Origin of the sequence: Micromonospora sp. NPDC049051, assembly GCF_043197575.1 — a bacterium.
In the GTDB taxonomy this organism is placed as follows: domain Bacteria; phylum Actinomycetota; class Actinomycetes; order Mycobacteriales; family Micromonosporaceae; genus Micromonospora.
Map to the genome: position 1 here is coordinate 695,836 of NZ_JBICTL010000001.1, position 838,998 is coordinate 1,534,833.

Below are 838,998 nucleotides of genomic sequence, written 5' to 3' on the forward strand. Positions count from 1 at the left end.
CGCCGCTGCCGGCGTCGTCGAGCACCTTCGCGACGAGCAGGTCCGCGCCGGGGGCGACGCCCTTGCGCGCCCCGGCCGAGCCGGCGCCCGTGCCGGCGATGGTGGCCGCGACGTGGGTGCCGTGGCCGTGCCCGTCCGCCACCGACTCGACGTTCGGCACGAAGCTCTTCGAGCTGACGACCTTGCCCCGCACGTCCGGGTGGTCGGCGTCGATGCCGGTGTCGAGCACCGCAACCTTTACCCCGGTGCCGTCGAGCCCGGCGGCCCACGCCTGCGGCGCACCGATCAGCGGCACGCTCTCGGCGAGGTCGACCTGCACCTTCTGGTCCAGCCACACCTTGCCGACTCCCGAGCCCAGCGCCGGTGCGGCGGTCGCCGCCGCCGGCCCACGGGCAGCGGCGGCCCGGTCGGCGCCACCGGTCAGCGCGGTCCAGAACTCATCCGTCCGGGCCTTGTCCACGACCAGGCCCGCGCCGGCCACGCTGGGCAGGTCACGCCGTACGGTGGTGCCGGGCAACGCCGCCGGGGCGGCCTTCCGGGCCGTCGCACCGGCGCCGTAGCTCACGATCACCGGCATCGTCCGGGCGGCGTCGTCGCCGTACCCGTTGCGGGCCAGGTACCGCACGTCGAACAGTTCCCGGTCCAGCAGGCCCCTGGCCACCAGATCCTGCGCCGACTGGGGAATCACGTAGACCCCGGTCGGGTCCGAGTAGGAACGGAAACCGTCCGCCGCGGCGGGGCCGTCCGGCGAACTGATCACCGTGGCGCTGCTCCGGCCGTCCGTTCCTTCCGCGTACCGCACCCGGTGGCCGGTGATCAGGGTGACGGTCGCCTCGAGGCCATCGCCGGTGCCGGTGGTCGTCGTGGTCGGCTCCGGTTCGCCGGCCGTCGGTGCGGCGGTCACCGGTGACGGAACCCCGATGGTGGCGACGGCCACCGCGACGGCGAGGCCGCAGGCGACCCCGCCACGCCGTGATCGCCGTTGGATCAGGCTCGACATGAATATTCCTCTCCAAAGGGGTGTACGCAGGGGGAACGGATGCGTTCCGTGGAGCTTCGCAGCGGCTCCGGCGTCACGGAAGCCATCCGTCTGCCTGGTTCACGCCACTGGCGTGAATGGGGCACCCTCCGGAAGGGACCCTCGCCGGCCCAGGTGACGGTGGGTACGGACCAGATCACGCGGTCAGACGAGCAACCGCGCGACCCTTGTCGCCACCGCCGGGCAGGGGCAGCATGACCGGATGCGGGATGATCAACGGTCGATCCCCGACCTTGGCCTGTCCCCCGGGCAGCAGGCCCTCTACGAGTCACTGGTCGCCAGCCCGGACCCGGTGTCGGCCGACGTCGCCGGGACCGCCGACTTCGCGCGCCTGGCCGAGCTGGGCCTGGCCACCCGGCTGCCCGGTCAGCCTCCCCGGTGGACGGCGGTGGCACCCGACGTCGCGCTGGGCTCCCTGCTGTCCGAACGCCGGGAGTCCCTGCGCGAGCTGCGCCAGCGGGTGACCCGGATGGCCGACCGGTTCCAGCGAGCCGCCACCGCCGAACACTCGGAACTGGTCGAGGTGCTGCACGGCCGCGCCGCCATCCACGCCGCCTTCCAGGAGCTCAGATGCAGCGCCGAGCGGGAGTTGCTGATCTTCGACGCGCCGCCGTACCTGAACGCGTTCGCATCGCCCTCCGAGGAGGCGGAGCGTCGGGAGGTACGGATGCGCACCATCTACGACCGGGAGGGCGTGGCCATCCCGGGGCGCCTCGCCCAGCTCGCCCGCTTCGTCTCCGCGGGTGAGCAGGCCCGGGTCGCGGACGTGCCGATGAAGTTGATGCTCTGCGACCGGCAGGTCGGCCTCGTACCGTTGCGACCGGACCTCGCGCTGGAGACCTGTCTGCTGGTCCGCGACTCCGTCCTGCTGTCGGCACTGTCGGCCCTCTTCGAGAGCCTGTGGGAGCGGGCCGTGCCGCTGGACGTGGGGGTCCGGCAGCGGGTCGAGTCGGACCCGGACGCGCCGTCGGACCTCGAACGTGACCTCCTCGCGCTGCTGGTTGCCGGACTGACCGAACAGGACGTCGCCGAACACCTCGGCCGCCACCCGCGCACCGTCCGCCGGCACATGAACCGGCTGTTCGCCCGGCTCGACGCGGTGACCCGGTTCCAGGCCGGCTACCAGGCCGTCCAGCGCGGCTGGCTGACCGCCGAAGAGCGGGAGGAGCTGTGTACGAACTGATCGGCGACGCCGAGGAGACGGCCTACGATTTGCTGCTCGAACGCCCCGGCACCACCCTCGCCGAGCTCGCCGCGATGTGGTCGGGGCCGGGCCGACTGGCCGACGCGCTCGCCCGGCTGGAGGCCGCCGGCCTGGTCGGCGTCCAGCCCGGAACCCCGCCCCGGTACACCGCGTCCGCCACCGACGTCGTCGCCGGGCTCCTGCAGGAGCGCAAGGCGTCCCTGGAGCGGACGCACGAGCACGTCCTGCGGCTCACGGAGGCGTACCGGGAGGCCCGCGCCGACGTGGACCCACACGTCGTCGAGGTGGTGCGGGGTCGCCGCGCGATGGAGCAGGCGGTCAACCAGGTGCAGCGCAGCGCCCGACGGGAGCTGTGCTGCTTCGACAAGCCGCCGTACGTCCACCTGCAGAGCACCGCCGCGACCGACCGGGAACTGCTCGCCGCCGGCGTGCAGTCCCGCTGCATCTACGACCGTACGGCCGTGGAGGAGAGCGGTGGGCTGCCCACGATCGAGGAGCTGATCCGCGCCGGGCAGCAGGCTCGTGTCCTGCCCGACCTGCCGATGAAGATGTACATGGCCGACGACCAGCGGGCGATCCTGCCGATGCAGCCCGGTCCCATCGGGCAGGAGAGCGCCATCATCGTCCACCCGTCGGCGCTGCTCGACGCGTTGCGCACGCTGTTCGACAGCCTCTGGAACCGGGCGGTGCCACTGCACCTGCCCGCCCAGCGCGGCGGCGGCGAGGGCCGGAACCGGGGCACCGAGATCGACGACGGGCGGTTGGTGGTGCTGCTGCTGTCCGGGTTGACCGACGAGGCGATCGCCCGCCAGATCGGCGTCGGCTACCGCACCGTGCAACGGCGGATCGCCACGCTGATGAGCGACCTCGGCGCGCGCACCCGGTTCCAGGCCGGCGTCCAGGCGGCGTTCCGCCAGCTCTCCTCCCGCCCCGCGGGTGGCGGCAGGCCGTCGCTGCCCGATGAGCGACGGTGAGCCGGCGGCCCCGGCTGCCGGCCGCGGCGGAAACCGGGGCGCCTCAGGTGATGGTGACGGGAGGCTCGGCCAGGCGGGGGCGCAGCGGCTGCCTCGGGACCAGCCAGGAGGACTCGGGGGACTCGTCGGGGTTGACCTGCCAGTCGCGGGCCACCCGGTCGACGGCGATCGGATAGATCGTCAGGGCGCCGTCGGGGTCGATGCGCAGCCGCAGGAACGCCTTCGCGTCCTCGATGCCCTGGCCGGCGAAGAGCTCGTTGACGTTCACCCCGAACGCGCCCGCCACCAGCAGGTACGCGGCCACCAACTGGCTCGCCACCAGCCCGATCACCGGCCCGTAGAGCACCGCCGCGGCGGCGGCCGGCAGCGGCCACGGCCAGTCGTAGAAGGGCAGCGCCAGCCACGCCCAGGTGCCGGCGGCGGCCAGCCCGATCTGGGCCAGGCCGTGGCCCACGCCGAGGATCCAGTGCCGGGCGTGCCGCTTCCCGCCCGAGCTGGGCGGCTTGGCGAAGAACGCCGCGCCGAGCATAGTGACGATCAGCATCGCCATCAGCGGCACGCTGAACAGCCGCTGCTCGGTGCCCTCCGGGTTGCTCGCGACCCCGGCCATCGCCAGCATCAGCAGCGTGTGCAGGGTGCCCAGCAGGGTGGTGAAGCCCGGGTTGCGCAGCGGCAGGCGGGGGAAGATCCCCCAGGCGTACCGCCGGGAGCGCGCGGCGTCCGGGTAGCTGCCGGCCAACTCGTACGGGTGGGAGGCGCTGGCCCGCCGGGCGAGGGTGTCGCGCGGCGGCACCTCGATCCGCTCCGGGAGCTGGTGCGTCGGGTAGAGGTACGCGCCGCCGCCCCCGCAGGTGATCAGCTGCCGCTCCGGGCCGGCGTACCGGGCGTAATGGTGCAGGTCACCGGAGATCAACAGCCGCACCTGGGCCCCGGTGGGCGCGACGATCGTACGGATGAAGTAGTCGATCGAGTCGTACGCCGTGGGATGGTCGACGGCCTTGACCCACGTCGGCGCCGGCACGGCCACGATCACCCGGCTCTGCGGGCCCAGCCGCTCGGCGACCCGGTCGAAGTAGGTGAGCTGCGGATCGTCGAGGTACGAGCCGGACTGGTCGTCGAGGCCGAGCAGCCACCAGTCGGCGGGCAGCTCGACGGCGAAGTACGAGCGGGACTGGCCCGTCTCCCAGCCCCCGAAGTGCCGGTCCCGGGACCGGACGAAGAGTCGCAGGAAGGCGGTCAGGCCGTCGTACCAGTCGTGGTTGCCCGGGACCGCGAAGAGCGTGGGCCGCTCGGGCGGCGTGACCGGCAGCGCGGCCTGGTAGGGCCCCTTGCAGCGGTCCTCGTACGCCTCGAACGCCGCCGACGGGTAGACCTGGTCGCCGCCCATCACCAGGGTCTGCGCGCGGGGCAGCCGGTGGCCGTCGACCGCCAGCTCCCGCTGGGCGATCAGGTAGGCCACCGAGTAGGTGGCGTTGAAGCCGTCGCCCAGGTCGGCCACGTAGTCCAGCCAGAGGCCGCCGTCCGGCCCGACCTGCCGCGCGATGCCCGCATCGAGGGAGTTCTGCAGCTCCCGCTTGTCCAGGTACGCCCCGAAGAGCATCGCCAGCAGCGTACGGATGCCGGTGCTGATCAGCAGGAACGGCGCGAGCCACGGCACCGGCTTGCGCGGCGTGAAGCCCAGCTCCCGGGGATCGGTGCCGCCCGGCCGACGCGCCGCCCGCCCGCCGCCCGCCTCGCTCGCGTGCGGGCTCTCCGCCGCGCCGTCCTGCGGATCCACGTCGGGGGCGCGATCGTCGTTCACCCGCCGCAGCGTAGTCCCGGCGGGCGGCGGTCGCTGTCCGGCGGGCGACGGTTCGGGCCCCGATGTCCGGATGGGGAACCCGCTCGGCCGCGCGGCGGGTCGTGCCGTACACTTGCTGATCGTTGCCGCCTTAGCTCAGTCGGCTAGAGCGACGCACTCGTAATGCGTAGGTCGACGGTTCGATTCCGTCAGGCGGCTCGGTGAAGAAGCCCAGGTCAGAGACCTGGGCTTCGCCGTTTCCCGAGGTCGGTCACGCCGCCGGTTGTGGTGCCGGTCCTTAGATAGTCCTCATGCCGCGCCGCCACTGCCTCGTCCAGCCGGTTGGCGACGGCGTCCAGGTCGTCACCGAAGAGGCCCGCGTACACGTCCAGCGTCATGGACGCCGAGGCGTGCCCGAGCATCCGCTGCACCGCCTTGATGTTGGCGCCTCCACCTTGTCCCCGTCCGGGGAGGCTGGACGGTCTACGACTGCCCGACGAGGAGATCCGCTACAGATTCGATGGCCCACGTTCCAGTATTGTCCCCCGTGGCCAGCGAGAAGGGGCGAGCCATGAGCCAGCGCGGACGGGCCTGGATTGTCATTGCATGCGTTTCAGCCGGCTCGTTGCTGGTAGGGCTGGTCGGCTGCCTTGGGGTGCTGGTACTACTGCTGCCGGACGGTGCAAAGCACGCCCACGAGTATCTGAGCCAGGTGCAGGTTGACGCCGCGTACCGCAAAGTGGGTGAGGGCGGCCAGGGTAACTGTAACTGCAACCTGGAGTACATCTATATCGGCCCGAGCCACATCGAGGCGGGCGAGGTCTTCTCAGGCCCTGCGCTCACCCTTAAGCCTGCCGACGGAACCAATGTGGTGTGGGATCGGCTCCTAGAGGGTGAAGGAGCTAGCGCGGCAAGCGGTAATTGTGAGGTAGTGGTTTATCGGTACCAGCGTGACCGTGAACCGTTTGACGGATGGAACCTCAAGAAGCTGCCCACCGACGAGCGGGCTCTTGTGGCGTCTGGCCAGCTAGTGGTTCTTTCTCTCTACGTGTCTTGTGCAGGCGACTACGGCTGACAGGGCGACCCGCCAAGGACCCGCCAGCCTTCCATGGACCACAAAGTGTGTGAGAGATGTCGAGAGGGGTTTCCGCTGCTAGAAGCTCGTCCGCACAGCTCGCCGGGTAGCCTATTCTGATGCGACCGGGGGCTCATGACCTGGCGAACGACGCCTACCATGAGCCGATGATCGAGCGAAGTCAGCGACGCGTACCTGTGCCGGTCGCCGCCGCCTCCGTGATTTTGCTCGTGGCGGCCGTGCTCCCCGCGTCGATGATGTTCACGAATGGCCCGTCCCTCGCCACCGGGTTGACAGGGGTGCTTCTTCTCCTGGCGTTGGCTTACGGCCTGTTGCGTGGTAGCGGCCGGGCCCGGTTCTGGACGACCGTCTTCTCGACCGCCAGCGTCGTGTCGTCGTGATCACCAAGGCTGGCGCGCTCGGGCTGCTGCAGATCGAGGGCGCGGCAGTGCTCGTCGGCCTGTTGCTGCTGCCCGCATCGTCCCGGCGGTCGTTTCACGACGTGCCGGTGAAGGAGTAGCGCGACCACCAGTCCGCCTGAGGTGCCCGGCCCTCGTCAACGAGCGGACGCGGTGACGGCCTCGCGGACGGCTCGCTCGTACTGGTCGCGGCGGAACACGAAGGGACCGAAGTCCGCGTAGTCGCGCCCGGGGCGGTAGGGCTGGACGAAGCCACGCCACGTCACCACGTCGTCAGCGGCGACCACCTGGGCGTTCAGCGGCCAGCAGCCGACCTCGCCGCAGTCACAACCGAGCAGGGCGATCGTGCCGCTCCCGGCCCGGTGGGCGGAGTCCGGCCGGCCGCTGAGGTAGGCGGTCAGGTCGCCGAAGGCGAAGCGGTCGAGAACGAGCCCGGCGTACTGGCCGGGCACATCGTGACCGGCGGCGTGCTCGTAGCCCGAAACCAGCTCCACCAGGCTCACCTCGTCGACGTACGGCAACAACTCGCGTGCCGGGTCCGGACCGTCGTCCCATGGTCGGATCTCGAAACGCACCTTGCGGATGAGCGGCTGGGGTCGCACGGGGCCAAGTCTGCCCCAGGGTCCCGTACGGCCGCGACGGCGCCGGGCAGCCCGGCCGGCCGGAACGGACGGGCGAGGATGTCGGCCGTGGTCGTTACGCTGCCGCCGTGACCGATCTGACGAGTGGCGTCGGCAAGCTGCCGAGCGCCGAGGACGAGGCCTGCTTCTGGGCGCTCGTCGAGTCCGCCTGGGAGCGGCTCGGCCCCGAGCCTGCCGCGCTGCGCCGGGCGCTGCTGACCCGTGATCCGGAGTCCGACGACGATGACGACGGCCGTTACGCCCTCGACCCGTGGCTCGATCCGTTCCTCGACAGCCTCCGGCAGCTCACCGCCGAACTGTCCAGTGCGGAGCTGACCGACCTGGACCGGGTGGTCGAGCGCAAGCTGCACGACATCGACCGGGCCGACGTGCACGAGGTGACCGACGGCTCCGACGACGGTTTCCTCTACTGCCGCGGCTTCGTCGTCGCTCTCGGGCGCGAGTTCTACGAGGCGGTCAGCGCGAATCCCGCAGTGGCCGTCCCGGACGGGGAGTGCGAGGCCATGTGTTACTTCTTCGCCCGCCTGCACGACAAGCGCTTCGGCGGCTGGCCGGAGACCGGCTCGGGCATCTCCCGGGAGTCCTGCACCAATCCGGCCGGCTGGAGCGCCTGACGCCCGCGCGCCGCTGCCGGGTGTGGGCCCGCGACGACCCGCACACTTACCGTGATCGCCAACCTGAGGAGCCTCATGCAGTACGCGCCCGTCGTCGTCGCCCTGCCGATCGCCGATCGTCCGACCTCGTACCGCTTCTACTCGGAGGGGCTCGGGCTGGAGGCCGTCGGCGAGCCGGCCGAGGACGGCGTTCCCGAGCCCTTGCAGTACGCCCTCAACGACGGTCTCCGCGTCATGCTGGTCCCCACCGGCGGCTTCGGCTGGGTGATCGGCGACCACGAGGTGGCCGGGCGCGGGCAGAGCGAGTGCGTCGTCAGCCTCCCGGCCGCGACGCCGGCCGAGGTCGACGAGCTGGTCGGGCGGGCCCGGGCCGCAGGCGCGCAGGTCGTCGTCGAGCCGGGCCCGCAGCCGTGGGGCTACACGGGCACCTTCGCCGACCCGGACGGCCACCTCTGGACGGTGCTCGCCGAATCGCGCTGACGCCGCCCACCGCGCCGAGCGTGCGCTGCTCGCCGAGTCGCGCCGACGCCACCGAGCCGCGACCGAGCAGGACACGGACGGCCCGGGTCGTGATGACCCGGACCGTCCGTCGACAGGGCAGGCGTACGAGAGATCAGAGGGTGCGGTGCGGGTAGCCGGCGCTGCCGGGCCCCGGGACGACCTCGGTCTCGGTCACCACGTACTCCGTGTCGGGGGTGACGGTGGTGGTCGGCCGGTCGTCGGCGTCGGAGCGGCGCTTGGCGGCCGTGGCGGCTCCGGCCGCTGCCGCCCCGGCCACGGCGGCGCCCGCCGCCACGGCCTTACCGGACACCCCGGCGCTGCCGCTGTCGCCGCGCGTGGCCGCCGCGTGCTCGACGCCCGGGGTGCCGACCCCGATGCCGCTGTCGACCCTGCCGCGCCAGGCGCCGGTCTCGACGCCGCGCTCCTCGATGTACGTCTTGAACTTGCGCAGGTCGGATTCGGCCTGCCGCTCGATGATGTTGAGCTTGTCGCCGGCCTTCTCGATCAGGCCTTCGGGCTCGTACTCCAGGTGCAGCCGGACCATGGTGCGGTCGGCGCCGACGGGCTGGAAGTAGACCGCGCCGGCGTTGGTGACGCCCTCGGTGGCCGCCCAGGCCACCTTCTGGTCGGGCACCTGCTCCAGGACCTTGGCGTCCCACTCGCGCTGGACGCCGGCGATCTCGGCCACCCAGTGCATCCGCCTGTCGTCGAGTTGGCGCACCTCACGCACGCCGCCCATGAAGCGGGGGAACTCCTCGAACTGCGTCCACTGGTTGTACGCGGTGCTGACCGGAACCTGTACTTCGATGGACTTCTCGACCTTCGTGGTCATTGGCAATCCTCCTCGTCAGGTCGAACCGCTCCGTTCGGTGTCAAGAGCCGTCCTCGTCAATCGAACTCCTACCCCCGTCGTGGACGCTCAATCGCCCGACCTGCCGAGGCACCACTTCGGACAGCGGCGATCCGGCCGATCGGCCGGCGGAGCGGAACCGGCTGCCGCCCGGGACCGGAAGAGCCGGTCAGTCCGCCTGCTCCGGGAGCCCGCGCAGGCGGGGAACCGGCGAGAAGAGCACCCACAGCACCCCGGCGAGGGCACCCGCCGTCGCGATCCAGAGCGCCGGCCGTACGCCGAGGGTGGTGCCGAGCGCGCCGCCGAGCAGCGCGCCGATCGGCCGGATGCCGTAGTTGACGGTGCGCCGGGCCCCGGCCACCCGGGCCAGCAGCGACTGTGGGGTGAGCGCGGTCTGCACCGAGCCGACCGTGATGTCGAGCAGCATCACCCCGAGGGCGGAGAGGAACTCGGCGGCGAAGAGCATCCCGACCACCAGCGGTGTCGGCCCGCCGGCGAGGGGGACGAGCAACATGGGGGCCGGGAAGAGGACGAATCCGGCCAGCAGCGTCGGTCCGACGCCGAACCGGCGGACGAGCCGGCCCGTCAGCGCCGCGCCGATCAGGCCGCCCACCGCGCTCGCGCCCAGCACCGCGCCCAGCAGGCCGGGCGAGAGGCCGAGATCCTGCGTCACGTAGAGCACGAAGAGCGCGACGAACATGAAGTTGAACAGGTTGACGGTGGTGGTGCCGAGCAGGAGCGCGCGCATCATCGGCATCCGCGCGATGAACCCCAGCCCGGCGCCGAGGGCCAGCCCGCCGCCGCGTTCGGGCGGCGGCTCCGTCGGCCGGATCCGCACCAGGAAGTACGCGGACACGACGTACGACAGGGCGTCGGCGACCAGGGCGATCGGGGCGGTGAGCACCTGCACCAGAACGCCGCCGATGCTCGGCCCGGCCACCAGCGACATCGCCCGGCTGCCGTTGATCAGGGTGTTCGCCTCGACGTAGTCGGGACGCCCGACGACGGAGACGAAGAGTGGTCCCCGTGCGACCTCGAAGATCACGGCGAGCGTGCCGACCGCGAATGCCACCACGTAGAGCTGCGGCATCGTCAACAGGTCCAGCAGGTACGCCACCGGCACGGCGGTGAGCAGCAGTGCCCGCCCGACGTCGGTGAGGATCATGAGGCGGCGCTTGTACGGGTACCGGTCCACCCAGGCGCCGACGAGCAGTGAGAAGAGCAGGTTCGGGGCGAGCGCGGCGGCGGTCAGGTAGCCCATCTCGGCGGGGCTCGCCTGGAACACCAGCACGGCCAGCAGTGGCAGGGCCAGAGTGGAGATCTCGTCGCCGAAGTACGAGACGGTCTGCGCCGACCAGTACCGGCGGAACATCCGCTCGCGCAGCAGCCGGGGCAGCGGCCCGCGCCGGGCGGGACCGCCGGGCGGGACGGCGACCGGAACGTCGGTCGCTTGACCGCTCACCGGTCGCCCTCCCGCTCACCGGGGTTGCGGGCCTCCGCTCCGCTGACCGGAGGCTCTCCGTCACCGCCGCTGCCGGCGCCAACGGTGACCGCGTTGGCGCCGGCCCTCGGGCTGTTGGCGCCGGCCGTCGGGCTGGGGGCGTCGGCGGGGGCACCGGTGGGCGGCGGGTCGGCCAGGACGTCCAGGCGGATGAGGCTGACCTTCCGGCTGCCGGCCGGGCGCTTCGTCGGGTCGACGAGCCGGTCGTCGTACTCGGTGAGCAGGTCGTCGATCCGCGCCCTCAGCGCGGCCATCTCCTCGGCGGTGACGTACACCTGCTGGTCACCGAAGCCGGTGACCGCCCGCCAGGCCGTCGACTCTTCGGCGCGTCGGGCCAGGAACTCCTCGGCCTTGCGCACGTAGAGGGCGAGCTGGACGGCGCTCAGTTCGTCGATGGCCGCCCGGGTCTGCGGGTCGTTCGAGGTGTCGTCCCAGGAGGTGTTCAGGGCGGTGGCCCGCCAGGGCCGCTCGCGGGCGTCGGCGCCGGGTGCCCGCTCGGCGAGCCCGTACTTGGCGAGCTGCCGGAGGTGAAAGGAGCAGTTCGGCACGCTCTCGCCGAGCCGCTCGGCAGCCTGGGTCGCGGTCATCGGACCCTGCTGGCGCAGCAGCCCGATCAGCGCCATCCGCAGCGGGTGCGCGTAGCCCCGTAGGGCCTTGGGATCGGAGAGCTTCACTTCGGGTAACGACATACGCTAAAGCTATCTTTATAAAGAACCCTTTAGCAACACCCCGGCCGCCACCACCCACCCCGGGGAAGGACCGCCCGACACCGCGTCCGCCAGAGTTGATCAGGACGCCGTGGACGTTGAAGGCGCTGGGTAGCGTCCATGGCGTCCTGATCACCAGGGCGCTGCCGCAGCGGGTTTCCGAGGGCTGCCCACGCTGCGGCGGGTGGCCACGCTCGACCGGCAGGCGTCAGCTGTAGATGGTGGCCGCGTACCCCGGGCCGTAGTGGCGTTCCAGGTCGGCCAGGCTCTCCGCCGGGTTCTCGACCTCCTTGATAAGCCGGGCCCGGGACGGCAGCACGTCCGGCTCCCAGCTCTCCGGCTGCCACAGCTGGGAGCGCAGGAACGCCTTGGCGCAGTGGTAGAAGATCTGCTCGATCTCCACCACCAGGGCGAGGACCGGGCGATGCCCCTCGACCACCATCTCGTCGAACCAGGGAGCGTCGCGGACCAGCCGGGCCCGGCCGTTGATCCGCAGGGTGTCGGTGCGCCCGGGGATCAGGAAGATCAACCCGACGTGCGGATTGTCCAGGATGTTGCGGTAGCCGTCGGCGCGCCGGTTGCCCGGCCGCTCCGGGACGGCGATGGTCCGCTCGTCCAGCACCCGGGCGAAGCCCGGCGGGTCGCCCTTCGGCGAGACGTCGCAGCTGCCGTCCGCGCCCGCCGTCGCCATCAGGCAGAACGGCGACGCGGCGAGCCACTCCCGGTCCCGTGGGTGCAGGACGGGCCGCTCCTTGGCGAGCGTCCGTGGCGTCGGCAACCCCAGCAACCCGCGCAGCTCGTCGTGCGAGGTGATCTCCACCGTCACGTGATCCTCCTCCACGCGTTGACCCCGGTGGCGGCGCGCCACCTGCGGCCAGCCTAGGAGAGCGTGACCAGCGCGAGGTTTCCCACCGTGAGGCGGGGGTACCGCCTCAACCGCGCGCCCGGAGAGACCGAGCAGTGGAGGCCTGATGGAGAGCCGACTCAAGGTGCTGGGCCATCCCGTCCACCCGATGCTGGTGATGTTCCCGGTCGCCCTGCTGGTCACCGCGGTCCTGTTCGACCTGGTGGACACCGTGGGCGGGCCGGACTTCCTCGGCGAGGTCGCGTACTGGAACATCACCGTCGGCCTCGTCGGCGGCCTGCTGGCCGCGTTGGCCGGGACGTTCGACCTGCTGGCCATCCCGTCGGCCACCCGCGCGAAGCGGGTGGCGCTGACCCACGCCGCCGCCAACGTCGCGGTGATCCTGCTCTTCGCCGCGGTCTGGGTGGTCCGGCTCAACGCCGACTCGCGGGCCGCCGGCGGCGCGCTGATCGCCATCGAGGTGGTCGCGCTGGCCATCCTCGGCGTGAGCGCGTGGCTGGGCGGCGAACTGGTCGACCGGCTCGGCGTCGGCGTGGACCGGGACGCGGGGCTGGACGCGCCCAGCTCACTGCGTCCCTCGGCGGCCAGCCACCGGATCGGCGAGGCCCGATGAGTGGCCGGGCCGTGGACGGGAGGACCGTCTTGAGCGAGCGAGTCATCGGCGGAGGGGCGTCATGAGCGAACAGGGCGGTGGGGCCGGGCGGGGCTGGCGCGGTCGACAGCAGGGCTGGGATCCGATGGGCGAACTCCAGTCCCTGCGTTCGGAGCTGCGCCGGCTGGTCGGCGGACGGACCGGGTCGCCGGACGTCGAGCTGACCGAGACCGCCGACGGCTGGGAGGTCGTGGTGCGGCTGCCCGGGGTGGCGCCGGAGGAGGTGGCGGTCGAGCTGGACGACCGTGAGCTCTGCGTCCGGGCCCGCTCGGAGGCCGAGGTCAACGCCGACCACGGCATCCCCGGCGGCTTCGAGACCCGGGGCTTCGAGTACCGGGTCGACCTGCCGTCCCGCGTGGACCCCGACGCCATCGACGCGGTCATGGACCACGGCCTGCTCCGGGTGCGACTGCCCCGGGCCGCCCGGCCCGCGCCGCGCACCATCACCGTCGGCCGCACCGGTCCCCGCCCCACCAACCCCGCCGGGGGTACGCCGAGCGTCGTCGACCCGGCCGCGGACCGGGAGATGCACCGCCCGGACATCGCCCTCGACGAGACCGACCGGCCGTAACGCCGCCCGTGGTCACCCCGGACCTGCTCGGCCCGGCGACCGGGCGCGTGCCCGACGTCGAGCGGATCGCCGTGCTGCGCGCCAACGCGCTCGGCGACTTCATCTTCGTCCTGCCGGCGCTGGAGGCGTTGCGGGCCGCGTACCCGGAGGCGGAGATCGTGCTGCTCGGCGCGCCGTGGCACGCGAAGCTCTGGCGCGACCGGCCCGGGCCCGTGGACCGCGTGCTGGTGGTGCCGCCCGTGCCGGGGATCCGTGGCCCCGATCCGGGCGAGCCGGAGCCGGCGCTGGACGACTTCCTCGCCGCCGCCCGCCAGGAACGCTTCGACCTGGCGTTGCAACTGCACGGCGGCGGCGCCAACTCCAATCCGTTCGTCGCCGCCCTCGGCGCGCGGGTCACCGCCGGGCTGCGCGCCGAGGACGCGCCGCCGCTGGACCGCTGGATCCGGTACGTCTACTACCAGCACGAGGTGATCCGCTACCTGGAGGTGGCGGGCCTGGTCGGCGCGGGCGCCACCACGATCGTCCCGACGCTGGCCGTGACCGACGCCGACCGGGCCGAGGTGGCCGAGGTGCTCGGCCCGGCGCGGCGGCCGAGGGTGGCGCTGCATCCCGGCGCCACGGACACCCGCCGGCGCTGGCCCGCCGAACGCTTCGCCGAGGTGGCCCGCGAGCTGGTCGGCGACGGGTACGAGGTGCTGGTCACCGGCACCGCCGCCGAACAGGACGTGGTGGACCGGGTGGTCGCGGCGGCCGGGGTGCCGGTGCGGCCACAGGTGGGCACGCTCAGCCTCGGCGGGCTGGCCGGCTGCTACGCAGGTTGCGAGCTGGTGGTCTCCAACGACACCGGGCCCCTGCACCTGGCCGCCGCCGTGGGTACCGCCACCGTGGGCATCTACTGGGTCGGCAACCTGATCACGGTCGCGAACCTGCTGCGCGGCCGGCACCGGCCGATCAGCTCGTGGACGGTGCTCTGCCCGGTCTGCGGGGTGGACTGCACCCCCGGCATCTACCCGCACCGCCCCGGCGACGGCGAGTGCCCCCACCGGGACTCCTTCGTCACCGACGTGCCGGTGGTCGAGGTCGTGGAGGCGGCCCGGGAACTGCTCCGCCCGCAGCCCGGAGCACCCTGAGCGGCCCGTCGGAGACGGGCCGCCCGGCTGGTACGACCGGTGACCGGCTGTGCCGCAGGTCAGCCGTGGAAGTCGGCGTTCACGGAGACCTCCGCGAAGCGGCCGGCAGCCAGACTCTCGCGGGTGATCGTGTAGTAGACGGTGGCGTAGTCGGTCTCGAAGTCGTCGCCGACCTTCTCCTCGTTCAGGAAGAACTCGGCCAGCAGCACCTCTCCCCTCTCCTCGTTGACGGGAACGCCAAGGCCACCGGTGTTCGACAGCCCGTGACCACCGAGGACGATTACTTCGTCGCCGTCGTGCTCGTCGCCGAGGCTCCACACGATGCTCCGGTAGTCGGGCTCGTCGTCGCGGTCGCCCCAGGTGTAGCCCGGAGTGACGGAAGGGCGCTCGGGCAGGCTCCAGTTCGGCGTGGCGTGCAGGGGGAAACGGTCGTACGGGTCCCAGCCGGAGGGCGACTCCGCCTCGGCGACCGCCGCGCCGGCCGGCACGTGGATCACCTGACCGGTGTAGGTGGGCATTTCCGGCGTCACGAAGAACACCAGGGTGCCGTCGCTGGGCAGGTCGAGGTCGAGCGCGCCGTCGGGGAGCGCGGCGAGGTCGATCGAGGCCAGGTGGACGGTGTCGTCCGGCCAGGCCACCGAGGCGGGCAGCGAGGGCGTGCCGCCGAAGTGCCCGACCACCGGGCCGCTGCCGTCCTTCTCCAGATAGAGGCAGGGGCGCGCGAGGCGCAGCCACCAGTCGATGGCGTCGTCGGGCATTCCCTTCTTCTGGGCAGCGGCGCGAAACGCTTCCAGTTCATTCACGGACCGCATTGTGGCAAGGGGGTGAGACAACCGAGGACCGGCACTCACACCCGCTGAGGCGCGTCCTCGTCGGCGAGCACGACCTCCCACGCCTCCACCTCGCGGTCGGTGACCGTGGTCGGCGACTCCAGGTGGTACGCGCCGCTGGGCAGGACGCCGGCGCCGCCGAAGCGCGCCAGCACGGCGAGCTGCGCGGCGACGTCCTCGCCCTGGTGCTTCTCGTCCACCCGACGCCAGAAGTCGAAGCCACCGGCGTCGAGCAGCTTCGCCCGGTCGTAGAGCACGCAGCCGCCGACCCAGGACACCTTGTACGCCCGCCAGGCACCCGCCGGCAGGTCCAGCTTCCGGGTGACGTGCAGCAGGTTCGCCGCCGAGTGGATCGACGCCCGCTCCCACTCCGGGGTGCCGGGGCGGATCCGCTCCGGGGTGGGCGGGCCGTCCCACTCCTCGTAGTGCCGGTGCGTCTCCGGCCGGACGTCCTCGGCGTACGACAGCCCGTGCACCGCGTTGCCGACGAAGCCGCAGCCCAACTCCCCGATGGCGGTGACCAGCCGGCGCAGCGTGCCCGGCTCCAGCCAGACGTCGTCGTCGAGGCAGAGCACGTACCGGGCGGCGGACGCGGCCAGCAGGTAAGCCCGGTGCTCGGCCAGCCCGCGCCGGGGCAGCCGGCGGGTCAGCAGCACCGGGTGCCCCCGGTGGCGCAGCGCCCGGACCATGGTGGCCGCCGCCGGGTGCCGGTACGCGGCGTCGCCGTCGGACTGGTCGCTGACCACCACCCCGAAGCCGGGTACGCCCTCCTGGGCGGCCAGCCCGGAGAGGGTGACCGCCAGTTCGGCGGGGCGGTTGCGGGTCGGGATCAGCACGTCGAGCAGGCGTCGCGCGCGGAACCCGTCGGCCGTGCCGGGGTCGAGCGGGCGGTTCACGACGGTTCGGGAGTCAGGGAGGTGTCCTCCTGCGGCTCATGGCCGTGCGCCCGGATCCGGTCGATGATCGCCGAGGTGGACCGGTCCGGTACGTAACCGAGGGTGCGTACCTGCCCGCCGAGCCGGCGCACCAGCGGCGCCTCCGGCACCATCTCCGGCGGGTAGTCGCCGCCCTTGACGTACACGTCGGGGCGGACCGCCTCGATCAGCTCCGTCGGGGAGTCCTCCTCGAAGACCACCACGTGGTCGACGCAGGCCAGCGCGGCGAGCAGGGCGATCCGGTCCTCGACCGGGTTCACCGGCCGGTCCGGGCCCTTCAGCCGGCGTACGCTGCCGTCGGAGTTGACCGCCACCACCAGCAGGTCGCCGAGCGCGCGGGCCTGCTCCAGGTAACGCACGTGGCCCCGGTGCAGCACGTCGAAGCAGCCGTTGGTGAAGACGACCGAGCGGCCCGCCCGGCGGTGCTCCGCGACGACGGCGGCCAACCCGTCGGTGTCGACCAGCGCCCGGTGGCCCGCCCGCTCGACCGGTGCGTCCAGCGCGACGAGCAGGTCGTCGCGGCGGCACACGCAGGTGCCGGTGTCCGAGACGGTGATGGTGGCGGCGAGCTGGGCCAGCTGGGCGGCGGTGGGCAGCGGCGCGTCCGCGGCGAGCGCCAGCGTCATCGCCGCCAGGTACGCGTCGCCCGCCCCGACCGCGTGGCTGGCCGGCACCGGGGTGCTGTGGCTGCGCCGGGGCTCGCCGTCCGCCCCGCCGACCACCGCGCCGTCGGTGTCCAGGGTCACCGCCACCACGTCCGCGCCGGTGTGCGCGCGCAGCTCGGCGAGGCGGGACTCGGCGAGCACGGCCCGGTCGACGCCCTCGCCGGCCGTGGCGTTCACGGTGACGCCGGTGCCGGTCACGGTGAGCCCGTCGCCGGTCATCGCCACCCGACCCTCGCCGGCCGACGGCTCGCCGGTCGGGTTCGTCGGGCCGGGACGGTGGGCGGCGTGGTGCGCCCCGGCGCCGCCCGGGGAGACGCCCACCGTCAGCTCGGAGGGTCCGTCGGCCCGGTCGCCGTCGGAGTGGTCCAGGTGCAGCCCGGCGTGGGGCGCCGGCCGGGCTCCGCCGGCCCGGGCGAGCAGCCGGGTCGCCTCGGCGAAGCTGGGCGTCACCACGGTCGGGGCGAGACCGCGCCAGTCGGCCAGGTCGTGGGCGTCCAGCGCGACCGTGGCGTACCGCTCCCGGTTGGTCACCAGCCAGGCGCGGACGGCGGCGGGCAGCGCGCCCAGGCCGTAGTCGCAGACCACCAGGGTGGGCGCCTCGCCACCGGCGGCGCGTAGCTCCTCGGTGGCGCAGTCCAGCGCGGTGAGCAGCCGCGTCACCCCGTCGTCGTCGAGCGCGTCGTCGGCGTCGCCGGAGTCCTCCCGCAGCAGGATCTGGTTGCCCGCCAGCATGCGCCGCTTCACCGGCGTCGGCCGGCCGTGCTGGGCGACCGTACGGTCCCAGACGCCGGCCCGGTCCAGACAGTCGTGCAGTTCGTCGCCGGCCACGTCCGCGCCGACCGGTGCCACCAGCACCGCCCGGCCCCCGAGCGCGGCGACGTTGACGGCCGTGTTCGCCGCCCCGCCGGCTGCGGAGATCCGCCGGCGCAGCGTGAGGACCGGGGCGGGCGCCTCCCGGCAGAGCCGGTCGGAGTCGGCGAAGCGCCACTCGTCGAGCATGGCGTCACCGACGACCAGGACGGTACGACCCAGCCAGCCCTCCACCACCGCGGCGAGCCGGCGCTGTTCCGCTGCTCCTCCTGCCATGCCGTCCCGGGTCCCCCGGGGCATCCTGGCCAAACCTGCCGCCATCGGGGAGGGGTTTCGGGCACCGGGCCCCGGGAAGGGACGGAGGGTACCCCGGAGAGGAGAGACACCGAGATGGCAGCGACGACACTTCAGGGCAAGCGGATCGCGTTCCTGGCCGCCGACGGCGTCGAGGAGGTCGAGTACGTCCAGCCCCGCGAGGCGGTGGAGCAGGCCGGCGCCACGGTGGAGCTGGTCTCGCTCAAGCCCGGCACGATCCAGTCCTTCAACCACCTGGACCAGTCCAAGACGTACGACGTGGACGTGACGGCGGCCGACGCGGACGCCGGCGGCTACGACGCGTTGGTGCTGCCCGGCGGGGTGGCGAACCCGGATTTCCTGCGGACCGATCCGCACGCGGTGCGTTTCGTCCGGGCGTTCTTCGACGCCGGCAAGCCGGTCGGGGTGATCTGCCACGGGCCGTGGACGCTGGTCGAGGCGGACGTGGTGCGGGGCCGCCGGATCACCTCCTGGCCCAGCCTGCGCACCGACCTCACCAACGCCGGCGCGGACTGGGTCGACGAGGAGGTCGTCGCGGACGGCGGCCTGGTCAGCAGCCGTAAGCCGGACGATCTGCCGGCCTTCTGTGCGAGGATCGTCGAAGAGTTCGCCGGAGGCCCGCACTCGTCCCGCTGACCCGTCGTCGGTCGTGGGGCCGGTGGTCCGTAGCGCCGCCGGCCTCCCGACCGACGAGGTGCACGCCTTTCCGCGCGCATGTCTCAGGTGGGCGGGGAAAGGAGGCGGGATGACGACGCAAGCCCCGGCGCTCGGCGGGCGGCAGATCCGGCTGCTGATGTTCGGCCTGATGACCGGCATGCTGCTGGCCGCGCTCGACCAGACGATCGTCGGCACCGCGCTGCCGACGATCGTCGGTGAGCTGGGCGGGATCAACCACTACTCGTGGGTGGTGACGGCGTACCTGCTCGCCTCCACGGCCTCGACGCCGCTCTACGGCAAGATGGCCGACCTGTACGGGCGGCGCCCCGTCTTCCTCTTCTCCATCAGCACGTTCCTGCTCGGCTCGCTGCTGGCCGGCCTGTCGCAGGACATGACCCAGCTCATCGTCACCCGGGGGGTGCAGGGTCTCGGCGCCGGCGGCCTGATGACGCTCGCGTTCACCATCATCTCGGACGTGGTGTCGCCCCGGGAGCGCGGTCGCTACCAGGGGCTGTTCGGGGCGGTCTTCGGCCTCTCCTCGGTCGCCGGCCCGCTGGTCGGCGGTTACTTCGCCGAGACCGACTGGCGGTGGATCTTCTACATCAACCTGCCGCTGGGGATCCTGGCGATCGTCGTGTGCTCCCGGGTGCTGCGGCTGGTCCCGTTCACCCGGCGCGACCACTCGATCGACTGGGTCGGCGCGGCGCTGCTGGTCGCCGGGGTGAGCTGCCTGCTGCTCGCGCTGAGCTGGGGCGGCAACGAGTACGCCTGGGGCTCCGGGGTGATCGTCGGCCTCTTCGTCGCGGGCGCGGTGCTCGGCGTGCTCTTCGTGCTCCAGGAGGCCCGGGTGGCCGAGCCGATCCTGCCGCTGCGGCTGTTCCGCAGCGCCACGTTCGCGCTGGCCAACTCGGCCGGCTTCGTGCTCGGCCTGGTGATGTTCGGCTCGATCATCTTCATTCCGCTCTACCTCCAGATCGTCCGGGGCGCCTCGCCGACCCGCAGCGGCCTGCTGATGCTGCCGATGATGGCCGGCGTCATCGTCACCTCGGTGCTGACCGGCCGGGCGATGAGCCGGATCGGGCGCTACAAGTGGTTCCCGGTGGCCGGCGCGGTGGTGCTCCTGGTCGGCATGCTGCTGTTCACCCGACTGGAGGTGGACACCTCCCTCTGGGTGGCCTTCGGCTACATGGTCGTGATCGGCATCGGGCTGGGGCTCTGCATGCAGTCGCTGATCCTGGCCGTGCAGAACGCGGTGTCGATGCGGGACCTGGGCGCCGGCACCTCGTCGGCCACATTCTTCCGGTCGCTGGGCGGCTCGTTCGGCGTCGCCATCCTCGGCGCGGTGCTGTCGGCGCGGCTCACCTCGGAACTCGCCGCCCGGCTGCCGGCGGCGATCGCCCAGCTGCCGCCGGAGCAGCAGGCCGCAGTGGCGGCGAGCGGCGGGGCGGACGTCTCGGTCAACGACCCGGCGACGATCCTGGCGCTTCCCGCCCCGGTACGCGCCGCCGTCCAGGCGGCGTTCGTGGAGTCGCTGCACCTGGTCTTCCTCACCACCGGCCTGATCGCGATCGTGGCGGTGCTGGTCACCCTGGCGCTGCCGAACGAGAAGCTGCGCGGTGCGGGGCCGGGCGGCGCCACGGGCGGCACGGACGGCCTCGGCGGCGAGGGCCCGCCGCCCGGCGGAAAGCCGCTGTCCGGGGAGTCGAAGGAGGAGGCCGCCGCCGAGATGGAGGCGAAGAGCCAGACGATGCTCTGAGGCGGACCACCCGTGCCGCGGAGCCGGGCCGGGCCTCACGTGAGACCGGCCCCGCCAGTCCTCACTTGAGGATCAGCCGGTTGGTCTGCTCGAAGACGTCCAGGTCGGCGAGGGTCTCGGTGACGCTCGTGGAGAGCGGGGCCGGCAGCTGCGCCCGGTGGAAGAACCCGGCGTCGGTCGTCTCGTCGGTGATCCGGGCGAGTTCGCCGTCCCACTCGTCGACCCGGAACGCGGTCGTGAAGATCTGGTACGTGTGGCCGTACATGTTGGTGTGGGTGCGGTCCGGGCCGGTGTAGAGGGCGAAGGCGCTGACCCGCAGCGCGCGCAGCCCGGTCTCCTCGCGTACCTCGCGGACGGCGCAGTCGGCGATCGACTCGCCCAGCTCCATCGCCCCGGCGGGCAGGGCCCACTGCCCGTTGTCGGAGCGCTGGATGAGCAGGAGGCGCCCCGCGTTGTCGCGGACCACGGCGCGGGCGCCCACGAACATCAGCGTCCGGTCACCAGCGAGCGCGCGTAGCTGTCCCACGTACGAATCAGCCCAGGAGATGCTCACCCGGACAATTTACGGGGCTCTTCCGATCTCGGTCGGCATTCCAGGGTTCCCAACCTGTGACCGCCGACACTATTTTGTTACCCATGCGTAGCACCATGATGGACGCCCCTCTCCAGGTCTCGCGGATCCTGCGACACGGGGCCACCGTGCACGGCACGGCGGAGGTGGTCACCTGGACGGGCGGCGACCCGCGCCGGATGACGTACGCCGAGGTCGGGCGGGCGGCGGCCCGGCTGGCCCACGCGCTGCGCGACGAGTGTGGCGTCACCGGCGACGAGCGGGTCGCCACCTTCATGTGGAACAACGCCGAGCACCTGGTGGCGTACTTCGCGGTGCCCAGCATGGGCGCGGTGCTGCACACGCTCAACATCCGGCTCTTTCCGGACCAGGTCGCCTACATCGCCAACCACGCCGAGGACCGGGTGGTGCTGGTCGACTCGACGCTCATCCCGCTGCTGGCCCGGGTGATCGGCGAGATGACGACGGTGCGGCACGTGGTGGTGGTCGGCGGCGGGGACCCGGCCCCGCTCACGGCGGCGGCCGGCGACCGGATCACCGTGCACCACTGGGACGCGCTGCTGGCCGACCGTCCCGACGTCTTCGACTGGCCGGAGGTGGACGAACGCGACGCCGCCGCCCTCTGCTACACCTCGGGCACCACCGGCAACCCGAAGGGCGTGGCCTACTCGCACCGCTCGATCTACCTGCACTCGCTCCAGGTCTGCATGCCGGAGGGGTTCGGTCTCGGCCCGGTCGACCGCGAGCTGGCCATCGTGCCGATGTTCCACGCGATGTCCTGGGGGCTGCCGTACGCGGCCTTCCTCTCCGGGGCGTCACTGATCATGCCGGACCGGTTCCTCCAGGCCGGGCCGATCGCGGAGATGATCGCCGCCGAGCGGCCGACCCTGGCCGGCGCGGTGCCGACGATCTGGAACGACCTGCTGGCCCACCTGGACGCCCACGACGTGGACAGCTCCTCCCTGCGGGAGGTCATCGTGGGCGGTTCGGCCTGCCCGCCGGCGCTGATGCACGCGTTCGCCGAGCGGCACGGCATCGACGTCATCCACGCCTGGGGGATGACCGAGATGTCCCCGCTGGGCTCGGTATCCCGGCCGCCGGCCGGCGCGACGGGCGAGGAGGCCTGGCGCTACCGCTACACGCAGGGCCGGGTGCCGGCCGGGGTCGAGGCCCGCATCGTCGGCCCGCTGGGCGAGCCGCTGCCCGCCGACGGGGCGTCGGTCGGCGAGCTGGAGGTACGCGGGCCGTGGGTGACCGCCCGGTACGTCGGCGACGACGTGCCCGACGAGGAGAAGTTCCGCGACGGCTGGCTGCGTACCGGTGACGTCGGCACCCTCTCGCCCGACGGCTACATCACGCTGACCGACCGCGCCAAGGACGTCATCAAGTCCGGCGGCGAGTGGATCTCCTCGGTCGAGCTGGAGAACGCCCTGATGGCCCACCCGGCGGTGCTGGAGGCCTGCGTGGTGGGCGTGCCCGACGAGCGCTGGGGTGAGCGTCCGCTGGCCACCGTGGTGCTCCGTGAGGGGGCGTCGGCGACCGTCGAGGAGCTGCGCGAGTTCCTCGCCGAGTCGGTGGCCCGCTGGCAGTTGCCGGAGCGCTGGGCCGTCATCGACACGGTGCCGAAGACCAGCGTCGGCAAGTTCGACAAGAAGGTCGTCCGTTCCCGGTACGCCGGGGGCGAACTGAGTGTCCGGGAGCTGACCGCCCCGTAACGTTCTCAGGCGCATTGTCGCCTGTTGGGGTAGGGAACACTCCTGAACTCCCTCCCCAGGGGCGGCCCCGGCGTTCGCACCGCGCCGGGGCCGCCCGCTCCATGCGGGTCACCCCGCACCGTCATTGTTGCGAAGATTGTTCGTCTCTGTGCCCACTACGGGGAAACTTGCCCAGCTCAGACGGCTTTCCATCCCCTCGGGGCGGCCGTCACTCGTTTCCGCTGGTGGTGATCAGCACCTTGCCGACCACCGAGTTCTCCACCGCCTGGTGCGCCGCAGCGGCAGCCGAGAGCGGATGGTGGTGCAGCGGCAGGCCCGCGTCCTCGCCCACCCGGATCCCGCCCTGTGCCGCCGCGGCGGCCACGTCCACCACCGCCTGCGCCTTTGCCACCTTCGGCTCGGTGTAGACGAGCACGAACTGGAATCGCGCGTTCGGCGCCATCAACGGCCGGATCGGCAGGGTCACCTCGTCCCCGCCGTCGTCGGCGTAGACGCAGACCGCGCCGCCGCGCCCGAGCAGTTGGACGTCGGTGGCGGCGTTGCGCGCCGCGGAGACCTCGACGATGGTGTGCACCCCGTCGGGCGCGATCTTGCGGACCTCCTCGACCACGTCCTGCTGCCGGTAGTCGACCACGAAGGAGGCGCCGGCCGCCGCCGCCAGCTGCGCCTTCTCCGGGCTGCTGACCGTCGCGACCACGCAGGCGTCCGCCCACCGGGCGAGCTGGATGGCCGCGTTGCCCACCGCCCCCGCCCCGCCCTGCACGAGCACGGTGTGGTCGCTGAGCGCGCCCGCGTGCAGCCGGTCCGGCGTGTACTCGCCGGCGGTGAGGCAGCGGTGCGCGGTGAGGAAGGGGATGCCCAGGCAGGCGCCCAGGTCGAACGAGGCGTCGCCGAGGGGCACCGCCTGCCGGACCGGCACCACCGTGTACTCGGCGGCGGTGCCCCATGGCCGCTGCCACGCGGCCTCCCACAGCCACACCCGCTCGCCGATCAGCTCCCGGTCGACCCCCTCGCCGACCGCCTCGATCACCCCCGCGCCGTCCTGCCCGGGCGTCTGCCAGCCGCCCGGCAGCGGCCCCGCCCGTCGCGCCTTCCAGTCCGTCGGGTTCACCCCCGACACGGCCATGCGCACCAGGACCTCGCCGGGGCCGGGCTCCGGCACCGGCCGGTCGACCAGTTGCAGCACCGAGGCGTCGCCGGTGCGCTCGTACACGATCGCCTTCATCCCCGTCTCCTCACCCGGCGGCCCCCGGCGGGCGCCGTCGGGTGCGGTACCCGCCGCATCCCCGCTCATGCCGCCCCGCCCCATGCGACGCGTCCGCCCGCTACGCGGGCGGACGCCGGGTGAGGTTCCCCGGTGATCAGGACGGCATGGACGTCAACCGGCGGTTTCGGGGTCCACGGCGTCCTGCTCACCGAGGTCGGCGTCGATGGTCCGGGGGGTCAGGTCGCCGATCGCGTCGAGCACCACGGCCGCGAGCCGCTCGGCGTCCGGGTCCAGCGGGTACGTCCCGTGCGGCACCGCCACCACCGTCATCCGGGCGGCGGCGGCCGACCGGACGCCGTTGGACGAATCCTCCACGGCGACGCAGCGGGCCGGGTCGACGCCCAGCCGCTCGGCGACCGCCAGGTAGACGTCCGGCGCCGGCTTGCCCCGCGCGGTCTCCTCGGTCGACAGCGTGGCGCCGAACGCCCCGGTCAGGCCCGTCGCGGCCAGCGCCGCCGCGATCAGCCGGGTCGGCGACGAGCTGGCCAGCCCCAGCGGCCACCGTTCGGCCAGCCGGCGCACGACCTCGTCGGCCCCGTCGATCAGCGGTACGCGTTCCGCGTAGCGCCGGGTCATCTCCTCGACCACCTCGGCGGCGACCTGCTCGGGGCTGCGGTCGACGCCCAGCTCACCGCTGAGGTAGCGGGCCCACTCGCCGGTGCTCATGCCCATCAGCCGGCGCTGCGTGTCGGGCTGCCAGGTCCCGCCGTGCGCCGCGACGTACGCCCGCCGGACCTCCTCCCACACCGGCTCGGAGTCCACGATCACGCCGTCCAGGTCGAAGACCACCGCATCCACCACGCACCCATCCTGCCCCAACGCGCGGCACCGGGCAGACGGCGGCAGGCGGTCGGACAAGCGGACAGGCGGGCGGCGGTCAGGTCCGCAGCGCGGGCAGGCCGATCGGGTTGCCCTCCGGGATGACGGTGTGGGCGGCGCGGGCGATGGGTTCGAGCAGCTCCCGCAGCCGCTGCGCGCGCTCCGGACCGAGCGCCCGCCACGGGCCGGCGGCAGCGGCGTCGGTGGCGTCCTCGATCGCCTGGAAGCGGGACCGGCCCAGCTCGGTCGGCTCCCCGTCCGGCGTCAGCCAGCCCCGCTCGGCCAGCCGGGTGCGGGCCTCGGCCCACTGCTCCTCCGACCAGCCCCGCCCGAGCAGGTTCAGCGGGGAGATGTCGACCGCGACCCGCCAGGCCAGCGTCTCCACCGGGTCGAGGTCGGCCGCGACCAGCGCGGCGATGTGCCCGTCGCCGCGCTGCTCGCGCAGCGTGGTGGCGGCCTGCCAGAGCCGGGCCAGCGGGTACTCGCCGCGCGGCAGGGCGGCGTTGGCGGCGCCCAGCACCCGGCCGGCCGGCTCCGCCTCGGCGGCGGCGGCCTCCAGCAGTTCGGCGGCCTCGACCAGGTGCGACTCCGGCAGCTCGTAGGTCAGCTCGGCCAGCGCCTGCACCGCGCCCGTGAGCCGGGCCCGCAGCGCCTCCTGCGGGGTGACCAGCCGCCAGACGGCCGGCAGCGCCCGCGCCACCGTGTGCGGGGCGAAGCTGAAGAACGCCGCGGTCACCGGCGCGGCCTCGGCGGGCCCCAGCGGCGCGGCCCGGCCGGCGAAGTAGCCGCGCCAGAAGCCGCGCAGCCCGACCGCCTCGAAGGCGGCCCGGGCGCGGGGGTGGAAGTAGGTGACCGCGTGGACGGGCTCGTAGTGCGTCCACAACACCCGGGCGGTCCGTCCCGCGTCGTCCAGCGCCGTCACGTGCACCTCCGCGTCCGGTCCGGTCGTCACCCCGGACGGCCGACCGCCCGGGGTGACGCTGAACCTACTGCGAGTTGGTGAGGGGCCGGAAGCCCCGTGTGGGCTACCACATCAACAACGGGCGACATCCCGGACGAACCGGGCCGCCATCGCCGGGCAACGGGCCGGTCACGGGTCCAACTCGGCCCGCCTCGCGGGTCACTGCGCCGCGAGCACGTCCACCACGAAGCGCAGCGGACCGGCCGGACGGCCGCTGGAGGCGTCGTTGCCGTACGCCAGCTCGGCCGGGATGTCGAGCTGCACGCGGCTGCCGACGGTCAATCCGACCAGGCCCTGGTCCCAGCCGGGGATGACCTGGCCGACGCCGATGGCGAAGGAGGCCGGCTGGCCGGCGTTCCACGACGAGTCGAACTCCTTGCCGTCCTTGAAGAAGACGCCGACGTAGTTCGTGGTGATCGTCTGGCCCTTCTGCACCGCCGGGCCGGTGCCCTTGATCAGCGGGGTCACGGTGAGCTTCTTCAGCTCGCCCGTGCCGGCGGCGACCGTCGGCTTGCTGCCCAGGGCCGGGTCGGCCCCCTCCGGCAGCTTCGGGGTGCCGGGCGCATCGGCGGCGGGGGCGCTGGCGGACGGGCCCGAGGACGCCGTGCTGGCCGTCTCGTCCTTGTCGCCGTCGCTGTTGCGCCCGATCGTCACGAAGACGGTGATCAGCACCGCGACCACGGCGACCCCGGCGAGCCCGCCGGCCCACGCCTGGCGGCGGCGCTTCGCCTCGGCCGCCTTCTGCGCGGCCAACTGGGCGGCCAGCCGCCGCTCCGACTTCTGGGACCGGTTCTGCGTACGCTCGCTCACGGCGTCGACTCCCTGCTGCGAAGGTGGTGGCCGGCATCGGAGTGCCGGGGGAAAGCCGACGCACACGGTACCCGCCCCGCCGCCCACCGCGCCGCCTCGACGGTCGTCGCTCCCACCGCACGGGTCACGCCGGCCCCGGCACCACCATGAAGTCGGTCACGTACGAGGTGACCCGGCCGTCGGCGGTCCGCCCGATCCAGGTGCCGTAGCAGCCGTCGCCCCAGCCGGACCAGACCGTCACCACGTTGGCCCCGGTCGACTCGTCCAGCACCGCGGCGACGTGCCCCGGCACCGGTCCGTCGGCCGGCTCGTCGGCGACGAAGACGTCCGTCACCGCGTCCTCGTCCCACGCCTCCAGGGCGGCCAGCGCGGTCGGGTCGGCCAGGGTGCCGATGCCGGTGTCCACCCCGTAGCCGAACCAACCGTCGGCCTTGAGTTCCGCGACGTCCTGGTCGCCGACCAGCGCCATCTCCCAGCGGACCGCCGGCTCGTCGTGGACGACCAGTTCGAGGGCGGCCACCCGCCGGTCCGTCTCGGCGTCCTCGCCCCGCACCACCGCGACCCAGGCCCGCGCCGGGTAGCGGCCGGGGGCCACCCCGACCGTGAACGGCTCGTCCTCGGGGCAGGCCACCGGGTCGCAGCCGACCACCCGCCCCGTCGGCAGCACGACGTCGCCCAGCGGGTGGACCTCCATGACGTACGTGGCGTGCTCGTCGGCGAAGCGGGCGCCGGGCGTCAGCAGCCGGTCCAGGTCGGGGGTGTACGGCATGGGGTTCCTCTCGCGGCGGGGCCGGCGGGAGCGTACCCGCGACGGACCGCACCGGGCGAGACCGCACCGGGCCGTCGGCGGCTCAGCCCTCCAGCTGCCGGGCCAGCGCCTGGCGCAGGTGGTGCTTCGGGCGGGACCCGACGACCGAGCCGACCACCTCCCCGTGGCGGAAGACCAGCAGGGTCGGCAGCGACATCACCGAGTACGTGCGGGTGGCGGCCGGGTTCGCGTCGGTGTCGATCGTCGCGACGAGCATCCGCCCGGCGAACTCCTCGGCGAGCTCGGCGAGGCTGCGGGAGATGGCCCGGCACGGCGGGCACCAGTCCGCCCAGAAGTCGACCACCACCGGCCGGTCGGCGGCGAGCACCACGGTGGCGAAGGTGTCGTCGGTGACGACGGTCAGCGAGCCGTCCGGCGCAGTCTCGAGCATGTTTCCTCCCGGTGGGTGATGGCGTGGGCGAGCTGGTCGCGCAGCTCCCGGCGGACCGCGTGCAGCCGGTCGATGCCGGCGTCGACCTCGGCCAGCTTGCGCCGCAGCACGGCCACCGAGTCGGGGCAGACGTGACCGGAGGCGTTGCCGGCCCGCAGGCAGGCGACGAACGGGCGGATGTCGTCCAGGCCGAAGCCGACCGCGAGCAACGCCCGGATCTCGCGTACGACCGGCAGCTCCGACTCGTCGTAGACCCGGTATCCGTTGGCCGAGCGGGTCGCCCGGAGAAGTCCGTGCGTCTCGTAGTAGCGCAGGGCCCGGGTGCTCGTGCCGGCGCGTTCCGCCAGCTCACCGATCAGCATCCGACCTCCCTCGTCCGACCCGATCGACGCTAGACCTTGCCACCGGCGTCAAGGCAACCTCGGCCGCGCGGCAGGCGCGTACGACCGGAAGGGGTCAGGCGGTCTTGCGGGCCGCCTTCTTCGGCGCGGCCTTCTTCGCGGCGGGCTTCTTCTCGCCCTCGGCGGTCTTCTTCGGCGCGGCCTTCTTGGCGGTCTTCTTCGGGGCGGCCTTCTTCTCGGCGGTCTTCCTGGCCGGGGCCTTCGCCGCCTTCTTCTCGGCGGCCTTCTTCTGCGCCGAGCGGGCCGCCGAGATCGGGGTCGGTTCCCCACCGCCGCCGGCCGGTGCCTCGCCCCGCGCGGAGCGGGCACGCTCGACGGACGCCTTCAGCGCCGCCATCAGGTCGACGGCGGCGGCCGGGGCCTCCTCGACCTCCTCCGGCTGGACCACCTCGCGGCCCTCCACCTTGGCGTCGATGACCTCCTGGAGGGCGGCCCGGTAGTCGTCGGTGAAGGCGTCCGGCTCGAACTCGCCGGCCATCGAGTCGATCAGCGAGCTGGCCATCGCCAGCTCCGGCGGGCGGACCTTCAGGTCCTCGTCGAGGAAGCCGAAGTCGGGTTTGCGGATCTCGTCCGGCCAGAGCATGGTGTTGAGCAGCAGTACGCCCTCGCGGACCCGCAGCGTGGCGAGCTGCTCCCGTTGGCGCAGCGCCACCTTGACGATCGCCACCCGCTCCGAGTCGGCGAGCGCGTCGCGCAGCAGCACGTACGGCTTGGTGGCGGTGCCCTCCGGCTCCAGGAAGTACGCCTTGTTGTAGAGGATCGGGTCGACCTGCTCGGCCGGGACGAACTCCAGTACGTCGATCGCGCGCGAGCTGGACAGCGGCAGCTCGGCGAAGTCCTCGTCGGTGAGGATCACCATCTCGCCGCCGCCGATGTCGTAGCCCTTGGCGATGTCGTCGTAGCTGACCTCCTCGCCGCAGACCTGGCAGGTGCGCTTGTAGCGGATGCGGCCGCCGTCCTCCCGGTGCACCTGGTGGAAGCGGATGTCCTTCTCCTCGGTGGCCGAGTAGAGCTTGACCCCGATCGAGACGAGGCCGAACGAGACGGCTCCCTTCCAGATGGCCCGCATCCCCGTGCTCCTCTCGCCGGTAAAGCCCAGGATCGCAAATGATCGAAGGCCACGCGAGCGCTTCCGTGCGCAAGTACAGTCGGGAGGTGCCCGGCGCGCCGCTCAAGCCGATGCTCGCGATGACCGGGCAGATCCCGGCGGGTGCCGGCTGGGCGTACGAGTTCAAGTGGGACGGTGTCCGCGCGCTGGCCGACATCTCCGGCGGCCGGCAGCACCTGTACGCCCGCAGCGGCGTGGAGATCACCGCCGCGTACCCCGAGCTGGCCACCCTGCGCGAGCAGGTGGGCGACGCGCTGCTCGACGGCGAGGTGGTGCTGCTCGGCGCGACCGGTCAGCCCTCGTTCACGGCCCTGGCGGAGCGGATGCACGTGCGCGACCGGCAGAAGGCCGCCCGGCTGGCGGCGGTGGCCCCGGTGACGTACATGATCTTCGACCTGCTCCGGCTCGACGGCGAGGACCTGACCGGCCGGCCGTTCGCCCGACGGCGGAAGGCCCTGGAGGGCCTCGGGCTCGGCGGCGCCCGGTGGGCGGTGCCGCCGGTCTTCGGCGACGGCCCGGCCACCTACGAGGCGGCCGGCGAGCACGGCCTGGAGGGCGTGATGGCCAAGCGGGTCGACTCGGTCTACCGGCCGGGTGTCCGCTCCCCGGACTGGGTGAAGGTGAAGCTGGAGGTCACGGGCGACTTCGTGGTCGGCGGCTGGCGGCCCGGGGCGCGCAAGATCGGCGGCCTGCTGGTCGGCGTGCCGCGCCCGGACGGGCGGCTCACCTACCGGGGGCGGGTGGGCGGCGGCATCGGCGCGGCCATCGAGCGGGCGCTGCTGCACGAGCTGGAGCCGTTGCGCAGCGGCGCGTCCCCGTTCGGGGGCGACGTGCCGCGCGAGGACGCCCGGGGCGCGATCTGGGTGACACCACGGGTCGTGGTGGAGGTGAAGTACGGCCAGCGCACCCCGGACGGGCGGCTGCGGTTCCCCCGGGTGCTCCGGCTGCGGCCGGACAAACCCGTCGAGGAGGTCGACGATGCCGGGTGAGCGGTTGAAGGTGGACGTCGAGGGACGCGCGTTGGAGCTGTCCAACCTGGACAAGGTGCTCTACCCCGACGCCGGGTTCACCAAGGGTGAGGTGATCGACTACTACACCCGCATCGCCCCGGTGCTCCTGCCGCACCTCACCGACCGGGCGCTCACCCGGATCCGCTTCCCCAACGGGGTCACGGGCGGCTCGTTCTTCGAGAAGAACGCTCCGGCCGCCACCCCCCGCTGGGTACGCACCGAGACGCTGCCCGCGCCCGGGTCCAGCAAGGGCCGCGAGACCATCGACTACGTGGTCGCCGACGACCTGCCCACCCTGGTCTGGCTGGCCAACCTCGCCGCGCTGGAACTGCACACGCCGCAGTGGAAGATCGGCGAGCACCCGGACATGATGGTCGTCGACCTCGATCCGGGGTCGCCGGCGTCGCTGCGCCAGTGCTGCCAGGTGGCGCTGCTGATGCGCGACCGGCTCGCCGACGACGGCGTCTCCGCGTACCCGAAGACCTCGGGCAAGAAGGGCATGCAGCTCTGCTGCCCCATCGCCGGCACGCAGGACGCCGATCTCGTGTCCGACTACGCCAAGCGCATAGCGCAGGAGCTGGAGCGGGCGCACCCGAAGCTGATCGTGTCGAAGATGGCGAAGAACCTGCGGCCGGGCAAGGTCTTCATCGACTGGAGCCAGAACAGCGCCGCCAAGACGACCGTGTCGCCGTACTCGCTGCGGGCGCAGTCCGTGCCGGCCGTGTCCACCCCGCTGACCTGGGACGAGGTCGAGGCGGGCGCGGCGGGGAAGCGTCCGGCGACCAGGCCGTACACGGCGGGGGAGGTGCTGAAGCGGGTGGAGAAGCAGGGCGACCTGCTGGCCCCGCTCCTGGACGGCGGCCCGGCTCTGCCCGGCCCGTGACAGGCTGAATCTTGGACAGTGGCCGTTCGTGCCAGACGGCAACTGTCCGAGATCTGCCCGGCGGCGTGTGGCGGGGCGGTTTGTTGGCGTCGGGTGGGTGCCGGTTCAGTAGGGTGGGCGCAGCCTGCGGAGGAGTGCGACATGAACACGACCGATGCCCTCGTCCGGGATCCGCTGACCGGTGACCGGGCGGCGGAGGTGGACCGGCCGCTGCTCACCTACCTCGACGACGCGACGGGCGAGCGGGTCGACCTGACGGCGGCGGAGCTGGGCGGCTGGGCGGCGCGGGCCGCCGGGCTGCTGCGCGAGGGCTGCGGGCTGGGCGTCGGCGACCGGGCGGCGGTGCTGCTCCCGGCCCACTGGCAGACCGCCGCCGTGCTGCTGGGTGCCTGGTCGGCCGGGGTGGCGGTGTCGTTCCGGCCCCGGGCGACCGCCGGCCTGCCAGCCATCGAGCCGGGCGCCGACGAGCCGTACGACGCCGTGTTCGTCAGCGCCGAGCGGCTGGACGACTGGCTGGAGGACGTGCCCGAGGCGCGGCACCGCTACGTGCTCTCCCTCGGCGCCAACCCGCCGCGGGAGGTGCCCCCGGGCTACCTGGAATGGCGGGCCGAGGTGGAGCGGCACGCCGGCGCGCTGCCCGCGTCCGCCCCGCTGACCAGCTCGGACGCGGCCAGCCCCGACGGTACGAGCTACCGCGAGTGGGGCAGCGTCGCGCTGGCCGTGGCGGAGCGGCTGGACCTGCGGGCGGGCGACCGGCTGCTGGTCGACGTCGCCGAGCACGAACAACCGGTCTACTGGCTGCTGGCGCCACTGGCTGTCGGCGCGTCGGTGGTGCTCTGCGCGAACCTGGACCAGGCCCGGCTGGAGGCCCGGATCGCCGCCGAGCAGATCACCCGGGTGCTGTAGATGGGCGGGATCTACACCGAGGCGAGCATGTCCCTGGACGGCTACATCGCCGGCCCGGGGGAGAGCGGCTTCGACCAGTTGTTCCAGTGGTACGGCAACGGCGAGGTCGCCACTCCGACCGCCAAGCCGGAGATGACGTTCCGCACCTCGCCGGCGAGCGCCGGGCACCTGCGGCACACCCTGGACGACACCGGCGCCCTGGTCGTCGGTCGGCGGCTGTTCGACCTCGTGGACGCCTGGGACGGCCGCCACCCCATGGACAAGCACGTCGTGGTCCTCACCCACCACGTACCGGACGGCTGGCCCCGGCCGGGCGCGCCGTTCACCTTCGTGACCGAGGGCGTCGAGGCCGCCGTCGCGCAGGCCAGGGAGCTGGCCGGCGACCGCTGGGTGGCGGTGAACGGGGGCAGCGTCGCCCGCCAGTGCCTGGCGGCCGGGCTGCTCGACGAGATCCGGGTCAACCTGGTGCCGGTCCTGCTCGGCGACGGCGTGCCGTTCTTCGAGCACGTCCGCGACGCCCCTGTCGAGCTGTCGAACCCGACGGTCGTCGAGGGCGATCGGGTCACCCACCTCTACTACCGGGTCCGCCGCCCGTAACCGTCCACGGAGGAAGAGAGCGGGCAGGTAGTCGGGTCCGCGGAGCACCCGAGCGCCTCCTAGTAGCGCTCCCCGGCCCCCTGGCGTTACAGGGAAATCCGGCCGTTTACGCAGGTCTGTTGCCGGTGCCATCGACGTGGTCTCATACCGGGGAGACGACGTCATCGACCTGGTCGAGACGACCCCGCGTCGACTCCGCACCGCCTCCATTTTCTGAAAGGTGCACTGATGCACAGGAGACCCATCTTCCGACTCGCAGTCCTCACGGCCGCCGCCGCGACGGTCCTGGCGTCCGGCGGCGCCTACGGCGCGGTGTCGGCGGCGCCCGTGCCCGTCTCCCCGGGCGCGGCCGAGTGCGAGCCGGGTGCCGACGGGCACAGCGCGGCCCGGCTCGCCGAGGGCGCCACCGCCAAGGAGCCGGAGCTGTACTCCAAGAACGAGGCGAAGGCCTATGGCGTCATCAAGGACGCCCCGCGCCTGCCCAATGGCAGCGTCACCGTGCCGACGGTCTTCCACATGATCTCCGACCACCCCCTCAGCGCGGCCGAGACGACCCGGTGGAACACCCTGATCGCGGCGCAGATGAAGGTGCTCAACGACTCGTTCTCGGGCCGCACCGCGCCGGACGCCGCCGACACGCCGTTCCGGTTCGACCTGGTCGACACGACCTGGACCGTGAACAGTGACTGGTACACGGTCGTGCCCGGCAAGAACGAGCGCGACATGAAGAAGGCGCTGTACACCGGCGACTCCGAGACCCTCAACGTGTACGCGGCCAACATCGGCGGCGGCCTGCTCGGCTGGGCGTACTTCCCGAAGGGCTACAACAACGGCCGCGACTACATCGACGGCGTGGTGATGCTCGACGAGTCGATGCCGGGCGGCACGGCCGGCAAGTACGCCCTCGGTGACACGCTGACGCACGAGGTCGGGCACTGGCTGATGCTGGAGCACACCTTCGCCCACGGCTGCTCCGCCGCCGGCGACTTCGTCGAGGACACCCCGCGCGAGGCGGCGCCGCAGTTCAACTGCCCGGTCGGCGCGGACACCTGCACCGCACCCGGGCTGGACCCGATCCACAACTTCATGGACTACACGCAGGACTCCTGCATGAACATGTTCACCCCGGGCCAGGCGGACCGGATGAGCGACGCCTGGGTCGCCTTCCGGGCCGGCGGCGCCGGCTGACCCACCCGACCACACCGCTTCGCCGAGGCGGGGCGAGACGAGTCGAGACGAGTCGATCAAGAGGTTTGCGTCACCGACGAGCATGTCGGAGGACGCAAACCTCTTGGTCATTCCGGAGGGCCGTGGTCAGCGGCGGAGGCGGTGGGTGCAGGGCGACAGGTGGTCGGTGGGCAGCGCACACCGCGCGCCGCCGGGCAGTGGCCGGTCACAGAAGACCCAATGTCGTACGCCCTGCTGGTCCTCGGCCGAGACGGTGACCCCGCCGGGCTCGACACGGGCGCTGAGCCGGGCCAGCACGCGGGCGGCGGTCCGGGCGAGGATCCGGGCCCGGAGCAGGTCGGGCGCGGTGACCGGCAGATGGATCACCCAGCGTTCGGTCATCGGTTGAGCCGACGAATCAGGTTGCGCACGGGTGACCGCCCTTCGCCGTTCGTGCCTTCGGTGGTTCGCGTCTGAAGTGGAGGGGCGGCCTCCGCCGGGTGCGGGCGACGGAGACCGCCCCGCCCTGCCGCCGCAGCCTGATCGGCGGTACGGCGACAGGGGGCCGCGCCGGGGGAGCGCGGGGGTGGGGTCTCGACGGCGATGCGAGACCGGTACGAGAGGCGCCAACCGACCGCAGCAGCATCGCATCACCGACAGTGACGCTATTGCCACCGAGTCACCTATGTCAAGCATGTCTGCGAGTCATCTACCCACCTATGTCATCCGTGCTACATACGTTGCCTGTGCCGCGAACGTTGATCGATACTGGGCGGGCCAACCGACTGCAAGGGGCCCGACGTGCCTATTCCGCCCACGATGGACGAGCTGCTCGCCGATCTACTGAAAAAGATCAAGGATGGGGCATATCCGGCTGGCTCGCAGCTGCCCTCCGGGCGGGCGCTGGCGGCGGAGTATGACGTCTCGCAGTCGACGATCAGTCGCGCGGTGGCGCGGTTGCGGGAGCAGGGTGTGCTGGTCGGCCGCCCGGGGCGCGGCGTCTTCGTCGCGGAGTCCATCCGGCCCTGACGGTGCCGCTCGCCTGAGCCGGGCCCCGAACGGATCGCCACCGGCCGCTGTTCCCCGCTCAGGCTTCCACGGCCCGGCGGCTGTCCCTTATGGAGTTAATCGAGCAGTGCGCAACGCGCGCTCTTGAGATGCCGCAAGTGATTCACTAGGTTCGATTGGTAGGCGCGATCAGGGACCGTTTCGGATCCGGGAGAGTGACCCCATCGCACACATCGAACTAGGGGTGGACGAGGCCGAGTTCCCGGGCATCCGTGGGCCGCTGCGCTTCCGGCCGGAGACCGGCCAACCGTTGCTTGAGCTGGTAGAGGTGCTGCTGCGGGGGCCGCATCCGCTCACGCCCGGGGAACGGGAACTGATCGCCGCGTACGTCTCCGGCCGCAACGAGTGCACCTACTGCTGCGCGGCGCACTCGGCGTACGCGGCGGCGCAACTCGACGAGGGGATGGCCCTGGTCGACCAGGTGCGCGCCGACCTGGACAGCGCACCGATCTCTGCGAAACTGCGTGCCCTGCTGCGCATCGCCGGTGCCGTGCAGGTCAGCGGACGTGCGGTCACCCCCGAACTGGTCGAGGCCGCCCGTGCCGAGGGCGCCTCCGACCTGGAGATCCACGACGCGGTCCTGATCGCGGCGGCCTTCTGCATGTTCAACCGGTACGTCGACGGCCTCGGCACCCGACCGGCGGCCGACCCCGGCTGGTACGCGCAGGCGTCCGAGCGCATCGTCAACGCCGGCTACCGCAGGGTCGTCTGACGACGAGCCGACCGGCGCCACCGGACCGAACCCGCCTGCCCACGAGCAGAACCCGGAGCATCAGGTCATGGCACATATCGACCTCGGCCAGGACGAGCAGGTCTACCTGGGCATCCACGGCCTGATCCGGTACCGGCCGGAGACCGGCCGCGCCCTGCTGGCGCTGAACGAGGCGCTGCTGCGCGGACCGCACCCGCTCACCCCCGGCGAGCGGGAACTGATCGCCGCGTACGTTTCCGGCCGCAACGAGTGCCGGTTCTGCCAGGGCGCGCACTCGGCGTTCGCCGCCGTGCAACTCGACGAGGGGATGGTCCTGGTCGACCAGGTTCACGCCGACCTGGACAGCGCACCGATCTCCGCGAAACTGCGTGCCCTGCTGCGCGTCGCCGGTGCCGTGCAGGTCAGCGGACGTGCGGTCACCCCCGAACTGGTCGAGGCCGCCCGTGCCGAGGGCGCCTCCGACCTGGAGATCCACGACGCGGTCCTGATCGCGGCGGCGTACTGCATGTTCAACCGGTACGTCGACGGCCTCGGCACCTCCGTACCCGAGGACCAGGAGTGGTATCTCGGGCCGGCCGGACGGGTCGCCACCCAGGGCTACCTGCCGGTGCTGGACCGCTGACCCGTACCGGTCACCCGAGGGTTCATCCGTCAACCGAATGGGGGCGTGACGTCATGGCACACATCGACCTGGGCGTGGACGAGAACGAGTTTCCCGGGGTCCGGGGCCCGTTGAAGTACCGGCCGGTGACCGGCAGGCCGATGCTGGAACTAGCCGAGACCCTGCTGCGCGGGCCGCTCAGCCTGCCGACGGCCGACCGCGAGCTGATCGCCGCGTACGTCTCCGGCCTGAACGACTGTACCTACTGCTGCTCGGCGCACTCGGCCTTCGCCGCCGCCCTGCTCGACGAGGGCATGACCCTGGTCGACCAGGTACGCGCCGACCTGGACAACGCCCCGGTCAGTGCCAAGCTGCGCGCCCTGCTGCACATCGCGGGGGCCGTGCAGCGCAGTGGACGCAGCGTCACCCCCGAACTGGTCGGGGCGGCCCGCGCCGAGGGCGCCTCCGACGAGGAGATCCACGACACGGTGCTGATCGCGGCGGCCTTCTGCATGGTCAACCGGTACGTCGACGGCCTCGGCACGTTCGCCCCGAGCGACCCGAAGTACTACGACGAGACGGCCCAACGGGTCATCAGCGCCGGCTACCGCAACACGGTCTGAACCTGATCCTGCTGCGTCAGACGGCGGCGAACCGTCGTCCTTCCATCCATGCCGCCGAGGATGGGGATGAGCCAGTCTGCTGACAGACTCCGGACATGAGTTACGACCTGGCGGTGTGGGAGGGCGTGCGGCCCGGAGACGACGGGGAGGGTGGCGTTGTCTACGAAAGGCTCTACGAGAAGTACATGGAGGGTGAGGAGTTCGACCCCACGCCGATCATCCTTGCCTATGCCGAAGCGCTAGCTGAGCGTTGGGCCGTCATTACTGAAGGCAGATCCTCCGGTTGGGGGTCGTTGCGTGACGACGCCTCCGGCCCGATGATCTACCTGACCATGCCGTACGGGCTGGCTGGGAAGTTGTCGGCCGAGGCCGCCCGGCTGGCCGACAGGCACGGACTTGTCTGCTACGACCCACAGACGGAGCACCTCCGGCCAGTACACGACGACTAGGTCCGGCCGCAGGGACTTACGGCTGAGTCGTTTACGACATCAGCTCTACAGCGAGCGCGAGGGACATCGGCCCCCCGGAGATCAGTCGACCGTGGGCAGCTTCGGGCCGAGGACGTCGTCGGCGTCGACGATCGTGTACGCGTACCCCTGCTCGGCGAGGAAGCGCTGCCGGTGGGCCGCGTACTCGGTGTCGATGGTGTCGCGGGAGACGACGGTGTAGAAGTGCGCCTGGCGGCCGTCGGCCTTCGGCCGCAGCACCCGGCCCAGCCGCTGCGCCTCCTCCTGCCGGGAGCCGAACGTGCCCGACACCTGGATCGCCACCGCCGCCTCGGGCAGGTCGATGGAGAAGTTGCCGACCTTCGAGATCACCAGTGTCCGCACCTCGCCGGAGCGGAACGCGTCGAAGAGCCGCTCGCGCTCCTTGTTGGTGGTGGAGCCCTGCACGATGGGCGCGTCGAGGTACTCGCCGAGCTGGTGCAGTTGGTCGATGTAGCCGCCGATGACAAGGACCTGCTCATCGGGGTGCCGGTCGACCAGCGCCTTCACCACCGGCAGCTTGGTGCGGGCGGTGGCCGCCATCCGGTAGCGCTCCTCGGCCTCCGCCGTCGCGTACGACATGCGTTCCGCGTCGGTGAGGGTGACGCGTACCTCGGTGCACTGGGCCGGGGCGATCCAGCCCTGCTGCTCGATGTCCTTCCAGGGCGCGTCGTACCGCTTGGGGCCGATGAGGCTGAACACGTCGCCCTCGCGGCCGTCCTCGCGTACCAGCGTCGCCGTGAGGCCCAACCGGCGACGGGCCTGGAGGTCCGCGGTGAAGCGGAAGATCGGCGCGGGCAGCAGGTGCACCTCGTCGTAGACGACCAGGCCCCAGTCGCGGGCGCCGAACAGGTCCAGGTGGGTGAAGGCGCCCTTCTTGCGCGAGGTGAGCACCTGGTACGTGGCGATGGTGACCGGACGGATCTCCTTGCGCTCGCCCGAGTACTCGCCGATCTCGTCCTCGGTCAGCGACGTGCGGGCGATCAGCTCCCGCTTCCACTGCCGGCCCGCCACCGTGTTCGTGACCAGGATGAGGGTGGTCGCCTTCGCCTCGGCCATCGCCGCCGCCCCGACCAGCGTCTTGCCGGCGCCGCAGGGCAGCACCACGACGCCCGACCCGCCGGCCCAGAACGCCTCGACGGCCTCCCGCTGGTACGACCGCAGCGTCCAGGGTTTCCCACCGTCCTTGCCGGCCTCGGCCAGCTCGATGGGGTGCGCCTCGCCGTCGACGTAGCCGGCCAGGTCCTCCGCCGGCCAACCCAGCTTGAGCAGTGCCTGCTTGAGCCGGCCGCGCTCGGACGGGTGCACCGCGATCGTGTCGTCGTCGAGCTTCGCGCCGAGCATCCCGGCGAGCTTCTTGCTCTTGGCGACCTCGATCAGCACCACCCGGTCCAGCGCCCGCAGCACCAGGCCGTGCGCCGGGTCGTTGGCGAGCTGGAGGCGGCCGTACCGGTCCATCGTCTCGGCCACGTCGACCAGCAGCGCGTGCGGCACCGGGTAGCGGGAGTACTTGATCAGGGAGTCCACCACGCCCTCGGCGTCGTGGCCGGCGGCCCGCGCGTTCCACAGCCCGAGCGGCGTCAGCCGGTAGGTGTGCACGTGCTCCGGGGAGCGCTCCAGCTCGGCGAAGGGCGCGATGGCCATCCGGCACGCCTGCGCGTCGGGGTGGTCGATCTCCAGCAGCAGGGTCTTGTCCGACTGCACGATCAGGGGTCCACCGCTCACGCCAGTGCCTCTCCTCCGCCTCGGTCGCCGGCTGTCCGGGAGGCGACTGACCCACCCAGGCCGACCCACCAGTCTTGCACGCACCCGGGTGACGGCAGAAAATTCTGGTCACCTGGAGCAACCGGAGCGGCACTCGCAACGTCTAGCAAAGGGAACAACTGTCAGGAGGCAGCATGAGACACGTCCGGATCAGCAGCCGGCTGGTCGCCCTGGCAGTGGTCACCCTGGTCGGGGCCGGTGCGTGCACGTTCGATCCGCAGGCCGGCGGCGGCGGGGGCGGGGGACCTGTCGCGGCCGGGGCTGCGGAACGGGTAACGGGGGCGAGCGGTACGCCCGGGCCGGACCAGCGGGTGCGGCCCAGCACGGCGCCGCCGAAGCCCAGGGTCAAGCCGACTCGGGTCACGCCGGCACCGACGCGCCCCCCGGTGCAGCCGACGCGGCCCGCGACGAAACCCACCGCCCCGCCGTCCGTCGCCGCCGGCTGCCCGCAGGGCGAGCACCAGCGCGAGGTGGAGACGTACCTCGCCCGGCTGGGCGGGTTCGGGCGCGTGACCGTCGACGGCCGGCAGTCCGCCGCCGACTGCACCGCCATCAAGAAGTTCCAGAAGCGGTACGACATCCGCCCCGCCCACGGCCGCGCCGGGCCCACGACGTACGACGTGGCGAAGCGGCTCGCCACCACCGACACGGCGCGCTGCCGGGCCGGCTCGGGCACCACCTTCTGCATCGACCTGACCCGGCAGACCACCTGGGTCATGCGCAACGGCAAGGTGCTCGTGCCGCCGACGGTGACCCGCACGGGCATGCCCGGCTACCGCACCCCGGCCGGCACGTTCAAGATCAACTATCGCAACGTCAAGGAGTGGTCCGACCCGTACGAGGTGTGGCTGCCGTACTGGCAGCACTTCACCCAGGGGATGGGCTTCCACCAGACCACGACCTATCTGCACAACAAGTCGATCGGCTCGCACGGCTGCGTCAACCTGCTGCGCGCCGACGCCGTGCGCTACTGGGAGCTGGGCAAGGTCGGCAGCAAGGTGGTGCTGGTCGGGCGGCGTCCCGGCACCTGAGCCGCCCCGGCAGCACCGATAAGACGCACAAGTCGTCCGATCCGGGTTTCATCCCCTGTCACTCGCGGCATGACGGTGTCACGCTGGACGCCAGACGTCGAACCGGACGGGGAGGCTGGAGATGACGGTCGACCGTGAAGTGGTCCCGGAGCACAGTCCCGCGCACGACCGGTCGCCCGTCGAGGAGGTCTCCACCGCCACGATGGTCGCGTACGGCGTGGCAGCCGTGGTGCTCGTCGGCTGGTTCCTCTTCGGCTGGCTGGTGCTCGAACAGGGCTTCATCGACTCGGTCGGCGAGTCGGCCGGCGCCGGGTTCGCGCTGCTGCTGATCGTCTCCGTCGTCGGGACCGTACGCCGCAGCCGGCGCTGACCCGGCCCGCCCGCTCAGTCCTCCCGTACCGCCGCCGTGATCCGGTGCAGGGCGAAGGTGTGCAGCATCTCCGTCCGGTCGTCCTCGGCGCGCAGGTAGCCCGCGCCCAACGAGACCGGCCGCACGAGCCGGGACGCGGTCGCCCCGTGCGCGTCGACGTAGCCCACCCAGACCAGCGCCCGGTCCCGGACCGCCTGCTGGAGCACCGCGATGGCGTCACTGTGCGAGGGCACCGGAGCGGGACCCGTACGGCCGACTCCGCCCCGCACCACGGCCGGCGCCCGCCGGGCGGCCCGGGCCGCCGCGTCACCGCGCCGGATCTGCTCCACCACCCCCAACAGGCGGGGCATGGCCAACTTCGGGGTCGTCAACGGGTCGAGCGTCCTGGTCGTCACCGGCACCCGGGCCGGGGCCCGCCGGGTCTTCGGGCGGGCGAGCACCGCCGACCCGCTCGCGTCCTCCGGCACCGGCGCGTAGCCGGCGTCGCGCAGCGCCAGCAGCATCCGGCCCACCTGGTACGGGGTCGCCAGCACCGTCGGCGCCAGCCGGCGCAGCGCCAGCGGCTCCAGCCGCCGGTCGGCGAGCACCTCGGTCAGCAGCGCCTCGTCGTCGCTGCGCACGTACGCCCCGGCGGAGCCGACGCGCAGCCCGCCGTGCTTGCGCGCGACGTCGTCCACCAGGTACGTCAGCCCCTGCGGGACGGGGGTGCGGGAGCGCCGCCGGAACAGGGAGTGCAGGTCGTCGGCCGAGTAGCCGGCGTCCAGGGCCCGGCGGACGCTGGCCGGGGTGACCCGGTGCACGCTCGCCCCGCCGGCCGACTCGTGCTCCGCCACCACCTCCAGCTCGCCGGCGAGCGCCGGATCGGGCGGGCCGGGCACCACGACGGTCAGGTCCGCCTGTACGAGGAAGTGGTCCACCGGGGCGGGTAGCAGCGCGTCCAGCGCGCGTACGGCGCTGGTCGGGTCACCGCTCTCGGCGTCGGAACGCAACCCGAGCGGGTCGTCGCCGTGCTCGTCGGCCGCCGTCACGTCGGCGAGCAGCAGTCGCCCGTACGAGGTGAGCGCCCCCAGCCCCGTCACGCCCAGCGTGGCCGCCTCGGTCAGCACCTCGCGGTGCGCGGCCTCCCGCCCCCGGCTGCGCCGGGGCGCCCGCCAGTCGAGCAGGGCCAGCACCTCCTCGGGGGTGGGCCCGGTGGCCGGCTCCAGGCCGGCGAGGACCTCCAGCACGGCCCGTCGGGCGGCCGGCGCGCCGGCCCGTTCCGCCTCGGCGGAGAGCACCGTGATGGGCCGGTCCCGGTCGTCGCGCTGCCCGACCAGCCCGACCTGCCGGGTCATGGTCAGCCACGCGCGGGCGAGCTGCTCCCAGCGCTGCGCGAGCGTCCCGGCCCGCCACACCTCGTACCCGGCGGTGGGCAGCACCTGCTGATCCGCGCCGTGCCGCGTCGTGGTGGCCCCGGGCAGGTCGACCTCGCCGATGAGCCCGCCCGCGTACGCCGACTCCAGCAGCAGGGCCGCCGTCGGCTCGTCCACCCCGACGGCCTTGGCGAGCCGGCGCAGGTCACGGACGCCCAGGCCACCCGAGCGCAGCACCGGCGCCGGTTCGGCCGCCAACTGCTCCAGCAGCGCCTCCGTGTGGCGTACCACCTCCATGGTCTGCCCGGCCCCGGCCGAGTCGGCGGCCTTCGGCTCGCGCGGCGCGGTGGCCACCGCCGGCGGGCTGCTGCGCAGCGGACCGAGCGGGCCGCTGTCGCGACGCAGCAGCAGGCCGACCTCCCGGGGCAGCTCGACGGTGCCCGTGACGCCGGCCCGGCCGCCGGAGACCGGCACCAGCAGGTGGTGGTCGACGAGCCAGCGCACCGGCGAGCCGGTCGGCGCGCCGCCGTTGGTCGGGTCCGGCGGCAGGTCGTCCTCCGCGCCGAGCGCGGGCGCCCGCAACGCGCCCGCCGGCACGCTGCCGACCGGAGGTCCGGCGGCCAGCCGGTCGAGGATCGCCCGGGCCGAGGGCGGCGCGGCCAGCAGCGTCCGCCGCAGCTTCGCCGGGTCCGCGCAGAGCGCCGCCGTCCGCGCGTCCAGCTCCGCCGCCGGTCGACCCAGCCCCGCCGGGTACGGGGAGACCTCGTCGACGCTCGCCACCACGCGCAGGGCGTTCTCGGGGCCGTGCAGCACGAAGAGCGCGCGCAGCCGGTTCACGGCGGCGCGGACGGTGGTGGGGGCGGGTGGGTGCGGGCCGGCGGTCGCCATGGCCAGCACCGCGTCGGTGGAGGTGCTCTGGTCGACCGCGTCCCGGGTCAGCCGGGCGGCGTCCAGCATCAGCAGGGTGAACTCGTCCAGCGCGTCGAGGGCGCGGGCCACCGAGACCCGCGACTGGGCCCGGGTGGCGAGCGCGGAGACGTCGGCCGGTACGGGTACGACGAGGTCCGGCCGCAGCTGGAGGAGGGCGGCGAGCGACTCGTCGGGAAGCGACCGCAGATGGTCGGCGAGTGAGGTGGTCATCGTCGTTCCACGCTAGCCCGGCAGGGGGTCATCCCGCCCCTCGGACGTTCGGCTGGCCCGGGACCGGCGGGTACCTTCTCCGCATGGCAGCGCTGACGGTCGGCTTCGACCTCGACATGACCCTGGTCGACTCGCGTCCCGGCATCGCCGCCGCCTTCCGGGCGTTGACGGCCCGCACCGGGGTGCACGTGGACGCGGAGGCCGCCGTGTCGCGGCTGGGCCCGCCGCTGCGTACCGAGATCGCCCGCTGGTTCCCGCCGGAGCAGGTCGACGAGGCCGTCCGGACGTACCGCGAGCTGTATCCGGCGTACGCGATCACGCCCACGGTCCCGCTCCCCGGCGCCGTCGCCGCGCTCGACGCCGTACGCGAAAACGGAGGTCGCGTGCTGGTGGTGACCGCCAAGCACGGCCGCCTGGCCCGGCTGCACCTCGACCACCTCGGGATGGCGGTCGACGAGGTGGCCGGCGACCTGTTCGCGGAGGAGAAGGCGACCGCGCTGCGGCGGCACGGCGCGACCCACTACGTCGGCGACCACGTGGCCGACATGGCGGCCGCCGGGGCGGCGGGCGTCCCCGGCATCGCGGTCGCCACCGGCCCGTGCAGCGCCGACGAGCTGCGTGCGGCCGGGGCGGAGGTGGTGCTGGACGATCTCAGCGGATTCCCGGCGGCACTCGACGGCATGATCCGGCTAGCCTTGGAGAGGTAGACGTCTCAAGCTCAAGCGAAGCAGAGGTTCTCAGGTGCCGACGGGTCGAGTGAAGTGGTTTGACACGGCCAAGGGATACGGTTTTGTCACCAGCGACGAGGGTGGCGACGTGTTCCTGCCCAAGGGCGCGCTGCCGGCGGGTGTCACCGACCTCAAGGGCGGTCAGCGGATCGACTTCAGCGTGGTGGACAGCCGCCGGGGCGCGCAGGCGATGGGGGTCAAGCTGCTCGACGCCCCGCCGTCGATGGCGGAGCTGCGCCGCCGGCCGGCCGAGGAACTGCACGGCCTCGTCGAGGACATGATCAAGGTGCTGGAGGCGAAGGTCCAGCCGGACCTGCGCCGCGGTCGTTTCCCGGACCGCAAGACGGCGCAGAAGATCGCTCAGCTGGTCCACGCCGTCGCCAACGAGCTGGAGGTCTGAGGCACCAGCCCGGCGTCGGCGGCCCGGCCGAGCAACGCCTGTACGGCGGCGAACCCCGCGTCCCCCAGGTCGGCGGTGAACTCGTTGACGTAGAGCCCGATGTGCCGGTCCACCACGTCGGGCTCCATCTCCTGCGCGTGCGCCAGCACGTACTCCCGGCTGGCGGCCGGATCGGCCCAGGCCTGGCGCACGGACTCGCGGATCCACCCGGCGGCGGCCTGCGGATCGACCGCGCCGCGCCGGGCCAGGATGGCCCCGAGGGGGATGGGCAGGCCGGTGTCGGCCTCCCACCACTCGCCGAGGTCGACGAGGGCGGTCAGGCCGTGCCGCGGGTAGGTGAACCGGGCCTCGTGGATCACGAGACCGGCGTCGTACCGGCCGGCGGCGACGCCCGGCATGATCTCGTGGAACGGCACGACCTCGATCCGCGCCGGGGGCCGCTCGGCCGCCCACAACCGGAAGAGCAGGTACGCCGTGGTCCGGTCACCCGGCACCGCCACCGTGGCGCCACTCAGGTCGGCACGGCCGGAGCCGGCGGGCTGGCCGGGGTCGCCGTCTGGCTGGCCAGCGATGCTGGCGGGCTGGCCGGAGTCGGCGGGCCGGTCGCCGCGGGTCAGCACCAGCGGGCCGCAGCCACGCCCGAGCGCGCCTCCGCAGGGCAGCAGGTGGTAGTCGTCCAGGAGCCACGGCAGCGCCGCGTAACTCACCTTGACCAGGTCGAACGCCCCCCGCTCGGCGGCCGTGTTGGTCACGTCCACATCGGCGTACGTGACGTCGACCGGCGGGGCACCGGGCACGAGGCCGTGCACCAGCGCGTGGAAGACGAACGTGTCGTTGGGGCAGGGCGAGATAGCCAGCGAGAGCGCCACACCCTCACCGTATCGCCGCCGTGCGTGGGCTGTCGGACCGCGCCAGTCCCGGTGTGACCTGGATCCGCCGCCTCCCTGCTGCCCGCCTGCTTGCCCGCCCGCGTGCCTGCCGGACGGGAACGCCGCGTCCGTCGTTCTGTCTTCAGGCAGAGGTTGCCACACGTCTCCTGTCGAGCTGATGTCGTAAACGATTCACCGGGAGGACGCTTTCCTCTCCGGCCTCTCCGGCGCCGTCCGGGGTGCAGGCGTTCGAATCCGTTGGTGTCCCTCGCCGGAGGTTCGGCGACGGACCCGGGCACCGCACACGACCCGGCGTCCCCGGTACGGCGAGGCTGGGGCCACCGTCACTCGTGCCCTCGCCGCACCGTCACTCGTGCCCCCGTCGCACCGTCACTCGTGCCCCCGTCGCTTACGAGTGGGTGTCCGGGCGGCAGCGGTGCCTGATGTCGTAGACGATTCAGCTCGACAGCGTCGCGACAGGTTGCTGCCCCGTCTTCAGCGGGTTGTTCCGGTCGGCCGACAAGCCGGCGGGATCGGTCGGCCCCCGGTACCCACGTTGTCCACAGGTTTGTCCACAGGCGGGGGCAGGCTGTTGAGAACGTGACGTCACGCCGGGAGCATGATTCTCGTGGCAGAGCTGACGGATGCCGTCGATCTTGGCGCGACCCTGCGGGCCCTACGACGTCGAGCGGACCTGAGCCAACGCGAACTGGCCGAGCGATCAGGGGTGCCACAGGCGACCCTGGCCCGGATCGAGTCGGGCCGCGCGGCGGATCCGCGGTTCCGGACGGTGGAGCGGCTCGTTCGGGCCGCCGGTGGAGAAGTGGCAATCGGCCTGCTCCGCCCTGCCGGGACCGCCGCGACGGCTGAGGCGGACGGAGCCGTCACGACCGCCGGAGCCGTCCGAATCGCAGAGCGCGTCGGAGCCGTCCGAATCGCGGACCGGTTGCTTCCGGAGGTGCCGCACGATGCGCTCCGGGACGGAGCCGGGCGTCGCTACCCGGCTCACCTCGACGTCTGGGAGGTGAAGGAGCCGAAGGACTGGCCGGGTGCCTGGTGGGCGAACTGGTGCAATCTTCCCCCGGCACGTTGGCCGCTACCAGTGCCACCGGCCACGTACGAGCGGAATCGTCGCTACCGGGACCGGCGGCGACGTGCCGAGGAGATCCGGCGGACGGTACGGCTGCGTCGGGTGACGGGCGGCGGCCTGCCCGCGACCTCGTGGCGATTCGTCGCCGAACTGCCGGGTGGCGACCTGGTCGGTGAGCTTCGGGCCCACGAGCGCAGCCCGCACCTGATCGACGGCGCCGAGCCGGCCGAGGAGCGGGAGATCGTCTTCGACGGCGTACTCGTCGCGGAGGGCTGCCGGCGGCTGGGCATCGGGCGCCGGTTGCTGGCGATGCTCGCCGACGAGATGGGCCGCTCGGGCATCCGAAACGCCCACGCGATCGCCGAGGCCGCCGACGTCGATCTGCTGCTCGCCTGCGGGTGGGAGTTCAAGACGAGCCGACCGTGGGCCCTACGGCTCGACCGTCGGCCTTCGGCTGCGAACCGACCGTCGGGAGAGGCCGGGTGAGACAGGTGCTCAGGGCAGGTCGGTGAGGGCGGATCAGCTCGGGTCAGTCAGGGCGGTGAGGCGGGCGGGTTCAGGTCAGGGCCGCGGCGGCCGAGGTGAGGGCGGCCAGCGCCTCGCGCATGCGCCAGGCGTCGCGGTCGCGGGGGCCGATCGGATTCGAGACGGTACGCAGCTCCGCGAACGGGACACCGGCCTGGGCGGCGGCGACGGCGACGCCGTAGCCCTCCATGGCCTCGGCGACCGCGTCGGGGTGGCGTCGGCGTAGGGCATCGGTGCCGGCGGCGGTGCCGGTCACCGTGCTGACGGTCAGCACCGGGCCCACCGTCGCCGCCGGCAGCGCGGCGCACAGGGCGGCCAGCAGTCCCGGATCGGCGGCCAGCGTGGTGCCGGCACCGAGCCACTCGGGAGGCATGCCCAGCTCGTCCACCGGGAGGAAGCCCGCCGGCGACTCGGCGCCCAGGTCGGCGGCGACGGCCGCAGAACCCAGCACTGTCGCGCCGACCTCCACCCGGCCGGCGAAGCCGCCCGCCACGCCCGCGCTGACCACACCGAGGTACGGGCGTCCGGCCGCCTCGGCCAGCGCCAGCAGCCGAGCGGTGGTGGCCGCGGCTACGGCCGGGCCGACCCCCACCGGCAGCACCGCCGTCGACGGATCCGTCAGGCCCGCGCGGACCGCCTCGGCTTCGGCGGGCACCGCCGTGACCACCAGCAGGCCCGTCACGGCAGGGGCCCCTGCGGTTCCCGCCGGGTCTCGTCGTCCGCGCCGCCCGGCCCGCCGACCGCCGAGGACGGTCGGTAGATGTGGTAGCCCGGCGGGGCCAGGGCCGGGTCGTCCAGCGGCGAACTGCCCTGCGCCGGGGCGGGCGAGACGGGCGCCACCCCGGTCTCGGGAGCAGCCTCCGCCTCGGTGCGTGTGCCGGCACCGTTGCCCGTGCCAACCCCGGTGCGCGCGCCGGCCGTGGTGCTTGTGCCGGCCGTGGTGCTTGTGCCGGCCGTGGCGCCCGTGCCAGCGCCGCCGGCGGGCCCAGCCCCGCCGCCGGTGCCGTCGTCGGCACCGGCGGTCTCGTCGGCCAGTTCCTCGTCGGCGAGCGGGCGACCGGCCAGGCGCTCGGCGCGCAGACGGCCCGCCACCACCACGCCCCGCACGGCGGCCAGCGTGCCCGCCCCGGCGGCGACGGCGATCCCGATGCGGCCGTCGAAGGGTACGAGCCCCAGCCCGCCCCCGGCGACGAACGCGAGCATCAGCACCGTCTCGGAGTGGGCGAACGAGCTGGCCCGCAGCCGCTCCGGGATGCGCTCCTGGATCGAGGCGTCCACGGTGAGCTTGGCGATGCCGCTCATCAGCGCGGCCACCAGGCAGAGCAGGGCGACCATCGGCAGCGAGAACATCAGCGCGGCGAGTACCGCCACCCCGGCCACGATGATCATGCCGCTGGACTGGATCGCGACGGGTCGGTGGATGCGCAGCCGGGTGCCGATCGCGGTGGCGAGGAACGTGCCCACGGCCAGTGCCGCGCCGACGAGGCCCAGCGCCCCCTCGTCGCCCAGGTCCCGGCCGAAGACGACGGTGGTCAGGTCGCCCGCCTTGATCGCGAAGGCGAGGAAGAGCAGCAGGAAGCCGTACAGCCCGCGTAGCGTCGCGGCACCGATCAGGGTGGCGATCACGAGTCGGCCGGCCGGTCGCCCCCGGCCCAGCGGGCGGTCGCCGTTGCGCCGGCCGAGCGCCCGCAGCGGTCGGGGCACCCGCTCCGGCGGCTCGGAGTCGGCCTTCGGCGGCAGCCGCAGGGAGATCACCATGCCGACCAGGAAGATGATCGAGGCGACCCGGAGCGGCCACTGCGGCCCGAACCAGAAGGCGGCCAGCCCGATCGGGGCGACCAGGGCGCCGGCCACCGTGCCGTAGACGCTGGCCCGGGCCCCGATCTGGGACAGGCCCAGCCCTTCGGGCAGCAGCCGCGGGACGGCCGCCGAGCGGGCCACCCCGTAGGCGCGGGAGAGCGCCAGCACGCCGAAGGCAGCTGGATAGAGGCCGAAGCCGTGGATGTAGTCCGAGATCAGCCAGGCCAGGAAGGCCCGGCCGAGCATGGTGGTGGCCAGCGCGTACCGACGGCCGTGGCGGAAGTGGTCGAGCAGCGGGCCCACCACCGGGGCGAGCATGGCGAACGGCACCATGGTCACCAGGAGGTAGAGCGCGACCTTGCTGCGGGCCTCGCCGAGCGGGACGTTGAAGAAGATCGTCCCGGCGAGGCCGATGGCGATCAGCGTGTCGCCGGCGCAGGAGAGCGCGTGCAGGTCGAAGAGGCGGACCATGCCGACCTCGCCCCCTGCGCCCCGGGCGCGGGCCCGGCCCGCCCGGCGGGTCATCCAGCGCCCACCGCTGACCGAGCCACGGAACAGCAGGCGGACGGCCTTGATCCCGGTGCCGACGGTCCGCCCGAGTACGGACCGCCCGGAGCGGGAGAACAGCGGCATGCCCACCATCCTCGCCCATCCGGTCGGTCCGTGCCGCACCACTGTCCCAGAACGTCGTCGGCGGGTGCCTGTCGGTCTGCCGTACGCATGGGGAACAATGGTTGGGTGACCAGGCCTGCCTCCGCCCGTGCCGCTCGTCTCGACCAGGTCTGCGCCGCCGCCGTCGAGGTGGCCCGTGACGCCATCACCGAGGTCGACCCCTCGGACATCGGCGACCACCTGCAGGCCGTGGCGGAGGGCGACCGACTCGTCACGCACTACTTCGAGTGCCGGCTCGCTGGCTACCGGGGCTGGCGCTGGGCGGTCACCGTCACCCGGGTGCCGCGCAGCCGGCAGGTCACCATCTGCGAGACGGTGCTGCTGCCGGGCGCGGACGCGATGCTCGCCCCCGGCTGGCTGCCCTGGCAGGAACGGCTCAAGCCGGGCGACCTGGGCCCCGGTGACCTGCTGCCCACCCCGGCGGACGACGACCGGCTACAGCCCGGCTACCTGCTCTCCGACGACCCGGCGGTCGAGGAGACCGCCTGGGAGCTCGGCCTCGGGCGGGCCCGGGTGCTCTCCCGGGAGGGGCGCAGCGAGGCCGCCCAGCGCTGGTACGACGGCGACCACGGCCCGTCCGCCGCGATCTCGGCCGCCGCCCCCGCCGCCGCCCGCTGTGGGACCTGCGGCTTCTACCTGCCGCTCGCGGGTGCCCTGCGGCAGGCCTTCGGCGCCTGTGGCAACTTCTACGCCCCTGACGACGGTCGGGTGGTCAGCGCCGACCACGGCTGCGGCGCCCACTCGGAGACCCTGATCGAGGCCGCCGAGACCCCCGTCGACGAGATGCCGACGGTCTACGACGACAGCGCGGTGGAGCCCGTGGCGGTCAGCCGGGCGCCGGGTTCCGTCGAGGCATCGGAGCCGGCGGAGCCGTACGGCCACCCCTGAGCGGGCGCCTGACGCGGGCAGGTCGCGCCGGCTCGGTGTCGGCGCAGGTCAGCGGCCGGCGCGGCGGCGGCGCCGATTGGCGTCGTGCCGCATCATCACGGCGAGACCGGGGAAACCCCACAGGAAACCGGCCAGGCAGGTCCACAGCCAGTTCTGGTGACCGTGTGCGGTGAGCCAGTCGCGGAAGAAGATCAGTAGCACCAGCCCGGCGAGCGCCCACGCCGCCATCCCGGCGAGGGCGAACGGCACCATCGGCGGGTCGAGCGGCTCGGGCCGCGGGGGCTGCTCCTTCGGCACGCGGCAAGCGTACGCGATCAACTTTTCCTGGTGGCCGGTGATCTGCGACGATGCGCGCGACAACGGAAGATCACCTGCGAGGAACTGATGGCAGTAGCGCCGCCCGAGAACGGCACACCACCCGACCCAGCGCACCCCCGCAACGGATTTGACCGATTTTTCGAGATCTCCGCCCGCGGCTCGACGATGAGCCGTGAGGTACGCGGTGGCCTGGCGACCTTCTTCACGATGGCGTACATCGTGGTGCTCAACCCGCTCATCATCGGTGGTGCCGTCGACGGCGACGGCCAGAAGCTTCCCATTCCCGCCCTGGCGGCGGCTACCGCCTTGGTCGCCGGCCTGATGACCATCCTGATGGGTGTGGTCGGCCGGTTCCCGCTGGCGCTCGCCGCCGGCCTCGGCGTCAACGCGCTGGTCGCGTACGAGATCGCCCCGGAGATGACCTGGGCGGACGCGATGGGCCTCGTGGTGATCGAAGGTGTGATCATCGCGGTGCTGGTGCTGACCGGCCTGCGTACGGCGGTGTTCCGCTCGGTGCCGACGCAGATGAAGACGGCGATCGGCGTCGGCATCGGCCTCTTCCTGACCATCATCGGGCTGGTCGACGCCGGTTTCGTCCGCCGGGTGCCCGACTCCGAGAACACCACGGTCCCCGTCGGGCTGGGCATCGACGGCAGCCTCGGCAGCTGGCCGATGCTGGTCTTCGTGGTGGGTCTGCTGCTGACCATCGTGCTGCTGGTGCGCCGGGTCAAGGGCGCGATCCTGATCGGCATCCTCGGCTCCACCGTGTTGGCGATCGTCGTCGAGGCGTTGGTGAACGTGGGGCCGTCGTTCGTCGACGGCAAGCCGAACCCGAAGGGCTGGTCGCTCAACGTCCCCGAGTTGCCGAAGACCTGGATCGACGTGCCGGACCTGTCGCTGCTCGGCAACTTCAACGTGTTCGACTCGTGGAGCCGGGCCGGCTGGCTCGTGGTCCTCATGTTCGTCTTCACCCTGCTGATCACGGACTTCTTCGACACGATGGGCACGATGGTCGCGGTCGGCCAGGAGGGGAGCATGCTCGACGAGCGGGGCACCCCGCCGCGGGCGAAGGAGATCCTGCTGGTCGACTCGATCGCGGCGGCGGCCGGCGGTGCGGCGAGCACGTCGAGCAACACGTCGTACATCGAGAGCGCCGCCGGTGTGGCGGAGGGCGCCCGTACGGGCGTGGCCAACCTGGTCACCGGCGGGTTGTTCCTGCTGGCGATGTTCCTGGCGCCGCTGGTCGTGGTGGTGCCGTTCGAGGCGGCGTCGACCGCGCTGGTGGTGGTCGGCTTCCTGATGATGACCGCGGTGCGGACGATCGACTGGTCCGACTACGAGATCGCCATCCCGGCGTTCCTGACGATCGCGCTGATGCCCTTCACGTACTCGATCTCCAACGGCATCGGAGCCGGCCTCATCTCGTACGTGGTGGTGAAGCTCGCCAAGGGCAAGGCCCGGGAGATCCACCCGCTGCTGTACGGGGTGGCCGTCCTCTTCGTGCTCTACTTCCTGCGCGGGCCGATCGAGTCGATGATGCTCTGAGCACGTTCCGCTCCGGGCCGGTGACCGATTCGGGTGACCGGCCCGGAGCGGGGCGAACTTCTCGTGAGCGTGGTCATATAAGTGGTCGTTCGCCATGCTAATTAGTTAGGCTAACTATCGTGACGGAGCGGACGGTGACGGCGAAACGCGTGCCACCGGCGCAGCTCGCACCGCAGCTGCGCGATGCGATCACCAGGCTCAACCGACGGGTCCGCCAGGCCCGGCCGGTCGGCGACCTCACGGTCACCCAGCTCTCCGCGCTCACCAGCCTCCGGCTGGCGGGTGCGCTGACGCCCCGGGAACTGGCCGACGTGGAACGGGTACAGCCGCCCACGATGACCAGGATCGTCGCGAAGTTGGAGGAGCGCGGCCTCGTGCGCCGCACCCCCCATCCGACCGACGGCCGGCAGGTCATCCTGGCGGCGACCGAGGGCGGACAGGCGGTGCTCGACCAGTTCGAGCGGGTCCGCGACGAGTGGCTGGCCCGCCGGCTGGCCGAGCTGACCGAAGCCGAACGGGAGACCCTGCGGCAGGCGGCCGAGATCCTTCAGCAGGTCGCCCGCGCCTGACCCGCGCGTCGTGCCCCCGCGCCGTCCGACGTCGATGACGCGTACGACCGCGAGGAGGCGCACCTAGAGTGCAGGCGAAGCTGAGCACGATGTTCCAGTCCCTACAGGTCCGCAACTACCGGCTCTTCGCATCCGGGCAGCTGATCAAGCTGATCGGCGTCTGGATGATGTTCATCGCCCAGGACTGGCTGGTCCTCGAGCTCTCCGACAACTCCGCCACCGCCCTCGGCGTGGTCACCGCGCTCCAGTTCACCCCGGTGCTGCTGCTCACCCTGCTCTCCGGGCGGCTCGCCGACCGCTACGACAAGCGGATGCTGCTCTTCGCCGCGAACGCGTTCTGGACCGTGCTGGCGCTCGGCATGGCCCTGCTGGTGATCACCGGCCTCGTGCAGCTCTGGCACGTCTTCGCGTTCGCGGCCCTGCTCGGCGTCGCCAACGCCGTGGAGACCCCCGTCCGGCAGGCGTTCGTCTCCGAGCTGGTCGGCACGCCGCTGCTGCCGAACGCGCTCTCGCTCAACGCGGCCGTGTTCAACTCCGCCCGGATCGTCGGGCCGGCCGTCGCCGGCCTGGCCATCGCCGCCTTCGACGTCGGGCCGGTCTTCCTGTTCACCGCGCTCAGCTCGATCGCCCCGCTGGTCACCGTGATCCGGATGCGCCCCACCGAGCTGCACCGGGAGGCGCTGCCGCCGCGTGACGAGCGGGCGTCGGCCAAGGTCGTCGACGGCCTGCGCTACGTCTGGCGCCGGCCCGACCTGCTGCTGCCCATGGCGGTGATGTCGGTGATCGGCATGTCGCTGTTCAACTTCCAGCTCACCCTCGCCGCGCTGGCCAAGACCGTGTTCCAGACCGGTGCCGCCTCGTTCGGGCTGTTCAGCACCGCCCTGGCGGTCGGCGCGCTGGTCGGGGCGCTCGCCGGCACCGGGCGGCGCAGCCGCCCGTCGGTCTGGCTGGTGCTCGGCGCGGGGGTCGGCTGCGCCAGCTTCGGCACGCTGGTGGGGCTCGCCCCGGCGTACTGGATGGTGGTCACGCTGCTGCTGCCGACGGGCTTCTTCATGGTCTTCTTCGCCCAGGCGGCCAACCAGCGGGTCCAGCTCGGCACGGACGCCGCCTTCCGCGGCCGGGTGATGGCCCTGTGGGTGCTGGTCTTCCTCGGCACCAACCCGGTCGGGGCGCCGCTCATCGGCTGGGTCGCCGAGACCTACGGCGCCGGCGCCAGCATCTGGATCGGTGGGCTGATCTCGCTGGCCACCATCCTGGTCGCGCTCACCTGGCAGCTGCGCCGCTCCGGCGCCCGGCTGCGCTTCCGCATCCTGCCGATGCCGCGCTTCTACGTCACCTCCGCCGACTGCTGAACGCCCCGCGGCCCGGGTGGGACGAACCCGCCCCACCCGGCGGATGGCGTGGATGCCACGAAAGCGGTAGCGGTAAGGGGGAAAGAGGCTTAGCGTCGATACGTGGAGCCCGGTCGTGCGCTGCTGCTGATCCTGGCTTTCGTCGCCGTGGCCAGCCTGCCGGCGGTGATCGCCCTGGTCTTCTGCGCCGACGAGGTCATCGACCGGGTCGCCTGCGGCTACGCCGAGTGGCGCGAGCGCCGGCGGGAGCGGCGCACCATCGCCCGGCTGAACCGGGCCGTGGAGGCCGACGCGCTGACCCGCGACATCGACCTCGCCGGCCTCGACCGGCCCGACCGGCGCCCGCTGGAGGAACTCGCCGCCGACCTGCGCCGCCTGCGCGGCCAGGGCGTCGGCTCCGACGGCCGCCAGCTCGTCTGGCACGGCATGATCCTCCAGGCGTACGACGACCGGCTCCGACTGGCCTGCCGCGCCCTCGGGCTCACCGAGCACCTGGCCGAGCTGGTGGGCGTCGACCTGGAGCTGGAACGGGTCCGGGTGGAGGGCCTGCTGCACGCCGCCGGGCTGACCCTGCCCGCCGCGCGCGCCGGCCACCAGCAGCGTCACCGCTGAGGGGCGGCGCGTGAGGCTCTTCGTCGCGCTCTACCCGCCGCCCGAGGTGGTCGCGCACCTCGGCGCCCAGGTCGCCCGGCTGCGCGTCGGCGCGGCGGCCGCCGCCGGGATCAACGTCCGGCTCGCCGACCCGGCCGACGCGCACATCACCCTCGCCTTCCTGGGCGACGTGGAGGCGGACCGGCTGGTCGCCGTGGAGAGCGCGCTCGGCCTCGCTGGCGAGCGGTCGCGCGACGGTCGCCACGCCGCGCCCCGGCTCCGGCTCGCTGGCGGCGGGCGGTTCGGCCAGGACCGGTCCACCGTGCTCTGGGTCGACCTGCGGGGTGAGGTGGAGCCGGTCCTGATGCTGGCCCGACTGATCCGTTCCCGGCTGCGGCAGGCCGGCCTGCCGTACGACGAGAAGCCGTTCCGCCCGCACCTGACGATCGCCCGCCCCGGCGACCGGGTGTCCCCGCTCGACGTGGCGGCCGACGTGGCGGCCCTCGACAGCTACAAGGGCCCCCAGTGGTCGGCCGCCGAGATGGTGCTGATGCGCAGCCACCCCGGGCCCCGCCCCACCTACGAGCGCCTGGCCGCCTGGCCCGTCTGACCCGTCTGACCCGTCACCAGGCCCAGGCCTCCGGGCCCGGGCCCCCGTTGCCGACCGGCGGGAAGAGTTCGTCGAGGCGGGTGAGGGTGTCCTCGTCGAGCGCGACGGACAGGGCACCCAGGGAACGGTCGAGCTGGTCGGCGGTGCGCGGCCCGATGATCGGTGCGGTCACCCCGGGCCGCGACAGCAGCCAGCCGAGGGCCACGTCCGCCGGGTCGTGACCGAGGTCGCCGCAGAGCTTCTCGTACGCCTCGATGGTCGGCCGGTGCTCGGCGAGCGCGTCGGCGGACCGGCCGCTGGCGCCGCGTGCCGCCCCGCCCTCGGCCATCTTCCGCAGCACCCCGGCGAGCAGCCCGCCGTGCAGCGGCGACCACGGGATGATGCCCAGCCCGTGATGCTGCGCGGCGGGCACCACCTCGAGTTCGACGTGCCGGGTCATCAGGTTGTAGATGCACTGCTCCGAGACGAGGCCGAGGAAGTGGCGCTTCCCCGCCGCCTCCTGCGCCACGGAGATGTGCCAGCCGGCGAAGTTGGACGACCCGACGTAGAGCACCTTGCCCTGGGCGACCAGGGTCTCCATGGCCTGCCAGATCTCCTCCCACGGCGTGCTGCGGGAGACGTGGTGCATCTGGTAGAGGTCGATGGTGTCGGTCTGGAGGCGGCGCAGCGAGTCCTCGCAGGCCCGGACGATGTGCCGGGCGGAGAGGCCCTGCTCGTTGGGCCACTCGCCCATCTTGCCGTAGACCTTGGTGGCCAGCACCACCTTCTCCCGCCGGCCCCCGCCCTGGGCGAACCAGCGTCCGATGATCTGCTCGGTGATCCCCTCGCCGGTCTGCCAGCCGTAGACGTTGGCGGTGTCGAAGAAGTTGATCCCGTGTTCGAGAGCCCGGTCCATGATCGCGAAGCTGTCCGGCTCGGTGGTCTGCGGCCCGAAGTTCATCGTGCCGAGGCAGAGGCGGCTGACCGACAGGCCCGTACGGCCGAGATTCGTGTACTCCATGGGGCCACCCTGCCACGGCGGGACTCCGGGTGCCTCGCATGACTCCGGCGACGGGTCGTCGCCGGAGTCAGGCGGTCACGAGGACTCGCGGGCCGCCGGGCCGCTGCCGAACAGCACGTCGTCCCAGCTCGGCAGGCGCTTGCGCGGCTTGCCGCCGGCGTCGGCCGACTCGCCGGCCGCTGCCGCCGGCGCGCCCGTGCGTCGGGGCCGGAGCACCGCCAGCGACGGCACGGCCGGCACCTCCTTGGGCGCGTCCGAGTCGTCGTCGAACGCGGAACCCTGACCGCCGCCGAGCAGCGCCGCCGCCCCGCCGCCGACCGGCCGCTGCCGCGGCGTGTCCGACCCGGCCAGGGCGGCCGGGGTGCGGGGTTCGAGCCCGCGGCCCGAGGTCGAGCCGAGCGGACGGTCGAGGGAGGCGAGCAGGGCGTCGCGCCCGGCCCGGATCGGGTCGCGGCCCGGACGGGGTTCGGCCGCTGCCGGCAGGCCGTGACCGCCCCGGCTCGGCTCACCGCGCGACGGGCCGGGCAGCGCGTGGCCGCCCCGCTCCGGCGCCGGCTCCTGGCCGAGGATCGGGGTGGGCCGCTCGGCGCAGAGGTATTGCGCCATGTCGTCGTGTGGGGTGACCGCCTGCCGGGTCTTGTCGAGATCCCAGATCGCCTGCGCGGTCGCCTTGCCCGACGGCCAGGTCGCCACGATCCGCCAGGTGCCGTCGTCGCGGCGCCACGCGTCCCAGGAGATCTTCTCGGTGTCGATCCCGTGCTGGGCCAGCCGGCCGTTGACCACCTCGGCGAGCGGGGTGGGCTTCTCCGCGCCCTTGAGCCGGGTGCGGCGGGCGTGCTGGGCGAGCATGGCCCGCTCCTGGAGCACCGGGCCGGCGTAGCGCAGCACCCGGTCGACGGGCACGCCGGCGATCCGGGCGACGTCCTCGGCGGACTCGCCGGAGCGGATCTTCGCCTGGATGTCCCGTGGGGAGAGCGAGGGCACCGGGTCGGCGGAGGTCGCCGGGGCCACGGCGAGCGGCGGGGCGCCGGGCTCGGCGTGCAACGCGCCGGCGATCCGCTCGTCGATGGGCAGGGCGAGCAGGCGCCCGACCTCGTCGGCGAGCACCAGAGCCTGGCCGTCCTCGGAGAGGGCGACGAAGCGTACTGGGCGCATGCGTTGCCTCCGTCCCGCTTCGCTGGCCGTCACGCCACGAGCCGGCCACCCGGGCGTCCTCGCACCACCGTACGCGCATCTGTCCGCAGGTGGGGGATGCGACACCCGCATGTCGTGACTGAGCTGCGACGATGATCACGGTCGGTGGCCGCCGACGCGGCCGACGGCCACCGACCGTGACGGCGACTCAGAGTCGCTCGACCACGTAGTCGATCGATGCGGTCAGGGCCTCGACGTCGGCCGGCTCGACGGCTGGGAAGAGCGCGACGCGGAGCTGGTTGCGGCCCAGCTTCCGGTACGGCTCGGTGTCCACGATCCCGTTGGCGCGCAGCGCCTTCGCGACCGCGGTGGCGTCGACGGAGTCGGCGAAGTCGATGGTGGCGACCACGTTGGAGCGCAGCGCCGGGTCGGTGACGAACGGCGTCGCCACCTCGGAGCGCTCCGCCCAGCCGTACACGATCGCGGCGCTCTCGGCCGTGCGCTTGGCCGCCCACGCCAGGCCGCCCTGGGCGTTCATCCAGTCGGTCTGCTCGGCGGCCAGGAAGATCGTGGCCAGCGCCGGGGTGTTGTAGGTCTGCTCCAGCCGCGAGTTGTCGATCGCGGTGACCAGGTCGAAGAACGCGGGGATGTAACGGCCGGACGCCTTGATCTCGCCGGCCCGCTCCAGCGCGGCCGGGGACATCAGGGCCAGCCACAGGCCGCCGTCGGAGCCGAAGCACTTCTGCGGGGCGAAGTAGTAGACGTCGGTCTCGCCGACGTTGACGTCCAGGCCGCCGGCGCCGGAGGTGGCGTCGACCAGCAGCAGCGAGCCCGGGTCGGCGCCCGCCACCCGGCTGATCGGCACCGCGACGCCGGTCGAGGTCTCGTTGTGCGGGGTGGCGTAGACGTCCACCCCGGCCTCGGCGGTCAGGGTCGGCGCGCTGCCGGCCTCCGACTTGCGGATGGTGGGCTCGCCGAGGAACGGCGCGTCCTTGACGGACTTGGCGAACTTCGCGCCGAACTCGCCGAAGCTGGCGAACTGGGCCCGGTCCCGGACCAGGCCGAACGTCGCGACCTCCCAGAACGCCGTGGTGCCGCCGTTGCCCAGCACCACCTCGTAGCCCTCGGGGAGGGAGAAGAAGTCGCTGATGCCGCGGCGCAGCCGGGCCACCTGGTCACGGACGGTCTTCTGCCGGTGCGACGTGCCCAGGTAGCTGGTCGCCACGTCGGTGAGGGCGGAGACCGCCGCCGGACGGACCTTGGACGGCCCGCAGCCGAACCTCCCGTCGGCGGGCTTGAGGTCGTCGGGAATCCGGATGGTCGGTGCGTCAGCCACGGTTGTCGAGATCCTTCCGCATGGGCGAGGGCGGGCCCGGTGTTCAGGTGGGCGCGGATCGACGGCGGACGCGCGCTCAGGCGCACGACGCGGCCGGGACCCGGGCCCGGTCCGGCGACACTGCCGGCCTTCATCCTCCCACCCGGGCGGGCCGCTTCCACCGCTGGTCCCACGGCCGGTGGTGAGGCGTCCACCACAGCCCCGACCAGGGGCCGGAGACGTCATGCGCGCCGCACCGGTGTCGCACCCGCCCGCCCCGAAACGCGCGGAAGGGCCCCCTCCCTGCGCGCGAGGCGTCGGGAGGGGGCCCTTCCTTCCACGAACTCAGACGCCGTGCGGGATGGCGTCCCAACCCTCGACGTCGCTGGGCTTGCGGGTGCCCGGACCGACGTAGCGCGCCGACGGGCGGACCAGCCGCTGGAGCTTCTTCTGCTCCAGGATGTGCGCGCTCCAGCCGCCCATCCGGGCGCAGGTGAACATCGAGGTGAACATGTGCGCCGGCACCTCGGCGAAGTCCAGCACCACGGCCGACCAGAACTCGACGTTGGTGGCGAGCACCCGGTCCGGGCGGCGGGCCTGGAGCTCGGCCAGGGCGGCCTTCTCCAGCGCCTCGGCGATCTCGAAGCGCGGCGCGCCCAGCTCCTTGGCGGTGCGGCGGAGCACCCGGGCGCGCGGGTCCTCGGCGCGGTAGACGCGGTGGCCGAAGCCCATCAGCCGCTCACCCCGGTCGAGTACGCCCTTGACGTAGCCCTCGGCGTCGCCGCTGCGCTCGACCGCCTCCAGCATGCTGAGCACGCGGGACGGCGCGCCGCCGTGCAGCGGGCCGGAGAGGGCGCCGATGCCGGAGGAGATGCAGGCCGCGGCGTCCGCGCCGGTGGAGGCGACGATGCGGGCGGTGAAGGTGGAGGCGTTCAGGCCGTGCTCGGCGGCCGAGATGAAGTAGGCGTCGACGGCCTTCACGTGCCGGGGGTCGGGCTCGCCCCGCCAGCGCTTCATGAAGCGCTCGACGATGGTGGACGCCTTGTCGATCTCCTTCTGCGGCACGGCCGGCAGGCCCAGGCCGCGCGCCGACTGGGCGACGAAGGAGAGCGCGGTGACCGACACCCGGGCGAGGTCCTCGCGGGCCTGCTCGTCGGAGATGTCGAGCAGTTGGTTGAGACCCCAGTACGGGGCCAGCATCGCGACCGCGGACTGCACGTCCACCCGGATGTCGCCGGAGTGCACCGGCACCGGGAACGGCTCGGCCGGCGGCAGGCCCGGGCCGAACCGCCCGTCGACCAGCAGCGCCCACACGTTGCCGAAGGAGACCTGGCCGATCAGATCCTCGATGTCGACCCCGCGATAGCGCAGCGCGCCGCCCTCGCGGTCGGGTTCGGCGATCTCGGTCTCGAAAGCCACGACGCCCTCGAGTCCGGGTTTGAAATCGGCCATGTCGCTCTCCTGGATCTGCTCGGCGCGCCCGCCCCGGGCTCCGGACCCGGCCCAGCCGGGCGAACACCTTAGGCGACCCTCAGGTAAGTGTTCGTGACATCTTGCCTGCTGGGTAACCGGATCCGCGACCCACCGGGACTGTGCCGCACACGACATCCCCGGTTCGGGTGGGCCGGATCGCGTCGGTGACACTGTGCGGTGCGGTGCGCTCTGGCCTGCGTCGCAGCAGGTCGACCGGACCGACGAAGAGGAGGGGGAACGTGACGGGGGACACAGCCCGACCGGCGTCGATGCGTAACGAGTACGCCTCGGAGCTGGGCCTTTCCGAGGCGGACCTGGCCGCCGACTGGCACGGCCAGTTCGCCCGCTGGTTCGCCGACGCGGTCGCCGCCGGGCTGCCCGAACCGAACGCGATGGTGGTGGGCACCGCCGACGCCGCGGGCCGCCCGAGCGCCCGGACCGTGCTGCTGAAGGGGTACGACCCCGACGGCTTCGTCTTCTTCACCAACTACGAGTCCCGCAAGGGCGCCGAGGCGGCCGTCAACCCGTACGTGAGCCTCGTCTTCCCGTGGTTCGCGATGCACCGGCAGGTGGTGGTGGCCGGCCGGGCCGAGCGGGTCGACCGGGCGGAGACGGAGGCGTACTTCGCCAGCCGGCCGCGCGGCTCCCAGCTCGGCGCCTGGGCCAGCACCCAGTCCCGGGTGATCCCCGACCGGGCCGTGCTGGACGAGGCGTACGGGGCGGCGGCGGAGCGCTTCGCCGAGGTCGAGCCGATCCCCGCGCCGCCGCACTGGGGCGGGCTGCGGGTGCGGCCGGAGTCGGTGGAGTTCTGGCAGGGGCGGGTCAGCCGACTGCACGACCGGCTGCGGTTCCGGCTCACCGGCGCCGGGGAGTGGGCAGTCGAGCGGCTGGCGCCGTGACCCAGCTCAAGAGCCCCCGGCCGGGCCGGCTGCGCAGCTTCGCGATCGACGTGCGCCCGCTGGCCGTGCCGGCGTACCGGCGGATGTGGCTGGGCAACGGCATCGCGATGTTCGGCATCCAGCTCACGGCGGTCGCCGTGCCGGTGGAGATGTACGCGCTGACCGAGAACTCCCTCTGGGTCGGCCTGATCGGGATCGCGGCGTTCGTACCGCTGCTGGTCTTCGGGCTCTGGGGCGGCGCGGTGGCCGACGCGTACGACCGGCGCAAGGTGCTGCTGGCGACCGCCGTGGTGCTCTGGGTCGCCACGTTGGGCCTGGCGGTGCAGGCGGTGCTCGGCGTCGGCAGCCCGCTGCTGCTGCTCGTCCTGGTGGCGGTGCAGTCGGTCGCCTTCGCGATCAGCTCGCCCACCCGCAACGCGATCCTGCCGAGGCTGGTGCCGGCGGACCTGGTGCCGGCGGCGACCACGCTGAACTTCACCACCTACACGGCGGCCTCGGTGTTCGGCCCGCTGGCCGCCGGCCTGATCTTCGCCTGGTGGGGCACGGACCTCGGCCTGCCGATCGCCTACGCGGCCGACGCGGTGCTCTACCTGGTGGCCGTCTGGGCGACCGTGAAGCTGCCGGCCATGCCGCCGGAACCCGATCCGGACGCGGCCCCGGACGCCGTCCCGCGGCGGGCCGGGCTGGCCAGCATCGTCGACGGGCTGCGCTACCTGGCGACCACGCCGGTGCTGCTGCTCTCCTTCGTGATCGACCTGATCGCCATGGTGCTGGCGATGCCCCGGGCGCTCTTCCCGGAGATCGCCGAGTCCCGGTTCGGCGGCGGCGCGGCGGTCGGCTGGCTCTACAGCGCGATCGCGGCGGGCGCGATGCTCGGCGGGCTGACCTCCGGCTGGATCGGGCGGCTGCGCCGGCAGGGGCTGGTGCTGGTGGTGGCGGTGGTCGGCTGGGGGCTGGCCATCGCGGCGGCCGGGCTCGCCGGCCAGCTCTGGCTGATGGTGCTGCTGCTCGCGGTGGCCGGGGCGGCCGATCTGGTCAGCGCGGTGCTGCGGCAGTCGATGCTGCTGGTCTACGCGCCGGACCGGATGCGTGGGCGGCTCATGGGCGTCAACACGGTGGTCATCGCCGGCGGCCCGCGCTTGGGCGACCTGCGCGCCGGTGCGGTGGCGGCCGGCCTCGGCGGTGGCGTCGCCTGGGTCAGCGGCGGGTTGATCTCGGCGGCGCTCGCGGTGCTGCTCGCGGTGGCGTTCCCGGCGCTGCTGCGCTACCGGGCGGCGACCTCGGCGGACGGTGACCGAGCGTGACCGGTCGGGTCGGGGCGAGCGACGACGGGGCGCGAACCGTTAGGGTCCCCCGCATGGACACCCCCGACCAGCGCCCGCCCTCGGGCGCGCAGTGGACCATTTCCGCCGCCGGCCACGAGGCCGTCATCGTGGAGGTGGGCGGTGGGGTCCGGACATACCGGCACGACGGGACCGACCACCTCGACGGGTACGGCGTCGACGAGCTCTGCCCCGGCTGTGCGGGACAGGTGCTGGCCCCCTGGCCGAACCGGATCCGCGACGGGCGCTACACCTTCGGCGAGCGGTCGTTGCAGCTCACGCTCAGCGAGCCGGAGCGGGGCGTGGCCATCCACGGGCTGGTCAGCTGGGTGCCGTGGCAGCTGGTGGAGCAGTCGCCCGAGGCGGTGACGGTCGGCTACGAGCTGCCCCCGCAGCCGGGCTACCCGTGGCCGCTGCGGCTGCGTACCCGGTGGAGCGTCGGTCCGGACGGGTTGCGCGCCGAGCACGAGGCGACGAACCTCGGCGGCGAGCCGGCGCCGTTCGGTTTCGCGGTGCACCCGTACCTGCGGGTGCCCGGGGTGGCGGTGGACGACCTGGCGATGCGGCTGCCGGCCCGGACGCGGTTGCAGGTGGACGGGCGGCTGCTGCCGATCGGCGGCACTCCGGTCGCCGGCACCGAGTACGACTGGACCAGCCCCCGCCGGATCGGCGGTGCCCGGCTCGACCTCTGCTTCGGCGACGTGATCCGCGACGACGACGGCGGTTCGGTGGTGAGCCTGGCCGCCCCCGACGGCGCCTCGGGCGTGCGGATCTGGGCGGACCGGGAGTTCGGCTGGTGGCAGGTGTTCACCGGCGACGCCCTGCCCGGCGAGCGGCGTCGCCGTTCCGTGGCGCTGGAGCCGATGACCTGCCCGCCGGACGCGTTCCGCTCGGGCCGGGACGTGATCACCCTGAAGCCGGGCGCGACCTGGCGGGGTGTCTGGGGCGTACGGCCCGGGGCCTGAGCGGGGGAGCGCATGGAGTTCAGCGAGGTGGTCCGGCGGCGCCGGATGGTGCGCAACTACGACCCGGACCGGCCCGTCCCGCCCGACGTGGTGCAGCGGCTGCTCGACCACGCGGTCCGTGCGCCGTCGGCCGGCTTCGCCCAGGGCTGGGGCTTCCTGGTGCTGGAGGCGCCGGAGGACCGGGAGCGGTTCTGGGCGGCGACCACCCCGGGCGGCGGCGGCCGGGAGCGGTGGCTGGCGGGGATGCGCCGCGCCCCGCTGATCGTCGTCCCGCACGCGAACCGGTCGGCCTACCTGGAGCGGTACGCGGAACCGGACAAGGGCTGGGCGGACCGCTCGACGGAGCGCTGGCCGGTGCCCTACTGGTACGTGGACACCGGCTTCGCCGCCCTGCTGATGCTGCTGACGGCCGTCGACGAGGGGCTGGGGGCGTGCTTCTTCGGCATCCCCGCGCAGCGCCTCGACGCGTACCGGGAGGCGTTCGGGGTGCCGGGCGAGTACGAGCCCGTCGGGGCCGTCACGGTGGGTTATCGTGCGCCCGACCATCGGTCACCGTCGCTGCGCCGGGGACGCCGCCCGGTGGACGAGGTGGTCCGCCGGGGAAGGTGGAGTTGACGGTGCCGAATCCCCGGTCGGGTCTTTCGTCCGGTGGCGGACCGGACGGTGGGTAGTGAAACTGACATCAGGGAGCAGAACGCGGTGTGCTGCAGCCCGCTACGCTGGCACGGTCATCGGTGCCGCGGGTCGCGGTGCCGCGCCGCGACCCGACCCGGTGTCGTGGGTCGGCCCGGCCAGGGGGAGGGGAGCGTGCCGTCGTGATCTTCAGAGCGGTCCGGGACGGGCGTCCCTACCCGGAGCACAACCTGACGCTCAAGCAGTGGGCGGAGATTCCGCCGAGGCCGCTGCGCCTGGATCAGTTGATCACCACCAAGCGCGAGCTCGCGTTGGACAAGCTCCTCGCGGAGGACTCCACTTTCTACGGCGACCTCTTCCCGCACGTCGTGCAGTGGAACGGCGGGCTCTACCTGGAGGACGGGCTGCACCGGGCCCTGCGGGCGGCGCTGCAACAGCGCAACCAGATCCACGCCCGGGTGCTGGCCCTCTCCGGCCCGATCGAGTGAGCCGGCCGTCCGACCCGCTCTGACCTGCGAATTCGCGGGTTTGGCGCGGCGGTCGCGCCCGGTGGCGTGCTTCGGCGAGCGGCTGTCGCACCGGAGCCGTACCGTCATCCTCAGACGACGTGTCTGACAAGGACGGTGAGGGCCATGGCCCGCGACGGCGACATCAACGAACCCACCAGGGAGTTCCCCGGTTACCCGACCGGCGAGGCGCTCAAGGAGCGGTCGGCTGTCACAACGGAGCCGGCGGAGCCGGATGCGCCACCGCCGGCGGGTGGGCCCGCGCGCGGCCTGCTCTGGGTGCTCGGCGCGGCGGCGCTGGCGGTGGTGGTGCTGCTCGGTGTGCAGGCGACCGGCCTGCTGCCGGAGTTCCGCAACCCGTTCACCAAGGAGCAGACCGACCGCAGCCAACCGCCGCTGCTCAAGTCGATCCAGGATCTCAGCCGCTACGTCGCGGCCGAGGGCAACTTCCAGGTGGTCGTCGATCTCCAGAACGACCGGCGCAACGTGCCCGACTGGCTGCTCAACCAGCGCACCCTCTTCGTGGGGGCGGGCAGCGTGGAGGCCTACGTCGACTTCGCCAAGATCTCCGAGGGCGCGGTGGTCGAGTCGGCCGACGGCAAGTCGGTGGAGATCAGGCTGCCGGCGCCGCAGCTGGCCAAGACCAACCTGGACCTGGAGAAGAGCTACGTCTTCGCCGAGGAGCGCGGGCTGCTCAACCGGGTCGGCGACCTGGTGAAGGGCGATCCCAACCGCCAGCAGCAGGTCTACCAGCTCGCCGAGGAGCGGATCACCACGGCCGCCCGCGACAGCGGCCTGACCCAGCGGGCCGAGGAGAACACCCGCAAGATGCTGGAGGGGCTGCTCCGTTCCCTCGGCTACGAGAAGGTCACGGTCACCTACACCGCCCCGTGACGGCGGATCCCATCGACGCGACGGCGCCCGCCCCGGTCGACGGGGCGGGCGCCTCGGGTGGTCACTCCGCGTCCGGCGGGGTGCGACGGGCTCAGTAGCGGGCGGCGGCGTGACGGTCCTCGTTCGGCATCAGGATCCAGAGCACCAGGTAGACGACCACCTGGGTGCCGGGCAGCAGCAGCGACAGCAGGAACAGCAGCCGGATGAAGCCGGCTGACCTGCCGAAACGCTGGGCGAGGCCGGCGCAGACGCCGGCGAGCATGCGCCCCTGACGGGGGCGGACCAGTTTGCGACTCATCGTCGTACTCCCACTCTGCGGCATTCGCCGCCTCTGTCCTCAACGGTAGGAAGGGGTGGCCACCGTGCCCTCAGTCGTGAGGAGGATCGGCGGCCTCCGTACCCGTAGGTGGTTACCCGGGATCCCGGGTCGCGACGCCCGGCGACCCGGTCGGGTCGCGGGTGGGGGTCGTCATCGACGGGCAGGCGCTGAGCTGGGCGGGTAGGCTCGCCGGTCGGGCACCCACACCCCTCGGGTGCCGGACGGCCGCCCCGACCGGGCCGGCCACGACCGTGCCGCAGACCCACGAGGTACGACGGCGAGGAAGTGCAGCCATGATCAGCGTTTTCGACCTCTTCAGCGTCGGCATCGGGCCGTCCAGCTCGCACACGGTGGGGCCGATGCGGGCCGCCCGGACCTTCGTCGCCGGCCTCAAGGCCGACGGGGTGCTGACCGGCACGGCACGGGTGCAGGCGGAACTCTTCGGCTCGCTCGGGGCCACCGGGCACGGCCACGGCAGCGACCGGGCCGTGCTGCTCGGGCTGGCCGGTGAGGCCCCGGAGACGGTCGACACCGACACGGTCGACGGGCGTATCGCCCGGATCCGGGCGGAGCGCCGGCTGAGCCTGCTCGACGCGCACGAGATCGACTTCGATCCGGACCGCGACCTGGTGCTGCACCGGCGCCGTTCGCTGCCGTACCACCCCAACGGGATGACCTTCGTCGCGTACGACGACGCGGGCGCCCAGCTGCGGGTGCGGACGTACTACTCGGTCGGCGGCGGGTTCGTGGTCGACGAGGCGGCGGCCGGGGCGGACCGGATCAAGCCCGACACCACCCGGGTACGGCACCCGTTCCTCACCGGTGCGCAACTGCTCGATGTGACCGCGTCGACGGGGCTGTCGATCAGTGAGGTGATGCTCGCCAACGAGCTCTCCTGGCGCAGCGAGGGCGAGGTACGCGCCGGCCTGCTGGAGATCTGGCGGGTGATGCGCGAGTGCGTCGAGCGGGGCTGTTCGCGTACCGGGGTGCTGCCCGGCGGGCTGAAGGTCCGCCGCCGCGCCGCCGAGCTGCGCCGCAGCCTGGAGACGGAGTCCGATCCCGCCGACCCGCTGCGGGCGATGGACTGGGTGACGCTGTTCGCCCTCGCCGTCAACGAGGAGAACGCGGCCGGCGGCCGGGTCGTCACGGCGCCGACCAACGGGGCGGCCGGGATCATCCCGGCGGTGCTGCACTACTACACGCGGTTCGTGCCCGGTGCCTGCGAGGAGGGGGTGGTGCGTTTCCTGCTGGCGGCGGGCGCGATCGGCGTGCTGTTCAAGGAGAACGCCTCGATCTCCGGCGCCGAGGTGGGCTGCCAGGGCGAGGTGGGTTCAGCCTGCTCGATGGCCGCCGCCGGCCTGGCCGAGGCGCTGGGCGGCAGCCCCGAGCAGGTGGAGAACGCCGCCGAGATCGGCATGGAACACAACCTCGGGCTGACCTGCGACCCGGTCGGTGGTCTGGTGCAGATCCCCTGCATCGAGCGGAACGCGGTGGCTAGCATCAAGGCGATCACGGCTGCCCGGCTGGCGCTGCGCGGCGACGGGGTGCACCACGTCTCGCTGGACAAGGTCATCAAGACCATGCGCGAGACCGGCGCGGACATGAAGGTGAAATACAAGGAGACGGCGCGCGGCGGACTGGCCGTCAACGTGATCGAGTGCTGAGGGGGCGTTCGTTCACCGGCTGCTAGCCTGTCGTCCGTCCGGTCAGGCGGGAGGCGGCGGTGACCTCTGGCGTCGCGGCGTTGTGGGCGCACCGCACCTCGCTGCGCATCCTCGTCCGGCGCGACCTCGCCGTGAAGTACCAGCAGTCCGTGCTCGGGTACCTCTGGTCGCTGATCGAGCCCCTGGGCATGGGGGCGATCTACTGGTTCGTCTTCGGGATCCTCTACTCCCGCGACACCAACCGCCACCTCGGTGACGCGGCCGACTCGTACCCGCTGTTCCTGCTCACGGGGATCTTCGCCTGGATGTGGACCAGCTCGGCGCTGAGCGAGGCGACGAACGCGCTCACGGGGCAGGCCCGGCTGATCACGACGATGAACGTGCCCCGGCAGGTCTTCCCGATCGGCCGGGTCACGGGCCGCTTCGCCGAGTACGCCGCCGGCCTGCCGATCCTGTTCGCCGCCGCCGTCGGGTACGCCGCGTCCGGGCGGGTCGAGCTGGGCTGGTCGCTGCTGGCCCTGCCGCTCGCGGTGACGGTGCAGGCCGTCCTGCTGATCGGGCTGGCGCTGCTGCTCTCGGCGGTCAACGTGCTGATGCGCGACGTCGAGCGCTTCATGCGGTTGATCATCCGGGTGCTCTTCTACGCCACCCCGATCATCTACCCGCTGAGCCTCGTACGGGATTCCGACCTGCCGGGCTGGCTGAAGGCCGCGTACGAGCTGAACCCGCTGGTGGGCGTCTTCCAGCTGCACCACGCGGTCTGGTACCCCGACGAGTTCCCGGACGCCCGCCTGCTCGCCACCACCGTCGTCGTCAGCCTGCTGGTGCTGGCCGCCGGCTGGTGGTCGTTTCGCCGGCTCGAACCCGCCGTGCTCAAGGAACTGTAGGGATGGCCGAGGCGATCATCGAGGCGGAGGGGCTCGGCATCCGGTTCGTCCGCAACCGGCGGCGGCAGTTGCGGCTGCGGGAGCTGTTCATCCACCGGGGCCGGCGCGGCGCGGACGACGGCCGGTTCTGGCCGCTGCGGGACGTGTCGTTCTCGGTCCGGCCCGGGGAGACCGTCGGCGTGGTCGGCCGCAACGGCACCGGCAAGAGCACCCTGCTGCGGCTGATCGCCGGTGTGCTCATCCCCGACGAGGGCCGGATCCGGGTGCGCGGGGACGTCGCGCCGCTGCTGGAGCTCTCCGCGGGGTTCTCCAACGACCTGACCGGGCGGGAGAACCTCTACCTGGTGGGTGGTCTGCACGGGCTGCCGGCGTCCTACCTACGGCGGCACTTCGACGACATCGTGTCGTTCGCCGGTGAGCAGGTGGAACGGGCCGTCGACACCTCGGTGCGGCACTACTCGTCCGGCATGAAGGTCCGGCTCGGCTTCGCGATCATCTCGCACCTGCCGCACCCGATCCTGCTCATGGACGAGGTGACCGCGGTCGGGGACGAGGAGTTCCGCGGGAAGTGTTATGCGACGATCGACCGTCTGCTCGGGGAGGGGCGCACTCTGGTGCTGGTGTCACACAACGAAAAGGATCTGACCCGGTTCTGTCGTCGGGGGCTCTACCTCGACGGGGGCCGGCTGGGCGTCGACGGCACGATCGCCGAGGCGCTGCACGCGTACCACGCCGCGGTTCCGCGGTGACGCTCGCGATCGTGCTCGCCGCCGACGCCCCGGCCGCGAGCCTGCCGACCCGCTCGGGCGAATCCCTCGCCGACCGGCTGGCCGACCAGCTGCGGCACGCCGGGGCGACCGAGGTGCGCCATGCCGCCGACCTGGCCGAGCTGGCCGCCCTCGTCGACTCGGCCGCGCAGCCGGTGCTCGTCACCGGCGCCGACCTGGTCGCGCACACCGCCGTCCTGCGGCATCTGGCCACCAGCCCGGTCGGGCCGACGGTCGCGCTGGTGCTCACCGACCCGCCCGGCGAGGGCCGCACGGCCGTGCGGGAGGAGCGCGGCCAGGTGGTCGGGGCCGGCTCGCCGGAGGTGCTGGGCGGCGAGGCCACCGGGGTCTTCGGCGGCGCGCTGCGGGTCGGCGTCGACGACCTGCCGTCGCTCGCCGCCGCCGCGCGCGCGGCCGCCGCGGTGGTGCCCGCCGGCGCGCCGTCGGCCGCCGCGCCGCCACCGGCCGGGCCCGCCGTGGACCGGCTCTTCGCCGGCCTCGCCGGGCTCGGCGTGCTGACCTTCGCCCAGCGGGTACGCCTGCTCGTCGCGCACCGGGTGGGCGACCCGGCGGGGCTGGCCGCCGCGGAGGCGGCCGTGGCCGCCGTCGACGAGGACCGAGCGGAGCTGAAGCTCTCGGTGAAGGAGCGCGACGACTTCTTCACCACCTTCTTCGTCAGCACCTGGTCGCCGTACGTGACCAAGGCGTCGGCGAAGCTCGGGCTCGGCCCCACCGCCGTCACCATGATCTCGGTGGCCTTCGCGGTGGCCGCCGCCGTGCTCTTCGGCACGGGCGGGCGGGTGGCGTTGGTCGCCGGGGCCGTGCTGCTCTATCTCGGCTTCGTGCTCGACTGCGTGGACGGCCAGCTCGCCCGCTACACCCGGCACTTCAGCGCCTGGGGCGGCTGGCTGGACACGATGGCCGACCGGGCGAAGGAGTACGTCGTCTACGCGGGCCTCGGCTACGGCGCCACGCAGGCCGGTTTCCGGTACGGCTGGGCGCTGGCGATCGCCGCGATCACCCTGCAGACCGTCCGGCACATGACCGACACCTGGTACGGCGTGCTGCACGACGAGGCGGCCCGTCGGCCGAAGGCGGTCGGTACGGGTGGCGGCGGCATCGGCGACAAGCTGAACGCGGCCTCGAACCGGGTGCAGGCCGACACGGGCTCGGTGTCGTACTGGCTGAAGCGGACGGTGGTCTTCCCGATCGGGGAGCGGTGGGCGCTGATCGCGATCACCGTGGCGCTGTTCGGCCCGCTGGTCAGCCTGTACGCGGTGCTGGCCTGGGGGGTGCTGGCCTTCGCGTACACCGGTGGGCTGCGTACGCTGCGGGCCCGCTGGATGCGGGTACCGGTGCTGGCCACGGTCGACGCCACCCTGCACCGCGACGACGGGCCGCTGGCCCGGCTCCTGCCGGTGCTGCGGCCGGTGGGTCCGCTGACGCTGGCGGTCGGTGCGGCGCTGGGTCCGGCGGTGCTGCTGGTGGCGGCGCTGGTCAGCCGCGACGGCGCGGGAGCCCCGGGCCTGCGGTGGGCCGTGCCGGTCGCGCTGCTGGTGCTGCTGGCCGCCGGTCTCGGCGCGGGCGCGACGCACGACGGCCCGCTGGACTGGCTGGTGCCGGCCGCGCTGCGGGCGGGCGAGTTCCTGTTCGCCATCGCGGTCGGGGTGGTCGGCGACGTGCCGCCGTGGCTGATCTTCGGGTACGTCTTCGTGCTCACCCTGCACCACTACGACCTGACGGCGCGGCTGGAGAAGCGGCAGTCCGCTCCGCCGCTGCACGATGCCACGCTGGGCTGGGAGGGCCGGTCGGTGCTGCTGGCCCTGGCGACGATTGCCGGTTTTGCGGGTATCGGGATGGCTACACTGGGTTCGTACCTTCTCGTGGTTTTCGTGGGGAGTGTCGTCCTCGCCTGGGTCGTCCTGCCCGCCCGCGCCGCGCGGGCGTCGGTGGGCCTGGTCGGGGCGGGAGGTCGCTCGCCGGGCTGACGACAGGGGCCGGCCGATGACTCTGATCAGTTTCGTCGTGCCGGCCTACCGGGTGCAGGGCTACCTGCGCGAATGCCTGGACTCCATCCTCGACCAGCCGGTCACCGGCATCGAGGTGATCGGGGTCGACGACTGCTCACCGGACGACAGCGGCGAGATCCTGGCCGAGTACGCGGCCCGTGACCCGCGGGTGCACGCCGTCCGGCTGACGGAGAACGTCGGGCTCGGTCCGGCCCGCAACGTCGGGCTGGACCGGGCCGCCGGCGAGTACGTCTGGTTCGTCGACGGCGACGACTGGCTCGCCCCGGGGTGCCTGCCCGAGGTCGTCGCGCGTCTGCGGGAGACCCGGCCGGACGTGCTCCTGGTGGACCACGTCCGGATGCACTGGAACGACACCGCCAGCCGCAGCGCCATGGCGGAGGTGTTCCCGGAGCCGCCCGAGGGGACCTTCCGGCTGCGGGAGCGGCCCGAGACGCTACGGCTGCTGCACACCGCCTGGAACCGGCTGGTCCGCCGACGGTTCCTGCTCGACACGGGTCTGCGCTTCGCCCCCGGCTGGTACGAGGACGTCTCGTTCAGCTACCCCGTGCTGATGGCCGCCGAGCGGATCGGCGTGCTCGACCGGGTCTGCGTCAACTACCGGCAGCGCCGCACCGGGGCGATCACGAGGACCAGGGGCGAGCGGCACTTCGAGGTGTTCGACCAGTGGCACCGGGTGTTCCGGCTGATGGACGCCGAGGGCCCGGCCGTCGACGACCTGCGCCCCGCGCTGTTCGAGCGGATGATCTGGCACTACCTGACCGTGCTCGGCAACGGGGCGCGGATCGCGCCCGAGCTGCGCCCGGCCTTCTTCGCCCAGATCACCGCCGACCACGCGCGCTGGCTGCCGCCGGGCGGCTACCCGGCGCCGCCGGGTGCCGAGGGGCTCAAGCACCGGCTGGTGGCCGCCGGCCGCTGGCGTACGTTCAGCGCGCTGCGGACCGCCTACCGGGCGCGCGACGTCGCCCGGCGTACCGCGCGGAGCGCGAAGCGGCGCGTCGCGCCCCCGGCCCGGCGCGCGGCGACGCTGGCCCGGGACACACTGCTGCGCGAGTATTACCGGGCCGAACTGCGCCGGCCGGTCGACCCGACGTTGGCCGTCTACGCGGCCTACTGGTACCGCGGGTACGCCGACAACCCGGCCGCGATCTTCGAGGCGGCCCGGCGGCTGGCGCCGCAGGTGCGCGGGGTGTGGATCGTCCGGCGGGACCGGGCGCACACCGTGCCCGAGGGCGTCGCGTACGTCGTCGCCGGGACACCCGCGTACTACCGGGCGCTGGCCCGGGCGCGCTGGCTGGTCAACAACGTGAACTTCCCGGACTTCGTCCGCAAGCGGCCGGGCACGGTGCACGTGCAGACCCACCACGGCACGCCCGTGAAGGTGATGGGGCTCGACCAGCAGCGGTACCCGATCGGTGCGGTCGGGATGGACTTCGCCGGGCTGCTGCGCCGGGTGGACCGGTGGGACTACAGCGTCAGCGCGAACAGCTTCTCCACCCAGATGTGGGAGCGCGCGTACCCGGCCGCGTACACCACCCTGGAGGTCGGCTACCCGCGCAACGACCGGCTGGTCACCGCCACCCGCGAGGAGATACTTCGGCTGCGCGCCGGGTTCGGCCTCGGGCCGGGTGAGCAGGTCGTCCTGTACGCCCCGACGCACCGGGAGCACCTGCCCGGCTACCGGCCGCCGTTCGACCCGGAGCGGCTGCTCGACGTGCTCGGTCCGGCCGGCCGGCTGCTGATGCGCAGCCACTACTTCCACGACCGGGACCACCGCGCCCGCCGCCCGACCGACCGCGACCGCGTACGCGACGTGAGCGACCACCCGTGCGTGGAGGACCTCTACCTCGTGGCGGACGTGCTGGTGACGGACTACTCCTCGGCGATGTTCGACTACGCCGTGCTCGACCGGCCGATCGTCGTCTACGCCCCCGACTGGGAGGCCTACCGGCTGGCCCGGGGCGTCTACTTCGACGTGACCGCGCAGCCGCCCGGCGCGGTGACCACCACCTTCGCCGACCTGCTCGAGGTGTTCCGCGACGGCGAGTTCGACTCGGCGGCGGCGCGCAAGGCCCGGCAGCGGTTCCGGGCCCGGTTCTGCGCGCTCGACGACGGCCACGCGGCCGAGCGGGTGGTCCGGCGCGTCTTCCTCGGCGAGCGGGCCGAAGTCGAGCGGTGCGCGTCGTCCCGCCGGGTGGCGTCATAGGGCCGCAACAAGCTGAACATCGCACGTTTACCCGATGTGCGAACCGGATGATCCTCGTCACAGTCATTCGGGGTGCGCCCGACGAGCTGGGGGGAGGGCACGGTGACCACCGTCGCGCTCAAGGATGTCACAAAGGTGTTCAGGGACGGCACCCTCGCCGTGGACAACGTCAACCTCGACGTCAACGACGGCGAGTTCATGGTGCTGCTCGGCCCGTCGGGCTGCGGCAAGTCCACGGTGCTCAGGATGGTCGCCGGGCTGGAGGAGCCGACGTCGGGCGCGGTGATGCTCGACGGCGAACTGGCCAACGACCTGCCGCCGCGCGACCGGAAGATCGCCATGGTCTTCCAGGACTTCGCGCTCTATCCGCACATGACCGTCGGCGACAACATCGCCTTCCCACTGCGCCTCGCCGGGCTGGAGCCCGAGCCGCGTGGCGAGCGGGTGACCGACGTGGCCAGTGCGCTCGGCATCGGCGACGTGCTCGGCCGCAAGCCCAGCCAGCTCTCCGGCGGGCAGCGCCAACGCGTCGCGATGGGCCGGGCGATCGTGCGCCGCCCCGGCGTGTTCCTGATGGACGAGCCGCTGTCCAACCTCGACAGCGGCCTGCGCGCCGAGCTGCGGGCCGAGATCTCCGGGCTGACCCGGGAGCTGGGCGTCACCACCATCTACGTCACCCACGACCAGGCCGAGGCGCTGACCATGGCCGACCGGGTCGCCATCATGCGCAAGGGCGTCCTCCAGGACGTCGGCACCCCCACCCAGGTGTACGGCCGCCCGGCCACCCTCTACGTGGCCGCGTTCCTCGGCAGCCCGCGGATGAACCTGCTGGAGGCCTCGGTCTACGTCCACCTCGACCGCTACGTCACCCTCACCCTCGGCGAGCAGGCGCTCTACCTGCCGTGGGACGACATCCGCAGCCGGGCGGTCGCGCACTACCACGGGGAGCGGATCGTGGTCGGGATGCGGGCCGAGGCGCTCACCCCGGTCGCGCCGGACGCCCAGGGCGCCGTGCTGCACGGCCGGATCCGCTACCTGGAGCACCACGGGCACGAGTCGCTCGCCTTCCTCGACGTCGGGGCCACGGCGATCGTGGTGGACGAGATGGGCGCCCGGGTCGAGGCGTCCACCGGCCAGCGCGGGAGCCGGCGCCGCTTCGGGCAGGTCGTGCAGCGGCTGACCGGGCGCGCCGCCGAGCACGAGGCCGCCCCGGTCGCCACCGGCCGCACCAGCGTGCTCAACGACCCGGGTCGGCACCACCGGCGCCCCGCCGAGCTCGCGGTCCGGCTCGCGCCGTACCCGGGGGTCTCCGCCGGTCACCCCCTGGCCGTCTCCGTACGGATGGACGCGTTGCACTTCTTCGACGAGCGCGGCGACCGCATCGACGTGGGCTGGCGCTGACCGGGGACCCTTGGCGGAGAAGTTACCGGCTAGTAATGTCGGGGCATGACCATCGACTCGCGTCAGGTGGCGGCCGGCATCCTGGAAGCCGTGCCGTTCGCCCGTACGCTCGGCATCGAATTCGTCGAGGTGGCCCCCGAGGCCGACGGCGGCGTACGGGTGACCGTCCGGCTGCCCGACTCGCCGGCCCACCACAACCACATCGGGGGCCCGCACGCCGGGGCCATGTTCACCCTCGCCGAGACCGCCTCCGGCGCGGTGGCGCTGGCGGCGTTCGGGGAGCTGCTCGACCGGGCCGTGCCGCTGGTGACGCGGGCCGAGATCGCGTACCGCAAGCGGGCCATGGGCCCGGTGCTGGCCACCGCGCGCCTCTGCCGACCGGTCGCCGAGGTGGTCGCGGAGCTGGAGTCCGGCCAGCGGCCGGAGTTCCCGGTGCAGGTGGACATCGTCACCGAGGAGGGCAGACCGACCGGTGAGATGACCGTCGTCTGGACGCTGCGTCCGAACTGAGCCGGGCGGCAAGCAGGCCGAAAGCGGTTTGCGGGCCCGGAGGCCTGGATAGATTTCTTACCGTGTTGGGCCTGCCTGCTCACGTGACCGCCTGTCTCTTCGACCTGGACGGTGTGCTGACGCAGACCGCCCGGGTGCACAACGCCGCCTGGACCGAGACGTTCGACGGCTTCCTGCGCCGCCACGCCGCCGCCACCGGCGAGGAGTTCCGCCCCTTCGACCCGGGGCTGGACTACAACCGCTACGTCGACGGCCGGCCGCGCGCCGACGGGGTGCGGACCTTCCTCGCCTCCCGGGGCATCGTGCTGCCCGAGGGGTCGCCCGACGACCCGCCGGACGCCGACACCGTCAACGGCGTCGGCAACAGCAAGAACGTGCTGCTGCTGGAGCGGCTGCGTACGGACGGGGTGGACGTCTATCCCGGATCCGTCGCCTACCTGGAGGCGGCGACCGCCGCCGGCCTGCGCCGGGCGGTCGTCACGGCCAGCGCGAACGGCCGCGAGGTGGTGGCCGCCGCCGGGCTGGAACCCCTGCTGGAGGCCCGGGTGGACGGGCTCGTCGCCCGCGCCGAGGGGCTGCGCGGCAAGCCGGCCCCGGACACCTTCCTGGCCGGCGCGAAACTGCTCGGCGTCGACCCGCGCGACGCCGTCGTCTTCGAGGACGCCCTCGCCGGGGTCGCCGCCGGGCGGGCCGGCGGATTCGGGTACGTGGTGGGCGTCGACCGGGTCGGCCAGGCCGCCGAGCTGTCGGCGCACGGCGCCGACGTCGTGGTCACCGACCTCGCCGACCTGCTCGACACCGGCCGGCCCGCATGATCCGGGAACGCGCCTATCCGGTCGAACCGTGGCACGTCCGGGAGACGCGGCTGGACATGGACGTCCTGGCCCAGTCGGAGTCGGTCTTCGCCCTCTCCAACGGGCACGTCGGGCTGCGCGGCAACCTCGACGAGGGGGAGCCGCACGGCCTGCCCGGCACGTACCTCAACTCCTTCTACGAGCTGCGCCCGTTGCCGTACGCGGAGGCCGGCTTCGGGTTCCCCGAGTCCGGTCAGACGATCGTCAACGTGACGAACGGCAAGCTGATCCGGCTGCTGGTCGACGACGAGCCGCTCGACGTGCGCTATGGCGAACTCCTCGCCCACGAACGGGTCCTCGACCTGCGCGCCGGCACCCTGCACCGGGAGCTGCACTGGCGCTCCCCGGCCGGCCGCGAGGTCAAGGTCCGCACCACCCGGCTGGTCTCGTTCACCCAGCGCGCCGTCGCAGTGATCAACTACGAGGTAGAGGCGGTCGACGGGCCGCTGCGGCTCATCCTCCAGTCGGAACTCGTGGCGAACGAGGCGCTGCCCGCCCAGAGCCGGGACCCGCGGGTCGCGGCCGTGCTGGAGTCGCCGTTGCTGGCCGAGGAGGAGTTGACCACGGCCGACGGCGGCCTGCTGATCCACCGGACCAAGATCTCTGGGCTGCGGGTGGCCGCCGCGATGGAACACGAGGTGTACGCCCCGGCGCGCAAGACCATCCAGTCCGAGGGGTACGAGGACTGGGTGCGTACCTCGATCGGATGCGTGCTCCAGCCCGGCGAGAAGCTGCGCGTGGTCAAGTACCTCGCCTACGGCTGGTCGAGCCGCCGGTCGCTGCCGGCGATGCGCGACCAGGTCGAGGCCGCCCTGACCGGGGCGCGGCTCGACGGCTGGGAGGGGCTCTGCCGGGAGCAGCGGGAGTACCTCGACGAGTTCTGGGACAACGCCGACGTGGTGGTGGAGGGGGACCCGGAGATCCAGCAGGCCGTCCGGTTCGGCATGTTCCACGTCCTGCAGGCCGGCTCCCGGGCGGAGCGGCGGCCAATCGCCGCGAAGGGCCTGACCGGCCCCGGGTACGACGGGCACGCGTTCTGGGACACGGAGATGTTCGTCCTGCCGGTGCTCACGTACACCCACCCGGCCGCCGTGCGGGACGCGCTGCACTGGCGGCACGCCACCCTGGCCGCCGCGCACGAGCGCGCCCGGACGCTCAACCTGGAGGGCGCCGCGTTCCCCTGGCGCACGATCGAGGGGGCGGAGTCCTCGGGTTACTGGCCGGCGGGCACCGCCGCCTTCCACGTCGCGGCCGGCGTCGCCGACGCGCTGCGGCGCTACGTGCAGGTCACCGAGGACACCGCGCTCGAACGCGAGATCGGGCTGGAGCTGCTGGTGGAGACCGCCCGGCTGTGGCGGTCGCTGGGCCACCACGACCGGCACGGCCAGTTCCACATCGACGGGGTCACCGGCCCCGACGAGTACACGGCGGTGAAGAACGACAACATCTACACCAACCTGATGGCGCAGCGGAACCTGATCATCGCCGCCGACACGGTGCTGCGCTACCGGGACGAGGCGCTCCACCTGGGCGTCACCGACGAGGAGGCGGCGGCCTGGCGGGACGCGGCGGCCTCCATGCACATCCCGTACGACGAGGAGATCGACGTCCACGAGCAGGTCGAGGGCTTCACCCGGCTCCAGGAGTGGGACTTCGCGCGTACGCCGCCGGAGAAGTATCCGCTGCTGCTGCACTACCCGTACTTCGACCTGTACCGCAAGCAGGTCGTCAAGCAGGCGGACCTGGTCCTGGCCATGCACTGGCGGGGTGACGCGTTCACGCCGGAGCAGAAGCTGCGCAACTTCCTCTACTACGAGCGGCGTACGGTGCGCGACTCCTCGCTGTCGGCGTGTACCCAGGCGGTGCTGGCGGCCGAGGTGGGCCACCCGGAGTTGGCGCACATCTACCTGCGCGAGGCCGCGCTCATGGACCTGCACGACCTGAACGAGAACACCCGCGACGGCGTGCACATGGCCTCGCTCGCCGGCGCCTGGATCGCCCTGGTGGCCGGGTTCGGAGGGCTGCGCGACCACGACGGCAACCTCTCCTTCACGCCCCGGCTGTCGAGTCGGCTCGAACGGTTGGAGTTCTCGCTCCAGTGGCGCGGGATGCGGCTGCGGGTCGACGTCCGGCAGCACCAGACGACGTACGCGCTGCGCCACGGCGACCCGGGCGACGTGCTGGAGCTGCGGCACCACGGCGAGACGGTCCGGGTGGTGTGCGGGGAGCCGGTGACGATGCCGATCCCCCCGGTGGAGCCCTCGGGGCCGGCCCCGGAGCAGGCCCCCGGCCGGGCCCCCCTGCTGCGCCTGCCCGAGAACGAGCCGTGACCGGCCGCCGGCCCGTGCGTCACGGCGGGCCGGCGACCCTGGTCAGCGCGGCCGACCCGCGACGGGCGGGCGGCGGTGCGGATCAGATGGGCTTGCCCTGCGACGGGCGGCCGGCCGCGTCGTGGGGTGCCATCGCCCGCGGGTCGTCGGCCGTGCGCGCCTGGGCCGCGTCGTCCGCCCAGTCCCGGCCGCGTTCGGTGTCCTGTTCCCGCCGGTCCCGGTCGGTGCTCTGCTGCCGGGTCTCCCGCTGCTGCGCCATGGCGATCCTCGCGATCCGTCGGGGCGCGGTTGCGCCGGTACGGTCTGCGGTCACCCGCCGCCTACCCGGGGCCCCCGGCGGCAAACACCGGGCGCGCCGGGGCCGCTTGCCGTCCCCGGGGACGGGTATAGCCGACACCGGCCTGCACCTCGCCGGGGCCGGAACAGGGCGACCCCCAGGACGTACGGAGGCGACATGGACGTGCGCGGCAGTGCGGTGACGATCCCGGCGCGTGACGCCGAACTCCCGGCCGACCTGCTGGTCCCGGCGGAGCCGGCCGGCGTGGTGCTCTTCGCGCACGGCAGCGGCAGCTCGCGGCACAGTCCGCGTAACACAGCCGTGGCGCACGTGCTCAACCGCAGCGCCCTCGGCACGGTGCTGGTCGACCTGCTGACCCCGGCCGAGGACCAGGTGGACGCCCGGACCGCCGAACTGCGCTTCGACATCCCGCTGCTCGCGGACCGGCTCGCCGCGATCGTGGACTGGTTGGCGGCCGAGCGTCCCTTCGGCGCGGTGCCGATCGGGCTGTTCGGGGCCAGCACCGGGGCCGCCGCGGCCCTGGTGGCGGCTGCCGCCCGGCCGGACCTCGTCGGCGCGGTGGTCTCCCGGGGTGGCCGCCCCGACCTGGCCGGCGCGGCCCTCGGGCAGGTACGCGCGCCCACGCTGCTGCTGGTCGGCGGCCTCGACGAGCAGGTGATCACGCTCAACGAGCAGGCGCAGGAGGCGTTGCCGGAGACGGCCGAGCTGACGGTGATCCCGGGGGCGACCCACCTCTTCGAGGAGCCCGGCACCCTGGAACAGGTCGCCCACTGCGCTGCCGACTGGTTCACCGCCCACCTGCCGGCCGCCCGCTGACCGCCCGCGCTCAGGGTCCGGCCGGGGCCGGCGCCGGGGGTGCCGGACGCTGGCGGTGCCGCTGGACGGTGTCGACGATCCGCCAGACGACGGCGGTGATCGGCACCGAGACGAAGGCCCCGGCGATGCCGGCGATCAGGGTGCCGGCGGTCACCGCCACCAGGATCACCGCCGGGTGCAGGCGTACCTGGCGTTTCATGATCAGCGGCTCCAGCAGGTTGCCCTCGATCTGCTGTACGGCGATCACGGCGGCCAGCACGAGCAGCGCGGTCACGGGCCCCTTCGCCGCGAGGGCGACCAGCACCGCCACGGCGCCGGCGACGGTCGCCCCGATGATCGGAACGAAGCCGCCGAAGAAGGTGATGAGCGCGAGCGGGAAGGCCAACGGCACCCGGAGCAGCACCAGCGCGATGCCGATGCCGATCGCGTCGATCGCGGCGATCATCATCGTGCCGCGGCTGTACGCGCCCAGCGTCCGCCAGCCCACCCGGCCCGCCTCGGCGGTCACCGCCCGGTTCGGCCCGGTCGCCCGGGACAGCGTCCAGTGCCACATGGACCGGCCGTCCTTGAGCAGGAAGAACAGCAGGACGAGCGCGAGCAGCGCCGAGCCGAGCACCTCCGCCGCCGTCCGGGCGCCGGAGACCGGGTCGACCGAGCCCTGCTCGACCTCCCGGCGGGCCTGGCCGAGCAGCCGGTCGAGCTGCTGGTCGGTGACCGGCAGCGTCGAGGTGACGAACTCGCGGGTGCGTTGCAGGCCCTGCCCCAGCTCCTGGCTCAACTCGCTGAACTGGCCCGCCGTGAGGCTCCACACCAGCGCGCCGACGCCGAACAGCAGGCCGACGAGCAGCAGCACGGTGAGCAGGGCGGCGAGCGCGGCGGGCAGCCGGAGCCGGCGCAGCGCGAGCTGCACCGGATCGAGCAGCGCGGTGAGGAACACGGTGGCGGCCAGCGCGATGGCCAGCGGCGCGAGCAGCACCGCGATCTTCCCGAGCAGGTACAGCCCGGCGACGATCACCACCAGGCAGGCGCTCCACACGACGGCCGAGCGGACCAGCCAGGGAAGCGCGGCCCACGTCTGCCGGCCGCCCGCGCCCCGGTCCGTCGTCTCCTCGGGCGTACGCCCGGCATCGTCTGCGACCACGTCGACCCTCCTCGATCTCCGGCGAGTCGTTACCCGGCCGGCGTCCTCCCGACACCCGCGAAGGAGTTCCGGCGCGGGCACCCGCCGCCGGAGGGGAGCCGGGGTACCCGCCGCGGGAGGGTGCGGGGCACCCGCCCGGTCCGCGTCCATCACCTGCGCGGCGCGCCGGAGGGGTGCTTCCTGCACGCTAGATGGGTCGCCGGAGTGCCGTCCGACCGTTTCGCGATCGCCCTGCGGCCGCCCGTCCCTCGCGTTTGCGTCCCCGACCTCAGGGAAGGCGGAGAGCGGACCCGGATTCGAGGAGGACCGATGAGCGACTTCATGGACAAGGCCAAGGACTTCGCCGACAAGCACGACAAGCAGGTCGACCAGGGCCTGGAGAAGGGCGGCGACATGGCCGACAAGCGCACGGGCGGCAAGTACGACGAGCAGATCGACAAGGGCGTCGACATGGCCCAGGCGCGTACCGGCGAGGGCGACCAGGCCCGCTGAGCCGTCGGGCCGTCCCGGGGCGTCGCGCTGTCGGCGGCCCGGGCGGTCGCCGGTGGAACGTCGACGCGTACCGCTAGCCAAGGATCGACCACTCTCGCTACTATCCGCAGTCGGAACATGACTCAAAGTGGAGTCGTCCCCGACCGGACCGGCGCCCACCCCTTGGGGCGCCGTGACGAGAGGAAATCATCCGGTGACCGAGGCCCCTGAGACGACCATCCCCCAGCGCTACCCGTTCAGCGATCCCGACCGGCTCAACCTCGACCCGCGCTACGCCCGGCTGCGCCAAGACGAACCGCTCACCCGGATCCGGATGCCGTACGGCGAGCCGGCCTGGCTCGCCACCCGGCACGCCGACGTCCGGACCGTGCTCGGCGACCCCCGGTTCAGCCGGGCCGCCTCCGTGGGCCGCGACGAGCCCCGCAACTCGCCACGGCAGCAGGAGGGCGGGATCCTGTCGATGGATCCGCCGGAGCACACCCGGCTGCGCCGGCTGGTGGCGAAGGCGTTCACCGCCCGGCGGGTGGAGGAACTGCGACCCCGGACCCGGCGGGTGGCCCACGAACTGGTCGACGGCATGCTCGCCGCCGGTCCGCCGGCCGACCTGGTGGAGCACCTGGCGACCCCGTTGCCGATCCGGGTCATCTGCGACCTGCTCGGCGTACCCGTGGCCGACCAGGGCCGTTTCCACACCTGGTCCGAGGCGATCGTGTCGACCACCTCGCTCAGCCCCGAGCGGGTCCAGGAGTACATCGACAGCCTGTTCGCGTACATGGGCGAGCTGATCGCGCGACGGCGCGAGCAGCCCACCGACGATCTGCTCGGCGCGATGGTCCGGGCCCGGGACGCCGACGACCGGCTCGCGGAGGACGAGGTCGTGCGGCTGGCCGCCGGGCTGCTCGCGGCCGGGCACGAGACGACCGTGACCCAGATCCCCAACTTCGTGTACGCGCTGCTCACCCACCCCGAGGAGTGGGCCCGGCTGCGGGCGCGGCCGGACCTGGTGCCCGGCGCCGTCGAGGAGCTGATGCGGTTCGTACCGCTCGGCGCGTCCGCGGCCTTCGCCCGCTACGCCGTGGAGGACGTCGATCTCGGCGGCGTGCTGGTGCGGGCCGGCGAGCCGGTGGTGGTGTCGATCCCGTCGGCCAACCGGGACGAGGCGGTCTTCGCCGAGCCGGACCAGCTCGACCTGACCCGGGAGGTCAACCCCCACCTCGGCTTCGGGCACGGGGTGCACCACTGCATCGGCGCGCAGCTCGCCCGGATGGAACTCCAGGTCGTCCTGGAGACGCTGATCGCCCGCACGCCCGAGCTGAGGCTGGCGGTGCCGGAGCCCGAACTGACCTGGAAGAGCGGCCTGCTGGTACGGGGGCTCGTCGCCATGCCGGTGAGCTGGTGAGCGCGATGGGTGCGACGAACGAGCAGTGGCGGGTGCACGTGGACCCGACCCGGTGCATCGGGTCCGGGATCTGCGCGGGCACCGCGCCGGAGCACTTCGTGCTGGTGCACGGCCTGGCCCGCCCCCTGGCGGAGCGGGTCGCGCCGGACGACGCGCTGGTGGACGCCGCCGATTCCTGCCCGATGGAGGCGGTCATCGTGTCCGAGGCGGACGGCCTGCGCCGGATCGCGCCGGAACCCTGACCGACGCGGCGGTCGTGGGACGTGCCCGCACCGCACGGTGCCACCGCCGCCGTACCCGGGAGGAGGAGCCACGAGGGCCGGCCCCCGGGTGGGGCCCGGCCCTCGTACGCGTCGGATCAGGAGGAGTAGCCGCGCTCGGCGATCCAGTCGGCGACCTTCTCCAGGGTCATCCAGTACTCGCCCTCGGCGGCGGCCGGGTCGGCGACCCGGATCAGGTCCCCACCGTCCCGGTAGCCCACCAGGGTCAGGTAGTGCCCACCCTCGTACGAGTGCGGGTTGCCGACCGTGTCGACGGCCGTGCCCTTGATGTTGGCCACCACCGGCCGGCCCTCGTCGAGGGCCGTGACGACGTCGGAGCGCAGCCGGTCGACCTGCTCCGGCTTGGCCACCGGGTGCGGGATCTCGGTGGTCCGGTACCTGTGGCCGGTCAGCTCGTTGAGCACGCGGGTGGTGTCCAGGGCCGAGGCGGTGCCGGCCTCGGTGGTGCCCAGCCGCTTCGCGACCTCGTCCTGAGGGAGCGCCTTGCCCAGCGCCGACAGGGCGATCCTGGTCGCGGCCGGGCCGCAGTAGTAGAAGTTGGGCTGCGCCTGGTACTCGACGCGGACGGTGCGCTCGGCGCGCCGGTCGACCCGGCCGCCCTTGTCGGTGTGCACCGCCCCAACCGGGTCGGCCGCCGCAGGTGCCGCCTGGGCGCTGGGCGCCGCACCCGCCAGGCATCCGCCGGCCACCAGCAGGCCCGCGACGGAGAGGCCGCTCTTCTGCACGATCGAATTCATGGGTCGGGCTCCAATCGGGGGGTTGACGCCTCCGGGGGACCGGAGGCGCACAGCACCGGGAAAGGCGCTCGGCTCGGGGACTCGAACGGCCCGGGAACGGTCAGGCCCACGGGCGTACTCGGGGGTGCAACCGCCCTGCTCCGCAGGGCATTCCGGAGGGCCTCGGACGGGGCGTGCCGTCCGCACGTGAGGTTCAACGGGACCACGGGCAGCACGATTCCGGCGTACGGATGCCGCGCGTCACAGGCCCACCGACGCCTCAGGGCCGGCGTTCCGGACCAACCCGCCGTCCCGCCGTTGGATGGGACGAACCGGTCAGGCGGTCACAGACTGCCCAGCAGGCGGGTCACGCTGATCTCGATGACCACCCGGTCCGGATTCGGGCGCGGCGTCCGGTAGCGCTCGGCGTAGCGGCGCTCGGCCTCGGCGACGGCCGGCCGGTCGGCGCGCACGACGGCCCGACCCTCGATGGTCAGCCAGCGCCGCCCGTCGACGTGGCAGACGGCCACCGGGGCGCCTGCGGGCCCGGCGGCGGCGACGTGTCGCGCCTTGCGGGACGCCCCGCCGGTGATCACCCGGGCCAGGCCGGCCGACGCGTCGAAGGTGACCCCCACCGGTACGACGTGCGGGGTGCCGTCCGCGCGCAGGGTGGTCAACGTGGCCAGGTGCCGTTCCCGGCAGAACGCGAGCACCCGCTCGTCGTGGGGCGCCAACCGGTGGTCGCCGGGCATGTCGGTCCCCTGTCTCGCGGTGCGGCACCGGTCACGGCACGCGGCGGTGGGCCCGGTCGGGATCGGCCGGTACGCCGGAGGCGGCCGGGGCGTCGGGCGCGCCGGTCAGCGCCCGGTTGGCGGCGCGGCGCTGCCGGACCAGCCGGCCGAGGTAGAGCAGCGCGCCGGTCAGTACCGCCATGTCGTCGAGGTAGATGGGGTCGGGCAGCAGGTCGATCGGCAGGACGGTGTAGGCCAGCGCGCCGTAGAAGGCGACCTTGCCGCTCACCCCGAGCGTGCCGAGCAGCCGGCGCGTGCGGATCACGCGGACGGCCAACACCACCGCGCCGGCCAGCGTGGCGACCGCCACGACGCCGACGAGCACCCACGCCTCCCGGGACACACCGTCACGCTAGCCCAACCGGACCGGTTCCGCCCGTCCCAGCCGGTCAGTGGGCGACGACCGCCCGTCCCGGCCGGTCAGTACGCGACGACCGCCGCCCGGCCCCGGGCGACCGACGGCACGTCGCGGCCGGTGACCACCGGGAACTCCCGGGTCTGCTCCGTCGCCCCCTCGATCAACGGCAGCAGCGACGGCGACTCCTCGGGGCGGCGGTTGACCGCGGCGAACGCCTCGTCCCGCAGGCTGCGCGCGGCCTCGGCGGCGGTCTCGGCGGCCCGCCATGCGTCCTGCTCCCGCTCCCGCGCCGCCCGCTGCCGGGCGAGCATGTTGTCCCGTACGGCCCGGCGCAGCACCAGCTCCTGCTCGACCGGGTGCAGCCGCGGGTCCCAGCCGTCGCGGTGCGCGAAGACGTCGCTGAGCTGCTCCACCGACAGCTCCTTGCGCCAGTACGCGTCGAGGGCGGCCCGGTGCAGGAAGCGCTCGCGCTCGGCGTACTCGGCGGGCGTCCGGACGGTACGCGGAAGGGGCATCGCCCCGGCGACCGTCAACCGGCGGACGTCCGCCTCCGCGGCCTCGTACGCCTGCCAGGCCGCCTCGACCTCCTCCTGCGCGGTCAGCCACTCGGCCCGCAGCCGGGCGGCGGTGGCGGCGGCCCGCTCCGCGGCGACCGAGATCTCTCCGGCGTAACGGGAACGTTCGCGCGCCTCCTCGGCCAGTTCCAGCTCGCTGGGCATCGCGGCGCGCCGGATACGGGAACCGGCGTCGAAGCGGAGTCGGCCGGGCCGCAGCAGCAGGCCGGCCACGGTGACGGCGACGACGCCGAGCAGGCTCAGCCAGATCACGGCGGCCCGGGGGACGTCGAGGAGGACGGAGGAGTACACGTCTTGCATGGTCAGCACCTCGCGATCGATCGAGAGGGATCGACAGGGGATCTGTGCCCGGCGTACGGGCGGGGTGGGCATCGGGCGCGCGTGCGGGGCGTACCGCGGCGGTGGTCTGGCGGGTGGACGCCGACGACGGGGAGACCGGAGCTGGGGCCGGGGCGGACGGACCTCCGGGCGCGCGACGGAAATTCCTCGCGGCCGGTGTCCCGGCTGCGGAGCGGTGGCCGCCGGGTCAGACGCCGGGCGGACCGCGCCGGGTAGGGACGCCCCGGCCGGGTTCGCGGGCGTGACCCTCCGGGCGGGCGTCCGCGACGGCGGGGGCGCCGGTCGGAGCGTCGGCGCGATGGATCGCCGCCGGGGCGGCGGTGTCGGTGGTCTGCTCGATGACCGGCTCGCGGCGCGGCAGCGGCTGCGCGGCCTGGGCGCTGGTGGCGACGGTGGCGGCGAACGGGCCGGTGGCAGACGGCGTCGGTGCGGCGGTGGCGCCTCCGAGGCCCACGGCGAGCACCAGCGCGGCGACCGCCAGCCGGGTCAGCTCGCGCAGGGAGCGCAGCGTGACCGACCAGAACGGGTCGACTGACGCTACGGACGGCACCGCTCCAACCTATCGCCCCGGACCGGATCGCGCAGCGCGGCGACGGCGTGTGAGCGGGTGACCGCCACCACGATGTCCGATGTGGATCAGGCGTCGACACGTGCGACGGCCCACCCGGTGGCGCGTCCGCCGGGTGGGCCGTCGTCGTGCGGGATGTGCGTCAGCCGTCGGTGCCGAGCACGGGCGGAGCGGCGACCGTGCCGTCCCCCCAGACCATGTCGTCCTCCGTCAGCCAGGTCAGCCGGCCGTCGGTGTCGTCGTCGTTCGTCGGGCTGCCGCCCAGTACGCCGGGGCGGCTCGCCCCGCCGCGGGCGCCGCCCGGTCGTCCCGTCCCGCTGGCCGCCCGGTCGCCGGCGCCCTGTCGTGCCCCGTTGTCGAAGCGCCGGCCCATGCCGGTCGCGGAGCGGTTGTCGGCCACCGGACTGCCGCCGGCGGACCGGATCGAAGCGGTCGGCGCACTGCCGCTCCCGGCGAGGGCTCCGGTGCCGAGTACGCCCGGACCACCCTGCCCGCCGAACTGGAGGCCCGCGCCGCCGGCCGAGGCCGTCGAGGTGCCGCCCAGCCCCACAGGGCCGGTCGCGCCGGTCAGCAGCGTGGCGCCGGCGAGGGAGGTGCCGGTCGTGACGCCGCCGGGAGTGCCGCTGCCCGGCTGCCCGACGCCGGTGCCGGGGGTGACCGTCCCCGAGCCGCCGCCCGGGCCGGAGCCGGGCCCAGTGGTGGTCGCGACGGTCGCGCTGCCCGGCTGCCCGGCGAGGCCGGACGCCTTCGGCGCGGCCGTCGGCGTGGTGGCGCCAGGGCCGCTGCGCGGGGTCGTCGAGGGGTCGCGGTTGGTCGTGCCCGGGATGTCGGGGTGCGGCGGTGGCGGTGGGACGAGCCGGCCGTAGGCGGAGAGGTCGTAGCCGGCGGCCAACTCGGCCACCACGTTGACCATGCGCTTGTGCGCCTTCTCCTGCTCGGCCTTGTCCTGCTGGTGACCCAGCAGCCCGCCGACCACCATGCCCGGCACGCCGAACATGGCGCCCTTGGCCGCGCCGGAGACCGCCCGGTCGTGGTCGTCGGTCTCCTCCGGGCTCTCCGCCTGCTGGCGGGCGGTGCGCAGCTCACCGGCCATCAGGGTCAGGCTCCGGCTCACGTCCGCCATGCCCTCGCCGAGCTTGTCGGCGTAGTCGGTGACGAGCGTCAACCGCCGCTGGAACTCCTGCGAGGCCGAGCCAGTCCAGGTGTTGGCGAGCTTGTCGAGGTCGCCGCTGAGCTCGCGGGACAGCCCGTCGAGAATGCCCTTGAGCGCCGTCCACTGCGCGGCGACGCCGTCGATCTGGCCCGGCTGGCCGGCCATCACGCCGTCGTAGAGCTGCTGGTGGCTGACGGGCTCGTAGCGCTGGGTGTACTCAGACACGCGGTGCCTCCTTCCGCTTCAGCGCGTCGTCCACCCCGTTCAGCACGGCGGCGATGTCGGCGGAGTTGGCCGCGTTGCGCTCCTCGGCGGTGCGGTAGTTGGCCAGGATCGTCGCGGTGGCGCTCTGCGCCGCTTTCACCGCGGCACGCAGCCGGTCGACCTGGTCCACGTAGGACTGCTGGATCTCGGAGTAGCGGCGGGAGTTCTCGGTGGCGTCGGCGAACGAGCCGAGCGCCGGGGGCCGGCACTGCATCTCGGTGCGCAGCTTCCGCAACGCCTTCTCCGCCTCGGTCAGCCGGTGGGCCAACTTCTGGTGGAAGTCTTCCAGGGACAGCAGGTCGACTGTCGTGCGCCCGGTCATGGCAGCATCCCCGTACGTCATCGTCGATAACCGTTGGCAGGGCTCAGGTTAGTCGACCGGTGCGACTCGGGCGACCCGCCACCGGCGTCGATCCCTCCGGCCTCAGCCATCCGCCCCGGGGCTGGGGGACGACGTGCCGGACGAGGCCGGCGCCCCGGACGTGGGCCCGGCGGAGGGCGTGGCCGACGTGCTCCCCGCGGAGGGCGTGGCCGACGCGTCGGACTTCTGCGGCCTGGGGCTGCCCGACGACCCGGCCTGGGCCGACGGCGCGGGACCAGGCGTGAAGTGGGCGAGCGCCTTGTCCCGCGAGAGGGTCGGCCCCGTGGGCACGAGAGCCAGCAGCGAGGCGGGTACGGCCAGCGGGGTGACCCCCTCGTAGCCCAGCGCCGACATCGCGCCGACGCCGAGCGGGTAACGGACGCCCTGGGCGGTGATCAGATGGACGGTGGTGCCGCGGGCGGCGGCGCCGCTCTCGCCGGACCCGGGCATGGACTGCACGAGCACGCCCTTGCCGCCGGGCAGCAGCACACCCTCGGCGGTACGCACGCCGTCGCGCGCGCTCTGCCGCACCGGAACCGCGCCGGGGGCGGCCAGCTCAGCCGGCACCCGGTCGAAGACCTCCAGCGTGGTGGTCGGCGGCCCGCCGTCGGTGCCCGCGCGGTAGGTCGCGCAGACCGCCGTCCGGCCGGCGGTGACCGGATGCAGCGCGGGCAGGGCCTGCGGCATCCCCTCCGCCTCCGCCCGCTGGTCGGTCAGCAGCTTGCCGGCCTCGGCCGGGGTGATGTCGGTGACCTGGCCGCCGTCGCGCAGCAGCAGCAGGGCGCTGATCTCGCCGATCGCGGAGAGGCCCTCCCGGGTGAGCACGTAGTGCTGGCCCGCCGCCCGGAAGACCTGGCCGACCTTGGCCGGGCGCTCGGTCAGGCTGCTGGCCTCGTCCTCGCCGGCGATCGCCGGCTGCCGCATGACCGGCCCGGCCGGCACGGCGTTGAGCAGCTGCTGCCCCACGGCCAGGCGGGGCGCGTTGGCCATCCGCAGCGCGGCGAGCGCGGAGTCGCCGCCCGTCACCCGCAACCGCCGGTCACCGGTGAGCAGGTGCCGCTGGCCGTCGGCCTCCACCAGCACGGCCCGGTCGCCGAGCGGCGTACCGCCGGGCAACGAGCGGTCGATCACCAGGCGGGTGCCGGAGCGGCGGGGGTCGGCCGGGTCCGGGACGTCGCAGACCGACCAGGGCAGGCCCGTCAGGGACTTGCGGTCCGGCAGCGCGTCCGGGGCGCCGACGATGCCGACCGTACGCCCCCGGGGCCGCTCCCGGATCGACGCCTGGGACATCGTGCGCACCTGCGGCGCCGGCTCGTTGATGATCAGTCGGGCCGAGGCGTAGTTGAGGGTGGGGTGCAACTGCCCGTCGACGAAGACGTACGTCGCCCCGGTCTCCCGCTCGATCACCAGCGTGTTCGGCTCCAGCGGCGCCGTGTTGCCGGTGAACTGCCCGTACGCGCCCACGCCCCCGAGCACCACAGCCGCGGCGATGACGCTGCCGACGACCGCCATGCCGAGCCGCCGCATCGGCAGGTTGCTGGTCTCCGGGTCGCCCGACAGCAGCGCCGAGACGATCCGGCGGGTGACGAAGCGGTACGCCTGCACCTGGTCGCGGCGGGTCCGCATGACTTACCTCCGGCGGGGGTGGGTCCGCGACGAGCAGGTCCGAGTCGGTGTCGCGGGCTTCCCTACGATAAGGGGCCGTCGGCGGGTCACCGGGACCAGCGCCCGACCCCGTCCGGCGGACGCTCCGCCGTCCAGAGAGGACTGTCAGCGATGACGCAGGTTCAGGCGCCACCCGGTCGTCCGGCACCGCAGCCGTCCGACGTCGCCGGGCGGCCGGTCGTCCCGGCCAACCGGCGCGACCGTGGTCGGATCGGACCGGTTGCCGTGGGCCAGCTCGTGGTGCTGGAGCTCTGCGCCCTGGCCGTCTGGGCGGCGCTGGGCGGGCCGGTCTGGCTCGCCGCCGTCGTCGGGGTACTGTCGCTGGCGGTGGTGGTCGCGGTCTTCACCCGCCGAGGCGGCCGCTGGTGGTACGAGGACCTGCTGCTGCGCCGGCGGCTGCGGCTGCGCAGGGAGGCGGCCAGGAGCACCGTCGCGGCGGGCGGCGGGACCGATCCGAGGCTGGCCGCCCTGGCCCCCGAGTTGACTGTGACGGAGCTCACGGACCGTGGCACGCGGCTCGGCATCGGGCAGGACGCGCAGGGCTGGTTCGCGGCGGTGGCGTTGCAGGAGCGCGCCGGGGCGCCCGCCGGATCGGTCGAGGCGTCGGTGCTGGACCGGGCGCTGCGCGTACTCGCCGACTTCACCGGCCCGGTCACCCGCGCCCAGGCGCTCTCACACACCCTGGTCTGGTACCCGTCGCCGGGGGCGCCGCCCGCGGCCCACCGGACGGTCTGGCTGGCGCTGCGGCTCTCCGTACGCGACGCCCGCGTGGAGACCGTCAGCCGGGGCGGCGGCATGCCGGGCGTACACCGCACGCTGGCCGCCGGGATCGGCCGGCTGGGCAAGGCGCTGACCGCGGCCGGGCTCGCCCACCGGCCGCTCAGCCGCGACGAGCTGCGCGCGGCGGTGGTCTCGGCGGCCGGGCTGGACCTCGCGCCGACGCCGCCGGCGGAGACCTGGACCGGCCTGCGCGGCGGCGGCTGGACCCAGCGCTGCCTCGTCCTGCGGCCCCGGTCCGACGCGCCGTTCGGCCCGCTGGTGGACGCGGTGACGTCGACGTCCGCCCCCTCGCACACGCTGGCCGTCGTGGTGCTGCCGGGCGGACGGCTCGCCGCGCCGATGCTCCGGGTGGCGGCGCCCGACGAGCACGTGGAGGCGCTGGTCAAGGCGGTACGGGAGGTGGCGCGCCGGTCGGGCGCCCCGGCCCGCCCGATGGACGGCCAGCACGGCCCGGGCGTCTACGCCACGGCCCCGGCCGCCACCACCGTCGTCACCCTGCACCCGACCGACTGAGGCCGGGGGCCGGACGGGGTGGGTCAGGGCCGGAGGTTGACGATCCAGCCGTAGAGCCCGACGACCCAGACGGCCAGCGGGACCAGGGCGATGATCAGCATGATCTCCACGATGTCGAGCAGCCGGCCCCAGACCGGGGAGATCCGCTTGCCGGCCACGGTGAGCCCGTAGATCAGGCTCACCACGGCCGCGAGCACCAGGCCGCCGAGGATCAGGCCGAGGCGTACCGACGTCGAGCCGTTGCCGAACGTCGCGGCGGCGGTCAGGCCGAGCCCCGCGCTGCCGGCGAACAGCACCGGGGTGCGCTGGGCGCGGCCCAGGAACGGACGGGCCCGCAGCAGCGACAGCAGCGACAGCACCAGGCAGAGCAGCACCGCCGGCAGGCTGCCGTGCAGCGCGAGCACCACCTGCGCGCCGAGCACCAGCAGCGACACCGTCCAGAGCAGACCCGTCAGGAACTCGTCGGCCCGCTCGCTGAGCTGGAGGACCTGCCGGCCGTCCACCGTCTCGGTGTCGCTCTTCAGGTCGTCGGGGCCGGTCGGGATGGACGGCACCGGCAGCCGCGCCAGCCGGTACGCCGCCATCGGCAGCGCCGGCACGGCGCCGAACGCGACCGCGGCGACGACGGCGGCGGCAGCCGGCGCACCGGTGTCGAAGACCAGGCTGACCAGCGCACCGAACCCGGTGCCGGCGCTGACCGCGACCGCGCCGAAGAAGAGCGGAAGCCGGTCGCCGACGGCCAACGCGGCCACCGCCGCGCAGACCATCACCGCCGTGGCGCCGAGGAGCACGTGCGGGGCGGCCAGCTCGGTCAGCGGACGGTCGCCGGCGAGCAGCAGCAGGCCGCCGACGCCGGCGTACGCCAGACCGACGGCCCCCAGCACCGACCCGGTCGCGCTGTCGGCGGCGGCCCGGGACAACACGGCCGCGGTGACCACCAGGGCGACCGCGACGACCAGCGCGGCCAGCGCGCCCGGCAGGTGCGGCGGCCCGGTGAACAGCGTCGCCACCGCGCCGGCACCGAGCGCCACGGCGGCGAAGAGCACCGCGAAGGACCGGGTGGTGCCGACCTGCCAGGCCCCGGGTCGCTGGTTGGTGGCGGTGGCCACGGCGTCGACCACGTCGTCGAAGACGATCTCCGGCGCGGTGGCGGACCGGGGGTTGAAGTAGAGCACCTCGCCGTCGCGGACACCGAGCTGCGCGGCGGTACGGCCGCCGTCGAGCGGCTGCCCGCCCAGCCGGGCCAGACTCCAGCCGCCGTGGCGCACCCCCTCGTCGGCCAGGTCCTCGCCCGCGTAACGCAGCAGAGTGGGCAGCAGGTCGGCGAGCGGTACGTCCGATGGCAGCGCGAGGTCCATCCGGGTGCGGGGCGCCACGATGGTGATCCGGCTCAGGCCGCCGGTCGCCGTCTTCGTCGCCACAGTGGCCTCCTCGCGCTCTCTACGATCACCCCTGGCCGGTGGTGCCGACGCACGGGTTCCTGACGCCCACGGGAGATTACCTACGATGGCGGGCACGTACGATGCCCACCCGACGACTCCGGTCGCTCACCGAACTTCATCAGGGCCGCTTCTGGGAGGAGACAGCCGTGAGCACGGTGGTGTTCCGCCGGCTCCCGCGTCAGCCGGGGCCTGCGCTGCCACGAGGCGAGGTGCTGCTGGAGTCGCCTCCGGAGCTGCCCGAGCCGACCCCGCGCGGGATGGGGCAGCTGCTGATGATCCTGCCCATGGTCTGCGGCGTGGGCGCCATGGCGTTCCTCTACGCCGGCCGGGGCGGCGGCACGATGACCTACATCGCCGGCGGCCTCTTCGGTGTCTCGATGCTGGGCATGGCGATCGGTTCGCTCAGCCACGGCAACAACGACAAGGCCGAACTCAACGCCGACCGGCGCGACTACATGCGTTACCTGGCCCAGATGCGCAAGCGCACCCGGCGCGCCGCCGAGCAGCAGCGGGCGGCGATGGCCTGGCGGCACCCGGAACCCGACGCGCTCTGGTCGATCGCCGCCTCCCGCCGGCTGTGGGAGCGGCGGATCACCGAGGACGACTTCGGCGAGACCCGGATCGCCACCGGCCCGCAGCGCCTGGCCGTGGAGATCGTCCCGCCGGAGACCAAGCCGGTCGAGGACCTGGAGCCGATGAGCGCCATCGCGCTGCGTCGCTTCGTCCGCGCCCACTCGAACGTGCCGGACCTGCCGACCGCGCTCTCGGTGCGGGCGTTCAGCCGGGTGGTGCTGCGCGGCGACCGGGAGCCGGTGCTCGACCTGACCCGGGCGGCGCTCGGCCAGCTCGCCACCTTCCACGCCCCGGACGACATGGTCGTCGCGATCGTCGCCGCGCCGGACCGGCAGCCGTCCTGGGACTGGGTGAAGTGGCTGCCGCACAACCACCACAGTGCCCGGACCGACGCGGCAGGCGCCCGCCGGATGGTCTTCGCGAGCCTCGCCGAGGCCGAGGAGGCGCTCGCCGCCGAGCTGGCCGGCCGGCCCCGGTTCGCCCCGGAGGCGAAGCCGCTGACCACCGCGCCGCACCTCGTCGTGGTGATCGACGGCGGCGAGGTCTCGGCGGCCTGCCAGCTCATGGGACCGGGGCTGCTCGGCGCGACCGTGATCGACCTCTCCGGCACCGTGCCCCGCGACGCCGGCCGCTGGCTGCTCTGCCTCGACGTGGGCGACGGCAGCTTCCTCGAACTGGTCCGCGGCACCTCCTCGTCGCGGCTCGGCCGGCCCGACCGGCTCACCGAGGCCGCCGCCGAGGGGCTGGCCCGGCAGATCGCCCCGTTCCGGCTGTCGCAGCAGCAGACCACGTCGGAGGAGCCGCTGGCCAAGAGCATGGAGCTGCCGGACCTGCTCGGCGTCGGCGACGCCGCCGCGGTCGACGTGCAGCAGACCTGGCGCCCGCGCAGCCACCGCGACCGGCTGCGCATCCCGCTCGGCGTCGGGCCGGACGGCAACGTGGTCGAGCTGGACTTCAAGGAGTCCGCGCACGAGGGCATGGGCCCGCACGGCCTGATCATCGGCGCGACCGGCTCCGGCAAGAGCGAGCTGCTGCGTACGATCGTCGGCGCGCTGGCGGTGACGCACTCCTCCGAGGAGCTCAACTTCGTCCTGGTCGACTTCAAGGGCGGCGCCACGTTCGCCTCGCTGGACGCGCTGCCGCACACCAGCGCGGTCATCACCAACCTGGCCGACGAGCTGCCGCTGGTCGACCGCATGAAGGACGCCCTGGCCGGCGAGATGACCCGCCGCCAGGAGGTGCTGCGGGCCGCCGGCAACTACGTCTCCCGCTACGACTACGAGAAGGCCCGCGCCGCCGGCGAACCGCTGGACCCGATGCCGAGCCTGCTCATCATCTGTGACGAGTTCAGCGAGCTGCTCGCCGCGAAGCCCGACTTCATCGACCTCTTCGTGATGATCGGCCGGTTGGGCCGGTCGCTCGGCGTGCACCTGCTGCTCGCCTCGCAGCGGCTGGAGGAGGGCAAGCTGCGCGGCCTCGACACCCACCTGTCGTACCGGATCGGTCTGCGTACCTTCTCGGCGGTGGAGAGCCGGATCGTGCTCGGCGTGCCGGACGCGTACGAGCTGCCGAACGCCCCCGGCCACGGCTACCTGAAGACCGACACCAGCACGATGCTGCGGTTCCGGGCCGCGTACGTGTCCGGACCGTACCGGGCGCCGGGGCAGGCCGCCGCGTCGTCGCGGGCGCTGGTGCAGCGCCGCATCGTCCGGTACGGGGTCGACTTCGTACCGGTGCAGAACCCGACCCTGCCGGTGCCGGACGCGCCCGAGCCGGAGCAGCCCGCCGACGGCAAGGCCCTGGCGATGCTGGACGTGCTGATCGACCGGCTCAAGGGGCGGGGCCGCCCGGCGCACCAGGTCTGGCTGCCGCCGCTGGCGGAGCCGCCGGGCCTGGGCGAGCTGCTGCCGCCGCTGAGCGTCGACCCGAGGTTCGGCCTCTGCACCGCCTCGTGGGGCGGTCGCGGGCGGCTGGCCGCGCCGATCGGCATCGTGGACCGGCCGTACGAGCAGCGCCGTGACCCGATGCTCGTGGACCTGGCCGGCGCCGGCGGCAACGTGGTGATCGTGGGCGCCTCGCTGAGCGGCAAGAGCACCATGCTGCGCTCGATGCTCGCCTCGTTGGCGCTCACCCACACCCCGCGCGAGGTGCAGTTCTTCTGCCTCGACTTCGGCGGTGGCGCGTTGCGCAGCCTGGACGGGCTGCCGCACACGGCCGGCGTGGCCGGGCGGCGGGACACCGAGGCGGTGCGCCGTACGGTGGCCGAGGTGGTGGCCGTCCTCGATGAGCGGGAGAACCGGTTCGCCCAGCACGGCATCGACTCGGTGGCCAGCTACCGCCGGCGCCGGGCGGCCGGGGAGTTCGCCGACGACCCGTTCGGCGACGTCTTCCTCGTCGTCGACGGCTGGAACACCCTGCGCCAGGAGTACGAGGAGCTGGAGCAGACCATCACCACCCTGGCCAACCGTGGCCTGGGCTTCGGCGTGCACGTGGTGCTGACCGCCGTGCGGTGGGCGGAGATCCGGATCAACATGCGGGACCTGCTCGGCACGAAGCTGGAGCTGCGTCTCGGTGACCCCAACGAGTCGGAGATCGACCGGCGGGCGGCGGCGAACGTCCCGACCGGCTCGCCCGGGCGCGGCCTCACCCGCGACAAGCTGCACTTCCTGACCGCGATCTCGCGGATCGACGGCCGGCGCGACATCGACGACCTGACCGAGGCGTCCGTCGCCCTGTCCCGGCACGTCGCGGAGGCGTGGCAGGGCCAGCCGGCGCCGAAGGTGCGGCTGCTGCCCCGCAAGCTGGCCGTCACCGAGCTGGCCCGGGTCGTCGACCGGTCGGCGCCGGGCCTGCCCATCGGGGTGAACGAGTCGGCGCTGGCCCCGGTCTACCTCGACCTCGTCAACGAGCCGCACCTGACGGTCTTCGGCGACGCCGAGTGCGGGAAGACCAACCTGCTGCGGCTGATCGCGCGGGGCATCACCGAGCGCTACACCCCGGCGCAGGCCCGGCTGGTCATCGCCGACTACCGGCGCGGTCTGCTCGGCGCGGTCGAGGGGGACCACCTGCTCGACTACGCGCCCTCGAACCAGGTGTTCGCGCAGGGGCTCGGCTCGATCCGCAGCGCGCTGTCCAACCGGCTGCCCGGCCCGGACGTCACCACCGCGCAGCTGCGTGACCGCAGCTGGTGGAAGGGACCGGACCTCTACATCCTGGTCGACGACTACGACCTGGTCGCCTCGGGCGGCAGCAACCCGCTCAGCGCCCTGCACGAGCTGCTGCCCCAGGCCCGCGACATCGGCCTGCACCTGATCATCACCCGGCGGGTGGGCGGCGTGGCCCGGGCGCTCTACGAGCCGGTCCTGCAACGCCTGCGCGAGCTGGACCAGCCCGGCCTGCTGATGTCCGGCAACCGGGAGGAGGGCGCGGTCTTCGGCACGCTGCGGCCGAGCCCGCAGCCGCCCGGCCGGGGCACGCTGGTGCGCCGGCGCGACGGCCAGCAGCTCATCCAGACCGCCTGGTCGGAACCGGCCTGAGGCATCTCCCACCGGTCGGCGGGACCGCCCGGGGTGACGGCATCCGGTAACCTGCGGCACGAGCGCCGCAGCCGACGAGAGGACCGTGTTGAGCACATCGTGGACGCCGGGGGGCGCGGGAGCGGCGGGTCTGCAGGGCCTCCTGCAACAGGCGCAGGAGCAGCAGCGCCGGCTTGCGGACTTCCAGCGGCAGCGCGCCGAGCTGCGGGTCACCGGGGAGAGCCCGGACGGCCTGGTCCAGGTCACCGTCGACGGTGACATGAAGGTCGGCGACATCGAGATCAGCGCCCGGGCGATGCGCCTGGACAGCTTCGCCCTGGCCGAGTCGCTCCAGGCCGCGATCGACGACGCGTACGCCGCGCACGCGCAGCGGCAGCGCGAGCTGGTGGAGGAGATGGTCGGCGGCCCGGAGCTGGTCCGGCAGGCCGAGGCGGGGAAGGTCACCCCGGAGGACTGGTTCAAGCACTTCGGAGTGGACATCAACGACCCGCTGCGCCGGCTGCGCGGCTGACCGGGAGGGGTGGGACATGACGAACGTGGTCGACGTCGGCGCCATCCGGGGCGCGGCGAAGAAGCTCGCCGCCGAGGACGGCCCGAAGGCGTTCCTGCGCAACGCGAAGGAGAAGTTGGACGAGGTCAAGCTGTCCGGCCTCTCCATGACCATCCTCGGCATCGGCGCGGTGGGCCGGCACAACGCGGTGATCGACGAGCACGTCGACAACCTGCGCACCGGCATCGAGCACCTGCAGAAGGCCGCCGACAACCTCGAGAAGACCGCGAGCAACTGGGAGCAGTCGGACCAGCCCTGGGTGGTCAAGTGACCTCCCGGGCGCAGGACGCAGGGAGGCGCTGATGCCGGAGATCCTGATCGCCAATTCCTCGGGCTCGGTGGTGGGGACGCACAGCGTCGCGGCGCAGACCGCACCGGTCCGGACGCTGGCCGGCGCGGCGCGGGCCAACTGGGCCTGGCTCGTCGGCGCGGGCGTCCTCGTCCTCGCCATCGTCCACCTCGAGTCCTTCGACAACGACGAGATCTCCAAGGCCGTCAAGAGCTGGGGTGACGCCGCCGCCTATCTCGGCGGTGACCAGTTCGGCAAGGCGATGGAGAGCGTGCCGCCGTCCGCCGAGGAGTGGAACTTCGAGGACCGCGAGGCCTTCGACAAGTTCGTCCAGCAGCTGAACATGGAGGTCGCGGCCCTCGCCGAGGCGCTCAACGCCAACAAGGACGCGTTGCAGGGCCTCCAGGACCACTACAACTCCGTGATCGACGCGCTGGTCGCCGTGTTGACGACGATCCTGATCGCGGTGATCGCGGCGGTGGCGCTCCAGGCGTTCCCGCCGACCATCCCGCTGGCGAACGCGATCGGCGTGGCGGGCCTGACCGCGAGCATGGCGATCATCGCCTTCGTCTTCCAGGACATCGGCTCGTTGCTCTCCACCATCACGAGCTCGTTCCGCGGGGCCGAGGTGCACCAGTTCACCACCGAGTCCAAGCCGGGCTTCGCGTCGGGCCCCGACCCCGACATCAAGGACATCAAGATCGACTGGGTGCAGGATTCAGGGTTCTACACGGCCTGAGTGGTCGGCCGGAAGGTGGGTGGCACCGTGTGGCAGACGGGCGTGTTCGTGTACGCACTGGTCACCATCCCGGTCTTCGTCGTGCTCGGGGTGGTCGCGCAGCTGACCCGCTCGCGGGCGGCCCGGCGGTTGATGGAGATCGTTCTGCTCAGCGGCGTGGCCGCGTTCGCGCTGGCCCTCGGCACCCTGGCGGACGACGGGCTCCAGTGGACGCTGGTGTTGATGCTGGTCGCTCTGTTCGTCGTCGGCGTGGTGATGCACGTCCGCTCCTACTTCCGGTCCTCCTAGCGGACGCGATCCCCCGCTGGGCGGTAGGCGCGCCATCTGAGGCAGGGCTGCGGGGACTGGAAGGCGTCCGCTACGGTCTTGGCTGAGTGTCCGTCGGTGGGGTGATTGCCTTGCGGCGGGGGAGGGCGCGGCGACTGCGCCGCCACAAGAAGACGGAAGGGTGTGAAGCATGGCGTTCGAGGTCGAAGCAGCGACTCTGCATACCGCCGCGGGTGACGTGCGCTCCACGCGCAGCGATGTCGACGGCGAGCTGAAGAAGCTGTGGAATGTGGTCGACGACCTGGCCATCGCCTGGAAGGGGCAGGCGTCCACCGGCTTCCAGTCGCTGATGCAGCGCTGGAACGAGGACACGGCCAAGCTGCTGACGGCGATGGACAACATCGCCGACCTGCTCGACAAGTCGGGTACGACGCACCAGGTCAACGACGAAGAGCAGCAGCAGATGCTGGACAAGTTCCACTCTGCACTCAACCCGTGATCCGCCGAGACGAGCAGGGGAGGAACTCATGAGCATCAAGGTTGACTACGCGGTCCTCGAGAGCAGCAACCAGCAGATGATGGCCATCTCGAAGACCATCGACGAGAAGCTGGACACGCTGCGTTCGATGCTGTCGAAGCTGCAGTGGGACGGTGAGGACCGTGCCGCTTACGAGCAGCACCAGGCGCAGTGGGACGCCGCCGTCCGGGACATCAACAAGATCCTGAACGACATCGGTGGCGCCGTGGGCATCGCCCGCGAGAACTACGTCAGCACCGAGATGAGCAACGCCAAGGCGTGGAACTGACACAATCGCCGACGCGGCTCCGGTCCGGTTTGACCGGGCCGGAGCCGCGTCGCGTTGTGTGCCGACAGGTCCGGGGAGAATGATGCGTGCGGGTAGTCCTTCACGGCCGAAGCTCAGGCTGGCCGTCGCGGCGTTGGCCGTGGTCGTCGGTGCCGGATCCGGCCCACTGGCCGCGCCGGCTCCGGCGAGCGCCGACACGGTCCGCGGCCTCCAGTGGTACCTCGACGCGCTGAAGATCCCGCAGGCCCACAAGATCACCAAGGGCAGGGGCGTCACCGTCGCGGTCATCGACACCGGGGTCAACCCCGACCTGCCGGACCTGCGCGGCCAGGTCCTCCCGGGCAAGGGCGTCACGTCCGGCACGGCGGCCGACGGTCGCCGCGACGACGACACCAAGAAGGCCCACGGCTCGGCGATGGCCGGGATCATCGCGTCCCGGGGCGGTGGCGCGATGCGACACCTGGGCATCGCCCCGGAGGCCAAGATCCTGCCCGTCGCGATGGGCAACTCCTTCGACTCGGCAGACCTCTCGGCGGGCATCCGCTGGGCGGCCGACGCCGGCGCCGACGTGATCAACATGTCCGTCGGGACGGGCACGACGGCGACCCCCGACGAGATCGCCGCCGTCCGGTACGCCCTGGACAAGGACGTCGTGCTGATCGCCTCGGCCGGCAACCAGTTGCAGAACGACCGCGTCGTCACCAGCCCGGCGAACATCCCCGGCGTCGTCGCCGTGACCGGGCTGGCGAAGAACGGCGAGTTCTTCGCGCAGAGCGCCACCGGTCGGGAGGCCGTGCTCGCCGCGCCGATGGAGGAGATCATCTCTCCCCGGTCCACCTCGGTCTCGTCCAACGGGTACGGCATCGGCAGCGGCACCAGCGACGCCGCCGCCATCACGTCCGGCGTGGCGGCCCTGGTCCGCGCGAAGTACCCGGACCTCGACGCGGCCAACGTGGTGAACCGGCTGATCCGTACGGCCCGTGACCAGGGCCCGAACGGCCGCGACAGCCAGTACGGGTTCGGCGCGGTCGATCCGGTCGCGGCGCTGACCCGCTCCGTGCCCGCGGTGGACGCGCACCCGTTGCTCGCCGCGCCCCCGAACGGGGCCGACCCGTCCGGGGGCGCGGCGGAGCCGCAGAAGGACGACGGGCCGGCCGTGTCGATCAGCATGAAGAAGGACGCCGGCGCGCTGGTGCAGGGCGCACTCTGCCTGCTCGTGCCCGTCGCGCTGCTGATCCTCGTGATCGTGCTGGTGCGCCGGTCGCGCCGGAAGGCGGCCGGCACCCGGCCCGGCGGCCCGCCCGGTTCCCCGCCGCCCGGCTACCCGCACGCGGCCCCGCCCGGTCACCCGTCGGCCGGGGCTCCGCAGGCAGGGCCGCCCGGCTACCCACCGCCCCCCGGGCATCCGCAGCCTGGCGGGGCGCCCTACGGCAACCCGCAGTTCGGCCCGCCCGGATATCCGCCGCCGCCCGGCGGGGCGCCGGGCATGCCCGCACCGCCCCAGGCGGGACCCGCGCCCGGGTACGGTCCGACGCCCGGCGGAACCCACCCGTACGGCGCGCCGCCGGGACCGCAGGCCGGTGCCTGGCCGCCGCCCGGTGCCGCGCCGACGGCACCCCCACCTCCGCCGGCTTCCGGCGGGCAGCAGCAGTAAGCCACATTGTCAGTCGGCGACGGGGAGGAACCGATGACGGACGACCGCAGGACGGACCAGCCGGACGAGATCCGGGTGGACACCCCATACATGCCCATCACCCCGCTGGCGCCCACCGTGCACATCAGCGGCATCACGATGGACAACGTCAACCGCGCGCAGACCCCCTCCGGGCTCGTGCCGGGGGCGGGCGAGAAGGGCGACAACACGGAGTGGGACGCGTCCAGCCTGGACAGCGCCATCGAGTGGTTGGAGTCGCACGCCTCGTTCCTCAACAAGCAGTCGTACACGATGGTGGAAATCCAGGACAAGATGGGCGGCACGGCGGCGGCGAGCGGCATGAACGGCGTGGGCGGCGGGGCGACGAGCCCGCTCGGCGCCTTCGACCGGGCGGGCGACCTGGCCCGCAAGCACGGCAGCCTCTTCACCACCACGCAGCAGGCTGTCCGCAAGCTCGCCGAGGACCTCTACCAGGCCGCCAACGCGCTGCGCGAGGTCAAGGAGAACTACGAGACGGCGGAGAAGGCCAACGCCATGTCCGCCGCCGAGATGGAGCGCGCGTTCAGCCAGGCCGCCACCAACGGATCCAACGGCTGAACGGGAGGGTGACAGGATGCCGAGCTGGGAAGAGATGTGCCAGCAGATCGTCGTCGCGGGCAGGCCGGGCGACGTCGCCAGCGCAGCGCTGGGCTGGGAGCAGCTGCTCAAGAACCTGAACTCCGTCAAGGAGAGCCTGGAGAAGAACGTCACCGATCTCGGCGAGGTGTGGAAGGGCCCGGCCTACGAGTCCTTCAAGACCCACGTCAAGCAGATCGCCACGGACACGGGCCGGGTCGTCGACGACGCCGAGAAGCACAACGGCATCGTCCAGTCGCTGAAGACCGCCGCCGACAAGCTGAGTGCCGCACAGGCCGACTTCCCCATCCCCGCGAGCTGCGTCAACGACGTCCTGGAGGCGCGGAACGGCCGGCTCGTGATCGACACGGGCCTCTTCGAGATGAAGGTCAAGCCCGATTTCCTGGGCCTGCTCGACCCGCTCACCTCGCTCGCCGACTGGATCAACGACAAGTCCGACGAAGCGGCCAAGGTCTACAACCAGGTCAGCGGCGATTACGTGACCATCGACTCGGGCACGCCCGGCCAGACCACGCCCGGCACGACCCAGTCGCCGAACGTGCAGACCCCGAACCTCGGCGGCGGCCCTGGTGCCGGCCCCACCGGCGGCGTACCCAGCATGGGTGGGATGCCCAAGACCGGCGGGGTGCCGGGCAGCGGGATGCCGCCGCCGGTCACCGGGATCGGCACTCCCGAGACGGGGAATCCCGGCACCGGGTCCACCGTCCACCCCGGCCTGAACAACGGCGGCTACACGCCGGGCACGGGCTACACGCCGAACACCGGCAGCATCGGCGAGAACTACGGCAGCGGTCTGGCCGGTGCCGGCACCCCGAGCGTTTCCGGCCTGGGTGGCGGTGGCGGCCTGCCCGGCACCACCGGGCTCGGCGGCGGCGGAGGCCTCGGCTCCGGTGGCGGCGGGCTGGGTGGTGGCGTGATCCCGGGCGGCGGCTCGTTGGGCCGGCCGGTGAGCCCCAACATGGGTCCGATGATGGGCGGCGGCGCGGCCGGCGCCGGGCGCAACGGCGGCCGGGGCGGCGGCCGGCTCGGCGCGGGTGGCATGTCCCCGATGATGGGCGGCGCGGCCGGTGGTGCCGGCGGCCGTGGCGGCGGCCGCGCGGGTGCCGCCGGTGCGGGCGCCAAGGGCGGCGCGCGGGGCGTCGGTGGCATGGCCGGCATGGGTGGCGCCGGCTACGGCGAGGAGGAGACTGCTCGCAACACCTGGCTGGAGGAGGACGAGGACATCTGGGGTGCCGACGGCGGCGGTACGCCGGGCATCCTGCGCTGACTCCGAGGCGCCGAGCGCCGTCCACCGCACCGGTGGGCGGCGCTCGCTGCTGTCAGCCGGTCGTGGCGTCCGCTCCGGTGGCGCCGGGCAGGTTGGCCTGGCCGACGGTGGACGGGCGACGTCCCGGGCGCCAGCCCCGGCGTCGTCCGCGGAGCAGGATCGGCTTGACCGACAGCAGCAGCCCGGTGACGAGGGCGCCGACGGCCGCGACCCAGACCGCGACGGTGCCCTGCCAGGCGAGCGGGTCGGCGGTGGAGGGCGGCGGGGGCATCGCCCCGGCCGGCGGGTCGGTACGGGTGCCGAGCAGGCTGGCCACCGCCCGGTACGGATTCACCACCCCGTGGCCGACCTCGGGGTTCTTGCCCTCGGGCGGGCTGTCGGCCGTCCGGATCAGCCGGTCGGCGACCTGCTCCGGGCCGAGGTCGGGGTGGGCGGCCCGGACCAGCGCAGCCACCCCGGAGACGTACGCGGCGGCGAAGCTGGTGCCGCCCTGCGGCTCGGCGAGATAGCCCTCGCCCCCGGGGGCGGGACCGAGGATGTTCAGTCCGGGCGCGGCGAGATCGACGTAGTCCCCGCTCACGGAGCTGCCCACGTGGCCGCCCTCCTCGTCCACCCCGGCGACGGCGATCACCCCCGGGTAGGCGGCCGGGAACGCGGGCATGTCCTGCTGGTTCTCCTGCCGGTTGCCGGCGGCGGCCACCACGACCACTCCCTCGTCGAGGGCGTAGCGGACGGCGTCGGCGAGATCCTTCCGGTCCAGGGTCACCAGCGAAAGGTTGATCACGTCGGCGCCGTTCTGCACCGACCACCGGATCGCCGAGGCGATCTGCCCGGGCAGTCCCTCGTCGACGGTGGTTCTGGTGTCGGGCAGGACGCGTACCGGAAGGATCCTGGCCTGCGGCGCGATGCCGCTGAACGACGTGCCGGCGCCCTCCTTGCCGGCGATGATGCCGGCGACGATCGTGCCGTGCCCGGCGAGGTCGCAGCGGCCCTCCTGTTGCGGCAGGCCGTTGAAGTCCCGCCCCACCCGGACCTGGCCCTTGAGCACGGGATGACTGGCGGAGACGCCGGAGTCGATGACCGCGACCGTGACGCCGGCGCCCCGGGAGATCCGCCAGGCCGACGAGGGTTCGAGTCTGCGCAGCGGCCACGGCGTCTCGGCGGGGGCGGCGGCGCCGGGGGGCCCGCAGCGGGGGACCGCCGCCGAGGCGGGTGGCGGGGCGACGACGACGGTGCCGAGCAGGATCGCTGCCGCTCCACACAGGAGCGCGCGGGCACCGCGCCCGGTTCGGCGGGCCGGCCCGGTCCCGCCCGGTCGGAAACTCTCGCGCACGCGGTGAGATTACCGCCGCGGGCCGGAGTCCCGTGCCGCCGCCTCCGGCGCGGGGGTCCGGGACCGCGGCCGGTCGGCGTACGGGCGGACCCGCCGTCAGGTGCGTTCGGTGGCCTCCGCCGGCTCTCGCTCGTCGGTGAAGAGGGCGAGCAGGTCGCCGACCTGCCGGTCCGCTTCGGCGGGGTGCCGGAACCGGCCGGCGGGGTTCAGCGTGTACTCGTTGCGCCGGCCCACCCGGGTGCGGTAGAGGTAGCCGCCGGCTTCCAGGTCGGCGACGATCGCCTGCGCGGCCCGCTCGGTGACGCCCACCTCGTCGGCGACGTCGCGGAGCCGGGCGGTGGGGTTGCGGGCGATGGCGAGCAGCACGTGCCCGTGGTTGGTGAGGAACGTCCAGTTGCGGGTGCTCCCGGTCTCCCCTGTCGTCGCCATGTCCGCCATCGTATGGCCCCCGCTTCGTGTTTTGCTCCGTACCCTCGCGTCCGGCGGGTGCGCGAGGTGCGAGAGTCGCCGTACGGGGAGTCGCCGGACATATGAAATGCATATCACGCATCCCTTGACGTACCTTGCGCTGCGTGTGACCGTGGTGGCAGCCCGCGTCCAGCGTCGGCCCGGGTGACCAGGCTGTTCACGCGAGGAGCGAGGTGGGGATGAGCCGTCCCGGATCGCCAGGCACCCAACCAGGCCCGGAGCTGACGCTCCCGGCACCGACGACGGGCGCCCCGCTCGACGTCGGCACCGCGCCGGCCCCCACGAATCCCGAACAGGCGCTCGCCGAGCTGCACGCCGGCAACCGGCGGTTCGTGACCGGGGCCCCGCGTCACCCGAACCAGGACGCCGGGCACCGCGCCGCGGTCGCCGACGGGCAGCACCCCTTCGCGGTGATCGTCGGCTGCTCCGACTCCCGGCTCGCCGCCGAGATCATCTTCGACCGGGGCCTGGGTGACCTCTTCGTCGTCCGCACCGCCGGGCACACCATCGGCCCCGAGGTGCTGGGCAGCGTGGAGTACGCCGTCACGGTCCTGGGCACGCCGCTGATCGTGGTGCTCGGGCACGACTCCTGCGGGGCCGTCCAGGCGGCGCGTGCGGCGGACGCCACCGGCACCCCACCGGCGGGCCACCTGTGCGCCGTGGTGGACGCCGTGGTGCCCAGCCTGCGCCGGGCCGCCGCCGAGGGCGTGGAGGACATCGACGGGATCGTCGACATCCACATCGCGTACACCGTCGAGGCCATGCTGGGCCGCTCCGCCGTGCTCGCCGCCGAGGTGGCCGCCGGCCGCTGCGGGGTGGTCGGCATGTCGTACCGGCTGACCGCCGGCGAGGTGCGGACGGTGGCCGCGGTGCCCGCCCTCGCGGTCGACGCGCCGGAGCCGGCGGCCAGCGTCGCGCTCGCCTGACTCCGGTCCCACCCGACGACACAGGGCCGCTCCCGCGTCCGGCGGGGGCGGCCCTGTGCGTGGCCCGGGGGCGCTGCTAGAGCAGTGACACGTGTACGTGGTCCGTGTGGTTCGACGGGCCGCTGTAGGACTTCCAGCCGGTCGCCGGGAACCAGATCTGCCTGTTCCAGATCACGTAGTAGATGCCGAGCCGGTCGGCGTTGCGGACCAGGAACGCGGTCAGGTTGTTGCCGTACATGTAGGTGTCGTCGTTGTGCCAGGGGGAGAAGCCACTGCGTTGCAGCGACCAGTCGCAGGCCCGGCCCTTCGGATGCTCGTACGGGCCGCCGGAGCGGTAGCAGCCGACGAACCGGTTGAAGCCGGCCCGCTTGACCTCCTTGTACATGTGCAGCGTGCGCGCGGTGATGCAGCCGGAGGTGGTGGGGTCGTCCTCGGTGCAGGACAGGGGCTTCCAGTCGCCGTCGGCGGTACGACCCGGCGCGATCTTCGCCACCGGCGAGGTGGCTACCACCTTGCCGCCGGTCAGCCCTCTGCCGCCGACCAGGGCGAGCGCCTTCTCCGCCTCCTTCTTGCCGCGGGCCATCTCGTTCGTCAGCCGCTGCTGCTCGCGCACCTCGGCGTCGAGCGCCAGCTTCGCCTGCTCGGCGCGGTCCTTGACCGCGTTCACCTCGGCGAGCTTCTTGGAGTTGACCAGGTTGAGTTCGTCGAGCGCGGCGGCGCGTTGGACGAACGAGTCGGGGCTGGCGGTGTCCAGCAGCATCGACACCGCCCCGATCCGCCCCGTCCGGTAGGACTGGGCGGCGATCTGGCTGACCTGCGGGGCCAGCGCGTTCAGCTCGGCCTGCGCGCGGTCGACCTCCAGGGCGAGTTCGAGCTGGCGCTTCTTCGACTTCGCCAGCTTCGCCTTGGCCTGGACGTAGGACCGGTTGCGGGCCTCGATCAGGTCGTCGAGCAGCTTGGGCTCGTCGTCCCCGTGCCCGGAGGGCGTGGGCGGGGTGGGTGCGGCCACCGCCGGAACAGGGCCGGCGAGGACCGCCAGCGCGGCGAGTACGGCCACCACAGGCGTCAGCCAGCGGCGTAGGGGTGCCGTCACAGTTTTCCCTTCCGTCGACCGCCGACCGGGTTAGCTGACGGGTTCGGGGCGGAAGTGGCCCCTACCGCTGTCGCGGATTCACCCCACGTGCCTGGTTCCCCGGCTCGCCTGGCGGCGATTGGGCGGCGGCACCGCAGGCGCCGCTGCGCGCCTTCAATGGTGACCGGCAGCGAGGTTACCCGAGAGCACTCCCGGGGATCTACGTCCCTAAGCCGACTAAATGCGTTATTTCGTAATGGCACACGGTGACCAGTGACGCGTTTATCAGGCCGGACGCCCCGGTCGGTCACGCTGCGGAGTTTCACCATGCGGTGTCCGTACTCCTGTCCCGGCCGGACCATCCGGTGGGAGCGGCGGACGGCGTTTCCCCGCGCGGCCCGCCGAGGGCCTCCAGCGCCTCGGACCGGTCGGTCGCCGGCCGGGGGGTCGGCGCGGTCGCGGCGCGGTCGGCGGTGTCCCCGCCGCGACGGCCGGCCGTGGTCACCAGGGCCGCCAGCCCGGTGGTCAGTGGCACGGCGGCGATCAGACCCAGGGTGGCGACCGCGCTGCGGACGATCTCCTGGGCGAGGAACTCGCTGGTGAGCAGCTGGGTCACCGCCCGGGAGTCGGCCGTCAGCAGGAGCAGCACCGGCAGCGAGGCGCCGGCGTACGCCAGCACGATGGTGTTCACCGTCGAGGCGATGTGCGCCCGGCCGACCCGGGTCGCCGCCCGGTAGAGCTGCGTCCGGGACAGCCCGGGGTTGGCGTGCGCCAGTTCGGTGACCGTGGCGGCCTGGGTCACCGTGACGTCGTCCAGCACGCCGAGGGAGCCGATGATGATCCCGGCCAGCAGCAGGCCGTGCAGGTCGACGTCGGCCTGGTACATCGACAGCGTGGTGGCGTCCTCGGAACCGAACCCGGTCAGGTGGGTCGCGGCGGTGGCGATGGTGCCGAGGACACCGGTCAGCACCAGGCTGCCCAACGTGCCGAGTACGGCCACCGAGGTCTGGACGGTCACGCCGTGGGTCAGGTAGAGCACCACGAACATGATCAGGGCGGCGCCGACGACCGCGACCAGCAGCGGCGGGCTCCCGGCGCTGATCCCGGGCAGCACGAAGGTCAGCAGGATGGCGAAGCTCGCCGCCAGGCCGGCCAGCGCGGCCAGCCCGCGCCACCGCCCGAAGGCGACGATGGCGGCCGCGAAGAGCGCCACCAGCCAGATCAGTGGCTTTCCGCGCTGGTGTTCGGCGATGTTGTAGGCGCTGGCCGTGGGGTCGGCGGGGTCGGTGAGCTCGACCAGGATGATCTCGTCGTCGACGGCGACGGTCGGTGCGCCGGGCCCGGCGGGAATCGGTGTCTGCACCTGCTGGCCGGCGTCGGGGCCGTCCTCCACCCGTACGGTCACCATGCCGCAGGGGCCCGGTGCCTCCCCCGGGCCTCCCTCCGGGGTCTCCGGGGCCGGCGGGCACGGCTCCGTCACCACCCGCGTGACGGTGCCGTGGTAGCGGGGCGTGTCGGTGCCGGCCACGGGATCGGGCGTGTCCCGTGGCCACAGCACCAGGGCCGCGATCAACGTGGCGACGAAGAGGGGCACCACGGTCGCGAAGAGGACCCGCCGTACGCCCGGCGGGGCGGACGGAGCGGGACGGGTGTGGTCGGCGCCCATCGAGTGTCTCCCAACGAATCCAGGGCGTGGTACGGGCCGGCGGGCCGGTCGGTTCAGCCGCGCCACGCGGCCGGGACGGGGGACCGTCCCCGCGTGGCGGTGCGGTCACGTACCCCGGTCGTCGGCCCCCGCCCGGCGGCGGGTAATCGGTGCCACCGCCCGGCGGAGGACGCGGTGCGGACGGTGCGGAGTCCGGATGGCCACCGGCCGAATGGTAGCCACCCCCGCACCGGGGCGCAGGTCGTGCGGGCGGTGTCGCGACGCGGACCTCAGTCGGGCATCGATGCGGGGACGCCGCGGGTTGGTACCCGTGCGGAGCGGGTCGACGCGCTAGCGTGACGGTTGTGCGGACGACGGTGACGGCGACGCGGGGCGCGCGGCTCCTGCTGCTCGTCGGCACGCTGCTCGGGCTGGCCGCCATGCACACGATCGGTCACGACTCGCACCCGACCGGCCATGCCCCCGCCCCGTCGGGGCACGCCGCCGCGTCCGCCCCGCACGCGGCCCTCGCGCCCGGCCGGCAGGTGGTGCTCGCGCCCGTCCCGCACGCGGCCCCCGCGCTCGCCCCGCACGCCGACGGTGCGCTCGCGCCGCCCCCGCAGGACGTCGCCCTCCACGCCGGCGGGGCGGCTCTCCATGCCGTAGGGGCGGCCCTCGGGGCCGTCGTGGACTGCCCCGGTGGCTGCGCGGCAGGACAGCTCCTGCCGTCCGGCGGCGCGGGGGGAGAGCTGCCCGGGTGGGGAGTGTGCCTGGCCGTGCTGGGCGCGTTCGCGGCCTCGCTGCTGTTGCTGGCGGCGCTCCTGTCGGCCCGCGTACGCGCTGTCGGCCCGGTGGGGGGCGGTCCGGTCGGCTGCGTCCTGCCGCCCCGGGCCCCGCCACCCCGGCCGGTCGGTCTGCGGCTCGCCACGGTCTCGGTGCTGCGCAGGTAGGACGCGTTCGACGCGGGTGCGGCTCACGCCGTTCCGCGTCCTCGTCGTGCCGCCTACGTTCCGACACCGAAAGGCTCAGACATGACCACTCGTACCCTCGCGCGCCGTGCCGCCCTGGCCGGCGTCGCCGTCACCGCCGCTCTCGCCCTGGCCGCCTGCGGCGGCGACGACCACCCGTCCCCGGGCGCGGGACACGGCACCCCCGGCACCGGCGGGCCGGCGGCCACCGCCACCGGCGCGACGGCGTTCGGCGACGCCGACGCGATGTTCGCCCAGATGATGATTCCGCACCACCGGCAGGCGGTGGAGATGGCCGACCTGGTGGCGACGCGGGCGGCGGACCCGGAGGTCAAGCGGCTCGCCGCCGAGATCAAGGCGGCCCAGGCGCCCGAGATCGCCACCATGAGCGGCTGGCTGGCGGCCTGGGGACGGCCGGTGCCGACGCCGGGTGAGATGCCGCACATGGACCACGGCATGCCCGGCATGATGTCCGACGCCGACATGACGAAGCTGGCGGCCGCCGCCGGCCGGGAGTTCGACCGGCAGTTCCTGACCATGATGATCGCCCACCACGAGGGCGCGGTCACGATGGCCCGCGACGAGCTGGCCCGGGGCGTGCACGCGGAGGCCAAGGCTCTGGCCCAGCAGATCGTCAGCACCCAGCAGGCGGAGATCGATACGATGCGGAAGATCCTCGGCCGGTTCTGATCCGATCGCCCCGGCGTCTCCCATCGGGGGGCGCCGGGGCGCCACGGGCGGAGCCTGCCGGGAGGAGACCGGCGTGCGACCCGGTGCGCCGACGGCGGAGGAGCTGCCGGCGGCTCAGCCGCGCTTCATCAGGCGGCCGACGGCGGCCATCATCTCGGTGGCCATCTCCTCGGCCCGGCCCTCGGCCGCGCCCTCGTGCATGCAGTGCCGCGCGTGCCCGTCGAGGAGGCCGAGCGCGACCTTGTCCAGGGCGGCCTGGATGGCGGAGATCTGGGTGAGCACGTCGATGCAGTAGCGGTCGTCGTCGACCATCTTCTCGATGCCGCGGACCTGCCCCTCGACGCGACGCAGCCGCGCGAGCAGCTGGTCCTTGGTGGCGGTGTATCCCCTGGTCGGGGTGGGCGTCGGTGTGGTCATGACGTCGAGGATAACGTACCCCTCGGGGGTATGGTACGGTCCTTCGTGTCCGGGATACCCCCACCGGGTACCGGTAATCGGCAGTAGGCGTGGTTCGCCTCCGCACTACCCCCTGGGGGTATAGGCTGGAGGCGTCGAGAGGAGAGTCCGATGATCACCACCACGTACCAGGTGCAGGGCATGACCTGCGGGCACTGCGCCTCCGCGGTCAGCAAGGAGGTCGGCGCGATCCAGGGCGTCAGCGACGTCCAGGTCGACGTCGCGGCCGGTCGGGTCACCGTCACCAGCGAGGGCCCGTTGGAAACCGACACCGTGCGCTCCGCCGTCGACGAGGCCGGCTACGACCTCGTCGGCGCCTGACGGCGGGCACGGGGGAGACGAGGCGCACCATGAACACGGCGACGAAGCTGAGCGGCTTCGCCCTCGGCCTCGCGGTGGTGTTCGGCGCGACGTACGGGGTCGGTCAGGTGGCCGACCCCGTGACGCCGCCCACCGAGGCCCCGCACGAGGCCGGCGGGAGGCACGGCGACGACGGCGCAGGCGGACACGGGGGCGACAACGGCGCGGCAGCGCACCTGCCCGGCGGGCTGTTGGTCTCCGACCGCGGATACACCCTGCGTCCGGTGGACGCCCCGGCCGGGCAGTTCGCCTTCCAGGTCACCGGTCCCGACGGCCGGGCGGTGACCGCGTACGACGTGGCGCACGACAAGCGCATGCACCTGATCGTGGCCCGCCGCGACCTCTCCGGCTTCCGGCACGTGCACCCGGAGATGGCGCCGGACGGCACCTGGCGGGTCGACTCGCCGCTCGCCGGGCCCGGCGTCTGGCGGGCGTTCGCCGACTTCACCCCGACCGGGGGTGAGGCGCTGACCCTCGGCGTCGACGTGACCCTCCCCGGCGCGCTGACCGAGCGGCCCCTGCCCGCGCCGGCGACCAGCACCACGGTCGACGGCTACACCGTCACGCTCGCGGGTGCCCCGCAGCCCGGCCGCACCGCCGAGCTGACCCTGACCGTGAGCCGCGACGGCGCACCGGTCACCGACCTGGAGCCCTACCTGGGCGCGTACGGCCACCTGGTGGCGCTGCGCCAGGGCGACCTGGCGTACCTGCACGTGCACCCGAACGGCGAGCCGGGTGACGGGCGGACGCGGCCCGGCCCCGAGGTGAGCTTCTCCGCCGAGGTGCCGTCGGCCGGCGCCTACCGGCTCTACCTGGACTTCAAGCACGCCGGCGTCGTGCGTACCGCCGAGTTCACCGTCGTCGCCGGCAGCCCGACCGCGCCGGGTGTCCCGGCCGCGACGAGCGCCCCGGCGGCGGGCACCCCCGCCGCCACGAGCTCCCCGACCGCCGACGCCAGCCACGGCGTCCCCGGTCACGGGCACGACTGACGGGACCGTGATGACGACCAGCAGCAAGCCCCTGCCGTACGCGCCGAACATGATCGAGCTGGCGATCGGCGGGATGACCTGCGCCTCCTGCGCCGCCCGGATCGAGAAGAAGCTCAACCGCATGGACGGGGTGACCGCCACCGTCAACTACGCCACCGAGAAGGCCACCGTCCGGTACGCCGACGAGGTCACCCCGGACGACCTGATCGCCACGGTGGAGAAGACCGGCTACACCGCCGCCCTGCCGCCCCCGCCCCGGTCCGCCGGGGACGCACCGGCCGCCGAGCCGGTGGACGAGCTGCGCGGCCTGCGTACCCGCCTGTGGGTCTCGGCCGTGCTGACCGTGCCGGTGATCGCGCTCGCGATGGTGCCCGCCTGGCAGTTCGACTTCTGGCAGTGGCTGTCGCTGACCCTGGCCGCCCCGGTGGTGGTCTACGGCGGTCTGCCCTTCCACCGGGCGGCCTGGATCAACCTGCGGCACGGCGCCGCGACCATGGACACCCTCGTCTCGCTCGGCACCCTGGCCGCGTTCGGCTGGTCGGTCTGGGCGCTCTTCCTCGGCACCGCCGGGACGCCCGGGATGACCCACCCGTTCACCCTCGCCATCGACCGCACCGACGGCGCCGGCAACATCTACCTGGAGGCGGCGGCCGGGGTGACCGTCTTCATCCTCGCTGGCCGCTACTTCGAGGCGCGGGCGAAGCGGACCGCCGGCGCGGCCCTGCGTGCCCTGCTCGAGATGGGCGCCAAGGACGTCGCGGTGCTGCGCGGCGGCACGGAGACCCGGATCCCGGTGGACCAGCTCGCCGTGGGGGACCGGTTCGTGGTCCGGCCCGGCGAGAAGATCGCCACGGACGGCGTGGTCCACGAGGGCACGTCGGCGGTCGACGCCAGCATGCTCACCGGCGAGTCCGTACCGGTGGAGGTCGGGCCGGGCGAGGCCGTGGTCGGCGCGACCGTCAACGCGGGCGGCCGGCTGGTGGTCACCGCGACCCGGATCGGCGGCGACACCCAACTGGCCCAGATGGCCCGGCTGGTCGAGCAGGCGCAGAGCGGGAAGGCGGCGGTGCAACGGTTGGCCGACCGCGTCTCCGGCGTCTTCGTGCCGATCGTGATCGCTCTCGCGGTGGGCACCCTCGGCTGGTGGCTCGGCAGCGGGTCGGGCACCACCGCCGCGTTCACCGCCGCCGTGGCGGTGCTGATCATCGCCTGCCCGTGCGCCCTCGGGCTGGCCACGCCGACCGCCCTGCTGGTCGGCACCGGTCGGGGCGCGCAGCTCGGCGTCCTGATCAAGGGGCCGGAGGTGCTGGAGTCCACGAGGCAGGTGGACACCGTCGTGCTGGACAAGACCGGCACCGTCACCACCGGTCGGATGACCCTGGTGGACGTGGTCCCGGCGGCCGGCGAGGACCGCGCGGAGCTGCTCCGGCTCGCCGGGGCGCTGGAGTCCGCGTCCGAGCATCCCATCGCCCGGGCCATCGCCACCGGGGCGGCCGAGGCGGGCACGCTGCCGCCGGTGACCGCCTTCGTCAACTCCGAGGGGCTCGGGGTGAGCGGGACGGTCGAGGGCCGGGAGGTGCTGATCGGCCGACCCCGGCTGCTGCGCGAGCACGGTCTCGACGTACCGGACGAGGTGGCACGGGCGGCGGACGCGGCGGAGGCCGAGGGACGCACGGCGGTGCTGGCCGGCTGGGACGGCCGGGCCCGGGGGGTCCTCGCGGTGGCCGACGTGGTCCGGCCGACGAGTCGGGCGGCGGTCGCCCAACTGCGCGCGCTCGGCCTGACGCCGGTGCTGCTGACCGGCGACAACACCACCGTCGCCCGCGCGGTGGCAGGCGAACTGGGCATCGACGAGGTCGTCGCCGAGGTGCTGCCCGCCGACAAGGTCGACGTCGTACGGCGGCTCCAGGGCGAGGGGCGGACGGTGGCGATGGTCGGTGACGGGGTCAACGACGCCGCTGCGCTGGCCCAGGCCGACCTCGGTCTGGCCATGGGCACCGGCACGGACGTCGCGATCGAGGCGTCCGACCTGACCCTGGTGCGGGGCGACCTGACGGCGGCCGTGGACGCGATCCGGCTCGCCCGGCGCACCCTCGGCATCATCAAGGGCAACCTGTTCTGGGCCTTCGCCTACAACGTGGCGGCCCTGCCGCTGGCCGCCGCCGGCCTGCTGAACCCGATGATCGCCGGCGCGGCGATGGCCTTCTCCTCGGTCTTCGTGGTCGCCAACAGCCTCCGGCTGCGCGGCTTCCGCCCGGTCGCCTGAGCCGTCCACACCGTGCCGCCCGCCTTCCCGGGGGGCGGGCGGCCGGTGGATCGCTGACGCTCAGTCACCGGGACGGTTGGGCGGCGGCCGGACGGGGTACATCGGGGGCGTACCGGCACCGCCAATCGGGAGGCTGAGATGGGTTTCGACGACAAGATCAATAACACGGCCGAGGACGCGGCCGGCAAGCTGAAGGAAGGCGCCGGCCGGGCCACCGACAACGAGCGGCTCGAGGCCGAAGGCCGCAACGACCAGGCGAGCGCCAAGCTGAAGCAGGCCGGCGAGAAGATCAAGGACGCCTTCAAGAGCTGATCCGCGTACGCGGACAACCCGCCGGGTCGGCTCGCACCGACCCGGCGGAAGGCTCACCGGTCGACGTGTCCCGACAACCCCACCGCTCGTTGGCAGGACGACGTGCCGCCGCCCCGGCGCCGGTCGAACCCGGGCCGTCGACAGGGACGGCCGTGACTCCGAACGGAAGGTTCCGTGTCCCGATCCGTCGTGTACGCGCGCCGTGCCGCCGCTGCGGTGGCCATCGGGGTGCTGGCCATGGGCTGCCAGGAGAGCGCGCAGGAGAAGGCCGCCCAGACGCACCTGACCCCGCCGAGCCCGACGGCCCCGGCGAGCACCGCCCCGACCCCGTCCTGGTAGCCGCCCGACGGCAAGCCGCCCGACGGCAAGCCGCCCGCCGGCAAGCCGCCCGACGGGAGGCGCGTCATCATCGGTGCCGGACCCGCCGGCCTCCAACTCAAGAACCTCAGCGCCGGCCGCGTACCTGGCGCTTCGGGGCGGGACCGGTGCCGAGCGCGGCGCGGTCGGCAGCCGAGGTGCCGGACGACCAGCCCTCGGCGTCACGGATGGTGAGCCGGCCCCGGGTGACCCCCGGGAAGAGCGTGTCGAGGTGTCCGCGTACCGCCTCGGCGCGGGTGGCGAGCACCGGAAGCAGCCGCTCCGGCCCGGCCTGCGCCGTCGCCTCCCGGTCGGCCGCGTCGGTGGCGGCCCGCAGCCGCTCGCCGATCCGCAGCGCGAACGCGTTCAGGAAGGACTCGTCGTAGTCCCGGGTGCGCCGGCCGGCACCCCTGGCCTGCCGTTCGCTCCGGCCGCGCAGCATCGCGGCGGTGGCCTGCACCAACAGCGAGGTGTAGAGCAGCTCGACCGCCTCCAGGTCGGCTGGCCAGCCCAGCACGGTGGTGAACCCGAGGTCGTCGGACCAGACCGCCTCGCAGCGGTTCGCCGCCGCCACCTCCTGCGCCAGCAGTGCCTTCGCGCCCGCGTACGGGGGTTCGGTGCCGAGACGGATCCCGCCGGGGCGGTCGGCGGGCTCGGCGGCACCGGCCAGCAGCACCTGGTCGAGGCTGTGCCGGGCGATCAACTCCTGGGCCTTGCCGGTCAACGCCTCCGCCTCGGCCGGGTAGGTCGTCGACTCCGCCTTGGCCAGCAGCGCCCGTACCCGGTCGAGCATCCGGGACCCCGAGCCGCCACGCGCGGTCCCCGTCGACGGCGCGCCGGGCGGCGGGCGCAGCACGGCGATCGGCGGGAGCCCCTCGACCAAGGCCAACGCGTCGACCGCCGCCCGCAGCGCCGTGAACCGGTCGGACCCGACGCGGGTCGACCAGGCGGTCAGGTGGCCCTCGTCGGCATCCCACCACACCCGGGCGCCGAGGTCGCGCAGCTGGTCGTCCCACCACGGCGGCACCGGCCCGGCCAGGTCACGGCGGTGCGCGGCGAGCGCGTCGGTGACCAGCCCCGCCGCCCGAGGGTCGAGCCGGCGGGCGGCGAGCCGGCTGAGGTCCACCGGCTGCCAGCCGTGCCGCGCCAGGCGCCCGACAGCCCGAGCCAGGCGGCCCAGGAGCGCGGCGTCCACCGCCGCCGCGCCGTCCGCGGCACCCGTCCCGATCATCAGCCGGTCCAGCTGCCGCTCCGCCAGGCGTACGTCGGTGCCGCGCGCCGCCGCGAGCGCGTCGCTGACCAGTTCCTCGGCGTCCGGCACGGCCGTGTCCTCCCGGGGTCTGCGTTTCCCGCGCCGGGAGACGATCGTCGCCCGCCCGCCGAAGGTACCTGCGGGCCGTCCGCCGGTCGTGACCGGTGCCACCGGAACGGCCCGGCACGAGCGTCCCGTCACGACGACTTCCGCATGCTCCGGCCGCCCCCGGGTAGTGCGAAGAGGACGCGAGCGATGCGAGGTGACGAGATGGCGGATGTGCCGGTCAGCGGCTCCCCCGCGCCCGATCTCCGCCGGTCTGTCCTCGCCGCCGCGGTCATCGGCGTGGCCGTGATGGCGGCCGTCGACGAGATCGTCTTCCACCAGCTCCTCGGCTGGCACCACTTCTACGACCGCTCCACCCTCCCTGTCGGGCTGCTCTCCGACGGGTTGCTGCACTCGGCCGAGCTGATCGCCCTGGTGGGTGGCTTCTTCTGGTACGCCGACCTGCGCCGCCGGGGCGTCCTGCTGCCCCGGGCCGCCTGGGGCGGGTTCCTGCTCGGCGCGGGGGCGTTCCAGCTCTTCGACGGCATCGTCGACCACAAGGTGCTGCGGCTGCACCAGATCCGCTACGGGGTGCACCTGCTCCCGTACGACGTGGTGTGGAACGTGGCGGCGGTGGTGCTGTTGCTGCTCGGCGCGTGGGTGACCTGGCGGGTGCGCTCCCGCCACGGCCGCGACGTGCCGTGACGGCGCTCGCGCACACCGGTGCCGCCGCCGGGCCGGACCCGCTGCCGCTCGCGGCGGTCGCGTCGCTCGCCGCCGGCTACCTGCTCGCCGTGTCGCGGGACCGGCGCGGCTGGCGTCGCCGGCGGACGGCGGCCTGGCTGGCCGGCTGCGCGGTGCTCGCGGTCGCCCTCGGCCCGCTGGCGGCCGGTCCCGGCGACCCCCGCGCGCACATGGCGCAGCACCTGCTGCTCGGCATGGTCGCGCCGCTCGCGCTGGCCCTCGGCGCTCCGGTGACCCTGCTGCTGCGGGTCGTGCCGCCGCCGGTCGGCCGCCGGGTGGGCCGGTTCCTGCGTGCCAGGGCGGTGCACCTGCTCGCCCATCCGGTGACGGCGGCGCTGCTCAGCACCGGTGGGCTGGCGCTGGTGCTGCTCACGCCGCTCTACGCGGCGGCCGAGCGGAACCCGGTGCTGCACCACGCGCTGCACGTGCACTACGTCGCCGCCGGCTACCTGCTCGCCTGGTCGGTGGCCGGCCCGGACCCGGCGCCGCGCCGGCCGCGCCCGGCGGTGCGGGCCGGCGCGCTGCTCGCCGCGGGGGCCGGGCACGCCGTGCTGGCCAAGTATCTCTACGCGCACGCCGCCACCCTGCCGCCGGGGCTGCCCGACCGGGACGTCGAGGCGCTGCGCGCGGCGGCCCGGCTCATGTACTACGGCGGCGACGTCGCCGAACTGCTGCTCGCCACCGCCTTCTTCGCCGCCTGGTACCGCCGGGGCCGGCCACGCCGGCCGGGGCGCTCCGCCGACGCCCGTCCGGCCGCTCCGGGCCGCGAGCCCGTCGCGGTCAGCCGGCGTACGCGTTCCCGGCCGTCAGCCGCAGCGTGAAGCCGTCGGCGTCGCGTTGCCAGGTCACGTGGTTGCACGACTGGTAGGTGATCCACAGCCCGAGCCCACCCGGCGCGTCGCCGGACGCGGGGAGCAGCCCGCAGAAGGGGTCGCTGGGCCCGTCGCCGCCGTCGCTGACCGTCGCCACGATGCGGTCGTCGCCCGACCAGACGCGCAGCCGGACCGGCGGCCTGCCGTGGCGCAACGCGTTGGTGACGATCTCGCTGACCGAGACGACCAGATCCTCCACGTCGTCGACCGGCAACTGGCCCCGGTCGGCCTTGTAGACGGCGGTGCGCGCCTCGGCCGCCGTCGGGTCGGTCAGCTCGACGGCCGGCGGCTGCGCCTGGAGCGGGTCGGGCACGACCGGGAGTTCCTGCCGCAGGAAGTCCCTCGGCGGCGTCCAGGTCGGGCTCGGCACGTGCCGCCCGTCGGCGGTGGCGAACCGCGGGTGCGTACGGGCCACGTCAGCCAGCACCTCCGGCGGTGTGGTCCGGGTGTCGTACGCGCACATGCTCCACAGCGGAAAGTCGTCGTACGCGTGGTTGATCGCCGACTCGTAGCGGGCCCACCAGTCCCAGGTCGCGCCGAAGTCGGCCGGGGGCACCTCGCCGATGATCCGGATCTGCCCGGCGCCGGCGGCCACCTGCTGGGCGAGGAGTTCGCGGTAGAAGCGGATGGCGGCGGCGGGCCGGGCGTAGAGGTTGCCGCCGGGCAGGAACTCGACCGGACAGCCGGCCGGCAGCGCCGCGCGTACCAGCCCGCCGGTGCGCGTGCCCAGCGCGACGAAGGTCGGCTCGCCCGCGTCGACGCCGCCGAGCAGGAACGGCAGCACCACCGCGAGCAACTCGTCGTCGGAGCCGTAGCGGACGGCCTCGTGGTAGTAGCCGTGGTGCTGAGCGGCCGCGCCCGTCCTCATGGCGTGACCTCCACCCGGATCGCGGGCAGGCGCAGCAGGTCGACCAGGCGGGCCGTGGCGGAACGGGACGTGCGCAGCACGGCGGTCGCGTCGCGGAGCCGCGCGTACTCGGCCAGGTGGGCCAGGGCGCGGTGGTCGACGAAGCGCAGGTCGGCCGCCGACAGCACCAGTTCACCGTCGACGGGCCGCAGGTCGGCGCGGTCCAGGGCCATGCGGAACAGCTCGTGGTTCGACATGTCCAGCTCGCCGGCGAGCGCCGCGTGCCCGTCGACGGGCGGCACGGCGTACAACCGGAAGAGCAGGTCCTCGACGTTGCTCCGCGGATGCATGCAGGCCAGCTCGGTGACCGCCCGGTCGCCCAGCTTGGGCCGGTGGTAGGCGCACGTGGCCCTGAACGGCCTGGTGCGCATGTAGCGGTCGATGAGGTGCTCGTAGCGGGTGAAGACGTCCAACTGGGCCGGCGTGCGTACCAGCTCGGTGGCCTCCGCCACCACGCGCAGCCCGGTGTGGCCCGCTGCCAGCGCCTCGTCCGTGGCTGCCGCGTAGGCGGCGACCTGCGTCGCCGGGTCGACCACGCGGTCGGGCGAATACGTCGAGACCAGGGGAACCACGGCGGCGGCACCCCGGCGTACGGCCTCGGTGAAGCTCGGCAGGGCGCGCAGCCGCTCGGCCACCAGGTCCGAGGGGCGCGGCGTGACGTACCAGAAGCGTTCGCCGGCGGTGAGGCTGGCGGCGAGGTGCCGTTCCGCCTGCTCGGCGAGGGACTCCGGGTCGTCGTACGACCAGCAGAGATGACTGCCCGGCGGGGTCCGCCGTTCGCTGCTGGTCATGCTGAGTCCCTCACGGCAACCAGTGTAGGCCGCCTCGGAACGCGCACCCGGCTCACGACCTGCCGGTAGATGCCGTTGGCGGCTTTCCGCCCGGTCGGTGCCCGGTCAGGCGTCCCGTGGTCCGCTGAGCCGTTCGGTGCGGGGAAAGGACGCCCAGATGTTCTTGGTGGTGTCCGTGGCGTACCAGCCGACGTCGAGGGAGAGGGCGCGGGCCAGTTGCAGGCCGCGCCCGCCGTCGCCCTCCGGCTCGGCCTCCGGCCCGGCCTCCGCGAACTCCGGCAGGGAACTCAGGTCGTGGTCGGCGACATCGAGGATCAGGTGGTCGTCGGTGGCGAGCAGCCGGACGATGGTCGGCGGGATCCCGTGACGCAGGGCGTTCGTGGCCAGCTCCGTCGCGATCAGCGCGACGAGCTCGGGCACCTCCGCCAGGGCCTCGCCCTCACCGAGCACGTCGCCGGTCAGTTCCTCGTGCAGGGAGGCCCGCAGGGCGTGCAGGTCCGCCGGCTCCGACAAGGTCCACCGGCGCAGCTCAACGGCCTGCGGCGGGGGTGGGGAACTGCTCAGCTGGCCCATGGTCTCGTTCTACCCGATCTCCGGCCGGCTCACGCTTGGGCACATCGGTCAGCGCACCGGGTCGTGGGTACCCCGGGGCACTGCCGAACGGCAGCGGCGTACCGGTCGTACGGCGCCGGACGGGATCGGCACGCCGGTTACCGCATGCCAGGCGACGGCCGCGGGTAGTGCATGTGGTGACCGAGAGGAGAACGCCGTGCCAAGCACCACGATGCCGATGCTCGAGACGTACCCGAAGTCGATCAACCTGGACCGGGCCAAGCTGGCGGCCGTCATCGACGCGCTGAACACCTGTGCCCAGGCCTGCACCGCCTGCGCCGACGCCTGCCTCAGCGAGGACATGGTCGCGGAGCTGACCAAGTGCGTACGGACGAACCTGGACTGTGCGGACGTCTGCACCACGACCGCCCGGGTGCTGTCCCGGCACACCGGCTACGACGCCAACCTCAGCCGCAGCCTGCTGGAGGCGTGCGCCACCGCCTGCAAGTCCTGCGGGGACGAGTGCGCCGGCCACGCGGGGATGCACGAGCACTGCCGGGTCTGCGCCGACGCCTGCCGCGCGTGCGAGCGGGCCTGCCGTGACCTGCTCGCCACCATGAGCTGACCCGTCCGGGCCGGTCCGGACGGGCCGGCCGCGCCGACGGTGCCGGCATCCCGCGTGGGGGTGCCGGCACCGTCGTGCTCATGTCCCCGGGCCGATCGGTGACACATACCCGGTGGGGGTATGTAAGGTAGGTCTGGAGGAGGCGCAGATGCCCCACGGGACGCACCACCACGACGACCATCCGCCCCGCACCACGACGGACCCGGCCCCGCACGCGCACGGCGACGGCGGCCACGCGCACGGCGGCGACGGCCACGCGCACGGCGGCGACGGCCACGCGCACGGCGGCGACGGCCACGCGCACGGCGGCGACGGCCACGCGCACGGCGGCGGCCACGGCGGGCACGACAAGCACGCCGGGCACGACCCGGAGATGTTCCGCCGCAAGTTCTGGCTGAGCCTGGCGCTGACCGTGCCGATCGTGCTGACCAGCGACATGGTGATGGACTGGTTCGGCTACCGGCTGGAGTTCCCGGGCGTCGCGTGGGTGGGCCCGGTCCTCGGCACGGTCGTCTTCCTCTACGGCGGCTGGCCGTTCCTCGTCGGCGCGGTGCGGGAGGTGCGCGACCGGGCGCCCGGCATGATGCTGCTGATCGCGATGGCCATCACGGTTGCCTACGTCGCCTCGGCGGCGACCGCGCTCGGCGCCTTCGACCTGGACTTCTGGTGGGAGCTGGCGGCCCTGGTCACGATCATGCTGCTCGGCCACTGGCAGGAGATGAAGGCCATCGGCCAGGCGCAGGGCGCGCTGTCCGCCCTGGCGGCGCTGCTGCCCGACGACGCCGAACGGGTGACGGTGGACGGCGGGGTCGAGCGGGTGTCGGTGGGGGACCTGCGGGTCGACGACCTGGTGCTGGTCCGCCCCGGCGCGCGGGTGCCGGCCGACGGGCGGATCACCGAGGGCGGCGCCGAGCTGGACGAGTCCATGGTCACCGGCGAGTCGCGACCGGTCCCACGAGGCGTCGGGGACCGGGTGGTCGCCGGCACGGTGGCCACCGACGCGGCGGTCCGGGTGCGCGTCGAGGCGGTCGGCGAGGACACCGCGCTGGCCGGCATCCAACGCCTCGTGGCCCAGGCCCAGCAGTCCAGCGGTCGCGCGCAGGTGCTCGCCGACCGCTTCGCCGCGTGGCTGTTCTACGTCGCGACCGTGGTGGCCCTGGCGACCCTGGTGACCTGGGCGGTGCTCGGCGACCTCGGCGGGGCCGTGGTGCGTACGGTCACCGTGCTCGTGATCGCCTGCCCGCACGCGCTGGGCCTGGCCATTCCGTTGGTGATCGCGCTGTCGACAGCGGTGGCGGCCAGGGGCGGGATCCTGGTCAAGGACCGGTTGGCGCTGGAACGGATGCGCACGGTCGACGCGGTGCTGTTCGACAAGACCGGCACCCTGACCCGGGGCGAGCACGTGGTGTCGGGGGTGGCGGCCACGGGGAACGGCAGCGAGGACGAGGTGCTCGCCCTGGCCGCGGCGGTGGAGGCGGACAGCGAGCATCCGCTGGCCCGGGCCATCGTGGCCGCCGGCGCCGAGCGTGGCGTGGCCCGGCGGGCGACGGGGTTCCGCTCGCTGACCGGGCGCGGCGTCCGCGCCGAGGTCGACGGCACGGCGTACGCCGTCGGGGGCCCCGCCCTGCTCCGCGAGCTGCGCGCCGAGGTGCCGGACGACCTGGCCGGCCGGCAGGACGACTGGTCGCGCCGGGGCGCGGCGGTGCTGCACGTGCTGCGCCTCGACGGCGGCGCGGCCACCGTGCTCGGCGCACTCGCGCTGGAGGACCAGGTCCGCCCCGAGGCCAGGGAGGCGATCGCCGAGCTGCGGGAGCAGGGCGTCGGCAAGATCGTGATGATCACCGGGGACGCCCGTCCGGTCGCCGAGGCGGTCGCCGCCGACCTCGGTTTCCGTCCCGGCGTCGACGAGGTCTTCGCCGAGGTGTTGCCCGCCGACAAGGACGACGCCGTGGCCGACCTGCAACGGCGGGGGCTGCGGGTGGCGATGGTCGGCGACGGGGTGAACGACGCCCCCGCCCTGGCCCGCGCCGACGTGGGCATCGCCATCGGCGCCGGCACCGACGTGGCGATCGAGTCCGCCGGGGTGGTGCTGGCCTCGTCCGACCCGCGCGGCGTCACCGGCGTGATCCGGCTGTCCCGTGCCTCGTACCGGAAGATGATCCAGAACCTGGCCTGGGCGGCCGGCTACAACGTCGTCGCCCTTCCGCTGGCCGCGGGCGTGCTGGCGTGGGCCGGGGTGACGCTCAGCCCGGCGGTCGGCGCGATCCTGATGTCCGCCTCGACGATCGTGGTGGCGCTCAACGCCCAACTGCTGCGCCGCGTACGCCTGCGCTCCGCCGAGGGCTGAGGCGGCGGGTCGGCCGCGCCCTTTACCGACAATTCGAGTTGTCTTGACAAGAGAATTTGTCGGTGGGACGCTGTGGTCATGTTCGACATCGCAGTGATCGAGGACCCGGCGGCGGCCGAGGCGTCCCTGGACCCGATGCGGGCCCGGCTGCTGGCCGCGCTCGCCGAGCCGGCCTCGGCGACGACGCTCGCGGCCCGCGTCGGCCTGCCCCGGCAGAAGGTCAACTACCACCTCCGGGCGCTGGAGCAGCACGGCCTTGTCGAGCTGGTGGAGGAGCGCCGCAAGGGCAACATGACCGAGCGGGTCATGCGGGCGACGGCGGCGTCGTACGTGATCTCGCCCGCGGCCCTCGCCGCCGTGCGGCCCGACCCGGGGCAGTCGCCGGACCGGCTGTCGGCGCGGTGGCTGCTGGCGCTGGCCGCCCGCCTGGTGCAGGACGTCGGCGCCCTCATCACCGGCGCGGAGCGGACGAAGCAGCGGGTGGCGACGTTCGCCGTCGACGGCACCGTCCGGTTCGCCTCCGCACGCGACCGGGCGGCCTTCGCCGAGGAGTTGGCGGCGACCGTCACCGCCCTGGTCGGCAGGTACCACGACGAGAGCGCCCCCGGCGGACGCGAGCACCGGGTGGTGGTCGCCCTGCACCCCAGCGCCGACCCCGACGACAGCAACCAGACCGAGGAGCATTGACATGGGGCACCACTTCGAGCTGCGCAAGGACGTCGAGTTGGCCGCCACGCCCGAGCAGGTGTGGGAGGCCATCGCGACCGGCCCGGGCATCGACTCGTGGTTCATGGGCCGCAGCGAGGTCGAGCCGGGCGAGGGCGGCCGGACCCGCCTGACGATGGCCGGCCACGTCGAGGAGGCGACGATCACCGCGTGGGAGCCCGGCAAGCGGTTCGCCGACCGCACCGAACCGGCCCCGGACGGCACGTTCATGGCCATGGAATACCTGATCGAGGGCCGCGACCAGGGCAGCACGACCCTGCGGCTGGTCCAGAGCGGCGTGCTCGGGGACAACTGGGAGAGCGAGTACGAGGCGCTGCGCGTCGGTTGGGACATGTACCTCGGGACGCTGGCCGCGTACCTCGCCCACTTCCCCGGTCGGACCGCGACCCCGGTCTCGGCGTTCCGTCCGGGGGTCGGCGGCGCGGACCGGGCGTGGGCGGCCGTGGCCGACGCCTTCGGCGTCGCGGGTCCGCTCGCCGAGGGCGACCGGGTCCGGTTCACCGTCGCCGGCCTGCCGCCGGTCGAGGGCGTCGTCGACCTGGCCGGCCTGCCGACCTACGTCGGTGTCCGCACCGTCGACGCGCTCTACCGGTTCCTCCACTCCGGGGCCGAGCGGGGCGACGCCCTGGTCCTCGCCCACCACGTCTTCGCCGCTGGGCAGGACCCGGCCCGGGCCGAGCGGGCCTGGCAGGAGTGGTTGTCCGCCCTGCCCCTCGGCTGACCGGGGGTGCCCCGGCGCGTACGGGGCGTGGCCGGGGCGACATGCCGACGGGGGGCTTGTTGCATCACTTTGGCAATTACGGGATGCTGGCGTTTAGTGGTCGGCTGCCCCGGCGCGCGATGATCCAGAGCACCGCCGGGGCAGCCGCCCGTTCGTGACCGTGGTCCGCCGCGGGCACGGTCGGTCAGACCAGGACGCCGGCCCGGCACGACACCGGGCGGTACGACGAGCAGACCCGGGAGCAAGTGATGCGTACGCGTGTGTCCGAGCGCGTGACGGCGGTGGCCGTCGCCGGTGTCCTCGCCCTGGCGGGCTGCTCGTCGCCGGCGACCCCCGCGACGGGCGCGGGTGGCGGCACCCTCGTGGTGGCGACGGCCGGGGAGCCCGACGCGCTGAACCCGGTGCTGAACTACGGCGTCGACGGCGCCTCCCTGATCTTCGACGGCCTGGTCGCCCGCGACGCCCGCAACGAGCTGGTGCCGGCGCTGGCCCGCGAGCTGCCGACCGTGTCGGCGGACGGCAGGACGGTCACCGCCAGGCTGCGCGAGGGCGTGCTGTTCCACGACGGCACCCCCTTCACCGCGCAGGACGTGGTCTTCACCTACCAGGCGGTGCTGGACCCGAAGGTCGACTCCACGCTCCGCTCCGACCTGGACATGCTCGCCTCGGTCGCCGCGCCCGACCCGTCGACCGTGGTCTTCACCCTCAGGTACGCCTACGCGCCGTTCCCGCAGCGGCTGGCCCTCGGCATCGTGCCGGCCAAGGCACTGACCGGGCAGGACATCAACAAGGCCGAGTTCAACCGCAGGCCGGTGGGCACCGGCCCGTACCGCGTGACGTCCTGGACGCCGGGCGACCGGCTCGTGCTCGCGGCCAACGAGAAGTACTGGGGCGGCCGGCCCGCCAACAGCGGCGTGGTGGTGGCGTTCGTCGCCGACGACAACGTACGCGCGCAGCGGATGCGGGCGGGGGAGTTCGACGCGGCGGAGCTGGCGCCGAAGCTGGCCACCGGCTTCGACGGGCTGGCCGGCTACCGGGTGCAGCGGGTGCCCACCGCCGACTACCGGGGCGTGATGCTGCCCGCCGGCAACCCGGTCACCGCCGACCTCGCGGTGCGGCGGGCGCTGAACGCCGCGGTGGACCGGGCGGCGATGGTCACCGGCCTGCTCGGCGGGGCGGGCGAACCGGCGTTCGGGCCGGTCCCGCCGACGTCGGAGTTCGCCGAGCCCTCGATCGTCGGCAGGCCCGCCGCCGACCCGGCCGCCGCCACCGCCGCGCTCGACGCCGCCGGCTGGAGGCCGGGCCCGGACGGGATCCGCGTCCGCGACGGCCGGCAGGCCGCGTTCTCGCTGATGTACCCGGCCACGGACAGCCTCCGCAAGGAACTCGCCCTCGCCGTGACCGCCGACGCGAAGAAGGTCGGCATCAAGATCACGCCCGAGGGGCTGACCTGGGACGCGATCACCCCCCGGATGAAGAGCGACGCGCTGGTCATGGGCTACGGCACCCCGTACGACCCGGACTTCGTCTCCTACAAGCTGTTCGGTTCCGCCTTCGCCGGCCAGGGCTTCTTCAACCCCGGCTCGTACCGCTCGCCCGTCGTGGACAAGGCGTTGCAGGACGGCCGCGCCAACGCCGACCCGGCCACCCGCAGGGCCGCGTACGCCACCTTCCAGAAGCAGCTCGCCACCGACCTGCCGTGGATCTTCCTCACCTATCTCCAGCACACCTACGTGGTGAAGGACGGGCTCGCCGGGGTGACCCCGCGGGTGGAGCCGCACGAGCACGACGTCGCCAACAGCCTCTGGTGGAACATCCACACCTGGACGAGGAAGTCGTGACGGCACCCGCCCCGACAGCCACGCCGGCCCCGGCGGGGGGCACCACCCCGCGTCGACGGCGCCGGTTGGCGGGATCCGGCAAGGTGGTCCGCCAGCGGCTGCTGGTGGCCGTGCCCATCCTCGCCGCCACCAGCGTCGGCATGTTCGCCCTCGGCGCGGCCTCCCCGATCGACCCCGCCCAGCAGTACGCGGGCGCGGCGGCGTTCACCACCAGCGAGGAGAACCTGGCGCAGATCCGGGCCAACTGGGGCGTCGACGACCCGCTGCCGGTGCAGTACCTGCGCTGGGTGGGCAACCTGCTCCAGGGCGACCTGGGCTGGTCCACGAGCCGCCACGAGCCCGTCACCTCCGTGCTCGCCGCCCGCGCCGGCTGGACCCTGCTGCTCGTCGGCGCCGCCCTCGCCCTCGTCCTCGTGGCGAGCCTGCTGCTGGGCACGCTGGCCGCGTACCGGCGTGGCGGCTGGTTCGACCGGGCGCTGCGCGCCACCGCGTACGCCGTGCAGTCGATGCCGGTGTTCTGGATCGGGCTGGCCGCGATCGCCCTGTTCGCCCTGACCCTCGGGTGGCTGCCGGCGGGCGGGCTCACCGACATCACCGCCACCGGCACCGACCCCGCCGACGTCGCGTGGCACCTGATCCTGCCGGTGGGTGTGCTGGCCGTCGCCCAACTGCCGTGGTTCGTGCTGTTCATCCGGGACGCCGTCGCCGACAGCCTCCGCGACGACCACGTCCTCGCCGCCTGGGCCCGGGGCCTGCCCGGACGCACCGTCCTGTTCGGCCACGCCCTGCGTACCGCGCTGCTGCCGTTCCTCACCCTCGTCGGCACCCACCTGCCCGAGCTGATCGGCGGCGCCGTCCTGGTGGAGACCGTGTTCTCGCTGCCCGGCCTCGGCGCGGTGACCGTACAGGCCGCGCTGGGCAGCGACTTCCCGCTGCTGGCCGCCACGACCCTGGCCACCACCGTCGTGGTGCTGGCCGCGAACCTCGGCACCGACCTCGCCTACGCCGCCGCCGATCCCCGGGTACGCCTCGATGACTGACCTCGCCCTGCCCGCGCGGCTCCGCCGGGCCAGACCCCGTACGGGCCGGGCCGGTGCCGCCGTCGCCTGGACCGTGCTCGTCGGCGCGGGGCTGGCCTGCCTCCTCGCCCCCGTCCTCTGGCCGCTCGACGAGAGCGCGGTGGACCTGGCCCGTACCCGGCTCGCGCCCTCCTGGGCCCACCCGGCCGGGACGGACGGCCTGGGCCGCGACGTGGCCCACCGCAGCCTCTACGGCCTGCGGGTCTCGCTGCTCGTCGGCGTGGTGGCCGCGCTCGTCGCCGTGGTGATCGGCGGCCTCGTGGGCGCGTTGGCCGGCACCCTCGGCGGCTGGGTCGACCGTGTGCTGATGCGGGTGGTCGACACCATCGCGGCGCTGCCGCACCTGCTGCTGGGCATCTTCATCGTCGCGATGCTGCGCCCGAGCCTGGGCGCGGTGATCCTGTCGATCGGGCTGACGCACTGGCTCTCCACCGCCCGCATCGTCCGGTCGGAGCTGCTCAGCCTGCGCACCCGGCCGTTCGTCGACGCCGCCATCTCCGGCGGGGCCAGCCGCGCACGGGTGATCACCCGACACCTGCTGCCGCACGTGCTGCCCCGGTTGGCGCTGGCCACCACGCTGATGGTGCCGCACGCCGTCTGGCACGAGACCGCGCTGTCCTTCCTCGGCCTCGGGCTGCCCCCGCACCTCGCCTCGATCGGCAACATGATCAACGACGGGCAACGGTCCCTGCTCACCGGCGCCTGGTGGGCCAGCATCGTGCCCGGCCTGCTCCTCGTCGTCGTCACGCTGGCCCTGGCCGCCCTCACCGGCCGCTGGCGCGACCGCCTCGACCCGCGCGTACGAGCGGAGCTGAACCTGTGACGACCACCCGCGAGCCCACGCCCGCCCCGCCCGCCACCGACGCCCCGCCCGGACTGCTGGAGGTCGACGGGCTGACCGTCCGCTTCCAGCTCCGCGACGCCGTGGTGCGGGCCGTCACCGACCTGCGCCTGAGCGTCCACCCGGGCGAACTCCTCGCGGTCGTCGGGGAGTCGGGGTGCGGCAAGTCGGTGCTCGCACACGCCCTGCTCGGCCTGCTCCCGCGCAACGCCACGGTCACGGGCCAGGCCCTCCTGCGCCGGCCCACCGGGGAACGGGTCGACCTGATCGGTTCCTCCGAGCGCCACCTCGCCCGCGCCGTACGCGGACGCGCCGTCGGCTTGGTGCCGCAGAGCCCCGCCACCGCGCTGAACCCCGTACGGACGGGTCGGCGGCTGCTGGAGGAGACCCTGCGCGCCCACGGGCACACCCGGCGCGAGGCACCCGCGGCGGCCGAGCGGGTCGCCGCCGACGTCGGTCTCGACCCCGCCGACCTCGACCGCCATCCCCACGAGCTCTCCGGCGGCATGGCGCAGCGCCTGGCCACCGCCCTCGCCCTCGCGCCCGACCCGCCTCTGCTGCTCGCCGACGAACCCACCACGGGCCTCGACCGGCCCCTGGTCGACCACACCCTCGACCTGCTGCGCCGCCGCTGCGACGCCGGTGGCGCCGTCCTGCTCATCACCCACGACCTGGCCGCCGCCCGCCGGGTCGCCGACACGGTCGCCGTCATGTACGCCAGCCGGATCGTGGAACGGCGGCCGACCGGCGAATTGTTCGCGGCACCCGCCCACCCCTACACCGCCGGCCTGCTCGACGCCCTGCCCGAACGGGCCTTCCGGCCGGTCCCCGGCCACCCGCCGATGCTCACCGACCTGCCGCCGGGCTGCGCCTTCGCCCCGCGCTGCGCGCGCGCCACCGACGCCTGCCGCACCCCGCCCGCGCCCCCGCCCGGCGGCCCGGGCCGGGTCGCCTGCCACCACCCGCTGACCCTGGGAGCGCCGGCATGACCAGCACCGCCGGAGCATCCGCCGACACGACCAGCACCGCCGGAGCATCCGCCGGCATGACCGGCGCCGCCGGGATGACCAGCACCGCGCTCGCGGCCCACGGGGTCACCGTCTCCTACGGCGGCCGGCGCGTGCTCGACGGCGTCGACCTGCGCGTCGCCCCCGGTGAGACGGTCGGCCTGCGCGGACCGTCGGGCAGCGGCAAGTCCACCCTGGCCCGGGTGCTGGCCCTGCTGCACGCCCCCGAGGCCGGGCACGTCACCCTCGACGGGCAGCGGCTGGCGGGAGCGCGGCACCGGCTGCCGGCCACCGTCCGTACGCGTGTCGCGATCCTGTTCCAGAGCCCCCGCGCCGCCACCGACCCCCGGCTGGGCCTCGCCGACATTATCGCCGAGCCGCTGCGTGCCACCGGCACCCCCGAGGAGCAGGCGCGGGCCCGGGCGGCGGAGCTGGCCGACCTCGTCGGCCTCACGCCCGACCTGCTGGCCCGCCGCCCCCACGCGGTCAGCGACGGGCAGCTGCAACGCGCCTGCCTCGCCCGCGCGCTCGTGCACCGGCCCGACTACCTGCTCTGCGACGAGGCCACCGCCATGCTCGACGCCTCCACCCAGGCGCACCTCGCGGCCGTCATCACCGACTACCAGCGGGAACACGTTGCCGGCGTCCTGCTCATCACCCACGACCCGGCGCTGATGGCCCGCTGGGCGACCCGGGTGGTCGACCTGCCGCCCCCGCCGCCCTCCTGACCCGGCCACCGCCGACCGCGACGCCCCCGAGACCCGGTCAGGCCCACGGCGACCGCGACGGTACGGAGATTGGTCAGGCCCACGGCGATCCGGAGGGCCGGAGGTGCCGGTCAGGCCGCGCGGCGATCGGAGACGTGCGCGGAGCCGGGATGCGGTGGCGGGAGCAGCCGCAGCCCGGGCGACTCCGGAGGCTCGTCGGCGGGCAGGTGCCAGCGGGGCTCGTCGGGGCGGCTGCGCCCCGCCGGGCCGTCGGGGCGCAGCCCCGGGCGGGACAGGGCGACGACGACGAGGTAGCCCGCGAGCAGGAAGCCGTGGCTGACCAGCCGGGTGGTGTCCACCCACCCGGCCAGCAGGTCGTTGACCGACAGCAGCGCCAGCACGCCGACGAAGGCGCTCAGCATCGGCACCAGCCCCGTCGGCGGTGTGCGTCGCGCCGCGACGAAGAGGAAGCCTGCGCCCACCGCGACGTTCCACGCCGCCGACTCGTGCCACAGGTGCCCGGACATCAGCCCGCCGGCCGCCGCGTGCGCGTGCGCGTCCGCCGTACCGCGCCCGATCTGCGCCAGGCCCAGCACGAGTTGCAGCGCCCCGAACAGACCCAGGACCGCCCGCAGGGTGAGCACGACCCGCTCCCGCCGGCGGCGCGGGCCCGGCGTCGATCCGCCCCGCCGCCCCGCCTCACCCGCCCGCGAGGACAGCGCGTCGAGGATGGCGTCGGTGCGGTCGTCCCCGGCCACGGCGACCGACAGCCGGGCCCGGCGGGTCAGCGCGGCTGCCTGGTCGTACCACCGCCGGCAGTCGTCGCAGCCGGCCAGGTGACCCGCCACCGCCGTCCGCTCGGCGGGGGTCTCCTCCCCGTCCAACTGTGCCGACAGCACCTCGCGCCACTGCTCACACCCCATGTACCGGTAGTCGGCCCGCAGGCGTGGTTGGTTCCCGCGCAGTTTGCCCGAGCCTCGTCCTGCCGCAGGTCAGCGCGGGTCAGGTGGCTCAGCCGGTGGCGTCGCGGCCTCGGCGGGCGTCCGGTCCGGGCCGGCTGCGCACGGCCGCGACGAGATCCTCCCGGGCCCGCGCCACCCGGGAGCGGATGGTGCCCACCGGGCAGCCGCACACCTGCGCCGCCTCGGCGTAGGAGAGGCCGAGCACCTGGGTGGCGACGAACGCCTCCCGCCGGTCCCTGGGCAACGCCGCGATGAGGCGTTCGAGCACGACCTGCCGGTCGAAGCCGCTCAGCGCCGGGTCGGGGACGTCGTAGCCGGCCGGCACCGGCACCGTCCGTGGCCGGGACGTCAGCGTGCGTACGTGGTCCGCCGCGACCCGGCGGGCGATGGAGAGCAGCCACGTGCGCGTCGAGGAGCGTCCGGCGTACGACGGCAGGGACTTCACCGCCCGCAGGAAGGTCTCCTGGGTCAGGTCGTCCGCCTCCCGGGGCGAGACCAGCGCGGCGAGGAAGCGTCGGACCTGCTGCTGGGTCGCCTGGACGAAGCAGGCGGCGGCGCTCCGGTCACCCCGTCCCGCAGCCAACGCCCACGCTGTGAGCTGCGCGTCGTCAGCCATCCGGCACCTCCGGGTCGGGCCGTCGGAGGGGGCTGCCCGACGACAACCACGACAGGTTGTAGTAGTGACTGTCCGGTAGCGTACCGCAAGCGGCCGGGTGCCGGACCGCCCTCGCCCCCGTACACCCGGGGGACCCCCGCGTCGGCGGCCGGGAGCTGTCTAGCATGGACGGCCCCCACCCGACCGTCGAAGCAGGCAGCCCATGACCGGCACGGTTTTCGAGAACGCCCGGATCCACACCCTCGACCCCGCCCGCCCACAGGCCGAGGCGATGCTGGTGCGCGGCGAGCGCATCGTCGCCGTCGGGGATCTCGACGAGTGCCGCGACCGTGCCGGCGCCGGGGCCCGCCGGGTCGACCTGGGCGGGATGACCGTGCTGCCGGGGCTCATCGACAGCCACCTGCACTCGGCGCTCTACGTACGCGGCCTGGAGCAGGTGGACCTGCGCGGCACGACCAGCCTCGACGAGGCGTTGACGCGGATCGCCCGGCACGCGGCCACCCTGCCGCCCGACGCCTGGCTCCTCGGGGGGCGCTGGGACAGCCACAAGTGGGACCGGCCGGTGCAGCCCACCCGGGCCGACCTGGACCGCGTCTGCCCGGACCGGCCCGCCGTGCTGCCCACCATCGACGGGCACACCACCTGGGTCAACACCGCCGCCCTCCGGCGACTCGGCATCGACGCCGACACCCCCGATCCGATCGGCGGGCAGATCGTCCGCGACGAACGCGGTGAGCCGACCGGCATCCTGCGGGAGGCGGCGGGGGACGCGGCGTACGACGTCATGCGCTCCTCGCTCGCCGGTGACCTGGTCACGCAGCTGCGTACCCACCTGCCCCGGCTGCTCTCCGTCGGCCTCACCAGCATCCACGACCTCGACGGGCAGGACTGCCGGGCCGCCTACGAGACCCTGTACGCCCGGGGCGAGCTGCCGCTGCGGGTGCACAAGACGATCCCGGCGACCGCGTTGGACGAGGCGATCGACCGGGGCTGGGCGACCGGCGACGGGGACCGCTGGCTGAGCACCGGCCCGGTGAAGATCTTCACCGACGGGGCGCTCGGCTCCCACACCTGCCTGATGACCGAGCCGTACGACGGCGAGCCGCACAACCACGGCATCGCGGTCACCCCCACCGAGGAGTTCGAGCGGCTGGTGGCGAAGGCGGCCGGGGCCGGCATCGCCGTCGCGGCGCACGCCATCGGCGACGCGGCCAACGAGATGGTGCTGCGGGCGTACGCGCGCTGGCAGGAGTCGGCGCGCACCAACCCGACCGTCGCCGGGGCGGTACGGCGGCTGCGGCACCGGATCGAGCACACCCAGCACCTGCGGCCGGCGGACGTGTCGCTGCTCGCCCGGCTGGGCGTGACCGCGTCGATGCAGCCCACCCACTGCACCAGCGACATCCCCCTGACCAGCAGAATGCTCGCCGGCCGGGACCTCGCCTCGTACGCCTGGCGGAGCCTGCTGGACGCCGGCGCGACGGTGGCGTTCGGCTCGGACGCCCCGGTGGAGGACCCGGATCCGTTCTTCGGTATCCACGCCGCGGTGACCCGGCAGCAGCCCGACGGCACCCCGCCCGGCGGCGTGGACCCGCACGAGCGGGTCGATCTCGACACGGCGCTGCGCTGCTTCACCGAGGCGGGCGCGTACGCCTCCTACGAGGAGCACCTGAAGGGGCGGCTCACGCCGGGCATGCTCGCGGACTTCATCGCGCTGCCCACCGACCCGTACGGGGTCGAGCCGGCGGCCCTGCGCGACCTCACGGTGGCGCTCACCGTGGTCGGCGGGGTCGTGCGCTGGCAGCGCTGACGGCCGGACAGCTCCTCGCCGGCGGTCAGGCGGGCGGCAGGTCGAGCACCAGCGCCGGGCCGGTCCGGCGACCGCCGCCGGGCCGCCCGGTCAGCGCGACCACGGCGTCCACGGCGCGCGGGGACCGCAGCGCCTCCTCGGCCAGCCGCCGCGACCGGGCGTCGTCGAGGGCCGGGGTGACCGCCAACCGCCGGGCGTCCGCCGGCGTTCCCGCCGCGCTGCCCGCCCGCTCGGCCAGGCCCAGCGGGCCGGCGTCCGGCAGGGCGGCGGGACGGACCTCCGTTCCGGCGAGCACGGCGACGTCCGGGCCGCCGTGGCGCAGCAGGGTGACCCGCCCGTCGGGGGAGACCGCCACGAGGGTCGCGGCGAGGTAGCCACCCGGGGCGATGCCCCGTACGAGGTCGTCGAGGGTCGCGGCGATCTCCGGCAGCGACCGCCCGCGCCGCAGGGCCTCGCGGCGGAAGGCCGACTCCAGCGCCCGGGTGTGCTCGGGGCGGGCCAGGGTGGCGCCGTGCGCCACGCCGAGAAGGACGCGCAGGCCGTCGCGCCGCACCGGCACCGCCGCGGCGACCTCCCCGGGCGAGCGGCAGACCGCCAGCGCGGCGCGTCCCGTCCCGGCGGGCAGGGCGAACACGGCGACGTCACGCGGCGCGGGCACGCGGGCGATCGCACGCTGCTTGCGGCGTCGGCGGACCCAGGCCAGCAGGGGTACGGCGGCCAGGCTCGCTACGGAGGCGCCGAGCGCCCACGGGTCGGCGCGGTGCCCGGGGACGACGGGGACGACCACGGAAGCCGCCAGCAGGACGGCCGCCCAGGCGGAGACGAGCGCGGCCACCCGGGGGCGGGCGGAGACGCCGAGCAGCCCGGGAAGGAGCACCCAGCCGAGCGGGGTGCTCACCTCGGCCACGCCCATCACGACGGCGTTGCCCGTCGCCCCGGCGAGGGCCGTCCGGGTCGACACCAGTGCCCAACTCCGCATCGCCCCACCCATCCGTCGTCCTCGACTGCCGTCGCCGTCGCCGCGCCCGCGGGCGCGGCGTCCGCCCTGCTCGACAGGACGCCAAGGCTATCCGGAGGTGGGCAATCGACTCGCGACCGTGCTAGGGAAGAGGTGCACGAGCGACGGGTACGCCCCGCACGCCGGTAAGGAGGTCGTCGTCGCGGGCACCGGGGCCGTCACGACGGCCGCTGCGGGGCTCCTGCCGGACGGTCGACGCACCGTACGCAGGCACGGCCCGCCGCCGATGCAGTATCGCCCCTAGGCGATTCCGCCCCTTACCGGTTAGGGTTGGCTAACCGGTTGTCGAACTCTGGGGAGGATATGTGCTGGTTCTGGTGGCGGTCCACGCACTCGCAGCCGTGATCGCCCCGGGACTGATACGTATCTGGGGCCGACGAGGTCTCTACCTGGTGGCGCTGGCCCCCGCGGCGACCCTGGTCTGGGCGCTGACCCGGACCGCGACGGTCCGCTCCGGCGACCCGGTCGTCGAGACGGTCACCTGGGTTCCCCAGCTCGGCCTGGAGATCGCCCTGCGGATGGGGACCCTGGCCTGGCTGATGGTGGTCCTGGTCGGCGGCGTCGGGGCGCTGGTGCTCGCCTACAGCGCCCGTTACTTCCGCTCCGACGATCCGGGCCTGGGTCGCTTCGCGGCGGTCTTCGTCGCCTTCGCCGGAGCGATGCTCGGCCTGGTGGTCTCCGACGACCTGCTGCTGCTGTACGTGTTCTGGGAGCTGACGACCGTCCTCTCCTACCTGCTGATCGGCAGCGACCCGACCAAGCGGGCCAGCCGGCGGGCGGCCATGCAGGCGCTGCTGGTGACCACCCTGGGTGGCCTGGCGATGCTCGCCGGGTTCGTCATGCTCGGGCAGCACGCCGGCACGTACCGCTGGTCGCAGATCGCCACCGACCTGCCCGGCGGCGGCTACCTGGCCGTGGCCCTGGTGCTGATCCTGCTCGGCGCGCTGAGCAAGTCGGCGATCTTCCCCTTCAGCTTCTGGCTGCCCGGCGCGATGGCCGCGCCCACCCCGGTCAGCGCCTACCTGCACGCCGCGGCGATGGTCAAAGCGGGTGTGTTCCTGGTCGCGCTGATGGGACCGGCCGTGGTCGGGGTCACACCGTGGCGGCCGATCCTGCTCGCCGGCGGGTTGATCACAATGTTCCTCGGCGGTTGGGCGGCGCTGCGGCAGGCCGACCTGAAGCTGCTGCTGGCCTACGGCACGGTCAGCCAGCTCGGCCTGCTGATGGTGGTCCTCGGCGCCGGCACCCGCGACACCGCGCTGGCCGGCGCGGCGATGGTGCTGGCCCACGCGCTGTTCAAGTCCACTCTGTTCCTCATCGTCGGGATCGTCGACCACACCGCCGGCACCCGCGACCTGCGCGAACTCAGCGGCCTGGGGCGGCGTGCCCCGGCGCTCGCGGCGGTCGCCGGCCTGGCGGCGGCCTCCATGGCCGGCCTCCCGCCGCTGGCGGGCTTCGTGGCCAAAGAGGCCGCGGTCGAGGCGTTCCTGCACGGCGGCACCGCCGACCTGGTGGTGCTCGCCGGCGTGGTGCTCGGCTCGGCGCTGACCGTTGCGTACACGCTGCGTTTCGTCTGGGGCGCGTTCGCCACCAAAGGCGACGTGCCCGCCACCCCGTCCAAGCCGGTCGGTCGGCTCTTCCTCGCGCCGGCCGTCGTGCTCGCCGCCGCCGGTCTGGCGGTGGGGCTCCTCGCGCCCGCCGTCGACAAGGTCCTCGCCCCGTACGCGGACCTGTACCCGAGCGTCGAGCCGGGCTACCACCTGGCGCTGTGGCACGGGCCGACCCTGGCCCTGGGGCTGTCGGCGCTGGCGGTCGCCGCCGGTGTGGGGCTGTTCCTCCTGCGGCACCGGGGCCGGCTGGGCCAGGCGGTCCGCCTGCCCTTCGACGGGGCCGCTGTCTACGACCGGCTCATCGGCGGGGTCGACCGGCTGGCGGTGGAGCTGACGGGTGCCACCCAGCGCGGATCCCTCCCGTTCTACCTCGGCGTCATCCTGGTGGTGTTGGTCGCCTTGCCGGGCGGGGCGCTGCTGGCCGGGTTTCCCTGGCCGCAGCGGTTCCAGCTGTGGGACACCCCGTTGCAGGCCGTCGCTGCCGCGGTGGTGATCGTGGCCGCCGTGGCCGCCGCCCGCGCCCGGCGTCGACTGGCCGCGATGATCCTCGTCGGCGTCGCCGGCTACGGCACCGCGCTGATGTTCATCCTGCACGGCGCCCCCGACCTGGCCCTGACCCAGTTCCTGGTGGAGACCGTCACGATCGTCATGTTCGTGCTGGTCCTGCGGCACCTGCCCGCCAAGTTCTCCGAGCGACCCATCCGGTCCAGCCGGCGCGGTCGCATCGCGCTCGGCGTCGCCGTGGGCGTGGTCACCGCTGGCATGGCGTACGTCGCGGCGGGCGCCCGGGTGGCCGTCCCGATCTCCGTCGACTTCCCCGACGAGGCCGTCTCCTACGGCGGCGGCAAGAACATCGTCAACGTGACCCTCGTCGACATCCGGGCCTGGGACACCATGGGCGAGATCGCCGTCCTGGTCGTGGCCGCCACCGGCGTGGCCAGCCTCATCTTCCGCCACTCCCGGGACCTCGACCTGCGCAAAGGCATCCCCGGCGCCGGCCGCACCGAGTCGGCACGGCCACGCTGGCTGACCACCGGCGCCACCACCCGCCAGCAGTCGGTCATCCTCCAGGTCGTCACCCGGCTGCTGTTCCACGCCATCGTGCTCTTCTCGATCTACCTGCTCTTCTCCGGGCACAACGCCCCCGGCGGCGGCTTCGCCGCCGGACTGGTGGCCGGGCTCGCGCTGGCCGTGCGCTACCTGGCCGGTGGGCGTACGGAGCTCAACGGGGCCGCCCCGGTCGACGCCGGCGCGGTGCTCGGCGCCGGGCTGTTCGTCGCGGTCGGCACGGGCGTCGCCGCGATGCTGCTGGGCGGGGAGTTCCTGCAGAGCGCCCTGCTCGACATCCACCTGCCGGTCCTCGGCCACGTCCACTTCGTCACGTCGGTCTTCTTCGACGTCGGGGTCTACCTCATCGTGGTCGGCCTGGTCCTGGACATCCTGCGCAGCCTGGGCGCGGAGATGGACCGCCAGCAGGAGACCGACCAGAACGAGACCGAACAGGCCGACGACCGGACGAAGGAGCTGGTGTGAACCCGAACCTGACCTACGTCCTCGTGGTGGGCGTGCTCTTCGCGACCGGGGTGACGCTACTGCTGGAGCGCAGCCTCACGCGGGTGCTGATGGGCGTCATCCTGCTCGGCAACGGCGCCAACCTCCTGCTGCTCACCGGCGGCAGGGCCGGCGGGCCGCCGATCGTCGGCACCACCGCCGAGGGGGAGATGAGCGACCCGCTGCCCCAGGCGATGGTGCTGACCGCGATCGTCATCACCCTCGGCATGACCGCGTTCCTGCTGGCCCTGGCGTACCGCAGCTGGCACCTCAACGGGCACGACGAGGTGCAGGACGACGTCGAGGACCGCCGCATCATGGAGCTGGCCGACCGGGACGAGGGACCGGGCACCGCCGACACCGACAGCGACACCGACAGCGACGGCGACGTCGCCCTGGTCACCGTGCCCGCCGACGACACCACGGCGAGCGCGACCACGGACGCGGGGAGGGGCCGATGACCTGGCTCGTACCCCTGCCGGTGGTGATGCCGCTGCTCGGCGCGGCCCTGACGCTGCTGCTCGTCGGCCGGCCCCGCGCCCAGCGCTGGGTCAGCCTCACCGTCCTCACCGCCACCGTCGCCGTGGCCGCCACGCTGCTGCTCCGCGCCTCCCTCGACGGGCCGCTGGTCGTCGAGGTCGGCGGCTGGGTCGCGCCGCTGGGCATCGTCCTGGTCGCCGACCAGCTCGCCGCGCTGATGCTCGTCGTCTCCGCCGCCGTCACCCTCTGCGTTCTGGTCTACTCGATCGGGCAGGGTACGGCCGACGGCAACGAGGAGACACCGCTGTCGGTCTACCACCCGACCTACCTCGTGCTGACCGCCGGCGTGTGCAACGCGTTCCTCTCCGGCGACCTGTTCAACCTCTACGTCGGCTTCGAGATCCTGCTGGTCGCCAGCTACGTGCTGCTGACGCTGGGCAGCACGGAGACCCGGATCCGGGCCGGCACCACGTACGTCGTGGTCAGCCTGCTGTCGTCGCTGATCTTCCTGATCGCGATCGGCCTGGTCTACGCGGCGACCGGCACCCTCAACCTGGCCCAGCTCGTCGACCGGCTCGACGCGCTGCCGGACGACATCCGGCTGGTGCTGCAGGGGATGCTGCTGCTCGCCTTCGGCATCAAGGCGGCCGTGTTCCCGCTGTCGGCCTGGCTGCCGGACAGCTACCCCACCGCACCGGCCCCGGTCACCGCGGTCTTCGCCGGCCTGCTCACCAAGGTCGGCGTGTACGCGATCATCCGCACCGAGACGCTGCTGTTCCCCGGCGGCCGCACCGCCGACCTGCTGCTGGTGGTGGCGGTGCTGACGATGGTCGTGGGCATCCTCGGCGCGGTCGCCCAGTCCGACGTCAAACGACTGCTGTCGTTCACCCTCATCAGCCACATCGGCTACATGCTCTTCGGCGTGGGCCTGAGCACCTCCCTCGGGCTGTCCGCGGCGATCTTCTACGTGGTGCACCACATCACCATCCAGACCACGCTGTTCCTCGCCGCCGGCCTGGTCGAACGCCGTGGCGGAAGCACCGCCCTGGACCGGCTCGGCGGGCTGGCCCGACTGTCGCCGCTGCTGGCCGTGCTGTTCTTCGTGCCCGCGCTCAACCTCGCCGGCATCCCACCGTTCTCCGGCTTCCTCGGCAAGCTCGGCCTCGTCCAGGCCGGCGTGGCCGACGGCAGCCCGCTGGCCTGGGCGCTCGTCGCCGGCGGGCTGCTCACCAGCCTGCTCACCCTCTACGCCATCGCCCGCGTGTGGAACCTGGCCTTCTGGCGCGCCCCGCACCCGGACATGCCCGACGCCAGCGACGCCGTGCGGGCCGCCCGTACCGGCGGCGCCGAGCAGCCGCGCCGGGCACCGGACCCCGAGGCGTCGGGCGCCGTGCTGCCCCGGCTGATGATCGGGGCGACCGCCGCGCTGGTGGTGCTCGGCCTGGCGCTGACGGTGGTGGCCGGGCCGCTGTTCGACATCAGCACCGACGCCGCCGACGACCTGCTGCGCCGGACCCCGTACGTCGAGGCCGTGTTCCCGGACGGTGCCCCGTGACCAGTGACCCGATGAGCCCGCCGAAGCCCGTCGCGCCGACGAACCCGCCGCTGACCCGCAGCGCCCGCCGACGCAACCGGATCATCGCCGTGACCGGGCTGACCATCGTCTGGGTGCTGCTGTGGGGCACCCTCTCCTGGGCCAACGTGCTCAGCGGGCTGGTGCTCTCCGTCCTGCTGCTGGCGGTCTTCCCGCTGCCGCCGGTGACCTTCGCCGGACGGATCCGCCCCGTGGCGCTCGCCCGGTTCTGGGTGCGTTTCCTGCGCGACCTCGTGGTCGCCTCCGCCCAGATCGCCTGGCTGGCGTTGTCGGGCAAACCCCCGCTCAGCGCGATCATCGCCGTGCCGCTGCGGGTCAACACCGACCTCAACCTCACGCTCACCGCGGAGGCGCTGTCGCTGGTGCCCGGCAGCCTCATCATCGAGGCCGACCGGACGACCGGCACCCTCTACGTACACGTCATCGGCGTCCGCAGCCGCGAGGAGGTCGAGCGCTTCCGGCAGGGCGTGCTGGACCTCGAAGCGCGGATCGTCGCCGCCATCGGCGCGCCCGACGAGCTGCGCCGCGTGACGCAACCCCACCTCGCCGGCCCGTCGGAGCCGGCCCACCCGGAAGGGGCACCCAGATGACCGTCGTCGCCGTGACCGTCGCCGCGCTGCTCGCCGTGGCCCTCGGACTGACCCTCGTCCGCATCATCCGCGGACCGTCCATCCTCGACCGGGCCGTCGGCACCGACGTCCTGCTCGCCGTCGTCGTCGCCGCCATCGCCACCGAGGCCGCCTACAGCCGGGACGCCACGGCGCTGCCCGTGCTGGTCGTCCTCGCCATCCTCGGCTTCGTCGGCTCGGTCGGCGTCGCCCGGTTCGCCGCCCGGAAGACCGAAAAGTGAGCCTCGACGCCGTCCTCGATGTCATCGCCGCGGTCTGCCTGCTCGCCGGCGCGCTGCTCTGCGTCGCCGCCGGGGCGGCGCTGGTGCGGTTCCCCGACCTGCTCGCCCGGATGCACGCGGCGGCCAAGCCCCAGGTGCTCGGCCTGCTGCTCGTCCTGCTCGGCTGCGCGCTGCGCCTGCGCACCGGCGTGGACATCACCACCCTCGTCCTCGTCGGGGCCTTCCAGCTCGCCACCGCGCCCGTCGCGGCGCACATGGTGGGCCGGGCGGGCTACCCGCACGACGAGATCCGTCGCGACCTGCTGATCACCGACGAACTCGCGCCCCACCTGGACCGGATCAGCTCCGGCCGGTCCTGACCGGCGCGTACCTGAACGGGCGACCGCCCCTCCGGTCAGCGACCGGAGGGGCGGTCCTGGCGTCACCCGCGCCGACCGGCGTGCCCCGCAGGGCCCGCCGCCGACAGGTCAGCCCCGACCGCGGGTCAGTGCGAACCTGTCGTCGACCTCACCGCGCAGGGTGGCGAGGTAGAGCGACTGGAGCCTCGGACCCGGGTCGCTGCCCAGTTCGCCGGCGAGCCTCGTGCGCAGACGGATGTACGACTGCAACGCCTCGGCGCTGCGGCCGGCGGCGCACAGCGCCCTCATCAGTTGTTCCGTCAGCGACTCGACCAGCGGATACTCCCCGGTCAGGGCGGTCAGCGGGCCGATGAGCTCCGCCGCGTGCCCGATGGCGAGCTCGTGACCGGCCCAGTCCACGGCCACGCCGATGTGCCGCTGCCGCCACTCCTGGCGCGTGCGGGCGGCCCAGTCGCCGGGCAGGCCGGCCAGGGGTTCGCCGCGCCAGAGGTGCAGGGCCTCCCGTAGCAGTGCGGCCCGTTCGTCGTGGTCGAGGTCCGGCCCGGCGGCCTTCGCGGTCAGCCGGTTGTGGCGGTGCACGTCCACCTGGTCCGGCTCGATGTGCAACGCGTAACCGCCCGAGCGGCGGAGCAGCTCGACGCCGTCGCACGCCGGGACCGAGTCCAGCAGCCGGCGGATCCTGCTGATCAGCACGTGGAGCGTGCGACGGGCGCCGTTCGGCGCGCGGTCCCACACCGCGTCGATCAACGTTTCGGTCATGACCGGACGGTTGGCGCTCAAGGCGAGCACCGCGAGGAGCAGCCGCTGCTGTGCGGGCCCCACATCCAGTTCCTGATCAGCAATGTCAACTTGCACCACACCCAGTAAGCGCAACAGCATGAAGCCCCCGTTCCATGCGCCCTGTCGAACTTTTTGATCGACAGTTAAGAATCTATATGCATCTCGTTCGGCCTCGCAAGGCACGGTGGATACACGACAGAAGTGATGTGTGGCGGCGGAGAGGCACGGGGGCGATCGACCGGGGTTCGTGGCAAGAAGCGCTGGTCAGATGCCCGACATGCGACATCTCCGACGAAATCGACGCACGAAACGGGGCGATTCTTGTGCAGTGCGAGCCGCAGTTGATGACGCGTTCCATTGTCAATGTCGCCGGGACGTACCATTTGCGGGCCATTCGTCGGCCTGCCGGATCGCCGATGCCGGCGCCCTGATTGATGGGTGCTCCGCCACGTATTCGCGGTCATTTTTCGACGATCATTCTGCTTCCCCTATACGCACCCGAATTCGATCGAGTGTGTCGCGCGATGATCAGGAGGCGCAGCGGGCATGACCACCACCGCAATCGTCACGACACCACGGACGCCGGCCGCTTCCCGGCTCGGCCTGAACTTCGACGTGGACAGCCTGCGTGCGGACCTCTCGCGGCTCACCGACCACCAGTGGAAGCACCAGCGCCGCTACGGAGGCACCGGCGAGGCGGCCACGGTGGACTGGCGTGTGCTGTCGCTACGCAGCGTCGGCGGTGACCGCGAGCGGACCGATCCGGGCGGCCCCGGCCTGCACGAATTCGCCGGCACCGCCTGGTTGGAGAGCGCGCCGTACCTCAAGCAGGTGCTGGAGAGCATTCCCGCGCAGTTGCGCAGCGCCCGGCTGATGGCGCTCGGACCGGGCGTGGACAGCGGGGAGCACAGCGACTACAAGTACGGGCCGCCCTGGGGTACGGCCCGGTTGCACGTTCCCATCACGACGACTCCGGGCGCGACCCTGCATCTTGAGGGCACGGCGCACCGGTGGCAACCGGGCACGCTGTGGTTCGGCGACTTCAGCCGGAGCCACCGGGTGCAGAACGAGGACGACGTGCCGCGCGTGCACCTCGTCATCGACACGCTCGTCTCCCGCCAACTACTGGAACTCTTCCCCGAGCAGGAGCGCCGGCTGTTCCTCGACGCCGCCCTCGTCAACCGGTGGCCGGTCGAGCTGAGCGACGCGGCGCTCTCGGCGTACCGGCTGCGCTGCGCCGTGCCGGCGTCGTTCCTGGACTGGACCGAGGAGGACGGCGACTTCCAGCGCCCCGGAGATCCGCGTCGGGACGTGACGCTCGACGTCCGTGACGGCCGCCTGGTGCTCGCCGTCGACGACGCGCCCACCATCGCGTTGGTGCCGCTCGGCAACGACGAGTTCCGCTTCACGGGTTGGACCGACGAACGGACCATCCGCGTCGAGCGGATCGACGGCCAGGCGTGCCTCGCCCTGCGCACAAGGACCGGCCCCGCCGTGCGGGAGCTCCGCGTCCTTGCGAGCGACCTCTGACCGAGGTCGTCCGACCACACCCGCGAGGAAGGAGACCATCATGCGCTACGCCTACTGAGATCGCAGGCCGGGCCCACGCTACGGCGTGGGCCCGGCGCCCGCCCGACCGAGGTGAGGAGCACGGATGATCGACTACGACCCCCTCTCGCCTGCCATGATCGCCGACCCGTACCCGTGCTACGCCGAGCTGCGGCGAGCCGGGCGCGTCCGGTACAGCGAGCGGCTCCGGTCGTGGCTGATCCCCGGGTACGACGACTGCCGGACGGTGTTGAGCGACCCGGCCCGGTTCGCGTGCGACTGGCGCCGGGTCGGCGAGGAGGCGCCGGACGCGGTCCTCAGCATGCAGGAGCTGGACCCGCCGGAGCACGGCCCGATCCGCCGGCTCTTCACCACCGTCTTCCGTCGCCAGGACCTGGCCGGCATCGGCGAGGCCACGTACGAGGCCAGCCGGGACATCATGCGGACGGTGGGCGAGTGGCCCCGGTTCGACGCCACCGCCGACCTCGCCCGGCCGGCCGCGCTCTTCGCAATCTGCCGGCTGCTGGGCGTACCCGAACCCAGGATCGAGACCTTCACGGCCCAGGTCGACGCGCTCAACCGTGGCATGGACGCCGGCCTGCTGCCGGAACTGCGGGAACCGGCGGTCGCGGCCCGCGCGGAGATCAACGAAATGATCGCCTCCTGGCACCGGGAGGCCGGCGGCACCGGCCTGCTGGCCGACGTCCTCGCCGGCGCAGTCGAGGCGGGCGTGTCGGAGCAGGCGGTCTGGAACACGGTCCGGGTGATGTTCCTGGCCGGGTTCAGCACCACCGTGGGCGCGGTGGTGAACGCGGTCCTCGCCCTGGTCGAGCGGCCCGACCTGGTCACCCCGCTGCGCCAGCCGGCCGTCCTCGACACCGCGGTGGACGAGTTCATGCGGTTCGACGGCCCGGTCCAGGGGACCAGCCGGGCCGTGGTGGTGGACACCGAGCTGGCGGGCGTCCGGCTGCGTCGGGGCGACACCGTGCTGATGCTGTTCGCCGCGGCCAACCGCGACGCGGCCCAGTTCGACCGGCCGGACGAGCTCGTGCTCGACCGCAGCCCGAACCGGCACCTGGGGATGGGCTGGGGAGCGCACGCCTGCACCGGCGCGATCCTCGCCCGGCTCATCATGCGGGCGATCCTGCGCAGTCTCGTCGAGTTGTCGGACCTGCCGGTGCCGGCCGGCACCCCGGCCCGTACGCCGCGGGCCACGTTGCGATACCCGGACCACCTCCCACTCGCCATTCCGTCCCACCGGAGGTCCTGACCCATGACCGCGCCGTCCTACCAGCCGCTCGACCCCCAGACGCTCGACGATCCGTACCCGGTCTTCCGCGCCATGCGCGAGCAGGGGCGTCCGGTGTGGAACGAGGCGCTGGACAGCTGGGTGCTCACCTCGTACGCGCACTGCCGGGCGGTGCTCAGCGACCCGGTCAGGTTCGCCGCCGACTTCCGGCGGGCCGGCGAGACCGTGGCCGACGTCGGGCTCGACGTGCACACCATCGACCCCCCGGAACACACGGCGATCTACTCGGTGCTGGCCAGCGTGATCAACAAGATGGTCACGCCGGAACTCTCGATCGACGTGCGGAGCAAGGTCGAGGCGATGGTCGACGACCTGCCGGCGGGCCCGGTGAACCTCATCGAGGAATTCACCGAACCGCTCGCCCGCTGGTTCATTCCGCGCGCCATCGGACTGCCGCCCTTCGACCTCGACGTCGTGGCACCGATCGCCGACGCGATCACCGCGGCGATGGACTCGGGCCTCAACCCGGCGGCCCGCGAGCCGGGCATCGCGGCGCAGGGCGCCCTGGCCGCGCTGATCGAGGAGTGGGTCGCCGACCTGCCAGCCGACCAACACCTCCCGATGCTCGTCAGGAAGGCGTCCGACGCGGGCGTTCCGCGGCACATCATCATGAACTCGATGCGTACGCTGGTGGTCAATGGCTTCACCGCGATTCCCGCGTCGCTCGGCAACGCGCTGCACGCGGTGGGGCAGCACCGGATCCGACTCGCCGAATGCACCCGGCCGGGCGATCTTCCGCGTACCGCGCACGAATTCTTCCGGTACGAGGCCGCCATTCAGGGCACGACGCGGCTCGCGGTCACCGACACCGACCTCTTCGGCGCGCCGGTCAAGCGTGGCCAGGGCGTATTGATGCTCTTCGCCGCTGCGAACCGGGACCCGGAGGTGTTCGCGAACCCCGACGGCATAACGCCTGATCGTTGGCCAAATCCGCACCTGGCATTCGGCTACGGCGCGCACGCGTGCACCGGATCGGTCCTCGCGGCGCTTCTGCTCCGAGAGGTACTCTCAGTCCTCGCTGACCGGAAGTTGATGGTGTGCCTCGATCGCCCGGGCGTACATAAGCGTCTCGCGACCGTGCGCACACTGGACACCCTGCGCGCGGAGTTGAAGGAATGACTGACAGCGGATATCGCACGGCCCTTCGCATTCCCGAGTTCCGCGCGGTCTTCGCGGCCCACACGGCCACGATGGCGGGCGCCGTGATGGCGAACTTCGCCCTCACGGTGCTCGTCTACACCCGAACGCAGTCACCGCTCCTGGCGGGAATCGTCTTCACCATCGTCCTGGCGCCCCATCTCATCGGCGGGACGTTCCTCTCGGCGGTGGTGGACCGGATTCCGGCCCGCCGACTGCTCGTCGGCTGCAATCTGGTCTCCGCCGCGCTGGCCGCGATCATGGCGACGACCGGCATGCCCATCGCGGCGCTGCTGGTGCTCGCGCTCGCACTCGGCATGGTGGAGACGGTCTTCATCGGAGCCCGGGCGGCGACCATGCCGGACGTGCTGCCCGGCGCCGCGTACGTGCCGGGTCGCAGCCTGATGCGGGTGGTCTCCCAGGGCGCGCAGACGGTCGGGTACGCGATCAGCGGCCTGCTGCTGACGGCGCTGAGCCCGGGGCAGGTGCTGCTGGTCAACTCCGGCTGCTTCGTCGTCTCGGCCCTGATCCTCCGCCTCGGTACGCGGGAACGGGGCGCGCCGGGCCGCGACTCCCAGCACTCGCTGCTGCGCGACTCCCTCTCCGGGCTCGGTCAGGTGATGCGGGTGCCGGAGCTGCGGGACATCCTGCTGCTGGGCTGGACGGTGCCGGCGCTGGCCGTGGTGCCGGAGGCGCTGGCGGTGCCGTACGCGGCCAGTCTCCAGGCCAGCACCCTCGTCGCCGGCCTGCTGATGTCCTCGATCCCGATCGGCACGCTGCTGGGCGAGATCGCCGCCAGCAACCTGCTCCCCGCCAGCTGGCAGGTCCGGCTGATCTACCCGGCGATCCTCGGCCTCTTCGTGCCTTTGTTGATCTTCATCGCGAAGCCGGTGGTCTGGCTGGCCATCCTGGCGCTGTTCATCTCCGGCACCTTCGCCTGGTTCCACCTCGGGCAGGACCGCCGGCTCCTCGACGCCGCGCCCAGGGAACTGCGGGCGCGGGCACTCAGCATCCAGTCGGCGGGACTCATGTTCTGGCAGGGCGTGGGGTTCGCGCTCGCCGGAGCGTTCGCCGAACTGCTGGCGCCGAACCTGGTCATCTTCCTGGCGGCGGTGGCCGGCATCGCGTTCGCCCTGTTCGTCGCGGTCGCTGCCCGGCGACGGCCGTCGGGACCGGCCCTCGTACCGAAGGTGGCGCACAGTGAACAGTGACCGTTGGGCCCGCCGCTACCTCGCCGCACACCTGACCATGCTCCGGTCCGCGCGGCACGCCCCGGACCGTGCGATCTTCCGGTCGAACGTCACCGGCCGGTGGCAGGTCTACGCGTACGACCGCACGACGGGCGGCCAGCGCCAGGTGACCGACCGGCCCGACGGCACCAGCCACGCCGAGTTGTCCGCCGACGGCGAGTGGATCTGGTGGTTCGACGATCTGGACGGCAACGAGTTCGGAGTCTGGCGCCGGCAGGCGTTCCACGGCGGCCCGGACGTCACCGCCGCCCCCGGCCTTCCGGCGGGCTACCCGGCCGGGATCGCGTTCGCGGGGAACGCCGCGGTGGTGGGACACACCACCGGGGGCGACGGAGCCGGCGCGGGCGGATCGGTGGTGCACCTGGTCGGCGCGGACGGCGCTGCCACGGTGGTCTACGCGCACGAGCGGGACACGCACGTGGCCGACGTGTCGGCGGACGGGGCGCTCATCGCCGTCGCGCACAGCGAGCACGGGGACAGCAGGCACCGTGCCCTGCGGGTCGTCAGGTCGGACGGCACGACGCTGGCCGATCTCTGGGACGGGCCCGGGCTCGGCCTCGGTGGCATGTGGGGCGGCCCCGAGAAGGGTTTTCCCGGCGTGTCCTTCGGGCCGCTGACCGGCGACACCCGGCTCCTCGTCCGGCACGAGCGACGCGACCGCGGGGAGCTGTTGATCTGGGACGCGGCCGACGGCACGGTCCGCGAGGTCCTGTTGGACCTGCCGGGCGAGGTGTCCGGCCGGTGGTACCCGGACGGCACCGCGCTGCTCGTGGCCCACGCCCACCATGCCCGCGACGAGCTCTACCGGTACGACCTCGGCCCCGGCACGTTGACCCGGCTGGACACCCCGCCGGGGGTCGTCCGCGGTGCGGAGGTGCGCCCGGACGGCACCGTGGAGTTCGCCTGGACCTCGGCGGCCACACCGCTGACCATCCGCTCCACCACGGGTGCCGTCGTGCTGAGCGCGCCGGGCCTGCCGGCGCCGGGCTCGGTGCCGCTGACCGACGCCTGGATCCCGGGCCCGGGCGGTCCGATCCACGCACTGATCTCACTGCCCGACGGCGCGAGCCGGCCGCTGCCCTGCGTGTTCGAGGTGCACGGCGGTCCCATCGGGTACGACGACGACGCGTTCGACCCCTCGGTGGCCGCCTGGGTGGATCAGGGCTACGCGGTCATCCAGGTGAACTACCGCGGATCCACCGGATACGGCCTGGAGTGGCGGAACGCCATCGAGGACGATCCCGGCCTGACCGAACTCGCCGACATCAAGTGCGTACGGGACTGGGCTGTGGCCGAGGGACTGGCGGATCCGGGCAGCCTCGTGCTCACCGGACGGTCCTGGGGCGGATACCTGACCCTGCTCGGCATCGGCCGCCATCCCGACGACTGGACGGTGGCGGTCAGCGCCATGCCGGTCGCCGACTACGTGGCCGCGTACGAGGACGAGATGTCCGCGCTCCAGGCGTTCGACCGTTCGCTCTTCGGCGGGTCGCCGGACGAGGTGCCGGACCGGTACCGCAAGGCCTCGCCGATCACGTACGTCGACGCGGTCACCACCCCGCTGTTGGTCATCGCCGGCGAGAACGATCCACGGTGCCCCATCCGCCAGGTGGAGAACTACGTGCGGCGGATCGAGGCACGCGGCGGCGAGGTGGCCTTCTACCGGTACGACGCCGGCCACGGCTCGCTGGTCATGACCGAGTCGATCGCACAGAAGCGGACCGCACTGGAGTTCGTGGCCGAGCAGCTCGCCCGTGCCTCCGACCGGCGTACGAGGGGCAGCGAAGGGGGGCGGCGCCCGGCCGCGTCCCCGCCGCCCGTCAGGACCGCCGGGTAGGGGCCGGGCCGGGCGCCGACCTCCAGCGCCGTGACCTGGGGCGCAACCCGTCCACCCCAGGTCGCAAAGCATCGATGTATTTGCATGTCTTGGTTGTCTTCGTGTATGAAGACTCAAAGCACGTCGGGTGCTGGTTCCTCGGGAGGAGCGACGATGAAACTTGCCCTGCGCCGCCTTCGAACGGCTGCGGTCGCGCTCGGCGCCTGCACGCTCGGGCTGAGTCTGCTGTCCGCACCGGCCGCCGAGGCGTACGCGGTCACGCCCCTCGCGCCGCAATCCGAGCGGGCGCCCGAGTCGGAGCAGTTCCAGGCGGAGGGCGTCACCACCGTCGGTGAACTGCGTACCGTCGAAAGCTCGCTCTCCTCCGCCAGCGACGGCCGGACGCAGATCATCCGGCACCCCGGCGCGTCGTACGTGAAGGTGCACTTCAGCTCGCTGCGACTCGCCCACGGCGACTACGTCACGGTGGCGAGCCCCGACGGCCGGGAGACCCACCGGTACGACCGCTACCTGAACCGGGCGACCGGCTCGGACTACACCACCGACGGCCAGCCGGGCTTCTGGGCGATGTCGGTCGAGGGCGACACAGCGGTGGTGACGCTGCACAGCAGCCGTGCCTCCCGCGGCAACGTCGCGACCATCGACCGGTTCTGGCGCGGCTACGACCGCGCGGAGATCTCGCAGCACAACTTCTCCACGCAGTCCGTCTGCAGCACCGACGCCCGCCGCGACGTCGTCTGCTACCAGAGCAGCCACCCCACCGAGTACGCCCGCGGCCGGGCGGTCGCGCGGCTGCTGATCAGCGGCGGTGGGATGTGCACCACCTGGCGGGTCGGCAACACCAACCGGATGCTGACCAACAAGCACTGCTTCTCCACCCAGGCCGCCGTCAGCGGCAGCGAGATGCAGTTCAACTACCAGTGCGCCACCTGCGGCGGTGCGAACCCCGGCGCCGGCACCAAGGTGAGCGGGGCGACCCTCTACGCGGTGAGCAGCGGCGGGTCCAGCGAGCTGGACTACACCCTGTACTCGGTGAACAACTTCGCCAACATCCAGAGCTTCGGCACGCTGTACCTGGCGACGACCGCCACCACCACCGGCACCCGGATGTACATCCCCGGCCACGGTGACGGCAGCCCGAAGCGTCTCTCGATCTTCGAGGACACCCAGAACGGCACCACCTGCACCGTCAAGAACGCGAACTACAACAGCTGGAACATCAGCTACAGCTGCGACACCTCCGGCGGCAACTCGGGCTCGCCCGTGCTGAACGCCAGCCACCGGGTCATCGCCCTGCACCACCTCGGCGGTTGCCCGTCGAACCAGGGCGCGAAGGCCCACCTCATCTACAACCAGATCGCCAGCCTGATCGACAACAACGGCTGACGACCGACTGACGAAGGACGGGCCGCCGGGCGCGATGAGCGTCCCGGCGGCCCATCGGCGTCCCGCGACGCCCCGGCCAGCCCGGGGCCGCTCGCCGGCGAGGCTTCATGCGGCACTCGGGTCGCCCGGCTGACGCGCATCGCGCCAGAATGCGTGCGCAGGAGCCGGGCAGTGAAGGAGTAGCCGAATGGCCGACGACGACCTCTCGGCGGCACCGCAGCCCCTGCCCGGGACGGAGCAGGTCCGCCTGGCGGTCTATCACGGGTTCGCCCGCACCGGAAACGCCCCGGATCTGCCGGAACTCGCCGCACGAACCGGACTGACCCCCGAGCGGGTACGCCGGGAGCTGCGAGCCCTGCACGAGCGGCGCGACCTGGCCCTCGACCCGCGCGACGGCGACCGGGTGCTGATGGCCCACCCCTTCGCGTCCGTGCCACTCGGCTTCTCCGTCATGGGTACGCGCACGTTGTGGTGGGGCGGCTGCGCCTGGGACTCGTTCGCCATGCCCCACCTGCTGCGGGACGAGCCCGACGTCCTGGTCGCCACCCGCTGCCCGAACTGCGACACGCCCCACGCCTGGGCGGTCGGCCGCGACGCACCCCCGCCCGGTGACCAGATGGCCCACTTCCTCATTCCCATGCGGCACGCCTGGGACGACGTCGTGCACACCTGCGGCCACCAGCGCCTGTTCTGCTCCACCGACTGCGTGCACGGTTGGCTGCGCAGGACCGGTCAGGAGCAGGGCTACGTCATGGATCTGGGCACCCTGTGGCATCTGGCCCGCGACTGGTACACCGGCCGCCTGGAACCCGGCTACACCCGACGGGACCTCAGCGCTGCCACCGCCTACTTCGCCCAGGTCGGCCTGCGCGGCTCCTTCTGGGGCCTGCCCGACTGATGTCCTTTCGGAGGGAAGGTGGCCGATCGCGGGGGCTGCCCTCCGCCACTGCCGTTTGCGCCCAGCGGCAACGGGAAGCCCACGGGGGCACGGGTACGGGGAAACCGCCCGCGCCACCGAGGGAGGCAGACATGGGGAATCAGGAACGCCTGCACGACCTGCGTCAGCAGGCCCACGATGCGGGCATCGAGGGCAACTCCAAGATGACCGAGGCGCAGCTGCGTGAGGCGCTGCGCAAGGTCGGCAAGGGTGAGCAACCCCAGATGGCCAAGCACGAAGCCAAGCGCTGACGGACCCGGGCGGTGCCGGCCACAGTACGCCGGCACCGCCGGCTGTCGTCGGCTGACGGTGGTCAGCAGGTCCCGGCACGCCCGCTCGCAGGCCCGGCGCAAGCCGTACGTCCTGTCCCACACCCGGATCGACGCGGGCCCGGTCCTGCCGGGTGTCGGCCCCCGGTCAGTCGGCGACGACGAGCGCCTGGGGTGCGGCGGCCTTCATCCGCGTGCGCAGCCACTTGAGCTGGATCGCCGTCTCGCCCTCGCAGCGCCGGACGACCGCGAGCAGGTCCTCGTCGCGGGCGCCGTAGGCGGCCTGGCCCACGACGGTCCAGGCGATGTCGCACTCGGCGGCCATCAGGTAGAGGTCCTGGAGGTCGCGGAGCAGACCGATGCCACCGGTACGGGTGCCGGTGAACAGTTGCGAGTGCAGCCGGTCGGGCTCGGCGGGGGCGTCCTCGGAGTAGCGAACGGCGAACGGCTGTAGTTGTCCGGCGTGCGCGTCGCAACGCTTCGCCTGCTGCTGGCAGAGGTGCTGGATGTCGGGTTCCTCCGCGTGCGCGTCGGCGACCTGCCGGAACGCCTCGGCGAGGTTGACCTGGGCGCGGTGCAGCAGGCCGAGATAGTGGGCGAGGTGCACGGCTCACTCCCTCCCGCTGGTGGCCTGGGCAGCCGGACCGCCGACGGTCGGCGGGACGTCGGCATCCGGGGGCGGCGCGCTGCCGCCCACGGTGGGGGCCGGTGCGGGTACGCCACCGCTGTCGGCAAGCTTCGTCACCGCGACGGCGGCGACCTTGAAGAGGGGCTGCTTGGAGACCGGGTCCCACGCGGTGACGGTCAGCTCGTTCGCGGCCCGGGGCGTACGGTCGGCCGGATCCTGGTCGAAATAGCCGTAGTGGAACGGCACGAACACGACGCCTGGACGGATGCCGCAGAGCCGGGCGCGGGCCTGGACTTCGCCGCGCGGGGACGAGACACCGACCAGGTCGCCCTCGGCGATGCCGAGCCGGGCCGCGTCGTCCGGGTTGAACTCCACCCACACCTCCGGCGCGGCCTGGTTGAGCTGCGGGGCGCGGCCGGTCTTGGTGCGGGTGTGGAACTGGTAGACGGTACGGCCGGTGGTGAGCAGCATCGGATGCTCGTCGTCGGGCACCTCGGGGGAGGGCTGGTAGTCGACGGCGTGCAGGAACGCCCGCCCGCGCGGCTCCTTCGCGCGGTACTCGGATTCGATGAACTCCGCGCCGGTGGCGAGATCGTGGCCGTACGTCTCGCAGTGGTCCGGGTCGGTGTTGAAGTGCCCGTCGGTGTAGAGGCGCTCCGTGCCGTCGGGGTGCTCGTCGGTGCAGGGCCACTGGATGCCGGAGCCGCCGCGCAGCTTCTCGTAGGTGATGCCGGTGTAGTCGCACGGCCGCCCGCGGCTGCACTCCTTCCACGCCTCGAACACCTCCTCCGGCCCGGTCCACCGAATGAGCGGCTGGCCGTCCTTGTCGCGGAAGTCCATCCGCCGGGCGTAGTCGAGGAAGATGTCCAGGTCGGGTCTCGCCTCGCCGGGTGGGTCGACGGCCTTGTCGGAGATGTGCACCGTGCGGTCGACGCTGGTGAAGGTGCCGGTCTTCTCCCCCCACGTGGCACCAGGCAGCACCACGTCGGCCAGCTCGGCGGTCTCGGTCAGGAAGAGGTCCTGGACCACCACGAACAGCTCCGGCTTCGCCAGGATGCGCCGGATGCGGGCCAGCTCGGGCAGGGAAACCGCCGGGTTGGTGGCGGAGATCCAGAGCAGCTTGATCGAGCCCTGCTCGGCGTACCGGAAGATCTGCATGGCGTGCGTCGGCGGCGCCCAGTGCGGGATGGTGTCGACCTCGACGTTCCAGAGCCGGGCCAGCTCGGCGATGTGCGCGGTGTTCTCCCAGTTGCGCAGGCCGGGCAGGTCGCCGTCGGCGCCGGTCTCGCGGGTGTTCTGCGCGGTGGGCTGGCCGTTCATCTGGTAGATCCCGGCGCCCGGGCGGCCGATCATCCCCCGGACCAGGTGCAGGTTGTTGACGCCGCACGCGGCGGCGGTGGCCTGGTTGGACTGGTAGAAGCCCTGCAACACGGTCGACAGCAGCCGCTGCGAGGTGCCGAGCAGTTCGGCGGCGCGCTCCACGTCGGCCGCCGGCACGTCGCAGATGTCGGCGACCCGGCGCGGCGGATAGCCGTCGACGATCCGGCACAACTCCTCGAAGCCCAGGGTGTGCGCGTCGACGTAGTCGCGGTCGTACCAGCCCCGCCGGATGACCTCGCGGAGCAGGCCGTTCATCAACGCCATGTTGGTGCCGTTGCGCACGGCCAGGTGCAGGTCGGCCTCCCGGGCGACCGGGGTCGCCCGGGGGTCGACGGCGAGCATCGCCGGCGGGTTGGGGCCGCGCCGCCGGTCCAGCATCCGCATCCACAGCACCGTTTGCGTCTCGGCCACGTTGTGACCCCACAACGCGATCGCGTCGCAGTGATCCACGTCGGTGTACGACCCGGGCTGTCCGTCGGTGCCGAAGCTCGCCTTCAGCGCCGCCGCAGCCGTCGCGGTGCACAGCCGGGTGTTGCCGTCCATGTGCGGGGTGCCCAGCCCGGCCTTGCCGATCACGCCGAGCGTGTAGTACTCCTCCAGGAACAACTGGCCCGTGGTGTAGAAGCCGAAGTGCCCCCACCCGCCCGGTCCGCCGAGCAGCTCCTTCGACCGGGTCACGATCCGGCCCATCGCGGTGTCCCAGTCCGTCTCGACCAGGCGGTCACCGTCGCGGACGAGCGGTCGGGTCAGCCGGTCCGGGCTGTGGTTGGCCTGCCAGCCGTAGAGATCCTTCGGATCGAGCCGGCCCCGGTTGATCCGGTCGACCGCCCGGCCCCGGACCCCGACGATCCGCCCCTCGGCGACCGCGATGTCCAGCGCGTCGCCGTTGGAGTGCAGCACCGACGCCGACTGCACCCAGCGGTCCACGTCCGCCTCGGTGCGGTCACCGTCGAGAAACCGGTCCACCCGCACCGGCCACTCCTGACCCGGCCCGTACGGGGTCCGCTCACCCCACGGGTCGGCTATCCGGTCAACCACGACGCGCTCCTTCCGACGACTGGTCGGGTGCCGCCAGCCGCTCGGTCAACTCGACTGGTTCGGGTGCCGCCCACAGCGGCATGGGCAGGCTGTCTCGTCCGCCATCGCCGCTCCTCACCTGCACCCATCCATACAGCATGGGGCGTACCCGGAGTCGGCACGCCGAACCGGACGAACAGCACCGGTCCGAGGTTCTTCCCTGGCCGCCGTCCGCTCTGCAATCCGATGCGTTACATCGAAGCCCGTTCACCGATCGATGATCTGCTCGCCGACGCGGCGGACTGGGCCGTGCCGCTGCCCGTGCCGGCGGTACGGATCCGGGGGCTGGTCGCCCGGCACGGCGCCGTACTGGACGTGGTGACCCGCCCGGCGCTGCTGCACTTCGACGGTTGGGCCGGCAACGTCCTGGCCGTCGACGGACCCGACGGCACACCCCGGCTCAGCGGTCTGGTTTACGGCGAGCGGTACCTGTGGGGCGATCCGCTGATGGACCTGGTGTCACCACTGCTGTACCGCCGCACCGAGGACGAACCGGCCGACCCCCTGGTGCAGGCTTACCGGGCGACGGCGCCGTTTCCGCTGGACGCCGGGGCGCGGCGGCGTCTGGGCCTCTACCGCCTGCACCTGTATCTGCTCATGACCGTGGAGATGCCAAGCCGCGGCATCACGGCCGCGTCGGACCCCGGACGGGTTGGGCGGCTCGCCGAACTGCTCAGCAGGGAGTTGGCGGAGCTGACTCAATAAGCGGTGGCCTGAGCCGCAGCGGTGGAACACCCGCTGCAGCGTCACCAACAACCGGCTGGTCACGGCCGAGCCCGCCCTCGTGGTGAGGACCGCCGCGTCCGGGATCTGGCGGACCTGAGAACCGACCGCCGCCGGTGCCACTACCTGCTCGACCGCGACGACGATCTCTTCAGGGCGCATCGACGCGACCGTAGAACCCGCTCGATCATCCTGTCGATCCGCCCACTTCTTCGAGTGGTGCAACTTTCCGGGTGGGCGGTTCCGTTCTACCTCCGTCACGAGGAGGCAGTGCACTTGATAGCCGAAGACGAGCAAGCATTCCGCGAGTTCGTGACGTCAGAAATGGCGTCACTGCGCAAGCTGGCGTACGTGACCTGCGGCGACTGGCACGCGGCGGAGGACGCCGTGGCCAACGCTCTGGTCAAGCTCTATCCCCGCTGGCGGAAGCTGGACCGGCCCGATCTCTACGTCAAGACCATGGTCTACCGGGCCGCGGTCGACGAGACCCGTCGGCCGTGGCGACGCGAGCGGTCGGCCGGGGATGCCATGCCGGACATCGCGCTGCGCGACCCCGCCGGTGCGACCGACGAGCGGATGCGCCTGCGGGCGGCGCTTGACGCGGTGCCACCTCGGCAGCGAGCCGCAGTTGTGCTCCGGCACTACCTGGATCTGAGCCTGGAGGACACCGCCAGCGTCTTGAACTGCACGGTGGGCACGGCCAAGAGTCAGGTCTCCCGTGGCCTGGCGAAGCTGCGCGAGTCACTCGGCGGCGACCGTACCGATCTCATTGGACCATCGATAAAGGAGTTCACCCATGCGGTTGCATGATCTCGTGGACGCGGTGACGGGCAATGAGCCGCCGATGTCCCGCAGCATCGACGACATCATCACGGCAGGGCGGCGGGCTGAGCGCCGCCGTCGGGCCGGGTTCGCGTCGGCCGGCGCGGCGGGCCTCGTCGTGGCCGTGGTCGCTGGTGCGTTCGTGGTACCGACCCTAGGTGCCGAGCAGAGCTCCCCGGCCGCGCCGGTCGTGGCCGGCGCGGCGGCGTCCAAGCCGGCCGGGGCCGAGTGGCCCGACGCCGAGCCGTTCACCTTCACCTTCACCGGGTACGACGCCGGCACCCTGCATGTGCAGGACCCGATCGTCGCGTCCACGCCGTACCAGATCGCCTCCGTCTACTCCGACCGCCACACCTCGAACGACAAGCCCATGACCCGCCAGGAGGTGGAGGAGCAGGGCGACGCGTTCTTGCGGAACAGGGAAAACGGGAAGCGGGCCCTCTGGGCATACCTAACCGTCTACCGGCCCGGTGCCTTCGACCCCGCCAAGATCAAGGATGGCACGAACGTCACCGTGGCCGGGCGCAGGGCCGTGCAGGCGACGCTGCCGGTCGGCCTTGACCCGCAACGCCCGGTGGATGGCGGCAACAAGCTCTTCGCCTGGGAGTACGCCGACAACGCCTGGGCGGCTGTCACGTCCTACTCCGACGACAAGGCCACGCCGAGCTTCGAGGAGCTGGGCGGCTTGGTCGAAGGCCTGAAGCCCAGCAGGCCGACGCCGGCCCTGGTGCCCTTCACGGTGGGCTACCTGCCGGACGGTTACGTGCCGTTGCAGATCGGCACCCACACCACGGCGGGCCTCGGCGGCATCGCTACGGCCCGCGCCGGCGACTACGGCGGCGCGACGTACACCAGGTCCGCCGTGCCCACCACTGGACTGACCGCACCGTACGACGCGACCGAGGGTGGCATCAAAGACGGGTTCCACATCTCCGTCATCCCCAGTAGCAGCGCGGACCAGACGCCGGAGCCCGGTGTGACGAAGTGCCACGACGTAGCCGACCGGCGCGTGCGGGACGGCGGCTCCGGACCCCACGGCTCGCTGGTCGGCAGCTTCTGCCACATCTGGAGCGCCGACGGCACAGTCGTCCTCGAGGTCAGCACCGCTGGGCGCGGTAGAACGTTGCCGCGGGCCGAGCTGGAGAAGATCGCCAAGGGGATCACGGTCGCCGACGTCGAGGACGAGTCGACCTGGACTCCGGCCGCGACCGCCCTGCGGCCATGACGGCCAGCACCGGCACCACGACGGTGCTGTTCCGCAGGACCGTTCCAGCGCTCCTACCGCAAAGAATGAAGGTTTGGGATGAAGCGGAGAGCAAAGGCCGGTCTGATTGCCACGGCAACAGCGGCTCTGTGCGTACCGGTGGTGCCTCTCGCCGCGGCGAACACCACGCCGAAGTCCGACGCGGTGCCGGTCGGACTGGCGGAGTTCTACGCGCAGCGTCCTGTGTGGGGACCCTGCCCCCGCCCGCCGGTGCCACCGAGGCGGTCACCGGATGCTTCGGCGTCCGCGCTTCCCCGTGTCGAGAGCGCGTCCCCGGTGGTGGAATGCACAACTGTGCGGGTGCCGTTGGACTACCGGCGGCCGGACGGTCCCCGGGAGACCGTCGAGCTCTCCCGGCGCCTGGCGAGCGATCAGCCGAGCCGGCTCGGCGTACTGGTCGAGGTCCCCGGCGGGCCGGGCGGGGAGGGAATCTACGCGTCGGAGGACCCGGCGTACGAGGCGCTGTCGGCGCGGTACGACATCATCGGTTACAACCCGCGCGGCGTCGGGCGGTCGCAGCCTCTGCTCTGCGAGGGCACGAACGTGCAGTTGTACGGCAAGACTCGCTTCACCGACGCGCAGATGCGGGCGTACACCGAGGAGTTCCGCAGGCGTGATCAGCAATGCGAGCGCGCGGACGGTGCCCGGCGTCCCTACTTCACCACCGCCAACAACGCCCGAGATCTCGACATCGTCCGCGCGGTCCTGGGTGAGCGTCAGCTGAACCTGATGGGGAAGTCCTACGGCACGTACGTGACGGCCGTCTACGGCACGCTTTTTCCGAAGCGACTGAACCGCAACGTCCTGGACTCCGCGATCCACCCGCAATGGATATGGCGGGAGGCGTGGAAGCAACAGGCAATCGCCCAACGCAGGACCGCCGACGCCTGGATGACGTGGGTGGCTGAGCGCAACGAAACCTACGGGCTGGGCACCACCCGGTCGCAGGTGCACGCCACGATCGAGCGGACCCGGGCAAAGCTGGAGGAGCATCCGATCGAGCAGGATTATTCCGTGTACGACGGCACCGCGTTCGACGGCCTCATCGGGGCCACCAACGAGGTTGGGTACTGGGACTTCTTCGCGGCGACGGCGAGCCGGCTGCGTCAGCAGGTCGAGACGCCCTCGGACGTGCCGGGTGACCTGGACCGGGCGTTGGATCTTCAGCAAGAGATCCAGGCCGACCCGCCGCCGACCAGCAATGGCGTCTGGGAGGCAGTCAACTGCGAGGCCGAATGGCCCGCCGACCTCGAGGTGTACTACGCGGACATGCGCTACTTCTCCGAGCACTTTCCCTACGGCTGGGGTGCTTCGGCGGTTTCTCCGCGTGAGTGCACCTTCGGCTCGGTGGAGCGTGTCGAGCCGCTGGTGAAGCTGCGGCGCAGCGGCTACCCGACGGGGCTGGTCGTGCAGGAGGAGTTCGACCCGCAAACGCCGTACGAGGGCGGTCGGGCGATGGCGGACCTGCTCGGGCACCGGCTCCTCAGCGTTCCCCGCGATGGCTACCACGTCGTCCACGGCACCAACGCCTGCGTCGACGCCGCCATCGACGACTACCTGCTGAACGGAAGGCTGCCGAAACGGGGAGCGGAGTGTGAGGGGACGCCGATCCCCGAGGTTCCAACAGATGGTTCGGTGCGGGTGGGCGAGGGCGACCGCCCGACCCTCGACGAGCAGACGAATCGCTTGTCCGGCCGGATCTCTCGTCCGCTTTAGGCATCATCCCGGTCGCCCCGTGGCGGCGTTGCCGCCGGGAGAGGGGCAAGACACGTCGACGGCCGGCTTCGCCGGTGCCGCGAGGGAATCCCCGGCGGCACCAGCGACGATCACCGTCGACGCGGCGGCTCCATCGGAGCCCTCGCGCCAGTTCGTCGAATCAACGGATCTGGACGTTGGCGTGCAGCGGCGTGTGGGCCACGGACGCACCGACGTAGATCCGGACGTTGCCCCTGGGGGTCACCCAGCGGTCACCGGCCGCGTCCCAGATCGACGACGCCCGACGGCCACAGCGACGGGCCCGGGAGGACAACGGGAGACGACTACTGACTCCAGCGTGACCAGCTCACATCCCCATGCCGGCTCTTCGGAGAAGTCACCCGGACCCGCCACACCCCAGCCTAGAACAACCCTCGCCGCGGCCTCTTGACACAGAGGGGCGCCATGTGCGGACGCTTGGGGGTCATCATGGTCAGATTCGCGGCGGGTCCGAGCGGCCCGGGGTGAGCGCTCCCTGGTCTTCGGTGGCGGCGCCGACTGTGGGCATGCGGACGGAACGTCGTTGATCTTCGATGGTATGCGCGGTGTGTGCTCTCCAGCGGATGCCAACCCGGGTGAACCGGTGCCAACGCGGGTCACCGCGGCCGACCACCGGTCGCAGACGGGGGTTCGTGTGCTCGGGCTGTGGTCCTGGGCTGGGAGAACACGGGTCCGGGTGACGCGGGTGAACGCAGGCCACTCCCTGCCACCCCAGGTGAACCCGCAGGTCGCTAGACTAGGCCCTCGCGCCCCCGTAGCTCAGGGGATAGAGCAACGGTTTCCTAACCCGACGCTCCGCCGGCGTCCACAGGCCGACGACCTGCGGCTTTCCTGCCGTCCCCCCGTTGCGTGCCGGTCGCTTCGCGGGCACGCTGCGCTCGCTTGCTGAAGATCAGCTGGAACGTCGTGGGTCCTGCGTGTACAGGCTTACGCTGCCGCGAGTCAGGAGTCGGGTCATCGTTCCTCGTCGTCGAGCAGTTCGCGGCGCCATTCGGCAAATCGGTTACGGAGATTGTCCAGCGCTGGGCCGGTGACGCCGTACTGGGCGAAGTCGTCGGGATCGAGGTGGGTGGCTTGTCCCAGAGCGTCGGCGAAGATGCGCGGGTCGAAGCCACGGTCGGCGCGCTGCGCGAGGGCGAGGAGGGCGTCGCGGGTGTAGCGGCCGGATCGGAGGGTGGCGTCGATGTCGATGAAGTCCCGGGCGAACGCTCGCCCGTAGAGGGCGCTCATCTTGTTCGCGACCGCGTCGTCGGGGTGGAGTACCGGTCCGATCGCCATGAGGATCGGTTCGTTGGCGCGCCAGTCCACGCCGAGTTCGACCTTGGAAACCCGCACACCGTCGGTGACGGCCAGCCGCGCGAACGTGTCGTACTGCCGCTCGGTCTCGACGGTGAGGCCGTCGTCTCGGTAGGCGTGCACGACGGCGGTGACTGCGGCGATGAACTCGTCGCGGCGGTCCCAGGCGGTGAACAGGTCGACGTCCTCGCTGGGCCGCTCGACGAGCCCGGCGGCCTGGACCGCGTAACCGCCGGCCAGAGCGAAGCCGTATCGATCGGCCGCGCCGAGCCCGGTACGGGCGAGGCGTTCGTGGAAGGGGTCCACCGCTACGCCGCGTCGCTACGGGTGGCGGCGAGTTCGGGGAAGGCTTCCTCCCAGCGCTGGCGGAGTTGGGGTGGCAGCCAGAGGGTGGGCCAGAGTCGCCGGAGGAGGTCTGCATCGAGCCAGGCGTTGAGATCCTCGACCGTGGCGGCTTCGGTGAGTACCACCTTGTACATGCTGGCCAGGCGTGCGGCCCGGTTCAGGTCGTACTCGGCGTGCCCGGACCAGTCGAGATGACGCGGAAGCGTCACCGTGCCGTCGGTCGGGCCGTGCAGTGCGGCGAGGGTTTCGGCGATCACGTATGGCTTCCGGTCGCCGTAGGGCCGGTAGTCCGCCGGTGGTCGGGGTGATGTCCGGCGCCGGCTGATGTTGGTCGCCCGCCGGACCTCCGGTCGTAGCGCCTGACGGATCGTCTCCCGGCTGTATCCGGTAACCCGCTGCAGATCCACCGGCCGCCAGCCGGCCGCGTGAAACGCTCGTAGCTGCTCATCCCGCTCGGTCAACGCAGCCGCCCGCGTCGCCTCGTACCGGGAAACAACCCCATGCAGCTCATCCTCGGAGAACTGGCTCATGCTCGTCAGCCTACTACGCTAGGCCAAGCACGCTTGGCTCTTCGTCATACCCGGGCAACTGGGCGGACCAGGCATGGTGATCGGGATCGGATGAACTCATGTTCTCGTGAAGCCGAGTGCCCGGTATCCGGGCATGCGGCGTGGGAGTGAGGCGGCGAGGATGGGTGCGGCCGGGTCGTGGTAGTCGTGGACCTCGGCGAGGTCCTTGCCGGGCGCGGCGCGGATGACGCGGCCGGCGCATTGGACGAGTAGGCCGTCGTAGGAGATCGGGCCGGCGAGGAAGAGGGTGTCGAGGGCGGGGGCGTCGAAGCCTTCACCGATGAACGGTGTGGTGCCGATGACGAGCAGGCTGTCGCCGGCCTTGGCGCCGTCGAGCCGGTCAACGATGGTCCGCCGTTCGCGGGTGCTCATCGCGCCTTGAAGCACCAGCGGCTGGTGTCCGCGTGCGGCGAGTAGAGCGGTGAGTGCCTCGACCTGGGCGACCCGGCGGGTCAGGACGAGACAGTTGCGGCCGCGGGCCAGGGCCGCGGCGACGTCATCGGCGATCTGGGTGTTGCGGGGCTCGTCGAGGGCCAGCCTTCGGTGTACCTCGGCGAGTGCGCCGGGCGCGTCCAGGTCGATGGCGCCGGGTTGGAATGGGGTCTCGTGGATGAACAGCGCTCGTCGGGGTCCGGCGTCGGTGTGCATCGCGGCTGCGAGGGTGCCTTGCTCCTCGTCGGTCAGGGTGTGGCGGACGGGTCCGAGTTGCCAGGTGACGAGTTGGCCGAGGCCGTCGCGTCGGGTGGGTGTGGCGGTGAGGCCGAGCCAGAACTGTGCGGCGATCCGTTTGACCGAGTGCTCGTAGGCTGCGGCGCCGAGGTGATGGCATTCGTCGACGATGACGTGCCCGTACCCCTGGGTCAGGGTGGCGACGTCGTCGCGCCGGGCGAGGGAGGGCAGCAGCGCGATGTCCACCGTGCCGGTGAGCTTTCGTCGGCCGCCGCCGAGTTGGCCGGGCTTGATGTCGAGGAACTGTTGGATGCGGGTGCGCCACTGGTCGGCGAGGGCTTTGCGGTCGACGAGGACGAGGGTGGAGGTGTTGCGTTCGGCGATCACGGCGCAGGCCATGACGGTCTTGCCGGAGCCCGGTGGGGCGACCAGGATCCCGTCGTCGTGGGCGAGAAGCGCGCCGACCGCGTCGGCCTGCCTGCTGGTGAGTTCGGCGGTGAACGCGGCGTCGATCTCGGTCCCGGAGTTTCGTGCGTCCGTGACGGCCAGCCGGGATCCGACGCGCTCGACGATCGTGGCGATGGTGTGCCGCAGGCCCCGCGGTAGGACCAGGCGGTCATCGAGGGTGAGGTCGTAGCCCTGGATGAAGCGTGGGGTGTCCCAGGTGGACTTGCGGAGCCGCTGCAACTCGTAGAACTTCGGGTTCGCCATGGCGGCGGCGTGCTTGAACGTCGCCAGTGCGGCGGGGGTGAGCTGTCCGGCGTCGAGGCTCAGCCCGGCACCTGCCTCCGCGTGGACCACGGGAGGTAGCGGTGGATGAACCTGGGTCGCGGCGGACCGGCTCATCGTGGCGATGTCGGCACCGGTGGTGGCTTGCTTGGCCTGCCGGGCGACGTGTTCGGCGTCGCCGGGGCTGAGCCGGTCCAGCGTTGATAGGAACGCCCACTGGTCGGCGTGCGGCTCGAGGGTGCCGAGGTCGAGGAAGGTGGTCAGCCCATCCTTGCGGCGGCGGCCCTGTAGCGGAGCGGCGATGAGGTTGCCGAAGCCACCCTCGGGCAGGACGTCCTGGTTGGGAAAAAGCCGGTCGTACGACCGTAGGTCCATCGAACCGCGTAGCACCATCGCCTCACGGAGAAGGACGGTGCCGAGGGACCGCGCGGTGGCCGCGGGAACAGCGCCGGTGAAGAAGACCCACACGTGGGCTCCGCGGCCCGACTGGGAGATCTCCAACGCGGCGGGCACCGCGCTGGCTCGCGCCGCCTTCACGTACGCGAGGGCGTCGAGCATCGCCGTCGGCCCGTCGAAGTCGGCCACGACGAAGTGGCAGGTGTTGCCGGGCATCAGCGGGTACAAGCCCATGAACACGTCGCCGACCAGATGCGTCGCGACGACCTCCGTCGTGCGGGGCAGGTAGGTGGCTCCGCGCCGGTCCATACCCTTACGCCAGCCGCCGGCGACCGCGGGCATCCACCCAGCAGCGCCGGTACGGGCGTTCTCCCACCGCACGGCGTACACGTCGGCCCGGGCCCGGAACCGGTCGGCGAACAACGCCAGCTTGTCCCGGGTCGGCGAAGCCATGGTGACCATCCCCGGCGGCTCCACCGGCGCGGACAACTGCTCCGGCGCCACAGCCGTGTCCTGGCCGCGCAACTCCAGCAGACGCCCCAGCCGGGCGTTCTCCGCCCGTAACCGCTCCACCTCCCGCCGAAGATCGACGAACTCGGCCACCGAACCCATGCCGACCATCCTCGCGCATCGGGCACCGAACACCCCGGCACCGGTCCGCTATCCTCCGCCGATGGCATCGAAGGGGACCGCCGCGCTGGAGACGATGATCGAGGAAGCCACCGTCGACACGGACGGTCACGAGGACGAGCGTGCCGGCCTGTTCGCCATGATCGAGGAGCATCTGGCGGTGCCGTTCACCACCACCGTCCTCGGCGTCGAGGTCACCGTAGGCAAGATCGAGCTGGCAGCGGACAGCATCGTCGCGGTCTGCGCCCGAGGCCGCCACCGGCAACGGGTCGGCCTTCTCGACCTGCCGCTACCCACCCCTATGCCGGACGGTGCCGCGTGGATCGACGCCTACCGGCACTGGGCCGGAAGGTAGGCCACGATGAGCGAGTACCAGTACTACGAATTCACCGCCGTCGACCGATCCCTCACCGGCCGCGAGCGGGCCGAACTGCGGTCGCTGTCCACCCGGGCCGACATCACTGCCACCAGCTTCGTCAACACCTACGAGTGGGGCAACTTCAAGGGCAACCCGCGCACGCTGATGGAACGGTACTTCGACGCGCACCTGTACCTGGCGAACTGGGGCACCCGCCAGATCATGCTGCGACTACCGAAACACGTGCTCGACCCCGCCACCGCCGCCCAGTACTGCCAAGGCGACAGCGCCTGCGCCTGGACTGCCGGCAAGCACGTCATCATCGACCTCCACGACGAGGACGAGGACGGCGCCGACGAGTGGGACCTCGACGGCCACGGCCTGCTCACCTCGATGATCCCGGTCCGGGCCGGCCTCGCCGCCGGCGATTTGCGCCTGCTCTACCTGGCCTGGCTGCGCTGCGTACAGTCCGCCGAGATCGCCGACGACGAGCCTGAACCACCCGTCCCCGCCGGGCTGGACACCCTCGACGCGGCCCTCACCGCCGTCGCCGAGTTCCTGCGCATCGACCCTGACCTGATCGCGGCCGCGGCGGCCGGATCGTCGCCGGCCACCCCCGGGTGAACCGACCGCCGGGCAACTACGCACCTGGGTCGTCGGACTGCCCGCTCGGGACAAGGACGCCATCCTGACCGACCTGATCACCAGCGGCGACAGCCACCTGCGCAACCGACTGCTGCGTCGCTACCGCGACGAACACCGCGCTGATACGCCCACCCCGGCAGTCGCCCGCACCGCCGGGGAACTACTCGCCACCGCCGCGGAGTTGCGCGCCCAGCGGGAACGACGGGACACCGAGCAGCGTGAACGCGACCGGGTCCGCCGCGAACGGTCCGCCGCAGCCGCCCGGCAGCGGCACCTTGACACCCTCGCAGTCGACCAACCCGCCGCATGGCAGCGGGTCGACGAACTCATCGCCACGAAGAAACCCCGCGAGTACGACATCGCCGTGCAACTCCTCGTCGACCTGCGCGAACTCAGCGAACGCGACGGGGACAGCTCGTCGTTCCGGCACCGGCTGGCCGAGCTACGGGCGGCGCACGCCCGCAAGCCCAGCCTGCTCGAACGCCTCAACCTCGCATGCCTCGACACCTGACGGCATGGTTCGCTGCCCGGTGACCATCACCGGCGCGCAAGATCGTGGCAGCCCGGCGTTCCGGCGCGACGCCCCTGATAGCGGCGGCTTGGGCTCCTGGTGTTCGTTGGGACCCGCAACCAGCCATCGAACTGTGTCGTTTGCTGGGGTGGACCCGGAGGGTCGGGTGACTGTCTGGGTGTGTGCTGCCGATGTCATGGCCAGCTTGGAGTAGGACGCCCCGTCCCTCGCTGATGACCGCTGTATCAGCACTGGATGGAGACTTGCGACCGATCGCCCTTTCCGAAGTTGTGGTTACTGAACTGCGGCGGGTCCACGCCCCTTGATCAGACAACCGAAGAGGGTGATGCCCGATGGGCAGCCTGTGGGCCGGCGTCGATGTCGGCAAGACCCACCACCACGTGTACGTCATTGACGACGACGGCCATGTGGTGGTGTCCGAGAAGATCCCCAACGACCAGCAGGCCATCTCCGGCCTCGTCGGGCGGCTGGGTAAGCGCCGCAAGCCGATCCGTTGGGCCGTCGACCTGCGCGGCGGGCCAGCGTCGCTGCTGTTGGCGGTCCTGTTCGAGCGCGGGGCGGACGTGCGCTACGTCAGCGGCACGGTCACCTCGCGGATGGCGGAGGCGTTCCACGGCGAACGCAAGACTGACGCCCACGACGCCTACGTCATTGCCCAGACCCTGCGTATGCGCGGCGATCTACCGACCCCCACCCTCGCGGACGGGGTGCAGCAGCAGTTGAAGCTGCTTGTCTCCCGCCGCCTCGACCTGGTCGCCGACCGGGTCCGCCTCACCGCCCGCATCCAGGACCTTCTGACCATGATCAGCCCCGCCCTGGAGACAACGCTGAACCTGCACAGCAAGGGCGCGCTGCGGCTCCTCGCGCAGTGGCAGACCCCAGCCGGGCTGCGCCGCGCCGGCGAAGCCCGCATCCTGGCCTACCTACGCCAGCACGGCGTGCGGGCCGCCAAGGCTCTCGCGGCCAAGGTTCTCACCGCCGCGCGGACGCAGACCGTCGCCGTCGCGGGAGAGGCCACTGCGGCTGTGATCGTGGCGCAGATGGCCACCGACCTGGAAGCGGTCAACGACCGGATCACCGCCATCGAGGAAACCATCGCCGGCATCGTCGCAGAGCACGAGCTGGGAGAGATCGTCACCAGCCTGCCCGGCATCGGCACCACCCTCGCCGCCGAGTTCCTCGCCCACGCCGGCACTCTCGCCACCTACCCAAGCGCCGCCGCACTCGCCGCGCACGCGGGGCTCGCGCCGATCTCCCGGGACTCTGGCCGCAGGCAGGGTCATCAGGTCCGGCCGCACCGCTACCACCGGGGCCTGCGTCGCGTGTTCAGCATGTCCAGCTTCACCGCCCTGACCCACTGCCCACGATCACGCGCCTACTACGACAAGAAACGAGCCGAAGGAAAGACCCACCGCCAAGCCACCGCCGCCCTGTCCAGACAACGACTCAACGTTCTCTGGGCCTGCATCCGCGACAAGACCCCCTACCAGCCCAAACAACCAAGATCGGCAGAGGTGGCACTGTGCGAACTCGCGTAGAGACTCCCGCCGTGATCGTGGCTGAGCTTCGAGGTTCATCCGCGTTGGGTTCCTCGGCTGCAATGCGGCGCTGGTGACCTGCCCGACGGTACCGAGCCGCGACGCCGCGGTCGCCTCCTGGCGCTTGCAGGATGACTGGTCGATCAGCTTCGTCTCGCCAGAGGTTAGCGGCGGCGGCCCGCAGATCGTGCCGCATGCCCTGTTCCTCAACCTGTACGCACACAGCCCGGCGCAGCCCGAGTTCACTTGGACACTCCCGGTCGAAACGGGCGTCTCCCGGACCCGCTACGACTCGGCCGACTACGTCGGCGCCGCCCGAGGCGCGGTGTTCACCGATCACCAACTCGTCTTCGAGGTCGACATCAACGATCCAACCCAGGACGAGAGTGCGCTACACATCCTTCATGCTCAGGAACAGCCGATGTTGACATTCCCTAGCTGGGTGGGAAAGAGCGTTCCAGGCAAGACTGTACCCCTGACGCGAATGCATAACAAAACCGAAAACGACAATAATCGCAACAAGTCAGTCGCACTGTGCAAAAACATCTGGGGTGAATATAACGGTCAGATTCAAAATTGCGACGAATACCCTTTCGCCAGCACATACGAGGGATCGCAAACCGGAGCGCCGGAGCCGACCGACCTTCAGCGCTACTCGGTGCGCGTAATCGATGCTGCCGACAATCAGCACGTTGGTCGCGACCTGCTGGAAAATCAATTTTACAAGGTGTACCGGGTGCTTGATGGAGACCTGTTCCTGGTCAAGGTGAACACTTAGGAGCGCTCATCCGGTGGGGCGGTGCCACGCTGCCGCCTCACCGGCCACAATTGAATCTGGTATCGCTCCGCCGTCTCGGGATCGAGCCGCTTGAGTTCAGCCAGCATGGCGGCGAACTCCTCGTCAGTTCCCGCCTGTGCCATCTCGTAACGATCGAGCACGTCATTGTGGTTGTACGCCACTACCCGAACGCCGCACCGGCCCGGTCCCGACGGCAGTTCAACGCCGAGCCTCGTCAGCGAATCGAGCGACTCGCTGATGCACCACCTGCCGTCCGGGAAGTCAACGACACCCTCCCACGCGAAGTCAAACGGACCCTGGTCCCGCAGGAGTAACGGCATCCCCGACCACGTCTCCACCGACACTAGTGCCTTGCTGACCTCAGTCGCGACCCGCACCCCGACGGCACTCCAGGCGAACCCGACCCCGTCAGCAGAGGCAAGTCGCTCGGCTTCCGCGAGGTCCCTCTGCTCCCTCTCCTCACGCGAGTAGAGGCAGAACACTTCGTGTGATGGCAGGACGACAGTATCTATTTTAGACAAGAGAATCGGCATCCCCGTATTATGCCGGTCCTCCACGGATAAGAAGGTTAGGGGTTCGAGTCCCGGTCCGGCGCACAGGACATCGTGGAAAAGTTCGTCGGTGAGGTCCGCGACGCACCCAACACACCTCGGATCGCGCCCCCCTCCTACCGTGCTTATGTCCGGCACCAGTCACAACGTCACACCCAGCAACGGACGAATCACCCGATAGCGCTACCCTGCCCTCGCCATCCATCCGCGCATCGAAGATTTGGATCCACGTATTCGTTCGAGAGGTGCGCCGTGATCTGCAACAGAGTCGGCGTGGGCGGCCATAGTGTGGTGTGAGGCATCAGGTAGGGCCGTCGGACGAGGAACTGTGGGCTTCGATCGCCGCCGGTGACGAGTCGGCGTTCGGTCGGCTCTTCGATCGGTACTCCCGTCCGGTCTACAACCACGCGTTCCGGTTGACCGGCTCTTGGTCGACGGCCGAGGACGTCACGCAGGCGACGTTCCTTGTCGCGTGGCGCCGCCGTCACGACGCCCGTCTGGTGGAGGGCTCGGCGCTGCCGTGGCTGCTGGTCGTCGCCACCAATGCGGTCCGCTCCGAGTGGCGGTCGGCGCGCCGGTGGCTGGCGCTGCTCCGGCGTCTACCGGCGGAGCGGTACGCCGATGGTGACCTCGCCGAGGAGGTTTCCGCGCGGCTGGACGACGAGCGGCGGATGGCCGAGGTCCTCTCGGTGGTCCGCGGGTTGCCGTCGGCCGAGCGGGAGGCGGTGGCGTTGTGCCTGTGGTCCGGCGTGTCGTACCCGGACGCGGCAGCGGTGTTGGGCATTAGCGAGGTGGCGGTGCGGTCCCGGGTCAGTCGGGCGCGCAGCCGCCTGGCGCGGCTGCTGCCCGAGGAGATTCAGGAGGGGAAGCGGTGAACGACATTCTCGACCTGCCCGCGGAGCGGGACCTGCCGCCGGAGGCGGCGCACGCGATGCGGGCTCGGATCCTTGGTTCTGTGCGCCCGCGCCCGGCTCGTACGGCACGACTGCGAGCCGCCGTGGCGGGGGTGGTGCTGCTGGCCGTGGCGTCCGGTGTCGCGGTGGTGGTGTGGCAGCGGCCGGACCGATCGGCCGTGCAGGTGTTGGCCATGGGATCGGGTGAGTTGTCGCCGATGCTGCGGGATGCGGCCGAGCGGTGCCTGCGGTGGAACTCCCCGCAACGGCAGGCCCGGCAGAACCCGAGAGAGCGACCCGTACCGGTGTCCCTGGCCGACCTGGCGGTGGCCATGGAGCGGGGCGACCGCGCGCTGGTGTTGTTCATGAACGACGTCGGCTACGCCACCTGCGACGTCAAGTCGCCGGGCACGGGCCGGGAGTCCGGCGGAGGCGCCACCGAGCCGTGGCCGCACGGTGAGTGGCTGCCCGGGCCGGTGCAGCGGCTGCTGCTGACCTCCACCGAGTCCGACGGTGGCGACGTCAGCGTCAGCGGCCGGGTCAGCGGACGTGTCCACCGGCTCGTACTCGACCACGGCGACGGCCACACCACCGCGGCCCGGCTCTCCGAAGGCGCGTTCGGCCTGATGACCAGCGACGCCAGACTAGAGGCTGACAACGCCCCTGAACTGGTCAGCTACGACGCCAAGAATGTGGAGATCGACAGGCGCCCGCTGTTTCAGGCCGAAGACCAACTCGAGCACTGCTACGTGGGCGCGGACGGAAAGCGGATCTACGGCAAACCGACCAGCGGCTGCCGACCAGCCGAGAAGTGGCGAGGATAGCCGCCGTTGGAAGCTGACCGTGGCCCCGGGACGTGGGTCGTCACTCGCGGGTCAGCCCCGGTGGTAGCGCGTCCTCGTCGGGTTGGACCTCGCGGGCGTTGGCTACCGGGTCGCGTTCGAGGGTGTGGATCAGTGGTGTTGGGCCGCCGACGCAGGTCCAGGTGTCGTCCCAGAGCGCGGAGACCAGCCACGACCGGTCGGCGGGGAAGAAGAGGTCGGGTAGCACTCCGCGGCCGTGGCGCATGTGACCACCGGTGCGCCAGGTGAGGGCCTGCTCGGGGCCGGCCTCGACCAGCACGTACGGCCAGTTCCAGTAGAGGAACACCCTCGGGGCGTGGGGGAAGACGACGTCGTGGGCGCCGGTGTCGAGATAGGCCAGCCACCACGGCTGGTCGGGCGTGTGCGTGACCAGGTCCTCGACCACGGCCTGCTCGTAGGCGGCGGCGGTGACGTCGTCGGCCTGGTAGGTGGTGGCGTAGGCGTCGAACGCCGGCGGGATGGTGGTGGTGATCGAGACGCCGGCAGTGGTGTGCCCGGCGATCCAGCCGACGTCGGCGGCGGTGCCGATGCGCCAGTCCCGCCCGTCCTTGCTGACCCGCACACCGCTATTCAAGCCGCTGCAGCGATGGTTGGCGTAGGAATCAGGCCGGTCGGAACGGCGGCCGGCGACCAGCCGTCATGGGCCACCATGCCGTACGCCTGCCCCGCGCTCGGTGAAGCATGCGGCGTGGGTCCCGCACATCGTGTCCGAGGTGCCGGCCGGTGACGGCGGCAGGATCGAGGTTGCCGCGCCCGCAGGGCCGGGAGTGGGGATGGCTGTGTGTGTTCCGCCGTGATCGTGGCTGAGCCTCGAGGTGCCCACCCACTTTCCCGCCTCGCGGGCGGGCTGGTTGAACGGGCGCGGCCCTGGTGGCCGTAGACCCTGATGCCCGGGAGGGGTGGGTATGGCTGCGTGTGTTTCGTCGAGATCGCTTGGCTCACGGTAGGAGATGCCACCCGCCGCTTCGTCGTCTGCGAGATTCGGTAGACCGCTGATGGAGATCCGCGACCTGCGTTCGCATTCGTAGAAGGTGCCGGCAAATCCGAACCCACAGACGACGGCCCGACAGAAGTCCCGATCGGATGAAGGAGAGGCGCGAGGGTGGCGAGGCTGTGGATCGGCGTGGACATCGGCAAGACCCACCACCATGTCGCCGCCGTCGACGGCGACGGCCGGCTCGTCTACTCCCGCCGAGTAGCCAACGACGAGACCGCCCTGCTCACCGTCATGGCCGAGGTCTCGACGCACGGCCGCCCGGTCTGCTGGGCGGTCGACATCACCACCGGGCTGTCGGCGCTGCTGCTGACCCTGCTGTGGCGCCGACAGGCCCAGGTCCGCTACGTCTCCGGGACCGTCGCGTTCCACATGGCCGCCGCGTTCGCCGGTGAGAACAAGACCGACGCTCGCGACGCGCTGGTGATCGCCCAGACCATCCGGATGCGCCCCGACATCCCGATCCTGGAACCGTCCGACCGGCTCCTCGCCGAACTCACCGTCCTGACCAGCTACCGTGCCGACCTCGTCGGCCAGCGTGTCGCGACCCTGTTCCGGTTGCAGGAGCTGCTCACCGGGATCAGTCCGGCGTTGGAGCGAGCGGTGGAACTCAACCGGAAGGCTCCGATGATGGTCCTGGCGTGCTGGCAGACTCCGGCGGCGATCCGGCACGCCGGCATTGACCGGATCACCGCCCTGCTCCGGCGCGGGCACGTCAAGAACGCCGTCCAGGTCGCTGAGGCGATGGTCGCCGCCGCCCGGCAGCAGACCGTGAACCTGCCCGGGCAACGCGCCGCCGCGATGGTGGTCGGGCAGATGGCCACCGAGATCCTCGCCCTCGAACAACGCATCTCCGCCGTCGACGACCTCATCGCCGACCACCTCGAACAGCACCCCTTGGCGCCGATCATCGGAAGTCTGCCCGGTATGGGAAACCTGCTTACCGCCGAACTGCTCGTCCACACCGCCGGCATGACCGAGTACGACAGCCCCGCGAAACTCGCCGCCCACGCCGGCCTTGCGCCCATCTCCCGTGATTCCGGAACGGTCTCCGGCAACCATCGCCCGCCTCGTCGCTTTCACCGGAGACTGCGGCACATTCTGTGGATGGCCGCCTTCACCGCCGCCCGAGAATGCCCTACCTCCCGCGCCTACTACGAGAAGAAACGCGCCGAAGGAAAGAACCACCGGCAAGCCATTCTTGCTCTCGCCCGGCGACGCGTTGACGTTCTCTGGGCACTCATCCGGGACCGCAAAACCTTCACTCGACCGGCACCGGTGATCCGCGCGGCAGCCTGAAGCAGACCGCTCCCCGCCGACGCAACGCCATCGCGCCGGCCGCTCCACCCTGCCCACCAAGATCACCCGGAGTCACATGGAGACTCCTAAGACCGTCATCTATGCATGTCGGTAGGCCGACTGCCTGCGATTCAGCCGTTCATTACCTCTGTTTGTTGGTCGCATTGGATAGCTGCTGCGCTCCGTTGCTGGCGGTTACAGTAGCAAACCGGCCGCCTCTGTTGCTTTTTGTGTCAACTTTCTCGATTCTAAATCCTCGTCACGGCATTTTGCGACTTGACGTAGCGAGGATGCTGTCCGGGGAAGCACGTGCGATCCTCGCCCAATCCGCTCCTTTACGCCGCACGCCGAGTTACGCCTGGGCACCGGAGTCGGAAGTGGGCGCAAACGCGTTGCCAGGCTGATGCGCCAGGCCGGGCTGCAGGGCTTCTGCCGGCGCTGCCGTCAGGGCTGCAAGGTGCGCGAGTTGGACGCGTGAGTGGATGCCGAGCTTCCGGTAGACGCGGGTGAGGTTTGCTTCGACTGTTTTGACACTGATGGTGAGGGCGGTGGCGATGTCGCGGTTGGTCGCTCCGCTGGCGGCGAGCTCGACGCAGCGCTGTTCGGCGGAGGTGAGGCAGGGGAGCGTACTGCTGTGCGCGGGGACGGGCTCCAGTTGGTGGAGGGTGCGGGTGGCGGCTTCGATCCAGGGGTGTGCCTGGTGCGTGCTGAAGAGGTCGGCGGCGCTCTGCGCCGCGGTGCGGGCGCTGGCGCGTCGGCGTCCGCGTCGTTCGGTGTGGCTGAGGGCCAGGAGGGTTCGACCGTGTTCGATGGGCAGGTGGCGGAGGTGGTCGGCTGCTGCGGTGAGGAGGTCGGCGGCCGCATCGTAGTTGCCCAGGGTGGCTTCCAGGAGTGCCTGGGAGCGGTCGAGCACGGGGAGGACGCAGCTTCTATCTAGATCAGTCGCGGTGCGACGGGTATCGGTCAGCAGTTTGCGGGCTTGGTCGAGGTAGCCGAGGGAGATGAGGGCTTGGGCGAGGTCGGCGTGCCAGCGCAGGACGGACGGGTCGCGGACCTGCTGGCGCTTCTCAAGCGTACGGACCTCTTCCAGCGCCTCCAGGGCTTCTTTCGGACGCCCGGTGACCAGGAGAAGATGTCCGAGGACGAAGAGGTTTCGGGAGAGGAAGACTTTGTTGTCCTCCCGGCGGGAGGTGTCCGCCCCGCGGCGTGCGTGAGCGAGGGCGGAGTCGGTGCACGAGGCGGTGCCCTCGACCAGGGCGGAGGTGTAGCACGTTGGTGCGGGGTCCAAGGCGGCTCTGTCGGTAAGCGACAGGGCGCGGCCGGCGTAGTCGAGGGCCAGTCCGCACCGTCCGGCGCGGATCTCGACTTCGGCGAGGCTGCGCAGGACATCCACGGTGGCTTCGGCGTCTCCGGTCCGCTCGGCTTCGACGAGCAGAGGCAGCAGTGCGCTGCGGGCTTCGTCCAGACGGTCGTCGAAGATGGCGTGCCGGGCGGAGAGCTGTTCGGGCCTGGCGTTGACGGGGATGTGAGTGCTGCGTGGCAGGGACAGGGCGTGGCCGAGCGTGGTCTCGGCTTGGGGGCGGCCGAGGATGCGTTGGATGCGGGCCTGCATCGTGAGGGCCATGGCGGTGGTGGCGGTGTCGCCAGCGCTCCGGGCGAGGCTGGCGGCCCGGGCAGCCTGGGCGCACGCCCGGTCGGGATCGCCGTTGACGTTGGCCCAGATCGCCTGGCGGATGAGGATCTGCGCGGTCAGGTCCGGATGTCCGGCCGCTTCGTGAAGTGCGTCGGCGAACAGCTTGTCGCCGTTGTGCAGGTGCTGTCCGCCTGAGTCGATCAGGGAGATGAGGGCGTTGACGCGGTTGGCGGGGCTGCTGTCGTGGTGCAGGACGAGGCGGACGGCGGCCTGGCCGCGGGGCAGGTCGCCGTTGTGGGCGGCGTCGCGTACGGCGGTCAGCGCCCGTTCGGTGAGCAGGTCGGCGTCGGTCTCCGGGGTACGTTCGGCGGCGAGGAGGGAGAGTTCGGCCGCTAGTGCGGGTTCTCCGCGCAGCCGGGCGCGGGCGGCGGCGCGGGCGGCGCGGTCGGCCGACTGCGGGTCGTTGGTGTCGGCCGCCAGCGTGGTGTGACGGTCGCGGCGGATGCTGTCGCGGCTGGCTTCGGCCAGGCGGGTGTGCAGGAGCCTGCGTGTGGCGACCGGCGGTCGGGCCGCGAGTTCGGCACCGATCGCGGAGGCGGCGAACCGGATCTTCCCGTCGGCCGGCCCGATGTTGATCAGTCCGGCTGCCTCGGCCTCTGCGAGAAGGTTGTCGGCGGGCGGGCCGGCGAGGCGGCTCAGCAGTTCGCGGTCGGGCCGGTCGTCGAGTGCGGCGACCGTCAACAGTTCCTGAACTTCGGCCGACACAGTGCCCAGCCATTCGTTCACCAGTCGGCGGGCGGCCGGCGGCAGGACCAGGTCGTCTACGAGACCCTGAGCGGCCGGCAGGTCGGTGGCGCGGCTGCGGGCCCCGGCGAATGCGAGGGCTAGGGCCGGGTTCCCTCCGCTGCGGATGTGGGTCTGCGTGACCTCGTAGGGGGTTAGCCGGTACGGCGACAGCAGGGTTGCGACCTGATCGGGTGTCAGCGCCGGGATGCGTACCGCACAGGGGTCCTCGCCGCACCAGTGGCCTTCGCTCCCCGGGCGCCAGATTCGCTCTGCGGCTATGACGGGAAGGTCGGGAGCCAGGCGCAGTGCCCAACGCAAGACGGCCGCGCTGGCCGTATCCAGCCACTGGGCGTTGTCCACCACCAGTGTCAGAGGCGGGGTGTCCAGCAGCAGGGTGGCGGTCAACCGGCGCAGCCGTAGAGCGGTCCCGGCGGGATCGGCAGAGCCCGGCACTCCGACGGCCTTGTCGATTCCGGTCGCGAGTTCCCGCGCGGCCGGCAGCGGTTGGAGGGCCAGTGCGAGTTCGAGCAGTCCGGTGTAGGGGACCTGGGCGTCCTGTGGGCTCGGAGCCAGCCTTAGGACAGGCATGCCCAGCTGCTGCCCGAGTACACCGGCCGCAGCGGTCTTGCCGATCCCGGGCGGACCGAACAGCACCACCCGACGGGCGCCGCGCACGACGCCCGGTACCACCGGCAGCATGGTGCCGGTGGCCCCCTGATGCGCATTCACTGCCGTCGCAGAATCTGGCACCGGATCATAGTGCGCCCGACGGTCCTTCGCGCACCAGAGCAAGGGGTTGCCCTGATTTCGGCCAGCCTCCGCCGTTCCTAGTGTCATCGCCAAAGCCGAGCTGTCACCGGTTGCCGGAGATCCCATCAACACGGGCCCTGCTGCCACACCCCTCAACCCATCTCGGCGGGAGGATTGCGATGTATCGAAGAACTGCCATGGCGGCCGCTGTCGCGGTTGCGCTTACCCTGGGCACCGTGACCGGGGTGGCCACCCAGTCGACCGCAGCCACCCCGCCCCCTACACCCACGGTTGCGCAGAGCCCGCTGTCGCTGGCGATCTCTGCAGCCGACCGCGCTGCCGACGGCGGTCACGACGCGCTGGCGAAAGGCCCCTTCGAGCAGTACGACCGTCGCATGGTGATCCCGTGGGTGGACGGCCTGTTCTCCATTGCCTACGAGCGCACCTACCGGGGCCTGCCGGTGGTCGGCGGCGACGCCGCCGTACTCGCCGACGGCCGGGGCGCCATCCGGGCGATCTCGGCCGCCACCAAGACGAAGATCAACGTCTCCGTCGTGCCGACGGTCGCCGCCGACCGCGCCGAGCAGACCGCCAAGGGCCTGCTCACCAAGGTCGACCAGGTCGAGTCGCGCACCCTCGTGGTGCACGTCAAGGACAGCACCGCGCGACTCGCGTGGGAGGTCGTCGTCGCCGGGCGCACCGCCTCGGCGCCCAGCCACCTGCATGTCTTCGTGGACGCGCGCAACGGCCAGGTGCTGGCCAAGCAGGAGGACGCCGCGGCCGGTTCCGGCACCGGCAAGTGGAACGGGCCCAGCCCACTGTCGATCACCACGTCGCAGTCGGGCAGCACGTACTACCTGCGCGACACCACGCGCACCGGCCTGAACTGCCAGGACTACAGCACCAGCACCGTCTTCTCCGGCGCCGACGACAGCTGGGGCAACGGAGTGGGCACAAGCAAGGAGACCGGCTGCGTCGACGCGGTGTACTCGGCGCAGAAGGAATGGGACATGCTGTCGGCCTGGCTGGGCCGCAACGGGCACAACGGCAACGGCGGCAGCTGGCCGATCAAGGTCGGCCTGAACGAGCAGAACGCCTACTGGGACGGCTCGACGATCACGATCGGCAAGAACTCGGCAGGCAACTGGATCTCCTCGATGGATGTGGTGGGTCACGAGTTCGGCCACGGCATGGACCAGAACACCCCCGGCGGCACCAGCTCCGAAGCCGGCCTCGGCGAAGCCACCGGCGACATCTTCGGCGCCCTGACCGAGGCATACGCCAACCAGTCCAGCGCCTACGACGAACCCGACTACCTGGTCGGTGAGGAGATCGACCTCGTCGGCGACGGCCCGATCCGCAACATGTACAACCCCTCGCTGGTCGGCGGCCACCCGAACTGCTACTCCTCGTCGATCCCGAACACGGAGGTACACGCGGCCGCAGGTCCGCTCAACCACTGGTTCTACCTGCTCGCCGAGGGCAGCGCGCCGGGCGGCGGCAAGCCGAACAGCCCCATCTGCTCGGGCGGCCCGTCGTCGGTCACCGGCGTGGGCATCCAGTCCGCCGGAAAGATCTTCTACGGCGGCATGCTGCTGAAGACCTCCGGCATGACCCACAAGAAGTACCGCACCGCGACCCTGACCGCCGCGAAGAACCTGGACTCCTCGTGCGTCCTGTTCAACCGGACCAAGGACGCGTGGAACGCGGTCGCGGTCCCGGCCCAGACCGGTGACCCGACCTGCACCGGTTCCAGCACCGACTTCTCCGTCTCGGTCAGCCCCACCTCGGGCAGCGTCAACGCGGGCTCCTCGGTCACCGCGACGGTCAACACCGCGACCGTCTCCGGCAGCGCCCAGACCGTGTCGCTGACCTCCTCGGGTGCCCCGTCGGGGGTCACCGTGTCGTTCAGCCCGACGTCGGTGACGTCGGGCAACAGCTCCACGATGACGGTGGCGACCACGTCCAGTGCGGCTGCGGGCACGTACACCATCACCGTGACCGGCACCGGTTCGATCACCCACACCGCGCAGTACACGCTCACGGTCAACGGCGGCACCCCCGGTGGCACCGCGCCGGACATCGACGTCGCCAACGTGCAGGCGCACCTGACACAGCTCAGCACCATCGCCACCAACAACGGCGGCACCCGCCGCTCGACCGGCCAGGGCTACCTGCAGTCGGTGGCGTACGTCAAGGGCAAGCTGCAGGCCGCCGGCTTCACCGTCACCGAGCAGCCCTGCACCTCCGGCTGCACCAGCGGTGCAGGCCCGAACCTGATCGCCGAGTGGCCGGGCGGTAACGCGAGCAACGTCTACATGTTCGGCGCCCACCTGGACGGCGTCTCGGTCGGTCCGGGCATCAACGACAACGGCTCCGGCTCGGCGGCGCTGCTCGAGGTCGCCCTCGCGCTGGCCGCGCAGAACCCGACCATGCTGAACAAGGTCCGCTTCGGCTGGTGGACCGACGAGGAACAGGGCCTCAACGGCTCCAAGTTCTACGTCAACTCGCTGACCAGTACCCAGCGAACGGCGATCAAGGCCTACTACAACTTCGACATGATCGCGTCGAAGAACGGCGGCTACTTCATCAACAACATCACCTCGACCGCGTCGCAGCCGATGAAGGCGTACTGGGACTCCCTCAGCCTGCAGCCGGAGGAGAACGTCGAGGGCCAGGGCCGTTCCGACGACTACTCGTTCCAGAACGCGGGCATCCCGACCTCCGGTTACGCGATGGGCGCCAGCGCCACCAAGACGTCGGCCCAGGCGTCGAAGTGGGGCGGCACGGCCGGTCAGTCCTACGACTCCTGCTACCACTCCTCGTGCGACACCCTCAGCAACATCGACGCCACCGCGCTGAACCGGGCTGCCGACGGCATCGCCTACACGCTGTGGAACCGGGCGGTCGGCACCTCGACGCCGACCAACGACTTCTCGATCTCGGCCAGCCCCTCGTCGGGCACCGTGAACGCGGGGTCCAGCACCACGACCACCGTCGGCACCGCCACCACCTCGGGCAGCGCCCAGACGGTGACCCTGACCGCCAGCGGCGCCCCCACGGGCGTAACGGTCTCGTTCAGCCCGTCGTCGGTCACCTCCGGCAGCTCGTCGACCGCCACCATCGCGGTCGGCTCGTCGGTGGCCGGCGGCACCTACACCATCACCATCACCGGCACGGGGTCGGTGTCGCACAGCACCACGTACACGCTGACCGTGACCGGCGGACCGGGCGGCTGCACCGCCGCCCAGCTGATCCTCAACGGCGGGTTCGAAAGCGGCACCTCGCCGTGGACCGGCTCCACCGGCGCGATCGGCACCTCTATCGGGCAGGTGCCGCGCAGCGGCACCCGGTACGCGTGGCTCGGCGGATACGGCTACACCGCGACCGAGGCCATCAGCCAGACCGTCACCATCCCGTCGGGCTGCACCAGTGCGGTACTGACCTACTGGCTGCACATCGACACGAACGAGTACGGGGCGCTCGCCTACGACGTGTTCACGATCAAGGCCAACGGCACCACCGTGGCGTCGCTGTCCAACATGAACGCTGCCACGGGCTACACGCAGCGCACCGTCAACCTCGGCGCGTACGCCGGCCAGACGGTCACGCTGACCTTCACCGGCACCGAGGACGCCTACCTGCAGACCAGCTTCGTGCTGGACGACGTGACCCTGCAGATCGGCTGAGTTCAACGGCAGGGTGGGGCGCTCGCCCCACCCTGCCGCAGGTCCTGCGCCCCTGTTCCGCTGCCGGACCGGACCTTAGCCTGAATCCGTGGATTGGATTCTGGGTGCGTTGTCGGGTTGATCTAGCCGATTGGGGGTGTGATGGATCCGCTGGCCCTGGTCTCCGTAGAACGCCAAGTAACCCGGCTCCGCCTTGACCTGGCGAGAGGCGAAGTCCATCGCCTCCGGGCGCAGATCTGCCCAACCTCGCGGGAAGCGGCCGTACCGGTCGTAGAACCTCCGCAACAGCGCGAACCCGGCCGTATCTCGCCATGCTTGGACGCAACCAGGTCCAGCTCAGCAGGGACAAGGGTCCAGTGCTCGACCAGCTCGCCGATGCTCAGAGGAGATCGACTCACAGCGGTCAACCACCGTGGCAGCGATCAGGGACCGCGCAGACCCCCAAAAAGATCAACTATTTGGCCCCTGGTCGCAAGATCGGCGTGGTTGGTCGTGAAGGGCCCGTCGGCGTGTGACCAGGTCCAGCGAAGCCGTCGGTGGGTCAGCCACGCACTAGCCTGGCCGGCGAGGTCGCGGTGCCGGCGCTGGGTCCTGTTGGTGTCGCCGCCGTCGGTGGTGAAGGCGAGCAGGGCGTAGCCGCCGGGGATGCCGGCGTGGGGCTCGCCGGGGTGCCGGCTGCCGTCGACGGGGAGGTGCACGCTGGCCAGGGCCGGTGCGCCCTGTCCGGGCAGGGTTTGCAGCATGTGGACGCGGCCGTGGTCGACCAGGTGCCATCGGCCGTCCAGGGGCAGCCTGAGCACGGTGCGGGCGTGGGCGAACAGTTCGTAGGCGTCGACGGGGTCCTGCACGACGAGGGTGGTGGTCGCGGTCATCGTGGTCACCGGGCCCAGATCGCCAGGGCTGCGGTGGTGGCGGCGCCGGCGTACCCGGCGAGCAGCAGCGGCACGGCGCGGGAGATGGCGGTGTACTTGGCCCGTACGGCGCGGGAGAGCCACCACAACTCGCGGGCGCGTGCGAGGGGGGCGGTCTGGGCTCCCGGGTCGGTGTCGCCACCGACAACGCGGACCAGGACGTCCTGGGCGGTGTCGGTGTCGGCGTAGGCGACGAACCCGAAGTCCCCACCCCGAAATCCCGGTACGCGAAACCCGCGTCCGGCACCGGTGGGGCTACTGAACCGCCGAAAGCCCTTGCGGCAGGGCTGGCGCCGCGCGCCCTTTATGGGCATCACCGCACGCTCTTCCGCGCTCGTCGAAGAGGGCCGATGCCCACCGAACTCGCACATCGTGTCCGGGGTGTCTGTCGGTGACGGCGGCAGGCTGAGGTTGCCGTGCCCGTTGGGCCGGGAGTGGGGATGGCTGAAGTGTGTTCCGCCGTGATCGTGGCTGACGTTCGAGGTGCCAACCCCGCTCCCCCCGGTTTTCGACACAGGCGCCCTCTCTGCCAGGCCAGCACGCCATTCGCACCAGCTCCACGCCCAGGTCGCGTGCGATCCGCTAACGTCGAATCGCCGTGCGTCGGGGCGCCGCAACAGTCGGCTCGACGCAGGTCGATGCGAACGGAAAGGCGAGCCCATGATTGATCGCCAGGATCTTCAACAGGCCAGGGACGATCTCGGCCGTAAGCTCGCCGCCCTGCGTAGGTCGAGGGGACTCATTCAGGAAGCCCTCGCACGCCAGGTGCACACGACGCGCAGCACCCTGGGAATGGTCGAGCGGGGCCGGCAGGTCGTGGACCGGATCTTCTGGCTGCAGTGCGACACCCTGCTGGACGCCCAGGGCGAGCTACTCGCCGCCTACGACGCCTACCGACACCTCCAGTCCCGGTTCCAGGCACAGCAGGCCGAGGCGGCACAGCGGGCGCGGTGGGGAGCGGTACCCGAGGCGGTGATGGCAGCCGGCGAGGCCACAGGCGAAAGGTACGGCGAAGTCGGCGACAATCGACGCCCGCCGGACCGGTTCCACGGCGAGCGCCCGGAGGCGGGCCGCACCACACGAACCGGGCAGGTCTCAGTCGTCAACGCGGTAGCAGGCCGTGGCGAGGAAGCCGACCACGATGCCAGGTCGCGACTGCTGGCCGAGCTGCGCCGGCACCTGCTCGCACCTGCCGCACCGAAACAGCCGGTCGAGCCTCTCACGCTTTCGGAGGTCCGTCAGCGGGTGGCCCATCTCCATAGCCTTTACCAGCGTGGCAACTATGCCGAGGCGGTCCGGGCGTTGCCCGACACGTTCGAGCAGGCGAACCTGTTGACCCGGACCTGCACCGGCACGCAGCGCGCCCTGGCCGTCGGGTCGCTGGCGGCGGCGAATCTCGCCGCCGCCAAACTCACCGTGAAACTCGGCGATCCCAGCCTTGCCTGGGTGGCGGCGGACCGTGCCGCTCGTGTCGCCGCCGAGCAGGCCGAGGATGTTGCGCTCGTCGCTGCGGCGGCGTTCTCGGTGGGTACTGCGCTGCTGGCGATGCCGGACCGCGTCGGCGATGCCGAGGAGGTGGTGCTGGCCGCTCTCGATGGTGTGACGGACACGAGGGACTCCGCGTCGACGGGTCCGCGTGTCCTGTCGGCCCACGGGGCGTTGACTCTGCTCGCGGCGCTGATCGCCGCCCGGCAGGCCCAGCCCGCCGCTGTCGAGCGGCACCTCGACGACGCGAACGCCCTGGCCCGGCGGCTCGGCGCCGATCGTAACGACCTGTGGACCGGGTTCGGTCCGACGAACGTGATGATCCACCGCATCAGCATCGCCGCCCGAACGGACCAGCCTCAGCTGGCGATCCACCTTGGAGAACAGCTCGACACCTCGTCGCTGCCGGCGGCCCTGGTGAGCCGCCGCGCCCGGGTCCACCTCGACCTCGCCGCCGCCTACGCCTGCTCGCCCGGCAACGATCCCGCAGCCGTGCTGCACCTGCTCGAAGCCGAACGCATCGCGCCGCAGACGGTGCACGTGCACGGCCGGACGCGCCATCTGATCGGCGACCTGCTCACCCGTGAGCGGCGCGCCGTCACCCCCGGCCTGCGGGCACTCGCCGAACGCGCCGGAATCGCCGCGTGACGTCCGGATCCGCGAATGCCCGTCTGCTCTACCTGGTGGTCTGTGCCGCGCCACCGGCCCGCCGCATCGTCGAGCTGGTCGAGGCGGTGCGGCGCGACGGCTGGGATGTGTACGTCATCGCGACCGAAACCGCGCACACCTGGCTTCCCAACGATCGGCTGGCCGCCGTTACGGGCAGGCCCGTCAGCTACCGGCAGCGGCATCCTGACGAACCGAGCGTCCTGCCACGCGCCGATGCCGTCGCGGTCGTTCCGGCGACGTTCAACACCATCAACAAGTGGGCCACCGGCATCAACGACAGTCTGGCCCTCGGCATCCTCAACGAAGCTCTCGGCGCAGGCATGCCGATCATCGTCTCCCCGTACGTCAAACCCACCCTCGCCCGCCACCCCGCGTTCGACGCCCACCTGCGGCTCCTCGCCGACCACGGCGTACGCCTCACCGCCACCGAGGCGCTGCGACCAGCTCACGACGATCAGCCCTTCCGCTGGAACGTGATCCTCGACGAACTCCACAGGCTGTCCGCCCGCCTGTCGTAGTCGGCCCCCGAGAGGCGCTGGGGCCGGTCTGACCGTGTCGAAATCCCGTGTCGAGGGTGTTCGACACGGTCAGACCGGCGTTGAGTGGTGGACATGACCGCTCGGCGCCCGCCGCTCAGGGGTCCCCGGCACCGCCCAACCCGAGGGGAGTTGATCCGTGTGACCCTGTACCGCAGTTTCTCGCCGCTGCCGAGGAATCCGGGACCGCTGGTGGCCGGGACGGCTCGGACCTCACGTTGACTGCGGCTTGATCGAACCCGGGCCGCCTTGCGTCGCCTTGCCGGTTGGGCACCCGGTGAGTTCGGCCTGCGTCCTGCCCAGCAGGGGAACAGTCCTCGGGCGTCTGAGGCCGTGTTCGTCCTTGGCGGATAACGGAAAGTGCGGGCCGTCCGCAACGGCGGCGGTCCTGACGAACAGGAGAGTGACGCGCACATGAGCGTCGACACGATGAGCAGCGACGACCTCCGTGACGCGATGGTCGACCAGCTGGTCGCTGACCATGCGGCCAAGGGGCTGACGATGCGGCCCGAGGTCGAGGCGGCACTGCGGGTGGTTCCCCGCGAGCTGTACACGCCGGGTGTCCCGATGGAGGAGGCGTACCGCAGCGACACCGCGGTCGTCACCAAGCGGCTCGGTGATGAGACCGTCAGTTCGGTGTCCGCGCCGTGGCTGATCGCGGAGATGCTCGGGCAGGCGGCTGACGCCCTCACCGGTGGCCTGCACGGCCGGCACGTGCTGGAGATCGGATCGGGCGGCTACAACGCGTCGCTGCTGCGCGAGCTGGTCGGGCCGTCGGGTTCGGTCACGACCGTGGACATCGACCCGGAGGTGACCGAGCGGGCGGTGGCGTGTCTGGCGGTGGCAGGTTACGGCGATGTCAGCGTGGTGTGCGCGGACGCGGAGCAGCCGATCGACCTGGGGCGCTGCTACGACCTGATCATCGTGACGGCCGGGGCGTGGGACATCCCCGCGGCGTGGATCGCGCAGCTCGCCGAGGACGGCGTGCTGGTGGTGCCGCTACGGAACGTTCGGGATGACCCGGTCGTGGGCGCTGCGCCGGGTCGGTGACCGGCTGGTCAGCCACAGCCAGCGCCTCTGCGGGTTCGTGGCGATGCGGGGCACCGGAGCCCACGAGATGCGGTATGTCGACATCGCCGCCGGTGTCCACCTGCGGCTGGATGAGGGCCAGCAGGTCGACCCGGAATCGGTCGGTGGGCTGCTGTCGCAGCCGCAGGAGCAGGCATGGGCAGGGGTGGGCCTGCCGCCTCGTAGCGTCCTGGCCGACCTGGACCTGTGGCTGGCGGCCCGCCTCGCCGATGAGGTCGACCAGTTCGTGGTGCTCTCGGCGCAGCAGGAGGCCGTCGACGCCGGCATCGTCGCCCCTGCCTGGCGGTTCGGTACGCCCGCCGCCCTGCACGAGGGGACGTTCTCCTACCGGTCGACGCTGCGCTGGACCGACGACACGTTCGACCTCGGCGCCTGCGCTCACGGGCCCGACGCCGCCGCGGCGGCGGGACGGATGGCCGGGCACATGCGCGCGTGGGTGGACGCTGGCGAGCCCTCTCCGGTGCTGCACGTCCTACCCGCAGGTACTCCCGACGGCGCCCTGCCGGCCGGGACGGTGCTGGACAAGCGACACAGTCGCCTCGTCCTCACCTTCACCTCCGCATAGGAAGGAACACGCGAGTGGAGACCATGGAACTCGAGGAGTTCGACCTGGACATCACCCTGGTGGACGCCGGCCCCGCTGCCAGCGGGTACGCCACCAGCACCGACGACGGCTGCGGCTCGGGCAACACGGGCTCGAACGCCTGTTCCGGCGGCAGCAAGTAACCGTCCCTGACGATCCACCCCGGGCCCGGCGTCTCCAGCGCCGGGCCCCCGTCTTCGAGGGTGCGTTCATGTTCCCCACGGCCGGTGCGGCGCTGATCAGAGTTGCCGCCTACCCCAGCGGTCTGACCCTGCCCGCGTGGCCCGACCTGACGACGGATCAGCCCGAGCAGTGGCGGCAGTGGCTGGCCGCAGTGTGGGCGCTGCCGGGATTCGCCACCGCCGTCGCCGCTGCCACACCCCAGTTGGCCGAACAGATCACCCGGACCGTGGCCAGTGCGCCGACCACCGACCGCCGGTTCGGGCGCATGGTCGACTCGACGGTCCGGTACCTGCTGAGGTGGACCACCCGGGCGACACCGTTCGGCACCTTCGCCGGGGTGGCTCCGGTCGAGTTCGGCGCCCGCGCATCGGTTCGGTGGGGCGAGGCGCATCAGGTGGTGACCCGCCCTGACGGGACGTTCGTCGCCGAGCACACCGGGCGCGCCGAGCAGGACCTGGCGGCGCTGCGCGACGTCGCGGTGGTGACGAACTCGGTGGGGTACCAGCGCGGCGAGGTGTGGGTGCTGCCCTGCCTGCGCGGCGACGGCGACCGCAGGTGGGACATAGAGATCCGTCTGACCAGGCCGGTGCGGGCGGCGATCCGCGCGGCGCGTTCCCCGGTCATGTTCGGTGACCTCGCCGCCCGGGTCGCCGGGCCGCTGCCCGCCGCTACCGGGGCGGCCGAACGGATGTTGGCGTCGCTCGTCCAGGCGGGTGTCCTGCTGTCGGCGCTGCGGCCGGCGACGACTGTCACCGACCCGGCCTCCCACCTGGCCCGTCACGTCCCGATGCCCGATCCCGGCGACCGGGTCGCGGTCGACCTGCGTGTCGACGCCTCGGTGACGCTGCCACCGGCGGTGCTCCACGAGGCGGCCCGTGCCGCGTCGACGCTGGTGGCGGTGGCAGCGCCCCTGCCGGGATGGGCGGAATACCACGGCGCGTTCATTCAGCGGTGGGGCCCGGGCGCGGCCGTGCCGTTACGCGACGTCCTGAACGTTCTGGGCTTTCCCGCCGGATACCGGGGTTCCACCCGGCGTGTACCTGCGGTGTTCACCGCCCGCGACCGGCTCCTCGCGCAGCTCGCCCAGCAGTCGGCGCTGAACGACTGTACGGAGGTGATCCTCGACGACGAGCTGACAGGCCGCCTACGAGGAGATGACGACCGGCCGCCGATCCCACACACCGAACTACGGTTCACCCTCGCCGCCGCGACCCCACAGGACCTGGACCGAGGCGCGTTCACGTTGACGGTGGTCAGCGGAGCCCGCCACGCCGGGGTCGCCGCCGGCCGGTTCCTGCACCTGCTTTCTCCCGCCGAGCTGGCGTCGTTCCAGCACGTCTACCGGAACCTGCCGACCGCCCTGCCCGGCGCGGACACGGTGCAACTGTCCGGCCCGCCGCTGGATGCCCGCTTGGCCGCGGTCGCCCGGACACCTGCGGTGCTGCCCGTCCTGCCCGTCGGCGACTTCCACCCGGACCCGCCGTGGACGCTCGCGGACCTCGCGGTGACCGGCGACGGCCAGCGGCTGTGGCTGGTGTCGCGGACCTCCGGGCGACCGGTCGAGCCGCTGCTGCTCAACAGCGTGCTGCTACCCGACCTCCAGCAGCCCCTGATGCGGTTCCTGACCGAGATCTGGACGGCGTGGACGGCTCCGTGCAGCCGATTCGACTGGGGGCACGCGCGTAGCCTGCCGTTCCTGCCACGCCTGCGACGCGGACGCAGCATCGTGCACCCCGCCCGCTGGACCATCGACCGGACCGCGCTCCCCGCCCGCACCCTGGCATGGTCCCACTGGCGCGACGCCTGGCAGCGATACCGTGAACAGCACCGGCTCCCGGACGAGGTCCTGGTCGGCGCCGACGACGTGCAGGTACGTCTGGACCTGAACGACAACACCCACCTGGCAGTGCTGCGCCGGCACGTCGACCGGCACGCCCGCACCACCCTCACCGAGGCTCCCGGCCCGGCCGGCTGGATCGGCGGCCGACCCGCCGAACTCCTCCTCACCCTCGCGCACACCCGTCCGGCCACCCACCCGAGCCGACCAGCGCGGGCCGTGACCGCACAACAGCATCGGCCCGGCCAGTCACCGTGGTTGGAGGCCCGCCTGTACGGCCGGGCCGACGACATCCTCACCGACCTCGCCCACCGGACCGGCAACCTCCCGGCGGCGGGCTGGTGGTTCCTCCGGTACCCGGACCCCGAGCCCCACCTGCGGCTACGCATCCCACTCCAGGACACCACCTTCGCTGCCACCGCCGCATGCCTCGCCGAATGGGCGCAACAACTGGAGCACAAACGCGTCCTGCACGACTACAGCCTGCGCACCTACCGGCCCGAGACCCGCCACGGCACCGGCCCCACCCTCACCGCCGCCGAAGCGGTCTTCGCCGCTGACTCCCGCGCCACCCTGCAGCGGCTGACCGGCGACCGCCAGGCCAGCACCGCCGCCACGATGATCGCCATCGCGGACGCCTTCACCGGCGACGGGCCGCGTTGGCTCGCCGAACACGTCCCCCACCACCGCGGCCCCCGACTCGAACCCGTCCAGCTCGACCTCGCCCGCACCCCCTACCGCGACGACGACCTGGACAAGGCACTGGCCACCTACCGGACACTGGCCCACGCCGACAACCTCGACCTCGACCAGGTACTGACCGACATTCTGCACCTGCACCACGCCCGCATGATCGGCGTCGACCCCGCCTCCGAACGGCACTGCCTCCGCCTGGCCCGCGCCGTCGCCCGCACCCGCCAGGCGACGCCGTGACCGCAGCACAGTCCCTCGCCGAAGGGGCGGCCGGCGTCGCCCTTCTACACCTGGAAACCGGCAACCGGCCCGCCGCCCACGCGGCACTGCGGGCCGCCACCGCCAACGGCGTCAGCATCGCCGCAGGCGCCAGCCTCTTCTACGGCGCACCCGCACTCGCCTTCGTCCTCGCCACCCCCAACCAACCCGGCCTCACCCGAGCACGATCGATCGCCGCCACCGGGACCGCCACGGTCACCCGCCGACGGCTGCACGCCGCCCACCGCCGCATCGACTCCCACCAGCGGCCCCACTACGCCGAGTACGACCTCATCCGCGGCCTGACCGGCCTCGGCGTCGCCCTGCACCGCCTCGGCGACCACGACCTGCTCCGCCAGGTACTCACCTACCTGGTCCGGCTCACCGAACCGGTCAACGACCTCCCCGGCTGGTGGTGCGCGAACGGACCCGACCGACACCAGCCACCACCACCAGGAGGCCACGCCAACCACGGGATCGCCCACGGCATCACCGGCCCACTCGCGCTACTCGCCCTCACCCACCGCGCCGGCATCACCGTCGACGGACACACCGAGGCGATCCTGCGGATATGCCGATGGCTGGACACCTGGCAGCAGCACACCGCCGACACCATCTGGTGGCCGCAGACCCTCACCCTCGACGACCTGCACCACGGCGCACCCGCACAACAACACCCACTACGCCCCTCCTGGTGCTACGGCACCCCCGGAATCGCCCGCGCCCAACAACTGGCCGCCCTCGCCCTGCACGACACCGCCCGGCAGCTCCTCGCCGAGACGGCGTTCACCACCTGCGTGAACGACCCCGCACAGATCCGCCGTCTCACCGACCGCAGCCTCTGCCACGGCACCGCCGGCCTCCTCGCCACCGGCCGGCGCATCGCCGCCGACGCACTCACCCCGACACCCCTCGCCCCACTGACCCGCCTCCACCTGCACGCCACCCCCGCCGCGGACGAACCCACCGGACTACTTGACGGCACAGCCGGTCACGCCCTGGCCGCAGCCTCCACAACCTCAACCTCGTGGGACGCCTGCCTCCTACTCAGCTGACGAAAGGCCCGCCATGAAGGAGACCCCCTGGCAACAGGTGAACATCACCTACCCTGGCCAGAGCCGCCACGAACGCGAACAACACGCGATACCCCACCTCCACCGCGTCCTACCCGCCGCCGAGACCGCCGGCCTCATCACCTCCTGGTGGTTCATCCGCAAAGGACCGTGGCGCATCCGCTACCTGCCCACCACGCCCGACACCGACCCCGGCCCGGTACACGACCTGCTCACCGGAACGCGCGCCTGGACCAGCGACATCTACGAACCCGAGATCCACGCCTTCGGCGGCCCCGACGCGATGGACACCGCACACACCCTGTTCCACCACGACAGCCGCCACCTCCTCACCTACCTTCACCATCAGCCGGCAGACCGACGGGAACGCTCCCTCATCCTGTGCACGGCACTCATGCGCGCCACCGGACTCGACCTCAACGAACAAGGCGACGTATGGGCGCGAGTCGCCCGACACCGCCTGGAACACCGCACCTGGCCCCCCGCCGCCGACCCCGCCACCTGGGAAGCCTTCACCGGCAAGGTCCGTCACCTGCAACTCGGCACCACCCGCACCACCAGCGACTGGCAGACCGCCTTCGAGAACGCCGGCACAGCCCTCCGCCACCTACGCGACACAGGAAAACTCACCCGTGGGCTACGCGCCGTGATCGCAGAGCACGTGATCTTCCACTGGAACCGGATCGGGATACCCGCCACAACCCAGGCCGTCCTCGCCCAAGCAGCCGCGGAAGCCATCTTCGGCCGTGCCCCCGTGCCGCCAGGCGAGCAGTGGCCACGCCCGGTCGAACCCGTACCACCATCTGCGGTACCGCCAACAGAGGTCGATGCGCCCAGTCGCGCGGCGCTTGCAAGTTCAAGACACAGCAGACTCCTCACAGAGGGGGCTAGTGCCCAATGGTCGTGAAGCGCTGGCGGGGCCGGACACATCGTCCGGCCCCAAGTAAAGTGCTGGTGCGTGATGGTTGAACCGCTTCGGTCGATCCTGGCCTTGGCGTCCGAAGTGTGCAGTCGGGCCAGTTATCGCCGACCTTTCGTCACGATTGCCCTAACTGCTAGAAGGATCAACGGGACCAGTATCGGTGTAGGCACGGAAATGGCGTCGGGAATTTCATTCACCGAAGCGGCAACCCATGTAACCGCTGCGGCGATTGCGGCTACCAGTAGCCCGGATAGGGTTAGGGCGTGTCGAGCCGTTCGCTTCGAAGGCAGAAACTTTATCTCAATGGCGAATCGCCACCAGGTTGCGAAGAAATTCCCTTCCGTTGATCTTTCTGTTCGGTGATGCGCCCAGACGCGTGCCTTGTCCGACGGTTCGGACTCGATGGGGTCAGTGTGATCGGCCAGGTTGAGCTCTTGGTCAATCTGCTGGGACGGGCAACGCCCCTGGTTCACTGCATAACCCCAATCGTGCAAGCGAACAAGCTTCACTTCCTTCCTGCGTGTTGGATCGGGTGCGGTCGCTGTGCATAAAGACTGACCGACATGGGTCGTAGGACGAGACTCCTAGGCCCATTGTCATGGTCTCAACGTGCATCGCAAGACCCGTCGCACATGGTGTGCGATGTTCCAGCTTGGAGGGACGGTTGACTAGCAGCCCTGAACCCGTGAGTCTGTTGACGGGCGCCCATTGGTAACGCGAAGTGTCTTAAATTTTCCTGGGAACTGTCAGCAGCGATAAAGAGTACCGGGCATGGGAGAAGGGGATATATATGCCAGCGAAGGGGTCTGTTGAAGCGGGCAATGGCGGCGTTCCGAAACGGCGTGAGTCCGATGGCGGCATCACCCCTCCGGCAGTTGCGTCTGGAGGTGCGAGTGGGAGCAGCGGGCCGCTAACCCGTGTAACCGTCAATTTTACTCAAAGGTCAATGTTGGCGCTCGATAGTGCCGTCCGGAAGTCGGGAGATACCAGAACGGACACCATCAACCGCGCAATTCAAGTATATGATCTAGTGCAAGATGTCCTAAAGCGCGGCGATGGCCGAAGCCTGCTGATTAAGTATCCGAATGGCGAATGCGAGCGCCTGCTAATGATGTGACTAGCCGCTCGGCTCTTAACGCATTCGGGCAGATGTTGGACTTGAATGGCACCAATTCTTCCCAAGGGTAGAGCAGGAGCAGTCACCGCCGGGTATAGAAAGTAGGCAGGGCTGACCATCTCGCGGCGGCGGCCATTGGCGACACGGCTGCTGGGGAAAGTCCATTCCGTCTGTCCGTTGTAGTCGTGGCCGCGCGCAGCGCTGCATTATCCTGCCTTGGAGGCCCTCTTGCCGGCGAGACCCCTTGCGGCATCGTTGTAAACCCCTGTGCTCGTAATCGACGGAGCGTCGCTCGTCGACTTTGCCGGCTTCGTCTACGAGTTCTCGCAGCTGCTCTGTCACGCAACCCGAGCGGAAGCCTCGATGCCTTCAGCGACATCCTCTTCGAGCAGGACCCTGGGAGGCTGGCCGTTCTGCTGACCGCAGTTCGAACCGATCGTCCCTCGCGATCTTGTGGAGACTCGGATCAGTGCGGGCGTCTGGCAACCATGAAGGCCAGCGATGTCACCGTCGTCCCGACCTAGTCGCCTAGCGTCTGTCGACCTGCACGAAGGTTGTTGCGGCGGCGACGCCTTTGGCGACTGCGTGGGGTAGCGGCACGTTGTGAGCGAGTCGTGCGGCGAGGGTGCCGAGGAAGGCGTCACCGGCCCCGCTGGTGTTGATGGCCTTGACGTGTGATGCGGGGACGAGTGCGGTGTGGTCGGCATCGCTGTAGGCGGCGCCGCGAGCGCCAGCGGTCACCACCACCGCTCGTGGGCCCAGCTTGCGGAGTTCCTGCGCTGCGATCGACGGATTGGCATGGTGGCGGCCCAGTATCGCTGCCGCTTCGGCCTCGTTCGAAACGAACAGGTCGAGTGGGGCCAGGGCGGTCAGACCGAGCGAGGGATGTGGCACGAGGTTGCCGATGAGCGTCTCTGCGTGGTGATGCCGGAAGACGGCGTCAACGGCATCGGGCTGGAGATCGAGCTGGGTTACCACGATCGGAGCTCGTAGCTGCTGAAGTGCGTTGCGCACATGCTCGCTGGCGAGCTCAGTCTCTGTGGAGTGTGCGAGGACGATGTAGTTCTCGCCGTCGGGGGTGATCTCGATGATCGCGGTACCGGTCGGAGCCGATGGCACGACTTGAAGGAAGGACATGTCGATGGCCGCGTTGGTGAGGGCTCGGCTCAGGGAGGCGCCCCATTCGTCGTCGCCGACGTTGGTGATCAGGCTGGCGCGGACGCCCGCTTGTCGTGCGGCCAAAGCCTGGTTGAGGCTCTTGCCGCCCGGTGTGGTCGTCGCGGGTGACGAGGCGAACGTCGTCCGGCCAGCGACGGGCCGTTGGGGGATCCGCACGGTGATGTCGATGTTGGCGCGGCCGACGAAGGCGACATGCGGCGTACGGACCTGATCGGGTAGTTGGTGACTCATCCGCTGGTGGCCAGCTGGTCGAGGAGCTGTCGCACTTCCGGCTGGCTGGAGAAGGGTTCGAGTCGCCGGGCCAGGGTGGTGACGTTTCGGCGGACCCGAACCGAGCCCGTCGTGGTAGCCGTGGTCAACGCTTCAGCCGCGACGGTGGCGGCCTGGCCTGGTTCCGAAGCCGCCAGGTAGGCGTGCGCCGTGCGGGAGAGGTACACGCCCCGTTCGCGTCGGTAGCGGTCGGGCCACGTGTTGACGGCGTTGGTGAAGCTGTCGATGGCCCGACGCGGTTGGTTGAGGCGGAGCCATCCCTCGCCCTCCTGCGCCGCAAGGTACGGCCGGGTGCAGAACGAACCGAGGGCACTGCTTCCCCCGCTCGGCGGCCTGGCGGTCGCCACGAGTGTGTGGGCACGCTCGACCGCGGCCTGGAAAGCGGAGGCGTCCTGCGCGATGGCGCTGCCGTGCGCCTGCTGGATGGCGGCGAAGGCGTGCAGGAGCGGGGGCGTGTCGGGCAGGCGGGAAGCGGCACGGGCCAGCCCGACGACACAGTCCTCGTCCCCGGTTCCCACCATCCGCTGTGCCTTACGGGTCAGGACGTACGCCCAGAACTCCTGATCGTCGGCTTCCTGCGCCATGCTTCCCGCGCGGTCCAGCCAGCGGTCGCCCGCGGCCCGGTCGCCGAGATCGTCGCTGAGCCAACCCGCGAACTCGCTCCACCGTGCCTCGGTGCTGAGAAGCCGGTTACGAAGCTGTCCACGTGTCTGCCGACGCAGGGCGGCGATCAGCGCGATCTGCTGTTCGACGGTCGACAGGATGGTGAGGCCACCCAGCAGGTCGTCCGCTTGTACGAGGAGCGCGCGAAGCTCCGCGAAGTGATCGACAACGGCAGGGTCGACGGACCGTGGGTGAGAAACGCCTGTGGTGGTGACAACCGGCACGGCGGTGAGGCCAGCGGCCAGTTCCAGCAGAGCCCTCCGGCTTACCCGCAATGACATCGCCTGCCCATCGGACATGACCGCAAGCGTAACCGCGTCACCATCGTGAAAGTCCGTCTCACCTGCCACCGCGGCACCGGCGACCCGCGCGAGTGGTGCCGTCAGGCCGTTCGGACCACCGGCCGTCAGATCCGTGGCGGCGAGGTCGCGCAACGACTCCCGTGCCGGATCCGTCACCGGGACACCGTGAGTGCCAGCCGGTAGTGAGCGGTCCTCGACTTCGCCCCACCGCATGCGTTGTGCCGCTTCGACTTTCTCCTGATCAAGCTGCTGCTTCAGGCGCCGATAGTCGTCGTAGTCGGCCAGCAACTCTCCACCAGCGGCTAGGGCCGCTTCACAGCGCTGCCAGAAGATCCGGTCCGGGCATTGCTGCCCGCGCTCGACGCCCGCGATCGTGGTCCGGGAAACCGGCACCCGCCTCGCCAATGCCAACTGGGTCAGCCCACGCACGTTGCGCCAGGCGGCAAGCCTTGCACCCAGTGCCCGCTTCGCATCGTCTACCCGCTGCGGATCGATCATGACGCCCGTCCCTTCACAACCCCGTACGGACACGACGGCTGCATTGACGCAAAGCGACGTTACCGTAACCGATCTCCGCCAGAACCGGCCAGCGCCTCAACAACCCCGGCGCCGACGTCCTTGTCCGCGCCGAGCAACGTCTATCGGCGGGCGACCCGAGACCCGACTCCGGACCTTCGATGATGTGCGCGGTGTGTGCTCGAGAGCGGATGCCACCGTGGGGCAACCGGTGCCACCGGATGCCACGGCGGGTCAACGGGCCGGGTCGCTGCCGGGGTCCGTGTGCTCGGGGTGTGGTCATCGGTCGGCCCTGACCAGGGCGACGACGTGGGTGAACGTGGGCCACTCCCTGCCACCCCGGGTGAACCGGCAGGCCGCTAGACTGGGCACTCGCGCCCTCGTAGCTCAGGGGATAGAGCATCGGTTTCCTAAACCGTGTGTCGCAGGTTCGAATCCTGCCGGGGGCACCTCGAAGATCAGCAAAAACGCCATCTGACCAGCGGATACGTCACCGCGTCGATCGGTCGACCTGTGCAGTGATGTGCCGCCCGGAGCCGCCGTTTGTCGCTGTCCACGGACTATTCACGGACTAATTTTGGGAGGGTTTTCCCAGGTCGCACCTGTTGTTCCGGTCAAGATCCGGATCCGCCACGGGCACCCTCATAGCCGCTGTCGTGGTGCCCCGCGCCCCGTTGCACCTGCCGTCCCTGCACGAAATGGTCCCCGAGGTCCGCGAGGAGACGCGTACGGGCGGCGTCCAGGCGTGCCGTGTAGTCCGGCATGAAGATCTCCACGAACGACTTATCGAGGGTGCCGCTGATGCGGTGCAACGCCGACCAGACAGCGATGTCCTCGTCAACGATGGCATCGAACCTCTTAGTACCGATCACCTTGTCAAGCCAGTCGGAGAGCACCAGGGCCTGGTCGTGGGTCAGCTTGATCGTGAAGTCCTCGGCCACCGAGCGAGAGTAGCCAGAGCGCGATGCGGGAGCGCAGGCTACTCACCCAGACCGCCCAACGCCGCCTGAATCCGCTGGTTCACCGTCGCTTCCTGGCCGTCGATGCACTTGGCGTACACCTTCAGCAGCACGTCGACGGAGTGGCCGGCGCGGGCGGCGACGTCGGGTGCCGGAACACCGGAGTTCAGCCACAGCGACACCACCGCGTGCCGCAAGTCGTACGGCCGACCGGCCAGCGGGGACGCCACCTGCACCGGAGCCAGCGCCAGCCCTCGCGCCGCCTTCCACACCCGCGAGTACGTCGACGCTGCCACCACGTTGCTCTTGCCGCTGCGGAACAGTCGACTGTCATCGGCGACGCCGAACCGGTCGACGTGCCGCCGCAGGATGCCCACCAGCTCCGGCGGGATCGGCATGACCCGGGACTCCGCCGCCGCCCGGTGCTTCAACCCGCGCCGGTCGTGCACCTCGCCGCTGTCGGTCCAGCGCTTGCCCGCCTGGGGCCGGTTGTCGACCAGCGTCCGCCGGCCCCACCCCGTTGCCGGAAGGTTGCAGTCCTGCTCGCGCAGCGCCAGCGCCTCACTCGGTCGCAGTGCCAGCTTGCGGCCCCCCTCCGGGCGGCCTCCGGCCGTCCTCGGGCGATCCGCAGCGCCTCATGTCAGGTCCGTCGTCGGCACCCCCGGCGAACAGTTCCGCCCGGACCGTTCGTGGGTGACGACGTATCGGAAGTTGCCATCCGTAGGATCGTCCCGTGGTTTCCCAGATGGATGCAAAAGACGGTGATGTCGGCTTGGCCCTGCCGGTACCGGCTGCGGGTTCCCGCGATGCGTTTCGCGTGGAGTTCGTCCCGACCAGCGAGGACGGTCGGTTCGGTGAGTTCCAGCTCTACGTGGGTGGCGTCCCGATCGGGGATGGCAGCACATCTGCCTGGTACCCGCACTACATGGATCTTCGCCGCCTGTGCAGCTTGGCGGAGCAGCCTGGCATACGGGAACGGGGGCCGTTGCACCTTGGCGACACCTTCGACCACCTGAACATGTACGTGGAGATGACCGAGATCGACGTGGTGTTCACCTTCACCACCCGCCCTCGCTTGGAGTGGGGTGAGCCACCGCCATGGGCGCCACCGGTGGGCGTATGGATGCGGCTGAGCGTTGCCCGTTTGGAGTTCATCAGCATCTGGCGTCAGGCCGAGCCGCAGTTCCGCTCTCTCACGACAGGACGGTAACCGGCACTTCGTCAGTACGTCGGGGCTTCCCTGAGAGCTCAGCGAACAATGATCACCGGGCGAGTCGTCCTCATCCGGGCATCGAGACGGTTATCAGCGTGGCGGTCCTTCTTGCCGTGACGATCGCGGGGTTGTCGGCCACCGTCGTGGCCGGGGCGATCGGTTGCCGCGCCGCTTCGCGGACCAGGCGCGCGGAGAGCCGCCGACACGGCAAGCCGCCCCCGGCCTCCGGGCCGGGGGCGGTAATTCGTACGCCGCCGGGCAGCCGCGCGCCTACAGCGCAGCCGTGCATTGGTGCGGGTGGCCCACGACGACGTGTCGGCAGCCGCTGCTACTCCGCAAGCTCCGGATGGTGCCGGTGGTCGAAGGCTCTTCGCTCGGCTTCGGTGAGGAGTCCGTCTACCTCTGCTTCGTTCCGCTCCACGAAGTCGGCATAGGCCCCAAGGGTCAAGATCATGGCGCAAGTCTTGGTGCGAACCGAGAAGCCTCCAATCGCAACATCCTCACCCATCTCGAAGCGGATAAGGGCCTCGGTCTCCGGCCAAGGCAGTTCCGGGCCGAATGCGCGCTGCATGGCAGATATGAGGAGGTCGACGTCTTTGAGCCCGTGGTTTGGTTCGAAGAGTCGGGCCACTGCGATTTGGAAGGCGGCGATCATGACATGGGCGGAGCCGAGCGAGCTGAACTCTGGGAACCTTGCTGTGAGTGGTTCACGCTCCGACGAGTGGCGCAGCATGCTCTCCCGTAGGAACCTGCCCATGAGCGTGCGGGGCATCTGGGGCGGGATTGGTGGCTCCACCGGCTGGGACTTGCGGTACCTGCGCCTGGCCACGGCTAGTGTCTCCCCTCCTCATTCCGTCGATCAACTCTGGCAGCAGAGGGCAGGCATGGCGTGAGCCATCCTCGCGAGGCCGTCATGGTCCATTCAATGGTCCGGTGACTGTGGCGGGCAGCGGTCATGTGCGGGCACGGGGGCAGATGTCCCGGTCGCAGGCGTCGCGGGACTCAGGGCTTGGTTGAGCGCGCTCTTCCAAACTGGGGGTTGCCGAAAGACGACCGCACGCACGCCGTCCGGTCGGCCGCCGGGAGAGACTTGTCCGGTGACGACCGTCGAGCCACCGGACGTAGTGACAGAGAAGGCCGTCTTGCAGCTCCTGCACTTGGCCTTCCTGGAGATTCGGTTGTACACGGCTCCCGTGGACGACGAGTCGCTGGAGACCTTGCTGAAGCGGCGTGAACAGATCAACGAACTTGCCGACCTCTGCCATGGGCTACCCGGCTGTGTCGCCCCGGAGCGACGGCATCTGCTGGGCGACAACCTGAGGTACCTGTGGCGTACCTCCTCTGCCCGGAAGCAGCGCTGGATGCGTTCTCGCTGGGATCATCTTGGCTACGACCACCGCTGGCTCACGGACTCGGATTCACCTCGTCGGGCGGACGCAGCAGGCGAAGACGCCGGACCGGGGGCCGTGCAGAGTACGTGCAATGATCTTGATTCGCTCGGCGCATGACCGACGCGGAGGTCCAGGTCAAGGGCATGCTCATCAACCCGCCGCAGTCGCCTTCCTACACTGTGTGTCGCAGGTTCGAATCCTGCCGGGGGCACCTCGAAGACAGCCGTAACGCCATCTGAACTCCTGATATGCCTGCTCACCGACGGGGTTTCCCTGTGTGACGGTGTGCCGTGCGAAGCCACCGTTTTGTCGCTGTCACGCACACGGATTGAGTCCGCCTGCGTCTGTCCAGGTCGCGCCCGGTGTTCCAGTCAAGATCCGAATTCGTCACGGCCATCCGCGTAGCCGCTGTCGTCAATGCGGCCCCGCCTGCTGCCGGCGCTGGAGACCGACACTGGATGCGCGCGTACGCCATCGGGGCGCGCCGGTGATGACACGCCGCCGGGTGGGTGGCCGTCTCCGTCCGCTACGCGGCGGAGGCCGCGGAGGGCGCCGCCGCGATCGAACGGTACGACCCGTGCAGGTACAGCAGCGGTGCCTTGGCTGGGTGCAGGGCACCGTAGGACACCGCCTCCCCGATGACCACCGAGTGGTCGCCCTGGTCGGAGAGGTCGCGGACCCGGCAGTCGAAGTAGGCCAGTCCCTCGCTGAACACGAGGCAGCCGGTCGCCGGTGCGCGGTGCACCCGGACGCCGGCGAACGCGGCCGCGCCGGAGGGGCGCCGGGCGTCGGCGAACCAACGGGCGACGTCCCGTTGGTCCGCCGCCAGCACGGTGACCGCGAAGATGCCGGAGTCGCGGATCTGGGTGAGCAGTCGACTCCGGTGCTTCAGGCAGGTCAGGACCAGGGTGGGGCGCAGCGACACGGTGGTGAACGAGTTGACCGTCATCGCCAGCGGGATGTCGTCGTGCACGCTGCTGACGATGCCGACGCCGGTGGCGAACGAGCCCGCGGTACGGCGGAACTCCACCGCCTGGTCCTGGTTGGTCATGGCATCAGTCCTGACCCCACACCAGGCAGAACGGGTGCCCCACCGGGTCGGCGTAGACCCGGAAGCCGTGGTTGCGGCTCCCGCCGCCGCGCAGCAGGGTGGCACCCAGCCGGAGTACGGCCTGCTCGGCCTCCCGGATGTCGTCCACCTCCACGTCGAGGTGTGCCTGCTGCGGGAAGGTCGGATCCGGCCACTGCGGCGGCTGGTAGTCGGCGACGCTCTGGAGGCAGAGGCGGGGATGCCCGTCCGAGCCTTTCAACGTCACCCAGTACCCGTCGCTGTCGGCCCATTCCAGGCCGGTCAGCTCGACGTAGAACTCCGCCAACTTCTCGGCGTCCGGGCAGTCCAGCACCACCGAGTGCAGTCGACCGATCATCCGACCTCTCCCGTCATCGTCGTCGCGCGATGACCGGCGCCCCCGGTCACCGTGTCAGTGAAGGTACTCGCCGAAGGTGGTGAAGTAGTCGAGGGCGCGCACGGGTGGGCCGGTCTCGGTCTGGACCTGGAGCAGCACCACGCCGCGATCGTCGCCGTCGCCCGGACCACCGCTGGCGACGACCACGCCGCCGTAGTCGGCCTTGACGATCCGGCCGGGTGTGCCGCCGTGCGCCCGGGTCGGCCGGGTGGCGGCCTTGACCCAGAGCCGGAGCCCCCGGTGCGTCGTCCACGCGTTGACGAACGGGTCCGACTGGCCGCGTACCAGGTTGCAGATCGTGGTGGCGTTGTCCCGCCAGTCGATCCGGGTGTCCTCGACCCCGATCCGGTGGTAGAACGACGCCCCCTCGGGCGGCTGCGGCTCGCCCCGGTGCCCCTCGGCGACCCGGTCCAACGCCTCCAGCGTGACCGGCACGTACTCGGCGAGGAGCCGGTCCAGGATCTGCCCGGCGGTGTCGTGCGGGCCGATCTTCACGCGGGTCTGGGTGATGACCGGTCCCGTGTCCAGCTCCTCCGCCATGTAGTGCACGGTGAGGCCGGTCTCCTCCTCGCCGTTGCGGATCGCCCAGTTGACCGCGCCGAACCCCGCGTACGCGGGCAGCAGCGCGTCGTGCGTGTTGATCGCGCCGCGTTCCGGGATCCGCAGCACCTCCGCCGGCACCCGGGTCCGCCAGTTGGTGGAGACGATGACCTCCGGCGCGAGTTCGCGTAGCTGCTCGTGCAGGTCGGGCTCGCGGGCGGTGGCCGAGTAACGCACGGGCAGTCCCAGCTCGGCGGCGGCCAGCTCCACGTCCGGCTCGCCGAGGCCGCTGAACTCGGCCCGGTGGGTCAGCACGAGGAGCACCTCGTGCTGCGGCGCGATGCCCCGCAGCACGGTGGCGCCCAGCTCGCCGTACCCGAAGAAGACGATCCTCACGGCTTCGCCGTCCCGTTGGCCAGCCCGGCCCGGAAGCGGACGGTGTTGACCCGCAGCCAGCCGGAGGAGTCCCGCTGGTCGAACACGTCGTCCGCCTCGAAGGTGGCGAACGCGGTGTCGTAGCGGCTGTGCGGGGAGCGGCGGCCGATCACCTGGACGGTGCCCCGGTGCACCCGCAGGATCGCGTCGCCGGTGACGTTCTGCTGGCTGAAGTCGATGGCCGTCTGCAACATCAGCCGCTCGGGGGCGAACCACAGGCCCCGGTAGACCAGGGCGGTGTACTTCGGCATCAGCTCCTCCTTGAGCTGCGCCACCTCCGGGTCGAGCACCAGCGACTCCACCGCCCGGTGCGCGTGCCAGAGCAGACTACCCGACGGCGCCTCGTAGATGTTACGGGTCTTCATGCCGAAGATCCGGTTCTCCACGATGTCGAGGCGGCCGATCCCGTGCCGGCGGCCGATCTCGTCGAGCGCCTCCAGCACGGCGCTCGCCGACAGGGGCGTCCCGTTGACGCCGACCGGGTTGCCGCCCTGGAAGTGGATCTCGACGGTCTCGGGCTCGTCCGGGGTGTCGGCGAGGTCGCGTACCCGGAACAGCAGGCCCTCCGGCGCGGGCTGCGCCGGGTCCTCCAGCGCCTCGCCCTCGTACGAGGTGTGCAGCAGGTTGCTGTCGATGGAGTACGGGCGCTCGCCGCTGCTCAGGTCCAGCTCGATGCCGTGCCGTCCGGCGTAGGCGAGCAGGTCGCTGCGGGACGCCAGGTCCCACTCCCGCCACGGGCTGATCACCGTGATGTCGGGGCGCAGCGCGGCGAAGGTCATCTCGAAGCGGATCTGGTCGTTGCCCTTGCCGGTGGCCCCGTGCGCCACGGCGTCGGCGCCGACCTCCTCGGCCACCCGCAGCTGGGCGGCGGCGATCAGCGGCCGGCCGATGGAGGAGCCCATCAGGTACTGACCCTCGTAGAGGGCGTTGGCCCGGTACATCGGGAAGGCGTAGTCGCGGGCGAACTCCTCGCGCAGGTCGACCACCCGCACCTCGTCCGCGCCGAGCTTCTCGGCCTTGCGGGCGGCGGTGTCCAGCTCCTCGCCCTGGCCCAGGTCGGCGATGAACGCGGTCAGCCGGCAGCGGTAGCGCTCCTTGAGCCAGACCAGGGCCACCGAGGTGTCGAGCCCGCCGGAGAAGGCGAGCACGATGTGCTGGGGGGCGATGTTGTTCCGAGACGACATGACGGTCACACCTCTCCGGCGGGCGCGGTGGCCCACAGCTGGTCCATGGTTTCGTGGGTAAGGTCGCGGGTCAGGTCGGACGTGGAGGCGTACCCCATGTTGATGATCTTGCGGCGACCCTGGCGGACCGGGGCGACCCGGTGCAGCGTGGTGTTGGTCCGCATCAGGTACAGGTCGCCGGGGAACAGCTCCATCGAGTAGATCGGGCGGCTGACCAGCGCTCGGTTGATCTCCGGGCGCTGCTTGTTCCAGGTGGTGCCGGGTACGCACTGGACGAAGCCGCCGTGCTCCACCGGCGGGCACTCGACCACCCAGACCAGGGCGAAGGTGAAGTCGTCCCAGTGCCAGCCGTGGGTGTCGCCGTCCTTCTCCAGGCAGGTGATGACGAACTGCTCCGGCTCGTACGGGCACGGGTGCACCGGCTCGCCGGCCACCTCCGACAGCACCCGCAGGATCGGCTCCGCCCCGTAGATCCCGCTGATCACGGTGCCCAGGTCGGCGATCTCGGCCCGCGTCACGTTGCGCATCCGGCGCGGCGTGTAGTCGGTCTCGGCGAAGCGCAGGTCCCGTCGCGTGCCCGCCTTGTCGATCAGCTCGTTGACCTCGTCGGCGACGGCCTTCTTGACGCTGTCGGGGGCGACGAAGGAGACCTTCGCGTGCCCCAGGTACGAGAAGTCGCGGCGGGCCGTGGCGATGTCGTCCGGCGCCACCTGGCGCTCCACGTGCTCCCGCAGTTGCTGGTACAAAACTCTCGAGTCGAACACGGATCCTCCTTGGTTAACCTCGCGCCGCCGCGACGCGTGCGAAATCGATGACGGCCGCCGCTACCTGCGCCACGGCGGCGGAATGCAGCACTCCGAAGTGGTCGGTGTCGATCCGGTGGGACGTGGCCGCGCCGACGCGGGCCGCCCACTGGTCGAGCTGCGCGTCGAGCAGGTCCGCGCCGATGACCAGCGCGGGAGTGTCGACCGGGCCGTCGTGGACGTACCCGGCACCGGCTCGGGTGTGGCGCTCGTAGCTGTGCCACCGGTGCGCCAGCAGCGCCGTCGGCACGGGCTGCCGGACGGCCGCCAGGCAGGCCGCGAGCGCGCCGACGGCCAGCCGCTCGTCGAAGCCGCCCGGCCCCGTACCGCCCGTGGTCCGGGGCCTCGGGGCGTCCGGCTCCAGGTCGAGGGCCCGGTGGATGTTCTCCGTGAAGGTGTCGAAGCGCTGCCGGACCTCCTCGTCCGGCAGCTCGTACCCCACCGGCGGGGCGGAGTCCAGCAGCACCAGCGCCGGTCGTCGCCCGACCTGGTCGGCGGCCATCTGGTAGGCGACCTGACCGCCGAACGACCACCCGCCGAGCAGGTCCGGGACCAGGCCGGCGGCGTCCAGGTCGGCCTGGTAGCGGCGGGCCAGGTCCGGCACCGTCGGCAGTTGCGCGCTGTCGCGGGAGGCCGTCACCCGCCAGTGCTCCGGCAGCGCGGCCAGCAGGTCCTGGTAGTCCTGCGGGCTGCCGCCGGCGCCGTGCACCAGGTGCAGGTGCGGGCCCGAGCCGTCCCGCAGGCGTACCAGCGTCGACTCCGCCGAGACCGGCTCGGACCCGCCGCCCAGCAGGTCGGCCAGCCGGCGGGGGGTCGGCTCGCCCAGCCACCGCACGACGTCCACCGCCGGTCGCCCGTCGGCGGCCAGCGCGTCCACGAGGCGCAGGGCGCTCAACGAGTTGCCGCCGGAGGCGAAGAAGTCGGCGTCGGAACCGGCCGGCGGGGCGCCGAGCACGTCGGTCCAGGCGGCGACGACGTGGCGCCAGTGCGCCGACTCGGGCAGCGGGCCGGTCGCCGGGTCGCGGTCCACGGTGGCCGGGGCCGCGCGGCCGGTGCGGGCGCGGGTGGCGACGTCGAACGAGCCGACCGTACGCTGCGGCTCGGCGCCGCCGTCGGCCAGCACCGCGTCCAGGTCGTGCAGCAGGGCCAGCACGCTGCTCTCCCGGTAGCGACCGGTGTGGTACTCGATCTCGGCGAGGTAGCCGCCGTCGGCCTCCCAGACGGACATCGCCACGTCGGCCCGGGCGGCCCGGTTCGGGCTGGGTAGCAGCATCGCCGGGACCGGGCCGAGGCGCAGGTCGGTGCCGATCGGGCCGAGGTAGCTCAGCAGCAGCGGCGCGGGGTCGCCGAGGGCGGCCCGGGTCTGCTCGGGCAGCGCCCCGAACACCACCGGGTACGGCACCGCCTGGTGGGTCAGCATCTGCCACATGCCGTCCCGGGCGGCACCCACCACCGCGGCGACGGTGTCCGTCTCGGCGACCCTCACCCGGGCCACGCAGAGGTTCGCCGTGTAGCCGAGCAGGGCCTGGTCGCGGGTGGTCATCCGGTTCGCGGTCACCACGCCCACCGCCACGTCCGGCCCGGCGCCGGCCCGGGCGAGCACGAGTTGCGCCGCACCGAGGATGATCGCGAACGGGGTGGCGAAGGTGGCCTTGGCCAGCGCCGCGATCCCGGCGCCCGCCTCGGCGCTGAAGCCGTAGCGCAGGATCGCGCCGGGTGCGCCGCTGGCCACCTCGCCCGGCAGGTCGGGTTCCAGGACGGCGGAGGCGGCACCGGCGAGCGCGTCGCACCAGTACGCCAGGCTCTTCTCCCACCGGCCGTCCGCGCGGGCCGTGGCCTGCTCCCGGGCGTACGTGCTGAACGGCACCGGGTCGGCCGGGAAGCTCACCTCCCGTCCCTCCCGCACGGCCGCGTACGCCTCCGACAGCTCGCCGACGAGCAGTTGGACCGCCCAGCCGTCGAGCACCATGTGGTGCACGGTCAGCAGCACCTCGTGCCGGTCGCCGACCCGGACCAGGGTGATCCGGGCCAGCGGCGCCGCCGCCGGGTCCACCGGCGCGGCGTGCACCTCCTCGGCGACGAGCCGCAGCAGAGTGCCCGGGTCGGCGTCCCCCGGGTCGTCCACCTCCAGCCGGTGCAGGCCGACGACGATGCGGGGCGCCACCACCAGCGTGACGGCGTCCGCCTGCCGCACCACCGAGGTCCGCAGCGCCTCGTGGCGGTCGACCATCGCCTGCCAGGCGACGGCCAGCGCCGCCTCGTCGAGCGGCTCGTCCACCCCGAGCCGCCAGGTGAGGTGGTAGACGGACCGGTCGCGGGCCCGCTGGTGCACCCACCACAGGGCCTCCTGCATCGCGGTGGCCGGGACCGCCTCCGGGACGGCCCCGGCGCCCGGCTCAGCCACGGGTGGCGAGCAGCTCGGAGGTCAACCGCTTGCGGTCGACCTTGTCCACCTCGGTCAGCGGGATCTCCGCCCGGTGGTGGAACGCCCGTGGCCGCATGTACGGCGGAAGGTGCCCCACCAGCCGGGTGAGGTCGTCGTCGGCCAGCGCCGCGCCCGTGTAGACGGCGTGCAGGTCCAGCTCCCCGTCGTCGCCGGCCACGGTGAGCACCACCGCCTCCACCACGTCCGCGTGGGCGCGCAGCGCGGCCTCGATCTCGGCCAGTTCGACGCGGTTGCCGCGTACCTTCACCTGGTGGTCGATGCGGCCCTGGTGCACCAACTCGCCGAACTCGCGGCGGACCCGGTCGCCCGTGCGGTACCAGTGTTCGGCGGTCAACGGCCCGGTGCCGTCGTAGAGACGGCCCCGCTCGCCGTCGAAGGAGACGAACCGGCCCGCGTTCTCGGCCGGGTCCAGGTAGCCGGGGAACCGCTGCTCGCCACGGACGCACAGCTCGCCGTCGTCGCCCGGGCGCAGGTCCTCGTCGAGCAGCACGTAGTCCAGGTGCGGGTAGATGTCCCCGATCGGCACCGAGCGGTTCGACGACTCGATCCGGGCGGCCGGGTCGGCGGGCACCTCGTACGCGGTGACGATGACCGTCGTCTCGGTGGGGCCGTAACAGTTGATCACCGCGGTGTTCGGCGCGGCGGCCGTCCAGTCGTTGACCTGTTCGATGGTGAGCGGCTCCCCGCCGAAGGAGCTCAGCCGCAGCGTCGGCATGCTGTCCGGCGCGAGGGCCCGCAGCCGCTTGGCGAACGAGATCAGCGACGGCACGGACAGCCAGTGCGTGAGCCGCTTCGTGTTGATGAAGCGCACCGGCGTCAGCACGTCCCCGCGCTGGGCCACGCACAGGGTGGCCCCGGTGCCCCACGCGCCGAACATCGCCAGGATCGAGCCGTCGAAGCACATCTCGAAGGTCTGCGAGACCCGCGACTCGGGCCGGAACCGGTACCGCTTGATCACCTCGGTGAGGAACGAGTCGACGTTGGCGTGGGTCGCCGGCACGCCCTTGGGCTTCCCGGTGGTCCCGCTGGTGAAGATGATGTACGCGAAGTCGTCGCGGCCCCGCTCCACGGCCGGCGGGATCTCCGTCGCGTCGTCCGGGGCGAGGAACCGGCGCCAGCCCTCGCCGGTCAGGTCGAGGACCCGGACGGTGCTCTGGGCGCGGAACTCGGCGAGCCCGTCGCCGGAGGTGTCGTCGACCATGACGAGGTCCAGGTCCGCCTCGCCGGTGATGGCGAGGTTGCGGGCCGCCGGGTTGGCGGGGTTGAGCGGCACGACCGTCGCGCCCAGCCGCAGGGCGGCCAGGTAGGCGACGTAGCCGATGAGGCTGCGGGAGGTGAGCAGCCCGACCCGTCGGGGTGGCCGCCCCGGCACCCGCTGCATGGCGGCCGACAACCGCCCGGCCGCGGCCCGCAACTCGGCGTAGGTCAGTGCGTCCGAGGCGACCTCGATCGCCACGTTGTCCGGGTACTGCCGGGCCGACGTACGGAACCAGTCGTAGAGGGTACGGGTCTGCATCGCACATCCTTCACAAGGTCTGCCGGTGCGGGCGTTCCGCCGCCGGAGCTGGGGTGGTCGACCGGTCTCGTTCCAGCTGCCGCAGGTGGTCGAAGGTGGTCCGCACCAGCGCGGACCGGGGGCGCCCCCGGCGGGCCGACTCCACCGCGAAGCGCAGGGCCCTGGGCAGGTCCGACCAGGCCCGCACCGCCTCGTCGTCGCCGAGGTGGCGGTACCTGAACGTCCGGTGCTGCGCGACGGCCCAGAGGTCGTCCAGGTGCGCCCCGGCGGCCTCCGGCTGCGCGACGACGTGGTCGCGGAGGAACTCCAGGGCGGCGTCCTCGTCGAGCAGCCAGTCACCGGGCAGCTCCGGCTCGTCCCCGGCGCCGCCCGTACGGACCAGCAACTGCGGTTGCGCGCCGGCCGGCGGGGGCACCCAGAAGCCGAAGGCCAGCGCGTTTCGCCGCGCCTGCTCCGGACGCCACGACGGCGGTGGCGTCAGCGCGGCGAGCAGGCCGGCGGTGGCGAGCCAGCCGGCGTACGGCTCCTGCTCGCCGGCGGGCAGCAGCCCGCTGAACCCGTCGACCACGTGCCAGTCGTCGCCGCGCCGGTCGTCGACCAGCAACCAGTGCGGCGCGTGGGCGGTGCCGTCGGTCGAGGGAGACCAGGGCAGCGCCGCGTTGTCGGTGACCACGAGCACCCGACCGTGGCGGCGCAGTTCCGCGTCGACGCGGTCGACGACGCCGTCGACCGGGGCGGTGGCCCACGCCAGCCGGGTGCCGTCCGGCAGCCGGTCGAGCGGCACCCGGTGGTGGGAGAAGGCGAGCCCGCCCGCCGGCAGGTCCGTGCGCACCGCGACGCGTACGGAGTCGGCGAAACGCTCCACGGTGTCGGCGAACTCGCCGGCCTGGTAGCCGGCCAGGTTGCTGGTGTAGCAGCTCAGCCCGGCGAACCGGGGGTCGGGGACGGTCATCGCGTACCCACCCCGTGTGCCACGCTCGCCGGGACCCGGCTGTGCCCGCGCAGGCTGACCCACCGCAGGTCGGCCCAGCGGCCCGTCCGCCGTCCCGCCGGCACCGGAATGGCCCAGGGCCGGCCGGCGAGGCCGGCGCCGGTGGCCTTCACGCACGCCTCCTGCACCGTCCAGATCCAGGCGAACTCGCGGTCCCGCACCGGTTCGGGCAGCCGGTCCAGGGCGGCGCGGACCGGCGGGGCGCAGCAGCGGCGCAGCAGGGCCGGCGGCGCGGGCACGGGCACCTGGACGTCGACGCCGACCGGCACGCCCCGCCCGAGCGCGGCGGCCACCGTGCCGGCGTCGTGGGACAGGCTGACGGCGACCCCCGGCCACTCGGGCAGGTGGGGCTGGCCGTTGTCGTGGGCGGCGATCGGCGTGCCGCCGGCCGTCCGGCCCAGCTCGGCGGCGAGCAGCAGGCGCAGCAGCGCCCGCGCGGCCAACCGTTCGGCGCGCGGCCCGGCGGGGAGGTCGCCGACGGCCGCCAGGTCGGACGGGGCCGGCGGAAGGTGGGCCAGCAGCCGCTGCTCGGCCACCGCCACCCGCACCCGGGCGCCCAGCCGCAGCCGGACGATGCCGCCGTGGCGGCCCGTGGCGGCCCGGCGCGGTCGCGCCCGGCAGGCCAGCACCGCCCGCCGCCGTGCCGTCACCACGACCGGTCCCGGAGCAGGTCGGGCACGTGCCCGGCGATCCCGGCGAGCATCGCCCCGGTGGCGCCGCCGGCCGTGGCGAACATGCCGGCGGCGGCCCGCAGCTGCGCCAGCCCGCCCTCGGCGTACGCCTCCGCGCCGAGCAGGGCGGCGCACTCGCCGAGCACCACGTCCAGGCCCTGCGCCACCGCGACCTTCAGCAGCATGCTGGTCACCAGGGGCTCGCTGCTCTCCCGGTGGGCGTCGCAGGCGGCCTCGATCCGCCAGGCCTCCACCACGCACCGGGCGAACCGCTCCCGGATCGCCGGGTTGTCCCAGGCCCGCCCGGCACCGAGGGGGCGCTCGACGAGGCGACGATGGGTGTCGGCGAGCACGCGTCGACACATCGCGGCTGCCCACACGCCGCCGGCGAAGCGTTCCGTGGCGATGTGCCGGGCGAAGCTGACCATGCCCCGGCCGGGGCGGCCGACCAGGTACGACCGGTCCAGGCGTACCTGGTCGAAGTGCAGGTCGCCCAGGCCGGCTCCGGTCAGCGGGGTGTTCCGGGTGGCGGACACCCGCACGCCGGGGGCGTCGGTGGGCACCAGCACCCACACGAAGCTGGTGAAGTGCCGCTGCGGGCGGTGCCGGGCCAGCACGAGCGAGTACGCGGCGGTGCGGGCGTTGGTGATCCACCGCTTCCCGCCGTCGAGCACCAGCGACCGGTCGTCGAGGCGTACCGTCGTGCCCAGCTCCATCAGGTCGGAGCCGGCGCCGTCGCGGTCCGTGGCGGCCAGCGCGAGCGTCGCGCGACCGGCGACCGCGTCGTGGTACGCGGCCAGCACCGGCCCGTCCTCCGGCCCCGCGTCGACCTGTTCGCGCAGGACGGGCAGCGCGCTGGCGACCTGGACGCAGACCGACAGCACCACCCCGACCGGGCAGTGCGCGTCGAGGGTGCCGAGCAGCCCCGGCAGCTCGGCCGGCCCGACGTCGCGCAGCAGGCCGTGGTCGCCGAGCGCCCGCCAGACCGCGCGCGCGTCCCCGGTGGTCGCCAGCCCGCGCAGCGCCGCCCCGATACCCGCGGCCACGTCGGCACCGGGTGCCGACGGGCCGGGCGCGGTGGGAGCCGCCGGTGCCGTTTGCAGCTCAGGCAAGGTGCACCTGCCGGTCCCGCAACGTCAGCGCCCCGTTGACCAGCAGCAGCCGGTCGTTGGCGTAGTTCAGCGAGGCGGAGCGGAGGTCCCGGAAGACCCGCTCCAGGTACAGCGGCGACGACCTGAGGTAGCCGTGCCGCAGGCCGACCAGCTCCACCATCTCGTCGGCGGCGGCGAAGCACTGCTCGGCGGCGTGCACCTTCAGGGAGTTGACCAGCAGCTGGGTCGACGGGTCGGCCACGTCGGGGGTGCCCTGCACGGCGGCGACGGTGTGCCGGAGCAGGGCGTTGACCAGGTCGAGCCGACCCCGGACCCGGGCCAGCCGGGTCAGCAGCAGCTCCGAGGAGGGATCGAACTGGCCCCGGCCGGCGTCGCGGATGTGGTGCAGGATCCGTGACAGCGCGCCGGTGGCCGCGCCGAGCCACGCCGCCGACCAGCCGATGTGCGCCAGCGGGCCGAAGGTGGGGGCGATGATCTCGCGGAACCGCCCGGGGGCGCCGATGACCTGGTCGGCCGGCACCCGCCCGGTCAGCCGCATCGGCACGCTCTGGGTGGCCCGCATCCCGAGCGGCTGCCAGCCGCCGCGCACCTCCAGCGTGAGCTGGTCGCGGCGGGCGTACACCAGGGACACCTGGCTGGGCGAGGTGGCGTCCGGCGCCAGCGTCGTGATGAGGTACGCGTCGGCGTGCTGGCCGCCGGTCACGATGGGGGCGTCCCGGTCGATGGTCAGGAACCCGGCGTCCTGCCGGACCTCCGACTCCGAGCTGAGCAGGTGCCCGCCCTTGCCGCGTTCCGTGGTCACCGAGGCGAGGTAGACGTCGCCCTTGCCGAGTTCCGGTAGGAGCCGCGCGGCGAACGGGCCGTCTGCGTGCCGGACCACCGCCACGACCTGCTGGCAGTGCATCGCGAAGATCAACGCGACGGACATGTCCACCCTGGCCAGCCGCAGGGTCACGTCGACCAGGTCGTCGAGCCCGCCGCCCCCACCGCCGTGCTCCGCCGGCACCAGCAAGCCGAGCAGGCCGGTGGCCCGCATCGCGTCCAGCGCCGCCGTGGGGAACTCCGCCGTCTCGTCGGCCTGCTCCGCGTGCGCGGCGGCGGCGGCCAGCACCTCCGCCAGCGCGCTCTCGTGGCCGGTCGCGGTGCTCACGCCGCCCGTCCCCGCAGCGACTCGATGGTGTTCCAGAGGCTGCCCGCCGTGGCGAAGGTGCTGTCGGTCAGCAGTTCGTCGGGCATGGACACCCCGTAGGTGTCCTCGATGGTGAACAGCAGCTCGATCGCGCGCATCGAGTCCAGGCCCAACTCGTTGAGCGAGGCCTCGGCGGTGATGGGCTGCGTTCCCGCGTACTTGAGGAACGGCTTGAGCAGGTCCGGAAAAGCGGCGTCCATTGTCAGATCAACCCCTGTCGCTGCCGATGACGGTGTGCCGGGTGAGCTCCAGCCGGGTCACGCCGGTGATCCGGCCCCCGGCGACGGTGACCTCGACCGGCATGGGATGGGCAAGGAAGGCCACCAGGCTGGCGTAGAGGCCGTACGCGCCCACGTTGGGCACGGCGACCAGCTGACCCGGGACCAGCGGCGGGAGGGCGGCGGCGCGGGCCCACGTGTCCAGCGGCGTGCACAGCGGGCCGGTGACGATGGTCCCGGGCACCGGCGGGCCGGCCGTCGCGTCCACGGTGAGCAGGTCCGGCACGATCGGCGGCAGCCGGCGCAGGCCGGACATCCCGCCGAGGTGGTGGATGCCCGACTCCAGCACCACCACGGTGGCGCCCTGCGACCGCTTCACGTCCAGGACCCGGGTGACCAGCGTGCCGCAGGTGCCGACCAGGTACCGGCCCGACTCGAAGGCCACCCCCGGCCCGCGCTCCGGCCAGCCCGGGAAGGCGTCGGCCAGCAGCGCCGTCAGCCGGTCCGCCAGCTTCGGCAGGTCCGGCCGGCCGCCGGCCCGCGCGAAGGGCGCCCCGAAGCCGCCGCCCAGGTCGATCAGCTCCGGCTGCGTCCCGGTCGCCGCCGCCAGCCGCCGTACGGTGTCGACGGACTGGGTGAACTGGGCGACCAGGGCGTCCTCGCCGTCGACGTTGCTGCCCATGTAGAGGTGGAACCCGACCGGGGACACGTTCCGGCGCGGCCCGAACAGGTCGGGCCGGTCCAGCACCCAGCGCACGTCCGCGCCGAACTGCGAGGCGACGCCGGTCATCGTGAGCCCCTGCCCGGGGGCCGGGCTGTCGTCGTTGATCCGCACCAGCGCGCGTACCTCGACGTCGTGCTCGCGGGCCACCCGGTCGAGCTGGTCCAGCCCGTACGGCGAGTCGACGGAGAAGAGCCCGACCCCGGCCCGTACGGCCTCGGCCAGGTCGACGTCCCGCTTGCCCGGGCCGGTGTAGAGGATCTCGGCCGGGTCGCAGCCGGCCGCCAGCGCGACGCGCAGCTCGCCGGGGGAGCAGACCTCCGCCCGGCACCCGGCGGCGGTCAGGTCGGCGACGACCGTCGGGTGCGGGTTGGCCTTGAGCGAGTAGAACAGCTCGGCGGGCCCGGGCAGGGCGGCCCGCAGCGCCGCGTACGAGCGGGCCAGCTCGTCGGTGTCGTAGAGGTACGCCGGGGTCTGCGGCGCGCCCGGCCGGTCGAAGAGTGCCGCCAGCTTAGACACGGGCCCGCTCCGACCACATCCGGTACAGCTCGGCCCGGTCGACCTTGCCGTTGCGGGTCAGCGGGATCTCCGGCACGACCAGGCACGTCCGGGGTGTCTTGATCTCGTCGAGTTCGGTGCGCAGCGCGGCGAGCACCTCCGGCGCGGTCAGCTCGGTCACCGCGAACAGGGTGGCGGAGTCGCCGCCGTCCTCGGCGCGGGGCGGCAGCACGGCGGCGGCCTGCACCTGCGGCAGCCGGTACGCCGCCGCCTCGACCTCGGTGACGCTGACGCGGGTGCCGCGTTCCTTGTAGATGTCGTCGCGCCGGCCGACGAAGTAGAGGTAGCCGTCCGCGTCGAGCCAGCCGTGGTCGCCCGTGCGCAGTTGGGGGAAGAGCCCCTCGGCGCGGGGGAAGCGCTGCGCGGTCAGCTCCGGGCGACGCCAGTAGCCGGCCATCACGTGCGGGCCCCGGACCACGATCTCGCCGACGGTGCCGGGCGGCACCGCCGCGCCGTCCGCGTCGACGATCAGGATCTCGGTGCCGGGCAGGGCCCGCCCGGAGGCGCCGGGCCGGCGCAGGTCCTCGTCCACCGGCATGATCGCCGCCCGCTTGCACTCGGTGAGCCCGAACATCAGCTGTACGCGCAGGGTGGGGATCCGGGCGCGCAGGTCGCGCAGGACCTCGGGCGGCATCGCGGCGCCGGTGTTGGTGAGCAGGCGCAGCGCGGGCACGGTCGCGCCCGGGCGGGACAGCATCCGGGCCAGGCCACGGGCGAGCGCCGGCACGGCGGGCAGCACGGTCGCGGCGCTGTTCACCAGGTGCCGGGGCAGCGTCGGGCCGGTGTCGGCGGGGGAGGCCAGGTGCAGCCGGGCGCCGGCGAGGGTGCTGAGGAAGACCTGGTACATGCCGTAGTCGAAGGAGAGCGGCAGCGCGCACCACACGACGTCGTCGGCCCGGTAGGCGAGCTGGGAGGCGATGGCCCCGACGGCGAAGACCATCTGCGCGTGGGTGGACACGACCGCCTTCGGCATGCCGGTGCTGCCGGAGGTGTAGATCAGGCAGACCGGGTCGACGGCCAGCGGGGACGCGGCCGGCTCGGCGTCCGGGCCGTCCCGTACGACGTCGCGCAGCTCCGCCGTGCCGACGGTCGGCACCCCGTGCCCGGCGGCCACGGCGAGCGCCCGAGGGCTGTCGGTGACGAGCAGCGCCGGTTCGGCGTCGGTCAGCACGTGCGCCAGGGCGACCGCGGGGGACTGCTCGTTGACGACGCTGAACACGGCGCCCGCCCGGGAACAGGCGTACAGCAGGGCGGGCACCAGTGGGTCGGTGGGCAGGCAGACGATCACCCGCTCGCCCCGGCGGACGCCCCGCCCGGCCAGCCAACCGGCGAGCCGCCGGCTGGCCGCGTCCAGCTCCCCGTAGCTCTGCACCAGGTCGCCGTGGGCGATCGCCGGCGCCTCCGACCGGGCGGTCGCCGTACGGTCCAGCAGGTCGTGCAGCAGCCTGGTCACCGGCCCGACACCCCCTGCGCCGCCGGGCGGGCCCGGTCGAACACGGCGCCCAGCGAGTCGAGGTCGTGCAGGGCCGGCCCGGTGAGGTCGTCCGGATCCAGCTCCACCCCCAGCCGGGCCTCCGCCCGCTCGATCACCTCGACCAGCCGGAACGAGTTGAAGCCGGGCAGCGTCCGCAGTGGACGCCCGTCGACCGGCACCTCCGGGCCCACCCCGAGGACGGCGCGCACCTCGTCGGCCAGCACCCCGCGGATCCGGCCCGGGTCGGCCGCCGGCCCGCCCTGCGGCGGTGGCACCGGCCCGACGTCGGCGAGCCGACCAGCGAGCGCCACGTCGTCGCGCAGCAGGCCGTCGAGTTGGTCGAGCACCGGGGTGGGGAAGACCCCGCCCCGGCGGACCCGGCGCATCGCCACGTAGCTCTGCCCGGCCAGGGCGAGCCAGGCGTCGGCACGGTCGGCGGCCTCGCGCGCCGCGTCGGCGGTGGCCGGGTCGCCGGCCAGCCAGGCGGCGTGCAGCGCCCGGGACCGGCCGAGCAGCCACACGTCGAGCACCAGCTGGGCCGCCGCCTCCGCCTCGCCCGCCCGCCGCCGGACCGCCGCCAGGTAGTCCTCGATCCGGTCGGCCCCGGCGCGCAGCGCGGCGGCGTTGTCCCGCAGGACCGCCGTACGGTCGAGCACCGGGGCGCCGTCGGCGGTGACGGTCATCGCGGTCGCCCGGGGCACCGCCGCGTCGAAGTCCGCGGCCGGCATCCGCCACGTCCCCGGTCGCGCGTCGCCCCACTGCGTGGAGTTGTGGTAGCCGTCGACCACCACGCACTGCTCGCCGGCGTCGACCAGCAGGAAGCTGTGCTCCATGTGCTGGTTCCCGGCGTACGGCAGCCAGCTCATGGTGAACGTGTCGGCGACCACGTAGAGCGGCGAGTGCTCCGCGAGCAGCCCGCGCAGCCGCGCGCCGGGCACGTCGTCCCAGCGTCGGGTGACCCGCAGGCCGAGCAGGTCGGCCGCCTCGGCGAGCCGCTGCTCGACCGACGCGGTCACCGCCGGTGTCCCGGCGGGCCCCTCGGCGGTGTGGAACCGCAGGGTGGCGCCGAGCGCCAGGTGCGCCCCGGGCCCGTAGGCCCGGTCGGCCAGCGCGGCCAGGTTCACCTGTACGCAGTCCAGCAGGTCGGCGCGGAGGCCGGTCAGCACCGGCGTCCACTCCCGGCTGCGCGTCGGCACCGCAGGCACAGCGACCATGTCACGCCCTTCACGTCGGGTGGACCGCGCGGAGCGACGCCGTCGCCGCCCGCAACGCGTCCGCGTCGGCCGGCCGGTCCTCGGGCAGACCGGCGAGGAGCTTGTCGTACGCGGCCAGGTCGAGCAGGCCGTGCCCGCTGACGCAGACCAGCACCCCGTGCCGCGCCGGGTGCCCGGGTTCGCGGCCGGTCGCCACCCGGACGGCGGCGGCCAGCGCGTGCCCCGACTCCGGCGCGGGCAGCACCAGCTCGGTCAGGGCGAACGTCCGGCCGGCGGTCAGCGCCTCCCGCTGGCCCACCGCCAGCGCCGAGATCTGCTCCCGGTGCCGCATGGCGGAGATCAGCTTCGCCGCGCCGTGGAAGCGCAGCCCGGCCGAGTGCGACGCGGGGATCGCGTACCCACTGCCGATCGTGTACATCGGCTCCATCGGGCCGGTGCCGGTGGAGTCGGTGTGGTCGTAGGCGTACACCCCCCGGGTCAGCTTCGGGGTGGCGCTGGACTCGACCGCGATCAGGTCGGCGGGCACCTCCAGCTCGCCGGCCCGCCAGGCGGCGAAGAACGGCAGGGCCAGCCCGCCGAAGTTGCTGCCGGCACCCACACAGCCGATCACCGCGTCCACGACGGCGTCGACGGCGGCGAGCTGGTCGATCGCCTCCAGGCCGATCACCGACTGGTGCAGGATGCTGTACGTCTCGCCGCTGCCGATGCAGAACGCCCGCTTCGGGTCCGCCCGGGCGTACTCGACGGCCTCGCCGATGGCCAGCGCGAGGCTGTTGCCCTGCCCCGGATGCTCGGCGGCGGCGCGTCCCACCCCGGTCAGCGGGCTGGGACTGGCGTGCAGCTCCGCGCCGTAGAGCCGCATCAGGCTGCCCCGGTACGGCTTGTCGCGCAGGCTCCCGCCGACCATGAAGACGGTGCAGGCCATGCCGAACGCGGCGCACGCGGCGGCGAGGGCGCTGCCCCACTGCCCGGCGCCGGTGCCGGTGACCAGCTCCCGGAAGCCCGCGCGGTGGTAGTAGTGGGCCTGCGCCAGCGCGGTGTTGAACTTGTGGCTGCCCGAGATGTTGCCGCCCTCGTACTTGACGTAGATCGGGACGGTGGCCCCGATCTCGGCCTCGAAGCGGCGGGCCCGCCACAGCGGCGCCGGCCGGTAGGCCCGGTAGCGCTCGGCCACCGGCTCCGGGATCGGCCAGAACTCCCGGGTCGAGACGCTCTGCCGGATCAGCTCCAGGGGCAGGGTGGCGGTCACCGGGCCGTCGGTGTCCGCCGGTGTCACGTCCGCGGGCAGTTCGTAGCCGAGGTGCGGCAGGACGCTGCGCCAGGCCCGGGGTGTCTCGGTCACGGCTCCTCCTTCACCACTTCGGCGACGACGTCGACCAGGTCGGCGACGGTCGTGAAGACCCGCCCGGCGAAGATGTCGTCGGGCAGCGTCACGTCGAGTTCGTCCTCGAGGCGGACGAGCATGCCGAGGAAACCCAGCGAGTTGACCCGCAGCAGGTCGCCGTTGAGCGGTTCGAGGTCGTCGACCGTGGCGGGGTCGACCGCGAGCCGCGACTCGCGTACGACCAGCCGTTTCACCGCATCGTTGATCAGGGCCCGGTCGGTCATGCCGCCTCCGTCCCGCCATCGCGCAGCCGGCCCCCGGCGTCGACGACCCAGCTCCAGGTCAGCAGGGCGGACAGGTTGACGGGGCCGCGTACGTGCAGCCGGCCGGTGGCGATGGACAGCTCCGGTCCCAGCCCCATCGTCGGGCCGTCGTGCAGGCGCAGGGAGCCGTTGACCACCAGCGCGGCGGCGTCCACGCCGGCCAGGAACGCGGCCACGACGGCCGGGTCGGCGGCCACCACGCCCTCGGTGTGCCGGGAACCGAAGCGGCGGATGTGGGCCACCGCCTCGTCGAGGCCGGCGACGGGCCGGATGCCGACCGCACGTTCCAGGAACTCCCGGCCGTCGTCGGCGGCGGTCAGCTCGGCCACCGGCGCCCCGGCCGGCGCGGCGGCGGTCAGCCGGGGATCGACCCGCAGCAGCCACGGTTCGGCCAGCCCGGCGCCGGCCCACAGCAGGGCCCGGGTCAGCTCCTCGGCCACGTCCGCGTGGGCCAGCACCAGTTCGAGGGTGTTGCAGGCGGTGGGCTCGCCCAGCTTGCTGTCGAGGGCGATCCGGGCGGCCAGCTCCAGGTCGGCGCTGCGGTCGACGTAGAGGTGGTTGACCCCGCCGCCGCTGGCGATGACCGGGATGGTGGAGCTGGTCAGGCAGTAGTCGATCAGGGACGGGCTGCCCCGGGGGATGAGGACGTCGACCGCGTCGTGCCGCTTCAGCAGGGCCCGCACCAGCCGCCGGTCGGGGTCGGTGACGACCCGTACCGTGCCGGCGGGCAGCCCCGCGTCCTCCAGCGCCTGGCCGACGACGACGGCGAGGGCCCGGTTGGTGGCCGCGATCTCCGCCCCGCCGCGCAGGACGGCCACGTTGCCGACCGCCACGGGCAGCAGGGCGCCCTCCACCGTCACCGTCGGCCGCGCCTCGAAGATCATCAGAACCACGCCGAGCGGCTTGGGCAGCCGGCGTACGGTGGCGCCGTTGCCGGCGCGGTGCCCGGCGCTCGGGGCGGTCACCGCCGGCAGCGCCGCCCGGGTGCGCGCGATCAGGTCGACCAGCGCGTCGAGGTGGCTCTTGCCGAGCGCCAGGCGGTCGACCAGCTCGGGGCCGAGGCCGGCCTCGGTGCCCCGGGCCACATCGGTGGCGTTGGCCGCCAGCACGTCGGCCCAGCCGGAGGTGAGCCGGTCGGCGAGCGCCTCGCAGTACCGGTCGTAGCGTCCGTCGCCGGGCGGGGGCAGCTCGGCCCGGGCCCGCGTCGCGCCGTCCAGGATGTCGTCCACATCGGTCACCACATGAACTGCCCACCGTCCACGATCAGCTTCTGCCCGGTCAGGTATCCGCTCGCCGGCCCGACGAGGAACTCCAGTGCGTCGGCGATCTCCTCGGTGGTGCCGATGCGGCCCCGGGGGATCTCCGCGACCACCGCCGCCCGGGCGGCGGGATCGTCCAGCCGGAACCGGGTCACCAGCTCGTCGGTCTCGGTCATGCCCGGGATCAGGCAGTTGACCCTGATCCGGGGCGCCAGCTCCAGTGCCAGGCACTTGGTGAGCTGGAGCAGGCCGGCCTTGCTGGCGCAGTAGTTCGCGCCGTTGCGCCGGGGGCGGATGCCGGTGGTGGCGCCCACGTTGACGATGACGCCGTCGCCCTCGGCCGCCAGCATCGCCGGCGCGAACCCCCGGGTCAGGTGGAAGACGCCGGAGAGGTTGGTGTCCACCACCCGCCGCCAGTCCTCGGTCGACATCTCCAGGAACGGTCGGTCGATGTTGATGCCCGCGTTGTTGACCAGCACGGTCGGCGGGCCGTGCTCCGCGAGGACCGTCGCCACGGCCGCGCCCACGGCGTCGGCGTCGGCGACGTCGAGCCGGATCGGATGGAACGCGTCGCCGAGCTCCGCCGCCGCCGACGCCGCCGCGACGGCGTCACCGCGGTACGGCGCGACCACCCGGTGCCCGAGCTTCACCAGCCGGCGGCTGAAGGTGAGCCCGATGCCCCGGGTACCGCCGCTGACGACCGCCAACGGGCTCATCGCAGCACCGCCCCGGAGGCCCGGCCGAGGAACGGCGTCACCTCGTCGACGAGCTGCGGCAGGCGCTCGGGGTCGAAGACGTCGAAGTGTCCCGCGTCGAGCCGCCCGGCGCTCAGGTCCGGCGCGAGTTTCCGCCACCGGGCCTCGGCCCCGGCGCGGAACGACGCGAACTCCTCGTCGGTGCACATCAGCATCAGCACCCGGCCGGCGTAGGACCGGTCGGCCCGGTAGTCCGCGAGGGCGGCGACCTGCGTGTCGAAGACCCGCCGGACCCGCTCGACGGTCGCCGGATCGGGACGCGGCCCGAGCATCCCGACGATGGTCTCGCGGACCCGGGCGTCCTCCTCGGCCGTGGCGCGGCGCGGCAGCGGCGACGCGTCCACCAGCACCAGGTCGGGCAGGTGCCCCCGCTCGGCCAGCCGGACGCACAGCTCCCAGGCGACCGAGCCGCCGAGGGACCAGCCGAAGACGGCCGCCGGGACCGTGCCGTCCGCGTCCAGCGCCCGCGCCGCCGCGTCGGCCATCTCGGCGATGCTGAGTTCCGGCTCCTCGTCGGGCAGCAGGCCGGCCGCGCGTACCGCCGCCACGTTGTGGGTCTTGCCGAGCGCCGCGGCGAGCCGCAGGTAGGGGTGCAGCCCGCCGCCTGCGCCCGGCAGCAGCACGCACGCCGGCCGGTCGCCGCGCCGCAGCAGGGGGACCAGCCGGCCGGGCAGTCGGGTCGTCACGGCGTCACCGCCGCGTCGCCGCCCCGCGCCGTGCGGACGAGCCCGGCCAGGGTGGCCACGGTGGGCGCGGCGAAGAAGTCGACCAGGGGTACGGCCACCCCGTAGCGCTCCTGCACCTCGGCGAGGGTGGTGAAGATGTTCAGGGAGTGGGCGCCGTACTCGATGAGCGGACGGTCCGGCCGGATGCCCACGACGTCGAGCACCCCGCCCCACAGCCCGGCCAGCTCCCGCTCCAGCTCGTCGGCGTACGTGACCTCGGCGGTGTCGGCGCTCTGCTGCTCGACCAGCAGTTCGTCGGCGAGCCGCAGCAGCGCGTCGCGGTCGGTCTTGCCGGTCGGTGTGGTCGGGACCCGGTCGACCGGGAAGATCCACAGTGGTCGCATGTAGACCGGCAGCGCCGTGGTCAGCCGCTGGCGGACCTGCTCCGGGTCGACGGTGGAGTCCGCGTCGGAACGGACGAACAGCCCGAGTTCCCGGTCGGCGCCGGTGCCCCGGACCACCGCGACCGCCTGTCGTACGCCGTCGACCTGGTTCGCGACGGTCTCGATCTCGCCCAGCTCGATCCGGTATCCCCGGATCTTGACCTGGGTGTCCATCCGGCCCAGGAAGACCAGGTCGCCCCGGTCGTCGCGCACCACGAGGTCCCCGGTGCGGTACATGGTCCCGCCGGGGGTGCCGGAGAAGCGGTCGGGCACGAACCGCTCGGCCGTGATCTCCGGGTCGTTGATGTAGCCGTCGGCCGGGCAGTCCCCGCCCAGGAGCAGCTCACCGGCGACGCCGGGCGGGGCGAGGTGGCCGGTCGCGTCGACCACGTACGCGCGCACCCCCGGGTACGGCTGACCGATCGGCACGTGGGCCGGCCACACCACGTCCCGGTACGACAGCCGGTGCGACGTGACCGCGTGGGTCTCGGTGGGGCCGTACAGGTTGACCAGGGTGCAGTGCGGGTGGGCGAGGAAGAACTCGCGGATCTCGTCGTCGACGGTGAGCTGCTCGCCGGAGACGCACAGGTAGCGCAGCGCGGGCAGCCGGGTGCCCCGGGCGGCGGCGGTCTGCACCAGGGGACGCAGCGCCGCGACCGGCAGGTAGACGTGCGTCACCTGGGTCGTGGCGATCCGGCTGAGCACGGCGGTGAACATCCGCCGGTCGGCCGGCTCGCGGGAGACCACCGTCCCGCCGGCGGCCAGGGTCGGCAGGATCTCCTGGAAGGAGACGTCGAAGCCGAGCGGGGCGTACTGGAGGAAGCGGGTCTCGGCGTCCATGGCGAGGGCCGCGATCTGCCAGCTCGTGAGGTTGGCCAGAGGGCCGTGCCCCATCTGGACGCCCTTGGGCTGGCCCGTGGAGCCCGACGTGTACATCACGTAGATCGGGGCGGCGGGGTCGGCCAGCGGGTCGGGCACCGGCTCCGTCGTGGCGGCCAGGTCCGCCACCGCGACCGTGGGCACGTCGGGCACCAGCGCCTCGCCGACCACGAACTCGCAGCCGGCCCGCCGGACCATGTACTCCAGCCGCTCGGCGGGCAGGCCCGGGTCCAGGGGCAGGTACGCCGCGCCCCGGCGGAGGATGGCCAGGATGGCGGTCACCGTGTCGCAGAGGGTCGTCGCGGCGAGGCCCACCACGGCCCGGGGGCCGACCCCGTGCGCGGCGAGCCCGGCGCTGATCCGCTCGGCCTCGGCCAGCAGCTGACGGTAGTCGAGCTGGCGGGTCGGGTCCTCGATCGCCGGGGCGTCGGGCCGCCGTCGGGCCGCCGCCGACACCCAGTCCCACGGCGTGTCGCCGGTCAGCGGGCTGGTCCAGCCGTCGGAGCGGACGCTGGCCGCGGCGGAGGCGTCGGCGAAGAGGTCACCGAGCCGGCACGAGCCGTCGGAGACCGCCGCGCGTACGGCGTCGCGCAGCGAGGTGAGCAGCCCGTCGGCGACGACAGGTGCGATGAGCTGCCGGTCGTACTCGAGTTCGAGCAGCCAGCGACCGTCGACCGGGGTGGCGCCCAGCCAGAGGTCGAACTTGGCGGTGCCGTTGCCGGGCTCCAGGACCCGCAGCACGGCCCCGCCCGGCTCCGGCGTGAAGGTGTCCTGCATGGCGAGCATCGCCGAGAACAGCGGGTTGCGGTTGCTGGACCGGTCGGGCCGTACGTCGGCGACGAGGCGGTTGAAGGTGACGTCGACGTTCGCGCGGCAGAAGTCGATGGACTCCCGGACCACCTTGCCGAGATGCTCGTCGACGGTGCGGTTCCACTCCACGTCGACGGTGACCGGCAGCGTGTTGACGAAGAAGCCGCCGAGGTCGAACGCGCCGATGGTGCGGCGGGCCATGAACGGGCTGCCGACGAGGACGCTGGACACGTTGCCGTGCCGGGCCAGCACGGTGCCGTAGATGCCGGAGAAGAAGACGAACGGGGAGATCTCCAGCCGCCGGCAGGTCTCCGACAGCGCGGCCGTCTCGGCCTGGCTGAGATACCAGCTCACCCGGTCGCCGGTGAACTCCGTCTGCACGGCGCGACCGGGCAGGGGCGCCAGCACCAGGGGCGGGACCTCCCGCAGCCGGGCGGCCCACTCCCGGGACCGTTCGACGACGCGGTCGGAGGCGGCGGTGCGGTTCTGCGCCGCTAGCTCCTTGACGAAGGCCTTCTCGCGGGCGGCCCGCCGCTGCTCGATCTCCGCCCCGGCGAGGCGCCCGGACAGCGCCTCCTGGAGGTCCCGTACCAGCGGACCCATCGACACGCCGTCGAGGATGATGTGGTGGTCGCACATGAGGACCGCCACGCGGGGCTCGTCGAGGCAGCGGACGACGGCGAACCGGTACGCGGGGCCGTTGGCCAGGTCGAACTCCGGCCGGCCGAGGCGCCGCTGGGCCGCGCCGACCGCCTCCTCGAAGTCGCGCCGGCGGGCCGTGACCCGTTCGAGCGGGAAGTCCTCCGGGCGCGGGGGCGGGGTGAGCCGGGCGTGCATCTCGGGCAGCAGCCCGAAGACCTGGCGCATGGCCGGCTGGACGGCGACCACCGTGGCGAGTGCGCGCTCGATCGTCTCGTCGGGGATCGACGGGTCGATGTCGAACCGGACGAGCTGGTTGTAGACGGCGTGCCCGGGTGAGCGTTCGTTGACGACCAGCAGCCCCTTCTGCGACTCGGTGATCGGCAGCCGCTCCGGGGCGGTCTCCGCCGCGAGCTGCGTTCCGGCCGTCGTGGTCACCGTGCGCCTCCGGTCTCGGCGCCCATGGCGCTCAGCTCGCGTAGCCACTGCTTGAGGTCGCCCACCGTGCGCAGATCCACGAGGCGGGTGGCGTCGATCTCGGCGTCGTCGTCGTTGGCCAGTTCGACGGCGAGCCGCAGCAGGGACAGCGATTCGAGGCCGGCCTCCAGCAGGGGGGTCGAGTCGTCGAAGGCCACCGACGCGTACTTCGCGATCGTCGTGTCGAGGTCAGCTGGAGTCGTCATCCCTGCTTCCCGTTCACCTGAGGTCGGCCGCGCCCGGGCGATCGGGAACCGGATGATCGCGGTCGCCGATCGAGGTGGGGGCCGACTGAATTTGCGCTTGGAAGTTCTACGGGTCCGAGCATCCCGGCCCCGATGTTCTCTCGATGTTCGCAAGATGGAATGTCGTTGGTCGCTGATTCGGGCGGCGCTGCGGGATCATCCGTATCGGGGGATGGGGCGGCACAAGAGGGGCGTTGAGCAGTGGCCGGGGCGGAGGTGGCGGGCGGCAATGCCCCCGCAATCGCCGCAGATGCGGCACGGACCGACAGAACTCCCCGGTGCGCATTATTCGGGCCGTCGGCGGGGCGCGGGCCGCCCACCGGCGCCGGGCGGCCGGAGCCCGGGAACCTCTCGGCGTGAGGATGGACACGCCTCTTCGGATGACCTATGGTGCAACAAGCGCAACGCAGAGTATTCCCAAAAGGTGCGAAAGGGATTTTTCCGCGATTGTTGGAGTTGCCTGTCGATGCCCGTACGCCCACACCGTCAACGCGCGGACCCCGATGACCTGCGACTCCCTGCCGCCCGTCGACCGGTCGATCGGAATTGCCGGCATGACGGGACGGATGCGCGGGATCGGTCGGCCGCCCGCCCGGTTCCACATGTCACCTAATTGACAAGCGCGGCCGGCCAAATGGTCCTTTATCGTTTGTCCGGGTGGTGTGCGCACTTCGCAGCGGAGTTCCCATTCACTTCTCTGAATTCAAGACCGTGTGAGGGATTGTCGTGGCCACAGCTCAACCCACAGTGCAGGCGGATCCGCCCGGAGCCAGGCGAAACGAATGGATTCTGGTCATCTTCACGGGCACCACGAACATCGCCGACGCGGTGGCCCGGATCGCCCTCCCGCTGCTCGCCGCGCAGATCAGTCGATCACCCGTCGTGGTCACCGCCGTCGCGGCCATCATGAGCCTGCCGTGGCTGGTGGCCGCGCTGCACGTCGGGGTCTTCGTCGACCGGATGGACCGGCGGGCCCTGCTGATGGGCGCCGAGATCGCCCGCATGCTCTCCGTCGGCGCACTCCTCGTCGCCGTGCTCGCCGCGAGCCCGACCCTGGCGCTGATCTACGCCGCCGCGCTGGTCATCGGCCTGGCCGACGTCGTGGCCGGCATCGCCGGAGCCTCCATCGTCCCGTCGGCCGTGCCGAAACACCGGTGGGAGACCGCCAACGCGCGGATCACGGCCCTGGAGTACCTGTTCAACGGCTTCGCCGGGCAGCCGATCGGCGGCTTCCTGGTGGCGATCGGATTCGGCCTGGCCCTCGGCGTCACCGGCTTCGCGTACGTGGCCGGCGCGGTCCTGCTGCTCCTGCTGGTCGGCAACTTCAAGGTGGCTGCCGCCACCCGCAAGCGTTCGGTCAACGAGGACATCCGCGAGGGCCTCCAGTTCCTCTGGCAGCACCGGCTGCTCCGGACGATGGCGCTGCTCATCGCGATCATGGCCGGCTGCTGGGCGGCGTGGCTCGCCCTCATCCCGGTCTACGCCGTCGGCGGCCCGCTCGGGCTCGACGAACGGCAGTACGGCTTCCTGCTCACCTGCCTCGGCGCGGGTGGGGTGGTCGGCACCGTCATCGTCGGGCCGGTCAACCGGTGGATCGGCCGGCGCTGGTCCATGTTCACCGACATCGTCGGCGCCTTCGCCCTCGTCGCGGCCCCCGCGCTGCTGCCCGCCGCGCCGTCCAGCGCCTGGGTCATCGGCGCCGCGGCCTTCATCGCCGGTGCCGGCGGCACGATGTGGACGGTCAACTCCCGGTTCATCACGCAGTCGCTGGTGCCGGCCGACATGCTCGGTCGGTTCAGCGCGGCGAGCCGCCTCGTGGCCTGGGGCATGACCCCGGTCGCCGCGATCCTCGCCGGCATCCTCGCCCAGGTCTTCACCTACCAGGTGGCCTTCGGCTTCTTCGCGGTGCTCTGCGTACTGCTGATCTACCCGTTCTTCAAGGTGGTCACCCGCGAGCGGATCGCGGAGGTCGACGGCCCGGCCGAGCCGGCCGCCGCCCCGGCGCCCGGCGGGGGCCCGGACGGGGACGGGGGCGCCGGCACCGCCGACGACGGCGGGGACCTGCCGGAGGCGGCGACGACCGGCGGCTCCCGGTGAGCACGGGCGGCCCGACCCTCTTCCAGGCGTTCGCCGACACGGTCCGCCGGTATCCCGACGCCCCGGCCCTGCGCGTCGCCGGGCACGAGCTCACGTACGCCGAACTCCTGGACCGGGTCGAGCGGCTGGCCGGCCGGCTGGCCGACCCGCACGGCCGCCCGCCCCGGGTCGTCGGGCTCTGCGCGTCGCGCAGCCTCGCGGCGTACGTCGGCTATCTCGCCACGCTGCGCCTGGCGGCGACCGTCGTGCCGCTCAGCCCCGACGCGCCGGCGGAACGGATCCGGCGCACCTGCGCCCACGCCGGGGTGGACGCCCTGCTCGCCGACGACGCCGGTCGGGGAGTGGTCGACGAGGCGGCCGGGCCGGTCCGCGTCCTGCACCTGCCCGACACCCCCGAGCACCGCTGGTACGACGTGCCGGCCGAGCGGTGGACGCGGGCGTACGACGGCGGCCCCGACGACGTCGCCTACACCCTGTTCACCTCCGGCTCCACCGGCACGCCCAAGGGGGTGCCGGTCCGGCACCGCAACCTGACCCCCTACCTCGCGCACTGCGTCGAGGCATACCAGGTGGGCCCGGGCTCGCGGCTGTCGCAGACCTTCGAGCTGACCTTCGACCCGTCGGTGTTCGACATGTTCGTCGCCTGGCTGTCCGGGGCGCTGCTGGTGGTCGCCGCGCCCGGCGACACCCTGGCCCCCGTCCGCTACGTCAACGACAACGGGATCACCCACTGGTTCTCCGTACCGTCGGTGGTCTCCCTGGCCCGCCGCCTGCGCGGCCTGCGACCCGGGAGCATGCCGGGCCTGCGGTGGAGCCTCTTCGCCGGCGAGCAGCTCACGCTCGCCCAGGCGCGGGCGTGGGCGGACGCCGCGCCGCACAGCACCGTGGAGAACCTGTACGGGCCGACCGAACTCACCGTCACCTGCACCCGCTACCAGCTCCCCGCCGATCCGGCGCGATGGCCCCGCACCAGCAACGACACCGTGCCGATCGGGCGGATCCACCCGCACCTGGAGGGGGTCCTGCTGGCGGCCGACGGGACCGCCGGCGACGACGGCGAGCTCTGCGTACGGGGCAGCCAGCGCTTCGACGGCTACCTCGACCCCGCGCAGAACCACGGCCGGTTTGTCGACCACGACGGCCGCCGGACGACTCCGGTCGACGGCCTCCCCGGCCCGGCGAGCTGGTACCGGACGGGGGACCGGGTCCGCCGGGAGGACGGCGAACTGGTCCACCTGGGCCGGCTCGACGACCAGGTCAAGATCCACGGATACCGGATCGAGCTGGGCGAGATCGAGTCCGTCCTGCGCCGGCATCCGGGGGTGCACGACGTCGTCGTCCTGGCGCTGCCCACCGGCGCCGGGGAGGTCGAGCTGCACGCGCTCTACACCTGCGACACGGTGGCGGAGCCGGCGTTGGCCGCGCTGGTGGCCGACCACCTGCCGCCCTACATGGCGCCGGCGCGCTACCACCGGGTCGAGTTCTTCCCGGTCAACGCCAACGGCAAGGTCGACCGCCGGCGGCTCGCAGCCGACGTCGGGCTGGTCTGAGCGGCAGCGACACCCACCACGCTCACGAATCGAGAGCAGAGATGCCCATCCCGCGGCAAGCGTCACCCGCCCGCCTGCGTTTCCGGTTGATGGGGCCGGTGGAGTTCCACGACGGCGTCCAGTGGCGCGGGATCGGCTCGGCGAAACAGCGCGCCCTGCTGGCGATGCTGCTGCTCAAGGCCGACCAGGTGGTGTCGCTCGAACAGTTGGTCACCGAACTCTGGGACGACCACCCGCCGGCCTCGGCCAGCGGCCTCGTCGCCGGGTACGCGTGGCGGCTGCGCCGTGCCCTCGACGACCGCGACGGTCAGGTCCTGACCACCCGCAGCCCCGGCTACCGGCTGGTGGTCGCCCCCGAGACGATCGACATCGGCGAGTGCGAGCGGCTGATCCGGCAGGCCCACGCCGATCTCGCGGCCGGCCTGCCGGAGGCCGCGGTGGAGGGGTTCGACGCGGCGCTGGCGCTGTGGCGCGGCGTGCCGCTGGCGGACGTCCGGCCGACTCCGCTGGTGATGGCCGAGGTGGCCCGGCTGGAGGAGACCCGGATCGCGACGGTCGAGGCCCGCATCGGCGCCGAACTGGAGCTGGGCCGGCACAGCATGCTGCTGCCGGAACTCAAGGTGCTCGTCAGCCAGCACCCCCTGCGGGAGCGCCTGCACGCCCACCTGATGACCGCCCTGTACCGCGACGGACAGCAGGCGGTCGCCCTGGGCGCGTACCGGGACCTGCGGCGGCTGCTGGTCGACGAGCTGGGCATCGAACCCAGCGAGTCGCTACGGGAGCTGGAACAGCGGATCCTGCGCAACGACCCGTCGCTGCGGCTGCACCACCCCGGGGCCCGTCCGCCCGCCCGGGTCGCTACGCCGAGCCCGCCGGCCGCCCGGTTCCCCGCCGACCCGGTGACCCTGCACGGGCGGGACTCCGAGCTGGCGCGGCTGGTCGACGGGGTGCGGTCCGGGCGGCTGTGCGTGGTCCAGGGCCTGGCCGGCGCCGGGAAGACCGCCCTGGCCGTACGCGCCGCCCACGCGCTGGCCGCGGAGTACCCGGGCGGGCCGGTGTTCGTACCCATGGGCGGCGGGACGTCCGACGGCCCGGCGGAGGCCGCCCGGGCGGTGCGCGTCCTGGCCGAGGCGCTCGGGCTGCCGTCGCCGACGGGCGACCACTCCGCGTCGGGCTGGTCGACCCTGCTGACCGGCCGCCGGGTCCTGGTCGTCCTCGACGACGTGGCGACCGCCGCGCAGGTACGCGTCCTCGGGCCGGTGCCCGCCGGCAGCGCCCTGATCGTCACCTCGCGGTCCGGGATGACCGCCCTCGACGGCGCCGCCCGGGTCCCGGTCGCTTCGCTGGACACCGACGACGCGCTCGACCTGCTCCGCTACCACCTCGGCGCCGAGCGGGTGGACGCCGAGCCCGAGGCGGCGCGGACGCTCGTGCGGCGCTGCGACGCGCTGCCCCTGGCCCTGCGGATCGCGGCCGCCCGGCTGGCGACCCGGCAGAACTGGTCCCTCGCCGCCTTCGCCGACCGGCTGGCCGATCCCGCCGGCCGCCTCGACGCCCTGGCCTGCGAGTCGATGGCGATGCGGGACTGCCTCGCGGGCGCGGTGCGGGTGCTGGCCCGGTACGGCGACGGCGACGGGCTGGGGCTGCGGACGCTGCGCCTGCTCGGCCGGCTGGACCGGGGCACCGTCAGCGTGTCGAACCTCGCCGCCCTGTCCGGCCAGCCGCCGGCCGCCGCCGAGGTCGCCGCCGAACGCCTGGTCGACGCGGGGCTCGCCGAGGCACTGCCGGACGGCCGCTACCGCATCCCCGAACTCGTCCGGGCTCACGTGCGCGAGCTGGGCCGCAGCCCGGAGTGCGACCAGGTCGTCGGCCTGAACGCCCAGCGTCGCACCACGACCGCCCGGCCGCGCGGGTGAACCGGCGCGCGGTGGCCCGGGCGGCCAGCGTTTCCCAGCAGGCGCGCCGGGTGGGGGCCCGGATGTCGGTCGCCGGTCAGGCGACGGCGATCGCCTCGATCTCGATGATCCACTCCGGGTCGAAGATCCCGGTGACGATCACCGTCAGGGCCGGGCGGTGCGCGCCGAGCACCTCGTTGCGCACCTTGGTGTTGACGTCGGCGTGCCGGCGGTCGGCCAGGAAGGTGGTGACCTTGACCAGGTTGTCGACGCCCATACCGGCGTCGGCGAGGACGGCCCGGATGTTGTCCCAGACCACTCGGCACTGGCCCTCGGGGCTGGTCGGGACGTGACCGTCCCGGGTCTGGGGGATCTGCCCGCTGATGAACAGCATCCGTCCGGCGGTCTGGACCTCCAGCGCGTTGTGGTAACCGCCCGTGGCCTCCGGCACCGACTCGGGGTTGATCGGCCTCATCTGCATGGTCTCGATCACGGTGAAGTCCTTCCGATTGTCCGGGGGAATCCGGATTACGGACTGTGACCCTAGTCTAAAGGTCGTCCCGGGGTCCCGATCCCGGTCGGACGGGGATCGCGTCGTTCTGGCACCTGCCGAGTACCCGGACCGGGGCCCGGCCCAACCCTCCCTGGCGCGGGGAGCCGCCGCCGTGTGGACCCGCCGGGGTGTGGACCCGCCGCCGTGTGGACCCGCCGGGGTGTGGACCCGCCGCCGTGTGGACCCGCCGGGGTGTGGACCCGCCGCCGTGTGGAGCGGGCGGGCTACGGGCGGGCGGCTGCCCGGAACACGTCGGCGGTGTGCCGCATCGCGGCGGCGCGGCCCGGCGTGTAGCCGTACTCCCGGGCGAAGGCGGCGATGAAGGCGGACGGGCTGGCGTAGCCGATGCGGTGGGCGACCTCGCCCACGGGCCGGGTCTCCAGCAGCGCCAGCGAGGCGCGCAGGCGCAGCTTCGTCCGCCACTGCGAGTACGACATGCCGAACTCGCGGGTGAAGTCGCGTTGCAGGGTCTTGACGCTGACGTGCAGGCGTTCGGCCCATTCGGCGAGGCCGGTGGTGTCACCGGGGTCGTGGGCCAGCGCCATCGCGACCGCCACCGCGACGCCGGGACGGCCGGCCTGCCGGTCGTCGACCGGGTGGGGCGGGGCACCGATCCCGGCCATGATGCGGCCGCGGGCGTCGAGGGCGTGCCGCTCGTCGTAGCCGGGTTCGGTGAGCGCGACGATGAGCCGTGCCGCCTCGGCGTCGATGGCGGCGGCGCAGGCCCGCAGCCCGTCGAGGGCGGCGGGCACCTCGCGCAGGCAGATCCGGTAGACGGTCTGCCGGTCCGCCGCGTGCACCTCGTGGGTGACCGCCCGGTGGGCCCAGAACACCTCGTCGGGCCCGATGAAGCTGGTGTGCCGGCCGTGCCGGGCGGAGAGCAGGCCGTCGGGCGACCAGTAGAGCTGGTGCAGGAAGTCCTGCCGGTTCTCGCCGAGCGCCAGGCGGGTCACCGAGCGGTATCTCAGGACGAGGATGCCGTCGACCCGACCGAGGTTGTAGGCGAACTCCTCGCAGCTGACGGGATCCGCCGCGTGGGAGTCCGCAACGGTGACCTGACCTCTCCCCGACATGGGTTGACCTCTCGTCGACATCCCGGAAACCTTGGTAAGGCTAGCCTAAGCTTCGCAGCCCAGCGGGGCTGCCACCCCCTTGAAGCCCCTCGAAGGAACAGTAGATGTCCGTACGACAGCACTGGCGTCTGGCCGCCGCCGCCCTGGCTCTCGCCGTGGTCACCGGTTGCGGCTCCGACGGCGCCGAAACCGCGACGTCCGACGGCGCCTCCGACACCCGCGTCTTCTCCGCCGACAACGGCGAGATCACCATCCCGGTCGACCCCGAGCGCGTCGTCGCCACCGGATACGCGGTGCCGGTCCTCATCGAGGCGGACGCGGCCCTGGTGGGAATCTCCACCTGGAAGCGCGGCCTGGCGATGATGACCGAGCAGGACCGGGCCACCTACGACCAGCTGCCCAAGGTGGCCGGCGAGGCGGCTGCCGAGACCAACTACGAGGCCGTCGCCGCCGCCAAGCCGGACCTCATCGTGATCGGGGTGCCGAAGCCGGCCCTCGCCAGCCTCGACATGAAGCGGCTGGAGAGCATCGCGCCCGTCGTCGCGATCGGCCCCACCACGCCCGACGCCTGGCGCGAGCTGTCCCGCCGGCAGTCCGACGCCGCCGGCCGCAGCGCGAACTTCCAGGCGGCCAAGGACGCGTACGACAAGAAGGCCGGGGAGCTGAAGGCCAAGTACGGCACCGCCCTCGCCGGGTGGAAGTTCGGGCACGTGGGCAGCTACGGCGAGATCTCCAAGGGCACCTTCCACCGCGAGTTCGCCGGCTCGTGGGGCACCAACATCGCCCAGGACGCGGGCGTGACCTACTACGGCGAGGTCAAGGAGAAGGGCGGGGGCGGGCGCGACGTCACCGAGTACCCGGCGATCGAGGAACTGCCGGAGAGCCTCGGCGAGGCCGACGCCATCACGTACACGCTCCAGCCCGACGGCACTCCCGCCGAGGCCGTGAAGCAGGTGCTCGACTCCGCGCTGTGGAAGAACCTGCCCGCGGTCAAGGCCGGCCGGGTGTTCCCGTTGCAGTACACGGAGGCGGCGACGTACGAGTCGGCCCTGAAGACCCTCGACTCCATCGACAAGGCGTTCGCGCCGCTGCTCACACCATGACCGTCGACCGCCACGATCCGGCGGGCCGGGTCGCCGCCCACCACCGCGGGGGCAGCGGCACGGCCCGGATCGGCTACCCCATCGGCGTACGGCGCGTCCGGGTCGTCGCCCGGCGGCAGCTGACGCCGCGCATGCTGCGGCTGACCCTCGGCGGCCCGGCTCTCGCCGACTTCCACACCTACCAGGCGGACGACCACGTCAAGATCGTCTTTCCCGACCCGGACGGCACCCGGCGCGACCCCGTCCCCGACGGGCAGGGCATGCTCGACTGGCCCCGCCCGCTGCCGACCACCCGCAAGTACACGGTGCGCCGCTACGACCCCGTGACCCACGAGATCGACCTGGACTTCGTGCTGCACGAGGGCGGCGTCGCCTCGACGTGGGTGGCCGGGGCGGCGGTCGGCGACGAGGTGACGATCGCGGGCCCGCCCGGGGCGAAGGCGTTCCCGCACACGTACGACCACTACGTCTTCGCCGTCGACGCCACGGCCCTGCCGGCCGCCGCCCGGTGGCTGGGGGAAGCGCCGGCCGACGTGTCGGCGCACCTGGTGGTCGAGGTCGACGACGCCGCCGACCGGGACTACCCGCTGGCGGCGCGCGACGGGGTGGCGGTGACGTGGCTGGTACGCGAGGGCCCCGGCTCGACGCTCGCGGAGGAGGTCCGGTCGCTGCGCCTGCCGGCCGGGCGGACGTTCCTCTTCGCCGCCGGCGAGGCGACCGACATCAGGCCCCTGCGCGCCTGGAGCCGGGACCGTCTCGACTCGCTCATCACCGGGTACTGGAAACGCGGGATCGCCGGGCTTGAAGACTGACCTGCCCCGACGGGCGTCGCTCCTGCTCGTGTCCGCCGCGCTGCTCGTCGTCGCGGCGGGCGCGAGCATGGCCGTGGGGGCGCGCCCCGTCGCGCCCGCCGAGGTGTGGCGGGCGCTCACCGACTTCGCGGGCACCACCGACCACCTCGTCGTACGCGACATCCGGCTGCCCCGCACGCTCCTCGGCGTCTGCGTCGGCGCCGCCCTCGGTGCGGCCGGCGTGCTGATCCAGACGCTGACCCGCAACCCGCTGGCCGAGCCCGGGATCCTCGGCGTGACCGCCGGGGCCGGCTTCGCGATCAACCTGGGTGTCCTGGCGGGCGTCGCCGGCTCGCAGGCCGGTCAGCTCGGGCTCGCCGTGGTCGGCTCCGCCCTCGCGGCGGTCGCGGTCTACGCCGTCGGGCGGGCCTCGCCGCTGCGCCTGGTCCTGGCCGGCGTGGCGCTGAGCTGGGTCCTGATGGGCGTCTCGCTCGGCCTGCGGCTGACCTTCCCCGACGTCTTCGACCGGTACCGGTTCTGGTCGGTGGGGGCGATGGCCGGCACGGAGCAGACCCCGTTGGCGCTGCCGGTGCTGGTGACCGTGGTCGGCCTGGTCGCCGCGATGCTCGCGGCCCGGCCGCTGAACGCGCTGGCACTGGGCGAGGACGTCGCCCACGCGCTCGGCGCCCACGTGACGCGGATCCGGGTCACCGTCCTGGTGCTCGTCACCCTGCTCACCGGCGTCGCCACGGCCGTCGCCGGGCCGATCGCGTTCGTCGGCCTGATGGTGCCGCACCTGGCCCGGCGGCTGGCGGCCGACTCGATTCCCTGGATCATGGCGTACTCGATGCTCCTCGGTCCGTGCCTGCTGCTCGCCGCCGACGTCGGGTCGCGGATCCTGCTGCCCACGGGCGAGGTGCCGGTGTCCATCGTGACGGCGTTCCTGGGCGCGCCCGTGCTGATCTGGGCCGTCCGTCGGTACGGGGCGGCGGCGCTGTGAGCACGCTGACGCTGCGGGCGGGCCGGTTCGTGGCCGAGGTCGAACGACGTACGGCCGTCGTGACGGCGGCGCTCGTCGCGGTCGCCGCGGGCCTCGCCCTGCTGGGGCTCTGCCAGGGGCAGGACTGGGCCACCCCGGCGGAGGTGTTCACCGCGCTGACCCGGGGCGGCGAGTCCGCGTTCGTGATCCGGGAATGGCGGCTGCCCCGGGTGGCCGCGGCGCTGGTCTTCGGCGCCTCCCTCGGGCTCGCCGGGGCGGTCTTCCAGAACCTGACCCGCAACCCGCTGGGCAGCCCGGACGTCATCGGCCTCGACGCGGGCGCGTACACCGGCGCGCTGGTGGCGATCACGGTGCTGAACGGCACCGCCGGGCAGCTCGCGGCGGGCTCGGTGGCCGGCGGCCTGCTGGCCGCGGGGGTCATCTACGTGCTGTCGCTGGACTCCGGGCTCAGCGGCCTCCGGCTGATCGTCGTCGGGATCGCCGTCAACGCGATGCTGACGGCGCTCAACTCCTGGATCGTCCTGCGGGCCGAGATCGACGTGGCGCTCGCGGCGACCGGTTGGAACGCCGGCTCGCTCAACGGCGTCGACTGGGCCGAGGTCCGCCTCCCGCTCGCCGTCATCGGCCTGTTCGTGCTCCTGCTCCTCGTGATCTCCCACGACATGCACCAGGCGGCGCTGGGCGACGAGGTCGCCCGCACCACCGGCGTACGCCTGGGTCGGCTCCGGCTGCTGATGGTGCTGGCCGGCGTCGGCTGCACCGCGACCGTGACGGCGGTCGCCGGGCCGGTGGTGTTCATCGCGCTCGCCGCACCGCAGATCGGCCGGCGGCTCGCGCGGGCCGCCGGGGTGCCCCTGGTGCCGGCGGCGCTGACCGGCGCGGTGCTGCTGCTGGCCGCCGACCTCGTCGCGCAGGTGCTGCTGGCACCGGTCGCGCTGCCGGTCGGCGTGGTCACCACGGCCGTCGGCGGCTGCTATCTCATCTGGCTGCTCGGCATGGAGGTGAAACGACGGTGACCAGCCGCCTGACCGCGGAGGACGTCACGCTCGGCTACGGCGAGCGGGTGGTGTCGACGCGGGTGAGCCTGGCCGTGCCGGACGGCGCGTTCACGGCGATCGTGGGGCCCAACGCGTGCGGAAAGTCGACGCTGCTGAAGGCGTTCGTCCGGCTGCTCACGCCGTCGTCGGGCACGGTACGCCTCGACGGCCGGGACGTCGCCGGACACCGGCCGAAATTGTTCGCGCGTCAGGTCGGGTTCCTGCCCCAGGGCCTCGTCGCGCCGGAGAACATCGTCGTCCGGCGGCTCGTCGCCCGGGGCAGGTACCCGCACCAGTCCCTGCTCGCCACCGGGTCGGCCGCCGACGAGGAGGCCGTCCGGGCGGCCATGGCGGTGGCCGGCGTCACGGACCTCGCCGAGCGGCCGGTCGAGGAGCTCTCCGGGGGCCAGCGGCAACGGGTCTGGATCGCCATGGTGCTGGCGCAGGAGACGCCGTACCTGCTGCTCGACGAGCCCACCACCTTCCTCGACATCACCCACCAGTACGAGCTGCTGGCGCTCTTCGCGCGGCTGCGCGACGAGGGCCGCACGATCGTCGCCGTCCTGCACGACATCAACCAGGCGTGCCGCTTCGCCGACCACATCGTGGCGATGAAGGACGGCCGGGTCGTCGCGCAGGGGCCACCGGCCGACGTGGTGGACGCCGACCTGATGCGGGAGGTGTTCGGCCTGCCGAGCGTCGTGATGCCGAACCCGGTCACCGGGACCCCGATGGTGGTGCCGACCGTCTGACCCGCTGGCGGGGTTGACCTCAATCCCCGTTGAGGTTGTCGGATGGTGGCATGCGTGCGATTCGGCTCCACGAGTTCGGTGCCCCCGGAAACCTGCTCCTCGACGACCTGCCCGACCTGTCGCCCGGCCCCGGCCAGGTCAGGATCGCGGTGTCGGCCAGCGGCGTGCACCTGCTCGACACGACCCTGCGCCGGGGTGAGGCGGGCGGCCCGCTCCCGCTGCCCGAGCTGCCCACCATCCCCGGCCGGGAGGTTGCCGGCGTCGTCGACGAGCTGGGCGAGGGCGTGGACGAGGCGTGGCGCGGGCGGCGGGTCGTCGCGCACCTGGGCATGGTTCCGGGCGGGTACGCCGAGCAGGCGGTCACCGACGTCGGGTCGCTGTACGACGTACCGCCGGGGCTGAACGACGCCGAGGCGGTGGCAGCGGTCGGCACGGGCCGGACCGCCCTCGGGGTCTTCGAGCTGGAACGGCCGGCAATGGACGACGTCGTCTTCGTGCCGTCGGCGGCCGGCGGGGTCGGCTGGCTGCTGGCGCAGGCCGCGCGGACGACCGGCGCGACCGTGGTGGTGGCGGCGCGCGGCGCCGGGCGGACGGCGAAGCTCGGCGAGTTGGGCGTGGACCTGGTGGTGGACTACGGCCGCCCGGACTGGGCCGAGACGGTGCGGCAGCGGGTCGGCGGCCTGAGCCTCGTGTACGACGGGGTGGGCGGCGCGGTGGGCCGGACCGCCCTGGAGCTGACGGGTCCGGGCGGCCGGTTCATGATGTTCGGCTGGTCGGCGGGCGAGGCGACCCGGGTCGGCACCGACGACGTCGTCGCCCGGGGCCTGACGGTGGGCTGGCTGGGGCAGCGGATGCGGGCCCTGCCCGGCGGCATCCCGGCACTGGCCGGCCGGTCGCTGGAGCTGGCCGGGCAGGGCTGGTGGCGCCCCCTGGTCTCGACCTATCCGCTGGCCGACGCCGCCGTCGCGCACGCCGACCTGGAAGCTCGCCGGGCGCTCGGCAAGGTCGTGCTGACCGTGCCACGCTGACTCCGGGCACGACCGCGCCGGCCCGGAGCCACCACGCCGACCAACCGGGCGCGGGATGTAACGACATTCGTGTGCAAGACGCTGTGCCCTGCGGTCCACGCGGATTCCCAGCGGCGGGAATAGGCTCCGCGTATCGACGGCCAGCACCACCGGCCATCGCGTACCGGAGGTCGGACGCGGATCGAGGGGGCGCGTCCGGCGCCGGTGTCGCTCGTCGCGACCGTGCCGGAGAATCCCGTGGTGTCGCCCCTGCCCGGCGAGCTGACGGGGCCGGGCCGCCCCCGTCGCGGCCCGGGTCCGTCAGTTCGCCGGGAGCTGCTCGGCCCGCGTCACCACCCGGTCGATGAGGCCGTACTCGCGGGCCTCCTCGGCGGTGAACCACCGGTCGCGGTCCCAGTCCCGCTGGATCTCCTCCAGGCTGCGCCCGCTGTGCCGGGCGATCAGCTCCTGCATGGTCCGCTTGACGTGCAGCATGTTCTCCGCCTGGATGGTGATGTCCGCGGCGGTGCCGCCCATCCCGCCCGAGGGCTGGTGCATCATGATCCGCGAGTGGGGCAGCGCGTAGCGCTTGCCGGCGGTGCCCGCGCAGAGCAGGAACTGCCCCATCGAGCCGGCGAAGCCCAGCGCCACCGTGGCCACGTCGTTGCGGACGAACCGCATCGTGTCGTAGACGGCCATGCCCGCGCTCACCGAGCCGCCCGGCGAGTTGATGTAGAGCACGATGTCCCGCTCCGGGTCCTCGGCGGCGAGCAGCAGCATCTGGGCGCAGATCTGGTTCGCCGAGGCGTCGGTCACCTCGGTGCCCAGGAAGATGATCCGCTCCTTCAGCAGCCGCTCGAACACCTGGTCACCGAAGGACGGCTGTCCACCGTCCAGCATCCGTACGTCGAGACCGATCATCGCGCCCGCCCTTTCCGACAGCGCCGGTGGGCGACCGGAGGGCGCCCGGGGGACCGGCCCCTCCAGCCTGCGCGGAGCGGGGCGCGTGGAGCCAACCATTCTGCCGGCGGCAGATCAGCCGACGGCAGAACCGGCCGGCCTAGACGACGGTCAATGCCCGCGCGCCGACCCGGGCCCGCCCGCAGCCGAGCGCGACGCGGGTACGCGGGCCGGGGCGGGCCGGCGCGGCGGAGGCGGACCGTCCGACCCGGAGGGTCGGGCCGCCCGTACGGGGGCCGAGGTGCAGCAGCGGGCCACCGGCCCGGGGACCGCCCCGCGCGACCGGGGCGACGGCGCCCGGCCGGCCGGCCTCCGCCCGCTCCAGCCGGGTCAGGCCGGCCCGGGGCGCGGCCGGGATGCGCGGCTCGACCCGGCGCAGGTCGTCGCGCGCCTCCTCCAACAGGTCGGACAGGCGGATGCCGAGGGCCCGGCAGATCGCCGCGAGCACCTCCGAGGAGGCCTCCTTGCGACCGCGTTCGACCTCCGACAGGTAGGGCACCGACACCCCGGCGGCCTCGGCCACCTCGCGCAGCGTGCGGCCCTGCCGCAGCCGCAACCGGCGCAGCACCCCGCCGATCACTCGTCGCAGCAACGACATGCGGGCCTCGCTCTCGGGCTCGTCGTCCACGGAACATCCCCATCATGCCCTTTGCCGGGCGTGCGGGTCGTCCCGTCGTGCCCGGAGCCGGGAACCATCGGCCCGGACGTCCACTTCGTGGCGATCGGTCCGGACCGCCACCCCAGGGTGACGACCTCGCCGTGCGAGATCCGCGCAGGCCGCTATGTTGTGGTCGTGCAGGCGACGACAGGGCCGGGGCGGGCCCTCACGTGATCCATTTCCCCGCGCAGCGACGGGGCCCCCTGAGCGCGCTGAGTCTCCGGCTTGCCGCCGCCATCGGTCTGGTCTTCGCCACCGTCGGGGTGGTCTACCTCGACCGGGACGGCTACCGCGACGTCAACGAGGACGGCCTGACCCTGCTCGACTGCTTCTACTACGCGGTGGTCACCCTCTCGACCACGGGCTACGGGGACATCACGCCGGTGAGCCAGACCGCCCGGCTGATCAACGTCGTCTACATCACGCCGGCCCGGGTGATCTTCCTGATCATCCTGGTCGGCACCACCCTGGAAGTGCTGACCGAGCAGTACCGCACCGGGCGTCGCCTGTCGCGGTGGAGGAGAGCCGTGAAGGACCACGTCATCATCTGCGGCTACGGCACGAAGGGCCGCAGCGCGGTCTCCGCCCTGCTGGAGAACGGGCTCGACAAGTCCCGGATCGTGGTGGTGGAGCGCAGCGGCCCGGCGCTGCGGCAGGCCACCTCGGCCGGCCTGGTGGCGATCGAGGGCTCGGCGACCCGCTCGTCGGTGCTCAACGAGGCGCACGTACGCAACGCCAAGGCGGTGATCATCGCGACGGACAGCGACGACGCCTCGGTCCTGGTGGCGTTGACCGTACGGCAGCTCACCGCCGGCCAGGTGCGGATCATCGCCGCCGCCCGGGAGGCGGAGAACGCCCCGCTGCTCAAGCAGAGCGGGGCCCACCACGTGATCGTCTCCTCGGCCACCGCCGGCCGGCTGCTGGGTCTGTCCACCTCGGCGCCGCCGCTGATCGACGTGGTCGAGGACCTGCTCACCCCCGGCCAGGGCATGGCGCTGGCGATGCGTTCCGCCGAGCGCTCCGAGGTGGGCCGCTCCCCCCGCGAGCTGGACTCGCTGGTCATCGCCCTGGTCCGGCGGGGCAAGGTGGTCACCCTGGCCGACCAGGCCGGCGCGGTCATCGAGACCGGCGACATGCTGGTGCACGTACGCGACGACCGGCCCCAGGCCACCGCCACGCCCTGACCCACTTCGCGGCACAGGGCCCGTCACCAGTCGGTGGCGGGCCCTGTCGCGTGCTCGGATCGTGCGGACGCCGGGTCCCCTGCGGACGCCGGATGGCCGCAACCGGCCGTCGGTCAGAGGATGGTCCAGGTGTCCCCGCTGGCGAGCAGGCCGGCGAGCTGCTGCTCCGGGGTCTCGGTGACCTTCGCCCTGGCCTCGGCGAGCTGCCCCTGCACCACGCTGTCGTACGACGGCCGGTCCACCGAGCGGAACACGCCGATCGGGGTGTTCCGCAGGTCCAGGCCCGGCAGCCGGGACAGCGCGAAGGCGTACGCCGGGTCGGTGACCGTCGCGTCGTGCACGACGATCTCCCCGGGGCTGACCGACGCGGTCTCCCGGACCTCCAGGCCGAACCCGCCGGGCGGGTGCACGACGCAGAACTGCCCGTCCTTGCCGAACGTGATCGGCTGCCCGTGCTCCAGCCGGATCAGGTACTCGTCGCGGGTGGCCGGCTCCTTGAGCTGGTCGAACGCGCCGTCGTTGAAGATGTTGCAGTTCTGGTAGATCTCCACGAACGCCGAGCCCTGGTGCTCCGCCGCCGCCCGCAGCACCGACTGGAGGTGCTTGCGGTCGGAGTCGATGGTGCGCCCGACGAAGGTGGCCTCGGCGCCGAGGGCGAGCGAGAGCGGGTTGAACGGCGCGTCGGCCGAGCCGGCCGGCGTCGACTTCGTGACCTTCCCGACCTCGGAGGTGGGGGAGTACTGCCCCTTCGTCAGGCCGTAGATCCGGTTGTTGAACAGCAGGATCTTCAGGTTGACGTTGCGGCGCAGCGCGTGGATCAGGTGGTTGCCGCCGATGGAGAGCGCGTCACCGTCGCCGGTGACCACCCAGACCGACAGGTCGGGCCGGCTGGCCGACAGGCCGGTGGCGATCGCCGGGGCGCGGCCGTGGATCGAATGCATCCCGTAGGTGTTCATGTAGTACGGGAAGCGGGACGAGCAGCCGATGCCGGAGACGAAGACGACCCGCTCACGCGGGATGTTCAGCTCCGGCATGAACTGCTGGATCGCGGCGAGGATCGCGTAGTCGCCGCAGCCGGGGCACCAGCGCACCTCCTGGTCGGACTTGAAGTCCTTGGCGGTGAGCTTGAGGGCGACGGGCTCAGACATTCTTCAGGACCTCTTCCAGCATCGTCTCCAGCTCGTTGGCCGTGAACGGCAGGCCGCGGACCTGGTTGTAGCCGATCGCGTCGACCAGGTACTTCGCCCGGATCACGTGGGCGAGCTGGCCGAGGTTCATCTCGGGGATGACCACGCGGTCGTAGGAGCGCAGCACCTGGCCGAGGTTGGCCGGCATCGGGTTCAGGTGCCGCAGGTGCGCCTGCGCGATGGCGTGGCCGCGCTGGCGCAGGCCCCGGCAGGCGGCGCCGATCGGCCCGTACGTGGAGCCCCAGCCGAGCACCAGCACCCGGGCGGCGCCGTCCGGGTCCTCGACCTCGACGTCCGGCACCGGGATCGTCTCGATCCGGGCCGCCCGGGTACGCACCATGAAGTCGTGGTTCGCCGGGTCGTACGAGATGTCGCCGGTCTTGTCGGCCTTCTCCAGACCGCCGATGCGGTGCTCAAGCCCGGCGGTCCCCGGTACGGCCCACGGCCGCGCGAGGGTCTCCGGGTCGCGCAGGTAGGGCAGGAACGTGGTGCCGTCGTCGCCGTTGGGCTTCGTGGCGAACTCGACCCGCAGGTCGGGCAGCGACTCGACGTCGGGCAGCAGCCACGGCTCGGAGCCGTTGGCGACGTAGTTGTCGGAGAGCAGGATGACCGGCGTGCGGTAGGTCAGCGCGATCCGGGCCGCCTCGAGGGCCGCGTGGAAGCAGTCCGCCGGCGACTTCGGCGCGATCACCGCGACCGGGGCCTCGCCGTGGCGGCCGTGCAGCGCCATGTTGAGGTCGGCCTGCTCGGTCTTGGTGGGCATGCCCGTGGAGGGGCCGGCGCGCTGCACGTCGACGATGACCAGGGGCAGCTCCAACGCCACCGCCAGGGAGATCGTCTCGCTCTTGAGCGCCACGCCCGGGCCGCTGGTGGTGGTGACGCCGAGCGAGCCGCCGTACGACGCGCCGAGCGCCGCGCCGACGGCGGCGATCTCGTCCTCGGCCTGCATGGTGAGCACGCCGAAGCGCTTGTGCTTGCTCAGCTCGTGCAGGATGTCCGAGGCCGGGGTGATCGGGTAGGCGCCCAGGAAGACCGGCAGCCCGGAGCGGACGCCGGCGGCCACCAGGCCGAGCGACAGGGCCGCGTTGCCGGTGATGTTGCGGTAGGTGCCCGGCTGCATCTTCGCCGGCTTGACCTCGTAGCGGACCGCGAAGTCCTCGGTGGTCTCGCCGAAGTTCCAACCGGCCCGGAACGCCGCGACGTTCGCCGCGACCAGCTCGGGGCGGGCGGCGAACTTGCGCTCCAGGAAGCGCAGCGTCGACTCGTACGGCCGGTTGTACATCCACGAGAGCAGGCCGAGGGCGAACATGTTCTTGGCCCGCTCGGCGTCCTTCTTCGACACGGCCAGCTCGGCGAGCGCGCCGACCGTCATCGAGGTCAGCGCCACCGGGTGCACCACGTAGCCGGCGAGGGAGTCGTCCTCGAGCGGGTTCGACTGGTAGCCGACCTTGGCCAGGTTGCGCCGGGTGAACTCGTCGGTGTTGACGATGATGTCCGCGCCGCGCGGCAGGTCGACGAGGTTCGCCTTGAGCGCCGCCGGGTTCATCGCCACCAGCACGTTCGGCGAGTCGCCGGGGGTGAGGATGTCGTAGTCGGCGAAGTGCACCTGGAAGCTCGACACGCCCGGCAGGGTGCCGGCGGGAGCCCGGATCTCCGCCGGGAAGTTCGGCAACGTGGAGATGTCGTTGCCCAGCTGCGCGGTCTCCGAGGTGAACCGGTCGCCGGTCAGCTGCATGCCGTCGCCGGAGTCGCCGGCGAAGCGGATGACCACCCGGTCCAGTTGACGGATCTGCTTGGTCACGCCTGCACCTCGCTTCGCTGGGCGCGGTCGCGCGGGCGGCTGAACATGATGGTGACCTCGCCTTGCCCGGCCACGTGACCTCCTTGACGCACCGCTGCACCAGACCCGCGGAGGCGGGCCCGGTCCGCTGTAGTTACCTCACCTGAGAGCCTACGTCGAATCGCCGCCCCAACCTTCTCGGAGGCCGTCCTGTGGGACGCGATCCAGCGAAATTCCACCCCGGTTTGAGGTGTTTCCGTCCCCCCGCCGTAATCCAGATCACCGGTGGCGGTGGCGGACAGGCGTCGCCGGGTCGTCCGGGTCACTCCGTCGGCGCCGGAGACACCCCGGTGTCCGGGTCGGTCATCCGCCGCCGCAGGGAGGTGGTCGCCAGCGTGAGGGCGAACACCACCAGCAGCGTGGAGACCACGATCAGCAGGATCGCCGTACGCCGTACCGAGCCGCCGCCTCCGCCGTCGCCGTCGCCGACCTGGGCCTCGGCGGCCAGCACGCCCTGCGACCCGGTCGGCGCGGGCGGCGGGGCCACCGGGGTCGCCAGCGCGGCGGCGGCGGTGATCCGGAAGCTCATCTGCACCTGCCGGGCCGGGCCGCTGCGCGGGTCGAGCTGGGCGCGTACCGCACCGGCCAGCGGAGCCTGCCGCTGGGCCTCGGGAGTCGCGGAGACCGGCAGCCGTAGCCGCGCGGTCCGGCCGGCGGCGAGGGTGCCCAGCTCGCAGCGCGTACGGGCGGGGTCGACCGTGGTGCAGCCGGACGGGGGAGCCGGCACGGTCACCCCGGCCGGCAGGACCACCTCGATCCGACCCTCGGCGTCCACCCGGCCGGTGTTGCCCAGGCGTACGTCGAGCCCGCTCGACCCGCCGCCGATGTCGAAGGAGACCGCGTCGGCGGCCAGCCTGATGCCGGGCACCGGCGGGCCGGGCGGGAAGAGCACCGCGAAGCCCTCGTCGTCGCCCACCGACCCGGGTACGCCGGGCGCGGTCGCGGTGACCCGAACGGAGCCGCTGAGCGGCATCCGCTTCCAGGCGTCGCCGTCGACCCGTACGCGGAGCAGGGTGCTGAACCGCACGCCGGGCGCGCTGGCCCACTCGCCGCAGCGGTGCTCCCCGCCGCCGGCCGGGGCGCAGCCACCGGTGCCGGCGTCGGTCAGCCCTGCCGGGAGCGTGTAGGCCAGCCGGATCCGGGCGGGCGTGACGCCCGTGTTCGTGACGGTCACCCGCAGCGTGGTGACCGTGCTCGGCGCGTTCCAGTACGCGGCGGTCAGGGTGATGTCGTCGGTCGTGACGCTGACGCCGGCCGGGGGCGCCGGCGGGGTGGTGGCCGGCGCGGAGGGCCGCACCGGCGGCACCGACGGGGTCGTGGGCGGTGGGCCGGCGGTGGGCGCGGCGGTGGTCGGCGCGGGCTGCTCCGGGGCCGTCGTCGTCGGGGCCGGCTCGGTCGTCGCGGCCGGCGGCGTGGGCTCCGGCGGCGTGGTCGAGGGCGCCTCGGTGGGCTCCGGTCCCGGGTCCGTCGGATCCGTCGTCGTCGGGTCCGGGCCCGGCTCCCCGGCGGGCTCGGTCGCGGGGGCGGCGATCCGGGCGGCGGCCGGCGTGGCGGTCGCCAGGAACGGGACCGCCGCGACGGTCAGCCCGACCACGAGACCGATCGCCACCAGGGGTACGACGCGTCGGTGCCGCGCCCGCCGGCCGGGCCGTGCGTCGACGCGCGTCATCTGTCCTCCGGTGACGATGAGGGAGATTCCCATACTCGACAATTGTTGCCAAGTGACACTAGTCCCGGTGGGAAACAAATCCGTAACGGGTTCGACCCGGGCGCCGACGGGGGGCGGTAGGCTCAGCGACCGTGACCGGTTACCTGGGCTCGTACGCGACGCTCGGGCTGCTGCTGCTCGTCAGCGTTCTCTTCTTCGTCTTGGCGTTCACGGCCAACCGGGTGTTACGCCCCGCCCGTCCGGCGGATCCCTACGGCAAGCGCGCCAGCTACGAGTGCGGCCTCGATCCCGTGGGCGCCGACTGGGCGCAGATGCAGATCCGCTACTACGTGTACGCGTACCTCTACGTGCTGTTCGCCGTGGAGTCGGTGTTCCTCTTCCCGTGGGCGGTCGTCTTCGACCGGCCGGGCTTCGGCATGGTCACGGTGGTGGAGATGGCGGTCTTCGTCGCGGTGCTGGCGCTCGGCATCCTCTACGCCTGGCGCAAGAACATCCTGCGCTGGTCCTGACCGCCCGGTCCCGGCTGACGCTGTCCCGCCCCGCCCGGTCGCGACCGACGCGCCTCGGCCGCGACTCCGGCGGGGGATCAGGCGAGACCGCGCCGGGTCAGCGTCGGCGGGCGGTCGCCCCGGATCGAGGCGACCATGTCGAGCACCCGCCGGGTGGGGCGGACCTGGTGCGCGCGGAACACCCGGGCGCCCAACCAGGCCGAGACGACGGTGGCCGCGAGCGTGCCCTCCAACCGCTCGGCCACCGGCAGGTCCAGCGTCTCGCCGATGAAGTCCTTGTTCGACAGGGCCACCAGCAGCGGCCAGCCGGTGCCGGAGAGCTCGCCGAGCCGGCGGGTGATCTCCAGGGAGTGCCGGGTGTTCTTGCCGAAGTCGTGCGCCGGGTCGATCAGGATCCCGTCGGCGCGTACGCCCAGGGTGACGGCGCGTTCGGCGAGCCCGGTGACCGTCGTGAGCACGTCGGCGACCACGTCGGCGAAGGCCGCGCGGTGCGGGCGGGTCCGGGGCGCGAGGCCGCCGGCGTGCGAGCAGACCAACCCGGCGCCGGTGCGGGCCGCCACCTCGGCCAGGGCCGGGTCGGCGCCCGACCAGGTGTCGTTGAGCAGGTCGGCGCCCGCCGCCACCGCCTCCACGGCGACCTCGGCCCGCCAGGTGTCGATCGAGATCACCACGTCGGGGAAGGCGGCCCGGACGGCGGCGATGGTGCGCACCGTGCGGCGTATCTCCTCGGCCACGTCGACCTCGTCGCCCGGTCCGGCCTTGACCCCGCCGATGTCGATGATCTCGGCGCCCTCCTCGACCGCCCGCTCCACGGCGCGCAACGCGCTGTCCTGGGCGAAGGTGGCGCCCCGGTCGAAGAACGAGTCCGGCGTGCGGTTGACGATCGCCATCACCACCAGCTCGTCCGGGCCGAACGTGCGCCCACCGAGCCGAAGCGCCCCGGCCATGTCGCCTCCTGAAGGTCCGCCGCCGACCCGTCCCCGCCGTCGGCCGATCACGACGCTAGCCGGTCCGTCCGGCTCGGGCTCCGTCGGTCCGCCGGAGGGACGTTCTCCCGGCGCGGATCCGGAACGCGGCGGGTGGTGGGGTCGCTCCGGGCGGTTCGCCATGCCACGATCTGTGCATGGGTCAGGTTCTGCTCCTCCTGGTCGTGGCGTTGACCGTCGCGGCGGTCGTGTTCGGGGTGACGGTGCTGGTCTCGGGCCGGGATCCCGGTCTGGTGCCCGCCGAGCCGGACGGACGTGCCGTGCCGTTGCCGGCGGCCCGTCCGCTGCGCGAGTCCGACGTGGGCGAGGTGCGGTTCGACACGGCGTTGCGGGGCTACCGCATGGCCCAGGTCGACCACGCGTTGCGCCGGGCGGCCTACGACATCGGATACAAGTCCGAGCTGATCGACGTGCTGGAGGAGGAGGTCGCCGCCCTGCGTGAGGGGCGCACGGCGGACGCTGACGCCCTGCGCCGGACCCGGGAGCGGGCCGCCGCCGAGGCCTCGTCGGCCAGCCGGGGGATCGTCCCGGTCGAGGCCGACCGACCGGACGCGCCGGGGGACACCGACGTGGTCGTCGCGCCGATCCCCGCGTTCGCGGGTCCGGCCGCCCAGTCGACGCCGGGCGCCGGTGCCGTGGACCGGAGTGAGGCGGGCGACGGTGGGGACGATGCCGCCGACCGGAGTGGTGCGCGCGAGGGCGGGGACGACGCCGACCGCGACGGCGGGAACGATGTGACGGACCGGAGCGGTGCGGGCGACGGCGGGAACGACGTCGCCGACCGGAGCGGTGCGGGCGACGCGACCGGTCCCGTGGTCGGGTCGGAGCCGAGGTGACCGGGCCGGAACCTGTCGACGACCTGAGCGACGCGACGCAGCCCGGCGCGGGGGAGGTCACCGCCACGGTGATCGTCGACGCGCCGGCGGAGCGCGTCTTCGCGGCGCTGACGGCCTGGGAGCGGCAGTCGGACTGGATCCCCTTCACCACCGTCCGGGTGGTCGAGGGCGACGGCGGCGAGGGCAGCCTGGTCGAGGCGGTCACGACGCTCGGTCCCGCCGTGCTGCGCGACGAGATGCGGGTGGTCCGGGTGGACGCGCCCTACGAGGTCGGCGTCGTGCACTGCGGCAAGCTGCTGCGCGGGCCCGGCGTGCTCCGCTGCACACCCCTGGAGCGGGACCGCACGCAGGTGGTCTGGCACGAGTGGTTCCACCTGCCGGGCGGCTCGGCGGGCCGGGTGGCCTGGCCGGTGCTCTGGCCCGGGTCGAAGTTCAGCCTGACCCAGGCGCTGAAGAAGTTCGGCCGGCTGGTGGAGCAGGGCCGGCTGCCCTGACTGCGCCACGCCGGGCGCTGTCCCCGACGGGGGCGGCCGGGGACGATTCGCATCTCCCCGTCGAGCGACTTCGCCTGATCGACTCGATGTCCCCGACGTCGGGGTGTCGGCGCGACCGGGACGCCCCGATGTCGCCGGACCCGGGCGGTGCGACCCCGGCAGCCGAGGCGCGACGCGGGCCGCGGGGCCAAGGGAGCGTCGGGGCGGTGCCCTAGCGTGGACGCGTGACTGACCTCGTGACCGGCGCCGACGGGCTGCCACGATGCGGCTGGGGGCACAGCACCCCCGACTACGCCGCCTACCACGACACCGAGTGGGGCCAGCCCCTGCGCGGCGACGACGCGCTCTACGAGCGGCTCACGCTGGAGGCGTTCCAGTCGGGGCTGTCCTGGCTGACGATCCTGCGCAAGCGTCCCGCGTTCCGGCTGGCCTTCGACGAGTTCCGGATCGAGACCGTGGCCGGCTACGGCGACGCCGACGTGGCCCGGCTGCTCGCCGACGCCGGCATCGTCCGCAACCGGGCCAAGATCGAGGCGGCGATCGCCAACGCCCGTGCGGCGCTGGAGCTTCCGGAGGGGCTCTCCGCGCTGCTCTGGTCCTTCGCCCCGCCGCCCCGGCCGGCCCGACCGGCGTCGTTCGCGGAGGTGCCGGCGCTGACCGCCGAGTCCACCGCGATGGCCAAGGCGCTCAAGAAGCGGGGCTTCCGCTTCGTCGGCCCGACCACGGCCTACGCGCTGATGCAGGCCACCGGAATGGTCGACGATCACCTTGCGGGCTGCCACGTCGTGGCGGCGCCGGCGGCGTGATGGGATGGAGGCCATGACGACCGACACCGCGCACCGGGTGGACGGGGCACGCCCCGCCGACGGCACGGGCGCCTGGGCGGTGCTGCTGCCCACCGGGCGCTACGAGGCCGAGCGACTCGTCCACCACGACACGCTCGAGTTGACCGGCCTCGCCGACGGCGCCGTCCCCCGCCCGGGCGACCGGGTGGCCGTGCTGGTCGACGCGCCGCCCCGGCTGGTGGCGCTGGGTCGGGTCACCGCGGCCAGCGGGCAGGAGCGGGAGGACCCGGACGATCCGCAGTCCGAGCGGGTCGAGGCGCCGCTGGTGGTCGCGTACACCCGGCGGGCCTTCGACGAGCCGGTGCCGGCCGACGCGCTGGTGCTCGCCGGGCCGGTGACCGCGCTCGACCCGACGGCCTTCCGGGAACTGGCCGACCGGCTGGGCCCGCCGCCGCAGCGGCGCTCCTGGCTGGTCAGCCTCGACCTGCCGATCGAGGCCGAGTCGCCCGCCGAGGCGGTCCGCCTGTTCTGGGCCTACGTGCAGGAGTTGGGCCCCCGCGAGCTGCCCGCCTTCGTCTCGCCCACCGGCGACGAGCTGGCCATGCAGGCCTTCGTGCTCGGCGCGGAGGCCAACCAGGATCCGGAGGAGGACGACGACTGACCGCCCCCGGGACCCCGATGGGCGTCAGCGGCCCTCGTAGACCGGCTTCTGCTTGTTGACGAAGGCCAGGGTGGCGGCGCGGTGGTCGGCGGTGCCGCCGCAGATCGCCTGCGCCTGCGCCTCGGCGGCGAGGGCGTCGGCGAGGGTGCCCGCGTCGGCGATGGAGAGCTGCCGCTTGATCGCCCCGTACGCGACGGTCGGGCCGGCGGCCAGCCGGGCGGCCAGCTCCTGCGCGGTCGGCAGCACCTGCTCGTCGTCCTCCACCAGGCGGTTGATCAGCCCGAGCTGGCAGGCGGCCTCCGCGCGTACCGGCTCGGCCAGCATCAGCAGCTCGACGGCCTTGGCGTGCCCGACGAGCCGGGGCAGCGTCCAGGAGGCGCCGGTGTCGGCGGCGAGCCCGACATTGGCGAACGCCATGAGGAAGCTGGTCGACGGCCCGCCGATCCGGATGTCGGCGAGGAACGCCAGCGAGGCGCCCGCCCCGGCGGCCATCCCCCGCACGGCCGCCACCACCGGCTTGGGCAGGTTGGCCAGCCGGGCGGCGATCGGGTTGTAGTGCGCCCGGACGGTCTCCAGCGGGTTGCCCTCGGCGGACTCCAGGGTCTGCACGTGCTCGCGCAGGTCCTGGCCGGCGCTGAACGACCGACCCGCGCCGGCGAGCACCACCGCGCGGCAGGACCGGTCGGTCTCCAGCTCGGCCAACGTCTCCCGCAGCGCCTCCTTGAGCGCCACGTCGAGCGCGTTCATCGCCGTGGGGCGGTTCAGCGTCAGGGTGACGACGGCGTCGGTGCGGTCGACGAGGAGCGGCTCGGTCACTTCTAACGACCCTTCTGTCGAGCGGTGCGGTTGCCGGAGTCGAGGCACTGCTCGACGTACCGGTCGGCGGCCGGCCGCAGCCGGGCCGCGTGCCGGTCGAAGAAACTGGCCGCGGCGGTGCCGGGCCAGCGCTCGGGGAGCAGCGCCGGGGGCAACTGCGGGTCCCGGAACAGGAAGGTACGCCACGCGTGCACGAGCCGGAACCGGACGGCGTACGCCTCCTCGTCCGGGCTGCGCACGGTGACCCCGGCCAACAGCGGTCGCTGCTCGGCGACGAACTGCTCGTACGCCTGGCCGATCTCCGTCAGGTCCCAGGCCCGGCGCACCACGCCCATCGCGCCGGGGGTGCCGGCGGTGTGCGCGGCGCTGAACCGCTCGTGGCGCACGCCCGCCTCGTCGAGCAGTACGTCGACGTCCTCACCCGGCCGGGTCGCCACCCACGTGCACTCGTCGAGGGCGCCGTAGCCGAGGAAGGTCAGGTTGGCGGCGAGCCGCTGCCGGTCCCGCCGGGACAGGGGGGCCTCCAGCACCAGGAGGTCGAACCGCCCGTCCCAGGTGATCCGACCGGTGCGGTAGATCCGCGCCGCCGCCTCGTCCAACCGGCGGGCGGCTTTCGGTGTGATCGAGTATCCCGGCCCGGAGGCCAGCCGGCACGGGTCGAGCCACCCCTGACGGACCATCCGGGAGACCGCCGTGCGTACGGCGGGCGGGGCGATCCCGAGCGGCGCCAGTAGCCTGACCAGGGCGGCGACGGGTGCCCGGCCACCTCTCGCCCGGAGGTGGTCGCCGTACAGGTCGAAGAGTGCCGACCGTGCCTGCATGACCGCACATTGTGACAGGCCTTCTCAGGATAAGCTAGATGCTGTTACATCAATGCTGCTTCGGTTTGGGTCCGGCGGTGTTCATCAGGGAAAATCGTTGGTCGACACCCCCGCATAGGTTGCGGGTGGTCAAGGCGAAGTGGCTGTGGGGCAACCCACCGACCCTGGTGTAGGTCTGAGGGGAGACAACATGGCGGCGATGAAGCCGCGGACGGGCGACGGTCCGCTGGAAGTCACCAAGGAGGGCCGGGGCATCGTCATGCGCGTCCCGCTGGAGGGCGGTGGCCGGCTCGTCGTCGAGATGACTCCCGACGAGGCCAACGCGCTCGGTGACGCACTGAAGGCAGCCGCCGGCTGACCGAGGAACGGTCCGCGCGCCCGCGCGGGCCTTTCGTCAATCCCTGAGCCACCGGCCCCGCCGGTGGCTCAGGGTCTTCATCTCCCGCGGAGCCACGCTCCGCGCGCTTCCCTGGAGGTACGGCTCCGCGTGCTCGCCATCCGTCTGCTCGCCGAGCCGGACCGGCTCGACACCCTCGTTCTGCCCGTGCGGCCCGGCCCGGCCGACGACGACCAGGCCCGACCTGCCCCGACCGGGTCGGCACTGCCCGACGGCGTGGCCGAGGAGGCCACCGCACTGGCGCCGGCGGCCCGGCTGACCGGGCGGCCCGGCGAGGTCCACGCCCAGCTGCGACCCGGACGCGACCCCGGCCGGCTGCTGCTGCTCGGCGTCGGCGAGAGCGACGAGGCGGGCTGGCGGGCGGCCGGCGCGGCCCTGGCCCGCGCCGCCAAGGATGAGACGCATGTCACGTTGGCGATGCCGGCCGACGCCACCGAGGCGGCCGTACGCGGGCTGGTCGAGGGGCTGCTGCTGGCCTCGTACCGGTTCCGGCTGACCGACGCCGGCACCGCCCCCGCCCTCGCGGAGGTCGACGTCCTGGTGGCCGATCCGGACGCGCACACCGCGGTCCTGGAGGAGGCCCGGACGACGGCCCGGATGACCCGGTTCGCCCGGGATCTCACCAACACCCCCTCTTCCGTCAAGAACCCGCAGTGGTTCGCCGACCAGGTGGCCGCCCTCGCCGCCGACGTGCCGGACCTGCACCTGCGGGTACGCGGCCCGGACGAGCTGGCGGCCGAGGGCTTCGGCGGGATCCTCGCCGTCGGGGGCGGCTCGGACAACGGCCCGCGCCTGGTCGAGCTGGACTGGCGGCCGGCCGACGCGCGTACCCACGTGGTGCTGGTCGGCAAGGGGATCACGTTCGACACCGGCGGCATCTCCATCAAGCCCGTGGCGTCGATGAAGCTGATGCGCAAGGACATGGCCGGGGCGGCGGCCGTGGTCGCGGCAACCCTCGGCGCGGCGGCCCTGCGCCTGCCGGTCCGGGTCACCACGCTCGCGCCGCTCGCGGAGAACATGCTCAGCGGCTCGGCGTTCCGCCCCGGCGACATCATCCGCCACTACGGGGGCACCACCAGCGAGACCACCAACTCCGACGCCGAGGGGCGGCTCGTCCTGGCCGACGCCCTCGCGTACGCCGTCGCCGAGTTCCAGCCCGATCTGCTGGTCGACCTCGCCACGCTCACCGGGGCGAACGCGGTCGCGCTGGGCAAGCGCACCGGCGCCCTCTACAGCGACAACGACGCGCTCGCCGCGGACGTGCTGGCCGCGATCGCCGCCGCCGGCGAGGCCGCCTGGCGGATGCCGCTGCCCGCCGACTACGCCGAGCACCTCGGCAGCGACCTGGCGGACCTGCACAGCTCGCCGGACCGGGGCGCCGGGTCCGTGATGGCCGCCCTCTACCTGCGGGAGTTCACGGGCGGACTGCGCGACCGGTGGCTGCACGTGGACATGTCCGCGCCGTCGTGGGCCGACGGCGACGACGCCGAGCTGACCCGGGGCGCGACCGGCTGGGGCGTACGCTCGCTGCTGCGCTGGCTGGGCTCGCTGGATTGACCGTCCGGCGGCGCCCGCCCCCGGCGGGCCCCCGGTCAGCGGCGGGTCAGCACTTGACGGCGGCGAGCAGCCCGTGGCCGACCGGCAGCAGCGCCGGGATCCAGTGCTCGGACTCCCGGATGGCCTTGATCGCCTCGCGGACGGTCACCGTCTCGACGTCCCGGGCGGCCGGGTCGCCGATCCGGCCGCCGGCCAGCGTGCCGTTGAGCGCGACCACGCCACCGGGGCGCAGCAGTCGCAGCGCGGCGTCGACGCAGGCGGCGAACCCGGTCGCCTCGGCGTCCACGAAGACCAGGTCGTACGCGCCGTCGGCGAGCCGGGGCAGCACGTCCAGCGCCCGGCCGGTGATGATCCGGGTACGGCCGGCGGCGAAGCCCGCCTCGGTGAAGATCCGTCGGGCGATCCGCTGGTGCTCGACCTCGACGTCGATGGTGGTGAGTACGCCGTCGGCGCGCATCCCGCGCAGCAGCCAGACCCCGCTGACTCCCGTGCCGGTGCCGATCTCCACCACCGCCCGGGCGCTGCCGGCGGCGGCGAGCAGCCGCAGCGCCGCGCCGGCGCCGGGGGTCACCGCCTCGAGGCCCACCTCGTGGGCCAGGCTGCGGGCGGTGCGCAGGACGAGATCCTCGGTCACGTACGACTCGGCGAAGTGCAGGGTCTGGGCAGTCGAAGTGCCGGAACCGGCGACCGTGGCGATGGGACACCTCCGGGCGGCATGCGTGGTGCGGGGGCGGGTGGGCACTGTGAGCCTAGAGGCGACGTCGCGCGGGCGCAGCCGCGCGTCCGCCACCCGACGATCACGGTCGGCAACCGGTGACTCGATCCGGGGCATCCGTGTAATCCTGGAAGCGGTGTTCCGGCGAGCGGGACCGGGCGACCCTGTCGCCGGGGCCGTGGAGCGCGGGACCCGGGGATGGACTGGGAGGGCACCGACGTGACCGACGGCTGGGACTGGCGCCAGCCCGGGGGAACTCCGGCACCGGCACGACCGCCGCTGCCCGGACATCCGCCGGTGGGCCCGCCGCCGACGCCTCAGGGCGCCGGGGGTGGCCCGACTTCGCCCTGGTGGTCCGACGCGCTGGCCGACCCGTGGCGCGACCCGTCCGCGCCGGCGGCCGTGGTGCTGCCGGCCGCGCCGGGCCCCGGCACCGAGCCGGAGCCGGTCAGCGATCCCGACGCCCCGGGCCGGCCGACGCTGCGGCAGTTGCTGCTCATCCCGTTGATCACCGCGCTGCTCGCCGGCAGCCTGGGCGGCGCCCTCGGCTACGCCTTCGCGGTACGCGGCGGCGCCGTGGCCGGCACGGTGCTCGGCGCGGATCCGCAGGCGCCCGGCCTGGCCCAGCGCAGGCCCGAGTCGCTGGCCGGAGTCGCCGAGCGGGTGCTGCCCAGCGTGGTGACCGTCCGGGTGGCGGGCCTCGGCGGCACGAGCGAGGGTTCGGGCTTCATCGCCAGCGCCGACGGGCACGTGATCACCAACGACCACGTGGTGGCGGGGGCGACCGGCGGCAAGGCGTCGGTGGTCTTCAACGACGGCAGCTCGGCCCCGGCGACCGTCGTCGGCAAGGACCCGGAGTCCGACATCGCCGTGATCAAGGTCTCCCGCTCGGGCCTGCGCCCGGTCGAGTTCGGTGACTCCGACGCGCTGGCCGTGGGTGACCCGGTGCTGGCGATGGGCTCGCCGCTGTCGCTGGCCAACACCGTCACGGCCGGCATCGTCAGCGCCCTGGACCGGACGATGCGGGCCGGCGAGCCCGGCGGCCCCACGCGCTACTACGCCGCGATCCAGACCGACGCGGCGGTCAACCACGGCAACTCGGGCGGCCCGTTGGTCGACGGCGCGGGCCGGGTGATCGGCGTCAACTCGACCATCAAGTCCCTGGTCTCGGACGGGCAGGAGGCCGGAAACATCGGCCTCGCCTTCGCCATTCCCATCAACCAGGCCAAGCGGATCACCCAGGACATCATCGGCACGGGCAAGGCCCGGCGCACGGTGATCGGGGCCCAGGTCGGCGGGGCCGGCGCGGGCACCGGGGGAGCCGGCGTACGCCTGGCGGCCGTGGAGCCGTCCGGGCCGGCGGCCGGCGCGGGGCTGAAGGCCGGTGACGTGATCCTGAAGCTCGACGGCCGGCCGATGACCGAACCGACCGACCTCATCGCCCTGGTCCGCAAGTACGCGCCCGGCGCCGTGGTGACCGTGGAGTACCGCCGGGGCGCCAACCGGCAGAACGCCTCGGTGACCCTGGCCGCTGACGCCAAGTAGGCCCGCTCACCCCCTCCCGGGCGGTGCCCCGCATGCGTAGTCTTGCTGCTGAAGCCGAAGGAGGCCCGCGCAGTGTTCGAGAACCTGAACTGGTGGGAGATCGGTGCGCTGCTGCTCCTGGCGCTGCTGATCTTCGGTGACCGGCTGCCCACGGTGATCAGCGACGGCCTGCGCATGGTGCGCAACCTGCGCGCGATGGCCAGCAACGCCACCACCGACCTGAGCCGTGAGCTGGGCACCGACATCCAGCTGGAGGATCTGCACCCGAAGGCGTTCATCCGCAAGCACCTGCTCAGCGAGGAGGACGAGCAGGCGATCCGGAAGCCCCTCCAGGGCGTCTACGACAACCTGCGGGCGGACGTCACCGGGGTGCACAACGAGCTGAAGGACGTGGCCTCCGCCGCCGACCTGCGCGCGGGGAACGCTCGCCCGGCCACCGCCACCGGTTCCGCCCCGGCCCCCGCCCCCCGCGTGAGCTACGACGACGCGACCTGACCCCGTCCGCCGTGCACGCCGCTGACCGGGATCGTCGCCGACGCGGTCGACGCCTGCGCCTCCGACGGCGGCGTACGCCGCTACGCGCTGGCTGACCCGTTGCCGGAGACGGCGACGGGGGCGGCGCTCCGCGGGGGAACGCCGCCCCCGTGCGGGTGGCGACAGTGCCGGCCGGTCGGCCGGCGTACGGTCAGCGGCCGGCCGGCTTGAGGCCCAGCGGCTTGCCGAGCAGCGACTCCCGCCGCAGGGCGAGCCGGTCGGCGACCTGGCCCAGCGCCTTGGCGGCCGGCGAATCCGGCTCGGCCAGCACGATCGGGGTGCCCACGTCGCCGGCCTCGCGTACGCGGGTGTCGAGGGGGACCTGCCCGAGCAGCGGCACCTGCGCGCCGATGGTCTTCGTCAGCGACTCGGCGACCGTCTGACCGCCGCCCGCGCCGAAGACCTCCATCCGGGAGCCGTCGGGCAGCTCCAGCCAGGACATGTTCTCGATGACGCCGACCACCCGCTGGTGGGTCTGCAGCGCGATCGCGCCGGCCCGTTCCGCCACCTCGGCGGCGGCGGCCTGCGGGGTCGTCACGATCAGGATCTCGGAGTTGGGCAGCAGCTGGGCCAGGGAGATGGCCACGTCGCCGGTGCCCGGGGGCAGGTCGAGCAGGAGCACGTCCAGCTCGCCCCAGTAGACGTCGGCGAGGAACTGCTGCAACGCGCGGTGCAGCATCGGGCCGCGCCACACCACGGCGGCGTTGCCGGCGGTGAACATGCCGATCGAGATGACCTTCACGCCGTGCGACTGCGGCGGCATGATCATGTCTTCGACGCGGGTCGGGCGGCCGTCCGCGCCGAGCATCCGGGGCACCGAGTGGCCGTAGATGTCCGCGTCGACCACGCCGACGGAGAGCCCGCGGGCGGCCAGCGCGGCGGCCAGGTTGACCGTCACGCTGGACTTGCCGACGCCGCCCTTGCCGCTGGCGACCGCGTACACGCGGGTGCGCGAGCCCGGCTGGGCGAACGGGATGACCGGCTCCTGGCCGCCGCCACCGCGCAGCTTCGACTGGAGTTCCTGGCGCTGCTCGGGGCTCATCACGCCGAACTCGATCGTGACGCCGGTCACGCCGGGCACCGCGCCGACCGCGGCGGTGATGTCCGAGCGCAGCTTGTCCTTCAGCGGGCAGCCGGCGACGGTGAGCAGCAGCTCGACCCGTACGACGCCGTCGTCGCCGATCTCGGCGGAGCGGACCATGCCCAGCTCGGTGATGGGCCGGCGGATCTCCGGGTCGTTGACGGTGGCCAGCGCGGCCTGGATCGCGTCGGAGACGGTGCTGACGGGTGCTGACATGCCCGCAATGCTACGTCGGCGGCCCGGCCCGACCGTCGCCAGCGGGGACCGGTGTGAGCGAATCGATGGTGACGGCTGGGCCCCCTCCGGCGGTGCTGCCGGGTCGGCGGTTCGTGCCGTCCCGTCAGCGCTCGGACTCCCGGCCCCTCGGCTCCCGGCCCTCCGCCCGGCCGCCCTCCGCCAGGTCCCCGTCCAGGTCGTCGCGGGGTTCGTCCAGCCCGTCGCCGTACTGCGGGACCCGCTCCTGCTGCCGGCGCTCCAGCCGCTGCCGGCGCCGGCCCGCCTCGTCCAGTTCCTCGGCCAGCCGGGCCAGCTCCGAACGGAGGAAGTCCCGCGTCGCCACCTCGCCCATCGCGTTGCGCAGCGCGGCGATCTCCCGGGTCAGGTACTCCGTGTCGGCCTTCTGCATGGTCGCCCGCCGGCGGTCCTCCTCCAGGGAGACCCGGTCCCGGTCGGCCTGCCGGTTCTGCGCGAGCAGGATCAGCGGGGCCGCGTAGCTGGCCTGGAGGGAGAGCACCAGGGTCAGGAACGTGAAGGTGTACGGGTCGAAGCGCAGGTCCGCCGGGGCCAGCGTGTTCCAGCCGAACCAGAGCGCGATCACGATCGTCATGTAGACGATGAAGTTCGCGGTGCCCATCCCCCGGGCGATCCCCTCGGACCATCGGCCGAAGGCCTCCGGGTCGAACCGGGGCAGCTTGACGCCCCGGGGCTCGCGCGGCTGGTCGAGGCGCGGCGCCCGTCGCTGCTCACTCATCGGCGTCGTCCAGCGTCGTCTCGGCGGCGGACGACCGGCCGGCGGCGTCCCGGTCCCGCCAGTCCCGCGGCAGGAGGTGGTCCAGCACGTCGTCGACCGTCACCGCACCGACCAGCCGGTTGTTGCGGTCAATCACCGGCATGGCGACCAGGTCGTACGTGGCCATCCGGCGGGTGATCTCCGGCAGCGGGGTGGTCGGCCGCAGCGGGTCGATGTCGTTGACCACGATGCCGCCGAGCAGGTCGGCCGGCGGCTCGCGGAGCAGCCGCTGGAAGTGCACCATGCCGAGGTAGCGGCCGGTCGGCGTGGTCATCGGCGCCCGGGACACGAAGACCTGCGCGGCGATCGCGGGGGAGAGCTGCGGTTCCCGGATCCGGGCCAGGGCCTCGGCGACGGTGGCGTCCGGCGGCAGGATGACCGGCTCGGAGGTCATCACGCTGCCCGCCGTCCCCGGCGTGTACTTGAGCAGCTGACGCACCGGGTCGGCCTCGTCCGGCTGCATGAGGTCGAGCAGCACGTCCTGCTCGGGCGGCGGCAGCTCGCTGAGCAGGTCGGCGGCGTCGTCCGGGTCCATCTCCTCCAGCACGTCGGCGGCCCGCTGCCGGTCCAGCGCGGCGAGGATCTCCACCTGGTCGCGCTCCGGCAACTCGCTGAGCACGTCGGCCAGGCGCTCGTCGTCCAGCGCGGCGGCGATCTCGTTGCGCCGGGCGTCGGGGAGGTCCTGGAGGGCGTTGGCGAGGTCGGCGGGGCGCATGTCCTCCAGCACCGAGAGCAGGTTGGCCGTGCCCCGGCTGTCGCCAGCACCGCTGAGCCCGCCCACCCGCTCCCACTCGACCTCGTGCAGGTGGCCCCGGCGGGTCAGCCGGCCGGTCTGCTCGCGTACGGCCACCCGGGCCAGCGACCACTCCCCGCCCCGGCTGCGCTCCATCGCCACGTCGACCACGGAACCCGCCTGCCCGCCGGGGTCGAGCCGCACCCGGCGGTCCAGCAGCTCCTGGAGTACGAGCAGCTCGTTCGGTCGCTTCTCGAAGCGCCGCAGGTTGAGGGTGCCGCTGCCGAGCACGACGGCTTCGGCGTCGATGGAGGTGATCCGGTTGATGGAGAGGAAGATGCGCCGCCGCATCGGCATCTCGGCGACCAGTCCGACCACCTCCGGCGGGCGCTGCGTCGGCCGCAGCCGGGCCACCGCGTCGCGGATCCGGCCCACCTGGTCGCCGTTGGGGTCGAAGACGGCGACCCCGGCGAGCCGGGCGATGTAGATCCGGGTCGGCGTGCTCACGGGCACCAGCCTAAGCGCCTAGTGTTTATCAACATGTCGACCTTGGCCTACGAGATCGTGGACGTCTTCACCGACCGCCCGTTCGCCGGTAACCCGCTGGCAGTCGTGTTCGGTGCCGAAGCACTGGCCACCGAGCAGATGCAGGCGCTCGCGTGTGAGTTCAACCTCTCCGAGACGGTGTTCGTGCTTCCGTCCACCCAGGTCGGCGTCACCTACCGGGCCCGCATCTTCACCCCGGCCGAGGAACTGCCCTTCGCCGGGCATCCCAGCGTCGGCGCGGCGGTGACCGCCAGCCGCCGTGGCATGTTCGGTGCGGGGCAGGTCACCCAGGAGTGCGGCGCGGGCGTGCTGCCGATCGAGGTGACCGCGACGGGGGCCACGCTCACCGGCGGCACACCCACCCTCGGCCCCGAGCTGGACCCGGAACCGCTGCTGGAGATGGCCGGCCTGGACGCGGACGACCACGTCGGCCCGGCGCCCCGGGTGGCCGGCTGCGGGCTCGAGTTCCCGTACCTCCCGGTCCGCCCGGACGCGGTGGCTCGCGCACGGGTCAACGCGGCGGCGGCGCAACGGTACGGAGTTGAGCATGTCAGCGTCTTCTCCTGGGACGCCGCCTCGCAAACCGCGCACGCCCGGGTCTTCGTTCCCGGGTTGGGCGTGCCGGAGGATCCGGCCACCGGTTCGGCCGCGCTGGGCCTCGGGGTGTGGCTGGTCGCCAGCGGGCTGCTGCCCGCCGACGGGCGCGCGGAGTACACCGTCCACCAGGGCATCGAGATCAACCGCCCGTCGGTGCTGGCCTGCACGGTGACCGCCGAGGACGGCCAGGCCGTGGGCGCCACCGTGGCCGGCCACGTCATGCCGGTGGCCCGGGGCGAGATCATGGTCCCGCCGTTCGTCGGCTGAGCCGCGCGATCCGTACCGCCGACCGGATCGTCCGGCGTCGTGCCCGTGGCGTACGCCCCGATCGCGTCCGGGCTCGGCGCGCGGCCGGAGCCCGGGTGGCGCTGACGGGACGGGGGCGGATGCGGGAGGATGCCGGGATGACCGACGCGGAGCGGACCAGCACGCCGCTGGTCGACGAGGCGATGAAGAAGGCCGCCGTGGCCTGGGTGAGCGTGCCCGGCGGGCCGGCGCTCGCGCTGTGGTGCCTGCCCCTGGAGGGGGCGCTCTTCGTGGTCAGCGGTCCCGGGGAGCAGTCCGCCCCCGGTCTGGCCGACGCGACCGAGGCGCAGGTCACCCTGCGCGGCGACCACGGCGGGCGGATCGTCACCTGGCCGGCGCGGGTGAGCCGCCTGACGCCCGGCACCGAGCACTGGGAGACCGTCGCGCCGCTCGTGGCGGCGAAGCGGCTGAACGCGCCCGGGCCCACGGCGGAGCTGGTGGAGCGCTGGGCGGCCGACGGCTGCGCGGTGAACCGGCTGGCCCCGGCCGGCGAGCCGGTCTCCGGCACCGGGCTGCCCGCGGACTCGCTGGCCGAGGTGCCCCGCGAGACGCCGGCGGTCCGGGCGATCCGCAAGCCGTTCCGCCTGCACCGGGTCCGCCGCCGCTGAGCAGCCCACCCGCTGACGGCGGAGGCGGCCCGCCGCTGTCCGGCGTGACCTGCCGCTGTCCGGCGCGACCCGCCGTTGTCCGGCGTGACCTGCCGTTGTCCGGCGTGACCTGCCGCTGTCCGGCGTGACCTGCCGCGCCGGTCGTCGGCGCCGGTGACCACGGGCTCAGGAGACGCAGCCGGCCGGTACGGGTGCGACCGCGGCAACGGGTTCGTCCGCCCGCCCCGGCACCCGCCCGACGAGGTCGACCACTTCGTCGAGCGAGCGCAGCACCGGCCCGATCCAGGTCTCGTCGGCGTTGAACACCATGTGGCCGGCCAGGTCCGGCGCGGCCAGCCGTACGGCCGTCATCCCGGCCCGCTCCGCCCCGGTCAGCTCCTGGCTGCCGCCGTCGCCGACGTAGAGGCAGTCCGCCGGCGCCAGGTCGAGCCGCCGGCACGCCGCCTGGTAGAGCGCCGGGTCGGGCTTGCAGCGCCCCACCTGTACGGAGAAGACGTGCACGTCGAGCAGCGGGGCGATCGGCAACTGCGGCAGGAACGCCGGCAGCTCGTGCGTGCAGTCGCTGATCACCCCCGTACGCAGGCCGAGACCGCGCAGCGCGGCGAGCGTGGGCACCGCCTCGTCCCGCAGCCGGGTGTCGGCACGGATGGCCCGGTGGCGGGAGGCGACCGCCGAGCGGACGGCGTCGTCGGAGGGGTGCAGGCCGGCCTGCTCGCAGACCCAGCGCAGGGTGGCCTCGGCGTTGCCGAATCGTCCGCAGGCCCGCTCGTAGAACGTGCGGTCGAGTACGTCGACGAGCGTGCGCGGCGCGCAGCCGAGCAGTTCGGCGGTCGACCGGTGGGCCGCGCCCCGCTGGACGGAGCAGGTCAGCGTGCCGAAGAAGTCGAACAGGACCGCCTGGTAGGTGGGCATGGAGGAGCGCCTCCGGGCGGTAGGGAATCGCCGGCGCGGACAGGCATGATCGTAACGGAGTGCTGACGGTCCGTGGTGACCCGTGGCGTGTGAGGATTGCTCCCCGTGTCCCCCGCAGCGCACCGTCCACCGTTCGATCCGGCGACCACCGGGGCGGTCGTCCTGGCCGTCGTCGCCGTCTCGTCGTCCGCGCCGCTGGTGGCCGTCGCGGCGGCGCCGGCGCTGGCCGTCGCGTTCTGGCGCAACCTGCTCTCGGTCGCCGTGCTCGGGCCGTTCTCGGCGGCCCGGCGACGCGCCGAGTTCCGGTCGCTGACGGTCGGCGCCGGCCGGCGCGAGGGCGTCTACTGCGTGCTGTCGGGGGTCGCGCTGGCCGCACACTTCGCCACCTGGATGCCGAGCACCAAACTCACCTCGGTCGCCGCGGCCACCGCGCTCTGCGCCACCCAACCGGTCTGGCAGGGGCTGATCGCCCGCGCCCAGGGCCGCCGGCTGCCGGGCGTCGTCTGGGTCGGCATCACGGTGGCGGTCGCGGGGGCGGGCGTGGCGACCGGGGCGGACTTCGCCGTCTCCGGCCGGGCCGTCGCCGGCGACCTGCTCGCGGTGGCCGGCGGCCTGTTCGCGGCGGTCTACACCGCGCTCGGCGAGCGGGCCCGTACGACGATCAGCACGACCACCTACACCACCGTCTGCTACGGGGTCTGCGCGCTGATCCTGCTCGTGGTCTGCCTGGTCGGCCGGGTGCCGCTGACCGGCTTCGACACCGGCACCTGGCTCGTGGTGCTGGCCCTGGTGGCCGGGGCCCAACTGCTCGGGCACTCGATGTTCAACTACGCCCTGAAGAAGGTCTCGGCGACCACGGTCAGCGTGCTGGCCCTGCTGGAGGCCCCGGGCGCGGCCCTGATCGGCTGGGCCTGGCTGGGACAGCTGTCCCGGGTGACCGCCCTGGTCGGGCTGGGGCTGCTGCTGGCCGGCGTCGCCGTGGTGGTGCTCGGCGGCGCCCGCGCGGCCCGCCGCGTCCGCCCGGTCACCACCGCCGTCCCCGCCGACGCCGGCCCGCCCCCCGACTGACCCGCCGCCCGGCAGACCCCGCCGGACGCCCGGCTGCCCCTGTGAACCTCGCCGGCCCGCTGCCCGGCTGGCCCGCTGCCCGGCTGGCCCGCTGCCCGGCTGGTCCGCTGCCCGGCTGGTCCGCTGCCCGGCTGGCCCGCTGCCCGGCTGGCCCGCCGGACGAGCGCTCAGCCGGTCGGCGGCCACTCTTTGGCGCGGGAACGGCCGATCCGGCTGCCGGAACCGGCGGCGTCCGTGAGAGTGCGAGGAAGGAGACGCGGCGGCGGGAAGGCGGATGGCGGAGCGGGACGGCGGCGAGAGCGGGCACAGCACGGCGGTCACCCCGTCGGCCGAGTTCCCGCCGCTGGACCCTGACGAGCTGGGCGCGCTGCGCCGGATCGGCGACCGGTGGCGGGCCGCCCGCCGGGCGCGCCCACCCGGCGCGGACACACTGCCGGTGGACCCGACGCTGCGCCGTCATCGCGGCCCGCCCACGCCGACCCGGTTCGGCCGGCTCGCTCCGATCGCGATGTTCCGGGTGGAGGAGCCGGACGAGCTGGTCGCCACCGAGCCTGCCCACCTGCCCGGCACCCGTCTCGGCCGGGCGGCCACCCGGCTGCGGCGGGCGCTGTTCGGGCCGCCGCTGAGCAGCGCCGCCGTGCTCTACGAGCGGATGCGCAAACTGGTCGCCCTGCCGGTGCTCTCCTCCGACCTGCTCAGCTCGGTGGCGTACGGGCCGGAGGCGATGCTCGCCGTGCTGCTGCTCGCCGGCAGCGGGGCGCTCGGACTGTCCCTGCCGCTGGCCGCCGGGCTGGCGTTGCTCATGGTCGCGGTCGGCCTCTCGTACCGGCAGACGGTGGCCGCGTACCCGCACGGGGCCGGGTCGTACATCGTGGCGGGTGACAACCTGGGCGCGGGAGCCGGCCTGGCCGCGGCGGCGGGGCTGATGACGGACTACGTGCTGACCGTGGCGGTGTCGGTCTCCGCCGGGGTCCGGGCGGTCACCTCGGCGATCCCGGAGCTGGCCGGCTGGACGGTGCCCCTGGGACTGGCCGTGATCGGCGTGCTGCTGGCCGGCAACCTGCGTGGCGTACGCACCGCCGGCAACCTCTTCGTGCTGCCCACGTACGCCTTCGTGGTCGCGCTGCTGGCGCTGCTCGCGGTCGGTTGGTTCCGCGCGGCCGGGCGGGGTTTCGTCCCGGTCGCCCCGCCGCCGGTGCCGGCCGTCGAGGGGCTGGGGCTGCTGCTGGTGCTCCGCGCGTTCTCCTCGGGCGCGGTCTCGATGACCGGCATCGAGGCGGTCTCGAACGCGGTGCCCGCGTTCCGGGCACCCGAGTGGCGCAACGCGCGCACCACGCTGACCTGGATGGTCGGGATGCTGGTGCTGTTCTTCGCCGGGCTCGTCGGGTTGATCCACCTGTCCGGGGTGGTGCCCACCGCCGGGCAGTCGGTGCTCTCCCAGCTCGCCCGGTTCACCTTCCCCAGCGGCCCCTGGTACGGGCTGATCCAGGCCGCCACGGCGGTGATCCTGCTGCTGGCGGCGAACACCGCCTTCAACGGCTTCCCCCGGCTGCTCTTCTTCATGGCCGGCAACGGTCACGCGCCGCGCCGGTTCCTGCACATGGGTGACCGGCTCGCCTTCAGCAACGGACTGGTCGCGCTGACCGCCGCGGCGGCGGCGATCTTCGTGGCGTTCCGTGGCCACACCGAGGCGCTGATCCCGCTCTACGCGGTCGGGGTGTTCCTCGCGTTCACCCTGTCTCAGGCGGGGATGGTGGTGCACTGGCGACGGCGGCGCGATCGCGGTTGGCGTCGCCGGGCCGCGGTCAACGCGGTGGGCGGCGCGGTCTCCGGCCTGGTGCTGGTCACCGCGGCCGTGACCAAGTTCAGCGAGGGCGCGTGGGTGGTCGTGGTCGCCATACCGCTGCTGGTCCTGCTCTTCTGGGCCATCCACCGGCACTACCGGACGCTGCACCGGTCCCTGGCGCTGCATCCGCCGCCGCCGGGCCCGGCCCCCGGGCCGCCGGTCGTGCCGGCGCCGCCGCCGGCCGTCGGGCCCGCCGAGGATGAGGAACTGCCCGAGCAGGTACGCCACCTCGTGGTGGTGCCGGTCGCCCGGCTGAACCGGGCCTCGCTGCGGGCCCTGGCGTACGCGGCCTCGCTCGGGCAGCCGACGCTGGCCGTGCACATCGCCCCGGAGGAGCCGGAGGCGGACCGGTTCCGGGAGCAGTGGCGGGCGTGGGGTGACCACCTGCGGTTGGAGACGATCGTGTCCCCGTACCGGGCGGTGATCGGGCCGCTCGCGCACTACCTGGAGGCGCTGCACGCCTCCCGGGCCGACCTGGTGCTGACCGTCGTCGTGCCGGAGGTGGTGGTGCGCAGCCGCTGGCACCGACTGCTGCACAGCCGCACCGAGCATCGGCTGCGTACGGCGCTGCGCCGGCTGCCGGGGGTGGTGGTCACCAGTCTCCCGGTGCACCCGGGCGAATAGGTTCCCTCCGCGACGGCCCTCGCCGGCGTCTGCCCGGGTGAGGAGGTCGATCCGTTGACGAGTGAGGACCGCGCCCGGTCCGGCTTCGCCGAGTTCGTCCGCGCCGAGACGGCAGGGCTGACCCGGTTCGCATACCTGCTGACCGGCGACCGGCACCACGCCGAGGACCTCGTCCAGGTGGCGTTGGCCCGGGTGGCCGTGCGCTGGGAGCGGCTCGACGATCCCGGGGCGTACCTGCGTCGGGTGCTCTACACGCAGGCGGCGAGCTGGTGGCGGTGGCGGCGGACCCGGCCGCCCGAGCGGCTGGGCGCGAGCCTGCCCGACCGGGCCGGTCCGGTCGACGACGTCGACCTGCGGCTGGCGCTGCGGTCGGCGTTGGCCCGGCTGACCGTCCGGCAGCGGGCCGTACTGGTGCTGCGCTACTACGAGGACCGCACCGAGGCCGACACCGCCGAGCTGCTCGGCTGCCGGGTCGGCACGGTCAAGAGCCAGACGCGGCACGCCCTCGGCCGGCTGCGCGTCCTGGCCCCCGAGCTGGCCGAGATGGTCGGCCGGGACCCGCAGGAGGTGCACCGGTGACCGATCGACTCGCCGCGGCGCTGCGGGGCCTGGCGGACGGCGTGCCGGCCGCCGTCGTACCGGAGGATCTCTTCGACACCGCGCGGCGCCGGCACCGGCGTCGGCGGGCCGCCGTGGCCGGCTCGCTCGCCGTCCTGGTGCTGCTCCTCGGCGTCGGGTACGCGCTGCGCCCGGTCACCCTGCCGGCTCCCGCGACCTCCCGCGTCGAGGCCCCCGGCCTGCCGTCCCGCCTGGTCACGCCGCGACTGCTCACCGCGCCCGTGGACGCCTCGCCGCCCGGCCCGGCGGCGGCGCTGTTCAGCGGGCCGGCGGTGCGCAGCGACTGGAACGAGGCCCGGATGACCGTGGTGGCCGCCGGGACCGACCGCTACCGTCGGCTGGACGTCGGCCCCGTCATCCCCGGGTTCGACGCGCTGCTCTCCCCGGACGGCCGGTACGTCTGGGCCGGCGGGCTGCTGTTCGATCTGGCCACCGGCGAACACCGCCGCTCCGGCGCGCGGGGCCACCCGTTGGCCTTCGCGCCCGACGGGAAGCGGCTCGCCTACGCGGCCGACGACACCTTCACCGCGCCGAACACCTACGCCACCCCGTACGTCGGCCTGTACGACCGGGAGCGCCGGGCCGACGTGCTCCGGGTCCCGGTCGGGACGGCCTGGGTGCCGCCGGGGCGGGCCGCGGTCACCCCGGACGGGGGCACCCTCGCCATCCAGGTCCGCGACGAGGTGTGGCTGACCCGGGTCGCCGACGCGGGCGCCGACGGCACCGCCGAGCCCTACCGGAAGCTGCCGCTGGGCGGTGGGCGGCTGGCGGGACCGGGCGGGTGGCTGCCCGACGGAGGAGCGGTGGCGGTGGTCTCGCGGACAACCTGCGGGCCCTGTCCGGGCCCGGTGCCGACCTACCGGCGTAGCTGGCAGCTGACCGTCCCGGCGGGGCCGTCAACCGGGGCCGCCTTCCCGGAGGTGCGTTCCGCCACCTTCGTGCAGGTGCTCGGCTGGCGGTCGGCGGACGAGGCGGTCGCGCTGGTGGGCGTGCCCGGCCCGGACGCGGTCGACCGGCCGGACGAGCACGACAGCGCCTGGGGGCCCTACCACGAGCCGGGCACGGCAGCCGTCCAGTTGGTGCTGCTGCGCCGGGGCGCCGCCGTGCCGGAGGTGCTGCTGCACACCCCGGAAGGCGTCACCGAACTCTCGGTCGCCGCCGACCTCGCGGTCGACGGCGCGGTACGGACGTCAGGTGATCCCGACTTCGGTCCGCCGCCGCCCTGGCTGGTCGCCCTCGGCCTGGCCGGCGTGGCGCTGCTGGTCGTCTGCGTGGTGGCGCTGGTGCGACTCCGACACCGTTCGGCTGCGGCGAAGGCGGGCCCGGCGGGCGCGGCGTAGCCGGGGACGTCGCCGCACCCGCTGCCCGCCTGGACGGCGGCCCGGCCCGCCGCCGTCGGGCTGCTCGGCCCGCTGTCCGTCAGTCGCGGCGGGCGACCACCGCGACCCGGGGCAGCGCCTCCGGGTCCGGGACCGGGGTGAGCAGGTCGTCGATGGCGGCCACGTGGCTCGTCGCCCAGCCGGCCTCGGCCAGGGCGGAGAGCACGTCGGCGACGGGGTGGGCGGTGTTGGTGATCGTCGTGGTGAAGGGGGCCGTCCGGCCGTCCTCGGTGCGCAGCTGTCCGGTGACGTGCAGCGGGCGGCGGTCGCCGTCGAGCGGGCCCCGGGCCACCTCGACCGAGACGGTGCCGTCCTGCCGGGCGACCGGGGGGACGTCGGCGAGGAGTCCCCTCGTCGTCGACATGTCGAAGCCGAACCAGCCGCCCGGCGCGACCGCCCGGTGCACGCAGCGCAGGTAGGCCCGCACCCGGTCGATGTCGCCGACGTGGTTGAGGACGTCGTACGTGGAGACCGCGAACGCGCAGGGGCGCGGCACCTCGAAGTCCGCGGCGTCCGCGGCGATGAGCACCGCGTCGGTGCCGGCCAGCCGCTCCCGGGCGCGGTCGATCATCGCCTCGGAGATGTCGACGCCGACGACCCGGTAGCCGGCGGCGGCGAACCGGGCGGCCACGATGCCGGTGCCGCAGCCCACATCGAGCAGGCTGCGCTCGGATCCGGGTGCGACGTGCGCGTGCAGCCGCAGCCACGCCTCACCCATCCGCTTCGGGTAGGGCGCCCAGAAGCGGTCATACGCCGTGACGAAGGCGTCAACGTACTCGGCCATCGGGTTGCCTTTCGTAGTGCCGGACGGTGGAACTCGCCAACGGGACGAGCGCGGCGACGAAGATGACCGTGGCCAGGCCGAGCAGGGCCGTCCGTACGCCGATCGCGGGTACGACGAGACCGGCGGCGATCATGACCGGCGGGCCCAGCCCCACCGCCCCCAGCCACTCGTACGCGCTCACGCGGGACATCGCCTCCGTCGGCACCTCCGACTGGACGGTCGTCTCCCACAGCACCCCGAAGACGTCGAAGGCCACCCCGGCCAGCACGGCGGCGACGATCACGAACGGCAGGGCGGCACCGGACCCGAGCAGCAACGCCGGCAGCCCCAGCAGCGACACGGCGAGTACGGCCGTACGCAGGGGGCGGGTCGTCCTGATCCGCATCGCCACCAGCACGCCGGCGAACATGCCGACCGCGTACCCGGCCAGGACGCCGGACCAGGCGCCCGCGCCACCCAGGTGCGCCCTGGCGTGCAGGGGCCCCGCGAGCCCGAAGGTGACCCCGACGGCGGCGTTGATCACCGCTGCGGCGAGCACGATCTGCCACAGCCATCTGCGCCGCACGAACTCACGCCAGCCGTCGCGCAGCTCGGCCGGCAGGTTCCGCCTGCCCGTACGGGCGGTCCCGGTGAGGCGCAGCCGGGCGAGGAGCGCGGCGGCGACGGCGAACGTCGTGGCGTCGAGGGCCAGCGCCCAGCCCGGCCCCAGCCAGGTGATCAGCGCGCCGCCCGTGGTGAAGCCCGCGACCGTGGCGGTGTTCGTACCGAGCCGCAGCAGGGCGTTGCCGCGCTGCCGTGCCTGCGGGGCGACGAGTTCGGCGGTCAACCCGTTCAGCGAGGGCAGCAGCAGCGCGGAGGCGGTGCCGGCGACGGCCGCGCAGACGGCGAGGGCGGCGACGCTGGCCCGTCCGGTCAGGACGAGGACGGTCATCGCGCCGTACGCCGTGCCGCACATCAGCTCCGCCGCCACGAGTACGCGGTGACGCGGCAGCCGGTCGCCGATGACGCCGCCGAGCAGCATCAGCGCGATCCGGGGCACCGAGATGGCGGCGAGCACGAGCGACAGCGCCGGGGGCGACCCGTCCGGAAGATCGAGCACGGCGAAGGTCAGCGCGAGCGGGCCCATCGCGTTGCCGAAGACGGAGATGGTCCTGGCCGTGGCGAACAGGAGGAACCGGCGCTCGCGCAGCGGATCCGCCGGGCGGTCCACGGACGCGACGGCGTGGGTCACGCCCGGTCCGGGCGGACGAGTGCCTGCCACCGCGCCACCGGCTCGCCGGAGTCGAGCACGTGCAGCAGCGGCCGGCGGGCCACCACGGGGCACACGTGCCCGGGCAGCACCCGCAGCTCGTCGCCCACCGACACCGACTCCACGGCGACCGGCCCGCCGTCGGGCGCGGTCAGCACGACGCCGCTCATCCAGGTCTGGTCGGCGCCCGCCAGCAGTTCGTCGGCGTCGGTGCGCAGCACCTGCCCGTCGGTGCCGGTGACGGTCGTGGCGACGGATATCGCGACCGCCCCGGGGTCGCACTCGCCCAGCCGGGCGAACCCGCCGTCGAGCAGCGCGTACGCCCCGGCGCAGACCTCCGTCACACCGGCGACGTCCAGTGCTCCGGTGAGGGTCGGGGTGCCCCCCACGCTCACGGCCGGGCAGGGCGATCCGGCCGCGCGGATCCGCTCGGCGACCGCCACCAGCAGGCGCGCCTGGCTGCGGCCCAGCTCGACCCGGTCGCGCGCGGCGGCGGGGTCGGTGATCCCCACGTACCCGGTGACGCCCGCCATCCGCAGCCCGCCGGTCCGCACGACCGTGGCGGCCAGCTCCACGGCGGCGTCGGGCTCGACGCCGACGCGGTGCAGGCCGGTGTCGACCTCGATCCGTACGCCGAGTTCGACGCCGTGGGCCTCGGCCGCCGCGCCGAGCCCGGTCACCGCGTCGGGGTGGTCCACGTGCACCGTCACCGCGCAGTGCCGTGCGAGCTGGGCGAACCTGGTCCACCGCCACGCGTCACGCCACGGCCACGCCACCGCCACGTCCGTCACGCCCACCGCCACGTAGGCCTCGGCCTCGGCCGCCGAGTGGACCGCGACGCCCACGGCGCCGGCGGCGACCTGCCGGGCGGCGATCTCGGGACTCCGGTGCCCCTTGACGTGCGCGCGCAGGGCGACGCCGGCCTCGGCCACCCGCCGGCCGTACCGCGCGATGTTGGCGTCCAGCCTGGCCAGGTCGACGCTCACCCGCGGCGTCATTCGCCGCGCCCGTGCCAGGCGTCCGGCGGGAAGGAGAACGCCGCGTCGCCGCCGGCGAGCATCGCCGCCTGGCGTTCCCGCTCGGCGGGGTGCGGCACGCCGACGCCGGACACGCCGAGGAAGACCTCGTCCGGCCAGGACAGCCCGAGGGCGTCCTCGACGGGCGCGTCGCGGGTCGCGGCGGTGAAGAACGTCCCGAGCCCCAGCGCCGTCGCGGTGAGGTACACGGTCTGGCTCAGGTGACCGACGTCGAGCAGGAGCGCACGGTACGCGCGGGCGGCCGGATATTTCCACACGGTCCGGTCGAGCACCGCCGCGTACGTCAGCAGGAAGCCGGCCTGTGCGGCGTGCGGCTGCCCGCCGCACCACTCGCGCAGCCGCTCCTCGCCGGGTGCGGGCGCGAGCCGTACCAGCTCGTGGCGGCGCACCGCGTAGTGGTAGATCCCCGGTTCCAGCCCTGCCACGTCGCGGACGACCGGGTAGACCTCGACCGGGTGGCGGGCCCCGCCGGAGGGGACGGTCTTCAGCAGCGCCGTCCCGACCCCGGAGATGTCCACCTCGCGACGGACGCCGGCCGTCCAGCGCAGCAGGGCGGCGAACGCCGACAGCGGCACCGGGCGGTCCGGGGCGAACCAGCGCGTCGAGCGCCGGGCCGCGAGGACCGTGGTGAAGTCGACGGTGGGCGGGTCGGCGGCGGGCAGGGCGATCCGTGGCCCGTCGTGCTCCTTGACCGGATCCGGCTGGCCGGTCTTGGCGCGCAGCACCGCCGCGTCCTCCGCCGCCGAGCGGAAGACGTCGCTGCCGAGCGTACGGCTGGCCAGGTGGTAGTAGGTGGCTGCCGGCCCCAGGTCGCGCCACGCGCCGAGGCGTTCCTCCTGGGCGTGCTCCGGCGAGCCCTCGGCGATGAGCACGTGGGCGTCGAGGAGCTGCTGCGCGAGCCGGCCGTCGGGCTCGGCCCAGTCGGCGTAGTCGCGCAGCAGCCTCTCCGCCTCAACAGTCAATGCGAACTGCCGGTGCCTCAGCGGGTCGTCGCAGACCAGTTGGCCGTCACGCCAGAGGAAGACGACCAGCCGCGACACACGGACACGCATGACGACTCAGGCTTCGACCGGTCAGGCCTCGACCGGAGGCTCCAGGCACGTCAGCTCCTGGTCGTAGTCGTCGGACGCCACCGGCTCGAAGGCCTCGATCTGCTCGGTCATGCGGGAGCTCCCCTCACTAATCGGCGTTGATCACTGCGATGCACCGTATCAGACCGTCCACAGTGAACACACTCCCGGTGAGGACCGGCCCGCCCCCGCGCCGGTTCAGACCTCGTGGACCTCCAGCACCCGGGCGGTCGGGGCGGCCCCGCCCAACTCACCGCGCAGCGCCGCCCGCTCGGGATCGGCCAGGAAACCGGCGTAGCCGGCGTGGCTGTCGAACCGGATCAGGTGCACCTCCGTACGCCCGTCAGCCGTGCGCTGTCGGCGTTCCAGCCGGCCACCGTGGCGCCCGAGCAGGCCCAGCACCGCGTCCTCGTACCGATGGCCGGCCTCCACCGCGTCGGCGGCCAGCTCCACCAGCGCCACCAGGCGCACGGCGGTGGCTGGGTCGGTGACCAGCGACTTGAAGAAGTGGTGGTCGACGTGGCCGCCGGGGATGCCCTCCCGGCGACCCGTGTCGAGGTAGCCGTGCCGGCGGTAGAACGACGGTGCCTGGAACGAGAACGAGGAGACCGAGATCTCCGTGCAGCCGCGCCGGCGGGCCTCGTCCTCGGCGGCCCGCAGCAGCCGACCTCCCCACCCCTCGGCGCGGCGGTCCTCGCGCACCCACATCATGTTGATCCCGGCGCAGCCGCCCCAGGTCCACCCGGTCAGGCCCGCCACCAGCTCGCCGCCGTCGTCGACCCGGACACAGAGGCCGGCCTCGTCCCGCGCGCCGGTCGCCCGGTTGTTGAAGGCGGTCAGCTCGGCGTCGAGCCGCTCCTGGAGTTCCTTGTCCTCGCCGAGCACCCGCAGCGTGCCGCCGCCCGCATCCCCACGCCCGCCGGTACCGCCCGACTCCCCGTGTCCACCCGTGTCGCCGTGTCCACCCGTGTCGCCGTGTCCACCCGTGTCGCCGTGCCCGCCGGTGGCGTTCTCCGTCGTCATGGGGCGGAGTATGGCAGCGCCCCGGCGGCCGGCGACACGGCTATTCGGCGACGCCGACCGCCTCGGCGCTGGCCGTCCAGAGCCGCGCGGCGAGCTGCGGGTCGGCCGCCCGGGGCAGCGGCCGGCGCAGCCGCCGGTCGGCGTAGTAGCCGCCCGTGACCAGCCGCGCCGGATCCTGGTTGGCGAGCCAGACCAGCGTCTCGGCGCCCTTCTCCGGGCTGCGCAGGGGCAGGATCCGCATGCCCAGGGCGACCAGCCTGCTGTCGTTGCCGAACCGGCTGCGCACCACCCCCGGGTGGAAGGAGTACGCCGGAATCTCCGGCCAGCGCCGGGCCGCCTCGGCGGTGAAGAGGATGTTCGCCTGCTTGCTGGTGCCGTACGCCTGCATCGGCCGGTAGCGGCGCAGCGGGGCGTTCAGGTCGGCCGCGTCGAGCACGCCGCTGCGGTGCGCGCCGGACGCGGTGACCACCATCCGGCCGATCCGGTCCCGCAGCAGGTTGCTGAGCAGGAACGGGGCCAGGTGGTTGGCCTGGATCGACAGCTCGAAGCCGTCGACCGTGGTGAGCGGCTGGAGCACGATCGCCCCGGCGTTGTTGGCGAGCACGTCGATCCGGTCGTACGCCTCCCGCAGCTTCCCGGCCAGCCGGCGCACGTCGTCGAGCACCGCGAAGTCGGCCCGGAACAGCTCCGGTCTCTCGCCGGAGGCCTCCCGCACCTGCTCGGCCGCGGCCTGGAGCCGCGCCGGGTCCCGGCCGACCAGTACCACCTGGTCACCGCGGCGCGCCAGGTCGACGGCGGCCGCCAGGCCGATGCCGGAACTGGCCCCCGTCACCACCACGAGTCGTCGCCCAGTGAGATCTTCCACAGGTCCATTCACCCCGGTCACGGCACGAGGTTACCGTGGCGTCACAAAGACCTTTGGGATCGTTAAGCCCTGGTATCTCCGTCAGGTGACATCGGCGTGCCCTCCGCACGCTGGAAGGAGCACAGCCATGACCGCAGTCGGTCGCCCCCGCCGGTCCTGCCTCGCGGTACCCGGCTCCAGCGTCAAGATGCTCGGCAAGGCCCAGGGGCTCCCGGCCGACCAGGTCTTCCTCGACCTGGAGGACGCGGTCGCCCCGCTGGCCAAGCCCGACGCCCGCAAGAACATCGTCGCGGCGCTGAACGAGGGCGACTGGTCGGGCAAGACCCGCGTCGTCCGGGTCAACGACCTGACCACGCCCTGGACCTACCGGGACGTCATCGACGTCGTGGAGGGCGCCGGCGCAAACCTCGACTGCATCATGCTGCCGAAGGTGCAGAACGCGGCCCAGGTGCAGTGGCTCGACATGACCCTGACCCAGCTGGAGAAGACGCTCGGCCTGGAGGTCGGCCGGATCGGCATCGAGGCGCAGATCGAGAACGCCGCCGGCCTGGTCAACATCGACGCCATCGCGGCCGCGTCGCCCCGGGTCGAGACCATCATCTTCGGCCCGGCCGACTTCATGGCCTCGATCAACATGAAGTCGCTGGTGGTCGGCGCGCTCATCCCGGACTACCCGGGCGACCCCTACCACTACATCCTCATGCGCATCCTGATGGCGGCCCGGATGCACGACAAGCAGGCCATCGACGGGCCGTTCCTGCAGATCCGCGACGTCGACGCGTTCCGCGAGGTGGCCAAGCGGTCCGCGGCGCTCGGCTTCGACGGCAAGTGGGTGCTGCACCCGGGCCAGATCGACGCCGCGAACGAGGTCTACTCGCCGGCCCAGGCCGACTACGACCACGCGGAGCTCATCCTCGACGCGTACGAGCACTACACGTCGGAGGCGGGCGGCAGGCTCGGCGCGGTGATGCTCGGCGACGAGATGATCGACGAGGCGTCCCGGAAGATGGCTCTCGTGGTCGCGGCGAAGGGCCGGGCCGCGGGCATGACCCGTACGTCGTCCTTCACCCCGCCGGCGGAGTAGTCCCTCCGGTCCGACGATCCGTGCCGCCCCGGTCCACGCCGAGGCGGCACCGTCGGTTTCAGTAGTTGGTGCCGCCGGTGCTGACGCCGGCCATGCTGATCGCGAAGACGATCATCACCACGTAGAAGAGGATCCCGAGCACGAGCAGACCGGTGAAGATCCAGCCGATGATGATGGCCGCCTTCGCCATGCCCTCGCCGTCCTCGCCGGTCTCGCGGATCTGCTTCTGCGCGACGTGGCCGAGGATCGCGCCGACCGGCGCGGTGAGGCAGGACGTGATGCCGATCAGGGAGAGCACCAGGGCGGCGATGGCGAGGCCGTTGGTCTTCCGCGGCGGGGCGTAGCCGTAGTTCGGGTAGGCCGGCGGGTAGCCGCCGTACGCGGGCTGCCCGGAGGTCTGCTTCATCCCGGCGTACGGGTCTCCCGCGTACGGGTCCGCGACGTACGGGTCGGCCGGCGCGTACGGGTCGGTGCCGGTGGGCTGCGAGGGGATGGGCTGGCCGCTCACCGGAGGGGCGGGGTCGGCGGGCGGGCTCGACTGCTGGCCCGACCACGCCGGGTCGTTCCAGCCGCCGGAGGGCGGGGGGTATGTCATTCGTCTGCTCCGTAGCGTCGGGGTGCGCCCGTCAGGGTAGTCAGCCCTGCCCAGACGCAGGGCCCACGCCGCCGGGTGTGCCGCGTTGCCCGCGCCCTGGGAAGCGGGCAGGATCCTGGCATGGTGATTGACGCGCGAGCCGCGGACCGCTCCGGCAGCCGACCGAGACGGGACGCGAGCCGCCCCGGCCTGGCCCGGCGCACCCGCGCCGCCGCACCGGGCACGGCCGGCACCGACGAGCCCGCGCCGCTGCCGGACCCGGTGACCATGCGGCTCGACGGGAAGGTCGCCCTGGTCACGGGGGCGGGCAGCCCGGACGGCATCGGGTACGCGACGGCCCGCCGGCTGGCCGATCTCGGCGCCCGGGTCGCCATCGTCTCCACCACCCGGCGCATCCACGAACGGGCCGGCGAGCTGGGCATGACTGGTTTCGTCGCCGACCTCACCGACGAGTCGGAGGTGGGCGCGCTCGCCGACGCGGTCACCGAGCAGCTCGGGGACGTGGAGGTGCTGGTCAACAACGCCGGTCTGGCCAGCCGGGCCAGCCCCGAGGTGCTGCGCCCGGTCGCCCAGCTCAGCTACGACGAGTGGCGCGGCGAGATCGACCGCAACCTCACCACCGCGTTCCTGTGCAGCCGGGCCTTCATCGGCGGCATGGCGGAGCGGGGCTGGGGCCGGATCGTGAACCTGGCGGCCACCGCCGGGCCGGTCAACGCCCTGCCCACCGAGGCGGCCTACGCGGCGGCCAAGGCGGGCGTGGTCGGGCTGACCCGGGCGCTGGCCATGGAGATGATCGCCGACGGGGTGACCGTCAACGCGGTCGCGCCGGGCACCATCCACACCGCGGCCTCCACGGTGGCGGAGATCCGGCAGGGCCTCGGCACCCCGGTCGGCCGCCCCGGCACGCCGGACGAGGTGGCTGCGGCGATCGCCTTCCTCTGCTCGCCGGCCGCTTCGTACATCACGGGGCAGATGCTGGTGGTGGACGGCGGCAACAGCGTCCGGGAGGCCCAGTTCCGCTGACCGCGCGGCCTCGATGCTTCCCGCGGCCTCAGTAGTTCTGGCCGCTGTTGCCGGCGAGGGCGATCAGCGCGATCCAGCCGCAGCAGGCGAGCACGCCGAGGCCGGTGAAGATGTAGCTGAGGATGAGGCCCCACGTGGCGAGCTGGTCGCCCTCCTCGCCCGAGGTGCGGACCTGCCGCTTGGCCAGGTGCCCGAGGACGATGCCGGCCGGGGCGAAGACGAACGCGAAGACCAGCGAGAGGATGGCCAGCACGTTGGTTCCGCCGGGCCGGGGACCGGACGGCGGGCCGTACTGCCCGTAGGGCACCTGCGGGGTGTACGGGGGCTGGTGCCCCCACTGCTGCCCGTGCGGCGGCTCGCCGGGCTGCTCGTAGCTGGGCTGCCCGTACGCCGGCTGCTCGTGGCCGGCCTGCCCGTAGCTCGGCTGGCCGTACGACGGCTGTTCGTAGCTGGGTTGGCCGTAGCCCGGCTCGCCGTACGACGGCGGTTGCCGGGCGGGCGGCGGCTCCGCGGGCGGTTCGTAGCTCGACGGGTCGTGCCCCGGTGGGGGCTCCCAGGGCGACGGTGGCCGGTCCGGATCGGGCGGCCCCGACGACGGTGGCTGGCTCACGGTCTCCTCCTGCCGGTGGCGGATCGCGTCCCTCTTGCCGGACGCTACCCGCAGCGGTGAACCTTTTCACAGCGGTTGTGTGGACTGGTCACCTTGGCCTCGACCGCTGTGCGGCCAATACTGACCATGCGTTCAGTTACCCATGAGTAAGGCGCCGACCCCCGGAGGCTGAGATGGCCCGACTCGCCCAGACGCCCGGCCTGACCGATGTGCAGCAGTCGATCCTGGAGACCGTCCGGGAGTTCGCCGACAAGGAGATCATCCCGCACGCGCAGCGGCTGGAGCACGCCGACGAGTACCCGAGCGACATTCTCGACGGAATGCGCGAGATGGGCCTGTTCGGCCTCACCATCGACGAGGAGTACGGCGGGCTCGGCGAGTCCCTGCTGACCTACGCGCTGGTGGTCGAGGAACTCTCCCGGGGCTGGATGTCGATCTCCGGCATCGTCAACACCCACTTCATCGTGGCGTACCTGATCTCCCAGCACGGCTCCGCCGAGCAGAAGGCCCGGCTGCTGCCGAAGATGGCGACCGGCGAGGTGCGCGGCGCCTTCTCCATGTCCGAGCCCGAGTGCGGCTCCGACGTCTCGGCCATCAAGTCCAAGGCGGTCCGCGACGGCGACAACTACGTGCTCAACGGCCAGAAGATGTGGCTGACCAACGGGGCGTACTCGTCCGTGGTGGCGACCCTGGTCAAGACCGACACCGGGGCCGACTCCGTCTACGGCAACATGAGTACCTTCCTGCTGGAGAAGGAGCCCGGCTTCGGCGAGACCGCGCCCGGCCTGACCATCCCCGGCAAGATCGACAAGATGGGCTACAAGGGCGTCGAGACCACCGAGATGGTGCTCGACGGGGTGACCGTCCCCGACTCCGCCGTCCTCGGCGGCGCCGAGAAGGTCGGCCGTGGCTTCTACCAGATGATGGACGGCATCGAGGTGGGCCGGGTCAACGTGGCCGCCCGCGCCTGCGGCATCTCGATCCGGGCCTTCGAACTGGCCGTCGCGTACGCCCAGCAGCGCCACACCTTCGGCCAGCCGCTCGCGAAGCACCAGGCCGTCGCCTTCAAGCTCGCCGAGATGGGCACCAAGATCGAGGCCGCCCACGCGCTCATGGTCAATGCCGCCCGGCTCAAGGACGCCGGCCAGCGCAACGACGTCGAGGCCGGCATGGCCAAGCTGCTCGCCTCGGAGTACTGCGCCGAGGTCGTCCAGGAGGCGTTCCGCATCCACGGCGGCTACGGCTACTCGAAGGAGTACGAGATCGAGCGGCTGATGCGCGAGGCGCCGTTCCTGCTCATCGGCGAGGGCACCTCGGAGATCCAGAAGACGATCATCTCCCGGGGCCTGCTCAAGCAGTACAAGCACTGACGTCTCAGGGCTCCGTCGCGTCGGCGGGGTGTCTCCGCGGCGGCGGGTGTCCTCCCGGCGGCGCGCCGTCCCGCCGCCGGTGCCGCCGGCCCGCCATCGGTCGGCCGCCGGTGCCGCCGGCCCTCCCGCCGGCCCTCCCGCCGGCCCGCCGTCGGTCGGCCGCCGGTGCCGCCGCCCCCGCCGGTCGGCCCCTGTCGAACTGAGTCGTCTACGACATCACGCGTTGGTGGGGCGTGGCTCGTCCGCGCCGTCACGCGCTGGCGCGGCGCCTGAATCGTCTACGACATCAGCTCGACAGCGCTGAGCAAGCAAGCATGCCGCCCTACGTGCGCCCGTCCGGCCCGGTAGCGCGGCACACCACGCCGCTCGCCGTGCGCCCGCCCGGCCCGGCCGCGCGGCACACCACGCTCGCCGTGCGCCCGCTCAGCCCAGCCGGGTCAGGCTGGCGGCGGCGCGCTCGACGATCAGGCAGCGGTCCTCGACGTAGTCGATGCCGGCCTCCGTGGCGATCCGTCGCGCCTCGGCCGAGACGATGCCGAGCTGCAACCAGACGGCGGGAGCGCCGATCGCCACCGTCTCGCGCACCACGTCGACCGCGTCCTGCGCCGGCCGGAACACGTCGACCAGGTCGACCGGGTGCGGGATGTCGGCCAGGGAGCGGTAGACCCGCTCCCCGAAGAGCTCGTCGGCGGTCGGGTTGACCGGGATGATCCGCCAGCCGTACCGCTGCATCTGCAACGGCACGCTGTGCGCGGCCTTGCGCGGGTCGCGGGACGCGCCCACGACGGCGATCACGGCGGAGTCGGCGAGGATCTGCTGAGCGGAGCGCACCCGCCGACTCTAACCCCGCCGCTCAGTCCCCGCCCGGAAGCGACCGGCGCACGACATGGGTCGGCGGCGGATCGGCTGCCGGCTACATGAGGGTGAGCTGCTCGGCGGGCGGCGGAGCGGGGGCCGGGTCGGTCCGGCGGCGGTCGTCGCCGCGCTCGCCCCGGTGCAGCCCGTGCCGGCGGGCCGCGATGCGTACCCGGGCTGTCAGTTCCCGCTGGTAGGACTGCGGGGCGTACGCGCCGGAGCGGTAGAGCTCGCGGTAGCGGGGAACCAGGTGCGGGAAGTCGCGGCCGAGCCAGCGCGCGTACCACTCCCGGGCGCCCGGACGCAGGTGCAGTGCCAGCGGCGTCACGCTGGTCGCCCCGGACGCGGCGATCGCCGCCACGGTCGCGTCGATCGAGGCGTCGTCGTCGCTGAGCCCGGGCAGGATCGGCGCCATCAGCACGCCGACGTCGAAGCCGGCGTCGGCCAGCGCCCGTACGGCGTCGAGCCGCCGCCTCGGGCTGGGGGTGCCCGGCTCGACCGCCCGCCAGAGCCGCTCGTCGACGAAGCCCACCGAGTACGAGACGCCGACCCGGGTGACCTCGGCGGCCTGGCGCAGCAGTGGCAGGTCCCGCAGGATCAGCGTGCCCTTGGTGAGGATCGAGAACGGGTTCGCGAAGTCACGAAGCGCCGCGATGATCTGCGGCATGAGCTGGTAGCGCCCCTCGGCCCGCTGGTAGCAGTCGACGTTGGTGCCCATCGCGACGTGCGCGCCCCGCCAGCGCGGCGCGGCCAGCTCCCGCCGGACCAGCTCACCGGCGTTGACCTTGACGATGACCTTCCGGTCGAAGTCCGCCCCGGCGTCGAGGTCGAGATAGGTGTGCGTGTTCCGCGCGAAGCAGTTGTGGCTCACGACGCCATCGGCGATGAAGTCGCCGGTGCCGGTCGTGATGTCCCAGAGGGGCAGTTCCAGCCCGAGGGGCTCGATGCCGACCACCCGGAGAGCCGCCTGACATTTCAGCGCCGCTCCGTCGATCGACCGCTTCCGGGTGATGGCCGGGTCGGTCAGGTGGAAGAACCGTAGCCGCTCGCGTAGCCCGCCGGTCAGCCGGATGTTTCGTACGCGGTTCGCGCGGCCTAGATCTTCGACCACGCTCGTGAAGCCGAAGTGGCTCAGTGCCGCCGACGTCTGGTCGAGGATCTCGTTGCTGCTGTTGCTGATCCGGAAAACGCCCCGGCTGCAACTGCCCTCTGCGTCGAAGATCCCGGCGAGGAAGCCCAGCCGCCAGTCGTCGGTGGGATCGTCAGGCCACCGCACCAGGGCGGTGATGGCCTCGATCGAGCGCTGCCGGGACGTCCGGATCGCGGAGATGGCTCGTCGCGTCGCACTTGCCGGGGTGTACGCGAAGCTGTCTGTCTTCACCCCGGCGCTGTCGAGGAAGCGCTTCGTACGACCCAGCGCCTCCTCGTCAGCGAGCGCCAGGCGGAACCGGTGCACCACCCCGTAGGAATAGCGGTAGGTGCCCAGGGTCGCGTCACCTCGGATCATTCCGCAGAGGTAGCCCCGCCGGTAGTCGGCCGAGTCCTTCGGGCCCGTGGCGAAGCGGCCGGTGCCGATCAGGCGGTTGTTCGTCGTCAGGTAGGGGCGTTGCCCCGCGCCATTCATCGCGCCGGTCACGTGTTTCCAACCGCGGTCGGAGAGGAACCGGTGGTCGCCGCTGGCGATCAGCGTCGTGCCGTCCTCCAGGGTGACCCGGTAGGCCGGCTTCACGGTCGACCATTTGGCCAGGACCGTGGTGGCGACGTAGCGACGGTAGGCACCACGACGCTGCGTGCCGTAGATCCGGTCACCGATCTCCAGCTCGCTGATCGGCTTCGCGCGTCCGTCGGTCATGAGGATCGGCCTCTCGCCCGAGAGGCAGTAGACGCATGCGTGCGAGCAGCCCCGGTAGGGGTTGATCGTCCACTCGAACGGGACGCGGGACGTGCCGGGCACCTTGTTGAGGATCGACTTCGCCTGCACCTCGTAGAACGTCATGCCGGCGAAGCCCGGCGTGTTGAAGGTGCGGGCGACGGCGCCGGGCAGCGCCAGCGGCAGGGGTGGTGTCGCCGGCGCTGCCCGGGCCGGGACCCCCTCGTCCGGGGGAGCGGCGAGGTTGTCCCAGCGCATGGCCCTCATTCGAACATGCGTACGAGCGAAGCGCAAGCGTCCACCGTGTTCCCGCCCACCTCGGCGCACCGGGCGCAGTCGGCGGGTGGAGGATGGACGCATGGAGAGGTCGACGTTCGTCTACGACGGGGACTGCGCGTTCTGCACCCGGTGCGCCGAGTTCATCGACCGGCGCATCCCGACCGGCGTCCGGGTGGTGCCGTGGCAGTTCGCCGACCTCGACGCGCTGGGCCTGAGCGAGGCCGAGTGCGAGGAGGCGGTGCAGTGGGTGGGCGCGGACGGTTCCCGCGCGGCCGGCCCGGACGCGATCGCGCGGCTCCTCGGCGACAGCGGTCCGCTCTGGCGGGTCGCGGGCGCCGGCCTCAGGTTCGCCCCGGTACGCGCCGCCGCGTGGCCCGCGTACCGCTGGGTGGCCCGCAACCGGCACCGGCTCCCCGGTGGAACGGCCGCCTGCGCGCTGCCGCAGGAGGCGCGGGAGCGCCTCTACGGGCCGTCCGGTCGCCCGGCCGCCGACGCCTGACCCGCGAGTGCCGGCGTGCCCCCGGCGGGCGGCGCGGTGTCGCGCCTCCGGCGGGTGAGCAGCCGGCGCGCCCAGACCACCGGCCGGACCCGTTCCAGGGGCAGGAAGGCGGTCATCGCGGCGAGGTGCGGCGCGAACGAGATCGTGATGGTCGCCATGGTGATCAGGTGGAACGAGTAGAAGAAGCCGACCGTGGCCAGCCGCCAGCGCTCCCTGAGCAGGAAGACCACCGGGCTCAGCAGCTCGAACGCCACGATGCCGAACTGGGCGACGATCAGCAGGTAGGGCACCGAGGCGATCAGGTCGGCCAACTCGGTGCCGCGCCGCAGGATCGCCCGGGCCAGCACCGAGCCGGTGAGCCAGTCCAGCCCGCCGAAGCGCAGCTTGGCCCAGGCGGCCAGGAAGTACGTGCAGATGACGGCGATCTGGGTGACCCGTAGGGCCCAGCCGCCCGCCTCTGTGCGGGTGGGATCGCCGTGCCGGGCCCGGCCGGCGGTGGGCAGCACGGCCAGCGCGACGAGCAGGCCGAACCGGTCGTGGTCGACCTTGCCGTAGCTCATCGCGACGATCATCCACTCGAAGTAGAGCGCGAAGACCGTCCAGCCGAGCAGGCGGGGCGCCCGGCCGGTCGCGGCGAGCAGGGCGAGCAGCAGCAGGGCCCAGAAGACGACGGTGACCAGCGTCTGGGTCGGCGTCGGCAGGGGCAGCAGCCGGCCGACCAGCAGCGGCTGGTAGAGCTCGCCGGGCACCGCCACGCGGGTGCGTACCCAGGGGGTGAAGAAGACCAGGTCGGCGGCGACGAAGAGGTAGATCAGCGTGCGGAAGGCGGCCACCCGGCCACGGGGCACCGCCTCGGTCAACCAGCGGCTCACCGGTCCGCCCGCCAGGCGACCACGGTCTCGTCGGTCCAGCGGCCGGTGGGGCGCCCGTCGCGGATGCCGTGCCAGCGTACGACGATGCGGACCTCGACCAGCTCCGCCGCGTCCGGGTGGCGTTCGGCGTACGCGTCGGCGACCTCGGCCAGCAGCGCGGGGTCGGCGGCGTAACGGCTCTGCTGACCCTCGATCTCGGCCCGGCGGATGCCGGTGGCGTTCTCGCCCAGCTCGACGACCGCTCCGCCGCTGTCGACGCCCTCGACGCGGGTGTCCGGGGCGGGGGCGTTCGGCGGGTTGGACGTGGAGTACATCCGGAACGGGCCGAACGGGAAGTGGTCGTCGGTGCCCCAGGCGGTGCCGGCCAGCAGGACGACGAGGCCGAGGGCGGTGGCGGCGAGCCGGGCGACGCGACCGCGGGTGGTCAAGGTTTCCATCGGGTCGTGACGATACGGGATGTACCGCCCGTCCCGGATCCCTCCCGGGCACCAGGCGCTGGCCGGGGAGCCAGGGGGCCGCTCTTCCGTTGCCTGGCGTACGGACGACGACGGCCGGACCCGTCGGGGCCCGGCCGTCGTGGAGCGCTGCGGCTCAGTGGCTGTGTCCGGCCAGCTTCGTGCGGACGTCGTCCATGTCGAGGGCCTGGACCTGCTCGATCAGGTTCTCCAGCGCGGACTCGGGGAGGGCGCCGGGCTGGGCGAAGACGATGACGCCGTCGCGGATGGCCATGATGGTCGGGATCGAGCGGATGTCGAACTTGGCGGCCAGCTCCTGCTGCGCCTCGGTGTCGACCTTGCCGAAGACGATCTCGGAGTGCTTCTCGGAGGAGCGCTCGTAGACCGGGGCGAACCGCTTGCACGGGCCGCACCATTCGGCCCAGAAGTCGACCAGCACGATGCCGTCGCTGCCGGTCACCTCGTCGAAGTTTGCCGTGGTCAGCTCTACGGTTGCCATGAAAGTCTCCGATCGGCGCGGAATAGCTACGTCTGGTGGAACCGGGGCGTACCGCGGGGAATTCCCGGCCCACCTCCGCCCAAACGTGCCCTCAGGGCCTGGCGAGGGTCGCGCCCTCATCGACGAGGGTTGTTGCCGGCCCCCGTTGCGGTACGCAAGTGCATGACGCATTTGCGTGACCGGATGTGATGGGAGCGCTTCCAATAAGATCGACACGAACGACCGACGGGAATGAGCAATCGGGCGGTTGACAAGCGGCTATCCGATGTGCGGAGATCGCCTAGCTCTCGCGACACGAACACGCACAGTAGTGTTACGAAAAGGTAAATGTGACCTCCGTCTCTGTTCGGTTCGCCTTGTCGTGCGGCAGAATCTTCCGCATCAGAGCGTGGGCGGCGGGTGCCGGGGAGGGCCCCGCCGCTCATTGCGTCTCCCCTCGGTTGTGGCGGTGTGACATTTCCGCGCGCCACGCGCCCCGCCCATCGCCTTAACACCGGATAAGGCATGCTGTGCCGAACTCCATCGCCGCCCGTCGAAGGGGACAAGGATGCAGTTCGGCCGCTACTACGAGGAGTTCGAGGTCGGCGCGGTCTACCGGCACTGGCCCGGCAAGACGGTCACCGAGTACGACGACCACCTCTTCTGTCTGCTCACCATGAACCACCACCCGCTGCACATGGACGCGCACTACGCCGAGACGGCGAGTCAGTTCAAGCGCAACGTGGTGGTCGGCAACTACATCTACTCGCTGCTGCTCGGCATGTCCGTGCCCGACGTCAGCGGCAAGGCCATCGCGAACCTCGAGGTCGAGTCACTGCGGCACGTGGCGCCCACCTTCCACGGCGACACGATCTACGGCGAGACCACGGTGCTGGACAAGCGCGAGTCGTCCTCCAAGCCCGACCGTGGCGTGGTCTCCGTGGAGACCCGGGGCTACAACCAGGACGGCACCATGGTGTGCGTCTTCCGCCGCCGGGTGATGGTCCCCAAGAAGGAGTACGCGGCGACGGCGGTGCCCGAGGGCGTCGACCCGGAGCGGCCCAGCTTCCCCGAGCCCCGCTGACCGAGGGCGGTGCCGGCCACGGCGACCGTGGCGGGGCCCCTTCTCGTCCGGGTTCCGGGTGGTAGGGGCCCTTTTCCCGATCCGGGGCATATGCTGGCGCCGGAGGTCCCCATGAGCCACTCCGTCGCCGGAGAGCCGTCCTCTGCCGGCCGCCGCGCCGCACCGCTGACCACCGCCGTCTACTCCGCCGCCGAGTGGGACCTGCTGACCAGCCTGCCCGGCCGCGTGATCGTGGCCGCCGCCGCGCCCGGCCCCGGTCGGCCCCGCCGGGGTGTCGCCGCCGGGCTCGCCGGCCTGGACGCGGTCGCGGCCGGCCGGGCCTTCGACAGCGATCTCGTACGCGCGGTGGTCGTCACCATCTACGCCCGGCACGACGGGTCGACGGAGTCGGCCGAGCGCCTCACCGACGTCGTGGACCTGCTCGCCGCCTGCCGGGCCGCGACCCGGGTGCTGCGGCGGCGGGCCGATCCCGCCGACTCGGCCGCGTACCGGCAGTGGGTGCAGTCGGTGGCGGCCCGGGTGTGCAGGGCGGCGACGACCGGCCCTCCGGGGCTGCCGCCGGCCCCGGCCGACCGCCGCTTCCTCGACCGGCTCGGCACCGCGTTGGAACTGGGTTGATCCACCCCGCTCCCACCGGTCGGCCTGCTTCGTGGCTCCGGGCGGCCGGCTTCGGGCCCGGCTCCTACTGCCGGCCGGGTGTGTCGACGCCGGGTCTCGGGCCCGGCCGATGTGGCCCTGGCGGGGGCGCGGCCCGGGGCGGGGCCTGCGGGCCGTACCCTGCGTGACCGTGACCGGAGACCAGCTCGACGTCGGTGTGGGACCGTGGCCCGGGGACCCGCCGGACGACCCGCGCTACGACCCCGAGCTGCTCGCCGAGGGCGACCGGCGCAACGTCGTCGACCGGTACCGCTACTGGCGGCGCGAGGCCGTGGTGGCCGACCTGGACCAGCGGCGGCACGACTTCCACGTGGCGATCGAGAACTGGCAGCACGACTTCAACATCGGCACGGTCGTCCGCAACGCCAACGCCTTCCTCGCCGCCGAGGTGCACGTCGTCGGCCGCCGGCGGTGGAACCGGCGCGGCGCCATGGTGACCGACCGCTACCAGCACGTCCGGCACCACGAGACCATCGAGGAGTTCGTCGCCTGGGCCGCCGGGCGGGAGCTGCCGGTCGTCGGCATCGACAACCTGCCCGGCTCCCGGCCGCTGGAGACCACCACCCTGCCCCGGCGCTGCGTCCTGCTGTTCGGGCAGGAGGGCCCCGGCCTCTCCGAGCCGGCGCGGGCCGCCTGCGACCAGCTCTTCTCCATCGCCCAGTACGGCTCCACCCGGTCGATCAACGCCGGCGTCGCCAGCGGCATCGCCATGCACGCCTGGATCCGTACGCACGCCGGCCCGCCACCGGCCTGACCTGCCCGCCATCGGCCTGACCGCCGTTCCCCTGCCGGTCTGAGCCGGGCTGCCGCGGTTGCGGGCGGCTCGCTGGAGAACCGTGCCGGCCGCCCCGGGGATGGCGTCCCGGGGCACCGAAACCGGCGCTCCGCTTGACTGCGCGGCGCGAGGGGGTGACGGTGGGATAGTGAGTGTCGCGGTGAGTTGCCCGAAATGCGGTGGACCGGTGCGGGCGCCGGACCTGATGCACACGGAGTCGCGCTGCCTGGACTGCGGGCCGGTCTCTCCGCTGTGCGTACCCGAGAACATCGGGGCCGAGATCGTGGCCAGTGTGGTGGAACGGATCGTCGCCGCCGCTGAGCCCCCGACCCGGCCGAGGACCCCACTGTGGTGCCCCTGGCCGCTGCCGACGGGCTGGACGATGACCGGGGTGGCGTACGCCGGCGACGATCGCACCGGGGTGCGTGCCACGGCGGTGGCCTGTGCCGGGCCGGCGCCGCTCGGCGAGGGCCCCGCGGATCTGGTCTTCGTGGCGGAGGAGCCGGGCGTCGGCCTGGGCACCCGGTTCGCGGGGCTGGCCGGCCCGGACCCGGGCCCGGAACTCGCGCAGGCGTTGACCGATCCCGGCCCGGGGCATCCGGAGCACGTCGGGCAGGCCAGGATCAAGGTGGGCGGCCATCCCACTCCACTGTGGCTCGTGAACTCGCCGACGGATCGAAGCGCGTACGCCGGCGAGGCTCGGGGATTGTGGCTTCATGCGATAGCCTGGCCGGCGAGTGCGGGTCACCTGCTCGCGGAAGATGTCGTGCTGCACGACCTTGCCGAGTGGACACCGCCCGAGCTCGTGTACGGCGCACCGTCTCCGTATCTGCACGGGAAGGCTTGACGGGCCTAAGGGCTTGACAGGAACCCCGGAATGTCGGAGAACGGACGCAGATATTCACTGTACGACACCACACTGATACTCTGGGTGCCGCTGCGGTAATGGGACCCGGCGCCGCGCGAGAGGATGGCCCGCCATGGTCAAGAAGGTCCTCACCTGGGCCGGAATCGCATTCTTGATCTTCTTCGTCGCCTACCGGCCAAATTCTGCGGCGGATGTGTTCAAGTCGCTGGGCGGAGGGATCATGGACATCGCCCAGGGGTTCGGCGACTTCTTCACCAGCCTCGTCGCCTAGCCGCCGATGGGAAACCCCTCCGGTCCACCCTTCGATCCCGACGACCCTGATCGGGAGCGCCGGGAGCGAGACACGGAGCCGATCCCCCGGCTCGGCCCCGACGACGGGCCTGGCTACGGCACCGGTCCGGGCCTCTCCGACGGTCCCTCCCTTTCCGACGATGCCGGTTACGGCGACGGTCCGGCGTACGCCGGGGAGGGGCGGTCCGGTCGGGCCTGGGTCCGTGACCCGGAGGCCGGCTACCAGCCGCCGCAGATCTCCGAGGACGAGCTGGCCGGTCTGCGGGCCGACGCCGCCGGCATGGCGCCGCGTCGGGTGCTTCCGTTGGAGGACGAGCCCAGCTCGCTCGTGGCGCGCTACCTCTTCCCGACCGAGCGCTACCGGGGCGAGTGGAAGCGGCACTGGATCCACCTCTCCACCCCGCTGCTGGTCGGCATCGCCGCCACCTTCGTGCTCGGCTACCTCTCCGGCTTCCTCGCCGGGCAGGACGTGGGCGCGCTCACCACGATCGCGGTGCTGCTCTGGTTCGCCTTGATGGGTTGGGTGGCCTGGAAGGTCGCCGACTGGTGGTACGACCGCTTCATCCTGACCAACAAGCGGGTGATGGTCGTCAACGGCATCATCACCCGACGCGTCGCGATGATGCCGCTGGTCCGGGTCACCGACATGAAATACGAGCAGAGCCCGACCGGCCGGGCGCTCAACTACGGCACGTTCGTGCTGGAGTCCGCCGGCCAGGAGCAGGCACTGCGCGAGATCAAGAACCTGCCCAACCCGAACGAGCTCTACCTGCGCGTCGTCGAGGAGATGTACGAGCCGCAGGCGGTCGAGGCGCGGCTGGGCAAGGAGGCCGACGAGGCCAAGGCCGACGACGGAGCCTGAAACTTTTCGTCCGAACATCGGAGGAACTGCGCACCGATCGCCGTCGACCCGACCGGCTCGGGCATGGCAACCTGCCAGGGAAACGGGGCGCGGAGGTGGCCGGTGGTGAGCAGGGACCCCCTGGAGGAGGAGTTCCGCGACTTCGTCGCGGCCCGCTCCGGTGCCCTGCTGCGCACCGCCTACCTGCTCAGCGGGGACTGGGCCACGGCCGAGGACCTGTTGCAGACCGCGCTGACCAAGACGTACCTGGCCTGGAAGCGGCTCGGCGGGATCGAGGCGATCGAGCCGTACGCCCGCCGGGTAATGATCAACACTTCGACCAGTTGGTGGCGGCGGCGCTGGCACGGTGAACGCCCCACCGAGGTGCTGCCGGAGCGGGCCGGGGTCGACGAGATCGAGCAGCAGCTCGATCGCGACCTGCTCTGGCGCCACCTGCGCGGGCTGCCCAGCCGGCAGCGGGCGGTGCTCGTGCTGCGCTTCTACGAGGACATGTCCGAGGCGCAGACCGCCGCCCTGCTCGGCATCTCGCCGGGCACGGTGAAGAGCCAGACCTCCCGCGCCCTGGGCACCCTGCGCCGCCGGATGGGCGCCGAGGCCGCCCTCGACCTGCCGGCCGAGGCCGACCCGACCTCGGCCCGGGCCGACGGCACGGACCGGTCCACCTCTGCCCACGGTGGCACCGGCCGTCCCGCGCCAGTCGCTGGCGGCACCGGTCGTCCGGGCCCCGCCCACGACGGCACCGGCCGGCCCGCTCCGGCCCACGGCAGCGCTGGCCGTCCGGGTCCCGCCCAGGGCGGCACCGGCCGTCCGGCACCGGCGCATGGCGGCGGTCGTACCGGGCCGGCCCATGGCGGCGTACCGATCCGCCCGTCGACGCCCTACGGGGCACCGACCATGGTGGTGGGGGAGGACGCGGCGGCTGTGGTCGCGGCGACGAACGCCCCGCCGGTCGTTCCGCCGATCGTCGCGCCGGCCGTAGCGGGCGGCGCGGACGGCGTTGCCGCCGCCCTGCCGGGTAGGGCGAGAAGCGCCGCCGTTCCCGGCGAGGGGCCCGCTGCCGGGCCTTCCGCCGCCGCGCCGGACGCCGGGGGCGTCTTCCGGCCCGCCGAGCCTGCGGACGAGGCGGTGGGCGACCCGGTGCCCGTGGCCTTGGGGGCACGGGTCGGCGCCGGATCGGGGTCGCGTACGGCCGGGGACGAGCAACTCGGCCGGCAGGCCGCCGGTGCCGGGGAGCACCGGTGAGCCGTCCCGCCGCCGGTGGTGACAACCGTACCGACGGCCCGACGCGTCCATTCGCCGTGACCGAGGACGAGCTGGAGCAGGCGTTACGGGAGGCGTTCGCCCGCCGGGTGGCCGTCGCGCGCCCGCTCGTCGCCGATCCGGCGGGACTGGCGATCAGGCGGGCCGACCGCTCCCGGCGCCGGCGGACGATGACCGGGATCGCCCTCGCCGCGGTGGCCACCGTGACGGTCAGCGCCGGGATGGCGCAGCTGGGGCAGCAGCCCGGGCGGCCCAACCATCCCACCGTGGTGCTCGGCGGCCCGTACGCCTCGTCGATGCCGGAGGTCACCCCGCAGCCGTCGGCCGGCCCGCAGACCGACCTGGGCCGGGGCGAGGTGGACCTCATCCTCGACGACGTGCTGCTCACCGCCAGCGGGCAGCGGATCGTCCTGCCCGACGTGGGCCGGGCCGCCGAGCGCGCCCAGCGGCTTCCCGACCGGGCCGGCTGGACGGTGGTGGGTGCGCCGACGGCGGCCGGCCGTTCGTTGTGGATCGTGCTGCCGGACGGCGCGGCACACCTGCTCCTGGCCGGGGCACGGGACATCGTCCTCAGCCCCGACGGGCGGCAGGTCGCCTGGCGGGAGGGGACGGATCTGGTCGTCGCGGGAGTCGTCGGCACCCAGGTCGTCGCCGCGGCCCGCACCCCGGCCCCGCCCGCCGCGCTGCCGGTCGGGTTCGCCGGGGACACGGTCCTGGTCCGCCTCGATCCGGGCCGGCCCGGTCACGCCCTGTGGCGCCCCGCGGCGGGACCCCCGCGTCAGGCGGGCGACGCGGCCCTGCACGTCTACGGCATCCGCCCCGACGGGCTGGCGGTCGCGCTCGTGTCCGCCGGCACTCCCCGCCGGCCCTGTGTCGCCCTGCTCGACCCGGCCCGTGACCTCGCGTCGGTGCGTACGGGCTGCGGGCCGACGCTGACCGGCGACGGCGCCGGCGGGGTCTCCGCCGACGGACGGTGGCTCCTGGCCAACGGGAAGGCGGGCGCGCAGGCCGGCGCGGTGCTGGTAGACCTGGACCAACTCGTCCCCGTACCGGTGATCCGCCCGGCCGGCCCACCCGTGGCCGGGCCGGTGGCCTGGACGCCGCAGGGCACGGCCCACTACTCCGACGCGGCCGGCGCCCTGGTGCGGGCGGAGGTGGGCCGCGTGCTCGACGGCGAGGCAGCCCGGCCCACGCCCGTCGACGGCCTGCCCGCCGGCAGGCACCCGGTGCCGGTGGGCGGCGACAACCCTTCCTGAGCGCGCCCTCGTGCCGAGGTCGGGCGTCGACCGGTAGCGTCGGGCCGATGAGCACGGCACCGCGGATCGACCTGCACACCCACTCCACCGCCAGCGACGGCACGCTCAGCCCGGCCGAGCTGGTGCGGGCGGCGGCCGAGTCGGGGCTGGACGTCGTGGCGATCACCGACCACGACACCACGGCCGGGTGGGCGCCGGCCCTGGAGGCGCTGCCGGCCGGGCTCACCCTCGTCCGCGGCGCGGAACTCTCCTGCCGGTGGTACGGCGAGGAGCCCGCGCTGCCGCTGCACCTGCTGGCGTACCTGTTCGATCCGGACGCCCCGGAACTCGTCGCGGAGCTGGCCCGGGTGCGGGCCGCCCGGGAGGAGCGGGGCGAACGGATCGTGGCGCTGCTGCGTGCCGACGGGATCGACGTGAGCTGGCCGGAGATCCTGACCGGCGCGGCCGGCGGGACCGTGGGCCGGCCGCACATCGCACAGGCACTGATCCGGGCCGGCCTGGTGGCCACCACCACCGAGGCGTTCGGGCCGGACTGGCTGGGCGAGCGCTACCGGCTGCCCAAGGAGGACATCGACGTCTTCCGGGCCGTCCGGCTCGTGCGCGCGGCGGGCGGGGTGCCGGTCTTCGCCCATCCCCGGGCCACCCGGCGGGGGCGGATCGTGCCCGACGAGATGATCGCCGAGCTGGCCGCCGCCGGCCTGGCGGGGCTGGAGGCCGACCACGAGGACCACTCCCCGGCCGAGCGGGCCCACGTCCGGGCCCTGGCCGACGAGCTGGGCCTGCTGGTGACCGGCTCGTCGGACTTCCACGGCACGCACAAGACCGTCCGGCTCGGCGCGTTCACCACCGATCCGGAGGCGTACGAGCGGATCGTCGCCGAGGCGCGCGGGGTGACCGAGGTCGCTTCCGGCTGATCCGAGTTGCCGCCTCCGGCGACGCGGCTAGGTTGATCACGTGGATGCCAAGCTGTTCGGCGAGGTCTTCGTGACCCTGCTGGTGATCGTCGATCCGCCGGGCATGATGCCCATCTTCCTGGCGCTGACCGGCCCGCTGACGGCGCGCGACCGGAACCGGGCGGCCTGGCAGGCGGTCGCCCTGGCGCTGGGCGTGATCGTGATCTTCGCGGTGGCGGGGCAGACGCTGCTCGACTACCTGCACGTGGACCTGCCGGCGCTGCAGGCCGCCGGCGGGCTGCTCCTGGTGCTGGTGGCGTTGGAGCTGCTGACCGGCAAGGCCGACGACCCGAGCCAGCAGGCCACCTCGAACATCGCCCTGGTGCCGCTGGGTACGCCGCTGCTCGCCGGCCCCGGCGCCATCGTGGCCACCATGCTCTTCGTCCAGCAGGCCGACGGTGGGGCGGACGTCACGGCCATCGCCGCCGCGATCGTCGCCGTGATGCTCACCGTCTGGGTCGTGCTCCGGTTCTCCGGCGGGATCGTCAAGGTCCTGCGGCCCGGCGGCATCGAGGTGCTGACCCGGATCGCCGGCCTGCTGCTGGCCGCGATCGCGGTGCAGCTCATCGCGGACGCGGTGGCCGCGTTCGTGACGCAGTACGCCAACATGACCTGACCGGCGGCCGGTCTCGTCGGGGGTGGATGGCAGGATCGCGGTGTGCGACGAGCCTCTTCAGCCGGACGGTCCTCCACCAGCGGCGGCCGGGCGCCCCGCCCGCGCGGCGACCAGCCCGAACAGTTGGGCTTCGAGGGCATGCCGGAGCGGCTGTTCGTCTGCACCCCCAGCAAGCTCGGCGCCTACGCAGACTGCCCCCGGCGCTACCGCTACTCCTACGTCGACCGGCCGGCCCCGCAGAAGGGCCCGCCGTGGGCGCACAACTCCCTCGGCGCGAGCGTGCACACCGCCCTGAAGAACTGGTATGCGCTGAGCCCGGAGCGGCGTCGGCCGGAGGCCCTCGCCGCGTTGCTCAAGGGCACCTGGGTACGCGAGGGCTACCGCGACGACGAGCAGGAGCGGGCGGCCTACCGGCGGGCCCTGGGCTGGCTGGAGTCCTATGTCGAGACCCTGGAGCCCGGTGCCGACCCGCTCGGCGTGGAGCGGGTGGTGGCGGTCAAGACCGCCGTGCTGGCCTTCAACGGCCGGGCCGACCGGATCGACTCCCGCCCCGGGCCCGACGGTCCGGAGCTGGTGATCGTCGACTACAAGACGGGCCGCACCGGGCTGGACGCCGACGACGCGCGTGGCTCGCAGGCCCTGGCGCTCTACGCGTACGCGGCCGAGCGGGTGTTCCGCCGGCCGTGCCGCCGGGTGGAGCTGCACCACCTGCCCACGGGCACGGTCGCCGCGCACGAGCACACCGTGGAGTCGCTGGCCCGGCAGCTCACCCGGGCGGAGGAGACGGCCCGCGACATCATGGCCGCCGAGCGGGCGGTCGCCGACGGGGAGGACCCCGACGAGGCCTTCCCGACCACGCCGGGCCCGCGCTGCGGCTGGTGCGACTACCGGCGCACCTGTCCGGTGGGGGCGCAGGCACCGGGCAAGGAGCCGTGGGCGGCCGTCGAGCGCGTCACCGACCCGGCACCCGGCCAGGCCTGACCGCCCCACACGGGACCTGCCCGGCAGCTGTGCCGGTCAGGCCGGCGTGCCGGTGAGGCGGGCGGCGCGTTCCTTGGCGGCCTGCTGCAACGGCCCCTCCCGCCACCGGCGGGGCAACGTGGCGAGGGTCAGCCGCAGCGCCCGGACGCTCAGGTCGGCGGAGAGCGCGGTCGTGGGCAGGCCCAGCCCGCCGTACATCCGCCGGGCCCAGGCCGGCAGCAGCGCGAGCGCGGTGCCGGCGATGCCGAAGTACGCCCAGCGGGGCGGCCCGAGGTTGAGCCCGATCCGGGCCGGCAGGCTCAGCTTCCACGGGATCGGCGGCGCGGTGAGGAAGAGCGCCGTCTCGGCCGCCTCGCGGGTCATCCGCAGCTGCGGGCGGACGCGCCGGTAGTAGTCGGCCACCTCGGCGGCGGTGCCCGGGACCGTATCCGGGTCGAGGCCGACGAGGGCGGCCGAGCGCCGCTGCTCGGTGTAGTAGCCGTCGATCTCGTCGGCGGTCAGCGGCAGCCCGGCCCGCCGGGCCGTGTCTAGGAAGGACTCGACCTCGGCGACGTGCACCCAGCGCAGCAGCTCGGGGTCGTCGACGCGGAACTCCTCCCCGGTGAACAGGTCGGTGGCCCGCAGCCGGGCGTGCCGGCGGCGCACCCGCAGCCCGGCGGCCTCCGCCTCGGCCGTGGTGCCGTAGATGGTGGTGCCCACGTAGGTGGCGGTGCGCACCAGGCGGCCCCAGGCGTCGGAGCGGTAGTTGCTGTTCTGGGCGACCCCGGCCATGGCCCGGGGATGCAGTGACTGGAGATAGAGCGAACGCAGGCCGGCGACGATCAGGATCGGCTCCTCGTGCACCTTCCACGTGACCGAACCCGGACCGAAGAGGCCGAGGTCATCGGAGTCCACCGACCAAGAGTGCCACGCCGCGCGCAGACCAGCCGGCCGTCGGTCGGGCGGAGGCCCGTCGGCGTCGGTGGCGCGGGGGCCAGCCCGTCGTCAGACGTCGGCGGAGCGGCGGGCCTGGCAGGTGGGGCAGAGACCCCAGAACGTCACTTCCGCCTCGTCGACCTCGAAGCCATGGGTCACGTCCGGGTCCAGGCAGGGGGCGCTGCCGACCGCACAGTCGATGTCGGAGATCTCGCCGCAGCCCCGACAGACGATGTGGTGGTGGTTGTCCCCGGCGCGGGCCTCGTAGCGGGCGGGGCTGCCGGCCGGCTCGATGCGGCGGGACAGCCCGGCCCGGGACAGGGCGCCCAGCACGTCGTAGACCGCCTGGGTGGAGACCGAGTCGAGGCGCTCGCGGACCCGGCGGGTGATCTCGTCGACCTCGAGGTGGCCGCCGGCGGCCAGCACGTCGAGCACGGCGAGGCGCGGCCGGGTGACCCGCAGGCCTCTCGACCGCAGCAGTTCCTCGCCACCGGGCATGGGCCAATGACAGCACGTGGCTCGGGAGGCGACAACCAGCCTCCGCGGGAGCGTGGCGCCGGCCACAGCCCGGGCCGCGTGCCGCCACGGGTTCACGGTCAGCGCGTGCGTCCGGACCTGCGGCGGTACGGATCCCGGGCAGTGGTGAACCGGGCCGGCTCCGGGTGCGTGTTGTCGATCGGGATGATCTGGGTGGGTGGACCGGCGCACCGTAGGCTGGCAGCCCACGACCGCGTACCGCCGGAGGGGTGGATGTTCAAGGAGATCCTGGGTCTGCCGGCCCACGTGCTGGTCGTGCACGCGGTCGTCGTGTTCGTGCCGCTGCTGGCGGTGCTCTCCGCCGCGTACGTGGCGTTGCCCCGGTTCCGGTCGCGGCTGGACTGGGCGGTGGCGATCCTCGCCGTGGTGGCGCCGGTGTCGGCCTTCGTGGCGGTCGAGTCGGGGGAGGAACTGACCGACGCGTTCGTCGCCCGGGGGATGCAGGGCCCGATCCTGGAGCAGATCTTCGCGCACTCGCGCTACGGCGACATCCTGTTCCGCTGGGTGCTGCCGCTGGCGGTCGCGTCGCTGCTGCTGCTCGCGGTCACGAGCGGGCACCGGCGGGTGCCGAAGCTGCCGTCCTGGGTGACCCCGGTGCTGTCGGTCGTGGTGGTGGCGCTCGGCGTCGTCAGCCTCGTCTACGTCTACCTGACCGGGCACTCCGGTGCCGAGGCCGTCTGGGGCGGCAGCCTCTGACACCGCGCCGGTTCAGAACACGAGCCGGGAGCAGAGCACGCAGACCAGGATGACCAGCACCACCCCGGCCACCGTGCCCACGCCGTACGTGAGCCGTTGTGCCCGCTGCTCGTCGGCGTCGATCTCCGCCATGTCCTGTGGCGGCAGTCGCCGGGGCGGTGGCGGTCGTAGGTGCACCGGCGGACGCCATCCGGCCGGGGGCGGGGTGGTCGCGGGCGGGCCCGGGTAGCCGCTGCCCCGCACCGGGGGCGCCGCCGGTGGCCCCGGCGGCGGGCCCGGTGGCCGCTCGGGCGGGACGGCGGGGCGGCGCCAGTACTCGTCGGGGGAGCCGCCGGAGGTGGGGGTCGTCACGCCGTCCGACGCTACCAACGCCCCGGCCCGCCGGCGGGCCGGACGCGGCGGCCCGGACGACGTTCGATGCCGTTGGCCGGGTGGCGGCTGCGCTAGTCTTGCCGCTCGTGAGCATCACCGATGATCCGGGCACTGCGGCGGTACGCGGCGACGACGACCGCACGGTCGACCTCAGCGACGACTTCGTGGTGCTGCCCGAGCAGACCGCCGACGACACCGACCGGGGCTGGGGCGAGCGCTCCGGCGGCAACGACGACTGGCTGCTCGCCGAGCGCCCCCCGCACTGGGACTGACCGGCAGCGCAGCATGAACATCAGCTGCATGCCGCCCTGACCGCCGCCACGGCGGCGCGGCTCAGGAGGCGCTGGCGGTGCTGGCGGCCGGGGTCTTGCCCCCGCCGCCCGAGGAGCCACCCGCGCCCGACGAGGACGAGCCCGAAGCCGAGGACGAGCCCGACGACGAGGACGCGGCGGTCGAGCCGCCGGACGAGCCGGAGTCACCGCCGGAGGACGAGTCGGACTTCGCCGGCTTGGCGGCGGCGCCGCTGGTCGCGCTGTCCGAGCCGGACGAGCGCGAGTCCGTGCGGTAGAAGCCCGAGCCCTTGAACACGATGCCGACGGAGTTGAAGAGCTTCCGCAGCCGCCCCTCACACGCCGGGCACTCGGTCAGCGGCGCGTCGGAGAAGGACTGCACCGCCTCGAGCTGGTGGCCGCACGCGGTGCAGGCGTACTGGTACGTGGGCACGTTCTCCTCCGGATCTGGTACGGCCGGTCTGGCACTCGACGTATTCGAGTGCCAATGGTGCGTCATCGCCCCCGGATTCGTCCAGCGGAAGTGTGGGGCGCGACACCCGGGGCGGCGTCCAGCGTACGCAGACCCTCGGCGGGCGTGACGACCGCGCGTACCGGCCGATCGTGCGGCTCGGCGGGAAGCGCCTCCACCAGCTCGTCGTCGTGCAGCGGGACCACGGTCAGGGCGGACGCCGGCACCCGGGCCAGCGCCCGGTCGTACGAGCCGCCGCCCCGGCCCAGCCGCAGCCCCCGGCGGTCCACCGCCAGCGCGGGCAGCACCACGAGCTGCGCGTCGGCGACCGCCGCCCGGCCCAGCCGGGGCCCGTCCGGCTCGCGCATCCCCCGCCCGGCGGCCACCAGCCCGGCCGGCCCGCTCCAGGCCGCCCAGTCCAGGTCGAGGTCGTCGCGGAGCACCGGCAGCAGCAGCTCACCGCCCGGCGGCAGCGCCGCGTGCAGCACCGCCGGCAGGTCGGGCCCGCCCGGCTCGGAGCCGACCGGCACGTACGCCGTCATCCGTGGCGGGCGCAGCCGGCGTACGAGAGCCACCAGCTCGGCCTGGACGCGCCCGGCGGCGTCGGCCCGCTGCGGCGCGGTCAGCGCCCGGCGGCGCGCGAGAATGGCGGTTCGCACATTCCGCTTCGCCTCTTGCGCTCCATGAGAAAAATCGGGCACGCAACACTCCTGACGCAACGTTTGTCCCCTGGTGGCTCTGTGTCAGCATCGCAAGCAACGGCGGCGGAACTTCCGGGGGGACCGAGTGACGCTACGCGGGCGGTTGACCACAGCCTTCCTGGCGGTGGCGCTCGGCCCGGTGGTGCTCGGGGTGATGTTCGTCGGGGCGACCGTGGCTGCGGTCGACTCGAGCCGTTCCACCGAGCGCCTCGCGGTGGCCGCCGCGACCGTGCGCACCTCCGTCGCCGCCCTCTGCCAGCAGTTGCGGGCCGCCGCCGACGCGGTCGCCCTGACCAGCGACCGGCCGGCGGCAGCGAGCCAGGTGGTCCGCCGTGGCCTGGCCGTCGCCGTGCGGGTCAGCGACGTCACCGGCCGGGTCAACTTCGCCACGCCCGGCGGCCCCCCGGAGCCCTGGCGGGACTGCGCCGAGGCGCCCGTCGCCGGGCCGGTGCGGGCGCTCGCGGCCCGGGCCGACCTGCACGACCGGGCCGGCGGGCCGCTGGGCACGGTCACCGTCGCGCAGCCGGTCGACCCGGCCTTCGTGGCGCGCCTCGCGGCCGTGACGGGGGTGGCGGTCACCCTGCTCGACGACGCCGCGGCGCCCGTCCGGCTCGCCCACAGCACCGAGTCGACCGGCGTACGCGACGCCGTGCTCGCCGCCGCCGGCACGCTGCACGACGAGCGGGTCACCGAGATCCCCGACGGCCGGTACGTCCGCAGGGTGGGCCCGTCCGCCGGGCAGCCCCTGCCGCTGGTGCTCTCGGTGCCCAGCGAACGACCCCAGGGCCTGTACGTCGCGCTGGGCTCGGCGGTGCTCGTGGCGGCCCTGCTGGCCGTGGTGGCCGCCTGGCGGCTGGCCCGGGTGACCACCCGCCCGCTGGTCGAGCTGGCCGGCGCGGCGGACCGGGTGGCGCGCGGCGACCTGACCGCCCGGGTGCCGGTGCGCAGCCTGGACGAGATCGGCCGGCTGGCCGGCGCGTTCAACCGGATGACCCGTGAGACGGGCACCTACGTGGCGGCGCTGACCAGCAGCCGGGACCAGCTGCGCGGGCACCTCGCGGTGCTGGGGGACACCCTGGCCAGCACGCACGACCTGCAACGCATCCTGCGGGTGATCCTGCACAGCGCGATCGCGGCGACCGGCGCCCGGGCCGGGGCGGTGCTGCTGGTCGACGACGGCGGGGTGCTCGTCGCGCAGTGCACCGAGGGGCTGGAGGGGGCCGACGCGGCGGACGAGCCGTCGGGACCGCTGCGGGTGCCGCTGGGCAGCGGCGTGGTGGGCGCCGTCGCGGCGACCGGCGAGCCGCGCCGGGGCCGCGTGGAGCCCTCCGCCGCGCCGCCCGGGGAGCCGCGCTGCCACACGTACATCGCGGTGCCGTTCGCCGCCCCCGGTACGGCCGGCGCGCCCGACGCCCCCGCCCGCGACGGGCCGCCGGTCGCCCGTCCCGGGTCGGAGCCGGCCGCCCCGGCCGGGGCGCTCGGGGTGCTGGCCCTCTACGACCGGTTGGGCGCGGACGAGTTCGACGACGACGACCTCGTCACGCTGCGCACCTTCGCCGGCCACGCCGCCGTGGCGGTGGACAACGTCCGGGTGCACGAGGAGACGCAGCGGCTCTCGTTGACCGACCCGCTCACCGGGCTGTGGAACTACCGGTACCTGCGGGAGTCGCTCCGCCGGGAGGTCGAGCGGGCGACCCGGTTCGGCCGGATGCTCAGCGTCCTCGCCCTCGACCTGGACCGGTTCAAGGACGTCAACGACACGCACGGGCACGCGGCCGGCGACGCCGTGCTGGCCGAGTTCGCCCGCCGGGTACGCGGCGAGATCCGCGAGGTCGACCTCGCCTTCCGGCAGGGTGGCGAGGAGTTCGTGCTGCTGCTGCCGGAGACCGACGCCCGGGGTGCGGCGATCGTCGCGGAGCGGCTCGGCGCGGCCATCCGGGACAACCCGATCGCCGCCGCCGGGCACGGCGGGGCCGCCGTGACCATCGGAGTCACCGTCTCCATCGGCATCGCCGTGCACCCCGACCACGGCGGCACCGGCCAGCAGGTGCTGGACGCCGCCGACGACGCGCTCTACGCCGCCAAGGCGGCCGGCCGGGACACCTGGCGGATCGCCGCGGAGCGGACCGCCCCACCGGCGCGGGAGATCCCCGTCCCGGCCGGGGCGAGCACCCCCGAGGACGGGCTGCCGCGCGCCGGTGCGCCCCGCCAGCCGGCCCGGGCCCGCCCCGAACCGGACGATTCCGCCGACGTCGCGCCGGGGAGCGCGCCGGCCGCGCCCGACCCGGTGCGGCCGGGTCCCTGCGGCGGCGCGTCTTCCGGTCCTCACCCGCCACGACAGAGCCGTGGCCGATAGTCTCGCGACATGTCGGAGCACTCAGCGAACCCCTCACCGGCGACCGCCGCAACCGGTCGCTCCCGCGCGGTAAAGGCCGTGATCCCGGCCGCCGGTCTGGCCACCCGGTTCCTGCCGGCCACGAAGGCGGTGCCCAAGGAGCTGCTCCCGGTGGTCGACCGACCGGTATTGCAGTACATCGTCGAGGAGGCCACCCAGGCCGGCATCGCCGACGTCCTGCTCATCACCGGTCGGGGCAAGACGTCGATGGTGGACCACTTCGACCGCCGCCCCGACCTGGAGGCGCGGCTGGAGGCCAAGGGCGACGACGAGCGGCTGGCCGCCGTGCGCGGCCCCAGCGAGCTGGCCGAGATCTACACCTGCCGCCAGCCCGAGCAGCTCGGCCTGGGCCACGCCGTGGGCTACGCCGAGTCGCACGTCGGCGACCAGCCGTTCGCGGTGCTGCTGGGCGACGAGTTCGTCAAGCCCGCCGAGCCGCTGCTGCCGGCCATGCTGGAACTCCAGGCGCGTACGGGCGGTGTGGTGCTGGCCTTCTTCGAGGTCGACCCGGCCGAGACGAAGCGCTACGGCATCGCCTCGGTGGAGCCGGCCGAGGCGGAGCTGACCGACATCGGCGAGGTCGTCCGGGTCACCGGCATGGTGGAGAAGCCGAAGCCGGAGGACGCGCCGAGCAATCTCGCAGTGCTGGGCCGCTACGTGCTGCCGAGCAGCATCTTCGACGCGATCCGACGGACGAAGCCCGGCAGCGGCGGGGAGATCCAGCTCACCGACGCGATGGAGTTGCTGCGCGGCGAGGGCACCCCGGTGCACGCGATCGTCTACCGGGGCACCCGCTACGACACCGGCATGCCGCTGGGCTACCTCCAGACCGTGGTGCAGATCGCCGCCGAGCGCGACGACCTCGGCGCCGAGTTCCGCGCGTGGCTGGCCGAGTTCGTCAACTCCGACGCGTCGGGCGTGACTGGTACATGACAGCGTCGGCCGACGCCGAGGCGGCCGCGAACGAGTTGACGCCGCTCGCCGACTACCTGGGCAGCGTGCTGCGCAGGTTACGCGCGCTGCCTCCGCTCGACCTCGACCTCACCCAGGCCCACGGCAACGTCCTCGCCGAGGACGTCGTGGCGCCGCACTCCTTCCCGGCCTTCGACCAGGCGGCCGTGGACGGGTACGCGGCGCGCTGGGAGGACATCTCCGGGGGTGGCCGGGGCGTGGGCTACGTCCCGAGCCAGTCCGGCGGGCCGGGCGGGCGCAACGTCCGGCTCAACGTCGTCGGCGACCTCGGCGCGGCGAGTTGGCGGCCGGTCCGGCTCACCCCGGGCGCCTGCTTCTCCGTCGCCGCAGGGGCGCCGCTGCCACTCACCGCGGACGTGGTCGTCCCGGTCGAGTGGACCGACCAGGGCATGGCCGCGGTGGAGATCTTCCGCGTCCCCAAACGGGGCTACGGGGTGCGCCGTGCCGGCGAGGAGCTGCCCGCCGGCACCCTGCTGGCCCGGGCCGGCACCTACGTCTCGCCCGCGCTCGTGGCGGTCTTCGCCGCCACCGGCATCGGGCACGTCGTGGTCCGGCCCAGCCCCCGGGTGGTCATCGTGGCCACCGGCGACGAACTGGTCGACGTGGGGCGGGGCAGCCAGCCCGGCCAGACGGTCGACGCCAACTCGCACGCGCTGACGGCCGCCGCGGCCGAGGTGGGCGCGCTGGCGTACCGGGTGGGCATCTGCGACGACGATCCGGAGGGGCTGCGCGGGTTGCTGGAGGACCAGACGCTGCGCGCCGACCTGATCATCACCACCGGCGGCACCGGCACCGGGCCGGGCGACATGGTGCGGCGGATCCTCTCCCGCCGGGAGGGCAGTCGGGCGGGCCCCGTCACGTTCACCGAGGTCGCGCTCTATCCCGGCACCTCGCTCGGCTTCGGCACGGTCGGCGCCGAGGAGGTGCCGGTGGTCTGCCTGCCCGGCGACACGGGCTCGGCCCTGATCGGCTTCGAGGTGCTGGCCCGCCCGGCGATCAACCTGCTGGCCGGTGCGGAACCGGTGTTCCGGCCCAGCGTCCGCGCGCACCTGCTGGAGACGATCTCGTCCCCGGTGGGGCTGCGCGAGTTCCGGCCCGCGCACGTCGCCGAGCGGCGCGGCGGCGGCTACACGGTGCAGCCGCTCAACGGTGGCCCGTACACCCTCTCGGGCCTGGCGGAGGCGAACGGGCTGATGGTGCTCGGCGAGCGGGTGACCACCGCGGCGGCCGGTTCCACGGTGGACGTCCTCCTGCTGGACCGGCGCCGGTGAGCGCGGTGAGTGCGTTCCCGGGCCTCGCGACCGGGAGCGGGAGGTACGGCCCGGTGGGTGTCGCCCGGGCGTCGGCGTCGTCGGTCGCGAGCGGAGGATCTGGTCGGTGAGTCTGTTCGGGGTCGGGCGCGCGCCGGGGTGGCCGGTGGTGCTGACCGACGGGCCGGTGCTGCTGCGGCCCTACCGGCGTTCGGACGCCGCCGCCTGGTCGGAGGTGCGCCGCGCCAACCGGGAGTGGCTGGCGCCGTGGGAGTCGTCCCTGCCGGGAAGCTGGTACGAGCTGAACTCGCCGGCCGCGTTCCGCTGGGTCTACCGCGACCAGCGCCGCTCGGCGCGCACCGGCGAGGGGATGCCGTTCGCCGTCTGCCTGCGCGAGGGCGGCCGGGAGCGGCTGGTCGGCCACCTCAACGTGGGCAGCATCGTGCGGCGGGCGTTCTGCTCCGCGTACGTGGGCTACTGGGTGGACTCCCGGGTGGCCGGTCGGGGCGTCATCCCCACCGCGCTGGCGCTCGCGGTCGACCACGCGTTCGGCGTGGCCGGGCTGCACCGGGTCGAGGTGAACATCCGCCCGGAGAACCGGCCGTCCCGGCGGGTGGTGGAGAAGCTGGGGTTCCGCGAGGAGTCGTACCACGTGCGCTACATGCACATCGACGGTGCGTGGCGGGACCATATCGGATATGCGATGACCAGCGAGGAGGTCGCCGCCGAGGGTGGGCTGCTGGCCCGCTGGCACCGGGTCCGCACCACCACGGGGTGAGGCGTCCCACGCACGGGATCGGCGCGGCGTGTCAGCATCCGTGTCCACGGCCCGTAACCTCAAGTAACTGCAAGCTGTGGCAAGCGCTGCTCCACCCGTACGATCCGCGAACCCGACCACGTTCGATGGAAGATCCTGCGGCCGGGCGGTGGTTGCTCCGAATTCGGTGACGGGAGGGGTGAGGGTGCCGACCTCGGTGCTCCTCGCCGTCCTCGCCGCCGCCGGTCTGCTCGCCCTCGCCCCGGCGCTGGTTCGCCGGTACGACGCCACCGAGCGGCTGGTGGCGGAGCGGGCGCAGTCGACGGCGCGGGTGCTCCAGCGCCGCCGGCGGCGCCGCACTGTGCCGGGACGCCGGCCGGTGCACCCGCCCCGCAACCTTGTGATCACCCTCAGTGAAGACGCGAGCACCGGTGGGCTCTCCGCGCCGGTCTCCGGTCCCCCCGCGACGCGCCGGTCGAAGCGGCTGCGCGCGGTGCCGCCCGCCCCCAGGAAGGGCCGCCGCCGGCCGCCGCCCCGCCGGCACCACCCGCCCGCCGTCTACCGGCGCCGTCGGGTGCTCGCCGCCCTGCTGCTGCTCAACTTCGTCGAGCTGATCGGCGTGGTCGTGGTCAGCCCCGGCTTCTGGATCAGCTTCGGGGTCACCGCCACCCTGCTGGTCGCGTACGTCGTACATCTGCGGCGGCTGGCGGTGGCGGATCGCCGGCGGCGGCGGGCGCGGGCCCGGGAGGCGGCGTGGCTGGCCGCCCGCCAGGCCGAGGTGCGGCGGGAGCAGGCCCGCCGGGCGGCGGCCCGCCGGGAGGCGCAGCGCCGCCTGGCGGCCCAACGCGAGGTGGTACGCCGCGCCGCGATGGGCCTGGACCGGCCGGCGGACCTGCCGGCGGCGGCCAACGGCGGCTCGGTCTCCTACCGCCGCTCGGGCGGCCTGCGCGGTCGCCCCTACCAGTCCGGCCGCGGCTCCCACTCGGCCTGACCCGTAACGTCAGCTCGTGGCTGGCAGGCGGTAGACGGACACGTGGGACCGCGAGTCGGCGGTGAACTCCGCGCCGGACCAGTCCGCGTGCCGGCTCTCCAGCTCGAACCCGGCCAACTGGCCCATCAGGTCCAGCTCGGCGGGCCAGATGTAGCGGTGCGGCGACCGGAACAGCCGGGCCTGCGTGCTCCCGTCGAACCGGAAGTGGTGCGACACGACCTGCTGGCGCAGCACGTCGTAGGTGTCCAGGCCGATGTATCCCGGCTCGGACACCCAGACCGTCGCCTCCTGGCCCGGCGGAAGCTTGCGCAGCTCCGGCACCCACAACTCGATCACGAACCGGCCGCCCGGGGCCAGGTGGCGGGCGGCGTTACGGAAGCAGGCCACCTGCCCGGCCTGGGTGAGCAGGTTCGAGACCGTGTTGTAGACCAGGTAGACCAGCGAGAACTCGCCCGGGGCGGTGGCGGTCGCCATGTCGCCGACGACCACCGGGACCGTCGCCTCGTCCACCTTCGTACGCAGCCGCGCCACCATCGGCGGGGACAGCTCGATGCCGCTGACCGGTACCCCGCGCGCGGCGAGCGGTACGGCCACCCGGCCGGTGCCGATGGCGAACTCGAGCGCAGCTCCGCCGCCCGCCAGCTCGGCGAGGCGCTCCACGGTCGGCCCCAGCACCTCGGGGGCGAACATGCCGGTGCCGGGAGTGTCGTAGCGTTGGGCGGCCTCGTCGTTCCAGACGTCCTCCTGTCGCATGCGCCCCACGCTTCCCACCGCCGCCCGCGATGTCCATCGATTTTCGCGCCCGCCGGTCGTGGCCGGGGTCCCTCTTCGCGATCTTGGTGGATGGCGGCCCCCCGAACGGGCCGTTTCGTGCCAAGATCTCGGCGCGCGGGGGGTGGGTTCGCGGCGAGGGCGGTGAACCTGTTAGCCTTGGCGCCGGCCCGCCCGGTGAAAGCCGGGTGGGACCGATGCCGGTCCGCCGGCGGAGGGGTTGTGGCGCAGTCCGGTAGCGCACCTCGTTCGCATCGAGGGGGTCAGGGGTTCGAATCCCCTCAACTCCACCCAAATCAAAGGCCGTTTCCGCTCGTCGGAGACGGCCTTTTCCGATCCTGCGCAGCAGCCAGATCAGGGCGCGTGGCAGATCAGGGCGCGTAGCCGGGGTCGGCGACGGTCTCGGCGATGCGGGTGAGCCAGTGCAGGTCGTTGGCTCGGGACTCTGGGCTGGCCTCGGGGCTGAGGATGCTACGCAGGGATACGGCGACGTCGTCGAGGTGCCGCTCGCCGCGGTAGTAGCTCAGCATGGTCTGGTCCGGCTCCAGCGGCCCATAGCCTCGACGGAAGAGCTCGGCGCGGTGCGCGTTGATCGGGTGGTCGCCGAAGTCCCGGCTGAAGACGAACATCAGGTCGCGTTCGCGCGGCGCGAGGATCGGCGCATCCCAGTCCACGACGTGCAGTGGACCGTCGCCGTCGGCGATCAGGTTGCCGGGGTGGATGTCGGCGTGGCAGATGACGTGTCGGGCGTGCGGCACGCGGGAGGCCAGGTCGTCGACCGTCTCCGCCAACCGGTGCAGCGCCGCACCGTACCGGTCCCAGAAACCGCCGAGGGCCTCGCTCGCCGCAGCCTGCCCGCCGAGGGATCGCAGCCGCTCGCCCGCGCTCGACCGGTAGGTCTCCGCCGGCAGGACGGCGGCGAGGTCTGCGCTCGGCGTGACCCCGTGCAGCCGACCCAGGAACTCGCCGTACTCGATCCACTGGCGGTCGGTCAGGCCACGGCCCCACAGGCTGCCGCCGTCGTGGAACGGGTAGAGCAGCAGGCGAAAGTTCCCGAACCCGCGACTGGCTCCGCCGTCCGGGAGGTCGATGGGCGCGACGACCTGCCTGAGGCCCCGCGTGCGGAGAAAGCCGGGCAGCAGGACGGCAGCCCGGGTGAAATCGCCCCGGCGCAGCTTCAGGAAGTAGCGCCGACCGTCGGACGTCTCCACCCGGTACGCCCACGCGTGCCCGTCGAGCCCGACCGGCATGAACACGAGATCGGCGACGTCCACCGACCAGGCGGCGGCCACCTCGGCCGCCAGCAACCGTTCGTCAACGCCAGGCCTGTCGATCACCGACGGAACCATCGCAGTTCGCAGGACGGCCGGCAAGGGATTTGCCGCCTCTAGCCGGAGTCGGCAGCGAACCCGACCAGATCCCCCAACCGGGCGGGACCGGGCTCGCCGGCGGAACGGCTGTCGAACACCAACGTCACCAGCCCCCGCTGGCGCTATCTGCGGGAAGCCACCGCCCTGCTCGCCGCTTCTGCCGACGACAACCGGCAATCAGCCGCCGTCAACGGGTGTGAACGGGATCGGTCGGTGCCGGGCTGCGGCAGTGGGATCGGCCGCCTGGCTGATGGCGTCGAACATGGTCCGACCGAGGACGGCGTGGGCCTGCACCGCAGGATGGGTGGCGCCGTAGTTGTCCAGGTCGCCGAGAGCGTCGGCGAAGAGCGAATACACCAGCGCCGGCGCGCCATCTGTCCCGAACATGATTCCCGCTTCATGGCGTGCTGCGCCGCGTTCGTCGAAATCTGCGCCGTATTTGGTTGCGACACGGCTCCGCTCGTCCGAGGACATGTTGCGCCGGATCCCGTCATGGTAGCCATTCAGCCAACGGGTGATACCCAGCAGGAAGTCGCAGGATTTCGGCGACAGCAGCGTCTTGCGCGCCAAACGCCACAGCAGATCGTGCATCTCGCGGGGTGTGGTGACGCCAAGGAAGAATCGGTTGGGGTTGGCAACCGGCTCAACACGGGTCTGCGCAAACCCCTTAGCCGCCAGGATTTCGTTGATCTCCAAGGCCGGGACAACTCTCCCGCACATCCTCACCGCGGTATTGTCAGACACCAGGAGCATCGCGGTCAGGAAATTGGCAATCGTTATGTCGTCGCCCCAGACAGTTTGCAGGTGGTAGATGCCGCTGCCGCCGAGAATGATGTCCGCAGTCAGGTCGAGCTTCTGGTCGAGCCGCAGTTCACCGCGATCCACCTTGTCCATCACCGCAGTCGCCACAGCGAGCTTTTGCACGCTGTAGCCATGGATGACGTGGTCGGCGCCGTCTTCCAGCACGGTTCTCGGCGTGTTGGCTGAGTCCAGCATGCTGATGTGCGAATGCCACACGCCGCCCGCCTGGGCCTTCTGCTGCCTGTATGTCGCGCGAATCATGTCCCGATGGTCGATCGAAGCGTTTCCTCCGGCCGTCGACAAGGGGGCACTTGCCTTCGCCGCGGCCCCGCCGGTGGCGACAAGAGTGACGGCAGCAGCCCCCACTCCGAGGGCAGCCCTTCGGCTAAGGTTCTCCACTGATTTCAGCTCCGATCTTCTCGCCTGCTGGCCCTCTGTGCAGCCAGTCGATCATCCGGCGAAGATGGTGAATGCTTCACTCGTCGTGGGCGAACTGGATTCTTTGTGGACCATGCCAGCCTGGTCAAGGTAGTCAGCGATAATGTGCTCGCAATGTGCGCAGAATGTGCCCACCTTGGGAGTGGTCACTGGCTGCCGATGGCCCGATCCGGGAACGTGACAGGCGGCTACCTCCGCTCCAACGACACCAACGTCACCGGAGGGCGGCACCCCGACGAGCGCTGGGGTGGGATGGCTGTCGATTTTGCTGCAGTCGTGGAGGGCATCCGCTGCGATGAGGGGATGCAGGGAGACCGCGACCGGTGGGCGCGACAGCGTGCAGCGGGGCTCCTGCGTACCAGAGAGAGCAGTGAGCAGGCCAGCTACATCGAGCTGTTCTTCGATCTGATCATGGTGTTCGCCCTCAACCGGCTGGTCGGCTTCGTGGTGGAGGGTGCCGGTAGTGCCGACTCTTCCATCCGATGGATAGCGGTCGGAAAGGCTCTGCTGCTGTTCGTGCCGCTGATCTGGACGTGGACGATAACGGCCTACATGACCGCCAGGTTTCAGCCTGAGACGACAAGAGCCCGACAGTCGGTCCTGCTGACAGCCTTCGCGATGCTCGTGATGGGCACCAGCCTGACGACCGCCTTCGACGGTGGCGCTATCGCGTTCGTGCTGGCGTACATAGTGGCACAGACCGGACGGGTCGCGATTCTCGTCTGGTTCCTGGGCGCCCATCCCCTCCGCGATCTGTACTACCGGAACGTGTCCTGGTTCGCGGTAGGGGCGGTGTTCTGGATCGTAGGCGCGTTGACACACGGCACTGGGCGGCTGGCGTTCTGGGGCGTGGCGGTGGCCGTCGAACTGGGCTCGGCGCGGCTGGGTTGGCCGCTGCCGGGCCGGGGACGGGAGCGAGCCTGGGTGTGGGCTCTGCGGCCGCACTATCTGACGGAGCGGTATCAGCAGCTGATGCTCATCGCGCTGGGGGAGAGCATTCTGTCGGTTGGTGCCACATTCGCGGGCGGTCGCCGACAGGTGACTCTCAACGAGATCCTGGGCCTGCTCGTGGCGTTCCTGACGGCGGTGCTGCTGTGGCGGATCTATTTCCATCGAGCAGGTCTGGTGCTTGGCGACGCGGTGTCCCAAGCTCGCGATCCGGCAGGCGTCGGCCGATTTGCCGGATCCGCACACTTCATGATGATTATCGGAATCCTTGGCACCTCGATCGGGCATGGCATCGTCCAGACACGCCCGATCGGGCACAGCTATCCGGCGTGGCTCGCCATGATCCTCGGCGGCCCCGCCTGCTTCCTGCTTGGCCGGACCGCCCTCGAACTGGCCGTCTTCGCTCGAACCTCCCTCCGCCGGTGGGTGGGCATCGCCGTCCTGCTCGCAGCCGGCCCACCGTTGCTGTCCGCTCCACCGCTCGTCGCGGCATCCACCGCGGCGGCTGTCCTGTTCGGCGTCGTCCTGGGTGACAGCCGGCAGGCTGCCGGCCGCCCTCCGGAGCAGCCAGAGCCAGGCGACAGGGAGACCAGCTGGCTGGGGCTCACGAGGTTGGCCAAGATGATCCAGCGGCCGCCGAACCGGACGCGGAGCTGAACGTGGCTGGCCGGCGAGCCGGGTCAGCCGGGCCGCGCTCTACCGCACGCCGGTCCCCGGCCACCTGGCGGTCCGGTCACGGGCCGACGTAGAGCAGGCGGTTGGGCGAGCCGGTGCCGGGATTGGGCACGATCCCCACGGTCGCCTGCGCCACGAGGGCGTCGCGCACCTGGGCCGGGGTGAAGGTCGGGTTCGCCGCGAGGATCAGGACGGCGGCCCCGGCCACGTGGGCGGCGGCCATCGACGTACCGCTGGCGCTCGACGACGCCATGGAACTGGTGTACCAGGCGGAGGTGATGGCCACGCCGGGGGCGAAGAGGTCCAGGCATGCCCCGGTGTTGGACCAGGCGGCCCGCTGGTCGGTCTGCGACGTCGCCCCGACCGTGATCGCCGTCGGCACCCGGGCGGGGGAGTAGCCGCACGCGTTGGCGGTGTCGTTGCCCGCGGAGACGACGAACGTGACGCCGGAGGTGACGGCCGTGCCGACGGCCTGGTCGAGGACGGTCGAGGCCGAGGTGTGGTGGGCGAAGATCGCCACCGCCGGCTTCACCGCGTTGGCGGCCACCCAGTTCACGCCGGCGATCACCTCGGACACGGTGCTGGGCCGTACGCAGGCGATGACGCGTACGGCGACCAGCTTGACGTCCTTGGCCACCCCGTACTGGCGGCCGCCGACGGTGCCGCCGACGTGCGTCCCGTGCCCGTTGCAGTCGTCGGCCTGCCCGCCGTCGATCGCGTCGTATCCGCTGGTCGCCCGGCCGTTGTAGAAGTCGGAGTGCGAGAGGTACAGGCCGCTGTCGATGACGTACGCCCGCACCCCGCTGGCGACGTAGTCGAAGTTGTAGGTCTGGTTCAGCGGCAGGGCGCGCTGGTCGATCCGGTCGATGCCCCACGAGGGCGTGGGCCGTTGGACGGCGTCGGAGGTGACCGTCTGGTCCTGTTCGAGATACGCCACGTCGGGGTGGCCCGCCAGTCGCCTCGCGGCCGGCTCGGTCAGCCGTACCGCGAACCCGTTGAGCGCCGCGCCGTAGACCCGGGTGACGCTGCCGCCGTACCGTCGGGCCAGCCCCGCGGCCAGGTCCGGGACGGCGTCGATCGCGCGCCGGGTGCCGGCCGTGGCGCCCACCGCCGGGTCCCGCAGGACGACGATGTAGCTGTCGGCGACGGCGGTGGCGCTGCCGGATGCCCGGATCTGTCCGGTCACCCCGGCGACGGCCGGGGCGGGACTCGCCACCGCGAGGGCCGTGACCATCGCGAGGCCGGTGGCGAGCACCCGCCGACCGCTGCTGAGAACTGTCATGGCGTCTGTCCTCCCTGGTGCTCCCGCCGGTGCCGCCGAGGCGTCCGGGCGCGCGGGCACCGTCAGTTCACGACGAACAGCAGCGGGCTGGCCGGCTTGCCGGTGGTCGCGTTGGCGACCAGGTGGTCGCGGACCAGGTTCGGCGGCCAGTTGGTGACGGACACCACCAGCGCCGCCGCGCCGGCCACGTGCGGCGCGGCCATCGACGTGCCGCTGATGGTGTTGGTCGCGGTGTTGCCGGTGTACCAGGCCGAGGTGATCGACGAGCCCGGTGCCCAGATGTCCAGGCAGGCCCCGGTGTTGGAGTACGGCGCACGCGCGTCGGTGCTGGTGCTGGCGCCCACGGTGATCGCGACGGGAACCCGGGCGGGGGAGGAGTTGCAGGCGTTGGCAGTGGAGTTGCCGGCCGCCACGGCGTACGTCACGCCGGAGACGATCGAGTTGGTGACCGCGTTGTCCAACGTGCTGCTCGCTGTGCCGCCGAGGCTCATGTTCGCCACCGCGGGCTTGACCGCGTTCCGGGTCACCCAGTCGACCCCGGCGATGACGCCGGCGTAGGTGCCGCTGCCGTAGCAGTCCAGCACCCGTACGCCGACCAGTTGGACTCCCTTGGCCACCCCGTACGTGGCACCGCCGACGGTGCCCGCGACGTGTGTGCCGTGCCCGTTGCAGTCGTCCGCCGACCCGCCGTCGACCGCGTCGTAGCCGCTGACGGCCCGCCCGCCGAAGTCGCTGTGCGAGAACCGGATGCCGGTGTCGATGATGTACGCCCGTACGTTGCTGGCCGTGTTCGGGTAGGTGTACGCCTGGTTCAGCGGCAGGTCGCGCTGGTCGATCCGGTCCAGCCCCCACGACGGCGGGTTGAGCTGGGTCGCGTTGATCGACACCGCCTGGTCCTGCTCGACGTAGGCGACGTCGGGGTGGGCCGCCAGCCGCTTCGCGGCCGAGGTGCTGAGCGTCGCCGCGAAGCCGTTGACCGCCGCGCCGTAGACCCGGGTGACCGTGCCGCCGTACCGCCTGCTCAGCTCTCCGGCCTTGTCGGGCACCGCGACGCGGGCCTGGGCGGTGCCGGCCCGTGCGCCGACGGCCGCGTCCCTGAGTACGACGATGTACCTGCCCGCGACCGCGTTCGGGCTGTCGGCGAGCCGGATCTCGCCGACCGCCGGCGCCGCCATCGCCGGCCCGGCGGTGACCACGACGCCGGTCGCGATCGCGACGAGGGCGCCGAGCAGCTGACGCGCGTGGCGCGTGCGTGGGTAGGCCATCTTCCGGTCCTCTCCGACAGGCGCGCAGAGTTAATCGAAAGAAGTCTATGCGTCAGGGTGTCGCGTGACCCATACCGGAATCCCCATACCACCGGGCTGCGGTCGTCGTCACGGCTTGACCGCCCGGGTGGCGAAGTAGCCGGGCAGCCAGCCGGCGGTGGCGTCGGAGTGGTGCGGCGCCTCCTCGAAGCCGACGATGACGAAGCCGGCGGCGAGCTGACCGCCGATCTGCGCGGTCAACGTGTGGCTGTACTCCAACGGTGCGTCCGCGCCCCACAGGCGTTCGCGCTCCGCCGCCGGGACGTGCGTCAGGTCGCTGTACGGCAGCCGGTGGCGCACCACCAACTCGCCGCGCTGGTCCAGGGCCTCGTGGTCGAAGAGGAAGACGTCCGGGTTGAGGAAGCCGGACAGGAGCGTCCCGCCCGGTCGCAGCACCCGGAAGCACTCCCGCCACACCGGCGCGAGTTCGGGCACGAACAGGTTCGACACAGGATGGAAGACCAGGTCGAACGAGGAGTCCGGGAACGCCGACAGGTCGCGCATGTCGCCGAGGACCGTACGCAGCTCCAGCCCGTCCCGCCGAGCGACCGACTCGTCCTGTTCGAGCTGCCGGGGCGAGTTGTCGAAGACGGTGACCCGGGCCCCCGCCGCGGCGAGCGTCGGGCCCTGCTGCCCGCCACCGGAGGCCAGACACAGGATGTCCGTACCCGGGAGATCGGCGGGGAACCAGGAACGGTCGACGGGGCGGTAGCCGATCAGGACGACCGACCAGTCACCGGCCCGCGCCCTGGCGATCGTCTCGGTGGAGACGGGGCGTGACCACTCGTTGCCCTGCTCGACCTGCCGGTCCCAGGCGGTGCGGTTGTGTGCTACCGGGTCAAGAGCCATTGCCCCACGCTAGCGGTCGGGGCCGCGGCGCTGAATCACCGGAGAAGCGCATTGCCCCGTCGATGCGGGGGACCGCACCGACGGGGCAATGGCTTACCGGACGGGCGCTACCTACTTGACGATCGTGACCGTCGCCGAACGGTAGTTCTTGCCGTTCTTCTCCGGGTCGTAGCCCTTCTCGACGTTGCCGGAGGCGTCGACCGAGAACCAGTGGAACGTGGTGGTCTCGGTGATGCGGAACACCTGCCCCGGCTCACGGAACTCCGTCGCCTGGTAGCGCGGCGACTCGAGGGTGGGCCGGCTGCCATCCGTCGTGTAGTAGATGGTGGCCGGCTCGCTCGTCTCGAAGCGCACGTCGACGGAGCCGGTGTACCTGCCGCCCCCGGGCACGAGCTCGGACGTCGGCTTCTTCTTGTCGTTGCCCCACTCCGCCGCGATCCGGAACATCTCCATGATCCCGTTGGCGTACTCCATGGTCTCGGAGTGGCCGCTGACGAGCGCCGGGTCGCCCTCCCAGGCCGGCTGGAACGAGCCGCCCTGCCAGTTGCCGGTGGCCGGGTTGTAGATCGAGCCGCCGACCTCCCAGCCGAAGGCGTAGATCCCGTAGGTGTGGTACAGGTCCTCACGGACGTTGCCCGCGGAGGAGTACAGGACGTCCGACGAGCCGCCGACGTTCTCCGGCGTGACGACGGTCTCCCGGTACGCCTTGACCTGCGACAGGATCCGGCCGGCCGACTGCCAGTAGAACGCCTCGTCGCCCAGCGGCGGACGCGGCGTGGTGACCCGGCCGTCCGCGATGTAGGCGCCCGGCTGCCAGAACAGCTGGCCGCCGTTGGAGTGCACCGACATCATGAACTTGATGTTCGAGTACTTCTCGACCAGCCAGACGATGTTCTTCGCCTCGGGCTCGGAGAGCTTCTCCGGCCCCTGGTACGTGCCGCTGGTGCACAGCGACGAGCCACCGGAGTAGCCGTCCTGGGCCGACCCGACCCGGTAGTTCCGGTTCAGGTCGACGCCCCACTGGTTACGGCGGTCCGGATCGGCGTTCGCGTCCTCGCAGTGGTTCGTCATGTTCTTACGCTGCGAGGCGTAGTTGTAGAAGCTGTAGTTCGCGCCGTCGGGGTTGTTCGACAGGATGAGGAAGATGTCCGTGTTCTGGACGATCTTCTTCGTCTCCTGGTCGGTCTTGTAGTTGTGCACCAGACGCTCGGCCGTCTCCAGCGTCGTCGTCGCGGGCACCCACTCACGGGCGTGGTCCTGGGCCTGGATCAGGACACCCGGGTTGCGACCGTCACGGTGCTTGCCGATCCGGAGGACCGGGATGGTGGCCTCGCCGCGGGGCACCTCGCCCTCCGGCGCACCGACGCGCTTCTGGTCGAGGAAGTCGCTCAGCGCGACCGGCGCGAACGTCGGCACGACGAGCCCGGTGCCCGCGTTGGTGCGGTACGGGTGCGCCCGGTCGATCAGGCCCTGGGACTGGGTCTCCAGTGCCGCCGCCACCTGCGCGGCGGTGCTGGCGAGCGCGCCGTTGGCGTCCTTCGCGAGCTGGACGCGGACCGCCTTGCCCGACACGTCGACGCTGAGCGGAAGGTTGGCACCCGGCCGCTCCACGAACTCGACGGTGATGTCGTTGCCACCCTCGTGGCCCCACGCCGCCGAGCTGACGACGACCGCCGACTGCCCGGTGCCGCCGATCGTGGCCTGCGCCTTGCGCTGGTAGCCGTTCGTCTTGTACGGCAGGTAGACGATCTCGGCGATGTCCGGGTACTGCTTGGCGATCTCCTCAGCGCGCTGGAAGAGCTGCTGCGGGTGCTTGTAGCCGTCGATGAAGTCCGACTTGTAGCCCGGGTTGTCCGTCAGCGGCGGCGGAGCGTCCTCGAGCCAGTTGGAGACCTTGCCGGTGACGACGCCACCGGTCGAGCTGGTGACCTTGATCTGGTCGGGACGCGCGTCCAGCTTGAACAGGTTCCGGTGGAACATGTACTGCCCGGAGTCGACGAAGCGGCTCATCGTCCGGGCGAAGCCGAACGACGTACCGACGCCCGAGTCGTTCTCGAGCTGCATCAGGACGACCGGGTTGCTCTGGTTGCCTTCGGTGGTCCGCGCCTCGACGTAGAGGAAGCCCTGGCCCTTCGTGGTGAACCAGTCGGCGCGGACGACCCGTACCGTCGAGTCGTTCGCCTCGGTCAGCTGCGTCGACCGCGCGAGCGGCTGGGCAGCGGCCCGCGCCCCGACGGCCTGGAAGCCGCCGTCGGCAACGTCGCTCCAGGTGAAGCCCTCGTTCTCGCCGAGGATCTTGACGCCCATCGCCTTGAGTTCGGCGATCTCTGCGGCGTCGACGTGCGCCTCGCCCTCGATGCCGTCCGGCACGCGCGTGAGGCCGTGCTCGATGTCGTAGCCGGCGGCTACCAGCTTGTACAGCATGTCGGAGCCGGTCAGTTTGATGCGTACGTGGCCTGCATCATGACCCGCGCCGTGGGCTTTCGAGCCGGCGGCGGGGTTCGTGGGGTCCGCGCCCGCAGGCGCGGCCGCCACGAAAGCGGTTGCCACGAGGGCGGACATCGCGAAAAGCACGATGCGTGGCTGTCTGCCTCGCATACTCTCTCCTTCTGTCTGTGGCTGTGAATGATCGTGGCCGGCCCGAGTGCGGGACGGACCGGGCCGATTCGGTGAGGAACGGGCATGGTGCGTCCGCCCACGATGAGTCCGGCTTCGACGGATCGCGTCGGAGAAGGGTGCCGGTTGCGAGCGGGCTGAATGCGTCTCATGCGGTGCGTCGGGTGTCCGCCCACGGCGATCCAGGCCTCGACGGATCGCGTCGAGGGCCGTGCGGAGCGTGAGCGGAACTGAGGCGGGGGATGCGACAGCCACGTCGACGACCTGGCTTGACCAGGATCTTTGCATCGCCTGAGCCGTTTGATCAACCCTTTGGCCCGACGCTCAGGGTGATCCTCGGTGATTTCGGCGTGCCGGCACCCGGTGTCGGACGGCTCCTGGGCGCTGGCGTCACGGTTCGCGGTCGACTGGTCGGTATGTGGTTATCGATTGGCTTGTTCACTTTGGTCAGATCCACCCTGCGGTGACGACCTGTCACGAGGCCAGCGGCGGACGATCCGGCTCACACGGGGCCGGCGCGGGTGCGGCCGGTCACTACGCTGCCGCCCGTGGAGCCGATGACGAACGCGTTCTGGATGGCCGGCTGCGGGGCCGTCGCCGTCCTCCTCGTGACGGGCCTCGTCGCGCTGGTCGTCACGGCCAGCCGGCGGGAGCGGGAGCGGCGGGAACGCTGGCGGCAGTGGGCCGGCCAGTACGGCTGGACGTACGTCGAGCGGCCCCGGATCACCTGGACCGACCGGGTGCCGGGCCGCAACCGCCGGGGCGTGCGGTTCGCGTTGACCGGGACGACGCACGGCCGGCCCGTCTGCGTGGCCGAGTACGCGTACACCGAGACGCACAGCTCGACCGGCTCGGACGGCAACCCGACGACCACCTCGCACACCCACACGTACGTCGTCTGCTCGGTGTGGTTGCGGCGGGAGTTCCCGGAGGTCGCGGTCGGACCGCGCCACGCGATCTCGAAGCTGGGCCGCGCGCTGTTCGGCAGCGACACCTACGCCACCGAGCACGAGGAGTTCGACCGGCAGTGGCGGGTGGGCGCGGCGGCGCCGGGGCAGCAGGCGCTCCTCGGGCCGTCCCTGATCGCCGCGCACCTGGCGGGCACTGTGCCGGCCTGGAGCGTGCGGGGCGCGGAGCTGCTCACCTACCGGCCCGGCCGGCTGAACGATCCCGCCCTGGTGCCGTCGCTGGTGAACCCGCTGATGACGGTCGCGGACCTGCTCGAGCGGGGGCACTGACGAGCGGGGCCGGCGGGGTGAGCGCCGGAAACGACGCGGGAGGCCGGCCCTCGGGGACCGGCCTCCCGCGTCACCGCGTACGGATCACGGCTTCCAGGAGCCCGCGGTCCGGAACTTGTGCCGGTACTCCAGCCGGCCGTTCTTGTCGGCCACGTTGACCACCACCGTGCCCTCCCGCTTGCTGCCCACGGGCAGGTCGTTGCCGGAGCGCAGCATGTCGCCGCAGCCGGAGAGCGCGCTCGCCAGGCCGTTCACCCGGGTGCCGTTGTCGGCCACCCACTCGAAGTAGAACGGGTTGATGGAGCTGGTGCCCTTGGTCACCGTCGCGGTCACGTGGGCGATCAGGTACATGCCCTTGTCCGGGTCCGGGGCGTACGTCCGGCAGCCCTTGGTCTCCGTGGTGAACCGGGTGACCGTGATCTCCATGGTCCCCTCGTCGTCGGAGACCACCAGGGTCGCGCCGGGCCGCAGGTTGGAGGTCTCGCCGTTGCCGGCCGGCGGGGGGCCGTCCGGCGCCAGGTCGGTGACTCCCGGCGTGGGCAGGGCCTTCCGCAGGTCGTCCGCCGCCTTGTCGGCGCTGGCGAAGAGCGCGACGGCGCCGCCGACGCAGCAGAGCAGGGCCAGCACGGCCACCACGGCCACGATGATCAGGGCGGTCTTCTTCTGCGACGGGGCGGCCGGACCCGGCGGGTAGCCGGGGCCGGCGGGCGCGAAGCCGGGCGCGCCGGGCTGGTAGCCGGGACCACCGGGCGGATAGCCGGCTGCGCCGGGCGGGTAGCCGGGCCCGGGCGGGTAGCCGGGCGTACCGGACACCGGCGGGTACGGGGTGCCCGAGATCGGCTGGTGCGGGGCGGGCCACGGCACGCCCGGCGCACCCGAGACCGGCGGCTGCGACGTCCCGGACACCGGGGGCACCGGCCCTCCGGAGACGGGCGGCTGTGCCCACGGCTCTCCGGGTGCGCCCGACACCGGCGGCTGCGGGGCGCCGGAGACCGGCGGCTGTGGAGCTGCCCACGGGTCGTTGGTCGGCGGCTGCGGGGCTGCCCACGGGTCGTTGGCCGGCGCCTGCGGCGGCACGGGCGGGAGCGGGGCCCACGGGTCCCCTGTGGTCTGCCCGGCGCCGGAGGTCGGCGGCTGCGGAGGATGGCCACCCTGTCCGGCGGGGAACTGCGGCGTCTGGGCCGGCGGCTGCTCCGGGGTCGGTTGGTGCGGATCCTGGGGCCCGTAAGGGGGCGGGGGGTGACTCACCGTACTCCTAGGCAGCTGACGAGGGGGCAACGCGGCTGACGCTACCGTGCGCGGACGACGGACCATCTTCGCGTCTCCGACAGCGCCGCCGCTCTCCCCTGTTCGGATCCGGTGCCCCGGGTCAACCGGGCAGCAGCACGGCGGCGGTGCGTACCAGGGCGTCGTCGACACTGAACCGGCCGGTGACCAGCTCGGGCGGATCGGTCACGGGGGCGGCGTCGCGCCGCGCCGACGCGATGCGGGCGCGGAACGTGCCGGCGTCCGGGTCCAGCTCCACCAGGGCGTCGTGGAAGTCCAGCCACGTGCCGACGATCGGGTGCCACACCTTGTAGACCGTCTCCTTGACGCTGAACACCACCGCCGGCCAGGAGATCCCCGCCGGCAGGTGGGCGCACCGCTCCTCCTCCTCGGGCAGGCAGATCATCCGGCGTACGCCCGCGTTGAGCTCGCGGTGCCCCTCGGCGTCGATGCCGACCGAGCGGATCTCGTCGGCGCGGGCCGCGACTGCCGCGCAGTAACCGTTGGTGTGGGTGATGGCGCCGACCACGCCGGCCGGCCAGACCGGCGCCCGGTTCGCCGCCGAGGGCACCGCGACCGGGGGCACGCCGAGGGCGGCCAGTGCCCGGCGGGCGCAGACCCGCCCGGCGGTGAAGTCGCGGCGGCGGCTCTCCACCGCGCGCTCGCCCAGGCAGGCCCGCTCGGCCGGCAGCAGCCCGCCTGACCAGTCCGGCGCCTCGGCCACGGCCACCGCGACGGCCGGCGGCAGCAGGTCACGCATCGCCGCCTCCCGACAGGTACGACCCACGCATGGTTGGTGAAGGTACCGCACCGCGTAACGCCGGAGCGTCCTGCGGCGCTGACAGTGCGTCGCCGTGCCGCGGCGATCCACTGTCGAGGACGACCCGCCCGGGGCGGGCCCACGTGAAACCGGAGAGGGAGTGCGATGACCGGTGCTGCGGATTCCTCCGCAACGGGGACGGGCGAGCATGCTCCGCTGGCTCCCGACTGGACCTGCGACACCTGCGGCGCCGACTGGCCGTGCGCGGTGAAGCGGTCCCGGCTGCTGGAGGAGTACCGGGTCGACCGGGCCATGCTCAGCGTCTACCTGGGCTCCTGCCTCGCGGCCGCCGCGCAGGACCTGCCGGCGCCGTCCGGCACCTCCCTCCAGGGCCGGTTCATCGGCTGGCTGCCCCGGAGCCCCCGGATTCCCTGACCCGCGCCCGGGGGCGACACCTCCGTCGTCCCCGGGCGCCGGCGGTCAGTAGGCGTGCGTCACCGTGATCGTGATGTTCGTGCAGGAACTCGCCTGGCTGGTCAACGCGCTCTTCTCGGCGCTGTCGACGGTCAACCGCCACCGGGTCTTCACCGCCGCCCACTCGCCGACGTAGCGGCACTTCTCGTAGGTCGGCAGCCAGGTGGTCGGGTCCTGGTCGCCCTTGGACTGGTTGACGTTGTCGGTCACCGCGACCAGCGACCGGACGTCGCCGAGGTCGTTGGCGAAGGCCTGCCGCCGCGACGTGGTCCAGTTCCGGGCGCCCGAGTCCCACGCCTCGGCCAGCGGCACCATGTGGTCGATGTCCAGGTCGGACGGGTCGGTCCAGGTGGCCGCGTCGTAGTAGGAGCGCCAGCGCCCGCCGGTGAGCTTGCAGCCGGAACCCACCGTGGGCCGGGTGGTGGCCTCGGCGATCAGCACCTCGTACCGGGTGTTGCAGCCGTCGGAGTCCGCGTCGATCCAGTGCGGGAACAGGGTGCGGGAGTAGCCGGTGCGGTTCTCCGTGGCCACCGGCAGGTCGGCGATGAGGGTGCGCAACGGCACCGAGACGGTCGCCGCGTGGGCGGGGGCGGACAGGCCGAGGGTGGCGGCGGTGACGGCGGCCAGCAGGCCGCCGGTCCAGCGGAGGGTACGGGACATCGCGAACTCCGTCCGATCGATCGGGGGTTGGCCGACAGTGCAACCGACCCGGGTGCCGAGGGACCGGACCCGAGATGGCTGGAGAACCAAATCGATCGATACGTTACGGGAATTCGTGGGTCGTGGGAATCGCGCCAGCAGCAACATGTGTCGAACTCGGGGTTCGGTCGGCGGTCGATCCGTACCGTTTGCGCGAGATGACGGACCGTTAAGTGTCGGATGTAAACCATCCGTTCGGTGTCGCGTAGGTCGGAAATCTGACCTAAGTCGACCCGTTGTGTCGGTGGTACGGGGTGGTTAAGCTCTTGATGCGCGCCCCAATCGCCCGCTTCCCCCGTGGCAGGCGATCGGGGCGCGCTTCTACGTCGAACGGGCCCGCACGCCACCGCGTGCGGGCCCGTTTCCCGTGCACCCGCCGCGCGTGACGGGTGCCGTGCCGCGCGTCAGATCCAGCGGCCGTCCAGCCACATCCGCGCCGACCACTCCGCGTACGGCAGCACCTTCCCGACGAAGATCGGATAGAAGTACGCGAAGCAGAGCGCCACCAGCAGGACGTACGCCCCGGCGATCACCCCGCCGACGAGCCTGCGGTCCCGGGCCTCGACCGCTTCCACGGCGGGAGGCCCGGTGTCGCCCGCCCGCGCGGCGACAGTTCCCGGTGGGCCGGCCGGCGTGACGATCGCGCCGAGCACGTAGGTCACCGCCAGCACCAGGAACGGCAGGGCCGGCGCCGTGTAGAAGGAGAACATCGTCCGGCCGTCGAGGGCGAACCAGAACCAGGGCAGCAGGCCGGCCGCCACGACGAGCAGGATCGTCCCCGCCCGCCAGTCCCGCCGGGCCAGGCCCAGCCAGGCCAGCGCCGCCAGGGCGGGCAGGAACGACCACCAGAGCAGGGGGGTGCCGAGCAGCAGGACCTCGGAGGCGCAGCTCGCCGCCCCGCAGGGCCCGTCCGGGGACCAGTGGAAGGCCACCGGCCGGCCCAACAGCAGCCACTGCCACGGCCACGACTGGTACTTGTGCGGCTCGTCGAGGCCCGTGTGGAAGCCGTACGCGGCCTTGTGGTACTCGATCAGGTTGTTGAGCGCGCCGAAGACCGGGGTGTCGCTCAGCGGCGCGTTCGGGTAGCGCTCCGCGAGCCGGTAGTAGCCGTCGTCGCTGAGCAGCCAGCCGGACCAGGTGCCGACGTAGGTGAGCACCATCAGCACCCCGGCCAGCACCAGCCACGGCACCTCGTCGAGGAGGGTGTCCCGCCACGGCCGGCGTACGCCGACGGAGCGGCGTAGGCCGACCTCCCAGAGGATCACCAGCAGCGCGAAGACGGGCAGGAAATAGAGCGCGCTCCACTTGACCGCGCAGGCGCAACCGAACAGGACCCCGGCGGCGAGCCGCCACCAGGGCCAGTTCCGCCAGCCGCCCGCCGGCCGCCCGGCCCGCCCCGGCCGGCCCGGATCCAGGCCGGCCTCCAGCGCCCGGGCCCAGCGGCGCCGCCGGGCGTCCCGGTCGAGCACCAGAGCGCCGAACGCGGCCAGCACGAAGAACAGCAGGAAGATGTCGAGCAGGGCGGTGCGGGACAGCACCAGGTGGAAGCCGTCCAGCGCGAGCAGCAGGCCGGCCGCGCAGCCGAGCACGGTCGAGTGGAACATCCGCCGGCCGATGCGGACCAGCAGCAGCACCGACAGGGTGCCCACGACCGCCGCAGAGAACCGCCAGCCGAACTCCGGCGCGGTGGTCATCAGGTGCCCCGGCGCGGAGATGCCGTGCTCGGCGTCGGAGTAGCCGAAGGCCCACTCGCCGAACCCGATCAGCCACTTGCCCAACGGCGGGTGGACCACGTAGGACGGGCCGTTGTCCTTGAAGTTCCACTCGACGCCCTTTTCGACCAGCGCCCAGCCCTCGCGGGCGTAGTAGGTCTCGTCGAAGATCTTGCCGGGCGGGTGGCTCAGGCCGACGAAGCGCAGGATCGCCGCGATCGCGACGATCACGCCGGTGGCGAGCCAGGAACGCCCGTCCAGCCCGGCCTCGACCGTGGCCAGCCGGCGCCGGACGACACCCGGAACCCCGCCGCCGGAGGTCGGGGACGACCCCTGGGGTGGGCTCCCGTCCGTGGGATCCGGTCCCGCCTGGCCCGCGCTCTGTGCTGTCGACGCACTCGTCACCCGGCGATCGTAGGCTGCGAAGGTGCCCGGCGGCGTCCGTCGTCTCCGAAACCGGTACCTCCGTCGATGAAGGAGTTGCATCTCGTGGGTGAAATGTCCGACAGCGGACGCCTGGTCCTGCTCGGCGCTCCGCTCGGCAACCCCGCCGACGCCTCCGCCCGCTTCCGCGAGGTGCTCGCCGCCGCCGACGTGGTGGCCGCCGAGGACACCCGCCGGCTCACCCGGCTGGCCCGGGACCTCGACGTCACCGTGGGCGGCCGGATCGTCTCCTACTTCGAGGGCAACGAGGAACGGCGCACCCCCGAGCTGGTCGACGTGCTGGCCGCCGGCTACCTGGTCGCCCTGGTCACCGACGGCGGCATGCCGAGCGTCTCCGACCCGGGCTACCGGCTGGTCCGGGCCGCCCTGGACGCCGGCGTGCCGGTCACCGCCGCGCCCGGACCGAGCGCGGTCACCACCGCCCTGGCGCTCTCCGGCCTGCCCTGCGACCGGTTCTGCTTCGAGGGCTTCCTGCCGCGCACCGGCGGTGCCCGCCGATCGCGCCTGCGGGCCCTCGCCGCCGAGGAGCGGACGCTGGTCTTCTTCGAGGCTCCGCACCGGATCGCCGCCGCACTGGCCGACCTGGCCGCCGCGTTCGGCGCCGACCGGCCCGCCGCGCTCTGCCGCGAGCTGACCAAGACGTACGAGGAGATCGTCCGCCGCCCCCTCGGCGAGCTGGCCGACTGGGCGGCCGAGGGGGAGCCGCGCGGCGAGATCACCCTCGTCGTGGCCGGTGCGCCCGAGGCGGCCCCCGAGCGGCCCGACGACGACACGCTGCGGGCCGCCGTCGCCGCCCGGGAGGCCGCCGGACTGTCCCGCCGCGACGCCATCACCGAGGTCGCCTCGGAGTACGCCCTGCGCCGCCGCGACGTCTACTCCGTCGTGCACGCCTGACCACCCGGTCCCGTCCCGTTTCCGTCGTGCACTCCTGACCACCCGGGCCCCGCCCCGTTTCCGTCGTGCACTCCTGGCCACGCGGGCTCGCCCCGTTGCTGTCGGCCGGGCAGCCGCTCTGGGGCGTCGGCGCCCCGTGGCGGTCCGGGCTGGGAAGCCTCGCGCCCGGCCGCGTGGCGAGGCGCAGGGGCGGTCGGCGCCCCGACGGGGCGGCTCACCAGGCGGCGACGAGGAAACCCGCGGTGATCACCAGCGGGCTGGCCAGCGCGCCGGCCACCGCCCAGCGGCGGAGGCGGGGATCGGCGAACCGGGTCGACCCCGTCCACCGGGCGATCCCGGCGGCGCAGCCCAGCACCGCCAGCAGGCCGAGCAGCCAGCGCAGGTGCGCGGCCGGGCCGGTGTCCGCGTACGCGGTGCCGCCCTGCGGGCCGGTCATCCGGGCCGGCAGCGTCGTGCCGGTCGCGGTGCGCTCCGCGGCCACCCCGCTCACCCGCACGCCGTACGCGGTCCACGTCTCGTCGGCCGGCGCGAAGTTGCCCCGGCAGCGCTGGGTGAGCCCGCCCCCGGTGCAGTCGGCGATCACCACCGTGCCCCCGGTGGCGTGCCCCACCGCCAGCCAGAACGGGCCGGCGCTGACCCAGGCGAAGAACGCGGCCACCAGGCTCAGCGCCAGCAGCACGGCCAGCCCGGGCAGCGGATCGGGCGGACGCGGGGTGCGCCGCAGCCGTCGCCGTGCCGCAGCGTCCCGCGCCGACCGCTGCCGCTCGTGCGGCGGCTCCTCCCGGATCGGCGTGCCGTCCCAGTGCACCAACTCGATCGGCGGCCAGTACGCGCCGTCGCCGCCGTCGGGACCAGCCCCGTCCCCGCCGTCGGGTGGTCCACCCCCGTACCCGCCGTCAGCCACACGAACGCCGGCCGCCCCGCGCCCGTCGTCCCCGCCCGTCGGCGTACGCCCGCCGTCGTTCTCGTCGGGTTCGACGCCGGCCGGGGCACGGCCCCGGCGGGGCCAGCGGTTCAGCTGCCGGACGGGCGCCCGGCGGGGCAGGGCGTCCACCGGCGCCCCGGTCGTGGGCTCCACCTCGACGGCGGGCGCGGGGGACGGCGGCGCCGCAGCCTCGGCGGAGAACTCGGGCGGCGGCTCCGGCGGCCCAGTGGGCGCCACCACCCGGGGGTGCGGCGCGACCGTGCCGCGCTGCCCCCTCGCCGCGCCCCCGTCCGTCGGGCCGGAGGGACGATCGTCACGATCCCGGGCCGCTCGTCTGCCAGTCACGACGCTCATTGCACCCCGCCACCCGGACGTCGGCCCGCAGCTCAGGCCGCGTGTCGCCGACAAATCGGGCAAAAAGCGGACCCGGTGCGGCCGGACCGCCGACGCGGGACCCTATTGATTCGCGGTCACCGCGAGCGGGTCACTAGGCTTGCTGGTCATGAGTCACGTTCTCGCGGCGGTCGCGTGGCCGTACGCCAACGGCCCGCGCCACATCGGCCACGTCTCCGGTTTCGGCGTTCCCTCCGACGTCTTCAGCCGGTACATGCGGATGGCCGGGCACGACGTGCTCATGGTCTCGGGCACCGACGAGCACGGCACCCCGATCCAGGTGCAGGCGGACGCCGACGGGGTCACCCCGCGCGAGCTGGCCGACCGCTACAACCGGGTGATCGTGGAGGACCTGCACGGCCTCGGGCTCTCCTACGACCTGTTCACCCGCACCACCACCCGCAACCACTACGCGGTCGTGCAGGAACTGTTCGAGGGGATGTACCGCAACGGCTACATCGTCCCGAAGACCACGATGGGGGCGATCTCCCCGTCCACCGGCCGGACGCTGCCCGACCGCTACATCGAGGGCACCTGCCCGATCTGCGGCTACGACAGCGCCCGCGGTGACCAGTGCGACAACTGCGGCAACCAGCTCGACCCGATCGACCTGATCGACCCGAAGTCGCGGATCAACGGGGAGACCCCGAAGTTCGTCGAGACCGAGCACTTCTTCCTCGACCTGCCGGCCCTGGCCGACGTGCTGCGGCAGTGGCTCGACACCCGCGAGGGCTGGCGGCCCAACGTGCTGCGCTTCTCGAAGAACCTGCTCGACGACCTCCAGCCCCGGGCCATCACCCGCGACCTGGAATGGGGCGTGCCGATCCCGCTCGACGGCTGGCGGGACCGCCCCGACAAGCGCATCTACGTCTGGTTCGACGCGGTGATCGGCTACCTGTCCGCCTCCATCGAGTGGGCCCGCCGCTCCGGCGACCCCGACGCCTGGCGCAGGTGGTGGTCCGCCGACGGGGAGGGGAAGGACGCCCGCGCCTACTACTTCATGGGCAAGGACAACATCGTCTTCCACTCGGTGATCTGGCCGGCGCTGCTCTCCGGCTACTCGGGCGAGGGCAGCCGCGACGGCGAGCCGGGCCGGCTGGGCCGGCTCAACCTGCCCACCGAGGTGGTCTCCAGCGAGTACCTGACCATGGAGGGGAAGAAGTTCTCCTCCTCCCGCCGGGTCGTCATCTACGTCCGCGACTTCCTGGAGCGCTACGACGCCGACGCGCTGCGCTACTTCATCGCCGCCGCCGGCCCGGAGAGCAACGACACCGACTTCACCTGGGCCGAGTTCCTCCGCCGCAACAACGACGAGCTGGTCGCCGGCTGGGGCAACCTGGTCAACCGGTCGATCTCGATGGCGGCGAAGAACTTCGGCGCGATCCCGCCCGTCGACCCGGCCGGCCTCACCGAGGCCGACGAGGCGTTGCTCGCCGTCGCCCGCGTCGGCTTCGCCACCGTCGGCGACCTCATCGCCCGGCACCGGCAGAAGCAGGCCATCGGCGAGGCGATGCGGGTCGTCGCCGAGGCCAACCGGTACCTCTCCGAGCAGGCGCCGTGGAAGCTCAAGGGCGAGGACGACAAGCCTCGGATGGGCACCATCCTGCACGTCGCCCTCCAGGTGGTCAGCGACGCCAACACGCTGCTCACCCCGTTCCTGCCGCACTCCGCGCAGCAGGTGCACGAGCTGCTCGGCGGCACCGGCGTACACGCCCCGATGCCCGTCATCGAGGAGGTCGAGGACCTCGACGGCGGGCCCGCGTACCCGGTGTTGACCGGCGACTACTCGGTCGGCGCGCGCTGGGCGTCCGTACCGCTGGAGGCCGGCCGGCCGCTGGCCGCGCCCAAGCCGGTCTTCCGCAAGCTCGACCCGTCGATCGTCGACGAGGAACTGGCCCGCCTCGCCGGCTGACGGCCCGCCCCTGGGGTGCCGACGGGCGCGACCTCCGTATGGGGGGCCGCGCCCGTCGCCGTCGTACGCCCGTCGTCGCCGCGCCCGCCCGGGCGGAGGCGGCTGGCAGCGCCGGGCGGACCGGGCGCCGGTGGCGTGTCAGGCCCGGGCCATCGCCGGCGCGCCGATGAAGTCCATGATGCTGCGGTTCACCTCGGCCGGGTTCGTCCACGGGATGCCGTGCGGCGCGCCCTTCAGGGTGACCAGCTGGCTGCCGGGCAGCATCGGCTGCAACCGCTGACCGGTCGCCGGGTACGGCAGCACCGCGTCGGCGTCGCCCTGCACGATCAGCACCGGCACGTCGATGCGGGACACGTCGCCCCGGAAGTCGGTCTGCCACGCGTCCACGCTGTCGTGGGTGCCCTTCGCCGAGGCGCGCGTGCCGATCTCCCAGTGCGCCCGGAACGCCTCCTCGCTGACCAGCCTGCCCTTGTTCTCCTGGTAGTTGAAGAACGCCTCGCAGAAGGTGGTGAGATAGGCGAACCGGTCGTCGATGATGGCCTGCTGGAAGCCCTGGAAGACACTCTTCTCGACGCCCTCCGGGTCGTCCGAGGCCTTCAGCAGGTACGGCGCGAGCGGGGCCAGCAGCACCGCCCGGTCCACCCGCTGCGAGCCGTACACGCCCAGGTAGCGGGTCACCTCGCCGGTGCCCATCGAGTGGCCGACCAGGATGGCGTCGCGCAGGTCCAGCTCGGTCATCAGCACGTCGAGGTCCGCGGCGAAGGTGTCGTACTCGTATCCGGACGCCGGCCGGGCGGAATTGCCGAAACCCCGCCGGTCGTACGTGATCGTCCGGTATCCGGCGGCCAGCAGCGGCCCGACCTGCTTCTCCCAGGTCGACCCGTCGAACGGGAAGCCGTGGATCAGCACGATCGGCTGGCCGGCGCCGTGATCCTCGTAGTACAGGTCGACGGGGGCGGAGTTCTCCATCCCCACGGTGATGAAAGGCATGCGCGTCTCCTCGCCACGTGACGTCCGGACGACCGCGCGTTCCCGCCCCTACCGGTGTTATGCCGCCGTGGGAGCGTGCCGAACCTGTTCAGAGCGCGTACGGCAGGTCCACCACCCGGTCGCCGGTGACCTCGGCCGCGGGCGCCACCGTCTCGGCCACCGCCTCGTACTCGCGTGGCCCCGGGCCGGGTCACCCACTCGAAACCGGGTGCCCGCTCGGCACTGAACAGCTCGTACGCCGCGCCCCGGGCGATCTCCTCCGCCGGGTACACCACGCCCCCGTACGTCACGCGCGGGCCGTGTGCGCTGCTCCGCGGGGTGACGGTCACGCCGACGACGCTGGGCGCGAGACGTGCCGTTGCGGTGAACGGCCGGTGGCGTCCCCGGAACACGGGCCACCGGCGGTGTGTGATGCTGGCCGCGATGAGCGAGCCCACCGAAACCCGCAAGCAGCGCGCCGCCCGCCGGGCCGGGGAGTTCCCGCCCGTGCCCGAGCCGCTGCCCCGCCCCGTGCTGGACAGCCACACGCACCTCGACATCACCGTCAGCGAGGCCGGCGTACCCCCGTGGTCGCCGGCGGACGGTGATCCGGCCGACAGGGATCCGGTCGCCGTGGCCGTGGCCGTCGCCGCCTCGGTGGGCGTCGACCGGCTGGTGCAGGTCGGGGTGGACGTCGCCTCCTCCCGCTGGGGCGCCGACGTGGCCGACGAACACCCGGCCGTGCTGGCCACCGTGGCGCTGCACCCGAACGAGGCGCCCCGCCTGCCCGACCTGGACGAGGCGCTGCGCGGGATCGAGGCGCTCGCCGCCCGGGACCGGGTACGCGGCATCGGCGAGACCGGGATGGACTTCTTCCGCACCGGCGAGGAGGGCCGCGCCGTCCAGGAGGAGAGCTTCCGCGCGCACATCGCCATCGCCAAGCGGTACGGCAAGGCACTGGTCGTCCACGACCGGGACGCGCACGCCGACGTGCTGCGGATCCTCGACGACGAGGGCGCGCCGGAGACCGTGGTGCTGCACTGCTTCTCCGGCGACGCCGACTTCGCCCGCGAGTGCGTCCGCCGGGGCTACCTGCTCAGCTTCGCCGGCACGGTGACCTTCGGCAGCGCGGCCGCCCTGCGCGAGGCCGCCGTGCTGACCCCGGTCGAGCAGATCCTGGTGGAGACCGACGCGCCCTACCTGACGCCGATGCCGCACCGGGGCCGACCGAACGCCTCGTACCTGATCCCGCTGACCGTACGGTCGCTGGCGGAGACGACCGGCACGGACCTGGACGAGCTGTGCGCCACCATCTCCGCCACCGGCGACCGCGTCTTCGGCCCGTGGTGACAGGCAGGGTCCCTTCCGCCCACCCACGCAGGCCCGCATAGGCTACGGGGCGTGACCGGTCTCCTCGGCCCGGCGGAGATCCGGGAACTGGCCGCCCGGCTGGGCGTCACCCCCACCAAGAGGCTCGGCCAGAACTTCGTGCACGACCCGAACACCGTCCGGCGCATCGTCACCGCCGCCGGGCTCACCCCGGACGACGTGGCGCTGGAGGTCGGCCCCGGGCTCGGCTCGCTCACCCTCGCCCTGCTGCCCGCCGCCGCGCACGTACACGCCGTGGAGCTGGACCCGGCGCTGGCCGGCGCGCTGCCGGACACCGCCGCCCGGCACGCCGGGGCCGACGCCGCGCGGCTGACCGTGCACCACGCCGACGCGCTGCGCGTCCGCGCCGCCGAACTGGCCGACCCGGCGCCGACCGCGCTGGTGGCGAACCTGCCCTACAACGTGGCCGTGCCGGTGGTGCTGCACCTGCTCGCCGAACTGCCCAGCCTGCGACACGGGCTGGTGATGGTGCAGAAGGAGGTCGCCGACCGGCTCGTCGCCGGCCCCGGCTCCAAGGTGTACGGCGTGCCGTCGGTCAAGCTCGCCTGGTACGCCTCGTCCCGCGCCGCCGGGAAGGTCCCGCCGAACGTCTTCTGGCCGGTGCCGAACGTCGACTCGGGGCTGGTCGCCTTCACCCGCCGCGAGCCGCCCCGCGTCGACGTACCCCGGGAACGGGTCTTCGCCGTGGTGGACGCGGCCTTCGCGCAGCGCCGCAAGACCCTGCGCGCCGCGCTGGCCGGCTGGGCCGGCGGCGCGGACCGGGCGGCCGACGCGCTCACCGCCGCCGGTGTCGACCCCGGCGCGCGCGGCGAGTCGCTCACCGTCGAGCAGTTCGCCGCCATCGCCGCGTCGGCCCCGGCCGCCCCATCCGCCGCCCAGTAGGCTGACGCCGTGACCGAGGCCTGGGGACCGGACGACGAGGACGAGCAGCGGCGGCGCGGAGCCAGCGGACCGGTGCGGGTACGGGTGCCCGCCAAGGTCAACCTGCACCTCGGGGTGGGACCGCTGCGCCCCGACGGCTACCACGAGCTGAACACCGTCTACCACGCCATCTCCATCCACGACGAGCTGACCGCCCGCCGGGGCGACACGCTCACCCTGACCATGGAGGGCGAGGGCGCCGGCGTACTGGCCCTGGACGACACCAACCTGGCCATCCGGGCGGCCCGCGCCCTCGCCGGCTACGCGGGGGTGCCGCCGCACGCCCGGCTGCACCTGCGCAAGCAGATCCCGCTGGCCGGTGGGCTGGCCGGAGGCAGCGCCGACGCGGCCGCGGCGCTGGTCGCCTGCGACACGCTCTGGGGGACCGGGCTGTCCCGGGACGAACTGGCCCGGATCGCCGCCGACCTCGGCTCCGACGTGCCGTTCCTGATCCACGGCGGCACCGCGCTCGGCACCGGCCGGGGCGAGACGGTCAGCCCCGTGCTGGCCCGCCCCACCACCTGGCACTGGGTGGTCGCCGTGGCCGACAGCGGCCTCTCCACCCCGGTCGCCTACCGGGAACTGGACCGGCTGCGCGCGGCCGGCGCCGCCGGCGAGCCGCTGGGCAGCACCGACGCGCTCTTCGCCGCGCTGCGCCAACGCGACCCCCGGGTCCTCGCCGCGGCGCTCGGCAACGACCTCCAGGACGCCGCCCTGGCCATGCGCCCGTCGCTGGCGGAGACGCTGAAGGCCGGCGAGGCGGCCGGCGCGCTGGCCGGCATCGTCTCCGGTTCGGGACCGACCTGCGTCTTCCTCGCCGCCGACGCCGCCGACGCCGCGCGGATCGCCGCGGAGCTGACCACCGCCGACGTGTGCCGCGAGGCGCGTACGGCCCACGGTCCGGTCCCCGGCGCGCGGATCACCTGACCTGCCCGATCACCCGCACGTCCGGCCCCGACCCGGCTCCGCCGGCGCGGTCGGCGCGAACAGGCGGGAGCCCGCGCCCGGCGGCCGGCGGGACGGTCCGCGTACGCTGGGAGGCTCAGGCGTCCCAGGTGCCGACCGGCACCGGGACGCCTTGACCGTGGGAGGTGAGGTCGTGGCCAACATCGTCAACCTGGACCGGGTGTCCAAGGGCTATGGCGCCGCCGGGCCGCTGCTCACCGACGTCTCGCTCGGCCTCGACGACGCCGACCGGATCGGCGTGGTCGGCCTCAACGGCGCCGGCAAGTCCACCCTGCTGCGGCTGCTCACCCGCATCGAGGAGCCGGACGACGGGCGGGTCACCCACCGCCGCGACCTGCGGGTCGCCTGGCTCCCGCAGACGCTCCAGCTCGCCCCCGAGGCCACCGTCCGGGACGTGGTGCTCGGCACCGCCTGGCTCGGCGAGAGCATGGGCGCCGAGCACGAGTGGGCCGGCGACGCCGGTGTCCGGGCCATCCTCGACGGCCTCGGCATGCCCCACCTCGGCCTCGACCAGCCCGTCGGCCCGATGTCCGGCGGCGAGCGCCGGCGGGTGGCGCTGGCCGCGTTGCTGGTCCGCGAGTCCGACCTGCTCATCCTCGACGAGCCCACCAACCACCTCGACGTCGGCGGTGTCGACTGGCTCGCGAAGTACCTCGTCGGCCGCAAGGGCGCGCTGGTCGTGGTCACCCACGACCGGTGGTTCCTCGACGCCGTCTGCACCACCACGTGGGAGGTCGCGGACCAGACCGTCCGGGCGTACGAGGGCGGCTTCGCCGCGTGGACCCTCGCCCGCGCCGAGCGGGAGCGGGTCGCGGCGGCCACCGAGGCCCGCCGGCAGAACCTGCTCCGCAAGGAGATCGCCTGGCTGCGGCGGGGCCCGCCCGCCCGCACCTCCAAGCCGCGGTTCCGCATCGAGGCCGCCAACGCCCTCATCGCCGACGTCCCGCCGCCGCGCGACACCATGTCGCTGCAACGGCTCGCCACCGCCCGGCTCGGCAAGCAGGTGTACGACCTCGCCGAGGTCACCCTGCACGCCGGCCCGAAGGAGATCCTGCGCGACGTCACCTGGCAGGTCGGCCCCGGCGACCGGATCGCCATCCTCGGGCGCAACGGGGCCGGCAAGACCACCCTGCTGCGGATGCTGGCCGGTGTCACCCGCCCCGACGGCGGGCGCTTCGCCACCGGCTCGACCGTCCGGCCGGCCTTCCTCTCCCAGGAGTTGGCCGAGCTGCCCGGCCACCTGCGCGTGCTCGAAGCGGTCGAGGAGGTCGCCCGGCGGGTGCAGCTCGGCGACCGGGAGGTCTCCGCCGCCCAGCTCGCCGAGGTCTTCGGCTTCGACGACCGGCGCCTCTGGACGCCGGTCAGCGACCTCTCGGGTGGCGAACGCCGCCGCTTGCAGATGCTCCGGCTGCTCGCGGGCGAGCCGAACGTGCTCCTGTTCGACGAGCCCACCAACGACCTGGACACCGACACCCTCGCCGCGCTGGAGGACCTGCTCGACTCCTGGCCCGGCACCGTCATCGTGGCCAGCCACGACCGGTACCTGATCGAGCGGGTCACCGACGTCGCGTACGGGATGTTCGGCGACGGCCGGCTGGTGCACCTGCCCGGCGGCGTCGACGAGTACCTCGCCCGGGCCGCCGGTCGGCCCGAGCCGACGGTGCCGGAGGCTGCCCCCGCGGGCGGTGCCGCCGCCCCCGCCGCGGCCGGCATGTCCGCCGCCGAGGCGCGGCAGGCCCGCAAGGAACTGGCCCGGCTGGAACGGCAGGTCGCCAAGCTGGAACAGAAGGAAGCGACGCTGCTCGATCAGCTCGCCGCGCACGCCACCGACTACGCCAAGGTCGCCGAACTCGACGCCCAGCTCAAGGAACTGCGTGCCGAACGGGAGCGCACCGAGGAGTCCTGGCTGGCCCTGGCCGACGAGATTCCGGCGATCTGAGTCACGTCGCGGTCGCGGCGTCGCACCGGGAGGCCCCCGTGTGCGGCGTCACACCTCGGCGTGCGGGACAATCGTCCCCGACCCCTCACCCGAACGGCGTTGGAGACTCAGACATGGCCCACACCCCCGTCAACCACCCCGCGCGGCCGGTCTACCGGGCGATCGGCGGGCTGACCGGTCTGTACCTGGTGGCCTTCGGCGTGCTCGGCATCGTCGCGAGCGCCGGCAACGAGGTCCTCGCCCAGGATGACACCCAGGTCCTCGGCCAGGGCACGAACCTCGGCTTCTCGCTGCTCAGCGCCCTGCTGGGGGTCGCGGTGCTGGCCGGCGCCGCGATCGGCCGCAACATCGACGTCATGATCAACCAGTGGGTGGCGTACGCCATGATGGTGATCAGCCTCGCCGGTCTCGCGTTCATCCAGACCGAGGCCAACATCTTCAACTTCAGCATCTTCACCGTCATCGTGCTGATGGTGCTCAGCCTGGTCCTGCTGATGGTCGGCATGTACGGCAAGGTCGGCACGGACGAGGAGCAGGAGGCCTGGCAGAAGGCCCGGCTCGTGCTCTGAGTGGTTGTGGGGTTTTCGCCGGAGCCCGACCCGCTCCGGGCGGTCAGGCTTGATCCCTGCGCAGGTCGGGCTCCGGCGAAAACCTGTCGTGGTCCCGCTCCGCCCGGCCGTTGCTGCCCGGTGGGGCGGGACCTTCGTAGTTGTGCCTGTCGTCGGGCGTTCGGCGGACGGGCGACCTCTTCCAGGGGACAATCGGGGCGAATGTCCTGACTGGTGGAGGGGTCATGCCGCACTTTCCCGTGAACCATCCGGCGCGGCCGGTCTACCGGGTCCTCGCCGGCCTGGTGGGGCTCTACATCCTGGTCTTCGGGGTCTGGGGCGTCGTCCTGACGGCGGGCGACCCGCTCTTCGACCGGGGCGACGCCTGGGCCCTCGGACTCCGCACCAACCTGGCCTTCTCGCTGGCCTCCGTCGTCTTCGGGATCGTGCTCATCGTCGGGGCGTCACGGCGCGGCAACCTCGGCCACTACATGAACCTCTCCGCCGGGATCGTCTTCCTGGTCACCAGCATCCTCATGATGGCCGTGCTCCAGACCGACGCCAACTTCCTCAACTTCTCGATGTCCACGGTCGTCGTCTCGATGCTCTTCGGCCTGCTCCTGCTCGGCACCGGCCTGTACGACAAGGTCGGCACCGACGAGCACGCCGAGGAGGAGCGCCGGCGCCGGCACCACCCGATCTCCGAGGCGCACGGCCGCTGACGACCGGGCTCAGCGCCCCCGCGCCGTGATCAGGCCCGGCTTCGCCTCCAGGTGCGACAGCCCACTCCAGGCCAGGTTGACCAGGTGCGCGGCCACCGTCTCCTTGCGCGGCTTGCGCACCTCCAGCCACCAGCGGCCGGTCAGCGCCACCATCCCCACCAGCGCCTGCGAATAGAGCTCGGCCAGCTTCGGGTCGTAGCCCCGGCTCTTGAACTCCGCACCCAGGATGTGCTCCACCTGGTGCGCCACGTCGTTCATCACGCTGCTGAAGTTGCCCGCCGCCGACAACACCGGCGAGTCCCGTACCAGCACCCGGAAGCCGCTGGTCTCCTCCTCGATGTACGTCAGCAGGGCCAGCGCCGCCTGCTCCAGCAACTCGCGCGGATGGCCGGCCGTCAGGGCCGTGGTGATCCGGTCCAGCAGGGCGCGGACCTCCCGGTCCACCACCACCGCGTAGAGCCCCTCCTTGCCGCCGAAGTGCTCGTAGACCACCGGCTTGGAGACCTTCGCGCGGGACGCCACCTCCTCGATGGACGTGGCGTCGAAGCCGCGCTCGGCGAAGATCTGCCGGGCGATCGAGATCAGCTGCTCACGGCGCTGGCCGGCCGACATGCGTACGCGTGAGGAGGGCTTGGGGGCCGCGGCGGGAACCGCCCGCCGCCGGCCGGTCGTGCCGTCGCTGCCAGGGACATCCGCCATGTTCTCGTCACTCCGCCGGCGCTCGGTGACGCCCTGTCGTCCGATGGTGCACGTGGCCCCATACTGCCAGGCGATCCGCGCGCCCACCGCCCGCGTTACCGCTCGGCGGCCGGTTCGACGAGCTTGGCCGTGATGCGCTCGGGCTTCGGCCAGCGCACGTCCCAGGCGGCGCCGGCCTTCTCGAACAGCCAGATCACCCGGGCCGAGATGTCCACCTGACCGCGCAGGACGCCGTGCCGGGCACTGGTCGGGTCGGCGTGGTGCAGGTTGTGCCAGCTCTCGCCGAACGACAGGACCGCCAGCGGCCAGAAGTTCGACGCCCGGTCGCCCTGGCGCAGCGCGAACGGCCGCTCCCCGTAGACGTGGCAGACCGAGTTGATGGACCAGGTCACGTGGTGCAGCAGCGCGATGCGCACCAGCCCGGCCCAGAAGAACGCGGACAGCGCCCCCTGCCACGACCAGGTGAGCAGGCCGCCCATCAGCGCGGGACCGAGCACCGAGACCACGACCAGCAACGGGAAGAGGCGGTCCACCCGGGTGATGTCCCGGTCGGCGAGCAGGTCCGGGGCGAACCGCCGCCGGTTGGACAGCTCGCGGCCGAAGAGCCAGCCCACGTGCGCGTGGAACAGGCCCTTGGCCAGGCCGCGGACGCTCTCCCCGTACCGCCACGGCGAGTGCGGGTCGCCGTCCAGATCCGAGAAGGCGTGGTGGCGCCGGTGGTCCGCCACCCACTGGATGATCTCGCCCTGCACCGCCAGCGAACCGGACACCGCCAGCGCGATGCGCAGCCAGCGCTTCGCCTTGAACGACCCGTGGGTGAAGTACCGGTGGTAGCCGACCGTGATGCCCAGCCCGGAGACGACGTACCAGAGCGCGGCGACGGCCACGTCGGTCCAGCTCAGCCAGCCGCCCCAGGCGACCGGTACGGCGGCGACGAGGGCCAGGAAGGGGATCACCACGAACGCCCAGAGGGCGACGAGGATCCCCCGGGACTGGGCGCCCTGGGTGAGGGGCTTCGGTCCGGCGGCAGGGTCGAGGGACGTGGCGGACATGGGCACCTCGCAGAGGGACGGAGTGATCACGAAGTTACGCCTACGTCACCGTAACTTAGGTGCCCACAGGGCGCACGGGACAGCGTCGGGGATGAATATCCGCGATGTCGTACGCCTGTTCTAAGGTGCTGCTCATGGCCGATCCACCGGCTGAGGATTCACGTCCACTGTCCGCCCGTGGCTACCGCGGACCGACGCCGCATCTGCATGAGGAGGCACTTCGCCTGCGCCGTCGAGGCTGCACTGTCCCTGAGATCGCGAAGCGGGTCGGTGTCGCTCGTTCTACCGCCTATCAGTGGGTGCGGCACCTGCCCATTGATCTTGACTCCGAGGAGGCTCGGGCTCGTCGGCGAGCGCACTCCAAGGCGATGACGGACGCCCAGTGGGGTGAGTATCGCGCGGTTCGTGATGCCGCTCGGGCGGAGACGGTGGCGAAGGTCGCAGCCTGGGTGAAACGCCTGCGCTACCGGGAGCTGGTTCTGGTGGGCGCGGCGATCTACTGGTGCGAGGGAAGCAAGGCGAAGCCTTGGCGTCCGAACGACTGCCGGTTGAAATTCGTCAACAGTGATCCGGCGCTGGTGTTGCTGTTCCTCCGGTTCGTCGAGGCGCTCGGGGTCGCGCGAACTGCCCTCCGGTTCCGCGTCAGCATTCACGAGAGCGCGGATGAGGCAGAGGCTGTTCGTTGGTGGGCCGACCTGGTCGGGGTGCCGGCTGCGGAGTTTCAGCGTTCTTCGCTGAAGCGGCACCGGCCGGCGACGAAACGGCAGAACGTCGGTGCTGGCTATCGAGGTTGCCTCACGGTCTACGTCCCGCGATCGAGCCGCCTCTACTGGAAGGTCGAAGGGATCATGAAGGGAATGAGTGATGGCGTCACGGGCGAGGGGCGCTAAGGTGTAGAGGGCGGGGAGGCTGTCCTTCTTGCCCGCTTTAGGCCTTCCCGGGTCGTCTAATGGCAGGACGTCAGGTTTTGGTCCTGATTGTAGGGGTTCGAGTCCTCTCCCGGGAGCTTCCGCTCGTCCCAGGCGATGTCTGGTTAGCATGGCCGCGAGACTGTTCGCCGTCCCGACGGGAGCCCGTGTCGTGTCCCAGCCCCACCTCCGCACCGTTGTCGTGCTCGCCGCCGGTGAGGGCAAGCGGATGAAGTCGGCGCTGCCCAAGGTGCTGCATCCGCTGCTCGGCCGTACCCTCGTCGGTCACGTGCTCGCCGCCGCCGCGCCCCTGGCGGCGGACCGCACGGTGGTCGTGGTGGGGCACGGTGCCGACCAGGTCCGCGCGCACCTGGCGGAGATCGCCCCCGGGGCCACCCCGGTGCTCCAGGCCGAGCAGCTCGGCACCGGGCACGCCGTCCGGATCGCGCTGGACGCCGCGCCGGACGCCACCGGCACCGTGGTCGTCATCAACGGCGACGTGCCGCTGCTGCGCCCCGAGACGGTGGCCGCGCTGGTCGAGGCGCACGAGGGTGCGGGGGCGGCGGCGACCGTGCTCGCCGCCGAGGTGCCCGACCCGACCGGCCTGGGCCGTATCGTGCGCGACGCCGACGGGCGGCTCGAACAGATCGTCGAGGAGCGCGACGCCACCAGCGCGCAGCGGGCGATCCGGGAGATCAACGCCGGCATCTACGCGTTCGACGCCGCCCGGCTGCGCGACGCGCTGGGCAAGCTGTCGACCGACAACGACCAGGGCGAGGAGTACCTGACCGACGTCTTCGCCCTGCTGGGCTCGGCCGGTGAGCCGGTGGCGGTGCACGTGGCGGCGGACCACGTGGAGACGCTGGGCTGCAACGACCGGGTCGAGCTGGCCGCACTGCGCCGGCTGCTGCGCGACCGGGTCAACGAGGCCTGGATGCGTACCGGGGTCAGCCTGCTCGACCCGGAGACCACCTGGATCGACGTGACGGTCGCCCTGGACCGGGACGCCGTGGTCGACCAGAACACCCAGCTGCGCGGCGGCACGGTGGTCGGCACGGGCGCGGTGGTCGGGCCGGACGTGACGCTGATCGACACGGTCGTCGGTCCGGGCGCCACGGTGCTGCGCAGCCACGCGGTGGGCGCGGAGGTCGGCCCGGGCGCCAGCGTCGGGCCGTACGCGTACCTGCGCCCGGACGCCCGGCTGGCGGAGAAGGCCAAGGTCGGCACGTTCGTCGAGGTGAAGAACTCGGAGGTGGGCGCGGGCGCGAAGGTGCCGCACCTGTCGTACGTGGGGGACGCGACGATCGGCGCGAAGGCGAACATCGGCGCGGCGACGATCTTCGTGAACTACGACGGGGTGAACAAGCACCGCACCACGGTCGGCGAGGCCGCGTTCGTCGGTTGCGACACCAGCCTGATCGCCCCCGTCGAGGTGGGTGCCGGGGCGTACGTGGCGGCGGGCAGCGCGATCGCGCAGGACGTGCCGCCGGGAGCGCTGGGGGTGACCCGGGCGCCGCAGCGCAACATCGAGGGCTGGGTGGCCCGCAAGCGGGCCGGTACGGCCTCCGCGGAGGCGGCCGAGCGGGCTCGAACGGCTGATGAGGGTGCGTCGGCGCCGGGGTCCGGGGCAAGTGAAGGTGAGGCAATCCACGGGGATGCCGAGCCGGTCAGGTCGGCCTCGGGGGCGGGGGATACTGCAACCGAATAGTCCCCGGCCCACCACCACCGCCGGGTACCACCGACCAACGGGAGCAGACGGGCCCATGGGCAGCATCGTCGCCGAAAACCGCAAGAGCCTGATGCTTTTTTCCGGACGTGGCTTTCCGGAGTTGGCCAAGGAGATCGGTGAGGTGCTCGGCGTCGCGCCGACGCCGGCCGACGCGTACGAGTTCGCCAACGGTGAGATCTTCGTACGGTTCAAGGACTCGGTACGCGGTTCGGACGCCTTCGTGGTGCAGTCCGTCACGCACGGGGTCAACACGTGGGTCATGGAGACCCTCATCATGATCGACGCGCTGAAGCGCGGTTCGGCCAAGCGGATCACGGTGGTCCTGCCGTTCTACCCGTACGCCCGGCAGGACAAGAAGCACCGCGGCCGGGAGCCGATCTCGGCCCGGCTGGTGGCGGACCTGCTGAAGACGGCCGGGGCGAACCGGATCCTCACCGTCGACCTGCACACCGCCCAGATCCAGGGCTTCTTCGACGGCCCCGTCGACCACCTCTTCGCGATGGACATCCTCGCCGAGTACGTCCAGCACAAGTACGACGGCCGCCCGATGACGGTGGTCGCGCCGGACTCGGGCCGGGTGCGGGTGGCCGAGCGGTGGACGGACCGGTTGGGCGGCTGCCCGCTGGCCTTCATCCACAAGACGCGGGACCCGCTGAAGCCGAACCAGGTGGTGGCGAACCGGGTGGTCGGCGAGGTCGAGGGGCGGGTCTGCCTCATCGTCGACGACATGATCGACACGGGCGGGACGATCTGCAAGGCGGCGGACATCCTCCGGGAGTCCGGCGCGGCCGACGTGATCGTGGCGTCGACCCACGCGCTGCTCTCCGACCCGGCGACCGAGCGGTTGAAGAACAGCCCGATCAGCGAGGTCGTGGTGACCAACACGCTGCCGTTGCCGCCCGAGAAGCAGCTCGACAAGATCACCGTACTGTCGATCGCGCCGCTGCTGGCGCGGGCGATCCGCGAGGTCTTCGACGACGGTTCGGTGACCACCCTCTTCGGTGGCCTGAGCTGACCGTCTGACGCCGGGCCGGGCGGCGTGACCGCCCCCGGTCCGGGCGTCGGCGGTCCGGGCGTCAGCCGTGTCGCCGCGTGGGCCGACGTCGGCGCGGAGACCAGCCCCGCGACCGGGCGTCCGCCCTCCGGCGCGTGGTGCGGCGCCCGTGGGAGGGGTGTGGCCGGGAGGGTCCGGTTCGCCCTGCGGGCCGGCGGGAACGGTGATAAGGGGACTGCCGCAACGCGCGGAATCAGCTCGGGTAGACTGGTGCGGTTGCCACGGCGAGGGTGCCCGGCGGGCCGCTGAGAAGCGCCGCACGGAGGCGCCGTCATCGACGCGGTGCTCCGGGCAGTCGTTCTCGACGCATGAGCCCCAGCGAGCCCCTCGCCCCAGCACCGCCAGACGACAAGCCGCCAGCAGCGAAAGCATCAGGAGTTTCCCCGTGTCCGAGGTAAAGATCAGCGCCGAGCCCCGTACCGAGTTCGGCAAGGGTGGTGCCCGTCGTACCCGCCGGGCCGGCAAGGTGCCCGCCGTGCTGTACGGCCACGGCGAGAAGCCGAAGCACATCGCGTTGCCGTCCCGCGAGTTCGCCGCCGCGATCCGCAAGGGTGGCGCCAACCAGCTCTTCGCGATCGAGGTCAGCGACGGCACCCAGGTGCTCGCGCTGCCGAAGGCGATCCAGCGTGACCCGATCAAGGACACCTTCGAGCACGTGGACCTGCTGCTGGTCCGCCGGGGCGAGAAGGTCACCGTCGAGGTCCCGGTCCAGCTGACCGGTGAGGCCGCGAAGGACACCCTGATCGTGCACGACCACGACACCCTGTCGGTCACCGCCGACGCGACCAAGGTGCCGGACCACCTGGAGGCCTCGATTGAGGGCCTGGAGGCCGGCACGCAGGTCACCGCCGCCGACGTGGAGCTGCCGGCCGGCGTCGAGCTGGCCGCCGACGCGGAGCAGACCGTCGCCTCGGTGACCGCCGCGCCGACCGCCGAGCAGCTCGAGGCCACCCTCCCCGAGGTCGAGGAGGCCGCCGAGGAGGCCGAGGCCGGTGTGGGCGAGGAGACCGCCGAGGGCGCCGAGGCTCCGGCCGCCGAGGGCGAGGAGAACGCCGAGGCCAAGACCGAGGCCTGATCGGTTCGCATCGTCGTGACAGGCGTCCCCGCGCGGTCGGGGGCGCCTGTCGGCGTATCGGTGTCCGGGCGGATGAGCGAGGGCGAGCAGCGGGAGGGGCGGGGCGTGACGGACGAGGCGGGGCCGTGGCTGGTGGTCGGCCTGGGCAACCCGGGTCGGGAGTACGCCGGCAACCGGCACAACGTCGGTTTCATGGTGGCCGACCTGCTGGCGGGTCGGCTCGGCGCGAGGTTCGGCCGGCACAAGCGGGCGGTGGCGGAGGTCGCCGAGGGGCGGCTCGGGTTCGGCGGGCCGAAGCTGGTGCTGGTCAAGCCGCTGACGTACATGAACCTCTCCGGCGGGCCGGTGGCCGGCCTGGCCCAGTTCCACAAGGTGCCGCCGGGCCGGGTGATCGCGGTGCACGACGAGTTGGACATCGGCTACGGGCAGGTCCGGGTGAAGTGCGGCGGCGGCGAGGGCGGACACAACGGCCTGCGGTCGATGTCGAAGTCGCTGGGCACGAAGGAGTACGTCCGGGTGCGGTTCGGCATCGGCCGGCCGCCGGGGCGGCAGGACCCGGCGGACTACGTACTGTCGGATTTCGGCGCGGCGGAGCGCAAGGAGCTGGAGTTCCTGGTGGACCGGGTCGCGGACGTGGTGGAGTCGGTGATCACCAGGGGCGTGGAGCCGACGCAGAACCTCTACCACGGGGTGTGAGCGCCGGGGCCAGGTAGTCTTCGCCTTTCGGCGCGCGGCGACCGCCGGGGCGGATCGTCGGCGCGGCGTGCCGCGGCGTGGCGAGGCGACGGGAGCAGGAGCATGGGCAGTCCTCCGACGATCGACGGGGCTTTCGCCCGGTGGCTGGCGGCCCGGGCCGGTCAGGCGCTGCTCGGCCTGCGCGCCGAGATGGGCTTCGCGGACGCGGGGGCGTTGCGTTCGGCGGGCGACAAGGTCTCGCACGACCTCATCCGTACGGAGCTGGCGAAGTGGCGGCCGGACGACGCGGTCCTCTCCGAGGAGGACGAGGGCTCGCGGCTGGCGTGGGCGGCGGAGGTGAACGCCGAGGCGGTGTCCCGGCTGACCGCCGACCGGGTGTGGATCATCGACCCGTTGGACGGCACCCGGGAGTTCTCCGAGGAGGGCCGTTCGGACTGGGCGGTGCACGTGGCGCTCTGGTCGCGTACGGCGCCGACGCCGCACGGGCTGGTCGCGGGCGCGGTCGGGCTGCCGGCGCAGCAACGGGTGCTGGGCACCGACTATCCGCCGGCGTACCCGCAGGCGACGGTGGAGGCGGCGGCACCCGGCGGACGGACGATCCGCCTGGCGGCGAGCCGGAGCCGGCCGCCGGTGTTCCTGACCGACCTGGCGGAGGATGTCGGGGCGCACCTGGTGCCGATGGGATCGGCCGGGGCGAAGATCGCGGCGGTCGTCACCGGTGAGGTGGACGCCTACATCCACGCGGGCGGCCAGTACGAGTGGGACTCGGCCGCGCCGGTCGCTGTGGCGACGGCCACGGGGCTGCACGCTTCCCGGATCGACGGTTCTGCGCTGAGATACAACGAGGCGGATCCGCGCCTGCCGGACCTGCTGGTCTGCCGTGCGGATCTCGCCAGTCGGTTGCTTGCAGCGCTGCAGCGGCATTCCGGGTAGCCTGAGCGGCACTTCTTGGCATGCCCGACCGGAAAGGTCTGGAATACGATGAGCGGATTCGAGCGAAACGAGCCCGTGTCATGACCGCCCCCGCCGCCTACCAGGTGTCGCACCTCGACGCGTTGGAGGCCGAGAGCATCTTCGTGATGCGCGAGGTGGTCGCCGAGATGGAGCGGCCGGTGCTGCTCTTCTCGGGCGGCAAGGACTCGATCGTGATGCTCCGGCTGGCCCAGAAGGCGTTCGCCCCGGCCAACATCCCGTTCCCGGTCATGCACGTGGACACCGGGCACAACTTCCCCGAGGTGCTCGAATACCGCGACCAGCGGGTCGCCGAGCTGGGGCTGCAACTGGTGGTGGCGAGTGTGCCGGAGGCGCTGGCCAGCGGGCTGGTGCGCGAGTCGGCCGACGGGATGCGCAACCGGATCCAGACGCCGGTGCTGCTGGAGGCGGTCGAGAAGCACCGCTTCGACGCGCTCTTCGGCGGCGCCCGGCGCGACGAGGAGAAGGCCCGCGCCAAGGAGCGGGTGTTCAGCTTCCGCGACGAGTTCGGCCAGTGGGACCCGAAGAACCAGCGCCCGGAGCTGTGGGCGCTGTACAACGGCCGCCACCACCCGGGCGAGTCGATCCGCGTCTTCCCCCTGTCCAACTGGACCGAGCTGGACGTCTGGCACTACATCGCCCGTGAGCGCATCGCCCTGCCGTCGATCTACTACGCGCACGAGCGCGAGGTGGTCGAGCGCGACGGGATGCTCTACGCGGTCAACGAGTTCTTCCGTCCCCGGGCCGGCGAGGACCGGTTCAAGGCGCGGGTGCGCTACCGCACGGTGGGCGACGCGTCCTGCACCGCGGCGGTCCGTTCCGACGCCGACACGGTCGAGAAGGTCATCGAGGAGGTCGCCGCCACCCGGATCACCGAGCGCGGCGCGACCCGCGGCGACGACCGGGTCAGCGAGGCCGCCATGGAGGACCGCAAGCGGGAGGGCTACTTCTGATGAGCACCGAGACCGTCGCCCCGGACGGCGCGAACACGACGGACGGCCGGGCCGCCGCCGGGGCCGGGCCGGAGATCCGGCCGATGGACCTGCTGCGCTTCGCCACCGCGGGCAGCGTGGACGACGGCAAGTCGACCCTGATCGGCCGGCTGCTCTACGACACGAAGTCGCTCTTCACCGACCAGCTCGCCGCCGTCGAGGCGGTCAGCGCAGCGCGGGGCGACGAGTACACGAACCTGGCGCTGCTCACCGACGGCCTGCGGGCCGAGCGCGAGCAGGGCATCACGATCGACGTGGCCTACCGCTACTTCGCCACCCCCCGGCGGAAGTTCATCATCGCGGACACCCCGGGGCACATCCAGTACACGCGGAACATGGTCACCGGGGCGTCGACGGCCGACCTGGCGCTGATCCTGGTGGACGCCCGCAAGGGCCTGGTCGAGCAGTCCCGCCGGCACGCGTTCCTCTGCTCGCTGCTGCGGGTGCCGCACCTGGTCCTCTGCGTCAACAAGATGGACCTGGTCGACTTCTCGCAGGAGGTCTTCGAGCGGATCGCGGACGAGTTCACGGCCTTCGCCGCGAAGCTCGACGTGCCCGACCTGACCGTGGTGCCGGTCTCCGCGCTGCGCGGCGACAACATCGTCGCCCGGTCGGAGAACATGCCCTGGTACGAGGGCCCGTCGCTGCTGCACCACCTGGAGCGGGTGCACATCGCCAGCGACCGCAACCTGGTCGACGTGCGCTTCCCGGTGCAGTACGTGATCCGCCCGCAGTCGACCACCGTCACCGACTACCGGGGCTACGCCGGGCAGGTCGCCTCCGGGGTGCTCAAGCCGGGCGACGAGGTGATGGTGCTGCCGTCCGGGTTCACCAGCCGGATCGCCGCGGTGGAGACCGCCGACGGGCCGGTCGCGGAGGCGTTCCCGCCGATGTCGGTGACCGTACGCCTCGAAGACGAGATCGACATCTCCCGGGGCGACATGATCTGCCGCCCGAACAACGCCCCGACGGTGTCGCAGGACATCGAGGCGATGGTCTGCTGGATGGACGAGACCCGTCCGCTCCAGGTCGGCGGGAAGTACGCGATCAAGCACACCACCCGCTCGGCGCGGGCGATCGTGCGGGCGCTGCACTACCGGCTGGACATCAACTCGCTGCACCGCGACGAGTCCGCAGGCGGGCTGGGGCTCAACGAGATCGGCCGGGTGCGGCTGCGGACCACCGTGCCGCTGCTCGCGGACGAGTACCGCCGCAACCGCACCACCGGCGGCTTCGTGATCATCGACGAGACCACCAACCGCACCGTCGGCGCGGGGATGATCGTCGAAGCCCAGTGATCCCGCGGGCGGGCGCCGGCCCGCCCGCGGCATGCGGCCCAGCCGTCTCGCGTCCCGCGCCCGGCCCGGCGGAGGGAGTCCCGGCTCAGTCCAGCCGGGTGGCACCCGGGGCGGGCCGGACGGTGACGTGGCCGGGCGTGGCGAAGCCCCGCTCGGCGTAGGCGGCCGTGACGGCGGCGGCGACCGCGTCGGCCCGTTCCGCGTCGACCAGGGCGAGGACGCAGCCGCCGAAGCCGCCGCCGGTCATCCGGGCACCGAGCGCGCCGGCGGCGAGGGCCGCCTCGACGGCGGTGTCGACCTCCGGGACGGTGATCTCGAAGTCGTCGCGCATCGAGGCGTGCGAGGCGGTCAGCAGCGGGCCGATCTCGCGTACCCGGCCGGCGCGCAGCAACGCGACGGTGTCGAGGACCCGTTGGTTCTCGGTGACGACGTGCCGCACCCGGCGGCGGGTCTCCTGGTCGTCGAGCCGGGCCAGGGCGTCGGCCATCCCGTCGGCGGGGACGGCGCGCAGCGCCGCGACGCCGAGCAGCCGGGCGGCCCGTTCGCAGGACGCGCGGCGGGCGGCGTACTCGCCGTCGGCGTGCCGGTGCGGGGCCCGGCTGTCGACCACCAGCACGGCCAGGCCGGCGGCGTCCAGGTCGAACGGGACGTGCTCGACGGACTCGTCGCGGCAGTCCAGGAAGAGGGCGTGCCCGGCGCGGCAGCGGATCACCGCCGACTGGTCCATGATCCCGGTCGGCGCGCCGACGTAGTCGTTCTCGGCCCGCTGGGCCAGCCGGGGCCGCCGCGCGGCGGGCAGTTCAAGCCCGCCCAGGTCGGCCAGGGCGGCCAGCACGGCGGCCTCCAGCGCGGCCGAGGAGGACAGCCCCGCGCCGAGCGGCACGTCGGAGGCGATCGCCAGCCGCGCGCCGGGCACGGGGTGCCCGGCCTCCCGCAGCGCCCAGAGGACCCCGGCCACGTACGCGCCCCAGCCGGTGACCCGGCCAGGTTCGGCGACCTCGTCGGCGCCGAAGGTGACCGTCGCGCCGGTGAGTTCGGAGCGGACCGTCCAGGTGTCGCCGGGCTGCGGGGCGGCGGCCACCACCGTACGCAGCGGGAGGGCGAAGGGCAGGACGAAGCCGTCGTTGTAGTCGGTGTGCTCGCCGATGAGGTTCGCCCGGCCGGGAGCCGCCCAGCGGCCGGCGGGCGCCTCGCCGTACGCCGAGCGGAAGACGGCGGTGGCGCGGGCCGCGACGTCGTCGCTCACCGCGGCCCCGCGACGTGCGTGCGGTAGAAGGCCCAGGCGTCGGTGACGATGTCGGACAGGGTCGGCTTCCGCGGCTCCCAGCCCAGTTCCTCGCGGGCGAGCGCGGACGACGCGACCAGCTCGGCGGGGTCGCCCTCGCGGCGTGGCGCGACCTCGACCGGCACGGGGTGCCCGGTGACCTCGCGGACCACGTCGACCACCTGCCGGTTGCTGAAGCCGTTGCCGTTGCCCAGGTTGTAGATCCGGTGCTGGCCGGCCGTCGCCGCGCCGAGCGCCAGCAGGTGGGCGCGGGCCAGGTCGGCGACGTGGATGTAGTCGCGCACGCAGGTGCCGTCGACGGTCGGGTAGTCGTCGCCGAAGAGCTGGAGCTTCTCCCGCCGGCCGGCGGCCACCTCCAGCGCGATGGGGATCAGGTGGGTCTCGGGGTCGTGCCGCTCGCCGAGCGCGACGTCGCCGTCGAGGTACGCGCCGGCCACGTTGAAGTAGCGCAGCGAGACGGCGGCCAGGCCGTGCCCGATCGCCTCCGAGGTGAGGGCCATGTCGACGGCGAGCTTGGTGGCGCCGTACGTGTTGGTGGGGGCCTTGACGGCGGTCTCCGGGATGGGCAGCTCGGTGGGGTTGCCGTAGACGGCGGCGGTGGAGGAGAAGACCAGGCGGGGCACCCCGGCGGCGCGGACGGCGTCGATGAGGGCGATCGAGCCGACGGTGTTGACCCGCCAGTACAGCTCGGGCCGGACCATCGACTCGCCGGCGGCGATCAGCGCGGCGAAGTGCAGCACCCCGTCGAAACCCGCGCCGGGGGTGAGCACCCGCGCGGCGTCGTGGACGGGCGCGTCGACGTACGTCGCGTCGGGGGCGAGCGCCTCCCGGTGGCCGGTGCGCAGGTCGTCGAGAACCACCACCTCGTGGCCGGCGTCCAGCAGCATCCGGGTCACCACGCTGCCGATGAAACCGGCGCCGCCGGTGACGAGCAGTTTCACGTCGGTCTCCTCCCGCCCGGCCGCCCGGTCGCGGCCCGTGCCCGTGATCACCCTACGGCCGGCCGTCGCGTGGTGACCGCCCTCCGGCGGCTTGCCATCCCATCATGATCCCTCATGTCCGAACAGAGTCGCACATGGGCAGCCGGCCGGCCCGACACTGTCTACCATCGATGTCATGCGGGAAGCGGGTGCTCCCGGGCAGCGGCGACGCGCCCCGAGCCGGCCACGCCGCGAACCGGGGCCGCTGCCCCGGGCCGTCGCCCGGATGGTGGTGCGCGCCGCCGACGCCGCCACCCGGGCGGTGACGGCCCTGCTCGGCGCCAGCCCGGCGGCCGGCCGGGAGCGGATCAGCGAGGCGGAGCTGCGCGACCTGGTCGCCGCCAACACGCTGCTGGACCCGGTCGAGCGCCGGATCATCGACGAGGTGCTCGTCGCGGGCGCGAGCCTGATCCGGGAGGTGATGATGCCGCGCACCGAGGTCGTCTTCCTCTCCGCCCGGCTCACCATCGCCGAGGCGGAGCGGCTGGTCCGGGCCGAGACCCACACGCGCTACCCGGTGGTGGACGGGACCCACGACGACGTGGTCGGCTTCGTGCACCTGCGCGACGTGCTGCTCCGCCCCGACCTCGACCCCTGCACCACCGTCGGTGAGCTGACCCGGGAGGTGAAGCGGCTGCCCGGCAGCAAACGGGTGCTCGCCGCGCTCAGCGAGATGCGCCGGGAGCGCCACCACCTGGCCGTGGTCGTCGACGAGTACGGCGGCACCGCCGGCATCGTCACCCTGGAGGACCTCATCGAGGAACTGATCGGGGAGATCCACGACGAGTACGACACCGACCCCGACCTGGTGCACGCGGGCCTGCCCGCCGTGGTGGACGGCCGGCTCAACCTCGCCGACTTCGCCGAGCACACCGGGGTCCGCCTGCCGCCCGGCCCGTACGAGACGGTCGGCGGTTTCGTGATGGCCGCGCTGGGCCGGCTGCCGGTCGCCGGCGACGAGGTGGCGGTGACCCCCGGCCCGCCCGGCGACGGCGGCGCGGAACCCGACGACCCGGCCGGCGGCTGGCTGCTGCGGGTGCTCACGATCGAGGGGCGCCGGGTGGCCCGGCTCACGGTCTCCGCCGTACGCCTGCCGGAGCCGCGACGCGAGGTCGCCGCCCCGTCGCCGGTCGGGCGGAGCCGACCCGCCGGCCCGTCATGACGCGCACCGGGTCTTGCTGACAGAATTGCCGCCATGCCCGACGTTCCCGCCCGCCCCCGCGTCTTCTCCGGCATCCAGCCGACGGCCGACTCGTTCCACCTCGGCAACTACCTGGGCGCCGTGCGGCACTGGGTGGCGTTGCAGGACACCCACGACGCCTACTACTGCGTCGTCGACCTGCACGCGATCACCGCCGGGCACGACCCGAAGACGCTCATGCAGCGCTCCCGGATGGCCGCCGCCCAGCTCTTCGCCGTCGGCCTCGACCCGGAGCGCAGCACGCTCTTCGTGCAGTCGCAGGTGCCCGAGCACTCGCAGCTCGCCTGGGTGCTGGGCTGCATCACCGGGTTCGGCGAGGCGAGCCGGATGACGCAGTTCAAGGACAAGTCGCAGAAGCAGGGCGGCGAGCGGGCGAGCGTCGGCCTGTTCACCTACCCGATCCTGCAGGCCGCCGACATCCTGCTCTACCAGGCGAACGCCGTGCCGGTGGGCGAGGACCAGCGCCAGCACCTGGAGCTCTCCCGCGACCTGGCCCAGCGGTTCAACTCGCTGTTCGGGCAGACCCTGACGGTGCCCGCGCCGCACATCGTCAAGGACACCGCGAAGATCACCGACCTGCAGGACCCGACGGCGAAGATGTCGAAGTCGTCCTCGTCGCCGGCCGGCATCATCAACCTGCTGGAGGATCCGGCCCGCTCGGCCAAGAAGATCCGCTCCGCGGTCACGGACACCGGGCGGGAGATCGTCTTCGACACCGAGACCAAGCCCGGCATCTCCAACCTGCTGACGATCTACTCCGCGCTGAGCGGGCGGAGCGTCGACGACCTGGTCGCCGCGTACGCCGGCAAGGGCTACGGCGACCTGAAGAAGGACCTCGGCGAGGTGGTGCGGGAGTTCGTCGGCCCGATCCAGGAACGCACCCGGGCCTACCTCGACGATCCGGCACAGCTGGACAAGCTGCTCGCCGCCGGCGCGGAGAAGGCCCGCGTGCTCGCCGGCGCGACGCTGCGCACCGTGTACGAGCGGGTGGGCTTCTTCCCGCCGGTGCGCGGCGAGTAGCGCCCCGGCACGGCGGGTGAAGGGCGGACGGGTCGGTGGCCGGAGGGATGACGCACAGCGTGGATCGCAGGGACGGGGCGCCGGACGCCGGTGACACCATCGAGATCGGCATCGCGGTGGACATCCCCGAGCCGTGGGGCGGGATGCTCACCCGGCGGCGGGTCGAGGCCGGCGACCCGAGGGCCGTGCCCGCGCACGTGACCCTGCTCGGGCCGACCGAGATCCCGGTGGCGGCGCTGCCGGCCGTGGAACGGCACCTGGACGCGGTCGCCGCCGCCCACCTGCCGTTCACCCTGCACCTGCGGGGCACCGGCACGTTCCGGCCGGTGACCCAGGTCGTCTTCGTGGCGGTGGCCGCCGGGATCAGCGAGTGCGAGCTGCTCGCCGCCGCGATCCAGGCCGCCCCCGAACTGCGCCGCGAGACGCGTTTCCCGTACCACCCGCACGTCACGGTCGCCCAGGACGTCGCGCCCGAGGCGCTGGACCGGGCGTACGAGGACCTGGCGGACTTCTCGGCGCTGTTCGAGGTGGAGGCGTTCACCCTCTTCTCGCACAGCGGACAGACCCGGTTGCAGCCGCGCCGGGACTTCCGGCTGGGCGGCTGAGCGGTCCCGGCGTGAACGTGCTGGGCCGTGTCGAGGCGGGAATCGAGAGCCGGATCAGCGCCGCCCGCCGCCGGTGGGGCGCGGCCGACCACCTGTGGCGGGCCGGCGTGCTCTACACCGACGTGCTGGGTGGGCGGCTGGCCGCCGCGATCGCCTACTACGGCTTCTTCGCGGTGTTCGCGCTGGCGCTGGTCGGGTACTCGATCTTCGGGGCCATCCTGGAGGACAACGACGAGGTCAGCGCGGCCGCCGCGGACTTCCTCCGGGAGAACCTGCCGTTCCTCGACCCGGTGCAGATCGCCGACAGCAGCGGCACGGTCGGGGTGGTCGGTCTGATCATCCTGGCGTTCACCGGGATCGGCTGGGTGGAGGCCATCCGCTCCTCCCAGCGGCTCATGTACGGGCTCAACCAGCAGCCCGGCAACCTGGTGGTCCGCCGCCTGGTCGACCTCGGCGTACTGGTGGCCATCTTCGTGCTGCTCGGCGTCTCGGTGGCGGCGGTGGACGCCCTGGAGTCGCTGCTGCGCTTCCTGCTGCGCAGCACCGGCTCGGTCGGCCTGACCACGATCAGCGCGGTGCTCAGCGTGCTGGTCAACGCGGTGCTGGCCACCCTGCTGCTGGTGGCGGTGCCGAGGCTGCGGATGAGCCGGTCCCGGCTGCGCCCGGTGGTACTGCTGGTCGCGGTCGGCATCACACTGCTGAACACTGTCGGGCGCTTCTACGTGGTGCGCACCGAGCGGAACCCGGCGTACACGGTGGTGGCGGGCGCCGTGGGGCTGCTGCTCTACCTCTACCTGCTCAACCAGTTGGTGCTCTTCGGCGCGGCACTGGCCGCGACCAGCCCGCGCGGTCGGGTGGTGGACCTGGCGGAGGGTCCGGCGCCGGCCGACCTGGACGCGGACACGGACCCCGGCACTCCGGGCGGGGCCGGATGAGCGGGGGAGCGGGCGTACGCGTCTCGGTCGACCAGGACTCGGCGGTCCCGCCGTACGAGCAGGTGCGTGGGCAGCTCGCGGCGCAGATCGGGACGGGCCGGTTGGCGGTGGGCACCCGGCTGCCGACCGTCCGACGGTTCGCGGCCGACCTCGGGCTGGCGGTCAACACGGTGGCCCGGGCCTACCGGGAGCTGGAGGCGGCCGGTCTGCTGGAGACCCGGGGCCGGCACGGCACCTTCGTCGCACCCGGCCGCGATGATGCGACGGACCGGTTGCAGCGGATGGCGGCCGACTATGCCGCCGAGGCCGCCCGGCTGGGAGTGCCGCCGTCGGCGGCGCTCGCCCTGGTCCGCGCGGCGCTGGACGCGGCGCGACCGGCCTGACGGCGCCCCGTGCCACCTGCCCGTGCGGGTGTCGACCAGCGGAGGCCGGTTCGGCGTGGGCACGGCGACCGGCCTGACGGAGCCCGTGCCGACGTGTGCGCGGGAGGGGGAATGGCGGGAATGGCTTCCCGGGCGTCCGGCGCCGTGGACATGATGGGCGCGTGGGCGCACTCGTGACACTGGACCTGCCGGACGACTCGCCGATGCTCGGCCTGCCGTGGATCATCACCTTCGGCCCGCTCGGCGACGCCGACGAGTGGGAGCCGGTGGTGTGCGGCCCCTACGAGCGGCCGCACGCCCTCGCGCTCGCCGAGGCGATCGTGGCCGAGGAACAGCTGATGGCGGTGGTCGAGCCGCTGTTGCCGGCGGTCTCGGCCGAGGAGATCCGGGGCGAGATCGCCGCGGCGCAGATCGCCGCCGAGGACGAGGCGGCACAGATCGAGGGGGCCGACCTCTACGGCGACTTCGAGGACACCATCGACGACGAACTGGAGGCGGCGGCCGAGGAGGCCGACCACGCGGAGCCGGTCGCCCCGCCCACCGAGGCCGAGCTGCGGGCCGGCTTCCGCCGCATCGCCGCGAAGCTGACCGGAGAGCCGGCCTGAGCCGGCGGCCCCCGGCGACGGCTCAGGGGCGGACCGGGGGCCGGTGCAGGACGCAGAACTCGTTGCCCTCCGGGTCGGCGAGCACGTCGAGGACGCCGGCGCCACCGGAGCGGACTCCGGAGGCGCCGGCGCCACCTCACCCCCCACCACAAGGGGTCGTTGCCCAGTCGCCCGTCGGCGCGGGGCACAACGGACGACCAGGTCGATGACGGGTTACCCGCTCAGCGCCGTTCGAACCAGGCTGCCGCGTCGACTCCGAGCAGATGACCGGAGCCCTGCCCGGTGAGCGGCTCGCTGGCGGCGATCGGCGTGCCGTACCCGTCGATCAGGGCCGGGGCACCGCTGATGTTGACCACGCAGGTCAGCACGGTGTCGCCGGCGGCACGGCTGAAGGCGAGCACGCCCGGCCCGGCCTCCAACCAGGTGACCCCGCCCGCGTCGGCGGCCAGCGCCGGGTGCTCCCGGCGGATCCGCAGCGCGGTGCGGTAGAGCTCCAGCGTCGAGCCGGGCACGCCGGTCTGGGCGGCGACCGAGAGGTCCCGCCAGGTCGCCGGCGCCGGCAGCCAGCTCAGTTCGCTGCCGGCCGGCCCGAAGCCGTACGGGGCCAGCTCGCCGCTCCACGGGATCGGTACGCGGCAACCGTCCCGGCTCTCGCCGGTGCGCAGGAACGCCGGATCCTGGCGCAGCTCGTCCGGCAGGTCGAGCACCTCCGGCAGGCCCAGCTCCTCGCCCTGGTAGAGGTAGGCGCACCCGGGCAGGGCCAGCATCAGCAGGCTGGCCGCGCGCGCCCGGCGCAGGCCCTCGGCGCCGTCGCCGTAGCGGGTGACGTGCCGCTTCTTGTCGTGGTTGGAGAGCACCCAGGTGGTGGGGGCGCCGACGATGGTCGCCTCGGCCAGGGCGGTGTCGATGACCTTGCGGAACGAGTCGGCCGACCAGGTCGCGTCGAGGAAGTCGAAGCTGAACGCCTGGTGCAGCTCGTCCGGGCCGATGTAGCGGGCGAGGCGCTCCGGGGTCTCGGCCCACGCCTCGGCGACCGCCATCCGGCCGCCCGGGTAGCTGTCCAGGATCGGCCGCCAGGCGCGGTAGATCTCGTGCACCTCGTCCTGGTCGAAGTAGGGGAGCCGGCCCTTGCCGAGCAGCTCCGCCTGGCGCTGACCGGTGGTCATCGAGTTGAACCCGACGTCCGGCAGCCCCTCGGCCTTGATCATGCCGTGCGCCACGTCGATCCGGAAGCCGTCCACGCCCCGGTCGAGCCAGAAGCGCAGGACGCCCTCGAACTCGGTCCGGACCTCCGGGTGCCGCCAGTTCAGGTCCGGCTGGGCCGGGTCGAACAGGTGCAGGTACCACTGGCCGTCGTCGATCCGCGTCCAGGCGGGGCCGCCGAAGATGCTCTCCCAGTCGTTCGGCGGCAGCTCGCCGTGCTCGCCCCGCCCCTCGGCGAAGAGGTAGCGCTCGCGCTCGGCGGAGCCCGGACCGGCGGCCAGCGCGGCCTGGAACCACGGGTGCGCGCTGGAGGTGTGGTTGGGCACCAGGTCGACGATGATCCGCAGGCCCAGGGCGTGCGCGTCGGTGATCATCGCGTCGAAGTCGGTGAGGGTGCCGAACATCGGGTCGACGTCGCGGTAGTCGGCGACGTCGTACCCGCCGTCGATCATCGGCGAGGTGTAGAAGGGGGTCAGCCAGAGCGCGTCCACGCCGAGGTCACGCAGGTACGGCAGGCGCTCGCGGATGCCCTGGAGGTCGCCGACGCCGTCGCCGTTCGAGTCGGCGAAGCTGCGTACGTAGACCTGGTAGACGACCGCGGAGCGCCACCAGTCGTCGTCGGAGGTCAGCGGCGAGGGGTTGCTGACGGTCATCGGTGGCGTTCCCCGTTTCTGTGGCGCGGGAGGGCGGCACCCGGCGCGACGCGGGGTGCGGAGTGGTGTCTGAGCAGAATGCCGCTCGCTACTGCAAGAGTCAAGCAGTTCTTGCGCAAGAACTGGCATCGGCCGGGCGGCGAACTGACGGCCCTCGCCCGCCTGTTTCACGGGGAAGGGTGAGCGGTCAGGCCGGGACGACGAGCGCGGACGGGGTGGGGCGCTGCCGGGTGGCGCCGCCCGGGGCCGGCGGCGCGGCGGCGGTGGGGGCGACCGCGGTGGAGCCGCGCACCACCAGCTCCGGGCGGAACACGTACTCCGAGTGCGGGGCGGCGTGCCCGTTGATCTCGTCGACCAGGGCCCGGACGGCGGCGACCGCCATCGCGGCGACCGGCTGGCGCATGGTGGTCAGCGGTGGGTCGGTGAAGGCCATCAGCGGGGAGTCGTCGTAGCCGACCACCGACAGCTCGCCCGGGACGGACATGCCGCGCTGCCGGGCGGCCCGGATCGCGCCGAGCGCCATCAGGTCGGAGCCGCAGACGATGCCGGTGACGCCGCGCTCCAGCAGCCGGGCGGCGGCGGCCTCGCCACCCTCCACACCGAACAGGGAGAGCTCGGCCAGCTCGTCGAGGCCGCCCTCGCTGACGCCGAGCAGCCGGCCCGTGGCGGCCCGGAAGCCGGCCACCCGGCGCTGCACCGGCACGAACCGGTCCGGGCCGGTGATCAGGCCGATGCGACGGTGCCCGAGCGCCACGAGATGGGCCACGGCCAGCTCGGTGGCCTCGCCGTCGTCGCAGGAGACGAAGGGCGCGGGGATGCCGGGCGCGTACCCGTTGATCATCACGACGGGCAGCGGGCGGGCGATCAGGGCCCGGTAGCGGTCGTGGTTGGCGGCCGTGTCGGCGTGCAGGCCGGAGACGAAGACGATCCCGGAGACCTGCCGGTCCAGCAGCATCTCGACGTACTCGTCCTCGGTGACCCCGCCGGGGGTCTGGGTGCAGAGCACGGGGGTGAACCCGCTCTGCGCCAGGGTCGACTCGATCACCTGGGCGAAGGCGGGGAAGATCGGGTTGTCGAGCTCGGGCACCACCAGGCCCACGAGCCCGGCGCTGCGCTTGCGCAGCCGGGCCGGGCGCTCGTAGCCGAGCACGTCGAGGGCGGTGAGTACGGCCTGCCGGGTCTCGGGCGCCACTCCCGGGCGGTCGTTGAGCACCCGCGACACCGTGGCCTCGCTGACTTCGGCCTGTTGGGCGATGTCGGACAGTCGAGCGCGCATGGGCGCACTTTAGCTCACGGGCAACTTCTTGCGTACACTTCTGCAAGCCCTTCCATTCTCTGAAACCTCTTGCTAACGTCCCCGCAACACGCGAGAGCAGCGGCGCAGCACGCCGGGCGCCGGTTGGCAAGAAATTTTCGAGAGGTTTCCACTGGCGGGAACGCCCTTCCCCCGGCGTGCCGCCATGACGACAGGAGTACCGATGCGCATCCGTACCGCGGGTGTGGTCGCCGTCCTCGGCCTGGCGCTCGCCGCCTCGGGCTGCGGCAGCGACAGCAGCGACGAACCGGCCGCGAAGGAATCCACCAAGGCCGCCACCGGCGGCAAGCTGGTGATCTGGGCCGACGACAAGCGCACCGCCGCCCTCAAGCCGTTCGCCGAGAAGTTCGGCCAGGAGAACGGCGTCACGGTCGAGGTCCAGGCCGTCTCCAAGGACCTCCAGACCAACTTCGTCACCGCCTCGCAGCAGGGCAGCGGCCCGGACGTCGTCGTCGGCGCGCACGACTGGATCGGCAACCTCGTCCAGAACGGCGCCATCGACCCCGTGCAGCTCGCCGCCGAGCAGAAGAGCGGCTTCAACGAGACCGCGGTCAAGGCCGTCACGTTCAACGGTCAGATCTACGGCGTGCCCTACGCCATGGAGAACCTGGCGCTGATCCGCAACACCGAGCTGGCCCCCGAGGCGCCGAAGACCATCGAGGACCTCGTGGCCGCCGGCAAGAAGCTCAAGGCCGAGAAGAAGGCCAGCGAGATCCTCTGCCTCCAGTCCGGCCAGAACGGCGACGCCTACCACATCTACCCGCTCTACACCTCCGCCGGCGGGTACCTCTTCGGCACGGCCCCCAACGGCGACTACGACCCGAAGGACCTGGGCGTGGGCAAGCCCGAGTCGATCGCGGCCTTCCAGAAGATCGCCAAGCTCGGTGAGAAGGGCGACGGCGCGCTGAAGCGCTCGATCACCGGCGAGAACTCGATCGCCACGTTCACCGGCAAGAAGTGCGCCTACCTGGTCTCCGGCCCGTGGGCCATCGCGGACGCCAAGAAGGCCAACATCTCCTACGACATCTCCCCGGTCCCCGGCTTCGCCGGTGGCAAGGAGGCCCAGCCGTTCGTGGGCGTGCAGGCGTTCTACGTGGCCTCCAAGGGCAAGAACAAGGCCCTGGCCCAGGAGTTCGTGGCCAACCACGTCACCACCACCGACCTGGCCGTGGCGCTCTACAACGCCGAGCCCCGCCCGCCGGCGCTGACCGCCGCGCTCGACCAGGTCAAGGGCACCGACCCGGACCTGGCCAAGTTCCAGGAGGCCGGCAAGAACGGCCAGGTGCTCCCGGCGATCCCGGCCATGGCCACCATCTGGGACCCGTTCGGCAAGGCCGAGGCCGCCATCATCGGCGGCGCCGACCCGGCCAAGACGATCACCGCGGCCGGCAAGACGATCTCCGCCCAGATCAAGTAATGAGCACGTCGCTGTCCGGCCCGGGGGCTGCCACCCAGCCCCCGGGCCGGGAGCCCGTCGATCCCGGGCTCCCGGGCAAGCCCCGCGCCGCGCGGCACCACGCGCCGATCACCGTGACGGGTCTGCTCGTCAAGGTGCTCCTGCTCGGCCTGACCGCCGGGATCGCGGTCTGGGCGGCCTTCCCGCTCATCGAGGCCGAGAAGTGGGCCGGGCTGGCCCTGCTGACCGCCACCACCGCCGGGCTCTTCTACCTCTACCTGACCCGCCGGCACGTCCCGGCGAAGTACCTGGTCCCCGGCACGCTCTTCCTGATCGCGTTCCAGATCGTCCCGGTGCTCTACACGGCGAGCACCGCCTTCACGAACTTCGGCGACGGCCACCGGGGCACCAAGGAGGACGCCGTCGTCGCCATCCAGACCGCCTCGGTCAAGCAGGTGCCCGGCTCCACCGAGTACGCCCTCTCCGTCGCCACCCAGGGCGACCCGGCGACCGGACCGCTCGTCTTCCTGGTCAGCGACCCGGGCACCGGCACCGTCTCGGCCGGCGACGCCGCCGGGCTGCGCCAGCTCGACCCGGCCGGCGTCACCGTGGCCCCGGGCGGCAAGGTCACCGCCGCCGACGGCTACACGGTGCTCAACTTCGGCCAGGCCAGCGCCCGCAGCCAGGAGATCACCGACCTGGTCGTGCCGACGTCCGGGGGCGCGCTGCGCTCCGCCGGCCTGTCCCGCGCCTACGAGGGCAAGGCGGTCCGGGCGTACGACGCCGACTGCGACTGCGTCAGGGACACCGAGACCGGCAGGACCTGGACGGCGGACGAGGCGACCGGCGCCTTCGTGGCCGCCGACGGCGAGCGGCTGGCCCAGGGCTGGAAGGTCACCGTCGGGCTGAAGAACTTCTCCCGGGTACTCACCGATCCGGCCATCTCGGAGCCGTTCTTCGGCACGCTGCTGTGGAACTTCGCCTTCGCCATCGGCTCCACCGGCGGCACGTTCCTCCTGGGCATGTTCATCGCCCTGGCCCTGCACTCGCCACGGATGCGCGGCACCAACTTCTACCGCATCCTGCTGATCCTGCCGTACGCCATGCCGTCCTTCGCGATGCTGCTGGTCTGGCGGGACATGTTCAACACCGACTTCGGCCTGATCAACAACCTGTTCGGGCTCGGGGTGGACTGGTTCGGCCAGGAGTGGTCGGCCCGGGCCGCGGTGGTCCTGGTGCAGCTCTGGCTCGGCTACCCGTACATGTTCCTGGTCGCCACGGGCGCGCTCCAGGCCATTCCGAAGGAGTTGACCGAGGCGTCCTCGGTCGACGGCGCGTCGCCGTGGCAGTCGTTCCGGTCGGTCACCCTGCCGCTGCTGCTGGTCGCGCTCTCCCCGCTGCTGATCGCGTCGTTCGCGTACAACTTCAACAACTTCAACGCGATCTACCTGACCACCGAGGGCGGCCCCTTCCCGGCGGACAACCCGACCGCGGGGGCGACCGACCTGCTGATCACGTACACGTACCGGCTGGCCTTCGGCGCGCAGGGCGCCCAGTTCGGCCTGGCGGCGGCGGTGTCGATCTTCATCTTCACCATCGTGGCGGTGGTGTCGGCGGTGAGCTTCCGGCGCACCCGTAAGCAGGAGGAGGTGTACTCGTGACCGCGCTGCACGGCACTCCGGTCGCGGGCGGCGCGACCGGCGCCGCCCCGGCCGCCAACCGCACCGCGGGCCGGGGCCGCAACCGGTGGTTCGCCCAGGTCGGCTGGCGGCACCTGGTGGGCGTACTGGCCGTCGCGTTCAGCCTCTTCCCGATCCTGTTCGTGCTCTCGGCGGCACTCAACCCGCTCGGCACGCTCTCCTCGACGGAGCTGGTGCCGACCGGGGCGTCGGTGGAGAACTTCACGAACCTGTTCGACCGTACGGCGTTCGGCTGGTGGTTCCTCAACTCGCTGCTCATCGCCGGGGTGGCCTCGTTCGCGTCGGTCTTCCTCTCGGCGCTGGCCGCGTACGCCTTCTCCCGGATGCGCTTCGCCGGGCGCCGGGTCGGGCTGCTCTCGCTCCTGCTGATCCAGATGTTCCCGCAGTTCCTGGCCATCGTGGCGATCTTCCTGATCTTCACGACGGTCACCGACCTGTGGCCGGCGATCGGCTTCAACACCCCGTGGGGCCTGCTGCTGCTCTACCTGGGCGGCGCGCTGGGCGTGAACACCTGGCTGATGAAGGGCTTCTTCGACACGCTCCCCCGGGAACTGGACGAGTCGGCCACCATGGACGGCGCCAGCCACGCCCAGGTCTTCTTCCGGATCATGCTGCCGCTGGTGGCGCCGATCCTGGCGGTGACCGGCCTGCTCGCCTTCATCGGCACCATCAACGAGTTCCTGATGGCGAACGTCTTCCTCACCAACAGCGAGTCGAAGACGCTCGCGGTCGGCATGTTCGGCCTGGTGGCCGGCGAGCGCAACAACAACTTCGGGATCTTCGCGGCGGGCACCCTGCTCACCGCGATCCCCACGGTGCTGGTCTTCCAGATGGTCCAGCGCTACATCGTCTCCGGCCTGACCGCCGGAGCCGTCAAGGGCTGAAACAGAGCTGCGGCAAGGGCGTCGGCGTCCGACGTACACCGGAGCAGTCACGGATCGACCGCCGCGGTCGGGGAACCGACCGCGGCGGGAGACCCCTCTCTCCCCGTCCGACCGACGCGAAAGGCACCACCATGTCCCTGTTGCCGCACCACGACGGATCCGCCCTGTACGTCCCCGAGCAGGAGCCCGCGCTCGGCGACGTCGTCGACGTCTTCGTCCGGGTGCCGGCCGGCGCCGACGTCCGGCAGGTGCACGTGCGCACCACCGGCGACGGCGAGCCCCGGTTCACCGAGGCGGTCGTCGACCGCACCGACGGCGGCGACGTCTGGTGGCGGGTCCCCGTCGAGGCCCGCAACCCGGTCAGCAACTACCGCTTCATGCTCACCGGCAGCCGTGGCCACCGCTGGCTGAACGCCGCCGGCGTGGTGCGCCACGACGTGCCCGACCACGGCGACTTCAAGCTGGTCACGTACGCCCCGCCGCCCGCCTGGGCCCGCGACGCGGTGATCTACCAGATCTTCCCCGACCGGTTCGCCCGCTCCGCCGCCGCCGAGGGCCGCGAGCTGCCGGACTGGGCCATCCCGTGCGACTGGGACACCCCCGTCGTCGGGCGCGGCCCCGAGACGCCCCGGCAGTTCTACGGCGGCGACCTGGACGGCGTCGCCGAGCGGCTGGACCACCTGGACCGCCTCGGCGTGAACACCGTCTACCTGACCCCTGTCTTCCCGGCCCGCTCCAACCACCGCTACGACGCGGCCAGCTTCGACACCGTCGACCCGCTGCTCGGCGGGGACGCCGCGCTGGCCCGCCTCGCCGACGCCGTACGCGCGCGGGGCTGGCGGCTGCTCGGCGACATCACCAGCAACCACACCGGCGACGCGCACGAGTGGTTCACCCGGGCCGCCTCCGACGTGTCCGCGCCCGAGCGGGAGCTGTACTACTTCGACGAGGTGACCGGTGACTACGAGTCCTGGAACGGGGTCAGGTCGCTGCCGAAGCTGAACTGGGGCAGCGCCGAGCTGCGCCGGCGCTTCGCCACCGCCGACGACTCGCTGCTGCGCCGCTGGCTGCGCCCCCCGTACGCGCTCGACGGCTGGCGGGTGGACGTGGCGAACATGACCGGGCGGCGGGGCGCCGACGCGTACACCCACGAGGTGGCGGCGCTGCTGCGCGAGGTGGTCGCCCGGACCCGGGCCGACGCCCTGCTGATGGCCGAGCACGGCCACGACCACACGGGCGACCTGGACCGGAACGGCTGGCACGGCACCATGAACTACGTCGGCTTCACCGACCCGGTCTGGTCCTGGCTGCGCCACGGCGACCAGAGCGTGCCGAACTTCCTCGGCACCCCGGGCGGGGTGGTGCGCCGGGACGCGGACGCGGTGCTCGCCACCATGGACGCCTACCGTTCGCTGATCTCCTGGCGGTCGTACACCCACTCGTGGCAGCTGCTCGGGTCGCACGACTCCGCCCGGATCCGCACGGTGGTCGGCGACGCCGCACGGCAGGAGGTCGCCGCCGGCCTGCTCGCCACTATGCCCGGCACCCCGATGATCTTCGCGGGTGACGAGTTGGGCCTCACCGGCACCAACGGGGAGGGGTCGCGTACCCCTATGCCGTGGCACCGGCCGGAGAGCTGGGACGGCGCGACGTTCGCCGCGTACCGGGCGCTGGTCGGGCTGCGCCGCGCGGAGCCCGCGCTGCGCCACGGCGGCCTCCGGTGGCTGCACGCCGACGCCGACACGCTGGTCTTCCTGCGCGAGGCCCCGACCGGCTCGATCCTGGTGCTGGCCCGTCGCGCCGCCGGCGAGCCGCTGCGCCTGACCGGCCTGCGGGCGGCCGAGAACCTGTACGGCGGTGCCCCCGCCCTGCGGCCCGACGCCGACGGCGCCGTCACCCTCCCGGCGGACGGCCCCACCTTCCAGGCCTGGCGGGTTTCCTGACTCCTGCCCCGCCCCACTACTACGATCCGTCGTTTTGAGGGAGGATGGTGCCCGTGGAAGCTCTCAGACTGATACTTCGCTACGTTCACCTGATCGGTTTCGCCCTGCTGCTCGGCGGCGCGATCGTCCAATACATCAGCGGCAAGCTGCGGATCAACCCGGCCATGCTCTGGGGATCCGTGATCATGCTGGCTACCGGGATCGGCCTCTCCGCGCCCCTGCGCGACGGGAACGAGCCGGACCCCGCGAAACTTGTTACCAAGTTGGTGCTCGCCATACTGATCTTTGTCATGGTCTTCTTTTCCCGCAAGCGCGACGTGGTCAACCGGGGGCACTTCCTGATGATCGTCGCGTTGACCCTGGTCAACGCGGCGGTGGCCGTCTTCTGGCGGTAACGCCACCGGCGGGAAACGACGCGCGGAACCGGACGTTCCGCGACGCCTCGCTGCGCACCCACCGGCACCGAGAGTGATCTGCCCCACCTAAGGGTTACGTAGGGGTAACAGGCGCTCAACAGTCGTGCACGATTGGCGGCCGGTGGGTGGGCGCGGGCGTACGCTCCCGTCCGTAACGTGGGACGCCGGCGGCGTAGCGCAGGCCGGCTCAAAGGGCTGCCACCGTGCAGGACGCGGTGTGCAATGGGAAGGAGACGTCTTGCGCTCGATGCGTGGGATGCGGATCGCCTCCGCCTTCGCGGTGGGTGGGCTCGTGCTGGGCGCCGCCGCGTGCGGCGAGGCCCCCGAGGAGAACAACAACGCCGGCAGTGGCGACAAGAAGTACAGCGCCTGCATGGTGACCGACGTCGGCGGCATCGACGACAAGTCGTTCAACACCTCCGCCTGGAAGGGCCTGGAGGAGGCGAAGAAGGCCAACGACAACATCGACATCAAGTACGTCGCGTCGAAGGCCGAGGCGGACTACGAGGTCAACCTGACCCAGTACGTCAACCAGAAGTGCGACTTCATCCTGGCCGTCGGTGGCCTGATGGGTGACGCCACCTCCAAGATCGCCAAGGCGAACCCGAACCAGCAGTTCGGCATCGTCGACGCGAAGGTCCCGGAGACCAACGTCTACCCGATGCAGTTCGACACCGCACAGGCCGGCTTCCTCGCCGGGTACCTGGCCGCCGGCATGACCAAGAGCGGCACGGTGGGCACCTACGGCGGCCTGCCGATCCCGCCGGTCACCATCTTCATGGACGGCTACGCCGACGGCGTCGCGCACTACAACAAGACCAAGGGCAAGTCGGTCAAGGTCGTCGGCTGGGACAAGGCCACCCAGAAGGGCTCCTTCACCAACGACTTCGTCAAGCAGGACGAGGGCAAGAAGGTCAGCGACGCGCTGGTCGCCCAGGGCGCCGACATCGTCATGCCGGTCGCCGGCGGCGCGGGCCTCGGCACCACCGGCGCGGCCAAGGCGTCGGGCGGCAAGTACAACACCATCTGGGTGGACGTCGACGGCTGCGAGAGCACCCAGGACTGCGCGGCGATCATCACGACCGTCGAGAAGAACATCCCGGACGCCGTCAAGGAGGCCGTCGTCAAGGCCGCCGGCGGCGAGAAGCTGTCGGCCACCCCGGGCTACCTCGGCAACCTGTCGAACAACGGCGTCGGGCTCGCCCCGTACCACGAGTTCGACGGCAAGGTCCCGGCCGAGCTGAAGGCCGAGGTCGACAAGCTGAAGGCGGACATCGCCGCCGGCACCGTCACCGTCACCTCCGCGGCCCAGCCGAAGTAAGGCTCCGCCGGTCACCTGCGGTGAGACGATCACCCGGATAGGCCGGCGAGCGGAAACAGCACGACAATCCGGCCGCCCCGGCGTCGCGGGAAGAACCCGCGCGCCGGGGCGGCCGATATCCGCTCCGCCCGACGACGGCCCCGCGCCGCGAGCGGTCCCCCGGCAGCTACGCTGCACCATCGCTTCGCACTCCAGGAGGTTGCGCTGAGACTCGAACTGCGCGGCATCACCAAACGGTTCGGTGATCTGGTCGCCAACGACCACATCGACCTGACGGTGGAGCCTGGAGAGATCCATGCCCTGCTAGGCGAGAACGGCGCCGGCAAGTCGACCCTGATGAACGTCCTCTATGGGCTCTACCAACCCGACGAGGGCGAGATCCTGGTCGACGGCAAGCCGTTGAAGCTGCGCGGGCCGTCCGACGCGATCGCGGCCGGGATCGGCATGGTGCACCAGCACTTCATGCTGGTGCCCGTCTTCACGGTCACCGAGAACATCATGCTCGGCGCCGAGCGGGTCCGGGGCGGCATCGTCGGCTTCCTGGACCGGTGGCAGGCCCGGCGCGAGGTAGCCGAGGTGTCCGAGCGGTACAACCTGCGGGTCGACCCGGACGCGGTGATCGAGGACCTGCCGGTCGGCATCCAGCAGCGGGTGGAGATTGTCAAGGCGCTCACCCGCGACGTCGACCTGCTCATCCTCGACGAGCCGACCGCCGTGCTCACCCCGCAGGAGACCGAGGAACTGCTCGCCGTGATGCGGTCGCTCAAGGCCGCCGGCAAGTCGATCGTCTTCATCACCCACAAGCTGGGCGAGGTCAAGGCCATCGCCGACCGGATCACCGTGATCCGGCGCGGGAAGACCGTCGGCACCGCCTCCCCCGAGGCGAGCCGCGACGAGCTGGCCGCGCTCATGGTGGGCCGCAGCGTGCGGCTCACCGTCGAGAAGGAGCCCGCCACCCCCGGCAAGCCGGTCCTGGAGATCGCCGGCCTGGTCGTCGACGACGACCGGCAGATCCGGGCGGTCGACGGTGTCGACCTGACCGTACGCGCGGGCGAGGTGCTCGGCGTCGCGGGCGTGCAGGGCAACGGCCAGACGGAGCTGATCGAGGCGATCATGGGCCTGCGCCCGACGCTCGCCGGCACCATCACGCTTGACGGGCAGCAGGTCGACGGCTGGTCGACCAAGAAGGTGCTCCGCGCGGGCGTCGGCTACGTGCCGGAGGACCGCAGCGTCGACGGCCTGGTCAAGGAGTTCTCCGTCGCGGAGAACCTGGTGCTCGACATCTACGACCGGCCGCCCTTCGGCAAGGGCCTGGCGCTCAAGCCGGAGGCCGTCGCGAAGTCGGCCAAGGAGCGGATCGCGCAGTTCGACGTCCGTACCTCCTCGGCCGACGCGCCCGTCGGCACCCTCTCGGGCGGCAACCAGCAGAAGGTGATCGTGGCCCGGGAGCTGTCCCGGCCGCTGAAGCTCCTCATCGCCGCCCAGCCGACCCGCGGCGTCGACGTCGGGTCGATCGAGTTCATCCACAGCCAGGTCATCCGCGAGCGGGACATCGGCACCGCCGTCATGGTGGTCTCCAGCGAACTCGACGAGGTGATCGGCCTGGCCGACCGGATCGCGGTGATGTACCGCGGCCGGATCATCGGCATCGTCGGCCCGGACACCCCCCGCGAGGAGATCGGCCTGCTGATGGCCGGCATCAGCCCCGACGCGGCATCCGCCGCGGCGAACGGCACGACCCCGGCCGCGCCGACGGCCGACGGCGGTGCGGCGGAACCCGCCGCCGACAGCCCTGGTAGCGAGGACGAGGCATGACGAACCCGAACCCGGAGTCGGGCTCCCCGGGTAACCCGAACCCGCCGTCGGGCTCCCCCGACAAGGAACCGGCGACCGAGGCGCAGGCCGCGCAGACCGCGCTCGGCAACACCGAGCGCGCCGAGACGGCCACCACCCGGAAGGTCCCCGCCCCGGAGGCGAAGCCCTCGCTGGGCCGGCTGTTCCTGGACAACCTCTGGGCGGCGAACACCTTCACCGTGACCCTGCTGTCGCTGGTGCTGGCGATGGTCGTCGGCGCGGTGCTGATGATCGTGTCGGACCCCGAGGTGCTCGCCACATACAGCTACATCACGGCCCGGCCGTCCGACGCGCTCAACGCGAGCTGGACGCTGGTCAGCGAGGCGTACGGGAACCTCTTCAAGGGCGCGGTCTTCGACCCGGACGCGGTCGGCTTCCAGGCGGTGATGAGCCCGATCTCGGAGACGCTCACCTACACCGCGCCGCTGGTCTTCACCGGCCTGTCGGTGGCGCTGGCCTTCCGGGGCGGCCTGTTCAACATCGGTGCCCAGGGGCAGGCCACCATGGGCGTGATCCTGGCCGCGCTGGCCGGCTTCCTGCTGCCGCTGCCGCCCGGCCTGCACCTGCTCGTCGCGGTGCTCGCCGGCGCGCTCGGCGGTGCCATCTGGGGCTTCATCCCGGGCATCCTCAAGGCGCGTGCCGGCGCCCACGAGGTGATCAACACGATCATGCTCAACTACATCGCCACGTACTTCCTGACCTGGATCATCGTGCAGAAGGGCATCCAGGACCCGAACCGTACGGACGCGATCAGCAAGCCGGTCGACGGCTCGGCCCAGCTGCCCCGGCTGCTCGGCGACGGGCTGCGGGTGCACGCCGGCATCATCCTGGCGGTGCTGGCGACCTGGGCGGTCTGGTGGCTGCTCAACCGGTCCACGCTCGGCTTCGAGCTGCGCGCCGTCGGCGCCAACCCGGACGCCGCGCGGACCGCCGGCATCAGCGTCACCCGGACGTACGTCCTGATCATGGTCTTCGCCGGGATCCTGGCCGGCCTCGGCGGCTCCAACATGGTGCTCGGCTCCACCGCGAGCGCGCTGACCCCGCTGGTGGTCGCGCAGATCGGCTTCGACGGCATCCTGGTGGCGCTGCTCGGCCGGGTGAAGCCGTGGGGCGTGGCCCTGGCCGCGCTGCTCTTCGGCGCGCTCCAGGCCGGCGGCAACCGGATGCAGTCCTACTCGGGGATCTCGCTGGAGCTGGTCACCGTGCTCCAGGCGCTGATCGTCATCTTCATCGCCGCGCCGGCCCTGGTGAAGGCGATCTTCCAGCTCCGGGCCGCCCGCGCCGCCCGGTTGCAGACGAGCCTGGCGAAGGGCTGGTAACTCATGTCCACCATGGCTGTCGAAGACGTCGCGGTCGCCCCCGTCGACCAGGGCTTCTGGACGCGTACCCGCAAGGTCGGCGCCGTGCTGCTCGCCCTCGGCCTGCTGGCGACGGTGCTGTTCGGGGCGCTCGCCACCGGCGAGCAGGCCCGCTTCACCCTCAGCGAGGACGCGGCCGGCGCCGCGCTCGAGATCCACGGTACGGTCGGCGCGATCCTCTTCGGCCTCGTCGCGGTCGCGGCCGGCGTCGCCATGCTGGCCGGGCTGCCGAAGCGCTGGTTCACCCTCGTGCTCGGTGTCGGCCTGGTCGGCTTCGTGCTGTCGTTCCTCTGCTGGCAGGTCTCCGACGCGCCGACCGGGCAGAACTTCATGCCGCTGGTCAACATCATCCGGGGCACGTTCATCCTGGCCCTGCCGCTGGTCTTCGGGGCGCTGGCCGGCGTGCTCTGCGAGCGCTCCGGCGTGGTCAACGTGGCCATCGAGGGGCAGCTGCTGATGGGCGCCTTCAGCGGCGCGCTCTTCGGCAGCCTCTCCGGCAGCGTCTGGGTCGGCCTGGTCGCGGCGGCCATCGGCGGCGCGTTCATCTCGCTGCTGCTGGCCGTCTTCTCGATCCGCTACCTGGTCGACCAGGTGGTCATGGGTATCGTGCTCAACCTGCTCGCGGTCGGCGTCACCGGCTTCCTCTACGAGCGGCTGATGCAGACCAACGCGCAGAAGTACAACAGCGCTCCCCGGTTCAGCAACTGGGAGATCCCGGGGCTGTCGGACATCCCGCTGCTAGGCCCGGCCCTGTTCCGGGGCAACATCTTCCTCTACCTCGGCCTGCTGCTGGTGCTGGTCATCCACATCGCGCTGTTCCACACCCGGTGGGGCCTGCGCACCCGCTCGGTCGGCGAGCACCCGACCGCCGCCGACACCCTGGGCGTCAAGGTGCTCGGGCTGCGCTACCGCAACGTGCTGCTCGCCGGGGTGGTGGCCGGCATCGGCGGCGCCTCCTACACGCTGGCGCTCTACTCGTTCACCAAGAACATGATCGGCGGCAAGGGCTTCATCGCCCTGGCCGCGCTCATCTTCGGCCGGTGGAGCCCGACGGGGGCGCTGCTCGCGGCGCTCTTCTTCGGCTTCGCCGACCAGCTCGCCACCTACCTGGGCGCCATCAACAGCGTGATCCCGAACCAGTTCCTGGCCATGCTGCCCTACCTGGCGACGATCCTGGCGGTGGCCGGGCTGGTCGGTCGGGTCCGGGCGCCCGCCGCCGACGGCAAGCCGTACATCAAGGGCTGACGGGGGAGTACCACATGGAGATCGACTGGGAGCGGCTGCGGGCCGCCGCCACCGAGGTGATGCGGCACGCGTACGTGCCGTACTCGAAGTTCCCGGTCGGGGCGGCCGCGCTGGTCGACGACGGCCGGGTGGTGGTCGGCTGCAACGTGGAGAACGCCGCGTACGGCGTGGTGCTCTGCGCCGAGTGCGGGGTGGTCTCCTCGCTGCACGCCACCGGCGGCGGCCGGATCGTGGCCCTGTCCTGCGTCGACGCGACCGGCGAGCCGCTGATGCCGTGCGGCCGGTGCCGCCAGCTGCTCTGGGAGCAGGGCGGGCCGGAGTGCCTCATCGAGGCGAAGGGCGGCCCGCTGCGGATGGCGGAGCTGCTGCCGCACGCCTTCGACGTGGCCGACCTGGAGGCCGTGACCGGGGAGGCCCCGGTGCCCGTGGTGCCGGACCGGCTGGCGTCCTGGCGCGGGCGGGGAACGGTCTTCGTGCACCCCGACCTCTCGGCCGGCCAGCAGGTCTGGACGGGCTACTGGGAGCGGTCGGCGGGCGACAACGAGAGCGCCGAGACCGGAGTGCTGGAGGAGGGCCCGAGCTGGGACGACCCGGCGGAGGCGATCGCCTGGGGGCTGGCCCGTACGCCCCGGGTGGTGGTCGTGGACGCCTCGGGCGCGATCTTCTGGGCCGGCGAGGGTGAGCCGCCGATGGAGATCCCTGCCCGCTGGGTTGGTTGAGCTTCGGGGCTCGGGCCGACCGTGCCCGGCTCCGGGCGGTCAGGCTTGATCCCTCCGCCGGACACGGTCGGCCCGAGCCCTCGGTGGTCGTGGTCCGCGTGCCGGTATCGCCATAACGACGAGAAAGAAACTTGTGATGAGTGGGTTTGCGGCGGTTGATGTCATTCGGACCAAGCGGGACGGGGGTGTGCTCTCCGACGCGCAGATCGACTGGGTGGTGGACGCGTACACCCGGGGGGTGGTGGCCGACGAGCAGATGTCGGCGCTGGCCATGGCGATCCTGCTGCGCGGCATGACCGCGCCCGAGATCGCCCGGTGGACCGCCGCGATGATCGCCAGCGGGGAGCGGCTCGACCTCTCCGCCGTCGACCGGCCGACCGTCGACAAGCACTCCACCGGCGGCGTCGGCGACAAGATCACCCTGCCGCTCACCCCGCTGGTGGCGGCCTGCGGCGCCGCCGTGCCGCAGCTCAGCGGCCGGGGCCTCGGGCACACCGGCGGCACGCTGGACAAGCTGGAGTCGATCCCGGGCTGGCGGGCGGCGCTGAGCAACGACGAGTTCACCGCCCAGCTCCAGGACGTCGGGGCGGTGGTCTGCGCGGCCGGGGCCGGCCTCGCCCCCGCCGACCGCAAGCTGTACGCGCTGCGCGACGTGACCGGGACCGTCGAGGCCATCCCGCTGATCGCCAGCTCCATCATGAGCAAGAAGATCGCGGAGGGCACCGGGGCGCTGGTGCTCGACGTGAAGGTCGGCTCCGGCGCGTTCATGAAGTCCGTCGAACAGGCCCGCGAGCTGGCCCGGACGATGGTCGAGCTGGGCGGGGCGCACGGCGTGCGGACCGTCGCCCTGCTCACCGACATGTCCACCCCGCTCGGCCTGGCCATCGGCAACGCCGTCGAGGTGACCGAGTCCGTCGAGGTGCTGGCCGGTGGCGGCCCCGCCGACGTGGTCGAGCTGACCCTGGCCCTGGCCCGCGAGATGCTCGACGCGGCCGGGCTGCCCGACGCCGACCCGGAGGCCGCCCTGCGCGACGGCCGGGCGATGGACTCCTGGCGGGCGATGATCCGCGCCCAGGGCGGGGACCCGGACGCCCCGCTGCCGACCGCCGACGAGGTCGAGGTGGTGCGCGCCGAGGCGGACGGTTTCGTCGCCGCGGTCGACGCGTACGCCATGGGGGTGGCCGCCTGGCGGCTCGGCGCCGGACGGGCCCGCAAGGAGGACCCGGTCAGCGTGCCGGCGGGGGTCGTGCTGCACAAGCGCCCGGGCCAGGCGGTGCGGGCGGGCGACCCGCTCTACGAGCTGCGCGCGCAGGACGCCGCCCGGATCCCGGCGGCGCGGGACGACGCCGCGCGGGCGGTACGGATCGCGCCGGTCGCGCCCGCCGCGACGCCGCTGGTGATCGAGCGGATCGGCTGAGCGCGACGGCCGCCGGGGTGGCATGGTGCCGGCCCGCTCGGGCCGCTATCCTCCCTGGCCAAGGGGGGAAAACCGGCGCCGAGTCGTCGCGAGCAGACAGGAACTTTCGCCGTGGCCGTACCTGCCCCCGACCCACGTGAGGTGCGTGAGGCGAGCCTGGACGAACTGTCCCGGCTGGGTCTCCCGTTGCCGCCCGCCCAGTTCCCGCTCGTGTGGGAGCCCGGCGACCAGATCGAGCTCCGCCCGACGGTGGAGATCGAGGCCCGCATCGCCGTGCTGCACCTGATCCTGGCCCGCTGCTTCGGGATGCCGCCGCAGGCGGCGATGAGCTGGCTGCTCGCCTCGCACCTGGTGGAGATGGTCACGCCGCCGGAGTTCCAGTTCGTGACCGGCGGCAAGGGCGACCACCGGTCGTTCGTGCTGCACCACGACGCGCTCTTCGCCCTGGCCTGGGTGCTCGGCCTGACCAAGCAGCTCGATCCGACGCTGCCGGTGGACGAGCGGCTGGTGGAGCGGATGCCGCACATCCCCGAGGGGGAGACCTTCGGCCAGTGGCGGGCCCGGATCCTCACCGCCCCGCAGCATCCCGCCGACGCGGCGGCCCTGCTGGACCTGCACTACTGCCTGGACTGGGCGTACCTGGAGACGGAGCGGGCCGGCCGGACGCCGCCCGGGATGGTCGACGCGAACGCGATCGGCCAGCGCCGGTGGGCCCTGGAGTGGGCCGTGATGCTGCGCGGGCCGTACCACGACGAGCCCCCCGGTTGGGAAGAGGTCGACCTCTCCACCTGACCGGCCGCTCGCCTGAGGAGTAAGGAAGGGCACCTTCCTGACGCCGGAGGTATGAGGAAGGACCCCTTCCTCATACCTCTACGGGCCGCCAGACGGTCAGCTGGACCGCGACGGTCACCCGGACCGGCTCGGCGAGGGCGGTGACCCGGGCGGCGAGCCCCGCCGGGTCGGTGTGCCAGGCGCTGGGACCCATCCCGACCAGCGTCGCGACCTCCGGGCCCGTCAGCGCCAGCTCCCGCCGGTGCTCGCTGGCCGAGGCGGGGGTGAAGCGCCCGCCCAGGCTCTCGGCGACCCGGTCCGCCTTGGCCGGGTCCACCCGCAGCAGGCCGAGGGCGCTGACCAGTTCGGTGAGGTGGTCGGCGGCCGGCGTGACCACCAGCAGGGAGCCGGCCGGGTCGAGGACCCGGTGGAACTCGGCGCCGTTGCGCGGCGCGAAGACGTTCAGCAGCACGGTGGCGGCGCCGTCGGCCAGGGGCAGCCGCTGCCAGGTGTCGGCGAGCGCCGCCGCCGCGCGCGGGTGCGCCCGGGCGGCCCGGCGCAGCGCCGGTTTCGACACGTCCAGGGCGAGACCCGTGGCGTCCGGCAGCGCCGCCAGCACCGCCGCGAGGTGCCGGCCCGTCCCCGCTCCGGCATCCACCACCAGGGGGTACGCCCCGGCGGCCCGGTCCACGGCCTCGGTCGCGGCGGCGGCGAGGGCGGTCGAGATCAGGTCGTAGTGCCCGGCGGCGAGGAAGTCGGCGCGGGCGGCCACCATCTCGGCGGTGTCCCCGGCATGCGGGGCGCGGCCGGCGAGCAGGTTGACGTAGCCCTGGCGGGCCACGTCGAAGCTGTGCCGGCGTGCGCAGCGCAGCGCGCGGGCTCCGCCGGTGTCGACCTCGGCCAGCGGCTCGGCGCAGACCGGGCAGCGGAGCCGGTCGACGATGCGGGGGTCCACGTCAGGCGTCCAGGTAGGTCAGCACCGCGCGTACGCGGCGATGGTCGTCGTCGCAGTCGCGCAGGTCGAGCTTGGCGAAGATCGAGTTGATGTGCTTGCTGACGGCCTTCTCGGTGACCACCATGCGCTGGGCGATCGCGCCGTTGGAGCGCCCCTCGGCCATCAGCGCCAGCACCTCGTGCTCGCGCGGGGTCAGCCGGCGCAGCGGCGCGGCCCGGGCCGGCCGGGCCAGCAGCTGCGAGACGACCTCCGGATCCATCGCCATCCCCCCGTCGGCGACCCGGTGCACCGCGTCGACGAACTGCGTCACGTCGGCCACCCGGTCCTTGAGCAGGTAGCCGACCGACCCGGCGCCGTCGGAGAGCAGCTCCCGGGCGTAGAGCTGCTCGACGTACTGGGAGAGGACCAGCACCGGCAGGCCGGGGATCCGTTGGCGGGCGGCCAGCGCGGCGCGCAGCCCCTCGTCCGTGTGGGTCGGGGGGAGGCGGACGTCCACCACGGCCACGTCGGGGCGGTGCTCCAGCAGGGCGGCGAGCAGTTCGTCGCCGGTCTCCACGGCGGCGACCACCTCGTCGCCGTACGCGGTGAGCAGCCGGATCAGCCCGTCGCGCAGCAGCGCCAGGTCCTCGGCGATCACGACTCGCACGGCAGCTCCACGTCGACCACCGTAGGCCCACCGGTCGGCGAGTCGATCCGGACCCTTCCGTCGAAGACGGCGAGCCGCCGCCGGATGCCGGCCAGCCCGGTGCCCCGCTCCGGGTCGGCGCCGCCCCTGCCGTCGTCGGAGACGGTCAGCCGCACCGTGCCGGCCGTGCGGCGCAGCCGCACCGCCACCCGGTCGGCCCCGCTGTGCCGGGCGGCGTTGGTGATCAGCTCGGCGGCGGTGAAGTAGAGCGCCGACTCCAGCGGCGGGGCCAGCCGCTCGGGCAGGTCGACGTCCAGGTCGACCGGGAGGGCCGCGCCGAGGGCGAGGGCGGCGACGCCGCCGGCGAGCCCCCGGTCGGCCAGCACCGGCGGGTGGATGCCGCGTACCACGTCGCGCAGCTCGGACAGGGCCGTGCCGGCGGCCGAGCGGGCCTCGGTGACCAGCCCGCGGGCCGCCTCCGGGTCGCGGGCCAGCAGCTCCTCGGCGAGGCCGAGGTTCATCGCCATCGCCACCAGCCGCGCCTGCGCGCCGTCGTGCAGGTCCCGCTCGATCCGGCGCAGCTCGGCCGCCTGCGCGTCGACGGTCTGCGCCCGGGTGTCGGTCAGCTCCTCCACCCGCTCGGTGAGGGCCGCGCGGGCGGTCGGCGCGAGCAGCGCCCGGGTCAGCCGGTCGTCCAGGTGGACCAGCCCCCGGGGCAGCCAGTACGACCCGAGGCCCACCAGCAGCGCGGGCACCACGGCCAGCGCGGCGTTGCGCAGCGAGTCGATCGGCAGGCCGAGGTAGTTGTCGACCGCGCCGGGCGCCACCGCGTGGATCAGCGGCATGGCGAGGCCCTGCGCGGCGCCGAGCCAGAGCCCCACGGCCAGCACCAGGGCGGCCGGGGCGAAGCAGAAGTGCGCGAAGAGGAACGCCAGGTCCCGGTAGGTCGCCGGGTCGCCGGCCGCCGTCCGCAGCCGGGCCGTCAGCGTCCCGCTCATCGGCCGGTACGGGGACCGGACCGGCGGGCCGGGCAGCCGGCGGCGCTGCCGGTCCAGCAGCGCCCGGGTGCCGGCGAGGGTGCGGTCGAGCAGGGGCAGGCCGACGCCGAGCAGGCTGAGCCCGGCGGTGAGCAGCGTGGCCAGCGCGTACCCGATGCCCGCGCAGGCCAGCCCCGCCGCGACGGCCAGCTGGTTCAGCTCGCGCCCTGCCCGCCGCACCCCGCTCATCGGGGCATTGTCCCAGCCGGCACGACGGCCTCCGGGGGCGTGGTGCACGTGGCGGCCGGGGAGTCCACGCCCGCCGGGGTGTCCACGGCGCCCGGCACGAAGCCCGCCGGTGCGGGCTCGGGGCGGATCCGGGCCGGCCAGAAGGCCACCCGGCCGGTGAGCGCGGCCGTCGCCGGCACCAGCAGCCAGGAGAGGCCGAACGTGGCGATCAGTACGCCGACGGCGACGGCGAGCCCGATCTGGGCCATCATCGGCGACGCGACCAGCACCCCGAAGCTGCCGGCCAGGATCACCCCGGCGGCGGCGACGGCCGGGCCGGCGCGGCGTACCGCCTCCTCGGCGGCCTGGCGGGGCGGGCGCCCCGCCCGGAGCTCCTCCCGCAGCCGGGCGATCATCAGGATGTTGTAGTCGGTGCCGATCGCCGTGACGAAGAGGAACACGACCAGCGGCAGCTGGAAGTTGAGCCCGGGTTGGCCGCCGAGGATCTGGAACACCAGCACGCTGGTGCCGAGGGTGGCGGTGAAACCGAGCGCGACGGCGGCGAGCAGGCCGAGCGAGGCGAGCAACCCGCGCAGCATCAGCAGCAGGAGCAGCCCGATCAGCCCGGCGGCCACCGGGAGGACCAGCCGCAGGTCCTCGTCGAGCACCGCGCGGACGTCCGCGAAGGTCGCGGTCTCCCCGCCCACGTACGCGCGGGTGCCGGGCGGCGCCGCGGCGTGCGCGGCGGGTCGCAGCCCGGTCTCCACGGCGTCGATGGCCCGCTGCGAGTACGGCGGCTCGGCGAGCAGCAGCCGCACCCGGGCCACGCCGTCGACGATCTCGACCCCGGCCGGGGCCGCCACGATCGGCACCTCGGCGAGCTGTTCGGCGAACCGTTCGGCGGCGACCGCGTCCAACCCGGCGCCGGTGAGATAGACGTCGGTGGGGGAGAGGGTCCCGGCGGGCAGCCCCGAGCGGAGCCAGTCGAGGGCCCGGGCCGACTCGGACCCGGGCGGCAGCGCGTCGAGTTCGTAGCTCGGCCGGTGGTGCAGCGCGCCGAGGCCGAGGAGCACGAGGGCGGCCAGGGTGGCCAGCACGACCCGGGTGGGCCGGCGGGCGACCAGCCGGCCGGCGCGGGCCGCCGCGCCGGCCGGGGCGGCGTCGCCGTCGTCCGGTGCCGCCAGCTTCGCCGGCCAGTACGCCCGGCGGCCGAGCAGCGAGTAGACGGCGGGGAACAGCGTCAGCGCGGCGGCCACCATGAGCAGGACGGCGACGGCGAGGGCCGGCCCGAGCACTCGGAACGAGGCAAGCCGGGAGAGCACCAGCGCGCCGAACGCCACCGCCACGACCAGCGCGGACACGGTGACCGCGCCGCCGATCCGGCCGACCGCGTGGACCATCGCGGCGCGCCGGTCCTCGCCGGTCCGGAGCCGTTCCCGGTAGCGGAAGAGCAGGAACACCGCGTAGTCGGTGCCGATGCCGAGCAGCACGACCGGGAGCAGGCCCGTGGTGGAGGCGTCCAGGGCGTACCCGAAGACCTTCGCGCCCAGGGCGAGCAGGCCGGTGGCGGCCTGCGCGACCAGCAGCACCAGGAACAGGTTGAGCAGCGCGATAGTCGGGCTGCGGAAGACGACGAGCAGCAGGACCAGGATCACCAGCACCATGGCCCCGTTGACGATCATGTCGAGCAGGAAGCCGTCGGCGGCGCCGGCCGCCTCCCCGGTCCAGCCGGCGACCAGGCCGCTGCCCGCCAACGCGTCGTCGGTGGCGTCCCGCAGCCGCCCGACCGCCTGGATGGTGGTCTCCGCGTGCGGCTCGCCGGTCAGGCGCGCCTCGGCCAGGCGCAGCCGTCCGTCCGGGGCGACCGCGCCGGGGGTCACCCCGGTCACGCCGGCGACCCGCAGCTCCTGCGGCAGCCGGTCGATCCGGGCGCTGTCGTCGGGGGTCAGCGGCGCCCCGTCGGCCCGCCGGACGACCAGCACCGCGCTGGTGCCGGCAGGCTCGGGGAAGATCCGTGCGGCGATGCCGGCGGCCCGCGCGGACTCGTAGCGGGCCGGCAGGAAGTCGGCCTGGCTGTCGGCGGGGCGTGGTCCCGCCGGCCCGTAGACGGCGAAGGTGGCGGCGGTCAGCGCGGCGATGGCGAGCAGCCAGCCGGCGATCACCCGCCCGGGCCGGCGGACCACCGCAGTGGCCAATGTCGTGAACACGTGCAACTCTCCCCGCGTCGGCTTTTCCGTGTGCCGCTGACGCTAGGCAGCCGGACGGGTCACTTCGATGGTGCGCGCACGCCGGTCGGCTGGTGGTGCCCGCACCACCATCGGGTCAGCCCCGCGCACCGTCCGGGCCGGTGAGGTGGTCGACCACGCGGTGGGTCAGCGCGTCGAGCGCGGCGACCTCGTCGGGGGTCAGCAGGTCGATCAGGTGCCGACGGACGGCCGCCACGTGGCCCGGGGCGGCGGCCTCGACCGCGCGCCGGCCCTCGGCGGTGAGTACGACGACAGCGCCCCGGCCGTCGGTCGCGCACTCCTCTCGGGTGACCAGGCCGCGCTGCTGCATCCGGGTCAGGTGGTGGGAGAGCCGGCTGCGGGACCAGAGCATCCGGTCGGCCAGCTCGCTGAGCCGCAGCCGCTGGTCGGGTGTCTCCGAGAGGTCGGACAGGACGTCGTAGTCCGGCTCGGAGAGGCCGGCGTCGCGCATCAGCTCGCGGGCCAGCTCCAGGTCGAGCAGGCGGCGCATCCGCCGGTAGCCCCGCCAGGCGCGCTGCTCCCGCTCGTCGAGCCAGCGTGGTTGCTCCATGCCGGCCATCCTAGCGATCTGGTTGACATGTCATCAACTCGCCTCCTAATGTGAGTGACATGTCAACCAGATTGCCGGGCCGGCTGGCCCGTCTGCTGGGCGGCCTCGTGCTGTTCGGCGTCAGCGTGGCCCTGATGGTCCGCGCCGACCTGGGCCTCGCGTCCTGGGACGTGCTGCACCAGGGGCTCGCCGAGCGGACCGGGCTGCCCCTCGGCCAGGTCGTGAACCTGGTCGCCGTGGCCGTGCTGCTGCTCTGGATCCCGCTGCGGCAGCGACCCGGGTTCGGCACCCTCGCGAACGCGGTCGTGGTCGGGATCGCCGCCGACGCCGCGCTCGCCGTCCTGCCGCCCGTGGCCCCGGCCGCCGGCCGGATCGGCCTGCTGGTCGCCGGCATCCTGCTCAACGGGCTCGCCACGGCCCTCTACCTCGGGGCGCGGCTCGGACCCGGGCCGCGCGACGGCCTGATGACCGGGCTGGCCGCCCGCGGCCTGCCGATCGGGCGGGTGCGTACGGCCATCGAGCTCGGCGTACTCGCGCTGGGCTGGGCGCTCGGCGGCACCGTCGGCCCCGGCACCCTCGTCTTCGCCGTCAGCAGCGGGCCGCTGGCGCAGCACCTCATCCCGAAGTTCACCGTGCCGGCCCCGGGTCGGCCCGCCACCACAGGAGCGACCTCGCCATGCCCTGCCTGACCGTCATCGTCGCCAGCACCCGGCCCGGCCGGGTGGGCCGCCGGATCGGCGACTGGTTCACCGCCGTCGCCACCGCGTCCGACGCCTTCGACGACGTACGCCTCGTCGACCTCGCCGAGGTGGCCCTGCCCTTCCACGACGAGCCGCACCACCCCGCCGAGGGGCGCTACCTGCACCCGCACACCCGCAGGTGGAGCGCCACGGTCGCCGCCGGGGACGCCTTCGTCTTCGTCATGCCGGAGTACAACTACGGCTTCAGCGCGCCGCTGAAGAACGCGATCGACCATCTCTACGCGGAGTGGCAGTACAAGCCGGTCGGCTTCGTCAGCTACGGCATGACCTCCGGCGGCCTGCGCGCCGTCCAGATGATCAAGCAGGTGGTGACCACGCTCAGGATGATGCCGGCCAACGAGGCGGTGACCGTGTTCCTGCGGCAGGCGCTCGACGACGCCGGCGAGCTGGTGCCGGACCCGGCGCGCGACGCCGCCGCCGAGATGATGCTCGACGAGCTGGCCCGGCTGGCCGCCGCCCTCGCCCCGCTGCGGGTGCCGGCGTGAACGCCCGGCTGTGGGAGCTGTTCGGCGAGCGGGGCCGGGGCGTGCTGGTGACCCTCCGGCGCGACGGGCGACCCCAGCTGTCCAACCTCGACTTCCTCGCCGAGCCCGGCCTGATCCGCTGCTCCACCACCGCCGACCGGGCCAAGGTGCGCAACCTGCGCCGCGATCCCCGGGCGAGCCTGCACGTCAGCACCGCCGACGGCGGGGCGTACGCGGTCGCGGAGGGGACGGTCACGCTGACCCCGCCGGCGGCGGCGACCGACGACGCGTGCGTCGAGGAGCTGGTCGAGGTCTACCGGCGGATCCGCGGCGAGCACCCCGACTGGGCCGACTACCGGGCGGCGATGGTCGCGGACCGCCGGCTGGTGCTCCGGCTCGCCGTCGACCGGGTGTACGGCTGGCGTCCCTGACGGGCCCCGCCGTCCCGGACCGGTCGCGTGGGTCGGGCCCGGCGGGGCCGACTAGGGTCTGTGCATGGTCGCGACTATCCGTTACGAGGACATCGTCAAGGTCCCGAAAGCGCTGCTGCACGATCACCTCGACGGCGGCCTGCGGCCGGCGACGATCGTCGAGCTGGCCGCCGAGGTGGGCCACCAGCTGCCCACCACCGACCCCGAGGCGCTCGGCCGGTGGTTCGTCGAGGCGGCCGACTCCGGCTCCCTGGAGCGCTACCTGGAGACGTTCGCGCACACCGTCGCCGTCATGCAGACCGCGTCGTCACTGCGGCGGGTGGCCCGGGAGTGCGCCCAGGACCTGGCCGCCGACGGGGTGGTCTACGCCGAGGTGCGGTTCGCCCCCGAGCAGCACCTGGAGCGCGACCTGACCCTGGACGACGTGGTCGAGGCGGTGCTGGCCGGCTTCGCCGAGGGCAGCGCGCTCGCCGCCGAGGCGGGCCGGCAGATCCGGGTCGGCACCCTGCTCACCGCGATGCGGCACGCCGCACGGTCGCAGGAGATCGCCGAGCTGGCCGTACGGCACCGGGACGCCGGGGTGGTCGGCTTCGACATCGCCGGCGCCGAGGCGGGCTTCCCGCCCACCCGGCACCTGGACGCCTTCGAGTACCTCCAGCGGGAGAACTTCCACTTCACCATCCACGCGGGCGAGGCGTTCGGCCTGCCGTCGATCTGGCAGGCGATCCAGTGGTGCGGGGCGGACCGGCTCGGCCACGGGGTGCGGATCGTGGACGACATCACACCCGGGCCGGAGCCGGTGCTCGGCCGGCTGGCCGCGTACGTGCGGGACAAGCGGATCCCGCTGGAGCTCTGCCCGTCCTCGAACGTGCAGACCGGCGCCGCGCCCTCGATCGCCGAGCACCCGATCGGGCTGCTGCGGGACCTGCGGTTCCGGGTGACGGTGAACACCGACAACCGGCTGATGAGCGGCACGTCGATGTCGCGGGAGATGGCCCTGCTGGTGGACGCCTTCGGCTACGGCTGGAAGGAACTCCAGTGGTTCACCATCAACGCCATGAAGAGCGCCTTCATCCCGTTCGACGAGCGGCTGAAGATCATCGACGAAGTGATCAAGCCCGCGTACGGCAAGCTGCTGGGCTGACCTCGACGCCGCCGCGCGGCGGGTTCAGGAGCGGTGCGGGTGGCCGGCGAGCATGCCGGCCACCGCACGCAGCACCTCACCCGCCCGGGCGGCCTCGGCGCCCAGCCCGGTCTGCCGCCGCAGCACCGCCGGCTCGGAGCGCAGCAGCGCCAGGCCGCGGCGCACGAGCACCCGGGGCGCCTTGCGCTGTTCGGCGAGGTCGCGGGCCAGCCGGCGGACGAAGGTCGCGCCCCGGGGCCGCCGCAGCGCGTACGCCCCGGCGAGGACCCCGCGCCGACGGCACTCCTCGACGATCTCGGCCGCGAAGATCCCCTCAGCCACGAAAAGTGGCGAATCGGCGACCTCGAATGGCCGGGTGGCCACCCGGCGGTCCGCACCGATCGCATAGACCGGCACATCGGCCCTGCCTTCCCTGGCCAGTCGGACAATCGTCTCCACGGCTGCCGCGGCGTCCCAGGAGTGGGGAGACTCCCAATCCACCAGGCCGTTTTGTCGTGGCAACGTAGGGTCGTCACCGTCCTTGTAGAAGTCGTCCAGGCAGAGCACCGGGAGACCGGTTCGCTGCGCTATATACGACTTTCCGGACCCAGAAGGGCCCGCGAGCAGGACAACGCGATGGGGGTGCTTCATTACGTTCAGTAACTCCGGCCAGACGGATTGCTATCAAATGGCATCAACATCTCATCACACCTCCGGCTGCGGCCAGCCTGGGCTTTCTCTTTCAGGGGTGGCGTGATGGAATCTCGGATGGTCCGACCTACGAGGTCGGCCGCTGGGCGTTGTCCAGGGGCAACGCAGTTCCAGAAATCGCGAGGGCGGTGACGTGAGCAAACGGCCGAAGGCGGCGGGCTCCTTCCTGTCGCGTCTGCGCCGGCCGACCGGTCGGCTCCGCGACATGCCGATCTGGTCCAAGCTCGGTCTCATCATGATCGTGCCGACCATCGCCACGGTGGTCGTCGGGACCAGCGGTCTCATCGACCACCTGGAGACCCTCAACAACGCCAACCGGGCCGGCGACCTGACCAACCTCGTCGGCTACTCGGGTGAGCTGGTCGACACCCTGCAGAACGAGCGGACCAACGCGCTGCGTCTGCTGGGCGTGCCCCGCGGCCAGGACAACGCCCGCTACAAGCAGGCGTACGAGCAGGCCAACGCCAGCGTCGACAAGGCGAAAGGGCCGTACTCGCAGCAGCGGGCCGAGGTCGAGGACCTCCCGGGGAACCTCGACACCCTGCTCCGCGAGATCGACCAGACGCTGACCGACCTTCCCGGCACCCGCAGCCAGGTCTTCAACGGCAAGCTCGGGCTCGTCCCGGCCATGCAGGCGTACGACGGCCTGATCGACGACCTGATCAGCATCCGCGACTCCGCCACCCAGCTCGCCGGAGACAACGAGCTCAGCGACAGGATGCGCGCCGCCACCGCCACCGCCCGTAACAAGGAGTTCCTCTCCCGCCGGCGTGACGTGGTGCACCGGGCGTTCATCCAGCAGCGGCTCACCCCGAACCTGCGCAACGAGTACATCGCCACCAGCACCGGCTCCAGCCAGTGGCTGCAGAGCTTCCAGGTGGTGGCCAGCCAGCCGGACCAGGAGTACTACGCCCAGGTGGTCGCCGGCCCCGACCTGCGGGAGGCGAACACCTACAACAGCTGGCTCAACGGCATCACCACCGCGGACACCCTCGCCGGCGCCCCGTTCGACGCCGACCAGTGGGACGCGGCCATGGTGGCCAACGCCAAGCTGATCCGTACGGTCGAGGCCAAGATCGACCGCGACGTCGTCGGCCTCGCCGAGGAACTGCGCTCGGACGTGCAGCGCCAGGTGTTCCTGGAGACCGGCCTGCTGCTCAGCATGCTGCTGCTGGCGATCCTCTTCGCCTACCTGGTCGCCCGCTCGATGGCGCGGTCCCTGCGCGACCTGCGCCAGGGCGCCCTCTCCATCGCCCAGTACGGGCTGCCCCAGGCCGTGGCGCGGCTGCGCGACCCCAAGGTGACCGGTCAGCTCTCCCCGGTGCAGCTCGCCAACCAGATCGCCGAGCCGCTGCCGGTGCGCAGCAAGGACGAGTTCGGCCAGGTGACCGAGGCGTTCAACGCGGTTCACCTGGAGGCCGTCCGTACCGCCGCCGAGCAGGCCGCGCTGCGCGCGTCCGTCGCGACGATGTTCGTCAACCTGGCCCGTCGGTCGCAGATCCTGGTCGACCGCCTGATCGGTCACCTCGACCGGTTGGAGCGCGGCGAGGAGGACCCGGACCGGCTGGCCGAGCTGTTCCAGCTCGACCACCTGGCGACCCGGATGCGCCGCAACGACGAGAACCTCCTGGTGCTGGCCGGCGCCGACTCCACCCGCGTGCAGCGGGAGCCGGCCGCGCTGATCGACGTGCTCCGGGCGGCCCAGTCCGAGGTCGAGCACTACACCCGGATCGAGTTCGGGGTGATCGACCGGGACATCGAGGTCGCCGCGCACGCCGTCAACGACCTGGTCCACCTGGTGGCCGAGCTGTTCGACAACGCCACCGCCTTCTCGCCGCCGGACTCGCACGTCATGGTGGAGGCCCGGCGCGTCGGCGACCGCGCGTCGCTCTACGTGGAGGACCGGGGCATCGGGATCAGCCCCGACCAGCTCCACGACCTCAACGAGCGGCTCGCGACGCCGCCGCAGGTGGACGTGGCCGTCTCGCGGATGATGGGCCTGGTCGTGGTCGCCCGGCTGGCGTCCCGCCACGGCGTCAAGGTCGAGCTGCGTCCGGGCACCGACCGGGGGACCGTCGCCGAGGTGGTCATGCCGACCTCGGTGCTCGTGCCCCGGGCGCTCTCCGGCCGCCCGCAGTCGTCGCCCGCGTTGCCCCCGCCCGGCCCGCAGTCGTCCGGCCCGGCCCCGGCCTTCGGCGCGCTGCCGGCGCTCGGCAACGGCCCGGCCAACCCGGTGCCGGCGCAGCGCTCCAGCGAGTCCGGCAACCAGGTCACGCTGGGCGGCCGGCCGTTCGACCCGGCGTCGCGCAACGGCGCCGGCACGCCGGCCTCGGCCGCTGCGGCCCGGTCCATGCCGGCCTGGTCCGACCTGACCGGCGCCAGCGGGTTCAGCGGCGGCGAGGCATTCCAGCCGCGCACGTCGAACAGCCAGTCGGTCGACCCGCTGCCGCAGCGGCGGTCGGCCGACGACGAGGACGCCACGGGTCAGCAGCAGGCCGTTCCGCGCCAGCTGCCCAGCAGCCCCGAGCGGCCGTACTCGGCCCCGCCGGCGCCCTACGCGGGCCCGCCCGTGTCGACCCCGCCGGTGCCCTACTCCGCGCCGCCGGTGTCCGGCTCGCCGGTGTCGGGCATGCCGGTCTCGGCGTCGCCCGTCTCCGGCCACCCGTACTCGGGTCCGCCGTACTCCGGCTCGCCGGTGTCGGCCGCGCCGTACTCGGGTCCGCCGGTCTCGGCGCCGCCGACCGGCCCGCTGCCCCAGCGGCAGGCTCCCGGGGTGCCGGGTCCGAGCACGCCGGCGCCGCCGGCCTGGCCGCCGGTCCCCGGTGCGGACCGGGACGCGGCGACCCCGCCGGTGCCCGAGCGGCTGGCCGCCGCGCTGGACATGACGACCGAACTGCCGCGGGTGCCGCGCCCCACCGCACCGACCCCGGCAGCCCAGGCCCCCGCCCCGGCCGCCCCGCAGACGCGGCCCACCACGCCGCCGGCCCAGACCCGGCAGCGGTACGCGGACGAGACGATGGAGCTGCCGATCTTCCGGGAGCTCGAGTCGGCCTGGTTCCGTACCCGCCGCCCGGGGCCGGAGGAGGCGGCGGCCGCCGCCGCGAATACGCCGACCGACGGCGGACCGACCCAGCAGTTCGCCCGGGTCGACGCCAGTGGTCGGGCCGTGCAGCCGACACCACCCGGGACGACAGGTAACGCACCGATGGCAGACACTCCGGCGGCCGGAGGAGCGCCGCGCGAGAACGGACCGACGGCCGGCGGGGGTACCCGACCCGGCCTCGCCGACAGCTTCGGTCACCGACGGTCGGCGCAGCAGCAGGCGGGTGGCGGCTGGCAGACGGCGGCCGACGACGGCTGGCGCGCCGCCTCCGCGGCGACCGAGGTGCCCGTCGCGGCGACCACCTCGACGGGCCTGCCCAAGCGCACTCCGATGGCGCAACTCGTGCCCGGCGCGGTGGAGAAGCCCACCACCTCCGTGCAGCGGCGTACGCCGGAGGGTGTGCGCGGCCTCCTCTCGGCCTACCATCGGGGCGTGCAGCGGGGGCGTACGAACCCGTCGGACAGCAACCCGACCAACCCGGAGGGGACTCCGGGAGGGCAGCAATCCTCGCAGTCTGGCTCAGGCCCGGTGGCCGGGAGCGGGCAGAAGGAGCAAGAACGATGACAACTACGCAGGATCTCGGTTGGCTGCTGGCCAACTTCGCCGACCGGGTACCCGGTGTCGCGCACGCGGTCGCCGTCTCCGCGGACGGACTGCTCCTCGCGTCGTCACGGGACCTCCCGCGTGACCGGGCCGACCAGTTGGCCGCGATCGCGTCCGGGCTGGTCAGCCTCACCCAGGGTGCGGCCCGCTGCTTCGAGGGAGGCGCGGTGCTGCAGACAGTGGTGGAGATGGACAATGGCTTCCTGTTCCTGATGTCCATCTCGGACGGGTCGTCGTTCGCGGTGCTCGCCGCCCGCAGCAGCGACGTGGGACAGGTCGGCTACGAGATGGCCCTGCTGGTCGACCGGGTGGGCGACGCGTTGACCCCGCAGCCACGCGCGGCTGCGGGAATGCTGGGCTGACGACCCGTTGACCCGTGAGGTCGGCGGGGTGACATTGACAACGACGACGGGCTCCATCCGGAGCCGGTGCCGGGTACGAGGGAGGTGAGCGGCGACATGCTCGATCGTGACGAACCGACCGGAGCGTTGGTCCGTCCATACGCCGTGACCCGTGGTCGTACCCGCCCTCGTCTCGACATCGCTCTGGAGGCGCTCGTCGAGACGACGGTGCGCGGCCGCGCCGCTGCCAACGGCAACGGCGGTCAGGGTCGCGAGCACCAGTACATCGCCGCGCTGTGTGACGGACGTGTGCAGTCGCTCGCCGAGATCGCGGCGCGGATGCAGCTCCCGCTCGGTGTGGCCCGGGTGCTCATCGCCGACATGGCGACGGACGGCCTGGTCGCGGTCCACGAGCCGACCATCCTGGACGACTCGGACGACGCGGTGGGCACTGAACTGCTGGAGAGGGTGCTGAGTGGACTTCGCAGGCTCTGACATGTCGCACCGCCCGCCGACCCCGAGTGGGCGCGTGACGTCGGCGAAGATCGTTATCGCCGGGGGATTCGGCGTCGGCAAGACGACGCTGGTCGGCTCGGTCTCGGAGATCACGCCGCTGACCACCGAGGCCATCATGACCTCCGCCGGCGTGGGCGTCGACGACACCCGGCAGGTGCCGGGCAAGACGACGACCACGGTGGCGATGGACTTCGGCCGCATCTCGATCGACCGTGACCTGATCCTGTACCTGTTCGGTACGCCCGGGCAGACGCGGTTCTGGTTCATGTGGGACGAGTTGGTCCGTGGCGCGATCGGCGCGGTCGTGCTGGTGGACACCCGCCGGCTGGCCGACTGCTTCGCGGCGATCGACTTCTTCGAGCACCGGCGGCTGCCGTACCTGGTGGCCATCAACTGCTTCGACGGGATGCAGTACCACGACCCGCAGGACGTCCGGGACGCGCTCGCGATCTCCGGCGACGTGCCGGTGGTGGCCTGCGACGCCCGTAACCGGGAGTCGACGAAGCACGTGCTGATCTCGCTGGTCGAGTACGTGCTGACCATGCGGCGCTCGCGCGCCGTGGCGCCGGCCTGAGCGACGCGACCGCGCCCGGTGACGGCCTTGCCCGCCATCGGGCGCTCGTCGCTGCCCGCAGCACGGCGGCGGCGCGTCCGCACACCGGCCGGGCACGCCCCTGCGGCGGACGCTCCGGACCAGCCTGGGCGTGTCGTCGGGGCACCCGGGCGGCGGGACGGCGCGGGGGTCAGGACACCCGGTTCCAGGCACCCGCGCTGACGGTGTAGATCCCCAGCGAGCCCTGGTCCATGCCGCCGTGCCGGATTGGGGTGAAGGAGTACATCCCCGCCATCCCCTCGGTGACCTGGTTCTGCAGGAAGGCCCGGATCCGTCCACGGTCGACGCTGGTGGACAGCCGCGCCGCCTCGGCGATCAGCTGCACCGCGTCGGACGCGTACGGGGCGAAGCCGCTGAACCCGCCGTGCAGCTGGACGTAGCGGTAGACGAACTCCTTGCGGTGCAACGCCGACATGGTGGTGTTGGCGAGCATCGCCCCGCCCAGCGACGTCGGGTGGACGGCGTACGCACCTTCCATGAGGGTCGCGTTCCCGCCCTCCAGGGTCTGCTCGGCGACCGCGCCCGCGTCGAGGAACACCGGACCGTCGTAGCCGGCCGCACGCAGCGCCCCGACGGCGGCGGCCGAGTCCGGGGCGGTCGCCCAGACCACCACCGCGTCGGGGCGGGAGCCCGTGGCGGCGCGGGCCGCCCCACGGAGGTCCTCGCCGGTGCGGGGCAGCCGGGAGGTGGAGGCGAGCGCCACCCCGGCCGTACGCAGGGCCCCTCTCATCGCCCGTACGCCCGAGTCGCCGTGCAGCCCCTCCGCGGCCAGCAGCGCCACCCGGGAGAGCCGCTGCGAGGCGATGAGCCGGGCGAGCCGTCGGGCCATGTCGGCGGCGTCCGGGGTCATCTTGTAGACGTACGTCCGCTGCGCCAGCGGCAGCACGATCCCGTCGCCGAAGGCGAGCGAGAGGAACGGCACCCGCTCCTTCTGGGCCACCCCGACCAGGGCCATCGAGGTCTCGGCCATGGTCCCACCGAGCAGGGCGTGCACGCCGGTGTCGCGGGCCAGCGCGGTGGCCTGCCGGGCCGCCGTCGCGGGATCGCCGGCGTTGTCGCGCACCTCCAGCCGTACGGTGCGGCGGAGGTTGCCGATCGGCACGCCCTTGGCGTTGAGTGACTCCAGGGTGATCTCCAGCGCCCGCTGCTGGAGCACGCCGAGTGCGGCGCCGGGGCCGGTCAGCTCCAGGCTGACCCCGATCAGCAGCTCCTGACCGCCCGGCCCGACCGTCCTGACGGGATCGCCCTGACCCGCCTCGCCCCGCCCGCAGGCGCTGAGCAGGAGCGCGCCCGCCGTCGCGGCCAGTAGGCCACGGCGGGTCAACGCGCGGGTGCCGGTTGCCGTTGTCGCCATGAGTCGCCTTCCCAACCGGCGACCCCTGCCGCCGGCTGTTCCGCCGGTATGCTCCCGGCCGCCGCGACACGGCGTCAAATTATCCGGGTGTGGGCAGGAACACGCAGGTGGGAGGCGGTTTTCCGGCGGTCAGGAGCGGTAGCCGGCGGAGCGGTACTCGTATTCCCGGTCGTCGTCGCGGTCGCCCGTGTCGCGGGTGAAGTCCCAGCCGCCGGCGGCCTCCCGGCCGGGCCGACCGCCGACCGCGAAACCGCCGATCTCCTGCCCCCGGCGCCAGCCGCGGAAGTAGCCGGTGGTGTTCTCGGCGAGGCTCGCCGCGTCGCGGACGATGCGCAGTGGCCGTTCGTCCCGCAACGGGGAGCCGGGGACGAGGTTGGCCTGGGGGACCCGCTTGGGCAGGCCGGCGGGCGTCTCGGCACCGACCGCCGGGCGGGCGGCCTGTTCGGCCGCCTGCCAGCCGGTGTCCGCGGTGGTGGACCAGGTCAGGTCGGAGTCGTCGTCGTGCCCCACGAACCAGGCGGACTTGGCCTGGGCGAAGATCAGCAGGTCGCCGTCGCCCTCGTCGGACACGGGTGGCGGGCGACGCTCGACCGGGGGCGCCGGCCGGTACTCGGCCGCCGGCCGCTCGGCACGAGGCGCGGGCCGTTCGTCACGGACTGCGGGCTGCTCGTCGCGGGCGGCGGGCCGCTCGTCGCGGGGCGCCGGCCGGTACTCGGCCGCCGGCCGTTCGTCACGGGGTGCCGGCCGGCCACTGCGTGCGGCCTCCTCCCGGTCGACCAACCGCAGCGGGGGCGTCTCGGGCTGGCCGTCGGCGGCCGGGCCCGTCCCGCCGCGCAGCGCGCGGTCGGCCAGCGGCGGCGGCTCGACCAACCGCAGCACCGGGGGCTCCTGGGGCAGGTCGTCGGCCAGCCAGGGCGGGGTGACGCGGCGCTCCGCACCCGGGTCGGTCGGGGCGTCGACGCCGCGCCCGCCGTAGGAACCGACGACCGGGTTCTTGGCGGAACTGTCGCCCGGGTCCTCCGGGTTGTTGACCAGCGGCCAGTTGGCCCGGGAGCCGGGGGGAGCGGGCTCCGCCGGTGCCGGGGATTCATGGCCCGGCCGGGGCGTGGGCACGGGAACGCTGAGGTCGGTGGCGCTGAAGCCGCCCGTGGGCGTGGGCCGCTCGCCGTTGGTCTTCGGGCGCGGCGGGATCACGGTGCGCTGGCGCTCGGCGCGCGCGTTCTGGATCGCCGCGGTGGTCAGGGTGGGGCGGAACGGCTCCCCCGCCTCGGCCGGCGGCACCGTGCTCCGCTGTGCCGGCGCGATGGGGGTGATGCCCGGCGGCGGGGGCGGCGGCGCGGAGACCGGGCGGTTGGTCGGGCCGTCGATCCGGCTCGGCAGCGAACCCGGTCGCGAGGGGGGCGCGGAGACCGGGGGACCGGCGACCGCAGCCGGCGTCACCGGCATCGGCGCGACCGGGGGCGGAGTGACGGGTGCCGGGGCGACCGGCGGCGGGCCGAGCGGCCGGGGGGCCGGTGGCGGCGTCGCGCCGGAGACGGGTTCGGGCCGGCTCCGGCGGCCACCGCCCGGCGCGGGCTCGGGCTCCGTGGGCCGCAGCGAACGCGGGCCGCTGCCGGTCGGGGTGAGGCCGGGCAGGGCACCGCCGGTGGGGGTGAGCCCGGGGGCGTCGGCGAGCGGTTCGCCGTGGCGGGTCGCGCCGCGGCGAACCGGTGCCGGCGTGGCGGGCGTGCCGACCCGGTCGTTGAGCGCGCCGACCAGGGCGCGGCAGCCCGCGTCGCAGGCTCGGACGGAGGCGACCGCCTGCCGTACGGTGTCCGCCGCGGCGGAGGTGAGGGCGCGGTTGACGGTGGCGCGCCGGGGCGTCTCGCTGACGGCCACCCGCAGGGCGGTCACCGCCGAGTTGAGCTCGTCGGCGTCGGCGACCCCGTCGGCGGCGAGCCGTGCCGCGACAGTCTCGGCGGGTGCCGGGGCGTCGCCGCGCCCCACGGCACCGTTCAGCATGCCGGGCTCGGGCAACGCGTCCAACACGGCCAGCGAGACCGGCTCGGCCGGGTCCGGGTAGGCGCGCAGGGCGGCCGGGTAGAGCTCGCGGAGCACCTCCCGCAGCGCGACGGCGGCGGAGTGCCGGCCACTGGCCAGGGCGGCGTGCGCGGCGAGAACCTGCTTGTAGCCGGCGAGGTCCCGGGGAGCGGGGAGCGTGACGGCGGAGAGGGCACCGGCCTGCAGGGCGCGGGCCAGGCCGACGGCGCGCCGCTCGGCCGGCGGCGACTGCATCTCCTCCAGCGAGTCGTCGTCGGCGAAGCGCTCCGCGAAGTCGTCGACGGAGTCGTCGTCGGCGATCGCCAGAGGACGACCGGCCGCGCTGAGCAGCGACGTGACCGTGTGGTCGTCGCTGTCGGCGGCGATGGCCGCACCGCTCGGCCCGCCCGACCGCTCCACGAGCAGCGAGACCAGCTGGGCGTAGCCAGCCGGGTCGTCGCCGATCTCGCAGACATGCAGCAGACGGCCTGCGTCGTCGACCACAGCGGACGTCAGCGTCGAACCGGCCGAGACCGGTCGGTCGGCCGGATCCGCCGAGGCCAGACCGCAGTACACGCGCACGAGCGCCACGGCGTCGTCCTCCTCCCGGGACACAAGGCTTTCACTGCCAGAGACTGATGCTCCCCGCAAAGGGTCAGTCGCGCCAGTCCACGACCGCAGAGATCTTCCCGACAATGGTGCGCCAACCCAGACTTGCGGTTTGTGCCCCGATTTTCTTCAGCCGGCGCCGACCGAAGAACCCGCCCACGCCGCCGTCGACCGTGGCGCGCAGCGCCTCGTCCAGGTCGTCGAGGCTGGAGCCGGCGGAGAGCATGTCCAGGACCGCGGGCAGCCGCAGCGCGTACGCCAGGTCGCGGGCTACCTCGCCGGCCTCGATGAGCAGCGTCGGGTCCCAGGTGTCGTGCCCGCCGCGGAGGTTCTCCACCACCAGGTCGAGTTCGTAGATGTCCTCGTCGAGCGGCGCGATGTCGGCCGGTTCCACCCGTTCGGACAGTTCATTCCAGCTGTCCAGTTGAGACAGGTCGTTGGGTGCGCCGGAGCGGATGAAACTGACCAGCGACTCGGGCGTCTTGAAGAGCAGCAGTCGTCCGCGGTGGCTGAGGAAGACCGGCACCTCCTCGTCGCCAGCGTCGTCCTCGTCCTCGTCGTCGGTCTCGTCCTCGGAGTCGGCCTCGGCGTCCTTGTCGTCGGTCGCGTCGCGGCGGCGGCCCTTGGCCTCCTCCTCGTCGCTCTCGGCGAACTCCTGGGCGACCTCCTCGTCGAGGATGACGAGGGTCTCGTCGTCCTCGTCCTCCTCCTCGGCGGCCTGGCGGCGGGCCAGGAAGGGGTCGTCCTGGTCGCGCTCGGTCACGTCGGTCGGGGTCAGCTCCCGCGCCGGCCGGTACGCCCGCAGCGTGTAGCCGGTGCCGGCGGGCAGCGCGATCTCCACCGGGTCGATCCGCAGCTCGTCCCAGAGGGCGCGGGCGTCCTCGGCCGAGACGGTTGCGGTGCCGGACTCGGCCGGGGCGTCGGCGTCGTCGAGCTCGGGCTCGTCGGCGTCGGGCCGTTGGGGCGACTGGCGGGCCACGCTGACCTCCGTGTGCTTCGGGTTGCCCACCCGCCGGCGTCCGCCGCCGACGAGTGACTCTGGGCACATACCCTAGTGGGCGTCTCCGGGAGACCGGTGCCCGCACCCCGGTGGCGGCACGGACCGCTGACATGTAGCTTTGCTACACATGAAGGCCCAGGCGCTGCACGGACATCTCGACGCCCTGCTGCTCGCGGTGCTCGAACAGGGTCCGCTGCACGGCTACGCGATCATCGATGCGCTGCGCGAACGCAGCGACGGCCAGCTCGACCTGCCGACCGGCACCATCTACCCGGCGCTGCGCCGGCTCGAGCGGGCCGGGCACGTGGCCAGCACCTGGAGCACCGTCAACGGGCGGGAACGGCGGACGTACCAACTCACCGACGAAGGCCGGCGGGCACTGGCCGGCGAGCGGTCCGGGTGGCACGAGTTCCGCGCCACCGTCGGCCGGTTCCTCGATGTCGACTCCCCGCCCACCGCGCCGGCCTGACCGGCACAGGCCGGCACCGGGGCAGGCGGGCACCAGGGCATGCGGGATGCAGCGACCGGGGTTCAGCGGGCGGCGAGGAGCCAGGTGCGGGCGGCCCGGCCGAGCCAGAGATATCCGGCGGCGGCCACCACCACGCCGATGATCATGGGTGGCCAGGTGAGCGCGGCGTCCCAGAGGCCGACCGACCACGCGAAGAGCGCGGAGCCGGTCAGCGCGCCGAGGGCGACGATCCCCGTGAGGCCCGCCCCCACCGCCCGGTCCGCGGCACCGCCGCGCAGCGCCGACCGGCGTGCCAGCAGCAGCCCGAGCGCCGCCAGCACGAACGCCGCCGCCCAGATCCAGCCCACCGACGCCGACAGCAGTTGGTAGGCCGCCGGCGGCGGGGAGCCGCCCCAGCTCGACCCCTGCCAGGTGAGGTCACCGGCGACGAACGCGACCGTGGCGAGCGCGATGACCCGCAGCGACAGCCCGCGCAGCGCACCGGCCGCCAGCTCCGCCTGGTAGGCCGGGGCGAGTTGCGCCGGCGAACCGAACTCGGCCACCGCCCGCCGCTGCGCCTCCGTCGCGGGCAGCCCGTCCCCGCGGTACGCGTCGACGGCGTCCAGCAGCCCGTGCCGCGCCTCGGTCAGCAGGTCGGCCTTCAGCCGGCGCGGCCCCCGCAGGTGCGCGGCCAGCTCCCGCAGCCGTTCCTCCACCGCCGTCGTGTCGTTCTCGCCCCGCATGACCTCACCCTGTCACGGGCCGCCGTCGGGCGTCGTCGGGGACAACCCTGGCCCGACCCGGAGCCGGCGGGCGGAACGGCGGTCAGGGGCGCAGCGCCAGGTATCCGCGTTCGGCCGCCTCCTGGATCAGCCACTGGTCCCGGTACCAGCCCGGGGCGGCGACCAGCTCGGCGTGCCGGCCGCGCTGGGCCACCCGACCGGCGTCCAGGACCACGATCTCATCCAGCTCGGCGAGCCCGTTGAGCCGGTGGCTGATCAACAGGACGGAGTGCCCGGCCGGGGTGGCCGCCAGCGCGGAGGCGAGCACGGCGTCGGCGGCGGCGGGGTCGAGCCCCTCGGTCGGCTCGTCGAGCACCAGCACACCCGGCGCGGCGAGCAGCGCCCGGGCCAGCGCGAGCCGCTGCCGCTGGCCGCCGGAGAGCTGGCCGCCCTCCTCGCCGACCACGGTGTCCCAGCCGTCGGGCTGCTCGCGTACCCAGTCCAGCAGCCCGGCCGCCGCGGTCGCCGCCGCCAGCTCCTCCTCGTCGGCGCCGGGCCGCCCGAGCAGCAGGTTCTCCCGCACGGAGGCGTGGAAGACGTACGCCTCGGCGAGCAGCCCGCCGACCGCGCGGGGCAGTTCCTCGGCCCGGTACGCCGACAGCTCCCGCCCGTCGAGGGTGACCCGCCCGTGGGTGGGCCGCACCGCGCCGGTCAGTACGGCGGCCAGGGTGCTCTTGCCGGCGCCGCTGGGCCCGACCACCGCCACCCGTCGACCGGGCGGCAGGTCGAGGCTGAACCCGTCCAGGGCCGGCGGTGCGCCTTCCCGGTACCGGACGCTCACCTCCTCGAACCGCACGTCGTACGGCCCGGGGCCGACCTCCGCGCCGTCCGGTGCGGCCGGCCCGGTCGGGGCCTCCAGCAGGGCGGCGACCCTGGTCAGGCCGGCCCGGAGCTGGGTCCACTGCCGGGCGGCCCCGACCAGCGCCAGCGCGATCTCCACGGCGGCGAGCGTGCCGACCGCCAGGACGCCGACCAGCACCCCGTCCACGCCGTCGGCGAGCGCGGCGAGCACCACCGCGCCGGCGGTCAGCCCGGCCACCAGCACCCCGGCGGCGTCGACGGCGAAGCCGGTGGCGGCGAGCCGCCGCTCCAACCGGGCCAGCCGGCGGGCCCGCGCGTCGGCGGTCGCCAGCGCGTGCCCGGTGGCGCCGAACGCGGCCAGGTCGGCGGCGCCGTGGGTGAGGTCGACCGCGTCGGTGGCGAGGGCGCCGCGCAGCGGTGCCAGCTCGGCGGCGGCGCGGCGGGTCAGCGCGGTGGCCAGTGCGGGCAGCGCGACCCCGGCGACCAGCAGCCCGACCGCGAGCACCCCGGCGGCGGCCGGCGACATCAGCGCCGCCCCACCGACCGCGACCACGCTGACCAGCGCCGCCGCCGAGGCCGGCACCAGTACCCGCAGCAGCAGGTCCTGCACCGCCTCCACGTCGGAGACGAGCCGGCTCAACGCGTCGCCGGAGCGCTGCCGTGCCGCCGAGCGGGCGGCGAGGGCGCCGAAGACCCGGGCCCGGACGTCGGTGACCAGCCGCAGCACGGCGTCGTGCCCGGCGAGCCGTTCGGTGTAGCGGAGCACGCCCCGGCTGATCGCCAGCGCCCGGACCGCCACGATCGCCACGGTGAGGCGGTCCAGCGGGGGTCGCTCGGCGGCGCTCATCAGCAGCCAGGTCGCGGTGGCCATCAGGGCGAGAGCGGCGAACTCGGTGGCGGCGGCGAGCAGCCCCGCGCCGAGCAGCCGGTTCAGGTACGGCCGGGCCAGCCGCAGCACGGTCCGCTCGGCGGAGCCGGCCCGCCCCGGAGCGGGCTGAGCGTCGTCGGCGCTCCGGGCGCTGTCGGCGGCGCCGGGGGCACGGGTGGGCGGCGCGCCGGCCCGGACATCGGCGGCGGGCCGGGCGTCGGCGGCGGCACCTGGTGCGTCGGCGGGCCGGGCGTTGTCGGCGGCACCTGGTGCGTGGGCGGGCCGGGCATCGGCCGGGGGCCGTTCGGCGGTCATCGGCTCGCCTTCCCGGCCGCCGTGGGCGTCAGCTCCGTGACCCGGCCGTCCTCGATCCGCAGGATCCGGTCCGCGTCGGCGAGCAGCGCCGGCCGGTGTGCCACCAGCAGCGCCGTCCGCCCGGTCACCAGCCGGCGGGTGGCGTCGAGCACGACCGCCTCGGCGGCGGTGTCCAGCCGGGCGGTCGGCTCGTCGAGCAGCACCACGGGCGCGTCCCGCAGGAAGGCGCGGGCCAGCGCGACCCGCTGCCGCTGCCCGCTGGACAGGCCGTGCCCGCGTTCGCCGAGGACGGTGGCGAGCCCGTCGGGCAGCCCGGCGACCACGTCGTCGAGGGCCGCGTCGTGGACCGCCGTGGCGAGCGCGGCGTCCGGCGTCTGCGGGGCGCCGAGCCGGATGTTGTCGGCCAGCGAGGCGGCGAAGAGGTGGGCCCGCTGCGGGACCCAGGCCACCTGGCGGCGCCAGCCGTCACCGTCGGCGTCGGCGAGGTCGACCCCGCCCACGGTGACCCGGCCGGCGGTCGGGGTGACGAAGCCGAGCAGCAGACCGAGCAGGGTGCTCTTGCCGGCGCCGCTGGGGCCGATCACGGCGACGCGTTCGCCCGGCCGGATGGTCAGCGTGACGTCGCGCAGGGCGGTGGTCCGTTCGTACGCCACGGTCACCGCCTCGAACCGGATCTCGCCGCGGCCGTCGGGGACGGTCGCGCTCCCGCCGCTCGCCGGCGCGGGCGCGGCGGCCGACAGGGTGAGCGCCTCGTCCAGCGCGGTGAGCCCCTCCATGCTGGCGTGGAAGCGGGCGCCGGCCGCCCGCAGCGGCAGGTACGCCTCGGGGGTGAGCAGCAGCACCAGCAGCGCGGTCTGGAGGGTCAGCCCGCCGCCGAGCAGCCGTACGCCCACCGGCACGGCGACCAGCGCCACCGAGAGGGTGGCCACCAGTTCCAGGACGAGGGCGGACAGGAACGCGATCCGCAGCGTCTTCATGGTCGCCACCCGGTGACCGTCGGCCATCCGGCGGACCACGTCGGTCTGCGCCCGGGCCCGGCCGAACGCGCGCAGCGTGGGCAGCCCGGCGACCATGTCGAGGAAGTGCCCGCCGAGCAGGGACAGCCGCCGCCACTGCCGCTCGGTGGCGGCCTGCGCCTGCCAGCCGAGCAGCGCGCCGAAGATCGGGATCAGCGGCAGGGTGACCGCGATGATCAGCGCCGAGCTCCAGTCGGCGACGAAGATCCGGGCCAGTACGGCGAGCGGCACGGTGACGCTGAGCACCAGCTGCGGCAGGTAGCCGGTGAAGTAGGCGTCGAGCGCGTCGAGCCCGCGCCCGGTCAGCGTGGCGAGCTGCCCGGCGCGCTGCCCGGCGACCCAGCCGGGGCCGTGCCGCCCGACCGACGCGAGCAGGTCCGCCCGCAGCGCCGCCTTGACCGTCGCCGCGACCCGCGCCGACACCGTGCCCTGCGCCCAGACCAGCAGCGAGCGCGCGGCCACCGCGGCGGCGAAGCCGGCCAGCGCGGGCCGGTTCAACCGCCCGTCGAACGCGGTCGCCAGCAGCGCGGCCAGGGTCGTAGCCTGCGCCACGACCAGCCCCGCGGCCAGCACGCCGAGCAGTGCGAGCACGGCGAGGTCGCGTCGAGCCCCCGGGACCCGACGCAGCAGACGCGGGTCGAAGGGACGGCGGTTCACCAGTACACCGGTGCCCTGCCGTCGGTCCGTCCCCGGAACACCCACCAGCACATCGCCTGAAAGCCTAGTAGGGCCGGCAGGAGCGGCAGCGTGACCCAGCTCAACAGCCGCAGCGTGGGTGTGCTGGCCGCCACGTCGGCAACCGTCAGTGACGCGCCCGGGTCGACCGTGGAGACCAGCGCGTAGGGCCAGATGGTCGCGCCGGCCAGCGCCACCGGCAACGCCAGGGACGCGCAGGTGGCGGCGAAGGCCAGCCCCGGCCGCCGCCGGGCGAGCGCGGTCCGGGCCGTCAGCAACGCCGTGACCAGCAACGACAGCAGCAGTGCGGCCACCACCGGCTGTTGTGCGGCGGCGCGTACGTCGGCGGAGAGCAGGCCCAGGACGGTGGCCGCGCCGACGGCGGCCAGCGCCACCGGGACGAGCCGGGCGGCCAGTCGCCCGACCGGCGCGGCGTCGGCGGCGGGCAGCCGGAGCGTGAGAAAGGTCGCACCGTGCAGCGCGACCAGCGCGACGACGGCGATCCCGGCGGCGGCCACGAACGGGGTGAAGAGGTGGGTCACCCCGGCGACGTGGCCGTCGGCGCGCAGCGGTACGCCCTGGAGCAGCCCGGCCAGCACGGCTCCCCAGCCGAGCGCGGCGAGCACGCTGCCGACGACCACGATCCGGTCCCACCGGGCGCGGGCGCGCTGCCCGGCGGGGCGGCTGCGCAGCTGCACGCCGGCGGTCACCAGGACGACCCCGGTCGACGCGCCGAGCACCGCTGGGTAGAAGCCGGCGAGCAGTTCCCCCTCCAGCACGGGGAAGGCGCCGAACAGGATGCCGACGGCGGCCACCAGCCAGACCTCGTTGCCCAGGAAGAACGGGCCGACGGCGTTGAGCGCGGCGCGCCGGCGGGCGGGGTCGGTGTCCCGGGCGAGCAGCAGGCCGACGCCGTAGTCGTAGCCGCCGAGCACCAGGTAGACGGCGAAGAAGAGCCCGAGCAGGGCGTACCAGGCGAGTTCCACGGTCGGCTCCTCAGGCGAAGGCGGGCTCGGGGTGGGGGTCGGCCGGCGGCTGGTCCGGTTGCCGGCCCAGGGCCGGGTCGTCCGCGCCCCGGGCGGCGTGCCGGGCCAGCAGCACCCAGTTGGTGACGGCGAGGGCGCCGAGCAGCAGGCTGAAGCCGATCAGCGAGGTGAGCATCAGCCAGGGGTTGACCGGCGACACCGCCTGCTCCACGGGCAGCAGCCCGTACACGGCCCAGGGCTGCCGGCCGACCTCGCGGGCGATCCAGCCGAGGATGACCGCGACGAACGGCAGCGGCAGGGTGAACTGGAGGATCCGCAGCGGTACGCGCAGCCGGATGATCCAGTCCCGCCACAACAGCGGGAGCAGCAGCCAGAGCAGGGCGAGCGTGAACCCGATCAGGATCATGAAACCGAGGCCGACGTCGGCGAGGACCGGCGGCGTGTAGTCACCGGGGCCGAACCGGGCGGTCCATTCCGCGATCAGCGGGGCGTCGCCGCCGTCGTCGCTGAACTTGGTGGGCTGCACGTCCTCGATCGCGAAGAACTGGGCGAAGCCGAAGCCCTGTACGAAGAAGATCGCCACCGCCGAGGTGATCAGGCCGATCCGCAACCCCTTGCGGTGCAGCGCGTGGTCGGGGGTGCGCCGGTGCAGGTGCCACGCGCTGACCGCTGCCATCAGCATCCCGCCGACCAGCAGCGCCGCCGTGACGACGTGCCCGAACGCCATGCGGAAGGTGGGGTTGTCCAGCAGCGCGGGGAAGTCGGTGAGGTGGGCGACGCCGTCGCGTACCTCGTGGCCGACCGGGTTCTGCAACCAGGCGTTCGCCACCATGATCCAGAACGCCGAGGCGTACGCGGTGATCGCGACACCCCAGATCAGGGCGAGGTGTACGCCCCGGCGCAGCCGGTGCCAGCCGAAGATCCACATGCCGAGGAACGTCGACTCCAGGAAGAAGGCGACCAGCGTCTCGATGGCCAGGGGCGCGCCGAAGACGTTGCCGACGTAGCGCGACAGCCCGCTCCAGTTCAGCCCGAACTGGAACTCCATGACGATCCCGGTGGCGATGCCGAGCACGTAGTTGATCACGTAGAGCTGGCCCCAGAAACGGGTCAGCCGCTCGTAGACCGGTTTGTTGGTGATTACCCAGGCGGTCTGGAGGCCGACCAGCAGGGTCACCAGGCCCAGGGTCACCACCACGAAGAGGAAGTGGATCGAGGTGGTGGTGGCGAACTGCAGGCGGGCGAGGAGCAGGGTGTCCATGGCCGGCTCTCCGTACGGTTGGCGCACAAGTCGTAGGGAGCCTACATGTAGATTGTCTACGCGTCACTACTATGGACGGTCGTAGTTGATCCTACGACGGCTCGTAGTAGTCGTGGGGGAGGAGTGGCGGGCGAATCGCCGACGAGCGGCGCGCCGGGCGTCGCCGGTCGCCGCCAGCGTCGCCACTCGCCTCCAGCATGGCCCGGCGCGCTCCATGCGGCGGTAACTCCGGGACCGGAGAGGGCGGGCCGCGTCCTGCGCGGAGGGGCAGCCTATCGGGAAGGGCGGGCCGCCCGGGTCAGCTCAGGAAGAGGGAGATCGGCAGGGCGACCACGGAGGTCGCCACGGCCAGCGCGGCGCCGCCGAGCAGCCGGGGCGGCCGGTCGGCGACCATGAGGCGCTGCACCCGTACGTCGAGGTGCCGGTCGCCCAGCCCGAGGGTGCCCGCCGGGGTGGCCCGGCTGCCCGCCTCGGCGAACCGGCGCAGCGCGCCGGCCAGCGGGGCGTCGGCGTGCGCCTCCCGGGCCTTGTCGTCGGCCCGCATCTCGACCAGCAGGGCGACCCGGTCGTGCGCCTCGCGGACCCAGGCGAACCAGGGCAGCGCCTGGCTGAGCGCGGTGAACGGCAGCAGCACCAGGTCGTGCCGTTCCTGGGCGTGCGCCCGCTCGTGGGCGAGCACGGCCGCCAACTCGGCGCTGTCCAGCAGGTCGAGGGTGCCCGCGCTGACCACGACCCGGGGCCGCATCCCCGGCAGGCAGTACGCCGCGGCGCTCGGATGGTCGAGCACCAGCGCGCCGGGCACCGTCGGGTCCCGGCGGGCGACCAGGGCGAGCAGGTCCCGGTGCCGGCGCTGGGCGCGTACGGTGCCGTAGACGCTGCGGACGGTCGTGGCCAGCAGGACCCCGCCGATGCCGAAGCCCACCCCGACGGCGGCCAGGTGCGGCGCGCCCACCCCGACGGGCAGGGTGCCGTGGCTCAGGTCGGCGGCGAGAGCGACCAGCGCGCTGCCGGTCGAGCGGTCGTAGGCCTCCAGGCCCAACGCCATCGGCACGCCCATCGCGGAGAGCCCGAGGGCCAGCCCGACCGCCTGCCAGCAGATGATCGCGACCCGGGGGCTGCGCCACGTCCAGGTGGAGCGGATCAGCACCTGCGCGGTCAGCCAGCAGGCGAGCATCGACGCGGCGAAGTGCAGGGCGTACGCCACGACCGCGGCCCTACCGGTCCGCTGCCCTGTCGGCCCGGGGCGGTCGGCCGGCCCCGTCGACCGTCGGCGCCTCGACCCGGCCGGTCAGCGCGTCCCCGTCGTGCCCGATCTCCCCGGCCTCGGCCCCGAGGGCGGCGCGCAGCACCTCGGCCTCGGTGCCGGTCACCGAGCGTGCGAAGCGCACCAGGGCGGCGTCCCGGCTGCCGCCGAGGTCGAGGGCGTCGAGCATGAGCTGGGCGATGTACGCCTCACGGCTGGCGGCGGCCCGGTAGCGCCAGGCCCGCCCCTCCCGCTCGCGCTGCACCATGCCCTTGCCGGCGAGCCGGTCCAGGACGGTCATCACCGTCGTGTACGCCAGCTCGCGCCCGTCCAGCGCGTCGGCCACCTCGCGCACGGTGATCCCGCCCGCCGCGCCGGGGACCGTGTCCCACAAGACGTCCATCACCGCACGTTCAAGATCACCGAGCCGAGTCACGCCGCAATCCTACCCCCCGTAGTAGAAACCTCACGTGTCAGCGTCCGGCACCGCGCTCGGGTGCGCCCATGTCCCCCGTCCCGGGTGTGCCGTCGGCGAGCCCGTAGCGCAGGTAGACGGTGCCCCTCGGGCTGGCCACCGGCGGTTCGAGGAGGGTGACGTTGGTGGGCACCGCCCCACCGTCGAAGACCTTCTTCCCGACGCCGAGCACGATCGGGTGCACCCAGAGGTCGAGCCGGTCGAAGAGCTTCTCGCGCAGGAGGGTCTGCACCAGGTTGAGGCTCCCGACGACCTTCACGTGCTCGTGCCGGTCACGGACCTCGCGCACCGCGGCGGCCAGATCCGGGCCGAGCTGGCTGGACCCGGCCCACGAGAGGTCGGGCCGGCCGCGGGAGGCCACGTACTTCGGGACGCTGTTGAAGAGCCTGGCGATCCCGTCGTCCTGGCCACCCTCCTGGTGCGGCCAGTGGGCGGCGAAGATGTCGTACGTCCGCCGGCCGAGCAGGAGGGCGTCCGTGCCCTCGTACGCGGCAGCGACCTGCGCCCCGCCGACCTCGTCCAGCAGGGGCGCCTGCCAGCCGCCGAACGGGAACCCCGCCGGGTCCTCGTCGGGGCCGCCGGGCGCCTGCCCGACGAGGTCCAGGGTGGCGAACAGTTCGATGTGGATGAGGCCCATGCCCTACTCCTGATGAGTTGGTCGTCCCGGTCGGGCGGGGCTGCCCGGAAGCCCCAGGACCGACGGTCTCACACCCCCTTGGGGTGCCAGACCGTCTTCGTCTCCAGCAGCGTGGTCATCCGGGTGATGCCCGGGTCGGCGGACCAGTCGTGGTCGGCCGGTGCCGGCCGGAGCACCCGCTTGAGGTTCTGCGCCGCCTTGACCTCCAGCTCCACCGCCAGTTCGGCGTCGGTCACGCCGGTCAGGTCGATGGCGTTGACGTCCATGTGGGCGGCCAACGCCGGCACGGTCTCGGTGATCCGGCCGGTGAGCAGGTTGACCACGCCGCCGGGCAGGTCGGAGGTGGCGAGCACCTCCGCCAGGGTCACCGCCGCCAGGGGCTGCGTCGGCGAGGTCGCCACCACCACGGTGTTGCCGGTGACGATCGCCGGGGCGATCACACTGACCAGGCCGAGCAGCGCCGGGGACTCGGGGGCCACCACGGCCACCACGCCGGTCGGCTCGGGCGCCGACAGGTTGAAGTAGGGCCCGGCGACGGGGTTGGCGCCGCCGTACACCTGGGGGAGCTTGTCGGACCAGCCGGCGTACCAGACCCAGCGGTCCACGGCCGCGTCGACCTCGTCGCCGGGCACGCCGAGGGCGACGAACTGCTCGCGCCGGCCCTCCAGCATCTCGGCGACCCGGTAGAGGATCTGACCCCGGTTGTACGCAGTCGCCCCGGCCCAGCCCTTCACGGCGGCGCGGGCGGCGACCACGGCGTCCCGCGCGTCCTTGCGGGAGGCGAGGGAAACGTTGGCGTCCTGCACGAGATACGACCGTCCCGACTCGCTGCGCGGGAACTTCCCGCCGATGAAGAGCTTGTACGTCTTGCGTACCGCGACCCGCTCAGACATTGAGGTACGCCTCCAGCCCGTGCCGGCCGCCCTCGCGACCGTAGCCCGACTCCTTGTAGCCGCCGAACGGCGAGGTGGGGTCGAACTTGTTGAACGTGTTGGCCCAGACCACGCCGGCGCGCAGCCGGTCGGCCATCCACAGGATCCGGGAGCCCTTGTCCGTCCAGATCCCGGCCGACAGCCCGTACGGCGTGTTGTTGGCCTTCTCGACGGCCTCGGCCGGGGTGCGGAACGTCAGGACGGACAGCACCGGGCCGAAGATCTCCTCGCGGGCGATCCGGTGCGCCTGGGTGACCCCGGTGAAGATCGTCGGCGCGAACCAGAAGCCGCGCTCCGGCAGCTCGCACGGCGGCGACCAGCGCTCGGCGCCCTCGGCGGACCCGGCGTCGGACAGCTCCCGGATGCGCGCGAGCTGCGCGGCGGAGTTGATCGCCCCGATGTCGGTGTTCTTGTCCAGCGGGTCGCCCACGCGCAGCTGGGCCATCCGCCGCTTCAGCGACTCCAGCACCCGGTCGGCGACGTTCTCCTGGATCAGCAGCCGGGAGCCGGCGCAGCAGACGTGCCCCTGGTTGAAGAAGATGCCGTTGACGATGCCCTCGACCGCCTGGTCGACCGGGGCGTCGTCGAAGACGATGTTGGCCGCCTTGCCGCCCAGCTCCAGGGTGAGTTTCTTGCGGGTACCGGCCACGGCGCGGGCGATGGCCCGGCCCACCTCGGTCGAACCCGTGAAGGCCACCTTGTCCACGCCCGGGTGCTCGACCAGCGCGCGACCGGTGTCGCCGGCGCCCGTGACGATGTTGACCACGCCGGCGGGCAGGTCGGCCTGCTGGCAGATCTCGGCGAAGAGCAGCGCGGTCAGCGGGGTCGTCTCGGCCGGCTTCAGCACCACCGTGTTGCCCGCCGCAAGGGCGGGGGCGATCTTCCAGGCCAGCATCAGCAGCGGGAAGTTCCACGGGATGACCTGCGCGGCCACGCCCAGCGGCTTCGGGTCCGCGCCGAAGCCCGCGTGCGGGAGCTTGTCGGCCCAGCCCGCGTAGTAGAAGAAGTGCGCGGCGACCAGGGGCAGGTCTACGTCGCGGGACTCCTTGATCGGCTTGCCGTTGTCGAGCGACTCCAGCACGGCCAGCTCGCGCGAGCGCTCCTGGATGATCCGGGCGATCCGGAACAGGTACTTCGCCCGGTCCCGGCCCGGCATCGGGCCCCAGACCTTCTCGTACGCCTGGCGGGCGGCGCGGACGGCGCGGTCCACGTCCTGGGCGCCGGCCTCGGCGACCTCGGCGAGCACCTCCTCGGAGGCCGGGTTGACGGTCTTGAACGTGCCGCCGTCGCCGGGGTCGACGAACTCACCGTCGACGAAGAGCCCGTAGGAGGCCTTGAGGTCCACCACCGAGCGGGACTCGGGGGCGGGTGCGTATTCGAACATCGGCTCTCAGTCCAGGGTGAAGTAGTCGGGACCGGAGTAGGTGCCGGTCGTCAGCTTGGTGCGCTGCATGAGCAGGTCGTTCAGCAGGCTGGAGGCGCCGAACCGGAACCAGTCCGGGTCGAGCCAGTCCGCGCCGACGGTCTCGTTCACCATCACCAGGTACTTGATGGCGTCCTTGGTGGTCTTGATGCCGCCGGCCGGCTTCACGCCGACCTGCCGGCCGGTGGCGGCCCGGAAGTCGCGGACGGCCTCCAGCATCACCAGCGTCACCGGCGGCGTGGCCGCGACCGGGACCTTGCCGGTGGAGGTCTTGATGAAGTCGCCGCCGGCCAGCATCGCCAGCCAGGAGGCGCGCCGCACGTTGTCGTACGTGGCCAGCTCGCCGGTCTCCAGGATGACCTTCAGGTGGGCGTCCCCGCAGGCCTCCTTGGTGGCCACGATCTCGTCGTAGACCTCGGAGTAGCGCCCGGCCAGGAACGCGCCCCGGTTGATCACCATGTCGATCTCGTCGGCGCCGGCCGCCACGGCGGCACGGGTGTCGGCGAGCTTGACCTCCAGTGGGGCCTGGCCCGACGGGAAGGCGGTCGCCACGCTGGCCAGATGCACACCTGAGCCGGCGAGCACCTCGGCCACGTGCGGCACCATCGACGGGTAGACGCAGACCGCGCCGACGTGCGGGCAGGTCGGGTCGGCCGGGTCGGGGCGCAGCGCCTTGGCCGCGAGGGCCCGCACCTTGCCCGGGGTGTCCGCCCCTTCGAGGGTGGTCAGGTCCACCATCCGGATCGCCAGGTCGATGGCCTGGGCCTTGGCGGTGGTCTTGATGGAGCGGGTGCCGAGCTGTGCCGCCCGCTGCTCCGCGCCGACCTGGTCCACGCCGGGCAGGCCGTGCAGGAAGGTCCGCAGAGCGGTCTCGGATCGTCCCAACTCGGAGAGCTCCGACCGGGCCGACGTCGCTGTCGCCGTCATGCCCCGGAGTCTACGCACCCGGGCGGACAGTGATCTTGGTCACGGCGTCGTCGTCGACGCGGTGGTGAGCGACGTCGCTCGCCCGGGCGCACGCGCGGTGCCGGCGGGGCTGGACCGGTAGGTTGAGCGATCGTGGACGTACACGTCATTGACCATCCGCTCGCCCAGTCGCGGCTGACCGCCATGCGGGACGCGCGCACCGACTCCTCCTCGTTCCGGGCGGCGCTGCACGAACTCACCACCATGCTGGTGTACGAGGCCGCGCGCTCGTTCCCCGTCGAGAAGTACCCGGTGCAGACCCCGGTCACCGGCACCGAGGGCACCCGGCTGGCCAATCCGCCGCTGCTCGTGCCGGTGCTGCGGGCCGGGTTGGGCATGGCCGACGCCGCGCTCGGCCTGCTGCCGGAGTCGTCGATGGGCTTCGTCGGCCTGGCCCGCGACGAGGAGACGTACGAGCCGCGCGCCTACATGGAGTCGCTGCCGCGCGACCTGAGCGGCCTGCCGGTGCTGGTGCTCGACCCGATGCTCGCCACCGGCGGCTCGCTGGAGCACTGCTGCCGACTGCTGGCCGACCGGGGCTGCACCGACATCACCGTGCTCTGCGTGCTCGCCGCGCCTGTCGGCATCGAGCGCCTGACGCGCTCCGGCCTGCCGCTGCGCCTGGTCACCGCCTCGATCGACGAGGGCCTCAACGACCGGATGTTCATCGTGCCCGGGCTCGGTGACGCCGGCGACCGCCAGTTCGGTGGGATGCCCCGCTTCTGACATCCGCCGCGCGGCTGCGTGGGAATCCGTGCGCGAGTCCGTGCGCGGGATGCGCGCAGCCGCTACCGTCTCCGGCCATGACTGGTGTTGCGCTCGCCGAAGAGCTGCTTCTCCTCGCGTACGACGACGAGACCGGCAAGGCGACCATGCCGCGGATCAGCCTCGACCTGGGGATGGCCGCCGCGGTGCTGATCGAACTGGCCCTGGCCGGGCGGATCGCGTACTCCGAGGGGTCCCTGGCGGTGGTCGACCCGACGCCCACCGGCGAGCCGCTCGTCGACGGGGTCCTCACCCGCATGGCCGCCGACACGCCGCACAGCCCCTCGTCCTGGGTGCAGCGGCTGCGGCACGGCCTGCGCGACAAGATCCTCGGCGACCTGTGCGCCCAGGGCGTGGTGCGCGACGTCGACGAGACCGAGCTGGGCTTCATCCACGTGCACCGCTACCCGACCCTCGACCCCGCCGTCGAGGCGGACACCCGGCGCCGGCTCGCCGAGGCGCTGGCCAGCGGTGAGCTGCCCGACGAGCGGACGGCGGCCCTGGCCACCCTGGTCGCGGTCCTGCGGATGGAGCCGGCGCTCGGCCTGAGCGGCGACGCGGCCCTGGAGGCGCGGCAGCGGCTGGAGGAGATCGCCGGCGGCGCCGGCTTCTCCGGCACCGTCAGCATGGACGACTCGGTGGTCCGCCCCTCGGTCGGCCTCGTCGTGGCCGCCCTGGGCCGCGCCGTGGACGCCGCCCTGGGCCCCCGCCGCTAACCACCCCAACCGGACCCCCCAACCCCCACCCCCGTCGCCGGCCCTTGTCGATCAAGAAGTTTGCGTCCTGGAGAGGCGCGTCTCCTGACGCAAACTTCTTGATCACCGGGCCTTGCCGCACCGGGCGTGGGGGTGGGCAGGGTGGGTCAGAGGTTCAGGGCCGTGGCGATCTCCTTGCGGAGGGCCGCCACCGCGTCCGTGGCGCGGGTGCGGGCCGCGGTGACGTCGCCGTCCGCCACCGGCTCCACCACCTCCAGGTACGCCTTGAGCTTCGGCTCGGTGCCAGAGGGGCGGATCACCACCCGGGCGGCTCCGGTACGCAGGATCACCACGTCCGCCTCGGGGAGCAGGTCCTGCGCCTCGGTGACCGGCTGCCCGAGCAGCGTGGTCGGGGTGGCGGCCCGGATCCGGCCCATGGCGTCGGCGATCAGCCGCAGGTCGTCCACCCGCACCGAGAGCTGGTCCGTGTGGTGCACGCCGAACTCGGCGGCCAACTCGTCGAGCCGGTCGGTCAGGGTCCGCCCCTGCGCCTTGAGCCCGGCGGCCAGTTCGGCGACGGTCAGCGCGGCGGTGATGCCGTCCTTGTCGCGTACGTGCCCGGGGGCGACGCAGTAGCCGAGCGCCTCCTCGTAGCCGAACACCAGCGGCTCGGTCCCGCCGCCGGCCCGCACGATCCACTTGAACCCGGTCAGCGTCTCGTCGTACGGCAGGCCCCGGGCGGCACACATCGCCCGTAGCAGGGACGACGACACGATCGTGGTGGCGTAGAGGCCGGTCACGCCGCGCCGCATGAGGTGGTCGGCCAGCAGCACCCCCACCTCGTCGCCGCGCAGCATCCGCCAGCCGGGCGGGTTCGCGTCCGGCGCGGTCGGACCGGCGACCTCACCGCCCGTGCTCGCCGCCGGACCGCTGTCCCGGACGGCCACCGCGCAGCGGTCCGCGTCCGGGTCGTTGGCGATGGCGATGTCCGCACCGGTCGCCTCGGCCAGCGCGACCAGCCGGTCCACCGCCCCCGGCTCCTCCGGGTTGGGGAAGGAGACGGTCGGGAACTCCGGGTCCGGCTCGGCCTGCTCGGGCACCACACCGGGCACGGGGAAGCCCGCGCGGGCGAACGCCGCGGTGAGCACCGCCGCGCCCACCCCGTGCAGCGGCGTGTACGCCACCGACAGGTCGCGTGAGCCGTCCGGGTCGATGACGGCGGTGGCCCGCTCCACGTAGGAGGCCACCAGGTCGTCGCCGAGCACCTGCCCGGCCGGCCCGAGCGGCACCTCGGCGAGCGGCCCGACCGACCGGATCGCGGCCTCGATGCCGGCGTCGGCCGGCGGCACGATCTGGGCGCCCGCGCCGAGCGCCCCGCCCAGTTCCGCGCCGAGGTAGACCTTGTAGCCGTTGTCCTGCGGCGGGTTGTGGCTGGCGGTAACCATCACCCCGGCGACCGCCCCGAGGTGGCGTACCGCGTAGGCGAGCACGGGGGTGGGCAGCGGACGGGGCAGCAGCAGCGCCGGGCGTCCCGCACCGGTGGCGACCTGGGCGGTGCGCTCGGCGAACTGGCGGGAACCGTGCCGGGCGTCGTACCCGATCACCAGCGGACCGGAGCCGCCCTGGGTGGCGAGCCAGCCGACCAGGCCGGCGGCGGCCTGGGTGACCACCGCGAGGTTCATCCCGTTCGGACCGGCGCGCAGCGGACCGCGCAACCCGGCGGTGCCGAAGGTCAGCGGACCGGCGAACCGGTCGGCCAGCTCCGAGGCGCTCGCCGGCAGGCGGTCGAGCACCGCCCGCAACTCCTCCCGGCTGGTCGGGTCGGGATCGTCGGCGAGCCAGCGCCGCGCCCGCTCGCTAATGTCATCGATGTCAGTGGTTTCCGCCGGCATGTCTCTTGATAGCACGCCGGCGGATCACCACCGCGCTTCCCCCGGGCTCAGCCGGCGTCGGTGAGCTGGAACGACTTCACCATCTCGTCGAAGATCGGCTTGCTCTCGGCGAACTTCGTGTCCGTCGAGGTGAGGTAGAACGAGTAGACCTTGCCCTCGTGGACCACGCCGCGCCACACGCCGTGCCGCTTGGCCTCGCCCTCCCCGCAGGTGTACTCGAACTCGGCCGCCGGCTTGCCGACCCATTCCACCTCGTTCATGGCGATCTGGGCGTAGGGCTTGACGCAGGATTTGGAGCGGGTCTTCAGGCCGTCCTCGGCGACCTCCGCCCAGCGGATCGAGGTGGTGCGGAAGTCCTCCACCAGGATCCGGACCTTGCGGCCGTCGTCCGCCGGGTCGACGTAGTCCACCCAGTTGCCGGCGCTCTTGACCTCCCAGCCCTGCGGCACCATGACGCGTATGCCCTTGCCGGTGTGCTCCTTCATCTCGGGCACGCCGGGGGCCGGGGCCTGCGAGGTCGGGGCGGCCTGCGGGACGGTCGGCGCCGGGTCGTCGCCGCCGGTGAACAGGACGACCGCCCCGATCAGCAGCAGCGCGGCGAGGCCACCGGCGGCGGCGAGCTGCACCTTGCGCGGCCAGCCCTTGACCGTGCCGACGAGCTGGTTGCCGGCGGCGCCCACGCGGCCGGCGAACCCGCCACCCGAGCCGCTCGTGGCGGGCGCGGTGGCCGGGGTCGCCCACGGCTGCCCGGTGCCCGGCACCGACCACTGGCCGCCGCCGTAGGTGCCGCCGAGTTGCTGGGTCGCCTCGGGCGGCGGTGCGCCGAAGACGGGCGTTCCGGCGCCCATCCGCTGGGTGGCCTCGGGCGGCGGTGCGCCGAAGGTGGGCGTGCCCGCCCCCATGCGCTGGGTCGCCTCCGGCGGGCCGCTGAAGCCGACCAGGCCGGCGGCGTTGGTCCGCAGCTGCTGGGTGGCGTCCGAGCCGCCGGACGCCATCCGCTGGGTCGCCTCGGCGCCGCCGTAGGTGCGGCCGGCCGGCGTGGCACCGCTCGGTGCCGGCATCGCGCCGGTGGGGGTGTGCAGCGGCCCGGCCAGGGCGTCGGCGCTGGTGTCGTCCATCGCGGCGGGGCTGGCGGGAAGGGCGGCCTGCGCGGGGCGCTCGCCGCGGCGCAGCGCCGCCAGCCGGTCGGTGAGCGACTCACCCGGATTGAGCATGGCCCGACCGCCGATCTGCCCACTCGGCTTCGGCTGCTCCGGCTGCGCGGCCGGCGGGGTCGGTACGGGCCGCTGCACCGGCACCACGGAGTAGGGGTCGGTCACCGAGTTCACCGCGGCGGCGTTGCTGGTCAGCGGGCCGGCGAGCAGCTCGCGGAGCATGGCCCGGGCGGTGTGCACGTCGAGGCGGCGGGCCGGGTCCTTCTCCAACAGACCCATCAGCACCCGGGCCAGCGGCCCGCTGCGCTGCGGCGGGGCGGGCGGGTCCTCGACCACGGCGTGCATGGTCTCGATCGGGTCACCCTTGTCGAACGGGGGCCGCCCCTCCACCGCCGTGTAGAGCGTGACGCCCAGCGAGAAGAGGTCGCTCGGCGGGCCGAACTCCTGGCCCATCGCCCGCTCGGGAGAGATGAAGTGCGGCGAGCCGAGCACCATCCCGGGGGTGGTGAGCTGCACGTCGGTGGGCATCCGGGCCACGCCGAAGTCGGTCAGCACGCAGCGCCCGTCGCCGCAGATCAGCACGTTGGCCGGCTTGACGTCGCGGTGCAGCACGCCGATCGCGTGCGCCACCTCCAGCGCGCCGAGCAGGGCGATGCCGATCTTGGCGACCACCCGCTGCGCGACCGGACCGTCCTCGATCACCATGTCGGCGAGGCTGCGGGCGTCGAGCAGCTCCATCACGATCCACGGCCGGCCGGCCTCGGTGACCACGTCGTAGACCTGGACGACGGCCGGGTGCTGGATCGCCGCCGCGGCGCGGGCCTCGCGCAGGGTGCGCTCGTACATCGCGTCACGGTCGCTCGGGGCGAGCCCCGGGGGCAGGACGACCTCCTTGACGGCCACGTCCCGCCGCAGGAGTGTGTCCGTGGCACGCCAGACCGTGCCCATACCGCCGTTGCCCACCGCCGAACGCAGCGAGTAGCGGTCGCCGATGGTCGTGCCGGGGGTCGCGCGTCCGTTGGGGGGACTCACTGGTCCGCCGCTCCACGTCGGGATCTGAGTCACAGAAAAGCCACCGGGGGAAATCGAGGGGGGCTGGGACACAACCCCCCTATCTTGCTGGTTCCGACGCCCGATGCGAAACCCGACGCGGCGGACGTTTACCGAACTGGACAGTACGTACCCGAACGTTCACCTCTCGTCGATGCCCGCCGGCCGGTGTGCGGTATCCCTCACCCGCCGACGCCGTCGCGCGTCCTACCATCCGCTAATGAGCGAACCGCGGTCAAGCGAGTCCGGTTTTCCGATCAAGGGCGTCTACACGGCGGCGGACCTCCCGGAGGAACTGGACTCCCGGCTCGGCGGCCCGGGCGAGTTCCCGTACACGCGCGGGGTCTACCCGACGATGTACACCTCCCGCCCCTGGACGATGCGCCAGTACGCGGGCTTCGGCACCGCCACCGAGTCCAACGCGCGTTACCACCAGTTGTTGCGGGCCGGGACGATGGGCCTCTCCGTGGCCTTCGACCTGCCGACGCAGATGGGCTACGACTCCGACGACCCGATCGCGCACGGCGAGGTGGGCAAGGTCGGGGTGGCCATCGACTCGATCGACGACATGCGGCTGCTGTTCGACGGCATCCCGCTCGACAAGGTCTCGACCTCGATGACCATCAACGCGCCGGGCTCGGTGCTGCTCCTGCTCTACCAGCTCGTCGCCGAGGAGAACGGCGTCGCCGGCTCGGCACTCAACGGCACGATCCAGAACGACATCCTCAAGGAGTACATCGCCCGCGGGACGTACATCTTCCCGCCGAAGCCCTCGCTGCGGCTGGTCGCAGACACCTTCGGCTACTGCCGCAAGGAGGTGCCGAAGTGGAACACGATCTCCATTTCCGGCTACCACATGGCCGAGGCCGGCGCGTCGCCCGCGCAGGAGATCGCGTTCACGCTCGCCAACGGCGTCGAGTACGTCCGCGCCGCGCTGGCGGCCGGGCTGGCCGTGGACGACTTCGCGCCCCGGCTGTCGTTCTTCTTCGTGGCCAGGACCACCCTGCTGGAGGAGGTGGCCAAGTTCCGGGCCGCCCGCCGGATCTGGGCCCGCCTGATGCGCGACGACTTCGGCGCCAAGGACCCGAAGTCGATGATGCTGCGCTTCCACACCCAGACCGCGGGCGTGCAGCTCACCGCCCAGCAGCCGGAGGTCAACCTGGTCCGGGTGGCGGTGCAGGGCCTCGGCGCGGTGCTCGGCGGCACCCAGTCGCTGCACACCAACAGCTTCGACGAGGCGATCGCGCTGCCCACCGAGAAGGCGGCCCGGCTGGCGCTGCGTACCCAGCAGGTGCTGGCGTACGAGACGGACCTGACCGCCACCGTGGACCCGTTCGCCGGCTCGTACGTGGTGGAGGCGATGACCGCCGAGATTGAGGCGGCGGCGAACGAGCTGATGGACCGCGTCTTCGACCACGGTTCGGCGGTCGACGCCATCGAGGCGGGCTTCCAGAAGCGGGAGATCGAGCAGTCCGCCTACCGGATCGCGCAGGAGATCGACTCCGGCGAGCGGGTGGTGGTGGGCCTCAACCGGTTCACCGTCGACGAGGAGGAGCCGTACGAGCCGCTGCGGGTCGATCCGACGATCGAGGCGGCGCAGGCCGAGCGGCTGGCCCGGCTGCGTGCGGAGCGCGACGCCGGGGCGGTCGAGCGGGGGCTGGCCGCGCTGCGGGCCGCCGCCGAGGGCAGCGAGAACGTGCTCTACCCGATGAAGGAGGCGCTGCGCGCCCGCGCCACGGTGGGCGAGGTCTGCGGCACCCTGCGCCAGGTGTGGGGGCTGTACCGCCCGTCCGACCGGTTCTGACCGCGCTCGCCGACGGCCGTCCGAGCCCCGCCGTGCCGGGGCCGGGCGGCCGTCGCCGTCCGCCGTCGCGAGGGTCTGCGGCACCCGTGTGCGCTCCGCTGCGACCGTCGGTCCGACGGCTCTTCACCCCTGCGCCGTAACCGGACGGTCCATGTGCGGTAACGGCCGGCCCATGGCGCGTTTTCGCTGGTCGCGGCCGTGCGGGTGGGGCGCTACAGTCGGAGGAGGCGCTGCTGCGGTCGGCGGTGCGGCCCTCGCCGAGCGGGGCGACGTCGGTGCGGGTGACGGCGCCTGCGGGTACGACCAGGAGCGGCAACAGGCCACGAGCCGGGGGCGACCGGCCTGCTGGTCACGGACGGCAGCGCGGAGCGGATCCCGGCGACGTCGCCGGAGGGCTCGGCGCGGGTGTGGGCGGCGCGACCCGGCGGTGATGGGGTGTGCCGGTCGGGCCCGGGGGTAACCCGACCGGGTGGACCTGGACGCACACGGTGTGCGGTTGGTCCGCAACGGGGTGTGTGACCGTCTCGGGGTCCTGCGGTCCGGTGCGGGTCGGGTAATTGTCGGAGTGGCAGTTCACCGGACCGACTAATGCGACAATTCGGAACAACGAGCCCTCGGGGTCGACGTCGATTTTCGAGCGCCGGGCCGGTTACGCGTTGTAGGAGGTGGGGAGCGGATGACGGCATTCGACCGTGATCTACCTGCTGTCCCGCAGATCTGCGAGCGCTCCGAGCAGGGCATACGTGACTCTGCGCGGTCCGACCGCTACCGGAACGAGGTTGCGCAGCGTCACCGTCGGAGGTCTAGGCTGTCTGCTGTTCCTGATGATCCATCCATCTCTAGCGAACGAGAATTCGACGTGACGAGTGCGTTGACGCTGCCCACCGGCAACCAGCTGCTGTCGTCCTGGCCGGAGGCGCCGGCCGGGTCCCAGCCCCTGCCGTTCGAGCTGGACCACCTGCTCGCCCTCCGCGTGCCCGGGCTGATCGCCACCCGTCGCCATCTCCACTCGCACCCGGAACTCTCCGGCGAGGAGTTCGAGACGGCCGCCCTGATCGCCCGGGAACTCACCCTGGCCGGGCTGCGGCCGCGGCTGCTGCCCAAGGGCAACGGGGTCATCTGCGACATCGACGGCCGCCCCGACGGCCCGGTGGTCGCGCTGCGCGCCGACATCGACGCCCTGCCGCTGACCGACTCGAAGGACGTGCCGTACCGCTCCACCGTGGACGGCGTCTGCCACGCCTGCGGCCACGACGTGCACACCACCGTCATGCTCGGCGTCGGCATGCTGCTGGCCCAGCTCGCCGACCAGGGCGAGCTGCCCGGCCGGGTCCGGCTGATCTTCCAGCCCGCCGAGGAGATCCTGCCCTGCGGCTCGCTGGAGGTCATCGAGGCCGGCGGCCTGGACGACGTCGTGCAGATCTTCGCGCTGCACTGCGACCCCAACCTGCCGGTCGGGCAGATCGGCCTGCGGGTCGGCCCGATCACCGCCGCCGCCGACAACGTCACCGTCCGGCTCACCGGTCCCGGCGGGCACACCGCCCGGCCGCACCTGACCGTCGACCTGGTCGACGCGCTGGGCCGCCTGATCACCGAGGTGCCGGCGCTGGTCAGCCGCCGGGTGCCGGCCAACAGCGGGCTGCTGCTGGTCTTCGGCCACGCCTCGGCCGGCACCCGTTACAACGTCATCCCCTCCGAGGCGTCCGCCTCCGGCACCCTGCGGGTGATGGACCGCGACACCTGGGAGCTGGCCCCCAAGATCGTGGGTCAGGTCGTCCGCGACGTCATCGCCCCGACCGGGGCCACCGTCGACCTGGAATACCTGCGGGGCCGCCCGCCGGTGTGCAACGACTCCCGGGCCATCCAGGTCCTGACCGGCGCCACCACCGCCACGCTCGGGCCGGAGGGCGTCGCCGAGACCCCGCAGAGCATGGGCGGCGAGGACTTCTCCTGGTACCTGGAGTACGTCCCGGGCGCGCTCGCCCGGCTGGGCGTCGGCCGTTCCGGCCCGAACGTGGACCTGCACCGGGCCTCGTTCGACGTGGACGAACGCGCCATCCCGGTCGGCGTACGGCTCATGGTCCAGACCGCGCTGCGGGCACTGGCGGCGGCGCGTTAGCCGGTAGCGGTCCGGCCGGTCCCGCCGGCGGCGTCGGCGGCGGAGCCGTACGCCGCCGCCGGCGCAGCGCCACCAGCAGCACCGTCAGCGGTACGCCGATCGCCAGCAGCCACGGCAACACCGCGCCCAGCACCGTCAGCAGGATGGTCATGGAGGTCAGGAAGACCTTCCACCCGCCCTTGAGCCCCACCAGGAAACCGACCTCGGTCTCCTCGTCGGCGGTGCTCGCGTCCGGGCCGACCAGCGACACGGTGATCGTCGACAGGCTCGTCAGGTCCGCCAGCCGCTCCTTCTTCGCCTCCAGCGAGGCGAGGTCCGCCTCCCGGCGGGCCAGCTCGTTCTCCAGCGACACCAGGTCGCCGATCGAGTCGGCCCGGGCCAGCAGCTTGCGGGCGCTCTCCACCCGGGCGCGCTGGCTGGTGATCCGCGCGTCCAGGTCGACCATCTGCTCGGTGACGTCCTCCGTGCTGATCTCCCGCCGCTGCTGCCGGCCCAGCTTCGCCAACTCGTCGACGACGCCGTGGAACTTCGCCGCCGGCACCCGCAGCTCCAGCTCGGCCCGCGCGTCCGCGTCGACGCTGCGCCGCTGGTCGCCACCGACGAAACCGCCGGCCGCCGTGACCGCGGCGATCGCGCTGCGGGCCGCGGCGTCCACATCGTCCACCTGCACGCGCATGGTGCCCTTGTAGATGATGGAGCGCTGGTCGACCCGCAGGTCCGGCGCGCCGGCGCCGCTGCCCCGCTCGGCCTTGCCGCCGTCCTGGTCCGCCGCGCCACCGGCCTGCTCCGCCGCGCCGCCCGCGGCCTGGTCCCGATCCACCGGGGCTGCCGCCGGCCTGCTGTCGGCGTTGTCCCGCGCGCCGCTGCCGCAGCCGGCCAGCGCGAGAAGAGCCACCACCGCGGCGGCCGTCAGCCGTACGCCCCGACGTCGCCGTTGCCGTTGCCGTCCGTCCATCCCGCCTCCATAGTCCTTGGCCCCCGTGCGGGGCGATACCTCAGACGCGACGCGGCACCACGTCGGTTCCGGCAGACTGCGCTCAGGACGTCACGATTCGATAATCTTGGAGTCACGATGCAGCTCACCAAGTACGCCCACTCCTGCCTGCGGGTGGAACACGACGGGGGAGTGCTGGTCATCGACCCGGGCGTGTTCAGCGAGGCGGCGGCGCTCGACGCCGCGGACGCGGTGCTGATCACCCACGAGCACCCCGACCACCTCGACGTCGAGGCGGTCACCCGGCAGCTCGACCGGCGCCGGTTCGTCATCCACGGCCCGGCCTCGCTGACCGGCGTACTGGGCGACGCCGCCGAGGCGCTCGAACCCGTCCGACCCGGACAGTCGTTCACGGCCGCCGGCGTGCCGGTACGCGCCCACGGCGGCCGACACGCCGTGATCCACCCCGACATCCCGGTGGTGGACAACCTGGCGTACCTGCTGAACGACACCGTCTACCACCCCGGGGACAGCCTGTTCGTCCCCGAGGACATCCAGGTCGACACGCTCTTCCTGCCGATACACGCCCCGTGGACGAAGTTCTCCGAGTCGCTGGACTTCCTGCGGGCGGTCGCGCCCCGCCGGGCGTACGCGCTGCACGACGGGCTGCTCAACGACAACGGGCTCAACGTGCTGAACAGCAACTTCACGCGCCTGTCCGACGTCGACTACCGCCGGCTCGAACCGGGCACCCGGATCGACGCCTGACGGCGATGCCCGGCCCGTCCCGAGAGCTGCTGCACCAGCTCTACACCACCTCGCCGGACCGGTTCGTCGCGATCCGCGACGAGGCCGCCGCCGAGGCCCGCCGCGCGGGCGACCCGAAGGGCGCCCGGGAGATCGCCCGGCTGCGCCGGCCCACCGTGGCCGCCTGGCTGGTCAACCTGCTCGCCGTCCGCCGCCCCGAGCTGGTCGCCGACCTGGCCCAGCTCGCCGAGGCGTTGCGTACCGCCCAACGCGAGCTGCGCGGGCCCCGGCTGCGGGAACTTTCCACCCAGCGGCGGGCGGTGGTCGGCGCGCTCGTCGCCGAGGTGCGCAAGCTGGCGGCCGGGGCCGAGGGCGCCCCACCGGCCGGGAAGCTGCCGCTGGCCGAGGTGGAGGCCACCCTCAACGCCGCGCTCGCCGACACCGACGTCGCCGAGCAGGTCCGCTCCGGCCGGCTGCTGAAGGCCGCCACCTACGCCGGCTTCGGGGAGGTGCCCCGCCCCCAACTGCGGCTGGTGACGGGTGGGGAGGAGCCGGAGCCGGAGCCCCGGCCCGAGCCGGCCGGGAAGCAGCGGCGCGGGGCCGACCAGGCGGCGTTCCGCGCCGAGCAGGCGGAGCGGGCCGCCCGGGCGGAGCGGGCGCGCCGACGGCGGGCGCTGGAGAAGGAGCTGACGAAGGCGCGTACCGAACAGGAACGGGCCGACGCGGAGCTGGCCGACGCGACGGCGGCCGAGCGCGACGGCGTCGCCGCCCTGGACGCGGTCGAGGCGGAACTGGCCGAGCTGGAGCGGCGCCGGGCCGTCGCCGAGCAGGACCTCAGCCGGGCGAGGCTGGCGCGGCGCGGGGCGGAACGGACGGTGACGGCCGCGCGCCGCCGCGCGGGCGAGGTCGAGGCCGCGATGGAGGCGCTCGACGCCGAAGAGGGGGATGCCGGGTAGGACGGCGACGCGGCAGACTGACCCCTGTGGACGGACGGGTCGACCGGGGAGCGGACGGATGACGCCGGAACAGGTCGCCGCAGCCAGCAAGCCGGTCGTGCTGGAACTCGGCGACGTCTTCACCCGCTGCCCCACCACCCTGCGCCGGGCGCGGCTGCTCGGCATCTCCGGCTGGGCGTTCTACGTCACCGGGCGGGCCGGGGCCCTCGGGGACGTCCGTGCGGAGACGGTCGCCGCCGCTCTCGGCTTCCTGGCCCCCGAAGCGGTCGCCGACGGTTGGGACGCGGCCCGCCGGGTCGTCCCGCCTGTCGAGGTGGCGGCCGCCACCCTGGCCGAGTGCTGCCGGTGGGGCGAGGAGCGGCTCGACTCCCTCACCGGGGTGAGCCGCCTCGCCGCTCTGCTCGGCCGCGCGGTCGACGCCGCGGACGCCAGCGGCCTGCCGCTCTTCGCCGCCTGGCGCGCCCTGCCGGTGCCGGTCCGCACGGCCGGCGCCCGGGCGGCCGTCGGCCTGCGCCTGCTCCGGGAGCACTTCGCCGGGGCGCACCTGCTCGCGGTCCGGGCCAGCGGGATGACCCCGCTGGAGGCCGTGCTCGCCGGCCCCGATGGGGAGGCGGGTGCGGTCGCCTGCGGCTGGCCGCCGCCGTACCCACCGGTCGGGCCGTTGGTACGCAGGCGGCTCTGGGCCGAGGCGGTGACCAACCGGTTGGCGTCGCCGGCCTTCGCGGCGCTCGGGCCGGCGGACGGCGCCGAGCTGGTGGAGCTGCTCGCCGCGACCCGGGTCCACGTGGTCGAGGCGGGCTGAGGCCGGCGCGGCGGCCGGAAAATGGGCGGCGGCCCGGCGGCCCGCCTGTCAGGATCGCCCCCGTGACTCTCCCCGCCGGCTGGCACGCCCGCCGCCCCACCCTGGACGACGTGCCGGCGATCCTCGCGGTGGTGCACGCCGCCGACACCTTCGCCATCGGCTACCCGGACTTCGACGCCGACGACGTGCGGGAGGCGCTGACCGCGCCGAACGTCGACCCGGAGCGGGACTCCTGGGTGGTGCTCGATCCGGACGGCGCGCTGGTGGCGTGGGCGATCCTGCACAACGAGACCGGGATCGGGCGGGAGTCCGTCGACGTGTTCGTCGACCCGGAGCGGGGCGTGTCGGTGCGGGCGCCGCTGCTGGCCCGGCAGTTGGAGCGGGTGGCCGGGCGGGCCGCCGAACGCGGCCTGCCGGCCCTGACCGTGCGGTGCCCCGCCTGCGAGCCCGAGCGCCGCTGGGCGGCCGAATTGACCGACGCGGGGTTCGACTTCGTCAAGCGCTATCAGCTGATGCGCCGGTCGCTGGCGGGGGTGCCCGGCGAGCCGCCGCCAGCGCCGCCCGGGGTGACGGTCCGCCCGCTGCGCCCCGGCGACGAGTCGGAGCTGCGCGACTTCTACCGGATCTACGACACCGCCTTCCGCGACACGCTGGACTACGAGCCGTCGGACTACGACCGGTGGCGGGCCCTCATCAGGCCCGACACGGCCTGGGACGAGTGGTTCGTCGCCGAGGTGGACGGGCGGCCCGCCGGCGTACTCCGGTCGTCCGACCAGGCGCTCGACCGGAACGAGGGATGGGTCAGGAACCTCGCCGTGCTGCCCGGTCACCGGCGCCGCGGGGTGGGCGCGGCACTGCTGAACCACGCGTTCGCCCGGTACGCGCAGAAGGGCCGGGAGTCCGCCGGCCTCGGGGTCGACCTGGCCAACCCGACCGCCCCGCTGTCGCTCTACCGGTCGGTGGGGCTGCGCGAGGCGCGCTGGGCCGACATGTACGAGCTGGTCGTACCGGCCGCCGGTGTGTGATTGACGACGCCGGCCGGGGCCGCCTGGAACCGCCGGCCCGCCCCGGAGCAGACTGGGCGGCGTGGGAGACGCGCTGGGCCGACGAGGTGGGCTAGGCCGACGCGGTGCCGGTGGGGCGGGACCGCAGCTCGGTGACGTAGTCGTCCGGGGCGCCCGCCTTCTCGGCGGCGTTCGCGATCTCCGAGAGGTACCACGCCGTCGGCAGCCCGCCCTCGTAGCCGTCGAAGACGTAGATCCACGCGGTCACGTCGCCGTCGAGGGTGGAGACGCGTACGTGCAGCTTGCGGTACGTGCCGGCGGTGACCCCCTCGATCTCGTCGAGCTGGGCGGCGTCGTAGGGGTGGATGTCGTAGATCGCCACGAAGACCCGGTCGCCGGGAGACTCGACGACCGTGCTGACCGCACCCTCCCAGCCGATCACGTCCTCGCCCGCGAAGGTGAGTCGCCAGCCTTCCAGCCAGCCGGTGCCCACCATCGGCGAATGCGGACAGTAGGCGCGCATGCGGGCGGGGTCGAGGTTTGAGCCGTAGGCGGCGTGATGACGCACGGCGATGACGATAGCCCGCCCGCCGGGTGGGGGAGAATACGACAGTGCGTGTCGGACGCGTTCGGGAGAAGAAAGTCACTGTGAGCACTGACGAAGGGCGGGCAAGGTGAGCGCGAGGAGCGCAGCGGAGCGGAGCCCCGCAGTCGCGAACGAAAGGATGGCTCTGTGAGCCGGATCGTGATCATCGGTGGTGGACCGGCCGGTTACGAGGCGGCCCTGGTCGCCGCTCAGCTGGACGCTGACGTCACCGTCGTGGAGGCCGAGGGCGCCGGCGGGGCCTGCGTGCTGTCCGACTGCGTACCGTCGAAGACCTTCATCGCCAGCTCCGAGGTGGTCACCGGCTACCGGGACACCGAGGAGTTCGGGGTGCACTCCGACGGGCTGGAGGCCGTCACCGTCGACGCCAGCGCGGTGCACGAGCGGGTCAAGCGCCTCGCGCTCGCCCAGTCCGCCGACATCCACGCCAAGCTGCTCAAGGCCGGGGTGACCTTCGTGTCGGGCACCGCCCGCCTCGGCGAGGACACCCTCGGCCACACCCACCGGGTGCTCGTCACCCCGACCGACGGCGGCGAGAAGCAGTCGATCGCCGCGTCGACCGTGCTGATCGCCACCGGCGCCACCCCGCGCCAGCTGCCCACCGCCGTACCGGACGGCGAGCGCATCCTGACCTGGCGCCAGGTGTACGACCTGCCGGAGCTGCCCGAGCACCTGATCGTGGTCGGCTCCGGCGTCACCGGCGCGGAGTTCGCCAGCGCGTACCTGGCGATGGGTGTGCGGGTGACCCTGGTCTCCAGCCGCGACCGGGTGATGCCGCACGAGGACGCCGACGCGGCGATGGCGATCGAGCGGGTCTTCCGCAACCGGGGCATGAGCATCCTGAACAACTCCCGGGCGGACGCGGTCCGGCGTACCGCCGACGGGGTGGAGGTCGAGCTCTCCGACGGCCGCCTGGTGGCCGGCTCCCACGCGCTGATCGCGGTCGGCTCCATCCCCAACACCGCCGACCTGGGCCTGGCCGAGTACGGCGTGGCGCTGGCACAGGGCGGCTACGTCACCGTCGACCGGGTCTCGCGGACCAACGTGCCCGGCATCTACGCCGCCGGCGACTGCACGGGCGTGCTGCCGCTGGCCAGCGTGGCCGCCATGCAGGGGCGGATCGCGATGTGGCACGCGCTCGGCGAGGCGGTCCGGCCGCTGCGGCTGCGTACCGTCGCGGCGAACGTGTTCACCGATCCGGAGCTGGCCACGGTGGGCGTCTCGCAGGACGAGGTCGACGCGGGCAAGGTGCCGGCCCGGCAGGTGATGCTGCCGCTGGACGGCAACGCCCGCGCCAAGATGGACGACCTGGCCGACGGCTTCGTCAAGCTCTTCTGCCGCCCGGCCAGCGGTCAGGTGATCGGCGGCGTGGTGGTGGCGCCGAAGGCGAGTGAGCTGATCCTGCCGATCACCATGGCGGTGGAGAACAACCTCACGGTCAACGAGCTGGCCCAGACGATCACGATCTATCCGAGCCTCTCCGGCTCCATCACGGAGGCCGCCCGCCAGCTCATGCTGCACGAGCTGGAGTGACCCGCCGGAGCAGGGCGACCGCGACGACGACGAGCACGGCGACCTCGGTGAGGATGAGCAGCCGTTCGACCAGGCCGAGCAGCAGCCGGTCGCCGGGATAGGCGGACCAGATCATCGCCGCCGCCAGGACCAGGCTGGCGGTGACGAGGGCGCGTACCCGGCGGGCTGCGGCGTCCGGCAGGCGTCGGGCGAGCAGCCAGCCGGCGACGGGCAGCGCCAGGAAGGCGACCACCGAGGCGTACCGGTGGACGTACGCGGCGGTGTCCATGGGCAGGCCGGGCTCGTTCGTCGGTACGACTGCGGCCAGCAGCAGCCCGCCGCTCCAGGCGACCAGCAACGCCTCGGCCGCCCGCCCCGCCCGATTGGCGGGCGGGGCGTGGGTACGCCACAGGGCGGGCAGGAGCACGGCGGTGGCCGCCGCGAGCACGATCATGGCGACGTCGATGACGCCGCCTCGGTCCGAGACGGCGAAGTCGCTGATGGTCAGCGTCCACGGGTCCAGGTCCTCGTTCACCGCGACATGGCCGATCACGGCGAGCAGCGCTGCCAGGGCGATCCCGCCGAGGGCCAGCAGTCCACTGTTCCGGGTTCCGCGCATGGCTCAGCCTGTCGCCCGGGGCACCCCAGGCGGATCCGGGCCGGCCACCGAAATCGGTCCCCGGGACCACCCCTAGTGCGCTGGCCACGTACGTTCACCGGGTTGGTGACACGCTGCCCGTACCACGGCTCGTCCTCGGCGCGGCGCCGCCGATCATCGGCTATCCGCGAAGCCGGTCGGCGGAGATGCCGAACATCTCGTGGGCGATGCCGAAGCCGAGGTCGTGGACGAGCCGGCGCTTCCAGGGCCGCTGCACGATGGCGTGGGTGAGCCGGCGCGCGGTCCTCGGGCTCTTCATGATGGTTTGAGCGATGTCCCAGGCGCGTGGAAGAAGCTGGTCGGCGGGCAGCACCTCGTTGACCAGGCCGAGTTCAAGCGCCTGCCGCGCCGTGATCGGTTTGCCGGTGTAGAGGTGATAGGCGGCCCGCTTGGTGCCGATGAGTTCCTGCAGGGTCAGTTGCTGGCCGTCGCCGGGTGCGACCCCGGTCGGCAGGTGCGGGTCGATGATGGTCGTGGTCTCGGCGGCCAGGGTGATATCGCAGAGCAGCGCGAACTCGGTGTGGGCGATGCTTGGGCCGTTGATCGCCGCGATGGTGGGGATGTCGATGCCGAAGACGAGGTTCTCCAGCAGTTTGGTTGCGTCGTAGTAGGTGTGCTCGTAGGCGAAGTCTTTAGGGCGTGGCTGCTGCATGAGCGTCCTCGCGGCCTCGTCGGGAGCGGTCTCGGTGGTGAGCCACAGGTCGCCGGTGCCGGTGAGGATCAGGACCTCGTTGTGGGGATCGTTGCCGATCTCCTGCCATGCCTGGCCCCAGGCGTTGTGCATGGCGAAGCTGAACTGAGCGGGTCCGCCACCGGTGTGCATCCGCAGTTCGATGATCCCGTCACGGCGTTGCATGACGAAGTAGTCGGCGTACTTCGCGGCGTACGACTCGAAGTTGGGACGCTGCACGTAGCCGCCTGAACGGGCGTGCCATTCGTCTAGTTCCTTGGGCATCGGGGCGCCTCTCGACAGCTATGGACGGGCACGGAAGGTAAGCTCTCCAAAGGAGACCGGAGCGCTGCTCCGATAATACGGAGCGCCGCTCCGGTTAGCAATATCGGTGTCGGGAGGTGCCTGGATGGGGAACGCGAAGGTCGAACGGACCGAAGGCTCGACACGCAGCGACGCCCGCCGCAACTACGAACAGTTGCTGACCGCTGCCCGGGCCACCTTCGCCGAGCAGGGCACCGACGCCTCGCTGCGGGAGGTCGCTCGACGCGCCGGCGTCGGGATCGGGACGTTGTACCGGCACTTTCCCAATCGGGAAGCGCTGCTGGAGGCACTGCTTGGCCACGGCTTCGACACACTGCGCGCCGAGGCGGCGGAGCTTCTTCTGTCCACTGATCCCCGCGACGCACTGATCACCTGGCTGCGGCAGTTGGCCCACAGCTCGACCCGCTACGACGGACTGCCCGCCTCGGTCATGAGCGCTCTCCACGACCCGGACTCACGCCTACACGCCTCATGCGAGGGGCTCCGTACGGCTGCGGCCGATCTGCTGGACCGTGCCCAGCGGTCAGGTCACGTCCGGTCCGACCTGAACGCAGATGAACTGCTTGTGACGGTCAACGCGATGGCCTGGGCGGCCAAACAGGCACCTGAACCCACCGACCTCACCGAACGGTACCTACACCTGCTGTTGGAAGGCTGGTGGTGCACCCGAACCGCTGACCCCTGACATGGCGTCCGTAGCCACCTCTGGCGCTGCCGACAGATCCGGTGAACGTTCCTGGTCAGCGCACGGGGCGGCGCTGGCGCGACCGGTCACTCCGCCGCGGGCGCGTCCGTCCCCGCCGTCACGACGACCGGAACCGCGGTGGCCCGCCGGGCGCCGATGAGGGTCATGGCCCAGCCCGCCGCCGCGAAGCCGGCCGCCGCCACCCCGGCGATCAGCGCCAGCCGCCACGCCGACTCGGTGAGCGCCGTCCCGCCGAGGTGCCCGACCAGCCCCCCGTACGTGGCCCAGCCGAGCGCCGCCAGCCCCTCGTAGAGCAGGAACAGCCGGTACGGGTACCGGCTGCGGCCGGCCGAGAAGCAGGCCGCCATCCGGCCACCCGGCACGAAGCGGCAGAGCAGGATCACGAGTGGCCCGGGCCGGCGCAGCCCCTGGGTGACCCGGCTGACGACCCGTCGGGCCCGGCCCCGCACGACGTCCCGTGGTGCCCGGCGGTCCGGTGCGCTCCGCCCGAGCAGGTAGCAGGCCAGGTCCCCGACGAAGACGCCGAGCGCCCCCACGGCGATGGTCGCCGGCAGGTTCAGCCCGCCGTACACGGTGAGGGCCCCACCGGTGATCATCACGACCTGGGTGGGGATCACGGGGACGAAGGCGTCCGCGACCAGCAGTGCCAGCAGTACGAGGTACGCCCAGGCCGGCGACGCGATCTCAGTGAGTAGTTCGGGCACGACTGCCACCTCGCCGGACGGGGCCGAATCTGGATATCGAGCCTGACGGGCCGTGCGACGTCACAGGGCACGGCCCTGGCTCGTGGTGACCACGGACACGGCAGGGCCACCGGACACAACGAGCGGACCCCGTCGAAGGTGACGGACGCGCCTACCGCGAGGGTCGGCGGATCGCAGCGGCCCGGCGTACCGTTGTCGGCGCGCGGCCCCACGACCGTCGGGTCCCCCGTTCCTGACGGTCCGGCCGCCGCGGGCCGCCGGCAGGTCCCGTGCCGGCGGCCCGTCCCCGCGCCGAACCGAGCCAACGCCGTCCGGGTGCCGGACCGACCGGAAAAACCCGCTGCGGTCGCTCCGGGCGGGGGCGTACCGTCGCCGTATGCGCAGTGCGATGTCCACCACGACGCCGGGAGACCCCGGCGTGCCGCACTGACCTGACCGTCGACGAGGCCCCGGGGCGATCCGCCCCGGGGCCTTCCGGCGTCCGGTGACCGGGTCGCCCGCGGGGCGTACCCGATCAAGGAGCGCCACATGATCGACCACCGCAGGCTCGGCCGGGAGCTGGAGCTGTTCGACTCCGATCCGCTGGCCGGCGCCGGGCTGCCGCTCTGGTTGCCGGCGGGCGCCGCCGCCCGGCACGCCGTCGAGGAGTACGTCCGCGAGCTGGAACGCCGGGCCGGCTACCGGCACGTCGTCACCCCGCCGCTGGGCAAGCGGGAACTCTTCGAACTCTCCGGCCATCTCGGCTACTTCGCCGACGACATGTTCCCGCCCATGGCGCTCGGCGCCGACGACGAGTTCGTGCTGCGCCCGGCGCTCTGCCCGCACCACGCGCTGGTGTTCCGGGCCCGGGGCCGCTCCTACCGGGAGCTGCCGCTGCGGATCGCCGAGCTGGGCGGCATGTACCGGGCCGAGCGCTCGGGGGTGCTCGGCGGCCTGTCCCGGGTGCGGGCCATCTCGCTCAACGACGCGCACAACTTCTGCGCCCTGGAGCAGGTGGGCGAGGAGGTCGCCGGGATCCTCCGGCTGATCCGCGAGGCGCACGCGGCGCTCGGCGTACGGCCGGCGGGGTTCCGGCTGTCGCTGCGCGGGCCGGGGGAGAGGTACGTCGGTGACGAGGCCGGCTGGGCGCGGGCCGAGGAGCTGCTGCGCGCCGCGCTCGACGGGGTGGCGTTCACCGAGGCGCCGGGGGAGGCCGCGTTCTACGGTCCCAAGATCGACATCCAGGTGCGTGACGCGGCGGGGCGGGAGTTCACCCTCTCCACCGTCCAGCTCGACTTCGACAAGCCGGAGCGGTTCGACCTGTCGTACACCGAGGCGTCCGGGGCGCGGCGTCGACCCGTGATGGTGCACCGCAGCCTCGTGGGCAGCATGGAGCGGCTCTTCGCGTACCTGATCGAGGTCCACGAGGGCGCCTTCCCCGCCTGGTACGCCCCGGTGCAGCTGGTCGTGCTGCCCGTCGGGGAGGGCCAGGCCGCCGCGGCGGCCCGGCTCGCCCGTGACGGGCTGGCGGCGGGGCTGCGCGTCGAGGTCGACGGGGCCGGCTCGCTGGGCTCCCGCATCCGCGACGCGGCCCGTGCCCGGGTCCCGTACGCCGCCGTCATCGGCCCCCGTGAGGCGGCCGGGGGCGCGGTCGCGCTGCGGTTGCGCGGCGGTCGCGCCCTGGACCCGATGCCCACCGCTGACGCCCTCCGGCTGATCGGCGCGGTGGTGGCCGACCGCTCCCCGACCCTGCTGCCGGCGCACTGAGCTCCCGCCCGGCCCCGATGCCGGCCGCCCGCCCGGTGCCACCGGCGGCCTCCCGGTCACCGTGTGGACCCCTCGAGCGGCACGGGCTCGGGGTCGGGCCGGGGGTCGGGGTCGGGCTGGAGGGCGGCGGTGAACTGCGACCGGTACAGCCGGTGGTACGCGCCCTGCGCGGCGAGCAGCTCGTCGTGCGTGCCCTGCTCCACGATCCGGCCGTCCTCCATCATCAGGATCAGGTCGGCGTCGCGGATCGTGGAGAGCCGGTGCGCGATGACGAAGCTCGTCCGGTCCGACCGCAGCGCCGCCATCGCGCGCTGGAGCAGCACCTCGGTACGGGTGTCCACCGAGCTGGTCGCCTCGTCCAGGATCAGCAGCGACGGCTCGGCGAGGAAGGCGCGGGCGATCGTGATGAGCTGCTTCTCGCCGGCGCTGACGTTGCTGCCCTCCTCGTCGATCACCGTGTCGTAGCCGTCGGGCAGGCTGCGCACGAACCGGTCCACGAACGTCGCCCGGGCCGCGGCCACGATCTCCTCCTCGCTCGCCCCGGGCCGGCCGTACGCGATGTTGTCCCGGATGGTGCCTCCGAAGAGCCAGGTCTCCTGGAGCACCATGCCGATCCGGCCCCGCAGGTCGTCGCGGCGCATCGTGGTGACGTCCACCCCGTCGAGCGTGATCCGGCCGGCGTCCAGCTCGTAGAAGCGCATGATCAGGTTGACCAGGGTGGTCTTGCCGGCCCCGGTCGGCCCGACGATCGCCACCGTGTGACCGGGCTCGGCCACCAGGGAGAGGTCCTCGATCAGCGGCTTGTCCGGGGCGTACCGGAAGGAGACGTGGGAGAACTCGACCCGGCCGTGCGGGGCGCGTACGCGCGCCGGCTGGGCCGGGTCGGGGCTCTGCTCCTCGGCGTCGAGCACGGCGAAGACCCGCTCGGCGGAGGCGACCCCGGACTGGAGCAGGTTCGCCATCGAGGCGACCTGGGTGAGCGGCTGGGTGAACTGCCGGGAGTACTGGATGAACGCCTGCACGTCGCCGAGGCTCATCGAGCCGGATGCCACCCGCAGGCCGCCGACGACGGCGATCGCCACGTAGCTGAGGTTCCCGACGAACATCATCGCCGGCATGATGATCCCGGAGATGAACTGGGCGCCGAAGCTCGCCCGGAACAGCTCCTCGTTCTTCGCGGTGAAGGCGGCCTCCACCTCGCGCTGCCGGCCGAAGACCTTGACCAGCTCGTGGCCGGTGAACGCCTCCTCGATCTGGCCGTTCAGCTCGCCGGTGTGCGCCCACTGGGCGATGAACTGCTGCTGCGACCGCTTGGCGATGACGCCGGTGACGATCACCGAGACCGGCACCGCGACGAGCGCCACCAGGGCCAGCAGCGGCGAGATCCAGAACATCATGGCCAGCACGCCGATCACGGTGAGCAGCGAGGTGAGCAGCTGGCTCAGCGTCTGCTGGAGGCTGGTCGAGATGTTGTCGATGTCGTTGGTGACCCGGCTGAGCAGCTCGCCGCGGGGCTGCCGGTCGAAGTAGGGCAGAGGCAGCCGGTTGAGCTTGTCCTCCACGTCGGCGCGCAGCCGCAGCACGGTGCGCTGCACCACCCCGTTGAGTAGCCAGCCCTGCCACCACATCAGCAGGCTGGCCGCCAGGTAGAGCCCGAGCGCCAGCAGCAGCACCCGCGCCAGCGCGGCGAAGTCGATGCCCACGCCGGGCACCACGTCCATCCGGGCGAGCATGTCGGCGAAGTTGTCGTTACCGGCCGCCCGCGCGGCGGCCACCGCCTGGTCGGCGGTGGTGCCCGCCGGCAGCTGCCGGCCGATCACCCCCGTGAAGATCAGGTCGGTGGCCCAGCCGAGCACCTTCGGCCCGAGCACGCTGAGCCCGACACTGACCACCGCCAGCGCGATCACCGCGACGAGCTGGACGCGCTGCGGGCGCAGCCGGCCCAGCAGTCGCCGGGCCGAGGGTCCGAAGTTCATCGACCGCTCGGCGGGCATCCCGATGCCGCCGTGCGGACCGCCGCGCTGCCCGCCGGGCGGCAGCCGCTTCGGCGTCCGCGCGTCGGCCGCCTTCTGCTGTGGTACGGAGCTCACGCGACGACCTCGCTCGTGTTCTGGGACGCCACGATCTCGGCGTACGTCGGGCAGGTGCGTAGCAGTTCGCCGTGTCGGCCGATCCCCACCACGCCCCCGTTCTCCAGTACGACGATCTGGTCGGCGCCGACGATGGTGGAGACCCGCTGCGCCACGATCACCACGGCGGCGTCGGCGGTGACGGGGCGCAGCGCCGCCCGCAGTCGCGCGTCCGTGCCGAGGTCGAGCGCGGAGAACGAGTCGTCGAAGAGGTAGATCTCCGGCCGCCGGACCAGGGCCCGCGCGATGGCCAGCCGTTGCCGTTGCCCGCCGGAGACGTTCGTGCCGCCCTGTGCGATCGGCGCCGCCAGCCCCTCGGGCATCGCCTCGACGAAGTCCCGGGCCTGGGCGATCTCCAGCGCCTCCCAGAGCTCCGCGTCGGTCGCCTCCGGGTTGCCGTAGCGCAGGTTGCTCGCCACGGTCCCGCTGAACAGGTACGGCCGTTGCGGCACCAGCCCGATGCGGCGCCACAGCTCGTCCGGCGCCAGCTCCCGTACGTCGACGCCGTCGACCAGCAGCGTGCCCGCGGTCGCGTCGACCAGTCGGGGCACGAGCGACAGCAGGGTGGTCTTGCCCGAGCCGGTGCTGCCGATGACCGCCGTCGTCGTGCCCGGGGTCACCCGGAACGACACGTTGCGCAGCACCGGCTCGGCGGCGCCGGGGTACTGGAACCCGACGTCGCGCAGTTCCAGCTCGCCGTGGGTCGTCACCTCGGTCACGGGGCGGGCGGCGGGCACCACGGACGAGTCGGTGTCGAGCACCTCGACGATCCGTTCGGCGCAGACCGCCGCCCGCGGGACCATCATCAGCATGAAGGTGGCCATCATGACGGCCATCAGGATCTGCATCAGGTACTGGAGGAAGGCGGTGAGGGAGCCGACCTGGATCGCCCCGCCGTCCACCCGCTCGGCGCCGAACCAGAGCACCGCGACGCTGGAGACGTTGAGCACCAGCATCACCACCGGGAAGATCAGCGCCATCAGGCGGCCGATGCGCAGGGCGGTCGCGGTGAGGTCCGCGTTCGCCGTGGCGAAGCGATCCGTCTCGTACGGTTCCCGGACGAACGCCCGTACCACCCGGATGCCGGTGATCTGCTCGCGCAGTACGCGGTTGACGGTGTCGATGCGGGTCTGCATGAGCCGGAAGCCCGGCACCATCCGCCGGATGATCAGCCACAGCGCGACGGCCAGTACGGGCACGCTGATCAGCATCAGCCAGGAGAGCCCGACGTCCTCGCGCAGCGCCATCACCACGCCACCGACGCTCATGATGGGCACGGAGACGAGCATGGTGCAGCTCATCAGCACGAGCATCTGCACCTGCTGCACGTCGTTGGTGTTGCGGGTGATCAGGGAGGGCGCGCCGAAGCGGGCGACCTCGCGGGCGGAGAAGCGGTTGACGTGGCTGAAGATCGACGACCGGACGTCGCGGCCGAAGGCCATCGCCGTGCGCGCGCCGAGGTAGACGGCCGCCACCGAGCAGACGATCTGGACCACGCTGACCGCGAGCATCCAGCCGCCCGTACGCAGGATGTAGCCGGTGTCGCCACGGGCCACGCCGAGGTCGATGATGTCGGCGTTGAGGCTGGGCAGGTAGAGCGACGCGATGGTGCCGACGAACTGGAGCAGCACCACGGCGGCCAGCGGCCGGTGGTAGGGGCGGAGGTGCGTACGCAGCAGTCGGGTCAGCATGCCGGGATCCCTTCCGGGGCGCCGTGGTCGCCGCTGGCGATGACCTCAAGGAGGAACTCGCGGATCACCGCCGCCTTCGCCGGGTCGGCGTCGACGGAGGTGAGCGGGGCGCCGGAACGGATCAGGGCGGTCAGCGCCTCGACCCGGGCCCGGCCGGCCGCGGTGATCGCGATCTTGACGCTGCGCCGGTCGGTCGTGTCGCGTTGCCGCTCGACGAGTCCGTCGCGGGCGAGGGTGTCGACGATGCCGGTCAGCGTGGCCGGCCGGACGAAGCAGTGCTCGGCGACCGTGCGGTGCGGCAGTTCGCCGTGCTCGGCGAGGGTCATCAGGGTGACCATCCCGGCCTGGGTGAGGCCGTGTGTCTCGGCGAGGTAGCGGTTCCACCGCTGCCCGGTGACGTGCCCGGCGACCACGAGCAGTCGCGCTATCGGCACGTCCCGTAGCGTCATCAATTCCATGGTCGATAGATTAGCGTCCTGAAGGTCAGGGGCCAAACGAAATGCTGACGGCCACGGCGACGAAGAGGATCTGCGCTGCCGTCCGCCGGCCGAGGGGGGTCACCGGGCGGCCGGCCAGGGTCAGGCCGCGCCGGGCCGCCGAGACGTTCGCCGGGAACATGGCCAGCATCAGCAGGGCCAGTCCGGCTGCGGCCCAGCGGGCGGTCGCCGGCACCAGCAGCCCGACCGCGCCCACCAGCTCCAGCACCCCGGTGAGGGTGACCAGCAGGTCGGCCCGGGGCAGGCCGGGCGGCACCATCATGATCATGTCTGCCCGGTGGCTGGGGGCGAAGTGCGCCACGCCGGTCACCACGAACATCAGCGCCAGTCCCACCCGCAGCGCGGGATGCCAGCCGTCGAGGGCGCTCACGCCGGCCGCGCCGGCCAGCCGGGCGAGCGTGGTGCCGGCCACGAGGGCGATCAGCGATGCCATCTGCACACCTCCGGAGAAGGGAAACTTGTCGCCGGCAAGATTGCCCCGACGGGTGCGAACTTGTCAATGACAAGATAAGATCGCGGCATGACCGGAACGCGTGGTTACCATCACGGGGACCTGCGTCGCACCCTGCTCGCGGCGGCCGTCCGGGCCATCGAGGAGTCGGGCCCGGCGGCACTGAGCCTGCGCGACCTGGCCCGCCGGGCGGGCGTCTCGCACGCCGCCCCGGCGCACCACTTCGGCGACAAGTCCGGGCTGCTCACCGCCCTCGCCACCGAGGGCTTCCACCTGCTGGCCAAGGCGTTGCACGACGCTGGCGGCGACCTGCTCGACAGGGGCGTCGCATACGTCGACTTCGCGGTGCGGCACCGCGCGCACTTCGAGGTCATGTTCCGTCCGGACCTCTACCGCGCCGACGACCCGGAGTTGCTGGCGGCCCGCCGACGCTCCGGCGACGCGTTGCACTCGGGCGTCGCCGCGCTGTCCGACACACGCCCGACGGCGAAGGACCCGCAGGGCGACGCGCTCGCGGCCTGGTCGATCGTGCACGGCTTCGCCACGCTCTGGCTCTCGGGCGCGCTGCCGCCCCAGGTCGGCGACGACCCCCGGGCGGCGGCCCGCGACGTGATCCACCGCCTCTTCCCGAAGTCCCGACGACCTCCGGCGCCGAAGCCGTGACGGCGTGCGGAACAGGGCCCGGTGGCCGGGTCACCAGCTGGTGGGCAGCGGCATCCCCTCGGTGTAGCCGGCCGTGCTCTGCACGCCGACCAGGGCCCGCTCGTGGAACTCGGCGAGGTCGCGGGCGCCCGCGTAGGTGAAGGCGCTGCGCACCCCCGCGATGATCTCGTCGATGAGGTCCTCCACGCCCGGGCGGGTCGGGTCCAGGTACATCCTGGCGGAGGAGATGCCCTCCTCGAAGACCGCCTTGCGGGCCCGGTCGTACGCGCTGTCGTCGGCCGTGCGCGCGCTGACCGCCCGCGCGGAGGCCATGCCGAAACTCTCCTTGTAACGGCGGCCGTCGGCATCGGTGTAGAGGTCGCCGGGGGACTCGTACGTGCCGGCGAACCAGGAGCCGATCATGACGTTCGACGCGCCGGCGGCCAGCGCCAGCGCCACGTCGCGCGGGTGCCGTACGCCGCCGTCGGCCCAGACGTGCCGGCCGAGCTGACGGGCCGCCGCGGCGCAGTCGAGCACGGCGGAGAACTGCGGCCGGCCCACCCCGGTCATCATCCGGGTCGTGCACATCGCGCCCGGGCCGACGCCGACCTTGACGATGTCCGCGCCCGCCTGCACCAGGTCGCGTACGCCCTCGGCGGTCACCACGTTGCCCGCCGCGACCGGGACCGCCGGGTCCAGCGCGCGGACCGCCCGCAGGGCGGCGATCATCCGTTCCTGGTGACCGTGTGCGGTGTCCACGACCAGCGTGTCCACCCCCGCCTCCAGCAGCGCCGCCGCCTTGCCGGTCACGTCGCCGTTGATGCCCACGGCGGCGGCGATGCGCAGCCGGCCCCGGTCGTCGACCGCCGGCCGGTAGAGGGTCGCCCGCAGCGCGCCCTGCCGGGTCAGGACCCCGACCAGGCGCCCCTCGGCGTCGACCACCGGGGCGAGCCGGCGCCGGCCCGCCGAGAGCCGGTCGAAGCCGGTACGCGGATCCGCGTCCGCCGGCACGGTGTGCAGCTCGGTGGACATCACGTGCCGGAGCTGCGCGAAGCGGTCCACGCTGAGGGTGTCGGCCTCGGTCACCACGCCCACCGGCCGGCTCTCGTCGTCGATGACCACGACGGCGCCGTGCGACCGCTTCGGCAGCAGGTGGATCGCGTCGCCGACGGTGTCGGTCGGGCCCAGCGTGATCGCCGTGTCGTGCACGAGGTGCCGCTGCTTGACCCAGGCGACGACGTTCGCGACCACCTCGATGGGGATGTCCTGCGGGATCACGGCGATCGCGCCGCGCCGGGCGACCGTCTCGGCCATCCGGCGGCCGGAGACCGCCGTCATGTTCGACACGACCAGCGGGATGGTGGTGCCCGTACCGTCGGTGGTGGCCAGGTCGACGTCGAGCCGCGAGCCCACCTCGGAACGGGCGGGCGCCATGAAGACGTCGTTGTAGGTCAGGTCGTGCGCGGGAGCCGCGCCGTGAAGGAACCGCACGCCGCCATCATTCCCGCCCGCCGGGATCCGCGCCCCCGGTGGTAGCCGAAAACACCCCGATCACGCCGGGGACCGGGCGCGCTCAGCCGAGCAGCAGGGCCGCCGCGACCGCGACCATCACGATGGCCACCGCGCCGTCGACGAGCCGCCAGGCCGCCGGGCGGGCCAGGACGGGCGCGAGCCGGTGGGCGGCGAAGCCCAGGGCGCTGAACCAGACCACGCTGGCCAGCGCGGCGCCCGCGCCGAAGACCCAGTGGTGCGGATGCTGGCGGGCCACCCCGCCGAGCAGGAGGACGGTGTCCAGGTACACGTGCGGGTTGAGGTAGGTGAAGGCGAGGCACGCCAGCAGCGTCGCGCCGAGCCGGGCCGGTGGCCGGTCGGCGGGGGAGAGCGCGCCGGGGCGCAGCGCGCGGCGGGCGGCCAGCACGGCGTACCCGAGCAGGAACGCGGCGCCGAACCAGCGGACGGCGGTGAGGGCGGTGGGGTACTCCGCCGTCGCGCCGTGCATGCCGGCGATGCCGACCGTGATGAGCAGCGCGTCGGAGCCGGCGCAGACGGCGACCACCGGCAGGACGTGCTCGCGGCGCAGGCCCTGCCGCAGGACGAAGGCGTTCTGCGCGCCGATGGCGGCGATCAGCGCGATGGCGAGGGTGAAGCCGGCGGCGGCGGAACCGGCCACGGAGCTGCTGAGGATGTCGGGCACCAGCCGAGGCTACGAGGCCGCGGTGGGTGCAGCCCAGCTAAGGATTCTGATGATGGTTAAGCTCAGCTTCATCATGCTGGACACCACTCAGCTCCGGACGTTCGCCACGGTGGTCCGCGAGGGCAGCTTCGAGGCGGCGGCGCAGTCCCTGCACGTCACCCCCTCTGCCGTCAGCCAGCGGATCAAGGCGCTGGAACAGGCCGTCGGGCAGGTGCTCGTCCGGCGGACGAAGCCGTGCCGGAGCACCGAGGCGGGCCGGCCCCTGTTGCGGCTGGCCGGGCAGGTGGCCCTGCTGGAACGGGAGGCGCTGGAGGTGGCCCGGCCGCCCGCGCTCGGCGGTCCCGCCGCCACCCGGGTGACGGTCGTGGCGAACGGCGACTCGCTGGGCACCTGGTTCGTCGCCGCGCTGGCCCGGCTGCCCGCCGAGCTGGCGCTCCTGTTCGACGTCCGCCGCGACGACGAGGACCACACGGCGGAGCTGATCCGCGACGGCACGGCGATGGCGGCGGTGACCGCACAGCGCGAGGCCGTGCAGGGCTGCCGGGTGGAGCGGCTGGGCGCCATGCGGTACGTCGCGCTGGCCGAGACCCGGTTCGCCGCCCGCCACTTCCCCGACGGCCTCACCGAGGCCGCCCTCGCGTCGGCGCCCATGATGGCGTTCGACCGTAAGGACCAGCTCCAGCACAAGTTCGCCCGCACGGTGACCCGGCGCCGGCTCGACCCGCCGATCCACTACGTCCCGTCCTTCGACGGCTTCAACGAGGCGGTGCGGCTCGGGCTGGGCTGGGGGCTGGTCCCCGAGCGGATCGCCCACGCCGACATCGCCGCCGGGCGCTGCGTCGACCTCGGCGCCGGGCGGCACCTGGACCGCCCGCTGTACTGGCAGCACTGGCGGGTGGACTCCACCACGCTGGACGCGTTGACGGTCGCCATCCGGGCGGTGGCCGCCGCCGAACTGCGCTGACCCGTGCGGCGGCGGGTGGCACGCCGCGTGCGCCAGGAAGGGCCCCTCCCCGAAACGTCAGGAAGCCGCCCTTCCGTGCACCTCAGGCGATGGTGCAGATCGACGCGCCGGCGGTGATGACGGCGCCGACCTCGGCCGCGAGGCCGCTGACCGTACCCGCCTTGTGGGCGTGCAGCGGCTGCTCCATCTTCATCGCCTCCAGCACGACCACCAGGTCACCCTCGGCGACGGTGTCGCCGTCGGCGACCGCGATTTTCACGATCGTGCCCTGCATCGGGGAGGTGAGCGCGTCGCCGCTGACGGCGGCACCGGCCTTGGCCCCGCCGCCCCGGCGGGCCGGCTTGCGCGCGGCGGGCGCGCCGGTGGTCGTACCCCCGCCGAAGCCGGCGGGGAGGCGGACCTCCAGCCGCTTGCCGCCGACCTCGACCACGACGGTCTCGCGCTCGGCCGGGGCCTCGGCGGGACCGGCGGCGGCGGTGAACGGCGCGACGGTGTTGTCGAACTCGGTTTCGATCCACCGGGTGTGCACGGTGAACGGCTCGGCGGTGAACGCCTCGTCCCGGATGACCAGCCGGTGGAACGGCAGCGCGGTGGCCATGCCCTCGACGACCATCTCGTCCAGGGCGCGGCGGGCCCGCTCCAGCGCCTCGGCACGCGTCTCGCCCGTGATGATCACCTTGGCCAGCAGCGAGTCGAAGTTGCCGCCGATCACGTCGCCGGCGGAGATGCCGGTGTCCACCCGGACGCCGGGGCCGGTGGGCAGCCGCAGCGCGGTGACCGTGCCGGGGGCGGGCAGGAAGTTGCGGCCCGGGTCCTCGCCGTTGATCCGGAACTCGATGGAGTGCCCGCGCGGCGTCGGGTCCTCGGTGAGCCGCAGCTTCTCGCCGTCGGCGATCCGGAACTGCTCGCGGACCAGGTCGATGCCGGCGGTCTCCTCGGTGACCGGGTGCTCGACCTGGAGGCGGGTGTTGACCTCCAGGAAGGAGATGGTGCCGTCGGCGCCGACCAGGTATTCGACCGTGCCGGCGCCGTGGTAGCCCGCCTCCCGGCAGATCGCCTTGGCGCTGTCGTGGATCTGGGCGCGCTGCGCGTCGGTGAGGAACGGCGCGGGGGCCTCCTCGACCAGCTTCTGGTGCCGGCGCTGGAGGGAGCAGTCCCGGGTGCCGACCACGATCACGTTGCCGTGCTGGTCGGCCAGCACCTGCGCCTCGACGTGCCGGGGCTTGTCGAGGTAGCGCTCGACGAAGCACTCGCCCCGGCCGAACGCGGCGACCGCCTCGCGGGTGGCCGACTCGAACAGGTGCGGGATCTCCTCCATCGTGCGGGCCACCTTGAGCCCGCGCCCGCCGCCACCGAACGCGGCCTTGATGGCGACCGGCAGGCCGTGGTCGACGGCGAACGCCAACACCTCGTCGGGGCCGCCGACCGGGTCGGGGGTGCCGGGCACCAGGGGCGCGCCGGCGCGCTGGGCGATGTGCCGGGCGGTGACCTTGTCGCCGAGGTCCCGGATCGCCTGCGGCGTGGGACCGATCCAGGTCAGCCCGGCGTCGATGACCGCCTGGGCGAAGTCGGCGTTCTCGGAGAGGAAACCGTAGCCGGGGTGGACCGCGTCGGCCCCCGCCTTCGCGGCGACGTCCAGCAGCTTGTCGATGCGCAGGTACGTCTCGGCGGCGGTGTCCCCGTCGAGCGCGTACGCCTCGTCGGCGAGCGTGGCGTGCAGGGCGTCGCGGTCGGAGTCCGCGTAGACGGCGACGCTGCCGAGGCCGGCGTCGCGGCAGGCGCGGATGACGCGGACGGCGATCTCGCCGCGGTTTGCGATGAGTACCTTGCGCACCTTGCTGGCTCCTCCCCGGAGGGTCACTGACCGGGAGTGTATCGGCCGTGGTGACGGCCCTAACGATCGCTCAGTGTGGGATGCCGCACTGTCTGACGGCACCCTAGTCAAGTTTGCTTATTACGCTTGTGCGGTGTCTGCCACGCGAATGATGATCCTCGGTCTGGTGCGCTGGATGCAGCCCGTGCACGGCTACGACGTACGCCGTGAGCTGCTCAGCTGGAGCGCCGACAGGTGGGCGAACGTGCAGCCCGGATCGATCTACCACGCCCTGCGCAAGCTGACCCAGGAAGGGCTGTTGCGTGAGGTGGCCACCGAGCAGGTGGGTGCCCGTCCGGCCCGCACCACGTACGAGGTCACTCCGAAGGGGGAGGAGGAGTTCGAGTCGCTGCTGCGCGGGCTGTGGTGGCAGCTGCACGAGCCCCCCGATCCGTTCGCGGCGGCGTTCTCCTTCCTGCCCGCCATGCCGCGCGAGGAGGCGGCGGCCGCCCTGCGCAACCGGGCGAACCTGCTGCGTGCCGGTGTCGAGTGGATGCGTGCCTCGTTGAGTTCTGGCTGGATGCGTGAGACCAAGCCGGTGCACGTGGGGTGGATGTTCGAACTCTGGACGGCCCGGTCGGAGGCGGAGATCTCCTGGTGCGAGCGGATCGCCGAACGGATCGAGTCGGGGGTGTCGTACCTGCCCGACGGGCTGGCGCGGGCGCAGGGGTGGGAGGGCTGGGAGGAGCGGTTGCCGCCCCGGCCGGCGCCGGACGTGGGAGCTGACCAGGATCGCGACCAGCTGCCGGAGCGCGAATAATCAACGTTGACCATAAAAGCTATATCGCGTTAGCCTGCCCGGGACGCCACGGGGGAGAGCCATGCCGTCCGGCGTCGTCTCCGAGGGACAGACAGGCGGCCGGTGGCACCGGCCCGGACGACCAGGAGCAGAGATGATCGAGACCAGAGGGTTGCGGAAGTCGTTCCGCTCCCGAGAGGGTCGCCAGACGAAGACCGTCGACGCGGTACGCGGCGTCGACCTGAAGGTCACCGAGGGGGAGATCTTCGGTTTCCTCGGCCCCAACGGCGCCGGCAAGACCACCACCCTGCGGATGCTGGCCACGCTGATCGAGCCGGACGGCGGTGAGGCCACCGTCGCCGGGGCGGACCTGCGCAAGGACCCGGCCGAGGTGCGCCGCCGCATCGGCTACGTCGCCCAGGGCGGCAGCACCTGGGACGAGTCCACCGCCCGCGAGGAACTCGTCCTGCACGCCCGCATGTACGGCATCGGCAAGGCCGAAGCGCACCGGCGGGCCGCCCGCGCCCTCGACGCCTTCCAGCTCACCGAGTACGCCGACCGCAAGTGCAAGACCTACTCCGGCGGTCAGCGCCGACGGGTGGACATCGCCCTCGGCATCATCCACGAGCCGCAGATCGTCTTCCTCGACGAGCCGACGACCGGCCTCGACCCGCAGAGCCGGGCGCACATGTGGGACGAGATCCGCCGGCTGCGGGCCGACGGCATGACCGTCTTCATCACCACCCACTACCTGGAGGAGGCCGACGCGCTCTGCGACCGGATCGCGATCATGGACCACGGCGAGGTGGTCGCGGAGGGCACCCCGGCGGACCTGAAGCGCGAGATCTCCGGCGACGTCGTGCTGGTCGGGCTCGACGCGGCGGCCACCCCGCAGGCCGCGCAGCTGCTCGACGGCGAGCCGTACGTCAACAAGCTGGAGACCGTCGAGGAGGGCGGGCTGCGGCTCTACGTCGACGAGGGCGCCACCGCCATCCCGCAGATCCTGCGCCGCCTCGACACCGCCGACCTCGGGCTCCGGTCCATCGAGCTGCACCGCCCCAGCCTCGACGACGTCTTCCTCACCAAGACCGGCCGCTCGCTGCGCGAGTCCTGACCCCGACCGGAGAACCCATGAAACTCGCCCGTGACACCTGGCTGATCTTCCAGCGCCAGCTCCAACTGCTGCTGCGCAACCCCGTCTGGGTCTTCGTCGGCGTCTTCCAGCCGGTGATGTACCTGCTGCTCTTCGCCCCGCTGCTCAAACCGGCCCTGAACGCACCCACCCAGGCCGAGGCATACAAGATCTTCGTACCGGGTCTGCTGGTGCTGCTGGCCATCTTCGGTGGCCTGTTCCAGGGCTTCGGCCTGATCGCCGAACTGCGCGCCGGGGTCATCGAACGCTCCCGGGTCACCCCGATCAGCCGGCTCGCCCTGCTGCTCGGCCGCTCGCTGCGCGACGTGGTGTCGCTCATCGTGCAGGCGGTCATCATCACCCTGCTCGCGCTCATGTTCGACCTGCGCGTCTCCCTCGTGGACCTTCTGCTGGCGTACCTCATGCTCGCCCTGATCGCGCTGATGACCTCGGCTGTCTCCTACGGCATCGCGCTCAAGGTCAAGAGCGAGGACGCGCTGGCACCGCTGATGAACACCGTGGCCCAGCCCGTGCTGCTGCTCTCCGGCATCCTGCTGCCGCTGACCTTCGCCCCCGGCTGGCTCCAGGGCATCGCCGAGTGGAACCCGTTCTCCTGGGCGGTGGACGGCACCCGGGCACTCTTCGCGGGACAGCTCGGCGACGACAAGGTCTGGCAGGGCCTCGGCATCATCGCGGTCCTCGCCGCGGCCGGCGTCGTCTGGGCCGCCCGGCAGTTCGCCCGCAGCGTCCGGTGAGCGGGGCGCGCCCCTCCTGACGGCGGGGAGAGTTGCCTCTCACCAGGGGCGGGGCACCGGCCCGACGCTTGTAGCGTGAGGCCGGTGCCCCGCCTCACCCGTGACCGGCTCACCTGGCTGACCTACGCCCAGCTCGGGCTGTGGGGCTTCTTCCTCTACGGCTTCGGGCCGGTCGTGCCGCTGCTCCGCGACGAGCAGGGCACCTCCGCCGCCGTCGCCGGCCTGCACAGCACCGGCATCGCCGTCGGCGCGCTGGCCGGCGGGGCGCTCTTCGCACCCCTGGCCCGCCGGCTCGGTCGGGGCCGGGCGATCTGGACCGGACTGGCCGGGGTGGCAGCCGGCGCCGCCGCACTCGGCGCGGTCCGCGCACTGCCCGCCACGCTCACCGCCGTCGCGGTGATCGCCACCTTCGGAATGCTGGTGGTCAGCGGCGTGTCCGTGGTGCTCACCGACCGGCACGGCACCGGCGCGCCCGCCGCGCTGACCGAGGCCAACGCCGTCTGCGCCGGCGCCGGCATCCTCGCCCCGCTGGTCATCGGCGCCAGCGTGGACGCCGGGTGGGGATGGCGACCCGCGATGGCCGTCGAGGTCGGCCTGATCACGCTGGTCGCGCTCGCCGCCCTGACCTTTCGCGTACGCCTGCCGAAGCCCGCCCCCGCTGCCGCGGCTCCCGGCACCCCGCCGGCCGGCGCCGCCTTGACGGCACCCACCGACGCCCACCTCGCCTCGGGCTCCGCGTCGGCGATCCTCACCAGCGCGGGCCTCGACTCTGGCGCGGGCCCGGGTTCGACAGTCCGCACGGGCGTCGAGCCCGGCCCGGGTACGGGTGCCGGGTCGGGTGTCGAGTCGACCGTCCGCACCGGCGCCGATGTCGCCTCGGAACGCACGGGGGCCGGGGCGGCGTCCGACGCCCGCCGGCCGAGCCGACGCCTGCCGCCGGCGTACTGGATCGCCTGGGTGTTGATGGCGGTCACCGGCTCGATCGAGGTCTGCCTGTCGCTCTGGACGGCCGACGTGCTCCGCTCGAACGCCGGGATGGCGGCCGGCACCGCGTCGGCCGCCGTCGCCGCGATCGTCTGCGGAATGTTCGTGGGCCGGCTCGTCGGGGGCCGCTTCGCCCTGCGCTACCGGCCCGTACCGCTGCTGCTCGCCGCGCTGGGCGTGTCGCTGGCCGGCTTCGCGCTGTTCTGGATCGCCCCGGTCGGCTGGCTCGCCGTCACCGGCCTGGTCGTCCTCGGCCTCGGCAACGCCCTGCACTACCCGCTGGCGATCTCGATCGCGCTCGCCGTCGCCGGGCCGGCCGCCGACCGGGCGGCCGGCTGGGCGTCGTATTCGATGGGGGTCGGCTTCGGGATCGCGCCGGTCGCGCTCGGCTGGGTGGCCGACGGGGTCGGGCCGCACCTGGCCTTCCTGCTGCTGCCGGCCTTCATCGCGACGGCCGCGCTGCTCACCACCCGCCTGGGCCGCGCCCTGCGCCCGTCCCCCGCCGACCTCCCCACCCCGACCCCCGCCTGACGGCCGCCCCGCCGCCCCGCCGGCCTTGTGCCGGCCGGCGTGCTGGCCCGCCGGCCCTCCCGGCGTGGTGCCGGCGTGGCGGCCGTGCCGGCGTGGCGGCCGTGCCGGCCTCGTGCCGGCTCGTGTCCGCATCAATCTTGGTAGGAAACGGCCCCTCCAGGGGCCCTCCCGTACCAAGATCTCGCAGGGCCGGCCCGGCCGGTCGCGTCAGTGCACCCGGGCCAGGGTCAGGCCGTCGGCGATCGGCAGCATCACCGCGTCGACGCGGACGTCGGCGAGCACCTCGTCGTTGAACGCCGCGATGGCCCGGTCGTCGGCGTTCTGCGGGGCGATCACCCGGCCACCGCGCAGCACGTTGTCGACCGCGATCACCCCGCCGGGACGCATCCGGGGCACCAGCTCAGCCCAGTAGATCGGGTAGCCGGTCTTGTCGGCGTCGATGAACGCGAAGTCCAGGTGACGCTCGTGGGGCAGCTCGCGCAGCGTGTCGCCGGCCGGACCGATGCGCAGCTCGATCCGGTCGTCCACGCCGGCGCGGGCCCAGTACCGCCGGGCGATGCCGGTGAACTCCTCGGAGATGTCGAAGCAGGTCAACCGCCCGCCCTCGGGCAGTCCCCGGGCGATCGCCAGCGACGAGAGGCCGGTGAAGGTGCCCACCTCGACGGCCTGTCGTACCCCGAGCAGCCGGGTGAGGAAGGTCAGGAAGGCGGCCTGCTCCGGCGCGACCTGCATCTGCGCGTCGTTCGGCAGCGCGGCGCGGGTCTCCTCGGCGAGGTCCCGCATGATCTCGTCCGGCGGCGCACCATGCGCGACCAGGTACGCGTGCAGGTCCGAGGTGAGCGGGATCGACTTGGTGGTCATGAACGGACGCTAGCCGAGCGGCTCGACCGTCTGGCTGCCGGGCGCGACCTTCGTCCACAAATCGGTGAGCCTCAGGTCCAACTCGGCGAGCAGGCGGCGCAGCATCGGCAGGGAGAGCCCGATGACGGTGCTCGGGTCGCCCTCGATCCGCTCCACGAACGGCCCGCCCAGCCCGTCGATCGTGAAGGCCCCCGCCACGGCCAGCGGCTCGCCCGTCCCCACGTACGTGGCGATCTCTTCGTCGCTGACGTCCGCGAAATGCACGACGGTGGAGGCGACAGCCTCGGCCTGCCGCCCCGCCCGGACGTCGACCAGGCAGTGCCCGCTGTGCAGCACGCCGCTGCGACCGCGCATCCGCTTCCAGCGGCGGGTGGCGTCCGCCGCGTCGGCCGGCTTGCCGAGGATCTCGCCCTCGAAGGCCAGCACCGAGTCGCAGCCGATCACCAGCGTCCGCTGGTCTTCGGCCGGCCGCAGCCGGGTGAGCACGGCCTGCGCCTTCAGCCGGGCCAGTTCCAGGCAGAGGTCCTCGGCCCGCTCGGTGACCACGAGGGACTCGTCGACGCCACTGACCAGCACGTCCGGTTCGATCCCGGCGGCCTGAAGAATCTTGCGGCGGGCGGGACTCGCCGAGGCGAGCACGAGGCGGAGCGGCATGGATTTCGGCACGTCGCCGACGTTACCGGCTGAGCGTGGCGGCGACGTCCCGGGTGCGGCGCGTCGGCTGTCCCGGTGCCGCCACCAGCAACGATTGAATCCGCCCCTCGCTCGCTTTTCTTTCGTCTGGGCAGCTCAGCGACTGATGCGGGGCGGCGGGTCGTCGCCACGACGACGCCGACGGGCGAAGTACGCCCACGCCCCGCCGGCTGCCACGATCACGCCGAGCGTGACCAGGCCGCGGGTCGTCGCCGCGCCGCTGCCCTCGTCTTCCGGTTCCGCTCCCGCCGCCGTGGTCGAGGTGGTGATGGCCGGCGCGCTCGCCGTCGGCGAGCCGAATCCAAGCGGCGGTACGTCAGCCGTCAACGCCGCCACCAGGTCGATGACCCCGTGTCCGTACTCGTCGTCTCGCCCCGGAGGTCCCTTGTCGATCGCGGTGGCCGTGAGCCGATGTGCCACCTCGGAGGCAGGCAGGTACGGGTACTTCGACCTGATCAAGGCGACGGCCCCAGCGACGATCGCGGTGGCGCCCGAGGTTCCGGAGCCTCTCGAATACTTGGCGTCCATGCTGGTGCTGTAAATGTCTACCGCAGGCGCTACGACGTCGATTTCAGGTCCCGTTATGGCGATGGCGGCATGCTTGCCGTTGCGATCGATTCCGCCGACGGCGATGACGCCATCCTTTGACGCAGGGTAACCTACGCGTGAGTCATCGGGTCTATTCCCGGCTGCCGCCACGACAACGATGTCAGAGGCCAGTGCTCTGGTGATTGCTTGGTCGAGACGCGCGCTGGACGCGCCGCCGCTAGAAATGCTAATGACGTTAGCCTTTTTATATATTGCGTATTCAATTCCCTGCGCCAGGGTGTCCGGCTCTCCATCGCCATGCGGAGGAGAAACGAAAATCGGCAATATCTTAGCTCTGGGGGCTATCCCTAGCGCCCCCTCGGTATCGCTTTGGCCGTGCGCGGCGATGAGTCCTGCCATGGAGGTCCCGTGGCTATCTAGGTCTTGCTGGCCGTTGCCAGATCCTCCGTTGATGATGTCGATTCCAGGAATCAGGTTATTGCGAATATCCGGATGTTGGCTAACTCCGGTGTCAGGGACGGCAACCGTGGATCCGTCGCCCCGCGCGATCGTATGGGCTCGACTGACATTAAGGTACCGCAGGTGCCACTGATCTCCTCGAATGTTCGCGAGACCTGGGGGGTGTGGCGGAATGAGCGGGAAGCTTGCTGCGGCAGTTCTCAGTGGAGTTAGTGGCATTGTTGACGATATTAGTGTAGCGAGTGCCGTGGCGATTAGTCGAGCCTTCACCGATTTAATCCGATAGCGGGGCCTGGGTCAATTGGTCCCTCTTCATCCGGGGGGCGCACTACCGGGGGTACGCCCGGTTCGACCTCCCAGGGGTGGACGGGATCCCAGTGGCGACGCTTATTCCCGTCCTCATCATGCTCTGCCCTCGGTCCTGATTTCCCACCGATCCCGTGAGTTCTTGCTGGACCGCCGAGGCCGCCCGCACCTGGTATGCCATGCAACGGCGATGATCCGTGTGTCGAGCTGAGGCCTCGACTGCCGCCTGGGCGGGAACCGGCGCCACCCGTTGGCGCTGTGCCTGCGCCTCCACCGCCGATGACTCCGCCGATCGGATTCACCCGACGTGGCTGATTGTTGGCCGAGCCAGGTTGGCCGATTCCCATTCCAGGGGATCCGCCAATCAGGCCGCCTGGCGGCATAGGTCGTGGCTGAACTGGAGAGTGGGAGTTGGAGGAGCCGGTTGCGTTACCGGCAACAGGCCGTCCCATTTGATCCGGCAGCGATGCGCGTGGCCCTGGTCGGTGCTGAGGCATATGGGAAGCCGTCGGAGGAACTCCAATTCCCGACGCAGGTGGATTGGGGCTTGTGGGCGTTGCGACCGGCGTCGAAGGGCTAGCCGGCAAAGGTGCTAGTCCGCTGCCAACCCCACCAAGCACTGGCCCGCTTCTTGACGCTGAAGAGGTTATGGCGGGCTTAAGGGCGCTGGTTGCCCGTGGGGGTGCCGTAGGGCTTGCAATGTTCATCGGGGCCGGCACTGGCAGGATTGGAGGTATGACAGGTGCCGTACCCAGCCCGCCATAGACATCCGGATCATTCGCCTGCTTCGGTGGCCTGATGGGTGGTGGTTGGCGGAGCATTACTTGGGCGTGTTGGAGTTCGCCGCTGAGGCCGTACATGATGCCGCGCGCCTGGACGTTGAGCCGTTCCAGGTCGGCGTCCGTCACCGGGCGGTCGGGGACCCGGCTGCCCATGGCCGCCTTCGGGTCGGCGAGCGTCGCTTCGTACGTCTGCTTCTCCTGGACCTTGACGGCGTACGTCTCGTAGATCTTCTTGAGTTCCGCCCGCGTGGCGCTGATGGCCTGCGTGGCGGCGGAGAGCGCGGTGTAGTTGGCGCTGGCGGCGTCGTGCGTGCGCTGCACCTGGTCGATCAGCTCGTCCAACTCGCGGACGTACGCGCGGGCGGCCTCGTTGGTCTCCGGCGGCCAGGCCTCCGCCAGCCCTCGGCGGTATTCCTGGAGGCGGCTGAGGTGCATCCGGGAGAGGTCGCAAACCTTGCGCCAGCCGGAGACCTGTTTCCAGTGGTTGGTGGTGTCGTGGTCCTGGAGGCAGGCCCACATGCTGGCGACGTCCATCAGCCGCCAGTCGGTGAGGGCGGACGTGCGGCCGCCGGTGCCCCGCTCGATCATGGCAGCACCACCGGGCCCAGCCCCTGCCCCGGGGCGGGCTCCGGCCCGGTGGGATCGCGTAGCGCCGGCGATCCGGCGCGAGGCGCGGCGGCGGCCGGGTTGGCGAGGGCGCGTTCGACGTCGGTGACGCGCGCGGCGGCGAAGGCGTCGGCCCCGGTGTAGCGGGTGGCGACGGTGCCGGCGGCGACGGCCAGGTGGCCGGTCGCGTCGCGGACACCCCAGACCATGTCGGTGGCGGCCTGCTGCGTCTCGTGGTGCGCGCGCAGGAAGTTGACCAGCTCGATGAACGCGTCGGCCGGGTTCGGCACCGGCGCCGTCATGTCCTCGGCGATGTACGACAGGTGCGGGGCGTAGTTGCGTTCCACCTCGGCCTGGAGCTTGTCGGCGAACTCGCGGAGCTGGCGGATGTCGGCCTCGATGCCGCCGTAGCCGCGCAGCCAGGACGCTGGACCGTCCTCCTCGGGGATCATCGGCCCTCCCTGCCCGTCACTACGCCGTTTCCCTGAGTGAGGTTAATGGGTCCCCGGCCCCGTCGGCAGCCCCGTCCCGGCACACGACGACCGACCCGGGGGTAGACGGAGGTGCCGAGCTGCGGTGTCGCGTACGAGAAGGGTCAGCGCGGCAGGCCGGACGTCCGCCACCCGCCGGGGCCGGCGACCGCCGCAGCGGCGGGCCGGCCGGAGCGCGCCCAGGCGGAGGTGGCGACCGGCGGAGGCGCGGCGGTCGGGCGGGAGCGTACGACGATCGCGCCCACCAACGCGGCCAGTTCCTCGGCGGTGGGGACCCCGCGGACGACCCGGAACAGCGGCTCTTCGGCAGACATGGTGCCAGCGTACGCGCCGCACAGGTCGACCTGAACCGCACAGTGGCGTGCCGGCGGTGTGAGTGTCGTCGGCTCCGGGTACCGTCTGGGCGATGTCGAACGCGCTGCCCCAACTCGTCGCTGACCGATACCGGCTCCTCTCGCCGCTCGGTCAGGGCGGCATGGGTCGGGTGTGGAAGGCGCGCGACGAGGTACTGCACCGGGACGTGGCCATCAAGGAACTCGTCCCGCCGCCCAGCCTCACCGACGAGGAGCGCCGCGAGATGCGCGAGCGCTCGCTGCGCGAGGCCCGGGCCATCGCCCGGCTGAACCACATCAACGTGGTCCGCATCTTCGACGTGCTGCGCACCGACGGCGACCCGTGGATCGTCATGGAGTACGTGCCGTCGAGGTCGTTGCAGGACGCCCTCGCCGAGGACGGCCCGGTGACGCCGGCGCGGGCGGTGGAGATCGGCCTGGGCGTGCTGGCCGCGCTGAAGTCGGCGCACAAGGCCGGCGTGATGCACCGCGACGTCAAGCCCGGCAACGTGCTGCTCGGCGACGACGGCCGGGTGGTGCTGACCGATTTCGGCCTCGCCACGATTCCCGGCGACCCGAACGTGACCCGTACCGGCATGGTGCTCGGGTCGCCCGCGTACATCTCGCCGGAGCGGGCCCGCGAGGGCACCGCCGGGCCGGAGGCCGACCTCTGGTCGCTGGGTGCCACCCTCTACGCGGCGGTCGAGGGCAAGTCGCCGTACGCGCGACCGTCGGCGATCGCCACCCTGGCGGCGCTCGCCACCGAGCCGATGCCGCCGCCGAAGAACGCCGGGCCGCTCAAGCCGGTGCTCAACGGCCTGCTGCGCAAGGACCCGAACGAGCGGATCACCGCCGAGGTCGCGGAGAAGCTGCTGCGCCGCGCCGGCGGCAAGCGCACCCGGACCATCCCGCTGCTCGACGGCGTACGCCGGCCGGGGCCGAACGGTCCCCGCGAGCCGCGCCCGCCGCTGGTGCCGGCGCCGCGACCGGCCGAGGGCGCGGCGGACAAGCCGGTCAGCCCGCCGGCGCCCCGCGCGCCGCAGGCGGCGGCCGGTGCCGGTGCCGCGTCGGCCGCCGAGGACGCGACCGCGGCGGTCCCGTCGGACCTCGCGCCGACCGCCAAGGTCGGACCGTCCATCTCGGACGCGGCCCCGACGGCGAAGGTCGATCCGCCGCAGCCGGCGCTCGACGACACGAAGGCCGAGCCGGCGCCCGGCAGGCCGGCGAATCCCACGTCGGTGATGCCCGCGCCCGTGAGCCCGCCGTCCGGCCGGGCGACGGTCGTGGCGTCCGGCGGTACGAAGCCCGACAACACCCGCCGCAACATCCTGATCGGTGCGCTGGTGGCGCTGCTGCTGCTCGGCCTGGTGCTGGTCGTGCCGATGCTGACGGGCGGCGAGGGCGGGGACGGTGGCGGCTCCCCGCAGGCCGACCCGACCGGCGCCGCGTCCTCGCCGGGGCAGCCGGCGCAGTCCTCCGCGCCGCCCACGAGCGCGGCCCCGAGTCCGACGCCCTCGGCCACCCCCTCGCCGACCGCGGACGCGCTGCCGGCCGGCTGGAAGCTGCACAAGGATCCGGCCGGCTTCACGCTGCCGCTGCCGGAGGGCTGGGTGCGCCGGCAGGTGGACGGCAGCACGGTCGTCTTCGACCAGGCCGACGGGCCTGGCGAGCTGCTGGTGCAGTGGACCTCCACGCCCAAGTCGGACGCGTACGCGGACTGGAAGCGGATCGAGCCGGACCGTAGGAAGTTCGTGAAGAACTACCAGTACCTGAGCATCGAGCGCTGCGACTACTGGAAGACCTGCGCGGACTGGGAGTGGCTGGAGACCCGCGACGGCACCCGGATCCACGTGCGCAACCGGGGCTTCGTGACGGCCAGCAACCGGGGCTACGCCCTGCGCTGGGAGGTCGCCGCGAAGGACTGGCAGGCCAACCTGGCCAACTTCGACCGGATCGCCAAGGGCTTCGTACCCGACCGCAAGGACTGACCCGCGGGATTCGCGCCCGTTGCGAGATCGACTCGCATGACCTTCCGTCGTACGGGGTATTCGACCTTCGACGGAAGGGAGGGGTACGACATGGGTTACCGACTCAGGGACGCTCGGCCCCGAGTGGCACTGTGGATGCTCGTGGCCCTCGGCGACATCGTCCTGCTGCTCACCGCCGCTGGCCTGCCGGTGCTGTTCGCGCTGCTCAGCGTCGTCACCGTCACCCTCGTCGGGGTGGGCGTCCGGCGTTTCGCCCGGCGTGACGCGCTCGCTCGCGAGAACCCGGCGACGGTGCCGGTGGCGGCCCGACGGCGGGCCTGACGCCCGCGGATGGCGACGTGGCGGCAGCCGGACCGGTTGTCGACCGTACGGTGACAACCGGTCCCGCTGCCGCCAACCGCCTCCCCAGGCGACTCAGGCTCGGGCGTCGACCCGGGCTCAGGTGTTGTTGGCCAGCGCGATCAGTCGGCTCCGGTCACCGTTCCAGTGGTTGCGGTCGACGGCGCCGCTGATGCCCGCCACGCTGCCCGAGTCCGTGTACTGCCAGAAGCTCCAGAACGGTGCCCCGGCCGGCAGCGTGCCGACGGTGCTCGACCAGCGGGCGACCCAGAGCGGGTGGTTGGCCCACGGGGCCGTCCAGCTGCCGGTGCACTGGTTCCACCAGCTCGTGGTGGTGTAGATGACGGCGTAGCGGCCGGTGCGGGAGCGGTAGGTGTTGAGGAAGTCCTGGACCCAGTTGCGCATGCCGGTCGTGCTGAGGCCGTAGCAGTAGCCGCCGGCGTACGGGTTGCCTTCGAGGTCGAGCGCGGCCGGCAGGGTGCGGCTGTCGGCTGACCAGGCGCCGCCGTTGGAGGCCAGGTAGTTCGCCTGGACCGCCCCGGAGGAGATGTTGGGCCGGGCGAAGTGGTACGCGCCCCGGATGACGCCGGCGTTGTAGGCGGCCACGTAGTTCGTGTTGAACCTCGGGTCCTTGTAGCTGGTCCCCTCGGTCGCCTTGATGAAGGCGAACTGGATGCCCGCGTTGCGGACGCTGGTCCAGTTGATGGCGCCCTGGTAGTGGGACACGTCGATGCCGGGGGTGGTGGCCGCGGCCGCCGGGGTCGCGGTCGAGACGAGGCCCGCCGCGGCGGTGGCCAGGGCCGCGAGGCTGACGGCCAGCAGCCGCCGCAGGGATGTTCCGGTACGGGTCATGGAATCCTCCAAGGACGCCGGACTCAATAGACATCCATCTTTGGAGATAAGCGCCTTGAAGGGCAAGGGGAGTTAAAGAAATCTTCAAAAACGGTGCGGTCGGGTACATCGGCCGAGCGCAATGCTCCGGCTCAGCGCAGCGCGGCCGGGTCCACGCGCCAGCGGATCGGCTCGGCCAGGCTGAGCTCCTCGCCCGGCTTCGCCACCTGGTCCTCGACGTAGTGCTCGCCGTCCAACCGGTACAGCCGTAGCGAGTGGCCGGCACCATCCTGCTCGACCAGCAGATACCACGGGATCCCGGCGATCGCGTAGAGCTGCATCTTGACCAACCGGTCGGCGGCCGCGTTTCCCGGTGAGACGATCTCGCAGACGAGCAGGACCTCGCCCGCCTCGACCACGGTGCCCTCGTCGTCGGTGTCGGCCACCACGACGTCGGGGATGACGATGCGGTCGACGCCGAGCCGGACGTTCACCGCCTCGAAGACCAATAGGCCCTGTGGCAGCGCTGCCAGCCGCAGGCTGTTCGTCAAGCTCCACGACACCAACTGGTGCCGCTTGCTCGGGGCAGGGCTCACGATCAGGCTCCCGTCGAGCAACTCGATCCGGTTCGAGGTCTCGCCCATGGCGAGGTACTCGGCCTCGGTCCACAGGCCGACGTGGGGTTCCAGGGGTGCCGCGCTCACCGGCGTCCACCTCCCGCTCCTGTCGCCACCGGATCAGCCTCCCACGATACGGGCCGACGAGGACGCAGCGACACAGGCCGGGGCCGGTAGGCTCGCGCCCCATGGTGTCGATCGACGGGCTCGGCGGTCTCTGGGACAAGTTGTTCGCGGCGCAGCCGGACCCACCGCCCCTGCTGGTGCTGCTGACCGCCGTCGTCGCGCTGGTGGTCGTCTCCACCCGGCTGCCCTGGCGGATCGCCCGCAACGCCATCACCATCGCCCACGAGGGCGGGCACGCGCTGGTCGCCCTGCTCACCGGCCGCCGGCTGCACGGCATCCGGCTGCACTCCGACACGTCCGGGCTGACCCTCTCGGCCGGCCGGCCCACCGGCCCGGGGATGATCCTCACCCTGCTCGCCGGCTACGTCGCCCCGCCGCTGGTCGGGCTGGCCGGCGCGTGGCTGCTCGGCGGCAACCGGATCACCCTGCTGCTCTGGGTCGCCGTGGCGCTGCTGCTGGCGATGCTGGTGATGATCCGCAACGTCTTCGGGGTGATCTCGCTGCTGGTCACCGGCGGGGTGGTGCTCGCCGTCTCCTGGTACGCCACGCCCCAGGTGCAGGCGGCGTTCGCGTACGCCGGGGTGTGGTTCCTGCTGCTCGGTGGGGTGCGACCCGTGGTGGAGCTGCAACGGCTGCGCTCCCGGGGCCGGATGCCCGCCTCCGACGCCGACCAGCTCGCCGGCCTCACCCCGCTGCCCGCGTTCTTCTGGGTCACCGTGTTCGCCCTGGTCAACCTGGTCGCCCTCGGCGCCGGCGCGCTGCTGCTGGCCGGCCCGATCCTCACCGAGGCCGGCGTGACCGGCTGAAATTGACCGGCTGATCCGGCAACCGGCGGTACCACCGGGCGCGTGTCCCCTGCGACCGTCACGGGGAGGTAGCAGGTGCCGGACGTCGACGGGTTCGACGAGTTCTACCGGAGCAGCCGGCAGCGGCTGCTCGGCTTCGTCTACGCGCTCACCGGCGACCGCGCCGAGGCGCAGGACGCCGTGCAGGAGGCGTACATCCGGGCCTGGCAGCGCTGGTCGACGGTGAGTGGGTACGAGGAGCCGGAGGCGTGGGTGCGGGTGGTGGCGAGCCGGATCGCGGTCAGCCGGTGGCGCAGCCTGCGCAGCCGGGCCCGCGCCTACCTGCGGCACGGCGCCAGCGAGAGCGTGCCCGGCCCGGACACCGCCACCGTCGAGGTGGTCACCGCCCTGCGCCGGCTGCCCGAGGAGCAGCGCACCGCCATCGCCCTCTACTACCTGGTCGGCATGCCGGTCGCGGAGGTGGCCCGGCAGACGGCTGCCCCGGTCGGCACGGTCAAGGCCCGACTCTCCCGGGGGCGCGCCGCGCTCGCCGGGCTGCTCGCCGTCTCTGACCTCGAGGAGGCCGCCGATGCGTGACGAGATGATCTTCGTCGAGCAGGTGCACCGGGACCTGCACGACGTCCGCTGGTTGGAGCCGGCGGAGATCCGCGCCCGGGCCCGCCGGCGTAGCAGGCGTACGTCCATGCTGGCCGCGGTCGCGGTGCTCGCCGTCGTCTCCGCCTCCGCCGTGGTGGTCGGGGACCGGGCCGGGCAGCGAGGGGTGTCCCCGGCGGCGTCCCCGCCGCGGCCGGCGGCACCGGTGACCCGGGTCGAGATCCCGCCGGCGGCCCTGCTGCATCAGGACGACCTGGCGGCGCGGGCGGGACTGCAACTCAGCGAGGCGGGCCTGGGCGGGACCGTCGACGTGGGCCTGAGCAGGTGCGCCACCGGGCGCGGCAGTGCCACGCGGGCGCCGGAGAGCTGGATCAGCCGCTCCCAGACGGTGCTGCGTCCGGCGTCCGGCGGGGGGCGGCTCGGGGACGTCCTGCTCGTCCAGGACCTGCACCGGATGCGGGACGACGGGGCCACGCGGTTCTTCGAGGCGTTGCGGGGGCAGCTCGCCGCCTGCCGGGAGTGGCGGGAGACGCGGTCGGTCCACTGGGGCGACGAGTCCGTCGATGTCGACGACGTGCACCACTGGGACGTGCCGAGGCGGGACTTCGCCGGCGACGAGTCCCTCCTGCTGCGCCACTCCGTCTCCGCGACCCTCGGCCAGGCCGACGGGCAGGTCCGGTCGGGACCGGACACGACCGTGGTGGTGCGGGTCGGTGACCTGCTGAGCGTGCTGATGCTGGAACCGGCCAGCGAGGCCGAGCTGGTGCGCCTCGCCAGGATGGCCGCGCAGCGCATGTGCGTCGCCGCCAACCCGGCCTGCTGACCGCCGCCGGATCCCGCCCGGACGGGCGTCAGAGCGGGATGTTGCCGTGCTTCTTCGGGGGCAGGGTCTCGCGCTTGGTACGCAGCACCCGCAGCGCGCGGACGATCTGGGTACGCGTCTCGTGCGGCGGGATGACGCTGTCCACGTAACCGCGCTCGGCGGCGATGTACGGGTTGGCGAGGGTGTCCTCGTACTCGGCGATCTTCTCGGCCCGTACGGCTGCCGGATCCTCGGCGGCGGCCAGGTCGGAGCGGTAGAGGATGTTCACCGCGCCCTGCGCGCCCATCACCGCGATCTGGGCGGTGGGCCAGGCGAAGTTCAGGTCCGCGCCGAGGTGCTTGGAGCCCATCACGTCGTACGCCCCGCCGTAGGCCTTGCGGGTGATCACGGTGACCTTGGGGACGGTGGCCTCGGCGTACGCGTAGATGAGCTTCGCGCCCCGGCGGATGATGCCGTCCCACTCCTGGCCGGTGCCGGGCAGGAAGCCGGGGACGTCCACGAAGGTCAGCACGGGGATGTTGAACGCGTCGCAGGTGCGTACGAACCGGGCGGCCTTCTCCGAGGCGGCGATGTCCAGGGTGCCCGCGAAGTGCATCGGCTGGTTGGCGACCACGCCCACCGGCCGGCCCTCGACCCGGCCGTAGCCGACGACCATGTTCTGCGCGTAGAGCGGCTGGACCTCCAGGAACTCGCCGTCGTCGAGGACGTGCTCGATCACCCGGTGCATGTCGTACGGCTGGTTGGCCGAGTCGGGGATCAGGGTGTCCAGCTCCCGGTCGGCGTCGGTCACGTCGGTGTCGGCGGGGGCGTCGAAGACCACCGGCTCGTCCAGGTTGTTCGACGGCAGGTACGACAGCAGCGCCTTGACGTAGTCGATCGCGTCCTGCTCGTCCGTGGCGAGGTAGTGCGCGTTGCCGCTGCGCGAGTTGTGCGTACGGGCGCCGCCCAGCTCCTCCATCCCCACGTCCTCGCCGGTGACCGTCTTGATGACGTCCGGGCCGGTGATGAACATGTGCGAGGTCTGGTCGACCATCACGGTGAAGTCGGTGACCGCCGGGGAGTAGACCGCGCCGCCGGCGCACGGGCCCATGATCAGGGAGATCTGCGGGATGACCCCGCTGGCCCGGACGTTGCGGAAGAAGATCTCGCCGTAGAGGCCGAGCGAGGCGACGCCCTCCTGGATGCGCGCGCCCCCGGAGTCGTTGATGCCGATGACCGGGCAGCCGATCTTCATGGCCAGGTCCATCACCTTGACGATCTTCTCGCCGAAGACCTCGCCGAGGGAGCCGCCGAAGACGGTGAAGTCCTGGGCGAAGACGCAGACCTGCCGGCCGTCGATGGTGCCGTAGCCGGTGATGACGCCGTCGCCGTACGGGCGGGTCTTCGCCAGCCCGAAGTTGGTCGACCGGTGCCGGGCCAGCTCGTCCAGCTCGACGAACGAACCCTCGTCGAGCAGCATCTCGATCCGCTCGCGGGCGGTCTTCTTGCCCCTCGCGTGCTGCTTCTCGACCGCGCGCGCCGACCCGGCGTGCACCGCCTCGTCGACCCGCCGCTCCAGGTCGGCCAGCTTGCCCGCGGTGCTGTGGAGGTTGATCCCGGTCTCGGTAGTCACTCTGGGAATATAACGATGGTTCAGGCCGTCGCCGCTGTGCAGTTCGCCTCAGCCGGGTGCCGCGACGCCCGCGGGGCGTCCGCCGGGCGGACCGTAGGCTGACGGTATGCCGGGTTCGCCGTACACCGATCTGGACCGCCCACCGCTGTCGGCGGCGCGGCTGGGGCGCGCGCTGGTCGCCCCGCACGGCCCGTGGGCCCGGCTGGAGCTGCGCGTCGAGACCGGCTCCACGAACGCGGACGTCGTCGAGGCGGCCCGGGCCGGCGAGCCGGAGGGCCTCGTCGTGGTGGCTGAGCGGCAGACCGCCGGGCGCGGCCGGCGCGGGCGGGTCTGGCAGTCGCCGCCCCGGGCGGGCATCGCGACCAGCGTGCTGTTGCGGCCCGGCGAGGCCGGCGAGGAGCGCGGCTGGCCGCCGGTGTCCCCCGCCGGGTACGGCTGGCTGCCGTTGCTCGCCGGCGTCGCGCTCGTCGAGGCGGTGACCCGGCTGGCCGAGCTGGACGCGGGCCTGAAATGGCCGAACGACCTGCTCGTCGACGGCCGCAAGTGCGGGGGGATCCTGGCCGAGGCGGTGCCGGCGACCGAACCGGGAGAGCCACCGGCCATCGTGCTCGGCATCGGCCTGAACGTGACGTTGCGCGCCCACGAGTTGCCGGAGAACCCGGGCGGGATGCCGGCCACCTCGCTGCAGCTGGCCGGCGCGTCCGCCACCGACCGGGATCCGCTGCTGCGGGCCCTGCTGCGCGCGCTCGCCGACTGGTACGACCAGTGGCGCGCGAGCGGCGCCGACGTGCGGGAGTGCGGGCTGCACGAGGCGTACCTGCGTTCGTGCGACACGATCGGCCGGCAGGTCCGGGTGCTGCTGCCCGGCGGCGGTGAGCTGGCCGGCCAGGCCACCGGGATCGACCTCGACGGGCGGCTGGTGGTGCGGGCGCCGGACGGCGAGCACCGGGTGGCCGCCGGGGACGTCCTGCACGTGCGGTAGCTCGGCGCAGAGGTTCCCGCGACACGGCCCTTGTGGCGGAGGCGGCCGGACGGCGGGAGCCGCTAGCGTCATCGCCGACATCGTGGACGCGAGGAGGTTCGTGTGGCATTCCCGGAAGACGTGCTCACCGAGGACGAGCACGTCGTACTGCACCTGCACCCGCACTGGAAGGCGCTGATCCGGCCGGTCGCGGTGCTCGTGCTCGCCGTCGCGGCGGTGGTGGCCGGCGTGCTCCTGCTGCCGTCCGGAGGGGGCGGCTCGATCGCGCTCGCCGTCATCGGTGGCCTGGCACTGCTGGCGGTGCTGTGGCTGGCGCTCTGGCCGTTCCTGGTCTGGCGGACCACCCACTACCTCTTCACGAACGAGCGGGTGCTGCTCCAGCAGGGGGTGCTCTCGCGCGACCGGCGGGACATCCCGCTGACCCGGGTCAACGACCACGCGATGAACCAGAAGTTCGTGGAGCGCCTGCTCGGCTGCGGAACCCTGACCATCGAGTCCGCCGGCGAGCGGGGCCAGTCCGTCCTGCACGACGTGCCGAGGGTCGGCCAGGTGCAGACCAAGCTCTACGAGCTGGTGGAGGCCCACCACGACAAGCACTCCCTGGGCGACGGCGAGATGCGCGAGATCCTGGCGGACCTGCACGACGGCAAGCCGCTGCGCGACCCCACCACCTGACGGTCCGGGCTCAGCGGGCGCCGGGCCTCCGGCTCAGCGGCGCGGCGGGCGGCGGGTGCTGGCCTGTAGCTCGGCGGCCAGTTCCGCCTCCAGTTCCCGGTCGAGGGAGCGGCCCAGGCCGGCGTCGAGCCGGGCGGGGCGCCCCTGGACCGGGGCTCCGGGGCCCGCCGCCGGCGCGGGGTTCTTCTGCCCCAGCACGACGTGTGCGGGGCGCGGCGCGGTGCCCGGTGGTGGTTCGGCCTCCTCCAGCTCGGAGATCGACTCGGCCAGCTCGGCCACCGGATCCATCTCGGCCATGGTGTCCCATTCGTCGCGCGGGATGCTGTGCCAGGTGTCGGCCGCGTGGGCCGGGGCGGGTTGGAAGACGAACGTCCGGTAGGACCAGAAGCGGAACAGCGTCGCGAGCAGCACGCCACCGGTCTTGGCCACGTTGAGTGCCAGCAGGCTGGTCAGGCCCAGCCCGTACTTGGCGGCGGCCAGAACACCCAGCTCGATGAGCAGGCCGGCCCCGTTGAACAGGAAAAAGAGGACGTATTCACGCTGCATCGCCGCTTTCGGGCGATCACGGTACGTCCAGTGACGATTCATTAGATATGACGTGATCGTCGCCACCACGGTCGCGATGACCGTCGCCTTCAGTTGACCATCGACGAAAACGGTCAGTGCGAGCACGTTGAACACGGCGTAATTGATTACGGTGTTGACGCCGCCGACGATTCCGAACTTGAGCGCCTCGTGGATGAACTTCTGCCAGCGCTCAGGCAGCAGACGGACAAGACGCATGCGGAACACCTTAGGGCAGTGGGCGGGGGCCGGCAGGCTCCGGCCGGGACGGGGTGGGCGGTAGGTCACGCCCGGTGGTCTCGGTCGTGCTTCTCTTCCGGAACGGTGGGGGTTCCCGCTTCGACGAAGACGAACCGTCGGTAGGACCAGAACCGGAACAGCGTCCCGAGCCCCGTCCCGACGATGAAGCTGGCGATGTTGTCGGCCAGCGGCGTCTGGAACACCTGCGGCCAGATGCTGCCCAGGCCGTAGCGGCTGATCGCCAGGCAGGCCACGGCGATCCCCAGGCCGACGCCGTTGAAGAAGAAGAACAGCGCGTACTCGCGGGCCGGGTTGGAGCGCTTGCGGTGCCGCCACGTCCAGAACCGGTTGCCGATGAACGCCACGGTCGCCGCGATCACCGTCGAGATGGTCTTCGCGGTGACCTGCTCGACGCCCCGCACGCTCGTCAGGTAGTTGAAGAGCGCGAAGTCGATCAGGAAGGCGACCCCGCCCACGGTGGCGAACTTGCTCAGCTCGCGGACGAGGTGGCCGAAGCGGTCCACCAGCGAACGGAGCAGACCCGTGCGGGTCTGCCGGGAGCCTGGCTCCCCGGTCATCGTGGCGGCCACGACGCGAGCGTACCGGCTGTGGACATCTCGCACGGGTAGCAACGGCGGACCGACCGTACGGGTGGGCGTCTGTGGACAGAGCGTAACGAGATCGGCGACGGCGCGGGCCGATTCGCGGGTTCCGCCGACGGGAGCGTGCCCGGCCGGGGCCGTGAGTGTTCCCACAAGCATTTGCGTGAAACTGCGCGTGAAAGCGGGTATTAGCTCGCGATGCCGCAGCGTGACCGCAGCTTGTGCAGTTCTTCACAACCAGTCCCACTGACTGGTGACCTCGCCCGGTTTACGCTGAGGCCAATCCCAGGTTTCCACGAAGGGCGACGCACCGCGCCGTTTAGGACGCACAGCGCCGTCAAGACTCGTGCATCCCATAGACCGGTCAGCGTCGACCACCAAGGAGATGTGTCATGGTTGCTCCGGCTACCGTTCGGGGTATCGATCAGGCCCCGACGTCCCACCCCAAACTGCTCGCTTGGGTCCGTGAGGTCGCTGAACTGACCACCCCCGACCGTGTCGTCTGGGTGGACGGGTCCGACGAGGAGTGGCGTCGCCTCACCGACGAGCTGGTCGAGGCCGGCACCCTGATCCGGCTGAACCCCGAGAAGAAGCCCAACTCCTTCTACGCGCGCACCGACCCGACGGACGTCGCCCGGGTCGAGGAGCGCACCTTCATCTGCTCCGTCGACGAGGCGGACGCCGGCCCCACCAACAACTGGATGGCGCCGGCCGAGATGAAGCGGACGATGACGGAGCTGTACCGCGGCTGCATGCGCGGGCGCACGATGTACGTCATTCCGTTCTGCATGGGCCCGGTCGAGGCCGAGAGCCCCATGTTCGGCGTCGAGATCACCGACAGCCCGTACGTGGTGGCCTCCATGCGCATCATGACCCGGATGGGCGCGAAGGTCCTCGAGGCCATGGGCGACGACGCCGACTTCGTCCACGCGCTGCACTCCATCGGCGCCCCGCTCGCCCCCGGCCAGCAGGACGTGGCCTGGCCGTGCAACGAGACCAAGTACATCTCGCACTTCCCCGAGACCCGGGAGATCTGGTCCTTCGGCTCCGGTTACGGCGGCAACTCGCTGCTCGGCAAGAAGTGCTACTCGCTGCGGATCGCCAGCGTGATGGGCCGCGACGAGGGCTGGCTCGCCGAGCACATGCTCATCCTCAAGATCACCTCTCCGGAGGGGAAGGTCTACCACATCGCCGGCGCCTTCCCGTCGGCCTGCGGCAAGACCAACCTGGCTATGCTGGAGCCCACCATCCCGGGCTGGAAGGTCGAGACCATCGGCGACGACATCGCCTGGATGCGCTTCGGCCCCGACGGCCGCCTCTACGCCGTCAACCCCGAGTACGGCCTCTTCGGTGTCGCTCCGGGCACCGACTGGAAGACCAACGCCAACGCGATGCGGACGCTGGACCGCGGCAACTCCGTCTTCACCAACGTCGCCCTGACCGACGACGGGGACATCTGGTGGGAGGGCATGGGCGAGCCGCCGGCGCACCTGGTCGACTGGAAGGGCAACGACTGGACGCCGGAGAGCGACAGCCTCTCCTCGCACGCGAACAGCCGCTTCTGCACCCCGATCACCCAGTGCCCGATCCTCGCCGAGGACTACTACGACCCGAACGGCGTGCCGATCGACGCGATCCTCTTCGGCGGTCGCCGCCGGGACACCATCCCGCTGGTGACCGAGGCCCGCGACTGGGTGCACGGCGTCTACATGGGCGCGACGCTCTCCTCGGAGACCACCGCCGCCGCCTCCGGTGCCGTGGGCGTCGTCCGGCGCGACCCGATGGCGATGCTGCCGTTCATCGGCTACCACGCCGGCGACTACTTCCGGCACTGGATCGAGATGGGCAAGGGCGCCGACGGCGACGAGTCCAAGCTGCCGAAGATCTACTACGTCAACTGGTTCCGCAAGGACCCGGAGGGCAACTTCCTCTGGCCGGGCTTCGGCGAGAACTCGCGCGTACTGAAGTGGATCATCGAGCGGATCGAGGGGCGCGCCGAGGGCGTCGAGACCCCGATCGGCATGGTCCCGGCCCAGGACGCGCTCGACGTCGAGGGCCTGGACATGACCCCGGAGGACGTCCGGATCGCGCTGAAGGTCGACGCGGAGGAGTGGCGCAAGGAGCTTCCGCTGGTCACCGAGTGGTTCGAGAAGTTCGGCGACAAGCTGCCGGGCGTGCTCTGGGCCGAGCTGGACGCGCTGCGGGCCCGGCTCGACGCGGCGCCGCAGCGCTGAGGGCAGGTGTGATCGACGCCCCGACCGGGCATCATCAGATCCCATGAGGACGGCCGCCGCGACCGAGGTCCGGCGGCCGTCCGCCGTCCGGGCGCTGACCACCCTGCTCGCGCTGACCGCGGCGGCCACCGTCGTGGTCGAGCTGCTCAACTGGTGGTACGCCCCGGAGCAGGGCTTCGGGCTGGCGGTGCGGACCGGCTGGGCGATGCTCCGGTCGTTCGGCTTTCTGCTGCTGATCGGGCACGTCCGCCGGGGCCGGACGGCGGCCCGGCCGTTCGGGCTGATCCTGGCGGTGACCACGGTCTTCGCGGTCGGTCGGCTGATCGTGCCCCGGCAGGGGGTGCCACCGCTGCCGGGACTGCTCGGCTTCGCCCTGCTCACCGTGCTCTGCGCCGCCGTGGTCTGGCTGCTCTACCGCTCACCAGCCGTCGCCGGGCACCTGGTCCGTCACCGGCCCCGGCTGGTCATCGACCGCGAGGGCATCTCCTGGCGGGAGACCCCGCCCCGCCGGCCGGAGGTCAACGGTTGGCTGCTCACCAGCCGGGTCGCGGCGTTCACCTACAGCCCGCTCATGCTGGTCCCGGCCCTGGTCGCCGCCGGCGCGGTCCTGGACGACCGGCTGACCGCCGTACCCGCCGTGCTGTTCTGGTTCGTCGCCGGGATCGTGACCAGCTACGCGGTGCTCTTCTGCACCGCCTTCCTCATGCGCGGCAAGCGCTGGGCGCGCACGCTGCTGGTGGCCGTCACCGCGATCGTGCTCGCCGTCGACCTGCCGTTGTGCTGGTGGCTGCTCGGCCCGGACGGGCTGGTCCGCGACGGTGGCCCGCTGGTGGCCGCCGCCGTGCTGACGCTCTACGGCCTCCGGCGCGGCACCCGCGCCGAACGCGCCACCCGCCCGGCGTAACACGCCACCCCGAGCATGGCCATGGGCTCGTTCCCCATCCGCCCGGGGACAATGCCTTCGCGCTGTCGACCTGCCCCGCCCACAAGACCGCCCGCGGACCCACCCCGCCCCTCGTCCCGCCCACGCAAGCGTCCGCGGGCCCGTCACGCCCAGCCCTTCGCCGATCTTGGTAGGAACATGCCCCTCCAGGCGGGCTCAACTGGTGGTTGCAACGCCTCCTTCATGTGCGCGTCCTCCCGCCATGCGTGGAGGCGCCGTCGCTGCCGGGGATGGTTCGGGGGACCCGGATCGAACCTCGGCTTCTGGTTCGTGGGTCCGAGCGAGGGCTCCGGGAGGGCCCCGGGAGGACACCGGGAGGGCCCCACGAGGGCTTCGGGAAGGACCCGGGAGGACGGCGGTGAGTTCGTGGTCCTTGTTGACGTGCCGGGCGGGTTTCGTCGCGCCGGGCGTCTCCGGCGGCAGGATGGCCGCAGGGAGCCGGACCGGCGGTGGGAGGTGACGCGTGGGCGACGAGTCCGTGGGCGACGAGTTCGACGTGGTGGTGGTCGGCGCGGGTCCGGCCGGGGCGGCCGCCGCGCTGGCGGCCCGGCGGGCGGGGGCGAGCGTGCTGCTGCTGGACCGCTCGGACTTTCCCCGGGACAAGGCGTGCGGGGACGGCATCGCCGCGCACGCGCTGGACGTGCTGGGCGAGCTCGGGGTGTCCGACGCGGTGGCCGGGTACGCGCCGCTGCCGGCGCTGCGACTGGTCGGCCCGGGCGGCGGGACCGTGGCCCGGGCGCTGCCCCGGCCGGCGTACACCGTGCCCCGGAAGGTCTTCGACGCCCGGCTGGTGGCGGCGGCGGTCGCGGCCGGCGCGCGGCTGCGCCGGCACGCGGTGCGGCACGTCGACGTCCGGGCCGACCGGGTGGTGCTCGACGGCGGGCTGGCGGCGCGGGCCGTGGTCGGCGCGGACGGCGCCGGGTCCGTGGTCCGGCGGGCGCTCGGGCACCGACCGAATCCCGACCGGCACCTGGCGCTCGCCATCCGGGGGTACGCCCCGGCACTGCCCGGCCCGCCCGAGCAGCTCATCGTCACCTCGGCGCCGCGCTGGCCGGCGTACGCCTGGTCGTTTCCGATCGGGGACGGCCGGGCGAACGTCGGGTACGGGGAGGTGCTGCGGGGTGAGCCGCTGACCCGGGCGCACCTGCTCGACCGGCTCGCCGCGCTGCTGCCCGGCACGGACCCGGCGGCGGTGACCGACCTGCGGGCCCACCACCTGCCGCTGTCGACGCACCGTCCCGCCCCCGGGCGCGGCCGGCTGGTGCTCGCCGGCGACGCGCTCTCGCTGATCAATCCGTTCACCGGCGAGGGCATCTTCTACGCGCTGCTCTCCGGCGCGCTCGCCGGGGCGGCCGCCGCCGGCACGCCCGAGCGGGCCGCCCGGCGGTACGCGGCGGCGCTGCGCCGACGCCTCGGCACCCACCTGCGGCACAGCTCGCTGGCGGCCTGGCTGGCCCGGCACCGCCAGGTGGTCGACGCCGCGGTCCGCGCGGCGCGGCGCGACGACCGCGTCTACCGGACGGTGGTCGAGCTGGGATTGGGCGACGGACGGCTCGACGTGCGCACCCTCGGCATGATCGGCATCGGTCTGTCGGCGCGGGAGCGCATTCCGAGGCGGTGAACCGGCGGACAGGTCGCTACGCTGCAAGGTGATGACTCTGCGGGACCTGATCTACTCGGTGTACGAGCGTCGCCTCACGGCGAAGCTCGCGGGCAAGCCGGTGCCCCGGCACGTCGGCGTGATGTGCGACGGCAACCGCAGGTGGGCCCGGGAGATGGGCTACGTCGACCCGAACGACGGGCACCGGATGGGCGCCGTCAAGATCAAGCACATGCTGGGCTGGTGCAACCAGGCCGGCATCGGGCACGTGACCCTCTACCTCCTCGCCACCGACAACCTGCGCCGACCGGCCAAGGAACTCGACCCGCTGCTCCAGATCATCGAGGACCTGGTGGTCGAGCTGGCTGAGGAGGGCAATCCCTGGCGGCTGCGGATGGTCGGCGCGCTCGACCTGCTCCCGGCCTCGACCGCCGCCGCGCTGAAGGCCGCCGAGGAGCGCACCCGGGACCGCAGCGGCGGGGCCGAGGTCAACATCGCGGTCGGCTACGGCGGCCGGCGGGAGATCACCGACGCGGTGCGGTCGCTGCTGCTGGAGTACGCCGCCTCGGGCGGCACCCTCGAGGAACTGGCCGAGGTGCTGGACGTCGAGCACATCGCCGAGCACCTCTACACCCGGGGCCAGCCCGACCCCGACCTGGTCATCCGCACCAGCGGCGAGCAGCGCCTCTCCGGGTTCATGCTGTGGCAGTCGGCGCACTCGGAGTTCTACTTCTGCGAGCTCAACTGGCCGGACTTCCGGCACATCGACTTCCTGCGCGCCCTGCGCTCCTACGCCAACCGCCAACGCCGCTACGGCGCCTGACGCGGCCCCCGCGACCCCCGGCCGGCCCGGAGCGCGTCAGGTGAGGTGCGTGGTGGCCTCGGTGAGGAAGTCGCCGAGCGCCGCGGGGGAGTCGAGGGTCAGGTCGGCGGCCTCCGCGACCTCGCGGCCCGTCTCCGGATTGGCGACCGCGACGCAGACGCCGAAGAAGTGCGGGTCGGCGGCGGCCCGGGCCCGCAGCGCGGCGAACGCCTTGATGTCGGAGACGTCGTCGCCGAAGTACCAGGCGCCCTCGGCGTCCCGGACGATCTCGTCGATGACCATGCCCTTGTCCCGGTCGACCGGGGGCTTGAGCTCCAGCACCATCCGCCCGGCCTGGACCTTGAGCCCGAGCCGCTCGGCCTGGGCCCGGCCCCACCGCTCCACGGCCGCACCGAGCTGCGGCGCGGTGCGCCAGTGCAGCGCCACGGAGAGCCGCTTGTACTCCACCAGCGCGCCCTCGGGCAGCTCGGCCCGCGCCAGGTCGGCCAGCTCCGCCATGGTGGGCACAAAGGGCAGGGCCGCCGGCTCCGTCACGGTCTCGCCGCCGGAGTGGCTGTGCTCCAGGCCGTAGAGGCCGTACAGGTCGACGCCGTCGAGGCCCCCGAGTTGGTCGCGGAGGAACTCGACGGGACGCGCGGAGACGATCGCGATCCGCCGGACGACCGGGGCGAGCGTCTCGATCGCGGCCAGCACCTTCGGGTCGGGGCGCACGGCGGTGGGGTCGTCGTCGACCGGTGCCAGGGTGCCGTCGAAGTCGAAGAAGAGCACGGTCCCGGCCGACCTTCCGGCGGTCGTCCGCCAGGCCTGGTCGGCGTCCAACGGGGTTCTCGGCTGGTGGTTGCCCAGATTCAACGGCGGCACGCGCGACAGCGTACCCCGGGCGGGGCGGCTCAATCCCCGTCCGAGCGGTGGCCACCGTCCGGCGCCCGGAGGCGTGCGCGGTCGGTGCGCGGCGGGCTGACGGTCAGCGTTCGGCGGCTCCCCGTCCCCGCCGGCCGAACGGCACGACGGCGGCCTCCTGGCCGTGGTTGAGCAGGTAACCCTCGACGAATCCGCTGTTGCGGTCGCCGCTGCGCTCCTCGATCTCCTTCAGCCGGCCGACGAGGAAGTCGGTCAGGGCGCTGACCCGGTCGTTGAGCCGGTCGTGCAGCTCGGCGACCACGGCCAGGATCACCGCGGTGCCGGCGGCGGTGAGCGCCACGAGGTTGACGAGCAGCGGAAGCTGCCCGCCGTTGACCGCCAGGGTCACGACGTTTCCGGTCACGCCCAGTGTCAGCGACACGGCGGCGATCACGACTGCCATCCACTTCAGGGTCATGGACAGACCCCTCCTTCTGTCCCGCAGGGCTGGGTTCGGCCTTGTCCCGTCCCCCCGCCGACGACGAGCCCAAGCAGTACGAATAGGGACGCTAGCGCGCCCGTTCCGGCCCCGGAGCGAAACGAATGAGTCTGACCTGCCGTTCTTTCGCCATCTGAGGAACTAGCCGGCCTGTTTCCCTCGTTTTCGGACATCGACCGGGAGAGTGGGGCGATACGCGAGGTATCTGATGGTTTCCCGGATGTGGAACTTCTCCGCGTCGGAGACGTCGGGGTCCACGAGCCGACGCAACAGCGCCTCCACGTCCGGGTCCATCGGCGGCGCGGTCGCGGTGTTGCGCGGCGTGGCCGCCCGCTCCCAGCCCAGGGCCGCGAAGGCGGTCGCGGGGCTGAGGCCGAGGCCCTCGCAGAACGCGACGACGCGCTCGGCCTCCGGGTCGCTGGCCCAGTCGCCCCGGACCCAGCGGTTGATGGTCTGCCGGGAGACGCCGGTGCGACGGGACACCTCCGTGCCGCTCCACGCCCGGGTGGCCCGGGCCTCGTCGAGCGCCCGTCGGACGAAGGTGGCGAAGGCGATCTTCCGTGCGTTGGCCGTCTCGGTCACCTGGTGACGGTACGACCATCCGGCCACCGCCGGGTGTCCTGGCACGCTGGTGTCACGCGGACGTGACGTGGTTGTCGAGGTGCCGGTAACTGACCCGACACCGCTTCTGAGGGGCGTCACCTGGGCAGAATAGATGCCCGTAGAGGCCCCGGCAAACAGACGAAAAGCTGATACTGTCACGTCCATGGGACAATCTACGGTGTGTCACGTGCATGAGACGATGAGTGCTCACATGCGTCACGCCCCCGGCGCGAGGGGGGTGTGGTGACCGAGCTAGCCACCCGTGCCCAGGCCTTCGGCCTGATCGCGGAGGGGGTGGCCACGGGTCTGAGCGCGCCATGGCGGCTCTACCTCGCCCGGGGCTGCCGTTACCTGTCACTCAGCGTCGGCGACCGTACGGAGTGGGACGCCTGGCGTACCCACCTCGGCTGCCCCGAGGTCAGCGTCCGGGTGTACGACGCCGGCGGGGAGATCCGCCGCTCCTCGGTGGCCGAGGTCGTCCTGGACGGCTGCCGGATCAGCGTCGAGCTGGTCGAGGAGGTCAGCACCGACGACCTCGACCGGCTCCTGGTCGCCGAGCCCACGCCGACCGAGCCGGAGGAGCGATGACCCGGCACCCGCGGCGCACCGGAGCCGCCGGATGAGCCCCTTCCTCGCCGTCTTCCTCGTCCTCGTCCTCGGCGCCACGAGCTACGCGGCCGGGCGGCTGCACGGCCAGCTCAGCTACCGCATCGGCTACCGGTTCGGCTACCGGCAGGGCTACTTCGACGGCGACCGGGGGGCCTGGAACCGCCGTCGCCGCGACGCCCAGGCCGCCATCGCGTCCGCCCTGGCCGGCCCGTCGCCGGTCACCGCCGCCCGGGTCACCGGCACGGTGGTCCGGCCCGGCACCACGTACACCGGCTCGTCGTTCACGGCGCCGGTCGCCGGGCGGCACCCGACCGGCACCCTGGTCCGGCGGACCGGTTGAGCCCCGGTCGACGGGGAGCCCGAGGCCCCGTCGACCGGAACCAGCGCGGTGCGTCGTCCGCGGCGGACACGCACCGTCGGGGCCACGTCAGACCGGTGACGGTGGTCCCACCGGCCGGGATGCGCGCAGGGGGCATGCATCCCGGCCGGTTTCGCCGCCGGCCGAGTTCACCCGCCGGTCCCCGGAGATCCACCGTCGCCCTCTAGCCCACGGGGTCCGACGCGGCTAGCGTCTAGGCATGGCACGGGGTTCTCCCGGGCCAGCCGGTCCGCCCGGATCTGCGACCTCGCGCACGGGGTTCCGCATCCGACCCCGTGTCCCCGGGCACCGGAGGAGGCGGAACGCGGGTGGCGGATGCCCATCCGTCGGAGCAGGCCTGTGACGACTCGCCGAACGCCCGCCGGGACCGACCAGACCCCGGCCGCGACTGCCACGACCCGCCGCGCCACCCGGAGCCGCCGCAGCGCGTCCGCCGCTCCGGTCGGCAACGAGGAGCCCCGACCAGCCGGCCAGGCGTTCGTCCTGGACACCTCGGTGCTCCTGTCCGACCCGGCGGCCTTCCACCGCTTCGCCGAGCACGAGGTGGTCCTGCCCCTCGTGGTCATCTCCGAACTGGAGGGCAAGCGCCACCATCCGGAGCTGGGCTGGTTCGCCCGGCAGTCCCTGCGCATGCTGGACGAGCTGCGGGTCCGGCACGGGCGGCTGGACCGCCCGGTGCCCGCCAACGAGTCCGGGGGCACGCTGCGGGTGGAGCTGAACCACTCCGACGACGGGGTGCTGCCGCCGGGGTTCCGCACCGACTCCAACGACGCCCGGATCCTCTCCGTGGCGCTGAACCTCGCCGCCGAGGGGCGGGAGGTGACGCTCGTCAGCAAGGACATGCCGCTGCGGGTCAAGGCCGCCTCGGTGGGCCTGCGGGCGGACGAGTACCGGCACGGCCAGGCCAGCGACCCCACCTGGACCGGGATGGCCGAGCTGGAGCTCGCCGAGGAGCAGATCGGCCGGCTCTACGCCGGCGAGGCGCTCGACCTGGACGTCGCCGCCGGGCTGCCGTGCCACACGGGCCTGGTGCTGCACTCGGCCCGGGGCTCGGCGCTCGGCCGGGTGCTGCCCGACAAGACCGTACGGCTGGTCCGCGGCGACCGGGAGGCGTTCGGGCTGCACGGCCGCTCGGCCGAACAGCGGATCGCGCTGGACCTGCTGTTGGACGAGTCGGTGGGCATCGTCTCGCTGGGCGGGCGGGCCGGCACCGGGAAGTCGGCGCTGGCCCTCTGCGCCGGGCTGGAGGCGGTGATGGAGCGCCGCCGGCACAAGAAGGTCGTGGTCTTCCGTCCGCTCTACGCCGTGGGCGGCCAAGAGCTGGGCTACCTGCCCGGCTCGGAGTCGGAGAAGATGTCGCCCTGGGCGCAGGCGGTCTTCGACACCCTCGGCGCGGTGGTGCACGAGAACGTGTTGGAGGAGGTCACCTCGCGCGGCCTGCTGGAGGTGCTGCCGCTGACGCACATCCGGGGCCGCAGCCTGCACGACGCCTTCGTGATCGTGGACGAGGCGCAGTCGCTGGAGCGCGGGGTGCTGCTGACGGTGCTCTCCCGGATCGGCCAGGGCTCCCGGGTGGTGCTCACGCACGACGTGGCGCAGCGGGACAACCTCCGCGTCGGGCGGCACGACGGCGTGACCGCGGTGATCGAGGCGCTGAAGGGCCATCCGCTCTTCGCTCACGTCACCCTCAGCCGTTCGGAGCGCTCGCCGATCGCGGCGATGGTGACGGATCTCCTGGAGGACATCCCGCAATGACGAGGCTTATGTAGGGGTTTGTCCGCATTTTTTGTGTGGCGCAGATCACAATCGCGTCCGTTGGTTTCCCATCAGTCCCACCGTGCGCGATGGTGTCCAACGAGCGCCCACGTACCGAGAAGATCGTTGGTGATCGTTCGTCACAGGACGCGCCAACTGCCACCCGGGTACGTCGGCTGCGACCGCCACCGGGTCGGGGCGCTTGCGACGCGGAGACGCGCCCCACCCGGGGCGCAGCCCCGCGCCGTGTCCTTGCACCCGACGAAGGGACCACTTCGTGAGTCGGCTGTGGAGCCGGTTCGGCGCCCGTACGGCCGCTGTCGCGCTGCTCTCCGTGGGCGTTGCCGGCGGCGTCTACCTGGGCGAAGACCGACAGACCCAGCAGCAGGGCCTGACCGCGCAGGTCGGTGTCGCTGTCGAGCAGGCCGAATTCGAGTACCAGCGCGAGCGGCACGCCGCCCAGCAGGTGCAGTCCGCGAAGCAGCGGGCCGCCGAGTACCAGGCGAAGCTGCGCGCCGCCGCGGCGGCCAAGGAGGCCGCCAAGCGCGCCCGCGAGGCCGAGGCCGCCGCCGCGTCGCGGAAGAAGGCCCGCGAGGCCGCCGCCAAGGCCGCGGCCGAGAAGGCCGCCGAGAGCAAGCCGTACGACGGACCGATCCCGGCCTCCTGCGCCGAGTTCAGCGGCAACCGCGAGGTCGGCTGCGCGCTCATGGTGAAGGCGGGCTTCGGGATGGACCAGTTCCCGTGCCTGAACAAGCTCTGGGACAAGGAGAGCGGCTGGAACCACAAGGCCCGCAACTCCTCGTCCGGGGCGTACGGCATCCCGCAGGCGCTGCCCGGCAGCAAGATGGGCTCTGTCGCCGACGACTGGCAGACCAACCCGGCGACCCAGATCAAGTGGGGCCTCGGCTACATCGAGGGCCGCTACGGCACGCCGTGCAAGGCCTGGGCCCACTCGCAGGACGTGGGCTGGTACTAGACCGACCTTCGAGGGCGGGGTGTGTGGGTGTCCACACACCCCGCCCTCGTCGTTCCGGTTACGGATCGCCGCAGGAGTGGCGGCTGTGCCCGTCACCTGATAGCTCTTGACGGGTGACCCTGCACCCGCCAAGCGGCGACCCGCACAGGTTCGGCACCGAGGCGTTCTACGCCGCGCTCGGCCGGGCCTTCGTCGCCATGTGCGCGGTGGTGCCGTTCCTCTTCCTCATCGAGGCCCTCGACCAGGGGCTCGCGGCCGGCTTCGACACCGCCGCCGGGATCATCCCGAAGCGGATCGACGGGCTCGACGGCGTCTTCTTCTCGCCGTTCCTGCACCACGGCTTCGACCACCTCTACAGCAACAGCATCCCGCTGATCCTGCTCGGCACCTTCGTGCTCGCCGCCGGCGCCCGCCGCTTCCTCTGGTCGACGCTCGTCATCATCCTGGTCAGCGGGCTGGGCGTGTGGTTCACCGGCTCGTCGACCTCCGTGGTGGTCGGCGCGAGCGGGGTCATCTTCGGCTACCTGGGCATCCTGCTGACCCGGGGCATCGTCGAACGGAGCTGGTGGAACTTCGCGGTCTTCCTGCTCGTCGGCCTGCTCTACGGCTGGCAGCTGGTCGGCATCCTCCCCACCGACGAGCGGATCTCCTGGCAGGGCCACCTGTTCGGGCTGCTCGGCGGGGTGGTCGCCGCGATCATCTTCCGGCGCCGGCGGGGAGACCTCGGCGGTCCCTACCGCTCGGAGTCCACGCTCACGATGCCCTGACCGGCGTGCGGCCGGCCGTCCTGGCTCGGCGGTGCGGCCACACCTGCCCGCCCCGTCGGCGCCGTGCCGACGCGCCGGTGCCGCGCGTCGCGGTGGGACGTGCTTGCCCGGGGGTGCCGCCGGCCCTACCGTCGGGATCAGCACGCGTTGATCCGTGAGCGGAAAGCGACGGTACGCCCATGCGTGAGGTCGATGTCGCGGTGATCGGGGCCGGCCCGGCCGGGCTGTTCGCGGCGTACTACGCCGGATTCCGGGGGCTCTCCGTCGCGGTGGTCGACGCGCTGCCCGAGCCCGGCGGCCAGATCACCGCCATGTACCCGGAGAAGCTGATCCACGACGTGGCCGGCTTCCCGGCGGTCAAGGGGCGGGACCTGGTGGCCAACCTCGTCGCCCAGGCGGCTCCCTTCGACCCGTGCTACCTGCTCGGCACCCGCGCCGAGAAGCTCTCGTACGCCGACGGGCGGCCGGTGCTCGGCCTCGCCGGGGGCGGACAGCTCCGCTGCGGGGCGGTGGTCGTCACCGGTGGGCTGGGCAGCTTCACGCCCCGACCGCTGCCCGTGGCGGAGCACTTCGCCGGCGCCGGGATCGTCTACTTCGTACCGCAGCCGGGAGAGCTGGCCGACCGGGACGTGCTGATCGTCGGCGGCGGCGACTCCGCCTTCGACTGGGCGTCGACGCTCCAGCCGCTGGCCCGCTCGGTGACGCTGGTGCACCGGCGGGAGAAGTTCCGGGCGCACGCGGCCACCGTCGCCCGGGTGCTGGGCCTGCCGGTGCGCGTCATCGTCAACGCCGAGGTGACCGGGCTGCACGGCGACGGCACGGTCACCGGCGCCGAGATCACCGTACGCGGCGGCGCGGCGGAGCTGCTGCCCGTCGACACGGTGGTGGCCGCCCTCGGCTTCACCGCCGACCTGGGGCCGCTGACCGAGTGGGGGCTGCGGCTGGACCGCCGGCACATCGTGGTCGACAGCGCGATGGCGACGAACCTGCCCCGGGTCTTCGCGGCGGGCGACATCACGGAGTACCCGGGCAAGGTACGGCTGATCGCGACCGGCTTCGGCGAGGCCGCCACGGCGGTCAACAACGCGGCGGTGGCCATCGACCCGAGCGCGCACCTGTTCCCCGGGCACTCGTCCGACGGCACCTGAGCGTCGCTACCGGATCCTGCCCCGTCCGTGGCCGGATCGAGATCGGTTGCTGCGATCGTGGGCCGATGAGCCATCCGGTCCCGCGCCGTGACGGCGCGCCAGCGACCCTGGCCTGGCTGGGTCATCCCGCGACGGTCACCGCCCTCGTCCTGCTCGTGGTCAACGACCACCTGCTCAAGCCGGCGTTCCCCGGCCTGGTGACCGGAAAGCTCAGCGACGTCGCCGGCCTCCTCGTCGCGCCGACGTTGGTCGCCGTGCTGCTGACGCTGCTGGCCCCACGGCTGCCGGCCCGCGTCGCCGCCGGGCTCGGGCTCGGCCTCGTGGCCGCCGGCTTCACCGCGGTCAAATCCAGCGGGTACGCCGCCGCCGGCGCCTCGGCGCTCTGGAGCACCGTCAGTGGGCCGTCGCTGGTCCGGGCCGACCCCACCGACCTGTTCGCGCTGCCCGCGCTGGTCCTCGCGGGGTGGACCTGGTCCCGGGCGCGGCGGGCGCCGGTGCGGCGGCGAACGGCCCGGCTGGTCCGGCTGCTGGTGCTGTTGCCGGCGGCGACGTTGGCGGTGGCGGCCACCAGCGCCGTCCACTATCCCGACGCCGTCCGGGCTGCGGTCCTCGACGGACAGTTGGCCGCCGGCATCGGGTACGGCTACGACACCCGCGTCTTCGACGACACTCCCGCCTGGCGGCTGAGTGGCGACGACGGGCTCACCTGGCGTGACCCGATCCGGGGCGAGACCGAGGCGTTGGCCGGTACGAAGGGGCCGGTGGCCGGCCCGGTCAGCCAGGGCTGCTCGACCGCCACGCCGACGCGCTGCTACCGGGTGGTCCCCGGCCGGCTCGCGGTGGAGCAGAGCGACGACGCGGGCCGGACCTGGCAGCCCGCCTGGGGGGCGACCGAGGCGCAGCGGGCTGTCCTGCGCCGGCAGTACCCGGACCCGGGACCGCGCGGCGAGCGGCTGACCACGCAGGAGCTGGCCGTGCGGGACACCGGCGACGGTCGGCACGTGGTGCTGGTGGCCAACGGGCGGGACGGATTCGCCGTCCGCCGGCCCGACGGGAGCTGGGAGCGGCTCGGGTTCCTCGGCGGGGAGGCGGCGGTCGGGTACCCGTTCGGCGGGCGGCCTCCGGCGTTCGGCCGCAGCACCCCGGCGGACCGGGGGGACGACCCGCTGCTGGCCCTGGCCCTGGGCCTCACCTTGGTCGCATCGGTGGTCGCGGTGGCCGGCGCGCGGGCGGGGAGGCGGACCGGCGCCGCCCGCTGGCGTCTCGTCCCCCTGGGCCTCCTGACGGGCGCCGCCTGGGTCCTGCTGGCCCAGGTCTGGGCGGACGAGCTGTTCGTCCAGGAACTGAGTCTCGTCGGGCTGGCCGCTGTCCTGGTACCCCTGCTGGCGCTGGCCGGTCTGACGCCGGTCGGGCTGCGCGGGGCGCGTGGGCGGTGGACCGCAGAGGTGCTGCTGGCCGCCGCCCTGACCCTGGCACTGACCGCGCTGCCGCTGGTGGGCTGGCTCTACGGCCGGCCCGCGTACTCCGGCACGGCCCTGCTGCTCGCCGTGGCGGCCACCGTGCCGGGACTGCTGCTGGGCTGGCGGGCGGCCCGGTTGGTCGCCGCGCCGGCGACTCCGCCCGTCAACGGGCCGGCCGGCTCGGTGCGACAGCGGCGATCATGACCGCTACCAGGGCCAGCGCCGCGCCGAGCAGCGTGACGGCGTCCGGGCGGGAGGCCGCCGTGGGCAGCAGCAGGTCCAGCAGTACGGCGCCGACGATCTGCCCGGCGATCGTGGACAGGCCCAGCAGCAGCACGCCGGTGAACCGGACGATCGCGGCGGCGATCGCGATGAACACGATCCCGATCGGCCCGCCCAGGTAGAGCCAGGGCTCGGCCGGGGGGCTGCCCGTCGGCCATCCGCGTACCGCGAGGTCGACGGCGAAGGCGACCAGCAGGGCGGCCGTGCCGACGGTGAAGTTGACCAGCGTGGCGGTCAGCGCGCTGCCGGAGGCCATGCGTACCCGGCCGTTGACCGCCTGCTGCCAGGCGACGGCCACCCCGGCGAGCAGCGGCAGCAGGGCCAGCCCGAGGGTGTCCGGGTCGCCGAGCCGGTCACCGACGGCCAGCAGGACGGCGACCACGGTGAGCGCCGCCCCGGCCATCCGCCGGCCGGTGACCGGCTGGGAACCGCCCGGGCCGACCCCGGCCCGGTCCACCGCCAGGCTGCTGCCGGACTGGCCCGCGACCACCGCGACCGTGAAGACCGCCACACCGAGGGTGCCGATGGTCAGCCCCTGGGCGGAGACCAGGAACGCCCCGCACGTTCCGCCGAGGCACTGCCACGGCCGCAGCGAGCCGTCGGTGAGCGCGCCGCGCAGGGCGGTCAGCCCTCGCCGCCCGGCCGGCGTGGCGGGGACCAGCACCAGCAGCACCACCAGGCCGAGGCCGAACGAGACCACCGCGGCGGCGATCCCGTCGGCCAGGCGTACGCCCAACTCGCCGTTGATCCGGGACTGCACGGCCACAGCCAGCCCTGAGAGCGTCGCGAGAGCCACACCGGTGATCCGGCGGGTCGCAGACGTGGCTGGCGTGGCCAGCGTCCCGGTGCTGCTCACTCCTGCTCGGCCAGCGGGCGGCCGTCGAAGTCGACGGCCGAGTAGAGCGCGAGCTTCTCCAACCGGTGGTACGAGTCGATCACCCGGATCGTGCCGCTCTTCGAACGCATGACGATCGACTGCGTGTACGCGCCGCCGGCGCGGTAGCGCACGCCGCGCAGCAGATCGCCGGAGGTGACGCCGGTGGCCACGAAGAAGCAGTTGTCGCCGGTGACGAGGTCGTCGGTGCCCAGCACCCGGTCCAGGTCGTGCCCGGCGGCGAGCGCCTTCTCCCGCTCCTCGGCGTCGCGCGGCCAGAGCTTGGCCTGCATCGCCCCGCCCATGCACTTCAGCGCGCACGCGGAGATGATGCCCTCGGGAGTGCCGCCGATGCCCATCAGCACGTCGACGTCCGACTCGCCCCGGGCCGCCGCGATGGAGCCGGCGATGTCACCGTCGGAGATGAACCGGATGCCGGCGCCGGTGCGGCGGATCTGCGTGACCAGGTCGTCGTGCCGGCTGCGGTCCAGCACGCAGACCGTCACCTCGGAGACGTCGGTGCCCTTGACCTTGGCGATCCGGCGCAGGTTCTCGGCCACCCCGGCGTTGATGTCCACCACGTCGGCGTACGCCGGTCCGACGGCGAGCTTCTCCATGTAGAAGACCGCGCTCGGATCGAACATCGCCCCCCGCTCGGAGACGGCGAGCACCGCCAGCGCGTTCGGCATGCCCTTGCTCATCAGCGTGGTGCCGTCGACCGGGTCGACCGCGACGTCCACCTCCGCGCCGGTGCCGTCGCCGACGTGCTCGCCGTTGAAGAGCATCGGCGCGTTGTCCTTCTCACCCTCGCCGATCACCACGACGCCCCGCATGGGGATCGAGTTGATCAGCTTGCGCATCGCGTCGACGGCGGCTCCGTCGCCGCCCTCCTTGTCGCCCCGGCCGACCCAGCGACCGGCGGCCATCGCCGCGGCCTCGGTGACCCGGACCAGGTCGAGGGCGAGGTTGCGATCGAGATCCTGCGGGATCCGGGTCCTGGTGTTCGTCATGACGGCTCCTCCTCGCGACGTTGCGGGGCGGCAGGGTGCGGCGTCGCCGCTGCCGGCTTTGTCGCTGATCCTCACACGATCGCTCACCCGGCGCGGGGCCGGGGCGGTGATGGCCCGGATACGGCCGGTCGGGCGGCTGCGAGAATGACGAGGTGGAAGCCGCACAGCCCGCCGATCGCGTACCCGCCGACCGCACACCCCCGGACGGCCAGCCGCCCGTCGCCCCGACCCGGGACGCCGCCGTACCCGAGGGGGAGCCGGCGCTGGTCGAGCCCGCCGGCGCGGCCGACGTGGCCCTGTCCGACGGCATGACGGAGACGGGCGAGCGGCCCGCGCCGCCGCCCGCGGTCGACACCCGCAAGTCGGAACGTTCGCCCAAGGACATGGCGATCTCGCTGCTCGTGCTGCTGGTTCCGATCGCCCTGCTGCTCGCCTTCTACCGGGGGTTCCTCGGCGGCGAGCAGCCGACGACCGTCGACCCGGCCCCCGCCATCGACTCGGCGCGGGCCGCCAACGTCTTCCCGGTCAGCGAGCCGGCGGAGCTGGGTGACGGATGGCACACGGTCAGCGCGAAGTTCCAGACCGTCGAGGGCGGTTCGAACCTGCGGCTCGGCTATGTCACCCCCGAGGGGCGGGGCGCCCAGTTGGTGCAGAGCAACGTGCCGCCGGAACGGCTGCTGCCGACCGAGCTGACCGCCGAGGCGCAACCGCAGGGCCAGACCGACCTGGGCGGACGCACCTGGCAGCGGTACACGGCCCGGGGCAACGAGCAGGCACTGGTCCTGCTCGAACCGAACCGGACCGTGATCGTGGTCGGCGACGCCCGGGACAACGAGCTGCGGCAACTGGCCGGGGCGGTCCGGTAGCCGCCGGGAAACGGCCCCCCGGTTGTCGGTCGGATCGGCTAGGCTGCCCCGGCTCACTGCCCGGCGGCTGAAGCACGCCGGGCTTACCGTTCCACGAAGAGGGACTTACCTGTGAACATTCGACGGTGGAGCGTCGGCGTGCTCGCCGCCACCCTGCTCGTTCCCGGCCTGGCTGCCTGCAAGTCGGACGAACCCACGCCGGCCGACGCAGGCTCGGTAACCTCGGCCGTGCCTGCCGACCCGAAGGAGGCGCTGCTCGCCTCCACCAAGGAGATCGAGAAGGGTAACTTCACCTTCACGCTGGCCGGTGCCGGGCTGAGCGGCAAGGGCCTGGTGCACAAGCCCAGCAACAGCGCCCAGTTCAGCATGAAGTTCGACGACGAGTCCGGCAGCATGTCGATGAGCATGGAGCTGATCTACATCGAGCCGGACAGCTGGGTGATGCTCGACCTCGGCGAGCTGGGCGCCATGATCCCGGGCGCGGAGAAGTGGAAGGGCAAGTACCAGCACCTCGACCAGTCCAAGGTCAAGGGCGCCGGCGAGCTCAGCCGCTACATGGAGGAAGTCGACCCGGCTGGCAGCGCGAAGCTGACCAAGGGCATCACCGAGGTGCAGAAGACCGCCGAGGGCAGCTACACCGGCAAGCTCGACGTGTCCGCCGCGGACGACGCCGCCACCCTGGACGCCGACCTGGTCAAGGCCCTCGGCGCGCAGGCCAAGGCGCTGCCCTTCACCGCCAAGCTGGACGCGGAGGGCCGCCTCACCGAGCTGGTGATCTCGGTGCCGGCCGCCGGTGAGACCAAGGCGCACGACATCAAGGTCACGTACGCGGACTACGGCAACGCCACCGCCGCCCAGAAGCCGCCGGCGGACAAGGTGGTCGAGGCGTCCCCCGAGACGTACGAGATGTTCAAGGACTGACAGCGGCACACGGGAACGGGGCGGCTCCGGCCGCCCCGTTTCCGCGTTCCGGGTCACCCGACCGGGGCAACCGGACATCGCGGTGATTGTGCGACGCGGCGACAGGGAACAGAAGTGGGGCGAACCCGGGCCCGCCGCCCCGGCAACCGGCCCGACGGGGGTTCGCGCGGCGCAGCCGACGTGGTGCGTCGCCCGGTTTCCGGCCGCCGCCAGGTGCGTCGGGTGACCCACGTGGGAGACACGCATGACTGTTCGACGCCTGAGCGCCGGCCTGGTGGCCGCCGCCCTGTTCACTCCCGGTCTGGCCGCCTGCAACGCCTCGGGGACCCCGACGGCGGACTCGTCCGCCTCCCCGACCGTCTCGGCGTCCGGTACGCCCGCGGCCTCGGGCAGCGCGGCCCCGGCGTCCGGTGACGCCAAGCAGGCACTGCTGGCCTCCACCCGGGAGATCAGCAACGGCAACTTCCGGTTCACCATGTCCGGCGTCGGCTCGACGGCCGAGGGGCGGGTCCACGAGCCCACCCAGAGCGCCGAGATGCGGGTCACGATCGGCAAGCCGACCGACGACCTGTTCATGAAGCTCGACCTCGTCCACTACAAGCCGGACAGCTGGGTCAAGGTCGAACTCGGTGGCACGACCGCCAAGAGTGTGCCGGGTGTGCAGAAGCTGAACCTCGGCAAGTACCAGCACCTGGACCAGACCCGGATCAAGGGCAACCGGAACCTCGGCTTCGACTTCGAGAAGGTCGACCCCGCCGGCAGCGAGGTGCTGACGCAGGGCATCACGGAGGTCCGCCAGACGGGCGACGGCGCGTACGCCGGCACCATCGACGTGTCGAAGGCGGCCGAGGCGGGTTCGGTGGACCCGACGGTGATCACGGCCCTCGGCGCGCAGGCGAAGTCGGTGCCGTTCACCGCGAAGCTCGACCCGCAGGGCCGGCTCAGTGAGATGGTCATCCAGATCCCGGCCGCCGGCCAGAACAAGGCGCAGGACATCCGGATCACGTACTCGGACTACGGCAGCGCCACCGCCGCCCAGAAGCCCCCGGCGGACCAGGTGGTCGAGGCCCCCGCCGAGCTCTACAACCTCTTCAACTGACCCACCCGTTTTCTGCCCCCGTTCCGACGTCGATCATGCAGTTGTGGTGGGTGACACAAGGTGCAGAACGCCCTGTATCGCCCACCACAACTCCATGATCGGCGTCGGGGTGGGGTGCGGGGCGGGCGTCAGGGGGTGGGGTTCTGGCGGGTGGCGTCGATACGGGCGCGGGCGCCGTCGAGCCAGCGCTGGCAGGTCTCGGCCAGCTTCTCGCCGCGCTCCCAGAGCGCCAGTGACTCCTCCAGCGTGGTGCCGCCGGTCTCCAGCCGCTCGACCACCGACGCCAGCTCGGCGCGGGCCTGCTCGTAGCTGAGATCTTCGTCCTTCTTCTCGTCAGTCATCGCTGCCATCCCACCACATCGTGATCCCGCTTCCGTTCAGCGTCGACCGTCGCGGCCAGCTCGCCATCGTGATTCCGTTTCCGTTCAGCCGTCGACCCTCGCGGCCAGTTCGCCCTCGGCGAGGCGTACCCGGAGCGGGTCGCCCCGGCCGACCTCGGACGCGGCGCGGAGGACCTGGCCGTCGGCGCGCTGGACGATCGCGTAGCCCCGGTCGAGGGTGGCGGCGGGGGAGAGGGCGCGCAGCCGGGCCAGGGTGTGCCGCAGGTCGTCGTCGGCGGCGGCCAGGCGATGGTCGAGGCAGCGCCCGGCCCGCTGACGCAGCCCGGTCAGGTCGGCGACCCGCTGGTCGATCATGACCTGCGGTCGGGCCAGCACCGGCCGCGAGCGCAGCCCGTCGAGCCGGTGCGACTCGCGGTCCACCAGGTTGCGTACCGCCCGTTCGAGGCGGTGCCGGGCCTGGCGGATGACGCGCACCTCCTCGGTGAGATCGGGCACCACGCGCTTGGCCGCGTCGGTCGGCGTGGAGGCGCGCAGGTCGGCGACGTAGTCGACCAGCGGTGCGTCGGTCTCGTGGCCGATCGCGCTGACCACCGGCGTACGGCAGGCGAAGACCGCCCGGCACAGCGCCTCGTCGGAGAAGGGCAGCAGATCCTCGATGCCGCCGCCGCCCCGGGCGATGACGATCACGTCGACGGTCGGGTCGGCGTCCAGCACCTTGAGCGCGTCGACGATCTGCGGGACCGCGCTCGGCCCCTGCACGGCCACGTTGACCGTGCGGAACTCCACCGCCGGCCAGCGTCGGCGGGCATTGGTCAGCACGTCGCGCTCGGCGGCCGAGGCGCGACCCGTGATCAGCCCGACCCGGTTGGGCAGGAACGGGGGCCGGCGCTTGCGCGCCCGGTCGAACAGCCCCTCGGCCGCGAGCAGCTTCTTGAGCTTCTCCAGCCGGGCCAGCAGCTCACCGAGGCCGACCTGCCGGATCTCGTCGGCGCGCAGGCTCAGCGTGCCCCGGGCGGCGTAGAACTCCGGCTTGGCGTGCAGCACCACCCGGGCACCCTCGCGCAGCTCCGGCGCACCGGCGTCCAGGACGTCCCGGTTGGTGGTGACCGTCAGGCTGAGGTCGGCCGACGGGTCGCGCAGGGTGAGGAAGACGGTGCTGGCGCCCGGCCGGCGGCTGATCTGCGCCACCTGCCCGTCCACCCACACCCAGCCGAGCCGGGCGATCCAGGCACCGACCTTCTGGCTGACCACCCGGACCGGCCACGGCTCCTCGGATGTGCTGCGCCCCACCTCGCCTGTGCTCACCCGCCCACCCTACGGCCCGCCCCGGACACTCCCGCGCGCCTCGGCGGCCAGCTCCGGCGCGCCAGGTACGCGCGTCCTCTCGTACCGGAAAGGAGCTGGTGAGCGCCCCTGGCCCGGTCCGGGACGTGGTGGACCGGCGGAGGACACCGGTGGCCGTACGCGCAGCGAATGGGACATTCTGGCAGGCGTGCGCCGGCGTCGTGATGGCGGTCGCGTCCCGTGTCGCCCTCCGGGGCGGCACGTACGATGGGCGGGTGACTCAGGCTGAAGTGACGTCCCGGACCGGCAAGCGCGTGATCCTGGCCAAGCCCCGCGGCTACTGCGCGGGAGTGGACCGCGCGGTGCAGACCGTCGAGGAGGCACTCAAGCTCTACGGCGCCCCGATCTACGTACGCAAGCAGATCGTGCACAACAAGCACGTGGTGCAGACCCTGGAGGCCCAGGGCGCGATCTTCGTGGAGGAGAACGAGGAGGTGCCCCAGGGCGCCACCGTCATCTTCTCCGCGCACGGGGTGGCCCCGGAGGTCTACGAGCAGGCCCGCAGCCGCTCGCTGCGGGCGATCGACGCGACCTGCCCGCTGGTCACGAAGGTGCACCAGGAGGCGAAGCGTTTCGCCGCCGAGGACTACGACATCCTGCTCATCGGTCACGAGGGGCACGAGGAGGTCATCGGCACCTCCGGCGAGGCCCCCGAGCACATCCAGCTCGTGGACGGCCCGGAGGACGCCGACCGGGTCACCGTCCGGGACCCGAACAAGGTCGTCTGGCTCTCCCAGACCACCCTCTCCGTGGACGAGACGCTGGAGACGGTGGCCCGGCTCAAGAAGCGGCTGCCGATGCTCCAGTCGCCGCCCAGCGACGACATCTGCTACGCCACCTCCAACCGGCAGCACGTGGTCAAGGAGATCGCGCCCGAGTGCGACGTGGTGATCGTCGTCGGGTCGGCCAACTCCTCCAACTCCGTACGCCTCGTCGAGGTGGCCCTCGACGCCGGTGCGCGCGCCGGTCACCTCGTCGACTTCGCGCACGAGATCGACGACGCGTGGCTGGCGGGGGCGCGTACGGTCGGCCTGACCTCGGGCGCCAGCGTGCCCGACGAGCTGGTCCAGGAGGTCCTCGCCCACCTCGCCGCGCGTGGCTTCACCGACGTCGACGAGGTGGTGACCGCCAACGAGCGGTTGACCTTCTCGCTGCCGCAGGAGCTCAAGCGGGACATGAAGGCCGCCGTCGCGGCCCGCGGCTGACCGGCGGGAACGACACGCGGTCCCGCTGCGTCGAAAACGGGTATGAGGACTATTCGGCTCGCCGTCTCCACGCTGGCCGTCTGCGTGGCGCTGAGCGCCTGCGGCGGTCAGGACGGGGCCGGCGACACCCCCACCCCGACCCCGACGGGAGCGCAGCCGGTGACCAGCCCGCCCAGTCCGGATCCGAGCCCCTCCGCACTCCCGCCGACCCCCGGTGACCCGGTGGACCCGACGGGGCCGGCCCTGCCCCTGCCCACGAGACCCTCCGGCGGGGCGCCGAAGCCGTCGGCCGGCGCCGTCACGCTGACCGGGACGGTCACCTCGGGGGTCGAGCCCAACTGCCTGCTGCTCGACAACCACCTGCTGGTCGGCGGCCCGCGTGACGTGCTGAAGCCGGGCACGAAGGTCACGGTCACCGGCCGGGTCCAGCGCGACCTGCTCACGACCTGCCAGCAGGGCACGCCCTTCCTGGTCGAGACCGCCCGCCGCGGCTGAACCGGCACAACGGGCGGAGCCCGCCCCCTGGTGGGGACGGGCTCCGGTGTTCCGGTGCGGGACGGGTCAGTTCACGGCGCCGATGGAGACGGCGCCGCGGCCGACGACCGCGCCCTCGGTGGTCACCACGGCCAGCTCACCGTAGAGCGCCCGACCGGCGACCGGGGTCGACTGGGCGGTCACCGTGCCGGTGAGGGTGGCGGTGGCGCCGTGGGCCAGGTTGAGCGGGGTGGCGGGCGCCGAGAGGGTGCCCAGCGCCGCCGCCGAGAACGAGTCCCGGTAGTCGTAGGCGGTGCTGCCACCGGCCCCGTCCACCGCGTAACCCTCGACGACCACCCGGTAGGTGCCCGCCGGCGGGTTGTTGATGGTCACGGACTCCTCGGAGTCACCGTCGGCGTTCCGACCGACCTCCGTGGCGCCCCGGAAGACGTAGAGGTCGAGGTCGGCCGCGGCGCTGGCCGGGTTGCCGATCCGGGCGGTGAAGCGGGTCGCGCCCGCCGGCACCTCCACGATGTACTCCTGCGACGCGCCCTCGGCGATGGTGGGCCGCTCGGCGTGGACGCTGGAGAGCGGGCCACCCTGGCCGGTCACGGAGACCGGGCCGAAGGTGTTGGCCAGCGACCAGGTCACCGGGGTCGCCGCACCGGCGGTGACCGACGGCAGCTCGACCACGGCCGGCTCGACCGCGACACCCTGCGTACGCACGGTGAGCTGGAACGGGTTGTTCAGCGACGGCGAGGTCCGACGGGACTCCACCTCGATCTCCCAGACCCCGGCGATCGGGTTCTGGTAGTCGCGCTCCTGCGGCTTGCAGGCGTTGACGTCGGAGAAGTTGGTGTAGCAGGCGAGGCTGGACGTGCTCTCCACCGGGACGCCGTACGGGTTGAAGGCGATGAACCGGGTCTGCGAACCGGTGGCGATGCCGGAGAGGTTCACCTGGAGGGCGCCCGTGCCCGGCGGAACCGTCACGAAGTACGAGGTGAAGCCGTTCCGGTCGACCGAGCCCTCGGCCGAGAAGGCGAAGTTCGGCTTCTGCACGTCGTTCGAGGCCACGACGACGGTGGACACCTCGAAGTCGATGACCGAGGTGGCCGGGTCGTCGATCGTCATGATCGCGCCGTGCGCGCCGGAGGTGGTCGGCTTGGCGGTGACCTGGACGGTGACGGTCTTGTTCAGCGGGAGCGAGACGCTCTTCGGCGCCTTGAAGGTGCCGTCGTTGCCGCGCAGGCCCACGTTGTGCTTCACGGTGCCGGCCGGCCCGCTGGTGCGGGTCAGCTTGACCTGGTAGCTCTTCGACTGGCCGACGCGCTGCCCACCGTCGGTGGAGGCGCAACGGTTGTAGACGCCGGTGCCCTGGTTCGGGGTGCTCAGCTGACCGGACAGGACGGTGCAGACCGGGGCCTCGGAGGTGTACGAGCGGGTCTCCACGCCCTTGCGCAGCAGCTTCCACGCGCCCGGCACGTTGAACATGCCGTAGCCCTGGGCGTACGTCGGAACGTCGGCGATCGGCTTGGCCGAGGTGAAGAGCGCCCGGCGCAGCGCGGCCGGGGTGACGCCCTTGTCGGTCGCCTTGGCGGCCGACAGCAGCAGCGCGGCGGCGCCGGCGGCCTGCGGGGAGGCCATCGAGGTGCCGTTCAGCATCGCGTAGCCCGGGGGCAGCGCGTAGCCGGCCTCGGGGACCGGGTTGCCGGCCTGCCAGGTCGGGGCGGTGGAGATGGCCGAACCGGGGGCGGCGATGTTCGGCTTGACACCGCCGTCCTCGCGCGGGCCGCGGGAGGAGAAGTTGAACAGCGCGTTCTTCTTCTTGACCACGGAGCCGTAGTTGGCCAGCCAGGTGTCCTTGCTGATGCTCGCCGCGACGCTGACCACGTTGGCGGCCACCGACGGGTCACCGATGGTGTTCAGGCCCGGGCCGGAGTTGCCGGCCGAGATGAACATCTGCACGCCGTAGGTGGTGATCAGGTTGTTGTAGAGCTCGGCGCGGGCGTTGTTGCCGTCGTTCAGCGCCGGCAGGCCGCCGATCGACATGTTGATCACGTCGACCTTGCGGTTGATGACCAGGTCGGCCATGCCGGTGGTGAGGGCGGCGTAGGTGCAGCCGCCGCCCCACGAGCAGGCGCGGGCGGAGACCAGCTTGGCGCCGGGCGCGGCACCGTCGAAGGCGCCGTTGCCGAGCATGTCGTTGGCGGCGGTGATGCCGGCGACGTGGGTGCCGTGGGTGCTCTCGACGATGCCGATGTTGACGTAGTCCACCAGGCCGGGGCCGCCGACGGGGGTGGTGTCCACGTCCTCGCGGTACTCGACCACGAACGGGATCCGCTCGACCACGGGGGTGGCCGGGTTGTCGGTGCCGAAGTACCCGACGTCGAACTTCTCCTTGTACGGCCGCATCAGGGCGTCGTCGGTGAAGTCGTTGTTCTGGTTCACGTCCACCCAGATGTTGTGGGTGGCCGGGTCGTAGAGGATGCCGAACGTGTCGGTCCGGTCGCCGTCGCGGTTGATGTCACCGGCCGGGTCACTGGCAGCGGTGATCGACTCGCTGAACCGGTTGAACCGGTAGGTGCCCGCCGGGGCCGTCCAGGTCGCGCCGCCGGAGGTGAACGTCGGACCGGTGACCTCGGTGAGCATCGGGCGCCAGGTGGCGTCCTCGAACGGGTCCGTCGCGGTCACCCAGTCGACGATCTTCCGCTCGCCCGTGGTGGTCTTCTGCAGCGCCGGGTGACCGAGGTCCACACCGGAGTCCATGATGCCGATCGTGACGCCGCGGCCGTCCCACTGGGGGTTGTCCGCCACGAAGTCGACCGCGCCGGTCTCGTTGGTCGGCATGTAGGGGTTGGCGGCCGGGGTGTCGGCCCCGGGGCCGGGCAGGGTCGCCGCCTGCTGTGCCGCCTTCTTGCCGGAGGGCGCGACCTCGGGCGTCGGGTCGGGCAGCTGGATGGTCTCGTCGAGGTCGACGGCGGAGACGCCGGGCAGCGTGGCCGCCTTGACCACCTTGGAGGTGGGGACCTTGGCCAGGACGTAGCCGATGCTGTCGTAGCGCTCGGTGACGGCCGCGCCCAGCTTCTTGAGGTCGGCGGCGACGTCCTTCGCCTCGCCCTTCTTGGTGGCCACGATCAGCGTGACGGTCGGGGCCTTCTTCGCCTCCGCCTCGGCGAGCAGCTTGGCGTCGTGCGAACCCAGGGCCTCCACGGGGGTGACCTGGGAGGCGTCGGGTGCGGCGGTCGGTGCGGTGCTCGCGGTGGCGGCACCACCGGCGACGGTCACGGCGCTGGCCGCCACGACCGACGCGAACAGCGCGGCGGAGGTCCGCCGGCCGAGGTTTCGGGGTTTGCTCACGTTCTCTTTCCTCCAGAGAACAGGGCCCTCAGATGCAGGGCACGCGTGAGGCGAATCCTTCGTGCTGCCGCTGGTCACTGTCACTACCGCCGAGTTCGTTGTGACCACTTCGTGACATGGGTGGCCGTCCATTGTCACACCAGCGGTGATAGGTATCGGCCGTCAGTCCAGTGTCGACGGTCCGGACGGCGACCCGGCATCGGCGGTTCCGAGCAGCTCAGGGGCCTGCGGCTGACGGGGCGCCAGCTCGATCTGCGCCGGCGCGGCCAGCTCCTCGTCGGAGACCCCCAGCTCAGCGAGCTTACGGGCGCTGACCAGCACGCGCGCCTCCAGCGACCCCACGGCCCGGTTGTACGCGGTCACCGCGCCCCCGAGCGACGCGCCGAGCTTGCCGACGTGCTCACCCAGCGTCGACAGGCGTCCGTGGAGCTCCCGGGCCAGCGAGTGCACCGCGACCGCGTTGCGCGCCAGCGCCTCCTGCCGCCACGAGTAGGCGACCGTACGCAGCAGCGCGACCAGGGTGGCGGGGGTCGCCAGCACCACGTTGCGGGCGAACGCGTGCTCCAACAGCGTCGGGTCGCGTTGCAACGCGACGTCGAGGAACGGGTCGGCCGGCACGAAGAGCACCACGAACTCGGGCGTGCTGTCGAACGCGGCCCAGTAGGTCTTGGCGGCCAGCGCGTCCACGTGTGCGCGCAGGTGCCTGGCGTGGGCGTCGAGGTGGGCGTCGCGGCCCCGCTCGTCGCGGGCCTCCATCGCCGTAAGGTAGGCGTCGAACGGCGCCTTGGCGTCCACCACCACCGAACGGCCGCCGTGCAGCCGTACCACCAGGTCGGGGCGGACGCCCTGGTGGTCCGTGGCGGCGGTGACCTGCTCCGAGAAGTCGCAGTGCTCCAGCATGCCGGCCGCCTCGACGATGCGGCGCAGCTGGTGCTCGCCCCAGCGTCCGCGTACCTGGGGTGCCCGCAGGGCCGCCACCAGCTGCTTCGTCTCGGTACGCAGCTCGCCCGAGACCGTGCTCATGGCGCGGACCTGTTCGCGCAGTTCGGCGTACGCGTCGACCCGGTCGTGCTCCAGCTCGGCGACGCGCTGCTCGTAGCGGCGCAACGTCTCGTGCAGCGGGGCGACGGCACGCGCCACCGCCTCCTGGGACTGTGCGGTGGCCTCGTAGCTCAGTGCCCGCATGGACTGTTCCAGCCGGCCCTCGCCCTCCCGGGTGGCCCGCAGCGTGGCGTCCAGCCGGGCGATCTCGGTCGCCGAGCGGGTCCGGGCGGCGTACCAGCCCGCCGCGCCCCCGGCGGCGAGGCAGACGACCACCACGGCCAGCGTCGAGAAGTCCACCCCCCGAGCTTGCCAGACGGGTACGGCACGTGCCGTCGCGCCGCGTGGCGGGCGCCGCCGTGCCCGGCGGGTGCCGTCGCGCCGTGCGAGGGGCGCCGCCGTCCCCGGCGTGCGCCGTCGCGCCGCGTGGCGGGCGTTGCGGCTCGGCCGGCTCCGGGCACCCGCGCCCGGAGCCGGCGCCGGGTCACACCTGGGACAGTGGAACGACGTAGGAGTCGACGCGGGCGATCAGCCCGTCGCGGAACGTGAAGAGATCGTTGAAGGCGAACCGGAACGGTCCGTGTTCGATGCTGACGCCGCGCCCCTCGCCGGTGGTGACGACGACCGCGCCGTCCTCGTGGACGCGCTGGACGTCGAGCTCGGGGCTGCCGGTGAACGCCGGATTCTCGATCTCGCCGTCGAACTCCGCCTTGCCGCGGGTGGTCCGGTGACCGTGGATGACCCACTCGACGTCGTCGGTGAGGGTCGCGAGGATCCGCGGGTGGTCGCTCGTCCGGAATCCGGCGAAATATTCGGCGACGAGGTCGCGCTGGGTCGTACGGGTCATGGCGTTCTCCGTTCCGGTGGGCTGTCAGTGCCGAAGGTGTGCGGCGAGGGCGTCGAGGATCGAGGCGAGCCCGTCGGCTGCCTGGGCCGTCCGCAGCTCAGGCGGCAGCCGGCGCTGGTGGACCGTGAGGTCCGTACCGTCGCCGGCGGGGCGGACGGTGACGGTCGTGCGGAGGCCGGTGACGGGCTCGTCGAACACGAGTTCGTGCGGTGCGTCGACGCTCACGTAGACGAACCGGAGCCGGCGGGTCCTGCCGCCCGGCGCGCGGGTGTCCAGTTCGAATCCGCCACCGGGACGCAGGTCGACGGTCACGGATCCGGGCGGCACGCTGGCGTGCGAGCCGCCCCAGAACGCCGCGATGCTCGCCGGCGAGGTGAAGGCCGCCCAGACGCGTGCGGGCGCGGCAAGGAGGTGACGCTCGGCGATCAGCTCGTCGTCGCGGAGCTCGGTGCTGGTGGTCAATGGATCGCTCCCTTGTCGGTGAGGTGCTGCTCGAGGGCGTCGAGCCGGTCGTTCCAGGCGCGGCGCTGCTCGTCGATCCACGTGCCGAGCAGCGACAGCTGGTCGACCCTCAGCCGGCAGGGGCGTCTGGTGCCCTCGCGCCGCTGCTCGACCAGGCCGCACCGCCGAAGGACCCCCACGTGGTGGGAGATCGCCTGCGGGGTCAGGTCGAAGGGCTCGGCAAGCTCCTTCACCGTGGCCTCGCCGCGCGCGAGACGGGTGACCAGAGCGCGACGGACGGGGTCGCCGAGGGCGGCGAAGGCCAGATCGAGGTCGGGGCCGGGCGGCACGGGGGGAGAGGCCATGGCCTCACCCTATTGCAAAAGATCATTTGCGCAAACGACCGCTTGTTATTTGCCGAAGCTTACGGGTTGCCCGACGTGGGTACGGTCTGACCATGAGATTTCTGCCCCTGCTCATCCTCGTGGTGCTGCTGGTGGGAGCGTTCGTCTGGTGGCGTCGGGAGAGCGACGCGCGGGAGGCCCGGCGCCTCGCCGACGCGCGGGCCGACGCCCAGCGCTGGTACGAGCGGCTCGGCGGCCAGGTGATGAACCTGCACGGCGACCACCCGGCCGTACGCCAGGCGCTCGTCGACGCGGGGGAGCGCTACAACGCGGCCGGCAGCCAGCTGGAGCAGGCGCACAGCGTCGAGCAGTTCCGCCTGGCCCGGGAGACCGCGCTGGAGGGGTTGACCTACGTGCGGGCGGCCCGGGTGGCGCTCGGCATCGACCCCGGCCCCGAGCTGCCCCCGCTTGCCGCCGCGCAGGGCGCCGGGCGGCTCACCCGGGAGCGCCAGGTCGACGTGCAGGGGCAGACCTTCAAGGCCGGCCCGCAGCCCGGCCGGGACACCCCCTACTACTACCCGGGCGGGCGCTACCAGGGCCGGCCGGTGCCGGCGGGCTGGTACTCCACCCCGTGGTGGAAGACCGCCCTGGGCGCCGGCGCGGGCGTCCTCGGCGGCATGCTGATCGCCGACGCGCTCTTCTCGCCCGGTTTCGGCGACCCCGGGTACGGCTACGAGGCCGGCTACCAGGAGGGCTTCGGCGACGCCACCGGCTTCGGCGAGCAGGGCGGCGACTTCGGTGGCGGTGACTTCGGCGGCGGTGACTTCGGTGGCGGCGACTTCGGCGGTGGCGACTTCGGGGGCGGCGGCTTCGGGGGCGGAGATTTCGGCGGTGACTTCGGCGGCGGCGACTGGTAGCGTCCAGCGCGACCGCCTGCCGCCTGCCGCCTGCCGCGTGCTGCGTGAAGGGCACCATTCCTGGGCGGGAAGCGTCAGGAAGGTGCCCCTCCTCGCATCTCAGCCCGTGTTGCGCATGCCGGCGGCGATGCCGTTGACAGTGGTCAGCAGCGCGCGCTCCAGCGCCGTACCGTCGCTCGGCGCCCGTCGGCCGCCCGGCGCGGTGGCCACCGCCCGGCCGGCCGCCCCGGACTCCCGGTACTGGCGCAGCAGGGCCACCTGGAGGTGGTGCAGCGGCTCCAGGTAGGTGTCGCGGACGGCCAGCGTGCGCTGGAGCACCGGGGAGCTCTCCAGCAGGGCCGGCGAAGAGGTCACCGCCAGCACCTCCCGCTTGGTCAGCTCGTACTCCTGCTCGATCTTGTGGAAGATCGGGTGCAGCTTCTTCGGCACCAGCGTCTCGACGTAGCGGCGGGCGATGTTCAGGTCGGTCTTGGTGAGCATCATCTCGACGTTCGACAGGAACGTGCGGAAGAAGTGCCAGTTGCGGTGCATCTCGGCCAGCACGTCCCCGAGCCCGGCCTCCCGGGCCGCGGCCAGGCCGGAACCGACCCCGAACCAGCCTGGCACGATCTGCCGGGTCTGGGTCCAGCCGAACACCCACGGGATGGCGCGCAGCCCGGCCAGCCCGGCCCCCGTGTTCGGCCGCTTCGCCGGCCGGGAGCCGATGTTCAGCGCGCCGAGCAGCTCCGTGGGCGTCGACGCCCAGAAGTACGCGGGCAGGTCCGGATCCTCGACCAGCGACCGGTACGACCGGAAGGCCGAGTCGGAGACCAGCTCCATCGCGGCGTCCCAGCGTTCCAGCATCTCGGCGGGCTGCCGGGGCGCGGTGTGCAGCAGGGTGGCCTGGAGCACCGCGGCCAGGGTCAGCTCCAGGTTCTCCCGCGCCAGCGACGGCAACGAGTACTTGTCGGAGATGACCTCGCCCTGCTCGGTGACCTTGATCGCGCCGTCCAGCGTCCCGTACGGCTGGGCCAGGATCGCCTCGTGCGTCGGCCCGCCGCCGCGACCCACCGTGCCGCCGCGGCCGTGGAAGAGCCGCAGGTGCACCCCGTGCCGGGCGGCCACGTCGCGCAGCGCGCGCTGGGCCCGGTGGATCGACCACTGGCTGGTGGTGATGCCGGCCTCCTTGTTGGAGTCGGAGTAGCCCAGCATCACCTCCTGCACGTCGCCCCGCGCCGCCACCAGCGCCCGGTACGCCGGCAGCGAGAGCAGCTCGTCGAGCAGTTCACCGCCCGTGTTCAACTCGGCCGGGGTCTCCAGCAGCGGCACGAAGCCGATCCGGGACCGGCCGCTGTGCACGTCGATCAGGCCGGCCTCGCGGGCCAGCACCACGGCGGCGAGCACGTCGTCCACGCCGAGCGTCATCGAGACGATGTACGACTCGATGACCTCGATGCCGAACCGGTCCTGCGCCTCGCGGATGGTGCCGAACACGTCGAACGTCTTGCGGGTCGCCTCGGTCAGCGGGGTGTCCACGGTGGAGAGCGGCCGGCGACCGGTCAGCTCGTCGGCGAGCAGCTTCGTCCGCTCCTGCCGGCTCAGCGACGGATAGTCGGAGACCTCGCCGACGGCCGCGTAGAGCTGGGCGAGCACCGCGTGGTGCGCCTCGGCGTGCTCCCGCACGTCCATGGTCGCCAGGTGCAGCCCGAACGCCGAGACCGTACGGATGGTCGAGGCGAGCCGGCCCACGGCGGTGAGCTGGCCGGCGTTACGGGCCAGCGAGGCGCGCAGCAGCTCCAGGTCGGCGATCAGCTCGGCGGAGCCGCGGTAGTCCCGCCCGGGCACGTGCGCGGTGCCCTGGCGCAGCCGCTGCCGGGTGTTGGCCAGCTTCACCTTCACGCAGCGGGCCTTGAGCCGGTAGGGCTCCTCGGCGTTGACCCGGCGGAACCGGGCCGCCACCTCGGGCAGCGCGTCCAGGTCGGCGGCGAGGCTGGCGGAGAGGTCGAGCGACACCCCGCGCAGCCGCCGGGACACCGACACCTCGTCGATGAGGTGGTCCATCGCCTTCTCGGTGGCCGCGATGCCGTGCTCGTGCTGGATGGTCAGCACCTCGCGGGTCACCGCCGGGGTGACGAACGGGTTGCCGTCGCGGTCGCCGCCGATCCAGGTGCCGAAGGACAGCGGCCGGGCGGTCGGCGAGGTCTCCACGCCGAGGGTGCGTAGCGTGTCGGCGAGGTCGTCGAGGACCTGCGGGGCGGCCTCGGCGTACAGGTCGCGCAGGTAGTAGATGGCGTTGCGGGCCTCGTCCGTCGGATCCGGCCGGTCCAGCCGCAGCTCGTCGGTCTGCCACATCAGGTCGAGCAGTTCGGCGAGGCGGCGGTTGGCCGGGCCCTCGTCGCTGGCGCCGTAGAGGATCGCGTTGGCGGTCTCGGTGTCCAGCTCGTCGGCGATGGCGCGCAGCTTGGACAGGATCGACCGGCGGGCCGCCTCGGTGGGGTGGGCGGTGAAGACGGGCCGTACCGCCAGCCGCCGGGCCGCCGCCGCGATCTCCTCGGCCGGCACCCCGCGCTCGGCGATCATCTTGGCCGCCTGGTCCAGCCAGCCGCCCTGCACCGCCCGGCGCCGTCGCAGCTCCCGGCCCCGGTGCACCTGCTCGGTGATGTTGGCCAGGTGGAAGTAGGTGGAGAAGGCGCGGGCCAGCTTGGTGCCGGTGGTGACGTCCAGGCCGGCGAGGCGCTGCGCGGCGGCGGGGGCGTCCGAGCGCACCTGGGCGCGGATCTCCTCGACGAGATCGAGCAGCGGCCGGCCCTCCTGGCGGGCGAGGGTCTGCCCGAGCAGGGTGCCGAGGCGGCGGATGTCGGCCCGCAGGGCGGCGTCGGGGCCGTCGTGGTCGTGCTGGTCGGTCACGATGCGCTCCTTACGCGAGTACGAAGGACAGCGCTGTCCGACTCCCTGGATCGTATCCGCGTGCCCCGCCGCTAGGCAGAGGACCCTTGCATCTGCCCGCCTTGCGGGAACGGCTTCCTCCTCGAAGGCCAGTCGATGCCCGTGGCGTCCGCGCTGGTGGGAGCGGGTGCGGTGCGCCGGCCCGCCCGCCAGCGGACCGGAACGGGTGGCGCTGCGCACACCTCGGCACGCCCGGCGGCGCCCAGCCTGGCCGGGGGAGCGGCGCCCGGGACGGCCCGGTGAGCCCGCCGATCAGACGAGCTGGCAGCGGCCCGCGCTGTAGTGGGCGACCGTCGCCATGATCTCCGCCTCGGACCGGTCCGCGAAGTTGAGCGTGGCGACCAGCCCGGAGCCGTAGAAGGCGCTCAGCGCCGCGCCGTCCAGCGCCGTGAACGCCCCGAGGTTCTGGAGCACCCGCGAGTCGCGCGGCTTGACCACCAGCATCTTCTCCAGACTCCACCGGCGGCGGGAGATCTGCGCGACCCCCTCCCAGGGCAACCAGATCGCCTGGCCCCGGGTCGGTCGCGTGCGGATCCAGAGCCCCGCCGGGCCGAGCGCCAGCACCGGCCCGCCGGAGCCGATCAACCAGAGCTGGATCCCCAGCGGCAGGGCGATCAGGGCCAGCAGGCACCCCACCACGCCGAGGATGCCGAGGACGGACTGGGAGCGCATCTGCGGGTCCGCCGAGTTCACTATGCCGAGACCGGCGCAGGAGGCGATCGGGAGGACGAACAGCAGCACCACCCCCATCATCAGCAGGCCGCGCTTCGCGACGTTGGGCCGTACCACGAACGGCTGGTCCTCCGGGATGCGCCTGGTCACCGGCGCCGGGGCAGGACCTCCCCACCCTCCGCCGGGTGGCGGGCCGCCACGGTGGGGCTGCGACGGCCACGGTCCGCCGGGTGGCGGGCCCCCGTGATGGGGCTGCGACGGATGTCCGGCAGGGGTGCTCACGCGGGCCTCCGGTTTCTCGATCAACTCGGCGGGGCCAGCGTAGAGGCCGCCCACCGGCGGCCCCGACGGGCGTGACGACCGGAAAACCGGTGGAGGCGGTCGGTAGCTTCCGGTCATGGCCTCGCCGAACTATCCCCCCAAGCCCAGACCGGGAGACCGGGTCGCGGTCGTCTCGCCCTCCGCCGGCCTGCCGGCTCTCTTCCCCCACGTGTACGAGCTGGGGCTGCGCCGGCTGCGCGAGGAGTTCGGCCTGGAGCCGGTGGAGTATCCGACCACCCGGGTGCTCGGCGCCGACCCCCGCGACCGGGCCCGCGACCTGACCGCCGCCTTCGCCGACCCCACGATCACGGCCGTGCTCGCCACGGTGGGCGGGGACGACCTGATCACGGTCACCCCGTACCTGGACGACGCCGTGCTGCGCGCCAACCCGAAGCCGTACTTCGGCTACTCCGACAACACCAACGTCCTCAACCACCTGTACCGGCTGGGCGTCGTGTCATACCACGGCGGGTCGGTGCTGGTGCACCTCGGCCGGCCGGGCAGCCCGCACCCGCTCACCTTCGACTCGCTGCGCGCCGCCCTCTTCACCTCCGGCTGGTACGACCTGGCCCCGGCCCCGCAGTGGGGCGACCGGCCGAACGACTGGCACGACCCGGCGGCGCTGGCCGACGAGCCGGAGATGTTCCCGGGCGAGGGCTGGCGCTGGCAGGGGCCGACGACGGTGGTCGAGGGGCGCACCTGGGGCGGTAACCTGGAGATCCTGCACTGGCTGCTGGCGGCCGACCGGGTGCCCGCCGCCAGCCGACTGGCCGGGTCGGTACTGGTGATCGAGACCTCGGAGGAACTCCCCTCCGCCACCGAGGTCTTCCGGATGCTGCGCAACATGGGGGAGCGGGGACTGCTCGCCGGCTTCCCGGCGGTGCTCGTCGGCCGCCCGAAGGCGTGGGACTTCGACCGGCCGCACACCCCCGACCAGCGGCGGGAGTGGGCGGGCGCGCAACGGGAGGCGGTCACCCGGGCGCTCGCCGCCTACCGCCCGGACGCGGTGGTGGTCTTCGACGTCGACCTGGGCCACACCGACCCGCAGCTGATCGTCCCGTACGGCGGCGAGGTCCGGGTGGACGCCGTGGAGCGCCGCATCTCCGTCCGCTACTGACCGCCCCTCCCGCGCGGGACCCACCCTCTCCCGCGCCAACCCGGCGGCGGTGGCGCGCAGCCACGGCGCCGCACCGGCCTCCGCGAGTTCTGCCTCGCGCGTGTTGCGCGGGGCTGTGCCCCGCCTTCGCGCGGCGCCTGCCGCCTCGGGAGCGAGTGCTCCGGTGATCATGACGGCATGGACGTTACCTGGCCGTTTTGGGGTCCATGGCGTCCTGATCGTCATGGACAGGGCGTGATCAGTTGCGGCGTTCGTGGATTGCGCCAGTGACCAGGCGGACAATTCGGGCAGGGTGTCGCAGTACGTCGTCCACCGTGAAGCGCAGCACCAACCAGCCGGCCTCGCGTAGTGCGTTGAGCCGGGCCACATCGCGCTGGAAGTGGGTGCGCTCCCGGTGGTGGTCACCCTCGTACTCGATGGCGACCCGCCACCGGGGATAGGCGAGGTCGACGCGGCCGAGGAAGACGCGTCCGCGCTGCGCGTGGGTGCCGTACACGTCATGCTGTGCGGCCAGGGGCGGCAGACCGGCGTCGTGCAGGACGAGCCGGAGCCGGGTCTCCATCGGGGACTCGCTCAGCGGCTCGGCCAGCGCGAGCACCTCACGCAGCTGGGCTGTGCCGGGCCAGCGGCCGTGCGCCTCCAGGTGGCTGCTCAACGCGGAAAGCTTGACCACCCGTCGGTGCAGCAGCGCGTCCACCGCGACCAGCGCCACCGCCCGGGGCAACTGGCGCCCGAGGTCGAAGGCCGTCCGGACACCGGTGGTGACCGGCAAGCCGGCGAACCGGGTGATCTCCTGGGCGGAGAGCGGGGCCGGTCAGGCGGCGTCGAGGACGGCGAACGCCCGCACCGGGAACGTGCCCATGCCGGCCACCATCGGCGGGGCGGCCGTGAACCGGAACCCGGTCGGAGGCAGCGCGTCGAGCCCGGTCAGGTGCTCCACGACCGGGACGCCGGCGGCCAGCAGCGTGCTGTGCGTCGGGCGCTCGCCGGCAGCCGCCGGGCTCATGTCGTCGATGTTGATCGAGTCGATGCCGACCAGGGCGGCACCCGCGTCCACCAGCGCCCGGGCACCGTCGCCCGTGAGGTACGGCGCTTCCGGCGCGCCGTACCGGTCGGTACCGAAGTGTGCCGACCAGCCGGTGTGCAGCAGCACCGCGCACCCCGCGACGTCGTACGGCGCCAGCAGCAGGCGGTCCACCGCGCGGGTGCCGGCCGGCACCCGGACGACGACGCCGGGCAGGTCGGCGAGGCGGTCCAGCCCGGTGGCGGCGAGGTCGGCGCCCTCGGCGAAGCGGTGGGCGGGCGTGTCGACGTACGTGCCGGTGTTGGCGATCATGTCGATCCGCCCCACCTGGAACTCGGTGCCGGGGGCGTAGTTGGCCCGGGACGCCTCCCGGGTCAGCCACTCGGTGATCCGTGGCGCCGGCCAGCCGGGCAGGGTGGTCATGCCGTCGGTGACCACGTGGCTCAGCTCGACCAACCGGGTGACGCCGTCGGGGGCGGTCCGGGGCGCGACACCCCGGCCGCCCTTGTGCGGCTCCTGGACGAGTGTCCTGTTGGTGATCCGCACCTCGGCCACCATCAGCAGCCCGAGGTGCCGGACGAACAGCGCCGCCAGGTCGTCGTCGGTGATGTCGGTGCCGGGGATGTCCAGCCGGAAACCGTCCGTCCGCAGCCCGCCACCGTTGGCGAAGGTGACCTCCGCGTCGAACTGCGCCCGCCACTGGTTGCCCATCAGCGCAGCCGATCACGGCCGACCGTCCCCGTCAAGATCCTTGGGGCTGCTCGTGCGACGCCCGGTCGGATCCCGGGCCTCGGACACGGGCCACGGCACCCGCGTGCGGTTGTCGGGTCCCGGATCCCCGTCACGGCCACGGCACCTGCGTGTGGTTATCGGGTCCCGGATCCCCGACACGGGCCACGGCACCCGCGTGCGGTTGCGGCCGGCGGTGACGCGCGCCGATCCGGGCCTCACCGGCCGAGGTGGAGCCCGGTCGTCGGCGGGGACCGCCGACAGGGCTGCCCCCGGGCCCACCGGAGTGCCGTACAGGGGGGTGCACGGCACTGCGGCGGGGCAGCGACGGCACCCGCCGTCGCCGAGGTCGCAGCCGGGTGGAGCTGCGGGCCTCCCCGAACAGGTCCGCGCACCCCGCGACGGCCGCTGCGGCGACTCGATCCCGGCTGGCGGAATCCATCCTCCGTCGCCGGGCGGCCCGGGTCTTGAACATCGATGCTCGGTTTGGCCCGGTCGGTCGGTCACGGCTGGGTGAGGAGGCGGCGCAGGTGGGCCGGGGGGTGACCGACGTGGTCCCGGACCACCCGGGTGAGATGGGCCTGGTCGGCGAAGCCGTGCTCCGCCGCCACGGCGCGCAGCGGTCGTCCGTCCGCCTCGGCGAGGGTGTCCAGCACCGCCCGGACCCGCAGCCGGTTGCGGTAGGCGGTCAGGCTGCTGCCGGTGATCCGGTGGAAGACCCGGCTCAGGTGGTGCGGGGACGCGCCCACCTCCCGGGCGACCTCGTCGAGGCCGAGCGAGAAGTCGCCGGCGGTGAGCACCTCGCGGGCCCGGTCGGCCAGGCGGCGGTGGGCGGCCTGGGTGGCGGGCCGTCGGCCGACCGCGCGATCCAGGTCCGCCCCGGGCGGCGTGGCCCGGGCGTCGGTCAGGTTGAGCACCCCGTCGAGGAAGCGGTGCAGCCGCTCCGCCATCTCGAACTGGTCCAGCCCGCGCCGGAACTCCGCGACGAGCATCCGGTGGGCGAGGTCGAGCGGCGTGTCCGAGGTGCCCTCCCAGCCGGCGGCCTCCAACCAACGTGCCGCGTCCGGGCGTTCGGCCAGCACTGCCGCGTCGACCTCCAGGCAGGTGTACGTGTCACCGCAGCCCAGCGGGTGGGACACGGACATCTCGTCGCCCGGCCGGGTGAGCAGCACGGAGGTGGCGTCCGAGAACGCCGTACGACCGTTGAGCCGCCGCCGGTACGCCCCCGACCGCCCGAGGATGATCTTGTGGGTCAGCTCGGCGGCCGGTGCCGTCCAGCCGTGGTTCTCGACGATGCAACGCACCTCGTAGATGAGGATTCCCTCCGGGTGACCCAGCACCCGCCACCGGGCGGGCGTCGTCTTACGACGCGGGTCGCTGCCGATTCCCTGAGGCATTCGTTCTCCCCCTCGGATGACCGTCATGGATCGTCGGCGATCCAACCTACGCGGAGGTGCCGCGCCCGGTCGGAGAGATAGTGTCGACCGGTGGACCCCCCGCCCGACCGGGCGCGGGGTGATCGTCGTGCCGTCCGCTGGAAGTGATCACATGCTCACCGGTCTGTTCTCCGCCGCCCTCGCCGATCCCGGGCTGGCCCGGGCGCGTGACCTGGCGCGCTCCGGTGCCGCGCAGGTCGACGGCCTCGACATCACCGCGCCGCCCGCCCTGCGTCCCTTCGCGGTCGCCGCGGTCGCGGCCGACCGGGCCGGCGACGGCGGGCCGGGTGGCGGCGCGGGCCGTCCGGTGCTCGCCGTGACCGCCACCACCCGGGAGGCCGACGACCTGGCCGCGGCGCTGGGCAGCCTGCTCCCGCCCGAGCAGGTGACGGTCTTCCCGTCCTGGGAGACGCTGCCGCACGAGCGCCTGTCGCCCCGCTCCGACACGGTCGGCCGGCGGCTGGCCGTGCTGCGCCGGCTGGCGCACCCCGACTCGGCCGACGCGCACGGCCGCACCGGGCCGCTGCGGGTCGTCGTGGCGCCCGTCCGGTCGGTGCTGCAACCGCAGCTCAAGGGGCTCGGCGACCTGGAGCCGGTGCAACTCGCCGCCGGGGCGGAGGCCGACCTGGAGGAGGTCGCCCGCCGGCTGACCGACATGGCGTACGCGCGGGTCGACCTGGTCACCAAGCGGGGCGAGTTCGCCGTGCGCGGCGGCATCCTCGACGTCTTCCCGCCCACCGACGAGCACCCGTCGCGGGTCGAGTTCTGGGGCGACGAGGTGGAGGAGATCCGCACCTTCGCCGTCGCCGACCAGCGCACCATCGAGCAGGTGCCGCAGCTCTGGGCCCCGCCGTGCCGGGAGTTGCTGCTCACCCCGGCGGTACGCGGGCGGGCCGCCGCCCTCGCCGAGGAGCACCCCGAGCTGGCCGAGATCCTCGACAAGCTGGCCGAGGGCATCCCGGTGGAGGGGATGGAGTCGCTCGCCCCGGCGCTCATCGGCGCCGACTCGATGGAGCTGCTGCTGGACGTCATGCCGACCGGCACCCACGTGCTGCTCTGCGACCCGGAGCGGATCCGTACCCGGGCGCACGACCTGGTGCGTACCTCGGACGAGTTCCTCCAGGCCAGCTGGGCCGCCGCAGCGGTCGGCGGCCAGGCCCCGATCGACCTGGGCGCCGCCGCCTTCCGCACCCTGGCCGACGTCCGCGCCGCCGCGGCGAAGCTCAGCCAGCCCTGGTGGACGCTGTCGCCGTTCGGCCTGGTGGAGGCGGACGCGGCCCCGGCCCGGCAGCCCTGGGAGGACGCGCCGGAGGCGTACGACGTCACCCCCGACGACGCGATCGCGGTGACCCTGGCCGCGCAGCCGGCCCCGCTCTACCACGGCGAGACCGCCCGGGTGGTCGAGGACCTGTCGCGCTGGGTCGGCGAGGGCTGGTCGGTCGCGCTGGTCTTCGAGGGGCACGGCCCCGCCCAGCGGGCGGTCGAGGTGCTGCGCGACGCCGGCCTCGGCGCGCGGCTGACCGAGGAGGTGCCGACCGCGCCCGCCCCCGGCGAGGTGCTCGTCACCTGTGGCAGCCTGACCGGCGGGTTCGTCGACGAGGCGTCGAAGTTCGCGCTGCTCACCGGCAACGACGTCACCGGTGGGCGGGGCACCTCCACCCGCGACATGCGCAAGATGCCGAGCCGGCGGCGCAACACCATCGACCCGCTGGAGCTGCGGGCCGGCGACCACGTCGTGCACGAGCAGCACGGCATCGGCCGCTACGTCGAGCTGGTGCAGCGCACCGTCAACGGGGCCTCCCGGGAGTACCTGGTCATCGAGTACGCCCCGAGCAAGCGCGGCCAGCCCGGCGACCGGCTGTTCGTCCCCACCGACCAGCTCGACCAGCTCTCCCGCTACGTCGGCGGCGAGCAGCCCGCCCTGCACAAGATGGGCGGCTCGGACTGGCAGAAGTCCAAGGCCCGGGCCCGCAAGGCGGTCCGCGAGATCGCCGCCCAGCTCATCCAGCTCTACGCCGCCCGCAAGGCGTCCAAGGGGCACAACTTCGGCCCCGACACGCCGTGGCAGCGGGAACTGGAGGACGCCTTCCCGTGGCAGGAGACGCCCGACCAGCTCGCCGCCATCGAGGAGGTCAAGCGGGACATGGAGCAGACCGTCCCGATGGACCGGCTGATCTGCGGTGACGTCGGCTACGGCAAGACCGAGATCGCGGTACGGGCGGCGTTCAAGGCGGTGCAGGACGGCAAGCAGGTGGCGGTGCTGGTCCCCACCACGCTGCTGGTGCAGCAGCACTACAACACCTTCGCCGAGCGGATGAGCCAGTTCCCGGTGACCATCCGGCAGCTCTCCCGCTTCCAGACGCCGAAGGAGGCCGAGCAGACCCTGGAGATGGCCGCGGCGGGCACCGCCGACATCGTCATCGGCACCCACCGGCTGCTCCAGGCGGCCACCCGGTTCAGGTCGCTGGGCCTGGTCATCGTCGACGAGGAGCAGCGCTTCGGCGTCGAGCACAAGGAGCACCTGAAGACGATGCGCGCCTCCGTCGACGTGCTGAGCATGTCGGCCACCCCGATCCCGCGCACCCTGGAGATGGCGATCACCGGCATCCGCGAGATGTCCACCATCGCCACCCCGCCCGAGGAGCGACACCCGGTGTTGACCTCCGTCGGGGCGTACGACGAGCGGCAGGTGGCCGCCTCCATCCACCGCGAGCTGCTCCGCGACGGGCAGGTCTTCTACCTGCACAACCGGGTCGAGTCGATCGACCGGACGGCCCGCCGGCTCCGGGAGCTGGTGCCCGAGGCGCGGGTCGCGGTGGCCCACGGCCAGATGGGCGAGGAGGCCCTGGAGAAGGTCATGGTCGGCTTCTGGGAGAAGGAGTTCGACGTCCTGGTCTGCACCACGATCGTGGAGTCCGGCATCGACATCCCGAACGCCAACACCCTGATCGTGGAGCGGGCCGACCTGCTCGGCCTGGCCCAGCTGCACCAGATCCGGGGTCGGGTCGGCCGGGGCCGGGAGCGGGCGTACGCCTACTTCCTCTACCCGCCGGAGAAGCCGCTCACCGAGCACGCCCACGAGCGGCTGGCCACCATCGCCCAGCACACCGAGCTGGGCGCCGGCATGTACGTGGCGATGAAGGACCTGGAGATCCGGGGAGCCGGCAACCTGCTGGGCGGCGAGCAGTCCGGGCACATCGAGGGCGTCGGCTTCGACCTGTACGTGCGGATGGTCGGCGAGGCGGTCTCCGCGTTCAAGGGCGAGCGCCCGGAGGAGGAGACCGAGGTCAAGGTCGACCTGCCGGTCGACGCGCACCTGCCGCACGACTACGTCGGCGTGGAGCGGCTGCGCCTGGAGATGTACCGCAAGCTCGCCGAGGCCCGCGACGACGACCGGCTGCGCGAGGTGGTCGCCGAGATGACGGACCGCTACGGCGAGCCGCCCGCCCCGGTGCAGAACCTGGTCGCGGTGGCCCGGTTCCGGCTGCTGGCCCGCCGCTACGGCCTGACCGACGTCTCGATGCAGGGCAAGCACATCCGGTTCGGCCCGTTGCCGCTGCCCGACTCGAAGCAGCTGCGGCTCAAGCGCTACCACCCGGACTCGGTCTACAAGTCCGCGCTCGACCAGGTCAGCGTGCCCCGGCCGAGCACCCGGCGGGTGGGCGGCGAGCCGCTGCGCGACCAGGCCCTGCTGGAGTGGTGCGCCCAGCTGCTGAAGGATGTGCTGGGCGAGCCGGCGACGGCCGGAGCCGCCGCCCGGTGAGCGAAGGACACGCGTCGCCGGCGGCGCAAGTCCAGGGGAGCGGTGGCGCGCATCGCGGCGGGGTGAGCGGGGGACACACGGCTCACGAGGGCGCACCCGCCCCCGAACCGGGCGTGACCTCCGGTGGCCGGACGGCGAACGGGCGGCGGGCGGCCGGCGGGACGGGCGGGCGGCGTCACACGGGTCGCGGCCGGCATGAGAGAGTGGCCGTCATGCGTGCTCGCCGTCTTGTCGCCGTCGCCAGCGTGGCGCTCGGCCTCGTCGCCCTCTCCGGTTGCCGTACCGAGCCCGGGGTCGCCGCCTACGTCGGCGACCTGCGGATCACCGAGGATGCCGTCACCGAGGTCCTGGACGACGTGCGGGCGAAGAACCCGACGCCGACCGGGCAGCCCGAGGCGCCCGAGGGACAGCCCCCGGCGCAGGCGCCGCAGCTGCCCGGCCGCAGCCAGATCGTCAGCATGCTGGTGCTGACCGAGGTCTGCGAGCGGCTCTCCGCCGAGAAGAACTACCAGCCGCGCGGGCAGGTCGCGCCGGAGCAGGTCGCCCAGCAGCTCCGTCTGACGCCCGACACCGGCTACGTGCGCCGGTCCGCCGAGCTCTACAGCTGCCTCTCGGGGGTGCCGCCGGTGGCGCAGGCCCAGCCGACCGCGCAGGAGTTGGCGGACGTGGTGGCGGCGGGCCGCCGGGCGGGTGCCATCCCGGCCGACATGCCCGACGAGGAGGCCGCCGCCCGCCTCGACGGCGAGCAGTTGCGCGCCGCGCTGGCCACCCGCAAGCCGCTGGCCGAGGCGGTCACCGCGTACGACGTGACGGTCAACCCCCGCTACCGCCCGCTGGAGTTCCCGGTCCTGAGCTTCTCCGACAACGCGCCGGCGGTGAGCGTGCCGCTGGGCGAGACCGGCTCCAACGGCGTCACCGACGTCTCCACCCCGGAGCCGCTGGCCCCCGCCGGGCCGCAGGCGGCCGGTGGGACCGACAGCTGAGCATGCCCGCACGGATCGTCCTGCTCGTCACCTCGCCCCGGCTGCCGGCCGGTCTGCTGACCGCCGCCGCCTGGGACGTCGTACGCCGGCACCCGGTGCTGGCCGGGGCGGAGAGCGAGCTGACGACGGCGGTGCGCGCGGCGGGCGCCGAGGTCACGGTGGTCGACGGCCGGGCGACGCAGGCGTTGCTGGACGCGGCGGCGGCGCACGGCGTCGCGGTGTGGCTGGCCGGTCCGGCCGGCGACGAGTCGCTGGCCCGTGAGCTGGGCCTGCGGCTGGCGCGTGAGCCCGGCCTGGCCGAGCTGGAGCTGATGTACGGCTCCTGGGATCCGCCGGGCGCCCGGCTGCTCGACGTGGTGGCGGTGATGGACCGGCTGGCCTCCCCGGGCGGTGATCCCTGGAAACGGGCGCAGACCCACCGCAGCCTCGCCGGCTTTCTGCTGGAGGAGTGCTACGAGGCGTACGACGCGATCAGCGCCGGGGACACCGACGCGCTGCGCGAGGAACTGGGCGACGTGCTGCTCCAGGTGGTGCTGCACGCCCGACTCGCCGAGGAGCTGCCCGAGGCGCGGCGGTGGACCGTCGACGACGTGGCCGGAGATCTGGTCGACAAGATGGTCCGGCGCAACCCGCACGTCTTCGCCGACGCCGAGGCGGGCACGCTGGAGGAGATCGAGGCCAGCTGGGAGCGGATCAAGCGGGCCGAGAAGGCGCGTGACTCGGTGCTGGAGGGCATCGCGCTGAGCCAGCCCGCCCTCGCCCTGGCCGCCAAGATCCTGGAACGTGCCGGCCGGGCCGGCCTGGCCGTACCGCCGCCTTTGGCGGAGTCCCAGGTGGACCCGGAGGCGAGGCTGGGCGCGAGCCTGCTCGCCACGGTCGCGGCGGCCCGCGAGGCGGGCCTGGAGCCGGAGGCGGCCCTGCGCCGCGCCGCCCTCGCCTACGCGGACGCTGTCAGGAGCGCCGAACGCCGGTAGGGTCGGCGAGTGGAATCGTTTGTGCCGCTCGCGGAGCGGATCGTCGACGCGTTGCTGGAGAGCCGGCCGGGGTTGTCGACCACCACCGGGGACCACCGGCACGACGACCGGCTGCCGGACCTCTCCGTCGAGGCGGTCGCCGCCGACCAGGCCATGCTCAGGGAGGCCGCGGACGCGCTCGCCGAGCTCGATCCGGACGCGCTGGACGTCGAGGAGCGCGTCGACCACGCGCTGCTCACCTCGTTCGTGGACCGGGAGCTGTTCGAGTCCAGCGAGATCCGTTCGCACGAGTGGGATCCGCTGCGGCACAATCCCGGGCCGCTGCTGCACGCGCTGCTCGCCCGCCCGTACGCGCCGGTCGAGGTCCGGCTGACGAGCCTCGCCGGGCGGCTGGCCGCCGTACCGGACGCGCTGGCGACCGCGCGTGCGACGTTGCGTGACATGCCGCGCATCCACGCCGAGACGGCGGTCGGGCAGTTCACCGGTGCGGCGGCGCTGGTCCGCGACGAGGTGCCGGCCCTGCTCGCGCAGGCCCCCGCCCTGCACGACCGGGTCGAGCCGGCCGCCTCGGCGGCGATCGCGGCGCTGGAGGAGTTCGTCGCCTGGCTGCGGCAGGGCCTGGCCGCCGACGCCGGCCCCGGCCGGGACCCTCGGCTGGGCCGCCGCCGCTGGGAGGCGCGGCTCTGGCACACCCTGGACACCGAACTGGGCGCCGCCGAGATCCAGCGCCGGGCCTGGGCCAACCTGGACCGGGTGGGCGAGGAGATCCGCGCGGCGGCCGTCGAGCTGGTCGGTGGGCCGGCCGACGACGAGACGGTACGCCGGGCGCTGGACGTGCTGGCCGCCGAGCACCCGGACGACCACACGATCGTGGACCTCGCCTCGGTGACCCTGGACGAGGCGACCGACTTCGTCCGTGCCCACGGCCTGGTGACGCTGGTCGACGACCCGTGCGTGATCCAGGAGATGCCCCGCTTCGCCCGGGGCGTGGCGGTCGCCTACTGCGACTCGCCCGGCCCGCTGGAGACGGCGGACGTGCCGACGTTCTACTGCATCGCGCCCACCCCGGAGGAGTGGCCCGCGCACCGGGTCGAGTCGTTCTACCGGGAGTACAACGACCACATGATCCGCAACCTGACCGTGCACGAGGCGATGCCGGGGCACTTCCTCCAGCTCGCCCACGCCCGCCGCCACGTCGGGCCCACCCGGGTCCGGGCGCTGACGGAGTCGGGGCCCTTCATCGAGGGCTGGGCGGTCTACACGGAGGAGCTGATGGCGGGCCTCGGCTTCGGCGGCCTGCCGGTCCGGTTGCAGCAGCTCAAGATGCAGCTCCGGATGACCATCAACGCGCTGCTCGACCAGCTCGTGCACTGCGAGGAGCTGCCGGAGTCCGAGGCGATGGCGCTGATGACCGGGCGCGGCTTCCAGGAGGAGGGCGAGGCGGCCGGCAAGTGGCGGCGCGCGCTGCTCACCTCGACGCAGCTCTCGACGTACTTCGTCGGTTACAGCGAGGTGGCCGGGATCGCCGCCGCCCGCCCGGCCGGCGTGTCGGTGCGCGAGTGGCACGACGCGATGCTCGCCCACGACTGCCCACCCCCGCGCCACCTGCGCACCCTGCTCGGGGTGTAGGCGAGGGCAGCCGCTACGAGCTGGCGGGGCGGCGGTCCACGACGCCGGCGTCGGGCGGGAGGTCGAACACGGCGCCGTCGACCGTCTCGCGGTAGCGGCTCAGCGCCAGCTCGACCTGCCTGCCGTCGACCTGGCCGGTGAAGCTGCCGAGCACTCCGTCCGTGGTGACGCAGGCGGTGAAGTCGCCGGCGGACTGCTCCACGTCGACGCAGGTGGCGTGGTGACCGGCGAGGGTGGTGTCGCTCTGGTTGATCACCGCGTCCGGGTCGAGGGCGGCGGTGGTGAGCAGCCCCACGACGACCGGCGGCGTGAGCAGCCCCCGCTGCTTGGCCTCGGTGAACATGGTCACCGTGGGCTTCGCGTTGGGCGCGGGCGGGGCCTCCAGGGTGCAGGTCGCGCGGCCGGCGGTCTCGCAGCGGGCCGTCGCCTCCGGGGTCACGGTGAGCTTCCCGCCGGGCCAGGTGTACGCGGAGCGGACCGGGTCCTGGGCCTGGGCGATGGTGGCGGTCTGCCCGCCGGGGAGCTGGTAGTCCGCGGAGTAGGTCAGCTCCAGCGCCCGGTCGAGCCGGGCGGCCAGGTCGTTCACCAGGTCGGCCCGCCCGATTGCCCGGCCGGCGTCGTCGAGGGTCTGACAACCGGTCACCGTGAGCGACGCGATGACCGACACGGCGAGCATGCGGAGGGTGGTCGAGGCGGCGGGCATGGCGACCAGCCTTGCCGATCAGGTCAACCGCGCGCAAACCCGTTGCCGGTTGAGAGACGAGAATCCGGGAATGTCCGGGTAAAGCGCCGCCCTGAGGCTCGTTCCGGGCCGGGTCGGCCAGCGCCCGGACCGCCCGTGCCCGAGCGCCGCCCGATACGCTGCGTTCAACAACTGCCTCAGCCGCACCGTCGCGGCCCATACCGGACCGGAACACACAAACGAGGAGCGACTCAGTGGCAACCATCGAGGGAATCGTCGCGCGGGAGATTCTGGACTCGCGGGGCAACCCGACTGTCGAGGTCGAGGTCGGGCTCGACGACGGCACGATCGCCCGGGCGGCGGTGCCCTCCGGCGCCTCCACGGGCGCCTTCGAAGCGATCGAGCTGCGCGACGGTGACGCCGACCGCTACCAGGGCAAGGGTGTCGAGAAGGCGGTCTCGAACATCGAGGACAAGATCGTCGACGAGCTGATCGGCTACGAGGCCAGCGAGCAGCGGCTGATCGACCAGAAGATGCTCGACCTCGACGGCACCGACAGCAAGTCCGAGCTGGGCGCGAACGCCATCCTCGGCGTCTCCCTCGCGGTGGCCAAGGCGGCGGCCGGCAGCGCCGAGCTGAGCCTCTTCCGCTACCTGGGCGGCCCGAACGCGCACCTGCTGCCGGTGCCGATGATGAACATCCTCAACGGTGGCGCGCACGCGGACTCGAACGTCGACATCCAGGAGTTCATGATCGCGCCGATCGGCGCGCCCAGCTTCCGCGAGGCGCTGCGCTCCGGCGCGGAGGTCTACCACGCGCTGAAGTCGGTGCTGAAGAAGAAGGACCTCTCCACCGGCCTCGGCGACGAGGGCGGCTTCGCGCCGAACCTGCCCACCAACGCCGCGGCCCTGGACCTGATCGCCGAGGCCGTGGAGAAGGCCGGCTACCGGCTCGGCACCGACATCGTCTTCGCGCTCGACGTGGCCGCCACCGAGTTCTTCGACAACGGCGTCTACACCTTCGAGGGCACCGCGAAGAGCGCCGAGGAGATGAGCAACTACTACACCAAGCTGGCCGACGACTACCCGATCGTCTCGATCGAGGACCCGCTGGCCGAGGACGACTGGACCGGCTGGCAGACGCTGACCGCCTCCGTCGGCGACCGCATCCAGATCGTGGGCGACGACCTGTTCGTCACCAACCCGCAGCGCATCGCCCGTGGTATCGCCGAGAAGGCCGCCAACGCGGTCCTCGTCAAGGTCAACCAGATCGGTTCGCTGACCGAAACCCTGGACGCGGTGGACCTGGCCCACCGGGCCGGCTTCAAGTGCATGATGAGCCACCGCTCCGGCGAGACCGAGGACACCACCATCGCGGACCTGGCGGTGGCCACCGGCTGCGGCCAGATCAAGACGGGCGCGCCGGCCCGCTCGGACCGGGTCGCCAAGTACAACCAGCTCCTGCGGATCGAGGAGGAGCTGGCCGACGCGGCGCGGTACGCCGGGGCGGGCGCGTTCCCGCGCTACCGTTCGGCCTGAGACGCGCGAGGCCTCGGGGGAGGGGTGTGACGATGCAGCAGCGCCGCACACCGGGCGGTCAGCGCCCCGCCCGCCGGCCGGGTCACACCGGCAGGCCGGGCGGGGCACGGGGCGCCCGTACGCCGCTGCGCGAGGGCGGCGTCCGCGCCGAGTCGCGGGCCACGGCCGGTCGCGCGTCGGGGGCGGCCCGGGGCGCGGAGGGCGTACGCTCCGCGAGCCGGCCCGCCGCGGCCCGGCGTACGGCCGCCGGCACCGTCAAGCGGCTCTCCGCACCCCGATCCCGGGGCCTCACCGGGCGGGCCACCGTGCTCTTCGCGGTGCTGATCGCGCTCGCCCTGGCCTACACCTACCCGGTGCGCGTCTACCTGGACCAGCAGGCCGACATCGAACGGATGGAGGCTTCCCAGGCCGCCCAGCGCAAGGCGATCGAGGAACTGTCCGAGCGGGCCGCCAAGTGGCAGGACCCGGAATACATCAAGATCCAGGCCAGGGAGCGGTTCTTCATGGGGCCCCCGGGCGAGACGCTGCTGGTGGTGCTCTCCGACCCGGAGGGCGCCGCGCGCGACGCCGGTTCGTCGGCGGCCCCGTCGGCGCCCGCCACCCCCGCCACCTGGTACGACACCCTCTGGTCGAGCGTGCAGGCCGCCAACGGCGAGCAGCCCGACAAGTGAGCAGCCCCCCGAGCACCGGACGAGGAACCAGCATCGTGACTGTCGTACCACCGCAGGAGCCGGCGGCGGACTCCGTACCCCCGCCCCGGCGTGAACCGGCGACCGAGGCCGACCTGGCCGCGGTGGCCGCGCAGCTCGGCCGCCCGCCCCGGGGCACCCGGGCCGTGGCCCACCGCTGCCCCTGCGGCCTGCCCGACGTGGTGGAGACGACCCCCCGCCTGGCCGACGGCACCCCCTTCCCGACGCTGTTCTACCTGACCTGCCCCCGGGCGACGGCCGCGTGCAGCCGGCTGGAGTCGGCGGGGCTGATGAAGGAGATGGCGGACCGGCTGGCCGCCGACCCGGAGCTGGCCGCGCGTTACCGGGCCGCGCACGAGGACTACCTGGCCCGCCGGGACGCGATCGGCGAGGTGCCGGAGATCGCCGGCATCTCCGCCGGCGGGATGCCCGGCCGGGTGAAGTGCCTGCACGTGCATCTCGGGCACGCGCTCGGGGCCGGGCCGGGGGTCAACCCGTTCGGCGACGAGACGCTGGAGCTGGTGGAGAAGTGGTGGGCGGCCGGGCCCTGCGTGGACGTGTCGGCGGCGGACTGACCATGGCGGGCACTGACGGGAGCCCGGCGGGGGCCGACGACATCGTGGTGCGGCGGGCCCGCACCTCGGACGTGCGCGGCATCCGGCGGCTCGTGGACACCTACACCGACGACCGTCGGCTGCTCAGCAAGGCCACGGTGACCCTCTACGAGGACGTGCAGGAGTTCCGGGTCGCGGTCCGCCCCGGAGACGGCGCGGTGGTCGGCTGCGGCGCGCTGCACGTGATGTGGGAGGACCTGGCCGAGATCCGTACGGTGGCGGTCGACCCGTCCTGCCGGGGCCGCAAGCTCGGCCACCGGATCGTCGCCGAGCTGATCGACGGCGCCCGCGAGCTGGGCGTGGCCCGGATCTTCGTGCTCACCTTCGAGACCCGGTTCTTCGGCTCGTTCGGGTTCACCGCGATCGACGGCGCGCCCGTGCCGCAACCGGTCTACGAGCAGTTGCTGCGCTCCTACGACGAGGGCGTCGCCGAGTTCCTGGACCTGGAACGGGTCAAGCCGAACACCCTCGGCAACACCCGCATGCTGCTGCGCCTCTGACCCGCCTCCGGGGCCCGAGGCGGCCCGGCGTGCTCAGCCGAGGCGCGGGTGGGCGGCGAAGAACTCCCAGAGCAGTTCGGTGGCGGCGAGACCCGCGTCGGGGGCGGCCAGCTCGCCGCCCGGCGCGCCCGGCCACGAGTGCCCCATGTCCGGCAGGGTGTAGACGGTGACGTCGCTGCCGTCGCCGCACCGCGCGTCGGTACGGGTGACGCGCGGCGGGCCCGCCGTGGGAGCGCCGGACACCGGTGTGCAGCGCAGCCGCCGCTGCCAGGTGCGCAGGCCCTCGGCGAAGGTCCCGGCGTAGCGGTCCTGCCCGCCGATGAACGTGATCACCGACACGGGCCGCCGGGGCACGTACGTCTCGGGGGTCGTGCGGGGGCCGCTGTAGCCGCCGCTGACCACGCCGATCGCCGCGAAGAGCCCTTCGGCCTCGACGGCGGCGCGGAAGCTCATGTCCCCGCCGTTCGAGATTCCGGTCAGGTAGACCCGGTCCGGGTCGGCCCGCCATGTCCCTACGAGATGGGCGGTGAGGTCCTTGAGGAACCCCACGTCGTCGCTCGTCCCGCAGCAGATCAGCGCGTTGAACCCGCCGCCGATCCCGTCGGGGTATGCGACCAGGAAGTTCTCCCGGTCGGCCACGGCGTCCAGTCCCACCATCTCCCGCAGGCGCGCCCCGCTGCCGGGATAGAAGTGCAGGGCGATCACCAGCGCGGTGGGCCGGGCGGGGTCGTAGCCGGGTGGGGCGTGCAGCAGGTAGCGGCGGTCGGCCCCGCCGTGCGGCAGGGCGAGCTGGTGGTCGCCGGCGGCGGGGCGCTCGACGGCCCCCGAAGGCGACGGGGCCGGCGTGGCACGGGACTGACCCCGGTCCCCGCCGCACGCCGTGGCGACGGCGGCGAGAACCAGCCCCGTCAGCACTGCCACCGTCCGTCGCACGCCCCGCCCCCTTCGTGACCCCGGATCCACACTGGACCGGCTCCGTCCGCGCCGGCAACCCTTTCGGTCCAGGCCGAAGGAGGGCAGTCTGCTGGCATGCTTCGTCTCCGCCTGGGCCCGGCGGACCTGTGCCGGGTCCGCTTCGCCGACCGCCTGCACCCGGTCGGTACGGCCGTGCTCGCCTGCCAGGCACTGCACGACCCGACGGCGGTCCGGACGGTGCCGGGCCCCGCCGCGGACGCCGCCACGGCGACGGGCCGGGTCCGCTCCGCCGCCTCGGTGCTGCGGCACCTGCTGCCCGCGCGCGGTCGACTGCCGGACTTCCTCACCCCGCTGGACGGCCTGGAGTCGGTGGCCGCCGGTCTGGAGGCGATCCGGGCCGTCCCCGCCCGGCGCGTGCGGGTCGAGGTCGCCGCCGCGTACGCCCACCTGCCCCGTACGCCGCTGCGCAGGCGGTTCGCCGAGGCCGACGGGGAGACGATGGGTCTGTTCGGCCGGGCCCTGGGCACCTGGCACGACGCGGTGCTGGCGCCGCACTGGGGAGAGCTGGCGGAGGCGCACGCGCACCAGGTGGCCGAGGCGACGGGCCACCTCGCGGCGTACGGGCTGGACGGTCTGCTGAACGCGCTGCACCCGGCGATCCGGTGGGAGGAGCCGACGCTGACCGTGCGTACGTGGTGGAGCGCGACGCTGTCCGGCACCGGCTACGGCCTCCTCCTGCTGCCCTCCCCGCTGGCCGGGCCGCATCCCCGGGTGCTGGTGGAGCCGGGCCAGCCCGTACTCGTGGTGTATCCGGCGCCGATGCCGCGCCGGGTCGAGACGAGTGCCGTCGACCCGCTCGGCCGCCTGCTGGGGGCCACCCGGGCGGCGGTGCTGCGCCGCCTCGGCGGCCCGGGCCGGCACACCACCACGACGCTCGGCCGGGCCGTCGGGATCAGCGTCTCCTCGGCGTCCGAGCACGCGGGGGCGTTGCGGGCGGCGGGCCTGGTCAGCAGCGTCCGCGACGGCGGGGCCGTGGTGCACCGGTTGACCCCGCTCGGCGTCGAACTGCTCGGCCGCGACGACACCCTGCCGCCCCACGCGCCTGACGCGCGACGACGCCCCGCCGCCCCACCGCGCCTGACGTAGGGTGGCTGCCGTGACGACGCGTGTGGCCGCCATCGACTGCGGGACCAATTCGATCCGACTGCTGGTCGCCGACCTGCCCGACGTCTCGGCGGGCCCGGAGGCGCCGCTGGTCGACCTGAGCCGGCGGATGGAGATCGTCCGTCTCGGGCAGGGCGTCGACAGGACGGGTCGGCTGGCGCCGGAGGCGATCGAGCGCACGCGGGTCGCGCTGGCCTCCTACGCCGCCGAGATCGAGAAGCTGGGCGCGGAGCGGGTCCGGATGTGCGCCACGTCGGCGTCCCGGGACGCCTCCAACGCGGCCGAGTTCCGCGAGATGGTCGAGCGGACCCTCGGGGTCGCGCCCGAGGTGGTGACCGGCGACGAGGAGGCGCGGCTCTCCTTCACGGGCGCGGTGCGCGGGCTGCCCGCCGACGCGCGTGAGCCGTACCTGGTCATCGACATCGGCGGCGGCTCGACCGAGTTCGTCGTCGGCACCCGCGCGGGCGGCGTCGAGGCGGCCATCTCGATGGACATCGGCTGCGTCCGGATGACCGAGCGGCACCTGCACGGCGACCCGCCGGGGCTGGACGAGGTTGCCGCCGCGCAGGCCGACATCGCGGCAGCGGTGGACCGCGCGCTGGAGGCCGTGCCGGGCCGGCAGGCCGCCACGCTGGTCGGGCTCGCCGGGTCGGTCACCACCGTGGTCGCGATCGCCCAGGGCCTCCAGGAGTACGACCCGGGCCGCATCCACCACGCCCGGGTGTCGTACGACGCGGTGGCCGGCACGACCGCCGACCTGCTCGGCAAGACCAGGGAGCAGCGGCTGGCGATCCCGGTGATGCACCCGGGCCGGGCCGACGTGATCGGGGCGGGCGCCCTGGTGCTCCGGGTGATCATGGAGCGGGCGGGGATGGACTCGGTGGTCGCCTCCGAGCACGACATTCTCGACGGCATCGCCTGGAGCATCCTGTAGCGAGTCGGCCCTGGGCAGTGTGGTGGCGCGCTGAACCCGGGTCTAGCCGGGAGATGCCCGACATGACGCAGGACTCTATCCGCTATTCAGCAGGTTCCTGGCCTGGACGGTCAGGGGGCAGTGAAGAGGCCGGCCCTCTGGCTCACCCCGGCCGCTACCGAAAAGCGGTGACCAGCGCGGCCAACGCCAGCAGGAGCGGAGGTACGAGCTTCAACAGCTCGACGCGTCGCCTGTGACGCCGTTCAGCCCTGCTCTCCTGCGCGTCAGGCGTGACTCCTTCCGGGCTCTCCTCTGCGTCAGCGTTGACGCATTCCGGGGGTGTGGGTACATTCATGTCGGCTCCATTTTCGTACGTCTACCAGGGCTTACGTTGACGCGGAGTTACCAGCAGCGCCCGGGTAGCCCCCCGGGCGACTGCTTTTTGCGGGCTAACTACTCCCGTGCGATTTCCTCATTGTCGTCGTCAATGGTCAGCTGGGCATTGGACCGAGGCCAAGGTGGACGGTGCTACGCCGCAGCGAACAGTTGTTGCTCCCTCCCTCGAACGGTTAATACGCCTGATCTGACGCCGCCTGTGCGGACCTATCTCGACGGTAGGGCCGCTCCCATCGGCGCCGCAATATGTCGGGTCAGAGTGAGTGCGGAGGAAAGCCACATTCATGCAGAGAGCATCTCTGGCAACCAGCAATGCGGAAGATGGTCGTGAGGGATGCTGTCGCAGACGCCGGACGCGATACTGATCTGGCAGTTGGCTGTTCTGCCCGGCAGGGTCAACCGTGCGGGTGAGGGTCTTCCGCTCCTAGCGGTCACGAGGACCGCCGGTGGGTTAATGGGTGCGTGACAGTCCTAGCGATCATCGTCGGCGGTGGCATCGGCGCCACCCTGCGGTACGTCCTGGGGCTCCAGTTCGCCCCGCCCACGCCGCCGGACTTCCCCTGGGTCACCTTCACGATCAACATAGTGGGGGCCTTCGCCCTCGGCGCCGTGATGACGCTGCTCGCGGCGCACCGGCTGCCGGGGCCGTGGGGTAAGCCGTTCCTGTCGACGGGTCTCCTCGGCGGCTTCACGACCTGGTCGCACTTCATCGTCGAGGCCGATCAACTGATCGGGGCGCGGCGTACCGGGATCGGCATCATCTACCTCGTCGCGAGCATCGTCGTCGGCGTGCTCGCCGCCGCGCTCGGTGCCCGCCTGGCGGAATCGCGGGTGGGCCGTCCGACGAGCGGACACGCCTGATGTGGGTGGGCATCGGCGTCTTCCTGGCCGGCGGTCTCGGGGCGCTCAGCCGCGCCGGCGTCGACGCGCTGGTGAAGCCCTGGTGGGCGAGGCGGGCGAGCGGGTCCAGCAAGGCATTCCCGGCGAGCACCTTCCTGATCAACGTCTCGGGCGCGTTCGTGCTCGGCATCGTCACCGGCTACGCCGTGAAGAACGTCGGGGCCGGGGCCCAGGACTTCGCCGCGATCGTCGGGGTCGGCTTCCTCGGCGCCTACACCACCTTCTCCACGGAGGAGTGGCACACGCTGGGACTGCTGCGCAAGAACGCCGCCGTCGAGGCCTTCAACGTGCTCGGCAGCCTCTGCGCGAGTCTCGTCCTGGCCGCGCTCGGCCTGTGGCTCGGCGGCCAGCTCTAGTCAGTGCCCCGGCGTCGGGCCGCCCGCGACCCCGTTGACGAAGCGGGACCAGGCGGCCGGGCCGAAGGAGAGCACGGGGCCCGAGCGGTCCTTGCTGTCGCGTACCAGCACCACGCCGGGCAGGTTGTCGGCGACCTCCACGCACGAGGCGCCGCCGTTGTCGCTGCGCGTGGACTTGCGCCACCGGGCGCCGGTCAGCTCCATGTCTTCGCCACTTCCTGCATCAGCACCAGCGACTGCCGCCGGGACAGCGCCTCCGAGCGGACACTTTCCCACCTGCGGTGCAGGCTGGCAATCTCCTCGGCGCGGTCCAGCACCTGGGCGCGCAGCGGGCTGTCGAGATGCGCCACCCAACCCCCGTCGGCGTAGCCGGCGAGGATGAACGGCCCGGCCAGGCCCGGGTAGACACCGACCTCTGCCGGAACGACATGCAGGTGCACGTGCGGACGTGTCGCCAGCGCGATCAGGTGGTCGAGCTGCTCGCGCATCGCCCCGAACTGGTCGGCCACCGGTCGACGGAGGATTCCCTCGTCGAGAACCACGACCAGTTGCGGTGGCTGGGCGCGATCGAGGATCTGTTGCCGCTGGAGCCGGGCGGACACCCGCTGCTCGATCTGCTCCGGAGGGTGGAGGCCGCCGCCGCTGAGGACCGCGCGGGCGTACGCCTCGGTCTGGAGGAGGCCGGGCAGCACCGAGATCTCGAACCACCACAGCGTCGCCGCCTCCTGCTCGACAGCCACCCAGGGCCGGAACCAGGCCGGCGCGGTCTCCAGGCTGACCAGCGGCAGGATCCGCCCGAGCAGGCCACCGCTGTCCAGCGCCTCGTCCGTGCGGCGGACGAAGTCGAGCGAGGGCGTACGCCGGCCGATCTCCACCATGCCGACCAGGGAGCCGGAGTAGTTGATCCGCCGGGCGAGTTCCTCCTGGCTGAGCCCGCGATCGGTGCGCAGCCGCCGCAGTTCGCCGGCCAGCAGCTCCAACGCCGACAGTTGCGCTCCGGTCATCACACCTCGCTCACCTGGTCTCACGGGACGGGCTGCGCTGACCACCGTCGACCGGTGCCCCGCGCGCGACTTCCGACCGTAGTCGGACGGTCACGAGAATGGGAACCACCGTGGGCCCACAGTGCCCTCACAAGGCGAGCGAGGAGCGACGACGTGGCGATCCGAGGCGTCCACCCGGCGTGGTGCGTACCCGAGAGCGGCTGCGGGGCCAGCGCGCTGCACCTGTCCCGCCTGCGGCCGGTCGCGCCCCGCGGTGACGAGGTGATTCAGGTGCGCGCCGGGCTCTGGCAGATGGACGTCGGGCCGCTGCGCCCGTCCGGAGTGTTGCTGGAGTTGTCCGCCGACGACGAGCCGGAGCGCTGGCTGATCGACCTCGCGCAGGCCCGCGCGCTGGTGCACGTACTCCGGGATCTGCTGCGGACCGCGGACGCGGCGGCCCGCCGCGCGGCCTGATCCGGCACCCGTTCCCGGCGCTCACGGTCGCTTGCGGACCGCCCTGGTCGGCGGCGGTCGGGATCGGAGAACGCCGTTGCTCCGTAACCCTTTCGCGTCTGTAGCATCGCTGCGACGACGAGGGGGCGCCGCGTGGACGACATCATCCCGACCCTGCCCGAGCTCGGGCTGGAGTTCCTCCCGTTGGAGCCGGAGGATCCCGTTGCGGTGGGCGACATCCGGTTGCTCGGCCGGATCGGCGAAGGCGGCATGGGGCGTGTCTACCTCGGGCTGACCCAGGCCGACCGGGCCGTGGCCGTCAAGGTCGTCAAGGATCCCTACTCGACCGACCCATCCTTCCGCGCCCGCTTCGCGCGCGAGGCCGCGATCGCCAGTCGGGTCGGCGGCGTCTTCACCGCCCCCGTGGTGAGCCACGACGCCGAGGCCGCCCGCCCGTGGCTGGCGACCGCCTTCGTGCCGGGCCTCAACCTCGCCGTCGCCGTCGCGCGCCACGGAACACTGCCGCTGAACGGTGTGTGGCGACTCGCCGCCGGGGTGGCCGAGGCACTCAAGGCCATCCACGCCGCCGGCATCGTGCACCGGGACCTGAAGCCCGGCAACGTGCTGCTCGCCGCCGACGGCCCCCGCGTCATCGACTTCGGCATCTCCCGCATCGACGGCGAGTACGACCTCACCCAGACCGGCGTACGGATGGGCACCCCGTCCTACATGTCGCCGGAGCAGGTACGCGGGGAGAAGGCCACGGCCGCCACGGACGTCTTCGCGCTCGGCTCGGTCGTCGCCTTCGCCGCCACCGGGAGGGCTCCCTTCCGTGCCGGCAACGCCGTGGAACTCGTCTACCGCGTCACACAGGGCGAACCAGACCTCGACGGGATCACCGATCCAGGGCTGCGGGAGCTGGTCGGCCGGTGCCTGGCGAAGGACCCGCAGCTGCGCCCGACGCCGCAGGACGTCATCGCCGCCTACGTCGACCGCAGCGCGGCGGCGGCCGGGCAGGGCTGGCTGCCCGAGGGTCTCGAAGAGACGCTTCCCCAGATCGACGCCGCCCTGACCGTCCCCGCGAGGCCGCCCGGCGTCGCGCCGACCCTGGCCGTCACCAGGCCGCTCGGCCCGGACGGGCTCGCTGACGGCGCTCCGGGTCGGGACACCGCCGTCGAACCGGTCGCCCCGGACCCGACGAAGCTGTCGGACCCGACGAAGGTCTCGGACCTGACGACGCGGCCGGACCCGACGAAGGTCTCGGAGCCGACGACGCTGCCGGACGTGACGATCCAGGCCGTGCCGCCGGTCGACACCCGGCGTCGGAGCTGGCGGCGGCCGGCTGTCGCCGCTGCGGCCGGCGTGCTCGTGGTGGCGCTGGGCGGGGCGTATCTCGCCAGTGGCGGTGTGGGATCCGGTGAACCTCCGGCCGGCGGCCCGCCGACCGATCTCGCCGCCGGCGCCGCCCCGGTCGCCGGTGGCCCCTCCGGCCCCTCCGGCCCCGCCACGTCTCCCCACGCTCCCGAGGTGACCGCTGGGGCCGGTGCGCCGGGCCCGACCGGTGCGGCGAACGCGCCCGGGGCGCCCGGTGGCGGCCCGGGCGCGGGCACCAGCCCGAGGGTCGACCGCACGCCGGCCAAGGACGACCCGGGCGTCCCGGTGCCGACCCGGAGCGCGTCGCGCACCGCGGGGCTGCCCTCGGGGCCGTACGACCCCGGCAACATGGTGATCGTGAGTTCCGACGGCACGGTGCTCAGCACCACGGGCACGAAACACGGCTCGAAGGTGGTGACCGCCGCCTGGAAGGACCTGTCCGGCCAGCGCTGGAAGTTCGAGTCGGACGGCGAGGTCATGGTCGTGCGGTCGCTGCCGTCCATGCAGTTGACCATCAACTACGACGAGCGCGGAATTCTGTCCCCGACCAGCTTCGGCAACCTCTACGGGTGGGTCTACGACTCCGGCAAGCGCCAGATCCGCAAGCGGAACGTGAGCGGATGCCTCACCGCCGGAGGCCCCGGCCAGCCGGTCAGCTACGTCGCGTGCGACGGCAGCGAGCGCCAGCGCTGGCGAATAGTGTCCTGACCGCCCCGGCCCGCCCGGTCGTGACGGCCGACCGCGGCCCGGCCCTTGACCGCCCTCATCGCGTGACCGCCGCCTGCTCGCGGTCGTCGGGCCGCAGTCGGTCCGATCCGTGCCGTGGTTCGTTGACGGTACTGCGCATTGCACACTAGTGTGCAATGCGTGGACACCACACAGCTGTTGAAGGGCGTACTGGACCTCGCGGTCCTCGCGGTGCTCAAGGAGGAGGACGGCTATGGCTACGACATCCTGCGCCGGCTGCGCGACGGCGGGTTGCAGGAGGTCGGCGACGCCTCGGTCTACGGCACGCTGCGCCGGCTCTACGCCGCCGGCCTGCTGACCACCTACGTCGTGCCGAGCGAATCCGGCCCGCACCGCAAGTACTACTCCCTCAACGCCGCCGGCCGGGACCAGCTCACCCGCTCCGGCAAGCTCTGGCGCTCGTTCGCCACCACCATGGACGCACTGCTCGAGGATCGGGGGATGGCGGCATGACCGTCACGGAGCAGGAGATCGCGGACTACGCCGCACGGGTCCGGGCCGCGCTGGCCGACCTGCCGCCGGCCTACCGCGACGAGTTGACCGAGGACCTGCCGGAGCACCTCGCCGAGGTCGCCGCCGAGGCCGACGGTTCGCTTCTCGATCGGCTGGGCGAGCCCGAGGCGTACGCGGCCGAGCTGCGCGCCGCCGCCGGGGTCGCCGCGGCCGGCGCCACCGCACGCCGTCACCGTCGCCTCGGCGCCGCCGTGGATCGGCTCCGCGCGCGGGCGCACCGCTGGGACGTCCAACTCGGGCCACCCCTCGGGTACACCACCGCGAGCGAGTTCCTCCGGCTGCTCCGGCCGGCGTGGTGGGTGCTGCGCGGCTACCTGGCCGCCATGCTCCTCACGGTGCTCACGACCGGCGACTCGGCCGGCGTGCTGCCCCAGCTCAACGGCAGCACGCTGGCCGGCCTGGTGCTGCTCGCCGGCAGCGTGCTCGCCTCGATCTGGCTCGGCCACCACACGCCCGGCCTGACCCGGCCCAAGCGGCGGTTGCTGCACGCCGGCACGGCGGTGCTGGTGTTCTTCGGGCTGATCGGCCTGGCCGACGTCAACGGCCGCGTCGGCTCCGGCGACCTGAGCTACGAGCAGGTCTCGATCGACGACCGCTACGACCACATCCGCGACGTCTTCGTCTACGACAGCGAGGGCCGGTTGGTGGAGAACGCCCGGCTCTTCGACCAGAACGGCGACCCGATCCGGCTCGGCCATCCGATGTGCCCGAACCCGCCGGACCTGAACCTGGCCAACGCGCTGCTGCGCCCGTACCCGTACTGCCCGGAGTCGGCGCCGTTCGGCCCCCGGCCGGCCGCCAGCGCCCCGCCCCGGCTGAACCCGCCGGGGCTGCCGGCGCCCGCCACCCCGGACGCCTCGCCCGCGCCGGGCGGCGACCCGACCCCGACCCCGACGCCCACGCCGGCGGGTGCCTCGACCCCCGCGCCCGCATCGACGGACATGCCGGCCGGCACCCCGGCGCCGAGCCGGACGTGAACGAGATCTCGTAGTGAAGCTGGGAAATAGCTGAACGGATGAGTCCAGCGGGGCAACGAGTGTCGGCCCCGGTCGCTACGGTGTCGTCTGCTCACTCACCCCCCGGAAGGAAAACGCGTGTCAGAGCAGGTCGCACCGCCCCCCGCGCCGGACGCCGCCCAGCCCCCGTCGGCCGTCCAGGCGCCGCCCCCGGCGGAGCCCCAGGCCGAGAAGTCCGGATCCAAGAAGGTGCTCGGCATCGTGGGCGCGATCGTCGTGTTCCTGGTCGTCGCGGGCCTCAAGTTCGGCATCGGCTCGGCGATCAGCAACTTCCTCAACAAGGACGAGACCGCCGAGGCCAAGGTCGGCGACTGCATCGCCGAGCTGCCGGAGGTGACCGGCACCGAGGAGGAGGAGGTCGACGGCGCGAAGGTCGTCGAGTGCACCTCCACCGACGCCGTCTACAGCGTGGTCGGCCGCGTCGACGGACAGACCCAGGCGCAGGCCCGCTCCGGCGAGGCGTGCGGGGAGTACATCAAGGAGGGCCAGGAGGGCTACGTCTACTACAGCATCGAGCCGGGCAAGACCGGCTACCTGCTGTGCCTGACGAAGAAGGCCTGACCCCGGCAGCACAGGACCGCCGACGGCGGCGCGGACGACGTCCGCGCCGCCGTCGGCGTCTGTGGGTGGGGCGGCCGACAGGAGGTGAATGCCACTGTTCCGGCGTCTTCCCCGGGGCGCTCGCGGCGTGGCAGGCTACCGACACGTAGCAACACTGTGCGACCAGCCAGCGATTACTGACCGCTAGGAGGACGGCCGATGGGCGAGATGGTGAGCTACCGCGGCAACGGGGGGACAGGCGAGGGGTATCTCGCGATACCCTCCGGCGGTGCGACCAGCCCTGCCGTCATCGTCATCCAGGACTGGTGGGGCCTGGTGCCGCACGTCCGGGCGGTCGTGGACCGCTTCGCGGAGGCCGGCTTCGTCGCCCTCGCCCCAGACTTCCGCCACGGCGGTCCGGCCAGCAAGCCGAGCGAGCCTCGGCAGATGTTGAACAGCGCGCAGATGGACGAGGCGGCGGCGGACATCGCCGGCGCGGCGGAATACCTCACGGGGCGGCCCGAGGTCGCCGGCAAGGTGGGCTGCGCGGGCTTCTGCGCCGGGGCGAGCCTGGCCCTCTGGGCGGCGACCCGCTCCGAGCGGATCGTCGCGACCGCCGCCTTCTACCCCCGGCTGCCGTGGGACGGGATGCGCCCCGAGTGGCCCGACTACGCGGGCAAGGCGGCGCTCATCCACTGCTCCGAAGAGGACGGCACCTCCGCCGCCGACGGCGTACGCACCGTCCGCCGCGCCATCGAGAGCGCCGGCGGCACCTGCCAGGTCCACGACTACCCCGGCACCTCGCACGCCTTCTTCAACGAGGACCGGCCGGAGAACTTCGACCAGCGCGCCGCCGCCACCGCCTGGGCCCGTACCCTCGAACTCTTCCGGGCCAAGCTTGGCTGAGCCCCGTACGCCCGACGAGGTCCTCGCCCGCGCCGCGCGGGCGACCGACCTGGCCGACCTCGACGCCGCCGTCGCCGACTGCTTCGCCTGCCCCCGGCTGGTGCGGTGGCGGGAGGAGGTGGCCCGCGTCCGCCGGGCGGCCTTCCGGGACCAGGAGTACTGGGGCCGCCCGGTGCCCGGCTTCGGCGTCGCCGACGCGCGCATCGCCATCCTCGGCCTGGCGCCCGCCGCGCACGGCGGCAACCGCACGGGCCGGATCTTCACCGGCGACCGCTCCGGCGACGTCCTGTTCGCCGCGCTGCACCGCGCCGGGCTGGCCAACCAGCCGACCAGCGTCGCCGCCGACGACGGCCTGACCCTGCGCGACCTGCGGATCTTCTCGGCCGTGCGCTGCGCCCCGCCGGACAACAAGCCGACCCCCGAGGAGCGGGACACGTGCGCGCCGTGGCTGCACCGCGAGGTGGCGCTGATCCGGCCCACCCTGCGCGTCGTGGTCGCGCTGGGCGCGTTCGCATGGGCCTCGTGGTGGCCGGCGCTGCGCCAGGTGTACGGTCTGCGCCCGCCCAGCCCGCGACCGGCGTTCGGCCATGGGGCACACTGGTCCGGCACGGGCGCACCGGAGCTGCTCGGCTGCTACCACGTCAGCCAGCAGAACACCTTCACCGGGCGGCTGACACCAGGGATGCTGGACGACGTGTTCGCCCGGGCGAAGAAACTGGCCGGGGTGGACTGAGGCGTGGGGGCGGTGGCGATGACGGACGCGACGGGTCGGCCCGTGCGAGTCGCCCCGGTGGCCCGGAGGTAGCCCTCGATGGTGATCAGCGTTCTGCGCAGGTGGTGGCCGGTCGCGGCGGTGGTGCTCCTGCTGGCCGGCGCCGCCCTGTCGTCCGCCCACTCGTCGATCGGCGCCAGCCGGATCCCGCCCGCCGCCGACAGCATTCCCTACGTCCCCGAGTACCCGACCGCCGAGCCGGTCCCGTCGATCCCCGTCGAGCCGCGGGACACCGCCGAGGCCACCGGGGCGCGGATCCCGGGGTGGCTCCTCACCAGCGCCCTCGTGCTGCTCGGGCTGGCCCTGCTCGCCGCGTTCGGCTACCTCACCTGGACGCTGGCCCGGGGCATGCTGCGGCGTACCACCCGGGCACTGCCGGCCCGGGGTCCCCGGCGTACGCCCGAGGGCACCGCCCGCGAGGTGGCCGCCGCCCTCGACGCCGGCCTGGAGAAGCTGGACGACCGGGACGTCGACCCCCGTACGGCGGTCATCGCCTGCTGGGTCCGCCTGGAGGAGGCCGCCGCCGGGGCCGGCGTGCCCCGGCTGGCCGGCGACACCCCCACCGACCTGGTCACCCGCCTGTTGCGGGGCGACCCGTCGGCGGGCGTCCCGGCGATCGCCAGCGCCGACGTGCTGGCCGAGTTCGCCCACGTCTACCGCGAGGCCCGGTACGCCACCCGCGAGGTCGACCAGCGCACCCGCGACCAGGCCCGCGCCGCGCTGCGCCGGCTGCGCGGCGAGCTGACCGCCGTGGTGGCCGCCGACGCAGCCGAGGTGCCCGCGTGACCGGGACCGATACCGACGTGACCGGGGCGTGGCCGGCACCCGACCGGCGGGGCGGGGTGGCGCGGTGAGCAGCACCAGCATCGACGACCTGCTGAGCTTCGAGGAGGAGCGGCCGGCGCCCGTCGAGCGGTCCCGGGGCGGACGGGCCGGTCGGGTGCTCCGCCCGCTGGCCGGCGTCGCGGCCGTCGTGGTCGTGCTCGTCGCCGCCCTGCGCGCGGTGGGCCTTCAGGTCTCCCTGCCGGTCCTCGTCGCCGGGGTCGTCGCACTGTTCCTGGTGCGCCGCGTCGTCGCCGCCCTGGCGCCCCCGCCCCCGCCCCGCTCCGGCAGGCGGGTGCCGGCCGCCGCCGACGACGACGGCACCTGGAACTGGGGCGCCCGCGACGCGCTGCGGGCCGCGATCAACGGCTGGGAACGGCCGCTCGACTGGGCCGCGAGGGACCGCAAGCGGTTCGCCGAACGGATCCTGCCCCGGATCGGCGAGTTGGCCGACGAACGGTTGCGCCAGCGGCACGGCCTGACCCGCGAATCCGACCCGGAGCGGGCCCGCGCCCTGCTCGGCGAGCGGCTCTGGACCTTCCTCAGCACCCCCTCCCGCCGCCCCCCGTCGCCGCGCGACCTCGCGGCGATCGTCGCCGAACTGGAGAAGATATGAACGACGTGGACCGCAGGATGCCCGCCACCGAGGTCGGCCACCTCGCCCGGTCGGTGCTGGAGGCGGTCGGTCAGGTCGTGGTGGGCAAGCGGGACGCGCTGGAACTGGTCCTCGCCGGGATCCTGGCCGGCGGGCACGTGCTGCTGGAGGACCTGCCGGGCCTCGGCAAGACGCTGACCGCGCGGTCCTTCGCGCAGGCGCTCGGGCTGGACTTCCGCCGGCTCCAGTTCACCCCCGACCTGCTGCCGGCCGACGTGACGGGCTCGTTCCTGTACGACCAGCGCAGCGGCGACTTCTCGTTCCGGGCCGGGCCGGTCTTCACCAACCTGCTCCTCGCCGACGAGATCAACCGGACCCCGCCGAAGACCCAGTCGGCCCTGCTGGAGGCGATGCAGGAGAAGCAGGTCTCGGTCGAGGGCGTGACGTACAAGCTGGACGAGCCGTTCCACGTGCTGGCCACCGCCAACCCCATCGAGTACGAGGGCACCTACCCGCTGCCGGAGGCGCAACTCGACCGGTTCCTGCTCCGGGTCTCCTTCGGCTACCCGGAGGCCGAGGAGGAGTGGGAGGTGCTGCGCCGGCGGATGGCCCGTCGCCGCGAGGAGGCGGACATCAAGCCGGTGGTCGACGCGGCGACCCTGCGCGCCATGCAGGCCGCGCTGGAGGACGTGGTCGTGGAGGACTCCGTCGGCCGCTACATCGTCGCCCTGACCGCCGCCACCCGTGAGCACCCGTCGGTGCTGGTGGGCGCCTCGCCACGCGGCTCGCTGGCGTTGCTGCTGCTGTCCCGCGTACGGGCCGTCATGTCCGGCCGCGACTACGTGGTGCCCGAGGACGTCAAGGAGGTGGCGGCCCCCGCCCTGGCGCACCGGATCACGCTGCGCCCGGAGATGTGGCTGCGCCGCGTCGACCCGTCCTTCGTGGTCGGCGAGGTGCTGGAGGCGACCCCGGCCCCCGCCAGCGGAGCGCTGCCCAGCTACGCCGCCGGCCCCGCGCACTGATGGTCGTGCCCGCCGTGTCGCCCCGGGCCGAGTCGCCACCGCAGGAGCCGGAACCCGCGACCGGCTGGACGCCCACCTGGGCGCTCGGCCGGGCGGTCCTGCTCGCCGGGCTGCTGCTGATCGCGGGGGTGCTGCTCGGCCGGGTGGACCTGGTCGTGCTGGCCGCCCCGTTCGCGCTCGGCACCGCGTACGCGCTGCGTCGCCGGCCGACCGCCCTGCCACAGGTCTGGATCACCGCCGACGAGGGCCACCTCGTCGAGGGCGGCGAGCTGACCGGCACGGTCACCGTCGGCAACCCCGACCTGCTCGACTACGACGTGGCGGTGCTGCGCAGCCGGGTCTCGCCGTGGCTGCGGGTGGAGCGGGCCACGATCGCCGGGGCGACCGCGGTGTCCGGCGCCGCTTCGGCAAACGCCCCGTCCGTCGCCGAGCGGCCCTTCGCGACGGCCGTCCCGACGGCGGCAGCCGTGGATCTGGAGCTGTCCGGCACCGCCCTGCGCTGGGGCCGGCACCCCATCGGTCCGGCCGGCGCCCGGGTGGCCGCCGCACAGGGGCTGCTGGTCTCCCGCGCCGTGATCGCCGAACCGGCCCGGCTGCGCATCTATCCGAGGACCGAGCCGTTCGACGCGGTCGAGGCGATGCCCCGGGCGGCCGGCCTGGTCGGCGCGCACCACTCGCGCCGTCCCGGCGAGGGCGGCGAGCTGGCCGGCGTACGGGTCTTCGCCCCGGGGGACCGGCTGCGTCGTATCGACTGGCGGGTCTCGCTGCGCGCCCGGCAGTTGCACGTGGCGGCGACCCTCTCCGACCGCGACGCCGAGGTGGTGGTGCTGCTCGACGTGCTCGCCGAGGCCGGCCGCTCCGGGGGTGTCTCCGGTGCCGCCTCCGTGCTGGACACCACCGTCCGGGCCGCCGCCGCGATCGCCGAGCACTACCTGCACCGCGGCGACCGGGTGTCGATGCTCGAGTACGGCCCCGCCGCGCGGCGGCTGCGTCCGGCCACCGGCCGCCGGCAGTACCTGACGGTCCTGGAGTGGCTGCTGGAGGTGCGGGCGGAGTCCTCCCCGCACGAGCCGTACGACCAGGTCTTCGGGCCGCAGCTGCTGTCGGCGGACGCGCTGGTGGTGGTCCTCACCCCGCTGCTCGACGAGCGGTCGGCACAGATGCTGGCCCGGCTGGCCCGCTCCGGGCGGTTCGTGGTCGCGGTGGACACCCTGCCGGCGGATCTCGCCCCGCCGAAGGACCGGGGCTGGGCCGAGGTGGCGTACCGGCTGTGGCGGCTGGACCGGGACACGATGATCGGGCAGCTGCGCGAGCACGGCGTGCCGGTGGTGCGCTGGGCCGGTGCGGGCAGCCTCGACGAGGTGCTGCGGGACGTGGCCCGTCTGGCGACCGCACCCAGGGTCGGCCGGTGAGCGCGAGGAACGCAGCGCAGCGGAGTCCCGCAGTCGCGAACGGAAGGTGGGCCCGGTGAGCGCGAGGAACGCAGCGCAGCGGAGTCCCGCAGTCGCGAACGGAAGGTGGGCCCGGTGAGCGCGAGGAACGCGGCGCAGCGGAGTCCCGCAGTCGCGAACGGAAGGTGGCACCCATGAACGCCGTCACCGAGCGGGTCCGGGCGCTGCGCTACGCCGCGGCTCGGATCAGCCTGACGCCGCTGCTGGTGCGCGCCGGCATCTTCCTCACCGTGCTGGTCGGCCTCGTGCTGGCGTACCCGTCGCAGGTGCTCCTCGGCCGGCCGCTGCTCGCTCTCGTGGCGGTGGCGGTGCTGCCGGCGGTCGGGCCGCGCCGGGTCTGGCCGACCTTCGCGGCGCTGGTCACGGTCGGCGGCTGGCTGGTCGCCACCGACGGGTACGGGCGGCCCATCGCCCTCTGGCGGCTGCTCGCCGTGGCGGCGGTCCTCTACCTCACCCACACCCTCTGCGCGCTGGCCGCCGTGCTGCCGTACGACGCGGTGGTCGATCCGGACCTGATCGTGCGCTGGCTGGCGCGGGCCGGCGGGGTGCTGCTGGCCACCTTCGTCCTCGGTGTGCTGTTGGTCGAGGTCGGCCGGCTCGGTGGTGACGCCGGACACCAGGCGGCGACGGTTGTCGGCCTGCTCGTGGCGGTGGCGGTGGCGGCGTTGCTGGGGTGGCTGCTGCGCCGCAGGTGACGGGCACTTTTGGGGCAAGTCGTGCAGGTCACAGGGCTTGTGTTCGGTCACAGAGAAGGGGCGCGAGCGGGATTAGCCGGGCCGCGCGGGGAAAGATAGATGACGTGAACCCGAAGCGGATCCTTGTGGTGGGTGCCGGGCACGTCGGTCTCTACGCGGCCCTGCGCCTGTCGAAGAAGCTCAGCTCCCGTGAGGCCGAGGTCGTCGTGGTGGACCCTCAGCCACACATGACCTACCAGCCGTTCCTGCCGGAGGCCGCGGCCGGCAACATCTCCCCCCGGCACTCCGTGGTGCCGCTGCGGCGGGAGCTGCGGCGGTGCAAGGTGGTCGCGGGCACCGTGACGCGGATCGACCACGCGCGTAAGACGGCCGTGGTGCAGCCCATCAGCGGCCCCACCCGGGAGATCCCGTACGACCACGTCGTCGTCGCCCCGGGTTCGGTGTCCCGGACGCTGCCGATTCCCGGCCTGCACGAGCACGGCATCGGCTTCAAGACCATCGGTGAGGCCATCTACCTGCGCAACCACGTGCTGGACCGGCTCGACGTTGCCGCCGCCACGCCGGACCCGGCCGTCCGCCGGTCGGCGCTGACCTTCACCTTCGTCGGCGGCGGGTACGCCGGCATCGAGGCGCTCGCCGAGATGGAGGACATGGCCCGCGACGCGCTGAAGTACTACCCGGAGCTCAAGCCGGAGGACATGCGCTGGGTGCTGGTCGAGGCGACCCAGCGGGTGCTGCCGGAGGTCGACCGGGACATGGGTGCCTACACCGTGCAGCAGCTGCTCAAGCGGAACATGGACATCAGGCTGGACACCCGCCTCGAGTCCTGCCTCGACGGGGTCGTGAAGCTCTCCGACGGCGACACCTTCCGTTCCGACACGATCGTCTGGACGGCCGGCGTGAAGCCGTCGCCGATGCTGGACGCGACGGACTTCCCCCGCGACGAGCGGCGGCGGGTCACCTGCCTGCCGACCCTCCAGGTCGTCGACGGCGACCGGGTGGTCGAGGGCGCCTGGAGCGCCGGCGACTGCGCGGCCGTGCCGGACCTGACGAAGGAGCCCGGCAACTACTGCTCGCCGAGCGCGCAGCACGCGGTCCGCCAGGCCGCCCGGATGGCCGACAACATCGTCAACGTCGTACGCGGCCGGGAGCCGGTGGAGTACAAGCACAAGCACGCCGGCAGCGTCGCCAGCCTCGGCCTGCACAAGGGCGTGGCCCAGGTGTACGGGATCAAGATGACCGGCTGGCCGGCGTGGTTCATGCACCGGACGTACCACATGAGCCGGATCCCGTCGTTGAACCGCAAGGTCCGGGTCGTGGTCGACTGGTCGCTGGCGTTCGTGCTCAAGCGTGAGGTCGTCGCCCTCGGGCAGCTGCACGATCCGCGCGAGGAGTTCGCCGAGGCGTCCCAGCCGGTGGGCGCCGGTCGCGCCTGACCAGCCACACGAAGGCCCCTCCGTCCCCGGCCGGAGGGGCCTTCGCGCTGGTCCGGTCGGAAGAGGCCTTCCCGCCTGTCCGGCGGTCGACGGGCGCGGGCGCGCCAGTCCGCCACCCTGACCCCAGCCCGTCGTCCGGCCGTAGCCGGCGTCGCGCCCGGGCGCGAGGTCAGACGCGCCACGTCCAGGCGTCGGCGATCCGGGTGGCGGGCCCGTAGAGCTGCTCCAACGTGCCGCGCAGGCTGTCGGCGTGTGGGGTGTCGACGGCCAGCGCCACGCAGGAGGCCCCCCAGAAGTCCGCGTCCTTTGCGGCCTGCCGGCGCTGCCCGTCGTCGACGACCGGCTGCCCGCCGCGCCTGGCGACCTCGGCCAGCAGGGCGGAGGTGGGCCGCGGGTAGGTGCCCATCGCCGCCGTGCCGCCGCGACCGTACGGGCCGATGAAGAAGCCTTCCGGCATGCCGAACGCCGCGTCGGCGGCGGTCGCCCAGCGCATCGGCCACGGTTGCTTGGGCGTGGCGAGCGGCACCGGCACCAGCACCCCGCCCGGCTCGACGCACTGACGCCAGTGCCCGCCGGTGACGAACTCGGGCAGCGGCGGGCGCTCGGCGGTGGGCAGCGGCGCCGGCAGCAGCGGCAGCAGCGCCAGGCCGACCGCCACCGGAACCAGGCGGCGGGCCCGGCCGGTGCCGCGCAGCGCCCGGTCGACCGCCAGCACCAGCAGGGTGGCGACCAGCGGGAGCGCCGCGAGGGCGAACCGCATCGGCAGCGCACCATCCACCACCGGCAGTCCCGACAGCAGCGCGTACGGGCCCGGCACGCCGGTGCGCTCGCCGTCGACGACCACCCGGGGGCCGAGCGACAGCGCCCCCGTCACCAGCGTGCCGGCCACGCACGCGACCACCAGCGGACGACGGCCCAGCCAGAGCGCGCAGCCGGCGGCGACCAGCAGCAGCGGGAGCCCGAGGAAGGTGTTGTACTCGGCCGGCCCGGTGGTCAGCCGGGCGGCCCCGTCGTCGCCCGCGATCGACAGCGGCGAGACCGTCCACCAGCTGCGCAGGTCCGCCGAGAAGTAGTGCGGGCTGAACATGCCGTCCGCGACACCCTGCGGGCCGGCGAACTGGAACCACAGCGGCCCCGCCAGTACGAGCAGCGCCAGCCCGGCGGCGAGCGTCATCCCGGCGGCGAAGCCGGGCAGGGCGCGGCGGGCCAGGCGCCGGTCCGCGACCGCGTAGGTGACCGCCATCACCAGCAGCGTGACCGCGCAGAGGAAGAGCACCTCCTCGCCGACGAAGACCTGTGCCGTGACCGCCGCCGCCAGGCCGACGGCCGAGCTGACCACCCGCCGGCGGTCCGGCCGCCCGTCGAGCGTGGTCGCCGGGTCGGCGGCCCGCAGCAGGCGGACCACGAGCCAGACGATCACCGGAACCAGCCACTGCGCGGTCATGTGCAGATGACTGTTGGTCTGCGAGACCATCCCCGGGCCGAATCCGCAGAGCGCCGCCCCCAGCGCGGCGGCGACCCGGCGGGCGCGCAGGAGCCGGGTGAAGAGCAGATACCAGGCGACCGCCGTGCCGGCCAGGTTCGCCATGGCGAGCAGGGCGAACGTGACGGGCGCGCCGAGCAGCAGGGTCACCGGGGCGAAAAGCACGCCGAGCGCGATGACCGTGGTGTTGGTCATCAGGTTGACCCCGTCCGGCGCGTTGAGCCGTCGGGTGAGCAGGTCGAAGTCGCCGAGCAGCGCCCGCGAGTCGATGGCGAGGAACCACTCGTAGAGGGCCTGGTCCTCGGGGTTGAGCGCCAGGACGCGGGCCGCCGGGTCGGGCCAGAGCCCGTGGGTGAGCCAACCGGCCAGCGCCACGAAGACCAGCGCGACGGTGACGTCCGCCCGGCGCCGGTGCACGGCGGTCAGCAGGCGCGCCGGCCGGAGTCGGCGGGACGGCCGGTCGGTGGCGACGACAGCCTGGTCAGGGACCGCGTCGGGGGCCGTGGGGGCTGCGCTGCTCACGGTCTCGACCCTAGTGCGACCCGGACGCAGGGGTACGCCGGGTCGCCGCCGACCCGCTACCGTGACACTGCACCGCGCGTGTCGACCCGCGCGGTGTCACCCGCCCGGGTGGTGGAAAGGCAGACACGGCCGCCTTAAAAGCGGCTGCCGCAAGGCGTGCGGGTTCGACCCCCGCCCCGGGCACGCCGCACTCTCAGCTTCCGCTCAGCTTGGCGATCTCCACTCGGCTGCCCTGGGCGTTTACTCTTGAGGGTGCACGTTCACGTGCAACGACCCCCTGAGGGAGGCCTGACAGTGAAGACTTCGAACCCGGTGCTCGCCCGGCTCGGCCAGGCGGCCGAGCGGGAGCGCTCCGCCGGGTACGCCCCGACCGGGCCGTACGGACAGCCCGGCTATCCCCAGCAGTACCCGACGGAGGCCGGCTACCCGGCGGCCCCGCCGACCGTCAACACCATGTCGATCGACGACGTGGTGGTCAAGACCGTCACGCTCCTCGGCATCCTCGGCGTCTCCGCCGCGGCCGCCTGGGTGCTCGTGCCCGACGCCCTGCTCGGCGCGGCGTGGATCGGCGCGGCGGTGGTCGGCCTGGTCCTCGGCCTGGTCATCTCGTTCTCCCGGATGGCGAACCCGGCGCTGGTCGTCGCGTACGCCGTCGTCGAGGGCGTCTTCGTCGGCATGGTGAGCAAGTTCTTCGACTCGCTCTACGACGGCATCGTGGTCCAGGCGGTGACCGCCACGTTCGGCGTCTTCTTCGTGATGGCCATGCTCTACAAGGCGAAGGTCATCCGGGCGACCCCGAAGTTCGTCAAGGGCATGATCGCCGTGATGGCGGGCCTCTTCGCCGTCATGCTGATCAACCTCGTGTTCGCGCTCTTCGGCGTCAACACCGGCCTGCGCGACGGCAGCCCGCTGGCGATCGGGTTCAGCCTGGTCTGCATCGTGGTCGCCTCGCTGAGCTTCGTGCTCAGCTTCAAGGAGATCGAGGACGGGGTCCGGATGGGCCTGCCCCAGCGCTACTCCTGGGTCGCCGCCTTCGGCATCCTGGTCAGCCTGGTCTGGCTCTACATCGAGATCCTGCGCCTGCTGAGTTACTTCCAGGGCGACGACTGACCGTCGCCCGCGACCGACCGGCGCCCGCCTCCGCATCCGCGAGGGCGGGCGCCGTCGTCCCACCCACCTTCCCCACCCCGCCTTCCCCGTGCCGGGATCAGCACGTCGAGCAGCCGTCGACCCGGCTTCGTCCCGCCCCCGCCCGCCCCCGCACGAACCGCCCCGGCCCACGCCGTCGATCACGCAGTTGTGGTGCCCGGCAAAAAGGGCAGAACATCCTTAGTTGCCCACCGCAAGTCCATGATCGACGGGGCGAGTGGGTGGGCGGGCGGGTGCCGGACGCGCTCGGGCCCGACCTGCGCGTGGGAGGTAGGTGGGGCGGGCGGAAGGCAGGGCGGCCGGGGGGCGGGGCATCGGCGGCTCCCGGGCGGGGCTCGGCCGGCAGCGGTTCGTGCCCGACCCGTTCGGGCCGGTGGGGTGGTTCGTAGACTCGGGGCGTGGGTGGTGGGGAGTTGGAACGGGCGGTCGAGCTGCTGGTGCGTCAGGTCGGGCACTGGCAGCAGCCCCGCTGGGCGGCAGTAGCCGCCGGTGGCAACGTGTCCCGCGCCGACCTGGTGCACCGGCTGGTGCAGGAGATCGCCAACCTGGTCGCCGACGTCGAGGGCGGATCCCGCCGGACGGTGCCCCGGCTCGACAACGACCTGGCGCTGCCCGACCAGCTCCGGGTGGTGGCCGCCGACCTGGTCGCCGCCGCCCCGCCGCCCGAGGTGCTGGCGCGGGCCGCCGCCGAGGTGACGGCGACCCGCGACGCGCTCTAGCCTGCCCGGATCCCCGGCCCGAGGGCCGGTCTCAGCTCAGGTGCTTGTCGGCCCCCGGCCATGCCCTGGCCGGCTTCAGCTCAGGCGCTCGAGGACCATCGCCATGCCCTGGCCGCCGCCCACGCACATGGTCTCCAGGCCGATCGTCTTGTCGTGCCAGTCCAGGGCGTTGAGCAGGGTGCCGGTGATCCGGGCGCCGGTCATGCCGAACGGGTGCCCGACGGCGATCGCGCCACCCATGACGTTCAGCTTCTCCAGCGGGATGTCGAGCTCGCGGTACGAGGGGATCACCTGCGCGGCGAACGCCTCGTTGATCTCGACCAGGTCGACGTCGTCGATGGTCATGCCGGCCCGCTTGAGTGCCTGCCGGGTGGCCTCGACCGGGCCGAGACCCATGATCTCCGGCGAGAGGGCGGTCACGCCGGTCGAGACGATCCGGGCCAGTGGGGTGATCCCGAGGTCCTTCGCCCGCTGGGCGCTCATGATCACCACGGCGGCGGCGCCGTCGTTGAGCGGGCAGCAGTTGCCGGCGGTGATGCGGCCGTCGGGGCGGAACACCGGCTTCAGCCCGGCGACGCCCTCCAGGGTGACCCCGGCGCGGGGGCCGTCGTCGGTGCCGACCACCGTGCCGTCCGGGGTGGTCACCGGGGTGATCTCCCGGGCCCAGAAGCCGTCGGCGATCGCCTTCTCGGCGAGGTTCTGGCTGCGTACGCCGAACTCGTCCATGTCGGCGCGGCTCACGTCGTACACCTGGGCCAGGTTCTCGGCGGTCTGACCCATGGTCAGGTAGATGTCCGGCAGCTCGCCGGCCTCGCGCGGGTCGGTCCAGACCGGGGCCCCGCCCTGGGCGCGGGCCCGGGAACGCTCGGCGGCGGCGGCGAAGCGCGGGTTCTCCCAGCCGCCGCCGACCAGCGCCTGCGCCTCCTTCGGCAGCGCGTCGGAGTTGCCGCGGGCGTACCGGGAGACGGTCTCCACGCCGGCGGAGACGAACACGTCGCCCTCGCCGGCCCGGATCGCGTGCATCGCCATCCGGGTGGTCTGCAACGAGGACGCGCAGTAACGGGTGAGCGTGGCACCGGGCAGGGTGTCCAGGCCCATCAGGGTGGCGACCACCCGGGCCATGTTGAAGCCCTGCTCGCCGCCGGGCAGACCGCACCCCAGGTAGAGGTCGTCGATCTCGCCCGGGTCGAGCTGGGGGACCTTGTCCAGGGCGGCACGCACGATGGTCGCGGCGAGGTCGTCCGGGCGGACGTCGCGCAGGGACCCCTTGTGCGCCCGGCCGATGGGGGAGCGGGCGGTGGCGACGATGACGGCGTCGCGGGACGACTCGGTCGGCATGAACCAACGTTAACCCGTCGGTAACTTCGGGCGGAAGCTGCCCGCCGGCCGGGAAATGTCACGCCCGGGCAAGAGAACCGGCCGGCACCGGGAGGCCCCCGGGCCGGGGGCGGGACGGCACACTTCGGCGGCCGTGGTCCACCGGCGGGCCGGGCGGGTCAGTGCCGGGAGGCGACCGCCGCGGCGGCGGCGACGGCCGGCAGCAGGGCGTGCGCCCAGACCCGGTAGCCGTCGGCGGAGGGGTGGTAGCCGTCGTGGCACAGCGTCCCGGCGTCGGCCCGGAACACCGCCCCGGTCTCGGTGGCCAGGTCGACCACCGTGCCGCCGGCATCGAGCACCGCCGCCGTCTGGGCGCGGGCCACCCGCCGTCCCGACCAGCCGACCACGTTGCGCAGCGGCGGGGCGATCGCGCGTACGGCACCCAGGTCGGGGCACGTGCCGACGACGACCTCCACCCGGGCCTCGCGGAGCCGGTGCACGGCCGCCCCGAGGTAGGCGGCTGCCTCCACCGGACGACGCAGGGTGGTGGCGTCGTTCGCCCCGATCAGGATCACCGCCACGTCGGGGCGCTCGCCGAGCAGCGCCCGGGCCACCTGGGTGGCCAGGTCCGTCGAGCGCGAGCCGGAGACGCCGACGCTGGACAGGTGCACCCGGCGGCCGTTCGGGCCCTCGGCGAGCAGGTTTGCCAGCTGCCCGCCGATGGTCTCGTCGAGTCGGCCGACCCCGACGCCGAGGGCGGACGAGTCGCCGAGCAGCACCAGCCGCAGCGGCGACGCGTCGGCGCGCCCGATCGTGGCGCGCAGGGCGAGCGCCAGTTCCGGCTGGGCGTACCGGCGGTGCCGGGCGGCGAAAGCCTGACCGGCGAGGACGGCGGCACCGCCGACCGTGCCGGCGATGAGGCCGAGCGCCGTTGCCCGGCCCAGTCGGTTGGCGAGCCCCGAGGGGATGAAGCGCTCGCTCATGCCAGTCCCTCCAGTGTGGGTGAGTCGGCGGCGGGGCCTGGCTGCGGCACAGCGCCGACACCGAAGAAGGCCCGTCGGCGCAGCTGCGCCCACCGGCCGGCGGGGCCGCGCTCGCGCCCCCTGACCCGGGTGCCGCTGACCTCGGTGCCCGGGTGGCGGGCAGCCTCCTGGGCGGCCTGTGGCAGCGACCGTACGCCCTCGCCCCGGATGTGGGCCGGGCGCCGCTCCTGCCCCGCGCCGAGCGCGGACAGCACGGTCGGCAGCAGCACGGCGGCGGCCGCCGCGTAGCCCTCCGCCGAGGGGTGGAACCGGTCCCAGGCGAACATCCGGGTCGGCTCGGCCGCGAACCGGGGCCCGAGCAGGTCGCCGAGGGAGACCGTCCGGCCGCCGGCCTCGACCACGGCCACGGTCTGCGCGGCGGCGAGCTGCCGGCTCCAGCGGCGCGCCAGCCAGCGCAGCGGCGGCCGGATCGGCTGGATCGCGCCCAGGTCGGGGCAGGTGCCGACGACCACCTCGCAGTCGGCGGCGCGCAACGCCCGGACCGCCTCGACCAGATAGCGCACCGCCAGGGCGGGCGGCGTGCGGTTGGTCACGTCGTTGCCGCCGATCAGGATCACCGCGACGTCGGGCCGGCACTCCAGCGCCGCCTCCACCTGGTGGCGCAGCACGGCCGAGATGGCGCCGACCACGGCGAAGCGGTGCAACCGGACGGGGCGTTGCAGACGACGGGACAGGCCGGTGGCGAGCAGGGCGCCGGGCGTCTCGCGGCGGCGGTGCACGCCGTAGCCGGCGGCCGACGAGTCGCCGAGCACGACGACGGTGACCGGCGGGCCGGGCAGCTTCGCGCCGTAGACGCCGTCGCAGCGTGGCGGCGGCGCCTCGGCCATCGGGATGGTGCGCCGGGCCTGCCGGGCCTGCCCGAGGAGCACCCCGCCGGTGGCCGCCGCGGCCGCGGCCGTGGCGACCGTGCCGATCGCCGCGAGGCGGGCGACCTGCAGAGCGCGCTGCCAGCGCGGACCGACCGGGACGACGGAACCAGCGACCCCCATACAGCGACATTATCGCGCCGGCACGACACGCCGCTGTCGTCGTGTCGGCTCGCGGGTGCCTGGAAGTCGACGGTCCTGGGTACCTCCACGGGTGACAGGGGGACGGTTTGCGCGGGCGCGTCATCCTGGCACGTGGAGAGGGGCAGATGATGGGGAAGACATTGAAGCGCAGCGCGGCGTTCAGCGCGTTGGCCCGGGCGCTCGCGGTCGGGGCGCGGAGCGGGCCGTCCCTCGGTGCGCGGCTGGGCGCGCTGCCCCGGATGATCCGGGCGACCGCCCGGGGGGAGTACGACGGCGGCCTGCGGCTGGCCCTGATGACCGCGGCGACGGCGTACATCGTCTCGCCGATCGACCTGATCCCGGAGATCCCGCTGGCGATCTTCGGGCTGGCCGACGACGCGGTGATGGTGACCTGGCTCGCCGGCAGCGTGCTGGCCGAGACCGAGCGGTTCCTGGAGTGGGAGGCCCGGCGCAGCTCGGTGATCCCCGGGCACGTGGCGTCCTGAACCCACGTACCCTTGGGCGTCGAGAAGACGTCTGCCCGGCCGCCGCCGGCGGCGCCGGAGGAGAAGGGCACAACGAGGTGCGGTACTACGACAACGTCGTCGAGCTGATCGGCAACACCCCGCTGGTACGGCTGCGCAACGTCACGGCCGGCATCCAGGCCACCGTGCTGGCGAAGGTGGAGTACCTCAACCCGGGCGGTTCGGTGAAGGACCGGATCGCGCTGCGGATGGTGGAGGACGCGGAGAAGGCGGGCCTCCTCCAGCCCGGGGGCACGATCGTCGAGCCGACCAGCGGCAACACCGGAGTCGGCCTGGCGCTGGTGGCGCAGCTGCGGGGCTACAAGTGCGTCTTCGTCTGCCCCGACAAGGTCAGCCAGGACAAGCAGGACGTGCTGCGGGCGTACGGCGCCGAGGTGGTGGTCTGCCCGACCGCCGTGGCCCCGGAGGACCCACGCTCCTACTACAACGTCTCCGACCGGCTGGCCCGGGAGATCCCCGGCGCCTGGAAGCCCAACCAGTACAGCAACCCGGCCAACCCGCGCTCGCACTACGAGACCACCGGGCCCGAGCTGTGGGAGCAGACCGGCGGCGAGCTCACCCACTTCGTGGCGGGCGTCGGCACCGGCGGCACCATCTCCGGCATCGGGCGCTACCTGAAGGAGGCCTCGGAGGGCCGGGTGCGGGTCGTCGGCGCCGACCCGGAGGGCTCGGTCTACTCCGGTGGCACGGGCCGGCCCTACCTGGTCGAGGGCGTCGGCGAGGACTTCTGGCCGGAGACGTACGACCAGGGTGTCGCCGACGAGATCATCGAGGTCTCCGACAAGGCGTCCTTCGAGATGACCCGGCGGCTGGCGCGCGAGGAGGGGCTGCTGGTCGGCGGGTCCTGCGGGATGGCCGTGGTGGCCGCCCTGGAGGTGGCCCGCAAGGCCGGCCCGGACGACGTGGTCGTGGTGCTGCTGCCGGACAGCGGCAAGGGCTACCTGTCCAAGATCTTCAACGACGACTGGATGGCCCGGTACGGCTTCCTGGACAACTCGGGCACGGAGCCGACCGTCGCCGACGCGCTCGCCGACAAGCCGGGCGGCCTGCCCGAGCTGGTGCACGTGCACCCGACCGAGACGGTCCGCGACGCGATCGACTACATGCGCGAGTACGGCGTCTCGCAGCTGCCGGTGCTCAAGGCCGAGCCCCCGGTGGTGACCGGCGAGGTGGCCGGCTCGATCGCCGAGCGGGACCTGCTCGACGCGCTCTTCACCGGCCAGGCGCACCTGCACGACACCATCGAGCGGCACATGGCCGCGCCGCTGCCGATGATCGGTGGCGGGCAGCCGGTGAGCGAGGCGGTCGGCCTCCTGGAGAAGTCCGACGCCGCCCTGGTGCTGGTCGACGGCAAGCCGAAGGGCGTCCTCACCCGGCAGGACCTGCTGGCCCACCTCGGCGCCCGCTGACGCGTCAGAAAGGGCCCCCTGCCAGGTGAGAACCGCTGGCAGGGGGCCCTTTCCGGCAGGCGACGCGCCCTACAGGGCGCGGGCGTACCGGAGCTGGGGGGTGAGCACCGGCCCGATGTGCTCGTCGCGTTCGGTGCCGGTGGGGGTCCAGCCGCCGCGCTCGTAGAAGCGGCGGGCGGGCGCGTTGTCCCGCAGTACCCAGAGCACCGCGCGGGACCAGCCGCGGACGCGCATGGCGTCCAGCGCGTCGACCATCAGGGCCCGGCCGGTGCCCCGGCCGCGCTCGGTGGGTTCGAGGTGGATGGCGTTGAGCAGGCCGGTCGCCGGGTCGTCCTCGTCGTCGGGGCCGAGATAACTGAACCCGACCAGCCGGCCGTCGCGCTCGACCACCGTCATCCGGTGCTCGTCCCGTTCCCACGTCCACCGCTCCGTCCAGTAGGCGCCCATCGCCTCCGGCGTCGGGTCGGCCAGCGCCTCCGCCGGCAGGAAGGCCGAGTAGGCGGCGACCCGGGAACGCTGGTGCAGCGCGCCCACCGCCATCAGGTCGTCGACGGTGGCGGGACGCAGGGTGACCGTCATCCGGCCGAGGCTACCCGCCGGGGCGGGACCTGCACGGTCGTCAGGTCCTCGGCGATCACCAGGTCGCCGTCGAAGTGGGCGCGGGCCTCGTCGGCGAACCGGGCCGGGTCGGCGTACCGCTGGGAGAAGTGGGTGAGCACCAGCCGGCGTACGCCCGACTCGGCCGCCACCCGCGCGGCCTGGCCCGCCGTGAGGTGACCGACCTCGGCGGCCAGCGCGGCCTCCGAGTCGAGGAACGTCGACTCGATGACCAGCAGGTCGGCGTGCTCGGCGAGGGCGTACACCCCGTCGCAGAGGCCGGTGTCCATGACGAAGGCGAAGCGCTGCCCGGGGCGGGGCACGCTCACCTCCTCGCGGGTGACGCGACGCCCGTCGACGTCGAGGTGGCCGACGCGGATCAGCTCCCCGACCGCCGGGCCGGCGATCCCGTACGCGGCCAGCCGCTCCGGCAGCATCCGGCAGCCGTCGGGCTCGACGAGCCGGTAGCCGTACGTCTCGATCGGGTGCCGCAGCCGGCGGGCCTCCAGCGTGCCGACGCCCAGCGCGATGCGCTGCCCGTCGGCCTCGATTGGCTCGACGCGCAGCTCGGCGGTCTCGTGGAAGCTGGAGGCGTGCCGCAGCCGCGCGAAGTACTCCGCGCCGCCGGCCGGGAAGTGCACGGCCACCGGGTGCGGCACCCGGTCCAGGGAGAGCCGCTGGATGGTGCCGGGCAGGCCGAGGCAGTGGTCGCCGTGGAAGTGGGTGACGCAGATCCGGGTCAGGTCGGTCGCGGTGACCGTGGTGTGCAGGAGCTGCCGCTGGCTGCCCTCGCCCGGGTCGAAGAGGATCACCTCGTCGTCCCAGCGCAGCACGTACCCGTTGTGGTTGCGCTGCCGGGTGGGGGCCTGGCTGGCCGTCCCGAGCACCACCAGCTCGCGCATCGACACGGCGACCTCCGGCTGCGTCGGCCACCCGGCCCGCGAAAGGGTCGACCCCCGGGGCTTCCGCGCTCGCGCGCGGGCCGGCTGGACTGGGCCGGCACCCCGGGGGTCGGGTGGCTGTCGTGGTTTCGCCGCACCGCTGCCACACGGTCTCGACGATGGTGCTGTGCCCGCCTCGCGGCGGACGAGTTTACTGTCGAGGACAGCGGCTAGCGGACAGCCACCTCACGAGTCCGATTGCTATACAAGTCTGGACCACCTCCTTTCCCGTGTACCGCCACGCTATCCACCCCTCAGGTCCCCGGCAACGGATTTCGATCACACGGCGGCGGGGAATGGCGGGTCGGCGCTCAGGCGTTCTCGGCGATGCCGATCGGGCCCTCGCGCGGGCCCTCCTCGCTGGCCGGCTGCACGGCCAGCGACGGGAAGTCGGCCAGGTCGCCCTCCGGCTCGGCGTCCCACTCGGGGAAGACCAGGTCGCTCTGGAGGTAGAGGCAGAGCAGTTGGGTGAGCTGGCGCAGGCCCTCCAGGTGGGTGCGCTCGTGCCCGTGGGTGGCGTCCACGCCGAAACCGAGCAGCGCCACCCGGGCGTGCGCGCCGGCCTCCACGGCCGCCGCCACGTCCGAGCGGTAGTACTCGAAGACGTCCCGGACCAGGTCCACCCCGTGCTCGGCGGCGATCGAGGCCAGGTTGCGGGTCAGGTGGTAGTCGAACGGCCCCACCCCGTCGCCCATGGCGAGCGTGGCCGCGTCCTCGCGGGACTGCTGGCCGGGCGCCACCACCGCCGCGTCCACCGACACGATCTCCGCCACGTCCGGGTCGAGCCCGTGCGACGCCCCGTGCCCGATCTCCTCGGTCACGGTGACCAGCAGGTGCGCGGTGACCGCCGGGCGTACGCCGGCGTCGACCATCGCCTTGAGGGCGGTGAGGACGGCGGCCACTCCGGCCTTGTCGTCCAGGTGCCGGGACTTGACGTACCCGCTGGGGGTGATCGTCGGGTTGGGCAGGAACGCCACGAAGTCGCCCGCGTCGATGCCGAGGGCGCGCAGCCCGGCGATGTCGGAGACCGGCTCGTCGACCCGGACCTCGACGTGCTGCCAACCGACGCCCTGGAGGTCCACGTCGTCGTTGTAGCGGTGGCCGCTGGCCTTCAGCGGCAGCACCTGGCCGGTGATCACCCGGTCCAGGTCGTCGGTGAAGATCCGCACGTGGGCGCCCTCGGCGAACCGGGCGCTGTGCGTACCGATCGTCTTCAGCTCCAGCCGGCCGTTCTCCTTCAGCCGCTTGACCATGCCGCCGATGGTGTCGGTGTGCACCACGATCGCCCGGTCGGCACCCGTGGAGCGGGGGCCGGGCAGGCAGGCGCTCAGCGCGCCGCGCCGGGTCAGCGTGGAGGGGATGCCGAGGGCGGAGAGCCGCTCCCCGACGTACTGCTGCACGTGGTCCGTACGCCCCGACGGGCTGGGGATCTCCAGCAGCTCCACCAGCACCTGGCGCAGGTACTCCAGGTCGATCTCCAGCGGTCTCGGGCTCACGCGGCACCTCCAGGGCCGGCCGGGGTCCAGAGTCGCTGCGGTGCGCGGGTGCCGGGGAAGAGCAGGTCCACGAAGCGCTCGGCGGTCGGCTGCGGCTCGTGGTTGGCCAGGCCGGGCCGCTCGTTGGCCTCGATGAAGACGTGCTCCGGGCGGTCCGGGGCGCCGACCAGCAGGTCCAGCCCGGTGACCGGGATGTCCAGGGCCCGGCTGGCCGTCACGCACGCCTCGGCGATCGTCGGGTGCAGCTCGGCGGTGACGTCGTGGATGGTGCCGCCGGTGTGCAGGTTCGCGGTCCTGCGTACGGCCAGCACCTGCCCCTCGGGCAGCACGTCGTGCAGCTCGTGGCCGGCCTCGGCGAGCACGTCGCGGGTGATGTCGTCGAGCGGGATCCGGGACTCGCCACCGGTGGCGGCGGCCCGGCGGCGGCTCTGCCGCTCGATCAGGTCGGCGATGTCGTGCACCCCGTCGCCGGTGATCGAGGCGGGACGCCGGACCGCGGCGGCCACCACCTCGTGGTCGATGACGACGACGCGCAGGTCCTCGCCGGCGCACATCTCCTCGATCAGCACGTCCGGGCAGAACCGGGCGGCCAGCTCGACGGCGGCGGTCAGCGCCTCGGGGGTGCGTACCCCCACGGTGATGCCGTTGCCCTGCTCGCCCCGCGCCGGCTTGACGACCGCCTGGCCGACCTCGGCGAGGAAGGCGGCGTCGCGGTCGTCGCCGGTGGCGGTCCGGCCGCGCGGCACGGACAGCCCCGCCTCGGTGAGGATCCGGCGGGTCACCCGCTTGTCGTCGCAGCGGCTCATCGCCACCGCCGAGGTCAGCTCCGACAGCGACTCGCGGGTCAGGATGGTCCGCCCGCCGCTGCTCAGCCGCAGCTCGCCCCAGTCCGGGTCGGTGACCTCCACCCGGATGCCGCGCCGCATCGCCTCGTCGGCGACGATCTTCGCGTACGGGTTGAGCCGGTCGTACCCCTCGGGCATGGCGGGCAGGAAGAGCCGCTCGTTGATCGGGTTCTTCCGCTTCACGCAGAGCGTCGACGTCCGGTAGAAGCCGAGCCGCTCGTAGAGCCGGATCGCCCCGGCGTTCTCGGCGAGCACCGACAGGTCCACGTACGCCCGGCCCCGCTCGACCAGCCGGGCGGCGAGCGCGGTGATCAGCGCCTGGCCGGTGCCCGGCGGCGCCCTGTTGAAGTCGACGGTCAGGCACCACAGGCTGGCGCCGTTGTCCGGGTCGTCGAAGACGGCGACGTGGTCGACGCCGGTGATGGTGCCGACGACCTCGCCGGTGACGTCCTCGGCGACCAGGTGCAGGAACCGGTCGGTACGCGCGTTGGCGACGAGCACGTCGACTCCGGCGGTGACCATGCCGTTGCAGGCGTAGATCCGGTTCACCGCCTCGGCGTCGGCGGCGTCGGCCAGCGGGCGGACGGTCAGCCCCGGCACGTCGCCGTCCCCCGTCGGCCCGCCGTCGACGAGCGGCAGCCGGTAGGTCAGGGACGGATCGATGAACAGCTCGTCGGGGAGCCGGGACACCAGCACGTGCGGGTCGCGCAGGTAGATGCAGATGTCCCGGGAGCCGGCGGCCTCGGAACGCAGCACGGCGGCGACGGCGGCCTGGTCGGCGAAGGTCTGCCCGAAGACGAGCCGCCCCCAGCCGCAGTCCAGCACCACGTCGCTGTCGCCCTCGCGGGCCGGCACCTCCGCCGGCTCCGCCGCCATCGGATCGCCGCCGGGGCCCACCCGCTCCCGTCGCCGGCCGTGGCGCGACCGGTCGGTCCGGGCCGCGCCGGTCGCCAGGGTGTCGGTCACGGTCAGTCGATTCCGTGGCTCTGGAGCCACATTTCCAGGAGTCCGAGTTGCCACAGCTTGTTTCCGTTCAACGGGGTCAGTTCGGCGTTCGGGTCGGCGAGCAGGGCGTCGACGTAGTCGGCGCGGAACAGGTCGCGGCGGCGGGCCTCGGGCGCGCTGAGCGCGTCGCGTACCCGGTCGAGGAGCTTGCCCTCCAGGTGGGTGAGGCCCGGGACGGGGAAGTAGCCCTTCGGCCGGTCGATGACCTCGTGCGGCAGCACCCGGCGGCCGATCTCCTTGAGCACCCCCTTGCCGCCCTGCGCCAGCTTCAGCTCCGGCGGGCAGCTCGCGGCCAACTCGACGAACTCGTGGTCGAGGAACGGCACCCGGGCCTCCAGCCCGTGCGCCATCGTCATGTTGTCCACCCGCTTGACCGGGTCGTCGGTCAGCATGACCTGGGTGTCGAGGCGCAGGCCGGCGTCCACCGCGGTCTCGGCGCCGGCGCGGCCCAGGTGGGCGGCCACGAACTCCCGCGCCGGGTCGCCGTCGGTCAGCCAGGCCGGGTTCAGCACCCGGGCCAGCCCGGCCGCGTCCCGGTCGAAGAACGCCCTGGCGTACGTGTCGAGCGCCTGCTCCCGGCCGACCCGGGCGAGCGGCGGGTACCAGTGGTAGCCGCCGAGGACCTCGTCCGCGCCCTGGCCGGACTGGACGACCTTGACGTGCTGCGAGACGACCTCGCTGAGCAGGTAGAACGCCACACAGTCGTGGCTGACCATCGGCTCGGACATCGCGGCGACGGCCGCCTCCAGCGGCGGCACCAGGTCGGCGGCGGCCACCCGGATCTGGTGGTGGTCGGTGTCGAACGTCTTCGCGACGAGGTCGGAGTAGCGGAACTCGTCGCCCTCCCGGCCGCCGACCGCGTCGAAGCCGATGGAGAAAGTGGAGAGGCCGCGCTGGCCCTCCCCGGCGAGCAGGGCGACCACCAGGCTGGAGTCGAGGCCGCCGGAGAGCAGCACGCCGACCGGCACGTCGGCCACCATCCGCCGGCGTACGGCGGTGGTCAGCGACTCCAGCAGGGCGTCCTGCCAGTCCTTCTCGGACCAGCCGGCCCGCTCGGCGGAGCGGGTGAAGGCCGGATCCCAGTACACCCGCTCGGAGGTGCGGCCGTCCGCCTCGTAGACCCGTACGGTCGCCGGAGGCAGCTTGGTGACCCCGCGCAGGATGGTGCGCGGCGGCGGCACGATGCTGTGGAAGCTCAGGTAGTGCGCGAGCGCGACCGGGTCGATGCCGGTGTCGACGCCGCCCCCGGCCAGCAGCGCGGGCAGGGTGCTGGCGAAGCGCACCGTACCGGGCGTCTCGGCCAGGTAGAGCGGCTTGATGCCGAGCCGGTCCCGGGCCAGCACCAGCCGGCCCGTGTCCCGCTCGCTGATCGCCACGGCGAACATGCCGATCAGGTGGTCGACGAAGTCGAGCCCCCATTCGGCGTACGCCTTGAGCACGACCTCGCTGTCGCCCGAGGAGAAGAACTGGTGGCCCTTCGCCTGGAGTTCGGCGCGCAGCTCGCGGTAGTTGTAGATGCAGCCGTTGAAGACGCCGGTCAGTCCCGCGCCGGGGTCGACCAGCGGCTGCCCGCTGGCGGCGGAGAGATCGATGATCTTCAGGCGTCGGTGTCCGAGGGCCGTCGGGCCCTGGGCCCAGACGCCGCTGTCGTCGGGCCCCCGGTCGCTCATCGTGGCCGCCATGCGCTCCACCGCCGTCACGTCGGCGCGTGAGCCGTCACGGCGGAACTCTCCCGCAAGTCCGCACATGCCAGACAATGCTGCCAGAGGCCAGCGAGGATTGCCCGTTGGGCTGATAACAGTTTCTTGAAGATTTGCTACACTGCACGGTTTTGCCACGGCACGCGTTGGTCATGATGGCAGATCGCGTCAAGAGTGCCGGCAGGGGCGTTTTTCCACCCGACGCAGATGTGATCGACCGCTCATTCCCGCGCGGCGCCGCTCTCCACGCACCACGTACCCGTCCCAGGCCAGCGCCCCCGGCGGCCCGGCGCGGCCTGGCCCTGGCCGGCCGTCCGCCCGGACGGTCAGTTCCCCAGATGGCACGGGGCCGGCGCGGTATCAGCCGCGCCGGCCCCATGTGCCGTGCCGATGGTGGTGCGCCGGGTTCAGCCCGAGGTGCGGGCGACACCAACCGGGCAGCTCAGCCCGTTCGGGCCGTGGTTGCAGTAACCGTTCGGGTTCTTCGTGGGCGCCAGGTACTGCTGGTGCAGATCCTCGGCAAAGTAGTAGTTGCCGAGCCGCTCGATCTCCGTGGTGATCTCGCCCTTGCCGGCCCGCGCCACGATCGGCGCGAACGCCTCCCGGGACGCCTGCGCGGTGGCGAGCTGCTCGTCGGTGGTCACGTAGATCGTCGACCGGTACTGGGTGCCCACGTCGTTGCCCTGGCGCATGCCCTGGGTCGGGTCGTGGTTCTCCCAGAAGACCTTCAGCAGATCCTCGTAGCTGATCCTGGTCGGGTCGTAGACGACCTGGACGACCTCGGCGTGCCCCGTCATGCCCGAGCACACCTCCTCGTACGTCGGGTTCGGCGTGATGCCGCCCGCATAGCCGACGGACGTGGTGATCACGCCCGGCAGGGTCCAGAACAGCCGCTCGGCGCCCCAGAAACAGCCCATGCCGAAGACGGCCACCTGCGAGCCCTCCGGGAAGGGGCCCTTGAGCGGGGTGCCCAGCACCTCGTGCCGGTCGGCGATCGGCATCGCGATCGGGCGGCCCGGCAGGGCCTGGTCGGGGGTGGGCAGTTCGGCCTTCACGCGGCGCAGGAACACAGTGGGACTCCTCTCGTACCTCTCCCAGCGTGCAACACCGCCGGACCCGCCATCCTTACCCGCTCCACCCGCACTCAGACAGCAACCGCCACCCGTCGCCGGCCAGCGCCCGCCCGCTGCCCGCTGCCTGCTGCCCGCCGCCGCCCGCCGCTGGCCGCCGCCCGCCGCTGGCCGCCGCCCGCCGCCCGCCGCTGGCCGCCGCCCGCGCCCGCCGCTGGCCGGCTGCCCGCTGGCCTACCGCCTGCCGGCCGCTGTGGCCCCTGCCGCCCTTGCTCAGCCGTCCTCCGCTTCGCCGCCCTCCGCCCCTCCGCCCGCCGCTCTCCGCTCGCCGCCCCCGCCCTTCTCCACTCGCCGCCCTCCGCTCACCGCCGCTCGCCGCCCTCCGCTCGCCGCCCTCCGCTCACCGCCGTCCGACCGGTCGTCAGCCTGAAGTGCACGATGGGGCTCACGTTGCGGTGTCGTCACTGTGGGTGACGACGTTTGTCTCCAAGGCAAACCCGCGCCGAGCGCTTTGCTCTGCAGCCGCATACGCACCAGTAGCTCTCAGTGATGGTCGCCTCCGAGGCGCTTGAAGCCGTCGATGGCGTCGGTGCAGGTCGGCTCGGTGGTGCGGATGTGGCTGCAGAGCAAAGCGAGAAGATGGGGTTGTCGGCGTCGGCGAGACGTCATTACCGAACGTGACTTACTTCATCGTTGCTCTCCGTGACTGCTGCGGTGGCCGACTTCCGGTTCGGGCTGGGCGCGCAGCGTGCCAATCCCGAAGATGCCTGTGGTGTTCGCGTCGCAGCGGGCGCCGGGGTGGGCGCGTGGCGCTCACCGGCATCGGCGTGGACCGTGCGGGCGGCGCGGGCCGTGCGGGTGGCTGGTGTCCTCGCCCGTCGCCTCCCACCGTCCCACCGTCCCACCGTCCCGCCGTCTCGCCGCCCCGCCCCGCTCTTCCGGTCTGCCGGTGGGAGGGACGTCGCCTTACAGGGCCGCGGTGATCCGGGCGGCGTAGGTCCCGGCGTCGGTGTCGTCGGCGTAGCGGGTGCGCGGCCAGAAGAAACCGCGCAGCCCGTCACCTTTGGTCCGAGGCACTACGTGGGTGTGCAGGTGCGGGACGGACTGGGACACCCGGTTGTTCATCGCCACGAACGTGCCGCCGGCGCCCAGACCGGCCTCCACGGCCACCGCGAGGCGGCGTACCAGGCCGAAGTAGCCGGCCAGGGCCTCGGCGGGCAGGTCGGCCAGGGTGACCAGGTGGGTGCGCGGCACGACCAGCACGTGCCCCTTGAAGACCGGCCGGGTGTCGAGGAACGCCACCCCGTCCGGTTCGTCGGCGACCCGGAAAGCCGCCACCTCGCCCGCCACGATCCCGCAGAACACGCACCCGCTCACCCCGGCAGGGTAATGCCGCCGCCGGCCGAGCGCGCCCTCCCGCCGGCCCGGGGTGCCCGTCCCCGGCTCGGTTCGCCCCCGACCCGGGGTGCCCTGCTCCGCCCGTCTCACTCCCGGCCAGGGTGCCCTGCTCGAGAGGACGCGTCAGAGAAGGCCCTGTCCGGTCCTGCCCGGGCGCGCGTTCACCAGAGGCTGGCGGGCATCGGGACCGCGGTGCCACCGGCGAAGTTGTCGTGCCAGCGGCGCAGGTCGGTGAAGTACCCGCCGGCCGACCGGACGACGTGCACGTGGGCCACCGCCCCCCGGCTGAAGGCGACCATGTCGGCCCGGCCGTCGCCGGTGAAGTCACCGGCACCCGGGATCGCGCCACCGGCCGGGAAGCTCCAGGCCCAGCGGGTACGCGGCAGGAAACGGTTGCCGACGGAGAGGGCCACGTCGACGTACCCCTGGTTGAGGCTGACCGCGGCGAGGTCGGCGCGTCCGTCGCCGTCGAAGTCGCCCACCACCGGCACCTCGCTGGTGCCGAGGTTGAGGAAGTAGTCGAGCCACTGGTACGACAGCACGAAACCGCTGCCGGTGGAGAGGCCGACGTTCACCGCGTGACCGGTGAAGCGGTCGACCGCGACGACGTCGTCCCGGCCGTCCCCGTTGACGTCCCCGACCAGCGGGATGTCGTCGTCGCCGACGAAGTCGGCGTGCCAACGGACGCCGGTGCCGACGAACTGCGTGCCGTCGGAGAGGGCGACGTAGACGTCCCGGACGTCCTCCCGGACGAACGTGGCGATGTCGGCCCGCCCGTCACCGTTGAAGTCACCGACCACCGGGGTCTCCCTGAGGGCCGCGAACCAGGTGTGCCAGCGTTGGGACGCCCCGAACGAGGTGCCGGTGGAGAGCGCGACGTAGACGTCCGCCGCGTTGCCCCGGGTGAAGGTGATCAGGTCGTCGCGGCCGTCGCCGTTGACGTCCCCGAGCACGGGGAACTCCTGGCCGGCGGCGAAGTACGTGTGCCAGACGGTGGCCGCGCCGAAGCTGGCACCGTTCGACAGCGCCACGTGCACGTCGGCGGAGGTTCCCCGGGTGAAGCTGACGACGTCGTCGCGGCCGTCCCCGTTGACGTCGGCGTACCGTCCCGAGAAGCCGTCGTTGCCCGGTCCGCCCGGATCGGCGTGCAGCACCAGGTTGGGCGCGCCGGCCGGGTCGACGATCCGGTCCCGGGTCGCCTCGTCGGCCAGCCGCGCGGCGACGGTCCGTGGCGAGGCGGTGGGGAAGCGTTGCAGGTAGCGGGCCACCGCACCGGTGACGATGGGCGCGGCCGCCGAGGTGCCGCCGAAGTCGGTGGTGGTGGAGGTGTCGCTGACCTGCGTGACGGTGGACACCTGCTCGCCGAAGGAGAACAGGTCCACGCACGGGCCGAAGTTCGAGTTGGGCAACCTGTCCCGCAGGGCGTGCACCATACCCACGGTGATCACGTCCGGCACCCGGGCCGGGGAGAAGCCGCACGCGTCCCGGCCGTGGTTGCCGGCGGAGGCCACCACCGGGATGCCGGCGGCGAGCACCGCCTTGACGGCGTCGTCGAGCGCCTGGTTCGCGGTCGTCGCCAGGCTCATGTTCACCACCGCCGGCCGCACCGCGTTGCGGACGATCCAGTCGAGCGCCGAGATGGCCCACTCGACCTGCCCCGGCGTGCAGCCGCCCACCCGGACGGTGTGCAGGCGTACGCCCTTCGCCACGCCGTGCACCCGGCCGCCGATCAGGCCGGCCACCCGCGTGCCGTGCCCGGAGCAGTCGCCGGTGCCCCACTGGTCGATGCCCTGCGGCACGAAGTTCACGTCCCCGGTGGCCCGTCCGCCGAAGTCGGTGTGGGTGTGCCGCATCCCGCTGTCCATGACGTAGGCGTGCACGCCCTGGCCGGTGGTGTCGTAGGTGTACGAGCGGTCCCACTCGCCGCCGTGCTGGTCGAGGGAGTCGAGGTGCCACGGCGGGGTGGTCTGCGTGTCCTGCGGGACCAGCAGCGAGTTCTGGGCCACGTACGCCACCTGCGGCTCCTGGCTGAGCCGGCGGGCGTCCGTCGCGGACATCCGTACCGCGAAGCCCGGCAGCGCGGCCCGGTAGCTGGCGGCCAGCGCGCCGGGGTGCCGGCGCAGCAGCGAGCGCGCGCTGCCGTCGACGTCCCGTGTGGCGTCGCCGCGTAACACCACGATCCAACTGTCGGCCACCCCTGCGGCGGGAGCCGGGGCGAACTTCTCGGCCGCGAACGCCGGGGCCGGCGGCGCCAGCAGCCCGCCCGACGTGATCAGGAGAAAGACCGCCGCTGCGGCCAGGAGGCGGCGGCGCGGTACACGAGCCATGGGATCTCCTCGGGGGTACGGCCGCGAGGCGGGGGGAACGCCTCCGCGGCGGTTCCCCGCATGGTGGCAGAGCCGCACCAGCGCATGATCAGATGCGACGCGGGTGGGTTTCATACGCCCGGCGGACCGGACGACTAACGTTCCGGGCATGAGTCACGGCTTCGACACGCTCGCCATCCACGCCGGCCAGGACCCCGAGGCCCGCACCGGCGCGGTGATCCCACCGATCTACCAGACCAGCACCTACGCCCAGGACGCCGTCGGCGCGCCCCGGCTGGGCTACGAGTACAGCCGCTCCGGCAACCCGACCCGCGACGCCCTGCAGGAGTGCCTCGCCGCGCTGGAGGGCGGTCCGGTCGGGCTCGCCTTCGCCAGCGGCCTGGCCGCTGAGGACACCCTGCTGCGTGCCGTCTGCAAGCCGGGCGACCACGTGGTGATCCCCGACGATGCCTACGGTGGCACGTACCGGCTCTTCGCCCGGGTGGCCGAGCGCTGGGGGCTGGACTTCACCCCGGCGAAGGTCTCCGACCCCGACGCGATCCGGGCCGCCGTCGAGCCCGGCCGGACGCGGATCGTCTGGGTGGAGACGCCCACCAACCCGCTGCTCGGCATCGCCGACATCGCCACGCTGGCCGGTGTCGCGCACGACGCGGGCGCCCTGCTGGTCGTCGACAACACGTTCGCGTCGCCGTACCTCCAGCAGCCGATCGCGCACGGCGCGGACGTGGTGGTGCACTCCACCACCAAGTACATCGGCGGCCACTCCGACGTGGTCGGCGGCGCGCTGATCGCCGCCGACGCCGGGCTCGGCGAGGAACTGCGCTACCACCAGAACGCGATGGGCGCGATCAACGGCCCCTTCGACGCGTGGCTCACCCTGCGCGGCATCAAGACTCTGGGCGTACGCATGGACCGGCACTGCGACAACGCCGAGCGGATCGCGTCCTACCTGGACGGGCACGCCAAGGTCGGTCAGGTCATCTACCCGGGGCTGCCCGCGCACCCCGGTCACGAGGTGGCCGCGAAGCAGATGCGCCGGTTCGGCGGGATGATCTCGTTCCGGGCGGCCGGCGGCGAGGAGCACGCCGTCGAGATCTGCAACCGGACGAAGCTCTTCATCCTCGCCGAGTCCCTCGGCGGCGTGGAATCCCTGATCGAGCACCCGGGCCGGATGACACACGCAAGTGCTGCCGGCTCGCCGCTTGAAGTTCCCGGCGATCTCGTGCGACTGTCTGTCGGCATCGAGACGGTCGACGACCTGCTCGCCGATCTGGAGCAGGCGCTGGGCTGACCGCTGGTGAGGGAGGGTGGCCGTGCAGGACATCATGCCGACCTGGGTGGGGGCGACCGCCAAGCAGATCGCCCGGGGCGTACGGCGGGGTGACGTCACAGCCACCCAGGTCGTCGCGGACCACCTCGACCACGCCGCCCGGGTCGACGCCGACCTCGCCGCGTTCCGCACGGTACGCGGCGGGGCGGCGATCACCGAGGCGGAGAAGGTCGACGAGCAGGAGGACCTGGCCAACCTGCCGCTGGCCGGGGTGCCGGTGGCGGTCAAGGAGAACACCGCCGTCGCCGGCCTGCCCACCTGGAACGGGTCGGCCGCGGTGCGTACGCCGGTGGCCGAGGCCGACCACGAGGTGGTCCGCCGGCTGCGCGGCGCCGGCGCGGTGATCCTCGGGGTGACCCGGATGCCGGAGCTCGGCCTGTGGGCCGTCACCGACGACGAGACGGCCGTCACCCGCAACCCCTGGGACACCCGGCGTACCCCCGGCGGCTCCTCCGGCGGGGCGGCCGCCGCCGTCGCCGCCGGCCTGGTGCCGATCGCCCACGGCAACGACGGCCTCGGCTCGATCCGCATCCCGGCGGCCTGCTGCGGCCTGATCGGGCTCAAGCCGGGCCGGGGGGTGGTCCCGTGCCAGCTCGGCGCGGACGACTGGCTGGGCCTCACCGAGCACGGCGTGCTGACCAGCACGGTCGCCGACGCGGCAGTCGGCTTCTCGGTGCTGGCCGGCCGCCGCCCCGACAAGCTGGTGCCGCCGCAGCGGCTGCGGGTGGGCGTCTCGCTGCGCTCGCCGGTGCGCGGCGTGCACGCCGACGCGCCCAACCGGGACGCCGTCGCCGCCGCCGGTCGGCTGCTCGCGGGCGCGGGCCACGACACCGTCCCGGCCGATCCGGTCTACCCGACGGCGCTGGGCCTGCAGGGCATCGCCACCTGGTTCGCGGCGGCCGCCGCCGACGTCCGGGCCGCCGGGTTGGACCGGCGCGGCCTCCAGCGGCGCAGCCGCCGGCACGTCGCCCTCGGCGAGTGGGCGCAGCGACGCGGGTACGTCCGGGAGTCGGACCGGGCCGCCTGGCGCGAGCGCTCGATCGGCTTCTTCGCCGACCACTCGATCGACCTGCTGCTCACCCCGGCCCTGGCGACCGTGCCGCCGGAGGCCACGGGCTGGTCCGGCCGGTCCTGGCGGGCCAACATGCTGGCCAGCATCCGGTACGCCCCGTTCGCCGCGCCGTGGAACATCGCCGGCCTGCCCGCGCTGGTGGTGCCGGTCGGCCGTCGCCCCGACGGGCTGCCGGTCGCCGTGCAGCTGATCGGCCCGCCCGGCAGCGAGCTGCTGCTCCTCGGCGTCGCCGGCCAGTTCGAGATGCAGGCGCCCTGGCCCCGGCACGCCCCCGGCTACCCCCGCATCCCCGCCGCTGTCTAGACAGGTGGCGTACCGCGTCGGCGCGGGCGGAGGGTGGCACGATCAGGGCATGACGGAACTGGTCGGTCTCGCCGACGTACGGGCCGCGCGGGAACTGCTCGCCGGCGTCGTCCGCACCACCCCGCTGGAGCCCTGCCGCCCGCTGAGCGCTGCGCTGGGCGGGCCGACGTGGCTCAAGTGCGAGAACCTGCAACGCGCCGGCTCGTACAAGGTGCGTGGCGCGTACGTGCGGATCTCCCGGCTGTCGGAGGCCGAGCGCGCCGACGGCGTGGTCGCGGCGAGCGCCGGCAACCACGCCCAGGGGGTGGCGCTCGCCGCCGGCCTCGTCGGTACGCACGCCACGGTCTTCATGCCGGTGAACGCGCCGCTGCCGAAGGTGGCCGCCACCAAGGGGTACGGCGCACAGGTCGAGCTGGTCGGCAACACCGTCGACGAGTCCCTGGTCGCGGCGCAGACCTACGCCGAGCGCACCGGGGCGACGCTGATCCACCCGTTCGACCACCGGGACGTGATCGCCGGCCAGGGCACGGTGGCCCTGGAGGTCCTGGAACAGTGCCCCGAGGTCAAGACGATCATCATGGGGGTGGGCGGCGGCGGGCTGGTCTCCGGCATGGCGGTGGCGGCCAAGGCGCTGCGGCCCGACGTGCGGATCATCGGGGTGCAGGCCGCCGGGGCGGCCGCCTTCCCGCCCTCCCTGGTGGCCGGCGAGCCGGTACGCCTTCCGACGTTCGGCACCATCGCGGACGGCATCGCCGTCGGCCGGCCGGGGGAGCTCACCTTCACCCACGTGCGCAAGCTGGTGGACGAGATCGTCACTGTGTCCGAGGAGGACATCTCCCGGGCGCTGCTGATGCTGCTGGAGCGGGGCAAGCAGGTGGTCGAGCCGGCCGGCGCGGTGGGCGTCGCCGCGCTGCTCGCGGGTGTCGTCGAGGTGCAGGCTCCGGTGGTGGCGGTGCTCTCGGGCGGCAACATCGACCCGCTGCTGATGCTCCGGGTGATCGAGCACGGGCTCGCCGCCGCAGGGCGCTACCTGCGGGTGACGGTGCGCTGCTCGGACCGCCCGGGCCAGCTCGCGTCGCTGCTCGGCGAGATCGCCGAGCACCGGGCGAACGTGGTGGACGTGGAGCACCAGCGGGCCAATCCGCACCTGCGCCTGGGCGAGGTGGAGGTGGCCCTGTCGGTGGAGACCCGGGGGGTCGAGCACTCCGACACGCTGCTCAGCGCGTTGCGGGCCAGCGGCTACCAGGTCGTCTTCGCCGGCGAGGCGTGACACCGGGACCGGTGCCACGCCTCGGCGCGTCGTTCGTCGTCGTTGCCGCCTGACCGGACCGGTGCCCGGTCAGGCGGTCGATCTCCCGCGGTGGCTCAGCCGGAGAACGGCTCGAAGCTGACCACGGTCACCTTGATGTCGGCGCCGCTGGGGGCGGTGTAGGTGCAGGTCTGGCCGGCCCGGCCGCCCAGGATCGCCTGGCCCAGCGCCGACTCGGGGCTGTAGACCGTCAGGTCGGTGGTCGACGCGATCTCCCGGGAGCCGAGCAGGAAGGTCTCGGTGTCGTCCTTGTCGTCGTCGAAGTAGATCGTCACGACCATGCCGGGCGACACCACGTCGGCGGCCTGCGCTCCGCCCACCTTGGCGGTGCGGAGCAGCTCCTTGAGGTAGAGGATGCGTCCCTCGGCCTTGCCCTGCTCCTCGCGGGCGGCGTGGTAGCCACCGTTTTCCCGCAGGTCGCCCTCCTCGCGCCGGGCGTTGATCTCGGCGGCGATGACCGGCCGGTTGGCGATCAACTCGTCGAGCTCGGCCTGGAGCCGGTCGAATGCGTCCTGGGACAGCCAGGTGGCGGGCGCCTCGTTGCCAGTGGACACAGGCGGTCTCCTCGTTCGTGCGTGCTGGCTGACAGGTGAACTTCCAAGTTACCAGTGCGGTACGACACAGGGTGCGCTCGATTGCCGCCCCCGAGGCGGGCGAGGGCGTCCGCGCCGGCCGGGTCGGACCGCGTCGTGCCTGCTCAGGACGGGGGCTGGCAGCGCACCACCTCGCCGACGAAGGGCCGGGCGGTGGTGGCCAGCCGGTGCCGCGCGGTCACGCTTCGCTGGTCGGGCCCGGCCGTCACGGTCACCTCTCCCCGGCCCACCTCGGCGCCGGCGCGGTCCCGGGCGCGCAGCAGGCAGACCGCCGAACCGCCCGTCGGCACGATGACCCGGAAGTCGACCAGCACCTGGCTGTCGGTGATCTCGGTGTAGGTGATCACCTCGGCGTCGTAGTTCGGGTCGCCGTACTGCCGGTAGAGCCGCACCGCGACCAGGGTCATGACCGCGACCAGGGCGACCACCAGCAGCGCCGCCAGCAGCGGCCGGCGGCGCCCGGGCTCCCGGCGACGGCCGTAGCGGCCCGGCGGGAAGGCGGGCGCGCCCGGCGGAAGTGTGGCGTGCGTCTCGGTCACCGCGGGGTATCTCCTGGCGTCGTTGTCGGAGGCATCGGCAAGAATGGCAGGGTTCCATCCTCCCGGCCCGGCTGTCGTCAAATATGACAGGTGGGCACCGACGGTTCCCGGCGCGGGGGAGGATTCCGGCAGGTCAGCCGGGCGGTCCTGCGGGGGGTCCGCCGGCCGGCAGAGACGAGGAGCGCCGACGTTGGCAGAGCAACTGCGACTGATGGCCGTCCACGCGCACCCCGACGACGAGTCGAGCAAGGGTGCCGCCACCATGGCGAAATACGTGGCCGAGGGCGTGGACGTCCTGGTGGTCACGTGCACCGGCGGCGAGCGCGGCAGCGTGCTCAACCCGAAGATGGACCGGCCGGACGTGTGGGCCAACATCGCCGACGTCCGGCGGGCGGAGATGGACGCCGCACGGGCGATCCTGGGCGTCGAGCAGGCGTGGCTCGGCTTCGTCGACTCCGGCCTGCCCGAGGGCGACCCGCTCCCGCCGCTGCCCGAGGGCTGCTTCGCCCTCCAGGACGTCGAGGTGGCGGCCGGCCCGCTGGTGCGGCTGATGCGCCAGTTCCGTCCGCACGTCGTCACGACGTACGACGAGGAGGGCGGCTACCCGCACCCCGACCACATCATGACCCACAAGGTCACCATGGCCGCGTTCGAGGCCGCCGGCGACCCGGAGCGCCACCCGGAGCTGGGTGAGCCGTGGCAGCCCCTCAAGCTCTACTACGACATCGGCTTCTCCAAGGGCAAGATCATGGCGCTGCACGAGGGCCTGCTCGCCGTCGGCCTGAAGTCGCCCTACGAAGAGTGGATCAAGCGCTGGGAGGACCGCCCCGACAAGGGCCCCCGGATCACGACCCGGGTCGAGTGCGCCGACTACTTCCCGGTCCGCGACGACGCGCTGCGCGCCCACGCCACCCAGATCGACCCGGACGGCTTCTGGTTCCAGGTGCCCATGGAGCTACAGAAGCGCGCGTGGCCGACGGAGGACTTCGAGCTGGTGCGCTCCCTGGTCGACAGCCCGCTGCCCGAGTCGGACCTCTTCGCCGGGGTGCGCGAGACGGCCCATGCCCGCTGATTCTCCGCCGGGCTACCCTGGTCACCTACCGCACACCGGAGGAACGCCATGCTGACCGCCGCACAGGTGCTCGCCCAGAACAACTTCGGGGACACCCGCACGGGTGGCCTGGCCGGGCCGATGGGCCTGTTCCTCATCCTCGTCCTGGCCGCCGCCACCATCCTGCTGATCCGCAACATGAACTCCCGGCTGCGCCGGCTGCCCGAGCGGTTCCCCCAGCAGGGTCCACCGGCGACCCCCGACCGGGCGGACGCGGCAGTCGTCGATCCGACAGAAGGCGCACCGGCGCACGATTCATCCTCCGCCGCTCCGACCGGGCGTCAGCAGCGCCGCAACGGTTAGTCCGCCCATGATTCACGTCGAACCCGGCCATCGCCCCCTGTTGCGGCCACCGGGTTTGCCTTAGCCTCTCGCCGGGGGGACCAAGAGTTCCCCAAGCCGTGCGCGGGAGGGGGCGCCGATGACCATCGCACCAGCGGCTGCCCGTCGTACCGGCGAGCGGCCTCCGGGCGGAGCGGCCCGGTGACCTCCGGCAGGGCCGGCGAGTCGACCGACCGGCTCGGAGCCCGCGGCACCCCCACGCGGCTGCTCCTGCTCACCGCTGCCGTCGCGCTCACCGCGCTGGTCGCCGCAGGTCTGGGATGGACCGCGCCGGCCGGGATTCCCGCCGACGACCCGCTCGGCGGGCCCGCCCGGTTCGGCCTCGCCGTCGCCGTGTTCGCCGTCGCCCAGCTGGCCCGGCTGCGGTTCCGCACCGCCGCCGGGATGGTGAGCATCACCTGGGGCGAGGCGGCGTTGATCATCTGCCTCTATCTGACGCCCACCGGCTGGATCCCCTCCGCCGCGCTGCTGGGCGCCGCCCTCGCCTGGTCGGCCATGTCGCTGCTCGGCGACCGACGGCCGGTGCTGGAGGTCGTCCGGATCACGGCCTCGCTGACCGCCGCCACCGCCCTGGCCGTCTCGGTCACCACCGTGCTCGGTGCGCCGCTGCTGGCGCCGCCCACCCCGGCGCTGGCCCTGGCCGTGCTCGCGGGATCGGTCACCTACCTGTTCGCCACCGCCTGGCTCGGCGGCGCCGGCCTGGCGCTGCGCCACGGCATGCCCGTCGGGCCGCCGCTGCTCGCCGCACTGCGGGGCAAGCTGCTGATGTTCGTCGGGAACGTGGCCGTCGGCCTGGCCGTGGTGGCGCTGCTGGAACTCGACGCGCGCTGGCTGCTGCTGCTCCCGCCGCCGCTCTGGCTGCTCCAGCAGACCTACCGGCACCGGCTCCGCGCCGAGGAGGAACGCCGCACCTGGCGGGCCTTCGCCGAGGCCACCGCCGCGCTCAACCAACTCGACGAGCGCGGTGTCGCCACCGCCGCGGTGACCGGCGCGCTGGCCCTGTTCAACGCCGAACTCGTCGACGTCGACGTGGCCCGTGGCGACGGGCGGTGGCGGCGCTACCGGGGCGATCCGGGCGGGCAACTGATCGACCGGGAGGTCGCCCCGCCCGGCCGGGGCGAGCCGGAGAACCACGAGCTGGTGCGTACCCTCACCGTCGGGGCCGCCCGCGTCGGTGAGCTGCGGGTCCGGTTCCCGCGCTGCGCGCCGCCCAACGCCCGGGAACGGGACGCGGTGGCCGCGTTCGGCGACGCGCTCGCCGCCGCGCTGCACGACGCCGCGACCCACCGGGAGCTGCGGCTGGTCACCGCCCGCTCGTCGTACGAGGCGGTGCACGACCAGCTCACCGGGCTGGTGAACCGGTCGGCCCTGCTCAGCAAGGGTGACCAGGCGCTGCGTCAGCTCGCCCACGACCACCCGGTCGCGCTGCTGCTGCTCGACATCGACCAGTTCAAGGAGGTCAACGACACCCTCGGGCACGCCGCCGGCGACCAGCTGCTGCGGTTGACCGCCAACCGGCTGGGCACCCTCGCCCGCCCCGGTGACCTGCTCGCCCGGCTCGGCGGCGACGAGTTCGCGCTGCTGCTGACGTCGGTCCCGGTGATCGGCGACCGGGCCGCCCCGATGTCGTACGCGCTGCGGCAGGCCCGCGAGATCGCCGAGCGGCTCGCCGCGCCGACCGAGGTGGCCGGGGTACGCATGTCCGTCGAGGTCTCCGTCGGGGTGGTGGTCGCCGACGCCGGGACCGCCGACCTGACCGAGCTGCTGCGCCGGGCCGACATCGCCATGTACCAGGCCAAGGAGGGCGGCGGCAGCGTCGCCGCGTACGACTCCGCCCGGGACGCCGCGAGCACCGACCAGCTGGCCCTGCTGGCGGAGCTGCGCGAGGCGCTGAAGACCGACGACCAGCTCGTGCTGGCGTTGCAGCCGGCCGTCGACCTGACCACCGGCGCGCCGACCGGGGTGGAGGCGCTGATCCGCTGGCGGCACCCGCGCCGGGGCTGGCTCGGGCCGCACGACTTCATCCGCCCCGTGGAGAACAGCGAGCAGCTCGGCACCTTCACCCGCTACGTGCTGGACAAGGCGCTCGCCGTCGCCGCCGGCTGGGCCCGCGACGGGCTCGACGTGCCGATCTCCGTCAACCTGTCGGCGCGCAGCCTGCTCGACCCCCGCCTGCCCGCCGAGATCGCCGAGGCGCTGCACCAGCACCAGGTACCGCCGGACCGGCTGGTCCTGGAGATCACCGAGACGGTGGTTATGAGCGAGCTGGAGGTCATCGACGAGGTGCTCGCCACCCTGCGGGCCATGGGCGTGCAGCTCGCCGTCGACGACTTCGGCACCGGCTTCTCCTCGCTGACGTTCCTCACCCGGATCGCGGTGGACGAGCTGAAGGTGGACCGCTCCTTCGTGATCCGGATGGCCGACTCCCCGGAGGCGGCGGCGATCGTACGCACCACCGTCGGCCTCGCCCACGAGCTGGGGCTGCGGGTGGTCGCCGAGGGTGTGGAGACCGCCGAGCAGCGGCTGGCGCTGGCCGAGCTGGGCTGCACGGCCGCCCAGGGCTACCACTTCTTCAAGCCGATGCCGGCCGACAAGATCGGCGCGGTGCTGGGCACCCTGCTCGACGAGGCGCGCCCCAACGTCTTCCCGCTGCGCGCCGACGGCGCCTCCTGACCGCACCCGCCGTCCGCCGAGGTAGCGGGGGTGCCTCCGCGGGAGCGCGGGCGGGCGCGTCGGGGGTGGTTATGGTCGTCGGGTGAACCGACTCGCTGACGCCACGAGCCCGTACCTGCTCCAGCACGCCGACAACCCGGTCGACTGGTGGCCCTGGTGCGACGAGGCGTTCGCCGAGGCAAAACGGCGGGACGTGCCGGTGCTCATCTCGGTCGGCTACGCCGCCTGCCACTGGTGCCACGTGATGGCCCACGAGTCGTTCGAGAACGAGCAGGTCGGCGCCCTGATGAACGACGACTTCGTCTCGATCAAGGTCGACCGCGAGGAACGCCCCGACGTCGACGCGATCTACATGACCGCCACCCAGGCGATGACCGGGCAGGGCGGATGGCCGATGACCGTCTTCGCGACCCCGGACGGCACGCCCTTCTTCTGCGGCACGTACTTCCCCCGGCCGAACTTCATCCGGCTGCTCCAGTCCGTCGCCGCCGCCTGGCGGGACCAGCGCGACGCCGTCATCCAGCAGGGCACCGCCGTGGTCGAGGCGATCGGCGGCGCGCAGGCCGTGGGCGGTCCCACCGCGCCGCTGGACGCCGCGCTGCTCGACGCCGCAGCCGACCAGCTCGCCAAGGAGTACGACGCCGTGAACGGCGGGTTCGGCGGTGCGCCGAAGTTCCCGCCGCACATGAACCTGCTCTTCCTGCTCCGCCACCACCAGCGCACCGGCTCGCAGCGCAGCCTGGAGATCGCCCGGCACACCTGCGAGGCGATGGCCCGGGGCGGCATCTACGACCAGCTCGCCGGCGGCTTCGCCCGCTACTCCGTCGACGGGCACTGGACGGTGCCGCACTTCGAGAAGATGCTCTACGACAACGCGCTGCTGCTGCGGGCGTACACCCAGCTCTGGCGCCTGACCGGCGACCCGCTGGCCCGCCGGGTCGCGCAGGACACCGCCTGGTTCCTCGCCGACGAGCTGCGGACCCCGTCCGGTGGGTTCGCGTCGGCGCTGGACGCCGACACCGAGGGCGTCGAGGGATCGACCTACGTCTGGACGCCGGCCCAGCTCGTCGAGGTGCTGGGGGAGGGGGACGGCCGCTGGGCCGCCGACCTGTTCGCCGTCACCGAGGCCGGCAGCTTCGAACACGGCACCAGTGTGCTGCGGCTCGCCCGCGACGTGGACGACGCGGACCCGGCGGTGACGCGGCGCTGGCAGGACGTCGTCGGCCGGCTGCTCGCGGCCCGCCGGGAACGGCCGCAGCCGGCCCGGGACGACAAGGTGGTCGCCGCCTGGAACGGGCTGGCCGTCACCGCGCTCGCCGAGTTCAACCAGGTGGCCGACACGTTCGGTCCGGCCGGTCCCGACGAGGAGTCGCAGACGCTGGAGAGCGTCGCCGACGGCACCTACGGCGTGATGCGCGACGCCGCCGAGTACCTGGCGAGGGTGCACGTCGTCGACGGGCGGCTGCGCCGCGTGTCCCGCGACGGGGTGGTCGGGGACCCCGCCGGGGTGCTGGAGGACTACGGCTGCGTGGCAGAGGCGTTCTGCGCCATGCACCAGGTCACCGGCGAGGGGCGCTGGCTGGAGTTGGCCGGCCGGCTGCTCGACGTCGCCCTGGCGCGCTTCGCGGCGCCCGGAGGCGCCTTCTACGACACGGCCGACGACGCGGAGCGGCTGGTGGCCCGCCCCGCCGACCCGACCGACAACGCCACGCCGTCCGGGCGCTCGGCGATCGTCGCGGCGCTCGTGACGTACTCGGCGCTGACCGGTCAGACCCGCTACCGGGAGGCCGCCGAGGCTGCCCTGTCGACCGTGGCGCCGATCGTCGGCCGGCACGCCCGCTTTACCGGCTACGCGGCCACCGTCGGCGAGGCGCTGCTCTCCGGGCCGTACGAGATCGCGGTGGTTACGGACGAGCCGACGGGGGACCCGCTGGTCGCGGCGGCACACCGGCACGCCCCGCCCGGCGCGGTGATCGTGGCGGGCCGCCCGGGCCAGCCCGGGGTGCCGCTGCTCGCCGACCGGCCGATGGTCGACGGGCGGGCCACCGCGTACGCCTGCCGGGGTTTCGTCTGCGAGCGTCCCGTGACGGCGGTGGACGACCTGGTCGGCCAGCTCGGCCGGCGCTGAGGAGCCCGGCTGCGGCGGGTGTGCGATCGGCCATCCGGCGGCGCGGGTGGCAGGGCGTCCCGATAGGCTGGCGCCGCTATGGATTCCCGTACCGGTCTGCCCGTTGTCGGCATGGTGGGCGGTGGCCAGCTGGCCCGGATGACCCACCAGTCCGCGATCGCCCTCGGCCAGTCGCTGCGCGTGCTCGCGCAGGCCCCCGACGACGGCGCCGCACTGGTCGCCGCCGACGTCCAGTACGGCGACCACACCGACCTCGCCGCGCTGCGCACCTTCGCCAAGGCCTGCGACGTGGTGACCTTCGATCACGAGCACGTTCCCACCGAGCACATCCGCACGCTGGCCGCCGAGGGCGTGAAGCTCTTCCCGCCGGCCGACGCGCTGCTGCACGCCCAGGACAAGCAGGTCATGCGGGAGCGGCTCGGCGAGCTGGGCGCGCCGAACCCGGCGTGGCGAGGAGTCGCGGAGCCCGCCGACGTGGTGGCGTTCGGCGACGAGATCGGCTGGCCGGTGGTGCTCAAGGCGGCCCGGGGCGGGTACGACGGTCGGGGCGTCTGGCTGGTCGACGACGCGGCCCACGCCGCCGAGCTGGCGACGACCCTGCTGGCGGGCGGTACCCGGCTGATCGTCGAGGAGCGGGTGCCGCTGCGCCGGGAGCTGGCCGTGCAGGTGGCCCGTTCGCCGTTCGGGCAGGTCGCCGCGTACCCGGTGGTCGAGACGGTGCAGCGCGACGGCATCTGCGTCGAGGTGCTCGCCCCCGCACCGGATCTGCCGGAGGAGCTGGCGGTCGCCGCCCAGCAGCTCGCCATCGACCTGGCCACCGCGCTCGGCGTGGTCGGCCTGCTCGCCGTGGAGCTGTTCGAGGTGGCCGACCAGACAGCGCCCGCCGGCAGCCGGATCGTCGTGAACGAGCTGGCGATGCGGCCGCACAACTCCGGGCACTGGACCATCGAGGGCGCGCGTACGTCGCAGTTCGAGCAGCACCTGCGGGCGGTGCTCGACTACCCGATGGGCGACACCTCGCTGACCGCTCCCGTGGTGGTGATGGCGAACGTGCTCGGTGGAGAGCCGGGTGGGATGTCGATCGACGAGCGGCTGCACCACCTCTTCGCGGCCGAGCCCGGCGCCAAGGTGCACCTCTACGGCAAGCAGGTGCGGCCCGGCCGCAAGATCGGGCACGTCACGGTGCTCGGCGACGACCTGGACGACGTACGGACGCGGGCCGCGCGGGCCGCCCGCTGGCTGCGCGAGGGCCACGCGTGAGGTTCAGCTCGTGGGGCCCGAAGTCGCGAACGAGAGGCGGAGACCAGTGAGCACCGTCGGACTGATCATGGGCAGCGACTCGGACTGGCCCACGATGAAGGCCGCCGCCGAGGCGCTGGACGAGTTCGAGGTGCCGTACGAGGTCGAGGTCGTCTCGGCGCACCGTACACCGATCAAGATGATCGACTACGGACGCGCCGCGGCCGACCGGGGCCTCAAGGTCATCATCGCCGGTGCGGGTGGCGCCGCCGCACTGCCGGGCATGATCGCCTCGGTCACCCCGCTGCCGGTGATCGGCGTACCGGTGCCGCTGAAGCACCTCGACGGGATGGACTCGCTGCTCTCCATCGTGCAGATGCCGGCCGGCGTGCCGGTCGCCACCGTGTCGATCGGCAACGCCCGCAACGCCGGCCTGCTCGCCGTCCGCATCCTGGCCGCCGCCGACCGCGCCCTGCTCGACCGCATGGCGGCCTACCAGGCGGACCTGGAGCAGTTGGTGGCCGAGAAGGACGCCGCCCTGCGCGCCTCCCTGGCCTGACTTCCCGGGCCTCGCGCCCCGCGCGGCCGTGCCGCCTTCCCGGCCTCTGCCCCGCACGGCCCGTGCCGCCTTCCCGGCCCCCGCCCGAGGCCGCCGTCCCCGCCCCGCCCCCGCCTTGGTGGTGCCCGCGCGGCCCCTCCTTGTGCCGCGCGCCCCCATGCCGCCCGTGCCCCTCTGCGCGCCCGCGGCCCCGTGCGGCCCGCGCTTCGCCCTCGCGACGACGACTGTGGCCGCTGCTTGCGCTGCTGCTCTGCCCGTTCTGCCTGCTCTGCCCGCGCTGGCTGCTCTGCCCGCGGCCGCCTCCGCTGCCCTGTCTCCTGCGGCGGCCCTCGCCTGCCCTCGACCCGGCGCCGGCTGACACGCTGCGCTGCCTACACCAGCCATGGTTACTCCTCGCAACCAGGTGCGTCAGTCACTCAGCGTTGCGGCTCTGGCCGAACGGGACTTGTCCTCCCGCGCCCTTTGCTCTGCAGCCATCCACGCACCAGGTTCCTGAACTGGCATTACGTATTTCGGGATCGGGTGGATGCAGTGGACGTCGGCAACGCTGCGTGACTGTTGCGTCGGTGGCTGCAGAGCAAAGGGCGCGAAGGGTTGGTGGTGGTCCCGCACGGCAAGTCACGTTGTGTAGTCGCTGCAGCGCATCGGCTCTCACCACGCCCCAGCCCTAGCCGATCGGTCGGTTACGGCCGCCGTGCCGTCGCCGGCACCGCCATCCACTCGTCGACCGGGGGAAAGGCCCGGACAGCAGCGCTTTCGTCCGCCGGGCCGGCCTCACCCACTCGGCAGTGCCACCGGGACGAGGTCGTGGCCACGGCATGGCGCGCGGGCCGGCGAGGTCGGGCTGACCGTCGTCTGCGGCTCCCGGGTCTTGTCCGGCGGCTGTTGGTGGCCACCGGGCTGGGAATGAGCGCTGCGGACGGGAGACGAGCCGCGCGACGGTCCGTGGGCGGGCCGGCTCGGTGGCTGCGGGGCCGCCCGTGCCGGCAGCCGACGGGCGGTCCCGCGCCGACCTCACCGCATGCCGCGTAGGGCCGTCTGGAGGCGTTCCTGGGCGCGGCGTCGGCGCTCGTTGCTCGCGCCGAGCACCAGCAGCAGGAGGCCGACCGGGATCAGTGCCAGCCACGGGCCGAAGCTGAACAGCGCGTGCACCGCAGTGATCGCGGTGACGCTGGCCCCGATGATGACCGGCGCCTGCTGCTGGCTCATCGACCCGAAGACGAGGACGGCGACGGCGCCGAGCAGCAGCAGCACCTGGCGCACCGTGCTGGAGTCGGTGGCCAGCACGATCGCCAGGGTGGGCACGAACGCGGCGACGAGCGCGGGCCCGTACGCGACCCAGCTGCTCAGGTCGGGTCGGTGCCGCAGCTCCAGCACTCCGACGAGCAGGGCGAGTGCCGCGAAGGGCAGCGTGTACGCCTCCGGCAGCGCCACGTCGGCGACCCGCATCAGGATCCACCAGGCGGCGATCTCGCAGACCACCACCGCCCAGAACAGGATGCGCCGCTCCGTCGGCCGGCGGCCCGGTCGGGTGGCCGCCACGCCGAGGACCGCGCCCCAGGCAGCCAGCAGCGCCGCGATGTGCCGGGGTGAGTCGAAGGCCAGTGCCAGGGCGATCAGGGCGGCGGCGTGCCCGCTCCACTCGACGGTGGCCGCCTCCCGCTGCGCCTCGGGGCGACGCAGCCGGGGCAGGGTCGCGGCGAACACCTGGAGGGCCGCGCCGACCGCCAGTACGCCGATCGCCGACCAGACGGCCGCGAGGCCGGCCACCAGGCTGGCGGTGAGCACGAAGAGCTGCGCCATCAGCGAGGCGAAGAGCCAGCCGAGGATGCGGGCCCGCTGGGTGGTGCCGAAGATGGCGGCCACCGTGCCGACGCCGACCGCGCCGCCGAGGGTGAACAGGGTCAGCTCCCGTGTCGCCAGGCCGCCGACCAGGCCCGCGCTGCCGGCGGCCAGCCCGATGGCGAAGACGAGCACCCTGGTCAGGCGCAGCGAACGGGCTCGCTCGACCAGCGGCGGGGGCGGGGTGAGCGCCAGCCCCAGCATCGAGATCGTGAACACGGACAGCGCCGCCAGCGTGCTCGCGGGCCAGCCGTTGCCGAGGGACGCCGGGGTGATCAGCAGGGTCACGGCGGCGCCGGGCAGCACGACCGGTACCGCCCGGGAGCGTCGCCCGCCGCTGAAGCCGGTGGCGGCCAGCGCGGCGGTCGCGGTGAGCAGCAACGCGGTCAGCACGTGGGTCGGGTCCACCGCCGAGGACGGCGGCGTGAGCAGCTCCGGCGGTGGTCCCTGCCAGACCCGGCCGAGGCTGCGGTGCGGGTCGACCAGCGCGACGACCAGGGCCGGCGCGATCGACACCAGCGCCAGGACGGTGGGCAGCGCGGCGGCGGCGAGCGCACCGGCGGCGGGACTGACCCGCCAGCGCCGCGTCCCGTCGTCCGGCAGCCGCCGCAGCGCGCCGTCGAGCAGCACCGACCAGCGCCGCACCGGCTGGGCCGCGCCGACCGGCGGTTCCGTCGCCCCCCGGACCAGCTCGGCGAGCACCCCGAGCAGGGCCGCGGCGGCGGCGTAGACACCGACGGGCTGGTCGGTGGGGACGGCTGCCAGGGCGCTCACCGTGGCGCCGCCGGCCACCGCCGCGCTGGCCCAGGGCAGGTACTGCGGGATCCGCCGCCGGACGGCGGCCACCGCCGCCAGGCCCAGGCTCGACGCGGCCAACGCGGCGGTGATCAGCACTTCCGGCGCGTGCCCGAACTCGGCGGCCAGCGCCGCGACCGCGCCCGGGAACGCGAGCAGCGCGGCGCCGGCCGCGGCACCCCCGATCTGGGCAAGGTGCGGCGGCATCCCCTCGTACTCGATGTCATCCACCAGCGGCACGGCCAGCGACCGGGCCAGCGCCGCCACCACGATGCCGATCAGCGCGATGCTGCCCAGCGCCAGCGCGGTCGTCCACGGCCGAACCAGGCCCGCCCCGGCGGCGTGCAGGGCGACGACACCGGCCACGACCGCCCGGGACAGGGCGGCGCGCGGGTCGATCGCGGCGACGGCGGCAGCCCCGAAGACCGTGGCCACCATGCCGCCCACCAGGACGGGCGACCACCACGGCAGGTCGAACGCGGCCGGCGCGCCGATCGTGGCGAGCACGGCCGCCGCGCCCGACACGTCGTACTTCCACGGCGGCGGCAGGAGGATCGCGGCGGCGACGCCGAGCAGGGCCAGGGCGATCGGGGCCTGCCACGTCGACCCGCCGGTCGGCGCGGCCGGCCAGCCGGTCAGGTCACCGGCCCAGATCGGGCCCGGGGTCGCGAGCACCCCCACCCCGCCCCGCAGCGCGCTCCAGCCGGCGAGCAGCCCGATCAGCACGCCGCCGACGGCGATGCCGAGGATCGGGCCGCGTCGCCACTCCTCGGGCATCGCCCGGGCGGCCACGGCCACCACCAGCACCAGCCCGGCGGCGACGGCGAGCTGCCCGCCGGGGGCCAGGACGGCCGTGATCCGGGCCAGGGTGGCGATCAGGGCGGTGGTCACCGCCGCGGCGGCCAGGTCGGAGCCGTCCAGGGTGAGGTCGGAGCGTCGGCCCGCGTCGATGGGGCCGGCGAACACCACCATCGCGCCGGCGACGAGCAGCAGGCCACCGACCCAGGCGTCGGCCGCGGTGGCGCCCGGTGCCCCGAACGCGGCGGCCGTGACGGTGACCGCGCCGAGGGCCGTGCCGACCGCCAGCGGCGTCGGGATGCGACGCTGGGAGACCTGCACGATGGCGGCGTAACCCAGGGTTACGCAGACCGCCAGGAAACTGGCCGCGAGCACCGGCACGGTGACCTCGCGCAGGCTCGCCGGGGTGGGCGTCGGATCGACGGGTACGGTCGCCGCGACGAAGGCGGCCACCGCGCCCGGCAGCGCGAACGCCGCACCCCCGGCGGCCCAGGCCGAGACCGTGTCCGCCGCGGCCGGGGCGAGTCGCATCCTGGGCGCCGCGGCGACGAGGATCCCGGCGGCGCACAGCGTGAGCAGGACCGCGGCGGTCAGCGCCGGCCGGGCCAGTCCCGCGCCCGCGCCGAAGAGGCCGACGCCGGCGGCGGTCGCCGCGTGCGCCAGCGCCGCGCGTTCGGTGCGGGCGGAGAGCCCGACCACCCCGATGCCGACGGCCGTCAACACCATCGGCCAGGGCGCCACCGCCCACGCGAGGCCGAACGACGCGGGTACGGCGAGCGCCGTCAGCGCCGCGCCGACCACGGCGAACTCCCGGCGGATCTCCGACGGCAGGGCCAGCACCGCCGCGACGGTCAGCAGGAAGGCGCTCGCGGCGAGCTGCCAGGCGGCGGGGCCCACGGCCGCCGCCAGCTCGGCCGGATAGCGCTCCAGATCGGCGGCCCAGGCCGGTAGCGCGGCCCGGACGGGGGCGGCCCCGGCGCGCAGGGCGCCCCCGGCGACCACCACCCCGCTGACCGTGAGCGCCACCGCCGAGGCGAGCTGCGGCCCGCGTCGGGCCGCCTCCGGCACCGCCCGTACGGCCAGCCCGGTGAGGGTGATGACCGCCGCGATCAGCAGCAGCGCCCGACCGGGGAAGGCCACCGAGGCGATCCGGCTCAGCGCGCCGATCACGGCCAGGGTGAAGATCCCGGCGCCGAGGTCGGGCAGCGGCGGCCGGCGCAGCACCAGCGTGCCGGCCAGCCCCACCGCGGCGGCCAGCAGCAGCGTCAGCCCGGCTCCGGTCGCGGTCGGCACGGTGCCCGCGCGGAGCAGGGCGGAGACGGCGTACGCGAGGGCGAGGGCGACCGCCACCCCGTGCAGCGCCCAGGTCAGTTCGCTCAGCCACGGCACCGGACGGGCGGCCGGAACCCCGTCCCGCACCGGTTGCCCGCCGTCGAGCACCTCGCCGGCCTCCTCGGGCGCCCCCTCCGGCCGGCCGTCGGCGCCGCGCTGCCGGGGTGCGGCCGGGGACGCGGCGGGCGCGGCCGGGGGTTCGGGCAGGTCCCGACGGACCGGCCGCTCCACGGTGACGGTCGAGCGGGCCAGCCAGAGGTCGAGCAGGGCCACCGCCGTCAGCACCAGCGCCCAGCCGCCCGGGCCGGTGATCCGGTCGTACGCGAGCAGCGGCAGCACGGGCTGAGCGGCCAGTACGGTGGCGAAGCGGGGCGCGCGCAGCCCTGTCCAGCGGGCGTAGCCGAAGGAGACGCCGGCGGTGACGGCGAAGACGATCGCGCCGAAGACCGCGCCCGAGGCGCCGCCGTTGCCGATCCGGTCCACCGCCCACAGCGCGTAGCCGGCGAGCGGCACCAGGAGCAGGCCGACCGCGGAGATGGTCTCGGCGGTCGAGGTGAGCCCGCGCCGGGCCAGCACCGGCGGGGCGAGCAGCATCAGCACGGTCGCGAGCAGCAGGATGCCCAGCCGGGCCAGCGCGTCCATCGAGCTGGTGGCCACTGCGGCGAAGACCACGGCGGCGACCCCGAGCAGCAGGGCGCCGAGCCCGAGGGGGATGTTCTGCACCTCCCGGGAGGACGCCTCCGGCGGGTGCTCCGGGTCGTCGGCGTCGAGCCAGGTGGCGGTCGACTCCGGGTGCGGCGGAGGGTCTTCCGGGCCGGGCGGGGTGCCCTGGCGGGGCACCCGGGGCGGGGCGCCGGTGGTGGCCGTGGGCGGCCGGCGGCCCGGCCTGCGGCGCAGCACCCGGCGGGGGCGGGTGGCCTGCTTGAGACGTTCCTCACTGGCGTGGGCGAGGGTGTCCCGCTGGAAGAGCGCGGCCTGCATCTTGGCGGCGATCTGCCGTTGCTCGCTGGCGATGGCGGCCTCGCGGGCCTTCATCTCCGCGATGGACCGCTCGATCTCCGCCAGGTGCTCGACCCACTGTGGCTGGTGCGCGCCGCAGTGCGGGCAGCTGACGGCCGGTTTGATCTCCCGACCGCACGAGGAGCACTGAAAGGTCGCCACGACACCCCTCCGCCCGCACTGTGGACTTCCACCCTCGCAGCATGCCCAATGTGGGCGAGGATTTCGACAGTTGTCGGCGGGTCCGGGGCAAAGATCGTCGGAGCGGACGGCGAACGGCCGGTCGCGCAGGGTGCCGCGCGACCGGCCGTCAGTCGTCGATCGTCAGGGGCGGCCCATGCCGCGGTACTCCCAGCCGGCCTGGGTCCACAGTGCCGAGTCCAGGCAGTTGCGTCCGTCGACCACCTTGCGGCCGGCGACCAGCTCGCCGAGGGCCACCGGGTCGGCGTTGCGGAAGTCGGCCCACTCGGTGAGTACGCAGACCAGGTCCGCGCCGGTCACGGCCTCGTTGATGCCGGGCTCGTAGACCAGCTCGGGCGCCACCGCGCGCGCCCGGTCCATGCCCTGCGGGTCGTAGACGTGCACGTCGGCGCCGGCCTTGCGCAGCAGCGAGGCGACGGAGAGCGCCGGCGCGTCGCGTACGTCGTCGGTGTTGGGCTTGAAGGTCGCGCCGAGCACGGCGACGCGGGTGCCGGAGAGATCGGGCCCGGCGGGGCCGGAGCGGCGACCGAGCAGCTCGGCGGCGAGCTGGACCACCCGGGTCCGGCGGCGCAGGTTGATCAGGTCGACCTCGTGCAGGAAGCGCAGCGCCTCCCCGGCGCCCAGCTCCTGCGCGCGGGCCTGGAACGCGCGGATGTCCTTGGGCAGGCAGGCGCCGCCGAAGCCGAGCCCGGCCTGGAGGAACCGGTTGCCGATACGCGGGTCGAAGCCGATGGCCCGGGCGAGGTGGGTGACGTCGCCGCCGGACGCCTCGCAGACCTCGGCCATCGCGTTGATGAAGGAGATCTTGGTGGCGAGGAAGGCGTTCGCGGCCACCTTGACCAGCTCGGCGGTCGCGAAGTCGGTGACCACCAGGGGCACCTCGCGGTCCTCGGTGGCGGCCAGGTCGAAGACACCCTTGTGGGCGGCGTAGAGCATCCCGTTGGCCCACTCGCTCTTGACGCCGACGACGATCCGGTTGGGGCGCAGCACGTCGTCGACGGCGAAGCCCTCCTGGAGGAACTCCGGGCTCCACGCCACCTCGACCCCGAGGTCGGCCGGGGCGTGCTTGCTGACCAGCTGCTCCACCCACTCGGCGGTGCCGACCGGCACGGTCGACTTGCCCACGATCAGGGCCTTGCGGGTCAGGTGCTGGGCCAGGCTGGTGACCGACGCCTCGACGTACGACAGGTCGGCGCCCATCCCGTCGGCGCGCTGCGGCGTGCCGACGCAGATGAAGTGCACGTCGCCGAACTCGGCGACCTCGGCGATGTCGGTGCTGAACCGCAGCCGCCCGGCCGCCAGGTTGCGCTTGAGCAGCTCGTCGAGACCGGGCTCGTGGATCGGCACGTCGCCGGCGTTGAGCATGGCGATCTTGTCGGCGTCGACGTCGAAGCCGAGGACCTCGTAGCCGAGTTCCGCGTAGCAGATGGCGTAGGTCGCACCGAGATAGCCGGTGCCCAGGAAGGTCACCCGCGGCCGCTGCGCGCCGGAGGGGGGCGTCACCGCGGCGATGGCGGGCATCGGCTGGGTGTTCGGGTACGGGATCGTCACGCCTGTCTTCTCCGCTCGCGCTGGCGGCGCTTCGTCGCGTCGCGTTCTGCTGCGGCGCCTGGGCGGGCACCGAAGGGACTCTATGCCTGTCACTTCCATCATCGCCGGGCGGCGTCGACGCGCGTCATGCCCCAGCCTACGCGGCGGTAACATCGCCCGGGGTGGCCGCTATCCTTCAGTCTGCGCCGTCGGCGGTCAGGTGACGCTACAGACTGCGCATGATAGCGGTGAAGGGGAGGGGGCCGACATGGCCGCAGAGCAGTCGTTCGACGTCTACCGGTTGCCCGAGGAGCACGAGGCGGTCCGGGAGGCGGTCCGCGAGGTCTGTACGGCCAAGGTGGCGCTGCACGCCGCCGAGGCCGACGAGACCGGCGAGTTCCCGAAGGCGTCCTACGACGCGCTGCGGGCCGCGGACTTCCACGCGCCGCACATTCCCGTCGAGTACGGCGGCGCGGGCGCGGACGCCCTGGCCACGGCCATCGTGATCGAGGAGGTGGCGCGGGCCTGCGCCTCGTCCTCGCTGATCCCGGCGGTCAACAAGCTCGGCACCATGCCGCTGCTGCTGGCCGGCTCCGAGGAGCTGAAGCGGCGCTACCTCACGCCGGTGGCGGCCGGCGACGCGATGTTCTCGTACTGCCTGTCCGAGCCGGAGGCCGGCAGCGACGCGGCGTCGATGACCACCCGCGCCGAGCGTGACGGCGATCACTGGGTGCTCAACGGCGTGAAGCGCTGGATCACCAACGCCGGGGTCTCGGAGTTCTACACCGTCTTCGCGGTGACCGACCCGTCGGCCCGCTCCCGGGGCATTTCCGCCTTCGTGGTCGAGAAGTCCGACGCCGGGGTCAGCTTCGGCGCGCCGGAGAAGAAGCTCGGCATCAAGGGCTCGCCGACCCGCGAGGTCTACCTGGACAACGTCCGCATCCCCGCCGACCGCATGATCGGCGCCGAGGGCGCCGGCTTCGGCACCGCGATGAAGACCCTCGACCACACCCGGGTCACCATCGCCGCGCAGGCCGTCGGCATCGCCCAGGGCGCGCTCGACTACGCCAAGGGGTACGTCCAGGAGCGCAAGCAGTTCGGCAAGGCGGTCGCCGAGTTCCAGGGCGTCCAGTTCATGCTCGCCGACATGGGCATGAAGCTCGAGGCGGCCCGGCAGTTGACGTACGCCGCGGCCGGCAAGTCGGAGCGCGGCGACGCCGATCTCACCTACTTCGGCGCGGCGGCCAAGTGCTTCGCCTCGGACGCGGCCATGGAGATCACCACCGACGCGGTCCAGTTGCTCGGCGGCTACGGCTACACCCGCGACTACCCCGTCGAGCGGATGATGCGGGACGCCAAGATCACTCAGATCTACGAGGGCACCAACCAGGTGCAGCGCATCGTGATGGCCCGTCAGCTCCTCAAGGGCTGACCGGTCGGCGGGCGGGCCGGACGTCCGACCCGCCCGCATCCTCCCCGGTCCCCGGTCCCGCCGTACGGCACGCGTACGGCCGGACCGTCACCGGATTTCGGTCGTGTCCTCCTCGGGGCGGTTGGTGGCGCGCGGCGGCGCCGACCAGGGCGAGCCCCCACCGGAGCGACGCGGCAGCGGCTCGGTCGGCGTCGGGTCCGGGTAGCCGAGACTCGGCGGGGCGGTGTCCCGGTCGGTCGACTCGGTCGGCGGCCAGTCGGTCAGCGTGAAGTCGCTGCGGTCCGGCCCCTCGGCGGTCGCCGGCTTCGGTTCGGCCGGCCGGGGCCACTGCCGCCAGCGCTGCCGGCTGAACGCGGCCACGACCAGCAGCAGGCCGATCAGGAAGAGCGTGCCGTTCTCCACCGGGACGTGCAGCGGCAGGGGGTCGCCGAAGACCTTCCAACCGTCCGGGATGCGGTCCCGGACCTGGAAGGGCGCGACGAACATCCCCACGTACGGGGCGGCGAGCAGCAGCCCGGCCACGAGCGGGCCGAGCGGCGAGGTGCGCAGCGTGCCGAGCAGGCCGAGCAGGACCCCGCCGACGGCGAGGTAGACGGCGGGCTCGATGAGATTGGCCGAGTTGAACTTGCCGATCTCGACCCAGCGGTCGACGGTGCCCGCCGACCCGTCCTGCCCGAGGGTGACCAGCACCCACGTGACGGGTACCACCACCAACCCTGCGAGGAAGCTCCAGAGATGTCGCATCCGCGCACCGTACCGTTTTCGACATGACCGAGCACCCCTCCACCGCGCCGACCGGTAAGCCGACCTCGTACTCCCGGGTCACCCTGAGCCGGATCATGACCGCGGTCGACGTCAACCTGTACGGCACCGTGCACGGCGGGGTGCTGATGAAGTTCATCGACGACGTGGCGGGGGCCGCCGCGGCCCGGCACAGCGGCGGCACGGCGGTCACCGCGGCGATCGACGAGATCGTCTTCACCGAGGCGGTACGGGTCGGTGACCTGCTGCACGCGCACGCCCAGGTGAACTGGACGGGGCAGACCTCGATGGAGGTCGGGGTGCGGGTGGTGGCCGAGCGGTGGGACTCGGCCGAGGACGAGCCGGTGCGGGTCGCCACCGCGTACCTCGTCTTCGTGGGCGTCGACCTCGGCGGCGCGCCACGGGCGGTCCGCCCGGTGCTGCCGGAGAGCCCGGAGGACGAGCGCCGGTTCCGGGAGGCGGAGATCCGCCGTGCCCACCGGCTGGCCCGCCGTCGCGCCATCCAGGCACACCGCGCCGGCTGACAGGCCCCTTCCTGTGTGGGGAACGTGCGGAAGGGACCCTTCCGCACGCCCGAGGTCCACACAGGGAAGAGGTGGGGCATGTGGGCTCCGCACGTGCGCCGACGGAGGTCGGGTGCGGAGAATGGCGCTCTGAGGTAGGGCAAGATGGCGCCACGGCCCATTCACAGTGTCGTGCGGGGCCAGGGGAGGGTGGAGCAGTGGGTGACGTGCTGTGGACGCCGCCGGCGGACGTACGCGAGCGGTCCCGGATCGGGAACTACCTGCGCTGGCTGCGTGAGCACCGGGGGCTGGACTTCGCCGACTACGACGAGCTGTGGCGGTGGTCGGTAACGGACCTCGACGCGTTCTGGCGGTCGATCTGGGACCACTTCGAGGTGCTCGCGCACACCCCGCCGACCGCCACGCTGACCGACCGGGGGATGCCCGGGGCCAGGTGGTTCCCCGGCGCCACCCTCAACTACGCGGAGAACGTGCTGCGCATGCCGGGGCGCGCCGACGACGCCCCGGTGGTCGTCGCGTACGGCCAGACCCGCGCGCCGGCCACCCTCACCGCCGCCGAGTTGCGCGAGCAGGTCCGCCGGGTGGCCGCCGGCCTGCGCCGCCTCGGCGTCACCGCCGGCGACCGGGTCGCCGCCTACGCGCCCAACATCCCCGAGACGTACGTGCTGCTGCTCGCCGCCAGCAGCCTGGGCGCGATCTTCTCCTCCTGCGCCCCGGAGTTCGGCACCCGCAGCGTCACCGACCGGTGGCAGCAGATCGAGCCGAAGGTCCTCGTCGCGGTGGACGGCTACCGCTACGGCGAGAAGCCGGTGGACCGGCGGGCCGAGGTGGCCGCGATCCGGGCCGCCCTGCCGTCGCTGGAGCACACCGTCAGCATCGCCTACCTCGACCCGGCCGGGGATCCGGCCACCGCGCCGTCGGCTGGCGCCGCAGGCCGGACGGAGGCCGCGCCGTCGGCGGGCGGCGCGGACCGGCCGAAGACGCTGTCCTGGTCGGAGCTGGCCGCCGACACCGACGAGCCGCTGACCTTCACCCCGGTCGCCTTCGACCACCCGCTCTACGTGCTCTACTCCTCCGGCACCACCGGGTTGCCGAAGCCGATCGTGCACGGCCACGGCGGCATCCTGCTGGAGCACCTGAAGATGCTGGCCCTGCACCACGACCTGGGCCCCGAGGACCGCTTCTTCTGGTTCACCACCACCGGCTGGATGATGTGGAACTTCCTGGTCTCCGGGCCGGCCGTGGGCGCGACGATCGTGCTCTTCGACGGCAACCCGGGCCACCCCGACCTGGGGGCGTTGTGGCGGCTGGCCGGGGAGACCGGCACCACCTACTTCGGCACGTCCGCGCCGTTCCTGCTGGCCTGCCGCAAGGCGGGCCTGGTGCCGAAGGAGACCGCCGACCTCTCCGCGCTGCGCGGGGTCGGCTCGACCGGCGCGCCGCTGCCCGCCGAGGGCTTCACCTGGGTGTACGAGACGGTCGGTGACGACCTCCAGCTCCAGTCGCTCTCCGGCGGCACGGACGTGTGCACCGGCTTCGTCGGCGGGGTGCCGCTGCTGGCGGTGCACGCCGGCGAGATCGCCTGCCGGGCGCTCGGCGCGAAGGTGGAGGCCCGGTCGGCCGACGGCACCCCGGTCGTCGGCGAGCTGGGCGAGCTGGTGATCACCGAGCCGATGCCGAGCATGCCGGTGGGCTTCTGGAACGACGCGGACGGCACCCGCTACCGGGAGGCGTACTTCGACCTCTACCCGGGCGTGTGGCGGCATGGCGACTGGATCACCATCAACGACCGGGGCGGCTGCGTGATCACGGGCCGTTCCGACGCCACCCTCAACCGGGGCGGGGTGCGGATCGGCACCGCCGAGTTCTACTCGGTGGTCGAGGGGCTCGACGAGGTCGTCGACTCGGTGGTCGTGCACCTGGAGGACGCCGAGGGCGGCGCTGGTGAGCTGCTGCTGTTCGTGGTGCTCGCCGAGGGGCTGGAGCTGGACGACGCGCTGCGCAAGATGATCTGCCGCGAGCTGCGTACGGCGCTGTCGCCCCGGCACGTCCCGGACGAGATCCACCAGGTGCGGGCTGTCCCGCGCACCCTCTCGGCGAAGAAGCTGGAGGTCCCCGTGAAGAAGATCCTCACCGGCACCCCGGTCGACTCGGCGGCGGCCCGGGGCGCCCTGGCCAATCCGGAGTCCCTCACGGCCTTCGCCACCCTGGCCCGGACCCGGCACCCCCGCCCCTGACCCACCCCGCCCCGGATGGGCGGTCAGGGGAGGGGGCGGGTCACTCGTTCCGTGGTGGCGCGGGTGGCGAGAGTGGACGGGTCGGCGTTGGCACAGAGGACCGTGGTGGCGCCGGCCGTCAGCGGGGCGAGCAGCCAGTCGACCGGGTCGGGGTAGGTCCCCGTGTCGATCAGCACCCGGTCGCCGGGCGCGATGCCCAGCTCCGTGACGCGGACGGCCGCACGGCCCAGCAGCGCCGCCTCGCCCGGCCCGGCGGGGGCGTACGGGCTGAAGTGGTCGCCGTGGGCGCGTACCTCCGCGGTGTAGTCGGCGAAGCCGGGCGGGACCTCACGCATCGGCAGGGCGAACGGGTGCAGCGCGAGGACGTAGCGTTCGCCCGCCGACCACGCGTCCGCCTCGTCGAGCCGCGTGGCGGCGACGAAGAGCACGTCCACGTCGCCCGGCGTGTCCACGACGGTCAGTCCGGCCGACCAGCAGCCGAGCAGCACCGCGGCGGTCTGCCAGTGCGGGGGCAGCACCACCCCGGCGACGTCGCCGGGGCCCACGGCCACCTCGTCGACGAGCAGGTTGGCCGTCTTGGCCACCCAGTTCGCCAGCGTGGCCCCGGAGAGCTCGGTCCGTTCGCCCGTGGCGTCGTCGTACCAGGTCAGCAGCGGTCGGGTCGGATCGGCCGCGATCGCGGCGGCGAAGACCCGGGCAATGTTCTCGGCCATCAGCGCGAACGATACGCCCACCGGTCGTACCAGATGACGGCCACAAGTCGGCATACGGTCGGGTCGCAGTCAGCGTCGATGCCGGGCTCCGGCGTAGGCTTGCCGGAGTGTTGTTCCCCACAGGCCCGTCAGTTCAAGGAGTCGCCCCGTGACCGCCGGTCGACCGCCCCGCGTGCTCATCGACGCCACGAGTGTCCCAGTCGACCGTGGTGGTGTCGGTCGATACGTCGACGGCCTGCTCGGCGCCCTCGGCAAGGTGTGCGGGTCGGGGGTGGAACTGGCCGTCGTCTGCCTGCGCACCGACCTGGAGCGCTACACCCGGATGCTGCCCGGCGCCGAGATCATCCCGGCCCCGGCGGCCGTCGCGCACCGCCCCGCCCGGCTCGCCTGGGAGCAGACCGGCCTGCCGCTGCTCGCCCAGCAGGTGGGCGCGCAGGTGCTGCACTCGCCGTTCTACACCTGCCCGCTGCGCGCCGGCTGTCCCGTCACGGTGACCGTGCACGACGCGACGTTCTTCACCGAGCCGGAGCACTACGACAAGTCGCGCCGCACCTTCTTCCGCAGCGCGATCAAGACGTCGTTGCGCCGGGCCAGCCGGGTGATCGTGCCGAGCAAGGCCACCCGGGACGAGCTGATCCGGCTGCTCGACGCCGACCCCACCCGGATCGATGTCGCCTACCACGGCGTCGACCACGCCGCCTTCCACGCGCCCAGCGACGAGGAGAAGGCCCGGGTGCGGGCCCGGCTGGGCCTCGGCGGCACCAACTACGTGGCCTTCCTGGGTGCCAAGGAGCCGCGCAAGAACGTGCCGAACCTGATCCGCGGCTGGGCCCGTGCGGTGGCCGAGCGGAAGGACCCGCCGGCCCTGGTGATCGCAGGCGGTCAGGGGCACGACGACGACATCGACCGCGCGGTGGCGGAGGTTCCGTCGCACCTGCGGCTGCTCCGTCCGGGCTACCTGCGCTACGCCGACCTGCCCGGCTTCCTCGGCGGGGCGCTGGTGGCCGCCTACCCGTCCTACGGGGAGGGTTTCGGCCTGCCGATCCTGGAGGCGATGGCGTGCGCCGCCCCGGTGCTCACCACGCCCCGGCTGTCGTTGCCGGAGGTGGGCGGCGACGCGGTCGCGTACACCAGCGAGGCGGCCGACCAGATCGCCGCCGACCTGGCCGCGTTGCTCGACGACGAGCAGCGCCGGTTGTCCCTGGCCAAGGCCGGTTTCGACCGGGCCAAGGAGTTCACCTGGGAGTCCAGCGCCGAGGTGCACATCGCCGCCTGGAGTCGGGCCCGGGCCTGACCGGCCACGGCCGGCGACGTGAGAATGCGTCCCCGGTCAGGCGAATCGGGCATGATGTGCGGGTGATCTACGCCGTCATCCCGGCGGGTGGCAGTGGCACGAGGTTGTGGCCGCTGTCCCGTGCCGGCCATCCCAAGTTCCTCCACCCGCTGACCGGCTCCACCGCCTCGCTGCTCCAGGCGACGGTGGAGCGGCTCGGCCCGCTGACCTCCGCCGAGCGCACCCTGGTGGTCACCGGGACCGCGCACGCGGCGGCGGTCGCGCGCCAGCTCGCCGGGGTACCGGAGGAGAACATCCTGGTCGAGCCGTCGCCTCGGGACTCGTGCGCGGCGATCGCGCTGGCCGCGGCGGTCATCGCGCGGCGCGACCCAGAGGCCGTGATGGGCTCCTTCGCCGCCGATCACCTGATCGGCGACCCGGAGCGGTGGCGGGCGGTGGTCGGGGAGGCGGTACGCGGCGCCGAGCAGGGCCTGCTGATGACCGTCGGCATCACCCCGACGCGGGCCGAGACCGGCTACGGCTACCTCGAGACCGGCGACCCGGTCGACGGTGGTCCGCTGCGGCCGGTCGCCGAGTTCAAGGAGAAGCCCAGCGCCGAGGTGGCCGAGGCGTACCTGCGCTCCGGGCGGCACCTCTGGAACGCCAGCATGTTCGTCTGGCGGGTCGACGTGTTCCTCGCCGAGCTGGCCCGCCAGCAGCCCGCCCTGCACGCCGGGATTGCCGCGATCGCCGGGGCGTGGGGCATGGAGGAGCAGGACGACGTGCTCGGCACGGTCTGGCCGACGCTGCCGAAGATCTCCGTCGACTACGCGGTGATGGAGGGCGCGGCGACGGCCGGCCGGGTGGCCACCGTGCCGGGCGACTTCGGCTGGAACGACGTCGGCGACTTCCACACCCTGGGCGAGGTGCTGCCCGCCGACGCGGACGGCAACGTGGTGCTCGGCACCGACGCCAAGCCGGGGGTGCTGCTGCACGACAGCGGCGGGCTGGTGGTGGTGCCCCACTCCGGGCGGCTGGTGGCGGCCGTCGGCGTACGCGACCTGATCATCGTGGACACGCCGGACGCGCTGCTGGTCTGCCCCCGCGACCGGGCGCAGGACGTCAAGAAGGTCGTCGACGAACTCAAGGAGCGGGGCGAAGAGGGGCTCGTCTGAGCGCTGCCAGGGCCGGGGCGACCAGGCGTGCCGTCCCGCCGGCCAGCGGCTCCGGCAGCCGGTCCGGCGGGAACCAGCCCAGCGCCTCGGACTCCTCGCTGACCCGCTCGACCGCGCCGGGCGGGGCGAGGACGGCGAAGCGTACGTCGTGGTGCAGCGAGCCGCCCTGGCAGCTCACCGGGTGGATGTCGACGTCGATCGGTACCGGGTCGATGCGCAGGCCGGCGATGCCGGACTCCTCGCCCGCCTCCCGCAGGGCGGCAGCGGCGAGGGTCCGGTCGGCCGGCTCGCAGTGCCCGCCGAGCTGCACCCAGCGCCGGAACTTGCCGTGCAGGCAGAGCAGCACCCGGGACCCGGTGGCGTCGAACACCAGCGCGCTCGCGGTGACGTGCCCGGGCAGGTGCGCCCGGCTCATCGCCACCGGCCCGTCGGCCAGCAGCGCGACCGTGCGGTCCCGGGCCTCGGCGGCGGCCGTACCGGTCGGCTCCCAGCGGCTCAGCGTCGCGACGGCGTCGGCGTGCAGCGCCGCGTGCACCTCGTCGTGCCGCGTCTCGTCCGGCGCGGCATGTGCGGCCATCTGCGCCTCGGCGTGCCGCGCCGTCTGCGCCCCCGCTTCCCGCGACGGTCGGCAGGCGGCGGCGGTGGGGGAGTCGGTCATGCCGACACTGTACGAGCAGCCGCTTCGTACCCTGGCGCGATGACCCTGCGACTGTTGGAGTTCGTCGTGGCCGGCAACGAGGCCAGCGATCTGCTGCCGGTGCGCTCGGCGCCGCTGCTGCGGGCCTACGGTGCCCGGCGCGGCTTCTGGACCGTGCTGGACGAGGGGCCGGTGGAGCACTGCCTGGCCCTGCTGCTGGAGCTGGACGACGGCCGCTGGGTCGCCCACCACGTGGCCGCCGACGCCGGGGTGGAGAACGGCCGCACGGAGGACGGCGAGGCGCTCGCCCACCACGACGGCTGGGTGTACGTCTTCGGCTCCCACTTCGGCTCGAAGGCAGGGCCACTGCGCCCGCGACGCGCCTTCGTGGCCCGGTTCCGGGAGGACGACGCCGCGGTGGGCCCGCTGCCGGTGCAGGTGGTCCGCAACCGGTTCCGGCTGCACCGGGCGGTCAACGACGCCCTGCTGAAGGCGGCGTTCACCCCGCTGCCGCCGGGCGACCGGGTGCGGGCCCGGTTCATCGGGGAGACCGTCGCCCGGGGCACCGCCCGGTCGAAGGGCTGGGTCGACCGGCTCGTCCCCGACGACCTGCCGCTGAACGTCGAGGCGGCGGCCTTCACGCCGACCGGCGGTGTGCTGCTCGGGCTGCGGTTCCCGGTCACCGCCGAGGGTGAGCCGATCCTGGTCGAGCTGACCGGTGTGCCGGGCATGTTCGATCCCACGCCGAGCTGGCCGGAGGCGTCCGGCGCGTACGTCCTGACCGGGGTGACGCCGCCCGGCGCGCTGGCCGGCTTCCGGGCGGTCGCGCCCACGGACGACGGCGGCTACGCGGCGATCGTCGGGTCGATCGACGCGCTGGGCAAGGGCTCGGTGCTGCTCGACGACCACCCGGCCGGCGGCGAGGTCACCTCGCGGCACGTGCGGTTCCGCCCACCCGGCGAGGGGTATCTGGTGCCCGGCGAGCTGGTGGCCGACCTGGCGCCGTTCCACCACGTGGAGGGGTTGGTCGAGTGCGGCGGGGAGAGCTTCTACGTCACCGACGAGGACCATCGGGTGGCGCTCTGGGTCGGTTGACCTGCGGTGGACCGACGCCCGGACGACACCTCCGCGGAGTATGGCCGCAGACCCTCGTGGTGTCGCCCGGCCGCCGGTCCTTCCCCGTCCCCCGGGTGCCCGGCTCCGGGCGTGTCGGGTGACGCGCCCGCCCCCGTGTGCGGGCAGTGGAAGCATGCCCAACCGCCCCGGGGGGCGTCGAGGTTTTTCAGCCCACGCTTAAAGTCGGAGATAAGTGCCGGCCAGGTACAGTGCAAACGGTTGCCAGGCATCCCCCTGCCCGGCGGCGCGGGGAGCTGTCCATGCTGAAGATCTACTTTTCCGCCGAGGACATCCTCCGGACCCGGGTGGCTCCGGCGGCGAATCCGGTGTGGGAGCTGGTTCTCAGCCTGCACCTGCTGCCCGGCCGTGGCCGCGATCCGCTGCTGGCGGGCTGGCGGAGCAGCGTGACCCGTGGGCTGCGCGACGACAGCGACTCGGCGGGGCTGCGGCTGCTCCTGACGCTCAACCCGCCCCGCGGCTACTTCCCCGACTTCCTCACCCCGTTCGAGAGCGTGTCGGGCTTCGAGGCCGGCATGGAGGCGATCCGCAGTACCCCCGTGGCCCTGCTGCAACGCGACCTGACGCTGCTGGCCGCCGGCAGTTCCCCGCCCGCCGGCACCCAGGCGCTGGCCCAGGGGGAGCCGGACACGCTGCGCGATCTGACCGGCGCGATGGAGCGCTACCGGGGCCTGGCGATCGACCCGTACTGGCCCCGGATCCAGGCGGCGGTGGAGGCCGACCGGGCCCGGCGGGCCCGCGCCCTGCTCGACGGCGGGACGGAGGGGCTGCTGGCCGGCCTGCGCCCCGCCGTGCGTTGGGACTCCGGGGTGCTGGAGGTCCGCGACTACCCGCACAGCCGGGAGCTGCACCTGGACGGGCGCGGGCTGCTGCTGGTGCCGTCGTTCTTCTGTGCCGCCACCCCGGTCGCCCTGCTCGACCCGGCGCTCCCCCCGGTCCTGGTCTATCCGGTGGACCGGCTCGGCGGCCTGCTGCCGGCCTCCGGCGAGGGCGGCGGCCCGGGCACGTCGGACCCCGGCCGGGAGGCGCTGGCCGCGCTGGTGGGCCGTACCCGGGCCGCCGTGCTGGCGGCCAGCGACGACGGCTGCACCACCGGCGAGGTGGCCCGCCGGCTCAACATCTCGGCGGCCGCCGCGAGCCAGCACACCACCGTGCTGCGCAACGCCGGCCTGCTGGTCAGCCAGCGCGACCGCAACACCGTCCTGCACACCCTGACCCCGTTGGGGCGGGCGATGCTCAACTCCTGACCGCCGCCCGTGCCCACCCGGGCACCGTCACCGTGCCGGGCCGTCGGCGCGGTTCCGGATGGCGGGGCCGCAGGCCGGGACGGCGGTGCCGCGGGGCCGGCGCGGGGCCAGGGTGGCGGTGTCGCGGGGTCGGCGCGGGGCCGGGATGGCGTCGCGGGGTCGGCGCCCCAGCCGTCACAGGGCCAGGGCGGCGCTGGCGGTGGTGCCGGGGGGCGGGGGAAGCAGCAGTGAGGCGACGCCCTCGGCCGCCAGCGCGGTGCGCAGGCGTTGTAGGTCGGCGCCGAAGCGGACCAGGTCGACCGGGCCGGCGGGGGTGGCCGGGACGCCGAGCACCAGCGTCGTCGCCTCCGCCGGCCAGCCGGGCACCCGGGCGGTCAGCCCGGCACGGGCCTCGTCGTCGGCCACCAGGCTGAAGACCGTGCCGGGTGCGACCACGTCCGCGACCGCGCCGATCGCCCGGCGTACGACCGCCGGGTCGGGCGGGGTCGGGTTGAGGCCGTCCGGCAGGGTGGCGGCGGCGGCCAGCCCGGCTGCCGTCGCCTCGGCGGTGCCCAGCGAGAAGAGGTCCATCGAGGCGTCGCGGACCAGCACGGACGCGCCGACGTCGTCGTCCGGCCGGGGCGCGGTGAGGTAGCCGCGCACCACGGCGACCGGCATCTGGTCGCACTTGCCCTTGATCAGCTCGCCCGCGCCGGCCAGCTCGTCCACCACCGCCATCTGGGTGAGCTGGAGCTCGTTGCCGTACGGGTCGACCTCGCCCCGGTGGTCGCGGATCGCGTCCATCCCGGCGACGCCGAGCGCCACGTCGGTGAGCCCGTTGCGCCAGGGGCGGCCCATCGTGTCGCTGACGATCACCGCGACGTCCACGCCGTGGCGCTCGCGCAGGGCGGCGCGCAGCGCCCGGGCCGAGGCGTCCGGGTCCTCGGGAAGCAGCACCAGCCGGGTCTTGTCGACGTTCGAGGCGTCGATGCCGGCCGACGCCATCACGAAGCCGTGGTGGGTCTGCACGATCCGCGTCGCGCCCCGGGTCGCCACCACCCGCGCCGTCTCGGCGGCCAGCACCTCGTCCCGCGCGGCGACGCGCTCCGGCCCGTCCGGCGGGACGTCGACGAGACGCCCCTCCGCCTTCGAGACGATCTTGCTGGTCACCACCAGCACGTCGCCGTCGCGCAGCCAGGGCGCGGCGGCGGCGATCAGGGCCGCCAGGTCGTCGCCCTCGGACACGTGGCCGATGCCCGGCACCGGCAGGATCTCCAGCCTCACGTCAGCTCCAGCGCGGCGCGGACCATGGCCGCCGTCGCCGCCTCGTCGGTCATCCGCAGCGGTGCGGCGCGCACCGTCACCCCCGGCACCACCGTGCCGGCGTCCTCCTCGGCGACCAGCCAGCCGTCGAGCAGCCCGCCGGCCGACCGGCCGCCGTAGAGCCGGCCCACGCCGGCCGCGCTGCACTCCACCCCCAGCACCGCCAGGCAGCGGTCGGCCATCCCGCGTACCGGGGCGCCGCCGATGATCGGCGAGACGCCGACCACCGGGGCGGGACCGTCGGCGACCGCGTCCCGCAGCCCGGGCACGGCCAGGATCGGGGCGACGCTCACCACGGGGTTGCTCGGCGCGACGAGCACCACGTCGGCCCCGGCGATCGCCTCCAGCACGCCGGGTGCCGGCCGGGCGGTGTCCGCGCCGACGAAGACGAACCGGTGGGTGGGGACGTCGCCGCGATGGCGTACCCACCACTCCTGGAAGTGGATCGCCCGCTGGCCGCCGTCGAGCTCCACCACCACGTGGGTCTCCAGCCGGTCGTCGGTCGCCGGCAGCACGCGTACGCCGGGCTGCCAGCGATCGGCCAGGGCCTCGGTGACCGCGTGCAGCGGGTAGCCGGCATTGACCATCGTGGTGCGCACCAGGTGGGTGGCGATGTCCTTGTCGCCGAGCCCGAACCAGGTGGGCTCGGCACCGTAGGCTGCCAGCTCCTGCTTGACCGTCCAGCTCTCGCCGACGCGTCCCCAACCCCGCTCGGGGTCGGCGCCGCCACCCAGCGTGTACATGACGCTGTCCAGGTCGGGGCAGACCTTGAGCCCGTGCAGGAGCAGATCGTCACCGACGTTGACCACGGCGGTCACCTCGGCGCCGACCTCCCTGGCGTACGCCCGCACGCCGACCAGGAAACGAGCGCCGCCGATGCCGCCCGTCAGAACCACGATGCGCATGCCGACCATCCTCGCGTACGGGCCGCCTCCGGTCCGCCTGTGGGCGGAGAGACTAGGCTCACGTCGGCAACTGTCCGCATTCGCCCCGAGGGGGATCCCGTGACCAGCCCCGCCGAGCCCGCGTCCACCGACGCGACGCAGGCCAGCCAGCTGACCAAGCCGCTTCGTGAACTCGCCGCGTTCGCGCTGCTCGGCGCGAACGCCGTGTTCCTCTTCGTCGCCCTGATCCGGCTGGCGACACCGACCGAGTACAGCACGATCGGTGGTCGGGCGGGCAGCGCCTTCTTCGCCTTCGTCGGCGTCGAGGCGGTGTTCCTGCCGCTGCTGGCCGTACTGCTCGCCACGCACGTGACGCCCCCGGTGGGCAAGGCGAAGCTGATCACCCAGGTGGCCCTGGGCGAGTACGTCGTCAGCGCGCTGCTCGGCGGGCTGACCTTCCTCTTCTGGACGGTCGACCGGCTGGCCGAGGGCGAGATCCTCGACGCGTTCCTGGGCCTGCTCAGCCGCGTGGCCTGGCTGGCGCTCTTCGCGGTCGCCGCGTACGTCGTGTTCAAGATCTGGCGCACCCTCTACTACGTGGCCAAGCCGAAGCCCCAGCCCGGCGTGTACGGCCAGCCGCAGCCCGGGTGGCCCCAGCAGCAGGGCGGCTACCCGGCCCCGGGTCAGCAGGTCCCCGGTCAGCAGGTCCCCGGTCAGCCCGGCGGCTGGCAGGCTCCGGCCCCCTACGGCGCCCCGTACGGGCAGCAGCCCCAGCCGTTCGCCGGTGGTCCGCAGCAGGGCTCGCCGTTCGCGCCGGCCCCGCAGTCCGCGCCCCCGGCCGCCGCGGCGCCGCAGTCCGCTCCTCCGGCGGGTCCCGCGCCGCAGTCCGCGCCCCCGTTCGGCCAGCCGCAGAGCGCCCCGCCGTTCGGCCAGTCGTACAGCGCCCCGCCGTTCGGCCAGCCGCCCTCGGCCGAGCCCACCCAGGCGATCCCGCGCCAGTCCGTCGAGCCCACCGGGCCCACCGAGGCGCTCCCGCGTCCGGCCGACGACGAGACCGACCGCACCCAGCGCATCAACCCCGGCGAGAGCCCCGACGCCCCTCGCTGACCGGCCCACCCGAGCGCCCCGCACGGCCCCGTGCGGGGCGCTCGCTCTGCCCCGCCCGCTGCCCACCCGCCCCCGCTCGCGGCCCGGTGCCGAGCACCGGCGGTCACGCACCGTGAAGCGGGTGTCCCGGGTCACCAGGGTGGGCCGGATGGGTGGGGTGGGACCGGCCGGTTGAGCGCCTAGGCTGGGCGGATGGTTGATCGCACCGTGCCCGGTCCGACCGACGCGAGTGTGCGGCGGGCGCTGCACCGGGCCGCGACCGGGCGGGCGCTCGACGTCGACGAGGCCGCCGCGCTGCTGGCCGCCCGGGGCGGGGCGCTGGACGCGCTGCTCGACGTGGCGGGCGCCGTCCGTGACGCGGGCCTGCGCGAGGCCGGGCGGCCGGGCGTGGTCACGTACTCGAAGAAGGTCTTCATCCCCCTCACCCGGCTGTGCCGGGACCGGTGCCACTACTGCACCTTCGCCACCGTGCCGCACCGGCTGCCGGCGGCCTTCCTCGACCGGGACGAGGTCCTCGCCATCGCCCGGGCGGGCGCGGCCCAGGGCTGCAAGGAGGCCCTGTTCACGCTCGGCGACCGGCCGGAGGAGCGCTGGCCGGCGGCCCGGCAGTGGCTGGACGAGCGGGGCTACGACTCCACGCTCGACTACCTGCGCGCCTGCGCGGTGGCGGTGCTGGAGGAGACCGGGCTGCTGCCGCACCTGAACCCGGGGGTGCTGTCCTGGTCGGAGTTGCAGCGGCTCAAGCCCGTCGCGCCGAGCATGGGGATGATGCTGGAGACCACGGCCACGCGGCTCTGGTCGGAGCCGGGCGGCCCGCACTTCGGCTCGCCGGACAAGGAACCGGCGGTACGGCTGCGGGTGCTCGACGACGCGGGCCGGGTGGGCGTGCCGTTCACCACCGGAATCCTGATCGGCATCGGCGAGACCCTCGCCGAGCGGGTCGACGCGATCTTCGCCATCCGCCGCGCGCACCGCGAGTACGGCCACCTCCAGGAGGTGATCGTGCAGAACTTCCGCGCCAAGCCGGACACGGCGATGCGCGGGATGCCCGACGCGGAGCTGCACGACCTGGCCGCCACGGTGGCGGTGGCCCGGGTGCTGCTCGGGCCGAAGGCCCGGATCCAGGCCCCGCCGAACCTCATCGCGGGCGAGTACGACCTGCTGCTGCGCGCCGGCATCGACGACTGGGGCGGGGTGTCCCCGCTGACCCCGGACCACGTCAACCCGGAACGTCCCTGGCCGCAGATCGACGAGCTGGCCCGGCACACGGAGGCGTCCGGCTTCACCCTGCGCGAGCGCCTGACGATCTATCCCGAGTACGTCCGGGCCGGCGACCCGTGGCTGGACCCGCGCCTGCTGCCGCACGTCGGCGCGCTGGCCGACCCGGCGACGGGGCTGGCCGTCGAGGCGGCCCGGCCGGTGGGCCGCCCCTGGCAGGAGCCCGACGAGACGTACGGCGGCCGGACCGACCTGCACGTCACCATCGACACCACCGGGCGGACCGGGGACCGGCGCGGCGACTTCGACCACGTCTACGGCGACTGGTCGGAGGTGGCGACCAAGGTCAGCGCCGGCGGCGGGGGCGGCACCGACGGTGACCTGCGGGCCGGGCTGCGGCTGGCGGCCGACGACCCGGCGACGCTGCTGGAGCCGAAGCACGCCGACGCCGCGCTGGCGTTGTTCGCCGCCGACGGGCCGGCGCTGGACGAGCTGTGCCGCCTCGCCGACGACGTGCGCCGGGCGGCGGTCGGCGACGACGTGACGTACGTGGTCAACCGCAACATCAACTTCAGCAATGTCTGCTACGTCGGCTGCCGCTTCTGCGCCTTCGCCCAGCGGGAGCGGGACGCCGACGCGTACCGGCTGTCGGTGGAGCAGGTCGCCGACCGGGCCGAGGAGGCGTGGGCGGCCGGCGCCAGCGAGGTCTGCCTCCAGGGCGGGATCGACCCGAAGCTGCCGGTGACCGTCTACGCCGACCTGGTCCGGGGGATCAAGGCGCGGGTGCCGGGGATGCACGTGCACGCGTTCTCGCCCATGGAGATCGTCACCGCCGCCGCGAAGGCCGGCGTGTCGGTGCGGGAGTGGCTGACCGGGCTGCGCGAGGCCGGGCTCGACACCATTCCCGGCACCGCCGCCGAGATTCTCGACGACGACGTGCGCTGGGTGCTCACCAAGGGCAAACTGCCGGCTGCCGCCTGGGTCGACGTGGTCGGCACGGCCCACGAGCTGGGCATCCGGTCCAGCTCCACCATGATGTACGGCCACGTGGACCACCCCGGGCAGTGGCTCGCGCACTTCCGGGTGCTGGCCGGGTTGCAGGACCGTACGGGCGGGTTTACCGAGTTCGTGGCGCTGCCGTTCGTGCACACGAACGCGCCGATCTACCTGGCCGGCATCGCCCGCCCGGGGCCGACGTGGCGGGAGAACCGGGTCGTGCACGCGATGGCCCGGCTGCTGCTGCACGGGCGGATCGACAACATCCAGTGCTCGTGGGTGAAGCTCGGCGACGAGGGCACGGCGGCGATGCTCCGGGGCGGCTGCAACGACCTGGGCGGCACGCTGATGGAGGAGACGATCTCCCGGATGGCCGGCTCCGGCAACGGCTCGGCGCGTACGGAGGAGCAGTTGATCGCCATCGCCGCGGCCGCCGGTCGACCGGCCCGTAGACGCACGACCGCGTACGGCAGCCCCCGGCCGTAGCGGGGCCGACCGGCCGCCGCACGTACCGCTTGGTGGGACGATGGGGCATCGGCCGACGGGATTTCTGTCCACTGTCGACGGTGGCCGGGTCGCCAGAATCAGCAGCGGGTTGACGACTGTCCACCCGCGGACAGGACCGTGGCGCCGTCGCGGCCCGTCCACATCGTGAGCGCGGGACGGGCGGCCGTTCGAGGCTCGGCGGGCGGTCCGCGCCAACTCGGGTTAACCTGTGCCCCACCAAGATCAACGGATCGTGGTGGGTGACTTCCGAAGGTCCCCGCCGGCCCGCCTCGTCGGGTCGGCGGGGAAGCGCCACGGGAGAAAACTCGGGCAACTCGCCGGAGAGGGCGTTACTCGGCCGGGGTCTGAATCGATAGGGCAGGTTGCGAGGCCGGGTGGCCGGGTGGCCGTCCGGAGTGTTGTCGGGAGGACGACTCCATTATCAAGTTCGGCTTGACGGCGCACGCATTACACGCGTGTAATTTGAATGGGGTTGTTCGCGCGAAACGCAGCAAATCGGGACCGACGGACAAGCACGCCTTCCGCGTGGGGGGTTGCAGCGGCGGTGACGCCGGTGCGCGACAAGGAGGCATCTGATGGACGGCCAGCTTGAGGTGGCCGACCTGCTCGGAAACGCGCCGGAGTGGCAGGAGCGGGCGCTCTGCTCCCAGACCGACCCGGAGGCGTTCTTTCCCGAGAAGGGCGGCTCGACCCGTGAGGCGAAGCGGATCTGCTCGCGCTGCGAGGTGAAGACGGAATGCCTCGAATACGCTCTCGGCCACGACGAGCGGTTCGGGATCTGGGGTGGGCTCTCCGAGCGGGAGCGGCGCAAGCTCAAGCGGCGGGCCGCCTGAGCGTCGCCGGGCCGGGGCGGTGGGGGCCGCCCGGCTCAGGCCAACTCGTCGGGGTCCACCCCGAGCAGATTGGCCACCTGTTCGATGATCACGTCGTGCACGAGATCCGCGAGATCCTCGCGATCCATCGCGCGAAACTCCAACGGCCGGCGGTAGAGCACGATCCGCGGAGGCACCTCCTGCCGGCCCGGCCGGCCGGGCAGCAGCCGGGCGAGCGGCACCTCGCCGTCCTCCAGCACGTCCGAGTCGTAGACGTTGAGGTCCGGCGGGACGTCCTCCACCGCGAACTCGACCCCGGCCAACTCCTTGGCGAAGCGCCGTTCGAGGGTCTCGACCGTGTCCAGCACCAGGTCGTCGAAGATCTCCGCCTTCGTACGCGCCAACGGAACCGTCGCCGGCACCAGCCGCCCGCGCAGGCCGCGCCCGTGCCGGTCGCGGTGTGCGCGCCGGCCGGGGCCGGGGCGGCGGTGTTCCGGGCTCGTCATGAGAGAAAGGTTAGCGCCCGTACCGACCTGGCCTGCGGCAGCGCCACCGGCGCGGCGCGCCGTGGCGGACGGGCCGAATTGTGATCACCGTGACGGGCGTGTCGCAACGCGAAGCAGTGCGCCGGACCCGGTAATGGAGATACCCTGCCGCCGTGAGGTCACCACGGCGCTGCTCCCGTAACGGCTGCCCCCGGCAAGCGGTCGCCACGCTGACCTATGTCTACAACGAGTCGACAGCGGTGGTCGGCCCGTTGGCGGCATTCGCCGAGCCGCACACGTACGACCTCTGTGAACCGCACGCCCGGAGCCTGACCGCGCCGCGTGGCTGGGACGTCGTCCGGCACGAGGGGGAGTTCGAGCCCCCGCCGCCCACCACCGACGATCTCGTCGCCCTGGCCGAGGCCGTCCGCGAGGCCGCCCGCCCGGTGGCCCCGCGCCCGCCCGAGGACGACAAGACCACCAACTCAAGCCCCCAGACGGGCCGCCGGGGGCACCTCCGCGTCATCCCCCCGAACCACTGACCCGCCCCTCTGGGAGGGCGGCGCCCATCTCCGCCTCGGTGCATCCCGGACGCAGTCAGGGTCGCGGCGGGAGTCGCGGGCGCGGGGAGCAAAGTCTGCGCGGACTCGGCAGCTTGCCTGCGGGCCGGATGGGCACGCCGGGCGCTGTCGAGCTGAATCGTTTACGACATCGCGGTGCCGGTGGCGTCAGCCGTCGGCGAGCATGGGCGCAGGCGCGCCCACGAGGCGTCGGTTCAACTTCCACGCCCGTCCAGCATCGACGCCGATTCGGCGTCCACGCCGGTCGACCTCCACGTTGGTCCAACCAGCACGTCGGTCTGGCTGTCGTCGGTTCGGCGGGGCCGACGGTCGCGACGGAGCAGGGTTGGCGATCGAGGCGGTGTCGGGCTGTGCCGCCGGGGCCTGAATCGTCTGCGACATCAGTTCGACAGCGTGGGTGAGGTGGGTTGGGCACGGCCGGCACGCGGTCCTTCAGAGGTGCGTTCGCCTCGTTGCGGTGCCTGGCCCGACGCTGCGGCGGAGGCATGTCCAGGGCCTTTTCCGGGCGTTCGTCAGCCACCTCGGGCGCGCGAAACAGATCCCGCCGCGACACGCCGGCTGCGTGACGACAAGGGCACGCAGCGTGGCTACCGTGCGCCCCAGTGTGATGGCGGGCGCGGGAGGTCGGATGGTGAACGAGGTGATGCGGGTGGCGATGGCCGAGAAGGGGGAGACAGCCGAGTCGTTGGCGGAGAAGGTGGGCGTCGACCCCAAGACGGCGGCGCGGTGGGTCGCCTCGGGCCGGATCCCGCATCCCCGGACGCGGCTCGCCGTCGCCGGCATCCTGGGGCGCGACGCCGCCGAGCTGTGGCCCGAGCCGTTCCGCCGCCGCGACCTGCCGTGGTTCCGGCCGTGGGCCGAACTGGAGCAGGACGCCGTCACCATCCGGTCCTACCAGCCGTCGCTCGTGCCGGGCCTGCTCCAGACGGAGGCGTACGCCCGCGCGGTGCTGGCGACCGGCGGCCTGCTCCCGGCCGCCGAGGTCGACGAGATCGTCGGCGGCCGGCTGGCCCGGCAGGAGATCCTGGTCCGGGACGCCCCGCCTCAATTCGTCACCGTGATCGACGAGGTGGTGCTGCGCCGGCGGGTCGGGGACCGCACGGTGATGGCCGGGCAGTTGGCCCACCTGCTGGCGATCGCCGCGCAGGAGCACGTGCAGGTCCGGGTGATCCCCGCCGAGGTGCCGTGGCACACCGGTCTCGCCGGGGCGTTCGTGCTGATCCGTCTGCCCGACGGCGCCGAGACGGCCTATGTGGACAGTCAGCTTCGCGGTCAGGTGGTGACGGAGAGTGCCGACATTGCTAGCCTGGGCGCCAGATGGGAGAGCGTCGCGGGCGAGGCACTGCCGCGCGGCCGGTCGATCGAGCTGATCAGGGAGGTGGCGACGGCATGGACGTGACCGACGCCCGCTGGCGCACCGCGTCCCGCAGCAGCAACAACGGCGGCGACTGCGTCGAGGTGGCCGACAACCTGCCCGGTCGGGTGCTCGTGCGGGACAGCAAGGACCGCACTGGCGGCACCCTCGCCTTCGCTCCCGAGACCTGGCGGGCCTTCGTGGGCCAGCTCGCCCGCCGCCCGTCCTGACCGCCCCGGCCACCGCGCCCGGCACCGCGCCGCGGGGCGCGTCGTCGCTGAAGCAGGAGTTGCCGACCGCAGGGGCTGATCGCGCAGTCAGGCGTACGCGATCAGCTTCAGCCGACTGACCAGCAATTACGTCGGCGGGCCAGACGTGCCCGGCACCCTCGCGGAGGCTGATCCGCCGCCCGCCGCTACCGCTGTCGCGCTGCCGGATGCCTCATGTCAAGATTCACCGCACCTGACCCCTCGCCGGCGGGCCGCCCTGCCCGTCCGCCGACGAACCCTCAAGGAGTCGTCATATGCGTACTCCCGTCCGGCCCCTCACCCGGCGCGGGCTGCTGACCGGCGCACTCGGCTCGGCAGCGCTGCTGGCGGCGGGTGTCCCGCTGGCCGGTTGCGGCACCCCGGCCGCCACCCAGACGGAGGCCGGCTGCGTCAGCGAGGACCTGTCCGGCACCGAGAAGACGCTGGCGTTCTCCAACTGGCCGCAGTACATGGACGTGGACGAGGCCGACGGGTCCAAGCGGCCGACCCTGGACGCGTTCGTCGCCAGGAGCGGCATCCAGGTCACCTACACCGAGGACATCAACGACAACAACGAGTTCTTCGGCAAGGTGCAGAACCAGCTCGCGGGATGCCAGCCCACCGGGCGGGACATCATGGTGCTCAGCGACTGGATGGCGGCACGGATGATCCGGCTCGGCTGGGTCCAGAAGCTCGACCGGTCGAAGCTGCCCAACGTCGCCGCCAACCTGCTGCCCTCGCTGCGCGGCCGGTCCTTCGATCCCGAGGACCAGCTCGCCATCCCGTGGCAGTCCGGCCTGGCCGGTCTCGCCTACAACGGCAGGGTGACCAGGGAGATCCGGACGGTCGACGAGCTGCTCACCCGCCCCGATCTCAAGGGCAGGGTGACCGCGCTGGCCGAGATGCGCGACACCATGGGCCTGCTGCTCCAGTCGAACGGCCACGACCCGGCGAACTTCACGGGCGCCCAGTTCGACGACGCGCTCGCCAAGCTGAAGAAGGCCGTCGACGCCGGCCAGATCCGCCGGTTCACCGGCAACGACTACGCGCCGGAACTCGCCAGAGGCGACGTCGCCGCCTGCATCGGCTGGTCCGGCGACGCCGTACAGCTCGGCTTCGACGACAACAAGATCAAGTTCGTGGTACCCGACTCCGGCGCGATGATCTGGTCGGACAATGTGGTGGTGCCGAACAGGGCCACCCACCGGGGCAACGCCGAGCAGCTCGTCGACCACTACTACGAGCCGGCCGTCGCCGCCCGGCTCGCCGCGTTCGTCAACTACATCTGCCCCGTACGGGGAGCCCAGGCCGAGATGGAGAAGATCGACCCGGCGCTGGCCGCCCACCCGCTGATCTTCCCCGACGACGCCATGCTCGCCAGGTCGGCGGTCTTCATGGCGTTGGACGAGAAGCGCGAGCGCGAGTACGAGAGCAAGTTCCAGCGGGTCATCGGGGCGTGAGCGGGATGGGTGGGACGACTGCGGAAGGCGGGAGCCCGGCCGGCGACCTGCGGCTGGCCGGCCTCACCAAGCGGTTCGGCTCCGTGACGGCGGTGGACGACCTCAGCCTGACCGTCGCGCAGGGCTCGTACTTCGCCCTGCTCGGCCCGTCCGGCTGCGGCAAGACCACCACGCTACGGATGATCGCCGGCCTGGAGGAGCCCACCGGCGGACGGGTACTGCTCGGCGACCGGGACGTCACCCGGCTGCGCCCGCACAAGCGGCCCGTGAACACCGTCTTCCAGAGCTACGCGCTCTTCCCGCACCTGGACGTCTTCGAGAACGTGGCGTTCGGCCTGCGTCGCCGGGGCATCCGCTCCGTCGACGACGAGGTGCTGGGCATGCTCGCGCTGGTGCAACTCGACGAGCACGGCCACCGTCGCCCCGCCCAGCTCTCCGGCGGGCAGCAGCAGCGGGTCGCGCTGGCCCGCGCCCTGGTCAACCGCCCGCAGGTGCTGCTGCTCGACGAGCCGCTCGGCGCGCTCGACCTGAAACTGCGCCGGCGGATGCAGGTCGAACTCAAGCGGATCCAGACCGAGGTCGGCATCACGTTCGTGCACGTCACCCACGACCAGGAAGAGGCCATGACCATGGCCGACACCGTCGCGGTGATGAACGCCGGCCGGATCGAGCAGCTCGGTGCCCCCGCCGACCTCTACGAGTACCCGGCCACGGCGTTCGTGGCGAACTTCCTCGGCCAGTCCAACCTCCTTGCCGGCGAGGCGGCCGGCGCGGTCGGCGGCGAGGTGACGGTGTCGGCGCACGGCCACCGCTTCTCGGTGCCCGCCGGCCGGGCCCGGGTCGAGCGGGGTCCGGTCCACCTGGGCGTACGCCCGGAGAAGCTGCACCTGGTCGACTCCGCCGACCAGGTCCCCGCCGGCTGCCAGCACGTCACCGGGTTCGTCACCGACGCCTCCTACGTGGGGGTGAGCACCCAGTACCTGCTGCGCACCGGCTGGGGTGGCGAGCTGTCGGCCTTCGTGGCCAACACGGGCACCGCCCGGCCGGTGCCCGTGGGCGCGGAGACGGTCGCGTACTGGGACCCGCGGCACGCCTTCCTGCTGCCCCGGGACACCGCCGAGCAGGACCGGAGCGCGCCGGTGCGGGACGAGCCGGTCGGCGCGTCCTCGTGAGCGCCCCGGCCCGGCTGCCCACCGGAGCCGGGGAGCCGGCGCCGCCCGCGCCGCCCGCGCAGCCCCGCCGGCCCGGGCTCCTGCCGTACCTGCTGCTGTTGCCCGCGGGGGCGTGGCTGATCCTCTTCTTCGCGGTGCCGCTGGTGCAGCTCGCCGCCGTCAGCCTCTACGACCCTGCCGGCTCCCTCGCCACCGGGTACGCCATGACGTGGGCGTTCGGCAACTATCCCGACGCGCTCGCCGCGTACTGGCCGCAGTTCGGGCGCTCCTTCGGCTACGCGGGCGCGGCCCTGGTGCTGGCGCTGCTGGCCGGCTACCCCTTGGCGTACGCCATCGCGCGCAAGGCCGGCCGCTGGAAGAACCTGCTGCTGGTCTGCGTGGTCGCGCCGATGTTCACCAGCTTTCTCGTACGCACGCTGGCGTGGAAGACCATCCTGTCGGACAACGGCTGGCTCGTGGGGCTGCTGCGCGACGTACACCTGCTCGACCCCGACGGCCGGCTGCTGGCCACCCCCGTGGCGGTGGTGCTCGGCCTGACGTACAACTTCCTGCCCTTCCTGGTGCTGCCGCTGTACGCGAGCCTGGAGCGGCTGGATCCCGCGCTGCTGGAGGCGGCCGGTGACCTCTACGCGAGCCCGCTGCGGGCCTTCCGCCGGGTCACGCTGCCGCTGTCCATGCCCGGTCTCGTCGCGGGCACGCTGCTGTTCTTCATCCCGGCCAGCGGCGACTACATCAACGCCGAGCTGCTCGGCACCCCCAGCGAGTACATGATCGGCAACGTCATCGACTCGGCGTTCCTGGTGCGGCTGGACTATCCGCAGGGCGCCGCGCTGTCGTTCCTTCTGATGGCCGCGATCCTCGCGCTGGTCTTCGGCTACCTGCGTCGGACGGGCACGGAGGCGGCCCGGTGAGTGCGAGGAGTGCAGCGCAGCGGAGCCCCGCGGTCGCGAACGGAAGGCCGGTCCGGTGAGTGCGAGGATCGGTCGGTGGTTGGCGGACCGCTGGGTCATGGGCGTGGCGCTGCTGGTGCTCGGCTACCTCCTCCTGCCGATCGCTGTGGTCGCCGCGCTCTCCTTCAACCGCCCCTCCAGCCGCCTGTCGTACGACTTCGCCGAGTTCACCCTCGACAACTGGCGCAACCCCTGCGCCACCTCCGACATGTGCGACGCGGTGGTACGCAGCGTCCAGATCGGCTTCGTCGCCACCGTGGTCGCCACGGTGCTCGGCACCCTGATGGCGTTCGCGCTGGCCCGGCACCGGTTCCGTGGCCGGGCCGGGCTCACCGTGCTGGTCTTCCTGCCGATGGCCACCCCCGAGCTGGTGATGGGCACCTCGCTGCTCGCCCTCTTCGTCTCCGCCGGGGTGCCGCAGGGCTTCTGGACCGTCGTCGTCGCGCACGTGATGTTCTGCCTGTCGTTCGTGGTGGTCACCGTCCGGGCGCGGCTGGCCGGTATGGACACCCGGCTGGAGGAGGCCGCGATGGACCTCTACGCGAGCGAGTGGCAGACCTTCCGGCGGATCACGTTGCCGCTGGTGCTGCCCGGCATCCTGGCCGCCGCGCTGCTCGCGTTCTCGCTGTCCTTCGACGACTTCATCGTCACGAACTTCAACGCCGGCACCACCGTCACGTTCCCCATGTACGTCTGGGGCGCCGCCCAGCGGGGCATCCCGCCGCAGGTCAACGTCATCGGCACCGCCATGTTCGCGGTCGCCCTGCTGCTGGTGCTCGCCGGCACCCTACGCGGACGTCGAACGCGAAGAGCCCCTCGCCGCGCGTGAACGTCGGCGAGGGGCTCTTCGGCGCGGCCGTGCTGTGGGCCGTGCCTGAAGCGGACGAACCCTAGAGGGTCAGGGTCCAGGCGTCGATGTAGCCGGTGTCGCCGGAGGCGGCGTCCTGGACGCGCAGGTTCCAGGTGCCGTTACGGGTCTCCGAGGAGAGGTTGACGGTGTAGGTCTGGTTGATGTTGTCCGTGGACCCGCCGCTGCGGTTGTGCAGGGTGTAGACGCTGCCGTCCGGGGCGACCAGGCTGACGACGAGGTCGCCGATGTAGGTGTGCACGACCTGCACCGCGACCGTGCTGGACGACGAGGCGGTGCCGGTGCAGCCGGCGATCGCGACGGTGCTGGTGACCGTGGCGTTGTCAGCGATGGTCACGTTGTTGGCATTGGTGCCCGTGCAGACCGCCGAGCCGGCGCCGAGGTTCAGCGTCCAGCTGTTCAGGTAGCCGGTGTCACCGGAGGCGGCGTCCTGGACGCGCAGCTTCCAGGTGCCGTTGGCGACCTCCGAGGAGAGGTTGACGGTGTAGGTCTGGTTGATGTTGTCGGCGGAGCCGCCGGTGCGGTTGTGCAGCGTGTAGGCGCTGCCGTCCGGGGCGACGAGGCTGACGACGAGGTCACCGATGTAGGTGTGCACCAGGTCCACCGCGACCGTGCTGGCGGCACCGGCGTTGCCCGTGCAGCCCGCGATGGTGATCGTGCTCTCCACCGTGGCGTTGTCGCTGACGGTCACGTCCGTGCCGTTGGTCTGGGTGCAGCCGGGCGGCGGGGGCGGCGGGGGCGTGGTGCCGCCGTCGCCGACGTACAGCAGCTTGTTGGGCGAGCCGGTGCCGGGGCTGGTCACCGCGTTGCTGGTGGCGTCGGCGACGAGCTTGTCGCGTACCTGCTGCGGGGTGAACGTCGGGTTGGCGGCGACCACGAGCGCGGCGGCGCCGACCACGTGCGGGGTGGCCATCGAGGTGCCGCTGATGGTGTTCGTGGCCGTGTCGCTGGTGTGCCAGGCCGAGGTGATCGAGCTGCCGGGGGCGAAGATGTCCAGGCAGGTGCCGATGTTGGAGAACGACGAGCGGGCGTCGGTGTTGGTGGTCGAGCCGACGGTGATGCCGGCCGCGGTGCTGGCCGGCGAGCTGTTGCAGGCGTTCGCGCCGTAGTCGTTGCCGGCCGCCAGGCCGTAGCTGACGCCGTCGGCGATGGAACGGTCCACCGCGTCGTTGAGGGCCTGGCTGAAGCCGCCGCCGAGGCTCATGTTGGCCACGGCGGGCTGACCGGCGGCGTGGTCACCGGTCACCCAGTCGACGCCCTGGATGACGCCGGCGTCGGTGCCGCTGCCCGCGCAGTCGAGCACCCGGACGCCGACCAGCGTGACGCCCTTGGCCACACCGTAGGCGTTGCCGCCGACCGTGCCGGCGACGTGCGTACCGTGCCCGTTGCAGTCGTCGGCGGTGCCGCCGTCGATGGCGTCGAAGCCGGAGATGGCACGACCACCGAAGTCGCTGTGGCTGACCCGGACGCCGGTGTCGATGATGTACGCCTTCACGCCCGAGCCGGTGTTCGGGTAGGTGTAGGAGCTGTTCAGCGGCAGCGCGCGCTGGTCGAGCCGGTCCAGACCCCAGGACGGGGTCGGGCTCTGCGTACCGGTGATCCGGACGGTGTGATTCTGCTGCACGTAGCGCACCGAGGGGTCGGCGGCGAGCCGCTTGGCCTCCGCCTCGGACATCCGCGCCTCGAACCCGCGCAGCGCGTTCTGGTACGTCCGGTTGACCGCGCCGCGGTGGCGGCCGGCGAGGTCACGCGCCTTCTTCGTGACGTCGGTCCGGCCCACCGAGGCGTCCTTGAACACCACGATGTACGACTCATCGACGGCGGTGGCGCCGCCGGCCATGAGAATCTGTCCCTCGGCGGGGGCGGCCGTCGCCGGGGCACCGAACGCCACGGCGGTGGCGACGGCGGCGGTCAACACACCGGCGCGCCAGCGACGCACGGCTGGATAGGGGAGTGTCATACCTCGGGTGTTCCTCTCGCTACACGACGGCGGGTCCCACCATCGATCGCAATTGATCAAAGTGAGCACGAGCGTAGGGCCTCCACGGCAAAAAGTGGAGACGTGAGAGCCCCTTGTGTTTGGGGGGTGAACTGCGGTAAGCATCGATGGATCGCCGTGGCCCCGGCTGTCGCCCGCGCGTGCGGATCAGCTCCCTGCGGAGGGTCTACGCTGCTGCGTGTGGACTCCGTCGCCTTCCATGTCGCCTCCCGCCCCGCCCACGGCGAGGGTGAGCTGACCGTCCACCACCCGTACGACGGGCGGGCCGTGGGGCGTACCACCCTCGCCACCGCCGCGCAGGTCGAAGCGGCCGTCGCGGCAGCCGCCGGAGTGGCCGCGCAGGCCGCGGCCCTGCCCGCACACGCCCGCGCGGCGGCCCTGGACCACGTGTCCCGGCAGCTCGCGGAGCGGGCCGAGGAGTTCGCTTGGCTGATCACCGCCGAGAACGGCAAGCCGGTGAGGTGGGCCCGCGCCGAGGTCGGGCGGGCGGTCTCCACCTTCCGCTGGGCCGCCGAGGAGGCCCGGCGCTTCTCCGGCGAGCTGCAACGCCTCGACACCGACCCGACCGCCACCGGGCGGATCGCCCTGGTCCGACGGGTGCCGAAGGGGCCGGTGCTCGGCATCGCGCCGTTCAACTTCCCGCTGAACCTCGTCGCGCACAAGGTCGCCCCGGCCATCGCCGTCGGCGCGCCGATCATCGTCAAGCCCGCCCCCGCCACCCCGCTGTCGGCACTGCTGCTGGGCGAGCTGCTCGCCGGGACCGACCTGCCCGAGGGGATGTTCTCGGTCCTGCCGCTGCCCAACGAGCGCGCCGCCGAACTGGTCACCGACCCCCGGCTGCCGGTGGTCTCGTTCACCGGATCCGGGCCGGTCGGCGCGGCGATCCGCCGCTCCGTGCCCGAGAAACACGTCACCCTGGAGCTGGGCGGCAACGCCGCCGCCGTGATCTGCGAGGACTGGAACACCGACGAGGACCTGACCTTCGCCGCGCACCGCATCGCGACGTTCTCCAACTACCAGGCCGGGCAGTCGTGCATCGCCGTGCAGCGGGTCTACGTGCACGAATGGCTCTACGACGCGTTCCTGCCCCGGCTCGTCGCGGCGGTGCAGGAACTGCGCGTCGGCGACCCGTCCGACCCGCGTACCGACGTCGGGCCGCTGATCTCCGCCGACGCCGCAGAGCGGGTCGAGGCGTGGGTGGACGAGGCCGTCACCGCCGGCGCCACGATCGAGGTGGGCGGGCGGCGCGAGGGCGCCACCTACCCGCCGACCGTGCTCTCCGGCGTACCGGCGGACGCCAGGGTCCACGCCGAGGAGGTCTTCGGACCGGTGCTGGTGGTCGCCCGCGTCGCGCACGACCAGGCCGCGTTCGCCGCCGTCAACGATTCGGCGTACGGGCTGCAGGCGGGCGTCTTCACCCACCGCCTCGACACGGCCTTCGCGGCACACCGCGCCCTGGAGGTGGGCGGGGTGATCGTCGGCGACGTACCGTCGTACCGGGCCGACCAGATGCCGTACGGCGGGGTGAAGGGCAGCGGCGTCGGCCGGGAGGGCGTACGCAGCGCCATGAACGACTACACCGAACCCCGGGTCATGGTGCTGACCGGCCTGTCGCTTTAGCGCCCGCCGGCTGCCGCCCGCTCACCGGTTTCCGCCCTGCTCATCAGCGACCACCGGTTGTCGTCCGCTCACCGGCGGCCACCGGTTGTCGTCCGCTCACCAGGTGCCGTCGTCGCGGACGCGGGCGGGTGCCCGGCCGAGCAGCAGGGTGGTCAGCGCGGCGTCGATGTCCTCGCCGAGGAACCACTCGCCGGCCTGGTCCAACGCGAAGACCCGACCCCGCTCGTCGACGGCGAAGACGCTGTCACCGTGCTCCGAGCCGATCGGGAACAGTCTCGCCCCGAGTACGTCGGCGAAGTCGGCCAGAGTGTCGGCCGAGTGCGCACTCCGGAGCGGGTTGGTCGTGAAGCGACTGATCCAGACCTGCTCGCCCGGTCCCCGACGGCTGCTCACGATCGCGGGGAACGCGGTCAGAGCCCGCTCGGCCGCAGGGAAGGGCTCGTGTCGGTGCCGCTGGCCGACGACCTCGCACGTCTCCCGGATCGCCCCGGCGGCCAGCGCGGGGTTGAACTCGCTATCTTCCCAGCCGGCATCCATCAGCGCGTCGGCAACAGCGGGTGGGAAGCGGTCCGGGTGATGCGGGTGCTGTGGCTGCGGACTCCACTCGGAGGTGAAGGCCAGATCCGCCCAGGACAGTACGTTGAAGTGGACCAGGAAGTTCAGGCACGAGTCGCAGGCTCTCTCCGCGCGGCCACCATACGGGTCGCCGGGCTCCCGCACCCGAAAGACCTCGAACCGGGCACCGCCCAGCAGCGTTTCCGCGTCGGCCATGCCGAGTGGGGCGATGCCCTCGGCGGCGCGGCGGTGGTCGTAGTCGTGCAGGACGTCGGAGACGACGATCAGCTCGGCGTGCCGGTCGGCGCCGCGAACCAGGTGGCCGGCAGGTAGTCCGTCCAGGTAGGACCGCACCAGCGGATGGTGGTTCAACGCGACGTCGCCCTTGGCGCCCTGCGCACGGAACAGTCGCCCTTCGACCGTCAGGTGCGCCGCCGTGGTGGGAGTCGGCAGACGGCGGATCTCGCGGAGCAGTTGACTCGCCGGATCGACCGTGCGGGGCGCAGCCTGGCCCTCCGGCCGACTCCGGCGGTACATCTGCGCGACCACGTCGACCGGCACGCGTGGCCAGGTGGTCACCTCGCCGGTGGCCCTGTCCACCACCGTGGTCGGCAGGTCGCCCGGCACCGTCCTGACCTCGACGGGCACGGTGGACGTGATGATGTAGCCGAGTTCGAACTCGTCGACGCTCGCGCGGCACTCGTGTCCGAGGCGCTGTGACTCGCGGCGGGCCCACACGGCGGCGAGCTGTTCGGCCTGCTGGCGATCGATCACGGCTTGAAAGTACCGGACCCCACGGATTCGTGGCGCCCGGTATGGTTCGCCCTACCGACGGTAACCGGGGGAGGGTGGCGTTGGCCGAAAGTGTGGACCGCGACGCCAATCGCGCGCTACGGGCGCGCTTCGACGAGGTGTACGGCGACTACCAGCGACTGAGGTCCGGTTTGGACGAGTTGCAGGGCCGGCTCGCCGAGCTTCGGGTGACCGAGCGCTCCGAGGATGGCCAGGTGACCGCCACGGCAGGCGCCCGTGGCGAGGTGATCTCGGTTGAGCTGCACCCCTCCGCCTTCCACGACCGGGACGCGAAGGCGTTGAGCCGGAAGATCACCGCTACCGTCCGCCGGGCCGGCGAGGCGGCGGTCGCGGCCAGCCAGCAACTCGTGGCCGGCTACCTGCCCGCCGGCTCCGGGGCCACGGATTTCCTGCGTACGGGTGACTTCGGGTCATTGCTGGGCCGGGCCGACGCCGTGCTTCGCCGGAGCGAGTGATGGACGGCCAGCTCTGGCTCGACCCGCAGCGCGCTCGACGCGGAGGCGTCGACCTCTCCTCGTCCGGCGAGGCGATCGTGGCGCGTCGTCGCCAGGTGGGCGGCGCGATCGCGGCAACGAGCGCCCGGTCGCCGTGGGGCAAGGACGACATCGGGGCCGCGTTCGAGCAGAAGTACCGCGGCTTCGAGGAGTTGGTCCTGCGCGTGTGGGAGGGCGTCGGCCGGCACCTGGAGGGCCTCGGCACCGACGTGGTCCGGTCGGTGGACGCCAACCTGCGGACGGACGCGGCGAGTGCGGGCCGGCTCGGCCGCGTCGGCGACCGGCACCAGCAGCGCTGATCCGCCGAGGAGACCCGGATGAGTCTGTTGCCGAGCCCCATCCCGCACCCGCTCGACTACTCGCCCTGGCAACTGCCCGGCTGGGTCTACGAGGCACTCGACTGGGTCATCGGTGTCGAGTGGCCGGAGGGGAACGAACGCGCGGTCTGGGACCTTGCCGACCAGTGGTACGCGGTGGCGGCAGCGCTGTCCGGGCCGCGGGCCGACGCTGTTGCCGCTGCCCGGGAGGTGCGCGACGGCTATGGCGGCGTCGGGGCCGTCGCCGCCGCCTTCGACACCGCCTGGCGCCGGGTGGCGGAGGGCGACGAGGCGCCGTTGCCCGTGCTGCTCGCCGTCAGCACCGAGCTGGGGCGGCTCGTGGAGGAGTGCGGCTGCGACATCGAGGGCGCCAAGCTCGAGGTCTGGATCGAGCTGGGCATCCTGGTGGTCGAGCTGCTGGCGCTGGCCGTGGCGGCCGTGCTCACCGCAGGTGCCGCCTCGCCCGCCGCCGGGGCGGCGATCACCGCCACCAGGCTCATCGTGCAGCAGATCTTCAAACGACTGATGGCGCAGCTTGCCCGCAAGTCGATCAAGCAGGGGCTCAAGGAGGCCGGCGAGCGGGCGGCGAAGGAGGTCACCAAGGGCGGCGTGCGGGGGTTCAGCCGGCGGGCGGCGCTGAGCGGGGTGTCCGAGGCGGCCGAGGAGAGCGGCATCAACCTTGCCACCCAGGCCTACCAGAACTCGACCGGCCGCCGGCACGGGCTGGACGTGACGGAGTTGGGGACCACGGCGCTCGGCGGCATGGCCGGCGGGGCGGTGGCACCGCTGGCCGGTCTCGGGCGGCACGCCACCGGCCGGGGCGCCCGGATCGGGGAGCACTTCGGCCGCGAGATGGCCGGCGAGGTCATGGCCGACCAGGCCGCCAGCCTCGCCACCGGCCAGGGACTGACCTCCGTCGAGGACGCGGCCCGCGCGGCTGCGTCCGGCGTCCGGGGTTCGGCCACCGGCCAGGCCGACGCGGCGTTGCAGGCGCGGCTCAGCGGCCAGATGAGCGCACTGGCGGGTGCGCCTCTCCTCCCGGTGGACGGTGCGGCCCTCACACAGCCCTCGACCAGCACCGGATCGCCGCCAGGCGTGGAGGCGCTCCGCCACCAGATCTCGACACAAGAGGCGACGACGCCCTCGTCAGCGCCAACAGCCGGCAGCGATGTCCCGTTGATCGAGTCCCACGCGACGGCCGGAACGCCTGCGTCTCCCGCTGCTGGTACATCCGAAACCGTCAGCCAAATTCCCGAGCAGCGCGGTAGTTCAACCAACCCGCCCGCCCATGCTTCCGATGCCGTCCCTGCCGTAAACGGGGTCGCTCCGGCAGTTCAGGAAGCGTTCGCGGAAGCACGAAACGCTCCCACGCTCCCGCCCGGTGCCGATCCCGCCGGTCGGACCGTGCTTCCGGCGCCTCAGGTCGAGGCAGTCAAGGCTCCGCTCGACCCGACGCTCTCCTCCGTCGCGCCGGCGGCCCCTCCGGTAGTTAGTTCTGCCGCGCTGGCGGCTCCTGGTCCCGTCAGCGAAACGGCACCTGGTGCGGGGCTGGCGGCGCAGCACACCGCCACGGCGGCAACCACCCCGCTGACGACCGGCGGATCTATCGCCAACGGCCCGGCGGCCAACTCATCGCTCGCGTCCATCCCGGTGCAGGCGTCCCCGACGACCGCACCGGGACCGGCGGCCGGCGGTGGGACGGTGGCGACAACCACGAGGGTGGCGTCCCCGCGCGCGCCAGGAGTGGTGCCGGGTGCACCCGTAGACCCTTCATCGACAGACCGAACGGCTGGGGCGACGGCACAACCGCCAAGGGTCGCAGAACAACCACCTCCGCGTCCGCTCACCCCTGAGTGGTACGCCGCCAGATGGGCTGCGGACCGGGACGCGTTCGAGCGCCGTCGCTACCGGGGGCACTTCGAGCACCAGCGCGCGAATCATGAGCAGAATCGCCGCCTGGACAGCGCGGAGCGCCTACGCCTGGCCGCAGAACGGAGTGTCGACGAAGCCCGGTGGCTGATCAGCGAGGGACGCCGTCTGGCACAGGCCGGGCATCGCGCCGCCGCCGAGCGCTACTTCATGGGCGCCCGTGACCGGGAACGTTGGTATCACCAGCAGAACGATATGGCGGAGAGAGTCCTCGCCGGAGTGGCGGCTCCGGGCGTCGTCGCCGTCGAGGGCGCGGACTTCCGCCGGATCAACGACGATGTCGGCGACCTGGCGCACGGCGCGGTGGAGACCGGCAACCGTTCGGCGCTGACGGGCGACGACTACCCGCCGCCGATCGACCTGTCCCGCAACTACGGCCAGCCAGGGGGTCTACGCCCGCCGCTCGCCCTGCACCAGACCGACATCGAACGGCAGGTGCCCCGGGAACCTGACGGCAGCGTCCGGCGGAACGCCGACCCACGCACGGGTGGCTGGTTCGGCCTGGTCAACGACGGCGGACCGCAGGCCGATCCCACCCGTGGCATCAACTGCATCGACTGCACTCTGTCGCTGTTCGACACCTGGATGCACGGCCGCCCCCGGGTGGCCGCTCCCCGCACCTTCGACGCGTACGTGGCGGGCGACGTCACGCGCCCCATCAACGGCGAACGGGACGGCATCGGGCGGGTGGAGGACATCACCGGAGGACGCTTCCAACGCCTCTGCCAGCCGACGGAGGACATCCAGGGGGTCGAGCGACAGTGGGCCGTCGACACCGGATACCGCAACCTCCACGCCCAACTCCGCATGGGTGGGCACGGCAGCTTCGCCTTCGTCGTCAACAACTGGGAGCAGGGCGGTGCCCACATCTGGGTCGCCCTCAACCAGAACGGCACCATCCTCTACCTCGACCCGCAGACCGGGGCGGTGTCGACCACGCCCCTGTACCGGCACCAGGGCGTTCCAGATCCGCACAACGCGGTCGACACCGAGGTCCTGGTGCTCGGCTCGGACGGCAGACCCATGCCCCTGGGAGGGCTCAGGCGGGGACAGTTCAGCCAGCGACCGGACCTGCCGGATTACCCACCCGTCGAAACCGACCAGGGGTACGGCGAACTGCACCTCAACCGCACCCACCTGCTCGACGGGCCGGGCCATGCTCCTCAGGGGGCAGAACAGACGGGCACGCCTTCAGGCTTGACGCCTCAGGAAACTGATGGGCCCGAACCGGCCTGGAACCGGGCTGAGGCTCTGCTTCCAGCTGATGATTCCGGCTACAGGATCCAACGCCGGGACTGTGAGTTCCTGGGGCTGACGCCCGACGCGGTAGTTGCGTGGGCGGAACGCCGGGCTCCGCTCGGCCTGACGCCCGAGACTTTCGAGCAGATGTCCGCAGCCTTGTTCGACGCGCTGGAGGCAGACGGCATCCGGGGTGACGAGGTCGACATCCGGCTCCAGGGCTCCTCGTCGAACTTCTTCTCCGGGATGCACAAGACTCTGCCCACGGAGGAGCAGATCTCCGACAACCCACAGGCGGTCGAGCGGATGAGAGCGTGGAGAGGGGATGGTGCGCTGCCGACGCGTCGGCCCTTCGACTCGATGTACAAGTTGGGGCTGGAGGAGCCGAGTGATCTGGACCTGCAAATATCGTCCGACGTGATGGTTGAAAGAGCTGTCGCTCTCGGCGGTAGCGAATTTCCCGACCTTCGCGTGGTGAACAAGAAGTTTGGATTCGTTACCAGGAAGGTCGCGAGAAAATGCTTCCCCGCCATCTTCGAATGGGCGGATAGGTGTAGCGGTATCCTGGGGCGTGAAGTGGTGCCGGCGGTGTTTCCTGGGGCGGGCCCGCCGGATCGATCTGCTGACGGGGTATCGTCCCACTTCAAGCCGGCGGACTGGATGATTGAGGACAATCGTGGCCGATAGTTGGGTGTTGAGATTGTCCGGAGCGGTTGACGCCCATGCTCTTGACCGGCTGCGGGCGGAGCTTGGCCTGAGTCGGCGCGGTCGGCTGGCGGACGATTGGGACGAGTTGTTCGGAGAAGCGGCATGGGAAGTCCAGGAGCGGACGGTCCGGGTCGAACTATGGCGTGATGTCGACTCGCTGGAGTGGCGCCTTGAGGTCGAAAGTGCGGCCCCGTTGCCGGAGGCTGAGAGGGCGAGCGTGTTGGCGCGAGTGCAGGCCGCACTTCGCTCGACGGGGCTGGCAACATCTTCGATCATCAAGCGCCCATGAGTGCCAGCCTGCTTCGCCGCAGGGTAGTCGCATTCTCTTTGGGCTATGTATGGGATCTGCGCAAGGCGGAATTGTGGAGCCTTCTGGGCGAACAGAGATTCGATGATCGGGGATCATCTTGCTCTGCGGGGAGTGGGAGGCGTTTCCGTTCCGCTGAAAGTGCCATCAGGGAGGCAGGGTGATGGCATATCAATCGCCAGGGGCGCTGCCGGCCTTTTTCAGCTACTACGAAAATCCGGTCAAGCTAGTGGCTGATGAAGCGGGTCGGGTGATCGGGTGGCGGCTTTCGAGGACATCCGGGGGCTGGGAACGGGCTGATGACCTGGTCAGGAAGATCCTTCTCGTCGGTGGGGATGAGATCGAGGAGTTGTCCCGTGACGAGTTCATCGAGTACACCGAACATGACCGAGGGCGGTACCTCCGCGGCACCGGATCGATTTTCGCGCTCTACGAAACCGTGGGCGCGATCCTGGAGCAGGCGGACCTGGAGCGGCGACCACTCACGCCGCACGAGTCGGCGTTGGTGGCGGGAATCCGCAAGAGGACCTTTGTCATGTTCGAGGAACAACTCCAGCAGGCAGGTGATCCCGCGGCCGATCCGTCGCTGAGGGCTGGGTGAGCCGTGGATGTTGACCTACTACGTGATTTACAGGACTCCGTCAGCCGGAACGCGCAGGGCGGGCTGCCGACGGACGGCGTCCTGGCGGGGGGCGTACCGATAGGTTGTCGTGACGTCGGACAGAGCGGGAGCCGCCAGGTGGAGAAGTCGGACCCCCGGATGGACAGGCCGGGCAGCGTGGCGGAGGCGCTCGCCGTACAGGAGCGGTTGCGGGCGCTGGTGGACCTGACCGGGCCCGGCCCGGCCGATCCCGCGACGGTGGCCGGCCTCGACGTGGCGTACGCCGAGAGCGGTGACCGGCTGGCGGCGGCCGTGACCGTGCTCGACGCCCGGACCCTCGCGGTGGTCGACTCGGCGGTGAGCGTGGGCCGGCCCGCGTTCGGGTACGTGCCGGGGCTCTTCGCCTTCCGCGAGCTGCCCGCACTGCTCGACGCGCTCGACCGGCTGACCGTGCGGCCCGAGTTGCTGGTCTGCGACGGGCACGGGCTGGCCCATCCGCGCCGGTTCGGGCTCGCCTGCCATCTGGGCGTGGTGACCGGCCTGCCGGCGATCGGCGTGGGCAAGACGCCGTTGCTGGGCACGTGGACGCCGCCGGCCGACCGCCGGGGCGCGTGGGCGCCGCTGCGCGACGGCGACGAGGTCGTGGGTCGGGTGCTGCGTACCCGCGACGGCGTGAAGCCGGTCTTCGTCAGCGTCGGCCACCGGCTCAGCCTCGACGAGGCGACCGCACACGTGCTGGCGTTGACGCCGCGCTACCGGCTGCCGGAGACCACCCGTACCGCCGACCGGCTCTGCCGCGACGCCCTGACCGCCGCCGGAGCGGCCCCGTCGCCGCCAACCCGCCCGGCCGACCGGGACCCCGCCACCTGAGACCGCGCCCGTGCGGCTGCACATCATCGAGCGGGACCTCGGCCGCCAGCTGCCGGCGACCGGGACCAGCGGGCGTGTGACCGGCCGCCCGGACCCGCCGTTGCCGCCCGGGCGACCGGGTAATGCGGAACACATCCGGAGCGCTCGATGACCCGGCTCTGACAGGACCCGGTAGTAGCCTGACCGGCGGACCCCCCGTCGCGGGGGAGGAACGGCGAGGTGATCATGGCGGTACGTCGGCACGCGGCGCGGCTTGCGACGGTCTGCGCGTTGCTGGGCGGCCTGGTGGCGCTCGGCGCGACGCCAGCGCTCGCCGCCAACGACTCGGTCCGGGTCCGGTCGGCGGGCAGTTTCACCGCCGGCGGTTCCGCCGGCAGCGTCTCGGTCGAGGTGCGCAAGCGCAGTGACGGCTGCGTGCTGCTGCGTACCGCCGTGGGGCTGCGCCTCACCGGCCTGCGCGCCGACCAGGCCAGCGCACAGGTCAACGTGGGCGGCAGCTGGTTCCCGGTGCCGCTCTCGGGCGGCGGCGGCAGTGCGGCCACGTCGGCCACCTCGCCGCTGAATCCGAGGCTCTGCAAGGGCAAGAGCATCACGGTGCGCTACCGGGTGGCGTTCGCGGCGGAGGCCCCGGGCGGCCGGCTGACCGTGAGCGGCGTGGGCAGCGACGCACGTGGGCGGGTCCTGGGCCGGGGTGCGGATGCGTCCCGGGTGGTCGGCGGCCGGGTCACGGCCTCGCCGACGCCGAAGCCCTCGAAGAAGCCCTCGCCCACGCCCAGCGCGGTCGCGGCCGAGGTGACGGGTGTGGAGGGCCCGAGCCTCACCGCAGCGCCCGGCCAGGGCGCGGGCGCGGTCAGCAACGCCGCCGAGGAGAAGTCCTCCGGTGGCTCGATGATCATGTTCTTCGGCATCGCCATGGTCGCCGTCGGAATCCTGCTCATCGTCCTGCTGTTCCGCCGGTCGCGGACGGACAAGGAACCCACCGGCGGCCCCGGCCACGTCCCGCTGCCCCGCAGCCCCGGCGGCACCACCTACCGCTCCGGGCAGGGCCCGGCCGCCGCGCCCGGCCCACCCGGCCAGATGTACGGCCAGCAGCCCGCCACCCCCGGCCTGTACGGCGGCACGCCCGCGCCGCGCCCGGCCGGTGGGGTGTACGGCAGCCGCCCCACCCCGGAGGCCACCCAGGTGGTGCCCGGCGCACCGGCCGTGCCGCCCGCTCCCGGGCAGTACGGTCCGCCGGCCGTGCCGCCCGCTCCCGGGCAGTACGGATCGCCGGCCGCGCCGCCCGCCGGGGGCAAGCCCGGTGACCCGCCGCCGGAGGCCGACGGTGGCGACCACACTGCGTTCATGCCCCGGCTCCCCGGCTGAGCCGGGCCACGCGCCGCCCCTCCGATACGCTCAGGCCGTTGAGGACCTGCGGCGCAAGGAGCGAGACCGGTGTCTGATCTGTCCCAGATCGTGAAGGCCTACGACGTCCGTGGGACGGTGCCGGACCAGTGGGACGAGCGCACCGCCGAGGCCCTCGGCGCGGCCTTCGCGCAGGTGCTGGACGGCTTCGGCGAGCAGGGCGAGGCGGTGCTCGTCGCGCACGACATGCGGGCCACCGGTCCGGGCCTGGCCGCCGCCTTCGCCGCCGGCGTACGGGCCGAGGGGCGCGCGGTCGTCGAGCTGGGCCTCGCCTCGACCGACATGCTCTACTACGCCTCCGGCGCGCTGGGGGCGCCCGGCGCGATGTTCACCGCCAGCCACAACCCGGCGCAGTACAACGGCATCAAGATGTGCCGCTCCGGGGCCCGCCCGATCGGGCAGGACAGCGGGCTGGCCGAGATCCGCGAGCGGGCGCAGGCCCTGCTGGACAAGGGCGAGACCCGCGCGGCCGACCCGTCGGACGCGCCGGCCGAGCGCCGCGACCTGCTGGCCGACTACGCGGCGTACCTGCGGCAACTGGTCGACCTCTCCACCATCCGCCCGCTGAAGGTGGTCGTCGACGCCGGCAACGGAATGGGCGGCTACACCGTCCCGGCCGTGCTCGGCGACACCGTCCTGCCGGCGCTGCCGCTGGAGATCGTGCCGCTCTACTTCGAGCTGGACGGCACCTTCCCCAACCACGAGGCCAACCCGCTGGACCCGGCCAACCTGGTCGACCTCCAGCGCGCGGTGCGTGAGCACGGCGCCGACGTCGGCCTGGCGTTCGACGGGGACGCCGACCGCTGCTTCGTGGTCGACGAGCGGGGCGAGCCCGTCTCGCCGTCGGCGATCACCGCCCTGGTGGCGGCCCGTGAGCTGGCCAAGCACCCCGGCTCGACGGTGATCCACAACCTGATCACCTCCAGCGCCGTACCGGAGATCATCCGCGAGCACGGCGGCGAGCCGGTCGTCGCGCGGGTCGGGCACTCCTTCATCAAGGCGGAGATGGCCCGGACGAACGCGATCTTCGGCGGCGAGCACTCGGCCCACTACTACTTCCGCGACTTCTGGTTCGCCGACACCGGGATGCTCGCCGCGCTGCACACCCTGGCCGCACTGGGTGAGCAGTCGCTGCCGCTGTCCGTGCTGGCCGGCGAGTACGAGCGGTACGTCGCCTCGGGCGAGATCAACTCGACGGTGACCGACCAGGCCGCCAAGGTGGCCGAGGTGCGGGCCGCGTACCCGCAGGCCGACGCCGACGAGATGGACGGGCTCACCCTGCGCTTCCCGGACGGCGCGTGGTTCAATCTGCGCGCCTCCAACACCGAGCCGCTGCTGCGGCTCAACGTCGAGGCCCCGACGCGGGAGCGGATGGCCGCCCTCCGCGACGAGGTGCTCGACCGGGTTCGCCGATAGGATCGCTCGCGCCGGTCGGCACCGTCGATCGGTGAAACCGCATACGTGGAAGGAGCCGCGCCGTGGCCCTGGACCCGCAGTTGCTGGAAATCCTCGCCTGTCCGGACACGCATCACGCCCCGCTCGACTACGACGCGCAGGCGCAGACGCTGACCTGCACCGAGTGCGGCCGGATCTTCGAGGTCCGCGACGACGTGCCGGTGCTGCTGCTCGACGAGGCGCGCGGCCCCGCGGAGCAGTCGTGATCGACGGTACGGCGGGAGTGAGTGGCCGGCGCGAGCCCGACGAGGCACTCCTCGACGACCCGGCCGCGCTGGCCGAGCACGACCCGGGCGGCATGCTGCGGCACACCGCCTCCGCCGGGGCGCAGGTCCGCGAGTCGGCCGCCCTGGCCGCCGAGGCCAACCTCCAGCTGCTCGCCGACGAGGGGCGCCCCCGGGCCGTCGTCATCGCCGGCATCGGCACCGCCGGGCGTACAGGTGACGTGCTGGCCACCGTCGCCGGGCCGCGCTGCCCGGTGCCGGTCATCCCGCACCGCAGCGCCGGCGTGCCCGGCTGGGTGGGCGCCGCCGACGTGGTCATCGCCGTCAGCGCCTCCGGTCGCAGCCCCGAGGCGCTGGGCGCCGCCGAGGCCGCGCACCGGCGGGGCGCCCGGCTGGTCGCCGTCGGCGCGCCCGACTCGCAGTTGCAGTCCGTGGCCGAGCGGGCCCGGGCGCCGTTCATCCCGGTGCCCCGGCGCGCCCCGGCCCGCGCCAGCCTCTGGGCGCTCACCGTGCCGGTCCTGCTCGCCGCCCGTACGCTCGGGCTCGTGAAGGTCAACGAGGCGGACCTGGCGGAGACCGCGGCCCGTCTGGACGCGGACGCCGACCGCTGCCGCCCGACGGCCGAGTCCTTCGTCAACCCGGCGAAGTCGCTGGCCCTGGGCCTCGCCGGCTCGGTGCCGATCGTCTGGGGCTCGTCACCGCTGGCCACCGTCGCGGCCCGCCGCTTCGGCGACACCCTGTCCGCCAACGCCCGCTACCCCGTGGTCAGCGGTGCGCTCGGCGAGGCGGGCCGTGGTCGGGTCGGCCTGCTCGACGGTGTGTTCGGCGGCCTGGCCGAGGGGGAGCGGGACATCTTCGCCGACCCCGACGACGAGGCGCCGTCGGGCACCCGGCTGCGGCTGGTGCTGCTGCGCGACGGCGGGCTGAATCCGGAGGACGACGCCGACGAGCCGCTCGACGTCGAGGAGCGCCGCGCGGACGCCGTGCAGACCCTCGCCGAGCGGCGGGGCGTGCGCTGCGACGTGGTGACGGCCGAGGGCGGCTCCGCGCTGGAGCGGCTCGCCTCGCTGGTCGCCGTGCCGGACTTCGCGTCGATCTACCTGTCCCTGGCACACGGACTGGACCCGATGGCCGTGCCGGCCATCACCGAGATGAAGGAGCTGGCAAACCAGTGAGCGATAGCTGGGAACGGGTCGGGCCGCGCGTCGCGCCGACGCCCGGTGGTGCCGCGCGACCCTGCGGGGCGACGGCGTGAGCGCCAACGGTGGTACGAAGGCGATCGTCGCCGCCCTGCTGGCCAACGCCGGCATCGCCGTCACCAAGTTCGTCGCGTTCCTGCTGACCGGATCGTCGTCGATGCTGGCGGAGTCGATCCACTCGGTCGCCGACTCCGGCAACCAGGGGCTGCTGCTGCTCGGTGGGCGGCGGGCCAAGCGCGCGGCCACCCCGCAGCACCCCTTCGGCTACGGCCGCGAGCGCTACATCTACGCGTTCATCGTGTCCATCGTGCTGTTCAGCGTCGGTGGCCTGTTCGCCCTCTACGAGGCGTACCACAAGTTCTCGCACCCGGAGCCGATCACGAGCTGGCAGTGGGTGCCGGTCACCGTGCTGGTGGTCGCGATCGTCATGGAGTCGTTCTCCTTCCGTACCGCCATCGTGGAGTCCAACCTGATCCGGGGCAACCAGTCCTGGGTGAGGTTCGTGCGGCGGGCCAAGGCGCCCGAGCTGCCGGTGGTGCTGCTGGAGGACCTGGGCGCGCTGGTCGGTCTGGTGTTCGCGCTCTTCGGCGTCGGTATGACGCTGATCACCGGCGACGGCCGCTGGGACGCGATCGGCACCGCGATGATCGGTGTGCTGCTGGTGACCATCGCGATCATCCTCGCCATCGAGACCAAGAGCCTGCTGCTGGGCGAGGGCGCCGAGGCGCACGAGGTCGCCGCGATCGAGAAGGCGGTCGCCGACGGCCCCGAGTTCGAGCGGATCATCCACATGAAGACGCTCTACCTCGGCCCCGAGGAACTGCTGGTGGCCGCCAAGGTCGGCGTGCCGGCCTGCGAGAGCGCCGAGGACCTGGCCCGGGGCATCAACGCCGTCGAGGCCCGGATCCGCGCCGCCGTGCCGACCGCGCGGGTGATCTACCTGGAGCCGGACATCTACAGCGTCACCGCCGAGCGGGCGGGTACCGGGAGCGCGGCGCCCGCCGCCGTGCCGGCGTCCGAGCCGGGCGAGACCACCGGGCGGCCCGGGAGCTGACCGGTGGAACTGCTGCACGGACCGATCCGCGACTACGCCTGGGGTTCCCGCTCGGCGATCGCCGAGTTGCAGGGGCGGCCGGTGCCGAGCGACGGACCGGAGGCCGAGCTGTGGCTGGGCGCCCACCCGGGCGGCCCGGCCGCGGTCGACCGCGACGGCAACCGGGTGAGCCTGACCGACCTGCTGCTCGCCGAGCCTGACCACTGGCTCGGCGAGCGGCTGGTCGGCCGGTTCGGCACCCGGCTGCCGTTCCTGCTCAAGGTGCTCGCGGCGGACGCCCCGCTGAGCCTCCAGGCGCACCCGGACGCCGAGCAGGCCCGCGCCGGGCACGCCGCCGACGCCGACCGCCCCGACGGGCAGCGCAACTACGTCGACCCGTACCACAAGCCGGAGCTGCTGGTCGCGCTGTCGCCCATGGAGGCGCTCTGTGGTTTCCGGGACCCGGGCACCTCGGCGGCGGCGCTGGCCGACTTCGGCGTACCCGCGCTGGAGCCGGTGCTGGCGGCGTTGCGTACCGGGCCGGCGGGACTGCGTGACGCCGTACGGCTGCTGCTGACCTGGCCCGCCGACCGGCGCGACGCGCTGGTGACGGCCGTGGCGTCGGCGCCGGTCGCGGGGCCGGACGCGGAGCTGGCCCGGGACCTGGCCGCCGCCTATCCGGGCGACCCCGGGGTGCTGGTGGCGATGCTGCTCAACCGGGTGCGGCTGGCGCCCGGCGAGGCGATCTGGATGCCGGCCGGCAACCTGCACGCCTATTTGCGCGGCACCGGCGTGGAGATCATGGCGGCCAGCGACAACGTGCTGCGCGGCGGGCTGACGCCGAAGCGGGTGGACGTCGAGGAACTGCTGCGTGTGCTGCGCTTCGAGGTGCTCCGCGACCCGGTGGTGCGGCCGATGGAGGTGGCACCGGGCGTGGTCACCTGGCCGGTGCCGGTGGAGGACTTCGCGCTGCACCGGGTGACGGTGCGGGTGGGGCTGCCGGAGGTGACGGTCGAGGTGCCGGGCCCCCGGGTGGTGCTCTGCTGCTCCGGCGAGGTCTCGGCCGACGACGGGGCCGGCGTGGTGACGTTGGGGCCCGGGCGGGCCGCGATCGGCAGCGCCGCCGCCGGGCCGCTGCGCCTGGCCGGCGCGGGCGAGGCGTACGTCGCGAGCTGCGGCGCGCGCTGAGGACGCCAGACCTGCGGCGTGCGTGCGGGGGCACCCGGAGCACCGCGTGCGCGGAGGGCGGTAGCACCACGCCACGAGTCCGACTTTTCCGGAATAGCTTGACGTTGCTCTAGCCGAGTGTGACTCTATGGGTACGCAGCGTTATCGCGACGATGGTCCGGAACGCGCGGGGGAAACCAAACCGGGGGGATGCACGGGGCGGACGGCTGGTGGACGGACTCCGTCCACGACCGACCGCCCCGTGCGCTGTCCGCCGATGTCTTCGTGCTCTCTTCACCCGGCCGGTCCTCCCGGCGGCGGCTCGCGCGCGTAAGGTGAATGGTCGCGCAGCACATCGTCCGACAGGAGATTTCATGACCAGCACCCTCCCGGCGTCCGCCAGCGGCACGCCGTCCGAGGCCCGGCCGAGCACTCTCGCCGAGGGCGACTACAAGGTGGCGGATCTGTCGCTCGCCGAGTTCGGGCGCAAGGAGATCCAGCTCGCCGAGCACGAGATGCCCGGCCTGATGGCGATCCGTCGCGAGTTCGCCGACGCCCAGCCGCTCGCCGGTGCCCGGATCACCGGGTCGCTGCACATGACCATCCAGACCGCCGTCCTGATCGAGACCCTCGTCGCGCTCGGCGCGCAGGTCCGCTGGGCGTCCTGCAACATCTTCTCCACCCAGGACCACGCCGCCGCCGCGATCGTGGTCGGCCCGAACGGCACCCCCGAGGCCCCGGCCGGCGTCCCGGTCTACGCCTGGAAGGGCGAGAGCCTGGAAGAGTACTGGTGGTGCACCGAGCAGGTGCTCGACTGGCCCGGCGGGCAGGGCCCGAACATGATCCTCGACGACGGCGGCGACGCCACCCTGCTGGTGCACAAGGGCGTCGAGTTCGAGAAGACCGGCACCGTCCCGCCGGTCGAGTCCGCCGACTCGGAGGAGTACGCGGTCATCCTCGGCGTACTGCACCGCTCGCTCGCCGCCGACGGCCAGCGGTGGACCCGGATCGCCGCCGGCATCAAGGGCGTGACCGAGGAGACCACCACCGGCGTGCACCGGCTCTACGAGATGCACCGCGCCGGCACCCTGCTCTTCCCCGCCATCAACGTCAACGACTCGGTGACGAAGAGCAAGTTCGACAACAAGTACGGCTGCCGCCACTCGCTGATCGACGGCATCAACCGCGCCACCGACGTGCTGATCGGCGGCAAGATGGCGGTGGTCCTCGGCTACGGCGACGTCGGCAAGGGCTGCGCCGAGTCGCTGCGCGGCCAGGGCGCCCGCGTCGTGGTGACCGAGGTCGACCCGATCTGCGCGCTCCAGGCCGCCATGGACGGCTACCAGGTCGCCACCCTGGACGACGTGGTCGAGCAGGCCGACATCTTCATCACCGCCACCGGCTGCTTCGACGTCATCACCAACGAGCACATGGCCCGGATGAAGCACCAGGCCATCGTCGGCAACATCGGCCACTTCGACAACGAGATCGACATGGCCGGCCTGGCGAAGCGTTCCGACGTCGAGCGGGTCAACATCAAGCCGCAGGTCGACCTCTGGAAGTTCGCCGACGGCCACGCCATCATCGTGCTGTCGGAGGGCCGCCTGCTGAACCTGGGCAACGCCACCGGCCACCCGAGCTTCGTGATGTCGAACTCGTTCGCCAACCAGACGATCGCCCAGATCGAGCTGTTCACCAAGACCGAGGAATACCCGATCGGCGTCTACGTGCTGCCCAAGCACCTCGACGAGAAGGTCGCCCGGCTGCACCTGGAGGCGCTCGGCGCCAAGCTGAGCACCCTCACCAAGGAGCAGGCCGCCTACCTCGGCATCTCCGTGGAGGGCCCGTTCAAGCCGGAGCACTACCGGTACTGACGACGGCCGCGCCGACCGGGCCGACCGCTCGCTCCTGAGCGGCCGGCCCGGTCGGCGTTTCATGTGGGCTCGCCGACGACCGGCGACCTGACCGCGTGCCCGCGCGGGCAGTCCCGCGCCGGTGACGGGGACCGGGCGACCAACCGCCGCTCGGGCCTCGGGCCCTGCTCGGCACGGTCAGTCCCGGCGTTTGCGCGCGGGCCGGATCCAGCTCCACACGCACCAGACGAGCCACGCCACCGAGACCACGGCGGCCAGCGCGCCCAGCCGCAGCGCGTCGAGCAGCAGCACCAGGGCGAGGACGGCCAGCCACGGCCCGAACGCCCTCACGACCGCCACCGGCCGAGCACCATCCGGCGGACCAGCGGCGGAGCGATCCACGACCAGACGCAGAAGAGCACCCAGGCCAGCGCGAACACGCCGGCGAGCACGTCCAGGCCGGCGACGCCGAGCAGCACGATCACGCCGACCGCGAGCAGCCAGGTGCGGAAGGTACCCAGCCGGTGGAGCGGGCGCAGCGGCAGCAGCAGCGGGTGTGCGTACACCCGCGTCTCCCAGGCCCCCTCGGCGTAGTCGGGGTCGGTCGGGTCGTGCGCCACCGCCTGGCCGAACGCGCGGTGCGCGGTGCCCAACCGTCCACGCCGGGCCGCGGCGGCGCCGTGCAGGGCGAGCGCCGCCGGGTTGTCCGGCCACGCCCCGAGGAACTCCTTGGCGATGCGGTCGGCCGACCGGTCGTCCCCCCGGGCGTAGGCGAGCTGGATGCGGCCCGCGAAGACGGCCGGTTCCTCCGGGCTGATCGCGGCGGCCCGGGCGATCAGGCGTTCCGCCTTGTCGAGCTGACCCACGGCCGAGCAGAGGCGGGCGTACTGGCAGAGCAGCCAGGGGTTCACCGGCTCGATGGCGAGCGCGTCGAGCAGTGCCCGCTCGGCGGCGGGGTACTCGCGGCGGTGGCGCAGCGCGATGCTGAGCCGGCCGAGCAGTTCGGGATCCGGGCCGGTCTCGGCGAGCCCCCGACGGGCGACGGTGACCAGGTCGTCCCAGCGCTCCAGCGACGCCAGCGCGTACGCCCGCAGCCGGAACGCCGCCGGGCTGACGGCCAGCGCGGCCGGGAGCCGGTCGAGTTCGCCGAGGGCCTGCTCCGCGCGGTTCAGTTCGAGCAGGTGCGCCACCCGGGCGAGCTGGGGCTCCGGGGCGGTCATGCGGCGGCCAGCAGCAGGAACAGCAGGGCCTCGACGACGCCGAACAGGAGCACCGCCCCGAGGCCGGGCAGCCACAGCGACGCCGGCTCGTCGCCGCGCAGCTCGTAGGCCCGGAACGGACGTTTCTGCGTGACGGAGGCGGCGAGCCAGACTCCGGCGCCGGCCAGCGCCGTGATCAGCCGGACGGGTCGGTCGCCCCAGTCGTCGATGACGGCGAGCGTGAGCGCCAGCCGGGCCGCCAGCGCGGCCAGCCCGACGCCGAGCACCATCAGGTTCGTCCGGCGGGGCAGGCCCAACCGGTGCCCGTTGACCAGGGCCAGCACGGTGGCCGCCAGGGGGCCGGCGAAGACGGCGGGGAAGATCAGCGACTGTGGTCGCCACGGCCGGCGTCGCGTCTCGTACGCCGCCGGCGTGATGGTGGGGGTGAACAGATCGTCGGCCACGATGTTCCCGTCTCGGTAGGGGCGAGCGAGCCGGATCCTGCCACAGCCGGATGACCGACGGCACTCCTCGATGAAGCGGGCAACCAGGCCGCGACGTGTTCGCGGTCCCCCTCGGTCAGGTGCCGGCGTCGGGCATGGGCACGCCGCCCGCCGGTGCCGACGGGGGGACCGCCGGCCGTACCGCCGCAACGGGCTGCGCCGGCACGGCGGCCGGCGCCCCGGTGGGCACCGCCGGGCGGATCGCGCGGGGCGGCGCGGCGACCTCGGACCCGGTGGCGGCCGGGACCGGGTGGGACGGCGCTGGCCCGGCGGCGGCCGGGACCGCGTGGGGCTGTGCTGGCCCGGCGGCGGCCGAAATCTCGTGCGGCTGAGCTGGCTCGGCGGCGGCCGGGAGCGCGTGGGATCGCGCGGGCGGATGGGGCGTCAGCTCCGGCCAGAGCGTCGCGGCGGCCGTCCGGTCGCGTTCCAGCCGGTACCGCGCCCGCCGGTGCCGCTCCCCGAGGACCGCGGCCAGGTAGACCGACTCGGGCATCCCCGCAGGCGGGAGTGGAGCGATCACCGCGGAGACCTCGGTCCACAGCCCGCGCCCCAGCCGTCCGCGCGCCGGCTCCGCGAGCTGGTGCACCCGCGCCAGGTACTGCCGGGCGGCCAGTGCCAGGCCGTCGTCCAGCCGGCTCAGGTCCACGGTGCACGCCCAGCCGGCCAGCGCGGGCACGGCCGTGGGGACGGGCCGCCAGACGGTCGCCGCCCGGGTGTGCACGACCAGCGTGCCCGCCACCAGGTCGCCCAGCCGACGCCCGCGCCGGTCGGTCACCATCACGGCCACCCCGGCCACCCAGCTCACCAGCGGCAGCACCAGGCCGGGCCACTCCACGGCCACGCCGACCAGCGCCCGGATCAGTGACTGCCGTGCGCCGACCGGAGCGCCGTCGGCGCTGACCACGCGCAGGCCGACGGCCAGCTTGCCCAGCGTGCGGCCGTGGTTGAAGCGTTCACACAGCACCGGGTAGCCGACCAGCACCAGGATCAGGCCCACCGTCGCGAGCCCGCCGGTCAGGGCCGCGTCGACCAGCCCGTCCGGCAGGCCGAGGAGCGCGGCGCCGACGCTCAGGGACAGCGCCAGCATGAGGGCCGCCTGGGCCAGGACGTCGAGCAGCAACGCGAGCACCCGGGAACCGATCCGGGCGGCCCGGACGTCCAGCTCCACGGCCTCCCCGCTGACCAGCCCGGCGTCCCCCCAGGGGGCGGGTCGTGGTTGTGCTCTCACCCCGACAGTGAACACTATGATCCCCGGACGGGGGTGACGGTGGATCTCGACGCGTACGTCGCGGAACACAGCGGGCAGTGGCGACGGCTGGAGCAGCTCTCCGGACGCGCCCGGCTCGACGCCGCCGAGGTCGACGAGCTGGTCGCCCTCTACCAGCGGGCGACCACCCAGCTGTCGGTGCTGCGCAGCCGCTCACCCGACCCGGCGCTGGTCAGCCAGCTCTCGCAGGTGGTGCTGCGCGCCCGGGCCCGGCTCACCGGCCGCCCGCGCCCGTCGTGGGCGGCGGTCGGAAGGTTCCTCGTGGCCGGCTTCCCCGCCGCGGTCTACCGCGCCTGGCCCTGGTGGTGCGGGGTGGCGACGGGGTTCACCCTGCTCAGCCTCTTCCTGATCTGGTACGTGGCCGGCAACCCGCAGACGGCGGCGGCCTTCATCGGCGAGGCGGCGGCCGCCGACCTGGTCGAGTCCGGCTTCGCCGGCTACTACACCGAGTTCGCCGCGCCGACGTTCGCCTTCCACCTGTGGACGCACAACGCCTGGCTCGCCGCCCAGTGTCTCGCCGCCGGGGTGCTGATCGTCCCGGTGCTCTACCTGCTCTGGCAGAACGCCCTCAACATCGGCGTGGTCGGCGGGGTGATGGTCGCCTACGGCCGCGCCGACGTCTTCTTCGGCCTGATCACCCCGCACGGGCTGCTGGAGCTCACCGGGGTCTTCGTGGCCGCCGGGGTGGGCCTGCGCATCGGGTGGGCCTGGATCGCCCCGCCGACGCAGTTGACCCGGGGGCAGGCGGTGGCCCGGGCGGGCCGCGAGGGCGTCCTGGTCGCCGTCGGGCTGGTGGGACTCTTCGCGGTCTCCGCCGTCATCGAGGCGTTCGTGACCCCCGCGCCCGTGCCGGTCGCGCTCCGCGTCGCCGTGGGCGCCGCCGTCTGGCTCGCCTTCCTGGCGTACGTGCTGCTCCTGGGCCGCCGGGCAACCCGCGCAGACCCGCGTTGATCATGAAGTTGTTGCCATGACACGCCGGGCGGACGGGCAACAACTTCATGATCACGGGGAGCTGGGGGTGGGTCAGAGTTGGGCCAGGGCCTTCAGGCGGAGGTAGGTGTCGGCCAGGGTGGGGGCCAGGCGGCCCGCCGGGGCGTCGACCACCGTGACGCCGTGCCTCGCCAGGGCGGTGCGGACGCGGTCGCGTTCGGCTAGGGCCCGCCAGGCGGCCGCGGCGGCGTAGGCGTCCCCGGGACGCTGCGGAACGGCGGTGGTGAGGGCGGTCAGCACCGGATCGTGCGTCGCCGCGATCACCACCCGGTGCCGGGCGGCCAGCCGGGGCAGCACCGGCAGCAGTCCCTCGCCGAGGGCGCCCGCCTCCAGCGCGGTGAAGAGCACCACCAGGCTGCGCTGGCGCTGCCGGCGCAGCAGCTCGCCGGCGATCAGGTCGAAGTCCGTCTCCGCCAGCGTCGGCTGGAGCGGGGCGAGGGCGTGCACCACGCGGGGGAGCAGGGCCGACCCACCGGTGCCGGTGACCGTGGCCCGGACCGCCGTGTCGGCGGCGAGCACGTCGACCCGGTCGCCCGCGCGGGCGGCGAGGGCGGTGAGCAGCAGCGCGGCGTCGATGGCGGTGTCCAGCCGGGGCTCGTCGCCGACCCGCACCGCAGAGGTACGCCCGGTGTCCAGCACGCACAGCAGCCGGCGGTCCCGCTCCGGCCGCCACGTACGCACCAGCACGTCGGCCCGGCGCGCGCTGGCCCGCCAGTCGATCGAGCGCACGTCGTCGCCGACCACGTACTCGCGGAGGGTGTCGAACTCGGTGCCCTGGCCCCGGCCGCGACTGACCTGGGTGCCGTCGATGACCCGCAGCCGGGACAGCTTCTCCGGCAGGTGCCGGCGGGAGTCGAAGCGGGGCAGCACCCGTACCGTCCACGGTGGGGTGGCGGGGCGGCCGGAGCGCTGCCGGAACCCCAGCCCCAGCGGCCCGAACGAGCGCACCGTCAGCGCCACCGCAGGCCGGTCGCCCCGCCGCAGCGGGGTCAGCCGGCTGGGCAGCGCCACGGTGGCGCCCGGCTCGACGCGTACCAGCCGCGACGGGGGCACGTCGGGGCGGGCGCCGGCGGAGGGCACCCAGGCGTCGCGGACCATGGCCCGCAGCGTACGGCCGGAGGGGTTGTGCAGCAGCAGCGCGACGGTGGCGGTGCCGCCGAGCCGGACCACGCGGTCCCCCTGCCGGGCGGCGGTGAGCGCGCCCGGCGGCGCGGCCAGCGCCCGGTCGAGCAGCACCAGCAGCAGCACCGCCCCGGTCATCACCAGCAGCCCGGCGAACGGCGCCGGCCAGGCCGGCAGGGTCAGCGCGCCGACCGCCAGCAGGAGCGCCGCCCGCCAGGTCATCGCGGCGTCGGCACGGTGGCGAGCACCGTGTCCAGCACCGCCTCCACGCCGACGCCCTCCAGCTCCACCTCGGGGCGCAGCCGCAGCCGGTGGCGCAGGGTCGGCCGGGCGACGGCCTTCACGTCGTCCGGTACGACGTGGTCGCGGCCGGCCAGCCAGGCCCACGCCTTGGCCGTGTTGAGCAGTGCGGTGGCGCCCCGGGGCGAGGCGCCCAGCTCCAGCGCGGGGGTGTTCCGGGTGGCCCGGCAGAGGTCGACGATGTAGCCGAGGAGCGGCTCGGCCACGTGCACCCGGCCGACCGCCGCCCGGGCCGCCGCCAGGTCGGCCGCGCTGGCCACCGGCCGTACGCCGGCTGCGGTCAGGTCGCGCGGGTCGAAGCCGGCGTGGTGCGCCCGGAGCACGCCCAACTCCTCCTCCCGGCTGGGCAGCGGCACGGTGAGCTTGAGTAGGAACCGGTCGAGCTGCGCCTCCGGCAGCGGATAGGTGCCCTCGTACTCGATCGGGTTCTGGGTGGCGGCGACGATGAACGGGTCGGGCAGCGGCCGCCGCTCGCCCTCGACCGAGACCTGCCGCTCCTCCATCACCTCCAGCAGCGCCGACTGGGTCTTCGGCGGCGTCCGGTTGATCTCGTCGGCGAGCAGCAGGTTGGTGAAGACCGGCCCTTCGCGGAACGTGAAGGCGGCGGTGTGCGGGTCGAAGATCAGCGAGCCCGTGACGTCGCCCGGCATCAGGTCGGGGGTGAACTGCACCCGCTTGGATCCCAGGTCGAGCGCGGTGGCCACCGTACGGATCAGCAGGGTCTTGGCCACGCCCGGCACGCCCTCCAGCAGCACGTGCCCGCGGCAGAGCAGGGCGATCACCAGACCGGTGACGACCGCGTCCTGCCCGACGACCGCCTTGGCGACCTCGGCGCGCAGCCGGTGCAGGGCGGCGCGGGGGTCGACGGGGTCGATGGTCGGCGGCTCGGCGGTACCGGCGGGTCGGGTCACCGGGATTCTCCTTCGGCTCGGTACGGGTGCGGTGCGTCGGGCGGTGGCCCCGCGTCGGGCGGTGCGGCGGCCGGCGGTGGCCCCGCGTGGGGCGGCACGGCGGCCGGCGGCGGGGCCTCGGCGGCCGGGAGCGGGCTGTCGGTGGCCGGGGGCGGCCCGTCGGCGGCGGGCGGGGCGACGAGGCGGGTCAGCCGGTCCAGCGCGCGGGCCAGGTCGAGTAGTTCCTGGTCGTTCCCGGGCTCGGCGCCGTGCAGCACCTCGTCGGTCCACCGGGGGTCGTCGCCGGTGCGGGCGGCGACCGCGGCGGCCACGTCGGTCGGCGGCGCGGTCGGCGGCAGGTGCAGCCGGGGCGTCAGGCGGTCGAGGGCGGCGGCGCGCAGCGTCCGCGCGGCGGCGTCGCGGGCCCCGGCCTTCTCGTAGAGCCGGGCCCGACCCAGCACCGTCTCCGCCGAGCGGACCGTCACCGGCAGCGGTTCCGGGGCCGGCGGGCCGAGCCGGCGGGCCCGCCAGAGCGCGGCCAGCAGGGCGGCCACGGCGAGCTGGGCAAGCAGCGCCCACAGCCAGCCGGGGAAGGCGGACCAGAGCGGGTTCGGCGGGTCGGGCCGGTCGGCCCGGGGGTCGTCGGGGCTCTCGCCGTCGTCGCTGTCCCCGCCGGTCTCCGCACCCGGGCGGCCGTCTCCGGTGCCGTCGCCCCTGCCGGTCCCGGTGCCGCTGCCCGGTCCGCCGTATCCGGTGGAGCCGCCCGGCGTCGGCGACCAGGCGGGGCTGCCGCTGCTGCCGTCGCCGAAGACCGGCGGGGGTGCGGGGCCGTCCAGGTCGAGCCACACCACCCGACCGGTCCCGCCGAGCAGCGCGGTGGCGAAGGCCCGGTTGTCCCACTCGTCGATCCGGTCGTTGCGGAACGGATCGCTGGCCCCCACCACCACCATGCTCTCCGGGATTCGGGACAGCAGGGCGAGCCCGTCGGCGAAGCAGAACTGCACGGGCGCCGACCCGCCCGGGGCGACCGCGTAGCGTTGCAGCCCGACCGCCGCCCGCCCGAGCTGGCGCAGCTCGGGCAACGGGCAGGGCAGGCCCCGCGCGTCCGGCCCCACCGCCTGCGCGGCCCACCGGCGGCCGGTCGGCTGCACCGGCATCCGGATCGACTCCAGCACCCGTCGCGACGGGTCTACCAGCACCAGCCGGGTGGCCGAGGGCAGCGAATCCAACGCGCCCACCGTGTCCGGATGCAGCAGGGCCGGCGCGGGCACGAAGAGCGTGGCCGCCCCGTCGCGCACGGCCAGCAGCGCCCGCAGCGTGTCCGTCTCCCGCTGTACGGTGACGCCCCGCTCGCGCAGCGCGTCGGCGAGGCGGCTGCCGCCGTCGTCCCCGGTCGCGACGGGGGAGAGGAACCCCGGGTCGCCGGGGTCGGGCTGGTCGGCCGCGTGGGTGAGCAGGGTGGTGGTCAGCAGCAACGCGGCCAGGCCCAGCGGGATCAGCACCCGGTGGCGGCGTCGGCGCCGGGGGCCCGCGTCGGGCCGTGCGGCCGGTGGGGCGGCGGTGGTCGGTGCGCTCATGGTCGTGGCCCGTCCTCGGGTCGGCCGGTCAGCACGCGGTCCAGCTCGGCGGCGTGCTCCCGCATCCGGTGGTCGTGCTCGGCGGAGGCGCGGCGCCCGCCGTACCAGAGCTCGGAGAAGATCGCCCCGGCGGCGTCCAGCGGCGGGCCGACCTGCGGCCGGGCGTCCGTCGCGGTCCGCACCAGCTCGACGACGGTCAGGCCTGGCTGCGGCTGCACCACGTGGCGGGCGGCCAGCTCCCGGACCATCGCGCGCAGCCGCTCCCGGACGGCCTCGGCGTACCGGCCCTCGGCGGCGTACCGGTCCGCGAGGGAGACGTACGTGGCGGCCGGCAGCTCCGGCTCGCGGGGAGCGGGGACGACCGGCTGCGGGGTTTCCGGTGGCGGGCGCTTGCGGCGGCGCGGGCGCAGCCGGGGCAGCCGTCGGGGGACCCAGGCCGGAAACGTGTACCAGCCGACCGCGACCAGCACCGCGGCGAGCACCAGCAGCAGCGCGACCAGGGGCAGCGGCACCCGGTCGCCAAGCGCCGCCGTGGTCTCGGTCCACCACCGGCTGAAGCTCATCGCCCGGCCGCCAGCAGGACGGCCTCGGGCGTGCCGGCCCGGGCCCGGGAGAGCCGGATGTCCAGTCCCTCGGTACGCATCCGGGTCTCCAGGTGCAGCACCGCGTCCAGGCAGGCCAGGGCCGGGTAGGCGACGCTGTTCACGCCCGCCCACACGGCCAGCGACAGCCACCCGGCCCAGGCCCGGTCGACCAGGTCCAACGAGTCCAGCCCGAGGTAGACGCCGATGCCGAGGCCCAGGCGGACGATCCACCAGACCAGGTAGCCGAGCAGCCGGATCCAGCCGGCCCGGCCGGCACCCCGTACGGCCAGGGCGGCGGAGCGCAGCGGGGCACGCAGCGGGTGCACCCGGTCGACGACCAGCGCCGGTGCCACGGCGCCGAGCAGGGCGAAGCCGATGATCCACGCCGGCCCGAACAGCGCGAGCGCGCACATCACCACGCCGACCAGGGCGGCGAGCAGCGCCGTGGCGCCCCAGCGCGCGCCGGCGGGGCGGAGCAGCTCCCGGGGGCCGACCGTACGGCCGAACAGGGCGGCCCCGGCGGCGCGGGCGGCCGGGTTGCCGAGCAGCAGGACGATCACCGCCTCGGTCGCGGCGCCCACCGCCAGCAGCAGCCAGTACACGCCGAACCGCCCGAACTCCGGAAGCCAGGCGGGTGGCCCCGCGCCGGCGGCGAGCCGCAGCGGGTACAACAGGAGTTGCTCGCCCACGGCCAGTACGAGGGCGACCGGCAGCAGCACCCGGGCCTGCCCGCGCAGCAGCAGCACCGCGGAGTCCAGCAGCTCGCCGACCGTGAGGGGGCGGCGCGGGAGCACAGCGATCGGGCCGGCGTCGGGCACGCGTACTCCTGTAGACGGACGGCGGTGGCGCGTGACGGCGCACGCGGGGATCATGGTGACACGCCCGCTCCCATCGGGTGGACCCGCACGTGGGGGCGGCGACGCCGGGCACCGGTTGCTGGTGCGGCGACGTCCTGCGGCAGTAGCGTGCCGGGTGACGCGGATCCCACGAACTGAAGGGGATGGAAACATTAACCCCATGAGAGCCCGGGTACTGGTGGTCGACGACGACCCCGCGCTCGCCGAGATGCTCGGCATCGTCCTGCGCAGTGAGGGCTTCCTGCCCTCCTTCGTCGCGGACGGGGAGCGGGCGCTGGCCGCGTTCCGCGAGAACCGCCCCGACATCGTCCTGCTCGACCTCATGCTTCCCGGCATGAGCGGGATCGACGTGGCCCGGTCGATCCGGGCCGAGTCGGGCGTGCCGATCGTCATGCTGACCGCCAAGAGCGACACCGTCGACGTGGTCCTCGGCCTGGAGTCCGGGGCCGACGACTACGTGGTCAAGCCGTTCAAGCCCAAGGAACTGGTCGCCCGGATGCGGGCGCGGCTGCGCCGGGGCGAGGACGTCGCCCCGGAGATGCTGACCATCGGGCCGCCCGGCAACCAGATCACCATCGACGTGCCGGCGCACACCGTCAGCCGCAACGGCGAGGAGGTGAAGCTGACGCCGCTGGAGTTCGACCTACTGGTCGCGCTCGCCCGCAAGCCGCGTCAGGTCTTCACCCGCGAGGTGCTGCTGGAGCAGGTCTGGGGCTACCGGCACGCGGCCGACACGCGGCTGGTCAACGTGCACGTGCAGCGGCTGCGGGCCAAGATCGAGCCGGATCCCGAGCGGCCGGAAATCATCCTCACCGTGCGGGGCGTGGGCTACAAGGCGGGCACCGGATAGCCTGGTCACACTGTGGCCACCTCCCCGATTCCGGACCTCCCGACGGCAGTCCCGCGCCGGCGTGCCGCCGCGCGGGAGCTGTGGCGTGCGACGAGCGGCCGGGCCGCGCGCCTGCTCTCCGGGCTGCGCCAGGCCTGGCGGCGGTCGCTCCAGCTGCGGGTGGTGACCATCACACTGGTCGTGTCCAGCCTGCTGGTGGGCGGTTTCGCCTACCTGATCGCCGACAAGATCACCGGCATCCTGGTGGAGAACGTCGAGACCGACGTGCGCCTGCGGCTGGGCAACGGCGCGGAGTACGCGCGCAGGCAGTTCGGCCTCTACAACCAGCCGCAGGAGGCACAGCTCCAGGACACGATCGAGGGCACGGTCAACTACCTGGCCGGCGGCGACCCCCAGCAGACCACCGGCGTGATCGTGGCGATCGCCGCCGACAACCACACCGACGCCATCCAGCCCCGCTCGTCGCCCGCGGTCAACGTCCGTCCGCTGATCAGTCCCGAGCTGCGCGAGACGGTCGCCGGAGGCAAGGTCGCCAGCCAGATCCGCACCGGCCGGCTGGGCGAGGAGCGCACGAAATACCTGGTCTACGGCTCACCGGTGCCCACGAAGTTCGGTCAGGTGGAGCTCTACTACCTCGTGCCGCTGGCCCGGCAGGACGCCACGGCCGCCGACGCCCGGGACACCGTGATCGCCACCGGGGCGGCCCTGGTGCTCCTGCTCGCCCTGCTCGCGGGCCTGGTCACCCGGCTGGTGGTGACCCCGGTGCGGGTGGCCGCGCGCACGGCCCAGCGGCTCTCCGCCGGCCTGCTCGACCAGCGGATGGTGGTCAACGGCGAGGACGACCTCGCCCTGCTCGCGGCGTCGTTCAACCAGATGGCGACCAACCTGCAACGGCAGATCCTGCGGCTGGAGGAGATGTCCCGGCTGCAACGCCGCTTCACCTCCGACGTCTCGCACGAACTGCGCACCCCGCTGACCACGGTCCGGATGGCCGCCGATCTGATCTTCGCGGAGCGCGACGAGTTCGACCCGGCGGTGGCGCGCAGCGCCGAGCTGCTCCAGGCCGAGCTGGACCGGTTCGAGGAGTTGCTGACCGACCTGCTGGAGATCAGCCGGTTCGACGCCGGCTTCGCCATGCTGGACTCCGAGCCCACCGACCTGGTGCCGGTCGTGCACCGGGTGGCCGACCGGCTGGCGGGCCTCGCCGAGCGCGTCGGCGTGGCCATCGAGCTGGATGTCCCCGCCACCCCGGTGATCGCCGAGGTGGACCCCCGGCGGGTGGAACGGGTGCTGCGTAACCTGGTCGGCAACGCCGTCGAGCACGGCGAGGCGAAGCCGGTGCGGATCACGCTCGGGGCGGACGACACGGCGGTGGCGATCACCGTCCGCGACCACGGGGTGGGGCTCAAGCCGGGCGAGGAGAAGCTGGTGTTCAACCGCTTCTGGCGGGCCGACCCGTCCCGGGCCCGGCAGACCGGCGGCACCGGGCTGGGCCTGTCGATCAGCCTGGAGGACGCCCGGCTGCACGGCGGCTGGCTGGAGGCCTGGGGCGCGCCGGGGCAGGGCGCCCAGTTCCGGCTCACCCTGCCGTCGCGGGCCGGCGACCGGCTGACCACCTCGCCGCTGCGGTTGGTCCCGGCCGACGCCGCGCTGCCCTTCGGTGGGCCGCGCTCGGGCGGGCTGCTGGCCATCAGCCCCGGCACGGGGGGCGCGCTCGCGATCGGCCCGGGCACCGACGACGCGCTGACCGTCGGCCCGGGGCGTCCGGGCAGCGGGCACGCGGAGGTGGGGTCGTGATGCGCCGGCTGCTCGCCGGACTGCTCGGCGGCGTGCTGCTGCTGGGCGGCGCGGCCGGTTGCGGCATCCCGGAGAACACCGAGGTCCGGGTGAAGGGGCCGGGGCCGGCGGGGGAGGGCGGCTCGACCAGCGGCAGCCGGGGCGAGCCTCCGAGCCGGAGCGCGAGCGGCAGCGACGCCGAACAGTTCGTCGAGAACTTCCTCTCCGCCGCGGCCGGCGAGCCGGACCGGGCCTACGAGCGCGTCCGGCAGTTCATCGTGTCGACCGACCGCGACCGCCTCCAGGTGAAGCAGGGCAGCGCGGTGGCGCTGACCGTCGTCCGGCTCACCGAGGAGCCGGCCATCGTCTACGCCCCGGACCGGACCGAGGTCACCCTCAAGGTGCAGCAGGTCGGGCAGCTGCGTACGGACGGCACGCTGGCCCCGCCGGAGACGAGCACCACGGCGTACACGTTCGAACTGCGCAGCCAGCCCGGGCCGGAGGGCCTGACGGACGGCGGGCTGTACGTGGCGAACCCGCCGACCGCGCTGCTGCTCAGCGTGGAGGCGCTGGAGACGTACTACCAGAGCCGGACGATCTACTTCTGGAACAACGACCGCACCCGGCTGGTCCCCGACCAGCGCTACCTGCCGCTCGCCGTGCCCGACGAGCGGCGGGTGAGCGAGGTGGTCAAGTGGCTGACCGCCGGCCCCTCGGCGTGGCTCGGCACCGCCGTGAGCAGGCTGCCGGACGGCACCCGTCTGATCAACAACGCCACCCGGACGGACGGCCGCTGGGAGGTCGACCTGGAGATGCCGGAGGACAAGGCCCGGCTGGAGCAGCTCGGCACGCAGCTCGCCTGGTCGCTGTCGGACCTCGACGGGCCGCTCGACATCAAGGTCCGTAACCAGTCCCAGGAGTTCATCCCCGACCTGGAGCGGCGCCGCATGGAGCGGCCGGTGTACCAGCTCACGGAGAACCCTCAGCGATTCTGCGTCTACGAGGGCGCCGTCCACCCGTTGGCCTACCCGGGAGAGCCGAGCGGCCCGGTGCCCGTGGACGCCAGGGTGAACCGGAACGTCGTCTCCGCCGGGCTCAGCCGCGCCGACAACCAGATCCTGGCGGCGCTGGTGGTCACCGACGCCGACCGGCAGTGGCTCTCCGTCGGCACCGGCACCGGTCCGGTGTCCGTACTCACCCGCGGCGCCAAGGGCTACGCGGCCATGAGCCGGCCGGTCTGGCTGCGCTCGACGTACCGGGGGCAGCCGGCCGGGCTGGTGGTCGCCGACGGCAGCCTCTACCGCTTCGACGCCCAGGCGCAGCTCACCGCCCTGTCGCTGGGCGTACCCGGCCCGGTGACCGCCGTGGCGGCCTCGCTGGACGGGTACCGGATCGCCGTCATCGCCGGTGGTGCGCTCTACGTGGCCGCCCTCAGCCCCGACGGCGCGGGGGCCACCCTCGGCCCGGCCCGTCGGCTGCACACCCGGCTGACCAGCCTGTCGGCCGTCGACTGGTACGGCGAGAACACCCTGCTCCTCGCGGGCGCGGTCGGCCGCTCGGCGGTCTACGAGGTCAGCGTGGACGGCGCCCGGGAGAGCCGGCTGGAGGACAAGATCGGCGCCCGGGTGACGCACCTCGCCGCGTACCCGGCGAGCGTGGGGCGTCTCGGCGCCGCCATGTACGAGGCGAACGGGGTCGCGTACCGCAGTGGCCCGTTCGAGCGCATCCAGCCCGAGCAGGTGCAGGAGGTCGCGCCGCCGTCGACCGGGGCACGCGAGGGCAACCCGACCGCCCCCTTCTTCCTCTACTGATCCGCGTGCGGGATCTCGGCGGGCTCTGGGCGGACCTCACCGACCTCGTGCTGCCCGTGGACTGCGCCGGCTGCCGGGAACGCCGGCCGGGGCTGCGCCACGGCGTCTGCCCGGAGTGCGTGGCGGCTCTCGGCGCGCTGCGCCCCAGGGCCGTACGCCCCACTCCCGCCCCGCCCGACCTGCCGCCCTGCGTCGCCCTCGGCCCGTACGCCGGCCCGCTGCGGGAGGCGCTGCTGGCGTACAAGGACCATGGGCGGCACGGGCTGGCCCGGCCGCTGGGTGCTCTGCTCGCCGAGGTCGTGGCGGCGGCGGTGGGCGAGGCCCGCCCGGTGACGCTGGTGCCGGTGCCGGACACCGCGGCGGCGGCCCGCGCCCGCTACGGCGACCACCTGGGCCGGCTGACCCGGCACTGCGCGGACCGGCTGCGCCGGGCCGGCTGGCCGGTGCGGGTGCGGCACCCCCTGCGGGCCCTGCCCCGCCCGGACTCGGTGACGCTGGACAGCGCCGGTCGGGCGGCGGCGGCCGAATCCGCGTTCCGGGTCCGCCAGCGGGTGCCGTCGGGGCCCGACGGGACCGCGGTGGTGGTGCTCGACGACATCCTGACTACGGGGGCCACCCTCGCCGCGGCGGGGCGGGCGCTGACCGCGAGCGGGCTGTCACCCACGGTCGCCGCGGTGCTCGCCGCGACCGAGAAACGGCACCGTTCGTAACCGATCGTGTTTCCGTTTCACCCGTTGGTGTATGAGGTGTGAAAAATCTCGAGCCTCCTCCGCGACCGGGGGTGACTGCCGAGCGAACAAGAGTTAGCGTTTTCGTGTCGGGGGTAGGAGTTCTTCCCACCCGCCCCCGGCGGTGAAAGGAGGCGTAGCCGCACTGACCGGTCGACGCCGAGTGGGGCCTCCCCCGGGGCGCGCGACCGGATGCCGGAACGCACGACCGTCCGAACTAGGGAGGTCACATGGACATCGTGGTCAAGGGCCGTAACGTCGAAGTGCCGGATCATTACCGGGTGCACGTGGCGGAGAAACTCGCGAAGATCGAACGCTACGACCACAAACTTATTCGTGTCGATGTGGAGCTTTTTCACGAGCGCAATCCGCGCCAGGCGGACCACTGCCAGCGCGTCGAAATCACCTGCGTTTCCCGTGGCCCGGTGATCCGGGCGGAGGCCTGCACGAACGACTTCTACAGCGCGCTCGACGCGGCCATCGCGAAGCTGGACACCCGGTTGCGTCGGGCGGCCGACCGCCGTCGCGTCCACCGGGGCCGGCACGCGCCGCTCTCCGTCGCCGCCGCCACCGCGGGCCTGCCGGTCGCCGGCCTCGACACGCCGCTGGGCGCCGCCCCCGACGGCTCCGGCACCGCCACCGCCGTCGCCGAACGGGTCGAGGAGGAGGAGCACGACCAGCCCTGGCACATCGCGCGGGAGAAGGTGCACCCCGCCGAGCCGATGACCGTCGACGACGCCCTGTTCCAGATGGAACTCGTCGGCCACGACTTCTACCTGTTCCAGGACAAGGAGTCCGGCCGCCCGAGCGTCGTCTACCGGCGGCACGCCTACGACTACGGAATCATCTCCCTCGCCGTCTGACTCCGGCGTGGTGGTGGCGGCCCGGGCCGCCCCCACCACGGCCCCGGGCCGGCCTCCGGGCGGCCGGCGCCCGACACCGACGCCGGGTGCGCCTCCCGTGCCGCAGCCGCGCAGCGCCCGGGTCGCAGCGGCTAAGCGCCCGTGTCCGCAGCCAGCGCCCGGGTCGTAGCCGCTCAGCGCAGGTCGTCGGGGAGCAGCCCGAAGACCAGGTCGTCGAGCCGGGTGCCGGGCAGTCCCGGCAGGCGCCCGCGCAGCAGGCCCTCGCGGCGGAATCCGACCCGCTCCAGCACCCCGTGCGAGGCGGTGTTGTCGGGCACGGTGCCGGCGACCAGCCGGGCCAGCCCCGCCGGGCCGAACGCCCAGCCGGCCAGTAGCCGTACGGCCCTCGTGGCCAGTCCGCGTCCCCGTTGGTCGGGCACCAGCGCGTAGCCGACCGAGCCTTCGCCGGCCGCCGCGTCGGAGATGCTCAGCCCGCAGCTGCCCGCCGGTTCGCCGGTGACCGCGTCGAGGATCACCAGCCGGGCGATGGTGCCGGTGAGCCACGCGCTCTCGGCCAGCAGGCAGCGCCGCTCGATGGCCGCCCGGGCCGGCGGCACCGGCGGGGCCTGGTTCGCCACCACCTCCGGCCGGGTGTGCAGGCGGTACATCAGGTCGACGTCGTCCGGGCCGAGCCCGCGCAGGGTCACCACGCCGTCGGTGAGCCGGCCGTCGGGCAGGTCCGGCAGGATCCGGGGGACGGGACCGGGCGGGTCGTCGGCGAGCCGTACCCACGCCAGCAGGTCCGCCCGGCCGCCGCCGCGCAGTTGGCCGGCCGCCCGGCGTACGCCCTCGTGGCGGAAACCGGCGGCGAGCGCCACCCGCTGGCTGGCCGGGTTCTCGGCGTGGGTCATCAGCTCCAGCCGGTCGAACCCGTGGCGCAGCGCGGAGTCGGCCAGGGCCCGCGTCGCGGCGCTGGCGACCCCGCGCCGGCGCGCCCACGGCGCGACCCAGTAGCCCACCTCCGCCTGCCGGCGCGGTGGCACGACCTGGCCGACGCCCGCGCCGCCGACCAGGCGGTCGGTGGCGCCGTCGGCGATGGCGTACGCGGCCCCGCCGTTCGCCCAGGCCGCCGGGGCGCCCTCGGTGACCCACCAGCGCGCGTCGGCCTCGGTGTACGGCTGCGGCATGCCGGGGTTGAACCGCAGGTTGAGCGGGTCGCCGCAGCCGGCGGCGAGGTCGGCGACGTCGGCGGGGCGGAACTGCCGCAGCCGCACCCCGTCGGCCTCGATCACCTCGGGTGTCACGCCAGGTCGCCGGGGAGCAGCGCGCCGAGCCAGGCGTCCACCCGCCGGCCCCGGTGGGAAAGCCCGGCGCGGAGGGTGCCCTCGACCGTGAAACCGGCCTTCTCGGCCACCCGGCGGGAGGCGGTGTTGCCGACGTTGGCCTTCCACTCGATCCGGGCCAGGCCCAGCGTGGTGAAGCCCCAGGTGCTGAGCGTGGTCAGCGCGGCGGGCATGACGCCACGCCCCCGGGCGTACGGCGCGGTCATGAAGCCGACGTCGGCGAGCAGCGGGTCGGCGGGGGACAACCGGAGGTCGATCGAGCCGAGGTACCGGTCGTCGGCGTCGGCGACCACGTAGCAGGCGCTGGTGCCGCTGGCCCAGGTGCCCCGGGTGTAGGTCACGTAGGACTCGGCGTCGGACCGCTCGTAGGGGTCGGGCACGGTGGTCCACCGGATGGTCTCCGGGTCCCGGCAGGTGTCGACGACCGCCGCGAGGTCGCGCTCGTCCATGGGACGCAGCCGCAGCTCGGTGCCGGCGACGGTGGCGAAGAGGACGGGCTGGGGCCGGCCGAAGACGGCGGCGCGGCGGGCCTCCAGCGTGCCGGGACCGGCGGGGCCGGTCTCGCCGGGCGCGGGCACCTCGCCGGGGAGCAGCGAGCCGATCCAGCCTTCCGGGCTGCCGCCCGGCGCCGGGTCGGCGAGCCGCAGCCGGCCCTCGACGCGGAAGCCCGCCCGGAGCGCGGCCAGCCGGGACGCGTGGTTGCCCACCTCGGCCTGCCAGATCAGCCGGCGCAGCGCCAACGCGTCGAAGGCCCAGCGGGCGACGGCCCGGGTGGCCCGGACGCTCACGCCCGCGCCACGGGCCCAGGGCGCGGTCCAGTAGCCGATCTCGCCGGAGCGCAGGCCGGCGTCGATCGAGACGAGCCCGCAGGAGCCGAGCAGCTCGCCGGTGGCGGCGTCGCAGACGGCGAACGGCGCTCCGGTGCCCGCCGACCAGTCCGCCGGGGCCGCCTCGGTCACGAAACCGTGGGCGTGTCCGGGCAGGTACGGGCGCGGTACGGTGGTCCAGCGCTGGATGTCCGGGTCCTGGCACGCCCGGAGCACCGCGTCGGCGTCGTCCGCCTGCCAGGGGCGCAGCAACAGGCCGTCTTCGACGATCTCCACAGGCTTCACCCGAGCCATCGTGCCGGAACGTTCGCGCACGGCGTAACCGGATTTCGGCGGGGCGGCGCGAGTCGGGCGTGTTATGTCGGTTTCGCCAACGCGGAGGGCCGCCACCAGTGACCATCGCGCCGATGAAGCGCCTACGATGGGTCGAGACTGTCTAGGGGAGCGTTGATCCGTGTCGATTCTGGAAAAGGTCCTCCGCGCGGGCGAGGGCCGTATGGTGCGCCGGCTCAAGGCCATCGCCGCCGCCGTCAACTCGATCGAGGACGACTACGTCAACCTCACCGACGACGAGCTGCGCGCCATGACCGACCAGTTCAAGGAGCGGCTCGCCGACGGCGAGACCCTCGACGACCTGCTGCCGGAGGCGTTCGCGGTCTGCCGGGAGGCAGCCGCCCGGGTGCTCGGCCAGCGGCCGTACGACGTCCAGGTGATGGGCGGCGCGGCGCTGCACTTCGGCAACATCGCCGAGATGAAGACCGGTGAGGGCAAGACCCTGACCTCGGTCATGCCGGTCTACCTCAACGCGCTCTCCGGCGACGGCGTGCACGTCATCACCGTCAACGACTACCTGGCCCAGCGCGACGCCGGCTGGATGGGCCGGGTGCACGAGTTCCTCGGCCTCACCGTCGGCGTGGTGCTGCCCAACCGGCCGGCCAGCGAGCATCGGGCCGCCTACGAGTGCGACATCACCTACGGCACCAACAACGAGTTCGGCTTCGACTACCTGCGCGACAACATGGCGTGGTCGAAGGAGGAGCTGGTCCAGCGCGGCCACAACTTCGCCGTGGTCGACGAGGTCGACTCGATCCTCATCGACGAGGCCCGCACCCCGCTGATCATCTCCGGCCCGGCCGAGCACTCCGCCCGCTGGTACGGCGAGTTCGCGGCCGTCGTGGCCCGGCTCCAGCCCGGCAAGGACGGCGAGGGCGACTACGAGGTCGACCACTCCAAGCGCACCATCGCGGTCACCGAGCGCGGCGTGGCCAAGGTCGAGGACCGGCTGGGCATCGACAACCTCTACGAGTCGGTCAACACCCCGCTGGTGGGCTACCTCAACAACGCCATCAAGGCCAAGGAGCTCTACAAGCGCGACAAGGACTACATCGTCAGCGACGGTGAGGTGCTGATCGTCGACGAGTTCACCGGCCGCATCCTGCACGGCCGCCGCTACAACGAGGGCATGCACCAGGCGATCGAGGCCAAGGAGGGGGTGGAGATCAAGCAGGAGAACCAGACGCTGGCCACCATCACCCTCCAGAACTACTTCCGCCTCTACTCGAAGCTCTCCGGCATGACCGGCACGGCCCAGACCGAGGCGGGCGAGTTCAACAAGGTCTACAAGGTCGGCGTCGTGACCATCCCGACGCACCGGCCGATGGTCCGGCAGGACCGGCCGGACGTGATCTACAAGACCGAGAAGGCCAAGTTCCACGCCGTCGTCGAGGACATCGCCGAGCGGCACGCCCTGGGCCAGCCGGTGCTCGTCGGCACCGTCTCGGTGGAGAATTCCGAGATCATCTCCCAGCTGCTGCGTCGACGCGGCATCCCGCACTCCGTGCTGAACGCCAAGTTCCACGCCCGCGAGGCCGAGATCGTCGCCCAGGCCGGCCGCAAGGGTGCCGTCACCGTCGCCACCAACATGGCCGGCCGCGGCACCGACATCCTGCTCGGCGGCAACCCCGAGTTCCTCGCCGCCAACGAGCTGCGCCAGCGGGGTCTCGACCCGGCCGAGCAGGAGGAGGAGTACGCCAAGGCGATGGAGGAGGTCCTGCCCCAGTGGAAGCAGGCCTGCGACGCCGAGGCGGAGGAGGTGGCCGCCGCCGGTGGCCTCTACGTGCTGGGCACCGAGCGGCACGAGTCCCGCCGCATCGACAACCAGCTGCGCGGCCGGTCGGGCCGGCAGGGTGACCCGGGCGAGTCCCGCTTCTACCTCTCCCTCCAGGACGAGCTGATGAAGCGCTTCCGCTCCGGCGCCGTCGAGGCGGTCATGGAGCGCTTCAACATCCCGGAGGACGTGCCCATCGAGTCGAAGATGGTCACCAAGCAGATCAAGAGCGCGCAGGCCCAGATCGAGGGCCAGAACGCCGAGATCCGCAAGAACGTCCTCAAGTACGACGAGGTCATGAACAAGCAGCGCCAGGTGATCTACGCCGAGCGGCTGCGGGTGCTCAACGGCGAGGACCTCTCCGACCAGGTCCGCAACATGATCGACGACGTCGTCGGCGCGTACGTGCAGGGGGCCACCGCCGACGGCTACGCCGAGGACTGGGACCTGGAGCAGCTCTGGGCCAGCCTCAAGCAGCTCTACCCGGTGGGCGTGACGATCGAGGAGCTGGAGGAGGAGGCGGGCGGCTCCCGGGCCGGCATCGACGCGGACTTCCTGCTCTCCCGCCTCAAGGATGACGCGCACGCCGCGTACGACCGGCGCGAGGAGCAGCTCGGCGAGGAGGGCGTCCGCCAGCTGGAGCGGATGGTCCTGCTCCAGGTCATCGACCGCAAGTGGCGCGAGCACCTCTACGAGATGGACTACCTCCAGGAGGGCATCAGCCTGCGGGCGTACGCCCAGCGCGACCCGGTGGTGGAATACCAGCGCGAGGGCTTCGACATGTTCGCGAACATGATGGACGGCATCAAGGAGGAGACGGTCGGCTTCCTCTACAACCTCGAGGTCCAGGTCAACGAGCCGGAGCCCGAGGCCGAGGAGGTCCAGCTGCTCGAGAAGCCGGTCGAGATCCGGGCCAAGGGCCTGGGCCGGGCGCCGCAGCAGCAGGGCCTGCAATACTCCGCGCCGACGATCGACGGCGAGGCCGGTGCCGGCGCGGTGGCCGTGGAGCGTGCCGAGCAGCAGGCCCCCGCGCTGGGGGTCGGTGGCTCGGCTCCGGCCGCCCCGGGAACGACCGCCCCTGCGGCGCCGCAGCGCCCGGCGTCCGGCCTGCGTGGCCCGGGTGTCCCGGCGGCCAGCAGCCGGCGGGTGGCGCCGGGGCAGGCGGACGCCGGCAACGGCCCGTCCCGCAACGCGCCGTGCCCGTGCGGGTCCGGCCGGAAGTACAAGCGCTGCCACGGCTCCCCCAACGGCGGCGCGTGAGAATCGGTTGAGCGGGCCCGCGCCCGCCTGAGCACTCGAGCCGTGGTCCTCGTGGACCACGGCTCGATCTCGTCTCAGAGCACCTGTAGGGCCGTGCAGAGCCAGCCGCCCCGGCGGTGCTCCAGGCGCAGGGCCATCGCCCAGGTGCGCCCGCCCGTGCCGGCGAGGACCGCGGCCACCTCGACGGCGGCGTCGCGCGGCTCGCAGACCCGCAGCCGACGCAGCTGTACGGCCGGCCGGGTCGAGCGGCGGCGGACCGGACCCGAGCGGGCGGTGGCGCGGGCCAGCTCGGGCAGCAGCCCGGCCGCCCGCGCCGGGTCGAGCAGTGGCCTGAGCTGGTTGGGCGGGCGGTAGCCGTTGAGCACCTCCAGGCAGGTGCAGACGAAGCGGTGCGCGGCCCGGGTCGCCTCGGGGGTGGCGGTCACCAGCGCGTCCAGCGGCAGCGGGGCGGTGGGGTGCCGACCGGGGCCGGTCGGCACCGGCCGCTGCCGTCGGCCGGGCGGCCGGTCGCCCTCGCGTCGGGCCGGCTCGAAGAGGTCGAGCACGAGCTGGGCGTGGCCCGGGGCCGGCCAGTGGGCGGCGTCGTCGTCGGTGAACGGCGGCTCGAACGAGGGCGCGGGGCGCAGCCGGACGGGGGGCCGCGCAGGCCCGGGACGACGGGGGTCGGCCATTCGTGAACCTCCCAGATTCCTGCGTTTGCCTTCGTTTGCCTCCGACAGGCTTCATTCTCGGGCACGGCAGAGCCCCCGGTCAATGCCCTTCGGGTCGGTCCGGTTACTCCGGGTCGCGCTCGGCCAGCGGGTTGCTCCGCACCCACTCGGCCGTCTCGGTGTACTTCCGCTCGATGTACTCCTCCAGCCGGGCGCGCTCCACGCGCCACTGGCCGCGGCCACCGATCTTGATCGCGGGCAGTTCGCCACTGCGCACCATGTGGTAGACCTGCGAGTCCGACACGTTCAGCTCGGCGGCCACGTCGGAGAGCAGCAGGAACCTCGGCTCCACGAGAACCCCCGGGGTTGGCGTCGTTTGGTTCAGTTTGCCACCGACCGCCGACACGGCCCAGCCGGCGGGCGCGACCTGCGGCGACACGCCTCCCCGGACACACCGGCGGGACGCTTCCGCCCGGCAGGTGCGCGGTGTATGACGGTCACGGCATAGGGCATGATCGGCCAGGACCGGCGGAGGCCGGCGCAGGACCTGAGCGGGGGAGACGAGCGGTGACCGAGGAGCTTGTCCGGGTGTACGTGCCGGCGACCGTCCCGATGCTGACCCTCCTGCGTGGCTCGGGGCTGCCGGTGGCCGCCGCGCACGCGGTCACCCCCACGCTGCGCGAGTGGTACGCCGAGGGCGACGAGGAGGAGTTGGAGTACGTCGCCTTCACCCGGGCCGCCCAGGACGCGTTGCAGCTGCTCCGGGCCGACCCCGACGCGCCCCGCCGCCGGGTCGTCGTCTCGGTGGACCTGCCCGCCTCGACGGTGGGCCGGGGCGACAGCGAGCTGGGCTCCAGCGCGGTCGAGCTGACCGGCCCCGTGCCGGTCGGTGCCGTCGCGGCCGTCCACGTGGACGGCGCCGACGCGGTCGAGGACGTCTCCGCCGCGGCGGAGGTGGTCACCGAGGCCCTGGCCGGCGACGCGGACGCGCAGTTCACGGTCGACGGTGCCGAGGACCACGAGCTGGAGTGGTACGACGTCAGCGAGCTGGACCTGCTGCTCCGCGCCACGTCCTGACCCCCGCGCGCCGCCGGCGCGAGCGCACGCCGCGCGGCCCGACCGGCGTCGAGGTCAGTCAGCGGGGGCGGCCTCGGTCGGCTCGTCGTCGTCGGCGTGGGCCGGCCCCAGGGTGCGGCCGAAGGCGATCATCGCGGTCAGGGCGCCGACGAAGAGCACCCAGATGGCGTTGTCGATCCGGGAGGTGCCCAGCGCGGTCTGCGCGACCGCGTCCGCCTCGCTCAGCGCGCCGGCCAGGTCGAGCAGGGACCGCCCGCCGACCCGGATGATCACCTCGGCCACGAGCAGGAGCAGGCCCGGGCCGGCCCCGGCCAGCAGGTAGGCGGGCCAGCGGGGCGCGGGCGCCGCAGCGTCGAGCCGGGCGGCCCGCCGGCGGGCCAGGGTCAGGTATCCGAAGGCCAACAGCCCGGCCACCAGGCCGGCGAGCAGGGACTCGGTGCGCGAGACCCACTTGGCCGCACTCAGCAGCGACTCCTGGCCGTCGCCGCTGCCGAACAGGTCGAAGAGCGGGTCGCGGGCCTGGCTGAAGGCCACCACGAAGATCAGCGTGCCGAGGGCGGCGGCCACCACGGCCCCGACCACGGGCCCGCTGCGGGCGCCGGCGACGGCCCCGCCGATGGTCGCGGCGGCGGCGGTGGTCGCGGCGATCACGTTGGTGGTCGCGTTGTCGGCGTACGTCAGGTTGATCGCGAACGCGGCGGCGAGCCCGACGAGCAGGCCCGTGGCGATCGCCGCCACGAAGCGCAGGGTGACCCGGTCGTTGCCCCGGCGGGCGAGCAGGTCGACGCCGAAGAGGGCGAAGCCGGCACCGGCGACCAGCGCGGCCGAGATCACCCCCGGCAGGGCGAACGCGGAGAGGCTGATGGCGGTGAGCCCGGCAGCCGCCGAGTTGATCACCTCGCGGGTCGACCAGAGCATCGCGGCCAACCAACCGAGCGCCAGAAGCGCGAGCACCGGCGCCCCGGGGGCGAGCACCCCCGTCGTCGCGTCCTGCACGTCGGCGGTCGGCACCGACCGGTCCGACTCCGCGGCGGCGGAGCTGCCGGGCTGCTTGGTCATCGTCTTCCCTCCGACGGACGCCGACCCCGGTGGGCCGGCAGTTCACCGGCCACCCAGCGTACGCGTCCACACGCCCCGCCCCCGCCGCCCGCCCCACGCCCGGCCCGCGCTCGACGGCGGTCCGGTCGGGTCCGAGCGGACGGCCGATCGACGAACCCGGGCGCGGGCGGGGAGGGTGGCCACGCGGCGGGCGCCGGTGGGGGCGGGGCGTGGAAGAATCGCGGAAGGTCCCACAGCCCGTCCGGCCAACCCGGCGCGGCGTCGGCGCCGGTCGTCCGGCCGGTGCCCGTGGGTCCGGTTTCGCCACCGCTGCCGAGATCGCCAGGAGCCTTGATGGACGCCGTGTTCTCCGTACCCGAGCCGCGCAACGAGCCGGTACGCAACTACGAGCCGGGCAGCACCGACCGGGAACGGCTCCAGCGGCGGCTCACCGAGCTGGCCGCCGAGCGGATCGACCTGCCGATGACCATCGCCGGCGAGCAGCGGATGGCCGGCGGCGAGTCGATCGACGTGGTGCAGCCGCACAGGCACGCGCACGTGCTCGGCGTCACCGCGCACGCCACCCACGACGACGCCCGCGCCGCGGTGAAGGCCGCCAAGGACGCCGCCCCGATGTGGCGGGCCCTGCCGTTCGAGGAGCGCGCGGCGATCTTCCTGCGCGCCGCCGAGCTGCTCGCCGGCCCCTGGCGGGACACGCTGAACGCGGCCACCATGCTCGGCCAGTCGAAGACCGCGATCCAGGCCGAGATCGACGCGGCCTGCGAGTTCATCGACTTCCTCCGGTTCAACGTGCACTTCGCGCGGGAGCTGCTCGAGGCGCAGCCGATGTCGTCGCCGGGGGTGTGGAACCGTTTCGACCACCGCCCGCTGGAGGGCTTCGTCTACGCGGTCACCCCGTTCAACTTCACCGCCATCGCCGGCAACCTGCCCTCGGCGCCGGCCCTGCTGGGCAACACCGTGGTCTGGAAGCCGGGCCCCACCCAGCAGTTCGCGGCGCACTTCACCATGCGGCTGTTCGAGGCGGCCGGTCTTCCCCCGGGCGTGATCAACATGGTCACCGGGCGCGGCGAGGAGGTCTCCGACGTCGTGCTCGCCGACCCGGACCTGGCCGGCATCCACTTCACCGGCTCCACGAAGGTCTTCCAGCACCTGTGGCGGACCGTCGGCGAGAACATCTCCCGCTACCGGGGCTACCCCCGGCTGGTCGGCGAGACCGGCGGCAAGGACTTCGTCGTCGCGCACACCAGCGCCGACGTCGACGCCCTGCACACCGCCCTGATCCGTGGCGCCTTCGAGTACCAGGGCCAGAAGTGCTCGGCGGCCTCCCGGGCGTACGTGCCGCGCTCGCTGTGGGAGGGTGGGCTGCGCGACCGGCTGGCCGCCACCACGGAGTCCCTCACCTACGGCGACGTCACCGACCTCAGCCACTTCGGCGGCGCGGTGATCGACGCCAGGGCGTTCGACCGGCACACGGCCGCGCTGGAGCTGATCGCCGGCGACGACGCCTGCCGGGTCCTCGCCGGCGGCACCGCCGACGACTCGGTGGGCTGGTTCGTCCGGCCGACGCTCTTCGAGTGCACCGACGGGGCGCACGAGACGTTCACCACCGAGTACTTCGGGCCGATCCTCGGCGTGCACGTCTTCGACGACGGCCGCTTCGACGACGTGGTCACCCAGGCCGAGTCGGTCGCGCCGTACGCCCTGACCGGGTCGATCTTCGCGACGGACCGCCGGGTGGTCGACGCGGTGGCCGAGAAGATGCGGTACGCCGCCGGCAACTTCTACATCAACGACAAGCCGACCGGCGCGGTGGTCGGACAGCAGCCCTTCGGCGGCGCCCGGGCCAGCGGCACCAACGACAAGGCCGGCTCCTGGCACAACCTCGTCCGGTGGATGTCGCCCCGGACGATCAAGGAGACCTTCGTCGCGCCGACCGACCACACGTACCCCCACATGGGCTGAGGTGTGTGGAAGGGACCCTTCCGGACGCCTCGGGCGTGGGGAAAGGGTCCCTTCCTCGCCGACGGGCGGGGGTGGAGCGGCGGCGGTACGGTGGCCGCTGTGACCCACCCCACCCCCGCGCAGGATCCCCACTTCGGCGAGCAGGGTGGCCTGCTCACCTACACCGAATACCTCCGGCTGGCCGACCTGCTGGCCGCCCAGGTGCCGGAGTCCGATCCCGCCTCCCACGACGAACTGCTGTTCATCACCATCCACCAGGTCTACGAGCTGTGGTTCAAGCTGCTGCTCGCCGAGCTGACCGACGCCCGGGACCGGATGCTGGCCGGCGAGACCTACCTCCCCCGGGTGCGGCTGGAGCGCTGCCACGTGGTGGAGCGGGTGCTGATCGGCCAGGTCGACGTGATCGACACGATGACCCCGCAGGACTTCCTGGCCTTCCGCACCAAGCTCGCCCCGGCCTCGGGCTTCCAGTCGGCCCAGTTCCGGGAGATCGAGTTCCTCTCCGGCCTCAAGGACCCGGGCTACCTGCGCCGCTTCCGGGGGCTGCCCGACGCCGAGCGGGAGCGCCTGGAACGGCGGCTGGCCGAGCCGAGCCTCTGGGACGGCTTCCTGGCCGTGCTCGGCAAGGCCGGCTTCGACGTCGCCGAGGAGGAGTCGCGCTTCGCGGCGTACGCCACGATCGCCGGCGACCGGGAGCGGTTCGGGCCGCTGTGGGACCTCGCGGAGGCGCTGGTGGCCCACGACCAGGCGTGCTCGCTGTGGCGGGCCCGGCACGTGCTGATGGCCGAGCGGCAGATCGGCACGAAGCCCGGCACCGGAGGCTCGGCCGGCGGGGCGTACCTGCGCTCCCGGGTGGAGACCCGGTTCTACCCGGAACTGTGGGAGCTGCGTAGCCGACTGTGACCGTCCGGCGCCTCCCCGGCGCACTGTCTCGCGCCGACAGTGCACATAGGAACCCGACCGGGTGGTGAAAATGGCAAATCCTGGACGCCGCGTCGGCAAAGTGGCAGCGTAAGGGGCATGGCGGATTCGGGAGTCAACCCCACGGCGGCGGCCCTGCTCGGGCTGCTCCACGAGGGCCCCATGACAGGCGGCCAGTTGATGGCCGCCGCTGAGCGCCGGCTGGCGCCGTACTGGTCGATGACGCGCAGTCAGGTCTACCGGGAACTGCCGGTGCTGGCCGAGCGGGGCCTGGTCCGGATGGGCAAGCCCGGCCCGCGCTCCAGCCAACCGTACGCGCTCACAGCGGCCGGAAAACGGACATTCTCCCGCTGGCTGGCGGAGGAACCGGGGCGGGACACCATCCGTAACCCGATCGCCCTGCGCATCGCCTTCGGCGAGCTGCACTCGGCCAGCCAGCTCAAGAACCTCCAGGCCGCCGCCAACGACTACCACACCGAGGCCCTGGCCAAGGTCCGGGAGCAGGTCAAGAACGCCAAGAAGGAAGGCGACACGTACGACGCCAGCGCGCTGGAGTTCGCCGTCGCCTACCACAAGGCCGCCCTCTCCTGGCTGAAGAGCGCCCCGGTCGGCTGACGCCGGCACCGCTCGGCTGACGCCGGCACCGTTCGGCTCGTGACTGTGGGCTGGCAGGGTCGCTCCTCGCACGAGCGGCATCTTTTCGGCTCGTGACTGCGGGGCTCGCAAGCTCACTCCTCGCACGAGCAGTACCCTTGTCTGTCGTGACCGCTGCCGATTACGCCGAACAGCTCAAGGACCTCGACGCCACCCTGCGCAACATCGAGGCGGTGCTCGACATCGACCGGCTGCGCGCGGACAAGGACCGCCTGGAGCAGGAGGCCTCCGCGCCCGACCTGTGGGACGACCAGGCGAAGGCCCAGCAGGTGACCTCCCAGTTGTCGTACGTCAACGGCGAGATCAACAAGCTCGGCAGCCTCCGCTCCCAGCTCGACGACGCCAAGGTGCTGCTGGAGCTGGCCGAGGCGGAGTCCGACCCGGGGGTGCTCGCCGAGGTCGAGACGGAGATCGCCGGGCTGAGCAAGGCCATCGAGGAGATGGAGGTCCGCACCCTGCTCTCCGGCGAGTACGACTCCCGGGAGGCGCTCGTCGCCATCCGGGCCGGCGCCGGGGGCGTGGACGCGGCGGACTTCGCCGAGATGCTGCTGCGGATGTACCTGCGCTGGGCGGAGCGGCACGGCTACCCGACGGAGGTCTACGAGACCTCCTACGCCGAGGAGGCGGGCCTCAAGTCGGCCACCTTCACGGTCAAGGTGCCCTACGCGTACGGCACGCTCAGCGTCGAGTCCGGTACCCACCGGCTCGTCCGGATCAGCCCCTTCGACAACCAGGGCCGCCGCCAGACCAGCTTCGCCGGCGTCGAGGTGCTGCCGGTCGTGGAGCAGACCGACAGCATCGAGATTCCCGAGAACGAGATGCGGGTCGACGTCTACCGCTCCTCCGGCCCGGGCGGGCAGAGCGTCAACACCACCGACTCGGCCGTGCGGATCACGCACATCCCGACCGGCATCGTGGTCACCTGCCAGAACGAGAAGTCCCAGTTGCAGAACAAGGCGTCCGCGCTGCGGGTGCTCCAGGCGCGACTGCTGGAGCGCAAGCGCCAGGAGGAGCAGGCCAAGCTTCAGGGCCTGAAGACGGACGCGGCCGGCTCGTGGGGCGACCAGATGCGCTCGTACGTCCTGCACCCGTATCAGATGGTGAAGGATCTCCGGACGGAGCAGGAGACGGGCAACCCGACGGCGGTCTTCGACGGGGATCTGGACAAGTTCCTCGAGGCGGGCATCCGGTGGCGTAAGCAGCAGCAGTTGGCCGGCGACGCTGCGTGATCGACCGTGGGCGGAGCGCGTCATCGATCTTCCCGGTACGCCCGAATTGGATGACGCGACGCGCAACGGCGGGGCGCGGGGCTTGGCTCCTCGGTTACACCGCGTAGACTCACCACCCGTGATTCAGCTTGAGCAAGTGACGAAGACGTACCCGAAGGCGTCCCGGCCTTCGCTCGACAACGTGTCCGTCTCGATCGAGAAGGGCGAGTTCGTCTTCTTCATCGGTCCATCCGGCTCCGGCAAGTCCACCATCATCAAGTTGCTGCTGCACGAGGTCTCGCCCAACAAGGGTCGGGTCGTCGTCAACAGCAAGGACGTCACGTCGATGCGCTCCTGGAAGCGACCCCACTTCCGGCGTTCCATCGGCTGCGTGTTCCAGGACTTCCGGCTGCTGCCGAACCGCACCGCGTACGAGAACGTGGCGTTCGCCCTCGAGGTGATCGGCAAGACCAAGGCGGTCGCCCGCCGGGTCGTGCCGGAGGTTCTGGAGCTGGTGGGGCTCGGTGGCAAGGAGCACCGCTACCCGCACGAGCTCTCCGGTGGTGAGCAGCAGCGGGTCGCCGTCGCCCGGGCGTTCGTGAACCGTCCGCTGATCCTGCTCGCGGACGAGCCGACCGGAAACCTGGACCCGGACACCTCGATCGAGATCATGCGCCTGCTGGACCGGATCAACCGCACCGGCACGACCGTCGTGATGGTCACGCACGACTCCAACATCGTGAACCAGATGCGTCGTCGGGTCATCGAGATCGAGAGCGGCCGCATCGTGCGCGACCAGGCCCGCGGCGTCTACGGCTGAGCCGACGCCACCCCTGCGCAGCCTGACGACGAACACTTCATGCCGGAGACCCGGAGGAAAACCCGATGCGCATGAAATACGTCCTGTCCGAGGTACTGGTCGGACTGTGGCGCAACGTGACAATGACCATCGCGATGATCATCACGATGGCGGTGTCGCTCACCATGCTCGGCGCCAGCGGTCTGATGTACCGCCAGGTCGACGACATGAAAGACCTGTACTACAAGAACATCCAGGTCTCCATCTTCCTCGACCAGGAGGTGAGCCCCGAGCAGCGTGACGCGCTGGCCGCCAAGCTGGAGGGCGACCCGCTGGTCAAGGAGAGCATCTTCGTCAACAAGGACGAGGCGTACAAGCGCTTCCAGGAGATGTTCCAGGACGCCCCGGACCTGCTCAGCGCAGTGAAGGCGGACAGCCTGCCCGAGTCGTTCCGGCTCACGCTGAACAACCCGGAGCAGTACAAGAGCATCTACGACCAGTACAAGGACACGGAGGGCGTCGACGAGATCGTCGACCAGAGCCGGCTGCTGGACAAGATCTTCGACATCCTCACGTCGATCCAGAACATCGCCCTGGCCGCCGCGGTCGTGATGGCCATCGCCGCGCTGCTCCTGGTCGCCAACACGATCCAGGTGGCGGCGTACAGCAAGCGGCGTGAGGTCGCGGTCATGAAGCTGGTCGGCGCGTCGAACTGGTTCATCCAGGCGCCGTTCGTGCTGGAGGCCGTGGTCGCCGGCCTGATCGGCTCGCTGCTCGGCCTGGTGGCCCTGGTCGCCGCCAAGTACCTGCTGTTCGACGGGTCGCTCCAGGCGCTGCAGGGTCTGCTCTCCCCGGTGAGCTGGGGCGACATCCTGTTCATGTTCCCGCTGATGGCCGGCGTCGGCGGCCTGGTCAGCGCGGTCACCGCCTGGGTCACGCTCCGCTTCTACCTGCGGGTCTGACGCCGTACGGCTCGACGGGGCCCTTCCGCGCCGGAATAAACGGCGCGGGAGGGTCCTTGTCGTTCGGGTAGCATGATCTCCGCCCCGCGGCCGGTCACGTCCGGCGCGGATCACCGCAGAGGGGGTGGCGCCGATGCCACGGGAAAAGGGACGCAAGGTCGTCGCCTCCAACAAGAAGGCCCGGCACGACTACTCGATCCTCGACACCTACGAGGCGGGCATGGCGTTGACCGGCACCGAGGTCAAGTCGCTGCGGGCCGGGCGCGCGTCGCTGGTCGACGCGTTCGCGCAGGAGCGCAACGGCGAGCTCTACCTGCACGGGATGCACATCCCGGAGTACACGCAGGGCACGTGGACCAATCACGAGCCCCGGCGGACCCGCAAGCTGCTGCTCAAGCGGCTGGAGATCGACCGGCTGATCGGCAAGACCCGCGAGGGCGGCCTGACCATGGTGCCGTTGCAGGTCTACTTCTCCGACGGCTGGGCGAAGGTGGAGATCGCCCTGGCGAAGGGCAAGAAGTCGTACGACAAGCGGCAGGACCTCGCCAAGCGGGACGCGGACCGGGAGATCGCCCGGGCCGCCGGCCGGCGCGGTAAGGGCATGGATGACTGAGGTGTCCGTCCTGTCCGGTTCGGCGCGCCCGCCGGGGGCTCGGGATGAAACCCGTTGCGGCAGGCGTTACGCTTGTCAGTGCCGCCACATCGGCGGCCTGTCGAGGGGGTGACTGGTTTCGACTTCGTACGCAGCGACAGGGGAAGCGAGCCGAGGAAGCCGACGTCGTCTCGAGAATCGGTCGTCGGAAACCAATAAGCGCCAAGAACAATCGCGCTGACTTCGCTCTCGCCGCCTGAGGCGAGTAGTGAGTCTGTCGGCCTGGGAGCGCCTTCGACCCAGTTAGCCGGCATCAGCTAGAAGGCTGGCCAACCGGACCCGGTCGCGGGGTCCGTGCGGCGAGATTAATCAGCGACTGGGCCCGTCACACCGACTCGCTCGCGTGATCGGAGGGGCCGAGTAGAGGCACAGCGAGCTGCGCTCGGAGAAGCCCTGACAAACCGGCGAAGGACCCGGGTTCGATTCCCGGCACCTCCACCACCAGACGATGCGCCCCGGTCCACCGGACCGGGGCGCATCGCCGTATCCGGCAGCCGCTCGTCCCGCCCGACGGGCTGCCCGACCGGCCAACCGTGGCGGGACGGCCCCGCCGCCCCGCACGGTCAGCGGCCGTGGCCGTTGTGGCAGTTGGGACGGCCGTGTCCGCTGGGACGGATGAGGCGGCCGGCCCTCTGGACAGGGCCGAGGCGCTGGGGCCACCATCGCTGTACGCGGTCAGACGCGAACGCGGGAGGTGCCCATGGTCACCGGTCCGATCCAGCAGCCGCCCACCCTCGCCGGGAACACCCGGCCGCCCGACCCACGCCGGCCAACTGATCCGCGCCGGCCGGCCGCCACCCCGCTCGGGGACCTGCACCCGCTCGCCCGGGCCCTGGCCGCCGCGCCGGCCGAACCACGCTGGCGGGAACACCTCCTCGGCGGGCTGGGCAACGTGCGGCGGGGCTTCGCGGAGCACGTCCGGGTCACCGGGGGGCCCACCGGCCTCTACGCGGAACTGATCGGCCAGGCGCCCCGGCTGGCAGGGGCGGTGCGCCTGCTGGACCGCGAACACGTCGCCATCACCACCGCGCTGAGCGCCTTCCAGCAGGCGGCGGAGGCACCGGACGCCCCGGTCGGCGACCTGCTCGACCGGGCCGTGCACCTGCTGCGGGCGCTCGACGGGCACCGGCAGCGCGGCGCGGACCTGCTCTGGGCGGCGTACGAGACGGATCTCGGCGGGGAGACCTGATCCGCGGGAACCGGCGTGGGCGTACCGGCGTCAAACCGACATGCGCCGTACCGCCGCCCTGCTGGGCCTTCCGCTTCTGATGATCGTCGCCGGGTGCGCGCCGGCCGGCTCCGACCCCGCCGTCGACGCGCCCGGCACCGACCCGCGCCAGGACGCCTTCGTCCAGCGCGCCACCGAGGTGGCCGACGCGTGGCGACCGCCTCCCGCGTGGAAGTCCGGCTACGTGCCGTTGCAGGACCCGACGGTGCTCGTCGGCGACCCCCGGTTCACCGGGGAGACCAAGATCGCCTTCAGCAACGGTTGGTACCGCGACCAGATCGAGCTGCCGACCGCGAAGCCCGCCGACGGCACCATCCGGTTCCCGGACGGCACGTTGACCGTCCCGCTGGTTCCCGCGGCAACCGCCTACGGGCAGCTCGACCAGGGCGACCCGCCGCCGTGCGACGGCCGCCCGAAGGCGCCCACCGAGCCGAAGCTCCCCGGGGGCGGACCGACCATCGAGCCAGGACCCGACGGTCCGGTGAGCAGCAACGCGCAGACCGCCTGCGTACCGCTCACCGTCACAGCCGTGAAGCTGGGCACCGCGCCGGTGCGCACCAGCCGGGGCGAGGCGCAGGTGCCGGCGTGGCTGTTCACCGTCGAGGAACTCGCCGTGCCCGTGGCCCGGCTGGCCGTGGCGCCGCAGGCCGTCACCGCCCCGCCCGAGCCGGCCCCGCCGGCCGACCCGGCCCCCAAGGGCCTGGTCAGCGCGCAGGACGTCCAGTCCGTCGACGGCACCGAGCTGACCTGGCGGCTCGGCGTGGGCAGCTGCGACACCGGGATCACGCCGTTGGTGCAGGAGCGCGACAACGTCGTGGTGGTGGGCGGCAGCGTGATCACCGCCACCGGTGTCTGCAACGCGATGCTGAAGCTCGAACCGGTCACCGCCAGGCTGAAGGCGCCGCTGGGCGACCGGCCGGTCCTCGACGCGCTCACCGGAGCGCCACTGCGGCTCGCATCGAGCTGACGGGAGCGTGCCGCCCGGCGCGGCGGCTCACAGCAGCGGGGGCACCTCGGTGCTGACCGGCACCGGCAGCACCGTCGGGCCGTCGGCGGCCAGCCCGGCGGTCAGGGCCGCGCCGAACTGCTCCGGCGTCTGCGCGACGCCGGTCGCACAGCCGTAGCCACGGGCGATGGCGGTGATGTCCAGTCCGGGCAGGTCCAGCCCGGGGACCCCCGGGGTGTCCTTGAAGTCGGCGAAGGACTTCAGGATGGCGTACTGCTGGTTGACCGGCACCACGACGACCAAAGGCAGGCGCAGCCGCGCGGCGGTCCAGAGCGCCTGCACGGAGTAGTGGAACGAGCCGTCCCCGACGACCGCCAGCACCGGGCGTCCCCGGCCGGTGTCGCGCTGCGCGAGCGCGACGCCGACCGCCGCCGGCAGGCCGTACCCGAGGCCGCCGCTGGCCATCGTGAGGTATGAACCCGGGCGGGTGCTGCGCAGCCGGCGACGCAGCGCCGGGAGGGTCGACGGCGACTCCTGGACCAGGATGCCGTCGGCGGGCCAGTGCGCGGCCAGGGCAGCGAAGAGGGCGTCCGGGGCCAGCGGCAGCCCGTCCGGTGGCGGGGGCGGGTCGGGGCGTGCCGGCGGCGCCGGTCGGCCCGACGGCGGGAGCAGGTCGATCAGGGCGGTCAGGGCCAGCCCGGCGTCGCCGAGCAGGCTGTCGCCCACGGGGGCCCGGGCCGCCTCGTCCGGGTCGTCGGTCACGTGCAGCAGGCGCGTCCCGGCGGGCAGGTGGTCGCCCGGCACGTGCGGGTAGTAGCGGAACACCGGCGCCCCCACCACCAGCACGGTGTCGTGCCCGTCCAGCGCCGCCGACAGCGGTCCGATCGCGAAGGGGAGCACCCCCCGGTAGTGCGGGTGGTCCTCGGGGAAGACGGCCCGCTCCGGGGCGGGGGCCGACCAGACCGGCGCGGCGAGCCGCTCCGCCAGCGCCACGGCGGCGGGCCAGCCGTCGGCCCGGTCCACGGCCGCGCCGAGCACCAGTACGGGCGCCCGGCTGGCGGCCAGCACGTCGGCGAACTCGCCCAGCCGGCGCGGGTCGGGCGCGAACCGGGTGGCCACCGTCCGCACCTGCGGCGGCGGGTCGGCCCGCTGCGCCCAGTCGTCGAGCGGCAGCGACAGGAAGACCGGCCCGGCGGGTGGCTGCACGGCCGTCGCGTACGCCCGCATGAGCGCCGCCGGGACGTCCTGCGCCCGGACGGGCTCGTGGCTCCACTTCACGTACGGCTGGGGCAGTTCGGCGGCCCGTCGGCTGGTCAGCCGGGGCTCGGCCAGCAGCATCTCCCGGGTCTGCTGGCCGGCGGTGACGATCAGCGGGGTCCGGTTGTGCCAGGCGGTGACCAGGTTGCCCATGCCGTTGCCCGTGCCGGGGGCGGTGTGCAGGTTGACGTGGGCGGGACGGCCGGTGGCCTGCGCGTAGCCGTCCGCCATGCCGACCGCCGACGCCTCGTGCAGGGCGAGCACGTACCGGAAGTCGTCCGGGAAGTCCCGCAGGAACGGCTCCTCGGTGGAGCCCGGGTTGCCGAAGACGGTCGTCAGGCCGAGGGCACGGAGCAGGTCGTAGGTGGTGTCGCGGACCGTAGCCATCGCCTCTGAATCTATCCGGATGGCTCACGCATCTCGGGCTTTTCGCCGCTGCACCTGGTGTGCGGAAGGGGCCCTTCCCACACAAAGAACGCCCTAGGGGAGGGAGAAGGGGAGAGTGATGCCGTCCAGTGCGCGTCCGCAGGCGCAGTTCCGCTCCGCCGGCAGCGCGGCGACGGCCGCCAGCAGCAGACCCCGCAGCCGGTCGAGGTTCTCCCCGAAGACCCGGAACACCTCCTCGTGCGTGACCGCCTCGCCGCCCTCCACGCCCGCGTCCAGGTCGGTCACCAGCGCGATCGAGGAGTAGCAGAGGGCCAGCTCGCGGGCCAGCACCGCCTCCGGGTGGCCCGTCATGTTGACCACGGTGCCGCCGATCGAGGCGTACCACCGCGACTCGGCCCGGGTGGAGAAGCGCGGGCCCTCGACCACCACCACCGTCCCGCCGTCCACCGCCGGCACGTCCCGGCCGGCCGCGGCGGCGAGCAGCGTACGCCGGCCCTCGGGGCAGTACGGGTCGGCGAAGGAGACGTGCACGGCGCCCCGGTCGTAGTAGGTCTGCGCCCGCCCGCTGGTGCGGTCGATGAGCTGGTCGGGCACCACGAACGTGCCCGGCCCGAGCTCCGGCCGCAGGCCGCCCACGGCACAGGGGGCGAGCACCTGCCGTACGCCGAGGGAGCGCAGCGCCCAGAGATTGGCCCGGTAGGGGATCAGGTGCGGCGGGTACCGGTGGTCGCGGCCGTGGCGGGGCAGGAACGCCACCCGCCGGCCCGCCAACTCCGCGATGGTGACGGCGTCGGACGGCGGCCCGTACGGCGTTTCCACCTCGTGCTCGGTCGCGCCGTCGAGCAGCGCGTAGAGCCCTGAACCACCGATCACCGCGAGTTCCGCCGTGGGACCCATCGGCCCTCCCTCGTGTCCGTCGATCAACCGACCGTCAGACCTTAGCCACCGCCCCGGAGGCAGGCTAAGGTGCCAGGCATGGCGTTCACTGCGCGGATGACACCGGTGCCCCCGGGCGTCCCGGTCCGGTCGGTCTGACGGGTGTCCGGCATGCAGGGAGAGGGGCAGGCGATCGGCGGGCGGGCGACGGGGTCGATGACCGGGCGGCTGCTGGTCGCGACGCCGGCGCTGAAGGACCCGAACTTCGACCGTACGGTGGTGCTGCTGGTGGCGCACGAGCCCGGCGGCGCCCTCGGCGTGGTGCTCAACCGGGCCACCGAGGTGCCGGTCGCCGACGTGCTCGGCGACTGGAGCGACCTGGCCCGCGACCCGGCGGTGCTGTTCGAGGGCGGCCCCGTGCAGCCCGACTCGGCGATCTGCCTGGCCCGGATGCGCCATCCGGTGCGGCGGCTCAGGGGGTTCCACCAGGTCTCCGGGGCGGTCGGCACCCTCGACCTCTCCGTCGACCCGGGGCCGCTGCGGGAGGGCATCACCGGCATCAGGGTCTTCGCCGGCTACTCCGGCTGGGGCACGGGACAGTTGGAGCAGGAGGTCGAGGACGGCTCCTGGTTCGTGCTGGACGCGCTGCCGGGTGACGCCTTCGTCGACCGGCCGGACGACCTGTGGCCGATGGTGCTGCGCCGCCAGGGCGGCATGATGGCGGCCGTCGCGCACTTCCCGCCGGACGTGGCGCTCAACTGAGCCGCACACGGGTGGGGCCCCGCGAGATGACCATGCGGCGGGCGCTGTGTATAGTTCTCTCGTGCCCGGGTGACCGGGACAAAGCAAGGGGCCGTGGCGCAGCTGGTAGCGCACCACACTGGCAGTGTGGGGGTCAGGGGTTCGAGTCCCCTCGGCTCCACCCTTGTTTTGCAGGTCAGCGGCTTGGTCGAGAGTGATCCGACCAGGCCGCTGATGTGTTTCGGGCTCGTCCGTCCCATCGCTTCGCCCGCCTGCTTCGTGCGCGGCCCAGCGGCTGGGCGCCCACCGGCGGCGTGGTCGCCGGCGAATGTGGCGTGATGCCCCCGGCACACGCCACCCGATGGCGGCGAACGCCTGCTCATCGGGGTTACACCCGGCACGGACTGCTGGCATGATCGGGCACATGCCGCAGGTGATCGACTCGTCCCCCACGGACCAGGTGACCCGTGGCCACGAGGCGACCCTGCCGCCGACCTGATGGCTTCCCCTTGAGTAGGGGGGTGGCGTCGGACGGGATGACGTAGTCGGCCTTGTCCCGCTGGAGGCGCACGAAGTGGGCGGCGCAGGTTTGCCGAGTGCCCCCTGCCGCCGGTCGGCGACGGCCTCCCGGAAATAGGGGGCCTGTCGCACAAATGAGGCGTTGCCGCACACCGGGCCTTCTGCCACGATCGCCGCACTGGAGGCCCCTTCCCGTTCGGTGGTGGGGCTCAATCCCGTGCGGCCAGCGAAGGAGCCGATGGTGGACCACCCCCACGCGTTGACAGCCGAGCAGTCGGAGCAGTTCCGGCGCGACGGGCACCTGATCCTGCGGGGCGTGCTCCCCACCGCGACGCTGGACGCGCTGCACGGCTCGTTCAGCCGCGTCGTCGACCACCTCGCCCGGCAGTGGCAGCAGCGGGGAGTGATCACCGAGACCTTCGCCGACCTGCCGTACGACCAGCGCTACCTGCGCCTGATCGAGTCCAGCCAGGTCCGCGTACCGGCCGCCTGGCGGCGGATCCTGGTGGGACGGCCGGTGTACGACCTGTGGCGCACTCCCGAACTGCTCGGCCCGGTGCGCAGCCTGATCGGCGACGAGGTCTACGCGCACGGCGTCTGGAACGCCCGGCCGCGCGACCCCCACGGGCGCACCCAGCAGGTCGCCTGGCATCAGGACGCCTACTACTACAAGGGTTGGGACGCCTCGGTCGGGCCGCTGCTGTCGGTGTGGATCCCGCTGGTGCCCGTCGACGAGGACACCGCCTGCCTCCAGTTCGTCACCGGCTCGCACACCCGGGGCTGGATTCCCCGCGACCGCCTGCCCAACGGCGAGTACGGCACGTCGGACGAGGCCGTCGGGGACGGCCCCGTCAGCACGGCCCGGATGGAGCCCGGCGACGTGGTGATCTTCACGGACACCACGCTGCACCGCTCGACGCCCAACGTGTCGGACCGCATCCGGTGGAACATCGACATCCGGTTCGCCCCGGCGGTCGACGAGGTGATCGGGAACTCGCCGCGCGGCTACCGCTGCTTCAGCGCCGCCGACCCGGCACAGGTCGAGTCGTTCGAGACCTGGGCCGGCCGGTACCGGTACGAGCCGGAGGACCTGCTGACGGAGCTGACGAACTTCGAGGAGGGCTACGACCTCGACGCGCTCAGGGCGTTCTCCCGGGCGTCGCCGTACGCCGACATCTACTGAGGACGCCGCGGCGAGGTAGGTCACGGTGACCGAGCCCATCCCCGCCGATCGCGGGTGTCCGCGGCGAACAGGCCTGCCGCAGCGGGCACCGGGGTAGTTTCGGGGCCATGCGTTTCGTCCCGCTCGACACCCCCAAGCCCCTGTCCAAGATCGGCCTCGGCACCTGGCAGTTCGGATCGAAGGAGTGGGGCTACGGCCCCGAGTACGAGCGTCGGGCCGCCGACATCGTCCGCCGCGCCGTCGACCTCGGGATCACCGTCTTCGACACCGCCGAGCTGTACGGCTTCGGGCGCAGCGAGCGGATCCTCGGCGAGGCGCTCGGCGACGACCGGCAGAAGGTCGTGCTCGCCACCAAGATCTTCCCGATCCTGCCGGTCGCCCCGGTGGTGCAGCAGCGGGCCGTCGCCTCGGCCGCCCGGCTCGGCGTCACCCACCTCGACCTCTACCAGGTGCACCAGGCCAACCCGCTGGTCGCCGACCACACGACCATGCGGGGCATGCGCGCGTTGCAGGACGTCGGGCTCGTCGGCGAGGTCGGGGTCAGCAACTACGGGCTGCGCCGCTGGCAGGTCGCCGAGGCGGCGCTCGGCCGGCGGGTGCTGAGCAACCAGGTCCGCTACAGCATGGTCGACCGGGGACCCGAGCACGACCTGCTGCCGTACGCGAAGCAGGCCGGACGCGTGGTCATCGCGTACAGCCCGCTCGCCCAGGGCTTCCTGTCGGGCCGGTACGACGCGAAGAACCCGCCGAGCGGGGCGGTGCGCCGGGCCAACCCGTACTTCCTGCCGGAGAACCTGGAACGCGGCGCGACCCTGATCGAGACCCTGCGGCAGGTGGCCGACGCGCACGACGCCACTCCCAGCCAGATCGCCCTGGCCTACCTGCTGCGTCACCCCAACGTGCTGGCCATCCCGGGCGCCTCCGGCGTGGAGCAGGTCGAACGCAACGCGGCGGCAGCCGACATCGACCTGGCCGACGACGAGTACGCCGCGCTGGTCCGCGCGGCGAAGGAGTTCCGCCCCATCACCGGTCTCGCGGCGGCGCCCCGCCTGCTGCGGGCCAGGGCCGGCCGGTGACCCCGGCACCCGCCGAGCGGACCCGAGCAAGACGCCCCTGGCGTCCCCGGCCTCGTGAGCTAGCGTGGTTGGGGTGACTGCGCCTTCCCCGGTTGTCCCGGCCCCACCGGCCGACCTGCCCGGCACGCTCGGCGAGCTGCGGGCGGCCGGCCACGCGTACCGCACGGTCAAGCAGGAACTCCGCGACAACCTCCTGGCCCGGATGCGTTCCGGCGCCGACCGCTTCCCCGGCATCGTCGGCTACGACGACACGGTGCTGCCCGAGGTCGAGCGGGCCCTGCTCGCCGGGCACGACATGGTGCTGCTCGGCGAACGGGGCCAGGGCAAGACCCGACTCATCCGTACCCTGGTCGGCCTGCTCGACGAGTGGACCCCGGTGATCGCCGGCTCGGTGCTCAACGAGCATCCGCTGCACCCGCTCACCCCGGGTTCCCGGGCGCTGGTCGCCGAGGCCGGCGACGCGCTGCCGGTGGCGTGGCTGCACCGCTCGATGCGCTACGGCGAGAAACTGGCGACCCCCGACACCAGCGTCGGTGACCTGATCGGCGACGTCGACCCGATCCGCATCGCCCAGGGGCGCACCCTCGGTGATCCGGAGACCATCCACTTCGGGCTCGTCCCGCGTACGAACCGGGGCATCTTCGCCGTCAACGAGCTGCCCGACCTGGCCGAGCGGATCCAGGTGGCGCTGCTCAACGTGCTGGAGGAGCGCGACATCCAGGTCCGCGGCTACCAGCTGCGGCTGCCGCTGGACCTGTTCCTGGTGGCCAGCGCCAACCCGGAGGACTACACCAACCGGGGCCGGATCATCACCCCGCTGAAGGACCGGTTCGGCGCCGAGGTCCGTACCCACTATCCGCTCGACCTCGACCTGGAGCTGGCCCTGATCCGGCAGGAGACCGACCTGGTCGCCGAGGTGCCGGAGCACGTGCTGGAGGTCCTCGCGCGGTTCGCCCGCGCGGTGCGCGAGTCGCCGTCGGTGGACCCGCGATCCGGGGTCTCCGCCCGGTTCGCCGTCGCCGCCGCCGAGACGGTCGCCGCCGCCGCGCTGCGCCGCTCCGGCCTGCTGGCCGCCGCCGAAACCCCCGAGGGCGTACGCCCCGAGGCGCCGGTGGCGCGGGTGGGGGACGCGGTGTCGGTGACGTCGACCCTGCGCGGCAAGGTCGAGTTCGAGAGCGGCGAGGAGGGGCGGGAGGTCGAGATCCTCGGCCACCTGCTGCGCACCGCGACCGCCGAGACGTTCCGGGCGCGGCTGGCCGGGCTGGACCTGTCCGGGTTCACCGCCCTCGTCGACGAGGACGCGGTGGTCGAGACCGGGGAGCTGGTCGGCTCCGCCGAGCTGCTGCGCCAGGTGGGCACCGTTCCCGGGCTGGCCAAGGCGCTGGACCGGCTGGGGCTGGGCGACGCGCCCACCCCGGAGCAGGCGGCGGCCGGCGTCGAGTTCGTCCTGGAGGGGCTGCATCTGACCCGCCGGCTCGGCAAGGACGTCACCGACTCCGGCCGGACCCGCTACGGCGGCCGGGCCTGAGCATGGCCGGCAACCGGTTCCGGTACGGGCAGTGGCGGGGCGGCCCCGACCCGCTCGCGCCCCCGTACGACGTGCGGGGGGCGGTGGACGCGGTCGGCGCCGAGGTGCTGGCCGGCGGCAGCCTCCGGGAGGCGCTGCGCGGCCTGCTGCGGCACGGGCCCCAGGGGCGCGGCGGCCTCGACGACCTCGCCGCCCGGGCCCGGCGGCTGCGCCGGGAGGCGCTGCGCCGGGGCGACCTGGACGGGGCGGTCACCCGGGCCCGGGCCCTGCTCGACCAGGCGCTCGCCGCCGAGCGGGACGAGCTGCGGGGGCGCGGCGACGACGACGCGCGGTTCGCCGAGGCGGTGCTCGACAACCTGCCCCGCTCGACGGCCCGCGCCGTGCAGGAGCTGGCCGGCTACCGGTGGGCCAGCGACGAGGCCCGCCGGACGTACCAGCGGATCCTCGACGGGCTGCGCGACGACGTGCTCGGCCAGCGTTTCGCCGGGCTGCGCGACGCGGTGCGCGCCTCGGCGGACCCGGCCGCGCAGCGGCGGCTGGCCGAGATGATGCACGACCTGAACGACCTGCTCGCCCGGCACGCCCGGTCGGAGGACACCACGGACGCCTTCGCCGAGTTCATGCGCCGGCACGGCGAGTTCTTCCCGGAGCAGCCGGCCGACGTCGACGAACTGGTCGACGTGCTGGCCCGCCGGTCGGCCGCCGGCGAGCGGCTGATGCGCTCGCTCTCCGACCGCCAGCGCGAGGAACTGGCCGGCCTGATGCGGCAGTCGCTCGGCGACCGGCTCGCCGGGGAGCTGTCCGCGCTGGACGCCAACCTCCGCGCGCTCCGCCCCGACCTGCACCGGGGCCCGGGCGAGCGGGTACGGGGCGAGCGACCGCTCGGCTACGGCGAGGCCGCCGGTGCGCTCGGCGAGATCGCCGAGCTGGACGAGCTGCTGGACCAGCTCGACCAGGACCACCCGGGCGCCACCCTGGACGACGTCGACGTCGACGCGGTGGCCCGGACGCTGGGCCGCGACGCCGCCGACGACGTACGCCGGCTGCGGGAGCTGGAGCGGGAGCTGCGCCGGCAGGGTTGGGTGAGCCGGGACGCCGGCGGGCTGACCCTGAGCCCGAAGGCGCTGCGCCGGCTCGGCGGCACGGCGCTGCGGCGGGTCTTCGCCGACCTGACCGCCGGACCGCGCGGCCAGCACGACCTGCGCGCGGCGGGCGCCGCCGGCGAGGTCAGCGGCGGTTCCCGCCCGTGGGCGTACGGCGACGAGCAGCCCCTCGACGTGGTGCGGACGCTGACCCGGGCGGTCCGCCGCGCCGGCTCCGGCGTGCCGGTGCAGCTGGCCGTCGAGGACTTCGAGGTGGTGGAGACGGAGCGGCGGGCCTCGGCCGCCGTGGTGCTCTGCGTCGACCTCTCCTACTCGATGATCTCGCAGGGCCGGTGGGGCCCGATGAAGCAGACGGCGCTGGCGCTGGCGCACCTGATGGCCACCCGGTTCCCCCAGGACGCGTTGCAGATCGTCGGCTTCGGCCTGGAGGCTACGCCGCTGACCCAGCAGGAGCTGGCCGCCGTCGAGCCCGACCTGCGGCAGGGCACGAACCTCCAGCACGCGCTGCGGCTGGCCGCCCGGCACCTGCGGCGGCACCCGGACGCCGAGCCGGTGGTGCTGGTGGTCACCGACGGGGAGCCGACCGCCCACCTGGACCCGGACGACGGGGAGGCGCTGTTCCACTGGCCGCCGCTGCCGGAGACGATCGAGGCGACCGTACGCGAGGTGGACCGGCTCACCCGTGCCGGTGCCACGCTCAACCTCTTCATGCTCGGCGACGATCCCGGGCTGCGCCGCTTCGTCGACGCCGTGGCCCGCCGCTCGAAGGGTCGGATGTTCACCCCCGACCTGGAGGACCTCGGCGAGTACGTGGTCTCCGACTACCTCCGCGCCCGCCAGCCCCGCCGCCGCTGACCCGCTCGACGAGCCCCGTCCGGGTGAACCGGTCGACGGAACGGCAGGTCGGGCGGCGCGGGCCGGGATTGACTGGGGGCATGGACAGCGGGTCGTTGCGGGGGGCGTACGCGGAGGTGCTGGCGGAGGTCGAGGCGGGTGGGTTCGGGGCGCCGCCGGTCGGGCAGTTGAGCGCCGAGCAGATCGTCGCGCACCTTGCCGCCAACGACGAGTTGATGACGGAGGCGACCGAGGCGGTCCTCGCCGGCTCGCCGTTCGCGTACTACGACCTGGAGACCGTCCACCGTCCCCAGGTGGACGCGCTGGTCGCCGAGTGCGGTGGGCTGGACGGGCTGGCCACCCTGCTGCGGGCCACCAGCCAGAAGCTCTGCGCCCTGACCGACCGGCTCGGCCCGGCGGCCCAGACCCCGGTGGAGACCCACCTGCGCGAGGGCTTCGACCTGGTCGTGGACGAGCCGCTGCCCTGGGCCCGCACCCTCGACCTGCACGCCCGCGTCCACCTGCCGAAGCACCTGGCCCAGTTGCGGATGCTGCGCGCCGGCTGACCGGACGGCACGCCGTGCCGGGCGAGGGTGGGCGTGGTGGCGGCCGCCTACCCTCGCGGCATGGCGCGGTTGCGACAGGCGGTGCTGCGGCGGGTCGACCATGTGTGGGAACTCGGTTGGGCCAACCTGTTCGGGGCGGCGCTGGTCGGTTTCTTCCTCTGGCTGGCCCTGATGCCGCTCGGCGACGGCATCGACCAGTTACGGGCCGAGAGATGGGGCGTCGGGGGGACCGTCAGCCTCTCCCGATGTGCGGTCGACGACTGGGCCAGGGGTGACCCGTGGCGGTGCGAGGGCACGTTCGTCTCCGCCGACGGCACTGTACGGATCGACGGTGTCGCGTACGAGGAGAGCTTCGACGACGATCCCCGGACCGCGGGGGAGCCGGTCGACCACGCCGCCCGGGTGAGCGGGGCGGGCTCGTCGAGCGCGTGGCCGCCGGGGGACGAGTGGCAGGCGGCCCTGATCATCGGGGTCTTCTGCCTCTTCCTGGCGACGGTGGTCCTCGGGGTGTGGACCTCTCCGGACGAGGGCCGGCCGGCCAGGGCCCCGGCTACCCGCCGTCGGCCGCGGTCGGCCAAGCCGCCCGCCCGGCTGCGGATGCGGCGGCGCCGACGGTGAGCCGTCTGCCCCCGACCGGGGACGCGAGGCCCGCGTCCCCGTCGACAGGTGTCAGTCGACGACCCGGACGTCCTTCCAGAAGGCGACCCGGTCGCGGACCGCCTCCGCGTCCGGCTTCGGCTCGGGGTAGTACCAGACCGCGTCGGCGCTGCTCCGGCCGTCGTGCTCCAGCGTGTAGTAGGACGCGGTGCCCTTCCACGGGCAGACGGTGTGCGTGTCGGACTCGCGGATCAGGTCGTCGCGCAGGGCGGCGCGTGGGAAGTAGTGGTTCCCCTCGACCAGCACGGTGTCGTCGCTCTCGGCCACGACCAGGTCGTTCCAGACAGCTTTCGGCATGAGACCCACGCTATGCCGGCCGGCCGGCGGCGGCCAGTCGCCCGGCCGCGTCGCCGACGCGTCGGGGGTACGTCCCACTCCGAAGGCGACTCGGGACGTAAAGTGATCGCATGTGTGCGATCCGTGTGGATCATCATCCGGTCGACCATGACGGAGCGGTGGCCCGGTTGCGCCGGTCGTACGCGGCGGTGCCCGCGGGCGCGCCGGTGCGGCTCGCCAAGCGCACCTCCAACCTGTTCCGCCCCCGGTCCGCCCCGCGCGTGCCGGGCCTGGACGTCAGCGGGCTCACCGGTGTGCTCGCCGTGGACCCGGTCGCCCGAACGGCCGACGTGCAGGGCATGTGCACCTACGAGGACCTGGTCGACGCGACCCTGCCGCACGGGCTGATGCCGCTGGTCGTGCCGCAGTTGCGCACGATCACCCTCGGCGGGGCGGTGACCGGCCTCGGCATCGAGTCGACCTCGTTCCGCAACGGCCTGCCGCACGAGTCGGTGGTCGAGATGGACGTGCTCACCGGGGCCGGCGACCTCGTCACCGCCCGTCCCGAGGGGCGGCACGCCGACCTCTTCGCGGCGTTCCCCAACTCGCTGGGCAGCCTCGGCTACGCCACCCGGCTGCGCATCGAGCTTCAGCCGGTACGCCGCTTCGTGGCCCTGCGCAACGTGCGGTTCACCCGGCTGGAGGCCCTCGCCGACGCGTTCGCCGAGGTCGCCGCGACCCGCTCCTGGGCGGGCGAGGCCGTGGACGCGATGGACGGGGTGATGTTCAGCCCCGGCGAGGCGTACCTCGTGCTGGGCACCTTCACCGACGACGCGCCGCCGCCCAGCGACTACACGGGTCAGGGCATCTACTACCGGTCGCTGCGCCGGCGCACGCACGACGCACTGACCACGTACGACTATCTCTGGCGCTGGGACACCGACTGGTTCTGGTGCTCGGCGGCCTTCGGCGTGCAGCACCCGGTCGTCCGGCGGGTCTGGCCGGCGCGGTGGCGGCGCAGCGACGTCTACCACCGGCTGGTCCGCCTGGAGCACCGGCACGGCGTGGCGGCCCGGATCGACCGCCTGCGTGGCCAGCCGGCGCGCGAGCGGGTGGTGCAGGACGTGGAGATCCCGCTGGAGCGCACGGCGGAGTTCCTGCGCTGGTTCGCCGGGGCCGTCGGGATGACCCCGGTGTGGCTGTGTCCGCTGCGGCTGCGCGAGCCGGCCGGTCCCGGATCGGGTCGGGCGTGGCCGCTCTATCCGCTCCGGGCCGGACAGAACTATGTGAACGTCGGCTTCTGGGGCAGCGTGCCGATCGCGGCAGGCGCCGCCGACGGCGACGTCAACCGCGCGATCGAGCGCATGGTGTCGAAGTTGGGCGGCCACAAGTCGCTCTACTCCGACGCGTACTACGACCGGGAATCCTTCGACCGGCTCTACGGCGGCGCGACGTGGCGCGCGGTGAGGGATCGCTACGACCCGGACCACCGGCTCACCGGACTGTACGAGAAGGCGGTAGCACGAGCATGAGCCTGACCGATCGAGACCAGGGGGCGGCGAGCGCTCCCGCCAGCCCGCCGGCGGGGAGCCGGCGTCCGGGTCCGACCGTGGCGGACGTCGTCCGCGCGTTGACCACCGGGGCCCTCCCGGTGCGGGTCACCGGGTACGACGGCAGTGCGGTGGGCCCGGCCGACGCCGGGATCACCCTGTCGATCCGTTCCGAGCGGGGCCTGACCTACCTGCTCACCGCCCCGGGCGACCTGGGCATGGCCCGGGCGTACGTCGGCGGCGACCTGGCGTTGCAGGGGGTGCACCCGGGCGACCCGTACGAGGCGTTGCGGGTGCTCAAGGACGAGCTGCGGCTGCGTACGCCGTCGCTGGCCGAGGGGCTGGCCCTCGTGCGCGGGCTGGGCTGGGAGCGGCTGATGCCCCCGCCGCCCCCGCCGCAGGAGGCGCAGCCGCGCTGGAAGCGCCTGATGAACGGGCTGCGGCATTCCCGGGTGCGGGACAGCACCGCGATCTCGCACCACTACGACGTCTCGAACGCCTTCTACGAGAAGGTGCTCGGCCCGTCGATGACGTACACCTGCGCGCTCTTCCGCTCGCCCGACGACACGCTGGAGCAGGCGCAGGCCGCCAAGTACGACCTGGTGGCGCAGAAGCTGGCGCTCAAGGCGGGGATGCGGCTGCTCGACGTGGGCTGCGGTTGGGGCGGCATGGTCCGGCACGCGGCCCGCGAGTACGGCGTGCGGGCGCTCGGGGTGACCCTGTCCCGGGCGCAGGCCGAGTGGGCGCGGGCGGCGATCGAACGGGAGGGGTTGACCGGCCTGGCCGAGGTGCGCCACCTCGACTACCGGGACGCGCCACGTGAGCAGTTCGACGCGGTCTCCTCGATCGGGCTGACCGAGCACATCGGGGTGCGCAACTACCCGGCCTACTTCGGGGCGCTGGCCGGCCGGCTACGGCCGGACGGCCGGCTGCTCAACCACTGCATCACGCGGGCCGACAACCGCGCGCCGCACCGGTCGGGCGCGTTCATCGACCGCTACGTCTTCCCCGACGGGGAGTTGGCCGGTCCGGGGCGCCTCATCGGCGAGATCCACGACGTCGGGTTGGAGGTGCAGCACGAGGAGAACCTGCGGCTGCACTACGCGCTGACCCTGGCCGCCTGGTGCCGCAACCTGGTGACCCACTGGGACGCGTGCGTCGCCGAAGTGGGCACGGGCACGGCCCGGGTCTGGGGTCTCTACATGGCCGGCTCCCGGCTGGCCTTCGAGCGCAACGGCATCCAGCTGCACCAGGTGCTGGCCACCCGCAACGGCCCGGAGGGGGCGAGCGGCTACCCGCTGCGCCCCGACTGGCTGGCCTGATCCGCGTCCGACAGCCGCGCCGAGCATCGGCGCGGCTGTCGCGGAAGCCATTGACAAACAAATTTTGTACGTACAAACTGATTTTGCCATGAGAGACGTCCTGTACCTGGAGCAGATCGAGCAGGCCGAGGTGCTGCTCAAGCCGCAGCGCGTCGAGGTGCTGCGGCAACTGGCCGAGCCCCGCACCTGCACCGAGGTCGCCACCCGGCTGGAGCAGACGCCGCAGCGCGTCTACTACCACGTCAAGCAGCTCGTCGCCGCCGGGCTGGTCGAGCTGGTCAACGAGCGCAAGGTCCGGGGCATCACGGAGGGCATCTACCAGGCCGCCGCCCGCTCCTACTGGCTGTCCCCCCGGCTGGTCGGGCGGATCGGCCTGCGCCGGGCCCGCGACGAGCTGAGCCTCGGCTACCTGCTGGACCTGATGGAGGAGGTCCAGGAGGACATCGCCGGGCTGGACCGCGCCGCCCCCGAGCTCCCCTCGATCGGGGTCGCCGGCGAGATCCGGGTGCCGGCCGAGCTCCGCCAGCAGTTCCTGCACGACCTGCAGAGCACTCTGCAGGACCTTTTCACCCGCTACGGGGGCGCCGAGGGCGACGCCTTCAAGCTCGCCGTGGCCTGCTATCCGAAGGGGAAAGAACGTGACTGAACCGATGAGGCTGCCCGTCCGTCTCGCCGCGCCGGCCGAGGCCGTCCGCCGTGCCCTGACCGACCCGGCCGAGCTGCGCGTCTGGCTCGCCGAGCACGCCGAGGTCGAGCTGCCGCGACGGTACGAGTTCTGGGGCCGGTACATCCCGGAGGGCGACGCGCCGCACCAACGGCTGCTGCACGTCGACGACGACACGCTGCGCTTCGCCTGGTTGCTCGACGGGGTGGAGACCACCGCCGAGTTCACCCTGCGCGCGGAGGGCCCCGACACCACGGTGCTGACGCTGACCCAGAGCCACTTCGACTTCGCCGAGGCGATGAGCGGCAGCACCATTCGGGGCGTGCTCCAGACGTTCTGGAGCCTGTCGATCGCCAACCTGGCCGCCCACCTGGAGGGGCAGCCGCTGCTGCCGAAGGTCGACTTCACCTCCGCCGACCTGCGCGGCGAGCTGCTGATCGACGCGCCGTTGGCGAAGGTGTTCGAGTCGCTGACCGACTCCGAGCAGGCCAGCGCCTGGTTCGGCTACCCGATCGGCATCGAGCCGTGGGTCGGCGGCCGCTACGCCATGGGCGGCTTCGAGCACGGCTACGCGGCCAAGGTCGTCGACCTGGAGCCGGGCCGGAAGATGTCGGTCGACTGGGGACCCACGGGCGTCAGCACCTGGGAGCTCACCGAGTCGCGGGGCAAGACGAAGCTGACCTTCGTGCAGTCCGGCTTCGACGAGCAGAACCCGCCGTACGGGGCCTGGGCCGGGTCGCTCGCGGGGCTGTTCGAGCTGCGCCGCTTCCACGAGATGGAGAACTGGCAGCCGATCTGGCTCCCCGCCGAGGTGCCGGGCCTGGAACCCGCGCCCGCCACGACGACGCGCTGACGTACGGGGGCGCCGGAAGGTGCCCGGCCGCACGGAGCGGCCGGGCACCTTCCGGCGATGGTGGCGGGGCCGCCCGGCTCCCCCGCCGGGGACAGCTCGACGCCGGGGTCCTGACCGGCTACCCCGACGAAGCGACGGAGACCAGGAGGGCTCGCGCCTCCTCGGTCATCTCCTGGCCCTCCCGCCACGACAGCACGAACCGGCCGGCCGCCTGGACGCTGGTCACCCCCACCAGCGTCCGCAACCGCTCCGCGGCCCGCTGCGCGGTCTGCGCGTCCGCGTACTGCGTCACGGTGACCGCGTCGGTGGTGACCTGCGACCCGCAGCGGGCCCCGACGTCGCCCTCCGAATCCTTGCAGTCGCTGGACGTGTCACGGGGATTGGGGAGCGGCCACTGCGCCGCGACGTTGTCGACCACCCGCTGCGAGTCCGTCTTCGGGGCCGGTATCGAAGGGTCCCTCTCGTCGCCGCAGCCGGCCAACGCGACGACCAGCGCGACGACCACCCCGATGTGACGTGCCCTCATGCGTGCCTCCCCATGGACGAGTGCTCCGGGCAAGGTACAGCCCGGCGGCAATGGCCCGTCGAGGTGATATTCGGGCTCCGGGTGGGTACTGACGGGCGATGTTCCTCATCTTCGGCCTCCGCACCAAGGTCACCCAGTCGGGCGTGGTGCAGCAGGTCTGCCGCAACTGTCGCAACCACGCCGCACAGGTGATCACGCGCCGGTCGACGAGGTTCAGCCTGTTCTTCGTGCCGATCATCCCGATCCGCACCCGCTACGTGCAGCAGTGCACCTTCTGCGGCGCCCAGTACGACATCTCCCGCGCCGAGGCCGAGCGCCTCCCGGTCGGCTGAGCCCCGCCGATGGCCCGCTTCCTCTGCTGGTTGATCGGCCGGCAGCCCGTCGTACCTGCGCCCGCGCCCGTGCACACCGTCTCCCGGCCGCCGTGCACCCCCGGGCGTCGCCGCCGTCGCCGGGAGCGTCGGCCGCTGGCCGGCACCGCCCTGCCCCGTTCGCCCTGGAACCGTTCCGCCGGGCGCTGAGGCGGTTCGTGATCTTCCAGCTCTCGGCAGACTGGTCGGGCCGTGCCAGGATGTGGCGGTGTCGTACCCCCCTCATCCGCCGTACCCGCCGGTACCCGGTGCCGTCACGCCGCTGGTGTACCCCCACCCGATCGCGCCCCCGCCGGGCTACGCGGTGCTCGGCATCACGGTGAACCGAGGCCCGTACATCGTGCCCGCACCCACCACGAGCAAACTCAAGATCGACGCCGTGCCCGTGCCGATTCCCGGCGAGGGCACCTGGTACGTGGTGATCTCCCCCGGGGCGCACGACGTGCGTTACACGGACTTCATGGGCCTCCCGCTGATCACCACCGCGATGATGGCCTACCCCAACGCCATGCACCATCTGTCCTTCCGCTTCGGTGGCTGGCGCAACCGCGTCCACGACGCGCACGGCACCGACGTGACGAAGTTCGGGATGTGGTCGAACTACAGCATCGCGCTGGTCGCGCTCGCCGTGTTCGGGGTCGTCTGCTGCGGCCTGTTCAGCCCGATCTTCGCCTCGATCTGACCGGCCCGCTCGCCGGCGCCCGACCGGCGGACGCCGGTGGACCAGGCCGGCCGGACCGGGCGGCGCGGAGCGCCCCGCCGGGGCGGCGCCCGGCGGCCGTCGCCGGGACCGCCTATCGTGGCGGATCGTGACGAGCAGCGAGGAGCGACTGGCCGCGATCCGTGGCGAGGTGCCGCCGAAGCGGCACAACGCGCGCACCATCGCCGCCCTGACCGGCAACCCGGGCTGCACCCGCCGGGCCGTGCTGGACGGCGCCGGGGTGGACAAGCCGAAGCTGGCCCAGCGGATCGGGTTCCCCGCCCGGTTCGGGCAGTCCCGCTTCGCCATCACCCGGGGCAACGCGTTCGAGGCACAGGTCAAGGCCGACGGCGGGGCCGAGCTGCTGCGGCTGGTCGCCGAGCGGTTGGGCGTACCGGTGCCGGCGGCGGCGAGCTGGACGGACCTCGGCGACGGCGTCGCGGACGACACGGCCGCCCGGCACCGGCGCTCCGCCGCGCTGCTGACCGGCGCCGCCCCCGGCTCGCCGGACGACACCGCCGCGCTGTTCGACCACCCGCTGCTCGGGCTGGACGTCGCCGGACGCCGGGTGCACCTGGAACCGGACCTCGTGGCGGCCCGGCTCGCCGGCCGGTTCCACGTCGTCGAGATCAAGTCGTTCCCGGTGGTCGACGGCCAGGCCGACCCCGCCAAGGTGTCCGCCGCCGCGATCCAGTCCGCCGTCTACGTGCTGGCCCTGCGCGAGCTGCTCGCCGCCGCCGGGCACGACCCGGAGCTGGTGTCGCACGACGCGGTACTGGTCTGCCCGCGCGACTTCGCCAACCAGCCGGTGGCCAGCCTGGTCGACGTGCGCAAACAGCTGCTGGTGCTGCGTCGTCAGCTCGACCGGATGGCCCGGCTCGACGCGCTGCTGGCCGCCGTACCCGAGGACTTCACCGTGGACCTCACGACCGAACCCGCGGCGCTGCTGGCCGCGCTGTCGCGGGTGGAGGCGCGCTACGCGCCCGACTGCCTGGCGACCTGCGAGCTGGCGTACTTCTGCCGGCACGAGGCGCGCGGGCACACCGGGGCGCTGGGCCGGCCCGTCCGGGAGGCGCTGGGCGGCATCGCGCAGGTCGACGAGGTGCTGGCGCTGGCCGCCGGCGAGCGCGCTCCGGAGCCCGGGCAGGAGGAGGCCGCCGCGCTGCTGCGGGCCGCCGCCCGGCTGCGCGCCGACGCCCTCGCGGGAACCCCCGCATGAGTACGCTGCGCGCGTTCGCCCGGGCCCAGGCGCTCGCCGCCGGGGTGGCCCAGCCGGTGGCGACCGTCCGGCACCTGCACCTGGGCGAGCGCCCGCTGGTGCTGGTGCCGCTGGCGATGGCCGGCGAGGCGAACGCGCCGCTCGCGGCGATGGTCGGCGACACGCCCGACTCGGCACGGCTGCTGATCGTGCCGCAGCCGCGCAACCGCGACCAGCGGTTCGCGTTCGCGGCCGAGCTGGCCGGGATCGTGCTGCCCTACCTGGACGGCTTCCGGGGCGTCTCCGAGGCGGTGCCGGTCGACCGGGGCCGGGACGTGCGCTACCGCCACGTCGACGCCCCGCAACTGCTCGTGCCGAACTCCGCCGGGATCACCTTCCTGCGGCTGCTCGGCCGTTCCACCCGCTTCCGCCGCCCCGACGGGGAGTATCCGGTGCACCCGTCGGTGCCGGTGCTCGGGCGCTGGCTGACGTTCTTCGCCGAGCGGGCCGAGCATCCCGGTTCGTCGGCGCTGCTGGCGATGACCGACGCGCTGACCCTGCACTGGGCCACCGGCCAGAGCGTGGTGGAGGACCTGCACCTGCCGGCGCTGCTCGGCTGGATCGACCCGCCCGTCGGGCTCACCGGCGCCGAGGCGGCGGCCCGGGCCGAGGACCCGGCCACCTGCCCGCCCGCCGGCCCGGCCACCGACCCCGACTTCGACAACCACCTGCTCGCCCCGGCCATCGCCGCGTACGCGGATGCCGAGGACGACCCCGTCGCGCGCGCCCGGGCGTACGCGGAGCTGGAGAGGCTGCTGCGCGACCAGCTCGCGCCCACCTGGGAGCTGATGTGGCGCGGTGTGGGGCTGCTGCGCGGCCTGCCGCCCGGCGCCCGGGTGGCCGGCCGGTGGGACGGCGACAAGGACGCCTTCACCAGCTACGCCGAACACGTCGACGCCGGCGGGGCACCGCAGCCCCGCCGCGACGGGGCGGTCGCCGCCGCCCAGCGGCTGCACCGGCTGGAACGGGCCCTGGCCACCTACGCCGTGCAGCGCGCCTACGACGACCCGCTGGTCATGGCGGAGCACCGGCTGACCGGGGAGGCGTTCGTCGGCGAGGTCACCCTGGCGGACCCGAAGCGGGTGGACGACACCGGCAAGCGCCCGGTGCTGCGCCCCCGGATCCAGCTGGTCACCACCGAGCAGGTGCCGATGCCGCTCGGCGCGACGCTGTACTCGCCGGCCCGGCCGGCGCAGAAGGCCCGGGTCGTCTTCGTCACCCCGGCGGCCGACGGCAAGACCGAGGTGGTGCTGGAACTCTCGGGCGGGATGGGCCGAGGGCTGACCGCGCCGCCGGGCAGCGTGCCCGAGGTGGGCGAGCGGCTCTGCTACACCACCCTGGCGGACGCCTTCATGCCGGCGGGGGCGTTCCCCGCCGTCGAGGAGACGCCCTGGACCCACGGCGGCCCACCGGCTGCCACCCCCGCGACGCCGGAACCGTCCGCCGAGCCAGCCCCGGCCCCGCCTTTCGCGCGTGTGCCTGTGCCTGTGCCGTTCGCGCGCGCCGCGCCCGCCACGACCCCGCTGTTCGCCGGGGCTGGAGACCCGGACGAGGAGTGGGCCTGACGGCTGCTCACGTGCCCTGCGGCTTCCTTCGTGCCCTGCGGTCTCGTGCCCCATGCCCTCGTGCCCCATGCCCTCGTGCCCGTGCCGTGTGCCCGTGCCGCGTGCCCCGCGAGCCTTGGCCTTCGCCACTCCTTCAGCCGTGCAAGCGCCTGACCTGCGGGCCGACGTGCCCTGACAGCTACGCCGAGTATCACTGTCGGTAGCATTTCTTGACCCGTCAGGGCCAGTCTTCCGCGCCCTTTGCTCTGCAGCCACCGACGCAACAGGCACGCTGAGTAAGTGCCGCGATCTGATGCCTGAATGAGAATTGGCAGGTAGGGCTACGTGGTGCGGTGGTGGCTGCAGAGCAAAGGGCGAGTGGAGAGGCTGCGGTGCGCCAAGGTGCGGTGACCCTGGGTGATGTTCCGGATGGGTTGCGCTGAGTGAGTTTCGACGGGCGAGTCAATCTGCTCCGACAACCCTGTCCTCAGCCCTCGGGCAGCTGCCGTTGGCCGGAGTGCCCCGTGGGCAGCAAGGCGTGTGACCGGCCGGTCCAGAATCGGGCTTGACCCTCACGTAACGGCAGGCGGAAGCCTGGTGGGCGGAAAGGAGGGAGACCATGGCTCATACGGTGGGACAGGTGGCGAAGGCGGCCGGCGTGACCGTGCGGACGCTGCACCACTACGACGAGATCGGGCTGCTCTCGCCCAGCGGGCGCAGCGGCACCGGCTACCGGCGCTACGACGACGCCGACCTGGAGCGGTTGCAGCACATCCGCTACTACCGGGAGCTGGGGTTTTCCCTCGAGGAGATCGCCGCGATCCTCGACGATCCGGCCAGTGACCCGGTGGCGCACCTGCGCCGCCAGCATGGGCTGCTGACCGCCCGGATCACGAGGCTCCAGGAGATGGTCACGGCGATCGAGTTCGCGATGGAGGCGAGCAAGTTGAACATCCCACTCACGCCGCAGGAACGGTTCGAGGTCTTCGGCGACTTCGACCCGGACGCGCACGCCGAGGAGGCCGAGCAGCGCTGGGGCGGCAGCGAGGCGTACCGGGAGTCGAACCGGCGCGCGTCGCGCTACAGCAAGGACGACTGGCTGCGTAACAGGGCCGAGAACGAGGACTGGGGGCGCAGGTTCGCCGAGGTGATGGCCTCCGGCGCGCCGGCGGACAGCCCGGCGGCCATGGACCTGGCCGAGGAGCACCGGCAGCTGATCAGCCGCTGGTTCTACGAGTGCTCGTACGAGATCCACACCGGGCTGGCCGACATGTACGTGGCGGACGAGCGGTTCACCGCGTACTTCGAGAAGATCAGGCCTGGGATGGCCGAGTACCTGGGCGAGGCCATCCACGCCAACGCGATCACCCGCGCCTGAGGGCGCACGCCGTCCCCGGAGGTCAGCAGTGCTCATCGTCGCCGGCAGTCTCTACGTCGATCCGGACCAGCGGGACGCGTATCTCGCCGACTGCGTGGAGGTCGTCGGGCAGGCGCGTTCCGCGCCGGGCTGCGTCGACTTCGCGATCGGGGCGGACCTGGTCGAGCCGGGACGGATCAACGTCTACGAGCGCTGGGAGTCCGAGGAGCAACTGCTCGACTTCCGGGGCTCCGGGCCCGCCGAGGAACAGGCGGTGGCGATCCGCGGCGCGGAGGTGCACCGGTATCTCATCTCCGGCGTCGAAGCTCCCTGGCCGGGGGGCCGGGTCATTCCGGCGACAACCCCGGAGCGAGGCGGCGCAGCGAGGTGAACGTGGGGAGCAGCGCGTCGTAGAGCTGGCCGAACAGCGGCAGCAGGGCGGCGTACGCGGCGGCGGCGGCCGGGTCGGGCCGGGCCGTCTGCTCGATGCGCACCAGGTCGGCGGCGACGTCGATGGAGGGGATCAGCCCCAGCGCCTGCATGCCGAGCAGCGCCGCGCCGAACCCCGAGCCCTCGTGGCCGGCGGGGAAGTGCACCGGCATGCCGAGCACGTCGGCGAGCATCTGCCGCCACAGCGGGCTGCGCGAGAAGCCACCGCCGGCGTGGATCTCCCGGACCTCGTTGCCGGCGGCCCGTACCGAGGCCAGCACCAGCGCCAACTGCTGGCAGACGCCCTCCAACGCGGCCCGCACCAGGTGCGCGCGGCGGTGCCCGTTGGTCAGCCCCACGTACGCCCCGCGCGGCAGCGCACTCCAGTGCGGGGCACGCTCGTGCAGCAGGTACGGCAACATGATCAGCCCGCCGGAGCCGACCGGCGCCTGGGCGGCCAGCGCCAGCAGTTCCTCCTCGGGGTCCTCGCCCAGTTCCGGGGCGAGCGCCTCGCCAGCCCACTCCAGCACGATGCCGCCGTTGTTGATCGCCCCGCCGACCGCCCAGCGATTCTCGGTCAACGCGTAGCAGAACACCCCGCCGAGCGGGTCGACGCCGGGGCGTTCCACCATCACCCGCATCGCCCCGCTGGTGCCGATCGAGCAGGCCATCACGCCCGGGGCGACCGCGCCGAGCCCGAGGTTGGCCAGCGGGCCGTCCCCGGCGCCGACGACCACCCTCGTGTCCCGGGGCAGCCCGGTCGCCTCGGCCGTCTCGGCGGTGAGGCCGGGCAGCACGGTGGTGGTGGACACCAGCTGCGGTAACTGCTCGGCGGTGATCTCGGCGATGCCCAACGCCTCCTCGTCCCAGGACAGCTGGCGCAGGTCCAGCAGCCCGGTCGCGGAGGCGACCGAGTGGTCGGTCACCAGCGTGTCGCACAGCCGCAGCAGCACCCAGTCCTTGACGCCCACCCAGTACGCCACCCGCCCGAACAGCACCGGCTGCTGCTCGGCGAACCAGAGCAGCTTGGGCAGCGGCGCCATCGGGTGGACCGGGGTGCCGGTGCGGCGGTGCAGCGCCAGCCCGGACGGGGCGGCGCGCAGCCGCTCGGCCTGCCGGCTGGCCCGCGAGTCCGCCCAGGTGACCGAGGGGGTGAGCGGACGACCGTCCGGGTCCAGGCCCATCAGGCTGTGCATGGCCGTGCTGAAGGAGAGCCCCGCGACCGGTCGGTCCAGCTCCGCCACAACCGTGCGGATCGTCTCCAGCACCGCCGCGTGGATGTGCCGCGCGTCCTGCTCCGCGTAGCCGGGGTGCGGCTCGTCGAGCGGATAGCCCACCGAGTGGTGGGCGAGCCGCGCACCACTCGCGTCGTACGCCGCCGCCTTGGTGCTGGTGGTGCCGATGTCGACGCCGATCACCACCGGGCGTCGCGCGTCGTCCACCGGTCCCACCCCCTCGCCGACCCTGGGTGTCGCCGACGTTACCCAGCGTCGGGGCGGCCCGTAGGGGGAACAACCCGTTTCCGGCTCGGGTCTTCCTCGGCACGCCCGCGCGCCGCGAGAATCCGATCGGTGTGAATCTCTCACACGTCCACCCGACGGGAGGAAGTCCCGATGAGACCAAGGCCGCTCTGCGCACTGGTCACCGCCCTCGCCACGGTCACCACCACAGTGGTCACGGGCGTACCGCCCGCCGCCGCGCAGCACCGCGACGGCGGCTACTCGGCGGAGATCCGCCGCGCGTCGTACGGCGTCCCGCACATCACCGCCCGCAACTTCGCCAGCCTCGGCTTCGGCGTCGGCCACGTGCAGGCCGAGGACAACATCTGCGTCATCGCGGAGAAGGTCGTCACGGTCAACGGCGAGCGGTCCCGCTACTTCGGGGCCGCGAGCCCCACGGACGCGAACGTGCGCAGCGACCTGTTCCACCGCAAGGCGATCGACGACCGCACGGCCGAGCGGCTGCTGCAGGGGCCCCGCGACGGCGTGCACTCCCCGTCGAACGAGGTCCGCGACCAGATCCGCGGCTTCGTGGCCGGCTACAACAGCTACCTGCGCCGCACCGGCGCGGCGAACCTCACCGACCCGGCGTGCCGGGGCAAGCCGTGGGTGCGCCCGCTGACCGAGCTGGACATGTGGCGGGCGAGCTGGGCCAGCATGGTGCGGGCCGGCTCCCGGGCGGTGCTCGACGGGATCGTGGCCGCCGCCCCGCCCGCCGCCACCGGCCCGGCCGCCGTCCTCGACGCGCCGGGGGCCGCGGCGGTCGTCGCCGCCAGCGACGGCGCGCCCGCCGGCGTCGGCAGCAACGCGTACGCGCTGGGCGCGCGGGCCACCACGCACGGCGGCGGGATGGTGCTGGCCAACCCGCACTTCCCGTGGGACGGGGCGGAACGCTTCTACCGGATGCACCTGAAGGTCCCCGGCCGCTACGACGTGGCGGGCGCGGCCCTGATCGGCGATCCGATCATCGAGATCGGGCACAACCGCACCCTCGCCTGGAGCCACACCGTCTCGACCGCCCGCCGCTTCGTCTGGCACCGCCTCGCGCTGGTCCCCGGCGACCCGACCTCGTACTACGTGGACGGCCGGGCCCGGAAGATGACGACCCGCACGGTCACCGTCCAGGTGCCCGCCCCGGGCGGCGGCACGGTGCCGGTCAGCCGTACCTTCCACGACACCCACTTCGGGCCGGTGGTCGTCGTTCCCGGCACCTTCGACTGGACCACCACCGCCGCGTACGCGATCACCGACGTCAACGCCACCAACAACCGGGCCTTCGACGGCTGGCTGGAGATGGGCCGGGCGAAGACGGTACGCGAGCTGAAGCAGGTCCTCGACCGGTACCAGTTCCTGCCCTGGGTCAACGTGATCGCCGCCGACGCCCGTGGTGAGGCGCTCTACGCCGACCACTCGGTGGTGCCCCGGGTCACCGACGAGCTGGCCGCCGCCTGCATCCCCGCGCCGTTCCAGCCGCTCTACGCGTCCAGCGGTCAGGCGGTCCTCGACGGCTCCCGGTCGGCCTGCGCGCTGGGGCGGGACCCCGACGCGGCGGTGCCCGGCATCCTCGGCCCGGCGAAGCTGCCGATCCGGTTCCGCGCCGACTACGTGACCAACTCCAACGACAGCCACTGGCTGGCCAACCCCGAGGCGCCGCTGGAGGGCTACCCGCGGATCATCGGCAACGAGCGCACCGAGCGCAGCCTGCGTACGCGCCTCGGCGTGGAGCAGGTGCGGGAGCGGCTCGCCGGCACCGACGGGCTGCCCGGGCGGGGCTACACGACGTCCCGGCTCTGGCAGACCGTCTTCGGCAACCGCGCGTACGGCGGCGAACTCGTCCGCGACGACCTGGTGGCGCTGTGCACGGCCCGGCCCACCGCGACCGCGTCGGACGGGACGACCGTCGACCTGCGCGGGGCGTGCGCGGCGTTGCAGGGCTGGGACCTGCGGGTCGACCTGGACAGCCGGGGCGCGCACCTGTTCACCGAGTTCGCCCTGTCCGGCGGCATCCGGTTCGCCGACGCGTTCGACGCCACCGACCCGGTGCGTACGCCGAGCCGGCTGAACACCGCCGACCCGCGCGTGCTCACCGCCCTCGCCGACGCCGTCCGCAAGCTGGCCGGCATTCCGCTGGACGCCCGCCTAGGCGACATCCAGAGCGAGCCGCGCGGCGACCGGCGCATCCCGATCCACGGTGGACGTGCCGAGGCGGGCGTGTTCAACATGATCATCGGCCCGCTGGCGCCCGGCGTCGGCTACCCGAAGGTGGTGCACGGCTCGTCCTTCGTGATGGCCGTCGAGCTGGGCCCGAACGGCCCCTCGGGGCGGCAGATCCTCACCTACTCCCAGTCGAGCAACCCGAACTCGCCCTGGTACGGCGACCAGACCCGGCTCTACTCGGGCAAGGGCTGGGACACCATCAAGTACACGGAGGCGCAGATCAAGGCCGACCCGAACCTGCGCACCTACCGGGTGGGGGAGGGCCGCCGCCACTGACCCGCCGCCCGTCGCGCCCGCCCGGTCGCCGCTGACCGGGCGGGCGCACCCGTACCCGTACCCGCGCTCCGCCACCGCCGCTGCGACACGCCCGGCGGGCCTGCTTCGGCCCGGCGAAATCCGACTATCGTCTGATTTGGGTCGTCGTTCGGCTATTTTGCCCCGTTGCGTCGTGTCCCCGCCGGCCGTTGTCACGGTTGATCCCGGTGACACCCCGATTGGTGGCCTGCGCGGCGAAGGAGTCGGCATGGCAAGGACTGATTCGACGGGTTCCACGTGGCGGTACCGGTGGGTGCACCGGCAGAACGAACGGCGGCGGCAGGAGTTCCGCAGCGCCGACAGGGCATGGCGACGACGCGACGACGAACTGCGCCGCCTGCGTACCCTCGCCGAGGAGTTCCGGGGCTCGGCGACGGCGGGCGTTGGCCTGCCCCTGGAACTCGCGCCCGACGAGGCGGTCTTCTGGGTGCTGCCCGCCGCGCAACTGGTGGAGGTCCGGCACACCACCGTGCTGCCCGCACCCGACCTGACCGTCGCCCCGACGGCCGCGCCGCTGCGGCCCCGCAGGCCCGACGGCATCCGGATCGCCGACGCCGGCATGGCGGTGATCACCAACCGGCGGCTGGTGCTGCTCGGCGGTCGCGGCCGGCGCGACTGGGCGTACGGGAGGATGACCGGCCTGGCCCACGACCCGCACGCGCCGGTCACCCTGATGCAGGTGCTGGACCGGCGGCGCACCTCCGGCCTGATGCTTCCCGCCGACGTCGCCGCCGATTTCCGGTTCAAGCTGACCCTTGCCTTCGCCGACGCCATCGAGCAGCGCGACGCGGTGCTCGACCAGCTCGACGAGGCGATCGCCGAACACGCCCAGCTCAAGCCGTTCCGGCCGCAGATCGCCACCCCGGCGCAGGCCAGGCCCCTCGCGTTCGTACCCGGCGGCCGGCGCACCGTGGCCGTCGCCGCCGGCATCGCCCTGCTGGTGCCCGCCGCGCTGCTGGACACCGACCCCTCCGACCCGACCGGCCCCGAGGTCGCCGTCGCCGCCACCCCCGCGCCGACCTCCGCCGCCCCACCGGTCGTCCTCCCGGCCGCACCGCCGAAGGCGCCGCCCGCCGCGTCGAAACCGCGACGCGGCACGACCTCGCCCACGCCGACGCCCGCCCGCGAGCGGCGCTGCGGCGCCCCCGCCAACCCGATGGGGTACGACTTCTGCGGCGGCGACCGCATCCGCCAGCCGGCCGTCGAGGTCTGCGACTGGTTCGACTGCGTGCCCGACTTCTGGGCCGGCCGGGGCTACCTCGTGCAGTGCGGGGACGGTTCGGTCAGCCTCACCGGCGGACGGCGCGACGCCTGCGCCGCCCACGACGGCGTACGCCGCACCGTCTGGCGCTGACCCCTCGGCGCCCCGGTGTGCCGGGACGCCGAGGGGTGCGGAGATCGCCGCGTCACCCCGATCGTGTGGGAGCGGGCGCTCAGCGGAGGCGTTGCAGAGGGAGCAGGCCGGCGAGGATCAGCGCGGCGGCCAGCGGCAGCAGGTCCAGGCTCACGGCGATGCCCAGGAACCCGAGCAGGACCGGCGCGGGCACCCACAGCGGCAGCAGCCGAGGCCGGGTGGTCCCCGCCTGCACCAGCAGGGTGAGGAGGCCGACCTGGAACAGCAGCGGCCCCAGCATCATGGCCGGCTCGGGCAGCGGCGCGGCGTCGGCGAGACCCGGGAACAGGTCGCCGAGGATCACCCAGACGAAGGCGGCCACGCCGATCAGGCCCAGCACGGTCGCCGTCTCGGTGAGCGCCCGCCGCCGGGGCGCGGCGGCGAGCAGCAGCCGGCGCAGCCCGACGACCAGCACGCCGAAGAGCAGGATCCCGACGAGGAAGAAGGTGTGGCCGACGTCCCAGGCCCAGCCATTGCCCCGGTCGCCGTCGAGGCCGTCGACCAGGCGGAGCAGGCCGTAGAGCAGTAGGGACGCCGGGCCGCCGACGGCGGCCGCCGGCACGATTCCTATCGACGATCGCGCATCGGTGTCGGTCATGCGTCCAGCGTCGTCGCCCGGCCCACGGTGCTCCATCGGGGACTTCCCGTACCGGCCCCCGACCGGCCACCCCGGAGCGCCACCCGGGAGGTTCGGGGTGGCGCGGTCGTCGCATCATGTTCCCTGTGATCAAGCTGAAGGGCGACCGGCGTCGCAAGAAGAAGAGCCGCTTCGACAACTGCGACGCCTGCGACTGCGACGTGCCCTGCTGCGACCTGGGGCTCTTCTCGTTCCTGCTCACCCTCGGCGCGCTGCTCGCCCGGCTCGTCGCGCCCGGCGGGGCGAGGCCTGCGCCCGGCGGGGCGTCGGCGCGACCCACCGCTGCCGCCGCACGCACGCCGCTGGTGGACCGCGCGGGACGCGCCGCGATCCTCGGCTACCGGCGCTGGCTGTCGCACCGCTGGCCCGGGCAGTGCCGCTACACCCCGACGTGCAGCGCGTACGGGCTCGCCGCCGTGGAGCGGCACGGCCTGGCCGTCGGCGGGCGGATGGCCGCCGACCGGCTGCGCCGCTGCCGGCCCGACGTGCCGCGCGGCACCCACGACCCGCTGCGCTGAGCGGTGGCCGGCGCCGCTCCGGGCCGACGCTCCGCTGCGCTGACCGCCGCCGACGGCCCCGAGGCGCTGCCGGCCAAGCGGGGTGGGCTGCGCGGATGCCGCCATCCGCGCCCCTGTGATCGGTCATGATGGCAGGATGGAGATCCGCTCCGACGACGGCGCCCGGGTGAGGATCCGGCCGGTGGGCTACCAGCCCGGGGTCGGGCCGCCGGACGACCCGGACGAGGCGGCGGAGTGGGACGACTGGCTGCTCGTCGAGACCGACGCCCGCACCGCCGACGGGCAGGCCTGGTCGCACCTCGACCCCTGCCTGACGGTGGCCGAGGCGTACGCGCTGGCGGGCTGGCTGCGGCAGCAGGCCGAGACGACCGGCGACCCGGCGGAGCCCTCGGCGGTGGCCCGCTTCACCGAGCCGAACCTGGCGTTCCGCACCCGCGTGCTGCGCCGCCGCCGACTGGCGTTGACGGTCGAGTTCTCGTACGAGTCCCTGCCTCCGTGGATGCGACGGCAGCCGCCCAGCGCGGTCTACCCGCTGACGCTCATCGTCTCCGCCGACGCGCTCTCCATGGCCGCCGAGCAGTGGGCGCGCGAGGCCGACGCGTACCCCCGCCGCGCCACCTGTTGACGGCTCAGCGGGTCAGGTCGGGGACGGTGAGTGAGCCGTCGGGGCCGAGGGGGAAGCCCGGGTTCCAGGCGATCTCCCAGACGTGCCCGTCGGGGTCGGCGAAGCAGCCGGCGTAGCCGCCGTAGAAGGTCTCGCGCGCCGGCACGGTCACCTGCGCCCCGGCGTCGGCCGCCGCCGTCAGCAGGTCGTCGACCTCGCCCCGGGAGCGGACGTTCTGTGCCAGCGTCAGCCCGCCGAACCCGCCCGCGTCCCGGTCGTGCACGCCCGCGTCGGCAGCCAGCTTCTCCCGGCTCCACAACACCAGCGCCAGGCCGCCCGCCTGAAAGAAGACCGTCTCCTCGACCTCCTGGCCGCGCCAGCCGAGGCGCTCGTAGAAGGCGCGTGCCCGGGTCACGTCGGCGACGCCGAGCGTCACGAGGCTGATCCGCTGTTCCATCACCCGACGACCCTCCACGTGCGACCGGCACCGCTAACCGCCACCGTAGCGTCGACGCCGAGTCCCGTCCGGGCTCCGGTGGGCGAGTCCCGTCCCGGCTCCGGCAGCCGAGCCCTGCCCGTGCTCCGGGCGGGCCCCGGACCCGCTCAGGTGACTCCGGGCGGGCCCCGGACCCGCTCAGGTGACTCAGGTGCGGCCCGTCATGCGGTCGGCCAGGCGGCGCAGGGCGGGGGCGGCGGCCAGCAGCGTCTCGCGGTCCGTGCCGTCCAGGTCGGCCAGCGCGGCGGCGAGCAGGTCGCGCCGGTGCCGCCCGTACGCGGCAATCCGCTCCCGGGCCGCGTCGGTCAGCTCCAGCCGGACGATGCGCCGGTCGGCCGGGTCGCGTTCCCGGTGCAGCAGGCCGGCGGCGGTCAGCTCGCCGACGAGGGTGCTGACCGTGTTCGGCGCGGTGCCGAGCCGCTCGGCGGCCTCCCGGACGCCGATGCCCGGCCACCGCTCCACGAGCCGCAGCACCTCCACCTGGGCGTCCGGCAGGGCGACGCGGCCGACCCGCTGCATGGCGGCCCGGCGCAGCATCCGGTGCAGGTCGCCGAGCGCTCCGCCGAGATGGTCGACTGTCTCGTCCGTCACAGGCAGGCCCCTTCGTCCGTGCAATAGCTCTGTAGTCAGAGCTACCGTATCCGGGCCGAGCCGTCAGCCCAGGGAGCAGCATGCCGTACGCCACCGCACCGCCCGTCCGCCCGGACGAGCGCGTCGCCCCGCCCACCGGGCGGGCCGCCGTCGTCCTGCTGGTGCTGCTCGGCGTGCTCACCTCGGTCGGGCCGCTCTCCCTGGACACCTACCTGCCGGCGTTCCCGGCGATGACCGGCGACCTGTCCGCCAGCCAGGCGCAGATCCAGCTCTCGCTGACCGCGTGCCTCATCGGCATGGCTCTCGGCCAGTTCGTCACCGGCCCGCTCAGCGACCGTTTCGGGCGGCGCCGGCCCGTGCTGGTGGGCGTCGCCGCGTACACCCTGCTGTCGCTGGTGTGCGCGGCCGTGCCGACGGCCGAGACCCTGGCCGCGGCGCGGCTCGCGCAGGGCTTCGCCGGCGGCATGGGCGTGGTCGTCGCCCGCGCCGTCGTCCGCGACCTGTACTCCGGGCGCGAGGCCGCCAAGTACTTCTCCCGGCTCACCCTCGTCTTCGGCGTCGCCCCGATGGCCGCGCCCGCCCTCGGCAGCCTGGTGCTGCGCGTCGGGGACTGGCGTGCCATCTTCGTCGCCCTCGCCGTGATCGGCGCGCTGCTCGCCGCCGCCGTCGCGTGGCGGCTGCCCGAGACGCTGCCCGCCGCGCGGCGCAGCACCGGCGGCCTCGCCGCCACGGCCGCCGCCGGCCGCTCGCTCCTCACCGACCGGATCTTCCTGGGGTACGCGCTGGCGCAGGGCCTCGCCTTCGCCGCGCTGTTCGCCTACATCTCCGGGTCGTCCTTCGTCTTCCAGGACGTCTTCGGCGTCTCGGCCGGCGCGTACAGCCTCGTCTTCGGCGTCAACGCGCTCGGCCTGGTCGCCGCCGGTCAGCTCAACGCCCGCCTGCTGGACCGCTTCCCGCCCCGTACCCTGCTGATGCGTTCGCTGGGCGTGGGCCTGCTGGCCACCGCCGTCCTGCTCGCCGGCGCGTTGCTCGGCAGCCTGCCGCTGGTGGCGGTGGCGCTCTTCGTCTTCGTCGGCTCGCTCGGCATGGTGATGCCGAACGGCACCGCGCTCGCCCTGGACCGGCACCCCGCCCACGCCGGTACGGCCGCCGCACTGGTCGGCACCATCCAGTCCCTGGTGGCGGCGTCGGCCGTGCCGCTGGTCGGGCTGGGGGGCGAGGGCAGCGCCGTCCCGATGGCCGTGGTGGTGGCGGGGGCGGCGGTCGCCTCCCTCACCGTCGTCGGCACCCTGGCCCGCACCCGCCGCCCCTGACGGCCCTCTTTATTGCCTCGCTGCCTCCGCCGGCACTGGCAGCCTCGCCCGGCCCCGCGGTTAACCCCTCGCCGGAGTGCGGCGGCCGGCGGTAGCGTGCCGGCGTGTCCCGCACCGTCACCCTCGTCCTGGTCGACGCCGCCGGCGCCCCGCTGGGCGCCCTGCCGCCGTTCGACGTCCCGTCGCCCTGGTGGCAGGAGGTCGGCCCCGTGGTGGCCGAGGCCCACCGGCGGTACGGCGTCGAGGTGGCCGTACTCCGCCTGCTGACCGGCGACGCGCCGCTGCCGATGGGCGGCACGGTCACGTACCTCGCACAGGTCGACGGGCCGCCCGCCGCGCCGCTCGTACCGGCGGAGCTCGACCTGTCGGCGGACCCGCTGCGCGCCCCCTACGCCGAGCCCGGCGGCCCGGCGCGCAGCCTCGCGTGGGCGACGGCCGAGCTGCGGCGGCTCGGCCGACCGGCGGAGACCGTCGTCCAGCAGCGCACCTGGAACCTGTCGGCGGTGTGGCGGCTCGACGGCCCGGGCGGCACGGCCTGGCTGAAGCAGGTGCCGGTGTTCTTCCGGCACGAGGCCGCCGTGCTGCGCTGGCTCGGCCGGGCCGCGCCCGGCAGGACGTCCACGCTGCTCGCCGACGACGGCGACGGCCGGATGCTGATCGAGCACGTGCCCGGCGAGGACCGCTACGGCGCGCCCGTCGAGGAGCGGCTGGCGATGGCCGCCGACTTCCACCCGGTGCAGGTGCGCTCCGTCCCCGACGTGGCGAGCCTGGTCGCCGCGGGCGTACCCGACCTGCGCGCCGACGCCCTGCCAGGCTGGATCCGGGACCGGCTGGTCGGCCACGACACCTCGCCGGTGCAGTCGCTGCTGACGGGCCTGGAGGAACGGCTCGACGAGGTACGCGGGTGCGGGCTGCCGGACACCCTCGTGCACGGCGACCTGCACCCCGGCAACGTACGCGCCGACGCCGGACGGCACGTGATCATCGACTGGGGCGACGCGTTCGTGGGACACCCGGCGTTCGACGCGCTGCGGCTGGTCGAGGGGCTCGCGGACGACGTCGCCGCCCCGGTCCTCGCCGAGTGGTGCGCGCGCTGGCGGGCCGAGGTGCCCGGCTGCGAGCCGGAGCGGGCCGTGGAGCTGCTGCGGCCGGTCGCGGCGCTGCGGATGGCGGCCGTGTACGCGATGTTCCTCGACGGGATCGAGGCCAGCGAGCGGGTCTACCACGCCGCCGACGTCGACACCTACTTCGCGCAGGTACTCGCGCCCGCAGCCCCCTGAGGCCCTCTCCCGCTGTGCCAGCCGGGCCACGGCGGTAGTCGGGCAGGCGCTCCCGGGCAGAAGCCTCAGGTGGGCGGCTCGATGCACAGGTGCTGGGCAAGCTGCCGATGCGCCGCCGAGAGGGCGTCCACGACCAGGGCGAGCACCTCGTCGGCCCGCAACGGTCTGGCGAGAGCCACCTCGAAGACCTCCCGGTCCGGGTGCTGCGCCTCGGACACCTCGGGTCGTCCGGAGAGCGCCGCCAGCAGGATGTCCTCGTCGACGACGTCGGGCCCGGTGTCGACCACGGCCTTCAGCTCCTCGGCGAGGCTCACGGTCCACGACGATCCGTCGGCGGTGCCCACCGTCACGCCCGCCAGGAACTCCTCACGACTGAGCGCCATCTCCGGGTCACCTGGGGAGGAGACGAGGTCGGCGAACCGCCGTGGCGCGCGTTCCAGCGCCGAGGCGACCGCCGGGCGGCCGGCCAGCCGAGAGCCGTCGTACTCGTCCCAGCCGTTGTGGGAGCTGCTCGGCGACACGCCTGGCACGGAGTAGCGGCGGCGGCGAAACCAGGACATGGGGGCACTGTCCGACGCCGAGGCATCCAGACGCAAGCAACACCAATGCGGTACGGCAGCCGCCAGTCCGCGACGAGACCAGCAGTGCCGCAGCCAGCACCAGCTGCCGTTAGGGCGCATGGCGTCGCGGGTGGTCTCTGACAGGTCATCCGGGCTCGTACAGAAACGTCTGCACGCTCGGCAGTTCGGCGAGAGCCGCCTCGATCAGGGGACGAACCTCGGCCCAGTCGAGGCCGCCGTTGCCGCAGCCGAGCGCCGGCACCGCCACCGAGGCGATGCGGTTGTCGCGCAGGACGCGTACCAGATCGGGTAGCCCGGCTTCGATGTCGGCGAGGCGGGACGACGAGCGCCAGTGACCCTTGGTCGGGAAGTTGACGACGTAGCGGTGCCGGCCCGGCGCGCCCGAGTCGTACACGAACACCTGCCCGAGTCGGACGGTGCCGACAGCGCAGGCGGCGCGGTACGCGGTGAAGTTCGCGGGGTGGGCCCTCTTGAAGGCCAGGGCGAGCCCCTTGCCCATCACCCCGACGGTGTTGACCGGATTGACGAGCGCCTCGACGTCCGCGTCGAGCAGGTCGCCGTGCCGAATGCTGATCACGAAGCCGTTGCTACCACTCGGCTGTGACACCCAAACTCGCGAGTGCTTCGGGTGCAGCAGGCACCCGGAGCGGGACGAGTCGGTTGGCGGGGTGGGACGGCCCTCACTCGGGTTTGGTGTCCTCAGCCCAACGTGCCAGCACCGCCGACAGTTCCTCCAGTAGCGCGTCGACCTGTCCGGGGTCGTATCCGCGCGTGGCAAGGGGAAGAGCGGCGCGCGCCTCCTCCAGCTCGATCTTGGCCGCGTAACGCCGGAGCGTCAGGTTCGAGACCAGCGCGTCCCGGCCCTTCCAGATCAGCTCATCCACCTGCGTCGGATCGTAACCGCGCGGGACGAGGGTGAACTCGGGTGAGTCGAACCGCTCTCGACGTAGTTGCCGGACATCTATGAAGCGGCCACCTCCGAAGCGGGCGAGGACCGCCGCCACCTTGTCGACCGGTTGTTGCACGTCGTCGAGATCGAAGAGGAACAGGGCGGCCCGTCCATCGACAGGGCTCTTGGCGGTGAGTGGTTGGTCGATGGTCGATCCGGCTGCCGGTATCAGCAACAAGGATCGGGAGATTGTCGTCTTGCGGGCATCGGACGGTATCGGCTCATCGAGGATGATGGCGTCGATCTCGGCCCACGGCACCAACCGGTTGAGTCCGGCAGCCTGCAGGGTCAGCCCTTCGGCCCAGATGAGGCATCTGAACGGCATGAAGTCACCGACGACCAGGAGCCCGCCGACCAGTACCGCGAGGCCACCGAACAGCCAGGCGATGATGGCCGGAGCCGAACTGCACAGCAACAGGAAAACGCCGAAAGACACGAAGATGACGCCGCCCACCAGTGGGGCCCGGCTTCTGTGCAGCTCCATGCCCGTACCTCAATCTTGTGAGGTCAGCTATGGGCAGCATTGCACGGCGGGGCAAGCGATTCGCCAACGCGACGATCGAGGCCGCTGGCTACACCGCAATGCCCCGCGCCGACTGTCGCGTGTGTGACACTGCGGCTCCACCCACCTGCTCCAGTTCGCTCGGAAAGGGCGTCGTGTCGAGTGCCGAAACCGGAGCCGCTGTTTCGCCTAGCAGGGCAAACGCCGGCTTGCCGGCAAGTAGTTGCGCATACGCAATAGCGACTTCGTAGGTTATTGACGGCGGGAACAGGGGAGCTGATTCGGCCGATCGGTGGAACCTCGCTCGGGGCGAACCAATTGGCTCGGCGCTGAACCGAGGTTCATGCGGCGATGGTTCGGGCGGTGGCGTACACGTCGGCGGGGAGGGCGTGCGCCAGTCGCCAGATGATGCGCATGGGCCGGTCGCCGGTGTGCTCCCGGTAGGTCATCGGGCCGGCGTAGAGGTATGCCGGCGCGCCCAGGTCGCGGTCCGCGACCCGGGTCTCGCGTACGAAGAGGTGCACCGTCGAGCCGCGCGAAGCGTGGTGGATGTAGCGCTGGCCGGTCGCCGAGGCCGACGACGTGGTGCTCTGCGACTCCCACTGGAACAGGCTGTCGGTGATGGCCCGGTCGGCGTACATGGTGGTGGGGGAGTAGTGCCCTTCCGACTTGACCAGGGTGACGAAGAAGAGGTCAGCCTGGGCGTCGGGAAGCCACTTCACCCCCTCCCGCAGCGATCCCGGGTTCGGCATCCCGAAGGCAGCGCACGCCTCGTTGCGGCTGTAGCGGGCGTGCACCCGCAGCGGCACCTCCGCCGACAGCGGGCTCGGTGTGACCCGGTGGATGCGCTCGCGCAGCACCTCGGCCACCTGCCGCAGCTCGGCGCAGCGGGCCGGTTCCGCCCAGAGCCGCGTCAGCCGCTCGTCCCGCGAGGCCAGCGGCGCGTTCGGCCCCCACAGGTCGAAGTGCAGCATGTCCCAGAGCCGCCCGGCGTCCGGCCGCTGGCCCGCCGCCACCCGGGTCAGCAGATCGAGGCGGTCCGGGTCGTCGATGTGCAGCATCCGCCCGATGGCCCGGCCCAACTCCCGGTCGTCCGGCCCCGGCGTGGACGACTCCAGCCCGGCGAGCCGCCGCAGCCCGGTCCACCCGCCGATGCTCGCCGACCGGTACACGTCCTCGATCTCCACGCCGGTCTCCCGCAGGAACCCGGCGAGGCTGACGTCCCCGAGGTGCCGCAGCTCCGCCAGCAGGCCGTTCTTCGACGTCGGCATGACGGTGCGCAGGTTGTCGAGCACGACCTTGCGGGCGACCGGGTCCAACTGGATGTGGCATCCGCTGGGCAGCGACGGGAAGTCCTGCTCGACGGCGTCCCTGATCTCCCGGCGGCTGACCCCGGTCAGCGCCCGCCAGCGCAGGTCGAAGCGGAAGTTGGCGTGCTGCCCGCCGATGAAGTCGAGCACCGTCAGGCAGGGCTTGTCGTCGTCCAGGCGCAGGCCCCGGCCGAGCTGCTGGAGGAAGATAGTGGCGCTCTCGGTGGGCCGCAGCATCAGGATCGTGTCGACCATCGGCAGGTCGACGCCCTCGTTGAACAGGTCCACGGTGAAGAGGACCCGCAGCTTGCCGGCCTTGAACTCCCGCAGCAGATCGTGCTGGGCGAGTCGATCCACGTGAGAGGTCACCGCCGCCGACGGCACGCCGTGCCGGGTGAACCACTCCGCCATGAACCGGGCGTGGGCGATGCTCACGCAGAACCCGAGCGTCCGCATCCGATCCACGTCGACCGTGTCGCGTACCGCCTTCAGCACCAGCCGCGCCCGCGCGTCGTTGCCGGTGTAGAGGCCGCTCAGTTCGCCCAGGTCGTACCCCTGCCCGCGCTTCCAGCGCAGGTGCGACAGGTCCACGTCGTCGTGCAGCCCGAAATACTGGAACGGCGCGAGCAACTGCCGCTCCAACGCCTCCCACAGGTGCAGCTCCACCGCCACGCGGCCGTCGAACCACCGCCGCACGTCGCGACCGTCGGCCCGGTCGGGGGTCGCCGTCAGCCCCAGCAGTACGCGCGGCCGAAGCCGCTCCAACAGCCGGGCGTACGTCGGTGCCTCCGCGTGATGGAACTCGTCGACGATCACCATGTCGTACGCCTCGGGGTCGATCTCCCGCCGGTGCAGCGACTGGATGGAGGCGAAGACGTGCCGCCACCTGGTCGGGGTCTTGCCCCCGACCAGCGTTTCGCCGAAGCTGCCGTCGAGCATGACCTGCCGGAACGTCGCCAGGCTCTGGGTAAGAATCTGCTCCTGGTGGGCGACGAAGAGCAGCGAGTCGACCTGGCCCTTGCGGTGCAGGCGGCGGAAGTCCAGCGCCGCGACCACCGTTTTGCCGGTGCCGGTCGCCATCACCACCAGGTTCCGGTGCCGGCCGTGCACCTGCCGCTCGGCGTCCAGGTCGGCGAGGATCTCCGCCTGGTACGGGTACGGCCGCACGTCCAGGTTGGCGATCTGCGTCGGCGAGTCCTCGCGCCGCTCCCCACTGAGGGCGTCGCGGAGCCGCTCGGCGTCCCGGCTGGCGTCGTAGTCCTCGAACGCCGGGTCGTTCCAGTAGTCCTCGAACGTGGCGGTGAACGTGTCGATGACGTGCGGCTGCTCGACGTTGGAGACGCGCACGTTCCACTCCACGCCGTCGATCAGCGCCGTCTTCGACAGGTTCGATGATCCGACGTATGCGGTGGTCATGCCGTTGTTCCGGCGGAACAGCCACGCCTTGGCGTGCAGGCGGGTGGTCCTGGTCTCGTAGGACACCTTGATCTCGGCGCCTAGCTCGGCGAGCCGGTCGAGGGCCCGCTGATCGGTCGCGCCGAGGTAGGTGGTGGTGATGACGCGCAGCTTGCCGCCCCGGGCGATCAGCTCGCGGATGGCGGGCTCGACGATGCGCAGGCCGTACCACTTGATGAACGCGCAGAGCAGGTCGACCTGCTCTGCGGAGGCCATCTCGTGGGTGACCTCGTGGCCGATGCGGGGCTGGTGGCGGCCGTTGACCAGCAGGGCGCCCGTGGAGAGCGGGGTGGTGGGGCGCTGCGGGAAGGCTGGTTGCGCGGGCGGGATGGGTGGGGCAGCGATGGCGTGCAGGAGGTTCGTTGCATCGGTTACATTGTCGAGCGGACTGACTGCATGCGGACTGACCTCAGCGATCGAGTCGGCGATGCGATTCGCAATTTCGACCTGACGTCGAACTCTGTCCTTGCCTTCTGAAATTGATTTGAACGCGCGACGTGCCAGCGTCGAAATATGGTGGGCAAGAACATCATGTGCGGACGAACTGTCGATGCTTAAGTATGCAATGCGTGTGGCATCGATTCGCTGAACCGGAGCCATCAAATGGCCTGTGATGAGGTGCTCATAGATACCCGGTTCAAGATTCGCCACGTATGCAATCTACAGACCTTTTGAGCGCAGGGCCACCCTTCAAAGTCGTCGGCGAGAACTGTCGGGTAGATGACACGGCCATTCCGCATCGCTGTGGGGCAGGGTAGAACGGCTGCTCCGGTCGTCACGCTTGGATGGACCGCACGTTTCGGCGGCTCTGAGATTTACGGAAAGCCTATCTGGTCTCTATCTTAGGCTCCATCGGGTTACTGCAAGGAGGGCATAGGTTTATCGCGCGATGGATCGGTAAGCGCACCCGTCGTGTTCGCAGGGCTTGAGTGGGCGCCCTGTGTCGGACGGATACTTGCATGGAAGGCGCTATATCTGGCACATGTATAGCTTGAACCTTGGCTCCTTGTCTAGGGCCGCCTAATTACTCCGTGCAAGGCAGGCGTCAGCGAGAGAACGTTTAGCATTTCGGGTTGTCTAGGGCTAGTGGCGGCATCGCCGTCGCCCATTCAAGCAAGAGGATGGAAGATGGCTGTTACGCTGGTCCCGTTCGATCTGGACGGGGAAACTGTTCTAGTGGAGGTCGAAAGTCTTCCTGGGTCGAGACCCACCGGAGTCGGTAGAGGGGTGGAACGAGTTCAGGATTTATTTGCACAAGCTGAGTCGGTTGTAGGTCGGCTAGCTGAGGCGGCAATTAAGGCGGGTAGAAGTGTGGCGGTCAAGTCCGCTAGACCTACTCAAATCGAGATCCAGATTGGTGTTAAATTCTCCGCCCAAGGGCATGTAATCATCGCGCGCGGATCGGGCGAGGCGAGCTTGGCTGTCAAAGTAATCTATGGCATTGGCGAGAGCGAGCAGGGCGAAGAGCAATCTTCGGACTCCAAGGAATTGGGGGGCGAGTAGTGGTTGATGAGCATCGCATTCCTCCCTTCCTGGGACGCATTACTGATATTAATGGAGCTCCGGTCGGAACGTGCTTCCAGGTTGATATGGGATACCTGGTTACTGCCTGGCATGTTATTGGTCAAGCTCTGGGGCGGGAACCGAGATTGGGTGACCAATTATGGTACGCGCCGCTGGGCGCGGCAGTGGATGTGTTTTTCCCAGCCGAGGTGAACGCGTTTGACCAAGAAAGCGATTTGGCGGTCCTAAGGACAGGCCAGTCGCTTCCGGACTCGACTAGTCACTTTGCCTTGTCGGATAATCAGGACTTGGGAACTCCCTTCTCACTCACTGGCATTGCCAGCATGACTGAGGGGTACGACCGAGTAACCTATCCCTGGCTTAATGCTCGTGGCGAATGGGATGGCCTAACAAAGGATCACAAGCAGAGACTTCGTGGATCTGGAACCGCGCGTAATACCGAACCGGGGATGAGTGGCTGCCCGGTAATTCGAGCTGATGGCGCTGTAATTGGTGTACTGATCGAACGATATGAAAGCGGAACGTCGTGGTCGCCTGGACGGGTGTGGTTCGCCCGGTCAGAGGACCTTCTGCGACTCCTGCCTAGCGCCGTCAGCGTTGCTGTGCAGACGAAGGAGCGGCCAAAGCGGCGCTCGGACCAAGTAGCGCTAGTCGAAGAGCCTGTTGACCGAGCGATCGTATTGGAAAATGCCTACTTCATTGACCCTCCCTTGTGGGATCGACCATGGCAGGAGGCAAGGGCTGCCCTGCAAACGGGAAAGGTCGTCGTCATATCTGGGCCACCCGGCGTCGGTACCACCACCTTCGCGCAAAGGCTCCTGGCAACTACGCTGGACGCCAGAATGCGCCTGATCGGATTAGAACCCGATGAGTGGGAAACGCCCCGAACATCAGCCTTGCCAGCTGATCCTTGGCGGGCCTATATTCTGAATCTGCGAGATCCACAGCATGACCGTCCGAGCAATGCTTTCATTAATGACTTGCAGAGTTTCGGCGAAGAGCTAGGAAGCCTTCAATCTAGGATGGTTATAACTGCTGGGGATAATGTCTGGACGGGGGGAGGTTTCCACGTAGCACCACATCTTCACCATGTGCGTTTAATGGACCCGCCGAATCCGGTCGATCTCGTTAAGCGCTATGTGGAGATCGATTACCCTCGTCTAACGGAAGTGGTTAGCTCCGAAGCCGTTAGGCGCCACCTGCTCGGTCGTAATGCTGTTCAGGCTATACAGGCTGTGGACGTAATGCGCGCACTTGCAGACGGGACCGAAGACGCTGATAACGCAAAGCTTATCGATCTGATCGCGAATGCGATCGATGATCATCACGAACTTCTAGATGTTCTCTTTGGCGGTCGGCCGCTATCCATGAAGCGCCAAGGCCAAGGTGAAGGGCGTCAAGAATCATATTCCCCGTTGTCGGCCGAGGATAGATGCCTAATGCTCGTCCTGGCTTTTAAGCAACCTTCTCGGCTTAGTAGGATTGAGGCCGAAGCCCGCAGGTTGATGGCGTTGCTTGGTGGCGTGGATTCTGAGAATTCTTCGCAGGAGCCGCTGATCGAAGTATTCGCGCGGCCGGGATTGCGAGGCCGTTTTGCTGGAATATCGGCGGAAGTCGTACAAGGGGAGGTTGTCCGTTTCCCGCGTCCAAGTCTCGCAGCAGCCACAGTGCGATATGTCTGGGAAAATTACTCCGAGCTTCGTCCGTCCATAGTGAAATGGTTGATCGGTGGCGCTGCCTCGGCAGATTCTTCGCGGTTGGCGGAGGATTGGCTGACCGACCTGGTTGTTCGCAATCAAGATGTTGAGTTTATTAGGGGTGCCTTGCGGAAGGCTCTCATTCAAGGTCACGCGGATATGCTGGTGAGTGTGCTTGTTGCGGCACTCGGAGATGGACACATGCGCCGAGAGTGTGAGAGGCTGCTCTATTACTGGGCCACCCAGGTGGAAATGCAATCTGTGGTAATCCAGGCAGCGCAACATCACTTTATTAATACCCAAAGCGCTATTGCCCTTAGGCGGTTGCAGCGGGTGGCTGATTCGACAAAGACGCCACCACACGTGCATGAACAACTTGTAAGGGCATTCGCATGTGTCGCGAAGGCTATCCCTGCCTTCTCAGACACTGTTGTTGATTGGCTTAGGCTGTCTCCGCGTCGCTTTTCCTCTATTTTGGCTTGTCTGGCAATCCTCAAAAATCAGGGTGCGGCCAGGTGGTTCCTAAATCTGCGCGAGGAAGACGTTTCTGTCGATCCTGTCGTCGTGGCGCTCTTCTCAAACCCCTTGGGTCATTCCGCTCTAGTTTCGTTCCTAGCCGGCGCGGCCGAGGATAGCTCGACTTACAACAGTGTCTTGGATCACATGGCGGAGGCAATAGAAAAAGAAGGCGCTCTTGCGTCGCTGCTGACTCTACCTAAGATATTTGATGATTTTGCTCTAGGTCTAAATCCCATGCTTGACCTTTCGTCTCGGCTCAAGCTGTCGTTGGTTCCGGGTTATTCTGCGGCTGAAGCCGGATGACGGCATTGCGGATCTTGTTAAGAAGAAGGCGGCGTCTTCTCTTCAGCGATCCTCTCCGGATTGAGTCAGCAACCGAGGGACAATTCTTTAGCATTACTCCGGAAGTTGAGTACCGAATCGGCCGCACTCGACACGTTAGCCTAGAAGCTCTAGTGGATCGAGACATCCGCGAAGCTTGCGAAGTCGTGGCCAAGAAGTGTGATGCTGACGAAACTGCGCGGTTAGCGGCTCTTTTGAATGCTGATTTTGGGTTGCCCAGATCATGCTCCAACGGCTGTTACGACCAGCTCTTGGCGCGCTTCGCTGTAAGTTCGGGGGAAGAAGCGCGGCAGGCGGCCGTTCGGATCAGAGCTGATAGGGCTCGCTTGGCTCGTCTTCGGATGTTGAAGGACTCCCTCTATGCGGAACCGTCACTCTTTGTAATCTCACGTGTTGAGGCACAACCGGACGTTAATATTGATGAAAATCTTATTCGGGAAGCCTGGCAGCTGTCGGCCTTGCTGAAATCGGCGGAGGCCTGGTGGGGCCCTTTGATGGCTGCTTGGAGTTCGCTAGCTAGCAACTTCAAAACGGAGGAAGCGGCTTCGGTAGCGCTGAGAGTGCTTGTTGATGCAATTCATCGAATGGATAAAAAGATGGCTTCCAGGTATGGTATTCCAGGGGAGGCCGAATTCGATGATTGTGGCAAATAAGGGATAGCGGGATCCGGCGGGTTGGTATAAAAACCTCCGTCACGGGCATGGATGGGGTCGACTGCTTAATGAAGCCGGAGTTATCAAGACGTCGTACGTGGGTGCGTGCTCCCAGTCGGGCCGGAGCTTGGTCACCTGCCGCCAGCCCCAGCTTCGATACGCGGCCTGGGCAGGAGCGTTGCCCGGCTCTGCCAGGAGCGTGGCCCGCTCCTCGGCACGCCCCGCGAGCAGCTCGTCGTGCAGCGACCTGGCGATTCCCCGACGACGCCAATCAGGGGCCACCATCAGCTCGCTGATGGCGAAGGTCCGCTTCCCGTCCTCGTTGGTGAACCCGGCCGGGATGGGCTCGTGGATGCCGCCCCACCACCTGGTCTCGGCGGGCAGCGGAAATCCGTAGATGTAACCGACCAGCTCGCCGTCGACCGTGGCGGTGACGAGGTCCCAACCGTCGCGCTGCATGTGGCCGGCAAGCTGGCGGCGGTACCGGTCCTCGCTGTGGAACTCGCCGCCGTCCGCGTACACCATCAGGTAAAGCTCGACGAGCCGGTCGATAAGTCCGGCCGCCTGGTCGGCGGTGTGGTGCCGCAGCTCCAAGCCTTCGATCATGCGTGCACCACCTGGTCGTACGCCTCGACGAACTTCCGGGTCGCGGCCGTCGCCCGCTGTGGTTGCCCGAGGCTGAACCGGAGCTGCGCGAGGTGGAGGCTTACCCGCCCCGAACTCACCTGACCAAGTTCAGGCAGCAGGTTCATTGCCGTCCAAGCAGCCTCGTCGAGGTTGCCCTGCCGGCAGGCGGCGTCGGCGAGCTGGACCGAGTAGTAGATCTGGTTACGCCGGAGGACGGGGGACGGGTTCTCGGTAATGGTTCGGAAGGCCTCGGCCGCGCGTTCGGGCCTGCCCAGGGCGAGGTAGGCGAGGCCCTCGATGCCCTTGATTTCCTGCACGGTCACGAAGTGAAGGAACGGCATGTCGTCCTCGCTGGTGCCGCGTTCGAACTCGTGTTTGGCCTTGCTCATCGCCCGGTGGAAACCGCTCATGTCGTTCAGGGTGGCGTACGTTCGCGCAGCACGCAGGTGCAGCAGCGTGGCCAGTCGTGGGGTACCCCATCCAGCGGAGGAACGGAGTGCCGCTTCGACGGCGTGCAGCGACTCACCGGGGCGGTCCTCGCGGGTCAGCAGCGCGAGGTAGGCGAATGTGCGCACCTCCATGCGCGGGTCATCGGCGAAACGCGCTCTGGCGATCGCCTCGTTGAGGTATGCCCTGGCCGCCGGGCGGCGATTCGCGTCGATGGTGAGCCAGGCCGTTTCTATGGCCAGGTCGGCGAGGGTGGCCTGGAGCGCTTCGCCAACGTCCCGGCTGTAGGTGGCCTTTGCCGCCCACTCCGAGAGATGGGCGTGCATCCGGATAGCGAGGCCGCAAAGCTGGTTGGCACCGACGGCCGCATCAGCACGGCGGAATCCGTCCACCAGCGACCCGACGGCGCGGACCTGCTCCATGCTGATTCCTCGGGCCGTGTTGTGGGGCGCGGCGAGCAGGTCGAGGGAACCGGTCGCGGCAATGCCCGCGAGTGCGGCAAGGGCATGGAACTGTCGGCGGTCCGTAGTGCCACCTCCTTGGCTCGATGCCGCGATGTGGGCATCTGCGCGTGCCGTCGGGTCTGTCGGTCCGGCTTCTTTCACGGGTACGGCGTCGTGCTCCACAACCTCGGTCAACCGGGCGGGGAGGCTGAACCACAGGAACCGGGGCGGAATCCGAAGCACCTGCGCCCAGTGCGTGAGTCGATCCATGTGCATGATCGGTGGCCCGTTCTCCACCCGGCTGAGCTGTGCCTGCGTGATCCCCAGCCACCCCGCCACCACGGTCTGCGGCAACGCGGCCCGCCCGTGGTACGGGTGGCACCGGTACGCCCGGATAACCCGGCCGAGATGCCGCTCCGCCAGCGCCCGCCGCACCGGCTCGTGCTCCCAGAAGCGCGCCGGCACCACCGGTGGCGCGCTCAGCCTGTCGCGTTCGGCGGCCTGGCACGGCGCGCAGCGCCCGCTGTCGTTGTCGCGGGCCAGTCGTCCGCCGCACCGGGGGCAGTTCGTGTGTGTCACCGGCAACCTCGCCATGCGCAGGTGGCTCCGTCCATTCCCCCTCGTCGAGCCTATCCATTCAAGCCGCTCCGTGGAGGCTCGGTATACGCAGCGCGCATATTCGCGTGGTCATCCACGCCGCTCGTCGCTCGGCTGTCCAAGGTGTGCCCGCACGGACGGGGCAGCTCGACAGCGCCGAAAGCGTAGGAGGCAGACAAGGGCGCCGGCGAGTGATCGACTGGATGCGCAGCGTGCATCGGCTTCACGATCCACGCGGCATACCGGAAGCCCTGGCCGGAGTCGAAGGTCGACGCATGGCCCGGGGCGGGTGCTGGCTCTCGGAACTGCGGCGATTCCCCCACGACACAGCTCCGCTCCCGCCCGCCCCGGCGCCACTTGAACCGTTGCCAAGGGCCCTTCCGCTACCCACCGTCAGCGAGGGCACCTGCCTACATCCTTGAGGAGCCGGCATGCCCACCTCCGTCGACGATCCCCGGTGCCCACTCCCGTCCCACGTCGATCTGGCTGGTCGGGCATGAGCGCGCAGGAGGCGGTCGGCCAGTGGCTGCGGCTCGTGGTGGCGGACGCGGAGTTGTCGCCGTACCTCATCGGGGTCGACCTGGAGCGGCTCGGCGCGCACCTGGCGGCGGGCCTCGACGCGGCTCTCGAAGGCCAGCCAAGGATGGACCCGTGGCGCGGGTTCGGCCTGTCGGAGGAGGAACATCGGCGCATCGTCGACTACCTGGCGGGGGTGCTCTGGGCGCTCGACGTGCCCGACGAGCGGATCGCCCGCGCCCGGCGGGCCTTCGCCGGGGAGGTGGGCGCGTGAGCATTGCCGCCGCCTGGGAGACAGCCGTCGAGCGGGGCGCCAACGACTTCTGGTGCACGCTGGAGGATCGCCGCCTCGGCCTGCTCCCCGAACGGGACGCGCCGCTGCTCTTCGCCGCGCTCGGCCGCCTCACGGTCGGCGGCGACGACCCGGCCGGGCGGGCGGCGCTGCTGGCGGTGCTCGGCCGCGCGTACCGCCGGCATGGCCTGCTGCCGCACGCCGCCACGATCGGCGACGCGCTGCTCGCCGCCGTCGCCCGGCACGCGCGCCCGCTGTGGACGTCGCGGCTCGCCGACGCCTGGGAGCGCGCCGGCCGCCGCGCCGACGAGGCCGTGCGCCGCGCCGCCGCCCGCGCCGGGGATGGCCCGGCCTGGTGCCCGGCCGAGGTGATCGGCCACGACCGGCCGTGCGACACGATCGCCATTCTGACCGTACGCCCCTGGCAGCGCCTGCCCCACCAGCCGGGCCAGGCGGTACCGGTCTGCACGCCGCGCCGGCCCGGCCGCTGGCGCTGGCTCTCCCCGGCCAACGCCCCACGCCCCGACGGCACCGTCGAGCTGCACGTCCGCGCCATCGCCGCAGGGGCCGTCGCCCACAGCCTCGTCCACGACGTACGCCCCGGCGAGCTGCTCCACCTCGGCCCGCCGCGCGACGCCGGCCTGCGCCTGGACCCGTCCGCGCGGCGGGACCTGCTGCTCGTCGCCGGCGGCACCGGGCTGGCGCCGCTGCGCGCCCTGGTCGAGCAGGTCGCCGCCGCGCCCGACGGCCGGCGGGTGACCCTGGTCGTCGGCGCGCGCACCTTCGCGGACCTGTACGACGCGTCCGCCCTCGACAAGCTTCAGCGTGCCCACGACTGGCTGACCGTCGTGCCGGCCTTCAGCCACGACCCCGCCGCCGAGCCGGCCGAGCAGGGCGACGCCCTCACCATCGCCCTCGACCATCGCCGCCCCGATGGCGACGTGTACGTATGCGGCCCGCCCCCGATGCTCGCCGGCGTGCGGCTGCGGCTGCTCGCCGCCGGGGTGCCCGCCGAGCGCATCCACCTGCCGACCGTGATGGTGCTGTGACGGCGGGCGGGCGCAGCCGCAACATCCTCTCGGTCCGGCTGCCTCCACCGACGGGGGTCGATGCAATTGGTGTGGCTGGCCTACCATCGCCGGAGTGTAGTCGCGCGAACACGGGGGTTGAGGGTGACATCAGTCAATCCGTCCGGATTGGACAAGGCGCTGTCGGACGCGATGCGCGCGTTGAGCAGCTACCAGTCCACAACGCAGGACCCGGAGGGGCCTCCCGTCGAGGGGCACGGCGAGGCAGCGGACGGTCTGGTCCGGGTCCGCACGGAGATGCCCGGCCGGGTGGCCGCGCTCGAGGTGGATCCGCGGCTGCTGCGGCTTGACCTGGAGACGCTGACCGAACACATCGTCGCCGCGGTCAACGCCGCGATGGAGGATCTTCAGCGGACGGCCCCGACCACGGCGGGCCCCGTCGACCTGGGAGAACTCGGCCGGCAGCTCGGTGCGATCCAGCAGGATGCCGCACGGCAGTTCAGCACGTTCGTCAACGGGCTCGCCGCCGCGCAGGAGCGGCTGGGACGCCGGGGCGGGTGACGGCACCGTGCAGATCGACCCGGAGGGAATCGCCTCCGCCGCGGGCACGATGGGGTCGGCGGCCGACCGCTTCGCCGAGCGCCTGGCGAGTTTTCAGGCCCAGGTCGCCGCGATCGGCCCGGTGTTTGGTGACGACGAGACGGGCTCCATCCTCGGAGTCGCCTACGAGGAGGCGTCCAGCTTCGTCTTCGAGGTGCTCACCGAGGCGCTTGAGGAGATCGGCTTCGCCGGCGAGGACCTGACCGCGATGGCGAAGGCACACCAGGCGAACGAGGCTGGCAACGCCGACCTGTTCAACGGGATCCTCGGCCGGCTCGGGGGGTAGCGCATGGGCATGCAACTACCGGGCGAGCTGATCACGCTGCTCGACATTCTCGGCTACACGTGGCCAGCGTCCGACGAGGAGAAGCTCTTCGAACTGGGGCAGGCGTGGCTTGACTTCAGCAACGACATCGCCGGCTTCGCGGAAGCTGCCGGGGCTTCCGCCGCAGCCGTACTGGGCGGCAACGAGGGGCAGGACATCGACGCGTTCCGGACGTGGTGGTCCGGCGACGAGAGCCCGCTCGCCAGTCTGCTCAGCAACACGGACGGGGCCGTCATCGGCGGCGCGGGCCTGATGATCTGCGCCGCGATCGTGCTGGCCCTGAAGATCGCGGTGATCGTGCAGCTGGTGATTCTGGCGGTTCAGATCGCCCAGGCCATCGCCACCGCCGGCCCCACGTTCGGAGCGTCGCTCCTGGAGATTCCGGTTTTCCAGACGATCTCTCGCACCATCGTCGGCAACCTCATCCAGGAGTGTGTGTGGCGGTTGATCAATGGCTAGGAACCGCAGCGGGAAGATCGGCGCCAAGTTCGCCCGGGAATGGGTCCGTCCCGTCAAGAAGGTCAAGCGTCGCCGCCGGGGGGATCCGGATGCCCGCCCCACCCGTAACGCGTCTCCGGCGCGCCAGGCCTCCTATGCGGCCCGGCGAGAGGCGGACAGACAGCGCGCCACGGGGCGGCCCAACGGGACCAGCGAGGCCGTCACCACTGCGGACGGCCGGCACACGGAAGTCTCCACCAGCGAAGGCCCAGACAAGAGGTATCCGCACCACCGCGAGGTGGCCCGAGTGCTCGACAGCGTGCCGCAGAACCTCCGCGCACCGTGGCACGGCAACTGCGCGTTGCCGCAGTCGTTGTCCCGGCTACTGGACCGGGGCATCGATCCGCGCGGGGGCGCTATCGGCTCAGCCCGGATCCGCCCGCCGGGCAACCCCGGCCACGGCAGCCACAACCCGTGCTGCAACAGTTGTGTTTCGTTGCGGAACGCGTTTGGTCTGAGGGAGGCGCTGTGAGGCCCGACGAACGGGACCTGCCACCACGGGTTGCCCAGGCACTCAAGGCGGCGGGATGGAATCCGCGCAGGCGGGTGAGCGTCAGTGACTGGGAGGCCGCGCTCGCCCCCGAGGGGTTCACGATGCACGCCCCTGCCCGCGCCTTCCTCACCGAATTCGGTGGGCTGGCTGTGCCGGCGTCCGGCCCCGGGCGTGACTACGCCCGCACGGGCGTACGACTCGACCCGATGCTGTGCCTCGGGCAGCGGGCGTGGTTCACCAGCCTGGACGCGCCGACGGCTGGTCAGCTCTACCCGATCGGCGAGGAGCACGACGGGCACGCCAGCCTCGCGATCGACGCGGAGGGCACGATTTTCATGCTCTTCGACGACCAGATCAAGCGGCTCGGACCCGGGGCGACCGGCCTGGCCCGGCTGCTGGAGGGCGAGGACGCCCCCGACCAGGGTTGAGCGGCAGAGCAGCGGGCCCGTGACGTCCCGTGGACCCTGGTGGCGGGCGGAAGCGGTGGGCTGCGGTGGACGTCGCAGCCCACCGGCACCGGGAGGCGTCCCGGTGCTTGCGCCGACCGCTCCCACCCACGGCAGAGTTGGTCCACTCGCATCTCTCCTCAATAGAGGATCGCGATGCGGCCGAATTAGCCACGAGCGTGACGATCACTAGGATCGGCCCCCGTGATCATCAAACGACGGCTCCCAGCGGTCCTCTTAGGACTGTTGGTGGCCTTCCCGACACTGGGCGTGCCCCCCGCCTACGCCGACGAGCACGAAACCGAACCCGTCGAGCCGCCCAAGGTGGAGCTGGTGCTCGACGTGAGTGGTTCGATGCGCGCCAAGGACATCGGCGGCCGTACTCGTATCTCGGTCGCACAGGAGGCGTTCAACGACGTCGTGGACGCGCTGCCCGAGACGACGGATCTCGGTATCCGCGTCCTCGGCGCCACGTACGGCGGCGACGACAAGAAGGTCGGCTGCCAGGACACGCAGCAGCTCGTACCGGTCGGCCCCGTCGACCGGGTGAAGGCCAAGAACGCCATCGCCACCCTGCGCCCGACCGGCTTCACCCCGGTCGGGCTGGCCCTGCGCGAGGCGGCCAAGGACCTCGGCAGCGGCGAGACCACCCGACGCATCGTGCTCATCACCGACGGCGAGGACACCTGCGCGCCGCCGGACCCCTGCGAGGTGGCCCGCGAACTGGCCGCCCAGGGCACCCACCTGGTGGTCGACACGCTCGGTCTCATCCCCGACGAGAAGGTACGCAAGCAGCTCGTCTGCATCGCCTCGGCGACCGGCGGCACGTACACCTCGGCGCAGAGCAAGGACGACCTGACCCGGCGGATCAAGCAGCTCGTGGAGCGGGCCAAGGACACGCACGCCAAGACGCCCGCGAAGGTCACCGGCACCGACGTCTGCGCCAAGGCGCCCGTGCTCACCCCCGGCGTCTACACCGACCGGGAGCGGTTCGAGGAGCACCGGTGGTACCGGATCCCGGTCCAGCCGGGGCAGGAGCTGCGGGCCTCGGTGAGCATCGGCCTGGACCGGCCGTTGAACCGGGACTACGGCGTACTGCTGCGGGCCACCGCCACCGACGGGCGGGAACTGGTCCGGGGCAACGACGCCGGCAGTGGTCGTACCGACGTGCTGTCGACGGGTGTGCGCTGGTCGGCGGCGGACGACGAGGACGAGGAGGACTCGGCGGACAACGACAAGGGCGGCGTCTTCTCCGACTCGACCGAGAAGGCTCCCGAGCCCACCGTCGTCTGCCTGGTGGTCAGCAACTCCTTCTCCGCCAAGGCGGGTGCCGCCGCGGCGCCGGGCATGCCGCTCGAACTGACCATCGACCTGGTCGACGCGTCGCCCGCCCCGAACAACCCGGGTCTCGGCCGGGGCTGGGTGCTGCTGGGCGTACTGACCCTCGCGGGTCTGCTCAGTGGGCTGATCGTTGGTTGGCTGACCCGTTGGTGGGTAGCGGTCTGGAGGACCCGATGAGGACGCGGAACGCTCCGATCCCGGCCCGCCGGGCGGCGGTGCTGCTCGCCGCCACCGGTATCGCCGTCGCGCTGCCGGCCGCCGCCAGCGCGGACACGCCCACCCCGTCGCCGGGTGCCGCCACCATCAACAAGGCCGGCACCTCGTTCCTCACCGCCGCCGGGATCAGCCCCGGCCAGCCGGTACGGGTCGGCGCCTCCGTGGGCGACTACCTGTACTGGTCGTTCACGGCGGCGGCGGGGGACACCCATCACGTGGCGGCCACCGTGTCGCTGCCCGCCGCGGCGAGCCGGAAGGGCGACTCCACCTGGACCGTCGAGGTCTTCGACGGGCTGCGCCGCCGGCAGGCGTGCGTCGCCGGGGCGCAGACCCCGGTGGCCTCGAAGAGCGCCGCCACCGTCGAACTCGACTGCGAGCTGCGCCAGGTGCGCTCGTGGGCCGAGCCGTGGTCGGGTGACCCGCTGCCGGGCACGTACTACGTCCGGCTGTCCGGCATCGAGCTGCCGGAGCAGGAGTTGGGCCTGCCGATCGAGGTGAGCCTGCTGGTCGGGGTGGAGTCCGACGGCGACACCAAGCCGGAGGGCGGCAACCTGAAGGAGCCGCTGGTCCCGGCGGTCAACCCGGGCAAGGTGCTCGCCGGCGACCCGACCACCAGCACGCCGGACCCGGCGGCGGCCGGTGACGAGGAGGACGGCTGGTTCGACTGGGTTCGCTGGCCGAACCTGTCGTCCCGCTGGTACTGGACCATCGCGGGCGGCATCCTGGCCGCCGTCGCGGGTGTGGTCGGCTTCGCCCTCACCCGCCCCCGCCAGCGCGTCGGCTGACCGCAAGCGCGGTTCGGGGCACGGCGACAGCCGGCGCACCCGAGAAGTAGCAGAGCGACGGTGACAGCGGGGCGGGCATGACCGAACGGGCCGCCCGCCCCGCCACCGGGTCACCCGGCTGACAGCCGTGACGCCCTCGGCCGCCACATTGACTCTCGTGGCGGCCGGGTCGGCGGGTCAGGCTCCCGGCGACCGGTAGGTCGTGTTCACCCGGAGCGCCTCGTCCACTTCCTCGGGGGTCAGCAGCGGGTTGATCCGGGTCTCCAGGCCGCCGGCCGCCCGGATCGTGATGGCCAGGGCGATGGCGGTCTGCTGGTCGGGAAGGTCGCAGATCACGTACGCGTCGTACGGGCCGAGCCCGAAGTGGAGCGATTCCATCCGGCCACCGGTGTTCTCGACCAACGCCCGGATCACCTCGACGCGTCTCGCTGCGCCGTCCTGCATCAACCCGTTGATCCCCTCGACCGTGTAGGTCGCCGTGAACAGGAACCTCGCCATCCGGGCACCACCTCCAGGTTCCGGCCGCGCGTACCCGGTGTGCCGGTGTCTAGTCCTCCCGGCGAGGGTGACGGCGTGCCGAGGTTCTGCCCCTGCCGCTCGGGCGCACCACATGGCCGTTGCCTTCTCGCCCGGCCGGACGGCCAGTCCGAGACGCCCAGGGGAGTACGACGCCCCGAGGGCGCGCAACCCGGGTGGTAGGCCCATCGCCAACTCCGGCATGACGACCCGTGACCACGCCGGTACATACGCTGCCGGCGTACTCGTCATGCGAGCGAAGGAGTCCTCATGTACGTCCGTCACCTGCTTGCCGCCACCAGCGCCTACACCATGAGCGCCGGGCGAATCGGGTCCAGCGTCGCTGCCCTGCTGGGGCTGGCCGGCGTGATCATCGGCGGGCTGGCCCTGGCCCGCCCCGCCAGTCGTATCGGCACCGGCTCCGGCCGGCTCGGGGCCACCGTGGCCCTGGTGGCGGGGCTGATCGGCATCGCCCTCGGCGGGCTGGTCGTGGCCACCTCCGACAGCGGTATCGGCACCGGAAACGGGCGGGGCGGGGGCTACGTGGCCCTGGTGGTGGGGCTGACCGCCGTGGTCCTCGGCGGGCTGGCTCTGGTACGTTCCCGGCGCACCGTCTGATCGGCGACCGGCCAGGGGCACCGGGTCGATGCGGTGCCGTGGAGGTTGCCGTCAGGAGCGGGCGAGCCAGCCGGGAACGGTCAGGCCGGACTCGTACGCGAGGATCACCAACTGGGCCCGGTCCCGGACCCGGGTCTTGGTCATGATCCGGCTGACGTGCGTCTTCGCGGTGGCGGGGCTCAGCACCAGCCGCGCCGCGATCTCGTCGTTGGACAGGCCGGCGGCGACCAGCGCCATCACCTCACGCTCCCGCTCCGTCAGCGCGCTCAGCCGTGGCCCCGGATCCGGGTGCGTGGCCCGGGCGGCGAACTCGGAGATCAGTCGGCGGGTGATCGACGGCGCGATGAGCGCATCACCACGCGCCACCACCCGCACCCCGTGGATGAGCTCCGCCGGCTCGGTGTCCTTGACCAGGAAACCGCTCGCGCCGGCCCGCAGCGCGCCGTAGACGTACTCGTCCAGGTCGAACGTGGTCAGAATGATCACGCGGACGTCGGAACTCGTGGCGATCTCCCTGGTGGCGGCCAGGCCGTCCAGCCGGGGCATCCGGACGTCCATGAGGACGACGTCGGGCCGTAGCTGCCGGGCGAGCCGTACCGCCTCGGCACCGTCGGCGGCCTCGCCGACCACCTCGATGTCGCCCTCACCGCCCAGGATGGACCCGAACCCGGCGCGCACCAGGGTCTGGTCGTCGGCGAGCAGCACCCGGATCACGCCATGTCCCCCGGCTCCGGCCGAGGCGCGGGAGGGCCCGCCGGCACCGCGACGGGCGGTACCGGAAGGCGGGCGCGTACCCGGAAGCCGCCGTCCACGCCGGGGCCCGTGGTCAGCGAACCGCCCAGTGCCCGGGCCCGCTCGCCCATGCCCAGGATCCCGTTGCCGGGCTGGCCCGCCGCGCCGACGCCGTCGTCCTCGACCTCCAGCAGCACGTCGTCGCGGTCCGGTCGGACGCGGATCACCACGGCGGTCGCGCCGGCGTGCCGGGTCACGTTGGTGAGCGCCTCCTGGACGATCCGGTACGCCGCCAGGTCGACCTCCGGTGGCAGCGCCCGGGTCTCCGCCAGCTCGGTGCGGATCTCCAACCCGGACCGCCCGGCCGTCGTGACCAGCTCGTACAGGCGGTCGAGGCCGGGTGTGGGCACGGCCGGCGCGGCATCCTCGCGCCGCAGGATGCCGAGCGTCGTGCGCAGCTCCCGCAGCGTCTCCCTGCTCGTCTGCTTGATCGCGGCGAGCGCCTGCGCGGACCGGTCGGGATCCGGCCGGTGCAGCGCGGCGCTGGCCTGCACGTTGATCAGTGAGAGATGGTGACCGAGCACGTCGTGCAGCTCACGGGCGATGCGCAGCCGTTCCTCGGTGGCCCGTCGCCGGGCCTCCTCCTCCTTGCCCTGCTCCGCGGCCAGCACCCGGGCCTGCGCCTCGGCGAGGTAGGCCCGGCGGTTGCGGGTCACGCCCACGATGACCGCGACGAGCCAACCGGCGTGCAGCAGCGTCGCCCCGTTCACACTCTCGGCTGTCCGGTGGTAGCTGTCCGCGACGGCGAAGGCGACCACCGAGGCGAGACCGAGCCCGACGGCGACCCCGAGATGCCCCTCGTCGACGACGGTGTAGAGCGCCACGACGAACACCAGCATGATCGGCCCGGGCCGGTGCAGCAGCACTCCGTACGCGCTGACGGCAGCCAGCGCCACCACGCCCACCGCCACCGGGTGGCGGCGGCGGAGGTAGAGCGCGCCGGAGGCGGCCAGCACCGCCAACAGCGCCGCCCGTTCGGCGTCGGTGTCGATGCCGGACGCCTGCACCACCAGGCCGACGACGGCCACCAGGCCGACCAGCGGCACCAGGGCCGCCTTCGTCGCCAGGCCGTGCCACCGCGACGTCCACATGCGCCGAAGCCTAGTGCCGGATGCCCGTACGGCTCACTTGCGCCAGGCGGGGGCCATCCGTTCGGACATCTCGCGCCAGAACGTACGCAGGTCCTTCCGGTTGACCGCCTGCCAGTCCGCCCGCGCGCCGGGGCGGAACCACTGCCCGACGAGGTCGATCTGGTGGGCGCAGAAGACCTCCTCCATCTGGTACGGCAGCTCGTCGCCCTTGGGCGGCAGCGGGCACAGCCGGAACGGGCAGTCGTCGATGCAGGTGGAGCCCGGCTGGACGTCGTGCGCCTGGCGACGGCTGAGGGTGACCCGCATGGCGGTGCGGTCGATGGTCAGGCACGGCGGCAGCTCGGGCCGGCTGGCCCGGGTGAGCCGGCGAGCCCGTTCGGTGCCGTCCCGGCCCCGGTCGGCGAGGTTGAGCAGCAGCATCACGTCGGCGAGCAGCCGTTGGGCGCGCGGCTCCAGGACGGCCCAGCCGTGCGAGGTCGGCAGCCAGGAGTCCTGGAGCCGGCGGATGCCGGGCTGTGGGCTGACCGTCCCCACCCGTCCGACGATCTCCCGCTCGTCTATCCAGCAGTGTCGCTCGGGGTGCCGGTCGACGAGCGACTCGACGCACAGGTCCGCGACCCGGCGGACCAGCGGGTGCTGGGTGCCGCTGTGCCGGTACGGGGCGCGGTCGCCGCCGCCGGCGATCGAGGTCCAGTAGTCGACCAGCCCGCGCGGGTCCGAGCCGTGGCCCCGTTCGCGCAGCGTCTCGCCGGGGTCGCGGGGCAGGGCCAGCAGGGTCAGCGCCTGGATGAGCACCAGGTGGGAGTACCAGAACCGGGAGTGCCGCAGCGCCTTCTCGGCCTCCTCGATCAGCAGGCTGCGGTGCGCCGGGTAGACCCGGCAGTTCGCCGCGAGGCGGAACCCCTGGGCGAGCGTGAGCTCATGGACGCGGGCCCCGTCGGTGGCGTCATCGGCCAGGCGGTGCACCCAGTGTTGCAGGGTCCGGTGGGCCTCCTGCCGCCAGTTCGGTTCGCCGGGGGCGTGCGCGTCGTCGGCGTAGAGGAACAGCGACGGCGTCAGCCAGGTCCGCACCTCGTCGAGGCGCTCCCGGTCCGGTGGCTCGTTCGCCTGCGGCGGTTCGATGAGCAGGTCGCGCAGCGCGCGTACGGCCGCGGTGCCGCCGGCGGCGATCTCGCGGGCCGCGGCGAGCCGAGGAAGGTACGACGTCTCGTCGGCCATCATGCGGAACAGTTGGTCGTACTGCGGGGCGGGTCGCTGCGACCGGAGTCCGGCGGGATCGGGCGGCCGGTCCACGAGCTGCCGGGCGGCGTCGCCGTAGCGGTGCACGAGGGCGATCTTGGCGTCTTCGAGGGGGCGGTCGGTGACGGAGCCGTCGCCCTGGTAGCGGCACCAGACGTCGCGGATGGACCGGGCCAGCCGCTCGTGCGAGGTGTGCCCGGTGGCGGCGTCCATCTCGAGCGCGGCGGCGAACATCTCCAGCGCCCGGGTGCGGTTGCGGGTGCGTACCGCCTCGTCGCAGAGCCGCCGCAGGAGAGCGACGGAGCGGCTCCGGGCGGCCTTCGCGTACCGGCCTCCGGTGGGCAGTCCCATCTTCTGCCGGACGGCGTCGCCGAGGCGGGGCAGGTTCCCGGCCCGCGCGGTCGGCTGCCGCCGCCCGTCGAGTTGCTCGAACGCGCCCGCGCTGCGGGTGTACAGGGTGAGGGCGGCCAGCAGTTCCCGCCCGGGGCCGTCGTGGTGGGCGAAGGCCCGATCGAGGAAGCCGGGATCGCGCATGGCGGCGGTGAGGAAGCGCGAGCCGAGGTACGCCTGGATGACCCCGTGCTGGAAACGCACCCCGTCCTGCCGCTTCACCACGATGTTCAGCGCGTCCCCGGTGGTCTCGGCCAGCCCGACGTCCTGCGCGTTGCCGGCGTCGAGCTTGCGCAGCCGGTTGCGCAGCTCGGTCAGGATCCACCGCTGGCCGGCGTCGGTGGCGTCGCCGCCGGTGAGTTCCGTCGTCCGCACCGACAGCCGGTTGTCGCGCAGCCCGATGCAGGCGAGGGCGGAGAGCACCTCGATCGCGTCGGACCGTTCGACCTGCGGCAGGCCGTAGTCCTCGTACAGGTCACCGGCGACGGTGGCGTCGCGCCACTCCTCCAGCAGGCACCACCGCAGCGCGGCCCTGCCCGGGCCCACCGGCTCGACGCGGTCCAGCCGGTCGACCTCGTAGAGCTGTCCGATGATCCGCAGGTAGAACGGCGAGTCCGCGACGTCGGCGGCCTTGACCAGTTCCGTGACGCGGTCCCACCGGAGGCCCGCTTCCGAGCGGCGGCTGCGGGCCCGTACGTATTCGAGGGCGGGGCCCTGGGCGAGCGGCTCCAGTTGCAGCAGCAGCGCGTCCAGCCCACGCAGCGGATCGTCGGGCCGCGAGGCGACCACCAGGGGGAGCCGCTCGCGGACGGCGGCCCGGACGGCGTCGCGCAGCACGCTGTCCCGGTCGGCGGGCTGCGCGGCGTCGGCGAGGCTCTCCTCCAGCCCGTCGGCGAGCACCACGAGGCGGTTCTCCAGCCAGAGCCGCCGCCAGATCCGGTCGGCCTCGCCCGCGGCGCGCAGCCGGGTGTCGATGGTGCGCTCGAACTGTTCGAGGGCGAGCTGGCGGAAGTTGAGCTTCTCCGGATCGGTGACACTCCGCAGGTCGACCCCGACCGGTACGACGTCGGCGGCCATCAGCATCTCGGCGAGCCGCGCCAGGGTCGCGGTCTTGCCGGTGCCGATGCCGCCCACCAGCAGCAGGGGCCGCCGGGTCGCCCGGTCCCGGAGCCGCTGGATCAGCAGCTCGCACAGCTCGTCGCGGCCGACGACGTCACTCGGGTCGAGGCCCCGCTCGGCGCTGGGCAGCACCATCCGGCTGTTGCGCAGCACGTTGCGCCGGTACCAGCGGCGGACGGGGACGTACCGCCAGTAGTAGAAGAACGCGAGCCCCAGCGCCGCGACCATCAGGGGCTTGACGAAGCCCTGCACCTGCCCGCAGTAGTACGCCCTCGGCTGGTCTCCCTGACACCACCTGGTCACCGGCAGGAGCCGCGGCTCGGTGTCGAGGACCGTCAGGACCAGGGACAGCAGGGTCCACGCGAGGAGCGTCCAGGCGACGGCGACGATCGTCCACCGCAGCCAGCGACGGTACCGCCACCTGACCCGGTTGCCGGCCCGCTCGTCGGAGCGGCGGCGGCGGTCCCGCTCCGTCCGGCGTTCCCGGCGGGTGCGCCACCGGCGCCGGCGCTGGCGTAGCCACAGCTGGGCCGCCCAGACCGGACCACGTTTCGGCCCGCCCACGGTCACCCCCATGCTCGACATGGCCGGTTACCGGACGGAGGCCCGCCCGCCTCCCCCGCACGTTCACGTTAGTGCCGTTCCCGCAGGTGGGAGCCCGGTTTCGGCATTCCGTCGCGGCCCGTCCACGCCCGCGCCGCGCCCGTGCGGGCGGCCGGCCCGGGGCACGGCGTCACCGCTCGACGGTGGGGCAGGCGTAGTGTCCCGGTGATCGGTGGGAGGTGGGGTCGTGCGTACCAGGCTGGAGGTGCCGCCGGCGGTCGAGGCGGAGCGGGTCATCGCCGCAGTACTGGCCGACCTGCGCTCCGGCGACCATCGCGGCGTCGTGGTCGACTCGCCGCCGGGCGCCGGCAAGTCGACGCTGGTGGTGCGCGCCGCCGTGGAGCTGGCCGCCGCCGGGGAGCCGCTGATCATCGTCGCGCAGACCAACGAGCAGGTCGACGACCTCATCGACCGCCTGGCGCGCAAGGCGCCCGAGCTGCGCATCGGCCGGCTCTCCGCCGCCGACTACCGGCCGTCCGAGCGGGTCAGGGGCCACGAGACGGTCCGGGTCGCCGCGAAGGTCGCCGACCTCGGCGGTCCGGCCGTCATCATCGGTACGGCCGCCAAGTGGGCCACGGTCGCCGAGGGCTCCTGGCCGTGGGCGATCGTGGACGAGGCGTACCAGATGCGCTCCGACGCCCTGCTGCGCGTGGCCGGGCGGTTCGAGCGGGCGCTGTTCGTCGGCGATCCCGGCCAGCTCGACCCGTTCTCGACCGTGGAGACGGGGCGCTGGACGGGCCTGACCTGGGATCCGATGCAGTCGGCGGTGGCGGTGCTGCTGCGGCACAACCCGGAGCTGCCGGTGCACCGCCTGCCGGTGTCGTGGCGGCTGCCCGCCTCGGCGGCGCCCGTGGTGGCGGCGGCGTTCTACCCGTTCACCGGCTTCCGCGCCGGCACGTCCACCGCCGACCGGGCGCTGAGCTTCACCGAGCCGGGGCGGGGCGACGCGCTGGACCGGGTGGTGGAGCTGGCGGCGTCCACCGGCTGGGCGCTGCACGAGCTGCCGGCCCGGCACACCCTGCGTACCGATGGGGAGGCCGCCTCGGCCTGCGCGGCGCTGGCGCTGCGGGTGCTCCAGCGGGGCGCGGTCGCCGTCAGCGAGCACGCGCCGGGCGGTGCGCCGGTCACCGCCGACCGGATCGCCGTCGGGGCCGCGCACCGCGACCAGGTCGCGGCCATCCGGGCGCACCTGGGCGAGGCCGGGGCGGGCATCACCGTCGACACCGCCAACCGGCTCCAGGGCCGGGAGTACGACGTGACGATCGTGCTGCACCCGCTGTCGGGCCGGCGCGACGCGACCGCGTTCCACCTGGAGTCGGGGCGGCTCTGTGTGCTGACGTCGCGGCACCGCCACGCGTGCGTCGTGGTGGCGCGCGCCGGGATCGGTGAGCTGCTGGACGCCCACCCGTCGACGGAGACCGTGCACCTCGACGTGCCGGTGAAGTTCCCGGACGGCTGGGAGGCGAACCAGACGATCCTCGCCCTGCTCGCGGCCACGACGACGGTGCCCGCCTGACCCGGCCGCGCGCGCACCGCCCCGGCAGCTCGCCACCTGCCGCCCCGGCCGCGCGTCACCCGTCGGGCCGCGCCGCCGCCGGGGCCGGACCGCGCTGGAGCGTCCGCCCTCTCGCCGGATGTCGATGGCTGTCCTAACATCCATCAACATCAAATTCCGGCTTCGGAGGGAACTCCCTATGACGGGTCCATTCGCCCGCTTCCTCGCCCCGGTCCGGCTGGCGCTCGCCGGCCTGGGCGCCGCGCTGCTCGCCGCGGTGGGCGCCATCGCCGTCGTGGCCGTACCGGCCCAGGCCGCCGGCCCCCGGCCGAACTTCCAGATGCCGTTCCCCTGCGGCGAGACCTGGCGGCTGGCCACCTACTACGGGCACGACGACTACGACATCGACATGACCTTCACGGGCGGGGCCAGCAACGGCCGGCCGATCCTCGCCTCGTACGCCGGCACCGTCACGTTCGCCGGCTGGGGCAACGGCGGCGGCTGGTACGTGGTGATCGACCACGGCGGCGGCTGGAAGACCCTCTACCTGCACATGATCGAGTCTCCGCCGGTGCGCGCCGGGCAGTGGGTGTCGACCGGCCAGCAGATCGGCCGGGTCGGGAGCACCGGGAACTCGACCGGCCCGCACCTGCACTACGAGCAGACGCGCGACGGCGTCAAGACCGAGGCGTACTTCAACGGCGTGCCCTCCGGCATCACCTCCGACGGCAGCCCGAACACCGGGCCGCTCTACGTCTCCGGCCCCACCTCGCCGGCCCGGAACATGACCAGCCAGAACTGTGGGCAGGTCAGCTCCAACCGCCAGGTGTACGAGTCCGGCAGCCACAGCGGCTGGCAGATGCTGCCGGTCAACAGCATCACCGGCTCGGCCACCGCGTCGATGGTCATGGGCACCAACAAGCTGCTCTACACGGTCAACGACGGCCGGGTGTACGAGGCGTCCAGCGACACCGGCTGGCGCAACCTGTGGACGGGCATCTCGGGGGTCAGCAACAACGCCCTCGCCGTGATCAACGTCGACGGCGTGAAGTACATCTACACCGTGGTCGGGGGCACGGTGCACGAGGCGGCGAGCAACAACGGTTGGCGCAACCTGAACTCGGGCATCTCCGGGGTGAGCCCGAACGCGTTGGCGGCGATCGCGGTCGGCGGGGTGAAGTACGTCTACACCGTGGCCGGGGGCATGGTGCACGAGGCGGCGAGCAACAACGGTTGGCGCAACCTGAACTCGGGCATCTCCGGCGTCAGCCCGAACGCGTTGGCGGCGATCAACCACAACGGGGTGAAGATCGTCTACACGGTGGTCGGGGGCACGGTGCACGAGGCGGCCAGCAACGCCGGGTGGCGCAACCTGAACTCGGGCATCTCCGGCGTCAGCCCGGATGCGTTGGCGGCGACGAGCATGGACGGCGTCAAGTACGTCTACACCGTGGCCGGGGGCATGGTGCACGAGGCGGCCAGCAACGCCGGCTGGCGCAACCTCAACTCCGGCGTCCGGGGAACGGGCGTCTCGGCGACCAACCTCACCGGGGTGAAGATCCTCTACACCGTCTGACCTCATCCTGGCCGGACCGTCCGGCGATCCGCACCGGCCCTCCCGCCGGGCCCCGGGATCGCCGGGCGGTCCCACTCGACCGGCACCTGTTCGACGAGGGCCATGCAAGCGGTGGCGGGTAACTTGCGGACGGCAATGTGCGGCCTTTTGTTATCCCTCCAAATGGGTGTTGTCAAAATGGTGCGCAATTGCTGTCGTAACATCGATGGTGATCACTCGATGGCGATTCCTATCCTGGCCACGGCGCTACCGATCGTCGTAGCCCGACCCGTGGCCTGCCGGCCCACCTGGCCGGCGGCCTTGTCGCTCGCCCCCTGCGCGCCCACATCGCGAGGTGTCGAATGGTCAGTGCAATCCGTTTCCGTGCCGCCGTCGCGGCGGTGGTCACCTGCGCCCTGGTCCTGGTGACCGGGTCCACGCCGGCCTGGGCGGACGTAGGCGACCGGGCCGCCCGCGAGGAGTTGCGGCGGTACCTGTCGACGCACCCCGGCGGCACGCCGATCAACGACAACGAGATCAGCTACGGCGATGGCGCCTTCGTCGTCACCCTCCGCGCCCCGGTCGGCACGTATGGCGTGGCCGACTGTCCGCAGGGCTGGTACTGCTTCTACGACCGGCCCAGCTACGGCTACCCTCGTGGCCGCCTCTCCGACTGCGGACGGCAGAGCCTGTCCACCTGGGACTGGCAGTTCCGCGTCGAGTCGGCCCACTACAACCTCGCCAGCGGATCCGTCTCGTTCTACTACCACGGCACCTGGCTGTTCGACGTCGGTGCCGCGAACCGGGTCCGCAGCGACGCGAGCCCCTACCGGAACTGGGCCAACTACGTCGACCGTCGCTGCTGACGGTACGGCGGGCCGTACCGGTGTCACCCGCACCGGGCGCCGGTGCTGGAGTCGGTGCGGGTGTTGGCCAGGAAGAGCAGGTAGCTGAGGGTCAGGTTCTCGGCGACGCTCGTCGTCTGGTGGCTGAGCAGTTCCCCGCTGTTCCGATCGAACTGGAGCGTCACCCGCCGTCCCTGGCCGTCGTCGGTGCTGTACGCCAGCCCCGGCCGGTCGGCCCAGTCCAGGTAGCTGCCCCGGGCCGTGATCCCCGGTGTCGTCCCGAGCTTGTGGAGCATGACGGAGTGCTGTCCCGGGTCGAGGAGGTGATACCGGTGGTAGCGGCTGATCAGCTCCATCAGGCCGGCGGCGTTGCGCAGCTCCGGCGGCAGCTCGTCCAGCTGCGCCGAGAGCTGCTCACTCAGCTCGGCCGGGTCGGCCGACGGCTCGGGCGGGATCTCCGTCAGCTCTCCCTCCTGGTACCGCGACTCCTGCGGCTCGGAGCGCTGGCCGGCCACCACGGGGGTGACGACCCGCCGGCCGGAGCGCTTGCTGGTCCACCAGAGCTGCTCGTCGTGGTGGCTGTCGAGGTCGACCCCGGACGCGAGGTTCGCCGGAGGCGACCAGACCCGCAGACAGATCGAGGTGTACGGGCCCTTGGCCGCTGGCGACGGGCGGGCGGCGACCGTGAGTGCGAGAGCGGCGAGTTGTGCGCTCGCGTCGCCGGCCGACGGGGCCACGGCACGCCGGTACAACCCGGTAACCGGCTCGTCGCGTACCACGAGTACGGCGACTCCGCCGACGACCACCGAGACCAGGGACACGCCGCCGATCAGCACCGCCTTCAGCGCGCGTGCCGAGGGCCACAGCGAGCGCGTGCGGCGGCGCGTCGGTCGGGGCGCGACGGAATCGGGCGCGAGCGGGCGGCGTGGGCGCGGTATGCCGTCCGCCTCGACCGCCGTACGCCCCGGGGGCGGGGGCGGGGCCCCGCGGAGCGTGCGCGCCGGATCGCGCCGGGCATGGCGGGGCCCTGCGGCGCGGGCGGCGTCGCCCCGGTGATCCGTGATCGTGACGAGTGGTTCGCGGGTCGCCGGGACGTGGCCGTGGAACTCCGCCGCGCCGCTCCACTCGTGCGGTAGGCGCAGATCGGTCGCGGCCCCGTGCCGGCCGTGCTGGGCGGACCCGGACGTCTGCCACTCGGGTATGGGCACCACCCCGTACGTCCACACCGGCGGCGCGGGGTCGCCGGGCAGCCCGGGATGCTCCGGCCACGCGGTGTCGGGCGTGGCGGGACGGGCAGGCGGATGCGGTCGCCGGGCCGTGGCGTCGATCGGTCCGGACCCCCCGCCGTCCGGTCCCGTGGGCCCGGAGGAGACATCGTGGCCGCGCGCCCCGGGAACCGGTGCCGCCGGTACGGGCACCTGCTGTGGCGGAGCGACCTGGTCCTGGAACTCCCGTCGGTACGCCTCGGCCGCCTCGGCGGCCAGGCGGAAGTACCACGCGCGCCCCACCGGCCCGGCGTTCTCGTAGGTGCAGCTGATCAGCGCCTGGCTCACCAGGGAGAGCAGGTACTGCGCCCGCCAGCTACCGTCCTGCGCGTAGGTCGTGCCGACCGCGTAGCAGGACCTGATCACCTCGGTCAGCAGCAGGGGCAGCCACCCCGAGGGCTCCGGCGCCGGGTCGATCAGCAGGGCCCGCAGTGCGTCGGCCCGTACGCCGACGAGGCCTTCCGCCACCTCGGGCAGGACGGCATCCAGCAGCAGGATCACCAGGTCGCGGGTGAGGGGCGCGTTCGTGGCGAAGCGGGGGAGGTCCACGAGGCAGAACTCGTCGACCCGGACCAGGCTCTGGCGGGTGGCGGGATAGAGGACGCTGTCGCGGTGCGGGTCGCCGTGCGAGGCCCCGCACCGCTGGTCCAGTTCGGCGTCCCCGAGGGGCGAGTTCGACGCGGCGAGGCGCAGCGGGTTGGGTAGCGGCTGGTCGTGCCCCGCCACCCGGAACCAGTCCGCGTCCGGGTCGACCAGAGCCAGCGTCCTGACCGACTCCAGGACCTCCCGCCACGCGCCTGCGTCGTCCAGCTCCCGCCACACGAACTCGTGGACGGTGGTGCGGCTCGTCCGCTGCTCCCGGCGACACCAGACGTTGAGGAACCTGTGGACGAGGGTCCGGTAGGCCTCGACGAGCTGGGCGTCCGGCACTTCGGCGAGGGAGAGCACGTGCTCCGCGCCACGGGCCACGTCCTGGAACATGAGGAATCGGCCGTCGCCGACCGGGTAGCGGGGGTACGGCTGCCGGACGAGGTGGCGCTCCGCGAACTCGGGATCGGCGTCGATCGCCGCCCGGTGCCGGGCCGTCTCCTCGGCGGACCGCTGGTCCGGCAGCACCTTGACGTAGAGCTCTTCCGCGTCGTGACCTCGGGCCCCGGTGACGACGACGCGTACGAGGTGGGCCCCACCGCGCCCGCGATGCCGCTTGGCGTTCAGGGACATCCGCCACGTGGCGCCCCGGCCGCCAGCGAACTCGTCCAGAGCCGCCTCGGCTGTCGTACCCAGCACGTAGTTTCTGAGGTCGTCGAGACCGTCACCCATGTCCGTCGTTGGACCTTCCACGAGGAGTGAAAGCGGGCGGACGAGCGGGGGTGGTCGTCCGTTCAGGGCTGCCGCCGGTGAGGCGCGCAGGCCAAGGTACCTCAGTTTTCAGGGCGAACGCGCCACATGTTCGCGACTTCGATCATACCTACTCGTAGGTAACCAACTGGCCGCATTTCGGGTGCGGACACTGGCTGTCGCCCGACATTGATCTCGATGCATTGGCTGATCCGCGACTCGGTCCACTGATCCCCAGCTCAGGAGCCCGATGTGGTCCGTGGCGGCACCGCCGACCCGTCGACGGGATGTGCCGTGGCGGTCGATTGACCTGGGCGCGCGGTGTCGGCGCGAGACGGCGGAAGAGGTGACTCCCTCGGCGTGTCGGGAAGTCGGTGGGCCCAGCCGTGATCAGGGCGCCATGGACCTCAAGGCTGCCGGGAGGGGTCCATGGCGTCCTGATCACGTGACCGGCGCCCCGCCAACACGTTCGCCGGCAACTGGACCAGCGCCCCGCGTACGCCATCTGCGCGACGGCGTGGTCACCGCGGCGCCCTGCTGCGCGACACCCTCTCCACGGGCAGCACCTGCCGCTGTCTCCCGCCCGCGCCGCTGCCCCGCCTCTAGCCTTCGGCTACCGGTCGGCAGTCGACATCGAGAGCCGGTAAACCCCGCAGCTCCTTGCGGTGTCTTGCTGGCTGAGGGACCAGGAGGGCCAGATGCGAGACGCGCATGGCGCGGAGTTCGACGACTTCGTCCGTACCCGGTCGGTGGCGCTGTTGCGGGTGGCCTATCTGCTGACCGGCGACCGACACGCGGCCGAGGACCTGCTTCAGGAGGTACTGGAGCAGGTGTACGTGCGGTGGCGGCGGGTGCGCATCTCCCCGGAGGCGTACGCCCGGCGGGCCCTGGTCAACCGGTCGATCAACCGGTGGCGGCGGCGGGCCCGGCGGCCGGAGCAGGCGTTGGGGGACAACGACGGGGTTGCCCGGGACCACGCCGAGGACATCGCGTTGCGCCAGACGGTCGTCGCGGCGCTGCGTACCCTGCCGCCCCGGCAGCGCGCCGCCGTCGTGCTGCGCTACCTGGAGGACCTGTCGGTCGCCGACGTCGCCGGGGCGCTGCGCTGCTCCGAGGGCACCGTGAAGAGCCACGCCTCCCGGGGCCTCGCCCACCTTCGGGAGGCGCTGGCCGGATCGAGTCTCGTCCTGTCCGTCCCGAGCGACACCGGGAGTGCGCGATGACCATCGAAGAGAGTGACGTGCAGGGTGTCCTGCGGCGGGTGACCGATGACCTCGTCAACCCGCCGACTCTGCTTGAGGACGTGCGACGGGGTGGGCGTCGCCGGTTGCGTCGACGTCGAGCCGTCCTGGCCGTGGTGTGCGCGGCCGTGGTGGCGGTACCCGTCGGCGGTGCGCTCCACCTCGCGGACGACGGGGCCGCGGTGGAGGTCGCCTCGCCGCTGTTCGACGAACCCACCCGCGGCGACCTGGCCGGCGACGGAGGATATCTGCGGCAGGTCCGGCAGGCGTGGCGGGACGGGGCGAGGGACGCCGGCTCCGGCGTCGAAGGCGATCCGCACGTGGTCTGGGCGGGAAACACCCCGGCCGGGCCTGCCGCGTACGTCGCGCAGCGGACCACCGTCACCCCCGAGGTGTCGCCAGCCGGCGACCGGATGATCGGCTATGCCGCGTTCGTCGAGCCCACCGCCGAGGGGCCGCGGGTCATGAAGTGGGAGACCGTGACCGACACCAACGACGGCAATTCGTCTGCCGTGCTGCTCGGGCCGCGCCGCGACGTGCTGGTCGTGCTCGACGCCGGATACCAGGTGGAGTTCTCGCCGACGTTCCGGTACGCCGCGGACGGCCGGATCGAGCGCACCTTCCAGCCGGTGGTCTTCCGGGACGGGGCCGCTGTGCTGTCGGTGCCGCCGCAGCGCGACAGGGTGACGGTCGCCCTGGTCAGGAAATCGGCCAGCGCGACGACCACCGTCCACGTCGCCAACGCGGCCCACCTCCTCTTCGCCGACCGGAAGGCCACTCCGCAGCCGCGGTCGGTCACCTACACGTTGCCCGGCGCGGAACGGGTGTGGGGCGACACCCCCGCCGCGCAGGTCGGCGACGTCTACGAGAACGCGCTCGCCGCCTACGTCGATCGCGGCGGCATGCACCGGGCCGGGGCTTCTCCCCACCTGATCGTCTACGGGGCGACCCCCGACGGCCGGCAGTTGCTGCTTGAGAGCGTCCAGTACGACGACGATCCCGCACGCGCGATCGCCCTGCTCGCCCATGCCGGCGCGCCCTTCCGGCCGGTGGCCAGCGGGTTCATCGACTGGAACGCGCCGCTGCCGGTGCGGCTGCGGCTGCCCGACGGGCAGGGTGTCCTCGTCGCCGCCGAGGGCGCGGCGCTGAGCTACCGGGTCGGCGCCGGGGAATGGCACGACGCCGGGCGCGGCGCGGCGCTGCTACCCGCCGACGCCACCGAGGTACGCGTCACCGCCACCGGCGGCACGGTCAGCACCGTCCGGGTCGACCCCTAGTCAGCCACCGGACAGCGACGGGCACCACCACCTCCGTGGCGGTGCCCGTCGCCGGCAGGTTCAGCGGCGGTTGTAGCGGTACATGGTGAGCGTGCCGAAGACCAGTACGAAGCCGGCGCTCCACAGCAGCATCCACATGGTGGCCGACGCGTCCGACGTCCCCGACATCATCGCGCGCACCGAGGCCACCAGCTGCGTGATCGGGTTGACCTTGACGAACGCCTGGAGCCAACCGGGCATCGTGGTGGGCTCGACGAAGACGTTGCTGAGGAACGTCAGCGGGAACAGCACCATCATGCTCACGCCCATCACGGACTTCTCGCTGCGCAGGACGAGGCCGAAGAACGTCCAGACCCAGGAGAACGCGAACGAGAAGACCACCAGCAGGCCGATCCCGCCCAGTACGCCGGCCGGCCCGCCGTCGGGCCGGAACCCCAGCACCAGCCCGACGCCGAGGATGACCACGGCCGCCAGCACGTACCGCAGCACGTCGCCGAAGATCATGCCGACCAGCGGGGCCGGCCGCCAGACCGACAGCGTCCGGAACCGGTCGAAGACGCCCTTCTCGATGTCGGTGTTCAGCCCGACGCCCGTGTACATGGTGATCATCACGACGCTCGTCACCATGATGCCGGGCAGGAAGAACTGGAGGTAGTCGCGCGGGCTGTCGGCCAGGGCGCCGCCGAACAGGTACGTGAACATCAGCACCATGATGATCGGGAACGCCGTCACGTCGAACAGCTGCTCCGGCACGTGCTTGATCTTCAGCAGCGCGCGCCAGCCGAAGGTGAGCGACGCCGACAGCGCGTTCGGCCGGGGCGGTCGCGCGCCGGGCGCCAGGACGGTGGCGAGCGCCTCCGCCGACGGTACGTAGACGGACGGGGCGCGCCCGGTCGTGGTGGCGTTGCTCATCGGGCTGCCTCCAGCTGGTCGTCCCGCTCGTCGGCGGCGACGGCGGGATGGTCGGTCAGGGCCAGGAAGACCTCGTCGAGGCTCGGCTGACCGAGGGAGAAGTCGTCGACGACGATGCCGGCGCGCGCCAGGTCCCCGAGCGCGCGGGCGGCCTGCGCGCTGGCGTCGAGGTCGCTGCCGTCTCCGCCGACCCGCGCGGTCAGCGCGACCGGATCGGGTTCGAGCTGCACCGGCACGCCGAGGGCCGCCTGCAGCAGCTTCTCCGCGTCCGGCCGCTGCCCGGGGTCGCGCAGCCGCAGGTGGACGGTGCCGGAACCGACCGACGACTTCAGCTCGCCCGGGGTGCCCTCCGCGATCACCCGGCCGTGGTCCACCACCGCGATGCGGCCGGCGAGCTGGTCGGCCTCGTCCAGGTACTGCGTGGTGAGCAGCACCGTCGTGCCGTGCGCCACGACGGCCCGGACGATCTCCCACACCTGGTTGCGGCTGCGCGGGTCCAGCCCCGTCGTCGGCTCGTCGAGGAACAGCAGGTCGGGGGTGTTGAGGATGCTCGCCGCGATGTCGATGCGCCGCCGCATGCCGCCCGAGTACTTCTTCACCTGCCGGTCACCCGCCTCCGTCAGGCCGAACGCGGCGAGCATGCCCTCCGCCCGCGCCCGGGCGGCCGGTTTGCCGTGCCCAAGCAGGCGGGCGAGGAGCACCAGGTTCTCCAGCCCGGTCAGGTCCTCGTCCACGGAGGCGTACTGGCCGGTCAGGCTCATCCGGGCGCGTACGGCGTCGGCCTCGGTGACGACGTCGTGCCCGAAGACGCGGGCCCGGCCGCCGTCGGGGCGCAGCAGCGTCGCCAGCACCCGTACCGCTGTGGTCTTGCCGGCGCCGTTGGGGCCGAGCAGCCCGTAGACGGTGCCGGCGGGGACCTGGAGGTCCATGCCGGCGAGCGCCCGGGTGGCCCCGAACGACCGGGTCAGGCCTTCGGCCTCGATGGCCAGGCCGGTGGTACGTGTCATGCTCCCTGCCTTCCTCATGTGTCACACGTTCAGCAGACGTACGGGCGTGCGGCGCGCAGGGCCAGACCCCACCAGCGGAGCTGGTCCAGCGGGACGTCGGCGGTCCGCCCGCACCGGTCGGCCGTCAGGGGCGACGGCTCACCGTCGAGCAGGTCGACACCGACGCCGTCGTGCACCCGTGACGGCGTGCGGCGCGGTGCGGACCGTCCGGAGCTGGTCGACCGCGTCAGGCCGATGGAACCGCACCCGTACGACACAAAGCCGACCGGCTCTGCCTGCCACTCGTCGTACGCGTGGTCGATCGCCTGTTTCAACGAGCCCGGGAAGCTGTGGTTGTACCCGGGGGTGACCACGACGAACGCCTCCGCCCGCGCGACGAACGACCCGATCGCGGGCCCGGCTCCGCCGGACAGCTCGCGGGGAGCGAGAGGGGCCGCGCTGCCGCACGGGCCCGCGCCGGCGGGAGGCGGCCCGACTCGCGGAAGGCCCGTGCCGGTGGCCGGCCGCTCAGGCCGGCTCGTCGAAGAGGACCGGCCAGGGGCGGGGCGCCGGCGCGGGCGGCGGCGCCGGCGGCTCCGATCCGTCGGCGAGCACCTCCGCCGCGAGCTGTCCGAACATCGGCGCGGCCGGGTGCGCCGCCCGGCGCGGCCACGCCGCCGAGGTGCGCCGGACCAGCGGTGACCCGACGATCGGCCGCCAGGCGATCCGGGGCTCCCGGCGGGCCGTCGCCGCCGGCTCGACGGCGACCCCGTTGCCCGCCAGGACCAGCCCGAAGAGGAACTCCGGGTTCCGCGCCGGGCGGACCCGTCCCGGCGCGAACCCGTGCCGGCGGCAGACCGCCAGCAGGTGGTCGTGCCAGCCGGGTGCGGTGGCCCGGGGCGCGGTCACCAGATCCAGACCGGCCAGCGCCGCCAGTTCGACCTCCCGGCCCCGGGCCAGCGCCGAGGCGCGCGGCAGCAGCACCCCCAGCGGTACGTCGACGGCGGCGCCGAGGCGCAGCCCGTCGTCGGTGACGGGGTGATGGAGCAGGCCGACGTCCAGCCGCCCCTCGCCCAGCATCCGCTCCTGCTCGCCGCTGGTCAGCTCGTGCAGGTCCACGTCGAGCCCGGGGGCGCGCCCGGTCAGCCGGTCGAGCAGCTCGCGCAGGGTCACCGCTGGCGTCTCCGGCGGTACGCCCGCCCGGAGCACCCCGGACACCCCGTCGCGTACCTGGCGCATCAGGTTGCGCAGCCGGCCCTCCCCGGCGAGCAGCTCCTCGGCCTCGCCGAGCAGCAGCTGACCGGCGGTGGTCAGCCGTACCTGCCGGCGGGAGCGGTCGAACAGCTCCACCGCCAGCTCCCGTTCCAGCCGTTGCACCGACTGGCTCAGCGGCGGCTGGGCGATGCCGAGCAGCTCGGCGGCCCGCCCGAAGTGCAGCTCCTGGGCGACCACCACGAAGTGCCGTAGGTGCCGGAGCAGGTCCACGGCCGGACCCTACGCCAGCGCCCCGACGCCGGCAGCGGGCGGCGGCTACCGTGCGCTGGTGGCGACGGAACACATTGGTGAGATCTTCGAACGGGCCGGTGTCGCCGGCTGCCTGCACGCCGTCGACCTCGACGCGGCCGGCCGCGACGTGCCCGGCGGGAGCCTCGCCGCGGTCGGCGAGGGCGGGGGACCAGGATGGGCCGGGGACGCGGGAGGGCCCGAGGGCGGGGGACCGGGAGGAATTGAGGGCGCGGGGTCGGGGCGGCCCGGCGGCCGGTGGGAGGTGGCCCTGCGGGCCGACGAGCAGGTGGTGATCGCCTCGATCTTCAAGGTGCTGCTGGTGCTGGAATTCGCCCGGCAGGTCGTCGCGGGCCAGCTAGACCCCCGGGAGCGGGTCCTCGTCACCGCCGACGACCGGCTCGGCGGGTGGGGGATTGCCGGCTGCGCCGACGACGCCGAGGTGTCGCTGCGGGACCTCGCCTACTTCGCCATGTCGGTCAGCGACAACACGGCCGCCGACCTGCTGCTGCGCCGGGTCGGGGCGGACGTGCTGCCGATGCTCGCCGCCGAGCTGGGGCTGGCGCGTACCCGGATCGTCGGCGGCCCCCGGCAGCTGGTCGAGACGATGCTCGCCGACGTCGGCGCGCGTACCGAGGCGGACTTCGCCCGGATCTTCCCCACCCTGCCGCCGGAGCGGGTCCGCGCGATGCGGATGTTCGACCCGGCGCACACCACGTCGAGCACCGCCCGGGAGATCACCCGGCTGCTCGGCCTCATCTGGCGCGACGAGGCCGGCCCGCCCGAGGCGTGCGCGATGGTCCGGGGCTGGATGGCCCGGCAGCTGTTCTGGACGCGGCTGGCCGCCGGCTTCCCGCCCGGCGTGCGGGTGGCGGGCAAGACCGGCAGCCTGCCGGGCCTGCACCTGGAGGCCGGCGTGGCGGAGTACCCCGACGGCGGCCGGTACGCCGTCGCCGTCTTCGTCCGCGCCGAGCAGCTCGTCACCCGCCGCATCGACGTGGACCTGGCGATGGGCGAGGCCGCCCGGGTCGCCGTCGAGGCCCTGCGCGTCGGCGGGCCGGCTGGCGCCGGCTGAGTTTCCCGCCGCGACGGGCCGCCGGCGACTCCGCTGAGCTGGCCCGATACGCCGGCGGATATCGACCGTGTCGGGACCGGATCTTGGACCGGGCGGGGTTCGTGCTGATTGGCTCGGCACCGACCGATCAGCACCACGACGGGGAGGTCTCCGCATGCCCAACTTCGACCGCCGCCGCTTCCTGCGCGACGCTGCCGCCAGCACCGCGCTGGTCACCGCCGGCGGACTCGCCGGCGCCACCCGCACCGCCCCGGCGCACGCCGCGCCGGTCGCCGCCGCCCCGGCCGGCCGCCGCAGCGGCCCGGTCAGCTTCCGCTGGTGGGGTACGTCGGCCTGGCGTATCGACATCGGCGACCGGACCGTCCTGGTGGACCCCTTCCTCAGCCGGATCGACACCGGGCTGTTCAGGGGCGCATTCGACCCGGCCACCAGGCTGGCGGTCCGCACCGACGTCGTCGACTCCCTGGTGGACCGGGCCGAGACGGTGCTCGTCACGCACACCCACTGGGACCACTACATGGACACGCCGCGCATCGTCGAGCGCACCGGCGCCCGGGTCCTCGGCACGCTCACCGCCTACCACCTCGGGCTGGCGTACGGGCTGCCGTCGGAGAAGCTGAGCCCGGTCAAGGGCGGGGAGGTGCTGGACTTCGGCGCGTACACCGTGGAGGTCGTCAGCTCCCTGCACAGCCGCAACAGGTCGTACTCGATGGCGTTCCCCGGCGTACGGGTCAGCCCGCCGGCGAGGCCGGAGACCATCGCCGACCTGCCCGAGGGCGACACCCTCGCCTACCAGCTGCGGGTGGCCGGCGGCCCGTCGGTGTTCCTCATGGGCGCGAGCGACTTCGCCGAGCGGAACCTGACCGGCCTGGCCCCCGACGTGGCCATGGTGGCGCTGCCGAGCAGCACCGCCACCGCCGACTACGCCGAGCGGCTGCTGGACGCCCTCGACCGGCCGAAGGTCGTGGTGCCGGTGCACTTCGACAACTTCGAGACCGAGCTGCGCAACCCCGTGCCCGTCGCGCCGGCGGACCGCGAGCGGCTCGACGCGCTCGTCGCGGCCGTGCGCCGGGTCTCCCCGCGCAGCCGGGTCGTCGTGCCCGAGTACCACACCGCGTACCACTTCTGAGGACGGCACGACGGGTCGCGGGACGCCACCCGCGACCCGTCAGCTCGCCGTCAGCTCCGTGAGGGCCCGCACCGACCGCCAGTTGCGGGTGGTCGTCACCACGCCGAGCTGCTTCTCCAGCTTGGTGGCGAACGTCGACCGGCCGTAGCCGCCGTCGGGATAGTGCAGGTAGATCTCGCGACCGGTGACCGTGAACGCGACGTTCTCGCCGTCGGGCACGGTCAGGGCGGCCACGGCGGACTTCGCGGGCGCGGTCGCGAGGAAGACCACCAGCAGCCGCGTCGGGTCGTCCTCCCGATCGGCGTACGGGTTGCCGCCGGCCACCGCCGCCAGCTCCCGGCCGCTGCGCACCAGCACCGGCACCGTCAGCCCCAGCTCGTCGGCGATGGCCCGCTCGACGCCCCGCGCCAGCGCTTCGGCGTCGCGTACGGTGCTGCCGAAGACCACGTTGCCGCTGCGCAGGTACGTCTTCACGTCGTGGTGGCCGAGGTCGGCGACCAGCCGGCGCAGGTCGGCCATCGCGACCGTCGCCCCGCCGACGTTGACTCCCCGCAACAGCGCGACCCACCTGTCCACGTGACCTCCCGATCCGCCGGTACGGCCCAGCCTAGGCGCGCGCACCGACACAACCAGCCGGGTCAGAGCCGGCGGATGGCGGCGGAGGCGAGGCGGAAGCCGATGGTGCGGTCGACGATCCGCTCGACCAGGTCCGCCTTCCGCAGCCCGGCGACGCCGCGTAGCTCCAGGCTCGCGGCGAGCACCCGCAGGTCGCGGGCGGTCCAGCCGGACAGGTACGCCGTACCGTCGTCGCGGCGGGACATGGTCTCCAGCGCGGCCCGGGCCGCCGCCGGGTCCGGCGCGGACGCCGCCCGCCGGGTCGACGGGCGCGCGGGGGCGGCGGCCGGGTGCCCGGCGGGGATGGTCCGGTCGGCGGGTGGGGCCGCGTCGAGCGGCACCACCGCGAGCCGGGCCCGACCCTCGGTCAGCGCGGCGAGGTCGGCGGCGGGCAGCGCCCGGAGCAGCGCGGCCACCAGGTCGGCGACGTCGCGGGCCGGGTCGCTCACGCCCCGACCCGTTCGGGCTGGAGGTGGTCGAGGAACTCGGTGGCGAGCTGGCGCAGCTCGTCGCGGACCGCCGGGGTGGCGATCCGGTCGCGGAGCACCACCGGCACGCCGCGCGGGGCGTTCGTGGCGAACGCGGTGACGTTCTCCCGCAGCGGGGTCGGGAAGACGGGCAGGCCGAGCGCCCGGACCTGGTCCATGTAGCCCTGGTGGGCGGCGATCGGCCGCTGCGCCATGAGCTGGATCATCGTGAACACCACACCGGCGACGTCGGGCGCGACCTTGTGGTGCCGGCGGGTGGTGGCGAACCGCCGGGCGTCGGCGTTGTACTGGTCCACCAGTTCCCGGACGTTGCCGTGCAGGTAGTCGATGCCCAGGGTGGACAGGTAGTCGGCCTTCGCCGGGATGAGCAGGTGGTCGCTGGCGATGATGGCCGACTGGGTGACCACGTTGAAGTTCGGCGGACAGTCGATGAGCACCATGTCGTAGCCGCCGAGGGCGTCGTCGTGCAGCCCCTCGGCCAGGGAGCCGCGCACCCGGAACAGTTCGGCGTCGTACTCGTCGCCGTCGGCCACGGCCCGCGCCAGCGCCAGGTCGATGTCGACGAGCTGGAGGTGGGACGCGATCAGGTCGAGCCGGCCCGTGCCGGTGAGCCGCGCGTTCGCCGGGCCGGGGGAGACGACCAGCTCGCCCAGGGTCGTCGCGGGGGTGTCCCCGCGCAGGCCGTCGTACCAGCGCTTCACCGTCCGGCCGTCGCGCAGCCGGTCCCGCCAGTCGTCGGGGTCGTAGAAGCCGAACGTGAGGCTGGCCTGCGGATCGAGGTCGATGAGCAGCACCTGCATCCCCCGGTTGGCCAGTTCGGCACCGAGGTTGGCGGTCACGGTGGTCTTACCGACCCCGCCCTTGTAGTTGATCACGGACACGACGTACACCGGCACCTCCCCAGACCGGGAACGGTAGCGGGCCGGCGGATCGGCGCGGCACCCGCTCCGGTGATCCGCTCTTGCTCGTAACTACGTATGTTCGTATTATCGACGCATGACGGAGATCGAAGACCGGCTGTGTGCGCTGGAGGCGCAGGTCGCCGCCCTGACGGAGCGCCTCGGGCCGGCGACGCCCCCGGCCGAGGCGGCGCCGGCGGCCGACGACGTCTTCTGGGCGCTCGACGGGCTGAAGCAACGGATCCCGGCCGACGGTGGCGGCGCGGTGCTCTACACCGGCACCGTCCGTCTCGACGACGAGCGTTACGACTGGCAGTACGGGCGCATGGTCGACGACGTGCTCGCCGGCGACTGGACGGAGCTGGCCGGTGTGCTGAGCGCCCTGGCGCACCCGGTACGGCTGCGCCTGCTGCGGGAGATCCTCGGCGGCCGGCACGGCACCGGCGAACTGGCCGAGATCGAGGGCCTGGGCACCACCGGCCAGCTGCACCACCACCTGCGCCAGCTCACCGCCGCCGGCTGGCTGCACAGCGCCGGCAGGGGCCGCTACGCCGTCCCGGCCGAGCGGGTCGTGCCGCTGCTGGCCATCCTCACCGCCGCCCGCCGCTGACCCGCCGCGTCCGTCGCCCGCCGTCGACCATCCGCCCGCCGCCCGGTTGACGCCTCGCCGGGCCGGTGGACGCCGCCCACCGAAAGCCCCCGCCGGAGGGATGCCGCATGCGCAAGCCAACCGTCCTCGCCCTGGTCGTCGGCCTCGTCGCCGCCGTCGCGGCCATCGGGATCATGCCGCGCGCGCCCCGGCTGGGCGGGCAGAGCACCGGCGACGCCGCGCTGGCCGCCGACGTCCGCGCGGCGGTGCCCGACCCGGAGGGCCACCGGGGCCTCGCCGTCGCCGTGCTGAAGAACGGCCTCGTCCGCACCGCCGGCCTCGGCGACCGCGACCCGGCCGGTCGGCCGGTGGAACCGGGCACCCCGTTCGAGATCGGCTCGATCACCAAGGCGATGACCGGGATGCTCCTCGCCCGGCAGGTCGCGACCAACGCCGTACGCCCCGACGAGCCGGTCGGCGCCCTGCTGCCCGCGCTGACCGGGCCCGCCCGCGGGATCACCCTCGCGGAGCTGGCCAGCCACCGCTCCGGCCTGCCCCGGCTCGGGGTCACCTCGGTCGGGGACGTGGTCGACACCTGGTGGGCGAACGTCACCGGCGGCAACCCGTACGCCGGTCGGGACGCGCGTCGGCTCGTCGACGCCGCCGGCAGGGCGGAGCCCGGCGACGGGCGCGGCGAGGTCCGCTACTCCAACCTGGGGATGGCCCTGCTCGGGCAGGCGCTCGCCACCCGGGCCGGCACCTCGTACCCGGAGCTGCTCGACCGGGAACTGCTGCGACCGCTCGGCATGACCTCGACCGTGGTGGCGACCGACGCCGACGCCCTGCCGCCCGGGCACGCCGAGGGCTCGACGGCCGGCGGTCGCCCGGCCGCGCCCTGGGTCGCCGACGGCTACGCGCCGGCCGGCGTCGGCCCCTGGTCGACCGCCGGGGACCTGGCCCGGCTGCTCGGTGCGACGCTCGCCGGCAGCGCCCCGGGCGCCGACGCCGCCACCCCGCGCTTCACCGAGGACGACCGCAACCGGGTCGGCTACGGATGGTTCACCACCCGGTACGGCGACCGCGAGATCGTCTGGCACAACGGCGGTACCGGCGGCTTCCGCACCTACCTCGGCTTCGAGCGGGCGACCGGGCGGGGCGTGGTGGTGCTCGGCAACACCGACAAGGGCGTCGAGCCGATCGCCCTGCGGCTGCTCGGCGTACCGGCGCGGGACGCCGACGGCGACGGCCCGCCGCTGCCCGTCTGGATCACCGCGGGGCTCGCGGTGGTGCTCACCTTCCTCGGCGGGTTGAGCCTGCTCGGCGCCGTCCGCCGGGCTCCCGACCGGCTGACCCTGGCACCCGCCGTCGCCTGGGCGGCGCTCTACCTCGGCCTCGGGCACGGGCTGGGCAACTGGTCGGTGGTGCCCGGATGGCTCTGGACGCTCGGCGTCGGCCTCTCGGCGGCCGGGACCGTCCTGGCCGCGTACCGCTGGCGGGGGCTGCCGCCGCTGGCCGGCGCCCCGCCGTGGCGACGGCTGGCCTCGGCGGCGTTCTCGGCGCTCCTGGCGGTCCTGGCCGTGATGATCATCGCCCGCCCCTGAACCCCGCTGGCGGACGGGACGCACGGCGGTCACGAGGTCGGCGGCGGGAGGTGCCGCCGCCGACCTCGTGATCGACGCCGGGGCCGGGAGCGGGTGGGCTGTTAGAGTCGCGTCGCTCTTCGGGTCCCGGCGGAAGGGAGCGACGGTGGCGGTGCCGTTCCGCGACGCGTTGTCGCAGATGCTCAAGGCACGCTTTCCGGTCCTCTACGTCGAGTCGTCCGAGGAACAGCGGGTGATCGCCGAGGTCTGCGCCGTCGCCCAGGACGCCAACCTCGTCCGTACGCCCCGGGCGGTGTGGACCTGGTCGCTGACGACGGGGCTCGTGCAGCCCGACGGCGTCGCCCGCAAGGGCACCACCGAGCCCGACGACGCGCTGGCGGCGGCGCTGCGCGTCGAACATCCCAGCGTGCTGATCTTCAAGGACCTGCACCCCGCCCACGGCAGCGGCGACCGGCCGGGCAACCCCGGGGTGGTCCGCCGGCTGCGCGACGTGGTGGCGGCGTTCAAGTCCGGCCCGGTGCCGCGCACCCTCGTCCTGGTCTCGCCGGTGCTGCACATCCCGGTCGAGCTGGAGAAGGACGTGACGATCGTCGACTTCCCGCTGCCCACCGAACCGGAGATCCGGCGGGTGCTGGACGGCATGATCGCCGCCAACTCCGCCGGTGGCCGGATCCGGATCGCGCTGGACGACCTCGGCCGGGAACGGCTCGCCAAGGCGGCCCTCGGGCTCACCCTGCACGAGGCGGAGAACGCGTTCGCCCGCGCCATGGTCAACGACGGTGTGCTCGACGGCGGCGACCTCGCGGTCGTGCACGAGGAGAAGCGGCAGACCGTACGCAAGTCGGGGCTGCTGGAGTTCGTCGACGCCGCGGTGGACCTCGCCGACGTCGGCGGGCTGGAGAACCTGAAGCGCTGGCTGGCCAAGCGGAACGGCTCCTGGCTGGCCGAGGCGGCGGCGTACGGGCTGCCCGCGCCCCGGGGCGTGCTGATCACCGGCGTGCCCGGCTGCGGCAAGTCGCTCACGGCGAAGGCCATCGCCTCGGCGTGGAACCTGCCGCTGCTGCGGCTGGACGTCGGCCGGGTCTTCGCCGGGCTCGTCGGATCGAGCGAGCAGAACATGCGTACCGCGATCCGGACCGCCGAGGCGACCGCGCCCTGCGTGCTGTGGGTCGACGAGATCGAGAAGGGCTTCGTCGGCGGGACCGGCGACTCCGGCACCTCGGCCCGGGTGTTCGGCTCCTTCCTGACCTGGATGCAGGAGAAGGCCAGGCCCGTCTTCGTCATCGCGACCGCCAACGACTTCGAACGGCTGCCCCCGGAGCTGCTGCGCAAGGGGCGCTTCGACGAGATCTTCTTCGTCGACCTGCCGACGCGGGCGGAGCGGGCGTCGATCTGGCGGGTCCACCTCGCCCGGCGGCTGCGCAACCCGGCCGCAGCCGGTGCCCTGACCTGCGACGACGACCTGCTCGGCGAGCTTGCCGGGCTCAGCGAGGGCTACTCGGGCGCGGAGATCGAGCAGGCCGTCGTCGGCGGGCTCTTCGACGCCTTCGCCGAACGGCGACCGCTGCGCCGCGACGACCTGGTCCGGGCCCTGGTCAGCATGGTGCCGCTCAGCGTCACCCAGGCGGAACGCATCGATGCCGTACGCTCCTGGGCCGACGCCCGTGCCGTCGCCGCCACCGCCGCCGAGGACTGGGACCTCGGCGGTCGTTCCGGCGCTCCCGGCGGCCCGCGTCCGGGCGGCCCGGGGCCGCAGCGGGGACACGGCGGGCGAGCGGTCGAGTTCTAGGGTGGGCCTCGACACGAAGGGATGGGCTCGATGAGCGTCTCACTGATACTCCTGCCGCTGGCCGTCGCCGCCGTCGCCGCGACCCACGCCGCCACCGCCGGGCGGGACGGGGAGGGCCGCGTCGTCTGCCAGGTGCAGACCCGGATGCGGGACGAGACGCTGCTCGTCGCCGCGCTGCGCGACACCGGCGCGGCGGTCACCACCGAGGCGGACGCGATCATCGCGGACTGGGCCGGGGCACGGGCCGGCTTCCGGCGCGGCGAGGACGGCATCTGGTCGGCCCACTTCACGGGCGAGGTCGACGAGCAGCGGGCCGTCGAGGCGGTCCGGGCCATCGACACCGCGTACGGGCGGCAGGTCCAGCGGGCCGTGCTGGAACGGCTGCGCGAGCAGGCCCTCGCCGCCGGGCTGCGGCTGGAGTCCGAGGAGGTCGCCGAGGACGCGAGCGTCCGCCTGGTGTTCGCCGTGGAGGGCCGGTCGTGACGGGCGGGCAGCCACGGATCGTGGTCACCGTGACCAGCGAGGGCGTGGTGAGCGCCGAGACCAGGGACGTGCTCGGCGACGGCTGCCTCGACTACATCGCCGTGCTGGAGGACCTGCTGGCGGCCCGTACGGTGCACAGCACGTACACCGCCGACCACGCCCGTGCCGCCGCGCCCGCGCGGCAGGAGGAGCACGATGTCGAACGCGCCTAGCCCCGGCTGGCCGCCCCCGGCCGTCCCGCGGCCGAGCGCCCTGTGGCAGGTGTTGCAGAGCTGGTGGCTGCTGCTGCCCGTCCTCGGGTGCAGTTGCCTCGGCGGCTTCGGGTTCATCTACGTGGGGCTGCGGGCCGGCCGCGCGGCGTGGTGGGTCCCCGGCATCGTCTACTCCGTGCTCGGCTGGACGACGTTCATCATCGTCGGCGAGACGGACAAGGAGAGCACCGTCAGCGACTGGGCGGTCGGCGCGCTGCTCGCCGTGTGGATCGCCGGCATCATGCACGCCTCGCTGATCAACTCGGCGTGGCTACGCTGGCTGGCCGACCGCCAGGCCAGGACGGCGGCGGCGCGGTCCGGCGCGTACCCGCTGGCTCCGCTCCCCCGGGCGGCCCCCGCCGGGCCGCTGCCCACCCCCTACCCGGGCATGAGCTGTCCGTCCGGCGCGCTGACGGCGTATCCGCCCGCGTCACCGACGGGGTACCCGCCCGCCTCGCACACGGGGTACCCGCCCGGGTCCCCGGCGCATCCTTCGCCGTCCGGGTACCCGTCGCCGGCGTATCCGTTCGGTGCGCCCGCGTATCCGCCCGCGCCGCCGTCCTATCCGCCCGGGTCGCCGGGGGGACAGCCGAACGCGCCGGTGGGTCGTCCGCCGCTGCCGGCCGACCCGACGATGGCGCCGTACCAGCCCGTCGATTCCCTCGGGTCCGAGCCGCTCGCGCCGCCGTCGGACCCGTGGGCCGACGGGGAGTCCGGGAGGGTCGACGTCAACACGGCCGGGCCGGAGGCGCTCGCGGCGCTGCCCGGCTTCGACCCGCAGCGCGTACGCCAGGTGCTGGCCGAGCGGGAGCGGCGCGGCTCCTTCGGCAGCCTGGCCGAGTTCGCCGCCGCCGCCAACCTGGCCCCCCACGAGTACGCCCGCCTGCGCGACAGCCTGGACTGCGTCCCGCCCGCCGGGCCGGCACCCGGGCAGCCGCCGCCCGGCCGGGTCCTCGATGTCTGACGACGGTCCCGGGCCCCGCCCGCCGACCGGGGCGGAGACGGTGGCGGTGGCCCGGTTCCTGGCCGCCACCCGGGCCGAGGGGCCGGGCGAGCGGACCGCCGTCTGGGTGCAGGGCTGCGAGATCCGCTGCCCCGGCTGCTTCAACCCGCACCTGTGGAGCTTCCGGGGCGGGGAAGAGGTCGCCCCCGCCGACCTGGTGCGCCGGGTGCTCGACGCCGGCACCGAGGGGCTGACGCTGCTCGGCGGCGAGCCCTTCGACCAGGCCGCCCCGCTGGCGGCCGTCGCCGCCGGGGTGCGCGCCGCCGGCCGCTCGGTGATGACCTTCACCGGCTACACCACGGCCCGGCTGCACCGCGCGGTCGACGCGGGCCGGGACGACGTCGCGGCGCTGCTCGCGGCGACGGACCTGCTCGTCGCCGGTCCCTTCCTGGCCGACCGGATCGACACCCGGCGGCCCTGGGTGGGCTCCACCAACCAGGAGTTCGTGCTGCTCGACGACCGCTTCCCGGGCCTGCTCGACGAGGTGTCACGCAGCCCGGACCGGGTCGAGGTGACCGTCGACGCCACTGGCCGCGTCGCGGTGAACGGCTGGGCCGAGGCCGACGCCCTCGACGAACTCCTGGCGTCGGTGACCGGCCCGCAGCCCCGCCGGAACGCGGCCCGACCCCGTTGACCGACCGGCCCGGCTCCGAGGCCCGGCAGAACGACCGGCCTGGCTCCGAGGCCCGGCAGAACGATCGGCCCGGCCGAGAGGCCCAGCCGGCGAGGGCTACCGGCCGTCGCCCGTACGCTCAGCGGAGGTCGTGTCGGGCGGTACGGGGCCCGGGGCGGCGCGGGTCAGCCGCCAGTACTGCCGTGTGTGGTCGTCGCGGACCACCACCCCGGTGCGGGCCAGCTCGGCGCGCAGTTCCCGCGCCTCGCCGGTCCTGTCCTTGTCGAGCGCCCGCTGCCGGGCCCGCAGCAGCGCGTCCGCCCCCGGCGGCAGCCCGGGCAGGTCCGGCACCCACCGCCGGTACGCGTCCCGGTGCGGGTCGGCGTCCGTCCATGGCCAGCCGTGCGCGCGGAAGGCGGCGGCCAACCGTGCGGCGGACAGGTCCGACTTTTCCCGGGCCAACTCGTCGCCGTCCCGGCCGAGCAGCACCAGGTGCCCGCCGTCGGGGAACACCGCGTGCACCTGCCGCCGCCCGACCTCCCGCGTGGTGCTGCCGCGGCGCAGCCGTGCCCGCTCGCTGTCGACGGCGATGGTGAGCCGCTCGGCGGTGCCGATGGCGGCGACCACCAGGCCGCCCAGCACCCCGAGCGCCGCCCCGCCGAGGCCGGCCTGCGCCTCGGGGAGCCCGGCGACCAGCTCGAACAGCCTCTGGAACGGTGCCCAGGGCAGCTCGCCGATCCATCCCGCGCTCCTGGCCAACAGCCATCCGGCGCTGGCGCCGAGCACCGGGAAGCCGCCCCAGAGCAGTGCCAGCTCGGCCGTGCCGCCGTCGACGACGGTGGGGGTGCCGTGGCCGGCCACGTCAGGACACCTCGCGGCGCAGCGTACGGATCAGCCCGGCGACCAGCGGAACGCCCAGCCAGACCAGCAGCGACACCCCGAGCCGCCCCCACTGCCCGGCGGTGACGTCGGGGGTCAACAACGGTTCCATGGTCCGGCCGGTGTCCAGCCAGCGCGCCGGGCCCTCCAGCGACCGGATCATGCCACCGAGGATCGACCAGATCGTCGGCAGCAGCAGGTAGCCGACGATGGCCAGCGGCGTGTTGAGCAGCAGCAGCCCGAAGCCGACGCCCATCAGCACGTTGATCACCTGGAACACGATCGCGTGCAGCAGCAACGTCCCCTCGAACCGCCACGTGCCCGCGCCGCCGGTGGCCCCGGCGACCAGCGTGCCGACGGCGGCCACGGCGAGGCCGACGAGGACCGACGCCAGGGCCGCCAGCACCGTCGCGGCCAGCTTCGCGGCGATCACCCGGCCCCGCCGGGGCACCAGGGCGAACGTGGTCAGCGCGGTGCGCTGCGACCACTCCCCGGTGACCGACAGGATGCCCAGCACCGGCAGCAGCAGGCCGACCGGCAGCAGCGTCGGGAGGAAGAAGTTGGCGAAGTCCTGGTCGGCGGCGTCAGTCCAGATCAACTGGACGACCACGAGGGCGGCGGCGAGCAGCCCGATGGCGATCAGCAACCACAGTCCGGCCCGGGTGTCGACGAGCTTGCGCAGCTCGACGCCGGTGAGCCGGAACAACGACGGCCGGCGCAGGTCGGGCTGGCGGCGCGGGGCGGTGGCGGGCGAGGTGGTGGCGGTGGTGGTGGTCATCGGACGGCCTCCCGGGTCGACGCGCCGGCGGTCAGGGTGAGGAAGAGCTGTTCGAGGCCGCCGCTGCCGGCGGGCCGCAGTTCGGTGAGCGCGACGCCGGCGTCGGCGGCGGCCTGCCCGACCGTCTCCGCGTCGGCACGGACCAGCAGCCCGTCGGTGCCGTCGGTGACGGTCAGCCCCGCCCGGTCGAGCGCGCCGCGCAGCGCCGCCGCGTTCCGCGCCCGGACCAGGGTGCCGCCGCCGGCCAGCAACTCGTCCTTGTCGCCCTGGGCCACGATCCGGCCGCCCCCGATGACCACCAGCCGGTCCGCGACCGCCTCTACCTCGCGCAGCAGGTGGGAGGAGAGCAGCACCGTGCCGCCCCGGTCCGCGAAGTCGCGCAGCAGGCCGCGCATCCAGAAGATCCCCTCCGGGTCCAGGCCGTTGGCCGGCTCGTCGAGGACCAGCACGCGCGGGTCGCCCAGCAGCGCCAGCGCCAGGCCGAGCCGCTGCCGCATGCCCAACGAGTAGGCCCGGACACGGCGCTTCGCCGCGACCTCGTTCAGCCCGACGAGGTCGAGCTTGGCGACCACCTCCCGGCGGGGCACGCCCAGCGTGGCGGCGGCGACGGTCAGCGCCTCCCGCCCGGTGCGCCCGGCGTGCTGGGCCGAGGCGTCCAGCAGCACCCCGATCTCCCGACCCGGGTTGGGCAGGTCCCGGTACCGCAGGCCGCCGACCGTGGCACCGCCGCCGCTGGGCGGGGTGAGGCCGCAGATCATCCGCATGGTGGTGGACTTGCCGGCGCCGTTGGGCCCGAGGAAGCCGGTGACGGTGCCCGGCTCGCAGCGGAACGACACGTCGTCGACGGCGGTGTGCCGCCCGTACCGTTTGGTGAGGTGTGCCACGTCGATCATGCCGGTCAGCGTGCCCGCGCCGGTCGGCTGCCCGCAGCGGCCGGCGGTCTCGTCCGGCGGCTACCTTGGTCGACCCGAGGTGTCGACTTTGGTAGCTGGCCGCCGTCCCGGGCGGGTGCCTAGCATGGCGGCGTGACCAGCGCCGCCTTGCCCGAGAACCCCTGGCTGCTGCCGGGGGCCCTCGCCGAGGCGGTCGGGCGGACCCGGCGGACCACCCGCGACTGGTTGGTCGACGGCCTCTGCTTCCTGCTCTCCCTCGGCTGGGTCCTGCTCGCCACGGCCGACGCGGTCGCGGCGGACCCGGAGTTCGCGACCCCGCTGCCGCAGCGCTGGATGGTGCCGGCCGACGCCCTGGTCGGGGTCGTCTGCTGCGGGCTGGTCTGGGCGCGTCGCCGGTGGCCGCTGGGGTTGGCCGTCGCGACCCTGCCGCTGACCGTGTTCTCGATGGCGGCGGCGGTGCCGCTGCTGATCTTCTACTTCACCGTGGTGGTGCACCGCCGTACGGCCGTCGCGCTGGCGGTGACCGCCGGCGGGCTGGCCACCAACTTCGCCTTCAGCTACCTGCGTCCGGACCCGCACCTGTCGTACTGGGAGACGACCGTCTGGGGTGCGTTGATCAGTCTCTTCGTGCTGGCGTGGGGGATGTTCGTCCGGGCGCGGCGGCAGTTGGTCGTGTCGCTGCGGGAGCGCGCCGAGCGGGCCGAGGCGGAGCAGCAGCTGCGGGTGACCCAGGCCCGGCACCTGGAGCGCACCCGCATCGCCCGGGAGATGCACGACGTGCTGGCACACCGCATCTCGCTGCTCAGCCTGCACGCGGGCGCGCTGGAGTTCCGGCCGGACGCCGCGCCGCAGGAGGTGGCGAAGGCGGCGGGCGTGATCCGGGACAACGCCCACGCCGCGTTGCAGGACCTGCGCGAGGTGATCGGGGTGCTCCGCGCGGAGACCCCCGCCGAGGAGGAGCCGGAGCGCCCGCAGCCCACCCTGGGCGACCTGCCCGCGCTCATCGAGGAGTCCCGGGCGGCCGGGGTGCGGGTGACGGTCCGCGACGTGGTGTCGGCGGTCGAGCGGGTGCCCGTGGCGGTGGGGCGCAGCGTCTACCGGATCGTGCAGGAGGGGCTGACCAACGCCCGCAAGCACGCCGCCGGCGCCGTCGTCACGGTGGATGTGAGCGGTGGCCCGGGTGACGGGCTGAGCGTGGAGATCCGTAACCGGTGGCCGGTCGGCGGTGGCACCGGCCCGGAGATCCCCGGCACCGGCACCGGCCTGGTGGGCATCGCCGAACGGGTCAGCCTGGCGGGCGGCCGGCTCGCGTACGGGCGGGACGAATCGGGCGACTTCCGGCTGGCCGCGTGGCTGCCGTGGCCGGCGTGACCGGGCCGGTGCCGGGCGGGCCGACGGCGGACGGGCCGGGCCCCGGGCGGCCGGTGCGGGTGCTGATCGTCGACGACGACGCGCTCGTCCGGGCCGGGCTGTCGATGATCCTCGGTGGGGTGCCGGACCTGCTCGTGGTGGGGGAGGCCGCCGACGGCAGCGAGGTGCCCGCCGCCGTGGCCGCCTGCGCGCCGGACGTGGTGCTGATGGACATCCGGATGCCCCGCCTCGACGGTCTCGCGGCTACCGAGGCGCTGCGCGCGACGCCCGACCCGCCCGAGGTGCTGGTGCTGACCACCTTCGACGCCGACGAGCAGGTGCTCCGGGCGCTGCGGGCCGGGGCCGGTGGCTTCCTGCTCAAGGACACCCCGCCGGCCGAGATCGTGCGGGCGGTGCACCGGGTGGCGGCGGGGGAGGCGACACTCTCCCCGGCGGTCACCCGCCGGCTGATCGACCACGTGACCAGGCCGGGCGTGCCGGGGCCCGAGCCGCGCCGGGAGCGGGCGCGGCGGAGGCTCGCCGGGCTCAGCGAGCGGGAGCACGAGGTCGCCGTCGCGCTCGGGCAGGGCCGGACGAACGCGGAGATCGCCGCCGAGCTGTTCATGAGCGTCGCGACCGTCAAGGCGTACGTGTCGCGGCTGTTGGTGAAGCTCGACCTGAACAACCGGGTCCAGGTCGCCCTGCTGGTCCACGACGCCGGACTCGTCTGAGCCGGTCTGAACCCGTCGGGCCCGGTCTGAACCTTTCGGGGCCGGCGGCCGTACCAGTCGCCGAGGACGTGGTGCGGGTGGGCCGTACCGCTGCCGGAGCCGCGGGAGGCCTGCCGTGCGATTTGGTGAGCAGTCGACGGATCCCATCGACCAGATCCTGGGTGAGATGCCGGTGCCGGCGTCGCTGACCCCCGAGGACGTCCGGCTCGCGGTGCGGGCCGTGGTGGTGCACGCCGCCGAGGAGTGGCCGGCCGGGCCGTTGTGCCGCAACGACGGGGCGACGTACCCGTGCCGGCTGCACCGCTGGGGTCGGCGGGTGCTGGAGCGGCACGGGCTCAACGAGCGGCAGATCGACGCCCTGGTGCGGCACGGCAACCCCTTCGTGCAGGTGCCGTTCCCGTTCACGGTGACCGGCCCCGCGCCGGCCGGCCAGGCGCCACGCACCCCCGCCGGCCATCCCGGCCGGCCCCGGGCGGTCACGCCCGGCGGCCGGTCCGCCGGCCTGGACCGGCCGGTGGCTCCCCCCGCCACCGCGCCGCGCTGGCCCCGGGCGAGCTGAGCGGGGGTACGCCCGCCGGCCCGCCGGGGCAGCGCTCCTCGGCCTCGGCCGCCGTGGTGGTCGCCGGTTCGCCGCCGCACGACGTCGGCCCGGATGCGGGGTTGCCACCCCCGTCCGGGCCGGCGTCGCCGCTCGACCTGCCGGCGGCTCAGTCGTTGCCGGCGCCGATGCCGCAGTCCGGCGCGGACCAGCTGGTGGTGTTCGAGGTGTTGTCCCGGTCGTTCTCGCGCCGCGAGTCCACGTGCACGTGGTCGTCGTGGTCCGGGTAGCCGGGACCGTAGATCCCGCTGAAGCCCCGGCTGCGCGCGTCCCGGGCGATCTGGCACAGCGAGCTGGTGCCCGACACCACGTCGGCGGCGTTGCCGTAGAGGTGCTGGCTGTCCGACGCCCCACCGACCTGGTTGTTGCAGGCGCGGCTGCGGAAGCCGCTGCTGACGTGCAACGGCTTGTCGCCGAGGCCGCGCCGCAACGCCTCCAGCTTCCACATCGTGCGCAGCGCGTTCTGCCGGGTCTGCGCGGCGGAGAGCGGGCCGCCGGTCCAGCCTCCACGCCCGCAGCCGTCGTCCATCTCGCTGAAGCTGAAGTGCCGGGGCGTGCAGTCGTCGTCCTGCAGGGCGTAGAGCTTCGCGTACGTCTGCGGTCCGGCGACGCCGTCGACGCGCAGCCCGTACGCGGACTGGAACCGCTTGACCGCGGCGGCGGTCTTCGGCCCGTAACGGCCGTCGTTCTCCACGATGTCCCGGTTGCCGGCCCAACCGGCGACCCGGATCTGCAACTGGCGGACGTCGTCGCCGGAGCGCCCCTGGTAGAGGTTGCGCTTCCACGTGTAGCAGCCGTCGGCGTGGGCCGCTGGCGCGGCGACCACCGTGGCGACAGCGGCTGCCGGCAACGCCAGGGCGAATGCGACAGCGGCCCGTTTCAGGGTGTTAACGCGCACAGAAGTCCTCCCGATAGGAGAGTGAATGGGGTGGCATCCGGGACATCGGTCTGCCCGTCCCGTGATTTCCACCCTGGCAGGCCTACGGGCGGTTCGCGGCAATTAACAAGAATTGTCCTCACGATTCACCGTTCCTGAGCGTTCCCTGGGCATTACGCGAATTGCGAACCGCCCAATGGCGCGCAGTGGCGCCGGGAAAGCGCGGATGATGCGTAAAGCCGCAGCCCGGCACACTAAGGGTGATGTTCCTACGCCGGTCCGACCCGGTAACGTCAGCGCCCGGCGGGACCGGGGAGGGGCGGCATGGCACGTGGCGGTGTCTTCTGCATCGAGGGTCAGTGGCACCGCGACCTCAACGAGCGCGGTTCCGTCCTGCCCACGCTGGAACTGCTCGAACGGCTCGGAAAGATCCGCTTCATCCACAAGGACGCGGCCACCCGCGACGAGCTGTTCTACTTCGTGGACCGCTGGCTGCTCAAGCAGTACGCCGACCACCGGGTCGGCTTCTTCGCCATGCACGGCGAACCGAGCCGGCTCTGCCTGACCGACTGGGAATCGGTGGCGCTCGCCGACGTCGCCGAACTGATGGCCGGCCGCTGCGACGGCCGCCGGCTCTATTTCGGCAGCTGCTCGGTGCTGCGCGCCTCCGACGCGGTGCTGCGGGACTTCCTCGACGCCACCGGGGCGGCACTGATCTGCGGATACACCCGCGAGGTGGACTGGGTCGAGTCGGCCGCCTTCGAGACCGTCCTGCTCGACGTGCTGGCCAACGGCCAGCGCCACAACGCCGCCGAGCTGCGGATGGGCTCCGCGCACTGGGCGCCGCTCGCCTCGTACCTCGGCTTCCGGGTCATCTACGCCAACGGCCGCGCCTGGCGGCCCTCGGTCCGCCCCCGGGTGCCCGCCCAGCCCGCCGCGCGCCGCACCGCCCCGCGACCCCGGTGAGGCCCCGTGCGGCCTGGTGCGGTCGCCGGGCGGCGGGCGCCCTGGTAGGAACGAACGATGGCACGCAGCATCGCGACGAACACCCGGGTCGACCGGGCCGAGCTGACCGAGTTCCTCCGGCCGCGGCACCGGGTGGTGCTGATGACCACCCGCGCCGACGGCCGGCCGCAGTCGTCCCCGGTGACCGCCGGGGTGGACGGCGAGGGACGGTTGGTGATCTCCACCTATCCGGAGCGGGCCAAGGTCGCCAACGTCCGCCGTGACCCACGGGTGTCGGCGTGCGTGCTCTCCGACGACTGGAACGGCCCGTGGGTGCACCTCGACGGCACCGCCGAGGTGCTGGACCTGCCGGAGGCGCTGGAACCGCTCGTGGAGTACTTCCGCCGCATCTCCGGTGAGCACCCGGACTGGGACGAGTACCGGGCGGCGATGGTCCGTCAGGGCAAGTCGCTGATCCGGGTCACCATCGACGCCTGGGGCCCGATCGCCACCGGCGGCTTCCCCGCCCGCCTCGCCGACTGACCCGCCCCGGCCCGAGCCGTACCGGTGCACGCCGGCGTGCCGGGGCTCACCGCATCAGTACGCGGCGGTGAAACGGGTGTTCTCGTGCCGCGGCTGCTCGATCTCGTCGACGATCGCCACCGCCAGGTCCTCGTAGCTGAGCACCGAGCGGCCCTCGTGGTCGGTCACCGGCTCGTCGCCGCCGGTGCGGTAGTGCCCGGTGCGCTCGCCCGGGTGGAACTCCAGCGGCGGCGGGGAGACGTACGTCCAGGTCACCCCGTCGGCCGAGGAGCGGTAGAAGTCGAGGGCATCGGCCTGCCCCCGTGCGGCGTCGCGGTAGTCCTCGGGGAAGTCCGGCTCGTCGAGGTAACGGGTGCCCTTCGGGGTGAGCAGGGTCGAGCCGCCGCCCACGTGGATGATCCGGGGCGCGGCCGGCATGCCACGCAGCACCCCGACCAGGTTGCGGGCCGCGTCCAGCCAGAGGTCGTGTTCGCCGCCGCCGATCGCCACCACCATGGCGTCCGTGTCGGGCGCCAGTTCGCGTACGCTCCGCTCGCTGGTGGCGTCCCCGGTGACGACCGTGACGGCCGGCGGCAGGTACGACGTGGCCTCCGGGCGGCGCACCGCCGCCGTGACCCGGTGCCCCCGGCCGACCGCCTCGGCGGTGATCCGCGACCCCGCGGTGCCACCCGCGCCGAACACGACGATGTTGCTCATCGCGACCGCCTCCCGTCCTGCCCGACGTGGTCAGCCTCCAGGCTATTGACCTCCCCGGCCGGCCGGTGCCGTAACGGTGATCCCGGGGCGACCGGGTGCGGCGGTGGGCGCGGTGCGGCCACCGCCGGTCGGCTCAGTCGACCAGGGCGGAGTAGACGAGCTGCCGCAGCTGTGGCCGGATCGGGTAGGTGCTCGACGGCATGAGCTGGGTGAAGAACAGGGCCGTGACCTCCTCGGCCGGGTCGACCCAGAACGCCGTGCTCGCCACGCCGCCCCAGTAGTACTCGCCGGGGCTGCTCGGCACCCGGCTCGGCACGGGGTCGTCGACCACGGCGAAGCCCAGCCCGAAACCGATCCCCTCGAGGGTGGTCTCGGCGAAGCCGCCCGCCGAGAGGGTCTCCAGGTCCTGCCCGCCGGGCAGGTGGTTGCGGGTCATGAAGCGCACCGTGCGCGGCCCCAGCAGGCGCGTCCCGTCCAGCTCGCCGCCGCGCAGCAGCATCTGGGTGAACCGGTGGTAGTCGGCGGCGGTGGAGATCAGGCCACCGCCGCCGGAGAGCAGCAGCGGCTTCTCGTACGCCAGGGCGCCCAGCTTGTCGAAGCGGAACGCGCGGCCGGTGCGCGGGTCGGGCGCGTAGAGGGCGCCGAGCCGGTCGGCGGCGTCGCCCTCGGCCCACCAGTGCGTGTCGGTCATGCCCAGCGGGCGGAAGATCCGGTCGGCGAAGAAGGCGTCCAGGCTCTGCCCGGAGACCACCTCCACGAGCCGGCCGAGCACGTCGGTGGCGACCGAGTAGCCCCACGCCGTGCCGGGCTGGAACAGCAGGGGCAGCTCGCCGAACGCCTGGCAGGCCGTGGCGAGGTCGACGTCCGAGGGCGGGTAAAGGTCGTAGCCGGAGGCCCGGTAGATGGTGTCGACCACCGAGGTCTGCATGAAGCCGTACGTCAGGCCGGCGGTGTGGGTGAGCAGGTGCCAGACCCGGATCGGTTCGACCGCCGGCACCGTGTACGGCTTGAGGGCCGTGCCCTTGGAGTAGACGCGCAGGTCGGCGAACTCGGGCAGCCACCGGCTGATCTCGTCGGTCAGCTCGAAGCGGCCCTCCTCCCAGAGGATCATCGCGGCGACCGAGGTGACCGGCTTGGTCATCGAGTAGATGCGCCACAGCGTGTCCGCCTCGACGGGCCTGCCCGCCTCCACGTCGCGCAGCCCGTACGTCGACGAGTGGGCGATCTCGCCACGGCGGGTGACCAGCACCTGCCAGCCGGCGAGGCGGCCGTCGTCGACGTACCTGCCGAAGTGCTCGTCGATGCGCGCCAACCGCGCCGGGTCGAAGCCGATCTGGTCCGGGTCGATGCTGCGTGCCACACTCACGCCGCCGAAACTACTAGCCGGTAGGCCACGGTGGAAGGGGTCTGGCCGTCCCCCTCGGTAGCCTGGCCTGATGCCGGAGCTGACCGAGGACGAGACCTTCCGCAACGAGGACTGGTACGGCGAGGAGCTGGTGGAGCGGCACTTCGTCCGCTGCACGTTCCTCGACGTCGACCTGACCGAGGCGGTGAGCCGGGGCGCGGTCTTCGACGGCTGCACCTTCGGCAACGTGCGCTTCAACTCCTCCCGGCACACCGACTCGGCCTTCACCCGCTGCACCTTCCAGCGGTGCAACCTGTTCGAGGCGGAGTTCACCGGCTGCAAGCTCGTGGGCAGCACCTTCGCCCAGTGCGACCTGCGACCGCTGACCGTCACCGGCGGCGACTGGTCGTTCGTGGGGCTGCCCGGCGCCGACCTGCGCGGGGTCCGCGTCATCGACGCGCGGATGCGCGAGGCTGACCTGACCGCGGCCAACCTGACCGGGGCGACGGTCACCGGTGTGGATCTCTCCGGCGCGCAGCTGCACCGTTCCCGGCTTTCGGGGGCCGACCTGCGCGGCAGCGATCTCAGCGCGCTCGACCCGACGGCGGTGGAGCGGGCCGGGGCGATCGTCGACGCCACGCAGGCTATGGCGATCGCGCAGGCGCTCGGCTTCGAGATCCGCTGATCAGCGGGCCCGCTGGGCCGCTAGGCCACTGGACAGGCCGTCGGCGGACTGCGTCCGGGGCGCCGCAGGACCCGAGACCACGTTCCTGGTCGATGTCCGCTACGGTCCGGTGACGAACTGGACACGCCCGTCCGTCCGGCGCGACGGACGAGGCGGTGCCGACCGGGACCGCCCACAGCGGACGTTCGCGTCCGGCCGGGGCCGGCGGGGAGTGGAGGGGCGGTGGCGGAGGAAGACCTCAGCCGACAGCGCATCCGGCCGTGGCGGCACGGCGACCCGCCTGCGACCCACCACCCGCTGACTGCGGCGCCCGGACGCAGCCGCACCGACCTGCGGCGGCTGGCCCGGGCGCGGCGACGCCGCCGGTGGGCCGTCGAGGGGATCGCCGCGCTCGCCTGCCTGATCGCCCTCGTGTCGTACCTGACCACCGGCGATCCCGACCCGGGCGGGGAGACCGACGGCGGCCTGCCGGCGGGTGCCGGCCGCCCGAGCGGCGTACCGGGGTTGGAGGGGCGCGACTTCGACGCCGGCCTGGTCTCGCCCGGGCTGCGGCCCCGGCAGCGTCCGCCAAGCCCGTCCCCGTCCCCGTCCCCGGCGCCGCCGACGCCCACCCCGGCGGCGCCCGTGGTGCCGGCGGTGCTCGCCGTCAGCACGGCCGAGGTGCCGGCCGACGTGGACCTGACCTCGGTGGGCAGCCGCGACTGGATCCACTGGGGCCTGCGAGGCGCGGACTCGACGGTCCGCAAGCGCGGCGGCTCCGGCGAGATCCGCGACGAGGGCGGCACCGGCCGGCGGGGCGGCTGGGACGACAACCAGGAGAGCTTCAGCTGGCGCGACGGCAGCCCGGTGGCGTCGGCGAGTGGCTCGCCGCACGGGGTCTACCGGTGCGGCACCGGCAGCGGCTTCACGCTGGCGGTGAGCGCCGACGGCCGGGCGCGCACCGTGCGCGTGTATGCCGGGGTGTGGATGGCCCGGGGGCGGCTCGACGCCCGCCTCTCCGTCGACGGCCCGAGCCGGACCTTGCGGATCGAGGACCGGCACACCAGCCGGTCCACCGAGTTCACCATCCGGTTCCAGGCGCCGAAGGGCAGCCGGCTCGTGCTGACCTGGACGGTGGAACAGGCCTTCAGCGACGACTGCGGCAACGTCGGGCTCCAGGCGGTCGCCCTGCGCTGACTGACTTACCTCAGGGGTGATGGACGCCGGGCGGGGATTGGCACGAGACTCGGCGTACCGCCCGGTGGTCCGACCGGGCGGACCGGCTCCCGGGGAGGCACCATGCCCGCGTTCGCACTCGCCCATCTGCACGACGTTCCGATCAACGAGGACATCCTCACCTACATCGAGCGGATCCAGGCCACGCTGGACCCGTTCGGCGGCCGGTTCCGGGTGCACGGTGGCGCGGTGGAGGTCAGGGAGGGGGAGTGGCCGGGCACGGTGGTCATCATCGAGTTCCCCGACGCGGACCGGGCCCGGGCCTGGTACGACTCGCCGGCGTACCAGGAGATCCTGCCGTTGCGCACCCGGCACATCCCGGGCGCGGCGCTGATCGTCGACGGCGTGGCCCCCGACTACGACGCCAGCCGGACGGCCGCCCGGCTGCGGGCTCAGGCGGCCGGCTGAGCGGCGGCTCCGCCCCGACGGCGCTGCGCCGCGCGGGCGACGGCGGGCGGGGCTGCGTCCACGCCTCGGGACAGTTTGTCCGTCGCGCCGCGTCGCGCCTGTCGTAGCTTTCTGCTGTCCACGTCCGACCATCCTGTGTGGAGGCGTCACCGATGAGCAGCACCACCACCCGCACCGTCCGTCCGAGGGCCTCCCGGGGCGCCGGGGAGGTGCTCCGGGAGATCCCGCTGCCGCCGTACGTGACCGTGGAGGACGCCCAGTTCGCCGTACGGGCGGTCGTGGTGCACGCACCCCGGCTCTGGTCCGGCGGGACGGTCTGCCGCAACGACGCCAGCCCGCACCCGTGCCGGCTGCACCGCTGGGGCACCCGGGTGCTGGCGCAACGCGGGCTGCGTCCCGCCGAGATCGCCGCGCTCATCGAACGCGGCGACCCGGCGGCCGAGCTTCCGCACCGTCCCGGCGCCTAGCGCCGGCGGGGCCCCCGCACCGGGCCCCGCCGGCCCGTCAGCAGGCGTTCGGCTTCACCCAGGCGCACTCCAGCCCCTCGGGGACCCGGGGGGCGTCGGGCGCCGCCGGGGGCGCGATCCGCGCGCCGGTCACGCCCTTCTCGGTGTACGAGGCCAGGGCGATCGCTATCTGGTCCTCCAGCGTCTTCACGGAGGAGGCCAGGTAGTTGTTGAGCAGGATCGAGAACGCCAACACCCGCCCGTCGGCGTCGGTGACGTAGCCGGAGAGGCCGGAGACACCGGTCAGGCTGCCGGTCTTGGCGTGCACGTTGCCGGCGGCCGGGGTGCCCCGCATCCGGCTGCGCAGGGTGCCGCCGACGAACCGCTCCGCCTCGCCGGCCACGGGCAGGGCCGCGTACCAGGTGTCGAACCAGGGCTCCGCGCGGACGGCGGTGAGCAGGTCCACGAACTCGTCGGCGGGGATCAGGTTGCGCCGGGAGAGCCCGGAGCCGTCCCGCTGGCGCAGCGTGCCGGTGTCCATCCCGGCGTCGGCGACGTACTCGCTGATCGCCGTCAGCCCGGCCGACCAGGTGCCGGCGCCGGTGAGGACGCGGCCGATCTCCTTGGTCAGCACCTCGGCGTGCCCGTTGTTGGACAGCTTGAGGAACGGCACCATCAGCTCGGCCAGGGGCATCGAGCGGTGCCGGCCCACCTCCGCCGCACCCTCCGGGGTGGGCTGGCCGAGCACCGTCCTGCCGAGCACCCGTACGCCGTGCCGGCCCAGCGCCGCCCGGAAGACGTCGGCGGCGTAGCCCGTGGGCTCCCAGACGCTGACCCAGTCCTTCGCCGGCCCGGCGCCGAGCGCGATCTGCCCGGTGACCACGACCGTGTTGCTGCCGTGCGCCCGCTCGAACGAGATCGACGTCTCCCCGTCGGCGACGGTCTGGGCCTGGTTGTCGATCTTCAGGTACCGGGTGGCCGGGGTGGTGGTGACGACCGGTCGTGCACCGGCGGTCCCGCCGGGGGCGGCGTGGACGATGACGGTGCCCGCGTCGTAGTCGGTGTCCGGCGCCACCGTCAGGGCGGAGACCTGTGCGGCGTAGTAGTACGGCTCGTCGTCCCAGGTCCAGTCCGGGCCGAGGCGGGTGCTGTCGTAGCGGGTGTCGTCGGCCACCAGGTTGCCGGTGACCACCCGGACGCCCGAGGCGGCGACCTGCGCGGCCAGGGCGTCGTAGTCGGCGGCCAGCATGGTCGGGTCGCCGCCGCCGCGCAGGTAGAGGTTGCCGGACACCAGGCCGGCGCGGCGGGCGCCGCTGGTGCGTACCTCGGTGCTGAAGCGGTGGCCCGGCCCGAGCAGTTCCAGCGCCGCCGCCGAGGTCAGCAGCTTGGTGTTGGAGGCGGGTATCAGCCGGCGGTCGCCGTTGCGGTGGTAGACCGTCTCCCCGGTGGTCGCGTCCTTGACCACCACGGCGGCCTGCGCCCCGGCCAGCCGGCTGTCGGCGAGGATCGCGTCGATGGTGCCGTTGAGGCGGATCGCCGCGGGGGTGGGGGACTCGGCGGTGGCGGTGGGCGCGCCCGCCGTGGCCGCGGCGGCGACCAGGGCCACCAGCGCGAGCGTCCGGGGGAAGAGACGACGATGCATGGGGTGATGCTGCCATGCAGGTATCTGCCAGAAAAGACCGTCGATGGAAAGAAATCTTCCGCCGGGCGTGGCGTGCCGGACCGGATTACCCGTTCCCGACCTGGTCACACCCCACGGACCGGCCGGTCTGACGGGCCGGTCCGTGCGGCGCGGACGGGTCGGCTTCCAGGCGGCGCCCCTGCGGCGCACTGAATCCGCTCTATTTGACGGATCCCCCGGCAGGGGGCACCGTAGGCCGTGGAGGGGCCCTGAATCGCCCCGAGGCGCGACGGCGATGTGCGTGTCGCCCTTCCCATCGCCTCCCACGTGTGCTCGTCCGCGGGCCGATGCCCGGTCCCGCACCGCGAATCCGAGAATCCACGAGGAGTTCCGCCATGCTCACCATGACCGACAACGCCGTGCTGGTCATCCGGGACCTCGCCAACCAGCAGGACGTCGCCGAGGACGGCGGGGTGCGGATCGCCGCCGACACCGACGCTGGCTCACTCACCGTCGAGCTGGTCGCCGAACCGGTCGAGGGCGACCACGTGGTCGACAACCAGGGCGCGCGCATCTTCCTGGACTCCGACGCCGCCGAGCTGCTCGGCGACGCCTCGGTGGACGCCAGCGTCGACGACGAGGGCGTCATCCAGTTCGGGTTCACCGAGAAGCAGTGACGCGAGAAGCAGTGACGGCGGTGCGCCGCCGCTCGGCCGGGGGCCGCCGGCCCGGTGCTCAACCGGCCCGGCGGCTCTCCCCGCCGCGGTGCGGCCGGGCGGGACGGCCCCGCTCCGGGGGCGCCTGATCGGATCGCCACGGCCCCGGACGGGACTCCCGCCCCGGGTGTGGCAGCGTGGCCAGCACGTGCGCGAGGTGGTGCGAGGTGCTCCACGCCGCCCAGTTGCTGGCGGATCCGGCGCCGGCGCCCCGGCGGGCACGCCGGAGGATCTCGTGGTCGCCCCAGGAGAAGCCCGCCCCGGCCGCCGGCCAGTGCGGCGCCGAGACCACGGTGCGGCACAGGTCCGCGAACCGGTCGTCGCCGCGGCCACCCCGCCGCGACCAGCGGTACACCCACCAGGCGCCGTCGGTGGTGTAGCGGACCGTGGGCAGCCGGTCGCCCGCCTGGTCCGCGCCGGGCACGGCGGAGCCGACACCGTAGTCGCCGTAGCCGACGCCGGGCTCGGCCAGCCGCTGCCAGAGCTGCCAGTCCCAGCGGTCGAGGCGTACCGGCTCGTCGGTGGGCAGGGCGGACAACGCCGGGGGCATCCCGCCCGCCGCCACGCTCACCGAGCGCCAGGCGTGCCGGCGGGCCCACTCCAGCAGCCGCCGGATCCGGGGCTCGGCCACCCGCACGTCGGCCCGGCAGCACACGTCGCCCGCGTCGAGGAGCAGGTCGCACTGCTCGGCCACCAGACCGGTGAACCGCCAGACCCGCTCGGCCGCCGCCGTGGCCGCGTCGGGGCCGGCCCGGTCGTGGCCGACCCGCAGCCGGACGACCGCCCCCCGGGTGTGGGCCCGGGCCGCCGCACCGTGCGCCATCAGGCGCCGGTCACTGTCCGCGAGCCCGATCACCGGCACCAGCGGTACGCCCCAGCGGACCAGCTCGGTCTCGGGGGCGTCGGGCAGGCCGGTGACGTCGACGGCGGTGCGCAGCCCCTCGGGCAGCCTACGAAGCACGTCGAGCGTGAACTGGTCCACGATGGACACCCGGAGGACCGGGGCGAGCAGGGGTACGACGACGTCGTCGAGATGACCGAGCGCCTCCAGCTCACCCCGCCGGTTGGCGAGGATGGGGCGGTAGACCGGTTCCGCCGCCCCGCCCCGGTGGGCGGGCACCATACCCCAATGTAGCCAGGCATCGGTGCCAGTCACAGGGTCGATCGGCCCGTCCTGCCCCGGCGGGCGACCGGAAACGGCGACGCCGCCGCCCCGCGTGGCGGGACGGCGGCGGCACCAGCGGCAGATCAGTCGTCGTCATCGTCATCGTCGTCGCGGTCGTCATCGTCGTCGTCGACCGGCTCCTGCTCGGCCTTGACCACGCTGCCGTCGCCCCGGTCGACGTCGATCTCGTGCTCGGTCTGCCCGGCCACGATCTCGACGCTCCACACGGCCCTGCCGTCCTCGTCCTCGCGCTCGACCTCGACGACCTCGCCGCCACCGGCCCGGGCCAGCGCGATCTCGCGGGCCCGCTGCTCGCTGACGGCGTCGTCGCCGGTGGCCGGAGCGCTGCCGCCCGACGGGCTGCCGGGCGCCGCCGGAGTGCCGGTGGTTGGCGCGCCGCTCGTCGTTGGGGCGCCGCTCCCGGTGCCACCCGGGGTGCCCGGGGCGGTCGGGGCGGTGGTGGCGGCGGCCAGGGTGGTGGCCCGGGCCGCGCCGTTGTCGGCCGCCGCGACGCCGAAGCCCGCCCCGGTCACGGCGAGCACGGCCGCGCCTCCGAGCGACGCCAGCATCAGGGACTTGCGCTTCATGTCGTTCACCCTTCCTCGGTTGCTGGTTCCCAGGATCACCCCCGCCCCGATAGCGCCACGCTGCCCGAACGCTAAGGCCGGGTTAAGCCCCGCCGGGGTGCGCCGGGGGAAGGGCCGGGCTGTCGCGCGCGAGCGCCTCGCCGGGGCGGGCAGGGGGAGGACCGGCCGTCGCGGGAGCGCCTCGCCGGGGCGGGGAGGGGACGGGGATCAGGACCGGGGCGGGCCGAGTTCGAGGCGTACCTCCGCACCTCCGGAGGGCGCGGCGCGCAGGACGAGCCGGCCGCCGCTCGCCTGCGCGGCGCGGCGGGTGATGTCCAGGCCAAGGCCGGTCGAGCCGGCGGTGCTCGCGCCCCGGTCGATGGTGCCCGGCGGCATGCCGGGCCCCTCGTCCGCCACGGTGAGCGCCACCCGGTCCGCCTCCGCCACCAGGCGGACGGCGAACGCGGTGCCGTCCGGCGTGTGCGCGAAGACGTTGCCGAGCAGGGCGTCCACCGCCGCCGCCAACTCGTCGGCGGGCACACCCACCGGCAGCGGTCCCGGCGCCAGGTCGAGCGTCACGACCCGCCCGGTGTCCTCGGCCAGCACCGACCAGAACGCCACCCGCTCGGCCACGACCGCCGCCGCGTCGGCGCTGGCCGCCCCGGCCGTCGGCACCCGCCACCGGGCCTGCCGGATCAGGCCGGTGACCGCCCGCTCCAGCCCGTCCACGGCCGCGGTCACCCGGGCCGCGTCCTCCGGGTCGCGCAGCGACTCGGCCTCCAGGCGCAGCGCCGTCAGCGGGGTACGCAGGCGGTGCGACAGGTCGGCGACCTCCTCGCGCTCCTGCACCAGCAGCACCTGGATCCGGCCGGCGAGGTGGTTGAGGGCGCCGGCCACCTCACGCAGCTCGGGTGGCCCGGCGGGCGTGACGCGCGCGTCCAGTTCCGCGTTCGCCAGCCGGTGCGACACCGCGGAGAGCTCGCCGATCGGCCGGACCAGGGTACGGGCCAGCCGGTCGGCGACGGCCAGCCCGATCAGCACCAGCAGTACGCCGAGCAGGGCCAGGGCCAGCCAGGACCGGGTCACCCCGGCGGTCAGCTCGGCGGGCGGTACCTCGGTCCGGATGACGCCGGTGCCGTCCGGGCGCCCCTGCACGGCGATCACCACCTCCCGCCCCCGCCCGGACTCGGCGGTGAGGCTCTGCCCGCGCTCCGCCAGCGCCACCGCGGCCGTCCGCGGGGCCGGGGCGCCGAGCACCGTGCCGTCGGGCAGGAACACCGTGAGCGGCCGCTCGGACTCCGTGGCCAACTGCTCGACGGTCAGCCGGATCGTCGCGACGTCGGCGGTACCGACGACGGTCACGAGGCTCTGCGCGTCCGCCGTGGCCCGTACGGTGGCCCGGTCCGCCGCGACGGTACGCACCAGCAGCGCCAGCGGCACCAGGAAGGCGACCAGGGTCAGCACGCTGACCGCGGCGGCCAGCAGGGTCAGCCGGGCCCTCATCCGGCGCTCCCCGGCGCCTCGAGCCGGACCCCGACGCCCCGCACGGTGTGCAGGTAGCGGGGCGCCTGCGCGTTCTCCCCGAGCTTGCGCCGCAGCCAGGACAGGTGCACGTCCACGGTCTTGTCGGCGCCGCCGTACGGGACCCGCCACACCTCGGCGAGCAGCTCCCGTTTGGTGACCACCTGTCCGGGGCGCCCCGCGAGGTGGTGCAGCAGGTCGAACTCGCGCGGGGTCAGCTCGACGGGCGCACCGTCCAGGGTGACCTGGCGGGATCGTGGATCGACCCGCAGCCCGCCCACCACCAGCGCCGGGTCCCCGTCCGGCGCGGCGGCCGTCCCGCGCCGCAGCACCGCCCGGATCCGCGCGTCGAGCTGCGCGGCGGTGAACGGCTTGACCACGTAGTCGTCCGCCCCGGCGTCGAGCACCCGGACGATCTCGGTCTCGTCGTCGCGGGCGGTGGCGACGATGACGGGCACGGCGCTGACCGCGCGGAGCATCCGCAGGAGTTCCCGGCCGTCCAGATCGGGCAGGCCCAGGTCCAGCACCACCAGGTCGGGCCGGTCGTCGAGCGCGTCGCGCAGGCCGGTCATCGCGGTCGAGGCGGCGGCCACCGCGTGCCCCCGTTCGCGCAGTGCCCGCAGCAGCGGCGTACGGATCGTCAGGTCGTCCTCGATGAGCAGCAGGCGGGCCACAGTGGCAGGCTAGCCGCCGCCGCGCCGCGGACGGCCGACCTTAACCGTCACTTAGCCCCGTCCAGGGCTCGGCGCAACCTCGCGTCGGGGAGACTCGGGGGATGCGTCGCCGTTCGTTCCTCGCCGTCGCCGGGTGGCTGGCCACCGCCGCCGTCGCCACCCTGATCGGGGTGGCCGCGATCCGACTGGTGGGGGAGAGCATCGCCGGCACCCCGGGCGGGGTGCTGAGCCAGGAGGAGGTCGAGCGGGCCCTGGCCGCCCCGGGGCCCACCGCCCCGCAGACCGGCGGGCCGTCACCGACGGCCACCGGGAGCGGCGGGCCGTCGACGCCGGCGGCGGGCGGCTCGTCCCCGGCGGGAGCGCGTCGGGCCTTCGCCACGGCGGGTGGCAGCGCGGTGGCCGAGTGCGGGCCGGGCGGGGTGCGGCTGGTCTCCTGGACACCCGCGCCGGGCTACCGGGTCTCCGACGCGGAGCCGGGGCCGGACGACGACGTGGAGGTCACCTTCGTCGGCCCGTCGGGCGAGGTCGAGCTGAAGGTGCGCTGCGTGGGTCCGGAGCCGGTGTCGGTCGCCGACGACTGAGCGCTCCGGCGCAGGTCAGGCGGGGTGTGGTGGGTGTCGACTGTCCGTGATCGGACACCCGGCCTAGGTGGTTTCCGGCCGCCGCTCGGGCATACGTTCGACCACAAAGGGTGCCGATCGGCGCTGATCCCCCTCAGCCACCACAACTGCCTCATCGCCGCTCCGGTCCGGGGGGCACGAGGGAGGACCGAGATGTCCAGCTTCAGATTCCGGCGTACGCCGGCGGCGCAGCCTCTGCACCGGGACGGCGACGCGGCCCGGGCCGACGCGGAGACCACCACCTGCGCCACCGTCGGCCTCCCCGCGACCGCGCGGGTCCTCTTCGCGGTGGTGCACGCCACCGGCGGCCTGGCGCGCGGGCTGGGCGTGGCCACCGCCAGCCGGCTGGCGACCGGGATGTACCAGGTGGTGTTCGACCAGGACGTCACGGCCGCCGGCTACGTCGGCACCGTCGGCCTGCCCGGCAGTTCGGGTGTCGCGCCCAGCGGGAAGATCGCGGTCGCCGGGCGGACCGGCATTCCGAACGCCGTCTTCGTCTCCACCTTCGCCAACGACGGCCGCCCGGCCGACCGCCCGTTCCACCTAGCGGTGCTGGCCTGACGCGCCCCGACGCGGTGCTGGCCTGACGCGCCCCGACGCGGCGCTGGCCCGAGCCGCGACCCGGTGCTGGCCGGACGCACCGGGATCCGTCGGGCGGCGGGGACGGACACGAGCGCGCGGCGCCGTTCGGATCCGGGGATCGGAACGTCGCCGCGCTCTGGCCGTCTCCCACCATCGCAGCCGTACGGCGGTACGCCGGCGGGGACCTGGCTCGACCGGCCACCGTGCGCCGGCTGCTTCCTCGATCCCCGTCCCGGCGGGATCGAAACCCTCGACGAGTGGCGAATTCCACCATCTGCGAGACCCGGCGTGGCGGCGGGCCACAGCGGGTATGTGCGTCGGCATGGAGCATTTCACGATCGCGACCGTCGCAGAGAAGAGCCCGGACTTCCGGCGGGTGCTGTGGACCGGTGAGCACACCCAGCTGGTGATCATGACCATTCCGCCGGGTGGCGAGATCGGTGAGGAGGTCCACGAGGGCATCGACCAGATCCTGACCTTCGTCAGCGGTACGGGCGAGGCCCGGGTGGCGGGCGAGAAGCGCGAGGTCGTGCAGGGCGACCTGGTGGTCGTGCCGGCCGGCACCAAGCACAACTTCGTCAACACCGGCCCCAACCCGCTGGTGCTCTACACCGTCTACGGGCCGCCCGAGCACGCCGACCAGGCGGTGCACCGCACCAAGGAGGAGGCCGACGCCGCGGAGGCCGCCGGCGAGGACGAGCCGCCCACCTCCTGACCGCGCGCCCGCTGCCGCCTGAGGCGGCCCGAACGGGGTACCCGCGGCGGGTGGACCAGCTGGCGATCTCCGACTACGGGTTCCTCTCCGACTGCCGTTCGGGCGCGCTGGTCGGTCGGGACGGCTCGGTCGACTGGTGGTGCCCCGACCGGTTCGACTCGGCGTCGGTCTTCGGCCGCCTGCTCGACCCGGACGCCGGGCACTGGCGGCTGGCGCCGGCCGCCGCCGGGCTGCCCGGGCACCGGGTGGAACGGGACTACGTGCCCGACACGCTGGTGCTGCGCACCGTGCACCACACGCCCGAGGGAAGCGTCGCGGTCACCGACGCGCTCGCCGCCGAGTCCGGCGCCCGTGGCCACCAACTGGGGATGAACTCCCCGGCCGTGCTGCTGCGGGTCGTGGAGGGACTGACCGGGCGGGTGCGGATGTCGCTCGACTTCCGCCCCCGCCCGGAGTACGGCCTGCTCACCCCGTACCTGCACGAGCAGCCCGACGGCGGGGTGCTGGCAGCGGCCGGCCCGGTGGTGCTGAACCTGCACACGGGCGGGGCGGCGCCGCACGTCGAGCGGGACCGCGTCCGGCAGGAGTTCGAGGTCTCCGCGGGGCAGGTGCTGGGCTTCGACGTGGCGTACGGGCAGGCGTACGGGACGCCACCGGTGCGCCTCGATCCGGTGGCCGCGCTCGACGAGACGGTGCGGGCCTGGCAGGCGTACCGCGAGACGCACCACTACGACGGCCGCTACCCGGAGCAGGTCCGGCACAGCGCGACTGTGCTCACCGGCCTCACGTACGCGCGCAGCGGCGCGGTGGCCGCGGCCCTGACCACGTCGTTGCCGGAACGCCTCGGCGGCGACCGCAACTACGACTACCGCTACTCGTGGCTGCGCGACTTCGCCATGACCCTGCGCGCCCTCTGGGTGGCCGCCTGCCCGTCCGAGGCGTCCCGGCTCTTCGCCTGGACGGCCCGCTCGATCGGCCGGGTCGGCCCCGACCCCGTGCCGGTGCTCTTCGGCCTGGAGGGGGAGCGGGACGTCTCCGAACACGAGCGCGCCCACCTGCGCGGCTACGGCGGCAGCCGCCCGGTGCGGATCGGCAACGACGCCTGGCGGCAGCGCCAGCTCGACGTGCCGGGCGAGGTGCTCTCGGCGGTCTGGCGGCTGCGGGACTACCTGGGCGAGGTGTTCGACCCGGAACTGCGCGAGATGGTGCTCGGCCTGACCGAGCAGGTGGCCGCCACCTGGCACCTGCCCGACCGGGGCATCTGGGAGACCCGGGACGACGATCGCCACTACCTCACGTCGAAGGTGCTCTGCTGGGTGGCGCTGGACCGGGCCGTCACGCTCGCGCCGCGGCTGGGTGACCGGGCCGACCCCCGGCGCTGGGCGGCGATCCGCGACGAGATCCGGGCCGCCGTGCTGCGCGAGGGCTGGAACGAGCGGATCGGCGCGTTCTGCGGCGCGTTCGGCTCGGCCGGGCTGGACGCCTCCGTGCTGCTGCTGCCGCTGGTGGGGTTCCTGCCGGCGACCGACCCGAGGATGCGCGCCACCGTCGGCGCGATCGAGCGTGAGCTGGGCGCCGGGAACGGTCTCGTCCGTCGCTGGGACACCGACCCGGCGGGCTTCCTGCTCTGCTCGTACTGGCTGGTGGAGTGCCTGGCGATGGCCGGCGAGCGGGGACGGGCCGCGGCGCTCTTCGAGCGGCTGCTCGGGCACGCCAACGACGTGGGCCTGTTCAGCGAGCAGATCGACCCGCGTACCGGCGCGCAGCTCGGCAACACCCCGCAGGCGCTGTCGCACATCGGCCTGGTCAGCGCCGCCTGGCGGCTGACCGACCCGGACACGGAGTGACGCCGGGTCAGGCCGGCAGCACCGGTACGCCGGTCACGTCCACCGTCTCCGGGTACTTCACGCCGGCGCCGGTGTTGAGCACCACGACCCGTTCCCCGGCCCGGATCCAACCACCGGCGCGCAGGTGCCGGGCGGCGGTCAGGCCGGCGGCCCCCTCGGGGCAGAGCAACAGCCCCTCCCGGGCGGCGAAGTCCCGCAGGTCGGCGAGGATCTCGGCGTCGTCCACGGCGATCGCGGTGCCGGCGCTGGCGCGCAGCGCGTCGAGGATCAGCTCGTCGCCGAGCGGCGCCGGCACGGTGATGCCGAACGCCACGGTGTGCGCGTCGGCCCAGGGCCGCGCCCGCTGCTCACCGGCGGCGAAGGCGCGGACGATCGGCGCGCAGCCCGTCGACTGCACCGCGACCAGGCGGGGCAGCCGGTCCTCGATCCAGCCCAGCTCGCGCAGCTCGTGCAGCGCCTTGTGGATGCCGATCAGGCCGACCCCACCGCCGGTGGGATAGATGATCACGTCCGGCACCTGCCAGCCGAGCTGCTCGACGATCTCGTAGCCCATCGTCTTCTTGCCCTCGAGCCGGTACGGCTCCCGCAGCGTGCCGGCGTCGAAGATCGCGCCCCCGGAGCCGGCGACCAGCCCCGCGACGTGCCGGCCGGCGTCGCTGATCAGCCCGTCGACCAGGCGCAGGTCGGCGCCGGCGGCCACGCACTCGCGCCGGCAGATGGCCGGCGCGTCCAGCGGCATGACGATCGTCGCGCCCAGCCCGGCCCGCGCGGCGTAGGTGGCCCAGGCCGCGCCCGCGTTGCCGTTGGTCGGCATGGCGATGTGCCGTACGCCCAGCTCGCGGGCCCGGCTGACGCCCACCGCCGCGCCGCGCGCCTTGAACGAGCCGGTCGGGGTCAACCCCTCGTCCTTGACCATCAGGTCGGCGATGCCGATCTCCGCGCCGTAGTCGGGGGTACGCAGCAGCGGCGTCCAGCCCTCGCCCAGCGTGGTCTCGTGCCGGGGGTCGGCCACCGGCAGCAGCTCGCGGTAGCGCCACAGGTCGGCGGGGCGCAGCGGGAACCGTTCCGGGGTGAGCACCTTCGCCACCGCCGCCAGGTCGTAGCGGGCCAGCAGCGGGGAACCGCAGTCGCAGAGGTTGGCCGGCCTGCCGGCGTCGTGCTCCCGCCCGCAGCGTGGGCACTCAAGGTGTGTCAGGTACACGATGCTCCTCGCCGTCTCAGCCCGGGTCCCGGCTCGCGTCGATGCTCAGCCAGCGCCGGCTGCGCCGGCCCGGCTCGTAGACCGCGTCCAGGCGCTTCGCCACCACCCCCGGCAGCCCCTGCTCCCGCCCGGTCCGCAGCGCTTCCCGGCCGGCACCGGGGAACCAGGGCGGAGTCTGCCAGTGCCCGCCGGCCAGCGCCAGGCCGTCGAGCAGCTCCCGGCGCTGCGCGTACGGCAGGTCGACGCTGGTCACGCCCTCCAGCCAGAGCAGGTCGAAGATCAGGTACTGGGCGTCGGGGGGTGTCCGCCGGCCGCCGCGCGCCGGCCGTACCCGCCCGGCGGTGTCGATGCGCACCAGGACGCCGTCCAGCACGGCCTCCGTGGGCGCCAGCTCCTCGGCCAGCTCCCGCAGCCAGGGGTACGCCCCGGAGACGTCCTCGTCGTCCTCGGCGAGCAGCCGCAGCCGCCCCCCGGAGACGTACGCGACCGCGCGCACCCCGTCCCAGCGCAGCTCGTAGCCCCATTCCGCCTCGTCCGCCGGCAGCTTCGCCGCGCGGGTGGGCCGCATCGGGCGGATCAGCTCCGGCATGCTCGTCCAGCCCTCCGGGGGCGGGTCGGTACGGCGGACCATCCAGTCCCGCCCGCTCCTGCCGCCGGTGGCGAAGAGGACGTAGCGCCCGGCGGTGCGTTCGCCGTCGAGCACCACGATCACCTCGTCGTCGCGCCACTTCTCGCAGCGGTAGGTGCCCCGGTCGTGGACGGTCATCCGCCCGCCGCCGTACTCGCCGGCCGGGATCTCGCCGTGGAAGTCGAGGTATTCCATCGGGTGGTCCTCGGTGTGCACGGCGAGGTGGTTGCGGCCGGTGTCGCGGGGCAGCCCGCGCGGCACCGCCCAGGAGGCCAGCACCCCCTCGTGCTCCAGCCGCAGGTCCCAGTGCAGGCTCCGGGCGTGGTGCTGCTGGATGACGAACCGGGCTTCGCCGTCGGCGGGCCGCCCGCGTCGCGGGGTTCGCTTCGGCACCGGCTCCGGGGTGCGCGCCGCGTCCCGTCTGCGCCGGTACTCCTCCAGCGGGTCAGCCACACCCGCATTCTCCGGCAATCCGCGCCGGACCGCCGGCCGCCCGCGTGTCCGGTTCGCCGGGCATGGGGCAGGTCAGCACGGGTAAAGACCCGCGCATGGACAATGACGACCAGCCCACCGTCACGCTCCCCGGTGAGGTGCGGATGCCCCTGCTGGGCTTCGGCACCTGGCAGGCCACCGGCGAGGCCGGGTACGACGCGGTGCTCGCCGCGCTCGACGCCGGCTACCGGCACGTCGACACCGCCACGATGTACGGCAACGAGGAGGAGGTCGGCCGGGCGGTACGCGAGAGCGGGCTGCGCCGCGAGGACGTCTTCCTCACCACCAAGCTGCCGCCGGAGCGGGTCGGGCGGGAGCGGGAGACGATCGAGGCGAGCCTGACCGCGCTCGGCACCGATCACGTCGACCTGTGGCTGGTCCACTGGCCGCCGGCCAACCCGACGGACAACATCCCCGTCTGGCGGGAGATGCTGGCCGCCCGCGACGAGGGGCTCGCGCGCGCGGTGGGGGTGAGCAACTACGGCACCGGACAGATCGACGAGCTGATCCAGGCGACCGAGGAGAACCCGGCCGTCAACCAGATCCGGTGGAGCCCCTCGCTGTACGACCGGCAGCGGCACCGGGAGCACCGGGACCGCGGGGTGGTGCTGGAGGGTTACAGCCCGTTCAAGACCAGCGACCTCGCCGACCCGGTGCTGACCCGCGTCGCCGCCGCGCACGACGTCTCCCCGGCCCAGGTGGTGCTCCGCTGGCACATCGACCACGAGATCGTGGTCATCCCCAAGTCGGTGACCCCGGAGCGGATCCGCGTCAACGCCGACGTCTTCCACTTCGCGCTGACCGCGGAGGAGATGCGCGACATCGACGCCCTCGGCAACCCCTGACGGACCCCTCCCCACCACCCGGATCGTGACCGGGTCGCAGCGCCGTACCCGGACCGCGTTGCCAAATTCCTTCAGCCCGAATAGGGGAGATGAAGGGTATCGACATAGATGCTCGTGACGATATACCGTGCGCGTCACCAGTTCATCGATGAGTCGGAACCCCTCCGCCCTTGTCTGAAGGAGCGCCATGAACGCGTCACGACCCGCCCGTCTTCCCCGTCGGGGGGTGCTGGGCATGTCGGCTCTGTTGGTCACCGCGGTGGCCGTCGCCGCCAAGCCCGCCGCGGCGAGCGCCGCGCCCCTCGCCGCGCCGAAGGCCGAGTGCCTCGCCGACCTGCTCGGGGAGTCCTGATGGCTAGCATCCCCTGGCTGGTGGACGTGCTGCGGGGGGCGGGCGTCCAGGTCGTCGTCGAGGGCGACTGGCTCAACCGGTCGGCAGGCAGCTCGTTCAACCCGATCGGTGTGCTCTGGCACCACACCGCCGCCACCTCCAGCGCCAGCAACCCGCACCCGGCGCTCAACATCTGCATCAACGGCCGGTCCGACCTGCCCGGCCCGCTCTGCCAGGCGCTGGTCGACTACCACGGCGTCTTCCACGTCATCTCCGCCAACCGCTGCAACCACGCGGGCGTCAGCCGCGGCAGCGGGCCGATCCCCGCCGGCGACGGCAACACGCTGATGATCGGCTGGGAGATCGACTACAACGGGGTCAACCAGGAGATGACGGCGGCGCAGTACAACGCGTCGATCGCCGCCACCGCCGCCGTGCTCAAGCGGCTGGGCAAGGACGCCAGCTACGCCCGGGGCCACCGCGAGACGAGCACCACCGGCAAGATCGACCCGTCCTTCATCGACCTGAACACGATGCGCGCCGACGTCGCCGCGAAGATGGCGGGTGGCAGCACCTGGAGCTCCGTGGTGGACAACTCCACCGCCGGCCGCTTCACCGCGAGCGCCAACTGGGGCACCTCGACGTACTCGGCCCAGCGCTACGGCGCCGACTACCGCTTCGCGGACCCGGTCGCCGCCAGCGACGCCGCCTGGTACAAGTTCAACGTCCCGGCGACCGCGAGCTACCGGGTCGACGCGTGGTGGCCGGCCGTCAGCGGCTACAACACCGCGACCCCGTACATCGTGTCCACCACCACCGGCAACCAGACGGTCGTCGTCAACCAGGCGGCGACCGGTGGGCAGTGGCGCACCCTCGGCACCTTCACGCTGCCGGCGGGCGACGCCAACCGGGTCGCGGTCAGCCGGTGGAGCTCCGCCTCCGGCCTGATCATCGCCGACGCGGTCCGGCTCACCCGGGTCTGATCGTCCGGCCTCGTACGCGACGTCCGCCAGGATCCGGGGTGGCCTGGCGGACGTCGCGTTCGTCGGTTTCGCCGGGGGTGTCGCCCCCGGCCAGAGGTCAGGACCGCGAGCAGGTCACCCCGTTGAGGGTGAAGCTCGTCGGGGACGAGTACGCCCCGCTCAGCGTGCCCTGGTAGCCGAAGCTGGCCGTGCCGCCCGGGGCGAGCGTGCCGTTCCAGCTGATGTTGCGCGCGGTCACCGCCGAGCCGCTCTGGCTGACCGTGGCGTTCCACGCGCTGGTGACCTGCTGCCCGGCGGGCAGGTTGTAGTTCAGGGTCCAGCCGTTGACCGTGCCCGACCCGGTGTTGGTGATCTGCACGTCGGCCGTGAACCCGTCGTTCCAGGAGTTCGGCGTGTACTTCACCGCGCAACCCGAGCCGCCCGACGGCGGGGGGGTCGTCGGCGGCGGGGTGGTCGGGTTGCCGCCCCCGTTGACGGCGGCGGAGAACGAGGTGACCGCCAGCCCGGCGCCGCCCTGCCACGGCTCGAAGCCGGCCTGGATGCTGGTCAGGTACCAGGAGTTGGTGATCGCACCCCGGTTGCGGGTGTCGTTGATGAACGCCAGCAGGTTGAGGTTCGCGCTGCTGATCGCCGACGGCGCCAGGTACGAGATCACGTTGTTGGAGCCGTTGCTGCCGCGCCAGACCTCCCAGCTGCGCCCGTCGATGGTGGCGGTGCCGACCGGGGAGCCGATGGGCTGGATCGGGCCCTGCCGGTTGAGCCAGATCATGATCTCCATCTGGTTCACCCCGTCCCGCTTCGGCGACGGGTCCAGCCAGATGTCGTACGAGGCGTTGTAGACGGCGTTGCTGACGTAGCGGTAGGAGATGTTGCTGGTGGCGCTGCTGATCTGGCTGACCTGGATCGGCAGGTTGGTGCCGGGGGAGCAGTTGGTGTAGTGGCAGCCGAGGAAGACCGACGGGTACGCCGTCGGCGCGCCGTTGGTGGGGTTGCTGCCGTTCTGGGTGGTGATCTCGAAGCCGCTGTCGGTGACGTTGATGCACTGCTGGGCGGTGGTGCCCCAGCGGTTGTTCTGCACCACGTAGCGGCCCTGGATGGTGGTGGAGCCGTACTGCTCGCAGATCTGGGTGTCGGCGCTGGCGGATCCCCCGAGGGCCACGGCGACGATCGAGCCGGTGGCGAGCAGCGCGGCTGCCGCGAGGGCCCGGAGTGGACGTTTCATGGTGCTCCTTCGGCTTCGGCACGGAACGTCGGGCGGGTCGCCGGGGGCGTGACGGGAGCGCTCCCACAACCCTTCGACACATTTACATCTCTGAAACCGCTGCGCAACGGGGGCGCGGTATTGGAGAGGTAAGTGAGGTTTGTCACGCCCGAGCCGCACGGTGGGCAGGCGGGTCCCCCAAAGCAGTGGCGGCGGTCGCCGAGGAATGTTTCCACCGGGACGATCGACTCTGGTGTGTGCCGATTGCGCCGAGTAGTGTCTTGCCTCCAACGCGTGCCGAACCCCTCCGGAGGCGTACACCACCATGGGTGGCTCCCCCCTGCGCATCCTCGTCGTCGGCGCGGGCATCGCCGGTCTGGCCGTGGCCCGGGCGCTGCGGATGGTGGGTCTCCGACCCGACGTCACCGAGAAGCTGCCCCCGGGCGAGAACGCGGAGAACGGGCTCTACCTGCCCGGCAACGCGGCCCGGGCGCTGCGTCGGCTCGACCTCGACGGGCCGGTCCGCCCGCTCGGGCAGGTCATCCACCGCCAGCGGTTCCTCGACGCCACCGGGGCGCCGCTGTGCGAGGTCGACCTCGACGCCCTCTGGGCCGGGGTCGGCGAGTGCCGGGCGCTGCCCCGGGCGGAGCTGCACCGGGTGCTGCTGACCGGGGCGGGCGGCGCCGTCCGGCACGGCGCCGAGGTGCGCACCCTCGACCTGCTGCCGGACTCCGTCGGCGTCACCTTCGTCAACGGCACCGCCACCGAGTACGACCTCGTCGTCGGCGCCGACGGGCCGCGCTCGTCGATCCGGGCCCTGGCCGCGCTCGGCGGCCCACCCCGGGGAGCGGGCCAGGTCGTCTACCGCGCCGTGGTGCGCGACGGGCCACCCGTGGCCGAGTGGACCGCCCTGCTCGGTCAGCGCGCCGGCTTCCTCGTCGTGCCGATCGGCGCCGGGCGGCTGCACTGCTACGCCGACGAGGCCGGCACCACCCTGCCGGCCGACCCGACGGCCCGCCTGCGCGAACTCTTCGGCGGCTACGGCGGACCGGTGCCGGCCGTGCTGGAGGCGCTGGACCGGGTGCACGTCGCGACCACCGAGGAGGTGGAGCTGGGGTGCTGGTCCCGAGGGCGGGTGCTGCTCGTCGGGGACGCCGCGCACGCCACCGCGCCGACGCTGTCCCAGGGTGCGGCGATGGCGCTGGAGGACGCCGTGGTGCTCGCCGAGTCCCTCCGTGCGGCCGGGGCCGACGTGGAGGCGGCGCTGGCGGCGTACGAGAGTCGTCGTCGCCCGCGTACGCGATGGGTGCGGGACCGGACCCGGGACCGCAACCGGACCCGGGACGTGCCCCCGGCGCTGCGCGACCCGCTGCTGCGTGGGCGCGGCGGCCGGATCTTCGGCGAGCACTACCGACTGCTGCTCGGCCCGCTGTGACGGCAGGCTCCGGGAGGCCCCCGCGCCGGGGTGCGGCAGGCTACCCGACCACCCCACGCGGCGCAGCCACCTGCCGGGGACTATCCTCCTTGCGGATGACGGCCCGCAGATAACCAGCGTGTGCCGAGCGGGACAACCCAGAACCGGAGGCCACTCGTGACCACCGTCGCACCCAAGCCGGTCGTGACCCGGCCCTGGCCGGTCCGAACGCCGGTCAAGGGGTCGGCCATCGCGCGGCTGCTGCGTACCACGGACGCGAAGCAGATCGGGATCATGTACATGGTCACCGCGTTCGTGTTCTTCATGATCGGTGGCCTGATGGCCCTGATCATGCGGGCCGAGCTGGCTCGACCCGGGCTGCAGTTCCTGTCGCCCGAGCAGTACAACCAGCTGTTCACCATGCACGGCACGGTCATGCTGCTGTTCTTCGCGACGCCGATCGTGTTCGCCTTCGCGAACTACGTGGTGCCGCTGCAGATCGGCGCGCCCGACGTCGCGTTCCCCCGACTGAACAGCTTCGCCTACTGGCTGTTCCTCTTCGGCGGCACGATGACCATGGTCGGGTTCCTCACCCCGGGTGGCGCGGCCGACTTCGGCTGGACCGCCTACGCGCCGCTGAGCTCCGTCGAGCACTCGCCCGGCGTGGGCGCGAACCTGTGGGTCGTCGGCCTGGTCATCTCGGGTCTGGGCTCGATCCTCGGCGCGGTCAACGTGATCACCACGATCCTGACCCTGCGCGCGCCCGGCATGACGATGTTCCGGATGCCGATCTTCACCTGGAACATCCTGGTCACCGGTCTCCTGGTGATCCTGGTCTTCCCGCTGCTGGCCGCCGCGCTGCTGGCGCTGGCCGCCGACCGGCTCATGGGCGCCCACGTCTACGACCCGGCGACCGGCGGGCCGATGCTCTACCAGCACCTCTTCTGGTTCTTCGGCCACCCCGAGGTGTACATCATCGCGCTGCCGTTCTTCGGCATCATCTCCGAGATCATCCCGGTCTTCTCCCGCAAGCCGATCTTCGGCTACAAGGGCCTGGTCGCCGCGACCATCGCCATCGCCGGCCTGTCGATGAGCGTCTGGGCGCACCACATGTTCTCCACCGGCCAGGTGCTGCTGCCGTTCTTCAGCTTCCTGAGCTACCTGATCGCCGTGCCGACCGGTATGAAGTTCTTCAACTGGATCGGCACCATGTGGCGGGGCCAGATCAGCTTCGAGACGCCGATGCTCTTCTCGATCGGCTTCCTGGTCACGTTCCTCTTCGGCGGCCTCACCGGCGTGCTGCTGGCCAGCCCGCCGATCGACTTCCACCTGCACGACTCGTACTTCGTGGTGGCCCACTTCCACTACGTGCTCTTCGGCACGATCGTGTTCGCCGTCTTCGCCGGCATCTACTTCTGGTTCCCGAAGATGTTCGGCCGGATGCTCGACGAGCGGCTGGGCAAGGTGCACTTCTGGCTGACCATGATCGGCTTCCACACCACGTTCCTGGTGCAGCACTGGCTGGGCAACGAGGGCATGCCGCGCCGGTACGCCGACTACCTGCCCGGCGACGGCTTCACCACGCTGAACATGATCTCCACGATCGGCGCGTTCATCACCGGTATCTCGACCCTGCCGTTCATCTGGAACTGCTGGAAGTCGTACAAGGCCGGGCCGGTTGTCGAGGTCGACGACCCCTGGGGCCACGGCAACTCGCTGGAGTGGGCGACCAGCTCCCCGCCCCCGCTGCGCAACTTCGACCGGATGCCGCGGATCCGCTCCGAGCGGCCGGCGTTCGACCTCAAGTTCCCGGAGCTGGCAGCGGGCAGCCAGAGCCTGGCCGGCCCGCCGGAGGGCGGCGCCAAGCCGCTGACCAGCGAGTCCGACGGTGGCGCCAGCTACCGCGAGGACACCGCGAGCGACGCCGACCGGCGCTGACGCTCCGCACCACGTAGAACGGGCGCTATCCCCAACCGGGGTGGCGCCCGTTCGCGTCGCCGGGAGGTACGCCCCGGGCGGCGTCGCTGTCCGCCCGGGAGGTGCGTGCGGGCGGCGTCGCTGTCCGCGGCGCCGCCCGGAGCCCGTCCCGCCGGCGGATCACCGCCTCATGCGGCCCTGATCACGGGTTCCCCGCGCATCGTCACGCCGGCACCCTCCAGGGCGCGCAGCGCCACGTCGGTGGTTTCCGGGGCGACCGCGGCGGTCAGGTCCAGCAGCACGGTGGTGGCGAAGCCCTCGCGGGCGGCGTCCAGGGCGGTCGCCCGTACGCAGTGGTCGGTGGCGATGCCGACCACGTCGACCCGGTCCACCCCGTGCCGGCGCAGCCAGTCGGCCAGGCACTCGCCGTCCTCGGCGTGCCCCTCGAAGCCGGAGTACGCGGCGGCGTACTCGCCCTTGCGGAAGACCGTCTCGATCCGGTCCGTGGCCAGGTCGGGGTGGAACTCCGAGCCGGGGGTGCCCACCACGCAGTGCGCCGGCCAGCACTCCACGTAGTCCGGCGGGTCGCCGAAGTGGGCGCCCGGGTCGATGTGGTGGTCCTTCGTCGCCACCACGTGGTCCCAGCGGTCGGGCTCGGCGGCGAGCAGCCGGGTGATTCCGGCCGCCACGCCCGCCCCGCCGCCGACGGCCAGCGAGCCGCCCTCGCAGAAGTCGTTCTGCACGTCCACGATGATCAACGCGTTGCTCACCGGGTGCTCCTTTCTCAGTCGGCGGGGACGACCGTGACCGGGATGGCCGGGTCGCCCGCGGAGAGCTTCAGGCCCTCCCAGGGGATGGAGATCAGGCACTGTCGCAGGTGCTCCCGCGACTCGTCCAGGGTGGGCCGGTCGACCGGCTCGCCGCCGGCCAGGAACGAGTGCTGGAGCAGCCGGTCGTTGGGCCGGGGGGCCGGCACGCCCTGCGGCACGACGACCTCCTCGGTGGCGGTGCCCGTCGGCTTGTGCCGGCGTACGGCCACCTTGCGACCGCCGATGGTGGCCTTGTGCTCGGAGCGCTTGACCACCGGGCGGCCCTCGACCTCGACGAGCTTGTAGACCAGCCCGGCGGTGGGGGCGCCGGAACCCGTGACGACGGCGGTGCCGGCGCCGTACATGTCGACCGGCTCGGCGGCGAGCGAGGCGATGGCGTGCTCGTCGAGGTCACCGGAGACGATGATCTTGGTCTCGGTGGCGCCCAGCGAGTCGAGCAGCTCCCGGGACTGCTGGGCGATCACCGCCAGGTCGCCCGAGTCGATCCGTACCGCCCGCAGGTCGGTTCCGGCCACCGCGATCGCGTTACGGATGCCCTGGCTGATGTCGTACGTGTCGACCAGCAGCGTGGTCTCCTTGCCCAGCGTGGCGACCTGCGAGGCGAACGCGGCCCGCTCGTCGGTGTGCAGCAGCGTGAACGCGTGCGCGGCCGTGCCTGCGGTCGGGATGCCGTAGCGCTGCCCGGCGGCCAGGTTCGAGGTGAACCGGAACCCGGCCAGGTACGCGGCCCGCGCCGCGGCCACCGCCGCCTCCTCGTGCGCCCGCCGGGAACCCATCTCGATCAGGGTCCGCCCCCGGGCCGCGGTCACCATCCGCGCGGCGGCCGCCGCCACGGCGCTGTCGTGGTTGAGCACGGAGAGGATGAGCGTCTCCAGCACCACGCACTCGGCGAAGCCACCGGAGACGGTGAGGATCGGGGAACTGGGGAAGAACAGCTCGCCCTCGGCGTAGCCCTCGACGTCGCCGGTGAAGCGGTAGTCGCGCAGCCAGGCGGCGGCCTGCTCGTCGACCACCCCGGTACGCCGCAGGAAGTCGACCTCGTCGGCGTCGAAGCGGAAGTCGCGGATCAGCTCGATCAGCCGGCCGGTGCCGGCGACCACGCCGTAGCGCCTGCCGGCGGGCAACCGGCGGCTGAACACCTCGAAGACGCAGCGGCGGTCGGCGGTGCCGTCGCGCAGGGCGGCACTGACCATGGTCAGCTCGTAGTGGTCGGTCAACAGCGCGGGGCGAAGGGTGCTCACGTCCCCAGCCTAGGGTTCACCCGCTCTCGCCGCCGTCGTGGCCCGGGATCGCCCGCAGGGCGGCCCGCAGCTCCGCCCGGCCGGCGACGCCGAGCTTGCCGTAGATCCGCTGGAGGTGGTTCTCCACCGTGCGGGCGGAGAGGAAGAGCCGCTCGGCGATGACCCGGCTGGTCACCCCGTCGGCCGCGAGCCGGGCCACCTGCCACTCGCGTTCGCTCAGCGCCGGGCAGCCGGCCTGCAACGCCGGCGTACGGATCAGGTCGCAGCGGCCGAGCAGGGCCGCGAGGCGTTCCCGGGCCGGTCCCGCCGCCGCCGGGGAGCGCTGCTGGCGCAGCCGGTCCAGGGCGGCGGCGGTGGCCTCCACCGCGTAGACGGCCAGCTCCAACGCCTCGAAGCCGTCGGCGACCGCCAGCAGGTCGTCGGCGGAGCCGCCCGCGGCGGCCCGGGCGTGCCGGGCGAGCAGCGGAGGCAGCACCCCGTCGACCCGTTCGGAGAGCTCGGCGAGCCGCTGCGCGACCGTGCGGCGGCTGCCGTCGGAGCAGGTGGGACCCAGCTCCGCGGTCGCCTGACCCAGCCGGACCAGGTCGTGCAGCACGTGCACCTCGTGGCCGGCGAAGCCGTCCGCGCGCAGCCGGTCGGCCAGCCCGGTCAGGTGCTTGACGGCGCCGGACACGTCGCCACCGGCGGCGAGCACCGCGCCACGGGCCTGCTCCAGCCACGGATAGAGCACGACCATGCCGGGGGCGTGGGTGCGGTCGGCCTCCGCCATCGCCTCCGCCGCCTGCGCGGCGTCGCCCCGCAGCGCCGCCGCCTGGGCCCGTTCGGCCTGGGCCAGGCCCGCGTAGACCCGGCTGGTCGCGAGCACCGCGCAGGCACCGAGGCTGGTGCGCAGCGCCGCGTCGCTCTGGCCGCGCAGCCGGGCCGCGTACGCCTGGAGGATCGCCAGGTAGCCCGTGCCGAGCCGGAAGTCCCCGGCCCCGGCCAGGTCGGCGAACTCGTCGGCCACGATCGCGTCGATGCCGGCCAGGTCGCCCGCGAGTGCCAGCCGGGTGCCCCGGGCCAGCTCCAGGGCCAGTTGCAGGTACGGCATGTCCGCCCGCCACCGGCCCGCCTCGGCCTGCACCTGGTTGATCGCGGTGGTGCTGCGGTGCAGCTGTCCCTGCGCGGCCTGGAGGTGGGCGATGGTGCTGCGGGCCAACTCCCGGGCGGCCACGCTGGCGGCCGGCCGGTCCAGCACCGTCTGCCCGAGCCGCAACGCGAGGCCGGTGTCGAGCCGGTGCAGCCGCATGATGCCCTCGAAGGCCAGCACCCTCGCCTGGTCGGCGGAGTCCCGCAGGGTCGACCGGCGCGCCGCGATCTCCTCCACCGTGGACTCCTGGCTCAGCCCCCAGTAGCTGACCATGCCCCGCACCGTCAGCCAACGGCTCAGCCGCCGGTCGCCCTCGATGTCGGCGGAGACCGCGTCGAGCACCTCGATCGCCTCGTCCGGCCGGTCGGCGAACATCAGGATGGTGGCCAGCAGCTCCGCCGCGTCGAAGCCGCCGCCCGCGTCGAGCGCCGCGCGGGCCAGCCGGGTCGCCAGCGGTACGTCGTAGCGGGCGAACGCCTGCCCGGCCGCGTCGAGCAGCAGGGCCGGGTCCTGCGCGGTGCCCGAGTCGAGCCGCCAGACGGCCACCCGGAGCAGGTCGTCGCGGCGCCGCTTGCCGACCAGCTCCAGCAGCTCGGCGAGGCGGGCCTGCAACCGCCGCGTCCGGCTGACGGGGCAGCGGCGGCGCATCACCTCGCCGTAGAGCGGGTGGGCCAGCCGCACGTTCGTCCGCCGGTCGTCGTGCTCCACGGCGATCAGCCCGCGCTCCTCGGCGGTCTCCACGTCGACCGGGTCGGCGGCCTGGTTGAGCAGGTGCAGGCCCAGCGGTTCGCCGAGAGCGACCAGCTCCACCACCCCGCGTACGCCCGAGGTGAGCTGGCCGATCCGGATGTCGATCAGGTCGGCCAGGTTGGGGGCCAGGTCAAGCCGGCCGGTCCACTTCCACACCCCGTAGGTGCGGGTCAGTTCCTCGCGGTCGACGGCGAAGACCAGCTCGCGCAGCAGCAGCGGATTGCCCTCGGAGAGCCGGCCGAGCCGGTCGGCCGAGGTCGCGTCGACCGGTCCGTTCAGGATCTCCGAGAGCAGTCGCGTGGTGTCGGCCGGCGCCAGCGGCTTCAGCTCGACGTGGTCGACCAGGTCGTCGGTCCACAGGGCCCGGATCGGCAGCGGGAGCTGCTCGCCGTCGCGCAACGTGCCGACGACCGTGGCGTTGTCGGCCCGGGCGACGAGGTGCACCAGCGCCGCCGACGGCGGGTCGAGCAGGTGCGCGTCGTCGACCGCGAGCACGATCCGGCGGCCCGCCGCCTGCTGTTGCAGCACGTCGACCGCCCAGCGCAGGATGCCGGCGGGGGAGAGCCCGTGCGGCTGCTCGGTCGGGAGCACCTGGATCAGACCACCGAAGGGGAGCGCCGCGGTGGTCGCGCTGGCCGCGATCGACCAGACGGCGTACCCGTCGCGGGGCAGGGCGGTCACCCCCTCGCGCAGCAGCCGGCTCTTGCCGATGCCGGCGTCGCCGCTGAAGAAGAGGCCCCGCCCCTCCGCGCCGGTCACCGCCGACAACAGACGGTTGAGCTCATCCGTTCGGCCGACGAAACTCCACCGACTCATCGGGGCAGCATATCGATCGGAACCCGTCCGCGTGCACGCCGTCACGCACCGAAGTTGAGTAGTCTGGTGGTTACCCCTAAGTATTCGAAGTGTTCGGTTCGGGGGTCCGCTCAGCCGTACTCTTCCGGCATCCGGGTGCTCGCACGGATGTTTCCACGCGGCCCGCCACTGCCGGTCGCCTGCCACGGGAGGACGCTTTCGATGAAGCCGGGTCCTCTCCCCGCCGTCGACGTGGGCGACGGCGACCTGGCCGCACCCTGCGACCTGCCCCGCCGGGAGCGGCTGCCCGCCAGGCTCGGAGTGACCGAGCCCCGCCCGGAGGAACCGATGGCCGTGATCGGCCTCGGCCCGGCCGGTGCGGGGCGACGCGAGGTCCTCGCCCGCCTGCTCCAGCTCGATCCCGCCATGCTCGCCGTGCCCGCCGGAAGTTGGCTCGTGGTGCGCCACTCCAAGGTGCCGACGCGGGCCGCCTACGTGCCCGGCTACCGCCAGCCCCACTCCTACGGCGCCGACCGGCTGGCCGCCGGGCCGGCGCTCGCGCGCCCGCCGCGCCGGGTCGAGCTGAGCCTGCCCGAGCCCCTGCTGCGGCACTTCAGCCTCGTCGACACACCCGACACCGGCGCCCTCGGGCTGGCCGGCGGCCGGTTGCTGCTCGACGCGGCGGGCCGGTCCGGGGCGGTGCTCTTCGTGATCGCCGCCGACCAGGCCTTCACCGCCGTCGAGCTGCACCTGCTCGCCGACCTGGCGCGCGCCGACGTCAGGGTCGTCTTCGCGGTCACCCCGGGCGCGAGCGGCTGGGCCCCGGTGCCGGAGGGCACGACCACGACGGAGGTCACGGGGGCGTCCGTCGGGTCGGCTTCCGCGCCGGTGGACCCGGTCGAGGTCACCGTGGAGGCGCACCGGGCGGCCCTGCTGGCCGCCGTTCCCGGGCTCGCCGAAGCCCGTTGGTTCCCGGTCGAGGCGGCAGGTGACGGGGCCGACCTGCGCCGCGCCCTGGTCGGCTGGGCCGCCGACGAGGGACTGCGGCGGGCGAGCGCCGAACCGCCCGTGCTGCCCGGGGCGCACGGCCGGGTGCCTGTGGTGGCCAACCCGGGCGCCTGGTCGGAGCAGCTCGACCGGCAGGCCCGGTCCTGCTCGCGGCGCATCCGCCAGCACCTCGCCCTGGAGTTGGCGAACATCCACCTCCGCGTGGTGCAGGAGATCGTCTTCGGGGTCGGCTGCGCCGGCCTGCCGCAGCTGCTCGACCGGGAGATGGAGGCGCTGTCGCTGCTGGCCACCGCCCAGTGCGACGAGGCGGTGCGCGGGCTCCTGGAGGAGGCCGCCGGCCGGGTCTTCGGCACTCCGCTGCCGGCGGGTGTGCTCCGGCGACTGCACGCACCGGTGTGCTGGAGCCTGGCGGACCACCAGGGCGAGCACGAGCTCGACCGGGTGCTGCTGGTCACCAGCACCGGGGGCGTCGCGGACCTGACCGGCGACGGCGCGGCCGACGCGCTGGCGAGCTACCCGGGCCTGGAACGCGCGGAGGTGCTCCCGCCGGTGGCCGTGGCCCTCTCGGGCGGCTGCTGGCAGCACTGGCGCAGCCCGGGCAACCACGACGCCAACGCCGCCCGGGCCTGGGCGCAGCGCGCGTTGCGCGAGGTCGAACTCAAGCTGTCCCGGGAGGTGTCCCGGCGGTTCGAGGTGTTCCGCCTCTCGCTGGACGGGGTGCTCTCCGATGCTGTCGACCACGGCATCCTGCTCGCCTGACGGCCCGCCGGTCGCTCGCGGCGTCGGCCCCGCGCCGGCGGCTCCGCTCGCCCTCGCCGACGCGTTTGACCAGGCCGGACGCGATGATCAACGCCGGGCCGGTGTTCCGGTTCCTCGGTTCGCCGGATCCGGTGGCACGATGGGGGGCATGGCGGCTCCGCAGGTTGCACCTGTCGAGACGCCGGACACCGACGAGGTGCCGGCGTCCGACCGGCCTTGGGTGACGATCGTGTGGGACGACCCGGTCAACCTCATGACGTACGTGACCTGGGTCTTTCAGAAGCTCTTCGGCTACAGCCGGGAGAAGGCGGAACAGCTCATGCTCGACGTGCACCACAAGGGCCGCGCCGTGGTCTCCAGCGGCGCCCGGGAGCGGATGGAGCACGACGCGTCGCAGCTGCACGCGTACGGGCTGTGGGCGACGGTGGACCGGTCGTGAGCATGTTCCGTCGCCAGGGCGACCGTTACGTCGCCAGCTTCGCCATCGACGAGGTGCGGGTGCTGCGGAAGGTGGCATCCGAGGTGGTGGGGCTGCTCACCGACGGCTTCGACCACAGCGACCCGGTGGTGGGCCGGCTCTTCCCCGAGGTCTACCCGGAGGACCCGTCCGACACCGCCGAGTTCCGCCGCTACACCGAGGGCGACCTCAAGACCGCCAAGATCGACCAGGCGGGCGCGATCCTCGCCGCGCTGCCCGACTCCGGCGGGGGCGAGGTGCGCCTCGACGCGGAGGCGGCCGAGGCGTGGCTGCGGGCGCTCAACGACGCCCGGCTCGCGATGGGCGTCCGGCTGGAGATCAAGGACGGCACCGACCTCGGCGAGGAGCTCGACGACGCCGTCGCCGTCGACCCGGCCTCCAGCCGGGTGTTCCAACTGTCGGTCTACGCGTACCTCGGCTATCTCCAGGAATCCCTGCTCAACGCCCTGATCGACTAGGCGTGACCGCCGCCACCTTAAGGTCGCGGCAGGTACGCGTTAGGCTGGAGCACGTGCTGAGCATCGACCGGTCGATCGTCGACGCGATCGTCGCCCACGCCCGCCGGGACCACCCCGACGAGGCGTGCGGCGTGGTCGCCGGTCCCGCCGGCAGCGACACCCCCACCCGGCACATCCCGATGGACAACGCCGCCCGTTCCATGACGTTCTACGAGTTCGACTCGATGGAGCAGTTGCGGGTGTGGCGCGAGATGGACGACCGGGACGAGGAGCCCGTCGTCATCTACCACTCGCACACCGCCACGGAGGCCTACCCGTCCCGGACGGACATCGCCTTCGCCGGTGAGCCCGGCGCGCACTACCTGCTGGTCTCCACCCGCGAGCCCGACTCGGAGGAGATCCGCTCCTTCCGGATCGTCGACGGCGTGGTGACCGAGGAGCCCGTCCGGATCGTGGAGGCGGGGGTGGACCCGCACGCCGTGCAGTCCTACATGTTCGGGCAGAGCCCGGCGACGGTCGACTACGAGTGTTCCGGCCGCTGATCCAGCGCCGTCACACCCGTTCACGTCCCGTCACCTTCCGGCACGCCCGACCATCATCGAGGAGCACGACACCATGGCCATCGAAGTTCGCATCCCCACCATCCTGCGCAGCTACACCGGCGGCGCGAAGATCGTCGAGGGCGCCGGCGACACGCTGAGCGACCTGCTCGCCGACCTGGACTCCCGGCACGCCGGCCTGAAGGCCCGGCTGGTCACCGACGCCGGCGCGCTGCACCGCTTCGTCAACGTCTACGTCAACGACGAGGACGTCCGCTTCCTCGGCGCGCTGGACGCCAAGCTCAACGACGGCGACAGCGTGACCATCCTGCCGGCCGTGGCCGGTGGCGCGTTCGGCTTCGCCGCCGCCGCCGCGATCGCCCAGCACGGCGGGGCCGCCGCCCGGTCGGCCGCCGCCGCCCGCTGACGGCGGCGGTCACCATGGCGCGGTACGACAGCCTCCTCGACGCCTGCGGGGGAACGCCCCTGGTCGGGCTGCCCCGGCTCTCGCCGACGGTGCCCGACGGGGCGCCGCCGGTGCGGCTCTGGGCGAAGCTGGAGGACCGGAACCCGACCGGCAGCATCAAGGACCGGGCGGCCCTGTTCATGGTCCGGGCGGCCGAGGAGGCGGGCCGGCTCCGGCCGGGCGACACCATCCTCGAACCGACCAGCGGCAACACCGGCATCTCGCTGGCCATGGTGGCCAAGCTGCGCGGCTACCGGCTCGTCTGCGTGATGCCGGAGAACGTCTCGACCGAGCGGGTGCAGCTGCTCCGGATGTACGGCGCGGAGATCATCTTCTCGCCGGCGGCGGGCGGCTCCAACCAGGCGGTGGCCACCGCCAAGCAGATCTCGGCCGAGCACCCCGACTGGGTCATGCTCTACCAGTACGGCAACGAGGCGAACGCCCGGGCGCACTACGAGACCACCGGCCCGGAGCTGCTGCACGACCTGCCCACGATCACGCACTTCGTGGCGGGCCTCGGCACCACCGGGACGCTGATGGGCACCGGGCGCTACCTGCGCGAGAAGGTCGAGGGCATCCAGGTCGTCGCGGCCGAGCCGCGCTACGGCGAGCTGGTCTACGGGCTGCGCAACATCGACGAGGGCTACGTTCCGGAGCTCTACGACGCGTCGGTGCTGTCCCGGCGCTTCTCCGTCGGCACCCGCGACGCGGTGCTGCGGACCCGGCAGCTCGTCGAGGTGGAGGGCATCTTCGCCGGTTTCTCCACGGGCGCCATCCTGCACGCCGCCCTGGCGGTGGCGCACGAGGCCGTCCGCGCCGGGCAGCGGGCCGACGTCGCCTTCGTGGTCTGCGACGGCGGCTGGAAGTACCTCTCCACCGGGGCCTACGGCGGCACGCTCGCCGACGCGGAGGAGGCCCTGGAAGGTCAGCTCTGGGCCTGACGTCTCGCGGCCGGATCATCGACCCGCGTCGGTGGTCCGGCCGTCCCGTCCCGGCCCGCGAGGCGGCCGGGCGGCCTGCCGTCGGTCGAGTCGTTGGCGGTGCGTCCGCTCACCCAGCGCTACCGCCGGACGTCATCTCGTCACGGGGCGAGGACGGGGCGGGACGGGGAGGTCCGGGCGGGTGTCACGTTCATGACAACTTCCGGTGGATGACTCTACTCGCCGCGCGGGCGCGCGTAGGCTCCCCTGCGTGGCGTACGCGTCGGCAGAGATCATCGGGACTGGAACCGTCGGCGCGGATACTACGCATCGTGATAGTGAGATAACTCGATGCGACTGACCGTACTGGGCTGCGCGGGCAGTTTCCCCGGCCCCGAGTCCCCCTGCTCGGCCTACCTCGTCGAGGCGGACGGCTTCCGCCTGCTGGTCGACTTCGGCTCCGGCTCGCTGTCCAACCTCCAACGCTACGCCGGGCTGCACGCACCGGACGCCATCATCCTCACCCACCTGCACTGCGACCACATCCTCGACGCCGCCTCGTACGTGGTGGTCCGCCGCTACGCCCCGGATGGCCCCTACCCGTCGCTGCCGGTCTACGCCCCGGCCGGCGCACCGGACCGGCTGGCCGCCGTGTACGGGCAGGAGGACAGCACGGTCGAGGACGTCTACCAGTTCTACGCCCTCGAACCCGGCACCTTCCCGATCGGCCCGTTCACGGTCACCGTCGACCGGGTGAACCACCCCGTCGAGACGTACGGCGTCCGGCTGGAGCACGGCGGACGGGTGTTCTGCTACTCCTCGGACACCGCGCCCTGCGACGCGCTGCTCCGGCTGGCCCAGGACGCCGACACGTTCCTCTGCGAGGCGAGCTACCTCGACGGCGTGGAGAACCCGCCGGACCTGCATCTGACCGGCCGGGAGGCCGGCGAGGCGGCGACGAAGGCGGGGGTCAGCCGGCTGCTGCTCACCCACCTCGTGACCGCCTGGGGCAGCGAGGCGCACACCGTGGAGTCGGCCGGCACCGCCTTCGACGGGCCGCTCGAGGTCGTCCGGCCCGGTGCCAGCTACGAGATCTGACCCGCCGGCACCCGGGGCGGGACACCCCGGGGCGCACCGATCGGAGCACCACATAGGGTGCAGGGATGGCACGACCTGACGGGCGGCGACCCGACGAACTCCGACCTGTGACGTTGACCCGGGGCTGGAGCACCCATCCGGAGGGCTCGGTGCTCGTGGAGTTCGGCGGCACCCGGGTGCTCTGCACGGCCAGCGTGACCGAGGGCGTGCCCCGCTGGCGCAAGGGCTCCGGGCTCGGCTGGGTCACCGCCGAGTACGCGATGCTGCCGCGGGCCACCAACACCCGCTCCGACCGGGAGAGCGTGAAGGGCCGCGTCGGCGGGCGTACGCACGAGATCTCCCGGCTGATCGGCCGGAGCCTGCGGGCGTCGATCGACCTGAAGGCCCTCGGCGAGAACTCGATCGTGCTCGACTGCGACGTGCTCCAGGCCGACGGCGGCACCCGCACCGCCGCGATCACGGGCGCGTACGTGGCGCTGCACGACGCGGTCACCTGGCTGGCCGGGCGCAAGTCGCTGGTCGGCAAGCCGGAGAAGGTGATGCACCGCTCGGTGGCGGCGATCAGCGTCGGGGTCGTCGACGGCGAACCCCGGCTGGACCTCGACTACGCCGAGGACGTGACCGCCGAGGTCGACATGAACGTGGTGTGCACCGGCGCCGGCGAGTTCGTCGAGGTGCAGGGCACCGGGGAGGCGGGCGTCTTCGCCCGCGAGCAGCTCGACGCCCTGCTCGACCTGGCCGTCGCCGGCTGCGTGGACCTGGCCGAAGCCCAGCGAAAGGCGCTTCTCTCATGAACAAGGTGCTGCTCGCCACCCGTAACCGTAAGAAGCTCGTCGAGCTCCAGCGGATCCTCGACGGCGCGCTCGGCGCGCACCGCGTCGCCCTGCTCGGGCTGGACGACGTCGAGGAGTACCCGGAGCTGCCCGAGACCGGCCTGACGTTCGGCGAGAACGCGCTGATCAAGGCGCGGGAGGGCTGCCGGCGTACCGGCCTGCCGACGATCGCCGACGACTCCGGGATCGCCGTCGAGGCCCTCAACGGCATGCCCGGGGTGTTCAGCGCCCGCTGGGCCGGCCGGCACGGCAACGACCAGGCGAACCTCCAGCTGGTGCTGGACCAGATCGCGGACCTGCCCGACGAGCACCGGGCCGCGTCCTTCGTCTGTACCGTGGCCCTGGTGCTGCCGGGCGGCAAGGAGCACCTGGTCGACGGCCGGCAGAGCGGCCGGCTGCTCCGGGCGCCGCGCGGCGACGGCGGGTTCGGCTACGACCCGATCTTCCTGGGCGACGGACAGGACCGCACCAACGCGGAGCTGACGCCCCAGGAGAAGGACGCGGTCAGCCACCGGGGCAAGGCACTGCGGGAGCTGGCCAAGCTGGTCGCCAAGGTGCTGCCGCCCGCGAGCTGACGGCCCCGCCCCGGTGGAAGGGGTGCTGACGGGCTTCGCCGTCATCGCCACCGTCATCGCCGTCGGCTACGCGCTCGGCCGCGGCGGGCTGCTGGGGCCGGAGGCGGCCACCGTCCTCTCCCGGGTCGCGTTCTTCGTGGCGACCCCGGCGCTGCTGTTCCAGACGGTGGCCCGGGCCGACGTGCCCGCGATCGTCTCGTCCGCCCTGGTCGTGACGGTGGCGAGTACCACCGCCGTGGCGTCGCTGTACGTGGCCGTCGCGCGGCTCTGCTGGCGCCGCTCCGTCGCGGAGGCGACGATCGGGGCGCTGGCCTCGTCGTACGTCAACGCGGCGAACATCGGCATCCCGGTCGCCGTCTACGTCCTCGGCGACGCCTCGTTCGTCGCGCCCGTCCTGATGTTCCAGCTGGTCGTGGTGACGCCGGTCGCGTTCGCCCTCCTCGAGGCGGCCACGGCGAAGAGACGACCGTCGCCCGGCTCCGTGGTGCTCCAGCCGCTCACGAACCCGGTCACCGTCGCGTGCGCGCTGGGCGTCGCGGCCAGCCTGACGGGGTGGCTGCCGCCGGAACCGGTGCTGCGGCCGATCGAACTCGTCGCGGCGATGGCGGTTCCCGCCACGCTGATCGCGTACGGCGTCTCCCTGCACGGCGCGCCGCGGCCCGGCTCCGGCGACACCGGTCGGGACGTACGCCTCGCGGTCGTCCTCAAGACCGTGGCCCAGCCCGCCGTCGCCTACCTCGTCGCGCGCTTCGCGATGGGGCTGCCGGCCGCCCTGGTGCTGGCCTGCACGGTCACCGCCGCCCTGCCGACGGCGCAGAACGTCTTCGTGTACGCGGTCCGCTACGGCCGGGGCACGGTCCTGGCGCGCGACTCGATCCTGCTGTCGACGGTGACCGCCGTGCCCGTGCTGATCGGGGTGGCGGTGCTGGCGGGCTGACACCGGCGGGCACCCGGGCCACCGTGGCGCGACGGTGGCCCGGCGGCGGCCGTCAGTCCAGGAGGCCGATCTCGCTCTCGATGGCGGCGCGCAGGTCCGGCCCGGCCACCACGGCCCGGGCGGCCTCCATCAGCGGGGCCAGGAAGACGTCCGGCCCGGGTTCCCCGGCGATCCCGCCGAGCGCCGCGACGGCCGCCCGGCCGGCCGGCGACGGGTCGAGCGGGGCGCGCAGCTGGAGTCCGCGTACGGCGGCGAGCAGCTCGACGGCGAGCAGGCTGGTCAGGTTGTCCAGGACGGTGCGCAGCTTCTTGGCCGCCGCCCAGCCCATCGAGACGTGGTCCTCCTGCATCCCGCTGGTCGGCAGCGAGTCCACCGACGCGGGCGCGGCGAGCCGGCGGTTCTCCGCGACGATCCCCGCCGCCGTGTACTGGGCGATCATCAGTCCGGAGTTGACCCCGGCGTCGGGGGAGAGGAACGCCGGCAGGTCGCGGGACCGGGTGACGTCGAGCAGCCGGTCCACCCGGCGCTCGGCGATCGCGCCCACCTCGGCGGCGGCGATGGCCAGGAAGTCGGCGGCGAAGCCGAGCGGCGCGCCGTGGAAGTTCCCGGTCGACTCGACGCGGCCGTCGGGCAGCACCACAGGGTTGTCCACGACCGAGACCAGCTCCCGGCCGGCCACCGTGCGGACGAACTCCAGCGTGTCCCTGGCCGCCCCGGCGACCTGCGGCGCGCACCGCATCGAGTACGCGTCCTGCACCGCGTGCGCCAGGTCGTCGCGGTGCGAGTCCATCACCCGGGAGTCCTGCAACAGCCGGTGGATGTTCGCCGCCGAGGCCGACTGCCCGGGGTGCGGGCGGATGGCGTGCAGCTCCGGCAGGAACGGCCGCTCCGAGCCGAGCATCGCCTCGATGGCGAGGGCGGCGGTGACGTCGGCCATCGTGAACAGGTGCGCGGCGTCGTGGATCGCCAGCAGCAGCATGCCGAGCATGCCGTCGGTGCCGTTGATCAGCGCCAGCCCCTCCTTGGCGGCCAGCCCGACCGGCGCCAGCCCGGCCCGGCGCAGCGCGTCGGCGGCGGGCAGCCGCTCGCCGGCCGGGCCGAGCACCCAGCCCTCGCCGAGGAGCACCAGCGCGCAGTGCGCCAGCGGCGCCAGGTCACCGGAGGCGCCCAGCGAGCCGTGCTCCGGCACCCACGGCGTCACGTCGTGGTTGAGCAGGTCGACCAGCGCTTCGGCGAGCAGGGGCCGGACCCCGGAGCGGCCGAGCGCCAGCGAGCGGACCCGCAGCAGCATCATGGCCCGCACCACCTCGCGGGGCATCGGCGCGCCCACCCCGGCGGCGTGCGAGCGGATCAGCGCGTGCTGGAGTTCGGCCCGCCGCTCGGGCGCGACGAACGTGTTCGCCAGCGCGCCGAAGCCGGTGGAGACGCCGTAGACCGGCCGGCCGGCGGCCTCGATGCCGTCGACGATCGACCGGCTGGTCGTCATGGCGTCCACGGTGGCTGGGTCGAGCACGACCTTGGCGGTGCCGCGCGCCACGGCGAGCACGTCGGCGGGGGAGATCCCGGTGGGCAGGATGGTCACGGTCATTGCGGCACTCCGTTGCGCAGAACCTGGCGGATCAGTGGCACCCCCGGCCGGTAGGCCAGGTGCAGGTGGGACGGGGCGTCGAGGATCATCAGGTCGGCCCGCGCCCCCACGCCGAGCCACCCGATGTCGTCGCGGCGCAGCGCCCGCGCGCCGCCGGCGGTCGCGGCCCAGACGGCCTCCGCCGGGGTCATCCGCATCTCGCGTACGGCGAGCGCGATGCAGAACGGCATCGACGACGTGTACGACGAACCGGGGTTGCAGTCCGTCGCCAGCGCCACGGTGACGCCGGCGTCGAGCAGCCGGCGGGCGTCCGGGTAGGGCGACCGGGTGGAGAACTCGGCGCCGGGCAGCAGGGTGGCGACGGTGGTGGTGTGCAGGCTGTCGGCGCACATGCAGTCGTGCCGGCTCGACGCCAGCGCGTCGACGTCGGCGTCGGTGAGGTGAGTGCAGTGGTCGACGCTGGCCGCGCCCAGCTCCACGCCGAGCTGGACGCCCGGCCCGGGGCCGAGCTGGTTGGCGTGCACCCGCACGCCCAGCCCGACGGCCTGCCCGCAGGCGAGGATCGCGCGGGCGTGGTCCACGTCGAACGCGCCCCGCTCGCAGAAGACGTCGATCCAGCGCGCGTACGGCGCGGCGGCGGCCAGCATCGGCCCGCACACCAGACCCACGTAGTCGTCGGGGCGGTCGGCGTACTCGGCGGGGACCACGTGCGCGCCGAGGAAGGTGGTCTCCTCGCTGACCTCGGCGGCGATCCGCAGCGAGCGGGCCTCGTCGGCGACGGTGAGCCCGTACCCGCTCTTGATCTCGATGGTGGTGGTGCCCTGCCGCAGCGCCTCGCCGCGCAGCCGCCGCACGGTGGCCCGCAGCTCGTCGTCGCTGGCCGCCCGGGTCGCGCCGACCGTGGTCCGGATCCCGCCGCCGGTGTACGGCTGCCCGGCCATCCGGGCGGCGAACTCGGCGGCCCGGTCCCCGGCGAAGACCAGGTGGGCGTGGCTGTCCACGAAGCCGGGGAGCACGGCGGCACCCCCCGCGTCCAGGCGCCGGTCGGCGGCCGGCGCGTCGCGGGACGGCCCGATCCAGGCCACCCGCCCGTCCTCGACCAGCAGTGCGACGTCGCGCCGGATGCCCAACGGCCCGTCCTCGCCCCCGAGGTCGTTGGTCACCAGCTCGCCGATGTCGTCGACCAGCAGACTGCTCAAGAGGTCACCTCCTCGATCGCCGCGGTCAACTCGGCCGGCACGTCGACCGTCAGGTGCCGGCCGTCGCGCACCACGGTCCGGCCGTCCACCACGACGTGCGTGACGTCGGCCGCGCCCGCCGCGAACCACACCCCCACCGGCGGTACGCCGGCCGTGCGCGGGCTGTCGAGCCGTACGGTCACCAGGTCGGCGCGCGCGCCCACGGCGAGCCGCCCGGCGTCGCGCCAGCCCAGCGTGGCGTGACCGCCCACGGTGGCGGCGTCGCGCAGCTCGGCGGCGCTGAAGTGGCCCCGCCGGCGGGTGCGCAGCCGCTCGTCCAGCTCCACGGCACGGGCCTCCTCGAAGAGGTCGATCACGGCGTGGCTGTCGCTGCCCAGGCTGAGCGGCAGGCCGACGTCGGCCATCCGCCGGGCCGGACCGATCCCGTCGGCCAGGTCCCGCTCCGTGGTCGGGCAGAGGCAGACGCCCGTGCCGGCGTCACCGAGCAGGGTGAGGTCGCCGCTGGTCAGGTGGGTGGCGTGTACGGCCGTGGTGGCCGGGCCGAGCGCCCCCCGGTCGGCGAGCAGCCGGGCCGGGGTGCAGCCGTGCACGGCCCGGCAGGCGTCGTTCTCGGCCGGCTGCTCGGACAGGTGCACGTGCAGGGGCGCCGCGTGCCGGTCCGCCCAGCCGGCCACGGTGGCGAGCTGCCCGGCCGGGACCGCCCGCACCGAGTGGATGGCCGCCCCGACCCGGACGTGGTCGTCGTCGGGCCGGTACGCGTCGATCCGTTCCGCCCAGCGCAGCGCGTCGCCGTCGCCGAAGCGCCGCTGCGGGCCGGCGAGCGGCTCCCCGTCGACGGTGGCGGTGAGGTAGCAGGTGTCCAGCAGGGTGATCCGGATCCCGGCGTGCGCGGCGGCCTCGACCAGCGCCTCGCCCATCGCGTTCGCCTCGGCGTACGGGGTGCCGTCCGGGTTGTGGTGCACGTAGTGGAACTCGCCGACGCAGGTGACACCGGCCAGCGCCATCTCGGCGTAGACCGCCCGGGCCAGGGCCAGGTACGAGTCCGGGTCCAGCCGCTGTGCCACCGCGTACATCCGGTCGCGCCAGGTCCAGAAGTCGCCGCGCCCGCCGTGGGTGCGCCCGCGCAACGCCCGGTGGAACGCGTGCGAGTGGGCGTTGGCGAGCCCCGGCAGGGTCAGCCCGGGCAGCCGCACGGCGTCGTCGAGCACCTCGACGCCGGTGTCGACGCCGGATCCGCCGGCCAGCGGCGTGACGGCGCTGATCCGCCCGTCGGCGGTCTCGATCAGCACGTCGGCGGTCGGTTCGGCGTGGTCGGGCAGCCAGGCGTACTCGGCCAGCCAGCGGGTCGCGGTCATCTGGTTCGCCCCCTGTCGAGCTGAATCGTCTGCGACATCAGTCGATCACCACGGGGACGAGTCGTCTGCGACATCAGCTCGACAGGCCACCAACGGCGGCACCGGACCCCGGTCAGCGGCATGTCAGCTCCTCCAGTACCCGGGCCAGGGCGGTCACCCCGGCGGCGCAGTCGGCGTCGCTGGCCGACTCGGCCGGGGAGTGCGAGACCCCCGTCGGGTTGCGCACGAAGAGCATGGCCGTGGGCAGGTGCGCGGCGAGCACCCCGGCGTCGTGCCCGGCACCGGTGGGCAGCACCGGCGCGTCCAGCAGGGTCGCCAGCCGGCCCGCCAGCCCGTCGTCGAACGCGACCAGCGGGGTGGCCGACTCCTCCGTGAGCGCCACCTCCGTACCGTCGCGGCGGGCCCGCTCGGCGGCCTTCGCGCGGACCGCGTCGACCAGCCCCGTCAGCGTCTCGGGCTCGGCGGCCCGGGCGTCCAGCCAGCCGGTCACCTTCGACGGGATTGCGTTGGTGGCGTTCGGCTCCACCGCCACCCGGCCGACGGTGGCGTGCGCGCCGCGCAGCCGCGCCTCCTTGTTGGCCGCCAGCACCGTGAAGGCGTACGTCAGCATGGGGTCGCGGCGGTCGGCCATCCGGGTCGTACCGGCGTGGTTGCCCTCGCCGGTGAACTCGAAGCGCCAGCGGCCGTGCGGCCAGATCGCGCTGGCCACCCCGACCGGCGCGTCGGCGTCGACCATCGCGCGGCCCTGCTCGACGTGCAGCTCGACGAAGGCGGCGAAGCCGCCGAGCAGCTCGGGCCGCGCGCCCGCCGGCCGGGCGCCCAGCGCCTCGGCGAAGCTCACCCCGGCGGCGTCGCGCAGCCCGGCCGCGCGGTCCACCGCGATCTCCCCGGCGAGCAGCCGCGACCCCAGGCACGGTACGCCGAACCGCGCGCCCTCCTCCTCGACGAACGCGCCGACCACGACGGGCCGGGCCGGCGCGACGCCCGCCGTGCGCAGCTCGTCGACGGCGAGGAACGCGCTGACGATGCCGAGCGGCCCGTCGTACGCCCCACCGTGCGGTACCGAGTCGAAGTGGCTGCCGGTCAGCACCGCGTCGCCGGCCCCGGGCTCGCCCCACCGGGCGAACAGGTTGCCGTTGCCGTCGTCGGTGACCGGCATGCCCCGGCGGTCGGCCTGCTCGCGGAACCACTCCCGCAACCGCAGCTCCGGCTCCGTCAGCGCGTACCGCAGGTAGCCGCCGCTGCCCTCGTCCCGCCCGACCGGCGCGATCTCGTCCCACAGCGCCCGGAACCGGCCGGCGAGGTCGCTCATGCGGTGTCCCCGTTGTTCGCCATCGGCACCCGTACGCCGGTGGCCTGCGCGACCTCGCGGGCGGCGTCGTAACCGGCGTCGACGTGCCGGATGACGCCCATCGCCGGATCGTTGGTGAGCACCCGCTCGATCTTCTGCCCGGCCAGCGCCGTGCCGTCGGCGACGCAGACCTGACCGGCGTGGATGGAGCGGCCGATGCCGACCCCGCCGCCGTGGTGGATCGACACCCAGGACGCCCCGCTGGCGGTGTTGACCAGCGCGTTGAGCAGCGGCCAGTCGGCCACCGCGTCGGAGCCGTCGGCCATCGCCTCGGTCTCCCGGTACGGGCTGGCCACGCTGCCGCAGTCCAGGTGGTCCCGGCCGATCACCACGGGCGCGGAGAGTTCGCCGGAGGCGACCATCTCGTTGAACCGCACACCCGCCTTGTCCCGCTCCCCGTAGCCGAGCCAGCAGATCCGCGCCGGCAGGCCCTGGAAGGCGACCCGCTCGCCGGCCATCCGGATCCACCGGGCGAGGGACTCGTTCTCGGGGAACAGCTCCAGGATCGCCCGGTCCGTGGCCGCGATGTCGGCCGGGTCGCCGGAGAGCGCCGCCCACCGGAACGGGCCCTTGCCCTCGCAGAACAACGGCCGGATGTACGCGGGCACGAAGCCGGGGAAGTCGAAGGCCCGCTCGAACCCGCCGAGCTTCGCCTCGCCCCGGATCGAGTTGCCGTAGTCGAACACCTCCGCGCCGGCGTCGAGGAACCCGACCATCGCCTCGACGTGCTTCGCCATCGACGCCCGCGCCCGGTCGGTGAACTCGGCCGGCTTCGCCGCCGCGTAGTCCCGGGCGTCGGCCAGCTCCACCCCCTCCGGCAGGTACGACAGCGGGTCGTGCGCGCTGGTCTGGTCGGTGACGATGTCGATGTCGACGCCCCGGCGCAGCAGCTCGGGGAAGACCGTGGCCGCGTTGCCGACCACGCCCACGCTCAGCGCCCGCCGGTCCCGCTTCGCGGCGAGCGCCCGCTCGACGGCGTCGTCCAGGGAGTCGGCGACCTCGTCGAGGTAGCGGTCCTGCACCCGCCGGTCCAGCCGGCTGCGGTCCACGTCGACGATCAGGCAGACGCCGCCGTTCATGGTGACCGCGAGGGGCTGCGCCCCGCCCATCCCGCCGCAGCCGGCGGTCAACGTCAGCGTGCCCGCGAGGGTGCCGCCGCTCGACTGCTGCCCGTCACCACGGGCGCCGGCGATCTTGGCGGCGACGGCGGAGAACGTCTCGTAGGTGCCCTGGAGGATGCCCTGGGTGCCGATGTAGATCCACGAGCCGGCGGTCATCTGCCCGTACATGGTGAGGCCGAGCTGTTCGAGGCGGCGGAACTCCGGCCAGGTGGCCCAGTCGCCCACCAGGTTCGAGTTGGCCAGCAGCACCCGGGGCGCCCACTCGTGCGTACGCATGACGCCCACCGGCCGGCCGGACTGCACCAGCATGGTCTCGTCGTCGCGCAGGTCGGTCAGGGTACGCACCAGCGCGTGGTACGACGGCCAGTCCCGCGCCGCCCTCCCGGTGCCGCCGTAGACCACCAGGTCCTCGGGGCGCTCCGCCACCTGCGGGTCGAGGTTGTTCATCAGCATCCGCAGCGCGGCCTCCTGGGGCCACCCACGGGCGGTACGTTCGGTGCCGCGTGCGGCGCGGACGGGCTGGGTCATCTCGGCTCTCCTCCGGGTCATCCGAGGAACAACTGGCGGCGGGCGGCGGAGGCCTCGAAGGCCTCCAGCCGGCGCTGGGTGTCGGCGGGGGCGGCGTCGCAGATCGCCTGGAGCAGCACCATGGCCAGGGTCATCGGCGCGGTGTGCAGGTCGAAGACGAGCTGCGCGCCGACCGCGGCGGGCAGCACCACGTCGGCGTGCTCGGTGGCGGGGCTGACCGGCGAGTCGGTGATGGCCACCACGGTGAGGCCGGCGGCGCGGGCCTCGCGCAGCGCGTCCAGGGTCTCCCGGGGATAGCGGGGGAGGACGAACGCGAGCACGGCAGTGGCCCCGGCCTCGGCGGCCTGTTCGAGGCGGTCGGTGAGCAGGCTGCCGCCGTCGTCGAGCACCCGCACGTCGGGGTGCACCTTGGCGGCGAAGTAGGCGAAGTAGGCGGCCAGCGGGGCGGCGGCGCGCAGGCCGAGCACCGGCAGGGGACGGCTGGCGGCCAGCAGCCGCCCGGTCCCGGCGATCCGGTCCCGGTCGGCGAGCTGCCCGGCGAGGCGGTCGAGGTTGCCGATCTCGGCGCGTACGGCCTGTTGGAGCTCGTTGTCGGCGTCGGCGGCGTCACCGGGGACGCCGGCGGTCAGCGCGCGGAGCCGGCGGCGCAACGCGGGGTAGCCGTCGTGGCCGAGCGCGACCGCGAACCGGGTGACCGACGGCTGGCTGACCCCCGCCAGCTCGGCGACCTCGGCTGCCGACAGGTACGCGACGGTCGGCGCGTGCTGCACGAGGCAGTGCGCGATGCGGCGCTGGGTGGGGGTGAGTCGGACCCCCTGGAACAGGTCGAGCACCCGCTCGGTGGGCACCACGACAGCTCCTTCATTCATGCCGTGACTGTATGCATGAAAACTTTCATAGGCAATACGGTCGAGTGGTTCGTGGCGTCCTCTCTAATGTGGACAAACGGTGCGACCTCGGAGGGTGTTCGGGTCGTGACGGAGTCCGTGTCGGTGCTGTTCGCCCGACGACCGGCCGAGGCCTGCGCGAGCGTGACCTCTGTAGGATCCGCACGGCGGTCTAGCGGAGGAGTTGGCATGCAGCCGGATGGCCCGTACAGGTTCACCCACCTCCTGGGCACCTGCCAGGTCGGAAAGGCATGGGCCGCCATCGACGCGCAGGGCCGGTTCGTCACGGTGGCCGTGCTCGACGCCGTCGTGGCGAACGACCCGCGCTGGCGGGAGGCCTACTCGGGGATGGCGAACGTGCTGGCCCAGGCGCCCGACGGCCACGCCTACACGTACGCGGACTTCTCGGCCCCAGCACCCTGGGTCGCCTACCCCGCCGAGGCCGGTCCGGGCGCGGAGAAGCTGCTCCGGGCCCTGGGCGTGGAATACCACCCTGTGGCGCCCGGGCCGGGCTCCTTGGCGCCGGTGTCGTCGCCTCCCCAGCCGGTGTCCTCCCAACCTGCGTCCGCCCCGCCGCACCTGGTGTCCGGTGCGCCGCAGCCGACCTCCGGGCCTCCGCACGCGCCCTGGGCGGTACAGGCCGGACCGATGCCCGCCCAGCCGGGCGCGTCGTCGCCGACTCCGGTCTCGGCCGCACCCGCGCCCTCCTGGGACGCCCCGACCACGGTGACACCCGCCCAGCCGGTCGCGAACGCGCCCCAGTCCCCGGCGGCCCAGCCGACCGCCGTACCTTACGACCCGTTCGCCGCGCAGACCCCTCGGATCCGGCCGTCGGAGCCGCCCAGGAGGCGTACCGGCGGGTGGGTGGGCGTCGCGGCCCTCATCCTGGTGGTCGCCCTCGGCACGGGGGCCGCCGTATGGGCGCTCGCCCCGGGCGAGCCCGCACAGCCCGGGACGGCACCGACCGTGGCTTCCTCGGCGTTCCCCGGCGGGGCCGCGGTCAACCCGGGCATGAAGCCGTGGGCGCAGGCGGCTCCCTACAGCCCCGAGGAGCGGGCACTGGCCATCGCCGCGCCCGCCATGGTCTTCATCGAGGCGGTCTTCACCGGTGTGCTGCGGGAGACGAAGTCCAACGTCCCGCTCAGCGCCACCCCCATCACCTTCAAGCGGCGGTGCACGGGGTTCGTGGTCAACGCCGACGGCCAGGCGCTCACCAACGGCCAGTGCGTACGCCCGGGGGCGGACACCGTCCGGGAGCGGGCGCTCTACACCCTGGGTCGGATCCTCATCGAGCAGAAGAAGCTCACGGCGTCGGCCCTGGACCAGTACGTCCGCACGAAGATGGCCACCACCACCTTCACCGGCAGTGAGGCCGGCACCGAACCCGCCAACGAGGTGTTCGGGCAGTTCAACGTGGCGCGCGGCGATCTGACGGCCGAGCCCGCCGTGCCGGTCGAGGTGGTACGCGTCCTCCCCGCCGACAACGGCAACCTGGCGCTCGTGAAGCTCGGCCAGAACAACCTGCCCGCAGTGGAGCTGAACACAGAGGCCACCCTCGGATCCGGCACGTCGCTGCTCGTGATCGGGTACAGCACCACCGACACGGACTTCCGGGCCGCGACGCACACCCTCCAGTCGAAGTCGGTGCAGGTGGCCGGCACCGCCAACCAGGGCGCGGTGGCCGTCGCCAGGATCAACGGCGACATCGGCATCTACTCGCACGGCGGGATCGCCGTCGACACCAGCGGCCGGGTCGTCGGCGTGCTCGACAACGACCGGGCCGCCAACGGTGGCGCCAACCGCGCCCTGGTGCCGGTCCAGGTGGTGACCGGGCTGCTCGGCGAGGCTGGTGTCCAGAGCGGCCTCGCGGATCCGGACCGGGTCTACCGCAGCGGCCTGGACGCCTTCTTCGCCGGACGGGACGCGGAGGCGATCAGCCGCTTCGACACGGTGGCCAAGGCGTCGCCCACCAACCTGCTCGCTCAGGCGTACCGGCAGAACGCCGTCGACCGTGCCCGCCTGGCGAACGAGACGTCCGAGTCCTCCAGACTGCCGACCGCGCTGCTCGCCGGCCTGGCGGCCGCGCTGTTGGCCGGACTCGTCGTCGCCGTGGTGGTGCTGGCGCGGCGCCGGTCCACCCGCTGACCGTCCGTCGGGCCGCAGGTCAGCGGGTGGAGTCGTCCCGTCCCCAGGCGTTCCGCGGGTGACGTCGTGACCGGAGCGCGGCGGCCACCGTGACGGCCACGTACGCCACCGCCGCGGGTGCGAGCCACGGCCGGGGGAGGACCACGTCGCGAAGCCAGGAGGATGGCGCGGAGGCACGGATACCGCTGTGGCTGGCCCGCAACATGGTGTTGCCGGCGCGTACCCGGGCCAAGGTCCGGACCAGGTCGCGAGTGCGCCGCGGGGCCTGCACGTAGGACGTCGCGGCGGTCACCTCCCGCTTCTCCTCGGAGGAGAACTGCGAATCCAGGAAGAGGTCATCGGCGATCTGCTCCGGGAAACGGTCGAACCGCTTCCGACCCGCGGCGGAAACTCCCATCGCACCGCGGCCGAAGAGCGCGTCCGCGAAGATGGGCAGCCGCGTGTTGATCGCGTAGTAGGCCCGTACCGCCAGCGACCGGCCCTCGGTCACCATGTGGCGGCGCGGCATCACGGCCAGCGGCGGCGTGCCGTCGGCGGAAAGCACGGCGGCCATCTCGCGCAGCGCGCCCGGGCTCAACACCACGTCCGCGTCCAGGTAGATCCGGGGGAAACCCCGCGCGGCGGAGTCACCCACGTTCAGGGCGTTGGACTTGCCGGCCTGCGCGACCTCGATGACCCGGACGCCCGGCCGGCTGGCGGCGACCCGGGCGGTGTCGTCGGTGCAGCCGTTGGCGACCACGACGATGTCGAGTTCGCCAGGGGCGGCGTCGGCGAGCAGCGCGTCGAGGCAACCACCGATCACCCGGGCTTCGTTGTGCGCGGCCATCACCACGCTGATCGTCGACAGCTCACCGGGGTTAGTCACATCAGTTCCACGCTTCCGCAGGAAAGTCGGGGCGCCTGCTTCGCTGCCACCGAGCGGGCGGTCCACGTCACGGACCCACCTCGAACCGGGCCAGGGTGCGGCGATAAAGCTTGCCGGACGGCGGGCGGTGCCGCAACACCGGTTCCGGCCGTTCCTACCGGACGGGAACCTGCCCCCTCCGCGAGCTCGCCCGCTGGTATCGTCCTCGTGTTTCTGAGGCGGGGGCCGGGCAGAGTGGCGCACAGTCCACAACCTCCCTTCGCCGCAGGGCGCGACTGCCGATGGCGGATCGGCGAGGGACTGGGCAACGGGGGCCCGTCAGTGACCTGCCCGCGTTGTCGGCTGCTGCCGCGGCGGACACTGATGGGAGAGGCACACCCCCGATGGAGATGCTGACCACACCGGAGCGGCGACCGCCCTTCCCCCGGCGAGACCCGGCCGCGCCGGTGCCCCGCCACGAACAGGTGGCCCGGCACCTGGCCACGGCCGCGCTGGTGCTGGTCGCGGTGAAGCCGCTGCTCGACATCGGTGAGAAGGACGCCGGCGGCGGATTCGACCTGGGGGTGCTGCTCACCGCGCTCGGTGCGTTGTGCATGGTCACCGCGCTCGCTGTCGTGGCCGTCGGTGCCCGGCACCTGCCGCCCCGGCCCCTCCTGCTCATCGCGGGTGGGCTGACGTTGTTGCTCGTGCTCTCCGCGGTCAGCTACCTGGCCGCCCCCGCGCGCGGGGAACTCTTGAACCTCTTCGACGTCCGTCGCTACTCCATCTACGGACCTCCGCAGGAGCCGGGCAGCGCCATTCCCGCCGAGGCGATGCGGCTGGTGGTCGGGTTCGCCCCGATCGCCCTGCTCGGACTGATGTTCATGCGGCGCGACTGGTTCCCGGTGCGCCGGCTCGCACTCGTCGCCGGCGTCGTGATCGCCGGCACGGTTGTGCACTGTGTGCTCGCCTGGCTCCAGGTGGCCGGAGTGATCCCCTACTCGTTCCACTTCGAACTGGCCAACTGGGAGAAGATCGGGCGGGCCTCCGGCGGCTACTACCACCCGATGTCGCTCGGCCGGTTGTTGATGTTCTCGGTGTTCCTGATCTACGTACTGGGTGACCGGCTGAAGGTTCCCGCCGCCGTCCGGTACGCGTTGATCGGCCTCTTCGTCGCGACCGGCGTCGTCTCCCTGCACCGCTTCACGATCCTGTGCCTGGGCATGATCGTCGCCGTGTTCGAGGTGCGGCGCCTCTTCGGCATGGTGAGGGCCCGCCGCACCGGGAGGACCAACCGCGGGGCCGTTCTGGCGGTCGCCGCCGCGGTGGCTGCGGTCGGCGCGGTCGCCGGGACGCTCTGGGGCGGCGCGATCTGGAGGCGGGCCGAGGTCACCCTCACCGAGGTGGGGTCGCTGGACGTACGGTCGGACACCTTCATGCACGGCCGGGGTGCCATCTGGAACGACCTGGCGGAGATCCTCGGCCGTGCCCCCTGGGACGTGCGGCTCCTCGGGTTCGGCTACGAGCCCTGGGACATGCACAACGACATGCTCCGGGTACTGGTCGTGTGGGGGGTCGTCGGCGTCGTCGTGACCGTCGCCGTCCTCGTGGGGCTACACCGGTTCGTCAGGGCACGGACCGACCGGTCCGGTCGGCTCGCCCTGGCGCTGCTCTTCGTGACCATCGTCGTCTTCGGTCTCACCCAGAAGCCGCTGGCCTACCCGTACTTCCTCTGGTTGTTCTTCTTCGGCCAGATGGTGATCCTCGCCGTTGCCGGAAGGGGCGTGGGGGAAGAGCGATCCGCCGAGAGCGGGACGACACGGTGAACCCGTCGTTGCCCTCGTCGACGTACGGCCCGCCCCAGCAGGGCGGTCGACCTCCCGGGGCGACCGAGACCGCCGCCGACGCACCCGCGACACCGTTCGTGCGGCCGACGTTCTCCGTCTGCATCGTCGTACGCGACCGTCCGGCGCTGCTCGTCAACGCGGTACGCAGCGTCCTGGCGAACACCTTCGGGGACTTCGAACTGGTGATCGTCGACGACGGGTCACAGGTGCCGGTCACGCAGGTGATCTCGGAAGCGCGCCTTTCGGTGGATCGCCGGGTGCGGGTGGTCACGCAGCCGCCCACCGGTATCGCCGAGGCGCGCAACCGGGGCCTGCGGTCCGCCACGGGCAGGTACGTCACCGTGCTGGACTCCGACGACGAACTGACCACCGACGCCCTCGCCCGGCTGCACGAGCTGCTGGCCGGCACCGGTGGCTCCTGGGTGTACGCCGACTACACGGAGATCCGCCGGGGGACGTCCCGCTGCATCCGACTGCCCGAGTACGACTCGGCGAAACGGATGTCGCTGGGGGTGCTGACCCGGCCGCGGCTGCCCTTCAAGCACTCCGGCACCACGATCGACCGCGGCCTCCTGGACCGGATCGGCGGTTACGACGAGAGCTTCCGTCTCTTCGAGGACGTGGAGCTGATGCTGCGTGCGCTGCGCGCCGGTGTTCACCCGCGCCACCTGGCCCACCCCATAGTGCTGTTCCACCGGCACGACGGCAACGTGACCCGGGGTCGGCTCGGTGGCCTGGTCTTCTGGTTCCGGCTGATCGACATGTACCGCCCGTCGAGGTGGCCGGGGGTGGCGACCGCCATCAAGGCGTTGCGGACCATGAGCGAGACGGGCAAGTGGCTTGTCACCCTCGGCCGCTGATCTCGACGCCGACGGCGGCCACGCCGGCACGGGCGCGGCGCCGTCCAGGGCGGCCCGCAGTCGGGCCGCGACCGTCCTGATCCACCTCGGCATGCTGGGGATGAGCCAGGTCGGAGTGACCCTGGCCGCCTTCGGAACGCAGATCCTGCTCGCCCGCACCCTTCCCCAGGAGGCTTTCGGCACGTTCACCGCTGCCCTGGCGGTGGTGTCGCTGACCGCGCCACTGGCGGTCTTCGGTGTGCCCGAGCTGTGGTTGCAGCGGTTCGGACGTGAGGGCGACGGGGCCCGCCGATGGATCGCTTCGTCGCTGCGGGTGGTGGCTGCCGGCAGCGCTCTGACCGTCGCGGGAGTGCTGCTCTGGAGCCTCGCCGAGTGGTCCGACCCGGTCGGGGCCGGCGTGCGGGCGCTGCTGGCGACCGTCGTCGTCGCACAGGCCGGGCTGGCGTTGGTCGGTTCGGTGCAGCAGTTGCGGGGCGACTACCGGGGACTCTCCGCGCTCCAGGTCGCACCCCACCTGGCCCGTGTGCTCGTGGTGCTCGTGGTGTGGGCGTTCGGACTCTCCGTGCTGGCCGCCGCCGCCGGGTACGCCGTCGTGGCGGTGCTCACCGTCGTCGGCTGCGTACCGGTGATGCGGCCCTTCCTCCGGGGTGGCGTGCCGCTCGAGGGACACTCCCGCGCCGCGTCCGCGCCGTCTCCGGCCACCCGGGTCGGCGTGGCACGGGTGGCCGGCGCCGCGACGCCTTTCGTGCTGGGCAATGTCTTCTACCTGATCGGCATGTACCTCGGCACGGTAGTCGCCGCCGAGTTTCTCGGCCCGGCGGCGGCGGCGGTCCTGGCCGTCCCGATGTCCGTGCTGACCGCGGTCTACCTCGTCCCCCGGGTCGTCTACCAGCAGTACTTCCTGGCCAAGCTGCACCGCTGGTCGGGCACGGACCGCGACGCCGTCCTGATCGCCTACCGCTGGGGTGGTCTCGGGATGCTCACGCTCGGCGCGGTCGTCGCGGTGCTGGTCGCGCTCGGTGGCCTGCCGGTCCTTCCCTTCCTGCTCGGCCCCGGGTACCGGGAGTCGGCGACGGTCATGGCTCTGCTGGCCGTGGCCATCCCGTTCCGGTTCGCCGGCGCGGCCGTCGCCTCGCTGCTCACCAGCGGCGGCCTGCTCCGTCTGAAGGTGACCTACCAGGGCGTGGGAGCCCTGGTGTTCCTCGTGGCGCTGGCGGTGGCCACGCCGTTGTGGGGCCTCATGGGCACGGCCGCGGCCGTCGTCGTCGCCGAGATCATCCTGTGTGCGCTGTTCTGGACCGCCGTACGCGGACGGGTGGTCGGTGATTCTCCCCTGCCGTCGTGGCACGATCTGCGGCGGCGCCTGACAAGGGAGACCCCGCGTGCATCCTGAACCGAGTCCCGCAGCCCGCCGCCCACTGGTCGTCGGCTACTACGGCATGGAGAACGTCGGGGACAACGCCTTCTGCGTCGTCGTGGACTGGGCCACCCGAACCTACTGGGGGGCCAGGGAACCCGTCTTCGCGGCACCACCGATGGTCGATCTGCCGGCGGAGAGCGTCGGCATGAGCCCTCGCTGGTACCGCTCACGTAGCCTGCCCGACCGCGTCGGTTGGGTGCTCAACAAGGCACGTTTGCTCAGCCGCTCCTCGATGCTCGTCTTCGGCGGCGGTTCGGTCTTCCGCGACATGGGTCCGTTGAGCGAGAAGAAGCTCTTCTCGCTCTTCTCCCGTGCCTCCGGTCACCCCATGGCCGCCGTCGGCGTCTCCGTCGGCCCGTTCCTGTCCGTCGCGGCCGAGCGGCGGCTCGTCGAGGTGCTGCGTCGGATCGACTTCATCGGGGTACGCGACCTGGCTTCCGCCGAGATCCTCGAGCGTGCCGGCTACCCGGGAGTGCTCGTACCCGCCGGAGACCTCGCCGGACTACTGCCGGAGGCGTTGGGCGAACCGATTCCCGTTCGCCGGCCGAGGCCGTCCCCGCAGGGGCGGGCCCGGCTCGGGGTGACCCTGCTCGGCGTCGACTACGAGGCCGGGGACGCGCAGACGCGGCAACGGGAGGACGTGCTGGTCGAGGGTGTCCGCCGGCTGGTCCGTAAGGAGCCGGTGGACGTCACCGTCTTCGTGTTCAACACTCATCCCGTGCACGGCGACGAGCGGGTCAGCGACCGTCTCCGGGCGGCCCTGGACGGGCTCTGCGACGTCCGTGTGGTGACCGCCCGGGACGGGGTGCGGGCCTGCTGGGACGAGATGAAGCGCTGCGATGTCGGCCTGCACATGCGGCTGCACGGTGCGGTCTTCGCGTACCTGGCCGGTGTCCCGTTCGCGCTGGTGCCCTACCAGAAGAAGTGCGACGACTTCCTCGCCGAGATCGGCCAGCCGGAGTCCGCGCGGCTCGGTCGGGTGCCCGAGGATCCCGCGGAGGTGGCCCGGGTGCTCGAGGGCCTGCTGACCGACGAGGCAGTGCCGCGTCTGGCCCGCGAGGAGTTCGCCGAACGGGCCCGCTGGAACTTCACCAGGGCACCCTGGGCCCTCCGCGACGCACCGGGCCAGCCCGTACGGTGACGGTCGATCTTTCCGCCCGGGGCGGCGGGCCCGCTGAGCCGGCCGCGAGAACATCCGACGGCCTGGTCCAGGGGGCAGCCCTCCGGCGTTCGGCGAACGTACCCCGGTCCCGTCGGCTCCGCTGGCCGGTCCTGCTCGTGCCGGTCGTGCTGATCGCCGCGGCGCTGGCCGTGGTCGGCCTGGCGCGGGTCCGGCACAACCCGGAAGCTCCGCCCGCCGGTGGTGACGCGGGAGCGGCCGGCCCGGCGGTCTCCGGCGTGCCGGATCGGCAGACGTTGCGTGACCTGATGCCGCCCGGGGTGCGGATCGGCTCTGCGGTGGACGGCCGGGGGCTCAGCCTCGACCCTGCCTACCGGACCCTCCTCGGCGCCGAGTTCAACGGGATAACAGCCGAGAACGCCATGAAATGGCGCAACCTGGAACCGGCGCCCGGGGTGCACGCCTGGACCGGCGCCGACCAGATCATCGAGTTCGCCCAGCAGCACGGCCAGGCGGTGTACGGCCACACCCTGGTGTGGCACAGCGACGTACCCAAGTGGGTCTCCCCGGACTGGCCGCCGGAACGGATCCGTGCCGTGCTCCGGGAACACGTGACGACGGTGGTCTCCCGGTACCGGGGGCGCGTCTGGGGCTGGGACGTGGTCAACGAGGTGCTGGACGAGGACGGAACGCTGCGCGACACCCTCTGGCTGCGCAAGCTCGGTCCCGGCTACGTCGCCGACGCCTTCCGCTGGGCCCACGCCGCCGATCCCGCCGCGCGCCTGTTCATCAACGACTACGGCGTCGAGGGCCGGACCCGCAAGGCGGACGCACTGTTGCAGCTCGTCCGCGAGCTACGCCGGTCCGGAGTCCCGGTCGACGGCGTTGGCTTCCAGAGCCACCTGAGGTGGGATCAACCGCCCCGTGACCTCGTCGGCAACCTGCGCCGGTTCGCACAGGCAGGGGTCTCGGTGGCCGTCACCGAACTGGACGTGCGGGTCGCGCTGCCAGCCACCCCGGCGAAGCTGGAACAGCAGGCCAAGCTCTACCGCCAGGTGCTCCGAGCCTGCCTCGCGGTGCCCGCCTGCGTGTCGTTCACCGTGTGGGGCTTCACGGACGCGCGCAGCTGGATCCCGGGCTACCACCGTGGCTACGGGGCGGCGTGCCTCTTCGACGACAGCCTGGCTCCCAAACCCGCGCACGCCGCGTTGCTGGACGAGTTACGCCGGCAACCACCCCGCAGCGGGACGGGGCCGAGCCCCGGCTGATTCGGCGCGGCCGTGGGCGCCCGCCCGGGGCCGCCGTCCTCCCTCCGGTGACGACGACCAGAACGGTGAAAGGAAAGTCGTGTCCGCGCAGACCCAGTTCCTCTCGACTGTCGCGCCACAGCAGTCACCGAGGTTCGACCCCGACCTCGGGGTGATCACACCCCCCTCCAACGGCATGCCGCGGTCGGCCTTCGCCCGACCGGTCGCCCCACGGGTCAGATGGCGGCGGCGGTACGTGGCCTGCCTCGTCCTGATCGACTTCGTCGCCGCGCTGGCGGCGAGCCGGACCGTGGTGGCGCTGTTCGACTCGGCCGACGCCGGCTTCTGGGACCAGCGGGTGTTCGGCGGTACGGTCAGCGCGTTCGCCCTGGTGGCGAACCTCGGCGTGCCGTTGATGTGGATGACGATCCTCGCCGGTGCCGGCGCGTACGACCGCCGGGCGCTCGGGCGCGGCACCGAGGAACTCAAGCGGGTGGTGCGGGCCAACGTCGCGATGGCCGCCACCGTCTCGTTCCTGGCGCTCGGCTTCAAGAAGGACCTGTCCCGCGCGACGGTCGCCGCCATCATCCTCTGCCTGCTGTTCTACGCCCTGGTGACCCGGGCGGGCGCCCGGGTGGTGCTGCGCCGCATCCGCCGGGTCAGCCAGCGGGCGTCGCAGCGGGTGCTGCTGGTCGGACGGCTCTCCGACGCCCTGGCCGTGCACGAGGTGGTGACCCGTAACCCGGGTGCCGGGCTGCGTCCGGTCGCCATCCACCTGCCGCACTCTCCGCGGCCCGGCGAGCGGGTCACGGCGCCGGTGCCGGTCTACGTCGGTTGGGACCTGGTGCCGCTGGTACAGCAACTCGGCGCGGACACCATCGCCGTCTGCGGCCCGGCCAGCCTCGAGTCGTACGAGCTGCGCAAGCTGGCCTGGCAGCTCGAGGGGACCGGGCTCGACCTCGTGGTGGTGCCGCAGGTCACCGACGTCACCGGCCCACGCATCCACGTGCGTCCGATCGAGGGCCTGCCCCTGCTCAACGTCGAGGAGCCGACGATCTCCGGCCTCTCGCTGCTGGCCAAGAGCATCCTCGACCGAACCGCCGCGTTGGTCGGGCTGATCCTGCTGAGCCCGCTGCTGGCCGGGATCGCGCTGGCCATCAAGGCGACCGACCGGGGGCCGGTGCTGTTCCGGCAGACGCGGATCGGCCACGAGGGGCGGGCCTTCAAGGTCTGGAAGTTCCGCACCATGTACACCGACGCCGAACAGCGGCTGGAGGCGTTGCGCGACCGGAACGAGAGCGACGGCCTGCTCTTCAAGATCAAGGATGATCCCCGCGTCACGCCCATCGGCCGGCACCTGCGCGCGCTGTCCCTGGACGAGTTGCCCCAGTTGGTCAACGTGCTGATGGGGCAGATGTCGCTGGTCGGCCCGCGCCCGCTCCCCACCGAGGACGACGACTACCGCGGCGACGTCCGGCGGCGGCTGCTCGTCCGGCCCGGCATCACCGGGCTCTGGCAGATCTCCGGCCGCTCCGACCTGACCTGGGAGGACGCGGTCCGGCTCGACCTGCACTACGTCGACAACTGGTCGCTCGTCTACGACCTCGGCATCCTCTGGAAGACGCTCAGCGTGGTGCTCGCGCGGCGCGGCGCCTACTGACCGGGCGCCCACCGGGCGGGCGGCGGCCCGTCCGGTGGGCCACCTCGCCGGTGCCCGGGCGGCTCGTGCGCCGCTACCGCTTGCCCCCGCTGATGATCTCCTGCACCGCGTCCCGGCGCACCGAGTCGTAGAACGACTTCACCCGGCCGGTGTCGGCGAAGACGACGCTCTCGGTACCGACCCGTCCCGTGCCTTTCGTCGGGCTGGTCAGGAAGAACAGGTTCCCGCTGCGCAGGCCGCGCAGTTCGGTGGCCATGTCCAACAGGGACAACTCCTTGTCCACGGAGACGGAGTCCGAGGTGGCCTGGAGGAAGGAGTTCAGCTTCCCGGGGTTGGTGAGGATGCCGCCCGAGGAGACCTTGTCGAGGATCGCCTTGATCACCTGCTGCTGGTGGCGGATCCGGGCGAAGTCCCCGTCCGCGAACTGCTTGCGCTGGCGGGCGTAGTCGAGCGCGGCCTCGCCGTCCATCTCCTGCGTACCCTGGGCGAAGGTCCGGAACGGTGGGTGGATCGAGGTGAATTCCTTCTCCGCGGTGATCCGGACCCCACCCAACGCGTCGATGATCTCCTTGAAACCGGCGAAGTCGACCATCGCCACGTGGTCGACGCGGACCCCGGTGAACTTCTCCACGGTCTGCACCATCAGCGGTACGCCACCCCACGCGTAGGCCGCGTTGACCTTCGCGTCCCGGCCGCCGTGGTTGCCGTCCCGGGAGCGGGGCACGGCGACCCAGGTGTCGCGGGGGATCGAGATGAGCTGGGCGCTCGACCGGTCCTTCGGCAGGTGGGCCAGGATTATCGTGTCGGTGCGCGATCCCGACGTGCTCTCCGGGTCACGGGTGTCGCTGCCCAGGATCAGGATGTTCATGGCGCCCTTGGTCACGGCCTGCGGGCGGGACTCCTCCGGCACGTCCGTGAAGGCGTCGACCCGCTCGATGTCCGACTCCACGGACCGCAGGTAGAGCCCACCGGCCACCACGCCACCCAGGCCCAGCAACGCCACCACCAGCAGGCTCACCAGAACGATCCGCCGCCAGCGCCGGCGCGGTTTCCCAGCCGGTGGCTCCGGGGACGCGGGGTCGTCGGCCGTCGGCTCCGGCTCGACGGACTGTGGAGTGGACATGGCGGCGATGCTACTGATCCGTCCGCGCGCGCGGGTACCCTCGTCCGGCTGACGGTGACGCACCGCTCGTTCGCGATCCGTGGGGCGCTGCCACGCGGGCGGGCTGCGGGAACGAAACTTCCACTACACCTGACGGCTCGCGGCTGGTAGAACCCTTTCGTGGACGCAACGAAGCTCCGACGGGCCATCGCCCGCACCCGGCTCGCCCCCGTCGCGGCCTTTCCCAAGCGCCTGGCCCGCGTCGCCCGCCACGACGCCAAGGTGCTGCGTACCTCGGCCCGCTGGCTGGTCACCTCGCGGGAGCACCACAACTACACGTACGAGCTGACCAAGCTGAGCCGCCACCACCTCGCCTGGTTCGTCAGCGTCGTCTGCGACGTGCCCGTCAAGCAGGTCCGCGCGTACTTCGCCGAGATCGAGTCGGACGACGTGCTGCGCCGGCACATCGAGTCCGCCACCGCGGGTGCCGCCCGCCGGGGGCTGGCCGACAGGCAGGTGCGCTACGCCCGCCGCATCGGCTGGTACGCCATCGTGCGCGCCAGGAAACCCTCGCACGTGGTCGAGACCGGCGTCGACAAGGGGCTCGGCAGCTGCGTACTCGCCGCCGCGCTGCTGCGCAACGCCGCCGACGGGCACCCCGGCCGGGTCACCTCGCTGGACATCAACCCCGAGGCCGGCTACCTCGCCCGCACCGCGCCCTGGTCCGAGGTGGTCGACCTGGTCGTGGGCGACTCCATCGCCTCGATCGCCGCGCTGGACCGGCCGGTCGACCTGTTCCTGCACGACAGCGACCACAGCCGGGCCCACGAGAAGCGCGAGTTCGAGGCGGTCGAGGGCAGGTTGGCCCCGGGCGCGTTCCTGCTCACCGACAACGTCACCGCCACCAACGTCCTCGCCGAGCACGCCGAACGCACCGGCCGGCGGTTCCTCGCCTACCGGGAGACCCCCGCCAACCACTGGTATCCGGGAGACGGCATCGGCGTGGCCTGGTGAGGTCTCCCCTCAGGGGCGGGCGGCACCGCGCCCCACGGGGCACCGGTCGGCCGCGGGCCGTGGCAGGGTGACCGCATGCGGTTGAGCGCCATCCACACGTACCCCGTCAAGGGTTGTCACCGCCTCGACCACGACGTCGCGGGCGTCGAGCCGTGGGGCCTGGCCGGCGACCGGCGCTGGATGATCGTCGACGCGGACGGCGTCGGCGTCACCCAGCGGGAGACCACCCGCCTGGTCGCCCTGCGCGTCACGCCCCACGACGGCGGCCTGCTGCTGCGCGGCGAGGGCCACGCCGACCTGGCCGTGCCCGAGCCGGCCGGCGGTGAGCCGGTCGCGGTGCGGACGTTCCGCAACCGGAAGCTGCCGGTGCCCGCGCTCCCCGCCGGGCCGGCGGCCGACGCCTGGGTCAGCGCGTTCCTGGGCCGCGCCGCCCGGCTGGTCTGGCTCGCGCGGCCGAGCCGGCACATCCCGCCGGGGGACCGGGAGCACGACACCGGTGACCAGGTCAGTTTCGCCGACGCCTACCCGCTGCTGCTGGCCACCGCCGCCTCGCTCGACGCGCTCAACGGCTGGCTCGGCGAGGCCGGCGAGGAGCCCGTGCCGATGGCGCGGTTCCGCCCCAACCTGGTGGTGGAGGGCACGCCGGCCTGGGCCGAGGACGGCTGGGCCGGCCGCCCGCTGCGCATCGGCGCCGTCGGGTTCCGCGCCGCCGGGCCGTGCGTCCGCTGCGTGGTCACCACCACCGACCAGGAGACGGGGGTACGCGGCAAGGAACCGCTGCGCACCCTGGGCCGGTACCGCAACGTCAACCAGAAGCTCCTCTTCGGTCTGCACCTGGTCCCCGAGGGGACGGGCAGGGTCGCGCTCGGCGACGAACTGGTGCTGCGGGACTGAGCGGCGGGCAGACCCGTCGTGACCGAGGACGGACGCGCCAGCGTCCGGGCGAAGTCGCACAGTGCCCGGTCCATCGCCGGGCGGGCCGTCCGTCCCGCCGCGGCCCTCCTCGCCGTCCCGGCCCCGCTGCGCGGCCCTCCTCGCCGTCCCGGCCCCGCTGCGCGACCCGGCCGAGGCCCGACCTGTCGGCGCTCGCGGGCTCCGCTCAGCCCGTCGGCGTGAGGTCCAGCCACATGAGGATCTCGTCGCGGTCGTCACCGGGGGCGACCCGCAGCGCGCCGGGCAGCCGACCGACCTCCCGGTAGCCGAGGCTCCGGTAGAACCGGTCCAGCCCCAGCCCGTCCCGGACGGTCACGTGCAGCGCCTCCCACCCCGTCCCCCGGCCGATCCGCTCGGCCTCGCGCATCAGCGCGGCGCCGTAGCCGTTGCCCTGGGTGTCCGGGTGGACCATCACCCGCTTCAGCACGCACCAGTGCGCCTTCAGGTCGAACCGGTTGTCGCAGAAGATCAGCGCGGCGACTGGCCGCTCGCCCGCGTACCCCACGAGGAGGCGGTCCGGGCCCTCGGCGATGCCGGCGAAGGCGGGCTCCGCCGTGCGCCGGACGTCGGCGGCGGAGACCGGGGGCACGAAACCGACCGCTCCGCCGGCGTTGGTCACGTCGACCCAGAGGGCGACGATCCGTTCCCGCAGCTCGGGGGTCAGTTCGGGGTCGAGGACGAAGCGCAGGCTCACCCGGTAATACTGACCCTGCGGAACCGCCGCGACCTGGGATCGTGACGCGCCCGACAGGGTGCTCGGTGTGCGGGAGGGGGGATTCGAACCCCCACGTCCTTTCGGACAATAGGACCTAAACCTACCGCGGCTGCCATTACGCCACTCCCGCCGACCCGCTGAGTCTAGAGTGTCGCGCCGCTTCGGTGGTGGGCCCGGCCCACGGCCTGCGGTCGTCGACGGCCGGAGGCGGGCCTCCCGCGGCGGGGACCTCAGTCGAGCCCGAGGTCCCGGCGCAGCTTCGCGACGTGGCCGGTGGCCCTGACGTTGTAGAGCGCGCGTTCGATCTTCCCGTCCTCGTCGATCACGAAGGTCGAGCGGATCACGCCGGTCACCGTCCTGCCGTACGACTGCTTCTCGCCGTACGCGCCGTACGCCGCCAGCACGGACCGGTCGGTGTCGGCGACCAGCGGGAAGGTGATGGCGTCGCGCTCGCGGAACTTCGCCAGCTTCTCCGGCTTGTCGGGCGAGATGCCGACGACCTCGTAGCCGGCCGCCTGGAGCGAGGCGAGCGAGTCGCGGAAGTCGCAGGCCTGCTTGGTGCAGCCGGGCGTCATGGCCGCCGGGTAGGCGTACAGGACGACCTTGCGGCCACGCAGGTCGGCCAGCGAGAGGGCCTCGCCGGTGTCGGTGGGGAGGCTGAACTCCGGCGCGGGGTCACCGGGGGAGAGGCGGTCGGGCGCGGTCATGGCACGACCCTACGTGCCGCCCCCGCCCCGCCCCGGGCGGCACGCCGCTCGCGCGTGGACGGACGCGGGGCAAGTTGCCATGTATTGGCAACAACCGTGGTCAGGAAATAGGCTGACGCCTACGGCTGATGGGGCCGGCCGACGCGTGGGAGGTCGCGTGGAAACCCTGGCGATGCACATCTCGAACGGAATCATCGACGGTCCCGTGGCGGCGGTCTTCGCGGCGGTGGCGCTGGCCGCGATGACGTTCTGCGTCCTGCGCGGCCGGCGCGACCTGGACGACCGGCTGGCGCCGATGGCCGGGCTCGTCGCGGCGTTCATCTTCGCCGTGCAGATGCTCAACTTTCCGATCTTCACCGCCGGCGTCAGCGGTCACCTGCTCGGCGGGGCGCTCGCCGCGATGCTGGTCGGCCCGTGGGTCGGCGCGCTCTGCGTGGCCGTGGTGCTGGTCGTGCAGGCGCTCGTCTTCGGCGACGGCGGCGTGGCCATGCTCGGGCTCAACATCACCAACATGGCGGTGCTCGGCACCGCCGCGGCGTACCTGCTGATCGCGTTGCTGCTGCGGGTGCTGCCGCGCACCCCCGCCGGCCTCGGCGTGACCGCCTTCGTCTCCGCGCTGGTGAGCGTGGTGGTCGCGTCGATGGGCTTCGTGTTCCAGTACTGGCTCGGCGGCACCACCGACCTGGGCGGCAACCTGGGCGGGCTGGCCGGCACGATGGCCGTCGCGCACCTGCTGATCGGCATCGGCGAGGGCCTGATCACCGCGACCACGGTGGTCACCGTCGCGAAGGTACGGCCCGATCTCGTCTACGCGCTGCGCGGGCTGCGCGCGGCGTCCACGCCCGCCGTCCCGGCCGTCGGAGGTGTCCGGTGAGGAAGCGTTCCTGGGGATTCGTCGTCAGCGGGCTGCTGGTGGCCCTGCTCCTCGCCGGGGTGGTGAGCAACTTCGCCTCGTCCCACCCGGACGGGCTGGACTCGTCGCTGCGCGAGGGCTGCACCTTCGACGCCGACGACAACATCACCGGCGGCGACTGCCCCGCCCAGCGGGAGAAGGAGCACGAGGTCGGCGGACCGCTGGCCGACTACGGGGTGGCGGGGATCGACAACGAGTTCCTCTCCACCGGCCTGTCCGGCGTCGTCGGCGTGCTGCTCACCTTCGCGGTGGCCGGCGGGGCCTTCTGGCTGGTCCGCCGCCGCGACCCCCGGGACGAGGACGCGGCCGGGGACGCCCGCACCCCCGTCGGCGCGTCGGGTCGGGAGTAGCGACCGGATGGGCGCCGGGCACGCGCACGTGCTGTACCGGGACGCCACGTCACCGGTGCACCGGCTCCCACCCGAGGTCAAGATCGCGGCGATGGTGGCGTTCACCCTCGCCGTGGTCGGCACCCCCCGCGAGGCGTTCTGGGCCTTCGGCGCGTACGCCCTGCTGGTCGCGGTGGTGGCGGCGCTGGCCCGGGTGGGGCCCGGCTGGCTGCTGCGCCGGTCGCTGATCGAGCTGCCGTTCGTGGCGTTCGCGGTGGCGCTGCCGTTCCTCGGTGCCGGCGAGCGGGTCGACGTGCTCGGCCTGAGCCTGTCGTCCGACGGGCTGCTGGGGGCGTGGAACATCGTCGCCAAGGGCACCCTGGGCGTGCTGGCCTCGCTGCTGCTCGCCGCGACGACCACGACCCGGGACCTGATTGTCGGCCTGGACCGGTTGCGGTGCCCGCAGATCCTCACCCAGATCGCCACGTTCATGCTGCGCTACCTGGACGTGCTGGTCGGCGAGGCCCGGCGGATGCGGGTGGCGCGGGTGTCCCGGGGCGACGATCCGCGTTTCCTGTGGCAGCTGCGCGGCTTCGCGGCCGGCGTCGGCGCGCTCTTCCTGCGCGCGTTCGAACGTGGCGAGCGGGTCTACCTGGCGATGGTGTCGCGCGGCTACACGGGGCGGATGCCGGAGGTGTGGCAGGGCGCGGGCGCGGCGACCGCCGGGCAGTGGCTGGTCGCGGCCACCGTGCCGGTCCTGGCGGCCGGCATCGCCGCCACCGCCGTCGTACTGACATGATCAGAGCCGTGCAGACCGCCCTCTCCCTGGACGTCCGTGGCGTCCGGTACGCGTACCCGGACGGGCACGTCGCCCTGGACGGGGTGGACCTGACGGTGCCGCGCGGCGACCGGGTGGCGCTGCTCGGTCCCAACGGCGCCGGGAAGACCACGCTGGTGCTGCACCTCAACGGCATCCTCACCCCGAGCGAGGGGAGCGTGAGCGTCGGGGGGCTGACCGTCAGCCAGGACCGGGCCACGCTCGCCGAGGTACGCCGCCGGGTGGGCATCGTCTTCCAGGACCCCGACGACCAGCTCTTCCTGCCCACGGTCGCGGAGGACGTGGCGTTCGGGCCGGCCAACCTGGGCCTGCGCGGGGCGGAGCTGTCGGCCCGGGTGGACGAGGCCCTCGCCGCGGTCGGCATGGGCGAGCACCGGGACCGGGCCCCGCACCACCTCTCCTTCGGGCAGCGCCGGCGGGTGGCGGTGGCCACCGTGCTCGCCATGCACCCGGAGATCCTGGTCCTCGACGAGCCGTCGTCCAACCTCGACCCGGCGGCCCGCCGCGAGCTGGCCGGCATCCTGCGCACCCTGCCGGTGACGCTGCTGATGGTCACCCACGACCTGCCGTACGCCCTGGAGCTCTGCGACCGCTCGGTCATCCTGGACGCCGGCCGGGTCGTCGCCGACGCCCCGACGGCCGACCTCCTGGCGGACGCCGACCTGCTGGCCCGTCACCGCCTGGAACTCCCCCGGGGCTTCACCCCCGCACCCTGACCCACCCCGGGCCCCGCCCGGCGGCGTCGATCATGCACTCATGGTGCCCGATCTGCCCGGTCCTGCTCTGTTTCGTCCGCCACCACAACTCCATGATCGACGCGCGAAGTGGGCGGGGGAGCGGGTGGGGGTTGGAGGGTCTGGGGGGTCTGGGGGCGGGAGGTGGCGTGGAGGCGGAGGGCGCCGGCGGCGGTGGCTCCGGCGCCCGCGATGAGGATCAGGGCGATCAGGACGCGGGCGGTCGTCGCCGGCCAGGGCACGGGGGCGACGGCGCGGGCGAAGACGGCGGCGTTGGCCACCCCGGCGAAGAGCGCCAGGCAGGCCCCGGCCAGCGCCAGCGCGAAGTCGGCGGCCGGCCGACGGGCCAGCGCGAAGACCCCGGCGGCGATGGCGCCGAGCCCGGTGAGCAGCGCCCAGACCTGCCCGCCGAGCAGGCCGATCAGCACCCCGCCCACGCCCCGCGCGCCGGCGTCCAACTCCCGGCCCACCGTGAACACGACGGCGGCCACCCCGCCGAGCACCAGCAGCCCGCCGAGCCCGGCCAGCGCCCGCGTACCCGGCCGCGACCGCGCCGGCAACAACCCGAGCGCCCCCACGGCCAGCAGCCCGACCGTGGCGACCACCCACCAGACGTACGCGTCCGGCGGCGGCACCCAGTCGAGGGTGCCGCGGATCTCCCCGGTCTCGGTGCCGGTGCGCAGCGGCACCGTCCAGTCCCGCACCCGGTGCTCCCGGTCGGGGGCGGCACGCACCTGCGACGGCGGGGCCGACTCCCGCCAGAGCACCCGCTGGTCGTGCCAGCGCACCGTGGCGGAGCCGTCGAGCCGCCGCCAGTCCGGCGCGGCGGCCGGGTCCGCCTCGGCGGGCAGCCGGGTCTCCCCGGCGATGGTCCGGTTCAGGTACGTGGCGGGGGAGCGGACGTTCTCGTACACGCCGTCGGGCCCGACCCGCAGGTAGGGCTCGCCGGAGTAGCCGAGCACCTCGACGGGCTGGTCGCCGGTGTTGGTCAGCTCCAGCCGGGCGCCCGCCTCGATCACCCGTACGCTCAGCCCCGGCCGGGCCGGGGTGACGGCACTGACCTCGGCGCGGTAGTCGGTGCCGTCGGGGGCGTCCGCCCCGTGCGCGGCGGCCGGGCCGGCGAGCGCGACAGTCGCGGTCAGCGCGCCGACGAGCACCAGGCCGGCGCGGGTCACCAGATTGCGGATGATCACCTGCTGGCCGCCTCCACCGCCGCCTTGATCCCCTCCGGGCTGCGGTCGGCGATCTGCTCGCCGTCGACCAGGATCGTCGGGGTGCCGGTGATGTTGGCCTTGCTGGCCTCCTGCGTCACGTGCTCGGTCCACGGCTTGAAGGTGCCCTCCCGTACGCAGGAGGCGAAGCCGTCCCGGTCGATGCCGACGCCGGCCGCGATGTCGACCAGTTCCGCGTCGCTGAGCCCCGCGCCGCCCTCCGGCGGCTGCCGGTCGAACAGCGCCTTGGCGTACTCACGGTACCGGCCGCCCTCCGCCGCGCAGCCGGAGGCGGCCGACGACCGGGTCGAGTACTGGGTGCTGGAGAAGCGGTTCAGGTAGGCCACCGGGTGGTGGACGACCCGGATCTTGCCCTCGCTGATGAGCTGGTCGATGGTCGGGCCGCTGGTCTGCTCGAACTGCTTGCAGGCCGGGCAGAGGAAGTCCTCGTAGATGTCGACGGTGACCGGGCCGGAGCCGGAGACGACCCCGGTGCCGGCCTCGGTCGAGCCGGTCGGCGCCGTGAAGTCGTCGGAGCGCTGGCTGGAGTAGACGCTCCAGCCGATGAGGCCGGCGACGACCAGGACGGCCACGGCGGCCACGGAGATCCAGAGCGTCCGCTTGCGCCGCTGTTCCCGGGCCAACTGCTCGCGGACCACCCGGGCCGCGTCCTTCTGCCCCTTGCGACTACTCATCCTCGTCCTCCACGGATGCGTCCCCCGCCAGCCAGCCGTCGACCGAGACGGGGGTGCGGGGCCAGATCAGCAGGAACCCGGCCAGCGCCAGGAATCCCAGGTCCCGGAGGATCTCCGGGAGGTAGCTCGGACTCTGGCCCTCGGCGAGCTGCCCGCCGGTGCCGAAGCAGCCGCAGTCGATGGCGAGGCCCCGGCTCCAGGCCGAGACGATGCCGACGATGAAGACCACCAGCAGCGCCGCGGAGACCCCGGCGGAGAGCCGGGTGGCCAGGCCGAGGAGCAGCAGCAGGCCCAGGGCCAGCTCGACGAAGGGCAGCGCCGCGCCGATCACCGTCGTGAGGTCGTACGGCATGACCTGGTACGCGTTGACGGCGCGGCCGGAGGCGGCCAGGTCACCGACCTTGCTGCCGCCCGCGACCAGCCACACGGCGGCCAGGCCCAGCCGGACGGCGACGCCCAGCCAGGGGCGGACGACGGGCCAGCGGGCGGCCCGGGCGTGCGGTGCGGTCACGATCATTGGTCGTCCCGTCCCCGGCGGAAGTTCCCGGTCATTCGGCGAGGGCGTCGCCGACCGCCTCGACGAGGTCGTTGCGGGCCCGGGCCACCCGGGAGCGGATGGTGCCCACCGGCACGTTCTCCACGGCGGCGGCCTCGGCGTACGACAGGCCGAGCAGCTGGGTGAGCACGAACGCCGCGCGCCGCTCGGCGGGCAGCCGGCGGACCAGGTCGGCGGCGCCGAACTGGCCGACCGGGTCGGGGTGCGGCCGGTCGGTCCAGGCGTGGGCGGCGAGCCGCTCGCGCAGCCGGCGGCGGCGGACGACCGTCCGCAGGTGGTCGGCGCAGGCCCGGCGGGCGATGCCCAGCAGCCAGGTGCGCGCGCTGGAGCGACCCTCGAACGCCGGCAGCGCCCGGAACGCCCGCAGGTAGGTCTCCTGGGTCAGGTCGTCGGCGCTGTCCGGATCGACCACCGCGGCGGTGAAGCGCCACACCTCGGCCTGGGTCAGCCGGACGAACGCGGCCTGGGCGACCGGGTCCCCGTCGCGGGCGGCGAGGGCCCACTCGGTCGCCGACTCCCGCGCGGCGGCGCCCGCGGCACCGGTCGGACTGGCGGCGGGGGTCTCGCGCGGGGCGGGGATCACGACAGTCCAGGTTACGCGGCGGGGACGGGCCCGGGAGGGTCGTTCGGCCCTTCCATGGCCTGCGCCACCTCGGGAACTATTCGGGTGCGCCGCACGACTATCCCCACATGACATGCGACGACGTACGCGCGGCGCTGTCGGCGCGGCTGGACGGCGAGGATCCGCTGGCGGCGCCGGCGGTGCTGGACGCGCACGCGGAGAGCTGCCCCGGCTGCCAGGCCTGGCTGGCCCGGGCCGAGCAGGTGACCCGCCTGGTCCGGGTGCGGGCGGTGGCCGTGCCGGACCTGACCGCGTCGGTGCTGGCGGCGGTCGCCGCCGATCCGCTGGCGCCCGGGCGGGCCCGCGCGGCGGCCCGTACGGCCCGCCGGCAGGTGCTGCGGGTGGCGGTCGCGGTGGCCGCGGTCGCCCAGCTGTCGATCGCCCTGCCGGTGCTGCTCGCCGGGCTGGGCGTGACCGTCGACCCGCACACCAGCCGCGAGATGGCCTCCTTCGACGTGGCGCTGGCCGTCGGCTTCGCGCTGGCCGCGTGGCGGCCCGAGCGGGCCCGCGCGTTCGTGCCGGTGGCGCTGGTGCTGGCGGTCTGCCTGGCCGGCACCAGCGCGGTGGACATCGCGAACTCGACGACGGCCCTGGTGCACGAGGTCGGCCACCTGGCCGCCGTGGTGCAGGCGGGGCTGCTGTGGGCGCTGGGCCGGGTCAGCGACGAGCCGGACCGGCGGCCGTCGGCGGCACTCCTGGCCCGTCATGGCTGACGCCGCACCGACCGGGCCGGCCGGGTCGGTGCCGGCGGTTCCGGCGGTGCCGGGCGTGGCCCGAGTCGCGGATGTGCGGTGGATGCCGGTGGTGACTGGCATGGCCGGGGTCACGCCGGTGGGGTGGCGTCCGGGGTTCCGGCGCATGGTTGGAGTCGCGCCGGAGCGGTCGGATTCGAGAGCATTGCCGGCATGAGTGTCGCCAACCGCCGCTGGAGCGCCCGGCTGATCGCCACCGCCGGCCTGCTGGTCACCGTCGTCGCCCTGCTGATCGCCCCCGCCGGCCCCGCCCGTGCCCACGCGGTGCTGGTGAGCAGCAGCCCCATCGCCTCGGCGGTGGTGTCGAACGGGCCGGCGGAGGTCGTGCTGACGTTCAGCGAGTCCGTACGCAAGGTGCCGGGCAAGATCCGGGTGATCGCGCCGGACGGCTCCCGCGCGGACCGGGGCGAACCCGCCTTCGAGGGCACCGTGGTCACCATCCCGGTCGATCCTGCCGGAGAGCGCGGCACCTACCTGGTCAGCTACCGGGTGATCTCCGCCGACAGCCACCCCGTCTCGGGCGCGTTCACCTACTCCGTCGGCGCCCCCTCGACGCCGCCGGTCGACAGCGGCGACGACAGCCGGGCCGACCCGGTCGTCGGCAACGCGGTCAAGGTGGCCAAGTACGCCGGCTACACCGGCCTGCTGCTGCTGGTCGGCCCGGCGCTGGTGCTCGCCGCGCTCTGGCCCCGGCGACTGCCGAGGCGGGGACCGGCGCGGCTGGCCTGGGCGGGGCTCGGCCTGCTGGCGGTCGCCACGGTGGCGAACCTCCTGCTCCAGGTGCCCTACACCGCCGGCGGCGGCGTGTTCGACGTGACCGGCGAGGGGCTGAGCGAGGTGCTGGGCAGCTCCTTCGGCGCCGCGCACCTGGTCCGGCTGGGCCTGTTGGCCGCGGCGGCGTTCCTGCTCCGGCCCCTGATGGCGGGGCCGGTCGAGCGGAGCGACCTGGTCATCCTGGGCGTGCTCGGGGCGGCGGCGCTGGTGACCTGGCCGCTGGCCGGGCACCCGGCGGCCTCGCCCGCCCCGGCGGTCTCCGTGGTCGTCGACGCCGTCCACCTCGGCGGCATGGCGGTCTGGCTGGGCGGGCTGGTGATGCTCGCCGTCTTCCTGCTGCGCCGGGCCGACGAGCGGGAGCTGGGCGCGATCCTGCCGATCTGGTCGCGCTGGGCGGCGCTGGCCGTCTCGGCGCTGCTGCTCGCCGGCATCGTCCAGGCGTTGATCGAGGTGGCCACCCCGCGCGCGTTGGTCGACACCACCTACGGGCGGCTGGTGCTGGCCAAGATCGGGCTCTTCGTGCTGGTGATCGCGGTGGCCGCGTACTCCCGGCAGTTGGTGCGCCGGCGCACCGCCGCCGGCCGGCCGACGCCGATGCGGCGGGCGGTCTGGGCGGAGCTGGCGATCACGGCGGTGGTCCTCGGCCTGTCCGCGGTCCTGGTGCAGACCACCCCGGCCCGCACCGCCGGCGCCGACGTGGCCGGCGCGACGGACGGCTACTTCTCCACGACGCTGACCAGCCCGAACTATTCCCTCCAGGTCGAGCTGGACCCGGCCCGGCGGGGCAACAACACCGTGCACTTCTACGCGTACACGAAGGACAACCGGCCCCAGCCGGTGGTGGAGTGGCGGGCCACGGCCGCCCTGCCGGCGGCGGGGATCGAGGCGATCCAGGTCCCGCTGCTGCCGCTGACCGACAACCACGCCACCGGAGAGATCAACTTCCCGGCGGCGGGCGAGTGGCAGTTGCGCATCACCGTCCGCACGTCGGACATCGACCAGGCCACGGTGACCGCCACCGTGCCGATCAGGTAACAGGAAGGCTCGCACCATGATCCGTCACCGGCGTACCGCAAGCGCCGCCGCGGCCCTGGCGCTCGGCGCCGTCGCCACCGCCGTCTTCGGCTTCGCGGCGCCCGCCTCGGCCCACGTCACGGTCAACCCGCAGGAGGCGACCCAGGGCGGCTACGGCCGGTTCGCCTTCCGGGTGCCGAACGAGAGCGACACGGCCTCCACCACCAAGGTGGAGGTGGTGCTGCCGGAGAACGCGCCCGTCGGCTCCGTGTCGACCATGCCCGTGCCCGGCTGGACGGTGGCGGTGGAGAAGCGCAAGGTGGACCCGCCGGTCGAGGTGCACGGCAGCCAGCTCAGCGAGGTCGTCTCCAAGCTCACCTGGACGGCCACCGGGGACGCGGGCGTCAAGCCCGGCCAGTTCCAGGAGTTCCCGGTGTCGATGGGGCCGCTGCCGCAGGTCGACACGATGGTCTTCAAGACGTTGCAGACCTACTCCGACGGCAACGTGCAGCGGTGGATCGAGGAGCCGGTCCCCGGCGCCGAGGAGCCGGAGAACCCCGCCCCGGTGCTCACGCTGAAGGCGGCCTCGCCGTCGACCGCCCCCACCGGCGCCGCCGCGCCGCAGGCCGACGACGACGATGACGACGCCGAGAGCGATTCCGTGGCCACCGGGCTCGCGGTCGCGGGCCTGGTCGCCGGCGTGGGCGGCCTGGTGCTCGGCGGCCTCGCGTTCTCGCGTACGCGGCGGGCGCCGACGTCGCAGGAGTGACCCGTACCGCTGGCCGGCCCGTCGGACGTTCCGACGGGCCGGCTGCTTTCCGGGCCCGTGCCGTGGATATCCGCTGATCAGCCGCCCCACGTCGGTAAGGTCGGCCGGGTATCCGGCTACGGAGGGGGACAAGGCGAATGCGCAACGTGCGGGTGCTCGCCGCCATGCTGCTGCTGACGGTCGGGATCACGGCGCTGCTCGCCGGCGGGGCGCTCGCGCTGCTCGCCCGGCAGGCCGACCCCGGGGGTGCCTTCAGCGCCCGGTTCGAGACCGTGCAGACGCCGGGCCACGCGATCGTCGTCCGCGACGTCGACGAGCTGCTGCGGACCGAGGCGCCGTTCGCCCGCGCCGGGCAGACCCGGCTCCGGCTGGACGCGCGGACGCCCGACGGCCCGGCCTTCGTCGGGCTGGCCCCCGCCGACGAGGTGCGGCGCTGGCTCGACCCGGTGCCGCACGCCGAGGTACGCCGGGTGGCGCTGGCCCGCGGGCCGCTGCCGGTCCGGTTGCAGCCCGCCGGCGCCGCCCCGTCGGCCGTTCCCGCGCCGTCGACCGGTGCCGGGCCGTCCGCCGCGCCCGCACCGTCGGCCGTACCCGGGCCGATCGGGCAACCCTTCTGGGTACGCGAGGGGATCGGCGGGCTGGAGTGGACCCCGGCCGAGCTGGCCGACCGGGGGCTGAGCCTGGTCGTGATGCGCCCCGACGGCCGGGCCGACCTGAGCCTCGAACTGCGGGCGGGGCTGCGGGCCGGCTGGACCGCCCCGGCGACCACCGGGCTGCTGGTCGGCGGGGTGCTGGCCGTGGCGCTGGCCCTGCTCCTGCTGCGTCCGGTACGCCCCCGCGAGGTGGTCTTCGTGGTCGAGCCCGACCAGGTGCCGGTGCTCGCCGGACGCCTCGGCGTGACCTCGCTCAGCGGCCTCGGCGCGCAGCCGACCCGCGACAGCGACCGGTCCCACGTCGCCGGGCGTCAGCTCGCCTCGGTCGGCGCCGCCGCCCCGGTGACCGCACCGGCGCTCGGGCCGGTGCCCGCCCGCCGCCCCGCGACGCTCGCCGACCTCGCCGGGGACGATCCGGCGCTCCGGCAGCCCGAGGTGAACCTCACCCTGGCCTGGCCGCCCGCCGCGCCCGAGGAGACGGCGAACCCGGTCGACGCGCAGGGCCGCCACCGCCCGGCCGCTCCCGACGCCGGCCCGCAGTCGCCCGACGACCCGCGCTGATCCCGGCTCCGCCCGTCGCCTCGCCGGGTCGGCGGGTCGACCCCGGCTCCGGTCGAGCCCCGTTCGGCCGCCGACTGGCCTCGGCTCCGCCCGGCGCACTCAAGCGGGACGGCGAACGGCCCTCCGCGCTGCCGACGCGGAGGGCCGCTCTCACCGGGGGATCGGTGCTACCTGAGAGACGCACGAGGTAGTTGCGACCAGATTAGCCACGATCAGGGCTGCTTGGGAAGACTGTCCAATTGACGCGACTTGCCGTTCTCGCGCCGCACCGGCAGGCCCACCAGCAGCAGCAGGCTCAGCAGCACGTACGTGTTGCGCACCAGGAACTCCCCCGGCGAGTCCGTACGCACCGGGGCGATCCCCCAGTCGTGGAAGGTCACCACCCCGTACACGACGAGGGCGGAGGTGCCGACGGCGAGCGCCATCAGCCGACGCCGCAGGCGGGCGCCCTCGCCGGTCGCGGGGTCGGCGCTCAGCGCGGCGTCCACCAGCACCACGACCGCCGGGATGAACCAGTAGATGTGGTGGGTCCAGGTGATGGGGCTGACCAGCGCACCGACCAGCCCGGTGAGGGCGAGTCCGGTGAGCGTGTCCCCCGCGCGGGCCGCCCGCGCGGCGCGCCACAGCCCGTACCCCGCGACGAGGGCGACCAGCAGCAGCCAGATCAGCTGGTTGGGCTTCTCCGGCGCGGTGATGCGGCTGAGCAGGCCGAACAGCGACTGGTTGCCGGTGTAGTCGGTGCGGCCGACCCGGTCGGTCGCCCACAGCTCGTGGGTCCAGAACCGCCACGAGTCGCGCGGCGCGACCGCCGCGGCGAGCAGGGTCGCCACCGCGGCCGTCACGCTCGCCACCACCGCCGCCCGCCACCGGCGGGTCGCCAGCAGGTACACGATGAAGATGCCCGGGAAGAGCTTGAGCGCCGTCGCCAGGCCGACGCCCACGCCGGCCCACCGGCTCGCCCGGGGTACGGCGAAGAGCAGGTCCGCCAGGATCAGCACGACCAGCAGCATGTTGATCTGACCGAAGGTGATCGTCTCGCGGGTGCTCTCGACGGCCAGCACGAGCAGGACCGCCACAGTGAGGCTGAACACACGCGGCAGCCCGTGCCTGGCGATCACCGGCGCGAGCAGCCACCGGGTGGTGACCACCACCGCCAGTCCCGTCAGGACCGTGAAGATCACCACCGTGGCGCCCAGCGGCAGCAGCGCGAACGGGCGCAGCAGCAGCGCGCTGAACGGCGGGTAGGTGAAGTAGAGCTCGCCCTGCACCCGGTCGGGCTGCGCGTAGTCGTAGAGCGGGTGCCCGGCCGACCACCAGTCCATCGCCCGCATGTAGATCTTCAGGTCGAAGAAGTCGTGCACCAGACCGGGCAGGTAGAGCGCCGGCAGCACGGCGGCCAGCGCCAACACGGCGACGAGCCGACGGACCGTACGGCCACCGGGATCGTCGTCGGTGACGGCGGGCGGTGCGGCGGGCTCTGCTGGCACGGGGGAAACCCTAGCGGTCACCGCCCGCCCCGGTGCGCGGGCGCGCGGCCGGGTGGGCTGCGCGTAGGCTGTCCCGGTGGCTGATCTTCTCGTCTGGATCGACTGTGAGATGACCGGGTTGGACCTCGGCAGGGACAAGCTGATCGAGGTCGCCGCGCTCGTCACCGATCCCGACCTCAACGTGCTCGGGGATGGCGTCGACGTGGTGATCCACGCCGACGAGGCGGCGCTGGAGGCGATGCCGGAGATCGTGGCGACGATGCACGCCAAGTCGGGGCTGACCGACGAGGTGCGGCGTTCGACCGTCACCCTCGCCGAGGCCGAGGACATGGTGCTGGAGTACGTCGCCAGCCACGTGAAGGACCCGCGCACCGCCCCGCTCTGCGGCAACTCGATCGCCACCGACCGGGGCTTCATCACCCGGGACATGCCGCGCCTCGACGCGCACCTGCACTACCGGATGATCGACGTCTCGTCGATCAAGGAGCTGTGCCGGCGCTGGTACCCCCGCGTCTACTTCGGCCAACCGCAGAAGGGCCTCGCGCACCGGGCCCTGGCGGACATCCGGGAGAGCATCCGGGAGCTGGAGTACTACCGGCGGACCGTCTTCGTGCCCCTGCCGGGCCCGGACGTGGAGACCGCGAAGGCGATCGCAGCCGGGCTCTGAGTCGGCCCGGCGGAACCCGCTGGACGTGGCGGGCGGGGGTGGGGCTATTATTGGTCCGCACCCCGCCCGGGGCGATCGACCGGGCGCGGATCCATCGGGTGTGAACGGCATGGTGGCTGTAGCTCAGTTGGCAGAGCACCGGGTTGTGGTCCCGGTTGTCGTGGGTTCAATTCCCATCAGTCACCCGGTTACCAGAAGGCCCCCTCCTCGCGGAGGGGGCCTTCGGCGTTGCGGGCTCAGGTGGTCGGCGTGACCGTGGGCTCGCCGCTCTGCTCCGGGGTGGCCCCGGGCTCCGGCGTGGCCTCGGTCGGCGGCTCGTACGGCAGGGCGCTGCCCTTGACGTACTGCTCCCAGCTCATGTTCCAGTCGGTCCAGCCGTTGCCGTTCTGCAGCCTGCGCTCGGTGCCCTTGACGGTGATCGGGTCGCCCACGCGGGTGTTGGCGAAGAGCCAGGCGCCGTTGGCCATCGAGACGTTCACGCAGCCGTGCGAGACGTTGACCCGGCCCTGCTGCCCCTCGGACCAGGGCGCGGCGTGGATGAACTCGCCGCCCCAGGTCAGCCGCTGGGCGTAGTCGATCTTCGTGCGGTAGCCCTCCTCGGGGCCCAGTTCCTCGAAGGTGTCGAAGACCGTCTTGCGCAGCTTCTCGATGACCACCATGGTGCCGCTGGACGACGGGGTGCTCTTCTTGCCGAGGCTGACCGGGATGGTCTTGATGACGGAGCCGTTCTTCGTCACCGTCATCCGCTTGGTCTTGTTGTCCACCGTCATGACCACCGCTGGGCCGATCTTGATGTCGACGCTGAGGTCCGCCCGGCCGTACCAGCCGTCGCCCAGCGGGAGGCCGCCGGCCTGGACCCGGTAGGAGACCTTGCTGTCCGCCTGCCAGAACTGCTTGGGGCGGTAGCGGATCTCGGTCGGGCTGACCCAGTGCCAGATCCCCTCCTGCGCCGGCGAGGAGGTGACCGTCATCCGGCTCTGCACGTCGTCGCGGTAGTCCTCGGGGATGGCCCGGCTGAACTTGACGATCAGCGGCATGCCGACGCCGACGACCTGGTCGTCGCCCAGGAAGCTGCTGATCCGCACCTGCTTGCCGGGCTTCGCCATGGTGGTGAACGTGCTGGTCGCCGTGGCCGGCTTGCCGTCGTCGCCGGTGGCGGTCACCGTCGCGGTGTACGTCTCGGCGTACTTCAACGCGCTGGCGGGCAGCCAGCTCTTCCCGTCGGCGGCCAGTTCGCCCTCGACGGCCGCACCGGCGGAGTCCTTCAGCTCGACGCTGGTCTGCTCGGCCTCCGTCGCGGTGAAGGTGATGCCGGTCGACGCGGGCACGTCCTTCGCGTCGGCCTTGGGCTCGACGATGGTGGCCGTCGCCTTCGGCGCGGCGGGCTGGCCGCCACCGTCCTGCCAGCCCGAGGGCTTGTCTCCGCCACCGCTGGTGCAGCCGGAAGCCAGCGCGAGCGTCACGGCGAGCACCCCCGCCGCGAGCCCGCGACGTCGGCCACCCCGCCGGCCGTCGTCGCGCCGGATCAGCTGGTTGTGGACAGCTCGCATGATTCCCTCACAGTTGTGGTCCCCGGTTGCCCATCGTCCCTCACTGACGCATCGGAACAGGTACCCGTTCCGCAGGGTGAACCGAAACACGCCGTACGGGATGTCCGGATGTTGATAAAATCCGCGGCCTTGCCGAATCCTGCTCGCCTCTGCCCGGTGGGCGCGGCTCCTGGCCCGGCCTGTCAGGCGCGCGCTTCCGCACCTGGCCGGGCGCTGGTTCCCGTGCGTCGTCGGCGTGTCGACCTGGACGTCGCGCGCCCAGGTCGTGGGCAAGTTCTGCCGCCGCGACCAGCAGCCGGGCGTCGCCGGCGCCCCGGCCGGACCGGGGCGAGGACGGCGACCGGCCCGCGGTCGCGGGCCGGTCGCCGGATCATCGGTGGGCCGTTCCTCAGAAGGCCGGCTTCTCGCCGGCCTCGGGCACGGGCACGGCGCTGCCCTTGACGAACTCGGACCAGCTCAGGCTCCACGCGGTCCAGCCGTTGCCCGGCGCCAGCCTGCGCTCGGTGCCCTTGATGGTGATCGGGTCGCCCACCTTGGTCTTCCCGAACAACCAGCGCGCGTTCGCCATGGAGACGTTGACGCAGCCGTGCGAGACGTTCTGCCGGCCCTGCACGTGCTCCGACCAGGGTGCCGCGTGGATGTACTCGCCGCCCCAGGTGAGTCGCTGGGCGAAGTCGATGTCCGTGACGTAGCGGTTCGCCGGGTCCGGATCGTCGCGGGTGTCGAAGACCGTCGACTCCTTCTTCTCCATGACGACCATCGTGCCGCTGGAGGAGGGGGTCTTCTTCTTGCCGAGGCTCACCGGCAGGGTGCGGACCACCTGGCCGTCCTCGTACACCGTCATCTGCTTGGTGGCGTTGTCCACCTTCATCTCGAAGGCCCGACCGATCTTGGCGGTCGCCGCCCGGTCGACGTTGCCGTAGCGGCCGTTGCTCAGCGGAATGCCGGCCAGCGCGATGCGGACGGTCAGGGTGGTGCCGGGCTTCCAGTACTCCGGCGCGCGGTAGTAGGCCTGGGTGCCGTTCTCCACCCAGTGCCAGGCGCCCGGCTGCGGCGGATCGGTCTGCACGAACATGCGCTTCTGCACCGCCGCCCGGTCCTTCTTCGGGATCCCCGGGTGGAACTCGGCGACCACCGGCATCGCCACGCCGTAGGTCTTGTCGTCGAAGAGGTAGAGACCGGAATTGATCACCGACTTGGGCTTCGCCATCGTCGTGAAGGTGCTCGTACCCTGGCTGGTCACTCCGTCGGGGCCGGTGGCGGTCACCGTGGCCGTGTAGCGGGTGCCGTACTTCAGCGGCTTCGACGGCACCCAGGACGAGCCGTCGGCGCGCAGGCGGCCCTCGACCTGGCTACCGTTGGCGGTCGTCAGCGTGACGCCGGACACCTTGCCGCCGCCGGGCACCTCGGCGCTGATCTCGGAGCTGACCGGCCTGTTCTTCCCCCCGTCGGCCGGGCTCACCGTCAACGGCGGGCCACTCGGTGCGGCCGGGGCGCTGCCGGGCTCCGCGCCCGTGGCGCCCGGTACGGCGGACGTGGTCGGCGCGGTGCCGCCGACGAACTCCGCGTTCTTCTTCTGCTCCGTGTCGCAGCCCGTCAAGGCCAGCGACGCCACCAGGCCGAGGACGCCCACCATCGCCCCGGCCCGCGCGAACATGCCCATCCCCACCTCTGTTCTCGCGTACCTGGCGCACATCGTGCCGCATGGACGCACCTTGTCCGCCCCCTGTCGTCGTCCGTCCGGGCAATTTGCCCCTGTCTGCCCGTTAAGCTCGACCGAAGGGGGGAGCCGGGTATCTGATTGGAACGGCGCTCGGAGGGCGTGCTAGTGTTCTCCCCGTTGCCAACGAGCGCCGCTAGCTCAACTGGCAGAGCAGCGGACTCTTAATCCGCGGGTTCGGGGTTCGAGTCCCTGGCGGCGCACCAGCAATAAAGGCTCTGACCTGGGGTTACACCCTGGGTCGGAGCCTTTTTGGTTTCCCCGTCGCTGGCCCGGTGCTCGGTGGGTGCTCGGGAGCGGTTGGGCGGGTCGCCGCTTGCTGGGACGCGGCGCGGTGCCCGGAGGACGGCGGCTGTCACACGGTGCACCTGTGGAAGGTCGGCGTGGAGGGCTGTGGGCGACGGTGGGCGTTGAGCGGAGGCGGCGGTCGGCGTCATTTTCTGAGGTCGATGCTTGCGGTCCGGTCGTAGGATGCGCGCGTGTTGGCGATCGACAGGGCGCGTTTCGCTTCGGGTGTCCGGTGGTGGCAGACGGAGACGGATTGGCCGAATGACTTCCACAACAGTGACTACAGGGTGCTGGCCGCCCAGAACCCTGATGGAGATTTCCAGGACGACTGGTGGGCGGGGCTGCTGCCCCGGTTGACCAGGTGGAAGGCTTTGCGGCCGTTTTCCCAAGCCGACGTGACCCGCTGGTTCACCGTGCATCGGGAGGACCTGGCCCGAACCTGGCACCAGGCGTGCGCTCCAGTGAGAGATCTGGACATCACTGGCGTGACCTGGCGTCAGGTGCAGGCGTTTCCCGACGTGGTCGCCCGGATCAAGCCGACGAAGTCGGAGTCTGCGGTGTTTCCGTCGAAGTTCTGCCACTTCCTGCTTCCCCGGATCTTCCCCGTCTTCGACAACGCGGCGGTCGGAGGTTCCCGCACTTATGAGGCGTACTTCACTTTGATCAAGTGCACCTGGGAAGCCACTCCCGCTGTGCTTCAGGCCGAGCTGGTCACGGAGCTGTCCCAGCTCATCGAGGACCATGGGCAGGGTCCTCTGTACGAGGGCTTCCCCATGGCAACCAAGATCACCGAGCTTGCGCTTATCGGATCTCGCCGCACGTGACGTCATCTGAGGGTGGGCTGCACAACGTCGTCAGGGCATCGAGGTAGGCCCGGTGGTCCAGCGCCTCGTGGTCGAATCTGCCGGGCTGGCCGCCGGGCCGTATCAGCAGCGTCGGGCTTTCGCCACCTGCAAGGTAATCTGCCCCGACGTCGAGATGGTGTGCGTCGAACCCGTTGGGGCTCGACGAGTACGTGCACGGTATTGGTGACCCTCGGCGGGTGGTGGACATGCTGGTGGGTGACACGCAGCGGATCGGGACGTACGCCGAACGAGAATCCGCGGTGCCGCAGGAAGTGATCGCGGTGCCCTCTCACGGTGGGCTGGCCATCCTGAGGGCCCACCGTGGGGGTTCCGGGCGGTGCGGCTTGCCTCGATCCTGTGGTGGATGTTCGTCGGCACCGGCCTGCATGTTGACTTGCCGTCACAAGGCTGATGCGCTGAGCTGCTGATCGATGGGTTGGGTCGTCCGGACGGGGTGGTCGTGGGCGTGCAGGTGGATCCCGAGTGGTGGAGTTCTGGAGTCTGGAACGGTCGGCCGATCGGCGAGTTCCTGCAGCGGCGGGACGTGACCGCTGCCTTCCGGTTCCTCCATGCTCGCGGTGTCTCCTATGGCAAGATCGCGGCTCTTGTCGGCGTCTCACCAAACCGTGCCGCAGAAATCGCCAAGGGCGTTCGGCAGGTAACGGCGTACGAGGTACTGGAACGGATCGCGGTCGGACTGAGTATTCCGCGTCCGACCATGGGGCTCGGCCGCACCGAGGACGCGGGCGCGGTGCAGGATGCCAGCCGTGCGTCCGGGGTGGGCATTGGGGCGGAGCGGCCGCTGGCCGTTGAGGGAACCAGCGTGGAAGTGAGTGGTCTTGCTCGGCTCCGGTTGGAACTGGACGAGGCCCTGGCGTCCGCGAGTGTCGCTCTGCGGCATCTAGATCTGATCGAGGAAGCTGCGGGTGAGCACATGCGGGTGTACCCGTCTGCTTCGCCCCAGGTGATGTTGTCGCTGTTGGCCGCTGACTGCCGGGAGGTGCAGGTCCTGTCGCGTCGGCGGCAGCCGGCGGCGGTTCAGGCCCGGTTGTCGGGGGTGGCGGCGCTGTTGGCGACGATGTGCGCCGATGCGTTGATGCGGCTGGGTGATGTGGCTGAGGCCCGGCGGTGGTATCGCACGGCTATCCATGCAGCGGACGACAGCGGGCAGGCCCGGTTGAGGGTACTGGTGCGGGCTCAGGCGGCGATGCTGCCGTACTACTTCGGAGATCCACACCAGACCGTTGCTATCGCTGAGGCAGCACTGGCGGTAACTCCGACCGCCTCGCCATCGAGTGCTCTGGCGGCGGCGGGCCGGGCACGGGCTCTGGCCCGGGTCGGGGCCACCGAGCAGGCGCGGTCGGCCATCGACCAGGCACGTCGGATGTTCGACCAGGCCGGTGACGAGGACACCGACGTGGCGTTCAGGTTCCCAGCGAAGCGTCTGCTGCTCTACCTCTCCGGGACGTACACCTGGCTCGGTGACACGGGTGAGGCGTACCAGGTCCAGGACGAGGCGTTGCGGCTCTACGGCGGGGCTCCGGCCGTACCGATCGACGTGGCACTCATCGCCCTGGACCGGTCGATGTGCCTTGCGCGGGACCGGCGGGCGACCGAAGCGGCGGCGACCGCCCGCGATGCCGTCGCGGACCTGCCCGAGACACAGCGGACGGAAATCATTCTGACCAGGGCCACCGACGTGGCCTCGGCGATCCCTGAGGGGAACTGGCGCGGTGAGGTCGCCGCCTTGACCGACTACGTGCGGGCGTGCCGCGAGCGCGCCCGTAGTCTTGGGACCACAGCCGCACTCGGTCCCTAGGAGCCCCATGTTCGTCGAGGCGCGTACCCTGCCGGTGCTCGCCGAGGTATGTCGTCTCCTTGGCTACCCCGAATCGAACGCGATTCTGCTGCGGCACCACACCAACGCCGTCTACGCGGTCTGCGACGTGGTCGTCAAGATCGCCCCCGGCGACCACGACCTGGAACGGGTGCGCGAGATGGTGGCCGTGGTCGACTGGCTGGTGGCCCGGGGGTTCCCCACGGTGGGCCTGTACCCCGGACTGTCCCAGCCGATGCGGGTGGGCGGACACGCCGTTACGGTCTGGCAGCGTCTGGACCCGGCACACGACGACCCCATCACCGTCACCGAGCTCGGAAGCCTTCTCAAGGACCTGCACGCCTTGCCCGCTCCGCCGGTGCCGCTGCCGGTACTGCGACCGATCCACGGCATCGAGCGGTCCGTCAGCCGTTCGGAGATCCTGAACGGCAAGGAACAGGATCTGCTGATGGGGCGGCTCGAAACGCTGGCCGCCAGCTGGGAAGCGATGCGGTTTCCCCTTGGTACGAGCATGATCCAGTCAGATCCGCAGATCCGCAACGCGCTCCGGCGCTTCAACGGCACCCCCGTACTGGCCGACTGGGACGGCGCCGCCCTCGGACCCCGGGAATGGGACATCGCCACGGTCGCTGTTCACTGCCGCCGGTTCGACCCGCCCGGCCCCGATGCCTTCGCCGGCTTCACCGCCGCCTACGGCTGGGATGCCACATCCTGGTCGGGGTTCGAGGAACTGTGTCAGCTTCGTGAGCTGCAGATGATCGCCACCAACGCTCGCAAGTCCCGGCCCGGAACCGAGGCCGCCGACGAGGTGCACCGCCGGATCGCGGGCCTCGTCGACGACGGGGCGGAACTCCGCCGCTGGCAGATCCTCTGAGCCGAGTCTCATAGGAGCGGGCGCTGCCTGTCCTCTTTGCACTGCCCAGGCCGGCCATGGTGAGGCCCACCGTGGCCTACCACGCTGGGTCTATCTCCGGCCAGTGCCGCCAGCGATCGTGGACGTCAGGAACACGTCGGCGGAACGCTTAAGGATCATCCTGACCCTCATGGCGCGCCGACGGGCCAGCGGCAATGTCACGCCAGGAGATCCAGATGGACGTGTCGTACGGCGACAGGTCGGAATGCGACCCGATGCACCGGCAAGTGCTCGCGCCCGGCATCCCGTCGGCCGTACGGGCGACTCCCCGTCCACGTACCGCCAGCAGGGCTGCGGGGATGGGTGACCGACGGTCTGCTCCCAGCCGCCGGCCGAGGACGGTGGGCTTGCCGCCATGGCGGCAAGCCCACCGCACACATCCCACCGGGGACCAGCCGTGACCGTGTACATCTCACGTAACGCAAGAATGGGCGACCTCCCGCGAGACCGCGTGGCTCCGCCGACACGGCCGGGATCAGCCGACCCGCCGCTGCTGACGCACGCCTGGCGGATCGTGTTCGAGCGGCAGGCACGAGAACGCGATTTCCGATGAGTAGCGACCGAGACTGCCCCGCCGAGGCCGACCCGCTCGTGCGTCTGGCACATCTGCCCGCTGCGCCCGCTGGCTCTGCCCGGCGGTCGATGGTGACGGCATACGACGAGCCGCCCCAACTGCACCTGCCGGTGCGTCCGCTATGGCTGTGCCGCCGGTGCGGCCAGCCGTGGCCCTGCGGCGCGGCGAAGGTCGCCCTGCTGGCGGAGTACAGGCACAACCTGGTCAGCCTCTTTCTCTACCTGGCCAGCTGCCTGCATGACGCGATCGACGATCTGCACCGGCTCCACCCCAGCGACACCGGCAGCACTGCCAATGTCTTCGACCGCTTCCTCGGCTGGCCCGCCCGGCATGTCCGCTCCTACCGGCTCGCCACCACGACTTCCCTTGATGAGGAGGAACCTTTATGAACAGCGCTAACGTCATCAATGCGCCGCCGCAGACGGTCCGGGTGAGAATCCCGGCAGGCGCGGGACATGCACTCTGCCAGGTGAGGCCGGCACGCAGTGGCATGGTCTCGGCCGAGGTTGAGGTGCGAGGTCGGCGGGTCGAGATCGAGACGCCGGACGACGGCCCGGTCCTCTTTCCGACCGACGTGGGGCTCACGCTGTTGAGCGCGCTGAACGCCGATCCTGGCCTACCCGTGGCGGGCACCCGTGCCTTGGACATCGGGTGCGGCTCCGGCCTGTACACGGTGACGCTGGCCTTGGCCGGTGCGGCACACGTGACCGCACTGGACATCAATCCGGCATGCGCGGAGGTGACCCGCGACAACGCGGCCCGCAACGGCATCTCGCCTGCCCAGGTGACCACGATTGTCGGGGACGTCGCCGAGCTGGCAGTCCCCGAACCGTGGGACCTAGTGGTCTGCAATCCCCCGCACTTCCCGCACGATCCGGCCTACGCCGCTGACGACGGCATCGAGACGGCCCTGGTCGGCGGCAGTGACGGGCGGGCGTTGTACGACGTCCTGCTCGCCCGCCTCGACGAGCTGCTCGCCCCGGGCGGGACGCTGCTGCTGACGCACTCATCCCTGACCGACATCCCCCGCACCCGCCAGACGCTGCAACGCAACGGATACGAGTGCCGCACCGTGCAGGTCTGCGAGCTGGACATCCCCTTGCGCCGCTACGCGACGCACCGCGACGTGCTGCTGTCGCGGCTGTACCCGCTCCGGACTGCCGAACGGGCAGCGTTCCGTGGCATCCGGTTCGAGGTGCACACCCTCGCCGCCACCCGCATCGATTCCCTGGACGGATCAGGTGAGTGACATGAACCAGTTCGTGACCGACGTCGTGGTGGCCGGCTCCGGCCTGCTCGGGCTCGCCACCGCGTTCGAATTGCTCAGCCGGGACCTGGACGTCACCGTGGTCGGCCCCCGGAGCGGCGACCACGCGGGGCAGGCATCGCGGGCTGCCGGCGCGATGCTCACCGTGTTCAGCGAGGTCGAGGCGAGCCATGACCCCCAACGGGTCAGCCTCGAAGTCGGCGAACGGTTGGCCGCCCGGAACGGATACGAAGACTGGCTGGACCGCGTCGGCACGGCCAGCAAGCAGGCGCTACGACTCGTCCCGGGCGTGTGGGTGGTCGGCAACGGATACGGGCCGGACGACGCCGCGAACCTCCGAGCCATCGCAGGCGCCGCCGAGGCCCACGGGCGCCGCGCCGAGTTCGCGTCGCCGGCGGCCGTGCCGGGGCTCGCACCGCAGGTGCGTGCGCACGAAGCGCTGTGGCTGCCGGACGAGGCCAGCGTCGACCCGGCGGCTCTGGTCGAGGCATTGGCCACGGTGCTGAGCGTCAATCCTCGCTGTCGGTGGCTCAACACCACCGTGACCACCGCCAACGAGCGCGGCGAGCATATGGCCGTCGACGCGGCTGACGGCAGCACTGTCCTGGCCGCTCACCTGGTGCTCGCCGCCGGGGCCGGGACGACGGGTCTGCTCGCCCCAGCGCTCGCCGAGCAGGTCGACGCGCCTCCGCTACGGTCCGGGCGAGGCGTGTCGCTGCTTGCCCGCGTCCCGTTCTCGTTGCCCGCTGCCGTGCGAACCCCGAACCGAGGCTTCGCCTGCGGCAGCCACATGGTCCCGCGCGGCGACGGCACCGTATATCTGGGCGCGACGAACCGGCTCTCCACCGAACCCGACTACAGCCGACCCGCCGCCCTGGACGAGATCGCCACCTTGATCCACGACGCGAGCGCCGAGCTCAACACTCACCTGCGCGATGCCGGGTTGATCGAGGTCCGGGTCGGGCACCGGCCGGTCACCCTCGATCACCTGCCGCTATTCGGCCGCACCGGACACCCGATGATCCACCTTGCGACCGGCACCTACCGGTGCGGTGTACTGCTGGCTCCGCACGCCGCAGCCATCGTCGCCGATGGGATCACCGCTCCCAACTCGACCGCCACCCATCCCTACAGCCCTCGACGTTCGATGCGCCTACCGGCACTCGACGACCTCATCGGTGGCGCGAGCCGCGGCCTGGTGGACATGCTGTGCCAACCAGGCGGCAGCCTCCCGCCAGGAACGCAGGAGCGGCTGGAGCGGTTCCTCGAGGCGGCGTTACACGAGATCGCCGCCGGCACCTCGACCAGGGCAGCCGCCGTCCGTCGGCTCTGGCAGCGTGCGCCGATGGCCGAATGTTTGCCGCTGCTGCTCGACGCCGCCGGCCGGATCCGATGAGCACGCACGCTCTGGGTCAGCAGACCGTGGCCCGACAGGTCCTCGCCGAGATCAGCGGCCGGGCCGCCGACAGCATCATCGCCTCCACGCGGCTGTCCGATCTCGGTCTGGACTCGCTCAGCCGGCTCACGCTCGCGGTACTGCTGGAGGAACGAACCGGTCGTCCATTACCTGACGAAGAGCTGATCAGTGTCCGGACCTTGGACGACCTGGAGCGGCTGCTGAGACTTGCGGAGCGTCCGGCATGATCGAAGAACCAACACCCCTGACGAGGCGCACGTTGGACGCGCCGTTTGTTGCCGACTCGGCGGAGGTCGCCCCAGCGGCACGCATCGGCGCACGCACCCGGATTTGGCATCACACCCAGGTCGACGCGGACGTCCAGATCGGCGAGGACTGCGTACTCGGCAAAGGCGTTCACGTGGCCTCGGCAGCGGTCGTCGGCAACCGGGTCAAGATCCAGGACGGGTGCGGAGTGTTCGGAGCCACCCTCGAAGACGGTGTGATGCTCGCCCCCGGCGTCTACCTGCTGGAGGACCCGGCACCCCGAGCCACCAACCCCGCCGGCCACCTGAAAGGCCGCAACGACTGGCGGCGGGAACCGGTGACGATTCGCTACGGCGCCACCATCGGCGCCAACGCGGTCATCGCCCCAGGCGTCACCATCGGCCAGTACGCCATGGTCGGCATCGGCACCGTCGTAGGGCACGACGTGCCGGACCACGGACTCGTGATGGGCAACCCAGCCCGGCAACTCGGCTGGGCCTGCAGGTGCGGGCACGGTCTCGACGACAACCTCACCTGCCCCACCTGTGGACGGTTCTACCGCCAAGGACCGACCGGCTTGTCCCTGGCTACGTAACGGCCGACCACCCGCGACTGTCCCGCACGCGCTTGCTCAACCACCTCAAACCTCTGCTCAAGGAACGTCACATGACCGAAGTTCGCTATCGTGTCCGCCCCGCCGGGCCGCTCAACGGCACCGTCGTCGTTCAGGGGGCCAAGAACGCGGCCCTTCCCATGATCGGTGCCGCGTTGCTCGCCCGACGTGGTCAGACGGTGCTGCGCAACGTCCCCGCGATCACCGATGTCCAGCTCGCCGTCGACCTCGCCCGACTTCTCGGCGCTCACGTCGAGTACCACCCGAGCGATCGACTGCTCGTCATCGACGCCACCGAGATCACCAGCTCACGGCTGCCAGCCGATCTCACCCGTCTGTTCCGGGGCAGCGTGTTGTTCCTCGCCCCGGTGCTGCACCGCCGAGGCGAGGTAATTTTCGAGGGTGCCGGCGGCTGCGCCCTCGGCACCCGAGGGCTTGACTTCCACTACCGAGGACTCGCCCGCCTCGGTGGGCACATCGAGGAACACGGCACCACGATCAGCATCAAGGCCGGCAACCTGCGCAGCGCCGACCTCTACCTCGACACGCCCTCGCACACCGGCACCGAGAACCTCATCATGGCCGCGGCCCTGACGCCCGGCCGGACTGTCATCGAGAACGCCGCGCTGGAACCCGAAGTCCTCGACGTAGTCGCGATGCTCACGGCCATGGGCGCCCAGATCAGCGGCGCGGGAACCGGCCGCATCGTCGTCAACGGGGTCAGCGAACTCAACGCGGTCGAATACACGATCATGCCGGACCGCATGGACGCCGGCGTGCTGGCCATCGCGGCTGCCATCACCGGTGGCGCGATCAACCTCGTCGGTGGCACCGTGCTGAATCACTTCGGAGTCGCCGCGCACAAGCTCCACCAGATGGGCATCGAACTCGGCACCGCCGGGGCAGTCACCAACGTCACCCGGCCCGGTCAACTGCACCCCATCAACGTCATCACCGACACCCACCCCGGGTTCGCCACCGACCTGCAGCCCCCGCTGATGGCCCTCGCCACCCAAGCGCCCGGAACAAGCTACTTCCGTGAGCGCATCCACGACGCCCGCTACGCCCTCGCTGGTGAGCTGACCAAGCTCGGCGCGGACCTCACCGTCGACGGCGAGAAGGCCGTGGTACACGGTGGCAAGCCACTGCGCGGCGCCGAGGTCATCGCCCGAGACCTGCGGACCGGCATCGGGCTCGTACTGGCCGGACTTGTCGCCGACGGCGAAACCGTCATCGGCAACGGCACCATGATCGACCGAGGCCACGCGGACCTGACCAGCCGTTTCACCGCCCTCGGCGCCGACATGACCCGCGAGGAGTTCTGACGACAGGGCTTGCTGAGCGAGCACGAAGTCCTCCGCGATGTCGTCCTCGGCCGAGAGGTCGTGCGTAGCAGGCCACCGCGACCATCGACGCCGCCGAGGCCATCCTGACCTCGGCGGCAACCGATAGCTCTGCCACGCCTGACCTGCTACGCACACCGCGTCGTCCACACCCTCAGCCCGACTATCTATTTGAGGTCGCGACTCCATCCTCAAGGTAGACACCACCACGCCCGATCGCGGCGAGCGCCGCGACAACCCGCCGAGCCAACCGAGGGATCAACACCTCGCCCAAGCGCTCCGGCTCGACAAACTCGAACCGGTCGAGCTCATCCGGACACAGCCGCATCGTTGCAATCTGGTCCGCTGTCACCACCCCGCCGTCGAACACGAACATGAGCCCGCCGTCCCATGGCGGCCTCGCCGGCACCCAGTCGACGCACAGCAGCGCTCCTGCGGGCACCGACAGGCCCAACTCTTCCCGGATCTCGCGCGTGCAGGCGTCCGCCGGAGACTCGTCCGGCTCCACCGTTCCGCCGGGAACTTCCCACACGTCTTTGTACGTCGGGTGGACCACCAGCACCCGACCGGCTTGGTCGCGGAGGATCATGCCGGCCGCCGCACGGACCCGCGTCACGCTGGCGATGTAGGAGATGTCAGGTTCGGTCTGCGTCTCGGCCACGCGATCGACCCTACGGGCTCGCCCTTGGCGCATAGCCCCTTATCGAAGGAAGACCGGCGGCGCCGGTCCGTCGGCTGCCCGACTCTGCCGGCAACCGCTACTTCGAGCACCGCACCTTCACCACCCGCGAGACCCGCTACTGCCGCACCACCCGAGAGGCCCTCGTCCGCGTCACTGCGGACCACCTCCTGCGGGATGCCATCTAGGCGGCAGACGAATTGAACCGGGAGAGAACTTCGTGGCCTATCAACCGGGGCCTAACCACTTGCTTCGCGCAGCGCGGCTGGCGCTGTGCTCTCCGTCGGGGTCGGGGCGGCCGATGTCCCGGCAGGAGCTGGCCGACGCGGTCAACGCCTACGCGCACGCTCACACGGGATGCCGCAGCGCCGTGGACGCCCGCTACATCGGCAGGCTCGAACGTGGGGAGCATCGGTGGCCGTTTGAGCCATACCGCACGGCGTTGCGGGAGGTCCTGGGCAAGACGACCAACGCCGACCTGGGGTTCTTCATCATTCAGGGACACGCCCAAGACCCTGAAGTAAGCCCGGAGAAACCGGGACCAGAAGGTAGCTGGACATCACCTGCTCCCGGCCCCGACCCGGGCCGCCCGGTAGCGGTAGCGACGGCGGCCGGTCCGGTCATCACGGCCCGAGCGGCGGCGGTGCGTGTGACCGTGAACCTCCACGCCGAGACTGTCACCGCGATGGTCCGCCATGACGACACGACCGGCGCTGTCACGGTCTTCGCGGGACCCGTCGAAGTGCTCGTCACTCCGTCGGATGCCATGCGGAACCCCCTCGCGGCTGTGCCCGATGGGACGCCGCCCGTGTCCGGTGTTTGCCCGGCGTACCAGCTTCCGGATCGGCGGCGCTGATGACGAATGTGCGGATCACGCAGCCGGCCACGGACGGCCGGTATCCGTCGAGTCTGCGCTTTCCGGGGCTAGATCAGTCAGCAGCAGGTGGCCGAGGCTCGCAGGGACCTCGGTCGGCGGTTGGCCGCGTGGCGCGCCGAGCAGGGGCTGACGCAGATGCAGCTCGCCAAACGCGGAGGTCGGCCCGCAGCTGCGCGCGCTGACGGGCAAGATCAAGGACGCGGAGTACGACCACCTCGGCGGGCGCTACATGTACCACCACACGAAGGTTTGGGGCGATCCGCTGATGACCTCCGCCGACGGCCGTCACCAGGTCGCCTTCGCCAGCGAGACCAAGGTCTGGCAGGCCGCCGACGGGACCCGCAGCCAGATCGACACGCAGTTGGAGCCGCAGTACCCCGACCAGGAGTCCCGCGACTACTGGCAACGCAATCTGGACTCGCGTCCCGCAGTTGGCGCCGCGGCGGCTCCGGCCATGATTCCGTTGCCGCCCATGGAGCTCACGCTACCGTCGGCCGACCCGTCGCGGCTGCGCGAACTGCTCAAGGTCGAGTACGGGCCGGGCGCGGCGAGCAAGGAGGTCAGCACTCTCTATGCGAAGTTCGTCATACCGCGTGCGGTCCGAGCGGAGATCCTGCGGGTCCTCGCCGATGTGTCCGGCTTCCGCTGGCGGGGACGGGTGACGGATCGCGCCGGTCGGGACGGGGTCGCCGTCACCTTCGACGACCGCGAACACGACGCGCAGTCTCTGCTGATCTTCGACCCGAAGACGGGTGAGCTGCTCGCCCACGAGCGACTGACGCTGTCGCCCGTGCGGATCAGCGCGTACCAGGTGATCCTCGATGTCGCCTGGACTGATCGGACGGGTTGAACGGCAAACTCCGGGTCCGCTCCTTCCGGGAGCGGCCCCGCCGCCATTTTGGGTGCCAGAGCTGTGGCCGGACAGGCCGCGCACGTTGTTACTTCAAGTAACGATCGTGTCGATGTGTGGCGTATCATCGCCTAGTCGGGACGGGTTTGTCGCGCGCCCTCTGGAGGTCAGCGCCGCAGTACGGCACCGACTGTAGAGATCAACTATTGGTGGTCTGATTTGACCGTAGCCGCGTTTTCTGTCCTCGGCTCTTCGGCTGATTCACTGAACAGTGATCTCCAAAATCAGCCCCGAAACCACGGTTTGGGTATGTGGGTGCTCGCACGGTCCGTTGACGCCTCGCCCAACGGCCCACGGCGAGCGCTGTCTCCCATCACGGCGGTCCCGGCTACGGATCTCCCGGCCGGAACATCGACCACTCTCTGTTGCGGCTGTGGGAAACAGGATGTTGGACCGCCGGTACGCGGAGGGATCATCGGAGGATGGGAGACCAGGGTGCCACGCGGCGGTTGTCCCCGCGGCGGTGGCGGATCCTGTCGTACCTCGCGCAGCACGGTTCCGCGTCAACGCTGGACGTGGCGCTTGTCTGCGCGGTGTCGCGGCTGACGGCCCACCGGGACCTGGTGTGGCTGCACGAGGCGGGACTGGTGAACCGCGAGCGCTCGCCGGAGGACCGCACCCACACCTGGTGGTATGGAGTCACGGCCGAAGGGACAGAGGTGCTCCGCCGCGCCCTGACGGCGTCAGGGCGGCCGGTTCCGCTGCGGTTGGGTCAGCGGTCCTCCGGTCGGGCGGATGCTCTGCTGTTCCTGCCGTTGGTCGAGGTGTCGCGGCGTAACCCGGGGCGGTGCGAGCTGTTCCAGTGGCTGGCGACGATGGAAACCTCGTCGTGGTTGCGGCAGCACGACCTGGCGCAGCTGCGGGCCGACGGCTACGGCGTATGGCTGCAGGACGGGCGGTGCCTGCGGTTCCTGGTACACGTCGATCGTGGCCCGCTCGGCGACGTTGTCGCCGAGCACGAGCGGCCGGCGTCAGGGCTGGGTGGATTGTTGGCTGGCTACCGGCGTGCGAACCGGCTGGTGCCGGTCGGGGCGGTTCTGGTGATCGCTCAGGACGCCGAGCGGGAGGAACGGCTGCGGGCCGACCTGCTCCGCGAGCCACTGCGGAACGCTGTCGCCACGACCACGCAGCAGTTGTTGTATCGCCACTGGCCGAACGAGCAGGTATGGCAGGTACCGGGCGAGAACGGCAGGCGTCGCCTCATCGAGGTCGGACCCTGACCGCACTACGTCACGATTCCCGGGCCCGCCGCCAACGCCACCGGCATGGTGCTGGACCTTACCGACGGCGTTCCCGAGTGGCAGACAGCCGTCAAGCGCGGCGACCGCGACGGCTTGGAGCTCGCTCTACCGCGCCTGCATGAGCCAGCTCTCGATGGCTGTGAAGTCGTGCTCGGTCAGCCCGCGACGGGGGTCGACTCGATGTAGCAGGGCCGGGGCGTGGTGATGAGTCGATACCCACTGCTGATCGGCGTGGGAGATCTCGTCGTCGATCCAGACGAAGGGGCGTCTCTGCGCCCATTCGACCGGCCCATGGGTCTTCCAGTGCAGGACGCCAACCTCGTCGGAGCCGGGCCAGTCCACGACGGGCAGGGTCGGTAGCCCGAGCAGCGGTGCGAGTACGTCGTTTGCATCGCTCATCCAGGTCGTCGCCCACACCAGATCACGTGGCAGGGCCTTCAGCCGGGGCCGTGTTTCGGATTGACCTTGTGCATCAAGGGATGGGCGTCGGCCGGTAGGGCGGGTGCCTGGGTGTGGCCATGCGGCATGCCCGGCTGAGCGCCGTGGGTGTGTCGAGCGGGATGAGGGTGCCGTCCACGTCAAGGAACAGCAACGGACGCGGCGCAGGGTCGGACATGACCCAAGAGGCTAGCCCCCACCCCGCCACCGGCTACCTCCGCGCTTTCCCAAGGCCATTCGTTCCGCTGCTGCTCCGTGCCGGCAGGCGTGCGCCACCGACGGCGACCACGGCAGGGGCGGCGCCGGGATGCGTCTCACCGGATCCATTCCGCTCCGACGGCGCCGGTGACCCGACCACGCCATCAGCACCACATTCCACACCCTCAACCAAGGAGTTCTCGTGCTTTCGCCGACACCTTCACCTACTGCCGCAGGCATTGGCAGTGACGACTTCCGGCTTGATCCCCGTGCGGGGGTCGGGCTTGGCGTCAGCGTTGACGTCAGTCTTCAGCCGGACCCCCGAACCGACCCCCTGTTCCCTCTCACACCGCAGGTCAGCGCCTCTGCCAGCGTCGTCGGCTTGTCCTGCGACAGACCCTGCCTGGTCTCGGGTCTCTCCCCCTGGGCAGCGGCATCCGCTCGCAGGGAGGTGGTGGCTGGTGGATGATCCGGTTCTGCGGGTCCAGTCCCAGCTGACCGGCCGCGATCGGGTGCTGCTGGGCTGGTTGTACGACCACGGTGTGCTGACCTCGTTCCAGATCGCCCAGGCGCTGTTCCCGTCGCTGGACTTCTGCCAGCGCCGGCTGCGCACGCTGTACGGGTTGCGGCTGGTGGCCCGGTTCCGGCCGCAGCGCGCCGACGGCGGCTCGTACCCGTACCACTACCTCATCGACCAGCTCGGCGCCGAGGTTGTCGCCGCCGGCCGCGACGAGCGCCCACCTCGGCGTGACCACGCCCGTATCCAGCGGCGGCGGTGGACATCCAGCCGTACGCTCGCTCACCGGCTCGGCGTGAACGGCTTCTTCACCCAGCTCGCCGGCTATGCCCGCACCCATCCCGACGCCGAACTCAGCGAGTGGTGGCCGGAGGCGGTGTGCCAGCGGGCCGGCACGTTCACCCGGCCGGACGATCCGGGTCTGGTGCGTGGCTACCAGCCGCGGGTCCGCCCGGACGGCTACGGCCTGTGGGCGGAGAACGGCGTCACCGTGCCGTTCTTCGTCGAGTACGACACCGGCGGCGAGCAGCTGTCGGTCCTGGTCGGCAAGCTGGCCGGCTACCGGGAGCTGTTCGCCACGATCGGGCGGGCGTGGCCGGTGCTGTTCTGGCTGCACTCCGCTGCCCGCGAGCGGAACCTGCGCCGCCTGCTCGCCGACACGCCGCAGCGGATTCCCGTCGCCACCGGTGTCCGCGATCAGGCCGTGTCGGCGGGGCTGTGTCCCGCTGAGGCGGTCTGGCTCCTGCCCGGCGGGGGAGGGCAGCGGTGGCGTCTGGCCGACCTGGCCGCTTATGTCGTCGGTGACCAGGACCACCCGGGCGAGGCGGCGTGAGGGCCGGCAGCGGCCAAGCGGCCGCAGACGATACCTTGCCTGCGCGCAGGACAGCAATATCTGGCCACTCTCACTGTTCTGTCAGTGTCCGGTCGGCTGCGGCTGACCGAGCGGTGAGAGCGGCGGACCGTTCCGTCTGCGGCGGGACGGAGGTATGGTCCCGCGCCTCCTGCGGCCGGTCCACGACTGGCGGCTGGCCCGCCTTCGTCGCGGTCCGGGACGGGGATGCCCGGACCGGCCTCACTACCGGGTCCGGCGCGGCTGGCGGACCAGGCTTCGCAGCGGTCCGGTCCGGGGAGGTGGTCCGCCACGACACCACCAGCGTCTGACCCGACCCCTGGTCCGCGCTCGAGTCGGGTCGAGGGCGGCGTTCAGATCGTGATCATGCTGGCCATCGGTGGGGCGGCTGGTGCGGCCAGCTTCACCCACGTCCACAACGTCGCCGCCGCCCACGGACAACCCGGCTGGCTGGCCTGGGCCGACGCGATCGTGCTAGAGCTGATGTCCATCGCCTCCGGCCTGGAGCTACGCCGCCGCAAACGCGCCCACACCTCGACCGTGTTCCCCGCGACCGTGCTGGCCTGCGCGGTCACACTGTCTCTCGCCGCGCAGGTCGTCGAGGCCGAACCGTCTCCGATCGGCTGGATCGCCGCGGCCGTGCCCGCGCTCGGTTTCCTCGTCATGGTCAAGGTCGCCCTCGGATACGCCAGCACCACGACCTCACCCGACAGTCCCCAGATCGCAGACCATCTGCCGGACCGGACCGCGCAGGCTTCGCCTCCCAGCGGAGCGGCCGAGCGGACGCGGTCCGGCGGTACGGCGGGGGAGCGGTCTGCCGCGCGGACGGTCGGCCTATCGGATGCCGCCCATCAACCTCGCGGACGCGACCGCCGTCACCGCAAAGCAGGCAGGGGACGGTCCGCGCAGCACTCCGGCGACGTGACCGAGCTGCTGCCGGCGGCGCGACGCGTCCGGGACCGACTCACTGCGGACGGGCAGCCGCTGACCCGGGCAGCGCTCGCCGAAGCCCTCCGAGCAACGGGCTACACCGTGTCCAACACCCGGGTATCCGAACTCCTCAAGATCCTCAAAGCTGAGGCGGCCCCGGCGCCCGAACCACAAGATGCTCCGACTCCACCGGTGAGCCCGACGCCACGACCACCGTCAAGCCGGCAGCGAGCGGCGGACGCCACCGCGCCGGACAGCGCTGGACAGCCCCGACCCACGAGCTCTGCGCCTCTCGAACCCATGAATCTCAGACCGAACGGGCAGGAGAACCCCGAACCATGAGCACCGACGTGAATCCAGCTGAGCAGACCTCCGACACCACGACAGACATCACTCTCGCCGCAGTCGCGCCGGCCGCCCACGAGGTGTGGACCGTCAATCGTGTCCGCGCCCTCGGCGTGACCACCACCCTCGCCACCGCCGCGTCCGTCCTCAGGATCAGCCGATCCCAGGCATACCGGCTCGCCGCCACCGACGCCTTCCCCACACCGCTGATCCGCGCCGGCCGCCGCATCATCGTCCCCGTCGCCGGTCTCCTCCAGCTCCTCTTGGTCGACAACCCGGCTCCGGCCGTTGGCGGTCGGCGACTTGATCCGGACGTGAAGGTGAGCGTGGATGCGACGACCGCGCCACCAGCGGATTCCACCCACCACCGCTGGCGGCACCGTACCGAGCATCCAGGAGACGATGAGTGAAGGGGTCCACCTTCAAACGCTGCGGCTGCCGCGACAGCGTCACGGGCCGGCGACTGGGACGCTCCTGTCCCCAGCTTCGCCGGCCCGGCGGCGGCTGGTCCCGCAACCACGGCCAATGGCACTGGCAGATCGAACTCCCCGCCCGCGCCGACGGCACCCGCCGACCGCTACGCCACGGCCCCTACCCCAACCAATCGGACGCCGACGCAGTCCTAGACCGCATCCGCGCCGCGCTCGCCGTACCCGACCCCACCGACCCCCACGCCTCCGTCAAAACCGGCGACCTCATCGAAACCGCCGTCAAGACCGGCGCACCCATCCCCACCCCCGACCAGATCCGCCGGGCGCTGCACCTCGACATCACCCCCACCGAACTGCCCACCATGCAGGCGTACCTGACCGACTGGCTCGCCGGACGCAAGAACATCAAGACAGGCACCCTGCGCTCCTACGAAGGACACATCCGCCTGTACCTCATCCCGCACCTCGGCCACCTGCGCATCGACCGGCTCCGCCCCGGCCACATCGACGCCATGTACGACGCCATCGCCGAACGCAACACCACCATCGCCACCCTGCGCGCCAGCCGCAACCAAGCGAAACGCGACCAGGTCAAGAACCAGCGCATCGTCGGCAATCGGACCCTGCACGTCATCCACGCCACCCTCCGCAAGGCCCTCAACGACGCGATACGCCGCCACCGCTACATCGACACCAACCCCGCCCTCATGATCGAACTACCCACAGCCCGACCACCCAAGCCCACCGTCTGGACCGAGCAACGCATCCGCACCTGGCGCGACACCGGAAAGACCCCCAGCCCCGTCATGATCTGGACGCCCGAACACACCGGCAGATTCCTCGACCACACCCACGACGCCAACGACCGCCTCTACGCCCTCTACCACCTGATCACCTTCACTGGCCTGCGCCGAGGCGAAGCCTGCGGCCTGCACTGGGACGACCTCGACCTCGACGCCGTCACCCTCACCGTCCGCTGGCAACTCGTCCAACACGGCTGGGCCACCGCCATCGACACCCCCAAAACCACCGACAGCGAAGCCGCGGTCGCCCTCGACACCGAGACCGTCGCGGTGCTGCGCGTCCACCGCACCCGGCAACACCGCGAACGCCTCGCCGCCGGTGCCGCCTGGACCAAGACCGGCCTGGTCTTCACCACCCCGACCGGCGGCCGGCTTCACCCCGCCGACGTCACCGACCACTTCCATCACCTCGCCACCCAAGCCGGACTACCACCCATCCGGCTCCACGACCTTCGCCACGGCGCCGCCACCATGGGCCTCGCCGCCGGCGTCCAAATGAAAGTCATCTCCAACCGACTCCGCCACTCAAGCCCCCACTTCACCGCCAAGTTCTACGGCGACGTCCTACCGGAACTCTCACACGCCGCCGCCGAAGCAACCGCATCCGTCGTCCCGCGTCGACGTGGTACGGCAAGGCTGGCGTAATTCGCAGGTGGTCCGCGGTCGTCAACGTAGGGCCAGCTAGGTTCTGTCTTGCGGATCATGAGTCTCGCTCGTTAAGCCTGGTATGGCGCGAGGTGACCTCACGAACCACGAGTGGGCTGTGTTGGCGCCATTGTTGCCGGCGCAGCCCGTGCGGGGCGGCCGGTGGCGGGATCATCGGCAGGTCATCAACGCGATCTGCTGGGTGAAACGCACCGGCTCGCCGTGGCGGGACCTGCCGGAACGGTACGGGTCATGGAAAACCGCTCACGGACGGTTCAGCCGATGGGCGGCCGACGGGACGTGGGCCCGGTTGAAGGCCCACGTCATCGCCCTGGCCGAGTTAGACGACGGCATCGACTGGAACGCCCAGGTCGACGCCACCCTCGTGCGTGCCCACCAGCATGCCGCCGGTGCCCGTAAAGGGGGCTGACCCGTGAGGAGCCGCGGGCAGCACAGGCCATCGGCCGATCGCGGGGTGGTCTCACCACGAAGATCCACACCCTGGCCGACGGGCGTGGCCGTTCCCTGGCCACCCGGATCACTCCTGGTCAGGCGGCCGACACCCGCCAGTTGATCCCGCTGCTGGAACAGATCCGGGTGCCCCGCCCCGGCGGCGTGGGCCGACCCCGTAAGCGGCCAGACTCGCTCACCGGCGACAAGGCGTACTCCTCCCGAGCGAACCGGACCGCACTGCGGGACAAGCGCATCACCACAGTCATCCCCGAGCCCAACGACCAGATCGCCAACCGGAAGCGGCAAGGACGACGCGGCGGCCGACCCCCGACGTTCGACCCGGTCGCCTACCGACGCCATAACCAGGTCGAACGGGGCTTCAACCGGCGCAAACACTGGCGAGGACTCGCCACCCGATACGACAAGTTGGCCGCCAACTTCCAGGCCACCCTCGACCTGGTCGAAACCCTCGACTGGCTACGCGCCATCCCCGACGACCAAGATCCGCGAGACAGAACCTAGCCGAATTAATGCGCCCGTCAGCCGGGCTCCCTCAGCCTCGTCATGTTCGGGCGCTGCCATCCCGCCGACGGACTTGGCGCAGCAGTGGGTGCTCCTCGGGTGCTCGGGCGGCGTGGACGGGCTCGCAACGGGTGGACCGAATGGGACGCTGTCTCGAGCAGACAGGGCCACAACCGCGACCAGATGGACTCAAGTGACCCGACCGGACGTAACGACTTAGCCAAGACCAATCTCTTAATCCGCGGGTTCGGGGTTCGAGTCCCTGGCGGCGCACCAGCAATAGAGGCTCCGGCCTGGTGGTTCACACCAGGTCGGGGCCTTTTTCGTGTACGCCGGTGGTGGGTGGTCCGCGCGGTGGGTGCTCGGGAGCCGTTGGACCCGTCCGGCACTGGCGGGGACCGGGGGCAGGCCGCGCGGACGGTCGCACACCACTGGCTCTTGCCCGGCACGGAGTCGATGGGCCCGTGCAGAGGGTCACCACGAATCGCACCGCCGCGACAACGCGTCTTCGGATGAACCGTTCAGCGGTATCAGTGAGCAGACCGAATGCCCTGTTGATCCAAGGGTGTTCCACGCTGGCGACTGACCGGACGATTACTGGTGCGGTCTGTAAGCTGCCCGCCTTTCGGATGGCGGCATCCGCACTGCGACTTCGCAGCTCGAAAGGGCTGGGCAAGTTCAGCCGCGGGGCGGCCTGCGACCCGGAAGTTCGCTGCGGCCGCTCGGATTCTTGCGTCCGTCGACAATGCTAGCTTCGGACACTCGGTGGTCATCGGAGGGATCTGATCAAGTGGCGTTCTATGTTGAAGTACCCCTGCCCGACGGCTCGGTCGTGCTCGCTGAAGTGACCGAGCAGGTGGAGGGAGTTGTTTCAGCAGGTCGAGCGGGCGACGTCGTGGGTCGCGTGACCGAGTCGTTCGAGGAGTCCTTCGCCCGGTTCCGCACGATGGCCGCCGGGGTGGTCCGGCAGGCGTGGAACCAGGCCCACCCGCCCGAGCGGGTGGCCATCGAGATGGGTGTCAAGGTGACTGCCAAGGGCAAACTGGTGCTGGCCGAGACCGGGGTCGAGGGACAGTTGAAGGTCCTTTTCGAATGGCAACGGAGCGGAGTCACGCCGGGGGGATCGGCTGACGACGAGTGAGCCGACCCCCATCAGAGCAAGATCGCCTGCCCATGCTCGATGGCGTTTCCGCGTATCCGCTGCGTGCGTCGATCGTCCGTATCCTCGACGCGGACAGGAACGGCATGGGACTCGGCCTACTGGTCGGTCCCCGCGAGGTGGTGACGTGCGCCCATGTCGTAGCGCGAGCATTGGGACTGCCGGAACGGTTTCCCGAGGCGTCGGCCTCGGTGCCTGACGCCCCGGTTCTGCTGGAGTTCCCGCTCCTTACCAAGGACCGTATTCTCACCGCTCGGGTCGAGATCTGGCAGCCGATCGCCGAAGACGAATCAGGCGATGTGGCGGGACTGCGACTGTATGGCGCCCTGCCCGAGGGCGTCCATCCCACACCGTTGGCGCGCTCGGCCGAAGTCAGTGGCCACGGATTCGTGGCCTACGGCAGCTCCGCGCGGGACACGGTGGGCATCGGCACGTGGGTCGTCGGCGAGATTCGAGGCGTCGTCCGGCACGGCTGGCTTCAACTCGCACCCGACGCCACCGCAGACGCGCCACGGGTGGAGCCTGGGTTCAGCGGCACCCCACTCTGGGACCGCCACCGTGGGCAGGTCGTGGGCCTGGTGCGCGCGGTACGGCGACATCGGGGTGTGGCGGTCGAGGGATTCGCACTGCCCGCTGACACGGTGCTCACCGCATGGCCACTGCTGGCCGACCGCGTCCGCGCCGCTTGTCCGTTCCGGATGCTCACACCGTTCGAAGAGTCCGACGCCGGCAACTTCCACGGACGCGAACGCCTGATCGACCGGACGGTCGCGGCCATCTCGGCCGGTCGCGTCTGCCTGGTGAGAGGCGCGTCCGGAGCCGGCAAGACGTCACTGCTGCACGCGGGCATCGTGCCCGCCCTGCGCGGACGGGACGGGTACCTTCCGGTCGTGGTTCGCCCGGCGGCCCGCAGCGATCCATGGCTGGCGCTCGCGTCGGCGATGGAGCGGCTGGTCGCCCCCGGGCGGGAGCCGGCGGAAGCGCTGGAGGCGGAGGGGAGGGTCGCCGCGTTACTCAGGGACGCACCGCCCGAGGACTACGTCCACGGGGTGCTCCACCGACTCCGGTACAGCTGCCTGGTTCTCATCATCGACCAGTTCGAGGAGTTGTCGGCGGCGGATCCGACGACCGCCCGGCGCTTCCTCGCCATGCTGGTGCGCCTGGCCGAGGTCGGCGCGTCCCAACGACCGCCGGACGTCCGGCTGGTCATCGCCTCGCGTACCGATGTGCTGGCCGACCTCACCGGCACGTCCCCGGACGGTGACGGCTCCGCGGCCGTGCAAGGGCTCGCCCGTGTGGCGCCCACCGTCATCGACGTCAACCCCATGGACACCGAGGAACTGCACCGGGTCGTGACCGAGCCGGTGCGCGCCGCCGGGACGGTGCGATACGAGCCGGCACTGGCCGAGCGGATCATCGCCGATCTGCGCGACCAGCCGTACTGTCTTCCGGTTCTCCAGGCCACGCTGACGTACCTGTGGGAACGGCAGACCGCCGACGGACTGCTCACCCACGAGGCCTACCAGCAGAGCCAGCAGGGCGCCGGCCCGATCGCCCAGCACCTGGACGAGGTGTGGAGCCGTGACCTCGGTCCGCAGGAGCGCGAGCAGACGAGGCGTCTCGCTCTGCACCTGGCCCTGCCGCTCGAGGACGGTGGGCACGCCCGCCGCATCGCCCGCCGCGAAGAACTCGACGTGACCCAGTGGGAACTGGCCCAGGTGCTGGCCACCACCCGGATGCTGGTGCTCCGCGTCGCGGTGGACGGCAACGAGACAGTGGAATTCACGCACGACGCCCTGATGGCCCAGTGGCCCCGTCTGGCCGGGTGGCTGACCGAATCGCAAGAGCTGCTCCGGTGGCGCAGCGACGTGCGCCACCGGGTCCTCGCCTGGGCTGGTGACACCGACGACCGACCCGCATTGCTCGAAGGCACCGAGCTACGCCGGGCCGAGGCGCTGATGAACGCGGATCACGGCGACCTCAGCGTGCCGGAGCGGGAGTTCGTCCTGGCGAGCACCCGCCTACGCCGCACCGCCCGGATGATCATGGCCGCAGCCCTCACGGTCGTCCTGGTGCTGCTGTCCGGTGTGGTCGCCTCCACCGGCCTGTGGTGGTGGCGGGACCGGACGAGTAAGCAGCAGGCTGCGGCCGGGGCGGCCCACGGGCTACTGGAGCGCGCGTCGTTCACCCGGGGCGGGCGTACCGGCGCGCTGGTGGCGGCTGACGCGTTCACCCGGGCAGACACACCCAGGACCCGGGAGGCTCTGGCGGATGCCTACCGCAGCTACCGCTACGTACGGTCGGTGTCACCACCTGCGCGAAGCTGGCGCTCCGGACACGAGATGCTCACCACCAGCGCCAACCAGGAGGCCCAACTGGCCTACGACGGCGGCGGGGGCGGGGTCGAGGTGTGGCGGCTGGACACCCTGACCGCCGGCCGCCCGCCCCAGGCCGTCGTCCTGCCCACGAGGGCCAAGGCCGCTGCCATCAGTGGCGACGGGCGCACCGTCGCGACCCTGACCGACAACGTCATGACCCTGTGGGACGCGACCAACGGGAAGGCGGTGGCCCGGCGCCCGCTGGCCCGGCCGGTGGCGGACCTCTTCACCGACGGACCGGTCCGGCTCGCGCTCGACCACACCGGCACCAGCCTGGGGTACGTCGTGGGCGACACGGCAGGAGTGATCGACACTGCTACCGGCGCCGACCGAGGCGAGCGGTCCCGCCTGCCGGTGCAGCCACAGGCGCGGCACGGTGCGTCGCTCCGCCTCGGTCCGGACGGCCGCCTCGGCGTCGTCACGTACGACGACAGGAACAGCATCCGCTACGGACTCTTCCGGCCGTCCCAGGGGCCGGTGACCCCGATGGCAGCCGGCACCCAGGTCGTCGGCTCCCTTCCGGACGGCTCCGAGCTTGTGCTGTGCCGCCCCCGGAAAGGGCGCGGCGGCTCGGTCCAGCGGGTGGACTATCTGCTGCTCAACCTGGAGACAGGTCGTGAGCGGGCCCTGCTCGCCGACGTACCCAGATCCGTGGACCCGAGCTACTGTGCCTACGCCGCGGTGGATCTGGCACAAGGGTTCACTGCCCTGCTCGAGAACGGACCGTTCGAGGAAGGCGGCCAGCGCCTGCACCTGCTGGACGAGGCTGTCGAGATATGGGACCACCGCGCCCGCCGTCAGGTCGCCGCGTTCCCGGCACCCGTCAGCTACTTCGACGGCACCGACTCCCTCCTGCGGCTGCGGGCCGCCCCGGACGGCAGCGGCGTGTTGACCGTGAACAGCGACGGAGGGATCGCGGTGCTGGAGTTCCCCGCAGCCGACTCCGTCGACTTCGCACTGGCCTCCGCCCGAGCCGCCGCGTACGACCCGACGGACACGTTCGTCGTGGTGCAGGGGCAGGACGGGGTACTGAGCGTGTGGGACAGAGGTACCGGTCGACGACGGGCGGTGAGCACCGAGCGGGCGACGCCGGGCTGGGCCACCAGCTGGCAGCTGGGCAACTCACTCGCCTTCACCGGCGACGGCACCCTGGTCGCCACCCCGGGGACCGCACCTGGCTCGCTCGCGCTGTGGGAGACCCGGACGATGCGGCGACTGGCGACGATCGCCGTGCCGCGATGCGCCGCCACGACCGCGCTTTCCGGTTACCTGCCCTCACTGAGCTGGGCCTATTCCGGGGCGACCCTGGTGGTCATCTGCAATGGAACGACCTCGGTGTGGGACGCCCGCACCGGCGCGCCACGCGGTGCACCGTTCCGGATCGCGGACAGCCACGTACTCGCGGTGCCCCATCCGACGCGGCCGGTGTTGTTCGTCCTGACGGGACCGGACAACTCCATCGAGACGTGGAACCTTGCCGCCGGCCGCCGGGAAGGTGGCTGGCAGCCGCTCGCTGATGATCGGGGGCGGTCAGCTTACGGCCTGGCCCTGCACCCGGACGGGAGCCGCCTGGCGATCACCTACAGCGACGGCCCGCTACTGCTGCAAAGCACGGATGGCGGCCGGGACACTCGACGCTTCGAGTTGAACGGGACCAACCCGCACTGGCTCGCGACGCCGGGCCGCATCGCGTTGTCCGCGGCGGGAGGCCTCGTGGTGCAGCGCACCGAGCCCGCGCCGTTGTGGGACAGGCTGCGTGGGAACGGAGCGGCGCAGGTCGTCCTGCCGGTGGCGGGTACCGCCGAGCAGCTCTCCCCGAAGGGCGGAGAGATGCTCGTGTCCTACGACAACGCCGGGTGGGGACGCGTCAGCGCCGATCCCCGGAGTTGGCACGAGCAGGTGTGCCGGACACACGGCGGGGTCACCGAGGTCGATCGGGAGGTGCTCGACCCTATCGGTGCCGGTTCGCCCTGTTGACCGACGGCCGGCCTGCCTACGCCATCTGTAGCGACTCGCGGGGTCGACCCGCAAGCGAACCCTCAGGCCGCAATGGCCGGGACCGGGGCCGGGCGTACGGTCGGCGTGTGCGTGGGATCCGACCCGGTGGCCGGCGGGCGGGCCCCCGCCGGCCACCGGGCCGGGGTCAGTGGGCCGGCTTGGGGGTGAGGACGAAGGCCAGGACCGCGGCGGCGACGGCGATGACGGCGCCGGTGGTGAAGCCGCGGGAGAAGCCTTCGGTGCTGGTGCCCGCGATGCTGGCTGCGGCCATGCTCGACACGACGGCCGCGCCGAGCGAGGCGCCGAACTCGTGGAAGGTGCTGACGATGCCGGACGCGAGACCGGCCTCGTGCGGCGCGACCTGACCGAGCGCGACGGCGGAGGCCACGACGAAGAGGACGCCGGTGCCGGAGGCGGCGACGCTGACCCCGACGACGAGGGCCAAAGTCCCGTCCACGACGGCGGGGACCGCCATGCCCGCCGCCGCGATGAGCAGGCCCAGGACGCCGAGCGTGCGCGCCCCGATCCGACCGATGACGCGGCCGGCGGCGTTCGCGCCGAGCATGGTGGTGATGGCCACGGGCAGGAAGAGCAGCCCGGTGCGCAGGGCGCCGTAGCCCTGGTAGTCCTGGAGGTAGAACGTGCCCAGGAAGAAGACGGTGATCATCAGCGCGGTCGCGACGAGGATCAGCAGCGCCCCCGTCGCCACCGGCCGGCGGAGCAGGAGCCGTACGTCCATCAGCGGGCTCGCGGCGAGGCGCTGACGGACGACGAACGCCGCGTAGAGGGCCACGGCGGCCACCAGCAGCAGCACGATCGTCGGGTTGCCCCAGCCGACATCGCCGGCGCGGATCAGCGCGTAGATCAGCGAGCCGGTGGCCGCCGTCACCAGCACCGCGCCGGGCACGTCGAGCCGGCCCGTCGCGCCCGTGGGCGCCTGGGGCGGGAGCTGCATCCGCAGGGCCAGCAGCAGGATGATCCCGACCGGCACGTTGACGAAGAACACCCACGGCCAGCCCGGGCCTGCGGTGAGCAGGCCACCGAGGAGGACGCCCAGGGCGGCGCCGCCGCCGCCGAGCGCCGACCAGATGCCGAGCGCCTTGTTGCGCTCGTCGCCGTCGAACGTCGTGACGACGAGGGACAACGCGGCGGGGGAGAGGATCGCCGCCGCGAGGCCCTGGCCGATGCGACCGCCCAGCAGCATGGGGCCGCTGGTCGCGAGCCCGGCGGTCAGGGACGCGACGCTGAACAGCAGGAGTCCCGCGAGGACGAGGCGCCGGGCGCCGAACAGGTCCGCGGCGCGGCCACCGAGCAGCAGCAGGCCGCCGAAGGTGAGGGTGTAGCCACTCACCACCCACGTCAGGGCTTCCCGGTCCATCCCCAGGTCCGCCCCCATGTGCGGCAGGGCGATCGCGACGACGGTGACGTCCAGGATCAGCATCAGCTGGGCGATGCCGACGAGGCCCAGGATCCGCCAGCGCCCGGGGTGCGGACCGGCTGGCGTGGGAGTTTCGGTTGCGGTCACAGGTTCCGCCATGGCTGCCAGGCTCCTCCGCGAAGTTGAACGGTAGTGTTCGAGTTACGGAGACACGTTAACTCATGCACCTCTGTTCGACTTAGGGGAAGTTCCATGACTCGCCCATCCGCCAGGCCGACCCGCCGCGCCGACGCCCAACACAACGTGGAGAGGATCCTGGAGGCGGCGGTGAACTGCCTGAGCCGGGACCCCGACGCCAGCGTCAGCGAGATCGCGCAGGCGGCGGGGGTCGGCCGGGTGACCCTCTACGGCCACTTTCCGTCGCGCGACGCCCTGGTCGAGGCGGCGCTGACCCGGGTGCTGGCCGAGGGCGAGGAACTCCTGGCGGGCCTCGACCTGACCGGCGATCCGCGCGACGCGCTGCGCGTCCTGATCCGGTCGAGCTGGCTGCTGATCGCCCAGTCGAGCGCCGTGCTGGAGGCGGCGCAGGCGTCGCTGCCGCCCGGGCGCGTACACGAGCTGCACGCCGAACCGGCGCGTCGCGTCGACCAGCTGATCCGCCGGGGCCAGGCCGAGGGGGTGTTCCGGGTCGACCTCCCGGCCAGCTGGTTGACCAGCGTCCTCTACCAGATCATGAAGGGCGCCGCCGTCGACGTGGCCAGCGGGCAGGTGGACCGGGCGGACGCCCCGCGCCTCATCTCCGAGACGGTCCTCGCCGCCTACCGCGTCGACGGATAGCGGACGCCGGCACGCGGCCCGCTGGCCCCGGGGCCGGGACCGCAGGCTTGGACCGGCCCGCTGGACGTGGACCGGCTCGTTGGATACGGACCGGCCCGTTGGACGTGGACCGGCCGCCGGCTTGGCCGGGGCGGGGCTCGGGGCCGGACGCCGGGGCTGGGCCTCCACCCGGATCCCACCGGATTGCGAGGACGCGGCTCGATACTGCGGAGATGCGTGGGAAGGAGTGCGCGATGTCCGAAGCCGAGTCCGTAACGGTACTGCTCGCGGCACCGCGTGCGTTCTGCGCCGGTGTCGAGCGTGCGATCGAGATCGTCGAGCGTGCGCTGGCCAGCCGGGGCAGCCCGGTGTACGTACGTAAACAGATCGTCCACAACGCGCACGTCGTCGCCGAGCTGGAGTCGCGCGGCGCCGTGTTCGTCGAGGAACTCGACGAGGTGCCCGTCGGCGCGACGGTGGTGTTCTCGGCGCACGGGGTGTCGCCCGTGGTGCGCGCCGAGGCCGCCCGGCTGGGCCTGGAGGTGTTCGACGCGACGTGCCCGCTGGTGGCGAAGGTGCACTCGGAGGCCCGCCGGTACGCCGACCGGGGCGACACCGTCCTCCTCGTCGGGCACGCGGGGCACGAGGAGACCGAGGGCACCCTGGGCGAGGCGCCGGACCAGATGGTGCTCGTGCAGTCGCTCCAGGACGCGCACACGGTCGAGGTGTCCGACCCGGAGCGCGTGTCGTACCTGACCCAGACTACGCTCGCCGTCGACGAGACCGCCCAGGTGCTCGACGTGCTGCGCCAACGGTTCCCCGCCCTGCGCGGGCCGTCCTCGGCCGACATCTGCTACGCCTCGACCAACCGGCAGGCGGCGCTGCGTACGGTCGCCGAGGAGTCCGACCTCGTGCTCGTGGTCGGCTCGACCAACTCGGCGAACACGCAACGGCTCGTCGAGCTGGCCCGCCGCACCGGCCGCCCGGCCCACCTCATCGAGGACGCGGCGCAGATCCTGCCGGAGTGGTTGGCGGGGGTCACCACGGTCGGGGTCACCGCCGGCGCGTCCGCCCCGCCGCGCCTGGTCTCGGGGGTCATCGAGGCGTTGCGGGCGCGCGGGCCGGTGACGGTGGTGGAGCGCGAGGTCGCCCGCGAGACGATCGAGTTCACCATGCCGGGCGCGGTGCGCTCCCTCTGACACCGGGGCGCCCGCCGGACCACCGCTGCGGGGTGGTCCGGCGGGCGCTGCAAGGGTCGACTACGCGGAGGCCTGGTACGTCGACTGCATCTTGTGCGAGAACCACTCGCCGACGGTCACCCGGTCGAGCCCGGCCTCGGCGCTCTCCTGCGCCAGCGGACGCATGGGCTCGATGGTGGTGTCGTGGTTGGGCAGGTAGAAGAAGGGGATGGAGACGCGGGAGGGCGCGTCCGTCCCCTCCGGGTTGACCACCCGGTGCACGGTCGACGCCCACCGGCCGCCGGTCCAGAAGGCCATCAGGTCACCGATGTTCACCACGAAGCTGCCGGGGACGGCGGGCACGTCGATCCAGTCGTCGTCGTCCCGGCGTACCTGGAGGCCGGCCAGTTCGTCCTCCACGTAGAGCACCGTGAGGCTGCCCCAGTCGGTGTGCATCTCCCGCCGCAGCACGTCGTCGTCCGGCGCCGGGTAGTAGTAGTTGGCGATGATCAGCGACACGTGCTCGTCGAACTTGCTGTCGAAGAAGTCCTCCGGCAGCCCGAGCGCGATCGCGAACAGCCGCATGATGTCCGCCGACAGGTCGGTCATGGCGGCGATGTACTCGTGCCAGACCGCCTTGAAGTCGTCGTCCGGCCAGATGTTCGCCGCCTTCCAGGTGGCCGGGTGCGTACCGAGCCGGGCACGCTCCTCGTCGCTCAGGTCGCCCGTCACGTGCGCGGCGAACGCCTCGTACGGGCCGCCCGGGCGGCGCAGCCCCGACACCCCGGAGCCGCGGTTCGCGCTCCGGTCCTTCTCCTGCTCCGGCTGGGTGAAGAAGGCCTTCGTGGTGGCGTACATGCGGTTCACCAGGTCCTGGGGTACGCCGTGCCCCACGACGGTGAAGAAGCCCGAACCCTCGCACGCCTTGCCGACGGCTGCCGCGACGGCCGCGCGTCCCTCGGCGGTCGTGCGGCCCGACAGGTCGATCGTCGGTACGAAATCCTGGACCACAACGGGTTCCACAACTGCCCGCCTCTCTCGCGACGTCAATACATTGATGGAAGCAATCGCAAGTCACCCGTCGGGAAGTGCCCGTTGTCCCGCTCCCCCCACGTGCGGGTAATTGCTCGGCGCACCTGACGGTAAGGCAATGTTGAGACCGGCATACATTCATGTGCACGATTGTGTTGTGGCGTACGAGGACGAGCAGTTGACGCAGCCGGTCGGGCCGCTCGCCGATGCGGGCCGCCCGCTTTCCGAAGATGTCGTCAGCCGGCTCGTCGCCGGCCCGTCGGAGGCCGCTCTCCGGCGCCCCCCGGAGCGGGCCACCGATCCGGACGCAGCCGTGGTGGACCCGGCCGTACGCGTGCTCGTCGCCGCCGCCGAGGGGAACCGCCTGCTGCTGACCGCCCTGACCGAGGGGATCCACGCCGAGGGCGTCACGGACGGGCCCGGGCGGGCGCGGACGCCGGGGCGGGTCCAGGAGGTGGTCCGGGCCACGCTGCGCGGCGCGCCGACCGGGTCCTGGCAGCTGCTGCGGGTGGCCGCCGTGCTCGGCCGGTCCTGCCGGCTCACGGAGCTGGCGGCGATGACCGGCCGGAACACCGCCCAGATGCTGCCGGACCTCGACGCGCTCCTCGACGCCGGATTGCTGCACTGGGTGGGCGACGACCTTACCTTCCGGTACGAGCTGGTGTGGTGGGCGGTGCTCGACGCGCTGCCGCCCGCGGTGCGGCAGGCCCTCCGCGCCGACCGTGACCGCCTGCGCCGGCGGCGGGCCGTGACCGGTGCGCCCCGCGCCGCCGACCCGTCCGCGGAGCCCGTGGCCCCCGCCGACCTGCGGCGCAGGATCGGCCTGCGCTCCGCGGCCGTCGTCAGGGAACACGGCCAGGACACCGGCGGCGCGTGGGAGTCGTTCAGCGGCGTCGAGCGGGCCATCGCGCGACTCGTCGCCGAGGGCATGACCAACCGGCAGATCGCCACCCGGGTGCGGCTGTCGCCGCACACCGTCAACTACCACCTGCGCGGCCTGTTCCGCCGGCTGGGCATCTCCTCGCGGGCGGAACTCGTCCGCCACGTGCCGGTCTCCTCGGCGGCGTAGGGCCGTCCGAACCCTCCGGACCATATCCGTCACGTCGCATTTTCCGGTGCCTTCGAAGCCGAATTCGGCGAAGGGTGGACCGCGTCCCGAGGACTACTCTCATGAGTAGTGTCCATTCCGGACCGTGCTCATTCTGGTAGTCGGGGGAACCGCCGCGAGGCAGTAGTGTCGCCCGTATCGAAATTCGTTGGTTCAGCGGCAGGTAAATCCACGGGTACGACCGTGCTCACACCCGAGGGAAAACATGATCATCCGTACGCAACCGCGTGTCCACGAACTCATCGCCGCCCGCGCGGCGTCGCAGCCCGACCGGACCGCGGTCGTGCAGGGCGACGCGTGCATCAGTTACGCGGAGCTGGAGCGCCGGGCCAACCGCCTGGCCCGCCACCTCGTCGACCAGGGGGTCGGCGCGGACTCCGTGGTCATGGTCCACCTGGAACGCTCCATCGACGCCATCGTCGGCCTGCTCGCCAGCTGGAAGGCGGGCGGGGCCTACCTGCCCGTGGACCCGGGGCTGCCGGACAGCCGCGTCGAGGCGTTCGTGAAGGAGACCGACTGCACCACCGTCGTCACCCACGAGCGGGACGTGGCGCGCTTCGCGGACCTGCCGGTCCGGGCGCTCACGGCGAGCGTGGCCGACGGACCCGCCACCGCCCCGGCCGTGACGGTGGGCGGCGGGGACGCCGCCTACGTCATCTACACGTCGGGCTCCACCGGGACGCCGAAGGGCGTCGTGGTGAACCACGAGTCGCTGAGCTACCTGTGTGGGGAGCTGGCCGGCCGCTACGGCGTCACCCCCGACGACCGGGTGTTGCAGTTCGGCGCGCTCCCCTTCGACACCTCCATCGAACAGATCACGGTCGCGCTGCTCGGCGGCGCGACGCTCGTGCTGCCCGACGTGGGCTGGGCGCCCAGCGAGCTGCCGGAGCGGCTGCGGTACCACGGCATCACCGTGATGGACCTGACCCCGGCGTACTGGCGCCGCTTCCTCGCCGAGGTCGGCGCGGAGGCCGGGGACCTGCCCGTCCGGCTGGTGATCGTGGGCGGCGAGGCGGTCAACGCGGAGGACTGCCGTACGGCGCTGGCGCTGATGTCAGGAGTGCGGCTGGTCAACGCCTACGGGCTCACGGAGACCACGATCACCTCCTGCCTGATGGAGCTGACCGTCGACGTGCTGCCCGACCGGGGCCCCGCGCCGGTCGGCAGGCCGCTGCCCGGCACCGTCGTGTACGTCCTCGACGAGCAGGGCCGACCGGCCGCCCCCGGCGAGCGCGGTGAGGTCCACATCGGCGGTCGGGGCGTGGCACGCGGCTACCTGACCGAGGACGACGCGGGGCGCTTCCGCCCCGACCCGTTCGCGTCCGAGCCCGGCGCGCGGATGTACCGCACCGGCGACCTGGGCGCCTGGACCACCGAGGGCAACCTCGAGGTGGTCGGGCGCATCGACCGGCAGGTGAAGATCCGTGGCTTCCGGGTGGAGCCCGGCGAGATCGAGGCGACCCTCGCGGCACACGACGGCGTCGACACGGTCGCCGTCACCACGTACGAGCACGACGGCCAGCGGCGGCTGGTGGCGTACCACACCGGCCCACGACCCCTGGACGTCGCGGAGCTGCGCGAGTTCGTCGGCCGCTATCTGCCCCGCTACATGGTGCCGACGGCGTTCGTCGCCCTCGACGAGCTGCCGCTGAAGGCGAACGGCAAGGTCGACCTGGCCGCGCTGCCCTCGCCGCACACCACGGCGGTCGTCGCGGAGAGCGTGGACGACGCGCCCGTCGACCTGGTGGAGCGCGGCGTGGCCCGGCTCTGGGGGCAGGTGCTCGGCGTGCCCCGGGTGCTGCCCGACGACAACTTCTTCGCGCAGGGCGGCAACTCGATCCTCGCCGCCGAACTGCTCGCGAAGATCCGTGGCTCCTTCGGGGTGCTCATCACCCAGGTACGCCCGCTGATCCGGCTTCTGCTGGAGGACGCGACGCCGCGCGGCCTGGCCCGGGCGGTACGCGAGGCGCGGGCCGGCACGCTCGCCGGCGACGACACGCGCAAGCGGGTGGACTTCGCCGCCGAGACGGAGCTGGACGTGGAGATCCGGCGCGACGTGCCCGACGAGCCGCGCTGGCGGGACCCCCGCCACGTGTTCCTCACGGGCGCCACCGGCTTCCTCGGCATCTACCTGCTGCGGGAGCTGCTGGACAGCACGGACGCCGTGGTGCACTGCCTCGTGCGCGCCGACGGCCCGGAGCAGGGACTGGCCCGCATCCAGGCCAACGCGCGACACTACTTCGGCGAGGACCTCGCCGGTCACCAGGCGACGGGCCGGATCGTCGCCGTCCCCGGCGACCTCGCGGCACCCGGGCTCGGCCTCTCCGAGGCGGCGTTCGACGAGCTGGCGCGTACGGTCGACGTCATCCACCACCCCGGCGGAACCGTCAACTTCATCTACCCGTACTCGCACATGCGGCCGGCGAACGTGGACGGCACCCGCGAGATCATCCGGATGGCCGCCCGGCACCGCAACGTCCCGATCCACTACACCTCGACCATGGCCGTCGTGGCGGGCTTCGGCACCGCCGGCGTCCGGCACGTCGACGAGGACACCCCGCTGGCGTACGCCGACCACCTCTCCGTCGGGTACGTGGAGAGCAAGTGGGTGGCCGAGGCGCTGCTGCACCGGGCGGCGGAGCAGGGGCTGCCGGTGGCGATCTACCGGGCCGCCGACATCTCCGGCGACCGGGTCAACGGCGCGTGGAACATCGCCACCGAGATGTGCGCGATGAAGAAGTTCGTGGTGGACACCGGCACCGCCCCGGTCGCGGAGCTGCCGCTGGACTACACGCCGGTCGACGTCTTCGCCGCGGCGGTCGCGCACATCGCCCGGGCGTCCCGGCCCGCCGGCGAGGTCTACCACCTCACCAACCCGGGGAAGGTCAACATCTCGGTGCTGGTCGAGCGCCTGCGGGCGCACGGGCACGACATCCGCGAGGTGCCGTGGGCCGAGTGGCTCGACGAGATGGTGCGGGTCGCGGTGGAGCAGCCCGACCATCCGATGACCCCCTTCGCGCCGCTGTTCATCGACCGCTGCGCGACCGGCCAGATGAGCGTCGCGGAGATGTACCTGGAGACGACGTTCCCGGTCTTCTCCCGCACCAACGTGGAGCAGGCGCTGCGCGGCAGCGGCATCGAGATCCCGACGGTGGACGCCGGGATGCTCGACCGCTACATCGGCTACCTGACCCGCACCGAGTTCCTGCGGGCCGCGTGATGGGCTGGGAGACGCTCGACCTCATCGACGCCCCCGCCGACGGGCCGGTCGCGTTCGGCGACGACCTGTCCGCGCCGGCGCTGCTGGACGCGTACCGGCACGGGCTGTTCCCGTTCCCGGCCGACACCGAGGAACGGAAGATCGTCAGCGAGTTCACCTACGAGGCGGACGTCGCGGCCGGCCGGATCGCCGTCCTCGCCGGCAGCGGCGACCCGTACGCCGTGGCCTGGTGCTCGCCGGACCCGCGTCCCGTCATCCACGTCGACCGGGCCCGGATCCAGCGCAGCCTGCGGCGGCAGCTGCGCAACAAGGTCGAGTGGACGACGACGCTCGACGCCTGCTTCGACCGGGTGGTGCAGCACTGCCGCGCCGGCCGCGAGCCCCGATGGCTGACCGACCGGCTCGTGTCGACGCTGCGCGAGCTGCACGCGGCCGGGTACGCCCACAGCGTCGAGGTGTGGGAGGGCGACGAGCTGGTCGGCGGCACGTTCGGCGTACGGGTGGGCGGCGTGTTCAGCGCCGACTCCCAGTTCGCCCTGCGCAGTGGCGCCGCGAAGGTGGCGGTCGCGTGCCTGGTGCGGCGCGTCGCGGACAGCGGCGGCGTGGCGGTCGACGTCCAGCACGACGGCGACCACGCGAAGCTCATCGGCGCGGTCGCGGTGCCCCGTGGCGAATACCTGGCGCTGCTGCGCAAGCACGCCGACGACAACTGCGCCATGTTCGCGGACCCGCTGCCCGCGCGCAGCCTGGCCGCCTGAGGCGACGGAGGTGACCACGATGCGGGTGCTGACGCTCGCCGAGCGACCGGACCTGCGGGACGGGATGCTCCAGATGGAGGCGTCCTGGCCCGACTACATCCCGCCCGAGCCGATGGTGGTCGGCTGGGCCCTCGACCGGTACCCGGAACACCAGCTCGTCGTGCTCGACGCCGACGACACGGTGATCGCCCGCGCGGCCAGCGTGCCGTTCGCCTGGGACGGCGACGCGGCGAGCCTGCCCGACACCGGCTGGGACGCGGTGCTGGGGTTGAGCATGCTCGACACCGCCGCCGGGCGCGAGCTCACCGCCCTGTGCGCGCTGGAGATAGCCGTGGTGCCGGGCATGCAGGCCCGGAACATGTCGGGGCGCATCCTGGCGGCGGTCAAGGACAACGCCCGCCGGCACGGCCTCCGCGACGTCGTGGGGCCGGTCCGGCCCAGCGGCAAGCACGCCGAGCCGCACGCGCCGATGACGGGGTACGCCGCCCGGACCCGCGACGACGGGCTGCCGGTCGACCCGTGGCTGCGCGTCCACGCCCGGGCGGGCGGGCAGATCCTCCAGGTCTGCCCGGCCTCCATGACGATCTCCGGCAGCCTCGCGCAGTGGCGCGCCTGGACCGGGCTGCCGTTCGACACCAGCGGACCGGTCGTCGTGCCGGGTGCCCTGACCCCGGTCGCGGTGAACGTCGACCACGACCACGCCGTCTACATCGAGCCCAACGTGTGGGTTCGACACCCTCTCGCGGAAAGGCATGACCGATGACCAGCACCGTTCCGGCCCCCCTGGCCTCCAAGATCCGCAACCGTGCCGCGCTGATCGAGATCATCGGCGGGTACATGGCCTCGCAGTCGCTCGCGCTCGCCGCCGAGCTGAAGCTCGCCGACCACATCCACGACGGCCGCGTCACGAGCGCGCAGCTCGCCGAGGCGACGGGCACCCACACGCCGTCGCTGCACCGGCTGCTGCGCACCCTCGCGGCCATCGGCCTGCTGACCGAGCCGACGCCGGGCGAGTTCCGGCTGACCGAGGTGGGCGAGCAGTTGCGCACCGACTCGCCGAACTCGCTGTGGGCGTTCACCCGGTTCTTCACCAATCCCGCGCTGTTCTCGTCCTGGCAGCAGGTGCGGCACACCATCGAGACCGGCGAGTGCGCCTTCGACCACGTGCACGGCCGGAACGCGTACGTGCACCTCGCCGAGCACCCCGAGCTGTCCGCGCTGTTCAACGTGGCGATGGGACAGGAGTCGAGGGCGTCCGCCCAGCTCGTCGCCGACGGGTACGACTACTCCGGCGTCCGTACCGTCGTGGACGTCGGCGGCGGGGACGGCACGCTGCTCGCCGCGATCCTCGGCACCCACCCGCACCTCGCGGGGGTGTGCTTCGACAGCGCCGCGGGCGTGGCCGAGGCCGCCGGTGTGCTCGCCGCCGCCGGGGTCTCCGAGCGCTGCGAGATCGTCGCGGGCGACTTCTTCGCGTCCGTGCCGGGCGGCGGCGACCTGTACATCATCAAGAGCGTCTTCCAGGACTGGAACGACGAGAAGGCCCGCGAGCTGCTGAGCACGGTACGCGCGCACATGCCCGCCCACGCGACCCTGCTGATCGTCGGATCGGTGCTGCCGGACACCGCGAACACCGACAACCCGGTGATGTTCTACACGGACATCAACATGCTGGTCACCGCCGGCGGCCGGGAGCGTACCGAGAGCGAGTTCCGGGCCCTGCTCGCCGGGACCGGCTTCACCGTCGAGTGGTGCGGGCACGGCGCCGCGGGCCCACTGTCGCTGATCAAGGCCGTGCCGGCGAGCTGACCGCCCCGTACGACGGACCACGTCCGCACCGCTGCGGCGGGCGGACGTGGCCCGTCCGCGTCCCGCACCAGAGCACCCGTCGACCGGGGAGGCAACGATGTCCAGACCGAGTTTCGGCAGCGAGCTGCTGCGCGGCAGGCTGCGGATCGACCTGCTCGACCCGCTGCCCGACGCCGGGATCGACGCCGACGCCGAGGCGTTCCTCGCGCGGCTGCGCGCGTTCTGCACGGACAAGGTGGACGGGCGGCTCATCGAGCGCGAGGACCGGATCCCCGACGAGGTGGTCGACGGCCTGCGCGACCTCGGCGCGTTCGCCATCAAGCTCCCCCGGGAGTACGGCGGGCTCGGCCTGTCGGGGGTCTGCTACCACCGCGCCCTGATGATCGTCAGCAGCGCGCACTCCTCGCTCGGTGAGCTGCTCGGCGCCCACCAGGCGATCGGCCTCATCCAGCCGTTGCGGCTGTTCGGCACCGACGCGCAGAGGCGCGAGCTGCTGCCGAGGTGCGTACGCGAGATCTCCGCCTTCGCCCTCACCGAGCCGGACATCGGCAACGACCCGTTCCGGATGCGGACCACCGCCACCCCCACGGGCGACGGCGGCTACCGGCTCGACGGGGTGAAGCTGTGGACGACCAACGGCACCATCGCCCACCTGATCGTGGTGATGGCCCTGGTGCCGCCGTCGGAGAGCGGCCCGGGAGGCATGTCCGCGTTCGTGGTGGAGGCCGACGCGCCGGGGGTCACCGTCGAGCACCGCAGCTCCTTCCTGGGCCTGCGCGGACTGGAGAACGGGGTCGTCCGGCTGCACGGGGTCCGGGTGCCCGAGAGCCGCCGGATCGGCCCGGAGGGGCAGGGGCTCCAGGTGGCGCTCGCCGCGCAGGACACCGGCCGGCTCTCGATGCCCGCCGTCTGCGCCGCCGCCGCCAAGTGGAGCCTGAAGATCGCCCGCGAGTGGTCGGGCGTCCGGGTGCAGTGGGACCGGCCGATCGGCGAGCACGAGGCGGTGGCGGGCAAGATCGCGTACATCGCGGCGACCGCCTTCGCCCTGGAGGCCATGGTCGAGGTGTCCGGCCGGCACGCCGACGCGGGCCTGCTGGACACGCACACGGAGGCCGAGCTGGCGAAGCTGTTCGCGTCGGAGCAGGCGTGGCGGATCGCCGACGAGCTGCTGCAGATCCGGGGCGGTCGCGGGTACGAGACGGCGGAGTCCGCCGCCGCCCGCGGTGAGCGTGGCGTCCCTGTCGAGCAGCTGTTCCGGGACCTGCGCGTCGGCCGGATCTTCGACGGCTCCAGCGAGGCGCTGCGGGTGTTCGTCGCCACCGACGCGCTGGCCGACGAGGCGGAGCCGGCCGAACGGCCCACGCCCGTCACGCTGCCGCCCGGCTTCGGCGACCTCGCCGGGCACCTGTCGTTCGTCGACGCGACGAGCGCCGAGCTGGCCCGGCACCTCGCCGACGGCCGGCGGCGGTGGGGCGAGGCGGTGGCCCAGCGGCAGCTGTTCCTGGGCCGCGTCGTGGACGTGGCCGCCGAGCTGTACGCGATGACCGCCGCCTGCGTGTACGCCAGGGCGCTCGGCGGTACGGCGACCGAGCTGGCCGACGCGTTCTGCCGCCAGTCCCGCCAGCGGGTGGCGGAATTGCGCCGGCGGCTGCGGGACAACACCGACGGCGACGACGCCGCGCTCGCCCGGCGGGTGCTGGGCGGCAGCTTCACCTGGCTGGAGGAGGGCGTGCTCGACGCGTCCATCGAGGGGCCGTGGATCGCCGAGCCCGCACCGGGACCGGCGAGCGGCCCGAACCTGCACCGCACGATCAGGAGGTGACCATGGACGAGCACGTGGCAGAGCTGGTGGCACAGGGCAGGCGGTCGCTGGAGCTGGCGTCCAACCGGTTCCTGGAGCTGCTGGAGCGCGGTGAGGTGCCGGCCGACCGGCTGCGCGCCCTGGCCGGCGAGTTGCACCACCTGGTGTCCAGCGACCGGAGCAGCTTCGCGTTCCTGGCGGCCCGCTTCCCCGAGCCGCTGTTCCTGGGCATGGCGGGCGCCGAGGAGGAGGCGCTGGGGCTGCTGCCCGCCTTCGCCGCCGCGGTGGGGATGGGGGAGAAGGAGCTGCGGGCGTACGAGCCGAGGCCCCTGGCCCAGGCGTACCCCTCCTTCATCGTGCGGACCGCCGTGTTCGGGCCGCGCTCGGCGATCCCGCTGGCCCTGCTGGTCAACGTCGAGGAGTCGGGCGGCTTCTACGCCCGGATGGCCGACGCCCTCCAGAGCCGGTACGGCTTCTCCGACGAGGCGGTCGCGCACTTCCGCTACTTCGCCGAGACCCCGGACGAGGTGCTGGAGCAGGCGGCCGGGGTGGTGTCGAGGGGCCTGGCGGCGGGCGACGACGCGGTGGAGCTCCTGCGCGTGGCGCGGATGGTGCACGCCTACGAGGCGGTGTTCTGGGCGACGATGACCGAGTGACCCCGGGACCGGGGTGGACCCGCCCCACTCAGGGCAGGTCCACCTCGATCCGGCGGTCGATCCGGTCCTCGATCCAGGTGCTGGTGTCGACGAGCCACACGCGGTCCACCGTGACCTGGTAGACGCGGTGATCCGCCGGCGGCAGCAGGGCCGACACCGGCAGCGTGTACTCCGCCCTGCTCGCCTCGTCCGGCAGCAGGGCGTCGTAGAACGTGGCGTGGTGTGCGCGTACCTCGTCGGCGGTCAGCTCCCGGCAGGTGCCGGTGAACTGGGCGCCGTCGACCTCGGTGAGCCCGCCGCCGGTGACGAAGAGCGCCCCGCTCACCGCCGGGCGGGCCGCCACGTGTCTGCTGTGCCGGGACTGCGTCGCGGAGCCGAACAGCAACCGCAGCGGGTCGGGCAGCCACGCGTACTGGAGCACGGACGTCCACGGCCGACGGTCGGGGGAGACGGTGGACAGGGACAGGTACTTCGCGTCGGCGAGGACGCGGTGCAGCCGGTCCGCGAGCGCCATCTCAGCGCCCGTACTCGTAGAAGCCCCGGCCGCACTTCTTGCCGAGCATGCCGCCGGCCACCATGCGGGCGAGCAGCGGCGGTGGCGAGTAGTGCGGCTCCCGGAACTCCCGGTAGAGCGACTCGCTGATCGCGGCCACGATGTCGAGCCCGATCAGGTCGACGAGGCGCAGCGGGCCCATCGGGTGCGCGCAGCCGAGCGTCATGGCCTTGTCGATGTCGGTCACCGTCGACATCCCGGACTCGACCATCCGGACGGCGGAGAGCAGGTACGGGATCAGCAACGCGTTCACCACGAAGCCCGCCCGGTCCTTGGCGCGGACCACCTGCTTGCCGAGCACGTCGGTGACGAACGCGTCGACCGTCTCGACGGTCCGCGCGTCGGTACGCACCGAGCCGACGACCTCCACGAGCGGGAGCACCGGCGCGGGATTGAAGAAGTGGATGCCGACCACCCGCTCGGGTCTGGCGGTGACGCCGCCGAGCTTCACGATCGGCAGGGAGGACGTGTTGGAGCCGAGGATCGCGTCCTCGTCCTCGACGACCTTGTCGAGCGTGCCGAACAGGTCGAGTTTGATCGACTCCTGCTCCGACGCGGCCTCGATCACCAGCTGCCGGTCGGCGAAGTCCGCCAGGTCGGCGGTGAAGGACACCCGGGCCAGTGCCGCGTCCCTGTCCTCCTCGCTCAGCTTGCCCCGGCCCACCGCGCGGTCCAACGACGCGGTCAACCGGGCCCGGCCCGCCGCGAGGGAGGCCGGTCGCGACACCGCGACGAGCACGTCCGACCCGGCCCTCGCACACGTCTCGGCGATCCCGGCGCCCATGACTCCGCACCCGACGACGCCGACCCGACGAATCCTGTCCATGTTTCTGCCTCCGCACACGCGTTAACAAATGGGTTGCCGCGGAATTCGGTGAGTAGGGCGGGATCGCCGCTCCCTGACACGTGCCGTGGAAGGACGATAGGCTGGTCCACCGGTCCGACGCAATGATCAGCGCCTTTGTCCAGTCGAATTCGTGGCGGGTGCGAGAGGGCCGTTACCCGGCAGTTCCCGATCGACAGTTACCTTTTTTTGCGTTCCCACATCATCGTAGGAGGCGCACTATGGTCGACTTCAGCGCTGCCCCCACCGCCCAAATCGACAGTCGCGGCGGCAAGTGCCTGTACGCGCAGATTGACGAGTTCCGCGCGGCCGGCCCCGCGGTGGCCGTAGAGCTGCCGGAAGGCATGCTGGCCTGGTCGATCACCCGTGGCGACGTGGTCCGGCGCCTGCTGACCCACCCCGGGGTCTCGCGCAACGTCACGAAGAACGTGCCCAGCTACACCCCAGGCGAGATCAAGTGGTTGGCGCCGTGGGTGGACGTCCAGTCCATGTCCACCGCGGAGGGCCGCGAGCACCAGCGCCTGCGGCAGATGGTGGCGCCGGCATTGACCCCGAAGCGGATCGACGCCATGCGTCCGCACGTGGAACTCGTCGCCCGGCGGCTGCTCGACGAGCTGGCCACGCACCCGTCGGACGAGCCGGTCGACCTGCACACCACGTACTCCCAACAGTTGCCGACCAGGGTGATCTGCGACCTGTTCGGGGTGCCGGATGACCTGCGGCCCGAGGTGCTGCGCATCCTGCGGGTGGTGCTCAACACCGACAAGGTGCCGGAGGAGGAGTCGGCCGCGGTCTACGTCGACATGAACGTCGCCATGCGTACGCTCATCGACCTCAAGCGCCGCGAGCCGTCCGACGACCTGACGAGCTTCCTGATGGCGGCCCGGGTGGAGGGCGAGGAGCCGCTCGCCGAGCAGGAGCTGGTCGACATGCTGCTGCTGCTCATCGGCGGCGGCAGCCAGACGACCGTGACGCTGATCGACCACACCGTCCGCGAGTTGCTCGCCCACCCGGACCAGCTGGCCACCCTCGTCGCCGACCCGGCCCGCTGGCCGGACGCGATCGAGGAGGCGCTGCGGGCGCACTGCCCGGTGGCGGCGCTCCCGATGCGCTGGGCGAAGGAGGACATCGACCTCGGCGAGGGCACCGTCATCCGGGCGGGCGACGCCATCCTCATCAGCTACCTGGCGCACGGCCGCGACCCGGCCGTGCACGAGAACCCGGGGGTGTTCGACATCGACCGGGAGAACAAGGAGCACCTCGCGTTCGGGGCGGGCCCGCACTTCTGCCCAGGGGCCCGGCTGGCGCGGCTGGAGGCGGCCGTGGCGGTGCCGGCGCTGTTCGCGCGCTTCCCGCAGCTCGCGCTGGCCGTGTCGCCGGAGGAGATCGAGCCGCTGCGCTCGTTCATGGCGAACGACGTGGCGTCGCTGCCGGTGCTGCTGAACCACCGGTAGGCGCACCCCGCGCTGTCCGGCCCGGGATCGCGGGCCGGGCAGCAGCGGTGCGCGCAATTGTCGCTGCCGGGATCACCGCCGGTGACAACAGGCGCCGGGACGACAGTCGCGGCGGCTACCGGCGTAGTGGCGGTACGCGCAGCGGCAACAGGCGCGGCAACGACAAACGCAGTGACGAACAGGCGCAGTGGCTCCCGGACGGTCGGCGAGACCGTCGGGAGCCACTGCGCCTGATCGCGTTCGAATCCACTCACCGCCGGCCGCCACGACCGGTAGTCGAAGGAGCGGGCCCGCTCCCGGGAACCGGTGGTTCAGCCGACCAGTACGGGTGTCTGGATTTTGGCGTCGTGTTCGAGGATGCGTTGTTGGAGTTGTTGGAGTTCGCGGCCGGGTTCGAGGCCGA

The 838,998-nt window shown here is 73.0% G+C and carries 772 protein-coding genes, 9 tRNA genes, 1 other RNA gene, 13 pseudogenes and 1 riboswitch (1 of these 796 only partly in view); of the genes and pseudogenes, 479 read left to right on the top strand and 316 right to left on the bottom strand.

All coding sequences use genetic code 11. The annotated features are described in order from the left end of the window. Positions 1 to 1,000 carry the 5' portion of a S8 family serine peptidase gene (locus ACGFIR_RS03310; protein ID WP_393142952.1) on the bottom strand. It extends 2,951 nt beyond the left edge of the window, so 1,000 of the gene's 3,951 nt are visible here — the first part of the coding sequence; it begins with the start codon at positions 998 to 1,000; its stop codon lies beyond the left edge, outside the window. 241 nt (positions 1,001 to 1,241) lie between these two features. On the opposite strand from ACGFIR_RS03310, the gene ACGFIR_RS03315 reads away from it, so the two are divergent. Both ACGFIR_RS03315 and ACGFIR_RS03320 read left to right on the top strand, forming a co-directional pair. Then, on the top strand, positions 1,242 to 2,222 hold the full coding sequence (locus ACGFIR_RS03315; RefSeq protein WP_393000919.1) for a LuxR C-terminal-related transcriptional regulator: 981 nt from the start codon (positions 1,242 to 1,244) through the stop codon (positions 2,220 to 2,222). Beyond that, on the top strand, positions 2,210 to 3,217 hold the full coding sequence (locus ACGFIR_RS03320; RefSeq protein ID WP_393142954.1) for a hypothetical protein: 1,008 nt from the start codon (positions 2,210 to 2,212) through the stop codon (positions 3,215 to 3,217). The genes ACGFIR_RS03315 and ACGFIR_RS03320 overlap by 13 nt, the downstream gene beginning before the upstream one ends. A gap of 43 nt (positions 3,218 to 3,260) precedes the next feature. Here the strand turns inward: ACGFIR_RS03320 and ACGFIR_RS03325 are convergent, their stop codons facing one another. After that, a complete protein-coding gene (locus ACGFIR_RS03325) occupies positions 3,261 to 5,138 on the bottom strand; it encodes a metallophosphoesterase family protein (protein ID WP_393143734.1) in 1,878 nt (625 codons plus the stop codon). Between the two features lie 4 nt (positions 5,139 to 5,142). Between ACGFIR_RS03325 and ACGFIR_RS03330 the strand changes: the two genes are divergently transcribed. Further along, a tRNA-Thr gene (locus ACGFIR_RS03330) sits at positions 5,143 to 5,216 on the top strand. Between the two features lie 17 nt (positions 5,217 to 5,233). Here ACGFIR_RS03330 and ACGFIR_RS03335 read toward each other — a convergent pair. Further along, positions 5,234 to 5,419 carry a hypothetical protein gene (locus ACGFIR_RS03335; RefSeq protein ID WP_393143736.1) on the bottom strand — a complete coding sequence of 62 codons (186 nt, stop codon included), beginning with the start codon at positions 5,417 to 5,419 and terminating at the stop codon, positions 5,234 to 5,236. Between the two features lie 125 nt (positions 5,420 to 5,544). On the opposite strand from ACGFIR_RS03335, the gene ACGFIR_RS03340 reads away from it, so the two are divergent. The 3 genes from ACGFIR_RS03340 to ACGFIR_RS03350 all read left to right on the top strand — a co-directional run bounded on the left by ACGFIR_RS03340 (position 5,545) and on the right by ACGFIR_RS03350 (position 6,592). After that, a complete protein-coding gene (locus ACGFIR_RS03340) occupies positions 5,545 to 6,072 on the top strand; it encodes a hypothetical protein (protein ID WP_393142956.1) in 528 nt (175 codons plus the stop codon). A gap of 167 nt (positions 6,073 to 6,239) precedes the next feature. Beyond that, on the top strand, positions 6,240 to 6,473 hold the full coding sequence (locus tag ACGFIR_RS03345) for a hypothetical protein (protein WP_393142958.1): 234 nt from the start codon (positions 6,240 to 6,242) through the stop codon (positions 6,471 to 6,473). After that, entirely contained in the window at positions 6,470 to 6,592 is a 123-nt protein-coding gene (locus tag ACGFIR_RS03350; protein WP_393142960.1) for a hypothetical protein, read from the top strand. The genes ACGFIR_RS03345 and ACGFIR_RS03350 overlap by 4 nt, the downstream gene beginning before the upstream one ends. 36 nt (positions 6,593 to 6,628) lie before the next feature. On the opposite strand, the gene ACGFIR_RS03355 is transcribed toward ACGFIR_RS03350, so the two are convergent. Beyond that, positions 6,629 to 7,093 carry a hypothetical protein gene (locus ACGFIR_RS03355; protein ID WP_393142962.1) on the bottom strand — a complete coding sequence of 155 codons (465 nt, stop codon included), beginning with the start codon at positions 7,091 to 7,093 and terminating at the stop codon, positions 6,629 to 6,631. Between the two features lie 107 nt (positions 7,094 to 7,200). Here ACGFIR_RS03355 and ACGFIR_RS03360 point away from each other — a divergent pair, with 107 nt between their 5' ends. Both ACGFIR_RS03360 and ACGFIR_RS03365 read left to right on the top strand, forming a co-directional pair. After that, positions 7,201 to 7,746: a DUF4240 domain-containing protein gene (locus ACGFIR_RS03360; RefSeq protein ID WP_393142964.1), complete on the top strand. Its 546-nt coding sequence runs from the start codon at positions 7,201 to 7,203 to the stop codon at positions 7,744 to 7,746. A gap of 75 nt (positions 7,747 to 7,821) precedes the next feature. Then, on the top strand, positions 7,822 to 8,226 hold the full coding sequence (locus ACGFIR_RS03365) for a VOC family protein (protein ID WP_393000780.1): 405 nt from the start codon (positions 7,822 to 7,824) through the stop codon (positions 8,224 to 8,226). A 403-nt stretch (positions 8,227 to 8,629) separates the two neighbouring features. Here the strand turns inward: ACGFIR_RS03365 and ACGFIR_RS03370 are convergent. From ACGFIR_RS03370 to ACGFIR_RS03385, 4 genes and pseudogenes are all read right to left on the bottom strand, one after another. After that, positions 8,630 to 9,079 (bottom strand): annotated as a pseudogene (locus ACGFIR_RS03370) (SRPBCC family protein); the annotation flags it as partial. A 187-nt stretch (positions 9,080 to 9,266) separates the two neighbouring features. Further along, a complete protein-coding gene (locus tag ACGFIR_RS03375) occupies positions 9,267 to 10,469 on the bottom strand; it encodes an MFS transporter (RefSeq protein ID WP_393001397.1) in 1,203 nt (400 codons plus the stop codon). Between the two features lie 86 nt (positions 10,470 to 10,555). Continuing rightward, positions 10,556 to 11,287, bottom strand: coding sequence for a winged helix-turn-helix domain-containing protein (locus tag ACGFIR_RS03380; protein ID WP_393142966.1), 732 nt, complete (start codon positions 11,285 to 11,287; stop codon positions 10,556 to 10,558). A 226-nt stretch (positions 11,288 to 11,513) separates the two neighbouring features. After that, entirely contained in the window at positions 11,514 to 12,131 is a 618-nt protein-coding gene (locus tag ACGFIR_RS03385; RefSeq protein ID WP_393142968.1) for a pyridoxamine 5'-phosphate oxidase family protein, read from the bottom strand. Between the two features lie 145 nt (positions 12,132 to 12,276). On the opposite strand from ACGFIR_RS03385, the gene ACGFIR_RS03390 reads away from it, so the two are divergent. The 3 genes from ACGFIR_RS03390 (at position 12,277) to ACGFIR_RS03400 (ending at position 14,523) form a co-directional block, all read left to right on the top strand. Next, positions 12,277 to 12,783, top strand: coding sequence for a DUF2231 domain-containing protein (locus tag ACGFIR_RS03390; RefSeq protein ID WP_393142970.1), 507 nt, complete (start codon positions 12,277 to 12,279; stop codon positions 12,781 to 12,783). A 61-nt stretch (positions 12,784 to 12,844) separates the two neighbouring features. Continuing rightward, positions 12,845 to 13,393, top strand: coding sequence for an Hsp20/alpha crystallin family protein (locus ACGFIR_RS03395; RefSeq protein WP_393142972.1), 549 nt, complete (start codon positions 12,845 to 12,847; stop codon positions 13,391 to 13,393). Positions 13,394 to 13,401: 8 nt separating this feature from the next. After that, positions 13,402 to 14,523, top strand: coding sequence for a glycosyltransferase family 9 protein (locus tag ACGFIR_RS03400; protein WP_393142974.1), 1,122 nt, complete (start codon positions 13,402 to 13,404; stop codon positions 14,521 to 14,523). A gap of 59 nt (positions 14,524 to 14,582) precedes the next feature. Here the strand turns inward: ACGFIR_RS03400 and ACGFIR_RS03405 are convergent, their stop codons facing one another. Genes ACGFIR_RS03405 through rfaE2 form a run of 3 tightly spaced genes read right to left on the bottom strand, consistent with a single transcriptional unit; the run spans position 14,583 to position 18,039 of the window. Continuing rightward, positions 14,583 to 15,326 carry a DUF1963 domain-containing protein gene (locus tag ACGFIR_RS03405; RefSeq protein WP_393142976.1) on the bottom strand — a complete coding sequence of 248 codons (744 nt, stop codon included), beginning with the start codon at positions 15,324 to 15,326 and terminating at the stop codon, positions 14,583 to 14,585. Between the two features lie 44 nt (positions 15,327 to 15,370). After that, positions 15,371 to 16,249 (bottom strand): glycosyltransferase family 2 protein, encoded by an 879-nt coding sequence (locus ACGFIR_RS03410; RefSeq protein ID WP_393142978.1) that lies wholly within the window; start codon positions 16,247 to 16,249, stop codon positions 15,371 to 15,373. Then, positions 16,246 to 18,039, bottom strand: a complete 1,794-nt coding sequence (gene rfaE2, locus ACGFIR_RS03415; protein ID WP_393142980.1) for a D-glycero-beta-D-manno-heptose 1-phosphate adenylyltransferase — start codon at positions 18,037 to 18,039, stop codon at positions 16,246 to 16,248. The genes ACGFIR_RS03410 and rfaE2 overlap by 4 nt, the downstream gene beginning before the upstream one ends. A gap of 114 nt (positions 18,040 to 18,153) precedes the next feature. On the opposite strand from rfaE2, the gene ACGFIR_RS03420 reads away from it, so the two are divergent. Beyond that, complete coding sequence (locus tag ACGFIR_RS03420) at positions 18,154 to 18,714, top strand: type 1 glutamine amidotransferase domain-containing protein (RefSeq protein ID WP_393000762.1); 561 nt, start codon at positions 18,154 to 18,156, stop codon at positions 18,712 to 18,714. 109 nt (positions 18,715 to 18,823) lie between these two features. Then, positions 18,824 to 20,491 (top strand): MDR family MFS transporter, encoded by a 1,668-nt coding sequence (locus ACGFIR_RS03425; RefSeq protein WP_393000760.1) that lies wholly within the window; start codon positions 18,824 to 18,826, stop codon positions 20,489 to 20,491. Between the two features lie 61 nt (positions 20,492 to 20,552). Here ACGFIR_RS03425 and ACGFIR_RS03430 read toward each other — a convergent pair whose 3' ends face one another. After that, positions 20,553 to 21,044 carry an NUDIX domain-containing protein gene (locus ACGFIR_RS03430; protein ID WP_393000758.1) on the bottom strand — a complete coding sequence of 164 codons (492 nt, stop codon included), beginning with the start codon at positions 21,042 to 21,044 and terminating at the stop codon, positions 20,553 to 20,555. A gap of 98 nt (positions 21,045 to 21,142) precedes the next feature. On the opposite strand from ACGFIR_RS03430, the gene ACGFIR_RS03435 reads away from it, so the two are divergent. Next, positions 21,143 to 22,777, top strand: coding sequence for a fatty acid--CoA ligase (locus ACGFIR_RS03435; RefSeq protein ID WP_393143738.1), 1,635 nt, complete (start codon positions 21,143 to 21,145; stop codon positions 22,775 to 22,777). A gap of 208 nt (positions 22,778 to 22,985) precedes the next feature. On the opposite strand, the gene ACGFIR_RS03440 is transcribed toward ACGFIR_RS03435, so the two are convergent. From ACGFIR_RS03440 to ACGFIR_RS03475, 8 genes and pseudogenes are all read right to left on the bottom strand, one after another. After that, positions 22,986 to 24,002 (bottom strand): NADPH:quinone reductase, encoded by a 1,017-nt coding sequence (locus tag ACGFIR_RS03440; protein WP_393000756.1) that lies wholly within the window; start codon positions 24,000 to 24,002, stop codon positions 22,986 to 22,988. Positions 24,003 to 24,155: 153 nt separating this feature from the next. Beyond that, the gene (locus ACGFIR_RS03445) at positions 24,156 to 24,845 is read right to left on the bottom strand and encodes an HAD family hydrolase (RefSeq protein WP_393142982.1); all 690 of its coding nucleotides are present in this window, start codon (positions 24,843 to 24,845) and stop codon (positions 24,156 to 24,158) included. 76 nt (positions 24,846 to 24,921) lie between these two features. Beyond that, a complete protein-coding gene (locus tag ACGFIR_RS03450) occupies positions 24,922 to 25,746 on the bottom strand; it encodes a hypothetical protein (RefSeq protein WP_393143740.1) in 825 nt (274 codons plus the stop codon). Between the two features lie 237 nt (positions 25,747 to 25,983). Further along, positions 25,984 to 26,671 (bottom strand): annotated as a pseudogene (locus ACGFIR_RS03455) (FKBP-type peptidyl-prolyl cis-trans isomerase). An 87-nt stretch (positions 26,672 to 26,758) separates the two neighbouring features. After that, entirely contained in the window at positions 26,759 to 27,403 is a 645-nt protein-coding gene (locus ACGFIR_RS03460) for a DUF4241 domain-containing protein (RefSeq protein WP_393000752.1), read from the bottom strand. Between the two features lie 82 nt (positions 27,404 to 27,485). Next, positions 27,486 to 27,833, bottom strand: coding sequence for a thioredoxin (gene trxA, locus ACGFIR_RS03465; RefSeq protein ID WP_393142984.1), 348 nt, complete (start codon positions 27,831 to 27,833; stop codon positions 27,486 to 27,488). Further along, positions 27,803 to 28,195, bottom strand: coding sequence for a MerR family transcriptional regulator (locus ACGFIR_RS03470; protein WP_393000748.1), 393 nt, complete (start codon positions 28,193 to 28,195; stop codon positions 27,803 to 27,805). The genes trxA (ACGFIR_RS03465) and ACGFIR_RS03470 overlap by 31 nt, the downstream gene beginning before the upstream one ends. Before the next feature lie 94 nt (positions 28,196 to 28,289). Then, positions 28,290 to 29,303 (bottom strand): Ku protein, encoded by a 1,014-nt coding sequence (locus ACGFIR_RS03475; protein WP_393000746.1) that lies wholly within the window; start codon positions 29,301 to 29,303, stop codon positions 28,290 to 28,292. An 86-nt stretch (positions 29,304 to 29,389) separates the two neighbouring features. Between ACGFIR_RS03475 and ligD (ACGFIR_RS03480) the strand changes: the two genes are divergently transcribed. The 5 genes from ligD (ACGFIR_RS03480) to ACGFIR_RS03500 all read left to right on the top strand — a co-directional run bounded on the left by ligD (ACGFIR_RS03480) (position 29,390) and on the right by ACGFIR_RS03500 (position 33,926). Further along, on the top strand, positions 29,390 to 30,331 hold the full coding sequence (gene ligD / locus ACGFIR_RS03480; protein ID WP_393143742.1) for a non-homologous end-joining DNA ligase: 942 nt from the start codon (positions 29,390 to 29,392) through the stop codon (positions 30,329 to 30,331). Then, positions 30,321 to 31,235, top strand: a complete 915-nt coding sequence (gene ligD, locus ACGFIR_RS03485; protein ID WP_393000744.1) for a non-homologous end-joining DNA ligase — start codon at positions 30,321 to 30,323, stop codon at positions 31,233 to 31,235. The genes ligD (ACGFIR_RS03480) and ligD (ACGFIR_RS03485) overlap by 11 nt, the downstream gene beginning before the upstream one ends. Before the next feature lie 141 nt (positions 31,236 to 31,376). After that, the gene (locus tag ACGFIR_RS03490; RefSeq protein ID WP_393142986.1) at positions 31,377 to 32,141 is read left to right on the top strand and encodes a TIGR03089 family protein; all 765 of its coding nucleotides are present in this window, start codon (positions 31,377 to 31,379) and stop codon (positions 32,139 to 32,141) included. Further along, entirely contained in the window at positions 32,142 to 32,738 is a 597-nt protein-coding gene (locus tag ACGFIR_RS03495; RefSeq protein WP_393142988.1) for a dihydrofolate reductase family protein, read from the top strand. 228 nt (positions 32,739 to 32,966) lie between these two features. Next, positions 32,967 to 33,926, top strand: coding sequence for a zinc metalloprotease (locus ACGFIR_RS03500; RefSeq protein ID WP_393142990.1), 960 nt, complete (start codon positions 32,967 to 32,969; stop codon positions 33,924 to 33,926). A 126-nt stretch (positions 33,927 to 34,052) separates the two neighbouring features. Here the strand turns inward: ACGFIR_RS03500 and ACGFIR_RS03505 are convergent, their stop codons facing one another. Beyond that, positions 34,053 to 34,307 carry a hypothetical protein gene (locus ACGFIR_RS03505; protein WP_393142992.1) on the bottom strand — a complete coding sequence of 85 codons (255 nt, stop codon included), beginning with the start codon at positions 34,305 to 34,307 and terminating at the stop codon, positions 34,053 to 34,055. Between the two features lie 417 nt (positions 34,308 to 34,724). Here ACGFIR_RS03505 and ACGFIR_RS03510 point away from each other — a divergent pair, with 417 nt between their 5' ends. From ACGFIR_RS03510 to ACGFIR_RS03530, 5 genes are all read left to right on the top strand, one after another. Then, positions 34,725 to 34,934 carry a GntR family transcriptional regulator gene (locus ACGFIR_RS03510; protein ID WP_393000734.1) on the top strand — a complete coding sequence of 70 codons (210 nt, stop codon included), beginning with the start codon at positions 34,725 to 34,727 and terminating at the stop codon, positions 34,932 to 34,934. Positions 34,935 to 35,136: 202 nt separating this feature from the next. Continuing rightward, entirely contained in the window at positions 35,137 to 35,685 is a 549-nt protein-coding gene (locus ACGFIR_RS03515; RefSeq protein ID WP_393143744.1) for a carboxymuconolactone decarboxylase family protein, read from the top strand. Positions 35,686 to 35,752: 67 nt separating this feature from the next. Beyond that, positions 35,753 to 36,307 (top strand): carboxymuconolactone decarboxylase family protein, encoded by a 555-nt coding sequence (locus ACGFIR_RS03520; RefSeq protein WP_393142994.1) that lies wholly within the window; start codon positions 35,753 to 35,755, stop codon positions 36,305 to 36,307. A gap of 53 nt (positions 36,308 to 36,360) precedes the next feature. Continuing rightward, a complete protein-coding gene (locus tag ACGFIR_RS03525) occupies positions 36,361 to 36,909 on the top strand; it encodes a carboxymuconolactone decarboxylase family protein (RefSeq protein WP_393142996.1) in 549 nt (182 codons plus the stop codon). Positions 36,910 to 37,004: 95 nt separating this feature from the next. Further along, positions 37,005 to 37,358: a hypothetical protein gene (locus tag ACGFIR_RS03530; protein WP_393000728.1), complete on the top strand. Its 354-nt coding sequence runs from the start codon at positions 37,005 to 37,007 to the stop codon at positions 37,356 to 37,358. An 81-nt stretch (positions 37,359 to 37,439) separates the two neighbouring features. On the opposite strand, the gene ACGFIR_RS03535 is transcribed toward ACGFIR_RS03530, so the two are convergent. Further along, a complete protein-coding gene (locus tag ACGFIR_RS03535) occupies positions 37,440 to 39,119 on the bottom strand; it encodes a DNA repair helicase XPB (protein WP_393000726.1) in 1,680 nt (559 codons plus the stop codon). 173 nt (positions 39,120 to 39,292) lie between these two features. On the opposite strand from ACGFIR_RS03535, the gene ACGFIR_RS03540 reads away from it, so the two are divergent. Continuing rightward, positions 39,293 to 40,189 (top strand): L,D-transpeptidase family protein, encoded by an 897-nt coding sequence (locus ACGFIR_RS03540; RefSeq protein WP_393000724.1) that lies wholly within the window; start codon positions 39,293 to 39,295, stop codon positions 40,187 to 40,189. Positions 40,190 to 40,310: 121 nt separating this feature from the next. Next, the gene (locus tag ACGFIR_RS03545) at positions 40,311 to 40,559 is read left to right on the top strand and encodes a hypothetical protein (RefSeq protein WP_393000722.1); all 249 of its coding nucleotides are present in this window, start codon (positions 40,311 to 40,313) and stop codon (positions 40,557 to 40,559) included. Positions 40,560 to 40,573: 14 nt separating this feature from the next. On the opposite strand, the gene ACGFIR_RS03550 is transcribed toward ACGFIR_RS03545, so the two are convergent. Next, positions 40,574 to 43,051 carry a helicase-associated domain-containing protein gene (locus ACGFIR_RS03550; protein WP_393142998.1) on the bottom strand — a complete coding sequence of 826 codons (2,478 nt, stop codon included), beginning with the start codon at positions 43,049 to 43,051 and terminating at the stop codon, positions 40,574 to 40,576. A gap of 83 nt (positions 43,052 to 43,134) precedes the next feature. On the opposite strand from ACGFIR_RS03550, the gene ACGFIR_RS03555 reads away from it, so the two are divergent. Then, on the top strand, positions 43,135 to 43,758 hold the full coding sequence (locus tag ACGFIR_RS03555; protein WP_393000718.1) for an HAD family hydrolase: 624 nt from the start codon (positions 43,135 to 43,137) through the stop codon (positions 43,756 to 43,758). A gap of 34 nt (positions 43,759 to 43,792) precedes the next feature. Continuing rightward, positions 43,793 to 44,179 carry a cold-shock protein gene (locus tag ACGFIR_RS03560; protein WP_393000716.1) on the top strand — a complete coding sequence of 129 codons (387 nt, stop codon included), beginning with the start codon at positions 43,793 to 43,795 and terminating at the stop codon, positions 44,177 to 44,179. On the opposite strand, the gene ACGFIR_RS03565 is transcribed toward ACGFIR_RS03560, so the two are convergent. Beyond that, positions 44,140 to 45,048, bottom strand: a complete 909-nt coding sequence (locus tag ACGFIR_RS03565) for a 1,4-dihydroxy-6-naphthoate synthase (RefSeq protein WP_393143000.1) — start codon at positions 45,046 to 45,048, stop codon at positions 44,140 to 44,142. The genes ACGFIR_RS03560 and ACGFIR_RS03565 overlap by 40 nt on opposite strands. 619 nt (positions 45,049 to 45,667) lie before the next feature. Between ACGFIR_RS03565 and ACGFIR_RS03570 the strand changes: the two are divergent. Together ACGFIR_RS03570 and ACGFIR_RS03575 are read left to right on the top strand one after the other, a co-directional pair. Beyond that, a pseudogene (locus ACGFIR_RS03570) lies at positions 45,668 to 45,805 on the top strand (helix-turn-helix domain-containing protein); the annotation flags it as partial. A gap of 201 nt (positions 45,806 to 46,006) precedes the next feature. After that, positions 46,007 to 46,624 carry a GNAT family N-acetyltransferase gene (locus ACGFIR_RS03575; protein WP_393143746.1) on the top strand — a complete coding sequence of 206 codons (618 nt, stop codon included), beginning with the start codon at positions 46,007 to 46,009 and terminating at the stop codon, positions 46,622 to 46,624. Between the two features lie 70 nt (positions 46,625 to 46,694). Here the strand turns inward: ACGFIR_RS03575 and ACGFIR_RS03580 are convergent, their stop codons facing one another. Both ACGFIR_RS03580 and ACGFIR_RS03585 read right to left on the bottom strand, forming a co-directional pair. Continuing rightward, the gene (locus ACGFIR_RS03580) at positions 46,695 to 47,345 is read right to left on the bottom strand and encodes a futalosine hydrolase (protein WP_393143002.1); all 651 of its coding nucleotides are present in this window, start codon (positions 47,343 to 47,345) and stop codon (positions 46,695 to 46,697) included. A gap of 290 nt (positions 47,346 to 47,635) precedes the next feature. Beyond that, positions 47,636 to 49,096: pseudogene (locus ACGFIR_RS03585) on the bottom strand (MFS transporter); the annotation flags it as partial. Positions 49,097 to 49,183: 87 nt separating this feature from the next. Here ACGFIR_RS03585 and ACGFIR_RS03590 point away from each other — a divergent pair. Then, positions 49,184 to 50,023 carry a DUF3027 domain-containing protein gene (locus ACGFIR_RS03590; protein WP_393000711.1) on the top strand — a complete coding sequence of 280 codons (840 nt, stop codon included), beginning with the start codon at positions 49,184 to 49,186 and terminating at the stop codon, positions 50,021 to 50,023. Positions 50,024 to 50,071: 48 nt separating this feature from the next. Here the strand turns inward: ACGFIR_RS03590 and ACGFIR_RS03595 are convergent, their stop codons facing one another. After that, positions 50,072 to 50,320 carry a DUF2530 domain-containing protein gene (locus tag ACGFIR_RS03595; protein ID WP_393000709.1) on the bottom strand — a complete coding sequence of 83 codons (249 nt, stop codon included), beginning with the start codon at positions 50,318 to 50,320 and terminating at the stop codon, positions 50,072 to 50,074. Between the two features lie 87 nt (positions 50,321 to 50,407). Between ACGFIR_RS03595 and ACGFIR_RS03600 the strand changes: the two genes are divergently transcribed. The 5 genes from ACGFIR_RS03600 to thpR all read left to right on the top strand — a co-directional run bounded on the left by ACGFIR_RS03600 (position 50,408) and on the right by thpR (position 55,008). Beyond that, positions 50,408 to 51,886, top strand: a complete 1,479-nt coding sequence (locus ACGFIR_RS03600; RefSeq protein ID WP_393000707.1) for an NCS2 family permease — start codon at positions 50,408 to 50,410, stop codon at positions 51,884 to 51,886. Positions 51,887 to 52,005: 119 nt separating this feature from the next. Beyond that, positions 52,006 to 52,455 carry a MarR family winged helix-turn-helix transcriptional regulator gene (locus tag ACGFIR_RS03605; protein WP_393000705.1) on the top strand — a complete coding sequence of 150 codons (450 nt, stop codon included), beginning with the start codon at positions 52,006 to 52,008 and terminating at the stop codon, positions 52,453 to 52,455. Positions 52,456 to 52,523: 68 nt separating this feature from the next. Beyond that, the gene (locus ACGFIR_RS03610) at positions 52,524 to 53,807 is read left to right on the top strand and encodes an MFS transporter (protein WP_393000703.1); all 1,284 of its coding nucleotides are present in this window, start codon (positions 52,524 to 52,526) and stop codon (positions 53,805 to 53,807) included. 102 nt (positions 53,808 to 53,909) lie between these two features. Further along, positions 53,910 to 54,419 (top strand): hypothetical protein, encoded by a 510-nt coding sequence (locus tag ACGFIR_RS03615; protein ID WP_393000701.1) that lies wholly within the window; start codon positions 53,910 to 53,912, stop codon positions 54,417 to 54,419. A 10-nt stretch (positions 54,420 to 54,429) separates the two neighbouring features. Beyond that, positions 54,430 to 55,008, top strand: coding sequence for an RNA 2',3'-cyclic phosphodiesterase (gene thpR / locus ACGFIR_RS03620; RefSeq protein ID WP_393000699.1), 579 nt, complete (start codon positions 54,430 to 54,432; stop codon positions 55,006 to 55,008). A gap of 13 nt (positions 55,009 to 55,021) precedes the next feature. On the opposite strand, the gene ACGFIR_RS03625 is transcribed toward thpR, so the two are convergent. The 4 genes from ACGFIR_RS03625 to ACGFIR_RS03640 form a co-directional block, all read right to left on the bottom strand. Next, entirely contained in the window at positions 55,022 to 56,008 is a 987-nt protein-coding gene (locus tag ACGFIR_RS03625) for an aldo/keto reductase (RefSeq protein ID WP_393000697.1), read from the bottom strand. A 75-nt stretch (positions 56,009 to 56,083) separates the two neighbouring features. After that, the gene (gene sepH, locus ACGFIR_RS03630) at positions 56,084 to 57,163 is read right to left on the bottom strand and encodes a septation protein SepH (RefSeq protein WP_393143004.1); all 1,080 of its coding nucleotides are present in this window, start codon (positions 57,161 to 57,163) and stop codon (positions 56,084 to 56,086) included. A 187-nt stretch (positions 57,164 to 57,350) separates the two neighbouring features. After that, complete coding sequence (serC, locus tag ACGFIR_RS03635) at positions 57,351 to 58,478, bottom strand: phosphoserine transaminase (protein WP_393143005.1); 1,128 nt, start codon at positions 58,476 to 58,478, stop codon at positions 57,351 to 57,353. A 324-nt stretch (positions 58,479 to 58,802) separates the two neighbouring features. Beyond that, positions 58,803 to 59,909 carry a citrate synthase 2 gene (locus ACGFIR_RS03640; protein WP_089002315.1) on the bottom strand — a complete coding sequence of 369 codons (1,107 nt, stop codon included), beginning with the start codon at positions 59,907 to 59,909 and terminating at the stop codon, positions 58,803 to 58,805. 290 nt (positions 59,910 to 60,199) lie between these two features. On the opposite strand from ACGFIR_RS03640, the gene pdxH reads away from it, so the two are divergent. The 6 genes from pdxH (at position 60,200) to ACGFIR_RS03670 (ending at position 65,149) form a co-directional block, all read left to right on the top strand. Further along, complete coding sequence (gene pdxH, locus ACGFIR_RS03645) at positions 60,200 to 60,829, top strand: pyridoxamine 5'-phosphate oxidase (RefSeq protein WP_393001385.1); 630 nt, start codon at positions 60,200 to 60,202, stop codon at positions 60,827 to 60,829. Next, positions 60,826 to 62,133 (top strand): MFS transporter, encoded by a 1,308-nt coding sequence (locus ACGFIR_RS03650; RefSeq protein WP_393000691.1) that lies wholly within the window; start codon positions 60,826 to 60,828, stop codon positions 62,131 to 62,133. The genes pdxH and ACGFIR_RS03650 overlap by 4 nt, the downstream gene beginning before the upstream one ends. Before the next feature lie 53 nt (positions 62,134 to 62,186). Further along, complete coding sequence (locus ACGFIR_RS03655) at positions 62,187 to 63,116, top strand: aldose 1-epimerase family protein (protein WP_393143007.1); 930 nt, start codon at positions 62,187 to 62,189, stop codon at positions 63,114 to 63,116. Between the two features lie 12 nt (positions 63,117 to 63,128). Continuing rightward, on the top strand, positions 63,129 to 63,731 hold the full coding sequence (locus ACGFIR_RS03660; protein ID WP_393000687.1) for a nitroreductase family protein: 603 nt from the start codon (positions 63,129 to 63,131) through the stop codon (positions 63,729 to 63,731). 200 nt (positions 63,732 to 63,931) lie between these two features. Further along, on the top strand, positions 63,932 to 64,237 hold the full coding sequence (locus ACGFIR_RS03665) for a type II toxin-antitoxin system VapB family antitoxin (protein WP_393000685.1): 306 nt from the start codon (positions 63,932 to 63,934) through the stop codon (positions 64,235 to 64,237). Between the two features lie 144 nt (positions 64,238 to 64,381). Next, a complete protein-coding gene (locus tag ACGFIR_RS03670; RefSeq protein WP_393000683.1) occupies positions 64,382 to 65,149 on the top strand; it encodes a DUF4230 domain-containing protein in 768 nt (255 codons plus the stop codon). A gap of 91 nt (positions 65,150 to 65,240) precedes the next feature. Here the strand turns inward: ACGFIR_RS03670 and ACGFIR_RS03675 are convergent, their stop codons facing one another. Next, positions 65,241 to 65,447 (bottom strand): PspC domain-containing protein, encoded by a 207-nt coding sequence (locus ACGFIR_RS03675; RefSeq protein ID WP_393000681.1) that lies wholly within the window; start codon positions 65,445 to 65,447, stop codon positions 65,241 to 65,243. 314 nt (positions 65,448 to 65,761) lie between these two features. On the opposite strand from ACGFIR_RS03675, the gene ACGFIR_RS03680 reads away from it, so the two are divergent. The 9 genes from ACGFIR_RS03680 to ACGFIR_RS03720 all read left to right on the top strand — a co-directional run bounded on the left by ACGFIR_RS03680 (position 65,762) and on the right by ACGFIR_RS03720 (position 78,114). Continuing rightward, positions 65,762 to 67,132 carry an L-serine ammonia-lyase gene (locus ACGFIR_RS03680; protein ID WP_393143009.1) on the top strand — a complete coding sequence of 457 codons (1,371 nt, stop codon included), beginning with the start codon at positions 65,762 to 65,764 and terminating at the stop codon, positions 67,130 to 67,132. 59 nt (positions 67,133 to 67,191) lie between these two features. After that, positions 67,192 to 68,019 (top strand): ABC transporter permease, encoded by an 828-nt coding sequence (locus tag ACGFIR_RS03685; protein ID WP_393000677.1) that lies wholly within the window; start codon positions 67,192 to 67,194, stop codon positions 68,017 to 68,019. A gap of 2 nt (positions 68,020 to 68,021) precedes the next feature. After that, entirely contained in the window at positions 68,022 to 68,768 is a 747-nt protein-coding gene (locus tag ACGFIR_RS03690; protein WP_393143011.1) for an ABC transporter ATP-binding protein, read from the top strand. Then, a complete protein-coding gene (locus ACGFIR_RS03695) occupies positions 68,765 to 70,774 on the top strand; it encodes a DUF5941 domain-containing protein (protein ID WP_393143013.1) in 2,010 nt (669 codons plus the stop codon). Before ACGFIR_RS03690 ends, ACGFIR_RS03695 begins: the two co-directional genes overlap by 4 nt. 16 nt (positions 70,775 to 70,790) lie before the next feature. After that, positions 70,791 to 73,019 carry a CDP-glycerol glycerophosphotransferase family protein gene (locus ACGFIR_RS03700; RefSeq protein ID WP_393143015.1) on the top strand — a complete coding sequence of 743 codons (2,229 nt, stop codon included), beginning with the start codon at positions 70,791 to 70,793 and terminating at the stop codon, positions 73,017 to 73,019. A 102-nt stretch (positions 73,020 to 73,121) separates the two neighbouring features. Next, positions 73,122 to 74,420, top strand: a complete 1,299-nt coding sequence (locus tag ACGFIR_RS03705; RefSeq protein WP_393143017.1) for an ABC transporter ATP-binding protein — start codon at positions 73,122 to 73,124, stop codon at positions 74,418 to 74,420. A gap of 45 nt (positions 74,421 to 74,465) precedes the next feature. Beyond that, positions 74,466 to 74,930: a DUF4442 domain-containing protein gene (locus tag ACGFIR_RS03710; RefSeq protein WP_393143018.1), complete on the top strand. Its 465-nt coding sequence runs from the start codon at positions 74,466 to 74,468 to the stop codon at positions 74,928 to 74,930. 62 nt (positions 74,931 to 74,992) lie between these two features. After that, the gene (locus ACGFIR_RS03715) at positions 74,993 to 75,745 is read left to right on the top strand and encodes a beta-phosphoglucomutase family hydrolase (protein WP_393143020.1); all 753 of its coding nucleotides are present in this window, start codon (positions 74,993 to 74,995) and stop codon (positions 75,743 to 75,745) included. Then, entirely contained in the window at positions 75,742 to 78,114 is a 2,373-nt protein-coding gene (locus ACGFIR_RS03720; RefSeq protein WP_393000663.1) for a glycoside hydrolase family 65 protein, read from the top strand. Before ACGFIR_RS03715 ends, ACGFIR_RS03720 begins: the two co-directional genes overlap by 4 nt. 82 nt (positions 78,115 to 78,196) lie before the next feature. On the opposite strand, the gene ACGFIR_RS03725 is transcribed toward ACGFIR_RS03720, so the two are convergent. Then, entirely contained in the window at positions 78,197 to 78,373 is a 177-nt protein-coding gene (locus tag ACGFIR_RS03725; protein ID WP_393143022.1) for a hypothetical protein, read from the bottom strand. A gap of 195 nt (positions 78,374 to 78,568) precedes the next feature. On the opposite strand from ACGFIR_RS03725, the gene ACGFIR_RS03730 reads away from it, so the two are divergent. Continuing rightward, entirely contained in the window at positions 78,569 to 79,228 is a 660-nt protein-coding gene (locus tag ACGFIR_RS03730) for a dienelactone hydrolase family protein (RefSeq protein WP_393000659.1), read from the top strand. Between the two features lie 10 nt (positions 79,229 to 79,238). On the opposite strand, the gene ACGFIR_RS03735 is transcribed toward ACGFIR_RS03730, so the two are convergent. After that, on the bottom strand, positions 79,239 to 80,369 hold the full coding sequence (locus tag ACGFIR_RS03735; protein WP_393143024.1) for an AI-2E family transporter: 1,131 nt from the start codon (positions 80,367 to 80,369) through the stop codon (positions 79,239 to 79,241). 309 nt (positions 80,370 to 80,678) lie between these two features. Between ACGFIR_RS03735 and ACGFIR_RS03740 the strand changes: the two genes are divergently transcribed. The 3 genes from ACGFIR_RS03740 to ACGFIR_RS03750 all read left to right on the top strand — a co-directional run bounded on the left by ACGFIR_RS03740 (position 80,679) and on the right by ACGFIR_RS03750 (position 82,502). Then, the gene (locus ACGFIR_RS03740) at positions 80,679 to 80,861 is read left to right on the top strand and encodes an antitoxin (RefSeq protein WP_393000655.1); all 183 of its coding nucleotides are present in this window, start codon (positions 80,679 to 80,681) and stop codon (positions 80,859 to 80,861) included. Positions 80,862 to 81,054: 193 nt separating this feature from the next. Next, positions 81,055 to 82,260 (top strand): cytochrome P450, encoded by a 1,206-nt coding sequence (locus ACGFIR_RS03745; protein ID WP_393143026.1) that lies wholly within the window; start codon positions 81,055 to 81,057, stop codon positions 82,258 to 82,260. 5 nt (positions 82,261 to 82,265) lie between these two features. Further along, positions 82,266 to 82,502, top strand: a complete 237-nt coding sequence (locus tag ACGFIR_RS03750; RefSeq protein ID WP_393143028.1) for a ferredoxin — start codon at positions 82,266 to 82,268, stop codon at positions 82,500 to 82,502. A gap of 116 nt (positions 82,503 to 82,618) precedes the next feature. Here the strand turns inward: ACGFIR_RS03750 and ACGFIR_RS03755 are convergent, their stop codons facing one another. The 8 genes from ACGFIR_RS03755 to eccB form a co-directional block, all read right to left on the bottom strand. Continuing rightward, on the bottom strand, positions 82,619 to 83,278 hold the full coding sequence (locus ACGFIR_RS03755; RefSeq protein WP_393143030.1) for a C39 family peptidase: 660 nt from the start codon (positions 83,276 to 83,278) through the stop codon (positions 82,619 to 82,621). Positions 83,279 to 83,601: 323 nt separating this feature from the next. After that, positions 83,602 to 84,009 carry a pyridoxamine 5'-phosphate oxidase family protein gene (locus ACGFIR_RS03760; protein WP_393000647.1) on the bottom strand — a complete coding sequence of 136 codons (408 nt, stop codon included), beginning with the start codon at positions 84,007 to 84,009 and terminating at the stop codon, positions 83,602 to 83,604. A 31-nt stretch (positions 84,010 to 84,040) separates the two neighbouring features. Further along, entirely contained in the window at positions 84,041 to 84,391 is a 351-nt protein-coding gene (locus tag ACGFIR_RS03765; protein WP_393000645.1) for a DUF1232 domain-containing protein, read from the bottom strand. 77 nt (positions 84,392 to 84,468) lie between these two features. Then, a complete protein-coding gene (locus tag ACGFIR_RS03770) occupies positions 84,469 to 85,281 on the bottom strand; it encodes a hypothetical protein (RefSeq protein ID WP_393143032.1) in 813 nt (270 codons plus the stop codon). Between the two features lie 226 nt (positions 85,282 to 85,507). Next, the gene (locus tag ACGFIR_RS03775; RefSeq protein WP_393143034.1) at positions 85,508 to 85,870 is read right to left on the bottom strand and encodes a hypothetical protein; all 363 of its coding nucleotides are present in this window, start codon (positions 85,868 to 85,870) and stop codon (positions 85,508 to 85,510) included. A 160-nt stretch (positions 85,871 to 86,030) separates the two neighbouring features. After that, positions 86,031 to 87,266 carry a WXG100 family type VII secretion target gene (locus tag ACGFIR_RS03780; protein ID WP_393000639.1) on the bottom strand — a complete coding sequence of 412 codons (1,236 nt, stop codon included), beginning with the start codon at positions 87,264 to 87,266 and terminating at the stop codon, positions 86,031 to 86,033. Continuing rightward, entirely contained in the window at positions 87,259 to 87,627 is a 369-nt protein-coding gene (locus tag ACGFIR_RS03785) for a hypothetical protein (protein WP_393000637.1), read from the bottom strand. Before ACGFIR_RS03785 ends, ACGFIR_RS03780 begins: the two co-directional genes overlap by 8 nt. A gap of 102 nt (positions 87,628 to 87,729) precedes the next feature. After that, on the bottom strand, positions 87,730 to 89,292 hold the full coding sequence (gene eccB, locus ACGFIR_RS03790) for a type VII secretion protein EccB (protein WP_393143036.1): 1,563 nt from the start codon (positions 89,290 to 89,292) through the stop codon (positions 87,730 to 87,732). A 150-nt stretch (positions 89,293 to 89,442) separates the two neighbouring features. Here eccB and ACGFIR_RS03795 point away from each other — a divergent pair, with 150 nt between their 5' ends. Continuing rightward, the gene (locus ACGFIR_RS03795) at positions 89,443 to 90,624 is read left to right on the top strand and encodes a type VII secretion protein EccE (protein WP_393000633.1); all 1,182 of its coding nucleotides are present in this window, start codon (positions 89,443 to 89,445) and stop codon (positions 90,622 to 90,624) included. 23 nt (positions 90,625 to 90,647) lie between these two features. On the opposite strand, the gene eccD is transcribed toward ACGFIR_RS03795, so the two are convergent. Beyond that, the gene (gene eccD, locus ACGFIR_RS03800) at positions 90,648 to 92,045 is read right to left on the bottom strand and encodes a type VII secretion integral membrane protein EccD (protein ID WP_393143038.1); all 1,398 of its coding nucleotides are present in this window, start codon (positions 92,043 to 92,045) and stop codon (positions 90,648 to 90,650) included. Between the two features lie 167 nt (positions 92,046 to 92,212). Here eccD and eccCa point away from each other — a divergent pair, with 167 nt between their 5' ends. The 10 genes from eccCa (at position 92,213) to ACGFIR_RS03850 (ending at position 102,383) form a co-directional block, all read left to right on the top strand. After that, the gene (gene eccCa, locus ACGFIR_RS03805) at positions 92,213 to 96,175 is read left to right on the top strand and encodes a type VII secretion protein EccCa (RefSeq protein ID WP_393000629.1); all 3,963 of its coding nucleotides are present in this window, start codon (positions 92,213 to 92,215) and stop codon (positions 96,173 to 96,175) included. 85 nt (positions 96,176 to 96,260) lie between these two features. Continuing rightward, the gene (locus ACGFIR_RS03810) at positions 96,261 to 96,686 is read left to right on the top strand and encodes a YbaB/EbfC family nucleoid-associated protein (protein ID WP_393000627.1); all 426 of its coding nucleotides are present in this window, start codon (positions 96,261 to 96,263) and stop codon (positions 96,684 to 96,686) included. A 16-nt stretch (positions 96,687 to 96,702) separates the two neighbouring features. Then, positions 96,703 to 96,996, top strand: a complete 294-nt coding sequence (locus ACGFIR_RS03815) for a hypothetical protein (protein WP_393000626.1) — start codon at positions 96,703 to 96,705, stop codon at positions 96,994 to 96,996. 31 nt (positions 96,997 to 97,027) lie between these two features. Further along, positions 97,028 to 97,753, top strand: a complete 726-nt coding sequence (locus tag ACGFIR_RS03820; protein ID WP_393143039.1) for a hypothetical protein — start codon at positions 97,028 to 97,030, stop codon at positions 97,751 to 97,753. Positions 97,754 to 97,780: 27 nt separating this feature from the next. Next, positions 97,781 to 98,041, top strand: coding sequence for a hypothetical protein (locus ACGFIR_RS03825; RefSeq protein WP_393000622.1), 261 nt, complete (start codon positions 97,781 to 97,783; stop codon positions 98,039 to 98,041). Between the two features lie 169 nt (positions 98,042 to 98,210). Beyond that, on the top strand, positions 98,211 to 98,519 hold the full coding sequence (locus ACGFIR_RS03830; protein WP_101413904.1) for a WXG100 family type VII secretion target: 309 nt from the start codon (positions 98,211 to 98,213) through the stop codon (positions 98,517 to 98,519). Between the two features lie 28 nt (positions 98,520 to 98,547). Beyond that, entirely contained in the window at positions 98,548 to 98,826 is a 279-nt protein-coding gene (locus tag ACGFIR_RS03835; RefSeq protein WP_101413905.1) for a WXG100 family type VII secretion target, read from the top strand. Between the two features lie 82 nt (positions 98,827 to 98,908). Further along, on the top strand, positions 98,909 to 100,480 hold the full coding sequence (locus ACGFIR_RS03840) for a S8 family serine peptidase (protein ID WP_393143041.1): 1,572 nt from the start codon (positions 98,909 to 98,911) through the stop codon (positions 100,478 to 100,480). A 33-nt stretch (positions 100,481 to 100,513) separates the two neighbouring features. Then, the gene (locus tag ACGFIR_RS03845; RefSeq protein WP_393000618.1) at positions 100,514 to 101,077 is read left to right on the top strand and encodes a hypothetical protein; all 564 of its coding nucleotides are present in this window, start codon (positions 100,514 to 100,516) and stop codon (positions 101,075 to 101,077) included. Positions 101,078 to 101,093: 16 nt separating this feature from the next. Beyond that, positions 101,094 to 102,383, top strand: a complete 1,290-nt coding sequence (locus tag ACGFIR_RS03850) for a WXG100 family type VII secretion target (RefSeq protein ID WP_393143043.1) — start codon at positions 101,094 to 101,096, stop codon at positions 102,381 to 102,383. A 52-nt stretch (positions 102,384 to 102,435) separates the two neighbouring features. Here the strand turns inward: ACGFIR_RS03850 and mycP (ACGFIR_RS03855) are convergent, their stop codons facing one another. Together mycP (ACGFIR_RS03855) and ACGFIR_RS03860 are read right to left on the bottom strand one after the other, a co-directional pair. Then, entirely contained in the window at positions 102,436 to 103,716 is a 1,281-nt protein-coding gene (gene mycP / locus ACGFIR_RS03855; protein WP_393143045.1) for a type VII secretion-associated serine protease mycosin, read from the bottom strand. A gap of 96 nt (positions 103,717 to 103,812) precedes the next feature. Further along, the gene (locus ACGFIR_RS03860) at positions 103,813 to 104,154 is read right to left on the bottom strand and encodes a helix-turn-helix transcriptional regulator (protein WP_393000612.1); all 342 of its coding nucleotides are present in this window, start codon (positions 104,152 to 104,154) and stop codon (positions 103,813 to 103,815) included. A 209-nt stretch (positions 104,155 to 104,363) separates the two neighbouring features. Between ACGFIR_RS03860 and ACGFIR_RS03865 the strand changes: the two genes are divergently transcribed. After that, on the top strand, positions 104,364 to 105,110 hold the full coding sequence (locus ACGFIR_RS03865) for a carbonic anhydrase (RefSeq protein WP_393143047.1): 747 nt from the start codon (positions 104,364 to 104,366) through the stop codon (positions 105,108 to 105,110). 76 nt (positions 105,111 to 105,186) lie between these two features. On the opposite strand, the gene ACGFIR_RS03870 is transcribed toward ACGFIR_RS03865, so the two are convergent. Both ACGFIR_RS03870 and ACGFIR_RS03875 read right to left on the bottom strand, forming a co-directional pair. After that, positions 105,187 to 106,203: a coiled-coil domain-containing protein gene (locus ACGFIR_RS03870; RefSeq protein ID WP_393000608.1), complete on the bottom strand. Its 1,017-nt coding sequence runs from the start codon at positions 106,201 to 106,203 to the stop codon at positions 105,187 to 105,189. A 3-nt stretch (positions 106,204 to 106,206) separates the two neighbouring features. Further along, positions 106,207 to 106,338: riboswitch (cyclic di-AMP (ydaO/yuaA leader) on the bottom strand. A 166-nt stretch (positions 106,339 to 106,504) separates the two neighbouring features. Next, on the bottom strand, positions 106,505 to 107,848 hold the full coding sequence (locus ACGFIR_RS03875) for a YibE/F family protein (protein ID WP_393143048.1): 1,344 nt from the start codon (positions 107,846 to 107,848) through the stop codon (positions 106,505 to 106,507). Between the two features lie 344 nt (positions 107,849 to 108,192). Here ACGFIR_RS03875 and ACGFIR_RS03880 point away from each other — a divergent pair, with 344 nt between their 5' ends. Together ACGFIR_RS03880 and ACGFIR_RS03885 are read left to right on the top strand one after the other, a co-directional pair. After that, positions 108,193 to 108,777, top strand: coding sequence for a hypothetical protein (locus ACGFIR_RS03880; RefSeq protein WP_393143050.1), 585 nt, complete (start codon positions 108,193 to 108,195; stop codon positions 108,775 to 108,777). An 81-nt stretch (positions 108,778 to 108,858) separates the two neighbouring features. Continuing rightward, positions 108,859 to 109,485, top strand: coding sequence for a DUF305 domain-containing protein (locus ACGFIR_RS03885; RefSeq protein WP_393143052.1), 627 nt, complete (start codon positions 108,859 to 108,861; stop codon positions 109,483 to 109,485). A 114-nt stretch (positions 109,486 to 109,599) separates the two neighbouring features. Here ACGFIR_RS03885 and ACGFIR_RS03890 read toward each other — a convergent pair whose 3' ends face one another. Further along, positions 109,600 to 109,902: a metal-sensitive transcriptional regulator gene (locus tag ACGFIR_RS03890; RefSeq protein ID WP_393000600.1), complete on the bottom strand. Its 303-nt coding sequence runs from the start codon at positions 109,900 to 109,902 to the stop codon at positions 109,600 to 109,602. Between the two features lie 150 nt (positions 109,903 to 110,052). Between ACGFIR_RS03890 and ACGFIR_RS03895 the strand changes: the two genes are divergently transcribed. The 5 genes from ACGFIR_RS03895 (at position 110,053) to ACGFIR_RS03915 (ending at position 114,207) form a co-directional block, all read left to right on the top strand. Continuing rightward, the gene (locus ACGFIR_RS03895) at positions 110,053 to 110,262 is read left to right on the top strand and encodes a heavy-metal-associated domain-containing protein (protein WP_393000598.1); all 210 of its coding nucleotides are present in this window, start codon (positions 110,053 to 110,055) and stop codon (positions 110,260 to 110,262) included. Between the two features lie 29 nt (positions 110,263 to 110,291). Then, positions 110,292 to 111,290, top strand: a complete 999-nt coding sequence (locus ACGFIR_RS03900; RefSeq protein WP_393143054.1) for a hypothetical protein — start codon at positions 110,292 to 110,294, stop codon at positions 111,288 to 111,290. A 10-nt stretch (positions 111,291 to 111,300) separates the two neighbouring features. Then, the gene (locus tag ACGFIR_RS03905; protein WP_393000594.1) at positions 111,301 to 113,556 is read left to right on the top strand and encodes a heavy metal translocating P-type ATPase; all 2,256 of its coding nucleotides are present in this window, start codon (positions 111,301 to 111,303) and stop codon (positions 113,554 to 113,556) included. Between the two features lie 138 nt (positions 113,557 to 113,694). Then, the gene (locus tag ACGFIR_RS03910) at positions 113,695 to 113,868 is read left to right on the top strand and encodes a CsbD family protein (protein WP_393000592.1); all 174 of its coding nucleotides are present in this window, start codon (positions 113,695 to 113,697) and stop codon (positions 113,866 to 113,868) included. A gap of 174 nt (positions 113,869 to 114,042) precedes the next feature. After that, complete coding sequence (locus ACGFIR_RS03915; RefSeq protein WP_393143056.1) at positions 114,043 to 114,207, top strand: hypothetical protein; 165 nt, start codon at positions 114,043 to 114,045, stop codon at positions 114,205 to 114,207. A 106-nt stretch (positions 114,208 to 114,313) separates the two neighbouring features. Here ACGFIR_RS03915 and ACGFIR_RS03920 read toward each other — a convergent pair whose 3' ends face one another. Continuing rightward, positions 114,314 to 115,546: a DUF2786 domain-containing protein gene (locus ACGFIR_RS03920; RefSeq protein ID WP_393143058.1), complete on the bottom strand. Its 1,233-nt coding sequence runs from the start codon at positions 115,544 to 115,546 to the stop codon at positions 114,314 to 114,316. Between the two features lie 201 nt (positions 115,547 to 115,747). Here ACGFIR_RS03920 and ACGFIR_RS03925 point away from each other — a divergent pair, with 201 nt between their 5' ends. Beyond that, entirely contained in the window at positions 115,748 to 116,227 is a 480-nt protein-coding gene (locus ACGFIR_RS03925; RefSeq protein WP_393143060.1) for a DUF2243 domain-containing protein, read from the top strand. Beyond that, positions 116,224 to 117,087: a cytochrome c oxidase assembly protein gene (locus tag ACGFIR_RS03930; RefSeq protein ID WP_393143062.1), complete on the top strand. Its 864-nt coding sequence runs from the start codon at positions 116,224 to 116,226 to the stop codon at positions 117,085 to 117,087. The genes ACGFIR_RS03925 and ACGFIR_RS03930 overlap by 4 nt, the downstream gene beginning before the upstream one ends. Here ACGFIR_RS03930 and ACGFIR_RS03935 read toward each other — a convergent pair. The 3 genes from ACGFIR_RS03935 to ACGFIR_RS03945 form a co-directional block, all read right to left on the bottom strand. Continuing rightward, positions 117,047 to 118,006, bottom strand: a complete 960-nt coding sequence (locus ACGFIR_RS03935; RefSeq protein WP_393000582.1) for an anti-sigma factor RsbA family regulatory protein — start codon at positions 118,004 to 118,006, stop codon at positions 117,047 to 117,049. The genes ACGFIR_RS03930 and ACGFIR_RS03935 overlap by 41 nt on opposite strands. Continuing rightward, positions 118,003 to 118,836, bottom strand: a complete 834-nt coding sequence (locus ACGFIR_RS03940; RefSeq protein ID WP_393000580.1) for an MEDS domain-containing protein — start codon at positions 118,834 to 118,836, stop codon at positions 118,003 to 118,005. The genes ACGFIR_RS03935 and ACGFIR_RS03940 overlap by 4 nt, the downstream gene beginning before the upstream one ends. Before the next feature lie 105 nt (positions 118,837 to 118,941). Then, positions 118,942 to 119,409: an ATP-binding protein gene (locus tag ACGFIR_RS03945; protein ID WP_393143064.1), complete on the bottom strand. Its 468-nt coding sequence runs from the start codon at positions 119,407 to 119,409 to the stop codon at positions 118,942 to 118,944. A gap of 196 nt (positions 119,410 to 119,605) precedes the next feature. On the opposite strand from ACGFIR_RS03945, the gene ACGFIR_RS03950 reads away from it, so the two are divergent. The 9 genes from ACGFIR_RS03950 (at position 119,606) to ACGFIR_RS03990 (ending at position 129,303) form a co-directional block, all read left to right on the top strand. Further along, positions 119,606 to 120,013 carry a four-helix bundle copper-binding protein gene (locus ACGFIR_RS03950; RefSeq protein ID WP_393000576.1) on the top strand — a complete coding sequence of 136 codons (408 nt, stop codon included), beginning with the start codon at positions 119,606 to 119,608 and terminating at the stop codon, positions 120,011 to 120,013. A gap of 148 nt (positions 120,014 to 120,161) precedes the next feature. Continuing rightward, a complete protein-coding gene (locus ACGFIR_RS03955; protein WP_393143066.1) occupies positions 120,162 to 122,360 on the top strand; it encodes a heavy metal translocating P-type ATPase in 2,199 nt (732 codons plus the stop codon). 78 nt (positions 122,361 to 122,438) lie between these two features. After that, on the top strand, positions 122,439 to 123,047 hold the full coding sequence (locus tag ACGFIR_RS03960; RefSeq protein ID WP_393143068.1) for an ArsR/SmtB family transcription factor: 609 nt from the start codon (positions 122,439 to 122,441) through the stop codon (positions 123,045 to 123,047). A 1-nt stretch (position 123,048) separates the two neighbouring features. After that, positions 123,049 to 123,807 (top strand): SRPBCC domain-containing protein, encoded by a 759-nt coding sequence (locus ACGFIR_RS03965; protein WP_393143069.1) that lies wholly within the window; start codon positions 123,049 to 123,051, stop codon positions 123,805 to 123,807. A gap of 248 nt (positions 123,808 to 124,055) precedes the next feature. Beyond that, entirely contained in the window at positions 124,056 to 125,648 is a 1,593-nt protein-coding gene (locus ACGFIR_RS03970; protein WP_393143071.1) for an ABC transporter substrate-binding protein, read from the top strand. After that, positions 125,645 to 126,688: an ABC transporter permease gene (locus ACGFIR_RS03975; protein ID WP_393143073.1), complete on the top strand. Its 1,044-nt coding sequence runs from the start codon at positions 125,645 to 125,647 to the stop codon at positions 126,686 to 126,688. The genes ACGFIR_RS03970 and ACGFIR_RS03975 overlap by 4 nt, the downstream gene beginning before the upstream one ends. Continuing rightward, positions 126,681 to 127,550, top strand: coding sequence for an ABC transporter permease (locus tag ACGFIR_RS03980; RefSeq protein ID WP_393143074.1), 870 nt, complete (start codon positions 126,681 to 126,683; stop codon positions 127,548 to 127,550). Before ACGFIR_RS03975 ends, ACGFIR_RS03980 begins: the two co-directional genes overlap by 8 nt. Beyond that, complete coding sequence (locus tag ACGFIR_RS03985) at positions 127,547 to 128,557, top strand: ABC transporter ATP-binding protein (RefSeq protein WP_393143076.1); 1,011 nt, start codon at positions 127,547 to 127,549, stop codon at positions 128,555 to 128,557. The genes ACGFIR_RS03980 and ACGFIR_RS03985 overlap by 4 nt, the downstream gene beginning before the upstream one ends. Then, the gene (locus ACGFIR_RS03990) at positions 128,554 to 129,303 is read left to right on the top strand and encodes an ABC transporter ATP-binding protein (protein WP_393143078.1); all 750 of its coding nucleotides are present in this window, start codon (positions 128,554 to 128,556) and stop codon (positions 129,301 to 129,303) included. The genes ACGFIR_RS03985 and ACGFIR_RS03990 overlap by 4 nt, the downstream gene beginning before the upstream one ends. A gap of 110 nt (positions 129,304 to 129,413) precedes the next feature. On the opposite strand, the gene ACGFIR_RS03995 is transcribed toward ACGFIR_RS03990, so the two are convergent. Together ACGFIR_RS03995 and ACGFIR_RS04000 are read right to left on the bottom strand one after the other, a co-directional pair. Further along, positions 129,414 to 130,205, bottom strand: a complete 792-nt coding sequence (locus tag ACGFIR_RS03995; protein WP_393000558.1) for a zf-HC2 domain-containing protein — start codon at positions 130,203 to 130,205, stop codon at positions 129,414 to 129,416. 88 nt (positions 130,206 to 130,293) lie between these two features. Then, positions 130,294 to 130,860 carry a sigma-70 family RNA polymerase sigma factor gene (locus ACGFIR_RS04000; protein WP_393000556.1) on the bottom strand — a complete coding sequence of 189 codons (567 nt, stop codon included), beginning with the start codon at positions 130,858 to 130,860 and terminating at the stop codon, positions 130,294 to 130,296. A gap of 202 nt (positions 130,861 to 131,062) precedes the next feature. On the opposite strand from ACGFIR_RS04000, the gene ACGFIR_RS04005 reads away from it, so the two are divergent. Continuing rightward, positions 131,063 to 132,670 (top strand): amidohydrolase, encoded by a 1,608-nt coding sequence (locus ACGFIR_RS04005; RefSeq protein WP_393143080.1) that lies wholly within the window; start codon positions 131,063 to 131,065, stop codon positions 132,668 to 132,670. 25 nt (positions 132,671 to 132,695) lie between these two features. Here the strand turns inward: ACGFIR_RS04005 and ACGFIR_RS04010 are convergent, their stop codons facing one another. Then, positions 132,696 to 133,649 (bottom strand): hypothetical protein, encoded by a 954-nt coding sequence (locus ACGFIR_RS04010; protein ID WP_393143082.1) that lies wholly within the window; start codon positions 133,647 to 133,649, stop codon positions 132,696 to 132,698. 344 nt (positions 133,650 to 133,993) lie between these two features. Between ACGFIR_RS04010 and ACGFIR_RS04015 the strand changes: the two genes are divergently transcribed. The 6 genes from ACGFIR_RS04015 to mnhG are packed head-to-tail and all read left to right on the top strand — an operon-like array spanning position 133,994 to position 140,132. After that, on the top strand, positions 133,994 to 136,831 hold the full coding sequence (locus tag ACGFIR_RS04015) for a Na+/H+ antiporter subunit A (protein WP_393143084.1): 2,838 nt from the start codon (positions 133,994 to 133,996) through the stop codon (positions 136,829 to 136,831). Next, positions 136,828 to 137,310, top strand: a complete 483-nt coding sequence (locus ACGFIR_RS04020; protein WP_393143085.1) for a Na(+)/H(+) antiporter subunit C — start codon at positions 136,828 to 136,830, stop codon at positions 137,308 to 137,310. Before ACGFIR_RS04015 ends, ACGFIR_RS04020 begins: the two co-directional genes overlap by 4 nt. Further along, complete coding sequence (locus ACGFIR_RS04025) at positions 137,307 to 138,884, top strand: Na+/H+ antiporter subunit D (protein ID WP_393143087.1); 1,578 nt, start codon at positions 137,307 to 137,309, stop codon at positions 138,882 to 138,884. The genes ACGFIR_RS04020 and ACGFIR_RS04025 overlap by 4 nt, the downstream gene beginning before the upstream one ends. Then, positions 138,881 to 139,513, top strand: coding sequence for a Na+/H+ antiporter subunit E (locus ACGFIR_RS04030; RefSeq protein WP_393143089.1), 633 nt, complete (start codon positions 138,881 to 138,883; stop codon positions 139,511 to 139,513). Before ACGFIR_RS04025 ends, ACGFIR_RS04030 begins: the two co-directional genes overlap by 4 nt. Beyond that, entirely contained in the window at positions 139,510 to 139,773 is a 264-nt protein-coding gene (locus ACGFIR_RS04035) for a monovalent cation/H+ antiporter complex subunit F (RefSeq protein WP_393000544.1), read from the top strand. The genes ACGFIR_RS04030 and ACGFIR_RS04035 overlap by 4 nt, the downstream gene beginning before the upstream one ends. Next, on the top strand, positions 139,770 to 140,132 hold the full coding sequence (gene mnhG / locus ACGFIR_RS04040; protein ID WP_393000542.1) for a monovalent cation/H(+) antiporter subunit G: 363 nt from the start codon (positions 139,770 to 139,772) through the stop codon (positions 140,130 to 140,132). Before ACGFIR_RS04035 ends, mnhG begins: the two co-directional genes overlap by 4 nt. 108 nt (positions 140,133 to 140,240) lie before the next feature. On the opposite strand, the gene ACGFIR_RS04045 is transcribed toward mnhG, so the two are convergent. Further along, entirely contained in the window at positions 140,241 to 141,011 is a 771-nt protein-coding gene (locus ACGFIR_RS04045) for a BTAD domain-containing putative transcriptional regulator (protein ID WP_393143091.1), read from the bottom strand. A gap of 447 nt (positions 141,012 to 141,458) precedes the next feature. Between ACGFIR_RS04045 and ACGFIR_RS04050 the strand changes: the two genes are divergently transcribed. From ACGFIR_RS04050 to ACGFIR_RS04085, 8 genes are all read left to right on the top strand, one after another. Then, positions 141,459 to 142,442 carry an aspartyl/asparaginyl beta-hydroxylase domain-containing protein gene (locus ACGFIR_RS04050; RefSeq protein ID WP_393143093.1) on the top strand — a complete coding sequence of 328 codons (984 nt, stop codon included), beginning with the start codon at positions 141,459 to 141,461 and terminating at the stop codon, positions 142,440 to 142,442. 124 nt (positions 142,443 to 142,566) lie between these two features. Beyond that, entirely contained in the window at positions 142,567 to 143,730 is a 1,164-nt protein-coding gene (locus ACGFIR_RS04055; protein ID WP_393143095.1) for a cytochrome P450, read from the top strand. A 3-nt stretch (positions 143,731 to 143,733) separates the two neighbouring features. Next, on the top strand, positions 143,734 to 144,888 hold the full coding sequence (locus tag ACGFIR_RS04060) for a cytochrome P450 (protein ID WP_393143097.1): 1,155 nt from the start codon (positions 143,734 to 143,736) through the stop codon (positions 144,886 to 144,888). Continuing rightward, positions 144,885 to 146,117 carry an MFS transporter gene (locus ACGFIR_RS04065; protein WP_393143099.1) on the top strand — a complete coding sequence of 411 codons (1,233 nt, stop codon included), beginning with the start codon at positions 144,885 to 144,887 and terminating at the stop codon, positions 146,115 to 146,117. Before ACGFIR_RS04060 ends, ACGFIR_RS04065 begins: the two co-directional genes overlap by 4 nt. After that, the gene (locus tag ACGFIR_RS04070; RefSeq protein WP_393143101.1) at positions 146,107 to 147,993 is read left to right on the top strand and encodes a prolyl oligopeptidase family serine peptidase; all 1,887 of its coding nucleotides are present in this window, start codon (positions 146,107 to 146,109) and stop codon (positions 147,991 to 147,993) included. Before ACGFIR_RS04065 ends, ACGFIR_RS04070 begins: the two co-directional genes overlap by 11 nt. 153 nt (positions 147,994 to 148,146) lie before the next feature. After that, complete coding sequence (locus ACGFIR_RS04075; protein WP_393143103.1) at positions 148,147 to 149,379, top strand: trypsin-like serine peptidase; 1,233 nt, start codon at positions 148,147 to 148,149, stop codon at positions 149,377 to 149,379. A gap of 187 nt (positions 149,380 to 149,566) precedes the next feature. Then, positions 149,567 to 150,277, top strand: a complete 711-nt coding sequence (gene merB / locus ACGFIR_RS04080) for an organomercurial lyase (RefSeq protein ID WP_393000526.1) — start codon at positions 149,567 to 149,569, stop codon at positions 150,275 to 150,277. Positions 150,278 to 150,408: 131 nt separating this feature from the next. Next, positions 150,409 to 150,567, top strand: coding sequence for a hypothetical protein (locus ACGFIR_RS04085; protein ID WP_393000524.1), 159 nt, complete (start codon positions 150,409 to 150,411; stop codon positions 150,565 to 150,567). Positions 150,568 to 150,733: 166 nt separating this feature from the next. Here ACGFIR_RS04085 and ACGFIR_RS04090 read toward each other — a convergent pair whose 3' ends face one another. Both ACGFIR_RS04090 and ACGFIR_RS04095 read right to left on the bottom strand, forming a co-directional pair. Next, the gene (locus ACGFIR_RS04090) at positions 150,734 to 151,192 is read right to left on the bottom strand and encodes a hypothetical protein (protein WP_393143105.1); all 459 of its coding nucleotides are present in this window, start codon (positions 151,190 to 151,192) and stop codon (positions 150,734 to 150,736) included. Positions 151,193 to 151,195: 3 nt separating this feature from the next. Beyond that, positions 151,196 to 153,631, bottom strand: coding sequence for a molybdopterin oxidoreductase family protein (locus ACGFIR_RS04095; protein WP_393143107.1), 2,436 nt, complete (start codon positions 153,629 to 153,631; stop codon positions 151,196 to 151,198). Between the two features lie 225 nt (positions 153,632 to 153,856). Here ACGFIR_RS04095 and ACGFIR_RS04100 point away from each other — a divergent pair, with 225 nt between their 5' ends. The 4 genes from ACGFIR_RS04100 to ACGFIR_RS04115 all read left to right on the top strand — a co-directional run bounded on the left by ACGFIR_RS04100 (position 153,857) and on the right by ACGFIR_RS04115 (position 158,195). Then, the gene (locus tag ACGFIR_RS04100) at positions 153,857 to 154,375 is read left to right on the top strand and encodes a fructosamine kinase family protein (protein ID WP_393143109.1); all 519 of its coding nucleotides are present in this window, start codon (positions 153,857 to 153,859) and stop codon (positions 154,373 to 154,375) included. A gap of 21 nt (positions 154,376 to 154,396) precedes the next feature. Further along, on the top strand, positions 154,397 to 155,203 hold the full coding sequence (locus ACGFIR_RS04105; protein WP_393143111.1) for a SigE family RNA polymerase sigma factor: 807 nt from the start codon (positions 154,397 to 154,399) through the stop codon (positions 155,201 to 155,203). Beyond that, entirely contained in the window at positions 155,190 to 156,440 is a 1,251-nt protein-coding gene (locus tag ACGFIR_RS04110; RefSeq protein WP_393143113.1) for a hypothetical protein, read from the top strand. The genes ACGFIR_RS04105 and ACGFIR_RS04110 overlap by 14 nt, the downstream gene beginning before the upstream one ends. A 339-nt stretch (positions 156,441 to 156,779) precedes the next feature. Then, positions 156,780 to 158,195 (top strand): alpha/beta hydrolase, encoded by a 1,416-nt coding sequence (locus tag ACGFIR_RS04115; protein ID WP_393143115.1) that lies wholly within the window; start codon positions 156,780 to 156,782, stop codon positions 158,193 to 158,195. 993 nt (positions 158,196 to 159,188) lie between these two features. Here ACGFIR_RS04115 and ACGFIR_RS04120 read toward each other — a convergent pair. The 3 genes from ACGFIR_RS04120 to ACGFIR_RS04130 all read right to left on the bottom strand — a co-directional run bounded on the left by ACGFIR_RS04120 (position 159,189) and on the right by ACGFIR_RS04130 (position 162,850). Next, a complete protein-coding gene (locus tag ACGFIR_RS04120; RefSeq protein ID WP_393143117.1) occupies positions 159,189 to 159,836 on the bottom strand; it encodes a nucleotidyl transferase AbiEii/AbiGii toxin family protein in 648 nt (215 codons plus the stop codon). A gap of 2 nt (positions 159,837 to 159,838) precedes the next feature. Continuing rightward, entirely contained in the window at positions 159,839 to 160,405 is a 567-nt protein-coding gene (locus ACGFIR_RS04125; RefSeq protein ID WP_393143118.1) for a hypothetical protein, read from the bottom strand. Between the two features lie 96 nt (positions 160,406 to 160,501). Continuing rightward, positions 160,502 to 162,850, bottom strand: a complete 2,349-nt coding sequence (locus ACGFIR_RS04130; protein ID WP_393143120.1) for a DEAD/DEAH box helicase family protein — start codon at positions 162,848 to 162,850, stop codon at positions 160,502 to 160,504. A 61-nt stretch (positions 162,851 to 162,911) separates the two neighbouring features. On the opposite strand from ACGFIR_RS04130, the gene ACGFIR_RS04135 reads away from it, so the two are divergent. The 5 genes from ACGFIR_RS04135 to ACGFIR_RS04155 all read left to right on the top strand — a co-directional run bounded on the left by ACGFIR_RS04135 (position 162,912) and on the right by ACGFIR_RS04155 (position 166,719). Continuing rightward, positions 162,912 to 163,223 carry a hypothetical protein gene (locus ACGFIR_RS04135; RefSeq protein ID WP_393143122.1) on the top strand — a complete coding sequence of 104 codons (312 nt, stop codon included), beginning with the start codon at positions 162,912 to 162,914 and terminating at the stop codon, positions 163,221 to 163,223. Positions 163,224 to 163,229: 6 nt separating this feature from the next. After that, positions 163,230 to 163,850 (top strand): hypothetical protein, encoded by a 621-nt coding sequence (locus tag ACGFIR_RS04140; RefSeq protein ID WP_393143124.1) that lies wholly within the window; start codon positions 163,230 to 163,232, stop codon positions 163,848 to 163,850. A 202-nt stretch (positions 163,851 to 164,052) separates the two neighbouring features. Next, positions 164,053 to 164,382: a hypothetical protein gene (locus ACGFIR_RS04145; protein WP_393143126.1), complete on the top strand. Its 330-nt coding sequence runs from the start codon at positions 164,053 to 164,055 to the stop codon at positions 164,380 to 164,382. A 353-nt stretch (positions 164,383 to 164,735) separates the two neighbouring features. Next, positions 164,736 to 165,941: an IS110 family transposase gene (locus tag ACGFIR_RS04150; protein ID WP_393143128.1), complete on the top strand. Its 1,206-nt coding sequence runs from the start codon at positions 164,736 to 164,738 to the stop codon at positions 165,939 to 165,941. A gap of 73 nt (positions 165,942 to 166,014) precedes the next feature. Then, a complete protein-coding gene (locus ACGFIR_RS04155) occupies positions 166,015 to 166,719 on the top strand; it encodes a NucA/NucB deoxyribonuclease domain-containing protein (RefSeq protein WP_393143130.1) in 705 nt (234 codons plus the stop codon). On the opposite strand, the gene ACGFIR_RS04160 is transcribed toward ACGFIR_RS04155, so the two are convergent. Then, complete coding sequence (locus ACGFIR_RS04160) at positions 166,716 to 167,273, bottom strand: hypothetical protein (RefSeq protein WP_393143132.1); 558 nt, start codon at positions 167,271 to 167,273, stop codon at positions 166,716 to 166,718. The genes ACGFIR_RS04155 and ACGFIR_RS04160 overlap by 4 nt on opposite strands. 311 nt (positions 167,274 to 167,584) lie before the next feature. Here ACGFIR_RS04160 and ACGFIR_RS04165 point away from each other — a divergent pair, with 311 nt between their 5' ends. Continuing rightward, positions 167,585 to 168,166: an RNA polymerase sigma factor gene (locus ACGFIR_RS04165; RefSeq protein WP_393143134.1), complete on the top strand. Its 582-nt coding sequence runs from the start codon at positions 167,585 to 167,587 to the stop codon at positions 168,164 to 168,166. Continuing rightward, entirely contained in the window at positions 168,163 to 169,008 is an 846-nt protein-coding gene (locus ACGFIR_RS04170) for a hypothetical protein (protein WP_393143136.1), read from the top strand. Before ACGFIR_RS04165 ends, ACGFIR_RS04170 begins: the two co-directional genes overlap by 4 nt. 40 nt (positions 169,009 to 169,048) lie before the next feature. On the opposite strand, the gene ACGFIR_RS04175 is transcribed toward ACGFIR_RS04170, so the two are convergent. Beyond that, positions 169,049 to 169,609: a hypothetical protein gene (locus tag ACGFIR_RS04175; protein ID WP_393143138.1), complete on the bottom strand. Its 561-nt coding sequence runs from the start codon at positions 169,607 to 169,609 to the stop codon at positions 169,049 to 169,051. Positions 169,610 to 170,149: 540 nt separating this feature from the next. Between ACGFIR_RS04175 and ACGFIR_RS04180 the strand changes: the two genes are divergently transcribed. Further along, positions 170,150 to 171,340: an IS110 family transposase gene (locus ACGFIR_RS04180; protein ID WP_393143140.1), complete on the top strand. Its 1,191-nt coding sequence runs from the start codon at positions 170,150 to 170,152 to the stop codon at positions 171,338 to 171,340. Between the two features lie 358 nt (positions 171,341 to 171,698). Beyond that, positions 171,699 to 171,818 carry an IS3 family transposase gene (locus ACGFIR_RS04185; protein WP_223201434.1) on the top strand — a complete coding sequence of 40 codons (120 nt, stop codon included), beginning with the start codon at positions 171,699 to 171,701 and terminating at the stop codon, positions 171,816 to 171,818. On the opposite strand, the pseudogene ACGFIR_RS04190 reads toward ACGFIR_RS04185, so the two are convergent. After that, positions 171,804 to 174,635: pseudogene (locus ACGFIR_RS04190) on the bottom strand (LuxR C-terminal-related transcriptional regulator); the annotation flags it as partial. The gene ACGFIR_RS04185 and the pseudogene ACGFIR_RS04190 sit on opposite strands and share 15 nt — an antisense overlap. 110 nt (positions 174,636 to 174,745) lie before the next feature. Between ACGFIR_RS04190 and ACGFIR_RS04195 the strand changes: the two are divergent. Further along, on the top strand, positions 174,746 to 178,198 hold the full coding sequence (locus ACGFIR_RS04195) for a M28 family peptidase (RefSeq protein ID WP_393000510.1): 3,453 nt from the start codon (positions 174,746 to 174,748) through the stop codon (positions 178,196 to 178,198). A 422-nt stretch (positions 178,199 to 178,620) separates the two neighbouring features. Here ACGFIR_RS04195 and ACGFIR_RS04200 read toward each other — a convergent pair whose 3' ends face one another. After that, the gene (locus tag ACGFIR_RS04200) at positions 178,621 to 179,070 is read right to left on the bottom strand and encodes a hypothetical protein (protein WP_124778772.1); all 450 of its coding nucleotides are present in this window, start codon (positions 179,068 to 179,070) and stop codon (positions 178,621 to 178,623) included. A gap of 5 nt (positions 179,071 to 179,075) precedes the next feature. Further along, on the bottom strand, positions 179,076 to 179,423 hold the full coding sequence (locus ACGFIR_RS04205) for a hypothetical protein (RefSeq protein ID WP_091113588.1): 348 nt from the start codon (positions 179,421 to 179,423) through the stop codon (positions 179,076 to 179,078). 346 nt (positions 179,424 to 179,769) lie between these two features. Here ACGFIR_RS04205 and ACGFIR_RS04210 point away from each other — a divergent pair, with 346 nt between their 5' ends. From ACGFIR_RS04210 to ACGFIR_RS04240, 7 genes and pseudogenes are all read left to right on the top strand, one after another. After that, the gene (locus tag ACGFIR_RS04210) at positions 179,770 to 181,242 is read left to right on the top strand and encodes a helix-turn-helix transcriptional regulator (RefSeq protein WP_051611166.1); all 1,473 of its coding nucleotides are present in this window, start codon (positions 179,770 to 179,772) and stop codon (positions 181,240 to 181,242) included. After that, positions 181,239 to 181,781: a flavoprotein gene (locus ACGFIR_RS04215; protein WP_046569670.1), complete on the top strand. Its 543-nt coding sequence runs from the start codon at positions 181,239 to 181,241 to the stop codon at positions 181,779 to 181,781. Before ACGFIR_RS04210 ends, ACGFIR_RS04215 begins: the two co-directional genes overlap by 4 nt. Before the next feature lie 432 nt (positions 181,782 to 182,213). Next, a pseudogene (fxlM, locus tag ACGFIR_RS04220) lies at positions 182,214 to 183,453 on the top strand (methyltransferase, FxLD system). A 23-nt stretch (positions 183,454 to 183,476) separates the two neighbouring features. Beyond that, entirely contained in the window at positions 183,477 to 183,614 is a 138-nt protein-coding gene (locus ACGFIR_RS04225) for an FxLD family lanthipeptide (RefSeq protein ID WP_082159628.1), read from the top strand. A 68-nt stretch (positions 183,615 to 183,682) separates the two neighbouring features. Further along, complete coding sequence (locus ACGFIR_RS04230; RefSeq protein WP_064448554.1) at positions 183,683 to 186,424, top strand: lantibiotic dehydratase; 2,742 nt, start codon at positions 183,683 to 183,685, stop codon at positions 186,422 to 186,424. Next, positions 186,421 to 187,497 (top strand): lanthionine synthetase C family protein, encoded by a 1,077-nt coding sequence (locus ACGFIR_RS04235; protein WP_043325490.1) that lies wholly within the window; start codon positions 186,421 to 186,423, stop codon positions 187,495 to 187,497. Before ACGFIR_RS04230 ends, ACGFIR_RS04235 begins: the two co-directional genes overlap by 4 nt. 13 nt (positions 187,498 to 187,510) lie before the next feature. Beyond that, on the top strand, positions 187,511 to 188,422 hold the full coding sequence (locus ACGFIR_RS04240) for a thiopeptide-type bacteriocin biosynthesis protein (protein WP_069089169.1): 912 nt from the start codon (positions 187,511 to 187,513) through the stop codon (positions 188,420 to 188,422). Between the two features lie 1,660 nt (positions 188,423 to 190,082). Here ACGFIR_RS04240 and ACGFIR_RS04245 read toward each other — a convergent pair. Then, positions 190,083 to 190,964, bottom strand: a complete 882-nt coding sequence (locus tag ACGFIR_RS04245; RefSeq protein WP_051611164.1) for a PfkB family carbohydrate kinase — start codon at positions 190,962 to 190,964, stop codon at positions 190,083 to 190,085. Next, positions 190,961 to 192,466 carry a helix-turn-helix transcriptional regulator gene (locus ACGFIR_RS04250; protein WP_046569661.1) on the bottom strand — a complete coding sequence of 502 codons (1,506 nt, stop codon included), beginning with the start codon at positions 192,464 to 192,466 and terminating at the stop codon, positions 190,961 to 190,963. Before ACGFIR_RS04250 ends, ACGFIR_RS04245 begins: the two co-directional genes overlap by 4 nt. A gap of 394 nt (positions 192,467 to 192,860) precedes the next feature. Here ACGFIR_RS04250 and ACGFIR_RS04255 point away from each other — a divergent pair. Next, positions 192,861 to 192,933: transfer RNA gene (locus tag ACGFIR_RS04255), tRNA-Arg, on the top strand. Between the two features lie 165 nt (positions 192,934 to 193,098). Here the strand turns inward: ACGFIR_RS04255 and ACGFIR_RS04260 are convergent. Next, positions 193,099 to 193,425, bottom strand: coding sequence for a hypothetical protein (locus ACGFIR_RS04260; RefSeq protein WP_393143142.1), 327 nt, complete (start codon positions 193,423 to 193,425; stop codon positions 193,099 to 193,101). A gap of 38 nt (positions 193,426 to 193,463) precedes the next feature. Further along, the gene (locus ACGFIR_RS04265) at positions 193,464 to 193,841 is read right to left on the bottom strand and encodes a hypothetical protein (RefSeq protein ID WP_393143144.1); all 378 of its coding nucleotides are present in this window, start codon (positions 193,839 to 193,841) and stop codon (positions 193,464 to 193,466) included. A gap of 335 nt (positions 193,842 to 194,176) precedes the next feature. On the opposite strand from ACGFIR_RS04265, the gene ACGFIR_RS04270 reads away from it, so the two are divergent. Next, positions 194,177 to 194,653: a hypothetical protein gene (locus tag ACGFIR_RS04270; RefSeq protein ID WP_393143146.1), complete on the top strand. Its 477-nt coding sequence runs from the start codon at positions 194,177 to 194,179 to the stop codon at positions 194,651 to 194,653. 331 nt (positions 194,654 to 194,984) lie between these two features. Here ACGFIR_RS04270 and ACGFIR_RS04275 read toward each other — a convergent pair whose 3' ends face one another. Next, positions 194,985 to 195,428, bottom strand: a complete 444-nt coding sequence (locus ACGFIR_RS04275) for a hypothetical protein (RefSeq protein ID WP_393143148.1) — start codon at positions 195,426 to 195,428, stop codon at positions 194,985 to 194,987. Between the two features lie 325 nt (positions 195,429 to 195,753). Between ACGFIR_RS04275 and ACGFIR_RS04280 the strand changes: the two genes are divergently transcribed. Further along, on the top strand, positions 195,754 to 196,164 hold the full coding sequence (locus ACGFIR_RS04280; protein WP_393143150.1) for a hypothetical protein: 411 nt from the start codon (positions 195,754 to 195,756) through the stop codon (positions 196,162 to 196,164). Positions 196,165 to 196,573: 409 nt separating this feature from the next. Here ACGFIR_RS04280 and ACGFIR_RS04285 read toward each other — a convergent pair whose 3' ends face one another. Genes ACGFIR_RS04285 through ACGFIR_RS04390 form a run of 22 tightly spaced genes read right to left on the bottom strand, consistent with a single transcriptional unit; the run spans position 196,574 to position 220,365 of the window. Next, positions 196,574 to 197,098: a flavin reductase family protein gene (locus ACGFIR_RS04285; RefSeq protein ID WP_393143152.1), complete on the bottom strand. Its 525-nt coding sequence runs from the start codon at positions 197,096 to 197,098 to the stop codon at positions 196,574 to 196,576. A 4-nt stretch (positions 197,099 to 197,102) separates the two neighbouring features. Continuing rightward, positions 197,103 to 197,474, bottom strand: a complete 372-nt coding sequence (locus ACGFIR_RS04290) for a VOC family protein (RefSeq protein ID WP_393143154.1) — start codon at positions 197,472 to 197,474, stop codon at positions 197,103 to 197,105. Between the two features lie 54 nt (positions 197,475 to 197,528). Next, entirely contained in the window at positions 197,529 to 198,449 is a 921-nt protein-coding gene (locus ACGFIR_RS04295) for a methionyl-tRNA formyltransferase (protein WP_393143156.1), read from the bottom strand. Beyond that, the gene (locus tag ACGFIR_RS04300) at positions 198,446 to 199,672 is read right to left on the bottom strand and encodes an argininosuccinate synthase (protein WP_393000494.1); all 1,227 of its coding nucleotides are present in this window, start codon (positions 199,670 to 199,672) and stop codon (positions 198,446 to 198,448) included. The genes ACGFIR_RS04295 and ACGFIR_RS04300 overlap by 4 nt, the downstream gene beginning before the upstream one ends. 5 nt (positions 199,673 to 199,677) lie before the next feature. Next, positions 199,678 to 200,436: a hypothetical protein gene (locus ACGFIR_RS04305; RefSeq protein ID WP_393000492.1), complete on the bottom strand. Its 759-nt coding sequence runs from the start codon at positions 200,434 to 200,436 to the stop codon at positions 199,678 to 199,680. 13 nt (positions 200,437 to 200,449) lie between these two features. Continuing rightward, positions 200,450 to 202,879 (bottom strand): condensation domain-containing protein, encoded by a 2,430-nt coding sequence (locus ACGFIR_RS04310; RefSeq protein WP_393143158.1) that lies wholly within the window; start codon positions 202,877 to 202,879, stop codon positions 200,450 to 200,452. Further along, positions 202,872 to 204,437, bottom strand: coding sequence for an amino acid adenylation domain-containing protein (locus tag ACGFIR_RS04315; protein ID WP_393000488.1), 1,566 nt, complete (start codon positions 204,435 to 204,437; stop codon positions 202,872 to 202,874). Before ACGFIR_RS04315 ends, ACGFIR_RS04310 begins: the two co-directional genes overlap by 8 nt. Positions 204,438 to 204,447: 10 nt before the next feature. Next, on the bottom strand, positions 204,448 to 205,389 hold the full coding sequence (locus ACGFIR_RS04320; protein WP_393000486.1) for a hypothetical protein: 942 nt from the start codon (positions 205,387 to 205,389) through the stop codon (positions 204,448 to 204,450). Beyond that, positions 205,386 to 206,081: a 4'-phosphopantetheinyl transferase family protein gene (locus tag ACGFIR_RS04325; RefSeq protein ID WP_393143160.1), complete on the bottom strand. Its 696-nt coding sequence runs from the start codon at positions 206,079 to 206,081 to the stop codon at positions 205,386 to 205,388. Before ACGFIR_RS04325 ends, ACGFIR_RS04320 begins: the two co-directional genes overlap by 4 nt. Beyond that, a complete protein-coding gene (locus ACGFIR_RS04330) occupies positions 206,075 to 207,145 on the bottom strand; it encodes an acyl-CoA dehydrogenase family protein (protein ID WP_393143162.1) in 1,071 nt (356 codons plus the stop codon). The genes ACGFIR_RS04325 and ACGFIR_RS04330 overlap by 7 nt, the downstream gene beginning before the upstream one ends. Before the next feature lie 58 nt (positions 207,146 to 207,203). After that, positions 207,204 to 208,361, bottom strand: coding sequence for an acyl-CoA dehydrogenase family protein (locus ACGFIR_RS04335; protein WP_393143164.1), 1,158 nt, complete (start codon positions 208,359 to 208,361; stop codon positions 207,204 to 207,206). Beyond that, a complete protein-coding gene (locus tag ACGFIR_RS04340) occupies positions 208,358 to 208,600 on the bottom strand; it encodes a phosphopantetheine-binding protein (RefSeq protein WP_089002193.1) in 243 nt (80 codons plus the stop codon). The genes ACGFIR_RS04335 and ACGFIR_RS04340 overlap by 4 nt, the downstream gene beginning before the upstream one ends. Before the next feature lie 7 nt (positions 208,601 to 208,607). Next, positions 208,608 to 209,858 (bottom strand): type III PLP-dependent enzyme, encoded by a 1,251-nt coding sequence (locus ACGFIR_RS04345; RefSeq protein WP_393143166.1) that lies wholly within the window; start codon positions 209,856 to 209,858, stop codon positions 208,608 to 208,610. Next, positions 209,851 to 211,350, bottom strand: a complete 1,500-nt coding sequence (locus ACGFIR_RS04350; RefSeq protein WP_393143168.1) for a class I adenylate-forming enzyme family protein — start codon at positions 211,348 to 211,350, stop codon at positions 209,851 to 209,853. The genes ACGFIR_RS04345 and ACGFIR_RS04350 overlap by 8 nt, the downstream gene beginning before the upstream one ends. Beyond that, the gene (locus ACGFIR_RS04355) at positions 211,347 to 212,585 is read right to left on the bottom strand and encodes an acyl carrier protein (protein WP_393143170.1); all 1,239 of its coding nucleotides are present in this window, start codon (positions 212,583 to 212,585) and stop codon (positions 211,347 to 211,349) included. The genes ACGFIR_RS04350 and ACGFIR_RS04355 overlap by 4 nt, the downstream gene beginning before the upstream one ends. Positions 212,586 to 212,595: 10 nt before the next feature. After that, entirely contained in the window at positions 212,596 to 213,927 is a 1,332-nt protein-coding gene (locus ACGFIR_RS04360) for a TrpB-like pyridoxal phosphate-dependent enzyme (RefSeq protein ID WP_393143172.1), read from the bottom strand. Then, the gene (locus ACGFIR_RS04365; RefSeq protein ID WP_393000470.1) at positions 213,924 to 214,193 is read right to left on the bottom strand and encodes an acyl carrier protein; all 270 of its coding nucleotides are present in this window, start codon (positions 214,191 to 214,193) and stop codon (positions 213,924 to 213,926) included. The genes ACGFIR_RS04360 and ACGFIR_RS04365 overlap by 4 nt, the downstream gene beginning before the upstream one ends. Continuing rightward, positions 214,190 to 215,470 (bottom strand): glutamate-5-semialdehyde dehydrogenase, encoded by a 1,281-nt coding sequence (locus ACGFIR_RS04370; RefSeq protein WP_393000468.1) that lies wholly within the window; start codon positions 215,468 to 215,470, stop codon positions 214,190 to 214,192. Before ACGFIR_RS04370 ends, ACGFIR_RS04365 begins: the two co-directional genes overlap by 4 nt. Beyond that, positions 215,467 to 216,207 carry an SDR family NAD(P)-dependent oxidoreductase gene (locus tag ACGFIR_RS04375; protein ID WP_393143174.1) on the bottom strand — a complete coding sequence of 247 codons (741 nt, stop codon included), beginning with the start codon at positions 216,205 to 216,207 and terminating at the stop codon, positions 215,467 to 215,469. Before ACGFIR_RS04375 ends, ACGFIR_RS04370 begins: the two co-directional genes overlap by 4 nt. Continuing rightward, entirely contained in the window at positions 216,204 to 216,932 is a 729-nt protein-coding gene (locus ACGFIR_RS04380) for an alpha/beta fold hydrolase (RefSeq protein WP_393143176.1), read from the bottom strand. The genes ACGFIR_RS04375 and ACGFIR_RS04380 overlap by 4 nt, the downstream gene beginning before the upstream one ends. Next, a complete protein-coding gene (locus ACGFIR_RS04385; protein WP_393143178.1) occupies positions 216,929 to 220,120 on the bottom strand; it encodes an amino acid adenylation domain-containing protein in 3,192 nt (1,063 codons plus the stop codon). Before ACGFIR_RS04385 ends, ACGFIR_RS04380 begins: the two co-directional genes overlap by 4 nt. Beyond that, positions 220,117 to 220,365, bottom strand: coding sequence for an acyl carrier protein (locus ACGFIR_RS04390; RefSeq protein ID WP_393000460.1), 249 nt, complete (start codon positions 220,363 to 220,365; stop codon positions 220,117 to 220,119). The genes ACGFIR_RS04385 and ACGFIR_RS04390 overlap by 4 nt, the downstream gene beginning before the upstream one ends. A gap of 765 nt (positions 220,366 to 221,130) precedes the next feature. On the opposite strand from ACGFIR_RS04390, the gene ACGFIR_RS04395 reads away from it, so the two are divergent. The 3 genes from ACGFIR_RS04395 to ACGFIR_RS04405 are packed head-to-tail and all read left to right on the top strand — an operon-like array spanning position 221,131 to position 225,967. Beyond that, a complete protein-coding gene (locus ACGFIR_RS04395) occupies positions 221,131 to 222,501 on the top strand; it encodes an MFS transporter (protein WP_393000458.1) in 1,371 nt (456 codons plus the stop codon). Continuing rightward, on the top strand, positions 222,498 to 224,051 hold the full coding sequence (locus ACGFIR_RS04400; protein WP_393143180.1) for an amino acid adenylation domain-containing protein: 1,554 nt from the start codon (positions 222,498 to 222,500) through the stop codon (positions 224,049 to 224,051). Before ACGFIR_RS04395 ends, ACGFIR_RS04400 begins: the two co-directional genes overlap by 4 nt. A 41-nt stretch (positions 224,052 to 224,092) precedes the next feature. Continuing rightward, positions 224,093 to 225,967 (top strand): BTAD domain-containing putative transcriptional regulator, encoded by a 1,875-nt coding sequence (locus tag ACGFIR_RS04405; RefSeq protein ID WP_393143182.1) that lies wholly within the window; start codon positions 224,093 to 224,095, stop codon positions 225,965 to 225,967. A gap of 76 nt (positions 225,968 to 226,043) precedes the next feature. Here ACGFIR_RS04405 and ACGFIR_RS04410 read toward each other — a convergent pair whose 3' ends face one another. Both ACGFIR_RS04410 and ACGFIR_RS04415 read right to left on the bottom strand, forming a co-directional pair. After that, positions 226,044 to 226,439: a RidA family protein gene (locus ACGFIR_RS04410; RefSeq protein ID WP_393000452.1), complete on the bottom strand. Its 396-nt coding sequence runs from the start codon at positions 226,437 to 226,439 to the stop codon at positions 226,044 to 226,046. Between the two features lie 284 nt (positions 226,440 to 226,723). Then, entirely contained in the window at positions 226,724 to 227,572 is an 849-nt protein-coding gene (locus tag ACGFIR_RS04415; protein ID WP_393143184.1) for a helix-turn-helix transcriptional regulator, read from the bottom strand. 104 nt (positions 227,573 to 227,676) lie between these two features. Here ACGFIR_RS04415 and ACGFIR_RS04420 point away from each other — a divergent pair, with 104 nt between their 5' ends. Genes ACGFIR_RS04420 through ACGFIR_RS04445 form a run of 6 tightly spaced genes read left to right on the top strand, consistent with a single transcriptional unit; the run spans position 227,677 to position 233,283 of the window. Next, positions 227,677 to 228,675 (top strand): ABC transporter substrate-binding protein, encoded by a 999-nt coding sequence (locus ACGFIR_RS04420; protein ID WP_393000448.1) that lies wholly within the window; start codon positions 227,677 to 227,679, stop codon positions 228,673 to 228,675. Beyond that, complete coding sequence (locus tag ACGFIR_RS04425; RefSeq protein WP_393000446.1) at positions 228,672 to 229,487, top strand: siderophore-interacting protein; 816 nt, start codon at positions 228,672 to 228,674, stop codon at positions 229,485 to 229,487. Before ACGFIR_RS04420 ends, ACGFIR_RS04425 begins: the two co-directional genes overlap by 4 nt. Beyond that, entirely contained in the window at positions 229,477 to 230,466 is a 990-nt protein-coding gene (locus tag ACGFIR_RS04430) for a FecCD family ABC transporter permease (protein WP_393000444.1), read from the top strand. The genes ACGFIR_RS04425 and ACGFIR_RS04430 overlap by 11 nt, the downstream gene beginning before the upstream one ends. Beyond that, positions 230,463 to 231,482 (top strand): FecCD family ABC transporter permease, encoded by a 1,020-nt coding sequence (locus ACGFIR_RS04435; RefSeq protein WP_393143186.1) that lies wholly within the window; start codon positions 230,463 to 230,465, stop codon positions 231,480 to 231,482. Before ACGFIR_RS04430 ends, ACGFIR_RS04435 begins: the two co-directional genes overlap by 4 nt. Beyond that, entirely contained in the window at positions 231,479 to 232,255 is a 777-nt protein-coding gene (locus ACGFIR_RS04440; RefSeq protein ID WP_393000440.1) for an ABC transporter ATP-binding protein, read from the top strand. The genes ACGFIR_RS04435 and ACGFIR_RS04440 overlap by 4 nt, the downstream gene beginning before the upstream one ends. A 50-nt stretch (positions 232,256 to 232,305) precedes the next feature. Beyond that, on the top strand, positions 232,306 to 233,283 hold the full coding sequence (locus ACGFIR_RS04445; protein WP_393143188.1) for a zinc-binding dehydrogenase: 978 nt from the start codon (positions 232,306 to 232,308) through the stop codon (positions 233,281 to 233,283). 300 nt (positions 233,284 to 233,583) lie between these two features. On the opposite strand, the gene ACGFIR_RS04450 is transcribed toward ACGFIR_RS04445, so the two are convergent. Together ACGFIR_RS04450 and ACGFIR_RS04455 are read right to left on the bottom strand one after the other, a co-directional pair. Beyond that, positions 233,584 to 234,183: a ClpP family protease gene (locus ACGFIR_RS04450; protein ID WP_393000436.1), complete on the bottom strand. Its 600-nt coding sequence runs from the start codon at positions 234,181 to 234,183 to the stop codon at positions 233,584 to 233,586. Between the two features lie 139 nt (positions 234,184 to 234,322). After that, positions 234,323 to 234,820 (bottom strand): helix-turn-helix domain-containing protein, encoded by a 498-nt coding sequence (locus ACGFIR_RS04455; protein ID WP_393143748.1) that lies wholly within the window; start codon positions 234,818 to 234,820, stop codon positions 234,323 to 234,325. A gap of 230 nt (positions 234,821 to 235,050) precedes the next feature. Here ACGFIR_RS04455 and ACGFIR_RS04460 point away from each other — a divergent pair, with 230 nt between their 5' ends. Further along, on the top strand, positions 235,051 to 236,064 hold the full coding sequence (locus ACGFIR_RS04460; RefSeq protein ID WP_393143190.1) for a potassium channel family protein: 1,014 nt from the start codon (positions 235,051 to 235,053) through the stop codon (positions 236,062 to 236,064). 113 nt (positions 236,065 to 236,177) lie between these two features. On the opposite strand, the gene ACGFIR_RS04465 is transcribed toward ACGFIR_RS04460, so the two are convergent. The 3 genes from ACGFIR_RS04465 to ACGFIR_RS04475 form a co-directional block, all read right to left on the bottom strand. Further along, entirely contained in the window at positions 236,178 to 237,212 is a 1,035-nt protein-coding gene (locus ACGFIR_RS04465) for a 2-oxoacid:ferredoxin oxidoreductase subunit beta (protein ID WP_393143192.1), read from the bottom strand. Further along, positions 237,205 to 239,052, bottom strand: coding sequence for a 2-oxoacid:acceptor oxidoreductase subunit alpha (locus ACGFIR_RS04470; protein ID WP_393000430.1), 1,848 nt, complete (start codon positions 239,050 to 239,052; stop codon positions 237,205 to 237,207). The genes ACGFIR_RS04465 and ACGFIR_RS04470 overlap by 8 nt, the downstream gene beginning before the upstream one ends. Positions 239,053 to 239,353: 301 nt before the next feature. After that, positions 239,354 to 240,760: a hypothetical protein gene (locus ACGFIR_RS04475; RefSeq protein WP_393143193.1), complete on the bottom strand. Its 1,407-nt coding sequence runs from the start codon at positions 240,758 to 240,760 to the stop codon at positions 239,354 to 239,356. Between the two features lie 131 nt (positions 240,761 to 240,891). Here ACGFIR_RS04475 and ndhC point away from each other — a divergent pair, with 131 nt between their 5' ends. Beyond that, positions 240,892 to 241,269 (top strand): NADH-quinone oxidoreductase subunit A, encoded by a 378-nt coding sequence (gene ndhC / locus ACGFIR_RS04480; RefSeq protein WP_393000426.1) that lies wholly within the window; start codon positions 240,892 to 240,894, stop codon positions 241,267 to 241,269. Between the two features lie 77 nt (positions 241,270 to 241,346). On the opposite strand, the gene folP is transcribed toward ndhC, so the two are convergent. After that, positions 241,347 to 242,216 carry a dihydropteroate synthase gene (gene folP, locus ACGFIR_RS04485; protein WP_393000424.1) on the bottom strand — a complete coding sequence of 290 codons (870 nt, stop codon included), beginning with the start codon at positions 242,214 to 242,216 and terminating at the stop codon, positions 241,347 to 241,349. Between the two features lie 176 nt (positions 242,217 to 242,392). On the opposite strand from folP, the gene ACGFIR_RS04490 reads away from it, so the two are divergent. The 4 genes from ACGFIR_RS04490 to ACGFIR_RS04505 all read left to right on the top strand — a co-directional run bounded on the left by ACGFIR_RS04490 (position 242,393) and on the right by ACGFIR_RS04505 (position 245,031). Beyond that, on the top strand, positions 242,393 to 243,091 hold the full coding sequence (locus tag ACGFIR_RS04490) for a DivIVA domain-containing protein (protein ID WP_393000422.1): 699 nt from the start codon (positions 242,393 to 242,395) through the stop codon (positions 243,089 to 243,091). Beyond that, positions 243,088 to 243,585 (top strand): SRPBCC family protein, encoded by a 498-nt coding sequence (locus ACGFIR_RS04495; protein ID WP_393000420.1) that lies wholly within the window; start codon positions 243,088 to 243,090, stop codon positions 243,583 to 243,585. Before ACGFIR_RS04490 ends, ACGFIR_RS04495 begins: the two co-directional genes overlap by 4 nt. Positions 243,586 to 243,809: 224 nt before the next feature. Continuing rightward, on the top strand, positions 243,810 to 244,391 hold the full coding sequence (locus tag ACGFIR_RS04500) for a DNA-3-methyladenine glycosylase I (RefSeq protein ID WP_393000418.1): 582 nt from the start codon (positions 243,810 to 243,812) through the stop codon (positions 244,389 to 244,391). A gap of 13 nt (positions 244,392 to 244,404) precedes the next feature. Next, on the top strand, positions 244,405 to 245,031 hold the full coding sequence (locus tag ACGFIR_RS04505; protein ID WP_393000416.1) for a hypothetical protein: 627 nt from the start codon (positions 244,405 to 244,407) through the stop codon (positions 245,029 to 245,031). A gap of 24 nt (positions 245,032 to 245,055) precedes the next feature. Here ACGFIR_RS04505 and ACGFIR_RS04510 read toward each other — a convergent pair whose 3' ends face one another. Together ACGFIR_RS04510 and ACGFIR_RS04515 are read right to left on the bottom strand one after the other, a co-directional pair. Beyond that, positions 245,056 to 245,847, bottom strand: coding sequence for an enoyl-CoA hydratase-related protein (locus ACGFIR_RS04510; RefSeq protein WP_393000414.1), 792 nt, complete (start codon positions 245,845 to 245,847; stop codon positions 245,056 to 245,058). Between the two features lie 2 nt (positions 245,848 to 245,849). Further along, complete coding sequence (locus ACGFIR_RS04515) at positions 245,850 to 246,668, bottom strand: PaaX family transcriptional regulator C-terminal domain-containing protein (RefSeq protein ID WP_393000412.1); 819 nt, start codon at positions 246,666 to 246,668, stop codon at positions 245,850 to 245,852. Positions 246,669 to 246,858: 190 nt separating this feature from the next. On the opposite strand from ACGFIR_RS04515, the gene ACGFIR_RS04520 reads away from it, so the two are divergent. After that, positions 246,859 to 247,026, top strand: a complete 168-nt coding sequence (locus tag ACGFIR_RS04520) for a DUF3117 domain-containing protein (protein WP_007455245.1) — start codon at positions 246,859 to 246,861, stop codon at positions 247,024 to 247,026. Positions 247,027 to 247,155: 129 nt separating this feature from the next. Next, on the top strand, positions 247,156 to 248,622 hold the full coding sequence (locus tag ACGFIR_RS04525) for a leucyl aminopeptidase family protein (protein WP_393143195.1): 1,467 nt from the start codon (positions 247,156 to 247,158) through the stop codon (positions 248,620 to 248,622). 46 nt (positions 248,623 to 248,668) lie between these two features. Here ACGFIR_RS04525 and ACGFIR_RS04530 read toward each other — a convergent pair whose 3' ends face one another. Continuing rightward, positions 248,669 to 249,256, bottom strand: a complete 588-nt coding sequence (locus ACGFIR_RS04530) for an O-methyltransferase (protein WP_089003702.1) — start codon at positions 249,254 to 249,256, stop codon at positions 248,669 to 248,671. Positions 249,257 to 249,535: 279 nt separating this feature from the next. Here ACGFIR_RS04530 and ACGFIR_RS04535 point away from each other — a divergent pair, with 279 nt between their 5' ends. Both ACGFIR_RS04535 and ACGFIR_RS04540 read left to right on the top strand, forming a co-directional pair. Beyond that, positions 249,536 to 250,882 (top strand): S1C family serine protease, encoded by a 1,347-nt coding sequence (locus ACGFIR_RS04535; protein WP_393000408.1) that lies wholly within the window; start codon positions 249,536 to 249,538, stop codon positions 250,880 to 250,882. 72 nt (positions 250,883 to 250,954) lie between these two features. After that, positions 250,955 to 251,377 (top strand): preprotein translocase subunit TatB, encoded by a 423-nt coding sequence (locus ACGFIR_RS04540; protein ID WP_393000406.1) that lies wholly within the window; start codon positions 250,955 to 250,957, stop codon positions 251,375 to 251,377. A 190-nt stretch (positions 251,378 to 251,567) separates the two neighbouring features. Here the strand turns inward: ACGFIR_RS04540 and ACGFIR_RS04545 are convergent, their stop codons facing one another. The 3 genes from ACGFIR_RS04545 to ACGFIR_RS04555 all read right to left on the bottom strand — a co-directional run bounded on the left by ACGFIR_RS04545 (position 251,568) and on the right by ACGFIR_RS04555 (position 254,746). Beyond that, positions 251,568 to 252,713 carry an Mrp/NBP35 family ATP-binding protein gene (locus ACGFIR_RS04545; RefSeq protein ID WP_393000404.1) on the bottom strand — a complete coding sequence of 382 codons (1,146 nt, stop codon included), beginning with the start codon at positions 252,711 to 252,713 and terminating at the stop codon, positions 251,568 to 251,570. Between the two features lie 124 nt (positions 252,714 to 252,837). Then, positions 252,838 to 253,467 (bottom strand): DUF1003 domain-containing protein, encoded by a 630-nt coding sequence (locus ACGFIR_RS04550; RefSeq protein WP_393000402.1) that lies wholly within the window; start codon positions 253,465 to 253,467, stop codon positions 252,838 to 252,840. Next, complete coding sequence (locus ACGFIR_RS04555) at positions 253,460 to 254,746, bottom strand: magnesium transporter MgtE N-terminal domain-containing protein (RefSeq protein ID WP_393143196.1); 1,287 nt, start codon at positions 254,744 to 254,746, stop codon at positions 253,460 to 253,462. Before ACGFIR_RS04555 ends, ACGFIR_RS04550 begins: the two co-directional genes overlap by 8 nt. Positions 254,747 to 254,779: 33 nt before the next feature. Here ACGFIR_RS04555 and ACGFIR_RS04560 point away from each other — a divergent pair, with 33 nt between their 5' ends. Both ACGFIR_RS04560 and ACGFIR_RS04565 read left to right on the top strand, forming a co-directional pair. Next, positions 254,780 to 255,649: a PhzF family phenazine biosynthesis protein gene (locus tag ACGFIR_RS04560; RefSeq protein ID WP_393000398.1), complete on the top strand. Its 870-nt coding sequence runs from the start codon at positions 254,780 to 254,782 to the stop codon at positions 255,647 to 255,649. A 137-nt stretch (positions 255,650 to 255,786) separates the two neighbouring features. Continuing rightward, positions 255,787 to 256,296: a hypothetical protein gene (locus ACGFIR_RS04565; RefSeq protein ID WP_393000396.1), complete on the top strand. Its 510-nt coding sequence runs from the start codon at positions 255,787 to 255,789 to the stop codon at positions 256,294 to 256,296. A 165-nt stretch (positions 256,297 to 256,461) separates the two neighbouring features. On the opposite strand, the gene ACGFIR_RS04570 is transcribed toward ACGFIR_RS04565, so the two are convergent. After that, on the bottom strand, positions 256,462 to 257,208 hold the full coding sequence (locus ACGFIR_RS04570; protein ID WP_393143198.1) for an HAD family hydrolase: 747 nt from the start codon (positions 257,206 to 257,208) through the stop codon (positions 256,462 to 256,464). Positions 257,209 to 257,304: 96 nt separating this feature from the next. Here ACGFIR_RS04570 and ACGFIR_RS04575 point away from each other — a divergent pair, with 96 nt between their 5' ends. The 4 genes from ACGFIR_RS04575 (at position 257,305) to ACGFIR_RS04590 (ending at position 262,704) form a co-directional block, all read left to right on the top strand. Continuing rightward, the gene (locus ACGFIR_RS04575) at positions 257,305 to 258,276 is read left to right on the top strand and encodes a DMT family transporter (protein WP_393143200.1); all 972 of its coding nucleotides are present in this window, start codon (positions 257,305 to 257,307) and stop codon (positions 258,274 to 258,276) included. Positions 258,277 to 258,550: 274 nt separating this feature from the next. Further along, a complete protein-coding gene (locus ACGFIR_RS04580; RefSeq protein WP_393143202.1) occupies positions 258,551 to 260,746 on the top strand; it encodes an APC family permease in 2,196 nt (731 codons plus the stop codon). Between the two features lie 54 nt (positions 260,747 to 260,800). Next, on the top strand, positions 260,801 to 261,325 hold the full coding sequence (locus ACGFIR_RS04585) for a SigE family RNA polymerase sigma factor (RefSeq protein WP_393143204.1): 525 nt from the start codon (positions 260,801 to 260,803) through the stop codon (positions 261,323 to 261,325). Beyond that, positions 261,322 to 262,704 (top strand): hypothetical protein, encoded by a 1,383-nt coding sequence (locus ACGFIR_RS04590; protein ID WP_393143206.1) that lies wholly within the window; start codon positions 261,322 to 261,324, stop codon positions 262,702 to 262,704. The genes ACGFIR_RS04585 and ACGFIR_RS04590 overlap by 4 nt, the downstream gene beginning before the upstream one ends. Before the next feature lie 79 nt (positions 262,705 to 262,783). On the opposite strand, the gene ACGFIR_RS04595 is transcribed toward ACGFIR_RS04590, so the two are convergent. The 6 genes from ACGFIR_RS04595 to ACGFIR_RS04620 all read right to left on the bottom strand — a co-directional run bounded on the left by ACGFIR_RS04595 (position 262,784) and on the right by ACGFIR_RS04620 (position 268,771). Continuing rightward, positions 262,784 to 263,527, bottom strand: a complete 744-nt coding sequence (locus ACGFIR_RS04595; RefSeq protein ID WP_393143208.1) for a class I SAM-dependent DNA methyltransferase — start codon at positions 263,525 to 263,527, stop codon at positions 262,784 to 262,786. Beyond that, a complete protein-coding gene (locus tag ACGFIR_RS04600) occupies positions 263,511 to 264,758 on the bottom strand; it encodes an MFS transporter (RefSeq protein WP_393143210.1) in 1,248 nt (415 codons plus the stop codon). The genes ACGFIR_RS04595 and ACGFIR_RS04600 overlap by 17 nt, the downstream gene beginning before the upstream one ends. Beyond that, entirely contained in the window at positions 264,755 to 265,762 is a 1,008-nt protein-coding gene (locus tag ACGFIR_RS04605; RefSeq protein ID WP_393143211.1) for an alanine racemase, read from the bottom strand. The genes ACGFIR_RS04600 and ACGFIR_RS04605 overlap by 4 nt, the downstream gene beginning before the upstream one ends. An 8-nt stretch (positions 265,763 to 265,770) precedes the next feature. Beyond that, positions 265,771 to 266,865, bottom strand: a complete 1,095-nt coding sequence (locus tag ACGFIR_RS04610) for a SagB/ThcOx family dehydrogenase (RefSeq protein ID WP_393000379.1) — start codon at positions 266,863 to 266,865, stop codon at positions 265,771 to 265,773. A gap of 216 nt (positions 266,866 to 267,081) precedes the next feature. Continuing rightward, entirely contained in the window at positions 267,082 to 267,906 is an 825-nt protein-coding gene (locus tag ACGFIR_RS04615; protein ID WP_393143213.1) for a GNAT family N-acetyltransferase, read from the bottom strand. A gap of 40 nt (positions 267,907 to 267,946) precedes the next feature. Continuing rightward, positions 267,947 to 268,771 carry an SDR family NAD(P)-dependent oxidoreductase gene (locus ACGFIR_RS04620; protein WP_393143215.1) on the bottom strand — a complete coding sequence of 275 codons (825 nt, stop codon included), beginning with the start codon at positions 268,769 to 268,771 and terminating at the stop codon, positions 267,947 to 267,949. Between the two features lie 127 nt (positions 268,772 to 268,898). On the opposite strand from ACGFIR_RS04620, the gene ACGFIR_RS04625 reads away from it, so the two are divergent. Then, positions 268,899 to 269,855: an HpcH/HpaI aldolase/citrate lyase family protein gene (locus ACGFIR_RS04625; protein ID WP_393000375.1), complete on the top strand. Its 957-nt coding sequence runs from the start codon at positions 268,899 to 268,901 to the stop codon at positions 269,853 to 269,855. Between the two features lie 58 nt (positions 269,856 to 269,913). On the opposite strand, the gene ACGFIR_RS04630 is transcribed toward ACGFIR_RS04625, so the two are convergent. After that, positions 269,914 to 270,450 carry a DUF4190 domain-containing protein gene (locus ACGFIR_RS04630; RefSeq protein ID WP_393143217.1) on the bottom strand — a complete coding sequence of 179 codons (537 nt, stop codon included), beginning with the start codon at positions 270,448 to 270,450 and terminating at the stop codon, positions 269,914 to 269,916. 120 nt (positions 270,451 to 270,570) lie between these two features. Here ACGFIR_RS04630 and ACGFIR_RS04635 point away from each other — a divergent pair, with 120 nt between their 5' ends. Beyond that, positions 270,571 to 271,473, top strand: a complete 903-nt coding sequence (locus ACGFIR_RS04635; protein ID WP_393143219.1) for an SDR family NAD(P)-dependent oxidoreductase — start codon at positions 270,571 to 270,573, stop codon at positions 271,471 to 271,473. Positions 271,474 to 271,501: 28 nt separating this feature from the next. On the opposite strand, the gene ACGFIR_RS04640 is transcribed toward ACGFIR_RS04635, so the two are convergent. Then, positions 271,502 to 272,083 carry a DUF4190 domain-containing protein gene (locus ACGFIR_RS04640; RefSeq protein WP_393143221.1) on the bottom strand — a complete coding sequence of 194 codons (582 nt, stop codon included), beginning with the start codon at positions 272,081 to 272,083 and terminating at the stop codon, positions 271,502 to 271,504. 173 nt (positions 272,084 to 272,256) lie between these two features. Between ACGFIR_RS04640 and ACGFIR_RS04645 the strand changes: the two genes are divergently transcribed. Next, on the top strand, positions 272,257 to 273,453 hold the full coding sequence (locus ACGFIR_RS04645) for an acyl-CoA dehydrogenase family protein (RefSeq protein ID WP_393000371.1): 1,197 nt from the start codon (positions 272,257 to 272,259) through the stop codon (positions 273,451 to 273,453). Positions 273,454 to 273,876: 423 nt separating this feature from the next. Here ACGFIR_RS04645 and ACGFIR_RS04650 read toward each other — a convergent pair whose 3' ends face one another. Both ACGFIR_RS04650 and ACGFIR_RS04655 read right to left on the bottom strand, forming a co-directional pair. Further along, on the bottom strand, positions 273,877 to 274,284 hold the full coding sequence (locus ACGFIR_RS04650) for a CoA-binding protein (protein WP_393143223.1): 408 nt from the start codon (positions 274,282 to 274,284) through the stop codon (positions 273,877 to 273,879). Positions 274,285 to 274,366: 82 nt separating this feature from the next. Then, positions 274,367 to 276,538 (bottom strand): intein-containing Rv2578c family radical SAM protein, encoded by a 2,172-nt coding sequence (locus ACGFIR_RS04655; RefSeq protein WP_393143225.1) that lies wholly within the window; start codon positions 276,536 to 276,538, stop codon positions 274,367 to 274,369. On the opposite strand from ACGFIR_RS04655, the gene ACGFIR_RS04660 reads away from it, so the two are divergent. Next, positions 276,537 to 276,956, top strand: coding sequence for a thiol-disulfide oxidoreductase DCC family protein (locus tag ACGFIR_RS04660; protein WP_089002144.1), 420 nt, complete (start codon positions 276,537 to 276,539; stop codon positions 276,954 to 276,956). The two genes, ACGFIR_RS04655 and ACGFIR_RS04660, sit on opposite strands and share 2 nt — an antisense overlap. On the opposite strand, the gene ACGFIR_RS04665 is transcribed toward ACGFIR_RS04660, so the two are convergent. The 3 genes from ACGFIR_RS04665 to trxA (ACGFIR_RS04675) all read right to left on the bottom strand — a co-directional run bounded on the left by ACGFIR_RS04665 (position 276,920) and on the right by trxA (ACGFIR_RS04675) (position 278,782). Continuing rightward, entirely contained in the window at positions 276,920 to 277,828 is a 909-nt protein-coding gene (locus ACGFIR_RS04665; protein ID WP_393143227.1) for an HTTM domain-containing protein, read from the bottom strand. The genes ACGFIR_RS04660 and ACGFIR_RS04665 overlap by 37 nt on opposite strands. Continuing rightward, positions 277,825 to 278,265, bottom strand: coding sequence for a hypothetical protein (locus ACGFIR_RS04670; protein WP_393143229.1), 441 nt, complete (start codon positions 278,263 to 278,265; stop codon positions 277,825 to 277,827). The genes ACGFIR_RS04665 and ACGFIR_RS04670 overlap by 4 nt, the downstream gene beginning before the upstream one ends. A gap of 154 nt (positions 278,266 to 278,419) precedes the next feature. Continuing rightward, positions 278,420 to 278,782, bottom strand: a complete 363-nt coding sequence (trxA, locus tag ACGFIR_RS04675; RefSeq protein WP_393000367.1) for a thioredoxin — start codon at positions 278,780 to 278,782, stop codon at positions 278,420 to 278,422. A gap of 547 nt (positions 278,783 to 279,329) precedes the next feature. On the opposite strand from trxA (ACGFIR_RS04675), the gene ACGFIR_RS04680 reads away from it, so the two are divergent. The 11 genes from ACGFIR_RS04680 (at position 279,330) to ACGFIR_RS04730 (ending at position 288,364) form a co-directional block, all read left to right on the top strand. After that, positions 279,330 to 279,845 (top strand): MaoC family dehydratase, encoded by a 516-nt coding sequence (locus ACGFIR_RS04680; RefSeq protein WP_393000366.1) that lies wholly within the window; start codon positions 279,330 to 279,332, stop codon positions 279,843 to 279,845. 90 nt (positions 279,846 to 279,935) lie between these two features. Then, complete coding sequence (locus tag ACGFIR_RS04685; RefSeq protein ID WP_393000365.1) at positions 279,936 to 280,463, top strand: hypothetical protein; 528 nt, start codon at positions 279,936 to 279,938, stop codon at positions 280,461 to 280,463. Positions 280,464 to 280,632: 169 nt separating this feature from the next. Next, the gene (locus ACGFIR_RS04690) at positions 280,633 to 281,256 is read left to right on the top strand and encodes a TrmH family RNA methyltransferase (protein WP_393143231.1); all 624 of its coding nucleotides are present in this window, start codon (positions 280,633 to 280,635) and stop codon (positions 281,254 to 281,256) included. A 181-nt stretch (positions 281,257 to 281,437) separates the two neighbouring features. After that, complete coding sequence (locus ACGFIR_RS04695) at positions 281,438 to 282,124, top strand: DUF6758 family protein (RefSeq protein ID WP_393143750.1); 687 nt, start codon at positions 281,438 to 281,440, stop codon at positions 282,122 to 282,124. A 133-nt stretch (positions 282,125 to 282,257) separates the two neighbouring features. Continuing rightward, complete coding sequence (locus ACGFIR_RS04700) at positions 282,258 to 282,416, top strand: hypothetical protein (RefSeq protein ID WP_007455302.1); 159 nt, start codon at positions 282,258 to 282,260, stop codon at positions 282,414 to 282,416. A gap of 6 nt (positions 282,417 to 282,422) precedes the next feature. After that, positions 282,423 to 283,298 carry a PH domain-containing protein gene (locus tag ACGFIR_RS04705; RefSeq protein ID WP_393143233.1) on the top strand — a complete coding sequence of 292 codons (876 nt, stop codon included), beginning with the start codon at positions 282,423 to 282,425 and terminating at the stop codon, positions 283,296 to 283,298. 105 nt (positions 283,299 to 283,403) lie between these two features. Continuing rightward, on the top strand, positions 283,404 to 284,540 hold the full coding sequence (locus ACGFIR_RS04710) for a SigE family RNA polymerase sigma factor (protein WP_393143235.1): 1,137 nt from the start codon (positions 283,404 to 283,406) through the stop codon (positions 284,538 to 284,540). After that, complete coding sequence (locus tag ACGFIR_RS04715; protein ID WP_393143237.1) at positions 284,537 to 285,814, top strand: hypothetical protein; 1,278 nt, start codon at positions 284,537 to 284,539, stop codon at positions 285,812 to 285,814. Before ACGFIR_RS04710 ends, ACGFIR_RS04715 begins: the two co-directional genes overlap by 4 nt. A 47-nt stretch (positions 285,815 to 285,861) precedes the next feature. Next, complete coding sequence (locus ACGFIR_RS04720) at positions 285,862 to 286,728, top strand: PHP domain-containing protein (protein WP_393143239.1); 867 nt, start codon at positions 285,862 to 285,864, stop codon at positions 286,726 to 286,728. 40 nt (positions 286,729 to 286,768) lie between these two features. After that, entirely contained in the window at positions 286,769 to 287,383 is a 615-nt protein-coding gene (locus ACGFIR_RS04725) for a MarC family protein (RefSeq protein ID WP_393143241.1), read from the top strand. A gap of 138 nt (positions 287,384 to 287,521) precedes the next feature. Further along, positions 287,522 to 288,364 carry a RecB family exonuclease gene (locus ACGFIR_RS04730; protein WP_393001377.1) on the top strand — a complete coding sequence of 281 codons (843 nt, stop codon included), beginning with the start codon at positions 287,522 to 287,524 and terminating at the stop codon, positions 288,362 to 288,364. A gap of 36 nt (positions 288,365 to 288,400) precedes the next feature. On the opposite strand, the gene ACGFIR_RS04735 is transcribed toward ACGFIR_RS04730, so the two are convergent. Continuing rightward, complete coding sequence (locus ACGFIR_RS04735; protein ID WP_393143243.1) at positions 288,401 to 289,258, bottom strand: oxygenase MpaB family protein; 858 nt, start codon at positions 289,256 to 289,258, stop codon at positions 288,401 to 288,403. A 90-nt stretch (positions 289,259 to 289,348) separates the two neighbouring features. Continuing rightward, positions 289,349 to 289,777, bottom strand: a complete 429-nt coding sequence (locus ACGFIR_RS04740; protein ID WP_393000354.1) for a Fur family transcriptional regulator — start codon at positions 289,775 to 289,777, stop codon at positions 289,349 to 289,351. A gap of 252 nt (positions 289,778 to 290,029) precedes the next feature. Here ACGFIR_RS04740 and ACGFIR_RS04745 point away from each other — a divergent pair, with 252 nt between their 5' ends. Continuing rightward, positions 290,030 to 290,512, top strand: coding sequence for a DUF2231 domain-containing protein (locus tag ACGFIR_RS04745; RefSeq protein WP_393000352.1), 483 nt, complete (start codon positions 290,030 to 290,032; stop codon positions 290,510 to 290,512). Between the two features lie 12 nt (positions 290,513 to 290,524). Here ACGFIR_RS04745 and ACGFIR_RS04750 read toward each other — a convergent pair whose 3' ends face one another. Continuing rightward, the gene (locus tag ACGFIR_RS04750; RefSeq protein WP_393143245.1) at positions 290,525 to 290,863 is read right to left on the bottom strand and encodes a hypothetical protein; all 339 of its coding nucleotides are present in this window, start codon (positions 290,861 to 290,863) and stop codon (positions 290,525 to 290,527) included. A 98-nt stretch (positions 290,864 to 290,961) separates the two neighbouring features. Here ACGFIR_RS04750 and ACGFIR_RS04755 point away from each other — a divergent pair, with 98 nt between their 5' ends. Next, complete coding sequence (locus ACGFIR_RS04755) at positions 290,962 to 291,156, top strand: hypothetical protein (protein ID WP_393001375.1); 195 nt, start codon at positions 290,962 to 290,964, stop codon at positions 291,154 to 291,156. 61 nt (positions 291,157 to 291,217) lie between these two features. Here ACGFIR_RS04755 and ACGFIR_RS04760 read toward each other — a convergent pair whose 3' ends face one another. Both ACGFIR_RS04760 and ACGFIR_RS04765 read right to left on the bottom strand, forming a co-directional pair. Then, entirely contained in the window at positions 291,218 to 291,607 is a 390-nt protein-coding gene (locus tag ACGFIR_RS04760; RefSeq protein ID WP_393000348.1) for an FmdB family zinc ribbon protein, read from the bottom strand. A 62-nt stretch (positions 291,608 to 291,669) separates the two neighbouring features. Continuing rightward, positions 291,670 to 292,326: a 5-formyltetrahydrofolate cyclo-ligase gene (locus ACGFIR_RS04765; RefSeq protein ID WP_393000346.1), complete on the bottom strand. Its 657-nt coding sequence runs from the start codon at positions 292,324 to 292,326 to the stop codon at positions 291,670 to 291,672. 85 nt (positions 292,327 to 292,411) lie between these two features. On the opposite strand from ACGFIR_RS04765, the gene ACGFIR_RS04770 reads away from it, so the two are divergent. The 5 genes from ACGFIR_RS04770 to ACGFIR_RS04790 all read left to right on the top strand — a co-directional run bounded on the left by ACGFIR_RS04770 (position 292,412) and on the right by ACGFIR_RS04790 (position 298,691). After that, on the top strand, positions 292,412 to 294,682 hold the full coding sequence (locus tag ACGFIR_RS04770; RefSeq protein ID WP_393143247.1) for a diguanylate cyclase: 2,271 nt from the start codon (positions 292,412 to 292,414) through the stop codon (positions 294,680 to 294,682). A 9-nt stretch (positions 294,683 to 294,691) separates the two neighbouring features. Beyond that, positions 294,692 to 295,654, top strand: a complete 963-nt coding sequence (locus ACGFIR_RS04775; protein WP_393000341.1) for a UTP--glucose-1-phosphate uridylyltransferase — start codon at positions 294,692 to 294,694, stop codon at positions 295,652 to 295,654. Beyond that, positions 295,651 to 296,964, top strand: a complete 1,314-nt coding sequence (gene glp, locus ACGFIR_RS04780; RefSeq protein ID WP_393000339.1) for a gephyrin-like molybdotransferase Glp — start codon at positions 295,651 to 295,653, stop codon at positions 296,962 to 296,964. Before ACGFIR_RS04775 ends, glp begins: the two co-directional genes overlap by 4 nt. Positions 296,965 to 297,112: 148 nt before the next feature. Beyond that, entirely contained in the window at positions 297,113 to 297,721 is a 609-nt protein-coding gene (locus ACGFIR_RS04785; protein WP_393143752.1) for a GNAT family N-acetyltransferase, read from the top strand. A gap of 178 nt (positions 297,722 to 297,899) precedes the next feature. Beyond that, positions 297,900 to 298,691, top strand: coding sequence for a hypothetical protein (locus ACGFIR_RS04790; protein ID WP_393000337.1), 792 nt, complete (start codon positions 297,900 to 297,902; stop codon positions 298,689 to 298,691). 9 nt (positions 298,692 to 298,700) lie between these two features. Here ACGFIR_RS04790 and ACGFIR_RS04795 read toward each other — a convergent pair whose 3' ends face one another. Further along, entirely contained in the window at positions 298,701 to 299,444 is a 744-nt protein-coding gene (locus ACGFIR_RS04795) for a class I SAM-dependent methyltransferase (protein ID WP_393143249.1), read from the bottom strand. A 234-nt stretch (positions 299,445 to 299,678) separates the two neighbouring features. On the opposite strand from ACGFIR_RS04795, the gene ACGFIR_RS04800 reads away from it, so the two are divergent. Continuing rightward, positions 299,679 to 299,752 (top strand) — tRNA-Ala (locus ACGFIR_RS04800). An 81-nt stretch (positions 299,753 to 299,833) separates the two neighbouring features. Here the strand turns inward: ACGFIR_RS04800 and ACGFIR_RS04805 are convergent. Together ACGFIR_RS04805 and ACGFIR_RS04810 are read right to left on the bottom strand one after the other, a co-directional pair. Next, positions 299,834 to 300,799: a phosphotransferase enzyme family protein gene (locus ACGFIR_RS04805; RefSeq protein WP_393143251.1), complete on the bottom strand. Its 966-nt coding sequence runs from the start codon at positions 300,797 to 300,799 to the stop codon at positions 299,834 to 299,836. A gap of 210 nt (positions 300,800 to 301,009) precedes the next feature. Further along, entirely contained in the window at positions 301,010 to 301,894 is an 885-nt protein-coding gene (locus ACGFIR_RS04810) for a serine hydrolase (RefSeq protein ID WP_393143253.1), read from the bottom strand. Between the two features lie 243 nt (positions 301,895 to 302,137). Between ACGFIR_RS04810 and ACGFIR_RS04815 the strand changes: the two genes are divergently transcribed. Beyond that, positions 302,138 to 303,676: a low temperature requirement protein A gene (locus ACGFIR_RS04815; protein ID WP_393143255.1), complete on the top strand. Its 1,539-nt coding sequence runs from the start codon at positions 302,138 to 302,140 to the stop codon at positions 303,674 to 303,676. Positions 303,677 to 303,752: 76 nt separating this feature from the next. On the opposite strand, the gene ACGFIR_RS04820 is transcribed toward ACGFIR_RS04815, so the two are convergent. The 4 genes from ACGFIR_RS04820 to ACGFIR_RS04835 all read right to left on the bottom strand — a co-directional run bounded on the left by ACGFIR_RS04820 (position 303,753) and on the right by ACGFIR_RS04835 (position 309,553). Next, entirely contained in the window at positions 303,753 to 304,976 is a 1,224-nt protein-coding gene (locus ACGFIR_RS04820) for a S8 family peptidase (protein ID WP_393143257.1), read from the bottom strand. Between the two features lie 62 nt (positions 304,977 to 305,038). Further along, the gene (locus ACGFIR_RS04825; RefSeq protein ID WP_393143258.1) at positions 305,039 to 306,241 is read right to left on the bottom strand and encodes a S8 family peptidase; all 1,203 of its coding nucleotides are present in this window, start codon (positions 306,239 to 306,241) and stop codon (positions 305,039 to 305,041) included. A 108-nt stretch (positions 306,242 to 306,349) separates the two neighbouring features. Next, positions 306,350 to 307,129 carry a class I SAM-dependent methyltransferase gene (locus tag ACGFIR_RS04830; protein ID WP_393143260.1) on the bottom strand — a complete coding sequence of 260 codons (780 nt, stop codon included), beginning with the start codon at positions 307,127 to 307,129 and terminating at the stop codon, positions 306,350 to 306,352. Positions 307,130 to 307,240: 111 nt separating this feature from the next. Continuing rightward, entirely contained in the window at positions 307,241 to 309,553 is a 2,313-nt protein-coding gene (locus tag ACGFIR_RS04835) for a M14 family metallopeptidase (protein WP_393143262.1), read from the bottom strand. Positions 309,554 to 310,293: 740 nt separating this feature from the next. Here ACGFIR_RS04835 and ACGFIR_RS04840 point away from each other — a divergent pair. Continuing rightward, positions 310,294 to 310,983, top strand: a complete 690-nt coding sequence (locus ACGFIR_RS04840) for a hypothetical protein (RefSeq protein WP_393143263.1) — start codon at positions 310,294 to 310,296, stop codon at positions 310,981 to 310,983. Positions 310,984 to 311,067: 84 nt separating this feature from the next. Here ACGFIR_RS04840 and ACGFIR_RS04845 read toward each other — a convergent pair whose 3' ends face one another. Both ACGFIR_RS04845 and ACGFIR_RS04850 read right to left on the bottom strand, forming a co-directional pair. Further along, positions 311,068 to 311,889 carry a hypothetical protein gene (locus tag ACGFIR_RS04845; protein WP_393000317.1) on the bottom strand — a complete coding sequence of 274 codons (822 nt, stop codon included), beginning with the start codon at positions 311,887 to 311,889 and terminating at the stop codon, positions 311,068 to 311,070. 463 nt (positions 311,890 to 312,352) lie between these two features. Continuing rightward, entirely contained in the window at positions 312,353 to 313,009 is a 657-nt protein-coding gene (locus tag ACGFIR_RS04850; protein ID WP_393000315.1) for a 4'-phosphopantetheinyl transferase, read from the bottom strand. 165 nt (positions 313,010 to 313,174) lie between these two features. On the opposite strand from ACGFIR_RS04850, the gene ACGFIR_RS04855 reads away from it, so the two are divergent. Beyond that, positions 313,175 to 313,444 carry a hypothetical protein gene (locus ACGFIR_RS04855; protein ID WP_393000313.1) on the top strand — a complete coding sequence of 90 codons (270 nt, stop codon included), beginning with the start codon at positions 313,175 to 313,177 and terminating at the stop codon, positions 313,442 to 313,444. 45 nt (positions 313,445 to 313,489) lie between these two features. Here ACGFIR_RS04855 and ACGFIR_RS04860 read toward each other — a convergent pair whose 3' ends face one another. Next, on the bottom strand, positions 313,490 to 314,143 hold the full coding sequence (locus ACGFIR_RS04860; RefSeq protein ID WP_393000311.1) for an HNH endonuclease family protein: 654 nt from the start codon (positions 314,141 to 314,143) through the stop codon (positions 313,490 to 313,492). A gap of 443 nt (positions 314,144 to 314,586) precedes the next feature. Beyond that, positions 314,587 to 316,299, bottom strand: a complete 1,713-nt coding sequence (locus tag ACGFIR_RS04865) for a dolichyl-phosphate-mannose--protein mannosyltransferase (RefSeq protein WP_393143264.1) — start codon at positions 316,297 to 316,299, stop codon at positions 314,587 to 314,589. A gap of 66 nt (positions 316,300 to 316,365) precedes the next feature. Between ACGFIR_RS04865 and rsmI the strand changes: the two genes are divergently transcribed. Continuing rightward, positions 316,366 to 317,232, top strand: a complete 867-nt coding sequence (gene rsmI / locus ACGFIR_RS04870; protein ID WP_393000307.1) for a 16S rRNA (cytidine(1402)-2'-O)-methyltransferase — start codon at positions 316,366 to 316,368, stop codon at positions 317,230 to 317,232. Between the two features lie 214 nt (positions 317,233 to 317,446). Here rsmI and ACGFIR_RS04875 read toward each other — a convergent pair whose 3' ends face one another. Then, the gene (locus ACGFIR_RS04875; protein ID WP_393143266.1) at positions 317,447 to 318,511 is read right to left on the bottom strand and encodes a hypothetical protein; all 1,065 of its coding nucleotides are present in this window, start codon (positions 318,509 to 318,511) and stop codon (positions 317,447 to 317,449) included. A 148-nt stretch (positions 318,512 to 318,659) separates the two neighbouring features. On the opposite strand from ACGFIR_RS04875, the gene metG reads away from it, so the two are divergent. Beyond that, positions 318,660 to 320,462, top strand: a complete 1,803-nt coding sequence (gene metG, locus ACGFIR_RS04880) for a methionine--tRNA ligase (protein WP_393143268.1) — start codon at positions 318,660 to 318,662, stop codon at positions 320,460 to 320,462. Between the two features lie 138 nt (positions 320,463 to 320,600). Here the strand turns inward: metG and ACGFIR_RS04885 are convergent, their stop codons facing one another. After that, the gene (locus ACGFIR_RS04885; protein WP_393000301.1) at positions 320,601 to 321,452 is read right to left on the bottom strand and encodes an alpha/beta fold hydrolase; all 852 of its coding nucleotides are present in this window, start codon (positions 321,450 to 321,452) and stop codon (positions 320,601 to 320,603) included. 411 nt (positions 321,453 to 321,863) lie between these two features. Here ACGFIR_RS04885 and ACGFIR_RS04890 point away from each other — a divergent pair, with 411 nt between their 5' ends. The 6 genes from ACGFIR_RS04890 (at position 321,864) to ACGFIR_RS04915 (ending at position 327,916) form a co-directional block, all read left to right on the top strand. After that, positions 321,864 to 322,781, top strand: coding sequence for a TatD family hydrolase (locus tag ACGFIR_RS04890; protein WP_393000299.1), 918 nt, complete (start codon positions 321,864 to 321,866; stop codon positions 322,779 to 322,781). 51 nt (positions 322,782 to 322,832) lie between these two features. Then, positions 322,833 to 323,702 carry a 16S rRNA (adenine(1518)-N(6)/adenine(1519)-N(6))-dimethyltransferase RsmA gene (gene rsmA / locus ACGFIR_RS04895; RefSeq protein ID WP_393000297.1) on the top strand — a complete coding sequence of 290 codons (870 nt, stop codon included), beginning with the start codon at positions 322,833 to 322,835 and terminating at the stop codon, positions 323,700 to 323,702. 9 nt (positions 323,703 to 323,711) lie between these two features. Then, on the top strand, positions 323,712 to 324,668 hold the full coding sequence (locus tag ACGFIR_RS04900; protein ID WP_393000295.1) for a 4-(cytidine 5'-diphospho)-2-C-methyl-D-erythritol kinase: 957 nt from the start codon (positions 323,712 to 323,714) through the stop codon (positions 324,666 to 324,668). Between the two features lie 172 nt (positions 324,669 to 324,840). Next, positions 324,841 to 326,646, top strand: a complete 1,806-nt coding sequence (locus tag ACGFIR_RS04905; RefSeq protein WP_393000293.1) for an ABC-F family ATP-binding cassette domain-containing protein — start codon at positions 324,841 to 324,843, stop codon at positions 326,644 to 326,646. A gap of 113 nt (positions 326,647 to 326,759) precedes the next feature. Continuing rightward, positions 326,760 to 327,215, top strand: a complete 456-nt coding sequence (locus ACGFIR_RS04910) for a DUF4383 domain-containing protein (protein WP_393143270.1) — start codon at positions 326,760 to 326,762, stop codon at positions 327,213 to 327,215. 224 nt (positions 327,216 to 327,439) lie between these two features. Then, the gene (locus ACGFIR_RS04915) at positions 327,440 to 327,916 is read left to right on the top strand and encodes a DUF4383 domain-containing protein (RefSeq protein ID WP_393000289.1); all 477 of its coding nucleotides are present in this window, start codon (positions 327,440 to 327,442) and stop codon (positions 327,914 to 327,916) included. A gap of 9 nt (positions 327,917 to 327,925) precedes the next feature. Here the strand turns inward: ACGFIR_RS04915 and ACGFIR_RS04920 are convergent, their stop codons facing one another. After that, positions 327,926 to 328,615, bottom strand: coding sequence for a TetR family transcriptional regulator (locus tag ACGFIR_RS04920; RefSeq protein ID WP_393000287.1), 690 nt, complete (start codon positions 328,613 to 328,615; stop codon positions 327,926 to 327,928). A 95-nt stretch (positions 328,616 to 328,710) separates the two neighbouring features. Next, positions 328,711 to 329,667: an acyl-CoA desaturase gene (locus ACGFIR_RS04925; RefSeq protein ID WP_393001371.1), complete on the bottom strand. Its 957-nt coding sequence runs from the start codon at positions 329,665 to 329,667 to the stop codon at positions 328,711 to 328,713. Between the two features lie 134 nt (positions 329,668 to 329,801). On the opposite strand from ACGFIR_RS04925, the gene ACGFIR_RS04930 reads away from it, so the two are divergent. From ACGFIR_RS04930 to ACGFIR_RS04970, 9 genes are all read left to right on the top strand, one after another. Further along, positions 329,802 to 330,557, top strand: a complete 756-nt coding sequence (locus tag ACGFIR_RS04930; RefSeq protein WP_393143272.1) for a helix-turn-helix domain-containing protein — start codon at positions 329,802 to 329,804, stop codon at positions 330,555 to 330,557. A gap of 45 nt (positions 330,558 to 330,602) precedes the next feature. Then, a tRNA-Gln gene (locus ACGFIR_RS04935) sits at positions 330,603 to 330,673 on the top strand. A 32-nt stretch (positions 330,674 to 330,705) separates the two neighbouring features. Then, entirely contained in the window at positions 330,706 to 332,283 is a 1,578-nt protein-coding gene (gene glmU / locus ACGFIR_RS04940) for a bifunctional UDP-N-acetylglucosamine diphosphorylase/glucosamine-1-phosphate N-acetyltransferase GlmU (protein ID WP_393143274.1), read from the top strand. 55 nt (positions 332,284 to 332,338) lie between these two features. Continuing rightward, positions 332,339 to 333,319, top strand: coding sequence for a ribose-phosphate diphosphokinase (locus tag ACGFIR_RS04945; protein ID WP_334605438.1), 981 nt, complete (start codon positions 332,339 to 332,341; stop codon positions 333,317 to 333,319). A gap of 424 nt (positions 333,320 to 333,743) precedes the next feature. Beyond that, on the top strand, positions 333,744 to 334,433 hold the full coding sequence (locus ACGFIR_RS04950; RefSeq protein WP_366640891.1) for a 50S ribosomal protein L25/general stress protein Ctc: 690 nt from the start codon (positions 333,744 to 333,746) through the stop codon (positions 334,431 to 334,433). 105 nt (positions 334,434 to 334,538) lie between these two features. After that, the gene (gene pth / locus ACGFIR_RS04955; RefSeq protein WP_393143754.1) at positions 334,539 to 335,129 is read left to right on the top strand and encodes an aminoacyl-tRNA hydrolase; all 591 of its coding nucleotides are present in this window, start codon (positions 334,539 to 334,541) and stop codon (positions 335,127 to 335,129) included. A gap of 102 nt (positions 335,130 to 335,231) precedes the next feature. Beyond that, a complete protein-coding gene (locus ACGFIR_RS04960; protein ID WP_393000281.1) occupies positions 335,232 to 336,062 on the top strand; it encodes an inositol monophosphatase family protein in 831 nt (276 codons plus the stop codon). Positions 336,063 to 336,142: 80 nt separating this feature from the next. Continuing rightward, on the top strand, positions 336,143 to 337,054 hold the full coding sequence (gene cysD, locus ACGFIR_RS04965; protein ID WP_393000279.1) for a sulfate adenylyltransferase subunit CysD: 912 nt from the start codon (positions 336,143 to 336,145) through the stop codon (positions 337,052 to 337,054). Then, positions 337,054 to 338,391, top strand: coding sequence for a sulfate adenylyltransferase subunit 1 (locus tag ACGFIR_RS04970; protein WP_393000277.1), 1,338 nt, complete (start codon positions 337,054 to 337,056; stop codon positions 338,389 to 338,391). Before cysD ends, ACGFIR_RS04970 begins: the two co-directional genes overlap by 1 nt. A gap of 85 nt (positions 338,392 to 338,476) precedes the next feature. Here ACGFIR_RS04970 and galK read toward each other — a convergent pair whose 3' ends face one another. Further along, positions 338,477 to 339,637, bottom strand: coding sequence for a galactokinase (galK, locus tag ACGFIR_RS04975; protein ID WP_393143276.1), 1,161 nt, complete (start codon positions 339,635 to 339,637; stop codon positions 338,477 to 338,479). Further along, positions 339,634 to 340,617, bottom strand: coding sequence for a UDP-glucose 4-epimerase GalE (gene galE, locus ACGFIR_RS04980; protein WP_393000273.1), 984 nt, complete (start codon positions 340,615 to 340,617; stop codon positions 339,634 to 339,636). Before galE ends, galK begins: the two co-directional genes overlap by 4 nt. Before the next feature lie 175 nt (positions 340,618 to 340,792). Between galE and ACGFIR_RS04985 the strand changes: the two genes are divergently transcribed. From ACGFIR_RS04985 to ACGFIR_RS05010, 6 genes are all read left to right on the top strand, one after another. Next, positions 340,793 to 341,818, top strand: coding sequence for a hemolysin family protein (locus ACGFIR_RS04985; protein ID WP_393000271.1), 1,026 nt, complete (start codon positions 340,793 to 340,795; stop codon positions 341,816 to 341,818). 33 nt (positions 341,819 to 341,851) lie between these two features. After that, positions 341,852 to 342,877, top strand: coding sequence for a tryptophan--tRNA ligase (gene trpS / locus ACGFIR_RS04990; RefSeq protein WP_393000269.1), 1,026 nt, complete (start codon positions 341,852 to 341,854; stop codon positions 342,875 to 342,877). 47 nt (positions 342,878 to 342,924) lie between these two features. Continuing rightward, entirely contained in the window at positions 342,925 to 343,482 is a 558-nt protein-coding gene (locus ACGFIR_RS04995) for a 2'-5' RNA ligase family protein (RefSeq protein WP_393000267.1), read from the top strand. A gap of 11 nt (positions 343,483 to 343,493) precedes the next feature. Beyond that, the gene (locus ACGFIR_RS05000; protein ID WP_393000265.1) at positions 343,494 to 344,417 is read left to right on the top strand and encodes a YihY/virulence factor BrkB family protein; all 924 of its coding nucleotides are present in this window, start codon (positions 343,494 to 343,496) and stop codon (positions 344,415 to 344,417) included. Then, positions 344,414 to 344,800 (top strand): GntR family transcriptional regulator, encoded by a 387-nt coding sequence (locus tag ACGFIR_RS05005; protein WP_393143278.1) that lies wholly within the window; start codon positions 344,414 to 344,416, stop codon positions 344,798 to 344,800. The genes ACGFIR_RS05000 and ACGFIR_RS05005 overlap by 4 nt, the downstream gene beginning before the upstream one ends. Positions 344,801 to 344,961: 161 nt before the next feature. Further along, positions 344,962 to 345,405, top strand: coding sequence for a hypothetical protein (locus ACGFIR_RS05010; RefSeq protein WP_393000260.1), 444 nt, complete (start codon positions 344,962 to 344,964; stop codon positions 345,403 to 345,405). Between the two features lie 22 nt (positions 345,406 to 345,427). Here ACGFIR_RS05010 and ACGFIR_RS05015 read toward each other — a convergent pair. The 3 genes and pseudogenes from ACGFIR_RS05015 to ACGFIR_RS05025 form a co-directional block, all read right to left on the bottom strand. Next, positions 345,428 to 345,523, bottom strand: a pseudogene (locus ACGFIR_RS05015) (hypothetical protein); the annotation flags it as partial. A gap of 103 nt (positions 345,524 to 345,626) precedes the next feature. After that, complete coding sequence (locus ACGFIR_RS05020; RefSeq protein WP_393143279.1) at positions 345,627 to 347,261, bottom strand: glycoside hydrolase family 13 protein; 1,635 nt, start codon at positions 347,259 to 347,261, stop codon at positions 345,627 to 345,629. A 187-nt stretch (positions 347,262 to 347,448) separates the two neighbouring features. Beyond that, the gene (locus ACGFIR_RS05025; RefSeq protein ID WP_393000256.1) at positions 347,449 to 348,537 is read right to left on the bottom strand and encodes a LacI family DNA-binding transcriptional regulator; all 1,089 of its coding nucleotides are present in this window, start codon (positions 348,535 to 348,537) and stop codon (positions 347,449 to 347,451) included. A 202-nt stretch (positions 348,538 to 348,739) separates the two neighbouring features. Between ACGFIR_RS05025 and ACGFIR_RS05030 the strand changes: the two genes are divergently transcribed. The 12 genes from ACGFIR_RS05030 (at position 348,740) to ACGFIR_RS05085 (ending at position 363,621) form a co-directional block, all read left to right on the top strand. Then, complete coding sequence (locus ACGFIR_RS05030) at positions 348,740 to 349,993, top strand: extracellular solute-binding protein (protein ID WP_393000254.1); 1,254 nt, start codon at positions 348,740 to 348,742, stop codon at positions 349,991 to 349,993. Continuing rightward, the gene (locus ACGFIR_RS05035; RefSeq protein ID WP_393143281.1) at positions 349,993 to 351,633 is read left to right on the top strand and encodes an ABC transporter permease subunit; all 1,641 of its coding nucleotides are present in this window, start codon (positions 349,993 to 349,995) and stop codon (positions 351,631 to 351,633) included. The genes ACGFIR_RS05030 and ACGFIR_RS05035 overlap by 1 nt, the downstream gene beginning before the upstream one ends. 5 nt (positions 351,634 to 351,638) lie before the next feature. Further along, a complete protein-coding gene (locus ACGFIR_RS05040; protein WP_393001367.1) occupies positions 351,639 to 352,556 on the top strand; it encodes a sugar ABC transporter permease in 918 nt (305 codons plus the stop codon). 131 nt (positions 352,557 to 352,687) lie between these two features. Beyond that, a complete protein-coding gene (locus tag ACGFIR_RS05045) occupies positions 352,688 to 354,499 on the top strand; it encodes a glycoside hydrolase family 13 protein (protein WP_393143283.1) in 1,812 nt (603 codons plus the stop codon). 53 nt (positions 354,500 to 354,552) lie between these two features. Beyond that, positions 354,553 to 354,894: a hypothetical protein gene (locus ACGFIR_RS05050; RefSeq protein ID WP_393000248.1), complete on the top strand. Its 342-nt coding sequence runs from the start codon at positions 354,553 to 354,555 to the stop codon at positions 354,892 to 354,894. Positions 354,895 to 355,171: 277 nt separating this feature from the next. Then, a complete protein-coding gene (locus ACGFIR_RS05055; protein ID WP_393001365.1) occupies positions 355,172 to 356,236 on the top strand; it encodes a BMP family protein in 1,065 nt (354 codons plus the stop codon). A gap of 264 nt (positions 356,237 to 356,500) precedes the next feature. Then, positions 356,501 to 358,051 (top strand): ABC transporter ATP-binding protein, encoded by a 1,551-nt coding sequence (locus tag ACGFIR_RS05060; RefSeq protein WP_393143756.1) that lies wholly within the window; start codon positions 356,501 to 356,503, stop codon positions 358,049 to 358,051. Continuing rightward, complete coding sequence (locus tag ACGFIR_RS05065) at positions 358,048 to 359,409, top strand: ABC transporter permease (RefSeq protein WP_393000246.1); 1,362 nt, start codon at positions 358,048 to 358,050, stop codon at positions 359,407 to 359,409. The genes ACGFIR_RS05060 and ACGFIR_RS05065 overlap by 4 nt, the downstream gene beginning before the upstream one ends. A 3-nt stretch (positions 359,410 to 359,412) precedes the next feature. Next, entirely contained in the window at positions 359,413 to 360,693 is a 1,281-nt protein-coding gene (locus ACGFIR_RS05070; RefSeq protein WP_393000244.1) for an ABC transporter permease, read from the top strand. Between the two features lie 14 nt (positions 360,694 to 360,707). Further along, the gene (locus ACGFIR_RS05075) at positions 360,708 to 361,412 is read left to right on the top strand and encodes a cytidine deaminase (RefSeq protein WP_393000242.1); all 705 of its coding nucleotides are present in this window, start codon (positions 360,708 to 360,710) and stop codon (positions 361,410 to 361,412) included. Between the two features lie 136 nt (positions 361,413 to 361,548). Continuing rightward, the gene (locus tag ACGFIR_RS05080) at positions 361,549 to 362,829 is read left to right on the top strand and encodes a thymidine phosphorylase (protein ID WP_393143285.1); all 1,281 of its coding nucleotides are present in this window, start codon (positions 361,549 to 361,551) and stop codon (positions 362,827 to 362,829) included. Between the two features lie 111 nt (positions 362,830 to 362,940). Continuing rightward, positions 362,941 to 363,621, top strand: coding sequence for a DUF4272 domain-containing protein (locus ACGFIR_RS05085; RefSeq protein ID WP_393000238.1), 681 nt, complete (start codon positions 362,941 to 362,943; stop codon positions 363,619 to 363,621). Positions 363,622 to 363,691: 70 nt separating this feature from the next. Here the strand turns inward: ACGFIR_RS05085 and ACGFIR_RS05090 are convergent, their stop codons facing one another. The 5 genes from ACGFIR_RS05090 to ACGFIR_RS05110 all read right to left on the bottom strand — a co-directional run bounded on the left by ACGFIR_RS05090 (position 363,692) and on the right by ACGFIR_RS05110 (position 369,181). Further along, positions 363,692 to 364,555 carry a putative RNA methyltransferase gene (locus ACGFIR_RS05090; protein ID WP_393143287.1) on the bottom strand — a complete coding sequence of 288 codons (864 nt, stop codon included), beginning with the start codon at positions 364,553 to 364,555 and terminating at the stop codon, positions 363,692 to 363,694. A 1-nt stretch (position 364,556) separates the two neighbouring features. Next, positions 364,557 to 365,201 carry a response regulator gene (locus ACGFIR_RS05095; RefSeq protein WP_393000234.1) on the bottom strand — a complete coding sequence of 215 codons (645 nt, stop codon included), beginning with the start codon at positions 365,199 to 365,201 and terminating at the stop codon, positions 364,557 to 364,559. Further along, complete coding sequence (locus ACGFIR_RS05100; protein WP_393143289.1) at positions 365,189 to 366,406, bottom strand: sensor histidine kinase; 1,218 nt, start codon at positions 366,404 to 366,406, stop codon at positions 365,189 to 365,191. Before ACGFIR_RS05100 ends, ACGFIR_RS05095 begins: the two co-directional genes overlap by 13 nt. Further along, complete coding sequence (locus tag ACGFIR_RS05105; RefSeq protein ID WP_393143291.1) at positions 366,403 to 368,592, bottom strand: MMPL family transporter; 2,190 nt, start codon at positions 368,590 to 368,592, stop codon at positions 366,403 to 366,405. Before ACGFIR_RS05105 ends, ACGFIR_RS05100 begins: the two co-directional genes overlap by 4 nt. Positions 368,593 to 368,707: 115 nt before the next feature. Then, the gene (locus ACGFIR_RS05110; protein WP_393000228.1) at positions 368,708 to 369,181 is read right to left on the bottom strand and encodes a MarR family winged helix-turn-helix transcriptional regulator; all 474 of its coding nucleotides are present in this window, start codon (positions 369,179 to 369,181) and stop codon (positions 368,708 to 368,710) included. Positions 369,182 to 369,240: 59 nt separating this feature from the next. On the opposite strand from ACGFIR_RS05110, the gene ACGFIR_RS05115 reads away from it, so the two are divergent. From ACGFIR_RS05115 to ACGFIR_RS05130, 4 genes are all read left to right on the top strand, one after another. Then, positions 369,241 to 369,870 carry a YitT family protein gene (locus ACGFIR_RS05115; protein ID WP_393143293.1) on the top strand — a complete coding sequence of 210 codons (630 nt, stop codon included), beginning with the start codon at positions 369,241 to 369,243 and terminating at the stop codon, positions 369,868 to 369,870. Further along, positions 369,858 to 370,427 (top strand): NADPH-dependent FMN reductase, encoded by a 570-nt coding sequence (locus tag ACGFIR_RS05120; protein WP_393143295.1) that lies wholly within the window; start codon positions 369,858 to 369,860, stop codon positions 370,425 to 370,427. Before ACGFIR_RS05115 ends, ACGFIR_RS05120 begins: the two co-directional genes overlap by 13 nt. Then, positions 370,424 to 370,837 (top strand): PPOX class F420-dependent oxidoreductase, encoded by a 414-nt coding sequence (locus tag ACGFIR_RS05125; protein ID WP_393000222.1) that lies wholly within the window; start codon positions 370,424 to 370,426, stop codon positions 370,835 to 370,837. Before ACGFIR_RS05120 ends, ACGFIR_RS05125 begins: the two co-directional genes overlap by 4 nt. A gap of 64 nt (positions 370,838 to 370,901) precedes the next feature. Next, positions 370,902 to 371,981: an adenosine deaminase gene (locus ACGFIR_RS05130; RefSeq protein WP_393143297.1), complete on the top strand. Its 1,080-nt coding sequence runs from the start codon at positions 370,902 to 370,904 to the stop codon at positions 371,979 to 371,981. A 24-nt stretch (positions 371,982 to 372,005) separates the two neighbouring features. On the opposite strand, the gene ACGFIR_RS05135 is transcribed toward ACGFIR_RS05130, so the two are convergent. After that, positions 372,006 to 372,302 carry a hypothetical protein gene (locus ACGFIR_RS05135; RefSeq protein WP_393000218.1) on the bottom strand — a complete coding sequence of 99 codons (297 nt, stop codon included), beginning with the start codon at positions 372,300 to 372,302 and terminating at the stop codon, positions 372,006 to 372,008. Between the two features lie 502 nt (positions 372,303 to 372,804). On the opposite strand from ACGFIR_RS05135, the gene ACGFIR_RS05140 reads away from it, so the two are divergent. From ACGFIR_RS05140 to ACGFIR_RS05155, 4 genes are all read left to right on the top strand, one after another. Beyond that, entirely contained in the window at positions 372,805 to 376,338 is a 3,534-nt protein-coding gene (locus tag ACGFIR_RS05140; RefSeq protein ID WP_393000216.1) for a nitrate- and nitrite sensing domain-containing protein, read from the top strand. Continuing rightward, entirely contained in the window at positions 376,335 to 376,739 is a 405-nt protein-coding gene (locus tag ACGFIR_RS05145; RefSeq protein ID WP_007455462.1) for a roadblock/LC7 domain-containing protein, read from the top strand. The genes ACGFIR_RS05140 and ACGFIR_RS05145 overlap by 4 nt, the downstream gene beginning before the upstream one ends. 96 nt (positions 376,740 to 376,835) lie before the next feature. After that, positions 376,836 to 377,213: a DUF742 domain-containing protein gene (locus ACGFIR_RS05150; protein ID WP_393001361.1), complete on the top strand. Its 378-nt coding sequence runs from the start codon at positions 376,836 to 376,838 to the stop codon at positions 377,211 to 377,213. A 1-nt stretch (position 377,214) separates the two neighbouring features. Further along, on the top strand, positions 377,215 to 377,808 hold the full coding sequence (locus ACGFIR_RS05155; RefSeq protein WP_089002065.1) for an ATP/GTP-binding protein: 594 nt from the start codon (positions 377,215 to 377,217) through the stop codon (positions 377,806 to 377,808). A gap of 169 nt (positions 377,809 to 377,977) precedes the next feature. Here the strand turns inward: ACGFIR_RS05155 and ACGFIR_RS05160 are convergent, their stop codons facing one another. The 3 genes from ACGFIR_RS05160 to ACGFIR_RS05170 form a co-directional block, all read right to left on the bottom strand. Continuing rightward, a complete protein-coding gene (locus ACGFIR_RS05160; protein ID WP_393000212.1) occupies positions 377,978 to 379,201 on the bottom strand; it encodes an ABC transporter substrate-binding protein in 1,224 nt (407 codons plus the stop codon). A gap of 129 nt (positions 379,202 to 379,330) precedes the next feature. Next, positions 379,331 to 381,835 (bottom strand): transposase, encoded by a 2,505-nt coding sequence (locus tag ACGFIR_RS05165; RefSeq protein ID WP_393000210.1) that lies wholly within the window; start codon positions 381,833 to 381,835, stop codon positions 379,331 to 379,333. Between the two features lie 40 nt (positions 381,836 to 381,875). After that, positions 381,876 to 382,838 carry a DNA primase gene (locus tag ACGFIR_RS05170; RefSeq protein WP_393000208.1) on the bottom strand — a complete coding sequence of 321 codons (963 nt, stop codon included), beginning with the start codon at positions 382,836 to 382,838 and terminating at the stop codon, positions 381,876 to 381,878. 118 nt (positions 382,839 to 382,956) lie between these two features. On the opposite strand from ACGFIR_RS05170, the gene ACGFIR_RS05175 reads away from it, so the two are divergent. Further along, positions 382,957 to 383,298 (top strand): PadR family transcriptional regulator, encoded by a 342-nt coding sequence (locus ACGFIR_RS05175; RefSeq protein WP_393143299.1) that lies wholly within the window; start codon positions 382,957 to 382,959, stop codon positions 383,296 to 383,298. Between the two features lie 62 nt (positions 383,299 to 383,360). Here the strand turns inward: ACGFIR_RS05175 and ACGFIR_RS05180 are convergent, their stop codons facing one another. The 11 genes from ACGFIR_RS05180 to deoC all read right to left on the bottom strand — a co-directional run bounded on the left by ACGFIR_RS05180 (position 383,361) and on the right by deoC (position 395,618). Further along, the gene (locus tag ACGFIR_RS05180; protein WP_393143301.1) at positions 383,361 to 384,020 is read right to left on the bottom strand and encodes a permease prefix domain 1-containing protein; all 660 of its coding nucleotides are present in this window, start codon (positions 384,018 to 384,020) and stop codon (positions 383,361 to 383,363) included. An 82-nt stretch (positions 384,021 to 384,102) separates the two neighbouring features. Next, positions 384,103 to 386,043, bottom strand: coding sequence for a thiol reductant ABC exporter subunit CydC (gene cydC, locus ACGFIR_RS05185; protein WP_393143303.1), 1,941 nt, complete (start codon positions 386,041 to 386,043; stop codon positions 384,103 to 384,105). Next, positions 386,040 to 387,716 carry a thiol reductant ABC exporter subunit CydD gene (gene cydD / locus ACGFIR_RS05190; protein ID WP_393143305.1) on the bottom strand — a complete coding sequence of 559 codons (1,677 nt, stop codon included), beginning with the start codon at positions 387,714 to 387,716 and terminating at the stop codon, positions 386,040 to 386,042. The genes cydC and cydD overlap by 4 nt, the downstream gene beginning before the upstream one ends. Beyond that, positions 387,713 to 388,720, bottom strand: coding sequence for a cytochrome d ubiquinol oxidase subunit II (locus ACGFIR_RS05195; RefSeq protein WP_393143307.1), 1,008 nt, complete (start codon positions 388,718 to 388,720; stop codon positions 387,713 to 387,715). The genes cydD and ACGFIR_RS05195 overlap by 4 nt, the downstream gene beginning before the upstream one ends. 10 nt (positions 388,721 to 388,730) lie before the next feature. Then, on the bottom strand, positions 388,731 to 389,981 hold the full coding sequence (locus tag ACGFIR_RS05200; protein ID WP_393000195.1) for a cytochrome ubiquinol oxidase subunit I: 1,251 nt from the start codon (positions 389,979 to 389,981) through the stop codon (positions 388,731 to 388,733). Between the two features lie 298 nt (positions 389,982 to 390,279). Further along, complete coding sequence (locus ACGFIR_RS05205; RefSeq protein ID WP_393143309.1) at positions 390,280 to 391,185, bottom strand: M56 family metallopeptidase; 906 nt, start codon at positions 391,183 to 391,185, stop codon at positions 390,280 to 390,282. 10 nt (positions 391,186 to 391,195) lie between these two features. Beyond that, the gene (locus ACGFIR_RS05210) at positions 391,196 to 391,660 is read right to left on the bottom strand and encodes a BlaI/MecI/CopY family transcriptional regulator (protein ID WP_393143311.1); all 465 of its coding nucleotides are present in this window, start codon (positions 391,658 to 391,660) and stop codon (positions 391,196 to 391,198) included. A 37-nt stretch (positions 391,661 to 391,697) separates the two neighbouring features. Then, positions 391,698 to 392,336: a dihydrofolate reductase family protein gene (locus ACGFIR_RS05215; RefSeq protein WP_393143313.1), complete on the bottom strand. Its 639-nt coding sequence runs from the start codon at positions 392,334 to 392,336 to the stop codon at positions 391,698 to 391,700. Between the two features lie 68 nt (positions 392,337 to 392,404). Next, a complete protein-coding gene (locus ACGFIR_RS05220) occupies positions 392,405 to 393,229 on the bottom strand; it encodes an aldehyde dehydrogenase family protein (RefSeq protein ID WP_393000187.1) in 825 nt (274 codons plus the stop codon). After that, positions 393,222 to 394,652, bottom strand: a complete 1,431-nt coding sequence (locus tag ACGFIR_RS05225; RefSeq protein WP_393000185.1) for an aldehyde dehydrogenase family protein — start codon at positions 394,650 to 394,652, stop codon at positions 393,222 to 393,224. Before ACGFIR_RS05225 ends, ACGFIR_RS05220 begins: the two co-directional genes overlap by 8 nt. 6 nt (positions 394,653 to 394,658) lie before the next feature. Further along, positions 394,659 to 395,618 carry a deoxyribose-phosphate aldolase gene (gene deoC, locus ACGFIR_RS05230; protein WP_393000183.1) on the bottom strand — a complete coding sequence of 320 codons (960 nt, stop codon included), beginning with the start codon at positions 395,616 to 395,618 and terminating at the stop codon, positions 394,659 to 394,661. 132 nt (positions 395,619 to 395,750) lie between these two features. Here deoC and upp point away from each other — a divergent pair, with 132 nt between their 5' ends. Further along, positions 395,751 to 396,383: a uracil phosphoribosyltransferase gene (upp, locus tag ACGFIR_RS05235; protein WP_393000181.1), complete on the top strand. Its 633-nt coding sequence runs from the start codon at positions 395,751 to 395,753 to the stop codon at positions 396,381 to 396,383. Positions 396,384 to 396,460: 77 nt separating this feature from the next. Then, complete coding sequence (locus ACGFIR_RS05240) at positions 396,461 to 397,138, top strand: GPP34 family phosphoprotein (protein WP_393143315.1); 678 nt, start codon at positions 396,461 to 396,463, stop codon at positions 397,136 to 397,138. 146 nt (positions 397,139 to 397,284) lie between these two features. Here ACGFIR_RS05240 and ACGFIR_RS05245 read toward each other — a convergent pair whose 3' ends face one another. Continuing rightward, positions 397,285 to 399,009 (bottom strand): phospho-sugar mutase, encoded by a 1,725-nt coding sequence (locus ACGFIR_RS05245; protein WP_393143317.1) that lies wholly within the window; start codon positions 399,007 to 399,009, stop codon positions 397,285 to 397,287. A gap of 47 nt (positions 399,010 to 399,056) precedes the next feature. Next, positions 399,057 to 401,228 carry a protein kinase gene (locus ACGFIR_RS05250; protein WP_393000175.1) on the bottom strand — a complete coding sequence of 724 codons (2,172 nt, stop codon included), beginning with the start codon at positions 401,226 to 401,228 and terminating at the stop codon, positions 399,057 to 399,059. Between the two features lie 205 nt (positions 401,229 to 401,433). On the opposite strand from ACGFIR_RS05250, the gene ACGFIR_RS05255 reads away from it, so the two are divergent. Both ACGFIR_RS05255 and ACGFIR_RS05260 read left to right on the top strand, forming a co-directional pair. Then, complete coding sequence (locus ACGFIR_RS05255; RefSeq protein ID WP_393000173.1) at positions 401,434 to 403,017, top strand: methylmalonyl-CoA mutase; 1,584 nt, start codon at positions 401,434 to 401,436, stop codon at positions 403,015 to 403,017. A gap of 859 nt (positions 403,018 to 403,876) precedes the next feature. After that, complete coding sequence (locus tag ACGFIR_RS05260; RefSeq protein ID WP_393000171.1) at positions 403,877 to 405,136, top strand: amidohydrolase; 1,260 nt, start codon at positions 403,877 to 403,879, stop codon at positions 405,134 to 405,136. Here ACGFIR_RS05260 and ACGFIR_RS05265 read toward each other — a convergent pair. Beyond that, positions 405,093 to 406,091: a DUF4349 domain-containing protein gene (locus tag ACGFIR_RS05265; RefSeq protein WP_393143319.1), complete on the bottom strand. Its 999-nt coding sequence runs from the start codon at positions 406,089 to 406,091 to the stop codon at positions 405,093 to 405,095. The two genes, ACGFIR_RS05260 and ACGFIR_RS05265, sit on opposite strands and share 44 nt — an antisense overlap. 117 nt (positions 406,092 to 406,208) lie before the next feature. Between ACGFIR_RS05265 and ACGFIR_RS05270 the strand changes: the two genes are divergently transcribed. The 4 genes from ACGFIR_RS05270 to ACGFIR_RS05285 all read left to right on the top strand — a co-directional run bounded on the left by ACGFIR_RS05270 (position 406,209) and on the right by ACGFIR_RS05285 (position 409,600). Then, positions 406,209 to 406,838, top strand: a complete 630-nt coding sequence (locus tag ACGFIR_RS05270) for an MBL fold metallo-hydrolase (RefSeq protein WP_393143321.1) — start codon at positions 406,209 to 406,211, stop codon at positions 406,836 to 406,838. A 5-nt stretch (positions 406,839 to 406,843) separates the two neighbouring features. Continuing rightward, positions 406,844 to 407,773 (top strand): hypothetical protein, encoded by a 930-nt coding sequence (locus tag ACGFIR_RS05275; protein ID WP_393143323.1) that lies wholly within the window; start codon positions 406,844 to 406,846, stop codon positions 407,771 to 407,773. A 58-nt stretch (positions 407,774 to 407,831) separates the two neighbouring features. Then, the gene (locus tag ACGFIR_RS05280) at positions 407,832 to 408,575 is read left to right on the top strand and encodes a hypothetical protein (protein WP_393143325.1); all 744 of its coding nucleotides are present in this window, start codon (positions 407,832 to 407,834) and stop codon (positions 408,573 to 408,575) included. Positions 408,576 to 408,637: 62 nt separating this feature from the next. After that, positions 408,638 to 409,600 carry a GNAT family N-acetyltransferase gene (locus ACGFIR_RS05285; protein WP_393143327.1) on the top strand — a complete coding sequence of 321 codons (963 nt, stop codon included), beginning with the start codon at positions 408,638 to 408,640 and terminating at the stop codon, positions 409,598 to 409,600. Positions 409,601 to 409,691: 91 nt separating this feature from the next. Here the strand turns inward: ACGFIR_RS05285 and ACGFIR_RS05290 are convergent, their stop codons facing one another. Then, positions 409,692 to 410,147, bottom strand: coding sequence for a gamma-glutamylcyclotransferase (locus tag ACGFIR_RS05290; RefSeq protein WP_393000159.1), 456 nt, complete (start codon positions 410,145 to 410,147; stop codon positions 409,692 to 409,694). A gap of 165 nt (positions 410,148 to 410,312) precedes the next feature. On the opposite strand from ACGFIR_RS05290, the gene ACGFIR_RS05295 reads away from it, so the two are divergent. Then, entirely contained in the window at positions 410,313 to 411,716 is a 1,404-nt protein-coding gene (locus ACGFIR_RS05295; protein WP_393000157.1) for an NAD(P)H-quinone dehydrogenase, read from the top strand. Here the strand turns inward: ACGFIR_RS05295 and ACGFIR_RS05300 are convergent. After that, on the bottom strand, positions 411,694 to 412,314 hold the full coding sequence (locus ACGFIR_RS05300) for a DUF998 domain-containing protein (RefSeq protein WP_393143329.1): 621 nt from the start codon (positions 412,312 to 412,314) through the stop codon (positions 411,694 to 411,696). The genes ACGFIR_RS05295 and ACGFIR_RS05300 overlap by 23 nt on opposite strands. A gap of 160 nt (positions 412,315 to 412,474) precedes the next feature. Then, positions 412,475 to 413,308 carry an enoyl-CoA hydratase/isomerase family protein gene (locus ACGFIR_RS05305; protein ID WP_393000153.1) on the bottom strand — a complete coding sequence of 278 codons (834 nt, stop codon included), beginning with the start codon at positions 413,306 to 413,308 and terminating at the stop codon, positions 412,475 to 412,477. Positions 413,309 to 413,432: 124 nt separating this feature from the next. Between ACGFIR_RS05305 and ACGFIR_RS05310 the strand changes: the two genes are divergently transcribed. Further along, positions 413,433 to 414,032 (top strand): TetR/AcrR family transcriptional regulator, encoded by a 600-nt coding sequence (locus ACGFIR_RS05310; protein WP_393000151.1) that lies wholly within the window; start codon positions 413,433 to 413,435, stop codon positions 414,030 to 414,032. 86 nt (positions 414,033 to 414,118) lie between these two features. Here the strand turns inward: ACGFIR_RS05310 and ACGFIR_RS05315 are convergent, their stop codons facing one another. After that, on the bottom strand, positions 414,119 to 414,757 hold the full coding sequence (locus tag ACGFIR_RS05315) for a DedA family protein (RefSeq protein ID WP_393000149.1): 639 nt from the start codon (positions 414,755 to 414,757) through the stop codon (positions 414,119 to 414,121). Positions 414,758 to 415,285: 528 nt separating this feature from the next. Between ACGFIR_RS05315 and thrS the strand changes: the two genes are divergently transcribed. Then, complete coding sequence (gene thrS / locus ACGFIR_RS05320; RefSeq protein ID WP_393143331.1) at positions 415,286 to 416,503, top strand: threonine--tRNA ligase; 1,218 nt, start codon at positions 415,286 to 415,288, stop codon at positions 416,501 to 416,503. A gap of 56 nt (positions 416,504 to 416,559) precedes the next feature. Here thrS and ACGFIR_RS05325 read toward each other — a convergent pair whose 3' ends face one another. From ACGFIR_RS05325 to ACGFIR_RS05340, 4 genes are all read right to left on the bottom strand, one after another. Beyond that, entirely contained in the window at positions 416,560 to 418,497 is a 1,938-nt protein-coding gene (locus ACGFIR_RS05325) for an ABC transporter ATP-binding protein (protein WP_393143758.1), read from the bottom strand. Between the two features lie 92 nt (positions 418,498 to 418,589). Further along, complete coding sequence (locus tag ACGFIR_RS05330; protein ID WP_393143333.1) at positions 418,590 to 420,323, bottom strand: ABC transporter ATP-binding protein; 1,734 nt, start codon at positions 420,321 to 420,323, stop codon at positions 418,590 to 418,592. After that, positions 420,317 to 420,781 (bottom strand): MarR family winged helix-turn-helix transcriptional regulator, encoded by a 465-nt coding sequence (locus ACGFIR_RS05335; RefSeq protein WP_393000143.1) that lies wholly within the window; start codon positions 420,779 to 420,781, stop codon positions 420,317 to 420,319. Before ACGFIR_RS05335 ends, ACGFIR_RS05330 begins: the two co-directional genes overlap by 7 nt. Positions 420,782 to 420,806: 25 nt before the next feature. Beyond that, the gene (locus ACGFIR_RS05340) at positions 420,807 to 421,253 is read right to left on the bottom strand and encodes a DoxX family membrane protein (RefSeq protein ID WP_393143335.1); all 447 of its coding nucleotides are present in this window, start codon (positions 421,251 to 421,253) and stop codon (positions 420,807 to 420,809) included. 87 nt (positions 421,254 to 421,340) lie between these two features. Between ACGFIR_RS05340 and ACGFIR_RS05345 the strand changes: the two genes are divergently transcribed. After that, the gene (locus ACGFIR_RS05345; RefSeq protein WP_393000139.1) at positions 421,341 to 421,934 is read left to right on the top strand and encodes a TetR/AcrR family transcriptional regulator; all 594 of its coding nucleotides are present in this window, start codon (positions 421,341 to 421,343) and stop codon (positions 421,932 to 421,934) included. Between the two features lie 30 nt (positions 421,935 to 421,964). Here ACGFIR_RS05345 and ACGFIR_RS05350 read toward each other — a convergent pair whose 3' ends face one another. Both ACGFIR_RS05350 and ACGFIR_RS05355 read right to left on the bottom strand, forming a co-directional pair. Continuing rightward, on the bottom strand, positions 421,965 to 423,404 hold the full coding sequence (locus ACGFIR_RS05350) for a GuaB1 family IMP dehydrogenase-related protein (RefSeq protein ID WP_393000137.1): 1,440 nt from the start codon (positions 423,402 to 423,404) through the stop codon (positions 421,965 to 421,967). An 82-nt stretch (positions 423,405 to 423,486) separates the two neighbouring features. After that, positions 423,487 to 424,083: a LysE/ArgO family amino acid transporter gene (locus ACGFIR_RS05355; protein WP_393143760.1), complete on the bottom strand. Its 597-nt coding sequence runs from the start codon at positions 424,081 to 424,083 to the stop codon at positions 423,487 to 423,489. Between the two features lie 97 nt (positions 424,084 to 424,180). Between ACGFIR_RS05355 and ACGFIR_RS05360 the strand changes: the two genes are divergently transcribed. Beyond that, positions 424,181 to 425,071 carry a LysR family transcriptional regulator ArgP gene (locus tag ACGFIR_RS05360; protein WP_393143762.1) on the top strand — a complete coding sequence of 297 codons (891 nt, stop codon included), beginning with the start codon at positions 424,181 to 424,183 and terminating at the stop codon, positions 425,069 to 425,071. A gap of 82 nt (positions 425,072 to 425,153) precedes the next feature. On the opposite strand, the gene ACGFIR_RS05365 is transcribed toward ACGFIR_RS05360, so the two are convergent. Further along, a complete protein-coding gene (locus ACGFIR_RS05365) occupies positions 425,154 to 426,905 on the bottom strand; it encodes an acetyl/propionyl/methylcrotonyl-CoA carboxylase subunit alpha (RefSeq protein WP_393143337.1) in 1,752 nt (583 codons plus the stop codon). A 133-nt stretch (positions 426,906 to 427,038) separates the two neighbouring features. Between ACGFIR_RS05365 and ACGFIR_RS05370 the strand changes: the two genes are divergently transcribed. The 4 genes from ACGFIR_RS05370 to ACGFIR_RS05385 all read left to right on the top strand — a co-directional run bounded on the left by ACGFIR_RS05370 (position 427,039) and on the right by ACGFIR_RS05385 (position 431,085). Then, positions 427,039 to 427,704: a PadR family transcriptional regulator gene (locus ACGFIR_RS05370; protein WP_393143339.1), complete on the top strand. Its 666-nt coding sequence runs from the start codon at positions 427,039 to 427,041 to the stop codon at positions 427,702 to 427,704. Positions 427,705 to 427,837: 133 nt separating this feature from the next. Further along, complete coding sequence (locus ACGFIR_RS05375) at positions 427,838 to 428,797, top strand: ATP-binding cassette domain-containing protein (RefSeq protein ID WP_393000133.1); 960 nt, start codon at positions 427,838 to 427,840, stop codon at positions 428,795 to 428,797. Between the two features lie 17 nt (positions 428,798 to 428,814). Then, positions 428,815 to 429,570, top strand: a complete 756-nt coding sequence (locus ACGFIR_RS05380; RefSeq protein ID WP_393000131.1) for an ABC transporter permease — start codon at positions 428,815 to 428,817, stop codon at positions 429,568 to 429,570. An 84-nt stretch (positions 429,571 to 429,654) separates the two neighbouring features. Further along, positions 429,655 to 431,085 (top strand): MFS transporter, encoded by a 1,431-nt coding sequence (locus tag ACGFIR_RS05385; protein WP_393143341.1) that lies wholly within the window; start codon positions 429,655 to 429,657, stop codon positions 431,083 to 431,085. Positions 431,086 to 431,292: 207 nt separating this feature from the next. On the opposite strand, the gene ACGFIR_RS05390 is transcribed toward ACGFIR_RS05385, so the two are convergent. The 5 genes from ACGFIR_RS05390 to ACGFIR_RS05410 form a co-directional block, all read right to left on the bottom strand. Then, the gene (locus ACGFIR_RS05390; protein WP_393143343.1) at positions 431,293 to 431,946 is read right to left on the bottom strand and encodes an O-methyltransferase; all 654 of its coding nucleotides are present in this window, start codon (positions 431,944 to 431,946) and stop codon (positions 431,293 to 431,295) included. A gap of 9 nt (positions 431,947 to 431,955) precedes the next feature. Next, positions 431,956 to 432,612 carry a Maf family protein gene (locus ACGFIR_RS05395; protein ID WP_393143345.1) on the bottom strand — a complete coding sequence of 219 codons (657 nt, stop codon included), beginning with the start codon at positions 432,610 to 432,612 and terminating at the stop codon, positions 431,956 to 431,958. Between the two features lie 123 nt (positions 432,613 to 432,735). Next, a complete protein-coding gene (gene mycP, locus ACGFIR_RS05400) occupies positions 432,736 to 433,866 on the bottom strand; it encodes a type VII secretion-associated serine protease mycosin (RefSeq protein WP_393143347.1) in 1,131 nt (376 codons plus the stop codon). A gap of 1,453 nt (positions 433,867 to 435,319) precedes the next feature. After that, positions 435,320 to 435,793: a hypothetical protein gene (locus ACGFIR_RS05405; RefSeq protein ID WP_393000121.1), complete on the bottom strand. Its 474-nt coding sequence runs from the start codon at positions 435,791 to 435,793 to the stop codon at positions 435,320 to 435,322. Positions 435,794 to 435,936: 143 nt separating this feature from the next. Further along, positions 435,937 to 436,146 carry an acyl-CoA carboxylase subunit epsilon gene (locus ACGFIR_RS05410; RefSeq protein ID WP_393000119.1) on the bottom strand — a complete coding sequence of 70 codons (210 nt, stop codon included), beginning with the start codon at positions 436,144 to 436,146 and terminating at the stop codon, positions 435,937 to 435,939. 92 nt (positions 436,147 to 436,238) lie between these two features. Between ACGFIR_RS05410 and ACGFIR_RS05415 the strand changes: the two genes are divergently transcribed. Both ACGFIR_RS05415 and ACGFIR_RS05420 read left to right on the top strand, forming a co-directional pair. Further along, on the top strand, positions 436,239 to 438,152 hold the full coding sequence (locus ACGFIR_RS05415; RefSeq protein ID WP_393143349.1) for a protein kinase: 1,914 nt from the start codon (positions 436,239 to 436,241) through the stop codon (positions 438,150 to 438,152). Between the two features lie 123 nt (positions 438,153 to 438,275). Then, positions 438,276 to 438,473 carry a hypothetical protein gene (locus ACGFIR_RS05420; RefSeq protein WP_393000115.1) on the top strand — a complete coding sequence of 66 codons (198 nt, stop codon included), beginning with the start codon at positions 438,276 to 438,278 and terminating at the stop codon, positions 438,471 to 438,473. A gap of 117 nt (positions 438,474 to 438,590) precedes the next feature. Here the strand turns inward: ACGFIR_RS05420 and ACGFIR_RS05425 are convergent, their stop codons facing one another. Both ACGFIR_RS05425 and ACGFIR_RS05430 read right to left on the bottom strand, forming a co-directional pair. Continuing rightward, positions 438,591 to 439,343: a GH25 family lysozyme gene (locus ACGFIR_RS05425; RefSeq protein ID WP_393000113.1), complete on the bottom strand. Its 753-nt coding sequence runs from the start codon at positions 439,341 to 439,343 to the stop codon at positions 438,591 to 438,593. Between the two features lie 131 nt (positions 439,344 to 439,474). Then, positions 439,475 to 440,026, bottom strand: a complete 552-nt coding sequence (locus ACGFIR_RS05430; RefSeq protein WP_393000111.1) for a Uma2 family endonuclease — start codon at positions 440,024 to 440,026, stop codon at positions 439,475 to 439,477. A 101-nt stretch (positions 440,027 to 440,127) separates the two neighbouring features. On the opposite strand from ACGFIR_RS05430, the gene ACGFIR_RS05435 reads away from it, so the two are divergent. The 3 genes from ACGFIR_RS05435 (at position 440,128) to ACGFIR_RS05445 (ending at position 442,288) form a co-directional block, all read left to right on the top strand. Continuing rightward, on the top strand, positions 440,128 to 440,871 hold the full coding sequence (locus ACGFIR_RS05435; RefSeq protein ID WP_393000109.1) for a M50 family metallopeptidase: 744 nt from the start codon (positions 440,128 to 440,130) through the stop codon (positions 440,869 to 440,871). Positions 440,872 to 440,946: 75 nt separating this feature from the next. After that, positions 440,947 to 441,447 carry an RNA polymerase sigma factor gene (locus tag ACGFIR_RS05440; protein ID WP_393000107.1) on the top strand — a complete coding sequence of 167 codons (501 nt, stop codon included), beginning with the start codon at positions 440,947 to 440,949 and terminating at the stop codon, positions 441,445 to 441,447. Continuing rightward, positions 441,440 to 442,288 (top strand): hypothetical protein, encoded by an 849-nt coding sequence (locus ACGFIR_RS05445; RefSeq protein WP_393143351.1) that lies wholly within the window; start codon positions 441,440 to 441,442, stop codon positions 442,286 to 442,288. Before ACGFIR_RS05440 ends, ACGFIR_RS05445 begins: the two co-directional genes overlap by 8 nt. Positions 442,289 to 442,316: 28 nt before the next feature. Here the strand turns inward: ACGFIR_RS05445 and ACGFIR_RS05450 are convergent, their stop codons facing one another. Continuing rightward, complete coding sequence (locus ACGFIR_RS05450) at positions 442,317 to 443,900, bottom strand: acyl-CoA carboxylase subunit beta (protein ID WP_393143353.1); 1,584 nt, start codon at positions 443,898 to 443,900, stop codon at positions 442,317 to 442,319. 106 nt (positions 443,901 to 444,006) lie between these two features. On the opposite strand from ACGFIR_RS05450, the gene ACGFIR_RS05455 reads away from it, so the two are divergent. Together ACGFIR_RS05455 and ACGFIR_RS05460 are read left to right on the top strand one after the other, a co-directional pair. Further along, positions 444,007 to 444,882: a biotin--[acetyl-CoA-carboxylase] ligase gene (locus ACGFIR_RS05455; RefSeq protein WP_393143355.1), complete on the top strand. Its 876-nt coding sequence runs from the start codon at positions 444,007 to 444,009 to the stop codon at positions 444,880 to 444,882. 102 nt (positions 444,883 to 444,984) lie between these two features. Then, positions 444,985 to 445,557, top strand: coding sequence for a PH domain-containing protein (locus ACGFIR_RS05460; protein ID WP_393000097.1), 573 nt, complete (start codon positions 444,985 to 444,987; stop codon positions 445,555 to 445,557). Between the two features lie 33 nt (positions 445,558 to 445,590). Here the strand turns inward: ACGFIR_RS05460 and ACGFIR_RS05465 are convergent, their stop codons facing one another. Both ACGFIR_RS05465 and ACGFIR_RS05470 read right to left on the bottom strand, forming a co-directional pair. Then, the gene (locus ACGFIR_RS05465) at positions 445,591 to 446,340 is read right to left on the bottom strand and encodes a GtrA family protein (protein WP_393000095.1); all 750 of its coding nucleotides are present in this window, start codon (positions 446,338 to 446,340) and stop codon (positions 445,591 to 445,593) included. Between the two features lie 65 nt (positions 446,341 to 446,405). Beyond that, a complete protein-coding gene (locus ACGFIR_RS05470) occupies positions 446,406 to 446,939 on the bottom strand; it encodes a GtrA family protein (RefSeq protein WP_393001351.1) in 534 nt (177 codons plus the stop codon). Positions 446,940 to 447,355: 416 nt separating this feature from the next. On the opposite strand from ACGFIR_RS05470, the gene ACGFIR_RS05475 reads away from it, so the two are divergent. The 4 genes from ACGFIR_RS05475 to ACGFIR_RS05490 all read left to right on the top strand — a co-directional run bounded on the left by ACGFIR_RS05475 (position 447,356) and on the right by ACGFIR_RS05490 (position 452,563). After that, entirely contained in the window at positions 447,356 to 449,197 is a 1,842-nt protein-coding gene (locus ACGFIR_RS05475) for a phosphoenolpyruvate carboxykinase (GTP) (RefSeq protein ID WP_393000093.1), read from the top strand. A 43-nt stretch (positions 449,198 to 449,240) separates the two neighbouring features. Beyond that, positions 449,241 to 450,101 carry a hypothetical protein gene (locus ACGFIR_RS05480; RefSeq protein WP_393143356.1) on the top strand — a complete coding sequence of 287 codons (861 nt, stop codon included), beginning with the start codon at positions 449,241 to 449,243 and terminating at the stop codon, positions 450,099 to 450,101. 502 nt (positions 450,102 to 450,603) lie between these two features. Next, complete coding sequence (locus ACGFIR_RS05485; protein ID WP_393000089.1) at positions 450,604 to 451,761, top strand: geranylgeranyl reductase family protein; 1,158 nt, start codon at positions 450,604 to 450,606, stop codon at positions 451,759 to 451,761. Between the two features lie 31 nt (positions 451,762 to 451,792). Beyond that, on the top strand, positions 451,793 to 452,563 hold the full coding sequence (locus tag ACGFIR_RS05490; protein ID WP_091634348.1) for an isoprenyl transferase: 771 nt from the start codon (positions 451,793 to 451,795) through the stop codon (positions 452,561 to 452,563). Between the two features lie 36 nt (positions 452,564 to 452,599). Here ACGFIR_RS05490 and otsB read toward each other — a convergent pair whose 3' ends face one another. From otsB to ACGFIR_RS05505, 3 genes are all read right to left on the bottom strand, one after another. Further along, positions 452,600 to 453,424 (bottom strand): trehalose-phosphatase, encoded by an 825-nt coding sequence (otsB, locus tag ACGFIR_RS05495; RefSeq protein WP_393000085.1) that lies wholly within the window; start codon positions 453,422 to 453,424, stop codon positions 452,600 to 452,602. Between the two features lie 103 nt (positions 453,425 to 453,527). After that, a complete protein-coding gene (locus ACGFIR_RS05500; RefSeq protein ID WP_393000082.1) occupies positions 453,528 to 453,881 on the bottom strand; it encodes a hypothetical protein in 354 nt (117 codons plus the stop codon). 162 nt (positions 453,882 to 454,043) lie between these two features. Next, positions 454,044 to 454,484, bottom strand: a complete 441-nt coding sequence (locus ACGFIR_RS05505) for an XRE family transcriptional regulator (RefSeq protein ID WP_393143358.1) — start codon at positions 454,482 to 454,484, stop codon at positions 454,044 to 454,046. 264 nt (positions 454,485 to 454,748) lie between these two features. On the opposite strand from ACGFIR_RS05505, the gene ACGFIR_RS05510 reads away from it, so the two are divergent. From ACGFIR_RS05510 to ACGFIR_RS05540, 7 genes are all read left to right on the top strand, one after another. After that, positions 454,749 to 455,093, top strand: coding sequence for a hypothetical protein (locus tag ACGFIR_RS05510; protein WP_089003683.1), 345 nt, complete (start codon positions 454,749 to 454,751; stop codon positions 455,091 to 455,093). 31 nt (positions 455,094 to 455,124) lie between these two features. Then, positions 455,125 to 455,454, top strand: coding sequence for a hypothetical protein (locus ACGFIR_RS05515; RefSeq protein ID WP_393143360.1), 330 nt, complete (start codon positions 455,125 to 455,127; stop codon positions 455,452 to 455,454). 378 nt (positions 455,455 to 455,832) lie between these two features. Then, the gene (locus ACGFIR_RS05520) at positions 455,833 to 457,248 is read left to right on the top strand and encodes a PhoH family protein (RefSeq protein ID WP_393143362.1); all 1,416 of its coding nucleotides are present in this window, start codon (positions 455,833 to 455,835) and stop codon (positions 457,246 to 457,248) included. Between the two features lie 277 nt (positions 457,249 to 457,525). After that, positions 457,526 to 458,224 (top strand): lytic transglycosylase domain-containing protein, encoded by a 699-nt coding sequence (locus tag ACGFIR_RS05525; protein ID WP_393143364.1) that lies wholly within the window; start codon positions 457,526 to 457,528, stop codon positions 458,222 to 458,224. A gap of 113 nt (positions 458,225 to 458,337) precedes the next feature. Then, positions 458,338 to 458,991, top strand: a complete 654-nt coding sequence (locus ACGFIR_RS05530) for a rhomboid family intramembrane serine protease (protein WP_393000072.1) — start codon at positions 458,338 to 458,340, stop codon at positions 458,989 to 458,991. A gap of 179 nt (positions 458,992 to 459,170) precedes the next feature. Further along, positions 459,171 to 460,139 (top strand): NAD(P)/FAD-dependent oxidoreductase, encoded by a 969-nt coding sequence (locus tag ACGFIR_RS05535; protein ID WP_393000070.1) that lies wholly within the window; start codon positions 459,171 to 459,173, stop codon positions 460,137 to 460,139. 65 nt (positions 460,140 to 460,204) lie between these two features. After that, on the top strand, positions 460,205 to 461,803 hold the full coding sequence (locus tag ACGFIR_RS05540; RefSeq protein ID WP_393143366.1) for a hypothetical protein: 1,599 nt from the start codon (positions 460,205 to 460,207) through the stop codon (positions 461,801 to 461,803). Here the strand turns inward: ACGFIR_RS05540 and ACGFIR_RS05545 are convergent. After that, a complete protein-coding gene (locus tag ACGFIR_RS05545) occupies positions 461,763 to 462,737 on the bottom strand; it encodes a DMT family transporter (RefSeq protein ID WP_393143368.1) in 975 nt (324 codons plus the stop codon). The genes ACGFIR_RS05540 and ACGFIR_RS05545 overlap by 41 nt on opposite strands. After that, positions 462,734 to 463,765, bottom strand: coding sequence for a class II fructose-bisphosphatase (glpX, locus tag ACGFIR_RS05550; protein WP_393000064.1), 1,032 nt, complete (start codon positions 463,763 to 463,765; stop codon positions 462,734 to 462,736). The genes ACGFIR_RS05545 and glpX overlap by 4 nt, the downstream gene beginning before the upstream one ends. Before the next feature lie 152 nt (positions 463,766 to 463,917). Between glpX and ACGFIR_RS05555 the strand changes: the two genes are divergently transcribed. The 3 genes from ACGFIR_RS05555 (at position 463,918) to ACGFIR_RS05565 (ending at position 466,651) form a co-directional block, all read left to right on the top strand. Beyond that, the gene (locus ACGFIR_RS05555; protein WP_393000062.1) at positions 463,918 to 464,631 is read left to right on the top strand and encodes a DUF4245 domain-containing protein; all 714 of its coding nucleotides are present in this window, start codon (positions 463,918 to 463,920) and stop codon (positions 464,629 to 464,631) included. A 111-nt stretch (positions 464,632 to 464,742) separates the two neighbouring features. Next, the gene (locus tag ACGFIR_RS05560) at positions 464,743 to 465,552 is read left to right on the top strand and encodes a hypothetical protein (protein ID WP_393143370.1); all 810 of its coding nucleotides are present in this window, start codon (positions 464,743 to 464,745) and stop codon (positions 465,550 to 465,552) included. A gap of 244 nt (positions 465,553 to 465,796) precedes the next feature. Beyond that, the gene (locus tag ACGFIR_RS05565) at positions 465,797 to 466,651 is read left to right on the top strand and encodes a hypothetical protein (RefSeq protein WP_393000058.1); all 855 of its coding nucleotides are present in this window, start codon (positions 465,797 to 465,799) and stop codon (positions 466,649 to 466,651) included. Between the two features lie 128 nt (positions 466,652 to 466,779). Here the strand turns inward: ACGFIR_RS05565 and ACGFIR_RS05570 are convergent, their stop codons facing one another. Then, entirely contained in the window at positions 466,780 to 466,992 is a 213-nt protein-coding gene (locus ACGFIR_RS05570) for an exodeoxyribonuclease VII small subunit (protein ID WP_393001349.1), read from the bottom strand. Positions 466,993 to 467,076: 84 nt separating this feature from the next. Further along, positions 467,077 to 468,297 (bottom strand): exodeoxyribonuclease VII large subunit, encoded by a 1,221-nt coding sequence (xseA, locus tag ACGFIR_RS05575; RefSeq protein WP_393143372.1) that lies wholly within the window; start codon positions 468,295 to 468,297, stop codon positions 467,077 to 467,079. Between the two features lie 254 nt (positions 468,298 to 468,551). On the opposite strand from xseA, the gene ACGFIR_RS05580 reads away from it, so the two are divergent. Then, positions 468,552 to 469,541: a 4-hydroxy-3-methylbut-2-enyl diphosphate reductase gene (locus tag ACGFIR_RS05580; RefSeq protein WP_393000054.1), complete on the top strand. Its 990-nt coding sequence runs from the start codon at positions 468,552 to 468,554 to the stop codon at positions 469,539 to 469,541. 42 nt (positions 469,542 to 469,583) lie between these two features. Further along, on the top strand, positions 469,584 to 470,036 hold the full coding sequence (locus ACGFIR_RS05585; RefSeq protein WP_393143374.1) for a hypothetical protein: 453 nt from the start codon (positions 469,584 to 469,586) through the stop codon (positions 470,034 to 470,036). A 66-nt stretch (positions 470,037 to 470,102) separates the two neighbouring features. Here the strand turns inward: ACGFIR_RS05585 and ACGFIR_RS05590 are convergent, their stop codons facing one another. The 5 genes from ACGFIR_RS05590 to ACGFIR_RS05610 all read right to left on the bottom strand — a co-directional run bounded on the left by ACGFIR_RS05590 (position 470,103) and on the right by ACGFIR_RS05610 (position 476,066). Further along, entirely contained in the window at positions 470,103 to 473,372 is a 3,270-nt protein-coding gene (locus ACGFIR_RS05590; RefSeq protein ID WP_393143376.1) for a S8 family serine peptidase, read from the bottom strand. A gap of 162 nt (positions 473,373 to 473,534) precedes the next feature. Continuing rightward, positions 473,535 to 474,713, bottom strand: coding sequence for a DNA recombination protein RmuC (locus ACGFIR_RS05595; protein WP_393143378.1), 1,179 nt, complete (start codon positions 474,711 to 474,713; stop codon positions 473,535 to 473,537). Positions 474,714 to 474,897: 184 nt separating this feature from the next. After that, positions 474,898 to 475,260: a nuclear transport factor 2 family protein gene (locus ACGFIR_RS05600; RefSeq protein WP_393143380.1), complete on the bottom strand. Its 363-nt coding sequence runs from the start codon at positions 475,258 to 475,260 to the stop codon at positions 474,898 to 474,900. A 24-nt stretch (positions 475,261 to 475,284) separates the two neighbouring features. Next, entirely contained in the window at positions 475,285 to 475,722 is a 438-nt protein-coding gene (locus tag ACGFIR_RS05605; protein WP_393000044.1) for an SRPBCC domain-containing protein, read from the bottom strand. Next, complete coding sequence (locus tag ACGFIR_RS05610; RefSeq protein ID WP_393000042.1) at positions 475,719 to 476,066, bottom strand: ArsR/SmtB family transcription factor; 348 nt, start codon at positions 476,064 to 476,066, stop codon at positions 475,719 to 475,721. Before ACGFIR_RS05610 ends, ACGFIR_RS05605 begins: the two co-directional genes overlap by 4 nt. A 92-nt stretch (positions 476,067 to 476,158) precedes the next feature. Here ACGFIR_RS05610 and ACGFIR_RS05615 point away from each other — a divergent pair, with 92 nt between their 5' ends. After that, the gene (locus ACGFIR_RS05615) at positions 476,159 to 476,962 is read left to right on the top strand and encodes a hypothetical protein (protein WP_393143382.1); all 804 of its coding nucleotides are present in this window, start codon (positions 476,159 to 476,161) and stop codon (positions 476,960 to 476,962) included. A gap of 99 nt (positions 476,963 to 477,061) precedes the next feature. Here the strand turns inward: ACGFIR_RS05615 and ppc are convergent, their stop codons facing one another. Further along, entirely contained in the window at positions 477,062 to 479,848 is a 2,787-nt protein-coding gene (gene ppc / locus ACGFIR_RS05620) for a phosphoenolpyruvate carboxylase (RefSeq protein WP_393000038.1), read from the bottom strand. 291 nt (positions 479,849 to 480,139) lie between these two features. Beyond that, the gene (locus tag ACGFIR_RS05625; protein WP_393143384.1) at positions 480,140 to 480,709 is read right to left on the bottom strand and encodes a hypothetical protein; all 570 of its coding nucleotides are present in this window, start codon (positions 480,707 to 480,709) and stop codon (positions 480,140 to 480,142) included. 247 nt (positions 480,710 to 480,956) lie between these two features. On the opposite strand from ACGFIR_RS05625, the gene ACGFIR_RS05630 reads away from it, so the two are divergent. Next, positions 480,957 to 481,997, top strand: a complete 1,041-nt coding sequence (locus ACGFIR_RS05630; protein WP_393143386.1) for a S66 peptidase family protein — start codon at positions 480,957 to 480,959, stop codon at positions 481,995 to 481,997. Between the two features lie 238 nt (positions 481,998 to 482,235). Here ACGFIR_RS05630 and ACGFIR_RS05635 read toward each other — a convergent pair whose 3' ends face one another. From ACGFIR_RS05635 to ACGFIR_RS05645, 3 genes are all read right to left on the bottom strand, one after another. Then, positions 482,236 to 482,769 carry an endonuclease domain-containing protein gene (locus ACGFIR_RS05635; protein ID WP_393143388.1) on the bottom strand — a complete coding sequence of 178 codons (534 nt, stop codon included), beginning with the start codon at positions 482,767 to 482,769 and terminating at the stop codon, positions 482,236 to 482,238. Positions 482,770 to 482,811: 42 nt separating this feature from the next. Next, positions 482,812 to 483,732 (bottom strand): cyclase family protein, encoded by a 921-nt coding sequence (locus ACGFIR_RS05640; protein ID WP_393143390.1) that lies wholly within the window; start codon positions 483,730 to 483,732, stop codon positions 482,812 to 482,814. A 521-nt stretch (positions 483,733 to 484,253) separates the two neighbouring features. Further along, positions 484,254 to 485,147, bottom strand: coding sequence for a helix-turn-helix domain-containing protein (locus tag ACGFIR_RS05645; protein ID WP_393000028.1), 894 nt, complete (start codon positions 485,145 to 485,147; stop codon positions 484,254 to 484,256). 151 nt (positions 485,148 to 485,298) lie between these two features. Between ACGFIR_RS05645 and mfd the strand changes: the two genes are divergently transcribed. The 4 genes from mfd (at position 485,299) to ACGFIR_RS05665 (ending at position 492,535) form a co-directional block, all read left to right on the top strand. Continuing rightward, positions 485,299 to 488,949, top strand: a complete 3,651-nt coding sequence (gene mfd / locus ACGFIR_RS05650; protein WP_393000026.1) for a transcription-repair coupling factor — start codon at positions 485,299 to 485,301, stop codon at positions 488,947 to 488,949. Between the two features lie 212 nt (positions 488,950 to 489,161). After that, the gene (locus ACGFIR_RS05655) at positions 489,162 to 489,932 is read left to right on the top strand and encodes a hypothetical protein (protein WP_393000024.1); all 771 of its coding nucleotides are present in this window, start codon (positions 489,162 to 489,164) and stop codon (positions 489,930 to 489,932) included. Between the two features lie 2 nt (positions 489,933 to 489,934). Further along, on the top strand, positions 489,935 to 490,906 hold the full coding sequence (locus ACGFIR_RS05660) for a nucleoside triphosphate pyrophosphohydrolase (protein ID WP_393000022.1): 972 nt from the start codon (positions 489,935 to 489,937) through the stop codon (positions 490,904 to 490,906). A gap of 9 nt (positions 490,907 to 490,915) precedes the next feature. Further along, entirely contained in the window at positions 490,916 to 492,535 is a 1,620-nt protein-coding gene (locus tag ACGFIR_RS05665; RefSeq protein WP_393143391.1) for a DUF885 domain-containing protein, read from the top strand. A 13-nt stretch (positions 492,536 to 492,548) separates the two neighbouring features. Here the strand turns inward: ACGFIR_RS05665 and ACGFIR_RS05670 are convergent, their stop codons facing one another. Further along, positions 492,549 to 493,238 (bottom strand): hypothetical protein, encoded by a 690-nt coding sequence (locus ACGFIR_RS05670; RefSeq protein WP_393000018.1) that lies wholly within the window; start codon positions 493,236 to 493,238, stop codon positions 492,549 to 492,551. Positions 493,239 to 493,471: 233 nt separating this feature from the next. Between ACGFIR_RS05670 and eno the strand changes: the two genes are divergently transcribed. Genes eno through ACGFIR_RS05690 form a run of 4 tightly spaced genes read left to right on the top strand, consistent with a single transcriptional unit; the run spans position 493,472 to position 496,558 of the window. Beyond that, the gene (gene eno, locus ACGFIR_RS05675) at positions 493,472 to 494,755 is read left to right on the top strand and encodes a phosphopyruvate hydratase (RefSeq protein WP_393000016.1); all 1,284 of its coding nucleotides are present in this window, start codon (positions 493,472 to 493,474) and stop codon (positions 494,753 to 494,755) included. A gap of 32 nt (positions 494,756 to 494,787) precedes the next feature. Next, positions 494,788 to 495,426, top strand: a complete 639-nt coding sequence (locus ACGFIR_RS05680) for a septum formation initiator family protein (RefSeq protein WP_393000014.1) — start codon at positions 494,788 to 494,790, stop codon at positions 495,424 to 495,426. A gap of 35 nt (positions 495,427 to 495,461) precedes the next feature. Then, positions 495,462 to 496,019, top strand: coding sequence for a DUF501 domain-containing protein (locus ACGFIR_RS05685; RefSeq protein ID WP_393000012.1), 558 nt, complete (start codon positions 495,462 to 495,464; stop codon positions 496,017 to 496,019). Between the two features lie 2 nt (positions 496,020 to 496,021). Beyond that, on the top strand, positions 496,022 to 496,558 hold the full coding sequence (locus ACGFIR_RS05690) for an amino-acid N-acetyltransferase (protein WP_393000010.1): 537 nt from the start codon (positions 496,022 to 496,024) through the stop codon (positions 496,556 to 496,558). Positions 496,559 to 496,591: 33 nt separating this feature from the next. Here ACGFIR_RS05690 and ACGFIR_RS05695 read toward each other — a convergent pair whose 3' ends face one another. After that, complete coding sequence (locus ACGFIR_RS05695) at positions 496,592 to 497,491, bottom strand: alpha/beta hydrolase family esterase (RefSeq protein ID WP_393000008.1); 900 nt, start codon at positions 497,489 to 497,491, stop codon at positions 496,592 to 496,594. 96 nt (positions 497,492 to 497,587) lie between these two features. Between ACGFIR_RS05695 and ACGFIR_RS05700 the strand changes: the two genes are divergently transcribed. The 4 genes from ACGFIR_RS05700 to ACGFIR_RS05715 all read left to right on the top strand — a co-directional run bounded on the left by ACGFIR_RS05700 (position 497,588) and on the right by ACGFIR_RS05715 (position 501,202). Further along, positions 497,588 to 498,619 carry an ArsR/SmtB family transcription factor gene (locus tag ACGFIR_RS05700; protein WP_393143393.1) on the top strand — a complete coding sequence of 344 codons (1,032 nt, stop codon included), beginning with the start codon at positions 497,588 to 497,590 and terminating at the stop codon, positions 498,617 to 498,619. 22 nt (positions 498,620 to 498,641) lie between these two features. Then, complete coding sequence (locus ACGFIR_RS05705; protein WP_393143764.1) at positions 498,642 to 499,571, top strand: exopolyphosphatase; 930 nt, start codon at positions 498,642 to 498,644, stop codon at positions 499,569 to 499,571. 837 nt (positions 499,572 to 500,408) lie between these two features. Continuing rightward, positions 500,409 to 500,807 carry a fluoride efflux transporter CrcB gene (gene crcB / locus ACGFIR_RS05710; RefSeq protein ID WP_393000004.1) on the top strand — a complete coding sequence of 133 codons (399 nt, stop codon included), beginning with the start codon at positions 500,409 to 500,411 and terminating at the stop codon, positions 500,805 to 500,807. After that, positions 500,807 to 501,202 carry a fluoride efflux transporter FluC gene (locus ACGFIR_RS05715; RefSeq protein WP_393000002.1) on the top strand — a complete coding sequence of 132 codons (396 nt, stop codon included), beginning with the start codon at positions 500,807 to 500,809 and terminating at the stop codon, positions 501,200 to 501,202. Before crcB ends, ACGFIR_RS05715 begins: the two co-directional genes overlap by 1 nt. Here the strand turns inward: ACGFIR_RS05715 and ACGFIR_RS05720 are convergent, their stop codons facing one another. Both ACGFIR_RS05720 and ACGFIR_RS05725 read right to left on the bottom strand, forming a co-directional pair. Then, positions 501,203 to 501,406 carry a DUF397 domain-containing protein gene (locus tag ACGFIR_RS05720; RefSeq protein ID WP_393000000.1) on the bottom strand — a complete coding sequence of 68 codons (204 nt, stop codon included), beginning with the start codon at positions 501,404 to 501,406 and terminating at the stop codon, positions 501,203 to 501,205. It abuts the gene before it with no gap. Next, positions 501,397 to 502,206, bottom strand: coding sequence for a Scr1 family TA system antitoxin-like transcriptional regulator (locus ACGFIR_RS05725; RefSeq protein ID WP_392999998.1), 810 nt, complete (start codon positions 502,204 to 502,206; stop codon positions 501,397 to 501,399). Before ACGFIR_RS05725 ends, ACGFIR_RS05720 begins: the two co-directional genes overlap by 10 nt. A gap of 153 nt (positions 502,207 to 502,359) precedes the next feature. Between ACGFIR_RS05725 and ACGFIR_RS05730 the strand changes: the two genes are divergently transcribed. From ACGFIR_RS05730 to ACGFIR_RS05790, 13 genes are all read left to right on the top strand, one after another. Further along, positions 502,360 to 502,659 carry a hypothetical protein gene (locus tag ACGFIR_RS05730; protein WP_392999996.1) on the top strand — a complete coding sequence of 100 codons (300 nt, stop codon included), beginning with the start codon at positions 502,360 to 502,362 and terminating at the stop codon, positions 502,657 to 502,659. Between the two features lie 132 nt (positions 502,660 to 502,791). Further along, on the top strand, positions 502,792 to 504,720 hold the full coding sequence (locus tag ACGFIR_RS05735) for a protein kinase (RefSeq protein WP_393143395.1): 1,929 nt from the start codon (positions 502,792 to 502,794) through the stop codon (positions 504,718 to 504,720). 159 nt (positions 504,721 to 504,879) lie between these two features. After that, complete coding sequence (locus ACGFIR_RS05740) at positions 504,880 to 505,212, top strand: PadR family transcriptional regulator (RefSeq protein ID WP_392999992.1); 333 nt, start codon at positions 504,880 to 504,882, stop codon at positions 505,210 to 505,212. After that, positions 505,209 to 506,249: an HAAS signaling domain-containing protein gene (locus ACGFIR_RS05745; protein ID WP_392999990.1), complete on the top strand. Its 1,041-nt coding sequence runs from the start codon at positions 505,209 to 505,211 to the stop codon at positions 506,247 to 506,249. The genes ACGFIR_RS05740 and ACGFIR_RS05745 overlap by 4 nt, the downstream gene beginning before the upstream one ends. 117 nt (positions 506,250 to 506,366) lie before the next feature. Further along, on the top strand, positions 506,367 to 506,849 hold the full coding sequence (locus ACGFIR_RS05750) for a hypothetical protein (RefSeq protein WP_392999988.1): 483 nt from the start codon (positions 506,367 to 506,369) through the stop codon (positions 506,847 to 506,849). 198 nt (positions 506,850 to 507,047) lie between these two features. Continuing rightward, entirely contained in the window at positions 507,048 to 507,734 is a 687-nt protein-coding gene (locus ACGFIR_RS05755; RefSeq protein WP_392999986.1) for a dienelactone hydrolase family protein, read from the top strand. Further along, positions 507,727 to 508,467 carry a uracil-DNA glycosylase gene (locus ACGFIR_RS05760; RefSeq protein WP_392999984.1) on the top strand — a complete coding sequence of 247 codons (741 nt, stop codon included), beginning with the start codon at positions 507,727 to 507,729 and terminating at the stop codon, positions 508,465 to 508,467. Before ACGFIR_RS05755 ends, ACGFIR_RS05760 begins: the two co-directional genes overlap by 8 nt. Positions 508,468 to 508,545: 78 nt before the next feature. Next, on the top strand, positions 508,546 to 509,292 hold the full coding sequence (locus tag ACGFIR_RS05765) for a DUF4129 domain-containing protein (RefSeq protein ID WP_392999982.1): 747 nt from the start codon (positions 508,546 to 508,548) through the stop codon (positions 509,290 to 509,292). Between the two features lie 64 nt (positions 509,293 to 509,356). Further along, positions 509,357 to 509,944 carry a hypothetical protein gene (locus ACGFIR_RS05770; protein ID WP_393143397.1) on the top strand — a complete coding sequence of 196 codons (588 nt, stop codon included), beginning with the start codon at positions 509,357 to 509,359 and terminating at the stop codon, positions 509,942 to 509,944. Continuing rightward, entirely contained in the window at positions 509,941 to 510,945 is a 1,005-nt protein-coding gene (locus ACGFIR_RS05775; RefSeq protein WP_392999978.1) for an AAA family ATPase, read from the top strand. The genes ACGFIR_RS05770 and ACGFIR_RS05775 overlap by 4 nt, the downstream gene beginning before the upstream one ends. Continuing rightward, positions 510,945 to 512,357, top strand: coding sequence for a DUF58 domain-containing protein (locus tag ACGFIR_RS05780; protein WP_392999975.1), 1,413 nt, complete (start codon positions 510,945 to 510,947; stop codon positions 512,355 to 512,357). The genes ACGFIR_RS05775 and ACGFIR_RS05780 overlap by 1 nt, the downstream gene beginning before the upstream one ends. Before the next feature lie 173 nt (positions 512,358 to 512,530). Continuing rightward, a complete protein-coding gene (locus ACGFIR_RS05785; protein ID WP_392999973.1) occupies positions 512,531 to 513,091 on the top strand; it encodes a hypothetical protein in 561 nt (186 codons plus the stop codon). A 104-nt stretch (positions 513,092 to 513,195) separates the two neighbouring features. Beyond that, entirely contained in the window at positions 513,196 to 514,527 is a 1,332-nt protein-coding gene (locus tag ACGFIR_RS05790; RefSeq protein ID WP_392999971.1) for an NAD(P)/FAD-dependent oxidoreductase, read from the top strand. A 169-nt stretch (positions 514,528 to 514,696) separates the two neighbouring features. On the opposite strand, the gene ACGFIR_RS05795 is transcribed toward ACGFIR_RS05790, so the two are convergent. Next, positions 514,697 to 516,532: a hypothetical protein gene (locus ACGFIR_RS05795; protein ID WP_392999969.1), complete on the bottom strand. Its 1,836-nt coding sequence runs from the start codon at positions 516,530 to 516,532 to the stop codon at positions 514,697 to 514,699. A gap of 102 nt (positions 516,533 to 516,634) precedes the next feature. Here ACGFIR_RS05795 and ACGFIR_RS05800 point away from each other — a divergent pair. The 3 genes from ACGFIR_RS05800 (at position 516,635) to ACGFIR_RS05810 (ending at position 518,400) form a co-directional block, all read left to right on the top strand. After that, positions 516,635 to 516,715, top strand: a tRNA-Leu gene (locus tag ACGFIR_RS05800). A 111-nt stretch (positions 516,716 to 516,826) separates the two neighbouring features. Continuing rightward, complete coding sequence (locus tag ACGFIR_RS05805; RefSeq protein ID WP_392999967.1) at positions 516,827 to 517,642, top strand: Bax inhibitor-1/YccA family protein; 816 nt, start codon at positions 516,827 to 516,829, stop codon at positions 517,640 to 517,642. A 437-nt stretch (positions 517,643 to 518,079) separates the two neighbouring features. Further along, on the top strand, positions 518,080 to 518,400 hold the full coding sequence (locus tag ACGFIR_RS05810; RefSeq protein ID WP_392999965.1) for a hypothetical protein: 321 nt from the start codon (positions 518,080 to 518,082) through the stop codon (positions 518,398 to 518,400). Between the two features lie 75 nt (positions 518,401 to 518,475). On the opposite strand, the gene ACGFIR_RS05815 is transcribed toward ACGFIR_RS05810, so the two are convergent. The 3 genes and pseudogenes from ACGFIR_RS05815 to ACGFIR_RS05825 all read right to left on the bottom strand — a co-directional run. After that, positions 518,476 to 519,738 carry an acetyl-CoA C-acetyltransferase gene (locus tag ACGFIR_RS05815; protein WP_392999963.1) on the bottom strand — a complete coding sequence of 421 codons (1,263 nt, stop codon included), beginning with the start codon at positions 519,736 to 519,738 and terminating at the stop codon, positions 518,476 to 518,478. A 158-nt stretch (positions 519,739 to 519,896) separates the two neighbouring features. After that, positions 519,897 to 520,700 (bottom strand): SGNH/GDSL hydrolase family protein, encoded by an 804-nt coding sequence (locus tag ACGFIR_RS05820; protein ID WP_393001345.1) that lies wholly within the window; start codon positions 520,698 to 520,700, stop codon positions 519,897 to 519,899. Then, a pseudogene (locus ACGFIR_RS05825) lies at positions 520,674 to 521,749 on the bottom strand (SGNH/GDSL hydrolase family protein); the annotation flags it as partial. The gene ACGFIR_RS05820 and the pseudogene ACGFIR_RS05825, both read right to left, overlap by 27 nt. Positions 521,750 to 521,898: 149 nt before the next feature. Between ACGFIR_RS05825 and ACGFIR_RS05830 the strand changes: the two are divergent. Continuing rightward, positions 521,899 to 522,255, top strand: coding sequence for a YkvA family protein (locus ACGFIR_RS05830; RefSeq protein ID WP_392999961.1), 357 nt, complete (start codon positions 521,899 to 521,901; stop codon positions 522,253 to 522,255). 77 nt (positions 522,256 to 522,332) lie between these two features. Then, positions 522,333 to 523,703: a cystathionine beta-synthase gene (locus ACGFIR_RS05835; RefSeq protein ID WP_392999958.1), complete on the top strand. Its 1,371-nt coding sequence runs from the start codon at positions 522,333 to 522,335 to the stop codon at positions 523,701 to 523,703. A 69-nt stretch (positions 523,704 to 523,772) separates the two neighbouring features. On the opposite strand, the gene ACGFIR_RS05840 is transcribed toward ACGFIR_RS05835, so the two are convergent. The 8 genes from ACGFIR_RS05840 to ACGFIR_RS05875 all read right to left on the bottom strand — a co-directional run bounded on the left by ACGFIR_RS05840 (position 523,773) and on the right by ACGFIR_RS05875 (position 535,082). Continuing rightward, on the bottom strand, positions 523,773 to 524,282 hold the full coding sequence (locus tag ACGFIR_RS05840; protein ID WP_392999956.1) for a GNAT family N-acetyltransferase: 510 nt from the start codon (positions 524,280 to 524,282) through the stop codon (positions 523,773 to 523,775). After that, positions 524,279 to 525,208 (bottom strand): ribonuclease Z, encoded by a 930-nt coding sequence (locus ACGFIR_RS05845; RefSeq protein ID WP_393143399.1) that lies wholly within the window; start codon positions 525,206 to 525,208, stop codon positions 524,279 to 524,281. Before ACGFIR_RS05845 ends, ACGFIR_RS05840 begins: the two co-directional genes overlap by 4 nt. Positions 525,209 to 525,552: 344 nt before the next feature. Next, positions 525,553 to 526,737, bottom strand: a complete 1,185-nt coding sequence (locus tag ACGFIR_RS05850) for an osmoprotectant NAGGN system M42 family peptidase (protein ID WP_392999952.1) — start codon at positions 526,735 to 526,737, stop codon at positions 525,553 to 525,555. Beyond that, positions 526,734 to 528,548, bottom strand: a complete 1,815-nt coding sequence (gene ngg, locus ACGFIR_RS05855; RefSeq protein WP_392999950.1) for an N-acetylglutaminylglutamine synthetase — start codon at positions 528,546 to 528,548, stop codon at positions 526,734 to 526,736. Before ngg ends, ACGFIR_RS05850 begins: the two co-directional genes overlap by 4 nt. A 2-nt stretch (positions 528,549 to 528,550) precedes the next feature. Further along, positions 528,551 to 530,335, bottom strand: a complete 1,785-nt coding sequence (locus ACGFIR_RS05860) for an N-acetylglutaminylglutamine amidotransferase (protein ID WP_392999948.1) — start codon at positions 530,333 to 530,335, stop codon at positions 528,551 to 528,553. A 359-nt stretch (positions 530,336 to 530,694) separates the two neighbouring features. Further along, positions 530,695 to 531,357, bottom strand: a complete 663-nt coding sequence (gene msrA, locus ACGFIR_RS05865; RefSeq protein WP_392999946.1) for a peptide-methionine (S)-S-oxide reductase MsrA — start codon at positions 531,355 to 531,357, stop codon at positions 530,695 to 530,697. A gap of 966 nt (positions 531,358 to 532,323) precedes the next feature. Continuing rightward, on the bottom strand, positions 532,324 to 532,734 hold the full coding sequence (locus ACGFIR_RS05870; protein ID WP_393143401.1) for an HIT family protein: 411 nt from the start codon (positions 532,732 to 532,734) through the stop codon (positions 532,324 to 532,326). A gap of 182 nt (positions 532,735 to 532,916) precedes the next feature. After that, positions 532,917 to 535,082 (bottom strand): S8 family serine peptidase, encoded by a 2,166-nt coding sequence (locus tag ACGFIR_RS05875; RefSeq protein WP_393143403.1) that lies wholly within the window; start codon positions 535,080 to 535,082, stop codon positions 532,917 to 532,919. A gap of 148 nt (positions 535,083 to 535,230) precedes the next feature. Between ACGFIR_RS05875 and ACGFIR_RS05880 the strand changes: the two genes are divergently transcribed. From ACGFIR_RS05880 to ilvA, 3 genes are read left to right on the top strand one after another with little or no spacing between them, the layout of a single operon-like run. Then, positions 535,231 to 536,373, top strand: coding sequence for a cystathionine gamma-synthase (locus ACGFIR_RS05880; protein ID WP_393143405.1), 1,143 nt, complete (start codon positions 535,231 to 535,233; stop codon positions 536,371 to 536,373). Positions 536,374 to 536,389: 16 nt separating this feature from the next. After that, entirely contained in the window at positions 536,390 to 537,787 is a 1,398-nt protein-coding gene (locus tag ACGFIR_RS05885; RefSeq protein WP_392999938.1) for an amidase, read from the top strand. Positions 537,788 to 537,836: 49 nt separating this feature from the next. Then, a complete protein-coding gene (gene ilvA, locus ACGFIR_RS05890) occupies positions 537,837 to 539,057 on the top strand; it encodes a threonine ammonia-lyase (RefSeq protein WP_392999936.1) in 1,221 nt (406 codons plus the stop codon). Positions 539,058 to 539,152: 95 nt separating this feature from the next. Here ilvA and greA read toward each other — a convergent pair whose 3' ends face one another. Both greA and ACGFIR_RS05900 read right to left on the bottom strand, forming a co-directional pair. Continuing rightward, positions 539,153 to 539,650, bottom strand: a complete 498-nt coding sequence (greA, locus tag ACGFIR_RS05895) for a transcription elongation factor GreA (protein ID WP_392999934.1) — start codon at positions 539,648 to 539,650, stop codon at positions 539,153 to 539,155. Between the two features lie 143 nt (positions 539,651 to 539,793). Continuing rightward, positions 539,794 to 540,228, bottom strand: a complete 435-nt coding sequence (locus ACGFIR_RS05900; protein ID WP_392999933.1) for a DUF4307 domain-containing protein — start codon at positions 540,226 to 540,228, stop codon at positions 539,794 to 539,796. Positions 540,229 to 540,418: 190 nt separating this feature from the next. On the opposite strand from ACGFIR_RS05900, the gene mca reads away from it, so the two are divergent. The 7 genes and pseudogenes from mca (at position 540,419) to purE (ending at position 548,280) form a co-directional block, all read left to right on the top strand. Beyond that, positions 540,419 to 541,300, top strand: coding sequence for a mycothiol conjugate amidase Mca (mca, locus tag ACGFIR_RS05905; RefSeq protein WP_392999931.1), 882 nt, complete (start codon positions 540,419 to 540,421; stop codon positions 541,298 to 541,300). A gap of 48 nt (positions 541,301 to 541,348) precedes the next feature. Continuing rightward, the gene (locus tag ACGFIR_RS05910) at positions 541,349 to 541,642 is read left to right on the top strand and encodes a hypothetical protein (RefSeq protein ID WP_392999929.1); all 294 of its coding nucleotides are present in this window, start codon (positions 541,349 to 541,351) and stop codon (positions 541,640 to 541,642) included. A gap of 180 nt (positions 541,643 to 541,822) precedes the next feature. Beyond that, positions 541,823 to 544,354, top strand: a complete 2,532-nt coding sequence (locus tag ACGFIR_RS05915; protein WP_393143407.1) for a putative bifunctional diguanylate cyclase/phosphodiesterase — start codon at positions 541,823 to 541,825, stop codon at positions 544,352 to 544,354. 82 nt (positions 544,355 to 544,436) lie between these two features. Next, positions 544,437 to 545,694: pseudogene (locus tag ACGFIR_RS05920) on the top strand (thioredoxin domain-containing protein); the annotation flags it as partial. Positions 545,695 to 545,759: 65 nt separating this feature from the next. Beyond that, positions 545,760 to 546,482 (top strand): annotated as a pseudogene (locus tag ACGFIR_RS05925) (hypothetical protein); the annotation flags it as partial. Between the two features lie 78 nt (positions 546,483 to 546,560). Further along, the gene (locus ACGFIR_RS05930; protein WP_392999927.1) at positions 546,561 to 547,742 is read left to right on the top strand and encodes a 5-(carboxyamino)imidazole ribonucleotide synthase; all 1,182 of its coding nucleotides are present in this window, start codon (positions 546,561 to 546,563) and stop codon (positions 547,740 to 547,742) included. 46 nt (positions 547,743 to 547,788) lie between these two features. Continuing rightward, positions 547,789 to 548,280, top strand: a complete 492-nt coding sequence (gene purE / locus ACGFIR_RS05935) for a 5-(carboxyamino)imidazole ribonucleotide mutase (RefSeq protein WP_392999925.1) — start codon at positions 547,789 to 547,791, stop codon at positions 548,278 to 548,280. Between the two features lie 1,014 nt (positions 548,281 to 549,294). Here purE and ACGFIR_RS05940 read toward each other — a convergent pair. Then, complete coding sequence (locus ACGFIR_RS05940) at positions 549,295 to 554,208, bottom strand: SCO7613 C-terminal domain-containing membrane protein (protein ID WP_393143409.1); 4,914 nt, start codon at positions 554,206 to 554,208, stop codon at positions 549,295 to 549,297. 162 nt (positions 554,209 to 554,370) lie between these two features. Further along, positions 554,371 to 555,798 carry a UDP-glucose dehydrogenase family protein gene (locus ACGFIR_RS05945; protein ID WP_392999922.1) on the bottom strand — a complete coding sequence of 476 codons (1,428 nt, stop codon included), beginning with the start codon at positions 555,796 to 555,798 and terminating at the stop codon, positions 554,371 to 554,373. A 247-nt stretch (positions 555,799 to 556,045) separates the two neighbouring features. Between ACGFIR_RS05945 and ACGFIR_RS05950 the strand changes: the two genes are divergently transcribed. Then, on the top strand, positions 556,046 to 557,209 hold the full coding sequence (locus ACGFIR_RS05950) for an acyl-CoA dehydrogenase family protein (RefSeq protein WP_392999920.1): 1,164 nt from the start codon (positions 556,046 to 556,048) through the stop codon (positions 557,207 to 557,209). A gap of 87 nt (positions 557,210 to 557,296) precedes the next feature. Here the strand turns inward: ACGFIR_RS05950 and ACGFIR_RS05955 are convergent, their stop codons facing one another. Further along, positions 557,297 to 557,953, bottom strand: coding sequence for a hypothetical protein (locus tag ACGFIR_RS05955; RefSeq protein ID WP_392999918.1), 657 nt, complete (start codon positions 557,951 to 557,953; stop codon positions 557,297 to 557,299). A gap of 23 nt (positions 557,954 to 557,976) precedes the next feature. Between ACGFIR_RS05955 and ACGFIR_RS05960 the strand changes: the two genes are divergently transcribed. Together ACGFIR_RS05960 and ACGFIR_RS05965 are read left to right on the top strand one after the other, a co-directional pair. After that, entirely contained in the window at positions 557,977 to 558,495 is a 519-nt protein-coding gene (locus tag ACGFIR_RS05960; protein WP_392999916.1) for an acyl-CoA thioesterase, read from the top strand. A gap of 197 nt (positions 558,496 to 558,692) precedes the next feature. Further along, positions 558,693 to 560,732: an acetoacetate--CoA ligase gene (locus ACGFIR_RS05965; protein ID WP_393143411.1), complete on the top strand. Its 2,040-nt coding sequence runs from the start codon at positions 558,693 to 558,695 to the stop codon at positions 560,730 to 560,732. Between the two features lie 23 nt (positions 560,733 to 560,755). Here ACGFIR_RS05965 and ACGFIR_RS05970 read toward each other — a convergent pair whose 3' ends face one another. Next, positions 560,756 to 561,445 (bottom strand): TIGR03089 family protein, encoded by a 690-nt coding sequence (locus ACGFIR_RS05970; protein ID WP_393143413.1) that lies wholly within the window; start codon positions 561,443 to 561,445, stop codon positions 560,756 to 560,758. A 148-nt stretch (positions 561,446 to 561,593) separates the two neighbouring features. On the opposite strand from ACGFIR_RS05970, the gene ACGFIR_RS05975 reads away from it, so the two are divergent. Next, positions 561,594 to 562,739: a glycosyltransferase family 4 protein gene (locus ACGFIR_RS05975; protein ID WP_392999910.1), complete on the top strand. Its 1,146-nt coding sequence runs from the start codon at positions 561,594 to 561,596 to the stop codon at positions 562,737 to 562,739. Between the two features lie 62 nt (positions 562,740 to 562,801). Then, entirely contained in the window at positions 562,802 to 563,893 is a 1,092-nt protein-coding gene (locus tag ACGFIR_RS05980; protein ID WP_393143415.1) for a mannose-1-phosphate guanylyltransferase, read from the top strand. On the opposite strand, the gene ACGFIR_RS05985 is transcribed toward ACGFIR_RS05980, so the two are convergent. Continuing rightward, positions 563,862 to 564,470: an NUDIX hydrolase gene (locus tag ACGFIR_RS05985; protein ID WP_393143766.1), complete on the bottom strand. Its 609-nt coding sequence runs from the start codon at positions 564,468 to 564,470 to the stop codon at positions 563,862 to 563,864. The genes ACGFIR_RS05980 and ACGFIR_RS05985 overlap by 32 nt on opposite strands. A gap of 120 nt (positions 564,471 to 564,590) precedes the next feature. Here ACGFIR_RS05985 and ACGFIR_RS05990 point away from each other — a divergent pair, with 120 nt between their 5' ends. After that, positions 564,591 to 565,625: a hypothetical protein gene (locus ACGFIR_RS05990; RefSeq protein WP_393143417.1), complete on the top strand. Its 1,035-nt coding sequence runs from the start codon at positions 564,591 to 564,593 to the stop codon at positions 565,623 to 565,625. Positions 565,626 to 565,906: 281 nt separating this feature from the next. Further along, positions 565,907 to 566,911 carry an ArsR/SmtB family transcription factor gene (locus ACGFIR_RS05995; RefSeq protein WP_392999904.1) on the top strand — a complete coding sequence of 335 codons (1,005 nt, stop codon included), beginning with the start codon at positions 565,907 to 565,909 and terminating at the stop codon, positions 566,909 to 566,911. Positions 566,912 to 567,085: 174 nt separating this feature from the next. On the opposite strand, the gene ACGFIR_RS06000 is transcribed toward ACGFIR_RS05995, so the two are convergent. Together ACGFIR_RS06000 and cofD are read right to left on the bottom strand one after the other, a co-directional pair. Continuing rightward, a complete protein-coding gene (locus ACGFIR_RS06000; protein ID WP_392999902.1) occupies positions 567,086 to 568,174 on the bottom strand; it encodes a coenzyme F420-0:L-glutamate ligase in 1,089 nt (362 codons plus the stop codon). Next, entirely contained in the window at positions 568,171 to 569,118 is a 948-nt protein-coding gene (gene cofD, locus ACGFIR_RS06005; protein WP_392999900.1) for a 2-phospho-L-lactate transferase, read from the bottom strand. Before cofD ends, ACGFIR_RS06000 begins: the two co-directional genes overlap by 4 nt. A gap of 99 nt (positions 569,119 to 569,217) precedes the next feature. Here cofD and ACGFIR_RS06010 point away from each other — a divergent pair, with 99 nt between their 5' ends. The 3 genes from ACGFIR_RS06010 to ACGFIR_RS06020 all read left to right on the top strand — a co-directional run bounded on the left by ACGFIR_RS06010 (position 569,218) and on the right by ACGFIR_RS06020 (position 573,758). Further along, positions 569,218 to 570,204: a hypothetical protein gene (locus ACGFIR_RS06010; protein WP_392999898.1), complete on the top strand. Its 987-nt coding sequence runs from the start codon at positions 569,218 to 569,220 to the stop codon at positions 570,202 to 570,204. Between the two features lie 192 nt (positions 570,205 to 570,396). Then, the gene (locus ACGFIR_RS06015) at positions 570,397 to 572,904 is read left to right on the top strand and encodes a bifunctional FO biosynthesis protein CofGH (protein WP_392999896.1); all 2,508 of its coding nucleotides are present in this window, start codon (positions 570,397 to 570,399) and stop codon (positions 572,902 to 572,904) included. Between the two features lie 596 nt (positions 572,905 to 573,500). Continuing rightward, a complete protein-coding gene (locus ACGFIR_RS06020; RefSeq protein ID WP_007455784.1) occupies positions 573,501 to 573,758 on the top strand; it encodes a WhiB family transcriptional regulator in 258 nt (85 codons plus the stop codon). A gap of 35 nt (positions 573,759 to 573,793) precedes the next feature. Here ACGFIR_RS06020 and ACGFIR_RS06025 read toward each other — a convergent pair whose 3' ends face one another. Further along, positions 573,794 to 574,243: a metallopeptidase family protein gene (locus ACGFIR_RS06025; protein ID WP_089001916.1), complete on the bottom strand. Its 450-nt coding sequence runs from the start codon at positions 574,241 to 574,243 to the stop codon at positions 573,794 to 573,796. A gap of 152 nt (positions 574,244 to 574,395) precedes the next feature. Between ACGFIR_RS06025 and ACGFIR_RS06030 the strand changes: the two genes are divergently transcribed. The 7 genes from ACGFIR_RS06030 (at position 574,396) to ACGFIR_RS06060 (ending at position 580,816) form a co-directional block, all read left to right on the top strand. Next, a complete protein-coding gene (locus ACGFIR_RS06030) occupies positions 574,396 to 574,764 on the top strand; it encodes a DUF3499 domain-containing protein (protein ID WP_392999894.1) in 369 nt (122 codons plus the stop codon). Positions 574,765 to 575,434: 670 nt separating this feature from the next. Beyond that, the gene (locus tag ACGFIR_RS06035; RefSeq protein ID WP_393001339.1) at positions 575,435 to 576,202 is read left to right on the top strand and encodes a Scr1 family TA system antitoxin-like transcriptional regulator; all 768 of its coding nucleotides are present in this window, start codon (positions 575,435 to 575,437) and stop codon (positions 576,200 to 576,202) included. Continuing rightward, the gene (locus tag ACGFIR_RS06040; RefSeq protein ID WP_392999892.1) at positions 576,193 to 576,387 is read left to right on the top strand and encodes a DUF397 domain-containing protein; all 195 of its coding nucleotides are present in this window, start codon (positions 576,193 to 576,195) and stop codon (positions 576,385 to 576,387) included. The genes ACGFIR_RS06035 and ACGFIR_RS06040 overlap by 10 nt, the downstream gene beginning before the upstream one ends. Before the next feature lie 293 nt (positions 576,388 to 576,680). Continuing rightward, the gene (locus ACGFIR_RS06045; RefSeq protein WP_392999890.1) at positions 576,681 to 577,865 is read left to right on the top strand and encodes a spermidine/putrescine ABC transporter substrate-binding protein; all 1,185 of its coding nucleotides are present in this window, start codon (positions 576,681 to 576,683) and stop codon (positions 577,863 to 577,865) included. 5 nt (positions 577,866 to 577,870) lie between these two features. Next, positions 577,871 to 579,037, top strand: coding sequence for an ABC transporter ATP-binding protein (locus tag ACGFIR_RS06050; protein WP_392999888.1), 1,167 nt, complete (start codon positions 577,871 to 577,873; stop codon positions 579,035 to 579,037). Beyond that, on the top strand, positions 579,034 to 579,948 hold the full coding sequence (locus ACGFIR_RS06055; RefSeq protein ID WP_392999886.1) for an ABC transporter permease: 915 nt from the start codon (positions 579,034 to 579,036) through the stop codon (positions 579,946 to 579,948). Before ACGFIR_RS06050 ends, ACGFIR_RS06055 begins: the two co-directional genes overlap by 4 nt. Before the next feature lie 79 nt (positions 579,949 to 580,027). Then, on the top strand, positions 580,028 to 580,816 hold the full coding sequence (locus tag ACGFIR_RS06060) for an ABC transporter permease (protein ID WP_392999884.1): 789 nt from the start codon (positions 580,028 to 580,030) through the stop codon (positions 580,814 to 580,816). Positions 580,817 to 580,877: 61 nt separating this feature from the next. Here the strand turns inward: ACGFIR_RS06060 and ACGFIR_RS06065 are convergent, their stop codons facing one another. After that, on the bottom strand, positions 580,878 to 582,815 hold the full coding sequence (locus ACGFIR_RS06065; RefSeq protein WP_392999882.1) for a proprotein convertase P-domain-containing protein: 1,938 nt from the start codon (positions 582,813 to 582,815) through the stop codon (positions 580,878 to 580,880). 219 nt (positions 582,816 to 583,034) lie between these two features. On the opposite strand from ACGFIR_RS06065, the gene ACGFIR_RS06070 reads away from it, so the two are divergent. Then, positions 583,035 to 584,474, top strand: a complete 1,440-nt coding sequence (locus tag ACGFIR_RS06070) for an aldehyde dehydrogenase family protein (RefSeq protein WP_393143419.1) — start codon at positions 583,035 to 583,037, stop codon at positions 584,472 to 584,474. Positions 584,475 to 584,570: 96 nt separating this feature from the next. Here the strand turns inward: ACGFIR_RS06070 and ACGFIR_RS06075 are convergent, their stop codons facing one another. Further along, a complete protein-coding gene (locus ACGFIR_RS06075; RefSeq protein WP_393143421.1) occupies positions 584,571 to 585,803 on the bottom strand; it encodes an SUKH-3 domain-containing protein in 1,233 nt (410 codons plus the stop codon). Positions 585,804 to 585,877: 74 nt separating this feature from the next. Here ACGFIR_RS06075 and ACGFIR_RS06080 point away from each other — a divergent pair, with 74 nt between their 5' ends. From ACGFIR_RS06080 to ahcY, 12 genes are all read left to right on the top strand, one after another. Then, positions 585,878 to 586,297 carry a YbaB/EbfC family nucleoid-associated protein gene (locus ACGFIR_RS06080; protein ID WP_392999876.1) on the top strand — a complete coding sequence of 140 codons (420 nt, stop codon included), beginning with the start codon at positions 585,878 to 585,880 and terminating at the stop codon, positions 586,295 to 586,297. Beyond that, on the top strand, positions 586,297 to 586,635 hold the full coding sequence (locus ACGFIR_RS06085) for a hypothetical protein (protein WP_393143423.1): 339 nt from the start codon (positions 586,297 to 586,299) through the stop codon (positions 586,633 to 586,635). Before ACGFIR_RS06080 ends, ACGFIR_RS06085 begins: the two co-directional genes overlap by 1 nt. Before the next feature lie 18 nt (positions 586,636 to 586,653). Next, positions 586,654 to 590,508: a toxin glutamine deamidase domain-containing protein gene (locus tag ACGFIR_RS06090; RefSeq protein ID WP_393143425.1), complete on the top strand. Its 3,855-nt coding sequence runs from the start codon at positions 586,654 to 586,656 to the stop codon at positions 590,506 to 590,508. 491 nt (positions 590,509 to 590,999) lie between these two features. Beyond that, entirely contained in the window at positions 591,000 to 591,437 is a 438-nt protein-coding gene (locus ACGFIR_RS06095) for a hypothetical protein (RefSeq protein ID WP_393143427.1), read from the top strand. A 159-nt stretch (positions 591,438 to 591,596) separates the two neighbouring features. Continuing rightward, positions 591,597 to 592,307 carry a deoxyribonuclease V gene (nfi, locus tag ACGFIR_RS06100; RefSeq protein ID WP_393001337.1) on the top strand — a complete coding sequence of 237 codons (711 nt, stop codon included), beginning with the start codon at positions 591,597 to 591,599 and terminating at the stop codon, positions 592,305 to 592,307. Between the two features lie 225 nt (positions 592,308 to 592,532). Beyond that, positions 592,533 to 593,672 (top strand): hypothetical protein, encoded by a 1,140-nt coding sequence (locus tag ACGFIR_RS06105; protein ID WP_392999868.1) that lies wholly within the window; start codon positions 592,533 to 592,535, stop codon positions 593,670 to 593,672. A 69-nt stretch (positions 593,673 to 593,741) separates the two neighbouring features. Further along, complete coding sequence (locus ACGFIR_RS06110; RefSeq protein ID WP_392999866.1) at positions 593,742 to 595,127, top strand: phosphomannomutase/phosphoglucomutase; 1,386 nt, start codon at positions 593,742 to 593,744, stop codon at positions 595,125 to 595,127. Positions 595,128 to 595,189: 62 nt separating this feature from the next. Next, the gene (locus ACGFIR_RS06115; RefSeq protein ID WP_089001904.1) at positions 595,190 to 595,372 is read left to right on the top strand and encodes a Trm112 family protein; all 183 of its coding nucleotides are present in this window, start codon (positions 595,190 to 595,192) and stop codon (positions 595,370 to 595,372) included. Continuing rightward, positions 595,369 to 596,565, top strand: coding sequence for an SIS domain-containing protein (locus ACGFIR_RS06120; RefSeq protein WP_392999864.1), 1,197 nt, complete (start codon positions 595,369 to 595,371; stop codon positions 596,563 to 596,565). Before ACGFIR_RS06115 ends, ACGFIR_RS06120 begins: the two co-directional genes overlap by 4 nt. Positions 596,566 to 596,641: 76 nt before the next feature. Next, entirely contained in the window at positions 596,642 to 597,643 is a 1,002-nt protein-coding gene (locus tag ACGFIR_RS06125) for a cation diffusion facilitator family transporter (protein WP_392999862.1), read from the top strand. A 3-nt stretch (positions 597,644 to 597,646) separates the two neighbouring features. Next, entirely contained in the window at positions 597,647 to 598,810 is a 1,164-nt protein-coding gene (gene manA, locus ACGFIR_RS06130) for a mannose-6-phosphate isomerase, class I (RefSeq protein WP_392999861.1), read from the top strand. Between the two features lie 353 nt (positions 598,811 to 599,163). After that, a complete protein-coding gene (gene ahcY, locus ACGFIR_RS06135; protein ID WP_392999859.1) occupies positions 599,164 to 600,663 on the top strand; it encodes an adenosylhomocysteinase in 1,500 nt (499 codons plus the stop codon). A gap of 177 nt (positions 600,664 to 600,840) precedes the next feature. Here ahcY and ACGFIR_RS06140 read toward each other — a convergent pair whose 3' ends face one another. The 4 genes from ACGFIR_RS06140 to ACGFIR_RS06155 all read right to left on the bottom strand — a co-directional run bounded on the left by ACGFIR_RS06140 (position 600,841) and on the right by ACGFIR_RS06155 (position 603,572). Then, on the bottom strand, positions 600,841 to 601,002 hold the full coding sequence (locus ACGFIR_RS06140; protein ID WP_392999857.1) for a hypothetical protein: 162 nt from the start codon (positions 601,000 to 601,002) through the stop codon (positions 600,841 to 600,843). After that, positions 600,990 to 601,862 carry a tetratricopeptide repeat protein gene (locus ACGFIR_RS06145; protein WP_392999855.1) on the bottom strand — a complete coding sequence of 291 codons (873 nt, stop codon included), beginning with the start codon at positions 601,860 to 601,862 and terminating at the stop codon, positions 600,990 to 600,992. Before ACGFIR_RS06145 ends, ACGFIR_RS06140 begins: the two co-directional genes overlap by 13 nt. Beyond that, positions 601,859 to 602,305 carry a hypothetical protein gene (locus ACGFIR_RS06150; protein WP_392999853.1) on the bottom strand — a complete coding sequence of 149 codons (447 nt, stop codon included), beginning with the start codon at positions 602,303 to 602,305 and terminating at the stop codon, positions 601,859 to 601,861. The genes ACGFIR_RS06145 and ACGFIR_RS06150 overlap by 4 nt, the downstream gene beginning before the upstream one ends. Positions 602,306 to 602,420: 115 nt before the next feature. Further along, positions 602,421 to 603,572: an RDD family protein gene (locus ACGFIR_RS06155; protein WP_393143429.1), complete on the bottom strand. Its 1,152-nt coding sequence runs from the start codon at positions 603,570 to 603,572 to the stop codon at positions 602,421 to 602,423. Positions 603,573 to 603,611: 39 nt separating this feature from the next. On the opposite strand from ACGFIR_RS06155, the gene ACGFIR_RS06160 reads away from it, so the two are divergent. Further along, on the top strand, positions 603,612 to 604,562 hold the full coding sequence (locus ACGFIR_RS06160) for a stage II sporulation protein M (protein WP_393143767.1): 951 nt from the start codon (positions 603,612 to 603,614) through the stop codon (positions 604,560 to 604,562). Positions 604,563 to 604,634: 72 nt separating this feature from the next. On the opposite strand, the gene ACGFIR_RS06165 is transcribed toward ACGFIR_RS06160, so the two are convergent. The 5 genes from ACGFIR_RS06165 to ACGFIR_RS06185 are packed head-to-tail and all read right to left on the bottom strand — an operon-like array spanning position 604,635 to position 609,892. Beyond that, positions 604,635 to 605,945 (bottom strand): DUF58 domain-containing protein, encoded by a 1,311-nt coding sequence (locus tag ACGFIR_RS06165; RefSeq protein ID WP_393143431.1) that lies wholly within the window; start codon positions 605,943 to 605,945, stop codon positions 604,635 to 604,637. Then, positions 605,942 to 606,940: an AAA family ATPase gene (locus ACGFIR_RS06170; protein ID WP_393001333.1), complete on the bottom strand. Its 999-nt coding sequence runs from the start codon at positions 606,938 to 606,940 to the stop codon at positions 605,942 to 605,944. Before ACGFIR_RS06170 ends, ACGFIR_RS06165 begins: the two co-directional genes overlap by 4 nt. Further along, on the bottom strand, positions 606,931 to 608,490 hold the full coding sequence (locus tag ACGFIR_RS06175) for a DUF4350 domain-containing protein (protein WP_393143433.1): 1,560 nt from the start codon (positions 608,488 to 608,490) through the stop codon (positions 606,931 to 606,933). Before ACGFIR_RS06175 ends, ACGFIR_RS06170 begins: the two co-directional genes overlap by 10 nt. Then, on the bottom strand, positions 608,487 to 609,053 hold the full coding sequence (locus ACGFIR_RS06180; RefSeq protein WP_392999846.1) for a DUF4129 domain-containing protein: 567 nt from the start codon (positions 609,051 to 609,053) through the stop codon (positions 608,487 to 608,489). The genes ACGFIR_RS06175 and ACGFIR_RS06180 overlap by 4 nt, the downstream gene beginning before the upstream one ends. Further along, the gene (locus tag ACGFIR_RS06185) at positions 609,050 to 609,892 is read right to left on the bottom strand and encodes a hypothetical protein (protein ID WP_392999844.1); all 843 of its coding nucleotides are present in this window, start codon (positions 609,890 to 609,892) and stop codon (positions 609,050 to 609,052) included. Before ACGFIR_RS06185 ends, ACGFIR_RS06180 begins: the two co-directional genes overlap by 4 nt. A gap of 199 nt (positions 609,893 to 610,091) precedes the next feature. Between ACGFIR_RS06185 and mtrA the strand changes: the two genes are divergently transcribed. The 5 genes from mtrA to hpf all read left to right on the top strand — a co-directional run bounded on the left by mtrA (position 610,092) and on the right by hpf (position 615,959). Further along, complete coding sequence (gene mtrA, locus ACGFIR_RS06190; protein WP_089001893.1) at positions 610,092 to 610,781, top strand: MtrAB system response regulator MtrA; 690 nt, start codon at positions 610,092 to 610,094, stop codon at positions 610,779 to 610,781. Positions 610,782 to 610,793: 12 nt separating this feature from the next. Then, a complete protein-coding gene (mtrB, locus tag ACGFIR_RS06195) occupies positions 610,794 to 612,578 on the top strand; it encodes an MtrAB system histidine kinase MtrB (RefSeq protein ID WP_393143435.1) in 1,785 nt (594 codons plus the stop codon). After that, positions 612,575 to 614,368: an LpqB family beta-propeller domain-containing protein gene (locus tag ACGFIR_RS06200; RefSeq protein ID WP_392999840.1), complete on the top strand. Its 1,794-nt coding sequence runs from the start codon at positions 612,575 to 612,577 to the stop codon at positions 614,366 to 614,368. Before mtrB ends, ACGFIR_RS06200 begins: the two co-directional genes overlap by 4 nt. A 47-nt stretch (positions 614,369 to 614,415) precedes the next feature. Beyond that, positions 614,416 to 615,078, top strand: a complete 663-nt coding sequence (locus ACGFIR_RS06205) for a ComF family protein (protein ID WP_393143769.1) — start codon at positions 614,416 to 614,418, stop codon at positions 615,076 to 615,078. Between the two features lie 248 nt (positions 615,079 to 615,326). Continuing rightward, on the top strand, positions 615,327 to 615,959 hold the full coding sequence (hpf, locus tag ACGFIR_RS06210; protein ID WP_392999838.1) for a ribosome hibernation-promoting factor, HPF/YfiA family: 633 nt from the start codon (positions 615,327 to 615,329) through the stop codon (positions 615,957 to 615,959). Between the two features lie 173 nt (positions 615,960 to 616,132). Here the strand turns inward: hpf and ACGFIR_RS06215 are convergent, their stop codons facing one another. Further along, on the bottom strand, positions 616,133 to 617,242 hold the full coding sequence (locus tag ACGFIR_RS06215) for a GNAT family N-acetyltransferase (RefSeq protein ID WP_393143437.1): 1,110 nt from the start codon (positions 617,240 to 617,242) through the stop codon (positions 616,133 to 616,135). Next, positions 617,239 to 618,402: a GNAT family N-acetyltransferase gene (locus ACGFIR_RS06220; RefSeq protein ID WP_393143771.1), complete on the bottom strand. Its 1,164-nt coding sequence runs from the start codon at positions 618,400 to 618,402 to the stop codon at positions 617,239 to 617,241. The genes ACGFIR_RS06215 and ACGFIR_RS06220 overlap by 4 nt, the downstream gene beginning before the upstream one ends. A 160-nt stretch (positions 618,403 to 618,562) precedes the next feature. Between ACGFIR_RS06220 and secA the strand changes: the two genes are divergently transcribed. After that, positions 618,563 to 621,475: a preprotein translocase subunit SecA gene (secA, locus tag ACGFIR_RS06225; RefSeq protein ID WP_392999834.1), complete on the top strand. Its 2,913-nt coding sequence runs from the start codon at positions 618,563 to 618,565 to the stop codon at positions 621,473 to 621,475. Between the two features lie 74 nt (positions 621,476 to 621,549). Here secA and ACGFIR_RS06230 read toward each other — a convergent pair whose 3' ends face one another. Together ACGFIR_RS06230 and ACGFIR_RS06235 are read right to left on the bottom strand one after the other, a co-directional pair. After that, positions 621,550 to 622,146, bottom strand: coding sequence for an Rv3235 family protein (locus tag ACGFIR_RS06230; RefSeq protein ID WP_393143439.1), 597 nt, complete (start codon positions 622,144 to 622,146; stop codon positions 621,550 to 621,552). Between the two features lie 103 nt (positions 622,147 to 622,249). Then, positions 622,250 to 622,477, bottom strand: a complete 228-nt coding sequence (locus tag ACGFIR_RS06235; RefSeq protein WP_392999830.1) for a helix-turn-helix domain-containing protein — start codon at positions 622,475 to 622,477, stop codon at positions 622,250 to 622,252. A 215-nt stretch (positions 622,478 to 622,692) separates the two neighbouring features. On the opposite strand from ACGFIR_RS06235, the gene ACGFIR_RS06240 reads away from it, so the two are divergent. Continuing rightward, positions 622,693 to 623,202 (top strand): DUF6912 family protein, encoded by a 510-nt coding sequence (locus ACGFIR_RS06240; protein ID WP_392999828.1) that lies wholly within the window; start codon positions 622,693 to 622,695, stop codon positions 623,200 to 623,202. 54 nt (positions 623,203 to 623,256) lie between these two features. Here the strand turns inward: ACGFIR_RS06240 and ACGFIR_RS06245 are convergent, their stop codons facing one another. Further along, entirely contained in the window at positions 623,257 to 624,261 is a 1,005-nt protein-coding gene (locus ACGFIR_RS06245; RefSeq protein ID WP_392999826.1) for a hypothetical protein, read from the bottom strand. A gap of 333 nt (positions 624,262 to 624,594) precedes the next feature. On the opposite strand from ACGFIR_RS06245, the gene pruA reads away from it, so the two are divergent. From pruA to ACGFIR_RS06295, 10 genes are all read left to right on the top strand, one after another. Next, the gene (gene pruA / locus ACGFIR_RS06250; protein ID WP_392999824.1) at positions 624,595 to 626,223 is read left to right on the top strand and encodes an L-glutamate gamma-semialdehyde dehydrogenase; all 1,629 of its coding nucleotides are present in this window, start codon (positions 624,595 to 624,597) and stop codon (positions 626,221 to 626,223) included. 99 nt (positions 626,224 to 626,322) lie between these two features. Further along, positions 626,323 to 627,126: a tryptophan 2,3-dioxygenase gene (locus tag ACGFIR_RS06255; RefSeq protein WP_392999822.1), complete on the top strand. Its 804-nt coding sequence runs from the start codon at positions 626,323 to 626,325 to the stop codon at positions 627,124 to 627,126. Between the two features lie 117 nt (positions 627,127 to 627,243). Further along, positions 627,244 to 627,759 carry a helix-turn-helix transcriptional regulator gene (locus tag ACGFIR_RS06260; protein WP_392999820.1) on the top strand — a complete coding sequence of 172 codons (516 nt, stop codon included), beginning with the start codon at positions 627,244 to 627,246 and terminating at the stop codon, positions 627,757 to 627,759. A gap of 146 nt (positions 627,760 to 627,905) precedes the next feature. After that, positions 627,906 to 629,027 (top strand): peptide chain release factor 2, encoded by a 1,122-nt coding sequence (prfB, locus tag ACGFIR_RS06265; RefSeq protein WP_392999818.1) that lies wholly within the window; start codon positions 627,906 to 627,908, stop codon positions 629,025 to 629,027. A 118-nt stretch (positions 629,028 to 629,145) separates the two neighbouring features. Further along, the gene (ftsE, locus tag ACGFIR_RS06270) at positions 629,146 to 629,826 is read left to right on the top strand and encodes a cell division ATP-binding protein FtsE (protein ID WP_089001878.1); all 681 of its coding nucleotides are present in this window, start codon (positions 629,146 to 629,148) and stop codon (positions 629,824 to 629,826) included. 65 nt (positions 629,827 to 629,891) lie between these two features. After that, positions 629,892 to 630,767: a permease-like cell division protein FtsX gene (gene ftsX / locus ACGFIR_RS06275; RefSeq protein WP_393143441.1), complete on the top strand. Its 876-nt coding sequence runs from the start codon at positions 629,892 to 629,894 to the stop codon at positions 630,765 to 630,767. Between the two features lie 133 nt (positions 630,768 to 630,900). Further along, positions 630,901 to 631,380, top strand: a complete 480-nt coding sequence (gene smpB / locus ACGFIR_RS06280; RefSeq protein WP_357455108.1) for an SsrA-binding protein SmpB — start codon at positions 630,901 to 630,903, stop codon at positions 631,378 to 631,380. A 104-nt stretch (positions 631,381 to 631,484) separates the two neighbouring features. Continuing rightward, positions 631,485 to 631,860, top strand: a transfer-messenger RNA (tmRNA) gene (gene ssrA / locus ACGFIR_RS06285). A 259-nt stretch (positions 631,861 to 632,119) separates the two neighbouring features. Then, complete coding sequence (locus tag ACGFIR_RS06290) at positions 632,120 to 632,608, top strand: hypothetical protein (protein ID WP_392999814.1); 489 nt, start codon at positions 632,120 to 632,122, stop codon at positions 632,606 to 632,608. A gap of 40 nt (positions 632,609 to 632,648) precedes the next feature. After that, positions 632,649 to 633,614 (top strand): hypothetical protein, encoded by a 966-nt coding sequence (locus ACGFIR_RS06295; protein ID WP_393143443.1) that lies wholly within the window; start codon positions 632,649 to 632,651, stop codon positions 633,612 to 633,614. A gap of 27 nt (positions 633,615 to 633,641) precedes the next feature. Here ACGFIR_RS06295 and mdlC read toward each other — a convergent pair whose 3' ends face one another. Both mdlC and ACGFIR_RS06305 read right to left on the bottom strand, forming a co-directional pair. After that, positions 633,642 to 635,237, bottom strand: coding sequence for a benzoylformate decarboxylase (gene mdlC, locus ACGFIR_RS06300; RefSeq protein ID WP_392999810.1), 1,596 nt, complete (start codon positions 635,235 to 635,237; stop codon positions 633,642 to 633,644). A gap of 93 nt (positions 635,238 to 635,330) precedes the next feature. Further along, positions 635,331 to 636,134: an S-methyl-5'-thioadenosine phosphorylase gene (locus ACGFIR_RS06305; RefSeq protein ID WP_392999808.1), complete on the bottom strand. Its 804-nt coding sequence runs from the start codon at positions 636,132 to 636,134 to the stop codon at positions 635,331 to 635,333. A 150-nt stretch (positions 636,135 to 636,284) separates the two neighbouring features. On the opposite strand from ACGFIR_RS06305, the gene ACGFIR_RS06310 reads away from it, so the two are divergent. The 8 genes from ACGFIR_RS06310 (at position 636,285) to ACGFIR_RS06345 (ending at position 644,281) form a co-directional block, all read left to right on the top strand. After that, positions 636,285 to 636,875: a YqgE/AlgH family protein gene (locus ACGFIR_RS06310; RefSeq protein ID WP_392999806.1), complete on the top strand. Its 591-nt coding sequence runs from the start codon at positions 636,285 to 636,287 to the stop codon at positions 636,873 to 636,875. Between the two features lie 87 nt (positions 636,876 to 636,962). Then, positions 636,963 to 637,035 (top strand) — tRNA-Ala (locus tag ACGFIR_RS06315). A 579-nt stretch (positions 637,036 to 637,614) separates the two neighbouring features. Further along, positions 637,615 to 638,556 carry a phytanoyl-CoA dioxygenase family protein gene (locus ACGFIR_RS06320; RefSeq protein WP_392999804.1) on the top strand — a complete coding sequence of 314 codons (942 nt, stop codon included), beginning with the start codon at positions 637,615 to 637,617 and terminating at the stop codon, positions 638,554 to 638,556. Positions 638,557 to 638,663: 107 nt separating this feature from the next. Then, entirely contained in the window at positions 638,664 to 639,632 is a 969-nt protein-coding gene (locus ACGFIR_RS06325; protein ID WP_392999802.1) for an aldo/keto reductase, read from the top strand. Between the two features lie 73 nt (positions 639,633 to 639,705). Further along, positions 639,706 to 641,160 (top strand): magnesium chelatase, encoded by a 1,455-nt coding sequence (locus ACGFIR_RS06330; protein WP_393143445.1) that lies wholly within the window; start codon positions 639,706 to 639,708, stop codon positions 641,158 to 641,160. A gap of 2 nt (positions 641,161 to 641,162) precedes the next feature. Next, positions 641,163 to 643,118 carry a VWA domain-containing protein gene (locus tag ACGFIR_RS06335; protein ID WP_393143447.1) on the top strand — a complete coding sequence of 652 codons (1,956 nt, stop codon included), beginning with the start codon at positions 641,163 to 641,165 and terminating at the stop codon, positions 643,116 to 643,118. Positions 643,119 to 643,198: 80 nt separating this feature from the next. Beyond that, on the top strand, positions 643,199 to 643,663 hold the full coding sequence (locus ACGFIR_RS06340; RefSeq protein WP_393143449.1) for a hypothetical protein: 465 nt from the start codon (positions 643,199 to 643,201) through the stop codon (positions 643,661 to 643,663). A gap of 60 nt (positions 643,664 to 643,723) precedes the next feature. Further along, complete coding sequence (locus ACGFIR_RS06345; RefSeq protein ID WP_393143451.1) at positions 643,724 to 644,281, top strand: hypothetical protein; 558 nt, start codon at positions 643,724 to 643,726, stop codon at positions 644,279 to 644,281. A gap of 51 nt (positions 644,282 to 644,332) precedes the next feature. Here the strand turns inward: ACGFIR_RS06345 and ACGFIR_RS06350 are convergent, their stop codons facing one another. Beyond that, complete coding sequence (locus tag ACGFIR_RS06350; RefSeq protein ID WP_392999792.1) at positions 644,333 to 644,617, bottom strand: DUF427 domain-containing protein; 285 nt, start codon at positions 644,615 to 644,617, stop codon at positions 644,333 to 644,335. A gap of 110 nt (positions 644,618 to 644,727) precedes the next feature. Here ACGFIR_RS06350 and ACGFIR_RS06355 point away from each other — a divergent pair, with 110 nt between their 5' ends. The 4 genes from ACGFIR_RS06355 to ACGFIR_RS06370 all read left to right on the top strand — a co-directional run bounded on the left by ACGFIR_RS06355 (position 644,728) and on the right by ACGFIR_RS06370 (position 648,985). Next, positions 644,728 to 646,128 (top strand): FAD-binding oxidoreductase, encoded by a 1,401-nt coding sequence (locus ACGFIR_RS06355; RefSeq protein ID WP_392999790.1) that lies wholly within the window; start codon positions 644,728 to 644,730, stop codon positions 646,126 to 646,128. Then, complete coding sequence (locus ACGFIR_RS06360; RefSeq protein ID WP_392999788.1) at positions 646,125 to 647,468, top strand: class I SAM-dependent methyltransferase; 1,344 nt, start codon at positions 646,125 to 646,127, stop codon at positions 647,466 to 647,468. Before ACGFIR_RS06355 ends, ACGFIR_RS06360 begins: the two co-directional genes overlap by 4 nt. An 88-nt stretch (positions 647,469 to 647,556) precedes the next feature. Continuing rightward, positions 647,557 to 648,114, top strand: coding sequence for a helix-turn-helix domain-containing protein (locus tag ACGFIR_RS06365; protein WP_392999786.1), 558 nt, complete (start codon positions 647,557 to 647,559; stop codon positions 648,112 to 648,114). Next, a complete protein-coding gene (locus ACGFIR_RS06370; RefSeq protein WP_392999784.1) occupies positions 648,107 to 648,985 on the top strand; it encodes an SRPBCC family protein in 879 nt (292 codons plus the stop codon). The genes ACGFIR_RS06365 and ACGFIR_RS06370 overlap by 8 nt, the downstream gene beginning before the upstream one ends. 118 nt (positions 648,986 to 649,103) lie before the next feature. Here the strand turns inward: ACGFIR_RS06370 and ACGFIR_RS06375 are convergent, their stop codons facing one another. Then, positions 649,104 to 649,511, bottom strand: a complete 408-nt coding sequence (locus ACGFIR_RS06375; protein WP_392999782.1) for a hypothetical protein — start codon at positions 649,509 to 649,511, stop codon at positions 649,104 to 649,106. 98 nt (positions 649,512 to 649,609) lie between these two features. On the opposite strand from ACGFIR_RS06375, the gene ACGFIR_RS06380 reads away from it, so the two are divergent. The 6 genes and pseudogenes from ACGFIR_RS06380 to ACGFIR_RS06405 all read left to right on the top strand — a co-directional run. Continuing rightward, complete coding sequence (locus ACGFIR_RS06380; RefSeq protein WP_392999780.1) at positions 649,610 to 649,843, top strand: zinc-ribbon domain-containing protein; 234 nt, start codon at positions 649,610 to 649,612, stop codon at positions 649,841 to 649,843. 247 nt (positions 649,844 to 650,090) lie between these two features. After that, a complete protein-coding gene (locus ACGFIR_RS06385) occupies positions 650,091 to 650,564 on the top strand; it encodes a hypothetical protein (protein WP_392999778.1) in 474 nt (157 codons plus the stop codon). Positions 650,565 to 650,691: 127 nt separating this feature from the next. Next, positions 650,692 to 651,801 carry a hypothetical protein gene (locus ACGFIR_RS06390; RefSeq protein ID WP_392999776.1) on the top strand — a complete coding sequence of 370 codons (1,110 nt, stop codon included), beginning with the start codon at positions 650,692 to 650,694 and terminating at the stop codon, positions 651,799 to 651,801. Next, a complete protein-coding gene (locus ACGFIR_RS06395) occupies positions 651,798 to 653,405 on the top strand; it encodes a hypothetical protein (protein WP_392999774.1) in 1,608 nt (535 codons plus the stop codon). Before ACGFIR_RS06390 ends, ACGFIR_RS06395 begins: the two co-directional genes overlap by 4 nt. A 598-nt stretch (positions 653,406 to 654,003) precedes the next feature. Beyond that, positions 654,004 to 654,762, top strand: coding sequence for a MerR family transcriptional regulator (locus ACGFIR_RS06400; protein ID WP_392999772.1), 759 nt, complete (start codon positions 654,004 to 654,006; stop codon positions 654,760 to 654,762). Positions 654,763 to 654,790: 28 nt separating this feature from the next. Next, a pseudogene (locus ACGFIR_RS06405) lies at positions 654,791 to 655,072 on the top strand (putative quinol monooxygenase); the annotation flags it as partial. A 16-nt stretch (positions 655,073 to 655,088) separates the two neighbouring features. Here ACGFIR_RS06405 and ACGFIR_RS06410 read toward each other — a convergent pair. After that, complete coding sequence (locus tag ACGFIR_RS06410) at positions 655,089 to 656,612, bottom strand: gluconokinase (protein WP_393143453.1); 1,524 nt, start codon at positions 656,610 to 656,612, stop codon at positions 655,089 to 655,091. A gap of 171 nt (positions 656,613 to 656,783) precedes the next feature. Between ACGFIR_RS06410 and ACGFIR_RS06415 the strand changes: the two genes are divergently transcribed. Continuing rightward, a complete protein-coding gene (locus ACGFIR_RS06415; RefSeq protein ID WP_393143455.1) occupies positions 656,784 to 659,162 on the top strand; it encodes an acylase in 2,379 nt (792 codons plus the stop codon). Positions 659,163 to 659,409: 247 nt separating this feature from the next. After that, entirely contained in the window at positions 659,410 to 660,555 is a 1,146-nt protein-coding gene (locus ACGFIR_RS06420; protein WP_393143457.1) for a hypothetical protein, read from the top strand. 79 nt (positions 660,556 to 660,634) lie between these two features. On the opposite strand, the gene ACGFIR_RS06425 is transcribed toward ACGFIR_RS06420, so the two are convergent. Continuing rightward, the gene (locus ACGFIR_RS06425; RefSeq protein ID WP_393143459.1) at positions 660,635 to 661,192 is read right to left on the bottom strand and encodes a hypothetical protein; all 558 of its coding nucleotides are present in this window, start codon (positions 661,190 to 661,192) and stop codon (positions 660,635 to 660,637) included. Between the two features lie 116 nt (positions 661,193 to 661,308). Between ACGFIR_RS06425 and yidD the strand changes: the two genes are divergently transcribed. Together yidD and ACGFIR_RS06435 are read left to right on the top strand one after the other, a co-directional pair. Continuing rightward, on the top strand, positions 661,309 to 661,749 hold the full coding sequence (gene yidD / locus ACGFIR_RS06430) for a membrane protein insertion efficiency factor YidD (protein ID WP_393143461.1): 441 nt from the start codon (positions 661,309 to 661,311) through the stop codon (positions 661,747 to 661,749). A 136-nt stretch (positions 661,750 to 661,885) separates the two neighbouring features. Further along, complete coding sequence (locus ACGFIR_RS06435; RefSeq protein WP_393143463.1) at positions 661,886 to 662,374, top strand: hypothetical protein; 489 nt, start codon at positions 661,886 to 661,888, stop codon at positions 662,372 to 662,374. 4 nt (positions 662,375 to 662,378) lie between these two features. Here ACGFIR_RS06435 and ACGFIR_RS06440 read toward each other — a convergent pair whose 3' ends face one another. Further along, positions 662,379 to 662,810 (bottom strand): VOC family protein, encoded by a 432-nt coding sequence (locus ACGFIR_RS06440; RefSeq protein ID WP_393143465.1) that lies wholly within the window; start codon positions 662,808 to 662,810, stop codon positions 662,379 to 662,381. 186 nt (positions 662,811 to 662,996) lie between these two features. After that, entirely contained in the window at positions 662,997 to 663,440 is a 444-nt protein-coding gene (locus ACGFIR_RS06445; protein WP_393143467.1) for a MarR family winged helix-turn-helix transcriptional regulator, read from the bottom strand. Positions 663,441 to 663,520: 80 nt separating this feature from the next. On the opposite strand from ACGFIR_RS06445, the gene ACGFIR_RS06450 reads away from it, so the two are divergent. Together ACGFIR_RS06450 and ACGFIR_RS06455 are read left to right on the top strand one after the other, a co-directional pair. Continuing rightward, positions 663,521 to 664,753 (top strand): multidrug effflux MFS transporter, encoded by a 1,233-nt coding sequence (locus ACGFIR_RS06450; protein WP_393143469.1) that lies wholly within the window; start codon positions 663,521 to 663,523, stop codon positions 664,751 to 664,753. 104 nt (positions 664,754 to 664,857) lie between these two features. Continuing rightward, positions 664,858 to 666,033, top strand: coding sequence for an aminoglycoside phosphotransferase family protein (locus ACGFIR_RS06455; protein WP_393143471.1), 1,176 nt, complete (start codon positions 664,858 to 664,860; stop codon positions 666,031 to 666,033). A 65-nt stretch (positions 666,034 to 666,098) separates the two neighbouring features. Here the strand turns inward: ACGFIR_RS06455 and ACGFIR_RS06460 are convergent, their stop codons facing one another. The 4 genes from ACGFIR_RS06460 to ACGFIR_RS06475 form a co-directional block, all read right to left on the bottom strand. Continuing rightward, positions 666,099 to 666,593 carry a hypothetical protein gene (locus ACGFIR_RS06460; RefSeq protein ID WP_393143473.1) on the bottom strand — a complete coding sequence of 165 codons (495 nt, stop codon included), beginning with the start codon at positions 666,591 to 666,593 and terminating at the stop codon, positions 666,099 to 666,101. Between the two features lie 145 nt (positions 666,594 to 666,738). Continuing rightward, entirely contained in the window at positions 666,739 to 667,191 is a 453-nt protein-coding gene (locus ACGFIR_RS06465) for a macro domain-containing protein (RefSeq protein ID WP_393143475.1), read from the bottom strand. 103 nt (positions 667,192 to 667,294) lie between these two features. Continuing rightward, positions 667,295 to 668,047: a hypothetical protein gene (locus ACGFIR_RS06470; RefSeq protein ID WP_393143477.1), complete on the bottom strand. Its 753-nt coding sequence runs from the start codon at positions 668,045 to 668,047 to the stop codon at positions 667,295 to 667,297. Between the two features lie 359 nt (positions 668,048 to 668,406). Then, complete coding sequence (locus ACGFIR_RS06475) at positions 668,407 to 671,481, bottom strand: DUF3427 domain-containing protein (RefSeq protein WP_393143479.1); 3,075 nt, start codon at positions 671,479 to 671,481, stop codon at positions 668,407 to 668,409. 477 nt (positions 671,482 to 671,958) lie between these two features. On the opposite strand from ACGFIR_RS06475, the gene ACGFIR_RS06480 reads away from it, so the two are divergent. From ACGFIR_RS06480 to ACGFIR_RS06490, 3 genes are all read left to right on the top strand, one after another. After that, positions 671,959 to 672,333, top strand: coding sequence for a CU044_2847 family protein (locus ACGFIR_RS06480; RefSeq protein WP_393143481.1), 375 nt, complete (start codon positions 671,959 to 671,961; stop codon positions 672,331 to 672,333). Then, a complete protein-coding gene (locus ACGFIR_RS06485) occupies positions 672,333 to 674,873 on the top strand; it encodes a trypsin-like peptidase domain-containing protein (RefSeq protein ID WP_393143483.1) in 2,541 nt (846 codons plus the stop codon). The genes ACGFIR_RS06480 and ACGFIR_RS06485 overlap by 1 nt, the downstream gene beginning before the upstream one ends. A gap of 152 nt (positions 674,874 to 675,025) precedes the next feature. After that, entirely contained in the window at positions 675,026 to 675,565 is a 540-nt protein-coding gene (locus ACGFIR_RS06490; protein WP_393143485.1) for a hypothetical protein, read from the top strand. Between the two features lie 39 nt (positions 675,566 to 675,604). Here ACGFIR_RS06490 and ACGFIR_RS06495 read toward each other — a convergent pair whose 3' ends face one another. Together ACGFIR_RS06495 and ACGFIR_RS06500 are read right to left on the bottom strand one after the other, a co-directional pair. Further along, entirely contained in the window at positions 675,605 to 676,171 is a 567-nt protein-coding gene (locus tag ACGFIR_RS06495; RefSeq protein ID WP_393143487.1) for a GNAT family N-acetyltransferase, read from the bottom strand. Continuing rightward, positions 676,168 to 677,661 (bottom strand): hypothetical protein, encoded by a 1,494-nt coding sequence (locus ACGFIR_RS06500; RefSeq protein ID WP_393143489.1) that lies wholly within the window; start codon positions 677,659 to 677,661, stop codon positions 676,168 to 676,170. Before ACGFIR_RS06500 ends, ACGFIR_RS06495 begins: the two co-directional genes overlap by 4 nt. 514 nt (positions 677,662 to 678,175) lie before the next feature. Between ACGFIR_RS06500 and ACGFIR_RS06505 the strand changes: the two genes are divergently transcribed. The 8 genes from ACGFIR_RS06505 to ACGFIR_RS06540 all read left to right on the top strand — a co-directional run bounded on the left by ACGFIR_RS06505 (position 678,176) and on the right by ACGFIR_RS06540 (position 684,219). After that, positions 678,176 to 678,469, top strand: a complete 294-nt coding sequence (locus ACGFIR_RS06505; RefSeq protein WP_393143492.1) for a hypothetical protein — start codon at positions 678,176 to 678,178, stop codon at positions 678,467 to 678,469. Next, the gene (locus tag ACGFIR_RS06510) at positions 678,466 to 679,536 is read left to right on the top strand and encodes an FAD-binding oxidoreductase (RefSeq protein ID WP_393143494.1); all 1,071 of its coding nucleotides are present in this window, start codon (positions 678,466 to 678,468) and stop codon (positions 679,534 to 679,536) included. Before ACGFIR_RS06505 ends, ACGFIR_RS06510 begins: the two co-directional genes overlap by 4 nt. A 123-nt stretch (positions 679,537 to 679,659) precedes the next feature. Continuing rightward, positions 679,660 to 680,076, top strand: coding sequence for a YbaB/EbfC family nucleoid-associated protein (locus ACGFIR_RS06515; RefSeq protein WP_393143496.1), 417 nt, complete (start codon positions 679,660 to 679,662; stop codon positions 680,074 to 680,076). A gap of 7 nt (positions 680,077 to 680,083) precedes the next feature. After that, positions 680,084 to 680,401 carry a hypothetical protein gene (locus ACGFIR_RS06520; RefSeq protein WP_393143498.1) on the top strand — a complete coding sequence of 106 codons (318 nt, stop codon included), beginning with the start codon at positions 680,084 to 680,086 and terminating at the stop codon, positions 680,399 to 680,401. Positions 680,402 to 680,404: 3 nt separating this feature from the next. Further along, positions 680,405 to 680,899, top strand: a complete 495-nt coding sequence (locus ACGFIR_RS06525; protein WP_393143500.1) for a hypothetical protein — start codon at positions 680,405 to 680,407, stop codon at positions 680,897 to 680,899. Positions 680,900 to 681,406: 507 nt separating this feature from the next. Continuing rightward, positions 681,407 to 681,859 carry an SUKH-3 domain-containing protein gene (locus ACGFIR_RS06530; protein ID WP_393143502.1) on the top strand — a complete coding sequence of 151 codons (453 nt, stop codon included), beginning with the start codon at positions 681,407 to 681,409 and terminating at the stop codon, positions 681,857 to 681,859. Between the two features lie 222 nt (positions 681,860 to 682,081). Further along, entirely contained in the window at positions 682,082 to 683,395 is a 1,314-nt protein-coding gene (locus tag ACGFIR_RS06535; protein WP_393143505.1) for a VWA domain-containing protein, read from the top strand. Next, a complete protein-coding gene (locus ACGFIR_RS06540; RefSeq protein WP_393143507.1) occupies positions 683,392 to 684,219 on the top strand; it encodes a peptidase in 828 nt (275 codons plus the stop codon). The genes ACGFIR_RS06535 and ACGFIR_RS06540 overlap by 4 nt, the downstream gene beginning before the upstream one ends. 177 nt (positions 684,220 to 684,396) lie before the next feature. On the opposite strand, the gene ACGFIR_RS06545 is transcribed toward ACGFIR_RS06540, so the two are convergent. Further along, entirely contained in the window at positions 684,397 to 684,717 is a 321-nt protein-coding gene (locus ACGFIR_RS06545; RefSeq protein WP_392999720.1) for a GYD domain-containing protein, read from the bottom strand. Between the two features lie 288 nt (positions 684,718 to 685,005). Between ACGFIR_RS06545 and ACGFIR_RS06550 the strand changes: the two genes are divergently transcribed. Continuing rightward, positions 685,006 to 685,353 carry a DUF6223 family protein gene (locus ACGFIR_RS06550; protein WP_393143509.1) on the top strand — a complete coding sequence of 116 codons (348 nt, stop codon included), beginning with the start codon at positions 685,006 to 685,008 and terminating at the stop codon, positions 685,351 to 685,353. A gap of 51 nt (positions 685,354 to 685,404) precedes the next feature. Here ACGFIR_RS06550 and ACGFIR_RS06555 read toward each other — a convergent pair whose 3' ends face one another. Genes ACGFIR_RS06555 through ACGFIR_RS06565 form a run of 3 tightly spaced genes read right to left on the bottom strand, consistent with a single transcriptional unit; the run spans position 685,405 to position 690,569 of the window. Continuing rightward, positions 685,405 to 686,067, bottom strand: coding sequence for a response regulator (locus ACGFIR_RS06555; RefSeq protein ID WP_393143511.1), 663 nt, complete (start codon positions 686,065 to 686,067; stop codon positions 685,405 to 685,407). Next, on the bottom strand, positions 686,064 to 687,236 hold the full coding sequence (locus tag ACGFIR_RS06560; RefSeq protein ID WP_393143513.1) for a sensor histidine kinase: 1,173 nt from the start codon (positions 687,234 to 687,236) through the stop codon (positions 686,064 to 686,066). Before ACGFIR_RS06560 ends, ACGFIR_RS06555 begins: the two co-directional genes overlap by 4 nt. 33 nt (positions 687,237 to 687,269) lie before the next feature. Continuing rightward, a complete protein-coding gene (locus tag ACGFIR_RS06565) occupies positions 687,270 to 690,569 on the bottom strand; it encodes an NACHT domain-containing protein (RefSeq protein ID WP_393143515.1) in 3,300 nt (1,099 codons plus the stop codon). A 205-nt stretch (positions 690,570 to 690,774) separates the two neighbouring features. On the opposite strand from ACGFIR_RS06565, the gene ACGFIR_RS06570 reads away from it, so the two are divergent. From ACGFIR_RS06570 to ACGFIR_RS06580, 3 genes are all read left to right on the top strand, one after another. After that, positions 690,775 to 692,103 (top strand): AAA family ATPase, encoded by a 1,329-nt coding sequence (locus tag ACGFIR_RS06570; RefSeq protein WP_392999710.1) that lies wholly within the window; start codon positions 690,775 to 690,777, stop codon positions 692,101 to 692,103. 178 nt (positions 692,104 to 692,281) lie between these two features. Continuing rightward, positions 692,282 to 693,658: a M23 family metallopeptidase gene (locus ACGFIR_RS06575; protein ID WP_393143518.1), complete on the top strand. Its 1,377-nt coding sequence runs from the start codon at positions 692,282 to 692,284 to the stop codon at positions 693,656 to 693,658. Between the two features lie 341 nt (positions 693,659 to 693,999). Next, a complete protein-coding gene (locus ACGFIR_RS06580; RefSeq protein ID WP_393143520.1) occupies positions 694,000 to 694,503 on the top strand; it encodes a hypothetical protein in 504 nt (167 codons plus the stop codon). Between the two features lie 23 nt (positions 694,504 to 694,526). Here ACGFIR_RS06580 and ACGFIR_RS06585 read toward each other — a convergent pair whose 3' ends face one another. Continuing rightward, positions 694,527 to 697,067 carry a hypothetical protein gene (locus ACGFIR_RS06585; RefSeq protein WP_393143522.1) on the bottom strand — a complete coding sequence of 847 codons (2,541 nt, stop codon included), beginning with the start codon at positions 697,065 to 697,067 and terminating at the stop codon, positions 694,527 to 694,529. Positions 697,068 to 697,783: 716 nt separating this feature from the next. Here ACGFIR_RS06585 and ACGFIR_RS06590 point away from each other — a divergent pair. Both ACGFIR_RS06590 and ACGFIR_RS06595 read left to right on the top strand, forming a co-directional pair. Further along, positions 697,784 to 698,308: a SigE family RNA polymerase sigma factor gene (locus tag ACGFIR_RS06590; RefSeq protein WP_392999702.1), complete on the top strand. Its 525-nt coding sequence runs from the start codon at positions 697,784 to 697,786 to the stop codon at positions 698,306 to 698,308. Next, complete coding sequence (locus ACGFIR_RS06595) at positions 698,305 to 699,603, top strand: hypothetical protein (protein WP_393143524.1); 1,299 nt, start codon at positions 698,305 to 698,307, stop codon at positions 699,601 to 699,603. Before ACGFIR_RS06590 ends, ACGFIR_RS06595 begins: the two co-directional genes overlap by 4 nt. A gap of 60 nt (positions 699,604 to 699,663) precedes the next feature. On the opposite strand, the gene ACGFIR_RS06600 is transcribed toward ACGFIR_RS06595, so the two are convergent. From ACGFIR_RS06600 to ACGFIR_RS06615, 4 genes are all read right to left on the bottom strand, one after another. Beyond that, on the bottom strand, positions 699,664 to 700,515 hold the full coding sequence (locus ACGFIR_RS06600) for an ABC transporter permease (RefSeq protein ID WP_392999698.1): 852 nt from the start codon (positions 700,513 to 700,515) through the stop codon (positions 699,664 to 699,666). After that, positions 700,512 to 701,522 (bottom strand): ATP-binding cassette domain-containing protein, encoded by a 1,011-nt coding sequence (locus ACGFIR_RS06605; RefSeq protein WP_393143526.1) that lies wholly within the window; start codon positions 701,520 to 701,522, stop codon positions 700,512 to 700,514. Before ACGFIR_RS06605 ends, ACGFIR_RS06600 begins: the two co-directional genes overlap by 4 nt. A 29-nt stretch (positions 701,523 to 701,551) precedes the next feature. Then, the gene (locus tag ACGFIR_RS06610) at positions 701,552 to 701,875 is read right to left on the bottom strand and encodes an NADPH-dependent FMN reductase (protein ID WP_393143528.1); all 324 of its coding nucleotides are present in this window, start codon (positions 701,873 to 701,875) and stop codon (positions 701,552 to 701,554) included. Between the two features lie 154 nt (positions 701,876 to 702,029). Then, positions 702,030 to 702,986: a LysR family transcriptional regulator gene (locus ACGFIR_RS06615; RefSeq protein WP_392999692.1), complete on the bottom strand. Its 957-nt coding sequence runs from the start codon at positions 702,984 to 702,986 to the stop codon at positions 702,030 to 702,032. A 58-nt stretch (positions 702,987 to 703,044) separates the two neighbouring features. On the opposite strand from ACGFIR_RS06615, the gene ACGFIR_RS06620 reads away from it, so the two are divergent. Then, positions 703,045 to 704,079 (top strand): serine hydrolase, encoded by a 1,035-nt coding sequence (locus ACGFIR_RS06620; protein ID WP_393143530.1) that lies wholly within the window; start codon positions 703,045 to 703,047, stop codon positions 704,077 to 704,079. A gap of 154 nt (positions 704,080 to 704,233) precedes the next feature. After that, positions 704,234 to 705,208, top strand: a complete 975-nt coding sequence (locus ACGFIR_RS06625) for an MBL fold metallo-hydrolase (protein ID WP_393143532.1) — start codon at positions 704,234 to 704,236, stop codon at positions 705,206 to 705,208. Between the two features lie 39 nt (positions 705,209 to 705,247). On the opposite strand, the gene ACGFIR_RS06630 is transcribed toward ACGFIR_RS06625, so the two are convergent. From ACGFIR_RS06630 to ACGFIR_RS06640, 3 genes are all read right to left on the bottom strand, one after another. Continuing rightward, positions 705,248 to 705,784 carry a DUF1697 domain-containing protein gene (locus ACGFIR_RS06630; RefSeq protein WP_393143534.1) on the bottom strand — a complete coding sequence of 179 codons (537 nt, stop codon included), beginning with the start codon at positions 705,782 to 705,784 and terminating at the stop codon, positions 705,248 to 705,250. A gap of 62 nt (positions 705,785 to 705,846) precedes the next feature. After that, positions 705,847 to 706,272: a Rho termination factor N-terminal domain-containing protein gene (locus ACGFIR_RS06635; protein ID WP_393143536.1), complete on the bottom strand. Its 426-nt coding sequence runs from the start codon at positions 706,270 to 706,272 to the stop codon at positions 705,847 to 705,849. After that, positions 706,269 to 707,201, bottom strand: coding sequence for a ParA family protein (locus ACGFIR_RS06640; RefSeq protein WP_392999682.1), 933 nt, complete (start codon positions 707,199 to 707,201; stop codon positions 706,269 to 706,271). Before ACGFIR_RS06640 ends, ACGFIR_RS06635 begins: the two co-directional genes overlap by 4 nt. Positions 707,202 to 707,307: 106 nt before the next feature. Here ACGFIR_RS06640 and ACGFIR_RS06645 point away from each other — a divergent pair, with 106 nt between their 5' ends. The 7 genes from ACGFIR_RS06645 (at position 707,308) to ACGFIR_RS06675 (ending at position 713,560) form a co-directional block, all read left to right on the top strand. Beyond that, a complete protein-coding gene (locus tag ACGFIR_RS06645) occupies positions 707,308 to 707,820 on the top strand; it encodes an ArsR/SmtB family transcription factor (protein WP_393143538.1) in 513 nt (170 codons plus the stop codon). A gap of 107 nt (positions 707,821 to 707,927) precedes the next feature. Further along, positions 707,928 to 709,400, top strand: a complete 1,473-nt coding sequence (locus tag ACGFIR_RS06650) for a serine hydrolase domain-containing protein (protein ID WP_393143540.1) — start codon at positions 707,928 to 707,930, stop codon at positions 709,398 to 709,400. A gap of 145 nt (positions 709,401 to 709,545) precedes the next feature. After that, positions 709,546 to 711,189, top strand: coding sequence for an AAA family ATPase (locus ACGFIR_RS06655; RefSeq protein WP_393143541.1), 1,644 nt, complete (start codon positions 709,546 to 709,548; stop codon positions 711,187 to 711,189). A 30-nt stretch (positions 711,190 to 711,219) separates the two neighbouring features. Beyond that, positions 711,220 to 711,672, top strand: a complete 453-nt coding sequence (locus ACGFIR_RS06660) for a hypothetical protein (protein WP_393143543.1) — start codon at positions 711,220 to 711,222, stop codon at positions 711,670 to 711,672. Then, complete coding sequence (locus ACGFIR_RS06665; RefSeq protein WP_393143545.1) at positions 711,669 to 711,884, top strand: DUF2997 domain-containing protein; 216 nt, start codon at positions 711,669 to 711,671, stop codon at positions 711,882 to 711,884. Before ACGFIR_RS06660 ends, ACGFIR_RS06665 begins: the two co-directional genes overlap by 4 nt. Further along, a complete protein-coding gene (locus ACGFIR_RS06670; RefSeq protein ID WP_393143547.1) occupies positions 711,868 to 712,887 on the top strand; it encodes a helix-hairpin-helix domain-containing protein in 1,020 nt (339 codons plus the stop codon). The genes ACGFIR_RS06665 and ACGFIR_RS06670 overlap by 17 nt, the downstream gene beginning before the upstream one ends. Further along, a complete protein-coding gene (locus ACGFIR_RS06675; RefSeq protein WP_392999668.1) occupies positions 712,880 to 713,560 on the top strand; it encodes a 4Fe-4S cluster-binding domain-containing protein in 681 nt (226 codons plus the stop codon). Before ACGFIR_RS06670 ends, ACGFIR_RS06675 begins: the two co-directional genes overlap by 8 nt. Positions 713,561 to 713,656: 96 nt before the next feature. Here ACGFIR_RS06675 and ACGFIR_RS06680 read toward each other — a convergent pair whose 3' ends face one another. The 3 genes from ACGFIR_RS06680 to ACGFIR_RS06690 are packed head-to-tail and all read right to left on the bottom strand — an operon-like array spanning position 713,657 to position 716,089. Further along, complete coding sequence (locus tag ACGFIR_RS06680) at positions 713,657 to 714,400, bottom strand: hypothetical protein (RefSeq protein ID WP_393143549.1); 744 nt, start codon at positions 714,398 to 714,400, stop codon at positions 713,657 to 713,659. A gap of 1 nt (position 714,401) precedes the next feature. Continuing rightward, the gene (locus ACGFIR_RS06685; RefSeq protein ID WP_393143550.1) at positions 714,402 to 715,196 is read right to left on the bottom strand and encodes an ABC transporter permease; all 795 of its coding nucleotides are present in this window, start codon (positions 715,194 to 715,196) and stop codon (positions 714,402 to 714,404) included. Then, positions 715,193 to 716,089 carry an ABC transporter ATP-binding protein gene (locus ACGFIR_RS06690; protein WP_392999662.1) on the bottom strand — a complete coding sequence of 299 codons (897 nt, stop codon included), beginning with the start codon at positions 716,087 to 716,089 and terminating at the stop codon, positions 715,193 to 715,195. The genes ACGFIR_RS06685 and ACGFIR_RS06690 overlap by 4 nt, the downstream gene beginning before the upstream one ends. A 132-nt stretch (positions 716,090 to 716,221) precedes the next feature. Between ACGFIR_RS06690 and ACGFIR_RS06695 the strand changes: the two genes are divergently transcribed. From ACGFIR_RS06695 to ACGFIR_RS06705, 3 genes are all read left to right on the top strand, one after another. After that, positions 716,222 to 717,460 carry a sensor histidine kinase gene (locus ACGFIR_RS06695; protein WP_393143553.1) on the top strand — a complete coding sequence of 413 codons (1,239 nt, stop codon included), beginning with the start codon at positions 716,222 to 716,224 and terminating at the stop codon, positions 717,458 to 717,460. After that, positions 717,439 to 718,170: a response regulator gene (locus ACGFIR_RS06700; RefSeq protein ID WP_393143555.1), complete on the top strand. Its 732-nt coding sequence runs from the start codon at positions 717,439 to 717,441 to the stop codon at positions 718,168 to 718,170. The genes ACGFIR_RS06695 and ACGFIR_RS06700 overlap by 22 nt, the downstream gene beginning before the upstream one ends. 115 nt (positions 718,171 to 718,285) lie before the next feature. Then, a complete protein-coding gene (locus ACGFIR_RS06705; RefSeq protein WP_392999656.1) occupies positions 718,286 to 718,729 on the top strand; it encodes a hypothetical protein in 444 nt (147 codons plus the stop codon). A 148-nt stretch (positions 718,730 to 718,877) separates the two neighbouring features. On the opposite strand, the gene ACGFIR_RS06710 is transcribed toward ACGFIR_RS06705, so the two are convergent. Next, a complete protein-coding gene (locus ACGFIR_RS06710; protein ID WP_392999654.1) occupies positions 718,878 to 719,666 on the bottom strand; it encodes a D-Ala-D-Ala carboxypeptidase family metallohydrolase in 789 nt (262 codons plus the stop codon). A 303-nt stretch (positions 719,667 to 719,969) separates the two neighbouring features. On the opposite strand from ACGFIR_RS06710, the gene ACGFIR_RS06715 reads away from it, so the two are divergent. Then, on the top strand, positions 719,970 to 720,611 hold the full coding sequence (locus ACGFIR_RS06715) for a DUF6642 family protein (protein ID WP_392999652.1): 642 nt from the start codon (positions 719,970 to 719,972) through the stop codon (positions 720,609 to 720,611). A gap of 57 nt (positions 720,612 to 720,668) precedes the next feature. After that, positions 720,669 to 721,133, top strand: a complete 465-nt coding sequence (locus tag ACGFIR_RS06720; protein ID WP_392999650.1) for a PPOX class F420-dependent oxidoreductase — start codon at positions 720,669 to 720,671, stop codon at positions 721,131 to 721,133. 54 nt (positions 721,134 to 721,187) lie between these two features. On the opposite strand, the gene ACGFIR_RS06725 is transcribed toward ACGFIR_RS06720, so the two are convergent. Further along, positions 721,188 to 721,829, bottom strand: a complete 642-nt coding sequence (locus ACGFIR_RS06725) for an NAD(P)-dependent oxidoreductase (RefSeq protein WP_392999648.1) — start codon at positions 721,827 to 721,829, stop codon at positions 721,188 to 721,190. A 133-nt stretch (positions 721,830 to 721,962) separates the two neighbouring features. Then, positions 721,963 to 723,195 (bottom strand): serine hydrolase domain-containing protein, encoded by a 1,233-nt coding sequence (locus ACGFIR_RS06730; RefSeq protein WP_393143557.1) that lies wholly within the window; start codon positions 723,193 to 723,195, stop codon positions 721,963 to 721,965. Between the two features lie 70 nt (positions 723,196 to 723,265). On the opposite strand from ACGFIR_RS06730, the gene ACGFIR_RS06735 reads away from it, so the two are divergent. The 4 genes from ACGFIR_RS06735 (at position 723,266) to ACGFIR_RS06750 (ending at position 725,949) form a co-directional block, all read left to right on the top strand. Further along, complete coding sequence (locus tag ACGFIR_RS06735) at positions 723,266 to 723,859, top strand: pentapeptide repeat-containing protein (RefSeq protein WP_393143559.1); 594 nt, start codon at positions 723,266 to 723,268, stop codon at positions 723,857 to 723,859. A gap of 222 nt (positions 723,860 to 724,081) precedes the next feature. Further along, positions 724,082 to 725,035, top strand: a complete 954-nt coding sequence (locus tag ACGFIR_RS06740) for a hypothetical protein (protein ID WP_393143561.1) — start codon at positions 724,082 to 724,084, stop codon at positions 725,033 to 725,035. 102 nt (positions 725,036 to 725,137) lie between these two features. Beyond that, positions 725,138 to 725,482, top strand: a complete 345-nt coding sequence (locus ACGFIR_RS06745) for a DUF1330 domain-containing protein (protein WP_393143563.1) — start codon at positions 725,138 to 725,140, stop codon at positions 725,480 to 725,482. Between the two features lie 152 nt (positions 725,483 to 725,634). After that, complete coding sequence (locus ACGFIR_RS06750; protein WP_393143565.1) at positions 725,635 to 725,949, top strand: hypothetical protein; 315 nt, start codon at positions 725,635 to 725,637, stop codon at positions 725,947 to 725,949. 37 nt (positions 725,950 to 725,986) lie between these two features. On the opposite strand, the gene dacB is transcribed toward ACGFIR_RS06750, so the two are convergent. Beyond that, positions 725,987 to 727,570: a D-alanyl-D-alanine carboxypeptidase/D-alanyl-D-alanine-endopeptidase gene (gene dacB, locus ACGFIR_RS06755; RefSeq protein ID WP_393143566.1), complete on the bottom strand. Its 1,584-nt coding sequence runs from the start codon at positions 727,568 to 727,570 to the stop codon at positions 725,987 to 725,989. Between the two features lie 374 nt (positions 727,571 to 727,944). On the opposite strand from dacB, the gene ACGFIR_RS06760 reads away from it, so the two are divergent. Then, positions 727,945 to 728,226: an adhesin gene (locus ACGFIR_RS06760; protein ID WP_392999634.1), complete on the top strand. Its 282-nt coding sequence runs from the start codon at positions 727,945 to 727,947 to the stop codon at positions 728,224 to 728,226. A 58-nt stretch (positions 728,227 to 728,284) separates the two neighbouring features. Here the strand turns inward: ACGFIR_RS06760 and ACGFIR_RS06765 are convergent, their stop codons facing one another. The 4 genes from ACGFIR_RS06765 to ACGFIR_RS06780 all read right to left on the bottom strand — a co-directional run bounded on the left by ACGFIR_RS06765 (position 728,285) and on the right by ACGFIR_RS06780 (position 732,191). Next, positions 728,285 to 729,388 carry a hypothetical protein gene (locus tag ACGFIR_RS06765; RefSeq protein WP_393143568.1) on the bottom strand — a complete coding sequence of 368 codons (1,104 nt, stop codon included), beginning with the start codon at positions 729,386 to 729,388 and terminating at the stop codon, positions 728,285 to 728,287. Positions 729,389 to 729,513: 125 nt separating this feature from the next. Next, the gene (locus ACGFIR_RS06770) at positions 729,514 to 730,017 is read right to left on the bottom strand and encodes a PepSY domain-containing protein (protein ID WP_393143569.1); all 504 of its coding nucleotides are present in this window, start codon (positions 730,015 to 730,017) and stop codon (positions 729,514 to 729,516) included. Between the two features lie 207 nt (positions 730,018 to 730,224). Next, a complete protein-coding gene (locus tag ACGFIR_RS06775; protein ID WP_393143571.1) occupies positions 730,225 to 731,499 on the bottom strand; it encodes an ATP-binding protein in 1,275 nt (424 codons plus the stop codon). Then, on the bottom strand, positions 731,496 to 732,191 hold the full coding sequence (locus tag ACGFIR_RS06780) for a response regulator transcription factor (RefSeq protein WP_392999627.1): 696 nt from the start codon (positions 732,189 to 732,191) through the stop codon (positions 731,496 to 731,498). Before ACGFIR_RS06780 ends, ACGFIR_RS06775 begins: the two co-directional genes overlap by 4 nt. Positions 732,192 to 732,292: 101 nt before the next feature. On the opposite strand from ACGFIR_RS06780, the gene ACGFIR_RS06785 reads away from it, so the two are divergent. The 4 genes from ACGFIR_RS06785 to ACGFIR_RS06800 all read left to right on the top strand — a co-directional run bounded on the left by ACGFIR_RS06785 (position 732,293) and on the right by ACGFIR_RS06800 (position 735,955). Then, positions 732,293 to 732,772 carry a septum formation initiator gene (locus ACGFIR_RS06785; protein ID WP_392999625.1) on the top strand — a complete coding sequence of 160 codons (480 nt, stop codon included), beginning with the start codon at positions 732,293 to 732,295 and terminating at the stop codon, positions 732,770 to 732,772. Positions 732,773 to 732,964: 192 nt separating this feature from the next. Next, a complete protein-coding gene (locus ACGFIR_RS06790) occupies positions 732,965 to 733,372 on the top strand; it encodes a hypothetical protein (protein ID WP_392999623.1) in 408 nt (135 codons plus the stop codon). A 343-nt stretch (positions 733,373 to 733,715) separates the two neighbouring features. Beyond that, positions 733,716 to 734,108, top strand: a complete 393-nt coding sequence (locus tag ACGFIR_RS06795) for a cupin domain-containing protein (RefSeq protein WP_089001794.1) — start codon at positions 733,716 to 733,718, stop codon at positions 734,106 to 734,108. 50 nt (positions 734,109 to 734,158) lie between these two features. Further along, on the top strand, positions 734,159 to 735,955 hold the full coding sequence (locus ACGFIR_RS06800) for a glycoside hydrolase family 15 protein (RefSeq protein ID WP_393143573.1): 1,797 nt from the start codon (positions 734,159 to 734,161) through the stop codon (positions 735,953 to 735,955). A gap of 7 nt (positions 735,956 to 735,962) precedes the next feature. On the opposite strand, the gene ACGFIR_RS06805 is transcribed toward ACGFIR_RS06800, so the two are convergent. Continuing rightward, the gene (locus tag ACGFIR_RS06805) at positions 735,963 to 737,156 is read right to left on the bottom strand and encodes a threonine synthase (RefSeq protein ID WP_393143575.1); all 1,194 of its coding nucleotides are present in this window, start codon (positions 737,154 to 737,156) and stop codon (positions 735,963 to 735,965) included. A gap of 16 nt (positions 737,157 to 737,172) precedes the next feature. Beyond that, complete coding sequence (locus tag ACGFIR_RS06810; RefSeq protein WP_393143577.1) at positions 737,173 to 738,237, bottom strand: DNA polymerase ligase N-terminal domain-containing protein; 1,065 nt, start codon at positions 738,235 to 738,237, stop codon at positions 737,173 to 737,175. 95 nt (positions 738,238 to 738,332) lie between these two features. On the opposite strand from ACGFIR_RS06810, the gene ACGFIR_RS06815 reads away from it, so the two are divergent. Next, complete coding sequence (locus ACGFIR_RS06815; RefSeq protein ID WP_392999615.1) at positions 738,333 to 739,121, top strand: aldo/keto reductase; 789 nt, start codon at positions 738,333 to 738,335, stop codon at positions 739,119 to 739,121. A 351-nt stretch (positions 739,122 to 739,472) separates the two neighbouring features. Then, positions 739,473 to 740,435: an N-acetylmuramoyl-L-alanine amidase gene (locus ACGFIR_RS06820; protein ID WP_393143579.1), complete on the top strand. Its 963-nt coding sequence runs from the start codon at positions 739,473 to 739,475 to the stop codon at positions 740,433 to 740,435. 97 nt (positions 740,436 to 740,532) lie between these two features. Here ACGFIR_RS06820 and ACGFIR_RS06825 read toward each other — a convergent pair whose 3' ends face one another. Beyond that, a complete protein-coding gene (locus ACGFIR_RS06825; RefSeq protein WP_392999611.1) occupies positions 740,533 to 741,657 on the bottom strand; it encodes a cellulose binding domain-containing protein in 1,125 nt (374 codons plus the stop codon). Between the two features lie 304 nt (positions 741,658 to 741,961). Between ACGFIR_RS06825 and ACGFIR_RS06830 the strand changes: the two genes are divergently transcribed. Continuing rightward, positions 741,962 to 743,071 (top strand): FAD-dependent monooxygenase, encoded by a 1,110-nt coding sequence (locus ACGFIR_RS06830; RefSeq protein ID WP_393143581.1) that lies wholly within the window; start codon positions 741,962 to 741,964, stop codon positions 743,069 to 743,071. Positions 743,072 to 743,227: 156 nt separating this feature from the next. Beyond that, entirely contained in the window at positions 743,228 to 744,988 is a 1,761-nt protein-coding gene (ctaD, locus tag ACGFIR_RS06835) for a cytochrome c oxidase subunit I (protein WP_392999608.1), read from the top strand. 167 nt (positions 744,989 to 745,155) lie between these two features. Here the strand turns inward: ctaD and ACGFIR_RS06840 are convergent, their stop codons facing one another. The 3 genes from ACGFIR_RS06840 to ACGFIR_RS06850 are packed head-to-tail and all read right to left on the bottom strand — an operon-like array spanning position 745,156 to position 749,733. Next, entirely contained in the window at positions 745,156 to 745,737 is a 582-nt protein-coding gene (locus ACGFIR_RS06840; RefSeq protein WP_392999606.1) for an isochorismatase family protein, read from the bottom strand. A 14-nt stretch (positions 745,738 to 745,751) separates the two neighbouring features. Then, on the bottom strand, positions 745,752 to 747,038 hold the full coding sequence (locus ACGFIR_RS06845) for a nicotinate phosphoribosyltransferase (protein WP_393143583.1): 1,287 nt from the start codon (positions 747,036 to 747,038) through the stop codon (positions 745,752 to 745,754). A gap of 16 nt (positions 747,039 to 747,054) precedes the next feature. Then, a complete protein-coding gene (locus ACGFIR_RS06850) occupies positions 747,055 to 749,733 on the bottom strand; it encodes a LuxR C-terminal-related transcriptional regulator (RefSeq protein ID WP_393143585.1) in 2,679 nt (892 codons plus the stop codon). Positions 749,734 to 749,934: 201 nt separating this feature from the next. Here ACGFIR_RS06850 and ACGFIR_RS06855 point away from each other — a divergent pair, with 201 nt between their 5' ends. From ACGFIR_RS06855 to ACGFIR_RS06900, 10 genes are all read left to right on the top strand, one after another. Next, the gene (locus tag ACGFIR_RS06855; RefSeq protein WP_393143587.1) at positions 749,935 to 751,479 is read left to right on the top strand and encodes a hypothetical protein; all 1,545 of its coding nucleotides are present in this window, start codon (positions 749,935 to 749,937) and stop codon (positions 751,477 to 751,479) included. 148 nt (positions 751,480 to 751,627) lie between these two features. Beyond that, on the top strand, positions 751,628 to 751,918 hold the full coding sequence (clpS, locus tag ACGFIR_RS06860) for an ATP-dependent Clp protease adapter ClpS (RefSeq protein WP_089001780.1): 291 nt from the start codon (positions 751,628 to 751,630) through the stop codon (positions 751,916 to 751,918). 2 nt (positions 751,919 to 751,920) lie between these two features. Further along, a complete protein-coding gene (locus tag ACGFIR_RS06865) occupies positions 751,921 to 752,415 on the top strand; it encodes a DUF2017 domain-containing protein (RefSeq protein ID WP_393143773.1) in 495 nt (164 codons plus the stop codon). A gap of 53 nt (positions 752,416 to 752,468) precedes the next feature. Beyond that, positions 752,469 to 752,957 carry a Mov34/MPN/PAD-1 family protein gene (locus tag ACGFIR_RS06870; protein WP_392999598.1) on the top strand — a complete coding sequence of 163 codons (489 nt, stop codon included), beginning with the start codon at positions 752,469 to 752,471 and terminating at the stop codon, positions 752,955 to 752,957. A 73-nt stretch (positions 752,958 to 753,030) separates the two neighbouring features. Next, on the top strand, positions 753,031 to 753,381 hold the full coding sequence (locus ACGFIR_RS06875; RefSeq protein WP_393143589.1) for a MoaD family protein: 351 nt from the start codon (positions 753,031 to 753,033) through the stop codon (positions 753,379 to 753,381). Positions 753,382 to 753,395: 14 nt separating this feature from the next. Continuing rightward, a complete protein-coding gene (locus ACGFIR_RS06880; RefSeq protein WP_392999595.1) occupies positions 753,396 to 754,361 on the top strand; it encodes a PLP-dependent cysteine synthase family protein in 966 nt (321 codons plus the stop codon). Between the two features lie 330 nt (positions 754,362 to 754,691). After that, on the top strand, positions 754,692 to 755,438 hold the full coding sequence (locus ACGFIR_RS06885) for an MBL fold metallo-hydrolase (protein ID WP_393143592.1): 747 nt from the start codon (positions 754,692 to 754,694) through the stop codon (positions 755,436 to 755,438). A gap of 65 nt (positions 755,439 to 755,503) precedes the next feature. After that, positions 755,504 to 756,232: a ribonuclease PH gene (gene rph / locus ACGFIR_RS06890; protein WP_392999591.1), complete on the top strand. Its 729-nt coding sequence runs from the start codon at positions 755,504 to 755,506 to the stop codon at positions 756,230 to 756,232. Further along, complete coding sequence (gene rdgB / locus ACGFIR_RS06895) at positions 756,229 to 756,846, top strand: RdgB/HAM1 family non-canonical purine NTP pyrophosphatase (protein ID WP_392999589.1); 618 nt, start codon at positions 756,229 to 756,231, stop codon at positions 756,844 to 756,846. The genes rph and rdgB overlap by 4 nt, the downstream gene beginning before the upstream one ends. A 22-nt stretch (positions 756,847 to 756,868) precedes the next feature. Further along, positions 756,869 to 757,783 (top strand): AEC family transporter, encoded by a 915-nt coding sequence (locus ACGFIR_RS06900; RefSeq protein WP_392999587.1) that lies wholly within the window; start codon positions 756,869 to 756,871, stop codon positions 757,781 to 757,783. A gap of 52 nt (positions 757,784 to 757,835) precedes the next feature. Here the strand turns inward: ACGFIR_RS06900 and hutH are convergent, their stop codons facing one another. From hutH to ACGFIR_RS06930, 6 genes are all read right to left on the bottom strand, one after another. After that, complete coding sequence (hutH, locus tag ACGFIR_RS06905) at positions 757,836 to 759,371, bottom strand: histidine ammonia-lyase (protein WP_393143594.1); 1,536 nt, start codon at positions 759,369 to 759,371, stop codon at positions 757,836 to 757,838. Next, positions 759,368 to 760,570: an imidazolonepropionase gene (gene hutI / locus ACGFIR_RS06910; RefSeq protein WP_393143596.1), complete on the bottom strand. Its 1,203-nt coding sequence runs from the start codon at positions 760,568 to 760,570 to the stop codon at positions 759,368 to 759,370. Before hutI ends, hutH begins: the two co-directional genes overlap by 4 nt. Further along, the gene (locus ACGFIR_RS06915) at positions 760,567 to 761,925 is read right to left on the bottom strand and encodes a formimidoylglutamate deiminase (RefSeq protein WP_393143598.1); all 1,359 of its coding nucleotides are present in this window, start codon (positions 761,923 to 761,925) and stop codon (positions 760,567 to 760,569) included. The genes hutI and ACGFIR_RS06915 overlap by 4 nt, the downstream gene beginning before the upstream one ends. A gap of 112 nt (positions 761,926 to 762,037) precedes the next feature. Then, a complete protein-coding gene (locus tag ACGFIR_RS06920) occupies positions 762,038 to 763,237 on the bottom strand; it encodes an allantoate amidohydrolase (protein ID WP_393143600.1) in 1,200 nt (399 codons plus the stop codon). Continuing rightward, positions 763,234 to 764,925, bottom strand: coding sequence for a urocanate hydratase (gene hutU, locus ACGFIR_RS06925; protein ID WP_393143602.1), 1,692 nt, complete (start codon positions 764,923 to 764,925; stop codon positions 763,234 to 763,236). Before hutU ends, ACGFIR_RS06920 begins: the two co-directional genes overlap by 4 nt. Before the next feature lie 17 nt (positions 764,926 to 764,942). After that, on the bottom strand, positions 764,943 to 765,794 hold the full coding sequence (locus ACGFIR_RS06930; RefSeq protein WP_393143605.1) for a MurR/RpiR family transcriptional regulator: 852 nt from the start codon (positions 765,792 to 765,794) through the stop codon (positions 764,943 to 764,945). A 207-nt stretch (positions 765,795 to 766,001) separates the two neighbouring features. Between ACGFIR_RS06930 and ACGFIR_RS06935 the strand changes: the two genes are divergently transcribed. Next, positions 766,002 to 767,957 carry a trypsin-like peptidase domain-containing protein gene (locus ACGFIR_RS06935; protein ID WP_393143608.1) on the top strand — a complete coding sequence of 652 codons (1,956 nt, stop codon included), beginning with the start codon at positions 766,002 to 766,004 and terminating at the stop codon, positions 767,955 to 767,957. A 19-nt stretch (positions 767,958 to 767,976) separates the two neighbouring features. Here ACGFIR_RS06935 and ACGFIR_RS06940 read toward each other — a convergent pair whose 3' ends face one another. After that, positions 767,977 to 768,822: a glycosyltransferase family 2 protein gene (locus ACGFIR_RS06940; RefSeq protein WP_393143610.1), complete on the bottom strand. Its 846-nt coding sequence runs from the start codon at positions 768,820 to 768,822 to the stop codon at positions 767,977 to 767,979. A 383-nt stretch (positions 768,823 to 769,205) separates the two neighbouring features. Between ACGFIR_RS06940 and ACGFIR_RS06945 the strand changes: the two genes are divergently transcribed. From ACGFIR_RS06945 to ACGFIR_RS06970, 6 genes are all read left to right on the top strand, one after another. Then, positions 769,206 to 770,627, top strand: coding sequence for a hypothetical protein (locus ACGFIR_RS06945; RefSeq protein ID WP_393143612.1), 1,422 nt, complete (start codon positions 769,206 to 769,208; stop codon positions 770,625 to 770,627). Next, positions 770,624 to 771,508: a glycosyltransferase family 2 protein gene (locus ACGFIR_RS06950; protein WP_393143614.1), complete on the top strand. Its 885-nt coding sequence runs from the start codon at positions 770,624 to 770,626 to the stop codon at positions 771,506 to 771,508. The genes ACGFIR_RS06945 and ACGFIR_RS06950 overlap by 4 nt, the downstream gene beginning before the upstream one ends. Continuing rightward, positions 771,489 to 772,901: a lipopolysaccharide biosynthesis protein gene (locus ACGFIR_RS06955; protein WP_393143616.1), complete on the top strand. Its 1,413-nt coding sequence runs from the start codon at positions 771,489 to 771,491 to the stop codon at positions 772,899 to 772,901. The genes ACGFIR_RS06950 and ACGFIR_RS06955 overlap by 20 nt, the downstream gene beginning before the upstream one ends. Continuing rightward, positions 772,891 to 774,069: a polysaccharide pyruvyl transferase family protein gene (locus ACGFIR_RS06960; RefSeq protein WP_393143618.1), complete on the top strand. Its 1,179-nt coding sequence runs from the start codon at positions 772,891 to 772,893 to the stop codon at positions 774,067 to 774,069. Before ACGFIR_RS06955 ends, ACGFIR_RS06960 begins: the two co-directional genes overlap by 11 nt. A 137-nt stretch (positions 774,070 to 774,206) precedes the next feature. After that, positions 774,207 to 775,316 carry an endo-1,4-beta-xylanase gene (locus ACGFIR_RS06965; RefSeq protein WP_393143620.1) on the top strand — a complete coding sequence of 370 codons (1,110 nt, stop codon included), beginning with the start codon at positions 774,207 to 774,209 and terminating at the stop codon, positions 775,314 to 775,316. A gap of 175 nt (positions 775,317 to 775,491) precedes the next feature. Continuing rightward, complete coding sequence (locus tag ACGFIR_RS06970; protein ID WP_393001319.1) at positions 775,492 to 776,955, top strand: sugar transferase; 1,464 nt, start codon at positions 775,492 to 775,494, stop codon at positions 776,953 to 776,955. A 73-nt stretch (positions 776,956 to 777,028) separates the two neighbouring features. On the opposite strand, the gene ACGFIR_RS06975 is transcribed toward ACGFIR_RS06970, so the two are convergent. Continuing rightward, positions 777,029 to 778,078 (bottom strand): LCP family protein, encoded by a 1,050-nt coding sequence (locus ACGFIR_RS06975; protein WP_393143622.1) that lies wholly within the window; start codon positions 778,076 to 778,078, stop codon positions 777,029 to 777,031. A 159-nt stretch (positions 778,079 to 778,237) separates the two neighbouring features. Between ACGFIR_RS06975 and ACGFIR_RS06980 the strand changes: the two genes are divergently transcribed. Further along, the gene (locus ACGFIR_RS06980; protein ID WP_392999551.1) at positions 778,238 to 779,071 is read left to right on the top strand and encodes a class I SAM-dependent methyltransferase; all 834 of its coding nucleotides are present in this window, start codon (positions 778,238 to 778,240) and stop codon (positions 779,069 to 779,071) included. Positions 779,072 to 779,146: 75 nt separating this feature from the next. Next, positions 779,147 to 779,965: an MOSC domain-containing protein gene (locus ACGFIR_RS06985; RefSeq protein ID WP_392999549.1), complete on the top strand. Its 819-nt coding sequence runs from the start codon at positions 779,147 to 779,149 to the stop codon at positions 779,963 to 779,965. Positions 779,966 to 780,170: 205 nt separating this feature from the next. On the opposite strand, the gene ACGFIR_RS06990 is transcribed toward ACGFIR_RS06985, so the two are convergent. The 3 genes from ACGFIR_RS06990 to bcp all read right to left on the bottom strand — a co-directional run bounded on the left by ACGFIR_RS06990 (position 780,171) and on the right by bcp (position 781,426). Continuing rightward, the gene (locus tag ACGFIR_RS06990; protein WP_393143624.1) at positions 780,171 to 780,698 is read right to left on the bottom strand and encodes a GNAT family N-acetyltransferase; all 528 of its coding nucleotides are present in this window, start codon (positions 780,696 to 780,698) and stop codon (positions 780,171 to 780,173) included. Positions 780,699 to 780,766: 68 nt separating this feature from the next. Beyond that, positions 780,767 to 780,849: transfer RNA gene (locus ACGFIR_RS06995), tRNA-Leu, on the bottom strand. 100 nt (positions 780,850 to 780,949) lie between these two features. After that, a complete protein-coding gene (gene bcp, locus ACGFIR_RS07000; RefSeq protein ID WP_392999545.1) occupies positions 780,950 to 781,426 on the bottom strand; it encodes a thioredoxin-dependent thiol peroxidase in 477 nt (158 codons plus the stop codon). 157 nt (positions 781,427 to 781,583) lie between these two features. Here bcp and ACGFIR_RS07005 point away from each other — a divergent pair, with 157 nt between their 5' ends. From ACGFIR_RS07005 to ACGFIR_RS07020, 4 genes are read left to right on the top strand one after another with little or no spacing between them, the layout of a single operon-like run. Further along, entirely contained in the window at positions 781,584 to 782,300 is a 717-nt protein-coding gene (locus ACGFIR_RS07005; protein WP_392999543.1) for an energy-coupling factor ABC transporter permease, read from the top strand. Further along, positions 782,297 to 782,689, top strand: coding sequence for a PDGLE domain-containing protein (locus tag ACGFIR_RS07010; RefSeq protein WP_393143626.1), 393 nt, complete (start codon positions 782,297 to 782,299; stop codon positions 782,687 to 782,689). The genes ACGFIR_RS07005 and ACGFIR_RS07010 overlap by 4 nt, the downstream gene beginning before the upstream one ends. Positions 782,690 to 782,696: 7 nt before the next feature. Next, positions 782,697 to 783,467: a cobalt ECF transporter T component CbiQ gene (gene cbiQ, locus ACGFIR_RS07015; protein ID WP_393143628.1), complete on the top strand. Its 771-nt coding sequence runs from the start codon at positions 782,697 to 782,699 to the stop codon at positions 783,465 to 783,467. Continuing rightward, a complete protein-coding gene (locus tag ACGFIR_RS07020; protein WP_392999537.1) occupies positions 783,464 to 784,222 on the top strand; it encodes an energy-coupling factor ABC transporter ATP-binding protein in 759 nt (252 codons plus the stop codon). Before cbiQ ends, ACGFIR_RS07020 begins: the two co-directional genes overlap by 4 nt. A gap of 38 nt (positions 784,223 to 784,260) precedes the next feature. On the opposite strand, the gene ACGFIR_RS07025 is transcribed toward ACGFIR_RS07020, so the two are convergent. The 4 genes from ACGFIR_RS07025 to ACGFIR_RS07040 are packed head-to-tail and all read right to left on the bottom strand — an operon-like array spanning position 784,261 to position 787,285. Next, positions 784,261 to 785,433: a hypothetical protein gene (locus tag ACGFIR_RS07025; RefSeq protein WP_393143630.1), complete on the bottom strand. Its 1,173-nt coding sequence runs from the start codon at positions 785,431 to 785,433 to the stop codon at positions 784,261 to 784,263. Continuing rightward, on the bottom strand, positions 785,430 to 786,146 hold the full coding sequence (locus tag ACGFIR_RS07030; protein WP_392999533.1) for a DsbA family protein: 717 nt from the start codon (positions 786,144 to 786,146) through the stop codon (positions 785,430 to 785,432). Before ACGFIR_RS07030 ends, ACGFIR_RS07025 begins: the two co-directional genes overlap by 4 nt. Beyond that, positions 786,139 to 786,663 carry a MauE/DoxX family redox-associated membrane protein gene (locus ACGFIR_RS07035; RefSeq protein ID WP_392999531.1) on the bottom strand — a complete coding sequence of 175 codons (525 nt, stop codon included), beginning with the start codon at positions 786,661 to 786,663 and terminating at the stop codon, positions 786,139 to 786,141. The genes ACGFIR_RS07030 and ACGFIR_RS07035 overlap by 8 nt, the downstream gene beginning before the upstream one ends. Before the next feature lie 31 nt (positions 786,664 to 786,694). Then, a complete protein-coding gene (locus ACGFIR_RS07040; protein ID WP_392999529.1) occupies positions 786,695 to 787,285 on the bottom strand; it encodes a sigma factor-like helix-turn-helix DNA-binding protein in 591 nt (196 codons plus the stop codon). 107 nt (positions 787,286 to 787,392) lie between these two features. Between ACGFIR_RS07040 and ACGFIR_RS07045 the strand changes: the two genes are divergently transcribed. The 4 genes from ACGFIR_RS07045 (at position 787,393) to ACGFIR_RS07060 (ending at position 791,847) form a co-directional block, all read left to right on the top strand. After that, a complete protein-coding gene (locus ACGFIR_RS07045; protein WP_393143632.1) occupies positions 787,393 to 788,037 on the top strand; it encodes a zf-HC2 domain-containing protein in 645 nt (214 codons plus the stop codon). Positions 788,038 to 788,220: 183 nt separating this feature from the next. After that, positions 788,221 to 789,885, top strand: a complete 1,665-nt coding sequence (locus ACGFIR_RS07050; protein WP_393001317.1) for a copper resistance CopC/CopD family protein — start codon at positions 788,221 to 788,223, stop codon at positions 789,883 to 789,885. Between the two features lie 16 nt (positions 789,886 to 789,901). Continuing rightward, a complete protein-coding gene (locus ACGFIR_RS07055) occupies positions 789,902 to 790,633 on the top strand; it encodes a YcnI family protein (RefSeq protein ID WP_392999525.1) in 732 nt (243 codons plus the stop codon). Between the two features lie 137 nt (positions 790,634 to 790,770). Continuing rightward, entirely contained in the window at positions 790,771 to 791,847 is a 1,077-nt protein-coding gene (locus tag ACGFIR_RS07060) for a hypothetical protein (protein WP_393143634.1), read from the top strand. 212 nt (positions 791,848 to 792,059) lie between these two features. Here the strand turns inward: ACGFIR_RS07060 and ACGFIR_RS07065 are convergent, their stop codons facing one another. After that, positions 792,060 to 793,334 (bottom strand): glycosyltransferase 87 family protein, encoded by a 1,275-nt coding sequence (locus ACGFIR_RS07065; protein WP_392999521.1) that lies wholly within the window; start codon positions 793,332 to 793,334, stop codon positions 792,060 to 792,062. Between the two features lie 76 nt (positions 793,335 to 793,410). Between ACGFIR_RS07065 and orn the strand changes: the two genes are divergently transcribed. Further along, entirely contained in the window at positions 793,411 to 794,001 is a 591-nt protein-coding gene (gene orn, locus ACGFIR_RS07070) for an oligoribonuclease (RefSeq protein ID WP_392999519.1), read from the top strand. Positions 794,002 to 794,113: 112 nt separating this feature from the next. Then, a tRNA-His gene (locus ACGFIR_RS07075) sits at positions 794,114 to 794,186 on the top strand. A gap of 51 nt (positions 794,187 to 794,237) precedes the next feature. Here the strand turns inward: ACGFIR_RS07075 and ACGFIR_RS07080 are convergent. Together ACGFIR_RS07080 and ACGFIR_RS07085 are read right to left on the bottom strand one after the other, a co-directional pair. Continuing rightward, positions 794,238 to 795,551, bottom strand: coding sequence for an Ig-like domain-containing protein (locus tag ACGFIR_RS07080; protein ID WP_392999517.1), 1,314 nt, complete (start codon positions 795,549 to 795,551; stop codon positions 794,238 to 794,240). A gap of 388 nt (positions 795,552 to 795,939) precedes the next feature. Next, entirely contained in the window at positions 795,940 to 797,214 is a 1,275-nt protein-coding gene (locus ACGFIR_RS07085) for an Ig-like domain-containing protein (protein WP_392999515.1), read from the bottom strand. A gap of 187 nt (positions 797,215 to 797,401) precedes the next feature. Here ACGFIR_RS07085 and ACGFIR_RS07090 point away from each other — a divergent pair. The 12 genes and pseudogenes from ACGFIR_RS07090 to murA all read left to right on the top strand — a co-directional run bounded on the left by ACGFIR_RS07090 (position 797,402) and on the right by murA (position 806,596). After that, positions 797,402 to 797,477, top strand: a tRNA-Lys gene (locus tag ACGFIR_RS07090). A 273-nt stretch (positions 797,478 to 797,750) separates the two neighbouring features. Then, complete coding sequence (locus tag ACGFIR_RS07095; RefSeq protein ID WP_393143636.1) at positions 797,751 to 798,383, top strand: hypothetical protein; 633 nt, start codon at positions 797,751 to 797,753, stop codon at positions 798,381 to 798,383. A 58-nt stretch (positions 798,384 to 798,441) separates the two neighbouring features. Then, positions 798,442 to 798,679, top strand: a pseudogene (locus ACGFIR_RS07100) (YdcF family protein); the annotation flags it as partial. Positions 798,680 to 798,858: 179 nt separating this feature from the next. Continuing rightward, on the top strand, positions 798,859 to 800,223 hold the full coding sequence (locus ACGFIR_RS07105) for a hypothetical protein (protein WP_393143775.1): 1,365 nt from the start codon (positions 798,859 to 798,861) through the stop codon (positions 800,221 to 800,223). 7 nt (positions 800,224 to 800,230) lie between these two features. Beyond that, positions 800,231 to 801,115, top strand: coding sequence for a phosphotransferase (locus tag ACGFIR_RS07110; protein ID WP_393143638.1), 885 nt, complete (start codon positions 800,231 to 800,233; stop codon positions 801,113 to 801,115). A 394-nt stretch (positions 801,116 to 801,509) separates the two neighbouring features. After that, positions 801,510 to 801,707 (top strand): multiple cyclophane-containing RiPP AmcA, encoded by a 198-nt coding sequence (gene amcA, locus ACGFIR_RS07115; RefSeq protein WP_393143640.1) that lies wholly within the window; start codon positions 801,510 to 801,512, stop codon positions 801,705 to 801,707. Between the two features lie 89 nt (positions 801,708 to 801,796). Further along, positions 801,797 to 802,117, top strand: coding sequence for a hypothetical protein (locus ACGFIR_RS07120; protein WP_393143642.1), 321 nt, complete (start codon positions 801,797 to 801,799; stop codon positions 802,115 to 802,117). 122 nt (positions 802,118 to 802,239) lie between these two features. Then, a complete protein-coding gene (locus ACGFIR_RS07125; protein ID WP_393143644.1) occupies positions 802,240 to 802,977 on the top strand; it encodes a methyltransferase domain-containing protein in 738 nt (245 codons plus the stop codon). A gap of 1 nt (position 802,978) precedes the next feature. Continuing rightward, positions 802,979 to 804,391, top strand: a complete 1,413-nt coding sequence (locus tag ACGFIR_RS07130) for an NAD(P)/FAD-dependent oxidoreductase (protein ID WP_393143646.1) — start codon at positions 802,979 to 802,981, stop codon at positions 804,389 to 804,391. Then, positions 804,388 to 804,639: an acyl carrier protein gene (locus ACGFIR_RS07135; RefSeq protein WP_393143648.1), complete on the top strand. Its 252-nt coding sequence runs from the start codon at positions 804,388 to 804,390 to the stop codon at positions 804,637 to 804,639. The genes ACGFIR_RS07130 and ACGFIR_RS07135 overlap by 4 nt, the downstream gene beginning before the upstream one ends. Before the next feature lie 32 nt (positions 804,640 to 804,671). Continuing rightward, positions 804,672 to 805,253, top strand: coding sequence for an acyltransferase (locus ACGFIR_RS07140; protein ID WP_393143650.1), 582 nt, complete (start codon positions 804,672 to 804,674; stop codon positions 805,251 to 805,253). 71 nt (positions 805,254 to 805,324) lie between these two features. Beyond that, positions 805,325 to 806,596: a UDP-N-acetylglucosamine 1-carboxyvinyltransferase gene (murA, locus tag ACGFIR_RS07145; RefSeq protein ID WP_393143652.1), complete on the top strand. Its 1,272-nt coding sequence runs from the start codon at positions 805,325 to 805,327 to the stop codon at positions 806,594 to 806,596. 181 nt (positions 806,597 to 806,777) lie between these two features. On the opposite strand, the gene ACGFIR_RS07150 is transcribed toward murA, so the two are convergent. Further along, positions 806,778 to 807,275 carry an NUDIX domain-containing protein gene (locus tag ACGFIR_RS07150; protein ID WP_393143654.1) on the bottom strand — a complete coding sequence of 166 codons (498 nt, stop codon included), beginning with the start codon at positions 807,273 to 807,275 and terminating at the stop codon, positions 806,778 to 806,780. A 319-nt stretch (positions 807,276 to 807,594) separates the two neighbouring features. Between ACGFIR_RS07150 and ACGFIR_RS07155 the strand changes: the two genes are divergently transcribed. The 4 genes and pseudogenes from ACGFIR_RS07155 (at position 807,595) to ACGFIR_RS07170 (ending at position 810,300) form a co-directional block, all read left to right on the top strand. Continuing rightward, positions 807,595 to 808,149, top strand: coding sequence for a hypothetical protein (locus ACGFIR_RS07155; RefSeq protein WP_393143656.1), 555 nt, complete (start codon positions 807,595 to 807,597; stop codon positions 808,147 to 808,149). Positions 808,150 to 808,360: 211 nt separating this feature from the next. Next, positions 808,361 to 809,020: a CU044_5270 family protein gene (locus tag ACGFIR_RS07160; RefSeq protein ID WP_393143777.1), complete on the top strand. Its 660-nt coding sequence runs from the start codon at positions 808,361 to 808,363 to the stop codon at positions 809,018 to 809,020. 482 nt (positions 809,021 to 809,502) lie between these two features. After that, positions 809,503 to 809,616: pseudogene (locus tag ACGFIR_RS07165) on the top strand (MarR family transcriptional regulator); the annotation flags it as partial. 27 nt (positions 809,617 to 809,643) lie between these two features. Next, positions 809,644 to 810,300 (top strand): hypothetical protein, encoded by a 657-nt coding sequence (locus ACGFIR_RS07170; protein WP_393143779.1) that lies wholly within the window; start codon positions 809,644 to 809,646, stop codon positions 810,298 to 810,300. A 126-nt stretch (positions 810,301 to 810,426) separates the two neighbouring features. Here ACGFIR_RS07170 and ACGFIR_RS07175 read toward each other — a convergent pair whose 3' ends face one another. Then, positions 810,427 to 810,720 carry a hypothetical protein gene (locus ACGFIR_RS07175; RefSeq protein WP_393143658.1) on the bottom strand — a complete coding sequence of 98 codons (294 nt, stop codon included), beginning with the start codon at positions 810,718 to 810,720 and terminating at the stop codon, positions 810,427 to 810,429. A gap of 698 nt (positions 810,721 to 811,418) precedes the next feature. On the opposite strand from ACGFIR_RS07175, the gene ACGFIR_RS07180 reads away from it, so the two are divergent. From ACGFIR_RS07180 to ACGFIR_RS07210, 7 genes are all read left to right on the top strand, one after another. Continuing rightward, entirely contained in the window at positions 811,419 to 812,306 is an 888-nt protein-coding gene (locus ACGFIR_RS07180) for a replication-relaxation family protein (RefSeq protein WP_393143660.1), read from the top strand. 384 nt (positions 812,307 to 812,690) lie between these two features. Next, on the top strand, positions 812,691 to 813,596 hold the full coding sequence (locus ACGFIR_RS07185; protein ID WP_393143781.1) for a DUF2637 domain-containing protein: 906 nt from the start codon (positions 812,691 to 812,693) through the stop codon (positions 813,594 to 813,596). After that, positions 813,593 to 814,009: a hypothetical protein gene (locus ACGFIR_RS07190; RefSeq protein ID WP_393143662.1), complete on the top strand. Its 417-nt coding sequence runs from the start codon at positions 813,593 to 813,595 to the stop codon at positions 814,007 to 814,009. Before ACGFIR_RS07185 ends, ACGFIR_RS07190 begins: the two co-directional genes overlap by 4 nt. Next, positions 814,006 to 815,478 (top strand): tyrosine-type recombinase/integrase, encoded by a 1,473-nt coding sequence (locus tag ACGFIR_RS07195; protein ID WP_393143664.1) that lies wholly within the window; start codon positions 814,006 to 814,008, stop codon positions 815,476 to 815,478. Before ACGFIR_RS07190 ends, ACGFIR_RS07195 begins: the two co-directional genes overlap by 4 nt. Positions 815,479 to 815,560: 82 nt before the next feature. Further along, positions 815,561 to 816,453, top strand: a protein-coding gene (locus tag ACGFIR_RS07200) for an IS5 family transposase (RefSeq protein ID WP_393143666.1) whose coding sequence is annotated in 2 segments (ribosomal slippage) — positions 815,561 to 815,905 and positions 815,908 to 816,453 — 891 coding nt in all. Because the reading frame shifts where the segments join, the coding sequence is not laid out codon by codon here. A 790-nt stretch (positions 816,454 to 817,243) separates the two neighbouring features. Beyond that, a complete protein-coding gene (locus ACGFIR_RS07205; protein ID WP_392999513.1) occupies positions 817,244 to 817,594 on the top strand; it encodes a CU044_2847 family protein in 351 nt (116 codons plus the stop codon). Positions 817,595 to 817,698: 104 nt separating this feature from the next. Further along, complete coding sequence (locus ACGFIR_RS07210; protein ID WP_393143783.1) at positions 817,699 to 821,967, top strand: trypsin-like peptidase domain-containing protein; 4,269 nt, start codon at positions 817,699 to 817,701, stop codon at positions 821,965 to 821,967. Positions 821,968 to 822,133: 166 nt separating this feature from the next. Here the strand turns inward: ACGFIR_RS07210 and ACGFIR_RS07215 are convergent, their stop codons facing one another. Further along, positions 822,134 to 823,525, bottom strand: a complete 1,392-nt coding sequence (locus ACGFIR_RS07215) for an MFS transporter (RefSeq protein WP_392999509.1) — start codon at positions 823,523 to 823,525, stop codon at positions 822,134 to 822,136. A gap of 93 nt (positions 823,526 to 823,618) precedes the next feature. Here ACGFIR_RS07215 and ACGFIR_RS07220 point away from each other — a divergent pair, with 93 nt between their 5' ends. Together ACGFIR_RS07220 and ispH are read left to right on the top strand one after the other, a co-directional pair. Continuing rightward, on the top strand, positions 823,619 to 824,203 hold the full coding sequence (locus ACGFIR_RS07220) for a TetR/AcrR family transcriptional regulator (protein ID WP_392999507.1): 585 nt from the start codon (positions 823,619 to 823,621) through the stop codon (positions 824,201 to 824,203). 233 nt (positions 824,204 to 824,436) lie between these two features. Beyond that, a complete protein-coding gene (gene ispH / locus ACGFIR_RS07225; protein ID WP_392999505.1) occupies positions 824,437 to 825,381 on the top strand; it encodes a 4-hydroxy-3-methylbut-2-enyl diphosphate reductase in 945 nt (314 codons plus the stop codon). Positions 825,382 to 825,441: 60 nt separating this feature from the next. Here the strand turns inward: ispH and ACGFIR_RS07230 are convergent, their stop codons facing one another. Continuing rightward, positions 825,442 to 826,383, bottom strand: coding sequence for an isopenicillin N synthase family dioxygenase (locus ACGFIR_RS07230; RefSeq protein WP_392999503.1), 942 nt, complete (start codon positions 826,381 to 826,383; stop codon positions 825,442 to 825,444). 166 nt (positions 826,384 to 826,549) lie between these two features. On the opposite strand from ACGFIR_RS07230, the gene ACGFIR_RS07235 reads away from it, so the two are divergent. The 7 genes from ACGFIR_RS07235 to ACGFIR_RS07265 all read left to right on the top strand — a co-directional run bounded on the left by ACGFIR_RS07235 (position 826,550) and on the right by ACGFIR_RS07265 (position 835,744). After that, positions 826,550 to 827,461, top strand: coding sequence for a LuxR C-terminal-related transcriptional regulator (locus ACGFIR_RS07235; RefSeq protein ID WP_393143668.1), 912 nt, complete (start codon positions 826,550 to 826,552; stop codon positions 827,459 to 827,461). A 244-nt stretch (positions 827,462 to 827,705) separates the two neighbouring features. Continuing rightward, a complete protein-coding gene (locus ACGFIR_RS07240) occupies positions 827,706 to 830,720 on the top strand; it encodes an amino acid adenylation domain-containing protein (RefSeq protein WP_393143670.1) in 3,015 nt (1,004 codons plus the stop codon). After that, positions 830,720 to 831,478, top strand: a complete 759-nt coding sequence (locus ACGFIR_RS07245) for a leucyl/phenylalanyl-tRNA--protein transferase (protein WP_392999497.1) — start codon at positions 830,720 to 830,722, stop codon at positions 831,476 to 831,478. The genes ACGFIR_RS07240 and ACGFIR_RS07245 overlap by 1 nt, the downstream gene beginning before the upstream one ends. A 19-nt stretch (positions 831,479 to 831,497) precedes the next feature. After that, the gene (locus ACGFIR_RS07250; RefSeq protein WP_393001315.1) at positions 831,498 to 832,241 is read left to right on the top strand and encodes an N-acetyltransferase; all 744 of its coding nucleotides are present in this window, start codon (positions 831,498 to 831,500) and stop codon (positions 832,239 to 832,241) included. Then, positions 832,238 to 833,287: a methyltransferase gene (locus tag ACGFIR_RS07255; RefSeq protein WP_392999495.1), complete on the top strand. Its 1,050-nt coding sequence runs from the start codon at positions 832,238 to 832,240 to the stop codon at positions 833,285 to 833,287. The genes ACGFIR_RS07250 and ACGFIR_RS07255 overlap by 4 nt, the downstream gene beginning before the upstream one ends. 97 nt (positions 833,288 to 833,384) lie before the next feature. Next, positions 833,385 to 835,109, top strand: coding sequence for an acyl-CoA dehydrogenase family protein (locus ACGFIR_RS07260; RefSeq protein ID WP_393143672.1), 1,725 nt, complete (start codon positions 833,385 to 833,387; stop codon positions 835,107 to 835,109). A 2-nt stretch (positions 835,110 to 835,111) separates the two neighbouring features. After that, positions 835,112 to 835,744 (top strand): hypothetical protein, encoded by a 633-nt coding sequence (locus ACGFIR_RS07265; RefSeq protein ID WP_393143674.1) that lies wholly within the window; start codon positions 835,112 to 835,114, stop codon positions 835,742 to 835,744. Between the two features lie 28 nt (positions 835,745 to 835,772). On the opposite strand, the gene ACGFIR_RS07270 is transcribed toward ACGFIR_RS07265, so the two are convergent. Continuing rightward, positions 835,773 to 836,258 carry a pyridoxamine 5'-phosphate oxidase family protein gene (locus ACGFIR_RS07270; protein WP_393143676.1) on the bottom strand — a complete coding sequence of 162 codons (486 nt, stop codon included), beginning with the start codon at positions 836,256 to 836,258 and terminating at the stop codon, positions 835,773 to 835,775. Between the two features lies 1 nt (position 836,259). Beyond that, positions 836,260 to 837,123, bottom strand: coding sequence for a 3-hydroxybutyryl-CoA dehydrogenase (locus tag ACGFIR_RS07275; protein ID WP_392999487.1), 864 nt, complete (start codon positions 837,121 to 837,123; stop codon positions 836,260 to 836,262). A 239-nt stretch (positions 837,124 to 837,362) separates the two neighbouring features. Between ACGFIR_RS07275 and ACGFIR_RS07280 the strand changes: the two genes are divergently transcribed. Continuing rightward, the gene (locus tag ACGFIR_RS07280) at positions 837,363 to 838,595 is read left to right on the top strand and encodes a cytochrome P450 (protein ID WP_393143678.1); all 1,233 of its coding nucleotides are present in this window, start codon (positions 837,363 to 837,365) and stop codon (positions 838,593 to 838,595) included. The last annotated feature ends 403 nt before the right edge of the window (positions 838,596 to 838,998 follow it).

Excerpts from the sequence above, each read along its gene's own strand:
- ACGFIR_RS05775 (WP_392999978.1), top strand. The coding sequence starts at position 509,941 with ATGAACGACGTGGACCGCAGGATGCCCGCCACCGAGGTCGGCCACCTC.
- ACGFIR_RS05115 (WP_393143293.1), top strand. The coding sequence starts at position 369,241 with ATGTCAACCAGATTGCCGGGCCGGCTGGCCCGTCTGCTGGGCGGCCTC.
- ACGFIR_RS03730 (WP_393000659.1), top strand. The coding sequence starts at position 78,569 with ATGGACGTGCGCGGCAGTGCGGTGACGATCCCGGCGCGTGACGCCGAA.
- ACGFIR_RS04960 (WP_393000281.1), top strand. The coding sequence starts at position 335,232 with ATGGGCAGTCCTCCGACGATCGACGGGGCTTTCGCCCGGTGGCTGGCG.
- ACGFIR_RS04005 (WP_393143080.1), top strand. The coding sequence starts at position 131,063 with ATGACCGGCACGGTTTTCGAGAACGCCCGGATCCACACCCTCGACCCC.
- ACGFIR_RS07155 (WP_393143656.1), top strand. The coding sequence starts at position 807,595 with ATGTCCCGGCAGGAGCTGGCCGACGCGGTCAACGCCTACGCGCACGCT.
- ACGFIR_RS05410 (WP_393000119.1), bottom strand. The coding sequence starts at position 436,146 with ATGTCTGCCGAAGAGCCGCTGTTCCGGGTCGTCCGCGGGGTCCCCACC.
- ACGFIR_RS05375 (WP_393000133.1), top strand. The coding sequence starts at position 427,838 with ATGATCGAGACCAGAGGGTTGCGGAAGTCGTTCCGCTCCCGAGAGGGT.
- ACGFIR_RS03785 (WP_393000637.1), bottom strand. The coding sequence starts at position 87,627 with ATGACCGGGCGCACGACAGTCGACCTGCTGTCCCTGGAAGACTTCCAC.
- ACGFIR_RS04285 (WP_393143152.1), bottom strand. The coding sequence starts at position 197,098 with ATGACCAACCAGGACCAGGCGGTGGAGTTCCGCCGTACCGCGGGCTCG.
- ACGFIR_RS03655 (WP_393143007.1), top strand. The coding sequence starts at position 62,187 with ATGGACACCCCCGACCAGCGCCCGCCCTCGGGCGCGCAGTGGACCATT.
- ACGFIR_RS04875 (WP_393143266.1), bottom strand. The coding sequence starts at position 318,511 with ATGAGCGTCGTGACTGGCAGACGAGCGGCCCGGGATCGTGACGATCGT.
- ACGFIR_RS05660 (WP_393000022.1), top strand. The coding sequence starts at position 489,935 with ATGCCCGCACGGATCGTCCTGCTCGTCACCTCGCCCCGGCTGCCGGCC.
- metG (WP_393143268.1), top strand. The coding sequence starts at position 318,660 with ATGAGTCACGTTCTCGCGGCGGTCGCGTGGCCGTACGCCAACGGCCCG.
- clpS (WP_089001780.1), top strand. The coding sequence starts at position 751,628 with ATGGCGGCTCCGCAGGTTGCACCTGTCGAGACGCCGGACACCGACGAG.
- ACGFIR_RS04275 (WP_393143148.1), bottom strand. The coding sequence starts at position 195,428 with ATGCCCCGCACGCTCATGGGCAGGTTCCTACGGGAGAGCATGCTGCGC.
- ACGFIR_RS05305 (WP_393000153.1), bottom strand. The coding sequence starts at position 413,308 with ATGCCCAAGGAACTAGACGAATGGCACGCCCGTTCAGGCGGCTACGTG.
- ACGFIR_RS05200 (WP_393000195.1), bottom strand. The coding sequence starts at position 389,981 with ATGGACACCCTGCTCCTCGCCCGCCTGCAGTTCGCCACCACCACCTCG.
- ACGFIR_RS03690 (WP_393143011.1), top strand. The coding sequence starts at position 68,022 with ATGGCCGAGGCGATCATCGAGGCGGAGGGGCTCGGCATCCGGTTCGTC.
- ACGFIR_RS04445 (WP_393143188.1), top strand. The coding sequence starts at position 232,306 with ATGCGTGCGATTCGGCTCCACGAGTTCGGTGCCCCCGGAAACCTGCTC.
- ACGFIR_RS05860 (WP_392999948.1), bottom strand. The coding sequence starts at position 530,335 with ATGTGCGGACTTGCGGGAGAGTTCCGCCGTGACGGCTCACGCGCCGAC.
- ACGFIR_RS05930 (WP_392999927.1), top strand. The coding sequence starts at position 546,561 with ATGGATTCCCGTACCGGTCTGCCCGTTGTCGGCATGGTGGGCGGTGGC.
- ACGFIR_RS05950 (WP_392999920.1), top strand. The coding sequence starts at position 556,046 with ATGGCCGCAGAGCAGTCGTTCGACGTCTACCGGTTGCCCGAGGAGCAC.
- ACGFIR_RS04680 (WP_393000366.1), top strand. The coding sequence starts at position 279,330 with ATGCAGTTCGGCCGCTACTACGAGGAGTTCGAGGTCGGCGCGGTCTAC.
- ACGFIR_RS07250 (WP_393001315.1), top strand. The coding sequence starts at position 831,498 with ATGCGGGTGCTGACGCTCGCCGAGCGACCGGACCTGCGGGACGGGATG.
- ACGFIR_RS04660 (WP_089002144.1), top strand. The coding sequence starts at position 276,537 with ATGGAGAGGTCGACGTTCGTCTACGACGGGGACTGCGCGTTCTGCACC.
- ftsX (WP_393143441.1), top strand. The coding sequence starts at position 629,892 with ATGCGCATGAAATACGTCCTGTCCGAGGTACTGGTCGGACTGTGGCGC.
- ACGFIR_RS07055 (WP_392999525.1), top strand. The coding sequence starts at position 789,902 with ATGATCCGTCACCGGCGTACCGCAAGCGCCGCCGCGGCCCTGGCGCTC.
- ACGFIR_RS04915 (WP_393000289.1), top strand. The coding sequence starts at position 327,440 with ATGCCGCACTTTCCCGTGAACCATCCGGCGCGGCCGGTCTACCGGGTC.
- ACGFIR_RS04245 (WP_051611164.1), bottom strand. The coding sequence starts at position 190,964 with ATGAGTCACCAACTACCCGATCAGGTCCGTACGCCGCATGTCGCCTTC.
- amcA (WP_393143640.1), top strand. The coding sequence starts at position 801,510 with ATGGCGGCAAGCCCACCGCACACATCCCACCGGGGACCAGCCGTGACC.
- ACGFIR_RS05330 (WP_393143333.1), bottom strand. The coding sequence starts at position 420,323 with ATGCTGACCCGACTGCTGCGTACGCACCTCCGCCCCTACCACCGGCCG.
- ACGFIR_RS06550 (WP_393143509.1), top strand. The coding sequence starts at position 685,006 with ATGTACGTCCGTCACCTGCTTGCCGCCACCAGCGCCTACACCATGAGC.
- ACGFIR_RS06675 (WP_392999668.1), top strand. The coding sequence starts at position 712,880 with ATGTCTGACGACGGTCCCGGGCCCCGCCCGCCGACCGGGGCGGAGACG.
- ACGFIR_RS03860 (WP_393000612.1), bottom strand. The coding sequence starts at position 104,154 with ATGGCGGACATGGCGACGACAGGGGAGACCGGGAGCACCCGCAACTGG.
- ACGFIR_RS05840 (WP_392999956.1), bottom strand. The coding sequence starts at position 524,282 with ATGACGGTCACCCTGCGTCCCGCCACCGTCGACGACCTGATGGCGGTG.
- ACGFIR_RS05515 (WP_393143360.1), top strand. The coding sequence starts at position 455,125 with ATGAGCCCCTTCCTCGCCGTCTTCCTCGTCCTCGTCCTCGGCGCCACG.
- ACGFIR_RS03700 (WP_393143015.1), top strand. The coding sequence starts at position 70,791 with ATGACTCTGATCAGTTTCGTCGTGCCGGCCTACCGGGTGCAGGGCTAC.
- ACGFIR_RS04550 (WP_393000402.1), bottom strand. The coding sequence starts at position 253,467 with ATGAGTGAGCAGCGACGGGCGCCGCGCCTCGACCAGCCGCGCGAGCCC.
- ACGFIR_RS04925 (WP_393001371.1), bottom strand. The coding sequence starts at position 329,667 with ATGTCCGCCACGTCCCTCGACCCTGCCGCCGGACCGAAGCCCCTCACC.
- ACGFIR_RS07255 (WP_392999495.1), top strand. The coding sequence starts at position 832,238 with ATGACCAGCACCGTTCCGGCCCCCCTGGCCTCCAAGATCCGCAACCGT.
- ACGFIR_RS06415 (WP_393143455.1), top strand. The coding sequence starts at position 656,784 with ATGAGACCAAGGCCGCTCTGCGCACTGGTCACCGCCCTCGCCACGGTC.
- ACGFIR_RS03490 (WP_393142986.1), top strand. The coding sequence starts at position 31,377 with ATGAACACGACCGATGCCCTCGTCCGGGATCCGCTGACCGGTGACCGG.
- ACGFIR_RS04135 (WP_393143122.1), top strand. The coding sequence starts at position 162,912 with ATGGCATCGAAGGGGACCGCCGCGCTGGAGACGATGATCGAGGAAGCC.
- ACGFIR_RS05020 (WP_393143279.1), bottom strand. The coding sequence starts at position 347,261 with ATGACCGTCAGCAACCCCTCGCCGCTGACCTCCGACGACGACTGGTGG.
- ACGFIR_RS04535 (WP_393000408.1), top strand. The coding sequence starts at position 249,536 with ATGGACTGGGAGGGCACCGACGTGACCGACGGCTGGGACTGGCGCCAG.
- ACGFIR_RS05960 (WP_392999916.1), top strand. The coding sequence starts at position 557,977 with ATGACCGAGCACCCCTCCACCGCGCCGACCGGTAAGCCGACCTCGTAC.
- ACGFIR_RS05070 (WP_393000244.1), top strand. The coding sequence starts at position 359,413 with ATGTCCACCATGGCTGTCGAAGACGTCGCGGTCGCCCCCGTCGACCAG.
- ACGFIR_RS06505 (WP_393143492.1), top strand. The coding sequence starts at position 678,176 with ATGAGCGCGCAGGAGGCGGTCGGCCAGTGGCTGCGGCTCGTGGTGGCG.
- ACGFIR_RS06545 (WP_392999720.1), bottom strand. The coding sequence starts at position 684,717 with ATGGCGAGGTTCCTGTTCACGGCGACCTACACGGTCGAGGGGATCAAC.
- ACGFIR_RS06775 (WP_393143571.1), bottom strand. The coding sequence starts at position 731,499 with ATGAGGGCCCGGCTGACCCTGCTGGCCGCCGCGGTCAGCGTGCTGACC.
- ACGFIR_RS04830 (WP_393143260.1), bottom strand. The coding sequence starts at position 307,129 with ATGGCTCTTGACCCGGTAGCACACAACCGCACCGCCTGGGACCGGCAG.
- ACGFIR_RS06735 (WP_393143559.1), top strand. The coding sequence starts at position 723,266 with ATGCCGGAGCTGACCGAGGACGAGACCTTCCGCAACGAGGACTGGTAC.
- ACGFIR_RS04200 (WP_124778772.1), bottom strand. The coding sequence starts at position 179,070 with ATGACCGCGACCACCACCCTCGTCGTGCAGGACCCCGTCGACGCCTAC.
- ACGFIR_RS04795 (WP_393143249.1), bottom strand. The coding sequence starts at position 299,444 with ATGCGACAGGAGGACGTCTGGAACGACGAGGCCGCCCAACGCTACGAC.
- ACGFIR_RS05150 (WP_393001361.1), top strand. The coding sequence starts at position 376,836 with ATGCTCGATCGTGACGAACCGACCGGAGCGTTGGTCCGTCCATACGCC.
- ACGFIR_RS04860 (WP_393000311.1), bottom strand. The coding sequence starts at position 314,143 with ATGTCCCGTACCCTCCGCTGGACCGGCGGCCTGCTGGCCGCCGTCACC.
- ACGFIR_RS04615 (WP_393143213.1), bottom strand. The coding sequence starts at position 267,906 with ATGACGACGGAGAACGCCACCGGCGGGCACGGCGACACGGGTGGACAC.
- ACGFIR_RS04745 (WP_393000352.1), top strand. The coding sequence starts at position 290,030 with ATGTTCAAGGAGATCCTGGGTCTGCCGGCCCACGTGCTGGTCGTGCAC.
- ACGFIR_RS05265 (WP_393143319.1), bottom strand. The coding sequence starts at position 406,091 with ATGGACGGACGGCAACGGCAACGGCGACGTCGGGGCGTACGGCTGACG.
- ACGFIR_RS05815 (WP_392999963.1), bottom strand. The coding sequence starts at position 519,738 with ATGCCGACCGAGTCGTCCCGCGACGCCGTCATCGTCGCCACCGCCCGC.
- ACGFIR_RS04210 (WP_051611166.1), top strand. The coding sequence starts at position 179,770 with ATGATTGATCGCCAGGATCTTCAACAGGCCAGGGACGATCTCGGCCGT.
- ACGFIR_RS06340 (WP_393143449.1), top strand. The coding sequence starts at position 643,199 with ATGGACAGCGGGTCGTTGCGGGGGGCGTACGCGGAGGTGCTGGCGGAG.
- ACGFIR_RS04630 (WP_393143217.1), bottom strand. The coding sequence starts at position 270,450 with ATGACATACCCCCCGCCCTCCGGCGGCTGGAACGACCCGGCGTGGTCG.
- ACGFIR_RS03910 (WP_393000592.1), top strand. The coding sequence starts at position 113,695 with ATGGGTTTCGACGACAAGATCAATAACACGGCCGAGGACGCGGCCGGC.
- ACGFIR_RS03555 (WP_393000718.1), top strand. The coding sequence starts at position 43,135 with ATGGCAGCGCTGACGGTCGGCTTCGACCTCGACATGACCCTGGTCGAC.
- ACGFIR_RS03710 (WP_393143018.1), top strand. The coding sequence starts at position 74,466 with ATGACCATCGACTCGCGTCAGGTGGCGGCCGGCATCCTGGAAGCCGTG.
- ACGFIR_RS04995 (WP_393000267.1), top strand. The coding sequence starts at position 342,925 with ATGACGCACAGCGTGGATCGCAGGGACGGGGCGCCGGACGCCGGTGAC.
- ACGFIR_RS06660 (WP_393143543.1), top strand. The coding sequence starts at position 711,220 with ATGAGCGTCTCACTGATACTCCTGCCGCTGGCCGTCGCCGCCGTCGCC.
- ACGFIR_RS04920 (WP_393000287.1), bottom strand. The coding sequence starts at position 328,615 with ATGGCGGATGTCCCTGGCAGCGACGGCACGACCGGCCGGCGGCGGGCG.
- ACGFIR_RS04890 (WP_393000299.1), top strand. The coding sequence starts at position 321,864 with ATGCTGGCCGCGATGAGCGAGCCCACCGAAACCCGCAAGCAGCGCGCC.
- ACGFIR_RS06760 (WP_392999634.1), top strand. The coding sequence starts at position 727,945 with ATGCTCACCATGACCGACAACGCCGTGCTGGTCATCCGGGACCTCGCC.
- ACGFIR_RS06825 (WP_392999611.1), bottom strand. The coding sequence starts at position 741,657 with ATGAAACGTCCACTCCGGGCCCTCGCGGCAGCCGCGCTGCTCGCCACC.
- ACGFIR_RS06145 (WP_392999855.1), bottom strand. The coding sequence starts at position 601,862 with ATGACCGCCCCGGAGCCCCAGCTCGCCCGGGTGGCGCACCTGCTCGAA.
- ACGFIR_RS03815 (WP_393000626.1), top strand. The coding sequence starts at position 96,703 with ATGACGAACGTGGTCGACGTCGGCGCCATCCGGGGCGCGGCGAAGAAG.
- ACGFIR_RS06025 (WP_089001916.1), bottom strand. The coding sequence starts at position 574,243 with ATGACGAGCCCGGAACACCGCCGCCCCGGCCCCGGCCGGCGCGCACAC.
- ACGFIR_RS05535 (WP_393000070.1), top strand. The coding sequence starts at position 459,171 with ATGCGTGAGGTCGATGTCGCGGTGATCGGGGCCGGCCCGGCCGGGCTG.
- ACGFIR_RS05080 (WP_393143285.1), top strand. The coding sequence starts at position 361,549 with ATGAGTGGGTTTGCGGCGGTTGATGTCATTCGGACCAAGCGGGACGGG.
- ACGFIR_RS03795 (WP_393000633.1), top strand. The coding sequence starts at position 89,443 with ATGACGCAGGTTCAGGCGCCACCCGGTCGTCCGGCACCGCAGCCGTCC.
- ACGFIR_RS04240 (WP_069089169.1), top strand. The coding sequence starts at position 187,511 with ATGAAGGAGACCCCCTGGCAACAGGTGAACATCACCTACCCTGGCCAG.
- ACGFIR_RS05310 (WP_393000151.1), top strand. The coding sequence starts at position 413,433 with ATGGGGAACGCGAAGGTCGAACGGACCGAAGGCTCGACACGCAGCGAC.
- glp (WP_393000339.1), top strand. The coding sequence starts at position 295,651 with ATGACAGCGTCGGCCGACGCCGAGGCGGCCGCGAACGAGTTGACGCCG.
- ACGFIR_RS03315 (WP_393000919.1), top strand. The coding sequence starts at position 1,242 with ATGCGGGATGATCAACGGTCGATCCCCGACCTTGGCCTGTCCCCCGGG.
- ACGFIR_RS05985 (WP_393143766.1), bottom strand. The coding sequence starts at position 564,470 with ATGGCCGCACATGCCGCGCCGGACGAGACGCGGCACGACGAGGTGCAC.
- mdlC (WP_392999810.1), bottom strand. The coding sequence starts at position 635,237 with ATGGCTACGGTCCGCGACACCACCTACGACCTGCTCCGTGCCCTCGGC.
- ACGFIR_RS04685 (WP_393000365.1), top strand. The coding sequence starts at position 279,936 with ATGCTGGCGCCGGAGGTCCCCATGAGCCACTCCGTCGCCGGAGAGCCG.
- ACGFIR_RS03875 (WP_393143048.1), bottom strand. The coding sequence starts at position 107,848 with ATGGGCGCCGACCACACCCGTCCCGCTCCGTCCGCCCCGCCGGGCGTA.
- ACGFIR_RS04025 (WP_393143087.1), top strand. The coding sequence starts at position 137,307 with ATGACCTGGCTCGTACCCCTGCCGGTGGTGATGCCGCTGCTCGGCGCG.
- ACGFIR_RS06935 (WP_393143608.1), top strand. The coding sequence starts at position 766,002 with ATGCAGCCGGATGGCCCGTACAGGTTCACCCACCTCCTGGGCACCTGC.
- ACGFIR_RS06290 (WP_392999814.1), top strand. The coding sequence starts at position 632,120 with ATGGTCACCGGTCCGATCCAGCAGCCGCCCACCCTCGCCGGGAACACC.
- ACGFIR_RS03865 (WP_393143047.1), top strand. The coding sequence starts at position 104,364 with ATGAGCCGTCCCGGATCGCCAGGCACCCAACCAGGCCCGGAGCTGACG.
- ACGFIR_RS05780 (WP_392999975.1), top strand. The coding sequence starts at position 510,945 with ATGGTCGTGCCCGCCGTGTCGCCCCGGGCCGAGTCGCCACCGCAGGAG.
- ACGFIR_RS04580 (WP_393143202.1), top strand. The coding sequence starts at position 258,551 with ATGGCGGAGCGGGACGGCGGCGAGAGCGGGCACAGCACGGCGGTCACC.
- ACGFIR_RS03755 (WP_393143030.1), bottom strand. The coding sequence starts at position 83,278 with ATGAATTCGATCGTGCAGAAGAGCGGCCTCTCCGTCGCGGGCCTGCTG.
- ACGFIR_RS03435 (WP_393143738.1), top strand. The coding sequence starts at position 21,143 with ATGGACGCCCCTCTCCAGGTCTCGCGGATCCTGCGACACGGGGCCACC.
- ACGFIR_RS05480 (WP_393143356.1), top strand. The coding sequence starts at position 449,241 with ATGAGGACGGCCGCCGCGACCGAGGTCCGGCGGCCGTCCGCCGTCCGG.
- thrS (WP_393143331.1), top strand. The coding sequence starts at position 415,286 with ATGATCGACCACCGCAGGCTCGGCCGGGAGCTGGAGCTGTTCGACTCC.
- ACGFIR_RS05325 (WP_393143758.1), bottom strand. The coding sequence starts at position 418,497 with ATGCCCGCCGAGCGGTCGATGAACTTCGGACCCTCGGCCCGGCGACTG.
- ACGFIR_RS06915 (WP_393143598.1), bottom strand. The coding sequence starts at position 761,925 with ATGACCGCGACCCGCTGGCTGGCCGAGTACGCCTGGCTGCCCGACCAC.
- ACGFIR_RS06560 (WP_393143513.1), bottom strand. The coding sequence starts at position 687,236 with ATGTGGACGTCGCGGTGGCACGGCCTGGCGACGAAGGCGGCCCTGGTG.
- ACGFIR_RS05180 (WP_393143301.1), bottom strand. The coding sequence starts at position 384,020 with ATGCGGGGCGAGAACGACACGACGGCGGTGGAGGAACGGCTGCGGGAG.
- ACGFIR_RS04110 (WP_393143113.1), top strand. The coding sequence starts at position 155,190 with ATGCGGTTGCATGATCTCGTGGACGCGGTGACGGGCAATGAGCCGCCG.
- ACGFIR_RS03550 (WP_393142998.1), bottom strand. The coding sequence starts at position 43,051 with ATGACCACCTCACTCGCCGACCATCTGCGGTCGCTTCCCGACGAGTCG.
- ACGFIR_RS04545 (WP_393000404.1), bottom strand. The coding sequence starts at position 252,713 with ATGTCAGCACCCGTCAGCACCGTCTCCGACGCGATCCAGGCCGCGCTG.
- ACGFIR_RS04060 (WP_393143097.1), top strand. The coding sequence starts at position 143,734 with ATGACCGCGCCGTCCTACCAGCCGCTCGACCCCCAGACGCTCGACGAT.
- ACGFIR_RS05465 (WP_393000095.1), bottom strand. The coding sequence starts at position 446,340 with ATGCGTCTTGTCCGTCTGCTGCCTGAGCGCTGGCAGAAGTTCATCCAC.
- ACGFIR_RS03440 (WP_393000756.1), bottom strand. The coding sequence starts at position 24,002 with ATGAAGGCGATCGTGTACGAGCGCACCGGCGACGCCTCGGTGCTGCAA.
- ACGFIR_RS06820 (WP_393143579.1), top strand. The coding sequence starts at position 739,473 with ATGGCTAGCATCCCCTGGCTGGTGGACGTGCTGCGGGGGGCGGGCGTC.
- glpX (WP_393000064.1), bottom strand. The coding sequence starts at position 463,765 with ATGACGAACACCAGGACCCGGATCCCGCAGGATCTCGATCGCAACCTC.
- ACGFIR_RS06720 (WP_392999650.1), top strand. The coding sequence starts at position 720,669 with ATGGCACGCAGCATCGCGACGAACACCCGGGTCGACCGGGCCGAGCTG.
- ACGFIR_RS04820 (WP_393143257.1), bottom strand. The coding sequence starts at position 304,976 with ATGACAGTTCTCAGCAGCGGTCGGCGGGTGCTCGCCACCGGCCTCGCG.
- ACGFIR_RS05065 (WP_393000246.1), top strand. The coding sequence starts at position 358,048 with ATGACGAACCCGAACCCGGAGTCGGGCTCCCCGGGTAACCCGAACCCG.
- ACGFIR_RS05725 (WP_392999998.1), bottom strand. The coding sequence starts at position 502,206 with ATGACCGGAGCGCAACTGTCGGCGTTGGAGCTGCTGGCCGGCGAACTG.
- ACGFIR_RS04670 (WP_393143229.1), bottom strand. The coding sequence starts at position 278,265 with ATGGAAACCTTGACCACCCGCGGTCGCGTCGCCCGGCTCGCCGCCACC.
- ACGFIR_RS05445 (WP_393143351.1), top strand. The coding sequence starts at position 441,440 with ATGCGTGACGAGATGATCTTCGTCGAGCAGGTGCACCGGGACCTGCAC.
- ACGFIR_RS06480 (WP_393143481.1), top strand. The coding sequence starts at position 671,959 with ATGGCTGTTACGCTGGTCCCGTTCGATCTGGACGGGGAAACTGTTCTA.
- ACGFIR_RS05220 (WP_393000187.1), bottom strand. The coding sequence starts at position 393,229 with ATGTCTGAGCGGGTCGCGGTACGCAAGACGTACAAGCTCTTCATCGGC.
- ACGFIR_RS03545 (WP_393000722.1), top strand. The coding sequence starts at position 40,311 with ATGACGGTCGACCGTGAAGTGGTCCCGGAGCACAGTCCCGCGCACGAC.
- ACGFIR_RS06400 (WP_392999772.1), top strand. The coding sequence starts at position 654,004 with ATGGCTCATACGGTGGGACAGGTGGCGAAGGCGGCCGGCGTGACCGTG.
- ACGFIR_RS04010 (WP_393143082.1), bottom strand. The coding sequence starts at position 133,649 with ATGCGGAGTTGGGCACTGGTGTCGACCCGGACGGCCCTCGCCGGGGCG.
- ACGFIR_RS06600 (WP_392999698.1), bottom strand. The coding sequence starts at position 700,515 with ATGAGCAACGCCACCACGACCGGGCGCGCCCCGTCCGTCTACGTACCG.
- ACGFIR_RS06470 (WP_393143477.1), bottom strand. The coding sequence starts at position 668,047 with ATGGAGCTGCACAGAAGCCGGGCCCCACTGGTGGGCGGCGTCATCTTC.
- ACGFIR_RS04610 (WP_393000379.1), bottom strand. The coding sequence starts at position 266,865 with ATGCGTGTCCGTGTGTCGCGGCTGGTCGTCTTCCTCTGGCGTGACGGC.
- ACGFIR_RS04515 (WP_393000412.1), bottom strand. The coding sequence starts at position 246,668 with ATGCAGGCACGGTCGGCACTCTTCGACCTGTACGGCGACCACCTCCGG.
- ACGFIR_RS03850 (WP_393143043.1), top strand. The coding sequence starts at position 101,094 with ATGCCGAGCTGGGAAGAGATGTGCCAGCAGATCGTCGTCGCGGGCAGG.
- ligD (WP_393000744.1), top strand. The coding sequence starts at position 30,321 with ATGCCGGGTGAGCGGTTGAAGGTGGACGTCGAGGGACGCGCGTTGGAG.
- ACGFIR_RS04035 (WP_393000544.1), top strand. The coding sequence starts at position 139,510 with ATGACCGTCGTCGCCGTGACCGTCGCCGCGCTGCTCGCCGTGGCCCTC.
- ACGFIR_RS06435 (WP_393143463.1), top strand. The coding sequence starts at position 661,886 with ATGGAGATCCGCTCCGACGACGGCGCCCGGGTGAGGATCCGGCCGGTG.
- bcp (WP_392999545.1), bottom strand. The coding sequence starts at position 781,426 with ATGACCGCGCCCGACCGCCTCTCCCCCGGTGACCCCGCGCCGGAGTTC.
- ACGFIR_RS06575 (WP_393143518.1), top strand. The coding sequence starts at position 692,282 with ATGACGGGTCCATTCGCCCGCTTCCTCGCCCCGGTCCGGCTGGCGCTC.
- ACGFIR_RS05955 (WP_392999918.1), bottom strand. The coding sequence starts at position 557,953 with ATGCGACATCTCTGGAGCTTCCTCGCAGGGTTGGTGGTGGTACCCGTC.
- hutH (WP_393143594.1), bottom strand. The coding sequence starts at position 759,371 with ATGACCGTGACCATCCTGCCCACCGGGATCTCCCCCGCCGACGTGCTC.
- ACGFIR_RS06525 (WP_393143500.1), top strand. The coding sequence starts at position 680,405 with ATGGGCATGCAACTACCGGGCGAGCTGATCACGCTGCTCGACATTCTC.
- ACGFIR_RS05415 (WP_393143349.1), top strand. The coding sequence starts at position 436,239 with ATGTCGAACGCGCTGCCCCAACTCGTCGCTGACCGATACCGGCTCCTC.
- ACGFIR_RS07245 (WP_392999497.1), top strand. The coding sequence starts at position 830,720 with ATGGGCTGGGAGACGCTCGACCTCATCGACGCCCCCGCCGACGGGCCG.
- ACGFIR_RS03845 (WP_393000618.1), top strand. The coding sequence starts at position 100,514 with ATGACGGACGACCGCAGGACGGACCAGCCGGACGAGATCCGGGTGGAC.
- ACGFIR_RS06670 (WP_393143547.1), top strand. The coding sequence starts at position 711,868 with ATGTCGAACGCGCCTAGCCCCGGCTGGCCGCCCCCGGCCGTCCCGCGG.
- ACGFIR_RS06685 (WP_393143550.1), bottom strand. The coding sequence starts at position 715,196 with ATGACCACCACCACCGCCACCACCTCGCCCGCCACCGCCCCGCGCCGC.
- ACGFIR_RS03885 (WP_393143052.1), top strand. The coding sequence starts at position 108,859 with ATGACCACTCGTACCCTCGCGCGCCGTGCCGCCCTGGCCGGCGTCGCC.
- ACGFIR_RS07110 (WP_393143638.1), top strand. The coding sequence starts at position 800,231 with ATGTTCGTCGAGGCGCGTACCCTGCCGGTGCTCGCCGAGGTATGTCGT.
- ACGFIR_RS03500 (WP_393142990.1), top strand. The coding sequence starts at position 32,967 with ATGCACAGGAGACCCATCTTCCGACTCGCAGTCCTCACGGCCGCCGCC.
- ACGFIR_RS03395 (WP_393142972.1), top strand. The coding sequence starts at position 12,845 with ATGAGCGAACAGGGCGGTGGGGCCGGGCGGGGCTGGCGCGGTCGACAG.
- ACGFIR_RS04560 (WP_393000398.1), top strand. The coding sequence starts at position 254,780 with ATGTCGACCTTGGCCTACGAGATCGTGGACGTCTTCACCGACCGCCCG.
- ACGFIR_RS04160 (WP_393143132.1), bottom strand. The coding sequence starts at position 167,273 with ATGCCGATTCTCTTGTCTAAAATAGATACTGTCGTCCTGCCATCACAC.
- ACGFIR_RS05110 (WP_393000228.1), bottom strand. The coding sequence starts at position 369,181 with ATGGAGCAACCACGCTGGCTCGACGAGCGGGAGCAGCGCGCCTGGCGG.
- ACGFIR_RS05755 (WP_392999986.1), top strand. The coding sequence starts at position 507,048 with ATGGGCGAGATGGTGAGCTACCGCGGCAACGGGGGGACAGGCGAGGGG.
- ACGFIR_RS05030 (WP_393000254.1), top strand. The coding sequence starts at position 348,740 with ATGCGCATCCGTACCGCGGGTGTGGTCGCCGTCCTCGGCCTGGCGCTC.
- ACGFIR_RS07215 (WP_392999509.1), bottom strand. The coding sequence starts at position 823,525 with ATGGCGGAACCTGTGACCGCAACCGAAACTCCCACGCCAGCCGGTCCG.
- ACGFIR_RS06310 (WP_392999806.1), top strand. The coding sequence starts at position 636,285 with ATGCAGGGAGAGGGGCAGGCGATCGGCGGGCGGGCGACGGGGTCGATG.
- ACGFIR_RS04595 (WP_393143208.1), bottom strand. The coding sequence starts at position 263,527 with ATGGCCGAGTACGTTGACGCCTTCGTCACGGCGTATGACCGCTTCTGG.
- ACGFIR_RS04885 (WP_393000301.1), bottom strand. The coding sequence starts at position 321,452 with ATGCCTTTCATCACCGTGGGGATGGAGAACTCCGCCCCCGTCGACCTG.
- ACGFIR_RS06970 (WP_393001319.1), top strand. The coding sequence starts at position 775,492 with ATGCCGCGGTCGGCCTTCGCCCGACCGGTCGCCCCACGGGTCAGATGG.
- ACGFIR_RS04705 (WP_393143233.1), top strand. The coding sequence starts at position 282,423 with ATGGGAAACCCCTCCGGTCCACCCTTCGATCCCGACGACCCTGATCGG.
- ACGFIR_RS03955 (WP_393143066.1), top strand. The coding sequence starts at position 120,162 with ATGCCCCACGGGACGCACCACCACGACGACCATCCGCCCCGCACCACG.
- ACGFIR_RS05475 (WP_393000093.1), top strand. The coding sequence starts at position 447,356 with ATGGTTGCTCCGGCTACCGTTCGGGGTATCGATCAGGCCCCGACGTCC.
- ACGFIR_RS04910 (WP_393143270.1), top strand. The coding sequence starts at position 326,760 with ATGGCCCACACCCCCGTCAACCACCCCGCGCGGCCGGTCTACCGGGCG.
- rph (WP_392999591.1), top strand. The coding sequence starts at position 755,504 with ATGGCACGACCTGACGGGCGGCGACCCGACGAACTCCGACCTGTGACG.
- ACGFIR_RS06495 (WP_393143487.1), bottom strand. The coding sequence starts at position 676,171 with ATGATCGAAGGCTTGGAGCTGCGGCACCACACCGCCGACCAGGCGGCC.
- ACGFIR_RS06830 (WP_393143581.1), top strand. The coding sequence starts at position 741,962 with ATGGGTGGCTCCCCCCTGCGCATCCTCGTCGTCGGCGCGGGCATCGCC.
- ACGFIR_RS03670 (WP_393000683.1), top strand. The coding sequence starts at position 64,382 with ATGGCCCGCGACGGCGACATCAACGAACCCACCAGGGAGTTCCCCGGT.
- ACGFIR_RS05690 (WP_393000010.1), top strand. The coding sequence starts at position 496,022 with ATGGCGGGCACTGACGGGAGCCCGGCGGGGGCCGACGACATCGTGGTG.
- ACGFIR_RS04655 (WP_393143225.1), bottom strand. The coding sequence starts at position 276,538 with ATGCGTCCATCCTCCACCCGCCGACTGCGCCCGGTGCGCCGAGGTGGG.
- ahcY (WP_392999859.1), top strand. The coding sequence starts at position 599,164 with ATGACCAGCACCCTCCCGGCGTCCGCCAGCGGCACGCCGTCCGAGGCC.
- ACGFIR_RS06795 (WP_089001794.1), top strand. The coding sequence starts at position 733,716 with ATGGAGCATTTCACGATCGCGACCGTCGCAGAGAAGAGCCCGGACTTC.
- ACGFIR_RS05045 (WP_393143283.1), top strand. The coding sequence starts at position 352,688 with ATGTCCCTGTTGCCGCACCACGACGGATCCGCCCTGTACGTCCCCGAG.
- ACGFIR_RS04520 (WP_007455245.1), top strand. The coding sequence starts at position 246,859 with ATGGCGGCGATGAAGCCGCGGACGGGCGACGGTCCGCTGGAAGTCACC.
- smpB (WP_357455108.1), top strand. The coding sequence starts at position 630,901 with ATGCCACGGGAAAAGGGACGCAAGGTCGTCGCCTCCAACAAGAAGGCC.
- ACGFIR_RS05640 (WP_393143390.1), bottom strand. The coding sequence starts at position 483,732 with ATGGGCAACCAGTGGCGGGCGCAGTTCGACGCGGAGGTCACCTTCGCC.
- ACGFIR_RS06260 (WP_392999820.1), top strand. The coding sequence starts at position 627,244 with ATGGCGGATTCGGGAGTCAACCCCACGGCGGCGGCCCTGCTCGGGCTG.
- ACGFIR_RS03740 (WP_393000655.1), top strand. The coding sequence starts at position 80,679 with ATGAGCGACTTCATGGACAAGGCCAAGGACTTCGCCGACAAGCACGAC.
- ACGFIR_RS03990 (WP_393143078.1), top strand. The coding sequence starts at position 128,554 with ATGACCAGCACCGCCGGAGCATCCGCCGACACGACCAGCACCGCCGGA.
- ACGFIR_RS05215 (WP_393143313.1), bottom strand. The coding sequence starts at position 392,336 with ATGGGCCTCATCCACATCGAACTGTTCGCCACCCTGGACCTCGTCGGG.
- ACGFIR_RS06745 (WP_393143563.1), top strand. The coding sequence starts at position 725,138 with ATGCCCGCGTTCGCACTCGCCCATCTGCACGACGTTCCGATCAACGAG.
- ACGFIR_RS06105 (WP_392999868.1), top strand. The coding sequence starts at position 592,533 with ATGGCGGTACGTCGGCACGCGGCGCGGCTTGCGACGGTCTGCGCGTTG.
- ACGFIR_RS05820 (WP_393001345.1), bottom strand. The coding sequence starts at position 520,700 with ATGAGCGAGCGCTTCATCCCCTCGGGGCTCGCCAACCGACTGGGCCGG.
- ACGFIR_RS04150 (WP_393143128.1), top strand. The coding sequence starts at position 164,736 with ATGGGCAGCCTGTGGGCCGGCGTCGATGTCGGCAAGACCCACCACCAC.
- ACGFIR_RS06450 (WP_393143469.1), top strand. The coding sequence starts at position 663,521 with ATGCCGTACGCCACCGCACCGCCCGTCCGCCCGGACGAGCGCGTCGCC.
- ACGFIR_RS05120 (WP_393143295.1), top strand. The coding sequence starts at position 369,858 with ATGCCCTGCCTGACCGTCATCGTCGCCAGCACCCGGCCCGGCCGGGTG.
- ACGFIR_RS03345 (WP_393142958.1), top strand. The coding sequence starts at position 6,240 with ATGATCGAGCGAAGTCAGCGACGCGTACCTGTGCCGGTCGCCGCCGCC.
- ACGFIR_RS06335 (WP_393143447.1), top strand. The coding sequence starts at position 641,163 with ATGGCCGGCAACCGGTTCCGGTACGGGCAGTGGCGGGGCGGCCCCGAC.
- mfd (WP_393000026.1), top strand. The coding sequence starts at position 485,299 with ATGCTCACCGGTCTGTTCTCCGCCGCCCTCGCCGATCCCGGGCTGGCC.
- ACGFIR_RS05570 (WP_393001349.1), bottom strand. The coding sequence starts at position 466,992 with ATGACTGACGAGAAGAAGGACGAAGATCTCAGCTACGAGCAGGCCCGC.
- ACGFIR_RS03980 (WP_393143074.1), top strand. The coding sequence starts at position 126,681 with ATGACTGACCTCGCCCTGCCCGCGCGGCTCCGCCGGGCCAGACCCCGT.
- ACGFIR_RS03830 (WP_101413904.1), top strand. The coding sequence starts at position 98,211 with ATGGCGTTCGAGGTCGAAGCAGCGACTCTGCATACCGCCGCGGGTGAC.
- ACGFIR_RS05785 (WP_392999973.1), top strand. The coding sequence starts at position 512,531 with ATGAACGCCGTCACCGAGCGGGTCCGGGCGCTGCGCTACGCCGCGGCT.
- ACGFIR_RS06175 (WP_393143433.1), bottom strand. The coding sequence starts at position 608,490 with ATGAGCGCACCGACCACCGCCGCCCCACCGGCCGCACGGCCCGACGCG.
- ACGFIR_RS04130 (WP_393143120.1), bottom strand. The coding sequence starts at position 162,850 with ATGGGTTCGGTGGCCGAGTTCGTCGATCTTCGGCGGGAGGTGGAGCGG.
- ACGFIR_RS05615 (WP_393143382.1), top strand. The coding sequence starts at position 476,159 with ATGAGATTTCTGCCCCTGCTCATCCTCGTGGTGCTGCTGGTGGGAGCG.
- ACGFIR_RS03640 (WP_089002315.1), bottom strand. The coding sequence starts at position 59,909 with ATGGCCGATTTCAAACCCGGACTCGAGGGCGTCGTGGCTTTCGAGACC.
- ACGFIR_RS06220 (WP_393143771.1), bottom strand. The coding sequence starts at position 618,402 with ATGGCTCGGGTGAAGCCTGTGGAGATCGTCGAAGACGGCCTGTTGCTG.
- ACGFIR_RS07030 (WP_392999533.1), bottom strand. The coding sequence starts at position 786,146 with ATGAGTAGTCGCAAGGGGCAGAAGGACGCGGCCCGGGTGGTCCGCGAG.
- ACGFIR_RS04740 (WP_393000354.1), bottom strand. The coding sequence starts at position 289,777 with ATGCCCGGTGGCGAGGAACTGCTGCGGTCGAGAGGCCTGCGGGTCACC.
- ACGFIR_RS04300 (WP_393000494.1), bottom strand. The coding sequence starts at position 199,672 with ATGTCGTCTCGGAACAACATCGCCCCCCAGCACATCGTGCTCGCCTTC.
- ACGFIR_RS05425 (WP_393000113.1), bottom strand. The coding sequence starts at position 439,343 with ATGACCCGTACCGGAACATCCCTGCGGCGGCTGCTGGCCGTCAGCCTC.
- ACGFIR_RS04835 (WP_393143262.1), bottom strand. The coding sequence starts at position 309,553 with ATGCTGTACAAGCTGGTAGCCGCCGGCTACGACATCGAGCACGGCCTC.
- ACGFIR_RS03940 (WP_393000580.1), bottom strand. The coding sequence starts at position 118,836 with ATGACCAGCAGCGAACGGCGGACCCCGCCGGGCAGTCATCTCTGCTGG.
- ACGFIR_RS06090 (WP_393143425.1), top strand. The coding sequence starts at position 586,654 with ATGAGTCTGTTGCCGAGCCCCATCCCGCACCCGCTCGACTACTCGCCC.
- ACGFIR_RS07190 (WP_393143662.1), top strand. The coding sequence starts at position 813,593 with ATGAGCACCGACGTGAATCCAGCTGAGCAGACCTCCGACACCACGACA.
- cofD (WP_392999900.1), bottom strand. The coding sequence starts at position 569,118 with ATGCGCATCGTGGTTCTGACGGGCGGCATCGGCGGCGCTCGTTTCCTG.
- ACGFIR_RS03470 (WP_393000748.1), bottom strand. The coding sequence starts at position 28,195 with ATGCTGATCGGTGAGCTGGCGGAACGCGCCGGCACGAGCACCCGGGCC.
- ACGFIR_RS03425 (WP_393000760.1), top strand. The coding sequence starts at position 18,824 with ATGACGACGCAAGCCCCGGCGCTCGGCGGGCGGCAGATCCGGCTGCTG.
- ACGFIR_RS03970 (WP_393143071.1), top strand. The coding sequence starts at position 124,056 with ATGCGTACGCGTGTGTCCGAGCGCGTGACGGCGGTGGCCGTCGCCGGT.
- ACGFIR_RS04970 (WP_393000277.1), top strand. The coding sequence starts at position 337,054 with ATGAGCACCGAGACCGTCGCCCCGGACGGCGCGAACACGACGGACGGC.
- ACGFIR_RS06770 (WP_393143569.1), bottom strand. The coding sequence starts at position 730,017 with ATGAAGCGCAAGTCCCTGATGCTGGCGTCGCTCGGAGGCGCGGCCGTG.
- mycP (WP_393143347.1), bottom strand. The coding sequence starts at position 433,866 with ATGCCACTAACTCCACTGAGAACTGCCGCAGCAAGCTTCCCGCTCATT.
- ACGFIR_RS06945 (WP_393143612.1), top strand. The coding sequence starts at position 769,206 with ATGGAGATGCTGACCACACCGGAGCGGCGACCGCCCTTCCCCCGGCGA.
- ACGFIR_RS05335 (WP_393000143.1), bottom strand. The coding sequence starts at position 420,781 with ATGGAATTGATGACGCTACGGGACGTGCCGATAGCGCGACTGCTCGTG.
- rsmI (WP_393000307.1), top strand. The coding sequence starts at position 316,366 with ATGAAGGAGTTGCATCTCGTGGGTGAAATGTCCGACAGCGGACGCCTG.
- ACGFIR_RS03900 (WP_393143054.1), top strand. The coding sequence starts at position 110,292 with ATGAACACGGCGACGAAGCTGAGCGGCTTCGCCCTCGGCCTCGCGGTG.
- ACGFIR_RS03475 (WP_393000746.1), bottom strand. The coding sequence starts at position 29,303 with ATGCGGGCCATCTGGAAGGGAGCCGTCTCGTTCGGCCTCGTCTCGATC.
- ACGFIR_RS04140 (WP_393143124.1), top strand. The coding sequence starts at position 163,230 with ATGAGCGAGTACCAGTACTACGAATTCACCGCCGTCGACCGATCCCTC.
- ACGFIR_RS05490 (WP_091634348.1), top strand. The coding sequence starts at position 451,793 with ATGACTCTGCGGGACCTGATCTACTCGGTGTACGAGCGTCGCCTCACG.
- ACGFIR_RS05025 (WP_393000256.1), bottom strand. The coding sequence starts at position 348,537 with ATGCGCGCTCGACTGTCCGACATCGCCCAACAGGCCGAAGTCAGCGAG.
- ACGFIR_RS04045 (WP_393143091.1), bottom strand. The coding sequence starts at position 141,011 with ATGCTGTTGCGCTTACTGGGTGTGGTGCAAGTTGACATTGCTGATCAG.
- ACGFIR_RS05340 (WP_393143335.1), bottom strand. The coding sequence starts at position 421,253 with ATGGCATCGCTGATCGCCCTCGTGGCCGGCACCACGCTCGCCCGGCTG.
- deoC (WP_393000183.1), bottom strand. The coding sequence starts at position 395,618 with ATGACGGCGACAGCGACGTCGGCCCGGTCGGAGCTCTCCGAGTTGGGA.
- ACGFIR_RS06930 (WP_393143605.1), bottom strand. The coding sequence starts at position 765,794 with ATGAATGAAGGAGCTGTCGTGGTGCCCACCGAGCGGGTGCTCGACCTG.
- ACGFIR_RS06580 (WP_393143520.1), top strand. The coding sequence starts at position 694,000 with ATGGTCAGTGCAATCCGTTTCCGTGCCGCCGTCGCGGCGGTGGTCACC.
- ACGFIR_RS05455 (WP_393143355.1), top strand. The coding sequence starts at position 444,007 with ATGCCGGGTTCGCCGTACACCGATCTGGACCGCCCACCGCTGTCGGCG.
- ACGFIR_RS05600 (WP_393143380.1), bottom strand. The coding sequence starts at position 475,260 with ATGACCCGTACGACCCAGCGCGACCTCGTCGCCGAATATTTCGCCGGA.
- ACGFIR_RS06085 (WP_393143423.1), top strand. The coding sequence starts at position 586,297 with ATGGACGGCCAGCTCTGGCTCGACCCGCAGCGCGCTCGACGCGGAGGC.
- ACGFIR_RS06050 (WP_392999888.1), top strand. The coding sequence starts at position 577,871 with ATGGGTGGGACGACTGCGGAAGGCGGGAGCCCGGCCGGCGACCTGCGG.
- ACGFIR_RS05910 (WP_392999929.1), top strand. The coding sequence starts at position 541,349 with ATGCTGACCGCCGCACAGGTGCTCGCCCAGAACAACTTCGGGGACACC.
- ACGFIR_RS07265 (WP_393143674.1), top strand. The coding sequence starts at position 835,112 with ATGGACGAGCACGTGGCAGAGCTGGTGGCACAGGGCAGGCGGTCGCTG.
- ACGFIR_RS06350 (WP_392999792.1), bottom strand. The coding sequence starts at position 644,617 with ATGCCGAAAGCTGTCTGGAACGACCTGGTCGTGGCCGAGAGCGACGAC.
- ACGFIR_RS03935 (WP_393000582.1), bottom strand. The coding sequence starts at position 118,006 with ATGAGGACGGGCGCGGCCGCTCAGCACCACGGCTACTACCACGAGGCC.
- ACGFIR_RS06650 (WP_393143540.1), top strand. The coding sequence starts at position 707,928 with ATGCGCAAGCCAACCGTCCTCGCCCTGGTCGTCGGCCTCGTCGCCGCC.
- ACGFIR_RS04390 (WP_393000460.1), bottom strand. The coding sequence starts at position 220,365 with ATGACGACTCCAGCTGACCTCGACACGACGATCGCGAAGTACGCGTCG.
- ACGFIR_RS04365 (WP_393000470.1), bottom strand. The coding sequence starts at position 214,193 with ATGACCGACCGGGCCCTGATCAACGATGCGGTGAAACGGCTGGTCGTA.
- ACGFIR_RS06355 (WP_392999790.1), top strand. The coding sequence starts at position 644,728 with ATGTGTGCGATCCGTGTGGATCATCATCCGGTCGACCATGACGGAGCG.
- ACGFIR_RS03540 (WP_393000724.1), top strand. The coding sequence starts at position 39,293 with ATGAGACACGTCCGGATCAGCAGCCGGCTGGTCGCCCTGGCAGTGGTC.
- glmU (WP_393143274.1), top strand. The coding sequence starts at position 330,706 with ATGGCCGCGAGACTGTTCGCCGTCCCGACGGGAGCCCGTGTCGTGTCC.
- rdgB (WP_392999589.1), top strand. The coding sequence starts at position 756,229 with ATGAACAAGGTGCTGCTCGCCACCCGTAACCGTAAGAAGCTCGTCGAG.
- ACGFIR_RS06065 (WP_392999882.1), bottom strand. The coding sequence starts at position 582,815 with ATGACACTCCCCTATCCAGCCGTGCGTCGCTGGCGCGCCGGTGTGTTG.
- ACGFIR_RS05160 (WP_393000212.1), bottom strand. The coding sequence starts at position 379,201 with ATGGCGACAACGGCAACCGGCACCCGCGCGTTGACCCGCCGTGGCCTA.
- ACGFIR_RS03965 (WP_393143069.1), top strand. The coding sequence starts at position 123,049 with ATGGGGCACCACTTCGAGCTGCGCAAGGACGTCGAGTTGGCCGCCACG.
- ACGFIR_RS05435 (WP_393000109.1), top strand. The coding sequence starts at position 440,128 with ATGGTGTCGATCGACGGGCTCGGCGGTCTCTGGGACAAGTTGTTCGCG.
- ACGFIR_RS07035 (WP_392999531.1), bottom strand. The coding sequence starts at position 786,663 with ATGATCGTGACCGCACCGCACGCCCGGGCCGCCCGCTGGCCCGTCGTC.
- ACGFIR_RS06540 (WP_393143507.1), top strand. The coding sequence starts at position 683,392 with ATGAGGACGCGGAACGCTCCGATCCCGGCCCGCCGGGCGGCGGTGCTG.
- ACGFIR_RS06785 (WP_392999625.1), top strand. The coding sequence starts at position 732,293 with ATGCGTCGCCGTTCGTTCCTCGCCGTCGCCGGGTGGCTGGCCACCGCC.
- ACGFIR_RS05990 (WP_393143417.1), top strand. The coding sequence starts at position 564,591 with ATGACCCTGCGACTGTTGGAGTTCGTCGTGGCCGGCAACGAGGCCAGC.
- ACGFIR_RS03945 (WP_393143064.1), bottom strand. The coding sequence starts at position 119,409 with ATGGGCCAGCTGAGCAGTTCCCCACCCCCGCCGCAGGCCGTTGAGCTG.
- trxA (WP_393000367.1), bottom strand. The coding sequence starts at position 278,782 with ATGGCAACCGTAGAGCTGACCACGGCAAACTTCGACGAGGTGACCGGC.
- ACGFIR_RS06875 (WP_393143589.1), top strand. The coding sequence starts at position 753,031 with ATGGCCATCGAAGTTCGCATCCCCACCATCCTGCGCAGCTACACCGGC.
- ACGFIR_RS06565 (WP_393143515.1), bottom strand. The coding sequence starts at position 690,569 with ATGTCGAGCATGGGGGTGACCGTGGGCGGGCCGAAACGTGGTCCGGTC.
- ACGFIR_RS05280 (WP_393143325.1), top strand. The coding sequence starts at position 407,832 with ATGACGCCGGAACAGGTCGCCGCAGCCAGCAAGCCGGTCGTGCTGGAA.
- ACGFIR_RS05565 (WP_393000058.1), top strand. The coding sequence starts at position 465,797 with ATGACTGTTCGACGCCTGAGCGCCGGCCTGGTGGCCGCCGCCCTGTTC.
- ACGFIR_RS04450 (WP_393000436.1), bottom strand. The coding sequence starts at position 234,183 with ATGATCGGTCTCGACGTACGGATGCTGGACGGTGGACAGCCGTCCTTC.
- ACGFIR_RS03525 (WP_393142996.1), top strand. The coding sequence starts at position 36,361 with ATGGCACACATCGACCTGGGCGTGGACGAGAACGAGTTTCCCGGGGTC.
- ACGFIR_RS04985 (WP_393000271.1), top strand. The coding sequence starts at position 340,793 with ATGCGGGAAGCGGGTGCTCCCGGGCAGCGGCGACGCGCCCCGAGCCGG.
- ACGFIR_RS05405 (WP_393000121.1), bottom strand. The coding sequence starts at position 435,793 with ATGATCCCCGAGGAGGACGGTCCAGCGTCCTGGCTGCGCGGCTACGGC.
- ACGFIR_RS06295 (WP_393143443.1), top strand. The coding sequence starts at position 632,649 with ATGCGCCGTACCGCCGCCCTGCTGGGCCTTCCGCTTCTGATGATCGTC.
- ACGFIR_RS07080 (WP_392999517.1), bottom strand. The coding sequence starts at position 795,551 with ATGCGAGCTGTCCACAACCAGCTGATCCGGCGCGACGACGGCCGGCGG.
- ACGFIR_RS05630 (WP_393143386.1), top strand. The coding sequence starts at position 480,957 with ATGGCCTCGCCGAACTATCCCCCCAAGCCCAGACCGGGAGACCGGGTC.
- ACGFIR_RS07060 (WP_393143634.1), top strand. The coding sequence starts at position 790,771 with ATGCGCAACGTGCGGGTGCTCGCCGCCATGCTGCTGCTGACGGTCGGG.
- ACGFIR_RS07120 (WP_393143642.1), top strand. The coding sequence starts at position 801,797 with ATGGTGACGGCATACGACGAGCCGCCCCAACTGCACCTGCCGGTGCGT.
- ACGFIR_RS05300 (WP_393143329.1), bottom strand. The coding sequence starts at position 412,314 with ATGCGCGGAACCCGGAACAGTGGACTGCTGGCCCTCGGCGGGATCGCC.
- ACGFIR_RS05700 (WP_393143393.1), top strand. The coding sequence starts at position 497,588 with ATGCTTCGTCTCCGCCTGGGCCCGGCGGACCTGTGCCGGGTCCGCTTC.
- ACGFIR_RS06345 (WP_393143451.1), top strand. The coding sequence starts at position 643,724 with ATGGCGCGGTTGCGACAGGCGGTGCTGCGGCGGGTCGACCATGTGTGG.
- ACGFIR_RS04320 (WP_393000486.1), bottom strand. The coding sequence starts at position 205,389 with ATGACCGTCCCCGACCCCCGGTTCGCCGGGCTGAGCTGCTACACCAGC.
- ACGFIR_RS05255 (WP_393000173.1), top strand. The coding sequence starts at position 401,434 with ATGAGCGAACCGCGGTCAAGCGAGTCCGGTTTTCCGATCAAGGGCGTC.
- ACGFIR_RS06920 (WP_393143600.1), bottom strand. The coding sequence starts at position 763,237 with ATGAGCGACCTCGCCGGCCGGTTCCGGGCGCTGTGGGACGAGATCGCG.
- ACGFIR_RS06855 (WP_393143587.1), top strand. The coding sequence starts at position 749,935 with ATGAAGCCGGGTCCTCTCCCCGCCGTCGACGTGGGCGACGGCGACCTG.
- ACGFIR_RS07045 (WP_393143632.1), top strand. The coding sequence starts at position 787,393 with ATGACATGCGACGACGTACGCGCGGCGCTGTCGGCGCGGCTGGACGGC.
- ACGFIR_RS07240 (WP_393143670.1), top strand. The coding sequence starts at position 827,706 with ATGATCATCCGTACGCAACCGCGTGTCCACGAACTCATCGCCGCCCGC.
- ACGFIR_RS06095 (WP_393143427.1), top strand. The coding sequence starts at position 591,000 with ATGGCATATCAATCGCCAGGGGCGCTGCCGGCCTTTTTCAGCTACTAC.
- ACGFIR_RS06045 (WP_392999890.1), top strand. The coding sequence starts at position 576,681 with ATGCGTACTCCCGTCCGGCCCCTCACCCGGCGCGGGCTGCTGACCGGC.
- ACGFIR_RS07135 (WP_393143648.1), top strand. The coding sequence starts at position 804,388 with ATGAGCACGCACGCTCTGGGTCAGCAGACCGTGGCCCGACAGGTCCTC.
- ACGFIR_RS04825 (WP_393143258.1), bottom strand. The coding sequence starts at position 306,241 with ATGGCCTACCCACGCACGCGCCACGCGCGTCAGCTGCTCGGCGCCCTC.
- ACGFIR_RS06305 (WP_392999808.1), bottom strand. The coding sequence starts at position 636,134 with ATGGGTCCCACGGCGGAACTCGCGGTGATCGGTGGTTCAGGGCTCTAC.
- ACGFIR_RS05715 (WP_393000002.1), top strand. The coding sequence starts at position 500,807 with ATGTGGGTGGGCATCGGCGTCTTCCTGGCCGGCGGTCTCGGGGCGCTC.
- ACGFIR_RS04810 (WP_393143253.1), bottom strand. The coding sequence starts at position 301,894 with ATGATTCGCGCGACATACAGGCAGCAGAAGGCCCAGGCGGGCGGCGTG.
- ACGFIR_RS05765 (WP_392999982.1), top strand. The coding sequence starts at position 508,546 with ATGGTGATCAGCGTTCTGCGCAGGTGGTGGCCGGTCGCGGCGGTGGTG.
- ACGFIR_RS05970 (WP_393143413.1), bottom strand. The coding sequence starts at position 561,445 with ATGGCCGAGAACATTGCCCGGGTCTTCGCCGCCGCGATCGCGGCCGAT.
- ACGFIR_RS06605 (WP_393143526.1), bottom strand. The coding sequence starts at position 701,522 with ATGACACGTACCACCGGCCTGGCCATCGAGGCCGAAGGCCTGACCCGG.
- ACGFIR_RS05035 (WP_393143281.1), top strand. The coding sequence starts at position 349,993 with ATGAGCACGTCGCTGTCCGGCCCGGGGGCTGCCACCCAGCCCCCGGGC.
- ACGFIR_RS07275 (WP_392999487.1), bottom strand. The coding sequence starts at position 837,123 with ATGGACAGGATTCGTCGGGTCGGCGTCGTCGGGTGCGGAGTCATGGGC.
- ACGFIR_RS03675 (WP_393000681.1), bottom strand. The coding sequence starts at position 65,447 with ATGAGTCGCAAACTGGTCCGCCCCCGTCAGGGGCGCATGCTCGCCGGC.
- ACGFIR_RS06590 (WP_392999702.1), top strand. The coding sequence starts at position 697,784 with ATGCGAGACGCGCATGGCGCGGAGTTCGACGACTTCGTCCGTACCCGG.
- ACGFIR_RS04700 (WP_007455302.1), top strand. The coding sequence starts at position 282,258 with ATGGTCAAGAAGGTCCTCACCTGGGCCGGAATCGCATTCTTGATCTTC.
- ACGFIR_RS06975 (WP_393143622.1), bottom strand. The coding sequence starts at position 778,078 with ATGTCCACTCCACAGTCCGTCGAGCCGGAGCCGACGGCCGACGACCCC.
- ACGFIR_RS03380 (WP_393142966.1), bottom strand. The coding sequence starts at position 11,287 with ATGTCGTTACCCGAAGTGAAGCTCTCCGATCCCAAGGCCCTACGGGGC.
- ACGFIR_RS03460 (WP_393000752.1), bottom strand. The coding sequence starts at position 27,403 with ATGCCGTACACCCCCGACCTGGACCGGCTGCTGACGCCCGGCGCCCGC.
- cysD (WP_393000279.1), top strand. The coding sequence starts at position 336,143 with ATGACCGCCCCCGCCGCCTACCAGGTGTCGCACCTCGACGCGTTGGAG.
- ACGFIR_RS03365 (WP_393000780.1), top strand. The coding sequence starts at position 7,822 with ATGCAGTACGCGCCCGTCGTCGTCGCCCTGCCGATCGCCGATCGTCCG.
- ACGFIR_RS06365 (WP_392999786.1), top strand. The coding sequence starts at position 647,557 with ATGAGAGACGTCCTGTACCTGGAGCAGATCGAGCAGGCCGAGGTGCTG.
- ACGFIR_RS06765 (WP_393143568.1), bottom strand. The coding sequence starts at position 729,388 with ATGGTGCCCGCCCACCGGGGCGGGGCGGCGGAACCGGTCTACCGCCCC.
- ACGFIR_RS06180 (WP_392999846.1), bottom strand. The coding sequence starts at position 609,053 with ATGAGCTTCAGCCGGTGGTGGACCGAGACCACGGCGGCGCTTGGCGAC.
- ispH (WP_392999505.1), top strand. The coding sequence starts at position 824,437 with ATGTCCGAAGCCGAGTCCGTAACGGTACTGCTCGCGGCACCGCGTGCG.
- ACGFIR_RS03600 (WP_393000707.1), top strand. The coding sequence starts at position 50,408 with ATGGCAGTAGCGCCGCCCGAGAACGGCACACCACCCGACCCAGCGCAC.
- ACGFIR_RS07185 (WP_393143781.1), top strand. The coding sequence starts at position 812,691 with ATGCTGGCCATCGGTGGGGCGGCTGGTGCGGCCAGCTTCACCCACGTC.
- ACGFIR_RS04635 (WP_393143219.1), top strand. The coding sequence starts at position 270,571 with ATGGTGATTGACGCGCGAGCCGCGGACCGCTCCGGCAGCCGACCGAGA.
- ACGFIR_RS03510 (WP_393000734.1), top strand. The coding sequence starts at position 34,725 with ATGGACGAGCTGCTCGCCGATCTACTGAAAAAGATCAAGGATGGGGCA.
- ACGFIR_RS04855 (WP_393000313.1), top strand. The coding sequence starts at position 313,175 with ATGACCGGTGCTGCGGATTCCTCCGCAACGGGGACGGGCGAGCATGCT.
- ACGFIR_RS04085 (WP_393000524.1), top strand. The coding sequence starts at position 150,409 with ATGGGGAATCAGGAACGCCTGCACGACCTGCGTCAGCAGGCCCACGAT.
- ACGFIR_RS05610 (WP_393000042.1), bottom strand. The coding sequence starts at position 476,066 with ATGGCCTCTCCCCCCGTGCCGCCCGGCCCCGACCTCGATCTGGCCTTC.
- ACGFIR_RS06885 (WP_393143592.1), top strand. The coding sequence starts at position 754,692 with ATGCGACTGACCGTACTGGGCTGCGCGGGCAGTTTCCCCGGCCCCGAG.
- ACGFIR_RS03890 (WP_393000600.1), bottom strand. The coding sequence starts at position 109,902 with ATGACCACACCGACGCCCACCCCGACCAGGGGATACACCGCCACCAAG.
- ACGFIR_RS05830 (WP_392999961.1), top strand. The coding sequence starts at position 521,899 with ATGGGGAAGACATTGAAGCGCAGCGCGGCGTTCAGCGCGTTGGCCCGG.
- ACGFIR_RS05645 (WP_393000028.1), bottom strand. The coding sequence starts at position 485,147 with ATGCCTCAGGGAATCGGCAGCGACCCGCGTCGTAAGACGACGCCCGCC.
- ACGFIR_RS06865 (WP_393143773.1), top strand. The coding sequence starts at position 751,921 with ATGTTCCGTCGCCAGGGCGACCGTTACGTCGCCAGCTTCGCCATCGAC.
- ACGFIR_RS03375 (WP_393001397.1), bottom strand. The coding sequence starts at position 10,469 with ATGTTCCGCCGGTACTGGTCGGCGCAGACCGTCTCGTACTTCGGCGAC.
- ACGFIR_RS05380 (WP_393000131.1), top strand. The coding sequence starts at position 428,815 with ATGAAACTCGCCCGTGACACCTGGCTGATCTTCCAGCGCCAGCTCCAA.
- ACGFIR_RS03995 (WP_393000558.1), bottom strand. The coding sequence starts at position 130,205 with ATGGGGTGTGAGCAGTGGCGCGAGGTGCTGTCGGCACAGTTGGACGGG.
- ACGFIR_RS06245 (WP_392999826.1), bottom strand. The coding sequence starts at position 624,261 with ATGACCAAGCAGCCCGGCAGCTCCGCCGCCGCGGAGTCGGACCGGTCG.
- ACGFIR_RS03770 (WP_393143032.1), bottom strand. The coding sequence starts at position 85,281 with ATGCAAGACGTGTACTCCTCCGTCCTCCTCGACGTCCCCCGGGCCGCC.
- ACGFIR_RS06420 (WP_393143457.1), top strand. The coding sequence starts at position 659,410 with ATGGCAAGGACTGATTCGACGGGTTCCACGTGGCGGTACCGGTGGGTG.
- ACGFIR_RS06375 (WP_392999782.1), bottom strand. The coding sequence starts at position 649,511 with ATGAGGGCACGTCACATCGGGGTGGTCGTCGCGCTGGTCGTCGCGTTG.
- ACGFIR_RS06020 (WP_007455784.1), top strand. The coding sequence starts at position 573,501 with ATGGACGGCCAGCTTGAGGTGGCCGACCTGCTCGGAAACGCGCCGGAG.
- ACGFIR_RS04730 (WP_393001377.1), top strand. The coding sequence starts at position 287,522 with ATGCCGGAGCGGCTGTTCGTCTGCACCCCCAGCAAGCTCGGCGCCTAC.
- ACGFIR_RS07280 (WP_393143678.1), top strand. The coding sequence starts at position 837,363 with ATGGTCGACTTCAGCGCTGCCCCCACCGCCCAAATCGACAGTCGCGGC.
- ACGFIR_RS04850 (WP_393000315.1), bottom strand. The coding sequence starts at position 313,009 with ATGCGTGACCTGCTGCCGCCGGCCGTCGCGGTGGCCGTGGCCGAGGCG.
- ACGFIR_RS05655 (WP_393000024.1), top strand. The coding sequence starts at position 489,162 with ATGCGTGCTCGCCGTCTTGTCGCCGTCGCCAGCGTGGCGCTCGGCCTC.
- ACGFIR_RS04375 (WP_393143174.1), bottom strand. The coding sequence starts at position 216,207 with ATGAGCCCGTTGGCGGTCGTCAGCGGCGGTACCCGGGGCATCGGGCTC.
- ACGFIR_RS03760 (WP_393000647.1), bottom strand. The coding sequence starts at position 84,009 with ATGCCCGGCGACCACCGGTTGGCGCCCCACGACGAGCGGGTGCTCGCG.
- ACGFIR_RS06645 (WP_393143538.1), top strand. The coding sequence starts at position 707,308 with ATGACGGAGATCGAAGACCGGCTGTGTGCGCTGGAGGCGCAGGTCGCC.
- ACGFIR_RS04290 (WP_393143154.1), bottom strand. The coding sequence starts at position 197,474 with ATGATCGGTCGACTGCACTCGGTGGTGCTGGACTGCCCGGACGCCGAG.
- ACGFIR_RS04340 (WP_089002193.1), bottom strand. The coding sequence starts at position 208,600 with ATGGACGCCGCTTTTCCGGACCTGCTCAAGCCGTTCCTCAAGTACGCG.
- ACGFIR_RS03505 (WP_393142992.1), bottom strand. The coding sequence starts at position 34,307 with ATGACCGAACGCTGGGTGATCCATCTGCCGGTCACCGCGCCCGACCTG.
- ACGFIR_RS04945 (WP_334605438.1), top strand. The coding sequence starts at position 332,339 with ATGGGCAGCATCGTCGCCGAAAACCGCAAGAGCCTGATGCTTTTTTCC.
- ACGFIR_RS06585 (WP_393143522.1), bottom strand. The coding sequence starts at position 697,067 with ATGGGTGACGGTCTCGACGACCTCAGAAACTACGTGCTGGGTACGACA.
- ACGFIR_RS05175 (WP_393143299.1), top strand. The coding sequence starts at position 382,957 with ATGAAGGCCCAGGCGCTGCACGGACATCTCGACGCCCTGCTGCTCGCG.
- murA (WP_393143652.1), top strand. The coding sequence starts at position 805,325 with ATGACCGAAGTTCGCTATCGTGTCCGCCCCGCCGGGCCGCTCAACGGC.
- rfaE2 (WP_393142980.1), bottom strand. The coding sequence starts at position 18,039 with ATGGCAGGAGGAGCAGCGGAACAGCGCCGGCTCGCCGCGGTGGTGGAG.
- pruA (WP_392999824.1), top strand. The coding sequence starts at position 624,595 with ATGGACGCCGTGTTCTCCGTACCCGAGCCGCGCAACGAGCCGGTACGC.
- ACGFIR_RS06790 (WP_392999623.1), top strand. The coding sequence starts at position 732,965 with ATGTCCAGCTTCAGATTCCGGCGTACGCCGGCGGCGCAGCCTCTGCAC.
- ACGFIR_RS06395 (WP_392999774.1), top strand. The coding sequence starts at position 651,798 with ATGAGTACGCTGCGCGCGTTCGCCCGGGCCCAGGCGCTCGCCGCCGGG.
- ACGFIR_RS05130 (WP_393143297.1), top strand. The coding sequence starts at position 370,902 with ATGGTCGCGACTATCCGTTACGAGGACATCGTCAAGGTCCCGAAAGCG.
- ACGFIR_RS03590 (WP_393000711.1), top strand. The coding sequence starts at position 49,184 with ATGGGGAACAATGGTTGGGTGACCAGGCCTGCCTCCGCCCGTGCCGCT.
- ACGFIR_RS04225 (WP_082159628.1), top strand. The coding sequence starts at position 183,477 with ATGGAACTCGAGGAGTTCGACCTGGACATCACCCTGGTGGACGCCGGC.
- ACGFIR_RS04100 (WP_393143109.1), top strand. The coding sequence starts at position 153,857 with ATGCGTTACATCGAAGCCCGTTCACCGATCGATGATCTGCTCGCCGAC.
- ACGFIR_RS05745 (WP_392999990.1), top strand. The coding sequence starts at position 505,209 with ATGACCGTCACGGAGCAGGAGATCGCGGACTACGCCGCACGGGTCCGG.
- ACGFIR_RS06380 (WP_392999780.1), top strand. The coding sequence starts at position 649,610 with ATGTTCCTCATCTTCGGCCTCCGCACCAAGGTCACCCAGTCGGGCGTG.
- eccB (WP_393143036.1), bottom strand. The coding sequence starts at position 89,292 with ATGCGGACCCGCCGCGACCAGGTGCAGGCGTACCGCTTCGTCACCCGC.
- ACGFIR_RS06690 (WP_392999662.1), bottom strand. The coding sequence starts at position 716,089 with ATGATCGACGTGGCACACCTCACCAAACGGTACGGGCGGCACACCGCC.
- merB (WP_393000526.1), top strand. The coding sequence starts at position 149,567 with ATGGCCGACGACGACCTCTCGGCGGCACCGCAGCCCCTGCCCGGGACG.
- ACGFIR_RS04405 (WP_393143182.1), top strand. The coding sequence starts at position 224,093 with ATGCCCATCCCGCGGCAAGCGTCACCCGCCCGCCTGCGTTTCCGGTTG.
- ACGFIR_RS04055 (WP_393143095.1), top strand. The coding sequence starts at position 142,567 with ATGATCGACTACGACCCCCTCTCGCCTGCCATGATCGCCGACCCGTAC.
- ACGFIR_RS06460 (WP_393143473.1), bottom strand. The coding sequence starts at position 666,593 with ATGTCCTGGTTTCGCCGCCGCCGCTACTCCGTGCCAGGCGTGTCGCCG.
- trpS (WP_393000269.1), top strand. The coding sequence starts at position 341,852 with ATGCCCGACGTTCCCGCCCGCCCCCGCGTCTTCTCCGGCATCCAGCCG.
- ACGFIR_RS05500 (WP_393000082.1), bottom strand. The coding sequence starts at position 453,881 with ATGACCCTGAAGTGGATGGCAGTCGTGATCGCCGCCGTGTCGCTGACA.
- ACGFIR_RS07220 (WP_392999507.1), top strand. The coding sequence starts at position 823,619 with ATGACTCGCCCATCCGCCAGGCCGACCCGCCGCGCCGACGCCCAACAC.
- ACGFIR_RS06425 (WP_393143459.1), bottom strand. The coding sequence starts at position 661,192 with ATGACCGACACCGATGCGCGATCGTCGATAGGAATCGTGCCGGCGGCC.
- ACGFIR_RS03895 (WP_393000598.1), top strand. The coding sequence starts at position 110,053 with ATGATCACCACCACGTACCAGGTGCAGGGCATGACCTGCGGGCACTGC.
- mtrA (WP_089001893.1), top strand. The coding sequence starts at position 610,092 with ATGAGAGCCCGGGTACTGGTGGTCGACGACGACCCCGCGCTCGCCGAG.
- ACGFIR_RS05155 (WP_089002065.1), top strand. The coding sequence starts at position 377,215 with ATGTCGCACCGCCCGCCGACCCCGAGTGGGCGCGTGACGTCGGCGAAG.
- ACGFIR_RS05270 (WP_393143321.1), top strand. The coding sequence starts at position 406,209 with ATGCAGCTCACCAAGTACGCCCACTCCTGCCTGCGGGTGGAACACGAC.
- ACGFIR_RS05345 (WP_393000139.1), top strand. The coding sequence starts at position 421,341 with ATGACCGGAACGCGTGGTTACCATCACGGGGACCTGCGTCGCACCCTG.
- ACGFIR_RS05225 (WP_393000185.1), bottom strand. The coding sequence starts at position 394,652 with ATGTTCGAATACGCACCCGCCCCCGAGTCCCGCTCGGTGGTGGACCTC.
- pdxH (WP_393001385.1), top strand. The coding sequence starts at position 60,200 with ATGCGTAACGAGTACGCCTCGGAGCTGGGCCTTTCCGAGGCGGACCTG.
- ACGFIR_RS06595 (WP_393143524.1), top strand. The coding sequence starts at position 698,305 with ATGACCATCGAAGAGAGTGACGTGCAGGGTGTCCTGCGGCGGGTGACC.
- ACGFIR_RS04355 (WP_393143170.1), bottom strand. The coding sequence starts at position 212,585 with ATGGTCGCTGTGCCTGCGGTGCCGACGCGCAGCCGGGAGTGGACGCCG.
- ACGFIR_RS05240 (WP_393143315.1), top strand. The coding sequence starts at position 396,461 with ATGACTGGTGTTGCGCTCGCCGAAGAGCTGCTTCTCCTCGCGTACGAC.
- ACGFIR_RS03495 (WP_393142988.1), top strand. The coding sequence starts at position 32,142 with ATGGGCGGGATCTACACCGAGGCGAGCATGTCCCTGGACGGCTACATC.
- ACGFIR_RS05055 (WP_393001365.1), top strand. The coding sequence starts at position 355,172 with ATGCGGATCGCCTCCGCCTTCGCGGTGGGTGGGCTCGTGCTGGGCGCC.
- sepH (WP_393143004.1), bottom strand. The coding sequence starts at position 57,163 with ATGCGCCCAGTACGCTTCGTCGCCCTCTCCGAGGACGGCCAGGCTCTG.
- ACGFIR_RS03680 (WP_393143009.1), top strand. The coding sequence starts at position 65,762 with ATGATCAGCGTTTTCGACCTCTTCAGCGTCGGCATCGGGCCGTCCAGC.
- ACGFIR_RS04315 (WP_393000488.1), bottom strand. The coding sequence starts at position 204,437 with ATGCAGACCCGTACCCTCTACGACTGGTTCCGTACGTCGGCCCGGCAG.
- ACGFIR_RS03625 (WP_393000697.1), bottom strand. The coding sequence starts at position 56,008 with ATGGAGTACACGAATCTCGGCCGTACGGGCCTGTCGGTCAGCCGCCTC.
- ACGFIR_RS05720 (WP_393000000.1), bottom strand. The coding sequence starts at position 501,406 with ATGGAGCTGACCGGCGCCCGGTGGCGCAAGTCCACGCGCAGCGACAAC.
- dacB (WP_393143566.1), bottom strand. The coding sequence starts at position 727,570 with ATGCATCGTCGTCTCTTCCCCCGGACGCTCGCGCTGGTGGCCCTGGTC.
- ACGFIR_RS07210 (WP_393143783.1), top strand. The coding sequence starts at position 817,699 with ATGGGACTCGGCCTACTGGTCGGTCCCCGCGAGGTGGTGACGTGCGCC.
- ACGFIR_RS05880 (WP_393143405.1), top strand. The coding sequence starts at position 535,231 with ATGAGTCACGGCTTCGACACGCTCGCCATCCACGCCGGCCAGGACCCC.
- ACGFIR_RS07260 (WP_393143672.1), top strand. The coding sequence starts at position 833,385 with ATGTCCAGACCGAGTTTCGGCAGCGAGCTGCTGCGCGGCAGGCTGCGG.
- hutU (WP_393143602.1), bottom strand. The coding sequence starts at position 764,925 with ATGACCCAGCCCGTCCGCGCCGCACGCGGCACCGAACGTACCGCCCGT.
- ACGFIR_RS04625 (WP_393000375.1), top strand. The coding sequence starts at position 268,899 with ATGACCGCAGTCGGTCGCCCCCGCCGGTCCTGCCTCGCGGTACCCGGC.
- ACGFIR_RS06360 (WP_392999788.1), top strand. The coding sequence starts at position 646,125 with ATGAGCCTGACCGATCGAGACCAGGGGGCGGCGAGCGCTCCCGCCAGC.
- ACGFIR_RS04420 (WP_393000448.1), top strand. The coding sequence starts at position 227,677 with ATGTCCGTACGACAGCACTGGCGTCTGGCCGCCGCCGCCCTGGCTCTC.
- ACGFIR_RS05585 (WP_393143374.1), top strand. The coding sequence starts at position 469,584 with ATGAGGACTATTCGGCTCGCCGTCTCCACGCTGGCCGTCTGCGTGGCG.
- cbiQ (WP_393143628.1), top strand. The coding sequence starts at position 782,697 with ATGGGCGCCGGGCACGCGCACGTGCTGTACCGGGACGCCACGTCACCG.
- ACGFIR_RS06985 (WP_392999549.1), top strand. The coding sequence starts at position 779,147 with ATGCGGTTGAGCGCCATCCACACGTACCCCGTCAAGGGTTGTCACCGC.
- ACGFIR_RS04205 (WP_091113588.1), bottom strand. The coding sequence starts at position 179,423 with ATGCCCATAAAGGGCGCGCGGCGCCAGCCCTGCCGCAAGGGCTTTCGG.
- ACGFIR_RS05670 (WP_393000018.1), bottom strand. The coding sequence starts at position 493,238 with ATGCCCGCCGCCTCGACCACCCTCCGCATGCTCGCCGTGTCGGTCATC.
- ACGFIR_RS06625 (WP_393143532.1), top strand. The coding sequence starts at position 704,234 with ATGCCCAACTTCGACCGCCGCCGCTTCCTGCGCGACGCTGCCGCCAGC.
- ACGFIR_RS07270 (WP_393143676.1), bottom strand. The coding sequence starts at position 836,258 with ATGGCGCTCGCGGACCGGCTGCACCGCGTCCTCGCCGACGCGAAGTAC.
- ACGFIR_RS05075 (WP_393000242.1), top strand. The coding sequence starts at position 360,708 with ATGGAGATCGACTGGGAGCGGCTGCGGGCCGCCGCCACCGAGGTGATG.
- folP (WP_393000424.1), bottom strand. The coding sequence starts at position 242,216 with ATGGCCGGGGCGCTTCGGCTCGGTGGGCGCACGTTCGGCCCGGACGAG.
- ACGFIR_RS03905 (WP_393000594.1), top strand. The coding sequence starts at position 111,301 with ATGACGACCAGCAGCAAGCCCCTGCCGTACGCGCCGAACATGATCGAG.
- ACGFIR_RS03750 (WP_393143028.1), top strand. The coding sequence starts at position 82,266 with ATGGGTGCGACGAACGAGCAGTGGCGGGTGCACGTGGACCCGACCCGG.
- ACGFIR_RS05245 (WP_393143317.1), bottom strand. The coding sequence starts at position 399,009 with ATGCCGGCGGAAACCACTGACATCGATGACATTAGCGAGCGGGCGCGG.
- ACGFIR_RS06230 (WP_393143439.1), bottom strand. The coding sequence starts at position 622,146 with ATGGCCGACCCCCGTCGTCCCGGGCCTGCGCGGCCCCCCGTCCGGCTG.
- ACGFIR_RS03925 (WP_393143060.1), top strand. The coding sequence starts at position 115,748 with ATGGCGGATGTGCCGGTCAGCGGCTCCCCCGCGCCCGATCTCCGCCGG.
- ACGFIR_RS04490 (WP_393000422.1), top strand. The coding sequence starts at position 242,393 with ATGGGTCAGGTTCTGCTCCTCCTGGTCGTGGCGTTGACCGTCGCGGCG.
- ACGFIR_RS03840 (WP_393143041.1), top strand. The coding sequence starts at position 98,909 with ATGCGTGCGGGTAGTCCTTCACGGCCGAAGCTCAGGCTGGCCGTCGCG.
- ACGFIR_RS04775 (WP_393000341.1), top strand. The coding sequence starts at position 294,692 with ATGTCGGAGCACTCAGCGAACCCCTCACCGGCGACCGCCGCAACCGGT.
- ACGFIR_RS03335 (WP_393143736.1), bottom strand. The coding sequence starts at position 5,419 with ATGCTCGGGCACGCCTCGGCGTCCATGACGCTGGACGTGTACGCGGGC.
- ACGFIR_RS03720 (WP_393000663.1), top strand. The coding sequence starts at position 75,742 with ATGATCCGGGAACGCGCCTATCCGGTCGAACCGTGGCACGTCCGGGAG.
- ACGFIR_RS03520 (WP_393142994.1), top strand. The coding sequence starts at position 35,753 with ATGGCACATATCGACCTCGGCCAGGACGAGCAGGTCTACCTGGGCATC.
- ACGFIR_RS03660 (WP_393000687.1), top strand. The coding sequence starts at position 63,129 with ATGGAGTTCAGCGAGGTGGTCCGGCGGCGCCGGATGGTGCGCAACTAC.
- ACGFIR_RS05540 (WP_393143366.1), top strand. The coding sequence starts at position 460,205 with ATGAGCCATCCGGTCCCGCGCCGTGACGGCGCGCCAGCGACCCTGGCC.
- ACGFIR_RS03725 (WP_393143022.1), bottom strand. The coding sequence starts at position 78,373 with ATGGCGCAGCAGCGGGAGACCCGGCAGCAGAGCACCGACCGGGACCGG.
- ACGFIR_RS03820 (WP_393143039.1), top strand. The coding sequence starts at position 97,028 with ATGCCGGAGATCCTGATCGCCAATTCCTCGGGCTCGGTGGTGGGGACG.
- ACGFIR_RS03960 (WP_393143068.1), top strand. The coding sequence starts at position 122,439 with ATGTTCGACATCGCAGTGATCGAGGACCCGGCGGCGGCCGAGGCGTCC.
- ACGFIR_RS06725 (WP_392999648.1), bottom strand. The coding sequence starts at position 721,829 with ATGAGCAACATCGTCGTGTTCGGCGCGGGTGGCACCGCGGGGTCGCGG.
- ACGFIR_RS06015 (WP_392999896.1), top strand. The coding sequence starts at position 570,397 with ATGGTTGATCGCACCGTGCCCGGTCCGACCGACGCGAGTGTGCGGCGG.
- hpf (WP_392999838.1), top strand. The coding sequence starts at position 615,327 with ATGGACATCGTGGTCAAGGGCCGTAACGTCGAAGTGCCGGATCATTAC.
- ACGFIR_RS06815 (WP_392999615.1), top strand. The coding sequence starts at position 738,333 with ATGGACAATGACGACCAGCCCACCGTCACGCTCCCCGGTGAGGTGCGG.
- ACGFIR_RS06880 (WP_392999595.1), top strand. The coding sequence starts at position 753,396 with ATGGCGCGGTACGACAGCCTCCTCGACGCCTGCGGGGGAACGCCCCTG.
- ACGFIR_RS06325 (WP_392999802.1), top strand. The coding sequence starts at position 638,664 with ATGCGTTTCGTCCCGCTCGACACCCCCAAGCCCCTGTCCAAGATCGGC.
- ACGFIR_RS03390 (WP_393142970.1), top strand. The coding sequence starts at position 12,277 with ATGGAGAGCCGACTCAAGGTGCTGGGCCATCCCGTCCACCCGATGCTG.
- ACGFIR_RS04000 (WP_393000556.1), bottom strand. The coding sequence starts at position 130,860 with ATGGCTGACGACGCGCAGCTCACAGCGTGGGCGTTGGCTGCGGGACGG.
- ACGFIR_RS04565 (WP_393000396.1), top strand. The coding sequence starts at position 255,787 with ATGACCGACGCGGAGCGGACCAGCACGCCGCTGGTCGACGAGGCGATG.
- ACGFIR_RS05995 (WP_392999904.1), top strand. The coding sequence starts at position 565,907 with ATGCTGAAGATCTACTTTTCCGCCGAGGACATCCTCCGGACCCGGGTG.
- ACGFIR_RS07175 (WP_393143658.1), bottom strand. The coding sequence starts at position 810,720 with ATGAGCGATGCAAACGACGTACTCGCACCGCTGCTCGGGCTACCGACC.
- ACGFIR_RS04125 (WP_393143118.1), bottom strand. The coding sequence starts at position 160,405 with ATGAGCCAGTTCTCCGAGGATGAGCTGCATGGGGTTGTTTCCCGGTAC.
- ACGFIR_RS04455 (WP_393143748.1), bottom strand. The coding sequence starts at position 234,820 with ATGTCGTTGCTGCGACGAGTGATCGGCGGGGTGCTGCGCCGGTTGCGG.
- ACGFIR_RS04230 (WP_064448554.1), top strand. The coding sequence starts at position 183,683 with ATGTTCCCCACGGCCGGTGCGGCGCTGATCAGAGTTGCCGCCTACCCC.
- ACGFIR_RS04465 (WP_393143192.1), bottom strand. The coding sequence starts at position 237,212 with ATGTCTGAGCCCGTCGCCCTCAAGCTCACCGCCAAGGACTTCAAGTCC.
- ACGFIR_RS07130 (WP_393143646.1), top strand. The coding sequence starts at position 802,979 with ATGAACCAGTTCGTGACCGACGTCGTGGTGGCCGGCTCCGGCCTGCTC.
- ACGFIR_RS04265 (WP_393143144.1), bottom strand. The coding sequence starts at position 193,841 with ATGCCGATCCCGCCGGAGCTGGTGGGCATCCTGCGGCGGCACGTCGAC.
- ACGFIR_RS05360 (WP_393143762.1), top strand. The coding sequence starts at position 424,181 with ATGCTGGACACCACTCAGCTCCGGACGTTCGCCACGGTGGTCCGCGAG.
- ACGFIR_RS03420 (WP_393000762.1), top strand. The coding sequence starts at position 18,154 with ATGGCAGCGACGACACTTCAGGGCAAGCGGATCGCGTTCCTGGCCGCC.
- ACGFIR_RS05005 (WP_393143278.1), top strand. The coding sequence starts at position 344,414 with ATGAGCGGGGGAGCGGGCGTACGCGTCTCGGTCGACCAGGACTCGGCG.
- ilvA (WP_392999936.1), top strand. The coding sequence starts at position 537,837 with ATGACGGAACTGGTCGGTCTCGCCGACGTACGGGCCGCGCGGGAACTG.
- ACGFIR_RS06715 (WP_392999652.1), top strand. The coding sequence starts at position 719,970 with ATGGCACGTGGCGGTGTCTTCTGCATCGAGGGTCAGTGGCACCGCGAC.
- ACGFIR_RS06850 (WP_393143585.1), bottom strand. The coding sequence starts at position 749,733 with ATGAGTCGGTGGAGTTTCGTCGGCCGAACGGATGAGCTCAACCGTCTG.
- ACGFIR_RS04075 (WP_393143103.1), top strand. The coding sequence starts at position 148,147 with ATGAAACTTGCCCTGCGCCGCCTTCGAACGGCTGCGGTCGCGCTCGGC.
- ACGFIR_RS04645 (WP_393000371.1), top strand. The coding sequence starts at position 272,257 with ATGGCCCGACTCGCCCAGACGCCCGGCCTGACCGATGTGCAGCAGTCG.
- ACGFIR_RS06750 (WP_393143565.1), top strand. The coding sequence starts at position 725,635 with ATGAGCAGCACCACCACCCGCACCGTCCGTCCGAGGGCCTCCCGGGGC.
- ACGFIR_RS05390 (WP_393143343.1), bottom strand. The coding sequence starts at position 431,946 with ATGACCACCAAGTCGATCCCGCTCACCTCGGACCTGCACGCGTACCTG.
- nfi (WP_393001337.1), top strand. The coding sequence starts at position 591,597 with ATGGACAGGCCGGGCAGCGTGGCGGAGGCGCTCGCCGTACAGGAGCGG.
- ACGFIR_RS05275 (WP_393143323.1), top strand. The coding sequence starts at position 406,844 with ATGCCCGGCCCGTCCCGAGAGCTGCTGCACCAGCTCTACACCACCTCG.
- ACGFIR_RS04425 (WP_393000446.1), top strand. The coding sequence starts at position 228,672 with ATGACCGTCGACCGCCACGATCCGGCGGGCCGGGTCGCCGCCCACCAC.
- ACGFIR_RS04065 (WP_393143099.1), top strand. The coding sequence starts at position 144,885 with ATGACTGACAGCGGATATCGCACGGCCCTTCGCATTCCCGAGTTCCGC.
- ACGFIR_RS04415 (WP_393143184.1), bottom strand. The coding sequence starts at position 227,572 with ATGTCGGGGAGAGGTCAGGTCACCGTTGCGGACTCCCACGCGGCGGAT.
- ACGFIR_RS04475 (WP_393143193.1), bottom strand. The coding sequence starts at position 240,760 with ATGACGCGCGTCGACGCACGGCCCGGCCGGCGGGCGCGGCACCGACGC.
- ACGFIR_RS05680 (WP_393000014.1), top strand. The coding sequence starts at position 494,788 with ATGCAGCAGCGCCGCACACCGGGCGGTCAGCGCCCCGCCCGCCGGCCG.
- ACGFIR_RS04050 (WP_393143093.1), top strand. The coding sequence starts at position 141,459 with ATGACCACCACCGCAATCGTCACGACACCACGGACGCCGGCCGCTTCC.
- ACGFIR_RS05100 (WP_393143289.1), bottom strand. The coding sequence starts at position 366,406 with ATGAGCGGGGTGCGGCGGGCAGGGCGCGAGCTGAACCAGCTGGCCGTC.
- ACGFIR_RS06440 (WP_393143465.1), bottom strand. The coding sequence starts at position 662,810 with ATGGAACAGCGGATCAGCCTCGTGACGCTCGGCGTCGCCGACGTGACC.
- ACGFIR_RS04505 (WP_393000416.1), top strand. The coding sequence starts at position 244,405 with ATGACGACCGACACCGCGCACCGGGTGGACGGGGCACGCCCCGCCGAC.
- ACGFIR_RS03835 (WP_101413905.1), top strand. The coding sequence starts at position 98,548 with ATGAGCATCAAGGTTGACTACGCGGTCCTCGAGAGCAGCAACCAGCAG.
- ACGFIR_RS04570 (WP_393143198.1), bottom strand. The coding sequence starts at position 257,208 with ATGCCCACCTACCAGGCGGTCCTGTTCGACTTCTTCGGCACGCTGACC.
- ACGFIR_RS04930 (WP_393143272.1), top strand. The coding sequence starts at position 329,802 with ATGGCCGATCCACCGGCTGAGGATTCACGTCCACTGTCCGCCCGTGGC.
- ACGFIR_RS07020 (WP_392999537.1), top strand. The coding sequence starts at position 783,464 with ATGATCAGAGCCGTGCAGACCGCCCTCTCCCTGGACGTCCGTGGCGTC.
- ACGFIR_RS05875 (WP_393143403.1), bottom strand. The coding sequence starts at position 535,082 with ATGGCTCGTGTACCGCGCCGCCGCCTCCTGGCCGCAGCGGCGGTCTTT.
- trxA (WP_393142984.1), bottom strand. The coding sequence starts at position 27,833 with ATGCTCGAGACTGCGCCGGACGGCTCGCTGACCGTCGTCACCGACGAC.
- ACGFIR_RS07085 (WP_392999515.1), bottom strand. The coding sequence starts at position 797,214 with ATGGGCATGTTCGCGCGGGCCGGGGCGATGGTGGGCGTCCTCGGCCTG.
- ACGFIR_RS05145 (WP_007455462.1), top strand. The coding sequence starts at position 376,335 with ATGACAACTACGCAGGATCTCGGTTGGCTGCTGGCCAACTTCGCCGAC.
- ACGFIR_RS06165 (WP_393143431.1), bottom strand. The coding sequence starts at position 605,945 with ATGACCTGGCGGGCGGCGCTCCTGCTGGCGGTCGGCGCGCTGACCCTG.
- ACGFIR_RS03530 (WP_393000728.1), top strand. The coding sequence starts at position 37,005 with ATGAGTTACGACCTGGCGGTGTGGGAGGGCGTGCGGCCCGGAGACGAC.
- yidD (WP_393143461.1), top strand. The coding sequence starts at position 661,309 with ATGTTCCCTGTGATCAAGCTGAAGGGCGACCGGCGTCGCAAGAAGAAG.
- ACGFIR_RS04720 (WP_393143239.1), top strand. The coding sequence starts at position 285,862 with ATGAGCACGGCACCGCGGATCGACCTGCACACCCACTCCACCGCCAGC.
- cydC (WP_393143303.1), bottom strand. The coding sequence starts at position 386,043 with ATGACCGCCGAACGGCCCCCGGCCGATGCCCGGCCCGCCCACGCACCA.
- ACGFIR_RS05470 (WP_393001351.1), bottom strand. The coding sequence starts at position 446,939 with ATGACCGGGGAGCCAGGCTCCCGGCAGACCCGCACGGGTCTGCTCCGT.
- ACGFIR_RS04250 (WP_046569661.1), bottom strand. The coding sequence starts at position 192,466 with ATGATCGATCCGCAGCGGGTAGACGATGCGAAGCGGGCACTGGGTGCA.
- ACGFIR_RS06040 (WP_392999892.1), top strand. The coding sequence starts at position 576,193 with ATGGACGTGACCGACGCCCGCTGGCGCACCGCGTCCCGCAGCAGCAAC.